Origin of the sequence: Pseudomonas sp. JBR1 (genome assembly GCF_028198185.1) — a bacterium.
GTDB classification, from domain to species: Bacteria; Pseudomonadota; Gammaproteobacteria; order Pseudomonadales; family Pseudomonadaceae; genus Chryseomonas; species Chryseomonas oryzihabitans_E.
In genome coordinates, this window is the sequence record NZ_CP116340.1 from 3672477 (window position 1) to 4462500 (window position 790024).

Below are 790024 nucleotides of genomic sequence, written 5' to 3' on the forward strand. Positions count from 1 at the left end.
ATCGCGACCCGCCGCACATAGGGGGAGTCGAGCATGCCGATGAGTTGCATGGGAGGCGTCCTGTCAGAAAGGGTGAATCCTGTTTCACGTGGAACGTCATCCGCATAACGTGTTTCACGCTGAATGCCGCTCTGGACAAGACATTAGGGCTTGAGCGAAGCTGCTTCCAGCGAGAAAATCTGACCAAATCGTTAAGGAAAACTTACATGTCACGGGTGCCACCGCTCAATGCCCTGCGTTGTTTCGAAGCGGTAGCGCGGCTGGGAAGCGTGACGCGGGCGGCGGCCGAATTGCACCTGACCCATGCCGCGGTCAGCCAGCAGGTGAAGGGGCTGGAACATCAACTGGGCATGGTGCTGTTCGAGCGTCAGGGGCGCGGGATCGAGGTCACCGGTGATGGTCGCGTCTATGCCGAGCAGGTCCGCCAGTTGCTCGAGGATCTGGGCGAAGCCACACGGCGGCTGCAGGCCCGACCGCGCCGTAACGAACTGGTGTTCGCCACCTTTCCGTCCTTCGCCGCGCACTGGCTGCTGCCGAGGCTGCCCCGCTTCAGCGCCCTGCACCCGGAGTACCGTATCCGCCTCCAGACCAGCCTGGATTTCCAGGATCTGCGCCAGGGCATGGTGGATATCGGCGTACGCATGGGCGAGGGGCAATGGGATGGTCTGACGGCGCTACGACTGTTCCAGGACGATGTGCTGCTGGTGGCTGCGCCTGGCTACAACGGTGGGCAGCTGCCGCGCAATCTGGACGAAGCCCTCGCACAGCCGCTGATGCATACGGAGGAAACCTGGCTGCACTGGGGCGAGACGGCCGGTCTGGGCGAGGCGGCGCCCAATCGCGGTATCACCGTGAACGATTCCAACGTGGTGCTGGAGGCGCTGCGCCTCGGTCAGGCGCTGGCGCTGGAACGGCGTAGCCTGGTGCAGGCGGCGCTGAACGAGGGGCGCCTGGTCCAGCTCAGTCCGGTGGTGGCGCCCTATCCCTACGCCTACTGGCTGGTCTGGCCGGAGCGTGCCGAATCGGCGGAAAAGCAGGAGCGCTTCACCGCCTGGATCCAGGCCGAGGTCGCGACCTATGTGGCCGCGATCGAGACTCGGGCGCCCGGCTAGGGCGCCAGGGAAGTCTTAGCGCAGCAGCAGCTTGCGACGGCCGTCCGGCCAGACTTCCCAGAGTTGATCGTTGATACGCTGCACCTGGCTGGTGGTGCGGCGCATGGTGGTGATCGCGGCCCGCAGCGCCTGGCTGCTGGCGGTATCCACGTGATTACCGGCGCCGGTGCTCTCGGCCTTGGCGCGATCCATAGCTACAGTGTTCATTGTCGCCTCCCAGAGCTCGGCTAAAGACGGCGAAAATGCCGTAGCCCAAGGACCGGCCGTCACGGGCAAGATTCCGCTCCCCCCGTAGCAGCCGTTCAAGCTGTGATCCACGTCCTACGGGCGCTGTGGCCTGTTGGGCGAATTTGCGCAAAGACCGCTTTCTGTACGGATATACAGATTAGTCCTTGCGCTGCCCGGCGCCGCTTTGCATCCTGTGGCGATTCCCTCCGGTACGACGCCCGCCATGCAGCTGTATCTCTGCGAAAAACCCTCCCAGGCCAAGGACATCGCCCGTGTCCTCGGTGCCAATCGCCGTGGCGAGGGCTGCCTGCAGGGGCAGGGCGTGACCGTCACCTGGTGCATCGGCCACCTGCTCGAGACGGCACCACCGGATGCCTACGACGCCCGCTACAAACGCTGGTCGCTGGACGACCTGCCCATCGTGCCCGAGCAATGGAAGCTACAGGTCAAGAAGACCACCGGCAGCCAGTTCAAGGCGGTCAAGCGCCTGCTGGGCGAGGCCAGTGAGCTGGTGATCGCCACCGACGCGGATCGCGAGGGCGAGATGATCGCCCGCGAGCTGGTGGAGCATTGCCGTTATCGTGGGCCGATTCGCCGGCTGTGGCTGTCGGCGCTGGATGATGTCTCCATTCGCCGCGCCCTGGCCGCGCTCAAGCCCGGTGCCGAAACCTATGGGCTGTATCAGTCTGCGCTAGGTCGCTCGCGCGCCGATTGGCTGATCGGCATGAACATGAGCCGGCTGTTCACCCTGCTGGGGCGCCGTTCGGGTTACCAGGGCGTGCTCTCGGTAGGGCGGGTGCAGACCCCGACTCTGCGCCTGGTGGTGGACCGCGACCGCGCCATCGCCGCCTTCGTGCCGGTGCCTTTCTGGACCGTGGAAGCGACCCTGGAGGCCTCTGGCGGGCGCTTTCAGGCACAGTGGCAGCCCCCGGAAGCCGTCTGCGACGACCAGGGTCGTTGCCTCAAGCCCGAGGTGGCCCAGGCGGCGGCCCGGGCCATCGAGGCGGCCGGGCAGGCCCGACTGCTCAAGCTCAAGACCGAGCGTATCCGCGAGGCGGCGCCCTTGCCCTTCGACCTGGGCACCCTGCAGGAGGTGTGCTCCAAGCGATTGAACCTCGGCGCCCAGCAGACCCTGGACGTCGCCCAGGCGCTCTACGAGACCTACAAGCTGATCACCTACCCGCGCAGCGATTGCGGCTACCTGCCGCTCTCCCAGCACGCCGAGGCCCCGGCGCTGCTCGCCGCCTTGCTGGGCGCCGATGCGAGCCTGGCACCGCTGCGCGAGCATCTGGACGCCAGTCGTCGCTCGCGGGCCTGGAACGACGCCAAGGTCAGCGCCCACCACGGCATCATCCCAACCCTGGTCACCCGCGACCTGGGCCGCCTGAGTCCTCAGGAGCGCAATGTCTACGGTCTGATTCGCGCACGCTATCTGGCGCAGTTCCTGCCGCAGCATGAGTTCGACCGTACCCAGGCCGACTTCGAGGCCGGTGGCGAACGCCTGCGCGCCACGGGCAAACGCCTGGTGGAGCCGGGCTGGCGCCGCGCCTTGCCCGAGTCGCTCACGCCGCCCAAGGGCCGTGAGGCACCGCCGCCCCAGGCGCTGCCCGAGTTGCGCGAGGGAGAGCACTACCCCGTGGTCGAGGTGCGCTGCCGGGATCAGCTGACCCAGCCGCCCAAGCCCTTCACCGAGGGCGACCTGATCAAGGCGATGAAGAATGTCGCCAAGCTGGTGGAGGATCCGGCCCTCAAGCAGAAGCTCAAGGACACCACCGGCATCGGCACCGAGGCGACCCGCGCCGGCATCATCCAGGGCCTGCTGGATCGCGGCTACCTGGTGAAACAGGGCAAGGCCCTGGCGGCGACGCCAGCGGCCTTTGGCCTGATCGACGCCGTACCCCGGGCCATCGCCGATCCAGGCACCACGGCGCTCTGGGAACAGGCGCTGGATCGGGTGCAGGAGGGCGAACTGAGCCTTGCGGAATTCGTCACCAAGCAGTCGGCCTGGATGGGCAGGCAGGTGGAGCGCTGTCTTGGCCTGACCCTGACCATCAGCGGCCCACCGCCGGCGGGCAAGGGCGCGCCTTGGAAGAAGAAGCGGCGTACCGGCGGGACCAAGACCAAAGCCAAGCCGGGTGGCGCACCGACGCGCGCGCGCAAGCCCAAGGTCAAGGTCAAGCCTGGCTGAGGACGGCGTACAGGCGTTCGAGCACGGCGTCGGGCTGGGTCAGGACGTCATGGTTCCAGAAACGCAGGGTCTGGAAGCCCTGGGTCTCCAACCAGGCATCGCGCTCACGGTCGTTGGCGCTGCCTTGATGCTGGCCGCCATCCAGCTCGATCACCAGCCGTGCTTCCAGGCAGACGAAGTCAAGGATGTAGCGGCCATAGGGGTGCTGGCGGCGGAATTTATGGCCTTGCAGACGCTTGCCGCGCAGGTGGTACCAGAGCAGGCGCTCGGCATCGGTCTGGCCTCGGCGCAGGGCGCGGGCATGGGTGATGAGGGGCATGGGAATCCTTTCCCTTGGCGTATGGGGCGGCCCTCACCCCAACCCTCTCCCGGAGGGAGAGGGAGCGGTACGGAGTGAGAGGTGATCTGGAGAGTATCGCCTGGAACAGTGGAGTTCGCGAGGCGCTGAGACGGCGCTTTGCGCGATGTTCGAGATGGCGGAGAAGGGCGCAGCTGAGGCGCTTGGGACCGTGGCGATAGCGCGGCCCTCACCCCAACCCTCTCCCGGAGGGAGAGGAAGCTGTACGGAGTGAGGGGTGATCTGGAGAGTATCGCCTGGAACAGTGGAGTTCGCGAGGCGCTGAGACGGCGCTTTGCGCGATGTTCGAGATGGCGCAGCTGAGGCGCCTGGGACCGTGGCGATAGCGTGGCCCTTACCCCAGCCCTCTGCCAAAGGGAGATGGGGTGATACCGATCGAAGAGGGCTATGGAGTGACCGAGGAGATCAAAAGGTAGGCAACACGGCCAGGATAGCTATCGCAGTAACACCGAAACGACACTGAGGCTCTTGTCTGGAGGGGAAGCCCTTCACCGCTCCAGGCCGCCCCCTCTCCCGGCGGGAGAGGGTTGGGGTGAGGGCGCCAGGATCAGGCGTCGCGAATCGCTATCGCAGCAACACCGAAACGAAATCGAGGCTCATGTCTGAAGGGGAAACCCTTCACCGCTCCAGACCGCCCCCTCTCCCAAGGGGAGAGGGTTGGGGTGAGGGCGGCAGGACCAAGCGGCGCGAATCGCTATCGCAGTAACACCGAAACGAAATCGAGGCTCTTGTCTGGAGGGGAAGCCCTTCACCGCTCCAGACCGCCCCCTCTCCCGGCGGGAGAGGGTTGGGGTGAGGGCGCAAAGCCCCGTGCCCGCGTCTTATTTCTTCTCGAACGCCGCCGCGGCGGTGGCGTAGGCCGCTTCGTGGTAATCGAATTCGGCAGACTGGACCAGCAGGGTTTCCTCGTCCTCGGTGAAGGCGATCACCGGGCGATAGGAGAGGCCGTCGGCCTTGATCTCGGCTTCGTCGATGAGCTTGGAGAGATCGAAGGCGAAGTCACCGCAGATGGCCTTGGCCTGGGCGTCGGTGATGCCGTGTTTCTTCAGGGCATCGCGCAGCAGGGTGCTCCACTGGTATTGAAACTGGATACCCAGTTTGGCGTAGCTGGGACCGTAGTCGATTTCCATGAGTGTGTAACCGGGGCTTGGGAGGAGGGGGCGAACTCGCCACAGCGGCCTGCGAAATGACCGTTGTGAACGCTGCCGGTGGCACTACGATGGCCTGCCCCAAAGCCCAGGCAAAGGGGGGCGGGCCGGACGGCCAAATCTAATGACCGAGAGGCCCGCACCACGGACGAGCGGTTATTCGTGCACGATACGCGAGTGGTCGCGGGTGTCCTTCATGAAGACGTAGACCAGCAGCGAGCAGGCGATGCAGCCGGTCACGTACCAGTAGTAGCCGCTCTCCATGCCGATGCTCTTGAACCACAGTGCCAGGTATTCAGCGGTGCCGCCGAAGATGGATACGGTCAGGGCATAGGGCAGGCCGACGCCCAAGGCGCGGATCTCGGTAGGGAACAGCTCGGCCTTCACCACGGCGTTGATCGAGGTGTAGAAGCTGACGATCACCAGCGCCACCATGATCAGGCCGAAGGCGCCCCACCAGGAGGTGACGCTGCCCAGGGCCGTGAGGATCGGATAGGTGAACAGGGTGCCCAGCACACCGAAGGCGATCAGCACCGGACGTCGGCCGATGCGGTCGGAGAGCGCGCCGACGACGGGCTGCAGCAGCATGAACAGGAACAGGGTCGCCGCCGAGATGGAGGTGGCGTCGGTCTTGCTCATGCCCACCGAGTTGACCAGGTACTTCTGCATGTAGGTGGTGTAGGTGTAGAAGGCCAGGGTGCCGCCCATGGTCAGGCCGACCACGGTGAGGAACTCCTTGGGATGCCGAGCCAGGGTGCGCATCAGGGATTCCTTGGGCTTCTCGGCCTTCTTGAAGGAGCTGGTCTCCTCCATGCCACGCCGCAGATAGAGCGCGGTCACGGCACAGCCGGCGCCGATCAGGAAGGGAATCCGCCAGCCCCAGCTTTCCAGCTGTTCGACGCTCAGGGTCTGCTGCAGCACGATCAGGGTGGCCAGGGCCAGGAGCTGGCCGGAGATCAGGGTGACGTACTGGAAGCTGGAGTAGAAGCCGCGACTTTCCTTGGTCGCCATCTCGCTCAGGTAGGTGGCGGAGGTGCCGTATTCACCGCCTACCGAGAGGCCCTGCAGCAGGCGCGCCAGGACCAGCATGATGGGTGCGGCGACGCCGATGGTGGTGTAGCTGGGGGTGAGGGCGATGATCAGGGAGCCGGCGCACATCATGATCACCGAGACCATCAGCGCGGACTTGCGTCCGGCCTTGTCGGCGTAGAGGCCCATCAGCCAGCCGCCGATGGGACGCATGAGAAAGCCCACGGCAAAGATGGCGGCGACGTTGAGCAACTGGGCGGTCTGGTCGCCCTTGGGGAAGAAGGCCTTGGCGAAGTACAGCGAGAAGGCGGCGTAGACGTACCAGTCGTACCATTCGACCAGGTTGCCGACGGAGCCGCTGAAGATGGACTTGATGCGCTGCGAGGTGGTCTTGGGCGCGGTCTGGCCGGCCGCGAGGGTAGCGGTGCTATCCACAGGGTGTTCCTCTTGTCATTGTTATTAGGGCGCTCGGGGCGTCGACAAGAGTGATTGCAGGGGACGTGCCAGGCCGCGAAGCCGCGCCCTGTCTACCTTTGCGGGTAGTGGATCGGCGAAAGGCCGCCGAATGCCCGGTGGCGATGAGCGGATTTCCGCCTATGGCGGATCAGTCGCCCTCACGGAAATCGGCGCGGAGCAGGCCGTGGCGCTGCATCTTCTCGTTGAGGGTGCGTCGTGGCAGTTGCAGCTCGTCCATCACCGCCTTGATCTCGCCCCCGTGGCGAGCCAGGGCGGCGCGCAGGCACTGGGCCTCGAAGGCTTCCAGCTGATCGGCGAGGGAGTGGCCGGCGGCCTGGGTCGGGGTGCCGAGGCCCAGGACTTCGCGCTCGGCCGCATTGGCCAGCTCGCGCACGTTGCCCGGCCAGCCATGGCCGAGCAGCTGGGCCAGCCGCGTCGCGCTGGGCGGAGTGACCGGGCGCCCCAGGCGGGCACTGGCCTCGGCGAGGAAGTGGTCGAACAGCAGCGGGATGTCCTCGCGCCGGGCCCGCAGCGGCGGCAGGTGCAGTTCGGCGACGTTGAGGCGATAGGCCAGGTCTTCGCGAAAACGCCCGGCGCGTGCCTCTTCCAGGAGATCCGGCTTGGTCGCGGCGACGATGCGCAGGTCCAGGGCGATGCTCTGGTTGGAGCCCAGGCGCTCCAGCCGCTGCTCCTGCAGCACACGCAGCAGCTTGACCTGCTGCGCCAGGGGCATGCTTTCGATCTCGTCGAGAAACAGGGTGCCGCCGTTGGCGTATTCCAGCTTGCCGATGCGCTTGCCCTGGGCGCCGGTGAAGGCGCCGCTCTCGTGACCGAACAATTCGCTTTCGAACAGTTGCTCGGGGATGGCCGCGCAGTTGAGGGCGACGAAGGCCTTGCCGGCGCGCGGCCCGACGTCGTGCAGGCAGCGGGCGACCAGCTCCTTGCCGCTGCCGGTCTCGCCGCGCAGGAGGACGTTCACGGGCGTTGGCGCCAGGTCGAGGATCTGCTGGCGCAGGCGGACGATACCCGGCGAGACCCCCAGCAGCCGGCGGGCGAGGACGCTCTGGTCGTCCACCCGGCGGTGCAGCTGGCGGTTCTCCAGGACCAGCCGACGCTTTTCCAGGGCGCGGCCGAGATCGCCCAGCAGCGCCTCGGGGCTGAAGGGTTTTTCCAGGAAATCGTAGGCGCCCTGGCGCATGGCGGTCACCGCCAGGGCGACGTCGCCGTGGGCGGTGAGCAGGATCACCGGCAGATCGCGATCCAGGGCCTGCAGTCGTTCCAGCAGGGCCAGGCCGTCCATGCCGGGCATGCGCACATCGCTGACCACTACCCCGGCGAAATCCGGCGTCACCGCCGCCAGGCACTCCTCGGCGCGGGCGAACAGCCGCACCTGATGCCCCGACAGCTCCAGCCACTGGCGTACCGCCTCGCGGATGCTGGCTTCGTCATCGACCAGATAGACCTGGGCTTGCATGGGGGCGTCCTCTCGCGGCCGGTGCGTCGCTACCTTGCCCGAAGGCCGGCGACGGGTCGAGCCCCTAACCGGGTCCTGGTAGCACCGGCAGGCCGAGGCGGGCGCAGGCGCCGCCCTCGGGACGGTTACTCAGTTCGATGCGGCCATCCAGGTGCTGGGCCACGGTCTGGACGATGGACAGGCCCAGCCCGGCGCCATTCGCCGCGCCGCTGCTGTAGAAGCGTTCGAACAGCCGCGGCAGGATCTCGACCGGAATGCCGGGGCCCTGATCGAGGATCTGGATCTCGGCCCAGTGGGCGGTGACCTCCAGTCGTACCCGAACCTCGCCGCCGGGGGGCGAGACGTTGACCGCGTTGGTCAGCAGATTCTGCAGGGCGATACCCAGCATGGCGCTGTCGCCATGGACCTGTACCTGTGTGGCCTCGGCGTCGAGGCTGAGGTCCAGGCCCTTGTCGAGAATCCACGGGCCCAATTCCTCCAGGGTGGCGCTCAACGCGGTACTCAGGTCGAAGCGCTGCTCGGCGCTCCAGCTCGGCCGGGGTTCCAGCCGGGCCAGGATCAGCAGCTGGTTGACCACCCGGGTGAGTCGATCGGTGCCGCTGACCACGAACTTCAGGGCTTCATCGCGGGCCGGCATGGTCTGGGCGGACAGGGCGTTCTGCGCATGCAGGCGCAAGACCGCCAGGGGCGTACGCAGCTCATGGGCGGCGTCGGCGATGAAGCGGCGTTCACGCTGCAGCAGCTGTTCGATCTGCAGGAGCAGGCGATTGAGCGCGGCCTGCATGGGTTCCAGTTCGCGGGGTAGCGGATCCAGCTGCAGGGGCTGCAGGGATTCCGGATCGCGGTTGCGGATCAAGCCGGCCATGCGCCGCAGCGGCCGCAGCCCCCAGCCAATCGCCAGCCAGGCCAGCAGCGAGAGCACCACCAGGCCCACCAGGTGCGGGGTGAGGGTATGGCGCAGGATGCGGCGCACCAGGTCGGCGCGGACCTCGTCGCGCTCGCCGACCCAGAGCATCAGGTCATGCTCGGGGTCGGGCAGCAGGAAGCCGTACCAGGCTTCGCCCTCCAGGTTCAATTCGGTGAAGCCTGGTGTGGTCGGCATGGCGAAGGCCGGGGCGCTGGGTGAGCGCATCAGGGGTTCGCCATGGGCGTTCCAGGCCTGGAAGGCCATCTTGGCCTCGTAACGGTGGCCATAGGGGCTTTCCGCGGCTTCGGCCAGGGCCTGGGTGACGCTGGCGTGCAGCGCCAGCCGTCCCTCGCCCCGTGGCGCGGCGCGCAGCATGCCTTGCAGGATGCGGGCGCTCTGGGCCAGCTGGGCGTCGTAGATCTCGCCGATCTCGCGCTGACTGTCGTGGACATTGATCAGGGCGATCAGCAGGGTACCGATCAGTAGCAGTGAGAGCACCAGGCCGACCGTGCGGCGGCGAATGGAGGTCATGGGCATTCGAGACGGTAACCGATGCCCCTGACCGTACGGATCAGCTCGGCGCGCAATTTCTTGCGCAGGTTGTAGATATGGACTTCCAGGGTGTTGCTCTCCACGCCCTCGTCCCAGCCATAGAGCAATCCCATGAGGCGATCGCGGCTGAAGATCTTGCCCGGGTTGGCCAGCAGTTCGTGCAGCAGCTGGTATTCGCGCGGCGTGAGGTTGACCGGCTGGCCCTCGAAGGTGACCCGGCGGGTGGCCGGGTCCAGAGCGATGCCGCCGCCTTCGAGCTGGATCTGCGACGGTCCGTTGCGCCGGCGCAGCAGGGCGCGCAGGCGGGCCTTGAGTTCCTTGATGTCGAAGGGCTTGACCAGGTAGTCGTCGGCACCGGCGTCGAGGCCGGCGACCCGGTCCTCGGTGTCGTCGCGGGCGGTGAGGATCAGCACCGGGGTGGTCAGGCCATTGGCACGGCTCTGGCGCAGCACCTGGATGCCGTCCAGGCGTGGCAGGCCGAGATCCAGCACCACCAGATCGAAGCCCTCCTCGCGCAGGGCGTGGACGGCGCTCTCGCCGTCCCTGAGCCAGTCCAGGGTATAGCCCTCTTCCCGCAGACTGGTACGGATACCCTCGCCGAGGTCGGGATCGTCTTCGATCAGCAGCACACGCATGGAGACCTCGTCACTTCAACTTCTGGTCGACGTCCTTGAGCAGCGCGGCGATCTCGCCCCGCCGCCCTTGATCGGCCAATTCTCGCCCAGGTCGTGGCGCGGCTTGCTGCGCCTTGAGCAGGGCGGCGCGTGCCTCGGCGTAGTGCTGCTGGCGATACAGGTGGTCGCCCCAGAAGTATAGGGTATCGATACCGTTGGGGTTGAGGGCCAGGGCCTGCTGTAGCAGACGATCGGCTTCGCTGGCGTCACCGAAGGCGATCGGCCAGCCGGGAACCCGGTCGTAGAGGGCGGCGAGACTGGTGTAGGCGGACCCCTGCAGCGCCGTGGGATCGAGCTTGAGCGCCTGTTCCAGGTCGGTGCGGGCTTCCTTGACCTTGCTCAGCGCACCCAGTCCGCCCTGGGCGCCGGCCCAGCTGCTGAGCACGATGCCCTGCCAGATCAGTGCCGGGGCCGAGTGGGGGGCGGCCTGGGTGAAGGCGCGGGCCTCGCCGGCCAGCTGTTCGAAGGCCGCGGTCTTTTCGGCGCTGGGCAGGCGGTACTGGATCTCCGCCCAGCGCTGCTGGATCTGCGCCAGGCGTTGGGCGTCGTCGGCCAGGGCGAAGGGGCTGGCGAGGAGGGCGGCGAGCAACAGGCCAAGGACTTTGCGCGGGGACGTCATGGGTGTTTCTCCGGGGCGAAGGCGGGATCGATGAGGCGACGGATCACCGGCAGCTGACGGCGCAGGGCGCGGTCCACCAGGCCGGGCAGCAGGCCGTTGAGACGGACGAAGAGCTTTTCCGGCCAGCCGAGGTAGAGCTCCTGACGTTCCTCGACCAGGGCGCGGATCACCGCGCCGGCTACCGCGACCGGTTCGTCCACCGGGCTCTTGAGCGCCTGGTTGACCGCCATGGCCGCCGGGCTGTTCATGGCCGTGCGGGTGGCGCGGGGCGCTACGTAGAGCACCTGGATACGGGTATCGGCCAGTTCCCGGCGTAGGGCCTGGGTAAAGCCGCGCAGGGCGAACTTGCTGGCGCAGTAGGGGGCATAGCCGGGATAGCCGATGGAGCCCAGGGTGGAACCGATATGGGCGATCATCGCCTGTGGCTGACGCCGCAACAGTGGCAGCAGCAGGCGCGTCAGCTGGATGGCCGCGCCGATGTTGACCGCCAGCATGTTGTCGATGGCGTCTTCGTCGAGGGCTTCGAGCAGGGCGAAGCTGTTGCTGCCAGCGGCATTGAGCAGCACGTTGACGCCCTGGCCGCGACTGGCCTCGGCCGCCACCGCCTGGCGATCCACTCGGCGGGTGAGATCGGCGTCGAGCAGACGCAGTTGTCCATTGAGGCGTTCGGCCAGGGGCTGCAGCGTGCGAGTGTCACGCGCCACTGCCACGACCTGGGCACCGCCGGCGCAGAGCTGCTCCACCAGCGGCAGGCCGATGCCGCCGCTGGCCCCGGTGAGCAGGATGCGGCAATCAGGCAGCTGCATGGTGCTGCTCCGGCCGCTGGTCGGCACCGGGCAAGGCGCGGAACATGTCGGCATAGAGGCGATAGACCACCTTGGAGACACGGATCACCGCGGCCTGATCGGCCGGGTCGTCCAGACGATCCATCAGCTGGCGATAGGTCGCCATGTGTTCCTGGTCGAGGCTGCCGTGGGAATCCAGGTAACTGAAGGCCGTGGTCGGCAGGCCCAGGTGACCACGGATGGCGCCAGCGGCCTGGGTGGCCAGGGCGATGCTGGTACCTTCGAGCACATTGACCATGCCGAACAGGCCGACCGGATTGTCGCGGGCGATGAAGTCGTAGAGGTAGGCCACCATCAGCTCGATGGGCAGCCCGGGCCGGCCATCGCGCACGGCGGCGCTGTCACCGCCGCAGGCGTCGATGTCGTTGAGGATCCACTGGTCGTGGCCGTATTCCTCTTCGATGTATTCGCAGACCGCGCCGCGCAGCCATTCCAGCCGTACAGGCAGGCGAGCACCGCAGGCCATCATCAACGGGGCGGTGTGGCGGACGTGGTGATAGGCCTGGCCGAGAAAGGCGAGGTAGCTCTCCAGGCTGACGTCGCCAGCGAGGGCGGCGCGGATGATGGGCACCTCGAACAGGGCCTGGCGTTCCGCAGCGGTTTCGGCTTGCAGGGTGGCGAAGAAGCTCATGGGTATACCTCCAGAAGGTCCGAGAGCAGGGCCGCGTGGTGCGCCTGGATGGCGTCGCGGCGAAGGCGTCCGGTCGCGGTGAGCAGGCCGTTGGCAGGGGTGAAGGGTTCGGTGAGCCGGCGCCAGGCGCCAATACGGGCGTAGTCGGGCAGTTCGCTGTTGAGGCGGGCGATCTGCTCGGCCAGGACGGCATCGGGCAACTCCGGTTGCCGTGGCCAGAGCAGTGCCACCAGGTGCATGGCGCCCTCGCCCTGGACGTAGGCCTGGGCGATGGGGCCGCCCTGGGTGAGTTCGGCCTCGATCCAGCCGGGGTCGACGTTGCGTCCCGAGGCCAGGCTGAACTGGTGCTTCTTGCGTCCGCGCAGATAGAGATAGCCGTCGGCGTCGAATTCGCCGAGATCACCGGTGGCGACCTCGTCGGTGGCGCTATCCGGCTCGCCCAGGTAGCCGGCGAACTCGACGCCGCCGACCAGGACCTCGCCATCGGCGGCCAGGCGCAGGCGGACGTGGGGTAGGGGTTGGCCGACGCTGCCCGGGCGATTGGCGTCGGGCCGGTTGAGGGCAACCACCGAGGCGCATTCCGACAGGCCGTAGCCCTGGAACACCGGCAGGCCGAGGGCTGCGGCGCGCGTCAGCAGGGAAGCGCTCAGTGGCGCGCCACCGACGGCGGCAAAACGGAGGCTGTCCAGTTGCAGGAGGCCGCGCTCGCCCAGTTCCACCAAGCCCTGCAGCAGTTGCGGCATGAGGATCAGGCTGTGGGGCTGATGGTGTTGCAGGCAGGCGGCCAGACGCGGCCAGTCGATGCCGGTGGAGCCGTTGACGCCCTGGTCGGCATCCTTGAGCACCATTACTTCGGCGCCGGCCAGCAAAGCGGCGTAGACGCCAAGGTTCTCCAGCAGGATGCCCAGCGACAGCAGCACCTGATGGCGCTGGGGTGCCAGGGGGTGGCTGGCGGCGGCCAGGCTGGCGGCCACCCGCAGCAGTTGCGCGGCCTTGAGGCAGACGCCCTTGGGCGCGCCGGTGGTGCCGGAGGTATAGGTGAGCTTGCTGGTCTGCGGGGGCAGCGGGGTGCGTGCCGCAGCCGGACGCTGCCAGCCCTGGACCCCGGCGATGAAACCGGCGGCGGCCCATTCCGTGGTGCGCTCGGGGCGTCCCAGCAGGAGATCGGCGCCACAGTCGCGCAGGACGTGGGCGCGCTGCGCCGGGCTGAAGAAGTCCGGCAGGGTCACGCAGGGCACGCCGGCGCACAGGGCGGCCAGGTCCCAGGCCAGCATCTCGGGACCGTTGGGCAGGTCCAGCGCCAGCCGCTGGATCTCATGCTCGCGCAGCCAGGTGGCGCGGAGGTTGAGCTCCTGCAGCAACCGGGCATAGCTCCAGGTCTCGTGACTGCCGATCAGCGCCGGCCGGGCGTTCTGCCAGGCGTGACGTTCAAGGGCGGCGAAGAAATCAGCGACGGAGCAGGATTCAGGCGACATGACAGTCTTCCTCGCCAAGGGTGGGGAGGCCCAGACGGGCGAAGATGCCGGCTTGCAGCAGCTGGTGATAGCCCTGGCGGATATCGCCGGCACACACCTGGGGGGCGTTGGCATAGTAGGAACCCCAGCTCTCGCGCTCGGCGCCCAGGCAGGCCGGATCGGCCGCGCCGAGCACCTGGGGCGCGAGGCCGAGCCGATGGAAGCTGTTGATCAGGCGGGTAGCCCCGGTAAAGGTCACCCAGCGCAGGCCGCTGCGGGCCAGCAGCCAGGTGGTGACGATGATCAGCAGTCGGGCCTGGCCGGCGCCGAGGGTCGCCAGGTTGCCGACCTCCACCACCTCCGTCCGGTCGATGGGCTGGCCGAGCGCAGTGGCCAGGTGGTGTTCCACCGGCCGGGGCAGATAGCGTTCGAGAAACAGCGGCTGGTCCAGGGCGAGGCGGATCCCCGCCGCTGCCTGCAGCGCCCCTGCGGCATCGCGCAGGGAGAGCAGCAGCGGCAGGAAGTGGGCGATGTGGGCGCCGTGTTCCAGGGCGAAGCGGGTGCGGATGAAGGCCTCGGTCGCCAGGCGTCCGGGTGCCTCGGCCGGCTCCAGGCCGGCCAGCAGCGCGCCGCTGCGGTCGGCCAGGGTAAAGCAGGTAGGGGACTGCCAAGTCACGTCGAGCATCGCGACCTCTCCTGGGGAATGCGAGGTTGCAGTCTTGGCGGTCAAGCTGAAGGCAATCTGAAGTGCCGCTTCATCGCAGCTTCAGCTTGCCGGGCTAGGGTCACGCTCCATATCCCCCGGTGGAGTTCTGCCATGTCCGAAGAAGAAGTGCTCACCGCCGAGGAGACCGCCGACAGCCACTGGCCACTGATCAGGATCCTCGCCGGCATCCTCGCCAGTGCCTTGATCGGTGGCGTCGGGCTGCCCTTGCTGGATGCCACCCGTGGCTGTTGGGATGCGCTGAGCCTGCTGGTGACCGGGGTGCTCGGCTGGGGCTTCGCCCTGCTGGTGACGCTGTGCGTACGTTAAGTCGACGTCTCGACGGCGGCGGGTAGGCGTAGGGTAAAGACCGCCCCTTCCGCGCCGTTGGCGGCGCTCAGGCTGCCGCCCTGGGCCTGGACGATCGCCGAGGACACGGCCAGCCCCAGGCCCAGGCCTTCGCCCACCGGCTTGGTGGTGAAGAAGGGGTCGAACACCTGGCCCAGGTGCTCGCTGGCAATGCCGCCGCCGTTGTCCGCCACCTCCAGCTGCCAGCGCTCGCCGTCACGCTGCAGCCTGACCCTGACCTGGGGTGTCGGGCGTTCGGCCACGGCGTCCAGGGCGTTGCGCAGCAGATTGACCAGCACCTGCTCCAGGCGGATGGGGTCGCCCAGCAGCCAGGCCGGGCGTGGCAGGTCAAGGATCAGCTCGGCGCCCACTTCGGCGCGGCGCGCTTCCAGCAGCTCCAGCGCCTGCTCCACCACCAGCGCCAGGTCGACCCGCTCGCGCAGTCCGGCGGGCGTCTTGCGCGCATAGGTCTTGAGGTGGGCAGTGAGGCCGCTCATGCGGGTGAGCAGGCCGTCGAGGCGTTCCAGGGCGGCGCGAGCCTCATCCAGCCGACCGTGATCCAGCAGCAGCCGCAGACTCGCCAGGTGCATGCGCTGGGCGGTGAGCGGCTGGTTGAGTTCGTGCACCAAGGCCGCCGACATCTGCCCCAGGGCGGCCAGCTTGGCGGCCTGCACCAGGCCATCCTGGGCGGTGCGCAGCTCGGCGGTACGGGCCTCCACCAGTTGCTCCAGCTCCAGTCGACTGCGCTGGCGCAGGCGCTGCAGCCGCCGTCGCTGAACCAGCAGGAGGGCGGCGCAGACCAGCAGCAACCAGGCGCAGCCAGCGGCCAGGGCCGGGCCCAGGCCGCCACCCTGCAGATCCCGGGTCGGTCTGAGCAGGTGCAGGGTCCAGCCTTCGCTGGGCAGCGGCAGGCTGTCCCAGAGGTAGTCGGCGGTGCCTTCCGGTGCCTCGATACGGGCCACCTGGCGCTGATCACCCAGGACTATCCGCTGACTGTGAGGCAGCGGTTGCAGGGTGCGTCTATCGTACTGCCGGGTGGTGGCCAGTTCGGCGTGCTCGGCCGGGGTCAGCTCCCGTAGCAGGCGATAGCGCCAGGCCGGCCGGTTGGCGGCGAAGACCACACCGCGGGCATCGCTCAGCAGCAAGACCTCGGGATGCTCGCCCCAGCGTGCCTCGATGGCGGGGAATTCCAGCTTGACCACCACCGCGCCGAGAAAGCGCCCCTCGGCGTCCAGCACCGCGTGGGAAAGAAAGTAGCCAGGAATGCCGGTGGTGACGCCCACGGCATAGAAGCGCCCGCTGCCGCCCGCGAGGGTCTCGCGGAAATAGGGGCGAAAGCCATAGTTGTGGCCGACGTAGCTGCTGGGCAGCCGCCAGTTGCTGGCGCCAATGGCCAGGCCGGTGCGGTCCAGCACCTCCAGGGTGGAGGACTGGGCGGCGGCATTGAGTTTTTCCAGCTTGAGATTGAGGCGCTCGGTGGCGGCGGCATCGGGTGGGGTGGTGAGGGCAGCGATCAGCTCGGGATCCTGGGCCAGCACCGCGGGCAGGGCGCGAAAGCGGTCGATCAGGGTCTGCAGGCTGCTGGCGTGCAGACGCAACTGCTCCTGGCCGAGCAGGCTGGCCTCGGCCAGGGTCGCCCGTTCGGCGCGCTGCCAGGCCAGCACGCTGACCAGCAGACCGCCGAGCAGGGCGAGCAACAGGACCGGCAACAGGCGCAGGGCAGGGGGCATGGTGGGAGACCGTGGCAGGAGTGGCCGGACGATAGCATGGCTGCGCGGGGGCAGCTCAGGCCAAGGCAGCGGTGCGCGTGGCGATCTGCTCGGCCTGGAAATGGCAGGTGAAGCAGCTGCCCTCGCCGGGCACGCTGTGGATGTCCAGGCCGCCGCGGTGGCGGATCAGCACGTGCTTGACGATGGCCAGGCCCAGCCCGGTGCCACCGGTGCTGGACGCACGGCTGGCGTCGATGCGATAGAAGCGTTCGGTCAGGCGCGGCAGGTGGCGGGCATCGATACCGGGCCCGGTGTCCTGCACGGCGACATGGGCCCCCTCGGCGTCCTGCCAGGCGCGGACCCGCACCTCGCCGCCCTCGGGGCTGTACTTGACCGCGTTGAACACCAGGTTGGAAAAGCAGCTGCGCAGTTCCGTCTCGCTACCCAGCAGCGCCAGGTCAGGTGTGCAGTCCAGGCTCAGGCGGTGGCCGATGGCGCCGGACAGGGCGCGGCCGTCCTGCAGGATGGAGGCGAGCAGTGGCTCCAGGGCCACTGGACGGTTGTCGGCGGGATAGTCGGTGGCTTCCAGGCGCGCCAGCAGCAGCAGGTCGTCGATGGTGTGCTGCATCCGGCCGGCTTGCTGCTGCATCTGTCCCAACGCCCGGCGCCAGCGCGGGGTGGCGTGCTCGGCGTTGTCCAGCAGGGTTTCCAGGTAGCCGGTGATCACCGTCAGCGGGGTGCGCAATTCGTGGGAGACGTTGGCGACGAAATCCTTGCGCATCTGTTCCAGCTGGTGGAGGCGGGTGACGTCACGCACCAGCAGCAGGCGATCGCCCTCGCCGAAGCGGGTGACCAGGATGTGCAGGTACTGGTCGTCGTTGAGCGGTGACGCCAACTCCAGCGGTTCACCGTAGTCGCCACCGAGAAAGTAGTCGGAAAAGCGCGGATGGCGCACCAGGTTGGTGATGGGTTGGCCGAGGTCCTGGGGCTGGCGCAGACCCAGCAGGGTTTCCGCGGCGCGGTTCCACCATTCCAGGTTGCCATAGCGGTCCACCAGGATGATGGCGTCGCGCAGGGCCTCGGTGGAGGCCTGGGCGCGGCCGATGACGGCGAGCAATTCTTCACGCTGGCGCTGCTCGTGGCGCTGGCGGCGATAGAGCCGGTCCAGCACATCGCCCCACAGCCCTTCGGCCTCGGGCGGTGCGCCCGGGGCATCGCTTAGCAGCCAGGCATGCAGCCGCAGCAGGTGTTTCAGGGTGACCGCCAGATAGACCGCCATTCCCAGAGCCACCGCCAGCCCGACATGGCCGAAGGGCCAGCCGGCCAGGGCGCAGCCGCCGACCACGGTCGACAGCTGGGTGGCCAGACGGGAGCGCCAGTTGATGTTCACGGCGGCGGTGATCCCGCGTCAGAGTTTGGTGGAAAAGCGATACCCGGTGCCGCGCACCGTCTGTACCAGGTTCTCGTAGGTCTCGCCCAGGGCCTTGCGCAGGCGACGGATGTGCACGTCCACGGTGCGCTCCTCGACATAGACGTTGCCGCCCCAGACCTGGTCGAGCAACTGGCCGCGGGTGTAGGCGCGCTCCTGGTGGGTCATGAAGAACTGCAGCAGGCGGTACTCGGTGGGCCCCATCTCGGCGGGAGCGCCATCGATGGTCACCCGGTGGCTGATCGGATCCAGGATCAGGCCGTTGACCTCCAGCGGACCGTCGTTCTCCAAGTGGCCGGTACGGCGCAGCACGGCTTTCAGGCGCGCCACCAGCTCGCGGGGCGAGAAGGGCTTGGTGATGTAGTCGTCGGCACCGGTTTCCAGGCCCTGGACCTTGTTGTCCTCGTCACCCTTGGCGGTGAGCATGATGATGGGAATGGCGTCGGTCAGCTCGTCGCGCTTGAGGCGCCGAGCCAGCTCCAGGCCGGAGGTGCCGGGCAACATCCAGTCGAGCAGGATGAGATCGGGCTTGCGATCGACGATCAGGGCGTGGGCGTCCTTGCTGTTGTCCGCCTCCAGGCATTCATAGCCCGCCATTTCCAGGGCCACGGCGATCATTTCGCGAATGGGGGCCTCATCGTCGACGATCAGGATGGATTTACCCGTCATGGAGCGCTCTGCCTCTCGAGTCCTTGCAATGTGCCGTGCATTAGATAGCGCCAATATTGCAGCTATGTGACAAGGCTGTCATATCTAACTTTAATCCCACAATATGGGATGACGTATCACATATTGAGATTTGCCGGTGAGGCTTCTAGAGTGAAGGCCATGAACGACAACAATTCCAACAAGGGCGAAGCGCCCAGCGGGGCCCAGGCGCTGTTTCGCGGCCTGGCGGTGCTCGAAGCCGTGGCCGCCGGGGCCGACAACCTGGCCCAGGTCGGCGCTGCCATCGGCTGCACCCGCAGCACCACCCACCGCCTGGTCGCCGCCCTGACCCAGGCCGGCTACCTGCGCAGCGACGGGGGGCGGTTGATTCTGGGCAGCCATCTCATCGCCCTCGGCTACCAGGCTCGCGAACAGCTGCCGCTGACCGGCGTGGCCCGGCCCCATCTGCAACGCCTGGCCCAGCACTGCGGCGACACCGTGCACCTCGGGGTGCGCGAGGGTGGCGATGTCCTTTATCTGGACAAGCTGCCCGGCAGCCGGGGCCTGGAGATGAGATCCCGAGTCGGCCTGCGCATGCCGCTGGCGCTGACCGGCGTCGGCAAGGCGCTGATGCTGGATCTCGCCGAAGAGGAGTGGGAAGCCCTCTATGGCGAAGGCGTGGCCCGGCGTACCGGGCAGCCCGGCCTGCGCGAGGACTTCCTGCCCTGGGCCGACTATCGCGCGCGCCTGCGCCGCCATGCCGCGGAAGGCTATGCCCTGGATCTGGAAGAGAACGAACTGGGCATCCGCTGCGTGGCCGCGCCCATCCGCGGCGCTGACGGCGCCATCGTCGCGGCCCTGAGCGTGGCCAGTGCCATCCCCTACATGCCCGAGGCGCGGCTGCACGAATTGCAGCCCGAGGTCACTGCCTGCGCCCGGGCCATTTCCCGCGAACTTGGCTGGAGCCCCGCATGACCGCCACCCCGCACCTTATCGGCCTCGACTGGGGCACCTCGTCCCTGCGGGCCCAGCTGTTCGACGCCCAGGGCGCCGTGCTGGAAACCCGCAGCCGCCCCTGGGGCATCATGCATGTGCCGGATGGCGACTTCGCCGCGGCCTATCGCACCCTGGTGGGCGACTGGCACGATGCTCAGCCGGACCTGCCCGCCATCGCCTGCGGCATGGTCGGCAGTCGCGGTGGCTGGCGCGAGGTGCCCTATGCCGAGTGTCCGGCCGATGTCCACAGCCTGGCCGCTGGTCTCCTGCACCTGGACAGCGGCTGCGGCGATCTTCACCTGGTCCCCGGCGTGATGCAGCGTGGCGCCTTGCCCAACGTGCTGCGTGGCGAGGAAACCCAGGTGTTCGGCGCCCTCGAACTGGAGCCGGGCCTGGCCGCCGAGGCCCTGCTGGTGCTGCCTGGTACCCACAGCAAATGGGTGCGGGTGCGTGACGGTCGCCTCACCGACTTCGCCACCTACATGACCGGCGAGCTGTTCGCCGTCTTGCGCGAACACTCCATCCTGGGTCGCCCGGCTACCGAGGCCGGTCCCGAAGCCAGTGCCGAGGCCTTCCGCCTGGGCCTGGTCACCGCCCGCGACGCCGGGGCCGAGGGGCTGTTCGGCCGCCTCTTCACCGCCCGCAGCCGCGTGCTGGCTGGTGAGCTGACCGCCGCGCACAGCCTCGATTACCTGTCCGGGCTGCTGATCGGCGAAGAATTGCGCAGCCAGGTCGCCGCCCTCGCGGGCTCGGCCTGCCCGCCCCTGGTGCTGATCGGCGACGCCGCGCTCTGCCAGCGCTATCGCGACGCCCTGGCACTGTTCGATATCCACCAGGTTCGCCTGCTGGAGCAGGCCACCCGGGCCGGGCTCTGGCGCCTGGCCCAGGCCGCCGGCCTGCTCCCTACCTCTGGAGGCTCCCATGCTTGATACCTACCTCAAGGACCTGCCGCTGATCGCCATCCTGCGCGGCGTTACCCCGGACGAGATCGTCCCGGTCGGTCGTGCCCTGTACGACGCCGGCTTTCGCGTCATCGAGATCCCGCTCAACTCGCCGCAGCCCTTCGAGAGCATCCGCCGGCTGACCGCTGAGTTGGGCGAAAGCTGCCTGATCGGCGCCGGCACCGTGCTCACCGAGGCCCAGGTGGCCGAAGTGGACGCCGCGGGCGGCCGGCTGATCGTCTCGCCCAATGCCAACCTGGCGGTGATCCGTGCCAGCAAGGCCGCCGGCCTGGTCAGCGCCCCAGGCGTCGCCACCCCGTCGGAAGGCTTCGCCGCCCTCGACGCCGGCGCCGACAGCCTCAAGCTGTTTCCGGCCGAGCAACTCGGCCCGGCCGTGGTCAAGGCCTGGCGCGCGGTCTTCCCCAAGGAGCTGGCGCTCCTGCCGGTGGGTGGCATCACCCCGGACAACATGGGTCCCTACGTGGCAGCCGGCGCCAACGGCTTCGGCCTCGGCTCGGCGCTGTACAAGCCTGGCCTCACAGCGGCCCAGGTGAGTGCCAACGCCCAGGCCTTCGCGGCCGGATGGCAAGTAGCCAAAGGTTCCTGATTATCGCGGCCATGGCGGTTCGCCGCTGCGACCGCTCCTACGGATACCCCAGTAGGAGCGGCCCATGGCCGCGAGCTGCCCAATCCCTCGATCCCAATAATTACAGTCGAGATTTCCACACCATGAAAATCACCAAACTCACCACCTACGTCGTCCCGCCGCGCTGGTGCTTTCTCAAGATCGAGACCGACGAGGGCATCCACGGCTGGGGCGAACCCGTGCTGGAAGGGCGCGCCCACAGCGTGGCGGCGGCGGTCGAGGAACTGGCCGACTACCTGATCGGCAAGGACCCGCGCAATATCGAGGACCACTGGACGGTGCTCTACCGCGGCGGCTTCTATCGCGGCGGCGGCATCCACATGAGCGCCCTGGCCGGCATCGACCAGGCCCTGTGGGACATCAAGGGCAAGGCCCTGGGCGTACCGGTGCACGAACTGCTGGGCGGCCAGGTACGCGACAGCATCCGCGTCTATTCCTGGATCGGCGGCGACCGCCCGGCGGAGACCGCGGCCCAGGCCCTGGAGCGCCAGGCCAAGGGCTTCACCGCGATCAAGATGAACGCCAGCGAAGAGATGCAGTTCGTCGACACCTACGACAAGGTCGACCAGGTGATCGCCAACGTCGCCGCCATCCGCGATGCCTGTGGTCCGCACTTCGGCATCGGCGTGGACTTCCACGGCCGGGTGCACAAGCCCATGGCCAAGGTGCTGGTCAAGGAGCTGGAGCAGTTCCGCCTGATGTTCATCGAGGAGCCGGTGCTCAGCGAGCACCACGAAGCGCTCAAGGAAATCGCCCTGATGAGCAACACGCCCATCGCCCTGGGCGAGCGGCTGTACTCGCGCTGGGACTTCAAGCGCATCCTCCAGGAAGGCTACGTCGACATCCTGCAGCCCGATCCGTCCCACGCTGGCGGCATCACCGAAACACGCAAGATCGCCAACATGGCCGAGGCCTATGACGTGGCCATCGCCCTGCATTGCCCCCTCGGCCCGATCGCCCTGGCGGTCAACCTGCAGCTGGACGCCAACTGCTACAACGCCTTCATCCAGGAGCAGAGCCTGGGCATCCACTACAACCAGGGCAACGACCTGCTGGACTACATCAAGAATCCCGAGGTGTTCGACTACGCGGATGGCCACGTGAAGATTCCTCAGGGGCCGGGGCTTGGCGTCGAGGTCAACGAGGAATTCGTCAAGGAACAAGCCGCCATTGGCCATCGCTGGCGCAACCCGATCTGGCGGCACAAGGACGGTAGTTTCGCGGAGTGGTGATTAGCGCCCTCACCCCAACCCTCTCCCGAGGGGAGAGGGGGCGAGAGCAGGAGCTCCGGCCCCAACGCTCGCACTGACCGTCCCCTCTCCCTCTGGGAGAGGGCCAGGGTGAGGGAAAAGCGGCGCCACCGTTAATGGCCAGGTACACCGCTAACCCCTCACCCCACCCTCTCCCCAGGGGAGAGGGGGCAGGAGCAGGGGAGCGGGGCTCGACTACCGCACCGACCATCTCCTCTTCCTTTGGGAGAGGGGGCAAAAGCAGCAACCGGAGCGCTGATCTCGACCTCCGCACCGACCAGCCCTCTCCCTCTGGGAGAGGGCCAGGGTGAGGGCCGCCGCGGCGCCCTGACCCTCAGACATCGACAACGCTCGCCACAACGTCAATTACAGGACCCGAGCCATGCCCACTCCCACCCAGGCCTCTCCGGCGACGGCTGCGGCCGCCCCGACTCTGGCCAAGCCCAGCCGGGCGCGCTTCTTCATCATGACGCTGCTGTTCGTCACCGTGGTGATCAACTACCTCGACCGCAGCAACCTCTCCATCGCCGCCCCGCACCTGGCCCAGGACCTGGGCATCGAACCGGTGCACATGGGGCTGATCCTCTCGGCCTTCGGCTGGACCTACGCCGCCATGCAGATCCCGGGCGGCTGGCTGGTGGACAAGGTCGCCCCGCGCATCCTCTATCCCGTGGCCATCGCGCTCTGGTCGCTGGCCACCATCGGCCTGGGTTTCGTCGGCAGCTTCATCGGCCTGATCATCCTGCGGCTCGCCGTGGGCGCCCTGGAGGCACCGGCCTATCCGATCAACAACCGGGTGGTCACCACTTGGTTTCCCGAGCGTGAGCGGGCCACCGCCATTGGCTTCTACACCTCCGGCCAGTTCGTCGGCCTGGCCTTTCTCACCCCGGTGCTGATCTACCTGCAGCAGACCTTTGGCTGGCACATGGTCTTTGTCGTCACTGGCGGTGTCGGAATCCTCTGGGCGGCCGTCTGGTACCTCGTCTATCGCGAGCCCAAGGATTTCCGCGGCGCCAACGCCGCCGAGGTCGCGCTGATCCAGGAAGGTGGCGGTCTGGTCGATCTGGAGCAGAAGAATCGCAGCCGCGCCGCCTTCCAGTGGCGTGACCTCTGGAGCGTGCTCAACAAGCGCAAGCTCTGGGGCATCTACATCGGGCAGTTCTGCCTCAACTCCACCCTCTGGTTCTTCCTTACCTGGTTCCCCACCTACCTGGTGAAATACCGTGGCATGGACTTCATCAAGGCCGGCTTCCTCGCTTCGCTGCCGTTCCTGGCCGCCTTCCTCGGCGTGATCTGCTCGGGCCTGCTGTCGGACTGGCTGGTCCGCCGCGGCGCCTCCGTGGGCCTGGCGCGCAAGCTGCCGATCATTGGCGGCCTGCTGATCTCCACCAGCATCGTCGGCGCCAACTTCGTCGACTCCCCAGCGCTGATCATCGCTTGCCTGGCACTGGCCTTCTTTGGCAACGGCCTGGCTTCCATCACCTGGTCGATGGTCTCGGCCATGGCGCCGGAGCGGCTGATCGGCCTCACCGGCGGGATGTTCAACTTCATCGGCAACCTCTCGGCCATTTGCGTGCCCATCGTCATCGGCTTCCTGGTCAAGGACGGCAGCTTCGCCCCGGCTATCGCCTTCATCGGCGTGACCGCGCTGGTCGGTGCGCTCTGCTATGGCCTGGTGGTGGGCAAGGTGGAACGTCTGCCCGAATAAGGGCGACTAAGGAAGCGCTGCGTGCCTGTCCTGGCACGCGGTGCTCTGCCACCGGCCTTGCCGGACCTATAACGACAACAAAGGAGTTTCCTCATGCCTCTCGCCCGTCGCACCTTTCTTGGCGTGTCCCTGGCCGCCTCGGCCGGTCTGGTCGCCAGTCGCGCCCTCGCCGACGACAAGTTCGGCCTTACCCGAAACTGGGAGGGCAAGCCGCCCATCGTCATGCCCGATCCGGCCTGGGAGATCCACGACCAGGCCTTCAAGGGCCGCCTGGGCAACGCCTTCGTCGAACGCCTCTGGTCCGGTGGTCTCTGGACCGAAGGGCCGGTGTGGATGGCCGACTGGCGCTGCCTGCTGTTCAGCGACATCCCCAACGCTCGTGTGATGCGCTGGAGCGCCGATGACGGCCACGTCAGCATCTATGACGACCAGTCCCACAACGCCAACGGCCATACCCGTGATCGCGAGGGCCGGCTGATCAGTTGCGAGCACGACAGCCGCCGCGTCACCCGCCGCGAGTTGAACGGCAGCGTCACGGTGCTGCTCGACCGCTTCGACGGCAAACCGCTGAACGCCCCCAACGACGTGGTGGTCGGGGCCGATGGTGCCATCTGGTTCACCGATCCGGGCTACGGCATCCTCGGTGCCTACGAGGGCCACAAGGCCGAGTTCGAGCTGCCCACCAACGTCTATCGCATCGATCCCCAGGGCAAGGCCACGGTGGCGGCGGGCGACTTCGGCCGGCCCAATGGCCTGGCCTTCGCCCCCGATGGCAAGCGGCTCTACATCAGTGACACCGCTGGCGGCGGCAATCCCGGCAAGCCCAACCACCTGCGTGCCTTCACTCTCAAGGACGACGGCACCCTGGGCGGCGGCGAGGTGCTGATCGATGCCAAGGACCAGGGCGTGATCGACGGCTTCCGCGTCGACAGCGACGGCAACCTCTGGTGCAGCTGGGCCGGTTCCGCCGAGCAGAACAGCGTGCGGGTCTTCAATCCGAGCGGCCAACCGCTGGCCACCCTGCACCTGCCGGAAACCGTGTCCAACGTCGAGTTCGGCGGGCCCAAGAGCAATCGCCTGTTCATCACCGGCGGTGGTTCGCTCTATGCCACCTATGTGAACGCCCAGCCCGCGCGGCTCTGGTAAGGGCCTCTTACCGGCCGAACCAAGGGTCGTTAGACAGGTCTGTAACAAGCGGATACGGAACGACCCGCGACAACAAGATCGCCCACAAGGCGAGCGAGGAGCCTCAGTCATGAGCAACACCACAACCAACGCCGACGGTCACGTCACCGAAAAGGCCCAGCCCAAGGCGATCTTCGCCTGTCTGATGGCCGCCCTGGCCGGTCTGATGTTCGGCCTCGACATCGGCGTCATTTCCGGCGCCACCAAATTCATCCAGCAGGAATTCCAGATCTCCGATCAGATGATCGAGTGGATCGTCTCCAGCATGATGGCCGGCGCTGCCCTGGGTGCCCTGGGCGCAGGCTCGCTGTCGGCCAAGCTGGGCCGCAAGAAGTCGCTGATGCTGGGCGCCGTGCTGTTCGTCGTGGGCTCGGTGCTCTGTGGCCTGGCCACCTCGCCGACCATGCTGATCTTTGCCCGCTTCCTGCTCGGCCTGGCCATCGGTATCGCCTCCTTTACCGCGCCGCTGTACCTGGCCGAAGTCGCTCCGGAAAACATCCGCGGCTCGATGATCTCGCTGTACCAGCTGATGATCACCGCCGGCATCCTGCTCGCCTTCCTGTCCAACACCGCCTTCAGCTACTACGAGGCCTGGCGGTGGATGCTCGGCATCATCGCCATTCCCGGCGTACTGTTCCTGATCGGCGTCTTCGCGCTGCCCGACAGTCCGCGCTGGCTGATCATGGCGGGTCGCCGCGAGGAAGCCATCAAGGTCCTGCACAAGCTGCGCGGTGACGAAAAGGTCATCCAGCAGGAAGTCGCGGAAATCGAAGAGCAGCTCAAGGTGCCGCAGAAGGGCTGGTCGCTGTTCAAGGAAAACGCCAACTTCCGCCGCTCGGTGGGCCTGGGCGTGCTCCTGCAGGTGGTGCAGCAGTTCACCGGCATGAACGTGGTGATGTACTACGCGCCGCGCATCTTCGAAGGCATGGGCTACGATACCGCCGCCCAGATGTGGTTTACCGCCGCGGTCGGCCTGACCAACGTGCTGGCCACCTTCATCGCCATCTTCCTGGTCGACAAGTGGGGCCGTAAACCCATCCTCTATACCGGTTTCGTGGTCATGGCCGTGGGCCTGGGCGTGGTCGGCAGCATGCTGGGCGCCGGTAACCTGAGCCATGGCCAGCAGACCTTCACCGTGGTCATGTTGCTGATCTTCATCGTCGGCTTCGCCATGTCGGCCGGTCCGCTGATCTGGACCCTGTGCTCGGAAGTGCAGCCGCTCAAGGGCCGCGACTTCGGCATCGGCTGCTCCACCTTTACCAACTGGATCGCCAACATGATCGTCGGCGCCACCTTCCTGACCATGCTGGGCACCCTGGGGCAGGGCACCACCTTCTGGATCTATGCCGGTCTGAACGTGGTGTTCATCTTCCTGGTATTCCTGCTGGTGCCGGAAACCAAGGGCGTCACCCTGGAGCGCATCGAACGCAATCTGATGCAGGGCAAGCGCCTACGCGACCTCGGCCAGTAGCCTCTAGCGCAAAAGAAAACGCCCGGCTCTGCCGGGCGTTTTCATTAGCGGTGCCAATGCTTGTGTCTGTGCTTGGCGTGCTTCCAGCCCTTGCCGGGATGGTCGCGATAGCGACGGTCGTCGCGACCGCTGTCGCCCAGGTTATTACCCAGGGCACTGCCGGCACCGCCACCCAGGGCCGCGCCGACCAGGCCCCCGGTGCTGCCACCGACCCGATTGCCGATCACGTTGCCGCCCGCAGCGCCCAGGCCACCGCCGATGGCGGCCTCGGTACGATTGCGACGGTCCGCGCCCAGTACACCACCTGCTGCACCACCCACGCCGGCACCGATGGCCGCACCGGTACTGCCGCCGACCTGCTGGCCGACCAGGGTACCAAGCACACCACCCACGGCGCCGCCGAGTCCGGCTTCGGTATTGCCCGCATAGGCCGGGGCAACGCCTGCCAGGGCAAGCAACAAGAACAGGGCTGAAGGTTTCATGGAGTCCACTCCGTGGTAGAGACGAGTCGATCCTCGGCAAAAATCGCTGCCCTGGCAAGTACCGAACAGGTGTTTGAATGGTAAAGGTTGTCTTTACCCATTCCTTTGATTTCGCTGAACAAACCTATACAGGGCAAGCCGGTCTCAGCCCCTTGGCCGGCGCGGAAGCAGGGTCTGCAACCCGGCGCACGGTGGTCTAGACTCAAGTCGACCGCGATGCCTAGGGCACTCCATGATCCACGCTCGTCTGTTGTCTGGCTGTCTCCTGTTCCTTGCAAATGCCAGTGCCTCGGCCTGGGAATACACCCTTATCGCCCCCGACAAGCCGGTGCAGAACTGGAGCATCAGCAGTGATCGCCTGGGCCTGCGCGATGGACTGGCCTTCGCGGTCGGCGTGCATCACCTGAGTGGCGGTCGCCAGGAGGGCTCGGTGCTGATCGAGATCGATACCGGCGCCCTGCAGCTCACCGTGGTGGCTACCCGCGGCATGAATGTCCTGCGCGCCCAGGCCGGCACCCTGCGGCTGGGCTGGGATTCACCGGTGCGCGAAGTGGTCAATCCGGCTTTCGTCAACCTGGAGAGCCGCAATGGACTCGGCTGGCTGGAGGGCTTCAACGAACTGGTGGCCCGCGCCGGCTTCGAGTGGGTCGGCCATCCGGGGATGGACAAGGGGCAACTCCTGACCTTGCACGGGCGGGCCAGCTACTTGCCGGCCAGCCAGGTGGTACTGACCATCGACGAACAGCCGCCGCACCGCATCAGCCTCAAGGGCGTGCTGCACGAAGAGGCCTTCAAGCAGGCCAACTTTCGCATCGACACCGAGCTGGTCACCCATGCCGGGGCTACCGGCTTCACCCTGCATGACCGCCTGACCAATCAGGGGGCGCACGCCGCCGAGTACCAGGCGCTCTATCACAGCAACTTCGGTCCGCCGCTGCTCGGCGAGGGCTCAGGATTCGCCGCTCCGGTGCGCGAAGTGTCACCCTTCGATGCGCGTGCACGGCAGGAACTGGGCGAGTGGCAGACCTATCGCGCGCCCACGCCGGGCTATGGCGAGACGGTCTACAACCTCTATCCCTGGGGCGACGATCAGGGGCGTAGCCTGGCGGTGCTGCACGATCGCAGTGCTCATCAGGGGGTGGCGCTGGCATTCAACGTGCGGGAACTGCCGGTCTTTACCCTGTGGAAGAACACCGATGCCAAGGCCCAGGGCTATGTCACCGGGCTGGAGCCGGGTACCAGCTTTTCCTACAACCGCGGCCAGCAGCGGGCGCTGGGGCTGGTGCCGCGCATCGAGGCGGGCGGCACACGCGATTTCACCCTCGAATACCGCTTGCTGGCCACCGCTGCCGAGGTCCGGCAGGCACTGGAGCAGGTCGAGGTTATCCGGCACGGGAGGCCGACCCAGGTGCGCGAGACGCCGCTCGCCCAGGATCCGTAGCGGTCCGGCAAGCGGCCTCTAGCGCCGCGCCGGCAACGGGCGGGTGCGGCCACTGCCGTCGATGGCGACAAAGACGAACACCGCCTCGGTCACCTTGCTCCACTCGCTGGACAGCGGATCGTCGCTCCAGACCTCGATGAGGATCTGGATGGAGCTGCGGCCGACTTCCAGGGTGTTGGTATAGAAGGAGAGCTGTGCGCCCACGGGCACCGGGGTCATGAAGGCCATGCGGTCGATGGCCACCGTGGCGACGCGTCCGGCGGCCAGGCGACTGGCCATGGCGCTGCCGGCCAGGTCCATCTGGGCCACCAGCCAGCCGCCGTAGATGTCGCCAAACCCGTTGGTTTCACGGGGCAGGGCAGTGATCTGCATGGCCAGGTCGCCCTGGGGGATGGGATCTTCTTGTTCGAGCTCTTCGATCATGACAGGGCCCTCGGGAGCCCGGATAGGTAGGTAACGTTCAGCATCCGCACGCAAGAATGCTGCCAATCTCTTTGAGGAGATCGTTAGGGGGCTACAGTATAACGCTTGGGGCAGAGCGCCTCGACCGCTTTCGCACCAGAAAGGCATAGCCATGGCTCGTCAGATAGCCGCTGAATACAGCCTGAATGAATAGCGGAAATTCCTTGCAGATTTGCTATCGTGGGCACCGTGCGTGGCCAGGCAATCCAGAGGGTCGCGTACGTCCGATGATCAGGTAATGATCGGTAGACCTGCTGCCGCCGTGCTCCACAAGAGCGCAGGTGGCGCGGTGCAGGTCCGGCGCCCATCCGGCGATCCGCCCGATCCCTGCCAGCCGCCCCAAGGCGGAGGGTCACTCGGGGCCGCGTCTTGTCCGCTACACCCGGAAGGATGCCAGAGGCCGAATTTCCTTTGCGCTCCTCTCTTGTCCGGGATCATCGATGAAACTGCAATCCGCCTCCGCGCCGCTCACGTCGCGCCCTCTGGGCCGCAACGACTACAAGACCCTCTCGCTGTCCGCCCTGGGTGGCGCGCTGGAGTTCTACGACTTCGTCATCTTCGTCTTCTTCGCCGCGGTGGTGGGGAAGCTGTTCTTTCCCGTCGACATGCCCGACTGGCTGCGGCAGATGCAGACCTTCGGCATCTTCGCCGCGGGCTACCTGGCGCGACCGCTGGGCGGCATCATCATGGCCCACTTCGGCGACCTGCTCGGGCGCAAGAAGATGTTCACCCTGAGCATCTTCATGATGGCGCTGCCCACCCTGGGCATGGGCCTGATGCCCACCTACGCCCAGATCGGCGTGGCCGCGCCCATCCTGCTGCTGGTGCTGCGCATCATCCAGGGGGCGGCCATCGGCGGCGAGGTGCCCGGCGCCTGGGTGTTCGTCTCCGAGCATGTGCCCGGCAAGCACGTCGGCTATGCCTGCGGCACCCTGACCGCCGGCCTCACCTTCGGCATCCTGCTCGGGTCGCTGATGGCGACCCTGATCAATACCGTCTTCACCCCGGTGGAAGTGGCCGACTACGCCTGGCGTTTCCCCTTCATCATCGGCGGTGTCTTTGGCCTGTTCTCGGTCTACCTGCGCCGCTGGCTGCACGAGACGCCGGTGTTCGCCGAACTGGCGATCCACAAGTCGCTGGCCGAGGAAGTACCGCTCAAGGCGGTGCTGCGCGACCATCGCAGCAGTGTGATCTTGTCCATGCTGCTGACCTGGATGCTCACCGCCGGCATCGTGGTGGTCATCCTCATGACCCCGACCCTGCTGCAGACCCAGTACGGTTTCTCCGCCGCCCTGGCGCTCAAGGCCAACAGCCTGGCCATCGTCTTCCTGACCCTGGGCTGCATCCTCTCCGGCGCCCTGTCCGATCGCTTCGGCAGCGGCCCGGTGTTCATCGTCGGCGGCCTGATCCTGGCGGTGGCCAGCTGGGCGCTCTATGCCGGTCTGAAGGTCCATCCGGAGTGGCTGTTCCCGCTCTATGCGCTGGCCGGCGCAGCGGTCGGTGTCATCGGCGGCGTGCCGCGGGTGATGGTGCTGGCCTTCCCGCCCAAGGTGCGCTTCTCGGGCCTGTCCTTCTCCTACAACGTCGCCTACGCCATCTTTGGCGGCCTGACGCCCATGGTCGTCACCCTGATGCTCAAGGAGCATCCGCTGGGTCCGGCCTGGTACGTCATGGGGCTGGCACTGCTGGGGGTAGGCATCGGTTTCTACCTGCTCAGCCGCGAGCGCCGCGCCGCCGCACTCGCGCCCGCCTGACCCGGGCCGTTCACGCCGTCCGCTCCGGCGGCGTGAACGGGTTCGCCAAGACGACCCATCAGGGCGACCTCGGCATGGTCAAAAACGCCATCCCCACAGACGCCGCGCTTCGCGAGGACTAGGCTCGAACCCCTAGAGCCAGTCCAACAACAACAGCGAGGTGCAACATGTCCGGTAATCGTGGCGTCGTCTATCTGGGCGCGGGCAAGGTCGAGGTTCAGACCATCCCCTATCCGAAGATGGAAACCCCGCAGGGCAAGCGTATCGACCACGGCGTGATCCTGCGCGTGGTATCCACCAACATCTGTGGTTCCGACCAGCACATGGTGCGCGGCCGGACCACCGCACCCGAAGGCCTGGTGCTCGGCCACGAGATCACCGGCGAAGTCATCGAAGCGGGCCGTGACGTCGAAACCCTCAAGGTCGGCGACCTGGTCTCGGTGCCCTTCAACGTCGCGTGCGGCCGCTGCCGCACCTGCAAGGAGCAGGACACCGGGGTCTGCCTGACCGTCAACCCGTCGCGCGCCGGTGGCGCCTATGGCTACGTCGACATGGGCGGCTGGGTCGGTGGCCAGGCCGAATACGTGCTGGTCCCCTACGCCGACTTCAACCTGCTCAGATTGCCGAATCGCGATGCGGCCATGGAAAAGATCCGTGACCTCACCTGCCTGTCCGACATCCTGCCTACCGGCTACCACGGCGCCGTCACCGCCGGCGTTGGCCCGGGCACCAGCGTCTATGTTGCTGGTGCCGGCCCCGTGGGTCTGGCGGCTGCCGCCTCGGCCCGCTTGCTGGGCGCCGCGGTGGTCATCGTCGGCGACGTCAACCCGGTGCGCCTGGCCCATGCCAAGGCCCAGGGCTTCGAGATCGCCGACCTGTCCCAGGACACCCCGCTGCACGAGCAGATCGCTGCGTTGCTGGGTACGCCGGAAGTGGATTGCGCCGTCGATGCCGTAGGCTTCGAGGCCCGTGGCCATGGTCACGAAGGCGCCAAGAGCGAGGCCCCGGCCACGGTGCTGAACTCGCTGATGGGCGTCGTGCGCGTAGCCGGCAAGATCGGCATCCCCGGCCTGTACGTGACCGACGACCCGGGTGCGGTGGATTCCGCGGCCAAGGAGGGTGCCCTGAGCATCCGCTTCGGTCTGGGCTGGGCCAAGTCCCACAGCTTCCATACCGGCCAGACCCCGGTGATGAAGTACAACCGCCAGCTGATGCAGGCGATCATGTGGGATCGCATCAAGATCGCCGACATCGTCGGCGTGCAGGTGATCACCCTGGACGAGGCACCCCGCGGCTACAGCGAATTCGATTCGGGCGTACCGAAGAAATTCGTCATCGATCCGCACAAGCTGTTCAGCGCGGCCTGAGCATCGCGCTAAGGGTTTTGTCCGGGAATGCTGGCCATTTGGCATTCCTGGGCAAACCCTGCAGTCGTTTGCCACACCAAGGGGTCTATCCTCGCAGCGTCCGGTTCGGGCGCTGTTTTTTTTGGTGCTACAGACGAGGCCAGCATGACCCCGAATGTCCTTTCGACCCTTCGCCGTATCGTTCCCGCGCTGCTCGTGGCGTCCTTGCTGCTGCTCGGCAGTACCGCCGCTCGCGCCGAGGGCGGCGTGTCCTTTCGCTTCGCCGAAGAGGGACAGGGCTGGCTGCTGCGCGGCCCGGTCGATGTCCTCAAGTGGCCCTTCGTTTACGACCGCAGTCGTGAGCGCGCGCGCAACACCCTCGTCCGTCTCTCCGGTGATACCCAAGTGCGGGTGATCGAGACCCGTTCCTTCCAGCGCTGGAAGCGCATCGAGCTGCAGCAGGATGGCCATACCATGCTGGGCTGGGTGGAAAGCTACAGCGTGCCCGAGGCCATGCGCCTCGACTGATCGGGAGCAAAAGGCCACCGCCACCAGTCACACCTCTGACACCATCCATTCCAGAGGAGCGACGCATGTCCGCGATCACCCGTCTTCAGCTCAACGACGGTCACCATATCCCGCAGTTCGGCCTGGGGGTCTGGCAGACCCCGGCCGACGAGACCGCCCAGGTGGTCAAGACGGCCCTCGACCTGGGCTATCGCCACATTGATACCGCGGCCATCTACGGCAACGAGGAGGGCGTCGGCCAGGCCATCGCTCAGGCTGGTCTGCCGCGCGATGAGCTGTTCATCACCACCAAGCTGTGGAATGCCGACCAGGGCTACGACAGCGCTCTGCGTGCCTTCGACACAAGCCTCGCCAAGCTGGGGCTGGAGCATGTCGACCTCTACCTGATCCACTGGCCGCTGCCGGAAAAGGGCCTGTTCCTCGACAGCTGGAAGGCCTTGATCGAATTGCGCAACCAGGGCCGGGTGAAGTCCATTGGCGTCTCCAACTTCCGTCAGGCCGACATCGAGACCCTGCTGACCGAGACCGGCGTGGTGCCGGTGGTCAACCAGATCGAGTGCCATCCGCTGCTGCAACAGCAGGAGCTGCGCGACTTCAACACCTACAAGGGCATCGCCACCGAAGCCTGGAGTCCGCTGGCCCAGGGCGGCGAGCTGCTGGGCAGCCCGATCCTGCAACAGCTGGCGACCAAGCATGGCAAGACGCCAGCCCAGGTGGTGCTGCGTTGGCACATCCAGCTCGGCAATATCATCTTCCCCAAATCCAAGACGCCCAAGCGCATCGAAGAAAACATGCAGATCTTCGACTTCGCCCTGGACGACGAGGACCTGCGGCAGATCGCCGGGCTGAATCAGGACAAGCGGCTGGGCCCGGACCCTTCCACCTTCAACGGCTGACGATCACGGGGCGCCGCGATGAGCGGCGCCTCCGTATGCCTGGCGTGCAAGGCGCCAGTGCCTGTATGCTGCGCGGCCCTTTCGGGACACCTCATGCCGGAACGGCATAGGGCAGGCGACAGCGGCATTAGACATACCCCGTTACCCTCTGGCAAAAGTGTGACGCCTTGGTGCTCCTCGTCCTTTTCGAGCACCGTTTCCGCAGCCTGAACGCACCCTCCCTGTTGGCGTTGCATGCGCATTGCGCATCACGATCCGGCGCGGTGACGTTCGTCCCGAACTCCATCCAAATAGAACAAAGGTGTCGGTACATGACCAAGCCCAAGCTCAGCCTCGCATGGCAGATTCTCATCGGCCTCGTGCTGGGGATCGCCGTCGGCGCACTGCTCAATCACTTCAGCGCCGAGAAGGCCTGGTGGATCTCGAACGTTCTCAAGCCGGCCGGCGACATCTTCATCCGGCTGATCAAGATGATCGTGGTGCCCATCGTCATCGCCACCCTGGTGGTCGGCATCGCCGGCGTCGGCGACTCCAAGAAGCTCGGTCGTATCGGCCTCAAGACCATCCTCTACTTCGAGATCGTCACCACCCTGGCCATCGTCGTCGGCCTGTTCTTCGCCGACAGCGTGCAACCCGGTGCCGGCATCGACATGAGCACCCTGGGCACCACCGACATCTCCCAGTACCAGAAGACCACCGCGGAAGTGCAGCATGACCACGCCTTCATCGCGACCATCCTCAACCTGATCCCGTCCAACGTCTTCGCCGCCGTCGCCCGCGGCGAGATGCTGCCGATCATCTTCTTCGCCGTGATGTTCGGTCTGGGCCTGGGCGCTCTGCCGGAAGCCACCCGCGAGCCGGTGGTACGCGTCTTCCAGGGCATTTCCGAAGCCATGTTCAAGGTCACCCACATGATCATGAACTACGCTCCCATCGGCGTCTTCGCCCTGATCGCGGTGACCGTGGCCAACTTCGGCTTCGCTTCCCTGCTGCCGCTGGCCAAGCTGGTGGTGCTGGTCTACGTGGCCATCGGCTTCTTCGCCCTCGGCGTGCTGGGCCTGGTGGCCAAGCTGTTCGGCTTCTCGATCTTCCGCATCATCCGCATCCTCAAGGACGAGCTGATCCTGGCCTATTCCACCGCCAGCTCGGAAACCGTACTGCCGCGCATCATCGAGAAGATGGAGGCCTATGGCGCGCCCAAGGCCATCACCAGCTTCGTGGTACCCACCGGCTACTCCTTCAACCTCGACGGTTCCACGCTCTACCAGAGCATCGCGGCGCTGTTCATCGCCCAGCTCTATGGCATCGACCTGTCGCTGAGCCAGCAGCTGCTGCTGGTGCTGACCCTGATGGTCACCTCCAAGGGCATCGCCGGTGTGCCGGGGGTCTCCTTCGTGGTGCTGCTGGCCACCCTGGGCAGCGTCGGCATTCCGCTGGAAGGGCTGGCCTTCATCGCCGGCGTGGACCGCATCATGGACATGGCGCGCACCGCCCTGAACGTGATCGGCAACGCCCTGGCCGCCCTGGTCATCGCCAAGTGGGAAGGCCTCTACGATGCCGAGAAGGGCGCCGCCTACTGGGCCGCCCTGCCGCACCTGAAGAGCACCGCCAAGGTCGAGGAGCGTCCTCAGGCCACGCGTGGTCAAGCCCTGCGTGACTGAGTGGCTAGCTAGCTGAGAACGGAGCCCGGCCTTGTGTCGGGCTCTGTCGTTTCAGCGGTCGAGAATGGCCGCATAGCCTTCGCGATAGCTGGGGTAGCGGGGCGTCCAGCCCAGCGCCCTGGCGCGGGCATTGCTGCATCTCTTGCTGCCGGCGCGGCGCAGCTGAGCGTCGTCCGACCAGGTGGTGATGCCCAGGCGGGCGCGTAGCCAGTCGACCACCTCGTCCAGCGGCGCCGGATCGTCGTCCACGCCCAGGTAGAGATCATCCAGGGCGACCCCTTCACGATCACGCTGCAACAGCAACGCCAGCAGGCCGGCGGCGTCCTCGACATGGATGCGATTGCCATACAGCGGCGGCTCGCGGGTCACCCGGGAGCCCTCGCGGACCTGCCGCAGCAGCGCTTCGCGTCCCGGGCCATAGATGCCCGTCAAGCGCACCACGCTGGCAGGGATGCCACTGCCGAGCGCCACCTCTTCCGCCTCGCGCAGGAGGCGTCCGGAAAAACGCTCGGGTTCGGCGGGGGCGGTCTCGTCGACCCAGGCGCCGTCCTGCTGGGCGTAGACCCCGCTGCTGGAGACGAACAACAGGCGCCGTGGGCGTTGGCCGCAGGCGGCCAGCCAGCCCAGCAGGTGGCGCAGGCCATCGACATAGGCGGCGCGGTAGCCGGCTTCGTCATGGTGGGTCGCGGCGGTGGCATAGACCACCTGATCCAGGGGCTCGCGGGGCCAGTCCGCGGGTGGCTGGACCTCGGCCAGGTCGCCCGCCACGGGCAGCAGGGTGGCGGGCAGGGCGGCGACATTGCGCCTGAGGCCGAAGACGCGGTGACCCTGGGCCACCAGTTGCAGGCCAAGGCGGCTGCCGACATCGCCACAACCGGCGATCAGGATGGTGCTCATCGGTGTTTCCTTCTGCAAAGGCCTGGACAGACGGCCAGGGTAGCCTGAGCCTGGGCGAGGTCCAACCGGATAGGCCGGGCACCTGCCCGTCTTGGGTGGCCGTTGATAGAGACAGCCGCTAAGATTGACCGGCAACCCATGGAATTTGACTATGACCCTGACTGAACTGCGCTATATCGTCACGCTCGCCCAGGAACAGCACTTTGGCCGAGCCGCCGAGCGTTGCCACGTCAGCCAGCCGACGCTGTCGGTCGGCGTCAAGAAGCTTGAGGACGAGCTGGGCATTCTGATCTTCGAGCGCAGCAAGAGTGCCGTGCGCCTCACCCCCACCGGTGAGGGCATCGTCGCCCAGGCGCAAAAGGTGCTGGAGCAGGCGCAGGGTATCCGCGAGCTGGCCCAGGCCGGCAAGAACCAGCTCACGGCACCGCTGAAGATCGGCGCCATCTATACCATCGGCCCCTATCTCTTTCCGCATCTCATTCCGCAACTCAACCGGGTGGCGCCGGAGATGCCGTTGTACATCGAGGAAAACTTCACTCATATACTGCGCGACAAGCTGCGCACCGGTGAACTGGACGCCATCATCCTCGCCCTGCCGTTCAACGAGCCGGACGTCCTGACCCTGCCGCTGTATGACGAGCCCTTCTACGTGATGATGCCGGCGCGTCACCCCTGGACCAAGCTCAAGACCATCCCGCAGAACCAGCTCAGCGACAAGAGCCTGCTGCTGCTGGGTGAAGGTCACTGCTTCCGCGACCAGGTCCTCGAAGCCTGTCCGACGGTGCGCAAGCACGAGGAAAACAAGAATTCCACGGTGGAGTCCTCGTCCCTGGAAACCATCCGCCACATGGTGGCCTCGGGCCTGGGCGTCTCGGTACTGCCGTTCTCGGCGGTGGAAAGTCACCACTATGCGCCTGGGATCATCGAGGTGCGGCCCTTCGAGCGGCCGGTGCCCTATCGCACCGTGGCCATCGCCTGGCGTGCCAGTTTCCCACGGCCCAAGGCCATCGAGGTGCTGGCCGATTCGGTGCGGTTGTGCTCCGTGGCCCGCCCCGAAGCCAAGGGCATCGTGCAGCCCGCATGAGCGAACTGGCCGCGACGCCGGTCACCGCGCTCAAGGGGGTAGGCGCGGCCCTGCAGGAAAAGCTCGCACGGGTGGGCCTGGAAACCCTGCAGGACGTGCTCTTCCACCTGCCGCTGCGCTATCAGGACCGTACCCGCATCGTACCCATCGGCGCCCTGCGGCCTGGCCAGGACGCCGTGGTGGAAGGCATGGTCGCCTCCGCTGAAGTGCTCATGGGACGGCGGCGCAGCCTGCTGGTGCGGCTGCAGGATGGCAGCGGTACCCTTTCGCTGAGATTCTTCCACTTCAGCCAGGCGCAAAAGGATGGCATGGCCCGCGGCACCCTGCTGCGCTGCTATGGCGAGGTGCGTCCCGGTGCCTCCGGCCTGGAGATCTACCACCCCGAATACCGCGCCCAGGACGAAAGCGCGCCCGCCCCGGTCGAGCAGACGCTGACGCCCATCTATCCGACCACCGAAGGCCTCACCCAGCTGCGCCTGCGCCAGCTCAGCGCCCAGGCCCTGGAGCGGCTGGGGCCCGAGTCCCTGCCGGACTGGCTGCCGCCGGAGATGGCCGAGCACTATCGCCTGGGGCCGCTGGCCGATGCCTTGCGCTATCTGCACCGGCCGCCGCCGGATGCGGATCTGGAAGAGCTGGCCGAGGGCCGTCACTGGGCCCAGGAGCGGCTGGTCTTCGAGGAATTACTGACCCATCAGCTGTCGTTGCAGCGACTGCGCGAAACCCTGCGCGCCCAGCGCGCGGTGCCCCTGCCAGCCGCCCGCCGGCTGCCGCAGCTGTATCTGGATAACCTTGGCTTCACACCTACCGGTGCCCAGCAGCGCGTCGGGCGCGAGATCGCCTACGACCTGGCCCAGGCCGAACCCATGCTGCGGCTGGTGCAGGGCGATGTGGGCGCGGGCAAGACGGTAGTGGCGGCCCTGGCCGCCTTGCAGGCCATCGAGGCCGGCTATCAGGTGGCCCTGATGGCGCCCACCGAAATCCTCGCCGAGCAGCACTTCCTCAACTTCCAGCGCTGGTTCGCTGCCCTGGACATCGAGGTGGCCTGGATGGCCGGCAAGCTCAAGGGCAAGGCCCGCGTCAGCTCGCTGGAACGCATCGCCGCCGGGGCACCCATGGTGGTGGGCACCCATGCGCTGTTCCAGGAGGAGGTGCGCTTCGCTCGGCTGGCGCTGGTGGTGATCGACGAACAGCACCGCTTCGGCGTGCAGCAGCGTCTGGCGCTGCGCCAGAAGGGTGTCGATGGCCGCCTGGCGCCGCATCAGCTGATCATGACCGCCACGCCCATCCCGCGCACCCTGGCCATGAGCGCCTATGCCGATCTGGATACCTCGGTGCTTGACGAATTGCCACCCGGGCGAACGCCGGTCAACACCGTGAGCGTGACCGACAGCCGCCGCGAGGAAGTGGTGGAGCGGGTCCGCGCCGCCTGCCATGAGGGGCGCCAGGCCTACTGGGTCTGCACCCTGATCGAGGAATCCGAGGAGCTCACCTGCCAGGCGGCCGAGACCACCTACGAGGAATTGCAGCTGGCCTTGGCCGAACTGCACGTGGGGTTGATCCACGGGCGCATGAAGCCGGCGGAAAAGGCCGCGGTGATGGCCGAGTTCAAGGCCGGCAATCTGCAGCTGCTGGTGGCTACCACGGTGATCGAGGTGGGCGTGGACGTGCCCAACGCCAGCCTGATGATCATCGAGAATCCCGAGCGCCTGGGCCTGGCCCAGCTGCACCAGTTGCGTGGCCGGGTCGGGCGGGGCAGTGCGGTCAGCCATTGCGTGCTGCTGTTCCATCCCCCGCTGTCGCAAATCGGTCGCGAACGCCTGGCCATCATGCGCGAGACCAACGACGGCTTCATCATCGCCGAGAAGGACCTGGAATTGCGTGGCCCTGGCGAGATGCTCGGCACCCGCCAGACCGGCCTGTTGCAATTCAAGGTGGCCGATCTGATGCGCGATGCCCACTGGCTGCCGGCGGTACGCGATGCGGCCCAGGAACTGCTCGCGCGCTGGCCGAGTCATGCCGGCCCACTACTGGAGCGCTGGCTGCGCCACGGACAGCAATACGGGCAGGTTTGACAAAGCTTATACAGACGACGCTACCTACGGAGCCGAATGGTTATACTCCAGGGCGTACGTGAGGATGAATATGCCATGACCGATGTAGCGCTCGCTTCGCCCCTTCCCGAAGTCCCCTCTTCGATCCAGCAACTGCTCGCCCAATTGAGCCTGGCCTATCGGCCGGTGTCGGCGACGGCGCGTCAGCCGCAGGCGAACCGGGTGCACACGGTGCTGCTCAGCGACAGCGTCGGCATGTTGCTGGTACTTCTGCCCGAGGATCAGCTGCTGGATCTGCGCCGGCTGGTGGAGTTCACCGGTCGCCAGCTGACGGTGGTGGCACCGGATCGTCTGGCGCGCACCCTGGAGCGTTATGAGCTGGATGTCCTGCCAGGGCTGCCGTCTCTGACCAATTCCCCCTGCCTGTATGACGAGCGTCTGCTGGAGGCGCCGCGTCTGCTGCTGGAGTCCGGCGAGCACTCGCTGCTGCTCGAAGTGGAAACGTCTGACTATCGCCGTCTGCTGAGCCAGGCGACCGCGGGCAGCTTCGGTATTCCGGCCGCCGGCATCCAGCCGAACCTGCGCCAGCCGGAACGCGACCAGGCGGAAATCCTCCATGCGGCCACCGCCTTTACCGCGCGGCGTATCCGCCAGCGCCTGGACGAGACCCTGGAAATCCCGCCGCTGTCCAAGACTGCGGAAAAGGTCATCAAGCTGCGGGTCGATCCCGATGCCACGGTGGACGACCTGGCCAACGTGGTGGAGACCGATCCGGCCCTGGCCGCCCAGGTGATCAGCTGGGCGGCATCGCCCTACTATGCCGCGCCCGGCAAGATCCGCTCGGTGGAGGACGCCATCGTACGGGTGCTGGGCTTCGATCTGGTGATCAACCTGGCTCTCGGCCTGGCCCTGGGCAAGACCCTCAGCCTGCCCAGCGATCAGGCCGAGCAGGAAACCCCCTACTGGAAGCAGGCCATCTACACCGCTGCCCTGATCGAGGGCCTGGCGCGCGCCATGCCGCGAGCAGAGCGGCCGGAAATGGGCCTGGCCTATCTGGGCGGGCTGCTGCACAACTTCGGCTACCTGGTGCTGGCCCACGTCTTTCCGCCGCACTTCACGCTGATCTGCCGCCATCTGGAGGCCAACCGCCAGCTGGATCACCAGGTGATCGAGCATCACCTGCTGGGCATCACCCGCGAGCAGATCGGCGCCGCCCTGATGCGCTGTTGGGAGATGCCCGAAGAGGTGGTCACTGCGCTGCGCTTCCAGGGTGATCCCGAGTATCGCGGCGAGCAGGCGGTCTATCCCAACCTGATCTTTCTCGCGGTGCAGCTGCTGCGTGGCGAAGGCATCGGCAACGGCCCGGCCCAGGCCATTCCCGACGATCTCTATACGCGGCTGAACATAGATCCGACCAAGGCGCGGGAGTGCATGCAGAAGATCCTCGGTGCCGAAGCCGCCCTGCGCGAGCTGACCGGTCAGTTCAAGTGACTTCCTTGCAAGCATGATTAAGGCGCATTACTTGGTCGGGTACCGCTTGCCAAGTAGGCGTCGGTCAGCTTGTACCGGGGAGTCAGAGTGAGTCGGTTCGTCGTGATTTCCGGCTGTTCAGGTGGAGGTAAATCGACGCTATTGGTCGAGCTTCGGCGGCGAGGTCATGCGGTCTGCGATGAGCCTGGCCGCCGTGTCGTTGCCTTGGAGGAGCAGGTCGGGGGTCAGGCACTACCCTGGGTCGATCTTGAGCATTTTCTTCGTAAGGCGTTGGACGTGGCTCTAGATGACTACACTCGCGCCTTTGACCACAACGGTTGGGTGTTTTTCGATCGGGGGCTGATCGATGCGGCGGTCGGCCTAAGCATCCTGAGGCCTGAAGAAGATTTGACCGAGCTGCTACGAGCCCATCCTTATTATCCACAGGTGTTTCTGGTGCCGCCTTGGCCAGAGATCTACGTGCAGGATGATGCGCGACGTCATACGTTCGCTGATGCGGTGGCCGAGTTTGAAACGCTTGAGCAGGCCTATCCTGCCTTGGGTTATCAAGTTTCGTTGTTACCGAAAACGGGTGTGCCTGAGCGTGCCGATTTTCTGCTCCATTCCCTGGGGAAGGCTGCCTGTCGATAGGGCAGCTCCAGGCAACAAAAAACCCGCCGAGGCGGGTTTCTTGTTCAAGGGGCGATCAATTACTTGATCTTGCCTTCCTTGTACATGACATGCTTGCGCACGACCGGATCGAATTTCTTGATTTCGATCTTTTCGGGCTTGGTGCGCTTGTTCTTGTCAGTGGTGTAGAAGTGACCGGTACCGGCACTGGAAATCAAACGGATCAATTCACGCATGACGAATCCCCTTAGAATTTTTCGCCGCGGCTACGCAGCTCGGACAGGACGGTTTCGATACCGCGCTTGTCGATGATACGCATGCCCTTGGCAGAAACGCGCAGACGCACGAAGCGCTTCTCGGATTCTACCCAGAAACGGTGATGCTGCAGGTTCGGCAGGAAACGACGACGGGTTTTGTTGTTAGCGTGGGAAACGTTGTTCCCAGTAATCGGACCCTTACCGGTTACTTGGCAAACTCTCGACATGGCTCAGCCCTCATAAACCTCATGCCAAACCCGGCATGGGTTGGCCGCTTGTAACTGTATTGATTCCTGTTTTGACGGGGAGAGCCGGCAAATGCCGGGGACCTGAAGCGGCCATACCCCGAAAAAAGAGCGCTGTTTTATACCAGAAGCACCCTGGGATAACAAGGTGGGGCGACGGATGAAATGCCTGCGAACCCCGCACCGTGTGGGCCTGGCCGGAATGTCAACCGTTCGTCGGTCAGAAGCATTGTGACAGACGGACGGGTGGTCTAGTTTAGAACGAACAACACACGCCATCCACGTCCGCCAGACGACCGCCCGCAGCGCTCCTTTGGCCGCTGTCAGTCAGGCGCTTACCGTCTGCCCACCTCGGATCTACAAGGAATCGTCCATGCGTTTCGCCGCCTTGCCTCTGCTCTTCGCGCCCCTGCTGGCTCAGGCCGCCACGCTCAGCGTCTGCACCGAAGCCAGTCCGGATGGATTCGACGTGGTGCAATACAACTCCCTGACCACCACCAACGCCTCGGCTGATGTGCTGATGAATCGGCTGGTGGAGTACGACGCTGGCGAAGGCAAGCTGGTACCGAGCCTGGCGCAAAGCTGGACGGTGTCCAACGATGGCCTGACCTACGACTTCGCCCTGCGCCCGGACGTGAAGTTTCACCATACCGACTACTTCACCCCCAGCCGCACCCTGACGGCCGATGACGTGGTGTTCAGCTTCCAGCGCATGCTGGACAAGGATCATCCCTGGCATGCGGTGGCCAAGAGCGGTTACCCCCATGCCCAGTCGATGCAGTGGCCCAAGCTGATCAAGAGCGTGGAAAAGACCAGCGATCTCGGCGTGCGCATCGTGCTCAACAGCCCGGACGCCACCTTCCTGCCGACCCTGAGCATGGGCTTCGCCTCCATCTACTCCGCCGAATACGCCGACCAGCTGCTCAAGGCCGGAAAGACCGCTCAGCTCAATGACGAGCCCATCGGTACCGGGCCCTTCGTCTTCAAGCGCTACCAGAAGGACGCCGTGGTGCGCTATGCCGCCAATCCGGACTATTTCGCCGGCAAGCCCAAGCTGGATGGCCTGATCTACGCCATCACCCCGGACTCGGCGGTACGGCTGCAGCGGCTCAAGCGTGGCGAGTGCCAGGTCGCCCTATCGCCCAAGCCCCAGGATCTGCAGAGCGCCCGGGAAGACAAGAGCCTGCAGGTGCTGCAGACGCCGGCCTTCATGACCGCCTTCGTCGGCATCAACACCACCCATCCGCCGCTGGACAACATCAAGGTGCGCCAGGCCATCAACCTGGCCTTCGACAAGCAGAGCTATCTCAAGGCGGTGTTCCAGGACACCGCGGTGGCCGCCGACAACATCTATCCGCCCACCACCTGGGGCTACGCCAAGGATGTGCCGGCCTATCCCTATGATCCGGCCAAGGCCAAGGCCCTGCTGGCCCAGGCGGGCGTCAAGGATGGCTTCAAGACCACCATCTGGACGCGACCCAGCGGCAGCCTGCTCAATCCCAATCCGCAACTGGGCGCCCAGATGCTGCAGGCCGACCTGAAGAAGATCGGTGTCGATGCGCAGATCCAGGTGATCGAGTGGGGCGAGTTGATCCGCCGCGCCAAGACCGGCGAGCACGATCTGCTGTTCATGGGCTGGGCCGGGGACAACGGTGATCCGGACAACTACCTGACGCCGCAATTCTCCTGCGCCTCGGTGCAATCGGGGCTGAATTTCGCGCGCTATTGCGACAAGACCCTGGATGGCGCCATCAGCAAGGGCAAGACCCTGGCCGACCAGATGGCCCGGGCCACGGTGTACCACCAGGCGCAGCGCATCATCCACGATCAGGCGCTGTGGCTGCCGTTGGCCCATCCGACGGTGACGGTACTGGCCAAGACCACTGTCGAGGGCTATCAGCCCAATCCCTTCGGTCGCCAGGACTTCAGTAAGGTCAGCGGCGGTCGCTAGGACCGCCAGCGGCTCGCCAGCCCCGCGGTGGCGAGTTGTCGAGCCTAGCTCAGCGCCACGGCTGGCCGTCGGTGCGCTGCACCTGCTTGACCTTCTGCTGGATGGCGGCGCGCGCCAGCATGTGGGCGCTGACTGGCGCGGTGATGAAGATGAACAGGGCGATCAGCAGTTCGTGCAGGCTCAGGCCATCGCCCTGGACGCTGAAGAACAGCATGGAGGCGATGATGGTGCTGCCCACGCCCAGGGTGGTGGCCTTGGTCGGGCCATGCAGGCGCATGAAGAAGTCCGGCAGCCGGTACAGGCCGATGGCGCCGATGAGGGCGAAGCTGCTGCCGATGAGCAGCAGGACGCAGATCAGGAGTTCGAGCCAGAAGGGCATGGGGTAGCTCCTACGTCAGTCGATGATTTCGCCATGGAGCATATGCTTGCCCAGCGCCACGGTGCCGACGAAGCCGGTCACGGCAATGAGCAGCGCCGCTTCGAAGAAGACGTCGGTGGCCAGCCAGATCCCGAACAGGATGATGATCGCCAGGACGTTGATATAGAGCGTATCCAGCGCCAGTACCCGATCAGGCATGTCGGGGCCCTTGACCAGCCGATAGACGTTGAGTACGGCTGCTATGCCCATCATCCCCAGGCACAGCAGGGTCACGTAGGTGAGCATTCGAAGATCTCCTTGAGCGGGGCTTCATAGCGGGTCTTGACCTGGAGGATCATCGCTTCCTTGTCCTCGACGTCCAGCCCGTGCAGCAGCAGGGTCTTGCGATCGCCGCTGAGGCCAGAGGACACAGTGCCGGGGGTAAGGGAAACCACGCAGGCCAGCAGGGTGAGGAGGAATTCGTCCTCGATGTCGATGGGCACCTCGATGAAGGCCGGCCGGAGGGCCTCGGGGCGGCCCAGCACCAGGCGGGCGACGTGCAGGTTGGCGACGACGATGTCGTACATCACCATCAGCATGTAGCGCAGCAGCAGGCCAGGACGCCGCAGGCGCGGGGCGGTGAGCAGGAAGTCCCGGCAGAGCAGCGGGATCCCCCAGCCGAACAGCAGACCCAGCAGCAACTGGCCCAGGCTCAGGCTGTTGTTGAGCAGCAGCCAGGCCAGGGTCAGCAGCCCGGTGAGCAGTGGGTGCGGTAGCCAGCGCTTCATGGGCCAACCCCCCGGACGATGTCGAAGTAGGCGGAGACATCCAGCAGTTGCCGGGCGGTCTCCAGGGTGTAGCCGTGCAGCGGAGCCGCCGCAGCCATCAGCAGGGGGCTGCCCAGCAGCAGGCCGAGGGTCGCGGCGAGCTGGATGCGATCAAGGCGCACCTCCAGGGCCACGTTGTTGGCGCGCCAGAACAGCGTCGTGCCAGCGCGGGACAGGGCGATGATCATGCCCAGCCCACCCAGCAGCACCACCGGCCAGATGATCAGCGCCGGCCAGGCGGTACCGGTGGCCTGCAGGAGCATCACCTTGCCGAGAAAGCCGGGGAAGGGCGGCAGCCCGGCGACGGAGACCGCGCCGAGAAAGAACAGCCCGCCCAATAGACGCGGATGACGCAGCTCGGGCCCGCTTTTGAGGATGTCGCCCTGGAGGCCGCGCTGCTGGGCGATGAGGTCGGCCAGCAGGAACAGGGCGCCGGCAATCCAGGTGCTGTGCACCAGGTAGAAGAAGGCAGCGGCCAGGCCCGCGACGCTGCCCAGGGCGACGCCGGTGAGCAGCATGCCGACCGAGATGACCACCAGGTAGCCGAGCAGCGCCTTGAGGTGGTGGGCGGCCAGGGCACCGAACACCCCGGCGGCCAGGGTGACCGCCGCCAGCGGCCAGAGCCAGGGCAGCACATAGTGCGCAAGCGGGCCCGCCGCGGCGCCGAACACCAGCAGGAAGACGCGGACGATGGCGTAGAGCCCGACCTTGGTCATGATGGCGAACAGCGCGGCGACTGGCGCGCTGGCCGCGGAATAGGCGCTGGGCAGCCAGAAGTACAGCGGCAGGATGGCGCCCTTGAGGCCAAAGACCACCAGCAGCAGGAAGCCCGCAGCGGCCAACAGGGGCGCGCGCTCGGGATCGGCGTTGGCGATCCTCAGGCCCAGGTCGGCCATGTTCAGGGTGCCGAGCAGGCCATAGAGCAGGCCGATGCCGATCAGGAACAGTGCCGAGCCCACCAGGTTGAGCACCACGTAGTGCAGGCCGGCGCGTATCCGGTCCGGTCCGGCGCCGTGCACCAGCAGGGCGTAGGAGGCGATCAGCAGGATCTCGAAGAAGACGAAGAGATTGAACAGGTCGCCAGTGAGGAAGGCGCCGTTGATGCCCAGCAGCTGAAACTGGAACAGCGCATGGAAGTCCGGGCCGCGGGCATCGTCGCCGCGGCAGGCGTAGAGCACCGCGCCAGCGGCCAGCACCGCCACGGTGAGCAGCATCAGCGCGGCCAGGCGATCCAGCAGCAGGACGATGCCGAAGGGTGCCGCCCAGTCGCCCAGGGCGTAGACCTCCAGCTGACCGCCACTGGCCCGCTGCAGGAGCAGCACCGCCAGCGGCAGCAGGGTCCAGGTGGCGAGCAGCGATAGCCCGCGCGAGGCCCTGGCGGATAGCCGTGGGCGCATCAGCAGGAAGCCGCCGGTAAACAGGGGGACGAGGATGGGCAGGATGATCAGGTGGTTCATCGGCGCGGCTCCTCGCCATCCACATGGTCGGTGCGCAATTCGCCCAGGGCGCGCAGCGACAGGGCCACCACGAAGGCGGTCATGGCAAAGCCGATGACTATGGCGGTGAGCACCAGCGCCTGGGGCACCGGATCGGCATGCTCGGCAGCCTTGCCGATCACCGCCGGCACGCCGGTGCGCAACCGACCCATGGCGAACAGGAAGAGATTGACCGCATAGGAGAGCAGGGTGAGACCCAGCACCACCGGATAGAGGCGTGCTCTGAGCAGCAGGTAGACGCCGGTGGCGACGAGGACCCCGAGGGTCGTGCAGAACAGGATCTCCATGTCAGAGCACCTCCTGGCTGGATCCATCGGTGTCCGTCTCGTCGCGGCTGACGTGGCCCAGGTTGGAAAGGATCAGCAGCGTGGCGCCGACCACCGCCAGATAGACGCCAAGGTCGAAGATCAGGGCGGTAGCCAGTTCGGTCTTGCCGATCAGCGGAATGGCGAAGTAGTCGAAGGCGGTGGTGAGGAAGGGGCGACCAAAGACCAGCGACCCCAGGCCGGTGAGGGCGGCGATCAATACCCCGACACCGCAGATGGTGTGGTAGCTGATCGGCAGGCGGCGCTGGGTCCAGGCCACGCCATGGGCCACGTACTGCAGGATCAGAGCGATGGCGGTGACCAGGCCGGCGATGAAACCGCCACCGGGCAGGTTGTGCCCGCGCACGAAGATGAACGCCGACACCAGCAGGGCCAGGGGCAGCAGTACCCGCGCCACGTTGTTGAGGATCATCGGGTGACTGTCGCGCGACCAAGGGGTGCCCTTGGGGTCGACCAGCGGATGCGGCAGGTGCAGGTGCTTGAGCAGACCGTAGATCCCGGCGGCGGCGATGGCCAGCACGGTCACCTCGCCAAGGGTATCGAAGCCGCGGAAGTCCACCAGGATGACGTTGACCACGTTGTAGCCACCGCCGCCGGACACTGAGTTGGCCAGGAAGAAGTCGCCGATGTGCTCATAGGGGCGGGTCAGCACGGCATAGGCCAGCAGCGCCACCATCAGCCCCAGGCCACTGGCCAGCAGCACGTCGCGCAGGCCGCGCAGGCTGCTGGACTCGATGGGCGTGCGATCCGGCATGAAGAACAGCGCCAGCACCAGCAGGATGACGGTCACCACCTCCACCGACAGCTGCGTCAGTGCCAGGTCCGGTGCCGAATAGCGGGCGAACAGCAGGGCGACGATCAGGCCCACGGTGCTCAGGGCCATGAGTGCCTTGAGCCGGTTGCGGTGGAAATACACCGTCAGCACCGCGGTCAGCATCAGGATGCCCAGGCCCAGGGCGGTGAGCGGATCGAAGGGCGCCAGGGCCACGGGGCCGGTGAGGCTGTCCAGGCCCGACAGCGCCGCCACCAGCAGCACGAGCGTCGCCAGCAGCATCAGGGTGATGTAGCGCTGCAGCGACCCGCTTTCCAGGCAGAGGGTCAGGCGCTGGGCGAAGCCGACCAGACGATTCATGGCGTGCTCGAAGACCTGGCGGGCGTCGATGTCGGGCAGGCCCTCTTGCCAGCGGAACAGCGGCTGGCGGAAGGCGTAGACCAGCACCCCGCCGATCATCGCCAGGATGCTCATCATCAGGGCGGTATTGAAGCCGTGCCAGATGGCCAGGCTGTACTCTGGCAGGCTGCCGCCCAGGGCGGCGCTGGCACTGGCGGCCAGCAGCGGCGCCACGGTATAGCCCGGCACCACGCCTACCAGCAGGCACAGCAATACCAGGATCTCCACCGGGATCTTCATGTAGCGCGGTGGCTCATGGGGCGGATAGTGGGGCAGGTCGCGCGGCTCGCCATTGAAGAAGACATCGTGAATGAAGCGCAGTGAGTAGGCGACCGAGAAGACGCCATAGAGCACCGCCACCGCCGGCACTATCCAGCTGAAGCTGCCGAACAGGCCGTGATGAAGGGTCTCGTTGAAGAACATCTCCTTGCTCAGGAAGCCGTTGAGCAGCGGCACGCCGCCCATGGCGGCGGCGGCGACCATGGCCAGCGCCGCCGTATGCGGCATGTAGCGACCGAGCCCGGCTAGGCGGCGCATGTCGCGGCTGCCGGTCTCGTGGTCGATGATGCCGGCAGCCATGAACAGCGAGGCCTTGAAGGTCGCGTGGTTGAGGATGTGGAACACCGCCGCCACGGTGGACAGCTGGGTGTCGAGGCCGAACAGCAGGGTGATCAGGCCCAGGTGACTGATCGTGGAATAGGCCAGCAGGCCTTTGAGGTCATGCTGGAACAGCGCCAGGATGGCGCCCACCACCAGGGTGGTGAGCCCGGTGAGGGTGACGATGTAGAACCACCACTCCGAATCGGCCAGCGCCGGATAGAGGCGCGCCAGGAGAAAGACCCCGGCCTTGACCATGGTCGCCGAGTGCAGATAGGCCGAGACCGGCGTCGGCGCGGCCATGGCCTGGGGTAGCCAGAAGTGGAAGGGAAATTGCGCGGACTTGGTGAAGACGCCCAGCAGTACCAGGATCAGCGCCAGTGGATAGAGGGCATGGCCAGTGATCAGCGGGCCGGCGGCGAGCACGTCGGTCAACTCGAAGCTGCCTACGATATGGCCGATCAGCAGGACGCCGGCGAGCAGCGCGAGACCGCCGCCGCCGGTGACGGTCAGGGCCATGCGCGCGCCCTGGCGGGCTTCCTTGCTGTGGCTCCAGAAGCCGATCAGCAGAAAGGACGACAGGCTGGTCAGCTCCCAGAACACCATCAGCAGCAGCAGGTTTTCCGCCAGCACCACGCCCAGCATGGCGCCCATGAACAGCAGCAGGTAGGCGAAGAAGCGGCCGACCGACTCGTCCTTGCCCAGGTAATAGGTGGCATAGAGGATCACCAGCAGGCCCATGGCCAGGATCATCAGGGCGAACATCAGGCCCAGGCCGTCCAGGCGCAGGCTGAGGTTCAGGCCCAGCGCCGGCAGCCAGTCCAGTCGCTGCAGCAGCACGGCGCCGTCGAGCACGGCCGGCAATTGCGTGGCCAGCAGGGCCAGGGCTACGGCAGGCGCTATGGCGGTACCCAGGGCACAGGCACGCCGCCCGAAGCGATCAGTCGCCAGCGACAGCAGTGTTCCTAGAAAGGGCAACGCGATGATCAGCGCCAATACCATGCCTGCATCCTTTAGCTGAGCGCCTCACGGCGGTGGGTAGATGGGGCTCCCTCGAGACCTCGAGCGGCATTCGATCCGTCCACGCAGAGATCGCCAAGACGGCGAGAGGTGGAGGAATCGATCTTCGAGTTTCGTACAAGAACCGAAGGTTTAATAACCTAAGGTGATAATAAAAGAGAGACCACAAAATCCTAGCCCTGTCTCCCTTACAAAATATTAGGAAACAGGCCCGTAGCGTCCAGTAGAGGATTCAACCGCCTGGCAACCGCCGTTCGGGTCTCACTGAGACCTCTGGAACGGGCTTTTGCTCAGGTTGGCAAGGAGAGGACGTACCCGGCGCTTCGGTGGGGCGAAGCGCCGGGACAGAGAAGAAAAAACCCGACACGCCAAAGGAGCAAGAGAACACGCGTGCCGGGGGTAAGCGCCAGCGGTCAGAGCGCTGGCGCGGGGGAAGCTTGGCCTTGGGCGAGGCGGGCCGGTTGGACCTCCCAGCCACCCCCCAGGGCCTTGTAGAGGGCGACGATGCCGCGATAGAGCTCGATCTCGCCTTGGGCCTGCTGGTCCTCGGCGGCCAGGCGTTCGCGCTGGGCATCGAGCAGCACCAGGAAGTCGGTGCCGCCTTCGCGGTAGCGGATCTCGGCCTGGTCGGCGGCGGCGCGACTGGCCACCGACTGGCGGATCAGCGCCTGCAGGCGCTCCTGGCGTCGCCCGTAGTCGCTGAAGGCATTGGCGCTCTCTTCCAGGGCGGTCAGCACCTGCTGCTCGTAGTTGGCCAGGGCCTCGTCGGAGCCGGCACGGGCGCCGCGCAAGCGGGCGCGCACGCTGCCCAGGTCGAAGGCCGCCCAGCTGATGCTCGGTCCCAGACCCCAGGCGCGGGCGGCACTGCTGCCGATCTGCGAGCCACGCCCGGCGGTGAAGCCGAGAAAGCCGGAGAGACTGACCCGCGGGAAGAGGTCGGCGGTGGCCACCCCGACGTCGGCGGTGGCGGCAGCCAGGCGGCGTTCGGCGGCGGCCACGTCCGGGCGCCGGCGTAGCAGGGCACCGGGATCGCCGATGGGCAGACGCTTGGCGATGGCCGGCAGGGCCTTGGGTGAGAGGTCCACGCTCAGGGCATCCGGGCGTTGGCCGAGCAGGGTGGCGATGCGGTTGCGCGCACGGCTGGCCTGGGCCTGGAATTCCGGCAGGCTGGCTTCGGTGGCGGCCAGGCGCGCTTCGCTGCGCTGCACGTCCAGGTCGCTGCCCATGCCCTCGTCTCTGAGGGTCACGGTCAGACGGCGCGCCTCGCGCTGGTTGCCCAGGTTATCGCGGGCGATGCGTTCGCGCAGCTGGGCGCCGCGCAGGTCGCCATAGGCGTCCACCAGTTCGGCGATCAGGCTGACCTGCAGCCCGGCGAGATCCGAGGCCGCGGCTTCCGCGCGGGCATCGCTGGCTTCCAGGGTATGGCGGACCCGACCGAACAGGTCCAGCTCCCAGGCCATGTCCAGGCCCAGGTCATAGCGCTCGCTATTGACTCGCTGCTCGGTCAGGCCAGGCTGCTGGGCCTTGCCCAGCTGGCTGCTGGCGCGACTGGTGACCGTCGGATAGAGGTCGTTGGCATCGTCGTCCCGCAAGGCGCGGGCCGCGCGTAGCCGGGCGAAGGCGGCGCGCAACTGGCGGTTGCCGTCCAGGCTGCTGGCGACCAGGGCATTGAGGGTCGGGTCCTCGAACTGGCGCCACCAGAGCGCCTCGAAACGACCCTGGTCGTAGACGTTGGGCTGCTGGCTGGCCTTGATTTGCGCAGGCGCGGGTGCGGGCGCCTGGTAGTGCGGGCCGACGGCGCAGGCGGAAACCGCCAGCGCCAGTAGCAGGGGAGCGAAGACCTTCATGCCTGGGCCTCCTGAGCAAGGGCGGATCGGGCCTGGCGACGCTCCACGAAGGCACGTACCAGGACATAGAAGAGCGGCGTGAGCAGCAGCCCGAAGAAGGTCACCCCGAGCATCCCGGAGAACACCGCGACACCCATGGCATGGCGCATCTCGGCACCGGCGCCGGTGGAGGTCACCAGGGGCACCACGCCCATGATGAAGGCGAAGCTGGTCATCAGGATGGGTCTCAGGCGCAGGCGGCAGGCCTCCAGCACCGCGGCGACGCGGTCCTTGCCGGTGGCCTGCTGATCCTTGGCGAACTCGACGATGAGGATGGCGTTCTTGCACGCCAGGCCCACCAGCACGATCAGCCCGATCTGGGTGAAGATGTTGTTGTCGCTACCGGCCAGGAGCACCCCGGTGATGGCCGAAAGCAGGGTCATGGGCACGATCAGGATCACCGCCAGCGGCAGGCTCCAGCTCTCGTACTGGGCGGCCAGCACCAGGAAGGCCAAGAGCACGCAGAGCGGGAACACCAGCAGGGCGGTATTGCCGGAAAGGATCTGCTGGTAGGTCAGCTCGGTCCACTCGAAGGTCATGCCGTTGGGCAGCTCCTGCTTGAGCAGCCGCTCGATGGCCGCCTGGGCCTGGCCGGAGCTGTAGCCCGGGGCCGGCGCGCCGTTGATCTCGGCGGTGAGGAAGCCGTTGTAGTGCATCACCCGGTCGGGCCCCGCGGTATCGCTGATCTTGACGAAGGTGGACAGGGGCACCATCTCGCCGCGGTCGTTGCGCACCTTGAGCTGGCCGATCTGCTCGGGTTCCAGGCGGAAGCGCTGGTCGGCCTGGACGTTGACCTGGAAGGTACGGCCGAAACGGTTGAAGTCGTTGGCGTAGACCGAGCCCAGGTAGGCCTGCAGGGTGTCGAAGATGGCGTCGATGGGCACCCCGAGGGTCTTGGCCTTCTCGCGGTCGATGTGGGCATCGATCTGCGGCACGTTGACCTGGTAGCTGGTGAACAGCGACTCCGGGGCCAGTTCCGGCAGCTGCCGGGCCTTGGCCAGCACGCTCTGGGTCTGGGCGTAGAGCTCCTCGTAACCCAGGTTGCCACGGTCTTCCACCTGCAGGCGGAAGCCGCCGATGCTGCCCAGCCCCTGCACTGGCGGTGGCGGGAAGATGGCGATGATGGATTCTTGGATGGCGGCGAATTCGCCGTTCAGCTGGGCGGCGATGGCGCCGGCCGACAGCGAGGGATCACGGCGCTCCTCGAAGGGCTTCAGGGTCACGAAGACGATGCCGCTGTTGGGGCTGTTGGTGAAGCCGTTGATGGACAGGCCTGGGAAGGCCACGGTGCTTTCCACGCCGGGGTGCTTGAGGGCGATGGCCGACATGCGACGGATGACCTCTTCGCTGCGATCCAGGGTGGCGGCATCGGGCAACTGGGCGAAGGCCACCAGGTACTGCTTGTCCTGGGGTGGCACGAAGCCGGTCGGCGTTTTCACCAGACCCAGGCCGGTCAGGCCCAGCAGCACCACATAGAGCACCAGCACGATGGAGCTACCGCGCAACACCCGGCGCACGGTACCGACGTAGCCGTGGCTGGCCTTTTCGAAGAAGCGATTGAACGGCGCGAACAGCCAGCGGCCGAACAACCGGTCGAGCAGCCGCGAGAAACGGTCCTTGGGCGCGTCGTGGGCCTTGAGCAGCACCGCGGCCAGGGCCGGCGACAGGGTCAGGGAGTTGAAGGCCGAGATCACCGTGGAAATGGCGATGGTCAGGGCGAATTGCCGATAGAACTGTCCGGTGAGGCCGGAGATGAAGGCGGTCGGCACGAACACCGCGCAGAGCACCAGGGCGGTGGCGATGATGGGCCCGGTCACTTCACTCATGGCGCGCCGGGTGGCCGCCACCGGTTCCAGACCCAGGCCGATGTTTCGCTCGACGTTTTCCACCACCACGATGGCGTCGTCCACCACGATGCCGATGGCCAGCACCAGCCCGAACAGCGACAGCGCATTGAGCGAGAAGCCGAAGGCGTGCATCACCGCGAAGGTGCCGATCAGTGACACCGGCACCGCCACCAGGGGAATGATGGAGGCGCGCCAGGTCTGCAGGAACAGGATCACCACCAGCACCACCAGGATGATGGCTTCGAACAGGGTGTGCACCACGGCCTCGATGGAGCCGCGCACGAAGATGGTCGGGTCGTAGACGATCTCGTAGTCCATGCCCTGGGGGAAGCTCTGCTTGAGCTCGGCCATCTTGGCGCGTACCTGGTTGGACAGGTCGATGGCGTTGCTGCCGGGGCGCTGGAAGATCGGGATGGCCACCGCCGGCTGATTGTTCAGCAAGGATCTCAGGGCGTACTGGTTGGAGCCCAGTTCGATGCGGGCGATGTCGCGCAGCCGAGTGATCTGGCCGTCGCTGCCGGCGCGCACGATGATGTTGGCGAATTCTTCCTCATCCACCAGGCGACCCTGGGTGTTGATGGCCAGCTGGAAACTGGTGCTGCCCGGCGCGGGTGGCGCGCCGAGGGCGCCCGCCGCCACCTGGCGATTCTGCTCGCGAATGGCGGCGACCACGTCGCTGGCGGTCAGGCCGCGTGAGGCGACCTTGTCCGGGTCGAGCCAGACGCGCAGGGAATAGTCGCCCATGCCGAACAGCTGGACGTCGCCCACGCCGTCCAGCCGCGCCAGCTCGTCCTTGACGTTGATCAGGGCGTAGTTGGACAGATAGAGCATGTCGTAGCGCTGGTCCGGCGAGGTCAGGTGCACCACCATCGCCAGGTCCGGCGAGGCCTTGTCGGCGGTCACACCGAGACGCTGCACCTCTTCCGGCAGCTTGGGCAGGGTACGGGTGACACGGTTCTGCACCTGCACCTGGGCGGTATCCAGGTTGGTGCCCAGGGCGAAGGTGATGGTCAGGGTCAGCTTGCCGTCGGCGGTGGACTGGGATGACAGATAGAGCATGTGCTCCACGCCGTTCATGGCCTGCTCCAGGGGCGCGGCCACGGTCTCGCCGATCACCTTGGGGTTGGCGCCGGGGAAGGTGGCGCGCACCACCACGGTGGGCGGCACCACCTCGGGGTATTCGCTGATCGGCAGCTGGAACAGCGAGATGGCCCCGCCGATCAGGATGATCAGCGAGAGCACGGCGGCGAAGATCGGCCGGCGGATGAAGAACTGGGAGAAGTTCATCGGAGCAGTCCTTGAGCGAAAGGCGTGCAGAGGCGCAGCCATCCCGGCCATGGGCCGCTCCTACAGGCACGGAAGCCACCGTAGGAGCGGTCCATGACCGCGATACCGCGATGCCTGGACGGGAGAAAGTCTGAAACGGGACGGGTGGAGCCTGGAAGCTAGCGACTACCCACCTTGAGTGGCTGGGTGGGCGCCGGCAGGCTGGCCAAAACCGCATCGCGCTGGCGCTTGAGGGCGGCCAGGGTGGTGGCATCGGCCATGGGTACCGACTGGACGTCGACGGTCATGCCCGGACGCACCCGCTGCAGGCCGTTGACCACGATGCGGTCGCCGGCTTCCAGCCCCTTGCGCACGATGCGCAGGCCTTCCAGGCGCGGACCCAGTTCAATGGTGCGATAGGCGGCCTTGTTCTGGCCGTCCACCACCAGCACGAATTTCTTGCCCAGGTCGGTGCCCACGGCGGCGTCCTGGATCAGGGTGCCTTCGTAGGTACCGCTGCCCACCAGGCGCAGCCGGGCATAGAGCCCCGGGGTGAAGCGACCGTCGGCGTTGTCGAACACGGCGCGACCATGGATGGTGCCGGTGCGCGGATCGAGCTGGTTGTCCATGAAGTCCATGTGGCCTTCGTGGGAGAAGTCGTCCTCGTTGGACAGCGCCATGTAGACCGGGCTGGCCGTACCGCGCTGACCCTGGCGGGCCAGGGCCTGCTGCTTGAGGAAGACACGCTCGTCGGCGTCGAAATAGGCATAGACCTTGTCGGTGGAGACCAGGGTGGTGAGGCGGGTGTCGCCGGCGTTGACCAGATTGCCGGCGGTCACCTCGGCGCGGCCGACGCGCCCGTCAATGGCGGCGCGGACCTCGGTGAAGCCCAGATTCAGGCGCGCGGCATCCAGTTGTGCCTGGGCGGCGGCGACGCTGGCCTTGGCTTCCTGGGCGGCGCTGCGGCGAGCCTCGACGATTTCCGCGGAAATGGCGTTGCTGCTGCGCAGGCGTTCGCCGCGGGCGGCTTCGTCGGCGGTGCGACTGGCGCTGGCGCGGGCCTGTTGCAGCTCGGCTTCGAGGCGCTTGACCTCGGCCTGGAAGGGGCGCGGATCGATCTGCAGCAGGAGGTCGCCACGCTTGACCCGGGCACCCTCGTGGAAGAGCACGCGGTCGACGTAGCCGGAGACGCGCGGACGCACCACCACGGACTCGGGCGCTTCCAGGCGGCCGGTCACCTCGTCCCATTCCACCACCGGCTGACGCAGCACCTCGGCGGTGCTTACCTTGGGCGCGGGCGGTGCGGCGCTGGCCTGGGGATGGGAATCGCCGCAGGCGGCAAGCAGCAGCGTAGAGGTCAGGGCCAGGGGGCCGAGGGTTTTCGCGAAGAGATCCATGTTCGAGTCCGCCCGAGGTGGAAAGAGGTCAGGGAGGCGAGTCTGCCGCCGGGCAAGGTCGGCGACGAATCGAAGGGCTCGAACTTATTTATCGATGGCGGTGATGGTTTTGCTGTAGGTATCGCTGGCGGTGATGGAGATGGGCGAAAAGGTGCACCGTAGAGCCCTTTCAGGCACGGTGCTAGGGATTGGCCGCAGGCGTGGATCTCTAGAGGCTGTCCGGGTCGCCAATGAACATCTGGATGCGCGACCTCAGCCAGCGTTCGCCGAGGTCGTGATCCTGGGCGCCGCTCCAGGCCATGGGCAGTTCATGGCCGCCGTCGCGCAGCTCCTCGGGTGGGTCCTCGTAGCGGAGGCCGCCGGTGCTGGCCAGCAGGCGCGCGGTGTAGTCCGGCACCATCACCAGCAGGTCGGTTTCCGCCAGCAGCGATCCCAGGCCGTTGAACTGGGGTACCGCCAGCACCACCCGGCGCTGGCGGCCAAGTTTGTCCAGCAACTCGTCGACATAGCCGGTGAGGTCGCCCGCGTAGGACACCAGGGCATGGGGGCGGGCGCAGTATTCGTCCAGGGTCAGGCGGCCGGGCTTGCTGTCGGCGCGCAGGACCTTGAAGCCGAAGCGACGCACCGGGCGGCGTTTGGCATTGGCCGGCAATTCCTCGGTGTAGCCCACCGCCACGGTGATCTCGCCGGAGGCCAGCATGCCGGCGGCGGTCAGGTAGTTCATGCGCCGCACCACCAGGGTGGTCCCCGGCGCTTCGATGCGGATTCTTCTGAGCAGCGGTGGGAGCAGGGCGAATTCGACATCGTCGGACAGGCCGACGCGAAACACCCGGTCGGCGCTGGCCGGCTCGAAGCTCTGGGTCCGGCTCACCGCGCTGGAGATCTGGTCCAGGGCCGGTGACAGCAGGGCGGCGATCTCCTGCGCGCGCGGCGTGGGTTCCATGCTGCGCCCGGTACGCACGAACAGCGGATCGTCGAACAGCGTACGCAGCCGCGCCAGGGCGGCGCTGATGGCCGGCTGGCCGAGAAACAGCTTTTCCGCGGCACGAGTGACGCTGCGTTCGAGCATCAGGGTCTCGAACACGATGAGCAGGTTGAGGTCGACGCGGCGCAGATCGGTACGGTTCATTCGGGCCCCGATAGGGAGTGGATCGATACCCCCGATGTCCATTATCGATGGGGATGCATAGAATCCTAAGGTAAGGCTGGTTAGAGTCCTAGTCATAGCAGTCCGCCTCGGCAACCGTTCCGGGGTCGGCATCAACGCGAGGTAGTACCATGTCCCGCCTGATCCAGTTCACCGAATTCGGCCCGCCGGAGGTGCTCACCTGCATCGACCGGCCCACGCCTGTGGCCGGGCCTGGCGAGGTGCTGGTGCGTGTGCAGGCCATCGGTGTGAGCTGGTACGACGTGCTCTGGCGGCAGAATCTGGCCCCCGAGCAGGCGATACCGCCATCAGGTCTTGGCTGCGAGCTGGCCGGAATAGTGACCGCCCTGGGCGAGGGTGTCGCCGACCTGGCGATAGGTGATCCGGTGGCCAGTTTTCTCGGCCACGACATCAACCGCTATCCGGCCTATGGCGATGACTTGGTCTATCCGGCCACCTCCCTGGTGCGCTATCCAGACGTGCTTTCGCCCGCGGAGGCCGCGGTGCACTACAACCCGCTGCTCACCATCTATACCGGTCTGGTGCACCAGGCGCGTCTGCAAGCCGGTGAATGGGTACTGATCACCGATGCCAGCCGCTGCTGCGGACCGGCGTCCATCCAGCTGGCCAAGGCCCTGGGCGGCCGCGTCATCGCCAGTACCCATGACGCGGCGGATCGCGACTATCTGCGTGAACTGGGCGCGGAACGGGTCATCGCCGCCGAGGAAGAGGATCTGGTCAGCCGCATTGCCAGCATCACAGATGGCGTTGGCGTGCATGTGGCCCTGGATGCCCTGGGCGGTCCGCAATTGGCGCTGCTTGGCGAAGCCATGGCGCCCCGCGGTCGGTTGCTGCTCTACGGCCTCAACGGTGGCAACCAGACCCCGCTGCCGGCCTGCGCGGCCTTCAAGAAGAAATTCAAGCTATACATCCACTGTGTGCAGGACTTCACCGGCCAGCCGGAGATGGGCCTGGAGGCCGATTGCGCCGCGGTGCGCGAAGCCCTGCAGCACATCGACCAGCTGACCCGCGATCGGCTGCTCAAGGCGCAGATCAAGCAGGTCTTTCCCTTCGAGCAGTTCGTCGAGGCCCACCGCTGCATGGAGCAGTGCCCTACCAGGGGCCGCGTCGTCCTCAGCGTCGACTGATGTGCCAGGAAATAAAAAACCCACGCCAAGGCGTGGGTTTTTTCATGGCCGGTCGCCTCAGGCGGTGGCTTTCTTCTGCAGCGGCGGGGTGGCGCGATTGACGCGTGTCTTGGCGCCAAAGAAGGCGACACTGAGGAAGTGCAGCGGGCTGATCCGCTCCAGCACTACCTTGAGCGCCACCGGCAGGAACAGCCCCAGGATCATGCTGACGGTAAAGACCACCCAGATGTCATGTACCTGCAGCTTGTTCAGCACGATGCGGGCACCCGCGGTGCCGAACACGTGGAACAGGTAGATCTCGAAGGAGAAGTAGCCCAGCCAGGCCAGCGGCTTGAAGTAGAAGCGGCGGGCGATCAGCAGGCTGATGGCGGCAAGGCCCAGGGCAGTGCCGACCACGGCCATGTCGCCTTCGTCGAGGTCGACCAGTTCGAACAGATAGGCCTGGTCGATCGCCACCAGGATCACCAGGGCTACCGTCATCGTCATGATATTGCGACGAGTGATGAGCTGCTCGCTGAAGCGGTAGAGACCCAGGCCCAACAGGAAGAAGGGGAACAACTGCACCGCCTTGTAGAGGCTGAACAGGTCCGGGAAGCTCTCCCAGGCGAAGGACGCCGCCAGGGCGACGGCGAACACCAGCCCGAAGTTGCGCAGGGTCAGCAGCAGGCCGGCCTTTTCCAGCAGGGCGATCACCACGAAGACGCAGAAGATCGACTGCAGGAACCAGAAGTGCGCGTAGCTGAAGAAGTAGATGCTGAAGATGTCGGTCAGCTGCGGCTTGTAGTTGGTGTTGGGGACGGCCATCTGCAAGGCGAAGAACAGCGTCGAGACCACCAGCAGGGGAATGCCGATGCGTTTGAACTTGCCCTGGTAGAAGCGCGACAGGTCGCTGCCGGTGTTGACCGGACGCAAGGCGTAGACATAGCCGGAAATAGCGGTGAACAGCGGCATCCGGACGTAAACGAGAGAATCGTAGAGATAGCGCAGCACGGATTCGTCGGGCACCTTCAGGCCCAGGGTGGACGAACTACCGATGACATGGCCCGCTACCATCAGAAACAGCGCCAGTCCGCGGATCGTCTCTATGCGCAGATCCTTTTCAGGCGTGGTCTTGGTCATGCTGAGTCCTCTGTACTAGCTAAGCGAGACAGCGTTTCCACAGGAGTAGGGAAAGGATGTCGGCGCATCAGATCATCTGAGCCCGGTGAGCTTAGGCTAGTTCGTTAGCTTCCTTGCGGTAAGGACGGGAAAAGCCCGGCTTTTCTTGCGCTGCATCACTTTTCTGTGAAGCGATTCTTGAAAGTGTGAACTTGCAACGTCAGCGAACGGCATTGATCGAGATGGCATTGTGCCAGTTTTAAGGCTTTCTTAAGCCAGATGGCGTAAGCACGGCGGCCGTATCGGCCGCCGGTTCGATCTTCAGACGAATGCCTTGCCGTCCAGAATCGCCTTGCGCCAGCGGGTAATACGCACCTCGCCCGGCAAGCCGGCGGAAGTGAAGGGATCACGGGCGATAAAGGCTTCGGCCTCGGCGCGGGTTTCCACATCGACGATGTAGACACTGCCCGTGGCGGTCTCGCCGTCGTCGCTGAGCTTGGCGCCGCAGGCCAGCAGGGCGGCCGCATTCTCGCGCAGGAAGTCCAGATGGGCCGGGCGATGCTGCTGGCGCAGGGCCAGGCTGTCCGGCTTGTCGAAGGTCTCGATCAGAAAAGGCATGGCAGGCTCCCATAGGGGCGGCGGCCCCGGTGGCCGCCGCTGGCGCAGGGTGGCGCGATCCTGGGGGCAGCGTCAATCGGACCTTGGCCGGCTACCTTCCCTGCAGACCGGGCATAGGCATAGCAGTGAAACGTATTAAACATTTGGATCTAAACGGTGCAGGCTGACCTTTCTCAATGGAATATAAGGAAAGGTCCCATGTCGCTCCTGCCTCTCCCACGCCTCGCGCCTTTGCTCATGACCCTGCTGATGACGCTCAGCGTATGGGTGCCCGTGCAGGCCGCCGACCAAGCCCTGCGCGTCGGCTATCAAAAGGGCGGCGGCCTGTTGGCCGTGCTCAAGGCCCAGGGCACCCTGGAACGGGCCTTCGCCGCCCAGGGCTATCACCTGAGCTGGCGTGAATTCCAGGCCGGCCCTCAGCTGCTGGAGGCCCTCAACGCCGGCAGCATCGATGTCGGCTATACCGGCTCGCCGCCGCCGATCTTCGCTCAGGCCGCTGGAATCGATCTGGTCTATCTGGGCGCCGAGCCGGCCAGTGAGGCGGTCGAGGGCATCCTGGTGCCGGACGCCTCGCCGATCCACGACGTGGCCGGGCTCAGGGGCAGGAAGGTGGCGGTACAGAAGGGGTCGAGCGCCAACTTCCTGCTGGTCGCGGCCCTGGAAAAGGCCGGACTCGGCTTCAAGGACATCCAGCCGGTCTATCTGCCGCCGGCCGATGCCCGCGCTGCCTTTGCCAGTGGTTCGGTGGATGCCTGGGTGGTCTGGGATCCCTACCTGGCTGCCATCCAGCAGAGCCAGCCGGTGCGGGTGCTCGCCGACTATAAAGGCCTGCTGCACGCCAACAGCCTCTATGAGGGCTCGCGCCGCTTCGCCGACGCCCATCCCGCGGCGATCCGGCTACTGCTCGCGGAGCTGGCCAAGGCCGGTGCCTGGGCCAATGCCCACAAGCCGGAGGTGAGTCGCATCCTGGCCGCACAGATCGGTCTGCCAGAGGCGGTGATCGCTACCTGGCAGGCGCGCACCCGTTACGGCGCGACGGCGCTGACGCCGGAGATCATCGCCGTCCAGCAACAGACCGCCGACATCTTCCATGCCCAGGGGCTGATCCCCCGGGCAGTGGACGTCAGCCAAGCGGTCTGGCAGGTGCCGCGCTAGAGCGTCTAGGCGCGGCGGGGCAGCAGATAGCCCAGCAGAAACATCCCGGCGGCGGCTACCACGACCGAGGGTCCGGCCGGGGTGTCCTGGTACCAGGACAGGGTCAACCCCAGGCACACGGCGGCCATGCCCAGCAGGCTGGCGCCGCAGGCCATCTGCTCGGGACTGCGAGCGTGGCGCTGGGCCGTGGCGGCGGGGATGATCAGCAGCGAGGTGATCAGCAGCACCCCGACGATCTTCATGGCCACGGCGATGACGATGGCCACCAGCAGCATCAATGCCAGGCGGATCCAGGTCACCGGCAGGCCTTCGACCTGGGCCAGTTCCTCGTGCACGGTGATGGCCAGCAGCGGTCGCCACAGCCAGACCAGGGCCGCCAGCACCAGGGCGCTGCCGCCAAGGATCCAGCGCAGATCACTGGGTCCCACGGCCAGCAGATCACCGAACAGATAGCTCATCAGGTCGATCCGCACCTCGTGCATGAACGACAGCGCCACCAGACCCAGGGACAGGGTGCTGTGGGCGAGGATGCCCAGCAGGGTATCGGCAGCCAGGCCCCGGCGGCGCTGCAGCACCACCAGTACCACGGCCAGCGCCAGGCAGCCGACGGTGACGGTCAGGGTCGGGCTGACATCCAGCAGAAAGCCCACGGCCACCCCGAGCAGGGCGGCGTGGGACAGGGTGTCGCCGAAGTAGGCCATGCGCCGCCAGACCACGAAGGAGCCCAGGGGACCGGCGACGAGGGCAAGGGCGAGACCGGCGAGCAGGGCATACAGCAGGAAATCAGCCATGCTTGCAGTGGGCTCCATGGACATGCGGGGTCTTGACCACGCCGCCGTGCAGGTCATGAGCGTGATCGTGGTGATGGTGGTAGACGGCGAGATTGCGCGCGCTCTGGCCAAACAGCGCCTGGTAGGCCGGATCGCCGCTGACCTGCTCGGGGTGGCCGGAGCAGCAGACGTGGCGATTCAGGCAGATCACCTGGTCGGTGGCGCCCATCACCAGATGCAGGTCGTGGGAGACCATCAGCACGCCGCAACCATGACGCTCGCGCAGCTGGCCGATCAGCCGATACAGCTCGCTCTGGCCGCTGATGTCGACGCCCTGCACGGGTTCGTCGAGGACCAGCAGCTCGGGTTGGCGAAGCAGGGCGCGCGCCAGCAGCACCCGTTGCAGCTCGCCGCCGGAGACGCTCTGCAGGGGGCTGTCGATGACCCCTTCGGCGCCCACTTCACCCAGGGCGGCCAGGGCACTGGCGCGGGTGACGCCCGGCACCAGGCGCAGGAAGCGCAGCACCGACAGCGGCAGGGTGGCATCCACCTGCAGTTTCTGCGGCATGTAGCCGATGCGCAGGCGCGGCCGGCGCCAGACACTGCCGCGATCCGGGGTGAGCAGCCCGAGCACACTGCGCACCAGGGTGGTCTTGCCGGCCCCGTTGGGGCCGATGAGGGTGACGATGCGGCCGGGATCCAGACTCAGGCTGACCTGGTCGAGCACCGGCTGGCCGCCAAAGGTCACGCTGACATCCTGCAGCCGGATCAGCGCCTCGCTCATGCTCGCTTCCGGCAGGCGGCGCATTGGCCGACCACTTCCACGGTCTGGCCTTCCACCTGAAAGCCCACGGCCTTGGCGCCGTCGAGAATCGCCTGGTGGACCGCCGGCTGTTCCAGTTCGATGCTCATCTGGCAGGTGCGGCAGATCAGGAACTGGCCCTGGTGGGCTTCGCCGGGATGGTTGCAGCCGACGAAGGCGTTGAGCGAGGCGATACGGTGCACCAGGCCGTTTTCCACCAGGAAATCCAGCGCCCGGTAGACGGTGGGCGGCGCCGCGCGGCGGCCGTCCTGCTCGCTGAGCACGGCCAGGATGTCGTAGGCGCCGAGCGGTTTGTGGCTTTGCCAGACCAGCTCCAGCACCCGCTTGCGCAGGTCGGTGAGGCGCACGCCGGCGCGACTGCAGAGGTCATCGGCCTCGGCCAGGGCGTGGGCGACGCAGCGCGAATGATCATGGGGCCGAAAGGCCAGGGGGGCGTCGGACATGGAACGATACCTTGAGAGCCAGAACGTTATTATATTGCACCTCTCTTAAGAATCGGGATTTTCACGTGCCACGCCTCCTACCCCTCGTCGCCTCCCTACTGCTCACCGCAACCCTGCTGCCCGCCCAGGCCGAGGTGAAGGTCCTCACCAGCATCAAGCCCCTGCAGCTGATCGCCGCGGCCATCCAGGACGGCACCGGCCAGCCTGCCGTGCTCCTGCCGCCAGGCGCCTCTCCCCATCACTACGCCCTGCGGCCCTCGGACCTGCGCCAGGTGCGCGAGGCCAACCTGGTCTACTGGATCGGCCCGGATCTGGAAACCTTCCTGCCGGCGGTGCTCAAGGAGCGCCAGGGCCCCAGCGTGGCGGTGCAGGAACTGCCCGGTCTGCACCTGCGCCGCTTCGGTGCCGAGCATGCCCATGAGCATGGCGAGGACGCTCACGACGAGGCGCATGCCCACGGTGATGAACATGAACATGAACATGAACATGAACAGGGTGCCGCGCCCGAATACGCCCATGACCACGATCATCGCCCGGGTAGCCTGGATGCGCATCTCTGGCTGGCCCCGGCCAATGCTCGGGTGATCGCCGCCCGCCTGGCCGCCGACCTGAGTCAGGCCGATCCGGCCAATGCGTCGCGCTACGCCGCCAACCTCAAGACCTTCGACGCCGCCCTGGCCACCAAGGACCAGGCCGTGCGCGCCCAGCTGGCCCCGCTGGCGAGCAAGCCCTACTTCGTCTTCCACGAAGCCTTCGACTATTTCGAGGAAGCCTATGGCCTGAGCCATCGCGGCGTCTTCGCCCTCGGCGCCGATGTCCAGCCCGGTGCCCGCCACGTGGCCGCCATGCGTGAAGAACTCAAGGCCGCAGGGCCAACCTGTGTCTTCACCGAGCCGCCCTTGCAGCCCAAGATCGCCACCACCCTGAGCAGTGGCCTGCCGGTAACCCTGGTAGAGCTCGATCCCCTGGGCGCCCGCATCCCGGCCAATGCCGGCGGTTATGCCCAGCTGCTGCAGAACGTGACCGACACGCTCAGCGGCTGCCTGAGCAAGCTGCCCTGAGGCCCTGGGGTGACGGCCAGGCTGACGCTACCGTCCGTCGCCCTTGACCTGCCCTGGTGATCGTTCAGCTGGCGTTCAGGACGAGTTCAGGCAGCGTTCAGGGCCATTGGCCTAATCTGCAACTGTCAGATCAGCAACGCCGAGGTCGCCCGGATATGTTCACCCTAGCGCAGCTCCCGCTAAGGCAGATCGTCCGGACACTTCGACCCGACCTGGCGATGTTCATCCTTGTAACTCCACTGCAGGGTCACCAAGTCAGCTCTGGTCCTCTGTAGCCGTCTCACGACGGAGCCGTCCCCCAACGGCAGTTTCCGATCCCCATGAAGTGCTCCTTACCTCTCCAACTGGAGAGGTTTTTTTTGCCTGGAATAAAGTAAGTGTTCCCATCCATTCGCTCCCCGCTCTCGCCGCCAGCCCGCTCCAGGCGCCATAATCGACGTCAGGACGTAGCTGCGCGAAGCCAACGACAGGCGCAGTCGCGGCCGGAGAGTGCCTCTTTAGCTGTTCAGGAGTCTGCATGAAGATCCTCGTCGTCGAAGACGAAAACCTGCTGCGCCACCACCTCAAGGTGCGTCTGGGTGAAGCGGGTCATGTCGTCAATGCCGTGGCCGATGCGGAAGAAGCGCTCTACAGCGCCCGCGAATTCCATCATGACCTCGCCATCATCGATCTGGGCCTGCCCGGCATGAGCGGACTCGATCTGATCCGCCAGCTGCGTAACCAGGGCGCCACCCTGCCGATCCTCATCCTCACCGCCCGCGGCAGCTGGCAGGACAAGGTCGAGGGCCTGGGCGCCGGGGCGGACGATTACGTGGTCAAGCCCTTCCAGTTCGAAGAACTGGAGGCTCGCCTGAATGTGTTGCTGCGGCGCTCGGCGGGTTTCGTCCAGCCGAGCATCCGGGCCGGTTCGCTCAAGCTGGACCTGGGTCGCCAGCAGGCCTTCAACGAAGAACAGCCGCTGCAGCTCACCGCCTACGAGTACCGCCTGCTGGAATACCTGATGCGCAACCATCAGCAGGTGATCACCAAGGAGCGGCTCATGGAGCAGCTCTACGACGATGACGGCGAGCACGACAGCAACGTCATCGAGGTGCTGGTGGGCCGCCTGAGGCGCAAGCTGGAAGCCAGCTGCCAGATGCAACCCATAGAAACGGTCCGTGGCCGCGGCTATCTGTTCACCGAGCGCTGCCAGTGATTCGTTCCTTTCGCGTGCGGCTGCTGCTCAGCGCGGCCCTGCTGGTGATCGTCTGCCTGGCGCTGATCGTGCCGGCGATCCGCAATGCCTTCGACCGCACCGTGGAAAACTTCGTCGCCGCCCGCCTGGAGGCCAATGCCAACACCCTGATCGGCGCGGCGCGGGCCATCGACGGGCGTCTGGCGATGCCGGAGATGATCGCCGAAGAGGTCTTCGACCGTCCCGGGTCGCCCATCCTGGGCTATGTCTACGACCAGAATGGCCGTCTGCTCTGGCGTTCGCGCTCGGCGATCAAGGAGCGACCGAACTATCGACCGACCTTTGACGGCGGTGGGGTCAAGCTGGTCAAGGCCACCGACGATCAGGGCCAGGGTTTCTTCGTCTTCGATCGCGAGGTGTTGCTGGGCAATCCACCGGTCGCGGGCTTCAGCGTGGTCACCATGCAGCCGGCCGAGGAATACGAGCGGCTGCGCGCGACCTTCGTCCACCAGGTGATCCTCTGGCTGGTCGGGGTGCTGGGTGCCCTGCTGGTGCTGTTGGCCCTGGTCATGCAGTGGAGCCTGAGACCGCTGCGCCGCCTCAGTCAGCAGCTGGACGCGGTGGAAACCGACCAGCGCGAGCTGCTCGACGAAAAGAACGTGCCCAGCGAGATCAGTCGCCTGATCCGTTCGCTCAACCGCCTGCTCGACCATGAGCGTCTGCAGCGCGAGCGCTACCGCGATACCCTCGGCGATCTCGCCCACAGCCTGAAGACGCCGCTGGCGGTGCTGCAGGGCGTGACCGAGGAATTGCGCCGCCGACCGCAGCTGGACCAGGAGGTCGGCACCCTGCAGACCCAGATCGAGCGGATGAACCAGCAGGTGATGTACCAGCTGCAGAGGGCCACGCGCCAGGGCGGTGCGGTGCTCAGCCGGCCGCTGGAGCTGGCGCCGCTGGTGGAGTCGCTGTTCAGTACCCTGGACAAGGTCTATGCCGAGAAGCGCGTCCAGACCGAACTCGACCTGCCGCTCAACCTGCGGGTGCAGGCCGAAGAGGCCGCCATGCTGGAGGTCTTCGGCAATCTGTTGGAAAACGCCTATCGCCTCTGCCTGACCCAGGTGCGGGTCAGCGCCTGGCGCCATACCGAGCACTGGATCGTCGACATCGAGGACGATGGCCCCGGCATCCCCGCCGAGCGCCGCGAAAGCGTGCTGCGCCGCGGCATGCGCATGGACAGCCGACACCCCGGGCAGGGCATCGGCCTGGCGGTGGTGCAGGACATCCTCGAAGGCTATCGCAGCAGCCTGACCATCGATGAATCGAGCCTGGGTGGCGCCCGTTTCCGCTTTCGCCTGCCGGCGGCGATTTCCCCGGAGCGGCCTTCCTTGGTGCACAATGGCGCCAGGACGTGACCCATGGGTCATGGCTTGCGTCTGCTCCTGATAGTGAAATTCTGTCTGTAAGGACCCCGGCATGAGCCGCGACTGCCGTCACCTCGAATCCCTGCTCCACCACGATATTCCCATCACCAAGGCCCTGGGCCTGGAAGTCCGCGACTGGAGCGAGCAGCGCCTGCAGCTGCACGCGCCGCTGGATGCCAACATCAACCACGCCAGCACCATGTTCGGCGGCAGCCTCTACTGCGTGGCCGTGCTGGCCGGCTGGGGCTGGCTGTACCTGCGCCTGCGCGAAGCCGGCATCGAGGAAGGCCACATCCTCATCCAGGAAGGCCAGATCAGCTATCCGCGGCCCATCACCGCCGATGCCCTGGCCTATGGCGAGCCGCCCGAGGCACGGGCCTGGGAGCGCTTCGAGACCACCTTCCGCCGCCGCGGCCGCGCCCGCATCACCCTGCAGTCGCGCATCGTCACCGAGAGCGGCGAAGACGGGGTGCGCTTTACCGGTCAGTACGTGCTGCATCGCTGAAAGCTTGTCCAAAGTCTGCTGCGCGTCGGCCAAACTGCGTTGAAAAGACCCTGGGCCGCCAGCCCGGTCGGAATGCTCATTTACCACTCGTAAACTCGCGCGCGAGTCCGATCCGCTTCCTCAGGTCTTTTCGCGGGGCCGCCCAGGCCTTGCCTGGCTCTAGCTCGCGAGCCTTTGAACAAGCTTTGGCCAGGTAGCGCAGCATGGAAAAGGGCGACCCTAGGGTCGCCCTTTTCCATGTTCGGCCTACGGCTAGCCGTGGGAGTGAGACTCGGCCTTCCCCTGCTGGGCGGTGTCGGTCTCGGGCAGGTTGTCGGGCGGCACGGCCAGGGCGCGTAGCGCGCCGGACATGATCTCGCTGAAGGTCGGCGCCGAGACCAGGCCGCCGAAGTAGCCTTCCTTGGTCGGGCTGTCGAGCATGACCGCCAGCACCAGCTTGGGATCCGCCGCCGGCGCCATGCCGACGAACAGCGAGCGATAGGCGTGCTCGGTGTAGCTGCCGGAACCGGCCTTGCGCGCGGTACCCGACTTGCCGGCCACGTGATAACCGGGCACCCGGGCGCGATACACACCGCCTTCGTCTTCCACCACGTGGTTGAGCATGCCGCGGATGCGCCGGGCGATGTTCGGGTCCATGGCCTGGATGCTCTGCTGCTTCTGGTCCTTGAGCAGGGTCAGGGGCGTGAGCTTGCCATCGTTGGCGATCACCGAGTAGGCCTGGGCCAGCTCAGCGACGTTCACCGCCAGGCTGTAACCAAAGGACATACTGGCTGTGGCGATCTGCGACCACTTGGTATGACCGGGCAGGTAACCTGCGTTCTCGCCAGGAAAGCCCAGCGACATGGGGTTGCCGAAGCCGACTCGGCTGAGTTGCTCGTAGATGGGCAGCGGGCCGATCTGCAAGGCCACCTTGCTCATGCCGATGTTGGAGGAGTTGAGCAGCACGCCGGTCATGGTCAGGACGCCGCGCCGGGCCACGTCGTGGATGGTGTGACCGTCGATGGTCATCCAGCCCGGCGCCACGTCCACGGTGCTGTTCTCGTTGAATTTGCCCGAGGCCAGCGCCGCCGACATGCTGAACGGCTTGATCACCGAGCCGGGCTCGAAGGCGTCGGTCAGGGTGCGGTTGCGCATGTTGGGGATCTGCAGGGTGGCGCGGTTGTTGGGGTTGTAGGAGGGGAAGTTGGTCATCGCCAGGATCTGTCCGGTCTTGGGGTCGACCAGCACCGCGGATCCGGACTGGGCGCCGAACTTCTCCACGGCCGTCTGCAGCGCGCGGTAGGCGATGAACTGCAAGCGCAGGTCGAGGGACAGGGCCACCTCCCGACTCGGCTGCGGCTGGCGCACCACGCGGATGTTCTTGACCACCGAGCCGCGCGGATTGATCAGCACCTCGCGTACGCCGCTCCGGCCCGCCAGCCAGTCCTCGAAGCCCAGTTCCAGGCCTTCCTGGCCGTGGCCGTCGATGTTGACCATGCCGATCACCTGGGCCACCAGGTCGGAGCTCGGGTAGTAGCGCTTGTATTCCTTGATCTGGCGGACACCTGGCACGCCGAGGGCCATGATGTTCTCGCCATCGATGGGCGACAGGGCGCGAGCCAGATAGAGGAAGTGCTTTTCCGGATGCCCGAGGATCAGGTTGCGCAGCTCGGCCTCCGGCTTGTGGATGGCCTGGGCCAGGCGCCCCAGCTGGTCGGCGCTGTCCTGCATTTCCGCCGGATTGCACCAGATGGTCACCACCTCGGTGGAAACCGCCAGGGGCGCACCGTTGCGATCGGTGATCATGCCGCGGGTGACCGGGATGGGAATGTGGCGCACCGAGCGACGGTCGCCCTGATCGCCGAGGAATTCGGCGTCGAACAGCTTGAGGTAGGTGATGCGTCCGGCGACCACGCAGGTCAACAGGACCAGCACGGCGACCACGACATAGAAGCGATAGCGGGGTGCGGCCGTCATGGCGGCTCCTGCGCGAGAAGAGGGCTTGGGCATGGTCACAACTGGTTACAACCATCGGGGACGCGCATGGTAACTGCTCCAGCCATCGGCCGGAAACCGCTGAGCGGTCGAGGGCGGTACACTGCACACATGAGCGACATCCCCCTGCACGATCTTTCTACCCCTGCCGTGACCTGCGAGAGCTGTCAGGCCTGGTGCTGCCGCCAGGAAGTCCTGCTGTTCGACGATGCCGGCGTGCCCGCGCGCTTCATCGAGGAAGACTGGACCGGTACCCGCATGAGGCGTCTCGACGACGGCTGGTGCGCCGCCCTGGATCGCGAGCAGATGAACTGCAGCATCTATGAGGTAAGGCCCTGGGTCTGCCGGATCTTCGACATGGCCGGTCCCGAATGCCTGGAAGAACGCGCGGACATGAAGCGGGCGATGGAAAGCGGCGAGTTCTGAGGCATTCGCCTGAAAGGTGCACCGTCCGGGTGGTCCCATCGCGGCCATGGGCCGCTCCTACGGAGCCATCCGACCGCTGTAGGAGCGGCCCATGGCCGCGAACAGCTACGTAGGGTGGCTAACGGCGCCAGCCTTGTCCACCTTGCAATGGCGCGGCCCTGTGGAAAACGCTGCGCGGTTTTCCAGGCTACAGGGGCGCTAGCGTCCTGTCGCGGCCTGGAACGCGACAGACCGTAGGTTGGGTTAAGACGGCTCTCTCGTCGAAGCCCAACGCGCGGAACCGAGCCCGCCCCGTTGGGCTTCGCTGGCGCTCAACCCAACCTACGCCGGCCCTTTGTCTAACGCAGCTTCTGCGGCTTGTAGGCGCAATAGCCGGGTCGTGGGCCGACGCGCGGGTGGTTGCGGCAGGTGTCCGGGCGCTGGTCGTAGATGGTGCACAACCGCGTCTTGGGATGCAGGTAGAGGCAGTCGTTGTTGGACAGCCGCACCAGGGTGAACAGCCCGGTCTTGGCGTTGAGGCGTTCGACGACGCCGTCCTTCTTGAGCCGCTTGGCGATGTCCTTGAGCGGCTCGCCCTTCTCGAACTCGTCCACTACGCCCATGCGGATCAGATCGGACAGGCGGGCTTCCACCGGCAGGGTGCAGCAACTGGACGCGCAGTCCAGGCACATGGCCTTGTCGTAGCGGATCCAGGTTTCGGTGCGATCGAGATCGGCACCGAGAATGCGCAGTATCTGAGCCATGGCTTACTCGGCGAAGGTGACCTGACCGTCGGCCAGGGAGGCGACGCGGGCCAGGGATTCGACGCGATAGCCCTGGGCGTCGAGTTCGGCGCGACCGACCTGGAAGGACTTCTCGATGACGATGCCGAGACCCATGACCTGGGCACCGGCCTGACCGATGATGGAGATCAGCGCCTTGGCTGCCTTACCGTTGGCGAGGAAGTCGTCAATGATAAGCACCCGGTCGTCGGACGCCAGATGCATGGTCGAGACGGCTATGGTGCTCTCGGTCTGCTTGGTAAAGGAATAGACACTCGCGACCAGTAGATTGTCAGTAAGCGTCAGTGACTGATGCTTGCGCGCGAAGATCACCGGTACGCCCAGCTCCAGACCAGTCATCACCGCCGGGGCGATGCCCGAGGCTTCGATGGTCACGATCTTGGTGATGCCGGCATCGGCGAAGCGGCGGGCGAACTCCTGACCGATGTCCCGCATCAGCGCCGGGTCGATCTGGTGGTTGAGGAAGGCATCGACCTTGAGCACCTGCTCGGAGAGTACTTGGCCTTCGGTGCGAATCTTGGCTTTGAGGCGTTCCACGCGGACGATCCTTTAACGGCAACGCCCGGGCCTGAGTGCAGGACCGGGTCTGGGAATACGGGAGGGCGGCGATTGTGCCCTATCTTTCAAGAAAGTCGTTAGTTTGCCGACAAATCGCCTTATAGATACCCGCAACGGGTAGCGGCGTTTGCCAGCGGAAGGGCAGAGGAGCGGTCATCGATGGACGTTTTGTTGTCACCAGGGATTCGCGTGCTGAGCCGCTTCGGCTTCGCGCGCAAGTTTGCACTGCTCCTCGTGCTGTTCATTCTGCCACTCACGGTCAGCCTCTGGCTGCTCGGTGCGGATTTCCAGGCCAAGCTGGCGACGGTCAGCGGCGAACGCAGTGGCGTCCGGCTCTTGCAACGCCTGGATGTGCTGGAGGCCGAACTCAACGCCCAGCGCAACCTCACCGCGCGCTGGAAGGCGATCGACACCGCTCGGCAACCGACCCCGGCGGTGCAGGCCGCCATCGCCGCCTTGGAGGGCCGCAGTGACAGCGGTCGCGCGAGCCTCGCCGCGCTACAGCAGCAACTGGCGGCCGAGGCCCTGGGCAGTGGCGTGCAGCAACGCTTCCAGGAGCTCCAGCAGGCCGTGGCCGGCCTCGACGTCAAGGATCTGCGCAATCTGGGCTGGTGGCCGGACGGCTACGACAGATTCACCGCGGCCCTGGGGGCCGTCCAGGCGTTGCGCGAGGAGATCGCCCTCGACAGCGGCCTGATCCTCGATCCCTGGCTGGAAACCTATCTGCTGATGCAGATCAGCACCACCCAGTCGGTCGAGCTGTACGAGCGACTCGGACGCCTGGCCAGTGTCGGTCAGGCCAGCGTGGTGTCCGGTCAGTTCAGCCTGCAGAGCCGACTGCAACTACGCGACCTGCGCGCGCGCGTTGGCGACTCCCACGAGAGCCTGACCAAGGTCGGCGCCCTGCTCAGCAGCAAGCTACCCGCCGACCTGGCCGGCTGGAAGAACGACTACCAAAAGGTCAACAGCCAGCTGGAGGCCAGCCTCAAGACCCTCGACCAGGGCATCTTCAGTGGCGAGATCACCCTCAAGCCGGAGCAGTTCGAAGCCACCCTGGACGGCGTCCTGCAAGGTCTGCAGGCCTTCCGCCAGCAGACCCTCGAAAGCCTGGATCAGCGGCTGCAGTTCTATCGCGCCGATGCCGTCCACCGTTTCGGCTTCATCGTCGCCGGCTTCGGGCTGCTGCTGGTGGTGACCTGTTATCTGCTGCTGTGCATGCAGGCGGCCATCCGCGGCAGCGCGCGGGGCATCACTACGCTGGCCGAAGGCTTGCGTGACGGCGATCTGACCCGTACGGCCCAGGTGAACGGACGCGACGAGCTGGCGGAAATCGGGCGGGCACTGGACCTGGCCGTGGTGCAGCTGCGGGCCAGCCTGCAGACGGTCGATCGGGAGAGTCGCCAGGTGGGCATGGCGTCGGGTGAACTGGGGCAGCAGGCCGAGGCGGCGCTGGGCGCGGTGGAAGCCCAGCGCCAGCAGATCACCCAGATCGCCACTGCGGCGACCGAGCTGGCCGCGACCGCCCAGGGCGTGGCCCGGAGTTGCGAGGAGGCCGCCGGGCGCGCCGAACAGATGCGCGGCATCGCTCAGGTCAGCCAGCGCGATAGTCGCCAGACCACCGCCAGCATCCAGCGCCTCAATCAGCGGCTGGACGAGACCGCCGCCGCCATGGCCCAGGTCAACACCCAGGCCGGGGAGATCCAGCAGGTGGTGGACGTCATCCGTGGCATCGCCGAACAGACCAATCTGCTGGCCCTCAACGCCGCCATCGAAGCGGCACGCGCCGGTGATCAGGGCCGAGGGTTCGCCGTGGTCGCCGACGAGGTACGTTCATTGTCGCAGCGCACCCAGGCCTCCACGGCACAGATCGCCGGCACTGTCGGCAGTCTGAGCAGCACCGTGGCCCAGGCCGTGTCGCTGATGCAGGAGGCCTGTGGTCAGGCGGCCAGCGACGCCCAGTCGGTCACCGGCCTGGGGCAACGTCTGGAAGAGATCGCCGAATCGGTGCAGGGGGTGTCCGATACCCTGGTGCAGATCGCCACGGCGGCTGAACAGCAGGCGGTCACCGCCGATCAGGTCAGCGGCAATATCCAGCAGATCGATGGCGCCGCCGCCGAGCTGCTAGGCAATGCGCGCACGGTGCAGAGCACGGCGGTCGGCCTGGAGGCGGGCAGCCGCACCCTGGCAGCCAACACCACGCGTTTCCGCCTGGGCTAGAACGCAGAAGGGGCGCCGGTCAGGGCGCCCCTCCACTCAAAGAACCGCTGATCAGGCCCGGGTATCGAGCAGCCGGCCCAGGGTTTCCTGAGAGGCCTGCATGACCTTGGTACCGGCCAGCGCCTGGTACTTGCCGACATCCAGATTGACCAGTTGGCTGGCCATGTCAGCCTGGCTGTTGGTGGTCGCGCCCAAGGCTTGCTGTTCGTTGCGCGCGGTCTGGGAGGCGAGGGCGGCACCGGCCTTTTCGACCGTGCGGCTGCCGTTCTGGTAGGCCTGCACCCCTGCGTAGAGGGTATTGCTTGAAGTCACGTTCATGGACAGCGTCCTCGACGGTGATGTCAAAGGGCTATTGAAGCAGCTTTGACGTCAAAGAACCAGCAGGCCGTGTCACCGCTTGTGTCCCGCTACTGTTGAATCGTCGCCCGGTTGCCCTGACCGCTCTGGCTCAGGTTGACGGCGTTGCCAACGCTCGTCTGGCTGACGGAGGCATATTGGCTAGCGCCCTGCTGGCTGGCGCTGACCTGGGCGTCGCTGCCCAGGCCTGCATGGAAGGAATGACCATCGCCCAGCTGCTCGATGCCGAGCTCGACGTTGTCGCCGATCCAGATCGCGCTGAACTCGTTGTCGTTGCCCTGGGAGACCAGGGTCAGACGGGAGTCGTCCCCGCCGATCAGGACGCCGGCGCTGTTGCGATTGCCCACTTGTTGCAGATCGAGGTGGTTGCCATCGCCCGTCAGGATCACCTGGGCGGCATTGTCGTCGCCAAGCTGGCGCGTGTTGACGGCCTGCGGTCTGTTTTCAAGGCCGTTCTGCTGCACCGCCGCGCTGTTGCGATTGCCGATCTGGATCAGCTGAACGTCTTGCTGCCGCGTGCCCTGGCGGGCCCCGGCCTGGTTGTCGTCACCGCGTTGCTCGACCACGGCCCGGTTGGCGTCGCCGCCCTGCAACAGGTCAACCTCGTTGCGCGCGCCCAGGGTCAGCACATCCTGCACATGATCATCGCCCACCTGCTTGAGTCGCGAGCGGCTACCGCTGTCGCGGCCGTCCTGAAACAGGCTCAGTTGATTGCGTGCGCCCTGCTGCTCGATGAGCATCCGCTGGTCGTAGCCACCCTGGCGCACCAGGGCTTCGTTCTGCAGACCGCTTTGCAGGATGTCCACCCCATCGCGCTGGCCGTGGCCCTGGTAGACATAGGCATGGCTCTGGCTGGCCTCGCGCTGGTCGATGACGATCTCGCGCGCGCCGCCGGCGGCCTGAGTGACATTGGTGAAGTTGCCGACACCGCCCTGCTCGACGCGGGTACGGTCGCCCTGGGAGTCGCGCTGGGTGAGATAGGCCTTGCTGGCGCGACCGGTCTGGACGACTTCCAGGCTGCCCTGGCGGGTATCGGGTTCCTGGGTGAGGAAGGCGCCGAGGCGCTCGCCGCGCTGATCCACGAGGGTCTGGTTGTCCAGCGCCCAGGCGGTGCTGGTCAGGCCAAGCAGGCCCAGGCAGGTCAGGAACGTGGAAGTGGGCACGGGGCGAATCCGGTAGCGGCAGACAGGGCAGTCTGCCGCCGGCCTGGCCCTGCGGCCATCGCCCGAAAGACTGATATCAGCCCGGCAGGCGCAGGTGCGCCGCGACCGCGGCGGGAGTGGCCGCAGCCAGGTGCGGCACCGTGCCCAGGCAGGGCGCCGGCAGGCGCTCGTGCAGGGTGGCGAGGTTGTCGTCCAGGCGCAGGGTGGCCGGGGCTACCAGATTGGCTACCCAGCCGGCCAGCGGCAGGCCGTCGGCGAGGATGGCCTCGGCGCTGAGCAGGGCGTGGTTGATGCAGCCCAGGCGCACCCCGACCACCAGGATCACCGGCAGGCCCAGTTCGCGGGCGAGGTCGGAGAGCGACTCGCGGCCGGCCAGGGGCACGCGCCAGCCACCGGCGCCTTCCACCAGGGTGAAGTCGGCCTGCAGCGCCAGGATCCGGCGCACCGGCGCGGCCAGGGCGGCGACGCTGAGGTCGATACCCGCCTCGCGGGCGGCCAGGTGCGGCGCGATGGCCGGTTCCAGGGCGATGGGATTGATGTCGGCATAGCCGAGCGGCAGCGAGGTCTCACCCAGCAGCGCCAGGGCATCACCGTTGCGCAGGCCGTCGGCGGTGCGTTCGCAACCGGAGGCCACCGGCTTGACCCCGGCGGTGGTGAGGCCCTGCAGGCGCGCCTGGTGCAGCAGGCCGGCGGCGATGGTGGTCTTGCCGATCTCGGTATCGGTGCCGGTGACGAAATAGGCGGGCATGGCGGTCATTCCTTGCGGAGCAGAACGTGGATCACATGATAGGTGGCCGGCAGGCCGGCGGGCTGGCGCAGGCTTTCATAGGCGCGGGTAAAGGCCGCCAGCCGCTGGCGCCCGGTGAGGCCCTGGGGGCGACCCTGGTTGAGGTTGTGGGCACCGATGGCCTTGAGGTGCTGGGTCAGGGCGCGCAGGTCAGGGAAGTGCAGGCGCTGGGGCTCGACGTCCAGCCCCAGCACCTGCAGGCCACTGGCCGCGGCGGCGTCGGCATAGGCCGCCTGGCGGCGGAAGCGATTGACGTGCACCTGGTCGTCCACCTGGGCCCAGCTCTGGCGCAATTCGTCGAGGGTGCCCTCGACCAGGCTGCTGAAGGCCAGTACACCGCCTGGCCGCAGGATGCGCCGCGCTTCGGCGAGCACGGCGGGCAGGTCCGGGCACCACTGCAGGGCCAGGCTGGACAGGATGAGGTCGCAGCAGTCCGCGCGCAGCGGCAGGCGCTCGGCGTCGGCGGTCAGGTAGTGGCGGGCGCCGGCACCTTGCTCGCGGGCGTGGCGGAGCATGCCGAGGGCCAGGTCCAGGGCCAGGCCTTCGGCGTGCGGATGGCGCCGGGCCAGGGCCCGGCTGCAATAGCCGGTGCCGCTGCCCAGGTCCAGCCAGCGTTGCGGGGCCTGGAGGGGCAGCCGACTGAGTAGGCGATCGGCGACCCGGCGTTGCAGGAGGGCGGCGCCGTCGTACTGCGCGGCGGCGCGGGAAAAGGACAGCGCCACCTGGCGCTTGTCGGGCAATACGTCAGCCATCTCGTCCTGCATAGATGAATTCACGGATACGGGTGGCCACCTCGTCCGGGCGCTCCAGCGGCAGGCCATGGCTGGCATGTTCCAGTACCTCGACCTGGGCGGTGGGCAGCTCGTCGCTCAAGGCCTGGGCGGCGGTAGCCGGGACCAGGGCGTCATGGGCACCGAACAGGTGCAGCTGGGGACCGCTGAAGGCCTGCAGGGCGGCGCGGGTGTCCAGGCGTGCGAGCAGCTCCAGACCGGCGATGACCGCCTCGGGATCGACCTCGGGCAGGGTTACCTGCAGCTGGCGGGCGAGGGTGCGGCTGTCGCGCGCGCCCTGGGCCACCAGCAGGGTGAAGCGCTTGAGGGTCAGCTCGGCGTCCAGCGAGCAGGCCTCGAAGAAATCGGTGAAGACGCTGCGCGCCATAGCGGTCTGCCAGCCGGCGCGGGCGACGAAGCAGGGATTGCTGGCCAGGGTGATGAGGCCGTGCACGCCCTCGGGGCGGCGCAGGGTGAATTCGCTGGCGAGCATGCCGCCCAGCGACCAGCCACCCAGCCAGACGCCCTCGGCGATGCGGGCTTCCAGGTCGGTGAACCAGTCCTGGGTGTCGGCCAGGGTCGGCAGTGGCTCGATCAGAACGTCGAGAAAGGGTTCCTGCTCGACGAGTTCGTCACGCAGGGGCTCCAGCGGAGCGTTGCCCAGGCCCCAGCCGGGCAGCAAGATCAGGGTATCGCGCATTGGTCGGTCACTTATCCGCGTCGGGCGGTAATTCGGCCATGGCCTGGGCCAGAGCGTCGAGCAAGAGGTCCACGTGCGCTTCGCGATGGGCCGCCGTCAGGGTCACCCGCAGGCGGGCACTGCCGGCCGGTACGGTGGGCGGTCGGATGGCGGTGACCAGGATCCCGCGTCGGCGCAGGGCGGCGGAGAGTGCGAGGGCGCGCGCGCTGTCGCCGACCAGGATCGGCTGGATCGGCGTGGCGCTGAGCATAAGGTCCAGGCCGAGGGCCGTCGCGCCCCTGCGGAATCTCTGGATCAAAGTGTGCAGAAGCTCACGGCGCCAGCCCTCTTCGCGGACGAGCTGCAGGGCGGCCAGGGTGGCGCAGGCCACCGCCGGCGGCTGGCTGGTGGTGTAGATGTAGGGGCGGGCGAACTGGATCAGCGTCTCGATCAGTTCCTCGCTGCCGGCGACGAAGGCCCCGGCGGTGCCGCAGGCCTTGCCCAGGGTGCCGACCAGTACCGGGACCTGGCGCTGGTCCAGGCCGAAATGCTCGACGATGCCGCCGCCGGTGGCGCCCAGGGTGCCGATGCCATGGGCATCGTCCACCAGGGTCCAGGCGCCGTGGCGCTGGGCGACCTGGCAGAGCTCGGGCAGGGCAGCGAGGTCGCCGTCCATGCTGAAGACGCCGTCGGTGACCACCAGGGTGTCACCGGTGGTCTTGGCCAGGCGCGCGGCCAGGCTGGCGGGATCGTTGTGCAGGTAGCGGGCGAAGCGCGCGCCGCTGAGCAGGCCGGCGTCGAGCAGGGAGGCGTGGTTGAGGCGGTCTTCCAGCACGGTGTCACCACGGCCGACCAGGGCGGTGACCGCCGCCAGGTTGGCCATGTAGCCGGTGGAGAACAGCAGCGCGCGCGGCCGGCCGGTGAGTTCGGCCAGAGCCTCCTCCACCTGGTGATGAGGACCGCTGTGGCCGATCACCAGGTGCGAGGCGCCACCGCCCACCCCCCAGCGTTCGGCCCCGGCGCGCAGGGCGGCGATCACCTGGGGATGGTTGGCCAGGCCCAGGTAGTCGTTGCTGCAGAAGGCCAGCAGCGACTCGCCATCCACCACCACCTCAGGACCCTGGGGCGCTTCCAGCAGGGGCCGGCGCCGATAGAGGTGCTCGGCGTGACGCTGAGCCAGGCGGGCGGCGAGGTCGAAGGCCATTGGGATTCTCGGTAGCGGTGGTTGCAGATTGTGCCCTCACCCCGGCCCTTTCCAGGGGGAGAGGGGGAAGAGCGGGGAGGGGCACGGGATCAGGCGGTGGCGGCGTCGTAGAAGAGCTCGCTGTTGCGCTGCTCCACCAGGGCCTGCTCGATGGCGGCCTGGTGCACCTCGTCGGCATGCTCTTCGCGGGCTTCGGGCTGGATGCCGAGGCGGGCGAACAGCTGCATGTCCTTGTCGGCCTGGGGGTTGCCGGTGGTCAGCAGTTTCTCGCCGTAGAAGATGGAATTGGCGCCGGCCAGGAAGGCCAGGGACTGCATCTGCTCGTTCATCTGCTCGCGACCGGCGGAGAGGCGCACGTGGGACTTGGGCATGAGGATGCGTGCCACCGCTAGGGTGCGGATGAAGTCGAAGGGGTCGACGTCCTTTTCCTCGGCCAGCGGGGTGCCCTGGACCTTGACCAACATGTTGATCGGCACCGACTCGGGGTGCTCGGGCAGGTTGGCCAACTGGATCAAGAGGCCGGCGCGGTCATCCACCGATTCGCCCATGCCGAGGATGCCACCGGAGCAGATCTTCATCCCGGCTTCGCGGACGTAGGCCAGGGTCTGCAGGCGCTCGCCGTAGGTGCGGGTGGTGATGATGTTGCCGTAGAACTCCGGCGAGGTGTCCAGGTTGTGGTTGTAGTAGTCCAGGCCGGCGTCGGCCAGGGCACGGGTCTGCTCCTGGTCTAGGCGGCCCAGGGTCATGCAGGTCTCCAGGCCCAGGGCCTTCACGCCCTGCACCATCTGCAGGACATAGGGCATGTCCTTGGCGGAGGGGTGCTTCCAGGCGGCGCCCATGCAGAAACGCGTCGAGCCGATGGCTTTGGCCTCGGCGGCCGCCTCCAGCACCTTCTGCACCTCCATCAGCTTTTCCTTTTCCAGGCCGGTGTTGTAGTGGCCGGACTGGGGGCAGTACTTGCAGTCTTCCGGGCAGGCGCCGGTCTTGATCGACAGCAGGGTGGAGACCTGCACGCGATTGGGATCGAAGTGCTGGCGATGCACGCCCTGGGCCTGGAACAGCAGGTCGTTGAAGGGCTGCTGGAACAGGGCGCGGACTTCGGCGAGAGTCCAGTCGTGACGCAGGGCGGTAGCGCTCATGGGAGATCCTCGATGCATTGAAACGGCCGGGTGCCGAAGCGGGGCCTTTGAATGCGGTCGACCTTAGCCGAAGTGTAGGTCGACTACTGTTCATAAAACGACCAATTGCCGGATTTTTTGCAGGGAGATTGACCAAGTCGTAGGTTGGGTTGAGCGCGAGCGAAACCCAACAGGGTTGGCACGGTGCCTGTTGTTGGGCTTCGACGATGGAGCTGTCTCAGCCCAACCTACGGGCGTCCAGCCGTTGGCTCGCGTAGGTTGGGTTGAGCGCGAGCGAAACCCAACAGGGTTGGCACGGTGCCTGTTGTTGGGCTTCGACGATGGAGCTGTCTCAGCCCAACCTACGGGCGTCCAGCCGTTGGCTCGCGTAGGTTGGGTTGAGCGCGAGCGAAACCCAACAGGGTTGGCACGGTGCCTGTTGTTGGGCTTCGACGATGGGGCTGTCTCAGCCCAACCTGCGGGCGTCCAGCCGATGGCTCGCGTAGGTTGGGTTGAGCGCGAGCGAAGCCCAACAGGGTTGGCACGGTGCCTGTTGTTGGGCTTCGACGATGGAGCCGCCTCAGCCCAACCTGCGGGCGTCCAGCCGATGGCTCGCGTAGGTTGGGTTGAGCGCGAGCGAAGCCCGGTTGGTACGGTGCGGGTTGTTGGGCTTCGACGATGGAGCTGTCTCAACCCAACCTACGATCTAACCCCCTCTCCCTCTGGGAGAGGGTTGGGGTGAGGGCGAAGCCTAGAGCATCCGCTCCAGCCCCACTGCCTTGACCACCCAGGCGTTGAAGCGGCGCCAGGCACTGCCGGGTTCGTGGTGCAGCACCCGGGGCTCGCCATTGCGCTCGCTGACCCACTCCAGCCGCACCTGCCCCCGATCCTCGACACGCTTGACCGCGTAGGAGACGCTGGGGTCCATGCCCTGCAGTATCAGCTGCCGCAGGCGACCGGTGAGGGCCGGGCTGTCCACCAGCACCCCGACCTCGGTGTTCCACAGCACCGAGCGCGGATCGAAGTTGAAGGAGCCGATGAAGGACCAGCGCCCGTCGATGGCCATGGCCTTGCTGTGCAGGCTGGATTCGGATTCGCCGAAGCTGTAGGGCAGGGCGGATCGCTTCTGGTCCGGACGGGCGCGCAGCTCGAAGAGCTTGACGCCCTGGGCCAGCAGGGCCGCGCGATAGGGCGCGTAGCCGGCATGCACGGCGGGTACGTCAGTGGCTTCCAGGGCGTTGGTCAGCACCCGCACGTCCACGCCACGGGCGGCCAGGCCGCCCAGGTAGGCGACCCCCTGATTCATGGGCACGAAGTAGGAGGAGACCAGCAGCAGCTCGTGCTGGGCGCCATCCAGGATCGGTTGCAGCTGGCGGGTCAGCAGCAGCTGCCAGTCCGGCTCGTCGTCGGCCAGCACCTTGCGCGGCGCATCCCAGAACGCCTGGGCATGGGCCCAGGTCAGCTCCTGCAGCCAGCCGTCGAGTTGCGGGGCCGTAGCGTAGCGGCGCAGCCGGTTGTACAGCGCCAGGTCGCGGGTGCGTTCGCTGTCGAGATAGCGGTGCAGCCGTGCGCGCAGCCGCACCAGGGCGTTGGGCGAGGGAGCGAACCAGCGCAGCCGCCGGGCCGGCTGGCTCAGGGGGCTGTTCCAGTACTGGTCGAAGCTGGTACCCAGTTGCCGCGCCACCGGGCCAGCGGCGAGCAGGTCGAGATCGGTGAAGTTCATCTCCGGGCGGGCATCGAAGTACTCGTCGCCCAGGTTGCGACCGCCGACGATGGCTACGCTGTCGTCGGCCAGCCACAGCTTGTTGTGCATGCGCCGATGCTGGTGGTTGAGATCCACCAGGCGGCCCAGGGCTCGGGTCGGGCCGGTGCTGCGGCCCAGGTGCAGCGGATTGAAGACGCGGATCTGCACGTTGGGGTGGGCGGCCAGCACGGCGATCTGATAGTCATTGCCGTCGCTGCTGGTGTCGTCGATGAGAAAACGGATGCGCACGCCGCGATCCGCCGCCTTGAGCAGTTCGTTGACCAGCAGCCGCGTGGTGAGGCCGTCGTGGACGATGTAGTACTGGATGTCCAGGCTGCGCTGGGCCTTGCGAATCAGCTCGGCGCGAGCGGTGAAGGCGTCGGTGCTGGTTTCCAGCAGACGCAGACCCGACAGGCCCGGATGGATGGCGCCGGCCGTGCGCACCTGGCTGTCCAGGGCGGTGCCGGCGACCGGCAACACCTGGGAGGCGTGGCGCGGGATCGGCGTGGCGCAGCCGGCCAGCAGCGCCAGCAGCAGCGGAACGACCAGGCGGATCACAGGCTGTCCTTGAGGCGATACCACAGCATGCCCAGGGCCAGCAGCGGCGAGCGCAGGTGGCGACCGCCGGGGAAGCGCGCATGGGGCACCTGGGCGAAGAGGTCGAAACCGGCTGATTGAGCCAGGATCGCCTCGGCCAGCAGATGGCCGGCCAGGTGGGTGGCGTTGACCCCATGGCCGGCATAGGCCTGGGCGTGGAAGACGTTGGGATGCTCGCGCAGCCGACCGATCTGCGGCAGGCGATTGGCGCCGATGCCGATCATGCCGCCCCAGGCGTAGTCCACCCGCACGTCCGCCAGTTCGGGGAAGACCTCCAGCATCTTCGGCCTCATGTAGCCGGCGATGTCCTTGGGATCGCGTCCGGAATAGTGGCAGGCACCGCCGAACAGCAGGCGGCGGTCGGCGGAGAGACGGAAGTAATCCACCGCCACGTTCTGGTCACAGACCGCCCGGTTGCCTGGCAGCAGGCGCGCGGCGCGTTCGGCCGAGAGCGGTTCGGTGGCGATCACGTAGCTGCCTGCCGGCAGGACCTGGGCGGCGAGGTCAGGCTGCAGCTCATTGATGTATGCGTTGCAGCAGAGCACCAGGGTATCGGCGGAGACCCGGCCACGGGCGGTATGCACCCGCACCTTGGGGCCGTATTCCAGGCGGGTGACCTGGCTGTCCTCGAAGAGCTGCACGCCCAGGGCCTGGGCCGCGGCAGCCTCGCCCAGGGCCAGGTTGAGCGGATGCAGGTGGCCGGAACCCTCGTCCACCAGGGCGCCTTCGTAGCGCTGGGAGCCGACCACCTCGGCCAGTTGGTCCTTGGGCACCAGGCGCAGTGGATGGGGATAGCCCAGGGCCTGGAGCGCGGTCTGTTCTTCCTGCAGGTGCTGCCAGTGACGCGGCTTGTTGGCCAGGTCGGCGAAGCCCCAGCGGAGATCGCACTGGATGTCGTGGCGGGCGATACGCTGGCGGACCAGATCCACCGCCTCGAAGCCCAGGCGCTTGAGTTCGCGTACCCCCTCGGCGCCTATGACCGATTCGAACTGCTCGACGTCGTGGCCGACGCCGCGGATCAGTTGACCGCCATTGCGTCCGCTGGCTCCCCAGCCGATACGCCGGGCTTCCAGCAGCACTACCCGCGCGCCGCGCTCGGCCAGTTCCAGGGCGGTGTTGAGCCCGGAGAAGCCACCGCCGACCACGCAGACATCCGCCTGGACCTCGCCCTCCAGGGGCGGCAAGTCCAGTTCCAGATTGGCGGTGGCGGCGTAGTAGGAGGGCGCGTGGGGCTGCATAGGCGGCGTCTGATTTTGCGGGTGAAAGGGACAAGAGCCTGTTCAACGTCTTGCGAGCTAGAGTCAGGCAAGGAGAACAGACTCGAGGAAGCGGATCGGACTCGCGCTCGAGTTTACACAGAGTAAATGAGCATTCCGAACGTCTGTTCGACGCGGTTTGGCCGACGCGCCGCTGACTTTGAATAGGTTCTAAGCCGTCGGCCGTTGTGCCACCAGGGTAAAGCTCATCGGCAACTGGGCGACCTGGCCCTGATAGCGGTCGTAGTCGACCTCGCGATTGGAGTGCGGATGCTCCTCCAGCCGTTGCAGGATCAGGCCTGCGTCCAGGCAGGCGGTCACGATGGCGCCCAGGGTGTGGATATGCCAGTAACTCGCTGCGCCCTGCCCATGGGATTCGCCGTCATAGGCGATGAGCGCCTCGCTGACCAGGGGCTCATGGCGGAAGTAGCTGTAGTGGGGCAGCAGCGGCTGGTCCGCGTGGGGCTCGAACATCTCCAGGAACGGATGGGTCTCGTAGATCACCAGGCGCCCACCCGGAGCCAGCAGACCGGTCACGGCGGCGAAGAAGGCGGGCAGGTCCGGCATCCAGTTCAGCACGCCGATGGTGATCAGCACCAGGTCATGCTGGCCGAGATCCTCGGGCAGCGCATAGATGTCGGCTGCTACCAATCGGGGCGCCAGGCCTGCCGCCGCGGCCAGTTGCTCGCCTTGGGCGAGGAAGGCAGGTGCCTGGTCGATGCCCAGCGCGGGCCGCGCGCCGAAGGCGGCCAGGGAGAGCAGTTCGCGGGCATTGTTGCAGCCGACCTGGGCGCAGCTCAGGCCACGGATGTCCAGGTCGCCGAGGGTGGCGGTCAGGCAGGCATCGAGGACCGAGAAACCGGGTTGCCGGGCCTGTTCCAGCAGGCGCTGCCAGTCCTCACCCTGGGCGTGGAGCGGGGCCGACACCTCCCAGGCCTGGCGATTGGCGGCGGTGATGAGCTGACGCTGACGTGGATCCATGGGCAGGCCTCCTTGGCCATCCTGCGAAAGACCGCAGCCTAGACGCCCAGCGCCGGGATCGCCAGGCGAGCGCTAGTCCGGCACCGGCAGGCTCAGGGTCTCCTTGATCTCTTCCATCACGATGTAGCTCTTGGATTCGCGCACATGGGGCAGCTTGAGCAGGATGTCACCCAGCAGCTTGCGATAGGAGGCCATCTCCGAGATGCGCGCCTTGACCAGGTAGTCGAATTCGCCGGAGACCAGGTGGCATTCCAGCACCTGGGGCAGCTTGAGCACGGCGCGGCGGAATTCCTCGAAGGTGTCACCGGACTTGTAGTCCAGGCTCAGTTCGACGAACACCAGCAGGCCGGCCTTGAGATGCTGCGGATTCAGGCGGGCGTTGTAGCCCTGGATGATGCCTTCGCGCTCCAGGCGGCGGACGCGTTCGGTGCAGGGCGTGGTGGACAGCCCCACGCGCTCGCCCAGCTCGGTGAAGGAGATGCGGCCATCGTCCTGGAGGATGCGCAGGATGTTGCGGTCGATCTTGTCCAGCTCGCGTCTGGCCTGGTGATGAGTACGCATCGCGGGGTCTCTGCCAAAGGGGGCTTTACCGGAAAATTACTCCGAATATAGGCAATTCTTCAGTGATTAGCACTGCAAGCGCCTTTCTATACTTGCCGTATCTGCCTTCATTCCGACGAAAGCCGGCGAAATCCTCTCACCGGCCAGGAGCTAGCGATGCGTGTACTGGTTTTGGGTAGCGGCGTCATCGGTACGACCAGCGCCTACTATCTGGCCCGCCAGGGTTTCGAGGTGGTCGTGGTCGATCGCCAGGCCGGTCCCGCCCTGGAGACCAGCCATGCCAATGCCGGTCAGGTGTCCCCTGGCTATGCCTCGCCCTGGGCCGCGCCCGGCGTGCCGCTCAAGGCGTTGAAGTGGCTGTTCCAGAAGCATGCGCCCCTGGCCATCCGCCTGACCGGTGACAGCAACCAATACCTGTGGATGGCGCAGATGCTGCGCAACTGTACGGCTGCGCGCTATGCGGTGAACAAGGAGCGCATGGTGCGGCTGTCCGAATACAGCCGCGACTGCCTCGACGAGTTGCGTGAGGACACTGGTATCGCCTACGAAGGCCGCCAGCTGGGCACCACCCAGATCTTCCGCACCCAGCAGCAGGTGGATGCCGCGGCCAAGGACATCGCCGTGCTGGAGCGCTCCGGTGTGCCCTTCGAGCTGCTCGACCGTGATGGCGTGGCGCGGGTCGAACCGGCGCTGGCGGCGGTCAAGCACAAGCTGGCCGGCGGTCTGCGCCTGCCCAACGACCAGACCGGCGACTGCTTCCTGTTCACCAATCGCCTGGCCGAGGAGGCCCGCCGCCTGGGTGTGGAATTTCGCTTCGGCGCGGAGATCCAGCAGCTCAGCGCCAACGGCGATCACCTCGACGGCGTCCGCGTCGACGGCGAACTGCTCACCGCCGATTACTACGTCCTGGCCCTGGGCAGCTATTCGCCGCAACTGCTGGCGCCCCTGGGGATTCGCGCCCCGGTCTATCCGCTCAAGGGCTATTCGCTGACGGTGCCCATCGTCGATGCCAGCATGGCGCCGACCTCGACCATCCTCGACGAAACCTACAAGGTCGCCATCACCCGCTTCGACGACCGTATCCGTGTCGGTGGCATGGCCGAGATCTGCGGCTTCGACCTGAGCCTGGACCCGCGTCGCCGCGCGACCCTGGAAATGATCACCGGGGACCTCTATCCTCGCGGCGGCGACCTCGCCCAGGCCAGTTTCTGGACCGGCCTGCGACCCGCCACCCCGGACGGGACCCCCATCGTCGGCGCCACCCGCTATCGCAACCTGTTCCTCAACACCGGACACGGGACACTGGGCTGGACCATGGCTTGTGGTTCCGGCCGTCTGCTGGCCGATCTGATCGCCCGCAAGCAGCCACAGATCAGTGCCGAGGGTCTCGACATCTCCCGCTATTCCGCCACCCAGGAGTCCCCGCGCAATGCCCGTACAGCGTCTGCACACTGATCGCCGCCTGAGCGAAATCAACATCCATAACGGCACCGTCTACCTGGCCGGCCAGCTGGCCGACGATTTTTCTGGCGATATCTACCAGCAGACCCGCGAAACCCTGGCCAACGTCGACAAGTTTCTCGCCGAGGCCGGCAGCGACAAGGAACACATCCTGGTGGTGACCATCTTCCTGCGCGACATCGCCCTGCACTTCGAGGGCATGAACCGCGCCTGGGACGAATGGGCCGCCCAGGGCGCCACTCCAGGTCGCACCACCGTCGAAGCCAAGCTGGCCAAGCCGGACATCCTGGTGGAGATGAACGTCATCGCCGCCGTCAAGGCGTAAGACCGCTATTCCCCCTCTCCCTCTGGGAGAGGGCCGGGGTGAGGGTGTTTCACGCCCCCCAAACTTTCCCTCTCTCTCCCTGCCGAGACCTCCCATGCGTCCCGCTCGCGCCGTCATCGACCTCGCCGCCCTGCGCCAGAACTACCGTCTGGCGCGTGAACTCTCCGATGCCCGCGCCCTGGCGGTGATCAAGGCCGATGCCTATGGGCACGGCGCGGTGGCAGTGGCCAAGACCCTGGCCAGCGAGGCCGATGGTTTTGCCGTGGCTTGCATCGAGGAGGCACTTGAGCTGCGCGCCGCGGGGATCCGCGCGCCCATCCTGCTGCTGGAAGGCTTCTTCGGGGTCGACGAATTGCCGCTGATCGTCGAGCACGATCTCTGGACGGTGATTCATGCCGACTGGCAACTGGAGGCTCTGGAGCGGGCCACCCTGGCGCGTCCGGTGCAGGTCTGGCTGAAGCTGGATTCGGGCATGCACCGGGTCGGCTTCTTCCCTGAGGATTACGCTGCCGCGTATCACCGGCTGCTGGCCAGCGGCAAGGTCAGCGGCATCGTCAAGCTCACCCACTTCGCCCGCGCCGACGAACCCGACAGCCCTGCCACCACGGCACAGATCGCCACCTTCCGCGCCGCCACCGCGGGGCTGCCCGGCCCCACCAGCCTGCGCAATTCCCCGGCGACCCTGGGTTGGCCCCAGGCGGCCGGCGACTGGGTGCGCCCGGGGCTGATGCTCTATGGCATCTCACCCTTCGCTGCGTCCCAGGCCGCCGCCGAGCGGCTGCAACCGGTGATGACCCTGACCTCCCGGGTGATCGCCGTGCGCGAACTGCCGGCCGGCGAGCCGGTGGGTTATGGCGCGCGCTTCGTCACCTCCGGGCCGACCCGGGTCGGCGTGGTCGCCCTGGGCTATGCCGACGGCTATCCGCGCCATGCGCCCAATGGCACCCCGGTGGCGATCGAAGGCCGTCCCGGGCAACTGATCGGCCGCGTCTCCATGGACATGCTCACCGTCGACCTGACCGACCACCCCCAGGCAGGCGTGGGCAGCGAGGTGGAATTCTGGGGCCGGCAGGTATCGGTGGCTGACCTGGCCACCCGCTGCGACACCATCCCCTACCAGTTGCTGTGCAACCTCAAGCGGGTGCCGCGCAGCTATCGCGACTGAGTCCAGGCGGATCGCCTGCCCGTTGGCGAACATGGGTGAGCGCAGCCAGGCCCGCACGTCCGCCCTGGTGTTGTAAATCTCGAACAGCGTTGCCATGATGCCGAACACCGTGCCGTGGCACGCCTTCAGCGCGTGGCCTGGCCACGTCTCCCCCGCCTGCTCGAGGAGTCTTTCCCACCTTGGACGTCGGTGCCCGCCTGCAAACCATCCGTACCCTCAAGGGCCTGTCCCAGCGCGAGCTCGCCAAGCGTGCCGGGGTGACCAACAGCACCATCTCGATGATCGAGAAGAACAGTGTCAGTCCCTCCATCAGCTCGCTGAAAAAGGTGCTGGCTGGCATTCCCATGTCCCTGGTGGAGTTCTTTTCCCTGGACCTGGAACAGGACGCGCCGACCCAGGTGGTCTATCGTGCGGGCGAACTCATCGATATCTCCAGTGGCGCCCAGACCGTGCGCATGCGCCTGGTCGGCCGTGCCCATCCCAGCCGGGCCCTGGCCTTTCTCGACGAGACCTATCCGCCGGGCGCCGACACCGGCGAAGAGATGTACGCCCATGAGGGCGAGGAGGCCGGCCTGGTGGTGGAAGGCCGGCTGGAGCTGACCGTGGGCGGCGAGGTGCACGTACTCGAACCGGGCGACAGCTACTATTTCGAAAGCAGCCGACCGCACCGCTTCCGCAATCCCTTCGAGACCCCCGCCCGACTGATCAGCGCGACCACGCCAGCGAATTTCTGAGCACCCGCAGCACGGCGGTTGCAGGATGGAAAACGGCGCAGCCCTTTCCCTCTGGAAGCCTGTGCCGGCGGCGCCTTCACCCCAAGCCTCTCCCGGAAGGAGAGGGGTCTGTCCGAGTGGACGCTCGAGTTCCTCGGTACGGGTAGATTCGTGAGCAGACCGTAGGTTGGGCTGAGACAGCTCCATCGTCGAAGCCCAACATCGCCGCCACGCTGAGGCAAGGCCCGCTGGGCTTCGCTGCGCTCAACCCTACCTACGGGGCGATTCCCCACAACTCCTCTTCGTCGATCCCCAGCAAAGCCAGCTCCGCCCGGCGTAGCGGTTCGTCCTGGGCGAGAAAGAATTCGTCCAGTTGCGGGGGCGCCACGCCGCTTGCCAGGAGCAGGGCATGGGCCTGACCGCGATGATGCAGCTGGTGTACGAAGAGATGCTGCAGGACCCGCCCGGCCTGTTCGCGAACAGGACCGCTGGCGCGGGGCAGGGTAAGGGTCTGCGCCAGGCGCGCCGGATCGAGATCGCGGCACAGGGTCATCAGGCGCAGGTCGCTGGCGGCCTGGGCTTCGCTCAGCGTCGCCAGGTCCGGCCAGGCGTGGTCACGATAGGGGCGCGGCTGATGATGCAGGGCGTCCAGGTAGAAAAGATCCACGTCCAGTAGATGGCCGAGCAGGGCCCAGAGCGAGCCGAAAAAGGCCGCGGGCTGGGGCGCGCGCAAGGCAGCGGCGGACAAGCTGGCACAGGCCGTGAGCAGTCGGTGATTGGACCAGCGATTGTTGCAGGCCTGGGCCAGCAGCAGGGGAGCAGTCATGGGCAGATCCTTGGCGGGACGCGCGGACACTCACTGTAACCTGTGCAGATGTGCGGGGCGTCGCAGGCTGGCCAGCCTTGGCGTTGAGGCCGTGGCGGCGCTTTGCCATGCTCGCGCGCTGGAACTCCTCTTTGCAAGGATGCGCATGATGCCTAGCGTTTCGCCCTGGTACGGCCTTGGTCTGGTCGCGGCCCTGTTGTGGGGGGGCACGGTGCAGGCCAACGATCCCGTGGCCCTGCCCGAATTGCCCTTCATTCCCCTGGGTGTGGTCGGGCACGACAACAATGCCGCCTATCCCGAGGCGCAGATGGAACAGCGGCTGCAGCTACTCGACCGCTACAACCTGCGCAGCTATCGCTCCGGCGAATTTCTGCTGCTGGATCCGCCGCGGATGGATCGCCTGGTTGCCCTGGCCCGTCAGTACAACATCACCCTGCGTCCGGTGATCACCCGGCAGCTGACCCAGGCCCAGGCCTATGCCCTGGCCAAGCGCTATGCCAACGACATCAAGATCTGGGAGATCGGCAACGAGCAGGACTATTCGCGGGTAGGCGCCAGTATTCGCATCAGTCGGCTGGTGGACATTTACCGCGGCATCCGCCGGGCTTCAGACGAACTGAACGCAGGCCTCGAGACCACCATCAACGTGATGTCCTGCAATCCTGGCGAGAAGGGTCCCAAGGCACGCTGCCCCGGGGATCGGCTGGGCTCCATGTGGTTTCTCGACCAGGCCAAGGCGGCCGGCTTCGATTTCGACTACATCAGCTTCCACTACTACCCGCACTACCACGATCGTGGCCACTGGATGGATCTCTACCTGGGCCAGATGCGCGCCATGGCGGAAAAGTACCGCACGCGGATCTTCTTCAATGAGGTCAACTGCGGCGAGATCTACAAGGGCACCACCGATGGGGGGCGGCCAGGTGATCGCAGCTGCCATGACAGCCTCGAGGCCATCCTGTCCGAACTCAATGGGCGCTATCGCGACATCGTGCGCGAGATCAACGTCTACGAACTGCTCGATGAGCCGACCCACTCGATTCCCCACGAGCGGCACTTTGGGCTCATGTATGACCTGGACCGCCCTAAACCGGTCATGGAACTCATCCGTCGCTATGCCGGGGCGCCCTAGGGCGTCAGAAAGCGGACAAGTCTGACTTCAAGCAAGGATAGCCTCATCGCGTGACCGGGTAGTCACGGGAAAGTGGTAGGGAAAGTGCCATCATCGGCACCGTACATCTGGCAAAACACCGCGTTCACCCCCGCCTGATGATGGCACGGGTTCTTATTGGTCTAGCGCTTGCACTAGGCTTTGCGGGTGCCGGGTAAACGATCTTCCCTGGCAGTTTTCCTGCTGTACCGAGGTGGGATGCACGGATCGAATCGCGCACCTCGGCCTATCTGGTTCCACTGCATGACTATCCTGAGCTCTATCTCCCGCCGCCTGCCGCGTCAGGCGCTGCTGTTGCCTGCCCTGTTCGCCACCGCTTCGCTTGCCACCTCCGCCCAGGCCGTTGACCTGGTCGGTCTCAACTTCTCCGGCGCCACCTTCGCGGCCCAAGTACTGCCCGGTGTCAACGACCGCAACTTCATCTTCCCGGCCGAGAGCCATTTCCAGCAGTGGAGCGCCAAGGGCGTGAAGCTGGTGCGCTTCCCCATTCTCTGGGAGCGCCTGCAACCGTCCATGGGGGCCAATCTCGACCCGGCCTATGCGGCACTGGTCGATCGCACCCTGGGCTATGCCCAGAAGTACGGGGTCAAGGTCATCCTCGATCTGCACAACTACGCCCGCTACCAGGGCAAGGTCATCGGCGCGGGCGAAGTGCCCTACGAGGCCTTCCAGAACCTGATGACCCGCATCGCGCAGCGCTGGGGCACTCATCAGGCGCTCTATGGCTACGACATCATGAACGAGCCCCATGACGCCGTGAGCAACTGGCCGATCGCCGCCCAGTACGGCATCAACGGTGTCCGTGCGGTCGATTCGACCCATCCCATCTTCATCGAGGGCAATGGCTGGGCCGATACCACCCGCTGGCCGCAGTGGAACGACGCCCTGCTCAAGCTGAACGATCCGGCCAACAACCTGATCTTCATGGCCCAGGCCTTCTTCGATACCAACCTAAACGTGGCCAGCCTGGCGCCCAACTATGGCGTCGAGCGCCTCAAGCCTTTCGTCACCTGGCTCAAGGCCAACAACAAGCGTGGTTTCATCGGTGGCTTCGGCGTACCTGACACAGATGCGCGCTGGTTGCCCATTCTCGACAGCATGCTCGCCTATCTGAAGCAGAACTGCATTCCGGCCACCTACTGGGCTGCCGGTCCCGGCTGGGGCACCTACAACCAGGCGGTCGAACCCATCAATGGCAAGGAGCGGCCCCAGTGGGCGGTGCTGGCCAAGTACCTCGACAAGGACAGCTGCGCGGGCATCGGCCCCCAGGTAACGCCGACCGCCGCTACCCCGGCCAAGCCCCAGGCTGCGACCGGCGGGGCAACCGCCGGCAACACCGGTGGTACCGGTGCTACCGGCACCGCCGGGGCGACCACCGGCACGACCGCCGGCACCCTCACGGGCGCCGCCCCGGCCGCGGGCACCACCACCACTCCCGCAGGTAGCACGGCCACTACCGGGGCGACCACCGGAGCAGCCACTGGCACCGCGGGCAATGCCGCCAATGCCTCCAAGCTGACCACCGTCGAGCAGCTCTACCTGGCCTACTACGGCCGGGCGGCCGATGCCGGCGGGCTGAACTACTGGGCCTCGCGCCTGGCCGGCGATATGAGCGTCGAACAGCTGGCAGCCACCTTCGCCGGCAATGGCGAAGCCACTACCCTCTATGGCTCGCTGAGTGGCGCCGCTCTGGTCAACAAGGTCTATCAGAACCTCTATGGCCGCAGCGCCGACAGCAGTGGCAGCGCCTACTGGAGCAGCCGCCTGGCCAATGGCGTGACCTCGCGTGCCAACCTGCCGCTGGAAGTCCTGCGCGCTGCCGCTGGTGACGACAAGGCCATCTTCGACAAGAAGGTGAGCACGGCGCTGGCCCAGGGCACCACCACCACGCCGGCCCCCGCGGCCAGCGTGCAACCGGTGCAGAACGTGGTCCTGCCGGTCGCCAGCGGTCTGGTCGCCTCAACGCCGTTGACCGGCTACAAGAACATCCCCCTGGGGGTGGTCGGCCACGACAACAGCGCAGCCTATCCGCCTGCCGAGATGGAGGCCCGCCTGCAGCTACTGGCGGCGCGCAATCTGCGCACCTATCGCTCCGGCGAGTATCTGGTGACCAACCTGCCCGAGCTGGATCGGCTGGTGTCCCTGGCCCGCAAGTACAACATCACCCTGCGGCCGGTGATCACCCACAAGCTGACCCAGGCGCAGGCCTATACCCTGGCCAAGCGCTACGCCAACGACATCAAGATCTGGGAGATCGGCAACGAGCAGGACTACGCCAAGGCCGGTGCGCAGGATCGCATCAACACCCTGGTCGGGATCTATCGCGGCATCAAGCAGGCCTCGGACGAGCTGGGCGCCAACCTCAAGACCACCATCAACGTGATGGCGTGCAACTCGGATGATCGCACCACCACCTCGCGTTGCCCGGGTGATCGCAATGGGGCCATGTGGTTCCTCGACCAGGCCAAGGCGTCGGGCTTCAACTTCGACTACATCAGCTTCCACTACTACCCCTATGTCGACGACAAGGGCTACTGGATGGACATGTACCTGGGCCAGATACGCGCCATGGCCAACAAGTACAAGACCAAGGTGTTCTTCAACGAGATGAACTGCGGCAACGTCTACCAGGGCAACACCGATGGCGGCCGTGACGGCGATCGGGCCTGCTACGACAGCGTCAAGCAGATGCTCACGGTGCTCAACACCAGCTACCGGGATGTGGTGGCCGAGATCAACGTCTACGAACTGCTCGACGAGCCGAGCCTCTCGGTGGTCCACGAGCGGCACTTCGGGATGATGTATGACCTCAAGCGTCCCAAGCCGATCTTCGACATGGTGACCAGCTTCGCCAAGTAAGACCTGAACACGGCAATCGCCCCGCCCTCACGGCCTGTATGGCGTGGGGGCGGTGTCGTTTGGAGGTAGTCTGGAAGCGGGGTGGGCCCTCACCCTAACCCTCTCCCAGGGGGAGAGGGGATCGATTGGCGCAGAGTGAAGCTTGGGTGTATCGCCCGAGCCTGGGATGGCTTGCCCAAGCCCGAGGCTGTCCTTACTAGCCCTCACCAAGTAAGACCTGAACACGGCGATCGCCCCGCCCCCACGGCCTGTATGGCGTGGGGGCGGTGTCGTTTGGGGCGTGTCAGTCTGGAGCGGGGTGGGCCCTCACCCTAACCCTCTCCCAGAGGGAGAGGGGATCGATTGGCGCAGAGTGAAGCTTGGGTGTATCGCCCGAGCCTGGGATGGCTTGCCCAAGCCTGTCCTTACTAGCCCTCACCAAGTAGGACCTGAGCACGGCAATCGCTCCGCCCCCATGGCCTGTATGGCGTGGGGGCGGTGTCGTTTGGGGGTAGTCTGGAAGCGGGGTGGGCCCTCACCCTAACCCTCTCCCAGGGGGAGAGGGGATCAGTTGGTGCAGGGTGGATGGTTGTATCGTCAAAGCCAGGGAGGGCGTGCCCAAGCCCGAGGCTGCACCTGCTAGCCCCCTCTCCCTCCGGGAGAGGGCTGGGGTGAGGGCGATCCCGCCAAGGACCCCGCTTGAGCATCGCCCGTATCGCAGCCAGGGCATCGCTGCCGCGGGTGGTCTTCTGTTCCTGAGGCCTCTTCCAGACCAATAACCTGGGCCAGGCGCGGCAAATGGCCGGCACAGGGCGCCGAGCAGCCGGTGATTGCGGCAGGCCTGGTGAGGAAAGGGCAGCGGTGAGCGCTTCATTGTCAGCCCTGGCTGCCGCTTGCGCCTGCCTCTCTCTTGATCTTGGACTTTTGGAAAAGTAGCTTCCTAGAGCCTTTTCTCGTGGTCGGGAGCGGGTCCGCCCGCTCTCCAGGATGAATGTCCACTTCGGTGACGCCATGAAAATCAAAGCGACGATCGAGCGTATCCCGGGCGGCCTGATGCTGGTGCCGCTCTTGCTGGGGGCGGTGCTGCATACCAGTTGGCCAGGAGTCGGTCCTTACTTCGGCTCCTTCACCCAGGGTCTCATCACCGGCATCGTGCCCATCCTGGCGGTCTGGCTGTTCTGCCTGGGCGCCGCCATTCCCTCGCGGGCGACCGGTACCCTGCTGCGCAAATCGGGCACCCTGATCCTGACCAAGATCGGTACCGCCTGGCTGGTAGCCGTGCTGCTCGTGCAGCTGTTGCCCAGCGGTGGCGTGACGTCCGGATTCTTCGTTGGCCTGTCGGTACTCGCCGTCGTGGCGGCCTTGGACATGACCAATGCCGGACTCTATGCCTCGCTCATGGAGGAATACGGCACCCGCGAGGAAGCCGGCGCCACGGTCTTGATGGGCCTGGAGTCCGGGCCCCTGGTGACCATGCTGATCCTCGGCTCGACCGGGCTGGCGAGCTTCGAGCCGCGCCTGCTGATCGGCGTCGTCATGCCATTCCTGGCAGGCTTCGCGCTCGGCAATCTCGATCCGGAGCTGCGTGATTTCCTGTCGCGGGCGCCACGTATCCTGGTGCCCTTCTTCGCCTTCGCCCTGGGCAACACCATCGACCTGCGGGTGCTCATGACCACGGGGCTGCTCGGGGTGCTGCTGGCCCTGGCGGTGGTGCTGGTGTCGGGCAGCGCCCTGGTGGCGGCGGACATCCTGATAGGAGGCGGGCGCGGCACGGCCGGTATCGCGGCCTCCAGTACCGCCGGTGCGGCGGTCGCCACGCCGCACCTGGTAGCCCAGGCGGCACCGACCTTCGCCGCCGAAGCCCCGGCCGCCACGGCGCTAGTGGCCGTCTGCGTGGTGCTCACGGCGGTCCTGACCCCCATCGCCACCAGCCTCTGGGCTACCCATGTGGCGCCCAAGATACGCCCGGCTCAGGCGCGTCCGGCAGGGGACGGCCAGGGGGTGGGATGATGGCTCGTCGTTGCCAATAGCCTAGGCGCTGTCGGAAAGGTACCCAGGCTTGACCAGGCGGTGTGGAACGCATGCCCTATCCGCTTCCTCACCGATTCCGCCTTGCCTGGCCTGCGCTCGACGACTTTTCGTACCAAACCTGGGAAACCACCAGGCGCCGCCACCGGCAGCGATAGCCAGGGTCAGCGGCGCCAGTAGCCAGGGCGCGACGGCCCGGTTCCTGCGCCCTACGCTAGCCCTTCTTCAGCATCGCCCGCATCGCCGCCAGGGCGTCGTTGCCGCGGGCGGCCTTCTGTTCCTGGGGGGCCTCTTCCAGCCCTTCCCATTGCAGGTCCTCGGGAGGCAATTCGTCGAGGAAGCGGCTGGGGGTGCAGTCGATCAGCTCGCCGTACTGCTTGCGCCGGGTGGCGTAGGTAAAGGCCAGGGTCTGGCGCGCGCGGGTAATGCCCACGTAGGCCAGGCGGCGCTCCTCCTCGATGGTGTCGGCCTCGATGCTGGAGCGGTGCGGGAGGATCTCTTCCTCCATGCCCATGATGAACACATAGGGAAATTCCAGGCCCTTGGAAGCGTGCAGGGTCATCATCTGCACGCCGTCGGCGCCTTCCTCTTCCTCCTGCTGGCGTTCGAGCATGTCGCGCAGGACCAGCTTGGCGATGGCATCCTCGATGGTCATCTGGCCTTCCTCGTCCTTTTCCAGGATGTTCTTCAGCGCATCCATGAGGAACCAGACGTTGCCCATGCGGAAGTCGGCGACCTTGTCGGAGCTGGCGTTCTGCCGAATCCAGTTCTCGTAGTCGATGTCCATCACCATGCTGCGCAGGGCGCCGATGGGATCTTCGCCGGCGCAGTTCTTGCGCACGCCATCCATCCAGCGCTTGAAGCGCCCCAGGCGCTCGGTGAAGCGGGCATCCAGGTGCTCGCCCAGACCGATCTCGTCGGCCGCGGCATACATCGACAGGTCGCGGCTGCCGGCATAGTTGCCGAGCTTTTCCAGGGTGGTGGAGCCGATCTCCCGGCGCGGCACGTTGATCACCCGCAGGAAGGCGTTGTCGTCGTCCGGATTCACCAGCAGGCGCAGGTAGGACATCACGTCCTTGACCTCCTGGCGGGCAAAGAAGCTGGTACCGCCGGAGAGCCGGTAGGGGATCTGATGGTGCTGCAGCTTGAGCTCCATCAGCTTGGCCTGGTGGTTGCCGCGATAGAGGATGGCGAAGTCCGCGTAGGGTCGCTGGGTCTTGAGGTGCAAGGTGAGGATTTCCAGGGCGATGCGCTCGGCCTCGCCGTCCTCGTTCTTGCAGCGCAGCACCCGGATCGGGTCGCCATGCCCCATCTCGCTCCACAGCTGCTTCTCGAACACGTGGGGGTTGTTGGCGATGAGCACGTTGGCGCACTTGAGGATGCGGCTGGTGGAGCGATAATTCTGCTCCAGCATCACCACCTTGAGCGAAGGGAAGTCGTCCTTGAGCTGCATCAGGTTTTCCGGCCGCGCCCCGCGCCAGGCGTAGATCGACTGGTCGTCGTCGCCCACCACGGTGAACTGGGCGCGCTCCTGCACCAGCATCTTCACCAGCAGGTACTGACTGGTGTTGGTGTCCTGGTATTCGTCCACCAGCATGTAGCGGATGCGATTGCGCCAGCGCTCCAGCACCTCGGGGTGCTCCTGGAACAGCTTCACCGGCATCAGGATGAGGTCGTCGAAATCGACCGCGTTATAGGCCTTGAGGGTGCGCTGGTAGTGCAGGTAGACCACCGCGGCGGTCTGCTCCTTGGGCGTGCGCGCCTTTTCCAGGGCCTCTTCCGGCAGGATGAGGTCGTTCTTCCAGTTGCCGATGTAGTTCTTGATCTCGTCCAGGCCGTCGTCGCCCTGGTATTCCTTCTGCATGATGTCGGTGAGCAGCGCCTTGATGTCGCCCTCGTCGAAGATCGAGAAGCCCGGCTTGTAGCCCAGGTGCACGTACTCGCGGCGGATGATGTTCAGCCCGAGGTTGTGGAAGGTGGAGACGGTCAGGCCGCGGCCTTCGCCGGCCTTGAGCAGGCTGGCCACCCGCGCCTTCATCTCCCGCGCCGCCTTGTTGGTGAAGGTCACGGCGCAGATGTACTGGGCGCGGATACCGCACTGCTGTACGAGGTAGGCGATCTTGCGGGTGATGACGCTGGTCTTGCCGGAGCCGGCACCGGCCAGCACCAGCAGGGGACCGCTGATGTAGGCCACGGCTTCGGCCTGGCGGGGATTGAGCTTGGACATGGCGGACCGGGGGGACGACGCTGGGCGGGGGATTCTACCAGCGCCGGTCCGCCCCGGTCTCAGGGCTTGGGCGGTGGCGCGACGAAGGTCAGCTGGCGCGGATAACCGTACTTCTCTCCGGGCAGCGCCGGGCTGTCGAGAAACACCGCCATGCTGCGGCCGAATTCGTTGACGTAGGTGACGGCATAGTCCTGGCCGTCAGCCAGGCGGACGATGGCGCCGGTCTTGAATTCTTCGCGATTGCGCTCGGTGACCGGAATGGAGATGCCGGCGGCCTTGCGGTAGACGCCCTTTAGCCAATCCTGGTTGGTGAAGTCATTGATCGGGGTGCTGAAGCGCCCCGGCAGGCGCTGCAGATGACGACCGGTACCGGGGGCGTCATCCACCGCCAGGCGCCGGGGATAGCCTACGGCCTCGGCGTCCAGCGGGGTGCCGTCGAGGAACACCGCCAGGTTGTCGCCGACGCGCTGCACCTCGGTGATGGCACGCCATTCACCATCGCCCAGCTGGACCTGACGCCCACTGATGAAGCCCTCGACGTTGGCTGGCGTGGCCGGAATGGTCAGCCCCGCGACCCGTCGCAGCACGCCCCGATCCCAGTCTTCGTTGCTGAAGTCGTTGATGGAGCTGGAGAGGAGTGGCTGGGTAGCGGAAGTCTCGTGCGATGGGCTGGTGGTCTGGGCATGGGCCAGCGGCAAACCGAGATAACAGGCGCAGAACAGCAGGGCGGAGAGAGCCAGGCGAGTGGGCATAGAGGTCATCCTTAACGCAGGTTTCTTGTCGGTCCCATACCGGGAGTGGGCGATAGACCCTGGATGTCTCCCGGCGTTTAGGCCATGGCGGCGCAAAGCGGCATTTTTTTACCCGTGCGGCGCCGAATGGCAACCGCTGCGTTACCCTGAGGGCTTTTCCCGCTGGAGTGCGTCCATGAATTCGACCCTCGCCGCCGTCCCCCTGGCCAAGGCCTATCGCCTGCTCAACCACGGACCCACGGTACTGGTCAGCGCCGCCCACGACGGCCGGCGTAACGTCATGGCCGCGGCCTGGGCCATGGCGGTGGATTTCGAGCCGTGCAAGGTGGCGGTGGTGCTGGACAAGCAGACCTGGACCCGTGAGCTCTTGGAAGCCGAGGGCAGCTTCGTGCTCAACGTGCCTTGCGTGGCCCAGGTGGATCTGGTGCAGACGGTCGGCAATACCACCGGGCGCGAGCTCGACAAGTTCGCCGCCTATGGTATCGAGACCCTGGCGGGTGAACGGGTCGCGGCGCCGCGGATCGCCGGGTGCGTGGCCTGGCTGGAATGCCGGCTGCTGCCCGAGCCGCACAACCAGCAGGGTTACGACCTGTTCCTCGGCGAGGTGGTCGCTGCCCAGGCCGATACCCGTGTGTTTCGTGATGGCCGCTGGGACTTCAGCGGCCAGGATCCCTTGCGCACCTTGCACCACGTCGCCGGTGGCCACTTCCTGGTGATCGGCGACGGCATTCAGGGGCAGTTGCTGACGCCCCAGGGGTAGGACGGACGACGCCAGCGCCTGGCGTCGTCCGGGCAGTGGTCAGACGCGGAAGCGCGCCACCATCTGCTGGAGGTCGCCGCCCAGCCGCGCCAGTTCGCTGACCGACGCCGCGGCATGGGCATTGGCGTTGGCGGATTCCTCGGCCAGGCCGCTGACCTTGACCACGTTGCCGTTGATCTCCTCGGCCACCAGGCTCTGCTCTTCCACGGCGGTGGCGATCTGCTGGTTGAGGCTCTGGATTTCCGCCACCGTCTGGTAGATGACGTCCAGGGCGCGTTCGGCGTCCTGGGCCAGGGTCACGGTGCCCAGGGTGCGGTCACGGCTGGCCTGCATCCGCGTGCTGGCTTCGGTGGTGCCCTGTTGCAAGGTGGCGATGAGTTCGCCGATTTCCTGCGTGGACTCCTGGGTCCGCTGCGCCAGGGACCGGACCTCGTCGGCCACCACGGCGAAGCCACGACCCTGCTCGCCCGCGCGGGCGGCTTCGATGGCGGCGTTGAGCGCCAGCAAGTTGGTCTGCTCGGCGATCGCCTTGATCACGTCGATGACGCTGCCGATGCGACCGCTGGCGGCATCCAGGCGCTCCATGGCGGCGCCCAGGCCCTGAACCTCTTCGGCCGCCAGGGTGATTTCCTGGGCTGCGCGCTTGACCGTGCGGCTGCCCTCACGGGCCATGCTATCGGCGTTCTGCGCGGCGATGGAGGCGTTGGCGGTATTTTGCGCCACGTTGTGCACCGTGGCCGCCATCTCGTTCATGGCGGTGGCCACCTGGTGCATCTCGTCGCGTTGCTGGGTGGCGCCGCGGCTGGTCTGGACGCCAAAGGCCGAGAGTTCGTCGGCCGCGCTGCTGAGCTGCCCCACGCCATTGGCGATGCCACCGACCAGCTGGCGCAGATCGGCGGCCATGGCCTGGGTGGTGCGCTGCAGTTCGCCGAGTTCGTCACGGCGGGTCACCGCATCGCTCGGGGTCAGGTCGCCGGCGGCGACGCGCTTGAGCATGGCCATGGCGGTCGCCAGCGGCTGGGTGATCTGGCGGGCGATCAGCCAGGCGGCGGCGATGCCGATGAGCAGGGCGACCAGGCTGGTCAGCAGCAGCTTGAGCAGGGCGGCCTGACGTTCGGCGGCAGCGGACTTGAGCTGACCCTCGCCCAGCTGATCCAGCAACTGCACCAGCTTGTTGCCCTGGTCCTGCAGGCTGGCGACCGCGGCTTGGGCCTGGCGATTCTGGGCGACGATGGACTCGAAGAAGGCGCGGTAGCGGGTCACGTCCTGGGTGGCGCTGTAGAGGCGCGCGGCGGTGTCGCCATCGATCTGCTTCTGGGCGGTCGCCAGGGTCTTGAGCAGGTCGTCGATGACCTTCAGGGTCGCCTGGGACTTGCTGTCATCGGGAGTCCCGAGGAAGCGGCGGATGGCCAGGCGCACGCCGACCATCTGCGCCTTCATCTCGGCCACTGCCTTGAGGTCGGCGGTGCTGTAGCTGCCACCCGGAGCAAAGACCCGCTCGAACAGCTGATCGAAGGTCTCGGTGACGGTATCGGAGACCTTGGTCAGCTCCTTCTGCGCCTCGGCGCTGGTCTGGCTGGACTGCTGCAGGGCAGCGAAGCGTTCCTGGTAGGTCTTCATCTCCTGCTGGATGTTGTGCAGGATGGCGACGTTGGCCGGGTTGCTCAGCAGAATCAGGCCCTTGGCGACATCTTCCGCGACCACGGCCAGATCGGCCTGTTGCTTGGTGACGCTGGCGGCACTGGGATCGAGTAGGTAGTTCTTCTCGTCGATCCTGACGTTGAGGATATGGGCCTTGAGCTCCCCGCTGTAGCGCGTCTTGGTGATGCGGTCGAGCAGGGTGTTGGCGGTGAGATAGCCGAACAGGGCCACCACCGTCACCATGACCAGCAGGGCACCAAAGCCCAGGGCCAGCTTCTTGGAAATGCCGAGATTGCTCAGCCAGGAGGCTTTGGAAGCAGACATGGGAATACCGAGAGAGAGTTCGAAGACTCCCTTCATCGGCCATCCCCGTCGATACTTGAAAGCCGACTGTCAGCGCCCTCAAGACAGCCTGGCGACGCTGACGGCTGGCTCCTGGGCAGGCGCGGTCGATCTGCTCAGGCGGTTTCCCGGCTGGCCATGGGCACCGGCAACTCCAGCTCCAGCACGGAGATCAGCGCCCTCTGCTGGCGCTCGTTGAGTTGGCGAAAGCGTTGCAGCAACAGCTGTTCATTGCCATTGAGCAGATCGTCGTCCTCGTCGATCTGCTGCTGCTCCAGCACCCCGTCCTGCACCAGGCTGCGCTCCAGCCAGGCGACGATCTCGGTATTCATGCTATGGCGATGGGAGCGCGCCACGGCGGCGATGCGCTCACGCATGCCATCGGGTAGGCGGACGACAAACTTTTCCGTGGGAATTCCAGCGGGAGCGCGGTGAACGTAAGGCATGGCGAACCTCCAAAGAACGGGGTGGCTGACGTCAAAGCGCCGACAACAGCAGTCGACCGGCGAAGAAGACCAAGACCAGGCCCATGGTTCTTTCGAACCAGTGGCCCAGGCGGAGAAAGGTCCGGCGAACGCGCGGACTGGAAAACAACAGGCTGACCAGGGCGAACCAGGCGGCATTGACCGCGCACATCCACAATCCATAGAGACCCTGTACGGTCAGCGGCGTGCTGGCGCTGACCACGGTGGTGAAGATGGCCAGGAAGAACAGCGTGGCCTTGGGGTTGGTGGCGTTGGTCAAAAAGCCGGTCAGGAAGGCCTTGCCGGGCGACTGGCGCTCCAGGTCGGCGGCCTGCCACTGGCTGTCGTCCAGCGGCGCGGCGGTAGGCTTGCTGCGGATGAGGTTGAAGCCCAGCCAGAGGATGTAGGCGCCGCCGACGATCTTGGCGACCCCCAGCAGCCAGGGCGTGGCGTGCATCAGGGCGCCGATGCCCAGCAAGGTATAGAGCACGTGCACCGAGATGCCGGCGCCGATGCCCAGGGCGGTGCACAGACCGATCAGGCGGCCGAATCTCACGCTCTGACGTACGGTCACGGCGAAATCCGGGCCGGGTGCCAGTACCGCGAGAAAGTGGATGGTCGCCAGGGCGAGGAATTCGCTCAGGTAGGGGGACATGTCAGCTCCAGTACGTCAGGGGTTCGGCAGCCCCGCGATAACCGACGAAGCACGACAGCGACAGGCGCGGCTGATCGTTGCCGGGGGTCACGGCGTGCATGCGGCGGGAATTGAAAAGGATCAGGTCGCCCGGGTCGGGGCGGATGGTCAGGCAGGGCGGGCCAAGGCGATCGGGTTCGATGCCGTAGCTGTCGCCGCGCATGGCGTCGAAGGCCTCCGGGGACAGTTCCCGCGACCAGAGCTGCAGTTCGCCGCCGCTGCTGGGCATGGTCAGGTAGACGTTGCAGGCCAGCTGGGTCACCAGGCTTTCGGCCTCTTCGCTGCCCGGGGCGTCCTTGGCGAAGATGTCGTGGTGGGCGAGAAAGCGTACCCCCGGCTTCACCACCCGCGACAGACCGACGTACATCTTGCGGCCCCAGAGGGTCTGCAGCTGGGCCCCCGCGGGCCAGACCTCATCGAGGGTGCAGCGCACCAGATCGATGGGGTTGAGATAGGGGCGACAGCGTCGACGCAATTCTTCCAGGTTGCTGGTGACGCTGGCGAAGTAGTCGTCCATCTGCGCACGCTGGTGCTCCGCTTCGTAGAAGGCCATGCCGATGCGGCCAATGCTGGGCGCGTTGATGTAGGTGGCAAAGCCGTTGCCGAGGATCTGCTGACCCAGGTCATTGGCCAAGGAACGTGGCACGAACTGGCGAATGCGCACGGCCAGCAGGTCTTCAGCGGTGAGGCGGAGCAGGCTCTCGGTGTCGAGAGCGTCGAGTTCGAGCAGCATGGCGCTTCCTTTCTGGGGGTAGGGTGGGCGGTTGATCAGGCGCCAGCCATGTCGTAGCTCACCAGCAGGCGTCCCTTCTTTTCCTTGACGCCCAAGGCGCTCAGGGCGCCGACCGCGCGCAGCGACCGCACGTGGGTCCCGCCGCAGGCATAGCGCGCCACATCCTCGCCAAAGCGCACCTGGCGCTGGCCGTCGGCCTGCACCTCGATCTGCAGCGGCAGGTCTTCTTCCACCAGGGCGTCGAAGTGCGCCTGCAGGGATTCGGCGTCCAGGGCGACGGTTTCCTCCCCCGGGACGAATTCGATACGGCCTTCACCCGGCCAGTGATGGGCCTTGACCGGCTTCCAGCCATGGGTCTCGCCGATGTGGCCGAGCAGATGCCCGGCCGAATGCAGCCGCGAGTGCAGCTGGCGGCGCGCTTCATCGACCCGCGCCAGCACGCGACCCGGCGGCAGGGCACGGTTGGTGTGGTGCAGGATGCGCTCGCCGTCCTGGACCACCCGGGTCACCTCGGCAGTGCCGATCCAGCCGGTGTCGCTGGGTTGACCACCGCCCTGGGGATGGAAGGGCGTGGCGCGCAGTTCGACGACATAACCTTCTTCGGCGGCGCTACAGGCGTGGACCTCGACCTCGGCGATCAGGCTGTCGCTCAGGAAATACAGGCGCTCGGTCATACGTCTACTACCTAGAAAACGAGAAACATCCTCATTTTAAAGAGTGCACACAAGGGTGATAATCCATCTTCTCTCCAAAGGAATTTTGCGCTGTGAGCATAAATCTCCCCCTGCCGCTGCTCAGCGAGATGGCCATCTTCGTGCGAGTGGTGGAGAGCGGCAGCTTCTCTGCGGCGGCCCGCCAGCTGGGGCTGACTCCCTCGTCCACCAGTCGCAGCGTGGCGCGCCTGGAGAAGGCCCTGGGCACTCGACTGCTCAATCGCAGCACGCGCAAGCTGCGGTTGTCGGAGGCGGGGGAGGAGGTCTATCGGCGCTGCAGCGACATGGTCGGCGCGGCGCGGGCGGTGCTGGAGGTCAGCGGCCAGTTCAATCAGGCGCCGGCCGGCGTCGTGCGGCTGTCGGTGCCCAAGGCGGTGGGCAGCACGGTGATCCATCCGCACATGGCCGACTTCCTGCGTCGCTATCCGGCAGTGGACGTGCAGCTGCTGTTGGAAGACCGCCATGTCGACCTGATCGACGAGAACGTCGATCTGGCCATTCGCATCACCGATAGACCGCCGCCGGGACTGGTCGGGCGCCAGTTGCTCACCATCGACCACCTACTCTGCGCCACGCCGGCCTATCTGGCCGAGCACGGCAATCCAGCACACCCGCGTGATCTGGCCCTGCACAGCTGCATCTACCTGGCCGAGGAGCCGGCCGACTCGCGCTGGAAATTTCGCCAGGGCGCTAAGGTGGTCCACGTCAGCGTCCGGGGTCGCTACGCCGCCAATCACACCGGGGTGCGCCTGGACGCGGTGCTCAACCATATCGGCATCGGCAGTCTGCCGCTGTTCACCGCCGAGGCGGCCCTGGCCCGTGGCGAGATCGTCCAGGTGCTGCCGGAATGGTCCTTTCTGCCGCATTACCATGGCGGCGCCTGGCTGCTCTATCCCGCCACTCGCCATCTGCCGCCCAAGCTCAAGGTATTCATCGACTTCCTCGTCGAGCGTCTGGGCGATCAGCCGCTGCGCCCGGGGCAGGGCGCCGCCGCACTGCCGGAACAGCGCTTTCAGGAGTTGACCATCGGCAGCTAGAACCGGGTTGATCGTGCATTCGTGATGCTTTTCACAAGTTCTGTTACAACTGGCATCATTAGGTGAAACGATTCACCTAACGTTTCTCTGCCCTGAACACCGTGGTTTGCCCTGGGTCATGCTCACCGAGACCCGCCCGCGCGGGTGGATCAGGTCGTCGCCGCGATCCCTGCCCTGGCAAAACAAGAAAGGATTTCCCATGCTCGCTTCATCACCCTCGCTCGCCACTCCCGTGGCGGCCACCCCGCGCAAGGGGCTGGTCGTGCTCATTGCCGTGATCGCCGCCCTGGGTGGCCTGCTGTTCGGTTACGACACCGGCATCATCGGCGTCGCCCTGCTCGGCCTTGGCCGCGAATTCGCCATGGACGACACCGTCAAGCAGCTGGTGACCGGCGCCATCATCTTTGGCGCCCTGTTCGGCTGCCTCGGCACCGGCCCGATCTCCGATCGGCTCGGCCGGCGCAAGACCATCATCGGCGTGGCCCTGGTGTTCGCCCTGGGGTCGGTGCTCTCGGCACTGTCGCCCAACGTCACCCTGCTGATCCTGTCGCGCTTCCTGCTCGGCCTGTCGGCTGGCAGTTCCACCCAGATCATCCCGGTCTATATCGCCGAGGTGGCGCCACCGGAGCACCGTGGCAAGCTGGTGGTGCTGTTCCAGTTCATGGTGGTGTTCGGTATCACCGTGGCCTATTTCACCGGTTTCGCCCTGGACGAGCACTGGCGCTGGATGTTTGGTCTCGGCCTGGTGCCGGCGCTGATCCTGCTGGCGGGCATGGCGGTGCTGCCGGAGAGTCCGCGCTGGCTGCTGGTCAAGGGTCGTGAACAGGATGCCCTGGCGGTGCTGGAACGGGTGCGGGGTGGCAGGACCGCGGCCGAGGCCGAACTGGCCGAGATCAAGACCGTGAGCAACGCGCCGGAAGGCAACTGGAGCGATCTGTTCTCGCCGTGGGTTCGGCCGGCCCTGCTGGTGGGCGCCGGCATCGCCATGTTCTCGCAGATCACCGGCAACAATGCGCTGATCTACTACGCACCGACCATCCTCACCCAGGCCGGTTTCTCCGACCAGACCGCCGTGCTGGCCACCGGCTGCAGCACCATCCTGGTGGTGATCATGACCGTGGTGGGCAGCTTCCTGGTGGATCGCATCGGTCGCCGTCGCTACCTGCTGACGCTGATCCCCGGCTCCATCATCGCCCTGGCGATCATGGGTTACCTGTTCCAGGGTGCCGGTCCCCAGACCGATGTCGAGCGCTGGACGGTGGTGGCCTGCCTGGCCGCCTACCTGATGCTCAACTGCGGCGGCTTCGGCGTCTGCATCTGGCTGATCAACGCCGAGGTCTATCCGCTGTTCGTGCGCGGCAAGGGCGCCAGCGTCGGCGCCTTCAGCCACTGGGGTTTCGACCTGCTGGTAACCCTCACCACCCTGAGCCTGGTGACCAAGCTGGGCGCCGCCCATACCTTCTGGCTCTATGCCGGCATTTCCCTGGTGGCCCTGCTGTTCATCTGGCGCCTGGTGCCGGAGACCAAGGGCAAGAGCCTGGAGCAGATCGAACACGACCTGCGCGAGCGGCGCTTCTTTCCCTATCAGCGGAAGGGCTGAACGCCAGCTCCGGTGCTAGGGTCGCAACAGGAGCGGAGATAGAGCTCCGCTCCTGTTCGCCTGTGCCGGAGTCCTGCCATGCGCCCCCTCACCCTCGACCTCGATCTGCTGGCTGCCGCCCTCGACAGCCGGGAGCGAGGTACCCACTTCCTCGATCTCGAAAGCGGCGCCCTGCGTCTGCTCGACCCGGACGACCTCAGTCTGGAAGAGCGCGAGGAGCTGGAAGATCCCGAACGCTACCTGCCGCTGCCGCGGCTGACCCAGGACGACCGCCTGGAGCTGCGCGAAGCCTTTCTGCACCAGTTGCGCCATCCCCACGCCCAGCCACTCTTGCGTGCCGCCCTGGAGAGCCGGCGGCCGATCCGCACCTTCGACTACGAGCTGGAGCTCTTCCCCTCGGTACGCGACGCCTGGCAGGCCTTCGCCCTGAGTCGCCTCAAGGAGGAGCTGCTGGTGCTGCTGGACGAAGCCGGCCTGGAGGCCCTGCCGGCGGATGGCCGGCTGCCGCTGCCGGACGATATGCCCGAGGGCATCCGGCGGCGGTTGGAGAAGGGGCAGGGGCGATAGGGCTTGCCGCCCGATGGTCAGCTGAACACCCCTAGTTTGACGAAGCGTCCGGCAGCATGCCGGCGCTACGCATGAGGTCCGGCAGTCCTTGCTCTTCGATGGCGTAAACGCCGCGCTCAGCTTTCCAGATCAATGCCTTTTCCTGCAAAGCAGCCAGGGCCTGCTGCACGTTCTGCGCGTAGGCGGCCTCTTGGGCCTGGGCCTCGCTCATACCGGCGAGCTGTAGCATTTCTGCGTACTTGCCAAGAGTTGCCAATTCGAAAGGCGCATAGTCCTTGCCCTGGACCGCCATCACCTTCAGTACGGCCGCTTGAATGGGTGTGAGGCTGCGAATCACGGCGAGAGCGCTCTCGGACATCTCTCGCACGTGCTCGTCGACGGCTTCAGCAAAAGCGACATTGCCCACTGCAGCATCATCGATCATCGAGTATTCGAGTACCTCACGGGCTGCTTGCAGTGCCTCGGGGCGATAGCCCGCTTCGACGAATTTGCTCCAGACCACTTCTGGATCAAGGGTGAAATCGAGCCTGGACTGCGCGCAGAACCAGTCCACATAGCCTCTGTCAAGATGGGGAAAGTTGACCAGAGGCGCATTGAAGAAGGCTTGGTCGCGACTGTTTCTGAGCATTGCCAGCTTGTCCCGACTGGAACCGGTGCAGATAAGTCTCAGGCCATGATGGTGTGAGCCGTTCAATTCGTCGCGAGCCGCCTTGAGGGCGAAGAGCGTGTTGCTGCCAGCCGCTGTGGTCACAGCATGCTGAGCTTCGTCGATAATGAGCGCTATCGGCTTGCCGAGACTGTCGGAAAGCGCTGCCAGCGCAGCGGCCAGGGTTACGCCCTTGGCTTTGCCGATGCTGCCGGTATCTATCTCGACCCCACCCACCTTGAGTTTCACCACGCCGCTTTGCTTGGTCAGCTTGGCGATCAGACCAAGATTGCGCTCGATGGCAACCTGAACCGCTTGGTTGATCAACTCAGCCGGATCAGTCTGTCGATTCGACCAGAGATCGACGTAGATCACCTCGGCACCTGCTAGCTGAAGTGCGGGCGCCAGATCTTCCCGCATGAAGGTGGTCTTGCCGGTTCGCCGTGGCGCCGCCAAAAACAGACCGGGATGCAGCGGGTCTGCCATGATCTTGGCGGCATAGGTAGTAGCCATGGCGTGTCGGTGATAGAAACGCTCGGGCATCGACAACTCCCTGTTTAAAGGCGATTAAAGTCGATTATAGATCTTTATAGATCTTTATAGATCTTTATAGATCGTCGCCATGAAGCCTACTTAGGGCTAATCGTGCCCGTGCCGATAGAGCTTGAGCTCCACCATCAGATCGTCGGTGAGGGTTTCCAGATGGGCCTGCAGGGTTTCGAGGGCCAGGTCCGCCGGTAATGCCAGCAGGGCGGTGGCATGGAACAGCACCTCGCTGCTCATGGGTGCCGGGCGCGTCTCGGTGGACAGGCGTTCGACATTGACCCCGACCTGATGCAGCGCTCGGGTGATGTCGCGGACGATGCCGACGCGGTCGTTGCCCAGGAGGTCGAGCTGCACCAGCGGTGCACCCACCGCAGCCGGCTGGCCGGGTTCGCCGACCAGGATGCGCAGGCCGGGAATGGCCAGCTGCTGCAGCGTCTCCACCAGGCCGTTGCGCAATTCCGGCTCCACTTCCACCGAGAGGATGCCGGCGAACTGGCCGGCCAGGTGGGCCATGCGGCTCTCCAGCCAGTTGCCGCCCTGGGCGGCTACGCAGTCGGCCAGGGCTTCCACCAGACCGGGGCGATCGGGGGCGATGACGGTCAGGACCAGGTGTTCCATGGCGGGCTCCAAGGCAGGCGAGGGGTGCCTGCAGTCTAGCCCGCCAGGCGGACGCTGGCCTACTGGATATCCTCGGGTTTGACGATCACCCAGTGCTTGTCGGCGTTGACCGCCACGCCGGCCTTGGCCTGGCCCTCGGCGTTGCTCTTCATCATCGCCTCGATCTGGGTGCGGTACTTGGCCTTGCGATCGATCCACAGGTGGATGCCACCCTTGGCGCCGTCCACGCCCTGGAACAGCATGGGGCCGTCGCTGACCGGGGTGTCGCCGCCCACCAGGATGGGTTTCTTCCAGGGATCTATGTAGGTGAGGATGGCGGCGTACTTGCCGGCGAACCAGGTGGCCGGGGTCCACAGATAGGGCGTGACCTGCAGCCTGAGGTTGGCCTTGGGATCGTACTTGCCTTCGGCGATCTGCTTGCGGGCGGTGGTCAGCTGGCCGCTGACGGGGTCCTTGAGCAGGGTGCTGACGCCAATGACGTTTTCCGGCTTCACGCCATAGCCGTAGCGCGGATCGGCAGCGATCATACGCACCAGCTCTTCGTGGGCGGCGCTGATCACATAGACCTCGATGCCGTTCTCCATCAGCTTGTGATAGAGCTCCTGCTGGCCGGTGAAGGGCTTGGGCGGATTGACCTCCACCGTCTCGACCTTGTCGTCCTTGCCGTAGTAGGTGGCCGGGATCGGCTTGCCGTAGGCCATCAGTTCGTCGACATAGCCCTTGAGCTGCTGCAGGGTGAAGCCGGAGAACACCTGGGCGACCCAGGGATAGCAGACCAGGTCGTCGATCTCGCAGAGCCGGTAGTAGTAGCTGTTGAGGCTTTCCTGGTGGCCGCCGACGTCCTTGAAGGGGATCAGCTTGAGCGAAGGATCCAGGGTCTCGCGGGTCAGCACGCCCTTCATTTCCAGGAAGGGTAGCAGGGCCTCTTCCAGGTCATAGCGGTAGCTGGTGTTGTCCATGTCGAACACCGCGTAGTTGCCCTGGTTGGCATTGGCGGCGATCAGGGCATCGAGTTGGCGGGCGGCATCGGCCGGCCAGTGGGTCAGCTCGGTGGCAGCGGCGGTAAGCGACAGCAGGCCGCCGGCCAGACCGGCGAGAAGGCGGGGAAGGGAAGACATTGGTGGGCTCCGGCACAGCGACCACCCAGTGCGGTCGCCTGGCTGCAACCCTAGCAAAAGGCTGTTACAGATCCGTGTGAGAGACGACCCGTGCGAATGCGAGAGCGGCAGGACCTGCCGCTCTGCGACAGGGCTATCAGGCCGCCACGGTCTTGAAGCGCGGCTCGGTGTTGCCCTTGAACAGTGTCAGGGTCGCGACCAGGCCGAGCACGGCGGCCAGGGTCAGCCACATGCCGGGGGCGGCCTTGTTGCCGGTCTCCTGGATCAGCCAGGTGCAGACCATCGGGGTGAAACCGCCGAAGGTCGCGGTGGCCAGGCTGTAGGCCAGGGAGAAGCCGGTGGTGCGCACATGGGCGGGCATCACCTCGGTCAGGGCGACCACCATGCCACCGTTGTAGGTGCCATAGAGGAAGGACAGCCACAGCTCGACCATCAGCAGGCGCGAGAAGCCCGGGGCGTGGGTCAGCCAGATCATCGCCGGGTAGGCGGTGAGGATGGCCAGGACCGTGGCGAAGATCAGCAGCGGACGGCGACCGACGCGATCGCTCAGGGCGCCCATCACCGGCAGCCAGATGAAGTTGGACACGCCCACGCAGGCGGTGACGATCAGGCTGTCCAGGGCGGTCAGGTTCAGCTCATGCTTGCCGAAGGTCGGGGTGTAGGCGGTGATCAGGTAGAAGGAGGCGGTGGTCATGGAGACCATGGCCACGCCGGCCAGCACTACGCCGAAGTTCTGGCGGATGGAGGTCATGGTCTCGCGGAAGGTTGGGCGATGCTTGCGCGCCTCGAATTCCGGGCTCTCTTCCAGGGAGCGGCGGATCATGAACAGGAAGGGCACGATCAGGCAGCCGATCAGGAAGGGAATGCGCCAGCCCCATTCACCCATCTCGGCGGGCGACAGCCAGTGGTTGAGCAGCGCGCCCAGCACGCCGGCGAAGACCACCGCGACCTGCTGGCTGGCGGACTGCCAGGAGACGAAGAAGCCCTTGCGCCCGGGGGTGGCGATTTCCGACAGGTAGACGGACACGCCACCCAGCTCCACGCCAGCGGAGAAGCCCTGCAACAGGCGGCCCAGCAGCACCAGCAGTGGCGCGGCGACGCCCAGGGTGGCATAGCCCGGCACCACGGCGATCAGCAGGGTGCCCAGGGCCATCAGCATCAGGGTCACGATCAGGCCGTGACGGCGACCGTGCCGGTCGATATAGGCACCAAGGAAGATGGCGCCCAGCGGCCGCATCAGGAAGCCGGCGCCAAAGGTGGCCAGCGACAGCATCAGGGAGGCGAGTTCGTTGTCGCCGGGAAAGAAGGTCTTGGCTATGGCCGTGGCATAGAAGCCATAGACCATGAAATCGTACATTTCGAGGAAGTTTCCGCTGACGACGCGGAACACGGATTTGGCTTTCGAGGTGGTGGCCATGACTGCTAGCTCGATTGGGTTTGTTATGGAGACAGCTCGCGCAAAGGGCGCCCATGCCTCTGTGGGTGGGTCGCGCTATTTGTAACCATATGTGTTGCAAAACTGCGCTGGCAAGCTGAATCGGACCGGAACCTCCGAAATTGCTGACTTTGAAAGGTTGCTGAAAGATTCGAGACATTACGTCTGGAAATTATTGTCCAGTTGACAAGATGTCGCAGCTCAGCTGAAGAACATCTGCCAGAACGCCGCGCCCACGCCGGCCAGGCTTTCTCCCGCGATGAGACCCGCGGCGGCCGCCAGGGCGAAGCGCTCGGCCACGCCTGGTGCTCGCCAACGCACCAGTGCAGTGAGCAGGGCGCCCAGGGTCATCATCAGCGACACCGAGGCCGGCAGGATGAAGGCCAGGCCCAGGGCCGCCGAGCTGGGCAGCCAATGGGCGCGCCGCGCTGGCAGCAGGGCTTCGGCCAGGCCCAGCAGCAAGCCGACCAGGGCGCCGAGGACGATGCCCAGGCGCATGGCACCATCCAGTGCACCTAGGCCCTGGGTCAGGGTTTCCGCCACCGCCTTCCACTGGGCCACCGCTGGCGCTGGCCAGGCGGCACTGAGCAGGAGTGCCTGGGGATCGGGAATCAGCACCTGGTAGGTGAGCACCCCGGTCACCGCGCCCAGGGCGATGCCCAGGCACTGGGCGACCACCTGCTTGGCCGGGGTGGCGCCGATGGCCTTGCCGACCTTGAAATCGTTCATCAGGTCGGTGCTCTGGCCGGCCGCGCCACCGGCGGTGTTGGCGCCCATCAGGTTGATGTTGACCTGGCCAGGGGCGGCCAGGCCGAAGGTCAGCTGTGACAGCTGGCCAATGGCACCGATGGGCGGGATGCCGGTGGCACCCACCACCCGCGCGGCCATGGCGGCGAGAAAGAGCGCCAGTGGCAGGGCGATCAGGGCGAGCCAGGGATCGATCCCGAACAACCGGACCTGAAGCGTCACCACCAATAGCGCGGCGACCACCAGCAGCGCCAGCGGCCAGGCCCGCGGCCGGCGCCAACCCCGGCGCTGCCGCTCACCGCGAGGCAGCGTGATCAGACGTACCGCCAGCGAGGCCAGGGTGGCGCTGACCATCAGACTCACCCCCGGCCAGAGCAGCCATTGCACCAGGAATCCATATTGCGGACCGCTGGCGTCCGCCGGCAGGTCGGCAACGCCGCTGGCCAGCAGCCAGGGCGCCACGCCCGCCCAGGCCAGCAGCGTACCGAGCAATAGCGACAGCCCGACGCGCAGACCGATGATGCCGCCGAAGCCGAGCAGCAGCAGGGAGGGATCGAAGCTGAAGGTCAGTCGCTCCAGCGCGGGCGAGGGCGCTGCCCGCGGCAGTGCCCAGACGAAGGTATCCACTAGCTTGACGGCTGCCGACAGCGCCAGCGCGCCCAGCAGTACCCGTAGCCGGGCCAGGGCCTCGGCGCCGCTGGCATAGACCTGGCGCAGCGCTTCCAGGGTGGCCAGGCCCTCGGGAAATTTCAAACTGGCATCGGCCAGCAGCAGGGGGCGCAGATACCAGGCCACCCAGATGCCGAGAAAACTCACCGCGAACACCCAGCCCATCAGCGGCAGGGTCGGCAATTGCTGGCCGGTCAGCAGGGTATAGGCGGGGATGGGCGCCACCAGCCCGCCCGAGACGATGCTGGCGGCCGCCGAGGCCACGGTCTGGTTGATGTTGCTCTCGTGCAGCGTCCAGCCCGGTTGCTGCAGCCGTCGCCCGAGGCGATGCCAGAGGCCATAGCTCACCAACAGGGCGATGATCGACATGTTGAACGACCAGCCGATCTTGAGCCCGGCATAAACGTTGGCGGGTGTCAGCAGGATGCCCAGCAGCGCACCGGTAAGCAGCGCCCGGGGGCTGAGCTCGCGGGTCACTGGCTGGGGCTGATCGAGCGGGGCGGCGGTGGCGTCGGACACGACGGGCTCCTTGGTCGTGGAATCAACGGACGTCGTCAGGGGACCCCTGGGCGCGCCCGTTGGTTCGCCCGTTCAAGGATGGCGCTCGGTCCAGGTCTGGCGCAGGGCCTCGATCAGCTGGCGCAAGCCTGGCGGGGGCTGGCGTCGACTCGGGTAGTAGATGCACAGCGGCGCGCCGGGGGAAGCCCAGTCTGGCAGCACCTGCTCCAGGCGCCCGTCGCGCAGTTCCCCGGCCACTCGCCATTCCAGGCAGTAGGCCAGCGCCAGGCCGTCGAGGGCGGCCTGGATCGAGGTCTCGGTCTCGTTGACCGTGAGAGGCCCTGGCACGTCCAGGGTCCGGGTCGTGACACCGCTGCCCAGCTCCCAGCGATAGAGGGTGCCATTGCCCAGTCGCAGGCGTACGCAGCGATGCTCGGCGAGATCCTCCGGCTGTCTGGGCCGACCGTGGCTGGCCAGATAAGAGGGCGCGCCTACCACGATCCAGCGCAGTTCGTCGGTGAGCGGCAGGGCGACCATGTCCTGGGGCACGGTGTCGCCATAGCGGATGCCGGCGTCGAGGCCATCGGCGACGATGTCCACCGGGCGATCTTCGACGCTGATGTCCAGTTGCAGTTGCGGATAGGCCGCCAGCAGCCGGGGCAGGGTAGGGGTCACCAGCAGACGCGCCGCATCCCGCGGCACGCTCAGCCGCAGCCGACCCACCGGGGCGTCGCGGTGCTGGTCCAGCTCGCCCAGGGCATCGCCGATGAGGGCGAAACCCTGCTCCAGCTTTTCCGCCAGCGCAGCGCCCGCCAGGGTGGGCACCACCGAGCGACTGGTGCGGTTGAGCAGCTTGACCCCCAGGCGGGTCTCCAGCTGACGTAGTGCATGACTCAGCGCCGAGGTGGTCACCCCCAGTTCGATGGCGGCCTGGCGGAAGCTGCGGCGGCGGACCAGGGCGACGAAGACGTTGAGATCGGCCAGTTCGCCGCGATTGAGGGTCGGCATGTACAGTCCTCGCACGATAAGAGCCTGTCCAAAGTCTGCTGCGCGTCGGCCAAACGGCGTTGAAAATGCCCTGGAAGGCCAGCCCCGTCGGAATGCTCATTTACCATTCGTAAACTCGAACGCGAGTCCGATCCGCTTCCTCAGGCATTTTCGCCTTGTTTGTCTCTAGCTCGCGAGCCTTTGAACAGGCTCTAAGGGTCAAGAGTTCGTTGAGCCCCATTCAACGCCTTTTGAATTAGCCTCACAAGGTTAATCCTTCCGACTGGCGTCTTCGCCTGGAGATCTCTATGAGTGAAACCCTGCGCATCCCCGGTATCGACACCCCCGTTTCCCGCATCGGCCTTGGCACCTGGGCCATCGGTGGCTGGATGTGGGGCGGCACTGACGAGGCCCGCTCCATCGAGACCATCCGTGGCGCCGTGCATGGCGGCATCAACCTTATCGACACGGCTCCGGTGTACGGCTTCGGTCGTTCCGAGGAAATCGTCGGCAAGGCCCTGGAGGGTATCCGTGATCAGGCGGTGATCGCCACCAAGGTCGCCCTGGAATGGCCGGACGAACAGGTGCGTCGTAATGCCAGCGCCGCGCGCATCCGCCAGGAGGTGGAGGATTCGCTGCGCCGCCTGCGGACCGATCGCATCGACCTCTACCAGGTGCACTGGCCCGATCCCCAGGTGCCCCATGAAGAAACCGCTCGCGAACTGGAGCGGTTGCGGCAGGAGGGCAAGATCCTCGCCATCGGCGTGAGCAACTATTCGCCCGAGCAGCTAAAGGCCTTCCGCCAGTTCGCCAACCTCTCCACGGTGCAGCCGCCCTATAACCTGTTCGAGCGTGCCATCGAGGCCGATGTCCTGCCCTATGCCCAGCGTCACGGCCTGGTGGTGCTGGCCTATGGCGCCCTGTGCCGCGGGCTGTTGTCCGGGCGCATGAACGCGGAGACCCGCTTCGACGGCGACGACCTGCGCCAGGGCGATCCCAAGTTCCAGCCGCCGCGCTTCGCCCAGTACCTGGCAGCGGTGGAGGCCCTGACCGCCTTTGCCCGCGAGCGCCATGGCAAATCGGTGCTGGCCCTGGCGGTGCGCTGGATCCTCGATCAGGGACCGACCATCGCGCTCTGGGGCGCCCGCAAACCCGAGCAGTTGCAGGGGTTGGACGAGGCCTTCGGCTGGCAGCTGTACACCGAGGACCTGGCCGCCATCGACGCCATCCTCGCCGAGCACGTCAAGGACCCCGTGGGGCCGGAATTCATGGCGCCGCCCTTGCGTTGACCTGCGGTAGGGCACCCTGGCCCCGCCCCGTTGCCTAATGGATTCAGCCACAAGAGGTGAGCATCATGGCCAAGCGCGACGATCTCGACCACAAGCCGGAAAACGCTGGCAAGGTCGGCGAGACCCACAAGGAACTCAATCAGGGCGGCGAAGAACAGCGTCCGGAAAATCACCAGCGGCCCGAGCAGTCCAAGGAAAATCCGGATCCGGGCTACTAAGCCCGCGATGATCGACACAACAAAGGCGCACCGGTCCAGACCGGTGCGCCTTTGCTTTTGGTGCTGGGGTCGTTCCCTGACCCCGACGGTGTCGTCTTGTTAGAGGCTACGCGGGGTGGCCATGCCGCTTTCGTCGCCCACCGCACCCGGTGTATTGCCGGTGGCTGCCGTCCGCCCGACGTTCATGCCCGCCGTGGCCTGGGTAGCGCCCAGGGTGCTGCCGGTGCCTGCCGCCGGTGAGCCGGCCATGGATTCGACTCCGGCATCGGGATCGTTGCCCAGGTTCCTGGGTTTGGCTTGGTCGCCATCGTCATGATTGTTCTGACGAGCCCCGTCGGCCACTTCCCGGCCGGTGGCCTTGACCTGCTCGTAGCCGCTGCTGGCCACCTTCTTCGCCTTCGACGTGAGCTTGTCACTGTGTTTGCCCAAGGCGCGGTTTTCAGTCTCGGTCCGCGGCAGCGAGGCACCTAGTAGAGCACCGAGCGCGATGCCCAGGGCCCCTACCACCAGGGGCTGTTCACGCAGCAGGGTATCGAAGGTGCCCTTGAGCTGTTGCGCCTGGGCGCCAAGGGCATCCTTGGTCTGCGCCGCCGTGTCGGCCAGTCGCTCGCCGGTTTCGGAAGCCTTAGCCGACACCTGATCACTCAGACCGGCGACCTTGTCGCGTGCATCATGACTGCCCCGATTCAGTGAATCGCGGGTATGCCCGGCGCCCTCGGTGACCGACCCCATGGCCCGGCCCAGGCTTTCACTGACACCGGCCAGCTTGTCCTTGAGCGGACTGCCTGCACTGGCCGGGGCCGGACTGCGGTTCTGCCCGAGCGCCAGCCACAGGAGGCCTACCGAGGTGAGCACCGCCGGTACGGGATTGGCCTTCAGGGTATTGCCCAGGTTATGGGCGAATTCGCCGCTGTGGCCCTTGGTGTAGGACAACGCCTGATCGAACAGCTGACCGGGTGAGAGCCGGCTTTCCAGCGCCCCTACCAGGTCTTCGATATGCCCGCGCTTCTGATCGATTTCCCGTTCAAGTTCTTCGGGATTCTTTTGGGACTCGTGGTCGACTTGATTGGCGATGCTCATTGCGCGGCTCTCCGTACGGCGTCCTTGTCCTTCTGCAGGCTGTTGACGGTGCGATCAGGGGTGAAGTGGGCCGGCTCGAACTGCTTCTTGCCCGACTGCAGCATGATGAAGCCGATCACCATGACCACGGCGCCCACCAGCAGGGCGGCAGCCCAGGGCGTCAGGTACTGGGAGAGGAAGTAGACGACACCCATGAGCAGGACGATGAAGCCGGCCAGCAACACGATGGCACCGGCCGCCACGCCGGCGACGCCGGCCTTGGTGGTGCGCAGGGATTCGCCCAGTTCGGCCTTGGCCAGCGCCAGTTCCTTGGTGAACAGCGCCGGAACCTCCTGGACCAGTTGCTTGACCAGGCCGACGACCGAGGTATCGCCCTCGGTGGGCCGCGGAGTGGGATTCTCGTTGATCATGGCTGCTTGTCTCCGCTCAGAGTGGGGCGATCCAGTTGGCTGGATGCGGTACCGGTGGTCAGGCTGCTGTCGCTACGGGCCGGGTTGATCGCCGCGCCGCCAATGGGGTCGCCGCCGCGCGTCGTGGTTGGCGTATGGACGTCAGGACCCTTGGGAATATTGCTGGTATGGATGACATCGGCACCGGCTGCCGGCTCCACCAGTTCGTTTTCCGCTGCCACTGACGGCGTGGTCAGCGAAGGCACCTCGTCCGGACCGCTGGTGCGGTGAGTACTGCCGGTGTCCGGCTGGCTGGAGGCCTTGAGAAAGCGCGACAGGCCAAAGCCGATGGCGATGCTGCTGGTGAGAAACAGGGCCGGGTTGTCCCGGGCCAGGGTGCCGGCCTGATGCAGCAACTGCTCGGCGCTCTTGCCCCGGAGGTCTTCCGCCAGTCCAGTCAGGCTCTGCGCCATGTCACTGACATAGTGCGCCAGGCCTAGGGTGTCCTTGTCTTCGAGTTCCTCGGCGGCGGCCTGAGCGCTCTGGGCGATCGCACCAAGCTGATCGGCTGCGGTATCGCGGTAGTGTTCATAGTGCGCGGCGCCTTCTTGCTTGGCGTCCTGCACCGTGTCCCGAGCGACATCTTTCAGGTCGTGCAGATGGGCTTCGGCCGAAGAGCCTTCCGTGGCCTGGGAACGGGATCCGTTCGGCGTATCGAGGGGATTCGTCATACTTGGGTACCTGTTGCAGAACCTTGTAGTGGCCGGCAGAGAACTCTCGGCGACCGTTCGTGTGCCTTACCTTTAAGGGGACTGAGCGGAAGGACACGCAGTTCGCGCCAGATGGTCGTTTAATGGCACAACGGACAAACGGCTTTACCTACAGGGCTAGCTACAAGCGTAGCGGCAAGCCCCGGCGTGGCCTCTAGGGCGGACAATGAAACGCAGTCGCAACGGTGGCGACCATTCGTCTTGCCCATGATGGCGATACAGGAATTCGATGAACGATTTTTCCTTTGCCGGGGTCGATTTCCACAGACGTTGATGTTCGCGCCACTACCGCGAACCCCCTTTTTTCTTTCACGTCCTGACAGGAGATCTCTCATGGCCGTTGCCAATGCCAAGCAAGAACTCAAGACCGTTTCTAACGTCAAGCAGAAGGCCCATCAGGGCGAAGACGCCACCCTGCAGAACCAGCAGGCCGTAGGTGAAGCCCTGGCCGTGCTGCTGTCCGATGTCTTCGCGCTGTACATCAAGACCAAGAACTACCACTGGCACATGAAGGGCTCGCACTTCCGCGACTACCACCTGCTGCTGGAAGAGCAGGCCACTCAGCTGTATGGCATCACCGACCTGATCGCCGAGCGTGCGCGCAAGATCGGTCAGCCCACCGTGCGCTCCCTGGAGCAGATGGTGCAGCTCAAGCGCCTGGCCAGCAGCGACGCCACCGACCTGTCGGCCGATCAGATGCTGACCGAGCTGCATGATGACAACCAGTCGCTGGCGGCCTACATGCGCACCACCCACACCCTGACCGACGACGCCAACGACGTCTCCACCACCAGCCTGCTGGAAGAGTGGATCGACCAGGCCGAAGAGCGTGCCTGGTTCCTGGGTCAGACCGTCGGCAAATAAGCCACGGTCGTTTCCTGAAAGCCCGTCTCCGGACGGGCTTTTTCATGGGCGTCTTTCAGCGCCACGGGGCGCTGCTGATACTGCCGCGGCGTACAGCCGAATTCGCGGCGAAACACCGAGTGCAGGTACTGCGCCGAGGTGAAGCCGCAGCGCCGGGCGACCTCGGCCAGGCTCGGCGCCCCTTCCTGTAGGGCGACCGCGGCCGCGGCCAGCTTGAAGCCGAGAATTTCGTCATGGACGCTGCGCCCCAGCTCGCGGCGAAAGGACATCTCCAGCGCTGACCGGGAGATGCCCACGTAGCTGGCCACCTGGGCGGTCTTGATGCCCTGGCAGGCGTATTGGCGAATGAAGTGCAGGGCGCGCATCACCTGGGGATGGCGCACCGCCTGATGACGACTGGAGGCCTGGATGTTGATCCCCTCCGGCGGGATCAGCACCCGTGGTGCGCCGAGCTCGACGCCATGCAGCCGCTGATGCAGCAGTCGCGCCGCCTCGCGGCCGATGGCCTCGGTGCCCTGGATCACCGAAGTCAAGGGCACCCGGGTCAGGGTCCGGGCCAGGGGGTCGTTATCGATACCCACCAGCGCCACCTGTTCCGGTACCGGGATGTTTGCCGTGAGGCAGGCCTGCAAGAGCTGCCGGGCCCGGGCATCGGTGACGGCCAGGATGCCCACCGGCTTGGGCAGCGCCTGCAGCCAGGCGATCAGCTGTTCCACGGCCGTGTCCCACAGCGGGGCACTGGTTTCCAGGCCGCGATAGATTTCCACCGGCAGGCCATCGCGGCGGAGCAGGGCGGCAAAGGCCGCCTCGCGTTCGCCGGCCCAGCGATTGGTGTCGGCGGCGGGCAGGCTGAAGCAGGCGAAGCGAGTCAGCCCGACTTCGATCAGGTGGTCGTAGGCCAGCCGTACCAGAGCGGCGTTGTCGGTGGCGACATAGGGAATGCCGGGCGGGTAGTCGCCTGGCGCGGCATAGGAGCCGCCCACGGCCACCACCGGCAACTCGCTGTTCACCAGGGCGGCGCTCACCGCCGGGTCGTCGAAGTCGGCGATGATGCCGTCGCCCTGCCAACGCTCGATGCCCTTGAGCCGGCAGAGGAAATCCTCCTCCAGGAACAGATCCCAGCGCGCGCGGGTGCCGCTCAGGTAGTTGCCGATGCCGGCCAGGATGCCGCGATCGTAGATCTTGCTGCCGTTGAACAGCAGGGCGACACGGTGCACGGGCGGCTGGCTGGGCATGGCGGATTTCCGGCAGGAAGCGCGGGTGGGGCTCCAGACTACGACCGGCGAGCCCGCCCCTCAAGCAGCAAAATCGCACCTGGCGCTGGTGATTTTCACAATAGGCAGCCCAGGTGGCGGCGCTACCATCGACGCAAACCGGTACGCCGTATCGGGTGCGCTAGATAAGAACAAGGACAACGCCATGGCTTATTTCCCCAATGTCGAGAAGGTCCGCTACGCCGGGCCCGACAGCGATTCCCCGCTTGCCTTCCGCCACTACGAGGCCGACCGCCTGGTCATGGGCAAACCCATGCGTGAGCACCTGCGGATGGCGGTCTGCTACTGGCACACCTTCGTCTGGCCGGGTAGCGATGTCTTTGGTCAGGGCACCTTCCAGCGGCCCTGGCAGGCGGCGGGTTCGCCCCTGGAACAGGCGCGCGCCAAGGCCGCCGCGGCCTTCGAATTCTTCAGCAAGCTGGGCGTGGACTACTACTGCTTCCACGACACCGACGTCGCCCCCGAAGGCGCCAACTTCACCGAGTACCGCGAGAACTTCGCCCGCCTGGTGGACGAGCTGGAACGTCACCAGAGCGAGTCCGGCCTCAAGCTGCTGTGGGGCACCGCCAACTGCTTCAGCCATCCGCGCTACGCCGCCGGCGCTGCCAGCAACCCCGATCCGGAAGTCTTCGCCTGCGCGGCCACCCAGGTCTGCACCGCGATGAATGCCACCCACCGCCTGGGCGGCGAGAACTATGTGCTGTGGGGCGGCCGCGAAGGCTACGAGACCCTGCTCAACACCGACCTTGCGCGCGAGCGCGAGCAACTCGGCCGCTTCATGCAGATGGTGGTGGAACACAAGCACCGCATCGGCTTCCAGGGTGATCTGCTGATCGAGCCCAAGCCCCAGGAGCCCACCAAGCACCAGTACGACTACGATGTGGCCACCGTCTTCGGCTTCCTGCAGCAGTTCGGGCTGGAGAAGGAGATCAAGGTCAACATCGAGGCCAACCACGCCACCCTGGCCGGCCACAGCTTCCAGCACGAGATCGCCAGCGCCGTGGCCCTGGGCGTCTTCGGCAGCATCGATGCCAATCGCGGCGATCCGCAGAACGGCTGGGACACCGACCAGTTCCCCAACAGCGTCGAGGAGATGACCCTGGCGATCTACGAGATCCTCAAGGGCGGCGGCTTCACCCGCGGCGGTTTCAATTTCGACGCCAAGGTGCGCCGCCAGAGCCTGGACGAGGTGGACCTGTTCCATGGCCACGTAGCGGCCATGGATACCCTGGCCCTGTCCCTGGAGCGCGCCGCAGCACTGCTGCAGGACGACCCCCTGGGCAAGTTCAAGGCCGAGCGCTATGCCGGCTGGGAGCAGTCCCTCGGCCAACGCATCCTGGGGGGCCAGCTGAGCCTGGAACAACTGGCCGAACACACCTTCAGCCAGGGCCTGGCGCCCCAGCCGGTGAGCGGTCGCCAGGAAATGCTCGAAGGCGTCGTCAACCGCTATCTGTATCGCTAGTGGCCGCGAGAGCGGGTCGGAAGAAATGCCTGCCCGACCCGCTTGTGCAAGACCGCTGAATCGTTACACTCGAACCCGTTCGCCTGCTCCACAACAACAATAACCAAGGACGCCATCATGAACTTCAAGACGACCCTGCTCGCCGGTCTGCTCGCCCTGTGCACCACCGGTTTCGCCCAGGCCGATGCCCAGCATCCCAAGATCGGTTTTTCCATCGACGACCTGCGTCTGGAGCGCTGGGCCCGGGACCGCGACTATTTCGTCGCTGCCGCCGAGCAACTCGGGGCCAAGGTCTATGTGCAATCCGCCGACGCCAACGAGCAGCGCCAGCTGTCGCAGATCGAGAACCTGATCTCCCGCGGCGTGGACGCCATCGTCATCGTGCCCTTCAACGCCACGGTGCTGAACAACGTGGTGGCCGAGGCCAAGAAGGCCGGGGTCAAGGTGATCTCCTACGACCGCCTGATCCTCAACGCCGACATCGACGCCTACATTTCCTTCGATAACGAGAAGGTCGGCGAGATGCAGGCCAATGGCGTGCTCAAGGCCCAGCCCAAGGGCAATTTCTTCCTGCTCGGTGGCGCGCCCACCGATAACAACGCCAAGATCCTCCGCCAGGGCCAGATGAAGGTCTTGCAGCCGGCCATCGACAAGGGCGACGTCAAGGTCGTCGGCCAGCAGTGGGTCAAGGAGTGGAACCCGACCGAGGCCCTGGCCATCGTCGAGAACGCCCTGACCGCCAACGACAACAAGATCGACGGCATCGTCGCCTCCAACGACGCCACCGCCGGCGGCGCCATCCAGGCTCTGGCCGCGCAGAAGCTGGCCGGCAAGGTGGCCGTGTCCGGTCAGGACGCCGACCTCGCCGCCATCAAGCGGGTGATCGCCGGGACCCAGACCATGACCGTCTACAAGCCGCTCAAGCTGATCGCCTCCGAGGCGGCCAAGCTGTCGGTGCAACTGGTGCGCAACGAGAAGCCGGCCTTCAACTCCAGCTACGACAACGGCACCAAGAAGGTCGACACCCTGCTGCTCACGCCCACCGAGCTGACCAAGGACAACGTCGACCTGCTGGTCAAGGACGGCTTCTACACCCAGGCCCAGATCGACGGCAAATAACCACTGGCCACCGGCTGGCTGCCTGACGCCTGGCGTCGGGCGGCCCCTGGGCAAGGAGCGGCCATGGCCGACTATCTGTTGGAAATGCACGGCATCGCCAAGAGCTTTGGCGGGGTGCGGGCGCTGGACGGCATCGACCTCAAGGTGCGTCCGGGCGAATGCGTAGGGCTGTGCGGCGAGAATGGCGCCGGCAAGTCCACCCTGATGAAGGTGCTCTCGGCGGTCTACCCCCACGGCACCTGGGAAGGCGAGATCCGCTGGGACGGGCGTCCGCTGGAAGCCCAGTCCATCGCCGAATCCGAGGCGGCCGGCATCGTCATCATCCACCAGGAACTGACCCTGGTGCCCGATCTGTCCGTGGCCGAGAACATCTTCATGGGCCACGAACCGCGCCGCTTCGGCGGGCGGCTGGACTATCCCACCATGTTGCAGCGCTCGGCCGAGCTGATGCGCCGGCTCAAGGTGCCGGACATGAACGTGGCCCTGCCGGTGTCCCAGTACGGGGGTGGCCTGCAGCAATTGGTAGAGATCGCCAAGGCGCTGAACAAGAACGCCCGGCTGCTGATCCTCGACGAACCGACCTCGGCGCTGACCACCTCCGAGATCGCCGTGCTGCTGGACATCATCCGCGACCTCAAGGCCCAGGGCGTGGCCTGCGTCTACATCTCGCACAAGCTCGACGAGGTGGCGGCCATCTGCGACACCATCACGGTGATCCGCGACGGCAAGCACATCGCGACCACGCCCATGGCCGAGATGGACATCGACCGCATCATCACCCAGATGGTCGGCCGCGCCATGACCAACCTCTACCCACAGATTCCCCATGAAATCGGCGAGGTGATCTTCGAGGCGCGTCGCTTCACCTGCCTGGACGTCGACAATCCCCAGCGCAAGCGCGTCGACGACGTCTCCTTCGCCGTGCGCGCCGGTGAGATCCTCGGCATCGCCGGGCTGGTGGGCGCCGGGCGCACCGAGCTGGTCTCGGCCATCTTCGGTGCCTACGACGGCCGCTACGAGGGCGAGGTCTGGCTCAATGGCCAGCGCATCGACACCCGCACCCCGCTGAAATCCATCCGCGCCGGCCTCTGCCTGGTGCCGGAAGATCGCAAGCGCCAGGGCATCATTCCCGACCTGGGGGTGGGCTCCAACATCACCCTCACGGTGCTGGACAGATTCGCCCACCTGAGCCGTATCGACAGCGAGGCGGAACTGTCCTGCATCGACACCGAGATCGCCCGGCTGCAACTCAAGACCAGCAGCCCCTTCCTGCCCATCACCGGCCTTTCCGGCGGCAATCAGCAGAAGGCGGTGCTCGCCAAGATGCTGCTGGCGCGGCCCAAGGTGCTGATCCTCGACGAGCCCACCCGCGGCGTCGACGTCGGCGCCAAGTTCGAGATCTACCGGCTGATCGGCCTGCTGGCCGCCGAGGGCGTGGCCATCGTCATGGTCTCCTCGGAGCTGGCCGAGGTGCTCGGCGTCTCCGACCGGGTGCTGGTGCTCGGCGAAGGCCGGCTGCGCGGCGATTTCCCCAATGAGAATCTGACCCAGGAGCGGGTACTGGCCGCCGCCCTGGGCACCACCGAACGGGCGGTCGCCCAAGCCCGGGAGCACTTCTGATGCACGCCGTGAAACAGCTGTTCACCCGTTACAAGATGCTCGCCCTGCTAATCGCCGTGGCCCTGATCTGGCTGTTCTTCAGCTGGCAGACCGAAGGCGGCTTCGTCACCCCGCGCAACCTTTCGAACCTGCTGCGGCAGATGTCCATCACCGGCATCCTCGCCTGCGGCATGGTGCTGGTGATCATCGCCGGCGAGATCGACCTGTCGGTGGGCTCGCAACTCGGCCTGCTCGGCGGGGTGGCGGCGATACTCGACGTCACCTACCACGTGCCCCTGCCGATCACCCTGCTGGCGGTGGCCGCCGGCGGTCTGCTGATCGGCCTGATCAACGGCTACCTCAGTGCCTATCGGGGGATACCGTCCTTCATCGTCGGCCTCGGCGGCATGCTGGCCTTTCGCGGGGTGCTGCTGGGGCTCACCGGCGGCGTCACCGTCGCCCCGGTATCGCCGGAGCTGGTCTACCTCGGCCAGGGCTATCTGCCGCCGGTGGTGGGCAGTGTCCTGGGCGTGCTGCTGTTCGCGGTGGCCGTGGTGCTGACCTGGCGCCAGCGCAGCAAGCGCAAGACCCTCGGCCTCGCCCTGGCGCCGCTGTGGCGCGACGTGCTGCGGGTAGTGGTGATCGGCGTGGTGCTGGTGGCCTTCATCCAGACCCTCAACCGCTACGACGGCATCCCGGTGCCGGTGCTGATCCTGCTGGTGCTGCTCGGGGTATTCAGCTACATCACCAGCCAGACGGTATTCGGCCGGCGCATCTATGCGGTGGGCAGCAACCTGGAAGCCACGCGGCTGTCGGGCATCAACGTCCAGGCGATCAAGCTCGGCATCTTTGGCCTGATGGGCGTGATGTGCGCCCTGGCCGGTCTGGTCAACACCGCCCGCCTGGCCGCCGGCTCGCCCTCGGCCGGCACCATGGGCGAACTGGACGCCATCGCCGCCTGCTTCATCGGCGGCACCTCCATGCGCGGCGGCTCGGGCACCGTCTACGGCGCCCTGCTCGGCGCCCTGGTGATCGCCAGCCTGGACAACGGCATGTCCATGCTCGACGTGGACAGCTACTGGCAGATGATCGTCAAGGGCAGCATCCTGGTCCTGGCGGTGTGGGTCGACGTCAGCACCCGCACCAGCCGGCGCTGATCGGGATGGCCAGCGGTGGATGAGGCTGTGCCGTCATCCACCCTACGGCAGGCTAGCTATTGCTCCGAATGACCCCCTCTTCCCTTGGGAGAGGGCCGGGGTGAGGGCGGACGCCTCGTGGCTCGCGGCCATGGGCCGCTCCTACAGGGGAGGCATCCCGCGATCACTCCTCTGTCTGCCTCGCGCTGTGTTGCCCTCTCTCCCTCCGGGAGAGGGCTGGGGGTGAGGGCGGACGCCTCGTGGATCGCGGCCATGGGCCGTTCCTCCAGGGGAGGCATCCCGCGATCACTCCTCTGTCTGCCTCGCGCTGTGTTGCCCCCTCTCCCTCCGGGAGAGGGCTGGGGTGAGGGCGGACGCCTCGTGGCTCGCGGCCACGGGCCGCCCCTACAGGGAATGCATCCCGCGATCACTCCTCTGTCTGCCTCGCGCTGTGTTGCCCCCTCTCCCTCGGAAGAAGGCTGGGGTGAGGGCGGACGCCTCGTGGATCGCGGCCATGGGCCGCTCCTACAGGGGAGGCATCTCGCGATCACTCCTCTGTTCGCCTCGCTCTTTGTTGCCCCCTCTCCCTCCGGGAGAGGGCTGGGGTGAGGGCGTACGCCGCGTGGATCGCGGCCATGGGCCGTTCCTCCAGGGGAGGCATTTCGCGATCACTCCTCTGTCTGCCTCGCGCTGTGTTGCCCCCTCTCCCTCCGGGAGAGGGCTGGGGTGAGGGTGGCTCGACAGGTGCTTGATCCCACCTGCGACCTCCGCTCAGCTCTCGAACCGCTGCACCCGTGGGCCGCGTTGGCGCAGGTCGGCGAGGCTTTCCGGGCTCAGGGTGCCGATCGCACGATCAAGGTCGCGCTGCAGGTCCTTGATCACGGTGGCCAGGGTGGTGTTGCATTCCAGGTTGCACAGGGGAATGGCCTTGGTGACCGTGACCGCGCGGGCCGTGTCGGTGACGGTGAACAGCAGGGTACGGTCGGCGCGGCGCGGGACGGCCAGGCAGGAGTGCGGGCTGAACGCGGTAATCAGCATATCAATGGCGTTTTGCATGGGCAGCTCGTCCTTGTTGTGACCGTGAAAGCGTGCGACTCAGACGTCCCCGCGCGCTGAAAGGTTCAGTCCAGAGCGATTGCACGATGCCCCTTTCATCCTATGAGACTGCTCCGGCACCTGGTCGGTATTGGTCGCTGACGCAGGTGCAGGCAGCTGGCGCCTCCATGCCAAGGGGTAAACCAGGCGCCGCGCCATCCATCCCTGGCCTTTGACGCCCGCGCCGCGCTGCGGCAGAGTGCGCGCCCTTTCGTGGTGCGGAGTCGGCGATGAACGCGGTGGTGGTGGCGGTAGGGCTCATGCTGGTCTTGAGCCTGGCCCGGGTGCACGTGGTGGTGGCGATGATCGCCGGCGCGGTGGCCGGTGGCCTGGTCGGCGGCCTGGGTTTGGAAGGCACCCTGCTGGCCTTCAATGCCGGCCTGGGCAACGGCGCCAAGGTGGCGCTCTCCTATGCGCTACTGGGCGCCTTCGCCGTGGCCATCAGCCAGTCGGGGCTGGCGCACATGCTCGCCGATCGGGCGCTGGCGCTGATGGAGCGTCAGGCCGCCCAGGGCGGGCGTTCGCTGCGCTGGGCGCTACTCGGTCTGCTGCTGGCGGTGTCCATCGCCTCGCAGAACATCCTGCCCATCCACATCGCCTTCATTCCGCTGCTGGTGCCGCCGCTGCTCTACGTGCTGACGCGCCTGGAGCTGGATCGCCGGCGGCTGTCCTGCGTCATGACCTTTGGCCTGATCGCCCCCTACATGTTCCTGCCGGTGGGCTTTGGCAGTCTCTACCTGCACGACATCCTGCTGGCCAGCGTGGCCCGCGCCGGGGTGGACGTCAGCGGCGTCGATCCCAGCCGCGCCATGCTCTTGCCGGCCCTGGGCATGGTGGTCGGCTTGCTGCTGGCGGTGTGCGTCAGCTACCGCCGGCCACGTCGCTACGATCTGGCCCGGGTGGCGCGTACCGAGCGGGCCGACCGCCCCTACAACGGCCGGACCCTGGCGGTGGCCCTGATCGCCGTGGTCGCGGCCTTCGGCGTGCAGCTCTGGCTGGATTCCATGATCCTCGGCGCCCTGGTCGGCTTCGTGGTCTTTACCGCCACCGGGGTGGTGCGCTGGCGGGAGGCGGACGATCTGTTCAGCGAGGGCGTGAAGATGATGGCGGTGATCGGCTTTATCATGCTGACCGCCGGTGGCTTCGCCGAGGTGCTGACCGCCACCGGCCAGATCAACGACCTGGCCGCCACCGCCGCTGCCCTGATCGGCGACAACCGCGCCCTGGGCGCGCTGCTGCTCCTGCTGCTGGGCATGGTGGTGACCCTGGGCATCGGCTCGTCCTTTTCCAGCGTGCCCATCCTGGCCGCCATCCTCGGTCCGCTGTGCCTGCACCTGGGCTTTTCGCCGCTGGCCATCGTCTGCCTGATCGGTACCGCCGGTGCTTTGGGCGATTCGGGTTCGCCGGCCTCGGATTCCACCCTCGGGCCCACTTCCGGTCTCAACGTGGACGGCCAGCACAGCCATATCTGGGACACCGTGGTGCCATCCTTCCTGCACTTCAGCCTGCCAATGATGCTGTTTGGCTGGGCGGCGGTGCTGCTGCTGTAACCGGCAGTTGCCGCTCGGGCGCAAAGCATCGGCCGGGCGGGTCCAAGGCGTATAGCCCAGGAGCCGCCCATGTCCACCCCCGCCATCCGTATCGAACCTCTCACCGAAACCGACTTGCCCGCCGCCACCGAAGTGGTCCGCCTGGCCTTCGCCACCTGGATGGGGGCCGCCGAACCCGGAGAATTCTGGAACGATCGCGACTATGTGCGCAGTCGTTTCGCCGCGCCCCATACCGCCTGGTTCAAGGCGTTGGATGCCGGGCGACTGGTCGGCGCAGTCTGCGTCACCCGCTGGGGCCGTCACGGCATCCTCGGGCCGCTGGCGGTACATCCGGACTACTGGGACGCCAAGGTGGCCAAGGCGCTGATGGGCGCCGCGGTGGAGCAGCTCGATGCCTGGCAACTGGTGCATGCCGGACTCTTCACCTTTCCCGACAGCCCCCGTCACCTGGGGCTCTACCAGGGCTTCGGCTTTTGGCCGCGTACCCTGACCGCGGTGATGGCGCGTCCGGTGCAGACGCAACCGGCACCGCCAGCGCTCAGATTTTCCCTGGCGGCCAAGCCCGATCGACTGCTGGCCGCCTGCGCCGAACTGGGCCGGGCCAATGCTCCGGGTCTGGATGTGTCCGCCGAAATGGCCGCCGTGCGAGAGCAGGGGCTGGGCGAAAGTCTGGTGCTGGAAGACGAAGCGGGACGGATGGAAAGCTTCGCCGTCTGCCATTTCGGTCCACGCAGCGAGGCGGGGAGCGGCGTCTGCTACGTGAAGTGCGCTGCTGTCCTGCCGGGAGCGGGGGCGGAGGCGCGCTTCGCCCGATTGATCGCCGCCTGCGACGGCCTCGCCCGGGACCATGGCCAGCAGCGGCTGTTGGCTGGCGTCAACACCGCGCGCCGGGGTGCCTACCAGTGGCTGCTGGCCCAGGGCTTTCGCAGCGAGATCCTCGGCATCACCCTGCACCGGGGCGAAGCCCATTACGACCATCCCGAGGTCTGGCTGCTGGACGACTGGCGTTAGGCCTTGGTGCTGTCCTCAGCGGTCTTCTTGCGCGACCGACTGCGGGGCTTGGGCGCTGGTGGCGCGACGCTGCTCTGGATGCCGCCGACCTGGGTCAGGTTGTCGTCGGGCTGATCTTCCAGTTCGCGGTTGGCCTGAAACCAGTGTTCGAAATCCTGGCCATGGGGACGGCCTTCGTGCTCCCAGATTTCATAGGCGCGCTGGCGGATGCGTTCTTCAAGATTCATGCAAAGGACCTCTAATGGAAGGGCAGGGAAGCGCGGCCAAAGGGTCCGGCGCTCATCCTGACTAGGCCCGGTCAAGCGTTGAAAAGTTCTTCCCGGTTGGTGTGTCCCGGATAGTGTTTCCGCTTGCCAGGCTCTGGCACGGGGTTCTGCACGGAAAAACCGTTCGTCGAGGTGTGGCTAGGTATGCCAGGCGCGGCGATAGGCGCCCGGGGCTACGCCATAGGCCTGCTTGAACTGGCGAGTGAGGTGGCTCTGGTCTGCAAAGCCCAGCTGCAGGGCCACGTCCAGGGGTGCCCAGCCGGCGCGCAGTAGCCCCTGGGCGCGGGTCAGGCGCTGTTGCTTGAGCCAGGCGTGAGGCGGCAGACCGGTCGCCCGGCGGAATACCCGCAGGAAGTGAAAGGGTGACAGCCCCACGGCCTGGGCCAGTTCTTCGAGACTCGGTGGTTGTTGCAGGCGCTGGCCGAGCAGCTCCCGGGCGCGTCGTACCGCCAGGGGTTCACGGCCCGGCTCGGTGAGGGCGCCCAGGCGGGCATGACGCCCGAACAGCAACAACAGGGCTTCGCGCCAGGCGGTCTGCTGCTCCAGGGCCTCGGCACCCTGGTCGGCCAGCTGATGCAGCTGGCTGAAGGCCGCGCTCACCTGGGCATCCTGCAACACGCTGGTGGTGAAGGCCGGGATGGCGTCGAGCGGGCGCCCCAGTTCGGTGAAGACCGGTGCCAGTTGCGCCAGCGTCGGATAGAAGCCGCGGTACTGCCAGCCTTCCTCGACCGCCGTGGCGCCGGTGTGCAGTTCGTCCGGGTTGATCAGCACCATGCTGCCCGCCGCGGCCAGGTGCTCGGCACCCCGATGGCGAAAGCGCTGGGCACCGCGCTCGATCACGGTGAACACATAGCCTTCGTGCACGTGGGGAGCGAAACGCTGCCGGCGATACCTGGCGTGCAGCAACTCGACGCCGCCCAGGCCGTAGGCCGACCAGAGACGGGCGCTTTCCTGTGGTTCCTTCATGACGCTCTCGTGGCGCGACCGAACAGTGGGCTTGGTTTCACCTTAGCAAAACTGGCCCGTGGCTAGAGCAGCCAGCGCAGCAGATAGAACACTCCCATGCTGAGCACCACCGTGGTCAGCACCCGCCGCGTCCACAGCATCAGTCCTACCGCGGCCAGACCTGCCAGCAGATAGGGATCGACCAGGGTGGCCGCCAGGGATTTCTCGCCGGCGAACAGGATGGGGCCGCAGATGGCGGTGAGCATTCCCGGGACGGCGAATTCGAGAAAGGTGCGCAGATTGCGCCCCAGGCGCAGCGGCAGGCGCGGTTCGAGAAAGAGATAGCGATTGAAGAACACCAGCGCGGCCATGCCGAGCAGGGTAGCGAGGATCATGACTGTCGCTCCCGCAGGCGACGCACCCCGAAGCCCACGCACATGCCGGCCAGCCCGCCCAGCACCAGGGCGCCCTGCCACTGCAGGTGATGCAGCCAGACCGACACCAGCAGCGCCGTGAGCACGCAGGCGACCGTGGCCAGATCCCGTACCAGCGGCACCACTAGGGCGATGAAGGTGGCAGCGATGGAGAAGTCCAGGCCCAGGGCGCCCAGGTTCGGCAGCACCCGCCCCAGCAGCAGGCCGGCCAGGGTGAAGAGATTCCACAGCAGGTAGAAGCTCAGCCCCATGCCCAGGGCGCGCCAGCGGTCGAAGCCCGCCGGTTGTTCGGCATGGTTCAGGGCGAAGAACTCGTCGGTGAGCAGAAAGCCGAAGCCCAGTCGCCAGGGCAGCGGCTGGGGCGCCAGTACCCGGCGCATGTGCAGGCCATAGAGCAGGTGCTGGGAGGTCAGCAGCAGGGTGGTCAGCAGGATGGCGGCCAGGCCCGCGCCGGCCTTGAGCATGCCCAGGGCCACGAGTTGGGCCGCGCCGGCGAACACCAGCAGGGAAAAGGCCTGACCCTCCAGCACGCTGAGGCCGGTCTCGATGGCCAGGGCGCCGACCAGGATGCCCCAGGGGGCGCAGGCCAGCGACAGCGGCATGATCTGCCAGGCGCCCTGGAGGAAGGCGCGGCGGCGGGAAGCGGTCATCGGCAAGCTCCGGAGGGCAGGGGATACCCAGGATGCCGTGCCGCGTCGCTGCCGTCTTGAACGTTCTTGCGCTAGGTGGCCCTAGTCTTCCAGCAGGGCGAACAGCTCCAGGTACTGCCGGGTCAGCTTGTGGCCTGGGTCCAGGTGGATCAGGGGGCGATGCTGCTGGTGGGATTCGCGCATCTTCACCGAGGCCATCAGCGGCGCCGCCAGCACCGGCAGGTCGCGCGCCTGGAGTTCCTCGATCAGCTGGCGCGGGGTACTGGCCTGGGCGTGGTACTGGTTGATGACGATGCCCTCGACCGCAAGCTTTTCGTTGTAGTCCTCGCGGATCTCGTCCAGCTCCTCGATCAGGTCGTACAGCGCCTGCTGGGCGAAGACATCACAGTCGAAGGGGATCAGGCAGCGGTCGGCGGCGATCAGTGCCGAGATGCTGTAGAAGTTCAGCGCCGGCGGGGTATCCAGGTAGATGCGGTCATAGTCTTCGCCGAGCTTGTCGAGGTACTTGGCGAGCTTCTGGATCTTGTACTTGGATTCGAGCTTGAACTGCAGCTCGGTCAGCTCGCCGGAGGCGGCGATCAGATCCAGATTCGGCCAGGCCGTGGCATGGATGTTGGCCTGGGCCTTCTTGCCGCCGCTCAGGGTCTGCTTGAAGAAGTCGGCGATGCCGTGGGGCAGGTCGTCGCCTACCTGGCCGGTGAGGTACTGGCTGGAGTTGGCCTGGGGATCGAGGTCCACCAGCAGGGTGCGATAGCCCTCGTGGGCGCTGATGGCCGCCAGGTTGCAGGCGATGCTGGACTTGCCGACACCGCCCTTCTTGTTGAAGACCACGCGGCGCAGGGCATGACCAGAGGGAGAGCTGTGTGCGTTCATTGAGTCGTCCCGACAGAAATGGAAAGCCAGAGGCACAAGGCCCGATCGACCGTTTCGCTTATACCGAAACGCCACGCTCGGACGATGACGAATTTATGGCCATTGCATGACAGCTGTATGACGAGACTAGCGCAACGGTGGAACCTTGGCGCCTGCTCACCCTTCGAACTCGGCAAGCTCCCGCCGAGAATCCACCATGAATACCCGTCGACTTTCCGCCTTGCTGCTGCTCGCCTGTGCTCCCCTGGCCCAGGCCGCCAACGACACCCAGTCGCCGGTACCGGTACCGGGTGCCCCTGCCCAGACCGATACCCGGGTGCTCGAAGCCGGCGCCGATGTCTTGCAGCGCAAGCCGCCCATCGCCGCCCTCAACACCTACCTGGACGGCTTCCATTTCTACAATGGCCATCCCCACGGCCAGATGGAAGCCCACCACTATTGCAGCGTCCTGGGCGAGGAGATGTTCCAGTGCGTGATCTACGACGGCAACGTGGCCGACGCCAAGTTGATGGGCGTGGAGTACATCATCAGCGAGCGGCTGTTCAAGACCCTGCCCGAGGCCGAGAAGGCGCTCTGGCACAGTCACGTACACGAGGTGAAATCCGGCCAGCTGATCGCGCCCGGCGTGCCCCAGGTGGCCGAGCACCGGCTGATGGACAAGCTGGTGCACACCTATGGCAAGACCTGGCACACCTGGCATACCGACCAGGACCTGAAGCTGCCCCTGGGCGTCCCCCAGCTGATGATGGGCTTCACCGCCGACGGCCAGCTCGATCCCAAGCTGCTCGCCGAGCGTGATCGCCGCCTGGGTGTCTCCAGCGCCGAAACCAAGGCCGCCCGCGCCGACCTGCCGACGCCCGCGGTCGCCCCCGGCGCCGACGCCTGGCAGCAGGGCAAGGTCATCCAGCTGCAGGACCCCACCGGCCAGTTGCATGACCACGACAGCGAGCACACCGAGAAGGGCGTCAACGCCAGCTCGAACAAGCCCTGAGGGTAGGTTAGGCTCCGGTCAGGAACCCGACTGGAGCCTACCATGCCGTTGCCCGTGCTGCAGACGCCCCGCCTGCTGCTACGTCCCCTGCAGTTGGGGGATGCGGAGGCGATCCAGCGGATCTTTCCGCAGTGGGAGATCGTGCGGTACATGGCCGCTCATATTCCCTGGCCCTATCCGGAAGACGGCGCTCGGCGTTTCTTGCAGGACATCGCCTTGCCAGCCATGGCGCGGGGTATTGAATGGCACTGGTCGCTGCGCCTGCGCAGCGATCCAGAGGTGCTGATCGGCGTCATCAGCCTGCATGACGAGCCCGATAACAATCGGGGTTTCTGGCTGTCCCCGGCTTTTTGGCGCCAGGGACTCATGGGCGAGGCCTGCGCGGCGGTGAATACTTTCTGGTTCGAAGACCTGCAGCGCCCGTGCATGCGTGTACCCAAGGCAGCCTTGAACGAGGGGTCGCGGCGTCTGTCGCAGCGCGAGGGGATGCGCCTCATCGCACAAGGCGAATCCGACTACGTCTGCGGCAAATTGCCTTCAGAGTTATGGGAGCTGAGTCGGGAGGCCTGGCGGCTGACCCACAAGGATCAAGCCTAGGCGCCTTGAACGCGTTGCGCGGCCGCCCCACAGCGCTGGCAGAAGCGCGCGAAGGCACTCTTGCGCGCCTGGCAGCCCTGGCAGTGGTCGTGCAGCCCGATGCCACAATGAGGGCAGAAGTCGAGGCTGGCGTCCTTGAGCTCCACCGGTCGCTCGCAGCCCGGACAGACGCCCTTGGCCAGGCGCGCCAGGGCGGTGTCGTAGTGCAGCTCCTCGCGCCGTACCGTGTCGGGTTGGGCTTCCTTGAGGGCCAGGCGGGCACGATAGTCCTGCAGGGCGCGGATGGCATGGCGTCCACCCAGCACCGTCAGCAGGATCCCGACTAGATAGCGGACATAGCCGCCATAGCTGGGCAGGTAAGGCACCAGCTCGACGAAGAAGGCGAACAGCGCGAAGAAGATGAACCCCCAGACGAAGGGCCACCAGGTGCTCTGGCGCTGCTTCACGAACAACCAGGCGGCGACGGCCAGCAAGGGTAGCGTCAGCGCCAGGCGATAGAGGAAGACCCGCAATTCGGCCTGCCGTTGGGCATCGAGCCAGGCCTCCTGGGCCGCGTCGCTAAGGTCGGTCAGGCTGCGCGCGGCGGCAGCCGAGCGCTGTTCGGCGGCGAGCAGGGCCTGCTGCTGGCGTTCGACCTCCCGTTCGGCCCCGCGCTCACCGGCCTTGAGGTCGTCCAGCGCGCGACTGCGGGCGATCAGTTCGCCATCCTGCTCGGGACGCTGGGTGGTCTGGCGGGTGGCCAACCAGTTGTCGAAGGTCTCGCGATTGGCCTGGTAGCTGCGCGCCGCGGCCGCTTGCTGCAGCTGGGCCTGGTCGAGGGCGTCCTGGGCGTCGCGCCTGGCCCGATTGGCCTGGCGCTGGACGTCACGCGCCGCGGCGGTGGCGGCCGGATCCATGAAGTCTTCCAGACTCTGCTGGCGTTCCACCTGGGGCAGGTCGCCGACCAGGGTGCCACCCAGGCCGATCAGAAAGCTGGCGAATACCAGCGCCAACAGCCAGAGGCCGCGGTTGAACCATTTTTCCGATAGCCGCAGCGATTTGCCCATGGATCCCTCCTGGTCGAAAGAAGGCTCAGCTTAGCCGTTCCCTGAGCGATCCGCTCAGGCCAGCTTGATCGCCACCACGCCGGCGACGATGGCCAGGCCGGCGCAGATTCGCCCCAGCGGTAGCGTCTCGTGCAGCCAGAAGACTCCGATCAGCAGGGCGAAGAGCACGCTGGTCTCGCGCAGCGCCGAGACCAGGCCGATGGGCGCCTGGGTAGTGGCGACGATCACCAGGCTGTAGGCCAGCATCGACATCACCCCGCCCACCAGGCCGGCGCGCCAGTGCGGGCCGAGACCGGCAAAGGCCGTCGCGCCGCGGGTCAGCCGCAGCACCAGGGCCGCCACTACGCCGTTCACCGCGAACAGCCAGAGGGCATAGGCCACGGCGTTGCCGCTGGCCCGTGCGCCGAGGGCATCGGCCAGGGTATAGGCGGCGATGAAGGTGCCGGTGGTGAAGGCGCACACCAGCAGCGCCAGGCTGGGCGGTGTGCCGCGCCGGGCACCGAGCAGCGCCATCAGCGCCAGGCCGGTCACCAGCAGGCCCAGGCCGAGCAGGGCCGGTGGCGAGAGCACTTCGCCCAGGGCGAGAAAGGCTACCACGCTGACCAGCAGCGGCGCGCCGCCGCGCGAGAGGGGATAGACCTGGCCCAGGTCGCCATAGCGATAGGCGCGGGCGAGAAAGGCGTTGTAGCCGATGTGCAGCAGGGCGGAGAGGGCGATCCAGGGCCAGGCGGCCGCTGGGGGCAGGGCGACGAAGGGCAGCGCCAGCAGCGCGGCGAGGCCGGCGCCGATCTGGATCAGGCTGGCGGTGAGAAAGCGGTCGAGGCCGATCTTGAGCAGGGCGTTCCAGCCGGCGTGCAGCAGGGCGGCGAGCAGTACCAGGGCGAACAGGGGCGTGGTCACGAGGCCTCCGGCCAGGCGGGTCCATCAGTCTAGCCCAGGGTGCCTTCCGAGGCGTTGCCCATGGCGTCGGGCCGTTGTACGCCGCACACTGGCAGCCGTCCCTTCTCGTCCGGCCAGGATGGCTGCCATGACTTCCTCTTCTTCCGTTCCGCCGGCCATGCCGCCCGCCACCCCGCGCCACGGTGCGGTCGGTCTGGCACTGGTCGCCGGACTGTCGCTGCTGGCCGGCATGACCGACGCCATCGGCTTTCTCGCCACCGGCGATTTCGTTTCCTTCATGAGTGGTAATACCACCCGTCTAGCGGCCGACGTGGCCGCCGGTCGCTGGGCCGCCGCGGCGCACCTGGCGCTGGCCATCGGCACCTTCGTGCTGGGCAATGCCGGTGGGGTGTTGCTGCAGCGCCTGACGCGGCAACGGGCCTGCCTGCTGCTCGGGCTGCTGGCCCTGCTGCTGGTGCTGGCGGCCGGCCTGCCCGCCGGGCGCCTGGCACTGTTGACCGGGGTATTCGCCATGGGCATGGTCAATGCCGTGGTGGAGCAGGTCTATGGCCTGCCCATCGGCCTTACCTATGTCACCGGCGCCCTGTCGCGTTTCGGGCGTGGTCTGGGGCACTGGCTGCTGGGTGAACGTCGCCGCGGCTGGGGCATCCAGTTAGTGCCCTGGCTGGGCATGCTGCTTGGCGGAGTGCTGGGTGCTGCCCTGGAAGCACGGCTGGGCCTGGCGGCCTGGTACGCCAGCGCCGCCCTGGCGGCGGCGTTGGCAATGGTGTTCCGTCTGGTGCCGCGGGCCTGGCAGCTGGGGTATCTGGCGTCATGAGCGAAGCACCGCAAGCCCTGGGTGTCGGCGCCCGCGATCCCGAGCTGGGGCAGACCAAGGTCCGCCTGGCCTTCATCCTGCCGGCCTCGGCCTACATCGTTGGCGCCTGGGCCTGGGGGCTGTTCGGCGATGCCATCCTGCTGGCCAACCTGGCGTGCTACGGCCTGTTTTCCCTGGTGGCCATCGGACTCTTCTTCGAGGTGCGCCGTCGGCCTGGGGTGAAGCCGTGGCGACGCTTCCTGGCCATGTGCCTGGACTTCAGCGCCATCACCTTTTCCTCCATCACCAGCGGCGAGGCCTTGATGCCGCTGTTCGGCGTGCTGCTCTGGGTCACCGTAGGCAACGGCCTGCGCTATGGCCGTGGCTACCTGCTGCTGGCGACCGGACTGTCGCTGACCGCCCTGAGCGCCATCATCGCCGAAATGCCCTTCCTGCAGCGCTATCCCACGGTTGCCCTGATGATGCTGGTGACCGCGCTGCTGGTACCCGGCTACGTCTATTTCCTGCTGACCCGCATCCAGGATTCGCTGCGCGAGACCCAGGCGGCCAACCTGGCCAAGGCGCGCTTCCTGGCCCAGGCCAGCCATGACCTGCGTCAGCCGATCCACTCCATCGGCCTGTTCACCGCCTGCCTGCGCGACGGCCAGCTGAGCGCGGACCAGGGGCGGCTGGTGGACAACATCGACCGCTCCCTGCTGGGCGTCGAGCAGCTGTTTCGCTCGTTGCTGGACATCTACACCCTGGATCAGAAGCAGGTCAGCCCCCGGCGCACGGCGGTCGACCTGGATACCCTGTTCGACGACCTGATCCGGCAGAACGCCGAGGCCGCGCGCTGGGCCGGGGTGGAGGTCCGCTGGCGCCCCTGCCGGCTGCAGGTCTACAGCGATCCGGCACTGCTGCTCACCTCGCTGCAGAACCTGCTGTCCAACGCCCTCAAGTACGCCCCGGGACGACCGCTACTGCTGGCGGTACGGCGGCGCCAGGGCCGGCTCGCCCTGGTGGTGTACGACCAGGGCCCGGGCATCGCGGCAGAGCACCTGCCGCATCTGTGCGAGGAGTTCTATCGGGTACGGGAGGCGCGGGATCGCGACATCGAAGGGGTCGGCCTGGGGCTGTCCATCGTGCAGCGCATCGCCCGGTTGCTCGATCTGGAACTGCGCATCCGCTCACGGCCCGGCCATGGCACCGCGGTCAGTCTGCAGGGCCTGCCGCTGGCCGCCGTACCGCCGGAGCCCCGGGTGCGGGCGGCGAGCGGACCCCAGCACCTGCTCGCCGGCTGGCGGGTGCTGCTCATCGAAGACGACGCCAACGTCCTGCTCGCCACCGCGACCCTGCTGCGCAGCTGGGGCTGCGAGGTCACGACGGCCACCAGCATTCCCACCGGCGCGGTGGCCTGCGATCTGGTGATCACCGATTTCGATCTGGATCGCAGCGCCTCGGGTGCTGACTGCATCGCCTATCTCAATCGCTTGCAGGGACGGCGCATTCCGGCCGTCGTGGTGACCGGGCACGACATTCCCCAGGTCCAGCAGGCGTTGGGCGATCCCGAGATTCCAGTGCTGGCCAAGCCGGTGCGGCCGGCGGAATTGCGTGCCCTGCTGCTGGCCTTTCGCGTCGCCGCTAGCTGAGCGAGCGCTGGGCGCCGAGGCCGGCCTTGGCGCCAAAGGCGGCCGCGGCGGCACGGGTGCCAACGCCCAGGGTACGCAGCAGCGCGGATACGTGGATACGCACGGTAAAGGGCGAGATGGCCAGGATCCGCGCGATTTCCTTGTTGCTCAGGCCCTGGGTGATCAGACCGAGCACCTCCAGCTGCCTGGGCGTCAGCGCCTGCACCCGGTGGTCGGGGGCCAGGGCCGTCGGCGCCAGGGTCGCCGTGGCGTAGCGCACCACCGGTTGCCCGGCCAGGCAGTCGGCGATGGCTGCGGCCATGGCGGCCGGGGGCAGGGCCTTGCCGATGAAGCCATCCACGCCGGCGGCCAGGATGTGCTCGATCACGGTGGCGTCTTCGAGCATCGAGACCACGATCAGGGTACTGCGCTTGAATTCCTGGCGCAGGGCGCGCAGTGAAAAGCTCAGGTCCTGACCGGGGTAGAGCAGGTCCAGCAGCAGGCCGGTGGGCGGCTCGCCCTGGCGCGCCAGGTCCAGCACCTGCTGCAGGCTGTCGGCCTGTTCCACCTGCGCGTCGGGCTGCAACTGGCGCAGGATGCGGACCAGGCCTTCGCGAAACAGGGGGTGATCGTCGGCGACGATGAAACGTTGCATCTGTGGCTATCCTGGGGCCTAGGACACCGGTCGCAACCCCGGGGCGGCCCAAAACTTTTAGTCTAGCGCAGCGGCGGAGGGTGGACCATTGGTAATACTCCCGGCCGTGCCCAGCTGCCGCCGCATCAGCCACTCGAAGGCACCGGTCAGCAGCACGGCCGCGCAAGCCAGGCCCAGCGCCAGCCCCCACCAGACCCCGTGCGGACCGAAGCCTGCATGCACCCCCAGCAGCCAGGCGCTGCTGGCCCCGATCAGGCAATAGCAGAGCAGGCCGCCGTAGAAGCCAAGACGCGCCTGGCGGATGCCACGCAAGGCGCCCTGGGCGATGCTCTGGGTGCCGTCGAAGATGACGAACAGCGCGGCGATCAACACCAGCTGGCGTGCCAGCTCCGTGACCGGACTACGCTCGTCTGGCAGAAACAAGCCCACCAGCCAGCCAGGAAAGCACCAGAACAGCAGGGCGATGCCCAGCATCACCAGAGCCCCGCCGCCGATGGCCAGCCGTCCGACCAGCAGCGCCTCGCGTGGCCGTCCCGCGCCTTGGTGCTGGCCGATGCGGATGCTGGTCGCATAGGACAGTCCCGCCGGCAGCATGAACACCAGATACACCAGCTGGTTGGCGATCTGGTTGGCCGCCAGGGCCGTGGTGCCCAGGGCGCCCATGCACAGCGCCGCCGCGAGAAACAGGCAGGCTTCCACCGCATAGGTGCCGCTGATCGCCAGGCCCTGGCCAAGGGTGTCGGCCAGGGCGCGACGGTCCGGCCGGCGCAGATAGCGACGCAGGGGATAGGGGGCATAGGCCGGATGACGACTGATATACAGCGCCAGGCCCAGGGCCGCGCCGTTCATCACCACGGCGGTCACCGCGCCGACGCCTGGCAACCCGGGTTGCGGCAGGCCGCCCCAGCCGTGCAGCAGGGCCAGATTGAGCAGGGCATTGAGCACCGCCGCGCCCAGCACGATGGTCAGGACCGGTCCGGGGCGCTCCAGGGCGCTGGTGAAGCCGCGCAGAGTCATAAACAGCAGGTGGCCGGGCAGGGCGAAGGCCAGGCAGCGCAGGAACACCCCCGCGGCCTGGCGGCTTTCCTCCGGCTGGCCAGCCAGGGCCAGCAGCGGCTCGATGTGCCACAGCAGGGTGCCGGCCAGCAGCGCCAGCACCCCGGCGATCCAGATCCCCGCCGCGGTGACCGCCGCCACCCCTTCGGTATCCCCCGCCCCCCGGCGCAGGGCCGCCAGATTGGCCACCGCAGTGATCACCCCCACGCAGATCACCGAAACGAAAGAATAGACCGCTGCCCCCAGGCCACCGCCGGCCAGCGCCGCCGGCCCCAGGCGGCCCATCATCAGGGTGTCGGTGAAGACCATGGCGACATAGGCCAGCTGGGCACCGATCAAGGGCAGGGCGAGACGCAATAGCGCGAGCAATTCGTGACGCGGCAGAGACATGGGGCTCTCGCTGAACAGATGGCCAAGCGGCCGGGCTTTGACAAGAACTCATTGTTGGATCCTGCCGCGCCGCCCACAATCGGAAAATAGCCATGCCATCCATGAGTCTGAGTCATGCCTGAACACGCCTCGCGCCTGCCGCCCCTGTATGCCCTGCGCGCCTTCGAGGCTGCGGCGCGGCATGGCTCCTTCACCCGGGCTGCCGGGGAGTTGTCGCTCACCCAGAGCGCGGTCAGCCGCCATGTGCGAACCCTGGAAGAAACCTTTGGCTGTCGCCTGTTCGAGCGTGCCGGTCGCCAGCTGGTGCTGACCGAGGCCGGCAAGCTGCTGTTGCCCGGCCTGAGCGAAGGCTTCGAAGCCCTGGCGCGCGCGTGCGGCAATCTGGCCGTGGACGAAGGCACCCTGAGACTTAAGGCACCCACCACCCTGTCGTTGCGCTGGTTGCTGGCCCGGCTGGCGCGCTTTCGCCAGCTCAGTCCGCAACTCGACATCCAGCTCACCAGCGTCTGGATGGCCAGCGACCGGGTCGATTTCGTCCATGAACCCTTCGACTGTGCGGTGCTGCTGGGCGACGGTCGCTTTCCGGCCGACTGGGAGGTGGTACCGCTGTTCGAGGAGTGGCTGGTGCCGGTCTGCTCGCCGACCGCCGCCCGTAGCGGTGACTGGGATGTGGCGCGCCTGCAGCGGGAAGAACTGCTGCATCCCACTTTCGACCGCCGCGACTGGCGCCGCTGGCTGCAGGCCATGGGGTTGGCCCAGGTGGTGCCCCTGAGTGGCGGCCAGGTGTTCGATACCCTGGAGTTGGGCATGGCGGCTGCGGCGCGCGGCTACGGAGTCTCCATCGGCGATCTGGTGATGCTCGCCGAGGACGTGGCGGCCGGTCTCATCGCGCTGCCCTGGCCGGCAGCGGTAGCCAGCGGCGACGCCTACTACCTGGTCTGGCCACGTAATCGGCGGGGGCAGGCGCGCTTTCGCCAGCTGGGTGATTTCCTGCAGCAGGAAGTGGCATCCCAGAGCCTTCCTGAGGTCATTCGCCACAAATAAGGCGCCAGACATCTGTCATTCGCTTTAGTTCGTAACGCTACAGCCGATAAACTACCTGTTCATCGCTAAGAAGACCGTCATAGAGCGGTTCGTTTCTGATGTAGCCCTTGCCCTCAACTTTGTACTGCCCTACAGGGATGTAGGCGCTTTGGAGCACTCTATGGTCATTTCCCCACGTCGCAGTATCGCCCGACAACTTGCCTTGGCCCTCAGTCTGGTACTGGTTGTCGTCATTGCCGGCAGTTGCCTGTTCGCCCTCCACGCCCTCAGCCTGTCCATCGAAGACACCCAGCGCAAGCACCTGGGCAGTGAGGCCCGGCTGCTCTCCGATCAGCAGCAGACCTTCCTGGGCACCCTCAAGGTCAGTACCCAGCGTCTCGCCAATCTGTTCGAGCGCCGCTTCGATGGCGGCCTCTCCCGCAGCAGCGACCGCACCGTCGTCGCCGGCACCGACACCCCGGTGCTGCTCTACAAGGGCGCGGCCCTGAACAACGACTTCACCCAGGTCGATGACTTCACCCGTCTTACCGGCGGTACGGCCACCATCTTCGTCCGTGATGGTGACGATTTCATCCGCATCACCACTTCGCTGAAGAAGCAGGACGGCAGCCGCGCCATCGGCACCCGTCTGGACCGCAAGCATCCCGGCTACGCCGGCCTGCTCCAGGGCCAGACCTATGTCGGTCGCGCTCAGCTGTTCGGCCGCTCCTACATGACCCAGTACAGCCCGGTGCGCGATGCCCAGGGCCAGATCATCGCCGTGCTCTATGTGGGGTTCGACTACACCGACGCCCAGGCCCAGCAACTGGCCCAGCTGACCCAGCTGCGCATCGGCGAGACCGGCTCCCTGGCCCTGCTCGACGAGCAGGGCAACTGGTTGGTTGCCCCGGCCAACGCCAAGAAGACCGACGAGTTGCTGGCCGAACTCAAGAAGGATCCCAAGCGGCATGAACACAGCTGGCAGGATGGCAACGAGGACTTCGTCAGCGTCAGCGCGGCGGTCGCCGGCGAAGGCTGGACCGTGGTCGCCACCTTGCCCAAGGCCGAGCTGGACGCTCCGGTGCACGCCGTCGGCCTGCGCCTGGCCATCGGCAGCCTGATCGCCCTGCTACTGGCCGTGGCCGCTTCGGTGCTGCTGCTGCGGCGCAAGCTCAGCCCGCTGGCTCAGCTGGTAGAACGCGCCCAGGCCCTGGGTCGCGGTCAGCTCAGCGTACGCGTTGACGCCCGCAGCAACGACGAGATCGGCGAGCTCGCCCACAGCTTCAACCAGATGGCCGATGCCCTGGCGTCCACCGTCGAGCAGGTACGGGGTTCCTCGCGCGCGGTCACCGATCGCTCCCAGCAACTGAGCCAGCTCTCCGACCAGACCCTGCGTCGTTCCGCCGAGCAGTCCAGCCAGATCGACAGCATGGCCAGCGCCGTGGAGGAGTTCAGCGCCACCGCCCAGAACATCGCCGACGGCATGCAGCGCACCGAGCGCCTGGTGCAGGAGAACGCCCAGCAGACCCGCACCGGCACCCAGGCCATGCAGGGCGCCTCGGGCGCGCTGGAGCAGATCGCCGACTCCCTGGCCAGCACGGCCGAGCTCATCAAGGGGCTGGATAATCGCTCCCAGCAGATTGGCGGCATCATCGGCGTCATCAGCGGGATCGCCGAGCAGACCAACCTGCTGGCGCTCAACGCGGCCATCGAAGCCGCCCGGGCCGGTGAGCAGGGCCGCGGCTTCGCCGTGGTCGCCGACGAGGTGCGCCAGCTGGCCGGTCGTACCAGCGAGGCCACCCGCGAGATCTCCCAGATGATCGGTGCGGTACAGGGCGAAACCCAGCGTGCCATGGGCGCCATCGATGAGGGCAACCGCCTCATGGAGCAGGGGCTGGCGCGCAACGCCGACGTCGCCCAGGCGCTACGCAGCATCGACCAGCAGGTCGCCGATGCGGTCGAGCAGTTCTCCGGTATCGCCCAGGCCACGGCCGAGCAGAGCACCACCGCCACGGCGCTGAGTCGCAACATCCAGGCCATCGCCGTGGACAACGCCGCCCAGCGCGATGCCGCCGAGGTGCTGGCCGGTACCGCGGGCGAACTGCGTCACCTGGCCGAGGAGCTGAGCGCCGAAGTGGGTCGTTTCAGCTAGTCAGACTGTTCTGGCGCAAGCGAAAGGGAGGCTCAGGCCTCCCTTTTTCATTCCCACTCGCCGTAGCCCTTGCCTGGCCGCAATACTCTGACTACTGTATGCAAATACAGTATAAAAGGAAGGGTGACATGGGCGTATCCAACGAAGCGGTGCAAGCCGTCGAACGCATGCTAACCACGCTGCGCGCGGAGCGTGACGACTATCGCGAGCTCGCCCATCAGTGGCGGGCCATGTGTTTCGAATTGGCGCAGGAAAACCAGGCGTTACGGGACCGCCTGCAGGAGCCGCCTCGGCATTATGGCCCGCCGGCCAGCGCCTAGTGAGCGGCCCGATACTGCAGCGCTTCGGCCAGGTGCGCGCGCTGGATGTCGGTGTCGCCGGCCAGGTCGGCCAGGGTGCGAGCCACCTTGATGACCCGGTGCAGGGCGCGCAGGGATAGATTCAGGCGCTCGCCAGCGCTTTCCAGCCAACGCTGATCCGCGTCGCTCAGGGCGCAGACCTGGTGCAACTGGTCGAGGCCGAGCAGGGCGTTGGGGCGCCCCTGGCGAGCCATCTGGAGGGCACGGGCCGCAGCCACCTGACCGGCTGCCTCGGCAGTCGAGAGTTCGGCGGCCGACGAGGCGCCCAGACGCAGATGCTCGCGCGCCACGGTCAGGTGCAGATCGATGCGGTCCAGCAGCGGGCCGGACAACTTGCCGCGATAGCGCTGGATCTGCTCCGGGCTGCAACGACAGCGCCCACTGGGATCGCCCAGGTAGCCACAAGGACAGGGATTCATCGCCGCCACCAGCTGGAAGCGTGCTGGAAAGCGCACCCGCTCCCGTGCCCGGGCGATAACGATCTCGCCGCTTTCCAAGGGCTCGCGCAGCACTTCCAGCACCTTGCGATCGAATTCCGGCAACTCGTCGAGAAACAGCACGCCGCGATGGGCCAGGGTGATCTCGCCAGGCCCGGGGCGGCTGCCACCGCCCACCAGCGCCGGACCCGACGCCGAATGGTGCGGCTGGCGAAAGGGTCGCTGCGGCCAGTGTTCCAGTGGCTCGGGCCCGGCCACCGAATGAATGGCGGCCACCTGCAGCGCTTCTTCTTCGTCCAGTGGCGGCAGCAGCCCCGGCAGGCGACTGGCGAGCAGGGTCTTGCCGGTACCGGGTGGCCCGGCGAGCAACAGGTTGTGGGCACCTGCCGCGGCTACTACGAGGGCACGCTTGGCCGCTTGCTGACCCTGGACCTCGGCCAGATCGGGATAGGGGAGGGGCGTACGCAGCAGTCCACTGGGCTGGTAGGGCGTCAGCGGGGCCTGGCCACTCAGGTGACCGGCGAACTCCAGCAGGTGATCGACCGCCAGCACGGCGAGGCCACTGGCCAGGCAGGCCTCCTCGGCGTTGGCCCGCGGTACCACCAGGGTGCGTCCGGCGGTTCGGGCGGCAAGCGCTGCCGGCAGCACGCCGCGGACTGGCCGTACCGCACCCGACAGCGCCAGTTCGCCCAGGCATTCGTAGCTTTCAAGACCCTGGGCCGGCAACTGCCCGCTCGCGGCCAGGATGCCGATGGCCAGGGCGAGGTCGAAGCGACCGCCATCCTTGGGCAGATCGGCAGGCGCGAGATTGAGGGTGATGCGGCGGCTGGGAAACTCGAAGCCGGCATTGAGGATGGCACTGCGGACCCGGTCCTTGGCTTCGCGGACGGCGGTTTCCGGCAAACCCACCAGGGTGAGGGCAGGCAGGCCATTGGCCAGGTGCGCCTCGACGACCACGGGCGGGGCTTCCACGCCCACCTGGGCGCGGGTGTGAACGAGGGCAAGCGACATGATCTCTCCTTGATCGTGTTTCGCTAGACAGCAGGCTGCACCATCCTGGCGCGCCTTTACGGTCAGTCGGCGGCGGCGACATCCGTGGCCGGGGTAACCGGCGGCTTGACGTCCTGGGGCTGGACGTTCTCCAGCTCGGTCAGGCGCGCCTCAAGGGCTTCCAGACGTGCGCGGGTGCGTGCCAGCACTGCCATCTGCGCATCGAACTCATCGCGGCTGACCACGTCGAGTTTGCTCAGCGCGCCCTGGAGCAAAGCCTTGAACTGGCTTTCGATCTCGGCCTTGGGAAGCGGCGAGTCCTGACCGAACAGCCGGCTGGCCTGCTGGGTCAGGGAATCGAACAGCGAACGGGTCGTGGACATGGTTATTCCCTGCCTGTAATCAAAGCTCGAGTGTAGCACAGCGGGTTCTGTGCCCCGGATGCCGCCCTTGCACCGCTTTGGTGCCGGGCCCGGGCCAGAGCTGTTCGCTGTTGGTGCAAAGTCCTGCTCCACGACCGCTGGTCTGCCCTGTCAGGAGGCGCGGCAGGCCCGGCGACCCCTGTAATACGGACCCCTTCACGAACCTGGCAAGCTTTCTGCTACAGCCGATGCAGAGACGGGCGTCGAGTGCGCCTGGGGCAGAGGCGCCCGCCGGCCGCTTCTGCCGTGACCGCGGCGATTGATACGCCGACGGTTATACAGACGGTCACTGCGCTAGACTTGGCCGGGGTTTGTTTTCCTGGGGCAAGTCAACTCAATCGGGAGAAGTTCATGAAACTAGTCACCGCCATCATCAAGCCGTTCAAGCTCGACGACGTGCGTGAGTCGCTGTCCGAGATCGGTGTGCAAGGCATCACCGTTACCGAGGTCAAGGGCTTCGGGCGCCAGAAGGGCCATACCGAGCTCTATCGCGGCGCCGAATACGTCGTCGACTTCCTGCCCAAGGTCAAGATCGACGTCGCCATCGCCGACGATCAACTCGACCGCGTCATCGAGGCCATCACCAAGGCTGCCAACACCGGCAAGATCGGCGACGGCAAGATCTTCGTGGTGAATCTCGAGCAGGCCATCCGCATCCGTACTGGCGAAACCGACACAGACGCCATCTGACGATTTAACCGACAGCCCAACCCCACACGAGCCCCAGGAGAAACAACGATGACTCTGCGCACCTACGCAGGGCTAGGAGCCCTCATGTCTTTCGTAGCGCTGCCGGGCCTGGCCATGGCCCAGGAAGCGGCTGCGGCACCGGCCATCAACAGCGGGGACACGGCCTGGATGCTGATCTCGACGGCCCTCGTGCTGTTCATGACCATCCCGGGCCTCGCGCTGTTCTACGGCGGTATGGTGCGTGCCAAGAACGTCCTGTCGGTGATGATGCAATGCTTCGCCATCACCGGTCTCATCAGCATCCTGTGGATGGTCTATGGCTACAGCCTGGCCTTCGACACCACCGGCATGGAGAAGGGCGTCACCAACTTCAACTCCTTCATCGGCGGTCTGGGCAAGGCCTTCCTGTCCACGCTGCAGCATGATGCCGTGACCTCGGCGACCGCCCTGTTCCCGGAAAGCGTCTTCGTCACCTTCCAGATGACCTTCGCCATCATCACTCCCGCGCTGATCGTCGGTGCCTTCGCCGAGCGCATGAAGTTCTCCGCCATGCTGGTCTTCACCGGCCTGTGGTTCACCTTCGTCTATGCACCCATCGCCCACATGGTCTGGAGCGGTGACGGCGGCCTGATGTGGGACTGGGGCGTACTGGACTTCGCGGGCGGCACCGTGGTGCACATCAACGCCGGTGTGGCCGGTCTGGTCGCGGCCATCGTCCTGGGCAAGCGCAAGGGCTATCCGACTACCCCCATGGCCCCGCACAACCTGGGCTACACCCTGGTCGGCGCCGCCATGCTGTGGGTCGGCTGGTTCGGTTTCAACGCCGGGTCCGCCGCAGCCGCCAATGGCACCGCCGGCATGGCCATGCTGACCACCCAGATCGCCACCGCAGCCGCCGCCCTGGGCTGGATGTTCGCCGAGTGGATCGCCCATGGTAAGCCGAGCGCCCTGGGCATCGCCTCCGGCGTGGTCGCCGGTCTGGTCGCCATCACCCCGGCCGCCGGTACCGCCGGCCCCATGGGCGCCCTGATCATTGGCCTGGTCTCCGGCGTGGTGTGCTTCTTCACCGCCACCAGCCTCAAGCGCAAGCTGGGCTATGACGACTCCTTGGACGCCTTTGGTGTGCACGGTATCGGCGGCATCGTCGGCGCCCTGCTGACTGGCGTCTTCGCCGCGCCGGCCCTGGGTGGCTTCGGGACCGTGACCGATATCGGCGCCCAGCTCTTCATCCAGTTCAAGGGTGTGGCCTTCACCATCGTCTATACCGGTATCGTCACCTTCGTGATCCTCAAGGTGCTGGACGTGGTCATGGGCCTGAGAGTCAACGAGGAAGAGGAAACCGTGGGCCTGGACCTCACCCTGCACAACGAGCGTGGCTACAACCTGTAAGCTGCCGCTCTCGAAAAAGGCGCCGCAAGGCGCCTTTTTCATGTCTGCCCTACGGCTGGAACAACCGCCGTCCTGCTGTGTCTAGACTGCACGCCGGTGGTGTGCAATCACCGCTTTGCTTTTCCGATCGTCGCGCTAGAATGCGCGCCCAGTCAGTCGGCGGGGGTGTTTCATGTGGCTGCAGCGGACCTTTTCCCTGCGCGCTCGTGCGCGTGGTTTTCATCTCGTCACCGATGAGGTGCTGGATCAGCTGCCCGAGCTGGCTGAGTGCCGCGTCGGCCTGCTGCACCTCTGGTTGCAGCACACCTCGGCCTCGCTGACCATCAACGAGAATGCCGATGGGGCCGTGCGGCGCGACTTCGAGCGGTTCTTCAACCAGCTGGTCCCCCAGGGGCAGGCCGGTTACGAGCATGACTACGAAGGGCCGGACGACCTGCCCGCGCACTTCAAGAGCAGTCTGCTCGGGTGCAGCCTGAGCCTGCCGATCCAGGCGGGCCAGCTGGCGCTGGGGACCTGGCAGGGCATCTACCTGGGCGAACACCGTGATCAGGGTGGCGCGCGACGTTTGATCGCGACGCTGCAGGGCGAATAGCCAGGAATTTTTTGTAGGAGACCGCGTCAAAACGCGCGGTCCGATTTTGCCAAAATGTTGGAGGCGGTTTATGAGCGACGAAGATCTGGAACAGGACGACCTGGAAACAGGTGCGGAGGAAGAGGGCGATAACGAAGAGTTTGCCGCCGCAACCGACGACGCCGAGCAAGAGGAAGGCAGCGAAAGCGAAGCGCCAGCGTCCGGCAGCAAGGCCAAGAAGAAGCGCGAGCCCGAGCCGGAAGAGCTGCCATCGGTGGAAGCCAAGCAGCGCGAGCGGGATGCGCTGGAAAAAGCCATGCAGGACTTCTTGTCGCGTGGAGGCAAGGTGCAGGAGATCGACGCCAACGTGGTCGCCGATCCGCCCAAGAAGCCTGACAGCAAATATGGCAGTCGTCCCATCTAGGACCGTGCCATACCGCCTTCGAAACCCCGCTTCGGCGGGGTTTCGTCTATCTGGCGGTCACAGCAGCGCCATCACCATGATGAAGCCGGTAAAGGCCGCAGCCATGGTCACAAGGCAGGCCATGCAGATTACATCATCTCTCTCATACATGTTGGCAACGCCTTAGTAGCCCTAATGGGTGATGGCATTTTGCTCTCCTGGCAAAGACTCCCCTGTGCGACTCATCGCAAAAGGCCACTATCTCGCTCTGGCGATGCCAAGCAGTTCACCAATGGCGGGGCGGCGGCCCGTAATAGGGCCGTGGTTCGTAGGCTGGCTGGTAGGGGTAGTAGCCCGGCGGGACGGGGCGCCAGTGCGGTGCCGCATAGCCCGTTTGGGGGTAGGGGCGGTAATAGTTATAGGGGTAGCCATCCCGGCGGTAATAGGAATGGTGTCGATGATGCCGCCGGTACTCGCCCACCGGCAGGAAGCCTGCTTCCTCGACAGCCATACCGGGGGCCCCTGCCCAGGGTTGCCCCCGATCAGGTCCCCCGTGCGCTGCGGCCATACCGCTGGCGGCAAGGGTGGCGGTCACTAGCAGAATCAACGACGCTCGCGATGTCATGGTGTTCTCCTCGCGGCGCTCGATAGGCCGCGTCACCATGAAACACCTTTGGCCGTCAGCGGGCGTCAGGCCAGGTAAAGGTCTGGTAAGGCCGCTGGGTCAGTCCCAGTCCAGGCCTTGCATGCCCGCGGCGACGATGAGGGCCAGCGAAAGCAGCCCGATGCCACACATCAGGATCGTCAGCTCCAGTTGGTCCAGCCGCCGCTTCACCCCTGCCACCAATGCCAGAGGGTAAAGCCGATCAGTGCCATGACCAGGCCGAGAAACAGGCGATTCAGCCACAGGCTGGCGCTGCTCAGCAGGGTGAACCAGAGCGGTGTGCCTGGCTCGCTCGGTGCGATGGCGGGCTGCCCGCTGGCTTCTTGTGGCAGGACGTCGGGAAGGGGGGTAGCGATGAGGGGGATCGAGCGAATGGGCATAAGCGAGCGCCTCCGTGCGCCTTGTGCGAGGTATGACCGACCGCAGGCGAAAAGGCAGCGGCAGGCCATGGCCGAGCGACGGTAGTGAAGGGCGCCGCTCGTGCAACGGATGATCACCGAAATTTCTGCCGCCCGGGCGATGGGCCGCTGAAAAGGTCGGGCGGTTCCCACTCTTGGCGGCAGATAGCGGCATCGCTGGGGCCCTCAGGGCGACGCCTGAGGCGAAAAGGCGCCGGTGGGCTTGAATGGGCGAGCTGGCGGGTACAGCCTCATGGTCCTGATGCCGGACGCTGGGAGAAACGTCATGACCAATCTGCTTCGCGACCTGCCCGATGCCTCCGCGGCGGAGGTATTCACGCCCCTGCTGGAGCGGCCTGGCTGCCGCATCGAACGGATCGTCTCTCTGGGTCAAACCACCCCGGTGGAGGCGCCTTATCGGCAGGCTCATGACGAATGGGTGATGCTGCTGCAGGGCGCGGCCCGGGTTGCCCTGGAGGGGCGGGAGGTGGTGCTGGAGCCGGGCGCTGCGCTGTTCATTCCGGCGCGGACCGAACACTGGGTGACCTATACCGATCCCCTCGTCGCCACGGTGTGGCTGGCGATCCACCTGGGAGAGGCCTTGGCAGCCCCGGCGTCGGTCTGAGGCGAAGCGTGCTGCCTATGCCGCGGCGCCAGGGGCGCCAGGGGCGTCAAGGCAGCGCGCCTGAGCCTTGGTGTCCTGGGTCCTAGCGGACCTGGGTCACCGGGCCGTGATCGTCGCAATGGCCGTCATGGACGTGATGCAGGCGGCCATCCACCAGGTAGTCGACGTGGTCACCGTGGGGAACGGCCTCGTGGCCGCAGTCAGGACCATGGACATGATCGGGCGCATGGCCACTGCTCTGGCCGTGAGTGCAGTGATCGGGATTGATGGCGCCGACCTCCAGCACATGCTCGTCCACGTGATCGCCGTGCATATGGTGCAGATGGCCATCGTGGAGATAGTCGACATGGCCGTCATGCTCGATGGCGGTGTGGCCGCAATTCGGGCCGTGCTGATGGCTGTGATTCGCGTGATGCTTTTCGCTGCAGGTGGTCATGATACTGACTCCGAAAAGGGTGGCTGTCTGGTGACGCCACGCCATTAAAAAGTCTGAAGTGGGTAGAGGGTCAAGGATGCCGGGCGGAGTTTTTACCGAGCACCAAGGCGTCTAGGGTGCGCCTTGGAGTTCTTCTCGCAGGTGTGGCAGGACAGCACGGAGGAGTAGCGGATGGGCAGCGGACCCAGGGGATGAGGCCTGGATATATTGCAGGCACAAAAAAACCGGCACTAGGCCGGTTTCTCTGATCTCCAGATCCCGCAGGAGCTTGGAGGTTTGTCTTGGTGCCCAGGGACGGAATCGAACCGCCGACACGGGGATTTTCAATCCCCTGCTCTACCAACTGAGCTACCTGGGCAACGGGGCGCATTAAAAGCGTTTCTCGACCCTGTGTCAACAGTGAGCCCAAAAAAATTTAGGTTTTTCGGGCGCTTAGGGTCTGTTCAATGCCTCGCGAGCTAGAGACAAACAAGGCCTGGGCGGCCCCGCGAAGATAGCTGAGGAAGCGGATCGGACTCGCGCTCGAGTTTACAAAGGGTAAATGAGCGTTCCGACCGGGCCGCCCAGGCCGGGCTGGCGACCCAGGCCAGCCTCAACGCCCTTTGGCCGACGCGCAGCAGGCTTTGAATAGGTCCTAAGCCGTCGACTCAGGCGCTGGGGGGCACGTAGCCTTCAGCCTGGGCGTAATCTTCACCGGACAGGAACTTGTCCATCTCGGCTTGCAGGAACTTGCGATCCTCGGCGTTCATCATGTTCAGCCGACGCTCGTTGATGAGCATGGTCTGGTGCTTCTGCCACTCTTCCCAGGCCTGCTTGGAGACGTGCTGATAGATGTCTTCGCCCTTGGCGCCGGGGTAGGGCGGGCGATCCAGGGCGGGAAGCTCCTGCTTGTGCTTGCGGCACATCACGGTGCGGGTCATGCGGGTTCTCCTTTGAGCGCCTGCTCGGCGCGCTTGAGCAGTTTCTGCACCGGGGCGGCGAGGCCCAGGCGCGGCGGGGACGCGAGGTTATACCAAAGCCAGTCGCCCTCGGCCACGCGTTGGTGGCGATGGTCCACCTGCACCAGCCAGGGCTCGATGGCCAGCTGGAAATGGCTGAAGGTGTGTACCAGGCCGGGCAGCGCCTGGCGCTCGTCGATGGCGAGGCCCTGGCGTTCGGCGAGGGCTTCGAGCTCGGCCACATCGGCGACCTCCGGCGGTCCCCAGAGACCGCCCCAGAGGCCGGTGGACGGCCGGCGCTGCAAGAGCACGGCATTGGCATCGTTGACGAACAGCGGCATCAGGGTGCTGCGCTGCGGCAGTGTCTTGCGTGGCTTGGCGGCGGGAAAGTCGGTTTCCTGGCCTAGCAGGTGGGCGCGACAACCCGGCTTGACCGGGCACAGCAGGCAGCTGGGCTTGCTGCGGGTACAGAGGGTGGCGCCCAGGTCCATCATCGCCTGGGTGTAGTGGCCGACCCGCTCGTGGGGCATCAGTCGTTCCGCGACCTCCCACAGGCGTCGGGCCACGGCAGGCTCGCCGGGATAGCCGGGTGTGGCGGTATAGCGCGCCAGCACCCGCTTGACGTTGCCGTCGAGGATGGGGGCGCGGATGTCCATGCTCAGGCTGGCGATGGCCCCGGCGGTGGAGCGGCCGATACCGGGTAACTCGGCGAGGGCCTCGACACTGCGGGGAAATTCGCCGCCGTGCTGCTCGACCACGGTCTTGGCGGCCTTGTGCAGATTGCGCGCGCGGCTGTAGTAACCGAGGCCCGTCCAGAGGTGCAGGACCTCGTCTTCCGGTGCGGCAGCCAGGGCCTCGACGGTGGGTAGCGCCTGCATGAAGCGGTCGAAGTAGCCCAGTACCGTGGCCACCTGGGTCTGCTGGAGCATGATCTCCGAGACCCAGACGCGGTAGGGGGTCACGGCCTGTTGCCAGGGCAGGTCCTTGCGACCGTGCAGGTCGTACCAGGCCAGTACGGCGGTACCAAAGGCGTCGTCAGTCATCGGCGTTGCAGCAGTCCCCGGATGGCGTTCTGGATGTCAGGGCTGATCTTATCACCCAGCTTCTCTTCGATTTTTTCGTTCAGACGATTGCCGGCCGCGCGGGCGATGATCTGGCCCATGGCCTCGCGATCCAGGCGGCAAGCCTTGGCGCCCAGTTCCATGGGGCCGCGGCAGTGCAGCGGCCATTCGATATCGGCGTAGCGCTCGCCGACCTGGCAGCCCGGATCGGCGGCGGCGTTGGTATCGCCCTGCACGGTGATGCCCAGGCGGTAGTCCAGGCCGAGGGTGCGCAGATCGATGTCGCCATCGCCCTTCACTGCCAGGCCCGGCACGCTGACGCTCAGATCCTGGTTGCGGGCCACGCCGTTGACGATGGTGAGGCTGCCGCTCAACTGGCGGAAGGGCGTGTTCTGGCCGCCATGGGGCAATTCCAGCGGCTTGCGGTTGAGCAGGGATATACCCTGGCACAGCTGGCTTTCGACGTTGGCGTCGATCAGTTGGCCATTGCGCAGGGCGAAGCGCGCGGTGCCGTCGAGGTTGTCGATCAGCGTGCGCTGGCTGGCGCCGGTGCTGCGCAGGTCGGCGTCCAGGTCGAGCAGGCCTTCCACTGGCGGCTTCTGGCCCTGGGCCTGGAGGATGCGCTCCACCGGCACGGCCTTGATGCGTTCCCGGGCGGTGAGTTGCGGTTGGGCACCGCGCACGTCGAGGGCGCCGTTGGCTTCGAAGCGACCACCGAACAGCTCGCCTTCCAGGGCGCTGAGCTGCAGCTGGCCGTCAGCGGCCTTGGCCTTGAGGCTGGCGTCTTCGAAGGGCAGGCGATTGAGGGTGAGGTGTTGCAGGCTCAGGTCGACATCGGCGTCCAGGCTGCGCAGGCGTTCCACCGGCAGCAGGGTTTCCTGGCTCCAGGCGTGCTGGGTCGGGGCTTCCGGTAGCGGCGAGTTGCCTTGGGTGGCGATGGCGTCGACCTGGGCGACCTCTTCCTGGCGTGCGCCATTGGCCTGGCGCGCGGCGGCGGCCTTGGCCGGCAGATAGCGATCCAGGTCCAGGGTGTCACCGCTGAGCTGGATACGCAGGGCGCGGCGGGCGATGTCGGCGACGGCGACGCGGCCCTTGAGGGTGCTGTCGTCCAGCTGGAAGTTGAAGTCGTCCAGCGCCAGGGCGTTGCGGCTGGCCTGCACCTGGGCATTCATCTCGAAGCGCTGCAGGGTCTTGGCATCGGCCATGGCCGGTAATTCGACGCCGATACTGTCGAGGAAGGCGCGCAGGTCGAGACGGGCGATGGACACGCGACCGGCCAGCTGCGGATCGGTTTCCAGACCGGTGAGCTTGAGGTCGCCCAGCGCCTTGAGGTCATTGGCAGTGAGCTTGAGGCTGGTCCATTCGGCGGTCTGGGCGCGGCGGTCGACGGCGAGCTGGCCGCTGGCGGAATAATTGACCACCTTGCCGTTGAAGGGCTCGCCGCTGGCGTCGCCGGTGAGCTTGAGGTTGTCCAGCGCGTACTGCTGGCTGGCCGGATCGAAATGGAATTCGCCATTGAGCAGTACGGTGGCGTTCACCGGCGGCTGGGTGGTGCTGGCGGTACCGGCGAGCTTGAGCGGAATGGGCGTGCCGGCGTAGATGGCGCCGGTCTCCAGGTCGATGCCTTCGAAGGCATAGTGGGCACCGCTGCGGGCATCGCTGTATTCGATCCGGGAGTTGCGCACGGTCAGGCTCTCGACATTGAGCTTGAGCGGCTGGTGCGGGCTGGTCGACTCACCGGAGCCGGAGGAATCGGCAGGCGCCTTGGCTGGGGCGCCGCTCTGGTCCGCCTTGGGTGCGGGGCGACCGATCTCGGCCCAGTTGGTGCGGCCCTGGTCATCGCGGCTGGCGGTGAGGTCCAGGCCGTCGATCTTGACGTCGCTCATCTCCAGGTCGCGGCGCAGCAGCAGGGGCAGCAGCCGGACCGACAGGATCAGCCGCTGTACCTGGGCCAGCTGGCGATCAGGGGTGGCCGCGCTGGCCAGGGTGGCATCGTGCAATTCGACGCCCAGCCAGGGGAACAGACTCCAGCCGATGTCGCCCTTGAGCTGCAGATCGACGTTGGCCTTGTCGCGCGCGAGCTGGCGAATCTCGTCCTTGTAGTCGTTGGGATCGACCAGGTGGGTGAGGGCGAAGCCTACGGCGACCAGCAGGAGCAGCAGGCCGACGAGGACGATACCCAGCACTTTGGCGAAAGCTTTCATGGCGAGGAAATTCCTGTTCCGGCGGGCGATGGCGCGACTGGCCAGTATAAGGGCTTGGGCTGGCCGCGATGACATCGAGGTGTCGGCCCTGTGACAGCGGTGGTAAACGCCCGTTTCGTCGGCGGTCTTGCACCGCCCGTACCCTGGCAAATGAGTAGGGGTGGCAGTAGGCCAGGGTGCGCTTTAATGTCGCGCACCTCTGGTCGGTTGACGCCGTTTCTTTGACTCGTTTATGGGGAAGCGTGCAGGGAATGTCCACCGGCCTGGACGCTATACATCAGAAAGGGGCTAAACCCATGAGCACTACTCTCACCGCTGGCGGCGCCGCTTCGGCTCGTCCGGCTTTTCTTTCCAAGGAGCGCATCGTCGCCCGGCCCGGCTTCAACCGCTGGCTGGTACCGCCGGCCGCCCTGGCCATCCATCTGTGCATCGGCATGGCCTACGGCTTCTCGGTGTTCTGGCTGCCGCTGTCCAAGGCGATCGGCATCACCGCCGCCGTGGCCTGCCCGGTGGAGATGGGCTTCTTCGAGCAGATCTTCAGTGCTACCTGTGACTGGAAGATCTCCCAGCTCGGCTGGATCTACACCCTGTTCTTCATCTTCCTCGGCTGCTCGGCCGCCCTGTTCGGTGGCTGGCTGGAACATGCCGGTCCGCGCAAGGCCGGTGTCGTCTCGGCGCTGTGCTGGTGCGGCGGTCTGCTGATCTCCGCCCTGGGCATCTACACCCACCAGATCTGGATGCTGTGGCTGGGTTCGGGCGTGATCGGCGGTATCGGGCTGGGCCTGGGCTACATCTCGCCGGTGTCGACCCTGATCAAGTGGTTCCCGGACAAGCGCGGCATGGCGACCGGCATGGCCATCATGGGCTTTGGTGGCGGCGCCATGGTGGGTGCGCCCCTGGCCGATGCCCTGATGCGTCACTTCGCCTCAGCCACCGAAATCGGTGTCTGGCAGACCTTCCTGGTCATGGCGGTGATCTATTTCGTGTTCATGATGAGCGGTGCCCTGGGCTACCGCGTACCGCCGACCGGCTGGAAGCCCGCCGGCTGGACGCCTTCCACCAAGAAGGCCAGCAGCGGCATGATCACCAACCGCCACGTCCATGTGAGCAAGATCTGGGGCATCCCGCAGTTCTGGCTGGTCTGGGCCGTGCTGTGCCTGAACGTCACTGCTGGCATCGGCATCATCGGCATGGCATCGCCGCTGTTGCAGGAAGTCTTTGGTGGTCGCTTGCTGGGCAACGGCCTGCCCTACGGTGAACTCAGCGCCGATCAGCTCAAGCAGATCGCCGCCATCGCCGCCGGCTTCACCGGTCTGCTGAGCCTGTTCAACATCGGCGGTCGCTTCTTCTGGGCATCCTTCTCCGATTACATCGGCCGCAAGATGACCTACTTCGTCTTCTTCACCCTGGGCTTCGTGCTCTATGCCATCGTGCCCTGGACCGGTCACCTGGGCAGCGTGGCGCTGTTCGTCTTCGCCTTCTGCCTGATCCTGTCCATGTACGGCGGTGGTTTCTCCACCGTGCCGGCCTACCTCGCCGACCTGTTCGGTACCCAGATGGTCGGCGCCATTCACGGTCGCCTGCTCACCGCCTGGGCCGCCGCTGGCGTCTTCGGTCCGGTGCTGGTCAACTACCTGCGCGAGTACCAGCTGAGCATGGGCATCCCCCGCGCCCAGGTGTACGACATCACCCTGTACATCCTGGCCGGCTTGCTGGTGCTGGGCTTCCTCTGCAACCTGATGGTGCGCCCGGTAGCCGACAAGCACTTCATGACCGAGGCCGAACTCGCCGTCGAGCGCGCCAATGGCCATGACAGCAATGTCGGCAGCGCCCAGGTACTGGAGTGGAGTGCCGATCCCAAGACCAAGCCGCTGGCCATCGCCGCCTGGCTGGCCGTGGGCATCCCGCTGGCCTGGGGTATCTGGATCACCCTGCAAAAGACCGCTGCGCTGTTCAGCTAAGCTACCGCTCAGCCTCGCGACAACAGGGCGCCCCGGGTGGGGCGCCCCTGCGGTGGGACGCTCCGTCCCGCCGCGCTTTCGATCCAGCCCCCACGCCCCTATAATATCGGCCCTTTCGCCCACCGATTTTCGCGGAGCAGGCTATGGCCGAACGCAAGGCAACCGTCGAGCGCAACACCCTGGAAACCCAGGTCAAGGTATCCCTGGATCTGGACGGCACGGGCGCAGCGCGCTTCGACACCGGGGTTCCCTTCCTCGAGCACATGCTCGACCAGATCGCCCGCCACGGGTTGATCGACCTCGATATCCACTGCCGCGGCGACCTGCACATCGATGACCACCACACGGTGGAAGACATCGGCATCACCCTCGGTCAGGCCTTCGCCAAGGCCGTTGGCGACAAGAAGGGCATCCAGCGCTATGGCCATGCCTATGTGCCCCTGGACGAAGCCCTGTCGCGCGTCGTCATCGACTTTTCCGGCCGGCCCGGGCTGCACTGGAACGTGCCCTTCACCCGCGCCACCGTGGGTCGCATGGACGTCGATCTGTTCCTCGAATTCTTCCAGGGCTTCACCAACCACGCCCAGGTCACCCTGCACATCGACAACCTGCGCGGGGTCAACAGCCACCACCAGATCGAAACGGTGTTCAAGGCCTTTGGCCGCGCCCTGCGCATGGCCCTCAGCGAAGACCCGCGCATGGCCGGCGTCATGCCCTCCACCAAAGGGTGCCTGTGATGCAGACGGTAGCCGTCATCGACTACGGCATGGGCAACCTGCACTCCGTGGCCAAGGCCCTGGAGCATGCCGGTAGCCATCAGGTGCTGGTGACCGGCGATCCAGCGGTGATCCGCGAGGCGGACCGCATCGTCCTGCCCGGCGTCGGCGCCATCCGCGACTGCATGGCCGAGATCCGCCGCCAGGGCATCGATGAGCTGGTCCGTGAAGTCAGCCAGGACCGGCCCTTCCTCGGCGTCTGCGTCGGCATGCAGGCGCTGATGCAGCGCAGCGAAGAGAATGGCGGGGTGGACTGCATCGGCCTGTTCCCCGGCGCCGTACGGCGCTTCCCGGGCGGCATGCAGGAAGAGGGCGAGACCCTCAAGGTGCCGCACATGGGCTGGAACGAGGTCAGCCACGTGCTCGACCATCCGCTCTGGCACAGCATCCCCGATCGCGCCCGTTTCTATTTCGTGCACAGCTTCTATGTCGAGGCCGGCAGTCCGCGCCAGGTGGTCGGTCGCGGCCACTACGGCCTGGACTTCGCTGCGGCCCTGGCCGACGGCTCGCGCTTCGCCACCCAGTTCCACCCCGAGAAGAGCGCCGACTGCGGTCTGCAGCTCTATGCCAACTTCCTCGCCTGGGACGGCCGCTGGTAATGGCGCGCAAGCCGTCCGCGCCGCTGGTCAGGCTCGAACCCGAGCAGACCCAGCGCGTGGTCACGGCGTTGCAGACCCTGCTGGACGATAGCTTCGAGGTCCGCCTGGGGCGTTTCGAAGTCGAGGAACTGCTGGATTTCTTCGCCCGCGAGTGCGGGCCGCTGTACTACAACAAGGCGGTTGCCGACGTGCAGGCCCTGCTCAGGGAGCGTGTCGACAGCCTGGAAAGCGACATCTGGGCGCTGGAAAAGCCCTAGACCGCCCTCACCCCCGAGCCAAGGTATTGCCATGCTGATCATCCCCGCCATCGACCTCAAGGACGGCGCCTGCGTCCGCCTGCGCCAGGGGCGCATGGAAGACTCCACCGTGTTCTCCGACGATCCCGTGGCCATGGCCGCCCAGTGGGTCGACGGCGGCTGCCGCCGGCTGCATCTGGTGGATCTCAACGGCGCCTTCGAGGGCCAGCCGGTCAATGGCGAGGTGGTCACCGCCATCGCCAAGCGCTATCCCGGCCTGCCGATCCAGATCGGTGGCGGCATCCGCTCGCTGGAGACCATCGAGCACTATGTGCGCGCCGGCGTCAGCTACGTGATCATCGGCACCAAGGCGGTCAAGCAGCCGGAATTCGTCGCTGAGGCCTGCCGCGCCTTCCCCGGCAAGGTCATCGTCGGCCTGGACGCCAAGGACGGCTTCGTCGCCACCGACGGCTGGGCCGAGGTCAGCGAGCTGCAGGTCACCGACCTGGCCCGCCGCTTCGAGGCCGATGGCGTCAGCGCCATCGTCTACACCGATATCGCCCGCGACGGCATGATGCAGGGCTGCAACGTTCCAGCGACCCGCGCCCTGGCCGAAGCCACCAGCATCCCGGTGATCGCCTCCGGCGGCATCCATAACCTGGGTGATATCCAGAACCTGCTCGACGCCCGCAGCCCGGGCATCATCGGCGCCATCACCGGCCGGGCGATCTACGAGGGCACCCTCGACGTCGCCGAGGCCCAGGCGCTGTGCGACAACTTCAAGGTCTGAGGGCTCGATGATGAACGAATGCTCTTCGCTTGAGGAGGTTCGCTCGGCGATCGACGAACTTGATCAGCAGATCGTCCAGTTGCTGGCGGCGCGTGGTGCCTATGTACGTCAGGCCGCGCGTTTCAAGAAAGACGACGATGCCGTTCGGGCTCCGCAGCGCGTCGAGCAGGTCATTGCCAAGGTCAAGTCGCTCGCGGTCGAGGCTGGCGCGTCACCGGTAGTGGTCGAGCACGTCTATCGGGCGATGATCGCCGCATTCATCGAGGCTGAACTGGCAGAGCATGCCACCTTGCAGCAACGTACCTGACATCGTCTTCTGGAGAGAAACATGGCGCTGGCGAAACGCATCATCCCCTGCCTGGACGTGGACAACGGCCGCGTGGTCAAGGGCGTCAAGTTCGAGAATATCCGCGATGCCGGTGATCCGGTGGAGATCGCCCGTCGCTACAACGAACAGGGCGCTGACGAGATCACCTTTCTCGACATCACCGCCAGCCACCAGGGCCGCGACACCACCCTGCACACCGTGGAACGCATGGCCAGCCAGGTGTTCATCCCGCTGACCGTGGGCGGTGGTGTGCGCACCGTGCAGGACATCCGCAACCTGCTCAACGCCGGTGCGGACAAGGTCTCGATCAACACCGCGGCGGTCTTCACCCCGGAATTCGTCGGCGAAGCCGCGGCGCGCTTCGGCTCCCAGTGCATCGTGGTGGCCATCGACGCCAAGCGCGTCAGCGGCCCCGGCGAGACCCCGCGCTGGGAGATCTTCACCCATGGCGGGCGCAAGCCCACCGGGCTCGATGCCGTGGCGTGGGCGCAGAAGATGGAAGGTCTGGGTGCCGGCGAGATCCTGCTCACCAGCATGGATCAGGACGGCATGAAGAACGGCTTCGACCTGGGCGTGACCCGCGCGGTCAGCGAGGCGGTGGGTATCCCGGTGATCGCCTCCGGAGGCGTTGGCAACCTGCAGCATCTGGCCGACGGCATCCTCGAAGGCAAGGCCTCGGCAGTGCTCGCCGCCAGCATCTTCCATTTCGGCGAATGCACCATTCCCGAGGCTAAACGGTACCTGGCCGAAAAAGGGATTGTGATACGCTCCACAAAATCTTAAGCACCGGCAGTGCCGGCAGGGAGAGGGGCGTGCGCAAGGGATTCTGGGCCTGCTTGGCGGGTTTGCTGCTGGCATCGACGACCATGGTTAGGGCGGAGATCCCGGCGGGTTATCAGCTCACGCTGCTGACGGAAAACTTTCCCCCCTACAACTTCTCCACCGACGGCAAGAACTTCGCCCGCGAGGACGATCTCAAGGGCATCGCCGTCGACATGGTGCGCGAGATGTGCCAGCGCGCCGGCATCTCCTACAACCTCACCTTGAGATTCCCCTGGGAGCGGATCTACGGCATGGCCCTGGATCAGCGCGACCACGGCGTCTTCGTCACCGCCCGGCTGCCCGAGCGCGAAGCCCTGTTCAAGTGGGTCGGCCCCATAGGCCCCGACGACTGGGTCCTGCTCGGTCGCGCCGACAGCCATCTGCAGCTGCGCAGCCTGGACGACGTTCGCCAGCAGCAGCTCAAGATTGGCGCCTACAAGGGCGACGCCATCGCCGAGAGTCTCGTCCAGCAGGGCTTCCAGCCGGATCTCGCGCTGCGTGATCAGGAAAACGTACAGCGCCTGCTCAAGGGGCAGATCGACGTCTGGGCCACCGGCGATCCCGCCGGCCGCTATCTGGCGCGCCAGGAAGAGGTGACCGGCCTCAAGATGCTGCTGCGCTTCAACACCGGCGAGCTGTTCCTGGCCCTGAACAAACAGACGCCCGACGAGGTGGTACAGAAGCTGCAAAAGGCCCTGGACGAGATGCGCCAGAGCGGCGCGGTCCAGACCATCTTCAACCGTTATCTGTAACCCCGATGGGCCGAGCGCTCGGCTCGGACGGTTGGGCGAGGAGAGAGCAATGCGCAAGTTGTGGCTGCCTATCGCTAGCGTGCTGTTGAGCTGCGCCCTGGGCATGGGAACGGCCCAGGCGGAGTTGCCACCCGGCTATCGCGTCGTGCTGCTGACCGAGAATTTCCCGCCCTTCAACATGGCGGTAGATGACAAGAACTTCGCCCGCGACGAGGCCATCGACGGCATCAGCACCGATCTGGTCCGTGAGATGTTCAAGCGTGCCGGGATCGACTACAGCCTGTCGCTGCGCTTTCCCTGGGATCGCCTCTACAACCTGACCCTGGAAAGCCCCAACTACGGGCTGTTCTCCGTTTCCCGCACCGAGGCGCGGGGCCCCTTGTTCAAGTGGGTCGGACCGCTGGGCAAGACCCGCAAGGTGCTCATGGCGCTACCGGGCAGCACGATCCGGGTCCCCGATCTCGCCGCGGCTGCCAAGCTGCGCGTCGGCGCCTACAAGAATTCCGCGGTCAGCCAGATGCTCAAGGACAAGGGTGTCGTCGCCAGTGAAGTCCTGCGCGATCAGGAGAACATCGCCCGGCTGCAGAAGAACGAGATCGACGTCTGGGCTACCACCGACGTGGTGGGGCGCTATCTGGCCAAGCAGCAGGGCGTCAGCAATCTGCAGACACTGCTCAGCTTTCAGGAGTCCGACCTCTATCTGGCCCTCAACAAGGACACCCCTGATGAGGTGGTGAACCGCTTGCAGCAGGCCCTGGATGCCATGCGCCAGGAAGGCGTGGTCGACAGCATCACCCGCAACTACCTCTGACGCCTGGGTGACAGGTGTCGGGCACTAGCGATAGCGCCCGTCGCGACCGTGCCCGGCCATGGCACGATTGGCCCGCAGGGCGATCATCTGTGGCAGGTCGATGACTTCCACGCCCTGGGCCTTGAGCTGTGGCAGCTGCTGGGCCAGCACCGCCAGGGTTGCCGGATGGGGATGGCCGATCAATACGGCGCTGCCCTGTCGCTGGGCCAGGCGTACACCCTCGGCCAGCTGCGCGGCCACCGCCGCCGGGGTCGCCTCGTTGTCGAGAAAGACATCGCGCGAGACGCTGGCCAGGCCGATCTTCTGGGCTTCCGCCGCGGCCACGGTGGCGGCGCTGGTGCGGCTGTCGAGAAACAGCAAATGGCGTTCCTGCAAGACCTGCATCAGCTCGGCCATGGCCGGCCGGTCGGCGGTCATGCGACTGCCTTCGTGGTTGTTCACCCCGTCCGCCTCGGGTACCCGTTCCAGCGCCCGGTCGAGGCGTTGCAGGCGTTCGGCGGAAGACATCTCCGGATGCCAGGCATAGGGCCCGCCAGCCGGGTCCATGGGCAGGTGCAACAGCACCGTACGGCCGGCGCGATGGGCCTGGGCGGCCAATTCGGCGGCGTAGCGGGTCTCGGGGATGATGGCCAGCACTACCGGTGCGGGCAGGGCCAGCACCTGGCGATCCCGCGCCGGATTCTGGCCGAGGTCGTCGATGACGATGGTCAGGTGCGCGGTAGCCGCCTGGGCGAGTCCGCTGGCCAGGGCGAGCGCCCCGGCCAGCAGCCAGTGTCTACCCCTCACGGGGTATGGGTGACGTTGAGTCCCTTGAGCAGCGACAGCGCCTGGGAGAGCTGGAAGTCGTCATCCTGCGGACGCGTACTCTGGTTGGGCGCCTTGCTGCCGGTTGGCCGATCGGCGCCGCCATTGCCATTGCCCAGGTGGCCGGCCAGGTCCGCCTCGCGGAAGTATTCGTCGCCACCGCTTTGCGGCGTGACCTTGGCGGGGGCCACGGGGATGTCCGGAGTAATGCCCTGGGCCTGGATGGAGCGGCCATTGGGCGTGTAGTAGAGCGCCGTGGTGAGCTTGAGCGCCCGGTCATTGTTGAGCGGCAGCACCGTCTGTACCGAGCCCTTGCCGAAACTGTCGGTGCCCATGAGGATGCCGCGCTTGGAGTCCTGCAGGGCGCCGGCGACGATTTCCGCGGCCGAGGCACTGCCGCCGTTGATCAGCACCACCAGGGGCACCTTCTCGCTGGGATCGGCGGCATCGGCCGAGAAGCGCAGCTCGGAATTGGGTAGACGGCCCTTGGTGTAGACGATCAAGCCGTGGGTCATGAAGGCATCGGCCACCTCGACCGCCGACTGCAGGACGCCCCCCGGATTGTTTCTCAGGTCGAGGATCAGGCCCTTGAGCTTGCCCTTGTTTTCCTGGCGCAGCTTGCCGAGCGCCTTGACCGTCTCTTCGCCGGTATTCACTTGGAACTGCGAGATGCGCAGCAGGCCGTAGCCGGATTCGAGCAACTGGCTCTTGACGCTGTTGACCTTGATCACCGCCCGCGCCAGCTTGACGTCGAACGGCTGGGCGCCGCCGCGCACGATGGTCAGGGTGATGGGGCTGCCCGGCTTGCCGCGCATCTTGTCGACGGCTTCGTTGATGGCCTGGCCCTTGGTCGGCTGGCCGTCGATCTTGACGATCAGATCCCCGGGCTGCAGATGGGCCTTGGCCGCCGGGGTGTCGTCGATGGGCGAGACCACCTTGATGAAGCCGTTTTCCTGGCCGACTTCCAGGCCCAGGCCGCCGAATTCACCACTGGTGGTTTCCTGCAGTTCGGCGAAGTCCTTGGGTTCGAGATAGGCGGAGTGCGGATCCAGGTTGCTGAGCATGCCCTTGATGGCATTCTCCAGCAGGACCTTGTCCGACACCGGCTCCACATAGGCGGCCTTGATGCGGTCGAACACCTCGGCAAAGGTGCGCAGCTCGTCCAGGGGCAGCGGAGCGCTGGCCGGGGCAGCAGGAGCGGTGCCCGGAGCGACCGGCGTTACCGCGGCTGGCGTGCTTTGCGGCGATTGCGCCTGGACAGCTCCGACGCCACCGAACAACAGGGCGAGGACCAGGACGGTGGGACGAAAGCGATGCGGCATGTGCAGCTCCTAAACCGAGGTGTGTCGCACTATCCCTGAGCACGGCACCAGATGACGGGGTCCGTCGGGCGGCCCTGTTGGCGGATGGCGAAGTACAAGGCGGAGGCTTCCTGACCGCCGCTGGCGCCGACGGTCGCGATGGCATCCCCGGCCTTGACCACGTCACCTGCAGCCTTCAGCAGGCTCTGATTATGTCCGTACAGGCTGAGATAGCCATTCCCATGATCGATGATAACCAGCTGCCCGGCGCCTCTTAGCCAGTCGGCGAAGACTACCCGACCGCCGTGGACCGCCTTGACTCTGGTGCCGGCACCGGCGGCGATCAGGACGCCATCCCATTTCGCCCGAGGGTCGTCGCCACGGGCACTGCCGAAGCGCGCCACCAGGCGACCGTCGACTGGCCAGGGCAGCTTGCCACGGGCACTGGCGAAGGCGCCGCCATACGCAGGTGCTGCACTAGACACCGCAAGCTCCGGGGCGTTCGAGGGGCGGGGGGCTTTCGTATCGCTTTGCGCCTGGCGTCGCGCCGCTTCCCGCGCCTGGGCGGCACGGGCCTCGGCGAGCTGCCGCTGGCGGGCTTCCTCGGCTTCGCGGGCCTGGCGGGCGAGGGTTTCCTCGATGGTCTTGAGCACCTTGTTGAGGGCTGCCTGATCCTGCTCGCGGCTCTCGATCTCGCGACTCTTGTCGCGGTAGTCCGAGTTGATCTTGGCCAGCGCCGCCTGACGCTCCTTGCGCACCTCGGCCAGGTCCGCCTGACGCTTCTCCAGGTCTTCGCGACGGGCGACCAGTTCGCTCTGCTCCTGCTGGATGCCCTGTTCCACGTCGCGCAATTCGCGCAGGGTGTCGTTGAAGGCGGCCAGCTGATCCAGGCGGGTGCGATTGAGGTAGTTGTAGTAGGTGAGGGTGCGGCTGACCTTTTCCGGATGCTCCTGATTGAGCAACAGCTTGAGGTATTCCTGGCGGCCACTCTGGTAGGCGGCGCGGACCTGCACGGCGATCAGCTTCTGTTGTTCAGCGCGAGACTGGTCGAGCTTCTGCTTGCGCCCGTCCAGCTCTTGCAGCTTTTTTTCGCCACTCTCCAGCTGCTTCTGCAGCGAATCCACCTGCTTTTCCAGCTCGCCCATCTGGGTCTCGGTACTCTGCAGCTGCTTTTGCACGCCAGACTTCTCGGCCTGCACCTGCTTGAGCACCTTCTGCATTTCCTGGATGTCCCGGCGGGCTTGCTCGATCTGCCGCTGGGTATCGGCGCGGTCGTCGGCCAAGGCAGGAGCGAGAACGCTGGCGAAGAGGAGAAGGGCGAGAACACGGCGCATGCGAAGTCGTACGTTTCGAGGGCGAAGCGCCTAGTATGCCCGTCACATCCGGCAAAAAAAACGGCAAGGCACGCCGTTCAGCGTTCACTGCCCGACCAGGCGGCCAGGCTGCGAACGAAGGGGCACTTCTACCTCAATAGCCAATTGTGAAACGGGTGCGATGGTGAGCGGGCCGTTCGACCTCGTCCAGCAGGGCCACGGTGAAGTCCTCGTAGGAGATCCGGCTGTCCCCGGCGGCGTCGAACAGCAGGGCATCGCGGCCCAGACGGAAATGACCGGTGCGCTCGCCAGGAGCGAAGACCATCTGCGGGCTGACGAAGACCCAGTCGAGGTCGCTGACCTCGCGGAGCGCCTCCAGAGTGGCGATGCCGGCACCGGCTTCGTGGCGATACTCCGCCGGAAAGGCCGGCGCATCGAAAAGGCGCGAGCCATCCGGCAGGCTGAGGCTGGCGGCGCCACCGACGATCAGCAGGCGCGGGATGCCCGCGGCTCGGGCGAAGTCGAGGAGGGCGGCCGGTGCCGTGTCGGCGAATCTCAGACTGCTGAGCAATACTTCGCAACCGGCCAGGGCCTGGGCGGTTTTCGGTCTGGCGACATCGCCGGCAACCACGGTGAGGCCGGTCCGCGGAGCGAGTCGAGCGGGGTCGCGCACCAGCGCGGTGACCTGATGGCCACGGGAAAGGGCTTCGTCGAGCAGGCGGCTGCCCACATTGCCGGTAGCGCCGAGCAGGGCGATGGAGGTCATGGCGAGGTTCCTTGAAAATGACGGGAAGCCAAGCCTAGGCAGAGTCGCGAAAACCGCCAAGAAGGCAGCTTGAGGTGTGCTGGTTACCTGCCGATAACCCACGGTCGTCGAGGGTATGGCGCTACCGGGGGGCTGTGTATACTGGCCGGCATTTTTAGCCCTTCTTGGATAGCTCTTTCATTATGGAATTTATCGGTCGGTTGGTCGAATTCGCCACCCATCATCCGCTGCTCGTCGCCGCCTTCCTGGCCATCGTCGCCCTGATGCTGTTCAACGAAACCCGTCGGGGCGGTCGTAGCCTTTCCACCGGCGAGCTCACCAACCTGCTCAACCGCGAGCAGGGCGTGGTCCTCGATATCCGTCCGAGCAAGGACTTCGCCGCCGGGCATATCGTCGGCGCGTTGAACATCGCTCAGGAGAAAGTCGCCAGCAGCCTGTCTCTACTGGAGAAGCACAAGGCCAAGACCCTGATCGTGGTGGACAGCGCCGGCCAGCAAGCCGGTGCCGTGTGCGGCGATCTGCAGAAGGCCGGCTTCACCGCCGCTCGCCTGAACGGCGGCATCGCCACCTGGCGTGCAGAGAATCTGCCGCTGGTGAAGTGACCCCTAGCGTGGCCGCCCCATCGGCCACTGGAGACTGCGCATGACCGACGTCGTCATCTATACCAGTGCCTGGTGCCCCTACTGCCATCGTGCCAAGCACCTGCTCGATCGCAAGAACGTGGCCTACCGGGAGATCTCCGTCGACGGCCAGCCGGCGCTGCGCACCGAGATGGCCCGCAAGGCCGGCCGCACCAGCGTGCCGCAGATCTGGGTCGGCAGCACTCACGTCGGTGGTTGCGATGAGCTCTATGCCCTAGACCGAAGCGGGCGTCTCGACCCGCTGCTGTCCGCCTGACCAACACTCATAACTCAAGGCCCTACCATGACCGATCAAGCCAACGGCGCCCAGGAAGACGGCGCTCAGTTCTCCCTTCAGCGCATCTACATCCGCGACCTGTCGTTCGAGGCGCCCAAGAGCCCCGAGATCTTCCGCCAGGAGTGGCAGCCCAACGTCAACCTGGACCTGGCCACCCGCCAGAAGACCCTGGGCGACGACTTCCACGAAGTGGTGCTGACCCTGACCGTTACCGTTAAGAACAACGAGGAGACCGCCTTCATCGCCGAAGTGCAGCAAGGTGGTATCTTCCTGATCAAGGGCCTGGACGCCGCGTCCATGGCCCACGCCCTGGGCGCCTTCTGCCCCAACATCCTGTTCCCTTACGCCCGTGAGGCGCTGGACAACATGGTGGTACGTGGCTCCTTCCCCGCGCTGATGCTGCAGCCGGTGAACTTCGACGCCCTCTACGCCCAGGAACTGGCGCGCATGCAGACCGCTGGCGAAGCCTGATCGGCTCGCTGCGGTACCGGACGCCCCTTGCGAGGGGCGTTCTGCTGTCTGGCCCCAGGTCTTTTCGAGGGGGCTAGGCCTTGCCGGTCTCCCGCTCACGCGCCTTTGCACTGGCTCTGAGCTTGCGGCTGGCACGCCAGAGATCGAAGCTGAACACCGCAAGGCCAGCCCAGATGCAGATAAAGGCGAACAGTCGCTCGCGGGGAAAAGGCTCGCCAAAGAGCCAGACCGCCTGAATCAACACCAGGGTCGGGGCGAGGTACTGCAGAAAGCCCAGGGTCGAATAGGGCAGCTTGCGGGCCGCGGCGTTGAAGCACAGCAGCGGTATCAGGGTGACGGGACCAGCCAGCACGATCAGCAGGCCCAGGGAGGACTGCCAGACCTCCGCCTGCAGGCTTACGCCCGGGGTCAGCAACGGCAGCGCGATCAGGGCGATCGGCACCAGCATCCAGCTTTCCACCACCATGCCCGGCAGCGCAGCCACGGGCGTCTGTCGCCGCACCAGGCCATAGAAGGCGAAGCTCAGGGCCAAGGCCAGCGACACCCAGGGTAGCTGCCCAAGGGTCCATAGCTGCTGGGCCACACCCAGCGCCGCCAAGCCCACGGCGATCCACTGCAGCGGGCGCAGCCGCTCACCAAGGATCACCAGGGCGAGCAGGATGTTGACCAGCGGGTTGATGTAGTAGCCCAGGCTGGCCTCGACCACATGGGCGTTATTGACCGCCCAGATGTAGACCAGCCAGTTGCAGGCCACCAGCGCGCCGGACACGGCCAGCCAGAACAGCCGCCGGGGATGGGCGCGCAACTCCGCCCACCAGCCGCGATGGCGCCAGACCACCAGTAGCAGCGCGCTGAACAGGGCGGACCAAAGGATGCGCTGGAACAGGATCTCGGTCGCCGGGAGGGCCGCCAGCAGTTTGAAGAACAACGGAAACAAGCCCCACAGCACATAGGCGGTGAGGCCCAGGGCATAACCCTGGCGCAAGGCAGACATGAGAAATCCTTAGGCAGGCAACTTTCTTGTCCGGGCAGGATAGCTCAAGGGGCGACAGGATGTGGGCGTGAGTGGCGCTCCCTGTCGTTATTCCTGAGCGGGCTGGCATCCCGTAACCGCGATTGTGGCAGTGCGCCGATGCGACCGCTTCGCAGGCCACAGGCATTGTGCGATCGCGGCCATGGGCCGCTCCTACGGATCAGGTTGCTGTAGGAGCGGCCCATGGCCGCGATCAGTGTTGTAGCGTGGAAAACGGCGCAGTCTTTTCCACTGGAGAAATCTTCACGAGGCGTACCCTCACCCCGGCTCTTTCCTAGGGGGAGGAGGTATTCGAGCGCCCAGGCTAGAACAGCCGCAGCGGCGCCTCGTCCAGGGCGGCGCGTTGCTCGCGCAGGGTGAGGATCTGGTCGCCCCAGTAGCGTTCGCTGCCGAACCAGGGAAAGCTCTTGGGAAACGCCGGGTCGTCCCAGCGGCGCGCCAGCCAGGCGCTGTAGTGCATCAGGCGCAGGGTGCGCAGCCCCTCGATCAGGGCCAGTTCGCGCGGCTGGAAGTCGTGGAATTCCTCGTAGCCGTCCATGAGTTCGGACAGCTGCGTCAGCCGCTCCTGGCGATCGCCGGCCAGGAGCATCCAGAGATCCTGCATGGCCGGGCCATGGCGGCAGTCGTCGAGGTCGACGATATGGTAGGCCTCATCGCGACAGAGCAGGTTGCCCGGGTGGCAGTCGCCGTGCAGACGGATGACGTCGTAGCTAACGCTCTCGAAGAGTTCGTCGAGGCGCAGGAGCAGGTCGCGCGCCACGGATTCATAGGCGGGCAGCAGGCTCTTGGGAATGAAGTCGCCGGTGAGCAGGGTGTCCAGGGAGGCATGGCCGTAGCCCTGGACGTCCAGCGTCTCGCGGTGCTGGAAGGGCCGGCTGGCACCCACCGCATGCAGGCGGCCGAGCAGCTGGCCCAGACGATGCAACTGGTTGAGATCGCCCGGCTCCGGCGCGCGACCGCCACGGCGGGGAAAGAGCGCGAAGCGAAAGCCGGCATGGGTGAACAGCGTCTGGCCGTCGCGCTGCAAGGGCGCGACCACGGGCACCTCGCGCTCTTCCAGTTCGGCGGAAAAGGCGTGTTCTTCGAGAATGGCGGCATCCGTCCAGCGATCCGGACGGTAGAATTTGGCGATCAGCGGGGTCTCGGCTTCGATGCCGATCTGATAGACGCGATTCTCGTAGCTGTTGAGGGCCAGTACCCGGGCATCGCTGAGATAGCCCAGGCTTTCGATGGCGTCGATGACGAGGTCGGGACTCAGATTTTCGAACGGATGAGACATGGCGCGCTCCTCGGTCACGGGGGACGATGGCGATTGCCACCCTGCATCCGAGAGATGCTAGCGCATGCCCGAGCCCCTTGGCGAAGGCTCGAGCGCTATCCGCTCGCCGGTCAGGCGCCTATCACCCCGCCGTCTTCCCGGGTGATGACCATCACCGAGGAGCGGGGCTGACCATCCGGTCGTTGCTCCGGGAACTGGGAGCCGCCTTCCTCGCCCGGGTGCTGGATGCCGACGAACATGGTCTTGTAGTCCGGTGAGAAGGCCAGACCCGTGACCTCGCACCCGACCGGGCCGACCAGGAAGCGGCGCATCTCGCCACTGCGCGGATCGGCGCAGAGCATCTGGTTGTTGCCCATGCCCTCGTAGTCGCCCTTGTTGCTGTACTTGCCGTCGGTGAGTACCCAGAGCCGGCCGGCGGCGTCGAAGCCCAGGCCGTCAGGACTGTTGAACATGTTCTCGGCGTTGATCTGCGGGGAGCCGGCTTCGGGCGTGCCCGGATGCACCTTGGGGTTGCCGGCGATGACGAACAGGTCCCAGTCGAAGGCCAGGGCGGCGGCATCGTCACCGCTCTCGCGCCAGCGCACGATCTGCCCATAGCGGTTGTTGGCGCGGGGATTGGGGCCGCCTACCGGCATGCCGTCCTCGCCGCGCTTGGTGTTGTTGGTCAGGGTGCAATAGACCTGGCCGTCCTTGGGGCTGACGGCGATCCATTCGGGGCGGTCCATGCGCGTTGCGCCGACCTGGCTGCCGGCCTGGCGGGCATGGATGAGCACCTCGGCCTGGCTGGCGAAGCCATTGGCGGCGGTCAGGCCGTTCTCGCCGTGCACCAGCGGCAGCCACTGGCCGCGACCCTTGGGTCGGTTGGGGTCGCGGTCGCCTTCGTCGAAGCGGGCGACGTAAAGAGTGCCGTGATCGAGCAGGTCGCGATTGGCCTTGGGATCGTCCTGCAGGCGGTCGCGGCTGACGAACTTGTAGATGAACTCGCCGCGTTCGTCGTCGCCCATATAGACCACCACACGGCCGTCGCGGGTGCGGGTGAGGGCGGCGTTCTCGTGTTTGAAACGACCCAGGGCGGTGCGCTTGACCGGCTTGCGCTGGGGATCGAAGGGATCGATCTCGGTGATCCAGCCGTGGCGGTTGAGTTCGTTGGGATTCTGCGCGAGGTCGAAGCGATCGTCGTGCAGGTGCCAGTCGTTCTCCACGCTGGCGTGCTTGACGCTGTAGCGCTTCTGCGCCGCATCGAATTTCAGGTTGGCGTCGCGGCTGCCAAAGACGTCGGTGAAGTTCTCTTCGCAGGTCAGGTAGGTGTGCCAGGGCGTGGCGCCGCTGGAGCAGTTCTGGAAGGTACCCAGTACTTCGCGTCCGGCCGGGTCGGCGGCGGTCTTGAGCAGGTCGTGGCCAACAGCCGGACCGCTGACGGCGATGGGCGTATTGCCATGCACCCGGCGGTTGTAGGGCGAGCCCTGGACGAAGTGCCATTGGCCATCCACGCGCTTCACCTCGATCACCGAGACGCCCTCGGCGGCCTGGGCCTTGCGGGTGTCTTCCAGGGACTTGGGCGGGGTGCCGTGGCTGAGCAGGTAGCGGTAGTTGGTGTATTCGTTGTTGATCGCCATCAGCGCCCGGTCCGGATCGTCCGGGAAGGGAAAGAAGGCCATACCATCGTTGTTGTCGCCGAATTGCACGGCCTGGTCGGCGGCGCTGGGGCTGCCATCGGGGCGGAAGGCCGGGCCATCGGTGTGCAGCGGCTGGCCCCAGCTGATGAGCACGCTGGCGCGATAGCCGGGCGGCACCACCAGGGTGTCGGCGGTGGAGGCCGGGATGTTGGCGAAGCCGATCAGGGGATTGCCCGTGGCCTCGCTGACGGCGTCGGCCAGGGCGCTGCGACCGAGCAGGCCACCGCCCAGGAACAGGGCCGCGCTGGCCAGGGCACCCGCGCCGATGAAGCGGCGGCGGCTGAAGTGGACGAGGCGTTCGAGATCGGTCTGGTCGTTGTGCATGCTCATGGCTCCCTCACGGTGTGCAGGCGAGGCTAGTCAGACTAAATGACGTTTTGGTGACAATGGCTAGTCGCCAGGTGGTGGCGTCCGCGCCAGGCAATAGACGTCGACCCGCCTGGCGCCAGCGCGCTTGAGCAGGCGCGCCAGGCTATCGGCAGTGGCGCCGGTGGTCAGGACGTCGTCTACCAGTGCCAGATGGCGACCCTCCAGTGCAGCGTCTTTCACCAGGGCGAAGGCCTGCTTGAGATTGCGCCGTCGCTCGCTGGCGCTCAGCCCTTGCTGGCTGTGGTGTTCCTGAACCCGCTGCAGCAGCTCGACCTCGACCGGCAGGTGCAGGGTCTTGCCGAGCCAGCCGGCCAGCAGGGCGGCCTGGTTGAAGCCGCGCTGGCGCAGGCGCAGGGGAGAAAGGGGTACTGGCAGCAACAGCTCCGGGCGTGGCTGGCCCTCGTCGAACAGATGCTGCAGATGCCGCGCCAGCAGCGCCCCGGCCAGGCGACCGAGGCTGCCCTGGTCACGATGCTTGAATCTGTTGATCAGGGTGTCGACCGGAAAGGCATAGCGCCAGGGGGTCAGCACCTGGTCGAAGGCCGGTGGCCTGGCCAGGCAGCCGCCGCACAGCAGGCCGTCCACCGGCAGTGGCAGGGCGCAGCACCGGCAATGAGGGCCGAGCCAGGGCAATTCGCTGTCGCAGCCTTCGCACAGCGGCAGTCCGGCAGGTAGCCAGCGGGCGCAGAGGGCGCAACTGGTGCCAGGCTGCAGGCGTTGCCACTGGCGCTTCAGGGTGTGGGAGAAAGGAAGGGTCATGGCGGCATCCGTGCCGATAGAGAGCCCTACTGTGCCAGGCAGCGGGCCTGGCGACCAGTCAGCCGCGAATCAGCCAGCCCATCACCATCAGGCCCAGGATCAGCCAGATGACGCCGCCCACTATCGAGCGGGCCATGAAGGCTCGCACCGCGGCGTAGAGCAGCAACAGGCCGATGGCCAGGACCACGAAGCTGATATAGGAGTCGTCCATGCCGATGGAGCGCGCCATGCCATGGAGGAAGTCGTGCACGGCATCGGCGATGCCGCCCAGGACCGAGCCGAACAGGTCGATGATGAAACGGATGACTTGGCCGAGCGCCGCGCCGAGCCAGTCGAAGAAGCCTTCAGTACGCATGGATGTTTCCAGATCCTTGGCAATGTCCCTTGGAACCCGCGAAGCCCGCCGGGTTCGCTATTGATCCGCGCTACACTGCGCGTTTTCCGCAGTGTCTCTCAAGTTCTTAGTGATGACAGCTACCGACGCGCTACCCCTGATCCTGCTTCCCGGCCTGCTTTGTGACCAGCGTCTCTGGGCCGCCCAGGCTGCCGACCTGGCCGACACCGGCCCGGTGTTCATCCCCGACCTCACCCGCGACGCCGGTATCGCCGCGCTGGCCCACCGGGTCCTGGCCGAGGCGCCGCCGCGTTTCGCCCTGGGCGCCCTGTCCATGGGCGGCTATGTGGCCTTCGAGATCCTGCGCCAGGCGCCGGAGCGAGTGGCGCGCCTGGCGCTGTTCGACACCATGGCCAGCGCGGATACCCCCGAGCGTGCCACCCAGCGTCGCGCCATGCTCGACCTGGCCGAACGCGGTCGCTTTCTCGGCATCAGTCCGCAACTGCTGCCACGCCTGATCCATGCCTCGCGCCTGGGCACGCCGGTGGCCGATACCGTGCTGGCCATGGGCAAGGCGGTGGGCAAGGAGGCCTTCCTGCGCCAGCAACAGTCGATCATCGACCGTCCCGATTCGCGGCCCACCCTGGCGCAGATCCAGGTGCCCACCCTCATCGTGGTCGGCGCCCAGGATCAGCTCACCCCGCCTGCCGAAGCCGAACTCATGCAGGCCGGCATCCAGGGCTCGCGTCTGGTGGTGCTGGACGACTGCGGCCACCTGCCGCCACTAGAGCTGCCGGAACGGACCACGGCGCTGTTGCGGGAGTGGCTGGCCTGACCCCTCGTCGCGGACGCTGAACCCCGGCGGCAGGCGGGCCTCCATTGGCAAAGCCCCCTGGAGTCCCGCATGTCGCATCGCCTATCACTGTCCATCCTCTCCCTGGTGCTGGGTCTCGCCCCCACCACCGTGGCCCTGGCCGCGCCAGTGGGGGCCGGTCAGCCCGAGCAGCTGCATTTCGCCGACGACGGCGTCATTCCCAATAGCCGCCTGCCCGTGCTGCTCTATCGCCAGGTGCCGCTGGAAGGGACCGACCGCGCGGCGGCGCTGGAGCGACTGTTCGCCGACAGCGCCTGGCCGCCGAAATGGCGCTACGGCGTCTATAGCTACCATCACTATCATCCCAACGCCCATGAAGTCCTGGGCGTGGCGCGTGGTCAGGCTACCCTGCGCCTGGGCGGCGAGCAGGGGCAGGATGTGGCGGTGGCCGCGGGTGACGTGGTGGTACTGCCGGCGGGCACCGGGCACCGCAACCTGGAATCCAGTGAGGACTTCCTGGTGGTGGGCGCCTACCCGCCCGATCAGCAGGACTTCATCACCCAGCGCGCCGATCCGGAGGCCCATGGGCGTTCGCTCGAACTCATCGCCCAGGTACCGGTGCCGACAACCGATCCGGTCACGGGGCGCGCAGGCGCGCTGCCGGGGCTCTGGCGCTAGCAGAGTCGCGTCAGGGTGGCCTCGTCCGGCTGGCCGGCGAAAAAGGTCTTGAGCGCCTCGCGAAAGGGCTCGGGGTCTTCGGCCACGGCGGCGAAGAGGGTGAGGCTGGAGTGGAACTTGAGATCGTCCGGCTGTCCGAACAGCGCGGTCGCGGACAGCCCCGGATGCTCCAGCGCCGCCTTGGTGATCTCCCGCAGGCGCGGTCCCAGTACGGGATGCGCTAGGTAGGAACTGGCCTCGTCACGGGAGGCGATGGCGTAGTGCTGGGCGGTCTCGCTGCGCCCCAGCCCCTGGATCTGCGGAAAGATGAACCACATCCAGTGGCTGCGCTTGCGCCCGGCGCGGATCTCCGTGAGGGCGGTGGCATAGGTGGTCGCCTGGGCATCGACGAAGCGTTGCAGATCGTGATCGACGGGCATGGGAAAACTCCGGGCCTTTTGCCTATCGGCAGGCCGGCCCGGAGGAAGTGCCGCTCACGAGACGAGCGGTTTAGCCGCGCACCGCGCGATAGCTGACCTCGCCGCCCTCGCTGACGTCGTCCAGGTCGATCCGAGAGGTCTCCGGCAGGCTCAGGCCACCGACCAGACCCAGCAGGGCGACCAGGATCAGGTAGAGCGCGGGCGAGAGATTGCTGCCGGTGGCGCCGATCAGCCAGGTCGCCATCAGCGGTGCAGTGCCGCCGAAGATGGTATAGGCCAGGTTGTAGGTGATGGCGCCGGCGGTGTAGCGCGTGCGAGTCGGGAAGACCTCGCTGAGCAGCGGTGCCGTCACCACGTTGCACAGGACTGCCCCGGCGCCCAGCAACAGGGAACCCAGCAGGGCGCTGCCGAACTGGCCGCTGCTGGCCAGCAGCAGGGCCGGATAGACGCCTGCGGCCAGTACCAGGCTGGCCAGCACCGTGGTCATGCGCCGACCGATGCGGTCGGTGACGCGCCCCAGTACCGGGCAGGCGGCCGCGGCGGCGAACAGGGTGATCAGGCTGATGGCCAGCGCCGCGGCCCGGTCGAAGCCGCCGGCCAGCTGCAGGTAGGTGGAGAAGTAGGTGGTGAACATATAGAAGGACAGCGCCGTCAGCGAGATGAAGGCGCCCAGGCGCAGGATGGAGCGACCCTGCAGCCGCAGCGTCTCGCCCAGCGGCGAATGGCTGACCTCATGGTCGGCTTCCAGGGCCTGGAAGGCCGGGGTCTCGTCCAGCTTCAGACGCAGGTAGAGGCCGATCAGACCCAGGGGGGCGGCGGCCAGGAAGGGAATGCGCCAGCCCCAGTCGGCCATGGTGGCGGCGCCCAGCAGTCGTTCCAGGCCCCAGGCGGTCAGGGCCGCGCTGGCGAAGGCGAGAAAGGTCGAGACCGGCACGAAGCTGCCGTAGCGACCGCGGCGATCGCGCGGCGAATGCTCCATCACGTAGGCGCAGGCACCGGCGTACTCACCGCCGGCGGAAAAGCCCTGGGCGCAGCGGATCAGCGTCAGCAGGATGGGTGCCCAGATGCCGATGGTGGCGTAGCTGGGCAGGATGCCGATCAGGGCGGTGGCGCCGGCCATGATCAGGATGGTCAGGGCCAGGACCCGTTTACGGCCGATGCGGTCACCCAGCAGGCCAAAGACGATGCCGCCCAGCGGTCGGAAGGCGAAGGCCACGGCGAACACGGCAAAGGTCTTGAGCAGCCCGGCAGTGGCATCGCCACTGGGAAAGAAGTGCGCGGCGATCAGGGTGGCGAGAAAGCCGTAGAGGGCGAAGTCGAACCATTCGACGAAGTTGCCGATGGACGCGGCGGAGATGACCTTGCGCAGGGTGGCGGGTGAAACGGAAGTCGCTGTCTGGCTCATGGCGGGCCTCAAGAAAGGGCGGAGACGGAGGCAGAAATGGAGCGCCTTGTTTTATTGTCGGGAGATCGGGGCGTACCGCAGCTTCGACCCTAATCCTTTTTCCGTGACCGAGCAGTCCCGCCAGCGACTTGTCCACCGTTGGAACCGACTTCAGGAGCCTCGCGATGACCTTTACCACCACCTATGCCGCCCAGGAGCCCGCCCGGGCCGATGTCGACGCGCTACCGGGGGTGACCCTGCTGGAGTTCGGCGCGCCCTGGTGCGGGCACTGTCGCGCCGCCCAGCCGCTGCTTGCGACGGCCTTGGCAGAGCATCCCACCGTGCGCCATCTCAAGATCGAGGATGGCTCCGGGCGGCGCCTGGGGCGCTCCTTCCGCGTCAAGCTCTGGCCGACCTTGATCGTCTTCAAGGATGGCCAGGAACTGGCGCGGGTGGTGCGCCCGACCGGGGCGGCAGAGCTGAGCGAAGCCCTGGCCCTGGCGGACTGACCGGTCGTTCCGCTCGTCCTCGCCGCGCTTGACAAGGTCAGGGCTAGAACATAAGTTTCAAACAACTGTTTAAACGCCCTGGCGGAAAGTCCGCAGCGACGCTGCCGCCCCCTCGACAACAAGCATTCGCAAAGAGGTAACAGTCATGCCCGAATACAAGGCTCCCCTGCGGGACATCCGCTTCGTTCGCGACGAACTGCTGGGCTATGACGCGCACTACCAGAGCCTGCCCGGCTGCGGTGATGCCACCCCGGACATGGTCTCCGCCATCCTCGAAGAAGGTGCCAAGTTCTGCGAGCAGGTCCTGGCCCCGCTCAATCGCATCGGTGACCAGCAGGGCTGCACCTGGAGCGAAGAAGGTGTGAAGACCCCCGATGGCTTCAAGGAAGCCTATGCCCAGTTCGTCGAGGGCGGCTGGCCGAGCCTGGCGCACAACCCGGCCCACGGTGGCCAGGGCCTGCCCGAGTCCCTCGGCATCTCCCTGTCGGAAATGGTCGGCCAGGCCAACTGGTCCTGGGGCATGTACCCCGGCCTGTCCCATGGCGCCATGAACACCCTGGAACAGCACGGCACCGACGAGCAGAAGCACACCTACCTGGAAAAGCTGGTGACCGGCGAGTGGACCGGCACCATGTGCCTGACCGAGCCGCACTGCGGTTCCGACCTGGGCATGCTGCGCACCAAGGCCGAGCCGCGTGCGGACGGCAGCTACGCCATCACCGGCACCAAGATCTTCATCTCCGCCGGTGAACACGACATGGCCGAGAACATCGTTCATATCGTGCTGGCCCGCCTGCCCGATGCCCCTGCCGGCACCAAGGGCATCTCGCTGTTCATCGTGCCCAAGCACCTGCCCGACGCCAGCGGCGCGGCTGGTGAACGCAACGCTGTGCATTGCGGTTCCCTCGAACACAAGATGGGCATCCACGGCAACGCCACCTGCGTGATGAACTTCGATGGCGCCACCGGCTTCCTGATCGGCCCGCCGAATCGCGGTCTGAACTGCATGTTCACCTTCATGAACTTCGCTCGCGTCGGCACTGCCCTGCAGGGTCTGGCCCATGCCGAGGTGGCGTTCCAGGGCGGTCTGAAGTACGCCCGCGAGCGTCTGCAGATGAGATCTCTGACCGGTCCCAAGGCGCCCGAGAAGCCCGCCGATCCGATCATCGTGCACCCCGACGTGCGCCGCATGCTGCTGACCATCAAGGCCTTCGCCGAAGGCAGCCGGGCGATGATCTACTACACCGCCAAGCTGGTGGACATCCTCAAGTACAGCCAGGACGAAGAGCAGAAGCAGCAGGCCGAGACCCAGATGGCCTTCCTTACCCCCATCGCCAAGGCCTTCATGACCGAGGTGGGCTTCGAGGCCGCCAGCCATGGCGTGCAGATCTATGGCGGCCACGGCTATATCGCCGAGTGGGGCATGGAGCAGAACCTGCGCGATGCGCGCATCGCCATGCTCTACGAGGGCACCACCGGCATCCAGGCCATCGACCTGCTGGGTCGCAAGGTGCTGATGACCCAGGGTGAGTCGCTCAAGGCCTTCACCAAGGTTGTGCACAAGTTCTGCCAGGCCCAGGCCGAGAATGCCGAGCTCAAGGCCTTCGTCGAGCCGCTGGCCAAGCTGAACAAGGAGTGGGGCGAGATCACCCTCAAGGTCGGCATGGCCGCCATGAAGGATCGCGAGGAGGTGGGTGCCGCCGCCGTCGACTACCTGATGTACTCCGGCTATGTCTGCCTGGCCTACTTCTGGGCCGACATGGCCCGGGTTGCCGCCGAGAAGCTGGCCGCCGGTACCGACGAGGCCGCCTTCTACCAGGCCAAGCTGGCCACCGCGCGCTTCTACTACGAGCGCCTGCTGCCCCGTACCCGGGCCCATGCCGAGGCGCTGCTGGCCGGTGCCGGCAGCCTGATGGCCCTGGCCGAGGAAGACTTCGCGCTCGGTTACTAAGCGCACGAAGCTCCTCTGAAAACCCCGCTTCGGCGGGGTTTTCGCTTTTTCACGCATGCGAAAAAGCCAGCCGGCGCGGACCTCCGATCGGCTGACCGCCAGGTCAGATCATGAACCTATGTCTCCCTTCCGGTTCGGTCTTACACTCGGGTCATACCGACAAGAACACCTTCCGAGGAGACTCGACATGGCTGACTACACCCCGCCGCTTCGCGATATCCGTTTCGTGCTGGATGCCGTCCTCAAGGTCAAGGACCGCTGGAGTCAGTGGCCCGCCCTGGCCGAGGTGGTGGACGGCGAGACCGCCGATGCCATCCTCGAAGAAGCCGGCAAGCTGTGCGCCCAGGAACTGGCGCCGCTCAATCGCAATTCCGATGAAGAAGGCTGCCACTGGCAGAACGGCGAGGTCGCCACGCCGCAGGGCTTCCGCCAGGCCTATCAGGCCTTCGCCGAAGGCGGCTGGGTCGGCGTCGGTGGCGATCCCGAATACGGCGGCATGGGCATGCCCAAGGTGCTCACCGCCCAGGTCGAGGAAATGATGCACGCCAGCTGCCTGGCCTTTGGTCTCTATCCGATGCTCAGCGCCGGTGCCTGCCTGGCCCTGCATGCCCACGGCAGCGAGGCACTCAAGCAGGCCTATCTGCCCAATCTCTACAGCGGCCAGTGGGCCGGCTCCATGTGCCTGACCGAGCCCCACGCCGGTACCGACCTGGGTCTGATCCGCACCCGCGCCGAACCCCAGGCCGATGGCAGCTACCGCGTCACCGGCACCAAGATCTTCATCACCGCCGGCGAGCACGACCTCACCGAAAACATCATCCACCTGGTGCTGGCCAAGCTGCCCGATGCACCGGCCGGCTCTCGGGGCATCTCGCTGTTCCTGGTGCCCAAGATCCTGGTGGACGAGGCGGGCACCCTGGGCGAGCGCAATGCCGTGGCTTGCGGCTCGCTGGAACACAAGATGGGCATCAAGGGCGCCGCCACCTGCGTGATGAACTTCGACGGCGCGGTCGGCTATCTGGTGGGCGAGGTCAACAAGGGCCTGGCCGCCATGTTCACCATGATGAACTACGAGCGCCTGGGCGTTGGCATCCAGGGCCTGGGGTCGAGCGAGCGCTCCTACCAGAATGCCCTGGCCTATGCCCGCGAGCGCCTGCAGAGCCGCTCGCCTGCCGGTGTTCAACAGGCCGCCAAGAACGCCGATCCGATCATCGTGCACCCTGACGTGCGCCGCATGCTGCTGACCATGAAGGCGCTGAACGAGGGCGGGCGGTTGTTCTCCAGCTATGTCGCCCTGCAACTCGACACCGCCAAGTACAGCCCCGAGCCCGCCGAGCGCGAACGCGCCGAAGCCCTGGTGGCGCTGCTGACCCCGGTGGCCAAGGGCTTCCTCACGGATCTTGGCCTGGACCTGTGCGTGATCGGCCAGCAGGTGTTCGGTGGCCATGGCTACATCCGCGAGTGGGGACAGGAGCAACTGGTGCGCGACGTGCGCATCACCCAGATCTACGAGGGCACCAACGGTATCCAGGCGCTCGACCTGGTCGGCCGCAAGCTGGCCGGTAGCCGCGGGGCGCTCTATCGACCCTTCAGCGAAGAGGTCCACGGCTATCTCGCCGGTCTCCCGGCGGACAACGAATTCGCCGCGCCCCTGCGCCAGGCGCTGGAGCGGTTGGACGGGGTGACCGAATGGCTGCTGCAGGCCGGTGCCAGCGATCCCCACCAGCTCGGCGCGGCCTCGGTGGACTACCTGCACCTGTTCGGCTATGTCGCCTATGGCTATCTCTGGGCGCGTGCCGCTGCCGCGGCGGCGGATCAGGACGCGGCCTTCGCCGAGGCCAAGCTCGCCACCGCACGGTTTTATTTCACCCGTCTGCTGCCCCGTACCCTGAGCCTGGAGGCCGCCGTGCGCAGTGGCGCGCAGCCGCTCTACGCTCTGGCTGAGGAGGCTTTCTAAGCTGTTGACTGGCAAGCTAAAAAGCCATGCCGTGTAAGCTTTGGCTTACATGACGTCGCCGCGATAAGCCATCGCCTAGTCCAGGGGAGCTGCGTAATCTACACCCATCGGATCGCGGTACAGGATGTACCCAGCGCTCCAGGTGATTTCAAGGAAATATGGCCAGGATGGCCCCCCGGCACGGATGTCGGGCAGAGACTCTCAAGGATAGATGGCCAAGGATTGGCGGCCCGACAAGGATGTCGGGTTAAGTCTACGAAACCCCGCTTCGGCGGGGTTTTTTATTGCCTGCCGGAACCTGATTCGGGCCCTGCCAGTCTGAGAGGCATCTTCTTGCCTGCTCACTACTGGAGCCTGAAATGGACCTTATCCGCCTGATCTTCGCCATCATCCTGCCTCCCGTGGGCGTCTTCCTGCAGGTCGGCTTTGGCGGCGCCTTCTGGCTGAACATCCTGCTGACGCTGCTGGGCTATATTCCGGGTATCATCCATGCCGTCTGGGTAATCGCCCGTCGCTGATGTGAAACACGGACGCAGGCTGCGTCCGGAGTGGATCGGCGAGGTTGGGAGTCGGCGCCAGCCAGGGCGACAGCCTTAGCGAGCGGGCGTCTCTGTCCTGGCGAGCGTGCACTCCCCAGGCGGTTTCGCGAGGGGCCGGCCAAGGCGCGTCAGGTCCCCGAGCGGTGCCCGGCCGTGACTTCCTGGTGACGGCTTACCCCGTAGGCAGAGGCTTTGCCGTCGCCGATCGTTTCGTCCCGTACAAGGCTTTCAGACCCCATGAATCGCGAGTCGCCCCTCGATCAGAAGCACTTCAGCAAGATCCTCAAACGCAATCTCTCGCTGCCTCTGAGCATCGGCGTCTTCAGCGCGATCTTTTTCATCGCCATCATCTATTACCTGCTGCGGGTCACCCAGTGGGTCGAGCACACCGACCGCGTCATCAGCGAGGCCAACGCCAACTTCCGGCTGGTGGTCGATCTGGAAACCGGGATGCGTGGCTACCTGCTGAGCGGCAACACCAGTTTCCTGCAGCCCTATGAGCGGGCCTTGCCCGAGGTCGAGCCACAGCTCGATGAGCTCAAGAATCAGGTCAGCGACAGCGCCGTGCAGATTCGCCGGCTGGAACGGATCGCGGCGGTGCACCGGGAGTGGCGCCAGTATGCGAGCCAGGTGATCGAAGCGCGGCGGCTGGGTGGCGACTTCCAGACACCGCTGAGCGACGGCCAGGGCAAGAACCGCATCGACAGCATCCGCCGCGACTACACCGATTTCATCGCCTACGAAGAGCAGATGCGCGCCGAGCGCACCGAGACGGCCAGCCGCATGACGGTGGTGTTCGTCGCCGCCTTCCTGATCGTCAGCCTGCTGCTGTCGGGCATCATGGCTTTCTTTGGTCGCCGCGAACTCATGCGGCTCTCCGCCACCTATACCGGCCTGCTCGACCAGCAGGCCGAGCACACCGAGAATCTGGAGCGGCAGAGCTGGTTCCGCTCGGGCCAGAATCAGCTGTCGGAGGCCGTCATTGGCCAGGCGGCGCTGGCGCCCTTGGGGCAGAGCATCCTGCAATTCCTGGCGCGCTATCTGGGCGCCGCCGCTGGCGCTCTTTATGTCCGCCTCGATGACGGCAGCCTGGAGCGGGTGGCCGACTATGCCCTGGATGACGAGGGGCGTCGCCGTCGCCAGCGGCTGGCACCGGGCGAAGGCCTGGCGGGCCAGGCCGTACTGGAAGGGCGCGCGGTGGCGCTGGACCAGCTGCCCGCCGACTACCTCAAGGTCAATTCGGCCCTGGGCGAGCGCCAGGCCAGCGCCGCGCTCATCGTGCCCATCGAGAACGACGGTCGGGTGAATGGCGTGCTCGAACTGGGCTTCCTGCGCGCCCTGCAGCCACAGGACAAGGAGTTGCTGACGCTGATCGCCGACTCCATCGGCTCCTCCGTGGAGGCGGCCCGTTATCGCCAACGCCTGCAGCAGGTGCTGGCGGAAACCCAGCAGCTCAACGAAGAACTGCAGGTGCAGCAGGAAGAACTGCGCACGGCCAACGAAGAGCTGGAGGAACAGTCCCAGGCGCTCAAGGAATCCCAGGTTCATCTGGAGCAGCAGCAGGCCGAGCTGGAGCAGACCAACGAGCAGCTGTCCGAGCAGGCCCAGGAACTGCTGCAACAGCGCGATGTGCTGGATGACCGCAACAATCGCCTGAACGAGGCCCAGCAATTGCTGGAGGACCGTGCGCGCGAGCTGGAGCGGGCCAGTCAGTACAAGTCCGAATTCCTGGCGAACATGTCCCACGAGCTGCGCACACCGCTGAACAGCTCGCTGATCCTGTCCAAGTTGCTGGCGGACAACCCGGCCGGCAACCTGAGCGGCGAGCAGGTGCGCTACGCCGAGTCCATCTATTCGGCGGGCAACGATCTGCTCACCCTGATCAACGACATTCTCGACATCTCCAAGGTCGAGGCCGGCATGCTGGAGATCCGCCCGGAGCAGATGTCCGTGCGCCGCCTGGTGGAAGCCCTGAAGACCGCCTTCGAGCCGGTGGCCCAGAACAAGGGCGTGGGCTTTGAAGTTGAGCTGGACGCGCAGATGCCAACGTCCTTCTTCAGTGATCGGCAACGGGTCGAGCAGATCCTCAAGAACCTCCTGTCCAACGCCTTCAAGTTCACCGAACACGGCCAGGTCACCCTGCGCCTGTCCCTGGAGGATGGCCAGCCCAGCTTCGCCGTCAGGGATACCGGCATCGGTATCGCCGCCGAGCAGCAGGAGCTGATCTTCGAAGCCTTCCGCCAGGCAGACGGCGCCATCACCCGTCGCTATGGCGGTACCGGGCTCGGGCTGTCGATCTCCCGCGATCTGGCGCTGTTGCTGGGCGGTACCCTGAGCGTCACCAGCCAGCCGGGCGAGGGTAGTACCTTCACCCTGCGTCTGCCGCTGGAATACCAGGAAGCCGCTGCGCCCACTCTGCCAGTGACGCCGGTGAGCGCGCCTGCCGTGGCTACCACTCCGGTGTCCGCGCCCATGCCCCTGGCGACCCTGGCCGCTACCCCGCGTCCATCCGCACCGGCGCCGGTCACCGAGGCGGCGGCACCCGTGGGTGCGGCCTTCGCCGACGACCGAGACAACTGGCCCTATCCGGATCGCCGGGTACTGGTGATCGAGGACGAAGTGCCCTTCGCCCAGATCCTCTTCGATCTCGCCCATGAGCTGAAGTACAGCTGCCTGGTCGCCCATCGTGCCGAGGAAGGCTTCGCCATCGCCCTGGAATACCGCCCCGACGCCATCCTGCTGGACATGGGGCTGCCGGATCATTCCGGCCTCACGGTGCTGGAGCGGCTCAAGGAAAATCCGCTGACCCGCCACATCCCGGTGCACGTGGTCTCGGCCTCGGACCGCGTCGAGACCGCCATGCACATGGGCGCGGTCGGCTATGCCATCAAGCCCACCACCCGTGACGAGCTCCGCGAAGCCTTCACCCGCCTGGAGTCCAAGTTCGCCGCTGGCATCAAGCGCGTGCTGCTGGTGGAGGACGACGCCCTGCAGCGCGACAGCATCGCCAAGCTGATCGGCGACGTGGACGTGGAGATCACCGCGGTGGAGATGGGCAGTCAGGCCCTGGAACTGCTGCGCGACGAGGTCTACGACTGCATGGTCATCGACCTCAAGCTGCCCGACATGGAAGGCGGCGAGCTGCTCGAACGCATGGCCAGCGAAGACATCTGCTCCTTCCCGCCGGTCATCGTCTACACCGGTCGCAGCCTGTCGCGTGACGAAGAAGCCACGCTGCTCAAGTATTCGCGCTCCATCATCATCAAGGGTGCCCGCTCGCCGGAGCGGCTGCTCGACGAGGTGACCCTGTTCCTGCACAAGATCGAGGCCGACATGCCGCTCGATCGCCAGCGCATGCTGGAAAGCGCCCGCAGCCGCGAGAAGGCCTTCGACGGCCGCACCCTGCTGCTGGTGGACGACGACGTACGTAACATCTTCGCCCTCACCAGCGCCCTGGAGCAGAAGGGTGCCAAGGTGGAGATCGCCCGCAACGGCCTGGAAGCCCTGGAAAAGCTCGACAACAGCGACACCATCGACCTGGTGCTGATGGACATCATGATGCCGATGATGGACGGGTACGAAGCCATGCGCGAGATCCGCAAGCGACCGCACATGAAGAAGCTGCCGATCATCGCCATCACCGCCAAGGCGATGAAGGACGACCAGGAGCGCTGCCTCGCCGCGGGTGCCAGCGACTACCTGGCCAAGCCCATCGACCTGGATCGGCTGTTCTCGCTGATCCGCGTCTGGATGCCCTCGCTGGAGCGCCTGTAAGTCATGAGCGAACGGCTGCAGGACATCGAGCTGAGGTTGCTGCTGGAAGGCGTCTTCCTGAGATACAGCCACGATTTCCGCAATTATTCCAAGGCCTCGCTCAAGCGCCGGGTGCTGCAGGCGCTGACACGCTTCGACTGCCCGAGCATCTCGGCGCTGCAGGAGCGGGTGCTGCGCGATCCGGCGTTGTTCGCCGAGCTGCTGCAATTCATCACCATCCCGGTGAGCGAGATGTTTCGCGATCCGGGCTACTTCCTCGCCCTGCGCCAACAGGTCGTGCCGGTGCTGCGCACCTATCCCTCGCTCAAGGTGTGGATCGCCGGTTGCAGCACCGGTGAGGAAGTCTTCTCGATGGCCATCCTGTTCCAGGAAGAGGGGCTGCTCGACCGTACCCTGTTCTATGCCACCGACATCAATCCGCGCTCCATGGAGAAGGCCCGCCAGGGCATCTTTCCCCTGGAGCGGATGCGTGCCTATACCGCCAGCTATCAGAAAGCGGGCGGCACCCGGGCCTTCTCCGACTACTACACCGCGGCCTACGACGGCGCCCTGTTCGACAAGTCGCTGATCGCCAACGTGACCTTCGCCGACCACAGCCTGGCCACCGACAGCGTCTTTTCCGAGACCCAGCTGGTGTCCTGCCGCAACGTCCTTATCTACTTCAACAAGAATCTGCAGAACCGGGCGCTCGGCCTGTTCCACGAGTCCCTGAGTCACCGCGGCTTTCTCGGCCTGGGCAGCAAGGAGTCGCTGGACTTCTCCGCCTATGCCAGCCACTTCGAGCCGGTGGTGAAGCAGGAACGCCTGTTCCGCAGGCTCTAGCATGTTCCCACCCGTGAAGCCGTTGCGCCTCATCGTCATCGGAGCCTCTGCCGGCGGGCTGCAGGTGCTGCTGCGTCTGCTCTCGACGCTGCCAGCCAGCTTCCGCCTGCCGCTGGCCGTGGTTCTGCACCTGCCGGACGACCGCAATTCGCGCCTGGCCGAGCTGTTCCAGGCGCGGCTCGCCCTGCAGGTGCGTGAAGCCGAGGACAAGGACGCTATACTGCCGGGCACTCTGTATTTCGCGCCGCCGGGTTATCACCTGCTGGTGGAAGACGACTTCACCCTGTCGCTTTCGCGCGACGAGCCGGTGCAGTTTTCCCGGCCGTCCATCGATGTGCTGTTTGAAAGCGCGGCCGATGCCCTGGGTGAACAGGTTTGCGGCATCCTGCTCACCGGTGCCAACCATGACGGGGCCAGTGGTTTGCACGCCCTGGCTCAGAACGGCGCGGTGACCGTCGTCCAGTCGCCACAATCGGCCGAGGTGCCGACCATGCCCGAGGCGGCGTTGAAGAGATTCCACCCGGATTTCGTGCTGGATGTGCCGGGCATCCATCTATTGCTCATCGAGCTGGAACGCGATCATGGCTGAAGTACCCGTCGAGCAGGCGAAGATCCTGCTCGTAGACGACCTGCCGGAGAATCTCCTGGCACTGGAAGCCTTGCTGCGTAGCGAGGCGCTGGAGATTTTCCAGGCCACCTCCGCCGAAGCGGCGCTGGAGCTCCTGCTGATGCACGAATTCGCCCTGGCGATCCTCGATGTGCAGATGCCCGGCATGAACGGCTTCGAGCTGGCGGAAATGATGCGCGGCCTGGAAAAGACCCGGCATATCCCCATCGTCTTCGTCAGCGCCGCCGGTCGCGATCTCAACTATGCCTTCAAGGGCTACGAAAGCGGTGCGGTGGACTTCCTGCACAAGCCCCTCGATGTCCATGCGGTCAAGAGCAAGACCCGGGTTTTCGTCGACCTCTACTGGCACCGCAAGCGCCTGGCCGAGCAGCTGGTGGCCCTGGAGCAGAGCCGTCAGGAGCAGGAGATCCTGCTGGCCGAGCTGCGCCAGACCCAGGTGGAGCTGCAGCAGGCGGTGCGTACCCGGGACGACTTCATGTCCATGGTATCCCACGAACTCAAGACGCCGCTCAACACCCTGATGCTCGAAGCCCAGCTGCGCCGCATGTACCTGGACAAGGGCAAGCTGGAAGCCTTCACCCCCGACAAGCTGGCTGGCATGGCCGAGCGCGACGAGCGCCAGATCCAGCGCCTGGTGCACCTGATCGACGACATGCTCGACATCTCGCGCATCCGCACCGGCAAACTGTCCATCCGCCCCTCGCAGTGCGATCTCGCTGCCCTGGTGAACACCGTGGTGGACAGTTTCGCCTCGCAATTCGCCGCCGCCGGTTGTCCCGTGGAGCTGCACGCCGAAGGTCCGGCGCCCGGGTTCTGGGACGAATTCCGCATCGAGCAGGTGATCACCAATCTGCTGACCAACGCCATGAGATACGGCGCCGGTCGGCCCGTGGAAATCTCCCTGCGCAGCGACGGCGCCGAGGTGGAGCTGAGCGTCAAGGACCACGGCATCGGCATCCCGGTGGAACACCAGGCGCTGATCTTCCGCCAGTTCGAGCGCGCCAGCGGTACCGAGAACATCGCCGGCCTAGGGTTGGGGCTCTACATTGCCGACCAGATCGTCAAGGCGCACCGCGGCAGTCTGCACGTGGAAAGCATCGCCGGACAGGGCGCGACATTCAGGCTAAGGCTGCCCTGCCTGTCCGCTTAGGTAGCATTGACAGGACCCTGGGCGCTCGCGAGAATCGTGAAAAGAGGTGGGATGTCGTACCTCTTGCCAGATAACTCCATAAGAAGGCACCCAGTCATGTCCGAAGCCCGCTCATCCCATTTCCACCGTCTGTTGCTGACCGGCGCCGCCGGCGGTCTGGGCAAGGAGCTGCGTCAGCGGCTCAAGCCCCACGCCGAGATCCTGCGCCTGTCCGATATCGCCCCGATGGATGCCGCCCAGGGGCCGGCGGAAGAGGTGGTGACCTGCGACCTGGCGGACAAGGCTGGCGTTCATGCCCTGGTGGAAGGCGTCGATGCCATCCTGCACTTCGGTGGCATCTCCACCGAGCATGCCTTCGAGCCCATCCTCGAAGCCAACATCCGCGGCACCTTCAACCTCTATGAGGCTGCGCGACGCCACGGGGTGAAGCGCATCATCTTCGCCAGCTCCAACCATGTCATCGGCTTCTATCGCCAGGATCAGCGCATCGACGCCAGCGTGCCCCAGCGTCCGGACAGCTACTACGGCCTGTCCAAGGCCTTTGGCGAAGACCTGGCGACCTTCTATTTCGACCGCTATGGCATCGAGACGGTGAGCATCCGCATCGGCTCCTCCTTCCCCGAGGCGCAGAATCGCCGCATGCTCGCTACCTGGCTGAGCTACGAAGACCTGACCGACCTCATCCTGCGCAGCCTGACCACCCCCGATGTCGGCCACACCATCGTCTATGGCGCCTCCGACAACCGCGACAGCTGGTGGGACAACCGCCTGGCCGCGCACCTGGGCTTCCAGCCCAAGGACAGCTCCGAGCAATTCCGCGCCAAGGTCGAGGCCCAGCCCATGCCGGCGGCGGACGATCCGTCGAGGGTCTACCAGGGTGGTGCCTTCGTCGCCACCGGTCCCTTCGACGACTGAGGAGGGCCGCCATGACTGCCGAATTGCTCGTCGATGCCCGCAACTCCACTGGGGAGTGCCCGGTCTGGCACGTTGCCGAACAGGCGCTCTACTGGGTCGATATCCCGGCCAAACGGCTGCATCGCTGGACCCCGGCGGGTGCGCTGGACAGCTGGAGCGCACCGGAAATGCTCGCCTGCATCGCCGCGCGCGAGGGCGGCGGCTGGCTCGCCGGCCTAGAAAGCGGTCTCTTCACCCTGCAGACCCAAGCCACCGGTCAATTGACCGGCGAACGCCTGGTCGCCCTCGATCATGCCCAGTCGGCCATGAGATGCAACGATGGTCGCTGCGATCGCCAGGGCCGTTTCCTGGTGGGCACCATGGTGCAGGACATGGCCCAGGGCGCGACTGCGGGGCGCCTCTACAGCCACACGGCAGGTGAGGGCGCCAGGTTGCTGCTGGACGACCTCATCGTCCCCAACGGCCTGGCCCTGAGTCCCGATGGCCGCACCCTCTACCTGTCCGACTCCCATCCCAGCCGCCAGCTGATCTGGGCCTTCGACTACGATCCCGATACGGGAACCCCCAGCAACCGGCGACTGTTCGTCGACATGAATGCCCATCCCGGCCGGCCCGATGGCGCCGCGGTGGATGTGGACGGCTGCTACTGGATCTGCGGCAACGACGCCGGTCTGATCCACCGCTTCACCCCCGATGGCCGCCTGGATCGCTCCCTGGCTGTGCCGGTCAAGAAGCCCGCCATGTGCGCCTTCGGTGGGCGCAACCTGGACACCCTGTTCGTCACCTCCATCCGCCCAGGCGGGGATCTCGCCGACCAGCCACTGGCCGGCGGGCTGTTCGCCCTGGATCCCGGGGTGCAGGGATTGCCCGAGCCCGCCTTCGCGGGCTGAGCGGCAGTCGAGCTCAGCTGCAGCAGGACTCCTGGCGGAGGGGTCCTGGCTCGCCCTCTGACCAACGCCTGGTAATCCCAGGACACCGGTTGTCATGCTTTTGTCATGAGTAGCGGCAAGAGGCGAGCCCGGGCGGCTTATAATCACGCTCTACCTGCCGTAAAGCGCCGCCATGACCCCCTCACCCGCACTCCGCCCCACCGCCCGTTACTACGGCCTGGAATGGCTGAGATTCCTCATGGCGCTGTATATGGTCGTCTACCACCTGGGCGGGCTCTATAGCGATCTGCCGGACGCCTTCCGCCGCCTGGCCGGCATGGGCTTCTTCGCCACCAGCACCTTCTTTCTGCTCTCCGGCTTTCTGCTGGCCCACGTCAGCCTGGATCGCCAGGGCGCGCTCAAGGGCAGCTCGCGCGGCTTCGTGCTGCGCCGACTGTGCAACCTCTATCCCATCCATTTGCTCACTCTGCTGGTGGCGCTAGGCCTGTCCTACTGGCTGTCCCAGGACTCCTGGCTGGAGCACGGGGTGCCGGTCTACTACAACCAGCATCCTTATCTGCAGCTGGAGGAGGGCAGCGAGCTGGACGAAATGCTGCCGCTGACCTGGCTGGCCGCTACCACCCATGTGCTCCTGCAACTGCTTCTGCTGCAATCCTGGGAACCGCGCTTTCTCTGGCTCAACGGCGCCGCCTGGTCGATCTCGGCACTGCTGTTCTTCTACCTGCTGTTCCCGCTGCTGGGCCCGCGACTGATGCGCCTGCGCCGCTGGGCCCTGGCTGCCGCCGTGCTCTGGGGGCTCTATCTGCTCGGCCCGTTGGTGGCCACCTGGGCCCAGGCCTTCGATACCGTCACCGTGGGCGTCATCCATCGCAATCCGCTGATCCGCCTGCCGGAATTCCTGCTTGGCATCCTGCTCTATCGCGCCGTGCAGGAGCCCTGGGTGGCCGAGACGACCCAGCGCCTGCGCGTACCTCTGCTGCTGTTTGGCCTCACCGGCCTGTGGCTGGGCGCCCTGCTGCTGGAAGGCGATGGCCGCCGCTGGTTCTACCTGGTCCACAACGGCCTGCTCACGCCCTTCCAGGCCGCCGTGCTGCTGGCCTGCGCCACCTTCGGCGAGCCCGGCCGCGCCGGTGTGCGCCGCCTGGCCCAGCGCCTCGGCGAGGCCTCACTGTGCATCTTCGCCGTCCACACCCCGCTGATCGGCGTGCTCGAACCCTGGACCCGCACCCTGCTGGGCTGGATGCACCTGGCCGGCGACAGCCTCGAAGACCTGGCAGAAGACGTCGGCGAGGTGCTGGCGCTGCCCATCCCCATCCCCGGTTGGATGCTGCCGCTGCACCTGGTGCTCATCGTCCTGCTCGGCCTGGCCATGCAGCGCTGGGTAGCCGGCCCGCTAAGGCGCTGGCTGCAGGCACGCTTGCCCAACTCTTAAGAAGGCCTTAAGCCAGCCCGACTAGCCTCGCCGCAGGAAACCGCAGCGGAGCTGAGCCTTGTCCAGCGAATACGAAGTCCACGGCCCCCACGACCACGAAGTGGAACACGCCGCTCACGGCGCCCATCGCCGCGACAGCCTCACCGGCCGCATCGCCGTCACCACCGCCATCCTCGCGACGCTAGGCGCGCTCTGTGCCTATCAGGGCGGCAACGCCGAGAGCCTGGCGCTCTACTACAAGAACGAAGAAGCCATCGCCAAGACCGAAGCCGCCAACCAATGGGGCTACTACCAGGCCAAGGGCGAAAAGCAGAACCTCGCCGACTTGGGCGCCGCGCTCACTACCAACCCCGAGACCGCACAACGCTTCACCCAGGACAGCCAACGCTATGCCCAGCAAAAGGCCGAGATCCGCACCAAGGCCGAAGCCCTGGAAGCCAAGGTCGACGCCAACGAAGCCCTGAGCGAAATCCAACTCCACCGCCACCACCGCTGGGCCCAGGCGACCATGCTGATGCAGGTCGCCATCTCTCTGGCCGCCATCACCCTGCTGACCCGGCGGCGCTGGCTGCAGGCGGCGGTCTATGGGGTGGCGGGGGGAGGGGTAGTGGTTGGGATGTTGGCGCTGTTGCATGTGTAAGCGCCAGAAGCGTGAAAAGCGATTTGCAGGCACAAAAAAGCCGCGCAACGCGCGGCTCCTGGAAGCTGGTGGGCCCACACGGACTCGAACCGTGGACCAAAGGATTATGAGTCCTCTGCTCTAACCAACTGAGCTATAGGCCCTATAGCGCGGTGGAGTATACCGGGGGTGGGCAGGATCGCCAAACCCTTGTCGGGCATAAAAAAACCGGAGCCTGGGCTCCGGTTTCTGGTGCAGCGCTGGCGCCTTACTCGTCGAGGAAGGAGCGCAGGTGTTCGCTGCGGGAAGGGTGGCGCAGCTTGCGCAGGGCCTTGGCTTCGATCTGGCGGATACGCTCGCGGGTGACGTCGAACTGCTTGCCCACTTCCTCAAGGGTGTGGTCGGTGTTCATGTCGATGCCGAAACGCATGCGCAGGACCTTGGCTTCACGGGCGGTGAGGCCGGAGAGCACGTCGCGGGTGGCTTCCTTGAGGCTTTCGCTGGTGGCCACTTCGATCGGGGACTGCATGGTGCTGTCCTCGATGAAATCGCCCAGGTGCGAATCCTCATCGTCGCCGATGGGCGTCTCCATGGAGATCGGCTCCTTGGCGATCTTGAGCACCTTGCGGATCTTGTCCTCGGGCATCTCCATGCGCTCGCCCAGCTCTTCCGGGGTCGGCTCGCGACCCATCTCCTGCAGCATCTGGCGGGAGATCCGGTTCAGCTTGTTGATCGTCTCGATCATGTGCACCGGAATCCGGATGGTGCGCGCCTGGTCGGCGATGGAGCGGGTGATGGCCTGGCGAATCCACCAGGTGGCATAGGTGGAGAACTTGTAGCCACGGCGGTATTCGAACTTGTCCACCGCCTTCATCAGGCCAATATTGCCTTCCTGGATCAGATCGAGGAATTGCAGACCGCGGTTGGTGTACTTCTTGGCGATGGAGATCACCAGACGCAGGTTGGCCTCGACCATTTCCTTCTTGGCGCGGCGGGCCTTGGCCTCGCCAATGGACATGGCGCGGTTGATGTCCTTGATCTGCGAGACTTTCAGCTCGTAGTTACGCTCAAGTTCAGCCAGCTGGGCCTGCTTGGCCTGGATGTCGGCCTGGAAGCGCTCGAGACCTTCGGCGTACTTGGGCTTGCCCTTGAGCAGGCCAGCGGTCCACTCGGTGTTGGTCTCGTTGCCGGGGAAGTGGCGCAGGAAGTCGGCACGCGGCATACGGGCATCGCGTACGGCCAGCTGCATGATGGCGCGCTCGAGGCCACGGACGCGTTCCAGGGACTCGCGCACGCGGATCACAAGGGCTTCGTACTGCTTGGGCACCAACTTGATCGGCGAGAACAGCAGGGCCAGGGCGACGAATTCTTCCACGGCGTGGTCGTTATCGCGGCCGTGCTTCTTCAGCACCTTCTTGGTCTTTTCCAGCTGCTCGGCGACCGCGCCGAAACGCAGGCGAGCCTCTTCCGGATCCGGACCGCCGTCGCCTTCTTCCTCGTCGGCGTCGTCGCTTTCTTCCTCTTCGTCCTTCTCGTCGTCCACGGCCTTGGCATCGGTGGCCTTGTTCGGGACGGGCAGCTCATTGCTCTCGTTCGGCAGGGTACCGTCGTCGGGATCGATGTAGCCGGCGAGGACGTCGGACAGGCGACCGCCTTCGGTGGTGACGCGGGTGTATTCGCTGAGGATGTAGTCGACGGTACCCGGGAACTGGGCGATGGCGCCCATGACTTCGCGGATGCCTTCCTCGATGCGCTTGGCGATCTCGATCTCGCCTTCGCGGGTCAGGAGCTCCACGGTGCCCATTTCACGCATGTACATGCGCACCGGGTCGGTGGTGCGGCCGACATCGCTCTCCACTGCGGCCAGGGCGGCAGCGGCTTCTTCGGCGGCGGCTTCGTCGGTATCCGTCTCGGCCAGCAGCAGGGCATCGGCGTCCGGCGCGGTTTCGAATACGTTGATCCCCATGTCATTGATCATGCGGATGATGTCTTCCACCTGTTCCGGATCTGAAATATCCTCCGGTAGGTGGTCATTGACCTCCGCGTAAGTCAGGTAACCCTGCTCACGACCGCGGGCGATCAATTCTTTCAGACGGGATTGCTGTTGCGCTTTTCCGGACATAGGTACCCTTCCACTGAAGGCTTAGGCGGGCAAAAATAGCTGAACATTATAGCCGGTTAGACGGTGGTCGTGCCAGTTAGGTCACGGACCCCGCCGGACGGCTGAGGAGTTCGCGTAGGCGGTCCTTGTCTTCGGAGCTCAGCTCGCTCTGTCGCGCCTTGCGTAGGAGTTGCTCCAGCGAGCGATCACGCTGGCTGGCGGCTAACCTCGTTATGGTGTCGAAAAACTGTTGTTCAAGGTTGTCGCCGGCAATCAGCCATTCTTTTTCCGCCAGGGCGCGCAGCAGTCGACCCTGTTCGGTGCCGTGCCAGCGCGCGATGAGCGCCAGGGTGCTCTGCCCCGGTTTCTTCTGCAGGGCCTCGACCAGGGCGACCAGCAGCTGGGCGTACTGATCGCTTTCCTCGGCCAGGTTGCGGGCGTCCTGTACCGCTTGGGCCAGGGTCGGGTGGTGCAGCAGGCTGCGCAGCGCGGCCAGTACCGGCGTCTCCACCTTGACCGGAGGCTGACGTGGAATGCGCTCGCCGCCACCCTTGTTGTTGAAATCCTTTTTCCAGCCCTTGCCATCGCGCCCGCCCTTACCGTCGCGGCGTGGCGTCCACTGCTGCTGTGCGGGGGCTTCTTCGGCATGGGCATAGGCGTAGTCGCCATAGTCCATGGGAGGAGCGTCCTGCGGCGGCGCGGCGGGTGTCAGCTGGCTCAACGCCTCGTTGCCCAGGCCAGTGAGTTCGCTCAGGCGCTGGCGCATCAGCAGCCGCAGGTTGTTGCCAGGGATCTTCTCGATCAGCGGCGCCGCCAAGGTGGCCAGGTGTGCCTTGCCCTCCAGGGTGGCCGGATCCGCCTCGATCATCAGTTGCTGGAAGAAGTACTCGGCCAGCGGCTGGGCCTGCTGGACGAAGCGCGCCTGGAAGGCATCCGCGCCTTCGGCACGGACCAGGGTATCCGGGTCTTCGCCTTCGGGCAGGAACAGGAAGCGCACCCGGAAGCCGTCCTTGAGCACCGGTAGCGCCGATTCCAGGGCGCGCCAGGCGGCGCTACGGCCGGCCTGGTCGCCGTCGAAGCAGAACAGGATGCTCGGCACGATGCGGAACAGACGCTTGATGTGCTCTTCGCTGGTGGCGGTGCCCAGGGTGGCCACGGCATTGCGGATGCCTTGCTGGGCCAGGGCGATGACGTCCATGTAGCCTTCCACGACTAGGATCTCGTCCAGGTCACGGTTGTGCTTGCGCGCCTCGAACAGGCCGTAGAGTTCCTGGCCCTTGTGGAACACCGGGGTCTCCGGCGAGTTGAGATACTTGGGCTTGTCGTCGCCTAGCACGCGGCCGCCAAAGGCGATGACTCGGCCACGGCTGTCGCGGATGGGGAAGATCACCCGGTCGCGAAAGCGGTCGTAGCGCTTGCCGCTCTCAGCGTTTTCCACCAGCAGGCCGGCATCGAGCATGGCCTTCTGCTGCAGGTCATCGCCGCCCAGGTGCTTGCCCAGGTTGTCCCAGCCGGGCGGGGCGAAGCCCAGGCCGAAGTCGCGGGCGATCTCGCCGGTGAGGCCACGCTTCTTCAGGTAGTCCACCGCCGCCTGGCGCTTGGGATGGTTGCGCAGCGCCAGGCGATAGAACTCGGCGGCTGCGGCCAGCAAGGGGTAGAGCGGGGAATCCGTGGGTTGTCGCGGCTTGCGCCGACCGCCGCTCTCTTCGCGCGGTACTTCCACGCCGGCGCGCTTGGCCAGCTCCTCGACCGCCTCGGGAAATTCGAGGTTGTCGTGGTCCATGATGAAGCCCAGGGCATTGCCGCCCGCGCCGCAGCCAAAGCAGTAGTAGAACTGCTTGTCAGGGCTGACGCTGAAAGAGGGCGTCTTCTCATTATGGAAGGGGCAACAGGCCATCCAGTTCTTGCCGGCCTTCTTGAGCTTCACCCGCGCGCCCACCACCTCGACGATGTCGGTGCGATTGAGCAGGTCGTCGATGAAGCCTTGCGGGATGAGTCCGGCCATGGTCAGCGTCTGGATAGAAGGGCGAAGAGCGGAGGGTGGAGCGAGGAGGGCAGTCTAGTGCGGTGCCTCAGAAGTTATCTACACAATTTTGGCGGCGCTTTTTCGTCCTGGACGGCGTTGCTACTCCTCGCCATAGCCCTGCTATGACTCGTCGCAGCGCCTTGCCCAGGCCAAAAAATCACTCGCCAAATCTTGCGCGAACTTCTGAGGCACCGCACTGCGCCAGAGGACGCCAGGGCGAAACGGGAAGGCCAGAAACAAACAACCCGACCAGAGGTCGGGTTGTCTTATGACGCCAGAAGAGCTCTGTAACTCAGTACAGGCGCTCGCGACGGCGCTGCTCGCGCTGTACTTTCTTGGCGTGACGCTTGACCGCGGCGGCAGCTTTACGCTTGCGCTCAGCGGTGGGCTTTTCGTAGAACTCGCGGCTACGAACTTCGGCCAGTACACCGGCCTTCTCGCAGGAACGCTTGAAACGACGCAGCGCTACGTCGAAGGGTTCGTTTTCTTTGACTTTGACGTTGGGCATCCAGGTCGTACCTTCAAATTTACCGAGGTTTAATCCAACGCTAGCGGCAAAAGGGCACGGGAAGCGTCGGTTTTTAAGGGTTGCGGATAGTAACTCTTCAACTGCCTTGCTGCCAAGCCCCGGCGGACGAAAAGCGCTGGCCGGTGCTGGAAGCGGCGCTTATCATGCGCAGCCTGACATCTTATACCCTCGAAGGCTTATCTCCATGCGTGTTCTGGGACTGGAAACGTCCTGCGATGAAACCGGCGTCGCCCTCTACGACAGCGAGCGCGGCCTGCTGGCCGATGCGCTGTTCAGCCAGATCGATCTGCACCGCGTCTACGGTGGCGTGGTGCCGGAGCTCGCTTCGCGCGACCACGTCAAGCGCATGCTGCCGCTGATCCGCGAAGTGCTGGACGAGGCGGGCAGCCGCCCTGAAGACGTGGACGCCATCGCCTATACCGCCGGCCCCGGTCTGGTCGGCGCCCTGCTGGTGGGCGCGGCCTGCGCCCAGGCATTGGCGCTGGCCTGGGGCGTGCCCGCCTTGGGCGTCCACCATATGGAAGGTCATCTGCTGGCGCCCATGCTCGAAGAGCAGCCGCCGCAGTTTCCCTTCGTCGCCCTGCTGGTCTCCGGTGGCCACACCCAGCTGGTACAGGTGGATGGCATCGGTCGCTATACGGTGCTGGGCGAGTCCCTGGACGACGCCGCCGGCGAGGCCTTCGACAAGACCGCCAAGCTGTTGGGCCTGAGCTATCCGGGCGGACCGGAAATCGCGCGCCTGGCCGAGCGTGGCGTTCCAGGCCGCTTCGTCTTCCCGCGACCGATGACCGATCGGCCGGGGCTGGAATTCAGCTTCAGTGGTCTCAAGACGTTCACCCTCACCACCTGGCAGCGTTGCAAGGCCGCCGGTGACGATGGCGAGCAGACCCGCTGCGACGTCGCCCTGGCCTTCCAGACGGCGGTGGTCGAGACCCTGACGATCAAGTGCAAGAGAGCGCTGAAGCAGGCCGGTCTGAAGTCACTGGTGATCGCCGGTGGCGTCAGTGCCAACCAGGCGCTGCGCCAGACGCTGGAGCAGATGCTTGGCGAGCTGGGTGGTCACGTCTTCTATGCCCGGCCGCGCTTCTGCACCGACAACGGCGCCATGATCGCCTATGCCGGTTGCCAGCGGTTGCTGGCCGGCCAGCACGAGGGCCCGGCCATTGCCGTCAAGGCGCGTTGGCCCATGGAACAACTGGCGGCGCTCTGAGACGGGCGGAAGGCGTCGCCGGGTAATCCCCGTGCGGCGCCAGGGTCAAAAATGACGCTCGGTCCCCTGACGCAGGGCGCGCAGATTGTGTCTATGGCGAATCAGGATGAGCAGCGCGAGCAGCAGCATCGGCGCCAACAGGTCCGGGCGCTGCCAGGCGAACAGCGGCAGGATGCCGAGCAGCGCCACCAGCGACGCCAGGGAGGCAATCCGGAGCGTGGCGAACACCGTGGCCCAAAGGGCGAGACCCAGCAGGGCAGCGGGTGGATAGACCCCCAGCAGCAGACCGGCGGCCGTGGCGACGCCCTTGCCGCCTCTGAAGTGAAAGTACAACGGATAGAGATGACCGACCACGGCAGCCAGGCCAATCCAGGCCTGCTGCAGCGGCGAGAGTCCCAGCTGCTGAGCGATGAGCACGGGAATCAGGCTCTTGCTCAGGTCGCCGGCCAGGGTCAGCAGCGCCAGCTTGCGTCCGGCCAGACGCAGCATGTTGCTGGCGCCGGGATTGCCGGAGCCGTCGTGACGCGGGTCGCGAGTGCCGAACAGGCGACTGAGCAGCACGGCGAAGGAGAGCGAGCCCAGCAGGTAGGCCAGCAGGAGCAGCAGCCAGAACATGGTAGGGTTCCGCGCCAGGAGAAGGCTCGATTCTACCGACAGCCCGCCGCCCGACGATAGGCCGGCGGCGACGATCAAACAGAGCACGGCAAAGGTGCGAGGCAAAGGCAGTGGACAAGGTTTTCATCGAGGGGCTCGAGGTCGACACCGTAATAGGGGTGTACGACTGGGAGCGTGACATCCGCCAGTGCCTGCGCATCGATCTCACCATGGGTTGGGACATTCGCGCGGCGGCCAAGAACGACGAACTCGAGCACACCCTGAATTACGCGGCGGTGGCCGAGCGCATCACCACCTTCGCCCACGAGACCGCCTTCGAACTGGTCGAGACCTTTGCCGAGCGCCTGGCCGCCTTACTGCAGGCGGAATTCAAGTTGCCCTGGCTGCGCCTGCGCATCACCAAGCCCGGCGCGGTGCCGACCGCCCGCGGCGTGGGTGTGGAGATCGAGCGGGGGCAGGCGTGACCCGGGTCTATCTGGGGCTGGGCAGCAACATCCAGCGCGAGCGGCACCTGGGCATGGCCCTGGACGAACTCGCGACGCTGCTGACCGATATGCAGTGCTCGCCGGTGTTCGAAAGCGAGGCGGTAGGTATCCGCAGCGCGCCTTTCTTCAATCTGGTGGTCGCAGGTGATACAGCGCTCGATCCCATGGCCCTGAGTCAGAGACTCAAGGCCATCGAAACCCGCAGTGGCCGCTATGCGCCGGATCGCCAGGGCTTGCCGCTGGACATCGACATCTTGCTGCATGGCGACCTGACCGGCGAGTTCGAGGGCCTGACGCTGCCGCGCGCCGAGATCCTGCGCAATGCCTTCGTGCTCTGGCCGCTGGCCTTGCTGGTGGGCGAGCGGCGGCATCCGGACAATGGCCGTAGCTTCAACGAGCTGTGGCAGGAAATGCGTGCCCAGACCAACCAGGTGTTGCGGCCGGTGTCTTTCAGTTGGAAGGGGCTGGAGTTGACGCCCGACGCGTTGCTGAGCGCCGATCGGGTATAGCGCAGCGGTCGTTGGGCTTCGCTGCGCTCAGCGCCAACCTACGGGTCGGGTAGGTTGGGTTGAGACAGCTCCATCGTCGAAGCCCAACGGTGCTCCGTGGTTGGGGTGTTGGGCTTCGCTGTGCTCAACCCAACCTACGAAAGCTGGGCCAGGGCGTCGATGCGGGCCTGTTTGAGCGCCTCGCCCAGAGCCGCGCCCTTGAAGCCCTGGGCGACCAGGGGTTGGACCTCGACTCCACGCAACACCTCGGCCGCTTGACGCAGCAAGGCCAGCGGTGGCTCGCCCTCGTCGGTCCTGACCGTCGCCGCACAGGTGCAGGCCTGGAGGAATTCTTCGAAGCGCGCCGGACGCCGCAGCACATCGAACCCTTGCAGCAGCTCGAACCAGGCTTCCGGTGTCAGCTGCCGAGCCTGCAGGGCCGTGGGCCAGTGGCGAGCCAGCAACAGTGCCAGTTCGGCGGGTTCGCGCGGGACCTTGAGGCGGGCGCTGATCGCAGCGTGCTGCTCTTCGGGTACGTCCAATAGCAGACAGGCCCAGCGTACATTCAGCGACGCCTGTACCTCTGCCGTCTGGCGCAGGGTGGCATAGAGCCGGGCACCCGGTTCAGGCCGATCGGCTGCGAAACGCGCTACGACCTCTGGCAAGAGCACGGCCAGGGCACCGCAATCGTGCAGCACCCGAATGAAGACATCGGGGCGCTCTTCGAGCAGGGCGCGGGAGATTTCCTTCCACAGCCGTTCGGCGGTCAGGGCATCCAGCTCGCCGCTGGCGACCATCTCCTGCATCAGCAGCAGCGTCTCGGGCGCCACCTGAAACCCCAGGGTGCAATAGCGGGCGGCGAAGCGGGCCACGCGCAGCACACGCAGGGGGTCTTCGGCGAAGGCCGGGGAGACGTGGCGCAACAGGCGCGCCTGGAGATCGGCGCGCCCGCCATAGGGGTCTATGACATGCCCTTCGTCATCCTCGGCCATGGCGTTGACGGTAAGGTCGCGGCGGATCAGATCCTGTTCGAGGGTGACGTCGGGTGCGGCGTGAAAGGTGAAGCCGCCATAGCCGCGCCCGCTCTTGCGTTCGGTACGGGCCAGGGCGTACTCCTCACCCGTCTCGGGATGCAGGAAGACCGGAAAGTCGGCCCCTACCGGGCGAAAGCCCTGGGCGGCCAGGGCCTCGGCGGTGGCACCCACCACGACCCAGTCCACTTCGGTGACCGGTCGGCCGAGCAGGCGATCGCGTACAGCGCCGCCTACCTTGTAGATTTGCATAGAAAAAGACCTCCTTGCGGAGGCCTAGGATAGCGTGAAAGACCGGGTCGGCTCAGATCGGCGAGGCCAGATCCAGACGGCGGTCCTGGTCGCGACTCTCATGGCGGGGTGGAACAAGGAAGCTCTGGGCGACGTCTTCGCCCCTCATGCTTTCCAGGCGGATGTCGAAACCCCAGAGCCGGTGCAGGTGCTTGAGCACCTCGTCCGTGGAATTGCCCAGCGGCTTGCGATCATGCTGGAAGTGGCGAAGGGTGAGCGAGCGATCGCCACGCCGGTCGACGTTCCAGATCTGCACATTGGGCTCGCGATTGCCCAGGTTGTACTGGGCGGCGAGCTGTTCGCGGATCAGGCGATAACCAGCGTCGTCGTGGATGGCCGCTACTTCCAGTTCGTCGCGCTGATCGTCATCGAGAATGCTGAACAGCTTGAGGTCGCGGATCACCTTGGGCGAAAGGTACTGCAGGATGAAGCTCTCGTCCTTGAAGCTCTTCATGGCGAAGGTGACGGTGGCCAGCCAGTCGCTGCCGGCGATGTCGGGGAACCAGCGGCGGTCTTCTTCCGTAGGGTCCTCGCAGATGCGGCGGATGTCGCGGAACATGGCGAAGCCCAGGGTGTAGGGGTTGATGCCGCTGTAGTAGGGGCTGTCGAAGCCCGGCTGGTAGATCACCCCGGCGTGGGATTGCAGGAATTCGAACATGAAGCCTTCGGTCACCAGGCCCTCGTCGTAGAGATCGTTGAGCAGGGTGTAGTGCCAGAAGGTAGCCCAGCCCTCGTTCATCACCTGGGTTTGGCGCTGGGGATAGAAGTACTGGGCGATCTTGCGCACGATGCGGATCACCTCGCGCTGCCAGGGCTCCAACAGCGGGGCATGCTTTTCCAGGAAATAGAGGATGTTTTCCTGGGGTTCGGCGGGAAAGCGCGCGCCCTCGTCATGCAGCTCCTTGCCGGCCATCTTGGGAATGGTCCGCCAGAGATCGTTGACCTGGCGTTGCAGCTGCTCTTCGCGTTCCTTCTGCCGCTGGCGTTCCTCGGCGGCGGAGATCGGATAGGGCCGCTTGTAGCGATCCACCCCGTAGTTCATCAGGGCATGGCAGGAATCCAGCAGCTCTTCCACGGCATCGATGCCATGGCGTTCCTCGCACTGGGTGATGTACTGCTTGGCGAACACCAGGTAGTCGATGATGGAGCTGGCATCGGTCCAGGTGCGGAACAGGTAGTTGCCCTTGAAGAAGCTGTTGTGGCCATAGCAGGCGTGGGCGATCACCAGCGCCTGCATGGTCATGGTGTTCTCTTCCATGAGGTAGGCGATGCAGGGATCGGAGTTGATCACGATCTCGTAGGCCAGGCCCATCTGGCCGCGGCTGTAGTGCTTCTCGGTATGCAGGAAGTGCTTGCCGTAGGACCAGTGGTTGTAGCCGATGGGCATGCCGATGGAAGCATAGGCATCCATCATCTGCTCGGCGGTGATCACCTCGATCTGGTTGGGGTAGGTGTCCAACGCATAGCGCTTGGCGATCCGGGCGATCTCCCGGTCGTAGGTCTGGATCAGTTCGAAGGTCCATTCCGAACCGGTGGAGATGGGCTCACGCTTCATGACACGAGTCTCCGCTGGAACAGTTCGCGGAACACGGGATAGATATCCCCCGCCGAGACGATCTGCTGCTGCGAGAAGGAATCCGGGAACGCACCGCGAACGTTCTCGTACTCGTACCACAGCGCCTGGTGTTCGCGCGGGGTGATCTCCACGTAGGTGTAGTACTGCATGAAGGGCAGGATCTGCTTGGTCAGGATCTCCCGGCAGATGGGCGAGTCGTCATTCCAGTTATCGCCGTCGGATGCTTGGGCAGCATAGAGATTCCACTCGTTGACCGGGTAGCGCTCGGCCATGACTTCCTGCATGAGCTTGAGGGCGCTAGAGACGATGGTGCCGCCGGTTTCGCGGGAGTAGAAGAACTCTTCCTCGTCCACTTCCTTGGCGCTGGTGTGGTGGCGGATGAACACCACCTCGATGCGCTCGTAATTCCGCTTGAGAAACAGGTAGAGCAGGATGTAGAAGCGCTTGGCGATGTCCTTGGTGGCCTGTGTCATGGAGCCGGAGACGTCCATCAGGCAGAACATCACCGCCTTGGAGCTGGGGCTGGGCTGCTTGGAAAGCAGGTTGTACTTGAGGTCGAAGGTGTCTAGGAAGGGCACCTTGTCGATGCGCGCGCGCAGTCGCTCGATCTCGACCTCCAGCGCCTGGATGTCGCCCAGGTTGTCGGGTTCCTCCACGCGCAGCCGCGCCAGTTCCGCCTTGGCTTCGCGCAGCTTGTTGCGGCTGCCGCCGGAGAGGGCGATGCGCCGGGCATGGGAGGCGCGCAGGGTGCGGATGATGTTGATGCGGGCCGGATTGCCTTCGTTGCTGATGCCGGCGCGTACCGTCTTGAAGGTGTCGGTGCCGGTCAGTTGCTTCTTGACCAGATTGGGCAGCTCCAGGTCTTCGAACATGAAGTCGAGGAACTCGTCCTGGGTGATCTGGAAGGCGAATTCGTCCATGCCTTCGCCGCTGTTGCTGGCCTTGCCCTGGCCCTGACCACCACCACCGCCCTGGGGGCGCGGGATGCGTTCGCCGCTGACGAATTCTTTGTTGCCCGGATGGACGATGGTCTGGCGTCCGCCCTTGCCCTGATAAAGGGCGGGCTCGTCAATATCGCGAGCAGGAATGCTGATCTGCTCGCCGTGTTCCATGTCGGTGATGGAGCGCCGGCTCACGGCTTCCTCGACCGCCTTCTTGATGTGCTCACGGTAACGCCGCAGGAAACGCGTGCGGTTCACCGTGCTCTTGTTCTTGCCGTTTAGACGCCGGTCGATGACATAACTCATACAGGCCCTCCGGGCTATTGCAGGACGCCACGACGACGCGGCTGGCGCGTCGTCGCGGGTTCAGCCTCAGGCTGCCTTACTGCGACTTGCGTACCCGTGAATACCACTCGGACAGCAGTCGCACCTGCTTCTCGGTGTACCCACGCTCTACCATGCGGGTCACGAAGTCGCTGTGCTTCTGCTGGTCTTCCTTGCTGGCCTTGGCATTGAAGCTGATGACCGGCAGGAGCTCCTCGGTGTTGGAGAACATCTTCTTCTCGATCACCGCCCGCAGCTTCTCGTACGACAGCCAGCTCGGATTCTTGCCGTTATTGTTGGCCCGGGCGCGCAACACGAAGTTGACGATCTCGTTACGGAAATCCTTCGGATTGCTGATGCCGGCCGGCTTCTCGATCTTCTCCAACTCCTCGTTGAGGGAGGCGCGATTGAGGATCTCGCCGGTTTCCGGGTCGCGGTATTCCTGGTCCTGGATCCAGAAGTCCGCATAGAGCACGTAGCGGTCGAAGATGTTCTGGCCGTACTCGCTGTAGGACTCGAGATAGGCGGTCTGGATCTCCTTGCCGATGAACTCCACGTAGCGCGGCGCCAGGTATTCCTTGATGAATCTCATGTAGCGTTCGCGGGTCTCGGCCGGGAACTGCTCGGCTTCGATCTGCTGCTCCAGCACGTAGAGCAGGTGCACCGGGTTGGCGGCGATCTCGTTGGCGTCGAAGTTAAACACTCGCGAGAGGATCTTGAAGGCGAAGCGCGTGGACAGGCCGTTCATGCCTTCGTCGACGCCCGCGCTGTCGCGGTATTCCTGGATCGACTTGGCCTTGGGATCGGTGTCCTTGAGGTTTTCGCCGTCGTAGACGCGCATCTTCGAATAGATGTTGGAATTTTCCGGCTCCTTGAGACGCGAGAGCACGGAGAACTGGGCCAGCATCTTGAGGGTGTCCGGCGCGCAGTGGGCGTTGGCCAGGGAGCTGTTGACCAGCAACTTGTCGTAGATATGGATCTCGTCGGAGACGCGCAGGCAGTAGGGCACCTTGACGATGTAGATCCGGTCGATGAAGGCTTCGTTGTTCTTGTTGTTGCGGAAGGTGTGCCACTCGGATTCGTTGGAGTGGGCCAGGATGATGCCGCTGTAGGGCAGGGCGCCGAGGCCCTCGGTGCTGTTGTAGTTGCCTTCCTGGGTCGCGGTCAGCAGCGGGTGCAGGACCTTGATCGGGGCCTTGAACATCTCCACGAATTCCATCATGCCCTGGTTGGCACGGCACAGGGCGCCGGAATAGCTGTAGGCGTCCGCATCGTTCTGCGGGTATTCCTCCAGTTTGCGGATGTCCACCTTGCCCACCAGGGCGGAGATGTCCTGGTTGTTCTCGTCGCCCGGTTCGGTCTTGGCGATGGCGATCTGATTGAGGATGGAAGGGTAGAGCTTGACCACCCGGAACTTGCTGATGTCGCCGCCGAATTCCTGCAGGCGCTTGGCCGCCCAGGGCGACATGATGCTGCGCAGGTAATGGCGGGGGATGCCGTAGTCCTCTTCGAGGATCTGGCCGTCCTCGTCGGGGTTGAACAGCCCCAGGGGCGATTCGAACACCGGCGAGCCCTTGATGGCGTAGAAGGGGACCTTCTCGATCAGGTGCTTGAGTTTTTCTGCGAGGGACGACTTGCCGCCGCCCACCGGGCCAAGCAGATAAAGGATCTGCTTCTTCTCTTCCAGACCCTGCGCCGCATGGCGGAAGTAGGACACGATCTGCTCGATGCAGTCTTCCATGCCATGGAAGTCGGCAAAGGCCGGGTAGCGGCGGATGACCTTGTTGGAAAAGATGCGTGATAGGCGTGAGTCACTGGTGGTGTCCACCAGTTCGGGTTCGCCGATGGCCATGAGCATGCGCTCGGCGGCACTGGCAAAGGCGGTACGATCCTTCTTGCAGATCTCAAGGTATTCCTGAAGGGAATACTCTTCCTGGCGAGTCGCTTCGAAACGCCCCTGGAAGTGACTGAAAATGCTCATGACGTCTCCTCGCTGGATACCCTGGACCAGCTTGGAATCGATGCCTGGAGCCTTGCCTTGCTGCCGGTGGGGAGCGGTCATGCCGGGCGACGAAAGATAACGTCTCTAATACCTTCGCGGTCGTCTTGCCTAATCGATCCTTCACGCCTGCAGAAGTAGGGTTGGGTTTCGAGAGACGCACGAGGAGACCGATGGAAACGGTCCCCCTGGAATTCCCCCGAATCTCCAGTGGTTACACCGATGGTCCAAAGCCGGTTATCGAGCCCGCCGTTTCCGGAGGGCCTGATTCCAGAATAGTCCTATCTGCGAGATGTGGAAGAGTCAATTCGGTTTATTCTTGTAACGACAGCGTCAACCCGCTGTGTTAAACGGCTTGCCCGCTTTCGGTCTGCTCGGGATAGAGGGTGCGCCAGTTTTCGAAGCCGCCGTCGACGCTGTAGACCTGGCTGAAGCCTTGGCCGGCAAAGAAGGCCGCCGCGCTTTGGCTGGAATGGCCGTGGTAGCAGAACACCAGCAGCGGCGCGTCCAGATCCGCGGCGGCGATGAAGTCGTGGATGTTCTGGTTGTCGACCCGCTGGGCACCGGCGACGTGCAGGGTGGCGTAGCTGTGCGGATCGCGGATGTCGACGATCCGGGCGCCCTCACTGCGCAGTTCCAAGGCCCGTTCGGGGGAGATACAGGTGAATTCGCTCATTTCTTCTCCTTGCAACTGCAGAGATGACGGCGGTTGCCGTCGACGTCGAGTAGAGTCATGTCGCCGCCCCAGACGCAGCCGCTGTCGAGCGCCTCGACATTGGGCGCAGCGCATTGCCCCTTGAGCGCGGCCCAATGGCCGAACAGAATCCACACGTCTCGAGTCAAGCGATGGCCATGGCTGAACCAGGGGGCGAAGCCGGCCGGCGCACTGTCCAGGCCTTCCTTGCTCTTGAACTCCAGACGCCCTTCCGGGCTGCAGAATCTCATACGCGTCAGGTAATTGGTGATCAGGCGAAGGCGGTCCTGGCCCTCGAGATCATCTTGCCAGAGCGTCGGCTCATTGCCATACATCTGTTCCAGAAAGGGTACGTACGCCGCTTCATCGCGCAACACGGCCTCTACCTCGCCGGCCAGGCTCAGCGCCTGGGCCAGCGTCCACTGTGGCGGCAGGCCGGCGTGGACGAGTACGCAATTGCGCTCGGCGTCGTGCTGGATCAGCGGCAGCTGGCGCAGCCAGAACAATAGTTCATCGCGGTCGGGCGCGGCGAGGATGTCGCTCAGGGTGTCCTGCTTCTTCAGCTTGGCGCCGCCGAAGGCGACCGCCAGCAGGTGTAGGTCGTGATTGCCCAGGACACTGATTACCGAGTCGCGCATGGCGTAAAGGTATCTCAGGGTTTCCAGGGATTGCGGTCCGCGATTGACCAGGTCACCCACCAGCCAGAGGCGGTCCTTGGCGGGATCGAAGCGGACCTCGTCGAGCAGACACTTGAGCGGGTCGAGGCAACCTTGCAGGTCGCCAACGGCGTACAGCGTCATCGGGACTCCTGGTGTGGGGGTTAGAAGTTCGCGCAAGAGTTGGCGAGTGATTTTCTGGTCTGGACCTGGCGACGCGTCATGGCAAGGCTATGGCGTGGCAACGCAGCTCGGACTGAAAAAGCGCTGCCGAACCTGTGTAGGTCCCGTCTGAAACACCAACCTAGTGTAGCGAGCCGGGTACGGCCAGGCGGAAAGTGGGAATGGCGGCCTCGAAGCTGTGGCCGTCACTGGCGACCATCTGGTAGCTGCCCCTCATGCTGCCCACCTGGGTCGGCATCAGGGTGCCGCTGGAATAGCTATGGGTCTCGCCTGGCGCGATCAGCGGTTGTTCACCGACCACACCGGGCCCGCGGACTTCCTGCGCCTCGCCATTGCCATCGGTGATGATCCAGTGACGGCTGAGCAGCTGCGCCGGCAGCTGACCGTCGTTGCGGATGCTCACGTCGTAGGCGAAGGCGTAGCGCTCCTGGCTGGCGCTGGACTGTTCAGGCAGGTAGCGGGTGGTGACCTGCACGGTGATGAGGTAGCGCGGATCGGGCTCGGTCACGAAAAGGATCTCTGCAGAGGCGGGATGAAAGGGCGTCAGTTAGACGCCAGCTGATTGGCCAGACGCACATAGGCTGCCAGGTCCAGCTGCTCGGGACGCAGTCCCGGATCGACGTCGGCGGCTTCGATGGCGGCGCTGTCCAGGGTGCCCTTGAGGGTGTTCCTGAGTGTCTTGCGCCGCTGGCCGAAGGCTTCGCGGACGACGCGTTCGAGCAGGGCTGGATCGCGGGCCACATGGGGTCTTTCGGTATGGGGCACCAGGCGGACGATGGCCGAGTCCACCTTTGGCGGTGGATTGAAGGCGCCTGGACCGACGTTGAACAGGTGCTCCACGCGGCAGTGGTACTGCACCATGATCGACAACCGGCCCCAGTCGCCATTGCCAGGCACCGCGGCCAGGCGTTCCACCACTTCCTTTTGCAACATGAAATGCATGTCGGCGATGATGTCGGCGAAGCTGAGCAGGTGGAAGATAAGCGGCGTGGAGATGTTGTAGGGCAGATTGCCCACGACCCTTAGCCGATCGCCTGCGGCGATGCTGGAGAGATCGTACTTCATGGCGTCGCCCTGGTGCAGGGTGAACAGCGGGTTGAGACCGAACTTGAGCTTGAGCAGCGGGATCAGGTCCTGGTCCAGTTCGATGACGTCGAGCTGGGCTCCGCTGGTCAGCAGGCCCTCGGTCAGGGCACCCTGGCCCGGGCCGATCTCCAGCAGCCGCTCGCCGGGCCGCCCATGGATGGCGCGCAGGATGCGATGGATCACCCCGGCGTCGTGCAGGAAATTCTGGCCGAACCTCTTGCGGGCGCGGTGTTGGTAGAGCTCGGTCATCTGGTGCTCCGGCGCAGGCGCAGGGCCTGCGATTTCAGGACGGCAAAGACCCACCAGTTTAGCAGACCCTTGGCCACCTCCGGAGCGCTCGGAGCCTCTTCATAACCTGCTGCGCGTCGGCCAGGCGGTGTTGAAAAGCCTCTGGGGGATCAGCCCCGCCTAGGTGGCCCTGCCGCAATACCCTTTACCACGCATGAACTCGCATGCGCGTCCGCTCCGCTTCCTTGAGTCTTTCCGCGGGTGCGGCCTCGGCCTTTCGGCTTTGGCTCGCGACGCCATGAACAGGCGCTTAGGTCACCGAACGGCGATGGCCCGCCATGGCGTAGGCGGTGTCGAGAGCGACCTTCAGGCTGCCGGTATCGATCCGTCCGCTGCCGGCCAGGTCCAGGGCGGTACCGTGATCGACCGAGGTGCGAATGATCGGCAGGCCCAGGGTCACATTGACCGCGGCGCCGAAACCCTTGTGCTTGAGTACTGGCAGGCCCTGGTCGTGATACATGGCCAGGACCGCATCGCAGTGATCGAGGTGCTTGGGGGTGAAGAGGGTATCGGCAGGCAGCGGCCCGACGAGGTCGAGGCCCTCGGCGCGCAGGCTGTCCAGTGCCGGCTCGATGATCTCGATCTCTTCGCGGCCCAGGTGACCGCCTTCGCCGGCATGGGGGTTGAGGCCGCAGACCAGGATGCGGGGTTGGGCGACGCCGAAATAGCGTTGCAGGTCGTCGTGCAGGATGCGGGTGACCTGGAGCAGCGTCTGGCGATCGATGGCATCGGCCACCTCGCGTAGCGGCAGGTGGGTGGTGACCAGGGCGACCCTCAGTCCGGCGGTCGCCAGCAGCATCACCACCTGAGGGGTCTTGGTCAGCTCGGCGAGGAATTCGGTATGGCCGGAAAAGGCCACGCCGCCGTCGTTGATCACGCCCTTGTGCACCGGTGCGGTGATCATGCCGGCGAAGGTGCCGTCCAGGCAGCCCTGGCCGGCGCGGGTCAGGGTCTGCAGCACATAACGGGCGTTGGCGGTATCGAGCTGGCCCGTGACGACAGGCGCACCCAGCGGGGTATCCCAGACATAGAGGGTACCCGCCGGTGCTGGCGTTTCCGGCCAAGCCGCCGGCGCCACCTCGAGCAGGTCGATGGAGAGTTCCAGTTCGACGGCGCGTGCGGTCAGCAGGGCGCGGCTGGCAATGGCGATCAGGGGGTAGGGCTGAGCCTCCCGGGCCAGCAGCAGGCAGAGGTCGGGACCGATACCGGCGGGTTCACCGGGGGTGAGGGCGAAGCGCAGGGCCATGCACAGCTCCGGAAACAGAAAGGCCGCAGGGGGTACCTGCGGCCTCGGGGTTACTGCTTGATCTCGACGTAGGCTTCGTCGCGGATCTGGCGCAACCAGGTCTGCAGCTCCTGGTCGTACTTGCGACTGCGCAGGAGATTCAAGGCCTGCTGTTCGCGCGCCTGCTGGGTGTTGTCGGTGGCCCGACGCCCGAGGACTTCCAGGATGTGCCAGCCGAACGGCGTGTGGAAGGGTTGCGACAGCTGGTTGACCGGAGCGCTGTTCATGACCTCGCGGAATTCCGGTACCAGGGATTCCGGGTTGATCCAGCCCAGGTCGCCGCCATTGAGCGCCGAGCCCGGATCTTCCGAGAAGCTCTTGGCCAGGGTGGCGAAGCTTTCGCCGTTCTGGATGCGCTCGCGCAGGCGTGCGGCCAGTCGCTGGGTCTCGGCATCGCTGCGCACGGCATTGGGCTTGAGCAGGATGTGGCGCACATGCACCTCATCGACGATGCTCGCCTCGCCACCGCGCTTCTCTTCCACCTTGAGGATCACGAAGCCACCGGGGACCCGCACGGGCTGGGTGATGCCGCCGACACCGACGCTACCGATCAGGCGATCGAAGGGCGGGGGCAGCTGAGCGGCCTTGCGCCAGCCGATCTCGCCGCCGTCGAGGGCGTTGTCGCCGGCCGAGCGGGCGATGGCCAGCTGGTTGAAGTCGGCGCCCTGGCGTAGCTGGTTGTAGGTGTCCTGGGCTTGGCGTGCGGCGGCATCGAGACCGGCAGTGCCGGCGTTGTCGGCTGCCGGGATCAGGATATTGGCCAGGCGATACTCTTCGGACAGCTGCAGCTTGCCGAGGTCGGACGCGAGGAAGTTCTGCACTTCCTGCTGGGTAACCTGTACTCGCTGGCCGACCTGGCGCTGGCGTACCCGACTGATCATCATCTCGCGACGGACCTGCTCGCGGGCGGCGTCGTAGGAGAGACCGTCGCGAGCCAGGGCCTGGCGGAATTCAGCCACACTCAGGCCATTGCGCTGGGCGATGGTGGCCACGGCCTGGTTGAGCTCCTCGTCGGAGATCTTCACGCCCATGCGTCCGGCCAGCTGCATCTGGATGTCTTCCAGGATCAGGCGTTCCAGCACCTGCTGACGCAGCTCGCTTTCCGGCGGCGCCGCGGCGCCGCGGCGGGTGATGTTCTGCTTGACCTCGTTGAGTCGCTGATCGAGCTGGCTCTGCATGACCACGTCGTTGTCGACGATGGCCACGACCTTGTCCAGCGGTACCACGGCAGCCTGAGCCAGAGGGGTGAGGGCGAGCGCCGCGCCCAGGGCGAGCGGGCGCAGGGCGTTACATAGCTTGGTCTTCACGTTCACGATAGCCTTGAATGCCTCTGTCCAGGAAGCCTTCGGTCTTGCCGCCGAAGACGTTGCCGAGTCCCTTGAGCACGATCTGCAGGAAGATCCCGCGATCGGCTTCGGAGCTCTGGGCGGTGTAGAAGACGTCGTCTTCGCTCTTGAGCCAGTAGCGGCTGATCAGGCGCAGCTTCCAGCAGCAGTTGTCGTACTCGAAGCCACCAAAGGCTTCCAGGGTACGGCTCTTGTTGTAGTCGAACTGCCAACGGGCAATGGCGGACCACTGGGGCACGATCGGCCAGATGAAGGAGATGTCGTGCTGGTCGACCTTGTAGTCTTCGCTGTTGTAGGTGAAGCGGCCAAGGGTGGGATCAAACACCCGGACATTGTCACGATAGCGATAGCCGACGTTGAGGATCTTGCCCGGCTCGGCTTCCGGCTGATAGTGGAACATCACGCTGCCGGAGTCGGTCTGGTGCAGGGCCGGATCCCAGTTGAATTCGCCGTTCACACGCCAGTCGCGGTTGAAGCGATACATGCCGGCCAGGGCATAGGGCGAGCGGGAGGTGGTGGCCTGGGGATTGTCGATGTTCTGCCCGAGGCTGCGGGCGTAGGCCAGGTCGTCCTTGGTCAGGCCGGGCAGCTGCACGTCACGATCGCGGAAGTAGAACAGCTGGCCAAAGCTTACATTGGCCCGTTCGAAGCCATTGGGCTCGATGAAGCGGCTGGTTGCACCCAGAGCCAGCTGGTTGGCATCGCCGATACGGTCGCGACCGGTGAAGCGGTTGTCGCGCCACAGCGAGCTGTAGCTGAAGGTGTATTCACCGGTATCGAATACCGGCAGGTCGTCCTGGTCGCGGTTGGGTACATAGAGGTACTTGGCGCGGGGTTCGAAGGTCTGCTTGCCACCTTCGCCGAACAGATTCGAGGTACGGTCGAAGTACAGGCCGCCATCGAGGCTGAAGATGGGGACCGAACGGGTGGGGCTGTCGTTGAAACTGGTCACGCTGGAGCCGGCTGAGGCGCGGCGGCCACCGCCAACCAGCGGCGAGTTCAAATCACTCTGACCGGTGCTGTCCAGATCCAGGTCATAGCGGGTGTAGGCATAGCGCAACGAGGGCGTCAGGAAGCCCCAAGAGGCGGTCATTGGCCGCGCGATGCCTGGCTCGACATGGTAGCGATTGCCTTCGGCACGGGTCAGGCCGAAGAGGTTGACGTCGGGGCGGTTGCGCACGTTGGTGCGGTTGCCGTTGTCATCCAGGTCGAAGTAGGTATTGTCGTCGAAGCTGCGGGTGAAGCGCACCGCCTCGGTGTCGTAGGTGAAGTCCAGGCCGCCCGGGTTGTAGGGCAGGGCACCGCTCAGGGTCAACTGCGGCAGGCGGTTGTAGGGTGTCACGTCGGAGACGGTGGCCAGCTGGTAGGCCTGGGCATTGAGGCCGGCGACGAAGGTATCGCCACGGTAGGTCAGGCGACCCTGCTGGTTGACGTAGGTCGGCTTGTTGATGCCGAGGTCAGTTTCCAGGTCCTGGAAGTAGTAAGGATCGCTGATGCGGGTGTAGTCCACCTCGGCCATCAAACGCGCATCCAGTCCGCTGCGATTCTTCCAGCCGTACAGCCAGCGGCTGTCGGTGGCTTCCGGTTCGCCCTCATGCTCCGGGTCGGTGTCCTTGAGGTAGGAGCCGTACACCTGGCCTTCGCTGCTGTGGGTCAGGTAGCGGAACTCACCCTCGGTCTGCAGGCCGTGCTTGGCCATGTAGCGCGGATAGAGGGTGGCATCGTAGTTGGGCGCCAGGTTGAAGTAGTAGGGCGTGGTGATCGCGAAGCCGGTGTCGCTGGACGTACTGATCGAGGGCGCCAGGAAACCGGACTGCCGACGGTCGTCGATCGGGAAATAGATGAACGGCGTGTAGAGGACCGGAATGTCCTTCACCCGCAGGGTGGCATTGGTCGCATAGCCCAGGCCGGTGGCCGGATTCAGGGTGACGGTATTGCCCTTGACCTGCCAGGCGTTGCTGCCCGGTTCGCAGGTGGTGTAGGTGCCATCCTTGAGGCGGATGATGGCGTCGTCGCCGCGCTTGGCGTAGAGCGCGCTGCCGCGGGCCCGGCTCTGGTGCATGACGAATTCGGCGTTGTCGACCTGGACCTGGCCGTTGTCCAGCTGCATGTCGGCCTTGTCGCCGACCATCAGCAGGCCGTTGTCGCGGAATTTGACGTTGCCCTTGAGCTCGCCGCGATTCTCCAGCTGGTGCAGGTTGGCCTCCTGGGACTCCACCTGCATGCCGCCCTGGCGCAAGACCACGTCACCGGCGAGGGTGGCGACCTGCTGCTCCTGCTCGTAGCGCGAGGTCTTGGCGGAGACGTAGGTCGGAGCCTTGGCAGTCGGGGTGTCGTCGTACATGCCCGGACGCTGCGGCTCGACATAGGCGCCGCTGCAGTAGGGACCGGTCTCGGCCAATTGGGCCGGGGTCAGCTGGTCGCGCGGGACCCAGTCCAGGTGGCTGTAGTCGGCGCTGCGGGACTTGAGGGCGCGACCCTTGCTCTCGGTCACCAGGACGGCATCGTCGCCCTTGCGCGCAGCGGGCTGCGCCGCGACGCCCTGGGTCTCACCCTGGCTGGGGCGGGGCGGAATGGCCGCCGTTGGCGCCTGGGTGTTGCACGACCAGCCACCGCCGGCCCCGGCGCTGCAGCTGAACTGCTCGGCGGGCGCGGCGATGAGGGCGGTGACCGGCTGCATGGCGAGCAGGCTGCCGGTTACCAAGAGGGGAAATTTTCTGCGAAACGCGGGGGTTTTCACGGCCATCCTTAAAGTCGTCCTGCACGCCGGCCATTAAGGGGCCGCGGCCTCTCGATGGGCTCAAAAAGATAGCGGATAATAAAACATGACCTGCGCATCGGCTAGGGCCGGGGGATCCGCTGCAAATGACTGAAGATGTTCGCTTGAACCAGATAGAAGACTGGCTGACTACCGTTTTACCGGAAATTTTCCGGGCGCAGGCCTGGGGCGAGGTGCCCGTGGGCACCCTGACCGCGGCCAGCAGCGATGCCAGCTTTCGCCGTTATTTCCGCTGGGCGGGCGAAGGGCGCAGCCTGATCGTGATGGATGCGCCGCCGCCGCAGGAGGACTGCCGTCCGTTCGTCCAGGTGGCGGGCCTGCTGGACGCCGCCGGGGTCCATGTACCGCGCATCCTGGCCCAGGATCTGGAACGGGGGTTCCTGCTGCTGAGCGACCTCGGCCAGCTTACCTACCTGGAGGTGATCAACGCGACGAATGCCGACGAGTATTTCCAGGCGGCCATCGACGCGCTCCTGGCTTTCCAGCGCAAGCAGCCGACGAACGGCAGCCTGCCGCTCTACGATGAGGCTCTGCTTGCCCGCGAGCTGGGACTGTTTCCGGAGTGGTATGTCGGCCGTGAACTGGACCTGACCTTGAGTGCCTCTCAACTCGAACGCTGGCAGGCCGTCTGCCGGCTGCTGATCGACAGTGCCCTGGCGCAGCCCCAGGTGCTGGTCCATCGGGACTTCATGCCGCGCAACCTGATGCTCAGCACGCCCAATCCGGGCGTACTGGACTTCCAGGACGCCGTCATGGGGCCGGTCACCTATGACATCACCAGTCTGTTCAAGGACGCCTTCCTGAGCTGGCCGGAGCCGTTGGTCCAGCGCTGGCTGCTGGGTTATTGGGAGCAGGCACGGGCTGCCGGGATACCGGTGCAGGCCGACTTCGCCGACTTCCAGCGGGCCTCGGACCTGATGGGGGTACAGCGCCATCTCAAGGTGATGGGTATCTTCGCCCGCATCTGGCACCGCGACGGCAAGCCACGCTACGTCGCCGACACGCCCCGCTTTCTGGCCTATATCCGCACCGTGGTGGCTCGCCGGCCCGAGCTCGCCGACCTGGGCGCCCTGCTGGACGAGTTGCACGCCGAGCGAGCCCATCCATGAAGGCCATGATCCTGGCGGCGGGCAAGGGCGAACGGATGCGTCCGCTGACGCTGACGCGCCCCAAGCCGCTGATCGAAGTGAACGGTCGCCCGCTCATCGAGCACCATATCCAGGCGCTGGCCGCCGCCGGTATCAACGACTTGGTGATCAACCACGCCTGGCTGGGCGACCAGTTGGAAGCCGTCCTGGGCGACGGCAGTCGCTTGGGTGTCTCCATTCGCTTTTCCGCCGAAGGTGAGCCGCTGGAGACCGGGGGCGGTATCTTTCGGGCGCTGCCATTGCTGGGTAGTGAACCCTTCATGCTGATCAATGGCGACATCCGCACCGATGTCGATTTCGCGGTCCTGGCACTGCCCGCCGGCTGCCTGGCGCACCTGGTGCTGGTCGACAATCCCGTTCATCACCCCAGCGGCGATTTCGGCTTGGTGGATGGGCAGATCACCCTGGAGGCCTCGGAAAAGCTCACCTACAGCGGCATCGCCGTGCTGCACCCGCAGCTCTTCTCCGACTGCACGGCAGGAGCCTTCAAGCTGGTCGATGTGCTGCGACCGGCTATTGTCGCCGGGCAGGTCTCGGGCCAGCGGTTGGCGGGACGCTGGGTGGACGTAGGCACTCTGGAACGCCTGGCCGAGGCGGAGCAGCTGTTCGGGATGGCTTCTTGAAGCTCTGGTTCTGGCCGCTGACGCTGCTGGGTTTCCTGGCCGGTTGGGCGGTGGCCAGTATTCCTGGCGCCCTGCTGGTGGCGTTGCTTGCCCATGCCGGCGAGCGCCAGCTGGGGCTGACCTCCCTGGCGGGCTGGAAGGCGCGCTGGCAGGGACGCCCTGGCCGCTTCGAGCACCAGGCGCAATTCCAGATGCTCGGGCGCCTGGCCAAGCGTGGTGGCCGGGTACTTACCGCCCATATCCGCCAGGCCGAAGGCGAGATCGAACGGCTGGGGCTGGGGGCGGACGACCGCAAGAAAGCCATCGCCGCCTTCGAGCAGGGCAAGGGTGGCACCCTGCCGTCAGCGGCAGACCTGCAACGACTCAGCGAGCGCAGTGAGCTGATTCTGCGGGCCTGCTGGCGCATGGTCTGGATCAGCGGCAGCGTACGTCCCGGTGATCGCGATGAAATCCTGGGCTGGGGGCAGGCGATGGGCCTGGCCGAAGCCCAGGTACTGGCCCTGCAGCCGCCCGTGCAGGCGGCGCCGCGGCAGCCCAGCAACGAAGAAAAATACCGCAAGGCCCTGCAATTGCTCGGCGTCACCGACGATGCCGACGCGGCCACGGTCAAGCAGGCCTATCGCCGGTTGCTCTCGCGTCACCATCCCGACAAGAAGGCCGGTGCCGGAGCGGGCCAGTCGGCGGTCTATGCCGCTGCCCAGCGTACCGCCGAGTTGCACGCTGCCTACCAGGTGATCAAGAAGCGGCGGGGCTTTCGCTAGGGGCCGACGGCAGGCGTTCCAGCCAGGCGCGCAGGCGGCGAACGGTCTGCTCCTGCTCCGCCGCCCGGTCGCCCGGGATGACCGGCAATTCGATCTGCCGATAGCCCTTGTTGGCCTTTTGCGCCGCGCGCTCCTTGCGCTGCTGCGCCGGCTGGCCGGGGGCGTGCACCAGATCGGCGATCTGCAGGTCGGTCTTGCCCATGGTGGCGTCCAGTCGCGGCGGCATACCCTGCGGCGCGCGGGCATCGATGAGTACCAGTTGCTTGACCTCGGCTGGCTCCTTTTCCGCCAGGTAGCGCGCCGCCCAGTAGGCGCCGGTCCCGTGACCGGCCAGCACAATGGGATTGGCGCCCTGTTGCAGCGCCAGATCGATACCGGCGGCGATGCGCGCCAGCACCCGGGCGGTCTGGGCGTTGGCCGCGGCTTCGGGGTCGGCGGGCGTGACCGCTGCCTGAGCGGGCTCGCCACTGCCCGCCTCGGCCTGCGTTGGAGCGGCCGGCGCCGTGCCACTGCCGCCGGTGACCGGCGGTGCCTTCTGTTCGCTGTTGGCCTGGGCGTCGGTGTCCACGGGAGCCGTGTCCCGTTCGATCGCCACCACGGGGTCATAGGGATCGGGCAGGCTGAGGCTGATGGTCTGCCACCCGTAGGTGGGCAGCTCCTGACGCACCGGGGCTATCACATTGGGCCAGTCGGCCGATTCGCCATCGCCCGGCACCAGCACCACCGTCCCGGCGGTCTTGGCGCGGGCGCTGGGTAGCAGCAGGGCAAGAAAGGACTCGTCGCCGGCCTGCAGGGTCTTCTGCTGCTCGGCGGGCAGCTGCCGCATGAGTGCCTGTTGCTGCTCCTGGCTGCGCGTCAACGCTGGCGCCAGACTTTCGGTCGGTGCCTGGGGCGCCGGCGTGGGCGCCTCTTCGGCCAGGACCGGTGTGGTCAAGCCGAGCAGCAGGAGGAGGCAGAGCGGCAGAGGGGCAGGCAACGACATCGGGCGGAATCCTCAAAGGAGACGGTTGACCCTGACGAGCCTACCGCCGTTCGCCTCGTCGGGGCAGCGGGAACGCCTTAGCGCCATACGGATCTCCGTTACAATGCCGCCACTTAACCTTCGCCGAGGCTATCCCATGCAACCCTTCGCCATCGCTCCCTCGATCCTGTCCGCCGATTTCGCCCGCCTGGGCGAGGAAGTCGACAAGGTCCTCGCCGCCGGTGCCGACATGGTCCATTTCGACGTGATGGACAATCACTATGTGCCCAACCTCACCATCGGCCCCATGGTCTGCAAGGCGTTGCGCAACTACGGGGTGACCGCGCCCATCGACGTGCACCTGATGGTCAAGCCGGTGGATCGCATCATCGGCGACTTCATCGAGGCCGGCGCCACCGACATCACCTTCCATCCCGAGGCCTCCGAGCACATCGACCGCTCGCTGCAGCTGATCAGGGATGGCGGCTGCCGGGCCGGCCTGGTATTCAATCCGGCCACTTCGCTGGACGTGCTCAAGTACGTGATGGACAAGGTCGACATGGTGCTGCTGATGAGCGTCAACCCCGGCTTCGGTGGCCAGAAATTCATTCCTGGCACTCTGGACAAGCTGCGCGAGGCGCGTGCCCTGATCGACGCCTCGGGCCGGCCGATCCGCCTGGAAATCGATGGCGGCGTCAACGTCAAGAACATCGGCGAGATCGCCCGCGCGGGCGCCGACACCTTCGTTGCCGGCTCGGCCATCTTCGGCCAGGCGGACTACGCCGCGGTGATCCAGGCGATGCGCGCCGAGCTGGCCAAGGCCCAGTCGGTATGAGCGCCCTGGTGCAGCTCGGCGGTGGGCATCCGCCCGCGCTGGTGATGTTCGACCTCGACGGCACGCTGCTGGATTCCGCGCCCGATCTGGCCACGGCGGTGGACGCCATGCTCGAACGCCTGGACCGTGCGCCGGCGGGGCTGGACAAGGTGCGCCTGTGGATCGGCAATGGCGCCCGGGTGCTGGTGCGCCGCGCCCTGGCCGATGGCATGGAGCACGGCGCCGTGGACGATGCCGCTGCCGATAGCGCCCTAGCACTGTTCATGGAGCTCTATGGCGGCAGTCATGCCCTGACCCGCGTCTATCCGGGTGTGCTGGACAGTCTGGCGCTGCTGCGCACCCTGGGCGTGCGCCTGGCGGTGATCACCAACAAGCCGGAGCGCTTCGTCGCGCCGCTGCTGGCGGACATGGGCCTGGGCGATTTCGACTGGATCGTCGGTGGCGATACCCTGCCACAGCAGAAACCCGATCCGGCCGGCCTGCTGTGGGTGATGGAGCGGGCGGGGGTGGCCGCCGACCGCGCCCTGTTCATCGGCGACTCGCGCAACGATATCCGTGCCGCCCGCGCCGCCGGGGTACGCTGCGTGGCCCTGAGCTACGGCTACAACCACGGCGAGCCCATTGCCAACGAGGCGCCGGATCTGGTCGTCGACGATCTGCGCGAGCTGTTCATCTAGCACGCCGACATGGCCGGCCGGTTGCCATGCCGGGCCGGCTAGGCTAACGTGGCCCTTCAATCCCCGCCCCAAGAGCAAGAGATCGCATCGTGGTGGTCACCCGCACAGGCTCCTCGCGAGCATGGATGAAGGTCATCAAGGCCCTGGCCCGTTGGCGCTGGCGCGCCTGACTTTGTCCTGGCCGGTATCAGACCGGCGCGCTGTGCACTTGACCTTTCGTTTTCCTCGCCACGAGGCTGATCATGACCCGCGACGACTTCCTGCGCCTGGCCGCTCAAGGCTATAACCGCATTCCCCTGGCCTTCGAAACCCTGGCCGACTTCGACACCCCGCTGTCTCTCTATCTCAAGCTGGCCGATGCACCCAACTCCTATCTGTTGGAATCGGTGCAGGGTGGCGAGAAGTGGGGGCGCTATTCCATTATCGGCCTGCCCTGCCGCACGTTGCTGCGCGCTCGTGGCTACGAGGTCACCGTGCACGAGGGCGAGCAACAGCTCGAAGCCTGCACCGTCGAGGATCCGCTGGCCTTCGTCGAGGCCTTCAAGGCCCGCTATCGCGTGCCGGTTGTGCCCAACCTACCCAAGTTCGATGGCGGTCTGGTGGGTTACTTCGGTTATGACTGCGTGCGTTATGTCGAAAAGCGCCTGGGCGCCAGTCCCAATCCCGATCCGCTAGGCACCCCGGACATCCTGTTGATGGTGTCGGACGAGGTGGTGGTCTTTGACAACCTCGCCGGCAAGCTGCACTGCATCGTGCTGGTGGATCCCAGCCAGCCGGAGGCCTATGAGCAGGGCCAGGCCCGGCTGGCCGCGCTGCGTGAGCGTATCCGCCAGCCGATCACCCCGCGGCTGGGGCTGGATTTCGCCGCAGTAGGTGCCGGCAGCGAGCCCGAGTTTCGCTCCAGCTACAGCCGGGCTGACTACGAGAACGCCGTTGAGCGGATCAAGGCTTACATCCTGGCCGGCGACTGCATGCAGGTCGTGCCCTCGCAGCGCATGACCATCGACTTCCAGGCGGCGCCCATCGACCTCTACCGGGCGCTGCGCTGCTTCAATCCCACGCCCTACATGTATTTCTTCAACTTTGGTGATTTCCACGTGGTCGGCAGTTCGCCCGAGGTGCTGGTGCGGGTAGAGGACGGCGAGATCACCGTGCGCCCCATCGCCGGTACCCGCCCGCGCGGGGCCACCGAGGAGGCCGACCTGGCACTGGAGCGCGATCTGCTGGCCGATGCCAAGGAGCTGGCCGAGCACCTGATGCTGATCGACCTGGGCCGCAACGACGTGGGCCGGGTATCCGCCACCGGCAGCGTGAGCCTCACCGAGAAGATGGTCATCGAGCGCTATTCCAACGTGATGCACATCGTCAGCAACGTCACCGGCCGGCTCAAGCCCGAGCTGAGCGCCATGGACGCCCTGCGCGCCATCCTGCCGGCCGGAACCCTGTCCGGAGCACCAAAGATCCGCGCCATGGAGATCATCGACGAACTGGAGCCGGTCAAGCGTGGCATCTATGGCGGCGCCGTGGGCTATCTGGCCTGGAACGGCAACATGGACACCGCCATCGCCATCCGCACCGCGGTGATCAAGGACGGCGAGCTGCACGTGCAGGCGGGCGGTGGCATCGTCGCCGACTCCCAGCCGGCGGCAGAGTGGGAAGAGACCCTCAACAAGCGTCGCGCCATGTTCCGCGCCGTCACCCTTGCCGAACAGTCCGTCTGAGGAGCCTGCCATGTTGCTGATGCTGGATAACTACGATTCCTTCACCTACAACCTGGTGCAGTACCTGGGCGAGCTGGGTGCCGAGGTCAAGGTGGTACGCAACGACGAGGTGCCGGTCGAGGCGATCGAGGAACTGGCCCCGGAGCGCATCGTCGTCTCCCCTGGCCCCTGCACGCCCAACGAGGCGGGTATCTCCCTGGCTACCCTGGAGCGCTTCGCCGGCAAGCTGCCGGTGCTGGGCGTCTGCCTGGGTCATCAGAGCCTGGGTCAGGCCTTTGGCGGTGAAGTCGTGCGGGCGCGCGAGCCGATGCACGGCAAGACCAGCCCGGTCTATCACAATGGCGAAGGCGTCTTCGCCGGCCTGCCCAATCCCTTCACCGTGACCCGCTACCACTCGCTGGTGGTCAAGCGCGAGACCCTGCCCGAGTGCCTGGAAATCACCGCCTGGACCCAGCATCCGGACGGCAGCATGGACGAGATCATGGGGCTGCGGCACCGCGAATTCATGATCGAAGGGGTGCAGTTCCACCCCGAGTCCATCCTCACGGAGCATGGCCACGATCTGCTGGCCAACTTTCTCCAGCAGCAGGGAGGGCGTCGTTAGATGGACATCAAGCAAGCCCTGGATCGCATCAGCGGGCAACTCGACCTCAACGTGGCGGAGATGCAGGCGGTGATGCGCCAGATCATGACCGGTGGCGCCGACGAGGCGCAGATCGGTGCCTTCCTCATGGGCATGCGCATCAAGAGCGAGACCATCGACGAGATCTGCGGCGCGGTCAGCGTGATGCGCGAACTGGTCACCCCGGTGGCGCTGCCGAGCCTCGACCATGTGGTCGACGTGGTAGGCACCGGCGGCGACGGCGCCAATATCTTCAACGTCTCCTCGGCCTCGGTGTTCGTGGTGGCGGCGGCAGGCGGCAAGGTGGCCAAGCACGGTAATCGTGCGGTCTCCGGCAAGAGCGGCAGCGCCGATCTGCTGGAGGCGGCCGGCATCTACCTGGAGCTGACGCCTGCGCAGATCGCCCGCTGCGTCGAGCAGGTGGGCGTCGGCTTCATGTTCGCCCAGTCGCACCACAGTGCCATGCGCCATGCCGCCGGCCCGCGCCGTTCGCTGGGGCTGCGCACCCTGTTCAACATGCTTGGCCCGCTGACCAATCCGGCCGGTGTCCGTCACCAGGTGGTCGGAGTGTTCAGCGCCGCGCTGTGCCGGCCCCTGGCCGAGGTGCTGCAGCGCCTGGGCAGTCAGCATGTGCTGGTGGTGCATTCCCGCGATGGCCTGGACGAATTCAGCCTGGCCGCCGCGACCCAGGTGGCCGAGCTCAAGGACGGCAGCATCAGCGAGTACCAGGTGCTGCCGGAGGACCTGGGCATCAAGAGCCAGACCCTGGTCGGCCTGACCGTGGACAGCCCCGCGGCCTCCCTGGCGCTGATCCGCGATGCCCTCGGTCGGCGCAAGACCGAAGCCGGGCAAAAGGCCGCCGACATGATCGTGCTCAACGCCGGCGCGGCGCTCTATGCCGCGGATCTCGCCCATAGTCTGCATGAAGGGGTACTCTTGGCTCACGACGCGCTCTACAGCGGCCTGGCCCGGGAAAAGCTGGATGAGCTCGCCCATTTCACATCCGTCTATCGAGAGGAGGGTCGCCTGTGAGTGTGCCAACCGTGTTGCAGAAGATCCTGGCCCGCAAGGCCGAGGAAATCGCCCAGCTCAAGGCCCGTACCAGCCTGGCCGAACTCGAGGCCCTGGCCCGGGCCGCCGATGCGCCACGCGGTTTCGCCCGCGCCCTGCAGACCCAGGTGGCACGCAAGGAAGCGGCGGTCATCGCCGAGGTGAAGAAGGCGTCGCCAAGCAAGGGTGTGATCCGTGAACACTTCGTGCCAGCCGAGATCGCCCGCAGCTACGCCCTGGGTGGGGCTACCTGCCTGAGCGTGCTCACCGACGTCGATTTCTTCCAGGGCGGCAACGCCTACCTGCAGGAGGCCCGCGGCGCCTGCGAACTGCCGGTGATCCGCAAGGACTTCCTCATCGATCCCTTTCAGGTAGTGGAAGCCCGGGCCATCGGTGCCGACTGCATCCTCCTGATCGTCGCCGCGCTGGACGATGGCCTGATGGGCGAATTGGCCGCCACCGCCAAGGCTGTCGGCCTGGACGTGCTGGTCGAGGTCCACGACGGTGCCGAGCTGGAGCGTGCGCTCAAGGTGCTGGACACCCCGCTGGTGGGCATCAACAACCGCAACCTGCATACCTTCGAAGTCAGTCTCGAGACCACGCTGGAGCTGCTGCCGCGCATTCCTCAGGATCGCCTGGTGATCACCGAAAGCGGCATTCTCAATCGCGCCGATGTGGAGCTGATGGAGGTCAACGAGGTGCGTTCCTTCCTGGTGGGCGAAGCCTTCATGCGCGCCGACGAGCCAGGGCAGGAGCTGCAGCGGCTGTTCTTCCCTGACCGGCGCTTCCCGCTCATGGATGCCTGACTGTTCAGGCGCCTGAACGAGGCCTCGGTGGCGAACACCGAGGCCTTTTTTTATGCCGCAAGGTGACCCAAGTCGACTCGCGCCTACCTCAAACGGCGGGAACGACCTCCGTGTACCCGCTGCCGACGAGGGGCTTTGTTTCCTGACGGCTAAACCCGGTTAATGACCTTCGACCCGCTGAACCGTGGCGAGTCGAGGAGTCGGTCGGCCATCGCGAGGTGCGCCGGGCTCCGCCGCATCAGGCTATCCATAACCAGGGCAAGCAAGAACCATGGCAACGGAAGAAAAAAGCGAAACACTTGATATTAGCGTCACCGATCCCTCTCGGACCGAAGAGGCGCGGCGTGATCGTCGACTTGCCGGGACCACCGATTGGGTGGTCTTCGGCATCACCAGCATCGCGGCTCTCGCCTTCGTGATCTGGGGATTCGTCAATCAGGTCAGTCTGGCCAGCAGCGCCTCGACCGCCCAAGGCTGGGTAATCACCCACTTTGGCTGGCTGTTCGTGCTCACTTCCACTGGCTTCGTGGTCTTCGTCATCTGGCTGGCTGCCAGTCGCTACGGACGCATTCCCCTGGGACGCGACGACGAACAACCGGAGTTTCGCACCCTGTCGTGGGTGGCGATGATGTTCAGCGCCGGGATGGGTATCGGTCTGATGTTCTTTGGCGTCGCCGAGCCGCTTTCGCATTACCTCAATCCTCCGCCCGGCGGCGCGGCAGGGCAGAGCAGCGCCGCCCTGCAGGTGGCCATGGCCACCACGCTGTTCCACTGGACGCTGCATCCCTGGGCGATCTACGCCGTCGTCGGTCTGGCCATCGCCTATGGCACCTATCGCCGGGGGCGCTGCCAGCTCATCTCGGTCGCCTTCCGGCCGCTGATCGGCGAGTATGCCAATGGCCCCCTCGGCCGCGTCATCGACATGATGGCGATCTTCGCCACCCTGTTCGGTTCGGCCGCCTCCCTGGGCCTGGGTGCCCTGCAGATCGCTGGTGGCCTCGAACACAACGGCTGGATCGAGCAGCCGGGCAAGCTGCTCTACATCAGCATCATCACCGTGCTGACGGTCGCCTTCGTCATCTCCGCCGTGTCGGGCGTGGAGAAGGGTATCCAGTGGCTGTCCAACACCAACATGGTGCTGGCGGTGGCCCTGGCGCTGTTCGTCTTCATCGTCGGCCCGAGTCTGCTGATGCTCAACCTGCTGCCTACCGCCATTGGCGACTACATCGACCTGCTGCCGGAGATGATGGCCCGCACCAGTGCCAGCGGCGGTGAGGCCATGGGCAACTGGCTGTCCAGCTGGACGGTGTTCTACTGGGCCTGGTGGATTTCCTGGACGCCCTTCGTCGGCATGTTCATCGCCCGCATCAGTCGTGGCCGCACCATCCGCCAGTTCGTCACCGGCGTGCTGCTGGTGCCGAGCCTGGTCAGCGTGGTCTGGTTCGTCATCTTCGGCGGCGCGGCCATCGACGCCATGCGCCTGGGCGCCTTCACTCTGGTCGATGGCGCGGTGAACAGCAACTTCGCCCTCTATGATCTGCTGTCCAGCTATCCCTGGGCCTCGGTGACCTCGGTGCTGGTCATGGTGCTGGTGGCGATATTCTTCGTGTCTGGCGCCGATGCCGCTTCCCTGGTGATGGGTACCTTGTCCGAGCGCGGTACCACCGAGCCCTCGCGGCGTACGGTGATCTTCTGGGGCGCCCTCACCGGCGCGGTGGCGGCGATCATGCTGGCCATCGGCGACCCGGGCAATCCGGGCGCGGCTCTGAACGGCCTGCAGAATCTGACCATCGTGGTCTCGCTACCCTTCGTGGTGGTCATGGCGCTGCTGTGCCTGGCGCTCTATCGCGATCTGCGCTGCGATCCGCTGATGCTGCGGCATCTGCGCGGTACCGAGCTGATCGAGAAGGCGGTGCTCTATGGCGCGGTCAAGCACGGCGAAGAATTCCACTTCGTCGTGGGAGAGCCCAAGGCCAAGGGTAACGGCGAGAAGACCGTTGGCGAGAAAGCCACGGTGCGGGTAGAGAAGGTGGAAAAGCAGGTCCAGGTCTGATGCCGGGACCGGCGGGGGCGTCTGCCCCCGCCGGCTGACGGAGGCGCGCCGCGAAGGGGGTCAGCGGGTGCCGAACACCACCATGGTCTTGCCCTTGACGTGGACCAGACCCTGTTCTTCGAGGGACTTCAGCACGCGACCGACCATCTCGCGGGAGCAGCCGACGATACGGCCGATTTCCTGGCGGGTGATCTTGATCTGCATGCCATCCGGGTGGGTCATGGCGTCGGGCTGCTTGCACAGGTCGAGCAGGGTGCGGGCTACGCGACCGGTGACGTCGAGGAAGGCCAGGTCGCCGACCTTGCGGGTGGTCTGGCGCAGCCGCTCGGCCATCTGACGGCCCAGGGAGAAGAGCATGTCCGGATCATGCTGGCTCAGTTCGCGGAACTGGCCATAGCTGATCTCGGCGACTTCGCACTCGGTACGGGCGCGTACCCAGGCACTGCGCTCGGGTTCGCTACCTTCCTTGGAAAACAGACCCATCTCGCCAAAGAAGTCCCCAGCGTTGAGATAGGCAATGATCATTTCGCGGCCTTCATCGTCCTCGATGAGGATGGTGACCGATCCCTTGAGGATGAAGAACAGGCTCTCGCTGTTGTCGCCAGCGTAGATGATGGTGGTTTTTGCCGTATAGCGACGACGCGAGCAATGCGCTAGCAGCTTGTCGATGTGCTGTAACTTCGCGGGAGGGATGATAGCGGCCATGCTGATTCCTGAGGTTGAAAGCTAACCTGAGTCGGGGGCACCGATGTCCGAACCGGTGCATGCACAGGCTGCGCCGGTTCCAATTCAAAGACCGGATAAGAACACGCGCAGCTTAAATGCGAGCTGAATAACCCTACACTGGTACCCAGTTTACGCCATTCAGCATGTTAAGCTGATCACCATTTGCATATATAAGTAGGACGAAAGCGATGAAAGCGCGCATTCAGTGGACGGGCGAGGCCATGTTCCTTGGCGAGTCTGGCAGTGGCCATGTAGTGGTCATGGATGGCCCGCCGGAAAGCGGCGGTCGCAACCTGGGCGTACGGCCGATGGAGACCGTGCTGATCGGTCTGGGCGGCTGCGCCAGCTACGACGTGGTCAGCATCCTGCGCAAGGCGCGGCAGCCGGTGGAGAGCTGCGAGGCGTTCCTTGAGGCCGAGCGCGCCGATACCGAGCCCAAGGTGTTCACCCGCATCCACCTGAAGTTCGTGGTCAAGGGGCGCGGTCTCAAGGAAGCCCAGGTCAAGCGCGCCATCGAGCTGTCGGCGGAAAAATACTGCTCGGCGTCCATCATGCTTGGCCGCGCCGGCGTCGAGATCAGCCACAGCTACGAACTCGTCGAACTCGCCTGAATCCCTCGCCCGCGACGCCCGTTCAGGCGTCGCTACCCGCGTCATCCCCTTCTCGCCGACATCAATTCATCACCTGAGCCCGGCAGACTCTGGCCCCAGCCGCTGCCGATCTGCATAATGCGCCGCTCTTAAGGGGCATGCCCCGACAAGTACAGCCAATCGCCATCGCGAAGAGGTGTTCGCCGCCCTACGCAGCTTGCGCAATCCGCAACTGACGGGCATTCAGGACCGCGGTCAGAGACCGCACGACGGGAGCTTTACCACCGTGAAAAGCAAACTCAGGCTTCATGGTTTCAACAACCTGACCAAGACCTTGAGCTTCAACATCTACGACATCTGCTATGCCGAGACGTCGGAAGATCAACAGGCCTATGTCCAGTACATCGACGAGGAATACGACGCCGAGCGTCTGACCCAGATACTGACCGACGTGGTCGACATCATCGGGGCCAACATCCTCAACATCGCCCGCCAGGACTACGATCCCCAGGGTGCCAGCGTGACCATCCTGATTTCCGAGCAACCGGTCGAGCCGACCGAGAGCCAGATCGAGGAGTCGCCCGGCCCGTTGCGCGAGACCATCCTGGGCCACCTGGACAAGAGTCACATCACGGTGCACACCTATCCGGAGATTCATCCGGATGACGGCATCGCCACCTTCCGCGTCGACATCGACGTCTCCACCTGTGGCGTGATCTCCCCGCTCAAGGCCCTGAACTACCTGATCCACCAGTTCGACTCGGACATCGTCACCGTGGACTACCGGGTGCGTGGTTTCACCCGCGACATCGAAGGGCGCAAGCACTTCATCGACCACGAGATCAATTCGATCCAGAACTACTTGTCCGAGGATACCCGCGCGGCCTATCAGATGGTCGACGTGAACGTGTACCAGGACAACCTGTTCCACACCAAGATGCTGCTCAAGGAATTCGAACTGGACAACTACCTGTTCGGCGACGCCTCCCGCAGCCTCTCGACCGAACAGCGCCAGCAGATCACCCAGCGTCTCAAGCACGAGATGCGCGAGATCTTCTCCGGACGCAACCTGCCGCGCTGATCGCTTGGCTGTTGCTCAAAAAACCCCGCCACGGCGGGGTTTTTCGTTTCCCGGGCTCAATGATGCTCGTCGCGCGCGACCGGTGCGGCACCGGTCACGCTCTTGACCACCCGGCCGATGGTCAGGCCCTGGCCGAGGATGGAGACCAGTACCACGATATAGGTCAGCGCCAGGATCAGATCCCGTTCCGGACCGGCTGGCAGGCTCAGGGCGAGGGCCACGGAGACACCGCCGCGCAGGGCGCCCCAGGTAAGGATGCGCGCCGTGCCGCGGGTCATGTTGCGCCAGTGCGGACTCAGCAGTACCACCGGTGCCACGCTGATCCAGCGGGCGAAGAGAATCGCCAGGGTCACCAGCAACGCCGCGCCCAGGTGGGTCCAGCTGAAGGGCAACACCAGCAGCTCCATGCCGATCAGGGCGAACAGCAGGGCGTTGAGGATCTCGTCGATCAATTCCCAGAAACCGTCCAGGTAGCGCCGGGTGAAATCGTTCATGGCCTTGGTGCGACCCAGGTTGCCGATGATCAGGCCGGCCACCACCATGGCGATGGGGCCGGAGACGTGCAGGTGACTGGCCAGGGTCGAGCCGCCGATCACCAGCGCCAGGGACAGCATCACCTCGATCTGGTGCTGCTCGATGCTCAGCATCAGCCAGTAGCAGATGAAGCCGATCACCAGGCCAAAGAGGATGCCGCCGCCGGCTTCTTCGAGAAACAGCCAGAGCGCGGCGTTGACCGTGGGCGTCTCGCCCAGCTGGATCACCCCCAGCAGCACCGAATAGACCACCACGGCGACGCCATCGTTGAACAGTGCTTCGCCGACGATGGTGGTTTCCAGCGACTTGGGCGCGCCGGCCGAGCGGAGGATGCCGAGCACGGCGATGGGGTCGGTGGGGGAGATCAGGGCACCGAAGATCAGGCAGTAGAGCAGGTCGATGTGCCAGCCCAGCCAGCCGAAGATCCAGTAGGTCAGGTAACCGATCAGTACCGTGGAGATCACCACGCCCAGGGTGGCCAGGCCACCGATGGCCCACCTGTAGTCGCGCAGGTCCTTGAGATTGACGTGCAGGGCGCCGGCGAACAGCAGGAAACCGAGCATCCAGTTCATCAGCAGGTCGTTGAAGTCGATCTGCCCGAGCAACTCGCCGATACGGTGCTCGAGACCAGGAAAACCCAGCCAGGACAGGCTCTGCAGGCCGACCGAGAAGATCAGCGCGATGACCATGACGCCGATGGTGGGTGGCAGGCCAATGAAGCGGAAGTTGAGGTAGGTGAGCAGCGAGGTGAAGCAGATGAAGGCAGCAGCGAGTTCGAGCATGGGCGTTCCAGATCCATCAGACAACGAGACCCCGCGAACGCGGGAGCTAGGGGTAGGATGGGGCGGATGCCGCAAAAGTTACATTATCGATAGCCTGCTATCCGAATTCTCGTTGGAAAGAAGGTGCACCGCGCTCTACCCAGGCGGGTAACGCCTGAGCAGGGCAAGGTGCGTGACGCAGAGACGAACGTCGTCGTGGCTAGAGCGAAGCCGCGACTCCGAGTGCGCTCGCGCGCAGGGGCAGCGGGTGGGGCGCGGCGATACGTGCCTCCAGAGTCGCTACGTAACTGCGGGCATCCGCTTCGCTAAGAAAGGTAATGGCCTGCTTGTCGATGCAGACCTGCCAGGCACTGGTGGTGGACTTGCGCAGGGGACGAACCACGATCTTCATGCTGATACCCTCGGGGACAGACGAAAAGTGGAAACCCGAGTCTAGAGTGGTTTTGATTGCAGAACAGTGACACTCGTCAGTCCGCTGGCTAGGCGCGTGCGCGTTGCCGCTCGGCATACCAGGCGGCGAACTCCTCGGGAGGCAACGGCGGACTGAACAGGAAACCCTGGCACTGCTGGCAGCCCAGCTTGCGCAGGATGTCCCATTGCTCGGTGGTCTCCACCCCTTCGGCCAGGACGTCCAGGCCCAGGCCCTGGCCCAGGGCAACGATGGCCGCGGCGATGGCCTGGCTGCTGTGGGTACCACTGTCGCTGCGCAGTTCGTGCATGAAGCTCTGATCGATCTTGAGCTTGTCGAGCGGAAAGCGGCGCAGGTAGGCCAGCGAGGAGTAGCCGGTGCCAAAGTCGTCCACGGCGATACGCACCCCGAGCGTCTTGAGGGTCGCCAGGGACATTAGCGCTTCCTCGACGTTGTCCATCAGGGTGCCTTCGGTGATCTCCAATTCCAGGTTCTCGGCGGGCAGGCGACTGCGCGCTAGGGCGCGAGAGATGGTGCTGGCCAGGTCACGCTTGGCGAATTGCCGGGGCGAGATGTTGATCGCCAGGGTCTCCAGTTCCAGCCCCTGCTCCAGCCAGCTGCGCATCTGCTGGCAGGCGCTTTCGATGATCCAGTCGCCCAGCGGCACGATGAGCCCGGTCTCTTCGGCCAGGGGAATGAACTCGGTAGGCGGGATGAGCCCCAGTTCCGGGTCCAGCCAGCGCACCAGGGCCTCCACGCCGATGGTCTGGGCCGAACTCACGCTCATCAGCGGTTGGTAATGCAGGACGAAATCACCGCGCTTGAGCGCCGTGCGCAGTCGCGATTCAAGATTCAACCGGCGCCGTGACTGCTCGGTGAGAGCCTGGGTATAGAAGCGGAAGGTATCGCGACCCTGATCCTTGGCCTGGTGCATGGCCGTGTCGGCATTGCGGATGAGGTCGTCGGCGGTGCTGCCATCGTCGGGGAAGAGACTGATGCCGATGCTGGCGCTGAGGTAGATGTCGTGGTCGCCCAGGTGGAAGGGCTGCTCCAGCTTGCCGAGCATCGCCTGGGCGATCTGGGCGGCGAATTCGGGGCGGTCCAGGCGCTCGATGATGACCAGGTACTCATCACCGCCGATGCGAGCCAGGGTGATGTCCTCGCTGAGCAGGGTGCGCAAGCGAGCGGCGAATTCCACCAGTAGCTCGTCGCCCAGGGCATGGCCGTGGCTTTCATTGACCGTGCGGAAGAGGTCGAAGTCGAGGATCAGCACGGCGACCAGGTATTCCTGCGGCTCGGCGAGCGCCAGGGCATGTTCGAGGTGGGTACGCGCCAGCAGGCGGTTGGGGAGGTCGGTCAGCGGATCGTGGTGGGCGAGGTGGCTCAGGCGCGCCTCGCTCTCCCGCAGCCGGGTGGTATCGCTGACCGTGACCGTGTATTGGCGTCTTTCCCGGGGGTAGAGGGTGTCGATGGTGGTCCAGGCCGGAAAGGTGCTGCCATCCAGGCGAGGCCAGAGCAGCTCGCCTTCCCAGCGACCCTCGCGGCGTACGGTGCGCCAAAGCTCGCGATAGAAGCGCTGATCCTGCCGGCCTCCGCTGGGCAGCCCGAGACGCTGGCCAAGCAGGGTGCCCTCCTGGGCGCCCAGCAGCCGGGCGAAGGCCGGATTCACCGCCAGGATCCAGCGACGTTCGTCGAGCAGCAGCAGGCCATCGCGACTGTTCTCGAACATCGCCGCAGCCTGGCGCAGGCTCTCCTCCTGCTGTTTGCGCAGGGTGATGTCCTGAGCGGTACTGATGAAATACTGCGGCAGACCCTGATCATCGCGGATCAGCCGGGTGGTGACGTTGGCCCACACCGGCTGGCCGCTGCGATGCAGATAGCGCTTTTCCAGGGTGTAGCGATCCTGGCCGGTATCGATCAGCTGTTTCCGCAACGCGGCGCCGAGGGCGCGCTCTTCCGGATGAGTCACCGAGGCGATGTCGCGTTGCAGCAATTCCGGTTGCGAATAGCCGAGCATCTGGCAGAAGTGATGATTGATGCTCAGCCAGTGGCCGTCCAAGTCATTCAGCATGATGCCGGTATAGGCCTGTTCGAAGATGCTGCGGTAGCGGGCTTCGCTGGCTCGCTGGGCCTGGACGGCGCGCTGTTGCCGAATGGCCAGCACCGCCAGGCGGGTGAACTCGGTGATCAGGGTCTGGGTCTCCGGCTCCGGTAGCCGCGCCTCGCCATAGTAGATCCCCAGCGCGCCCACGGCGCGCTGTTGCTCGTCCTGCAGGGGCAGTGCCCAGGCGCCGCGAATGCCCGCCGCCAGGGCTGCCGGCAGCAGGACCTGCCAGGCCGGATCCAGTTCGATGTCGATGGTGAACACGGGGGCATTGCCGGTGACGGCGGAACAGCAGCCCTGGTCGTGGCGACCGCGGGGGACACCCTCCAGCGCCGCCTGAAAGGCGGGCGGCAGGCTGGGCGCCGCGGCGACGCGCAGGTGCTCGCCCTGATCGTCCAGCAGCAGGGCGACGCGCATCTCGGGATAGATGCGTTCCAGCCGCAAGGCGATGCCCTGCTGGATCTCCGCCAACGGCAGGCCGGTGAGCAGGTCGTCGAGCACGTCGCTGCGGGCCTGCTGTAACTGCTGCGCCTGATAGTCGTGATGAATGTCGGTCAAGGTGCCCTGGATTTCGCCATCGAGGCCGGCGCGCAATTCCATCTGCATCCAGCGGTGGCTTTCCACCGACAGCCGCAGCCGCACCACGCCGTTCCAATGCAGGCGCTGGCCCCCCGCGAAATCGGCGACCAGCTGGCGCAGCCGGGCGCCATCCTGGGGATGAAAGGCCTGGTCCAGGGGGTGGTTGAGTTGCTGGGCCGCAGGCTGACCTGTCAGGCTTTCCCACGCGGGATTGAGGAATTGCCAACGTCCGCGATGATCGCTGGCAAATATCACCAGCGGCAGATGCTGGACGAGTTCGCGATAGCGTCTCTGGCTGTCCTGCAGGGCCTGCTCGGCCAGCTTGTGGCTGGTGATGTCGACCAGCGCACCGCGGGTAACGCCGGCTTCGTCGAAGTCGCTCTGCCAGTTGAGCCAGCGCCAACTGCCTTCGCCGTCATCGAAGTGCGCGGAAAAATTCAGCGGACCCTGCATGTGTTGCAGGCGTTCGAGCATGCTGCGGACATGGTCGCGATCCTCGGTGCGCGCGCAAGCCACGACAGCGGCGAAGTCCAGCGGCTCGCTGTCCTTGGGCTGGTGCAGCATCACCAGGGTCCGTTCAGAGCAAAGCAGGCGGCCATCGGGCAGTAACTGCCAGTCCCCGGTGTTAGTCAGCCGCTGGATAAAGTCCTGGGTTTCGCGCTGGTTCTGCAGCTCCTCGATAAAACCTTCCTGATGCCTGGCCTGCCGAAGCATCAGGCCATAGACCACCAGCGCGACCAGGCTCACGAAACCCAGGCCCTTGAAGGTCTGCCACGGATAGTGGCTCGCTCGGTCGCCAACGAGGGCATGCAACAGGGCGTCGCTACCGACTACCCAGAGAGCGCTCAGGATTAGATACACCAAGGCAGTGCGCGCCGGAGAAGGAAGCCGCATCCCGGATCCTCAAGGCCCGATCGTAGATGTCGGGTTCAATTCAGCATTGACCGGATAAGGGTGCAGCAGTTCTGGTTTGGGCACCCTGCAATCCCTCTTTATATCGTACGACATCAGTCGACGCGTTGCGCGGGCAGCGACCTGGGCTAGACGTCCCAGCCAGGGTCGTCTGACCTCGTGCAATTTACCAGGCCAATTTTCACATTTCTTGCATTTTGCCTGCCGTCCAGAAATGTTGTTTTTATATAATTTGTTGATTTTTAATGACTTTTTATAGGGTTGGAATTCATTGCGGCCGTTGCGCTCTACATCTAGGTCGCTGCTGCCAGGACCTGAGCGCAGTACAACCAAGGAAAACAGGAGTCATCTCATGAAAAAGACTTTCGGTACTTTCGCCCTCGCTGCCGTCACCGCTTCCGTACTGAGCCTGCCGCTGGCCGGCGGTGCCTTCGCTGCCACCAGCCAGAACATGACCCTGGCCGCCAACAACACCATGGACAAGACCGAAGAAGCCGCATCCGATACCTGGATCACCAGCAAGGTGAAGGCGTCTTTCCTGGCTGACGAACACATCAAGGGCACCTCGATCAAGGTCGAGACCAACAAGGGCGTCGTCTCCCTGTCCGGCACCGTGGCTACCGAAGCCCAGCGCGACCTGGCGATCAAAGAAGCCAAGGCCATCAAGGGCGTCAAGGCCGTCTCGGCTGACGCGCTGAAAGCCGCTCAGTAAGAACGCCTGGTAACCCCGGCACGATGGCAGCGCCGCACGCTGCCATCACCCTTTGTCCTTCACCCCGGAGAACTGACATGACCAACACGACCGAAACCCTCAACGATCTGATCGAGATCGCCCGTGACGGCAAGAATTTCTACGAGCACGCCCTCACCGAAGTGAAGAACCCCGAACTCAAGGCCCTGTTCACCGAGATCGCCCAGAGCAAGGGCGAGATCATCAGTGCCCTGAGCAGCCAGGTATCGGCCGCTGGTGAAAAGCCCGCCGAACAAGGCACCTTTGCCGGCAGCTTCCGCAAGTACTACACCGACGTCAAAACTTCCTTTGCCAGCAAGGAAAAGGAAGAGGTCACTTACGTCAGTGAACTGGAAGAACAGGAAGACCGCCTGTTGCACGCGCTGGAGCGTGCCGTAAACGAACATGCCACGCCGGATGCCCAGGCCAGCCTGCGCAGCCAGCTCGAAAAGGCCCGTGCGACCCATGATCGCATGCGTGACCTGAAGCACCGGATGCAAGCAGCCCACTAAGGCCGCCGGTAGAAAAAAGCCCCGCCTAGGCGGGGCTTTTCTTTGGACTGCTGTCTAGCCCTGCGGGGCGCGGTTGAGGCGAGCGTCGATGAGGCTGTCGACCACGGACGGGTCGGCCAGGGTCGAGGTATCGCCCAGGCTGTCCAGCTCGTCGCAGGCGATCTTGCGCAGGATGCGCCTCATGATCTTGCCGGAGCGGGTCTTGGGCAGCGCCGGCGCCCATTGCAGGAACTCCGGCTTGGCGAAGCTGCCGATCTCGTCGGCTACCTGCTGACGCAGCCGAGCCTTGAGTTCATCGCTCGGCGTTACCCCGCCCTTGGTGGTGACGAAGGCGTAGACCGCCTGCCCCTTGACCTCGTGCAGGCAGCCCACCACGGCCGCCTCGGCCACGTCCGCATGCTCGGTGAGCACGCTTTCTACTTCCGCCGTACCGATGCGGTGGCCGGAGACGTTGAGCACGTCGTCCACCCGCCCGGTGATCCAGTAGTAGCCATCTTCGTCACGGCGAGCGCCATCGCCGGTGAAGTAGTAGCCCGGATAGGCGCTGAAATAGGTGTCGATCAACCGCTGGTGATCACCATAGACGGTGCGGATCTGGCTGGGCCAGCTGGCCTTGATCGCCAGCACGCCGCTGCCGGGACCGTCGATTTCCTTGCCCTGTTCGTCCAGCAGGACCGGCTGGACGCCAAAGAAGGGCAGGGTGGCCGAACCTGGCTTCAGCGCCAGGGCGCCGGGCGGCGGCGCGATGAGGATGCTGCCGGTCTCGGTCTGCCACCAGGTGTCGACGATGGGGCAGCGACCTTCCCCTACCACCCGGTGATACCACTCCCAAGCCTCGGGATTGATGGGTTCGCCGACGCTGCCCAGTAGTTGCAGGCTTTGCCGCGAGGTGCGCTGTACCGGCTCGTCGCCTTCCCGCATCAGGGCGCGCAAGGCAGTGGGAGCGGTGTAGAAGATGTTGACCTGGTGCTTGTCCACCACCTGCCAGAGGCGACTGGCGTCGGGATAGCTCGGCACGCCTTCGAACATCAGGGTAGTGGCGCCGTTGGCCAGGGGCCCGTAGACGATGTAGCTGTGGCCGGTCACCCAGCCAACGTCGGCAGTGCACCAGAAGACCTGCCCCTCGTGATAGTCGAACAAATACTTGAAGCTTAAGGTGGCGCCCAGCAGATAGCCCCCGGTGGTGTGCAGCACGCCCTTGGGCTTGCCGGTGGAGCCGGAGGTGTAGAGGATGAACAGCGGATCCTCGGCGTCCATGGGCTCCACCGGGCAGTTGGCGGAGACGTCGGCCACGGCCTGGGCATAGGGCAGGTCGCGACCTTCCTGTCGACCCACCGCGGCGCCGGTACGCTCGACCAGCACCACGGTGTGGACGTCCGGACACTTGGCCAGGGCCTTGTCGACATTGGCCTTGAGCGGGACGCGCTTGCCACCGCGCACGCCCTCGTCGGCGGTGATCACCACCCGGCAGTCGGAGTCGAGGATGCGATCACGCAATGCCTCGGGCGAGAAGCCGCCGAATACCACCGAATGGACCGCACCGATGCGGGCGCAGGCCAGCATGGCGTAGGCCGCCTCGGGGATCATCGGCAGGTACAGGCAGACCCTGTCGCCCTTCTTTACCCCGCGCGCCTTGAGCACATTGGCCAGGCGGCAGACGTGTTCGTGCAGCTGACGATAGGTGATGGTCTGGCTGTCGGCGGGGTCGTCACCTTCCCAGACGATGGCGGTCTGGTCACCGCGGGCGGCGAGGTGGCGATCAATGCAGTTGTAGGCGACGTTGAGCTGACCGCCGCTGAACCAGCGGGTACGCCCCTCGCGCATATCGCCGCTATGGACTTCGTCCCAGGTGCGTGACCAGTCGAGCAGGGCGCTGGCCTGCTCGCTCCAGAAGCGTTCCGGCTGGTCCACCGAACGCTGGTAGAGCTCGCGATAACGGGCTTCATCGAGATGGGTGCGCGCACTCAGGCTCTCGGGCACGGGATAGCGGTGGCTCATGGCCGGCTCCTTCTTGGTGTTGTTGTGCTCCTAGTTTAGGCCCGGATGGCCCGATGGGGTTCAGCGGGAGGATAAAACGAAAAAAGCGCCGCAGAGCGACGCTTTTCGAGAGAGCAGAGGCGATCAGCCGCGGTGACGACCGCGGAAGTAATCAATCAGGCCCTGAGTGGAGCCATCGTCAGCCTTGCCTTCGCTACGGCCGATGATGTGCTGGTAGACATCCTTGCCCAGCTCCTTGCCCAGTTCGACGCCCCACTGGTCGAAGCAGTTGATGCCCCAGATGACGCTCTGCACGAACACCTTGTGCTCGTACAGCGCCACCAGCGCCCCCAGGCGCCGCGGCGAGATGCGCTCCAGCACCAGGGTGTTGCTCGGACGGTTGCCCGGAATCACCTTGTGCGGCGCCAGCTTGGCGATCTCGGCTTCACCCATGCCCTTCTCGCGCAGTTCCTTCTCGGCTTCCTCGCGGGTCTTGCCCAGCATCAGCGCCTGGCTCTGCGACAGGCAGTTGGCATAGAGCCATTGCTGGTGATCGGCCACCGGGTTGTGGCTCACCACCGGCACGATGAAGTCACCGGGGATCAGTTGGGTGCCCTGGTGGAGCAGCTGGTGATAGGCGTGCTGACCGTTGCAGCCGACGCCGCCCCAGATCACCGGACCGGTTTCCATGCTCACCAGCGAGCCGTCCTGACGCACGCTCTTGCCGTTGGACTCCATGTCCAACTGCTGAAGGTGCTTCACGAAGTTACGCAGGTGGTGGTCGTAGGGCAGGATCGCGTGGCTGGTCGCGCCCCAGAAGTTGCCGTACCAGACCCCGAGCAGGCCCAGCAGCACCGGCATGTTCTCTTCGAAGGGCGCGCTGGTGAAATGCTGGTCCATGGCATAGGCGCCGGCCAGCAGGTCCTTGAAGTTGGACATGCCGATGGCCAGGGCGATGGGCAGGCCGATGGCCGACCACAGCGAGTAGCGCCCGCCGACCCAGTCCCACATGGGGAAGATGTTCTCTTCGGCGATGCCGAATTCCACCGCCATCTTGACGTTGCTGGAGACGGCGATGAAGTGCTTGTGCAGCTCCGGCTCCGGGCAGCCCTGGGCCAGGCACCAGGCGCGCGCGGCCTGGGCATTCTTCAGCGTCTCCAGGGTACCGAAGGACTTGGAGGAGACGATGAACAGGGTGGTGTCGGCGGCGAGCTTGGAGGTCACCTCGCGGAATTCGCTGCCGTCGATGTTGGCCAGGTAGTGGCAACGTACGCCGCGCTGGGTGAAGGGCACCAGCGCCTCGGACACCAGCTGCGGGCCGAGGAAGGAACCACCGATGCCGATATTGACCACGTCGGTGATCGGCTTCTCGGTGTAGCCGCGCCAAAGGCCGTTGTGGATGCGGGTAACCAGCGCGGTCATCTGGTTCAGGACCCGATGCACCTCGGGCATGATGTCCTGGCCGTCGATCTCGACGCTGTCGCCTACCGGACGGCGCAGTGCGGTGTGCAGCGCGGGGCGGTGTTCGGACGAGTTGACGTAGGCACCGTCGAATAGGGTACGGATGGCGCCTTCCAAGCCCGCTTCGCGGGCCAGGTTCACCAGCAGCTCACGGGTCTGCTCGGTGATGAGATTCTTGGAATAGTCGAGGAACAGACCACTGGTGTTCAGGGAGAACTGCGTGAACCGCTGCGGATCGGCGGCGAAGGCGTCGCGCATGCGAAAGTTCTGCATGGCCTTGCGGTGCTCTTGCAGCGCTTTCCAGGAGGCGAGCTGGGTCACGTCGAGGGGATGTTGATAGTACTCCATGGGTAGGCTTTTCCTTGGTGGCTCTTGTTTGCTGTTGTGCCCCACAAGCCGGTGGCTTGCAAGGGAAAGTCGGCTGCCGCGCGACGCCTGACGTGGCGCCGCGCTTCGAGCATGAAAAAGCCCGGTATGTTCCGGGCTTCCAGGGTCTGAGCAGGTTTGGGTGAGCTAACCTTCGGTTGCATCACACTCGGGGCCTGCGGCGAAAGCTCAGGTTGTCGATCAGGCGGGTCTGGCCAAGGTAGGCCGCCACCAGCAGGACCAGCTCGCGGGCGTCTGGCCCGACCGGTTGCAGACTCGACTGCTCGCGCAACTCCAGGTAGTCGACTTTAAGCCCCTGAGCTTGCAGTTCGGCGACACCCGCGGCCAGGACCGGCTCTATCGCGGCGCCAGCGGCGAGCTGATCGACCAGGCGCCTGAGCAGGCTGTACAGGCAGGGCGCACTGGCGCGCTGACCGTCATCGAGATAGCCGTTGCGCGATGACAGGGCCAGGCCATCGGTGGCCCGTACCGTGGGTTGGGCAACGATCTCGATGGGCATGTCCAGGTCCTGGACCAGCTTGCGGATTACCGCCAGCTGCTGATAGTCCTTTTCGCCAAAGACCGCCACGTCTGGTTGCGCCATCTGGAAGAGCTTGGTGACCACGGTGGCCACGCCTTCGAAATGGCCAGGACGGCGGGCGCCGCAGAGGCCTTCGGACACGCCCGGCACCCTCACCCGGGTCAGGCCGTCCATGCCATTGGGATACATCTCGCCAACCGCTGGCGCGAACAGCAGGTCGCAATGGGCCTCGTTCAGCTGACGGCTGTCTTCCGCGAGGGTGCGCGGATAGGTGTCCAGATCCTCGCCGGCTCCGAACTGCAGTGGATTGACGAAGATGCTCGCCACCACGAAGTCGGCGTGCTGGCGGGCGGTATCCACCAGGGCGATATGGCCAGCGTGCAGGTTGCCCATGGTCGGCACCAGGCCGATGCGTAGACCCTGACGGCGCGCGGCGGCAACGGCGGCGCGCAATTCGCGGACGCTATGGACCGTATTCATGCGGAAAATCCGTGTTCGGGAGCGGGAAAGCTGCCGTCCTTGACGGCGGCGACATAGGCCGCCAGGGCAGCCTGGATGCTGTCCTGACCGGCCATGAAATTGCGCACGAACTTCGGCGTGCGGCCACGTAGGGCCAGGCCGAGCATGTCGTGCAGCACCAGCACCTGGCCATCGGTGGCGGGGCCGGCGCCGATGCCGATCACCGGTACCCGGGCGGCCCGGGTGATTTCCTCGGCCAGCGCCGAAGGCACGCACTCCAGCAGCAGCATGGCCGCGCCGGCTTCTTCCAGCTCGCGAGCGGCATCGCGCAGCTGCTGAGCCCGTAGCGGGTCACGCCCCTGCACCTTGAAGCCACCGAAGACATTCACCGACTGGGGCGTCAGGCCCAGGTGGGCGCAGACCGGTACGCCATTGGCGGCCAGACGGCGAATCGGCTCGGCCAGCCAGGCGTCACCCTCGAGCTTGACCATCTGCGCGCCTGCCTGCATCAGGCGGCCGGCGCTGGTCATGGTCTGTTCCAGGGTGGCATAGGTCATGAACGACAGGTCGGCGACGATGAAGGCGCCGGCATGGCCACGCTTGACGCAGGCGGTGTGGTAGACCATGTCGTCGAGGGTCACCGGCAGGGTGCTGTCGTGACCCTGCAGCACCATGCCGAGAGAATCGCCGATGAGCAGCATCTCGACGCCGGCTTGGCTGGCGGCCTGGGCGAAGGTGGCATCGTAGGCGGTCAGCATGGCGATCTTTTCGCCACGCTGCTTGAGCCCCTGAAGGGTCGTGAGGCTGATATCAGGCATGCAAGGGTCCTCGTGGGACGGCGCTATGGTTGTTGTCTGGCGCCGCGGGCGCGGGTCGGCCGCGCGAAAACGGCTGCTATAGTCCCGGCGCATCCGGCACAAGTCAATGCTCGGTGTTACTGGTGTGTTACCGGGTAGGTAACGACGCTACCAGTCGCTCCAGACCTTCGAAAGGACAGGCGGACAGCAGGTCTGGCAGGCGGCGGCCGTCGGGCAGTTGCAGCTCGGGCGCAAGGTCTGCCAGCGGATAGAGCACGAAGGCGCGGGCCTGCAGATGGTAATGGGGGACCTGCAGACGTGGCTCGTCGATCAGCCGTTCGCCAAACAGCAGGATGTCGATGTCCAGGGTCCGCGGACCCCAGCGTTCATCCTTGCGCACGCGGCCTTGCTGCTGCTCGATGGCCTGGGTGGCGTCGAGCAGCGCCAGGGGCGCGAGGCAGGTATCCAGGGCCGCGACGGCATTGACATAGCGCGGCTGGTCGGGTGGTCCCAGGGGGTCGCTGGCATAGAAGGCGGAGACCGCGACCAGCTGGCTAGCGGGCAGCTGGGCCAGGGCTTCCAGGGCCGCGTCCAGCTGCCGCCGGGGCTCGGCCAGGTTGCTGCCCAGACCGAGATAGACCCGTTCCATCATTCGTCGCCGGCCGTGGGGGCATCCGAGGTGCGCCGCTTGCGATTGCTGCCGCCACGACGACGGCGCTTGGCGGGCGCGCCGTCTTCCCGGCTGAGGTTCTTGATCATCTCGCGCCGCTGGCTGTCGCCGACTTCCTGATAGCGCGTCCACCATTCACCGAGTCCGCCGGTTTCCTCACCTGCGCTCTCGCGCAGCAGCAGGAAGTCATAACCGGCGCGGAAGCGCGGATTCTCCAGCAGCTGATCGGCGCGCTTGCCCTGACGGCGGGGCAGGCGTTCCTGCATGTCCCAGATCTCGCGCATGGGCATGGTGAAACGCTTGGGCACGGCGGTGCGCTGGCACTGCTGCAAGGTCAGGTCGTGAGCGGCTTCCTGCATCGCTGGAATCGGCGGCAGACCACGCTCCTGATGATGACGGACGCGCTCGGGCAGCGCCGGCCAGAGCAGGGCCGCGAACAGGAAGGCTGGAGTGACCGGCTTGCCTTCGCGGATGCGGGTGTCGGTATTGGCCAGTGCCTGCCGGATCAGCGTACCGGCGTACTCCGGATCGCGCTCCAGGGCTTCGCCGCTGGCAGGGAACAGCGGAGCGAACAGGCCGTACTGGCAGAGCAACTCGAAGGTGCGCTCCGCCTTGCCGCCAAGCAGCAGCTTGATGATCTCGTCGTACAGCCGCGGCGCCGGAATGTCGCGCAGCAACGGCGCCAGGCGGCTGATGGGTTCGGCGGTAGCCGTCTCGATCTGGAAATCCAGCTTGGCGGCGAAGCGTACGGCCCTGAGCATTCGCACCGGATCTTCCAGGTAGCGCTGCTCGGGATCGCCGATCAGGCGGATCTGGCGCAGGCGGATGTCCTGGGCGCCGTTGGCGTAGTCGAGGATGCGCTCGCCACTGGCATCGTAGTAGAGCGCGTTGATGGTGAAATCGCGCCGCTCGGCATCCTGTTCCTGGTTGCCGTAGATGTTGTCGCGCAGGATCCGGCCGCTTTCATGGCGTGAGCCCTGGGCCTCGTCCTCGGCGTCGCCGGTGGGATGATTGGCGCGGAAGGTCGCGACCTCGATGATTTCTCGACCGAAATGCACGTGAACCAGCTTGAAGCGGCGACCGATCACCCGGGCGTTACGGAATTCAGCGCGCACCTGCTCGGGCGTGGCGCTGGTGGCGACATCGAAATCCTTGGGCTCGAAGCCAAGCAGCAGGTCGCGGACGCAGCCGCCGACCAGGTAGGCCTGATAACCCGCTTTTTCCAGTCGATCAACGACGCTCAGGGCGTGACGACTGATTCGCTCTCGTTCCAGAGCATGCTGACTGCGGGGCAATTCGATGGGCAAGGCAGGCGCGGACGGAGTACGTCGCAGGGGCGAGCGCAGAGTCTGGATCAGCTTCTTCAGCATGCGAGTTTCTGTTTGGAGAGACGGCTATACGCAATCTGGGCACGAATTGATGCCGTTGCGCAATAGATAAGGAAGGGATCTTGAACGAGGGAGGGGAGGCTGTCAAAGGCACTGGGGGAGCCGAAGCTCCCCCCCAAAGTGGTACGTGCTTTGTTTTTATTGTTTATCCAGACCTTTTGTTTTTCTTGTGTGGTCTGTCCCGTGCGGATACCGGCCGCCGGAAAGGCTCTGAAGTCTAGAGCCAAGAGCAAACGGATTACTTTGGAAGCTGAGGTCGTCAGGATCATTCCTGCAGTGCCTGGTACGGGTGCTGCCTTGAGGCAGTTTTGTTGTTCTCTGTCCTGACATCGCGCGGAGCATCCCGCAAGACGACTCTTCTCCAAAATGATCAGTTAGCTACGCCTCCGCCTGCTTGTTCTTGTTGTGCTGGAGTCGCTACGTCTTGTTTTTGTTATGGAGTGAGATACGTTTTTATTGTTGTTGTGCCAGAACATAAAGCAGATGCCGTGCCAATTTTTAAAAAGCCTTTGATTTCAATGGCTTGAAAAAAATGTAGCCCTTTTGCCTAATGGCTACAGACGTATTTTCGTTACCGCTGAACCCGCTTCCTGTTACGGCGGTAACACATTGCAAAGGATGTGCAGGGGAGAGGAGGGGGTGTTACCGCGGGGCGCCGCGAAGAATCACGCGCCCCTGGCCAGCCTCAGCTGGCGTCGCTGCTGGCGCTGGCCTTGCGCCGGGGGATGCCCAGGCGCTGACGTCGTTCCCACAGGCACTTGCGACTGACACCGAGCTTGCGGGCCAGCTCGGTCTCGGTCATGTGGTCCTGGTGTTCGAGCACGAAGTGCTGGAAGTAGTCTTCCAGCGACAGATCCTCGGTGGGCTCATGGGCGCCGTTGCCGTTGCCCAGGCCAGAGGTGGGTAGCGGATCCAGATAGCTGTCGGCCAGGTCCAGTTCGCCGAGCTCCACATCGATGCCCAGCTGATCGGCATTGATTTCCTGCCCTTCGCTGAGAATCACCGAGCGCTCGATGGCGTTCTCCAGTTCGCGCACGTTTCCCGGCCAGGTGTAATGGCGAATGGCGGCTTCGGCCTCGGCACCGAACTTGAGCCCCGGACGACTCATGCGCGCCGATTGGCGGGCGAGGAATACCCGAGCGATCTCCATGACATCGCCGCCACGCTCGCGCAGGGCGGGCAGTCGCAGGGAGATGACATTGAGGCGATAGAAGAGGTCTTCGCGGAACTGGCCGATCTTGGCCAGGCCCTTGAGGTCCCGGTGGGTCGCAGCGATCAGGCGCACATCGACCTTTTGCGACTGCACCGAGCCGACGCGGCGGATCTCGCCCTCCTGCAACACGCGCAGCAGGCGTGCCTGGGCTTCCAGCGGCAATTCGCCGATCTCGTCGAGAAACAGGGTGCCGCCGTCGGCCGCTTCCACCAAGCCGGTGCGGCTGGCGCTGGCACCGGTGAAGGCGCCCTTTTCGTGGCCGAAGAGCTCGGATTCGATCAGGGTTTCGGGAATGGCCGCACAGTTGACCGAGATCAGCGGCGCCTTGGCGCGCCGCGACAGGTTGTGCAGGGCGCGCGCCACCAGCTCCTTGCCGGTACCCGATTCGCCCTGGATGAGCACGGTGGAATCGGTGGGGGCGACCTTGCGGATCTTGCCGAAGAGATCCTGCATCGGTGCGCAGTTGCCGATGATGCCGATCTCGCCGGTGGCTGGCGGCGGCGTGACGCTTTCCTCGGCGGTAACCGCTGGGCGCTGCTCACGCTCTACCAGGATGCGTGCTACCGCCTGCAGCATCTCGTCGTGATCGAAGGGCTTGGCGATGTAGTCCACCGCACCCTGCTTCATGGAGTCGACCGCCGATCTCAGGCTGGCGTAGCTGGTCATGATCAGTACCGGCTTGCCCTTGGCGAGATCGATCATCTCGGTGCCGGGCGCGCCAGGGAGACGCAGATCGCTGATGACGAGATCGAAGCTGGGTACGTCGTAGAGGTCCTGGGCTTCCTGCACGGAACCGGCCTCGCTGACGCGGAACTGGTTGCGCTCGAGCAGGCGCCGCAGCGCCGAGCGGATGATCTTCTCGTCTTCGACAATCAGGATATGGGCCATCAAGTGCGCTCTCTTACGGGAAGGCAAGACAACCCACGCCAGGCAGCGTGTCTTGTCGCGGTCGTCTGGACTTCCGAATGCTTTAGCAGATCCATCCAGCAGGCGGATGGGTCCGTCACGGCGCCTCCGGCAACCCGAGATAGCGCGGCAGCAGTACCCGAATGCGGGTGCCCTGGCCGGTCACGGGGTCGGTAGGACTATCGATCATTATCTGACCATAATGCTCTTCTACGATGGAATAGACCAGCGCCAAGCCAAGCCCTGTCCCCTTGCCCGGATCCTTGGTGGTGAAGAAGGGTTCGAACAGGCGACTGATGATGGCTTTGGGGATGCCGCTGCCTTCGTCTTCGACGCTCAGGGTCACGGTCTGGCCATGGGCTTCGCTGCGCACCCGGATCGGCGCACCGGCGGGGGAGGCGTCGCGAGCGTTGGATAGCAGGTTGATCATGACCTGCACCAGGCGCTGGGGATCGCCCTGCACGAAGTGCTCGGGATCGCAGAGGTTGAAGAAGTCGACGTCCACGCTCTGCCGGTTGAGCGAGAGCAGTGCGATGGCCTCCTGGGCCGCCTCGGCCACGCAGACCGGTTCGTGCGCCTGCTGGCGCCCGCCGGCATGGGCGAAGCTCATCAGCGACTGGACGATGCGGGTAATGCGGCGGGTCTGCTCGATGATCTGGCTGCTGATCTCGTCGATCTCCTCGTCCGCCTCACGCTCCTCGCGCAGATTCTGCGCCAGGCAGGCGATGCCGGTGACGGGATTGCCGATCTCGTGAGCCACGCCTGCCGCCAGGCGGCCGATGGAGGCGAGCCGCTCGGAGTGGATCAGGCGGTCTTCCAGCAGTTGGGTCTCGCTGATGTCTTCCACCACCAGCACGGTGCCGTTGCTGCCCACCGCCAGGGGTTCGTCGATGGTCGCCTTGTGCAGGTTGAGCCAGCGCTGTTCGTGCTCCTGGGACAGGCGCTGCTTGTAGAGGTGCTGCTGCGCCGGCTCGGCGAGAAAGCGTTCGAACAGGTCCTGCCAGGGATTGGGCAGGGCGCTCAGGCGCGAGCCCACGACCCGGGCGCCGTCGATGCCGGTGAGGTCTTCCATGGCACGGTTCCACATGAGGATCTCGCGGTCCCGGGCCAGGGAGCAGACGCCCATGGGCAATTCCTGCAGGGTCTGCCGGTGATAGCGGCGCAGGGCGTCCAGCTCGGCGGCAAGACCGGTCAGGCGCGACTGGTAGTCTTCCAGGCGGTTCTCGATGAAGTGGATGTCCTCAGTGGCATAGGCCTCGCTTTCCGCCTTGAAGGGCAGAAAGGTCTCGACGATGTCCTGGGCGACCCGCGGGCCCATCAGGCCGGACAGGTTGGCCTCGATGCGATCGCGCAGGCGGCGCAGGGCATAGGGGCGGCGCTCGTCGTAGGGCAGCAGCAGATCGGCCAGGGCCCGCTCGACCTCCTTCTGCGCGGTCTTGGCACCAAGCGGCTTGGCCAGCTGGGCAGCGAAGTCCTGGGGCGAGCTGGCTGCCAGTTCTCGGCGCTGCGGGCGGCGGACGTTGTCGACCGCGCAGGCTTCCGCGGCGCTCTTCTCTTCTTCGCTGGCCTCGGTGAAGAGCGAGACCAAGGCGAACACCAGCACGTTGACGGTCAGCGAGGCCACCGCGGCGAGGTGCCAGTTGCTGGCGCTGATGCGATAGCTGAAGACGCCGATGTGCAGCGGGTTGATGTCGGCTACCAGCGGCATGAGCATGCTCAGGAACCACAGGCCAAGGCCGCACAGCAAGCCGGCGATGAAGCCCTTGCGATTGGCCGTCTGCCAGTAGAGCACCGAGAGCGCGCCGGGCAGGAACTGCACGGTGGCGACGAAGGAGACGATGCCCAGGCTGGAGAGATCACCATGGCCCTGCAGCAGGCGATAGAAGCCGTAGCTGCCAAGGATGATGGCGGCGATCAGCATCCGGCGGGTCATGCGCAGCCAGCGATAGATGTTGCCGTCGGTGGGCGGCTGGTAGAGCGGCAGGACGATGTGGTTGAGCAGCATGCCCGACAGCGCCATGGTCACCACGATGATCAGGCCGCTGGCCGCCGACAGGCCACCGACGAAGGCCACCAGTGCCAGCAGCGGATTGTCCAGCGCCAGGCCCACGCCGAGGGTGAAGTACTCCGGTGGCGTCGGCGAACCCAGCGCCAGGCCGCCCCAGAGAATCGGTGGCACCGCCAGGCTGATCAGCAGCAGGAACAGCGGCAGGCCCCAGCTGGCGCTGACTAGCGCCTGGGGACTGAGGTTCTCGGTGAAGGCCATGTGGTACATGTGCGGGGTGACGATGGCCGCGGCGAAGAACACCAGCAGCAGGATCCGCCAGGGGCCTTCCTGCAGCGGGGTGTGCAGGGTGGAGAGGGCGCTCTGGTTCTGCTGCAGCCAGGTCTCCAGGCCGTTGGGCCCGCCGAACACGGTATAGAGGGTGACGCCGCCGACGATGCCCAGCGCCAGGAGCTTGACCAGGGATTCGAAGGCGATGGCCACCACCAGGCCTTCGTGACGCTCCTTGGAGTTGATCTGGCGCGCGCCGAAGAGCATGGCGAAGAGGGTGATCAGCAGGCAGAAGCCCAGCGCCGGGGCGTCCTGAGCGCGGGCCTGCACCAGGATCCCGGTGCTGGTGGCCACCGCCTGGATCTGCAGTGCCAGGAGGGGAAGCACCGCGATCAGCATGCCCAGGCTGGTCAGGGCGCCTGCCCAGGTGCTGCGGAAGCGGAAGGCGAAGAGGTCGGCCAGGGACGCCAGCTGGTAGGCGCGGGTCAGCCGCAGGATGGGATAGAGCAGCACCGGCGCTAGCAGAAAGGCGCCGCACAGACCCAGGTAGTAGGCGAGAAAGCCGTAGCCGTAGTCATAGGCCAGGCCCACGGTGCCATAGAAGGCCCAGGCGCTGGCATAGACCCCCAGCGACAGGGTGTAGATCAGCGGATGGCGCACCAGGCGGCGCGGCACCCAGCCCTTCTCGGTTATCCAGGCGACGCCAAAGAAGATCAGCAGGTAGCCGGCGCTGATCAGGACCAGTTGGGACAGACTAAAGCTCGTCGGCATCGCGCTGGCTCTGCAGGATGAAGGTCACCACGATGAGGATGAGCCACAGCAGGTAGGGGCGATACCAGGCGCCGCTGGGAGCGATCCACCAATCCATGATGGCGGGGGAGAACAGATAGATGCCTACCACGAGGAGCAGGACCAGCCGGTAGATGTACATGCGCGGTTCCCGAACGGCGATGGCGCCATGGTAAAGCAAAAGCGGTGTACCCCGGAGCGTGACGGCTCTACCGTAAAGGCTTCTTTGCTCGCAGGAGAAAGACGATGACCCGACCCCGACTCGCTGCCGTGCTGGAAACCGCGCTCTACGCCGCCGATCTGCCCAAGGCGCGGCGCTTCTACGAAGAGGTGCTGGGACTGGCCCCGATGTTCGCCGATGAACGCCTGGCCGCCTACGCCGTGGGTGCCAGTGTCTTGCTGCTGTTCCAGCGGGGCACCACCGAGCAACCGGTGAGGCTGCCAGGCGGCTGCATTCCGCCCCATGGCGCCCAGGGCTGCCAGCATCTGGCCCTGGCGATCGCAGCGGAAGAGCTGGAGCCTTGGGTCGTACAGCTGGAAGCGGCCGGGGTGCCCATCGAGGAGCGCACCCAGTGGCCGCGTGGTGCGGTCAGTCTGTATTTCCGCGATCCGGATGGGCATCTGCTGGAGCTGGCGACCCCCGGACTCTGGCCCAATTACTAGGCGGGCAACTGCGCCTCGGCCAGCTGGGACACCCGCGGGATCAGGCTGGCATCCCAGTGGGCGACGCCCCAGGCGAGTACGCTGGCCGGTGCTTCCTTGGCCAGCGCCGCGTGAGTCGGCTGGCCCAGGGTGCGCAGGGCGCGTACCAGCAGGGCCCCGGCCTGTTCGGGTGGCAGCGGCGGCGAGCGATAGCGCTTGCCCAGCTTGTGGCCATCGGGCTGGATCAGCAGGGGGACGTGCAGATAGCGTGGCGCCGGGTGGCCGAGGAGTTCCTGCAGATAGAGCTGACGTGGCGTGGAGTCCAGCAGGTCGGCGCCGCGCACCACGTCGGTCACGCCCTGCAGGGCGTCGTCCATCACCACGGCCAGTTGATAGGCGATCAGGCCATCGCGCCGCTGGATGACGAAGTCGCCCACCTCGCGGCCCAGGTGCTGGCGGAAGTCGCCCTGCACCCGGTCGGCGAAACGGTATTCCAGCTCGGGTACGCGGATGCGGATGGCGGCGCCCGTCTCTGGCAGGCCGCGATTGCGGCAGTGGCCGGGATAGAGGCCGCCAGTGCCTTCGAGCTGTTTGCGTGAGCAGTCGCAGGCATAGGCCAGGCCACTGGCCAGCCATTGCGCGATGGTGGTGCGATAGGCGTCCAGGCGCTCGCTCTGGCGCAGCACCGGACCGTCCCAGTCGAAGCCATAGGCTTCCAGGGTGGTGAGGATGGCCGCCTGGGCGCCAGGGACCTCACGGGGTGGGTCCAGGTCCTCCATGCGCACCAGCCAGCGGCCACCCGCGGCACGGGCGTCGAGGTAGGAGGCGAGGGCGGCGACCAGGGAACCGAAGTGCAGATAGCCGCTGGGCGTAGGGGCGAAACGACCGACATAGGGGCGCCTGGACATAGCTCATCCTGTGAATGCCGGAAAGAACAAAGGGCGCCGTAGCGCCCTCGTCGGTGAGACCGTCGGACTCAGGTCCCGGTCTGCTTCTCGCGGATCTCGGCCAGCGTCTTGCAGTCGATGCACAGACTGGCAGTCGGACGGGCTTCCAGGCGACGGATACCGATTTCCACGCCGCAGGAGTCGCACCAGCCGTATTCGTTGTCTTCGATCAGCTGCAGCGTCTCGTCGATCTTCTTGATCAGCTTGCGCTCACGGTCGCGGGCACGCAGTTCCAGGCTGAATTCCTCTTCCTGGGTCGCGCGATCGGCGGGGTCGGCGAAGTTGGCCGCTTCTTCCTTCATGTGGTGCACGGTGCGATCGACTTCTTCGCGTAGCTCCTGCTTCCACCTGTTCAGAATGGCGGTGAAGTGGGCGCGCATGCGCTCACTCATGTATTCCTCGCCCTTGGCAGGCTGGTAGGGTTCGTAGCCACGGGCCAGATGATTGTTCTGCTGATTTGCTTCGCTGGGCATGATTGACCCTCTCACTTTCGCTGATCCTGTCCACAGGCTGGATGCGTCTCCAGGCCTCTCCATGATGGAACGCCCGGGGTCTGTGGCTGCCGATGGCGTCCCGCGCATTGCCGACGCCAGGCTGAATATGTTCTCGACTGGCCAGCCGCCCTGCGGATGCAAGCGGGCGAACTTACCAGAAGCTTCCAGGGGGCGCTACTACCGGCCTCCCGCTCCTTGCTGGCGCTCCGCCGGACGCGGCGGATGCCGGCCTGCGAAGCCTTGGTTAGAATCCCGCCTTCGCCACAAGTTCGGACCCCGTCCATGTCCAATTCCTACAGCGCGCGCAGCCGGGCTATCGAGCCCTTCCATGTGATGGCCTTGCTGGAGCGCGCCAACCAGCTCCAGGCCGCCGGGCACGACGTCATCCACCTGGAGATCGGCGAGCCCGATTTCACTACCGCCGCCCCCGTGGTCGCCGCGGGCCAGGCAGCCTTGGCGGCGGGCCAGACCCGCTACACCGCGGCTCGCGGCCTGCCGGAATTACGTCGCGCCATCGCCGCCTTCTATGGCGAGCGCTATGGCGTCGACCTCGATCCGGAGCGGGTGTTGATCACCCCCGGTGGGTCCGGCGCCCTGCTGCTGGCCAGCGCCCTGCTGGTCGATCCCGGTCGCCACTGGCTGCTGGCGGACCCTGGCTACCCCTGCAATCGTCACTTCCTGCGTCTGGTGGAGGGCGCAGCCCAGTTGATCCCGGTCGGGTCCGACACGCGCTACCAGCTCACCCCCGAATTGGTGGCGCAGCACTGGCAGCCGGACAGCGTCGGCGCCCTGGTGGCCTCGCCGGCCAATCCGACCGGCACCCTGCTCGATCGCGACGAGCTCGCCGGGCTGTCGGCAGCGCTCAAGGCGCGCGGCGGCCATCTGGTGGTGGACGAGATCTACCACGGCCTGACCTATGGTCTGGACGCACCCAGCGTGCTGGAAGTGGACGATTCGGCCTTCGTGCTCAACAGCTTCTCCAAGTACTTCGGCATGACCGGCTGGCGGCTCGGCTGGCTGGTGGCGCCGCGCGCGGCCGTGCCGGAGCTGGAAAAGCTGGCGCAGAATCTCTACATCAGTGCCTCCACCGTGGCCCAGCAGGCTGCCCTGGCCTGTTTCACCCCCGCGGCCATGGCCATCTTCGAAGAGCGCCGCGCGGAGTTCGCCCGTCGCCGCGACTACCTGTTGCCGGCGCTACGCGGGCTGGGTTTCGAGATCGCCGTCGAGCCTCAGGGCGCCTTCTATCTCTATGCCGACATCTCCGCCTTCGGTGGCGATGCCTATGCCTTCTGCCAGTTCCTGCTGGAGACCGAGCACGTGGCCATCACTCCCGGCCTGGACTTCGGTCGCCACCGTGCCGACACCCATGTGCGCTTCGCCTATACCCAGTCGCTGCTGCGCCTGGAGGAGGCCGTCGCCCGCATCGCTCAGGGCCTGCAGCGCTGGAGCGTACGGTGAGGTTCGAGCCGCCGCTGGAAGAAGGTCGCCTGCTGCGCCGCTACAAGCGCTTTCTTGCCGACATCGAGACCGCCGGTGGCGAGGTGCTGACCCTGCACTGCCCCAATACCGGTTCCATGCTTCATTGCCAGCCACCCGGCGCCCGGGTCTGGTTCAGCCGGGCCAGTGGGCCAAAACGCAAACTGCCCGGCACCTGGGAGCTGGTCGAGACAGACCACGGCCGCCTGGCCTGCATCAATACCGCCCGGGCCAATCGCCTGGTGGAGGAAGCCCTGCTGGCCGGCGGCATCGCCGAACTGGCGGGCTTCACCGCCCTGCGCCGGGAGGTGGCCTATGGCCTGGAAAACAGTCGCGCCGATTTCCGCCTGGAGTATCCCGCAGGTCCGCTGTACCTGGAGGTGAAGAGTGTCACCCTGGGCTTCGCCGATACCCCGGTCGCCGCCTTTCCCGATGCGGTGACCACCCGCGGTGCCCGCCATCTGCGCGAACTGGCGGCGCTGGCCGCGGCCGGTGAGCGAGCGGTACTGCTCTATTGCGTGCTGCTCGAAGGCATCGAGGCGGTACGCCCAGCGATAGAGATCGATGCGGCCTATGCCCTGGCCCTGGGCGAGGCCCGCCGTCAGGGCGTGCAGGTGCTGGCTTATGGGGCACGTCTCTCTCCTGCAGGTGTGCAGCTGGACCGACCGCTGCGCCTGGTTGACTGATGAGTCTGCCAAAAGCTGATTGGTCGGACAGGATCTGGCAGGCGCCTTGCTTGCGCTTGTCGCCCATCGATCGCCGCCCTCAGGCGATCCTGTTAGGAGTTTGCTGATGATCTCTGTGTTGGGCATGCTGTTGCTGGTGGCGATCGCCATCGCCTTTTCTCGCCAGCGGCGCGCCATTCGGCTGCGCACCGTGCTCGCGGCCTTTCTGTTGCAGGCCGGTCTCGGCCTGTTCGTGCTCTACATCCCCTGGGGCCAGCAGGTGCTCGGCAGCGTATCCGGCGCCGTCTCGTCGCTACAGCTCTATGCCGACAAGGGCATCGAATTTCTCTTTGGCGGCCTGGCCGGCCCCAGGATGTTCGAGTACTTCGGTAACGGCGGCTTCGTTTTCGCCGTGCGGGTCCTGCCCCTGATCGTCTTCTTCGGCAGCCTGATCGCGGTGCTCTACTACCTGGGCATCATGGGCTGGATCATCCGCCTGGTAGGCGGCGCGCTGCAGGCGCTGCTCGGCACCAGCCGGGTGGAATCCACCACGGTGACCGCCACCCTGTTTCTTGGCCAGTCGGAGATGCCCCTGGTGGTACGGCCCTTCATCGCCGAACTCACCCGCTCGGAGTTGTTCGCCATCATGGTCGGCGGTTTCGCCGCCGTGGCCGGCTCGGTGCTGCTGGGCTACGCCGGCATGGGCGTGGAGCTGAAATACCTGATCGCCGCCAGCTTCATGGCCGCACCGGGCGGGCTGCTGATGGCCAAGCTGATGGAGCCGGAGACCGAACAGCCACGCGACCAGGCCATGAAGACCCTGGGGGAGGGCGAGGAGCGCCCGGCCAACGTCATCGACGCGGCAGCCGAGGGCGCCCAGGTCGGCTTGCGTATTGCCCTGGCGGTTGGCGCCATGCTGTTGGCCTTCATCGCCCTGATCGCCTTGCTCAACGGCATTCTCGGCTGGTGCGGTGCCTGGTTCGGCCTGCCGCAGCTGAGCATGCAGCTGGTGCTGGGCTATCTGCTGGCGCCGGTCGCCTTCCTCATCGGCGTGCCCTGGAGCGAGGCGGTGCAGGCCGGCGGCTTCATCGGCCAGAAGCTGGTGCTCAACGAATTCGTCGCCTATGCCGATCTGTCGACCTACCTGGATCCCGTCAAGGCCGCGGCTGCCGGGGCACAACCCCTGTCGGCGCACACCCAGGTCATCGTCACCTTTGCCCTCTGCGGCTTCGCCAATCTGTCGTCCATTGCCATTCAACTCGGCGGCCTGGGCGGCATCGCCCCCCAGCGGCGTCACGAACTGGCCCAGCTGGGCCTGCGCGCCATGCTTGGCGGCACCCTGGCCAACCTGATGAGTGCGGCTTTGGCCGGCTTCTTTGTCAGCCTTTGAGTCGCGGCGGCCCGGTCGTCCGACCGGGCTACACTCACGCTCGCTCTTTTCGCTTTCCCGAGGTACTTCCCATGTCCGCTGTTCCTGCTGAAACCCTCGACCACCTGCTGACCGAGGCCGTCACCGCTTCCCAGCGTGCCTACTGCCCGCATTCCGAATTTCCCGTCGGGGCCGCCCTGCTGACGGCGGAGGGCACAGTCATCCATGGCTGCAACGTGGAAAACATCTCCTATGGCCTGACCAACTGCGCCGAACGCAGCGCTCTGTTCGCCGCCATCAGCCAAGGCCTGCCGCCACGCAGCTTCACCGCCATGGCCATCCATGCGCCAGGCGTTCCCCTGATCAGTCCCTGCGGTGCCTGCCGCCAGGTGCTGCTGGAGCTGATGGCGCCCGACGCGACCATCGTCTGCAGTGGCAGCGAGCCCGGCCGGACCCGTACCTGGACCCTGGCTGAGCTGCTGCCCGGCGCCTTCGAAGACTTCTAAGGAGTCCGCCCATGTGGCTCGCCCAGGAAGTGATCCGCCAGAAGCGCGATGGCCTGGAGCTGTCCGCTACGGACCTCCAGCGCCTGGTCCGCGGCATTGCCGACGACAGCCTCAGCGAAGGCCAGATTGCCGCCTTCGCCATGGCTACCCTGCTGCGCGGCATGACCGCCGCCGAACGTACCGCCCTGACCCTGGCCATGCGCGACAGCGGTCAGGTGCTGCACTGGGACCTGCCTGGTCCGGTGGTGGACAAGCACTCCACCGGGGGCGTGGGCGATCTCACCAGCCTGGTGCTGGCGCCCCTGCTCGCCGCCTGCGGCTGCCATGTGCCGATGATTTCCGGACGTGGTCTGGGGCATACCGGTGGCACCCTGGACAAGCTGGAAAGTATTCCCGGCTACCGCATTCGCCCTGGCCTGGCGCGGTTTCGCCAGGTGGTGGCCGAGGTGGGCTGCGCCATCGTCGGTCCCGATGCCGACCTGGCGCCAGCCGATCGCCGGCTGTATGCCATCCGCGATGTCACCGCCACGGTGGAGTCGGTGGATCTGATCACCGCCTCCATCCTGGCCAAGAAACTGGCCGCTGGCCTGGATGTGCTGGTCATGGACGTCAAGACTGGCGGCGGTGCCTTCATGGCCGAGACGGCGGCGGCGCAACGCCTGGCCGACAGCCTGGTCGAGGTGGCCGAGGCCGCGGGGGTACGTACCCGTTCGCTCATCACCGACATGAGTCAGCCCCTGGCCCGCAGTGCCGGCAATGCTCTGGAGGTGGAGGAGGCCATCGCCCTGCTGGCCGGCGACGTCCGCAGCGAACGCCTCTGGCGGGTGATCCAGGCCCTGGCCGAGGAGGCGCTGCAGCTGGCCGGACTGGCGGAGGATGCCGCGACGGCCGAGCGCCTGGTGCTGGATGCCTGGCGCAGTGGCGCTGCCCTGGAACGTTTCGCGGCCATGAATCGGGCGCTCGGGGGCCCGCCGGACCTGACCGACCGACCCTGGCAGCATCTGCCCCGGGCGGCGGTGGTGCAGGCCGTCCATCCAGCGCGACCTGGGTGGGTACAGCAGGTCGATACCCGCGCCCTAGGCCTGCTGGTGGTCGAGCTGGGTGGTGGCCGGCAACGCCCCGACGCCGACATAGACCCTGCCGTGGGCCTGGCCGAGTTGGCGCTGCCGGGCGAATGGGTAGGGGAGGAGCGACCGCTGGGCCTGATCCATGCCCAGGATACCGCCAGCGCAGAGCGGGCCGCCGCGCAGTTACAGGCAGCCTACTCGCTTGGCGAGGAACGGCCGGCAGCCAGCATGCCGCCCGTGCTGGATCGGCGCTAGTCACCAAATTGCAGACAAAAAAAGACCCGGCAGAGCCGGGTCCAAAACCGTGATTAGCCTGATGAGGAGATAACCCGAAAGACCAACTGCTGGACCTTCAGTTATCGACCGATCTCGCGACCGGCTGAGTTGAATAATAACAATTCTCATTCCATCGTCAAGCGTATTCGAGAATATTTCTTAATTACTGGCGGAAGGCTGTTCCGCAGCGCTGCGCAGGCGGGTGACTTCCTTGTTCAGGGTGTTGATATGGCGCGCCATGTTCTCGATCAGGCTGTGGGCAATGCGCGGGGTGGTTTCCATCAGCGAGACGAACTGGTCCTGGGGAATCACCAGCACCGCGCAGGAGGTCTTGGCGATGACGCTGGCGGTACGGGGCGTATGGGTGAAGACCGCCAGCGCCCCGACGATTTCGTCCTGGCAGACCTCGCCAACCTTGCAGCCATCCACCCAGGCCTCGGCATGCCCCTCGGTGATGACGAAGACATGCTCGGCGGAGTCGCCCTGGCGAATGATGACCTCGCCAGCGGCATAGCGGCGAAAACCGGTCGCTGGCTGGGTGACTGGCGGCTTCAGGCGGATCAGCGCCTGCGCCAGCAGGGATTGCTGGCCGAGCATGTAGCGCAGCAGGGCATCACGTTGGGCGGGGGTAGCGGTGGCCGCGGTAAGGAAGGCCTCCCGGTCATAGGGTTGCACCAGGACGTCGGCCTCGCTCTCGTAATTGAGCGTGGGCAGATCCAGGGTGCGCCCCAGGCCGATCAGGTCGCCTTCGTCGAGCTGGAACAGCGCCCGCTGATCCAGGACCACGCGCAATGGCCCGCGCTGGATCAGATAGACCTCATCGTTACGCATCCAGTCCTGCAGCAGCGCCGCCGGACTTAGCTGCAGCGGCTGCCGACTCGGCGCCATACCACTGAGCAGCTGCGCAGGAATGGCTTGCAGCGCCTGGCGCAACTGATCGACATAGGGGGGCTGATCGCCGATGAGGTACATGGTGCCAATTCCTTCTTGTTACGCAGAGGTTGTGACGTGGGTCGCACGATAAGCCGCTCGTCGGCGACCGTAAATCCACAACTCTGCGAGCTGTGACGGAACGCTTGTTCTGCCTTCCAAGAGGTCGCGATCAGGCCTCGGCGCGACCCAGGCGGCGCAGCAGGCGAGCCGGCAGGGCCTCCAGCTGTCCGGCCTGACCCAGCGCCACGATCAGCGCGCGATCCTGTTCGGCGGGCTCCAGCGGATCCTGCGCCTGACGCTGCGCCGCTACGACCGCGAGGGTGGCTTCGGAAGGGTCCGTTCCCTCGGCCTGCCGCTCCTGCAGCCAGTGTGCGATGAGCGCGTCGTCCGCCTGGCAATCGATGAACAACAGCGGGACGCCCTGGGCTTCCGCCAGCGTCTGGGCCGCCGTCCGTTGCACCTGCTTGAGGTAGGTGGCGTCGAGTACCAGCGGATAGCCGGCCGCCAGCACCTGGGCGCCGATCTCGTGCAGGCGGCCATAGGTGGCTTCGCCCGCCGCCGCGCTGTAGCGGGTGGCCTCGTCGCTGTCGGCATAGAGTCGCTTGCGTTCGACGTCGGATCTCAGGCGTATGGCGCCAAGCGCCTCGACCAGGGCCAGGGCCACGGTGCTCTTGCCGATGCCCGAGACCCCGTGCATCACCGCCGCGAAGGGCTGGGGCACCTGGGTATAGCCTTCGGCCAGCGCCGTGTAGCTGCGATAGCTGGCAAGGATCTCGGCGCGCAGGGCCGGCTCCTCGGCCTGGCCCAGGCGGAACAGGGCGATCTTGGCGCGCACCATGGCGCGATAGGCCTTGTAGAAGTCCAGCAAGGCCAAGCCGGCGTAGTCGCCGGTCGCCTCGAAGTAGGCGTTGACGAATCTGTTGCTCAGCGCCGCGAGGCCGCGGTCCTCCAGGTCCATGGCCAGGAAGCCGGCATCGCCCATGGTGTCGGTCAGGCGGAAGGGTTCGTTGAACTCGATGCAGTCGAACAGTACCACCTCGCCATCGAGCAGGGTGGCATTGGCCAGGTGGATGTCGCCGTGGCATTCGCGGATGTAGCCGTCGCGGCAGCGTGCCTCGAACAGTGGCAGCAGGCGGGCGTAGCTGGCTTCGGCCCAGGCTTCGAGCTGGTCCAGCTGCCTGAGGTCGGCCGCTTCGCTCAACATGGCGCGTATCTGCTCGAAGTTTTGCCGCACCGGCGCCATGGCGGCATCCGGGGTGCACAGCGGATGCTCGATCGCGACCTGGGGGGCCACCTGATGGAAGCGGGCGATCTGCTCGGCCAGGGCGTCGATGTGCGCCGGGCTCAGCTCTCCGCGCTTCTGCACTTCGCTGAGCAGCTGGCTCTGGGGGAATTCACGCATGCGCAGGGCGTATTCGATGACCGGACCGTCGCCACCCAGCCGGGGGGCGCTTTCAGTGCCGGTGATGGCCACCACGTCCTGGTAGAGGTCGCGTGTCAGGCGCTGGTTGAGCCGCAGCTCTTCCCGGCAGAAGTGACCTCGGGCATCCAGGTCGGTGAAGTCCAGAAAACCGAAGTTCACCGGCTTCTTGATCTTGTAGGCGACCTCGCCCGTCAGCACGACCCAGGAAATATGGGTTTCGATGACGCGGAACGCCGAAGTGGGGTGGGGATAGAGCGCCGGGTTCTGCAGGGCGGAAATCAGGAGCTGGCTCACGGGCGGTCCTTGTAGGGAATGGTTGCCGGCATTATCGCTGCCAGGGCTGCCCACGCAAGCCGCGATCCCGCCGGAGGCTCCCTTGAACCGCAGCTGACGAAGCGCTGGCTGGCCTGTGTCGGCTACCGGGCAAGTGCGTATAATGCGCCGCCATGAAGCGACCCCGATCCTCTCGTTCCCGCAAGCGCAAGACCTTTGATTGGCGCCGTCTGTCCGGTTGGGCAGTCAAGCTCGGTCTGGTCGCGCTGGTAGCCCTGGCTGGCGTGTGCATCTATCTGGATGCCGTGGTCCAGGAAAAATTCTCTGGCAAACGCTGGACCATTCCGGCCAAGGTCTATGCCCGGCCGCTGGAGTTGTTCAATGGCGTCAAGCTCAGCCGCGACGACTTCCTCACCGAACTCGATGCCCTCGGCTATCGCCGCGAAAAGACCGTGGACGGCCCTGGCAGCGTCTCCGTGGGCGCCTCCACGGTCGACCTGAATACCCGTGGGTTCCAGTTCTATGAAGGAATGGAGCCGCCCCGAGCGATCCGGGTCCGCTTCGCCGGTGGCACCGTTTCGGGTGTCAGTGCCCTGGACGGCAGCAACCTCGCCGTGGCTCGTCTGGAGCCGCTGATGATCGGTGGCATCTATCCGGCGCACAACGAAGATCGCATTCTCATCAAGCTCGACCAGGCCCCACCGCACCTGGTCGATGGCCTGGTGGCCGTGGAAGACCGGGAGTTCTGGCATCACCATGGTGTCTCGCCCAAGTCCATCGCGCGCGCCGTCTGGGTCAACGCCACCAGCGGTCAGGTACGCCAGGGCGGCAGCACCCTGACCCAGCAGCTGGTCAAGAACTTCTATCTCACCAACGAGCGCAGCATCACCCGCAAGGGCACCGAAGCGCTGATGGCCCTGCTCCTGGAGCTGCACTACAGCAAGCAGGAAATCCTCGAGGCCTATCTCAACGAGGTGTTCCTCGGCCAGGACGGTTCGCGCGCCATCCATGGCTTCGGTCTGGCCGCGCAATACTTCTTCGGGCAGCCCTTCAGCGAGCTGAAGCTGCATCAGGTCGCCCTGCTGGTCGGCCTGGTGAAGGGCCCGTCCTACTACAATCCGCGCCGCTACCCCGAGCGCGCCACGACCCGCCGCAACCTGGTACTCGACCTCATGGCCGAGCAGGGCGTGGTCAGCGCCACCGAAGCCGAGGCGGCCAAGGCTCGGCCACTGGGCATCACCAAGGCCGGCAGCCTGACCAACAGCTCCTTCCCGGCCTTCGTCGACCTGGTCAAGCGCCAGCTCAAGCAGGACTACCGCGACGAAGACCTCACCGAGGAAGGCCTGCGCATCTTCACCAGCTTCGACCCCATCCTGCAGACCAAGGCCGAGGCGGCCATGGCCGAGTCCATGAAGCGCATCGACGGCCGCAAGGGCGCGGAAAACGTCGAGTCGGCCATGGTGGTGACCAATCCGGAAACCGGTGAGGTCCAGGCCCTGCTCGGCGGTCGCGATCCGCGCTTCGCCGGCTACAACCGGGCACTCGATGCGGTCCGTCAGGTTGGCTCGCTGATCAAGCCGGCGGTCTATCTCACTGCCCTGGAGCGGCCCAGCAAGTACACCCTGACCACCCTGATCCAGGACGAGCCCTTCTCGGTAAAGGGTGCCGACGGCCAGGTCTGGCGGCCGCAGAACTATGAGCACAAGGCGCACGGTACCATCTTCCTCTACCAGGGGCTGGCGCACTCCTACAACCTGTCCACGGCTCGCCTGGGCCTGGACCTGGGGCTGCCCGAGGTGCTCAAGACCGTCGAGCGCCTGGGTGTGAGTCGCGCCTTGCCGCCTTATCCGGCGACCCTGCTCGGTGCCGGCGCCCTGACGCCCATGGAAGTGGCGACCATGTACCAGACGCTGGCCAATGGTGGCTTCAATACCCCGCTGCGCAGTATCCGCAGCGTGCTCGATGCCAATGGCGAGCCGCTCAAGCGCTATCCCTTCCAGATCGAGCAGCGCTTCGATACCGGCGCCATCTACCTGGTGCAGTACGCCATGCAGCGGGTGATGCGCGAGGGCACCGGGCGTTCGGTCTACAACCAGATTCCCACCAGCGTGAATCTGGCGGGCAAGACCGGCACCACCAACGATTCCCGCGACAGCTGGTTCTCCGGCTTCAGCCAGGATCTGCTGGCGGTGGTCTGGCTGGGGCGTGACGACAACGGCAAGACGCCGCTGACCGGTGCCACTGGCGCCCTGCAGGTCTGGAGCAACTTCATGCGCCGTGCCGATCCCGTGTCGCTGGACATGCCGGTGCCGGACAACATCGTCCAGGCCTGGGTGGATGCCACCACCGGCCGCGGCACGGACCCCTCGTGTCCCAATGCCGTACAGATGCCTTATATTCGCGGCAGTGAGCCGCCGCCCGGTGTTGCCTGTGGCGCCCCGGCTGCGCCTGCTGCCAGCGGGAACGGCAACGGCGGCAATCCGGTCATGGACTGGGTCAAGGGTTGGTTGAATTGAGAGGTTCCAAGGTGACGAAAGCAGTCTGGCCGGTAGTGATCGCCGGTGTTCTTCTCGCCGGTTGCGCCGCGCCGCAGCGTGGTGCCATCCCGGTAGTCGATTCCGGCGGCCCGGTGTCCAACGGCGAGCTCTATCGCCAGGGCAACAATCGCCCCTTGCCGGCTCAGCGCCAGGCACCGGTGGCTGCGGCGCCTAGCGCCTCGGCCGATTCCGGGGTGACGGTCATGGTGCCGGGCGGCAGTTCCGCGCCATTGGAGACCTATGCCGCGCCCGCCGCCTCCGCGCCGCTGATCACCTCGTCCAGCCCCAATGCGCCGGCCGCCCAGGCGCCGGTGCAGTCCGGCTACGCTCAGCCGGTCTATCCCCCTGCCAGTCAGGCTGGCTCCCCGGCCACCCGTACGGCGCCCACCGGCATACCCTCCGCAAGCAACACCAGTGGTGGTGGCCTGGCGGCCGACGAGCAGCTCGATGGCCCGGTGCTGGCCTTGCTGACCACCGCGCAGCAGCAGCAGAGCGGTGGCGATCTCAACGGCGCGTCCTCGAGTCTTGAGCGTGCCCAGCGCATCGCGCCTCGCGAGCCTCAGGTGCTCTATCGCCTGGCCCAGGTGCGTCTGGCCCAGAACGACCCCGCCCAGGGTGAGCAGCTGGCGCGCCGCGCCCTGAGCTACGCCAATGGCCGGCCGGCTCTGCAGGCCAGTCTCTGGCAGCTGATCGCCCAGGCCCGAGAGGCCCAGGGCGATGCGTCCGGCGCCGCCCTGGCCCGGCAGAAGGCCCAGGTGGGTACCTGATGGACGAGCGCCTGCCTGCCCTGGCCGATCAACTGCTGCACATCGAGCGCGAATTGCGCCTGCTTGGCTGGTGGTCGGCGCAGGCGCCCAGCGCCGAGGCCCTGGCCAGTCAGGAGCCTTTCTGCGTCGATACCCTGAGCTTCGCCCAGTGGCTGCAGTGGATCTTCCTGCCGCGGATGAAGCTGATCATCGAAAGCGACGCGGTACTGCCAGCGCGGTCGAGCATCCGGCCGATGGCCGAGATGGTCTACCAGGGCAACCTCGATCCGGTGTTGCCCCTGCTCGCTTCCCTGGCCGAATTCGATCGGCTCATCGAAAGCGTCTGAGTTATTTGCCGCAATTCTGCTCGATGGACAACTGGGTGTCGGCCAGTCGCTGCTGACGCTCTTCCTCGCTCAGCCGCCGCGTCTCGCCGCGACCGGACTGAACCAGGATGCGCGGGTTGTTGCGCAGCTGTGCCAGATTCTGGCGCGCCTGATCGCACTGCTCCTTGAGCTTGTTCTGCTCCTCGCGCACCTGCGCCTTCACCCGGCGATCCAGCTCCTGTTGCTGGGCATCATTGGACACCGACGGCTGCTGGGCGCCATTGGGCATCTTGTAGGTGGGTGCGCTGCCACTGCCATTGATCTGCGGCGCCGTCTTCACGTCCACCTCGTTGGCCTTCTGGCCTTCGGGTGGCTGGGCACTGAAATGGGTGACGCCCTTGTCGTCGGTCCACTTGTAGACCTGAGCGGCCTGGGCGGACAGGCTGCAGGCGAAAGCCAGAGCGGATAGCCAGAAGATCGAGCGCATGGGAATCCTGGAAGGGGAGAGGACAGGACTTCACTATAAGAGGTGGCGTCGTCCTTTTCATCAGCCTTGATCGCCGACAGCCGATTGCGCCTGGTTGCACCTTTCGGCTTGACTTGCACCGGTCGAATGCGAACAATCCAAAGTTCGCTGTAGCGAGTCGGCCCAAAGCTGACTGCTCGGCAGACCATGAGGTGCCTACCCGCGCCGCCACAGTCAAATACCCTGCACCGCGTTACCTCGCGTCGGGTGGAAGCTCCAGCATTCATCGGAATCTTCCAACAAGGCTTTCTAGGCAGCTGAATCGTCGGTGACCACCGTCGCCCATGCTCTGCCTTGCAGTCAACCGAACCTTGAGCGTCCCCGATGGGCGCTCGCCATGCGTGGAATGAGGTGATACGTGGAGCTATTAACTGGCGCTGAGATGGTCGTCCGCTTCTTGCGCGACGAGGGCGTGAAACACATCTACGGGTACCCGGGCGGTGCCCTGCTGCACATCTACGACGCCCTGTTCAAGGAACCGGCGCTCAACCACATCCTGGTTCGCCACGAACAGGCCGCCACCCACATGGCCGATGGCTATGCTCGTGCCACCGGCAAGGCTGGCGTGGTCCTGGTGACCTCGGGTCCCGGGGCGACCAACGCCGTCACCGGTATCGCCACCGCCTACATGGACTCCATCCCCATGGTGGTCCTGTCCGGTCAGGTACCGAGCAACATGGTGGGCACCGATGCCTTCCAGGAAACCGATATGGTCGGTATCTCCCGGCCGATCGTGAAGCACAGCTTCATCATCAAGCACCCTTCCGAGATCCCCGAAGTCCTCAAGAAGGCCTTCTATCTCGCCGAGTCCGGCCGCCCCGGTCCGGTAGTGGTCGACATTCCCAAGGACATGGGCGATCCGACCAAGAAATTCGAATACGTTTATCCCAAGAAGATCAAGCTGCGCTCCTACAATCCGGCGCAACGCGGCCACTCCGGGCAGATCCGCAAGGCGGTCGAGATGCTCGTGGCAGCCAAGCGGCCGATCCTCTATGCCGGTGGCGGCGTCATCCTGGGCGGTGCCTCGGGCGCCCTCACCGAGCTGGCACGCCTGCTCAACCTGCCGGTCACCAATACCCTGATGGGATTGGGCGCCTACCCGGGCAGCGATCGCCAGTTCCTCGGCATGCTCGGCATGCACGGCAGTTACCCGGCCAACCTGGCCATGCACCACAGCGACGTCATCCTCGCCGTCGGTGCGCGCTTCGATGACCGCGTCATCAACGGCGCCAAGCGCTTTTGCCCGAATGCCAAGATCATCCACGTCGACATCGATCCGGCGTCCATCTCCAAGACCATCAAGGCCGATGTACCCATTGTCGGTCCGGTGGACAGCGTTCTCGCCGAGATGGTCGCCGTGGTGCGCGAGCTGAGCGAGAAGCCGCACGCCGAGAGCCAGGCTACCTGGTGGAAGCAGATCGAAGAATGGCGCGGTAACCGTGGCATGTTCCCCTACGACAAGGGCGACGGCAGCATCATCAAGCCGCAGACTGTCATCGAGACCCTGTACGACGTGACCGCGGGCGATGCCTACATCACCTCCGATGTCGGCCAGCACCAGATGTTCGCCGCCCAGTACTACCTGTACGACAAGCCCAATCGCTGGATCAACTCCGGTGGCCTGGGCACCATGGGCTTCGGCTTCCCGGCGGCCATGGGCGTCAAGCTCAACTTCCCGGACGCCGACGTCGCCTGCGTTACCGGCGAAGGCAGCGTGCAGATGAACATCCAGGAGCTCTCCACCTGCATGCAGTACGACCTGCCGGTGAAGATCATCTGCCTCAACAATGGCGCCCTGGGCATGGTCCGCCAGTGGCAGGACATGCAGTACAGCAGCCGCTACTCCCACTCCTACATGGAATCCCTGCCGGACTTCGTCAAGCTGGCCGAGGCCTATGGCCACGTCGGCATGCGCATCCAGCGTCTGGAAGACCTCAAGCCGATGATGGCCGAAGCCTTCGCCATGAAGGATCGCCTGGTCTTCCTCGACATCGCCGTGGACAACACCGAACACGTCTACCCGATGCAGATCAAGGATGGCGCGATGCGCGACATGTGGCTGAGCAAGACGGAGCGGACCTGAACATGAGACACATCATCTCCCTGCTGCTGGAAAACGAGCCCGGCGCCCTGTCCCGTGTGGTCGGCCTGTTCTCCCAGCGCAACTACAACATCGAAAGCCTCACGGTTGCCGCGACCGAGGATCCGACCCTGTCGCGCCTGACCCTGACCACCATCGGCCAGGAAGAGACGGTCGAGCAGATCACCAAGAACCTCAACAAGCTCATCGAGGTGGTGAAGCTGGTCAACCTGTCCGAGAGCGCTCACATCGAGCGTGAACTCCTGCTGATCAAGGTCAAGGCCACCGGTGCCCAGCGTGCCGAGGTCAAGCGCACCACCGATATCTTTCGCGGCCAGATCGTCGATGTCGGCAGTAGCGTGTATACCATTCAGCTGGCGGGCACCAGCGAGAAGATCGACAGCTTCATCCAGGCGATCGGCGCTGCGTCCATCCTCGAGGTGGTACGTAGCGGCGTGACCGGAATTTCCCGTGGCGACAAAGCCCTGAGCATCTGATACCCCCTTTTCCAGGAGAACCTGCAATGCGCGTTTACTACGATAAAGACTGTGACCTTTCCATCATCCAGGGCAAGAAGGTCGCCATCATCGGCTATGGCTCCCAGGGCCACGCCCACGCCTGCAACCTGAAAGACTCCGGCGTCGATGTCGTCGTCGGTCTGCGCAGCGGCTCGGCCACTGTCGCCAAGGCCGAGGCCCATGGCCTGACCGTCAAGCCGGTAAAGGACGCCGTGGCTTCCGCCGACGTGGTCATGATCCTGACCCCCGACGAATTCCAGTCCAAACTGTACAAGGACGAGATCGAGCCGAACCTGAAGCAGGGTGCCACCCTGGCTTTCGCTCATGGGTTCGCCATCCACTACAACCAGGTCGTGCCCCGCGCTGATCTGGACGTCATCATGATCGCCCCCAAGGCCCCGGGTCACACCGTGCGCTCCGAGTTCGTCAAAGGCGGTGGCATTCCTGATCTGGTCGCCGTCCACCAGGACGCCTCCGGTAATGCCAAGAACGTCGCCCTGTCCTACGCCTGCGGCGTCGGCGGCGGCCGTACCGGCATCATCGAAACCACCTTCAAGGACGAGACCGAAACCGACCTGTTCGGCGAGCAGGCCGTGCTGTGCGGTGGTGCGGTCGAGCTGGTCAAGGCCGGTTTCGAAACCCTGGTCGAAGCGGGTTATGCCCCTGAAATGGCCTACTTCGAGTGCCTGCACGAACTGAAGCTGATCGTTGACCTCATGTACGAAGGCGGTATCGCCAACATGAACTACTCGATCTCCAACAATGCCGAGTACGGCGAGTACGTGACCGGCCCGGAGGTGATCAACGCCGAGTCGCGCGCTGCCATGAAGAATGCGCTCAAGCGCATCCAGAACGGCGAATACGCCAAGATGTTCGTGGCCGAGGGTGCGTCCAACTACGCTTCCATGACCGCCTACCGTCGCAACAACGCGGCTCACCCGATCGAACAGGTCGGCGAGAAGCTGCGTGCCATGATGCCTTGGATCGCGTCGAACAAGATCGTCGACAAGACCAAGAACTGATCGAGCAGGGCGCCAGCCCTGTAACGAACGGTAAAGACGCGGCCTCGGCCGCGTTTTTTATTGCACTGCCCACGACCCCGGCAATGCCTTAGCATGAGAGGTTAGGCTGAACCCTATCCTCAAGAGGTCAGTCCAACCCGTCAGGTAATGCCCAAGGAAAATCCATGAGCGAGCGTCCCGAAGAAACCCCGTCCAATACCACCACCGATGGCCTCATCCCCGTGGATGAGCACATCGAGGAGACGCAGGACGCCCAGGGTCGCAAGATCAGACGCCGTGGCGTGTACCTGCTGCCCAATCTCTTCACCACTGCGGCCCTCTTTGCCGGTCTCTATTCGATCATCAAGGGTGTCGCGGCTCAGACCGCCTTTATCCAGGGGCAATACGAGATCGCTTCCGCCGGCTTCTCCGCCGCCGCCGCCGCCATCTTCATTGCCATGGTGCTCGATGGCCTGGATGGCCGGGTCGCCCGCATGACCAACACCCAGAGCGCCTTCGGCGAGCAGTACGATTCGCTTTCCGACATGGTCGCCTTCGGCGTGGCTCCGGCCATCCTAGCCTTCCAGTGGGCCCTGAGCGGCCTGGGTAATGTCGGCTGGGCCGTTGCCTTCATCTATGTAGCGGGTGCCGCGTTGCGTCTTGCCCGTTTCAATACCCAGATCGGTTCGGTGGACAAGCGCTACTTCATCGGCCTGGCCAGTCCTTCCGCGGCGGCCCTGGTGGCTGGTACCGTCTGGTGCTTCAGTGACTTCGGCATTCAGGGCTCCAAGCTGTCCCTGCTGGTAGCCCTGATGGTCGCCGCGGCTGGCATGCTCATGGTCAGCAACTTCAAGTACTGGAGCTTCAAGACCCTAGGCCTGAAAGGGCGGGTGCCCTTCGTGGTCATCCTGATCGCCGTGCTGGTCTTTGCCGTGGTCTTCACCGACCCGCCGCGCGTTCTGTTGTTGGGCTTCCTGGCCTATGCCGTCTCCGGCCCCTTCACCACCCTCTGGCGCAATCGTCGTGTCGGTCGCGGCTAGCCGCACGAGAGGTCTATAGGAAAGGGGGCTGCGTAAGCAGCCCCCTTTCTTTTTTGGCCTTTGTGAAAATAACCTGTTGACCTGTCCTGAAACTCGCCTATAATGCGCCCCACTTCCAGCGCAGATGCTGAAGTGGCTTGAAAATCAAGCACTTAGGTCTGAGCCGGGCGAGGGGTCTACGGAGTCTTCGCCATTTGGTTCTTGCCTTCGGGTGATGACGAAATGAAGCGGAGGGGTTGACAGCGTCTCAGGATGCTGTAGGATTCGCCTCCCGCTGCCGAGATTGGTTAGACCGGTCAGGCAAGCGCAAGTGGTTGAGTTGAAACGAAAAGTTCAAATCAACGCTTGACAGGGTGTGAGGTTGGCGTAGAATGCGCGCCTCGGTTAGCGACACGGTCGCAACCACTGCTCTTTAACAAGTTGAATCAAGCAATTCGTGTGGGTGCTTGTGAGATAAGTCTGATGTCGCAAGATTATCAGCAACACAAGTAACTCGTGAATTCATGAGTTTTTTGCGATTGCTGAGCCAAGTTTAGGGTTTTCTCAAAACCCGATCAGTCTACTTAACTGAAGAGTTTGATCATGGCTCAGATTGAACGCTGGCGGCAGGCCTAACACATGCAAGTCGAGCGGATGAAGGGAGCTTGCTCTCTGATTCAGCGGCGGACGGGTGAGTAATGCCTAGGAATCTGCCTAGTAGTGGGGGACAACGTTTCGAAAGGAACGCTAATACCGCATACGTCCTACGGGAGAAAGTGGGGGATCTTCGGACCTCACGCTATTAGATGAGCCTAGGTCGGATTAGCTAGTTGGTAGGGTAACGGCCTACCAAGGCGACGATCCGTAACTGGTCTGAGAGGATGATCAGTCACACTGGAACTGAGACACGGTCCAGACTCCTACGGGAGGCAGCAGTGGGGAATATTGGACAATGGGCGAAAGCCTGATCCAGCCATGCCGCGTGTGTGAAGAAGGCCCTCGGGTCGTAAAGCACTTTAAGTTGGGAGGAAGGGCTCATAGCGAATACCTGTGAGTTTTGACGTTACCAACAGAATAAGCACCGGCTAACTTCGTGCCAGCAGCCGCGGTAATACGAAGGGTGCAAGCGTTAATCGGAATTACTGGGCGTAAAGCGCGCGTAGGTGGCTTGATAAGTTGGATGTGAAATCCCCGGGCTCAACCTGGGAACTGCATCCAAAACTGTCTGGCTAGAGTGTGGTAGAGGGTAGTGGAATTTCCAGTGTAGCGGTGAAATGCGTAGATATTGGAAGGAACACCAGTGGCGAAGGCGACTACCTGGACTAACACTGACACTGAGGTGCGAAAGCGTGGGGAGCAAACAGGATTAGATACCCTGGTAGTCCACGCCGTAAACGATGTCAACTAGCCGTTGGGATCCTTGAGATCTTAGTGGCGCAGCTAACGCATTAAGTTGACCGCCTGGGGAGTACGGCCGCAAGGTTAAAACTCAAATGAATTGACGGGGGCCCGCACAAGCGGTGGAGCATGTGGTTTAATTCGAAGCAACGCGAAGAACCTTACCTGGCCTTGACATGCTGAGAACTTTCCAGAGATGGATTGGTGCCTTCGGGAACTCAGACACAGGTGCTGCATGGCTGTCGTCAGCTCGTGTCGTGAGATGTTGGGTTAAGTCCCGTAACGAGCGCAACCCTTGTCCTTAGTTACCAGCACGTTATGGTGGGCACTCTAAGGAGACTGCCGGTGACAAACCGGAGGAAGGTGGGGATGACGTCAAGTCATCATGGCCCTTACGGCCAGGGCTACACACGTGCTACAATGGTCGGTACAAAGGGTTGCCAAGCCGCGAGGTGGAGCTAATCCCATAAAACCGATCGTAGTCCGGATCGCAGTCTGCAACTCGACTGCGTGAAGTCGGAATCGCTAGTAATCGTGAATCAGAACGTCACGGTGAATACGTTCCCGGGCCTTGTACACACCGCCCGTCACACCATGGGAGTGGGTTGCTCCAGAAGTAGCTAGTCTAACCTTCGGGGGGACGGTTACCACGGAGTGATTCATGACTGGGGTGAAGTCGTAACAAGGTAGCCGTAGGGGAACCTGCGGCTGGATCACCTCCTTAATCGAAAGATGTCAGCTTGCTGGCAAGCACCCACACGAATTGCTTGATTCACTGATAGAAGAGCAATTGAGTTAGTTAGACTCAAGGTAAGACGATTGGGTCTGTAGCTCAGTTGGTTAGAGCGCACCCCTGATAAGGGTGAGGTCGGCAGTTCGAATCTGCCCAGACCCACCAATCGATGGGGCCATAGCTCAGCTGGGAGAGCGCCTGCCTTGCACGCAGGAGGTCAGGAGTTCGATCCTCCTTGGCTCCACCATCTCCACCTACCGCTAACGCGATTGCTTGAAAAGCTCAGACATGAGCGTTTGATACACCATCCGGTGTAGCCCAAACTCTGATGTCTGGTCTTTGATCAGAACTGTTCTTTAAAAAATTGGGAAAGTGATAGAAGTAGACTGCATTAACTGTTTTCACTGGCAGTTAGTGTCGTCAAGGTAAAATCTTGCGAACTCAAGCGCAAGTTTTCGGCGAAATGTCGTCTTCACTCATCTAACGCTTTGCAGATCGGTAGCGTCCTTGGACGCCAGCGAGATTGCTTGGGGTTATATGGTCAAGTGAAGAAGCGCATACGGTGGATGCCTTGGCAGTCAGAGGCGATGAAAGACGTGATAGCCTGCGATAAGCTTCGGTGAGGTGGCAAATGACCTGTGACCCGGAGATCTCTGAATGGGGAAACCCACCTAGCATAAGCTAGGTATCTTAACCTGAATCCATAGGGTTAAGAGGCGAACCAGGGGAACTGAAACATCTAAGTACCCTGAGGAAAAGAAATCAACCGAGATTCCCTTAGTAGTGGCGAGCGAACGGGGACCAGCCCTTAAGTTGATTTGAGAGTAGCGGAACGCTCTGGAAAGTGCGGCCATAGTGGGTGATAGCCCTGTACGCGAAACGCTCTTATCAATGAAATCGAGTAGGACGGGGCACGAGAAACCCTGTCTGAATATGGGGGGACCATCCTCCAAGGCTAAATACTCCTGACTGACCGATAGTGAACCAGTACCGTGAGGGAAAGGCGAAAAGAACCCCGGAGAGGGGAGTGAAATAGAACCTGAAACCGTATGCGTACAAGCAGTGGGAGCCCACTTTGTTGGGTGACTGCGTACCTTTTGTATAATGGGTCAGCGACTTATTTTCAGTGGCGAGCTTAACCGAATAGGGGAGGCGTAGCGAAAGCGAGTCTTAATAGGGCGTCTAGTCGCTGGGAATAGACCCGAAACCGGGCGATCTATCCATGAGCAGGTTGAAGGTTAGGTAACACTGACTGGAGGACCGAACCCACTTCCGTTGAAAAGGCAGGGGATGACTTGTGGATCGGAGTGAAAGGCTAATCAAGCTCGGAGATAGCTGGTTCTCCTCGAAAGCTATTTAGGTAGCGCCTCATGTATCACTCTGGGGGGTAGAGCACTGTTTCGGCTAGGGGGTCATCCCGACTTACCAAACCGATGCAAACTCCGAATACCCAGAAGTGCCGAGCATGGGAGACACACGGCGGGTGCTAACGTCCGTCGTGAAAAGGGAAACAACCCAGACCGTCAGCTAAGGTCCCAAAGTCCTGGTTAAGTGGTAAACGATGTGGGAAGGCTTAGACAGCTAGGAGGTTGGCTTAGAAGCAGCCACCCTTTAAAGAAAGCGTAATAGCTCACTAGTCGAGTCGGCCTGCGCGGAAGATGTAACGGGGCTCAAACCAGGCACCGAAGCTACGGGTATCACCTCTGGTGATGCGGTAGAGGAGCGTTCTGTAAGCCTGTGAAGGTGAGTTGAGAAGCTTGCTGGAGGTATCAGAAGTGCGAATGCTGACATGAGTAACGACAATGCGAGTGAAAAACTCGCACGCCGAAAGACCAAGGGTTCCTGCGCAACGTTAATCGACGCAGGGTGAGTCGGTCCCTAAGGCGAGGCTGAAAGGCGTAGTCGATGGGAAACGGGTTAATATTCCCGTACTTCTAGTTACTGCGATGGGGGGACGGAGAAGGCTAGGCCAGCTTGGCGATGGTTGTCCAAGTTTAAGGTGGTAGGCTGACTGTTTAGGTAAATCCGGACAGTTAAGGCCGAGAACTGATGACGATCCTTCTTTTAGAAGGAGAAGTGGTTGATGCCATGCTTCCAGGAAAAGCCTCTAAGCTTCAGGTAACTAGGAACCGTACCCCAAACCGACACAGGTGGTCGGGTAGAGAATACCAAGGCGCTTGAGAGAACTCGGGTGAAGGAACTAGGCAAAATGGCACCGTAACTTCGGGAGAAGGTGCGCCGGTGAGGGTGAAGGGTTTACCCCGTAAGCTCATGCCGGTCGAAGATACCAGGCCGCTGCGACTGTTTATTAAAAACACAGCACTCTGCAAACACGAAAGTGGACGTATAGGGTGTGACGCCTGCCCGGTGCCGGAAGGTTAATTGATGGGGTTAGCGCAAGCGAAGCTCTTGATCGAAGCCCCGGTAAACGGCGGCCGTAACTATAACGGTCCTAAGGTAGCGAAATTCCTTGTCGGGTAAGTTCCGACCTGCACGAATGGCGTAACGATGGCGGCGCTGTCTCCACCCGAGACTCAGTGAAATTGAAATCGCTGTGAAGATGCAGTGTATCCGCGGCTAGACGGAAAGACCCCGTGAACCTTTACTGTAGCTTTGCACTGGACTTTGAGCTTGCTTGTGTAGGATAGGTGGGAGGCTTTGAAGCGTGGACGCCAGTCTGCGTGGAGCCATCCTTGAAATACCACCCTGGCAACCTTGAGGTTCTAACTCTGGTCCGTTATCCGGATCGAGGACAGTGTATGGTGGGCAGTTTGACTGGGGCGGTCTCCTCCTAAAGAGTAACGGAGGAGTACGAAGGTGCGCTCAGACCGGTCGGAAATCGGTCGTAGAGTATAAAGGCAAAAGCGCGCTTGACTGCGAGACAGACACGTCGAGCAGGTACGAAAGTAGGTCTTAGTGATCCGGTGGTTCTGTATGGAAGGGCCATCGCTCAACGGATAAAAGGTACTCCGGGGATAACAGGCTGATACCGCCCAAGAGTTCATATCGACGGCGGTGTTTGGCACCTCGATGTCGGCTCATCACATCCTGGGGCTGAAGCCGGTCCCAAGGGTATGGCTGTTCGCCATTTAAAGTGGTACGCGAGCTGGGTTTAGAACGTCGTGAGACAGTTCGGTCCCTATCTGCCGTGGACGTTTGAGATTTGAGAGGGGCTGCTCCTAGTACGAGAGGACCGGAGTGGACGAACCTCTGGTGTTCCGGTTGTCACGCCAGTGGCATCGCCGGGTAGCTATGTTCGGAAGAGATAACCGCTGAAAGCATCTAAGCGGGAAACTTGCCTCAAGATGAGATCTCACTGGAGCCTTGAGCTTCCTGAAGGGCCGTCGAAGACTACGACGTTGATAGGTCGGGTGTGTAAGCGCTGTGAGGCGTTGAGCTAACCGATACTAATTGCCCGTGAGGCTTGACCATATAACACCCAAACAATCTGACCGCAGGTCAGAGCGTGAGGAAGACGACGCCGAAAACGGGCGCGTGGGTTCGCAAGACCCAAGACGAATTGTCTACTTCGATCACAGACCCAATTGGGCCAGCCAGGCAGCCTTATCGCCTGGCCAGCCAACCGAATTGCTTGACGAACATAGAGCATTGGAACCACCTGATCCCTTCCCGAACTCAGAAGTGAAACGATGCATCGCCGATGGTAGTGTGGGGTTTCCCCATGTGAGAGTAGGTCATCGTCAAGCGCCTAACACCCAGCACCCCCGCTCAGTTCATTCTGACGGGGGTGTTGTCTTTGGGGCGGGAAAAGTTTGGCGAGACGCTAAGGCGTGTGGGCCGATAGCCCTGCCAGCGTAAGCCGGGCAGTCACGCGGCTGAGGTTGCCCTCACCCTCACCCTATCCCTCTCCCGGGGGGGAGAGGGGACCAGGAGCGGTGCGGCTGGGCGCTTGAGGGCTACCTGACAGCCAAGGTGCTGCTTGGGGCCTGCAAGAGCACAGACAGCCCGGCTACGCCGGGCTGTCGGGTTTGAAGCGCGCAGGACTGGCGTAGGTTGGCGCTGAGCGCAGCGAAGCCCAACAGGCGAACGCTGGCGCACTGAGCTTTGGAAGGCAAGCCTAGGCAGAGTGGCGAGGTGAGACCTCGATGTTGGGCTTCGCTAGGCTCAGCCCAACCTACGACAGCGTTACGAGAGCAAGAAAAAGCCCGGCAGACGCCGGGCTTTTTACGTTCGGGTCGGTACCCGGGCTACTCTCGGTCACGCTCCAACAAGGGCTTGAGGAAATGGCCGGTATAGGACTTCTTGTTGGCCGCGACGTCTTCCGGGGTACCCGTCGCGATGATCTGGCCGCCCTTGGAGCCACCTTCCGGTCCCAGGTCCACCAACCAGTCGGCGGTCTTGATGACGTCCAGATTGTGCTCGATCACTACCACGGTATTACCGTGATCCCGCAGTCGATGCAGCACGTCCAGCAGTTGCTGGATATCGGCGAAGTGAAGGCCGGTAGTGGGTTCATCCAGGATATAGAGCGTTTTGCCGGTATCCCGCTTGGATAGCTCCCGCGCCAGCTTCACACGTTGGGCCTCACCGCCTGACAAGGTCGTAGCGCTCTGGCCCAGGCGGATATAGGACAGGCCCACATCCATCAGCGTTTGCAGCTTGCGCGCCAAGGCCGGGATGGATTCGAAGAAGGCATGGGCCTCTTCGATGGTCATGTCCAGGACCTCGGTGATGGTCTTGCCCTTGTACTTCACTTCCAAGGTCTCGCGGTTGTATCTCTTGCCCTTGCAGACATCACAGGCGACGTAGACGTCAGGCAGGAAGTGCATCTCCACCTTGATGACTCCGTCACCCTGGCAGGCCTCGCAGCGACCGCCCTTGACGTTGAAGGAGAAGCGCCCCGGAGTGTAGCCACGGGAACGGGATTCCGGGACGCCGGAGAACAGCTCGCGGATGGGAGTGAAGAGGCCGGTGTAGGTCGCCGGGTTGGAGCGCGGTGTCCGGCCGATGGGGCTTTGGTCGATGTCCACCACCTTGTCCAGGTGCTGCATGCCATCGAAGCTGTCGTGGGCTGCAACTTCCAAGGTCGTTGCGCCATTGAGCGCCGTGGCGGTCAGCGGGAACAGGGTGTTATTGATCAGGGTCGATTTCCCTGAGCCGGATACCCCGGTCACACAGGTCAGCAGGCCTACCGGAATCTCCAGATTCACGTTCTGCAGGTTATTGCCTCGAGCGCCTTTGAGCTTCAGCAGCTTTTTCTTGTCACGCGCCGTGCGCTTGGCAGGCACGACGATCTTCTTGCGACCTGATAGGTACTGACCCGTCACCGAGTCAGGATGCTTCATGACTTGGTCAGGCGTGCCTTCCGCGATGATCTGGCCGCCGTGTATGCCAGCGCCGGGGCCGATATCGATGACATAGTCCGCCAGGCGAATGGCATCCTCGTCGTGCTCGACAACGATGACGGTATTGCCCAGATCACGCAGGTGGGTCAGGGTGCCCAGCAAGCGCTCGTTGTCGCGCTGGTGCAGCCCGATGGAGGGCTCGTCGAGGATGTACATGACGCCCACCAGGCCTGCCCCGATCTGACTGGCCAGGCGGATACGCTGGGCTTCGCCACCGGACAGGGTGTCCGCACTGCGATCCAGCGTCAGGTAGTCCAGGCCAACATTGACCAGAAACTGCAGACGCTCGCGGATCTCCTTGAGGATCTTGTCGGCGATCTGTTGCCGCTGACCCTTGAGGCTGAGGTCCTGAAAGTATTGGGTGGCATCGCCTACCGGCAGGCGGGTGACCGCTGGCAGGGTCTTGTCGCCAACCCAGACATGCCGGGCTTCGCGCCGCAGACGAGTCCCGTTGCAGTCGGGGCAGTGCTGAGTGCTTAGATACTTGGCCAGCTCTTCACGCACGCTCTGGGATTCGGTCTCGCGGTAACGCCGTTCCAGGTTCGGCAGGATGCCTTCGAACGGATGGGCACGCTTGACGATGTCGCCGCGATCATTGAGGTAGCGGAAGTTGACGCTCTCGCGCCCGGAGCCGCTGAGTACCGCCTTGCGATGCCTGTCGTCCAGGCTCTTGAAAGGTTCGTCCAGGCTGAAGCCATAGTGGCTCGCCAGCGAGCCGAGCATCTGGAAGTAGTAGACATTGCGTCTGTCCCAGCCACGAATGGCGCCCTCGCTGAGGCTCATCTCCTCGTTGACCACGCGGCGGGCATCGAAGAATTGCTTCACGCCAAGGCCGTCGCAGGTAGGGCAGGCACCGGCGGGGTTGTTGAAGGAAAACAGCTTGGGCTCCAGCTCGCCGATGGAGAAGCCGCAGATCGGGCAGGCGAAGCGCGCGGAGAAGACAATCTCGTCGCCGGTCTCGCCCTCCATGGGCGCGATGATGGCGATGTCGTCAGCCAGCTTCAAGGCGGTCTCGAAGGATTCCGCCAGGCGCTGCTGCAGGTCTTCACGCACCTTAAAGCGATCCACCACCACCTCGATGGTGTGCTTTTTCTGCTTGTCGAGCTTGGGCAGCTCGTCCATCTCGTGCAGACGGCCATTGACGCGCACGCGCACGAAGCCCTGGGCGCGCAGCTCCTCGAATACGGACAGGTGCTCGCCCTTACGCTCGCGCACGATGGGGGCGAGCAGCATCAGTCGCTGGCCTTCCGGCATGGCCAGTACCTGGTCGACCATCTGGCTGACGGTCTGGGCTTCCAGGGGCACGTCATGCTCCGGACAGCGCGGTGTTCCGACTCGAGCATAGAGCAGGCGCAGGTAGTCATAGATCTCGGTGATGGTGCCCACGGTGGAGCGTGGGTTGTGCGAGGTGGACTTCTGCTCGATGGAAATCGCCGGAGACAGGCCTTCGATGGTATCCACATCGGGCTTTTCCATCATCGACAGGAATTGCCGGGCGTAAGCCGACAGGGATTCCACATAGCGGCGCTGGCCTTCGGCATAGAGGGTGTCGAAGGCCAGTGAGGATTTGCCGGAGCCGGACAACCCAGTGATGACGATGAGCTTGTCCCGGGGAAGGGTAAGGTCGATGTTCTTCAGGTTATGGGTGCGGGCCCCACGGATGAGGATTTTATCCACGTAAACTTCTGCCTCGTTTTGGCGGCGCTTCAATAGGACTGGAGCCTCGTCCTGGGCTGCGGCTATCTGCCGCGCCTGTGAGAGAGGGGTCAAGGCTGGTAAAATTGCTGGCCCGATAGCGGTGATCGGGCGTTCGTGATCCTGGCGGTCGGGAACGTTCGGACGAGCGCTCGGCTATCTTCACCGCTTCCTCCCTAAATGGTCATTGTCACGACTGTTTTAAAGCTGTTTGGCGACGTAAAAGCCTGTCGCCGACGAGAGGATTATCAATGCTCGACAAGCGCAGTGAAGCCATGAACGGCGTCGAACGCCGTGCCGCCCTGGGGCTGGCCCTGGTCTTCGCCTTTCGTATGCTCGGTATGTTCATGGTGCTTCCGGTCCTGGCGACCTATGGTCAGGAGTTGGCGGATGCGACTCCCGCACTTATTGGTCTTGCCATAGGTGCCTATGGTTTGACCCAGGCAGTACTGCAAATTCCCCTGGGCACCCTGTCTGATCGAATCGGTCGGCGACCCATCATCATAGGTGGACTGCTGGTGTTCGCAGTTGGTGCCGCCATTGCCGCCAATGCCCATTCCATCTGGGGTGTCATCGCCGGTCGCATCGTGCAGGGTGGCGGCGCCATTTCCGCGGCCATCATGGCGCTGCTGTCGGACCTGACCCGCGAACAGCACCGGACAAAGGCCATGGCCACCATCGGCATGAGCATCGGTGTGTCCTTTGCCGTGGCGATGGTCACCGGGCCGCTGCTGACGCGAGCCTATGGGCTTGCTGGCCTGTTCTGGGCCACCTGTGGGCTGGCGCTGATTGGTCTGCTACTTGTGCTGTTTCTGGTGCCACGCCATGCCTCGCCCTTCTCCCATCGGGAGTCGAACCTGGCCCGGCAGGCGTTGGGCGCCACTCTGCGCAATCGGGATCTGCTGCGGTTGGACTTTGGGATCCTGTCACTGCACGCCGTACTGATGGCCAGTTTCGTCGTCCTGCCGCTGGCACTGGCCGACCATGCCGGTCTACCCAAGGAAGAGCACTGGTGGGTCTACCTCACGGCGCTGGTAGTCGGCTTCTTCGCCATGGTCCCTTTCATCATCTATGGTGAAAAGAAGCGGCGCATGAAGCGCGTGCTGGTGGGTGCCATCAGCGTGCTGGTGCTGTGCGAGCTGTACTTCTTTTTCTTCAGCGGCAGCCTGGTGGCCCTGGTCATTGGCATCGTGGTGTTCTTCACCGCCTTCAATTTGCTGGAGGCCTCGCTGCCGTCGCTGGTGAGCAAGGTGGCGCCAGCCGGTGGCAAGGGCACCGCCATGGGGATCTATTCCACCAGTCAGTTCCTTGGTTCCGCATTGGGCGGTATCCTCGGTGGCTGGCTGTTCCAGCATGGTGGTCTGTCCACCGTCTTCCTGGGTTGTGCAGCGCTTTGCCTGGGATGGGCGGTGATAGCTGGTACGATGCGGGAACCGCCCTATGTCACCAGTCTGCGTTTGCCGGTTGCGCCTGAGCTAGTCAACGACCAAGGATTGGTCGGACGCCTGTTGGCCCTGGCTGGAGTGACCGACGCGGTAGTGGTGGCGGAAGAACAAGCCGTCTACATCAAGATCGATACTAAAATCGTCGATCGAGCGCAATTGGAGCGACTGGTAAGCCAAACGCCAGTCGCCGCTTGATCGACAGCCTCACCAGGAGATTCATATGGCCCGTGGCGTCAACAAAGTCATCCTCGTCGGCAACGCCGGCGCCGATCCCGAAACCCGTTACATGCCCAATGGCAACGCGGTGACCAATGTCACCCTCGCCACCAGTGAGAGCTGGAAGGACAAGCAGACCGGCCAACAGCAGGATCGCACCGAGTGGCACCGCGTGGTGTTCTTCGGTCGCCTTGCCGAGATCGCCGGCGAGTACATCCGCAAGGGCTCCCAGGTCTATGTCGAGGGCTCCCTGCGCACTCGCAAGTGGCAGGGGCAGGACGGTCAGGATCGCTATACCACTGAAATCGTGGTCGACATCAATGGCAACATGCAGTTGCTGGGTGGCCGCGGTGGCAATGCCGGTGGTAACGACGAATACAACCAGAGCGCACCTGCGCCCCAGCAGCAGCGTGCTCCCCGTCCGCAGCAGTCGGCACCGCAGTACGACAATGGTGGTAATGGCGGCAACGGCAACAGCCGTCCCCAGCAGCAGCCCAAGCCGCAACAGCAGCCGGCTCAGCAGGACTACGACAGCTTCGATGACGACATTCCCTTCTAAGGGACTCGTCGATCGGGCAAAGAAAAAGGGCAGCCAGTGGCTGCCCTTTCTTTTTGGTGGAGGCGGGGGGATTTGAACCCCCGTCCGCCAGCTCTCCGCTATCGGTTCTACATGCTTAGCCCTGTCTACTGAGTTAACCCATTGCGGCCCGACGGGCAGGGTGCTTTGGGCGAGCTGTATAAGTTTTAGCCGTTACGTCTACAGCGAACTTGGCGGCGATCCTGTTCTATCTGACAGTCGTTTCGGGTTTACAGGCATCCCCTAGCGACTGCTAGCCGCGTTAAGCAGCTAGAGCGTAGTTGTCGTCGTTGGCAACTATAAGTTTGCAGCAGCGAATTTACGAGTTCTGCTACCAGCTCGGCATGCCCCTCAAGTTTCGTTACCGGCGTCGAATCCTAATCGCCCCCAAAACTTGCTGGTCGTTCACTATAGGAATTCCAGCCGTCCTACGCAAGTCATTGTCGACGAAACGTTTTTCGACCGCTCTATCACTTGGCGTCCTTGCGGATGGCGCGCTGGATCTCGCGATCGGAATCGCGCTCACGTTCGGTGGCGCGCTTGTCGAATTCCTTCTTGCCCTTGGCCAGGGCGATTTCGCATTTGACCAGATGCTTTTTCCAGTAGAGCGACAGGGCGACGCAGGCGTAACCCTTCTGTTGCACGGCGCCGAACAGCTTGCCCAGCTCGCGCTTGTTCAGCAGCAGCTTGCGGGTCCGGGTCGGATCGGCGATGACATGGGTGCTGGCCGTCTGCAGCGGGGTGATGTGGCTGCCGAGCAGCCAGGCTTCGCCGTCCTTGAGCAGGACATAGCTATCGGTCAGCTGCGCCTTGCCAGCTCTCAGGCTCTTGACCTCCCAACCTGCGAGAGAAACACCCGCTTCGAAACGGGTGTCGACGAAGTATTCGTGTAGCGCTTTTTTGTTTTGCGCGATGCTGCCGGGGGAGACTTTCTTTTGCTTGGCCATGATTCCAGGGTACAGCGAGTCGGGGGAAATGTCGCCACGCGCTTGAGCGGGTATGAGCAAACACGGACAATACCGCGGTTCTGGGCCGCGGCAGGCTGGTGCGGGAGTAAATTGCGTGCGCCGCCCTCAAATTCAAGGTCCGACACCGAATTCGCTATTCTACGAGGTTCCGATGAGCACGCACATCCAACGTTCAGCGTTGCTGCCCTATCCAGCTTCAGCGCTCTATGCGCTCGTTAATGACGTGGACCGTTATCCGGAGTTCCTGCCGTGGTGCTCGTCCGCCCAGATCCTTGAGCAGGACGAAGGCCTGATGCGCGCCGGTCTCACTGTGGCCAAGGGTGGCCTCAGCCAGCAGTTCACGACCCGCAATACCCTGGTGCCGGACGAGTCCATCACCATGGATCTGGAGAAGGGGCCGTTCAAGCAGCTGCATGGCGTCTGGTCATTCAAGGCATTGGGCGACAAGGCCTGCAAGATCTCGCTGGATCTTTCCTTCGAATACGACAGCGCCATCGTGCGCGCGACCTTGGGGCCGCTGTTCAATCAGGCGGCCAATACCATGGTGGATGCCTTCTGCCAGCGTGCGCGAGCCCTCTATGGCTGAGCGCCTGCCCATCGAAGTGGCGCTTGCGCTACCGGAACGGCAGTGGCTAGTGAGTGTGCAGCTGAAGGAGGGTGCCACGGTCGAGCAGGCGGTGCTGTCTTCGGGGCTGCTTGAGAAATTGCAGCCCGACCAGCGCGCGCAATGCCAAGTCGGCATCTTTGGCAAGCGGGTCATCAACCCGTCTGAGCGAAGGCTGGAAAAAGGAGATCGGGTGGAGATCTATCGCCCGCTGCTTGCCGATCCCAAGGAGAGTCGCAAGCGGCGCGCAGAAAAGGCCAGGTCGAAGACCGGCCTCTAGTCGGGGATCACTGCCCTTCGGTGCGGATGCGCTCGGGCGTAGGGACATCGGCCGGACGAGCACTGTCGATCTCTTTCTGGATGCTGTCTTCCGTCGAGCCGGGGATCGCGGGCGTTTCCGGCGCTGCCGCAGGGGCAGTAGGCTGCACTGGCGCAGTGGAGTCCACTGTGGTGCCGCTATCAGTGCCCATGATCCGTTGTTCGCGACTGGTGCCCGGCATGAAGTCACCGGCCAGGCCGCTCAACTGATTGTCGCCATTGAACACCAAGCTAACACGTTCCTGCTTACGCTGGCCACCGGCGGCCTGCAGGCTGTACAGATAGTCCCAGCGATTGGGATGGAAGGTGTCCTGGATCAGCGGCGAACCCATGATAAACCGGACTTGTTGTCGGGTCATTCCGGGGCGCAACTGGTCTATCATGTCCTGGGTGACGACGTTGCCCTGTTGGATGTCGATCTTGTAAACCCCCGGCAGAGAGCAGCCGGCGAGCATGGCTAGGCCCATCAGAGAGAGCCCGGTCAGCGTTTGCTTGAGGTTTTGCATCGGTGGGAGACTTCCACTATCTTGCTGGGCAACGAAGCACCGATCATACCCGTATTCCCGAGGGCTGCGAAAGCACTCGGCACCGAGAAAGAGCATGGTAGAGAACAACGAACTCCGCAAAGCGGGTCTGAAAGTGACCCTGCCGCGCGTCAAGATATTGCAGATGCTGGACACCACCGAGCAGCGCCACATGAGCGCTGAAGACGTTTACAAGGCGCTGATGGAAGCAGGCGAGGACGTAGGGCTGGCAACGGTCTACCGGGTCCTCACCCAGTTCGAGGCGGCCGGTCTGGTGGTGCGTCATAATTTCGATGGCGGCCATGCCGTGTTCGAGCTGGCTGATACCGGTCATCATGATCACATGGTGGATGTGGATACCGGCGAAGTCATCGAGTTCACCGATGCGTCGATCGAAAAGCGTCAGCGCGAGATCGTTGAAGAGCACGGTTTTGAGCTTGTCGATCACAACCTGGTGCTGTACATCCGTCAGCGCAAGTGAAGATCCAGACATGAAAAAGGCGACCCGGAGTCGCCTTTTTCATGTCTGGTGCTGTGGATGGCTAGCGGCTGACCACCAGCTTGCGGGCGTGGGCGAGGGATTCGCGAGTGAGGTCGACGCCGCCGAGCATGCGCGCCACCTCTTCCACGCGCCGCGCCCGGTCCAGCTTGGCGACCGCAGTGCGCGTCTCGTCGGTGCCGCGCTCCTTGTGCACGAACAGATGCTGGTGACCCTGGGCTGCGACCTGGGGGAGGTGGGTAACCGTCAGCACCTGGCCACGCTCACCCAGTTGCCGCAGCAGTTGGCCGACCACTTCGGCCGTCGGGCCGCCGATACCGACGTCCACCTCGTCGAATACCAGGGTAGGGGTGCGCGAGGTCTGGGCGGTAATGACCTGGATGGCCAGGCTGATACGTGACAGCTCACCACCCGAGGCGACCTTGGCCAGTGGGCGCAGGGGTTGGCCGGGGTTGGCGCTGACGCGAAATTCGACGCCCTCGTTGCCCAGTGGCTGGGGTTCACCGGTACTGCCCGGCGTTAGCATGATACTGAAGCGGCCGCCCGGCATGCCCAGGCGCTGCATTTCCGTCTCGACCGCTGCTGCGAGCTCTGGCGCGCGCTGCTCGCGCAGGCGACTCAGTTCGCCAGCCTTCTCCTGGTAGTGGCGCTCGAAGGCGGCCAATTCTTCTTGCAAGCGCTCCAGCGCGACATCGTCGGCGTCCAGGGATTGCAGCTCATTGCGCAGCTGGTCGTGCAATTCCAGCAGGGCTTCGGGCTGCACCCGATGCTTGCGGGCAAGGCTGTAGACGCTGTCGAGACGCTCCTGCACGGCCTGTTGGCGCTCCGGATCGGCTTCGAAATGATCGACGAAGCGATTCAATTCATTCATCGCCTCCTCGATCTGGATCTGGGCGGAGGCTAGCAGGTTGCTGGCTTCCTGGATCTGCGCAGGCGGGCGGTCGAAGGCAGTCAGGCGTGCCACGCTGGCATTGAGCGCTGACTGGGCGTTGCCCTGCTCGTTCTCGGTACAGAGGTCCATGGCTTGGCGGCAGGCCAGCAGGATGTGCTCAGCGCTCGCCAGGTCGCTTTGCTCCTGTTCCAGTGCCTGCAGCTCTCCCTCGGCCAGGGCGAGATTGTCGAGTTCTTCCAGCTGATAACTGAGCAACTGGTGGCGAGCGCGCTGTTCGTCACCGTTGCGGGTAAGACGCTCCAGGGTCTGGCGCACCTGGCGCCAGCGCTGGGCGGCGAGCTGGACCTGGCGAACCAGTTCTCCCGCGCCCGCGTATTCGTCCAGCAGGCGGCGATGAGTGTCGAGACCGAGCAGCGACTGGTGTTCGTGCTGGTTGTGGATGTCGATCAGCAGGCCGCCCAGGGTCTTGAGGTCGGCCAGTGGGCAGGGCGAGCCATTGATATAGCCGCGCGAGCGTCCTTCGCGGGTGATGACGCGGCGCAACAGGCAGGGGCCGTCCTGCTCCAGGTCTCGCTCGGCGAGCCACTGGCGCGCCTCGGGGATGTCGGTGGTGTCGAAGCTGGCCAGGACATCGGCCTTGTCGGCACCAGGCCTGACCGCATCGCTGTCGGCGCGGTCGCCAAGGGTGAGGCCGAGGGCGTCGAGCATGATGGACTTGCCGGCGCCGGTTTCGCCGGTGATCACGGTCATGCCGCGCTCGAGGTCGAGGTCGAGGTGTTCGACGATGGCGTAGTTGCGGACGGACAGATGCACCAGCATGCGACGATCTCCGGAGGCGGTTTTCTGGTTGTTTATACAGTGCCTCTCGGGCACTGGCAATCCATACAGCTCTTGAAGCGCCGGCCGGCGGCCCCATATAGGCGCCATCGATCAAGGCGTCGTCCATTAGAGGGCGCGCCCACCGGCATTATCACAGGAGGACTCCATGGCCGACGAACAGAACTCCCAGACTCCCGAGCACGAAGCAGCCGCTCAGGGCGACGTCCAGCACGAGGATCTCGCTGCCCGCGTTGCCACGCTCGAAGAGCAGCTCGCCGCTGCCCAGGATCAATCGCTGCGCAGCGTCGCCGACCTGCAGAACGTGCGTCGTCGCGCTGAGCAGGATGTGGAGAAGGCGCACAAGTTCGCGCTGGAAAAATTTGCTGGCGATCTGTTGCCGGTACTCGACAGCCTGGAGCGTGGCCTGGAGCTGTCCAATGCCGCGGACGAAGCCTTGAGGCCCATGCGCGAAGGCATGGAGCTGACCCTGAAGATGCTGCAGGACACGCTCAAGCGCTATCAGGTCGAGGCCGTCGATCCCCACGGCGCGCCTTTCAATCCGGAACACCACCAGGCCATGGCCATGGAAGAGAGCGCCACCGCCGAGCCGGGCAGCGTGCTCAAGGTGTTTCAAAAGGGCTATCTGCTCAATGGTCGCCTGCTGCGGCCGGCGATGGTAGTCGTGAGCAAGGCCCCTGCCGCACAGCAGCCGAGCATCGACGAAAAGGCTTGAAATTCTTTCGCTCGGCCCCATCTGGTAGGCAAGCGAACATCAAAGGCCCCCTGAGCGGGCCGCGCGGAATCTGAGATTTCTGGAGAAGACTACATGGGCAAGATTATCGGTATCGACCTGGGGACGACCAACTCCTGCGTCGCGATCCTCGAAAACGGCAACGTCAAGGTACTGGAAAACGCCGAAGGCACCCGTACCACGCCGTCCATCATCGCCTACACCAACGATGGCGAGACCCTGGTTGGCCAGCCGGCCAAGCGCCAGGCGGTGACCAATCCGCAGAACACCCTCTATGCGGTCAAGCGACTGATCGGCCGGCGTTACGAAGAAAACGTCGTGCAGAAAGACATCCAGATGGTCCCTTACAAGATCGTCAAGGCAGACAACGGTGATGCCTGGGTCGAAGCCAAGGGCCAGAAGATGGCGCCGCCGCAGATCTCTGCCGAAGTCCTGAAAAAGATGAAGAAGACCGCCGAGGACTACCTGGGCGAGACTGTCACCGAAGCGGTCATCACCGTGCCGGCCTACTTCAACGACAGCCAGCGCCAGGCCACCAAGGATGCCGGTCGGATCGCCGGTCTGGACGTCAAGCGCATCATCAACGAGCCTACCGCGGCAGCCCTGGCCTATGGCCTGGACAAGGCCAAGGGCGACCACACCGTGATCGTCTATGACCTGGGCGGCGGTACCTTCGATATCTCGGTCATCGAGATCGCCGAGGTCGACGGTGAGCATCAGTTCGAGGTGCTGGCCACCAATGGCGACACCTTCCTGGGTGGTGAAGACTTCGACATCCGCCTGATCGACTATCTAGTCGAAGAATTCAAGAAAGAAAGCGGCATGAACCTCAAGGGCGATCCGCTGGCCATGCAGCGCCTGAAGGAAGCTGCCGAGAAGGCCAAGATCGAACTGTCTTCGGCTACCCAGACCGACGTCAACCTGCCGTACATCACTGCCGATGCCAGTGGTCCCAAGCACCTGAACGTCAAGGTCTCCCGCGCCAAGCTGGAGTCCCTGGTGGAAGAGCTGGTCGAGCGCACCATCGAGCCGTGCCGTACTGCCCTGAAGGATTCCGGCCTGGACGTCTCCGACATCCACGAGGTCATCCTGGTGGGCGGTCAGACCCGTATGCCGCTGGTGCAGAAGCGCGTTGCCGACTTCTTTGGCAAGGAAGCGCGCAAGGACGTCAACCCGGACGAAGCCGTCGCCATCGGTGCCGCCATCCAGGGCGCCGTGCTGGCCGGTGATGTCAAGGACGTGCTGCTGCTGGACGTTACCCCGCTGACCCTGGGCATCGAGACCATGGGTGGCGTGATGACCGCGCTGATCGAGAAGAACACCACCATCCCGACCAAGAAGTCGCAGGTGTTCTCCACTGCCGACGACAACCAGGGCGCCGTGACCATCCACGTGCTGCAGGGCGAGCGCAAGCAGGCCGCGCAGAACAAGTCGCTGGGCAAGTTCGACCTGGCCGAGATCCCGCCGGCGCCGCGTGGCGTGCCGCAGATCGAGGTGACCTTCGACATCGACGCCAACGGTATCCTCAACGTGTCCGCCAAGGACAAGGCCACTGGTAAGCAGCAGTCCATCGTCATCAAGGCATCCTCCGGGCTGTCCGAGGACGAGATTCAGCAGATGGTGCGTGACGCCGAGGCCAATGCCGACGAGGATCGCAAGTTCGAAGAGCTGGCCGCGGCTCGCAACCAGGGCGATGCTCTGGTGCACGGCACTCGCAAGATGCTGACCGAGGCGGGCGACAAGGCCACGGCCGAAGAGAAGAGCACCATCGAGAAGGCCATTGGCGAGCTGGAAGTCGCCGTGCGCGGTGACGACAAGGACGCCATCGAAGCCAAGATGAATGCTCTGTCCCAGGCCTCCGCGCCGCTGGCCCAGAAGCTCTACTCCGAGCAGGGCGCTGCGGCAGGTGCCGAAGGCGCCTCGGCCAAGGCGGACGGTGATGCCAAGAAGCCCGGTGACGACGTGGTCGACGCCGAGTTCGAGGAAGTGAAGGACAACAAGTAAGCCCCGTGCTTACCGCACCTGACGGGCTTCGGCCCGTCGGATCCGCCACGCGGGAGCCTGCTCCCGCGTTGGCGTGTCTGGAGGGTGAGAAAATTTAAGGTGCAGAAAGTCTATGGCCAAACGTGATTACTATGAGGTGCTCGGGGTTGAGCGCGGCGCCAGCGAAGCCGAGCTCAAGAAAGCCTACCGACGCCTGGCGATGAAATACCACCCGGATCGCAATCCGGGGGACGCAGCTGCCGAAGAGCAATTCAAGGAGGCTGCGGAGGCCTACGAAGTGCTGTCCGATGCGGGCAAGCGCTCGGCCTACGACCAGTACGGCCATGCTGGCGTCGATCCGAGCATGGGCGGCGGCGGTTTCGGCGGCGCCGCAGGGGGTGCGAACTTCTCCGACATCTTCGGCGACGTCTTCAGCGACTTCTTCGGCGGGCGCGGTGGTGCCGGTGGCCGCGGCGGTCCGCAGCGCGGTGCCGATCTGCGCTATACCCTGGATCTGGACCTCGAAGAGGCAGTGCGCGGGACCACGGTCACCATTCGCGTGCCCACCCTGGTCGAGTGCAAGGTGTGCGACGGCAATGGCGCCAAGCCAGGTACCTCGGCGTCCACCTGCCCCACCTGTGGCGGCATTGGCCAGGTGCGGATGCAGCAAGGTTTCTTCTCGGTGCAGCAAACCTGCCCGCGCTGCCACGGCAGCGGCAAGATCATTCCCGAGCCCTGCACGGCCTGTCATGGCCAGGGTCGCGTGGAAGAGCAGAAGACCCTGTCGGTCAAGGTGCCGGCGGGCGTCGACACGGGCGACCGCATCCGTCTGACCGGCGAAGGCGAGGCCGGGACCCTGGGTGGCCCCAGTGGCGACCTCTACGTGGTGGTCAATGTGCGCGAGCACTCGATCTTCCAGCGTGACGGCAAGCATCTCTATTGCGAGGTGCCGATCAACTTCACCGACGCCGCCCTGGGGGGGGAACTGGAAGTGCCGACCCTGGATGGCCGCGTCAAGCTGAAGATCCCCGAAGGCACTCAGACCGGCAAGATGTTCCGCCTACGCGGCAAGGGCGTGACGCCCGTGCGTGGCGGTGGCGCTGGCGATCTGATGTGCAAGGTGGTGGTGGAGACCCCGGTCAACCTGAGCCGGCGTCAGCGCGAGCTGCTCGAGGAGTTTCGCAACACCCTGCAGAGCGACAGCTCCCATTCGCCCCGGGCCAGTGGCTGGTTCGACGGCATGAAGCGCTTCTTCGACGACCTCTAAACCGGCAGGGGCGCCGTCGCGAGGCGGCGCCCGGCCAGCAGCCTGGAGCTGATGATGCGACGTATAGCTGTAATGGGCGCCGCGGGGCGCATGGGCAAGACCCTGATCGAAGCGGTCCAGCAGACCCAGGGCGCTGCCGGCCTGACTGCTGCGGTGGATCGTCCCGAGAGCAGCCTGGTGGGTGCCGATGCCGGCGAACTCGCCGGCATCGGCCGTAATGGGGTGATGCTGTCGGGTGACCTGGCGCGGGTGCTGGATGACTTCGATGTCGTCATCGACTTCACCCATCCCAATGTGACCCTGCAGAATCTGGCGCTGTGCCGCAAGGCCAGAAAGGCCATGGTGATCGGCACCACCGGCTTCACTGCCGAGCAGAAGCTGACCCTGCTGGAAGCGGGCAAGGAAATTCCCATCGTCTTCGCCGCCAACTTCAGCGTCGGCGTCAATCTCTGCCTCAAACTGCTGGATACCGCTGCCCGGGTACTGGGTGACGAGGTCGATATCGAGATCATCGAGGCGCACCATCGGCACAAGGTGGATGCGCCCTCGGGTACCGCCCTGCGCATGGGCGAGGTCGTGGCCCAGGCGCTGGGGCGTGATCTGGAGGAGGTCGCCGTCTATGGCCGGGAAGGCCAGACCGGTGCGCGGGATCGCCAGACCATCGGCTTCGCCACCGTGCGTGCCGGGGACGTGGTGGGCGATCACACGGTATTGTTCGCCAGCGAAGGCGAGCGGGTCGAGATCACCCACAAGGCCTCTAGTCGCATGACCTTCGCCAAGGGCGCGGTGCGTGCGGCCCTGTGGCTGAAGGACAAACAGCCAGCGCTATATGACATGCAGGACGTGCTGGAGTTGCGCTGATCAGCTCGCAGGGGTGCAAGGCGTGATCAATTCGTGTACAATGCAGCTTTAGTGTATCCACTAAAAGCTAGCGCAGAATGAAATCACAACATTAAAACGGGATGACTCTTCGAGATGTCATCCCGTTTTTTTGCACCCTGCGTTTGCCCGCCAAGGCTTGATTTTCGGAGGTCTTCTTGACTAAGCCAGCCATACTCGCACTTGCCGATGGCAGCATCTTTCGCGGTGAATCCATCGGTGCCGACGGCCACACGGTCGGCGAAGTGGTGTTCAACACCGCCATGACCGGCTACCAGGAAATCCTGACCGATCCTTCCTATGCGAAGCAGATCGTCACCCTGACCTATCCGCACATCGGCAATACCGGCACCACGCCGCAGGATGGCGAGGCCGCTCAGGTCTGGGCTGCCGGGCTGATCATCCGCGACCTGCCGCTGCTGGCCAGCAACTGGCGTAACAAGCAGTCGCTGCCCGACTATCTCAGGGAGAACGGCACCATCGCCATTGCCGGGATCGACACCCGTCGACTGACCCGCATTCTCCGCGAGAAGGGCGCTCAGGATGGCTGCATCCTGACCGGCGAAGACGCCACCGAAGAGCGTGCCCTGGAATTGGCTCGTGCCTTCCCTGGCCTCAAGGGCATGGACCTGGCCAAGGAAGTCAGCGTCAAGGAGCGCTACGAGTGGCGCTCCAGCGTCTGGTCGCTGGAAACCGACAGTCACGCCGAGATCCCCGCCGAGCAGTTGCCCTACCACGTGGTGGCCTTCGACTATGGCGTCAAGCTGAACATCCTGCGCATGCTGGTGGCCCGCGGCTGCCGCATCACCGTGCTGCCGGCCCAGACCCCGGCCAGCGAAGCCCTGGCGCTGCAGCCTGACGGCATCTTCCTGGCCAACGGCCCGGGCGATCCCGAGCCCTGCGACTACGCCATCAAGGCGATCCAGGATGTCCTGGAGACCGAGATTCCGGTATTCGGCATCTGCCTGGGCCATCAGCTGCTGGCCCTGGCCTCCGGCGCCAAGACGGTGAAGATGCCCAACGGTCATCACGGTGCCAACCATCCGGTGCAGGATCTGGATAGCGGCGTGGTAATGATCACCAGCCAGAACCACGGTTTTGCCGTGGATGAGGCCAGCCTGCCAGCCAGTGTGCGTGCTACCCACAAGTCGCTGTTTGACGGCACCCTGCAGGGTATCGAGCGTACCGACAAGGTCGCTTTCAGCTTCCAGGGTCACCCCGAGGCGAGCCCTGGCCCGCACGACGTGGCGCCGCTGTTCGACAAGTTCATCCAGGCCATGGCCGCGCGCCGCTAAGGTTAGAGGAGGGTAGAGCCCATGCTGGCGAATCTGGGTGTCATCGACTTCTGGACCTATGTGGTCGGGACCCTGTTCGTCATCCTGTTGCCCGGCCCCAACTCCTTCTTCGTGCTCGCCACCAGCGCCCAGCGCGGCATCCGCAGCGGTTACCAAGCGGCTTCCGCCGTGTTCCTTGGTGACGCCGTGCTGATGCTGCTCTCGGCTCTGGGCGTCGCCTCGCTGCTCAAGGCCGAGCCGCTATTCTTCCAGGTCCTCAAGTATCTGGGCGCGGCCTACCTGTTCTACCTCGGCTGGGGCATGTTGCGCGGCGGACTCAAGTCCTGGCGCAGCCCGGCCCAGAGCCAGGCCGAGGCGACCCTGCGCGAAGACGTCCATCAGCCGTTCCGCAAGGCGCTGCTGCTGAGCCTGTCGAATCCGAAGGCGATCCTGTTCTTCGTCTCCTTCTTCATCCAGTTCGTGGACCCCGGTTACGCCCATCCGGCGCTGTCCTTCCTGGTGCTGGGCGCGGTACTGGAAGCGATCAGCTTCTGCTACCTGTCGTTCCTGATTTTCTGCGGCGTTCGCCTGGCGGCCTGGTTCCGTCAGCGGCGTCGCCTCAGCGCAGGCGCCACCGGCGGCGTCGGCGCCCTGTTCGTTGGTTTCGGTGTGAAGTTGGCCACCGCGACCCTGACCTGATTACCTGCATTCGAGAAGCCCATGCCTAAGCGTACAGACATCAAGAGCATCCTGATCCTCGGAGCCGGCCCCATCGTCATCGGCCAGGCCTGCGAGTTCGACTATTCCGGCGCCCAGGCCTGCAAGGCCCTGCGCGAGGAAGGCTTCCGCGTCATCCTGGTGAACTCAAACCCGGCCACCATCATGACCGACCCCTCCATGGCCGATGCCACCTACATCGAGCCGATCAAGTGGGCGACGGTGGCCAAGATCATCGAGAAGGAGCGTCCCGACGCTCTGCTGCCGACCATGGGTGGCCAGACCGCGCTGAACTGCGCCCTGGACCTGGAGCGTCATGGCGTGCTGGAGAAATTCGGCGTCGAGATGATCGGTGCCAACGCCGACACCATCGACAAGGCCGAGGATCGCTCGCGCTTCGACAAGGCCATGAAGGACATCGGTCTGGCCTGCCCGGTCTCGGGTATCGCCCACAGCATGGAAGAAGCCTACGGCGTGCTGGAGAAGGTCGGCTTCCCCTGCATCATCCGTCCGTCCTTCACCATGGGCGGCACCGGTGGCGGCATCGCCTACAACCGCGAAGAGTTCGAGGAGATCTGCAACCGTGGTCTGGACCTGTCGCCGACCAACGAGCTGCTGATCGACGAATCCCTGATCGGCTGGAAGGAATACGAGATGGAGGTGGTCCGCGACAAGAAGGACAACTGCATCATCGTCTGCTCCATCGAGAACTTCGATCCCATGGGCGTGCACACCGGTGACTCCATCACCGTGGCTCCGGCGCAGACCCTGACCGACAAGGAATACCAGATCATGCGCAACGCCTCCCTGGCGGTGCTGCGCGAGATCGGCGTCGAGACCGGCGGCTCCAACGTCCAGTTCGGCATCTGCCCGAACACCGGGCGCATGGTGGTGATCGAGATGAACCCGCGGGTATCCCGCTCCTCGGCGCTGGCCTCCAAGGCCACCGGCTTCCCCATCGCCAAGATCGCTGCCAAGCTGGCGGTGGGCTACACCCTGGACGAGCTGCAGAACGACATTACCGGCGGGCGTACCCCGGCGTCCTTTGAGCCGGCCATCGACTACGTGGTCACCAAGATCCCGCGCTTCGCCTTCGAGAAATTCCCCAAGGCCGATGCCCGCTTGACCACTCAGATGAAATCCGTGGGCGAGGTCATGTCCATCGGTCGTACCTTCCAGGAGTCCCTGCAGAAAGCCCTGCGCGGCCTGGAAGTGGGCGTGGTCGGCTTCGATCCCAAGCTGGATCCGGCCGATCCCGAGGCCGACAGCACCCTCAAGCGTGAGCTGACCGTGCCGGGCGCCGATCGCATCTGGTACATCGGCGATGCCTTCCGCCAAGGCTACAGCCTGGACAAGGTCTTCGAGCTGACTCGTATCGATCCCTGGTTCCTGGTGCAGATCGAAGACCTGATCAAGGACGAGGAGCGCATCAAGACCCTGGGTCTGGCCGATCTCGACTACGACCTGATGCGCAAGCTCAAGCGCAAGGGCTTCTCCGACGCGCGCCTGGCCAAGCTGCTCGGCGTCACCGAGAAGAACCTGCGTGCCCATCGCCACAAGCTCAAGGTGCTGCCGGTATACAAGCGGGTGGACACCTGTGCTGCCGAATTCGCCACCGACACCGCCTACCTCTACTCCACCTACGAGGAAGAGTGCGAGGCCAAGCCCAGCGGTCGCGACAAGATCATGATCCTGGGTGGCGGTCCCAACCGCATCGGTCAGGGCATCGAGTTCGACTACTGCTGTGTGCACGCGGCCCTGGCCATGCGTGAAGACGGCTATGAAACCATCATGGTCAACTGCAACCCGGAAACCGTCTCCACCGATTACGACACCTCCGACCGCCTGTTCTTCGAGCCGGTGACCCTGGAGGACGTGCTGGAGATCGTCCGCGTCGAGCAGCCCAAGGGCGTCATCGTCCAATACGGCGGCCAGACCCCGCTCAAGCTCTGCCGGGCCCTGGAAGAGGCTGGCGTGCCCATCATCGGCACCAGCCCCGATGCCATCGACCGCGCCGAAGATCGCGAGCGCTTCCAGCAGATGGTGCAGCGCCTGAATCTGCGCCAGCCGGCCAACGCCACCGCGCGCAGCGAAGACGAGGCCCTGGCCCTCTCCAAGAACATCGGTTATCCGATGGTGGTTCGTCCCTCCTACGTACTGGGCGGCCGGGCGATGGAAATCGTCTACCAGGAAGAAGAACTCAAGCGCTACATGCGCGAAGCGGTGAAGGTGTCCAACGACAGTCCGGTGCTGCTCGACCACTTCCTCAACTGCGCCATCGAGGTGGATGTGGATGCGGTGTGCGACGGCCAGACCGTGGTGATCGGCGCCATCATGCAGCACATCGAACAGGCCGGCGTGCACTCCGGTGACTCCGCCTGCTCGCTACCGCCGTATTCGCTGCCCAAGCACATCCAGGACGAGATCCGCGAGCAGGTCAAGAAGATGGCTCTGGAGCTCGGCGTGGTCGGTCTGATGAACGTACAGATGGCCGTGCAGGGCGAGGACATCTACGTCATCGAGGTCAACCCGCGCGCCTCCCGTACCGTGCCCTTCGTCTCCAAGTGCATCGGCGAGTCCCTGGCCAAGGTGGCCGCCCGCGTCATGGCCGGCAAGACCCTGACCGAGGTCGGCTTCACCCAGGAAATCATCCCGCCGTTCTTCAGCGTCAAGGAAGCGGTGTTCCCCTTCAACAAGTTCCCCGGCGTGGACCCCATCCTCGGCCCAGAAATGAAATCCACTGGCGAGGTGATGGGCGTGGGCGACAGCTTCGGCGAAGCCTTCGCCAAGGCCCAGCTGGGCGCCAACGAGATCCTGCCGAATTCCGGTTGCGCCTTCATCAGCGTACGGGACGACGACAAGCCCGAAGCCGTGCAGGTTGCTCGTGATCTGGTCGGCCTCGGCTTCGAAGTCGTCGCCACTGCAGGTACCGCGCGAGTGATCGAGGCGGCTGGTCTGCCGGTGCGTCGCGTGAACAAGGTGACCGAGGGTCGCCCTCACGTGGTCGACATGATCAAGAACGACGAAGTCACCCTGATCATCAACACCACCGAAGGCCGGCAGTCCATTGCCGATTCCTATTCAATCCGCCGCAACGCGCTGCAGCACAAGCTCTGCTGCACCACTACCATTGCCGGCGGCCAGGCCATTTGCGAAGCTTTGAAATTCGGCGCCGAAAAGACCGTGCGCCGGCTGCAAGATCTGCATGCAGGAGTTAAGGCATGACCAAGTACCCCATGACCGTCCAGGGTGCTCGCGCCCTGGAAGACGAACTCAAACACCTCAAGACCGAGCTGCGTCCGCAGATCACCCAGGCCATCGCCGAAGCGCGTGAGCTGGGTGATCTCAAGGAGAACGCCGAATACCACGCTGCCCGCGAACAGCAGGGCATGGTAGAGGCGCGGATCCGCGATATCGAAGGCCGGTTGCAGAGCGCCCAGGTGATCGACGTAGCTGCCCTGCCGCATACCGGCAAGGTCATCTTCGGTACCACCGTGGAGATCGCCAACACCGAGACCGACGAGACGGTGACCTACCAGATCGTCGGCGACGATGAGGCTGATATCAAGCAGAGCAAGCTGTCGGTGGGTTCGCCCATCGCCCGCGCGCTGATCGGCAAGGAAGAAGGGGACGTGGTGCTGGTGAAGACCCCGGGCGGCGATGTCGAATACGAAATTGTCGCCGTCCGTCACGTCTGATCACCGCGCCGGAGGCTGGCTCGCCAGGCTGCTCGCGGCCGCCTGGCAGCTGGCCCAGGTGTTCTGGGTCGGCCCGCTGGTAGCCCTGCACCTGTGCATCCCTGTGGCGCTCGCCCAAGCGGGCTGGGCGCCGCTGCTGATCCAGTCCGGGCGCGAGGAATTGCTGCGCATGATGCTCAGCGCTGCAGCCGGGGGGGTCTTTACCCAGGTCGTGGTGCTGGTGTGGTGGGCCGGCTTCAGCGCGCTGTGGCGCGATCTGCGCGGTCAGCTGCTGCTGGCCAGTGCGCTAGCCGTGGTGCTGCAGAACGAACTGGCGCGCTTCTGGACCGGACCGACCGCCCTGGCCGGCTACCTGGTCCTGTTGCTTTGCGGTCTGATCCTGGTGCTGCAACCCGTTCCTGGGCGTGCGCCCGGGGCTCAGGCGGTATAGCGCACCACGTTGGACAGGTTGCGATTCTGTTCGCGGGCCTTGCGATAGATCAGGGCCATCTTGCCAATCACCTGCACCAGCTCGGCCTTGCTCGACGCGCACAGTTCGTCGATCAGGGCCCGGCGGTCTTCGCGTTCGGTGACGGCCAGCTTGATCTTGATCAGTTCATGGTCGTTCAGGGCGCGTTCGAGTTCACCCAATACGCCTTCGCTCAGGCCGTTCTCGCTGATGGTGACCACCGGCTTGAGTTGATGACCGATCGCCTTGAACCGCTTTTTATGCTCGTTGTTGAGCGCCATAATTCACCCCAGATAAAAGCCGAGCAGTTTATCCCAGCTGTCCGGTGCCGCCCAGCGATACAAGAAAACTTACCGTGGCCTGCGCTCAGTCCAGCGTGCATGGGCTCAGGGAACACATGGGCAACGCCTGCGTCAAGCAGGCTCGGAAGGGCGGCTGGTCAATCGCCGGAAAACTTGTGCCATCCCTTGCGAGAGACTGCCGGATGTGGCATTGCCAGCCGTTGCTGGGCAGTGCCGGATCCGTCTGATTTCCAGGGGCGATTGATGGCTATCCGGGAGGCCTTGTTATTTTCAGCAGAGCCCCCATATGAATGGCCTTGATGTGGTAGGCCAGTCCAGGGCTGTCTATCCTGGTGCGCTGGCCATGAGCCTCGTGCGCCGGGTTGGTGTCCAGGTAGGCTGTCTGATCAGGGTCTTCCAGCGAGAAGGCTGCACGAATTGCCTCAAAGAGGGGCGTGGACGCTTCGCTGTGGAGGTCAGGTGCGCTCTTTTCGCATCGCGGGACGTGTCGCGCCAGCAGTATCTATTGGGTCGCGGTTTCAAGGGCGATTGAGAGAATTGATGGCCGCAACATCTGCCTTGCCCTAGAGTCAAAGGCAGAAGACTCATATAGCGTTACAGACGATGTCTGCCGTGGGCCAGGCTTTGTGTAGTAACTTACCGGTCACTGCCGGTTTCGCTTCGAACGGTTTACCCACGAAACCGGCGCAGAGGGTAGTCAATTGAACGACATGGCAAAGAATCTGATCCTGTGGCTGATCATCGCCGCGGTGCTCGTCACCGTGATGAACAACTTCTCCAGCCCCAACGAACCCCAGACGCTCAACTACTCCGACTTCATCCAGCAGGTGAAGGACGGGCAGATCGAGAGCGTGACCGTGGATGGCTATGTCATCACCGGCAAGCATCGCGATGGCGACCCCTTCAAGACCATACGTCCAGCGATACAGGACAATGGCCTGATCGGCGATCTGGTCAATAACAGCGTTACCATTACCGGCAAGCAGCCAGAGCAGCAGAGCATCTGGACTCAACTGCTGGTGGCCAGCTTCCCGATCCTGGTGATCATCGCCGTCTTCATGTTCTTCATGCGCCAGATGCAGGGAGGTGCCGGCGGTCGCGGTGGTCCCATGAGCTTTGGCAAGAGCAAGGCACGCCTGTTGTCGGAAGACCAGGTCAAGACCACCTTCGCCGACGTCGCCGGTTGCGACGAAGCCAAGGAAGAGGTCACCGAGCTGGTTGAATTCCTGCGCGACCCGGGCAAGTTCCAGCGCCTGGGTGGACGTATTCCCCGTGGCGTGCTGATGGTCGGTTCGCCCGGTACCGGCAAGACGTTGCTGGCCAAGGCTGTTGCCGGTGAGGCCAAGGTACCCTTCTTCACCATTTCCGGTTCGGACTTCGTCGAGATGTTCGTCGGTGTCGGCGCCAGTCGCGTACGCGACATGTTCGACCAGGCCAAGAAGCACGCTCCCTGCATCATCTTCATCGACGAGATCGATGCGGTCGGTCGCCATCGTGGCAACGGCATGGGCGGTGGTCATGACGAACGCGAGCAGACCCTGAACCAGCTGCTGGTGGAAATGGATGGCTTTGAAATGAACGATGGCATCATCGTCATTGCCGCTACCAACCGCCCCGATGTCCTCGACCCTGCCTTGCTGCGCCCCGGTCGTTTCGACCGCCAGGTCGTGGTCGGGCTGCCCGACATCCGCGGTCGCGAGCAGATCCTCAAGGTGCACATGCGCAAGGTGCCGGTCGGTGATCGCGTCGATGCTAGCGTAATTGCTCGGGGTACTCCGGGTTTCTCCGGTGCCGACCTGGCCAACCTGGTCAACGAAGCTTCCCTGTTCGCCGCCCGTGCCAACAAGCGCATCGTCGACATGCGTGAGTTCGAGCTGGCCAAGGACAAGATCATGATGGGCGCCGAGCGCAAAACCATGGTCATGTCCGAGAAGGAGAAGCGTAATACCGCTTACCACGAAGCCGGTCATGCCATCGTCGGTCGCTTGGTGCCCGAGCACGACCCGGTCTACAAGGTCTCCATCATTCCTCGCGGCCGTGCCCTGGGCGTGACCATGTTCCTCCCTGAGGAAGATCGTTACAGCCTGTCCAAGCGGGCGCTGGAAAGCCAGATCTGCTCGCTGTTTGGTGGCCGTATCGCCGAGGAAATGACCTTGGGCTTCGAAGGTGTCACCACGGGTGCCTCCAACGACATCATGAGAGCGACTTCCCTGGCGCGTAACATGGTGACCAAGTGGGGCCTGTCCGAGAAGCTCGGTCCGCTGCTGTACGGCGAGGAAGAGAACGAAGGCTACCTGGGTCGTTCCGGCGGCGGTGGTGGTGGCAACATGTCGGGCGAGACTGCCAAGCAGATCGACGTCGAGATCCGCCGCATCATCGACGACTGCTACAACACCGCCAAGCGCCTGCTCGACGAGAATCGTGACAAGCTCGAACTCATGGCTGATGCCTTGATGAAGTACGAGACCATCGATTCCGATCAGATCGACGACATCATGGCTGGCAAGGTCCCGCGTGAACCGCGCGACTGGCACGATCGCGGTGGTCCGACCGGGGATGCGCCCGCATCGCCGCAGAGTGGCAGTGACCGTCCTGAGACGCCCATTGGTGGTCCGGCTGGAGAACATTGAAACACCCATGTTCAATCCGTTTCCTTCGACCCGATTGCCTTGCGGCAATCGGGTTCTTGTTTTTGACACGCCCAAAGTCATGGGCATCCTTAACGTCACCCCTGACTCCTTTTCCGATGGCGGCCGTTACACGGCAGTGGAAAGTGCCCTGCGTCATGCGGAAGCAATGGTGGCGGCCGGTGCGGCTATTATCGATGTAGGGGGTGAGTCCACCCGGCCAGGGGCCCAAGCGGTATCCGAGGCTCAAGAGCTCGATCGGGTAATTCCGGTGGTTCAGGCGATCGCTCGGGAGCTGGATGTCGTTATTTCTCTGGATACCTCCGCGCCAGCGGTCATGCGCGAAGGCGCTCTGGTCGGTGCCGGCCTGATCAACGATGTGCGCTCGCTACGGCGTCCTGGCGCTCTTGAGGCGGCTGCCGCTACCGGCCTGGCGGTTTGCCTGATGCATATGCGTGGGGAGCCAGGCACCATGCAGCAGGCGCCCGTCTATACCAACGTCGCGAGGGAGGTCGGTGCCTTTCTCGGCGACCAAGTCGCACGTTGCCAGGCTGCCGGCATTGCTCGCGAGCGACTGATACTGGATCCGGGTTACGGCTTCGCCAAGACTCTGGAGCACAATCTCGAACTGTTTCAGCGGCAAACGGAGTTGCTCGCCTTTGGGCTACCCTTGCTGGTGGGTGTCTCGCGCAAGAGCATGATCGGCGCGGTCACTGGACGGCCCTTGGAGGGGCGCCTGGCAGGTGGATTGGCGCTGGCGGCGCTGGCGCTGGCGAAAGGCGCTCAGATCCTGAGGGTTCATGATGTGGCGGAAACAGTGGATGTGGTGAAGATGATCACCGCGGTCGAAGGCTTCAGGCAGGAACAGAACTGATGGCAAAAAAGTATTTTGGAACGGATGGCATTCGTGGCAGGGTCGGGGCCTATCCCATTACTCCGGACTTCATGCTCAAGCTGGGCTGGGCGGCGGGCATAGCCTTTCGCAGTCACGGCGGCTGTCGGGTGCTGGTCGGCAAGGACACGCGCAACTCGGGCTACATGTTCGAGTCGGCGCTGGAGGCTGGTCTGTCCGCCGCCGGTGCGGACGTCATGCTGCTCGGTCCCATGCCGACACCGGGTATCGCCTATCTGACGCGAACCTTCCAGGCCAGCGCCGGCATTGTCATCAGTGCTTCGCACAATCCCTACTACGACAACGGCATCAAGTTCTTTTCCGGCGCCGGCACCAAGCTGCCCGATGAGCTCGAGACCATGATTGAGGAGCTGCTCGATACTCCGATGACCGTGGTCGACTCGGCGCGGATTGGCAAGGTCTCGCGCATCAACGATGCGGCTGGTCGCTACATCGAGTTCTGCAAGAGCAGCGTGCCGACCGGCACCAGCTTCGCTGGGTTGAAGATCGTGCTGGATTGCGCCAACGGCGCGACCTACAAGATCGCGCCCAGCGTCTTCCGTGAGCTCGGTGCAGACGTCAGCGTGCTTGGCGTGCAGCCAGATGGGCTCAACATCAACAAGGACTGCGGCTCCACTCACCTAGAGGGCCTACAGCAAGCAGTGCTCGACCAGCACGCCGACATCGGCATCGCCTTCGACGGCGACGGTGATCGGGTCCTGATGGTGGATCACACCGGGGCAGCGGTGGACGGCGACGAGCTGCTCTATCTAATCGCGCGCGATCTCAAGCGCCGTGGCCGCCTCGAGGGCGGGGTGGTGGGTACCCTGATGAGCAATCTTGGTCTCGAGCTGGGGCTGGCCGAGCTGGACATCCCCTTCGTGCGGGCCAAGGTCGGCGATCGCTATGTGATGGCCGAGCTGCTGGAGCGCAATTGGGTATTGGGCGGTGAGAACTCCGGGCATGTGGTCTGCTGCCAGTACACCACCACAGGTGACGCCACCATCGCCGCGCTGCAGGTGCTGATCGCCCTGCGCAATGCCGGTCAGACCCTGGCCCAGGCGCGCATGGCGCTGCGCAAGTGTCCGCAGGTGTTGATCAACGTGAGATTCGGTGGCGGCCAGGATCCTTTGGAGAATCCCCGGGTCAAGCAGGCCAGCGCAGAGGTGACCGAGAAAATGGCCGGCAAGGGACGGGTGCTGCTGCGTAAATCCGGTACCGAGCCGTTGGTCAGGGTCATGGTCGAAGGCGAAAACGAGCGTGAGGTTCGTGCCCATGCCGAAGCGCTCGCTCAATTGATAACTGAGGTATGTGCTTGATTTGCTTGCATGCCTGTTTTCGATTGAGTAACATCTGCGCCCACTTCGCTCCCTGAGGTAAAACGCATGCGTCGTTCCCTGGTTGCCGGTAACTGGAAAATGCATGGCTCGCTGCAGAGCGTGTCCGCATTGGTCGCAGGCTTGAAAGGGTTGGACGGCGTGTCTGGTGTCGATGTCGTGGTGATTCCAACATTGGTGCATCTACCGGGGGTGGCTGAAGGTTTGGCAGCGACGTCGCTGATGGTGGGGGCTCAGACCTGTGCTCCCGTCGCTGGCGAGAAGGCCCTGACTGGCGAGGTATCCTCGACGCAGTTGGTGGAATTCGGTTGCCGTTACGTGCTGGTGGGGCATTCCGAGCGGCGTGCCCTGCTGGGCGAGGATGACGAGGTGGTGGCGAAGAAATTCGCGGCCATCCAGGAGGGCGGGATGATTCCCGTGCTCTGCGTCGGTGAAACCCGTGAAGAGCGGGAGGCCGAGCGTACTCTGGACGTGGTCGGTGGCCAGCTGAAGGCGGTCATCGACGCAGTTGGAGTCGCGGCTTTCACCCGTGCCGTGGTGGCCTATGAGCCCGTTTGGGCGATAGGTACCGGGCTCACGGCGACGCCGGAGCAGGCGCAAGAGGTTCATGCGGCGATTCGCGCCCTGGTGCGTGAGGCCGATGCTGAAGTCGCTGAAGGGCTTCAGTTGCTGTATGGCGGTAGTGTCAAAGCCGCCAATGCTGCCGAGTTGTTCGGCATGCCGGATATCGATGGGGGGCTGGTGGGTGGTGCCTCCCTGAATGCTGAAGAGTTCAGTGCGATTTGCCGCGCTGCAGGACGTGGATAATGTTGGAAACTGCAGTTGTAGTGATCCACTTGCTGATGGCGCTTGGCCTGATCGTGCTGGTGTTGATGCAGCAGGGCAAGGGTGCTGAAGCAGGTGCATCCTTTGGTGCGGGTGCCTCGGGTACCGTTTTTGGTAGTCAAGGTTCTGCTACCTTTCTGAGTCGTTTTACTGCTATACTAGCTGCGGTTTTTTTCGCGACTAGTCTGGGTCTGGGGTATTACGCCAAAGACCGTGCGCTGGGTCTGCGTGAAGTGGGTCTTCCCACTCAGCCAGTCCAGCAGGCTCCTCAGCCTAAGCAGGATGGTAACGATGTTCCCCTGAGCCAGCCGCGTGCTGCTCAAGGCGGTACTTCCGGGGACGTGCCCCAGGAGTCCAAGTAGGTTTCAAAGGTTTCATGCCGAAGTGGTGGAATTGGTAGACACGCTATCTTGAGGGGGTAGTGGCCACAGGCTGTATGGGTTCGAGTCCCATCTTCGGCACCAAATAGCAAAGACGTCCAGCAGGACGCGGCGAGAGAGTAGGTTGACTCTTATAGTAGAGTTGAATATAATCTCGCTCCAGCTTTGACGCGGGGTGGAGCAGTCTGGTAGCTCGTCGGGCTCATAACCCGAAGGTCGTTGGTTCAAATCCAGCCCCCGCAACCAGTTTTTTAAAGCCCCTTTATAGGGGCTTTTTGTTGGCTGGACAGTTCGGGTCGCGCTTTCTTGCGCAGACCTCTTAGGGATGGGCGTAATGCCCATTTTTTATTCTCAAAAAACGCGAGGCAACCAGGTGTCGAGCAAGCTAGAACAGTTGCAGGCCTTGCTGGCCCCCGTCATCGAGGCGCTTGGCTATGTCTGCTGGGGTGTCGAGTACATCTCCCAAGGGCGGCATTCGCTACTGCGTGTCTACATCGATCATCCCAATGGCATTCTCGTAGAAGACTGCGAGAAGGTCAGCCGCCAAGTCAGTGGCGTACTCGATGTGGAAGATCCCATCACCAATGAATACACCCTCGAGGTGTCTTCCCCCGGTATGGATAGGCCCCTGTTCACGTTGGAGCAATTCGCTGCCCATGCCGGTGAGCAGATAAAGGTCAAACTTCGGTCGCCCTTCGACGGGCGACGTAATTTCCAGGGTTTGCTGCGCGGTGTGGAAGACCAGGATGTCGTGGTGCAGGTGGACGAGCATGAGTATCTGCTACCCATCGAGATGATCGACAAGGCCAACGTCGTTCCCCGTTTCGAGTGATTTGAGCGCGAGACCGCGGATCCCAAGGATTGCGAATACGAGGCGTAAGATGAGCAAAGAAGTTCTGCTGGTAGTGGAATCTGTTTCGAACGAGAAGGGTGTTCCACCCGGCGTCATCTTCGAGGCACTGGAGTTGGCTCTCGCCACGGCTACCAAGAAACGCTACGAAGAAGATGTGGATCTGCGGGTGTCGATCAACAGACACAACGGCAGCTACGAGACCTTCCGCCGCTGGACCGTGGTGGAAGACGAAGACTATCAGCTGCCCGATTCGCATCTGACGGTGGAAGACGCCCAGGAAGAGCATCCTGGGGTCAAGGCCGGTGAAGTGATCGAAGAGAAGATCGAGTCCATCGAATTCGGTCGGATCGCTGCCCAGACCGCCAAGCAGGTGATCGTGCAGAAGGTGCGCGAGGCCGAGCGGGCTCAGGTGGTGGACGCCTATCGCGAGAAGGTCGGCGAGATCATCTCGGGAACCGTCAAGAAGGTTACCCGTGACAGCGTGATCGTCGACCTGGGCAACAATGCCGAGGCGCTGCTGCCGCGTGAGCACATCATTCCCCGTGAGACCTTCCGCATGGGCGTGCGTCTGCGCGCCTTGCTCAAGGAAATCCGTACGGAAAACCGCGGTCCGCAACTGATGCTGTCGCGTACCGATCCGCAGATGCTGATCGAGCTGTTCCGCATCGAAGTACCGGAAATCTCCGAGCAGTTGATCGATGTCATGGCAGCCGCTCGGGATCCGGGCTCGCGGGCCAAGATCGCCGTTCGCTCCAAGGACAAGCGCATCGATCCGCAGGGCGCCTGTATCGGCATGCGTGGTTCGCGTGTCCAGGCGGTATCCGGTGAACTGGGTGGCGAGCGTGTCGACATCGTCCTCTGGGATGACAATCCGGCGCAGTTCGTCATCAACGCCATGGCTCCGGCCGAAGTCGCCTCGATCATCGTCGACGAAGACAGCCGTACCATGGACATCGCCGTCGCCGAGGATAACCTGGCCCAGGCGATCGGCCGTGGCGGCCAGAACGTGCGCCTGGCCAGTCAGCTGACCGGTTGGACGCTCAACGTGATGACCGAAGCGGACATCAACGCCAAGCAACAGGCCGAGACCGGCGACATCATCCAGCGCTTCATCGACGAGCTGGATGTCGACGAGGAACTGGCGCAGGTGCTGGTGGAAGAAGGCTTCACTTCCCTCGAGGAAGTGGCCTACGTGCCCATGGAAGAGATGCTCAACATCGATGGCTTCGACGAAGACATCGTCAACGAGCTGCGTACCCGGGCCAAGGATCGCCTGCTTACCCGGGCCATCGCAACGGAAGAACAGAAGAGCCCCAGCGAAGATCTGCTGACCCTCGACGGCATGGATCCCCAGCTCGCCAGCGCGCTGGCCCAGCGTGGCGTGGTCAATCGCGAAGAGCTCGCCGAGCAGTCGATCGACGACCTGCTCGACATCAACGGCATGACCGAAGAGCGTGCCGGCAAGCTGATCATGGCTGCCCGTGCCCATTGGTTCGAGTAAGCGGCGCAGTCTGAGGAGAGAAGTGCATGACGCAAGTCACGGTGAAAGAACTGGCCCAAACGGTCAATACGCCGGTGGAACGTCTGCTACAGCAGATGCGCGAGGCAGGTCTGACGCATAGCAGCGCCGAGCAATTGGTGAGCGATGCGGAGAAGCAGGCGCTGCTGACGCACCTGAAGGGGACTGCGCAGCTCGACGAGCCAAGCAAGATCACCCTGCAGCGCAAGACCCAGACCACACTGAAAGTGGCCGGCAGCAAGACCGTCAGTGTCGAAGTCCGCAAGAAGAAAACCTTCGTCAAGCGCAGCCCTGCCGAGCTTGAAGCCGAGCAGCGCCGCGAGCAGGAAGCCCAGCGTGCCGCTGAAGAGGCTGCCGCCCAGGCGCGCGCCGAGGAAGAAGCCCAGCGTGCTGCTGAAGAAGCTGCACGTCAGCAGGCCGAAGCCGCTGCCCAGGTGGAGCAGGCGCAGGCCGTCGCTACCGAAGCCGCAGCCCCGGCTGCGCCGGAAGCACCTGCCGTGGTGGCCGAGCAGCAGCCCGCTGCCGAAGCTGCCACCGAGGCCAAGAAGGCCGATCCGGCTGGCGAGCGCAAGCGCGAAGAACCGCGTCGTCCCGTGCATCCTGCCCCGAGCAGCAAGCGCGAAGAAGACGAGCGTCGTGAGCGCAAGAATGCCCAGCATCGCCCGTCGATCAAGGACAAGGTCGCAGCTCCTCGTACCGTGCGCAGTGGCGACGACGAGGAAGAGGGCTTTGGCCGGCGTGGCGGTCGCGGTGGCAAGTCGCGACTCAAGAAGCGAAACCAACACGGGTTCCAGAGCCCGACAGGACCTGTAGTGCGCGAAGTCAATCTAGGTGAGACCATCACCGTCTCTGAGCTAGCTCAGCAGATGTCGGTGAAGGCCGCCGAAGTCATCAAGTTCATGTTCAAGATGGGGTCTCCCGCCACCATCAACCAGGTGCTCGACCGCGAGACGGCGCAGCTGGTGGCCGAAGAGCTGGGCCACAAGGTCAAGCTGGTCAACGAGAACGCCCTGGAAGACCAGCTGGCCGAATCCCTCAAGTTCGAGGGTGGCAAGGCCCTGCACCGTGCGCCAGTAGTGACCGTCATGGGTCACGTCGACCACGGTAAGACCTCGCTGCTGGACTACATCCGTCGCGCCAAGGTCGCGTCGGGCGAGGCCGGTGGCATCACCCAGCACATCGGTGCCTACCACGTGGAAACCGAGCGTGGCATGGTGACCTTCCTGGATACCCCTGGTCACGCCGCGTTCACCGCGATGCGTGCCCGTGGTGCCAAGGCCACCGACATCGTCATCCTGGTCGTCGCGGCCGATGACGGCGTCATGCCGCAGACCGAGGAAGCCATCCAGCACGCCAAGGCGGCAGGTGTCCCCATCGTCGTGGCGGTCAACAAGATCGACAAGCCCGATGCCGATCCGGATCGCGTCAAGCACGATCTGGCCGGTCGTCAGGTCATCCCGGAAGAGTGGGGCGGCGATACCCAGTTCGTGCACGTCTCGGCCAAGGCCGGTACCGGTGTGGACGAGCTGCTCGAAGCCATCCTGCTGCAGGCCGAAGTCCTGGAGCTGACCGCTACACCGGAAGCACCCGGTCGCGGTGTGGTCATCGAGTCGCGCCTGGACAAGGGCCGTGGTCCGGTCGCTACCGTGCTGGTACAGAACGGTACCCTGCGGCAGGGCGACATGGCCCTGGTCGGCGTCAACTTCGGTCGCATCCGTGCCATGCTCGACGAGAACGGCAAGCCGATCAAGGAAGCCGGCCCGTCCATTCCGGTCGAGATCCTTGGTCTGGACGGTACCCCGGATGCCGGTGATGAACTCACCGTGCTGACCGACGAGAAGAAGGCCCGGGAAGTGGCGCTGTTCCGTCAGGGTAAGTTCCGCGAGGTCAAGCTGGCGCGTGCTCATGCCGGCAAGCTCGAGAACATCTTCGAGAACATGGGCCAGGACGAGAAGAAGACCCTCAACATCGTGCTCAAGTCCGATGTGCGCGGCTCCCTTGAGGCGCTGCAGGGTTCGCTGTCCGGCCTGGGCAACGACGAAGTCCAGGTACGCGTGGTTGGCGGTGGCGTCGGTGGTATCACCGAAAGCGATGCTAACCTGGCGCTGGCCTCCAATGCCGTGCTGTTCGGCTTCAACGTCCGGGCCGATGCCGGGGCGCGGAAGATCGTCGAGCAGGAAGGCCTCGACATGCGTTACTACAACGTCATCTACGACATCATCGAAGATGTGAAGAAGGCGCTGACCGGCATGCTGGGCAGTGACGTCCGGGAGAACATCCTGGGTATCGCTGAAGTACGTGACGTCTTCCGTTCGCCCAAGTTTGGCGCCGTCGCCGGCTGCATGGTCACCGAGGGCATGGTGCACCGCAACCGTCCGATCCGCGTCCTGCGCGAAGACGTGGTCATCTTCGAAGGCGAGCTGGAATCCCTGCGTCGCTTCAAGGATGACGTGGCCGAAGTGCGTGCCGGCATGGAATGCGGTATCGGCGTGAAGAGCTACAACGACGTCCGCGTCGGCGACAAGATCGAAGTGTTCGAGAAGGTTCAGGTCGCCCGTTCGCTGTAACGACGACTCTGCACCAGGACGGCAGGTCGCGGACCTGGCAGAACCCTGCCAGGTCCGGACTTGCCGTTCGCGTTTCCAAGGTTCATGGCTGGCAGGCCTGACGTCTGCGGCCTTTTGTACGAGAGTTTCGACATGGCCAAAGAATTCAGCCGTACCCAGCGTATCGGTGATCAGATACAGCGCGAACTGGCGCTGTTGATCCATCGCGAAATCAAAGATCCACGGCTGGGTATGGTGACCATCACCGGCGTGGACGTGGCCCGGGATCTGTCCCATGCCAAGGTGCACATCACCGTGCTGGGCAAGGACGATGACCCCGAGGCGATCAAGCAGAATATCGCCATCCTCAAGGATGCCTCCGGCTTCCTGCGGCAGCAGTTGGGTCGGGCGATGAAGTTGCGGACCGTTCCGCAACTGGGTTTCCAGTATGACGAGAGCATCCGTCGCGGCGCCCAGCTGTCGGCGCTGATCGAGCGGGCGGTCGCCGAAGATCGTCGGCAGGACGGGGAGGAGTAGGGTGGCCCAGGTCAAGCGTATTCGCCGCCAGGTGCATGGCGTGCTGGTGCTGGACAAGCCGCGCGGCTTTTCCTCCAATGCCGCCCTGCAAAAGGTCCGCTGGCTGCTCAACGCCGAGAAGGCGGGCCATACCGGCAGTCTGGATCCCCTGGCTACCGGTGTGCTGCCGCTGTGCTTCGGCGAAGCGACCAAGTTTTCCCAGTACCTGCTGGACGCCGACAAGGGTTACAGCACCGTGGCGCAGCTGGGCGTCACCACCACCACCGGCGACGCCGAGGGTGAGGTGTTGGAGCGACGGACGGTCGATGTCGATGAAGCAGCCATCCAGGCGGCGCTGCCGGCGTTTCGCGGCCAGATAGAGCAGATTCCGCCGATGTACTCGGCGCTCAAGCGCGACGGTCAGCCGCTCTACAAGTTGGCGCGTGCCGGGGAAGTAGTGGAGCGCGAGGCGCGTTCTGTTACTATTGCCCGTCTGGAACTCCTGGCGTTGCAGGAAGATCGCGCGACGCTGGAAGTGGCCTGCAGCAAGGGGACCTATGTGCGCACCCTGGTCGAAGACCTCGGCGCCCGTCTCGGTTGCGGGGCCCATGTGGCTGAGTTGCGACGTACCCAGGCTGGTCCCTTTGGCCTCGTGCAGGCCATCAGCCTGGACGAGCTGGAGGCGGCCCATGCCGAAGGCGGTGCCGAAGCGCTGGATCGCTTCCTGCTGCCGGTCGACAGCGGCCTCGAACATTGGCCGCTGGTGCAGTTGACTCAGCACAGCGCCTATTATTGGTTGCACGGTCAGCCCGTTCGGGCAGCCAATGCACCGAAATTCGGTTTGATGCGGGTGCAGGACGACCAAGGTCGTTTCATCGGCATCGGCGAGATAGATGACGAGGGGCAGGTTGCTCCCCGTAGACTGATTCGGTCCTAGACCGATACCGAGGGTGGCTGTCAGCAGGCACGGTCACACCTCTTTCCTTAAGCACGGGATCCATCCCGGCCTGTTCCTCAGAGGAGCCCTATCATGGCACTGAGCGTTGAAGACAAAGCCCAGATCGTAAACGAGTTCAAGCAAAGCGAAGGCGATACCGGTTCGCCGGAAGTGCAGGTTGCCCTGCTGTCCGCCAACATCGACAAGCTGCAAGGTCACTTCAAGGCCAACGGCAAAGACCACCACAGCCGTCGTGGTCTGATCCGCATGGTCAACCAGCGTCGTAAGCTGCTGGACTACCTGAAGTCCAAGGATACCTCTCGTTACAGCGCACTGATCGCTCGCCTGGGCCTGCGTCGTTAATACGATGCAGACCTGCTGCAAGCAGTCTGAAGCTGGAGGTCGGCTCGCGCCGGCCTCCGGCTTTTTTGCTTGAGAGGCCGGCAGAATCGGCTTGCGTCACCCGGAGATCAGCGAGGGTCCGAATCCCTCTGGTCGCCTCGATTTCCCCCAAGGCAATAAAGAGAAGGAAAGACTGTGAATCCAGTAATCAAGCAATTCAAGTTCGGTGAGCAGACCTTCACCCTGGAAACCGGCCGCATCGCGCGCCAGGCGACCGGTGCGGTGCTGGTCTCCACCGATGACGTCAGCGTGCTGGTCACCGTGGTCGGTGCCAAGCAGCCCGCCGTTGGCAAGGACTTCTTCCCGCTGTCCGTGCACTACCAGGAAAAGACCTACGCCGCTGGCCGCATCCCCGGTGGTTACTTCAAGCGTGAAGGCCGTCCTTCCGAGAAGGAAACCCTGACCTCGCGCCTGATCGATCGCCCGATCCGTCCGCTGTTCCCCGAAGGCTTCCTGAACGAAGTCCAGGTGGTCTGCACCGTGGTCAGCACCAACAAGAAGTCCGATCCGGACATCGCCGCCATGATCGGCACCTCCGCCGCCCTGGCCATTTCCGGCATTCCCTTCGCCGGCCCCATCGCGGCTGCCCGCGTGGGCTACCACACCGAGCTGGGCTACCTGCTGAACCCCAGCTACGAGCAGCTGCAGAGCTCCAGCCTGGACATGGTCGTGGCCGGTACCCGTGACGCCGTGCTGATGGTCGAATCCGAAGCCGACGAGCTGACCGAAGACCAGATGCTGGGCGGCGTGCTGTTCGCCCACGAAGAATTCCAGGTGGCCATCGAGGCCATCAGCCAGTTCGCTGCCGAAGCCGGCAAGCCGACCTGGAACTGGCAGGCGCCTGCCGAGAACACCGCCCTGATCGAAGCCGTCAAGGCCGAGGTCGGCGAGGCCGTGTCCCGTGCCTACACCATCACCATCAAGCAGGATCGCTATGCGGCCCTGGGTGCCCTGCGCGACCAGGCCATCGCCAAGCTGGCCGGTGAGAACGGTCAGTACAGCGAAGCCGAGGTCAAGGAGACCTTCGGTCTGCTGGAATACCGCACCGTGCGCCAGAACATCGTCGACGGCAAGCCGCGTATCGACGGTCGCGACACCCGCACCGTACGCCCGCTGCAGATCGAAGTCGGTCCGCTGAAGAAGACCCATGGTTCGGCCCTGTTCACCCGTGGCGAAACCCAGGCACTGGTCACCGCGACCCTGGGCACCGCCCGTGACTCGCAGCTGCTGGACACCCTGGAAGGCGAGCGCCGCGACAGCTTCATGCTGCACTACAACTTCCCGCCCTTCTCGGTCGGCGAGTGCGGTCGCATGGGTAGCCCGGGCCGCCGCGAGATCGGTCACGGCCGTCTGGCCCGTCGTGGCATCCAGGCCATGCTGCCGACCCAGGAAGCCTTCCCCTACAGCATCCGCGTCGTCTCCGAGATCACCGAGTCCAACGGCTCCAGCTCCATGGCGTCGGTGTGCGGTGCCTCCCTGGCGCTGATGGACGCCGGTGTGCCGGTCAAGGCGCCGGTTGCCGGTATCGCCATGGGTCTGGTCAAGGAAGGCGAGAAGTTCGCCGTTCTGACCGACATCCTGGGTGACGAAGATCACCTGGGCGACATGGACTTCAAGGTGGCCGGTACCGCCAAGGGCGTCACCGCCCTGCAGATGGACATCAAGATCAACGGCATCACCGAAGAGATCATGGAAATCGCTCTGGAGCAGGCGCTGGAAGCGCGTCTGAACATCCTGGGTCAGATGAACCAGGTGATCTCCGAGTCGCGTGCCGAGCTGTCCGAAAACGCCCCGACCATGCTGGCGATGAAGATCGACCAGGACAAGATCCGCGACGTGATCGGCAAGGGTGGCGCCACCATCCGTGGTATCTGCGAAGAGACCAAGGCGTCGATCGACATCGAAGACGACGGCACCATCAAGATCTACGGCGAGACCCGCGAAGCCGCTGAAGCTGCCAAGCAGCGTGTCCTGGGCATCACCGCCGAGGCCGAGATCGGCAAGATCTACGTCGGCAAGGTGGAGCGCATCGTCGACTTCGGCGCCTTCGTCAGCATCCTGCCGGGCAAGGACGGTCTGGTGCACATCTCGCAGCTGAGCGATCAGCGTATCGAGAAGGTCACCGACGTGCTGAAGGAAGGTCAGGAAGTGAAGGTGCTGGTGCTGGACGTGGACAACCGCGGTCGCATCAAGCTGTCGATCAAGGACGTGGCGGCGGCGGAAGCCTCCGGCGTCTAAGACGACCCTGAGTAAAAAACCCGGCCTCGGCCGGGTTTTTTTATGGCTGGTGAACACAGGTGATAGATTGGGTTGAGCGCAGTGAAGCCCAACATGACAACGCAGGCCAGCCTCCACTGCTTGAAAGCGGCGTGGAGCCAGGGACTGTTGGGCTTCGCTGTGCTCAGCCGCAACCTACGGGCACTACGCCTTCTCGCGAATCCATTCGATGAAGCTGCGCACCTTGGGCACCTCGGCCATCTGTTCCGGATAGGCCAGCCAGTAGGCGTGGGGGCTGGCGAGGCGGTGGGGCCAGGCGAGCACCAGGCGGCCGGAAACCAGTTCTTCGGCGACCAGGAATTCCGGCAGCAGGGCCACCCCGCAACCTTCCTGGGCGGCGCGGGCGCAGAGGGTGAAGGTGTCGAAGCGCGGACCGTGATGGCTGTGCACTTCCTCCCGACCCAGGCTGGCGTACCAGTCGTGCCAGGATTCCGGGCGGGTGGTGTTCTGCAGCAGGACGAAGTCCACCAGTTGCTCGGGTCCGGCGATGCCTTCGGCGGGCAGCAGATCCGGTGCGCAGACCGCGACCATGTGCTCGTGCAGCAGCAGTTCGCATTCGGCACCTGGCCAGCTGCCGTGACCATAGAACAGCGCCACGTCGTGGCGGGGGTCGCGGAAGTCCACCGGTTCCAGGGCGCTGGAGACATCCAGGTGAATATTGGGAAAGCGCAGCCGCCAGCCCTTCAGCCGCGGGACCAGCCAGCGCTCGCCAAAGGTCGGTGGGGTGGCCACGCGCAGCACCTCGGTCTCGCCGCCATAGGATCTCAGGTAGCGCGCCGACATCTCCAACTGGTTGAGGATCTTGTCCACCTCGGCCAGGTAGAGAGCACCGGCCGGGGTCAGCTGCAGGCGGCGGCGGACCCGGCGAAACAGGCTGTGCTGCAGGAGATCCTCCAGCTGAGCGACCTGTTTGCTGACGGCGCTCTGGGTCAGCGCCAGTTCGTCGGCCGCGCGGGTAAAGCTCAGATGACGGGCCACCGCCTCGAAGCACTGCATGGCGGTGATGGACGGCAGGTGGCGACGTTGCATGAGCGGACTCGCGGCATGAAAAAAGGGAATGATATGCCGAGCAAAGGTCGGTTGTCCGGCGCCGCTGGCCTGACCATACTCAGGGACGATTTCCTTTCTGCGGAGACCTCAGCATGAGCAAGGCCCTGTTGGAACGCCTCGGCGTTTCTGCCCAGCACTACACCCAAGGCGAGCATCGGGTGCATTCCCCCATCGACGGTAGCCAACTGGGCAGCGTCGCCCTGGAAAGCGCCGCCGAGGTGGAGCAGAAGATCTCCCGCGCCGACCGTGCCTTCCAGGCCTGGCGCGCGGTGCCGGCGCCGCGTCGTGGCGAACTGGTGCGGCTGCTCGGCGAAGAGCTGCGCGCGCACAAGGCCGATCTCGGCGAACTGGTGTCCTGGGAAGCCGGCAAGATCACCCAGGAAGGCCTGGGCGAAGTCCAGGAGATGATCGACATCTGCGACTTCGCCGTTGGCCTGTCGCGCCAGCTCTATGGTCTGACCATCGCCTCCGAGCGTCCAGGTCACCACATGCGCGAAAGCTGGCAGCCGCTGGGTGTGGTCGGCATCATCAGTGCCTTCAACTTCCCGGTGGCGGTCTGGTCCTGGAACGCCGCCCTGGCCCTGGTCTGCGGCAATCCGGTGATCTGGAAGCCTTCGGAAAAGACCCCGTTGACCGCGCTGGCCTGCCAGGCGCTGTTCGAGAAGGCCCTGGCGCGCTTCGGCGATGCCCCCGCCGATCTCAGCCAGGTCATTGTCGGCGACCGCGCCGCCGGTGAGGCCCTGGTGGACGATCCGCGGGTGGCGCTGGTGAGCGCCACGGGTAGCACCCGCATGGGTCGCGAGGTAGGACCGCGGGTTGCGGCGCGCTTCGGCCGCAGCATCCTCGAACTGGGCGGCAACAATGCCATGATCCTCGCGCCGAGTGCCGATCTGGACATGGCCGTACGTGCCATCCTGTTCAGCGCCGTGGGTACCGCCGGCCAGCGCTGCACCACCCTGCGCCGCCTGATCGCCCATCGTTCGGTCAAGGACGAGATCGTCGCCCGACTCAAGACCGCCTATGCCAAAGTCCGCATCGGCCATCCGCTGGAAGGCAACCTCATCGGTCCGCTGATTGATGCGGCCAGCTTCCAGGCCATGCAGGGTGCGCTGGAACAGGCGCGTGGCGAGGGCGGGGTGGTCTACGGCGGTGAGCGTCAGCTGGCTGAGCAGTATCCCGAGGCCTACTACGTGGCCCCGGCCATCGTCGAGATGCCCGAGCAGAGCGAGGCGGTACGCCACGAGACCTTCGCCCCCATTCTCTATGTGCTGACCTACGACGATTTCGACGAGGCGGTAGCGCTGAACAATGCCGTGCCCCAGGGCCTGTCGTCCTGCATCTTCACCACCGACGTGCGTGAGGCCGAGGCCTTCATGTCGGCGACTGGCAGCGACTGCGGCATCGCCAACGTCAATATCGGGCCGAGCGGTGCCGAGATCGGTGGCGCCTTCGGTGGCGAGAAGGAAACCGGTGGCGGTCGCGAATCGGGCTCCGACGCCTGGAAGGCCTACATGCGCCGCCAGACCAACACCGTCAACTACTCCCGCGAACTGCCGCTGGCCCAGGGCATCGTGTTCGACTGAGTGGATCCGCCAGGAGCGCCGAGAATGCAGTTGCGTGAGGAGTGCCTGTGGGAGCGGCTGTATCCGGCGATGCCCGGAGCGCCGCTGCAGGGCGAGCGTGACACCGAGGTCTGCGTCATCGGCGGTGGCTACACCGGCCTGTCCACCGGGCTGCACCTGGCCCAGGCCGGGCGGCGGGTGGTGGTACTGGAGGCCCATGGCGTCGGCCATGGCGGCTCCGGGCGCAATGTCGGGCTGGTCAATGCCGGCATGTGGATCCCGCCGGACGAGGCGGTGGCGACCCTGGGACAGGAGGTTGGGGAGCGCTTGCTGGGGGTGATGGGCGATGCGCCGAGTCAGGTGTTCGGTCTCATCGAGCGCTATGGCATCGACTGCCAGCCACGCCGCGCCGGCACCCTGCACATGGCGCACAGCGCCAAGGGCCTGGCCGATCTGGGGCAACGTGCCGAGCAATGGCAACGGCGCGGTGCGCGGGTCGAGTTACTGGAAGGCGAGGCCTGCTACAGCGCCTGCGGCACGCGCGATATCAGTGGTGCCCTGCTCGATCACCGCGCCGGTACCCTGGTGCCCATGGGCTATGCCCTGGGACTGGCCAGGGCGCTGCGCCAGGAGGGCGGCGAACTGTTCGAGCAGAGCGCGGTGCAGCGCCTGCAGCGCATGGGTGATCGCTGGCAGGTGGAAACCCCCCAGGGGCGAGTCACCGCCGACCAGGTGGTGATCGCTTCCAACGCCTACACCGAAGGCGAATGGACCCGTCTGCGCAAGCAGTTCTTTCCTGGCTACTACTATCAGGTGGCATCCCAGCCTCTCGGGGCGGAAGCGGACTTCATCCTGCCTCAGGGGCGTGGCTCCTGGGATACCCGCACGGTGCTCAGCAGCATCCGGCGCGATGCCGATGGCCGCCTGCTCCTGGGTAGCCTCGGCAACATGGCGGGACGCCCGGCCGGTTTCATCCGCGCCTGGGCCGACCGCATCCAGCGGCACTATTTCCCCTCGCTTGGCCGGGTGGAATGGGAGTGCACCTGGACGGGCCAGATCGGCTTCACCCCCGATCACCTGATGCGGCTGTTCGAGCCGGCACCGGGGTTGCTCGCGGTGACCGGCTACAACGGTCGCGGAGTCACCACGGGCACGGTGGTGGGGCAGGCCTTTGCCCGCTATCTGTGCAGTGGCGATCGGCAGGACCTGCCCATGCCGCTGGCTTCGCTGGATTCCAACCCGGTAGGACAGTGGCGCAGCCTGATGTACGAGGCCGGCTTTACCCTCTATCACGCGGGGCAGTGTCTGCGCGTGGTGCTCTAAAGACCTTGCAGCGCGCCCGGAAACCGCTCTGGTCGGGCCCCTCAAGCGGCCGATTTGCGCATCCCAACCTGTGCAAGTCGGCCGTTTTTCTTTTGCTGTTTCGTTGATCTGGCCACCAGCCGGAACCGATTGATTCGCCTCGTTACGTCCGAAACAGACCATGGTTACTTTGGTGGCGCAGGATGGGGACGATGTTACGTTTTGGTGCGAAACAGGTGCAACCGGGTTGCTATCTGGTAACAAACCTCTGCCTTTTACCCGTTCTACTGCTACCGCTGCAGGTCTTTATCCCGACTAATATCCTGACTAAGACGAAAGTCTAAAACGGCGACGGGTCCACTGGTTGCGGCCTTCGCCGTGGCAGGCCAGGACATTTCGCTCCCTGTCGTACCGGCAAATGGCCTTTGCGCCAGGGACACAGCTGAGTGATGGCATAGGCTTTGCTCTGGCGAGAGAGCCAACCACCCTCTGGAGCAAACCTCCCATGTCGAAGATTTACAGAAAAGGCATTCTGGCTCTCGCTATCGGTTCTGCGTTCACTCTCTCCTCCCTGGCGCATGCCGACATCGTGATCGGTGTCGCGGGTCCCTATACCGGGGCCAGTGCCGCCTACGGCGAGCAGTTCTGGAAGGGCGCTACCCAGGCGGCGGAGGACATCAATGCCGCCGGTGGCATCAATGGCGAGAAGATCAAACTGGTGCAGGGCGACGACGCCTGCGAGCCCAAGCAGGCCGTGGCCGTGGCCAACCGCCTGGTGGACTCCGAGAAGGTCAAGGCCGTGATCGGCCACTTCTGCTCCTCCAACACCATGCCTGCCTCGGAGATCTACGACGAAGCCGGCATCATTTCCATCACCCCGGCGTCCACCAACCCCAAGATCACCGAGCGTGGCCTGACAGGTGTGTTCCGCATGTGCGGGCGTGACGACCAGCAGGGCATCGTGGCCGGCGACTACATCGTCGATACCCTCAAGGCCAAGAAGGTCGCCATCATCCACGACAAGGACACCTACGGTCAGGGCCTGGCCGACGCGACCAAGGCGCAACTCAACAAGCGCGGCGTGAAAGAGGTGCTCTACGAGGGTCTGACTCGCGGCGAGAAGGACTTCAACTCCCTGGTCACCAAGATCCGCGCCTCGGGCGCCGACGTGGTCTACTTCGGCGGTCTGCACCCCGAGGCCGGTCCGCTGGTTCGCCAGATGCGTGAGCAGGGTGTGACCGCCAAGTTCGTTTCCGGCGACGGCATCGTTTCCCTGGATCTGGTCACCACCGCCGGTGGTCCCCAGTACACCAAGGGCGTGCTGATGACCTTCGGTGCCGATCCGCTGAAGAATCCGGCTGGCAAGACCGTAGTGGAAACGCTGCGCAAGTCCGGTTACGAGCCCGAGGGCTACACCCTCTATTCCTACGCCTCGCTGCAGGCGGTGGCCGCTGCCTTCAACGGCATCAAGGGCACCGATGGCACCAAGGCCGCCGAGTGGCTGAAGGCCCACAGCGTCAACACCGTGCTGGGTGAGAAGAGCTGGGACAGCAAGGGTGACCTCAAGGTCTCCGACTACGTGATGTACGAATGGGACGACAAGGGCAAGTACAACCAACTGCCCTGATCCTCGCGTGAACCCGCCGGCCGCCCTCTCGTCTCCGCCCCAGGACGAGGCGGTGGCTGGCGGCCCTCGTCATCCATCCAGCGCGAGACTGCAAACGTGGACGGTATCTTCCTGCAACAACTGGTCAACGGCCTGACCCTGGGCTCGGTCTACGGACTCATCGCCATCGGCTACACCATGGTCTATGGCATCATCGGCATGATCAACTTCGCCCACGGCGACGTCTACATGGTGTCGGCCTATCTCGCCGCCATCGGCATCGCCCTGCTGAGCGTGTTCGGCCTGCATTCCTTCCCCGTGCTGATCCTTGGCACCCTGATCTTCACCGTGGTGGTCACCTCCGTGTACGGTTGGGCCATCGAGCGCATCGCCTACAAGCCGCTGCGCAACTCCACACGGCTGGCACCGCTGATCTCGGCCATCGGCATGTCGCTGATCCTGCAGAACTACGTGCAGCTCGCCCAGGGCGCGCGCCAGCAGGGTGTACCGACGCTACTGGACGGCGCCCTGCGCCTGCATATCGGCGATGGCTTCGTGATCATCACCTACACCAAGATCTTCATCATCGTGGCCTCCATCATCGGCATGGGCCTGCTCACCTACGTGATCCAGAAGACCACCCTGGGCCGCATGTGCCGGGCCACCCAGCAGGATCGCAAGATGGCGCAGATCCTCGGCATCAACACCGACCGGGTGATCTCCTACGTCTTCATCATCGGCGCGGCCATGGCGGCACTGGCCGGGGTACTCATCACCCTCAACTACGGCACCTTCGACTTCTATGCCGGCTTCATCATCGGTATCAAGGCCTTTACCGCGGCGGTGCTCGGCGGCATCGGCTCACTGCCTGGTGCCATGCTCGGCGGCATCATCCTCGGCATCTCCGAAGCCCAGTTCGCCAGCCTGGTGAACTCGGACTACAAGGACGTCTTCAGCTTCTCGCTGCTGGTGGCGATCCTGATCTTTAGGCCCCAGGGGCTGCTCGGCAAACCCCAGGTCACGAAGGTGTGAATCCATGAGTCAGACGTCTTCCTCCTTCGATCTCAAGGTCGTACTGCGCGACACCCTAATGGTCGGCCTGGTCTCGCTGATCCTGTTCGGCCCCATCGTCGGCATCGTGCTCGACGGCTATGGCTACAACGTCCAGCCCGGGCGTGTCGGCATCATGGTCGCGGTGGTCATGGCCGGCCGCTTCCTGCTCAGCCTGTTCAGCCAGACCGCCAAGGGCCGCGACTGGATCGAGTCCTTCAAACGCAACGACGGCGGCGTCCATGTGCTGCCGCCGGGGCACAAGTCCAACCTCAGGTTCATCCTGCCCATCATCATCCTGTTGGCCATCGCCTTTCCCTTCCTGGCCACCAAATACTGGCTGACGGTGATCATCCTCTGCCTCATCTATGTGCTGCTGGGCCTGGGCCTGAACATCGTGGTGGGGCTGGCGGGGCTGCTCGACCTGGGTTACGTCGGCTTCTATGCCATCGGCGCCTATGGCCTGGCGCTGGGTTACCAGTACCTGGGTCTGGGCTTCTGGACCATGCTGCCGCTCGCCGCGGTGCTGGCCGCGGTGGCAGGGGCGATACTGGGATTCCCGGTCTTGCGCATGCATGGGGACTACCTGGCCATCGTCACCCTCGGCTTCGGCGAGATCATCCGGCTGGTCCTCAACAACTGGCTGGAGGTGACCAAGGGTCCCAACGGCATCGCCGCGCCCTCGCCGACCTTCTTCGGCATCGAGTTCGGGCGCCGGGCGAAGGAGGGCGGGGTGCCCATCCATGAGCTGCTGGGCATCAGCTACAACCCCAATGCGACGATGATCTTCATCTATACCGTGCTGTTCCTGGTGGTGCTGCTGGTGCTCTACATCAAGCACCGCCTGACCCGCATGCCGGTCGGTCGCGCCTGGGAAGCCCTGCGCGAGGACGAGATCGCCTGCCGCGCCATGGGTCTGAACCATGTGCTGGTCAAGCTCTCGGCGTTCATGATCGGTGCGTCCACCGCGGGCCTCGCTGGCGTGTTCTTCGCCACCTACCAGGGCTTCATCAACCCGGCTTCGTTCAACTTCTTCGAGTCGGTGCTGGTACTGGCCATCGTGGTGCTGGGCGGCTTGGGCTCCACCGTCGGCGTGGTGGTCTCGGCTTTCGTCATGACCCTGCTGTTCGAGCTGCTGCGCGAATTCGGCGACATCCGCATGCTGGTATTCGGCGTGCTCATGGTGGTGATGATGATGTGGCGGCCGCGCGGCCTGATCCGTATCGCCCGCAGTGGCTTCGCGATTCGCAAGGGAGTGGCGCCGTGAGCGATAACATTCTGACCGTCAACGGTCTGGGCATGAGATTCGGGGGCATCAAGGCGCTTTCGGACGTGTCCTTCGAGATCAAACGCCAGTCCATTACCGCGCTGATCGGCCCCAACGGGGCCGGCAAGACCACGGTGTTCAACTGCCTGACCGGCTTCTACAAGGCCACCGATGGCGAAATCCGCCTGGACACCGCCGATGGTCGCTCGACCCGCGTCGGCAAGATCATGGGCGAACGCTTCCAGGCGGCCGACTTCGTCAATCCGGTGCAGTTCGGCAGCCGGCTCTGGTACAAGATGTTCGGCGGCACCCACCTGGTGAATCGCGCCGGTCTCGCCCGCACCTTCCAGAACATCCGCCTGTTCAAGGAAATGTCGGTGGTGGAGAACCTGCTGGTGGCGCAGCACATGCAGTGCAACCGCAATCTCATCACCGGCATCCTCAATACCCCCGGCTATCGCCGCGCCGAGGAAAAGGCGCTGGACACGGCCTTCTACTGGCTGGAGGTGGTGGACCTGGTGGACCACGCCAACCGCCTGGCCGGCGAACTCTCCTACGGCCAGCAGCGTCGCCTGGAAATCGCCCGGGCCATGTGCACCCGCCCGGAGATCGTCTGCCTGGACGAGCCGGCCGCCGGCCTCAACCCGGCCGAGACCGAGGCCCTGGCCGGGATGATCCGCCTGTTGCGCGACCAGCACCGCATCACCGTGGTGCTGATCGAGCATGACATGGGCATGGTGATGAACATCTCCGACCACATCGTGGTACTGGACCATGGCCAGGTCATCGCCCGCGGCCTGCCGGCCGATATCCGCAACGATCCCAAGGTCATCGCCGCCTACCTCGGCGCCGAAGAAGAGGAGGTGGCATGACCACGCCGATCCTGGAATTTCGCAACGTCGACGTCTTCTACGGGCCGATCCAGGCCCTGAAGAGCGTCTCCCTGACCATCAACGAAGGCGAGACGGTGAGCCTGATCGGCTCCAACGGTGCCGGCAAGTCCACCCTGCTGATGTCCATCTTCAGCCAACCCCAGGCGCGCAACGGGCAGATCCTCTATCGCGGCGAGGACATCACCCGCAAGAACGCCCACTACGTGGCCTCCAACGGTATCGCCCAATCGCCGGAGGGGCGCCACGTGTTCCCCGACATGACGGTAGAGGAGAATCTGCTGATGGGCACCATTCCCATCGGCACCCGCTGGGTGGACGAGGACATGCAGCGCATGTTCGAGCTCTTCCCGCGCCTCAAGGAGCGCCGTAACCAGCGCGCCATGACCATGTCCGGAGGCGAGCAGCAGATGCTGGCCATCGCCCGGGCGCTGATGGCGCGACCCAAGCTGCTCTTGCTCGACGAGCCCAGCCTGGGCCTGGCGCCCATCGTGGTGAAGCAGATCTTCCAGATCCTGCGCGAGCTGGCGAAGAGCGGCATGACCATCTTCCTGGTGGAGCAGAACGCCAACCATGCCCTGCGCCTGTCCGACCGCGCCTATGTGATGGTCACGGGCGAAATCCGCATGACCGGTAGCGGCCAGGAGTTGCTGGCCAATCCCCAGGTGCGGGAAGCCTATCTGGGCGGCCACTAGCGGTGGACGCGGTCCGCGGTCGCGCTCTGGTCGCGGGCCAGGCCCGGGGGCGCCTGGCCTGGGCGCCCCTGGGCCTGAGTTTCTGGGGTGGCGTCGATCCGGCCAGCGGCCGGGTGATCGATCGCCACCATCCCCTGCACGGTCTGGAGCTGGCCGGGCGCATCCTGGCCATCCCCAGCGGACGTGGCTCCTGTACCGGCAGCGCCGTGCTCCTGGAGCTGTTGCTGGCGGGACGCGGGCCGGCGGCCTTGCTGCTGGCCGAGCCGGACGAGATCCTCAGCCTCGGCGCCATCGTCGCGGAGGAATTGTTCGGCTGTTCCCTGCCGGTGGTCAGCCTGGGCGCCAAGGCCTTTGCGGCCCTGGCCGAGCAGGACGAGATCGCGGTAGCCGATGACTGGGTCGGAACGCCGGATAGCTACTTTCCCGAAATGGAACCGCCTGACATCGCCGAGCTCCAGCTGAGCGTGACCGACCAGGCGATGCTGGATGGCGCCCAGGGCAAGGCCGTCCAGGCGGCCATGAAGATCCTGGTACGCATGGCGCAGCTGCAGGGCGCCCGCGAACTGCTCGACATCACCCAGGCGCATATCGACGGCTGTATCTACACCGGCCCGGCCAGCCTGGCCTTTGCCCAGCGGCTGGTGGAGTGGAGCGGTCGGGTGCGGGTGCCCACCAGTCTCAATGCGGTGTCCGTGGACCAGCGTCGTTGGCGTGAGCAGGGCGTCGACCCGGCGCTGGGCGAGCCGGCCAGTGCCCTGGCCGAGGCCTATGTGGCCTTGGGTTGTCGCCCCACCTTCACCTGTGCGCCCTATCTGCTGGACAGCGCTCCGACCCTGGGCGAGCAGGTGGTCTGGGCCGAATCCAATGCCGTGGTCTTCGCCAACAGCGTGCTGGGGGCGCGTACCCAGAAGTACGCCGACTTCCTCGACATCTGCACCGCCCTGACCGGTCGAGCACCCCTGGCCGGCTGCCATCTGGACAGCGGCCGCCGCGCGGGCAAGGTCTTCCGGATCAGCGTACCCGAGGGCCATGACGACGCCTTCTATCCGCTGCTCGGCTACTGCATCGGCCTGCGTTCGCCCACCCGGATCCCTGCGGTGCTGGGGCTGGAACAGGCCCAGCCCAGCCGCGACGATCTCAAGGCCTTTGGCGCCGCCTTCGCCACCACCTCGGCAGCACCGCTGTTCCACCTGGTCGGGGTGACGCCCGAGGCGCCGACCCTGGCTGCAGTGGCCGCGCCTGAACTGGAAATCGAAGACATAGGCCTGGCTGACTTGCGCCAGGCCTGGGCCGAGCTGGATAGCGCCTCCACGCGCGAGGTGCAGTTGGTGGCCTTGGGCAACCCCCATTTTTCCGCCGAGGAATGCCAGCAGCTGGCCGATCTCTGCCGCGGCCGGCACCGGCATCCCCAGGTGGCCCTGGTCATCACCCTGGGTCGCGAGGTGCGCGCCGCCGCCGAGCGCAGTGGTGCCCTGGCCCAGCTGGAGGTCTTTGGTGCCCAACTGGTGGGCGATACCTGCTGGTGCATGCTCGGCGAACCCCTAGTACCGCCTCATGCCCGCACCCTGCTGACCAACTCCGGCAAGTTCGCCCACTACGGTCCGGGCCTCACCGGCCGCGAGCTGCGCTTCGCCGGCCTGGCTGCCTGTGTGGAGGCGGCCTGCACGGGCCTGGCACCGCCAGGACCACCCGACTGGCTCGCGCCGGTGGACTTATCCACCTAGCCACGGGGCCGAGTTCTGTGCAGGAAATCCGTGGATCGTCCTGTGGATAAGCTTGGCATAGCCGGTCGCGAGGCCCAGGGTGCCTGGCCCGGCAGGAACTGCTCAAAAAATCGCCAGTGCACAAAAAGCTGTTGGCTACCAAGGCGTTATGGCTGATCGGTCGGATTCCGTCCGATCTGGGTATTCGCCTGACCAATGTCCCTGAGCTATCGTGAGCCTCGGCCAAAATCCCCTCGCAGAAGGAATCTTTCATGTCTTCGATCTTCATTACCGGTGCCACCTCCGGTTTCGGCGCCGCCACCGCTCGCCGCTTCGCCAAGGACGGCTGGTCGATCGTCATCACCGGCCGCCGCGAGGATCGCCTGCACGCCCTGGCCGAGGAATTGTCCGGTCAGGCCAAGGTGCTGCCGCTGGTGCTGGACGTCCAGGATCGCGCCGCCGTGGAAGCCGCGGTCGCCGGCCTGCCCGAGGAATTCAACCAGCTGCGCGCCCTGGTCAACAATGCCGGTCTGGCGCTGGGCAACACTCCGGCGCAGAGCTGCGACCTGGACGACTGGGACACCATGGTCGATACCAACATCAAGGGCATGCTCTATTGCACCCGCCTGTTGCTGCCGCGGCTGATCGCCCATGGCGCCGGCGCCGGCATCGTCAACCTGGGCTCGGTCGCGGGTGACTATCCCTATCCGGGCAGCCACGTCTATGGCGCCACCAAGGCCTTCCTCAAGCAGTTCAGCCTGAGCCTGAGATCGGACCTGCTGGGCACTGGGGTACGGGTGACCAACATTGAGCCGGGCCTGTCGGAAAGCGAATTCTCGGTGGTGCGTTTTGGGGGTGACAAGGCCAAGGCCGATGCCGTCTATGCGGGCACCGAACCGCTGACGCCCGATGACATCGCCGAATCCATCCACTGGGCGCTGAACCAGCCCAAGCACGTGAACATCAACCGTATCCAGCTGATGGCGACCTGCCAGGCGTTCAACAACTTCAACATCCACCGCAAGAGCTAGGGCGCTCGCTAGCGCTCCTCCTCCGCCCGGCCGATGAAACGGATCGGCCGGGTGGCGAGCAGCCCTGGTCTTGTCCTGCTCGCGACGGCACTCATTGCCCGGTTCCCAGCATCAGGCTGCTGTCAGCAGGAACGCGGACAGCCTCGGGTAGTTTGCCTTGCGCCAGTAGTGGAGTCTTCAGGAGGGCCGTCACGACCTGGATGCGGCCATGACTCCAGGTGTTGCTCATACGGCTTGCTCCGGATAGTAGGGGCACAGGTGGCCGGACGGCGCTCGGTCTACCCGGCTGCGGGTTTGGACGGCGCAAGGGTGTCGGGAGACCGCGAACCGCTCTGGCCTGCGAGTTTTGTCAGCTTGCCGTCAGCCAGCTTTCAGCGATCCCTAAGGTTCTTCGGCAATAGTGGCGCCGGGCGTCTTGCCCGTCCTTCAGCCTGCCGGAGTCCTGCCGCGTGTCGTCCATCCCGAGCCCGGCGCGTCTGCGCCTCGAAAGCCTGGCGCTGTGCCTGCTGGCGGTGCTGCTGTTCACCCTGGGGCTGTGGGAGCAGCCCTTCATCGGCTTCGACGGCCGCTTCGCGCTGTTCGCCCAGGAGATGTTTCGTCACGGGGCCAGTGCCTTCCCGACCAGTTACGGACAGCCCTATCCGGACTATCCCGCGACCTCGACGCTGCTGATCGACGTCTTCGCCCAGCTGTTCGGCGAGGTCAATCGTCTGGCCACGGTGATTCCCACCGCGCTGGCCTCGGCGGCCATCGTCGGCCTGCTCTATCGCCTGCTGGCCGAGCGGTCCCGCGCCTGGGGCCTGCTGGCGGTACTGGTGCTGCTGCTCACCAATGGCTTTCTGGCCAAGGCCCGCTCCATCTGCCTGGACCAGTTCGTCACCCTGGCCGCACTGGGGTGTTTCTATCTGCTGTGGAGCGCTGATCAGCGCGGCCTGCCGCGACGGCGCGTCTTGGTTTTCTGCTGCATGGCGGCAGGCTTCGCGGTACGCGGTCCGTTGGGGTTGATCGAGCCCTGCGGGGTAGTCTGTCTCTACTGGCTGTTGCAGGGCGACTGGCGGCGCAGCCTTGGCTATGGTCTGGTCGGGGCCCTGGTGCTGGCGCTGTGCAGCGCGGTTTTGCTGGGGCTGGCCTGGCGTACCGGCGGCACGGTGTTCGTCGAAGACGTGATCCGCATGCAGGTCTCCGGGCGGCTGGACGATACCGACGGCGCCGGCTATCCCTGGTGGTACTTCCTGCAGCTGGGCCTCTATCGCTATGCGCCGGCCTTTCCCCTGGCGCTGTTCGCCCTGCCGACGCTGAGGCGTCACTGGAGGCTGCGCCATGCGCAGGCGGACAGCCGCCTGCTGATCCAGCTGGCCGGCTTCGCCGTGCTGATCGTGGTGGCCCTGTCGATACCCACCTTCAAGAAACCCTATTACATCCTGCCGGCCATTCCGGCCTGCGCCGCCCTCGGCGCCTGGGTGCTGCTGCAGGGACAGGGTGCCCTGGCCTGGGTACGGCGCCTGCTCCTGCCGCTGCTGGTGGTTTTCCCAGTGCTGCTCGGAGTGCTGGTCAAGCTGCAGCAACCCCGGCTCCAGGCCGCGGGTTGGTGGCCGCCGCTGGACATGCGGCTGCTGCTCGGCGCCTTCGGCATTCTGGCGCTATTCGCCCTGGTGGCCGCTTGGCGTGAACGGGGTGCCTTCCGCCTGGGCATGCCGCTCGCCGCGGCGGCGCTAGCGCAATGGCTGCTGATCGTTCTGGCGCTGGATCCGATGCAGGCGCTGCGCTACGACACCCGCGCCTTCGTCACGCGTCTGGAGAGTCTGCGTCAGGGGGAGCCGGGCCAGCTGGTGTTCTTTGGCCTGGGCCAGGACACCAAGGCCTTCCGTTATCTGATGAACCTCGACTACGACGTGCCCCTGCCGACCTTCATCGACATCGGCCAACCCGGGCAGCTGGCCCAGGTTGCGCGCCCCGCCTATGTGCTGCTCGACGCCGACAGCCAGGCGGCCCTGGCGAGTACTCCGCTGGCCAGCCGCCGACCGGTGCTGGAAGGCCGCTTCAACGACAATCGCTGGCAGGCCTACTACCTGCCCTGAGGCCGCTGTGATGACCGATTCGCCCGATTTCCATCGTCGCCGGCTGTGCCTGGCGCTGGCCGGTCTGCCGCTATTGGCCGCGTGCAAGCCGACCCAGCGCTATGGCCTGCCAGAGCACCGCGCCCACTGGTTCGAGCGCCACAGCTTCACGCCGCTCAGGCCATTGCCGTCGCGTACCAGTTTTGTCCTGGGCATGCTGCCCGATACCCAGTACTACAGCGAGAACAACCACGAGATGCAGCCCGACGGCCGGCGCATAGAGCGTTATGGCCACCTAGGCTATTCGCCGGCACTGGCCTTTCATGCCCAGACCCATTGGCTGGCGCACAACGCCGCGGCGCTGAACCTGCCGTTCGTGGTGCACCTGGGCGACCTGGTGGAAAACGCCGAGCAGCGTGGCGAATGGCTGCTGGCCAGCCACGCCATGGCACGTCTGGAAAGGGCCGGGGTGCCCTACAGCGTCATGACCGGGGATCACGATGTCGTCGAGCTCTACACCGAGGATCGCCTGCGCGACGGTCGCGAGCTCTTCACCCAGTATTTCGGTCGCGAGCGGGCGGCACGCCAGGCCACTTTTCTCGAGCGCGATGTCACCGGCCTCAACGAGGCCCATCGCTTCTCGGCGCTCGGCCAGGGCTTTCTGTTGCTGACGCTGGACTGGTGCCCCTCGGAGCAGAGCCTGGACTGGGCCCAGGGGGTGCTGGATCGTTATCCGCACCTGCCGACCATCCTCGCGTCGCACAACATCATCGACCTGGTGAACGGTCAGGCGGTGCTCTCCACCCGCCGCAACGACACCGGGGTGCGACTGTGGAACCGCTTGATCCGTCGCAACGACCAGATCTTCCTCACCCTCAACGGCCACAACCACGGCAGCGGTCATCTGCGGCTGACCAATGACCTGGGCCATCCGGTGGATCTCCTACTGATCAACTATCAGACCGAATACGCCGGCGGCAACGGCCTGCTGCGGCTGCTGGAGCTGGACCTGGCGCGCGGGCGGCTGGAGGCCTTCACCTATTCGCCCTGGGTCGCCTATCGCCAGCAGAGCGGCGACCTGCCCGTGCGTCTGGGCAGCGATCCACGCGATACCTACTCCGCCGAGGTCCTGGCGCCCCTGGCATCGACGCAGTTCGATAACAGATTCGTGCTGGAGGTGGACTTCGCCAAGCGCTTCGCCGGCTTTGGCGGTTATACCGCCCAGATGCCGGCGGTGGCGGAAGAGGGCGTGCTGGCGCGGCTGCGCCAGCAGTTGGGGATCGCCTGACGGATCAGGCGGCGAGCAGCCAGCCACCGGCCACGGCGGTGGCGATGCCGGCGAGTCGTACCAGCGGCGCGGCGGCCTGGGGCAGGTAGCGCACCACGGCATAGCCCAGGCCATGCAGGGCAGCGGTCGCGGTGACGAAGCCCAGGGCGTAGGCCCAGGGATTGCCCATCTCCGGCAATTCCAGGCCGTGGGCCACGCCGTGGAAGAGGGCGAAGGCGGCGGTCAGGCCAACGGCGGCGGCGACCGGCGGCCGGGCGGCCAGCGCCACCAGCAGTCCCAGCGCCAGCACCGAGGCGGCGATGCCGGTCTCCATGAAGGGAATCTCCAGGCCAGTGAAGCCCAGCAGGCCACCGATCAGCATGGTGCCGACAAAGGTGCAGGGCAGCGCCAGGCGCGCCTTGCCCTGTTGCTGGGCGGCCCAGAGACCCACGGCGAGCATGGCCAGCAGGTGGTCGAGACCGGTCAGGGGATGCAGCACCCCGGCGGCCAGCCCGTTCTCGGCGTGCCCGGGGTGAGCGAAGGCCAAGGCCGGTGCGAGCAGCAGGGCGGCGGTGGCGAGGATCTTGGCGTGTCTCATGGGAGCTCCTTGGGGGGTGAAATCCTGGGTTCAGGCAGCGGTCAGCAGACCCTGTTTCTCGATGAAGGCAATGATGTCCTCAAGGCCCAGGCCGGTCTTCTGGTTGCTGAAGACGAAGGGCTTGTCGCCGCGCATCTTGCGGGTATCGCGATCCATCACTTCCAGGGAGGCACCGACCTGTTCGGCCAGGTCGATCTTGTTGATCACCAGCAGATCCGACTTGCAGATGCCGGGGCCGCCCTTGCGCGGCAGCTTGTCGCCGGCCGAGACGTCGATGACATAGAGCGTGAGGTCCGACAGCTCCGGGCTGAAGGTGGCGGAGAGGTTGTCGCCCCCGGACTCCACCAGGATCAGATCCAGCCCGGGAAAGCGCCGGTTGAGCTGGTCGACCGCTTCCAGGTTGATGGAGGCGTCTTCGCGGATGGCGGTGTGCGGACAGCCGCCGGTTTCCACGCCCAGGATGCGCTCGGGCGCCAGGGCCTCGTTGCGCACCAGGAAGTCGGCATCCTCGCGGGTGTAGATGTCGTTGGTCACCACCGCCAGGTTGTAGCGCTCGCGCAGGGCGCGGCAGAGGGCCAGGGTGAGGGCGGTCTTGCCGGAGCCGACCGGTCCGCCGATACCGACGCGCAGGGGTTGGGTAGTCATCAGAGGATCTCCTAGGAACGGAACAGGCGGCTGTACTGCCGCTCGTGGGCCATGCTGCTGAGGGCAAGGCCGAAGGGGGCGCCGCCCCAGGCCGCTTCGGGCAGGGCGGTAGCCTGCTCGGTCGCGGTGGCCAGGGTCGGCAGCAGCAGGGAGGTGAGGCGTTGGGCGGCTTGCTGGCCCAGTGGCAGGGTCTTCATCAGCACCGCCAGCTGGTTTTCCAGCCAGGTCCACAGCCAGGCTTCCAGGGCGGCTTGGGGCGTGATCGCCCAGGCGCGGGCGGCCAGCGCCCAGCCCAAGGCGAAGGTCGGTGGCAACTCGCTCAGCAGGCGCCGACTGGCATCGTCCAGCTCCGGCAGGCCGAGCATCAGCTGCGCCAGGGAATAGCCGGTCTGGCGGCTTTCCAGCTGGAATTCCGCGGTTTCGCGACTGGCGCGGTGCCGGTCGGCCAGCTCGCTCAGCCTCGTCCAGTCCGCCGCAGCCGCGGCTTCGCAGTGGGCCAGCAGCAGGGGTGCTTCGAAGCGCGCCAGGTTGAGTTCGAGGCTGTCGCGCAGCCAGACCTCGGCCTCCGCCGCGGTGCGGATCAGGCCGCTGTCGATGGCCAGCTCCAGGCCCTGGGAGTAGCTGTAGCCGCCGATGGGTAGCTGAGGGCTGGCCAGGCGCAACAGGGCGAAGGGCGGATTCACGTACGCACGCCGAAATGGTGCAGCTTGGGTGCGTAGTTGAAGCCCTCTTCGCCATGGCGCGAGTGGTGATGACCGCCACCGTAGGCGCCATGCTCGGGCTGGAAGCCGGCCTCGATCTCGCTGACCTGGGCACCTAGCTGTTCCAGCATGGCCTTGAGCACATAATCGTCCAGCAGCCGCAGCCAGCCGTCACCGATCTGCAAGGCCACATGACGATTGCCCAGATGGTAGGCGGCGCGAGTCAGCTCGAAGGCGCTGGCGCAGGTCACGTGCAGCAGCTTTTCCGGGCGTGCGACGACCCGCACGATGCGGCCGTCGCGGGCTTCCAGACAGTCGCCATCGGCCAGCGGCGGTTGCCCGCGCTCAAGAAACAGGCCGACGTCTTCGCCGGCGCTGGTCATGGCTCTCAGGCGACTCTTGCTGCGAGCGTCGTAGGTGAGGTGCAGTTCGGCGTCCCAGGTGTCCCGGGGGGCGCAACGGTGGTGAACGACCAGCATGGCAGGGCTCTTGGCAGTTTTGCCCAGCTCTACAGCAAGTGGCCTGCCAAACCCGTTGATTCGCCTGGTTCTGGGGCACTCGACGTGGCCACTGCGCTCAAGTTGCGCCGATTTGGTGCGCCATGGCGCTGGCCAGCAGACCGATGCCCTCCTTTGGGGCATCAGTGCGCTCGGTGCGCCGCCAGTGCTTGCTGCCGATCAGGATCAGCTTGAGCTGCTGCACCATCTTTGCCGCCGGCCACAGATGACGCGGCGTGGTAGCGGGTGGCGGATCGATCAGCTCCGGCAGGGTGGCGAACACCGTCTTCACTACCAGATCGGCCAGGACGTCGATCTGCGACGGCGTCAGGTGCGGTAGACGGCCCAGGGCGAGCAGGTCGCGGGCCAGGTCCTGGGTGATGCGCTGACGCAGATCGGCGATGGCCTGGCGCACCGCCAGGGAGCCGCCGTATTGTTCGCGGGCGAGAAAGAGGAACTGGTCGCGGTTGTCGCCCACCGCACGGAGAAAGATCTCCACCGAGGCCTCGATCATGCCGCGCTGCTGCAGTTCGTGATGCCGCACCTGGCGCAGGGCCGCGCGAAAGGTGTCGCCCACTTCGGCCACCAGTGCCAGGCCAAAGGCTTCCATGTCGGCGAAATGGCGATAGAACCCCGCCGGAACGATACCGGCCTGGCGACTCACCTCGCGCAGGCTGAGGCTGCCGAAACCGCGGCCGCTGTTCATCAGCAGGCGCGCCGACTCCAGCAGCGCCTGGCGCGTTTGCAGCTTCTGCTGGGCACGAATCGACATGGGAGCTATCCAGAAGGCGAGGCGGCACTGTAGCAAAGGATGCCCTTGCTGACTGCAAGGCTTTTGGCCGACCGCCGGGTGGTAGTCTCTGGCCCGAGTCTTGCCATGAGCGCACCATGAATCTCGACAACCGTATCAAGTTCCGGCATCTGCTGTGCTTTCTGGAGATCGCCCAGCAGCGCAGCTTCGCCAAGGCGGCCGATGCCATCGCCGTGTCCCAGCCGGCCATTTCCAAGACCATGCGCGAACTCGAGGAGATCCTCGAGGTGCGCCTGTTCGAGCGTGGCAAGGGCGAGGTGGTGCCGACCGAGGCGGGCCTGCTGTTCCTGCGCCATGCCGGTCCCTGCGTCCAGGCGTTGCGCGAGGGGATGCAGCTGGTGCGCGGCGGCGAGGCCGGCGGCCTGGTGCGGGTCGGGGTCCTGTCGACGGTGGAAAGCCAGGTCCTGCCCGAGGTCCTGGCGCGCTTGCACGCTCGCCATCGGCAACTCATCGTCAATGTCGCCACCGGACCCAGCGCCTACCTGTTGGGCCAGCTGCGGGTCGGCGATCTGGATCTGGTGGTCGGCCGCATGACCGACAGCCCCGACATCCACGGCCTGGATTTCGAGCACCTCTATACCGAGGCCCTGACCCTGGTGGTCCGTCCGGGGCATCCGCTGAGCCAGGCCCTGCCGGCGGACCTCGCGACTCTGGCGCGCTATCCCCTGGTGTTGCCGCTGCCCGGCACCACCATCCGCCGCCACGCCGAGAGTCTCTTCGTGCAGTGCGGCATCCCGCTCAGCCCCCAGCGACTGGAAACGCTGTCGCCGACGCTGAGCCGCCAGTATGTCCGCCAGAGCGATGCCCTGTGGGTCGCCCCGCTGGATGCGGTGCGTCGCGACCTGGCCACCGGCGAACTGGTCGAGGTGCAACTCGGGGTTCGGGAAGCCGGTGGCTCGGTGGGCATCTGCCGCAACGGCAGCCAGTCCATGTCCCTGGCTACCCAGAGATTCTGTGATGTCTTGCGTGAGGTTGCGGGTGAGCTGACCCATAACCCATAGGTTATGTGGGGAGGCGCAGCTTTCAATTCAGCCGGATAGCCCAGTGGTCCACACTGGGCTCAGCCAGATCCTGGCCCCGATCCTTCCGTGGAGCATTCCAATGCATAACAAGCCCCACGACGTACGCTACGTCGCCCGTGATCGCACCTGGCATCCCCAGGCCTATACGCCCGCCTACAAATCCTCGATTCCGCGCTCGCCGCGCCAGGCGCTGGTGAGCCTGCAACATCAGACGGCGTCCGAGCGCACCGGCCCGGACTTCTCGCGGTTGCCCCTGGGGTCGCATGACAACGACCTGCTGCTCAACTTCGGCACCGGCCAATTGCCCCAGGGCGAGCGTATCGTGCTGTTCGGTACCCTGCGTGACCAGTTCGGCAAGCCGGTGCCCAATTCCCTGGTGGAGATCTGGCAGGCCAATGCCGGTGGCCGCTATCGGCACAAGAACGACGTCTACCTGGCACCCCTGGACCCCAACTTCGGTGGCGTTGGCCGCACCCGCACCGACAGCCAGGGCAACTACGTCTTCCGCACCGTCCGCCCCGGTCCCTATCCCTGGCGCAACGGTAGCAATGACTGGCGCCCGGCGCACATCCACGTCTCGGTCATGGGTCCGGCCATCGCCACCCGGCTGATCACCCAGCTGTACTTCGAGGGCGATCCGCTGATCCCGCTGTGCCCCATCGTCAAGTCCATCGCCGATCCTGACGCCGTGCAGACCCTCATCGCCCGCCTGGACATGAGCATGGCCAACCCCATGGATTGCCTGGCCTACCGTTTCGACATCGTCACCCGCGGCGCGCGGCAGACGTTCTTCGAACATCACTGAGGACGCGCGAGATGACGCCCAACTATCAAGCTCTGCTGCCGGAAACCCCCTCCCAGACCGCCGGCCCCTATGTGCATATCGGCCTGGCCCTGGCGGCCGCCGGTATCCCTACTCGCGACGTCGAGATCTGGAACGAATTGGCCAAGCCCGGCGCCCCTGGCGAGCACATCCTGCTCACCGGCCAGGTGTTCGACGGCAACGGCAACCTGGTGCGTGACTCCTTCCTGGAGTTCTGGCAGGCCGATCATGAGGGGCAGTACGACCCGGTCTACGACGTCGAGAAGGCCTTCAACGGCTTCGGCCGCACCGCCACCACCTTCGACGCCGGCGACTGGACGCTCCACACCATCAAACCCGGCCAGGTCGCCGACCAGCGCGGCCAGCCCATGGCCCCGCACATCAACGTCACCCTGTTCGCGCGCGGCATCAACATCCACCTGCAGACCCGGCTCTACTTCGACGACGAAGCCGAGGCCAATGCCCGCTGCCCGGTCTACAACCTGCCGGAGCCGGAGCGCCGGGCTACCCTGCTGGCGCGCCGTTGCGAGATCGATGGCCGCCTGGCCTATCGCTTCGACATCCACCTGCAGGGTCCGCAGGAAACCGTCTTCTTCGATATCTAGCGTTGTAGACAGCAAAAAGCCCTGCCAAGGCAGGGCTTTTTCGTGGGCGCCAACCGCAGGTCAGATGCGGTAGGTGGTCTTGGTCATGACCTTGGACATCAGGCTCATGCCGTATTTGACCGGCGTGGGAAAGCGCCAGCCCCCAGCCGCCAGGGCGTGCTCGGCATGCTGTTCCTCGTCGATGCGCATCTGCTCCAGCACCGCCCGCGACTTGGCGTCGGCTGCCGGCAGCTTTTCCAGGTGTTCATCCAGATGGCGGCAGACCTGGTCCTCGGTGGCGGCGACGAAGCCCAGGCTCAGGCGATCGCTGATCAATCCGGCACCGGCGCCGATCCCGAAGGACAGGCCATAGAACAGCGGATTGAGCAGGCTGGGGCGCTCACCCAGGGCGCGGATGCGCTGCTCGCACCAGGCCAGGTGGTCGATCTCTTCGTCCGCCGAACGCTCCATTTCCTCCCGGACTTCCGGCAGCTTGGCGGTCAGCGCCTGGCCCTGGTACAGCGCCTGGGCACAGACCTCGCCCGTGTGGTTGATGCGCATAAGGCCGGCTGCGTGGCGCCGCTCCTCGTCGCTGAGCTCGGCATCCTTGAGCGGAATGGCCGGCGAGCTGCGCGTGGGAGCGCCGCTGAAGGGTGTCAGGGTACGCAGGGCGGTATCGGCCTGGATCAGCAGCCGATCGAGCGGGGAGTAGAGGCGCTTGGAGCGCATGGTGATCTCCTTGGCGGGCGAGGGAAGGGCAGGGCGATACTCAGCCCGGCGGCCAGGTCATCTGCCGCTTGCCCAGCACATGCATATGGATGTGATAGACCGTCTGGCCACCCAGGGCGTTGCAATTCATCGCCACGCGGAAGCCTTCCTCGCACCCCTGCTCCTGCGCCAGGCGCTGCGCGGTGAAGAGGATGTGCCCGGCGAGCTGCTTGTCGTCGGCCTCGCTGAGGTCGTGCAGGGTCGCGATGTGCTTCTTGGGTATGACCAGAAAATGCACGGGTGCCTGTGGGGCGATGTCATGGAAGGCCATGACCTGATCGTCCTCGTAGAGCACCTTGGCCGGAATGTCCCCGGCGACGATCTTGCAGAACAGACAATCCACGTCGATCTCCTGCTGGCTGAATAGACCCGAAGTGTAACAGCGGCTATGCCCTGGGGTCAGGTGCCGCCGGTGACATCACCCTTACGCCGGCTGAAAGAGTTTGCCGACCCGCGCCGCGATCACGCGAACGAGGGCACGAGGGAAGATGCGCGGCAACAGGCTGCCCAGGCGATTGCGCCAGCCCGGCACGATCACCGCCTGGCGCCGCTCCAGCCCGCGGACGGCGGCCAGGGCCACCTCCTCGGCGGACATCAGCAGCTTGCCCTGCTCCATGCGCCCGGTATGCAGGCCGGCGTTCTTGAAGAAGGCGGTCTTGGTCGGACCTGGGCAGAGCACCGACACCGACACCCCGCGTCCCTTGAGCTCTTCGCGCAGACCCTCGGAGAAATGCAGTACATAGGCCTTGGTCGCCGCATAGCTGCTCATGTAGGGAATGGGCTGGAAAGCCGCGGTGGAGGCCACGTTGAGGATCTGACCGCCACCCTGGATCGCCATGTGCTGGCCCAGGGCGTGACAGAGTCGGGTCAGCGCCAGGATGTTCAGCTCCAGCTGTTCCTGCACCCGCGGCCAGTCTGCTTCGAGAAAGTCCCCGCCGCTGCCGATCCCGGCGCAGTTGACCAGCAGGCCGATGGCACGCTCGCTCTGCTCCAGCTCATGCAGCAGCCCGGTCAGGTGCAGGGGCTCGGACAGGTCGCAGACGCGGTAGAGCACCTCCACGTCGAAGCGCTGGGCCAGTTCGGCGGCGATGCTCTCCAGCTTGTCCTTGCGCCGGGCGAGCAGGATCAGGGGCTGACCCCGCCGCGCCAGGGCCTCGGCCAGGGCCAGGCCGATCCCGCACGAGGCGCCGGTTACCAGGGCATAACGCTGCATACTGCTTTCTCCAGGATAGTGCCGGTCGTCGGCGAGGTCCGCCACGGACCTAGTAGGGTTTGACCACCACCAGGATGACGATGGCGATGAGCACCAGCACCGGTACCTCATTGAACCAGCGATAGAACACATGGCTGCGCTTGTTCTCGCCGCGCTCGAATTTCTTGCGCATGGCGCCACAGACATGGTGATAGCCGATCAGCACCACCACCAGTGCCAGCTTGGTGTGCATCCAGCCCTGGGTCAGCCAGCTCGGATTGATCACCAGCAGGCCGATGCCGAACACCAGCGTGAGGATCATCGCCGGCAGCATGATGCCGCGGTACAGCTTGCGCTCCATCAGGCAGAAGCGCTCATGACTCACGGCGTCGCTGCTCTGGGCGTGGTAGACGAACAGTCGCGGCAGATAGAACAGGCCGGCGAACCAGCAGACCAGGGCAATCAGGTGAAAGGCTTTGAACCATAGATAGAGCATCGGGGCGTTCTCCTTATCAGGCGGCGCGATATTAGAGTGGCGCTGCCGGCAAGTCATTCACTCCGGTCGTCTCGGCTGACAGCCCACGGTCGCGCAATAGTTGACCGTTTTGCTCGGGCAAGCGGATAATTTCGAGACTGAATTGTGTTCGGCGCAAGCCGGGAGACTACGGCAATGACCATTGAAACCTTCACCCCGACCCCCCTGCAGTTCACCCTGGGCGCGGCCAGCAAGGTGAAGAACCTGATCGAGGAAGAGGGCAATCCCCGCCTGAAGCTGCGCGTCTTCGTCACGGGTGGCGGCTGCTCGGGCTTCCAGTACGGCTTCACCTTCGATGAAGATTCCGCGGATGACGACACCGTCATCGAGCGCGATGGCGTGCATCTGGTGGTGGACCCCATGAGCTTCCAGTACCTGGCCGGCGCCGAGGTGGATTACCAAGAAGGCCTGGAAGGCTCGCGCTTCGTCATCAAGAACCCCAACGCCGCCACCACCTGCGGCTGCGGTCAGTCCTTCTCCATCTGACCTGAGCCGTGCCCGGCCTAGCGCGGGTAGAGTGCGCCCAGGACCCGGAGCCCGCTGGCTCCGGTGACCTCGGGGCAATTGCCGGGTAGCCGTTCGCAGAAGCGCTGGGCCAACCAGGCGAAAGCCATGGCTTCCATCCAGTCCGGCGATACCTCATAGGCTGCGGTACTCTGTACCTTCGCGGGTGCCAGGTGCCGGGCCAGGCGCTTCATCAGGTCGACATTGTGCGCACCGCCGCCACAGACCAGCACCTCGTCCACCGTCTGGGCCGTGCGGATGCTCTCGGCGATGCTTCTGGCGCTCAGCTCGGCCAGGGTGGCCTGGACGTCAGCGGGATCCAGGGCGGCGTGCTGTCCAAGATGCTGCTGCAACCAGCGCAGATTGAAATGCTCGCGACCGGTACTCTTCGGTCCGCTCTTCACGAAGAAGGGGTCGCTCAGCAGCCGCTGCAGGAGCGTTGGGACGACCTGTCCCTGCGCTGCCCAGGCGCCGTTCGCGTCGAAGTGCAGCCCCTGGCTGTGATGGATCCAGGCATCCAGCAGTACATTGCCCGGTCCGCAATCGAAGCCGCGCACTGGCAGCCCCGGCGCCAGCAGGGTCACATTGCTGAAGCCGCCGATATTGAGCACTGCGCGTGGGCGATCCAGGCCGAACAGGTCGGCATGGAAGGCTGGCACCAGGGGAGCGCCCTGGCCACCCGCGGCGAGATCACGACGGCGGAAATCGGCCACCACGTCGATGCCGCTCAGCTCGGCCAGGAGGGCGGCGTCGCCGATCTGCAGGGTATAACCCTGCGCTGGCAGGTGGCGAATGGTCTGGCCATGGCTACCTACGGCGCGGATGTCGTCCGGTGTCAGCCCCTGTTGCTCGAGCAATTCGGCGATGCCCTGGGCGGCCAGCCTCACCCAGGCCTGCTCGGCCTGGGCGATGCGCTCGATCTCGTTGTCCCCAGGCGCGCACAGGGCCAGCAGCTCGCCACGCAAGGCGTCGGGCATGGGCATGCCCAGGGCGGCGACGAAGCGGGTCCGTTCCTCCTGCTCGATCAGGGCGATATCCAGTCCATCCAGACTGGTGCCGGACATCACCCCCAGGTAGCGCGGCATCCTAGCGCTTGTTCATCGCGAGGAGCGAAGCCCGCTCCTGGTCCATACGGGCCATGAGCGGCTGGCTCTGGGCCAGGAAGCGCGAGATCTCGTTCTTGGCGATGGGATCGGCCATGGGCAACTTCACCCCAAGCGGATCGACGTGGTTGCCGTTGATGCGGAATTCGTAGTGCAGGTGCGGCCCGGTTGCCAGCCCGGTCATGCCCACGAAACCGATCACCTGGCCCTGCTTCACGGCCGTACCGGCCCGCATGCCCTTGGCTATCCGGCTCATGTGGCCGTAGACAGTGGTGTAGGTCTTGCCATGCTGGATCATCACCACGTTGCCGTAGCCATTCTCGCGACCGGATTTGACGATCTTGCCATCACCGGTGGCATGGATCGGCGTTCCGGTCGGCGCGGCGTAGTCGACGCCCTTGTGCGCCCGCATCTTGTTCAGCACCGGGTGGAAACGGCCCATGGTGAAGCGCGAGCTGATCCGCGAGAACTCCACCGGGGTACGGATGAAGGCCTTGCGCATGCTGCCGCCTTCCGCCGTGTAGTAGTTGGTGGTGCCGTTCTTCGCGGTGTAGCGCACTGCGGTAAAGGCCTTGCCCTTGTTCACGAAGCGAGCGGCCAGGATGTTGCCGTAGCCGACGTGCTTGCCGTTGACCACCTTGTCCTCGTACACCACCTCGAATTCGTCGCCTTCCTGGATGTCCAGCGCGAAGTCGATGTCGTAGCCGAAGATGTTGGCCAGCGCCATGGTCATGTCGTGCGACAGCCCGGCCTTCTGCGCCGAGGCGAACAGCGAACTGCTGATCCGACCCTGGGCATAGGCCTTGCGGATGTCCGGCGTAATGGTCTTGTGCTCGACCTCGTAGCCTTGGTCCGACTTGACCAGCGACAGGGTCTGCAGCGCGGTGAGCTTGGTGCGTACCGCCAGCAGTTCGCCGGAGGATTCACGCTGGAATTCGATTTTCTGACCTACCCGCAGGCGGGTCAGCTTCTTGGCTTCCTTGCTGCTGGCAATGACCTCGTGCACGACGGCGGCGGCAAGGCCGGCCCGCTCGAACAGTGTCGAGAGCGTATCGCCCTTGCGCACCGTCTCGGTCGTCCATTGCGGCTCGACGCTTTCGGTGGCGACGACCTCTTCTTCGGCAGGAGCTTCCTCGGCGTTCTGCTCGGCCGGTTGATCCGGGGAGATCTGGGCAAAGGGGGAGGTGGCCTGGGTGTCCGCACCTTGAGTATCGGAGAGCACTTGCTCCTTTAGATCATCCTGATCCTGCACGGCGCGCCTGGCGTCGTGTTCCACATCCAAATTGATGAAAGTACGTTTCGCCTCGACCTGCTGAGAGGGAAACACGAGCAAGGCCAGACTCAAGAGTGCGGCCACCCCGCTGGCGGCCACGAGGTGGCTTTTGGGGTAGAACGGACTTTTGGGGATTGGCTTCGTCATTTAGCTACAGTGATGATGTGACGTTAAAAGAAGTGAATAACTGCCTAAAATATAATCAAAAGCTAGCTGTCACAACCCTTTGGGGCGGTTGATCCGACGTGCCGGCTGGCGGCTACCAGGGGCATCTTGATAAGGTTCACGCTTTCGAAATTCAGAGGCAAAGCCCCTATGAAAACGGTCCAGGAGCAGCTGGCGGTCATCAAGCGTGGAGCAGATGAGCTGCTCGTCGAGTCAGAGCTTGTAACAAAACTGGAGCGCGGCACCCCGTTGCGCATCAAGGCAGGCTTCGATCCGACCGCCCCGGATTTGCACCTCGGCCACACTGTGCTTATCAACAAGCTGCGTCAGTTCCAGGAGCTGGGCCACCAGGTCATCTTCCTGATCGGCGACTTCACCGGCATGATCGGCGACCCCAGTGGCAAGAGCGCTACCCGCCCGCCGCTGACCCGCGAGCAGGTGCTGGAGAATGCCGAGACCTATAAGGCCCAGGTATTCAAGATCCTCGACCCGGCCCGTACCGAAGTGGCCTTCAACGCCACCTGGATGGACCAGCTGTCGCCGGCCGACTTCATTCGCCTCTCTTCTCAGTACACCGTGGCACGCATGCTGGAACGCGATGACTTCAGCAAGCGCTACGCCGGCAATCAGCCCATCGCCATCCACGAGTTCCTCTATCCCCTGGTCCAGGGCTATGACTCGGTCGCCCTGCGCGCCGATGTCGAGCTGGGCGGTACCGACCAGAAATTCAATCTGCTCATGGGGCGTGAGCTGCAGCGTGCCTACGGCCAGGAAGCCCAGTGCATCCTGACCATGCCATTGCTCGAAGGCCTGGATGGCGTCAAGAAGATGTCCAAGTCCCTGGGCAACTACGTCGGCATCCAGGAAGCCCCCGGCGTCATGTACAACAAGCTGGTGTCCATTCCCGACACCCTGATGTGGCGTTACTTCGAGCTGCTCAGCTTCCGCAGCCTGGAAGAGATTGCCCAATTCCGCAGCGACGTGGAGCAGGGCGCCAATCCCCGCGACATCAAGATCAAGTTGGCCGAAGAGATCGTCGCCCGCTTCCATGGTGAAGAAGCGGCGCAGACTGCCCATCGCTCTGCGGGCAATCGCATGAAGGAAGGCGAGCTGCCGGAGGACCTGCCTGAGATCGAGCTGGAAACCGATGCGCCGTTGCCAGTCGCTGCCGTCCTCAACAAGGCCGGCTTGGTGAAGAACGCAGCGGCTGCCCGGGACCTGCTGGCAGCCGGCAGCGTCAAGGTGGATGGCGAAGTGGTCGATCGTGGCTTCCAGTTCGAGATCGGCCGTACCTATATATGTCAGGCCGGCAAGAAGGCTTTTGCCCGCATCAGCGTCCGTCAGCAATAAAATTGAAATAACCTGTTGACGCCCTCCGAAACTCGCCTATAATGCGCCCCACTTCCGGCGCAGATGCTGAAGCGGCTTGAAAATCAAGCACTTAGGTCTGAGCTGGGCGAGGGGTCCACGGATTCTTCGCCATTTAGTTCTCGCCTTCGGGTGATGACGAAATGAAGCGGAGGGGTTGACAGCGTCTCAGGATGCTGTAGGATTCGCCTCCCGCTGCCGAGATTGGTTAGACCGGTCAGGCAAGCGCAAGTGGTTGAGTTGAAACGAAAAAGTTCAAATCGACGCTTGACAGGATGTGAGGACAGCGTAGAATGCGCGCCTCGGTTAGCGACACGGTCGCAACCACTGCTCTTTAACAAGTTGAATCAAGCAATTCGTGTGGGTGCTTGTGAGATAAGTCTGATGTCGCAAGATTATCAGCAACACAAGTAACTCGTGAATTCATGAGTTTTTTGCGATTGCTGAGCCAAGTTTAGGGTTTTCTCAAAACCCGATCAGTCTACTTAACTGAAGAGTTTGATCATGGCTCAGATTGAACGCTGGCGGCAGGCCTAACACATGCAAGTCGAGCGGATGAAGGGAGCTTGCTCTCTGATTCAGCGGCGGACGGGTGAGTAATGCCTAGGAATCTGCCTAGTAGTGGGGGACAACGTTTCGAAAGGAACGCTAATACCGCATACGTCCTACGGGAGAAAGTGGGGGATCTTCGGACCTCACGCTATTAGATGAGCCTAGGTCGGATTAGCTAGTTGGTAGGGTAACGGCCTACCAAGGCGACGATCCGTAACTGGTCTGAGAGGATGATCAGTCACACTGGAACTGAGACACGGTCCAGACTCCTACGGGAGGCAGCAGTGGGGAATATTGGACAATGGGCGAAAGCCTGATCCAGCCATGCCGCGTGTGTGAAGAAGGCCCTCGGGTCGTAAAGCACTTTAAGTTGGGAGGAAGGGCTCATAGCGAATACCTGTGAGTTTTGACGTTACCAACAGAATAAGCACCGGCTAACTTCGTGCCAGCAGCCGCGGTAATACGAAGGGTGCAAGCGTTAATCGGAATTACTGGGCGTAAAGCGCGCGTAGGTGGCTTGATAAGTTGGATGTGAAATCCCCGGGCTCAACCTGGGAACTGCATCCAAAACTGTCTGGCTAGAGTGTGGTAGAGGGTAGTGGAATTTCCAGTGTAGCGGTGAAATGCGTAGATATTGGAAGGAACACCAGTGGCGAAGGCGACTACCTGGACTAACACTGACACTGAGGTGCGAAAGCGTGGGGAGCAAACAGGATTAGATACCCTGGTAGTCCACGCCGTAAACGATGTCAACTAGCCGTTGGGATCCTTGAGATCTTAGTGGCGCAGCTAACGCATTAAGTTGACCGCCTGGGGAGTACGGCCGCAAGGTTAAAACTCAAATGAATTGACGGGGGCCCGCACAAGCGGTGGAGCATGTGGTTTAATTCGAAGCAACGCGAAGAACCTTACCTGGCCTTGACATGCTGAGAACTTTCCAGAGATGGATTGGTGCCTTCGGGAACTCAGACACAGGTGCTGCATGGCTGTCGTCAGCTCGTGTCGTGAGATGTTGGGTTAAGTCCCGTAACGAGCGCAACCCTTGTCCTTAGTTACCAGCACGTTATGGTGGGCACTCTAAGGAGACTGCCGGTGACAAACCGGAGGAAGGTGGGGATGACGTCAAGTCATCATGGCCCTTACGGCCAGGGCTACACACGTGCTACAATGGTCGGTACAAAGGGTTGCCAAGCCGCGAGGTGGAGCTAATCCCATAAAACCGATCGTAGTCCGGATCGCAGTCTGCAACTCGACTGCGTGAAGTCGGAATCGCTAGTAATCGTGAATCAGAACGTCACGGTGAATACGTTCCCGGGCCTTGTACACACCGCCCGTCACACCATGGGAGTGGGTTGCTCCAGAAGTAGCTAGTCTAACCTTCGGGGGGACGGTTACCACGGAGTGATTCATGACTGGGGTGAAGTCGTAACAAGGTAGCCGTAGGGGAACCTGCGGCTGGATCACCTCCTTAATCGAAAGATGTCAGCTTGCTGGCAAGCACCCACACGAATTGCTTGATTCACTGATAGAAGAGCAATTGAGTTAGTTAGACTCAAGGTAAGACGATTGGGTCTGTAGCTCAGTTGGTTAGAGCGCACCCCTGATAAGGGTGAGGTCGGCAGTTCGAATCTGCCCAGACCCACCAATCGATGGGGCCATAGCTCAGCTGGGAGAGCGCCTGCCTTGCACGCAGGAGGTCAGGAGTTCGATCCTCCTTGGCTCCACCATCTCCACCTACCGCTAACGCGATTGCTTGAAAAGCTCAGACATGAGCGTTTGATACACCATCCGGTGTAGCCCAAACTCTGATGTCTGGTCTTTGATCAGAACTGTTCTTTAAAAAATTGGGAAAGTGATAGAAGTAGACTGCATTAACTGTTTTCACTGGCAGTTAGTGTCGTCAAGGTAAAATCTTGCGAACTCAAGCGCAAGTTTTCGGCGAAATGTCGTCTTCACTCATCTAACGCTTTGCAGATCGGTAGCGTCCTTGGACGCCAGCGAGATTGCTTGGGGTTATATGGTCAAGTGAAGAAGCGCATACGGTGGATGCCTTGGCAGTCAGAGGCGATGAAAGACGTGATAGCCTGCGATAAGCTTCGGTGAGGTGGCAAATGACCTGTGACCCGGAGATCTCTGAATGGGGAAACCCACCTAGCATAAGCTAGGTATCTTAACCTGAATCCATAGGGTTAAGAGGCGAACCAGGGGAACTGAAACATCTAAGTACCCTGAGGAAAAGAAATCAACCGAGATTCCCTTAGTAGTGGCGAGCGAACGGGGACCAGCCCTTAAGTTGATTTGAGAGTAGCGGAACGCTCTGGAAAGTGCGGCCATAGTGGGTGATAGCCCTGTACGCGAAACGCTCTTATCAATGAAATCGAGTAGGACGGGGCACGAGAAACCCTGTCTGAATATGGGGGGACCATCCTCCAAGGCTAAATACTCCTGACTGACCGATAGTGAACCAGTACCGTGAGGGAAAGGCGAAAAGAACCCCGGAGAGGGGAGTGAAATAGAACCTGAAACCGTATGCGTACAAGCAGTGGGAGCCCACTTTGTTGGGTGACTGCGTACCTTTTGTATAATGGGTCAGCGACTTATTTTCAGTGGCGAGCTTAACCGAATAGGGGAGGCGTAGCGAAAGCGAGTCTTAATAGGGCGTCTAGTCGCTGGGAATAGACCCGAAACCGGGCGATCTATCCATGAGCAGGTTGAAGGTTAGGTAACACTGACTGGAGGACCGAACCCACTTCCGTTGAAAAGGCAGGGGATGACTTGTGGATCGGAGTGAAAGGCTAATCAAGCTCGGAGATAGCTGGTTCTCCTCGAAAGCTATTTAGGTAGCGCCTCATGTATCACTCTGGGGGGTAGAGCACTGTTTCGGCTAGGGGGTCATCCCGACTTACCAAACCGATGCAAACTCCGAATACCCAGAAGTGCCGAGCATGGGAGACACACGGCGGGTGCTAACGTCCGTCGTGAAAAGGGAAACAACCCAGACCGTCAGCTAAGGTCCCAAAGTCCTGGTTAAGTGGTAAACGATGTGGGAAGGCTTAGACAGCTAGGAGGTTGGCTTAGAAGCAGCCACCCTTTAAAGAAAGCGTAATAGCTCACTAGTCGAGTCGGCCTGCGCGGAAGATGTAACGGGGCTCAAACCAGGCACCGAAGCTACGGGTATCACCTCTGGTGATGCGGTAGAGGAGCGTTCTGTAAGCCTGTGAAGGTGAGTTGAGAAGCTTGCTGGAGGTATCAGAAGTGCGAATGCTGACATGAGTAACGACAATGCGAGTGAAAAACTCGCACGCCGAAAGACCAAGGGTTCCTGCGCAACGTTAATCGACGCAGGGTGAGTCGGTCCCTAAGGCGAGGCTGAAAGGCGTAGTCGATGGGAAACGGGTTAATATTCCCGTACTTCTAGTTACTGCGATGGGGGGACGGAGAAGGCTAGGCCAGCTTGGCGATGGTTGTCCAAGTTTAAGGTGGTAGGCTGACTGTTTAGGTAAATCCGGACAGTTAAGGCCGAGAACTGATGACGATCCTTCTTTTAGAAGGAGAAGTGGTTGATGCCATGCTTCCAGGAAAAGCCTCTAAGCTTCAGGTAACTAGGAACCGTACCCCAAACCGACACAGGTGGTCGGGTAGAGAATACCAAGGCGCTTGAGAGAACTCGGGTGAAGGAACTAGGCAAAATGGCACCGTAACTTCGGGAGAAGGTGCGCCGGTGAGGGTGAAGGGTTTACCCCGTAAGCTCATGCCGGTCGAAGATACCAGGCCGCTGCGACTGTTTATTAAAAACACAGCACTCTGCAAACACGAAAGTGGACGTATAGGGTGTGACGCCTGCCCGGTGCCGGAAGGTTAATTGATGGGGTTAGCGCAAGCGAAGCTCTTGATCGAAGCCCCGGTAAACGGCGGCCGTAACTATAACGGTCCTAAGGTAGCGAAATTCCTTGTCGGGTAAGTTCCGACCTGCACGAATGGCGTAACGATGGCGGCGCTGTCTCCACCCGAGACTCAGTGAAATTGAAATCGCTGTGAAGATGCAGTGTATCCGCGGCTAGACGGAAAGACCCCGTGAACCTTTACTGTAGCTTTGCACTGGACTTTGAGCTTGCTTGTGTAGGATAGGTGGGAGGCTTTGAAGCGTGGACGCCAGTCTGCGTGGAGCCATCCTTGAAATACCACCCTGGCAACCTTGAGGTTCTAACTCTGGTCCGTTATCCGGATCGAGGACAGTGTATGGTGGGCAGTTTGACTGGGGCGGTCTCCTCCTAAAGAGTAACGGAGGAGTACGAAGGTGCGCTCAGACCGGTCGGAAATCGGTCGTAGAGTATAAAGGCAAAAGCGCGCTTGACTGCGAGACAGACACGTCGAGCAGGTACGAAAGTAGGTCTTAGTGATCCGGTGGTTCTGTATGGAAGGGCCATCGCTCAACGGATAAAAGGTACTCCGGGGATAACAGGCTGATACCGCCCAAGAGTTCATATCGACGGCGGTGTTTGGCACCTCGATGTCGGCTCATCACATCCTGGGGCTGAAGCCGGTCCCAAGGGTATGGCTGTTCGCCATTTAAAGTGGTACGCGAGCTGGGTTTAGAACGTCGTGAGACAGTTCGGTCCCTATCTGCCGTGGACGTTTGAGATTTGAGAGGGGCTGCTCCTAGTACGAGAGGACCGGAGTGGACGAACCTCTGGTGTTCCGGTTGTCACGCCAGTGGCATCGCCGGGTAGCTATGTTCGGAAGAGATAACCGCTGAAAGCATCTAAGCGGGAAACTTGCCTCAAGATGAGATCTCACTGGAGCCTTGAGCTTCCTGAAGGGCCGTCGAAGACTACGACGTTGATAGGTCGGGTGTGTAAGCGCTGTGAGGCGTTGAGCTAACCGATACTAATTGCCCGTGAGGCTTGACCATATAACACCCAAACAATCTGACCGCAGGTCAGAGCGTGAGGAAGACGACGCCGAAAACGGGCGCGTGGGTTCGCAAGACCCAAGACGAATTGTCTACTTCGATCACAGACCCAATTGGGCCAGCCAGGCAGCCTTATCGCCTGGCCAGCCAACCGAATTGCTTGACGAACATAGAGCATTGGAACCACCTGATCCCTTCCCGAACTCAGAAGTGAAACGATGCATCGCCGATGGTAGTGTGGGGTTTCCCCATGTGAGAGTAGGTCATCGTCAAGCGCCTAACACCCAGCACCCCCGCTCAGTTCATTCTGACGGGGGTGTTGTCTTTGGGGCGGGAAAAGTTTGGCGAGACGCTAAGGCGTGTGGGCCGATAGCCCTGCCAGCGTAAGCCGGGCAGTCACGCGGCTGAGGTTGCCCTCACCCTCACCCTATCCCTCTCCCGGGGGGGAGAGGGGACCAGGAGCGGTGCGGCTGGGCGCTTGAGGGCTACCTGACAGCCAAGGTGCTGCTTGGGGCCTGCAAGAGCACAGACAGCCCGGCTACGCCGGGCTGTCGGGTTTGAAGCGCGCAGGACTGGCGTAGGTTGGCGCTGAGCGCAGCGAAGCCCAACAGGCGAACGCTGGCGCACTGAGCTTTGGAAGGCAAGCCTAGGCAGAGTGGCGAGGTGAGACCTCGATGTTGGGCTTCGCTAGGCTCAGCCCAACCTACGACAGCGTTACGAGAGCAACAAAAAGCCCGGCTTGTGCCGGGCTTTTTGCGTTCTGGAAGGGCTCAAGCGGGGTCGGGCAGGGCCAGGTCGCGTTTGGCGATGTACTTCCAATCGGCTTCATCGATGTAGATGCCGCCGGGGCCGCTGCCGCCTTCGAGGTCGATGGCTACTTGGGCGCTGACCTGGGGTTTGACGCTGGCCAGGATGGGCACGAAGCCCAACTGTTGGCTGGTCTCGATCAGGGCCTGCTGGTTGCGTTCGTCGATGTCGGCGGCTTCGTCCAGGTAGTAGGGCAAGCGGATCTTGGCGGCCTGCTCCCGGTCCATCAGGTGCAGCAGCAGATACATGTTGGTCAGCGCCTTGATGGTCATGGTGGTGCCATTGGACGCGGCGCCGTCGATGTCGGTATGCAGGACCGGCTGACCACCCTGCTTGGTGATCTCGAAGGCCAGTTCGAAGAGGTCCTTGAGGCCGAGCTGGTTGCCGTTGGCGGCTACCAGGCGGGCCAGGTATTCCTTGGCGTCCTCGTTCTTCTGGTCCTGGCTGCTGTCCTGGGTGAGATCGAACACCGAGAGGGTTTCGCCCTCCTCGTACTGACCGGCGCTGTGGATGATCTGGTCGATGTGCTTGAGCGCCTCTTTGTTGGGCGCCAGGACGATGCGGAAGCTCTCCAGGTTGGAGACCTGCTTGCGGTTGATCTCGCGGTTGAACAGCTGCAGCTGGTGTTCCAGGTTGTCGTAGTCGCTGCGGATGTTTCTCAGCGTCCGGGCGATGTCGGTGACGGCGGCGCGACGGGCCTTGGCCAGGGTCAGGGCTTCGTCCTGGCGATGGGCATAGGCATTGACCAGCAGCTGCAGGCGACGCTCGGAGTCTTCCTCGTTGTCGAACTTGGCTACGCCCTTGAGCCGCACCTGGGCATAGAGCGCCTCGATCTGGGTGTCGGCGCGCTGCAGGGCCTGCCAGGTGTCCTGATAGTCGTTGAGCAACGGCAACAGGTTCTCCAGGGAATCGTCCACCGCTTCCATGAAGGGCGTGCCCTGGGGCAGGTCGGTGGGCAGCAGCTGCCGGCGGCGCAGGGCGTCGGCGAGGGTGCGGTCCTTGGCTTCCAGATCAGCCAGTTGCCGGCCGATCAGCTGCAGCTTGGCAGAGAGTTGCTGGACGCGTTCGGTGAAGGCGTCACCAGCGCGTCTCAGTTCGTCCTGGGCGGCTTCCAGCTGAGCCAGCTGTTCGAGTTTTTCGTTTTCCTCGGCGCCGAGGGTCTGGCAGCGGCGAAAGTCTTCGAGGGCCTTCTGGGCATCCAGGACCTGCTGGTAAAGGGCTTCGGCCTGGGCCTTGCTGGCCTGGCGGTCGACGCTGACGCCCTGCTGGGCCTTGAGTTGCTTGAGTTCGCGCTCCAAGCGGTCCTTCTGGTCACGCAGGGCGGCACGATCGGCCAGGGCCTGCAGGGTGGGCGGCTCGATCCCCGAAAGGTCGAGGGACAGGCCCGGCAGTTCGAGGCGATCGCCCTGGAAACGCGCCAGGATGCCTTCGAAGGTCTTTACCCAGCTGCCGTCTTCGGCCAATTCGACGCCCTTGGCGCCCAGCGGCAGACTGAACAGCTGGCTATTGAACAGCCGCATCAGGCGATCGACGTCGGCCTGGCTGAATTCCTCGCGCAGGCGGGCGTAGCTGTTGTTGTCGGCGTGGTCGAGTTGCTGGCGTATGCCCTTGAGGCGCTGTTCCAGTTCGCGGACGCGCTGGTCGAGGTCTTCGCTACTAAACTGACGCGCCTGGGAGAGGGCACCGGCCAGCTCATCATGGGCATCCTTGGCCGCCAGCAGCTGAGCCTCCAGAGGCGCGGTGGAGTCCACCAGGGCGAAGCGGTGCTTGAGCTGGGCCAGGTCGGCGAGCCAGCGTTGCAGGCTGCTGATCTCGCGCTCGCGGCGCATCAGCTCACTGGTGCCGTCGCGCTGGCTCTGCTGCAGGCCGTCCTGTTCCTGGCGGTAGTGCTCGGTCTGGGACAGCAACTCGTCGCGACGGTCGATCGCGTAGTGCTGCCAGGTGCCGAGCAGGCTGTCGAGCAGGGGTGAGAGACGGTGCAGCTTGCCTCTCAGGCGGTCACGCTGTTCGACGCCATTGGCCAGGGCTTCCACCAGCGGGCCGGCGGCCACCAGGGACTGGTAATCCTGCTCCATGCGGCGCACGTCGCGAAAGGCTTCCTCGCAGGCGGCGATGTAGTCGACGCTGCCGGATCTCAGGCTGTGCTCGAAGGCGTCGAGAAACAGCTGCTTGAGCTTGGCCGCGGTGATCTCGCGCATGTGCAGCAGGTTGATGAACAGGGCGCGGAAGGTCTTGAGACTCTGTTCGCTGGTGGAGCGCAACGGGATCAGGGTCAGGTCCAGCGGAATGCTGGTGTGGCCGCCTACCAGCAGGCGGCGCAACTCCTCGGGTTTGACCTCGTAGGCCTTGAGGCCGGCACGCTCCAGGCTGGCGAAGAGCTCGCGCTGGCGCAGGCAGGCACCGTCACGTTGATAGTGGGCCAGGTCAAGCTCGCCGGCATAGGCGAAGAACTGGTGGCCGAAGCCTCCGCCCGGACCGCGACCGGCCACGCCGATGACGTGGGGACCATGGGCCAGGCGCAATTCGATGAGGATGTAGCTGGTGTCGGTGGCGAAGTAGAACTTGCGCGATTGCTCGTTGCTGTACTTGCCGAAGCTCATGTCGGAGAGCCGCGCCAGGATGGGGAATTGCAGGGCGTTGATCGAGGCGCTCTTGCCCAGGTTGTTGGCGCCATAGACCGACAGCGGCTGTTCCAGCGGGAAGAGGCCGAGGCTGTAGCCGGCGGTGTTGAGCAGGGCGAAGCGGCTGATGCCGTAGCGGATCATAGGTCGAACTCCCGTTCTGCGGCGATGGCGCGGGCCAGGGCGGCCTCTTCGTCATCTTCGTCGGCGCTCTCTTGCTCGGTGCTGTCCTCGTCGCCCGCAAGGGTTGGGGCCGGCAGCGGCAGATCGCTGGCATGCAGGCCGGCGGCCAGGTCGCGGTCCTGTTGCACGGTCAGGCAGACATCCAGGAAACGGTGCATGGGCGGCAGGAAGCGATAGGTCCCGTTGCTGTCCAGGGCGAAGCCCAGCTGGGTCAGGCGGCGCAGGATCTTTTCTTCCAGCTCTTCCTGGGTGGTGACCTCGGCCTGCAGGAAGAGGTCGCGGTACTTGTCCAGCAGGGCCGGCAGTTCGTGCCGACCCAGGGTGCCGCCGTCGAGCACGGCCAAGGGGTCGCGGCCCTGGTCGGCCAGGTGCTCGACCAGGATGAAGGTGAACAGTGCCAGGCGCTGGGCGGTCTTGTTGACCTGGGCACCCATCTGCTCGGGGACGAAATAGTAGAAGCCGCGTGGGTCGCAGACCAGTTCGAAGCCGAGGGCGCGGAACAGGGCGCGGTACTGGTCCCGCAGCTGGCTGAGTTGGGCGTAGCTCTCGGGCTCGCTGCGGGACAGGTGATAGCCCTTGAACAGCTCGCGGAAGATGGGGGCGAGCTGGGTCATTTCGTTGAGATCAAGTTGCATGGGCATCGCTCGCGAGAGATCGGGCGGTCAGGGCGTAGGAGCACAGGCTGACGCGGTGTTCGAGGGTGTCGTAGTGGCGACGATCCAGCCGCTGGCGCTGGAAGCGCGTATCCCGAGACAGGCGCGAGAACCAGTAGAGCAGCTCGTCGGTGTCGCCGGCCGGCTCCTGTTCCAGCAGCCAGGCCATGAGGTCGGGCAGCGGCAGGGCGTCCTGGCAGAGATCGAGCATCTCGCGGGCGGTACGGGGCGCGGCCGGGCGTTCGCTGTCACGCGGGCGACTGGTCTGGCTGGGGAAGCGTGCCGGCTTGGGCTCGAAGCGGGCCAGGGCGTAGACATAGCTTTCCACCTGGGCGGTGGTGCCGAGGAAGACGCTCTGTGGCCGGCTGAACAGCGGCAAGGCGGCCTGGGGCACGGCGTCGAGACCCTTGCGGCGAATGGTGGCCAGGGCCAGGGCGGCGCCGCGGGTCACGGCGTTGTGCCGGCGTGCCTCTTCGCGCAGCGGTAAGAGCAGTTCGCGCGCGCGTCTCAGGGCCAGCTGGGCGGCATTGTGCATCTCCAGGATGCGCGCCTGGGTGCGCAGTAGCAGGTCGTCGTCGATCAGGTGGCCAAGGCGCTGCTGTTCACCCAGTAGGTGCAGGAGGACCTGCTCGACGCGATGCACGCCGCGTTCGAAGGCGCCGTCGGCGGCTACCAGCTGGATCATCGGCTCGACGTATTCGTCCCAGGTGGCCAGCACCTCGGCATAGCGCTGGCGTAGCGGAATCTGGCGGTCGCTGGTCTTAGCGCGCTCGGCCACGCCTTCCAGGGCATGGCCATCGTTGGCCAGCTTCTTGAGGACGTCGCGCACGCGCATGTCCAGCAGACGCAGCTGGCGCGCCAGGTCCGGGCCGTCGCGGTTGTCGAAGGCTTCGCGGATGTGACCGGCGAGGCGTTCCAGGTGGCGCAGGTAGGCCTCGATCTCCAGGCACAGGCCCAGGCGGTGCTCGCGCCTGAGGTAGCCGAGGAAGTCGTGGATCTGGCCATTGAGTTCGAAGCGGTTGGGGCTCTTGGCCACCGGCACCAGGATGTCGAGGCGGATCCAGGTGTCCAGTAACGCCGTAAGGTCGGCAGGCGTGCGTTCGGGCAACTGCTCGGCGAGGCGGGCGCGCAGTTCGGCCAGGCCCAGGGTACCGCTGTCGAAGTGGGTGCACAGCGGGTCGATGAGGTGCCAGTGTTCGGCGAGGGTACGCAGGACGCGTTTGGGGTCGATCATGGCGGGGACCGCACCAGACAAAAGCGCCATTGTACTCCAGACGCCAGAGCCTTCGGTGTGACCGCGGTGGGACCGATGGGCAGGGTGGCCTTTCGATCCAGGGCGATCCGGGCGACAATGCCGCCCCGCATAATTCCCTCGCGTGTCCGAAGGATCCGCCCATGTCCGACCCCACCACTTCCGCCAGCCCCTCGCTTGCCGCCGAGGCGCGTCGTCGCGCCTATCTGCAGGCGTTGCAGCTGGATGTCTGGGTGCCGCGTACGGTGTTGCCCTTCGCGGCGCCTTCGCGGCCGGAAGCCCTGTGGGTCGAGGAACCGGAGGAGGCGCCCGTCGCCGCCCGGGTGGTACGCCCGGAGCCGGTGGCCAAGGCTGCGCCAGTCGCTGCAGTAGTCGAGGCACCGGCGGCGAATCGTCCGCGCATCGAGATCCCGCGACCCAGCGCAGTAAAGCCGGCTGCGGCCACGGTGGTCGAGGCGGAGCCAGAGCGCGCGCCTCCACCACCGCGCGAGCCGGCGCCTCGCTTCGCCCTGCAGCTGTTGCAGGCCGGGCGCTGCCTGTTGCTGCTCGAATTGCCGACTGGCGATACCCTGGGTTCACGCGATCCGGCCGCCCTGCTGCTCAAGGATCTGCTGCGCGCTGCCGGTCTGCCGGACACACCGCGGATCGTCAGCGAGGAGCCCATTCGCTGGCCGCTGCTCAACAGCGGTCAACTCGACCAGGGGCCGGCGGCGGCCTGCGAATTCGTGCAGAGCTTCGTCTCGGGGCATCAGGAGCGGCTGGGTGAAGGCCTGGGTCTCTGGCTGATCGGCGGCGCGGCGCGGCGCTGTAGCGGTGTCGAGGATATGCAGCTGACCGGCGTGGAGCAGGACACGGCCCTGGGACCGGCCTGGCTGGTACCGGGGCTGGACATTTTGATGGAGGAGCCGGCCGCCAAGGCCGCGCTCTGGCAAGCCATGCGCCCACTGCGGCGTCGCTGGATGGGACAGTAATGAACGATGCGGTGAGCTTTCGGCGGATGACCGAAGCCGATCTGAACACGGTCTTGAAGATCGAATATCAGGCCTTCAGCCATCCCTGGACCCGCGGCATCTTCCTGGATGCGCTCAAGTCCTACGACTGCTGGGTGATGCTGGCGGGCGACCAGCAGGTCGGGCATGGGGTGATCAACGTTATCCTCGACGAAGCCCATCTGCTCAACATCACCATCAAGCCGGAAAGCCAGGGGCGCGGCCTAGGCCTGCGTCTGCTGGAGCATCTGTTGCAGGAAGCGCGCAAGGCCAAGGCCAACGAGTGTTTTCTGGAGGTACGCGCCAGCAATCAGTCGGCCTACCGGCTTTATGAGCGCTATGGTTTCAACGAGATCGGCCGCCGGCGGGACTATTATCCCGCGGTCGGCGGCCGGGAAGATGCGCTGGTGATGGCCTGTACGCTGCTCGACTAGGCCTTCAGCGGTTTCAGTGATCGGCGCGCTTTTCGTCCAGATCCAGGCTGGTGTCACCGGCAAGGTCTTCGTCGTTGGCGTCCAGATCGGCGTAGCGGGCGTCTCTCTGGGTTTCGGCTTCGTTGGGCTCGTCGGCTTCGCCGTCCCAGGCCTCGCCGTCCAGGGGATGGCTGCGACCGAGTTCGGCTTCGTCCTGGCCTGAGCCGCCGCCGATGTCGCTGTCCTCGACCACGCTCAGCTCCTTGTCATTGGGCCAGGCATCGCCATAGTCGCTTGGCGAGCGGGCGCCGGTTTCGTCCAGCAGGGTTTCCGGACTGGCGTCATCCATGGTGGGCTGGTGATCCAGGGTCTCACCGCCGGTCATCCCGGCCTGGCGCACGCGTTCCTCGGGGAATTGCCCTGCGTAATCGCGTTCATCCATTTCGTCGCCGATGCGACCACCGCGCTCGTCCTTGCGATCGCTGAAGTCGAGTTCGCGCATGTCGCCCATGCGGTCCTGGATGTCGTCGATCTCTTCGGGGGTCTTGGTGATGTCGGGCTTGTTCATGGTGGTCTCCAAAGGCTGGGCTGCTAGAGCATCTCCCTGAATCGGACTACGCGCCGGCAAGGGGAATTCCTCGGTGCCGCCAGAAGGTGTGAACGAACCATACGGTGACCCGGCAGTCGTACCTTCCATGATTGACCTCGACAGCCTTACCTCATCGGGCCAGCCGCTGGCCTTCTTCTTCGATCTGGATGGCACCCTGGCAGAATTGCAGCCACGTCCGGAACAGGTTTTCATTCCCGCCGAAACCCTCGCCGCGCTCGAACAGCTGGCGCGCCACCATGGCGTCGCCGTGGTTTCCGGGCGCCCGCTGTCCGAGATCGACGGCTTCACGGCGCCGCTGCGGCTGGCCGCGGCGGGGGTGCATGGCGCCGAGTGGCGCGATCCCCAGGGCGAGACCCATCGGGTGACCCTGGACGCTGAGGTGCTGGCGCAGGTCGGTGCCCGTCTGGAAGCGGCCCTGGCCGAACATCCGGACCTGCTGCTCGAACGCAAGAGCGTGGCCTTTGCCCTGCATTATCGTCAGGCGCCGGAAAAGGAAGCGCTGGTGCGCGAGCTCGCCGAAGGCATCGCGGCCGATCATCCCGAATTCAAGTTGCAACCCGGCAAATGCGTCTTCGAACTCAAGCCCGCCGCGGCGAGCAAGGGCGAGGCCATTGCCCGTTTTCTCGAACTGGAACCCTTTGCCGGCTGCCTGCCGGTGTTTCTCGGTGACGATCGCACCGATGAAGAGGGGTTCGACGTCGTCAATGCGCGAGGCGGTCTGACCATCAAGGTGGGGGAAGGGGAGACGGTCGCCAAGACCCGCCTGCCTTCGGTGGAAGCGGTAGCCCTATGGCTACAACAGCTGAGCCGCGACCTCGCGCCACATTATAAGCAAGGAGATTAGGATGAGCCGTTTAGTGGTGGTATCGAATCGGGTAGCCCCGATCGAGGAGGGCAAGGCGACCGCGGGTGGTCTGGCGGTGGGCGTACTGGATGCCCTGCGCAAGTCGGGTGGCATCTGGTTCGGCTGGAACGGCGAGACGGTCAAGGAAAACGGGCCGGCCAAGACCCAGACCAAGGACAACATCGACTATGTGACCTTCGGCCTGACCAAGCGCGACTACGACCACTACTACCGCGGCTTTTCCAACGCCACCCTCTGGCCGATCTTCCACTACCGGATCGACCTCGCCCGCTACAACCGCGAAGAGTACGACGGCTATCGGCGGGTGAACATGGCGATGGCCGAGCGCCTCAAGCCACTGCTTAAGCCCGATGACATCATCTGGGTGCACGACTATCACCTGATCCCCTTCGCCGAAGCCTGCCGCATGCTGGGCATTCGCAACCGCATCGGCTTCTTCCTGCACATTCCCTTCCCGGCGCCGGAGATCCTCACCGCCATCCCGCCGCACAACGAATTGCTCAAGACCCTGTGCTTCTATGACCTGATCGGCTTCCAGACCGACACCGATCAGCTGGCCTTCCAGGACTACATCACCCGTGAGGTGCGTGGCGTGCTGGAAAAGGATGGCAGCCTGACCGCCTATGGCCACAACTTCCGCGTCGGCGTCTATCCCATCGGGGTGATGCCGGACGTGATCCAGAAGCAGGCGGAGTCCTATCGCACGCGCCGGCAGTTCATCTCGCGCAGCATCGAAGGCGTGCCCTACAAGACCATCGTCAGCGTCGACCGCCTCGACTATTCCAAGGGCCTGGTGGAGCGCTTTCAGGCCTTCGAAAAGCTGCTGGAGCACTTCCCCGAGCACCACAGGGCCGTGCAGTTCGTGCAGATCGCGCCTTCGTCCCGTGCGGACGTAGTGTCCTACCAGAACATTCGCCGTCAGCTGGAGAGCCATGCCGGCCATATCAATGGCCACTTCTCCGAGCTGGACTGGACGCCGATCCGCTACCTGAACAAGAGCTATGACCGGCGCACGGTGATGGGGCTGTTCCGCTCGTCCGACGTGGGTCTGGTGACCCCGTTGCGTGACGGCATGAACCTGGTCGCCAAGGAGTACGTAGCCGCCCAGGATCCGGAGAATCCCGGTGTGCTGGTGCTGTCGCGCTTTGCCGGTGCGGCGCGGGAGCTCAATTCGGCGCTGATCGTGAACCCCTATGATCACGTCGGCATGGCCGAGGCGTTGGACCGGGCGTTGCGCATGTCGCTGGAAGAGCGCAAGTCGCGCTACGAGGACATGATGCGGGTGATCCGCAAGGCGGACCTGGCCTCCTGGCGCGACAACTTCCTGCGTGACCTGCGAGCCTTCAGTTCCAAGGCGCTGGTGCAGTCCATCGATACCCAGGACGCGGCTGCTGCGGAAGAGCTGGAGAGCGAGCAGAAGGTCGCCCTGTAAGCGTTTTGCGCGGTGATTGAGCCCGGCTTAGGTCGGGCTTTTTCATGGGGTGAGGCTGAGGTTTGGTGGGAAGGGGCCCTCACCCTAGCCCTCTCCCGAAGGGAGAGGGGACGAGGAGCGGTGCTAGCTGTGGCTTGGGTCTGCTTCTGCTGGACTCTTCCATGGGGCGGGAAGGCTGTTCGGGGGGAGAGTGGGGCGGGGCCCTCACCCTAGCCCTCTCCCGGAGGGAGAGGGGACGAGGAGCGGTGCTAGCTGTGGCTTGGATCTGCTTCTGCTGGACTTTTCCGTGGGGCGGGAAGGCTGTTCAGGAGGGGAGCGGCGGGACCCTCACCCTGGCCCTCTCCCGGAGGGAGAGGGGACGAGGAGCGGTGCTAGCTGTGGCTTGGGTCTGCTTCTGCTGGACTCTTCGGGGGCGGGAAGGCTGTCCGGGGGGAGAGAGTGGGGCGGGGCCCTCACCCTAGCCCTCTCCCCGGGGGAGAGGGGACTAAAAGCGGTGCCGCAGTGGGCTTTTTCGTGGGCAATAAAAAAGGGTCAGCTTACGCTGACCCTTGGAAATAGGTGGTGGCTACGCAGGGACTTGAACCCCGGACCCCAGCATTATGAATGCTATGCTCTAACCAGCTGAGCTACGTAGCCATCCGAGGCGCGCATTATTGGCAAGGCGCCGGTGGCTGTCAAGCCTTCTGCTCAAGAAATTTCTGTTTGTCGATCAAGCGTTTGCGCGGTCCTGCCGGGGCCGGTTCGGCTAGTCGTCCTCGTCCAGTGGCAGCTGGATCTCGTCCATCTTCAGCTCCAGGCGATAGCCCAGGGCCAGGAACAGCGCCTGGCACAGGCAGAGGGTGGCACTCAGCGACCGGAAGGCGAAGGCACTGCCTTCGTTGACCAGCAGTAGGGCATCGGCGCGCTTGGCCAGGGGCGAAAGATTGCTGTCGGTGATAATCAGCGTCTTGGCCTTGTGGTGCTGGGCGATGCGCACGCACTGCTGACTTTCCTTGCCGTAGGGGCTGAAGCTGATGGCGATCAGCAGATCGCCTTGGGCGATGCTGCGCATCTGTTCGCGATAGCCGCCACCCAGACCGGTGATGAGGTGGATGCGCTTGTTGGTGTGCTGCAGGTTGTAGACCAGGTAGTCGGCCACGGCGAAGGAGCGGCGCACCCCCACCACATAGATGTTCTCGGCGTTCACCAGCAGGTCGACGGCCTTGTCGAAGGCGGCGTCGTCCAGCTCTTCGGCGAGTCGATCCAGCCCCGAACGGGTGGCGTTGATGCACTCGCGGGCCAGATCGCCGCTGCTGGCGCGCTGGCTCTTGTTGGCGATCATGCTGCGGATGCGCTGCTGGTAGTTCTGTACCGGCGTGGTCTTGTGGGTGTAGGCCTCGCGAAACAGCGCCTGCATCTCGCTGAAGCCCTTGAAGCCGAAGCGCTGGGAGAAGCGCACGATGGCCGAAGGATGCACCTCGCACTGCCCGGCGATGTCGCTGATGCGATCGACCATGACCCTGTCGCTCTGCTGGCTGACATAGGCGGCCACCCGTTTCAGTTGGCGTGGCAGGGCCTCGTAGTCACGGGCGATGCAGGCCAGCAACTGCTCGACGTTGCCGGGGGGATCGGCCAGCGGCGCGCTGCTGAGGGGGTCGTCGGCCGGGGAGTCGGAGGACATGGGCAATCTCGCGGTAGGGATTCTTGTGCCGGCAACTTAACCCATTCGCCGGGCGGCGTCGAAGTGGGACGGCAGGCGCAGTGTACGTCAGTTATGGAAATTAAATTCCATAAAATCTCATGTGGAAAATTTGTTGATTTGTCCGCGGCGTCGTTCTAGCCTGAGCTCACTCACACGTTCGGCCCCTCGGGTCCGCGCGGTTGGCCGATAACAATAAGCAGGAGCCACCCATGGGTGATCATTTCTTCGCCAGCGGGCGCCAGTTGGATGTCATCTGCCTGGGGCGACTGGGCGTCGACCTCTATGCGCAGCAGATCGGGGCGCCACTGGAAGATGTCAGCAGCTTCGCCAAGTACCTGGGGGGATCCTCCGCCAACATCGCCTTCGGCACCGCGCGCCTGGGGCTGAAGTCGGCGATGCTGACCCGAGTCGGCGACGACCACATGGGCCGCTTCCTGAGCCGGACGCTGGCGCAGGAAGGCTGCGACACCCGCGGCATCCAGGTGGATCGCGAGCGCCTCACCGCCCTGGTGCTGCTGGGCATCAAGGACCGCGAAACCTTTCCCCTGGTGTTCTATCGTGAGAATTGCGCCGACATGGCGCTGGGCGCGGACGACATCGACGAGGCCTTCATCGCCAGCGCCAAGGCACTGTTGATCACCGGTACCCACTTCTCCACCGAGGGGGTGTTCCAGGCCAGCAGCCGGGCGCTGGACTACGCCGAGCGCAACGGCGTGAAGCGGGTGCTGGACATCGATTACCGCCCGGTGCTCTGGGGGCTGACCGGCAAGGCCGATGGCGAGACCCGTTTCATCGCCAGTGCCGAGGTCAGCGCCCATGTGCAGCGCATCCTGCCGCGCTTCGACCTGGTAGTGGGCACCGAAGAGGAATTCCAGATCGCCGGGGGCAGCGAAGACCTGCTCACCGCCCTGCGCCGGGTCCGCGAGGTGACCGCGGCGACCCTGGTGGTCAAGCTTGGCGCCCAGGGCTGCACGGTGATCCATGGTGCCATTCCGGCGCGTCTCGAGGAAGGCGAGATCCATCGCGGCATCCGCGTCGAGGTGCTCAATGTGCTGGGCGCGGGCGATGCCTTCATGTCCGGCTTCCTGCGAGGCTGGCTGACCGGCGGCAACGATGCCGAATGCTGCCGGCTGGCCAATGCCTGCGGCGGGCTGGTGGTGTCGCGCCATGGCTGCGCCCCGGCCATGCCGACCCTGGCCGAGCTGGATTACCTCAACCACAGTCCGGTGCCCATCACCCGGCCCGACCTCGATCCCGTGCTCACCCGGTTGCACCGGGTCAGTACGCGGCGCCGCCAGTGGCAGCCGCTGTTCATCTTCGCCTTCGATCACCGCTACCAGCTGGTGGAGAGCGCTCAGCAGGTGGGCGCCGACCCGGCGCGGATTCCGACGCTCAAGCAGCTGTTCGTCCAGGCCATCGCCGAGGTCGAGCAGGACCTGCAGCGTCAGGGTGTGGCCGCCGACGTCGGGCTGCTGGCCGACGAGCGCTTCGGCCAGGACGCCCTGAATGCCGCCAGCGGCCGTGGCTGGTGGATCGCCAGGCCGGTGGAGCTGCAGAATTCGCGACCGCTGGCCTTCGAGCATGGCCGTTCGGTGGGCAGCACCCTGCTGAGCTGGCCGAGCGAGCAGATCATCAAGTGCCTGGTGCAATTCCACCCCGATGACGAGCCGCTGCTGCGGCTGGAGCAGGAGGCTCAGCTCAAGGGGCTGTATGAAGCGGCCCAGGCCAGCGGTCATGAACTCCTGCTGGAGGTCATCCCGCCGAAGAACCATGCCTCCGGCCGGCCGGACGTGCTCTATCGCGCCATCAAGCGGCTGTACAACCTGGGCATCTATCCCGAGTGGTGGAAGATCGAGGCGCAGCCGGCCGCCGTCTGGAGGCAACTCGACCAGTTGATCGCCGAACGCGATCCCCATTGCCAGGGCGTGGTGGTGCTGGGCCTCAACGCCCCGGCCGAAGAGTTGGCCGAAGGCTTTCGTCAGGCCAGCGCCAGCCAGCGCTGCCAGGGCTTCGCCGTGGGCCGGACCATCTTCGCCCAGCCGAGTCGGGCCTGGCTGGCCGGCGAGATCGACGACCGTGCGCTGGTCGCGCAGATCCGCAGCAACTTCGAATTCCTGATCCAGGCCTGGCGCGACGCCCGCGCCTGATCGCCTCCTGACGAGCAGCTCCGACATGACCGCACAACAACTCAAGATCGGCATCAACCCTATCTCCTGGGCCAACGACGACCTGCCGGCCCTGGGCGGCGACACCCCGCTTGCGACCATCCTGCGCGAGGGCAAGGAAATCGGCTTCCAGGGCTTCGAGCTGGGCGGCAAGTTTCCCAGCGAGCCCAAGGCGCTGGGCGAGGTACTCGGCCAGCATGACCTGGAGCTGGTGTCCGGCTGGTATTCCAGTGGCCTGGCGCACCGGGATGTCGAGGCCGAGATCGAGGCGATCCGTCCGCATTGCCGGCTGCTGGCCGAGAACGGCGCCAAGGTGCTGGTCTACGGCGAGGTGGCCGGCTCCATCCAGGGGCAGCGCCGGCCGCTGATCGAGCGGCCGCGCTTCCACAGCGACGCCGCCTGGCAGGCCTATGCCGAGAAGCTCGATCGCCTGGCCGCCTTCACCCTGAGCCAGGGCCTGCGCCTGGCCTATCACCACCACATGGGCGCCTATGTGGAAGCGCCCGAGGACATCGCCCGGCTGATGGCGCTGACCTCTCCGGACGTCGGCCTGCTGTTCGATGCCGGCCATTGCTACATGGGCGGTGGCGATCCCCTGAGCGTGCTGCAGCAACATATCGACCGGGTCTGCCACGTGCACTTCAAAGACGTGCGCAAGGCCGTGGTGCAGCTGGCGCGCAACCACCAGTGGAGCTTTCCGGACTGCATCCTCAACGGGACCTTCACCGTGCCGGGTGACGGCGACATCGATTTCTCGGCGTTGCTCAAGGTGCTGGTGGCTGCCGGCTATGAAGGCTGGCTGGTGGTGGAGGCCGAGCAGGACCCGGCCGTGGCGCCGGCCTACGAATACGCCAAGAAGGGCTACGACCATCTGCGCCAGCTGGTGGCGCAGGCCACTGCCTGAGGAGGAATCCGATGAATCTGCTCGTCAAAGCCGACCGTAGCGCCCGCGACATCGTCAGCGTCCCGGCCGGTGCCCTGGACTATGTCGGCTTCGCCGCCCATCGCCTGCAAGCGGGGGAGTCCCTGCCGGTGCTGGCGGGCGATCTGGAGGTCTGCATCGTGCTGCTCAGCGGCGGCGCCAGTATCGAGGGCGGGCATCCGCAGCTGGGCGCCTTCGCCTGGCGCGGGCTGGCCGGTCGCCAGAGCGTCTTCGAAGACGTCTCGCCCTATGCCGCCTACCTGCCGCCCGGCAGCGAGGCGCGGGTGACCGCCGACAGCACCGCCGAAATCGCCATCTGCACCTCGCCCGGCAATCCGCTGGTGGCGGACCGGCTGCCACCGCGGCTGATCGAGCCGGCGAGCATGCAGCGATCCACCCGCGGCAAGGGTGCCAATACCCGCTATGTCTGCGACATCCTGCCGGACACGGCGGCGGCCCATTCGCTGCTGGTGGTGGAGGTGCGCACCCCGTCCGGGCATTCCTCCAGCTATCCGCCCCATCGCCATGACCGCGACAACCTGCCGGCGGAGAGTCTGCTGGAGGAGTCCTACTACCACCGCATCGATCCGGGGCAGGGCTTCGTCTTCCAGCGCGTCTACACCGACGAGCGCGACCTGGACCAGGCCATGGCGGTGGAAGACCACGACGTGGTGCTGGTGCCGCGCGGCTATCACCCGGTCAGCGTGCCCTATGGCTACGAGTCCTATTACCTCAACGTGATGGCCGGCCCCCGGCGCGTCTGGAAATTCCACAACGATCCGCAGCACGAGTGGCTGCTGACTCGCTAACCCCTTTCGCATTCGCCGTGGCGGCGACCCCAGGACACGAGGATTCAGGACATGAGCGACACCCCCGTCATCGGGCACTACATCAACGGCGCGGTCTCGACCCAGGCCGAGCGTTTCAGCGACGTCTTCAATCCGGCCGAGGGCGTGGTCCAGGGGCGGGTCGCCCAGGCCACGGCGCAGACCGTGGATCAGGCGGTGGCGGCGGCCAAGGCGGCCTTTCCCGAGTGGTCCGAGCAATCGGCGCTGCGCCGGGCGCGCATCCTGTTCCGCTTCAAGGAGCTGCTCGACCAGCACCACCGGGAACTGGCGGCGCTGATCACCCGCGAGCACGGCAAGGTGCTGTCCGACGCCATGGGCGAGGTGACGCGCGGCATCGAGGTGGTGGAATTCGCCTGCGGCGCGCCACACCTGGCCAAGACCAGCTACAGCGACAACATCGGCGGCGGCATCGACAACTGGAACCTGCGCCAGCCGCTGGGCGTGTGCGCCGGCATCACCCCCTTCAACTTCCCGGTGATGGTGCCGCTGTGGATGATTCCCATGGCGCTGGCCACCGGCAACACCTTCATCCTCAAGCCCTCCGAGCGCGATCCCTCCGCCAGCCTGCTGCTGGCCGAGCTGCTCAAGCAGGCCGGCTTGCCCGATGGCGTATTCAACGTGGTCCAGGGTGACAAGGTGGCGGTGGATGCGCTGTTGCAGCACCCGGACGTGGAGGCCATCTCCTTTGTCGGCTCCACCCCCATCGCCGAATACATCCACCAGGAAGGCACCCGCCGCGGCAAGCGCGTCCAGGCCCTGGGCGGTGCCAAGAACCACATGATCGTAATGCCCGACGCCGACCTGGATCAGGCCGCCGATGCCCTGATCGGCGCCGGTTTCGGCTCGGCCGGCGAGCGCTGCATGGCCATCTCCATCGCCGTGGCGGTGGGCGATGTGGGCGATGCCCTGATCGAGAAACTGCTGCCGCGCATCGATGCCCTGCGGGTGCGCAACGGCGTGGAAGCCGACGCAGACATGGGACCGCTGGTGACCGGCCAGCACAAGGCCAAGGTCGAGGGCTACATCACGAAAGGGGTGGAGGAGGGCGCCAGGCTGCTGGTCGATGGCCGCAACTTCAAGGTGCCCGGCGCCGAACACGGCTTCTTCGTCGGCGCCACCCTGTTCGATGGCGTGACCCCGGAGATGACCATCTACCGGGAAGAGATTTTCGGCCCGGTGCTGGGCATCGTGCGGGTGCCGGACTTCGCCAGCGCGGTGGAACTGATCAACGCCCACGAATTCGGCAACGGCGTCTCCTGCTTCACCCGTGACGGCGGCATCGCCCGCGCCTTCGCCCGCACCATCAAGGTGGGCATGGTCGGCATCAACGTGCCCATCCCGGTGCCCATGGCCTGGCATTCCTTCGGTGGCTGGAAGAGATCCCTGTTCGGCGATCACCACGCCTATGGCGAGGAAGGCCTGCGCTTCTACACCCGCTACAAGAGCGTGATGCAGCGCTGGCCCGACAGCATCGCCAAGGGCGCCGAATTCAGCATGCCCACCGCCAAGTGACCGGGGAGAAGCCATGAGCACCCAACGTCTGACCATGGCCCAGGCCCTGGTGAAATTTCTCGACAACCAGTACCTCAGCGTCGATGGCGTCGAGACCAGATTCGTCGCCGGCGTCTTCACCATCTTCGGCCACGGCAACGTGCTCGGCCTGGGCCAGGCACTGGAGCAGGACGCCGGTGAGCTGGTGGTGCACCAGGGGCGCAACGAGCAGGGCATGGCCCATGCCGCCACCGGCTTCGCCAAGCAGAAGCTGCGTCGGCAGATCTACGCCTGCACCTCCTCGGTGGGGCCGGGCGCGGCCAACATGCTGACCGCCGCGGCCACCGCCACCGCCAATCGCATCCCGCTGCTGCTGTTGCCCGGCGACGTCTATGCCAGTCGCCAGCCCGATCCGGTGCTGCAGCAGATCGAGCAATTCCACGACCTGTCGATCAGCACCAACGATGCCTTCCGCGCGGTGAGCAAGTACTGGGATCGCATCAACCGCCCCGAGCAGCTGATGAGCGCGGCGATCAACGCCATGCGTGTGCTGACCGATCCGGCCGAGACCGGCGCCGTGACCCTGGCGCTGCCCCAGGATGTCCAGGGCGAGGCCTACGACTACCCCGACTACTTCTTCGCCAAGCGGGTGCACCGCCTGGATCGCCGGCCGCCGGTGGTCGCCGCCATCGCGGAGGCGGTGCAGCTGCTCAGGCGCAAGCGCAAGCCGCTGCTGATCTGTGGCGGCGGGGTGAAGTATTCCGGCGCCGCCGCGGCCCTGCAGCGCTTCGCCGAGCGCTTCGAGATCCCCTTCGCCGAGACCCAGGCCGGCAAGAGCGCCATCGTCTCCAGCCACGAACTCAATGTCGGCGGCATCGGCGAGACCGGCTGCCTGGCCGCCAACCTGCTGGCCAGGGAAGCGGATCTGATCATCGGCGTCGGCACCCGCTACACCGATTTCACCACCTCCTCGAAGTGGCTCTACCAGCATCCCGAGGTGGAATTCCTCAATCTCAACGTGGCCGCCTTCGACGCCGGCAAGCTCGATGGCCTGGCCGTGGTGGCCGATGCCCGCGAAGCCCTCGACGCCCTGACCGAGGCGCTAGGGGCTACCGACTACCGCGCCGGCTGGGGCGGCCAGGTCGGTGAAGCGCGTGAGCGCTATCGCCAGGAGGTGGAGCGGGTCTACGCGGTCGGCTACACCGGCGCCGACTTCGTGCCGGAGATTGACGACGACCTGCCGCGCGCGGTGCTGGAGGAATTCGTCCGCCTGACCGGTTCGTCCCTGACCCAGAGCCAGGTGCTCGGCCGCCTCAACGAACGGCTGGACGACGACGCCATCATCGTCGCCGCCGCCGGCAGCCTGCCGGGTGACCTGCAGCGCGCCTGGCAGAGCAAGGGCGTCAACACCTACCACCTGGAATACGGCTATTCCTGCATGGGCTACGAGATCAACGCCGCCCTCGGCGTGAAGCTGGCCGAACCGGAGCGCGAGGTCTATGCGCTGGTGGGGGACGGTTCCTACCAGATGCTGCACTCGGAGTTGGCCACCTCCATCCAGGAGCGGCGCAAGATCAACGTGGTGCTGCTCGACAACATGACCTTCGGTTGCATCAACAACCTGCAGGTCGGCCACGGCATGGGCAGCTTCGGCACCGAGTTCCGCTATCGCAATCCGGAGACCGGCAAGCTCGACGGCGACTTCGTGCCGGTGGACTTCGCCATGAGCGCCGCCGCCTACGGCTGCAAGACCTATAGCGTGCGCACCCTGGAGGAGCTGGAAGCGGCCCTGGCCGATGCCCGTCGGCAGACGGTCTCCACCCTGATCGACATCAAGGTGCTGCCCAAGACCATGCTGCACGGCTACCTGTCCTGGTGGCGGGTCGGCGGCGCCGAGGTCTCCACCAGCGAAAAGATCGCCGCCGTCGCCCGGGTGCTCAGGGAAAACGCCGCCCAGGCCCGCCAGTACTGAGCGCCGCTCACTCCACAACAAATCCAAATCGGAGAAAGACGTCATGACCTTGAACATCGGTGTCATCGGGGCCGGCGCTATCGGCCGCGAACACATCCGCCGCCTGAGCCACACCCTGCTGGGCAGTCGCGTGGTGGCGGTGACCGACATCAACGCCGACCAGGCCGGCCGGGTGGTCCAGGAGTTGGGCATCACCGCGGAGGTCTATGCCGACGGCCATGCGCTGATCGTCGCGGCGGACGTCCAGGCGGTGCTGGTCGCCTCCTGGGGGCCGACCCACGAGGAGTACGTGCTGGCCGCCATCGCCGCCGGCAAGCCGGTGTTCTGCGAAAAGCCCCTGGCGACCACTGCCGAGGGCTGCCGGCGCATCGTCGAAGCCGAGCAGGCCCACGGCAAGCGCCTGGTGCAGGTGGGCTTCATGCGGCCCTACGATGCCGGCTATCGCCAGCTCAAGGCGGTGGTCGACGCCGATCGCATCGGCGCGCCGCTGATGATCCATGCGGCCCACCGCAATCCCACGGTGAGCGAGCACTACAGCACCGACATGGCCATCACCGACACCCTGATCCACGAGATCAACGTGCTGGCCTGGCTGCTGGACGATCATTACGTGTCCGCCCAGGTGGTCTTTCCGCGCAAGGCGCCAGCGGCGCGCGAGCACCTGCGCGATCCCCAGGTGGTGCTGTTGGAAACGGCCAAGGGCGTGCGCATCGACGTCGAGGTCTTCGTCAATTGCCAGTACGGCTACGACATCCAGTGCGAGATCGTCGGCGAGCGCGGCATCGCCCGCCTGCCGGAGCCGACCTCGGTGCAGCTGCGCAGCGAGGCGCGGCTGTCCAACGAGATCCTCATGGACTGGAAAGACAGATTCATCGCCGCCTACGACGTGGAACTGCAGGCCTTCATCGACGACCTCGCCGCCGGCCAGCTGACCGGGCCGTCGTCCTGGGACGGCTACATCGCCGCGGTCACCGCCGACGCCTGCATCAAGGCACAGGACAGCGGCGCCATCGAGCCGGTGACCCTGCCCAGCCGACCGGCTTTCTACGCCTAGGTCGCTCGCGGGGATGTGTTGCCTGCAGGGTAGGCCTCGGCCGTGAGAATCGGACTGGTCGGCTACGACGGCCTCGGGCGCCTGCTGCAGGCGCCGCTGATCGCCAGCACCCCGGGCGTCCGACTGGTGGGTGTGGTGACAGTCTCGCCGGCGCAGCATGCCGAGTTGACCAAGGCGTATCCCGGCGTCACCGGCCATCCCGACCTGGCCGGGCTGATCGCCGCCGGGGTGGACAGCCTGGTGATCGCCACGCCTCTAGGCGAACGTCCGGCGCAGGTGCGGGAAGCGCTGCGGCGGGACCTGCCGGTGGTCTGCGCGGCGCCGCTGGCGAGCACCCTGGCAGAGGCCGAGGACCTGGTGGCGCTGGCCGAGCGGCGGGGCGTCCCGCTCTGCGTCCAGCAGCTGCGCCGCTGGGATTCGGACCTGCTCACCCTGGCGCGACTGCTGCGCGAAAAGCGCCTGGGTCGGGTACGCCTCTTCGAGTCGCGCCTGCAACTGACCGACCTGGCCGCGGCGGGCCTGAGCACCGAGGCGGGCCTGCTCCTCGAACTGGGCAGCCATCTGGTGGACCAGGCGCTGCTGCTGTTCGGGCCGGTCGAGCGGGTCTATGCCGAGGCGCAATTCCCCCGTGGCGATCTCGCGCGGGAGCGGGAATTCTTTCTGTCCCTGCGCCATCGCTCGGGGGTGGTCTCGCACCTCTCGGGCAGTGGTCTGCAGAACTGTCCGCAGCGGCTGCGGGTGGTCGGCGAGCGGGGCGTCTATAGCGTCGATGGCCTCGATGGCCAGGCCGCGGCCCTGCGCCAGGGGCGTACCCCGCGCAGCGAAAAGGCCGGCTGGGGCGCCGAGGAGCATCAGCGCTGGGGCTGGCTGAGCGTGGGCGAGGAGCGCGCGCGGGTACCGAGCGAACGGGGCCGCTGGGATCTGTTCTACGAGGGCTGGCTGGCGGCCCTGACCCAGGGCGCGCCCTTGCCGGTCACGCCGCAGGAAACACTGGCCTGCCAGGCGATCCTGGCGGCGGCGCGGCAGAGTGCCCGTACGGGGGAAAGCCTGGTGATAGAGGGCCTCGAAGAGGCGGCGGAGCGGTCGCGGGCAGGTGTCCAGGGGCGAGCGCGGCGGTCATTCGTACAGGTCGAATGAAATTTCTATTTCTCTCTTGTTGTGGAATTAAATTTCCAATAGAGTCGAGAGCAGTTGCAGAAACGAGTCACCAGGGCCGCGCGCCCCGACAACAATAATAGGTGCCGTCACATGAACCACTCCACGCATTCCTTCCGTCTCGCCCTCGCCACCGTGCACCGCCTCAAGGTGCAGCGTCCCTCCCGACTGCTCGCCCTGCTCGGCCGGCTGTTCTGCCACGAGCGCAGCGGCGCCGTGCTCTGCGCCTCGCCCGGCGCCGCGGTGTTCTACCGCCCGCACTGATTCCCGCGTCTTTCCAGCGTTCGCCCAGGCTCCGCCCGGTTCAAGACCGCGCGGCGCCCGAGGTGCGCCTGGCCGTTGCGCCCGTCTGATCCCCTCGCTGATCGTCACCCCACGAATGGAGCCTGAACCATGCAGAAGAAAACTCGCTTTGCCACCCTGGCGCTGTCGCTGCTGCTGGGCAGCAGCGCGGCCCTAGCGGACCTCAAGGTCGGGGTGACCATGTCGTCGTTCGACGACAACTACCTTACCTATGTCCGCGAATACATGACCAAGAAGGCCAAGACCGACGGCGTGCAGCTGCAGTTCGAGGACGCCCGCAACGACGTGGTCAAGCAGCTCACTCAGGTGCAGAGCTTCATCAGCCAGAAGGTCGATGCGGTCATCGTCAATCCGGTGGACACCGCCGCGACCCGGACCCTGACCGAGGCCGCCACCAAGGCCGGCGTGCCCATCGTCTACATCAACCGCCGCCCCGACGAGCCCACTCTGCCGGCGGGCGTGGTCGCGGTGACTTCCGACGACAAGGAAGCCGGCCGCCTGCAGGCGCAGTACGTGGCGGACAAGCTCGGCGGCAAGGGCCAGGTGGCCATCCTGCTGGGTGATCTGGCCAACAACTCCACCCACAATCGCACCGCCGGGGTGAAGGAAGTCCTGGCCAAGTATCCGGGCATCAAGATCGTCGAGGAGCAGACCGCGGCCTGGCAGCGCGACAAGTCCATGGACCTGACCAGCAACTGGCTGCTGGCTGGCAAGGAGCTCAACGCCATCTTCGCCAACAACGACGAGATGGCCATCGGCGCGGCCATGGCCCTGCGCCAGGCCGGCAAGAAGGACGTGCTGGTCACCGGCGTCGACGGTACGCCCGACGGCCTGGCGGCGATCAAGCGCGGCCTGGTGACGGTCTCGGTGTTCCAGGACGCCAAGGGCCAGGCGGAAGGCGCCCTCGATGCGGCGCTGAAGATGATCAACAAGACCCCCGGCGAGCAGAACGTGCTGATTCCCTTCCGCCTGATCACCCCGGAGAACGTCGCCGAATTCCAGGCCATGACCAAATGACCTGAGGCGCCTGCGCCGTCCTGGAACGAGGGCGGGGCGCCGCGCCAGAACGGCTTTCCAGAGCAAACGGGCAGTCCGGCAATGGACCGCCCGTTTGTCTATCTGGGGCCTTGCCAGCGGCGCCGGGCGGGTTGCGGACCCTCGATGATTATCACCTAAAAATTCCAAAAAGATATTGACTGGAATTTATTTTCCAATAGAGTCGAGGGCAAGCCAAGACGTACAGCGGTGCTTCGCCCCGGCGAACGCACCCTTCAACAAGAATAAAAGGTGCCGTCATGCCATCCCGCTCTCTGTCCCTGCATAGGTCTCCGATCGCCTGTCCGCCAGGTACCTGCCTGCACCTGGCCCGCGCCGCCTGGTCGGCGCCCGCGAGGAGATCGTGATCATGCTCAGTTCCGCCACCCCTGCCGTCGCTCCCGCCACCGCGGCCACGGCCGCGCCCGGCGAATACCTGCTGGAAATCGTCGACGTTACCAAGGAGTTTCCCGGCGTCAAGGCGCTGTCCCACGTGCAACTGCGGGTGCGTCCCGGCACCGTGCTGGCGCTGATGGGCGAGAACGGCGCGGGCAAGTCGACACTGATGAAGATCATCGCCGGCATCTACCAGCCCGACGCTGGCGAGGTACGGCTGCGCGGGGTGCCGGTGCGCTTCGAGACGCCGCTGCAGGCACTGCAGTCGGGGATCGCCATGATTCACCAGGAACTCAACCTGATGCCCTTCATGACCATCGCCGAGAACATCTGGCTGGGTCGCGAACCGCTCAATGCCCTGCACCTGGTGGACCACGGCAAGATGCGTCGCCAGACCCAGGCGCTGCTGGACCGACTGCGCATCGCCCTGGACCCGGAAGACAGCGTGGGCAGCCTGTCCATCGCTGGGCGGCAGATGGTGGAGATCGCCAAGGCGGTGTCCTACGACAGCGATGTGCTGATCATGGACGAACCCACCTCGGCCATCACCGAGACCGAGGTGGCGCACCTGTTTTCCATCATCGCCGACCTCAAGGCCCAGGGTAAGGGCATCGTCTACATCACCCACAAGATGGACGAGGTATTCCAGATCGCCGACGAGGTCGCGGTGTTCCGCGACGGCCAGTACATCGGCCTGCAGCGCGCCGACAGTATGAACGGTGACGGCCTGATCGCCATGATGGTGGGGCGCGAACTGACCCAGCTGTTCCCGGAGCGCACCGCGCCGCGCGACGAGGTACTGCTGTCGGTGCGCGACCTGGGCCTGGACGGGGTGTTCTCCGGCGTCTCCTTCGACCTGCGCGCCGGCGAGGTGCTGGGCATCGCCGGACTGATGGGCTCGGGGCGCACCAATGTCGCCGAGACGCTGTTCGGCGTGACCCCGGCCACGGCGGGCGAGATCCGCATCGACGGCCGGCCGGTACGGATGAGCGATCCTCATCTGGCGATCCAGAAAGGCCTGGCGCTGCTCACCGAAGACCGCAAGGACACCGGCATCTTTTCCTGCCTGTCGGTGGGGGAAAACATGGAGGTGGCGGTGCTGAATGGTTTCGCCAGCGGCGGCTTCGTGCAGCAGCAGCGCCTCGACCAGCTCTGCGAGGAGATGCGCCAGCAACTGCGGGTGAAGACCCCCTCGCTGGACCAGTGCATCGCCAATCTCTCCGGCGGCAACCAGCAGAAGGCGCTGATCGCCCGCTGGCTGATGACCCGGCCGCGCATCCTCATCCTCGACGAGCCCACCCGCGGCATCGACGTCGGCGCCAAGGCCGAGATCTACCGGCTGATCGCCAAGCTGGCCGCCGAGGGCCTGGCGGTGATCATGATTTCTTCCGAACTGCCCGAGGTCCTGGGCATGAGTGACCGGGTGATGGTGATGCACGAAGGCACCGTCACCGGCTTTCTCGATCGCGGCGAAGCCACCCAGGAGCGGGTCATGCACCTGGCCTCGGGCAATCCCGTACTGCACTAGCGCACCCTTCGCGCGGTGGGCTGCGCCCATCGCTCCCGGCATACAAGAGGTAGAACAAGATGAGTGCCCTCCTGGACAAGAAAACCGCCGAGCTACCCAGCGCGCGCCCGCGGCGCCGCATTCCCACCGAACTGGGCATCCTGCTGGTGCTGCTGGGCATCGGCCTGGCCTTCGAGGCCTTCGGCTGGGTCCTGCGTGACCAGAGCTTCCTGATGAATTCCCAGCGCCTGGTGCTGATGATCCTGCAGGTCTCGATCATCGGCCTGCTGGCCATCGCCGTGACCCAGGTGATCATCACCACCGGCATCGACCTCTCCTCGGGTTCGGTGCTGGCACTGTCGGCCATGGTGGCGGCGAGTCTGGCCCAGGGCTCGGACTTCGGCCGGGCGGTGTTTCCCTCGCTGACCGACCTGCCGGTCTGGGTGCCGGTCATGGCCGGCCTCGGGGTGGGGCTGCTGGCCGGCGCCATCAACGGCAGCATCATCGCCGTCACCGGCATCCCGCCCTTCATCGCCACCCTCGGCATGATGGTCTCGGCCCGCGGCCTGGCGCGCTACTACACCGAAGGCCAGCCGATCAGCATGCTGTCCGACAACTACACCGCCATCGGCGCTGGGGCCATGCCGGTGATCATCTTCCTGGTGGTGGCGGTGATCTTCCACATCGCCCTGCGCTACACCAAGTACGGCAAGTACACCTATGCCATCGGCGGCAACATGCAGGCCGCGCGCATCTCCGGCATCAACGTCAAGAAGCACCTGATCATCGTCTACAGCATCGCCGGCCTGCTGGCGGGCCTGGCCGGGGTCGTGGCCTCTGCGCGCGCCGCCACCGGCCAGGCGGGCATGGGCATGTCCTACGAACTGGACGCCATCGCCGCGGCGGTGATCGGCGGCACCAGCCTGGCGGGCGGGGTAGGGCGCATCACCGGCACCGTGATCGGCGCCCTGATCCTCGGCACCATGGCCAGCGGCTTCACCTTCCTCGGGGTGGACGCCTACGTCCAGGACATCATCAAGGGCTTGATCATCGTGGTCGCGGTGGTCATCGACCAGTACCGCAACAAGCGCAAGGCCAAGCGCTAGGGCTTGCGCTCTTCCCCTCTCCCGCTGGGAGAGGGCCGGGGTGAGGGCGCCCCCACTCCAAAGTCATCCCTTTTACCCGGTCGGCTACTGGCTTGGCCGGCCGGGTCTTTCTATACCCCTGACGGAGAACGACATGCGCGACATCGGCATCGGTCTGATCGGCACAGGCTTCATGGGTCATGCCCATGCCCAGGCCTTCCATCACGCGGCGAGCAGTTTCGTGCTCCCGGTCCGCCCACGGCGGGTGGCCCTGGCCGATGCCGATCCGGAGCGCGCCGCTCGCTGCGCCGACGCCTGGGGCTTCACCCGCAGCTGCGACTGGGAGCGCCTGATCGCCGATCCCCAGGTCGAGCTGGTGGCCATCACCACCCCCAATCTGCTGCACGCGCCCATGGCCCTGGCCGCCCTGGCGGCGGGCAAGGCGGTCTACTGCGAAAAGCCCCTGGCGGTGAGCCTGGAGGAGGCGACGCAGATGCGCGACGCCGCGCGCCAGGCCGGGGTGGTCAACCGGGTCGGCTACAACTACCTGCAGAATCCCATGCTCAGGCAGGCGCGCGAGCTGATCGACAGCGGCGAACTGGGCGAGATCGTCAGCTTCAGCGGCGAATTCAGCGAAGACTTCATGGGCGATCCCCAGGGGCCCTTCACCTGGCGCTGCGAGACCCGCCAGGCCGGCGGCGCCCTGGCCGACCTGGGCAGCCATATCCTGTCGCTGGCGCGCTTCCTGCTCGGCCCGGTGGCGGCGCTCTGCGCCGATCTGCACACCGCTCATGGCCAGCGGCCCCACCAGGGTGGCACCCGGGCGGTGGAGATCGACGACCAGGCCCATCTGCTGCTGCGCTTCGCCAGTGGCGCCCGCGGCACCCTGACCACCAGCTGGCTCAAGCACGGGCGCAAGAATCGTCTGGCCTTCGAGGTCTGCGGCACTCGCGGCACCCTCAGCTTCGACCAGGAGCGCCTCAACGAACTGCGCCTCTACCAGGTCGGCGACCGTCCGGGACTGGCCGGTTTCCGTACCCTGCTGGCCGGTCCGCACCTGCCGGACTACGCCGCCTTCTGCCCGGCCCCCGGCCACCAGCTCGGCTACAACGAACTCAAGACCCTGGAGGTCCGCTCGCTGCTGGAGGCCCTGGGCGGCAACCCCGGGCACACCGGTGTCGACTTCCAGGAGGCCTGGGAAGTGGAGCGCCTGGCCCAGGCCGCGCGGCAATCGGCCCAGGAGGAGCGCTGGGTCAGGCTGGATTAGGAGATAGGCGGGTAGTTCTAATCTCGCTCCTTAACTGTCTGTCAGGGGATGAGGTATCCAAAGGAAGCGATGTAATTAATAAGACTATTCGTCCTGCCTCGCGAACCGTTTGGCGTAAAGTGCTCTGTTTGATAGTCCAGGGGATGCACCCTAGGAGCTCGTTCTTCGAATACTGCTTAAGCTGCAAGTCCTGCAGTGTTTCGAGAGCTGGCTTCGGGTTATCAAGGACGCCCTCATGACATGGCCTGTCACGTTACTGCTAGATCCCACCCTCTATTCGCTGAGCTGCGTCCAACGGGCAATTTATAGCCTCGCAGATCGCCTGGTCATTCAACTCAAGACTAGTGATGGCGAATGGTGCATTGAGGCGTTACCCGCACCTCAAGACTGCATTTCGCTGCAGCCCTCTCCCGATGTTGCGCGGGCTCTGCTTTTGCAGCAGTTGAACGATTTCGCGCTACGCGAACGTATCCAACAGGAAACAGTCGGTTTGCGCGAGCTGCTGGTAAAGGCGGCGCTGAATGGATGCGTTCGCTAGATGACCCAGCTCATCGCTATGCAGGGTGGTTACCGACTGCTGCCTTTCCGTTTCATGCGACTGGGCGGGCAGTCGTCGCGAGAGATTCTGGTTACGACAGATACTGGGGAATACATCTTTCTTTCCGAAGAGCAGTTGCGAGCCTTGGTAGATCGCCAACTCCGGCCAGGTACGGCGCTGTACAAGGATTTGCTGGCTCGTCATTTCATCTACGAACCCGACGGGCATGATCCTTTGCCAGAGATGGCCGCCCAGTATCTGAGTCGCAAAGATTTCTTGAAGCAGGGGCCTGCTCTGCACCTCTTTGTTACCACGTTGCGTTGCAATCACACGTGTCAGTATTGCCAGGTGTCCCGCGCTCCTTTGGGTGGAGCTGGGCATGACATGAGCGAAATGGATGCACGCCATGCGGTATCTAGGATGTTCGAATCCTCATCGGACGTTTTGACTGTCGAATTTCAAGGAGGTGAGCCGTTACTGGCATTTCCCAGGATTCGACAGATCGTTGAAGAGGTGGTGGAGCGCAACAGCAGGGAAAAGCGCAACGTTCAGTTCGTCATCACCAGCACCCTGCATCATCTAGACGAGTCCATCTTGGACTTCGCTGCCACGCATCGTATTCAGTTCTCAACCTCTCTGGATGGGCCGGCTGCTCTGCACAACGCCAACCGGCCTACACCGACACGGGATGCCTACGAGCGAACCGTGGAGGGTATCCACAGGGTTCGCGCGCGGCTTGGTACTGATGCCGTGTCCGCCTTGACTACCCTTACTGCCAGAAGTCTCGAGCAACCCGAAGCCATCATTGACGAATACGTTCGCCAAGGTTTATCCAGTATTTCGCTACGGCCCCTTAGTCCGTATGGCTTCGCTACAAAAAGTGCGCAGAGGCTGGCCTATCCCATGGCCCGTTACTTGGCCTTTTACCATCGTGCACTGGACTACCTACTCGCGTTGAATAGCCAGGGCACCTATCTGGTCGAAAGCTACACAGCATTGCTGTTGAACAACGTGCTGACACCCTTCTCTAGTGGCTATGTCGATTTGCGCTCACCTCTAGGCGCTGGCCTGGGCGCCCTAGTCTATAACTACGATGGCGATGTCTATCCGTCCGACGAAGCTAGGATGCTGGTCGAAATGGGCGAGAAGGGGCTGCGTCTAGGGAATGTTCAGCAGCCCTTGCACGAATTATTGGCTTCCCCAGCGATGCAATTACTGCTGGCGTCGGGAGTCGCGGAAACCCTGCCAGGGTGTAACGACTGCGCCTTGGTTCCCTACTGCGGCAGCGACCCTATAGAGCATTACGCTCGTCAGGGCGACCCCGTAGGACATCGGGCCTTCAGTGCCTTCTGCCAGAAGAACATGGAGCTGTTGCGACATCTGTTCGTTCTGTTGCGAGATGGCAGCGAAGAGACTCAGCGCATTTTGTTGTCCTGGCTCAGTAGACGGTCTCTCGCAGACGTCAGTTTGCCTGGTTACCGGGGGTAGTGAGATGCTAGCGAAGGAAACGCAATTCCTCATTCGCAATCTTCATGAGCCCCGTCTGTTGAAGGTGATCACCGCAGCGGAGTTCGTCGAGCATGGCCTCGCCAGATGTGCGGGGCAGGTCGAACTGGCGGATGTACTGCTGTATCTCGACGATAGCGCTGGTCCTCTATATCAAGGGCTGTTGCGGATACCGGTTGCCGGATTCATGTGCGATTCGGTGTTCGACGGTGACATTCCATCAGGCCGAATTCTTTTGAGTGAGTGTAGGAGCCCGGGCGTGGCGCGCTCTGGAGATGTCGTCGCCCTTTCTCCTGCTTCTAACCTGGTAAGGGTGCTTTATCGCCGTGGCGCGAACAGCAACCTGTTGTTCATGACCGATCGTTGTAACAGCCTTTGCCTGATGTGTTCCCAACCACCCAAGGACATAGATGATCGCTGGCATATTGAGGAAAATCTGCGCCTGCTCGATCTGATGGATGCAGGCGAAGAGCATCTTGGGATCAGTGGCGGCGAGCCTACGCTTTATAGAGAGGGCCTGTTGGCAGTCTTGAATAAGGCTAAAAGCGTCATACCCGACAAGGCGCTGCACCTTCTCAGCAATGGCCGGCTGCTCCAGGACCCAACCTGGATTGGCGACTTGCAAGCGCTCGATCATCCCAAGCTGAGTTGGGGCATACCCCTCTATGCAGACAATGCTGGTGATCACGATCAGTTGGTACAGGCACCAGGGGCTTTCAGCGAAACGCTGCGCGGGCTTTACAACTTGGCCCGGGCCAATCAGGTTGTGGAGATCAGGGTTGTTCTCAATCGACTGACCACACCACGGCTGCCGCAACTGGCTCTCTTCCTGTTTCGTAATCTGCCTTTCGTTCGCCACGTTGCATTCATGGGAATCGAAAGCACAGGGTTGGCTAGGAAGCATCACACCGAGCTTTGGATCGATCCTCTGGATTATCAGCAGGAGTTGAGCGAGGCAGTGTTCTTTCTGCATCACCGTGGAATTCCCGTATCGCTCTACAACCTACCGCTTTGCCTGGTATCCCCGCCCCTGAGGCCTTTTGCCCGGCAGAGTATTTCGGATTGGAAAAACCTCTTCATCGACGCCTGCCAGGATTGTGCAGCGGTTACTCGTTGTTCCGGTTTTTTCAAATCCCATAACGAGCGTTGGCAGAGCCGGGGTATCCGTCCTCTGGCTGCCGAGGCTTTATTGTCTTCGCAAGGAGCGCATCATGAGTCTGCTTGATCGTTGGAAGATGCTTATCGGTCATGTCACCCTATTGCCGGTCGCCGGAAGTGCTCTGGCCCAGGCCGACCAGATGCCTTTGGCCGATATGACGTGGAGCGCCACTCCAGGGAATCAGGTACCGGTGTTCAGCAATCCACTCAATGCCCTCGATGCGACCAATCTCTATGCAGCTCATCGCTCGCATAGCTCTCATCGATCCCACAGCTCTCATAGTTCGCACTACAGTGGTTCTGGGGGCTACAGCAGTCCGCGCTCCTATACTGCACCGAGCTCATCCGATAGCTATTATCGTGCCCCCAGTAGTGGTGGTAGCGGGGCGTCCGGCTACAGTGGTAGCTCAGGACTCTATGCCCCCTCGAAAAGTAGTGGCACTACCACGACCGAACCGAACACGACATCTGGTAAAGCACAGCCGACTGGCGAGGCACTATCCAGCTTGGTCATGCGCGTGCAAACGGCGCTGACACTCAAACAGTACTACCACGGCGCTATCGATGGCGTTCTGGGTAAAAGTACCCGGGGTGCCTTGATGTCCTTCCAAATGGATACCGGTCTGACGATCAATGGGCGTATGGATACCCCAACCTTGAACGCTTTGGGTATTCGCATTCCTTGATGAACCGGTGAGGGTGCATGCCTGCAGGTACTCTGAAAACACAGTATGTGCGAAGGCAGGGCTCGAAGCGGGTAGATAAGAGCGTGCGCTAGGATGGGGTTGGGTAGCACTACGATCGCGCGTAAGAAACTACGCCCAAGTGCCGTTTTCTACTCAATCACCCCGCTCGATGCAAAAGGACCGTCCCATCGTCATGCCTTCATCTCCTCTCGACGGCCTCACCCCGGTCCGGCGCATGAAGCTCATCGCGCTGCTACTGCTGTTCCTGGCAGCAGCGCTCTATTGCCTGGCCACTGCCCTGGAGGCCAGCCATCCGGCCTGGGGCTACGCCGCCGCCTTCGCCGAGGCCGCCATGGTCGGGGCCATCGCCGACTGGTTCGCGGTGACGGCACTGTTCCGCCATCCGCTGGGCCTGCCGATTCCCCATACCGCCATCATTCCGCGTAACAAGGCCGGAGTTGGGCGCAAGCTGTCGGACTTCATCTGCCTGCATTTCCTCGCCACGCCCCAGGTGCTGGCCAAGCTGGAAGAGCTGGACGCCGCCACGCGCCTGGCGGGTTGGTTGCGCCAGCCGGACAACGCTGCTGCCGTCGCCAGTCAGGCCACCGGTGTCGCCCGCTATTCTCTGGAGGCCCTGCGCGAAGTACGGGTGCAGGCCTTCATCCGGCGGATGGCGGTGGAGCGGCTGCAGCGCCTGGATGTGGCGGCGCTGTCCGGCGAGCTGCTCGATATGCTGACCGCCGACAACCGTCACCAGGCGGTGCTCGACGAGGTGCTGCAGGAAATCGACCGGCTCTTGCAGGACGAGGAGACCCAGGCGCTGATCGCCCGCACCATCGGCGGCGAGCTGCGCACCCTCAAGTACCTGGGGCTGGACGAGCGGGTCGGGCGCTGGTCGGCGATCAAGGTGGTGCAGGCGGTATCGCGCCTGATCGGCGAGATCAGTCATGACCGCGAACACGAGTTGCGCCGGCATTTCGATGGCTATCTGGTCGGCTTCATCGAACGACTAAAGCAGGACCCGGCCTTCCGCTTGCGCGGCGAGCAGCTGCGTGATCGGCTGCTTGCGCATCCGGCGCTGGCTGGCTATCTGCAAGAACTGTGGGACGAATTGGTGAACTGGCTGCAGGCCGATCTCGCCGCCCCGGACTCGCGCATCCGCCGCCGCCTGGGCCGGCTGCTGGCCGAGCTGGGCGACACCCTGAGTCGCGACGAGGCCATGCGCCGCTGGATCAACGAGCAGCTGATGGCGGTGGCGCCGCCCTTCATCGACCGCAATCGGCGCCGCATCGGCGATTACATCGCCGACCGGGTAGCGGCCTGGGACACCGGCGAACTGGTCCAGCAGCTGGAGCAGAGTGTGGGCAAGGACCTGCAGTTCATCCGCATCAACGGCACCCTGGTGGGCGGCCTGGTGGGCTTGGTGCTGCATGCGCTGACGGTTTGGTTGGGGCCGGGGTAGGGTTTTCCAGCCTGATCGCGGCCATGGGCCGCTCCTACAGAAAATCACGCTTGGTAGGAACGGCCCATGGCCGCGATGCTTCGAGTGCCAATAGCTCAATTCCGTTGCCGTACCCGTCCTCTCCTCTTGGATGTGAGCCGGGGAAAGGGTGTGCCCAAACCCCGCTTTCAACGTGGAAAAGGCTGCGCCGTTTTCCACGCTACGGTTATCTGATGAGGTCATCCCCGCCACCCATCACCCCACCCGCACCCAGACGGCGGCGCGCGGACTAATCCTGATAGTCACTGTCCCGAGCGCCCCATGTATCGAATCGGCTTCGCCTGCATGTACCGTCATCCCGAGCGCAGTCTGTCGCTCAAGGAACTGGAGCAGATCGAGCGGACCTTCAACACCCGCACCACCACCCTGCGCTGGCTGGGTAGCGTCGAGCGTGCCGTGGCCGAGGCCAAGTTGCTGGACGTGGTCACCCACAACCTGGATGCCCAGCTGAGATTCGTCGAGCATGTCGCCGACCGGCCGGAAAACCTGCGCATGCTGCGCCTGAGCAGCGATCTGCTGCCCTTCTACAGCCACCCTGAGTTCGCCTACTTCTACCGCTCCCAAGAGCTGCAGGGCTTGCTGGCCGACCGCTTTGGCCGCCTGGGCGAGCTGGCGCGTCGTCGTGATGTGCGACTGTCGCTGCACCCGGGGCAATTCTGCGTGCTCGGCTCGGACCGCCCCGAGGTCGTGGAAAACAGCCTGAAGGAGTTCGAATACCACGCCGACATGATCCGGCTGATGGGCTACGGCCAGAAATTCCAGGACTTCAAGTGCAACGTGCACATCGCCGGCCGCCTGGGCGTGCCTGGCATCCGCGCGATCTGGCCGCGTCTCTCCACCGAGGCACGCAACTGCATCACCTTCGAGAACGATGAAAAGACCTACGGCGTCGACGACTGCCTGCAGCTGGCCGATCTCGCCCCGGTGGTACTGGACATCCACCACTGCTGGATCCACGAGGAAGCCTACATCGACCCTTGGGAGCCGCGCGTGGAGCGTATCCTCGACAGCTGGCGCGGGGTGCGTCCGGCCATGCACTATTCCCAGCCGCCGGAGGCCCTGATGGAAATGGGCGTCTCGCCCACCGAGCGGATCGACATCAAGTTCCTGCTGCAGCAGATCAGCAAGCGGGTGCTCTATGCCCACAGCGACATGATGTGGAACGACTGGTGCAACCGCTACGCCTGCCAGTTCCTCGACCGCTTCGACATCATGTTCGAGGCCAAGCACAAGAACGTCACGGTGCGGGATTTCTACGATCGCTACCTGGGCGGCAACGGCAGCCTACCTCCAGCGGATCATGGAATTCTTGCGGGCCAGGATGCCGCCAACCCGTAGCGTGGAAAACCGAGCAGCGTTTTCCACGGGTAGGCACTGACGCTACCAATGGACAAGGCTGCGCCGTTGTCCACGCTACGGGAGCTAGTACGTAGGTTGGCGCTGAGACGGCTCCATCGTCGAAGCCCAACGCAGAGGTTTAACCTTGGGCGCTGTTGGGCTTCGCTGCGCTCAGCGCCAACCTACGGGCAGGGCTTCATTCGCAACATGCCGCAATGAGCCCATCAGGCGATAGGCCGGAAGACCCGCTTAACTCAAGGGTCATCCTTCCGAATCCGACCGTCGCGAGACCTGCCATGCCGACCCGTCGCCATTTCCTGCAGACCACCACCGCCCTGGTTGCCGCCGTGACCGCTGCGCCCTGGCTGTGGCATAGCGCCCAGGCCGCCGAGCCGTTGCTGACCCGCAAGATCCCTCGCACCGGCGAGGCCCTGCCGGTGGTGGGCCTGGGTACCTCGGGCAATCTCGATGTCGATCTGAGCGACGCCGCCCTGGCGCCCTTGCAAGAGGTGCTCAAGGCGCTGCTCGACGGTGGTGGCAGCCTGATCGACACCGCGCCCAGCTATGGCAATTCCGAGCGGGTGGCCGGCGAGCTGGTGAAGCGCGCCCAGGCCAGGGAACAGGTCTTTCTCGCCACCAAGGTGTCGGCCACCGGTCGCCAACGCGGTGCTGCCCAGTTGGCTGCCAGCTTCAAGGCACTGCAGGCCGATCGCCTGGATCTGGTCCAGGTGCACAACCTGCAGGACACCACCACCCAGTTGGCGCTGCTGCGCGAACAGCAGCAGGCCGGCAAGGTGCGTTATGTCGGCGTCACCCACTATCGCGAAGCGGCGCTGGACGATCTGTTGGCCACGCTAAAAAAGGAGAAGGTCGACTTCGTACAGTTCAACTATTCGGTGGGGGAGCGTGAAGCGGAAAAGCACCTGCTGCCCTATTGCCGGGACCAGGGTATCGCCGTGCTGATCAATCGACCTTTCCAGCGCGGCAATCTGCTCTCCGGCACCCGAGGCAAGCCGCTGCCGCCGCTGGCCACTGAGCTGGGTGCCAGCAGCTGGGCGCAGCTGCTGCTCAAGTTCATCCTCGCCAACCCCGCCGTGACGGCCGTGATCCCGGCCACCAGCAATCCGCGCTACATGATCGACAACCTGCAGGCCGGCCGTGGTCGCCTGCCGGATGCGCGCCAGCGTGAGGCCATCGCCGGGCTGTTCGCCTAGATGAAGGACTGGCTCGGTCGCGTCCTCGACGCCCGCGCCGGCGAGTCGTCCGCGGCCCTGGCGGGCTTCGCATTGTTCCTCTGCCTGTTCGCCGGCTACTTCATGCTGCGGCCGATCCGCGAGGCCATGGGCATCGCCGGTGGGGTGGAGAATCTGCAGTGGCTGTTCACCGCCACCTTCCTGGTGATGCTGCTCGCCGTGCCGCTGTTCGCCTGGCTGAACTCGCGGGTGGCGCGGATCCGCTTCGTCGACTGGGTCTACGGCTTCTTCGCCCTCAACCTGCTGGGCTTCGCCGCCTGCTTCGCCAGCCTGGGCGACAACCTCTGGCTGGCGCGCACCTTCTATGTCTGGATCTCGGTCTACAACCTCTTCGTGGTCTCGGTGGCCTGGAGTCTGATGGCTGATGTCTTCGACGGCGCCCAGGCACGACGACTGTTCGCCTTCATCGCCGCCGGGGCCAGTGTCGGCGGGCTGCTCGGACCCGTGCTGGCCGCGGCCCTGGTGCCCTGGGTCGGTCAGGCGGGGCTGGCACTGCTGGCCGCCGCGCTGCTGCTCCTGGCCCTGACGCTCAAGGCCTATCTGATGGGCTGGCGCGAGACCCGTGGCGCCGGACGGCCGGGTGCGTCGCCGACCGAGAGTCCGCGGCGACCGGTGGCCGGCAATCCCTTCAGTGGTCTGACCCGGGTGCTTGCGTCACCCTATCTGCTGGCAGTGAGCGCCTTCGTCATTCTGCTGGCCACGGTCAGCACCTTTCTCTACTTCGAGCAGGCGCGGCTGGTGGCCGAGCTGTTTCCCGACCGCGCGCGCCAAGTGCAGGTGTTCGGCCTGCTGGATTTCGTGGTCCAGGCTGGTGCCCTGGCCAGCCAGGTGCTGATCACTGGCCGCCTGGCCCAGCGCCTCGGGGTGCGGGTGCTGCTGGCCGGGGTGCCGCTGCTGATGTGTATCGGATTCCTGGGGCTGGCGTTGCTACCTACCTTTGCCATGCTGGCAGGGCTGATGATCGTCAGGCGCATCGGCGAGTACGCCTTCATCCGCCCAGGTCGCGAGATGCTCTTCGCGCCGCTGGACGCCGAAACCCAGTACAAGGCCAAGAACTTCATCGACACCGTGGTCTATCGCGCCGGTGATGCCGCCAGTGGCTGGGCCAAGAGTCTGCTGGATCTGCTCGGCCACGGTGCCTGGCTGCCGGCTCTGGTAGGTGCTGGCTGCGCGGCGCTCTGGGCCGGGCTCGGCTTCTACCTCGGCCGCCGGGCAGATCAGGCGGCCCAGGCGAGTGAAGCGGAGCGGCGCTGAATGCTGGCTGAATCGTTGTGGCCGGATACAAACCGGAATTCCAGGGCGTGGTCGATGGGGTGCTAAGGTGAGACCTTCTCTTCGCTGCTGAGCCTTCCATGTTCCGCTCCCGCGCCATGATGTACCTGGTCCTTTTCGTCCTGCATCTGTTCATCGGCATCAGCCTGATCGGTGCTCTCGGCCTCGGCCTTACCGGTCAGCTGCCGTTGTGGGCCTTGCTGATCCTGTCCTTCGTCCTGGTGCCCCTGGGGTTTCGCTCGCGGGACATGAACACGCGCCTGCTGGCCTGGGCGGCGCTGATCGCCATGGGCGTGTTTTCCAGCCTGGCAGTGTTCAGTCTGCTGCGCGGGCTGGTGGTGGCGCTCGCCAGTCTGGTTGGCCACCCGCTGGACGCCGCCTGGCGTGCCGGCAGCGCCTGGGTGGTGCTGGGGCTGGTGCTGCTGGTGGCGCTACGCAGCGTCTACAACGCTCGGCGCACCGCCAAGGTCAAGGAAGTGGAACTGGCCCTGCCGACGCTCCCCGCCGGCCTGGAAGGACTGCGCATCGTCCAGCTCAGCGACCTGCACATCGGCCCGACCATCAAGGCCGGCTACCTGCAGCGCATCGTCGAGCGGGTCAACGGCCTGGATGCCGACCTGGTGGCCATTACCGGCGATCTGGTGGACGGCAGCGTGGCCGAGTTGCGGCAGGAATTCCTGCCGCTGCAGCAGCTCAAGGCACGCCTGGGTACCTACGCCATCACCGGCAACCACGAGTACTACTCCGGTGCCGAAGCCTGGGTTCGGGCCTGGCGCGAGCAGGGGCTGACCCTGCTGATCGACGAGCACCGCGTGCTGCAGCACCAAGGCACGCCCTTCGTGCTGGCCGGCATCACCGACTATTCGGCACCGCTTTATGTGCCTAGCCACCGCAGCGACGCAGCGGCCGCCTTCGCCGGTGCCCCGGAAGGGCTGTTCCGTCTGCTGCTGGCCCACCAGCCGCGCTCGGCGCCCAAGGCCGAGGCGGCCGGCGCCGACCTGCAGCTCTCCGGCCACACCCACGGTGGCCAGTTCTGGCCCTGGATGCACTTCGTGCGTCTGCAGCAACCCTGGGTGGCCGGCATCCATCGCCTGGGCCGGCTGACCGTCTACATAAGCCGCGGCACCGGCTACTGGGGGCCACCGCTGCGCTTCGGTGCGCCGAGCGAGATCACCCTGATCAGGTTGCGGCGGGGGTAGCGGTAGACCAGGCCGCCATTCAGCGCCCGCCTTGGCAAGAACCTCAGGTTAGACGCCTTACTGCCGCCCGAGGTGCCTGGCGGTTCTCGGAAGGGCGAGGGATGGCTGTTTGCCACTGCTTGCCCCTTGGAATCGAATCCTTATCCTGACTCCATATTCACCCGGACGCCCCAGCGTCCAAGGACAATCTGCAACACGGATAAGGATGTATCGCCATGACGAGGACAGTGGCTTTCTTGCTGGTCCCCGAGGTGCTCATGCTGGATTTCTCCGGGCCGGTGGAGGTGTTTTCCATCGCCAATCGCTATCTGCCAGCGGCTGACCACTATCGCATTGTGACCATCGCTGCCGGGCGCCGGCGGACCCTGCGCTGTTCCAATGGCATGACGATACGCACGGATCTCACTACCCAGCAGCCGCCCGCCGCCTATGACTTGCTGCTGGTGCCCGGTGGCCCGGGAGCCTACCTGGAACCACACCCGGACATCGCCACCTGGTTGCGCCAGGTGCCCGAGCGCTGCAGGCGCTACGGGGCTGTCTGCACCGGCACCTTTCTGCTCGGCAGCGCCGGCCTGCTCGATGGCCGGCGGGTGACCACGCACTGGAATTATCGTGAGCGCCTGGCGCGGCGCTTTCCTCGGGCCCAGGTGACCGCCGACGACATCTACCTGAGCGATGGTCCGCTGCTGAGCTCGGCTGGGGTCACCGCCGGCATCGACCTGGCGCTGGCGCTGGTGGCCGAGGATCACGGCAAGGCAATCGCCCGGGAGGTGGCCAAGGTGCTGGTGGTGGTGACCCAGCGGCAGGGCAAGCAGGCCCAGTTCAGTCCGCTGTTCGACGAGCCCGAGGCGGCCACCGCCATCACCCGGGTGCAGCACCACATCGTGGCGAACATCGATCAGGCCTATTCGATCAGCCGGCTCGCCGAGCTGGCGACCATGGGCACCCGCAACTTCGCCCGGGTGTTCAAGCGCGACACCGGCATGACGCCGCTGGAGTTCGTGCTCCGCGCGCGCATCGATCACGCCCGTGGATTGCTGGAGACCAGTGACCTGCCTTTGAAAACGGTGGCCTTTCGCAGTGGCTTCGCCAGCGACAGGTGCATGCGCGCCGCTTTCCAGGGCCATCTGGGGCTGACGCCGGCTCAGTACCGCTACCAGTTCAGCTGAAATCGGCCACCGATGGCGGTATCACGCCCATCGATGGCAGCTTATGGCCGTAGATCGTCATACAACTGGCCTGGGCAGCGGCCAGAATGGTCGTACCTATCGGCAAGGAGAGGCGCATACCGTCGAGGGGCTGCGGAGCCTGGTGCCCCGCAGTCCCCGAGGCAAGGTGGCGCGACACGGTCATGCAAGAGCTCAAGTCCCTGGAAGACGCCAGTGCCTTCCGCTTCTGCGGCCTGGTCCTGGATACGCGACGGCGCCTGCTGCTGGATGGCGAGCGTGTGCTGCCCCTCGGCGGACGGGCCCTGGATATCCTGCGGGTGCTGCTGCAACAACCCGGCGAGCTGGTCGGCAAGCAGACCCTGATGGCCCGGGTCTGGCCTGGCGCGGTCGTCGAGGACATCAATCTGCGGGTGCACATCTCGGCCCTGCGCCGGGTGCTGCGCCCCTATAGCACCCAGGATCCCATCCTCAGCGCCCGGCATCGTGGCTACGGTTTCGCCCTGGCGGTAGAGCGCCTGAGCGAAGACGACCTCACGCCGCTGGCCGAGACGCCGCTGCCCCTGACGCCCCTGGAGGGGCGCGAGACCAGCCTGGTCGAACTACGCCGCTTGCTCGCTCAACGCCGCCTGGTGTCGGTGGTGGGCACCGGCGGTGTCGGCAAGTCGCTGCTGGTCCAGCATCTGCTGCCTACATTGGCGGAGGGCTTCCCCGATGGGGTACAGAGTCTCGATCTCGCGGCACTGGGCCACATGATGGCGCTGGTTGAGCGGCTCGCCAGTGACCTGGGACTCGCCAGTGGCAGTGGTCTGCCGGCGCTGCAGGAAGCCCTGGCCACGCGGCGCCTGCTGCTGGTGCTGGACAACGCCGAGCGGCTGGTCGAACCCGCGGCCTGGCTGGTGGAAAACCTGCTGCAAGGCTGTCCACAGCTCAGGGTGCTGGTCACCAGTCGCGAGGCCCTGCGCGTGGAGGGGGAGGCCGTGTTGCGTCTGGCGCCGTTGCCGGTCGCGAATTCACCCTCGCGGCATCTGCGCGACGCCATGCGCGAGCCGGCCTTTCGGTTGTTCGTCCGGCGCGCCCGGGCGCGGCTGCCGGGGCTGCAACTGCGGCCGACCGACGTGCAACTGGTGGGCGAAATCTGTCGTCGCAGCGAAGGTGTGCCCCTGGCGCTGGAGATCCTGGCCGAGCAGGTGGCGGCCCTGGGCCTGCACGGAGTGCTGGCGCAACTCGACGGCGGCTATTACCTGAGCGTGGCCGGGCGGCGTACTGCGCCGCAGCGCCAGCGCAGCCTTGGCGCCATGCTCGACTGGAGTCTGCACAGCCTGAGCGAGTCCGAGTTCGGCGTGCTGGCGACCCTGGCCGAGGCCGGGGAGCATTTCAGTCGTCAAGAGGCCCTGCGGCTGGCGGCGCAGCGCGGGCTGGAGGAGGCCTTGTTCATCCCACTCCTGGGGCAACTGGTGGACAAGTCACTGATCCTGGCAGCGGGCAGTGGGGCAACCCTAGGCTACCGCCTGCTGGCCATGCTGCGCCTGCACCTGCGCCAGTTCCGCCAGCAACCGCCGCTCCAGGGCCTGCTGCTGCCAGGCCAGCGGCGGGATCCCGACGGCACGGGTGAATACCCGGCTCAGATGCGCCTGGTCGAAGAAGCCGCATTCCAGGGCGATCGCCGCCAGGGGTAATTCGCGCTTGGCGAGCAATTGCTGGGCGCGGTGGAGGCGCTGCTGGCGCAACCATTCCAGCGGTGCGAGCCCGGCGCTGAGCTTGAACTGGCGGGTGAAGTGACTGCGCGACAGACCGCAGACGGACGCGACCTGGCTGACGCTGATGCCGCGCTCCAGATGCTGCAACAAGACTTCCTTGGCCAGCCGCTCCTGCCAGGCGGCCAAACCGACCAGTCGGGTACTGGATAGAGCCAGGGTGCTATCGACGGTCATGGACATGGCGCTCTCCCTATCAAACCAGCCGCGTGGCGCGCTGGCCTGGATGAGAATGATTCCCTGCAGTTGTCTGACGTGCGAGTTGGCTATCGTTAATTAGCGTTAAAACGGCAACGGTCTAGGCGCAATACTGTCGCGACGGGCTTGGCCGACTGTGCCGGCGAGCCAGCAGGTGCCAGCCCAGCAGGGCGAGGCCGAGCAGTCCGGCGAGCAGCAGGGGCGCCGGGCCATAGGCCTTGAGTGCAGCGAGCAGGGCCAGGATGTGTTGTTCGAACAGTCGCCCCAGGGCCAGGCCGGAGCCGATCCACAGGGTGGCGCCGCCCAGGTCATAGGCCAGGAAACGCCGTAAGGGCATGGCGCTGGCGCCCGCGCTCAGGGTGGCGAGGACCGCCGCGCCGGGGACGAACTTGGCGACCAGCAGCAGGCCGGGCAGGCGGGTGGCGGCAGGGACATGGTGGCCAGGCAGGTGGCGCAGCAGCCAGGCGCCATGGCGCCGACCGGCCCAGTACCAGAGCAGATCGGCCACGCCGGTGACCGCCACGCTGGCCAGCAGCGCCAGGAGCAACTCGGCTTCATCGGCCGCGGCGCCCATCACCAGCAAAGACGGATAGGCCGGTACCGGCAGGCCCAGCTGTTCGCCAAAGACGTTCAGCGTCAGCCAGAGGGTGGCGTTACCGGCCACCAGGGGAGTCAGGGCTTGGGTGCTCATGGCGCGTTCTCGGCAAGGGGAGGCCGTGGGAGCGGTCTCCGGGCTTGGCGCCTGCTACGCGGGCGCAGGCAGGCTCAGGGCATTTGCGGCAGTTCGTTGGGCCGCAGATCGAACACCAGCACCTCGGCATCGGTCCCGTGGGCCAGCTGCAGCTCGCGCTCGCCGCGCAGCCTTGCGCCGTCACCGGCCTGCAGCAGGACGCCATTCAGCTCCAGGCTGCCGCGGGCGACGTGCACATAGGCATGGCGCTCGGGGGCCAGTTGCAGCATGGCGCTTTCGCTGCCGTCGAACAGGCCGGCGTAGACCCGGGCGTCCTGACGCACTTCCAGCGAGCCCTCGGCGCCGTCCGGCGAGATGATCAGGGCCAGACGACCACGCTTGGCCTCGGCGCTGAAGTGCTGCTGCTGGTAGCGCGGTTCGGCGCGGCGCACGTTGGGCACGATCCAGATCTGCAGGAAATGCACACTCTTGCGCTCGGAGTGGTTGAACTCGCTGTGGCTGACGCCACTGCCGGCGCTCATCAGCTGGACGTCGCCCGGGCGGATCACCGAACCGGTGCCCAGGCTGTCCTGATGCTCCAGGGCGCCTTCGAGCACATAGGAGAAGATCTCCATGTCACGGTGCGGGTGCTCGCCGAAGCCCTGGCCCGCGGCCACGGTGTCGTCGTTGATCACCAGCAGGTCGGAAAAGCCCTGCTCCGCCGGATTGCGGTAGCTGGCGAAGGAGAAGGTGTGGAAGGACTTGAGCCAGCCGTGGTTGGCGGCGCCGCGATCGGAAGCTTTACGAATGGCCAGCATGATGAGGCTCCTTGTCTGAATGGGGCGCGGTCTGTTCCGACGCCATGGAGGTCATCCTACTGTGGCGCCCCGGTTTGATTAACGAGCTGGAAGGAGAATGGTCGTCCTGTTCTGGTTGACGATGCCTTCAGCCAAAGGGCGCTGTGCTGTTTACCGTGATCGTTACTCCAGGCGCAGACGGGCAGGCCAGAGCCGTACCGCCAGGGCCAGCAGGGCGGTCGCCAGCGCCAGGCCGGCGACGCCATTCCAGCCCAGGTGGGCCAGCAGCAGACTGCCCAGCGCCGCGCCGCTGGCCATGCCAATGAACATGCCGGTGAAGAGCACCGCGTTGAGCCGGCTGCGCGCCTCGGGTTCCAGGCCGTAGACCTGGGCCTGGTGGGCGATCAGAGTGGCCTGGACGCCGAGATCGAAGACCACCGTCGCCAGCGCCAGCAGCACCAGACCGGCCACGCCCGGCAGCCAGGGCAGCAGGAGCAGGCTGGCAAAGGCCGTGGCCGCCAGGCCGATGCCCAGGCGCGTCACCCATTCCGAGCCATGGCGATCCGCCAGGCGGCCGGCCCAGGGCGCGGCCAGGGCACCGGCGGCACCGGCCAGGCCGAAGGCGCCGGCGGCGGCGCTGCCCAGCTGGAAGGGCCCGGCATGCAGATAGAGGGCGAGGGTCGACCAGAAGGCACTGAAGCCCACGGACAGCAGCCCTTGGGCCAGGGTCGCCCGGCGCAGCGCGGCATGCTGGCGCCAGAGGGCACCCAGGGAGCCGAGCAGGGCCGGATAGCTGAGCCGGGTGGTGGTGGCGAAGGCCGGCAGACCACGCCAGACCGCCACGGCGATGGCGGCGATGCTGAGGGCGGCGAACAGATAGACCGCGCGCCAGCCCAGCCACTCGCCCACCAGGCCGCTCACCACCCGCGACAGCAGGATGCCCAGCAGCAGCCCCGTCATCACCGTGCCGACGATGCGCCCGCGCTCGGCCGGCGGCGCCAGGGTCGCGGCGGCGGGCACCAGGTCCTGGGCCACGGTGGCGGCCAGACCGGTGACCAGACTGGCCACCAGCAGCCCGTGCAACCCCGGCGCCAGACTGGCGCCGAGCAGCGCCAGCAGCAGCACGGCCAGCTTGGCCAGGATGATGCGGCGGCGATCGAAGCGATCACCCAGGGGCGTGAGCAGCAGCAGTCCCAGGGCATAGCCGAGTTGGGTGAGGGTGGGGATCAGCCCCACGTCGGCAGCGGGCGCGGGCAGGGCACTGGCCAGGGTGCCCAGCAGGGGCTGGCTGTAATAGAGGTTGGCTACGCTGAGGCCGGCGCCGGTGGCCAGCAGGCCAAGCAGGGCCGGGGACAGACTGCCGCTGTGAGGCGAGGTCTGGCTATGCGAGAGTGGAATGTCGGTCATGGCGATTCTCCGGGTGGGAAGACGATGAGCGCATTCTTCGCCAGAGTGGTCGCTGCTTGTAGCCGAACGCGGGGTACAGGGGGTATACGTAGGCCGTATGAACACCATCTTTACCCATGACCGTCTCGACCTGCTGGAAACCTTCGTGCGTATCGTCGAGGCCGGCAGCCTGTCGGCGGCCGCGCGCCAGCTTGGCACCACCCAGCCCACCGTCAGCCGACGTCTGCAAGCGTTGGAGGGGGCGCTGCAGGTGCGCCTGGTACAGCGCTCGACCCACGCCCTGCGCCTGACCGAGGATGGTCAGCGCTGCTACCGCCAGGCCCAGCAACTGCTCGGTGACTGGCAGGCCTTCGCCGCCGCCTTGCACGGCGCCCATGCCGAGCCCGAGGGGCGGCTGCGGGTGGTGATGCCCCATGCCTTCGGCCAGGAGCAGTTGCTCGATCCGCTGGAGACCTATCTACGGCGCTATCCGGGCATGCAAGTGGACTGGGTACTCAGCGACCGGGCGCCGAATTTCGTCGCCGATGGCGTCGACTGCGCCATCCGGGTGGGCGTGGTGGAGGACCCGGACACGGTGGCGGTGCGCCTGGGTGACGTCCAGCGCATCCTGGTGGCAGCGCCGGAACTGGCAGGAGCTCTTGCGGCACCCGAAGCGCTGACGGCGCTGCCCTGGATCGCCATGACCCAGTTCTACCAGACCGAACTGCGCCTGCAGCTCCGCGCCTCCGGCGAAAGCCGGCTCATCCCCTTGCGCCCGCGGCTGGCCACCGAGAGTCTCTTCGTCGCCCGTCATGCTGCGGTGCGTGGTCTGGGCTGCGCGGCGCTGTCGCACTGGATGGTGCGCGAGGACGTCGCCGCCGGTCGCCTGGTACACCTGCTACCCGAATGGCAGGCGGCGCCCCTGCCGATCTATCTCATCTATCCCTACGCCCGGGTCTATCCGGCGCGGCTGCGGCTGTTTCTCGAGCTGGTGCGCGAGGCCTGCGCCAGGATGCTGGATGTGACGGCGCCCGCCTGACCGCAACGATCAGGCGGGCGCTTCGCAGCCAGCGGCGATCAGGCCAGATGGGCCAGACGCTTTGGTCGCCGTCCATCCAGGCTCAGGGCTCCGGCACCAAAGGCCGCTACCTGCAATAGGCCGCCGGTGATGGCGATGTTCTTGAGGAAGTGGATCAGCTGGTTTTGATCGGCGAACTGGCTGTGGAACACCGCGGCGGTCACCAGGGTGAAGCCAGCCATGGCGATCGCCACCGGCCGGGTGCGATAGCCGATCAGCAGGAGGCTGGCGAGGCCCAGCTCCACTGCCAGGGCGCCAAGGTAGGCCAGCTCGACGAAGGGCAGACCCATGGTGGCGATGTAGCCCTTGGTCGCCACCGGGGCAAGCAGCTTGCCTACGCCGCTGAACAGGAAAAGGCTGGCGAGCAGCAGGCGGCCGGTAGTGGCGGTAAAGGCTTGGGTGGTGTTCATGGTGACTGTCCTTTCCAGATCCGGCATCCGTCATGGATGCGATGGAGCTAGATTACTGTCCACTCAGCAGTCGATTAAGTAGCTTCCGTGCGTTTAATAGTCTCCACAGGGTTGACTATGTAGGGTGCGCCGTCACCTTCTGTGACCTGAATCCATTCAGCCATACGCCACAGCACAGACGTACAAAAACCAGCACAGACGTCCAAGGCCGCTCACCGTCGTTCGGGCGAAAGTCCACCCCATCGACGGCTCGGGCATAGGTATCTCCCGCTGCCGACGCTGGCATCAGGAGGATGGGCCATGGGTAATGTACGGCTGGATCTGGGACTCTTGTTCCTGCGCCTTGGGGGCGCTGGAATGCTGCTGACGGTGCACGGCCTGCCCAAGGCGCTGCACTTTCGCGAGCAGCTCGGCCTGATCGAGGACCCGCTGCACCTGGGGGCCTGGCCGACGCTGGGCTTCGCCGTCTTCGCCGAGGTGCTCTGTCCGCTGCTGATCGCCCTGGGCTGGGCGACGCGCTTGGCCTGCCTGCCAATCCTCGGGTTGTTGCTGATCGCCCTGCTGGTGGTGCACCCCGAGTGGTCTCTGGAGCAGGGCCAGTTCGGCTGGCTGCTGCTGGTGCTGTTCGGCACCCTGGCGCTCACCGGGCCGGGTCACTATTCGCTGGAGGCGCGGCTGAGCGGGCGTCATGCGGCTCACGCGGGTTTCGCGAGGGCGTTGTCGTGAGTGCCGCGGTTGGACAGGACCTGCACCAGGCGCACAGTCGCATCGTCACCCTGGTGATCCGCCACCAGCCTCTGGCCGACCAACAGGACGCCTATCAGCGCTGGCTGCAGCGCGCGGTCACCGCTGCCCGTGACGCCTGTGGCCATCTCGGTGTGGATGTCATCCCGCCGGTCGAGGCAGGCGCTGCCTTCACTACCCTGGTGCGCTTCGCCGACGTCGAGCGGCTGCAGGCCTGGCTGGCCTCACCAGAGCGCCAGGCCTTGATCGCCGAGGTGGCGCCGCTGTTGCACGGAGCCGATGCGCCCGAAGTGCATGCCGACGCCGAGTTCTGGTTCAACCCGCCGCGCCCCGGGGTGCGCCAGCCGCCGGCCTGGAAGCAGGCGGTGCTGACCTACCTGGTCATCGCCCCTCTGACCATGCTGATCCCGCCGCTGTGGCAGCCGCTGTTCGCGCGCTATCCCGTGCTGGCCGGCACTGTGCCGAGCAACCTGCTGATCACCCTGTGCATCGTGCCGCTGGTGGTGTTCCTGATCATGCCGAGGGTGAGCCGCCTGTGCGCGCCCTGGCTCAACGCCCGCTCGGGCGCCTTTTTCACTCCTTCCACCCACAGAGGCGAGCAGCCATGAGCACCTTCACCACCCGCGACGGCGTCGAGATCTATTTCAAGGACTGGGGCAGTGGCAAGCCCGTGCTGTTCAGCCACGGCTGGCCGCTGGACGCCGACATGTGGGACTACCAGATGCACCATCTGGCCAGCCATGGCTATCGCGCCATCGCCTTCGACCGGCGCGGTTTCGGGCGCTCCGGCCAGCCGTGGAATGGCTATGACTACGACACCTTCGCCGACGACATCAAGGAGCTGATCGAGCACCTGGATCTGCGCGACGTCACCCTGGTGGGCTTCTCCATGGGCGGTGGCGATGTCACCCGCTACCTGGCGCGCCACGGTTCGGCGCGGGTCGGCAAGCTGGCGCTGCTCGGCGCCGTCACGCCGCTGTTCGGGCAGAAGCCGGACTTCCCCCAGGGCGTCGACCAAGGCGTTTTCGACGGTATCCGCGGCGGTCTGCTGAAGGACCGCGCCCAGTTCCTGGCTGACTTCGCCCCGGTGTTCTATGGCACCAACCAGGGCCAGCAGGTCTCCGAAGGCGTTTTCACCCAGACCCTCAACATCGCCCTGCTGGCTTCGCTCAAGGGCACGGTCGACTGCGTCACCGCCTTCTCGGAAACCGACTTCCGTCCGGACATGGCCAAGATCGACGTGCCGACCCTGGTGATCCACGGCGACGCCGACCAGGTGGTGCCCTTCGCGACCACCGGCAAGCTGGCCGCCGAGCTGATCCGCGGCGCCGAGCTCAAGGTATACGCCGGCGCGCCCCATGGCTTCGCGGTGACTCACGCCGAGCAGCTGAACCGCGACCTGCTGGCCTTCGTCGCCGGCTGAGCCTTCCCGGGCGCCCTGCGCCCGGACTTCTGATCCTGGTCCCGGAGGCCACATGCAACACGCCGATCTGATCCTGCACAACGGCAAGCTCCACACCGTCGATCCCGAGCGCCCCGAGGCGACCGCGGTCGCCATCAAGGACGGCGTCTTTCTTGCCGTGGGTAGCGACAGCGACGTCATGGCCCATCGCGGCCCGGGCACCCAGGTGGTCGACCTGCGCGGTCGCCGCGCCATCCCGGGCCTCAACGACTCCCACCTGCACCTGATCCGCGGTGGCCTCAACTACAACCTGGAGCTGCGCTGGGAAGGCGTGCCCTCGCTGGCCGACGCCCTGCGCATGCTCAAGGACCAGGCCGAGCGCACCCCGGCGCCCCAATGGGTACGGGTGGTGGGCGGCTGGAACGAATTCCAGTTCGCCGAGCGCCGTCTGCCGACCCTGGAAGAGCTCAACCAGGCCGCGCCGGACACCCCGGTGTTCATCCTGCACCTCTATGACCGGGCCCTGCTCAACCGCGCCGCCCTGCGTGTCGTGGGCTACACCAAGGACACGCCCAATCCGCCAGGCGGCGAGATCCAGCGCGACGCCCGGGGCGAGCCCACCGGCATGCTCATCGCCCGGCCCAACGCCATGATCCTCTACGCCACCCTGGCCAAGGGGCCCAAGCTGCCGCTGGAATACCAGGTCAACTCCACCCGCCAGTTCATGCGTGAGCTCAATCGCCTGGGCCTGACCAGCGCCATCGACGCCGGCGGCGGCTTCCAGAACTACCCGGACGACTACCAGGTCATCCAGGAGCTGGCCGATGCCGACCAGCTCACCGTACGCATCGCCTACAACCTCTTCACCCAGAGGCCCAAGGAAGAGCTGGCCGACTTCAGGAACTGGACCAGCAGCGTCACCCTGCACCAGGGCACCGACTTCCTGAGACACAACGGCGCTGGCGAGATGCTGGCCTTCTCGGCGGCCGATTTCGAAGACTTCCTCGAACCGCGTCCTGACCTGCCGTCCACCATGGAGGCCGATCTGGAGCCCGTGGTGCGCCACCTGGTGGAGCAACGCTGGCCGTTCCGCCTGCACGCCACCTACGACGAATCCATCTCGCGCATGCTCGACGTCTTCGAGCGGGTCAATCGCGACGTGCCCTTCAACGGGCTGCCCTGGTTCTTCGACCACGCCGAGACCATCAGTCCGCGCAACATCGAGCGGGTCAAGGCCCTCGGCGGCGGCATCGCCATCCAGGACCGCATGGCCTTCCAAGGCGAATACTTCGTCGACCGCTATGGTGCCAAGGCCGCCGAGCAGACCCCGCCGATCCAGCGGATGCTCGCCGAAGGCGTACCGGTAGGGGCGGGGACCGATGCCACCCGCGTCTCCAGCTATAACCCCTGGACCTCACTGTACTGGATGGTCAGCGGCCGTACCGTCGGCGGCCTGGCGCTCTATCAGGAGGGCCTGCCGCGGGCCACCGCCCTGCAGCTGTTCACCCAGGGCAGTGCCTGGTTCTCCTCGGAACAGGGCCGGAAGGGCCAGTTGCGGGTGGGCCAGCTGGCCGACGTGGCAGTGCTCTCGGCGGACTTCTTCACCGTCGAGGAAGAGGCCATCAAGCACCTGGAGTCGGTGCTGACCGTGGTCGGCGGCCGCATCGTCCATGGTGCCGAGGAGTTCGATCGCCTCGGCCCGGCGCCCTTGCCGGTCACGCCGGACTGGTCGCCCGTGGTCAAGGTGCCCGGCCACTGGAAGCCTGGCGCGCCCCTGCAGGCTGCCGTGCACCAGTGCGCCGGCGCCTGTTCCGTGCATGGTCACGGCCATGAGCGGGCGCGCCAGAGCCAGGTGCCGGTGAGCGACTTCAGTGGCTTCTGGGGCGCCTTCGGCTGCTCCTGCTTCAGCTTCTGAGGAGCGTCCGCCATGACCGCCGCCGCCCTGACTCCCAACACCGCCTCGCCCTGGCAGCCCCTGCGCCAGCGCACCTTTCGCTGGCTGTGGCTGGCCAGCATCGCGTCCAACATCGGTACCTGGATGCACGAGGTAGGCGCCGGCTGGCTGATGACCTCGCTGTCGGCCAGTCCCCTGGCGGTGGCCCTGGTCCAGGTGGCGGGAGCGTTGCCGATGTTCCTGCTGGCACTGCCGGCCGGTGCCCTGGCCGACATCGTCGACCGCCGCCGCTACCTGCTCGGCGTGCAGCTGTGGATGGCCACGATGGCCCTGGCTCTGGCCGGGCTGACCCTGGCCGGCTGGATGACCGTACCGCTGCTCCTGGGGCTGACCCTGGCCATGGGCGTGGGCACGGCGCTGATGCTACCGGCCTGGTCGGCGCTGACGCCCGAGCTGGTGGACAAGCGCGAGCTGCCGGCGGCCATCGCCCTGTCCAGCCTGGGCATGAACGTGGCCCGCGCCCTGGGCCCAGCGCTCGCCGGGGTGCTGGTCAGCCTGGCCGGCCCCTGGCTGACCTTCGCCCTTAACGCCGTTTCCTTCCTTGCCGTGATCGTCGCGCTCCTGACCTGGCGACGCCAACCTGCAGCCGCCGTGCTGCCCGCGGAGCGCCTCCTGGGCGCCGTCCGGGTCGGCCTCCGCTATGCCCGCAGCTCGCTCCAGCTGCAGGTGGTGCTGGCCCGGACCGCCGCGTTTTTCCTCGGCGCCAGCGCCGGCATGGCCCTGTTGCCACTGCTGGTGCGCCAGGCTCTGCAGGGCACCGCCCTGGATTTCGGCATCCTGCTCGGGTGCGTCGGCCTGGGTGCCATCGGCGGCGCCATGCTCCTGCCGCGGCTGCGCGAACGGCTGTCCAGCGACCTGCTGGTGGCCGGTGCCAGTGCGCTCTATGCCGGCGTGCTGCTCGGCCTGGCCTGGATTCGCGACTTCGCCTGGCTGCTGCCGGTCATGCTGGTCAGCGGTTTGGCCTGGATCGCCGTGCTCTCCAGCCTGCAGGTGGCGGCCCAGACCGCCGTGCCCGGCTGGGTGCGCGCCCGTGCCCTGGCCGTCTACATCCTGGTGTTCTTTGGCACCAGCGCCCTGGGCGGCTTGCTCTGGGGCGCCCTGGCCAGTCACTTCTCCCTGAGTCTGGCGCTGAGCGCGGCGGCCGGGGTGCTGCTGGCCGGGATCGGGCTGACCTGGCGCCTGCGTCTGCCGGTCACCCCGGCGGCCGACATCGCCCCTTCGCTGCACTGGCCGGCGCCGATCCTCGACGACTCCCTGGATCGCGAACGCGGTCCGGTGATGGTCACCCTGGAGTACGACATCGCCCCCGAGCATGGTCCGGCCTTTCGCCAGGCGATGCAGGCGGTCGGCGCCATGCGCCGGCGCAACGGTGCCTTCTCCTGGGCCCTGCTGCAGGACAGCGCCGAACCACGCCGCTGGCAGGAATTCTTCTGCGATGAATCCTGGCTGGAGCACCTGCGCCACCACCACCGCGTCACCCAGGGCGAACAGCGCCTGGAAGCGGCGGCGCGGCAGTACCAGACCCCTGACGTACCCATCGCCATCCGTCATCTCCTGGGCGGCGCCTGACGCCGCCCTTCACCCCCAAGTACCACCACTCCCCCGAGGACTCCACCATGAGCAAGCCCTACAACCGTCTCGACAAGAACGATGCCGTCGTCCTGCTGATCGACCACCAGGCCGGTCTGATCTCGCTGGTCCAGGATTTCACCCCCAGCGACTTCAAGAACAACGTCCTGGCCCTGGCCAACAGCGCCAAGTTCTTTGGCCTGCCCACCATCCTCACCACCAGCTTCGAGCAGGGCCCCAACGGCCCGCTGGTGCCCGAGCTGGTCGAGCTGTTCCCCGAGGCGCCGTACATCGCCCGGCCCGGCCAGATCAACGCCTGGGACAACGAAGACTTCGTCGCCGCCATCAAGGCCACCGGCCGCAAGCAGCTGATCATCGCCGGCGTGGTGACCGATGTCTGCGTGACCTTCCCGGCACTGGCGGCCATTGCCGAAGGCTTCGACGTCTTCGTGGTGACCGATGCCTCCGGCACCTTTGACAAGACCGTGCAGCAGGCTGCCTGGGCGCGCATGAGCGCCGCCGGCGTGCAACTGATGAACTGGTTCAGCGTCGCTTGCGAACTGCACCGCGACTGGCGCAACGACATCGAGGGCCTGGGTGCCCTGCTGTCCAACCACATCCCCAACTACCGCAACCTGATGACCAGCTACGCCAAGCTGTCCGCCAAGTAAGGGGAACGATGGTCCGGCGCCTCCCTCGGCGCCGGACCATCCCTGCCAGACCTTCGCGGAGGGACGCCGTGAACCGCAACGACCTGCGCCGCATCGACCTGCACCTCTTGGTGGTGTTCGAAAGCCTGATGCACGAGCGCAATCTCACCCGCACCGCGGAAAAACTCTTTCTCGGCCAGCCGGCCATCAGCGCCGCCCTGGTGCGCCTGCGGCAATTCTTCGACGATCCGCTGCTGGTGCGCAGTGGCCGCACCATGGAACCCACGCCGCGCGCCCTGGCCATCCTCGCCCGTCTGCAACCGGCCCTGGACGGTCTGTCCAATGCCCTCAGCGAGGTCGACGACTTCGATCCCGGTGCCAGCCGTGCGGTCTTTCGCCTGGGCATGTCCGACGATGTCGAGTGCGGCCTGCTGCCGCCGCTGCTGGCCCACCTGCGCGAGGTGGCGCCACACTGCGTGCTGGTGGTGCGCAACGCCAACTTCCTGCTGCTGCCCGGCCTGCTGGCCAGTGGCGAAGTCTCCCTGGGTATCAGCTACACCACCCAGCTGCCGGCCAACGCCAAGTGCCGCACCCTGAGGCACATCCGCGCCCTGGTGGTGCGCGCCGACCGCGATCCCGCGCCCCTGACCCTGGATGACTATTGCGCGCGGCCCCATGTGCTGGTGTCGATGTCCGGCGATCTCTGCGGCAACATCGACGACGACCTGGCGCGCCTCGGGCGCAGCCGCAAGGTGGCCCTGGGCGTGCCCCATTTCAACGGTCTCGGCGCCTTGCTGGCGGGCAGCGACCTGCTCGCCACAGTGCCCGACTATGCCGCCCAGGCGCTGGCCGCCAGTGGCAGTCTGCGCATCGAGGAACCGCCGTTTCCCATCGTTCCGGCGAAGCTGTCGCTGGTCTGGCGCGCCGCTCAAGACCTGGACCCAGGAGAGCGCTGGCTGCGCGGCGAGATCGTCAAATTCATGGGCGAGACGTCCTAGCGATTCGGGCTATCAGCGGCATCGATAAGCGCTATCCGCCGGTACGATTTATTGGCGAAGGGGTTGGCTTTCTAGGATGGCTGCATGTCTTCCGGAGCCCCTCCCATGAACCTCGTCACCTTCCGCAATGCCCTTCGCCTGCTGGCCTGCGCCGGCTTCCTCGCCCTGCTGGCCGGTTGCGCCAGTTCACACAACGCCTATCTCAAGGACGGCCACACGGCCTACCTGGTGCAGTGCAACGGGGTGTTCGGCAGCTGGTCCGGCTGCGCCGGCGAGGCGGCCGCGCGCTGTCCCACCGGCAGCTACCAGGTCCTTGCCCGCAACCACCTCGATGGCGCCAGCGAAGCCCAGGCCGAGGCCAGCGTCGCCGGTCAGTCCTATCCAGTGCGCAATCTGCTGGTGCAGTGCCAGGGCGAACAACTGGCCTGGCGGGTAGGGACTTTCGTCCGCCGTATACCGGTGAGCGAAGGCTAGTCCACCAAGGCTTCTTCCAATACCCGCAAGAATTCCCGCGCCGCCGGTGTCGGCAACGGCGACCAGATCGCATGGACGTTACGCTGCGGGGCATCGCTGACCGGTACCTGGGCCAGACCCACGAAGGTGATGGCGATACTGTGAGGCACCAGCCCGATCGCCAGCCCACGACGGACAAAGCGTTCCAGCAGCTGCATATTGCTCGTCTCGAAGCGCACGCGATGGGGCAGGCCCAGGGCGGCGAAGGCCTCATCGGTCTGCCGCCGCGCCCCGCTGCCGGCGGGCAGGTCCACCAACGGCAGATCCATCAGCTCATGCAGAGAGAGTCGCTCGCGTCTGGCCAGAACGTGTCCTGCCGGCAGCACCGCCACCAGCTCCTCGCTGAGCAGCAGACGGCTGGCCACCGCCTCCAGGGTCACCTGGCGGGACAGGCCGATCAGGGCGAAATCCAATTGCCGCTCGCGCACCGCCGCCAGCAGCGTCTCGCTCTTGTCCTGGCGCAGCCGGATGTCCACCTGAGGATGGCGGGCATGGAAGGTGGCCAGCAACTCGACGATATCCAGGCGGGGCACCGAGGAGATCAGGCCGACCGTCAGGGTGCCGCGAATGGTGCCGACCGCGGCGGCCACGTCCTGCTGCGCCCTTTCCACCGCCGCTAGCGCCTGACGGGCATGGACCAGCAGGGCCTCGCCCGCCGGGGTGACGAGTACCTGGCGCGGCAGGCGTTCGAACAGGGTGGCGCCCAACTCGGCCTCCAGCCGGGCGATCTGGTGGCTGAGCGCCGACTGCACCACGTGGCAGCGTTCGGCGGCCCGGGTGAAGTGGCGCTCCTCGGCCAGGGCGACGGCGAACTCCAACTGCTTGAGATTCATGGGTTCTATCTTGAAATGAGATCGGGATTATCTTAACGATTCATTTAACCGATAGCTGTTGTTGTCCGATACTGATCGGCCTTTCCCTCCCCGGACCCTGCGGATGTCGACTCCCACGCCACCCCTCAGCCGCTGGCTGACCCTGCTCATGGCGGTCGCCACCGGCATCGCCGTGGCCAGCAACTACTACAATCAGCCGCTGCTGCACACCATCGCCCAGCGCTTCGACCTGAGCTACACCCAGGCGGGCAGCATCGTCACCACCGCCCAGCTCAGCTATGCCGCCGGTCTCCTGCTGCTGGTGCCCCTCGGCGATCTGCTGGAGCGGCGCCGGCTGATCGTGACCATGAGCGTGATCGCCGCCGCCGGCCTGGCCCTGAGCGCCACCGCCACCAGCCTGACCTGGCTGCTAGTGGGCACCGCCATGACCGGGCTCTTCTCGGTAGTGGCCCAGGTGCTGGTGCCCTTCGCCGCCACCCTGGCCGCGCCGGAGCAGCGGGGCAGGGCGGTGGGCACGGTGATGAGTGGCCTCATCCTCGGCATCCTGTTGGCGCGCACCGTGGCCGGGGCGCTTTCCTCCCTGGGCGACTGGCGCACCGTCTACGCCGTAGCGGCTGGCCTGATGCTGGCGACCGCCCTGGCCCTGCGCCTGGCACTGCCGCGCTATCAGCAGTCGGCGGGCCTGAGCTATCCGCGCCTGCTGGGCTCGGTGTTCGTGCTCTTGCGCGACGAACCCCTGCACCGCCTGCGTACCCTGCTGGGCTGCCTGGGTTTCGCCGTCTTCGCGGTGTTCTGGACGCCCCTGGCCTTTCTGCTGGCCGCCGAGCCCTATGGCTTCAGCGACGGTACCATCGGCCTGTTCGGTCTCGCCGGCGCGGTGGGCGCCCTGGCCGCCAACCTGGCCGGGCGCATGGCCGACCAGGGCAAGGGTGGTCTCGCCACCAGTATCGGCCTGGCGGCCATGGTATTGGCCTGGCTGCCCCTGGCCTTCGCCCAGACGTCCTTGGCGGCGCTACTGCTCGGCATCCTGGTATTGGATCTCGCGGTGCAGCTCAGCCACGTCAGCAACCAGAACGTGGTCTACCGCCTCCGTCCGGAAGCCCGCAGCCGCCTCAACGCCGGCTACATGACCGGCTACTTCCTTGGCGGCTCCCTGGGCTCGCTGCTGTCGGCGCGGCTGTACGAGCACTTCGGCTGGACCGGCGTGAGCCTGGCCGGCTGCCTGCTGGCGGCCACGGCGCTGGCGGTCTGGGGCCTGTTCCTGCTGCGCCAGCGCCAAACCCGGGCATGAATCGCATGCAGGGTATGCGCTGGCAAATCCAGCGCCGCGGTGTTCGCCTGCAAGTGGCGCCGATCAGCCAGCGGCTCGGATCGCCGTCGGAGAATTGCAGCCAGGTAGCGGTCGTTCCATCCTAGCCGAGCACCAACTGGACCTTGGCTGCCTTGGCTTTGTCGCCAGCAAGCTCCAGGGCAGCGGTAATGTCCTGTGCCGGAAACTGTGCCGAGAGCAGTGGCAAGGGGTCGAGTCTGCCACTTTCCAGCCAACGCACCGCCGTGGTGAATTCGTCGATGAAGCGAAAGGAGCCGACGAGTTCGATCTCCTTTACCAGCAGGGCACCGAGCGGCAATTCCACCCGAGCGGCGCCCATGCCCAGCTGCACGATGCGGCCCTTGGGCGCGGTGAACTGAACGGTGGAGGCAATGGCCGCGGGCGCCCCCGAGGCTTCGAAGGTCACGTCGAAATAGCCGCCGTCAGCCTCCCAGGCGGCTACCGCATTCTGGTCCAGCGGATCGACCACCCGGTCGGCGCCCATGGCCTGCGCCAGTTCGCGACAGCGCTCGCTGACGTCCGTACCTATCACTTCGCTGGCGCCAGCCAGCCGCGCGACCGCCATCACCAGGCAACCGATGGGGCCAGAGCCGGTCACTAGCACCCGCTTGCCCAGCAAATCACCGGCCTGGGTGACGGCGTGGAGTGCCACCGCCAGCGGTTCGGCGAACACCATCACCTCGTCACGCGCCGCTGCGGCATAGGCGATGCACTGGTGTGGCGACACGGCCACCCGGTCGCGAAAGCCGCCATCGACATGGGGATCGAACTGCGCGCTACCCATGAATTTCATCCGGCGGCAGAGGTTGCGCTTGCCTTGTAGACACAGCGTGCAGGCGTTGCACGGTTGCGAGGGATTGATAGCGACACGCTGCCCGACATGCAGGTCCAGGCCATTCAAGGGCGGTATCTGTTCCACTACCCCGACGAATTCGTGGCCAAGTACCAGTGGGTGCTTGAGAATCGACATCCCGGCCCGGCCATGCTGATAGTAGTGCAGATCGGAACCACAGATTCCTCCACGGGCGACTCTTACCAGCACCTGGGTCGCGGGATCGAAGCTCAGTTGCTGGGTTTCCACGCGCACGTCTTTGGCGCCGTGGGCCACGCACGCCTGGTTGTCTATCGTTTGCAGCGCCATGATCAGCCTCCTGGGGTCTGGGATGAAGGGCGAAGTCCGGATGGGCCGGTGTCGGCAGCGGTCTTGCGCTGTTCCGGCAGGGCGATCACCTCGATGCGCCCGACCAGGAAGCAATAGGCCAGCAGGCCGGCCAGGGCCACGCCGGCGATATAGAACATCGCGTATTGAAAGCTGTGGGTACGTTCGAGCAGCACACCGATCACCAGGGGGCTGACGACGCCTGACAGATTGCCGAAGACGTTGAGAAAGCCGCCCACCGTGCCGATGAGATGGCGCGGTATCACATCGCTGCATACCACCCAGCCCAAATTGGAAAAGGCATTGGCGAAAAACGCCAACGAGAGGATGGCGATGGCGATGACGGGTTGGTCTTCAAAGAAGTTGACCAGGCAGATGCTGGTGGTCACCGCAAGTCCGAGCATGACGGGCAGCTTGCGCGCCAGGGTGCGGGAATGGCCACGCTTGAGCAGGAAATCGCTGAGCACTCCGCCGCAGAGCACGCCACACATGGCCATGAGGTAGGGAAACATGGCGCCTATGCCGGCCTTGGCGATGGTCAGGCCCAGGCCTTTCTCCAGGTAGACGATGAACCAGGTCAGAAAGAAGTACAGCGTCGAGGACGCGGCGAACTGGGCGATGAAAAGGCCCCACAGTGTCCGCTGCCGCAGGAGGTAGCCGATGTCACGCCAACTCACCTTGGTCTTGCGGTTGCCCGGCACCTGGGCGTCGCCGCCACCGGCGCGGATGTGCTCCAGTTCAGCCGCGTTGACCCGGGTGCTCTCGCGCGGATCGCGGTAGGCCATCAGCCAGTAGATCCCGAAGACGATGCCCACTGCCCCTGAAATATAGAACGACGCCTCCCAGCCCCAGGTCAGCACGATCCAGGAGAGCACCGGCGTCAGCACGGCCAGGCCGATGTACTGGGCGCTGGAGTAGGTGGCCGTGGCCCGTGCGCGTTCGTGATCGGGAAACCAGGTGGCGATGATCTTGGTGTTCGACGGAAAGGACGGCGCTTCGGCCACCCCAACCAGCGCGCGGCACACCAGCAGCATGGCAAAGGAGGCGGCAGCGCTGGCGAACAGATGATGGGAGGCAAAGCCCATCAGCAGGGTGAACAGACTCCAGAGGATGATGGCGTAGCCGTAGAGCAGTCGTGGCCCGACGCGATCGAGCAGGTAGCCCACCGGAATCTGGCTCATGGCATAGAACCAGGTAAAGGTGGAAAACAGCAGGCCGAGTTGAGTGGCGGTCAGACCGAATTCGGCCTGGATGGCCGAGCCGGCCACCGCCAAGTTGGCCCGATCCATGTAGTTGATGGCAGTGACCACAAACAACATGGCCAAGATCCACAGACGCGCGCGAGTCGGTTTCATGAATCGCCCTTTCTTGTGCATTGTCGGGTTAGACGAGAGGGTGCGAGGCGGCGGTGGGGCTAGAGCGTGGCCAGCCAGCCACCGTCCACGTACACCATCTGCCCGTTGACATAGCGCGAGGCGGGCGCGGCCAGGAACACCGCGGTTCCCACCAACTCTTCCGGTTTGCCCCATCGATGGGTCGGATTGCTGGCCTTGACCCAGCGATCGAATTCCAGATTCTCGACCAGCGCGGCATTCATGTCGGTCAGGATGTAGCCGGGGCCGATGCCGTTGCACTGGATATCGAATTCGGCCCATTCAGCGGCCATCGCCTTGGTCAGCATTTTCACGCCGCCCTTGGCGGCGGTATAGGGCGCCACGGTTGCCCGAGCCGCTTCGCTGGTGAGCGAACCGATGTTGATGATTTTGCCGCCGCGCCCGCGTGCGATCATGCGCCGCGCGGCGGCGCGGCCAACCAGAAAAGCGCTATTGAGGTTGACGTCTAGTACCCGCTGCCAGTCGGCCAGGGACACCTCAAGCAGCGGTTCCCGATGCTGGATACCGGCATTGTTGATCACGACGTCTATCTCGACGCCTTGCTCGTCCCAGGCAGCGAATGCGGCTTCGACCGCGTTTTCGTCGGCGACGTCGAAGCAGGCGCCCAGGGCATCGTGACCGCTCGCACTCAGGCGGCCCAAGGCCGCTTGCAGGCGTTGCGGCTGAGTGCCGTTGAGAATGACGCGCGCGCCCGCTTCGGCCAGGCCTTGGGCGTAGGCAAAACCCAACCCGCGGGTCGAGCCGGTGACGAGGGCGGTGGATCCGCTGAGATCGAACAGGGAAGCCATAGGAATACCTCTCGGGTGTCTATTGTTTTTCTATTGACCCTCACTATCTCAGCTTATCATATAAGTATCAAGATGCCTCGCCTGCCTTGGGTGCCCATATTTTTTTCGAATATCGACCTGATAAGCCCTAGAGGGCTGGTTATCCAAAATACTTATATGATAAGTTTTTAGAAGGCTAGCTGATGGGACAGCCTTTTTTCAGCCTATAATATAAGTCCAAATTACCGCTTCGAGCCCAGTCATCCATGACGACCGAGAACACTGTCGACGCCATCTATGAGCGCATGAAGCGCACGATTCAGGAGGGCACCTGGCCACCGGGCGGCAAGTTGCCGTCGGAAAGCGAGCTGATTCAGGCCTTCGGCGTGAGCCGGGTTACCGTACGCAGTGCGGTGCAACGCCTGCGCGGGCTGGGCATCGTGGTCAGCCACCAGGGCAAGGGGACCTTCGTCATCGAGGATCTCGCTCGCCACGGCTTGCCTAGCGACAATCGGCCGATCATGCATCTGTCGCGCGACGAATTCGACGACATGAGGGTGTTTCGCGAAACCGTCGAGTTCCGCTGCATGGCGCTGGCGGTGACCCATGCTACCGAAGCGGATCTGCTGCGCCTGGAAGAGGCGCTCAATCGGATGCTGGTGAGCAAGGACGACTATGCGCGTTACTCCCAGGCCGATTTCGAGTTCCACTACGCCATCACGCTGGCGTCGCACAACAAGATCTTCATCCGCGCGATGGATGCGATCCGTCCGCTGTATCTCTACTACCTCGAAGAGCTCAATCGCGTTTTGGGCATCACCCTGGAAAGCGTCAATGCCCACATCCAGGTCTATCTCGCCCTAAAGCATCGCGATGCCGAGGCCGCGGCGCGCACCCTCAACGACGCCATGAGCAGCAATCTTGACGCCCTGCAAGCGCAGGACGCTCCACGACGCCCTTAGGAGGTCCCTTGGAAGCCCTAACGATCACCAACGTAAAGACCATTCTGACCGCCCCGGGCGGCATCGACCTGGTAGTGGTCAAGATCGAGACGAATCAGCCGGGTCTCTATGGCCTGGGTTGCGCGACCTTTACCCAGCGCATCTTTGCCGTCGAGGCCGCTGTCGAGCAGTACCTCAAGCCCTTTCTGATTGGTAAGGACGCGCGGCGTATCGAAGACATCTGGCAATCCGCGGCGGTGAGCGGCTACTGGCGCAACGGTCCGGTCATGAACAATGCCCTCTCCGGGATCGACATGGCGCTCTGGGACATCAAGGGCAAGGTGGCGGGTCTACCGGTGTACGAATTATTCGGTGGCCGTTGCCGCGATGGCATTCCACTGTACCGCCACTGCGACGGCGAGGATGAAATCGCCGTCGAAGACAGTGTACGCGCGGCAATGGAGCAAGGTTATCAGCACGTGCGCTGCCAGATGGGCATGTACGGCGGTTCCGGTACCGAAGACCTCAAGCTGATCGCCGGCAAGCTGGCCAAGGCCCGCAACATTCAGCCCAAGCGCTCGCCACGTGAAAAGACGCCTGGCATCTACTTCGATCCTGACGCCTATGTGCGCGCCGTGCCAAAATTGTTCGATCACCTGCGCAGCAGCCTGGGCTTTGGCGTGGAGTTCATCCATGACGTCCATGAACGCATCGCCCCCATCGCCGCCGTACAACTGGCGAAGAATCTGGAGGCTCACCAGCTGTTCTTCCTGGAGGATCCGGTGGCGCCGGAGCAGCTGGAATGGCTGAAGTTGATTCGCGGCCAGAGTTCGACGCCGCTAGCCATGGGCGAACTCTTCACCAACGTCAACGAATTCAAGCCGCTGATCGAAAACAACCTGATCGACTTCATTCGCTGCCACGTCAGTAGCGTCGGCGGTCTCACACCCGCCCGCAAGATTGCCATCTTCGCCGACTTCCATGGCGTGCGTACCGCCTGGCATGGTCCGGGCGACATCTCGCCGGTCGGCATCGCCGCCAACCTGCATCTGGATCTGGCCTCGACCAATTTCGGCATTCAGGAATGGACGCCGCTCAACGAAGCGCTCTACGAAGTCTTTCCCGGTAGCCCGGTCTTCGAGCACGGCTATGTCTATCTCAATGAACGTCCCGGTATCGGTGTGGACCTGGACGAAGAAAAGGCCAAGCGCTACCCGGTCGAGGGCGGTATTCCCAGTTGGACCAATGCCCGCCTGCCTGATGGTACCGCTGCGCGGCCTTGAACGCTGTGCTCAGGGCGCCGCCGTCAGCCGGTCGCGCAGATAGTCCGAGAACAGCTGGACGATGCGCGCCGACTGGCGGTGCTGGGGATAGACCGCATAGACCGCCGCGCTGGGTAGGGCGAAGTCTTCCAGCACCTGCACCAGCGCCCCTGAGGCCAGCGCCGCGCCGATGATGAAGGTCGGCAGCACCGCAATCCCCTGACCGGCGATGGCCGCATCCCTTACCACCTCTCCGTTGTTGGCCCTGAGCTGACCCTGCATGGACAGCGCCAGCGGCTTGCCCCCACGCTGGAAACGCCATTCCACCTGCCGGCCATGACCATAGAGCAGGCAGCTGTGTCCGGCCAGATCCTCCGGCTCCATCAGCGGCGGCGCCTGGCGCAGATAGTCCGGGCTGGCACAGGTCACCAGCTGCATCTCGGTCAGCCGCTTGGCGATCAGGCTGGAATCGGCCAGGGTGCCGATGCGGATCGACATGTCGTAGCCCTCGGCGAGCAGATCCACCGCCCGGTCATTGAGATCCAGTTCGAGGCGGATCTGCGGATAGGCCGAGAGGAAGTCCGGCAGCAGGGGGCTCAGGTGCAGGGTGCCGAAGGTCATGGGCGCGCTGACCCTCAGCACGCCCTGGGGCACGGTCCGCCGGCTGGACAACAGCTCCTCGGTGTCGTTGACGTCCTCGAGGATCTTCACCGCCCGCTCATAGAGCAGCATGCCCAGTTCGGTCGCCTGCAGGCGTCGTGTGGTGCGATTGAGCAGCCGCACCCCCAGACTTTCCTCCAGTGCCATGGTCCGCCGACTGACGAACTGCTTGGACAGCCCCAGCTTGTCGGCGGCGGCGGTGAAGCTGCCCTCGTTCAGGGTAGTGACGAACAGGCGCAGGTCTTCGAAGTTCATGGCGGCATCCAGGCAGCGGGCGGGCTTTCGCGGGCGATCGAGTGGCCGTCATTGTGCCAAATCCGTAAGCCCATGACCGTGGCGTCGCACCCCTGCCATCAAAGCGATCGCCCAAAAGAAAACCCCCTCGCCACCTTGCGGTGAGGAGGGGGCCTTGGCGTTCGCCGTGACTCAGACGTTGAAGCGGAAGTGCATGACGTCACCGTCCTTGACGATGTACTCCTTGCCTTCCAGGCGCCACTTGCCGGCTTCCTTGGCGCCGTTCTCGCCCTTGAAGGCGATGAAGTCGTCATAGGCCACCACTTCGGCGCGGATGAAGCCCTTCTCGAAGTCGGTGTGAATGGCGGCGGCCGACTGGGGCGCGGTGGCGCCGACGCGGACGGTCCAGGCGCGCACTTCCTTCACCCCGGCGGTGAAGTAGGTCTGCAGGTTGAGCAGCTCGTAGCCGGCGCGGATCACCCGGTTCAGGCCCGGCTCTTCCATGCCCATGGACTCGAGGAACATCTGCTTTTCCTCGTCGTCGTCCAGTTCGGCGATCTCCGCCTCGATCTTGTTGCAGACCGGTACCACCACGGCGCCTTCTTCCTCGGCGATGGCGCGGACCACGTCCAGGTGCGGGTTGTTCTCGAAACCGTCTTCAGCGACGTTGGCGATGTACATCACCGGCTTGCTGGTCAGCAGGTGGAAGCTGCGCACCAGGCGCTTCTGCTCGTCATCCAGGCCCTTCAGCAGGCTACGGGCGGGCTTGCCGGCCTCGAAGTGGGGGATCAGCTTTTCCAGCAGGGCCTTTTGCGCCAGGGCTTCCTTGTCGCCGCCCTTGGCGTTGCGGGTGACGCGCTGCAGCTGCTTCTCACAGCTGTCGAGGTCGGCGAAGATCAGTTCCAGGTCGATCACCTCGATGTCCCGCTTGGGGTCGACCGAGTTCGACACGTGGATGACGTTCTCGTCTTCGAAGCAGCGCACCACGTGGGCGATGGCATCGGTCTCGCGGATGTTGGCGAGAAACTTGTTGCCCAGGCCTTCACCCTTGGAGGCGCCCGCCACCAGACCGGCGATGTCGACGAATTCCATGGTGGTGGGGATCACCCGCTCGGGCTTGACGATTTCCGCCAAGGCGTTCAGCCGCGCATCGGGCATGGGCACGATGCCGCTGTTGGGCTCGATGGTGCAGAAAGGGAAGTTTTCCGCCGCGATACCAGATTGGGTCAGGGCATTGAACAGGGTGGACTTGCCGACGTTGGGCAGGCCGACGATGCCGCAATTGAATCCCATGGTGTGTGTCCTCGCGGAAGAAAAGGAAGAGGGTAGGGTAGGTCAGGCCTTGCGGCTGTGCAGGCGTTGCATGGCGCGGGTCAGGTCACCGGCCAGCAGCTCCGGAACGACATCCAGGGCAGCGTCGATGCTGTTGTCGAGCAGCTCCTGCTCGCTGCGCGGCGCGCGGCCCAGCACGAAATTGGAGACCAGGCTGGCGTGGCCCGGATGGCCGATGCCCAGGCGCAGGCGCTGGAAACCGTTCTGATTGCCAAGCTGGGCGATGATGTCGCGCAGCCCGTTGTGGCCGCCATGGCCGCCGCCGGTCTTGAGGCGCGCGGTGCCGGGTGGCAGGTCGAGTTCGTCATGGGCCACCAGGATGGCCGCCAGCGGAATGCGGAAAAAGCCGGCGAGTGCCGCCACGGCCTGGCCGCTGCGGTTCATGTAGGTAGTGGGGATGAGCAGACGAACGTCGTTGCCCGCGTGGCGAAAGCGCCCCACGAGGCCGTGATACTTGCGCTCGACAGCCAGGCTCGCGCCTTGGGCGGCTGCCAGTCGCTCAACGAAAAGGGCCCCTGCATTGTGCCGGGTCTGGTCGTATTCAGGGCCTGGATTACCCAGGCCGACGATCAGTTGGACGGCAGTCATGTCAGGAGCCCTTCTCTTTCAGGCGTGCGAGAACTTACTCGGCAGCGCCTTCTTCGGCACCGTCAGCAGCTTCTTCACGGATGCGCGGCAGGTGGATGCTGGCAACCGGCAGATCGCTGCCGTGGGCCAGGGACACCAGCTCGACGCCAGCCGGGACATTCAGATCGCTCAGGTGAATGATCTGGTCCAGGGCGACCTTGGCCATGTCGACTTCGATGAATTCCGGCAGGTCTTTCGGCAGGCAGGAAACTTCGACTTCGTTGATGGTGTGCAGGATCTCGCCACCCTGTTGCTTCACGCCCACGGAGGATTCCTGGTTCATGAAGTGCAGCGGGACGTGAGCGGTCAGCTTCTGGTCAGCGATGACGCGCAGGAAGTCGGCGTGCATGACGTAGCCCTTGGAGGGGTGACGCTGCAGAGCCTTGACCAGTACGCTTTCGTTGCTGCCACCAACCTTCAGGGTGATGACGCTGGCGAAGGCAGCTTCGCTTTCCAGCATCTTGGCCAGGTCTTTGCCGACCAGGGTGATGGAAGTCGGGGCCTTGTCGCCACCGTAGATCACGGCAGGAACGTTACCGGCGTTACGACGCAGGCGGCGGCTCGCACCTTTCCCCAGGTCGGAACGCACTTCGGCATTCAGAGTGAAATCAACCATTGTGAATCTCCAGGATAAGGAATCGGCAGACCGAGACTTGCGACCAGTTCTACGGCCCTACCGACTAAAAAGCCCCGGTAGGCCATCACGACCTTCCGGGGCGCTTCCAGAGCGGCTGTTCCTTAACGGAACATCGCGCTGATGGATTCTTCGTTACTGATCCGGCGTACCGCCTCGGCCACCACCGGCGCGATGTCCAGCTGGCGGATACGGCTGCAGGCCTGAGCCGCGGCGGACAACGGGATGGTGTTGGTCACCACCAGTTCGTCCAGCACGGAGTTGTCGATGTTCTCGATGGCGCGACCCGACAGCACCGGGTGGGTGCAGTAGGCCAGCACCTTGGCGGCGCCGTGTTCCTTCAGGGCCTTGGCCGCGTGGCACAGGGTACCGGCGGTATCGACCATGTCGTCGACCAGCACGCAGGTGCGGTCCTGGATGTCACCGATGATGTGCATCACTTCCGACTGGTTGGCCTTGGGGCGACGCTTGTCGATGATCGCCAGGTCCACACCCAGGCTCTTGGCCACGGCACGCGCACGCACCACGCCGCCGATGTCCGGGGAGACGATCATCAGGTTTTCGAAACGCTGGTCTTCGATATCATCCACCAGGGCTGGGGAGCCGTAGATGTTGTCCACGGGAATATCGAAGAAGCCTTGGATCTGGTCGGCGTGCAGGTCGACGGTGAGCACTCGATTGATGCCCACCACGGTCAGCATGTCGGCCACGACCTTGGCGCTGATGGCGACCCGCGCGGAACGCGGACGGCGATCCTGGCGCGCATAGCCAAAATAGGGGATGACTGCGGTGATACGAGTCGCCGAGGAGCGGCGGAAGGCATCGGCCATCACCACCAGTTCCATCAGGTTGTCGTTGGTCGGCTCGCAGGTGGGCTGGATGATGAAGACATCCTTGCCTCGTACGTTCTCGTTGATTTCGACGCTGATCTCGCCATCGGAGAATTTTCCGACGGAGACGTCACCGAGAGGGATGTGCAGCTGGCGCACGATGCGCCGTGCCAGATCGGGGTTGGCGTTCCCCGTGAAGACCATCATCTTGGACACGCTGCAGTTCCTGCGGCTTGAGGTGGGTCTTGGAAGGAAAATGGCAGGGGCGGCTGGATTCGAACCAACGCATGGCAGGATCAAAACCTGCTGCCTTACCGCTTGGCGACGCCCCTGTATCTTGCAGAGTACTAGCTGTACTCATTCTCTGGTCAGGCTTGCCAGCGCCCGGTGCAACATTGATGTGTTGCTGCCTTTGGCTACGAAGCCTGGAAGTGATGCTGGTAGCTGGCTAGCTACTGTATCAGCTTCGGTCTTATTTGGAAAGCTTCCAAATATGCAACCTCCAGTGCCGGTTAATCTAGCTGAAACAAATTTGTTTAGCAAGATCAAAGCGTTACGAATTTCTGGGTAACGCCTTTCGACCGTACTCTGGCAGTCGTTTCGACCTGACCACTTGAGAACGGCGCAAACTTTAATGGCGGGAGTGTCCCGTGTCAACAGCGGATCTGAAAAAATTTCTGCTGTACTTACAGAGACTTGCGGTACCGCTACGAGATACCAGGGTTCCGGCGGCGCGACGGGGGTGAGCTTTTCACCCACGCCCTCGGCGAAGGCGGCCTGGCCACGGACGAATACCGGCACGTCGGCGCCCAGGCGCAGCCCCAGAGCGGCCAAGTCATCGAGACTGGCGTCCAGGCCCCAGAGGTGATTCAGGCCGAGCAGGGTAGTGGCGGCATCCGAGCTGCCGCCACCGATGCCGCCGCCCATGGGCAGGCGCTTGGTCAGCCAGAGGTCGGCGCCCTGGCGGGTACCGCTTTCTTCCTGCAGCAGGCGAGCCGCGCGCAGGATGAGATTCTGTTCCGGGGCGACACCCGGCAGGCCGTCATGCAACTGCAATTCGCCGTCATCGCGTCCGGCAAAGCCCAGGTCGTCGCCCCAGTCGAGAAACTGAAACAGCGTCTGCAATTCGTGATAACCATCCGGACGGCGGCCGAGGATATGCAGGAACAGATTGAGCTTGGCAGGCGCCGGCAGGGTGAAGGCGGGCGCCACGGTCATTTGCCCAGCTCGCGCGGCTGCCAGTTCTTCACCACCAGGATGACTTCCAGATCCTTGCCGGTGAGCTTGAGGCGCTCGGGCAGGGTGTAGCCGTTCTGCTCGGTGTAACGGGTGTATTCGACGGTCCAGCCGTCCTGCACCAGGCGCGCCAGGTGGCTGTCGGCGTCCAGGGTGAGCTGGCTGCGGCTGTCCGGGGCCGGCAGGCCACGCACCCACCAGAGCAGGTGCGAGACCGGCAGGCGCCAGCCGAGCTGTTGTTCCAGCAGGGCCTCGGGGGAGTCGGCCTGATAGCTGCCCTGACCTGAGACGTCGAGCGTGACGGCGCCCGGACGACCGGTGAGGCGGGTGGCGCCGCGACCCAGGGGGCCGGCCAGGCGGATGTCGTAGTAGTCCTGGCGCTGCAGCCAGAACAGGGTGCCGCTGCCGGAGTCGCGCGGGGCGCGGATGCCGACCTTGCCGTCGATCTGCCAGCCATCGAGGGCGGAGATACGTTTTTTATGAGCCTGCCATTGGGCGGCGTTGCCCTGGCCTTCCACGGCCTCCTGGTGGGAGGTGCTGGCGCAGCCGGCCAGCAGGGCGAGCAGGAGCAGGGTGAAGAGGGTACGCGCGCGGATCATCGGAGGGTTTCGCTTCCAGTCAGGCGTTTGAGGGTGTTGCGCAGGATGGCGTCATCGGCGTCGGCGTCGAGGCCCACGCGCCAGACCTTGCGCGCTTCGCTGTGCTTGCCCTGGGCCCAGAGCACCTCGCCCAGGTGGGCGGCCACTTCCGCGTCGGGGAAGCGTTCGTAGGCCTGCCGCAGATAGCGTTCGGCATCGGCCAGCTGGCCCTGGCGATAGCGGATCCAGCCCATGCTGTCGAGGATAGCCGGGTCGTCCGGGCTCAACTGATGCGCCTTGTCGATCAGCTGGCGCGCTTCGGCCAACCGGGGCGTGCGATCGGCCAGGGTGTAGCCGAGGGCATTGAGGGCCATGGCGTTGTCGGGGTTGTGGGCGATGATGTAGCGCAGGTCGCTTTCCAGCTGCCCGAGATCACCCCGCTTTTCCGCCAGCATGGAACGGACATAGAGCAGGTTGAGGTCGTTGGGATACTGCTGCAGGGCCTGCTGCACGGTCTGGTCGGCGAGGGCGGTCTGGTCGGCACTGGCCAGGCCTTCGACTTCCAGCAGATAGAGCGGCACGGCGTATTCGCTCTGGCGCTTGCGGGCTTCGGCCAGGCGCTGGCGGGCCTCGGCGATGCGGCCGCTACCGAGCAGGATTTCCGTCTGGCGCTGCTGGGCGGCCAGATAATCGGTGCCTGGACCGACCTGGGTGTATTCGGCCAGCGCCTGCTCGGGCTGGTCGAGTTCCTCGTAGCTGCGCCCCAGATTGAGGTGCGCGGCGTCCACATGGCTGCCGCGGTCGATCAGTTCCTTGAGGTAGATCTGGGCTTCGCGCCAGGCCTGGGCTTCCAGGCAGACCAGCGCCAGGGAGAATCTCAGGTCGTCATCGTCCGGAAACTGGGCGACCAGTTCGGCGAATTCGCGCTTGGCCTGGTCCAGGCGATCCAGCTCCACCAGCAGCCGGGCATGGGCCAGGCGCAGGCGGCGATCTTCCGGATGCTGGCGGATGCCGGCTTCGAGCAGCGGCAGGGCCTCGGCGCTGCGGTCCTGGCTTTGCAGCAGGCGCGCGCGCAGGAGCAAAGGGGCCACTTCCCGCTTGGCCGCCGGATTGCGCTCCAGCAATTTCAGCGCCTCGTCAGCGCGGCCGTCCTGCTGCAGCAGCAGGGCCTTGCCGAACAGCAGCTGGCCGTTATGCGGATATTTGGACAGCAGCCGATCGAAGCTCTTGAGCAGGCCGGCGCGGGTGGTCTCGTCGGTTTCCGCCGCGGACAGGGCAAGGAAATCGAAGTGGGTGTCACCCTGGCCCCGGAGCACGCGCTCCATGTAGGCCATGGACTCGTCATAGCGACCGGCGCGGGCCAACATGATGGCGGCGGCACGCTGGGCGTCCAGGTTGTCCGGGGCATTGCGGGCCCAGATCTGCGCGGTTTCCAGTGCCGGGGTATCGGCACCCAGGTACTCGGCGATGCGGAAGGCACGCTCGGCGACGCCCGGATCCTGGGTCGACTTGGCCTGCTCGACATAGTTGGTCAGGGCGATGTCGAACCGGTTGCGCTGCCCCGCCAGCTCGCCGACCAGCAGGTCATAGAGGGTGTCTTCGCGAAAGGAGCCGGCCGGTTGCGGCGTGCTCGTCTTGGCGGTGGGCGGCGGGATGGCGGCGGCGGGCGTCGGCTGACGGCCGAGGTTCTGGCAGCCGGCGAGCAGCAGGGCGGTCGTCAGCAGCGCAAGGTATCTGGTCATAGGGTCGGGGCGGCCTTTTTACAGTCGGTCCATCATGCCACAAGAGTCGCCGTGGCCGCGTCGCGCATGCGCAGCGGCCGGCCGAGAAGTGCGGTGGTCGAGGCTGTTGACGCCTTTTGTCCGGCAAGATTCATTTGCCCAGGCTATGACACCCATTGTCCGACGTCTCGTCGCTGCTGGTTGTCGCCACCGCGCGCCCATAGGACAATGTCCGGCTTTCCTATCCGTTCGACTGCTTGCGTCCATGGCCTTTCTCGCGCTCGGCATCAATCACAAGACCGCCTCGGTTGAGGTGCGCGAACGTGTGGCTTTCACTCCGGAGCAGACGGTCGAAGCCCTGCGCCAGCTGGAGCAGGCCACCCACAGTCGCGAAGCGGCGATTCTCTCCACCTGCAATCGCAGCGAACTCTATCTGGAGCTGGAGCCCAGTCTGGCGGAGGCCGTGCTGGCCTGGCTTGCCCAGTACCACCGGGTCCCCCTGGAAGATTTGCGCGCCAGCATCTATCTGCACCAGGACGAGGCCGCGGTACGGCACATGATGCGCGTGGCCGCGGGGCTGGACTCCATGGTACTGGGCGAACCGCAGATCCTTGGTCAGCTCAAGTCGGCCTATGCCGTGGCCCGCGAGGCCGGTACCGTCGGTCCGCTGCTGGGGCGCCTGTTCCAGGCCACCTTCAACACCGCCAAGGCGGTACGCACCGACACCGCGATCGGTGAGAACCCGGTGTCGGTGGCCTTTGCCGCGGTCAGCCTGGCCAAGCAGATCTTCAGCGACCTCAGCCGCAGCCAGGCGCTGCTGATCGGCGCTGGCGAGACCATCACCCTGGTCGCCCGTCACCTCCATGAACAGGGCGTGCGGCGTATCGTCGTTGCCAACCGGACCCTGGAGCGCGCCAGCCACCTGGCGGAAGAATTCGGCGCCCATACCGTGCTGCTGGCCGACATTCCCGACGAACTGGTCAACAGTGACATCGTCATCAGCTCCACTGCCAGCCAGTTGCCGATCCTCGGCAAGGGCGCGGTGGAGCGGGCGCTCAAGCAGCGTCGCCACAAGCCCATTTTCATGGTCGATATCGCCGTGCCGCGCGACATCGAGCCGGAGGTGAGCGAGCTGGAAGACGTCTACCTCTATACGGTGGACGATCTCCACGAGGTGGTGGCGGAAAATCTCAAGAGTCGCCAGGGCGCCGCCCAGGCGGCCGAGAAGCTGGTGCTGGCCGGGGTCGAGGACTTCATGCAGCGGCTGCGCGAGCGCGCCGCAGTTGACGTGGTCCGCGCCTATCGTCAGCAGGGCGAGCAGATTCGCGACGATGAGCTGGCCCGCGCCCAGCGCCAGCTGGCCAATGGCGCCGATCCCCAGGAAGCCCTGGCGGCCCTGGCACGCAGTCTCACCAACAAGTTGATGCACGCACCGAGCGTGCAGCTCAAGAAATTATCCGCCGAGGGGCGCGTCGACGCGCTGACCCTGGCTCAGGAACTCTTCGCCCTCGACGAGGGTTTGGACAAGACATGAAGACCTCTCTGTTGCACAAGCTCGACGGTCTGCAGGACCGCTTCGAGGAGCTGACCGCGCTGTTGGGCGACGCCGAAGTCATCAGCGACCAGACCCAGTTCCGTGCCTATTCCAAGGAATACGCCGAACTCGAGCCGGTCAGCCAGGCGTTCATCGAATACCGCAAGGTGCAGGTCGATCTGGAGGGCGCCCAGGCGCTGCTCAAGGACAGCGATCCGGATCTGCGCGAGATGGCCGAGGAAGAGGTGACCAGCGCCAAGGCGCGGTTGCAGGAACTGGAAGACGAGCTGCAGCGCATGATGCTGCCGCGGGATCCCAACGACGGCCGCAACGTCTTCCTGGAAATCCGTGCCGGTACCGGTGGCGACGAGGCGGCGATCTTTGCCGGTGATCTGTTCCGCATGTATTCGCGCTATGCCGAACGCCAGGGCTGGCGCCTCGAAGTGCTCTCGGAGAACGAGGGCGAGCACGGCGGCTTCAAGGAAGTCATCGCCCGGGTCGAAGGCGACAGCGTCTACGCCAAGCTCAAGTTCGAGTCCGGTGCGCACCGGGTGCAGCGGGTCCCAGAAACCGAGTCCCAGGGCCGCATCCACACCTCGGCCTGCACCGTGGCGGTGCTGCCCGAGCCCGACGAGCAGCAGGCCATCGAGATCAATCCGGCCGACCTGCGGGTCGACACCTATCGCTCCTCCGGCGCGGGCGGTCAGCACGTCAACAAGACCGACTCGGCCGTGCGCATCACCCACCTGCCCACCGGCATCGTGGTGGAATGCCAGGAAGAGCGCTCGCAGCACAAGAACCGCGCCAAGGCCATGGCCTGGCTGTCGGCCAAGCTCAACGACCAGCAGGATGCGGCGGCGCACAAGGAAATGTCCGACACCCGCCGGCTGCTGGTGGGATCGGGTGACAGATCCGAGCGCATTCGCACCTACAACTTCCCCCAGGGCCGGGTGACCGATCACCGCATCAACCTGACCCTCTATTCGCTGGGCGAGGTGGTCAATGGCGATGTCCAGCAGGTCATAGATCCGCTGTTGCAGGAATACCAGGCCGACCAGCTGGCCGCACTGGGGGACTGACCCATGGCTACCATCGGCGCCCTGTTGCGCGAAAGCCAGCTACCGGACTCCCCCAGCGCCCGCCTCGACGTGGAGCTGCTGCTGGCCGCCGCCCTGGACAAGCCGCGCAGCTACCTGCGCACCTGGCCGGAAAAGCTGGTGCCGCGCGAGGCCCTGGCGCGCTTTCGGACCGACCTCGAGCGGCGCCAGCAAGGTGAGCCGGTGGCCTACATCCTTGGCCAGCAGGGCTTCTGGTCGCTGGATCTGGAAGTGAGCGCCGACACCCTGATTCCCCGGCCCGACACCGAGGTGCTGGTGGAGACTGCCCTGGCACTGCCACTGGCCGACGAGGTGCGGGTGCTGGATCTGGGCACTGGTACCGGCGCCATCGCCCTGGCCCTGGCTCACGAGCGGCCGCGCTGGCAGGTCAGCGGCGTGGATCGCATCCCGGCGGCGGTGGCCCTGGCCCAGCGCAATGCCGAGCGCCTGCGCCTGGGCAATGTCACCTTTCAGCAGAGTCACTGGTTCGCCGCCCTGAACGGGCAGCGCTTCGAGCTGATCGTCAGCAACCCCCCCTATATCGCCGGCAGCGATCGCCATCTGCACGAGGGCGACGTGCGCTTCGAGCCGCGCAGCGCCCTGGTCGCTGGAGCCGATGGCCTGGACGATATCCGCGAGCTGATTGCGGCAGCGCCCGACCACCTGCATCCCGGTGGCTGGCTGTGGCTGGAACACGGTTTCGAGCAGGCCGGCGCGGTGCGGGAATTGCTGGCCCGCCAGGACTTCACCGAGGTCGAGAGCCGCCATGATCTGGGCGGCCACGAGCGTATCAGCGGAGGCCGCTGGCCATGCTGAGCGATGGCGAACTGCTGCGTTACAGCCGGCAAATCCTGCTGGCCCAGGTCGATATCGCCGGACAATTGCGGCTGAAAGAAGCCAAGGTGCTCATCGTCGGCCTTGGCGGCCTGGGATCGCCGGTGGCGCTCTATCTGGCGGCAGCCGGCGTTGGTGAATTGCATCTGGCCGACTTCGATCGGGTCGACCTGAGCAATTTGCAGCGTCAGGTGCTGCACGATGAAACCCTGATCGGCCAGACCAAGGTGGATTCCGCGCTGCAACGGCTGACGGCGCTCAATCCCGAGGTGCGCCTGGTGCCGCTGCGCGAGGCGCTGGACGCCGACAGCCTGGCGGCTCGAATCGCGGCGGTGGATCTGGTGCTGGATTGCTCGGACAACTTCACCACCCGAGCGGCGGTGAATGCCGCCTGCGTGGCCACGGGGCGTCCGCTGGTCAGCGGCGCGGCCATTCGCCTGGAAGGCCAGCTCAGTGTCTTCGATCCGCGCCGCGCTGACAGTCCCTGCTACCACTGCCTTTATGGCGAGGGCAGCGAGGCCGAACTCAGTTGCAGCGAGGCCGGGGTGCTCGGGCCCGTGGTAGGGCTGGTCGGCAGTCTGCAGGCGCTCGAAGCGCTCAAGCTGCTGGCCGGCTTCGGCGAACCCCTGATCGGTCGCCTGCTGCTGGTGGACGCGGCGGGCAGTCGCTTCCGTGAATTGCGGGTCAAGCGCGATCCGGGTTGCCCGGTGTGCGGCGCCCGTCATGGCTGACGAGGCACCGGTCGGGGTCTTCGACTCGGGCGTCGGTGGCCTGTCGGTGCTGGCGGAGATCAGGCGGCTATTGCCGGCGGAAACCCTGCATTACGTCGCCGATTGCGGCCATATCCCCTATGGCGAAAAGACTCCGGCCTTTATCCGTGAGCGCTGCCAGCTGATTGCGGCGCGACTGTATGAACAAGGGGCCAAGGCGCTGGTGGTGGCCTGCAATACCGCTACCGTGGCGGCGGTCGCCGATCTGCGCGAGCGCTATCCCCGGTGGCCCATCGTCGGCATGGAGCCGGCGGTAAAGCCCGCCGCGGCGGCCACCCGCAATGGTCGGGTCGGCGTCCTGGCGACTACGGGAACGTTGCAGAGCGCCAAGTTCGCCGCCTTGCTGGACAGATTCGCCCTGGGCATTCAGGTCCTGACCCAGCCCTGTCCGGGGCTGGTGGAGCAAGTCGAGCGTGGCGATCTGCTGGGCCCCGAGACCCGAAGGTTGCTGCAGGGTTTTCTCGAACCGCTGCTGGCGGCGGAGTGCGACACCCTGATCCTGGGCTGCACCCACTATCCCTTCCTGCGGCCCCTGCTGGCCGAGCTGGTGCCGCCAGAGGTCATCCTGGTGGACACCGGTGCCGCCGTGGCGCGCCGTCTGCAAAGTCTCCTTCTGCTGGAGGGGCGTCTGGCAAGCGGGCCGGCCGGGCCGACGCGCCTCTGGACCTCGGGCAGCCCCGCCGAGCTGAGGGCGGTGCTACCGCCGCTGTGGCCGGAAGGGGCCGTGGTACAGGCGTTCGTCTGACGTTTCCACATCCTTTTCACTCGCCAAAGCCCTGTTCAGCGACTAGCATTCAGCCCTGTAGGTAAAAAGTCGAAGCCTGTGAACCCCTTCACGACTTCGGGGTCAATGCTGGCGGTTAGAAAAAACTAGAAACATTCACAAGGGCACTCTTATGAACAAATTGCTTTCCTTCGCAGTAGCCACCGCGCTTTCGCTGGGTGGAGTGGCGTCGGTGCAGGCCGTGGAGCTCACTGGTGCGGTCGGGGCAACCAGCCAGAACGGCATGACCTATCGCATCGGGGCCGGCTGGAACTGGGACAAGAGCTGGTGGGAAAGCTCCACTGGCCGCCTGACCGGTTATTGGGACGCCGGTTACACCTACTGGGAAGGCGACAATGGCCGTTCTTCAGATCAGCATTCGCTGTCCTTCGCCCCGGTATTCGTCTACGAGTTCGGCCAGGGTCATGTGAAGCCCTTCGTCGAGGCCGGTATCGGCGTCGCCGTATTCTCCAGCACCAAGGTCGGCGAGCAGGACCTGGGGTCGGCCTTCAACTTCGAAGACCGCATCGGCCTGGGTCTGAAGATCGGCGATACCCAGCGCGTCGGTATCCGTGCGACTCACTATTCCAACGCCGGCATCAAGCAGCCCAACGATGGCATCGAGTCCTATGCGCTGTTCTACAGCCACACGCTCTGATTCCGAGCTGGTATGAAAAAAGCCGGACCTAGTCCGGCTTTTTCGTTTCCGCCTTGCGCGCCATGCCGCGGTAGCTGGCTAGCGCCCGTTGGCGGCTTTCGCCCAGATCCACCAGCGGTGGCAGATAGCGCTCCCCCGGGGTGTGCACGGCCTTGCCCCTGAGCCCGGCCAGCTCCGGCACCCAGGTGCGCACATAATCACCGCGTGCATCGATCTTCATGGCCTGGGTATGGGGATTGAACACCCGGAAGTAGGGTACCGAATCGGTACCCGTCGAGGCGCTCCACTGCCAGCCGCCATTGTTGGAGGCCAGGTCGCCATCGATGAGATGGCGCATGAACCAGCGCTCGCCCTCGCGCCAGTCGATCAGCAGATTCTTGCAGAGGAACATGGCGGTCAGCATGCGCATGCGATTGTGCATCCAGCCCGTCTGCAGCAGCTGACGCATGGCCGCATCGATGAGGGGAATGCCGGTGCGCCCCTGTTGCCAGGCGGCGAGGCCTTCGGGGTCATCACGCCAGGGCAGGGCGGCAAGGTCCCGGTTGAAGGGTTGGTTGCGCGAAACCCAGGGATAGCCCACCAGGACATGGCGATAGAATTCGCGCCACAACAATTCGGTGATCCAGGTAGCCGCACCCTGGCGACCGCCACTGAGCAGGCCGTCGTTGGCGTTGACCGCGGCCTGCAGGCACTGCCGTGGCGTTAGCACTCCTGCATTCAGATAGGCCGACAGCTGACTGGTACCCGGTTCGAACGGGATGTCCCGGGCCTGGTGATAGTCCTCCAAATCGTCCCGGATGAAGGCCTCCAGCCGCTGGAGCGCCGCCTCTTCACCCGCTGGCCACAGCTGTCGCACCTCGGGCGATGTCTCGGCGAAGCCGTCGACCCCGGTGGGCAGCTCATCCGCCTGAATGGTGGCGGCCTGCTGCCGGTCCGGCGCCGGCAGGGGCATCGGCAAGCCCGTTTCCAGGCGCGCAAGGCACGTCTTCCTGAATTGCCCGAAGACCTTGAAATAGCCACCGCTCTTGGTCAATACCGTACCGGGGGCGAACAGGGTCTGGTCCAGATAGCGGTGGGCAGTAAGGCCCGCCTCCTCGAACGCCTCAGCCACGGCGTCATCCCGGGCGGCTTCGTTCACCCCGTATTCGTCGTTGAAATGCAGATGTTCGAGACCCTGTTCCCTGGCCAGGTCGAGCAGCACCTGGGGCGCTTGCTCCCAGCGCTCCGCACGCCGGATCAGCAGAGGGATGCCCAATGTCTTGAGCGTCTCGCGCAGCTTGGCGAGGTTGCGCAACCAGAAGTCGACCTTGACCGCAGCCTCGTCATGTTCCTGCCACTGGGCAGGACTCAGCAGAAAGACGGCGACGACCTGTCCCTGTTCAGCGGCAGCATGCAGGGCGGGATGGTCATGGGTACGCAGGTCGGTACGAAACCAGACGAGCTGGCTCATGCATAGCGTTCCTGACGCAGCAAGCCGGCACTCTGCAGGCGATCGAAGGCCTCACCCGGACCGCGTGCCGGTGCGGCATCGGCGGTAAGGGATTCACCCAGCGCGCCCAGCGTCAGGCAGGGACGGGCGTGGCGATTGGCAAAGGCCTGCAGCTGACGACGCAGCTCGCTGTCGGGGCGACTGTCGCGGCAAAGCACCAGCGCTCTGGGATCGAGCCGTTCGACCAGGCGATCCAGGTTGCTGACGGGAAGCGACCACTCGATGAGTTCGACGGGGCAGTCCGCTGCGCTGATCAACCAGGCACAGAGCCAGAGCGAGACGTTCATCGGCGTATCGTCGAGATTGAGCAACACCAGCGGCGCCCCTCGCAGGTTGTGCTGGCTGTGATAGATCCGCGCGCCCAGCTTGCTGCGCAGCCAGGATTGAAAGAACACCTGCTGCAGACGGCCATCGTCGGTGGCTTGGCTGAGTCGCTCCAGCTCGCGCAGCAGGGGCGATAGCAACTGGTCCAGCAGTACCCGAGGTGGATAGAGGGAAGCCGCGCGATTGTAGGCTTCGTCCAGGGCGCGCGAGGCGAGTCGGCCAGTGGCGTCCATCATCTCCTGGTGGATGCCCTGCCAGGGCGTGTCACTGGGCACCACCGCCGGCCGCTGCTCATCGAGCAGGCCCTTGACCTGGCTGACCGCCACGCCTCGGGCGATCCAGGCCAGGATCTGCTGCACCCGGACCACGTGGGCCTCGCTGTACAGCCGGTGCCCTTTGGGTGTGCGCTTGGGGACCAGCAGGCCGTAACGCCGCTCCCAGGCTCTCAGGGTCACGGCGTTGACCCCGGTCCGCCGGGCAATTTCCCGGATGGGTAGCCAGCCCTCGTGCAGGGCCGATTGATAGTCCTGTTCTTCATCGCGTGGCGGTGAAGGCAAGGGGGTGGCGCTAGATGGCATTTCGCAGACTCAGACGTTCAGGGTGCGGTTGTAGATAGGCCTGCTCGTTCACATAACGATCCGGATGCTGGCGGAAGTGGTGCTTGAGCAAGGTCAGGGGCACCACCAGGGGGACGATGCCCTCATGGTATTGCTCGATCAGCTGCTGCATCTCCTGCTTCTCGCTGTCACTCAGTGCGCGGCGTAGGTAACCGAAGAGATGGTAGAGCACATTGCAGTGGGTACCGCGGGTGGCGCACTTCTTCAGTGCAGCCATCAGGCCGCTGAAATACTCCTGGCCCAGCTCATCGAGATTACGCTGGCCGATGCTGCCTACCAGTTGCCCAAGGGCTCGAGCGCGATGAGCATCATGGGCCATGAGCTGGTACTTGTAGCGCGAATGATAGGACAGCAGGGCCCGTGCCGTCAGACCCTGTTGCACCAGCTGCAGCCAGTGGGCATGGGCGAAGACCCGGGTGACGAAGTTTTCCCGCAGGACCGGATCGTTCAGGCGACCCGCCTCTTCGACCGGCAGGTCCGGTCGTAGACGCATGATGGCGGCGGCGAACAGGCCACGGCCGTCGGTTTCGCTGCCCTGGCCGTTGGCGTGATAGACCTTGACCCGCTCCATGCCGCAAGAGGGTGACTTTTGCATGAAGATGAAGCCGGACAGGTCAGCGAGTTCGCCCGCCATCTTTTCGCCATAGGCAGTAAGGGCGGCGGTCACGTCCAGGCTCGGATCGAGCGTGCCAACGGCGCGTGGCGCCTGGGAGTCGCCGACCAGACGGATGGGTTCGCGCGGGGTGCCGAGGCCGATGGCCATCTCCGGGCAGACCCGGACGAAATCGAAGTGCTCGGCGAAGGTCTGGCTACAGAGCCGGGATTCCTTGTGTCCACCGTTGTAGCGGACTTCGTCACCTAGCAGGCAGGCACTGATACCCAGGCGCGGACGGGGCAGGCTGGAGGGAGAGGTATAAGGCATGGAGATCCCCTGTCGTGTATTTTCTTGTACAAGGTTTTTCTATTTGTACAAGTTTCGTGCAACTTTCGACAGGGGCCTACACCAAAAGATTCGCCGCAGGTTACAAACGGCGTGCGCTTCGTCGCTTAGTCCAAACTGCCCAGGAGTTGCTGCGCTGCCTCATGACCACTCAACCAGGCTCCTTCCACCCGACCGCTGGAGCACCAGTCGCCACAGACGAAGACGCCCATGTCGGGATCGGCCAGGGCGCCCCACTGGTGCGGCTGCGCCGGTCGGGCATAGAGCCAGCGATGCGCCAGGGTAAAGCTGGGGGCCGGCAGCGGGCAGCCGATCAGCTCGGCAAAGGCGCCATGCAGGCGTTCGATTACCTCCTCCTTGGAGGCATCGAGGTGCGCCTTGCTCCAGGCGCTGGTGGCGTGCAGCACCCAGGTGTCCAGGGTGGTGTCGCGCTCGGGCTTGCAGCGATTGCGTGCCAGCCAGTCCAGTTCGCTACCCTGCACGAAGCAGCCTTCCACCGGCGTCTGCAACGGCGTGGCGAAGGCCAGGGCCACCGACCAGGTCGGCTCCATGCTCACCCCCGCCACGGTCGCCGCCAGCTTGGGCACGCTGGACAGCAGGGCAGTGGCCTGGGGCGCCGGCATGGCGATGACAACCTGGGCGAAGGGGCCGTGGGTCTCGCCGCTGGCATCCAGCAGGTGCCAGTGCTGGGCACCGCGAAAGACCTCGGTGATGCGGCAGTCGAAGCTGACTGGCAGATCGGCCAGCAGATGACGGGTGATGGCGCTCATGCGCGGTACCCCGACCCAGCGGGGTTGTTCGTCCTGGGACGGACTCAGGCGCCCTTCGCGGTACTGGTAGAGCACCGGATTCCATTCGGCTGCGCAGCCGGCCCGCCGCCACTCGTTGAGGGCGTCGATGAAGCGGCGGTCGCGTGCGGTGAAATACTGGGCACCCAGGTCGAGGGCGCCGGCCTCGCTTCTCTTGCTGGCCATGCGGCCGCCGCTGCCGCGGCTCTTGTCGAAGATCTGGACCTGCTGCCCGGCGCGAATCAGCGTTTGAGCAGCGGCAAGTCCGGCTATTCCTGCGCCAACGATGGCGATAGGGGCAGTCATGATGGACCTCGCTTGTCTGACGATGCGCCCTTGTCGAACGTTTGCGCGTGCAAGGGCTCTACGGCTACGACTGGCAACCGTTCTGGATCTTTCGACCCACGACCATACCAAACAATCCTCTTCCCTTCGTTTAGATGCATACGGGCGGCAGGGCAATACGAGAAGGAAGTGACGACATGCATATCCTGCTGACAGGTGGCACCGGACTGATCGGCCGCGCGCTGTGCCGCCAATGGGCCGCCGCCGGCCACCAGCTGACCGTCCTTAGCCGCGACCCCACCCGCGTGGCGCGCGAATGCGGGCCAGAGGTACGCGGCATCGCTCAACTGGAGGTGCTGGACGGCGAACACCTGGATGCGGTGGTCAACCTGGCCGGAGCGCCCATCGCCGACAAGCCCTGGACCCGTAGTCGCAAGGCCGAACTCTGGCGGAGTCGGATCGACACCACCGAGCGCCTGATCGAATGGCTGCGCGGGCGCAGCCAGAAGCCCAGGGTACTGCTGTCGGGCTCGGCCATCGGCTTCTATGGTGACAGTGGCGAGAAGCCGGTGAGTGAAGCCGACAGCGTGGCCGGCCCCGATTTCGCCGGTGAACTGTGCCTGGCCTGGGAGCAGGTGGCCAACGAGGCCGAGAAGCTGGGTATCCGCGTAGTCAATCTGCGCACCGGGCTGGTACTGGCGGCCGACGACGGCTTCCTGCTGCGGCTGTTGCCGCCGTTCCGCTTCGGGCTCGGCGCGCGCCTGGGCAGCGGACGTCAATGGATGCCCTGGATTCATTTACAGGATCAAATCGGGGCCATCGATTTTCTTCTCAACCGAAGCGATGCCCAAGGTCCTTATAATCTCTGTGCCCCCGAGCCAGTGCGCAACCGGGACTTCACCGAGGCGCTGGGACGGGCCTTGCGGCGCCCGGCGCGATTGCTGATTCCCACCTTCGCCCTGCGCCTGATGGGAGAGCTGTCCATCCTGCTGCTGGGTGGTCAGCGCGCCCGTCCCGAGCGTCTGCTCGCGGACGGATACGTCTTTCGCTATCCCGAGCTGGACACGGCCCTGGCCGACCTGCTCGCTGCCAAGGATTCACGATGACTGCCAACGCTCTGCTGCTCGCCAACCTGGGTTCGCCCGACTCGCCCCACGTTCCCGACGTGAAGCGCTATCTGAACCAGTTCCTGATGGACCCCTACGTGGTCGATCTGCCCTGGCCACTGCGCCGGCTGCTGGTGTCGCTGGTGCTGATCAAGCGGCCAGCGGCCTCGGCCGAGGCCTATGAGTCGATCTGGTGGGACGACGGCTCGCCATTGATCGTGCTCAGCCGCCGCCTGCAGGAAGCCGTGCGGCCCCTCTGGCGCCATGGCCCGGTCGAGCTGTGCATGAGATACGGTGAGCCTTCGGTGGAGTCGGTGCTCAAGCGCCTGGCCAGCCAGGGCATCCGCGAGGTGACCTATGCGCCGCTCTATCCGCAATTCGCCGACAGCACCACCACCACCGCTATCGTCGAGGCACGGCGGGTGATCGAAGCCCACCAGCTGCCATTGACACTGAAGATCCTGCCGCCTTTCTACGATCGCCCGGAATACCAGGCAGCGTTGGCGGCCAGTGTCGAGCCCTATCTCGAGGAGCCCTACGACCACCTGCTGCTGTCCTTCCATGGCCTGCCCGAGCGGCACATCCGCAAGCTGGTCAAGGATCGCACCCATGACCTGCGCGCACCCGACAGCAGCAAGGTCAGTACCAAGGCCCTGGCCGTCTGCTACCGCAGCCAGTGCCAGCGCACCGCCGAGCTGGTGGCCAAGCGCCTGGGCATTCCCGATGGCAAGTGGTCGGTGTCCTTCCAGTCGCGGCTGGGCAAGGACAAGTGGATCGAGCCCTATACCGAGGCGCGGCTGGACGAGCTGGCCAAGGCGGGGGTCAAGCGGCTATTGGTGATGTGCCCGGCCTTCGTCGCCGACTGCATCGAAACGCTGGAGGAGATCGGCGATCGCGGCCGCGAACAGTTCATCGAAGCCGGCGGCCGAGAGCTGGTACTGATTCCCTGCGTCAACGACGACCCGGCCTGGGCGCAGGCGCTGGTGGGACTGTGCGAGGAGGTAGCGGAGCTGCCGCCGCAGCGCCTGGAGCAACCGCGGATGCCGGCCTAGACCGGCATCCGCCGCAGGGCCATCAGAGCAGCGGGCGCTCTGGCGGCTCGGCGTCCTTCTTCCAGGCGTTGTGCCCTGGCAGGACCAGGTTGAGACCGATGGCGATCAGGCCGCACAGGGAGATGCCCTTGAGGCCGATCTCGCCGTTGCCGAAGACGATGCCGCCGATGCCGAACACCAGGGTCACGGACACGATCACCAGGTTGCGCGCCTCGGACAGATCCACCTGGTGGCGGATCAGGATGTTCAGGCCCACCACCGCGATGGAGCCGAACAGCAGGCAGAGAATGCCGCCCATGACCGGCACCGGAATGGTCTGCAGCGCCGCGCCGAACTTGCCGACGAACGCCAGCACCATGGCGAAGCCCGCCGCCCACAGCATGACCCGCGGATTATGGTTCTTGGTCAGCATCACCGCGCCGGTCACCTCGGCATAGGTGGTGTTGGGCGGACCGCCGAACAGACCGGCGGAGGAGGTGGCCAGGCCGTCACCCAGCAGGGTGCGGTGCAGGCCGGGCTGCTTGAGGTAGTTCTGACCGGTTACCCCGCCCACCGCGATCACCCCGCCGACGTGCTCGATGGCCGGCGCCAGGGCGACCGGGACCATGAACAGGATGGCACCCCAGTGGAATTCCGGCGCGACGAAGGCCGGGATCGCCAGCCAGGGCGCGGCGCCTATCCCCTCGGTATGGACGATGCCGAAGACGAAGGCCAGCGCATAGCCGACAAAGACGCCGGCGAGGATGGGCACCAGGCGGAACATGCCCTTGCCGTAGATGGCCACCAGCAGCGTGGTGACCAGCGCCGGCATGGAGATCATCATCGCCGTGGCATAGGGCACCAGCTGGGCACTGCCGTCACCGGCCTTGCCCATGGCCATGTTGGCTGCCACCGGCGACAGGCCCAGGCCGATGGAGATGATCACCGGGGCGATCACCACCGGCGGCAGCAGGCGATCGATGAAGCCCACGCCACGCACCTTCACCGCCAGGCCCAGGAAGGTGTAGACGAAGCCCGCCGCCACTACCCCACCCAGCACCGCCGGCAAGCCGAATTCAGCCTTGGCAGCGATGATCGGGGCGATGAAGGCGAAGCTCGACGCCAGGAACACCGGCACCTGGCGACCGGTGATCAGATGGAACAGCAGGGTGCCGAAGCCTGCGGTGAAGAGGGCGACGTTGGGGTCCATGCCGGTGATCAGCGGCATCAGCACCAGGGCGCCAAAGGCCACGAAGAGCATCTGGGCGCCCACCACGATCTCCCGCCAGAGCGGTTCCCGCGCAGTCACGCTCAGGCGTCCTTCTGCTTGGTGCCGAAGATCTTGTCACCGGCATCGCCCAGGCCCGGAAGGATGTAGCCATGCTCGTTGAGGCGCTCATCGATGGAGGCGGTGTAGAGGCGTACGTCCGGGTGAGCTTCCTCGACCGCGGTGATGCCTTCGGGCGCAGCCACCAGGACCAGGGCGCGAATCTCCTTGGCCCCCGCCTTCTTCAGCAGGTCGATGGTGGCGATCATGGAGCCGCCGGTGGCCAGCATAGGGTCGATGATCATGGCCATCCGCTGGTCCAGTTCACCCACCAGCTTTTCCAGGTAGGTATGGGCCTGCAGGGTGGATTCGTTGCGGGCAAGGCCCACCACGCTGACGCGGGCGCTGGGGATCAGGCTGAGCACGCCGTCGAGCATGCCGATGCCGGCGCGCAGGATGGGCACCACGGTGACCTTCTTGCCAGAGATCTTTTCCACCTGCACGGTGCCGCACCAGCCTTCGATGTCCACCGTTTCCACCGGCAGATCCTTGGTCGCTTCATAGGTGAGCAGGGCGCCGACTTCCTGGGCCAACTCGCGGAAGTTCTTGGTGCTGATGTCGGCACGCCGCATCAGGCCGAGCTTGTGACGGATGAGCGGGTGGCGGATTTCGTGGACGGACATGGGATTCTCCAGAGACGGTAGGGCAGCGGATCGCCGTGAAAAGGGATGGCTTCGGTACGATCGGCAGCCCAAAGGCCTGCCGCAGGATAGGGCAGGCGATCGAAAAACCGCGGTACATTAAAGCATCCGGCCCGAGGTGGGCAGTACCCTGCGACAATAGTAGCCGCCTGGCGGCGCTTGAGATCGGTCCGCGGTGTCTGTACCTTTGCCGCCTTTTATCCGCGCCGTTGGTAAAGCAGGCGCCCCGTCCCCCGGAGAAGCCCCATGCCCGCCGATCTCGCCCACATCCGTCAGGTCATGCAGGAAGCCGATTGCCTCTATGACGAAGCCCAGGTCGAGGCAGCCATCGATCGGATCGCCGCAGCGATCACCACCGATCTCGCCGAGCGTAATCCGGTGGTCTTCTGCGTGATGAATGGCGGCCTGATCCTGACCGGCAAGCTGGCCACCCGGCTGAATTTCCCGCTGGAGATGTCCTACCTGCACGCCACCCGCTATCGCAACGAGACCACTGGCGGCGAGCTGTTCTGGAAGGCCAAGCCCGAGGTCTCCTTCATCGATCGCGATGTGCTGATCGTCGACGACATCTTCGACGAGGGCCATACCCTCAAGGCCATCATCGACTTCTGCCGCCACGCCGGTGCTCGCGAGGTCCATACCGCCGTGCTGATCGACAAGACCCACGACCGCAAGGTCAAGGGCCTGGAAGCGACCTATGTCGGCCTGCCTTGCATCGATCGCTACATCTTCGGCTACGGCATGGATTACAAGGGCTACTGGCGCAACGCCCCCGGCATCTATGCCGTGAAGGGGCTGTGACCGCCCGGCTGTTCGACCAGGACCTGTTCGCCGACCTGCTCCGGCAGGCGGCGAACAGTCCGCGCAGGCGCGCCCATCACAGCCTGCATAGCATGGACGAGCCTTGCCACCGGCTGGTCGTCGGCATGTGCGAGGACAGCTACATCCCGCCCCATCGCCACCTGGACCCGCGCAAGGCCGAGAGTCTGCTGGTGCTGCAGGGTCGGTTGGGACTGCTGACCTTCAGTGAGGACGGGCAGGTACTGCTGCGCCGTGAACTGTCCCAGGCCGCCGGTTGCCCGGGCGTCGATCTCGCCCCTGGGCACTACCATGCGCTGGTCGCCTTGGGCGGCGACTGCCTGTTTTTCGAATGCAAGGCCGGGCCCTTCCTGCCCCTGGGTGAAGGCGAGCGCCCTGCCTGGGCGCCACTGGAAGGCGCGGCGGAAGCCGAGCGCTATCGCACCTGGATGCGCGCGCAATTCGATTGAACCTTTGACCGGTTTCGCGGTATTGCCTTGGTTTTGTCACTGGCGGGCGGGCGAAGGGCAGGGTTAGAATCGGCCCTCCTTTTCTCCAAAGAATCCCCCAGCACAGGTAGCCAAAGGATGCGTAAGGATAAAAAGCAGGTCATCGGTGAAGAGATCAGCGACGAGCAGATCAAGCTGTTCCTTGAGGTCGAGCCGGCGGACGATACCCCCGCGTCTCTGCACAAGCTGGTCAAGGCCTACCGCGGTCTGCGTCCGGACGACTTCGAGCGCTTCGTCGGCTTCTTCGTCGATGCCGGCTACGATCTCGATGCCCGCACGGCCCAGGGCGAAGACTTCATCGAACTGATTCGTAGCCATCGCCAGGCCGAACCCTATATCGACGCCTTGCGCGCCGCTCATGCCTGAGTAGCATCCTAAAAAACAAACCCCGCCAAGGCGGGGTTTGTTTTATCTGGTAGCAGGGCCGCCTGAGCGGCCTTGAGCCGATCAGGCTTCGCGGTTGCGTGTCAGCAATGCGGGCTTCTCGCTACGCGGGCGGCTTGGCAGGTCTTCCAGCTGCTCCAGGGTCGGCAGGCGGTCGGCACGCGACGGCTTGTGCACGATCTTCGGCTGCGGCTTGTTCGACGTCCGCTCTTCCGAGGCATAGGCACGCGGCTCGCTCGGCGCGGCGTCATAAGGCCGGGCAGCTCGGGGCTGACCATTCTGACCACGACGCTTGCCGGGCTGCTGTTGTTGCTGGCTGCGAGGACCGCGTGCGGCGCCTTGACCCTGGCCTTGGCGGGGCTGACCTTGGGTACCGGTCGCGGTGGCGGGGCGCGGAGCACCGCCGCCGTTGCCACTGCGCGGGCCCTTGCGGCCCTTGCCCTGGTAGGGGCTCACGTAGTCGACGCTATTGCCGAAGTTATCGTAGGCATCGTCCAGGAATTCTTCCGGATCACGATTGCGTGGCTGCTGGGCGACGGCCTGGCCGGGCTGAGCAGCAGCCTTGTCCTGGCCCGCGTCATCGCGATCACGGCGGTTGCGACGATTACGCGTGCGATTCTTGCGTTCGCCCTGGGGTTGGGCACCGGCCTGCTCACCAGTGGCAGGCTTGCCTTGCCCTTGATTCTGGCCCTGGCCTTCGCTGCGCGCCGGCTTGTCGGCCTTCTTCTGGCGATTTTGCTGCGGCTTGCCGCGAGGTTCGCGCGGGGCGCGCACTTCCGGCTGCTCCGGCGGAACGGACTGGGGATCGAAGCCCTGCATGTCACCGTCCGAGATGCTCTGCTTGGTCAGGCGCTCGATGGCCTTGAGCAGCTTCTCCTCGTCCGGCGCCACCAGCGAGATGGCCTCGCCATTGCGTCCGGCCCGGCCGGTACGGCCGATGCGGTGTACATAGTCTTCCTCGACATTGGGCAGCTCGAAGTTGACCACGTGGGGCAACTGATCGATGTCCAGGCCGCGGGCGGCGATGTCGGTGGCGACCAGCACGCGAATGTCGTTGCTCTTGAAGTCGGCCAGGGCCTTGGTGCGGGCGTTCTGGCTCTTGTTGCCATGGATCGGCGCCGCCGGCAGGCCATGCTTGTTCAGGTACTCGGCCAGGCGATTGGCGCCGTGCTTGGTACGGGTGAACACCAGGACCTGTTCCCAGGCGCCGAGGGTGATCAGGTGAGCGAGCAGGGCGCGCTTCTGATTGGCCGGAATGCGGAACAGTCGCTGCTCGATACGCTCGACGGTGGTGTTCGGCGGGGTGACCTCGATCCGCTCGGGATCCTGCAGCAGCTTGCCGGCGAGGTCGGTGATGTCCTTGGAGAAGGTGGCCGAGAACAGCAGGTTCTGGCGCTTCGCTGGCAGGCGGGCCAGGACCTTCTTCACGTCATGGATGAAGCCCATGTCGAGCATGCGGTCAGCTTCGTCCAGCACCAGGACTTCGACGGCGGACAGGTCGACGCTCTGCTGGCCGGCGAGGTCCAGCAGGCGACCCGGGCAGGCCACGAGAACGTCCACACCCTTGGCCAGGGCGGTAACCTGCGGCTTGAGGCCGACGCCACCGAAGACGCAGGCACTGCGCATGGGCAGGTCGCGGGCATAGACCCTGAAGCTTTCGTGGACCTGAGCCGCCAGTTCGCGAGTGGGGGTCAGGACCAGCACCCGCGGCTGCTTGGCGACATAGCCACGGCCATCGGGATGACCATTGGGAAACAGGCGCTCGAGCACCGGCAGCGCGAAGCCGCCGGTCTTGCCGGTACCAGTCTGGGCAGCCACCATCAGATCGCGACCCTGCAGGACGGCCGGGATGGCGCGTTGCTGAACAGGCGTGGGATTCGTATAGCCAGCGTCTTCCACGGCGCGGGCAAGGGCCTCGGAGAGACCGAGGGAAATGAAGGACATGCGGGGTTCCTGTCTCTGTCGGCGTCCCGCCGACGTGGGGGCGCGGTTGCGCTTCCGGTTGACGTCCGAAAGGTTTCAGACGTCTCGCCCACCCTCGTCATCCTGCGCTGGATGAAGAGTCGGGCGATGACCGGTAGCGGTAATCACGATTGGGTGAAGTCGCCGCCAGTTCGCGTGGCCGACTTCAAAAGCCGAGATTTCGCCAGATGGCGATGCAAGGCTCCGCTTGGTTCAGGGTATAGAAGTGCACACCGGGTGCCCCGCCTTCGAGCAGTCGCTCGCAGAGGGCGGTCATGACTTCTTCGCCAAAGGCCTGGATGCTCTGGGTGTCGTCACCGTAGGCTTCCAGTTGCTTCCGCAGCCAGCGAGGCAGTTCAGCGCCACAGGCATCGGAGAAGCGTGCCAACTTGCTGTAGTTGGTGATCGGCATGATGCCAGGGATCACCGGGGATTCGACTCCCAGTTTGCGGACACGTTCCACAAAATGGAAGTAGCAGTCGGCGTTGAAGAAGTACTGGGTGACCGCACGGTCAGCACCAGCCTCCATCTTGTACACGAAATTGCGCACGTCGTCCGTAAAGCTGCGTGCCTGCGGATGGGTTTCCGGATAGGCGGCGACTTCGATATGGAAGTGATCACCGGTTTCCTCTCGGATGAAGGCGACCAGGTCACTGGCATAACGCAGCTCGCCACCCCCGGACAGGCCCATGCCGGAGGGCAGGTCACCACGCAGGGCGACGATACGGTTGATGCCGGCTTCACGGTATTGCTGCAGCAGTTCGCGCAGCTTGGCCTTGCTGTCGCCGACGCAGGACAGGTGCGGCGCGGTCGGCACGCCGACCTCGTCGTTGAGCTGGCGCACGGTGCGATAGGTACCGTCGCGGGTGGACCCGCCGGCGCCATAGGTGCAGGAGAAGAACTCCGGCCCGTAGCTCGCCAGCTGTCGCGCCGTGGCGATCAGCTTCTCATGGCCCGCTTCGGTCTTGCAGGGAAAGAATTCGAAACTCAGACTGGGTTTCACGGCGTCTCTCTCGTGAGCGGCCCCGCCCTTGCGGGCGGGGCTGGCCATCAGTAGCGGTAGCTGTCGGGCTTGAAGGGGCCTTCCTGGGTCACGCCGATGTACTTGGCCTGGGACTCGGTCAGACGGGTGACGACGCCACCGAAGCCCTTCACCATTTCCAGCGCAACCTCTTCGTCCAGCTTCTTGGGCAGGACCATGACGGTGACGTTGGCGGTCTTCTCGGCGACCGGCAGGTCGGCGAACTTCTCCTGGTACAGGTGAATCTGTGCCAGCACCTGGTTGGCGAAGGAGCCGTCCATGATGCGGCTGGGGTGACCGGTGGCGTTACCCAGGTTCACCAGACGGCCTTCGGCCAGCAGGATCAGGTAGTCGTCGTTGGCGGGATCGACGGTCAGGCCGGTGCGGTGGATCTTGTGCACCTGCGGCTTCACCTCTTCCCAGCCCCAGTGCTGGCGCATGAAGGCGGTGTCGATCTCGTTGTCGAAGTGACCGATGTTGCACACCAGGGCGCGCTTCTTCAGGGCCTTGAGCATGTTGGCGTCACAGACGTTGACGTTGCCGGTGGTGGTGACGATCAGGTCGATCTTGCCCAGCAGGGCGCGATCCACGGAGGCTTCGGTGCCGTCGTTCAGGCCGTCGACATAGGGCGAGACCAGCTCGTAGCCGTCCATGCAGGCCTGCATGGCGCAGATCGGGTCGACTTCCGAGACCTTGACGATCATGCCTTCCTGACGCAGCGAGGCCGCCGAGCCCTTGCCCACGTCACCGTAACCGATCACCAGTGCCTGCTTGCCGGACAGCAGGTGGTCGGTGGCGCGCTTGATGGCGTCGTTGAGGCTGTGGCGGCAGCCGTACTTGTTGTCGTTCTTGCTCTTGGTGACCGAGTCGTTGACGTTGATCGCCGGGACCTTGAGGGTACCGTCCTTGAGCATGTCCAGCAGGCGGTGCACGCCGGTGGTGGTCTCTTCGGTGATGCCGTGCACGCGCTCCAGCACCTGCGGGTACTTGTCGTGCAGGATCTGGGTCAGGTCACCGCCGTCGTCCAGCACCATGTTGGCGTCCCAGGGCTGGCCGTCCTTGAGGATGGTCTGCTCGATGCACCACTCGTATTCAGCTTCGGTCTCGCCCTTCCAGGCGAATACCGGGATGCCGGCAGCGGCGATGGCGGCAGCGGCCTGATCCTGGGTGGAGAAGATGTTGCAGCTGGACCAGCGCACTTCGGCGCCCAGGGCCACCAGGGTCTCGATGAGCACGGCGGTCTGGATGGTCATGTGGATGCAGCCGAGGATCTTGGCGCCAGCCAGGGGTTGTTCACCGGCGTACTTGCGGCGCAGGCCCATCAGGGCAGGCATCTCGGATTCGGCGATGATGACTTCGCGACGACCCCAGTCGGCCAGGGAGATGTCGGCGACCTTGAAATCGTTAAAAGCGGCAGGCGTGAGGACAGCGCTCATTGAAGAGTCTCCATTCGTTAGGTGCGAATGGGCGCCGTTGATGCGTTCTGACAACGCTCCGTTCGAGCCTGACAACGTCTGGCGTCATGCCCGCCGAGGGTCCCGCGCCAGGGGCGGGTCGGCTAGGATGGGATAACGCAGCGTGCTGCAGCGCCCCTCGAACGGAAGGCGGAGCGGCCTGTTGGCCGCGATGCGCGGGCAGTATAACGAGGATCGCGATAAACCCAAAGGGTGGCGCTCTGCCTCATGTCCCCCGGAATCTCCCGCCCGCCCCCTGATCTGATGTCCCAACCCCCCTAGACCTTCAAGGAGCCCCGATGAACTTCCATACCCGCAAATGGGTGAAACCCGAGGACCTCAACGCCAATGGCACCCTGTTCGGCGGTAGCCTGCTGAAGTGGATCGACGAAGAGGCGGCGATCTACGCCATCGTGCAGCTGGAAAATCCCAAGGTGGTGACCAAGTACATCTCGGAGATCAACTTCATCAGCGCCTCGCGCCAGGGCGACATCATCGAGCTGGGCATTACCGCCACCGAGTTCGGCCGTACTTCCATCACCCTGAGATGCGAGGTGCGCAACAAGATCACCCGCAAGAGCATCCTCACCATCGACAAGATCGTCTTCGTCAACCTGGACGAGGACGGCAATCCGGCCCCGCACGGCAAGACCGAGATCACCTACGTCAAGGACAGGTTCAAGGATTCGCCTTGAGGCCCGTGCGAGTCACGTCCAGGCGACGACGCTCGGCCCAGTAGAGCAGCAGCTCGCGCAGCTGGGAGAGTTCGATGGGCTTGCCCATGTGCCCGTCCATGCCGGCCTCCTGGGCGCGATCCTTGTGCTCGGCGAGGATATGGGCGGTCAGGGCCACCACCGGGGTACGGGAGCGGTGATTCTGCTGTTCCCAGGCACGTAGCCGGCGCGTGGCGCCGAAGCCGTCCAGCAGCGGCATCTCGCAATCCATCAGGATCAGGTCGTAGGTGTTCTGCTGGAGCTTTTCGAAGGCCTCCAGGCCGTTGCCCACGGTGTCGGGTTCCACCCCGAGCTTCTTGAGCATGCCGCGGATCACCTTGACCGAAATGCTGTTGTCCTCGGCCACCAGGACCCGGAAGTCGCCTGGTATGCCGCTCGGCTGCTCCTGAGGCTCGGGCTCGCTCACCCGCTGGCCGCGGCGCGACAGTTCGTCGGCCAGGGTGGCCCTGAGGGTATAGCCGGCCACGGGCTTGGCCAGCACCCGCTTGATGCCGGCGTTGCGGGCGATGACCTTGCTCGGCGCATTGCTCAGGCCGGTCAGCATGATCAGCAGCAGATCATGGTTGAGGTTCTCGTCTTCGTTGATACGTGCCGCCAACTGCATGCCGGTCATGCCCGGCATCTGCTGGTCGAGCAGCACCACGTCGAAGTATTCCCGCAGGTGCGACTGGGTACGCAGCAGGGCCAGGGCCTCGCGCCCGGAGGCGGCGGTGACCGCCTGCATGCCCCAGGCGCTGCACTGCTGCTGCAGCACCTTGCGGCAGAGTTCGTTGTCGTCGACCACCAGTACCCGCACGTCCTGCAGCGGGTAGTCGCTGTCGCCGCGCGAGAGTACCAAGGCCTGAGCCGGGACGGGCAGGCTGATCCAGAAGCTGGAGCCGCCCTCGGCGTTGTTCTGGATGCCGAAGTCGCCCTGCATCAGCAGCACCAGCTGGCGGGCGATGATCAAGCCGAAATCCAGGCTCTCGGTGTCGCTGGTGAGGAAGTCGCGGCTGTCGAGGTGGGTGGAGAGCAGCTGCCGGCTCAGGGCGGCATCCAGCGGGGTGCCGCTGTCCTGTACCGAGATGCGCAGCCGCGGCGGCTGGCCGGTGGCCTCCTCCAGGGAGATCACCAGGAGGATCTCCCCCTCTTCGGTGCGCTGGAAGGCGTTTTCCAGGAGGTTGAGCAGGATCTGCCGCAGGCGCGTGGGATCGCCGATGAAACGTCGCGGCACCTGGGGCTGGATGAAGCTGAGCAGTTCGACCCGGTGCTCTTCAGCGCGCGGCCGGAAGATGTCCAGGCAGTCGTCGAGCAGGGCATTGAGGTCGAAAGTGACCTCTTCCAGCTCGATCTGGCCGCTTTCCAGGCGAGTGATGTCGATGATCTCGTTGATCAGGTTGAGCAGTTCGGCACCGGCGCTGTGGATGGTCTGCACATAGTCGCGTTGCTTGGCCGACAGCGCCGTGCCCTGCAACAGCTCGGTCATGCCCAGCACCCCGTTCATGGGCGTGCGAATTTCATGGCTGATGCGCGAGAGGAATTCGGCCTTGCCCTTGAGCTCCGCGTGGTTGGCAGCGCGATCGCGGGTCCGGGTGAAATGCTCCTCGCGCAGGTAGCGGCGGCGTTCTTCCAGGGCCAGGGTGAGCAGGATGCCACTGAACATGCAGCTGCTGATCAAGGCGCGGCCCAGCCAGATGGGCGCGTTGGCATAGCCGGCCAGGACCGGTAGCGCGAGCATGCCAGCGACCGCCAACAGGGCGCAGCTCACCACTAGCAGGCGTGCATAGCGGGCGCCCTGGTGCCAGCGTTCCAGGGCGATGCCCAGGCAAACGAGCAGAGCCAGCCCATTGATCGCCATCAGCCAGTCGCCAATGTAGACATCGCCGGCCACGAAGCGGACCGCGGCGCCAAGGCCCACCAGCACCAGCAGGGTACCAATCAGGCGGCGGCTCCAGAGCGGCAGTCGGCGCCAACCAAAGAAGGCACCGATCAGGTTCAGGCCGGCGGCGCTGCAGCCCAGGACCGACAGATCGGTCAGCAGCGGCGCCTGGCTCTTGAAGGCGCCGAGCAGGAATTTGCTCAGCCCGAACAGGTTCAGCGCCACGCAGACCAGCATCACCAGCAGCAGGGTCAAGGCACTGGTGGCACGACTGCGGTGGTAGAGCAGTTGCACACCGTTGTACAGCGCCAGCATGGCCAGGCAGCCGAGTAGCACGCCGAACAGCACCAGGCGGTGCGTCACCTCGGCTTCGGCGCTGCTGCTGAGGTTCAGGGAGATGCGCATCGGCTGAGGCGATTCGAATCTCAGGAACAGGTCCAGCGGCTGATCGCTCGCCGGGATCGGAAAGACGAAGTCGCGGCTGACTTGCAATGGATTGAGCAGGGGGCGCGACAAACCATCGCGAATCTCGCTGAGCAGCTGGTCGTCGCGGTAAGCGAAGAAATCCAGGTAGCCCACATTGGGCGAGACGATGCGCAGCAGGCGTTGCTGGGTGTCGGGCTGGATGCGGGTGTGCAACCAGAGTGCGCCTGGGCCAGCCGGGCGATGGGTCTTGGCCGCGGTCAACGGCTTGAAGGCGGAGAGCCGGTCGCGGACCTCGTCGAGGGTGTATTCACCCGTGACGTCTTCGTATTGAGCCCAGCCGGCGTCCGGCGAATTCTCGGCCTGCACGGAGTTGGCCACCAGCAGCAACAGCAGCCAGCCGATCACAAAGCCTATGGCGATCCAGAGCCGGTGCACGAGAGTTCCCTTCGCGGATGCGGACGTCGAGTATAGATCAGCCCGTCACGTCTGTTGACGTAACAGTGTAACAGGCTGATCCCAGGGTGAGCTTCACTGTCGCTCGCGGGCGATGGCGCGGTAGCCGATGTCGCTGCGGTAGAAACAGCCATTCCAGGAGACTTCCTGGGCCAGGGCATAGGCATTCTGCTGGGCGGCGGATACCGTTTCGCCCAGCGCCGTGGCGCAAAGTACCCGACCGCCGGCCGTTACCACCTGACCATCGCGCAGCGCGGTACCGGCCTGGAACACCTTGCCCGGCAGGGTCGCGGCAGCATCGAGACCGGCGATGACATCACCCTTGGCGTAATCACCCGGGTACCCGCCCGCGGCGAGGACAATGCCCAGGCTCGGACGCGGATCCCAGCAGGCCTCGATCTTGTCGAGGGCCTCGGCCAGGGCGGCCTCCACCAGCAGCACCAGGCTGGACTGCAGGCGCAGCATCACCGGCTGGGTCTCGGGATCACCGAAACGGCAGTTGAATTCGATGACCTTGGGTGCACCGCTCTGATCGATCATCAGGCCGGCATAGAGGAAGCCGGTATAGACGTTGCCTTCACTGGCCATGCCGGCCACGGTGGGCTCGATGATCTCGCGCATGACCCGGGCGTGGACCTCGGGGGTGACGACCGGCGCGGGGGAGTAGGCGCCCATGCCGCCGGTATTGGGGCCGCTGTCGCCGTCGCCGACGCGCTTGTGGTCCTGGCTGGTGGCCATGGGCAGCACATTCTTGCCGTCGACCATGACGATGAAGCTGGCTTCCTCGCCGTCGAGGAACTCTTCGATCACCACCCGCGCACCGGCATCGCCGAAGGCATTGCCGGAAAGCATGTCCCGCACGGCTTCCTCGGCTTCGGCCAGGGTCATGGCGACGATCACGCCCTTGCCGGCAGCTAGGCCGTCGGCCTTGATCACGATGGGCGCACCCTGCTCGCGCAGATAGGCCAGGGCCGGCTCCACCTCGGTGAAGTTGGCATAGGCGGCGGTGGGGATCTGGTGCCGGGCCAGGAAGTCCTTGGTGAAGGCCTTGGAGCCTTCCAGCTGGGCAGCGCCGGCGGTGGGGCCGAAGCAGGGCAGGCCGCGGCTGCGGAACAGGTCGACCACCCCGGCCACCAGCGGCGCCTCGGGGCCGACGATGGTCAGCTCGACATGGGCGGCGGCGAAGTCGGCCAGTTGCTCCAGGGCCAGGACGTCGAGGGCGACGTTCTCGCACTTGGCCTCGGTGGCGGTGCCGGCGTTGCCGGGGGCGACGTAGACCTTGGTGACCCGCGTGTCCTGGGCGACTTTCCAGGCCAGGGCGTGTTCGCGGCCACCGCTACCGATGATGAGTACGTTCATGAAGCTTTCCTCTGGGCGGACCGCACGCAGCCGTCCACCCTTGACAGTGGGATCGACGGCCAGGGCGCAGGGCCCGGCCGTGGCGGACCTTAGTGGCGGAAGTGGCGCATGCCGGTGAAGACCATGGCGATGCCCGCTTCGTCGGCGGCGGCGATGACTTCGGCGTCGCGCATGGAGCCGCCCGGCTGGATCACCGCGGTGATGCCATTGGCCGCAGCGTTGTCGATGCCGTCACGGAAGGGGAAGAAGGCGTCCGAGGCCATGACCGCACCCGCCACCGCCAAGCCGGCGTGCTCGGCCTTGATGGCGGCGATGCGCGCCGAGTTGACGCGGCTCATCTGGCCGGCGCCGATACCGACGGTCTGCTGGTCCTTGGCGTAGACGATGGCATTGGATTTGACGAACTTGGCCACCTTCCAGGCGAAGATCAGGTCCTGCAGTTCCTGCTCGCTGGGCGCGCGCTGGGTCACCACCTTGAGGTCGTCGGCGGTGATCATGGCGATGTCGCGGCTCTGCACCAGCAGACCACCATTGACGCGCTTGAGGTCCAGGCCGGGCTTGCGCTCGGCGGGCCACTCGCCGCACTCCAGCAGGCGGACGTTGGCCTTGGCCGCCACCACGTCGCGGGCTTCGGCGCTGACGCGCGGTGCGATGATCACCTCGACGAACTGGCGCTCGACGATGGCACGGGCGGTGTCGGCGTCCAGCTCGCGGTTGAAGGCGATGATGCCGCCAAAGGCCGACTCGCTGTCGGTGGCATAGGCCAGTTCATAGGCCTGGCGCAGGTCACCGGCCACGGCCACGCCGCAGGGGTTGGCGTGCTTGACGATGACGCAGGCCGGCTGGTCGTAGCTCTTCACGGTTTCCAGGGCGGCATCGGTGTCGGCGACATTGTTGAAGGACAGTTCCTTGCCCTGCAGCTGGGTGGCGGTCGCCACGCAGGCTTCGCTGGCGTGCTCGACATAGAAGGCCGCCTGCTGGTGCGGGTTCTCGCCGTATCTCATGTCCTGCGCCTTGATGAACTGGGCGCTGAAGGTGTGCGGGAAGGCGGCACGGCCTTCGGTGGACAGGGTCTCGGCCTGCTGGTCGATGCTGCCCAGGTAGTTGGCGATCATGCCGTCGTAGGCGGCGGTGTGTTCGAAGGCCTTGAGCGCGAGGTCGAAGCGTTGGGCGTAGGTCAGGCCGCCGGCCTTGAGGTCGTCGAGGATGGCCGCGTAGTCGCTGGCGTTGACCACGATGGCGACGTCCTTGTGGTTCTTGGCCGCGCTGCGGACCATGGTCGGACCGCCGATGTCGATGTTCTCGATGGCATCGGCCAGGCTGCAGCCGGGTTTGGCCACGGTGGCGGCGAAGGGATAGAGGTTGACCGCGACCAGGTCGATCGGGCGAATACCGTGTTCGCTCATGACCTCGTGGTCGACGCCGCGACGACCGAGGATGCCGCCGTGGATCTTCGGGTGCAGGGTCTTGACGCGGCCGTCCATCATTTCCGGGAAGCCGGTGTAGTCGGCGACTTCCAGCGCCGGAATGCCCTCGTCGCGCAAGAGCTTGTAGGTACCGCCGGTGGACAGGATTTCCACACCGATGGCCGCGAGTTCACGGGCGAAGTCGACGACGCCCGTCTTGTCGGACACGCTGATCAGCGCACGGCGGACGGGGAGGCGAGAGGTCTGGTCGGTCATGGTCATGTCCATCAGGAGGAGAAAGACCGCCGGTCAAGCCCTCTGGGCCGCCGGCGAGGAGGCGGATCAGAGCAGGTCGTACTGCTTGAGCTTCTTGCGCAGGGTGCCGCGATTGAGCCCGAGCATTTCCGACGCCTTGGTCTGGTTGCCCTTGACGTAATTCATCACGCTTTCGAGCAGGGGTGCTTCCACTTCGCAGAGCACCATGTTGTAGACGTCGGTCACCGGCTGCCCATCGAGATGGGCGAAGTAGCTGCGCAGCGCCTTTTCCACGCTGTCGCGCAGCGTCTGGCCCTCTTGCAGGGGGGCGGTCAGGTGCTGCTTGAGGTCGCCGTTGTTACTCACGGGCGCTGTTCCAGTCAAAGTCTCGGTCATCGAATTCATGCCACCTGCTTCCCGATCGGGGGCTGCGCGAAAAACGCGCGAATGCTGGCGTGCTGGGCTTGAGTGTCTTGTAGTCGGTTGAACTGGGCGCGCGATTCCGCTGCGCCCGGACGGTCGGCCAGGTACCAGCCGACGTGCTTGCGGGCGATGCGCACGCCCATTTCCGGGCCATAGAAGGCATGCAGGGCGTCCAGATGCTCCAGCAGGATGGCTTCCACCTCGGCATCGCTGGGCGCTGCCAGGTGTTCCCCGGTCGCCAGGTAATGGGCGATCTCGCGAAAGATCCAGGGCCGGCCCTGGGCCGCGCGGCCGATCAGCAGGCCGTCGCAGCGGGTATGCTCGAGCACCGCCCGAGCCTTTTCCGGGCTGTCGATGTCGCCGTTGGCGAACACCGGGATGCCTACCGCCTGCTTGATGGCCGCGATGGTGTCGTACTCGGCGGCGCCGAGGAACCTATCGTCCCGGGTGCGGCCATGTACGGCCAGTGCCTGGATGCCGGCCGCCTCGGCCAGCTGCGCGATGCGCAAGCCGTTGCGATTCTCGGGGTCCCAGCCGGTACGGATCTTCAGGGTCACGGGTACATCCACCGCCGCCACCACGGCAGCGAGGATCTCGGCCACCAGGGCCTCGTCCTTCATCAGCGCGGAGCCGGCGGCCTTGTTGCAGACCTTTTTCGCCGGGCAGCCCATGTTGATGTCGATGATCTGGGCACCCAGTTCGACATTGCGCTGCGCCGCCTCGGCCAGCATCGCCGGGTCGCCGCCGGCGATCTGCACCGAGCGTGGCTCCTGCTCGCTGGCATGGATCAGGCGCAGCCGCGACTTGCGGCTGTCGTAGAGACGCACGTCACTGGTCACCATTTCCGACACGGCCATGCCGGCGCCGAGCGCGAGGCACAGGCGGCGGAAGGGCAGGTCGGTGACCCCGGCCATGGGCGCGAGAATCAGCGAGTTGGGCAAGGTATAAGGGCCGATGCGTACCATCGACATATCTTTTTCCCTGGCGAATAGGCGCCTGTTCCGCCTGCGCCGGAAACCGGCCGCGGACAGGGGCTGCTGTGCTTGAAAAGGGTTGGGAATGATACCCGCTCGACGCCTCCGGATAAAGCGCGAGTTGGCTAGTTTATGAGCAATTCACCCCGGGCCTACTCTGGCGAGAAGAAGCTCAGACTATAGTTCACCGCCCGCGGACCAGGGTCGAGAATGTCCAGGGCGATGTGGATCGGCGTCTGCGGCGGCATCTCGTCCTGGCCCTTGAGCTCGCCGTTCAGGTACTCGCCCGGCTTGAAACGGCGGCTCGCGAGCAGCTGGCCGTTGAGGTCGGCGAAGCGCAATTCGAGCAGCGGGAACGGCTGGGAGAAGGGCGCGCGGTTGTAGAGGATGGCATCGACGCGCAGGGCGCCGGAAAACTGCGGATGGCTGCGTACCACCAGGTTGCTGCTGCGGATCTGCTGGACATCGACCTTGGACGGCACCTTGCAGCCCAGGCTGGCGCAGGCCTGGACGAACAGCGGTCGATAGCTGTCCTGCCGCGCCAGTTCGTCGAAGTGGTAGTAGACATACTGACCAGCCAGCCCGAGCAGTGCCAGCAGGCAGAGCAGCGCCCACAGCAGGCGCCGGCCCCAGTGGGGGCGCTCCTGGCGACTGTCCAGCTGCAGCGGCTCGTCGTGCAGGTCGACCAGGGGGTCGTCCTGCCACTCCGGCTCGCTGCGAAGAGCGGTCGCCGACTTGGCCGGCAGCGTCTCGTCTTCGGTATCGCGGTCGGCGCTGAGCGGCTCGGGCGTGGGCTCCTGCCAATCGTCCAGGCGGCCCAGGCCGGGCTCGGCCCGCTCGTCCTCGTCAGCCTCGACCGCGCCGAGTGCCGGCTCCTGGCGTTCGCGAGCGGGTGCGGTAAGGGGAGCGGGCGGCGGTGCCGGTGCGGGTTTCAGCGGCGCCGCCAGGGCCGCGGCAGGCCGTGGGCTGATGACGGGCTCAACGGGTTCGGGCTCCGGGGCCAGCTCTGGTTCTGGTTCTGGCTCGAAGGTCGATGCGGGCACCGACTCGGGTTCCGCGTCGAGCGAGAGATCGGATTCGGCCTGCAGCCTCAAGGGTTCCGGCTCCGGGTCGCGTGCGGTGGACAGCGCGCCGATCGACGGCAGTTCGAAGGCGTCCTCGTCTTCCTGGGAGCGACGGGCGGCCAGCCCCTGTGCCGGTGCGGGCTCTTCCCGCGGGGCTATCACGGCCGGTGGTGCTGCCGGCGCGACGGGCGTGCGGCGCTGCTCTTCCAGGGCGCTCAGGCGAGCGACCTCGGCATCCAGCTCCAGGTGGCTCAGGTCCAGTTCGTCGTGCGGCCAGGCGGCTTCGCTCGACGTCGGCGTGGGCTCGGCCATCGGGACGGGTGCCACCGGGGCGGCTTCCGGCGCCGTCAGCGGCGCGGCCTGGTTGCTGGCATTGAACACTTCCAGGCAGACGCCACAGCGTACGTCGCCGTCCGCGGCGGCCAGGTGTTCCTGGGTGACGCGGAAGCGGGTATGGCAATGCGGGCACTGGGCGACGAGGGATTCGGTCATGGCGAGGCGACAGCCAGGGAATTTAAGCGCGCTAGTGTACCCGAAGGCCCTGGCGAAAGAAGGGCCTCTACCGGGCCGCCGGTTGAGCGGACCGCTAGAGGCGCAGGCGGTCAGCGGCGACGAGTGCCGCTGATGCGGACCCAGCCATCTAGGGTGGCGGTAGGTTCCAGGTCGAAGCAGCCGGCGTAGGCGGCACGCACGTCCTCGGCTTGCTCGGCGAGGATGCCGGAGAGGGCCAGGCGGCCACCGATGCGGGTCAGGCGGGTGATCTGCTCGGCCAGGCCGACCAGTGGACCGGCGAGGATGTTGGCCACCACCACGTCGGCCTGCTCGCCTGGCAGGTCGGCGGGGAGATAAAGAGGAAAACGCGTCGGGTCGATGCCATTGCGGTTGGCATTCTCCCGCGAGGCTTCCAGGGCCTGGACATCGATGTCGGTGCCCACCGCGCGCTCGGCGCCCAGCAGCAGGGCGGCAATGGCGAGGATGCCCGAGCCGCAGCCGAAATCCAGCACCTGGCGCCCCTCGACCGGCTCGCCGTCCAGCCATTGCAGGCACAGCGAGGTGGTGGGGTGGGTGCCGGTGCCGAAGGCCAGGCCCGGGTCGAGCAGCAGGTTGACCGCCGCCGGCTCCGGCGCCTCGTGCCAGCTGGGCACGATCCACAGCCGCTGGCCGAAGCGCATGGGCTGGAAGTTGTCCATCCAGCTGCGCTCCCATTCCTGGTCTTCCAGGCGCTCCACCTCGTAGACGAGGCCGTTGGCCAGGAGCTGCACGCGCTGTTCCAGCGCCTTAGCGTCGGTATCGCCTTCGAACAGCGCCAGCAGATGGGTCTGGGACCACAGCGGGGTGGTGCCGAGGTCCGGCTCGAAGATCGGCTGGTCTTCGGCGTCCATGAAGGTCACCGAGACGGCACCCAGTTCGAGCATGAGGTCTTCGTAGGTTTCCGCCTGGGCGGGGGTGAGGGCGAGGCGGACTTGCAGCCAGGACATGGTGGGCTACCTGAATCGGGTCAAAGCGGGGAGGGTAAATGAAAACGGGCTGCCCGAGGGCAGCCCGTTCGCTGAATCAAAGGTCGTCATGCACTCAGTGGCGCATGCCGAGCTTCTTCTCCAGATAGTGGATGTTCACCGCGCCCTGGCCAAAGGCCTGGTCGCGGGTCAGCATCCGGTGCAGATCGGCGTTGGTCTTGATGCCGTCGACGATCAGCTCGTCCAGGGCGTTGCGCATCCGGGCCATGGCCTCTTCGCGCGTCTTGCCCCAGGTGATCAGCTTGGCGATCAGCGAATCGTAGTTCGGCGGAACCTTGTAGCCGCTGTACAGGTGCGAATCCACCCGTACGCCGTTGCCGCCCGGCGCATGGAAATGCTTGACCAGGCCCGGGGAGGGCATGAAGGTCTTGGGGTCTTCGGCGTTGATCCGGCACTCGATGGCGTGGCCGGTGATCTTGATGTCTTCCTGCTTGATCGACAGCGGGTTGCCAGCGGCGATGCTGAGCATCTCCTTGACGATGTCGACACCAGTGATCATCTCGGTCACCGGATGCTCCACCTGTACGCGGGTGTTCATCTCGATGAAGTAGAAGCGACCGTCTTCGTAGAGGAACTCGAAGGTACCCGCGCCACGGTAGCCGATGTCGATGCAGGCCTTGACGCAGCGCGCCAGGACTTCCTCGCGGGCCTTCTCGTCGATCTGGGGCGCAGGCGCCTCCTCGATCACCTTCTGGTGACGACGCTGCAGCGAGCAGTCGCGATCGTAGAGGTGCACGGCGTTGCCCTGGCCGTCGGAGAGGACCTGGACTTCCACGTGACGCGGATTGCCGAGGAACTTCTCCATGTAGACCATGGAGTTGCCAAAGGCGGCGCCGGCTTCGGTCTGGGTCAGCTTGATCGACTTGATCAGCTCGGCCTCGTCCTCGACCACGCGCATGCCGCGACCACCACCGCCACCGGCGGCCTTGATGATCACCGGATAGCCGACTTCGCGGCCGATGCGCAGGCACTCGGCCTCGTCATCCGGCAGGGCGCCGTCGGAACCCGGTACGGTGGGCACGCCGGCCTGCTTCATGGCGTTCTTGGCGGATACCTTGTCGCCCATCAGGCGAATCACGTCGGCGGTGGGACCGACGAAGGCGAAACCGGACTGCTCCACCTGCTCGGCGAAGTCGGCGTTCTCGGCGAGAAAGCCGTAGCCGGGGTGGATGGCGGTGGCACCGGTGACTTCCGCGGCACTGATGATGGCCGGGATGTTCAGGTAGGACAGGGGCGAGGGGGCCGGGCCGATGCACACCGATTCGTCGGCGAGGGACAGATGCATCAGTTCGCGGTCGGCGGTGGAGTGAACCGCCACCGTCTTGATGCCCAGCTCCTTGCAGGCACGCACCACGCGCAGGGCGATTTCCCCGCGGTTGGCGATCAGGACTTTTTCCAGCATCGTGGGCTCCACGGGCTTAGACAATGGTGAACAGCGGCTGGTCGAATTCGACGGGCTGGCCGTTCTCGACCAGCACCTGGCCGATGGTGCCGCTGGCTTCGGCTTCGATGTGGTTCATCATCTTCATGGCTTCGACGATGCACAGGATGTCGCCTTTCTTCACCTGCTGGCCGACTTCGACGAAGGCCGGAGTGGTGGGCGAGGACGCGCGGTAGAAGGTGCCGACCATGGGCGAGCGAGCCACGTTACCGGTCAGTTGCGGAGCGGCGGCTTCGGTAGCCGGCGCAGCAGCGGCCGGAGCGGCAGCCGGAGCCGGCGCGGCGACCGGCGCGGGGGCGGCGGCGTAGACGGTCTGCATGCCCTGGTTGCGGCCGGTGTTGCGGCTGATGCGGACGGACTCTTCGCCTTCGCGGATTTCCAGCTCGTCGATACCGGACTCTTCCAGCAACTCGATCAGTTTCTTGACTTTACGGATGTCCATTGGCGTTGGCTCTCCCCTCGGGTTCAGGTGATGTTCTGGATATTGGGTCGCGCTCAGCCGCGGGCGGCGAGCTGTTCGCAGGCGGCTTCCAGCGCCAGGCGATAGCCACTGGCGCCGAGTCCGCAGATGACACCGACCGCCACATCGGAAAAATAGGAGTGGTGGCGGAAGGCTTCGCGCTTGTGCACGTTCGACAGGTGCACTTCGATGAATGGGATGCTCACCGCAAGCAAGGCGTCACGTAGGGCGACGCTGGTATGGGTGAATGCGGCCGGATTGATCAGGATGAAATCCACCCCTTCGTCGCGTGCGGCATGGATGCGCTCGATCAGCAGGTGCTCGGCGTTGCTTTGCAGGTGGTCCAGGCGATGCCCTGCCGCGCTGGCGCGGGCTTCGAGATCGGCGTTGATCTGCGCCAGGGTGGTAGCCCCATAGACGCCCGGCTCGCGGGTTCCCAGCAGATTCAGGTTGGGCCCGTGCAGTACCAGCAGATGCGCCATAGCCACTTGCCTCGCGATTTCGCAACCAGATTGGCCGCGGACTATGCCGCAACCTGAGGTGACTGTCCAGTCGCTAGACGTTTGCCGGAAATGCCAGCACGTTGGGCGAAATTCTTTTAATCGCTGGCGATAAGCCTTTTCACCTCGCCCAGTCGTGCAAGAAAGCCCGCGGCGTCGATTTCGCCGACGATGCGACCCTTTGCCTGTTCCTGGCCATTGGCAGCATAGAACAGGATCGCGGGTGGGCCGAACAGGCCTCGCTGTTGCAGCCACTGCCGCTGTTCCCGGGTGCTTTGCGTCATATCGAAGCGGATCAGCTCGAAGTCCCTGAGTTGCGCCTGGATCTCGGGGTTGCCGAATACCTCGCGCTCAATGACCTTGCAGCTGATGCACCAGTCGGCGTAGACGTCCACCAGCACTCGGCGGCCTTGGCCGACGCTGGCAGCCAGGGCCGCCGGATCGCTCAGGCTACGCAGGCCATCCTCGCGTGCGACCACCGCCGGCCGGGCGGACTCACCCAGGGGGCGCAGCGGATCGCTGGCACCACGCAAGGCCCCGATACCCGCCGCCACGCCGTATACCACCAGTGCCAGGCCGGCCAGTTGCAGCAGGCGTTGGCGAGGGGGCTTGGGTACGAATTCCAGCGCACCAAGAAACAGCCCGACCCCGGCGGCCAGCAGGCCCCAGGCCGCCAGCGCCAGCGGCCCGGGCAGCAGCCGTTCGAGCAGCCATAGCGCTACGGCCAGCAGGAGCACTCCGAAGGCATTGCGCATACCCACCAGCCAGCCCCCGCTCCGCGGCAACAGGGCCCCGCCGCCGGCAGCGATCAGAATCAGCGGGGTGCCCATGCCCAGGCCCAGGGCGAAGAGGGCCAGTCCGCCGCCGAGCCAGTCGGCGGTGCTGCTAATATAGAGCAGCAGTCCCGCCAGGGGCGCCGAGACGCAGGGCGAGACGATCAGGCTAGAGAGCACGCCGAGGGTAGCCGCGCCGCCGAGGGAGCCGCCCCGGGTACCACTGGCCAGGTGCTCCAGGCGATCGCGCAGGACCGCCGGCAGGCGCAGCTCGAAAAGGCCGAACATGGCCAGGGCGAACAGCAGGAACAACAGGGCGAAGGGGACCAGCACCCAGGCCGACTGCAGTTGCGCCTGCAGGTTGAGGCTGGCGCCGAAGACCCCCATGAGCGCGCCCAGGGCGGCGAAACTCAGCGCCATGGGTATCACATAGGCCAGCGCCAGCAACAGGCCACGACCCGGGCGCGCCTTGCCGGCCAGGACCACGGCCGAGACGATGGGCAGCATCGGCAGTACGCAGGGGGTGAAGGTCAGACCGAGGCCAGCCAGGAAGGCCAGCAGGATTCTTTTCCACCACCCCTGGTCGAGAACGGGGGTCTCACCCGCTGGGCTCGCGGCGGGCGAGGCCACGGGGCCGGTAACCTCGAGGGTGCGGGTTTCCGGTGGATAGCAAAGACCGCGATCGGCGCAGCCCTGGTAGGTGACCCTTATCCGACCGCCTCGGTCGGGCGCCAGGGACAGGGGGATGTCGACGCCCGCGTGATAGACCTGGACGTCGCCGAACCATTCGTCGTGCTTGGGCTCGCCGGGCGGTAGGACCACCGGCGTGGTCAGCAGGCCGGGGTCGGCGTCGAAGGCGAAGCGCTGGCGATAGAGGTAGTAGCCCTCGGCGATGGTGAAGCGCACCACGCTGCGGCCGTCGGCGTCACGCCGCTGCTCCAGGCGAAAGGCCTGATCCACCGGCAGGAATTGCTGGTTGGGGCGCTGGCCGCCGAGGCCCAGGTCCGCCGCCGGTCGTGGCGCGTCGAACAGGCCGGCGGTGGCGGGCAGGGTCAGCAGTAGGGTGAGCAGGAACAGCAGGGCACGCATGGTCATCTCGATGATCGGCAGCGGCCGATCATAGCAGAGGCATCCGGCCCGCCAGACTAGCCCTGGCCGTACTGGCGCACGCAGTTGCGTCCGGCATGCTTGGCGGCGTAGAGGGCTTCGTCCGCCTGCTTGGCCAGCAGCGACATCTCCTGATCGGGCTGCAGCTGCGCCACGCCAGCGCTGAAGGTGCAGCTGAGTTCCTTGGGCGGCGCCGGGTAGTGGATCTCGGCGAAGCGCTGGCGGATCTCGTCGATCAGGCGGGTGGCGGTGGCCAGGTCGGTGTCGGGCAGGACGATGGCGAATTCCTCGCCGCCATAACGGCCGATGTGGTCGGACTTGCGCAGCCGCTGCTTGAGAAACAGCGCCAGACTCTTGATCACCCGATCGCCCATGGGGTGACCATAGTGGTCGTTGACCTGCTTGAAATGGTCGATGTCCAGCATGGCGAAGGTGATCGGCCGCTGGCTGCGTCGGGCACGGAAGCAGGCGTCCTCGAGCAGTTGCAGGGTGTGGGTGTGGTTGTACAGGCCGGTAAGGCTGTCCTGGACGATGCGCGCTTGCAGGCTGCGCGCCCTGGCGGCGCGGGTGCGCACCGTGGCGATCAGGTGGCGCGGCTTGATCGGCTTGGTGAGGAAGTCGTCGCCTCCTTCGCTCATGGCATCCAGCTGCTTGTCGAGGTCGTCCTCGGCCGACAGGTAGATGATGGGCACGCTGACGTAGCGCTCGTGTTGGCGGATGACCTTGGCCAGTTCGGTGCCGGTGCACTCGGGCATGTACATGTCGAGGATGATCAGGTCGGGTACGAATTCGGCCAGGTGCGCCATCACCGCGCCGGGCTGCATCAGGGTGCGGGTGACGATGCCGGCGCTGTTGAGCGCCATCTCCGTGGCCATGGCCTGGGCGCGGGAGTCGTCCACCACCAGGGCGCGGATCGGATCGTAGTAGACGGTGCGGGTGAGGGTCTCGATCTTTTCCAGCAGACGCGCCGAGTCCAGGGTGCCGGTGTAGAACTCCTGGCCGCCGGCGCGCACCGCCGCCAGGCGAAAGGGGGTGTCGGCCTCCTGGTGGCTGTAGAACAGCACCGGCAGCTTGCGCTCGAGACCGTTCTGGGCCTCCAGGGCCAACCGGATGCCGACGCCCGGGCCACCGAAGTCCACGTCCATGACGATGACCGCCGGGTGGCGGCTGTCCATCATCGACCGGAAGTCGTCGGCGTTGTGGATGATCTGGATGGTGACGCCGAAGTATTCCATTTGCGGCGCCAGGCGCTCGGCGCGTTCGGTGTCGAGCAGCGCGATGTAGATCGGCTTGCGCAGCGGTGGCAGGTTGGTGGTTTCGAGCTGATCGCCCTGGCGCAGGCCGGTGCGCGACAGGCTCTGCATGGCCTGGCTGAGTTCGGTGATGGCCTGGCTGTTGAGACGCCCGCGATTGGCGGCGACCTGGGCCAGGGTCCCGCCAATGGTCTCGGCGAGATCGGCATGCCCCTGCTGTTCGAAGCGCTTCGCGTATTGCAGGAGGCGGGCGTTGGCGTCGCTCAGCTCGGCAAGGCTGCCACTCGTCCATTCGTCCCGTTGCAACCGTTGCCAGATCTCCAGCACCTGACGCGACTGATGGATGACCCGCTGGGCGAAGTGCAGCTTGAGGCGGTCCCGGTTCGGATCATCTGGTTCGCTCACGAATTGTTCCGTCATTCTTGAGGTGGTGGCCCTATGCTACCAATTGAAACCTGGCAGGGTAGAGGCGATACCCTGGTTAGCGGCGGCTATGCCGCTTGCACGGACACTGTCTGTCGCTTCTGGAGTAGCGTCTGTCGCCTGTTACCCTAGTCTCGGAAGCGGCTGCGCACGCGCATCGTGTCCGCCTTGCCAGCGAGGGCCGCGCAACCGGCGCCGGCGGCAGGGGTCCAAGCGCCAACACCTTTGAAATCATTGCAAGGAATTGCCCATGCGGGAGTGGAACTTGAGATCGGGATGGCTCCGGCTGGTGGCAGTGCTGGTAGCGCTCTACCTGCTGGTCACCCTGGCGATAGGCTGGTACTGGAGTCGCGAGCCGGACTTCTTCCCGGTTCAGCAGCATGCCCAAGAGGCAGCTGCGGCCAGCGGTCGCAAACTGGTGCTCGGCTACACCACGGTCGAGACGCTCAAGCAGGTCGCTGGAACCCTGCTGGACAAGCCGGGCGGTTATCTCTCCAATGACATCTTCCCGCCCGGCCTGTGGCTGGACGACATGCCGTCCTGGGAATACGGCGTACTGGTGCAGACCCGCGACCTGGCCCGCGCCCTGCGCAAGGACTTCGCCCGCTCCCAGTCGCAGTCCACCGAAGACGTCGACCTGGCTCAGGCCGAGCCGCGCTTCAATTTCGACAACCACAGCTGGGCCATGCCCTCGTCGGAATCGGAATACCGCGCCGGCATCGCCTCCCTGGACCGCTACCTGGCGCGCCTGGGCGGCCAGAACACCCAGGGCCAGCAGGCTGCCTACTTCTATTCGCGCTCGGACAACCTGCGCAACTGGCTGGGTGACGTCGAGACCCGTCTGGGCTCGCTGTCCCAGCGGCTTTCCGCCAGCGTCGGTCGCGTACGCCTTGATGCCGAAGTGCGGCCGAACCAGGACATCCCCGCCGGCCAGGTGCCGGAGGTGCACGAACAGCGCGTCGAGACGCCTTGGCTGCAGATCGACAACGTCTTCTACGAGGCCCGCGGTCAGGCCTGGGCGCTGTCGCATATCCTGCGCGCCATCGAAGTGGACTTCGCCGATACCCTGGCCAAGAAGAACGCCACGGTGAACGTGCGCGAGATCATTCGTGAGCTGGAAGCGGCGCAGCAACCGGTCTGGAGTCCGATGATCCTCAACGGCAGCGGCTTCGGCATCCTGGCCAATCACTCGCTGGTGATCGCCAACTACATCTCCCGCGCCAACGCCGCCATCATCGACCTGCGCCAGCTGCTGGAACAGGGCTGATGACGATAGGGGCGCGCGAGGCGGCGCATCGTGCCGCCTCCGACCAAGAGATGGTGCTCTGGGTCGATCGCGACGATCGGATCCAGGGCCAGTTGCCGCGCGCCGAGTTGCGCGCCCGCGGTTTGATCGGGCGCTGCACCTTCATCCTGCTGTTCAACGCCGCTGGTGAGCTGTGCGTGCACCGGCGGACCCTGAGCAAGGCGCTCTATCCGGGCTACTGGGACGTCGCCGCTGGCGGCATGGTGGCGCCGGACGAGAGTTATGCGGATTCGGCGGCGCGGGAGCTGGCCGAGGAGCTGGGCGTCAGCGGTATAGCGCTGCGCGAGCACGGCACCTTCTACTTTGAAGAGCCGGGCAATCGACTCTGGGGCGGAGTGTTCAGCGCCTGCTGGAAGGGTCCGCTGCGCTTGCAGCCGGAAGAGGTGCTGGAAGCGCGTTTTCTCCTGCCTGCGATGATTCTCGACGAGGCACGGCGCCTGCCGTACTGTCCGGATTCCCTCGAAGCCCTGCGGCTGGTCCTCGGCCAAACGGATGTCGCATCCCTGCCTTAATTTCTCGCATTCGCGCCTTAGCATCCGGGGTCGATACTGCTACATTGCGCGGCCCCGGAATAGCGCGGCCCGTACTGGCTGGCGCTGCATCCAAGGTTTCCTCCAGGCGCCTGGCGCCTGAACCCGAACTGGGAGGACCACCCCTTGAGCAAGAAAGCCTCGTCCCTGTCGGACCTCAGCCGCCTGGTGTATTCCACCGACGTCGGCCGCATCCGTCCGGAAGAACCCCAGGCGCCGGTGCCGGCCGGTGACGGCATCGCCCGGGTCCGGCGTGAAACCAAGGGGCGTGGCGGCAAGACGGTCACCACGGTCAGTGGCGTACCCCTGGGCGAGGAAGAGCTCAAGGACCTGGCCAGTGCGCTCAAGCGCCGCTGTGGGACGGGTGGGGCGCTCAAGGATGGCGTCATCGAGATCCAGGGTGACCATGTCGACCTGCTGCTCGGCGAACTCGAAAAGCGCGGCTTCAAGACCAAGCGCTCCGGCGGCTAGGCCAGGCCTTCCAGCCTCTGCGTACAACTTACCGCCCCTGGCGGCGGTCCATCCAAAGCAAGATTCCCTACAGGAGATTCCCGCGAATGTCCCCACGACGCACGCGCAAAGATGACGGCAGCCAGTGGACCGTGGCGGACAGCCGCAGCGTCTATGGTATTCGCCACTGGGGTGCCGGCTACTTCGCCATCAGCGATGCCGGCAACGTCGAGGTCCGGCCCCACGGCCCGGACGGCCAACCGATCGACCTGCACGTATTGGTCGGCCAGCTACGCGAAGCGGGACTGTCGCTGCCGCTGCTGGTACGTTTCCCCGACATTCTCCAGGGCCAGGTGCGTCACCTGACGGGCGCCTTCGATCGCAACATCGAGCGCCTCGACTACCAGGGCCGCTACACCGCCCTCTATCCGATCAAGGTCAACCAGCAGGAGGCGGTGGTGGAAAACATCATCGCCACCCGCGACGTCTCCATCGGCCTGGAAGCTGGCTCCAAGCCGGAGCTGATGGCGGTGCTGGCGCTGGCGCCCAAGGGCGGCACCATCGTCTGCAACGGCTACAAGGACCGCGAATTCATCCGTCTGGCGCTGATGGGGCAGAAGCTCGGTCATAGCGTCTTCATCGTCATCGAGAAGGAATCCGAGGTCCCGCTGGTGATCGAGGAGGCGGCCGAGCTCAAGGTCACACCCCAGGTCGGCCTGCGGGTGCGACTGTCGTCCCTGGCGTCGAGCAAATGGGCCGATACCGGTGGCGAGAAGTCCAAGTTCGGCCTCTCCGCCGCCCAGCTGCTGTCGGTGATCGAGCGCTTCCGCGCCGCTGGCCTGGAGCAGGGTGTGCGCCTGCTGCACTTCCACATGGGATCGCAGATCGCCAACCTGGCTGACTATCGCCAGGGCTTCCGCGAGGCCATCCGCTATTACGCCGAGCTGCGCGCCCTGGGCCTGCCGCTGGATCACATCGACGTCGGCGGCGGCCTGGGCGTGGACTACGACGGCACCCATTCGCGCAACGCCAGCTCCATCAACTACGACATGGATGACTACGCCGGTACCGTGGTCGGCATGCTCAAGGAATTCTGTGACCAGCAGGAATTGCCGCATCCGAACATCTTCTCGGAAAGCGGCCGTGCCATGACCGCCCACCACGCCATGCTGGTGATGCAGGTCACCGACGTCGAGCGCCACAACGACAGCGTGCCGGCCAGCGAGCGCTTCGAAGGGAAGGCCGAGGTCGTGCAGTGGCTGGCCGAGCTGCTGGGCGATACCGATCCGGAAATGGTGACCGAGACCTACTGGCGTGCTACCCAGTACGTCAGCGAAGCCGCTGCCCAGTACGCCGCGGGCAGCCTCAGCCTGGGCGACAAGGCCCTGGCCGAACAGTGCTACTTCGCCATCTGCCGTCGCCTGTACAACCAGCTCAAGGCGCGTCAGCGTTCCCATCGCCAGGTGCTCGACGAGCTCAACGACAAGCTGGCCGACAAGTACATCTGCAACTTCTCCGTGTTCCAGAGCCTGCCGGACACCTGGGCCATCGACCAGATCCTGCCCATCGTGCCCTTGACCCGGCTCGACGAGGAGCCGGTGCGCCGCGCCGTGCTGCAGGACCTCACCTGTGACTCCGACGGCAAGATCAAGCAGTACGTCGACGAGCAGAGCATCGAGACCAGCCTGCCGGTGCACGAGGTGCGCGAGGGCGAGGACTACTTGCTGGCGGTGTTCCTGGTAGGTGCCTACCAGGAGATCCTCGGCGACATGCACAACCTGTTCGGCGACACCGACTCGGTGAACGTCTACCAGGATGCCGATGGCAGCGTGCGCCACGGTGGTATCGAGACTCACGACACCATCGAGGACATGCTCAGGTACGTGCACCTCTCGCCGGAAGAGCTGATGACCTACTACCGCGACAAGGTCGCCAGTGCCCGCCTCACCGCGCGCGAGCGCACCCAGTTCCTCGACGCCATGCGCCTGGGGTTGACCCGTTCCTCCTATCTCGCCAGCTGAGAAAGCGAACCCTGACGGCCGGGTGGGCTCTATAGCCTTGCCGTCAGGATGGAGGAGGCAGGTATGAAGTGGCGCATGGCGCTGTTGCTGGTGGGCAGCCTGATACTGGCCGGTTGCGGCAAGGTGACCCAGGAAAACTATTCCCGGCTCAAGGCCGGACAGACCAAGGCCGAGGTGGAGCAGATCCTGGGTGCGCCCACGGAATGCGCGGGCGCCCTGGGCGTCACCACCTGTACCTGGGGTGATCGCGGCTCCTTCATCAGCGTGCAGTATCTCAACGATAAGGTGGCGATGTTTGCCGGGCAGGGTCTGCGATGAAAACCTCTACCAAATTTTTGCTGTTGGCGGGTGCCGCCGGACTGCTCGCGGCCTGTGCCAGCGGTCCGCGTGAAGTCCCACCGCTCACCGCCGGCAATGTCGATCTGCAGCGTTATCAGGGACACTGGTACGAACTGGCGCGGCTGCCGATGTTCTTTCAGCGCAAGTGCGCCCAGTCCGAAGCCAATTACCACGTCATGTCCGATGGCTCGGTGGCGGTGTTCAATCGCTGCCGCACCCTGAACGGTAAGGTCCAGGAGGCTACCGGTACCGCCACCCCGATCAAGCCGGGTGTGACCGACCGCCTGGAAGTGCGCTTCGACACCTGGTTCAGTGGCGTCCTGCCCAATGTGGCCAAGGGGCCCTACTGGATCCTCTACGTCGATGACGACTACAAGACCGCCCTGGTCGGCAGTCCGGATCGCAAGTACCTCTGGTTACTGGCCCGCAAGCCCGATATCTCCGCGGCGCAGAGCGAGAAGCTGCTGCGCATCGCCCGCGAGAAGGGCTACAACCTCAATCGTCTGGTCTGGCGCGAGACCGACGCCCACATGCCCTAGCCAGGAGGAGCCCGCTCGTGAAACTCTGGACCGACGCCTTTGCCGACAATGGTTTCATGCCCAAGCGCCACGAGTTCGACGTGGCCGACTTCGGCGCCCACGGCGAGAACATTTCGCCCGCCTTGCAGTGGTCCGATCTACCCGCCGATACCAAGAGCCTCGCGCTGACCGTCTATGATCCCGATGCCCCCACCGGCAGCGGTTTCTGGCACTGGGTCGTGGTCAACATCCCGGTCGGCACCCAGGGGCTGGCGGAAGACGCCGGTCGCGCCGATGGTTCGGGCCTGCCCGCGGGTGCGCTGCAACTGATCAACGACTATGGCACCCGCGGCTTTGGTGGCGCTGCGCCGCCCAAGGGCGACAAGCCGCACCGCTACATCTTCCAGCTGCATGCGCTCAAGGTCGAGCAGCTACCGGTGCCGGCCGAGGCGACCAATGCCGTCGGGCGCTTCATGCTCCACCTCAACCAGTTGGCCTCGGCAACCTATACCGGTCTCTACGAGATCAAATAGGCCAGGCGACGGGCGAGCTACAGCTCGTCCGTCGATGCTGCCAGCCGAACACCGGCAGCGCGCATCTCAGCCAGGAAGGCCTCGCCCTGGGTCTCGAAACCGGGCACCGAATGGCTACAGTCGGTCAGCAGCACAAGGTCCTGACGCCGGTTCGTCGGCCAGAATTCCAGCAGATCGCGCAGGGTACTGGCCACGCAGTGCGACAGGGCTTCGCCCGCCACCAGCAGCGTGCCAGCCGCCTGTAGCCGGGCGATCAGCCTGACGTCCACGGCGGTATCCAGGTCGGTTGGATCCACCACCTCGGCGCGCAGTGCCGAATAGTGCTCGGTGTGCGGATTGCCACCCTTGGCGATGAAGTCCACCTGGCGACCCTGCGCTCGGCCCCAGGCATTGAGCGCCTGGTGGACATCCTCCTGCACCCCATGGCCCCAGCCGCCTATTAGGCAGTGTTCCGGCCAGATCACCAGTCGATAACGGCCCCCCGCTTCCAGCGCCCGCACATAGGCCAGCCCGCGGGCGCGCTCGGCCGGATCCCGGGTCTGCCAGCGACCGCTGGCCACCTCGTCCGCGTCGATCTGGGTAAAGGGCGCCGGCGGTTGCCCGTTGGCATCCTGCCACCCATGCGGATGAGCGATGTGCAGCGGCTGGTGTGAATCCAGGGTCACATGCACCCCGCTGAGCCGGGGTCCAAGACGCTCGATCAGGGCGGCGACGCGTTGCAGTCCGGCCACGGCGCCAGGCACCGGCAGGGCGGCGCCCGGCAGGTCGCAGAAGTCGTTCTGCGGATCGATCAGCAACAACTGCAGCGTGGACTCGGACATGCGGGGGCTCCTTGGGCGACAGGCCGATGATGGTGCGGCCAGGCGCGGATGCGAGGCAAGCCCGAGCAGCGTGGAAACCAGGTAAGGTGCAGGTCTATGATGAAGAAGCCGACCCTGCCCTGCGGAGCGCGACATGCTGAATCTGTACCCGGAAATCAAGCCCTATGCCCGCCACGAGCTGGCCGTCGAAGCGCCCCATGTACTCTACGCCGATGAGAGCGGCTCGCCCGACGGCCTGCCGGTGCTGTTCCTCCATGGCGGGCCTGGTTCCGGCTGCGATCGCCTGAGTCGGCGCTTCTTCGATCCCAACCTCTATCGCATCGTCACCTTCGACCAGCGCGGCTGCGGTCGCTCCACGCCCTATGCCAGCCTGGAAAACAACACCACCTGGCACCTGGTCGAGGACATCGAGCGACTGCGTGAGCACCTGGGCATCGAGCAATGGGTGCTGTTCGGCGGCTCCTGGGGGTCGACCCTGGCCCTGGCCTATGCGCAGCGGCATCCCGAGCGCGTGCGGGCGCTTATCCTGCGCGGCATCTTTCTCGCGCGGCCGGTGGATCTGCAGTGGTTCTACCAGGAAGGCGCGAGCCGGCTGTTCCCCGACTTCTGGCAGGACTATCTGCACCCCATCGCCGAGGAGGAGCGCGGCAACCTCATCCAGGCCTACTATCGACGCCTGACCGGGCCGGACGAACTGGCGCAGATGTCCGCGGCGCGCGCCTGGTCCTGCTGGGAGGGGCGCACCGTGACCCTGAGGCCCAATCCCGACGTGCTGGAAAAATTCAGCGAGCATGCCCTGGCCATCGCCCGCATCGAATGCCACTACTTCGTCAACGACGCCTTCCTCGAGCCCGACCAGTTGCTGCGCGACATGCCGCGTATCGCCCATCTCCCGGCGGTGATCGTTCATGGCCGCTACGACATGGTCTGTCCCCTGGACAATGCCTGGGCCCTGCATCATGCCTGGCCCGGCAGCGAGTTGCAGATCATCCGTGACGCCGGCCATGCGGCGAGCGAGCCTGGCATCTGTGACGCCCTGGTACGGGCGACCGATCAGATCGCCCGCCAGTTGCTCGATCTGCCCCAGGAGGCCGAGTGAAGGCGCTGCTGCAACGGGTCACTCGCGCTAGCGTGGAAGTGGAGGGGGAGACGATAGGCGCCATAGGCCCGGGCCTGCTGGTGTTCGTCGGTATCGAGCCCGAGGATGACGAGGCGGCCTGTGGCCGGATGCTCAAGCGGTTGTTGGAGTATCGGGTGTTCGCCGACAGTGAGCAGCGCATGAATCTGTCCCTGCAGGATGTGGCGGGCGGTCTGTTGCTGGTCTCCCAGTTCACCCTGGCCGCCGACACCCGCAGCGGGCGGCGGCCGAGCTTTTCCACTGCCGCCCCACCCGCCCAGGGCGAGCAGCTGTTTGATCACCTGGTGGCTCTCGCTCGCGATCTGCATCCCGCGGTGCAGACCGGTCGGTTCGGCGCCGACATGCAGGTTTCCCTGGTCAACGATGGACCAGTGACATTTTTATTGTCGATTTAGTGAGGGCGCCCCTTACAGCGCCCTGCCAAGTGTCTATGATTGCGCAGTTCGAGTTTGAACGGTCGTCCAACTGGGGAATCATTGGCCCCTGAGGGAGTCGGACCACTGCTTATCCGTTTCGCGACCACCTGTTGCCAAACGTATTCGTACGCTGATTTAGGAGGCTGCGTGTTATCTCATTCCAAAGTTAAACCGGGCAAACAGGGCTTCGCCCTTGTCGGGCTCTCCATCGCACTGGGCCTGTTCAGTGCCCAGGCCCTGGCCTTCAGCCTGGACGACGTGGCCGCCAAGGCCAAAGAGCTCTCCGGCCAGAAGTTCGTCGCGCCCAAGAGCAACCTGCCCGCATCCTTCAGCGGCATGAAGTATGCCGATTATCAGCAGATCACCTTCAATCAGGACAAGGCCTACTGGAAGGACGCCAAGACGCCCTTCCGCCTCAACTTCTATCACGAGGGCATGCACTACAGCGTGCCGGTGAAGATCAACGAGGTCACCGCCAACAACGTCGAAGAGATCAAATACGATCCCTCGATGTTCAACTTTGGCAACCTGCAGATCGACCAGGCCCAACTCAAGGATCTCGGCTTCGCCGGTTTCAAGGTGCTCTATCCGCTGAACAAGGCGGACAAGCATGACGAGCTGATGACCATGCTCGGTGCCAGCTATTTCCGCGTGATCGGCAAGAACCAGGTCTATGGCCTGTCTGCCCGCGGTCTGGCCATCGACACGGCGTTGCCGTCCGGCGAGGAATTTCCCCGCTTCACCGAATTCTGGGTCGAACAACCCCAGTCGGATCGCCGCAACCTGGTGATCTATGCCCTGCTCGATTCGCCCCGGGCCACCGGTGCCTATCGCTTCGTGCTGACGCCTGGCAAGGACAGCACCGTCGATGTCGAAGCCAAGGTGTTCCTGCGCGACAACGTCAACAAGCTCGGCATCGCTCCGCTGACCAGCATGTACCTGTTCGGCCCCAACCAGCCGAGCGCCCAGGTCAACTACCGGCCCGCTCTGCACGACTCCAATGGCCTGGCCATCCATGCCGGCAATGGCGAGTGGCTGTGGCGCCCGCTGAACAACCCGCGTCGCCTGTCGGTCAGCACCTACACCATCGAGAATCCGCGCGGTTTCGGCTTGCTGCAACGCGGCCACGAGTTCTACAAGTACCAGGATCTGGACGAGCGCTACGACAAGCGCCCGAGCGGCTGGGTCGAGCCCAAGGGCGACTGGGGCAAGGGTCACGTCGAACTGGTGGAAATCCCCACGCCGGACGAGACCAACGACAACATCGTGGCCTTCTGGACGCCGGATACGCTGCCTGAGAAGGGTCAGCCGATCGACGTCAGCTATCGCCTGCACTTCACCACCGACGAACCCAACCTGCACACCAAGGACCTGGCCTGGGTCTCCCAGACCCGCCTGTCCACCGGCGACGTGCGCCAGTCCAACCTGGTTCGTCAGACCGATGGCAGCCTGGCCTACGTCATCGACTTCGAAGGTCCGAACCTCGATGATCTGCCCGAGGATTCGCAGGTCGGCTCCCAGGTCAGCCTGGATGCCAACGGTGAACTGGTCGAGAACTCTGTGCGCTACAACCCGGTTACCAAAGGCTATCGCCTGACCTTGAGACTCAAGGTCAAGGATCAGACCAAGCCGGTGGAAATGCGCGCCAACCTCGCCCAGGGTGACAAACCGCTCAGCGAAACCTGGACTTACCAGCTACCTGCCAATGAATAACACCACCCGCGATACCTCGGTCGCCGCTGCTGGCGACTACCTCGAACACCTGCCGTTGCCCTCCGGGCAGCGGCAGGCGCTGGACCAGACGGCCGACATCGAGTCGCTGCACCGGCAACTGGCCGGTGCCCGCGGCGAGGGCGCCCAGGGCGCCGATGCGGTGATCGCCTCCACCGAAGCGCGCCTCGCCGCCGGTTGGGACGACACCCTGGAAGACGGCGAACTGCTGGGCAGCGATGCTCAGGGCCGGGTTTTCATCAAGGCCACCCCGCCCATGACCCGGTCCATGATGGTGCCCGATCCCTGGCGCACCAACCCCGTGACCCGGAGCTGGAAGCGTCTGCTCGGCCGCAAGGACCACAGCCGCTGGCAGCCCGATCCCGAGGCCGATGCCCACGCGCATTGGCGCAAGGTAGGTTCCTTTCGCCGCTTCATTCTGTTGATCCTGATGCTGGCGCAGACCGGCATCGCGACCTGGTACATGAAGGCGGTGCTGCCCTATCAGGGCTGGGCGCTGGTCGATCTTGGCGAGGTCTATCAACAGGGCTGGGGCGAATCCGTCCGCCAGGTCCTGCCCTATGTGGTGCAGACCAGCATCCTGCTGCTCTTCGCCCTGCTGTTCTGCTGGGTCTCCGCTGGTTTCTGGACCGCCCTGATGGGCTTCTGGCAGCTGCTCAGCGGTCGTGACAAGTACAGCATCTCCGCCAGCTCCACCGGGACCGAGCCGATCGATCCGCAGTCGCGTACCGCCCTGGTGATGCCCATCGCCAACGAGGACGTGCCGCGGGTCTTCGCCGGTCTGCGAGCGACCTACGAGTCGGTCCGTGCCAGTGGCGAGCTGGAGCACTTCGACTTCTTCATCCTCAGCGACAGCAACGATCCGGACAAATGCGTGGCCGAAGAGAAGGCCTGGCTGGAGCTGTGCCGTGAAGTCGGTGGCTTCGGTCATATCTTCTATCGCCGCCGTCGGCGTCGGGTGAAGCGCAAGAGCGGCAACATCGACGACTTCTGCCGTCGCTGGGGCAGCCAGTACAAGTACATGGTAGTGCTCGACGCCGACAGCGTGATGAGCGGCGAATGCCTGTCCAGTCTGGTCCGGCTGATGGAAGCCAATCCCCGTGCCGGCATCATCCAGACCGCGCCCAAGGCGTCCGGCATGGATACCCTGTACGCGCGTCTGCAACAGTTCGCCACCCGGGTGTATGGTCCGCTGTTCACCGCCGGTCTGCACTTCTGGCAGCTGGGTGAATCCCACTACTGGGGCCACAACGCCATCATCCGGGTCAAGCCGTTCATCGATCACTGCGCCCTGGCTCCCTTGCCAGGCACGGGCTCGTTCGCCGGCGCCATCCTGTCCCACGACTTCGTCGAGGCGGCGCTGATGCGGCGTTCCGGCTGGGGCGTGTGGATCGCCTACGACCTGCCGGGCAGCTACGAAGAACTGCCGCCCAACCTGCTGGACGAACTCAAGCGCGACCGCCGCTGGTGCCATGGCAACCTGATGAACTTCCGGCTGTTCCTGGTCAAGGGCATGCACCCGGTGCACCGTGCGGTGTTCCTGACCGGGGTGATGTCCTACCTGTCGGCGCCGCTGTGGTTCCTCTTCCTGGTGCTGTCCACGGCCCTGCTGGCGATCCACAAGCTGCTGGAGCCCCAGTACTTCTTCCAGCCACGGCAGCTGTTCCCGGTCTGGCCCCAGTGGCACCCGGAGCAGGCCATCGCGCTGTTCTCCACCACCCTGATCCTGCTGTTCCTGCCCAAGCTGCTCAGCGTGGTGCTGATCATCGCCAAGGGCGCCAAGGAATTCGGCGGAGGTCTGCGGCTGTTCCTCTCCATGATGCTGGAGATGCTCTTCTCGGTGCTGCTGGCACCGGTGCGGATGCTGTTCCACACGGTGTTCGTGACCGCCGCCTTCCTCGGCTGGTCGGTGCAGTGGAATTCGCCCCAGCGTGACGACAACGACACGCCCTGGAGCGAAGCCTTCCGCCGTCATGGTTCGCAGATGCTGCTCGGCCTGATCTGGACCGCCGGCGTGGCCTGGCTGGACCCGCGCTTCCTCTGGTGGCTGTCGCCCATCGTGGTGTCGCTGATCCTGTCGGCTCCGGTATCGGTGATTTCCAGTCGTACCAACCTGGGTCTGGGCAGTCGCCGGCATCATCTGTTCCTGATCCCGGAAGAATACGCACCGCCGCGCGAGCTGGTGGCGACCGACGAGTACCTGCACCTGAACAACCGCAACGCCCTGACCAAGGGCTTCCTCCGCGCCACTGTCGATCCGGTGCTCAATGCCCTGGCCATCGGCATGGCCCGGGGTCGCCACGGCAAGGTGGTGGAGCCGGCCCGTCGGCTGCGCGAAGAGCGGGTGGCGCGAGTGTTGGCCGCCGGCCCCGAGAAGACCAAGGGCGACGACCAGTGGCGTCTGCTCAGCGATCCGGACGGCATGGCGCAACTGCACCTGCAGGTCTGGAAAGCCGAAGAGCACCGCAACTGGCGGGACGCCTACGCCACCCTGCGGCCGCGCTCCCACAGCGATTCGGCGGCGGATGCCGCGGCCAGTCCTGCCAGCCTGACCCCGCGGCCTGCCTCCTGAGGAGGCGCTCCGCGCATGAAAAAGCCCCGGTGTCGCAAGACGCCGGGGCTTTTTCTTGTCCGTGATCGAGCTAGAACAGGCGGGCGAGCAGGGCGGGTACGGCGTTCTCGACGCGCAGGATGCGCTCACCGAGCTGTACGGGCGCCAGGCCGGCCGCCTGCAACTTCTCCACCTCGTAGGGTATCCAGCCACCCTCAGGGCCGATCGCCAGCGTCACGGGCTCGTCGAGGGCACGAGGGCAGGCGGGATAGCTGCCCGGATGGCCGACCAGGCCGCGGGTGCCGGCTGCCAGTGCGGGCAGGCGATCCTCGACGAAGGGCTTGAATCTCTTTTCGATCAGTACCTCCGGCAGCACCGTGTCCCGCGCCTGCTCCAGCCCGAGGCGCAATTGCTCCTCGATGGCCCGGGGTTCCAGGAACGGGGTCTGCCAGAAGCTCTTTTCCACCCGATAGCTGTTGAGCAGCACCAGGCGCGCGACGCCCATGGCGGATACGGTCTGCAGCACCCGGCGCAGCATCTTGGGGCGGGGCAGGGCGAGCAGCAGGGTGAGCGGCAGCTTGGCCGGTGGTGATTGGTCGAGGGTGACGTTGAGACAGGCCTGGCCGGCATCGAGGGACTCGATCTGGCCGGACCCCATCAGGCCATTCAGCAGGCCGACGCGCATTTGATCGCCCGCGGCCGCCTGGTGGACCTCGCGCAGATGGGCGAGACGGCGCGGATCGCGCAGCACGACCCGGTCAGCGGCCGTGAAGTCGGCCGCTTCGAGCAGGATCAGATTCACGGGCGTTCGGCGGGCGGCTGGGCTTCGGGACTGGCGTCGTCATCATTGACCGGGCGCTCGCGCTTCTGCACGAAGCGGCCGAACAGCAGGCCGATCTCGAACAGCAGCCACATGGGCACGGCCAGCATGGTCTGGGAGAAGACATCCGGTGGCGTCAGGATCATGCCGACCACGAAGCAGCCGATGATGACGTAGGGGCGGATCTTCTTCAGGTAGGTCACGTCGACCACGCCGATCCAGATCAGCAGCACGGTGGCCACGGGAATCTCGAAGGCGACGCCAAAGGCGAAGAACAGCGTCAGGATGAAATCCAGATAGGCGTTCAGGTCCGGCATCATCATGGCGCCTTCCGGCGTGATGCTGCTGAAGAAGTGGAAGATGATCGGGAACACCAGGAAGTAGGCGAAGGCCATGCCGGCGTAGAACAGCACGATGCTGGAGATCAGCAGCGGGATGGCGACTTTCTTTTCATGGCGATACAACCCGGGTGCCACAAACCCCCAGACCTGATGCAGGATCACCGGCATGGCGATGAACAGCGACACCACCAGGGTCAGCTTGAAGGGCGCGAGAAAGGGCGAGGTGACGTCCGTGGAGATCATGGTCGCGCCTTCGGGCAGCACGCGGCGGATCGGCTCGGAAGCGAAGGCGTAGATCTTCTGGGCGAAGTAGAACAGCCCGAGAAAGATCAGAAAGGTCGCCAGTACGCATCTCAGGATGCGCGTACGCAGTTCGGTCAGGTGCGAGACCAGGGGCATTTCCTGGTCATCATGTTCGGAAGGCTTGTCGCTCATGGTGCTCTTGGCGGCGTCTGGGGCGGATCCTGCGGGCGTTCGGCAACCACGTCCTGAGGCATGGGCGGGGCAGCGGCGATAGGCGGCATCTGGGCTTCCGGGACGGAAGCGGCAGGTTTGGGCCGGTTGTCGCGCTGTTCCATGGACAGGATATGCTCGTTGCGCAGCTGCTGGCGAATTTCGTCAGCGCCGATCTCGCGCTCCACTTCCTGGCGGATGCTGTTGAAGCTGCGCCGCAGCCGACCGATCCACAAGCCTGCGGTGCGCGCCGCGCCTGGCAGGCGCTCCGGACCCAATACCAGCAGGGCGACGAACCCTACCAGCATCATTTCGGGAAAGCTGATTCCGAACATGAGAGGGCCTTAGTCCTTGCGCACCACCGGCTCTTCGACCTTGCGGTGCTCGGCGTCGAAGGTCTGGGGACGGCTCAGGGGGGCGTTCGGATTGGCCGTGCCGGTGGTCGACGGCTGCTCGGCCTTGTCGTCCTCGTCGGTATGCATGGCCTTGCGGAAGCCCTTGATGGCCTCGCCCACATCGGAGCCGAGGTGCTTCAGGCGTTTGGTGCCAAAGACGATCACCACGACGAGCAGGATGACGATCCAGTGTTTCCAGTCGAAGATACCCATGGTTTTTCCTCGTTGCGAAGCTTGGGGTCAGGATTGAGTGCGGGCGGCCTTTTCGGCATGCCCGGAGAGGCCGAAGCGGCGGTCCAGTTCGTCCAGCACGGCCTGGGGATGCTGGCCGAGGGCCGAAAGCATGATCAGGCTGTGGAACCAGAGGTCGGCGGTCTCGTAGATGACGTCGTCGTACTGCTGGCTGATGGCGGCGTCCTTGGCGGCGAGAATGGTCTCGACGCTTTCTTCGCCCACCTTTTCCAGGATCTTGTTCAGGCCCTTGTGGTAGAGACTGGCCACATAGGAGGAGTCCGGGGCGGCCTGCTTGCGTTCTTCCAGCACCTGCGCCAGGCGCGCGAGGGTGTCAGTCATGGCCGTGGCCTCCGGCATAGATGGCACTGGGATCCTTGCGGACTGGGTCGACAGTCTCCCACTGGTCATCGCGCAGTACCCGATAGAAGCAGCTTTCCCGGCCGGTGTGGCAGGCGATGCCGCCCAGTTGCTCCACCTGCAGCACTACCACGTCGGCGTCGCAATCCAGACGCAGTTCCAGGACCCGCTGCACGTGGCCGGATTCCTCGCCCTTGCGCCATAGGCGGTTGCGCGAGCGCGACCAGTAGACCGCGCGGCCTTCGGCGGCGGTCAGGGCCAGGGATTCGCGGTTCATCCAGGCCATCATCAGGATACGCCCCGTGGCGGGGTCCTGGGCAATGGCCGGTACCAGGCCGTCGCTGTTCCAGTGGATCTCGTCTAACCAGTCGCTCATCGGTCTGTTCAGTACTTCGAATTTAGGGTACCAGCCTCGCACAAGACGCAACGTGAATACAGCGGCAGGGCACCAGTGGCTGAGGGCGTGTATTTCGCCCGATAAAAGTGACAGGACGGTTACAGCTTAAGGAGTTCAGCGCCTTATCACCAGAACCAGGCCGCCGACCAGCATGGCCCAGGCCGGCCAGGCATGGGGCTGGGGTTCGAGCCCCAGCTGGGCTGCGCCGACCAGCATGACCGCGCCGATCACTCGGACGATCCAGTCGTCGCGGCGGCCTCCCCAGGGATTGGGCGGATCCTTGCGATGCGGCTGGGTGATGCGTTCCAGGGTATCGCGAGCCATCTGCGCCAGATGAGGAATCTGTTCCAGTTGCTGCTGAATGTTGCGGGCGACCTGCGGCGGGCTGAGCCGCTTGCGCATCCACTTTTCCAGATAGGGCTTGGCGGTGGACCAGAGATCCAGGTCCGGATAGAGCTGGCGACCCAGGCCTTCGATATTCAGCAGGGTCTTCTGCAAGAGCACCAGTTGCGGCTGGATCTCCATGTTGAAGCGTCGCGCCACCTGGAACAGCCGCAGCAGCAGCTGGCCGAAGGAGATGTCCTTGAGCGGCTTCTCGAAGATGGGCTCGCAGACGGTGCGGATGGCCCCTTCCAGCTCGTTGACCTGGGTGTTGGCAGGCACCCAGCCAGAGTCGATGTGCAACTGGGCGACCTTGCGGTAGTCGCGCTGGAAGAAGGCCCAGAGGTTGCGCGCCAGGTAGTCCTGGTCTTCGGGGGTCAGGCTGCCGATGATGCCGCAGTCCACGGCGATGTAGAGCGGATCCCAGGGCTTGGCGGTGCTGACGAAGATGTTGCCCGGGTGCATGTCGGCGTGAAAGAAGCTGTCACGAAACACCTGGGTGAAGAAGATCTCCACGCCGCGCTCGGCCAGCAGCTTGAAGTCGGTGCCCTGGTCGCGCAGGGCCGCCAGATCGGTCACCGGGATGCCGTAGATGCGCTCCATGACCAGTACCCGCTCGCGGCACCAGTCCCAGTACACCTGGGGCACATAGAGGCGCTCGGAACCCTCGAAGTTGCGTCTCAGCTGGCTGGAGTTGGCTGCTTCGCGCAAGAGGTCCAGCTCGTCGTAGATGGTCTTCTCGTAGTCGCTGACCACCTCCATCGGGTGCAGGCGACGCGCCTCCGCGGAGAGCTTTTCAGCGGTGCGGGCCAGCAGGAACAACCAGGCGATGTCCTGGCTGATGATGCCTTTGAGACCCGGCCGTACCACCTTGACCACCACTTCTTCGCCGGTGCGCAGCTGGGCGGCATGGACCTGGGCCACCGATGCCGAGGCCAGCGGCTGGTGATCGAAGCGGGCGAAGGCCTGCTTGATGGGCATCCCGAGCTGGGCTTCGATGAGCGCCACGGCCTTTTCGGGCGGGAAGGGCGGTACCTTGTCCTGCAGGAACATCAGTTCGTCGGCGATATCCTCGGGCATGAGGTCGCGACGGGTGGAGAGGATCTGGCCGAACTTGATGAAGACCGGCCCCAAGCCTTCCAGCGCCAGGCGCAGCCGGGCACCGCGTGGCAGCGTCTTGCTCGGCCGCGGCAGCCAGCGCCAGGGCAGCACGTAGCGGGTAGCGCGCAGGTACCAGGGCAGCGGCAGGGCGTAGACGATGTCGTCCAGCCGATAGCGGATGATGACGAAGAGGATCCGCAACAGGCGGTTGAGGGCAGCGAACAGCTTCATTCGTCGGGGTTATCCCTGGCGTTGCGGGCGGCGCCCAGGCGGGCAAGACGGGCGTCGAGACGGTCCACGTCCAGGCGCAGGGCATCGATCTCGGCGAAGCGGGCCTCGCCTTCGAGGCGCCCGACCAGATGGCGGCTCTCCTCGTTCAGCCAGTTGGACAGCGTCATTTGCAAGCTGTCCCGGCTCTGTTCGCCAAGGACCTGACCGCGACGGGCGAGATCGCCCAGCAGTGCTGCCGGCAGGGGGCCAAGCCAGCGACTGACCTCGTGCTGCCAGTCCAGCTCCAGCTTCTGCAGGATGTCGGCCAGTTCGATCAGCAGGGTGCTGTCGCCTTCCAGGCGCACGTCCGGCTGGTGCAGGACCCGCTGCTTGTCACGGGCCAGGGCCAGCTCGGCCAGACGCGTAGCCGGGGCCTTGAGGGTGCAGTCGATGTCCCCCTCGTGATGGGCGGCGAAGTGCATGCCGTCACCCGCTGGCAGGATGTAGAGGCGCAGCGCGGGTTGCCGGGTCTGCACGGCGATCACCCGGCCAGTCAGGGCCGCCAGGCGTGGCAGCGCCACCGGATCGAGCGCCAGCAGTGGATTCAGGCCGCGTTCCAGCGCGGCCAGCAACGCCTGGGTGACGAGAGCCATCAGGGCTTGATGCCGCGATGCAGGGCAACCACGCCGCCGGTCATGTTGTGGTAGGAGACCCGGGCGAAACCGGTCTCTTCCATCATGGCCTTGAGGGTCTGCTGGTCGGGATGCATGCGGATGGATTCGGCCAGGTAGCGGTAGCTCTCGGCATCGCCGGCCACCAGCTTGCCCATCAGTGGCAGGAAGCCGAAGGAGTAGGCGTCATAGGCCTTGGACACCAGCGGATTGGTGGGTTTGGAGAATTCCAGCACCAGCAGTCTGCCACCGGGCTTGAGCACACGCAGCATGGACGCCAGGGCCTGATCCTTGTGGGTGACGTTGCGCAGGCCGAAGGCGATGGTGATGCAATCGAAATGGTTGTCGGGGAAGGGCAGCTTCTCGGCATCCGCCTGGACGAAACGCACATTGCTGGCGACGCCCTGGTCGAGCAGGCGATCGCGACCGACCCGGAGCATGGAGTCATTGATGTCGGCGAGAACCACCTCGCCGGTGGGGCCGACCAGGCGGGCGAACTGCTTGGTCAGGTCGCCGGTACCCCCGGCGATGTCCAGCACCCGATTGCCGCGCCGCACGCCGGAGAGCTCGATGGTGAATCTCTTCCACAGCCGGTGGATGCCCGCCGACATCACGTCGTTCATCACATCGTACTTGGCGGCGACCGAGTGGAAGACTTCCGCGACCTTGTAAGCCTTCTGGCTCTCCGGAACGCTCTGGTAGCCGAAGTGGGTCTGGGATTCGGCCTCGGGGCCTTTGCGCGGATCGCTCATGGGGCTACACCTGGGACAGGGACAAGAGGGCATTCTAGCAGGCCGATCACCCGACTTGCCTGGCTAAAACCGGGGCTGACCGCTCGGTTCTCACGATTGGCGACGTGGCGGGCCCTCGCTATAGTCATGGCCCTTTATCCGGAGTTCCCCGATGTCCCAGATCACCATCGAACGCAGCCATTCGCTTGGCTTGGAAGGCGTTCGCCAGAAGGCCGATCAACTGGCCGAAAAACTCACGCGCGACTATGGGGTGGCCTGCGCCTGGGAGGGCGATACCCTGAGATTCACGCGCAGTGGCGTGGATGGGCGGATCGAAGTAGCGGAAGATAAGGTGCGGGTGCTGGCGACCCTGGGGATGATGTTCTCGATGCTCAGCGGCCAGATCGAGAAGGAGATAGAGCGCAAGTTGGACAAGGCCCTGGCAGCCTAGTCCGGGCTAGAGCATCAGCTTGACCGCACTGACATGCGGGTCCCGCGTCTTGCCGGCGCGGGCCAGCTGCTCCAGGTAGTCGGCCCAGAGTTCGTCACGGCGACTGCCCAGTTCGTAGAGATAGTCCCAGCTGAACAGGCCGCTGTCGTGGCCATCGTCGAAGGTCAGCTTGATGGCGTAGCGCCCTGCCGCTTCCACGGCGGTGATGCCGACCTGCTGCTTGCCGAACTGCAGCACCGGATTGCCGTGTCCCTGCACCTCGGCCGAGGGCGAATGCACCCGCAGGAATTCGGCGGGCAGCTCGAAGGTTTCCGCGCCGTAGCTGACGCTGAGGGTCTTGGAGGCCTTGTGGAGCTGTATGGCGGTGGGGATACGCATGCTGAGGTTCTCTGGACGGCGATTCAGTCTTTGCTTGAGGCCAACGCGGCCCTGGCGGTCCGTCGATGTGGCCGCTTCTACCGGTCGCCGTAGGTTGGGCTGAGCACAGCGAAGCCCAACATGGGCGCAGGGCGCAGGCAATGTTGGGCTTCGACTATAGAGCTGTCTCAACCCAACCTACGGTCTATTGCGGCCATGGCCGCGATCAACCAGGCATCAGGCCTACCGTCACAGTATATAGCGCGACAGGTCTTCGTCCTGGGCCAGTTCGCCCAGATGGCCGTTCACATAGGCCGCGTCGATGACGATGGGCTCGCCATTCTGCTGGCCAGCCAGGTCGGCGGCGCTGAAGGACACCTCTTCCAGCAGGCGCTCCAGCAGGGTGTGCAGGCGACGAGCCCCGATGTTCTCGGTCTTCTCGTTGACCTGCCAGGCGATCTCGGCGATGCGGGTAATGCCATCGGCGGCGAATTCCACGTGCAGCCCCTCGGTCTTGAGCAATTCGCGATACTGCTCGGTGAGGGAGGCGTGCGGCTCGGTGAGGATCCGCTCGAAGTCCTGCGGGGTCAGCGCCTTGAGTTCCACGCGAATCGGCAGGCGACCTTGCAGCTCCGGTACCAGGTCGCTGGGCTTGGACAGGTGGAAGGCGCCCGAGGCGATGAACAGGATGTGGTCGGTCTTGACCATGCCCAGCTTGGTGTTGACGGTGCAGCCCTCGATCAGCGGCAGCAGGTCACGCTGCACCCCCTCACGGGAAACATCGGCACCGCTGGTGTTGCCACGCTTGGCGACCTTGTCGATCTCGTCGATGAAGACGATGCCGTGCTGCTCGACGGCTTCCAGGGCGCGGCCCTTGAGTTCTTCCTCGTTGACCAGGCGGGCGGCTTCTTCGTCGCGCACCAGCTTGAGCGCTTCCTTGACCTTGAGCTTGCGCTGCTTGGTCTTGCCCTTGTGCATGCCGGCGAAGAGATTCTGCAGCTGGCTGGTCATCTCCTCCATGCCGGGCGGGGTCATGATCTCGACGCCGGCCGGCGTGTCGGCCACCTCGATGTCGATTTCCTTGTCGTCCAGCTGGCCTTCGCGCAGACGCTTGCGGAACAGCTGACGAGTGTTGCTATCGGTGGCGGTCGGCTGGGGTTCGTTGCTGAAGCCCACCGAAGGACGCGCCGGCGGCAGCAGAGCATCGAGGATGCGCTCTTCGGCAGCGTCTTCGGCGCGATGGCGGTTAAGCACCATCTCCTGTTCGCGCAGCATCTTCACGGCGGCGTCGGCGAGATCACGGATGATGGACTCGACGTCGCGGCCGACATAGCCGACCTCGGTGAACTTGGTCGCTTCCACCTTGAGGAAGGGCGCATTGGCCAGCTTGGCCAGGCGCCGGGCGATCTCGGTCTTGCCCACGCCGGTCGGGCCTATCATCAGGATGTTCTTGGGCGTGACCTCGGGGCGCAGCTCGGCGGGCAGCTGCATGCGCCGCCAGCGGTTGCGCAGGGCGATGGCCACGGCGCGCTTGGCGTCGTCCTGGCCGATGATATGGCGGTTGAGTTCGTGGACGATTTCGCGGGGGGTCATGGACATGGGCAGTCTCTAAACCGGATCACGCCTGAGGCGCGTCCAGCTCCTCGATGGTCAGGTTGCGGTTGGTGAACACGCAGATGTCACCGGCGATATTCAGGGAGGTCTCGGCGATCTCGCGGGCACTGAGGTCGGTGTGCAGGAGCAGGGCGCGGGCGGCGGCCTGGGCATAGGCACCCCCGGAACCCATGGCGATCAGGCCCTCCTCGGGTTCCACCACGTCGCCGTTGCCGGTGATGATCAGGGAAGCGTCCTTGTTGGCGACCGCCAGCATGGCTTCCAGGCGGCGCAGGGCACGGTCGGTGCGCCAGTCCTTGGCCAGCTCGACGGCGGCACGGACCAGATGGCCCTGATGCTTTTCGAGTTGCGCCTCGAAGCGCTCGAAGAGGGTGAAGGCGTCGGCGGTACCGCCGGCGAAACCGGCCAGCACCTCGCCCCGGTACAGCCGCCGGACTTTCTTGGCATTGCCTTTCATGACGGTGTTGCCCAGGGAAACCTGGCCGTCGCCGCCGATCACGACCTTGCCGTTGCGGCGTACAGAAACGATGGTGGTCAAGGGAATCTCTCCGCGTTGCTTGGGCCGTCGGCCCCGGTTACGCGGAGATATGGGGATGGCCGCGGCGCCCTTCAAGCGTCGCGGCGAGGGGATTCGGCAGGTGAGCGTCTGTTCACGGCCTCGCGAGCTAGAACCAAACAAGGCGAAAACGCTCGAGGAAGCGCGGTTTGCGCGTGGTAAATGAGCATTCCGAGAGAGTTTTCAACGCCGTTTGGCCGACGCGCAGCAGGCCATGGGCAGACTCTTTAGTGACCGCGTCGCTGTTGCAGCAACAGATTCTTGAAGCCGCTGCCGGCGAGCTGTTTCTGCGCCTGGGTCAGCTGGTCGCGATCGCTGTAGGGACCGACCAGTACCCGGTACCAGGTGTCGTCCTTGACCTTGCCCGACTCCACCCGCACGTCCTGGCCGAGCATGATGATCTGGGCGCGGACCCGGTCGGCATCGGCCTGGGTGCGGAAGGAACCGGCCTGGAGGAAGAACAGGGTTACCGGCGGCTGGGCCTTGGTGGTGGCTTCCTTGGGCGGCGTGGCGGCCGGCTGGCCCGGAGCGGTACCTGGCGTGGTCGGGGTCGCGGTGGTCGGCTGGCCGGGCTGCGCCGGCGTCGCCGCGGCATCCGGCTTGGCCGGGGTGGTCGGCTTGGCGGCCGGCGTGCGTGGCACGGCGTCCGGCGGCACGATCACCTCGGATTCGGGCAGCAGGGTATAGAAATCGTACTTGGGCTTGATCGGCGTAGGCGGCGTGCCTTCGGTCTTGCCGGCAGCGGTCGACTTGCCATTGCCCGCCGTGGCGGCCGGGCGACCTTCCTCCGGCTTGGCGCGCTGCACCGACTTGTTACCCGGTTCGAGCTTCATCAGGAATACGACGAAGGCGCCGATGGCCAGACCCGACGCGAGCCAGACCCAGCCGGGCAGGGGCTGTTTCTTGGGAGCCGAGGTGTTGCGACTGGCGCCGCGCTTGGGTGGGGCTTTCTTGGCCATCAGGCGGTGATCCGTCTCTTACATGCGTTCCAGGGTGTGCAGGCCGAGCAGTTCCAGACCCTGCTTGAGGGTGCGCCCGGTGAGGGCGGCCAGCCGCAGGCGGCTCTGGCGCAGCCCAGGGTCCTCGGCGGTCAGGATCGGGCAATTCTCGTAGAAGCTGGAGAACAGGCCGGCCAGGTCGTAGAGGTAGCTGCACAGCAGGTGGGGGGTGCCCTTGTCGGCGACGCTGGCAAGGATCTCGCCGAATTGCGCCAGGCGACCCCCCAGATCCTGCTCCTGCGGGGCGTCCAGGCGGATGCTACCGGCGGGTTCGCTCTGCTCGGCCTTACGCAGCACGCTGGCGACCCGGGTGTAGGCGTACAGCAGATAGGGCGCGGTGTTGCCCTCGAAGCTGAGCATCTGCTCGAAGTTGAAGCTGTAGTCGCTGGTGCGATGCTTGGACAGGTCGGCGTACTTGACCGAGGCGATACCCACCACGCGGCCGATGTGGCGCAGTTCGTCTTCGCTGAAGGGGGCCTCGCCGCGCTCGGCGCGACCGGCATTGCGCTCCTTGACCAGCTGATAGGCGCGCTCCTCGGCTTCGTCGAGCAGGTCCACCAGCTTGACGGTGCCGCCGTCGCGGGTCTTGAAGGGGCGGCCATCGGCGCCGTTCATGGTGCCGAAGCCCATGTGTTCGAGTTGCATGGCCGGATCGACGAAGCCGGCGCGGCGCGCCACCTCGAAGGCCATCTGGAAGTGCAGGGCCTGGCGCTGGTCGACGAAGTAGAGCGCGCGGTCGGCGTGCAGCTGGCGGCTGCGGTAGCGCATGGCGGCGAGGTCGGTGGTGGAATAGAGATAGCCGCCACCGGCCTTCTGCACGATCACCGGCAGGGGATTGCCCTCGGCGTTCTTGAATTCATCGAGGAAGACGCAACGGGCGCCATCGCTCTCGGTGAGCAGGCCGGCGGCGTCCAGATCGGCGACCACCTGGGCCAGGTCGTCGTTGTAGGCGCTCTCGCCCTTGACGTCGGCCGGAGTCAACTTGACGTTGAGGCGGTCATAGACCTCCTGGCAGTGGGACAGGGAGACGGCGTTGAATCGCTCCCAGAGGCGCAGGCAGTGGGCATCGCCCGCCTGCAGCGCCACCACCAGTTCGCGAGCACGGGCGGCGAACTCCGGCGAGGCGTCGAAGCGGCCCTTGGCCGCGCGGTAGAACACCTCAAGATCCGCCAGCTCGCCCTCGGCGGCCTGGGGTTGTTCTTCCATGTAGGCCAGCAGCATGCCGAACTGGGTACCCCAGTCACCCACGTGGTTCTGGCGGATCACCTCGTCGCCGAGGAATTCCAGCACCCGCGCCACGGCATCGCCGATGATGGTGGAGCGCAGGTGACCGACGTGCATCTCCTTGGCCAGGTTCGGCGAGGACAGGTCCACCACCACCCGCTGGCGTGGGCCGCCCTTGTGCACGTCCAGCTGCGGATCGGCAAAGGCCGCATCCAGCCGCGCGGCCAGTTGCGCGTGGTTCTGAAAGAAGTTGAGGAAGCCGGGGCCGGCGATCTCCACCTTGCTTACCGCCGGGTCGGCGGGGAGGGCGGCCAGCAGCTTCTCGGCCAGTTCGCGCGGCTTGGCGCGGGCCGGCTTGGCCAGCAGCAGGGCGACGTTGCTGGCGAAGTCGCCGTGGCTCTTGTCCTTGGTGTTCTCGACCTGGATGGCCGGCGCCACGTCGGCCGGCAGGGTGCCGTCGGCGATCAGGCGGTCGAGGGCGTGCTGGATGAGCTGGCGGATGCTGTCTTTCATGGTCATTGGCCTTCGGCGTGCGCCGAGCGCGCACTGCGATGAAAACCCGGCATTATCCGTGGCAAGCCCGGCCTTGCCAATGGTAAGCCAGTGCCACTAGAACAGATCGATGGGATCGACGTCCAGGGACCAGCGCACCTGGCGCGCTTCCGGCAGGCTTTCCAGTTGGGCCACCCAGATGCCCAGCAATCGGTGCAGGGGCGCGCGACTGCTGCTCTGCAGCAGCAACTGGGCCCTATGGCGACCGGCACGGCGTTCCATCGGCGCCGGTACCGGGCCGAGCAGCTCTACCTGGGGCAGGGCGAGATTGACCGCCAGGCCTTCCGCGACGTGATAGGCCGCCTCCAGGAAATTTTCCACCTGATCCTGGCGATGGGCATCGGCGCGCAGCAATGCCAGATAGGCGAAGGGCGGCAAACCCGCGGCGCGGCGCTCCTGCAAGGCCTGGCGGGCGAAGGCTGGATAGCCTTCCTCGGCAAGCTGCACCATCAGCGGGTGATCGGCCAGGTGGGTCTGGATCAGTACCTGCCCGGGCTCCTCGGCGCGGCCCGCACGTCCGGCCACCTGGACGATCTGCTGCGCCATGCGCTCACTGGCGCGGAAGTCGGCGGAAAACAGCCCGCTGTCGGCATCGAGCACGGCCACCAGGGTCACCTTGGGGAAGTGGTGGCCCTTGGCGAGCATCTGGGTGCCGACCAGGATGCAGGGCACCCCGCTATGAATGGTGCGCAAGAGCTTGCCCAGGGCGTCCTTGCGCGCGGTGGTGTCGCGGTCGATGCGCAGCACCGGGATGTCCGGAAAGAGCAGCTGCAGGCGTTCCTCGGCGCGCTCGGTGCCGGCACCCACCGGACGCAGGTCGAGCTTGCCGCAGGAAGGGCAATGACGCGGCGGCGCCTGGCGGTGATCACAGTGATGGCAGCGCAGCTCACCGGAGCCGCGGTGGTAGGTCATGCGCGCATCGCAGCGCGGGCACTGGGCCAGCCAACCGCAGTCGTGGCAGAGCAGGGTAGGGGCGAAACCACGCCGATTGAGGAACACCAGCACCTGCTGCCCGCGCTCCAGGGTCGCGCCCATGGCCTTGAGCAGTGGCTGGGACAGACCGCTGTCCAGCGGGCGACTGCGCACGTCAAGGCGCTCGAAGCGTGGCGGCTGGGCGCCGCCGGCGCGCAGTGACAGGCGCAGATGGGCGTAGCGTCCCTGGTCGGCGTTGTGCAGGCTCTCCAGCGAAGGGGTGGCCGAGCCCAGCACCACCGGCAGATTCTCGAAGCGTGCGCGGACGACCGCCAGGTCACGGGCGTGGTATCTCAGGCCTTCCTGCTGTTTATAGGAGGCATCGTGTTCTTCGTCGACGATGATCAGCCCGGGGTGCTTGAGCGGGGTGAACAGTGCCGAGCGGGTGCCCACCACGATATCCAGTTCGCCGTCGCGGGCGGCCAGCCAGATGTCCATGCGCTCACGATCGGTCAGCGCCGAGTGCAGCAGGGCGATGCGGGCATTGAAGCGTTGCTCGAAGCGGCCCAGGGTCTGGGGGCCCAGGTTGATCTCGGGGATCAGCAGCAGCGCCTGGCGTCCCGCTTCCAGGGTGGCCCGGATCAGCTGCAGATAGACCTCGGTCTTGCCGCTGCCGGTCACCCCCTCCAATAGATAGCAATGGAAGCCGCTGCCGCTGCGGATCGCTTCGTAGGCCAGCCGCTGCTCGCTGTTTAGCGGCAATTCGGCCTGGGCGAGCCAGGAGCCCTGGTGCCGGGTCGGCTGGTGATAGCGGGTCTCCACCTGGACCAGGCCCTTGGCCTGCAGGAGATCGAGACTGTCCTTGACCAGGCCGAGCTGGCCGAGCAACTCGTGCAGCACGCCATGGGGGTGCTGGCGCAAGGTCTTGAGCGCCTCGCGCTGGCGCGGTGCCCGGGCCAGGCGCGGGTCTTCCGGGCGGGCGTCGGGCTGGGCGGTCCAGAAGCGCTGCAGCCGGCGCTCCGCCGGCTCCCCCTGACGCAAAAGGGCAGGAAGTGCCCAGCTCAGAGTGTCGCCGAGGCTGTGCTGATAGTACTGGGCGGACCACTGGCAGAGTTCGAACAGCGCGCTCGGCAGCGGCGGGCGCTCGTCGAGCAGTTGCAGGGCCTTGCGCAGTTTGTCCGGCGGCACCTCGGTTTCCTGGGCCACCTCGATCAGTACCCCGACCACTTCGCGCCGGCCGAACGGCACCCGCAGTCGTACGCCTGGCCGCAACTGTTCCTCGGCCGCCCCCTTGGGCGGCAGGTAGTCGAACAGGCGGCGCAGTGGGGAAGGCAGCGCCAGGCGCAGGATCAGGGGCACGGCAAGGCTCGCAGGCGTAAAGCCCGATGGTAGCAGACAGGCGGTGTGGGGGTTGCTTGCACGTCCGATCCGCTCTGGTATGATTCGCAGCCCAAATCTGTGCGGTATCCGGCAATGGCGCCGGGTGGCGGCACAGCTAGACCCCGAGGATAGTTCCATGAAAGCTGATATCCATCCGCAGTACGATGCTATCGAAGCCACCTGCAGCTGCGGTAACGTCATCAAGACCCGCTCGACCCTGAGCAAGAACATTCACCTGGACGTCTGCTCCGAATGCCACCCGTTCTATACCGGCAAGCAGAAGGTCCTGGACGCTGGCGGTCGTATCGATCGCTTCAAGCAGCGCTTCGGCGTGTTTGGCAGCAGCAAGTAATGCGCTGCCGTCGACCATCTCCGTATGGCTCGACACTGAAAAAGGCGTCCCTCTGGGGCGCCTTTTTTATTGGTGCTCTCGTTGGCGCACCACTGGTTCTAGGGGCGGAGTGCCCGCTGCTGCCTGGTGGGCAGGAGGTCACGGTGCGCCAGGTGGTGGACGGCGATACCCTGCGCCTGGCCGATGGCCGCGCGGTGCGCCTGATCGGCGTCAATGCTCCGGAGCTGGGCAAGTCCGGCGGTACTCCCCAACCCTATGCCGAAACCGCGCGCCGTCGCCTGCAGGAACTGGTCGCGGCCAGCGACGAGCGCCTGCGCCTGGTGCCGGGCAGCGAAGAAACCGACCACTATGGCCGTACCCTGGCGCACCTCTATGATCGCCAGGACAGCAACCTGGAAGCCCGACTGATTGCCGAGGGGCTCGGTTACGCGGTGGCCATCGCCCCCAATACCCGGCTGGCCGCCTGTCAGGCCGCCGCGGAACGCCAGGCGCGCCGGGCGCGATTGGGCATCTGGAAACAGGATCCGACCATCGCCGCCACCCGCGTCGAAGAAGGGGGGTTCGCCGTAGTGCAGGGGCGCCTGCGGGAGGTCGAGCGCAACCGTGGCGGACTCTGGCTGCAGTTGGAAGGAGACCTGGTGGTCAATGTCCCCGATCGCTTCGTAGACGCCTTCGACGAGGTGCCGCTGCAGCAATGGATAGGTCGTGACCTCGAGGTGCGGGGCTGGATTTCCGACCGCAATCGCCGCAGGGAGCCTGGCCGGGCGCGTTGGCAGATGACCCTGAACGACCCGCACATGCTGGGTTTGCGGGTTGAATCGTTTTAGCCGAAAGTCGTATTGCGATTGATTTCAGGCATATGGCCGATTGCTTGTGGCACCTTGAGTCTTTGCGTATTCTCGCCCGACCCAAGACCCACACCACGCGGATATACCAATAATGTCTGATCTCAAAACCGCCGCCCTCGAATACCACGCCCAGCCGCGCCCCGGCAAACTCAGCGTCGAGCTGACCAAGCCCACCGCCACCGCCCGCGACCTGTCCCTGGCCTACAGCCCCGGCGTCGCCGAGCCGGTCCGCGAGATCGGTCGCGATCCCGAACTGGCCTACCGTTACACCGGCAAGGGCAACCTGGTTGCCGTGATCTCCGACGGTACCGCCATCCTCGGCTTGGGCAACCTCGGCCCGCTGGCCTCCAAGCCGGTGATGGAAGGTAAGGGCGTGCTGTTCAAGCGCTTCGCCGGTGTGGATGTTTTCGACATCGAGGTGGACGCGGAGAGCCCCCAGGCCTTCATCGACACCGTCAAGCGCATCTCCATCACCTTTGGTGGCATCAATCTGGAAGATATCAAGGCGCCCGAGTGCTTCGAGATCGAGCGCGCCCTGATCGAGCAGTGCGACATCCCGGTCTTCCACGATGACCAGCACGGTACCGCCATCGTGACCGCTGCGGGCATGCTCAACGCCCTGGAAATCGCCGGCAAGCGCCTGGAAGATGCCAAGATCGTCTGCCTGGGCGCCGGTGCCGCCGCCATCTCCTGCATGCGTCTGCTGGTGAGCATGGGCGCCAAGGTCGAGAACATCTACATGATCGACCGTCAGGGCGTGGTCCACAGTGGCCGCAACGACCTGAACCAGTACAAGTCGGCCTTCGCCACCGAAACCAGCAAGCGCACCCTGGACGACGCCCTCGAAGGGGCCGACGTCTTCGTGGGTCTGTCCGGCCCGAATCTGCTGTCGGCCGAAGGCCTCAAGCGCATGGCGGCCAACCCCATCGTCTTCGCCTGTTCCAACCCGGATCCGGAAATCACCCCCGAGCTGGCCCACGCCACGCGCGATGACGTGATCATGGCGACCGGCCGTTCCGACTACCCGAACCAGGTGAACAACGTCCTGGGCTTCCCCTTCATCTTCCGTGGTGCCCTGGACGTCCGCGCCCGCGTCATCAACGAAGAGATGAAGATCGCCGCCGCCCTGGCCCTGCGCGACCTGGCCAAGCTGCCGGTGCCCAAGGAAGTGTGCGAGGCCTACAATGTCGAGAGCCTGAGCTTTGGTCGCGAGTACATCATTCCCAAGCCCATGGATGCGCGCCTGATCACCCTGGTATCCGATGCCGTGGCCAAGGCCGCCATCGAGACCGGCGTGGCCACGCTGCCCTATCCGGCGAACTACCCGCTGAAGTCGGTGGACGACGTCTTCGCCAAGTAAGTCTTGGCGCAATAAAAAACCCCGCCTTGGCGGGGTTTTTTATTGGCTGGAGATCAGAAGATATCCATGGGCACGTTTTCGCTGGAGGGCAGCGGCGTACCCGGCGCCACGCCCGGCGGCAGCTCGTCCAGGCTCGGCGGGGTGTCCTCGCTCTTGAACAGCTCGAAATAGGCGTTGGGCGTACCGGGTGGCGCGGCGCGACCGGTAGTGGGGTCGACGCGGATGGAGACGATGCCGTCCGGCTCCTTGAGCTGATGCGGCGGCTTGTCCTTGAGCGCGGCACCCATGTATTTCATCCAGATCGGCAGGGCCACGGTGCCGCCGAATTCCTGGCGGCCAAGGGTCTCGGGCTGGTCGAAGCCGGACCATACCGTGGTCACGTAGTCGCCGTTGTAGCCAGAGAACCAGGTGTCCTTGGATTCGTTGGTGGTACCGGTCTTGCCGGCCAGGTCATTGCGACCCAGTTCCAGGGCCTTGCGTCCGGTACCGCGCTTGATCACGTCCTGCAGCATGCTGTTCATGATGAAGGCGTTGCGCGGGTCGATGACCTGGGGCGCGAACACGGGCGCCGGATTGGCCGGGTCGGCGGACGCGGTATCGGCGGCAGGTGTCACCTCGACGCCCGGGGCGGCCTTGGCCTGCTCCTGCTGGGGTACACGCGGCGGTGCGGCGCGATAGACCACCTTGCCATCGCGGTCGGTCACGTGGTCCACCACGTAGGGCGTCACCTTGTAGCCCTCGTTGGCGAACACCGACCAGCCAGTGGCCACCTCCAGCGGTGTCAGACCGGGTGTCCCAAGGGCCAGGGACAGGTTGCGCGGCAACTGGTCCCGCTCGAAGCCGAAGCGGCTGACATAGTCCAGTGCATAGTCGATGCCGATGGCCTGCAACACGCGAATGGACACCAGGTTGCGCGACCGGTAGAGCGCTTCACGCAGGCGGATGGGGCCGAGGAAGGTGTTGTTGTCGTTCTTCGGGCGCCAGGCTTCGTCGGGGTTCTCGTCCATGAAGACGATGGGGGCGTCGTTGACCAGGCTGGCCGCGGTGAAGCCTTTTTCCAGCGCCGCGCTGTAGATGAACGGCTTGAAACTCGAGCCGGGCTGACGGCGGGCCTGGGTCGCACGGTTGTAATTGCTCTGCTCGAAGGAGAAACCGCCGATCAGGGCGCGGATGGCGCCATCCTGGGGATCCAGCGATACCAGTGCGCTCTGCGCCTTGGGCACCTGCGAGAACTTCAGGCTGCCATCGTCCTGGCGCTCCACCCGCACCAGGTCGCCGACCTTGACCACGTCGGCCGGACCGTTCGGCCGCGGCCCCAAGCTATTGGCGCTGAGGTAGGGACGGGCCCACTTCATCGACTCCCAGGCGACGGCCTCTTCCTTGCCGTCGCGGGTCAGCACGAGGATGCCACTCTTTTCCACCTGGGTGACGACGGCCGGATCCTGGCCGCCGACGATGCGCTGCTTCTGCAGCAGGGCACTCCATTCGGGCTGGCTGCGGTTGGGCCACTGGGCCTCGGGGCCACGGTAGCCATGGCGCTGATCGTAGTCGGTCAGACCGTCACGCACCGCCTCGAAGGCGTCCGTCTGCAACCGGCTGTCGATGGTGGTGTAGACCTGATAGCCATCGGTATAGGCATCGCCGCCATAGCGACCGACCATTTCCGCCCGCGCCATCTCGGCGATGTAGGGGGCGTTGAGTTCGGGTACGGCGACGTGGTGATAGGCCTCGAGCGGCTCGGCGATCCCGGCCTGGTAGGCCGCCTGATCGATATAACCGAGCTTGAACATGCGTTCGAGAATCCAATTGCGTCTTTCCAGGCTACGCTCAGGATTAGCGACCGGGTTGTAACGCGACGGCGCCTTGGGCAGGCCGGCGATCATCGCCATTTGGGCGACGGTCAGATCCTTGATGGATTTGCCGTAGTAGACCTGGGCGGCGGCCTCGATACCGTAGGCGCGGTTGCCCAGGTAGATCTTGTTGACATAGAGCTCGAGGATCTCGTCCTTGGTCAGTTGGCGCTCGATTTGCAGTGCCAGGAGGATCTCGGTGAATTTGCGCGAGAAGCTGCGCTCGCTGGTCAGGAAGTAGTTCTTCGCGACCTGCATGGTAATGGTGCTACCGCCGGTCTGGATGTGTCCGGTCCTGACCAGCTGGCTCACCGCACGCGCCAGGCTCTTCACATCCACGCCATAGTGATTGGCGAAGTTGTCATCCTCGGCGGAGAGCAGGGCATGGATGAAGTTGGGCGGTATCTCGTTGAAACGCAGTGGCGAGCGGCGCATTTCCCCGAATTCGGCGATGAGCTTGCCGTCCGCGCTATACACCCGCAAAGGGATCTGCAGTTGCACGTTACGCAGGGCATCGATGGACGGAAGGCTGGGGCTGAGGTAGAGGAAGGCACCGCTGAGACCCAGCAACAGGCTGCAGACCAGGGCGACCAACGACCACCAGAAAAACTTCAGAACACGCATCAAGAGACTTTTCGAATGGAAAGAAGGAAAGGGCGACAGGTGACGGTCAGCCTACACGGCGTCGCCATTATAGGCGCGTTTGGCGGTTGGCCGCTATTTGCTCGGGTGTCAAGTCTGTTATCTAATGCCCGTCTACGGAATACCACCGTCGCTCATAGGGAACTGATGTGCTAGGGCTATTCAGAAAGAAGGCGAATACGCTGCTGGGTATCGACGTCAGTTCGACATCCGTGAAACTTATCGAGTTGAGCCGTGCAGGCGGTCGCTATCGGGTGGAAGCCTATGCGGTCGAACCCCTCCCGGCCAACGCCGTGGTCGAAAAGAACATCGCCGAACTCGAAGGCGTGGGCCTGGCCATCGGCCGGGTGCTGGTCAAGGCCCGCACCTCCGCGCGTAGCGCCGCCGTGGCTGTTTCCGGCTCGGCAGTGATCGCCAAGACCATCGAGATGGATGCCGGCCTGTCTGATGACGAGCTGGAAAACCAGATCAAGCTGGAAGCCGACCAGTACATTCCCTATCCGCTGGACGAGGTCGCCATCGACTTCGAGGTGCAGGGGCCGTCGCCGCGCAATGCCGAGCGCGTCGAGGTGCTGCTGGCTGCCTGCCGAAAGGAAAACGTCGAGGTCCGCGAGGCAGCGCTGGCGCTGGCCGGCATTTCGGCCAAGGTGGTCGACGTCGAGGCCTATGCGCTGGAGCGGGCCTACCAGCTACTGGCCAATCAGCTGGGCGGGCATGTCGACGACCTGACCGTGGCGGTGGTCGACATCGGCGCCACCATGACCACCCTGAGCGTGTTGCACAACGGCAAGACCATCTATACCCGCGAGCAGTTGTTTGGCGGGCGCCAGCTTACCGAGGAGATCCAGCGACGCTATGGGTTGTCGGTGGAGGAGGCGGGCCTGGCCAAGAAACAGGGCGGGCTGCCGGACGACTATCAGAGCGAGGTACTGACGCCTTTCCGCGAGGCCGTGGTACAGCAGGTGGCCCGTTCGCTGCAGTTTTTCTTCGCGGCTGGGCAATACAATGATGTGGACTACATCTTGCTTGCGGGTGGGACCGCGTCAATTTCCGGACTCGACCGCTTGATCCAGCAGAAAATCGGCACCCCCACCGTCCTGGCCAATCCCTTCGCCGACATGACCGTCAGCAACAAGGTCAATGCGGCGGCCCTGGCCGGCGATGCCCCGGCGCTGATGATCGCTTGCGGCCTGGCCATGAGGAGTTTCGACTAGATGGCCCGCATCAACCTCTTGCCCTGGCGGGAACAGCTGCGCGAAGAAAGGCGCAAGCAGTTCCTGGTGATCCTGGGCGGCATCTTCGTGCTCTCGTGCGGCGCCGTATTTCTCGGGGATCAATACCTGTCCGGCGAAATCGCCCGTCAGGAGGCCCGCAATGCCTTCATCCAGCAGAACATCGCCCAGCTGGACGTGCGCATCAAGGAAATCAGCGAACTCAAGACCCGCCGTCAGCAGCTGCTGGCGCGGATGAAGATCATCCAGGACCTGCAAGGCAATCGGCCGGTCATCGGTCATGTCTTCGACCAGCTGGTGCGGACGCTGCCGGACGGCGTGTATTTCCGCGAGCTGAAGATGCAGGGCGATACCCTGTCGATCAGTGGCGAGGCGGAATCCAACAACCGGGTCTCCAACCTGATGCGTAATCTTGACGCCTCCGACTGGTTTACGTCGCCAACGCTGATCGAAGTGAAGGCGACCACCGCCGGTGCGGTGGATCAGGCCAATACCTTCCAGCTCACCGTCAAGCAGACCCAGCCCGGTGCTCCGGCGACAGCCCCGCTCGCCAAGGGAGGCAAACCATGAGTCTCGCCGATTCCCTGGCCAGCCTGCGCAAGGTCGACATCAACGAGCTCAGCCTGGAGAATCTCGGTTCCTGGCCCAAGCCGGTCAAGGTCATCGCCTGCCTGCTGATCGTGCTGGTGGTGCTGCTGCTTGGCTATCAGTTCCATCTCAGCGACATGCAGGCGCAGCTGGACAACCAGCGCACTCAGGAAGAAACCCTCAAGCAGCAGTACGCCAGCAAGGCCTTTCAGGCCGCCAACCTGGATGCCTACAAACAGCAGATGGTCGAGATGGAGGAGTCCTTCGGGGCCCTGCTGCGGCAATTGCCCGGCGATACCGAGGTGCCGGCGCTGCTCGAGGACATCACCCGTACCGGTCTCGGTAGCGGCCTCGAGTTCGAGCAGATCAAGCTGCTGCCGGAAGTCACGCAGCAGTTCTATGTCGAGTTGCCGATCCAGATCACCGTGGTGGGCAACTATCATGACCTGGCGACCTTCGTCAGCAGCGTTTCCAGCCTGCCGCGCATCGTGACCCTGCACGACTTCGATCTGAAGCCGGTGGATGACAAGAACGCTAACGGGGGCGGCTCGGTGTCAGGTACCGGCGGCAAGTTGCGCATGAACGTCCTGGCCAAGACCTACCGCTACAATGACAAGGGGCTCGGCAAATGAAGACGCCCCTGTTGCTCTGCCTGTTGACCAGCGTGCTGGTTGGCTGTGGTTCCAGCGATACCAGCGACCTGCAGGCGTTCATGGACGAAACCCGCGCCAAGCCGCGTGGGTCCATCGAGCCGCTGCCGCAATTTCGTGCCTACGAACCTTTCACCTATGCCGCCTCGGCGATGCGCAGTCCCTTCCAGGCACCGGTACGCATCGACCCCACGGTGCGCCAGCGCGGGACCGGCAACATCAAGCCTGACGTGAATCGGCCGAAGCAGTTTCTCGAAGGCTTCAACATCGAGACCTTCAGCATGGTGGGCATCCTGGCCAACGCCAGTGGCCGCTATGCGCTGGTCAACGGCGCCGGGGGCGTGCATCGCGTCAAGGTGGGTGACTACCTGGGGCGTAATGACGGGCGCATCACCAAGATCACTGACGGTGAGATCGACGTGATCGAAATCGTCCCGGATGGCGAGGGTGGCTGGCTGGAACGGCCGCGCACCATCACCTTGAAGGAAAAGACTTAATGGGCGGGGCAAGTACAGTGAAGACGAATAGCGCAAGACGGCTGGGACTGGGATTGGCCTTGTTGCTGGGCAGCCTGGCCGGCCAGGCCCTGGCAGCCGATCTGCAGGCCTTGAACGTCGCCTCCCTGCCCGGGGATCGCATCGAGCTCAAGCTGACCTTCGATCAGCCGGTCCCGGTACCCAAGGGCTACACCATCGAGCAGCCGGCGCGGATCGCCCTGGACTTGCCGGGGGTGGCCAACAAGCTCGGCACCAAGAGCCGCGACCTGGGTAACGGCAATGCCCGTAGCGTGACGGTGGTAGAGGCGGGCAACCGGACCCGGCTGATCATCAACCTCACCAACCTGGCCAGCTACGACACCCGCGCCGATGGCCGCAATCTGTTCGTCACCATCGGTGGCACCGCCGGTCGTCAGGCAGCTACCGCCCAGGCCAACCTGACGCCGAATCTGCCGCGCGCCGCCGCTCCAGCCACCGTGACCGCACCGGCGCCAGCACCGCTGCCAGGCGCTGTCACCCGCACGCAGCTGCCGCCTACTCAGGCCACCTCCACCGTCGCCGCCATGACCGCGCCCCGCCCGCAGCTACGTGGCAAGGCGATCCGTCATATCGACTTCCAGCGTGGCCCCCAGGGTGAGGGCAACGTGGTCATCGACCTGAGCGAGACCGGCATCAACCCGGATATCCAGGAACAGGGCGGCAAGATCCGCCTGACCTTTGCCGGCACCCAGTTGCCGGAAGAGTTGCGGGTGCGGCTGGACGTCAAGGACTTCGCCACTCCGGTGCAGTTCGTCAATGCCTCGGCCGACAGCAGTGGCGCGAGCATCGTCATCGAGCCTACCGGGACCTACGATTACCTGGCCTACCAGACCAATAACCGCCTGACCCTGAGCGTCAAGCCGCTCACCACCGAAGAGAAGGAAAAGCGCGCAGCCGATCGCTTCACCTACACCGGTGAAAAGCTGTCGCTGAATTTCCAGGACATCGATGTGCGCTCGGTGCTGCAGTTGATCGCCGACTTCACCAACCTCAACCTGGTGGCGAGCGACACCGTGCAGGGCAACATCACCCTGCGCCTGCAGAACGTGCCTTGGGATCAGGCGCTGGATCTGATTCTCAAGACCAAGGGGCTCGACAAGCGCCAGATCGGCAATGTGCTGCTGGTGGCCCCGGCCGACGAGATCGCCGCCCGTGAACGTCAGGAGCTGGAGTCGCAGAAGCAGATCCAGCAGCTGGCGCCGCTGCGCCGTGATCTGATCCAGGTCAACTACGCCAAGGCCGCCGATATCGCCAAGCTGTTCCAGTCGGTGACCAGCGCCGACAAGACCGCCGACGAGCGCGGCTCCATCTCTGTGGACGAGCGCACCAACAGCATCATCGCCTACCAGACCCAGAATCGCCTGGATGAACTGCGCCGTATCGTCTCGCAGCTGGATATTCCGGTGCGCCAGGTGATGATCGAGGCGCGCCTGGTGGAAGCCAACGTCGACTACAGCAAGCAGCTGGGCGTGCGCTGGGGGGGTAACTCCACGTCGGGCAACTTCGCCGTCTACGGCAAGGACGGCGCCACCACCGTCGATACCACCACGCGCCAGGCTTACCTTCCTGGGACCAGCACCATCGGTAACTTCACAGCCGCCAGCGGTGTGGCCCCGACGCCCTTCGTGGATATGGGTGTCGCCGGTAGCACCTCGGGCATCGGCATCGGCTTCATGGCCGGTGGCCATATGCTGGACCTGCAGCTGTCCGCCCTGCAGTCCAGCGGCAACGGCGAAATCATCTCCCAGCCCAAGGTGGTCACCTCGGACAAGGAGACCGCGAAGATCCTGCGTGGTACCGAGATTCCCTATCAGGAAGCCAGTTCCAGTGGCGCGACCAGCACCAGCTTCAAGCAGGCAGCCCTGTCACTGGAGGTCACGCCGCAGATCACGCCGGACAATCGCATCATCATGGAGGTCAAGGTCAACAAGGATGCCCCTGACTACCAGAACGCCTTGAATGGTGTGCCGCCGATCAGCAAGAACGAGGTCAATGCCAAGGTGCTGGTGAGCGATGGCGAGACCATCGTGCTGGGTGGGGTCTTCTCCAATACCCAGACCAAGTCCACCACCAAGGTGCCGATGCTGGGCGATATTCCCTATGTCGGCCGGTTGTTCCGCCGGGATTCGGTCACGGACAGCAAAGTCGAGCTGCTGATCTTCCTCACGCCGCGTATCATGAACAACCAGGCGATAGCGGTTGGTCGATGACATAAGTGCGTAATCTGTTTCTCGTAGGACCGATGGGCTCAGGCAAGAGCACCATCGGTCGGCTCCTGGCGAAGGAATTGCGGCTGCCGTTCAAGGATTCCGACAAGGTAATCGAAGAACGCACCGGTGCCGACATCCCCTGGATCTTCGATGTGGAAGGCGAGCAGGGCTTTCGCGAGCGTGAACACGCCGCGATCGCCGAGCTATGCGCGGAGAACGGTCTGGTGATGGCCACCGGGGGCGGCGCCGTGCTGCGCGAAGACAATCGCCAGGCACTCAAGCATGGCGGGCGGGTCATCTATCTGCATGCCTCCATCGAGCAGCAGATCGAGCGGACCTCGCGGGACCGCAATCGGCCGCTGCTGCAGACTGCCGATCCCGCGGCCGTGTTGCGTAATCTCATGGCCATGCGCGATCCGCTGTATCGCGAGATCGCCGACATCATCATCGAGACCGACGAGCGGCCGCCGCGGCTGGTGGTGTTGCAGATACTCGACCGTCTGAAAGCCCTGGCACCACATTAAAGCCGCGGGCGTTCTGCGCTATGCTAGGCGCCCTTTGAATCAAGGTGATGGCATGAGGACTCTTCACGTCGAGCTCGGTGAGCGCAGCTACCCGATCTACATCGGCCAGGGCCTTCTGGATCGACCGGAATGCTTCCTGCCCCATCTCGCCGGACGCAAGGTGGCGATCGTCACCAATGACACCATCGCGCCGCTTTATCTGGAGCGCCTGCTGCGCACCCTGGGCGATCGGCAGGTCAGCGCCATCGTGCTGCCCGACGGCGAGGCGCACAAGAACTGGGAAACCCTGCAGCTGATCTTCGATGGTCTGTTGCAGGATCGCCATGACCGCAAGACCACCCTTATCGCCCTGGGCGGCGGGGTGATCGGCGACATGGGCGGCTTCGCCGCGGCCTGCTATCAGCGTGGGGTAGACTTCATCCAGGTACCCACCACGCTCCTGTCCCAGGTGGATTCCTCGGTGGGCGGCAAGACCGGCATCAACCACCCGCTGGGCAAGAACATGGTCGGCGCCTTCTATCAGCCGAAGGCGGTAATCATCGACACCGACAGCCTGGCGACCCTGCCGGCGCGCGAGCTGTCGGCTGGCCTGGCCGAGGTCATCAAGTATGGCCTGATCTGCGACGAACCCTTTCTCGGCTGGCTCGAAGAGCACGTCGAGGCGCTGCTGGCACTGGATCAGACCGCGCTCACCGAAGCCATCGAGCGCTCCTGCGCGGCCAAGGCCCAGGTGGTGGGCAGCGACGAGCGCGAGTCGGGCCTGCGGGCGATCCTCAACCTCGGCCATACCTTCGGGCATGCCATCGAGACCCACCAGGGCTATGGCGTCTGGCTGCATGGCGAGGCGGTCTCCGCCGGCATGGTGATGGCGCTGCAGATGTCCCTGCTGCTGGGCTGGTTGAGTCCTGCGCAGCGTGACCGGGCGATCCGCCTGCTGGTCAAGGCCAAGCTGCCCGTGGTGCCCCCGGCCGATATGCAGCCGGCCGATTTCGAACGCCTCATGGCGGTGGACAAGAAGGTCCTGGACGGACAACTACGGCTGGTGCTGCTCAGTGATCTGGGCCAAGCCGTGGTGACCGCTGACTTCGCCCGCGACATTCTCGAGCAGACGCTGCGTACCGATTACCAAGCGCTGACCGCCCAGTAAGGAGAACAAGAGAGTCCCATGTCCAATCTGCATGCCGACGAAGCCTTTCTCGGTCACTATCAGTTCACTCATGACCCGTTCGCTGCCCGCGTTCCCGGTTTCAAATTCTTTCCGGCGCAGCGCAAGCCGGTACTTGGCCAGTTGCATCACCTGGCTCGCTACAGCCAGCTGCTGCTGGTGGTCAGTGGTCCCGAGGGCAGTGGCAAGACCTTGCTGCGCCAGGCGCTGGCGGCCAGCACCAAGAAGGAAGCCGTGCATTGCGTGGTGATTTCCGCGCAGAACGGCGGCGACGTCCGCACCGTGCTGGCCCAGGTGGCCAAGGGCGTGGGCGCTGACAGCCAGACGCCGGCGGCCATTCTCGAGCAGGCTGCGGAAGTGCGCCTGGCGGGGCAGGAGGTCTACATCCTGGTGGACGATGCCGAGGCGCTGGCGACCCCCGCGCTGGAAGCCCTGCTGGAGTTGGCTGGCGGCACCGAAAAGGAGCGCCTGCACGTCTTCCTGTTTGGCGAGGCGGAAGTGGTGATGCGCCTGGAGGATATCGCTCAGGGCGAAGAGCGCTATCACGCCATCGAATTGCTGCCCTACAGCGAAAGCGAAGCCGAAGAGTATCTGGCCCAGCGCCTGGAAGGTGCCGGTCAGGGGCTGGAGATCTTCACCGACGAGCAGCTCGCGACCATTCACGAGCGCTCCGGTGGCTGGCCCGGTCGCCTTAACGAAGAGGCTCGCGATGTCCTGGTGGCGGGCATGAGCGCCCGTCGCAAGAAGGCGGCTGCGCCGGCGAAAGGATCGCGCAACCTGCTGGCGGCCCTGCCGCGCAAGCATCTGATCATCCTCGGCGTTGTGGTGGTGGCGGTAGGTGCCGCGGCCCTGTCGCTCAAGGGTGGCAAGAGCGAAGCACCGACCACCGCGAACGAGCAGAACCTGCCCCTGGGCGGCCAGAGCACGGCCGGCACCAGCCGGGATGCCCAGGGCGCGCCCATCCAGTTCGACGGTTCCTCCAAGCCGCTTCCCCTGCCGCTGGTGGGTGATTCGCAACCGGTCATTCGCGAACCGTTGGCGGAAGCAGCGGGCGGTCGCCAGGCTGGAACTGCGGCGGGCAACGACATGGACGCCGGCGGAGTGCCGCCTACCGTGAGCACCGAGGCCCCGCCCGTGAGCGAGGAGGACGAGCTGCCCAGCCGTACCCCGGCTCGCTCCTCCGCGCCCAGCGCCCCAGCGGTGACTGCACCGGCTCCCCGGCATACGGCGCCTGCCGCGCCGACTCCGGCACCGACCAAGCCAGCCCCAGCCGCGGCGCCTGCCCATTCGGCTGGCACTGCGGCAGGTTGGTATGGCAGCCAGTCGGGCAGCAAGTACGCTCTGCAGGTAGTGGGCACCAGTACCGAGAAGGCAGCGCAGGACTTCATCGCCCGCCAGACCGACAGTGGCAGCTTTCACTACTTCAAGAAAAGCTACCAGGGTAAGGCGCTCTATGTAGTGACCTACGGCAGCTTCGCCAATCGTGCGGCAGCCGAGGCGGCGGCCAAGCAGTTGCCGGCCAAGGTGCAGGCCAGCAAGCCCTGGCCACGGACCTTCGCCAGCATCCAGCAGGACATCGCTACCAGCCGTTGATTCTTGCCTGCCACGAAAGAAAGCCCTGGCGCTATCACGAGAGTGACGCCGGGGCTTTCTATTTTGCGTCATGGAATTTTCATCAGGTGTCATCAGTGTTTGTCGAAGGCGTTTTTTTCGCTACACTGGTCAGCCTTTGACTGTCCGAAAAAAGTTCAAATAAGCGGACAGTTTTGTGATGCCTTCGCAATAACCTGATTGCCGGTGAGAGCGCTATGAAAGCAGGCCTGTTCAATCCCGATAGCTTCAAGGACAACTGCGGCTTCGGCCTGATCGCCCATATGCAGGGCGAGCCCAGCCACGACCTGCTGGAAACGGCCATCGAAGCCCTGACCTGCATGACCCACCGGGGCGGTATCAACGCGGACGGCAAGACCGGCGACGGTTGCGGTCTGCTCATGCAGAAGCCGGATGCCTTCCTGCGCGCCATCGCCCAGGAGCAGTTCGGCGTCGACTTGCCCGAGCAATATGCCGCGGGCGTGGTGTTCTTCAACCAGGACGAGGCCCGTGCCGAACAGGCTCGTGCCAACATGAACCTGGAGATCGAGGCCGCTGGCCTGACCCTGGTCGGTTGGCGCAAGGTGCCCATCGATACTTCCGTTCTGGGTGAACTCGCTCTGGCGCGACTGCCGCGCATCGAGCAGGTGTTCGTCGCCGGTCCCGGTCTCGACGACCAGCAGTTCGCCGTCAAGCTGTTCTCCGCCCGCCGCCGTTCCTCGGTGCGCAATGCCGAGGACGCCGAACACTACATATGCAGCCTGTCGTCCCGGGTCATCGTCTACAAGGGCCTGATGATGCCGGCGGACCTCGCTGCCTTCTATCCGGACCTCGGCGATCCGCGCCTGGCTACCGCCATCTGTGTGTTCCACCAGCGCTTCTCCACCAACACCCTGCCGAAGTGGCCACTGGCGCAGCCCTTCCGCTATCTCGCCCACAATGGCGAGATCAACACCATCACCGGCAACCGCAACTGGGCTCAGGCGCGGCGGACCAAGTTCGTCAACGAACTGATCCCGGATCTCGACCAGCTCGGTCCGCTGGTCAACCGCGTCGGTTCCGACTCCTCCAGCATGGACAACATGCTGGAGCTGCTGGTGACCGGCGGCATGGACCTGTTCCGCGCCGTGCGCATGATCATTCCGCCGGCCTGGCAGAACGTCGAGACCATGGACGCCGATCTGCGCGCCTTCTACGAATTCAACTCCATGCACATGGAGCCCTGGGACGGTCCGGCCGGCGTGGTGCTGACCGAGGGTCGCTATGCGGTCTGCCTGCTCGATCGCAACGGCCTGCGTCCGGCGCGCTGGGTGACCACCAAGAACGGCTACATCACCCTGGCCTCGGAAGTGGGTGTCTGGAACTATCAGCCCGACGACGTCATCGCCAAGGGCCGGGTCGGCCCGGGCCAGATACTGGCCGTGGACACCGAGACCGGTGAGGTGCTGCAGACCGACGACATCGACAATCGCCTCAAGGCGCGTCATCCCTACAAGCAGTGGCTGCGCAAGAACGCCATGCGCATCCAGGCGACCCTGGACGACAACGATCACGGTTCGGCCTTCTACGACCAGGATCAGTTGCGCCAGTACATGAAGATGTTCCAGGTCACCTTCGAGGAGCGTGACCAGGTCCTGCGCCCGCTGGGCGAGCAGGGTCAGGAAGCCGTGGGTTCCATGGGCGACGACACTCCCATGGCGGTCCTGTCGCGGCGTATCCGTTCGCCCTATGACTACTTTCGCCAGCAGTTCGCCCAGGTCACCAACCCGCCGATCGACCCGCTGCGCGAGTCCATCGTCATGTCCCTGGAGACCTGCCTGGGTGCGGAGCGCAATGTCTTCGAGGAAACCGCCGAGCACGCCGATCGCGCCATCCTGAGCAGCCCGGTGGTCTCGCCAGCCAAGTGGCGGACCATCCTCAACATGCCCAAGCCTGGCTTCGAGCATGTCAAGATCGACCTCAACTACCCCGAGTCCATGGGCCTCGAGGCGGCGCTGCGCAACATCGTCGAGCAGGCCGAGGAGGCCGTGCGTGCCGGCAAGGTGCTGCTGGTGCTGACCGACCGCCACATCGAGCCGGGCAAGCTGCCGGTGCATGCGGTGCTGGCCACCGGCGCCGTGCATCACCACCTGGTCAACCTGGGCCTGCGTACCAGCAGCAACATCCTGGTGGAGACCGCCACCGCCCGTGATCCGCACCACTTCGCCGTGCTGCTGGGCTTTGGCGCCACCGCGGTCTATCCGTTCCTGGCCTATGAGGTGCTGGGCGATCTGATCCGCACCGGCGAGGTGCTGGGCGACCTCTACGAGGTATTCAAGTACTACCGCAAGGGCATCACCAAGGGCCTGCTCAAGGTGATCTCCAAGATGGGCATCTCCACCGTCGCCTCCTATCGCGGCGCCCAGCTGTTCGAGGCCGTGGGCCTGGCGGACGAGGTCACCGACCTCTGCTTCCCCGGTGTCACCAGCCGCATCAAGGGCGCGCGCTTCGTCGACCTGGAAGCCGAGCAGAAACTGCTGGCTGGGGAAGCCTGGAACAACCGCAAGCCGATCCAGCCGGGTGGCCTGCTCAAGTTCGTCTATGGCGGCGAGTACCACGCCTACAACCCGGACGTGGTCAACCTGCTGCAGGCTGCCGTGCAACAGGGCGACTATGCCAAGTTCCGCGAATACACCGCGCTGGTGGACCAGCGTCCGGTGGCCATGATCCGCGACCTGCTCAAGGTCAAGACCAGCGACCAGCCCCTGGCGCTGGACGAGATCGAGCCGCTGGCCAACATCTTCACCCGCTTCGACGCGGCCGGCATCTCCCTGGGCGCCCTGTCGCCGGAGGCCCACGAGGCCCTGGCCGAGGCCATGAACCGCCTGGGTGGACGCTCCAACTCTGGTGAGGGCGGCGAGGATCCGGCGCGCTACGGCACGGTCAAGAGCTCCAAGATCAAGCAGGTGGCCACCGGCCGCTTCGGCGTCACCCCCGAGTATCTGGTCAATGCAGAGGTCCTGCAGATCAAGGTGGCCCAGGGCGCCAAGCCGGGCGAGGGCGGTCAGCTGCCCGGTGGCAAGGTCAATGGCCTGATCGCCAAGCTGCGCTATGCGGTACCTGGCGTGACGCTGATCTCGCCGCCGCCGCACCACGACATCTATTCCATCGAGGACCTGTCGCAGCTGATCTTCGACCTCAAGCAGGTCAACCCCAAGGCGCTGGTATCGGTCAAGCTGGTGTCCGAGCCTGGCGTAGGTACCGTGGCCGCCGGTGTGGCCAAGGCCTATGCCGACCTCATCACCATCTCCGGCTATGACGGCGGTACCGGTGCTTCGCCGGTGACTTCCATCAAGTACGCCGGCTCGCCCTGGGAACTGGGCCTGGCCGAGGCGCACCAGACCCTGCGCGGTAACGATCTGCGCGGCAAGGTGCGGGTGCAGACCGACGGCGGCCTCAAGACCGGCCTGGACGTGATCAAGGCGGCCATCCTCGGCGCCGAGAGCTTTGGCTTCGGCACCGCTCCGATGATCGCCCTGGGTTGCAAATACCTGCGCATCTGCCACCTGAACAACTGCGCCACCGGTGTCGCCACCCAGAACGACCGACTGCGCAAGGAGCACTTCATCGGCACGGTGGAAATGGTGATGAATTTCTTCACCTTCATCGCCGAGGAGACCCGCGAATGGCTGGCCAAGCTGGGCGTACGCAGCCTGGGCGAGTTGATCGGCCGTACTGACTTGCTGGAAATCCTGCCGGGCGAGACCGCCAAGCAACAGCACCTGGACCTCACCCCGCTGCTGGGTAGCGACCACATCCCGGCGGAGAAGCCGCAATACTGCCAGGTGGAAAAGAACCCGCCATTCGACCAGGGTCTGCTGGCCGAGGAAATGGTGCGTCTGTCCCTGCCGGGCATCGAGCAGCTCGAAGGCGGCGAATTCAGCCTCAGCATCGGCAACTGCGACCGCTCCATCGGGGCCCGCGTCTCCGGCGAAATCGCCCGGCGCCACGGCAACCAGGGCATGGTCAAGGCACCGGTGACCTTCCGCTTCAAGGGCACCGCCGGCCAGAGCTTTGGCGTCTGGAACGCCGGTGGCCTGCATCTGTATCTGGAAGGCGACGCCAACGACTACGTGGGCAAGGGCATGACCGGCGGCAAGCTGGTCATCACCCCGCCCCAGGGCGCGGGCTTCAAGAGCCAGGAGTCGGCCATCATCGGCAACACCTGCCTCTACGGCGCCACCGGCGGCAAGCTGTTCGCCGCCGGCACCGCCGGTGAGCGCTTCGGGGTACGCAACTCCGGGGCCCACACCGTGGTGGAAGGCACCGGTGACCACTGCTGCGAATACATGACCGGTGGTTTCGTCTGCGTCCTGGGCAAGACCGGCTACAACTTCGGCTCGGGCATGACTGGCGGCTTCGCCTATGTGCTGGACCTGGACAACGGCTTCTATGACCGGGTCAACCACGAACTGGTGGAAATCCAGCGCATCAACAGCGAGGCCATGGAGGCTTATCGCAGCCACCTGGAAGGGGTACTGGCCGAATACGTGCGCGAGACCGGTAGTGCCTGGGGCAGCCATCTCCATGAGAACCTGGACGACTACCTGCGCAAGTTCTGGCTGGTGAAGCCCAAGGCCGCGAGCCTGGCTTCGCTGCTGGTCAGCACCCGCGCCCGTCCGGAATAACGACTTCGATGCCGGCTCCCTCAGGCGCCGGTTTCACCGTGATAGCTCGTGGCGCCCATCTGAAGGGGCGTCGCTTCAAGAGGTTTGGAAATGGCTGAACGTCTGAACAACGACTTCCAGTTCATCGAGGTCGGTCGCAAGGATCCGAAGAAGAAGCTGCTGCGCCAGCGCAAGAAGGAATTCGTCGAGATCCACGATCCCTTCAAGCCGCAGCAGGCCGCCGAGCAGGCGCACCGCTGCCTGGGTTGCGGCAACCCCTATTGCGAATGGAAGTGCCCGGTGCACAACTTCATTCCCAACTGGCTCAAGTTGGTGTCCGAAGGCAATATCCTGGCGGCGGCGGAGTTGGCGCACCAGACCAACACCCTGCCCGAGGTCTGTGGTCGCGTCTGCCCGCAGGATCGTCTCTGCGAGGGTGCCTGCACCCTCAACGACGGCTTTGGCGCGGTGACCATCGGCTCGGTGGAGAAGTACATCACCGATACCGCCTTCGCCATGGGCTGGCGTCCGGACATGTCCAAGGTCAAGCCTACCGGCAAGCGTGTTGCCGTGATCGGCGCCGGTCCGGCCGGGCTGGGCTGCGCCGACATCCTGGTGCGTAACGGTGTGACCCCGGTGGTGTTCGACAAGCATCCCGAGATCGGTGGCCTGCTGACCTTCGGCATCCCCGAATTCAAGCTGGAAAAGACCGTGCTCAGTCGCCGTCGCGAGGTCTTCGGCGGCATGGGCGTGGAATTCCGCCTGAACACCGAAGTGGGCAAGGACGTGACCATGGATCAGCTGCTCGAGGAATTCGATGCGGTCTTCCTGGGCATGGGCACCTACACCTACATGAAGGGCGGCTTCCCCGGCGAAGATCTGCCTGGCGTGCACGACGCCCTGGATTTCCTGGTGGCCAACGTCAATCGCAACCTGGGCTTCGAAAAGGATGCGGCCGACTTCGTCGACATGAAGGGCAAGCGCGTGGTGGTCCTGGGGGGGGGTGACACCGCCATGGACTGCAATCGCACCTCCATCCGCCAGGGCGCCAAGAGCGTGACCTGCGCCTATCGCCGCGACGCCGCCAACATGCCCGGCTCGCGCAAGGAAGTGAAGAACGCCAAGGAAGAAGGCGTGAAGTTCCTCTTCAATCGCCAGCCCATCGCCATCATCGGCGAGGACAAGGTGGAAGGCGTCAAGGTGGTGGAGACCCGTCTGGGTGAGCCGGACGCCCGTGGCCGCCGCAGCCCCGAGCCGATCCCCGGCTCCGAGGAGATCCTGCCGGCCGATGCAGTGGTCATCGCCTTTGGTTTCCGCCCAAGTCCCGCGCCCTGGTTCGAGCAGTTCAACATCGACCTCGACAGCCAGGGCCGCGTCGTCGCGCCGGGGCTGCACGAGTTCAAGCACCAGACCAGCAACCCGAAGATCTTTGCCGGTGGCGACATGGTGCGTGGCTCCGACCTGGTGGTGACCGCCATCTTCGAAGGCCGCAACGCCGCCGAGGGCATCCTCGACTACCTGGGCGTCTGAGCCCAGTCCGCTGGACAGGAGCCGACCGGTGCAAGCCGGTCGGCTTTTTTGTGGGCGGAGTATGGTCACGGCGATGAATCTGACTTGACGGTGGGTAAGGCTGCGCCGTTACCCACCCTACGGCCTCATGCCGCCACCGATACGTAGGGTGGAAAACCGCGCAGCGATTTCCACGCGGCTGCCATTTCGCGAAGACAACTACCACCCCATCGCCCCGATAGACAAAAGGCACGACCCCCTGCCGTGCCTTTTGCCAGCCGCTTTGCGACAATGCCGGCACTTTTGCTGCCGGATGTCGCCATGACTGCCCTGAAGAACGACCGTTTCCTGCGTGCCCTGCTCAAGCAGCCGGTAGACGTCACCCCGGTGTGGATGATGCGCCAGGCCGGGCGCTACCTGCCCGAATACCGCGCCAGCCGGGCCCGCGCCGGTGACTTCATGAGCCTGTGCAAGAACCCGCAATTCGCCTGCGAGGTGACCCTGCAGCCGCTGGAGCGCTATCCCCTGGATGCGGCCATCCTCTTCTCCGACATCCTCACCATCCCCGATGCCATGGGCCAGGGGCTCTACTTCGAGACCGGCGAGGGCCCGCGCTTTCGCAAGGTGATCGATACCCCGGCGGACATCGAAGCCTTGCCGATTCCCGATGCCGAATCCGACCTGGGCTACGTGATGGACGCCGTGCGCACCATCCGCACGGCGCTGGACGGCCGGGTACCCCTGATCGGCTTTTCCGGCAGCCCCTGGACCCTCGCCACCTACATGATCGAAGGCGGCTCCAGCAAGGATTTCCGCAAGGCCAAGGCCATGCTCTACGACACCCCCGAGGCCATGCACCTGCTGCTGGACAAGCTGGCCCAGGCGGTCACCGCCTACCTCAACGGCCAGATCCGCGCCGGTGCTCAGGCGGTGCAGATCTTCGATACCTGGGGCGGCAACCTGTCCGCCGCGGCCTACCAGGAATTTTCCCTGGCCTATATGCGCAAGATCGTGGCCGGTCTGATCCGCGAGCATGAAGGACGGCGCGTGCCGGTGATCCTCTTCACCAAGAATGGCGGTCTCTGGCTGGAAAGCCTGGCCGACAGCGGTGCCGAGGCCTTGGGCCTGGACTGGACCTGCGACATCGGCGAGGCGCGCCGTCGCGTCGGCGGCAAGGTCGCGCTCCAGGGCAACATGGACCCGAGCGTGCTCTATGCCAAGCCGGCGGCCATCCGTGCCGAGGTGGGGCGCATCCTGGAAAGCTACGGCCAGGGCAGCGGTCACGTCTTCAATTTGGGTCACGGCATCACTCCCGAGGTGGACCCGGCCCATGCCGGCGCCTTTATCGAAGCCGTGCACGAGTTGTCGGAACGCTACCACCAGGGCTGACTGTGCCGGGATCGGCGTGCCCGCTCCCAAGTCGAACGAGCGGGTAGCGGCTGGTTGCGGCATAGTCGGGGTTTTCCCGATGGAGCGCCGCCATGGCCCAGATGACCCCGGAAGAGCTGCAGCAACTGGCCGAGGAGGTGCTCGCGGCCCAGGGTTTCAGTCAACCGCAGGGCGCGGCCATCGCCGCCATGATGGTGGCCGGCCAGCGCGATGACTGTGCCTCCCACGGCATCTACCGACTGCTGGGCATCGTCAAGACGCTGAAGGCCGGCAAGGTGGTGCCGGATGCCGTTCCCCGCGTCGAGGACGTGGCACCGGCCATCGTCCGGGTCGATGCCGGGGGTGGCTTCTCGCCGCTGGCCTTTCACGCCGGTCTGCCACTGCTCGATGCCAAGGCGCGCACCTGCGGCCTGGCGGCCCTGGCGATCAACAACTGCGTGCATTTCTCGGCGCTCTGGGTGGAAATGGAAGCCCTTACCGCCCGCGGCCTGGTGGCCCTGGCCTGCAATCCCACCCAGGCCTATGTCGCGCCGGCGGGTGGGCGGCGGCCGCTGTTCGGCACCAATCCTATCGCCTTCGGCTGGCCACGGCCGGAAGGGCAGCCCTTCGTCTTCGACTTTGCCACCAGTGCCGTGGCCCGCGGCGAAATCGAGTTGCATCGTCGCGCCGGCAAGGCCCTGCCCGAGGGCTGGGGGGTGGATGCCGAGGGCGCCCCGAGCAACGATGCCCGCACCGTGCTGGAGGAGGGTGCCATGCTGACCTTTGGTGGCCACAAGGGCTCGGCGCTGTCGGCCATGATCGAGTTGCTCGCCGGACCGCTGATCGGCGATCTCACCAGTCCTGAGTCCTCGGCTTTCGACGCCGGGGCGGGCGGACTGCCCTATCACGGCGAACTCATCCTGGCCTTCGATCCCCAGCGGTTTCTCGGCGCGGCGGTGGCCGACTATCAGCAGCGTGCCGAACAGCTGTTCGCCGGCATTGAGGCCCAGGGCGCCCGCTTGCCGTCGCAGCGGCGCTATGCGGCGCGCGCTCTTAATACCACCCGTGGCTGGCTGGAGGTGCCGGACGAAATGCTCGCCGAGGTGCGGGCGCTACTGCCCGGCTGATCCAGGGCGCGATTCGCATCACCTGGCGGAGACTGCGACAACGCGGTCTCTGAACCCCATGCCAGACGCAGGGTCCACGACTGGCCCCCTTCGTGCCAGCCCTGGGTCTTCATGTACGCCGACGACACCGATCGCCCCCATCACCGCGGCCTGCTGCTGCTGAGCATCACCCTCATGGTGCTGGTGTACTTTCTCGACAATCTCTCCATCGCCCTGGCCAATCGCTATGTCTACGGCGGCCTGGGCATCGACCCGCGCAGCTACAGCCTGGCAACCGCCTGCTACAGTGCCGCCGTCATCGTCACCAGCGCCCCGCACCAGTGGTTCGCCCAGCGCCTGGGCTATCGCAACCTGATCTTCACCGCCGTCGGCATCCACCTGGTCGGCCAGGTGTGCTGCCTGGTCGCGAGCGACCTGCCGACCTTCATCGTCGGTCGGGTACTGATGGGCGCCGGCGCCGCCACCTTCTTTGCCGGGGCGCGGGTACTGGTGCAGATGTATTTCTCCGGTCCCCAGTTGCCGACCGGCATTCGTGCCTTTGCCTCGGGCGTGCCCCTGGGGGGTGCGCTGGCCTCCTTTACCACCGCGGAATTGCTGGAAGGCCATCAGTGGCGCGCCATCTTCTTGGTGCCGGCGCTGGCCTGTGGGTTGGTCGCGCTAGGTGCCTGGCTGTCGCTACCCCGACGCTCCCATCCGCTGGAGAATTCCGGCGCCCCCTCGCTGCTGTCCATGGTGCTGCTGGCCGGTGGCAGCCTGCTGCTGACCACCACCACCCAGCGGCTGGCCTTCGACTTCTTCAGCGACGGCCTGTGGCTGGCGCTGGAGCTGCTGTTGGGAGTCGCCATCCTCGGGCTGTACGTCTATTACGAGCGAGGCCTCGCGCGGCCGACCCTGGACTTCAAGCACGCCATCACCCCCGGCTTTCTCGCCGGCATGCTGTTCATGATGCTCAACTACTTCCTGCTCGGGGCCTACAACTTCATCATCCCCCAGTACGTGGTCAACGGCCTGCAGCTGCCGGTCTATACCGCCGGTGGGGTCATGGCGCTCGGTTGGCTGTGCGGTCTGGCGCCCCTGCTGATGATCACCTCGGTGCGGCTGCGCGAGCGCTTTCCCTGGGGCGGCTTTCGCAAGTACCTGGTGGCGGGCTATCTGCTGCTGGCCGGCTACGGCTTCTGGATGGTGCGGCAGCACGCCGACGTGCCCCTCTATCAGCAACTGGTGCCGGGTCTGATGATGCATGGCACCTACCTGATCGGCACCTTCGCGGTGATCATCATGTACACCTTCATGCGCGTCGAACCGGCCTATTTCAGCCAGGCCTACCAGATCAAGAACATGACCCAGCAGCTGGTGATGCCCATGGGCATCGTCCTGTCCAACGTCTTCCTGCAGTGGCGGGATGCCTTCCATGCCTCGGTACTCAGCGCCTCGGTCAATCCCTACGCCCAGACCTACCAGGCCTATGAGGAGCGCTATCGGCAGGCCACCGGTGCCGATAGCGCCCTGGCGCAGATCTCCAGCCTGGTCACCCGCCAGAGCCAGGTGCTGGGCTATCTCGACTATTTCTGGCTGGTTGGCTGGATCGGTCTGGCGCTGGCGGTCTACATGGCCGTGCAGCGGCATTTTCGCTAGCGCGCGACGATTGCCTGCCTTTAAGCCGATGTTCAGCTAGCGGCCACCATAATGCGGGCTTTTGCAGGCCGCGCCGTTCCCCCGGCCCCTGCGCCGGTCGGCCGCGCCCCGGTCGGTCCGGAGCTTGCATTGCTGGGCTGTCGGGCTTTGTGGAACAATGCGGGCAACGATATTTTTCAAGGGTGGCAGCCGTGATCGACGCTGATGGTTTTCGCCCCAATGTCGGCATCATTCTCGCCAACGATGCCGGCCAAGTACTGTGGGCCCGCCGCATCAACCAGGATGCCTGGCAGTTCCCCCAGGGTGGGATCGATGACCGGGAAACGCCCGAGGAGGCGCTGTACCGGGAGCTGAACGAAGAAGTGGGGCTGAGCCCCGAGGATGTCCGTATCCTGGCCTGTACCCGGGGCTGGCTGAGGTATCGACTGCCGCAGCGCATGGTGCGTACCCACAGCCGTCCGCTGTGCATCGGCCAGAAGCAGAAGTGGTTTCTGTTGCGTCTGACCGCGGAAGAGCAGCGGGTGCGGATGGATGTGACGGGCAAGCCTGAATTCGATGGCTGGCGCTGGGTAAGCTACTGGTACCCCCTGGGCCAGGTGGTGACCTTCAAGCGTGAGGTCTATCGGCGGGCGCTCAAGGAGTTGGCACCCCGCTTGCTGGCCTGATTACCGGTACGGCCGGTGCGAAAGTGGTGAGGAGAAGCTGTGGTCATGCAGGATGAACGACACGTGATGCACGCCGGCGGCTCCGCCGGGCGTCGGCTGCGGAGGCGCTAGATGCTTGCAGTTCTGCGCAAGATCGTCCAGGAGGTCAATGCCGCCAAGGATCTGGGGTCGGCACTGTCCATCATCGTGCAGCGCGTCCGCGCGGCCATGCAGTCGCAGGTCTGCTCCGTCTATCTGCTGGATCCGGATACCAATCGTTTCGTGCTGATGGCCACCGAAGGCCTGAACAAGAAATCCATCGGCCGGGTCAGCATGGCGCCCAACGAAGGCCTGGTCGGCCTGGTCGGGACGCGTGAAGAGCCGCTCAACCTCGAAGACGCCGCCAGCCACCCGCGCTTCCGCTATTTCGCTGAAACCGGTGAGGAACGTTATGCGTCCTTCCTCGGCGCTCCCATCATCCACCACCGGCGCGTCATGGGCGTGCTGGTGGTGCAGCAGAAGGAACGTCGTCAGTTCGACGAGGGCGAGGAAGCCTTCCTGGTCACCATGAGCGCCCAGCTGTCCGGGGTGATCGCCCATGCCGAGGCCACCGGGACCATTCGTGGCCTGGATCGGCAGGGCAAGGGTATCCAGGAAGCGCGCTTCGTCGGCATTCCCGGCTCGCCCGGGGTCGGCGTCGGCAAGGCGGTGGTGGTCCTGCCGCCAGCCGACCTGGAAGTGGTCCCCGACAAGACCGTGACCGACATCGACGCCGAGCTGCAGCTGTTCCGCACCGCGCTGGAAGGCGTACGGGCGGACATGAAGGCGCTCTCCAAGCGGCTGTCCACCCAGCTGCGCAAGGAAGAGCAGGCGCTGTTCGACGTCTACCTGATGATGCTCGACGACGCCGCCCTCGGTAACGAGGTGACCACCATCATCAAGAGTGGCCAGTGGGCCCAGGGCGCCCTGCGCCAGGTGGTGATGGAGCACGTCCAGCGCTTCGAGCTGATGGACGACGCCTATCTGCGCGAACGGGCCGCCGATGTGCGGGACCTGGGCCGCCGGCTGCTCGCCTATCTGCAACAGGCGCACCAGGCTTGCCTGATCTATCCGGAAAACACCATCCTGGTCAGCGAGGAACTCTCGCCGGCCATGCTGGGCGAGGTGCCCGAGGGGCGTCTGGTCGGCCTGATCTCGGTACTGGGTTCGGGCAACTCCCACGTGGCCATCCTGGCACGCGCCATGGGCGTGCCCACCGTCATGGGCGCGGTGGACCTGCCGTATTCCAAGGTGGACGGCATCGACCTCATCGTCGATGGCTACCACGGCGAGATCTTCACCAACCCTTCGCCGACGCTGATCAAGCAGTATGGCGACGTGGTCGAGGAGGAGCGCCAGCTGACCCAGGGCCTCGACGCCTTGCGCAGCCTGCCCTGCGAGACCCTCGACGGCCATCGCATGCCGCTGTGGGTCAACACCGGCCTGATGGCCGACGTGGCCCGTGCCCAGCAACGCGGGGCCGAAGGAGTCGGGCTGTATCGCACCGAAGTCCCCTTCATGGTCAACGAGCGTTTTCCCAGCGAGAAGGAGCAGCTCTCGATCTACCGTGAGCAGCTGGCCGCCTTCCATCCGGCGCCGGTGACCATGCGCACCCTGGATGTCGGCGGTGACAAGGCGCTGTCCTATTTCCCGATCAAGGAAGACAACCCCTTCCTGGGCTGGCGCGGTATCCGCGTCACCCTGGATCATCCGGAAATCTTCCTGGTACAGACCCGCGCCATGCTCAAGGCCAGCGAGGGGCTGAACAACCTGCGCATCATGCTGCCGATGATCTCCGGTGTGCACGAGGTGGAGGAATCCCAGCACCTCTTGCACCGCGCCTGGTGCGAAGTACGAGACGAAGGCGTCGACATTCCCATGCCGCCCGTGGGTGTCATGGTCGAGGTGCCGTCGGCGGTCTACCAGGCCCGCGATCTGGCGCGCCAGGTGGACTTCATCTCGGTGGGCTCCAACGACCTGACCCAGTACCTGCTGGCGGTGGACCGTAACAATCCGCGGGTGGCCGATCTCTACGACTACTTCCACCCTGCGGTGCTGCAGGCGTTGCAACAGGTGGTCGATGGCGCCCATGCCGAAGGAGTGCCGGTGAGCATCTGCGGCGAGATGGCTGGCGATCCGGCGGCGGCGGTGTTGCTCATGGGCATGGGCTTCGACACCCTGTCGATGAACGCCACCAACCTGCCCAAGGTGAAATGGCTGCTGCGCCAAGTCACCCTGGAGAAGGCCCGGGAGCTGGTGCAGCAGATGCGCCAGATCGACAACCCCCAGGTCATCCACAGCGCCTTGCATCTGGCCTTGCGTAACCTCGGACTGGGCCGGGTGATCAACCCGGCGGCCAGCGTCCAGAGCTGAGCGTGCCCGGCGGGAAGGCCGCTTTCCGCCGGGCAGGCAGCGGCGTACCATGCCGCCTCCTGCGCCCGAGGTGATGATGGATCTCTTGCTCTTCCTGGTGCCTGGCGTCTGCGCCGGGTTGCTGGCCGATCTGATCAGAGGCAATGGCGGCCTGATCATCGTGCCGGTGCTAGCCTACCGTTCTACCGCCACGGAACTCGATCCGCACATCCCTGCCCACCTGGCGGTGGGCGCCTCGCTGGCCACCAGCGTCTCCACTTCGCTCCCTTTCGTCTGCGCCCATCATCAGCTCGGCGCCGTGTGCTGGCGGCTGTTCGCTCGGATGGCCCTGGGCAGCGTCTTCGGTAGCGTCCTGGATGGGCTGAACGCCGCGGCTACTCAAGCATCCACTCGCCTTGCTGTCTGGCGTCGGCCTCAATTTTCTACTCTCATCCCTGTCAAGGAGGCACCATGCTGCCGTATCCGCAAATAGACCCGGTGGCCCTGTCGCTGGGGCCGCTGAAGATCCACTGGTACGGCCTCATGTACCTGGTGGGCATCGGCGGTGCCTGGTGGCTGGCCAAGCGCCGGCTCAATCGCTTCGATCCGCGCTGGACCAGCGAGACCCTGTCGGATCTGGTGTTCTGGGTGGCTCTGGGGGTCATCGCCGGGGGACGGCTCGGCTATGTGCTCTTCTACAATCTGGCGGAGTACATCGCCAATCCGACGCTGATCTTCGAGGTCTGGAAGGGCGGCATGTCCTTCCACGGCGGCCTGCTCGGGGTGATCCTGGCGGTCTGGTGGTTCGGCAAGCGCCACAACAAGGGCTTCTTCGAACTGATGGACTTCATCGCGCCACTGGTGCCCATTGGCCTGGGTGCCGGTCGCATCGGCAATTTCATCAACGCCGAACTCTGGGGCAAGCCTACCGATGTGCCCTGGGCGATGATCTTCCCGCCCTACAGCGACCCGGCCCAGTTGCCGCGGCATCCCTCGCAGCTCTACCAGTTCGCCCTGGAAGGCGTGGCGCTGTTCGTGATCCTCTGGCTGTACTCGCGCAAGCCGCGGCCGACCATGGCCGTGTCCGGCCTGTTCGTACTCTGCTACGGCATCTTCCGCTTCATCGTCGAATTCGTGCGGGTGCCCGATGCCCAGCTCGGCTATCTGGCCTGGGGCTGGCTGACCATGGGCCAGGTGCTCTGCGTGCCCATGGTGCTGGGCGGTATCGCACTCATGGTCTATGCCTACCGCCGTGCGCCGCAGCCGGTCGTCCGCGCCGAATGACGTCTGGGGACCGCTCGCATGACAAGTGCGGGCGGCCTGTTATAGTTCAGGGACCACCATCACAACCGCGCAAGGGATCAGCCGTATGAATCCGTTCCGTAGCCTGGCTGCCGTGCTGGCGCTGGCCTTGACGATGCAGGTCCTGCCGGCGCAGGCGCAGCAGACCCAGGGTGACGTCACCGAGTATCAGACCGCCGACCAGGCATTCGGTGAAGCCCAGGCTCCCGCCGCCTTTTCCATGATCGGTGATCTCTTGATCGCGCGGCCACTGCTGATCGCCGCCACCGTGATCGGGGCGGGGGTTTTCGTGGTCAGCCTGCCATTCACCGCCGCGGGCGGTAACATCGGCAAGGCCGGAAAGGCCCTGGTGGTCGAGCCGGGCAAGGCGGCCTTCGTGCGCTGCCTGGGCTGCACCCAAAGCGGGTACGGTCGTACCGAATAGGCCCTGGCGCCAGGCCGGGCTGCTTAAGCTTGGCCGCTGATCTTCAGATACTTGTCGTGCAGCTGCTCCTTGGTCTCGACGTGGTTCTCGTCGAGAGGGATGCAGTCCACCGGGCAGACCTGCTGGCATTGGGGTTCGTCGTAGTGCCCCACGCACTCGGTGCACAGGTTCGGATCGATCACGTAGATCTCCGCGCCCTGGGAAATGGCGCCGTTCGGGCACTCGGGCTCGCACACGTCGCAGTTGATGCAATCGTCGGTAATGATGAGGGACATCGTCGGCTCCTCGCCACGCGAACGCGCAGCGATCCAAAAGTCAGGCGCGCATTTTGCCCCATCCGCGCGCCGGCTGCACCCGACAGTCCTTGGGGTTAATCAGCTTGCCGGCGCAAAACGCTCCAGCAGTGCCTGATGCACGGTGGGATGGACGAACTTGGTCACGTCGCCACCGAGGGCCGCGATCTCGCGCACCAGGGTGGAGGACAGGTAGGAATAGTGTTCCGAGGGGGTCAGGAACATGCTTTCCGCCTGGGGCGCCAGTACCCGGTTCATGTTGGCCAGCTGGAATTCGAACTCGAAGTCCGACACCGCGCGCAGGCCGCGCAGGATGATGGTCGCCTTCTGCTGTTCCACCAGATTGGCCAGCAGGCAGCTGAAGCCGATCACCTCGACATTGGGCAGGTGCGCGGTTACCGCCTTGGCCAGCGCTACCCGCCGCTCCAGCGGAAACAGGGGGTTCTTCTTGGGGCTGGCGGCTACCGCCACCACGACTTCGTCGAACAGCCGCGAGGCGCGCTCCACCAGATCGCCATGGCCCTTGGTGATGGGGTCGAAGGTGCCGGGGTATAGCACTCGGTTCATGACGCTGTCCTGGGGGCGAAGCTATTGGGGCTTGGATGGTAGCTCAGGGGCGGGGTGAGGCCAAGGCGACAGGGGGCGGGATCGCCGACCCGTGGGCGTTTATCGGCCGGATGGCGAGGTCTGCTGGCTGACCAGCCAGTCGGGAATGCGTCTTTCCAGATAGTAATCGGGGTGGCGGAAAGTGCCGCCGATGAAACCCACGTGTCCGCCATGGGGCAGGCGCTCGAACAGGGTGCCGGGCGCCAGTTCGGCGCGTGCTGGCAAGGCGTCGGTGCCGATGAAGGGGTCGTCCTCGGCCTGGATCAGCAGGGTGGGGATGCGGATGCCGCCCAGGTGGTAGCGGCTGGAAGCCTGGCGGTAATAGTCCTGGGCATCGCGAAAGCCGTGCAGCGGCGCGGTGTACCTGTCGTCGAAATCCCAGAAGGTCTTGAGCCCTTCGGGTGGCCCCAGGCGCGCGAGGATCTCGTGCTGCTCGGGGTGGCGCTCCTGATCGAACAGCGCCTGCTTGTCGCGTACGTAGCGCGCCAGTTCACGGATGAAGTGCCGCTGATAGATACGCGAGAAGCCGATGCCGATGCGATCGGCGCAGAGGTCCAGGCGAAAGGGCACCGAGACCGCCGCCGCGGCCCTCAGTCCGCTTTGCGCGCCGTGTTCGCCCAGGTATTTGAGCAGGACATTGCCGCCCAGGGAGAAGCCCACGGCATACAGCGGTGCGTCCGGGCGGCTGATCTGCAGGTGGCGGACCACCGCCGCCAGGTCGTCGCTGACGCCGGAGTGATAGCCGCGCGGCAGGCGGTTGGGCTCGCCGGAGCAGCCACGCCAGTTGAGGCCGACGCTGGCCCAGCCGCGGGCGGCGAGGGCGAATTGCAGCCCGAGCACATAGTGGGAGCCGGAGCTGCCGGTGAGGCCATGGGCGATCAGCACCAGCGGCGCCCGTGGGTCCTCGGCGTGGTACCAGTCCAGATCCAGGAAGTCGCCATCCTCCAGCCACAGCCGTTCGCGAGGTCGGGTGATGGGCGGCAGACGCCGCCACAACGAGCCCCAGAGGGTCTGCAGGTGTGGGCCGGGTAGCCAGCGTGCCGGCCGAAAGGGTGCGCCGCTCACGCCTGGCGGTGCCAGAGGGCGTAGTGGACGTTGCCAGCCTTCTTCTCGCGGTGCAACTGCCAGGTCGCGGGCAGGGTCAGCCGGGAGGGCTGGGTTTCGCTCTCGGTGTAGATCCAGGCGTCCGCGGCGAGCCAGCCCTGGGTTTCAAGAGCCGCGCAGGCCGGCTCCAGCAGGTCCTTGCCAAAGGGCGGGTCGAGAAACACCAGGTCGAAAGGCGTCTCCACGGGCTTGGCCAGCGCCTGGAGGGCATCGGTCTGGCGTACCTCGGCGTGCGCGCAGCCCAGGGTCTGCAGATGACCGCGCAGGGCATTGACCGCCTGGGCGTTGAGGTCGAAGGCCAAAGCCTGACCGGCGCCGCGGGAGAGGGCTTCCAGCAGCAGCGCGCCGCTGCCGGCGAAGGGGTCCAGGACTCGGGCGCCAGGCGTCACCACGGCCAGCCAGTTGAACAGGGTCTCGCGCACCCGATCCGGGGTAGGCCTCAAGCCCAGGGCATCGGGAAAGGCGAAGCGCCGGCTGCGCCAGTCGCCACCGATGATGCGCAGTTGGTTGGCGGGCTTCTGGGCCATGCTAGTGCTCCGGAACGCCGCTGGGCGGCAAGGTGGGAAGGGGGCGGGGCGGCGGCAGCGGTTGCTGGGCGACCCGGGGGCCGGCGGTGACCACCACGAAGTTGGCCGGATCCAGGTGACGCTGCAGGGCGGCATGCACCTGATCCACCGTCAGGCTACGGACCTGCTGGAGGAAGTCGTCCAGGTAGCTGCTGGGCAGGTCATAGAAACCGATATTGCCCAACTGGGCGACGATGGCGCCGTTGCTGGCATTGGTCAGCGGAAAGCTGCCTTCGATCTGCCGCTTGGCGCGGTCCAGTTCGGCCTGGGTCGGGCCCTGGGCCAGGTAGTCGCGCAGCAGGTCGCGGACCAGCGCCAGGGTGGCATCGCCCAGTTCGGCGCGGGTCTGCAGGCCGATGGTGAAGGGGCCCGGCTGGCGCATCGGTGTAAAGCCCGAGCTGACGCCATAGGTGAGGCCACGGCGTTCACGCAATTCGGTCATCAGGCGACTGCCGAAACCGCCGCCGCCAAGGATCTGGTTGCCGACGAACAGGGCCGCGTAGTCGGGATCGCGGCGGGTGATGCCGAGCTGGCCGAGCAGCAGGCGGGTCTGCTGGGCCGGGACCTCCAGCGCCACTTGTGCCGGTACGGCGGGGACCGGCGCGGGCAGCGGCGGCAGCGCGGGGCCGCGGGGCAGGGCACGCGACAGCTGGGCGGCGATCCGTTCGGCCCGGGCGCGATCCAGATCGCCCGTGATGGCGATCACGGCATTGCCGGCGGCATAGGCCCGGCCATGGAAGGCCTGCAGGCTGGCGGCATCGAGGCGTGCCAGGCTGGCTGCCGTACCGAGCGGTGAGTGGGCATAGGGGTGGCTGCCATAGAGGTGCTGCTGCAGGGCCTCGCCGGCAAGGCTCGCCGGTTCACGGCGACTGGCGGCGATCAGGGTCAGCAGCTGGTCGCGGATGCGCTGGATGGCCTCGGCAGGAAAGGTCGGGCGGCCGACCACGTCGGCGAGCAGTGCCAGGGCTGGCTCGCTGTGGGCGGGATCGGCAAGGGTGCGCAGGCCGGCTACGGCCTGGTCGCGATAGGCGCCGTTGCTGAAGTCGGCGCCCAGGCGCTCGAAGCCATCGGCGATGGCGCCGGCATCGCGTCCCGGGGTGCCTTCGTTGAGCAGGCCGTTGGTCAGCATGGCGAGGCCTGGGCTGGCGCCGTCCCGGCTGCTGCCGGCGGCAAAGATCAGGCGCACATCGAACATCGGCAATTCCGGCGCCGGCACGAACAGCACCTGGGCGCCCTCGGCGGTACGCCAGCGCTGGATATCCAGCTGGCGGCCCAAGGGCGGTGCCGCCTTGAGGGTCTTCAGGCTATCCACGGCGGGATAGGCGCGCGCCAGGTCGCCGACCGGCGAAGGGGCCTGGCAGCCCGCGAGCAGGCACAGCGAAAGGCTGAGCAGGCGTTTCATCGACGGGCCTCCGCGGCGGGTTCGGGACGCAGCTGGCCCAGGGTCAGGCGCTCGCGGGTGAAGTAGGTGCGGGCCACCCGGCGGAGGTCATCGGGGGTGACCTTGCCCAGCTCATCGAGCAGCAGATCCCCCTGGCGCCAGCCGAGGCCGACGCTTTCCAGCTGGCCGATGCTGCTGGCCTGGGCGGTGATGGAGTCGCGGCCATAGACCAGCCCGGCCACCAGCAGGGCACGGACCCGTGCCACCTCCTCGGCGCTGGGTGGTTCGCGCTTGAGGGTGTCCAACTGGTCCCAGAAGGCTGCTTCCAGCTGCTCGAGGGTCTTGCCGCGCTGGGTATTGGGCATGCCGCTGAGCAGGAACAGACTGTCACCGCGGGTGTAGGCGCCATAGGCGGCGCGCACGCTGCTGGCCACTTCCTGCCCCCGTTCGAGGCGACTGGGCAGACGTGCGCCCGAGCCGCCGCTGAGCAGGGCGGCAAGCAGTTGCAGGGCATAGGCGTCGCGCGGCTGGGTGGCGGTGGCCAGGCTGGGCACGTTGAAGCCCATCAGCAGGCTGGGTACCTCGCGGGCCTGCAACGCCAGGCGGCGCTCACCTGGCGCAGGCAGTTCCAGCGGACGCCTGGGTGCGGGCAGATCGCTGCGGGGGATGGCGCCGAACCAGCGTTGCACCTCGGCGCGGATCACCGCAGGTTCGACATCGCCCACCACCACCAGGGTGGCGTTATTGGGCGCATACCAGGCGTGGTACCAGCGTCTGAGGTCGTCCACGGTCAGGCGCTGCAGGTCCTGGGGCCAGCCGATGGTGGGGTTGCGATAGCCGCTGGCAGGGTAGGCCGCCGCCTTGAAGCGCTCGAAGGACAGTGCCTCCGGGCGGTCATCGGTGCGCAGCCGGCGTTCTTCCTTGATCACTTCCAGTTCCCGGGTGACCTCGTCGGGCGCCAGGAGCAGATGAGCCATGCGATCGGCTTCCAGCTCCAGGGCGACCGGCAGGCGGTCGCGGGCAAGCAGCTGGTAGTAGACGGTGTAGTCGTCGGTGGTGAAGGCGTTTTCCTCGGCGCCCAGGTCGCGCAGCAGGTGCGAGGCCTCGCCCGCGCCCAGCTTGCGGCTGCCCTTGAACATCAGGTGTTCGAGGGCATGGGAGAGCCCGGTCGCGCCGGGCGCCTCCAGGCTCGAACCCACGCGATACCAGAGCTGCACCACGGCGACCGGTGCCCGATGATCTTCGCGGACCACCAGCTTCAGGCCATTGTCGAGGGTGAACTCCTCGGTGTGCTGCTGGCTGGCAGCCGCGAGGGCGAGGGTAGGAAGCAGGCCGAGCAGGGCGACCAGGGTGGTCCGACGGGAGCGGGAGGCGGGCATTGCGAGAGCAGGCCTTGTAGCGCGGTAGGGGACGAAGCGGCTGCGTCCTGGGGACGGTCGCGCGTTTTTCGCCGACGGGGAGGTCTTCCGCCCGGCAGGCTGCTAGGATACGCATCCCTTTTCCCGACGGCCATGCCTGACGGTCGAGCGCCGCCTGGCGGAGCTCCCGCAGCCTGATCGTCCGTTCGATACAGAGCCCCGCATGTTTGGATCCGACGACAAGAAGTCTCCCCCCACGGAGAAGAAAGGCCTGTTCGGCTGGTTCCGCAAGAAGACCGCCGAACCCGTAGAAACGCCTGCCGAAGTGCCCGCAGCCACGCCGGAAGAGCGCTTGCCCGAGCCGCTGGCCAGCGAGCCGGTGCAGCATCCGGAGCCAGTGCCCGAGCCGCCTGAGGCGATTCCCTCGATGGCACCGGTACCGGTGGCCGAAGAGGAGGCGCCGTCGCCGGTTGCCCTGACGGCGCTGGTCGAGCCCCTGGTGGCCGATCCCATCGTGCCGCCGGTCGAACTAGAGCCGTTCGTGGAGCCTGAGCCTGAGCCTGAGCCGGTCGCCGAGCCCGCCCCGGCACCAGTTGCACCCGTCACGCCGCTGCCTCCGGTTGTTCCGGAGCCCGTCGCAGAGCCCGCATCTGCGCCAGTCGTGCCCGCTGCGCCGTTGCCCCCGGTTCCCGAACCGGTCGTGGCTTCTGAACCCGAGCCGGAGCCCGAGCCTGCTCCGCACGTGGTCGCGGCAGCCGCCGAACCGGCCAAGCTGGGTTTCTTCGCCCGCCTGCGCCAGGGCTTGTCCAAGACCAGTGCCAGCCTCGGCGAAGGCATGGCCAGCCTGTTCCTTGGCAAGAAGGCTATCGACGACGACCTGCTCGAAGAGCTGGAGACGCGTCTGCTGACCGCCGACGTCGGCGTCGAGGCCACCGGCGTCATCATGCGCAACCTGACGCAAAAGGTGGCGCGCAAGCAGTTGGCCGACAGCGAGGCGCTGTACCAGGCCCTGCAGCAGGAGCTTACCGAGATGCTGCTGCCGGTGGAGCAGCCGCTGGTGATCGACACCTCGCACAAGCCCTACGTCATCCTGGTGGTCGGCGTGAATGGCGCCGGCAAGACCACCACCATCGGCAAGCTGGCCAAGCGCCTGCAGAACGAAGGCAAGAAGGTCATGCTGGCCGCTGGAGACACCTTCCGCGCGGCCGCCGTGGAGCAGCTGCAGGTCTGGGGCGAGCGCAACCGCATCCCGGTGATTGCCCAGCACACCGGTGCCGACTCCGCCTCGGTGATCTTCGACGCCGTGCAAGCCGCCAAGGCCCGGGGCGTCGATGTGCTGATCGCCGACACCGCCGGCCGCCTGCACACCAAGGACAACCTCATGGAAGAGCTGCGCAAGGTACGCCGGGTGATCGGCAAGCTGGACGAGGCAGCGCCCCACGAGACCCTGCTGGTGCTGGATGCCGGTACCGGCCAGAACGCCCTCAACCAGGCCAAGCAGTTCCACAATGCGGTCCCCCTGACCGGTCTGGCGCTGACCAAGCTCGACGGCACCGCCAAGGGCGGGGTGATCTTCGCCCTGGCCAAGCAGAGCGCCCTGCCGATCCGCTATGTCGGCGTCGGCGAAGGCATCGACGACCTGCGGCCCTTCGAGGCGCGTCCCTTCGTCCAGGCCCTGTTCGCGGAGCGTGGCGTCTCATGATCCAGTTCGACCGCGTCTCCAAGCGCTATCCCAACGGTCACGTCGGCCTGCAGGAGCTGAGCTTCCGTGCCGAACGCGGCGAGATCCTCTTCGTCACCGGTCACTCCGGCGCCGGCAAGAGCACCCTGATGCGGCTGATCCTGGCCATGGAGCGCCCCACCGGTGGCAAGCTGACCCTGGCCGGCCAGGACATCTCGCGCATCACCAATGCGCAGATTCCCTTCCTGCGCCGGCAGATCGGCGTGGTCTTCCAGAATCACCAGCTGCTGTACGACCGCACCGTGTTCGACAACGTCGCCCTGCCGCTGCAGATCCTCGGGCTGTCCAAGCCCGAGATCGCCAAGCGTGTGGCCGCCGCCCTGGAGCGGGTCAGCCTCAAGGACAAGCTCGACGACTATCCGGCCGAGCTGTCCACCGGCCAGCAGCAACGGGTCGGCATCGCCCGTGCCGTGGTGCATCGCCCGGCCCTGCTGCTCGCCGATGAACCCACCGGCAACCTCGATCCGCGCCTGGCCTCGGAAATCATGGGTGTCTTCGAAGACATCAACAGCCTGGGCACCACGGTACTGATCGCCAGCCACGACCATGCCCTCATCGCCCGCCTGCACCATCGCATGCTGACCCTGCAGCGCGGCCGCCTGATCGGCGACGAAGAGGAGAGCCAGCCATGAGCGCCACTGAACTGCCCCGTGGCCAGGAGCAGGGCGGCAAGCCCCAGCGTCCGCAGCGCCAGGCCCCGAAGAAACCCAAGAGCGACTGGCACAGCCCGCTGCACGCCTACCTCGAAGCCCACCGCACCGGCCTGAGGGACAGCCTCAGGCGCATGGTGCAGCAGCCCATAGGTACCTTTCTCACCTGCCTGGTGATGGGCATCGCCCTGGCGCTGCCCATGGGCGTGTCGCTGCTGCTGAAGAACGTCGAGCGCCTGGGTGGTTCCTGGCAGCGCGCGGCACAGATCTCGGTGTTCCTCGACCTGCGCACCGGTCAGGACCAGGCCGAGGTGCTGATGAGTCAGATCAAGGTCCTGCCCGATGTGGCCGAGGCCCGTTGGATCAGTCCGGACGATGCCTTGAAGGAATTGCAGCAGGACGCCGGCCTTGGCGAGGCGCTGCGCGAATTGCCGCAGAACCCGCTGCCTGGCGTCATCGCGGTGACGCCCAAGGAAGTCGACAAGAGCCGCCTCGACATGCTGCGCAGTCAGCTGGCCGAAATGAACGGCGTGCAGCAGGTGCAGCTGGACATGCAGTGGGTCGAGCGTCTCACCGCCATCCTCAAGCTGGGCGAGCGCTTCGTCTTCGGCCTGACCGTGGTGCTGGTGATCGCCCTGTTGCTGGTGATCGGCAATACCATCCGCCTGGCCATCGAGAATCGCCGTACCGAGATCGAGGTGGTCAAGCTGGTGGGTGGCACCGACGGCTACGTGCGCCGGCCCTTCCTCTACATGGGCGCGTTGTTCGGCCTGGGCGCTGGCATCGCTGCCTGGGCGCTGCTGGTGTTTGGCCTCAATTGGCTCAACGCCGCGGTGCTGGATCTGGCCGGCCTCTATGGCAGCGATTTCGCCCTGGGCAGCGTTGCCGTCGAAGACGGGCTACAGTTGCTGATCGGCGCCGTGCTGCTCGGCTACATAGGCGCCTGGCTGGCCGTCGCCCGCCATTTGCGCGAGCTCGCTCCACGCTGACGAACGACCGTTTCCGACATCTCCGGAAACGGTCTAAACCCCTGATGACACAGGCCTTTCAGGGCGGTCTTCAGCTGGGGTTAAGGGAACCTCGGCTAGTCTGGCGCTGTCCAAAAAATCAGTGTTAGACTGTCCAGTGCTTAGTGAATCGGAGGATTCGCATGACCACTTCGTTGCAACCTGTTCCTACATTGGTTCCTGGCGCCAGCCTGGAAGCCTATGTGCATTCGGTGAACAGCATTCCGCTGCTCACTCCGGAGCGGGAGCGTGAACTGGCCGAGCGCCTCTTCTACAAGGAAGACGTCGAGGCCGCCCGCCAGTTGGTGCTCGCGCATCTGCGTTTCGTGGTGCATATCGCCAAGAGCTATTCTGGCTATGGGCTGGCTCAGGCCGACCTCATCCAGGAAGGCAATGTCGGCCTGATGAAGGCCGTGAAACGCTTCAATCCCGAAATGGGTGTACGCCTGGTGTCCTTTGCCGTGCATTGGATCAAGGCCGAAATCCACGAATTCATCCTGCGCAACTGGCGCATCGTCAAGGTGGCCACCACCAAGGCGCAGCGCAAGCTGTTCTTCAACCTGCGCAGCCAGAAGAAGCGGCTGGCCTGGCTGAACAATGACGAGGTCCATCGCGTGGCCGAGACCCTGGGCGTCGAGCCCCGGGAAGTGCGCGAGATGGAAAGCCGCCTGACCGGTCAGGACATGGCCTTCGATCCGGCCAGCGATGCCGACGACGATGCTGCCTACCAGTCGCCAGCCCAGTACCTGGAAGACAGCCGTTACGATCCGGCGCGCCAGCTGGAGGAGGCCGACTGGACCGACAGCTCCACGGCCAATCTGCACGAGGCCCTGGAACGCCTGGACGATCGCAGCCGCGACATCCTCTACCAGCGCTGGCTGGCCGAGGAAAAGGCGACGCTGCATGAGTTGGCGGCCAAGTACAACGTCTCGGCGGAGCGTATCCGCCAGCTGGAAAAGAACGCGATGAACAAGCTCAAGGGCAACATCGCCGCCTGATCCGGTTCGTGATCGAAAAGCCGCGCCCCAGGGCGCGGTTTTTTATGGTCGTGAGCCCAAGAACGCTGCCCAAGCGCCTGCACAGGGCAGCAGACTCCACAGCGCTCTCGAACCGCGAACGCTCCAGTTCCGGGAGCCTGGGTCGAGAAAGGGATTTACGGTGGACAAGTTTGTCGCTTGCCTTGCTAGGCCTTAGCGAGGCGCAGGTGCAGCAGCGGAAAGGGCCGGCCCTGGCCGTCCAGTGGAGAGCGGCCCACCTGCGCGAAACCAAGGTGCCGATAGAAGCCCAGGGCCTGGGGATTTTGCTCGTTGACGTCGACGTGGCGGATGCCCCACTCGATGATGACCTGCTCCACCAGTTGCCGCCCTATACCGGTGCCCCGGACCGCGTTGGACACGAACAACATCTCCAGGCGGTCGCCGTCAGTACCGGCGAAGCCCTGGATGACGCCCTGGCCATCGCGGTAGACCCGCAAGTCTACGGCCGGCAGCGCGTGGTCGCGAACCAGGCGGCGCAACGGGTCGATGTCCGCTTCATCGAGAAAATCATGAGTTGCCCGAACCGCCTCTTCCCAGACCGCCAGCAGGCGGTCGAAATCCGCCGGCGATCCCTGCTGAATTTGCCCCTGGCTCACTGTCCGGTCATCCGCCGCAGATAGTCGCTGCCGCCCAGCTGGCGCTCCTGCTGGCGGATCCAGGCCGCGCGTTCGGCGACGTAGGCGCTCGGACGACTCGGGCTCCATTCGCGAGGATTGGGCAGCACGGCGGCCAGCAGGCTGGCCTGGCGGTCGGACAGGTAGGGCGCGCCTATGCCGAAATGGTGGCGGGCCGCAGCCTCGGCGCCAAAGACGCCATCGTCCCATTCCACGCTGTTGAGATAGACCTCAAGGATGCGCTGCTTGGACCAGAAGGTTTCCAGGAGCACGGTGAACCAGGCTTCGAAGGCCTTGCGCAGGTAGCTGCGCCCGCTCCAGAGAAAGAGATTCTTGGCGGTCTGCTGGCTGATGGTGCTGGCGCCGCGCAGGGAGCCGCCGGCCTCGTTGTGGCTGAAGGCCTGGCGGATCGCCGCCATGTCGAACCCCCAGTGCTCGGCGAAGTGCTGGTCTTCACCGGCGATCACCGCCATCTTGAGATCGTCCGGCAGCTCCTTCCAAGGGCGCCAGTCGCGCTGCAGGTCGATGGGCTTGCCGTCGATCCAGGACTCGACCTTGCGCTCGACCATCAGCATGCTGCCCGGTGGGGGCACCCAGCGCAGGACCAGCACCAGGGCGGCACTGAGGACGGCGAACCAGAGGGCGATACGCAGGAGACGGCGGAGGAGGGTGAGCAGCATCGGCTTGGTCTTTGGCGGTTAGCGGGCCATTATAACCAGCGCTTCTCTTCCATCGCCCGGTAAAACCCATGTTGCGTCTCTTCCTGCTGTTCGCCGCCCTGGCCGGGTTCACCGGCGTCGGGCTCGGTGCCTTCGCCGCCCATGGTCTCAAGGGGCGACTGTCCGCCGACTACCTGGCCGTGTTCCAGACCGGCGTGCTCTACCAGCTCATCCACGCCCTGGCGCTACTCGGCGTCGCCCTGTTGTCGTTGCACTTCCAGGGCCGTCTGGTGGCCTGGGCCGGTGGCTTCTTCATCGTTGGCATCCTGCTGTTTTCCGGCAGCCTCTACCTGCTGACGCTTACCGGCGTGTCGCGGCTGGGGATCATCACCCCCTTTGGCGGGTTGTGCTTTCTCGCGGGCTGGGCCTGCCTGGCCATACTGGCCTGGCGCCTGAGCAGCCTCTAACCGAGCGCTGGCCGTCGTTCCAAGCCCGGCGCCGCTGCAATGAACGCCCGACCGGCGTAGAATGCCGGCTCACCCCGCGACGATGCCTTTGCCATGCAGATCCTGTTGAACGGCGAATCCCTTGAATTGCCGGACGGTGCCACCGTCGCCGACCTGCTCGTGCGTCTCGACTTGACCGGACGGCGGGTAGCGGTGGAGCGCAACCTCGACATCGTGCCGCGCAGCCAGCACGCCACCACCGCTCTGGTGGACGGCGACCGGCTGGAAGTGGTCCACGCCATCGGCGGCGGCTAGCCGCGAAAGAGGAATCCAGATGAAAGACACTCCCTTGACCCTGGCCGGGCGCACCTATGAGTCGCGCCTGTTGGTCGGCACCGGCAAGTACCGTGATCTCGAAGAGACCCGGCTGGCCATCGAGGCCTCCGGTGCCGAGATCGTCACCGTGGCGGTGCGCCGCACCAACATCGGCCAGAATCCCGGCGAGCCCAACCTGCTCGACGTGATCTCGCCCGAGCGCTACACCATCCTGCCCAACACCGCCGGCTGCTACGACGCGGTGGAAGCGGTGCGCACCTGCCGCCTGGCCCGAGAGCTGCTCGACGGCCACAACCTGGTCAAGCTGGAAGTCCTGGCCGACCAGAAGACGCTGTTCCCCAACGTCATCGAGACCCTCAAGGCGGCCGAGACCCTGGTGGCCGACGGCTTCGACGTCATGGTCTACACCAGCGACGACCCCATCGTCGCCCGCCAGCTGGAAGCCATCGGCTGTATCGCCGTCATGCCGCTGGCCGGTCTGATCGGCTCGGGTCTGGGCATCTGCAATCCCTACAACCTGCGCATTATCCTCGAGGAGGCCAAGGTGCCGGTGCTGGTGGATGCCGGGGTGGGTACCGCCTCCGACGCCACCATCGCCATGGAGCTGGGTTGCGAAGCCGTGCTGATGAACAGCGCCATTGCCCACGCCCGCGAGCCGGTGCTGATGGCCGAAGCCATGAAGCACGCCATCGTCGCCGGCCGCCTGGCCTATCTGGCCGGGCGCATGCCGCGCAAGCTCTATGCGACCGCGTCCTCGCCGCTGGATGGCCTGGTCAACTAAGGCCTGGAGCTATCCTCCATGCGCCCGGCCCCTGCCGGGCGTCTCTTTTTCTCACTATCGATAATGCCATGACCGATCATCAAGACGACCAGACCCCCGACCGCCCCCTGCGCACCATCAAGAGCTTCGTGATGCGCGCAGGCCGCATGACCGAAGGCCAGCAACGTGGCCTTGACCAGGGTTGGCCGCGGTTCGGTCTGGACCTGGCCGACGGCCTCCAGGATTTCGACCAGGTGTTCGGGCGTCAGGCACCGCGCACCTTCGAGATCGGCTTCGGCATGGGCCATTCCACCCTGGAAATGGCCGCCGCCGCACCTGAGCAGGATTTTATCGGCGTCGAGGTGCATCGTCCGGGCGTCGGTGCGCTGCTTAACGGGGCCATGACCCAGGGCCTGACCAATCTGCGGGTCTACAGCTGCGATGCGCTGGAAGTGCTGCGCCAGGGTGTGGCCGATGCCAGTCTGGACCGGGTGCTGCTGTTCTTTCCCGATCCCTGGCACAAGAGTCGCCATCACAAGCGTCGGATCGTCCAGCCGGCCTTCGCCGAGCTGGTGCGGCAGAAGCTCAAGGTCGGTGGGGTGCTGCACATGGCCACGGATTGGCAGGCCTATGCCGAACACATGCTCGAGATCATGAACGCCGCCCCGGGTTTCCGTAACCTTGGCGACGCCTCGGGCTACGTGCCACGACCTGAGGAGAGACCCATCACCAAGTTCGAACGCCGTGGCGAACGACTGGGGCACGGTGTCTGGGATTTGAAGTTCGCACGCCTCGACTGACCGCGTGTCGCTGATGAGCAGTGGTTGAGCAGTCGACAGGCTCTTGGCATGATGGCGTTTTGCCTTGATGGGCCCAGCCTGTCGTAATGTGCATGGACAAGCGAGATGTCAGTCGATAAGCACGAGCTGCCAGGGCTTGGGCGGTGATCCAGCCGTCGGACGGCACGCTGGCCGAAATGGACGCCCTGCGCCAGCTAGAGGTCGAGCGAAGCGCCCGCCAGCGTACCGAGCGCTCGCTGAACCTGATGGCCTCGGCTTTCGCGCTGTGCCGCGATGCCATGGCCGTGCTGAGCGAAAGTGGCCAGATCATCGAGGCCAACGAGGCGCTGTGCAGACTGATGCTCAGCGCTGGCAAGAGTGTGTCCGGTCAGTACCTGTCGCATTACATCAAGCTGCCGGAGGCGGCCATCCAGGCCTTCGAGCGCCATGGCTATGCGCTGTCCGAGGCCAGTTTCCATGTCTCGGCCAAGCGTGCGACGCCGATGGAGATCAGCCTCAGTCGTTTCGCCGGCGAAGGCGGAGCCGAGGGCTATGTCATCGCTAGCCTACGTGACATCACCGAGCGCAAGCGTGCCGAACAGGCGCTGGAGCGTCTGGCGCTGAGCGATGGCCTGACCCAGCTGCCCAACCGTTCCGGTTTCTATCGCCGTTTCGAAGACTGCCTGCGCGGCCTGGCGCCGGACCGTAGCCTGGCCGTGCTGTTCATCGACGTGGATGGGTTCAAGGAGGTCAACGACTCCTTGGGCCACGAGACGGGTGATGAGCTACTCAAAACCCTGGGCGCCTCTTTGCAGGACAGTCTGGGGGAGGGCGAACTCCTGGCGCGTTGGGGTGGCGATGAATTCGTCGCCGCCGTCGCGGTGGACGGTCGCAGTCAGGCCCGCCAGATCGCCGAGCGTCTGTTGCAGGTGGTCGGCCGGCCGCAACGTATCACCGAGCACGATATCCGGGTATCCGCCAGCATAGGCCTGAGCTTGAGCCCCGAGGACGGGCAGAACGCCGAGACCCTGCTCAGCAATGCCGATGCCGCCATGTACGCGGCCAAGAGCGCCGGCAAGAGCCGGGCACGCTTCTACGATCCGGAATTCACCGCCGAAGCGTTGCGCAAGGTCACGCTGCTGGCCCACCTGCATGCCGCCATCGAGGCGGAAGAAATCAAGTTCGTCCTGCAACCCAAGTTCGATGCCCAGCGGCGCCTGGTCAGTGCCGAGCTGTTGGCGCGCTGGGAGTGTCCCGGCGTGGGGGTGGTGCTGCCCAGCGTCTTCGTCGCCCTGGCCGAGCAGAATGGCATGGCGTCCTCCCTGGGCCGCCTAGCGATCCGGCGTGCCGCCGCCTATGCCCGTGATCTGCAGTTGGCGGGGGTGAACATTCCGGTGGCGGTGAACATCTCCGCACGTCAGGTGGCGGATGACGAGCTGGGCCTGGTGCTGGAGCGCGCCTGCACCGAGTTTGGCGTGCGGCCGCGGGCCCTGGAACTGGAGGTGACCGAGTCGGTGTTCCTGCAGCGCGGCACGCCGGAACGGCGCCTAGGCCGGCTGCGCGACCAGGGCTTCCGCGTGGCCATGGATGACTTCGGTACCGGTTACTCGTCGCTGAGCTATCTGCACCGGCTGTCGTTCGACACCATCAAGATCGACCGTAGCTTCCTGCTGTCGGTGGATCGTGACGCGCGCTCGCGGCAATTGCTGGCCGGTATCGTCAGCCTGTGCCGGGCGCTCAACATGCAGATCGTCGCCGAAGGCGTGGAGACCCAGGCGCAGTTCGAGCTGCTCAAGAGCCTGGGCGTGGATACCTTTCAGGGTTTCCTGCTCGGCCGACCACAGTCGCTGGAAAGTCTGCTGCTGCTGGCTGGCGCCACGGACTATGCGCCGGTGCTCTATTAGCCTCTGCGCTCGGCCAGCACGCCCAGCAGGCAGACGCCGATCAGCAGCACGGGGGCCAGGGCGTAGTTGTTGAACTGCGCGAGTCCCTTGACCACCCAGGGCGTCAGGAAGGTCATGGCAGCGCCATAGAGGGCCAGGCTCGCCAGGGCGAAGGCCGGGATTCGGATGGCCGTCGGCAGGCTGCCCAGGCGGGCCTGGATGAAGCCATTGACCTGGCTGCCGAACAGCACCAGCAGGGTAGCGGTGACCGCCAGGGCCACCTCGTCCAGGTGGCTGCGGCTCCAGCGGGAGAGGTCGGCGATATGGTCGAGCACGAAGTCCAAGGCAGAGCTCCTCGTCAGTCAGGTAGAAAGGATTGCAAGAGGTCGTTCAGGAACAGTTGGCCGCGGGCGGTGGGACGCAGACGCTCCGCGTCCTCCGCCAGCAGGCCGGTCCGCCGCGCCGCCGCCAGCGCGGGCGCCAGGCTGTCCAGCGACTGGCCGGTCCGTTGCGGATACCAGGCGGCGGGTACCCCGTCCACCAGGCGCAGGGCGTTCATCATGAAATCGAAGGGCAGGTCGGCCGGTTCCAGTCGCTTCGCACCGGCCTGGAAAGCCCTGGCCGGATCGAGATAGTCCCTAGGCAGACGGGTCTTCCAGGTACGCATCAGGCTGCCATCCGGCGCGCTGAGCTTGGCGTGGGCACCGGCGCCGATGCCGAGGAAGTCGCCGAAACCCCAGTAGTTGAGATTGTGCCGCGCCTGGCGCCCGGGCTGGGCATAGGCGGAGGTCTCGTACTGCTGGTAGCCGGCGGCCGCCAGGCGTGCCTGGCCGGCTTCCTGGATGTCCCAGAGGGTGTCGTCTTCGGGCAGCTCGGGCGGCTGGCTCCAGAACACCGTATTGGGCTCCATGGTCAGCTGGTACCAGGACAGGTGCGTGGGCGCCAGGGCGATGGCCTGATCGAGATCGCCGAGGGCATCGGCGACGCTCTGCTCCGGCAGGCCGTGCATGAGATCCAGGTTGAAATTGTCGAAGCCGGCGGCGCGGGCCCGGTCGGCGGCGCGGACGGCTTCGTCGCGCCCATGGATGCGCCCCAGGGCCTTGAGCTTGGCGTCCTGGAAACTCTGGATGCCGATGGACAGCCGATTGACGCCCAGCCCGCGATAGGCGACGAACTTGGCCTGCTCGAAGGTGCCGGGGTTGGCCTCCAGGGTAATCTCGATGTCCGGCGCGAAGGCCAGCCGCCGGGCCACGCCCTCCAGCAGTCGGCCCAGGGCGTCAGCGGAAAACAGACTGGGTGTGCCGCCCCCGAAGAAGATCGAGGTCAGCGGCCGGCCATGGACGTGGATCAGGTCGTGATCCAGATCCGCCAGCAGGGCGTCGACGTACTCCGTTTCCGGTAGCGTCGGGCCAGCGGCATGGGAGTTGAAGTCGCAATAGGGGCACTTGCGCACGCACCAGGGGATATGGACGTAGAGCGCCAGTGGCGGCAGGGCAAAGGTATCGGTCACAGCTGGAGCCGTTGCTTGAGCTGGGCCATGGCGCGGGCGCGATGGCTGCGCTGGTTCTTTTCCGCCGGGGCCAGTTCGGCCGCGGAGACCGTTTCGCCGTCGGGCTGGAACAGCGGATCGTAGCCGAAGCCGTGTTCGCCTTGGGCCGCGTGCAGGATACGGCCAGGCCAGAGACCTTCGCAGAGGATCGGCAGCGGGTCATCGGCGTGGCGTACCAGGGCCAGTACGCAGACGAACTGGGCGGTGCGCTCGGCGTCGGGGATGTCACGCAGGGTGTCGAGCAGCTTGGCGTTGTTGGCCGCGTCGCCCTGACCATCGGCGTAGCGCGCGGAATAGATACCGGGAGCGCCGCCGAGGGCGTCGACCGCCAGCCCCGAATCGTCGGCCAGGGCCGGCAGGCCGGACAGACGCGCCGCGTTGCGCGCCTTGAGGATGGCATTCTCGACAAAGGACAGGCCGGTTTCCTCGGGCTCCACCTGGCTGAACTCACCCACCGAGCGCACCCGCACCCGGTCGCCGAGCATGGCCTGGAGTTCCTTGAGCTTGCCGGCGTTGTGGCTGGCGAGGACCAGTTCGGTAAGGTCGGACATGAGGGCACCGTGTCACGTTGGGAAGGGCGGCGTATTGTACGCGAAGCCACGCCCAGGCTGGGCGCGCCACCCATGCCTTACGTCATATGGCGACGTGATGCTCGTGCAGGCGGGGGGCGCTGACCCGGTAGATGCCGATCTCGCCGAGCAGATTGGGCCACAGGCGACTGGCCCAGCCATGGCGATGCAGGCGGTCCACGGCGAGGCGATCCAGTACCCGGGCGCGCTGTTCGCGGCAGAGGCGCTCGAAGTCCTCGAAGGTGCAGAAGTGGATGTTCGGCGTGTTGTACCAGGTGTAGGGCAGGAAGTCCGAGACCGGCATCCGCCCCTTGCCCCCCAGGTACAGCCGGCAACGCCAGTGGCCGAAATTGGGAAAGGTGATGATGCACTGGCGCCCGACCCTGAGCATCTCCTGGAGGATGCGATCAGGGTACTGCATGGCCTGCAGCGACTGGGTCATCACCACCACGTCGAAGCTGTCGCTGGCGAAGTTGGCCAGGCCGCCGTCAAGGTCCTGCTCGATGACGTTGACGTCCTTGAGCAGGCATTCGGCGATCTTGTCCGGGTCGATCTCCAGGCCGTAGCCGGTGACCTGCTTGTGATCACGCAGCCAGGCGAGCAACTCGCCGGTGCCGCAGCCGAGGTCGAGGACCCGGCTGCCAGCGGGGATCCATTCCTGAATGATGTCCAGATCGGCGCGCACGGCAGCTATACCTCGATGCGGGTCATGTAGTGGGAGAAGGCCTGCAGATAGCGCGGGATGGGGATGAGGAAGGCGTCATGGCCCTGGGGCGCGTCGACTTCCAGGTAGCTGACGTCCTTGCGCGCGGCCATCAGGGCATTGACGATCTCCTTGGAACGCGCCGGCGAGAAGCGCCAGTCGGTGGTGAAGGAGACGATCAGGAAGCGCGCCTGCACCCCGGCCAGGGTCTTGGCCAGGTCGCCGCCGTGGGCGTGGGCCGGATCGAAGTAGTCCAGCGCCTTGGTCATCAGCAGGTAGGTGTTGGCGTCGAACCGGCCGGAGAATTCCTCGCCCTGGTAGCGCAGGTAGCTCTCCACCTGGAATTCGACGCTGTGGAAGTCGTAGTTGAGCTGATCGGTCTTGAGTTCGCGACCGAATTTCGCGCCCATGGCCTCGTCGGACAGGTAGGTGATGTGGCCGACCATGCGTGCCAGCATCAGGCCGCGCTTGGGGATCACGCCCTTTTCCTGGAAGTGGCCCGCATGGAAGTCCGGGTCCGAGAGGATGGCCTGGCGCGCCACCTCGTTGAAGGCGATGTTTTCCGCCGACAGCTTGGACGCCGAGGCGATGGCCAGGCAGTGGCGGATGCGCTCGGGATAGCTGATGGTCCACTGCAGCGCCTGCATGCCGCCCAGGCTACCGCCGATCACCGCCGCCCACTGCCCGATGCCCAGGCGATCGGCCAGCCGCGCCTGGCTGTTGACCCAGTCCTCCACGGTGAGCACCGGGAAGTCCGCGCCGTAGGCCCGGCCGGTCTCGGGGTTGGGGCTGCTCGGGCCGGTAGAGCCGTTGCAACCGCCCAGGTTGTTGAGGGCGACCACGAAGAACTTGCGGGTGTCGATGGGCTTGCCGGGGCCGATGCAACTGTCCCACCAGCCGGGCTTGCGGTCGTCGAGGCTGTGGTAGCCGGCCGCGTGATGGTGACCGGAGAGCGCGTGGCAGATCAGTACGGCATTGCTGCGATTGGCGTTGAGCTCGCCATAGGTCTCGACCATCAGGTCGTAGGCCGGCAGGGTGCGGCCACAGGCCAGGGCCAGGGGCTCGCTGAAGTGCAGCAGCTCGGGGGTGACCAGGCCGACGGAATCTTCGGGAATGACGCTGGGCATTGACGGCTCGTCCGGGGCGGGGTTCGCCAGTCTAAAGAGCGTCGCCAGGAGCGGCAAGGGCAGGCACAGCGCGGCGGTCAAGGACCGCGCCATGGGTGTCCGGCAGGGCTAGCCGACCCGCGCCAGCGGCAGCGCGACCACGTTGTCGTGGCGCTGGGAGGGCGCCGGCCGGCTGATCTGCTTGAGCATGTCGCTGACCTCGCTGAGCTGGCGATGCAGAACGTCCTCGTGCACCTGCAGCCGACGCACCTGTTCCTGGCTGTTGAGGTTCTGCTGGGTCAGCTGCTTGAGCGCCAGCATGCTGGTTTCCAGCAGCTGCTTCTGCTCGCGGGTGTGCTGGACCAGCGGGGTCAGGGCGCCGTCGTTCCAGCGCAGCACCTGGGCATGGGCGCCTTCCTGCAGCGCCTGGACCTCCTGGGCCACGGTGGCGAAGAAGCGACGGGCCAGGGCGCTCTGCTCGGTGAGCAGGGTCTTGACCTGGCGCTGCACCTCCTCGGTCTTGAGTTGCAGCTGGCGCAACTCGCGGACATAGGGGCGGATGCGCAACCGCGGCGCTTCCAGCGGATGCAGGGGGTTCTCCGCATTGTGCCGCTGGTAGACCGCGCCAAGCACCTTGTTGGCCCGGTCCGCCTCGTTGTCCAGGGCCAGCAGGTCATGCTCGACCACGCGGAAGAAGCGGGCGATGGACTGGTTGATGCCGACGGTGGTCAGGCTGCTGCGGAATTCCCGGCGGGCGGTTTCCAGATGGGCGTCCAGGCGGTCGGTGGCGACCAGGTCGGTCAGCAGCTTGCGCTGGCCGGCCAGCATGTTCTGGGTGGTGCGCAGGTCCAGCAGGCGGCGGTGGTACAGGTCGTACTCCTGGCGCGTACGGGCGGTCTGCAATTCCAGTCCGGCGCCGGGCAGTTCTTCGTCGGCCAGTTGCGCGTACTGCGCACGAATGGCTTCCAGCCGCTGCTCGATGAGCGTCCGGCTGGCACCCAGCAGACCACTGGCCTGCTGCACGATGCGCTGCTGCAGGAGACGCTCGCGGGCGCCGACGATGCGTTCGGCGAGCAGCTGTTCGAGGCTGTCCAGCTGGCTGCGCGCCAGCAGTTCCAGGTCGCCACGGACCTTGCCCAGCAGTGCCTGCTTGGCCGACATCGGCAGGATGTGATCGGCCGGCAGGGCCAGTTGCCGGGCGCTGGCCTGGCGGACGTTTTCCAGGGACTGGGCGACATGGGCGACGCCGCCGAGGTCGTCCCAGAGGCTGTCGATCTTGTTCATCACCGCGAACAGCCGCTCGGGCGCATCTCCCAGGGAGGGCTTGACGCACTGCTCCCAGAGCGCCAGGTCCGATGCGGTTACCCCGGTGTCGGCACCGATGAGAAAGAGCACGGCCTGGGCATGGGGCAGCAGCGACAGGGTCAGCTCGGGTTCGGCGCCCAGGGCGTTGAGGCCGGGGGTATCTAGGATGCGCAGGCCCTGGCGCAGCAAGGGATGATCGATGCTGATGAGGGCATGGCGCCAGGCCGGGACGCTGACCAGGCCGGCGTCATCGATCTGCTCCAGTTGTTCTGGATCGAAACCCAGCTGCACGGCAGTGGCGGTTTCCACCTCGCGCGTCTCGGTGACCTTGGCCAGCAGGGTGGCCATGGCGTCCGGGTGGCGGTCATCCAGGGCGAAACGCTGCCAGGCCTCGGGCGCCTGGCGCCAGGCGCCCAGGCTGCGCTCGTCCAGACGGCTGTCGATGGGCAGCAGCTGCAGATAGGGGCCGTCGGCCTGGGCGTCGAAAAAGATCTCGGTGGGGCACATGGTGGTGCGCCCGGCCTGGGACGGCAGCATGCGCTGGCCGTAGTCGGCGAAGAAGAGGGCGTTGATCAGCTCGGTCTTGCCGCGGGAGAACTCACCGGCGAAGGCCAGGGTGATGCCATCGGTTTGCAGTTCGCTCTGACAGTTGGCCAGGGCGGCGTCCAGGGCAGGGGAGGCCAGACGATTACGCTGCAACCAGTCGCGGTAGCGGCCCAATTGGGTATCGAGTTCGGCTTTCCACGTGGCATAGGCATCGACGTGGCGGAACAGGCGTTCCATAGGGGACTTCCTTGACCTGAACAGCAAAGGCTGGACGGTGCCCCAGCGTCCGGAGGACGTCAATGCCGCCTCCGCCACGACGCGGCAGGCGGTCGTGGCGGAGGGGCGAGTGGTGCTGCTGTTCTGACGTCAGAGGAAGGGGGCGAGGATCTGCGGCATGCCGGTGGCCGCGGCCAGCTGGCCGATGACGAAGCGATCCAGCAGGTTGATCACGATGAAGGCGAAGATCGGCGACAGATCCAACCCACCCAGGTTCGGCAGCAGACGGCGGAAGGGCGCCAGCAGTGGCTCGCAGATCTGGTTGACCAGCTCGGCGGCGGGGTTGTGGGTCTGGGGCGCGACCCAGGAGAGGATGACGCTGACGATCAGGGCAAAGAAGAACACCTTGAGGAACAGCGACGCCACGCCCAGCAGGGCCCAGATCAGCAGGACGGGGAACAGGCCGCCGATGCTGGCGCCGAGCAGCACCACCACGACCATCATCAGCACCAGCTGGACCAGGAGCGCCAGTACCAGGGCCGCCAGATCGACGCCACCGAAGCCGGGAATGATGCGCCGCACGGGCTTGAGCAGCGGCTGGGTGGCGCGCACGGTGAATTGCGACAGCGGATTGTAGAAGTCGGCCCGGACCAGCTGCAGGATGAAGCGCAGCAGGATGATCAGCAGATAGAGGCTGCCAAGGGTCTGGATGACGTAGACGAGAGCTTGGGCGAAAGCGGACATGGATACTCCTTATCGATCCGGCAACTGGGCCAGTTCCGCAGCCCGGTCGGCCGCGGCGGTGAGGGCTTCTTCCACCAGGTCCTCGAAGGCCCCGGCTTGGAAGGTTTCGATGGCGCGTTCGGTGGTGCCCTTGGGCGACATCACCGAGCGACGCAATTGTTCGGGGCTGCGCTCGCCCTGGCAGGCCATGGCGGCGGCGCCGCGGGCGGTGTGCAGGGTCAGCTGTTCGGCCACCGCGGCCGGCAGGCCGAGCTTGGTGCCGGCCTGGGTCATGGCTTCCATCAGCAGGAAGAAATAGGCCGGACCGCTGCCGGAAACGGCGGTGACCGCGTCCAGCTGCTGTTCTTCGTCGACCCAGAGGGCCAGGCCGACCGCGGCGAGTATTTCCTGGGCACGGTCGCGTTGCTCCGGGCTGACCTGCTCGTTGGCGAACAGGCCGCTGGCACCCAGGCGCAGCTGCGAGGGCACGTTGGGCATGCAGCGCACCAGCGGTCGCTCGCCCAGCCAGCGTGTCAGGCTGGCGCAGGTGATGCCGGCCGCGACCGAGACGATCAGCTGCTCCGGACGCAGGTGGGGGGCCAGTTCCTGGCAGACCTCGCCCATTACCTGGGGCTTCACGCCCAGCACCACCACGTCGGCGTTGTCGAGCACGGCGCTGTTGCTGGCCTCGACGCGGATGCCGTGGTCCCGGGCCAGCGCCTCGCGCTTGGCCGGGTTGCGATTGCTGGCGCTGAGCTGCCGGGCCGGCACGCCCTGGGCGAGCAGCCCGCCGATGATGGCACCGGCCATGTTGCCGGCACCGATGAAGGCGATGCGGGTATCGTTCATCGAGACTTCCTAGGTTGAAGAGGCGGCGGCGCCATAGTCGCGGGCGCCGAAGAGAGCGGTACCGACGCGGACCCAGGTGGCGCCCTCGGCGATGGCGGCTTCCAGATCCTGGCTCATGCCCATGGACAGGGTGTCCAGGCCCAGGTTCAGCGCCTCGCTTAGGGTGCGCAGCCGGGCGAAGGCGGCGCGCTGGCTGGCAGGGTCGTCGGTGGGTTCGGGAATGGCCATCAGGCCACGCAGACGCAGGTTGGGCAACTGGCTCACCGCAGTGGCCAACGCTGGGAGTTCGTCGGGGTGGCAGCCGGACTTGCTGGCTTCGCCGCTGACGTTGACCTGCAGGCAGATGTTCAGTGGCCCGCGCTCGGGCAGACGCTGTTCGGCCAGGCGCTGGGCGATCTTCAGGCGATCCACCGAATGCACCCAGTCGAAGTGGCTGGCGATGGCGCGGGTCTTGTTGGACTGGATGGGGCCGATGAAATGCCACACCAGTGGCAGGTCGGCCAGCTCCAGTTGCTTGTCCAGCGCCTCCTGCAGATAGTTCTCGCCGAAGTCGCGCAGGCCGGCGCCAGCGGCCTCCCGCAGCGCCGCGGCGGGCTTGGTCTTGCTCACCGCCAGCAGGCCGACGGTCGCGGGATCGCGGCCTGCCGTCCGGCTGGCGACGGCGATGCGTTCGAGTACGGTTGCGCTATTCTCGGCTATCGTGGACATTCAGCCCCTGCTTGCGTCGGCGCACCCGGCAGGCCTTGGCGTACCGGATGAAGGAGTGGCGGTGACCAGGTCAGACCGCCAGTGCTGCGCGGCATTCTACCTGCTTGCTCGACATCTGGGAGTCCCATGGATATCACCGAATTGCTGGCCTTTTCCGCGCGGCAAGGCGCCTCCGACCTGCACCTGTCCGCCGGCCTGCCGCCGATGATCCGCGTCGATGGCGACGTGCGCCGCATCAATCTGCCGGCCTTCGAGCACAAGCAGGTGCACGCGCTGATCTACGACATCATGAACGACAAGCAGCGCAAGGACTTCGAGGAATTCCTGGAGACCGACTTCTCCTTCGAGGTGCCGGGCGTGGCGCGCTTCCGGGTCAACGCCTTCAATCAGAATCGTGGCGCTGGCGCGGTATTCCGGACCATCCCTTCCAAGGTGCTGAGCATGGAAGAGCTGGGCATGGGCGAGGTGTTCAAGAAGATCACCGACGTGCCGCGCGGGCTGGTGCTGGTGACCGGACCGACCGGTTCGGGCAAGTCCACCACCCTCGCGGCCATGCTCGACTACCTCAACAACACCAAGTACCACCACATCCTCACCATCGAGGATCCCATCGAGTTCGTCCACGAGTCCAAGAAGTGCCTGGTCAACCAGCGCGAGGTGCATCGCGACACCCTGGGCTTTTCCGAAGCCCTGCGCTCGGCGCTGCGCGAGGACCCGGACATCATCCTGGTGGGCGAGCTGCGCGACCTGGAAACCATCCGCCTGGCACTGACCGCGGCCGAGACCGGGCACCTGGTGTTCGGCACCCTGCACACGACCTCGGCGGCCAAGACCATCGATCGGGTGGTGGACGTCTTTCCGGCGGAAGAGAAATCCATGGTGCGTTCCATGTTGTCCGAATCCCTGCAGGCGGTGGTCTCCCAGACCCTGCTCAAGAAGGTCGGCGGCGGTCGGGTAGCCGCTCACGAGATCATGATCGGCACCCCGGCCATCCGTAACCTGATCCGCGAGGACAAGGTGGCGCAGATGTATTCCTCGATCCAGACCGGTGGCGGCCTGGGCATGCAGACCCTGGACATGTGCCTCAAGGCGCTCCTGGCCAAGGGGCTGATCAGCCGCGACGCGGCCCGCGAGAAGGCCAAGACGCCGGAGAACTTCTGATGGATTTCGACAGGTTCCTGCAGCTGATGGTGGACAAGGGGGCGTCCGACCTCTTCATCACCACCGGCGTGCCCCCTTCGATGAAGATCAATGGGCGCATGACGCCGGTCACCAAGGATTCGCTGTCTCCCGAGCAGTGCCGGGCCCTGGTGCTGGGGGTGATGACCGACGAACAGCGGCAGGAATTCCAGCAGAAGCGCGAGTGCAACTTCGCCATCAGCGCCCGGGGCATTGGTCGCTTCCGGGTCAGTGCCTTCTACCAGCGCAATCTGGTGGGCATGGTGCTGCGCCGCATCGAGGTCAACATTCCCACGGTCGAGCAACTGCGCCTGCCGGAGATCATCAAGAAGCTGGCCATGACCAAGCGCGGCCTGGTGATCTTCGTCGGCGCCACCGGCACCGGCAAGTCCACCTCGCTGGCGGCCATGATCGGCCATCGCAACAAGAACTCGGCGGGGCACATCATCTCCATCGAGGATCCCATCGAGTACATCCACCAGCACCAGGGCTGCATCGTCACCCAGCGTGAGGTAGGGATCGACACCGAGTCCTTCGAGGTGGCGCTGAAGAACACCCTGCGCCAGGCGCCCGACGTGATCATGATCGGCGAGATCCGCAGTCGGGACACCATGGAGCATGCCCTGGCGTTCGCCGAGACCGGCCACCTGTGCCTGGCCACCCTGCACGCCAACAACGCCAACCAGGCGCTGGATCGCATCATCCACTTCTTTCCGGCCGATCGACACAGCCAGACCTGGATGGACCTGTCGCTCAACCTCAAGGGCATCGTCGCCCAGCAGTTGGTGCCGACCATCGATGGTCAGGGGCGCCGCGCGGTGATCGAGGTGCTGCTCAACACCCCGCTGGCCACCGACCTGATCCGCAAGGGCGAGGTGCACGAACTCAAGGCGCTGATGAAGAAGTCCGGCGAACTGGGCATGCAGACCTTCGACCAGTCGCTCTACAGCCTCTATCGCGACGGCGAGATCAGCTACGAAGCGGCCCTGGCCCACGCCGATTCCGCCAACGACCTGCGGCTGATGATCAAGCTGGGGTCGGAGACAGATGCCGATCACCTCAATCAGACCACCCGCAATCTCTCGGTGGACATGGGCGACGACCCACCCAGGCGCTTCCGCTAGCTCTCGCCGTCGGCTGCCAGGGTCCTGGCCTCGCGCAGGGCAGCGACCAGCGCCTGGCGTGCCTGCTCCTGCTGCCCTGCGTCCGGGGTGCGCAGGATGTAGGACGGATGATAGGTGGCGATGATCCAGCGCTCGTCCAGCCGCAGGGGCCGACCCATGAATTGCGCCAGGCCCCGTGGCTTGCGCTTGAGCAGGGCTTCCAGGGCCGTCGACCCCAGAGCCACCACTACCATCGGCTGGATGTCGCGCAGTTCCTGCTCCAGCCAGTAGCGGCAGGGGGCGATCTCTGGTCCTGGGGTGACGTGCTTGCGTCTCCGGCCCTGGGGAATCCACTTGAAGTGCTTGACCGCATTGGTGAGGAATACCTCGCTGCGGTCGAGACCTGCCTCGGCCAGCGCCGCCATCAGCACCTGCCCGGCCGGCCCGACGAAGGGGCGACCCGCCAGGTCTTCCTGGTCGCCGGGCTGTTCCCCCAGCAGCAGGATGCGCGCCGTGCGTGGGCCTTCGCCGGCCACCGGCTGGGTGGCCTTCTCCCAGAGTTCGCAGCGGCGGCATTCGTCGAGGGTGGTGGGCAGCGGTCGCTCCGGCTGGGCGCGTTCCGCGGCGATCAATACCTCGCGACCGCCCTGACGACCCACGGCCTCGGCCTGGGCCAGGCGCTGGGCACCGGCTCGGGCCTCGCTAAGCAGTGCCGGGATAAGCGGCCCTTCCGGCAGATCCTTCCAGAAGCGCGCCGGCATGTTTCCCCTCAGGGTGCGCGGATTGGCCCGTGCTGGATTGAAGGTGCTGCGGTAATAGGCGCGCCAGAGTTCGTCACCAGCGTTACGGTCATCGTCCTCTGGCGTCTGGCGGGCCAGTTGCTGCAGCTCGGCGGGGCAGGGCTCCACCAGTTGCAACGCCTGGCCATCCCAGAGCGCGGCGGCCTCCGGGGTCGCGATCAGCCAGCTGCTGTTGCCCATGCGGTCGCAGAAATGCGGCGCCGCCAGGGCCAGGACATCGTGGGCCGGCTGGTGCCAGGCCACCCAGGCCGGCGGACCGGCGCTTTCCGCACGCGGGCGGAACCTGAGGAAGGCATGCACGTGGTGGATCTCGCGGCGGATCGCCTTGACCCGACGCTGTAGTTCGCTGCCGTCTTCATCACCGGCCAGCATGGCCGCGCGCTCGCCCTGGGCGACCCGCCAGAGCACCTGATAGAGCAGTGCCCAGCGATCGTCACTGCGAAAGCAGGCGGCGTAGGTCAGGGCCTCGGCCAGTTGCGGCGGGATGCGCACGGCGCCACTGGGTGGCGTCGCCACCGCCTCGACCGGTTCGTCGAACAGGTCGCCCAGCCCACGGCTCTCCTGCCAGCTCACCAGAGCCGGCGCGATACCGGCCTGAAGCAGCCGGCGTGCCTCCTGGCGCCAGCCGGCGAAGGTGCCGTCGAAATCGACCCTGTGCATCTAGAGCAGGGCGAGCTGGGCGGGCGGTTCGGCCAGCTGCCGGCGCAGGTCGAGGGATTCGGCCAGCCGCGGTTGCGGCCGGTAGTCCTGGGTGATGATGAAGGGACGAGCCTTCTCCACGCTGCATTTCAGGCGGATCAGATCGGCGTAGCGGATGCGCCGCTCACGTCTGAGTTCCACCAGGCGCTTGGCCGAGAGCACACCGATACCGGGTACCCGGGCGATCAGTGCCTGGTCGGCGCGATTCAGATCCAGCGGGAAGATGGCGCGATTGTGCAGCGCCCAGGCGAGTTTGGGATCAACGTCCAGCGGTAGCTGGCCGTCTTCGGTGGGCAGCTCTTCCGCCTGGAAGCCGTAGCCGCGCATGAGGAAGTCGGCCTGATACAGGCGGTGCTCACGCAGCAGGGGCGGCGGTTGCAGTGGCACCGTGCCCGGGCTTTCCGGAATCGGACTGAAGGCCGAATAGTAGACGCGCTTCAAGCGATAGGCGCCATAAAGTGTCTGGGCGGTATCGAGAATGGTGCGGTCGTCGGTGGCGTCGGCGCCCACGATCATCTGGGTGCTCTGGCCAGCCGGTGCGAAGCGCGGCGCCTTGGCTTCGGCCTCGGCTTCCTCCAGGCCCAGGCGGATGTTGCCCATGGTCTTGCGGATGCTGCTGCCGTTCTTTTCCGGCGCCAGCTTGATCAGGCTGCTCTCGGTGGGCAGCTCGATGTTCACCGACAAACGATCGGCATAGAGACCGGCCTGGGCAATGATCTCGGGATCGGCGTCGGGAATGGTCTTGAGATGGATGTAGCCGCGGAACTGGTGCTGTTCGCGCAGCAGCTGGGCCACCCGGGTCATCTGCTCCATGGTGTAGTTGGAGGAGCGGATGATGCCGGAGCTGAGGAACAGCCCGCTGATGACGTTGCGCCGATAGAAATCGAGGGTCAGCTGCACCACTTCCTCGGGCGTGAAGCGCGCCCGCGGGACGTTGCTGCTGCGGCGATTGACGCAGTACTGGCAGTCGTACTGGCAGAAGTTGGTCAGCAGCACCTTGAGCAGCGCCACGCAGCGCCCGTCGGGGGTGAAGCTGTGACAGATGCCCATGCCGTCGGTCGAGCCCAGGCCGTCCTTGCCCTTCGAGCTGCGCTTGGGCGCACCGCTGCTGGCGCAGGATACGTCGTACTTGGCGGCATCGGCGAGAATGATCAGCTTGTCAGCGAGCTCCATCGAGATCTCCTGTACTGTGATTGCATACAGTATCCAGGAAGCGGAGCGTCGTTCAATGGCTTTGCGCCGGGCGGCGCCGAGTGGAGCGACACTCCGCCGAGCGGTAGCAGCCCGGCGGAGCGAGGGGAGGGATCAGGACTTGCGGGTACGCTTGGTACGCGGCTTGTCCGCGACGGGACTGGTTTCCGCCGCCAGGGTGGGCTGCTGCAACACACGCTTGGCCGACGCGAACCTTTTGGTCCAGTAGGGCTTGCTCAGGTGATCGACCCGCACGCTTTCGCCGCTGCGCGGGGCATGGACGAAGCGATCGTTGCCCAGGTAGATGGCGACGTGGTCGATGCCGCTGCGCTGACCGGTCTTGAAGAACACCAGGTCACCAGCCTTGAGGTCGCCACGGGCGACCTTGGGGCCCTTGAGCTGGGACAGCTCACGGGAGGTGCGCGGCAGCTTGACGTTGTGCACGTCACGGTAGACGTAGTTCACCAGGCCGCTGCAATCCAGGCCGTTCTGCGGATTAGTCCCGCCGTAGCGATAGGGGGTACCGACCAGGTCCATGGCACGGGTCGCGACCTGGGCGCCGACGTTGCGGGTGGCGGCCTGAGCGGTGGCCTGTTTGCGGTGCATAGCACTGGTGGCCCGGGCTGCGCGCTTGGCGCGGGCCGCGGAAGCCGCCTGGGTATGGTCCACGGCGGCAACGTGCCGAGTCGCGGCCTTGCGAGCCGGAGTGGCGGCTACATGCCGAGCGGCGGTCTTAGGAGCTGAAGCGGCGGTGACATGCCGGGCTGCGACCTTATGGACCGGAGCGGCAGTGCGCGCTGCAGAGTTCTCTTTCGCTTGTACTGCCGCGGGCAGCACAAGACAGGCGGAGAGCCATGTCAGAAGAAATAGACGCATTGTCGTAGGGGTGTCTGAAGATCGAAGCGAGGGATTCTATACCAACCCTGTGGATATTTTGTGCACCTCTCATCAAGAAATTATGTAATTTTTAGCGGAAAGTGAGGTCCCTAAAGCGCCAACCAGTGAGACTCCCTGGGCATTCATCCAGTTTTCGACATAAAGTCATGGTGAAGGTAAGGGTGTAGGTAAGGTGGGTCTTTTCCGTCAGTCGCGAGGTCGTAGACATGCAGTATCAGGACACCCATAGCAAGGTCATGGGCTATCTGCTGTGGATTTTCGGGTTTCTCGGCGCGCATCGCTTCTACTATGGCAAACCGGTCACCGGCACCCTCTGGTTCTGCACCCTGGGCCTGCTGGGCATCGGCTGGCTGATCGATCTCTTCCTGATCCCGGCCATGGATCGCGAGGCGGACCTGCGCTTCCAGTCCGGTTCGCTGAACTACAGCCTGGGCTGGATCCTGCTGACCTTCCTGGGCATCTTCGGCGTGCACCGCCTCTATATGGGCAAGTGGATCACTGCCATCCTCTATTTCTTTACCGCCGGTTTCTTCCTGCTCGGCGTGCTCTACGACTTCTGGACGCTCAATTCGCAGATTTCCGAAGAGAATCGTCGACGGCTGGTGCGCTAAGACCGGCTGAGAGGCAAAGGAAAGGGGCTCCGCGGAGCCCCTTTCCTATTCAGGCGCCGCGCCGGTAGGTCGCGCGCCCCCCTACCAGGGTGCGTTCGATGCGGCCGGGCAGGGTGAGGCCCTGGAAGGGGCAATTACGGCCACGGGAGAGCCAGGGCGTAGCGGCCTGGGCGGTCGGCTGCTGGGCGAACAGCACCAGGTCCGCAGGCAGCCCCTTGGCCAGACGACCCGCCTGGAGGCGCAGGGCCTGGGCCGGGCCGCTGGTCAGGCGTGCCAGGAGGGTCGGCAGATCCAGCAGGCCGTCCGCCACCAGGGTCAGGGCCAATGGCAGGAGCAATTCGACGCTGCTGATGCCTGGTTCGGTGGCGGCGAAGGGCGCCAGCTTGGCGTCCGCCTCATGTGGCTGATGATGGCTGGAGATGGCGCCGATCACGCCGTCACGCACCCCGGCACGCAAGGCGTCGCGGTCACGGGCGGTCCGCAGCGGCGGTTTGACGTGATAGAGGCTGGAAAAGCCCTGCAGGGCTTCATCGGTGAGCAGCAGCTGGTAGAGCGCCACGTCGGCGGTCACTGGCAGGCCACGTGCCTGGGCTGCGGCGATCATCTCCACCGCGCGCGCGCTGGTCAGCTGGCCGAAGTGGGCGCGCACGCCGCTCTGCTCCACCAGCAGCAGGTCGCGGGACAGGGCGATGGTTTCCGCCGTCTCCGGAATTCCGGTGAGACCCAGGAAGCTGGCGGTGGGGCCTTCGTGGGCCAGGCCGCCTTCGGCCAGATCGGCGTCCAGGGCAGTAAAGACCACGGTGAGATCGAAGGTGGCGGCGTATTCCAGGGCCCGCCGCTGTACCCGCAGGTTTTCGAAGCGCTGCAGGCCGTTGGTGAAGGCGACGCAGCCGGCATCGCGCAGCGCCATCAGTTCGGAGAGCTGTTCGCCACCCAGGCCCTTGGTCAGGGCACCGATGGGGTGAACCCGGGCATGATCGGCGGTACGCGCTCGGTCGAGGATGAGTTCGGCCACCGCGGTGGTGTCCAGCACCGGGCGGGTGGTCGGCGGACAGCACAGGCTGGTGACGCCACCGGCCGCGGCGGCGCGGGTCTCGCTGTCGACGTTGCCCTTGCGGGTCAGGCCCGGCTCGCACAGGGCGACGTCCAGGTCGACCAGGCCGGGTGCCAGGATGAGGTCGCGGGCGTCCAGCTGCTCGGCGGCCTGGAAGCCCTGGGGCGCCTCGCCGATGGCCAGGATGCGGCCCTCGTCGACATGGACGTCGCTGATCTGGTCGAGGCCAGAGGCCGGGTCGATCACCCGGGCGTTGCGGATGCTCAGGCTCACTGCGCATTCTCCTGTAGCTGACGCTGGGCCGTCTGCCCGCTCATGGTCATCGACAGCACCGCCATGCGGACCGCGATGCCGTAGGTGACCTGATTCAGGATGACCGACTGCTCGCCATCGGCGACCGCCGATTCGATCTCCACGCCGCGATTGATCGGCCCCGGGTGCATGACGATGGCGTCGGGTTTGGCACGGGCCAGGCGCTGGCGGGTCAGGCCGAACAGCCGGTAGTACTCGCCCTCGCTGGGCAGCAGGCCGCCCTGCATGCGTTCGCGCTGCAGACGCAGCATGATCACCACGTCCACCCCTTCCAGGCCCTCGGCCAGATCGGTGCAGGTGCGCACGCCATAGAGGTCTTCCAGGCCGACCGGCAGCAGGGTGCGCGGCGCGACCACGCGGATGTCGCGGCAGCCCAGGGTACGCAGCGCCAGCATGTCGGAGCGGGCGACCCGCGAGTGCAGGATGTCGCCGACGATGGCTACCGACAGGTTGGCGAAGTCGCCCTTGTGCCGGCGGATGGTCAGCATGTCGAGCATGCCCTGGGTGGGGTGGGCATGGCGGCCGTCGCCGCCGTTGATGATGGCGACATCGGGGCAGACGTGTTCGGCGATGAAGTGGGCCGCGCCGGAATCGGCATGGCGCACCACGAACATGTCGGCGGCCATGGCCTCCAGGTTGCGCAGGGTGTCGAACAGCGTCTCGCCCTTGCTGGTGGAGGAGGTGGAGACATTGAGGGTGATGACGTCCGCCGACAGCCGCTTGGCCGCCAGCTCGAAGGTGGTACGGGTGCGGGTCGAGTTCTCGAAGAAGACGTTGCATACCGTCTTGCCGCGCAGCAGGGGCACCTTCTTCACCGCCCGGGCGCCGACCTCCAGAAAGGAGTCGGCCGTATCGAGCAATTCGGTGAGGAGTTCGGCGGGCAGGTCGTCGAGCGAAAGGAAATGGCGCAATTGGCCCTGGGCGTTGAGTTGCAGCGAACGCGTAGCGTCGGTCATGGCAGCGAATCCAGGTCAGGCGGCGGGGACGTCGCGGTATTCGAGGGCGAGCGGAACGGGGCCGGTCAGCTTGACGCGCTGGGTGGCGGCGAGCGTCAGGGTGGCGCCCACCACGTCGGGCTGGATCGGCAATTCGCGGGCATTGACGTCCAGCAGGCAGACCAGGGTCACACTGGCCGGGCGGCCATAATCGAAGAGTTCGTTGAGCGCCGCGCGCACGGTGCGACCGCTCATCAGGACATCGTCCACCAGCACCAGGTGCCGACCGTCGACCTCGAAGGGCAGGGCCGAGGGGCGCACCTGGGGATGCAGGCCCTTCTGGGTGAAGTCGTCCCGGTAGAAGGACACGTCCAGGCTGCCCAGCGGGGTGTCCAGGCCGAGTTCGGCCAGCAGGGCCTCGGCGACCCACAGGCCGCCGGTGTGGATGCCGACGAAGCCGGGATCGGTGATGCCACGGCGATCCAGCGACAGGCGCAGGTCGGCGGCCAGCCGTGGCAGAAGCTCGGCGGGAGAGGGCAGGTGCATGGCTACTCCGATTGCGGGCGCGCGGCCCGTTCCAGTTGTTGGGTCAGCCAGCCTTCCAGGAGGAGGGCGGCGGCGAGGGCGTCCACCGGGCGTTCGCGATAGCCGTCGCGCTGACCGCCCTGCATTCGCTCGCCCTTGGCGGCATAGGTGGTGAGGCGTTCGTCATGGGCATGCACGGGCAATCCGTAGCGACCCTGCAGGCGGCGAGCGAAACGCTCGGCGCGCTCGCTCATCTCGCTGGGCGTACCGTCCATGTTCAGCGGCAGGCCGACCACCAGCGCAGTGGGGCGCCATTCGTCCAGCAGGCGCTGGATCTGCTGCCAGTCGGGCACGCCGTTCTGTGCCTTCAGGGTGAGCAGTTCGCGGGCCTGGCCGGTCACGGCCTGGCCGACGGCGACGCCGATCTGCCGGGTGCCGTAGTCGAAGCCCAGGTAGAGACCGCTGGGCGCGCTCATGCATGACCCGCCTGACGCGAGAGCAGGCGCAGGTCGACGCCCAGCAGGGCGGCCGCTGCGCCCAGACGCTGGTCGCTGGGCGTCTCGAACAGCAGGGCGCTGGTGGCCGGGGTGGTGAGCCAGAGATTGGCCGCCAGCTCTTCTTCGAGCTGGCCGGGACCCCAGCCGCTGTAGCCCAGGGTGATCAGGTGGCGGGCCGGGCCGGTGCCGTCGGAAATGGCGAACAGCACGTCTGGCGACGTGGTCAGGCTCAGTTCCTCGAGCTCCAGGGTGTTCTGGAAGGTGGGGCCGGCATCGTGCAGCACGAATCCGCGGTCGTACTGCACCGGACCGCCGGAATAGAGGGCGATGCTGGCGTCGTCCGAGGTGGCCGGTACGTCAGGGCGCAGTTGTTCGAGCAGGTCGTCCAGATGCAGGCCGTTGGGGCGGTTGATCACCAGGCCCATGGCGCCATCGGGGCCGTGGTCGACGAGGTAAATCACCGTTTCGGCGAAATTGGGATCGTCCATCTGCGGCATGGCGATTAGGAGTTGGTGCTGTAGGGTGGTGCTGGAGGTCGGCTTCATGACCGGCAAGTTTCCCGGTTGCGCGGTCCGGCTTCAAGTCCAACGGCGCGTCGGGCTATTGGCTGGACAGGCGGTCGCCACGCTCGAAGCGCCAGGTACGGATGATCTCCAGCCGGTCGATGTCGGTCAGATCGCCACTGAAGGGGGCAAAGGGCGCCGCCAGCCGGACGATGCGCAAGGCGGCCTGGTCCAGCACCGGACGTCCCGAGGACTCCAGCACCTGGACCTCGTAGAGCGAGCCGTCCTTGTTGATGGCCACCAGCAGCCGCAGGCTGCCATAGAGCCGGTCGCGCTTGGCCTGCTCGGGGTAGTTGAGGTTGCCGATACGCTCGATCTTGCGCCGCCATTCTTCCTTGTAGCGGGCGCCCTTATCCTTTTGCGTCGAGGCGGCGTTGATCCGCCAGATTTTCGGGCGCTTGGCGTATTGCTGGCGCTCCTCGGCGAGCTGGGCTTCCAGGCTGGCGAGTTCGGCGGCCTGGCTGTCGGCCTCGGGACTGGGCGCGTCACGCTGTTCCCGCTCGGGCGTCTCGCGGCTGGGCTCGGCCTTGGTCGGCCGAGAGGCGCGGGTGGTCACCGCGGCCTTGGGTGCCTGGGCCCGATCCGCCGCGGGCGGGCGGGCAGGCGGTGCGGCCTGGCGAATCTCGCTGTCATGGAAGGGCGCCTGCACCGGGGTACTCGGCGCGGCTGCCTTGTCCAGGGTGCCACTGCCCTGCTGGTTTTCCTGGGCGAGAAAATCGGCTTGCTTGGGCGCCTCGTCGCTCTTGAAGCTGGCCAGCGTCACCTCCAGGGTGCGGCTGATCTGGCTAGGCTCGGGCAGCGAAAAGCCGACGCCGAGGATCAGCACGACATGCAGCAGGGTCGCGATGAGCAGCGTGAAGCCCAGGCGGTCGGCGGGACGGACCTGGGGAGCGGGGGACGGGGCGGTGCTGGGCATTGACTGGGTCGGCAAGGGCAGAGGACGCGCGGCAGGGCTGGCGCCAGTCTGCGGATTGTGTCCGCGGTTGTCCATGCCGCCGCGGGCGGCATGGACGTTCGCCTCAGCTCGCGCGTTTCTGCGCGATGACATCCATGAGGCGTTCGGCGATACGGGTATCGTAGGCCGCATCGATCTCGCGGATGCAGGTCGGGCTGGTGACGTTGATCTCGGTGAGGTGCTCGCCGATCACGTCCAGGCCGACGAAGAGCAGGCCGCGCTTGCGCAGCTCCGGCCCTACCGTGGTGGCGATCTCGCGATCCCGCGCCGACAGTGGCTGGGCGACGCCACGGCCGCCGGCAGCCAGGTTGCCGCGGGTTTCGCCCTGCGCCGGAATTCGCGCCAGGCAGTAGTCCACCGGTTCGCCGTCGATCATCAGGATGCGCTTGTCACCGTCCTTGATGCCCGGCAGGTAGCGCTGGGCGATGATCTGCTGGGTACCGTGGGCGGTGAGGGTCTCCAGGATCACCGAGAGATTGGGATCGCCCTCCCGGTGGCGGAACACCGAGCTGCCGCCCATGCCGTCGAGCGGCTTGAGAATGACGTCACCATGGGTGCGCGCGAATTCGCGGATGATGTCGGCGCGGCGGCTGACCAGGGTCGGCGGGGCCAGTTCGGGAAACAGGGTGGCGAAGAACTTCTCGTTGCAGTCGCGCAGGCTGGCGGGACGGTTGACCACCAGGGTGCCGCCACGCTCGGCCTGCTCCAGCAGGTAGGTGGCATAGACGAATTCGTTGTCGAAGGGCGGATCCTTGCGCATCAGGATGACGTCCAGGTCGCGCAGGGGCAGATCGACGCCTTCGCCAAAGGCGAACCAGCGTTCCGGATCCTGGAATACGTCCAGCTGTCGACCGCGGCCGCGGGCTTCGCCATCGACCTGGTACAGGTCCTGCATCTCGAAGTAGTGCAGTGTCCAGCCGCGGGCCTTGGCCGCCCACAGCATGGCCATGGAGCTATCCTTTTTATAGGAGATGCGTTCGATGGGATCCATGACGATCCCCAGGCGGATACTCATTGACGCTAGACCTCGGTTCTACGTGGGCAAGGCGTCAGAATAGCCCTTCGATCCCCTCCAGTGCCAATGCTTGCGCGATCGTCGTGGCGGGCGGGCCGGTGGTCCGCCGCCAGGGGATCTGCGTGGTACGTCACGGTATTGTGTGCTACAAAGAGGCGCCGCCAAAGTGCCCGGATCGACATCATTCACGTTTCATCGACGATGAGCTGGTAGCTTGAACATGGAACAGTATTCGGAAGGGCTCAAGGTCATGGTGATCGACGATTCGAAAACGATTCGTCGCACCGCCGAGACCCTGCTCAAGAAGGTTGGCTGCGAGGTCATCACCGCCATCGATGGATTCGATGCGCTTGCCAAGATCGCCGATAGTCATCCCCACATTATTTTCGTGGACATCATGATGCCGCGACTGGATGGCTATCAGACCTGCGCACTGATCAAGAACAACAGCGCGTTCCGCGCGACCCCCGTCATCATGCTGTCCTCCCGTGACGGGCTCTTCGACAAGGCCAAGGGCCGCATCGTCGGCTCTGACCAGTACCTCACCAAACCTTTCAGCAAAGAAGAGCTGATCGGTGCGATCAAGACCCACGTCCCCAGCTTCACTCCGCTCGAACAAGCGTCCTGAGTGTCCTGAGGCGGGCGATTCAATCTAGTAGGAAATTTTCATGGCTCGAATTCTGATCGTCGACGACTCTCCCACCGAGATGTACAAGCTCACCGCCATGCTGGAAAAGCATGGGCATCAGGTGCTCAAGGCCGAGAACGGCGCCGATGGCGTCGCCCTGGCGCGCCAGGAGAAGCCGGATGCGGTCCTGATGGATATCGTCATGCCCGGTCTCAACGGCTTCCAGGCCACCCGACAGCTGACCAAGGATGCCGAGACCAGCCACATTCCCGTGGTCATCGTCACCACCAAGGACCAGGAAACCGACAAGGTCTGGGGCAAGCGTCAAGGCGCCAAGGACTACCTCACCAAGCCCATCGACGAAGACACCCTGCTGCGCACCCTGGCGGGTGTCCTGCAAGGCTGAGGCCTCACGTCCGTTTCTCGCGGCAGCGCCCCAATCGGCAGGGAATCCTATGAGCGACGCCACCACGCCCTACGAACTCTTGCGGCTGATCGATCTGCGCTGCCGCGAACGGGCTGCGGGCCTACCGGCGCAGCAGGAAAACCAGCGGAGCTGGAGCGGCATCGGCTTTCGCCTTGGGGAACTGCGCTTCGTGATTCCCATGGGCGAGGTCAGCGAGATCCTGCCCGAGCCACGCTTCACCGCACTACCCGGCGTCAAGCCATGGCTCAAGGGCGTGGCCAATGTGCGCGGTCGGCTGTTGCCGATTGCCGACCTGGGGCAATTTCTCGGCGTGAAGGTCCAGGCGCTGCGCAAACAGCGGCGCATCCTGATCGTCGACCATGGCGACCTCTTCGTCGGATTGGCGGTTGACGAAGTCCTGGGCATGCAGCATTTCGACATCGAGGCCTATCGCGAGCACGCCGACAGCGTGCCAGCGGGTCTGCACTTCTTTCTGGAAGGCGTCTTCCAACGCGACGTGCCGTGGCTGGTCTGCAGCCCGCGCGCCTTGGTCGAGCATCCCGAATTCAAGGACGTCGCGGCCTGAGCCACTAGGCGCAGCGGCGCGACGTACCGGGTCTGGGTCGGGATGGCAGGAGCTGTCGCCGACGGTTGGGGGTAGGGCGACGAACACCGACTTCAAGCGAAGCGATGCGTCGACCGACAAGGATAGAACTAAAGGAACCAAGGTCCAGGCGGGGGCCGCTGATGAACAAACTCAATACCGGGAAGCTCAACGCGTGGGTCGCGGGCATGTTCGTGGTGCTGATCGTCGCGATCGTGCTGCTGTTCGCCAACTTTGCGTACCTGGGCACCCAGACCAACTACGACAACCAGTACCAAGGCCAGGCCACCGAGCTGCGCATCCTCTCGCAGCAGCTGGCCAAGAGCGCCAGTGAGGCCGCCACCGGCAAGGCCGGGGCCTTCAAGGACCTGCGCCAGGCGCGTGCCGAGTTCGAGCGCCGCCTGAACATCCTGCGCAGTGGTGATCCGCAGACCGGTTTGCCGCCCTCGCCCGCGATCCTCGGTCCGCGGCTGGACACCTTGCAGGCGCAGTGGGACATCCAGCGCAAGCAGGTCGACAGCATGCTCGGCAGCGAACAGACCGTGCTGTCTCTGCACCAGCTGTCCGGTGCCCTGGCCGATACCATTCCTCAGCTGCAGGTCGAGAACGAGGAGATCGTCGATATCCTGATCGAGCGCGGCGCGCCCGCCAGTCAGGTGGTGGTGGCCCAGCGTCAGGCGCTGCTCGCCGAGCGGATCCTCAGTGCCATCAACAAGATCCTCACGGGTGACGAGGCCGCGGTACAGGCCGCCGACAGCTTTGGTCGCGACGCCAGCCTCTATGGACGGGTGCTCAAGGCCATGCGCGAGGGCAACGCCTCGATGGGCATCGCCAAGATCACCGATCCCGAAGCGGTCGGCCGGTTGAACGAAGCCAACAAGCTGTTCGAATTCGTCGCCGGCAACGTCGACGAGATCCTCGCCACCTCGCCCGAACTGTTGCAGGTCCGCTCCGCCGTGGGCCAGATCTACAGTGGTTCTCAGGCGCTGCTCGGTTCCGCTTCGGAGCTCGGCGCCGGTTACGCCGCGCTGGCCCAAAGTCGCAAGATCAACACCGTGGGCAGCTATCTGCTGGTGTTCATCGCCCTCGGCGCCATCCTCTGCATCGGCTACATCCTGGTCCGCGACACCCGCCGCCGGCTGGCTGAGACCGACGAGAAGAACCAACGCAACCAGACCGCCATTCTGCGTCTGCTGGACGAGATCGCCGACCTGGCCGATGGTGACCTGACCGTGCAGGCCACGGTGACCGAGGATTTCACCGGCGCCATCGCCGACTCCATCAACTACTCCATCGACCAGCTGCGCGAGCTGGTGGAAACCATCAACCAGACCGCCGTGCAGGTGGCCGCCGCCGCCCAGGAATCCCAGGACACCGCCACCGTGCTGGCCGAGGCCTCGGAACACCAGGCTCAGGAAATCGCCGGGGCTTCCGCGGCCATCAACGAAATGGCCGTGTCCATCGACCAGGTATCCACCAACGCCTCGGAATCCACCGCGGTGGCGGAGCGCTCCGTGGCCATCGCCAACAAGGGCAACCAGGTGGTGCACAACACCATCATCGGCATGGACAACATCCGCGAGCAGATCCAGGACACCGCCAAGCGGATCAAGCGCCTGGGTGAATCCTCCCAGGAGATCGGCGACATCGTCGGCCTGATCAACGACATCGCCGACCAGACCAACATCCTGGCACTGAACGCGGCCATCCAGGCTTCCATGGCCGGTGACGCCGGCCGTGGTTTCGCCGTGGTCGCCGACGAGGTCCAGCGCCTCGCCGAACGCTCGTCCGGCGCCACCAAGCAGATCGAGGCGCTGGTCAAGGCGATCCAGACCGATACCAACGAGGCGGTCATCTCCATGGAGCAGACCACCTCGGAAGTGGTCCGCGGCGCTGCCCTGGCCCAGGACGCCGGTGTGGCCCTGGAAGAGATCGAAAAGGTCTCCCAGAGCCTGGCCGGCCTGATCCAGAACATCTCCAACGCCGCTCGCCAGCAGTCGTCGTCCGCTAGCCATATCTCCAGCACCATGAACGTGATTCAGGAGATCACCTCGCAGACCTCGACCGGTACTACCGCCACCGCGCGCAGCATTGGCGAGCTGGCCAAGCTGGCCAGCGAGATGCGGCGTTCGGTATCGGGCTTCAATCTGCCGAACGAACAGCCGTTGAGCTGAGTACAACAGCCATATCGCGGTGTGGCGAGGGGGAGATGGCGTGAGGGAGTCGAGTTGGGCGTTGCGCCGTGCTCCCGAGCTGCCGGATGCGGACTTCGAACGCTGGCGCCAGTTGCTCGAAACGCGCGCCGGAATGGTGCTGGAGGAACGCCAGCGCGGTTTTCTGCAGATCCAGCTGGCTGCGCGCATGCGCGAGCTGGAGATCGCCGACTACGACGGCTACTACCGTACCGTCTGCGCAGGGGTCAGTGGCCGAATCGAATGGGTCCGACTGCTGGATCGGCTGACCATCCAGGCGACCCGCTTCTTTCGTCATCCACCGTCCTTCGCCCTGCTGGAAGCCTATGTGAATGAGTTCGCCCGGACCGGGGAGGGCAGGAGCCTGACCCTGTGGAGTCTGGGTTGCGCCAGTGGAGAGGAAGCGTTTTCGATGGCCATCAGCACCGCCGAGGTCTTGTCCCGGCAGGAGCAGCCCCTGACGTTCGCGCTGACCGGTACGGATATCAGCAGCGAGGCCCTGCACCAGGCGCGGCAGGGCACCTATAGTTTGCAGCGGCTGGCCGGGGTGCCGGCCGCCCTGCGCGAGCGCTACTTCCACGCCCGCGAGGACGGCAGCTTCGAGATCTGCTCCCGCTTGGCGGAGCGGCTGTGCTTCGCCCGGCTCAATGTGCTGGAACTGGGCCAGGCCCCCTTGCAGGGACTCAATGTCATTTTTTGTCAGAACTTGCTGATTTATTTCCGCCGCTGGCTGCGTCGAGATCTGCTCAACCAGCTGGTCCAGCGGCTTGCACCGGGTGGTTTGTTGGTCCTGGGTGTCGGTGAGGTGAGCAATTGGAGCCACCCGCAACTGATACCCGTCGATCATCCCGAAGTCCTGGCGTTTACCCGCCAGGTGGAACGCCCGGTATGACAGGAGCCGAAATGATCGATCGACACGACTACGTAGCCCTCGAGTGGGTCAAGGGAGAGATCGCCGAAACCTTGCAGCAGGCCCGCAAGGCGCTCGAGGCGTTCGTCGACAACCCACACGACCGTAGCCGCCTGGGGTTTTGCCGGACCTATGTGCATCAGGTCTACGGCACCCTGCAGATGGTGGAGTTCTACGGTGCCGCGCTGCTTGCCGAAGAGATGGAGCTGCTCCTGCAGGCGCTCCACGAAGAGCGGGTAGGCAGTTCGGACGAGGCACTGGAAGTGCTGATGCAGGCCATCCTGCAGGTCCCGCCCTATCTGGATCGGGTCCTGGAGGCCCGTCGCGATCTGCCGCTGGCCATCCTGCCGTTGCTCAACGACCTGCGTTCGGCCCGTGGCGAAAAGCTGCTGTCGGAAACCAGCCTGTTCTCGCCGGATCTGTCGGCCACGCCGCTGTCGCTGAGCGACGACGAGCTGGCCGACCGCGCCTCGCCGGACTGGCTGCCGCGCCTGCGCAAGCTGCGCCAGGCCCTGCAGGGGGCCCAGGTCGGCCTGTTCCGCGATCGTGACGTCCAGTTGCACCTGGATTACTTACTGCGCGTTTTCGAGCACCTGGATCAGCTCTGCGCCGGTTCCCCCTTTGGCGCCCTCTGGCCGGTCGCGGCCGGGCTGACCGAATTGATGCAGGCCGGCGAGCTGGACAACAGCAGTTCGATCCGCGGGCTGTTGCGACAACTCGATCGGGAGCTGAAGCGGCTCATCAGCGATGGCGTGGCGACCCTCAACCAGCCAGCGCCGGCCGATCTGCTGAAGAACCTGCTGTTCTATCTGGCCAAGGCGCCGGTGCAGAGTCCGCGCATCGCCGCGCTCAAGGCCCGCTATCGCCTCGACGAAGCGCTGCCGGACGCCGAGTTGGTGGGCGTCGAACGTTCGCGCATCGTTGGCCCGGATCGCGAGGCCATGCGTTCGGTGGTGACCGCGCTCTGCGAAGAACTGGTGCAGATCAAGGACAGCCTGGATCTGTTCGTGCGCAGTGATCGCCAGCAGGCCGCCAGCCTGCGCAGCCAGCTGGCGCCGCTCAAGCAGATCGCCGATACCCTGGCGGTGCTGGGCTTCGGTCAGCCGCGCAAGGTCGTGCTGGAACAGCACGAAGCCGTCACCGAACTGGCCGATGGCGTGCGCGAGGCCAGTGACGCCGCCCTGATGGACATCGCTGGCGCGCTGCTCTACGTCGAGGCGACCCTGGCCGGTATGGTCAGCGGCAACGAGGTGGGCGATGCCGAGGAAAGCCGGCTGCCGACCACCGATATCGACCAGTTGCACCGGGTGGTGGTGCGCGAGGCGCGCAATGGCCTGGAGCAGTCCAAGGACGCCATCATCGAATTCATCGCCTCCCAGTGGAACCACGACCACCTGGAGCCGGTACCCCTGCTGCTGACCCAGGTCCGTGGCGGCCTGGCGATGATTCCGCTGGAGCGGGCCGCCGCCCAGGTGCAGGCGGCCAACGACTACATCGGCCAGCAACTGCTGGGCAAGCAGGCCGTGCCCGATTGGCAGAGTCTGGATACCTTGGCCGACGCCATCACCAGCGTCGAGTACTACCTGGAGCGCCTGGCGGAAGATCCGTCCACGCCCCACGACATGATTCTCGACATCGCCGACGAGAGCCTCATCGCCCTCGGCTATCCGCCCAAGGCGGCTAGCGAAGGCGACGCGGTGGAGGTGCCCTTGGCGCCCAGCGCGGTCGAGCCGCCCTTTGAGTCCATGGACGAGGAGCCGGTGCCTGAGGAGTCGCTGGAGCTCACGGCCTTGCCGGTGGAGGAGGCCGACGACGCAGGGGAAAGTGCCCTGTACGGGGCCGAACCCACCGTCGAGGACGAGTCCCCGACCTTCGATCTCCAGGCTGACGCCGAGACGACGGCAGATGCCAGCGATGACGCCTTACCGGCCGCGCTGGAGGCTGCCGACGAAGGACCCGAAGAGCGGCTGGCAGCTAGCGAGCTGGACAGCCGGGCACCCGCGACCACCGATGCGGAGGCGATCGCCGAGGTGCTGGCCGCACCGGTCGATCCCATCAATCCGCCCGCGGCGCAGGTGCCGAAGGCGCTGTTGCCCCCTGCGGCCGATGCCGAACCGGTCGAGGACGAACTGCGCGAGGTCTTTATCGAGGAGGCCGGCGAGGTCCAGGCGGAGCTCGAGCGCTGGTTGCCGACCTGGCTGGCCGATCCCGAGCAGCGCACCGCGCTGAGCGAATTACGGCGCAATTTCCATACGCTCAAGGGCAGCGGCCGCATGGTCCAGGCGCTGGTCATCGGCGAACTGGCCTGGGCACTGGAGAATCTGCTCAATCGCCGGTTGGATCATAGCGTCGATCACGGTCCCGCCTTGCAGGCGGTGGTCGAGCAGACCTGTGCGCTACTGCCGGAGCTGGTCGAGGAATACGCCGAAGATCGGCAGCGGCAGCGTGACGACGTCGACTGGCTGGCCCACGCCGCCCACGCCTTGGCACGCAACGAAGCCCTGCCCGAACGTATGCCGGCCCCTGTCGAGACCTTGGTCGAAGCGGAGCTGTCGCCGATGGAGGTCGTCGATCAGGCCCCTTCCTCCGGCGCGGGTGGCGAAGCCGATACCCAGTTGCTGGACATCTTTCGCACCGAGGCCCAGGCCCATCTGGAGACGGTGCGGCGTTTCCTGGAGCAGGCCGACGCGGGCCATCCCCAGCCGGTTTCCGACAATCTCCTGCGCGCCCTGCATACCCTCAAGGGCAGTGCCCATATGGCGGGCAGTTCGCCGCTGGCCGAGTTGGCCTCGGCGCTGGAAAGCCTGGCCAAGGAATACAAGCTCGTCCATGTCCCCTTCGCCGAGCCGGAATGCGCCTTGCTCGCCCAGGGTGCGGAATTGCTGGAACAGCGACTCGCTGATCTCGACGAAGCGTCACTGGCCGCACCGCTGGCCGGTTCGGCGGCGCTGATCGAGCAATGCGAGACGCTGCTGGAGCAATTGAATCCCCAGTTACCGGTTCCGGAAGCACCCTTGCCGGAGCAGCGCGACGTGCTGCGCCTGGCCGATTTCCTGATGCCGGCGATGGAGCTGCTGCTGGAGGCCGACGAACGCCTGGGCGCTTGGCGCACCCAGGGCGAGCGGGCGGCCTGCCCGGATCTGCTGGCCGAGCGCCTGAACACCTTCGCCGATGGCGCAGCCCGGGTCGGGCTGGTCGATGTGGAGCAACTCGCCGAGGCGCTGCAGGTGGTCTATGCAGCGGTGGCGAGCGGTTCCTTGCCGGCCGACGAGGCCTTCTTCCGTGAGGCCGAAGAGGCGCAGGAAGCCCTGATCAGCATGCTCAACCAGTTGGCCGGCGGCATGCGCGCGACCCCGGCTGAAGAGCGTATCCAGGGCCTGCGAGCGCTGCTGGCGGGCATCCTGGCCGGACTGCCCATGGCGGCGAGCACCCTGCTGGCCGAGCCGGAGCCCGAAGCCCTTTTCGATCCGGAAGTGGCCACTCCAGTGTCCCCCGACCTCGCGCTCGACGTCGATCTGCCAGTCGAAGCCGAAGCCGAAGCCGAAGCCGATCCCGATACACTGAACGAGCCTCAGGAGGCGCTGCTACCTGCAGCGGACGGCTCCAGCGAAGCCCAGCCGGAGCTCGCAAGCGGGGCAGACGAGTCAGCGCCCGTCGACGCGGTCGATCCGGAAATGCAGCTGATCTTCCTCGAAGAGGCCCAGGACCTGCTGGACAGTGCCGATCGGGCGTTGGAGCGCTGGCTGGTCGAACTTCAACAGAGCTTCCACCTCGGCACCCTGCAGCGCGATCTGCATACCCTCAAGGGCGGCGCCCATCTTGCCGGGGTCGTGCCCGTCGCGTGTCTGGCCACGGAACTGGACGCCATCTACGAAGGCCTGCTCGACGGTCGTCTCGCTGGCGGTGCCGAACTGGCCGCGCCTCTGCGTGACGCCCATGGCTGCCTGGCCGCGCAACTGGAAGAGCTGGCGGCGGGTGAGCCGATCAGTGAGCATGCCGATCAAGTCGAACGCCTCCAGCGCATCCGCATGGGGCATCTCGATGACCTGGCAGAAACGACCGAGGCCGAGTCGGAGCGCCTCCAGGGCGAGCCTGATCTCGCCGCCGAGTTGGGCGAGCCGACAGCGGATGCCACGCCAGACGACGAGTCCCAGGCTGCGGTGTCGATGCCCGAGGCCGTCGCGCCAGGCATGGACGAAGGTCCGGACGCCGAGTTGCTGGCCATCTATATCGAAGAGAGTCGCGACCTGCTCGACAGCATGGCGACCTCGTTACGGGCCTGGGAAGCCGAGCCGCGCAACAGCCTGGAACTGGAATCGCTGTTGCGCGACCTGCACACCTTGAAGGGTGGGGCTCGCCTGGCTGAGGTGGATGCCATCGGCGATCTCGCCCATGCCCTGGAAGCCTTCTATGAGGGATTGGCGCGAGGGCGAATCAAGTCAGGTGCCGAACTGGGCGGTCTGCTGCACCGCTGCCACGACCGACTGCATCAGCAACTCGAAACCCTGGCCCAGGGGCAGTCCCCGGCGGCAGCCGAGGACCTTGTCGAGGCCCTGCGTGACTACCGCGGAGAGTCGCAGGCGGCAGGTGAAACCCCGACCGCTCTGGTGACGCCCGCGCCGATCTTCGATGAAGATACCGACGCGGAAATCCTCGAGATCTTCATCGAGGAAGCCCAGGACCTGTTGGCCAGCATGGATGAAGCGCTGGCCCGCTGGCCGGCCGCACCCGAGGCGGCGGTAGACGAATTGCTGCGCTGCCTGCACACCCTCAAGGGCGGCGCGCGCCTGGCCGGTCTCCATGGGCTGGGTGAGCAAGCCCATGCCCTGGAGCAGCAGCTGGCCGAATTGAGGTCGCTGGCGGTAGGACTGGGTGAGGGCGATCGCGAGCGCGTCCATGACCTGGCGACCCAGGGGGTCGACGAGCTGCAAGTCGCGGTGGCCCAGTTGTCGCTGCCCGCGCCGGCTCAACCAACCGCGCCAGAGATACAGGAAGCGGCCGTCCAGACCGAACAGGACATCCAGGGGCTTGGCGACCTCCCGCTGGAGACGGACAGCGCCACCCGTGCGGAATCCGCCAGCACCGATGCCGAGGGCGAGGTAGAACTGTCGGCGGAAAACGCGGCGGTGGCGCCAGTCATGGTGGCGGACGCGGCGCCCGCGGCAGCCGTTGCCCCGCTGCCTTTCGTCCAGCGCCTGCAGCAGGTCCGCCAGCAGGCGGCGCAGCGGCGTTCCTCCCAGGAGCTGGTGCGGGTGCCGGCCGCGTTGCTTGAACAGCTGGTCAACCTGGCCGGCGAGACCTCGATCTTCCGCGGTCGCGTCGAGCAGCAGGTCAATGACATCGGCACCACCCTGGGTGAGATGGAAGCCACCATCGAGCGGGTGCGCGATCAGCTGCGCCGGCTGGATACCGAGACCCAGGCTCAGATCATCAGCCGTCACCATGAGGACGTGGATCGCGCCGGCTACGAAGATTTCGATCCCCTGGAGCTGGACCGCTATTCCCAGCTGCAGCAGCTGTCCCGGGCGCTGTTCGAGTCGGCTTCCGACCTGCTGGACCTGAAGAACACCCTGGGCCAGCGCAACAGGGACGCCGAAACCCTGCTGCTGCAGCAGGCGCGGGTCAACACCGAGCTGCAGGAAAGCCTCATGCAGACGCGCATGGTGCCCTTCGAGCGCATGGTGCCGCGCCTGCACCGGGTGGTCCGCCAGGTCAGCGGCGAGCTGGACAAGCCGGTCGAACTCAGGGTCGACAACGCCGAAGGCGAGCTGGACCGCACGGTGCTGGAGCGGATCATTCCGCCGCTGGAGCACATGCTGCGCAACGCCATCGACCATGGCGTCGAGGACGCCGCCGGACGCCAGCGCGCTGGCAAGCCGGCCGAGGGCGTCATCAGTCTGGATCTGCGTCGCGAAGGCGGCGACATCATCCTGACCCTGGCAGACGACGGTCGTGGCATCGACCTGGATGCGGTTCGTCGCAAGGCCATCGAACGCGGCCTGATGACGGAAGACGCGGAACTCTCCGAGACGGAAGTGCTGCAGTTCATCCTCGAATCCGGTTTCTCCACGGCGCCGACCGTGACCCAGATTTCCGGGCGCGGCGTGGGCATGGACGTGGTGCACCAGGAGGTGAAGCAGCTCGGCGGCAGCATGGACATCCATAGCGTGCCGGGGGCGGGAACGCGCTTCACCATTCGCCTGCCATTCACCGTGTCGGTGAACCGGGCGCTCATGGTGCACGCCGGCGACGACCTCTACGCCGTGCCACTCAACACCATCGAGGGCATCGTGCGGGTGACCGCGGCCGACCTCGAGCGCTATTACCGCCCGGGGGCGGGGACCTTCGAATACGGCGGCCAGCATTATGACCTGCGCTATCTCGGCCATCTGCTCGGCAATGGCCAGCAGCCCAAGCTGAGCGGCCAGAGCCTGCCGCTACCGGTGGTGCTGGTGCGTGCCGCGGAATACGCCGTGGCCGTGCAGGTGGATGCGGTGGCCGGCTCGCGCGAGATCGTGGTGAAGAGCCTCGGGCCGCAGTTCGCCGGGGTACCCGGCCTGTCCGGCGCCACCCTGCTGGGTGACGGCCGCGTGGTGGTGATTCTCGACCTGCTGGCCATGATCCGCAGTCGGCGCCTGTCCGGCGAAGACCTGCCGCGCCCGAGTCCGACCCCGGCGATCCTGCCGGAGAACGCCCGGCCGCCCCTGGTCATGGTGGTGGACGATTCGATCACCGTGCGCAAGGTCACCAGCCGCCTGCTGGAACGCCATGGCATGGAGGTCTTCACCGCCAAGGACGGGGTGGACGCCATCGCCCAGCTACAGGAGCGCCAGCCGGACATCCTCCTGCTGGACATCGAGATGCCTCGCATGGACGGCTTCGAGGTGGCGACCCTGGTCCGCCACGACGCGAACCTCAAGGATCTGCCCATCGTGATGATCACCTCCCGTACCGGGGAAAAGCACCGCGACCGGGCCCTGAGCCTGGGCGTGAACGAATACCTGGGCAAGCCCTATCAGGAAAGCGAACTCCTGGCCCATATCCATCGGTTGGTCGGGGATCATGACTGAAACACACAATGCCCGCGTCGCCATCCTGGCCGACAGTCCGCTGCAGCGCCATGTGCTGCAGCAGGTGCTGGCCGACAATGGTTATCACGTCGTCCTCAACAGCGATCCGGAGCGCTTCGACGAAGCGACCTGGGCCACGGTCGCGACCGATCTGTGGCTGATCGACCTCAGCCAGACGGAGGAGTCGTCACTGGTGGACGCGCTGCTGGATGGCGCCGAGGTGCCCATCCTGTTCGGCGAAGGCCAGGCGCCCGAGCGCTTCACCGATCCCTTCGCCCAATGGGAAAAGCGCCTGATCGGCAAGCTCAAGCGTCTGATCGGCGATCCGGTGGCCGCGGTCGGCCCGGCGTTGGAGACCCTGCTGCAGGATCAGCCGCGACCCCCGCGCCTGGCCCTGCCCGAGCCCCTGGCCAACTTGCCGCTGCCGGCGGGCGATCCCGCACCTGAGGTCTGGTTGCTGGCGGCGTCCCTGGGTGGTCCGGCGGCGGTGAAGGCCTTTCTCGATGCCCTGCCCGGCGGTCTGCCGGTTGGCTTCCTCTATGCCCAGCACATCGGCGACGGCTTTGCCGCCAACCTGCTGCGCGCGGTGGGCCGCCACAGTCAGTGGCACATCCAGAACGTGCGTCCGGGGGAGCCGGTGCGCTGCGGCGAGGTGGTGGTGGTGCCGACCCAGCAGGAACTCACCTTCCGCGCCAACAGCGCCCTGGACATCGTCGAGCGTGCCTGGCCCGAGCCCTATACGCCGTCGATCAGCCAGATGATGCTCAACCTGGCGCAACACTTCGGTACGCGCTGCGGCGTCATCGTCTTCAGCGGCATGGGTAACGACGGTACCGCGTCCGCGCCCTATGTACGGCGTCGCGGTGGCACCCTCTGGACGCAATCGGCGAGCACCTGCATCGCCCCGAGCATGCCGGAAAGCCTGCGCGAATCGGGTCTTGCGACCTTTACCGCCGATCCCCGTGGCCTGGCCGAAGCCCTGGTGGCTCGCCTGGCCGAGCAGCGAAGCTAAAGGAATTCCCGATGTCGACCACCACACCCGGCGCCGAACACCTGACCGGTCTGCTGCTGACCCTGGCCGATCGCACCCTGCTGCTGCCCAATGCGGCGGTGGCCGAACTGGTGCCATGCCGCGAGATTCGCCCCTTGCCGGTTCAGCCGGAGTGGTGCCTGGGTCAGGTGGCCTGGCGTGATCTGCGTCTGCCGCTGATCAGCTTCGAGGCATTGTCCAGTGGCAGTGCCGCGCAATTCGATGGCGACCGCCACGCACGGGTAGCCATCCTCAACGCCCTGGGGGGGCGCGACCGGGTACGTTTCCTCGCCCTGCTGATTCGGAGCATTCCGCGCTCCCTGCGCATCACCCCGGAACTGGTCGCCGCCAAGGTGCCCCTGGCAGCCCTGGAGTTGGGCGCCGTGGCCTACGAAGGCGGCACGGCGCGTATCCCCGATCTGATCGGGGTGGAAGAGCGGCTGGCCGCTGCTGGCGTGTTCTAGTCCTGCCGGGTCAGGCGCATCCCGCCGTTTTCATCCGGGCTGACAGTGACTCTGCGGTAATCCGCCAGGGTCGGCAGGCCCAGCTCCAGTGGCTCGCGATGGGTGGCGGTGATGGCCACCGCATCGGCGCCGGCCGCCTTGGCGGCGGCGAAGCCGGCATGGGCATCCTCGAACACCAGGCAATCACCGATTTCCACCCCCAGCTTGCGCGCCCCGGCCAGGAAACAGTCGGGCGCCGGTTTGCCCTGGGTGACGTCTTCGGAACAGATCATCACCGGCGGCAGGGCCATGCCCGCGGCGGCGAGCCGGACTTCGGCCAGGCGGCGTGATGCCGAGGTGACCAGGGCCCAGCTGCCGGCTGGCAGGCTGGCAAGAAAGGCCGCGGCACCAGGGATTTCCTGGATGTCGGCGACATCGGCGATCTCCAGTTCGGTGATGGCGCGGGTCTCGGCCTCGATGTCGGCGCCGGCGGGCGCGAAGCGCTTCACCGTCTCCACCGCGCGCACGCCGTGCATGACTGCCAGGACGTCCGCCGGGTCGAGGCCGTGGCCGCGTGCCCAGGTGCTCCAGGCACGTTCGGCGGAGGCCACGCTGGTGAGCAGGGTGCCGTCCATGTCGAACAGGAAGGCGGCGTAGGGGCGAGAGGGCAGGGTCATCCAGGGCTCCAAGAACTATCCGTAGGAAAGGGGGCAGGCCGCCGCAGCGGCCCGTCAGGCCGGTCAGGGGGTTTGGAAATCACCCCAGAGTTGCTGGGCGACGCTCAGGGCCACCACCGGGGCGGTCTCGGTGCGCAGCACCCGCGGGCCCAGGCGCGCCGGCTGGAAACCGGCAGCGCGGGCGGCCGTGACTTCGGCATCGCTCAGGCCGCCTTCGGGGCCGATCAATAGCGCCAGACGGGCGGGGCGGGCATGGCTCTCCAGCGGCTCGGCCACCGGGTGCAAGACCAGCTTGAGATCGGCGTCCACCCCGGCCTGCCAGTCAGCCAGCAGTTGCGGCGGATGGATCAGGGGCACGCTGGAGCGACCACACTGTTCACAGGCGCTGATGGCCACCTGGCGCCAGTGCTGCAGGCGCTTGTCGGCGCGTTCGTCCTTGAGGCGCACCTCGCAGCGTTCGCTGACCAGCGGGGTGATCTCGGCCACGCCCAGTTCGGTGGCCTTCTGGATCGCCCAGTCCATGCGCTCGCCGCGGGACAGGCCCTGGCCGAGGTGGATCTGCAGGGGCGAATCCGGCTGGCCGGGCAGCGCTTCGGTGAGTTCGACGCTGAGGGTCTTCTTGCCCACCTCGACGACCTGGCCGAGGTACTCCTGGCCGCTGCCGTCGAACAGTTGCACGGCATCCCCCGGCGCCAGGCGCAGCACGCGGCCCAGGTAATGGGCCTGGGCCTCGGGCAGGTCCAGGCGGCCGAGGGCCAGGGGCAGGTCGAGGTGGCAGCGGGTGAGACGCATGGCGGACTCCAGATCAGCCGGGATCGCGGTGGTTGGGGTGCAGGTCGCTCAGGGCGACACTGACCGAGGTACGGGTGGCGAGGTCGATGCCCTGGGTCGCTACCTCGGCGAGGAAATCGATCTGCTCGGGGGTGATGACATAGGGCGGCAGGAAGTAGACCACGTTGCCCAGCGGCCGTAACAGGGCGCCACGGGAGAGGGCGTGCTGATAGACCGCAAGGCCGCGTCTTTCCTGCCAGGGGTAGGGCGTGCGGTGGGCCTTGTCGGCGGTCATCTCGATGGCCAGGGCCATGCCCGTCTGGCGCACTTCGCCAACGTGGGGATGATCGACCAGGTGCGCCGTGGCCTCGGCCATGCGCCGCGCCAGCGGCTTGTTGGCCTCGATGACGTCGTCCTGTTCGAAGATGTCCAGGGTCGCCAGGGCGGCGGCGCAGGCCAGCGGATTGCCGGTGTAGCTGTGCGAGTGCAGGAAGGCGCGCAGGGTGTGGTAGTCGTCGTAGAAGGCCTGGTAGACGGCGTCGGTGGTCAGGCAGGCGGCCAGCGGCAGGTAGCCGCCGGTGAGGGCCTTGGACAGGCAGAGGAAGTCCGGACGGATGCCAGCCTGTTCGCAGGCGAACATCGTACCGGTGCGGCCGAAGCCCACGGCGATCTCGTCATGGATCAGGTGCACGCCATAGCGGTCGCAGGCCTCGCGCAAGAGGCGCAGATAGACCGGGTGGTACATGCGCATGCCGGTGGCGCCCTGGATCAGCGGCTCGACGATGACCGCGGCGACACTGGCGTGGTGCTCGGCCAGGGTGCGCTCCATGTGCGCGAACATCTGCCGTGAATGCTCTTCCCAGCCCATGCCCTCGGGACGCAGGTAGCAGTCCGGGCTCGGCACCTTGAGGGTGTCGAGCAACAGGCCCTGGTAGGTCTCGGTGAACAGCGCCACGTCACCCACCGACATGGCTGCCACCGTCTCGCCGTGGTAGCTGTTGGTCAGGGTGACGAAGCGGCGCTTTTCCGGCTGCCCCACGTTGCGCCAGTAGTGATAGCTCATCTTCAGCGCCACCTCGATGCACGAGGAGCCGTTGTCGGCATAGAACACCCGGTCGAGACCGGCCGGGGTCAGGGCGACCAGGCGCTCGGACAGCTCGATCACCGGCTGATGGCTGAAGCCGGCGAGGATAACGTGCTCCAGCTGGTCGACCTGGGCCTTGATGCGGTCGTTGATGCGCGGATTGGCGTGGCCGAAGACGTTTACCCACCAGGAGCTGACGGCATCCAGGTAGCGGTTGCCGTCGAAGTCCTCCAGCCAGACACCTTCGCCGCGGCGGATCGGGATCACCGGCAGTTGCTCGTGATCCTTCATCTGGGTGCAGGGGTGCCAGAGCACCTCCAGGTCACGGCGCATCCAGTCGTGATTGGTCATTGGCGGTCTCCTGGCGGCGGGCCCGGCGATAAAAAGGGGGCGCAAGCCTAAGCCAGGGCGCGCGACGGGAGCAAGGCGCGGGCCGATTGCCGGTCGTGGCGGCAGCTAGTGGCCCCGTGGCCGCTGGCGTATGCTGCGCCACCGCTGTTCCCCGGTCCCAGGAGTCTAGAAAAGATGTCGTCGCGTTGGACAGGTTTTACCGTCTGCTTGGCAGCCGGCGTATTCGCTACCAGCCTGAGCGCAGGCGCCGCCGAGAAGGCGCATAAGGAGACGCACAAGGCGCCGGAAAAGGCCGCCGCTGCACCCGTCGCGCCCAGTGGTCCCTCGGTGATCGTGGTCGGCGCCGGCATGGCCGGGCTGGCCTCGGCCTATGAACTGCAGCAGGCGGGTTGGAACGTGACCCTGCTGGAAGCCGGCCCGCGGGTTGGCGGCCGCTCCGGTCTCGCCTCCAGCGAGTGGATCGGCGACACCAAGGCCCAGCCGCTGCTCAACCACTACCTGGATACCTTCAAGCTCAAGACCGTGGACGCGCCGTCCTTCGTGCGCACCCCGGGCTACCTGATCGAAGGCCAGTACTATTCCCAGGACGACCTGGCGCAGAAGATGCCGGCCGTGGCCGATGCCCTGAAGCGCGTCGACAAGTCCCTGGACGACCTGGCCGCCGCCATCAGCGATCCGCTGCAGCCGACCGCCACCCCGACCCTGCACGCCCTCGACCAGATCAACGCCGCCACCTGGCTGGACAAGCAGAACCTGCCGCCAGTGGCGCGCCAGCTGATCAACCAGCGCATCCGCGTCCGCTACGACGAGCCCTCGCGCCTGTCGCTGCTCTATCTGGCCCAGCAGACCCGCGTCTATCGCGGCGTCGACGACAAGGACCTGCGCGCCTCCCGTCTGCCCGGTGGCAGCGAGGTGCTGGCCCAGGCCTTCGTCAAGCAGATCAAGACGATCAAGACTGACAATAAGGTCTCCAGCATCGTCCAGGACAAGGACGGCGTCGTGGTCAAGGCTGGTACCACCGGCTACAAGGCCGACTACGTGGTGATGGCGGTGCCGCTGCGCGCCCTCGGCCAGGTGCAGATGACGCCGGCGCTGGATGCTACCCAGCAGGCGGCGATCAAGGGCACCACCTATGGCTGGCGCGACCAGATCCTGCTCAAGTTCAAGACCCCGGTGTGGGACAGCAAGTCGCGCATGAGCGGCGAAATCTACAGCGACCAGGGCCTGGGCATGCTGTGGGTGGAGCCGGACGTGAAGGGCGGCGCCAATGTGCTGGTCAACCTGGCCGGTGACAGCGCACGCCTGGTGCAGGCCTTTGGCGACAAGCAGATGGTCGACCAGGTGCTGATCCGCTTCCATGCCTTCTATCCCAAGGCGCGCGGAGCCTTTTCCGGCTACGAAGTCCGCCGCTACAGCCGCGATCCGGGCCTGGGTGGCGCCTATCTGGCCTATGGTCCGGGCCAGATCACCCGCTACTGGCGGCTGTGGGAAAAGCCGACCGGCCGGGTGATCTTCGCTGGCGAACACACCGATCCGCTGCATCCGGGCACCCTGGAAGGCGCCCTGGCCAGCGGTCAGCGCGCCGCCGGCCAGGTCCGCGACCTCAAGGCCGGCAAGGCCGTGGTGCCGGTCGTGGCCAGTGCCAAGACCGCCGCCCAACCGGCCGCTGCACCCAAGGCCGGCGACGCCGCGCCGGCCAAGGCCAGTGGCGAGCACGGCTTCTTCTGGAAGCTGTTCCACTGGTCGTTCTGATCGCGACCTGAGCCCGGACGCTGCCGCTGCGCAGCGTCTGGGCCGGACCGGACGAGGCGCTCGCGCGCCCTCCGATCCATCGAATCCTTCGATATTGATTCGACACTTTTTCCGCTTTCCATCGATACGTTTGCGGCTAGGCTTAGGCAAAGCTTTTTCAGGAGAGAAAAGCGATGCACTGGCGCAACGACGGCCTTCGCTACGGTCTGGTAAGTCTGGTTCTGCATTGGGTCATGGCCCTGGCGATCATCGCCATGTTCGCCTCCGGCCTGTGGATGCGGACCCTGGACTACTACGACACCTGGTACCACACCGCCCCCGAGCTGCATAAGAGCGCCGGCATCCTCTTGCTGATCGCCCTGGTGCTGCGCCTGCTCTGGCGCCTGGTCAGCCCGCCGCCGCCGGTGGAAGGCAGTCCCCTGGTGCGCCGCGCTGCGGGTGCCGGGCACTTCCTGCTCTATGGGCTGATGCTCACCGTGATGGTGGCCGGCTACCTGATTTCCACCGCCGATGGCGTGGCCATCGATGTCTTTGGCTGGTTCAAGGTCCCGGCGACCCTGAGCGGTCTGCCGGAGCAGGCCGACACCTCTGGCAAGATCCATCTCTGGTTCGCCTGGACGCTGATCGTCCTGGCCGGCCTGCACGTGGTGGCCGCGCTCAAGCACCACTTCGTCGACCGCGACGGCACCCTGGTCCGCATGATCGGCCGGGTCCATATCCCGCACTGATCGCCTTTCCCACCAACACATGGAGCTTCATCCAATGCTGAAGAAAACCGTTGCCGCCCTGGCCCTGGGTACCGCTCTGCTGGGCGCTGGCCAGGCCATGGCCGCCGATTACAAGATCGACAAGCAGGGCCAGCACGCCTTCATCCAGTTCCGTATCCAGCACCTGGGCTACAGCTGGCTGTACGGCACCTTCAAGGACTTCGACGGCAACTTCAGCTTCGATGCCAAGGATCCCTCCGCCGACAAGGTCAAGGTGACCATCAACACCGACAGCGTCGACACCAACCACGCCGAGCGTGACAAGCACCTGCGCAGCGCCGACTTCCTCAACGTCGCCGCCCATCCCCAGGCCAGCTTCGAATCCACCAAGGTCACCCCCACCGGCGACGGCACCGCCGACGTTACTGGCAACCTGACCCTGAACGGCGTGACCAAGCCGGTCACCATCAAGGCCCACTTCATGGGCGAGGGCAAGGACCCGTGGGGTGGCTACCGCGCCGGCTTCGAGGGCACCACCACCCTCAAGCTCAAGGATTTCAACATCCAGAAGGACCTTGGTCCCAAGTCCCAGGAAGTGGAATTCATGCTGTCCTTCGAAGGCGTGCGCCAGTAACGGGACGCCCTCAGGTTGTAACCAAAAATGCCGGATTCGTCCGGCATTTTTGTGGCTGGTCGTTTTTGGCGATGGAGTGGACGCCAGGGAAATTTCCCGGCAGAACTCGGCTCCTGCCTCATGGTCTGCTACCGAGGTCGTCGCACGGGCCCGGTTTTGTCAGCATGGCCTTTTTCACGAGCGTCGGAGCACCCGGCGAGATACCCGAGCATGGCACTTGGGTTATTTACAAACAGTCGTGAACGTAAGTATATTTGTCTGATAATAATTCCTATGCTCGAGCCGGTGCGGATCCACAAGGCGCGCTGCGCATGCTCATTTCCCAGCTTTCAAGGACTTTTGATATGCAGATCAAGCCGGCGCATGCCTTTTTCGCTCCCGCCCTGCTGGCCGTAGCCTTGGCCCTGGGTGCCTGCGGCAAGCAGGACAACAAGGACCAGCAGCAACAGCAGCAGAAGCCCGCGGAAGTCGGGGTGGTGACGATGGAACCTCGCACCGTGACCCTGACCGATGAACTTCCCGGGCGTACCGCCGCCTTCCGCATCGCCGAGGTCCGTCCCCAGGTGAGCGGCATCCTGCTCAAGCGCTATTTCACCGAAGGCGCCGACGTGAAGGCCGGCACCCAGCTCTATCAGATCGATCCGCGCACCTACGAGGCCAACGTCAATTCCGCCAAGGCCTCCCTGGCCCAGGCGCAGGCCACGCTCGCCTCCAACCGGCTCAAGGCCCAGCGCTATGGCGCCCTGGTCAAGGAGCAGGCGATCAGCAAGCAGGAAGCCGACGATGCGCTGTCCATGCAGCGGCAGAACGAAGCCCAGGTGGAATCGGCCAGGGCCGCCCTGCGCAACGCCGAGATCAACCTGGCCTACACCAAGGTCGCCGCGCCCATCTCCGGGCGCATCGGTCGCTCGATGATGACCGAAGGCGCCCTGGTCACCGCCGACCAGACCACCGCCCTGACCAGCATCACCCAGCTGGACCCCATCTATGTCGACGTGACCCAGTCCGCCACCGACCTCTTGCGCCTGCGTCGCGAGCTGGACAGCGGTCAGCTGCAGAAGGTGCAGGGCGAGAACGCCGCCGAGGTCAAGCTGATGCTGGAGGACGGTAGCGCCTATAGCCGTCCCGGCAAGCTCAAGTTCGCCGAGGTGTCGGTGGATCAGGGCACCGGCTCGGTGACCATCCGCGCCGAATTCCCCAACCCCGACAAGCTGCTGCTGCCCGGCATGTTCGTGCGTGCCCAGCTGCAGTCCGGAGTGCGCCAGAATGCCCTGCTGGTACCGCAACAGGGCGTGACCCGCAACCTCAAGGGCCAGCCCACCGCCATGGTGGTCAACGGCGAGGGCAAGGTCGAGCAACGGGTACTCAAGACCGAGCGTACCGTCGGTTCCGACTGGCTGGTCACCGATGGCCTCAAGGCCGGTGACAAGGTCATCACCGAGGGCCTGCAAAAGATCAAACCGGGTGCCACCGTCACCGCCAAGCCGGCGAGCAACATCGCCTCCGCCGAGCAGAAGCCGGCGGGTCAGGGTCAGTAAGGGGAGCGCCCGATGTCCAAGTTCTTCATCGACCGGCCCATTTTCGCCTGGGTAATCGCCCTGGTGATCATGCTCGCCGGCATCCTGTCGATCCTCAATCTGCCGATCAACCAGTACCCGAACATCGCCGCACCGGCGGTATCGATCCAGGTGTCCTATCCGGGCGCCTCGGCGCAGACAGTGCAGGACACCGTGGTCCAGGTCATCGAACAGCAGATGAACGGGATCGACAACCTCAGGTACATCTCCTCGGAGTCCAACTCCGACGGCAGCATGACCATCATCGTGACCTTCAACCAGGGCACCAACCCCGATATCGCGCAGGTCCAGGTGCAGAACAAGCTGCAGCTGGCGACGCCGCTCCTGCCGCAGGAAGTCCAGCAGCAGGGCATGCGCGTCGCCAAGTACCAGCGCAACTTCATGATGGTGGTGGGCCTGGTGTCCATGGATGGCTCCCTGACCAAGGAAGACCTGTCCAACTACATCGTCTCCAACATGCGTGATCCCATCGCCCGGACCACTGGTGTCGGTGACTTCCAGGTGTTTGGCGCCCAGTACGCCATGCGCATCTGGCTCGATCCGCAGAAGCTGGTGAAGTACCAGCTCACCCCGGTCGATGTCAGCGCCGCCATCCAGAGCCAGAACGTGCAGATCGCCTCCGGTCAGCTCGGTGGCCTGCCGGCGGTGCCGGGACAGCAGCTCAACGCCACCATCATCGGCAAGACCCGTCTGACCAGCGTCGAGGAATTCGGCAAGATCTTCCTCAAGGTGGACCAGAGCGGGGCCCAGGTCCGGCTACGCGACGTGGCGCGGGTGGAATTGGGCGGCGAGAACTATTCCATCGATGCCCAGTTCGACGGCAAGCCGGCGTCCGGCATGGCCCTGCGTCTGGCCACCGGGGCCAACGCCCTGGACACCGCCAAGGCGGTCCATGCCACTATCGACCGCCTCAAGCCGTTCATGCCCCCGGGCATGGAAGTGGTCTATCCCTATGACACCACCCCAGTGGTGACCGCCTCCATCCACGAGGTGGTCAAGACCCTGGGCGAGGCGATCCTGCTGGTGTTCCTGGTGATGTTCCTGTTCCTGCAGAACTTCCGGGCCACCCTGATTCCCACCATCGCCGTGCCCGTGGTCCTGTTGGGCACCTTCGCGGTGCTGCTGGCCGCCGGTTTCACCATCAACATCCTGACCATGTTCGGCATGGTGCTCGCCATCGGCTTGCTGGTGGACGACGCCATCGTGGTGGTGGAAAACGTCGAGCGGGTGATGGCCGAGGAGGGCCTTTCGCCCAAGGAGGCGACGCGCAAGTCCATGGGCCAGATCCAGGGCGCCCTGGTGGGTATCGCCATGGTGCTGTCGGCGGTGTTCGTGCCCATGGCCTTCTTTGGTGGCTCCACCGGGGTGATCTATCGCCAGTTCTCCATCACCATCGTCTCCTCGATGGTGCTGTCGGTGCTGGTGGCCCTGATCCTGACGCCGGCGCTGTGCGCCACCATGCTCAAGCCGGTCAAGCAGGGGCACCACGAGAAGCGCGGTTTCTTCGGCTGGTTCAACCGCAAGTTCGAAAACGGTCAGCACCGTTACGAGCGCAGCGTGGCCGCCGTGATCCGCCACAAGGTGCCCTTCCTGCTGCTCTATGTGCTGATCGTCGGCGTCATGGTGTTCCTGTTCACCCGTATCCAGTCGTCCTTCCTGCCGGAAGAGGACCAGGGCGTGATCTTCGCCCAGGTCACCACGCCGCCGGGCTCCACTGCCGAGCGGACGCAGAAGGTGCTCGACACCATGCGCGAGATGATGATGAAGAACGACTCGAGCGCGGTCAGCTCGATGTTCACCGTCAACGGCTTCAACTTCGCCGGTCGCGGCCAGAGTTCGGGCCTGGCGTTCATCCAGCTCAAGCCCTGGGAAGAGCGCCCGGATGCGCGCGACGGTGCCAGCGCCGTGGCCGGTCGGGCCATGGGCTACCTGTCGGGCATCAAGGACGCCATCGTCTACGCCATCGTGCCGCCGGCGGTACTGGAGCTGGGTAACGCTACCGGCTTCGACTTCTATCTGCAGGACCAGGGCGGCATCGGTCACGAGGCGCTCATGGCCGCCCGTAACCAGCTGCTCGGCATGGCCGCGCAGAATTCCAAGCTGATGCAGACCCGTCCCAACGGCCTCAACGACGAGCCGCAATTCAAGCTCATCGTCGACGACGAGAAGGTGCGTGCCCTGGGCCTGTCGCAGAGCGACGTGAACCAGACCCTGTCCATCGGCTGGGCCTCCAGCTACGTCAACGACTTCATCGACCGCGGTCGGGTGAAGAAGGTGTACCTGCAGGGCGAAGCCAGCGCGCGGATGAACCCCGAGGACTTCAACAAGTGGTACGTGCGCAACGGCTCAGGTGAGATGGTGCCGGTGTCGGCCTTCGCCCGCGGCGAATGGATCTACGGGTCGCCCAAGCTGGAGCGCTACAACGGCATCTCCTCGCTGGAGATCCTCGGTTCCGCCGCGCCTGGCTACAGCACCGGTGACGCCATGGCCGAGATCGAGCGCATGGCCAAGGACCTGCCGCAGGGCGTGGGCATCGCCTGGACCGGTCTGTCCTACGAGGAACGGCTGTCCGGCTCCCAGGCGCCGGCGCTCTATGCGCTGTCGCTGCTGGTGGTGTTCCTCTGCCTGGCGGCGCTGTACGAGAGCTGGTCGATCCCGATCGCGGTCATCCTGGTGGTGCCGCTGGGGGTGGTGGGGGCCTTGCTGGCCACCTACTTCCGTGGCCTGGCCAACGACGTCTTCTTCCAGGTCGGTCTGTTGACGACCATTGGCCTGGCGGCGAAGAACGCCATCCTGATCGTGGAATTCGCCAAGGAGCTGCACGAGGGCGGCAAGAACATCGTCGATGCGGCGGTGGAAGCCTCGCGCATGCGCCTGCGGCCCATCATCATGACCTCCATGGCCTTCATCCTGGGCGTGGTGCCCCTGGCGATCTCCTCGGGCGCCAGCTCCGGCAGCCAGCACGCGGTCGGTACCGGCGTGATCGGCGGCATGCTCACAGCCACGGTCCTGGCAATCTTCTGGATTCCCATGTTCTACGTGGTGGTCAGCAGCCTGTTCAAGGACAAGGCCAGCAAGGACCAGGAAGCCCATGGCAAGGAAGGACACTGATATGAAGAAGTCTGTCTTGGCGGTGGTCGTGGGCATGCTGGCCGTCTCCGGCTGCAGCCTGATCCCCGATTACCAGCGGCCCAATGCACCGGTGGAGAATGCCTGGCCCCACGGCCAGGCCTACGATGCCCTCACGGTCAATCGCGACCAGCAGGCGGCGGACATCGGCTGGCGCGATTTCTATCGCGACCCGGCGCTGCAACGGCTGATCCAGCTGTCGCTGGACAACAACCGCGACCTGCGCCAGGCCGCTCTGAACGTGCGGCTTTACCAGGCGCAGTACCGCGTGCAGCGCGCCGAGCTGTTTCCCGATATCGGCGTCAGCGGCACCGGTACCCGTTCCCGTCAGCCGGAAGACCTGAGCCAGGTCTCCGCCATCCGCGAACTGCTCGCCGGCAACAGTGCCAACGGCGCGGGCGGCGGAGGGGGTGGCAGCATCAGCAGCCAGTACAGCGTGACCCTGGGCTTCACCTCCTATGAGCTGGACCTGTTCGGCCGCCTGCGCAGCCTCAGCGAGCAGGCGCTGCTCAACTACTTCGCCACCAGCGAAGGGCGCCGCAGCACCCAGATCTCGCTGGTGTCCGAAGTGGCCAATGCCTACTACGCCTGGCTCACCGACCAGCGCATGCTGCAGGTGACCCGCGAGACCCTTGCCGCCTACCAGCGCTCCTACGACCTGACCCGGCAGACCGTCGAGAACGGCGTGGCCAGCGGCCTGGACTTGCGTCAGGCGCGTACCGCCCTGGAAGGGGCACGGGCGAATCTGGCGCAGTACACCCGCCAGGTGGCCCAGGATCGCAACGCCCTGACCCTGCTGCTGGGCACCTCGATCCCGGCGGACCTGCCACAAGGCAAGGGCCTGGATGGCAAGGACCTGCTCGCCGACCTGCCGGCCAACCTGCCGTCGGATCTCTTGCAGAAGCGTCCGGACATCCTCCAGTCCGAGCTGCAGCTGCGCGCCGCCAACGCCAATATCGGCGCGGCCCGGGCGGCCTTCTTCCCGCGCATCAGCCTGACCGCCCAGGGCGGCACGGCCAGCCGGGATCTCAATGGCCTGTTCGACGCCGGCTCTGGCTACTGGACCTTCTCGCCGAGCATCAACATCCCGATCTTTACCGCCGGCAGCCTCAAGGCCAGCCTGGATGCGGCCAAGATCCAGAAGGACATCAACGTCGCCACCTACGAGAAGGCGATCCAGACCGCCTTCCGCGAAGTGGCCGATGCCCTGGCGGCGAAGGGCACCTACGACGACCAGCTGCAGGCCCAGCAGGACCTGGTGCAGGCCAGCCAGGAGTACTACGACCTGGCCAACCTGCGCTATCGGCAGGGCATCGACAACTACCTCACGGTACTCGACGCCCAGCGCTCGCTGTACAGCGCTCAGCAGCAGTTGATCACCGACCGACTCAACCAGCTCAACAGCGAGGTCACCCTGTACAAGGCCCTCGGCGGTGGCTGGCTGGAACGCAGCCAGACCCGGCCGCCGCTGGCGACCAAGCCATAACACCTGGTCTGAGCGACGCCGGCCTCGTGCCGGCGTTTCTTTGTCCGGAGGCCCGGTCTATCGACGCCGGTGAGGGGCTGGGTATACTGCCCCCTGTCCCTTTCTTCCGGAGTCTCTGCATGCGCTATCGCCTGTTGCTCGGCCTGCTCGCCGCCACTGGTCTGACCCTGGTCGGTTGTGCCAGCAGCCCCCAGCAATTGAGTCCGCAACCCCAGATCACCGCGCCCATCGCCCCGGTCGGCCAGGGCCAGCCGGTCTCGGTCCGGGTGGTCGACGGGCGTTCCTCCTTCACCCTGGGCACCCGCGGCGGTCTCTATCCCGACACCAGTGTGGTGGTAGTACAGACCCAGGACGTGATTCCCAAGCTGCAGGCGGAAGCCGAGAAGGCCGTGCGCCAGATGGGCTTCACCCCATCACCCAATGCCGGCCCGGGCGCGCCCCAGCTGACCCTGACCCTGGCCGAGCTGAACTATCAGTCGCCCAAGGAGCTGTACGTCACCGCGTCCGACGTCGCCGCGGCCTTCCAGGTCGAGGTGCGCAACAGCCAGCGCGGCTACAAGGGCCGCTATGGTGCCAGTCTCAACCAGCGCTTTGGCATGGCCCCCAATGCCGAAGCCAACACCAAGCTGGTCAGCGATGTCCTGAGCGATGCCCTGACCCGGGTGTTCAAGGACCCGACCGTGGTACAGGTGCTCAGCGGCCACTGAGCCGCGACCGCTCATGAAAAAGCCCGGCTCGTGCCGGGCTTTTTCATGAGCGCGCGTGGGCTATTCCAGACCGGCCAGGACGCGGTACTTGTTCAGCACCGGCTGGGCGTACTGGCGCACCAGCTGGGCGCGGTGGTCCGCCGGGCATTCGGCCAGGCGTCTTTCCCACTCGGCACGGGCGACCTCGATCTCCTCGGCCGGAAACAGGGCGTCCACGGCGGGTACGGCCAGCTCCGCATCGCGGCCATCCCAGGCGGCATAGGCCAGATAGCTGGCAGGGAACAGCCGGTAGTTGCCGAGGATCTGCCGATCCATCTCCTGGGCCAGCGCCTTGGCATCCTCGAACTCGCCACTGACCGGCTCGCCGAAGGCAACGTGCACCCGCCCCTTGTAGCCGGTGATGCCCAGCGCGATGCTGACGTCATCCTCGCCCGGCGCCTTGGTATAGCTGCCGGTGGTGGCGCGGATGTGCAGTTCGCGGGCCTTGGCCTGGTCGCAGGGATCGAATTCGTAGCTGATGGATACCGGCACGATGTTGAGCGCCTTGACCAGCTCGGCGAAGGGCTCGTCCTTGCAGCTCATGTGGAACATCTTGAGGATGGCCGAATCGGTGCGGTCGTCGCCGTCCTTGGCCCGGCCCTCGGCCTGGGCGATCCAGATGGACTGGCCGTCCTGGCGGATCGAATGATTGATGTAGGCGGACAGGTTCTGGTACGCCGCCAGCTTTTCGCGCCGGCTGCTGATGGAGCGGTGCACGATGAAGCTCTTGTTCAGCCGCATCAGGTCGCTGACGAAGGGCTTCTGCAGGAGGTTGTCGCCGATGGCGATGCGCGGCGTTGGCAGGCCGGCGTGGTAGACGGCATAGTTGACGAAGGCCGGGTCCATCACGATGTCGCGGTGGTTGGCCAGGAACAGATAGGCGCGGCCGCTGCGCAGCTGGTCGATGCCCGAGTAGGTGACGCCGTCCGAGGCCTTCTCGATGGCGCGATCCACATAGGGTTCGAGCTTGTCCTGCAGCGCCGCGACGCTCTGGATACCACTCAGTTCCTGGCGCAGGCGCGTGCGCAGCAGGGGGCGCACTACCCAGCCGAGTCCCTTGGACAGGCGCGGGAACCGGTAGCCGGCAAGGATGCCGATGAAGTGGTCGTCGTCGATCAGGCGGGCCAGAACCCCGGGGACTTCCGCGTCGTTATAGGGTCGAATGGCTTCGAACTCGCCCATGGTGTTCTCTTGTAGAAATTCCGGCGGCCATAGTAGTGGGCGTGGCGCCAGATGCAAGCGCCAGGGGCCGGATGGGCGGCAGGTTGGCGGTCAAGGAGTACAGGCAGATGCTGGAAAGCCAGGAATACGATTGCCCTTATTGCGGCGAACCGGGCGAGGTGGTGCTCGACCTCAGCGGCGGTGATCAGGACTACTACGAAGACTGCGAAGTCTGCTGCCGACCGATCCGCTTCGGGCTGCACACCGACGGCGAGGACTGGAATCTCGAGGTTCGGCGGGAGGATGACTGATGCGCCGCATCTATGAGCCGGGGTCGCTGCACGAGGGCGAACTGCTCCTGGCCGTGCTCGCCAGCGAGGGCATCAGTGGTTTCCTCGCCGGTCGCCATCTGCTCGGAGGCATCGGTGACCTGCCGGCGGTGGGGCTGCTCGGTCTGCTGGTCGAGGACGAGGAAGCCCAGCGCGCGCAGGCACTGATCGCCGCGTACAATGCCGCCACGCCCCTGCCGGGAGAGGATCCCTCCCCCGAGCAGGGCATCCTCATCTGTTGAAAGGTTTTCATGTCCGGACGCTACGCCCTGTTCCGCTGGCCCACCGAATTCGCCGCGCTGCCGGGGTTGCCTGAACGGCATCCGCCGCGCTGGAACATCTCCCCCCATCAGCAGGTGCTGCTGCAGCGGCGCACGGAGGAGGGCGAGCGTCTCGACAGTGGCCGCTGGGGACTGACGCCCCCCTGGCTTACCGATCTTTCCCGCACCCCTACCCATGCCCGTGCTGAAAGCCTGGCTACCCAGCCGATGTTTCGCGAGGCCTTTCGCCTGCGGCGCTGCCTGCTGCCGGCCAATGGCTTCTATGAATGGCGTGGCAACCACCGCAAGCGACCCTACTGGATGCTTAATGGCGAGCCCCTGGCCTGGTTCGCCGCGCTCTGGGAGGCCTATCCGGCCGGCGATCAGCTCTGGCTGTCGGTGGCCATGGTCACCCAGGCGGCCGGCCCGCTGCGCCGCCCCATTCTGCTCGACGAGGCGGGCCGTGCCCTCTGGCAGGATCCGGAGAGTTCTCCCGAGGCCCTGCAGGAAGTGCTGGCGACCGGCGGCATGCCGCTGCGCGAGCGGGTGCTGGCGGACATCGTCAACCGGCCCGAGGTGGATGGACCGGAGTGTTTGACGCCGTTGTAGTCAGACCTTGAAGCGCGCCGCCAACTGGTGCTGCCGCTCGGCCAGTTCGCTCAGATGACCGCCGGCACGTGAAGCCTGATCCGCCTGGTCGTGTACGCCATTGGCCGCCTGGCCGATGTTGACCACGTTGCGGTTGATGTCCTCGGCCACGGCGCTCTGTTCCTCGGCCGCGCTGGCGATCTGCAGATTCATCTCGGTGATCTCGCCGACAGCCGCGAGAATGACCTCCAGAGCCCGGCTGGCGGCCTGGGTCTGTTCCACCTGATTGTCGGTCTGGGCATGACTGTCCTGCATCAGCGCCACGGCGTCGCGGGTGCCGCTCTGCAAGCGCTGGATCATGCTCTGAATCTCGCCAGTGGCGATTTGGGTCTTTTGCGCCAGGGTGCGCACCTCGTCGGCCACCACGGCGAAGCCGCGGCCCTGCTCGCCAGCCCGGGCCGCCTCGATGGCCGCGTTGAGCGCCAGCAGGTTGGTCTGTTCGGCGATACCGTTGATGGTGGTGAGGATGGACCCGATGTTCTCGCTGTCGTCCGCTACCAGGCGTACCTGAGTCACGGCACGCTCGATTTCCTCGGCCAGCCTGGTGCAGTCACGAACGTTCTGCTGGACCACGCGCTGGCCTTCGCCGACCGCCTTGTCGGCCTGGGTGGCGGCCTGAGCGGCGCGGCCGGCATTGCTGGCGACGTCCTGGGCGGTAGCCGTCATCTCCTGCATGGCGGTGGCCACCTGATCGATTTCCTGCAGCTGACGCTGGACGCCGTCGCGGGTGCGCTGGGCGATGTCGGTGGTCTGGCTGGCAGCCGCGTTCACGTCGCCAACCGAGTGCACCAGCTGACCGATAAGGTGCTGCAGGGAGCCGAGGAAGGCATTGAAGCCAGTCGCGATGGCGCCAAGTTCGTCCCGGCGATTGACCGTCAGCCGCTGGGTCAGGTCCCCATCGCCCTTGGCGATGTCGTCGAGCATGGCCACCATCTGCCGCAGGGGTCGGGCGATACGCAGGCTGATGAGCCAGAGCAGCAGCAGGCCGCCGCCGGCTACCAGCAGGCCCACCAGCAGCATGCCGATCATGTCGGTGCGGCGTTGCTCGCCGAGGGCCTGTTGCAGGAGCTGCAGGTCGCTGAGCACCGCGGCACGGGGCAGCTGCAGGATCAGTGTCCAGGTGGTGGCATCGCTGCCCAGGCGCAGGGGTAGGTACACCTGGTAGAGGTCGTGCTGGCTGTCGAAGCGGCGGGTCACGCCGTCGCCGAGTTGCGCCAGGCCCTGGGCGGCGTCGCCGAGAATCTGTGTAGCCGGCTCGCCAAGTGCCTTGGGATCCCGGGTATAGGCCACCAGGGTGCCGCGGTTGGCGACCAGTGCCATGCTGCCGGCGCCGTCGTAGAGTCCGGCATTGGCCTGCTTGAGCTGTTCCTGGATGAAGGCCAGGGACAGATCGGCGCCGACCACGCCCTTGAAAGCGCCCTTGACCAGGATGGGCACATTGAAGGAGGACATCAGGATCTTCTGCCCATTCATCTCGTAGGGTGCCGGGTCGACGATGCAGGGTTTGAGACGCTGCCGCGGGCAGAGATAGTACTCACCCTCGCGGACCCCGGTAGGCAGGATGGTCTGGCTCTCCATGGTCGGTCCCAACGGTTCCACCTTCAGCCCGCCCTCGGGCGTGCGATACCACCAGGGCATGAAGCGACCCGTGGCGTCATAGCCGGCTTCGCTGCGTCCGACGTACTGGGCATCCGCGCCGTCGAAGGCATTGGGCTCCCAGCCCGCATAGACATCGAGCAGTTCGGGATTGTCGAGCAGGGTTTCCTGAAGCAGGTTGGAGAGGCCGTCGCGGTCGATCTTCAGGTGTCGTTCAGCACTGCTGTCGGCCTGGGCATTGAGCTGGGCGATGCCGCGGGCGACGGTGAGCGGCAGGTCCAGCTTCTGCATCAGGTTGCCGGCGATCGCCTGGGCCTGGGCGTCCAGTCGGGCCTGGGCGGCACGTTCGGCAAGCTGGGCGGTATGGGTGTCGACCAGGCTCTGGGTACGCATGCCGGCAAAGAGCACATAACCGACGAGCGCCATGACGACGGCCAGGATGCAGCTCCCCGAGAGCAGCGTGATGGTCGTACGAACTGAGCGGAAAGACATCGAGAGCACTCCAGTGCTTGGGTGGCGCCAGGCTATCGGCAGTGCACCGCTCCCCCTTTAGGGTTTTGGCCGGGTAGCCCTGCCGACGAACGCCAAGGTGTCGAGGGGGCCGGGTGGTGACCCGGCCTTGACCCCAGCCCTCGCCCAAGGGGAGAGGGGGCGCGAGGGTCGCGCTGCTAGACGCGGAAACGTCCCGCCAGCTGGCGTTGCTGCTCGGCCAGCTCGCGCAGCTGCTGGCCGGCACGCGAGGCGCTGTCGGCTTCGCCGTGAACCGCCTGGGCGCTCTGGCCGATGTTGACCACGTTGCGATTGATGTCTTCGGCCACCGCGCTTTGCTCTTCCGCCGCGCTGGCGATCTGCAGGTTCATGGTGGTGATTTCGCTCACGGCCGCCAGGATGGTGTCCAGGGCGCGACGGGTGGCCTCGGTCTGGGCGACCTGCGTGCTGGTCTGGGCGCCGCTGCTCTGCATCACCGTCACCGCCTCGCGGGTGCCCTGCTGCAGACGCTGGATCATCGCCTGGATCTCGCCAGTGGCGACCTGGGTCTTCTGTGCCAGGTTGCGCACCTCGTCGGCCACCACCGCGAAGCCACGGCCCTGTTCGCCGGCCCGCGCCGCCTCGATGGCGGCGTTGAGCGCCAGCAGATTGGTCTGCTCGGCGATGCCGTTGATGGTGGTGAGGATGGAGCCGATGTTCTCGCTGTCCTCGGCGACCCGGCGGACCTGGTCCACCGCGCGTTCGATCTCCTGGGCGAGGGCGGTGCTGCTGGCGACGTTCTGCTGCACCAGCCGCTGACCTTCGTTGACCGCGCCGTCCGCCTCGGTGGCGGCGCGCGCTGCGCGGCCGGCATTACCTGCCACGTCCTGCGCGGTAGCGGTCATCTCCTGCATGGCGGTCGCCAGCTGGTCGATCTCCTGCAACTGCCGCTCCACGCCGTCGCGGGTGCGCTGGGCGATATGGGAGGTGTGGTCGGCCGCCGTGGCCACTTCGCCCACCGAGCGGACCAGCTGGCCGATGAGGTTCTGCAGCGACGCCAGGAAGCTGTTGAAGCCGCCGGCCATGGCCCCGACCTCGTCACGGCGATCAGTGGCGAGGCGCTGCGTCAGGTCGCCATCGCCCTGGCCGATGGCGTCGAGCATGGCGACCATCTGCCGCAGCGGACGGGCAATGCGCAGGCTGATCAACCAGAGCACCAACAGGCCGGCGCCGGCGACCGCCAGGCCCACCAGCAGCATGCCGATCACGTCCTGGTGTCTCTGCGTGCCCAGGGTTTCCTTGAGGCTGTAGAGATCGGCCAGCACCGCTTCGCGGGGCAGCTCGATGATCAGTGTCCAGACCTGACGGTCGTCGCCGGTGAAGCGCAGCGGCAGATAGACCTGGTAGCGCTCGCTTTTGGCATCAAAACGGCGCGTGACGCCCTCGCCAAGGTCCTTGAGACCGGCCAGGGTTGCGCCCAGCACCGGTTCGGCCGGCTTGCCCAGCTGGGCGGCGTCGGCAGTGTAGGCGACCAGGGTGCCCTTGCCGGCCACCAGGGCCATGCGCCCCACGCCGCCATAGAGACGGCCATTGGCCTTGACCAGCTGGCGCTGGATGAAGTCCAGTGGCACGTCGGCGCCGACCACGCCCTTGAAGGCGCCACCGACCAGGATGGGTACGTTGAAGGAGGCGATCAGCACCTGTTGTTCGTTGACGGTATCGGGCATGGGGTCGAGCACGCAGGTGGTACGGGACTCCCGCGGGCAGAGGTAGTACTCGCCTTCGCGCACGCCCGACGGCAGCCGGGTCTGGCTTTCCACGGTCGGGCCGATCGGCTCCACCGTCACGTCGCCATCGAGGGTCTTGTGCCACCAGGGGGTGAAGCGGCCCTGCTCATCGTAACCGGCCGCGGCGTCGCCGCGATGGCGCTCGTCCTGGCCATCGATGGCATTAGGCTCCCAGACGGTATAGAGGCTGAGCAGGCCGGGCTGGCGTTTGAGGGTCTGGCCCAGCAGCCGGACCAGACTCTGGCGATCCAGGTCGACCTGTTGGTCGCCACCGCTGCCCATGGCCACGTTGAGCTGCGCCAGCTGGTTGGCGAGTTGTAGGGGGACGTCCAGCTGGCGCTGCAGCTGGTTGCCCACGGCTTCGGCTTCCGCGGTCAGTTGGGCCTCCGCGGCAGTGGCGGCCAGGGCCTCGGTATGGGTATCGACCAGCGTGCGGGTCCGCTGACCGGCGAGCAGGGTATAGGCGATCAGGGCGATCACCACCACCAGGATGCAGGCGCCGGCCAGCAGGGTGATGGAGGTGCGGATGGATCTGGAACTCATCGGGGACTCCGGAGGGCATTCAATGCCGTGGCTATCGGCGGCGCTGACGATCCATTGAGGCCTCCGGTCGCCTGCGCACGAACGTTGCCGCGCGTGACGCCCCTCTCTATGCTGTATCCGCCTCGATACCTGGAGATTCCCATGCGCCGTGTTCTTCCCCTCGCGGGCCTGTCCTTGAGCCTGCTACTGGTCGCCTGCCAGACCGTCAACACCACCTCGGGTGGCGCGGTCGGGGTGCAGCGCAAGCAGTACATGTTCAGCATGCTGTCCGAGCAGCAGGTCAACCAGATGTACGCCCAGTCCTATGCCAAGACGGTCAGCGAAGCCAAGTCCGCCGGCAAGCTGGCCAATGACAGCGCCGACGGCAAGCGCGTCGCGGCCATCGCCAAGCGCCTGATCCCGCAGACCACGGCCTTCCGCCCGGACGCGGTGAACTGGGACTGGCAGGTCAACCTGGTGCAGAGCGACGAGCTCAACGCCAACTGCGGCCCGGGCGGCAAGATCTTCGTCTACAGCGGCCTCATCGATCAGCTCAAGCTGACCGACGACGAACTGGCGGCGGTGATGGGCCACGAGATCGCCCACGCCCTGCGCGAGCACAGCCGTGAGCAGATGTCGCGGGCCTATGCCATCCAGATGGGCGAGAACCTCGGCGGCGCCCTGCTGGGTGTCGGCCAGGGCGGCATGCAACTGGCCGACCAGGTGTCCCAGGTGGCCCTGACCCTGCCGTTCAGCCGTGGCAACGAGAACGAGGCCGACCTCATTGGCCTGGAGCTCTCGGCCCGCGCCGGCTACAACCCCAACGCCGCCATCACCCTCTGGCAGAAGATGGCCCAGGCCAGCCAGGGCAAGCAGCCGGCGGAATTCCTCAGCACCCACCCGTCCGACGCCAACCGCACCAAGGCGTTGCAGGCGGCGATTCCCAAGGTGATGCCGTTGTATGAGGCAGCGAAGAAGGGGTGAGGTTTTGGCTAGGGGTGGCGGTTTCCCTCACCCCAACCCTCTCCCAAGGGGAGAGGGTACTGGTTGGGTACTACGGGGGTAACATTGCCGCGGTTCGGCCGCGCCTGCTGGGCTTCGACGATGGAGCCGTCTCAACCCAACCTACGGATGCCGCGTAGGTTGGGGCGAGCACAGCGAAGCCCAACAGCGTTACCGCCGCCGCGCGCTATAGACCTTGAAGCCGTCCCGCTCGGCCAGGGTACGGCAGTTGCCGAAGGCAGCCTCGATCAATGGGGGATAGCGCAGAAAGCTGTTGGCCACCAGGCGCAGCTCGCCGCCGGGGCGCAGATGGTGTACCGCGTCGGCCAGCAGGGTCTCGGTGGTGCGATAGTCGGTCTTCACGCCACTGTGGAAGGGCGGATTGCTGACGATGGCGGCGAGCCCGGTGGGCGCCGCGGCGATGCCATCACCCGCGATCACCGTTCCAGTCAGGCCGTTGGCCGCCAGGGTCTGACGACTGCTGGCGACGGCGAAGGCGTCCACGTCCAGCAGATGCAGGGTGCTGGCGGGATAGCGGCGGGCCAGGGTGGCGCCGACCACGCCCGCGCCGCAGCCGAAGTCGAGCACCGCACCTTCAGGCAAGCCATCCAGCTGCTCCAGCAGCAGCGCCGTGCCTACGTCCAGCCGCCCATGGCTGAACACCCCCGGCAGGCTGAAGATCTCAAGGTTCGCCCCGGCCCGGGCCAGCTGCTGGCGTTGCAGCCAGGCGTCCGGACGCGGGTCGGCCTCGGTATGCGGGCCTTGCACCACGCACAGTTGGCAGTGCCGAGCACTGTCGAGCTTGCTGGCCTTGCCGAAGGCACCCAGCTGGCGCGCAGCGCGTTCGATACCGCCCTTCTTTTCGCCGACCAGATAGAGGCTGCCGTCGGCCGGCAGGCAGCGAGTCAGGGCGGTGAGCAGGAAATCGGTGGCCTCGCGGGACTTGGGCAGGAACAGCACGGCGCCGGCGAAGTCGCCCGGGGGCGGTTCGATGCCTAGATGAGAGCGTCCCGGATAGCGCCGGGCCAGTTGCTCGGCCTCGCCGGCGTGCCAACTCCAGCCACTGGCCGCGGGCAGGGCGCCGAGCAGGTCGTCAGCCGGTAGCCCCGCCAGCAGCAGGGGGCCGCCGAAGCGCTCGGGATGACGGAGGAGGACTTCGCTGCGCGGATCCATGGGGCTACCTGGCGAAAAAAGCGCGAACTTTAGCAGACCACCCGCTGCGGTGTGCCGGCGAAATGGCCTTGGGCGTTGTCGGCCAACTGGCCGATGATCCGCTGGCGCGCCTCGCGACTACCCCAGGCATTGTGCGGGGTGACGATCAGTCGCGGAATGTCGCTGGCCAGCAGCGGATTGCCGTCGCGCGGGGGCTCCACGCTGAGTACATCGGTAGCGGCGCCGGCCAGGTGGCCGCGTCTCAGGCAATCGGCCAGGGCCTGTTCGTCGACGATGCCGCCGCGTGCGGTGTTGACTAGGAAGGCCGTGGATTTCATCGCCGCCAGTTCCGTCGCACCAATCAGGCCGCGGGTCTGCTCGGTCAGCGGGCAGTGCATCGTCAGGGCGTCCACCTGGGGCAGCAGTTCGGCCAGCGGCAGGCTGCCAGGGCGCGCCGGACGGCCGGGCAACTGACCCACCAGGGTCTGCATGCCGAAGGCCTCGGCCAGGCGCTTCACCGCGCTGCCCAACTCGCCCAGGCCGAGCAGGCCAAGGGTCTTGCCCTCCAGCTCGACGATGGGGTGATCGAGCAGGCAGAACTGACTGGCGGTCTGCCAGCGACCGGCGCGGATATCCGCTTGGTAATCCGGCAAGCGGGTGGCCAGGGCCAGCAGCAGCGCCAGGGTGTGCTGGGCGACCGAGGCGGTGCCATAGCCCTGGCAGTTGCAGACGCGCACGCCCTGGGCGCGCGCGGCTTCCAGGTCGATGTTGTTGGTACCGGTGGCGCTCACCAGCACCAGTTTCAATTCCGGGCAGGCGGCCAGGGTCTGGGCGTCCAGCACCACCTTGTTGACGATGGCGACCTGGGCGCCGGCCAGTCGCGCGGTGATCTCGTCCGAGGCGGTGGCGGGGTACAGCTCCAGCTCGTCGAACACCGCACGCAGCGGGGCCGGGTCCAGATCGCCCAGGTCGAGGGAGGCATAGTCGAGGAACACGGCGCGAGCGGGCATGACGACTCCAACGGAGAAGGGGAAGGAGGTCCGAGCCTAGCAGCCGCGGGTCGTCCAGGAAAACCGCCCGGTTGCGGCTGGAGTATGCTGGTGGGATGAATTATCTCGCTCACCTGCACCTGGGCGGCCCCAGCCGCGAAGACCGTCTTGGCAGTCTCTATGGCGATTTCGTCAAGGGTTCGGCGGACGCCTGGCCAACCGGGATCGCCGCCGGCATCCGGCTGCATCGGCGCATCGACGTCTACACCGATGACCACCCCCTGGTGATCCGCGCCAAGGCCCGGCTGCCCGCGGCGCGACGGCGAGTGGCCGGCCTGCTGGTGGACGTCTTCTTCGATCACTGTCTGGCGCGCCTCTGGCCCGACTACGCTGATCAGCCGCTGCCGAGCTTTGTCGCGGATTGCTACCAGACCCTGCTGGACGAGCCGGAACTGCCGCCGCGATTGGCCTCTATCGCCCCCCTGATGGCGCGCCAGGACTGGCTGGGCAGCTACCAGGACTTCGCCGTGCTGGAACGGGTGGTGGAGGGCATGGCGCGGCGGCTGTCGCGTCCGGAACTGCTGGCCGGCGCCTTCGCCGAGCTGGACGCCGCCTATGACGGCCTGCTGGCAGATTTTCGCGACTTCTATCCGCAGCTGCAGGCCTTTGCCGCCGCCGAGCGCGCGGCGCGCGTTTCCAGTTGAATCCCGAGGCAGTCGGCAATGGCCGCCTGGCATTCACCTGCCAGCACCTGGCGCGGCCGACCCTGGGGCAGGATCGGCGGCAGCAGCTCGATCCTCAGGGTGGTGCCGCCGTTGTCCAGCAGCCGCAGCAGGTGGCTGACCAGATCGTCCTCCCCGATAAAGGCGGCCGTCTGGTCGCGCGTGCCCTGGCGCCAATAGCTCAGGGCCACGGGTTGTAGCGGCGTGCCGGTGGCGATGGCCGGACTCAGCAGCCGGCCATGAAAGGTTCGGAGTCCGCTGCCATCGGTGGTGGTGCCCTCGGGAAAGAGCGCCAGCGACAAGCCCTGGGTCAGCCGCGTGGTCAGGGCCTCGCCGAGGGCATCGCCACGCTCGGCGCCACGGCGGATGAACAGGGTACCGGCCTGGCGCGTCAGCCAGCCGGCGAAGGGCCAGTCCGCCACCTCGGCCTTGGACAGGAAACTCAGGGGTCTTAGGCTGCCGAGGCCGACGATGTCCAGCCAGGACACATGATTGGCCAGCCAGAGATGGGTGCCGCGCGGCACCTCGCCACTCACCTCCAGGCGTAGCCGCAGCGCCTGGGCAAGCGCCTGGAAGAAACACCGCGTCAGTCGCTGGCGCAGCATCAGGCAGGGCCGGCCACTGAGGGCGGACGCCAGCGCCACCGTCAGGGCGAACAACGCCCCGAGCAGCAGCGCAGCCAGGACCGGCATGAGGCGCAGGGCGAGGCGCAGTCGCCTCATACCGCGGCCTTGAAGTGGCGTGCATAGCGCGGGCAGAGGTCTTCGCGCTTGAGCAGGATGAAGACGTCGGCCACGCCGAACTCCGGATCCCAGCAGGGCGCACCGCAGACCTGGGCGCCCAGGCGTAGATAGGCCTTGAGCAGGGGCGGTAGTTGCACCACCAGGTTATCCGGCACGGCGACGAAGGGCAGTGGCCGCCGTGGAGTGGCGCGGATCGCCGGGGTGCGCTCGTCCCGCGCGGCCTGGCGCAGCAGGGCAGCGGCCTGCAGGCCACCGTCGGCCATGGGCACGCTGGCGCAGCCCATCAGGTAGCGGTAGTCGCCGCAGGCCATGATCTCGGCCAGTTCCGCCCACAGCAGGGCGATGGCCGCGCCGGTGCGATGCCCGGGCGCCACACAGGTGCGGCCGATTTCCAGCAGTGGGCCCTGCAGGGTGTCCAGACCCTCCAGCTGGAATTCGCTTTCGCTGTAGAGGCTACCCAGGTGCTCGCGCCGACGGCCGTCGAGCAGGCGCGTGGTGGCGATCAGTTCGCCATTGCGCAGGTCACGCACCCCCAGATGCAGGCAGTGGGCATCGAAGGCATCCTGGTCGAGATTGTCGGCGAAATGCACGCCGTAGGTACTGCCGAAGACCGAGGCCCGCAGGCGCTGGGCGGCGCGGATGTCCGCGGCGGTCGACAGGCGTTCGGCGCGCAGCGCGGGTGGAGCGGACACTGGAATCGGCATGGCAGGGCTCCGGCAGTGGGTATGCAGCAAACCCTAGGTAGCCGGGATGACAGCCCCGTGAAGCGGCCATGGCAATTGCGTGACGAGCGGTCGAGCACCGTTGCAGGGGCGCCCTCCAGATGCCTCCGGGCGCCAGGGGACTGACCGAACGCATTCGCAATTGCTAAGTTGGACGCGTAGACTGATGCGTCATCCTAAATTTTTCCCAGCATGAAGGTTCTGGCCATGCAGATCGCGGCGAACACGGCAGTATCCATCGACTACACCCTGACCAACGACGCCGGCGAAGTCATCGACAGCTCCGCTGGTGGTGCTCCGCTGGTGTACCTGCAAGGCGCAGGCAACATCATTCCGGGTCTGGAGCGTGCCCTGTCCGGCAAGCAGGCCGGTGACGAGCTGAAAGTGGCCATCGAGCCGGAAGACGCCTATGGCGAATACACTCCGGAGCTGGTCGCCACCCTGGGCAAGGAAATGTTCGAAGGCGTGGACGAGCTGGAAGTGGGCATGCAGTTCCATGCCTCCGGCCCGGACGGCGCCATGCAGATCGTCACCGTGCGTGACATCGACGGCGACCAGGTCACCGTCGATGGCAACCATCCCCTGGCCGGTCAGCGCCTGAACTTCGATGTGAAGGTGGTCAACGTGCGTGCCGCCAGCGACGAAGAAATTGCCCATGGTCACATCCATGGCGAAGGTGGTCACCAGCACTAAGCCTGGCAACAGGCTCCTACAACGCCCGTGTCCGGCCTTGCCGGCACGGGCGTTGTCGTTTCTGGAGTCCGTGAAGAGCGGGACGTGTCGTAGGTTGGGTTGAGGCGGCTCCGTCGCCGAAGCCCAACAGCTGGAAACTGTAGTATCCGGCGTGGTAGTCCGGAATTGTTGGGCTTCGCTGCGCTCAACCCAACCTACGCGAGGATAGCCGTAGGTTGGGTTGAGGTGGCCTTATCGCCGAAGCCCAACAATCGGGAGCTGGGGATGTTGGGCTTCGCTGCGCTCAACCCAACCTACGTGGAGGATAGCCGTAGGTTGGGTTGAGGTGGCCTTATCGCCGAAGCCCAACGATCGGGAGTTGGGGGTGTTGGGCTTCGCTGCGCTCAACCCAACCTACGTGGAGGATAGCCGTAGGTTGGGCTGAGGTGGCCTTATCGCCGAAGCCCAACGATCCGGGCGATCAAGAGCGCACCACCAATGCCTTGTCGCCCCCTTCACGTACCCAGAACAGCGTCGCCCCGGCCACGGCGGCAGGCATGAACAGGGCGTTCAGGCCGGGCACCAGCAGCGCCAGGTAGGTCACGCCGCCAAAGCCCAGGCAGCGCAGGCGGCGGGTACGCAGCCAGGCGAGCATGCTGCGGAAATCCAGCTTGTGGTTGTCGGCGGGGAAGTCGATGTACTGCACCGCCATCATCCAGACGCCGAACAGGATCCACAGCGGCGCGGCGATCAGGTTGAGGCCGGGGATGAAGGTCAGCACCAGCAGCCCCAGGGCGCGTGGCAGGTAGTAGCCCAGCTTGCGCACTTCACGCTGCAAGGTGCGCGGCACCATGGTGACCAACTCGGTGAGATTGAAGGATGGGAAATCATCCTGCCCGCGCACCAGCACTTCGACCTTTTCCGCGAGAAAGCCGTTGAAGGGCGCCGCGACCAGGTTGGCCAGCATCGTGAAGGTGAAGAAGATGATCGCCAGCAGCAAGAGCACGAACAGCGGCCAGAGCAGCCATTCGACGAAGCCGGCCCAGGCGGGCAGGCTCGGCATCAGTTGGTCCAGCCAGCCTTCGAAGCCCCGTACGGCGAAGGTGAGGATGGCGGCGTAGAGCAGCAGATTGATGGTGAGCGGGATGACCACGAAGCGGCGCATGCCGGGGCGGGTCACCAGGCGCAGGCCTTCGGCGAAGTAGGCGGAGCCGGACAGGGGAGCGACAGCCATGAACATTCCTGACGAGTGGCGGGAAGGCACAGCTTACCTCAGGGCGCCATTGGCGAAGCGGTCGACATAGGCGCGCCCTATGGTCTGGATTTAGAATGCTCGCTTCTATGGAAGGGCCATGCCCGTTAGGCTGAGCCCATCCTTGGACCCGGTGTCCGCCCGTCGACACCGGTCGCGCCCTCGCCAGGAGCGATGAGCGCTGCGGAACGGCTCCGCACGAACACCGGCCGGTGCGCCCCAGCGGCGCACGGGCCACTTTACTCTTTGGTCTGCCGGAGACCCCGGCAGGGAGAATGTCATGTCTGAAGCCAGCACCACGCGCCATTCGCGTCTCATCATCCTTGGTTCCGGTCCGGCCGGTTACACGGCCGCGGTCTATGCCGCTCGTGCCAACCTCAAGCCGCTGCTGATCACCGGCATGCAGATGGGCGGCCAGCTGACCACCACCACCGAGGTCGACAACTGGCCTGGCGATCCCCATGACCTGACCGGTCCGGCACTGATGGAGCGGATGCGCGAGCACGCCGAGCGCTTCGAGACCGAGATCGTTTTCGACCATATCAATGCCGTGGACTTCGGTGGCAAGCCCTACACCCTCAAGGGTGACAGTGCCACCTACACCTGCGATGCCCTGATCATCGCCACCGGCGCCAGCGCCCGCTACCTGGGCCTGGCCAGCGAAGAAGCCTTCATGGGCAAGGGCGTGTCCGCCTGCGCCACCTGCGACGGCTTCTTCTATCGCAATCGCGAGGTGGCGGTGGTCGGCGGCGGCAACACCGCGGTCGAGGAAGCGCTGTACCTGGCCAACATCGCCAGCAAGGTTACCCTGATCCACCGCCGCGAGACCTTCCGCGCCGAGAAGATCCTGCAGGACAAGCTGCGCGCCCGGGTTGCCGAAGGCAAGATGGCGCTCAAGCTCAACGCCAGCGTCGACGAAGTGTTGGGTGACAACATGGGCGTTACCGGGGTGCGCCTGAAGAACAACGACGGCAGCACCGAGGAGCTGCAGGTGGCCGGTCTGTTCGTCGCCATCGGCCATACGCCCAATACCGCGCTGTTCGAAGGCCAACTGGACAGCCACGATGGCTACCTGGTGGTGAAAGGCGGTCGTGAGGCCAATGCCACCGCCACCAACGTGCCGGGCGTGTTCGCCGCCGGTGACGTGGCCGACCACACCTACCGCCAGGCCATCACCTCGGCCGGTGCCGGCTGCATGGCCGCCCTGGACGCCGAGCGCTATCTGGATGGACTGGGCGATCTGCAGGTCCTTTAAGGCCTGATTGTCGCCTGATAACGAAAAACCCCGGCACTGGCCGGGGTTTTTCGTTTCCGGGGTCTTCTGGCCTGCGGCAAGAACAGGCTTGGCTGCCTTGACGATCTTTCTGGAAGTGCAACGAGCCCCGGCCGATTGGTCGGGGCTCGTTCTTTGGGTTTTCCCTCACCCCGACCCTCTCCCTGGGGGAGAGGGGGAGGCTTGCATCTTACTTGCCGTACACCGGCAGGCGGGCGCAGACGGCCTTGACCTTCTCGCGCACTGCGTCGATCACCGACTCGTCGCCCATGTTGCCGAGGATGTCGCAGATCCAGCCGGCCAGTTCACGGCATTCGGCTTCCTGGAAGCCACGGGTGGTGACGGCCGGGGTGCCGATACGCAGACCGGAGGTGACGAAGGGCGAGCGCGGATCGTTCGGCACCGAGTTCTTGTTCACGGTGATGAAGGCGCGACCCAGGGCGGCGTCCGCGTCCTTGCCGGTGATTTCCTGCTTGATCAGGCTGAGCAGGAACAGGTGGTTGTCGGTGCCACCGGAGACCACGTCGAAGCCGCGCTCGATGAAGACACTGGCCATGGCCTGGGCGTTCTTGATCACCTGCTGCTGGTAGGTCTTGAACTCGGGCTGCAGGGCTTCCTTGAAGCACACCGCCTTGCCGGCGATGACGTGCATCAGCGGACCGCCCTGGGCGCCGGGGAAGACCGCCGAGTTGAGCTTCTTCTCGATGGCTTCGTTGGCCTTGGCCAGGATCAGGCCGCCGCGCGGGCCGCGCAGGGTCTTGTGGGTGGTGCTGGTGACCACGTCGGCGAAGGGCACCGGGTTGGGGTAGACACCGGCGGCGACCAGGCCGGCGAAGTGGGCCATGTCGACGAACAGGTAGGCACCCACGGCATCGGCGATGGCGCGGAAGCGGGCGAAGTCCAGCACCTGGGAGTAGGCGGAGTAGCCGGCGACGATGACCTTGGGCTTGTGCTCCTGGGCCAGTCGCTCGACCTCGGCGTAGTCGATCAGGCCTTGCTCGTCGATGCCGTACTGGACGGCGTTGTACAGCTTGCCGGAGGAGGACACGGTGGCGCCGTGGGTCAGGTGGCCGCCGTGAGCCAGGCTCATGCCCAGGATGGTGTCACCGGCTTCGATCAGTGCCAGGTACACGGCCGAGTTGGCCTGGGAGCCGGAGTGCGGCTGGACGTTGGCGTAGTCGGCGCCGAACAGCTGCTTGGCGCGGTCGATGGCCAGTTGCTCGACCACGTCGACGTATTCGCAACCGCCGTAGTAGCGCTTGTGGGGATAGCCTTCGGCGTACTTGTTGGTGAGCACCGAACCCTGGGCTTCCATGACCGCCGGGCTGGTGTAGTTTTCCGAAGCGATCAGCTCGATGTGATCTTCCTGACGCTGGGCTTCCTGCTGCATGGCGGCATACAGGTCGGCGTCGAAGCGGGCGAGGGTGGTTTCACGGCTGAACATGGCGGCAGGGTCCCCTGAGGCATGGCGAAGAGCGAGCCCGGTCGGGCTCGCGAGGGGCAACATTCTACCCCATCGCGGGAACTCAGAGGTATGAGCGCCGGTCATGCAGCGCCGCTATCGGTCTCATGTCAGGACGGGGAACAGACCCTGGTGCTCCAGGCGCTGGCGCAACTGCTCCGGCGGCAGCGGGCGATCGAACAGGTAGCCCTGGACCTCGTCGCAACCATGGGTGCAGAGGAAGTCCAGCTGCGCGGTTTCTTCCACCCCCTCGGCGATCACCGAGAGATTGAGGCTGTGGGCCATGGCGATGATGGCGCGGGCGATCTGGGCGTCCTGCTCGCCATGGGGCAGGCCGTCGACGAAGCTGCGATCGATCTTGAGGATGTCGATGGGGAACTGCTTGAGGTAGTTGAGCGACGAGTAGCCGGTACCGAAGTCGTCCACCGCGATGCACAGCCCCAGCCCCTTGAGTTCGCCGAGCAGCTGCAGGGCCTCGCCGACGTCGCGCATCAGGATGCTTTCGGTCAGCTCCAGTTCCAGGCAGGCCGGCGCTAGGCCGGTCTCGGCGAGGATCTGGGCGATGCGCTGGCCGAGCTGGCCGTCGCCGAACTGGCGGGCGGACAGGTTCACCGAGACCTTGGGGATACGCACCTTGGCCGCGTGCCACTCGCGCATCTGCCGGCAGGCCTCGCGGATCACCCAGTCACCTACCTGGACCACCAGGCCGATCTCTTCCAGCACCGGAATGAATTCCGTTGGCGGAACGTTGCCGCGCACCGGGTGCTCCCAGCGCAACAGGGCCTCGACCCCGGTCAGACGACGGGTATCGCAGCGATACTGCGGCTGGTAGTGCAGGCGGAATTCGCCCTGCAACAGGGCGTGGCGCAGGTCGGCCTCCAGTTCCAGGCGCTCCAGGGCGCGGGCGTTCATCTCGGCCTGGTAGAACTGGAAGTTGTTCTTGCCCATCTCCTTGGCGTGGTACATGGCGGTGTCGGCGTTCTTCATCAGCTGGCTGAGCTCCTGCCCGTCCTGGGGCGACAGGGCGATGCCGATGCTGGCGGAAACGAAGAATTCGCGGCCTTCGAGAATGAAGGCCTCGGACAGCTGGGCAAGGATCTGCTCGCCGACACGGATCGCCTGGGCGAGGGCCGTTTCGCGGGTCTCCAGGCCCGACAGCAGCAGGGTGAATTCGTCGCCGCCCATGCGCGCCACGCTGTCCTCGGTGCCAACGCAGGCGGTCAGGCGCATGGCCACTTCCTTGAGCAGGCGGTCGCCGGCGGCGTGGCCGAGGCTGTCGTTGATCGGCTTGAAGCGATCCAGGTCGAGGAACATCAGCACCACCCAACTCTCGTTGTGGCGGCTCTGCTGCAGGGCGTTGTGCAGGCGGTCCTGGAACAGGGTGCGGTTGGGCAGCAGGGTCAGGGCGTCGTAGTAGGCCAGGCGGTGGATACGCCTTTCGCTGGCCTTGCGTTCGCTGATGTCGACGAAGAAGCAGACGTAGCTCATCAGGTCGCCGTCGTCGTCGCGGATGGCGGTGATGCCGACCCAGGAGGGATAGGGCTCGTTGTCCTGGCGGCGCTGCCAGAGTTCGCCTTCCCAGCTCTCCTCGGTGCGCAGTTGCTGCATCACGTGTTGCAGCTGGTTGGCCTCCTGCTTGTCGGCGCAGAGCATCATCGGCTGCTGGTCGAACACCTCTTCGGGGCTGAAGCCGGTGATGCGGGTGAAGGTGCGGTTGACCCGCACGATGTAGCCGGCCGGGTCGGTGACCAGGATGGCGCCGGCCGAGTGATCGAACACCGTGGCCGCCATGCGCATGTCCTTGTCCGTACGACGCTGGGCGGAGATGTCGCGGCAGATGCCGAGCAGGCCGGCGAAGCGCTCGTGGTCGTCCCACAGCGGCTTGAGGCGCAGCTCGATCTGCAGGGTATGACCCTGGGCGTGCAGGCAGTCGAGCACCAGCGGCGCGAAGCGCTCGCGGCGCAGTTCGGCCAGGGCGCGGGGGTCGTCCAGGCTGCGCAGCAGCCGCTGCAGGGTCCGGCGGACCTCCTGCAGCTGACGCGAGTGGACCACCAGCTCGGCCAGGGTGCGCTGTTGCAACTCGGCGAGCGGATAGCCGAGCAGCTCCTCGACCGAGGGACTGAGGTAGTTGAGCACCAGCTGGGCGTCGGTGGTGAAGATGACGTCGCTGATGCTTTCCGCCAACTGGCGGTAGCGATTCTCGCTGTCGCGCAGGCGATCGCTGGCGCGCACCATGTCGGTGACGTCCAGGGCCAACCCGACCACGCTGGCAGCGGTGCCGTCCGGGCGGCTGGCGAGACGCTGCTCGCGCACGTCGAACCAGCGCCAGCCACCGTTGCGGTGCTGCCAGCGCAAGAGGCTGCTGCAGGGGCGATCGGAGAGCGTGGGCCGCATGCTCACCACCCGGGCATGCAGTTCGACGTCGTCCGGGTGCAAGCGCGCAGGGCCGAAGCTGACGAAGGCTTCCGGCGGATAGCCGAGCTTGCGTGCCAGCGAATGGCTCTCGTAGGTGAGTTCGCCGCTGGTCACGTCATAGGTATAGAGGGTGTCGGGAATGGCGCTGATCAGGTTGGACCAGAAGGCGTCGCGTTCGAGCAGGCGCAATTCGCCGAGCTTGCGCTGGGTGATGTCGTTGAGGCTGAGCAGGGTGGCGTCGAGGTGCTGGGGATCGGCCGGCAGGTGCATGCTCAGCCAGAGATGGCGCTCGCCCTCGGCGGTGCTGATGCGGGTCTCCAGTTCCAGCACCTGCTGGCCGGAGAGCAGGCCGGCCAGCAGGCGGTAGCGCTTGCCGCCGACCTGGACACGGGACTCGCCCACCAGCCGGTCCCAGGCCTGGTCGAGGTGGTCGATGCCGAGCATTTCCAGGGCGCGCTGGTTGATCTCGGTGATGCGCACCTGGCGACCCAGGGCATCCAGCGCCTCGGGCTGGCGGGCGAACAGCTCCGCCAGTTGTTCGGGCCGCTCCAGGCCCAGGGCGGTCATGCAGGGCTGCACGGCGCTCAGGTCCACCACGCAGATGCCGGTGTGCACCCCGTTGAAGATGTTCTCGTAGCGCTGGCGGGTGGTCTGGATGGTTTCCAGGTTGCGCTGCTGTTCGGTGACGTCGCGCAGCACCCAGACGAAGCCGTCCTGGGTCTGGGTGCGGTCGCGCAGGACGCGCACGCTGGACTGGCTGTCCGCGAGGGCATGGCAGCTGACCGCGAAGCGACGCGGCTGGCTCGCCACCCGGAGCGTGATGAGGGCGCCGCCGTCCCGCTCGGCCGGCGTCAGGGCAACCAGCTGGGGTAGCAGGCTGGCGAGGAAATATTGCTGGGCGTCGTCCGCGGCGATGCCCAGCAGGCGGGCGGCGGTGGCGTTGACATAGACCAGGCGACCGTCGGCCTGGGTCATGCAGACGAATTCCTCGATACCGTTCAGTGCCGTGCTCGCCAGGCGCAGGCTGCGTCGCGAGGCCAGGGTCAGGGCCCGCAGACCCTGCTCTTCGCGCAGGAGCAGGTAGATCAGGATGGCGGTCACTAGGCCGGACAGGCTGAACAGCAGCAGCCGGCCCGAGGAGGCCTCCAGCAGCGACTCCGACGGCGTCTCGGCGGGATAGGCGCCCACCACCTGCCAATCGCTGTAGGCCAGCGGCTGGATCACCTCGCCGGCGGTGGCGGCGGTCGCGCCACTGTGGAACAGCAGGGTGCCACGGGTGCGATCCTCCAGGCGCCAGTCGAGGCCCGTGGGCACGCGGGTCGACCGCCAGAGCGGTTCGAGGCGCGGGGCGCTGGTCAGCACCCACCAGCCCTGCTGCAACTCCGGATCGCCAGCCAGCAGGATATAGAGGGGTGCGGTGGTAGCCGCGGCGTTGTAGCCATAGCTGAAGTCAGCCTGGCCGCTGCGTGCGATCAACTGCTGGATGAAGGCGGCATCCGCGGAGTCGTCCAGCCGCGCGGTGCGCAAGGCGGCATTGGCCGGCAACCAGCGCACCTGCTGCAGACCGGGAAAGAAATCCTTGAGGCTGAGCAGCAGATTGGGTGCCAGCGGCAGGGTGGGGTCCAGCGACCAGCGCAGGGTGCTGCGCACCGCCTGGGCCTTGAGCGCCAGGCCGAATTCGAGGGTGTTGGCCAGTTGCCTGGTCAGGCCTTCCAGCTGTTCGCGGCGCAGGGCTTCACGCTCGGCCATGCTGGCGAAGGCCTGCCAGAACATCAGCGCGAGCATGGCCACCAGCGACAGGATCAGCAGGCCGCGGGTCAGGCGTCGCGAGGAGGGGGCTACCGGCTCTTCCGGCAGCGTGGAGGGCGGGCTGTTCACGACGGACTGCGTTCCTGCAGAGGCGATGGCCATTCGACTGCGCCCGGTTCCGCGGGGCAGGGATGGCCTATGATAAGGGGCCGGACGGTCTCTCCGCCGGTTTTTTCCAGGTGTCTACCGCGTGCGCTTTCGTCGCCCGGGGTTTCGACAGCGTTCGCCGCTGACGCCATACTGTGTCCCCTGTTTTTCATTCCGGTCCCAAGGTTCCCTCATGGCTCAATACGTCTACACCATGCATCGGGTCGGCAAGGTCGTGCCGCCCAAGCGTGAAATCCTCAAGAACATCTCCCTGTCGTTCTTTCCCGGCGCCAAGATCGGCGTGCTCGGTCTGAACGGTGCGGGCAAGTCGACGCTGCTGCGCATCATGGCCGGCGTCGATACCGAGATCGAAGGTGAAGCGCGTCCGATGGCCGGTATCAATGTGGGTTATCTGCCGCAGGAGCCGAAACTTGATCCCGAGCAGACGGTTCGTGACGTAGTCGAGGAAGCGGTCGGCCAGATCAAGCAGGCCCAGGCCCGTCTGGACGAGGTCTATGCCGCCTACGCCGAGCCGGACGCCGACTTCGACGCCCTGGCCGCCGAGCAGGCCAAGCTGGAGGCCATCCTCCAGGCCGCCGATGGCCATAACCTGGATCGTCAGCTGGAAGTCGCCGCCGATGCCCTGCGCCTGCCGGCGTGGGACGCCAAGGTCGGCGTGCTCTCCGGTGGCGAGAAGCGCCGCGTGGCGCTGTGCCGCCTGCTGCTGTCGGCCCCCGACATGCTGCTGCTGGACGAACCCACCAACCACCTGGACGCCGACTCGGTGGCCTGGCTGGAGCACTTCCTGCACGACTTCCCCGGCACCGTGGTGGCCATCACCCACGACCGCTACTTCCTCGACAACGTCGCCGGCTGGATCCTGGAGCTGGACCGTGGCCAGGGCATCCCCTTCGAGGGCAATTACTCCGGCTGGCTGGAATCCAAGGCCGCGCGCCTGACCCAGGAAGCCAAGCAGGAGGCGGCCCACGCCAAGGCCATGAAGGCCGAACTGGAATGGGTGCGCTCCGGCGCCAAGGCCCGCCAGTCCAAGTCCAAGGCCCGTCTGCAGCGCTTCGAGGAAATGCAGTCCCAGGAATTCCAGAAGCGCAGCGAGACCAACGAGATCTACATCCCTGCCGGCCAGCGGCTGGGCGACAAGGTCATCGAGTTCAAGAACGTCAGCAAGGGCTATGGCGATCGCCTGCTGATCGACGACCTGAGCTTCGTGGTGCCCAAGGGTGCCATCGTCGGCGTCATCGGCGGCAACGGCGCCGGCAAGTCGACCCTGTTCCGCATGATCATGGGCAAGGAGCAGCCGGACTCGGGCACCATCGAGATCGGCGACACCGTGCAACTGGCCAGCGTCGACCAGAGCCGCGAGAACCTGTCCGACACCAAGACCGTGTGGGAGCAGGTCTCCGACGGCTCCGACGTGATCAAGATCGGCAACTACGAGGTGCCTTCGCGCAGCTACGTCGGCCGCTTCAACTTCAAGGGCGCCGACCAGCAGAAGTTCGTCAAGGACCTCTCCGGCGGTGAGCGTGGGCGCCTGCACCTGGCGCTGACCCTCAAGCAGGGCGGCAACGTGCTGCTGCTGGACGAACCCTCCAACGACCTGGACGTGGAAACCCTGCGCGCCCTGGAAGACGCCCTGCTGGACTTCCCCGGCGCGGCCATCGTGATCTCCCACGACCGCTGGTTCCTCGACCGCATCGCCACCCATATCCTCTCCTACGAGGACGACTCCAACGTGGTGTTCTTCGAAGGCAACTACACCGAGTACGAAGCCGATCGCAAGAAGCGCCTGGGTGAGGCCGCGGCCCAGCCCAAGCGGGTCAAGTACAAGAAGCTGGCCTAAGCGTCCGTCGAAACGCCGCTGGGGAAACCCAGCGGCGTTTTCTTTTGTCTCGTTGCTGCGGGAGGCCTGAACGTTGTTTTCAGCGCCGCCAGCCTCCCACCGCCCCCCTGATGGAGAGAAGCCCGATGATCGCTACTCGCTCCCGCCTGCTGCTGGCCCTGGTCGCCAGCGCCCTAGCCACCCCCGCCCTGGCCGACGAGGTCCAGGTGGCTGTGGCCGCCAATTTCAGCGCGCCGCTCAAGGCCATTGGCGAAAGATTCGCCCAGGACACCGGTCACCACCTGCTGATTTCCAGCGGCGCCACTGGCCAGCTCTATACCCAGATCAAAAACGGCGCGCCCTTCGCGGTCTTCCTGTCCGCCGACGACAGCACCCCGGCCAAGCTGGAAGCCGAAGGTGCGGCGGTCAAGGCGTCACGCTTCACCTATGCCATCGGCACCCTGGCGCTCTGGTCGCCCAAGGCGGGCTATGTGGACGGGGAGGGCGCGGTTCTCAAGCAGAACACGTTCAGCCACCTGGCCGTGGCCAATCCCAAGACCGCGCCCTATGGCCTGGCTGCCACCCAGACCCTGGCCAAGCTGGGGCTGACCGAGGCGGTCGCGGCCAAGCGGGTCGAAGGCCAGAACATCACCCAGGCCTACCAGTTCGTCGCCACCGGCAATGCCGAGCTCGGCTTCGTCGCCCTGTCGCAGATCTATCAGGACGGCCAGGTGAAGGAGGGCTCGGCCTGGATCGTGCCGGCCGCGCTCTACGAGCCGATTCGCCAGGACGCGGTGCTGCTGGAGAAGGGTAAGGACCAGGCAGCGGCCAAGGCGCTGCTGGCCTATCTCAAGGGGCCCCAGGCGGCCGCGGTACTCAAGGCCTACGGCTACCGGCAGTGATCCCATGACCCTGACCGCGGCGGACTGGGCGGCGATCCGCCTGACCCTGGAGCTGGCCAGCGTGACCACGCTGCTGCTGCTGGTGCTGGGCACGCCCCTCGCCTGGTGGCTGGCGCGTACCCGCTCCTGGCTCAAGGGCCCCCTCGGCGCCCTGGTGGCCTTGCCGCTGGTGTTGCCCCCCACGGTGATCGGCTTCTATCTGCTGCTGGCCATGGGGCCGGAAGGCTGGGTCGGGCAGCTCACCGAAGCGCTGGGCCTGGGCCGGCTGCCCTTCACCTTCGCTGGGCTGGTGGTGGGCTCGCTGTTCTATTCGCTGCCCTTCGTGGTGCAGCCGCTGCAGAACGCCTTCGAGGCCATCGGTCCACGCCCCCTGGAGGCGGCGGCCACCTTGAGAGCCAGCCCCCTGGACACCTTCTTCCATATCGTCCTGCCGTTGGCGCGGCCGGGCTTCATCACCGCCGCCATCCTCGGCTTCGCCCATACCGTGGGCGAATTCGGCGTGGTGCTGATGATCGGCGGCAACGTGCCCGGGCGCACCCAGGTCGTCTCCACCCAGATCTTCAATCATGTGGAAGCCATGGAATATCCCCGGGCGAATCTCCTGGCCGGCGGCATGCTGGTCTTCTCCTTCGTGATCCTCCTGTTGCTCTATGGGCGCCGCGGGCGGTCGGCCTGGACATGAGTCTGGCGGCGAGATTCGAACTCTCGCACCCTGGCTTCGCCCTGGATGTGGACCTCGCGCTGCCTGGCAGCGGTGTCACCGCGCTGTTCGGGCCTTCGGGCTCGGGCAAGACCTCCTGCCTGAGGTGCGTGGCCGGCCTGGAACGTGGCGCCCGCGGGCGCCTGGTGGTGGCCGGCGAGACCTGGCAGGACAGCGAGCATGGGCTGTTCCTGCCGCCGCACCGGCGTGCCCTGGGTTATGTCTTCCAGGATGCCAATCTGTTCGAGCACCTGGACGTGCGCCGCAACCTGCTGTTCGGCTGGAAGCGGGTCGCGCCGGGCGAGCGGCGTCTGGCACTGGAACAGGTCGTCGAGCTGCTGGGCATCGCGGGGCTTCTGACCCGAATGCCGGCACGCCTTTCCGGCGGCGAACGCCAGCGGGTCGGCATCGCCCGGGCGCTGCTGACCAGTCCGCGTCTCCTGCTGATGGACGAACCCCTGGCGGCGCTGGACGCCGAGCGCAAGGCCGAGATTCTGCCCTATCTGGAACGCCTGACCCGGGAGCTGGCGCTGCCGATCCTCTACGTCAGCCATGCCCCCGACGAGGTGGCGCGGCTGGCCGATCACCTGGTGCTGCTGGAGCAGGGGCGGGTACTGGCCAGCGGGCCGACCAGCGCGGTGCTGGCGCGGCTCGACCTGCCCATCGCCCTGGCCGAGGACGCCGGGGTGGTAGTGGAGGGGCGGGTACTGGGCCATGACCCGGATTACGGCCTGCTTAGTCTGGGCCTGCCGGGCGAGCAGCGCGTGCTGCTCGCCCATGCGCCGCTGCCGCCTGGCCAGGCGCTGCGCATCAAGGTGCTGGCGCGAGATGTCAGCCTGAGCCTGGAACGCCAGCACAGCAGCATCCTCAATGTGCTGCCCGCGATCGTCGCGGAGATCGCCCCGACCCGCTCGCCCGCCCAGGTGCTCTTGCGCCTGGACCTGGGTGGTACGGCGCTGCTGGCGCGGATCACCCGCTACTCGCTGGAACGCCTGTCGCTGCAGCCAGGCAGCCAGGTCTGGGCGCAGTTGAAGTCGGTGGCCGTATTAGCCTGAAGCTGCCGCAGGCCTGAGCCGCTCCAGCAGAAAATCCACCAATACCCGTACCGCTGCCGGCAGCTGCCGATCCGGCGGGTAGAGCAGCCAGGCGGTGCCCTGGTAGGGACCAAGGTATTGCCAGTCGGGCAGTACCCGCAGCAGCCGGCCTTCGGTCAGGGCGGCCTCAGCCGCGAAGGCCGGCAGGCAGGCGATGCCGAGGTCGGCAAGGGTGGCCTCCAGGCGCACGCCGCTGTGGTTGCAGGCCAGGCGGCCGCGAACCGTCACGCTTTCCACCCGGTCGCCACGGCGCAGTTGCCAACGCTGGTCGCCGGGGGTTTCGCCCAGGTAGAGACACTCGTGTTCGGCCAGCGCCTGGGGCTGCTGCGGCAGGCCGTGGCGCCGGAGATAGGTGGGGCTGGCGCAGAGCACGAAGTCCATCTCGCGCAGTGGTCGGGCGACAAAGCCGGCGGGGGGCTGTTCGGTGATGCGTACCAGCAGATCCTGGTCGTCGGCGATGGGGTCCAGCGGGCGGTCGTCCAGGCGCAGTTGCAGATCCACGTCCGGATAGCGCTGGAAGAACTCCGGCAGCAGTGGGGCGATCAGCCGGTAGCCGACCGCCTTGGGCATCGCCAGGCGGACCTGGCCGCGGGGCTCCTCGAGGTGCTGCAGGCCGCTGTCCAGCGCCGCGCCGGCGGCGTTCAGCAACTGGCGGCAGTGGCCGAGCACCTCGCGCCCGGCCTCGCTCAGCCGCAGCTGGCGGGTGGTGCGCTGCAGCAGGCGCACACCTAGTTCCCGCTCCAGCCGCGCGACCTGGCGACTGACCGCCGAGGGCGTGGCGTCCAGCAACCGGGCGGCGGCGGTGAAGCTGCCGGTCTCCACCACCTTGGCGAAGGCGACCATGCAGGGCAACAGGGGAAGAGCGCGCAGGAGATCCATGCCGATATCCGCAGGAAGCAATGGGGTCGGAAATGCTGGCATTGCTTCCCTGGGGGAACAAGAGCTATGCGTGGCGACTGGCTTATGGTGATCACTGCCAGCGTGCACACTGGCAGCCGAATGTACGGAGACGCTGTCATGACGCAACGCCCCACCTTCGGCCTCGCCGAAGGCCTGCTGCTCGCCACCGCCCTGGTCTGGGGCACCAGCTACGCCGTGGTCAAGGACGCGGTGATGCTCTATCCGGTGCTTGGCTACCTGGCGCTGCGCTTCTGTCTCACCGCACTACTGCTGGCGCCCACCCTGAGGGGCGCGGGCCGGCGGGCCTGGCGACCGGGGGTGCCGACCGGCCTGCTGCTGCTGGCGATCTTTCTCGCCGAGACCTTTGGCGTGGCCCTGACCAGCGCCAGCAACGCCGCCTTTCTCATCAGCCTCTGCGTGGCCCTGACGCCCTTTGCCGAGTGGTGGCTGCTCGGCCAGCGACCCGAGGCCCGCGCCCTGGGCGCTGCGGGCCTGGCGGTGGTGGGCGCCGGCCTGCTGACCCGCGGGGTGACTCTGAGCTTCAACCTGGGCGACGGTCTGATCCTGCTGGCAGCCGTGTTGCGGGCGATCAATGTCTGCGTGGTACGCCGCCGGTTGAGTCGTGCCACCGCTCCGGTGCCGGCCCTGGCCCTGACCGCCGTGCAGACCGGCGTGGTGGGCGTGGCCTGCCTGCTGCTGTTCGCCCTGGGGCCGGGGCTGGCGCCGCTGCCCCTGCAGCCGGGCTTCTGGTTCGCCACCGGCTATCTGGTACTGTTCTGCACCCTGGGCGCCTTTCTCGCCCAGAACTACGCCCTGGGCCGCGCCAGCGCCACCCGCGTCGCCCTGCTGATGGGTGCCGAGCCCTTGTTCGGCGCGCTGTTCGCCAGCTTCTGGCTGGACGAGCGCCTAGGCCTCTGGGGTTGGCTGGGCGGCCTGCTGATCGTCATCGCCTCGCTGTGGGGGACGCTGCCGCGGCGGGATCTGCCGCGACCCGTCCAGGCCTAGCCGCCCAAGCGATCCAGCAGGCTGTACCAGGCCACGCCAGCGCCTATGTAGAAACGCTGCAGGCGGTGCAGGGGAATGGGACGCAGGGGGCTGAGCGGATAGGGGAAGTCCGCGCCAGTGTCTGTGAGACGGGCCGCCAGATGACGCCCGAGACTGGTGCACAGGGCGATGCCTCGGCCATTGCAGCCCAGGGCCAGCGTGACCCCGGGTGCCGGCTCATGCAGGTGCGGCAAGAAATCACGGGTGATAGCGATGCGTCCGGCCCAGCGATGGCTGTAGCGCGGCTTGCCGAGCTGGGGGAACAGCAGCTCCAGGGAACGCTCCAGATGGGCGAAATCACCTGCGCCCTGGGGGTCGTCGAAATGGCCACGACCGCCCATCAACAGCCGCCCTTCGGCGTCGCGGCGCAGGTAGAGCAGCAGGCGTTGGGCGGTGGACGCGGTTTCGCCACCGGGCAGGATACTCGCGGCGGCCTCGCCGGTCAGGGGCTCGGTGGCGACGATGAAGCTGTTGGCAGCGAGTATCGTTCGCTCCAGGCCCGGCCAGAGCGCGCCGGTGTAGCCGTTGGTAGCGATCACCACCTGTTCGGCGCTGATCGAGGAACCGTCCGCCAAAGTGGCCTGCCAGTGTCCGTTCCGGGACTGCAGGCCAGTGACCGGGCTACGGTCGTGCAGGCGCGCACCGGCCGCCCGGGCCGCCCAGGCCAGGCCACGCAGATAGGACAGCGGCTGGATACCGCCAGCACGACCATCGCGCCAACCGCCGGCGAAGGCCCGGGTGCCCATCCGCTGATGCAGCTCGCTGGCGTTCAGGCAATCCGCGGGCACCCCGCGTGCCTGCCATTTCCGCGCGCGGGCGTGCAGTCCGGGTACACCCTTGGCGGAGTAGGACACCTGCAGCCAGCCCTGGCGCACCGGGGCGCAATCGATGCCATGGCGCGCGATGAGATCGAAGACCAGATCCGCGGAGCCGGAGATGGCGGCGATCAGGGGCTCCGCCTGGGTTGGGCCGAACAGTCGCTCCAATTCGTCCGGATCGTACTTGAGGGTCGGATTGACCTGCCCGCCGTTGCGCCCCGAGGCGCCCCAGCCCAGTTGATGAGCTTCCAGCAGACAGACGTCCACGCCGGCCTCCGCCAGATGCAGGGCGGTGGAGAGGCCGGTGTAGCCACCGCCGATCACTAGTACATCCGCGCGCTGGGCGCCCTGGAGTGGCTGGAGTGGCGGGCCGGAAATCGCAGTAGCGGCCCACAGCGAAGGCGGCAACGATTGTCCAGCGGCAAGGCGTGCAGCATCCATCACCGCGCACTCCCGCCGGGTGCCAATACCCGGCGCAGGAAGTCCTGGGTACGAGGATGCTCGGGGGCGCCGAGCACCTGTTCGGCGGAGCCGCTCTCGACGATCCGGCCGCCATGCAGGAAGCAGACGCGATCCGCCACCTCGCGGGCGAAGCCCATCTCATGGGTCACCACCACCATGGTCATGCCGTCGGCGGCCAGATCGCGCATCACCTGCAGGACCTCGCCCACCAGTTCCGGATCGAGTGCCGACGTGGGTTCGTCGAACAGCATGGCGGCCGGCTTCATGGCCAGGGCGCGAGCGATGGCCACCCGTTGTTGCTGCCCCCCGGAAAGCTGGTCCGGATGGGCATCGGCCTTCGCCGCCAGCCCGACCTTGTCCAGGAGTTGCAGCGCTTCCGCGCGTACCTGGGCGGCCGGCTCGCGCTTGACGTACAGCGGCCCCTCCATGACGTTTTCCAGCACCGTGCGATGGGGAAAGAGGTTGAAACGCTGGAACACCATGCCCAGCCGGGTGCGCAGCGCCGGCGCGTCTCGATCACCCCGGGCGATACGGTCGCCGAATACGCGAATGTCGCCACCCTCGTAGGACTCCAGGGCATTGATGCAGCGCAGTAGCGTGGACTTGCCGGAACCAGACGGGCCGATCAGACAGACCACCTCACCCGCCGCGATGGACAGGTCTACCCCGTGCAGTACGCTGAGGTCGCCATAACGCTTGTGTAGCGCATGGATCTCGATCATCGGGTTCTCCTCGCGCCAAAGCGCAGCTCGAGTCGGCGCAGGCCATACACCAGCGGCAGACTCATCAGCAGGTAGAGCAGGGCGACCAGGGTGTAGACGGTCATGTTCTGGAAGGTCGAGGCAGCGATCAGCTGGCCCTGGCGGGTCATCTCGGCGACGGTGATGGTGGAGACCAACGAGGAGTCCTTGAGCATCATCACCAGAATGTTGCCGTAGGGTGGCAGGGCGATACGAAAGGCCTGGGGCAGTATCACCCGACGCATCATCAGCAGCGATTTCATGCCCAGGGCCTCGGCTGCCTCCCGTTGGCCCTGCTCCACGGCGAGGATGCCAGCGCGGAAATTTTCCGCGTGATAGGCAGAGTAGGCGACGCCCATGCCTATTACCCCGGCCTGGAAGGCACTCAGGTGGATGCCCAGATCGGGCAGCACGAAGTAGATGTAGAACAGCTGCACGATGATGGGCAGGCCGCGGATAACATTGATCACCGTGCTGGCGGCCACGGACAGCGGCTTGATTGGCGATAGCTTGCACAGCGCCAGGACCAGGCCGAGCACGCTGCTCAGAACAAAGGACAGCACCGTGATCTGTACGGTGACCCAGGCGCCCTGCAGCAGCAGCGGCAGGAAGTCACGGGCGTTCTGGAGGAAGTCGGCAAGATCCATGGAGCCTCCGGTCAGATGCCCCAACGCTGCTGGATGGTTTTCAGGGTGCCATCCGCTTTCAGGGTGGCGATGGCCTTGTTAAGGCGATCACGCAAGGCGGTATCGCCCTTGCGCACCACGAAGCAGACATCGCCGGAGCGACTGGGCTTATAGCCCTCGGCGAGCTTGACCCCGCGGAAGGCTTTTTGCCGGATCTGATAGGCGAGTATGGGCTGATCGCCGATGCCAGCCTTGACCCGGCCAAGGGCGATGTCGCGGGCCATGTCCGCCACGGAATCGTAGGTACGGATCTCGCTGAAGATACCGAGCTTGACCAGCATGTCGTAGAAGGTGGTGCCCGCCTGGACACCGATGACCTGGCCCTTGAGGGCTGCCAGATCGGGATAGTGACTCTGGTCGTCCGCCGCCACCAGCAGGCCTTCGCCATAGGCATAGACCGGATCGCTGAAGTCCACCACCTTGGCGCGCTCCTCGGTCCTGAGCATGCCTGCCGAGATGACATCGATCTTCTCGGCGGTCAGCGAGGGAATCAGCGCAGCAAAGGAGTTCTGCTGGATCTCGACGGTGAGCCCCGCAGCCTTGGCGGCCGCTTCGATGCTGTCGATCATCATGCCCTGAATGCTGCCGGTCTTGAGGTCGAGAAAGGTGAAGGGTGCACCGGTCGCGGTGGCCCCCACCTTGATCGATAGAGCTTCCTCGGCATGGGCCAGCGTCAGGGCGAGCGTGGTGCTCAAGCCCAGGGCTAGACGGCGGATCAAAGTGAGCGAGCCTTTCATAGGGAGTCTCCAGTGCAATGGATGAAGCGCCCCAGAACAAAGGCAATCCCTATGCCATAAGCGATAATTTCAAATCGTATTGTGATTTATCTAATTGAATAAGCGATACATAAAAATCGGTATCCGATATTTGGCCCGGTCTTTGCCTTGCTCTGTTCACCTGATACCTGCGAGCGAAATCATGCTGGAACCCCGATCGGAACTGTTCAATCAATCACTGGAGAAGGGGCTGGCGGTACTCAAGGCTTTCAACGCCCAGCGTCGTACCCTGAACCTGGCGGAGGTGGCCGAGGCCGCGGCCATGACCAAGAGCTCGGCGCAGCGCATGGTGGTTACCCTGGAAGCCCTGGGTTACCTGAGGAAACAGACGCGGACCCGGCGGTATCAGCTGACGCCCCGGGTACTGGAGCTAGGCTTCAACTACCTGGAAGCCCATCCGCTGATCGAAGTCGCCAACCCCTTTCTGGCCGAGTTGACCCGCCTCACCGGGGAAACCTGCTGTCTGACCGAGCCGGTTGGCGAAGAGATGGTGTATGTCGCGCGCTTTCTCAGTGCCGGCTTTGTCCCGGTGCACATGCCTATCGGCAGTCGCGTGCCGCAATATTGCACTGGATCGGGGCGTGCCTATCTCAGTGCCCTGCCGGAGGTCGAGGCGCGAGAGCAACTGGAACGGATGGATCGTCGGACGCATACGCCCGCGACCCTGACCGCCGTTGCTGACATCCTGAAGAATCTTGAGCAGACGCGGCAACAGGGTTATGCCGTGAACGCCGAAGAACTCTTTCTGGGCGACATGACGTTGGCCGCTCCCATCATCGACGGGCGTGGCCGGCCAGTGGCCGCCGTCCATGTGGTGGCTCCCACCAGTCGCTGGAATCGTGCGGATGCCGAGCGTCAACTGGCGCCGGCCCTGCTGCAATGCACCCGTGCCTTGAGCGGATCGGCTCGGGTCCTGGAGTGATCGACTACCGATCAGCATACTGGCCAGATCCGTGGGGCGATCGACCTTGCGACGATGACACGCCACCCGGACACTGGGGCCTCACCTGCCTAGGAGTGTCCCATGAGCGCTGCCCGTCCCCCCGTACCGCCTTTCACCCTGGAATCCGCCCGGCAGAAGGTCCGCGCCGCCGAAGACGGCTGGAACAGCCGCGATCCGGCCAAGGTGGCGCTGGCCTATACCGTCGACAGCCGCTGGCGTAACCGTTCCGAATTCCTCCAGGGGCGCGCCGCCATCGAGGCCTTTCTCACCCGCAAGTGGCAGCGCGAGCAGGAGTACCGGCTGATCAAGGAGCTCTGGGCCCATGACGGGGCGCGCATCGCCGTGCGCTTCGCCTACGAATGGCAGGACGAAAACGGCCAGTGGTATCGCTCCTATGGCAACGAGAACTGGCAGTTCGACGACCAGGGCCTGATGGCCGAGCGTCACGCCAGCATCAACGACCTGCCCATCAGCGAAACCGAGCGGCTGTTTCTCTGGCCCCAGGGCCGGCGGCCGGATGACCACCCGGGCTTGAGCGACCTCGGGCTCTGACCGGCGGCGGGTGGCTATCCCGGACGGGGCTAGGTCCTGTACAAGGACCTCTGGCCGCCAGGACCCGCTGACGATGCACTACCGCAACCTGCTCCGCCGCCTCGATCTGGTTTCGCTGCAACTGCTGCTGGCGGTGCACGAGGAGGGCACCCTGACCCGCGCCGCCGAGCGCGAGATGATCGCCCTGTCCGCCGCCAGCAAGCGCCTGCACGACCTGGAGCGCTCGCTCGATATCGAGCTCTTCGAGCGCAACGCCAAGGGCATGACCCTGACCCCGGTCGGCGAGACACTGCTCTACTACGCCAAGCGCATCCTCGCCGACGTCGAGCGCATCAGCATCGACGTCGGCGAGCACCTGCAGGGGGTGCGCGGCTACGTGCGGATGATGGCGAACATCTCCGCCATCATCGAATTCCTGCCCGAGGATCTGCAGGCCTTCGCGGTCGGCCATCCCCAGGTCAAGGTCAGCCTGGACGAGCGACCCAGCGCCGGCGTGGTGAAGGGCGTGCTGGAAGGCGCCGCCGACCTGGGCATCTGCTCCTCGGATACCGACACCCGTGGCCTGCTGGCCGTGCCCTACCGGCAGGACACCCTGGTGGTGGTGATGCGCCCGGATCATCGCCTGGCCGCGCAATCGCGGCTGGCCTTCGCCGAGACCCTGGACGACGACCACGTCGGCCTGCACGCCGACAGCTTCATCAACCTGCGTACCAAGGCGGCCGCACGCAGCCATGGCAAGGCCTTGCGGCTGCGCATCCATGTGCCCGGCTTCGATGCCGTGTGCCGCATGGTGCAGGCCGGCTTCGGCCTGGGGGTGCTGCCCCTGCAGGCCTTCGAACTCATCGGTCGGCCGCTCGGACTGGTCGCCGCCGCCCTGGAGGACGACTGGGCGCAACGCAGCCTGGCGCTGGTAGTGCGCGACGTGGACTCCCTGTCACCGGTCAGCCGGTTGCTCTACGACCACCTGCTGCAGGTCTGAACCCAGGCCTTCGTGTTTCGCGAAGGCCTGTTGCCGAAAGACGTTTATCCCCGGCTGACCGATTGTCCTAGCATCGGTGCATTCCAATAACAAAGAGGCTAGTCCGCATGACGGCTCTTACCGGACTGCGTGTCATCGAGATCGGCACGCTCATCGCCGCCCCCTTCGCCGCGCGCCTGCTGGCCGAATTCGGCGCCGAGGTGATCAAGATCGAAGCCCTGGACAAGGGCGATCCCCTGCGCAAGTGGCGCAAGCTGCACGAGGGCACCTCGCTGTGGTGGTACCTGCAGTCGCGCAACAAGAAGTCCCTGGCGCTGAATCTCCGCTCCGCCGAGGGCGTGGCCTTGGTCAAGCAGCTGGTCGAGGGCGCCGACGTGCTCATCGAGAATCTGCGCCCGGGTGCCCTGGAAAAGCTGGGTCTCGGCTGGGACGTCCTGCACGCCCTCAACCCCAAGCTCACCCTGGTGCGCATCTCCGGCTACGGCCAGACCGGCCCCTATCGCGATAGACCCGGCTTCGGCGCCATCGGCGAGGCCATGGGCGGCATCCGCTACACCACCGGTACTCCAGGTACGCCGCCGGCACGGGTCGGAGTCAGCCTGGGCGATTCCCTGGCCTCCATGCACGCGGTGATCGGCGCGCTGATGTCGGTGCTGCGGGTCAAGACCGGCCAGGGCGACGGCCAGGTGGTCGATGTCTCCCTGGTCGAGAGCGTATTCAACGTGATGGAGAGCCTGGTGCCGGAGTACTCCATGCTCGGCCATGTGCGCGAGCGCACCGGTGGGGCGCTGCCGGGCATCGCGCCGTCCAATACCTATCCCACCCGTGATGGCGCCTATGTGGTGGTCGCCGGCAACAGCGATCCGATCTTCGTGCGGCTGATGCAGGCCATCGGCCGACCGGATCTCGCCGAGCGTGCGGACCTGGCGCAGAACGATGGGCGTGCCCGCCACAGCGAGTTGATCGACGACGCCATCGCCGCCTGGACCGGTAGCCTGGGGATCGACGAGGTGCTGGCGGTGCTGGAAGGCGCCGAGGTGCCGGCCGGGCGCATCTATTCCGCCGCCGACATCGTCGCCGATCCCCACTACCAGGCGCGGGACATGCTGCTGGACACCACCTTGCCCGATGGAGCCACCCTGAAGATGCCGGGCATAGTGCCCAAGCTGTCGGCAACGCCGGGCCAGGTGAACTGGCAGGGTCCGACCCTCGGCCAGCACACCGATACCTTGCTGACCGAACTGGGGCTGAGCGAGGCGGACATCCAGCGGCTCAAGAAGGATGGGGTGGTGCAATGAGTGCCGAGCGCCTGATCGTCCAGGAAGTGGCGCCCCGTGATGGCTTGCAGATCGAGCCGAGCTGGGTGGAAACCGCTGACAAGATCGCCCTGATCGACCAGCTGTCTGGCCTGGGCTTCTCGCGGATCGAAGCCGGCTCCTTCGTCTCGCCCAAGGCCGTGCCCATGCTGTGCGATGGTGAGGCGGTGTTCCAGGGCATCGCCCGCCGGCCCGGGGTGACCTATGTCGCCCTGGTGCCCAATCTCAAGGGTGCCCAGCGCGCCCTGGCAGCAGGTGCGGATGAATTGAATCTGGTGCTCTCCGCCAGCCAGACCCACAACCAGGCCAACATGCGCATGAGTTGCGAGCAGTCGCTGGCCAGCTTCGCCGAGGTGGTGCAGCTGGCCAAGGGGCAGGCGGTCTCGCTCAACGGCACGGTGGCGACCACCTTTGGTTGCCCGTTCGAGGGGCGCATCGACGAAGGCTGGGTGTTCGAACTGGTGCAGCGCTACCTGGCGCTGGGCATGACCGGCATCACCCTCGCCGACACCACCGGCATGGCCAATCCACGGCAGGTCGCGCGGATCGTCCGTCAGGTGCTGGAACTGATCCCGGCGTCCGCCCTGACCCTGCATTTCCACAATACCCGCGGCCTGGGCCTGAGCAACGTGCTGGCCGCCTACGAGGCCGGCGCCCGTCGTTTCGACGCCGCCCTCGGCGGGCTCGGCGGCTGTCCCTTCGCGCCCGGCGCGTCCGGCAACATCTGCACCGAGGACCTGGTGAATCTCTGCATGGAAATCGGGGTGGAGACCGGCATCGATCTGGAGCAACTGATCGCGCTGTCGCGTACCTTGCCGGCGCTGCTCGGCCACGACACCCCTGGCCAGGTGGCCAAGGCCGGGCGCAACTGCGACCTGCATCCGCCGCCTGCGGCGGGTGGCTAACCCCCGCCCACCCTTCGTTCGCCCTGACTACAACAACAAAGGAGCGCCAGCCTGGCCGCTCCCGGGAGATCGCTATGCATCCGTCCGCTACCCCCGCCGCCGTCGCGGCCGCTGAGCACGCCCTGGTCCGCAAGGTCGCCTGGCGGCTCATGCCGCTGATCATGGTCTGCTACCTGTTCGCCTTCTTCGACCGCATCAACATCAGCTTCGCCAAGTTCCAGCTGCAGGCCGACCTGTCACTGAGCAACACCGCCTACGGTCTGGGCGCGGGGCTCTTCGTGGTCGGCTATGTGCTGTTCGAGGTGCCGAGCAACATGATGCTGTACAAGGTCGGCGCACGGCGCTGGATCGCCCGCATCATGATCTCGTGGGGCATCGCCACGGCGCTGATGATGTTCGTCACCGCCGAATGGCAGTTCTATGTGCTGCGGTTCCTGATCGGCGCCATGGAAGCCGGCTTCGCCCCGGGCATCCTCTACTACCTCACGCTCTGGTTTCCGCAGAGCTACCGCGGCCGCATCACCTCGACGCTGTTCCTGGCCTCGGCCTTTGCCGGGCTGATCGGCGCCCCGGTCTCGGGACTGATCCTCGGCCAGCTGGACGGCCTGCTCGGCATGCGCGGCTGGCACTGGCTGTTCCTGCTCGGCGGCCTGCCCTGCGTGCTGCTGGGCGTGCTGGTGCTGCGCTTGCTGCACGACCGCATCAGTGATGCGCCCTGGCTCAGCGGCGAGGAAAAGACCTTTCTGGCCAGCCGCATCTCCCGCCATGAAAACAACGCCCACGGCTCGCTGCTGGCGGCGATCCGGCTGCCGGGTTTCCTGCTGCTCGGGCTGATCTACTTCCTGATCCAGGTCGCCTCCTACGGCCTCAACTTCTGGGCGCCGCAGCTGATCCGCAGTGCGGGCACCGAGAGTCCCACCATCATCGGGCTATTGACCGCCGTGCCCTATGTCTTCGGCGCCATCAGCATGGTGGTGGTGGGGCGGTTGTCGGACGCCAGCGGCGAGCGGCGCAAGTTCGTCTGCGGCCTGGTGATCGCCGGGGCATTGGGATTCTTCAGCGCAGGTCTCTTCGCTGACCACACCACCCTGCTGATCCTCTCCCTGGCGCTGATGGGCGCCGGCATCATCGCCTCCATTCCGGCCTTCTGGGCGCTGCCGCCGAAACTGCTCGCCGGCGCGGGAGCCGGTGCCGCGGGCGGTATCGCCCTGATCAACACCCTGGGACAGTTCGGCGGCATCGTCAGCCCGGTGATGGTGGGCTACATCAAGGACGTGACCGGCAGCACCACCCCGGCGCTCTATCTCATCGGCTGTACCAGCCTGCTGGCCGCCGGCCTGCTGTTCTGGGCACTGCCGCAGAGCCTGCGGACTTCGGACCGGGTGGGTGCCCGGACGCCAGAACCCGCACCGGTCGAGGACGTCGCGCTGCTGGGGGACAAGCGTCCCCTCAACTCCTGAGGCTAGAGGTCCGGCGCGCGCCAGCGCCGGACCAGCCTGAGCACCAACACGAAGAACACCGGCACGAAGACCAGCGCCAGGGTGGCGCTGAGCATGCCGCCGATCACCCCGGTGCCCACCGCCTGCTGGCTGGCCGAGCTGGCGCCGGTGGCCAGGGCCAGCGGTACCACACCGAGGATGAAGGCCAGCGAGGTCATGACGATGGGCCGCAGGCGTAGCCGGGCGGCACGGCAGGTGGCCTCGTACAGGTCCATGCCGCCGTCGTGCAGGCTCTTGGCGAACTCGATGAGCAGGATGGCGTTCTTCGCGGTGAGACCTATCACCGTGATCAGGCCGACCTTGAAGAAGACGTCGTTGGGCATGCCTCTCAGGGTCACCGCCAGCACCGCGCCGAGCACCCCCAGGGGCACCACCAGCAGCACCGCGGTGGGAATCGACCAGCTCTCGTAGAGGGCGGCGAGGCAGAGGAACACCACCAGCAGCGACAGCCCCAGCAGCACCGGCGCCTGGCCGGCGGAGAGGCGTTCCTGCAGCGATAGCGCCGTCCATTCCAGGGCGAAGCCCCGCGGCAGCTCCGCGGCCAGGCGCTCCAGTTCGGCCATGGCCTCGCCAGTGGTATGACCGGGCAGCGGCTCACTGGACAGGCTGATAGCCGGGTAGCCGTTGTAGCGCGACAGCTGCGCCGCGCCCTGGGTCCAGTCGGCGCTGACGAAGGCGGAGAGCGGCACCATGCGGCCACGCTCATTACGCACCTCCAGCCGCAGCAAGTCGTCCACCTGGCTGCGGGTGCCCAGTTCGGCCTGGACGATCACCTGCTGCATCCGCCCGCGATTGGGAAAGTCGTTGACGTAGCTGGAGCCCAGGGCGGTACCCAGCGTCTCGCCGAGGGCGGCGAAACTTACCCCCAGGGCAGCGGCCTGGCGGCGATCCACCACCAGTTGCACCTGGGCACTGTCGGCCAGGGCCGTCTCGCGCACATAGGCGATGATGGAATTGCCGGCAAGCTTCTCCTGCAGTTGGTCCCGCGCCGCCTTGAGCGCGGCCTGGCCGCGATTGGACCGGTCCTGCAGGCGCACCTCGAAACCGCTGGAGGTTCCCAGGCCTTCCACCGGCGGTGGCAGCACGGCGAAGCCCTGGGCCTCGCTCTCGCCGGCCAGGGCGGCATTGGCGCGCTCGGCGATGGCTGCGGCGGAATCCGCCGCGCCGCGGGCGGACCAGTCCTTGAGGGTGGTGAAGGCCAGGGCGGCGTTCTGGCCGCTGCCGGAAAAGCTGAAGCCGAGCAGGACGAGGTCGTTGGCCACGCCCGGCTCCTCGGCGTAATGGCGCTCCAGGCGCTCGATCACCTTGAGGGTGCGCTCCTGGGTGGCCCCGGGCGGCAGCTGGATATCGGTGATCAGATAGCCCTGATCCTCGGTGGGCAGGAAGGCGCCGGGCAGACGGCCATAGAGCACCACCAGCCCCACCAGCAGGGCGGCGAACAGCACGAGGTTCGGCAGCAGTCGGTGGATGGCACGGGCCACCCAGCCTTCGAAGCTGCCGGTCAGCCGCTCGAAGCCGCGGTTGAAGGCGCCAAAGAAGCCGCCGCGCGCATGAGTGCCCGTGGCGATCGGCTTGAGCAGGGTGGCGCACAGCGCGGGGGTCAGGCTCAGGGCGAGAAAGGCGGAGAAGAGGATGGCCACCGCCATGGACGCCGAGAACTGGCGATAGATGACGCCGACCGAGCCGCTCATGAAGGCCATGGGCACGAAGACCGCGGTGAGCACCAGGGTGATGCCGACGATGGCGCCGGAGATCTCGCCCATGGCCTTGCGGGTGGCGGCGCGTGGGTCGAGGCCCTCGCTGGCCATCAGTCGCTCGACGTTCTCCACCACCACGATGGCGTCGTCCACCAGGATGCCGATGGCCAGCACCATGCCGAACAGGGTCAGCACATTGATCGAATAGCCCAGTGCCAGGAGCACGGCGCAGGTGCCCAGCAGCGCCACCGGCACCACCAGGGTCGGGATCAGGGTGTAGCGTAGATTCTGCAGGAACAGGTACATCACCGCGAAGACCAGCGCCATGGCCTCCAGCAGGGTATGGATGACCTGGGTGATGGAGATCTTGACGAAGGGCGCCGTGTCGTAGGGGATGTCGTATTTCATCCCGGGTGGAAAATACTGGGACAGCTCGGCCAGCTTGGCACGCACGGCCTGGGCGGTGGCCAGGGCGTTGGCGGTGGGCGCCAGCTGCACCCCGACCGCCACCGAAGGCTTGCCGTCCAGCCGCGTGCCGAAGTTGTAGCTCTGGCTGCCCACCTCGACCCGGGCCACGTCGCCCAGGGTCACGCTGGAACCGTCGGCCCCGGCACGCAGGAGGATGCCGGCAAACTCTGTAGGATCGCTGAGCTGGCCCTTGATCAGCACCGGTGCGGTCAGTTCCTGGCCAGCGGGGGCAGGCAGTTCGCCAAGGCTGCCGGCCGCCACCTGGACGTTCTGCTCGGCGATGGCCCGGGTCACGTCCGCCGGGGTCAGGCCGACCGCCACCAGGCGACTGGGATCGAGCCAGACGCGCAGGGCGTGCTCGGCCCCGAACAGCTGGGCCTTGCCCACGCCGTCCAGGCGGCGCAGTTCGTTGACCACGTTGCGCGCCAGGTAGTCGCTCAGGGCGGTGGTGTCGAGGCGCTCATCGGTCGCGGAGAGCGTGACGAACATGAGGTAGCCGGCCGAGGTTTCCTCGATCTGGATACCCTGCTGGGTGACCGCCCGCGGCAGGCGCGGCTCCACCACCTTGAGGCGATTCTGGATGTCCACCTTGGCCAGCTCCGGATCGGTGCCGGGCTGGAAGGTCACGGTCAGGGTGGCGCTGCCCTGGCTGCTGCTGGAGGAGAAATAGAGCAGGTGATTGACGCCATTGAGCTCCTGCTCGACGAGGCTGACCACGCTCTCGTCCAGGGTCTGCGGCGAGGCGCCCGGATAGGTCAGGTACAGCTCGATCTGCGGCGGCGCCACATTGGGGTACTGGGCCACCGGCAACTGGGGAATGGCCAGCAGACCGGCGAGCAGGATGAACAGCGCCACCACCCAGGCGAACACCGGGCGGTCGATGAAGAAGTTGGCCATCAGCGCACCTCCGCCGCGGTGGCCTGGACTTCTTCGGGCTCCACCACCAGTCCCGGCTGGGCCTGTTGCAGGCCCGAGAGCAGTACCCGCTCACCGGCGGCGAGACCGGACTCCACTACCCAGCGGCCTTCGACCACCGGGCCCAGGCGTATCTCGCGCAGGGCCACCCGGTTCTCGGCGTCCACCACCCAGACCTGGGCCCCGCCGTCGACGCTGCGCTGCACCGCCCGCTGCGCCACGCTCAGGCCCTGGTCGATGCGCGCCTGCTCCAGGCGCACCCGCACGAAGCTGCCAGGCAGGAGGTCGTGCCGCGGATTGGGAAACCGGCTGCGCAGGGTGATCTGTCCGCTGTTGGTGTCCACCGCGAGATCGGCGAACAGCAGGCGGCCTTCTTCGGGATAGGGGCTGCCATCCTCCTGCAACAGGGTCACCCGCGCCTGATCCGGCGCCACCTGCTGTAGCCGGCCGTCCCGCAGCGCATCGCGCAGGACCTTGAGCTGGCGGGTCGACTGGGTGACATCGGCATGGATGGGGTCCAGCTGCTGGATGATCGCCAACGGCGTGGCGTCGCCCTGGCCGACCAGCGCGCCCTCGGTGACCAGCGCCTTGCCGATGCGCCCGATGATGGGGGCGGTGACCGTGGCGTAGCCCAGGTTCAGCCGCGCCCGCTTGAGCGCCGCCTGGGCGGCTGCCACCTCGGCCTCGGCTTGCAGGCTGGCACCGCGGGCGTTGTCCTGCTCCTGGCGGCTGATCGCCTCGCTCTCGACCAAGGCCGCGTAGCGTTCGGCCAGGCGCCGCGCCTGGAAGGCACTGGCCTCGGCCTTGCGCAGGGCGGCGGCGGCACTGTCCACCTCGGCCTGCAAGGGCGCCGGGTCGATGCGGAACAGCACGTCACCGGCCTTGACCTCACTGCCTTCGCGAAACACCCGCTGCAGCACGATACCGGCGACCCGCGCCCGCACCTCGGCGGTCCGCGGCGCCACCAGGCGGCCAGTGAGTTCGCTGGCGATGGCCAGGGGCATGGTCCGCAGCCTCTCCACCTGCACCTTGGGCGCGGGCGGGGCGGCGGCTTCCTCGGCCGGACGGTCGCAGGCGGCGAGGAGCAGACAGAGCAGCACGAGGCTGCCAAGGGCAGGGCGGGTCAGGGACATCGGGACTTCCTCCAGGAGAGCGCCATGGTAGGCGGCGCACGCGAGTGGTCCTGTAAACGTCTGTAGCGCTCTTGTGAAAGAGTGTTAAGGCAGGCGCCGGCCGGCCCGCTGCTCGGCTATGCTCGGGCTTTCCCCGCGTGAAGACCTGCCGTGATCCCCTTGCTTATCGTCGAAGACGACGCCGCCCTGGCCGAGCTCATCGCCACCTATCTGGGCCGCCAGGGCTATGCCGTGACCGTCATCGGTCGCGGCGACGAGGCCCTGGCCGCGGTGCGGCGGCTGCGCCCGCAACTGGTGGTGCTCGACGTCATGCTGCCCGGGCTGGACGGCCTGCAGGTCTGCCGTCAGCTGCGCGCCGCCCAGCCCGGTCTGCCGATCCTAATGCTCACCGCCCTGGACGACAGCCACGATCAGGTGCTGGGGCTGGAGATCGGCGCCGACGACTACGTCAGCAAGCCCTGCGAACCGCGAGTGCTGCTGGCGCGCATCCGCACCCTGCTGCGCCGCTGCCAGCTGGGTGACACGTCCCAGGACGACGGCCTGGTCATTGGCCAACTGCGGTTGCTGCCAGGCGAACGCCAGGTCTGGTGGCGGGACCAGCTGGTGGAGCTGTCGTCCACCGAATTCAACCTGCTGGCGATCCTCATGGACCATGCTGGCGAGGTGCTCAGCCGTGACCAGCTGATCCAGCAGCTGCGCGGCATCGAATTCAACGGTGTCGACCGCTCGGTGGACGTGGCCATCTCCAAGTTGCGCCGCCGCTTCGAGGAACATCCCGGCGAAGCCCGGCGGATCAAGACCGTCTGGGGTAAGGGCTATCTCCTCAGCCGCGCCGAGTGGGATTAGCGTGGTGTCTCGAACGTCAACTGCACGATGTTGGCGGCACTTCTTGTTTCAGGGCGTCGTTGCCACTTCTTGCCATTGCCCTGCTATGGCGAGGAGTGGCGCCTGGCCCATCCGGAGCGCCGAACCGAGCGAAACCACTCGCCAATTCTTGCGAATTTCTGAGGCGCCACACTAGATGTTCAAGATCCTCGTCCGGCTCTACCTCATCCTGCTGGTGACCTACGGTGCCGCCAGCTACCTGGTGCCCGAGGCCCTGCTCAAGGTGTTCGACGAGCGTTACAGCCGCTACACCCTGGAGCAGCTGCACGGTCCGCTCAGCCTGTTACAGCGCGCCTTCGCCACCACGCCGGTGGAACGCTGGCCGGCGTTGCGAGACGAACTGGCCACGGAGCTGGCGCCCATCAGCCTGCGCCTGGTCGCACCTGATGATCCGGCCCTCACCCTGGAGGAGCGCACGGCCCTGGCCGCTGGCGAGCGGCGGGTGCGGCTGGGTGACTATGGCGAACCCAGCGCGGCCCTGGTCCCACTGCCGGGCGAACGCCTGCTGTGGATCGGCATTCCCGAGGCGCCCACCGACATCGCCCTGACCTATTGGGCGATGAACGCCCTGATCGGCGCCGCCTTGCTGATCTGTCTCTATGTCTGGCTGCGCCCGCACTGGCGCGACCTGGAACGGCTGCGGCGTACCGCGGCACGGCTGGGCAAGGGCCATCTCGGCGAGCGTACGGCCATCTCGCCACGCTCGGACATCGGCGAGCTGGCGCGGGCCTTCGATGACATGGCTCAGGAGCTGGAGGCGCTGATCGTCCAGCAGCGCGACCTGCTCAACGCCGTCTCCCACGAATTGCGCACGCCCTTATCGCGTCTGGAATTCGGCCTGGCGCTGCTGCAGGCCGATCCGCTGCCGGCCGAGACCCAGCGGCAGCTGGAGCAACTGGTCCGCCACGTCCGCGAACTGGATGCCCTGGTCGACGAACTGCTGTCCTTCGCCCGGCTGCAGAGCAGCCAGCAGCCCCCCGAGCGCCTGAGCCTGGACCTGAGCGCCTTTCTCGACAGCGTGCTGGCCGACTTCACCGAAGAACAGGAACGCCGCGGCGTCGAGGTGCACCTGGAATTCGCCGCCGCCCCGGCCCGCGCCGAACTGGCACCGCGCCTCACGGCGCGCGCCCTGCAGAATCTGCTGGGCAATGCCTTGCGCTATTGCCAGCGCGAGGTCTGGGTGACGGTTCGCGGTGAGGGCCATGAGCTGCTGATCGCGGTCGAGGACGACGGTGAAGGTATTCCGGCAAGCGATCGCGAGCGGGTCTTCGAGCCCTTCTACCGGCTGGATCGCAGTCGTGATCGCGCCACCGGCGGCTTCGGCCTGGGCCTGGCCATCAGCCGTCGCGCGGTGGAAAATCAAGGCGGTCGCCTGGACCTGGCCGTTGGCACGCGGGGCGGTGCCCGCTTCGAGATCCGTCTGCCACTGCCGCCGTGCGCAGGACTCGCCTGAGGGCGCCGCGGCCCCTACACTGGCGCCCCCGTCCGCTTCGGAATCGCTATGCCAGAGCCCTTCGATCGCCATCAGCTGCAGCCTCTGCTCGACCGCATCGCCGCCGCCGCGCCGCACCATTTCGGCGAAGGCAAGGTGGCCGACTACATCCCGGCCCTGGCCGAGGTGGAGCCGGATCACTTCGGCATCGCCGTCTGCGATGTCAACGGCCAGGTCTGGCGTGCCGGAGCGGCTGACACGGCCTTTTCCATCCAGTCCATCTCCAAGGTGCTCAACCTGGTGATCGCCATGCAGCGCCTGGACGAGCCGGACATCTGGACCCGCGTCGGCCGCGAACCCTCCGGCCATGCCTTCAACTCCATGGCCCAGCTGGAAGAAGAGAAGGGCGTGCCGCGCAATCCCTTCATCAATGCCGGTGCCGTGCTGGTCTGCGAACTGCTGGTGTCCCGCATCATGTCGATCCACTGGATGATGCGCGAACAGGCGCGGCGCCTGGCCGGCAATCCGGCGATCAACTTCGACGACCGGGTAGCCCGTTCGGAGATGGACCACAAGGCGCGCAACGCCGCCCTGGCCTATCTGATGAAGGCCTACGGCAACCTCACCAGCGAGGTGGACGACGTCCTCGACGTCTATTTCCACGGCTGCGCCCTGGCCATGAGCTGCGTCGACGTAGCCCGCGCCTTTGCCTTTCTCGCCAACGGTGGGGTCAACCCCCAGGACGGCCAGCCGGTGGTGACACCCCAGCAGACTCGCCAGCTCAATGCCCTGCTGCTGACCTGCGGCCTCTACGACGCCGCAGGCGACTTCGCCTGGCGCGTCGGCCTGCCGGGCAAGAGCGGGGTAGGGGGCGGCATCGTCGCCATCGTGCCGGGGCAGATGAGCATCTGCGTCTGGTCCCCGCGGCTGGACAGCTACGGCAACTCGGTGGCCGGCCTGCGTGCGCTCGAAAGCCTGGTGGAAGGCCTGGGGGTCGCGCCGCTGGGCTGAGCGGCCTAGTAGGCCATGGACAGGCTGAGAGTCACCTGGGGCACCACGCTGTCTGTTTCCCCCTCCGGACCGCTCAGGTCGCGCAGGGCGCCGTCACGGTAGAGCGCCAGGGCCTCGGCGCGGGCGCTCCAGCGCGTCTCGCCCCAACGGAACGGCTGCTCCAAGGCCAGGCCGGTGCGGGCATAGAGCCGGTCGCCAGAATCCGGTCCGTAGAAGCCATTCCAGCCCACCCCCAGGGCGCTGGGGAAGCTCAGGCGCAGGCCACTGGCCGAGAGGTCCAGCCCGGGTTCAAGGCTGCCCTGGGTATAGAGACCGCTGTCACCCTGGGTGCGGGTGGTCACCGCCAGCCCCGGACGCCAAGCGCCCAGGCCCGACTCGGCCTGGTAGGCCAGGGTCAGGCTGGCCTCCTGGGTAGTGGCGGCGACATCGTTGGGGCTGCTCTTGACCGTATAGACGAAGCCGACCCTTAGACCTTCCGCCGGCGACACCACTAGGCCGAGCAGGTTGTTGCTCTCGTACCAGCGTCTCGGGCTGACCCGCTCGTCAGCCGATGGGGTGTGAAAGCCGTTGCTGCTGCTGAACACCAACCAGGCATCGGCTACGCCATCGGCACCCTGGTGCAGATCCAGGGCGAAGCCGGCCTGAACATGCAGGGGGATGCGGTCGAGACTGGCCGCATCGTCGTCATAGTTGCCGCGGGAGAAATCGCCATTGCGGGCATCCACGCCCAGTTGCGGGTGAAAGCGCCCGGAGGTCTCGCTAACCTCCACGCTGCTCAGCGCGGCGTCTTCGCTGTCGAGGGAGGGCACGCTACGCGGCGCGGCGGTGGCATCCAGGACCAGAAAGCCCGCCAGCAGACAGAAACAACGCAGGGGCGAGGGGGATGGCATGGCAGGCGACTCCGGGGACACGGGGCGCTCCGGGCGTGGCGCCATGGGGCATCGGACCGGACCGTCCCAGAGCGGGTTCCGGGGTCTACAGCACCGGCGAGAACACCCGCGCTACCCGCATGGCTACCCGCCGCCAGCGGCGCAGAGCCACGTTGTCCTCGGGCGTGAGTTCGCGAGAGCGGCTGAAGTCGTGCTCCAGCATCTTGCGCACCTCCCAGGCGAAGGGGACGTCCATCACCATCACCATGACCTCGAAGTTGAGGCGGAAGGACCGATTGTCCAGGTTCGCGCTACCCACCGCGGCGACGTCCTCGTCGATCAGCACCACCTTCTGGTGCAGGAAGCCAGGGCCGTAGCGAAACACCCGCACTCCCGCATGCACCGCCTCGAAGGCATAGAGGTAGGAGGCGGCATAGACCACCTTGTGATCCGGCCGCGAGGGCAGCAGGATGCGCACGTCCACTCCGCGCAGGGCGGCCAGGCGCAGGGCCGCCGACACGGCTTCGTCGGGGATGAAGTAGGGGGTGGTGATCCAGATGCGATGACGCGCCGAATGGATGGCCTCGACGAAGAACAGAGAGCAGGTCTCCTGGTCATCCGCCGGCCCGCTGGGCACCACCTGGCACAGCACCCCGCCTTCTTCGTAGCGTTCCGGCAGCAGCAGGGTGGGCAATCGGCGGGTCACCCAGTACCAGTCCTGGGCGAAGGTCTCCTGCAGGGTGGCCAGGGCGGGGCCACGCAGCTCCAGGTGGGTGTCGCGCCAGGGCGCCAGGGGTGGCTTGAGCCCCATGTATTCGTCGCCGACATTGAGGCCGCCGGTGAAGCCCACCTCGCCATCCACCACCACGATCTTGCGGTGGTTGCGGAAGTTGACCTGGAATCGGTTGATCAGTCCGCGGCGGTTGCTGAAGCCCTTTACCTCGCAGCCGGCTTCGCGCAGCGTTTCCACATAGGCTCGCGGCAAGGCATGGCTGCCGATGGCGTCGTAGAGCAGATAGACCTTGACCCCGGCGCGGGCACGGTCGAGCAGGGTGTTCTGCAAGGCCAGGCCGAGGGCATCGTCATGGATGATGAAGAACTGCACCAGCACCACCTTCTGCGCGCCGCGGATGGCACCGAGGATGGCGGCGAAGGTTTCCTCACCGTTGATCAGCAACCGCACCTGATTGTTGGCCACGCAGGGGGTGCCGGTGAGGGCGGTCATGGCCCGGAGCTTGCGATTGGCTGCGCTGCACTGCTGGGCGGCCATGGCCTCGGCGATCCAGGGCCGCCAGTCCAGTTCGGCGGCCTGGCGCGCCATCTCCTCGTCGGCCTGGCGCCGCGCCTTCACATAGCTGTCGAAGCGTCGCCGGCCAAACACCAGGTAGGGAATCAGGCTGAGGAAGGGCATGAACACCAGCGCCATGGCCCAGGCCATGGCGCCCTGGGCGGTGCGCACCGTGACGATGGCATGCACCGCCGCGCTGATGCCGATCAGTTCGAGGACCAGGGCGACGTAGTGGAGATCGAGGGGCAGGGAAGGCACGCGGGCAGCTCTCGCTCCTGGGTGGATGTCAGAGAGGTTGGACCGCCCTCAGCACCACGAATTTCGGCGTGGCCGCGATCTGTTCGACGCGCTTGAACAGTCGCTTGAGCTTGACGTGGTAACCCAGGTGGCGGTTGCCCACCAGCCAGAGTTCGCCCTGCTCGCTCAGCGCCGCCCGTGCCTGCTGGAACATGCGCCAGGCAAGGAAGTCGCCCACCACCTGCTGTTGGTGGAAGGGCGGATTGCACAGGATCAGGTCCAGCGAGCGCGGTGGCTGTTCGGCCAGCCCATCGGCGGCGAGGATGGCGGCTGGCCGCTCGGGGAAGGCCGCCGTCCAGTTCTCCCGTGCCGACTGCACCGCCATGTAGGACTCGTCCACCAGGGTGAACCGCGCCTCGGGATTGGCCAGGGCACAGGCCAGGGCCAGCACGCCGTTGCCGCAGCCCAGATCGGCCACCCGGGCCTGGCCCAGGCCCTGGGGCAGGTGCGGCAGGAAGGCGCGAGTGCCGATGTCCAGGCCTTCGCGGCAGAAGACATTGGCATGGTTGACCAGGGTCAGCGGTGGTGCGTCCAGCCGATAGCGACTGGGATAGGGCGAGGCCACCGCCGGCCGCGACTCGGGCGTGGCAGACAGCAGCCGTGCTTTCTTCACCGCCAGCGAAGCCTGCACCGGGCCGATATGCCGCTCCAGCAGGTCGCCGGCGGCGCGGGGCAGGTGCTTGAGCATGCCAGCGGCGATCACCCGCGCACCGGGCGCCAGCTGGCCGTGCAGGCGGATCAGTTGTTCCTCCAGCAACGCCAGGGTCTTGGGCACCCGCAGCAGCACCAAGTCGAAGGGACCGCTGGTCGCCTCGCTGGCCGGAACGAAGGTCACGGCATCGGCGGCGAGGCCGTTGCGCGCCAGATTCGCCGCCAGCGCCAGGGCCGCCAGGTGCGAATCGCCACTGGAGGTGACCCGGGCATGGGCGGCGAGGCTGGCGGCCAGGGCGCCGAAGCCGTCGTTGAGCACCAGCACCCGGGCGGCGGGGTCCAGGCCGTGCTCGGCGACCTGCTGCAGGAGGTACTCGTCGGCGGCGTCGAAGGCCTGCAGGGGATCGTCACGGCGCGGTGGCTGACGGTCGAGTTCGAGGGTGGCGAAGGGCGAGACGAGAGAAGGCATGGTTTCTGTCGGTGTTTATCGGCGGCCCAGTGCGGGACAATGGCGCAAAGATCCTTTTTACGATCTGCTGCGCGTCGGCCAAACGGCGTTGAAAATGGCCTGGGTCGCCAGCCCGGTCGGAATGCTCATTTACCACTCGTAAACGCGAGCACGAGACCGGTCCGCTTCCTCAGCCATTTTCGCGGGGCCGCCTAGGCCTTGTTTGGCGCTAGCTCGCGAGATCGTAAACAGGCTCTAAGCAATCGGGAAAAAGAGGCCAGTATGACCGCCACCGAAGACAAGTTCACCCGCGAGACGATCACCGCCGTCTGGCCCTGGAGCGACAACCTCTTCAGCCTGAGGACCACGCGTGACTCGCGCTATCGCTTTCGCGCCGGCCAATTCGCCCGGCTGGGCGTGCGCAAGGCCGATGGCGACATCGTCTGGCGCGCCTACTCCATGGTCTCGGCACCTCATGATGAATTCCTCGAATTCTTTTCCATCGTGGTGCCTGGCGGCGCCTTCACCAGCGAGCTGAGCCGCCTGCGCGAGGGCGACGAGCTGCTGGTGGAAAAGCAGCCCTATGGCTATCTCACCCTCGAGCGCTTCGGCGGCGGGCGCGATCTCTGGCTGCTGGCCACCGGTACCGGTCTCGCGCCCTTCCTGTCGATGCTGCAGGAGCCCGATACCTGGGAGCGCTTCGAGCGCATCGTGCTGGTCTACAGCGTGCGCGAGGCCCGCGACCTGGCCTACCAGGACGTCATCAACGGCTACGGCCAAGTGGAACACCTCGAAGGCCTTACCGACCGCCTGGTCTATGTGCCCGTGGTGACCCGCGAAGACCATCCGGGTGCGCTGCGTGGCCGCATCACCACCCTGATCGAGAACGGCGAGCTGGAGCGCGCCGCCGGCGTCACGCTGTCGCCCGAGCATTCGCGGATCCTCATCTGCGGCAATCCGGAGATGGTCGATGACACCCGCCAGCTGCTCAAGACCCGTGATCTGCAGCTGGCCCTGAGCCGCCGGCCCGGTCAGGTGGCCGTGGAAAACTACTGGTAATTGTGGGGCTACAGGGGCGTCTTTACGTTTTCTTCACAATTGGAAAAGGTTGGGCCTTTAGCTTTGGGCCCGCCTTGCTCTAGGATCGGAAATTCCAAGGCTACCTTTCGAGTTCCGATGAGCAGTGACAGATCCGAGCCGCCCCCGGCCCCCTGGCCGGGTGCGGCTGACACCCCCTCCCGCTTTCTTTCCTCCGTGGCCGTTCGGCCCGCTCATACGGAGGTCCGCTGCTGATGGAATGGATCGCCGATCCCACCGCCTGGTTGGGCCTGCTCACCCTGATCGTCCTGGAAATCGTCCTGGGCATCGACAACCTGGTCTTCATCGCCATCCTCGCCGACAAGCTGCCGCCCGCGCAGCGTGACAAGGCGCGGGTCATCGGCCTGTCACTGGCGCTGATCATGCGCCTGGGCCTGCTGGCCAGCATCTCCTGGATGGTGACCCTCACCGAACCGCTGTTCGAGGTGTTCGGCAAGGCCTTCTCCGGCCGCGACCTCATCATGCTGTTCGGCGGTATCTTCCTGTTGTTCAAGGCCACCACCGAGCTGCACGAGCGCATCGAGGGCCACACCCACAAGACCGGGGGTAATCGCGCCTATGCCGCCTTCTGGCCGGTCGTGGCGCAGATCGTGGTGCTCGACGCCGTGTTCTCGCTGGACGCCGTCATCACCGCCGTGGGCATGGTCGAACACCTGAGCGTGATGATGATCGCCGTGATCATCTCCATCGGCCTGATGCTGGTGGCGAGCAAGCCGCTGACCGCCTTCGTCAACGCCCACCCCACGGTGATCATGTTGTGCCTGGGCTTTTTGATGATGATCGGCCTGAGCCTGACCGCCGAGGGCCTGGGCTTCCACATTCCCAAGGGCTATCTCTACGCCGCCATCGGCTTCTCGATCCTCATCGAGATAGCCAACCAGGTGGTGCGCTGGAAGCGCAAGCGGCAGATGCACGAGCGTCTCGGCATGCGGGCGCGCACCTCCCAGGCTGTACTGCGCCTCCTGGGTGGTCGCCTGCGCGAAGACGAGGTGGATGAAGACATCGCCGAACTGCTGGATGGCGAGAAGGGGGAGAGTCCGGTCTTCGATCGGCGCGAGCGCCTGATGATCAGCGGCGTGCTGCAACTGGGCGAGCGTCCGGTGCGTGCGGTGATGACCGCTCGCGCCGACGTCGACATCCTCGATGCCGATGCCCCGCCGGAACGGCTGCACGAGCAGCTGCTGGCCTCGGCCCACTCGCGCCTGCCGCTGGTGGTCAACGGCAACATCGATGAACCCCTGGGCTACGTGCACAAGAAGGAGCTGTTCGCCGACATCCTCCAGGGCCAGTCGCCTGACCTGCGCGCCCGGGTGCGGATGCCTATCCATCTGCCGGCCCAGGCCACGGTGCTGGGCGCCCTGGAACAGCTACGCGCAGCATCCACCCACGTGGCCTTCGTAGTCAACGAGTTCGGTGGCTTCGAAGGTCTGCTGACCCTGACCGACATCCTCGAGGCCATCGCCGGCGAATTGCCGGACGCCAGCGAGGACAGCCTGCCGGAGCTGGAGAAGGTGGAGAACGGCTATCGCGCCAGCGGCGGCCTGAATCTGCATCCCCTGGCTCAGCGCACCGGTTTCCAGATCCCGGAAAACGAGGACTACCAGACCCTGGGGGGATTGGTGGTGGACCTGCTGGGGCGCTTGCCGATGGCAGGTGACCGTCTGGAGTACCAGGGCTGGCAGTTAACGGTGGAGTCGGTCAAGGATCGGCGGATCGGCTGGATCCGCCTGGAGCGACCCGCCTCCTAGCGAGGCGGGATCTGGCAAGGTTCTACTGCGGGGTGATCGGCGGTTCCTGCTTGACGACGGGAGCCGCGGGCGCCTGGCTGTTCTGCGCTTTCAGCAGATCACGGATCTCGGTCAGCAGCACCTGGTCCTTGGTAGGGCCCGAGGGGGCGGCGTCCTGATGCAGGCGCAGGCGATTGAGCACCTTGATCGCCATGAAGATGGCGAAGGCGATGATCACGAAGTCGAAGATGGTCTGCAGGAACTTGCCATAGGCGATCACCACCGCCGGCTGGTCGCCTATGGCCGCTCTCAGCGTGATCGCCAGCTGCGAGAAGTCCACGCCTCCCAGCAGCAGGCCCAGCGGCGGCGTGATGATATCGGCCACGAAGGACGACACGATCTTGCCGAAGGCCGCGCCCAGGATGATGCCGACCGCCAGGTCGACCACATTGCCTCGCATGGCGAACTTCTTGAACTCGGCGATGATACTCATGCTGTACTCCTTTGGATGGTTTCGAAGAGACGATAGCCGATTGTGATCGCTTCGCTCGGGTTTGGAACCTCAGGGACGGTCTTCAGGTTCCCCAGGCACGGCAAATCGCCCGGAAAGAGGCAACTGGTCGTGGCTGTCGCACTTTGTCGAAGGCCTCGGGTCCACCCTGTAAGACGATGGCTGCGGCCTTCGCGCTTCAAACCCACTGCGCCCAAGGAGCCTCTGATGGTTGCCAAACACGACCTGCACAAAGACTTTCCCGAGTACGCCGAACAGCTGGACAGTCGTCCGCAGTCCGATCCGGATTTCGCCAAGCTGCTGGAGGACTACCAGAAGCTCGATCAGCAGATCCTCGCTCTGGAAGAGGTGGAGGAATCCAGCGGCGACGAAGATCTGGGTCGCCTGCGTCGGGAACGTGTCCTGCTCAAGGACAAAATTGCCCAGCAGCTGAAATACCCGTCCTAGCCGGCCCGGGCTCTGCCTGCCGCGTCGAGCCGCGCTCGGCGCGATTGGCAAGGGCTGTCGACGTTGCCATCATGGCCTCCCTCAGGAGAGGGCCGATGACAGACGAAATGGCGATGTACCAACAATGGCACCTGTGGATCACCGAAGCGGCTGTGGAAGACCAACGCCGCCGGGTGCAACGGGAATTCGCTGAATACAGCCGACTGCTCGCCTGTCTGCAGCATCTCGAACAGGAGCGCTGGCAGCAGGCGTTGCCGGTCTGGCTCCGGGGTGATTCGGGCCTGATCTCGACGCTCAAACACTAGTGTCAGAGTCCTTTGTCGGAGAGCTGGATTACATTTTGCTGAACGACGAGCGGCGCTTGGCGGTCAATGGGATACCCCAAAGGAGTTTCGCGGGGTGAGCGAGGTTAATCCGGCCTACCTGGCCCTCTCAACGAGGATGTCTCCATGAAGCGTACCGCCCTGATCGCCCTGATGATGTTCGCCACCGCACCCGTGTTCGCCCAGGATCTCTGTGCGGTTCAGCTGCAGAAGCTGGACGACGCTAGCAAAATGAAGACCAATATGATCGGGCCGGGCAGTTCCCAGGCCAAACAGATCGCCGAATTCCGCAAGAACGCCATGGCCGCTCAAAAGGCCGGCGACGAGAAGACCTGCATCGCTCAGGCCAACCAGGCTCTGACTATGCTGCGTCAACCAGGTGGCGAGGGCAACTAGACCTCGAGGCCATAAATTCCAGAGGCGCGCTTCGCGAGAAGCGCGCCTTTTTACTGTCTATGCATCCAGTCGTGGTATGCTGGGAAACTCTTTCCTTCCCGACTGGAGCACTCCGCCATGGCCAAGGCCAAGCGTCTCTACGGCTGCACCGAGTGTGGCGCCACCTTTCCCAAGTGGGCGGGCCAGTGCGGCGAGTGCGGTGCCTGGAATACCCTGGTGGAAACCGTCGTCGAGACCTCCGCCGTGCCCTCCGGTCGCGCCGGCTGGGCTGGAGCCCAGGCGACCATCAAGACCCTGGCCGAGGTCAGCGTCGAGGAAACCCCGCGCTTCACCACCGACTCCACCGAACTCGACCGCGTATTGGGTGGCGGTCTGGTGGATGGCTCCGTGGTGCTGATCGGCGGCGATCCGGGCATCGGTAAATCCACCATCCTGCTGCAGACCCTCTGCCACCTGGCCGCGCGCATGCCGGCGCTCTATGTCACCGGCGAGGAATCCCAGCAGCAGGTGGCGATGCGCGCCCGGCGGCTGGGCCTGCCGGAAGACAAGCTCAAGGTCATGACCGAGACCTGCATCGAGACCATCGTCGCCACCGCGCGCCAGGAAAAGCCGCGGGTCATGGTGATCGATTCCATCCAGACCATCTTCACCGAGCAGCTGCAGTCCGCACCTGGCGGGGTGGCCCAGGTGCGCGAGAGCGCGGCGCTGCTGGTGCGCTTCGCCAAGCAGACCGGTACCGCCATCTTCCTGGTCGGCCACGTCACCAAGGAAGGCGCCCTGGCTGGCCCCCGGGTGCTGGAGCACATGGTCGACACCGTGCTCTATTTCGAGGGTGAGTCCGACGGGCGCCTGCGCATGCTGCGGGCGGTCAAGAATCGCTTTGGCGCGGTCAATGAGCTGGGCGTGTTCGGCATGACCGACAAGGGCCTCAAGGAGGTTTCCAACCCCTCGGCGATCTTTCTCAATCGCGCTCAGGAGGCCGTGGCCGGCAGCGTGGTCATGGCGACGTGGGAGGGTTCGCGGCCCATGCTGGTGGAGGTGCAGGCGCTGGTGGACACCAGTCACCTGGCCAATCCGCGGCGGGTCACCGTGGGCCTGGACCAGAATCGCCTGGCCATGCTGCTGGCCGTGCTGCACCGTCATGGCAGCATTCCTACCTACGACCAGGACGTCTTCATCAACGTGGTCGGCGGGGTCAAGGTACTGGAGACGGCGGTGGACCTGGCGCTGATGTCGGCGGTGATCTCCAGTCTGAGGGACCGCGCCCTGCCGCATGATCTGCTGGTGTTCGGCGAGATCGGCCTGTCCGGCGAGATCCGGCCGGTGCCCAGTGGCCAGGAGCGCCTCAAGGAGGCCGCCAAGCACGGTTTCAAGCGTGCCATCGTGCCCAAGGGCAATGCGCCCAAGGATCCGCCGCCCGGTCTGCAGGTGGTGGCAGTGACCCGGCTGGAGCAGGCGCTGGATGCGCTGTTCGAATAGCCTGGAGCGGCTTTTGTAATATTTTTTAAAACTCTGGGCGGGCGAGGGTGGTCTATCAGGCGCTTCCACGACCCTGGATACCCGCCATGCCTCGTCTGCTCTCCTTGTCCGTACTCATCGCCGGCCTTGTCTCCAGTGCCCTGGCCCAGGCTTCCGATCCCAATGGCACCGCCCCGGCCAGTCTGGAAGTGGATCAGCTCGAATGGCAGCACGCCGATGAAGGCAGCGTCTTCAACTGGGACCTGGAAGGCTGGGCCTTTGGCGGCGGCGCCAATCGCCTGGATTTCCGCAGCCAGGGCGAGCGTACCAATGGCCATACCGAGCAGGCCGAGGTGCAGGCGCTCTGGGGCCATGTCCTGACCCAGGGCTGGGGCACCGTCGCCGGTATCCGCCAGGATTTCAAACCGGGTTCGCCACAGACCTGGGCTGCCCTGGGTATCCAGGAGCACGATCCCGAGGATCTCGACGTCGAGATCACCGCCTTCATCGGCGAGAACAACCAGACGGCGTTGCGCCTGGAAGCCGAATACGACTGGGCGCTGACCCAGCGGCTCATCCTGCAGCCTCACACCGAACTCAACTTCTATGGCCGCAACGACGAGTCACGCGGCCAGGGCGCGGGCTTCGCCGAAAGCGAAGCCGGGCTGCGCCTGAGATACCAGGTGACGCCGGAAGTGGCGCCCTATGTCGGGGTGTCCTGGAATGCCACCCATGGCAACACTGCCGCCATGGCGCGGGAAGAGGGTGAAGACACCCACGATGCCCGGCTGGTGGTGGGTCTGCATCTGGAGTTCTAACAGTAAGGTCGAGAAGACGAACCTTCCCGCGGGTTGACGCTGAGCGCAGCGAAGCCCAACGCCGTCAACCTGGTGAAAAAGGCTGTGCCGTTTTCCACCGGCTTCACCGATCGCGGCCTTGGCGGTCCGCCGCTGCGGCCGCTCCTACAGGTCCAGCTACTCCGGTAGGAGCGGCCCATGGCCGCGATCAAATTGACCTACCGCTCCCCCAGCGCCGCCAACTCGCGCTCCAGCAGGGTCTCGTCACCAAGGTTCAGCTCCACCAGTCGGCGCAGGTGGCTGATGGAATCCAGGTCGATCTGCCGGCAGGCGAAGGCCAGTTGTTCCGGGGTTTCCCGCACCAGCTCCACATCCATGCTCACCTGGGTCTCGTCGTTGAGCAGGACGCGCAGCTGATAGTCCGCGCTCGACTGGGCGGACCAGTCGGCGGGTCGCGCCAGCAGCACGCCCTTGAGCGAGATGTCGTCCACGGGCGCTGCCCACTGGCGCTCACCCTGGTGCAACTGCGCGGGGGCATCGAAGGTGAAGCGGGTAAAGCGGCGACGCTCGTTGGTGTCGTTCATGGAAGGCTTCCTGAGGTTTCCTGATCACTGTAGACGACAGCCGTCGTCCCGTATCGACTTCTCCTGCGAGGGTAGCGGTCCCGGCCCGGCGGAGCCAGAACGAGACGGCTCATTGGTCGCCTGGGTGCGAGCAGCGGCCTTTTGGTCAAGCTTTGGAGGCGTCCTCGGGGCGCCAGCCGTACTCGCGCGCATGGCGAACCAGATCCGCCGGCTTCTGGATGTCCAGCTTGCGGCGGATGCTCAGGCGGTGGGTCTCCACCGTGCGCACGCTGAGGTTCAGTTGCTGGGCCATGGTCTTGTTGTTGAGCCCCTGGGCCATCAGCAGCAGCACCTGGCGCTCGCGCGGGGTGAGTTCGCCTTCGCTGGCGCCGCCTTCACCCAGGCGGGCGGCGATGGCGCTGCTGTAGAAGCGTCCGCCCACCGCCAGTGCCTCGACCGCGGCGATGATCTCTTCGGAAGGGGCATCCTTGAGTACGTAGCCGGCCGCGCCCACCCGCAGCGAGGTACTGACGTATTCACGATTGTCGTACATGCTCAGGATCAGCACCCGGGCGCGCGGCGCCCGCGCGGCGATCTGGGCGGTCAGCTCCAGGCCGTTGATGTCCTTGAGGCCGATGTCCACCAGCAGGATGTCGGGGTCGAGGCGCGCCAGCAGGTCGAGGGCCTCCGCGCCGCTGCCGGCTTCGCCGACCACGGTGAAGCGCTCGATGGTGCCCAGCAGCGCCCGCACCCCGGCGCGGACCAGGGCATGATCGTCGACCAGGACGATACGGATCGGCGTCATGTCGGGCTCTCCTCGTCGGCGGCAAGGTCCGAGCGTAGCAGAACCACGTCCAGGGTCGTGCCGCCGGGGCCGGACTGGATGGCGCAGCGGCCGCCGAAGAGCTCCACCCGTTCGCGGATGTTGCGCAGGCCGATGCCGCCGCTGAGGCGTTCCACCTGGCCGGTGTCGAAGCCGCGACCGTCGTCGTGCACAGTCAGGCAGATCCAGCGACCGCGCCGTTGCAGATCGATCACCACGTGCCGCGCCGCGGCGTGGCGTTCGATATTGGTCAAGGCCTCCTGGACGATGCGAAACAGGGCGACGTCCATGTCGCCGCCGGCGGGGCTGTCATCCAGGGTCTGCCGGTAATCCACCGCGAGGCCGCTGCGTTGACGAAATTCCTCCACCAACTGGCCGAGGGCGGCCGGCAGACCAAGGGTATCCAGCAGCGAGGGATGCAGGTCGTGGGAGATACGGCGGATCTCGCCGATGGCCGCGGCCAGGCGCTGGGTGCCCTCACGCAGGGTCTCACCGGCGCTGGGCTTGCTCGCGTCCAGTTCGCGGCTGGCCAGTTCGAACTGGAACTTGATGGACACCAGCAACTGGCTGATGCCGTCGTGCAGTTCCCGCGACAACCGCGAGCGCTCTTCCTCCTGGGAGGTGATGAGACGCTGGGTCAGCTGCTTGAGCTTGCGATCGGCCTCGCGATGCTCGCTGACGTTGAGCGTCAGGCCGCCGGCGAACACCAGCAATACCGCCACCAGCGCCACCGCGGCGCTGGCCAGCAGGGTGGTGCGGATACCGGCGGCCACATCGTGGCGCACCTGGGCGAGGGCCGCGTCGACGTCGTCCAGGTAGAGGCCGGTGCCCAGCACCCAGCCCCAGCGCTGCAGCTGGGTCACGTAGGCGAGTTTCGCCGCCATTTGGCCGGTGGAGGGCTTCTGCCAGCCGTAGCGCTGGAAGCCATCGCCCGTGCGGGCGCTTTTGAACAGCGCCTGGATCACCAGCAGACCGTTGCCGTCGGTGAGCTGCCAGAGGTCCTGACCGACCAACTCGGGCTGGCGCGGATGCATGAGATTGCGCCCGTGCTGGTCGTAGACGAAGAAGTAGCCGTCGCTGCCGAAATTCAGGCTGGCCAGCAGCGCCAGTACCTTGGCCTTGGTTTCCTCGTCGTCACGGCCGCTGCCGTACAACGGCTGGATGGCGCTGACGCCCATCTCCACATAGTTGCGCAGCTCGGTCTTCTTGCTGTTGAGGATGCTGTGTTCGAGCAGATGTGCCTGCTGCTCGCCCAGGCGCTGACTCTGTTCCAGCACCACCAGGCAGACCGCTGCCACTGCCAGCAGCAGGGGCAGGAGACCGAGGGCGACCATCTTGTATTTGAGCTGCATCGGGACCTGTCTGGGGCGGGTGTCTACGTAGAACTACGTAGCGGGCCTTGGGTAGTTCTGCGAATTTCGCTGTCGCGTCGCGCCGCCGATAGTAATATGGCTCCGCTGTGGGCTCTCACAATAACAAGTATCGTCGCGGCCACTGGCGCGCGGCAGGAGAACAAGCATGACCCGAATGGCCAGCCATCTAGCCTGGTTCGCCGTTGCTGTACTGGGCGCCTTCGCGCTGGGTACCGTGGCGCTGAGTCGAGGCGAAGCGATCAACGCCCTCTGGATCGTGGTCGCCGCCGTGGCGATCTACCTCGTTGCCTATCGTTACTACAGCCTGTTCATCGCCACCAAGGTGATGGGGCTCGATGCCAAGCGTGCCACGCCTGCCGTCCTCAACAACGACGGCCTGGACTACGTGCCCACCAACAAGCACATCCTCTTCGGCCACCACTTCGCCGCCATCGCCGGTGCCGGTCCGCTGGTCGGCCCGGTGCTCGCCGCCCAGATGGGCTACCTGCCCGGCACCCTCTGGCTGATCGCCGGGGTGGTCTTCGCCGGTGCGGTGCAGGACTTCGTGGTCCTGTTCCTCTCCACCCGCCGCAATGGCCGCTCCCTGGGCGACATGGTGCGCGAGGAGATGGGACGCATCCCCGGTACCATCGCGCTGTTCGGCTGCTTCCTGATCATGATCATCATCCTCGCGGTGCTGGCGCTGATCGTGGTCAAGGCCCTGGCCGAGAGCCCCTGGGGCATGTTCACGGTGATCGCCACCCTGCCGATCGCCATGTTCATGGGCGTCTACATGAGATACATCCGCCCCGGTCGCATCGGCGAGATCTCGCTGATCGGCGTGGTGCTGCTGCTGGCCTCCATCTGGGCCGGTGGCCTGGTCGCCGCCGATCCGGTCTGGGGCCCGGCCTTCACCTTCACCGGCATACAGATCACCTGGATGCTGATCGGCTACGGCTTCGTCGCCGCCGTGTTGCCGGTCTGGCTGGTACTGGCCCCGCGTGACTACCTGTCCACCTTCCTCAAGATCGGCACCATCATCGCCCTGGCCATCGGCATCCTGGTGACCATGCCGATGCTCAAGATGCCGGCCCTGACCCAGTTCGTCGACGGTACCGGCCCGGTGTGGAAGGGCACCCTGTTCCCCTTCCTGTTCATCACCATCGCCTGCGGCGCGGTATCCGGCTTCCATGCCCTGATCAGCTCGGGTACCACGCCCAAGCTGATCGCCAAGGAAACCCATGCCCGCTACATCGGCTACGGTGCCATGCTGATGGAGTCCTTCGTCGCCATCATGGCCATGGTCGCCGCCTCGGTGATCGAGCCGGGCGTCTACTTCGCCATGAACAGTCCGGCCGCCGTGGTCGGCGCCGACGTGGTGTCGGTGGCCGCCAAGATCAGCACCTGGGGCTTCGTGGTGACGCCTGAGATGCTGCAGGCCACCGCCACCGAGATCGGTGAGCACACCATCCTGGCCCGTGCCGGTGGTGCGCCGACCCTGGCGGTGGGCATCGCCCAGATCATGCACAACGTGCTGCCGGGCGAGAACACCATGGCCTTCTGGTACCACTTCGCGATCCTGTTCGAAGCGCTGTTCATCCTAACCGCGGTGGACGCCGGTACCCGTGCCGGGCGCTTCATGCTGCAGGATTTGCTGGGCAGTTTCGTGCCATCCCTGAAGCGGACCGACTCCTGGACTGCCAACGTCATCGGTACCGCCGGTTGCGTCGCCCTCTGGGGCTGGCTGCTGTACCAGGGCGTGGTCGATCCGCTGGGCGGCATCAACACCCTCTGGCCGCTGTTCGGTATCTCCAACCAGATGCTCGCCGGTATCGCCCTGATGCTGGGCTCCGTGGTCCTGATCAAGATGAAGCGCCAGCGCTATGTCTGGGTCACCCTGGTGCCAGCCGTCTGGCTGCTGATCTGCACCACCACCGCCAGCCTGATCAAGCTGTTCGATTCGAATCCGGCGGTCGGCTTCCTGGCCCTGGCCAAGAAGTACAGCACCGCCATGGACCAAGGCCAGGTGATCGCCCCAGCCAAGAGCATGGAGCAGATGCAGCACATCGTCTTCAACGCCTACACCAACGCCACCCTGTCGGTACTGTTCCTGGTGGTGGTGATGAGCATTCTGTTCTTTTCCATCAAGGTCGGTCGCGCCGCCCTGGCCAAGCCCGAGCGCAGCGATCGCGAAACCCCCTTCCAGCCGGTAGCGGGTTCCTAAAGGAGCACTCTCATGTTCAATGACCTGGGTCGCATGGGCAAATACCTCGGGCAGGCCGCCAAGATGCTGGTGGGCATGCCCGACTACGACACCTACGTCGAGCACATGCGTGGCAAGCATCCTGATCAGCCGGTGATGAGCTACGAAGCCTTCTTCCGCGAACGCCAGGAAGCGCGCTACGGTGGCGGCAAGTCCGGCGCCATCCGCTGCTGCTGACCATGGGTCACCCAAGGCCGGGCTCCATGCCCGGCCTCTTTCTGTCTGGAGTTTTCCATGCGTGAACCTATTCCCGTCACCGTCCTGACCGGCTTTCTCGGCGCCGGCAAGACCACCCTGCTCAAGCACATCCTGCAGGCCGAGCACGGTCTGAAGATCGCCGTGATCGAAAACGAATTCAGTGCCCTGGACGTCGATGGCGAACTGCTCGAAGACGCCGGCGCGGTACAACTGATGAAGGTGGCCAACGGCTGTGTCTGCTGCACCGGCAGCAAGGACCTGGCCTATGCCCTGACCGTGCTGCTGGAGCGGCTGGACAGCGGAGAGCTGGATTTCGAGCGTCTGGTGGTGGAGTGCACGGGCCTCGCCGATCCCGGTCCGGTGGCCCAGACCTTCTTCACCGACGACCTCTTGCGCGAACGCTATCTGCTCGACGGGGTACTCACCCTGGTGGACGCCGTCCATGCCAGCGAGCAACTGAGCGATCCGCTGTTGCAGGCGCAGATCGGGTTCGCCGATCGCCTGCTGCTGACCAAGCTCGACCTGGCCGAACCGGCCGCCGTCGAGGCGCTGGAGAACCGCCTGCAGCGCATCAACCGCCGCGCGCCGATCCGCCATGTCGATCATGGCCGGATCGAGTTGGCCGAGCTGCTGGATATCCGCGGCTTCAACCTGCACGACGAAGACCTGGCGCCGCCCACGCTGTTCCGGCCGCTGCGACCGGTGTCGGAAGCCGTCAGTCTCACCGAGCGCATCCAGTCCATCGCTATCCGTGAGGCGCGCCCCTACGACCAGGACAAGATCGGCAAGGTCATGGAGATGCTGCTCGACACCCTCGGCTGCGACCTGCTGCGCTACAAGGGGCTGCTGAACATCGCCGGCGAGGATCGCCGCCTGCTGTTCCAGGGCGTACAGCAGATCTATGCCGCCGACTGGGAGCGTGACTGGCTGGCGGACGAGGAGCGCGAGAGTCGCGTCGTGCTGATCGGCATGGATCTGCCGGAAGACCGCATCCGCGCGGCCTTCGACCGGGCGGTGGCCAAGGGGTAGGGCCTATTCCGCAGGCTGGCCGGTACGACTGGCCAGCCGCTCCAGGGCGGCCTTGAGCTTGGGATCACGGATCCCGGCCGCGACCTCGCGCAGGCTGTCGGCGCCCACCTGGCTGACCTGCCGCACGGGACGGGCCCGAGTGGCGACGCCAGGACTCGGCTGCATCTTGAACTGCAGACGCGTCAGTCCAGCGAACTCTGGCGCCTGTTGCAAAAGCCGGAGCAGGCGGCGCTGCTGATAGCGCAGTCGCGTCGCCCAGTGGGCGTCGTTGACCACCAGCAACAGGGTGCCCTCGCGCCAGCTGGCCACCCGACAGTGGGGGCGAGCGGCCGGTTGCAACTGCTCTTCCAGCAACTGTTGCAGACGCCCCAGTCGCTCGGCCTCGCGAAACAGCGCCTTGAGCGGTTTGGCCTGGCGCAGCAGGGCAGCGGGAGCGACGGCAGGAAGAGGGCGAAAGGCCATGCGCAGGACTCGCGATGGGCGAAGAGAGGACGCCGATGGTAACAGATCGCTCTGGCGTCCTGGCGGCTGGTGCCCCGTCGTTCTTTCCTCATCGGCATTTCCGAGTAGAATGCCCGATTACCATTGCGGGACACCGCGGGCTTCAACCCCCGCGCCTAGGCGTCTGGCCAGGCTCTGTAGAGGCCTTGCCGCCCGTTTCGCTCCTCTCATTCCAGCGGAAGAATTCCAGTCGATATGTTTGCGCCTTTGTTGAAGAAATTCTTTGGAAGCAAGAACGAACGAGATGTCAAACGCCTAGGCAAGGTCGTGGTGGCCACCAATGCGTTCGAATCCCAGATTGCCTCCTTGAGCGACGAGCAACTGCGCGCCAAGACCGAGGAATTCAAGCAGCGCGTAGCCAAGGGCGAGTCCCTCGATGCGCTGATGCCCGAAGCCTTCGCCGTGGTCCGCGAGGCGGGCAAGCGCGTCATGGGCATGCGCCACTTCGATGTCCAGCTGATCGGCGGTGCCGCGCTGCACGAAGGCAAGATCGCCGAGATGCGTACCGGTGAGGGCAAGACCCTGGTGGGAACCCTGCCGGTCTACCTCAACGCGCTGTCCGGCAAGGGCGTACACGTGGTCACGGTGAACGACTACCTGGCCCGCCGCGACGCCAACTGGATGCGGCCGCTGTATGAGTTCCTCGGGCTGTCGGTGGGCATCATCCTGCCGTTCCAGCCGCCGGAAGAGAAACGTGCCGCCTACGCCTCGGACATCACCTACGGCACCAACAACGAATTCGGCTTCGACTACCTGCGCGACAACATGGCCTTCAGCATGGCCGAGAAGTACCAGCGCGAGCTGAACTTCGCGGTGGTCGACGAGGTGGACTCCATCCTCATCGACGAAGCCCGGACCCCGCTGATCATCTCCGGCCAGGCCGAAGACAGCTCCGAGCTCTATCAGAAGATCAACCTGCTGATTCCGCGCCTGCAACAGCACATCGAGGAAGAGGAAGGTAATCCGACCCAGGTCGGTCACTACACCATCGATGAAAAGACCCGCCAGGTGGAGATCACCGAGCTGGGTCACCAGTTCATCGAGGAAATGCTCACCGAAACCGGTCTGCTGGCCGAAGGCGAGAGCCTCTACTCCGCGCACAACCTGGGCCTCCTGACCCACGTGTTCGCTGGCCTGCGTGCCCACACCCTGTTCCATCGCAACGTCGAGTACATCGTCCAGCAGGACCAGGTGCTGCTGATCGACGAGCACACTGGCCGTACCATGCCGGGCCGCCGTCTTTCCGAAGGCCTGCACCAGGCCATCGAGGCCAAGGAAGGACTGCCGATCCAGCCCGAGAGCCAGACCCTGGCCTCGACCACCTTCCAGAACTACTTCCGCCTCTACAACAAGCTCGGTGGCATGACTGGTACCGCCGATACCGAGGCCTTCGAGTTCCGCCAGATCTACAACCTCGACGTGCTGGTGATCCCGACCCACCGCGAGGTCGCCCGTAAGGACTTCAACGACCTGGTCTACCTGACCCAGGCCGAGAAGTACCAGGCGATCATCGAGGACGTGAAGCAGTGCCAGGCCGAAGGCCGTCCGGTGCTGGTGGGTACCGCCTCCATCGAGAGCTCCGAGTACGTCGACCAGCTGCTGACCCAGGCCGGCATCGAGCACAAGGTGCTCAACGCCAAGTACCACGAGCGCGAAGCCGAGATCATCGCCCAGGCCGGTCGTCCGGGCGCCGTGACCATCGCCACCAACATGGCCGGTCGCGGTACCGACATCCTGCTCGGCGGCAACTGGGAAGTCGAAGTCGCGGCCCTGGAGAATCCCACCGAGGAGCAGATCGCCGCGATCAAGGCCGCCTGGCAGGCACGTCACAAGCAGGTCATCGATGCTGGCGGCCTGCACGTGATCGCTTCCGAGCGCCACGAATCCCGCCGGATCGACAACCAGCTGCGTGGCCGTGCCGGTCGCCAGGGCGACCCGGGTTCCAGCCGCTTCTACCTGTCGCTGGAAGACAGCCTGATGCGCATCTTCGCCTCCGACCGGGTGAAGAATTTCATGAAGGCCCTGGGGATGCAGGGCGGCGAGGCCATCGAGCATCGCATGGTCACCAACGCCATCGAAAAGGCGCAGCGCAAGGTCGAAGGCCGCAACTTCGATATCCGCAAGCAGCTGCTGGAATACGATGACGTGGCCAACGAGCAGCGCAAGGTGATCTATCACATGCGCGACACCCTGCTGGCCAACGAAGACGTCGGCGACACCATCAAGGGCTTCCGCGAGGAAACCCTGACCCAGGTAATCAACGAGCATATCCCGCCGCAGTCTTTGCCCGAGCAGTGGGACGTGCCCGGCCTGGAAGCCGAGATCTACAGTGTCTTCGGCCTGCAACTGCCCATCGGTCAGTGGCTGGACGAGGATGACAAGCTGTACGAGGACACCCTGCGGGTGAAGATCCTCGACCAGCTCGAAGCCGCCTACCTGGAAAAGGAAGACATGGCCGGTCGCGAGGCCCTGCGCAACTTCGAGAAGCAGATGCTGCTGCGGGTGGTCGACGACCTCTGGAAGGACCACCTCACCACCATGGATCACCTGCGTCACGGCATCCATCTGCGCGGCTACGCCCAGAAGAACCCCAAGCAGGAATACAAGCGCGAGTCCTTCAACCTGTTCCAGGAGCTGTTGGAAAGCATCAAGCGCGACACCATTCGCGTGCTGTCCCACGTCCAGGTACGCCGCGAAGATCCAGCCGAGGAGGAGGAGCGCATGCGCCGCGAGGCCGAGGCCCTGGCCGAGCGCATGGAGTTCCAGCATGCCGAGGCGCCTTCGCTGGTCGACCCCGAGGTGATCGAGGACGAGCAGGGCGAGGACACCGTGGTGCCCTTGCAGCCCCAGCGCAACGATCAGAAGATCGGGCGCAACGAGCCGTGCCCCTGTGGGTCCGGCAAGAAGTACAAGCAGTGCCACGGCAAACTCGACTAAGGTTTTGCCGAAACGGCCGAGGCGACGGCAACCTGTCGGCATAGCCGCCGACAGGTTGTAAACTCTCGCTAGGCTGTCTGCGCCCCTTGCCCAGGCTGGGCGAAGCGGGTGCTGGAATCCCGATTTCCACGCCGCGACCGGTTTTCCGCTCGCGGCGTTTCCTTTTCTTCCACTGGAGTTTTCCCATGGCTGTCGGTCTCGGTCCGCTCTCCACGCTGCACCCGGTTCCCGGTTTCGAACTCGGTATCGCCTCCGCCGGCATCAAGCGTCCCGGGCGCAGGGATGTGGTGGTGATGCGTTGCGCCGAAGGCTCCAGCGTGGCCGGTGTCTTCACCCTCAATGCCTTCTGCGCGGCGCCGGTGATCATCGCCCGGCAGCGTTTCACCGGTCCGGTACGCTATCTGCTGACCAACACCGGCAACGCCAACGCCGGTACCGGTCAGCCTGGCCTGGCCGCGGCCGAACGCACCACCAAGACCCTGGCGACCCTGGCCAGCGTGGGCGAGGAGGCGGTACTGCCGTTCTCCACCGGCGTGATTGGCGAGCCGCTGCCCGTGGAGAAGATCGAAGCCGCGCTGCCGGCCGCCCTGGCCGATCTGGCCGAGGACAACTGGGCCGCCGCCGCCAGCGGCATCATGACCACCGATACCCTGCCCAAGGGCGCCAGTCGCCAGTTCCAGGTGGACGGCACCACCGTCACCGTGACCGGCATCAGCAAGGGCGCCGGCATGATCAGGCCGAACATGGCCACCATGCTCGGCTACGTGGCTACCGACGCCAAGGTCGCGCGGGGCCTGTTGCAGGACCTGCTGGCCGATGCCGCCAACCGCTCCTTCAACCGCATTACCATCGACGGCGACACCTCCACCAACGACTGCTGCATGCTGGTGGCTACCGGTCGCGCGGCCATGGCGGAAATCGCCCAGCCCAGCGATGAAGCCTTCGAGCAGCTGCGCGACGCGGTCTTCTCGGTGTTCGCCGAACTGGCCCAGGCCATCGTGCGCGATGGCGAGGGTGCCACCAAGTTCGTCACCGTGCAGGTCAATGGCGGTGCCAACGCCCAGGAATGCCTGGACGTCGGCTATGCCGTCGCCCATTCGCCGCTGATCAAGACCGCGCTGTTCGCCTCCGATCCCAATTGGGGCCGCATCCTGGCCGCCGTTGGCCGGGCTGGAGTGCCGAGCCTCGACGTCAGCCTGATCAACGTCTTCCTCGGGGATGTCCAGATCTGCCAGCAGGGCGGTCGTGCGGCCACCTACACCGAAGCGCAGGGCGCGCGGGTCATGGGCCAGGCGGAGATCGAGATCCGTATCGAGTTGGGCCGTGGCAGCCATGCCGAGACCATCTGGACCACCGACCTGTCCCACGACTATGTGAAGATCAACGCCGAGTACCGTACCTGACGGCTACCCGGCGCTTCGGCGTCCGCCGTCTGGCGGGCGCCTGCGCGCGGTCCGCCGGGGCCGCATCGTTCCGAGGAATTCCCGCATGTCCCAGCTGCAACTCGTGATCGGCAACAAGAATTTCTCCTCCTGGTCGCTACGGGCCTGGCTGGCCATGGAGCTCAGTGGCGCTGCCTATGAAGAGGTGCCGGTTCCGCTCTATGCGCCCAACAGCCGCGCCTTGCTCAAGGCCCAGTCGCCGACCGGCAAGGTGCCGGTGCTCAAGCTGGAAGAGGGCACCATCTGGGATTCCCTGGCCATCGTCGAGTATCTCGCCGAGGCCTATCCCGACGCCGGGCTATGGCCCGTGGATACCCTGGCGCGCGCCCATGCCCGAGCCCTGTGCGCCGAGATGCACAGTGGCTTCCTCGCCCTGCGCCGCGAGCTGCCCATGGACCTGCGTCGTCGGCAGCGGCTGAAGTCCACTACGGCCGAGGCGGTGGAAGACATCCAGCGCATCCAGCGCCTGTGGCGCGAATGCCGCGAGCGCTATGGCCAGCAGGGCCCCTATCTGTTTGGTACGCCGACCATCGCCGATGCCTTCTATGCGCCGGTGGCGAGTCGCTTCCATAGCTACGGGGTGGAGCTGTCGGCCGAAGCGGCCGCCTATGTCGAAACCATCTACGCCTGGCCGGCCTTTCAGCGCTGGCTGGCGGAGGCAGAAACGGAGGAGCAGAGCGCATGACTCGTCTGCATGTCGTCGCGGCGGTGATCCGCAATCCCCAGGGGCAGATCCTTATCGCCCAGCGCCCGGCGCACAAGCACCAGGGTGGACTCTGGGAGTTTCCCGGAGGCAAGGTCGAGGCTGGTGAAGCCCCGGCCGTGGCGCTCGAGCGCGAGCTGGCCGAGGAGCTGGGCATCAGGGTGACAGCGGCCCGCCCGCTGTTGCAGGTCCGCCACGACTATCCCGACCAGGCGGTGCTGCTGGACGTCTGGCAGGTGGATGCCTTCACCGGCGAGGCCCATGGCGCCGAGGGCCAGCCGCTCGCCTGGGTCGCCCCGCGCGCGCTGCTCGACTATGACTTTCCCGCTGCCAATCGGCCCATCGTTCAGGCCGCGCGCCTACCGGAGCGCTACCTCATCACCCCCGGCGAGTTGACCACCGCGGAATTGCTCAATGGCCTGCACCGGGCGCTGGACAGTGGCATTCGCCTGGTCCAGCTGCGTACGCCGGACAACTTCGATCCCCAGTACCGCGATCTGGCTGGCGACGTCCAGGGGCTCTGCACCGGTCGCGCCCAGCTGATGCTCAAGGGTCCGCTGGAATGGCTGGGGGATTTCCCCGCCGCCGGCTGGCACCTGACCGCCGAACAGTTGCGCCGCTATGCGCCCAATGGCCGACCCTTTCCGGAACAGCGCCTGCTGGCAGCTTCCTGCCACGACGCCGAAGAGCTGGCCCTGGCCCAGCAGATGGGCGTGGATTTCGTCACCCTGTCGCCGGTGATGCCTACCACCAGCCATCCCGGCGCTCCGACCCTGGGCTGGGTCAAGGCCCAGCAACTGCTGGCCGACTGCAATCTGCCAGCCTATCTGTTGGGTGGTCTCGGCGAGGATGACCTCACTGGTGCCTGGCAGGCCGGCGCCCAGGGCGTGGCGGCGATCCGGGCGTTCTGGCCCATCCCGGCCCAGGTTGAGCCGTAGCTTGGCGCTGAGCGCAGCGAAGCCCAACACGGTGGTCCGTGCTCGTGGCTGTTGGGCTTCGACGATGGAGCCGTCTCAACCCAACCTACGGTTCTTGACGTAGGTTGGCGCTGAGCGCAGCGAAGCCCAACACGGGTAGGCCGTGCACGTGACTGTTGGGCTTCGACGATGGAGCCGTCTCAACCCAACCTACGGTTCTTGACGTAGGTTGGCGCTGAGCGCAGCGAAGCCCAACACGGGTAGGCCGTGCACGCGACTGTTGGGCTTCGACGATGGAGCCGTCTCAACCCAACCTACGGTTCTTGACGTAGGTTGGCGCTGAGCGCAGCGAAGCCCAACACGGGTAGGCCGTGCACGTGACTGTTGGGCTTCGATGATAGAACCGTCTCAACCCAACCTACGGTTGATGCCTGGACGTTAGGGGCATCACTGCCATGACGGTCTGCCGATACGGTCGCTCCTACAGGTTCAGACATCACTGTAGGAGCGGCCCATGGCCGCGATAAACCTGAATCCCCATGAAAAAGCCCGCCGATCGGCGGGCTTTTCTTGTCGGCAGGAAAAATTACAACCGCGGATAGTCGATGTAGCCTACCGGGCCCTTGCTGTAGAAGGTATCCGGGTGCGGCTCATTGAGCGGGGCATCCTGCTCCAGGCGTTGCGGCAGGTCCGGGTTGGCGATGAAGGGCACGCCGAAAGCCACGGCATCAGCCTTGCCCTCGTCCAGCCAGGCGTTGGCCTTATCCTTGTCGAACTTCTCGTTGGCGATATAGACGCCGCCGAAGGCTGCCTTGAGCTCCGGGCCGAGGCTGTCGCTGCCCGCCGCTTCGCGGATGCAGATGAAGGCCACCTGGCGCTTGCCCAGTTCGCGGGCCACGTAGCCGAAGGTGGCGGCGGGGTCGCTGTCACCCATGGTGTGCATGTCGCCGCGGGTGGACAGGTGCATGCCGACGCGATCGGCGCCCCAGACATCGATGCAGGCATCGGTCACCTCCAGCAGCAGCCGGGCACGATTCTCGACGGAGCCGCCGTAGGCATCGGTGCGCTGGTTGGTGTCGCTCTGCAGGAACTGGTCGAGCAGGTAGCCATTGGCACCATGAACCTCGACGCCATCGAAGCCGGCGCGCTTGGCGTTTTCGGCACCACGGCGGTAGGCGGCGACGATACCCGGGATTTCCTCGGTTTCCAGCGCCCGTGGGGTGACGTAGTCACGCTTGGGACGCAGCAGGCTGACGTGGCCCTGGGCGGCGATGGCGCTCGGTGCTACCGGGAGTTCGCCATCGAGGTAGCGGGGATCGGAGATACGGCCAACGTGCCAGAGTTGCAGGACGATACGGCCGCCGGCCTTGTGCACGGCGGTGGTTATGCGTTGCCAGCCGGCCACCTGCGCATCGGACCAGATGCCGGGGGTGTCGGGATAGCCCACGCCCATGGGATCCACCGAGGTGGCTTCGGTGATGATCAGGCCCGCCGAGGCGCGTTGCACATAGTATTCGACCATCAGGTCGCCCGGGACCCGGCCTGGCTCGGCACGGCAGCGGGTGAGGGGCGCCATGATGACGCGGTTGGGCAGTTCCAGGGCGCCGATCTTGATCGGCTCGAACAGCTGAGTCATGGCTAGCTCTCTTGATTAGCTGGCGGTCGCCAGGCCGCTCTTGCGGGCCTGGCTGGCGGTCAGCAGGGTGGCGATTAGGGCCAGCAGGGCGAGCCCGCTGGCGGCGAGGGGTACCGCGGTAAGACCCAGGCCGTGATCGATCACCAGGCCGCCGACCCAGGCACCGAGGGCATTGCCCACGTTGAAGGCGCCGATGTTGAGGGTCGAGACCAGGTTTGGTGCGTCCTTGCCGAAGGTGACCACGTTGATCTGCAGGGCGGGGACCGCGGCGAAGGCGGCGGCGGCCCAGAGGAAGAGGGTGATTTCGGCCGGCAGGAAGGCGTGGCCGGTCCAGCGCAGGGCGGCGGAGGTCAGCGCCAGGGCGATGAAGATGCCCACCAGGCTGGTAGCCAGGCGCCAGTCGGCCAGCCGGCCCCCGATGAAGTTGCCTAGGGTGAGGCCCAGGCCGATCAGCAGCAGGGTACCCGTCACGCCGCGGGGCGAGACGCCGGTGACTTCCTGCAGCAGGGGCGCCACATAGGTGAAGAGGGCGAACATGGAGGCGGCGAAGAACACCGTCATCGACAGCGCCAACCAGAAGCCCAGGCCGCGCAGGGCGAGCAACTCCCGACGTAAATCGGCGCGTGGCTGGTTGCGATCGGCTGGCAGGACCCGCCAGAGGCCGATCAGCGCGACCACGCCGATGGCTACCACCGCCCAGAAGGTCGAGCGCCAGCCAGCGGCCTGACCCAGGGCGGTGCCCAGGGGCACGCCCAGCACATTGGCCAGGGTCAGGCCGGTGAACATCAGGGCCACCGCCGAAGCGCGGCGATTCTCGGGAACCAGGCTCGCCGCCACGACGGCGCCGATACCGAAGAAGGCGCCGTGGCAGAGGGCGGTGACCACCCGGGCCAGCATCAGCATGTTGTAGCCGCTGGCCACCGCGCAGAGCAGGTTGCCGACGATGAAGATGCCCATCAGGGCGAGCAGGGCACGCTTGCGCGGCCAGTGGGCGGTGGCCAGGGCCATGAAGGGTGCGCCGACGGCCACGCCCAGGGCATAGCCGGTGACCAGCCACCCGGCGCTGGGAATGGACACGCCCAGGTCGGCGGCGACGTTGGGCAGGAGCCCCATGATGACGAATTCGGTGGTGCCGATGGCGAAAGCGCTCAGCGCCAGCACGATGAGAGAAGCGGGCATGAATATTCCTTGCAGACTAGAGGTCGCGGGCGAGGCGTTGCAGGAAGGCCTGGATGGCGGCCTCGTCGCGTTGGTAGAACACCCATTGGCCGATTCGCCGCGTAGTGACCAGCCCGGCCCTGGTCAGCACCGCCAGATGCGCCGACACCGTGGACTGCGACAGCCCGGCTCGGGCCTCGATCTGGCCGGCACAGACGCCCGTGCCCAGGTCGTGTTCCTGGTGCGGGAAGTACTGCTGGGGATCACGCAGCCAGCCTAGGATCTGGCGGCGCAAGGGATTGGCCAGGGCTTTGAGGATCTCGTCCATCGCGGTCGTATCGTCATATTGGGTTGTTACGAACCTTAGATCGTAAAAAATCGATGTGCAAGCTATCGATATTTGATTTCTTCAATCGCTTGGTTAGAGCCTTGCTATTGCGATAAGTGTCCGGGGGTACCGCTTCGTTCAGTTGCGATTCAGATCACGCAGCTAGAATTGCAAGGTGCGGCCCTGTCCGCCGCAATGGATTTTCAAGGAGTAAAGACATGGCGCTGCCCACTCGTATGCTTCTCGCCAGCCTGGCCTTGGCCACCCTGGCGGGATGCGCATCCCCCAATCCCTACGAAAACCAGGGTCAGGCCAGCGGTGGCACTTCCAATACCGCCAAGTACGGTGGCCTGGGTGCCCTGGCCGGTGCGGTCGCCGGTGCCGCCATCGATCACAATCACCGGGGTAAGGGCGCGCTAATCGGTGCCGCTGCCGTGGGCGCGGCCGCCGCCGGCTATGGCTACTATGCCGATCGCCAGGAAGCCGAACTGCGTCGGCAGATGGAAAATACCGGTGTCGAGGTGCAGCGCCAGGGCGACGACATAAAGCTGATCATGCCGGGCAACATCACCTTCGCTACTGATTCCGCCGATATCGCCAATAGCTTCTACAAGCCGCTGAACGATCTGGCCAACTCCTTCAAGCAGTTCGATCAGAACAGCATCGAGATCGTCGGCTACACCGACAGCACCGGCAGCCGTGCCCACAACGTCGAGTTGTCCCAGCGGCGGGCGCAAAACGTCGCCGGCTACCTGACCGCTCAGGGTGTGCCCGCGGCCCGGCTGAGCACCCGCGGCGCCGGTCCCGACGCGCCCATCGCCAGCAACGCCACCGCCGATGGTCGCGCGCAGAATCGCCGCGTCGAGGTCAATCTGCGTCCGCTTCCCGGCGCGACTGGCGCCCCCGCCCAGTAGCGACCGCTCGTCGTCCGCGACCCGCAGTTTCCGCGCCCTGGTGAAGGGTTGCGGAAACTGCTTTTTCATTTTGCGCTCTGATAGACGTCGCGAAGGCTTCCTCCTGTCAAATTGCAGGCGGCAGGCGCCTGTCCGGCTGCTACGCTAGTAGGGTTGGAGCGACACATCGCATAACGGACACGAAGGGAAGGGGTAGCCAGCCGCTTATGGCTGCTGCACGGCGGCAGAAGCCGCGGGGAGAAAGGCTTGATGGAGTGCCCGTTGCCGCAGACAGAGCAAGGCCCGGTATTGCTGGTGGTGGACGACCGCCAGGAGAACCTGTTCGCCATGCAGGCTGTGCTGGAGGTCGGAAATTGGCGGGTGATCACGGCCGCTTCGGGTGAGCGCGCCCTGCAATACCTGTTGGACGAAACCGTCGACCTGGTTCTGCTCGACGTCCAGATGCCGATCATGGATGGCTTCGAGGTGGCGCGCATCATGCGTAGCAACCTGCGCACCCGTTTCACTCCGATCATCTTCGTCTCCGCCGAAGCCCACTCCTACGAATCGGTGCTGCGTGGCTATGCCACCGGCGCGGTCGACTACCTGCTCAAACCAGTCGATCCCAACATCCTCCGGCACAAGGTGCGCTCGCTGCTCGATCACGAGCGCAATCGCCGCGAACTGCTGCAGGCCACCCAGCAGCTGGAACTGGCCAAGTCCTTCAGCGACTCACTGCTCGACAATGCCGCCGAGGGTATCCTCACCGTCAACGAACAGGGGCGGGTGACCTTCGCCAATGCCGCCATCGCGCGCATGCTCAGATGCAGCGTCAGCGATCTGGTGCACGCCAACTTTCTCGATTTCCTCGAAGGCGGCAACGGCCTGGACGACTGGCAGACCTCGCCCTTCATGGAGCACTACGACCGCCGCGAGACCTATCGCCTGCACGACGCGCGCCTGCGGACCAACCGCGGCGACAGCCTGCCGGTGGCGCTGTCCTGCGCGCCGCTGCCACGCATGCAGCGCGCCATGGTCATCATCGCGCTGGACATGTCGCGCATGCGCGAGCTGCAGGAGCAGCTCGAATCCCAGGCCGTCACCGATGCCCTGACCGGGCTGCTCAACCGCCGTGGCTTCAACCAGACGCTGGAAGCGGCGCTGGCGCGCAGCGGCCGCAACGGCAAGCGCATGGCCGTGCTCTACATCGACCTCGACGGCTTCAAGCGCATCAACGATTCCCTCGGCCACGAAGCGGGTGACCGGGTGCTGTGCATCGTCGCCGAGCAGCTCAAGAGCTGCATGCGGCCCTACGACATCCTGGCGCGCATGGGTGGCGACGAATTCACCGCCCTGCTCGATTCCCTGGAGCATCCCGAGGATGCCGCCCGGGTCGCCGAGAAGCTGCTGGAGCTGTTGGCCACGGTGCATCGCATCGACGGCATGGAAGTCAGTCTGGGCGCCAGCATCGGCATCGCCAGCTATCCCGATTGCGGCCATACCGTGGACGGCCTGCTGCGCTCGGCCGACATCGCCATGTACGAGGCCAAGCGCGGTGGGCGCCAGCAGTACCGCTTCTTCTCGCCAGAAATGAATGGCCGTGCCCGCTCACGACTGATGCTCGAAGAAAGCGTGCGCAATGCCATCGACAACAAGGATTTCGTCCTCGCCTACCAGCCGCAGGTCTATCTGCGCGATGGTCGCCTGCGCGGCTTCGAGGCGCTGCTGCGCTGGGAGCACACAGTGGCCGGCAAGGTCTCGCCCAGCGTCTTCATCCCGCTGCTGGAAGAGACCCGGCTGATCAATCGCATCGGCGACTGGATCTTTCGTGAAGGCGCGACCAAGCTGCAGTCCCTGCAGGAGATCTATGGTGACGAGCTGCTGCTGAGCATCAACCTCAGCCCGGTGCAATTCGGCATGCCGCAACTGGCGGAAAGCCTGCGCCAGATCATCGAGACTCACCATCTGCGGCCCGAGCAGATGGAAATCGAGGTGACCGAGTCGGCGCTGATGCACGACATCGACTACACCCGAGCGCAGCTGTCGCAATTGCGTGCCCTTGGCGTGCGCATCGCGGTGGACGACTTCGGTACCGGCTATTCCTCGCTGGCCTACCTGCGTCACTTCGAGCTGGACACCCTCAAGATCGATCAGCTGTTCATCGCCAACATGCTGGACTCCTCGCGTGATGCTGCCATCGTCAGCACCATCCTCGAACTGGGTCGCAACCTGGATCTGGAAGTCATCGCGGAAGGGGTGGAGACCTTGGAACAACGCGACTGGTTGATCGAGCACGGCTGCGAAATCATGCAGGGCTTCCTGGTCTCGCGGCCACTGAGCGCCGAGGTGACCGGACGCTTCCCCCAGCAGGTGGACTGGACCGCCCGGCGACCCGAACCGACGCTCTAGACTGCGCTGATACCCTGCTCCGACCGGTGCCCGTCCATCGGGCCCGGGGCCTAGCCATGCCCCATCCAGAGCTTGCCGAGGTGCGCCGACCAAGGCCCAGTTAGCCAAACCGCGAACCTCACTGAACGAACCCACGCGCGTGCCTTCTTATGCAATGGCCACAGGCACGGAGTAGGAAGCATGCGGGGCGCCGTCTTTCCATGGCGGGAAAACAACAGGTTCGAATTGCTGGTGGACGGCGGTCGGTTCTTTCCGGCCATGCTCGAATCCATTGCTGGCGCCAGTCGCCAGATCGATGTCGAACTCTATCTGGTGGAAGCCGGGAGCTGCTCCGAACAGCTGCTCGTGGCGCTGACCGAGGCGGCCCGCCGGGGCGTCGCGGTGCGCTGCCTGTTCGATGGCTTCGGCACCCTGCGGATGGACGCCGGCTTGCGTCGCCAGCTGGAGGAAGCGGGCGCCGAACTGCGCCTCTTCAATCCCGTGCGCTTCGGCCACGGCCTGCACAATCTGCACCGCGATCATCGCAAGATCTTCATCATCGACGGCGAAGAAGCCTTTGTCGGTGGCAGCGGCGCGACCGATGACTTCTGGGATCCGGCCAAGAGCGACTGCAACTGGCACGAGGTGATGGTGCGTATCCAGGGGCCACTGGTGGAAGACTGGCTGGCGCTGTTCGAGCGGCAATGGGAGGCGGTCGGTCGCCGCCGCGCCTGGAAGCCGCGTCCGCGCCGCGGCCGCGAACGCCCACCACCACCACCGGCCGCCCAGGAAGGGCAGGGCCGGGTGGCCTATGCCGATGCCCGCCAGCACCGCGATATCCTCCAGGCGCTGATTCGTGCCCTGGTAGGGGGCCGCGAGCGCATCTGGTTCGCCACTCCCTATTTCCTGCCGACCTGGCGCGTGCGCTGGGCGTTACGGCGCGCCGCACGCCGCGGCGCCGACGTACGCCTGTTGCTCACCGGCCGGCATACCGACAACCCGCCGGTACGTTTCGCCGGGCAGCGCTACTATCGCAGCCTGTTGCGCGCCGGTGTGCGCATCTACGAATACCAGCCCAGGTTCATCCACGCCAAGATGGTGCTGGTGGACAACTGGGTCAGTGTCGGTTCCTGCAATTTCGATCACTGGAATCTGAGATTCAATCTGGAAGCCAACGTCGAAGCGGTCGATCGCGGCCTGAGCCAGGCGGTGGCGGCCAGCTTCGTCAAGGATTTCGCCCAGAGTCGCGAGATCACCCTGGAGTTCTGGCGCAGTCGTCCCTGGTGGCGGCGCGCCCGCGAATGGTTATGGGGCTCGCTGGATCGTTTGGTGATTGGTGTACTGGGGCGCGGTTAGCAGCCCCAGATGTCAGGTGCGGGTAACATAACCGATCCGGTGCGGTAGGCCGGACCCATCGTCCCGCGGACGAGGCCAGACGAGTAACGCCTTAGTGCAGAATTTAGATAAACACCGCTTCATTGGTCTGGAGTGGCTCAGGTTCCTGATGGGTTTCTATGTGGTGGTCTACCACACCATCCATTTCTATCCCGAGCGCAAGACCATTCCCCTGCTGGACGAAATCACCAGCATGGGCTTCTTCGCCACCAGCACCTTCTTCGTGCTCTCCGGTTTTCTGCTCGCCCATGTCTATTGCGGTCGCGGCAGCCTGCGTGAGCCGGCGCGCAGCTTCTGGGTCAAGAGATTCGCCAACCTCTATCCGATCCACATCTTCGCCCTGCTGCTGGCGATGGCGGTGGTGACCTGGATCGGCAACCTCGGCATACCGCCAGGCGCGGCCACGGCCAGCATTCGTTTCGTGGTGTTCGACACCAACGAGCCCCTGGCGCGCACCAACCCCGAATTGTTCCAGCACTTCATGAGCAATGGCGAGCTGGCCTTCAACGCCGTGTTGCAGCTGTTCATGCTGCAGGCCTGGAATCCCTATTACCTGACCTTCAACGCGCCGCTCTGGTCGATCTCCGCGCTGTTCTTCTTTTACCTCACCTTTCCCAAGCTGGCCCCGCGGCTGATGACCAGCGAGCGGCCCTGGCAGCTGTTGCTGCTGGTATGGGTGCTCTACCTGATCCCGCCGCTGCTGGTGATCGCCAACCAGAATTACGGCATGCCCTTCACCGGTCTCCTGCAGCGGGTACCGCTGTTCCGTCTGCCTGAGTTTCTCGCTGGCATCCTTCTGTATGCGATCTTCCGGCGCCAGTACCAGCGCGGCTGGACGCCGTCGGAGCGGCAGCGGGTGCTGTTGGCGAGCTACCTGATCCTGAGCTTCGCCGTGGGGACTGCGCTGTTCACCCATGGGCCCAAGTTCTGGTATTTCCTCTTCCACAACGGCCTGTTCCTGCCGTCGCAGCTGATCCTGGTCTACCTGGCCGCCCTAGCGAGGGAGCCTGCCAGTGAACTCATCCGCCATTGGTCGCCCCGGCTGGGGGCGGCGTCACTGTCCATGTTCGCCCTGCATGTACCCCTGTCGGGCATCTACATGACCCTGGAACAGCTGATCGGTGGGAATCTCAAGGCGTGCCTGAGCGGCAATCGCGAGGTCTGCATCGCCGCGGCGGGGGCCTATACCAATTCCATCGTCTGGTATTGGCTGTTCCTGTTGGCGGTAGTGGTGCTTTGCGTACTGTTCCAGGAACGGCTGGTGGTGCCGACCCGCAAGCGCATCCTCGCGGTGCTACTGCCACGGCTGGCGCCGCAGCAGAAGCCACCTGCGCAAGGCTAGCGGCGAAAACCTTCGGTCATGACGAAGAAGCGGGCGTTCAGCGCCGCCAGCGGCTCGCGTAGCTGCTCCAGCTGATCGGCCGCTCCGAATACCTCGAAGCGTTCCAGCGTCGCGATGGCCTGAGCCTGTTCCAGCAGATCGCCGACATTGTCCAGGTGGGCGAGCAGCGCCTGGGCGTCGCGATAGCCTTCACGGCAACGCGCCGTGGCGCCGTCGTAGCAGAAGCCGTAGTAGAGGCAGCCGGGTTCGCTCTGGGTGCGCTGCAGCATGGCCTCGCCCAGGCGCTTGAACGCCTCTACCTGATCAGGCTGAATGGCGAAGACGGGGGCCAGGCTGCAGACGGAATCGCTGGGAAGAGTGGGCATGGGAGCTCCAGGGGGCAGGGATCGTCTCCATGCGACCCCTGCGCGCGGACAGTGCTCCCGCCAGCTGACGGACGTCAGCCGCCGACCTGGGCGATCCAGTCGTTGAGATTGTAGTAGTTGGTGACCCGCGCCACCTTGCCGTCGCGGATCTCGAAGAAGGCGCCGGCTGGCAACTGGTAGGTCTGGCCGTTGGCAGCGGGCAGCCCTTCATCGCTGGCCAGGTATTCACCGTGGACGACGAACTCGGCGGCAGCGCGCCGGCCGTTGGGCTCGCTCATCACGACCAGATCGGTCAGCCGCTCGCGATAGCAGCGATTCATGTGCGCCATGAAGGTGGCGAAGGCGGCCTTGCCCACCTGCCGCTCGCCCTGATTGATGTCGTGGACCACGTCCTCGGTGAGCAGGTCGAGGAAACGCTCCATGTCGCCAGCATTGAAGGCGGCATAGTAGGCGTCGATGAGATCGGTCGTTGGCATGGCGGCTCCTGTCGTTGATGAAAAAACGGCGTTGCCGACGCATGGTAGGGTGCCTGGACAACGCCGACATAGCCATTCACGTCTCCTGCTTAACCAGAAGAGTCCATGGACATCCAACTTCTTCACGGCGCCGCCATCGCTCCGCTGATTCCTGAGCTTGCGGCGCTGCGCATCGCGGTCTTTCGCGAGTTTCCCTACCTCTACGACGGCACCCTGGACTACGAGTCCCGCTATCTGCAGACCTACGCCAAGGCGCCAGACAGCCTCTGCGTGCTGGTCCGCGATGCCGGCCGGGTAGTGGGCGCTGCCACCGCCCTGCCGCTGGTGGACGAGACCCTGGAATTCCAGCAGCCCTTTCTCGCCCATGGCTGGCCACTAGAGCGGATTTACTATTTCGGCGAATCCCTGCTGCTACCGGCCTACCGCGGCCAGGGACTCGGCCGGCGCTTCTTCGCCGAGCGCGAGGCCCGCGCACGGCAGCTGGGGCGCTTCGCCTGGTGTGCCTTTTGCGCCGTGCAGCGCCCGGACGACCATCCGCGCCGTCCGGTGGAGTATCGACCCTTGCACGGTCTTTGGCGTGGCGAGGGCTTCGTCGAGCATCCGGAGTTGCTGGCCCACTACCTCTGGCAGGATCTCGACGAGACGGCCGAATCGCCCAAGCCCATGACCTTCTGGCTCAAGGAGTTGCCATGATCCGCCTCGCCGCCTGCCAATACGCCATCGACCTGCTGGAGTCCTGGGATGCCTATGTCGTGCACCTGACCGACCTCTGTGAGGAGGCCGCAGCCGAAGGCAGTCAGCTGCTGCTATTGCCCGAATACGCCGGCCTGGTGCTCAGCGGCCAGCTGCCGCCCGACGAGCGCAGCGACCTGCAGGGCTCCATTGCCGGCATCCAGCCACTGATTCCGGCTTGGCGCGACCTCTGTGAAAGCCTGGCGCGCCGGCTGCGGCTGTACCTGTTGCCCGGTTCGCTTCCCGTCCTCGATAGCGACGGCCAATACCGCAATCGCGCCTGGCTGTTCGGTCCCGAGGGCTGCCTGGGCCATCAGGACAAGCTGATGATGACCCGCTTCGAGCGGGAAGAGTGGAACATCTCCAGCGGCCGCGAAGGCTTGCGAGTATTCGATACGGCCCTCGGGCGTCTTGGCATCCTGATCTGCTACGACAGCGAATTTCCGCTGCTGGCCCGCCACCTGGCCGAAGCGGGAGCTGATCTGCTCCTGGTGCCGAGTTGCACCGATACCGTCGCCGGTTTCCACCGGGTACGGGTCGGCGCCCAGGCCCGGGCGCTGGAAAATCAGCTGGCGGTGCTGCAGGCGCCGACGGTGGGCTTGGCGCCCTGGTCGCCGGCGCTGGACGAAAACGTCGGCCGCGCCGGACTCTTCGTCCCGCCGGATCGCGGCATGCCGGCCGACGGGGTGGTCGCCCAAAGCAGCGAACTCTGTCCCGCCCTCAGTCAGTGGCTGTATGCCGATCTCGATCTGGAGGAGGTGCGACGGGTCAGGTCCCACGGCCAGGTATTCATCCGGCGCGATTGGCCGGACCAGTCGCGGGCATTGCAGCTCCGCCCCTGAATGAAAAAGCCCAGCACTGGGCTGGGCTTTTTCGTCGGGCGGCGCTTAGATCTCGACAGCGAGGCTGTCGGCGATCTTCTTCTGCCACACCTGCGGGCCGGTGATGTGCACCGACTCGCCACGGGTGTCGACGGCCACGGTCACCGGCATGTCCTTCACCTCGAACTCGTAGATGGCTTCCATCCCCAGTTCCGGGAAGGCCAGCACCTGGGAGCCCTTGATGGCCTGGGCCACCAGGTAGGCGGCGCCACCGACGGCCATCAGGTACACCGCCTTGTGGTCCTTGATCGCCTCAATGGCGATGGGGCCGCGTTCGGACTTGCCGATCATGCCCAGCAGACCGGTCTGGTCGAGGATCTGGCGGGTGAACTTGTCCATGCGGGTGGCCGTGGTGGGACCGGCCGGCCCTACCACCTCGTCACCCACCGGATCGACCGGGCCGACGTAGTAGATGAAGCGGCCCTTGAGGTCCACCGGCAGCGGCTCGCCCTTGTTGAGCATGTCGACCATGCGCTTGTGGGCGGCGTCGCGACCGGTGAGCATCTTGCCATTGAGCAGGACGGTTTCGCCCGGTTGCCAGCTCTGCACCTCTTCCGGGGTCAGGGTGTCGAGGTCGACGCGACGAGCGCTCGGACCGGCTTCCCAGACGATTTCCGGATAGGCGTCCAGTGGCGGGGCTTCCAGCGCGGCGGGGCCGGAGCCGTCGAGCACGAAGTGGGCGTGGCGGGTGGCGGCGCAGTTGGGGATCATGCACACCGGCAGGGAGGCGGCGTGGGTCGGATAGTCCTTGATCTTGACGTCCAGCACCGTGGTCAGGCCACCCAGGCCCTGGGCGCCGATGCCCAGCTGATTGACCTTGTCGAAGATCTCCAGGCGCAACTCTTCCAGACGATTCTGCGGGCCGCGGGCCTTCAGCTCATGGATGTCGATCTCGTCCATCAGCGATTCCTTGGCCAGCACCGCGGCCTTCTCGGCGGTGCCGCCGATGCCGATGCCCAGCATGCCCGGCGGGCACCAGCCGGCGCCCATGGTCGGCACGGTCTTGAGCACCCAGTCGACGATGGAGTCGGACGGGTTGAGCATGGCCATCTTCGACTTGTTCTCGGAGCCGCCGCCCTTGGCCGCGACATCGATCTCCACGGTGTTGCCGGGGACGATCTGGTAGTGGATCACCGCCGGGGTGTTGTCCTTGGTGTTCCGGCGAGCACCGGCCGGGTCGGCCAGGATCGAGGCGCGCAGGACGTTTTCCGGCAGGTTGTAGGCGCGACGGACGCCTTCGTTGATCATCTCGTCCAGGCTCAGGGTGGCGCCGTCCCAACGCACGTCCATGCCGACCTTGGCGAAGACGGTGACGATGCCGGTGTCCTGGCAGATCGGACGGTGGCCGGTGGCGCACATCCGCGAGTTGATCAGGATCTGGGCGATGGAGTCGCGCGCGGCGGCGGATTCCTCGCGCAGATAGGCCTCGTGCATGGCCTGGATGAAGTCGACGGGGTGGTAATAGGAGATGAACTGCAGGGCGTCGGCAACGCTCTGGATCAGGTCATCCTGCTTGATCACGGTCATGTACGCGCTCCTCTTGGCGGTTTCTTGCGTCTCGGCCACAGGCGGTGGCGAGACGGGCGCGCAATTCGGGTCGCACGGACCGGGCCGCGAAGGGGCCCGATCGGAGGGGTGGCCTGGACACACTGAGAGAGGCCCACCCGGCCGGGCGGCCGACCCGAGAGCGGCGCGGCAGTATAGCCTTTAAGGGGCCGTACGGCACGCCGCCTGGGACGGCAGCGGGCGATCAGCGCTCAGCGGCGCTCCAGAGCCGCCGGATTGACCAGGTCGGTCGGCTGCTTGCCTTCGAGGGCCGCGATCAGGTTGTCCACCGCCCGCTCCGCCATGGCAAAGCGCGTTTCGTGGGTGGCCGAGCCAATGTGCGGCAGGGTTACCACGTTGGGCAGCTCGAACAGTGGCGAGGCGTCCAGGGGCTCGCGGGTATAGACGTCCAGGCCCGCGCCGCGGATCTGGCCACTGCGTAAGGCCTCGATCAGCGCCGGCTCGTCGATGACCGGGCCGCGCGCCAGATTGATCAGGATGGCGCTGGATTTCATCAGCCCCAATTCGCGTGCACCTATGAGTCCTTCGGTAGCCGCCGACAGAGGCACCACCAGGCAGACGAAGTCGGCCTCGCGGAGCAGGTCGTCCAGCTCGCGGCGCTGGGCATCCATCTGCTCTTCCAGCTCGGGTTTGGCACTGTTGGCGGTGTAGAGGATCGGCATGTCGAAGCCGAAATGGCCGCGCTTGGCGATGGCCGCGCCAATGCGGCCGGCGCCGACGATGCCCAGGGTACGGCCATGGATATCGGTGCCGAAGTGCTCTTCACCGATGCCCTTGCGCCAGAGACCGGCCTTGACGAAGGCATCCAGCTCCGGCACCCGCCGGGCGGCGCTCATCAGCAGGGTGAAGCCCAGGTCGGCAGTGGTGTCGGTGAGCACGTCCGGGGTATTGGTGAGCAGGATGCCCCGCTTGGTCAGGTAGTCCACATCGTAGCTGTCGTAGCCAACCGACACGCTGGCGATGGCTTCCAGGGTGGTGGCCATTTCCAGCTCCTTCTCACCCAGCTTGCGGCTGGCACCGATCAGGCCCTGGGCCTTGGCGGCGGAGGCAGCGAAGAGGTCGACGTTGGCACTGAAGGGAATCACCTCGACCGTGAAGTGCTGGCGCAGACGCTCCACCAGCTCTTCGGGCAGGCGGTTGAAGACCATTACGTGCTTCTTGCTCATCGATACCTCGGCGTGTGGAAAAGGGTTAGGCCAGACCCGCCGCCGCGAAACGCGGTAGCGCAGGATGCTGGTCCAGCAGCGGCGCCAGGCCCTCGCGGGTAGGCTCCTGATTGAAGTCCAGCCCCAGGGCCTCGCGGTGGATGCCGGTGGCGGCCAACCAGAGACAATCGATCTCCGCGGCCACCGCACCCGGCACATCGGTCACCAGGGAGTCGCCGACGAACAGCAGGCGCCTGGCGCCACGCGTGGCCAGTTCCTCTGCAGCGCAGCGGAAAGCATAGGGATCGGGCTTGCCGTACCAGGTGACCTCGCCACCCAGGGCGGCGAAGCGATCGGCCAGCTTGCCGGCCGCATAGAAGGGTAGACCCCCGGACACCACGTTACGATCCGGGTTGGCGCAGAGAAAAGGCTTGTCCAGGGCGGTCGCCAAGGGTGCGAAGCGGGTCTCCAGCTCGTCTTCCGGAAAGCTGCCGACGCCGAGGATGATGGCTGCCTGGTCGATCTCCTCGACGAAGCGCTCGCGGATCTCCGCGGGCCAGCCCGCCTGGCCGGTTCCAGGGCCGGACAGGTAGATGCCGCCCTCGCGGAATTTCGCATCCTGCAGGAAGGCATCGATGGCCAACTGGCCCGAGGTGGTGATACCGGCGAAGAGTTCGCGTGGCACGCCCAGCTTGCCTAGTTCCTCGACCATGCCGGCGGCGTCGCGGGAGGCGTTGCTGAGGAACCATACCGGCTTGCCCTCGGCCGCGCGGCGCTCCAGCCACGCACGGGCGCCGGGAAAGGTCTCGTAGCCGTCGATCAGCACGCCCCAGAGGTCGAGGATGAAGCCGTCGTAGGCGGCCAGCGCCTCGTCCAGTTGATCGAGGCGGAGCAGGGTGGGAGAGGTCATGCAGCGGATCCGATGGCGAAAAAGAGAAACGACAAGCCTAACCGGTTTGCCGAGCGATTGCCGAAAACGCAGACACCGGCCTTGGCCGGTGTCTGGGGATTGCCGTGAGGCGGGGCTTAGCGGGTGGACGCCTTGCCTGCCTTGGCGACTTCCAGGGCCTGGGTGTCGACGCGGCCGTAGATGTCTTCGAAGCGAACGATGTCGTCCTCGCCCAGGTAGCCACCGGACTGCACTTCGATCAGCTCCAGCGGTACCTTGCCGGGGTTGGCCAGGCGGTGCACGGAGGTCATCGGCAGGTAGGTGGACTGGTTCTCGGTCAGCAGGAAGACCTTGTCGTCACAGGTGACTTCGGCGGTACCGGACACCACGATCCAGTGCTCGGCGCGGTGATGGTGCATCTGCAGCGACAGCTGGGCGCCCGGCTTGACGGTGATGCGCTTGACCTGGAAACGCTGGCCCATGTCGATGGAGTCGTAGCAACCCCAGGGACGGAAGACTTCCTGGTGCGCCTTGACCTCTTTGCGATCCTGCTTCTCGAGGGCGTTGACCAGCTTCTTGACGTCCTGGACCTTGTCCTTGTGGGCGATCATGACCGCGTCCTTGGTTTCCACCACGACCACGTTTTCCAGACCGACCAAAGTCACCAGCTTGCCATTGCCGTGCACCAGGCAGTTGTGGCTGTCATGCAGGACGACGTCGCCCTTGATGACGTTGCCATTGCTGTCCTTGGCATGGACGTCCCACAGCGCGGACCAGGAACCGACATCGTTCCAGCCGGCGCTCATCGGCACCACGCAGGCGCGAGTGGTCTTTTCCATGACGGCGTAGTCGATGGAATTGTCCGGGCAGACGGCAAAGGTGGCCGCATCGATGCTGATGTTGATGCCGTCGATGCTGCTGCGCTCCAGCGCCAGCAGGCAGGTGTCATAGATGTCGGTGTCGTGCTTCTTCAGCTCTTCCAGGAAACGGCTGGCGCGGAACAGGAAGATGCCGCTGTTCCAGCAGTAGTCGCCGGAGGCCACGTATTCGGTGGCGGTGACGGCGTCAGGCTTCTCGACGAAGCGTTCGACGTGAGACACGCCCTGGGGCAGACCCTCGTTGGAACCGGTCTTGATGTAGCCGTAGCCGGTCTCGGGCGCGGTGGCCGGGATACCGAACAGCACCATCTCGCCACGCTCGGCGGCGGCGGCAGCCTGCTGCAGGGCCGCCTTGAACTGGGCTTCGTCCTCGATCACGTGATCGGCGGGCAGCACCAGCATCAGGTCGTCCTTGCCGTCGGCGACCAGCTGCATGGCAGCGATGGCCACGGCCGGCGCGGTGTTGCGACCGAAGGGTTCCATGATCAGGGCCTGGGGCTTGCACTCGACGGCCTTGAGCTGCTCTTCCACCAGATAGCGGTGTTCGGCGTTGCAGACGATGATGGGGCAAGCGATGTTGCCCTCGCAGCCCAGGCGATTGATGGTCTCCTGGAACATGGTCTGTTCACTGGTCAGAGCCAGGAACTGCTTGGGGTAGAGCTTGCGCGAGAGGGGCCAGAGTCGCGAGCCGCTACCACCGGACAGGATGACGGGAATCATGGGCGTTACTCCTTCAGCGTCTGCTGATTTGTGGCCGCTGTCCCTGAGGTCGGGACGAAGCGTCCATGCTTCGAAAGATCAACCGCCGAATAATCGGTCGGTACAAATTGAACGTGCGGACAGATTGCCATTGGCCGGCATGACCCAGGGCAAGGACCAGACAAAGACAGAATCAAACGAAAGTGGTTCTCAGCGAAGTTTCCTTTTTCCGGAATAACGGCAGTTTTGAGAGTTCCGACAAGTTTTCCTGCTCGGAAGGCCGTTTATGCGCTGAGAATTTTTATTGGAGGGAGATGACAGTCTTTCACGGGAGCCGGGACTAGGGTGTGATCGCCTAGTCAATTCGGCGGAATGCCTCCAAATGCTCCCGGTTGATCGTCGAATTAATCTGCTGCTACATCACGCAGAAATACCAGCTTGTCGGCTGTAGATCGCTCCGACGAGTAGCGATAGCCCTGATCGTCGAAATCCCGCAGGTCATCCACCAGAGTGATGCGCTGCTTGATCACATGCCGTGCCATCAGGCCCCGTGCCTTCTTGGCATAGAAGCTGATGATCTTGTAGTCGCCATCCTTGAGGTCGCGAAATTCCACATCGACGACCCGGGCCTGCAGGCGAGCGCGGCGCACCGCGCTGAAATACTCGTTCGAGGCCAGATTCAGCAGGATGTCATCGCCCTGGGCCGCGAGGTCCGCCTTGAGCCAGTCACTGATACGGTCGCCCCAGAAGGCATAAAGGTCCTTGCCGCGCGGATTGGCGAACCTGGTACCCATCTCCAAACGATAGGGCTGCATCAGATCCAGCGGACGCAACAGGCCATAGAGTCCGGACAGCATGCGCAGGTGGCGCTGGGCGAAGTCGAAGTCGGCTTCCTGAAAGTCTTCGGCGGCAAGGCCTGTATAGACGTCGCCCTTGAACGCCAGCAGCGCCTGCTTGGCATTGTCCGGCGTGAAGTCCGGGGTCCAGCTGCCGAAGCGGGCGACGTTGAGGGTGGCGATTTTGTCGGACACGCCCATGAGCTGAGCGACCTCAGCCGGTGCGAGCGTCTTGAGTCCGTCGATCAGCTCGCGGGAGTGGTCCAGGTATTGCGGCAGGGTATGGCGGGACGTGCTGGGCGGTGTGCTGTAGTCCAGCGTCTTGGCAGGTGAAATCACCATCAGCATCGGCTTGGCTCCTCTTGGCGAGGCGCCATTCTAGAAGCCTCCGTCGTTGGGCTCCAGTGGGCCTTGCCCATGGGATCGATAGGTATTGACCACGGCCGCGGAGCGACGTTGCCTGGCCGGATGGCAAGATCGACGGGTCCGCGAAAAAAATCGGACGCGGCCAAAAAAAGCTTTTGTGCCCAAGGGCTTTTGCGTTATTACCGAAGTGTCCGTCGCATCTCCCGGGTCCCGTGCCCTCATGTTGGCCGGTCCGTGAACCCGTTGCTGGAGCGACGGCACCTTTCGCCGCGGAGCGTCTGCTGACGCTCCGTCGACTGGCTTGCGAGTCAAGCGTTTCTGACGAGGTGACCGAGTATGGATGATCACGGACGTTCCCGCCCCACCCAGCCCACCCTCTATGTGCTCGACACCAACGTACTGATCCACGACCCCAACGCGCTGCTCAATTTCGAAGAGCATCACGTCGCCATTCCCATGACGGTCCTGGAGGAACTCGACAAGCTCAAGACCGGCAAGCACAACGTTGCCGCCGAGTGCCGGCAGGCGATCCGCCTGATCGACAGTGTCCTCGCCGAATCCTCGCCCGAGGACGTCGAGCGGGGCGTACCCATTCCCCGCGGCAAGGGCGAGGCCAAGGGGCGACTGTCCATTCTCATGAGCCGCCGCGCCGGCCCCATGGCCTGCCTGCCCGACGACATCAACGACAACCGCATCATCAACCAGCTCGTCGAATTGCGTACCCAGCATCCCCAGGAGCGGGTGGTGCTGGTCACCAAGGACATCAACATGCGCCTCAAGGCGCGTGGCTGTGGCATCGCCGCGGAGGACTACCAGACCGACCAGCTGCTCGACGACGTCTCCCTGCTATCCCAGGGGTATCACAATCTGCCGGGGTCCTTCTGGGACAACGTGAGCAAGGTGGAAAGTCGCCAGGAGCTGGGCCGGGTCTGGCACCGGGTGCAGCTGTCCGCCGAGTTGCCGCCGTTCAACGTCAACGACTTCGTGCTCGACGAGCAGGGTTTCGTTGGCTGGGTCAAGGCGGTACGCGACGGTGAGGTCATCCTGCTGGACATGCATCAGGAGCCGTTGATGCATCAGGAGGCCTGGGGCCTCAAGCCGCGAGACATCTATCAGGCATTGGCACTGTTCGCCCTGCTGGAGCCGGACATCCACCTGGTCAACCTGACCGGTGCCGCGGGTTCGGGCAAGACCATCCTGGCGTTGGCCGCGGCCATCGAACAGACCATGGTCACCAAGAGATACCGGCGGATCATCGCCACCCGCAGCGTTCAGGGCCTGGACGAGGACATCGGCTTTCTGCCCGGCACCGAGGCCGAGAAGATGGAGCCCTGGCTGGGTGCCATCACCGACAACCTCGAAGCCCTGCACATGGATGACCACAACCCCCACGGCAGCGTGGACTACATCCTCAGCAAGGTGCCGCTGCAATTCAAATCCCTGAACTACATCCGTGGTCGCAGCTTCCAGCAGAGCCTGATCCTCATCGACGAATGCCAGAACCTCACCCCGCACCAGATGAAGACCATCATCACCCGCGCCGGTAGCGGCTCCAAGGTGATCTGCCTGGGCAACCTGGCGCAGATCGATACGCCTTACCTCTCCGCCACCAGCTCGGGTCTCACCTACCTCTCCGAGCGCTTCAAGGGCTTCAACCACGGGGTGCACATCACTCTCCAGGGCGTGCCCCGGTCCATCCTCGCCGAATACGCCGAGGCTCATCTGTAAAGGCCATGATCCCCGCCTGGCCAGGGGCGGGGATCAAATCTCCCACGGCAGGTCTACAATGGCAGGTCCTTTCCAGGAGTCATGCCGTGCTGACCCATCTCGATTCCCAAGGCCGTGCCAACATGGTCGACGTCACCGACAAGCAGGTGACCTTCCGTGAAGCCACGGCCGAAGCCCGGGTGCGCATGCGTCCGGACACCCTCGAACTCATCCAGAGTGGCGGCCACCCAAAGGGCGATGTCTTTGCCGTGGCGCGCATCGCCGGTATCCAGGCGGCCAAGAAAACCGCCGATCTCATTCCGCTCTGCCATCCGCTGATGCTGACCAGCGTCAAGGTCCACCTGACCGCTGAAGCGCCGGATGCGGTACGTATCGCTGCCACCTGCAAGCTGTCCGGCCAGACCGGGGTGGAAATGGAAGCCCTGACCGCAGCCAGCGTGGCGGCCCTGACCCTCTATGACATGTGCAAGGCGGTCGATCGCGGGATGACCATCGAGGCGGTGCGCCTGCTGGAAAAGAGCGGTGGCAAAAGCGGTCATTTCCGCGCCGAGGAGCAAGCATGATCCGCGTGCAATTCTTTGCCCGCTATCGCGAGGTCCTGGGCTGCGCCGAGGAAAATCTCGCCTGGGAGCCGGACTTGGCCACCGTGGGTGATCTGCGGGAGCATCTGGTCCAGCGTGGCGGGCTCTGGGCCGATACGCTGGGCGAGCGCGGGCTGATGTGCGCGCGCAATGAGGAGCTCTGTGGCCTGGCCGAGCCGTTGCACGACGGTGATGAGGTCGCCTTCTTTCCCACCGTGACCGGAGGTTGACCATGGCCATTCGTGTACAGGCTGCGGCTTTCGACCCCGGCCAGGAGCTCAATGCCCTGCATGCGGCCAACACCGGCATTGGCGCCGTCGTGGGCTTCGTCGGCTATGTGCGGGACTTCAACGACGGTCGAGACGTGGGTGGGTTGTTCCTCGAACACTTTCCCGGCATGACCGAGAAGGCACTGGCGCGCATCGTGGAGGAGGCGGGTCAGCGCTGGCCGCTGCTCAACGTCGATATTCTGCATCGTATCGGCCGGCTCGAGCCGGGCGAGCCCATCGTCTTCGTCGGCACCGCCAGCGCTCACCGTCAGGCTGCCTTCGAGGCCTGCAACTTCGTGATGGACTATCTCAAGACCCGCGCGCCTTTCTGGAAAAAGGAAGATACGGCCGAGGGCCCACGCTGGGTGGAAGGCCGCGCCAGCGATCAGGATGCCGCGGAGCGTTGGACGAAGGGATGACAGAGTAGGGTGGAAAACCGCACAGCGTTCTCCACGTGGTGAGCCGCCTGCCAGGTGGATAAGGCTGCGCCGTTATCCACCCTGCGGAGGTGCCGGCTGCCCTGGCGAGACCGGCAGGGCAGCCTTCGGCAGTGGCGCTGGTCTCAACGCTGCCGCGGGACCGGCTTGAGCAGCTCGGCCGGCGGCATCTCGCAGCCGATCTTGCGGCCCAGCAGGGCTTCGATGGGTGGCAGGGCGAAGGAGTCGTCTTCGCCGGCGAAGCTGATGGAGGTGCCGGTGGCGCCAGCGCGGCCGGTACGGCCGATGCGGTGCACGTAGTCGTCCGGGTCTTCCGGCAGGGTGAAGTTGATCACGTGGCTGATGCCGTCGACGTGAATGCCGCGACCGGCCACGTCGGTCGCCACCAGCACGCGGATCTTGCCGGCGCGGAAGCCTTCGAGGGTCTTGATACGCTTGTGCTGAGGCACATCGCCGGACATCTGGGCCGCGCTGATGCCGTCCTTGGTCAGGCGCTCTTCGATACGGCGCACTTCGTCGCGACGGTTGGCGAACACCATCACCCGCTCCCAGTTGTTCTGGGCGACCAGGTTGTAGAGCAGGCGATACTTGTCGCTGGAGGACACGGCGTAGACGTGCTGCTCGACGGTATCGCTGGCCACGCTTTCCGGCTCGATCTCGACGATGGCCGGATCGGTGGTCCACTGCCGTGCCAGGTTCATCACGTCATCGGTGAAGGTGGCGGAGAACAGCAGGGTCTGGCGTTCGCTCTTGGGCGGCGTCTGGCGGATGATCTGGCGGACCTGGGGGATGAAGCCCATGTCCAGCATGCGGTCGGCCTCGTCCAGCACCATCACCTCGACCATGTCCAGATGCACCTCACCGCGCTGGTTGAAGTCCAGCAGACGGCCGGGGGTGGCGACCAGGATGTCGCAATAGCGTGCTTCGAGCTGCTTGAGCTGCTTGTCGAAGTCCATGCCGCCGACAAAGCTCATGACGTTCAGGCCGGTGTACTTGGCCAGATCCAGGGCGTCGTTGGCGATCTGCACCACCAGCTCGCGGGTTGGCGCGATGATCAGTGCCCGCGGCTCACCCATGTACCTTTCCTTGGGCGGCGGGGTGGTCAGCAGCTGTGTGATCGTCGAGATCAGGAAAGCAGCGGTCTTGCCGGTGCCGGTCTGGGCACGGCCAATGGCGTCCTTGCCCTTGAGGGTAAAGCCCAGTACTTCCGCCTGGATCGGCGTGCAGTAGGGAAAGCCAAGGTCATGGATGCCGTGCATCAGGCGCGGATCCAGCTTGAAGTCGTGGAAGCGCGTCTTGCCTTCCTGCGGCTCGACCGCGAAGTCTTCCAGCTTCCAGGTGTCAACCGGCTTGGGCTTGCGCGGGCTGCGTTCACGACGCGGCTTGGCAGTCTTGTCCGCCTGAGGGCGGGGCTCCTGGGCGCGGGCTTCGTTCTGGTTCCGGGGTTTGCGTGGCGGCCGCTCGACCTGGGGCTCGAGTGCGGCCGGGGCGGGAGCGGAGGGAGCTGCGGGAGCGACGCTGGGGGTAGCTTGGGGCGCAGGAGAGGGGGTCGGCTGAGCGACCTCCTGATCCTTGCCCAGAAATTTTTTGAGTGCCTTGAGCACGGAGGGTCTCGATCATCGAAAGCGGAATGAGACCGCAGTGTAAAGCAACCGACGTGCCCGGCAACAACTACCTGCCGAACACGGGCGCAATCGGATCAGCCGCTGATCCGATTGCGCCCGGCATTCTTGGCCTGATAGAGCGACTTGTCCGCGCGCCCTACCAGCTCCTCCAGGGAGTCGGCCTTGCGCATCTGGGCCAGCCCGATCGACACCGTGACGCCCGGCAGCTTGCCGCAGGGCGAATAGAAGTCCTTGATCTCCGCCAGGCTCTGGCGCAGCCGTTCAGCGATGGCAATCGCCTCGTCGCGATCGATCTCTGGCAACAGGATGACGAATTCCTCGCCACCATAGCGCGCCATGCTGTCCTTGGGTCTCAGCTGGTCGCGCAAGGTGTTGGCGACCAGGCACAGGGCATAGTCGCCCGCCAGGTGGCCGTGGGTATCGTTGTAGCGCTTGAAGTGATCCACATCGAGCATCAGCAGGCTCAGGGGCTGTCGATTGAAGGCGCAGCGGGTGCTTTCGCGCTCGAACAGCTGCTCCAGGCGGCGACGATTGAAGAGGCCAGTGAGCGTATCGACGTTGGCATTGCGCTCGGTATCGACGATGAGTTGGTTGCCACGGCGCATCCGCTCGCAGAGGATGCCAAGCAGGTTGTGCATGGCCTTGGAGGAGCGCTCGATCAGTTCGAGTACCAGATCGCGATGCAGGCAGAGCACCTGGGTATCGGCCTCGGCGATGACATAGGCGCTGGGCCGCTCGCTGTCCATGAAGCTGATCTCGCCAGAGCACTCGCCCGGGCCGAGCAGATAGATGGGGGGATTGTCCGGCGAGCCCAGGTGGACCCGCAGACGACCTTCCAGAATAAGGTACATGTACTGGTTGGTCATGGCCGGTGACAGCAGGCATTCGCCTGCCACCAGGCTACGGGTGACCGAGCGGGCGATGAGCGCTTCCAGCAGAAAGTTCTCCACGCCCTTGAACAGGCGGAGGTCTTTCAGGGACGCGACCGGAACTTCGGCCAGCCATACCGACAAGGGGGCAGCCATCAACACATCACCTCGGGGGCTGAAAGGAAAACTCGGACCATAGCTGCTCCATGCAAATCACGACCTTCAGGCACCCCTACTGGACCGGATGGGTACCGCAAAGTTCGTTCGCTTTCCCTTCGTGAGCCTCCGTTTGCGACCTGATGACGGGAATTGTCGACCGGTTTCCAAAAACGTCACCGCACCGCCAGCATTCCTTTATTTTCCGCCCAGACGTGTCAGCAGCCAGGCCTGAATGTCCTGGATTTCCGCCGGAATGACTTCGTGGCGCATGGGATATTCGCGCCAGAGCGCTTCAACGCCTGCGGCAGCCAGGGCGTCGTAGGCGGCGCGCCCCAAAGCTAGCGGTACGACGTCGTCCTGACTGCCGTGCAGGCACAGGGCCGGGGTGGTACCACCCCGGTTGGTCTGATCGTTTTCGAAGCTGGGGGCATAGGTCGATAGCGCCAGGACACCGCCGAGGGTGATGCAGGAGGTGTTGTAGGCGGTGTGCAGTACCACGGCACCGCCTTGGGAGAAGCCTGCGAGCACGATGCGTTCAGCTGCGATGCCCTGGGCCCGCTGGGCCTCGATCAGGGCATGCACGCTGGCAGCCGATTCTTCTAGCTGGGCGCGATCAATGGCCCGTGCCGGATTCATTGCCAGGATGTCGTACCAGGATGGCATGGCCCAGCCGCCGTTGATGGTGACGGGACGGGTAGGTGCCTGGGGCAGGATGAAACGGGTGGTGGTCAGGGTGCGCTGCAATAATTCAGCAACGGGTTCGAAGTCATGCTGGGTTGCGCCCAGGCCGTGCAACCAAATGACGCAGCTATCGGCGGTCGCGCTGGTCGATTCCAGCACAAGAGGTGAATTTTCCAAGGCTTTGCTCCAGTTTGGTGCCACTAAAAATGGGTGTGGTAACAGATGGTGCACAAAATGCGTGTCGCATTTTTGTAATTTATTCAGCCGGCTTTTTGCTCGAGGTCTCGGGATTGCCGGGTTTGAGCCAAGTGCAACGTTGTCGCCTTCACTGGTCCGCAAATTGCCTCAACTAGGTTGCGGCCAGGTAGTGCACTAACAGGTAACACTGACTCACTGCTTCGTCACGCCTTCCAGTGCGTCACCTTCATCCCTTGATGAAGGACGCCCAGGGATCGGGTGGGCGGGTTCCACGGCAATCAGGCGAGAGACATCGTGCTGCCGTGCGACTGGAACGTAACTCATAAACAAAGTGGAGCTTATCGATGAAGATGGTGAAGTCTACCCTGGCAATTCTGACCACCGCCGCCGCTTTTGGCCTGTCCGGCATGGCTCACGCAGGCGCTACCCTGGACGCGGTGAAGAACAAAGGTTTCGTGCAATGCGGCGTTAGCGATGGCCTGCCGGGCTTCTCCTTCACCGACTCCAAGGGTGACTACAAGGGTATCGACGTGGACGTCTGCCGGGCCGTCGCCGCGGCAGTCTTCGGCGATGCCACCAAGGTTCGCTTCACGCCCCTGACCGCCAAGGAGCGCTTCACCGCGCTGCAATCCGGCGAAATCGACGTGCTGTCGCGCAACACCACCTGGACCAGCTCCCGCGACGGCGGCATGGGCCTGATCTTCGCAGGCGTCACCTACTATGATGGCCAGGGCTTCCTGGTGAACAAGAAGCTGGGTGTGCAGAGCGCCAAGGAACTGGACGGCGCTACCGTGTGCATCCAGGCCGGTACCACCACCGAACTCAACCTGGCCGACTACTTCCGTTCCAACGGCATGAAGTTCACCCCCATCACCTACAGCACCTCGGACGAAAGCGCCAAGTCGCTGGAAGCGGGTCGTTGCGACGTCCTGACCTCCGACCAGTCGCAGCTGTACGCCCAGCGCAACAAGCTGTCCAAGCCCGACGACTACGTCGTGCTGCCCGAAGTGATCTCCAAGGAGCCGCTGGCACCGGCCGTGCGTCGTGGCGACGAAGACTGGCTGACCGTGGTCAAGTGGTCGCTGTTCGCCCTGGTCAACGCCGAAGAGCTGGGTCTGACCTCCGCCAACGTCGAGGCCCAGGCCAAGGACTCCAAGAACCCTGACGTGCGTCGTCTGCTGGGTGCCGATGGCGAATTCGGCAAGGACCTGAAGCTGCCGAAAGACTGGGCGGTGAAGATCGTCAAGCAGGTCGGCAACTACGGCGAAGTCTTCGAGCGCAACGTCGGCATGGGTAGCGACCTGAAGATCAAGCGCGGCCTCAACGCCCTGTGGAATGCAGGCGGTCTGCAGTACGCCCCGCCGGTCCGTTGATCTCGGCGCCTTAGTCGCCGACCACCTTCCGGATGTGCAGATTCTCGCCCTGCAGCGCTCCCCGCGCTGTGGGGCGAGAATTTAATGAGGCTTCTAGTAGATGCAAAACGTTAGCAAACCGTCCTCGCCGGTCCGTGGGTCTCTGCTCACCGATCCGCAGGCGCGCTCCTGGCTGTTCCAGATCGTGGCCGTGGTCGCCGTCGTGGCCTTCGGCTGGTTCCTGTTCAGCAACACGCAGGCCAACCTTGCCAACCGGGGTATCACCTCCGGCTTCGGCTTCCTGAACAATACCGCCGGCTTCGGCATTCCCCAGCACCTGATTCCCTACAGCGAAGGCGACACCTACGGGCGGGTCTTCCTGGTCGGCCTGCTCAACACCCTGCTGGTGTCGGTCATCGGCATCTTCCTGGCGACCATCATCGGTTTCACCGTGGGTGTGGCCCGGCTGTCGAACAACTGGCTGCTGCGCAAGGTCGCCACGGTCTACATCGAGACCTTCCGCAACATTCCACCGCTGCTGCTGATCTTCTTCTTCTATTTCGCCGTGCTCGCGCCCCTGCCGGGTCCACGCCAGAGTCTGAGCCTGGGCGACGCCTTCTTCGTCAACAACCGTGGCCTGTACATGCCCGCGCCGAGCGCCGATGCCGGGTTCCTGCCCGGCTTGATCGCGCTGCTCATCGCCATCGTCGCCAGCGTGGTGGTGGTGCGCTGGGCTCGCAAGCGGCGGCATGCCACGGGCCAGCGCTTTCCGGTGCTGTGGACCGTACTGGCGCTGCTGATCGGGATCCCGCTGCTGGCGGCCCTGGTCTTTGGCAGGCCGTTGCACTGGGAAGTGCCGGAGCTGCAGGGCTTCAACCTGCGCGGCGGCTGGGTGATCATCCCCGAGCTGGTCTCCCTGGCGCTGGCCCTGTCGGTCTACACCGCGGCCTTCATCGGCGAAACGGTGCGCGGCGGTATCCAGGCGGTCAGCCACGGTCAGACCGAGGCGGCCAGTTCCCTGGGGCTGCGTCCGGGCCTGACCCTGCGGCTGGTGATCATTCCCCAGGCCTTGCGGGTGATCATTCCTCCGCTGACCAACCAGTATCTGAACCTGATGAAGAACTCGTCGCTGGGTGCTGCCGTCGGCTATCCGGAGATGGTGGCGCTGTTCGCCGGCACCGTCCTGAACCAGACCGGTCAGGCCATCGAGACCATGGCCATCACCATGAGCGTCTACCTGGCCATCAGCATCAGCATCAGCATCCTGATGAACTGGTACAACAAGCGCATCGCGCTGATCGAGCGTTAAGGAGCGCGTATGAGTAACCAGACCCATACCTTCAAACCGGACCTGCCGCCGCCGCCCTCCAGCGTCGGTGCCTGGGCCTGGATTCGTGGCAACCTGTTTTCCAGCGTCGGCAATACCCTCCTGACGCTGTTCGGTCTCTACCTCGTCTGGCTGATCGTGCCGCCGGTGGTGAACTGGGCCTTCATCAATGCCACCTGGAGTGGCAGCACCCGTGCCGATTGCGTGCCAGGCGGCGCCTGCTGGGTGTTCATCAAGGAGCGCTTCGGGCAGTTCATGTACGGCTTCTACCCCAGCGATCAGCGCTGGCGCGTGGACCTGACCGTGGTGATCGCCGTGATCGGAGCGATTCCGCTGTTCCTCGACAGCTTCAAGCACAAGGCCCGTTACGGTCTGTCCCTGCTGGTGATCTATCCGCTGGTGGCCTTCTGGCTGCTGTATGGCGGCTTCGGTCTGCGCGTGGTGCCCTCCAGCGAGTGGGGCGGCCTGATGCTGACCGTGGTGATCGCCGCGGTGGGCATCGTCGGCGCCTTGCCGTTGGGCATCCTGCTGGCCCTGGGGCGCCGCTCCAAGCTGCCGGCGATCAAGGTCATCTGCGTGACCATGATCGAGTTCTGGCGGGGGATCCCGCTGATCACGGTGCTGTTCCTGTCGTCGGTGATGCTGCCGCTGTTCCTGCCCGATGGCATGAACCTGGACAAGCTGTTGCGCGCCATCGTCATGGTGATCATCTTCGAGGCGGCCTACATCGCCGAGGTGGTACGGGGCGGCATGCAGGCCATTCCCAAGGGCCAGTACGAAGCCGCTGCGGCCATGGGGCTGGGCTACTGGCGGACCACCGGCCTGGTGATCCTGCCCCAGGCGCTCAAGCTGGTGATCCCCGGCATCGTCAACACCTTCATCGCGCTGTTCAAGGATTCGAGCCTGGTGGTCATCATCGGCCTGTTCGACCTGCTCAACAGCATCAAGCGTGCTACTTCCGACCCGGCGTGGCCTGGTCTATCCACCGAAGGCTATGTGTTCGCCGCGCTAGTCTTCTGGGTTTTCTGTTTTGCCATGTCCAGCTATTCCGCCCGTCTGGAGCGCAAGCTGAACACCGGCCACAAGCGTTAGGAGTCAACAGATGAACGTAAGCAACAAGCAGCCGGTCGACAGCAGCAAGGTCATGATCCAGCTCAAGGACGTGAACAAGTGGTACGGCCAGTTCCACGTGCTCAAGGACATCAACCTGACCGTCACCCAGGGTGAGCGTATCGTGCTGTGCGGGCCTTCCGGCTCCGGCAAGTCCACCACCATCCGCTGCATCAACCGCCTGGAAGAACACCAAAAGGGTCAGATCATCGTCGACGGCACCGAGCTGACCAACGATCTCAAGCAGATCGAGACCATTCGCAGCGAAGTCGGCATGGTGTTCCAGCATTTCAACCTCTTCCCGCACCTGACCGTGCTGCAGAACTGCACCCTGGCGCCCATGTGGGTGCGCAAGCTGCCGAAGAAGCAGGCCGAAGAGATCGCCATGCATTACCTGCAGCGGGTGCGCATTCCCGAGCAGGCCAACAAGTTTCCGGGCCAGCTGTCCGGTGGCCAGCAGCAGCGCGTGGCCATCGCCCGGGCGCTGTGCATGCAGCCACGCATCATGCTGTTCGATGAGCCGACCTCGGCACTCGACCCGGAGATGGTGAAGGAGGTGCTGGACACCATGATCGGCCTGGCCCAGGACGGCATGACCATGCTGTGCGTGACCCACGAGATGGGCTTCGCCCGCACCGTGGCCAACCGGGTGATCTTCATGGACAAGGGCGAAATCGTCGAACAGGCCGCACCGGACCAGTTCTTCGACAATCCGCAGAACGAGCGTACGCGCCTGTTCCTCGGGCAGATCCTGCACTGAGACGCGGCCGGGGTGGACACCCATCCGCCCCGGTCTACCTGCGAACCCAATCACGGGCGTTCGGCGGGAAGGCGGGCAAAGGACTTCAAGGCGCGGTATCCTCGATGTTTGGCGCCCGGTTTCCGGGGTCGGCGGTCAAGGTCCGCCTTGCCGTTCACCGGCTTCATTGTCGATTCCGTACCGCATCGCGAGAACGTGCGGTGCAACGGGCAGTCGAAGCCGTCATCATAGAGAGACGCCCGTGAACTCCATTTCCCATCCGCTCATGCTGACAAAAGCCAAGGCCTGGGGCGCCCATGCGGTGACCTCCAGTGGTGTGATCCTCGCGCTTCTGGCGCTGCTCGCTCTGGTCGACGGTCAACCCAAGGGTTGCCTGATGTGGCTCGGCATCGCGCTGCTCGTCGATGGTCTCGACGGCACCCTGGCCCGCAAGTTCGAGGTCAAGCGGGTCCTGCCCCATTTCGATGGTTCCGCGCTGGACCTGGTGGTCGATTACCTGACCTATGTCTTCATTCCAGCGATCTTCATCTATCGCTTCGTACCCTTGCCGCCGCACTTCGAGCTGGTGGCGGTGGGCATCATCCTATTGTCGTCACTGTTCTGTTTCTGCAATGTGAACATGAAGAGCGCCGACAACTATTTCATCGGCTTTCCTGCGGCCTGGAACGTGGTGGCGCTGTATTTCTACGTGCTGGACCTGGCGCCCTGGTTCAGCATGGCGGTGGTGCTGGTACTGGCCGCCCTGACCCTGACCCGGGTCAAGTTCCTGCACCCCTTCCGCGTCCGTCAACTGATGGCGGTGAACATCACCATTACCTCCATCTGGCTGCTCAGCAGCGCCATGATGGTGTTCCTGCACCCCGACAAGCCGCTGTGGCTGATGGTGCTCTGGTTCGCCAGCGGCATCTACTTCGTTGGCGTGTGCGTCTGGCGTACCGCCCGGGAGTGGTTCGCCTGACGGTGAGCGACATCCCCCAGCCACCCGCGCGCACCTGGTATGTCTACCTGGTGCGCGCCGAGAACCAGGCGCTCTATTGCGGCATCAGCGATGATCCCGAGCGCCGCTTCGCCCAGCACCGCAGTGGCCGTGGTGCCCGCTTCTTCGCTTCCAGCCCGGCCCAGGCGCTGGTCTATGTCGAAGCCTGCGCCGACAAGTCGGCCGCCTTGCGCCGCGAGATCCAGATCAAGAAGCTACCCAAACGAGCCAAGGAATCCCTGGTGCTGGCCCTGTCCGGCCCACGGCCCACGGCTGATTCAGGAGTGCTGTCATGTCCGAGCTGATTCTGCATCACTACTGGCAATCGCCCTTCGCCGAGAAGGCGCGCCTGCTGTTGGGCTTCAAGGGTCTCGCCTGGCGTTCGGTGATCATTCCGCGGATGCTGCCCAAGCCCGAGCTGGTGGCGCTCACCGGTGGCTATCGCAAGACGCCGGTGCTGCAGGTGGGTGCGGACGTCTATTGCGATACGGCGCTGATCGCTCGCCGCCTGGAGGCGGAAAAAGCGGTACCGGCGCTGTTTCCGGAAGGCCAGGAGGCGGTCGTGGCCGCCTTTGCCGGCTGGGCGGACTCGGTGTTGTTCCAGCACGCCGTGGCGTTGATGTTCCAGCCGGAGATCATGGGGCCGCGCCTGGCCAGTCTGCCGCCGGAGCAGGCCCAGGCCTTTCTGGATGACCGCAAGGCGCTGTTCAGCGGTGGCAGCCTGAGCCGGCTGACGCCCGAGCAGGCCCGGCAGCAGTTGCCGACCCTGTTGTCGCGGCTGGAGACCCAGCTGCAGCGCAGCCAGGGTGAATTCCTCTTCGGCGCGCCCTCGGTGGCCGACATCGCCCTGGCCCACAACTTCTGGTTCCTCAAGAGCACGCCGCAACTGGCGCCCCTGGTCGACGAACGACCCGAGATCGCCGCCTGGTTCGCGCGGGTGCTGGGTTTCGGCCATGGTACCCACGAAGAGCTCCAGGCCGAGGAGGCGCTGGTCATCGCGCAGACGGCCGAGCCTGAGGCGCTACCTCGTGATCAGGCCATTCCGGTGGAAGGCTTTGCCTGGGGTGAGCGGGTCAGCGTGGCCGCGACCGACTACGGGGTGGACCCGGTGGTGGGCGAGTTGGTCCATGCCGATAGCGAAGCCCTGGTGCTCTTGCGCCACGATGAGCGACTAGGTGCGATCCAGGTGCATTTCCCTCGGCTCAATTTCCGTGTCAGTGCAGGCTAAGCCACTTCGCTAGAAAAAACGGCGCCCAAGGGCGCCGTTTTGCCTTCCAACGCTGGTCGATCAGTCGGGGCGGCGCATGCGGAACAGCGCTGATTCGGTGATCTCGAAGTAGTCGGCCGGGCCACCGCCACGGACGATGGGACGAGCCGCGGCAGTCTGGTAGATACCGTCCTTGAGCAGGCGCTGGTCGATATGGGCGGCGACCACCTCGCCAAGCACCAGCCACTGGTCCAGCTCGTCGCCGGCGGCGGTCTTGAGGCGCACGATCTGGCTCAACTTGCATTCGAAGGCTACCTGGGCACGGGCGACCCGCGGCACCTTGACGATCGTCGAGGGGGCAGGCTCCAGGCCGGCGAGGGCGAATTCGTCCACCTCCGGACCTACCATGGCGCTGCTGGCGTTCATCTCCTCGGCCAGCTCGCGGGTCGCCAGGTTCCAGACGAATTCACCGGTGCGCTCGATGTTGGCCACGCTGTCCTTGTAGCCCTGGCTGGAAAAGCCGATCAGCGGCGGCTTGTAGTTGAAGGCGTTGAAGAAACTGTAGGGCGCCAGGTTCAGCACGCCGCTTTCGCTATGGGAGGAAATCCAGCCGATGGGACGCGGCGCGATGATGGCGTTGAAGGGATCATGGGGCAGGCCATGGCCCTGACTGGGTTCGTAGGAGTGGTAGGAGATGCTCATCGGGGTTCCTTCAGGGGGTGAGTTCCAGGATCTCGGCCTGGATCTGGCCGGCGTCCAAGGTCAGGCGGCCGACGCTGATCGGCAATCGAAAGCGGCGCGGACCGGCGCTTCCCGGGTTGACGTAGAGTACGCCATCGCGCTCTTCGATCAGCGGCTTGTGCGAGTGGCCGCTGACTACCACCCGCACCGCGGCACCGGCGGTCTGCAGGTCCAGTTCCGGCAGGATATGCAGCATATGGATGCCGATGTCGGCCAGGGTCAGGGTGACGCGCTCGGGGATGTCGTCGGCCCAGGGTACGTCGTCGTTGTTGCCCCGGACCACGGCCAGGGGCGCCAGCTCGCGTAGCGCATCGAGAATCTCGGGCTTGCCGATGTCGCCGGCATGCAGGATGAAATCGCTGCCGGCCAGGGCCTCCAGTGCCTGGGGGCGCATCAGGCCATGGGTGTCGGCGATCAGGCCGACGCGATAGGGGCGAGGCGCAGTGGGCATGTGGTCACTCATGGGGCTCAGGATCTCTCAAGGCCTCTGGCTGGATCGCTGTCGATCACAGGCCTGGCCGTTTACGTTGAGAGGTGTCCAGGCGCGCAGGAGTTCTACGCGGAAGCCAAACGCTGGAAGCAATCGTCAGTTCAGCACCCAGCGCGCCTGGCAGGCAACTGCGCTGGGTGCCGATGGCGGGCGGTCACATGGTGGTCGGATACCGGGATGACGCCTGGCTCGTGCTGCTGAAGGGCACCGATGCAGGCGCATTGGCGATGCCTGGCGACCGCTATAGGTCGAGCACCAGATCGGAGGTGGGTTTGCTGCAGCACAGCAGTCGAAACCCGCGATCTATCTCGCGCTGGCGAATGCCGCCGGCATGCTGCATCTCCACCTGGCCGTCGAGCAGGGCCGTCTTGCAGGTACCACAGAGACCCTGGCCGCAGGAGGAGGGCACGATGGCGCCGGCGCGTTTGGCGGCGGTGAGCACGGTCTGGTCGCCCGGCATGCTGAAGACCTTGCCCGAGCGGGCCAGGGTGATGGTGAACAGGGCGTCGCTGGCCGTGGTGGGTACTGTCTCGACGAAAGCCGTCGGGCTGCCGATGGTGAAGCTTTCCTGATGATAGTGGGAGAGGTCGAATCCCCCTTCGCGCAGGGTCCGCTGGACGGCGCCCATATAGCCCTGGGGGCCGCAGGTGAAGACCTCGCGTTCGCGAAAGTCCGGTACCAGTCGTTCCAACAGGGCGAGATCCAGGCGGCCAACCGGACCCTGCCAGTCCGCTTCGGCGCCGGACGCCTCACAGATGGCGAACACCTTGAGATGACGTTGCGCGGCCTGCAACTGAGCCAGTTCGTCGCGGAAGATGATGTCCTGCGGGGTGCGGGCACTGTGGACGAAGGCGATATCCGGATCGCTCCCCAGGTCGAAGGCGGCGCGGGTCATGGCCATCAGCGGCGTGACGCCCGAGCCAGCGGACAGATAGAGCAGCTTGCGCTGGGGATGCCCTACCGGGGTGAAGATGCCTGCCGGGCCGGTGGCCAGCAGGCGACTGCCGACTTGCAGATTATCGTGCAGCCAGTTCGACACCGGGCCACCCGGCACGCGCTTGACGGTGATGGCGAAGCTGAAGGGACGGGTCGGCGTCGAGGACAGCGTGTAGCAGCGTGACAGGCTCTGGCCATCGATGGTGAGCGACAGGGTGATGAACTGGCCAGGCTCGAAGGCTAACGCGACGAAGTCAGGGCAACGGAAGACAAAGGTCCTGACATCGGCGGTCTCGACCCGAATGGCGCAGCATTCGAGGGTCTTCCGTTCGGCACTGCTCCAGGATGCACCAAATGCCGACCAGGTCTGGGCCTCATTGAAGCGGCTGTCTTGCGTGGGGGCACAGGCGGTGAGCGCGGTCATGGTCATTCCTCACACCCCGTGGGCCGCAAGGCGCGCGGCGTACCAGCGGGTGAATTGCTCGACGTAGGTCTCGGTGAAGGCGGAGAGAGGTCCGGGCACATAGGCGGGATCCTGGGTGCCGCGATGGGTGATGGCGACGAGTCCGGCGTCCTGCAGGTTGGTCGCCTGCCAGACCTCGGTCAGGGTCTGGAGGTCGTAGTCGACGCCCTCCACGGCATCGGCATGGACCAGCCACTTGGTCCTGACCAGGGTCTGGTCCGGTCCGAGCGGGATGATGTAGGACACCACGGCGTGATCGCTCATGACGTGGGTCCAGGAATTGTGGGTCCAGAAATGCACATCGCCCAGGTCGCGGCGCGTCAGGTCGCCCAGCAAGCGGGTGCAGGCCACCTGGGTGGTCAGGGTCTGGGATTCGCCATGGTTGGCGATGACCAGGCGCTGCGAGCGGAACTGGGTGATGCTGTCCTCTTCCAGGTGTTCGACGGCGGCACAGAGGTGGCCTTGGTCTTCCCAGTTCTGACGGGCCTGGGCGTTCTTCGCCTGATAGTCCGCCAGGGCCTGGAGCGATTCCGGACTCATGCCGTCGGTACAGACGCCGAAGTCGTCCGGCAGGAAGGAGGCGTTCAGCTCGGGGTGACCGGCGGCGCAGTGATAGCACTCGCGGTTGTTCTCGATCACCAGCTTCCAGTTGCCGTTCTCGATGATCTCGCTCTCGTAGGCGATCTTGCTGTACTGCAGGGCATAGGGGGCGAAGCGTGGCGCCATCTCGGTGGCGAGGGCGTCGATGTCCTGGGGCGACTCGTCGCTCAGGCAGACCAGGATATGGGCACCCACCACCCGTACGGCCACCGGTATGAGACTGCGACAGCTGGCGTCGAAGTCCTTGCCCATGTGCGCGGCATGCTTCAGTTGGCCGTCGAGGTCGTAGGTCCATTGGTGATAGGGGCAGACCAGCATGCCTACGGTGGATTTGCCCGCTTCCTTGAGCCGCGCGCCGCGATGCCTGCAGACGTTACGAAACGCCCGGATGTTCTCGTCGTCGTCGCGTACCAGGATGATCGAGGCCTTGCCGATGTCCAGGGTGGAGACGTCCCCCGGCTCGGGAATGTCCGCGGTGACACCGACCACGATCCAGTGCCGGGTGTAGAAGACCTCGAGGTCGGTCGCGAAGACATCCGGTCGGCCATACAGCTCACCAGGAAGACCATGGCCCGGCTGGCGCTGGGCGAGCAGGTCGCGATGGCTCTTGGCGGGGGCGTTATCCATGGGGCACCTCAAGGGAGACGTTGGCCGGGGTGTGTGGCCGCAGTATCGAAGTGCCCCCGAAAGGGGTCAACGCGCTTTATTGTTAAGCTGGCATGAGCCAGGGTTATGCCAGGAACCCTGGCCTAGAGCGGCCTGCAGACGGCTGGCTCTTCTCGGAGCCAGGCAATCAGCGGATCGCCCGCTACCGATTTGCGACCATGGGGTGTCACCAGGTAATAGGCGTCGCGTGGCTTGACGATGAAGTCCGTCACCCTGATCAGTTGGCCGTCGGCCAGCAGGGGGGCGACCAGGCGATTCCAGCCCAGGGCGATCCCCAGGCCCTGGGTAGCCGCCCGGATGGTATCGGCATAGTGGGTGCAGCGCAGGCCGATGCGCAGCCGCGGTGGGGTATGGTCCAGGGCGCGGAACCAGGTGCTCCAGGTCATCCAGCCTTCCAGTGTTGCATCCGAGTCGATGAGCGGGCTCTGATAGAGGTCCGCGATGGAGCGCGGCGCGGCATGGCTCGCCAGCCATTCGGGTGCGCAGACCGGAAAGACCTCTTCGTCGAACAGCAGGGTAGCCGTCCCGTCATCCCAGCTGCCGTTGCCGTAGCGGATGGCCAGGTCGGCCTCGCGATGCAGCGGTGGGACCAGCCGCAACTGGAGGTCGGGCAGCAGTGCCTGCAAGGCCGGCAGACGGGGCATGATCCGCAGATGGGAGAAGGCGCTGGTGCAGGCCAGGACGATCTCATGCTCGGCCTGGCCATCGAGGATCTTGTCGAAGGTCGCCGCGATGCGCTGCAGCGAATCGCCCATGACCAGAAACAGCGCGCTGCCCTCGGGGGTGAGCTGGATGGCCCTGTGCAGGCGGTGGAACAGGCGGGTATCCAGCAATTCCTCGAGAAAGCGGATCTGCTTGCTCACGGCGGCCTGGGTAACGCCGAGTTCCTGGGCGGCGACGGTGAAGCTGCCGAGGCGAGCGGCGGCCTCGAACACCAGCAGGGCGTTCATGGACGGAATGAGCCGGCGATAGCCCTTGGAACGTCGCATGGATTCGGAGCGCTGCATGGGAGCCAGCCTGAGCAGAGGGCGAGCGGTCGCCAGGGTCATGTCTTCAGCCTCGGATTCACACGGCCATGACCGTCGAGAAGCCAGGACTCACCTTCGTGCACAGAAAAAGCGCGGTGCTGTACAGTTACCGGACAGTATTGCACGGGATAAGAGGTCGATGGCGCGACAGAGCAGGGCGCGGGACAAGGACGCGGACAGTGGCTGGCGGGGTTCGGCCGATGGCTGGCTGGAGGCGGCCTACGAGGCCTTGAAGGAGTCCGGCATCGACGGAGTCAAGGTGATGCCGCTCGCCAAACGGTTGAAGCTGTCACGAACCAGTTTCTACTGGTTTTTCGAGGATCGGGAGCAATTGCTGGCGGCACTGCTCGAGCGTTGGCGCGACAAGAATACCGGCAACCTGATCCGGCAGTGCGAAAGCTATGCGGAAAGCATCGCCGAGGCGATCCTCAACGTCTTCGAATGCTGGTTGGACAACACGCTGTTCGACTCCCAGTTCGAGTTCGCGGTACGCAGCTGGGCATTGCAGTCCGAAGAGGTGGCGGCGGCCATCGCCGCTGCCGACCGCACGCGCATGGCGGCGCTGTCCACCATGTTCCGGCGCTTCGGCTACGACGCCGATGCGGCCGACACCCGGGCGCGCACGCTGTACCTGACGCAGATCGGCTACATCTCCATGAAGACCGACGAGGGACTGACCGAGCGCTTCCGGCGTATTCCGCACTACACCAGCATCTTTACCGGCGAGCGGCCTGCCCAACGCGAGCTCGACCGCTTCTTCGGCAAGTTCGGCTATGCCGAGACCGAGCCTGGAGTCTTCGTACCGCTCAGCGAGACCTTCCGGCAGGCGCCGACAACCGACGAATACTAGGGCGACGGTCCTCACGCCCTGGCCCCCGATCCGGAGGCGGGGCAGGGCGTGCGGCGGCGCTACAGGTCCTTCATCAGTCGCAGCGCATCGTAGATCGCCGCATGGGTATTGCGCGCGGCCACGGCATCGCCGATGCGGAACAGCTGGAAACGCCCGGCCGGGTTGGTGACGATGTTCTGCGGCTTGCCGGCGATCAGTTCCTGGTGCTCCACGGCGCCATCGTTCTTCGACTGCGGCCTTAGCTCGAAATAGAGATCGTCCAGCGGCACCGTCCCGTGGTTCACCACCACCTGATCGACCACGCGTTCCTTGTGGACGGGACCGTAGTCGCTCTTGAAGGTAGCGACCAGCTTGCCATCGCGCCGCTCGACCCGGTCGACCCGGTAGGTCACCGTGAAGGTCACGTCGAGGTCCTGCAGCGTCCTCATGTAGGGCACCAGGTTCATCGCCATGACTTCGGCGGAAAAGGCGCGGTCGGGGGTGACGATCTCCACGCCAGCGCCGCTCTTGGCGATGACTTCCGCGGCCTGCAGGGCGGCATGGTCGCCGGCGTCGTCGAAGATCAGCACCTGGCGCCCGGGTTTGACGTCGCCGGAGATGATGTCCCAGGTCGAGACGGTGAGGTCGTTGCCCTGGCTGAGGATCTCGGTATGGGGCAGGCCGCCGGTGGCGACGATCACCACGTCGGGTTCTTCGGCCAGCACCGTATCGGCTTCGACCCAGGTGTTGAAGGCGAACTCCACGCCCAGGCGTTCGCACTGGGCCATGCGCCAGTCGATGATGCTGATCATCTCGCGCCGTCTTTCGTTCTGGGCGGTCAGGCGGATCTGGCCACCCGGCCGATCGGCCGCTTCGAACACCTTGACGCGGTGCCCGCGTTCGCCGGCTACCCGGGCGGCTTCCAGCCCCGCCGGACCGGTGCCGACGATCACCACCTTGCGCGGCACCGCCGCCCTGGGGATGTCGTGGGGCATGGTGGTCTCGCGGCCGGTGGCGGCATTGTGGATGCAATAGGCCGCACCGCCCTGGTAGATGCGATCCAGGCAGTAGTTGGCGCCAACGCAGGGGCGGATCTCTTCTTCGCGCTTCTCGATGATCTTGCGCACGATGTGCGGATCGGTCATGTGCGCCCGGGTCATGCCGATCATGTCGACCTTGCCGGAAGCGATGGCGTGGCGCGCGGTGGCGACATCGGGAATCTTCGCCGCATGGAAGGTCGGGAAGCCGGTGGCCGAGCGGATCTCGCCGGCGAAATCCAGGTGCGGCGAGTTGCGCATGCCCTGGATCGGGATCACATCGGTAAGGCCCGCATCGGTCTCGATATGGCCGCGGATCACGTTGAGGAAGTCCACCAGGCCACTGTCCTTGAGCAACTGGGAAATGGTCATGCCTTCATTGGCATCGATACCGCCTGGCAACGTCTCGTCGCCGGTGTAGCGAATCCCCACCAGGAAGTCCTCGCCGCAACGCTGGCGAATGCCGCGCAGGATCTCGAAGGTAAAGCGCATGCGGTTTTCCAGCGAGCCGCCATAGGGGCCGTCCAGAGTGTTGGTCAGCGGCGACCAGAACTGGTCCATCAGATGGCCGTAGGCCTGCAGCTCCAGACCGTCGAGGCCGGCGTACTTCATGCGCTCGGCGGCGTCGACGTAGTCCTTGACGATGCGCTCGATATCCCAGTCTTCGATCTGCTTGGGAAAGGCCCGGTGCGCCGGTTCGCGCTCATGGGAGGGCGAGACCACCGGCAGCCAGTCGGCCTTGTCCCAGCGGGTGCGCCTGCCCAGGTGGGTGAGCTGGATCATCACCGCGGCGCCATGCTCGTGGCATTCGTCCGTCAGGTCCCGCAGCCAGCCCACTACCTCGTCCTTCCAGGCCAGCACGTTGTTGAACACCGGCGGGCTGTCGCGGGAGACGGCCGCCGAACCGGCCGTCATGGTCAGGGCGACCCCGGCCTTGGCGCGTTCGACATGGTAGGCCCGGTACAGCGCCTTGGGCATGCCGTCCTCGGGATAGGCCGGCTCATGGGAGGTGGTGATGATGCGATTGCGCAGGGTCAGGTGCTTGAGCTGGTACGGCTGCAGGAGCGGATCGGTGGACATCTCGGGCTCTCCGGGCGAACGACATCAGGCGTGTTTTCGCTCAATCTGGATTCAATGTACAGGTGTGTCAACAAATAAATCTGTCGTGTACATTTCTCTTGTCGAAGGTGATGGGCTGTGGCTAGGATTGGCCCATTGCCGGTGGTTGGCATGGCCTCAATAGCCCCAGGAGAGACGATGAAAGTGCTCGTTGCGGTGAAGCGCGCTATCGATCCGAACATCAAGGTTCGCGTGAAGGCCGACGGCTCCGACGTCGAGCTGACCGGCGTCAAGATGGCGTTGAATCCCTTCTGCGAAATCGCCGTCGAGGAGGCCATCCGCCTGAAGGAAAGGGGCGTCGCCCAAGAGGTCGTGGTGGTGACGGTCGGCAGTAACGCTGCGCAGGAGCAGTTGCGCACGGCCTTGGCTCTGGGGGCCGACCGAGCGCTGCTGGTAGAGCTGCCAGGCCCCCTGGAGCCGCTCAACGTGGCCAAGGCGCTCGCCCGGGTGGTCGAGCGCGAGCGCCCAGACCTGCTGCTGTTCGGCAAGCAGGCCATCGACCAGGAAAACAGCCAGACGGGCCAGATGCTGGCGCAGCTCGCCGGCCTGCCCCAGGCCACCTGCGCCTCGGCCTTGAGCCATGCAGCAGGGGAATGGATCGTCGAGCGTGAGATCGATGGCGGGCGCCAGACCGTCGCGCTGCGTTCGCCCGCCGTCGTGACCTGCGACCTGCGGCTCAACGAGCCTCGCTATGCCTCGCTGCCGGCGATCATGAAGGCCAAGAAGAAACCCCTGGAGGTGCTGGATGGCACGGCCCTGGGGGTTGCGACCAGAACGCACACCCGCCTGCTGGGCGTGCAGCCCCCGATCCAGCGGACGGCGGGCATCCGGGTCCAGTCCGTCGACGAGCTGGTAAGCCACCTCAAACAGCGTGCAGGAGTGCTCTGATGTCCAGTCTGATCGTCGCTGAACATCACCTTGGCCAGCTCAAGGCCGCCACGGCAAACGTCATCATGGCGGCCAGGGAGCTGACGCAACCGATCGAGCTACTGCTGATCGGGCCGGGCGCTTGCGCCGCAGCAGAGCAGGCTGCAGCCTTCGCCGGGGTGGAGCGGGTGCTGGTGGCCGAGGCCCCCGAGTCGTGTGCGCCCGAAGTCCTGGCCGAGCTGATCGCCAGGCTGGCGGGACGCTGTCCTGGGCATGTGCTGGCCGAGGCGAGCACCCAGGGTCGCAGCGTCCTGCCGCGCGTGGCTGCCTTGCTGGATGTCGGGATGATCGCCCAGGTCATCGCCATCGACAGCCAGACGGTGTTCCGCCGACCGATCTATGCCGGCAATGCCATCGCCTGCGTCGAATCCCTCGATGAGGTGCGAATCCTGACCGTGCGCGCGTCCGCTTTCGCCGAGGCGGAGCGATGCGCGACGCCTTGCCCGATCGTGCGGCTGGAGGAGGCGCTGGCACCGGCCGCGAGTCGTCTCGTCAGCGAGGTGCTCAGCACCAGCGCACGGCCCGAGTTGGGCAGTGCGCGCGTGGTGGTGTCCGGTGGGCGTGGCCTGGGCAGTCGGGAGAATTTCGCCCTGGTCGAGCGGGTCGCCGATCGACTGGGCGGCGCTGTCGGGGCCTCCCGTGCCGCCGTGGATGCCGGCTTTGCGGGTAACGACCTGCAGGTGGGCCAGACCGGCAAGCATGTCGCGCCCGACCTCTATCTGGCCGTGGGGATCAGCGGCGCCATCCAGCATCTGGCGGGCATGAGCGGCTCCAAGGTCATCGTCGCCATCAACCAGGATGGCGAGGCGCCCATCACCCAGGTAGCCGACTACACCCTGGTGGCCGATCTGTTCGAAGCCCTGCCGGCCCTGGAACGGGCGCTGTAGCGGGCCCTCCTCAAGACCCGGGCGTGCGGAAGCAGGCCTGGCCCCTCTCAACAACAACGCGTTCTTCGACTTGATACTGCCAGCAACAACAACACTACAAACGCCGGAGATAGAGCTGATGAATGTTGCACAGAACATCAAACGCAAGGTCCTGGGTCTGGTCGCCGTGCTGGGCCTGACAGTCGCCAGCCAGGGTATTCACGCTGCCCAGGGACCGGTCCGCATCGGCTGGGTCAACTGGTCGGATGCGGAAATCACCGCGAAGCTCGCCCAGGCTGCCATCGAGGATCAGCTGAAGCTGCCGGTGAAGATGGTGCAGGCCGACATTGGCATCCAGTTCCAGGCCATGGCCAATGGCAGCATCGATCTCATTCCCATGGTCTGGCTGCCTACCACCCATGCGGTGTTCGTCGACAAGCACAAGGACAAGCTCACCGATCTGGGCGTGCTCTACGAGGGCAAGCTGGGCATGGCGGTACCCGACTCCATTCCCAAGAGCGAACTTTCCAGCGTCGAGGACCTGAAGAAGCCTGAGGTGCGGGCCAAGCTCGAGGGCAAGATCCTCTCCTCGGAAGTGGGCAATGGCCAGTACAAGCTCACCGAGAAAGCCTTCGACGTCTACCAGCTCAAGGGCTACAAGATCGTCGCCTCGTCCGAAGTCGGCATGCTCACCGAGATGGATCGCAATCTGAAGCGTGGCAAGTGGTCGGTGATCAACGCCTGGAGCCCGCACTGGATGTTCTCCAAGTGGAAGCTGCGCTATCTCGACGATCCTAAGGGCGTCTTCGGTACGGCGGAGCAGATCCATGCCATCGCGCGCAAGGATTTTCCGGCCGAGTATCCGAAGATCGCCACCTTCTTCGCCCATTACCATCTGCCAGACGGCGACTTGCAGCAGCTGATGCTGCAGGCGCGCGAGAGCTCCGCCGACAAGGTCGTGGCCGACTACTACGCCGCCCACAAGCAGATGTTCGCCGACATGTTCAATGGCAAGAACTGAGCGCCTAGAAGCTGGCTATCCGTCCAATGAGGACATGCCCGGTCACCCGAGCGCGTCCTGATCGGATCAAGGCACGGCCAGAATCTCCAAGGCGCGAGCGCGCGGCAGAGGCTGCCGCATGAGCTGGCTCAGCACCGCGGTGGCACGCTCTCGTTGGCAGGCGACTACACCCACTACCAGATCCTCGGCCAGCAACAGGGCGACGAAGGTCTGGTCACCCAGGCTGCCGTCGAGGTGCATGTCATCCCACTGGCGGGGGTGGCCGAGGTATTCGTAACGCTTGCCGTGGTGCAGGGTCCAGAAGAAGGGGACGTCGGCATAGGCCTCGGCCTGGCCGAGCAGGTTACGCGCGGCCAGGCGGCCGTGCTGCTGGGCCAGGCGCCAGTGCTCGATCCGGGTGGGCCGGCCGGCATAGGGGAAGGTGGCCAGGTCGCCAGCGGCGTAGAGGCCTTCCGCGGCCTTGAGCTGGGCATCCACCGGTATGCTGCCATCGTCCGCCAGAGGCAGGTTGGCGAGGAAAGCCGTCGCCGGAGCGATGCCGGTGCCTACCAGCACGACATCGGCAGGTAGACGGGTACCGTCCTTGAGTCTGACCTGCCGGACCTGACCTTCGCCTTCGAAGCCCACCACCTCGTGGGGCGCATGAAAGGTGACGCCATTGGCCTCGTGCAGGGTCTTGAAGTGCTGACCCAGGGTCTCGCCCATCTGTTTGACGAAGGGCAGGGAGGCGGGAGAGACCACGTCCACCGCCAGGCCCTGCTTGCGCAGGGCGGAGGCGGTTTCCAGGCCGATGAAGCTGGCACCGACGATCACCGCCCGGCCCTCGTCGGGCAGGTCGGCCAGGATGGCGGCCGCGTCAGCGCGGGTCCGCAACAGGTGGATGCCCTGAAGGTTGGCGCCTGGCACGGCCAGGGGTTTGGGCTCGCCGCCAGTGGCGAGTACGCAACCGTCATAGTCCAGGGTCTGGCCATTGCTCAGTTCCAGCTGGCGTACTTGGGCATCCAGGCGCACCACCTCGGCGTGCAGGCGTTCGACGTGCTGCTGACGGAAGAAGTCGGCATCGCGCAGCGGTGGAGCCTTTTCCGGGGCCTTGTCGCCCTGGAGGACGAATTTGGACAGGGCGGTGCGATCATAGGGCTCGCCCGGTTCCTGGCCGATCAGCACGAGGCGGCCGCCAAAGCCGAACTCACGCAGGGCAGCGGCGGCGGCCGTGCCTGCGGCGCCGGCGCCAACGACGACGAACAGGCGCTCGTCACGCTGGATTTCGGCCGCTTGTGCGGGCAGTGGCTCGGTACCGACCAGCACCTCGCCATCGCGCACCTCCACCGGGTAGCGCTGCAGGGCATCCAGCGCGGGTGGTTCGCAGAGGCTGCCGTCATCCATGGCGAAGCTCGCCTTGTGCCAGGGACAGACCAGCCGCCCCTGGCAGACGGCACCCTCGGCCAGCGGGGCGCCGGCATGGGGACAGTTGGCCTGAAAGGCCCGCACCTCGTCGCCGACGCGCAGCAGCAGGATGGTGGTGTCTTCGATCTCGACCGCGGTACCGCGGTCTTCACGCAGGTCCGCAAGGCGCGCGACCGGGTGCAGGGTATTCATGGTCATCTCCCGGCGCTCTCTGGAACGCTCTCCGAATCAGGCTTGCAGATTCGAGAGAACGCAGCGGCGCCGGGTTCCGCTCAGGTGGCGGGCGGCAGGGGATGACGGTGGGGGACGTCCGGCGCATCCAGCGGATCGGCGTGGACCAGCACCTCGGCCTGGGGGTATTCGGCGCAGATGGCCGCCTCGACCTCGTCGCACAGCACATGGGCGCGCGACAGGCTCATCTGCCCCGGCAGCTCCAGATGCAGTTGCACGAACCAGTGATTGCCGGAGAGACGGGTACGCAGGTCATGGGCACCGATCACGCCGGGGACCTGGCAGGCCAGCTGCAGCATGTGCTCGCTGATGTCGGCGGGCAGCTCCTGGTCCATCAGCACGCCAAAGGAGTCACGGGCGATGCCGTAGGCACTCCAGAGGATGTAGAGGGCGATGGCCAGGCCGAACAGTGGATCCAGCCAGTACCAGCCGAAGCCGGTCAGCGCCAGGGCGATCAGGATGCCGACGTTGAGCAGCAGGTCGGAGCGATAGTGCAGGGCGTCGGCGCGGACCACCGTGGAATCGGTAAGGCGGATGACGTGCTGCTGGTAGGCCACCAGCATGGCAGTCAGGGCCAGGGAAAACAGGGTGACGGCGATGCCTAGGGCATGGGCGCCGAGGGGCTCGGGGTGTTGCAGGCGACCGATGGCCTGCCAGGCGATGAGCACGGCGCTAACGCCGATAAACACCGCCTGGGCGATACCGGCCAGGGACTCGGCCTTGCCATGACCGTAGCGGTGGTCGTCGTCCGCCGGTTTGAGGGCGTAGTGCACCGCCAGCAGGTTGAACACCGAGGCCAGGCCGTCGAGCAGCGAATCGGTCAGGCCGGCGAGCAGGCTGACCGAACCGCTGAACCACCAGGCCACGGCCTTGGCCAGGATCAGCGTCGTCGCCACGGCCACCGAGGCGGCCGTGGCGCGACGCAACAGCCGCTCGGTGCGGTGCGGATCGCTCATCAGGCGTGCGGGGCGAGGCCCAGGCTGGCAAGCTGTTCGGTGTTGCCGCTGCGTTGCAGCAGGCGCGGGTCGTCCAGCGGCAGGTTATGGCCGGTGGCCTGCTGGATGATGGCCTTGAGGCGTGCGCGATCGACGCTGCCGTCCGGGTTGACCGCCTTGTTCAGCTCGGCCGGATCCACCTCGGCACGGCGGTTCTCGGGCAGGTAGATGGCACCGGTGGCGAAGTCCACGCCAAAGGCGACCAGGCCGGGGATGATGTAGAACAGCAGGCCGATGGCATCGAGGGCAACGATGCCCGGGTCGATACGGCCACTGCCGGTGATCTGGCCGCGGCGCTCGGGGTAGAACAGGGAGCCGCAAGCGGTCAGCTGGGTGAACAGGGCGGCGGCGAGGACGCCACACACCGCGCGGGTACGCATCGACATAGACAACCTCCGGTTGGATGAGGCCGCCACTATAGCGGCCGGAATCACGGCGGGCGAGACGCTTTATACTGCCCGCCCCGTTGAGACCACCGGCCGTGCCCAATGACGCCCTTGCCCATCGATGTTGTCCTGCCCGACCTGCGCCAGGCCCTCGCCCGCCGTGATGACTGCGTGCTGGAAGCGCCGCCCGGCGCCGGCAAGACCACCCGGGTGCCCCTGGCGCTGCTGGACGAACCCTGGCTGGCCGGTCAGCGCATCCTGCTGCTGGAGCCGCGCCGGCTGGCGGCCCGCGCTGCCGCCGAGCGCTTGGCCGCGGAGCTGGGTGAAGGCGTCGGCGAGACGGTGGGCTATCGCATCCGCTTGGAAAGCCGGGTAGGGCCGCGCACCCGCATCGAAGTGGTCACCGAGGGCATCCTCACCCGCCGGCTGCAGGACGATCCGGCGCTGGACGGTGTCGGTCTGGTGATCTTCGACGAATTCCATGAACGCAGTCTGGACGCCGATCTGGCCCTGGCGCTGACCCTGAGCGGGCGCGAGCTGCTGCGCGATACGTCGCTCAAGGTGCTGGTGATGTCCGCCACCCTGGAAGGCGAGCGCCTGGCCGCGCTGCTTGGTGATGCGCCCGTGGTGCGTAGCGAAGGCCGGATGTTTCCGGTCACGACCCGCTGGAGTCGACCGCTCGGCCAGGACGAGCGTCTGGAGGCGCGGGTGGCCGCCACGGTGCTGCAGGCATTGGACGAGGAAACTGGCAGCCTGCTGGTGTTCCTGCCCGGGCAGGCGGAGATCCGCCGCACCGCCGAGCGGCTGGCGGATCACTTGCCTGCTGCGGTGCTGCTCTGCCCGTTGCATGGCGAGCTGGAGCTGGCGGCCCAACGGGCGGCCATCGAGCCGGCGCCAGTGGGCAGCCGCAAGGTGGTGCTGGCCACTAATATCGCCGAGACCAGCCTGACCATCGAAGGGGTACGGGTGGTGGTGGATGCAGGTCTGGCGCGGGTGCCGGCCTTCGATCCCGGCAGCGGCATGACCCGCCTGACCACCCGCCGCATCTCCCGCGCCTCGGCTACCCAGCGTCAGGGCCGCGCCGGCCGCCTGGAGCCGGGTGTCTGCTATCGACTCTGGTCGGAAGAACTGCACCAGCAATTGCCGGCCTACGACAGCGCCGAGATCCTCCAGGCTGACCTCGCCGGGCTGGCGCTGCAACTGGCCCGCTGGGGCATGAGCGCCGAGGAGCTGGCCTGGCTCGATCCCCCGCCCGCCGCGGCCCTGGCCCAGGCCCGCGACCTGCTGATGCGCCTGGGTGCCCTGGACGACCAGGGCGTGCTCACTCCTCACGGCCAGGCCATGAGCGGTCTGCCGGCCCATCCGCGGCTGGCGCACCTGCTGTTGCGTGGTCAGGCCTGGTGCCTGGCCGAGCGCGCCTGCGAGATCGCCGCACTGTTGGGGGAGCGCGACCTGGCGCCGGGGCAGGGCGCCGACCTGCATACCCGTCTGCTGCTCCTGGCCGGCGAAGGGCGCGGCCCGCGCGGCGGGGTGGCGCGCATTCGCCAGCTGGTCCGTCAGTACCGCGGCCTGCTGCGTGGCAAGGCCGAGCGGCCGGTGGCCGATCCCGAACACCCGCGCTGGACCGGGGCCCTGCTGGCCTGCGCCTATCCGGATCGTATCGCCCAGCAGCGCAAGGCCGGCGGCCAGGACTATCGGCTGGCCAATGGCCGGGCCGCCAGCTTTGGCGAGCCGGATGGGTTGATGAAGTCGCCCTGGCTGGTGGTGGCCGACCTAGGCAGTCGCCAGGGGCAGCGCGAGGAGCGCATCTACCTGGCCGCCGAACTGGATCCGGCGCTGTTCGAGGGGCCGCTGGCCGAGCAGGTGGTGAGTCACGACGAACTGGACTGGGACGAGCGCGAAGGCGTCCTGCGCGCCGAGCGCCAGCGCCGGGTCGGCCAGTTGGTGCTGAGTCGCGAGCCGCTGAAGAACCTGGACGCCACGGCCCGCAGCCGCGCGCTGCTGGGGCTGGTGCGGCGCAAGGGCCTGGAGTTGCTGCCCTGGACGCCGGAGTTGCGCCAGTGGCAGGCGCGGGTAGCCTTGCTGCGCCAGCTGGACTTGCAGCAGAAGCAGGCGAGCGACTGGCCGGACGTCAGCGACGCGGCCCTGCTGGCCAGCCTGGAAGACTGGCTGCTGCCCTACCTGGACCGCGTCACCCGCCTGGCCCACTTCGCCAATCTGGACTTGGCCGCCATGCTCCAGGGCCTGCTGCCCTGGCCGCTGCCGCGGCAGCTGGACGAGCTGGCCCCGCGCAGCCTGGCGGTACCTTCCGGCTCCAACATCCGCCTGGACTACGGCGAGCACCCGCCGGTGCTGGCGGTGCGGTTGCAGGAGCTGTTCGGCCTGGCCGATACCCCGCGCATCGCCGGTGGACGCCTGGCGGTCAAGCTGCACCTGCTTTCCCCGGCGCGGCGTCCGGTGCAGGTCACCCAGGACCTGGCCAGCTTCTGGGCCAACACCTATGGCGAGGTGAAGAAGGACCTCAAGGGCCGCTACCCCAAGCACTACTGGCCGGACGATCCGCTGATCGCCGAACCGACGGCGCGAGCCAAGCCGCGGGGGACCTGAGGTCGGCAGCGCAGCCCGTCCGAAAAGCCGGGTCGGCGCCTGCGCATCGGAACCAAGCGGCGGCAGTTTCGGGTCTGAATTCAGACGGGCAACACCGCCCATCCCACCGGAGCGACCCCCATGGCCGACAAGACCCTGCACGACCTGTCCAAAGCGATGAGCGATCTGGATTTCTGCATGCTGACCACCGGCACCGGGCGCCTGACCAGCCGGCCAATGAGCAACAATGGCGACGTCGAGTACGACGGCGATTCCTGGTTCTACGCCTATGACGACTCCGCCAAGATCCGCGACATCGAGCAGGATCCGGCGGTGGGCCTTAGCTTCAGCGAGGGCAAGAGCCTGCTGGGCAAGCCCGGCATCTTCATCGGCATCGAGGGCCGCGCCGAACTGATCCGCGACAAGGCGCAGTTCGAGGCGCACTGGACCAAGAACCTGAACCGCTGGTTTCCCCAGGGTACCGATACGCCCGGCATGATCCTCATCAAGGTGCATGCCGAGCGCATCCGCTATTGGGATGGCGAGGAAGAAGGCGAGCTGCGGCCCTAGCGCCTCAGAAGCAGGTCGCGAAGGTCTCCACCACCTGCAGGCTGTCATCTACCAGGCAGCCCTGGCGCCACTTGTCGAAGGTCAGGCAGGGATGGGAGGTGCCCAGGGCAACGATATCGCCGATGGCCAGCTCGGTGCCCGGGGCCACGACCATGAAGGCATGCTGGTCCATGATGGCGGTGACGGTGCAGCCACTCATGTCTACGGCTGCGCTAGTGGCCTGACCCGGTCGGTAGCGGCGTAATGGCAGCGGCAGGCCGGCGTCATGGGCGACGTCGCGCTTGCCCAGGGCCAGGATGGCAAAGCCGGGTTCGGGCAGCGACTGCACGTGGGCCCAGACCTCCAGCGCTGGCTGCAGGCCCTCGGCCAGGCCGGTGCGCGCCAGGACGCCGCCCTGGGCGTCGCGGTAGATGCCGTGGTCATGGACCACATAGCTGCCGGGGCGCAGGACGGCCAGGAAGTGCTCGCGTACCTCCAGCCGATCGAAGGCGGCGGCGATCAGGTCGTACCAGGCCGAGCCCGAGGCGGTGACGATGGGCCGGTCGAGGGAGAAGGCGCCCTGGCCACGCAACTCCTCGGCCAAACGCACCAGGGAATCGGCGAAGGCGCGGATGTCTGTCACTGCCTCGGCGCCATGGATCACGCCCTCGTAACCTTCGATACCGGTCAGCCGCAGCGCCGGTTGTCCGGCGATGGCCTGGGCCAGGGCACGTACCTCGGATTCGCTGCGGCAGCCGCAACGACCGCCAGGCACGCCGTATTCGATCATCACCTGTAGCGCCAGGCCGCGTTCGGCGAAGAAGGCGCCCAGGGCCGTGACCTGATCGGGATGGTCCACCAGGCAATGGAAGTCGAAATCAGGGTCGGCGCTCAGTAGCTCGGCGATCAGCGCCATGTTCGGCGCCCCGACCAGCTGGTTGGCCATCAGCACCCGGCGTACGCCATGGGCCTGGGCGGCGCGGGTCTGGATCGCGGTGGCCAGGGTCATGCCCCAGGCGCCGGTCGCCAGCTGCCGCTGGAACAGCGCCGGAGCCATGCTGGTTTTGCCATGGGGCGCCAGCTGCGCGCCGCGGTCGCTGGCGAAGGCCTGCATCCAGGCGATGTTGTGGTCGAGCGCCCGCTGGTGGATGACCAGGGCGGGCAGGGCGATGTCGCGGAGCAGGCTGTCGCCGGGGTTGGCGGCGCCTTTCTCGGGGGCATGTAGAGCGGTCATGGATTCTCCTGGCCGCCCAAGCGCTGGGACAGGCGGCGAGCGCTGTCGACCAGCACCTGGCGGTACTCGGCATGGTGGGCCTGGGCGTCGGCGCGGGGCGCGACGATGCACAGGGTGGCGATGCACAGGCCGCTGGCGTCCTGCACCGGAGCGGCGAAGCAGTGGGTGTAGGTGTCGGCGATGCTGTCGAAGGAAAAGAAACCTTCGGCGCAGGCGCTGCGGATCTCGGCGATAAAGGTCGCCGGCGGCAGGCGGCTGCCGTCGGGCAGGATGAAGTCTTCCGGATCGATCAGGGCGAGGATCTCGGCGTCGCTCAGATGGCCGAGCAGCAACCGGCCGGAGGCGGTCCAGGGAATGGGCGCGTCCTCGCCGACGTTGGAGGAGATGCGAAAGGCGCGGGCACCTTCTTTCATCAGCGAGACGGTGTACTTGCGGCCATTGAGCTGGCATAGCTGGGCGGTCTCGCGGGTCCGGGCGACGATGTCGTCCAGCAGCAGCCCGGCCTCGCGGGCCAGGTCGAAGTGGCGCAGGTGCGCCTGGCCGAGAAAGTACAGCTCGCGGCCCAGGTAGACCTGACCGTCGCGGCCCACGGCATCGAGCATGTGCCGCTCCAGCAACAGGCCGACCAGATCGTAGACGGTGGACTTGGGAATGCCCAGGCCGGCGGCGATCTCGTTGGGTCGCAGCGGCCGACCCACCCGCTTGAGGTGATCGAGGATGTCGAAGGCGCGGTCCAGGCCGCGGGCTCTCTGGCGGGTAGGTTCGGTCATCTGTGCGATTTGTCTCAGGCCTTGGGTTTGTAGGCGATGCAGTCGATCTCGACCTTGCAGTCCACCATCATGGAGGATTGCACGCAGGCGCGCGCCGGGGCATTGCCGGCGAAGTACTCGGCGAACACCTTGTTGAAGCTCCAGAAGTCGCGTGGATCGTCCAGCCAGACGCCGGCGCGTACCACGTGCTCCAGACCGTAGCCGGCCTCGTTCAGGATGGCGATCAGATTCTGCATGGTCTTGTGGGTCTGGGCGACGATGCCGCCGTCGATGATCTCACCGTTCTCCATGGCCACCTGGCCGGAGACGTGCAGCCAGCCATCGGCTTCCACCGCGCGGGCGAAGGGGAGGGGTTGGCCACCTGCGCCGCGTTCGCCGGCGCCGTAACGAATGATGCTCATGGTGTTGCTCCTGTAGCGGGGGATGATTCAGAAAGAGGTCCGGCCGAGGAATTCGGCGAGACGGGTGGAGCGGGGCCGCTCGAACAGTTCGCGCGGCGGACCCTGCTCCTCGATGCGACCCTGGCTCATGAAGACGATGCGATCGGAGACCTCATAGGCGAATCTCATCTCGTGGGTCACCAGCAGCATGGTCATGCCATCCTGGGCCAGGTCCTTGATCACTGCCAGCACCTCGCCGACCAGCTCCGGATCCAGCGCCGAGGTGGGTTCGTCGAACAGCATCAGGCTGGGGTTCATGGCGATGGCGCGGGCGATGGCCACCCGTTGCTGCTGACCGCCGGAGAGCTGGCCGGGATGGTGGTCGCGCCGCTCGATCAGCCCGACCCGACGCAGCCACTGCTCGCCGAGGGCGATGGCTTCGTCCTTGCCCATCTTCTTGACCTTGCGCAGGCCGAGGGTGACGTTTTCCAGGGCGGTGAGGTGGGGGAACAGATTGAATTGCTGGAAGGCCATGCCGGTGAGCGAACGCTGGCGGGCGACCTCGCGCTCCGGCAGGCGCTGGCGGCGACCGCCGTCTTCGCGGTAGCCGATGGCCTCGCCGGCCAGCTGGATGCTGCCACCCTGGAAGTCTTCCAGCAGGTTGACGCAGCGCAGCAGGGTGGTCTTGCCCGAGCCACTGGAGCCGATCAGGGTCACCACGTCGCCACGGTAGAGGCTGAGGTCGATGCCCTTGAGCACCTCCACCTCGCCAAAGCTCTTGTGCAGGCCGTTGATGCTCAGCAAGGGGTCGTTGGCAGCGGTCATGGCAGCGGTCATGGCAGGGTCACCCGTTTTTCCAGGTAGCGGCCGAGCCGCTCGATGGCGAAGTTGATGAGAAAGAACAGCAGTCCGGCGAACAGATAGAACTGCAGGGTCATGAAGGTGCGGGCGATGACCTGCTGGCTGCTGAGCAGCAGTTCGGCCACGCCGATCACCGAGAGCAGGGTGGAGGCCTTGACGATCTCGGTGGAGGCGTTGACCCAGGTCGGCAGGATCTGGCGCAGCGCCTGGGGTAGCAGTACCTCCTGGAGACTCTGCACGAAGGTCAGGCCGATCGCCTTGGCGGCCTCGTGCTGACCGCGCGGGATGGCCTGCAGGGCACCACGGACGATCTCCGCCACATGGGAGCCGCAGAACAGCAGCAGGGCCGCGGTGCCAGCCTGGAAGGGCGTGGGTCGCAGGCCCAGGGCCGGGGCCATGTAGTAGCAGGCCAGCACCAGCACGAACACCGGGGTGCCGCGGATCAGGTCGGAGTAGAGGCGGAACGGCAGGCGCAGCGGCCAGCGGCCGTAGGTCAGCGCCAGGCCGCCGAGGGTACCCAGCAGGGTACCGCCCAGCACTGCCAACAGCGAACAGGCCAGGGTGGTGGCGAAACCGGCGGCCAGGGTCTGGCGGGCGTTCCACAACTCCAGGAACCAGGAGGGGGCTTCGTACACGTTCGGGCTCCTAGCGGGTCAGGCTCAGTCGCCGCTCCAGCTGGCGCAGCAGCAGGGCGATGACGTAGCAGGTGAGGATGTAGAGGACGCTGGTCACCAGCCAGGTCTCGATGACCCGGTAGCTTTCCAGGTTGATCTTGCGTGCCTGGTAGGTCAGCTCCGGCACGGCGATGGCCGCTGCCAGGGAGGTGTCCTTGAACAAGGAGATGAAGCTGTTGGAGAGCGACGGCAGGACGTTACGCAGCATCACCGGAATGATGACGTAGGCCTTGATCTGCCATTCGCGCAGGCCGATGGCCAGGCCCGCCTCGCGCTGGCCCTTGGGAATGGCCATGAGGCCGCCGCGAAACACCTCGGCCAGGTAGGCCCCGGCATAGAGCGCCAGGGTGATGAGAAAGGAGCTGAGCTTGTCCAGGCGGATGCCGACGCTGGGCAGGGCGAAGTACAGCAGCAGGATCAGCACCAGGATCGGGGTGTTGCGCACCAGGGTGACGTAGCCCGCCGCGAGCCAGCGCAGTGCCCGCACCCGCGAGAGCAGGGCGAAGGCGGTGGCCAGGCCGATCAGGCAGCCGATGGCGATGCCCACCAGGGCCAGCTGCAGACCCAGGGCGAGTCCGGCCAGCAGGTGATCCAGGTTCTGCCACACGGGGGCGAAGTTCAGGGTGTAGTTCATGCTCGACGTCTACCGAGAGGGCGCGGACGAACCGCGCCGGGCCAGGATCACTTGAACTCGACAGGGAAGCCGATCGCCGGAGACGGCAGCTCGACACCGAACCACTTCTTGAAGGACGCCTGGTAGGTGGGGAATTCCACACCGGTCATGGCCTCGTGCAGGGCGGTGTTGACGAAGTTCAGCCAGTCCTGGTCGCCGCGCTTGACCGCGCAGGCGTAGGTCTGGGGGCTCCAGGCATAGTCGGGCGAGCGGTAGCGGCCGGGATTCTGGGTCATCAGGTACTTGACCGAGGACTGGTCGGTGGCCACGGCGTCGGCACGGCCGGTGCCCAGGGCCTGGTAGAGCAAATCGACGCTGTCGTACTGATCGACCTTGGCGCCGGGCAGCGCCTGGTGCACCAGCTCCTCGGCATAGACGTTCTGCAGCACGGCCACGGTCAGGTCGTCCTTGGCCGCCTTGAGGTCATCGATCTGCTGGTAGCGGCTGTTGGCCGGCAAGAGCAGGGCCACGCCCTCACGGTAATAGGGCAGGGTGAAGGCGACCTGCTGGGCGCGGCTGGCGGTCACGGTGATGAACTGGCAGCTGATGTCGACCTTGTCGGTGAGCAGGTTGGGGATGCGCGCATCTGAGCCCTGGACGACGAATTCGACCTTTTCCGGATCGTTGAACAGCCCCTTGGCGATGACCTTGGAGATATCGATATCGAAGCCCTGCAACTTGCCGTCGGCGCCCTGGAAGTGCCAGGGGGCGTTGGTGCTGCCGGTACCCACTATCAGGTGACCGCGCTTGAGTACGTCATCCAGCTTGGCCGCCTGGGCGCCGGTCATGGCGACCAGACCCACCAGCAGCGCCAGTGTTTTCCACCCCTTCGTCTTGCCCGTCATTGTGCGACTCCTTTTCCGTTATAGCGGAATTATGTTCGTAACAACGGAATAGGTTGCAGTCACTGTGCCAGCTTTTTCGACGGCTTTGCAAATCAATGGCTTGGCTTGAACGACGGGCAAAGAAGAGGCTCCCGGTACCGTGGGTGGCACCGGGAAGTGGCGGAAGGTAACGGCGGCGCACCAGGTCGGGACGTTACCCGGTAGCGTTCGATCAGCAGCGTGGGAAGGTTTGCCGCAGGTCCCCGGCACGGGGCAGGAAGCGGCCATGGCGCTCGTCGATGCTTTGGCCCGGCGCATAGGCCAGACGGCCGTTCACCCAGACAGCGTGGATGCCTTCGGCGGGGCGCTGTGGCTCGCTGAAATCGGCCACATCGCGAATGCGGGCGGGATCGAACAGCACCAGGTCGGCATGGGCGCCCGGTTCGATCAGGCCGCGATCCTCTAAGCCGAAGCGCGCGGCGGAAAGACCGGTCATCTTGTGCACGGCGGTGTGCAGGGGGAAGAGACCGAGGTCACGGCTGAAATGGCCGAGCACCCGGGGAAAGGCGCCCCAGAGGCGTGGGTGGGGGAAGGGATCCTCGGGCAGGCCGTCGGAGCCGATCATGCTCAGCGGATGGGCCAGGATCAGCCGCACATCGGCTTCGCTCATGCCGTAGTAGACGGCACCTGCCGGTTGCAGGCGGCGTGCGGCGCTGTCCAGGTCAAGCCCCCAGTCGGCGGCGATGGCGTCGAGGTCACGGCCGCCGCATTCGGGATGCGGGGTGGACCAGGTGATGGTGATGCGGTGCCGATGGGTGACCTGCTTGAGATCCAGGGTGGAGGAGCTGGCGGCATAGGGATAGCAGTCGCAGCCGACCTGTTGGGTCTGCGCGGCCTCGGCCAGGGCGCCGAGCAGTTCCGGTGCGCGCCCCCAGTTGTCCACCCCGGCGCACTTGAAGTGGGAGACCACCACCGGTGCCCGGGCCTGGCGACCGATGTCCAGGGCTTCGTCCAGCGCTTCGTGGACCGCGGCGAATTCGCTGCGCAAATGGGTGGCATAGAGTCCGCCCACGGCATCCAGCTCCGCGGCCAGCTGGGCCACCTCGTCGGTCGGGGCCGCCGCGGCGGACGCATAGGCCAGGCCGCTGGAAAGCCCCAGGGCACCGGCGGCCAGACTGTCGCGCAACTCGGCACGCATGGCGGCGATCTCGGCCGGAGTGGCGGCGCGGTAGAGATCGTCCAGATGATTGCCGCGCAGCGCCGTGTGGCCCACCAGGGCGGCGACATTGACGCCGGGGCGGGCCTGTTCCACGGCGGTGCGGTAGGCGGCGAAGGTGGGATAGACGAAGGCCGCGGCCGGGCCGAGCAGATTCAGCGGGTCCGGCGGCTCACCGCGCAAACGGACCGGCGCGGCACTGATGCCGCAATTGCCCACCACCACGGTGGTGACCCCCTGGCTGAGCTTGGGCAGTTGCTGCGGCCGGCGGATGACCATGCTGTCGTCATGGGTATGGACGTCGATGAAGCCAGGCGCCAGCACCAGGCCGCTGCCGTCGCGGACCTCTCGGGCTGGTTCAGTGGCCAGGTCGCCCAGCTTCTGGATACGTCCGGCTGCGATAGCGACATCGAGCGGCCTGCCCGGACGGTCGTGGCCGTCCAGCACCAAGGCATTGCGAATCAATAAGTCATGCATGCTAGAGCTATCCGAAGACCGTTGAGGGGTGGCTTTCGACCGCCGAGTGGCAAATAGCCAAGGAAGCGAAGCGACAGCTCGATAGAGACGAAACTGTTACAAGAATTTTTGTCTATTACGTCACAAATAGGGCGGTACAGCCCTAATGACCCCTTTCGCCGCCGCCCGAGCTAGCCATGAATCTGCTGACCCCTGCTGTAACGATAATGAATCGCCTGAGGTTTCCCGCCAAGTTCGTCTGCCTCGCCACCATCGTTCTGGTGCCGCTCCTGTTTCTCAGCGTCTACCTCTATCAGGATATCCAGGAGCAGCGCGTGAGCCTGACCCAGGAGATCGACGGTCAGCGCTATCTGACGCAGCTGACCCCGGTCGCCCGACTGAGCATGTTGCAGCGCGCCCTGACCAAGCGGCTCCAGGATGGCGATGCTTCCGCCCAGCAGGACTGGCAGAACAACCGTGACAACCTGCTCAAGGCCTATGACGATCTGGGCCGGCTGGACCGCGAACTCGGCACCCAGCTGGAAACCGGGGATCGCCTGAACCAGCTGCGGCGGGGCGCCGAGCGCCTGATGCAGGGGACTACGGGCACCTCGCTGGAGGTGTTCGAGGCCTGGAACGAGCAACTGACCCAGACCCTGAACCTCTTCTATTACGTCTCGGCCACCTCCGGCCTGGCGCTGGACTCGGATTACACCAGTCTCTTTCTCATCGACATCACCTCCGTGCGCCTGCTGCGGGAAATCAACCTCATCGGCCAGCTACGTGGCCTGGCCTTTGGCCTGAGCGCCAATAATCGCTTCGATCCCGCCAGTCTGAATCTGGCGCGCAACGTGGTGAGCCAGGAACGGCAGAGCGCCGACGAACTGGAGCAGGGTCTCAGACTCCTGGCGCGTCAGGCGCCGGAGCTGGCCCAGCGCCTCAAGGGCTCCCTGGCCCAGGCGGCGGACGACTATGCCAACTTCCGCCAGGGCATGCAGGCGGCCATGACCAATGAAGGTACGGTTTCCGGACGCGCCCTGGGTACCCAGGGCAATGCCGTGGTCGCCCGCTACTACAAGGTGCAGGAAGAGGCGCAGGGCCAGCTCTCCCAGTTGCTGGCCGAGCGACTGGTCCATGCGACCACGCTGCGTAATCTGGTAGTGGGCATGATCCTGGGTGCACTGCTGCTGCTGATCTACACCTTCGCCGGTATCTACCAGGCGCTGCGCCAAGGGATCGCCGAACTGGTCGGAGTGACCGCCGCCGCCGCCCAGGGCGATCTGACTCGCCGCGCCTCCCTGCGCGGACGTGACGAGATCGCCGACATCGGCCGTAGTCTGGACTCGATGCTGGAGGCCTTCGGTTGTTCGCTGCGGGAGGTCGATCAGGCCTCCAACGCGGTGGCCGAGGCCTCGGGATCCCTGGCCGGCTCCATCGGTCAGGCACGCTCGACCATGCAGGCGCAACAGGGCGAGACCGACCAGGTGGCCACCGCTATCACCGAGATGACCGCCAGCGTGGCGGACGTCGCCAACAACACCGAAGGCGCTGTCGCGGCTGCCCAGCAGGCCGATCAGGCCACCCGTGACGGCGCCCGGGTGATGCAGCAGACCCAACAGGCCATCGAAGCCCTGGCCGCCGAGGTGGATCTCAGCGCCACCAAGGTCGCCGCCCTGGAGAGTCACAGCCAGGCCATCGGTGGGGTCATCGCGGTGATCCGTACCATCGCCGAGCAGACCAATCTGCTGGCCCTCAACGCCGCCATCGAGGCCGCCCGGGCTGGTGAGCAGGGCCGCGGCTTCGCCGTGGTGGCCGACGAGGTCCGCACCCTGGCCTCGCGCACCCAGACCTCCACCGAGGAGATCCGCCGCATCATCGAGCAATTGCAGGCCGCTACCGGCGAGGCCGTCGGCCAGATGCAGGCCAGCCGTGGCCATGCGCTGACGGGGGTCGCGGCCGCCGAGCAGGCCAGCGCCAGCCTGACCAGCATCGGCTCCGCGGTAGGACGCATCGTCGACGTCAACGTGCAGATCGCCAGCGCCGCGGAACAACAGGCCGCGGTGTCCGAGGACATCAACCGCAACACCACGGGCATCCGTGCCAGTACCGTGCAGGTACTGAGCGGGATCGAGTCCGACGCCGGTACCGCCGAGCGTCTGGCGGGTCTCTCCCAGGACCTGCGCAGCGTGGTCTCGCGCTTTCGCCTCAGCGCCTGAGGGCGCCGCTCATCGGCAGGAACCAGGTCCGACTTTACAACCTGGCTCCCGCGGATAACTGTATAAATAGACAGTTATCCGCGGGAGCACCTTGTCATGTCCGTTACCGTCCTGGGTTGCCTGGCGTCGTCCGACACCCAGCTGCCGCTCTATGATTTTCGCCTGCCGTGCGGTTTTCCCTCGCCGGCCCAGGATCATCTGGAGCGCCAGGTCTCGCTGGACGAACTGGTCGACCTGCGCGCTCCTCATACCTACGTCATCCAGGTCAGTGGCGACAGCATGACCGGTGTGGGCATCTTTCCTGGCGATCTGGTGATCGTCGACCGCGCCCGTCCGGCGCGGGTGGGCGATATCGTGGTGGCGGTGCGCGATCGCGAACCTACCCTCAAGCGCCTGGGCCGGCGCGGCGCGAACTTTGTCCTGCTGGCGGAAAATCCCGCCTATGCGCCGCTGGTCATCGGCGAGCGCGACGACTTCGAAGTCTGGGGTGTGGCCACCCACAGCCTGAGGCGCTTCGGCCATGGCTGAGTCAGTGTTGGCGCTGATCGACTGCAATGCCTTCTATTGCAGTTGCGAGCGGGTCTTTCGCCCCGATCTCGCCGGGCGCCCGGTGGTGGTGTTATCGAACAACGACGGCTGCGTGATCGCCCGCTCGACCGAGGCCAAGCGCCTGGGCATCGCCATGGCGGCGCCCTGGTTCCAGGTGCGCGAGCTGGCCCAGCGTGGCGAGGTAGCGGCCTTCAGCTCCAACTATGCGCTCTACGGCGACATGAGCGACCGGGTGATGCGCACTCTCGCAACCCTGGTGCCGCGCCTGGAGCGTTACAGCATCGACGAGGTATTCGCCGATCTGGCGGGCCTGCCCGAGCCCCTGGACGCCCTCGGCCACCGCCTGCAGGCGCGGGTGCAGAAATGGACGGGCATCCCGGTCAGCGTCGGCATCGCCAGTACCAAGACCCTGGCCAAGCTGGCCAATGCCGCCGCCAAGCGCTGGCCGGAGCGCACCGGTGGCGTGCTGGATCTGCGCGATCCGGTAGTGCATGACTGGGTGCTGAAACACTCGCCGATCGAAGACGTCTGGGGTGTCGGCCGGCGCCTGGCCGCGCGCTTGCGGGGTGAGGGCGTCACCAATGCCTGGGAGCTGGCCGCGCAGGATGCCTGGTCACTGCGCCAGCGCTACAGCGTGGTGCTGGAAAAGACCGCCCGGGAATTGCGCGGGCTGGCCTGCCTGAGTCTCGAAGAACTGGAGGCGCCGCGGCAGACCATTTGCAGCAGCCGCATGTTCGGTCGCCGCCAGTACCAGTTCGGCGCCCTGGCCGAGGCGGTGGCCAGCTACACCGCCCGCGCCGCGGAAAAGCTGCGCGCCCAGGGGTCGCTCTGTCGCACCCTGAGGGTCAGCATCCAGACCGGGATGCATGGCGCGGACGAGGGCCGCTATGCCAACGCCAGCCTGCTCAACCTGCCGGCCCCCAGCGACGACACCCGGGTACTCAACGACTATGCCCAGTCCGGCCTGCGCGAGATCTTTCGCGACGGTTTCGGCTATGCCAAGGCCGAGGTGTTGCTGCTCGATCTCTGCGGCCGTAGCGAGGTGGCCGCAGATCTCTTCGCTGGCGCGCCGGATCCGGCCGCTACCCGGCTGATGGCAACGCTGGACGCCATCAACGGCAAGTTCGGTCGCGAGACCCTGCGTCCAGCCCGGATTCCGCGCGATCCCGCCTGGCAGATGCGCCGCGACCTGCTCAGCCCACGCTACACCACCCGCCTCGATGAACTCTGGTCGGTGGGTTGAGCGAACTGTGGCTGGCTAGCCGCCGCGTAGCGTCCGCCGCCCGCGCCACCAGTAGCTCAGGCCCAGCAGCAGGAACCACAGCGGACTGGCCAGCAGCGCCTGGCGGGTGTCGTCCTGCAAGGTCAGCAAGACCAGTACCGCGGCGAAGAAGGCCAGCACCCCGTAGCACACCCAGCGCCCGCCAGGCAGCCGAAAGGCCGAGGCGGCGTACTGCTCCGGCCGGTTGCGTCTATAGGCCAGCCAGGCCAGCAGGATCAGCGACCAGACGAACATGAACAGCACCGCGGCCAGGGTGGTGACCAGGGTGAAGGCGGTGACGAGATTGGGGATCAGGTAGATCAGCACCGTGCCCAGCAACAGGCATAGGCAGGACAGCAGCAGCCCACGCGCCGGCACGGCCGCCCGGGAAAGACGGGTGAGGCCCCGGGGCGCATGGCCTTCGCGGGCCAGGCCATAGAGCATCCGGCTGGTGGAGAAGATGCCGCTGTTGGCCGAGGAGGTGGCCGAGGTCAGCACCACGAAATTGATCAGGCTGGCGGCCATGGGCACGCCGGCCAGCACGAAGAGTTCGACGAAGGGACTCTTGTCCGGCACCACCTGGCGCCAGGGCGTCACCGCCATGATCACCACCAGCGCCAGCACATAGAACACCAGGATGCGCACCGGAATGGAGTTGATGGCGCGCGGCAGGTTGCGCCGGGGATCGGCGGTCTCGGCGGCGGTGGTGCCCACCAGCTCGATGCCGACGAAGGCGAAGACGGCGATCTGGAAACCGGCGAAGAAGCCGCCCAGGCCCATGGGGAAGAAGCCGCCGTCGTTCCACAGATTGCTCAGGCTCGCCACGTTGCCCGAGGGCGATTGGAAACCCCAGAAGACCAGGCCGAAGCCGGTGACGATCAGCGCGCAGATGGCGACGATCTTGATCAGCGCGAACCAGAATTCCATTTCGCCGAAGAGTCGTACCGTGACCAGGTTGAGGCCCAGCAGGAGCAGCACGCAGAGCAGCGCCGGGATCCAGGGCGCGAGGCTTGGAAACCAGAACTGGGCATAGGCGGCGATGGCGATGACATCGGCGATGGCGGTGACGATCCAGCAGAACCAGTAGGTCCAACCGCAGAAGAAGCCGGCCCAGGGCCCGAGCAGGTCGGTGCAGAAATCGATGAAGGACTTGTATTCCAGGTTCGACAGCAGCAGCTCGCCCAGGGCGCGCATGACAAAGAACAGCGCACTGCCGATGATCAGATAGACCAGCAGGATCGACGGGCCGGCCAGGGCGATGGTCTTGCCGGAGCCCATGAACAGGCCGGTGCCGATGGCGCCGCCGATGGCGATCAGTTGCAGATGACGATTGGACAGGCTGCGTTGCAGCCCCTCGGGCGGGGTGGATGACGCGGACATGACGAGCGGATACCTGACGGCGACAGCGGGGGCCACAAGGTAAGAGATGCACGCCGCGGGTGCCAGTCGTTTCACCTGGACAGCATGCCGCAGGGCCGCGCTGCCGCTGGTGGACGGCGCCACGCCGTCGATCACTCGCAAGACTGGTAAGGTGCCTTTGAACCCGCCTATCATGAGCGTCTGGGCTCATTGCTGAGAGCCTGGGCGGCCACCAGATCCGTCAGCGCCTCTGCCAGTGAGTCGTCCTTTGTCCTACCTTGAAAGCTTTGCTTGGGAAACCACGCCACTGGGCCATCGTACCTGCTGGCCTGTTGCTCTCAGGACCACCTACGACCTGCTGATGGCTTCGCCCTTCGCCATGTGCGCGACCTGGGGGCCCGAGCAGACGTTGATCTACAACCAGGCCTATGCTCCCTTTCTCGGGGCCCGGCATCCCGCGGCGCTGGGGCAACCGATCCACGAGGTCTGGGTGGAGTTGTGGGCCGAGATCGCGCCGCTGATCGAGCGGACGCTGGCCGGCGAGGCGCTGCATTTCGTCGACAAGCACTTCGTGATGACCCGCAACGGCTATCCCGAGGATACCTACTGGAGCTTTTCCTACAGTCCGCTGCGTGACGGCGAGACCATCGTCGGGATGCTCAACATCACCACCGAGACCACCGCCAGCGTCCAGGCCCATCATCAGCGCGACGTGGCCGAAGCCGCGCTGCGCCGCCATAACCTGACGCTCGAGCAGGAGCTGTCAGCGCGCATCGACGAACGCGACAGCGCCCGTGCCGCGGAGAGCAGCGTGCTGGCGGCCGCCGAACGGGTGCAGCTGGCCCTGGCCGCTGGCGCCATCATCGGCACCTGGTACTGGGACCTGCCCACCGATAGATTCACCGTCGACGAAGCCTTCGCCACCCACTTCGGCCTCGATCCGGCGCTGGGCCGCGATGGCCTGAGCCTGGCCCAGGTGGTCGCCAACGTCCATCCCGATGACCAGGCAGGCCTCGCCGCCGCCATCGCCGACGTGCTCGAACGCGGCGGACGCTATGCCCATCAGTATCGCGTTTGTCGTCGCGATGGTCGCTACTACTGGGTGGAAGCCAACGGCCATGTCGAATTGGCGCCGGACGGTACCCCGCTGCGCTTTCCCGGCGTGCTGCTGGACGTGGATGCCCGCCGTGCCCTGGCCGACGAGCGTGACCGTGCCCTGGCGGAGCTGCGCGACCTGACCGCGACCCTGGAGCAGCGCGTCGAGGAGCGCACCGAAGAACTCCGGCGCTCGGAAGAGGCCCTGCGTCAGTCGCAGAAGATGGAGGCCGTCGGCCAGCTCACCGGTGGCCTGGCTCACGATTTCAACAACCTGCTGGCGGGGATCTCCGGCAGCCTCGACCTCATGGGGCTGCGCATCGACCAGGGGCGCTTCACCGAACTGGAGAAGTACCTGCTGGCAGCCCAGGGCAGTGCCAAGCGCGCCGCAGCCCTGACCCACCGGCTGCTGGCCTTCGCGCGTCGCCAGACCCTGGCGCCGGAACCCACCGACGTCAACCAGCTGATAGGCGGCATGCTCGATCTGGTGCAGCGCACCGTAGGGCCGGCCATCCAGGTACAGTTCATCAGCCTGCCGGACAACCAGCCACTGCTGGTGGACCAGTCCCAGTTGGAAAACGCCCTGCTGAATCTGTGCATCAACGCCCGCGACGCCATGCCCGGCGGCGGACGCATCCTGATCGAGGCCGCTCATCATCAGGTCGATACCCACAGCGCGCCCGATCCTGAATTGGCCGAAGGGGGCTATCTGCATCTGCGCGTGACCGATACCGGCAGCGGCATGACCCCGGATGTTGCCGCCAAGGCCTTCGAGCCCTTCTTCACCACCAAACCCATGGGGCAGGGCACCGGTCTCGGGCTGTCGATGATCTACGGCTTCGCCCGCCAGTCGGGCGGGCAGCTACGGCTACGCTCGATCCCGGGCGAGGGCACCACCGTCTGCCTCTATCTGCCGCGGCGGCCGGCCGAGCGGCTGTGCGAGGTCCCCACGGAGGATGGCCGGCCCCGCACGCTGGAAGGCGCCAACGCCACCGTGCTGGTGGTCGACGACGAACCCACGGTGCGCATGCTGGTGACCGACCTGCTGCGCGAACTTGGCTACGTCATCATCGAAGCCGCCGACGGCGCCGGCGGGCTGGAAGTCCTGCACTCCGATGCCCGCATCGACCTGCTGGTCACCGACGTCGGCCTGCCCGGCGGCATGAACGGCCGCCAACTCGCCGACGCCGCCCGCGTCCACCGTCCCGCACTCAAGGTGCTGTTCATCACCGGCTTCGCCGAGACCTCGCTGCTCAGCGACGGCCACCTGGAACCCGGCATGGCGATCCTGACCAAGCCCTTCGCGGTGGAAGCCCTGGCGCAGCGGGTGAAGGGGTTGGTGGCGGGGTAGGATGGATGCTCGCAAACCCCGCAGCAGGGCCTGGAAACGCAACGGCCCCCAATCAGTTTGTCCGCAAGGACTGATTGGAGGCCGTCTGGAATCTGGAGCGGGCGAAGGGAATCGAACCCTCGTCATGAGCTTGGGAAGCTCAGGTAATGCCATTATACGACGCCCGCGTGGGGTGCCTTTGTACCAGAAGCCTGCGTCCGGGTGAAGAGGCGGGAGCCGTCTGGTCGTTTCGTGGTCCAACGAACAGGACCGCACGCTGCGGTGATCGGGGGCTCTGTCCCCCACAGGAGGAGGGCGCGCATGTCTCGTAACCAGGGCACCTACCAGGGGGTTATTCCCCCCTACATTCTTGGCCGCATCATCGATCATGGCGACGAACACCAGCGTTCCTGCGCCCTGACCACCCTGAGTCATGTGCAGAGTCTGCTGCACAATCCCGGTCGGCCCGGGGTACGCCAGGCACCGGTCGGAGCCTTGCCTCGGACCGACGACGCCAGTCCGCAACGCAGCATCTTCGATGCCGGCAATGCCATGCAGCTGCCCGGGCGCCTGGTACGCCAGGAAGGGCAGGCGCCCGTCAGCGACGTGGCGGTGGACGAAGCCTACGATCACCTGGGCGCTACCTTCACCTTCTTCAACGAGGTGTTCGGTCGCAACTCCATCGACGGCCAGGGCCTGCCGCTGGCCGGTACCGTCCACTATGGCCAGGAATACCAGAACGCCTTCTGGAACGGCGAGCAGATGGTGTTCGGCGATGGCGATGGCGAGATCTTCAACAGATTCACCATCGCCCTGGATGTCATCGCCCACGAACTGGCGCATGGGGTGACCGAGAGCGAAGCGGGCCTGGTGTACTTTAATCAGTCCGGCGCGCTCAATGAATCGGTATCCGACGTCTTCGGCATCCTGGTCAAGCAGTACCAGCTCAAGCAGACCGCCGCCGAGGCGGACTGGATCATCGGCGCCGGGCTGCTCACCGACCGCATCAAGGGCAAAGGCCTCAGGTCCATGGCCGAGCCGGGTACGGCGTACGACGACCCGACCCTGGGCAAGGATCCGCAACCCGGCCATATGCGCGACTACATCGAAACCCGCGAAGACAACGGCGGCGTTCACCTCAACTCGGGCATTCCCAACCGCGCCTTCTACCTCGCGGCCGTGGCCTTGGGTGGCTATGCCTGGGAAAAGGCCGGGCCTATCTGGTATGACACCCTCTGTGACAGTCGCCTGGCCAACGATGCGGACTTCGCCGCCTTCGCCCGGCTGACGGTTTCCAACGCTGGCCGCCGTTTTGGCGCCGAGTCGGCGGAGGTGGTTGCTGTCCAGGAGGCCTGGGCCGGCGTGGGCGTTACCCTTATCTAGAGGAGCATGGCGATGCGCGAACTTCCCCCGCTGGGCAAGGACACCGTGGTGCGGCTCTCGCGGCAGGGAGGCTTCGCGCCCCTGCATGCGTTGAGCAAGCCACGAGAGATCGAATTCGGCCAGTACGACAGCACCCAGCGTGGGCGCATCTGCTCGGTGTTGGAGCGCTGCCTGCCGGAATCCGGCGAACCGACCCAGGTCGGCCGTGGCGATCAGCGCTACTTCAAGGTGGAGCTGCGTTTTAGACCGCAGCCCGCCGAGCAGGAAGGCGAACTGACCCTGCTGATCCCCGAGGACCGGGCGCCCAGTGAGCTGGTACGCCTCTGGGACAAGGGGTTGGTGGAGTAAGCCCTAGGGCACCGACCAGGCCTCACCGGGTGCCAGCGTCCTGAACGCCTCATCCGCCAGGCCATGCAGCGCCCGGGCATGGGCCAGGTCGCGGGGCGGGGCGAATTGCGCTTCGTCGCTCAGTGGAAAGGTGCCGAAGTGGATACCCAGGCTGCTGCCTGCTCCGAGCGTCTGGTGCGCACGTACGGCATCGTCGGGATTGAGGTGGCTGTCCTGCATGAACCAGCGCGGTTCATAGGCACCGATGGGCAGGGCGGCAAAACGTGGCGCGCCTAGGCGTTCACGGATCTGCGCGAAATGCGGTCCCCAGCCGGTATCGCCGGCGAAATAGACCGGCCCGCTAGGCGCCTCCAGTACGAAGCCACCCCAGAGCCTGCGATTGGTGTCGAAGCGACTGCGCGCCGACCAGTGTTGGCCCGGCACCAGATGGAGGCGCACCCCGTCCTTGAGCGGCAGGCTTTGCCACCAGTCCAGTTCGCTGACCGTGACGAAACCGGTCTCGCGGCGGATCAGCTCGGCGTTACCCAGGGGCGTCACCACCGGCGTCAGGGGCGCACGCTCGGCCAGGCGCCTCAGGGTGGCCAGGTCCATATGATCGTAATGGCTGTGGCTGATAAAGATCAGATCCAACGGCGGTAGATCATCCAGGGCCACGCCAGGCGCGTGGAAGCGCTTGGGGCCGACGGAGCTGAAGGGGCTGACCCGCTCCGACCAGACTGGATCGGTGAGGATGTTGAGGCCCTGGTGCTGGATTAGCAGGGTGGCATGATTGACGAAGGTCACCTGCAGTTCGCCGCCCTCGACACGGGCTGGCGGGCGCATCGGCATGGCGGGACCGTCTTGCCAGGTCCACTGGGGGCGTGTCCGGGTGAGCTGCCACTTGAGCAGTGTCCAGAGACTCTTGTCCTCGCGCGGCGCCAGGTTATGGAAGCGCTCGCCGTCGAAATGCTCGGAGCGCGGGCCTTCATAGGCGGACGAGGCGCAACCGGCCAGGGTGAGCAGGTGGATCAGCCACAGCGGACGAAAGATGCGCATGGGACCTCGGACGAATAGACTAGGCGACCCAGCTTACCCTTTGGCTAGCCGCCGTCGATCCCCATGTCGCGAAATCCTCGCTTCACCCCCGGCCCCCGGCCTCGCCGTCAGGCCAAGGCGCCCCCGGCCACGCCGCGGCTGCTGCTGCTCAACAAGCCCTTCGATGTGCTCACCCAGTTCGCCGATGCCGACGGCCGCGCGACCCTGAAGGCCTTCGTCGAGGTGCCAGGCGTCTATCCCGCGGGCCGTCTGGATCGTGACAGCGAAGGTCTGCTGCTGCTCACCAACGATGGCCAGCTGCAGGCGCGCATCGCCGATCCCAGGCACAAGCTGCCCAAGACCTATTGGGCACAGGTGGAGGGCACGCCCAGCGAAGAGCAGTTGCAGCGGCTGCGCCAGGGCGTCGAACTCAATGATGGTCTCACCCTGCCAGCCGAGGCGCGCCTGCTGGCCGAAGCGCCGGTGCTCTGGGAGCGCGATCCGCCGGTGCGCTTTCGCAAGAGCGTGCCGACCGCCTGGATCGAGCTGACCATTCGCGAAGGTCGCAATCGTCAGGTGCGCCGCATGACGGCCGCCGTGGGCCTGCCGACGCTGCGGCTGGTACGGGTGCGTATCGGGCCCTGGACGCTGGACGATCTGGCGCCGGGTCAGTGGCGCGAGGTGCCCACCTCCCTGTAGCGCTGGACGTCAGTCCTGGCGCTGGCTGGCGGCGTCCTGCAGATCGCCGGCGATGTCGGCGAGGCGGCGGCTGATGTCTTTCAGCACGTGCGGGTCTAGGTCCCGTGGTGCTTGGCCTGGTTCGGTCAGGAGCTGATTGGCCAGCAGGGTGCTCAGGGCCCCGACCTCGATCGCCTGGTGACGCAGGTCGTGGGTATGCTGGACGGCGGCGTCGCGCAGGAGATTGGTGCTGTGGGTCAGTCGGCCCAGTTCGTCGTCACGGCCACCGGGCAGGCGCTCGCCGAAGCGCCCGCGCGCCAGCAGGCCCAGTTGCCGAGCACAGGCCACCAGTGGATCGACCAGGCGACGCTCCACCAGCCGTACCCCCAGGAACAGCAGGCCACTGCCACAGAGCAGCAGCGCCAGGCCGGCGAGCAGGATGTCGCGTTGCGCCTCGGCGCGGATGGCGGCGATCTGCTCGGCGGTGCGCCCGTGCAGGTCGTCTACCAGGGCCGCGAAGCCCTCGGCCGTCTCACGATCGATACCCCGCACCTCGGCATCACCCCGCCGCGGATCGCGATCATGGGCGAGATAGGCGGCGTATCCGGCGCGATAGTGCTCGCCCAGGCGACCATGCTGGGCGCGCAGGGCCAGCAGCCGGGGCTGGAGATCGGGGTCGACGCGGGTGGCCAGCTGTTGCAGGCGCTGGTCGACCTCCGCCTCGCGGGTCTGGAAGGCCTGCCAGTAGCGCTCGGCGGTCGCGGCATCGCCGCCGCGCAGAAGGAAGTTCTTCCACTCCTGCACCTGGATCTTGAAGGTCAGGTGGGTGTCGTCGATCTCTACCAGCCGCTCCAGCGGGCCTTCGATCAGCTGCTGGTAGCGATGCAACTCGCGCGAGAGCAGGGCGAAGCCGGCCAGGGCGATCAGCAACATCAGCAGCAGACTGCCGCCGAACAGGAGCAGGCTCTGACTGCGGAGCGAGCGGGCGAAGGGCATGGGAGATCTCGACAGGGAACGCAGACCCGCAGCTTAGGGCGCTCGCTCGGCGAAGACCAGCCTCAGGTCGAGACCAGGAGCTGAGCCGCGACGGCAAACATCACCAGGGCCACCAGCAGGTCGATCAGCCGCCATACCCCCGGGCGGGCCAGGTAGGGTGCGGCCCAGGCGGCACCTAGGGCGAGGCCGAAGAACCACAGCATGGAAGCGGTGGCGGCGCCGAACACATAAGCCAGGGGCGCGGCCTGTTGACTGCCCAGGGAGCCTACCAGCAGCACCGTGTCCAGGTAGACGTGGGGATTGAGGAGGGAGACCGCGGCGGCGGCGAGCAGCGCCTGGCGCCGGCTGCGCGGACTCGTGGTCTCCACCTTGTCCATGGCCGCCGGCTTCCAGGCCCGCCGCAGCGCCTGGGCGCCGTACCAGAGCAGAAAGGCCGCGCCCCCCCAGCGCAGGATGTCCACCAGCAACGGGCTGTGCTGGATCAGCGCGGCCAGGCCCAGCACGCCGGCTGCCACCAGGATCACATCGCAGGTGAGGCAGAAGGCGGCGATGGCCAGGTGGTGCTCGCGACGCAGTCCCTGGGCCAGCAGATAGGTGTTCTGGGCACCAAGCGCCATTATGAGGCTGGCCATGGTCAGGAGGCCGGTGAAATAGCTGTTCATTGCGGGGTGATGCCCTGTCGTCTTGGGATGGCTGCCACCTTGCCGTCTCCAGGCGTATAAGAAAAACCAATATTCCTTATGCAGCATTAGCCAGATCGATGATCGATTACAAATTGCTGGAAGCCCTGGCCGTGGTGGTGGAAGAAGGTGGCTTCGAGCGCGCCGCGCGGCGATTGGGGCTGTCGCAGTCGGCGGTGTCCCAGCGCATCAAATTGCTCGAAGCCCGGGTCGGCCAGGCGGTGCTGGTCCGCGAGACACCGCCCCAGCCCACCGCGCCCGGCCTGCGCCTGCTCCGTCATATCCAGCAGGTGCGCCTGCTGGAGGCCGATCTCGGCAGTGAGGTACCGGGGCTGGCCGAGGAGGCGCCGCAGCGGCTGCGCATCGCCCTCAATGCCGACAGCCTGGCCAACTGGTGGCCTGCGGCGGTGGGGCCCTGGGTGAGGGAGCAGCGCGTGCTGCTGGATCTGGTGGTCGAGGACCAGGACGTGGTGCTGCGTCGGATGAGAGCCGGCGAGGTGGCGGCCTGTCTCTGCGCCAGCGGTCAGCCACTGGCCGGGGCCCGGGTCAGCGCCCTGGGCGCCATGCGCTATCGGGCCCTGGCCAGCCCGCAGTTCCGTGCCCAGCAGCTGGCCGATCTGCCGGATCCTCAGGCCCTGGCGCAGGCACCGGCCATCGTGTTCGGGCCGGATGATCGGTTGCAGCATCGCTATCTGGAACAGCTCGGCGTCACCCAGTCCTTCGATTACCACCTCTGTCCCTCCGCCGAGGGCTTTCTGCAGATGACCCTGAGCGGTATCGGCTGGGGGCTGCTGCCGGATATCCAGAGCGCCACTGCCCGCGCCAGCGGCGCCCTGGTGGATCTGGCGCCCGGCCATTGGGTGGACGTGCCGCTGTTCTGGCATCACTGGCGCAACGGCGGCACCGCCCTGCAAGCCCTGACCCGGCATCTGCAGCAGGTCGCCGGCGAGTGGCTGGTGCGCGACTAGCGGCGTCCACGCGACGCTTTGGTTACACTGGTTGATCGGTCGCCACCGCCGTGACTGAGGTCTTTCCAGGGAATCCCAGCGATATGCGTATCTTGATCACCGGTGCCAGCGAGGCGCTCGGTGCAGGCCTGGCCTGCGATCTGCTCGACCGCGGCCAGCTGGTGCGGGTGCACGGCCGTCCGGGGGCGACCCTGGATGCCCTGGTCGAGCGCGGCGCCGAGTACCGTCCCGCCCTGCTCGACCAGCCCGAGCAGGTGGTGGCGCTGTGCGACGACATCGACGCCATCGCCCACTGCACCGACGTGGCGGGTGTGCCCAGCGCAGCCGATCTGGATCATGGCCAGGTGCTGATCGAAGCCGCCCTGCAGCAGCAGGTCGCGCAATTCCTCTATGTTTCCTCCGCCCGGGTCTACGAGCGCGGGGGCGAGGCCCTCAAGGAAGACCAGGTGCCAGCCAAACCCAAGGGCAGCGAGGCCCAACGGCGGCTGCAACTGGAGCGCCTGGTGCTGGCCGCCGGCGAATTCGGTCCTCAGGTCACGGTGTTACGGCCAGCCCAGGTATTGGGCCTGGCCGACCGCGAATGGGCACGCTGGTTGCTGGAAAGAGCCAAGGCCAAACAGCTGGCGCGCACCGGCAATGGCCTCAATCGCTGGGACTTCACCAGCGCCGGCAATTTGCGCCAGGCCCTGGTGACCCTGCTGCTGGCGCAGCCGGTCACGGCCAACGGCAAGGTCTTCAATCTCAGCGATGGCGAGCCGCTGGTGTGCTGGGATGCGATTAACTTCCTGCTGCGGCGTTTCGAGTTGCCGCCGGTGGCTGAGCAGCACGCCTTTGCACCTCGCCAGCTCTATGCGCGGCTGCGGACACCGCGCCATGACTCGCGCTGGCCCGAGTTGCTGGACAGGCCCTTCACCCTGGACATTCGCGCCGCCCAGGAGGCCTTCGGCTATCGCCCACGAGCCAGCTCCTGGAGTGCCCTGGAAGATTACCGGCCACGTGCGCCTGTGGCTCGCAGTGGCCCGGTTTAGCGAGAACCAACTGGCCGTAAAGGTATGGCATGCTGGCGCTTTGCTATCGACGCAGACTGCGTTTCGGCGCACGCTCCCGGGGCGAATCCGCGCGCGGGCTGCCTCGCGTCGGCGCTGACGGCCGTTATACTGGCCGCGATTTCGTCTTTCCGCCTTTGCTCACAGGTCTGCCATGCGCAACGATCTTCTCGATGAAATGGATAACGTCCCGAGTCTGACCCCGGAGCGCGACGATCGCCGTCCCGGTGGTCGTCGACCGGTCGAAGCCGAAGAGGTCTATCGCGAACCCGCTGCCGGTCACGCCCGCCCGGTGCGCCGTGGCCCTTCCACCGCGCCGCTGTGGGTGCTGGTCGCCGCCCTGACCCTGGCGCTGGCCGGCGTCGCCTGGTGGAGCCATCAGCAGCTGGTGCTGATGCAGGAACAGGTGGTGGCCACCCAGGAAAACTTCGCGCGCATCAGCGAAGACGCCCAGGGGCGGCTGAGAGATATCTCCGGCAAGCTGGTGGAGAGCGAATCCTCCGGCACTACCAGCCGCGAGGCCTTGCTGCTGCAGGTCAAGACGCTGCAGACCAAGGTCGCCGAGCTGACTCGCCAGCAGCAGGGCGTGACGGACAACCAGCAGGCGCAGGACAACCGTCTGCAAAACCTCTCCAGCGCGGTGCAAACCGTGCAGAGCGGTAGCGGCGAGGTGGAAAGCCGTCTCAAGGCCCTGGCGGAGGAGCAGGCCGCGCTGAAGAACGGCCTGGCCCAGACCAGCAGCCTGGCCGAGCAGGTCGCCAGTCTTGGCGCTCAGAACAAGGCGCTGCAGGCCGACATCGCCGCGCTGAAGAAGCCCAGCGCCCAGAGCCAAGCGCTGGGTGAGATGCAGCAGGACTTGCTGGTGCTGCGCAGCGAGCTGGACGCCCGCCCGGTGGGGCCGGACAGCAAGGAGTTCGACTCCTTCCGCCTGCAGACCACCCGCAACATCACCACCCTGCAGACCCAGGTGCAGAATCTGCAGCAGCAGATCAGCGCCGGGGCGCGTTGATCGGATCGATCTCGCTGCGCTGCCACTCCTGGGGCCAGAGCTCGCCATCGAGTTGGGCGAGCCGGCGCTGCAGGACCTTCTGCTTGAAGACTTCGAGGATTTCCACCAGCACCTCGTCCAGGGCATTGTCCTGGGCGCCGCTGGGCAGGCTCTGATCGAAGCCGTGATCGGCCAGGCGACTGGCCAGGGCGCGGAAGTCCCGGGTATGCAGGCTGGCCGCCGCCTCCCGCACCAGTCCATTGACGATGTCGGTAAGCACCCCGTCCAGGGTGTCGGCCAGCCGGTCGCCCATGGGCAGTCGCTTGAGTCGGGCGAGGTCGGGGTTCTCGTCAAGGGCGCGCTGCACCACGTCCCCTACTAGCCGTTCCAGGGTGGCGCGATTCTGGGTGTAGCCCTGTTCCACCATCGCCTGGATGCGCTGCGCCATGCCGTCGATCAAGCGCTGCTTGCGTGGGCGGATGACGCGATCGATCACGCTCTGGGAAAAGTCGTCGCGGGTATTCAGCTCGTCCTGCAACTCACCGCAGATCTTGATCATCACCCGGTCCGACAGATCCTCCATGAGCAACTGGTAGTAATGGTCGAAGAACTGGTAGGGCCGCCAGTGGCGCATGTCGATCAGCCCCAGGCGCTGCAGGCGCAGGAGCAGGGAGATGATGCGCAGGGCGCGCAGCAGGCGGAAGCCGCCGAGGGGAATGCAGCCGAGTACGTCGTACCAGTGGATGAAAGGGTAGTGGTACCAGCGTGAGTGACGGCGCTCGACCACCGCCACCAGCCAGCCGAGCAGCACGTCGGTGATGAAGAAGGCGACGAACACCAGGTCGATGTGGGTGAAGTGGGCGTGGATGCGTTCGCCATAGAAGGCGTGGAAGCCGGGCAGCACGGCGGCCAGGGCCTGGTTGAGCGGCCCCAGGGCATAGAGGCTGTCGAACAGGATCAGTGCCAGGTTCACGCAGACCAGGATCAGGATCAGGCCGTCCCAGAGGGCGAGCAGGCCTTCGTGGCGGCGCACGGGTGGCGCTGCTGGCGCGCTCATGGCCGTGCGGCCTGCCAGAGCACCTCGTTCACCCCCTGGCGGCGGGCGACGATGCGCGCCGCGACGAACAGCAGGTCGGACAGGCGATTGAGATAGGGCAGGCCCTGGCCCTCCAGCGGCTCCACCGCGTGCAGGCTACGGCAGCGCCGCTCGGCGCTGCGCGCCAGGGTGCGGCAGACGTGGGCCTGGGCCACGGCGCGGGAGCCGCCGGGCAGGATGAAGTTCTCCAACGGGCCCAGCTCGGTGTTCCAGTGATCGATGGCGCCTTCCAGGCGCTCGATCTCCACCGGTTGCAGGGCACGATAGCTGGGCATGGCCAGTTCACCGCCGAGATCGAACAGTCGGTGCTGGCAGGGCGCCAGGGCCTCGCTCACCTCGGCAAGGCGCGCATCCTCGGCCAGTTCGGCGAGCAAGAGCCCCAGGGCGCTGTTGAGTTCGTCCACCGCGCCAATGGCCTCGATGCGCGGATGGTCCTTGGGGACCCGGCTGCCGTCGGCGAGGCCGGTGTCGCCGGTGTCGCCCTGGCGGGTGTAGATCTCGGTGAGGCGAAAACCCATGGCGCGGCTCCTGGCAAGGTCTTAGACGGAATCAAAATCGGCCTGGACGAGGGGCAGGCGCAGGGTGAAGCAGGTCCCTACGCCGGGCGTGGAGTGCACCTCCATCTGCCCCTTGTGGTTGTTGGTGATGATGAAGTACGACACCGACAGGCCCAGGCCGGTGCCCTGGCCCACTTCCTTGGTGGTGAAGAAGGGCTCGAAGATGCGCTTGCAGATGTCCTCGGGGATGCCGATGCCATTGTCCTCCACCTGGATCTCGGCCCAGCCGCCACGCAGCCGGGTGCGCAAGGTGATACGGCCGTATTCGCCTTCTTCCTCGTCGTCGCGCAGGTGGATGGCCTGGGCGGCGTTCTTCAGCAGGTTGAGCAGCACCTGCTCCAGCTCGTTGGCGATCACCGGCACCGGTCCCAGCGCCGGATCGAATTCGCGGAGTATGGACAGGGTACGGAAGTCGAAGCCCTCTGCCAGGTCGAAGTCGTTGCCGGCGATCTCGATGGCCTGGTCGATCAGCGGCGGCAGTTCGCTGGCTTCCATCTTGCGATTGCTGCGGCGGCTGAAGGCGAGCATGTGGCTGACGATCTTGGCCGCACGGCTGCCGGCCTGGTGGATGCCGTCGAGCAGCCGCGGGATCTGTCGACTCTCCAGGTAGCAGTTCACCGCATTGAGCTCGACGCCCGATTCGGCGGCCTGCTCGAGATTCTTCGGCAGCTCCGGGGACAGCCGCCGACGGATGTTCTGCACGTTGTGCAGGATGGCGCCCAGGGGATTGTTGATCTCGTGGGCCATGCCGGCCGCTAGGCCACCGACCGAGAGCATCTTTTCCGACTGCACCATCATCTCTTCCATGTTCAGGCGCTGGGTGATGTCGTCGATGCGGATCACCACGCCGCGCCCGGCGCCGCCCATCAGCGGGTAGAAGGTGAGGGTGTAGTGACGCGGGGTGTCGGTCAGTGCCCAGGTCACCCGTTCCACCTTTTCCACCCGCAGGAGTTCGGCGGTGCGGCTCAGTTGCGGCAGGAAGGGTTTGAGCGAGGGAAAGGCGAGAAACACCGGCTGGTTCAGGGCTTCGTCCAACTGGGTGCCGGAAAGGTGGGTGGCCTCCTGGTTCCACTGGGTGACGTAGAACTGCTCGTCCACCGCGATCAGCGCCGAAGGCATGGAATCGATGATGCTGTTGAGATAGTTCTGGAAACCGGTGAGCTTCTTCTCGATCTTGCCGCGGACCTGTACTTCCAGTTCCAGCTTGCGGTTGGAGCGCCGGGTCTCCTCGGCCAGGCTCTGGGCCTGCAGCACTGCGTACTGCGCGTCGTCGCGGGCGCGCTTGAGCTGCTGCTCGCGGCCCTGGATACGGCCGAGCATGGTGTTGAAGGATTCCGCCAGGCGCCCCAGCTCGTCCTCGCTGCCCTTGCTGGCGCGCAGCGAATAGTTTTCCTCCCGGGTCACCTGGCGCGACAGCTCTTCCAATTCGCGGATCGGCAGGGTGATGAGCCGCTTGATCTGCCGCGCCACCACCAGCCAGAGCAGGATGCTGAAGGTCAGGATCGCCAGGCTGGCGGTGAGGGTGCCGCGATAGAAGGCCCCTGGCAGTTCGCTGCTGGCCACCAGCAGGAGATGCCCGGGCGCCCCTTCGGGACGGGGCAGTTCCACCAGCAGATTGGTGCGGAATTCACGCAGGCGCCAGGTCTGCAGGTCTTCGAAACGCGCGGGTACCTGCAGGCGATCGCCGTTGTGCAACTCGGCCAGGCGCTGGCCCTGGCTGTCGTAGACGGCCGCCAGGCGCAGCGGTGCATAGCCCTCCAGCTGCCGCAGTTGCACCTCGGCCGCCGCCGGCGAGGCCAGCACCTCGCGGCTGAGCACCGGGCTGGCGAACAGTCGGCCCAGGGTCTGCAGGGCCTGGGGGGCCACGCTTTCCTGGGAGATCCAGTAGGCGGCGCTGATGAAGGTCACGTTGGCCACCACCAGCACCGCGATCATCATCACCAGCAGGGCGGCCAGCAACTTGCGGCCGACCGGGAGGTTCTTCAGGCGTTTGGCGAGGATCATGGGGCAGCCGCGGCAACAGGGAAGCGGGCAGGGTAGCCCGCAGCTAGTTCTCGGGCAATCCGCGCTCCGCGAGCCTGGCCTGGAGCCGCTGCTGCAGCTCGGCCAGATGCGGCACCGGCAGGCGCAGCCGTCCGGCGATCGGCAGGGCATGGCCAAGTAGGTAACTCACCTCGGTACGCTGGCCGCGCTCCACGTCCTGCAGCATCGAGGATCTGTTGTGGGCCGTGGCGGTGATCACCGCCTCGACCTCCTGCTGCAGTCCCTGGGCCGCCGGGGCGAGTCCCATGGCATCCAGCAGGGCGGTGAGTTCGTCGCAAAGCGCCGCCACCTCCGCCAGATGCTGGCGCAGTTCGCCGTTGCGGCAGCCGTGGAGCACGGTCAACGGATTGATGGCGCAGTTGATCGCCAGCTTGCGCCACAGCCGGGCATCGATGTCGTCCGTCCAGCGTACCGGAAAGCCCAGGTCGGTGAGCGTATCTAGCCAGGGCGGTGGGGTATGGCTGCCGAGCTGGTCGCCGATCCAGATCTGGCCGGCGCCGGCCGCCAGCACATGGAAGTCGGTCTCGCGAAAGGCGCCCTCGGTGGTGCTGGCCCTCAGGCAGCGCGCCCGTGGTACGCGGGCCGCCACGGCGTCCTGACTACCCAGGCCATTCTGCAGGAGCAGGACCTCAGCTTCCGGTTCCAGGCGCGCGGCGACACTGGCGATGGCGTCCTCGGCGTCATAGCTCTTGCAGGCCAGGATCAACCGGCGGATCGGATTGCCCGCCTCGGGCGTTTCGGCGGGCAGCGGATAGAGACTGGTCGTGTCGCCTTCGGTGAGGCGCAGTCCGCCACCGGCGCGATACTGCGCCAGGCGGGTGCGATCGCGCAGGATCAGGCGGACCGGTTCGCCGCCACGGAACAGGCGCGCTGCCCAGAGTCCGCCGAGACTGCCGGCGCCCAGCACGTGCCAGCTCACAGCTGTGACTCCAGGATGGGTTCGCGGGGCATGGTCGGATTCCTGCAGAAGAAGGCCAGTCGTTATAATGGTCGGTCAGGCTGCAGCGTCAAGGCTGCCCCATCGCAACCGAGGAGAAAATCCATGCCTTCCTTCGACGTGGTATCGGAGCTGGACAAGCACGAAGTCACCAACGCCGTCGACAACGCCATCAAGGACCTTGATCGTCGCTACGACCTGCGTGGCAAGGGCAGCTTCGAGGCCAAGGACCTGACCGTGACCCTCACTGCCGATGCAGACTTCCAGCTCGAGCAGATGCTGGAGATTCTCAAGGTCAACCTGGCCAAGCGCAAGATCGACGTCCAGTGCCTGGAGGTCAAGGATGCCTATGCCTCCGGCAAGACCGTGAAGCAGGAGACCACCCTGCGCGAGGGCATCGACAAGGAGCTGGCGAAGAAGATCGTCGCCCTGATCAAGGACAGCAAGATCAAGGTTCAGGCCGCCATCCAGGGCGAGCAGGTGCGCGTCACCGGCAAGAAGCGCGACGAATTGCAGGAGGTCATCACCCTGCTGCGTGGCCAGTCGCTGGGCATGCCGCTGCAATACCAGAACTTCCGTGATTGAGCTGACTCCCTTTAGGGTCGCCCCCGAGCGCGGCGACATCTGATCGAAGAGGTAACAGGAGACGCCGTTTGGATATCGAAAACCAATACAACCACCTGCTGGCGCTGACCGCGGGCTGGCTACCCATCGTCCTGCAGTATTCCGGCCGGGTACTGTTGGCGCTGCTGACCCTGGCCATCGGCTGGTGGCTGATCAACAAGGTCTCGAGCAAGGTCAGCAGCCTGGCGTCGCACCATGGCGCCGATCCGGCGCTGCTGAGTTTCCTTGGCAGCCTGGTCAGCATCATCCTCAAGATCCTGCTGGCGGTCAGCGCCGCGTCCATGATCGGCATCGCCACGACCTCCTTTGTCGCCATCATCGGTGCGGCTGGTCTGGCCGTGGGTCTGGCGTTGCAAGGCAGTCTGTCGAACTTCGCCGGCGGCGTGCTGATCCTGACCTTCCGCCCCTTCCGCGTCGGTGAATTCATCGAGGCCCAGGGCGTGCTCGGCACGGTGAATTCCATCCAGATCTTCCACACCATCCTGCTGACCGGTGACAACAAGACCGTCACCATTCCCAACGGCAATCTGTCCAACGGGATCATCACCAACTATTCGCGTCAGCCCAAGCGCAAGGTGATCTTCGATGTCGGTGTGGATTACGAGGCGGATCTGCAGAAGGGCCGTGAGGTGCTGCTGGCGCTGGCGGAAGACCCGCGGGTGCATCGGGATCCGGCTGCCGAGGTGGTGGTATCGGCCCTGGGCGACAGCGCCATCACCCTGTCGCTGCGTTTCTGGACCGCCAGCGGCGACTACTGGCCGATGATGTTCATGCTCAATGAGCAGGTCCGCGACCGCCTGGGCGCCGTGGGCATCGGCATTCCCTTCCCGCAGCGGGTGGTGCACTTCGCCAACACCGCTCCGGTCGCCGACGAGGGCGGCGAGTCCACCCCCGCCGCCTGAGTCTCTCGCTCAGTTCCCGCCGGTCTTGATGACGGCGGGATCGCGCCGCTGGCGCAGCCAGAGCACCGCGATCAGCAGCAGCGTCGGCACCCCCATCAGCGCGGTCAGCGAAAAGAACGAGCTGTAGCCTACGTGCTCCACCATGGCACCCGAATAGCCACCCAGCAGGCGCGGCAACAGCAGCATCAGCGAGCTGAGCATGGCGTACTGGGTTGCCGAGAACCTGAGGTTGGTCAGGCTCGACAGGTAGGCGACAAAGGCCGAGGTAGCCATGCCGCCGCTGACGTTGTCGGCGCAGATGGTGGCGATCAGCAGCGGCACGTTGGCGCCGGTGGAAGCGATCACCACGAACAGCAGGTTGGTCAGCGCCGAGGCGGCGCCGCCGAGAAAGAGAATCGGCAGAATCCCTACCCGGGTGATCAGCACGCCACCCAGCCCGGCGCCGAACAGGGTCATGAACACCCCGAAGATCTTGCTCACGCCGGCGATGGTTTCCTTGCTATAGCCCACGTCGATATAGAAGACGCTGGCCATCACGCCCATGACCGTGTCCGACAGGCGATAGGTGGAGATCAGGCCAAGCAGCAGCAGCGCCTGCCATTGGTAGCGCTGGATGAACTCGGTGATGGGCGTCAGCACCGGTGCCATCAGCCGGCGTCCGGGGGCGGTGAGGCAGAGCCAGACGATCAGGCCGTACATCAGGCCGCGCGGCCAGTAGCCGCCGGCCAGGGCGGACAGACCGCCAGTGGCGGCCACGATGAGCACGATCAACAGGATCACCGAGACCATCTGGTGCACGAAGTCGAAGCGCGGCAATTCCTCGGCATTGGCCGCATCACGCAGCCGCAGGGGCTCGCGCATGCGGCGCATGAGATCGCTCAGCGGCTTGGAGCAGTAGCGGCCCCAGGGCGACAGGCAGCCGACGATGAACAGGCTGTAGAGCAGGGCGCGCGGCCAGGCCTGGGCGATGGCGGCATTGATGGCGGCCGGGATGGAGATCAGCATCACCAGCAGCAGGGCGACCGCCACCAGCTGGTGGTTGAAGCCGAAGCGCGATTCCGCCATGGCCATGGGCGCGACCGGCTCCGGCTCGCGAATCAGGACGCTGGTGACCAGTCCCGGCAGGACCAGCAGGGCGAACAGCATGTAGGTGGTGGCCCAGGCGCTCTGGCTGTAATCGAGGCGGGACGAGCCCAGCTCCTCGGCGAGAAACAGGGCGCCGGCGCTGGCCAGCAGGGCGGCGATGCGATAGCCGGTCATGTAGCAGGCGGCGAGGGCGGCCTGGCGCTCGTCGTCGGCGATCTCCAGGCGGTAGGCGTCCACGGCGATGTCCTGGGTGGCCGAGGCGAAGGCCACCAGGACCGCCAGGGCGATCAGTTGCTCCAGGTGCTGCTGCGGATTGCACAGCGCCATGCCAACCAGCCCCAGGCCCACCAGGATCTGCGACAGCACCAGCCAGGAGCGTCGACGGCCGAGCTTGCCGATCAACGGCAGCTTCCAGAGATCGAGCATGGGCGACCACACCCACTTGAAGGCATAGGCCAGGCCGATCCAGCTGGCGTAGCCGATGGTCTCGCGACTCACCCCCGCTTCGCGCAACCAGACCGAGAGGGTGGAAAACACCAGCATGGCTGGCAGGCCCGCAGCGAAACCCAGCAGCAGCAGGGCCAGGCAGGCCTTGGATTTGTAGGTGGTGACGGCTTCGCGCCAGAAACGTGCAAACATGCCCTTGGGCTCGGAAAAAACGCGCACTCTACTCGACACTCTCAACTGGATTCCACCGGTACCGACGCATGTCCACCCGGTCCTCGTGCAACAGCACGCCCTCGGCCCGCAACCGCTCGCGCTGCGCCTGACCGGAAGGGCTGTCGCGGGTCAGGCTCGGCCGGCCATCCGCGGCGATGACGCGATGCCAGGGCAGGGCGCTGCCCTCCGGCAGCCGACCCAGCACCCAGCCCACCCAGCGTGCGCCTCGGCCCAGGCCGGCGAGCTCCGCCAGTTGGCCATAGCTGACCACCCGCCCCGCAGGAATGGCGGCCAGCGCCTGGAAAACCGCCTGGTGACGCGGATCGGGGGGAGGGGACGTGGTCATGATGCCCTGCTGCTCCGGGAGAGAGTGCCAGTGTGCCGAAAAGTTTGGTTACGGTGGTGCTGAAACGTGTCGAGCTGCTGCTTTCTCACAAGACGTCAGACCTTTGGGCGGTATTTCCGGAAACTTGCCTAACTTTTACCCAGTAACAGTTGCGCGGGCCTCTGGCACCCGGATAATCGCGCTCCTCTCGTTTCGTTACCTTTCCACCCAAGTCCACCCAAGGTGTCCTGGTGCCCATGCGTTTTCGATTCCTTTCCTCGCTCGCGCTGTTGTCACTCGCCTCCTTCGCCCATGCCGACACCGTCTGGCTCAAGAATGGCGATCGCCTGACCGGAACCATCAAGCTGCTCGACAGCAAGAAGCTGCTCCTGCAGACCGAATACGGCGGCAACATTCCCCTGTCCTGGGACAAGATCAAGACCCTGCAACGTGACAAGCCCGTCATCGTCCAGCGCGGCAAGTACGAACCCGATTTCCCGGTGGAAAGCCTCAAGCCGGCCGAAGACGGCCAGGTAGTGGTCAGCACCGCCGACGGCCAGCAGACCGTGCCGCTGGCGAGCATCACCCAGATCGTGCCGCCGCGTCCCTTCCTGCGCGACTTCGCCTGGAAAGGCAACATCGACGCCGGCCTGGACTACATCAGCTCGTCCCAGGACAGCGAGAAGTACGATATCGACTTCAAGACCCAGGCCCGGCACGGCATGTGGCGGCACAACGCCAACGGCAGCTACGACCGCTACAAGACCGACGACGTGGTCTCGACCAGCAAGTACGGCTTGCAGTACGCCCTGGATCGCTTCTTCGATGAGAAATTCTTCTGGCAGGGCCGCGCGGAATACAAGCGCGACTGGATCCAGGATCTGGCCAAGCAGCGCACCCTGGGTACCGGTCCCGGTTACCAGTTCTGGGATAACGAGCTGGGCTCCTTCTCCCTGACCGGCCTGCTTAACCACAACCGCTACGAGTACTCGGATGGCGGCTCCGACCAGTTCCTGTCGGCGAGCGTGAAGTGGGACTACAACCGGTATCTGTACGGACAGACCATCCAGTTCTTCACCAACGGTGAACTGGGTCGGCCGCTGGACAACACCGCCAACTTGACCTTCGACGGTGATGTCGGCCTGAGATACAAGGTGACCAACTGGGCATCGCTGAACCTCAAGGCGTCCAAGGAACTCACCAGTGGTGCCCAGGGCAACGTCAACCAGACCGAGTACACCGCGGGTGTCGGCGTCTCCTGGTAACGTCATGTTTCCCTAAGTGCCTGCCAGCCCGTCAAGGCCGCGATTTTCGCGGCCTTTGCATTTCTATGGGGCACCACATGCCCACCTTGAAATCGACGTGGCCGCCTCCATCTCCTGTCTTTCAACCGGTTTCTACCGTGAAGGACCTGAGATGCGCGTGACCGCCTTACTCTTCTTGCTGTTCCCCTTTGTGGAACTGGCCGTACTCATCAAGATCGGCAGCGAAATCGGCGTGCTCGCCACCTTCGCCCTGCTGCTGCTGAGCTTTCTGGTCGGCGTCGCCCTGCTGCGCGTCGCCGGTTTCACCACCCTCTGGCGCATCCGCATGCGCCTGGCCCAGGGGCAGATGCCCGAGCAGGAGGTCATCCAGGGCCTTACCCTGGCAATCGCCGGTGCCCTGCTGATCTTTCCGGGCTTCATCAGCGACATCCTGGCGCTCGTCTGCCTTCTGCCCGTGACTCGCAAGGCGCTGCTGGGCGCGGTGATCGGCCGCGTGACCCGGCGCAATCCCGGTGCCCAGGGCTATCAGCCGGGGCCTGGTCAGGGCGCCTCTCATCGCCCCGAGGTGATCGAGGGTGAAGTGGTCCACCGCGATGAGCAAAAGCGCTAAAAAAATTACCGTCCACCCTTGAAATGCCTGGCGACAACCTCATGTAGCGGACACCGCAAGGTTGTCGCCGCAAGGCGAGCAGGTTTCGCGCTCTGTCATGGATGGGGCGCACCCGGCGCAGCCGGTTAAAACAAACTGCCGATGCAGTCATCGGCGCTGGAAACACTCAGAACTTTGGGAGATACGACAATGGCGCTTCGTCCTCTGCATGATCGCGTTGTGATCCGTCGCAGCGAAGAAGAGACCAAATCCGCTGGCGGCATCGTGCTGCCGGGCTCGGCTGCCGAAAAGCCGAACCGCGGTGAAGTGGTTGCCGTAGGCACTGGACGCGTGCTGGACAACGGTGATGTCCGTGCTCCGGCAGTAAAAGTGGGTGACAAGGTGGTTTTCGGTCCCTATTCCGGCAGCAACGCCATCAAGGTCGATGGCGAAGAACTGCTGGTCATGGCCGAGTCCGAAATCCTGGCCGTCATCGAAGGCTGATCTCCACTCACTTTTCGAATTTCTTAGAGGAAACAGAACATGGCTGCAAAAGACGTCAAATTCGGTGACTCCGCGCGCAAGAAACTGCTGACCGGTGTCAACACCCTGGCCGACGCTGTCAAGGCTACCCTGGGCCCGAAAGGCCGCAACGTAGTTCTGGAGCGTAGCTTCGGTGCTCCCCTGATCACCAAGGACGGCGTTTCCGTCGCCAAGGAAATCGAGCTCAAGGATCGCATCGAGAACATCGGCGCCCAGCTGGTGAAAGATGTGGCCTCCAAGGCCAACGACGCTGCCGGTGACGGCACCACCACCGCCACCGTGCTGGCCCAAGCCATCGTGACCGAAGGCCTGAAGTCCGTGGCCGCCGGCCTGAACCCGATGGACCTGAAGCGCGGCATCGACAAGGCCACCGCTGCCGTTGTCGCCGAGCTGAAGAACCTGTCCAAGCCCTGCGCCGACAGCAAGGCCATCGCCCAGGTAGGCACCATCTCCGCCAACTCCGACGACAGCATCGGCAACATCATCGCCGAAGCCATGGAGAAGGTTGGTAAAGAAGGCGTCATCACCGTCGAAGAAGGCTCGGGCCTGGAAAACGAACTGTCCGTCGTCGAAGGCATGCAGTTCGACCGTGGCTACCTGTCGCCCTACTTCATCAACAAGCCCGACACCATGTCGGCCGAGCTGGACAGCCCGCTGCTGCTGCTGGTCGACAAGAAGATCTCCAACATCCGCGAACTGCTGCCGGTGCTGGAATCCGTTGCCAAGGCCGGTCGTCCGCTGCTGATCGTCGCCGAAGACGTCGAAGGCGAAGCCCTGGCCACCCTGGTGGTCAACAACATGCGCGGTATCGTCAAGGTCGCAGCCGTCAAGGCTCCGGGCTTCGGTGATCGTCGCAAGGCCATGCTGCAGGACATCGCCATCCTGACCGGCGGTACCGTCATCTCCGAAGAAGTCGGCCTGAGCCTGGAAAGCACCACCCTGGAACACCTGGGTCAAGCCAAGCGTGTGGTCCTGAACAAGGAAAACACCACCGTCATCGACGGCGCTGGCGTCGAGGTCGACATCCAGGCCCGTATCAAGCAGATCCGTGCCCAGGTCGAAGAAACCTCTTCCGACTACGACAAAGAGAAGCTGCAAGAGCGTCTGGCCAAGCTGGCCGGCGGTGTTGCCGTGATCAAGGTTGGCGCTGCCACCGAAGTCGAGATGAAAGAGAAGAAAGCCCGCGTCGAAGACGCCCTGCACGCTACCCGCGCTGCTGTGGAAGAAGGCGTGGTGCCTGGCGGCGGTGTCGCTCTGGTCCGTGCCCTGGACGCGCTGAAGGATCTGAAAGGCATCAACGAAGAGCAGAACGCCGGTATCAACATCCTGCGTCGCGCTGTTGAAGCCCCCCTGCGCCAGATCGTGACCAACGCCGGTGACGAAGCCTCCGTCGTGCTGGACAAGGTCAAGCAGGGCAGCGGCAACTACGGCTACAACGCTGCTACCGGCGAATACGGCGACATGCTGGAATTCGGCATCATCGACCCGGCCAAGGTGACCCGCAGCGCGCTGCAGGCTGCTTCCTCCATCGCTGGTCTGCTGATCACCACCGAAGCCATCGTGGCTGAGCTGCCGAAAGACGACGCAGCCCCGGCCATGCCCGACATGGGCGGCATGGGTGGCATGGGCGGCATGATGTAAGAGTCGCTCCGGCCCTAGGGCCGAGCCCGAACCCCGGTGATCCTCGCGGACACCGGGGTTTTTTGTGGCCGGCGTTTCCTGGCGGCTACCCTTTGGTGGTCAGTATCCAGACGGCGCGCTGGTCGCGGTCTGCGGACGCGGTTAGGCTCTGTGCCCAACAGCAAGCATGCGGGTGCCCGAAGAACTCGCAGAAGAGGTCAGCGACATGCGTATCCTGGTGGTGGAAGACAACCGCGACATTCTCAGCAACCTGCTGGATTACCTCAGCCTCAAGGGCTACAGCGTGGACTGCGCCCAGGACGGCCTGTCCGGCCTGCACCTGGCCGCGACCGAGCATTACGATCTGCTCATCCTCGACATCATGCTGCCCGGCATCGACGGCTACACCCTCTGCCAGCGGCTGCGCCAGGATGCCCGCCGCGATACCCCGGTGATCATGCTCACCGCGCGCGACCAGCTCGACGACCGCCTGGAGGGCTTTCGCTCCGGGGCCGACGACTATCTGGTCAAGCCCTTCGCCCTGTCCGAACTGGCCGCGCGCGTCGAGGCTGTGATGCGCCGGGCCAAGGGGGGCGGCCGTCGCCAGCTGCAGGTCGCCGACCTCAGCTACGACCTGGATACCCTGGAGGTGAGTCGCGCTGGCAAGTCGCTCAAGCTCAATCCCATCGGCTTGAAGATTCTCGCCCTGCTGATGCAGAAGAGTCCCCACGTGGTGCGTCGCGAGGTCCTGGAAGAGGCGGTCTGGGGGGAGGACTACCCTGACAGCGACAGCTTGCGCAGCCATGTCCACCAATTGCGGCAGGTGATCGACAAGCCCTTCGAGCAGCCGCTGCTGCGCACCATCCATGGGGTGGGCTACAAGTTGGTCGAGCAGGATTAGCCATGGAATATCACCTGAGCCTGTCACGCCGGATCGTCATCGCCTTCGTGCTGATGACCTTTCTGGTCGGTGGCGTGTTTTCCCTAGGCATCGTCGCGGTGGTGCATACCGTCGAGGAGCGGCTGATTTCCACCGATCTGCACAACGAGCTGGAGCGCATGGTGCAACGCGACATGCGCCGGGGCGGCCAGCCAGTGCTGGATCCGGATATGCGCCTGTATTTCGTGCCCCTCGCCGAGACGGCGCAGTTGCCCGACCACCTGCGCGATCTACCGCCAGGCTTCAGCGAGGTGCAAGAAGACCAGCAGTATTTCTATGCCTATGTGGCGGAGCTGGAGGGCAATCACTTCGTCCTGCTGCAGAACCAGAGCGATTTCGAGGCGCGTGAGCGACTGCTCTACAAGGTGGTGCTGGTGGGTTTCCTGATCAGCGTGGCGCTGGCCTGGCTACTCGGCTGGGCCCTGGCGCGGCGAGTGATCGCTCCGGTCGTGCGCCTGGCCCGCCAGGTGCGTCGCCGCGACCAGATTCTTGATGTCACACCACCGCTGGCGCCGGACTACGCCAAGGACGAAGTGGGCGAGCTGGCCGCCGCCTTCGACGATGCCTTCGACCGCCTGCGTGCCGCCCTGGCACGGGAGCAGCTGTTCACCAGCGATGTCAGTCACGAGTTGCGCACCCCGCTGATGGTGATCCAGTCTTCTTGCGAACTGCTGGCCGCTACCCCCGATCTGCCCCCCCGAGCGACGGGGCCACTGGAGCGCATGACCCGCGCCGGGCAGGAGATGCAGGAACTGGTACAGACCTTCCTGGCGCTCGCGCGTAACCAGGGCGACAACGACACCCAGGCGCCGCGTGCCAGCCTGGCCGCGGTGGCGCGCCGGCAGACGGCGGAGTGGCAGGCGCTGGTGGAGGCCAAGGGTCTGCAATGGCGCCTGAGCGTCGCGCCGGAGGCCGATCGCTATCTCTGGCACGAGCCCTTCCTGCGCTCGGTGATGAGCAATCTGTTGCGCAATGCACTGCACTACACCGAGCACGGCTATATCGCCCTCCAGGTCGGACCTACGGGCTTCGTGGTCGAAGACAGTGGGATCGGCATTCCCGAAGAGCAGCGCGAGGCGATGTTCCAGCCCTTCGTGCGCGGCGCTGGGGGGCGTGGCGAGGGCCTGGGGCTGGGTCTGTCGCTGGTCCGGCGAATCTGTCAGCTGCAGGGCTGGAACGTGGCGTTGGGCGACAGCGACGTGGGCGGGTGCCGTTTCCAGATTTCTCTCGGCACTGACAGGGTAGCTGCCTAGCATTACAGAATTTTCACAAAGGCTTGACCGGTGTTTGACAGCGGCCTGGGTAGGGTAGCGCCATCTCTTTACTCCCCAGGAGTCACCGCCGTGAAAGCGCCCATCGACCTGCCTTTTTCGCAAAAGTACGATGCCGACCACGCCCGCCAGTACTTCCTGAAGCATCAGGATGGCCTGGCTCGCCGCCTGTCCAACTGGCGTGACCAGCAACTGGCCCGCCAGGCCCTGAGCATCGCCGGCCAACCCAACCTGGTGCTGGATTTGCCCAGCGGCGCCGGGCGCTTCTGGCCCTTGCTGGCAGAAAAGCGCAATCGCGTGATCATTGGCGCCGACTATTCGGAAAACATGCTGGCCACCGCCCGTGAACAGCAACCTCCGGAAGTCGTGGCCCGGGTAAAGGCGCTGCAGACGTCGGCTTTCGCTATCGACCTGTCCGACAATTCTGTAGATTGCATTTTCTGTATGCGTTTGTTTCACCATGTGGGCGAATCAGCGGACCGTCTGGCGCTGCTGCAGGAGTTTCACCGGGTGACCCGCGACAGCGTCATTCTGTCGCTATGGGTAGACGGCAACTTCAAGGCCTGGCGCCGCCAGGCGCTTGAGCGCCGTCGGCAGGCCCAGGGCCGCGATCGTGGCGGTTACCAGAACAGATTCATCGTCGAACGCAGCCAGTTCGAGGCAGAAGTCGCCCAGGCCGGCTTTGTCGTCGACCGGGCCCTGGATTTCCTGCCGGGCTATGCCATGTGGCGGGTCTACGTCCTGCGCAAGGCCAATTGAGGTTATTCAGAATAAGAGAGGCAGCTGATGGGCGTCGTGACGCAAGGCGAACAGGGTTTCGATCGTTGGTGGAACACCGCGGGTGACTGGGTGGAAGCCCCCAACGTGCGTCGTGGCGGAGAAAGCGGCGTGCAGCGCCTGCAGCTGCCCGACGGGACTCTGGCTTACGTCAAGCGCCAGGTCGGCCATCTCTATCGCAGCTTGCGCCATCCGCTGGGGCGTCCTACCGCCCTGCGTGAGCGCGATGCGCTGATCGCCTTTCGCGACCTGGGCATCCAGGTCCCCGAATTGCTGTTCTGCGATGCCCAGCATGCCCAGGGCGGCTGGCGCGCGCTATTGGTGAGCGCCGCTCTGGAAGGCTATCAGGATCTCGATCACTGGTATGCCGAAGGCGCTGGCCAGCAGCTCAGCGAGGCCGAACACGAGCGCTTCCTGACTACCCTGGGCGAGGTGCTGGCGCGCATGCACCGGCACCGCTGGCAGCATGGTTGCCTCTATCCCAAGCATATTTTCGTAGCCGAGCGGCCCGGGCCTGAAGGCCGGGAGTTCTCCGTGGCACTGCTCGATCTGGAGAAATGCCGGCAGCGATTGTCACTAGACACGGCCGCTCGTCGGGATATGCTGCAATTACGTCGCCATTCGTCGTGGAACGCTGCGCAATGGCGAACTCTGCTCTACGGTTACCACCAAGCGCTGGGACGGAAAATCAGAGGGTTGGAGCCATGACTTCACAAATTACTCGAGGTTTGCTGGTGGCGGCCTTCTGTGGGGTCACCACGTTGGCCTATGCGAGCTGGTTGCGACCGGCGGCCGTGGTCGTGGGTAGCGAAGGCCTGGAATATTGTCAGACGCCAGTTGCTCGCACCCTCACTACCTCCAGCACCGGTAGCCAGGATCTGCTGCTGTTCCTCTTCGGCATGACCCAGACGCACAACCGCTAGGCCCCCAGGCGGTCAAGCGCCTTTCGCTTGTCTGGCAAGTTCGGCATGCTGTCGATTGACCAATTAGCTGCCGAGCCCCGCCAATGATGGCCGATAGTTTTTCCGAGCAGGCCGTGCAAAGCCTGCTGGACACCGATTTCTACAAGCTCACCATGATGCAGGCCGTCCTGCACAACTATCCCAATGCGGAAGTCGAGTGGGCCTTCCGCTGCCGCAACGACGAAGACCTGCGGCCCTATCATGCGGCTATCCAGGCCGAGATCGATGCCCTCGCCGATGTCGCCATCAGCGACAGCCAGCTGGCCTTTCTCGAGCGCATCCCCTTCATCACGCCCGACTTCATCCGCTTCCTGCGGCTGTTTCGTTTCAATCCCTCCTATGTATTCCTGGGGGAAGAAGAAGGGCGCTTCACCCTGACCCTGAAAGGCCCCTGGCTGCACCTGATCCTGTTCGAAGTGCCGATCCTGGCGCTGATCAGCGAGGTGCGCAATCGCCAGCGCCATGCCGACCTGCCGCTGCAGGTGGCCCAGGATCAGCTCTATCGCAAGTTCGACTGGCTGGCACGGGAGGCGGGCGCCGACGAGTTGGCCGAATTCAAGATGGCCGACTTCGGTACCCGGCGGCGTTTCTCCTATGGCGTACAGGAAATGGTGGTGCGCAGCCTGAGGGACGACTTTCCCGGGCGCTTCGTTGGCACCAGCAACGTCCACCTGGCGTGGAAGCTGGGCGTGGCGCCCCTGGGGACCATGGCTCATGAATGGCTGATGGCGCACCAGCAACTGGGGCCGCGCCTGATCGACAGCCAGATCGCCGCCCTTGATTGCTGGGTGCGCGAGTATCGCGGTCAGCTTGGCATCGCTCTGACCGATACCATCACCATGGAAGCCTTTCTGCGCGATTTCGATCTCTACTTCGCCAAGCTGTTCGACGGCCTGCGCCACGACAGCGGCGATCCTCTGCAGTGGGCGGAAAAGGCCATCGCCCACTACCAGCAACTGGGCATAGATCCCTTGACCAAGACCTTGGTGTTCTCCGATTCACTCAATCTGGAAAAGGCCCTCGCCCTGTTTCGCGCCCTGCGCGAGCGGATCAACGTGAGCTTTGGCATCGGCACCCATTTCACCTGTGACATCCCCGGGGTGCAGCCGATGAACATGGTGCTCAAGATGAGCCGCTGCAATGGTCAGCCGGTGGCGAAGATCTCCGATGCCCCGGGCAAGGCCCAGGGCGGCGAGCCGGACTTCCTGCACTATCTGCGGCACGTCTTCCAGGTCAACGGCGCCTGATGCACGGCGCCTGGCTGGAGCCGGACTTCAAGACGAGCAGCTGATTTCCAGGTGCTTGCCCCAGTCCGGTGGCCGCTGGGCGAAGCGCTCGCGTCCTGGCTGGGCCTCGAAGGGGCGCGACAGCACCTCGTGCAGCCGCCGCACCTCGCTGTAGTCTCCCGCTTCGGCTTTCTCGATGGCCTGCTGCGCCAGGTAGTTGCGCAGCACGTACAGCGGATTGACCGCGTTCATGCGGGCAGTCCGCTCCGCCGTCGTGCCGCCTTCGGCGTCCAGCCGGGCGCGATAGGCCTGGCTCCAGTCGTCGAAGCCACGCAGGTCGATGAAGTCTTCGCGCACCCGGGCGAGGGCGGCGGCAGGTTCGTCTTCGCCCAGGTGGCGGAAGAACAGGTGATAGTCCACACCGCCCTGCTGCATCAGGGCGAGCAGACGTTCGACCAGCTCCTGGTCTTCCTCCCGGCCTTCCTGCAAACCCAGGCGGCGGCGCATCAGATCCAGGTAGTGCGCCTGATACAACGGCAGGAAGAGCGCGATGCTCTCCTGCAGCGTCTCGACCGCCACCTTGGGTGTCAGCGCCTGGGCCAGGGCCGCCAGATTCCAGTGGGCGATGGGCACCTGGTTGCTATAGGAGTAGCGCCCGGTGTGATCGGAATGGTTGCAGATGAACTGGGCGTCGAAGTCGTCGAGGAAGGCGAAGGGGCCGAAGTCGAAGGTGAGGCCCAGGATCGAGAAGTTGTCGGTGTTCATCACCCCATGGCAGAAGCCATAGGCCTGCCAATGGGCGATCAGCCGGGCGTTGCGTTCGACCACCTCGCGGAACATCGCCGCCCAGGGTTCGGGGGTGGCTAGCAGTTCGGGGAAGTGCGCGGCCAGGACATGCTCGCCCAGTTGTTCCAGCAACTGATGCTGGCGGGTGTAGTAGAAGTACTCGAAGTGGCCGAAGCGCACGTGGCTGGGGGCCATGCGCAGCAGGGTGGCGCCGGTTTCCAACCGCTCGCGCACCACCTGGGTGGAGGAGCCGATCACGCAGAGGGCGCGGGTCGTCGGGATCTGCAGGGCGTGCAGGGCTTCCGACGCCAGGAATTCGCGGATCGACGAGCGCAGCACGGCGCGGCCGTCGCCCATGCGCGAGAAGGGCGTGAGGCCGGCGCCCTTGAGGTGCAGGTCCCAGTGCTCGCCACGCGCGTTCACCACTTCGCCCAGCAGCAGGCCGCGACCGTCGCCCAGGCGCGGGTTGTAGGAACCGAACTGGTGGCCGGAATAGACCATGGCCCGGGGTTCGGCGCTCTCCCAGAGCTGGGCGCCAGCGAACACCTGGGTGAACTCGGGCGTCTCGGCCACCGCTGGATCCAGGTCCAGCAAGGCCAGGGCCGTGGGCGAGGCGACCACCAGCCGCGGATCGTCCAGCGGCCGGGGATCGATGCGGGTGGAGAAGTCATCGCCCAGGCGGGCGAATCTGTTGTCGAAGGTCAGGTCTAGCAGCTGTTTCATGGGTGTCCCGAGATGTCCGTGCAGGGGCCGTCAGGCCTTGGATGGCTTGGGATCCTCGGCCTCCTGCTGGGCATCCCCTTCAGGTAGGAGAGGCTTTTTGCCCAGTTGTTTCTCCGCGCCATGACGATTCTTCAGGGTGATCTCCATTTGCGGCGTGGACAGCAGGTTGATGCCGGCCTCGCGCAACAGCTGGTCGACCCGGCGGATCAGCTCATCGGTGGCGGCGCTGCGATCGCCCAGTTCGCGCACATAGATGCGCAATTCGTGGTCCAGGGTGCTGGCGCCGTACTGGGTGACGTACAGCGAGGGCTCGGGGTCGTGCAGCACCCGCGGATTCTCCTTCACCGCCTGCATGATGAGGCGCTGCGCCTCGGCCAGGTCGCTGCCGCGATTGACGCCGAAGGTCAGCACGATGCGGGTGACGGTGTCGGTCAGCGTCCAGTTGATCAGCTGGCTGGTGACGAAGGTCTTGTTCGGTACCACTACCGACTTGCGATCGGCGTCGGTGATGTGGGTGGCGCGGATACGGATCTTGTTTACCGTACCGGTCACGTTGCCGATGGTGATGAGGTCGCCGACGCGTACCGGGCGCTCGAAGAGAATGATCAGGCCGGAGATGAAGTTACCGAAGATCTCCTGCAAGCCGAAACCCAGACCGACCGAGAGGGCCGTGGCCAGCCACTGCAGCTTGTCCCAGCTCACCCCGAGGGTCGCCAGGGTGGTAACGGTGCCAAAGCCGACGATCACGTAGGACAGCAGGGTGGTGGTGGCGTAGGCGCTGCCCTGGGCCAGGTTCAGGCGCGAGAGCACCAGCACCTCCAGCAGGCCGGGCAGGTTGCGCGCCAGGGCGACGGTGAGACCGGCGATCACCAGGGCGATGATGAACACCCGCAGCGTCAGGGGCACCTGGGTGGCGGCGGCGCCGGTACCGCTGGTGTACTGGTAGAGGGTGACGTTGTCGAGGTAGGAGAACACTGCCACCACGTCGGCCCAGACCAGGTAGAGCACGCCGAGGAAGGCCAGCAGCAGGGTCAGGCGCAGCAGGCGCGAGGACTGCTGGTTGACCTGCTCCATGTCCAGGGTCGGCTCCTGCACCACCTCGACGCCCTCGGCGTCTTCCTGCTGCGCCTGGCGCTTCTGGATGGCGCGCTGGTAGGCCAGGCGCCGTGCAGCCACGCTCAGGCCTCGGGCCAGGGTCGCTTCGAGGATGATCCAGGCCATCAGCACATAGAGGGTGTCCACCAGGCGGTCAGTGAGCTTGAGCGCGGTGTAGTAGTAGCCGAACAGCACGGCGAAGAACAGCACGGCCGGGATGGCGGTGATCATCAGGCCGAGCAGCAGGCGGAAGAAGGGCAGGCGTTCGCGAGCCGTGGTGTTGAGCAGGGAGCGACCCAGCATCCAGGCCAGGCTGGCATAGGCGACGAGGACGATGAGAATGCCCAGGACGTCGTCGGCCAGCCCCGCCAGCTGGCGCTCGGCGATGGCCACCACCGCCATGAGTGCCAGGGCCAGCAACCCCACGCGCCTGACCAGCCGGCGCAGGGATTGTGCCTGGGGGCGGGCCCAGCGGAAGTGGGTTTCGGCCACGCCGCCGGAGGCCAGCAGGCGATACACCGTGTAGAACACCAGCCAGCCGGCGGCGATCTCCAGCAGCGCCGCGCCGATGGCGGCGTTGACCCCGCGTTGGTCACCCTCCAGGGTCACCCCGCCCAGCCAGAGCACCAGGCTCGCCGGCAGGCCGAGCAGGATGGTGAGCAGGATGGCCTGGGGCGTGTGCAGCTGGCTGTCACGCTGATAGTGGCCGATGTCCTGATTGAGCTTGTTGACCCGCGCATAGAGCCGCGGGCGCTGCCAGATCAGGGTGGCGAAGGCCAGCACCAGCGGCAGCAGCAGCAGCGGCCGCTCGGCCAGGCCGACATAGAGTTCATGGACGCTGGAAGCCCAGGGAACGTCGCGCAGCTGCTGCATCAGCTTGCCCGGCGCGGTCTTCACCCAGTTCCAGTCCAGCGGCTTGTTGCTGGGAATCCAGAACATCTGCTCGTCGAGGGTGCTGCGCAGGCTGCTGATGGTGCCCTGCAACTGCCGCTGGTTCAGTTGCAGATCGATGGACTCGCTGAGCAGCGCATTGAGTTCGGTGTTGAGGCGCTCCTGCAGTTCGGTACGGGTCCGGAGCAATTCGAGCAGCTGTTGGCGCAGTTGTGGTGTGGCCTTTTCCGGCGGCTGCTGAGCCAGCAGGGTGGCGACGTAGCCTTCCGGATTGGCAATCTGGGCGCGTTGCTGATTGAGTTCGAACTGGTAGAGACGCAGGTCGGCGATGTCGTCGGTGAGGTCCTTATTGACCTTGACCGAAGGCAGGGCCGCGCGTTGCTGGTAGAGCAGCTTGGACAGCAGCACGCTGCCCTTGAGCACGCCGATCTGCTGCTCCATGTTCTCGGAGGTCTGCTTGAGCTGGTCCAGCTGCTGGCGAGACTCGAGATTGCGCCGGTTGAGGTCGTTGAGTCGGTCGGTGGCCCTCAGCAGGTAGTCGGACAGCTGCAGGTTGAGCCCGGTCTCCTGGGACAGCACATCGTCCCCGGCGGTCTCCTGCGACTCGCGGGAGGCCTCGGCCAGGGTCTTTTCCGACTGCTGGCGGCGCTTGCCACTGATCAGCGTCTGCAGGTCCAGGGTCTCCTGCTCGTAACGCTTGACCTGCTCGGTGAAGAGTTCGCGGCGAGCGGCGCCCAGATCCTGCAGGACACTGTTGCCGGCCAGCTCCTGGCGCAGCAGCTGAATCTGGGCGCTGGCGGCTGCCTGCTCCGCCAGCAATTGGCTGCGCCGTTCGGCGGTCAGGGGCTTGGCGTTCTCGCGGCCGCTCTTGAGTTGATCGGCGATCTGCTGCAGGCGGGTCTGCAGGTTGGCGATGTCGACCTGGGCGCGCTCGGGCCGGGTCTGGGCATTGATCACCAGGCTGTTGGCCGCGTTGAGGTCATCCTGCACGCTGTTGAGCGCCAGGCTGGTCTCGCTCAGCCGCTGTTCCAGGGCCTGGGGCGTGGCGCCGGCATAGCGTTGCTCGGCTGGCTTGATCGGCTCGGCGCGCAGCCGCGCCAGTTGCCGTTGGGCATCCTTGGTCTGCTGGGGTGCCTGCGCCAATTGCTGGCGTAGATCGGCCAACTGCTTGACGTACTGATCCCGCTGATCGAGCAGCTTCAGCGTCTGCTGCAGACTGTCCTGGGCGGCGCTCTGCTCGGCAGCGGGCAGCTTGCGATCGGCCAGACCCTTCAGGTTCTGCTGAACCTGCTGTGCATCGGGTGGCCCGGAATCCTGGGCCACGGCGGGAAGGGCGAACAGGCAGCCGCAGAGAGCGGCGGCGCGAAGCAGAGCGGACAGGCGGTGCATGCGGCAGGCGTCGGGCAGTGGAAAGGCGCGAGGTTAAAGCCAGGCTGCCTGGGGTGCAAGACGGCGCCCGCCAGGCCGCGAACCCCGTTCATCCACCGTTAAAGAAAGAGCGCGGGCCCGCTGCTGCGACCTTCCGGAAACTTCACCCCGACCTTGCGCACGCGCTTGTTCTCGATGGCTGCGACGATCCACACCAGGCCGTTCCATTCCACCAGGTCGCCGACGATGGGTTCGCCACCGATTTCGTGGGTGATGAAGCTGCCGAGGCGCTGATTGCCATCCACATTGCCCAGTTGCAGGCCGTACAGGGCCGCCACCGCGCTGAGTTCGGCATCGGCTTCGAGGACGAAGTCGCCGAAGAATCTCTGTGTCTGTTGCGGCGCCTGACTGAACAGACGTCCCAGGGCCGGCAGGTCATGTTCATGACCGACCACGCAAAGGATGTCACCGGCTTCCAGGGTGGTACTACCGGACGGGTGCAGCAGCGTTTCGCCACGGAACAAGGCGGCGATACGGGTGCCTTCGGGCATCTTCAGCTCGCGCAGGGCGGCGCCGATGCACCATTTCTCGGCACCCAGGCGGTAGATGAAGAGCTCCCACTCGCTGGTGGGATGGACCTGCAGCCCGGCGCGGGAGAAGGGCGCCGGCTCCGGCGGTACCGTCACCTTGAGCAGCTTGGCTGCCAGCGGCAGGCTGGAACCCTGTACCAGCAGCGACACCAGCACGATGAAGAAGGCCACGTTGAAGAACAGCTGGGCCTGGGGCAGCCCGGCCATCATCGGGAACACCGCGAGGATGATGGGCACCGCACCGCGCAGGCCGACCCAGGCGATAAAGGCCTTCTCGCGATCATGGAAGGCGCGGAAGGGCAGCAGGCCGATCGCCACCGACAGCGGGCGGGCGACCAGGATCATCCATAGCGCCAGGCCTAGGGCGGGCAGGGCGATGGGTAGCAGGTTGTGCGGCTCCACCAGCAGGCCCAGCACCAGGAACATGCCGATCTGCGCGAGCCAGGCCATGCCGTCGAGCATGTGCAGCATGCCGTGGCGGCTGCGGATCGGTCGATTGCCCATCAGCAGGCCCGCCAGGTACACCGCGAGGATGCCGCTGCCGTGAACGGTGTTGGTCAGGGCGAAGACCAGCAGGCCACCGCTGATGGCCAGCAGGGGATAGAGGCCGTCGGCGAGGTGGATGCGGTTGATCAGCTGCAGCAGCAGCCAGCCACCGCCCAGGCCGATGATGCCGCCAATGGCGAATTCGCTGACGAAGTGGCCGAGCAGGCTCCAGGTGAAGCCGCTCTCGCCGCTGGCGAGCATCTCGATCAGGGTGACGGTGAGAAACACCGCCATGGGGTCATTGCTGCCGGATTCGATTTCCAGGGTCGCGGTGACCCGCTCGTTGAGGCCGCGCCCTCCGAGCAGGGAAAACACCGCCGCGGCATCGGTGGAGCCGACGATGGCACCGATCAGCAGGCCCTGCAGCAGGCTGAGGTCGAACAGCCAGGCCGCGGCCAAGCCAGTCAGGCCGGTGGTGATCATCACTCCCACCGTCGCCAGTGACAGCGCCGGCCAGAGCGCTACCCGGAAGCTTGACACCCGGGTGCGCATGCCGCCGTCGAGCAGGATCACCGCCAGCGCCAGGTTGCCTACCAGGTAGGCCATCGGGTAGTTGTCGAAGGCGATGTGACCGGGGCCATCTACGCCGGCGAACATGCCGACCACCAGGAAGATCACCAGGATCGGGATGCCGACGCGCGAGGAAATCGAGCTGACCAGAATCGACAGGCCGATCAGCACCGCACCGATCAAGAACAAGCTGTTGATGGTGACGGCGTCCAAGCGCGACTCCTAAGGCAAAGAATTGAACAACCTGGGGATTTAACCCGCTGGGCAGCCAGGGTGTCAAAGCGCAGCGCCGCCTGGGGCGAAGGAAGGCGGTACACTGTAGGGCTGACGCTGGAGTATCCCATGAATTACCGACACGCCTTCCATGCCGGCAACCATGCCGACGTCTTCAAGCACGCCACCCTGTTGCGCCTGGCCGCTCTGCTGGCGCGCAAGGAGACCCCTTTCGCCTATCTCGACAGCCATTCCGGCGTTGGTCGCTATGACCTGGCTGGCGATCAGGCCAGTCGTACCGACGAATGGCGCGAGGGCATCGGCCGGCTCTGGGCCTTGGAGTCCGTACCCGCAGCGTTCGTTGGCTATCGTGAGGCGGTGGCGGCGCTCAATACCGGTGACGCCTTGCGCTACTACCCCGGTTCGCCCGAGCTGATGCGCCAGGCCTTGAGACCCCAGGATCGTCTGCTGCTCAACGAGCTGCACCCCGAGGATGGTCAGCTGCTCAAGGAAAACATGGCGGGTGATCGCCGGGTGGCGGTGCATCAGAAGGATGGGTGGCTGCTGCCGCGGGCGCTGCTGCCGGTTCCCGAACGCCGGGCGCTGCTGTTGATCGATCCGCCCTTCGAGAAGGCCGATGAGCTGGAACGCTGCGTCAAGGCGGTGCAGGAGGCCATCGGGCGGATGCGCCAGACGGTGATCGCGCTCTGGTATCCGATCAAGGACCGCCGCCAGCTCAGGCGTTTCTATGCAGGGTTGCAAGCCAGCGGTGCGCCCAAACTGTTGAGCGCCGAGTTGCTGATCCGCGCGGCGGACGATCCCACGCGGCTCAACGGTTCAGGATTGGCCATCGTCAATCCACCCTGGGGCTTGGAAGAGGAGCTGCGCGAATTGCTGCCCTGGCTGGCTGAGCATCTGGCCCAGGGGGAAGGCAGCTGGCGGCTGGACTGGCTGATCGCGGAATAGCGAGGCCCGGCGCTGTTGGGCTTCGCTGCGCTCAGCCCAACCTACGAGACAGCTTGGCGTAGGTTGGGTTGAGGCGGCTCTATCGCCGAAGCCCAACAGAGAGATTCGCCGGAGCGGCTCGGGATCAGACCGCCAGGCTGGGCGGCAGGCAGACGCCGGTGCCGGCCAGGCCGCAGTAGCCGTTGGGGTTTTTCGCCAGATACTGCTGGTGATAAGCCTCGGCATAGTAGAAGGGCGGCAGCGGGGCGATCTCGGTGGTGATCTCGCCATAGCCGGCCTCGGCCAACTGGGCCTGGAAGGCGGCCTGGCTGGCTTCGAAGACTTCACGCTGGCTGTCGTCGGCGTAGTACAGCGCCGAACGATACTGGGTGCCGACATCGTTGCCCTGGCGCATGCCCTGGGTCGGATCATGGGCCTCCCAGAAGATCTTCAGCAGGGCTTCCAGCGAGGTCTGGGCCGGGTCGAACACCACCAGCACCACCTCGGTATGACCGGTCAGGCCGGAGCACACCTCTTCGTAGGTCGGGTTGGGGGTATGGCCGCCCGCGTAACCGGCCGCGGTGGTCCAGACACCCGGCTGTTGCCAGAAACGCCGCTCGACGCCCCAAAAGCAGCCCATGCCCACCACCAGGCTCTGCAGGCCGGCAGGGAAGGGGCCTTGCAGCGGATTGCCGTTGACGAAATGGGCCGCGGGGACGGTCATGGCCGTCGCCCGGCCAGGCAGCGCCTGCTCGGCGGCGGGCAGATGGGTCTTCTTGGTCAGAATTTCGGAACGCAGGACCATGGGATACCTCGTGGGAAAAGGCCAGGCGAAAAGCTCAGTGTACGCAAAATCGTCGCGGCAGGGTCTAGCCACCCGGCGACTCAGCGGGTCGGCAGATAACGCGCCAGGGCGGCGTCGAGCTGGTCGGCCGGAATAGGCTTGTCGAACAGGTAGCCCTGGCCGATATCGCAACGATGATGGCGCAGGAAAGCCAGCTGTTCGGTCGTCTCGATGCCCTCGGCAACCACCTGCAGGCGCAGGTTGTGGGCCATGGCGATCACCGCGGAGGTGATTTCCATGTCGTCCTGGTTGTCCGGAATGTCCTTGATGAAACTCCTGTCGATCTTGATGATGTCGATGGGGAATTTTTTCAAGTAGCTGAGCGACGAATAACCGGTGCCGAAGTCGTCCATCGCCAGGCTCATGCCCAGGCGCTTGAGGGCTTCGAGGGTGTTGCGGGTGGCGTCGGTGGCGTCCAGCAACAGGCTTTCGGTCAGCTCCAGCTCCAGGCGCTCGGGGGCGATGCCTTCCTCGTCGAGGATGGTGACGAAGGACTGCACCAGATCGGGATCGGTGAACTGCTTGGGCGACAGGTTGATGGCGATCTGCAGATCGTCGAAGCCGGCGGCGTCAAGACGGTGCAACTGGCGGCAGACCTCCCGGATGATCCACTTGCCGATGGGCACGATGAGCCCGGTTTCCTCGGCGATGCTGATGAACTGATCGGGGCGGATCATGCCCTTTTCCGGGTGCTGCCAGCGAATCAGGGCTTCCAGGCCCAGCAGCTTGGCGCGCTTCAGGCAGACCTTGGGCTGGTAGTGCACCAGCAGCTCGTTCTGCTCCAGGGCGCGACGCAGGTTGTTCTGCACGAACAGCTTGTTGCTGGCCTCGGCGATCAGTGCCTCGGTGAACACCTGGACCTGATGGCCGCCTTTGGCCTTGGCGCGGTGCAGGGCGAGACCGGCATGCTTGATCAGGGTCTGCGGATCGGTTTCGTGCGGCCGTGCGGTGGTCAGGCCGATCGAGCAACTGATCAGGGTGGGGTGGCCTTCCACATAGAGCGGCGGATCCAGAGATACCAGGGTGTCGTGGGCCAAGACGGTAGCGGCGACCGCATCCATGCCCTCGAGCAACACGGCGAACTCGTTGCTAGCGATGCGGGCGATCAGTGCGCCCTTGCCCAGGGCACTGCGCAGGCGCCGGGCCAGACCGACCAGCAGCTGATCGCCGATGCGATGGCCCAGGCTGTCGTTAACCCTCTTGAAGTTGTCGACGTCCACCAGCAGCAGCGAGTGCTCCTGACCTGGATTGGATTGCTCCAGGCGCGCCTCCAGCCGGGCGATGAAGTGGCTGCGATTGGCCAGGCCGGTGAGGCTGTCGCGAAACACCAGTTCGTCGTTGTGCTGCTGGGCGAAGCGGGTCTTGCTGGTGTCCTGGAAGATGCCGAGATAGCCCTGCAGGTCGCCATTGGGCTGCTGGATCTTGGAAATCGACAGCTGGCCCCAGTAGGTCTCGCCGTCACGGCGATAGCAGCGCATTTCCCCTTGCCAGCTATCTTGGCGAGACAGGCGCTCCCAGGCTTCGTAGAGCAGTTCGCTCCAGTTTTCCAAGGCTGGCAGGGACTCGATGAGCAGGCCCTGGAGCTTGCCGATGGGATAGCCGGTGATACGGGCGAAGCTGTCCGTGGCATGCTCCAGGCGGCCTTCGGCATCCAGTAGCAGGAAGGCATCGGCGCTGGCCTGCATCACCCGAGTAAGCGGATGGAGGGTCTCGGGCGGGCTGTCCGGCTGCTGGATGAGGATCGCCAGGCACTCGGCCAGGCCGCGGGCGAAGGCGACATCCTCGGCCTCCCAGGTGGCCGGCCGATCTCGTCTCAGGCTGAGCAGCCCAACCAGCTGATCCTCCAGCAGCAAGGCCACATCCAGAGCCGTTCCGCCCGCGGTATGGGGTGCCTGCAACACCTGACTGGCGTCCTCGATCACGCCCTGCTCGCGCAGCCGGCGGCGGTGATCGCTGCACAGGGTTGGCAGGCGTCCTTCCTGGCACAGGGTGACCAGGCCATTGCCCTCGTAGCGCCACAGGCCGATCTCGTCGACGGCGAAGGCAGTCGGCCCCTCGTTGCGTAGCAGTTGCACGAGCTCATCGTTGACCGCTTCCTGGCGCAGTGCCAGACGGGACAGGCCGAGCAGCAGGCGCTGGCGCGCCTGGGCCATCGCCAGGCGCTGCTGGCTGTGATCGTTACTTTCCTGCAGCAGCGACAGGGTCGAGCGCAGGGCCAGGGTATGGGCTTCCCATTCACCATTCACCGCATCATCGCTGACGACCCGCAGCAGGTAGCCGCGCAACAGCGGTCGGCCATGGCGCTGCAGGCTTTCGCCGACTTCGATGACCTCACAGGGCACGCTGGTGGAATGGAACAGATAACGCACCTGGTAGCTGCCGTGTTCGGCGAGCTGCAGCTGGATGTCTTCGTGCAGCCGATGGCGAACGCTGGGCTCCATCAGGCTGGCATAGGGAGATTCGATGAGCGAGCAGAGCGCCTGCGCGGGCAGGCCGAGGCTGGTTTCACAGCGGGGGTCGAGATAGAGCATCGCCCAGGAGGCTTCATTCAGACGCTCGAAACGCAGCAAGCCCAATCGGGCAGGAGCGCCGAGCGCGCCCGCCTGATCGGCTACCGCAGCATCGGCAGCATCGGAGTGAATACTCATGCGAGGGTCCGCGTCCTTGTGAAGACGGAAAGATTTCCTGGGTTTATCGGAAAGGACAGACAAATCATTAATCCTTTTCCTCTCCGCCTCGCCAGCGCTCTGGGATAGCTGACAAGGTTGCCCGATAGGGCCCGGCGCGTGCAAGGGGCGGCGCTACGGGGCGCTTATCCTACCTTTTTCCTGCATCTTTCGGTTGATCTGACAGCAGAAACCCCGCGAAAGCGGGGTTTCTGATCTACATCAGAGGACGGTAGCGGGATCCCGTTACCGTCCTGTGGCGGCTTACAGCAGCAATCCGCGGATTTCCGCCAGCAGATCGCCCAGACGCTTGGTGAAGCGCGCTGCGGCGGCCCCGTTGATCACGCGGTGATCATAGGACAGCGACAGCGGCAGCATCAGGCGTGGCTGGAAGGCCTTGCCGTCCCAGACCGGCTGCATGCTGGCCTTGGACACGCCGAGGATCGCCACTTCCGGGGCATTGACGATCGGCGTGAAGCCGGTGCCGCCGATGTGACCCAGGCTGGAGATGGTGAAGCAGGCGCCCTGCATGTCGTCGCCGCTGAGCTTCTTGGTCCGCGCCTTTTCCGCCAACTGGGCGGCTTCGGCGGCGAGTTGCAGGAGGCTCTTCTGGTCGACGTTGCGGATGACCGGGACCAGCAGGCCGTCCGGGGTGTCCACGGCGAAGCCGATATGCACGTACTTCTTGCGGATCACCGCCTTGCCGCTGGGGGCCAGGGAGGCGTTGAAGTCCGGCAGTTCCTTGAGCACATGGGCACAGGCCTTGAGCAGGAACGGCAGGATGGTCAGCTTGACGCCGGCCTTTTCCGCGACGGCTTTCTGGCCGACCCGGAAGGCTTCCAGATCGGTCACGTCGGACTGGTCGAACTGGGTCACGTGGGGCACGTTCAGCCAGCTGCGATGCAGGTTGTTGGCACCGACCTGCATGAGGCGCGTCATCGGCACCTCTTCGATCTCGCCGAACTTGCTGAAGTCCACGGTGGGGATCGGCGGGATGCCGGCACCACCGGTGGCACCTGCAGCCGCGGCCGGAGCCGCCTTGCTCTTCTGCAGCTGATCCTTGACGTAGGCCTGGACGTCTTCCTTGAGGATGCGACCCTTGGGACCGGTCGGGGTCACCTCGCCCAGGTCGACGCCGAACTCGCGGGCGACCATGCGCACGGCTGGACCGGCATGGACCTTCTTGCCCTTGCCCGCAGCGGGTGCGCTGGCGGGTGCGGCGGCCTTGGCCGGAGCCTCGGCTTTCTTCTCGGCAGACGGCGCGCTGGCAGCGGTGTTGCCGGCAGCCGGCTTGGCCGCCTGCTTGGGCGCGGCGCCAGCCACCTTCAGGGTCAGGATCAGATCGCCGGTCTTGGCCTGGTCATTGACCTTGATGGCAACGCTTTCCACCACGCCCGCCTTGGGCGCCGGGATTTCCATGCTGGCCTTGTCGGACTCCAGCACGATCAGCGACTGCTCGGCCTTGACCTGGTCACCGGCCTTGACCAGCACCTCGATGACGTTGGCACTGCCGGTGGAGCCGATGTCGGGGACCTTGATCTCCTCGACCGACTCACCGGCCGGCTCGGCGGCGGCTTCTTCGTGCAGCTCCGGCTCGGCGGCTTCCTTGGCGGGCGTATCGCTGGCCTTGGATTCGACGCTCTTGCTCGGCTTGGCATTGGCGGCGCCCTTGAGCACCAGGATCAGATCGCCGGTGCCGACTTCGTCGCCGACCTTGACATAAATGCTCTCCACCACGCCAGCGGCGGGGGAGGGGATTTCCATGCTGGCCTTGTCGGATTCCAGGGTGATCAGCGTCTGCTCGGCGGCGATGGTGTCGCCGGGCTTGACCGCCACCTCGATGATGCTGGCCTTGCCGCTGGAGCCGATGTCGGGGACATGGATCTCCTGGGCCTCGCCTTCGCCGGCGGACGCCGAAGCGTCCTCGTCGCCGGCCGGCGTCGGGGTTTCGCTTTCCTCGACCTGGGTCTGCTTGGACTCGGCCTTGGGCTCGGCGGCGGGCTCGCTGCCAGAGGCGGCGTCCTCGCCTTCCAGGTCGATCAGCAGATCACCGGTCTTGAGGGTATCGCCGACCTTGATGTGCAGGGCGGCGATCTTGCCGGCCTTGGGGGCCGGGATCTCCATGCTGGCCTTGTCGGACTCCAGCACCACCAGGCTCTGTTCGGCCTCGACGGTATCGCCGACCTTTACCAGCAGCTCGATGACTTCGCCGTCGCCACTGCCGATGTCGGGTACGCGGATGGTCTCGCTCACAGTTGTTTCCTCTTATCCGTGTGCCGCATCAGCAATCCAGGGGATTGCGCTTCTCGGTGTCGATGCCGAACTTGGTGATGGCGTCAGCCACGACCTTGCGTTCGAGCTTGCCTTGGTTGGCCAGCGCCTGCAGAGCGGCGACGGCGACCCAGCGGCGGTCGACCTCGAAGTGATCACGCAGCTTCTTGCGGCTGTCGCTGCGACCGAAGCCGTCGGTACCCAGCACCTGGAATTCGGTGGGGACCCACTGGCGGATCTGGTCGGCGAACAGCTTCATGTAGTCGGTGGACGCGATTACCGGGCCCTGGCGCTCGCCCAGGCACTGCTCGACGTAGGTCAGGCGGCGCTCTTCCAGCGGGTGCAGGCGGTTCCAGCGATCCACGGCCAGGCCTTCACGGCGCAGTTCGTTGAAGCTGGTGACGCTCCAGATATCGGCGCCGACGCCCATCTCGCGCAGCAGGCTCGCGGCAGCGCGGACCTCGTTGAGGATGGTGCCCGAGCCCAGCAGCTGGACGCGGTGCTTGAAGTCGCCCTGCTCTTCTTCCAGCAGGTACATGCCCTTGATGATGCCGTCTTCGACACCCTGCGGCATGGCCGGCTGCTGGTAGTTCTCGTTCATCACGGTGATGTAGTAGAAGACGCTCTGCTGCAGTTCCATCATCTGATGGATGCCTTCGCGCATGATCACCGCCAGCTCGTAGGCGTAGGTGGGATCGTAGCTGCGGCAGTTGGGGATGGTGCCGGCCAGGATGTGGCTGTGACCGTCCTCGTGCTGCAGGCCTTCACCGTTGAGGGTGGTACGCCCGGAGGTGCCGCCCAGCAGGAAGCCGCGGGTCTGGGCATCGCCCGCCGCCCAGGCCAGGTCGCCGATCCGCTGGAAGCCGAACATCGAATAGAAGATGTAGACCGGCAGCATGGGCTGGTTGTAGTTGCTGTAGGCGGTACCGGCGGCGATGAAGGAGGACATGGCGCCGGCCTCGTTGAGGCCTTCCTGGAGGATCTGGCCGTCCTTCTCTTCGCGGTAGTACATCACCTGGTCGCGGTCGACCGGCTCATAGAGCTGGCCGTGGGGCGAGTAGATGCCCAGCTGGCGGAACATGCCTTCCATGCCGAAGGTACGGGCCTCGTCGGCGAGGATGGGCACGATGCGCTTGCCCAGGTCCTTGTCCTTGACCAGTTGCGACAGGATGCGGCCGAAGGCCATGGTGGTGGAGATCTCGCGATCGCCGGAACCGTCCAGTACCGCCTTCAGGGTTTCCAGGGGCGGGGTGGGGATGCTGAGGCTGCGGGCGCGACGCTGGGGCAGGTGACCGCCCAGAGACTCGCGGCGACCCATCAGGTATTTCATCTCGGCGCTGTCGTCGGCCGGACGATAGAAGGGCAGCTCGCTGAGCTGGGAGTCGTTCAGCGGGATGTCGAAGCGATCGCGGAATTTCTTCAGCGACTCCACATCGACCTTCTTGGTGTTGTGCGCGGTGTTCTTGGCTTCGCCCGCACCGGTGCCGTAACCCTTGATGGTCTTGGCCAGGATGACGGTGGGCTGGCCCTTGTGGTTGACCGCCTGGTGGTAGGCCGCATAGACCTTGTAGGGGTCGTGACCGCCACGGTTGAGCTTCCAGATCTCGTCGTCGGACAGGTCCTCGACCATCTTGAGCAGCTCGGGATTGGCGCCGAAGAAGTGCTTGCGCACATAGGCACCGTCCTTGGCCTTGTAGTTCTGGTATTCACCATCGACCACGGCGTCCATGCGTTGCTGCATGCGACCTTCGGTGTCGCGGGCGAACAGCGGATCCCACATGCGGCCCCAGAGGACCTTGGTGACGTTCCAGTCGGCGCCACGGAAGATGCCTTCCAGTTCCTGGACGATCTTGCCGTTGCCACGTACCGGGCCGTCGAGGCGCTGCAGGTTGCAGTTGATGACGAAGATCAGGTTGTCGAGGTTCTCGCGGCCGGCCAGGGAGATGGCGCCCAGGGTTTCTGGCTCGTCGCACTCGCCGTCACCGATGAAGCACCAGACCTTCTGCTTGCCTGCGGGGATGTAGCCGCGGTTCTCCAGGTACTTCATGAAGCGGGCCTGGTAGATGGCGGTAATCGGACCCAGACCCATGGAGACGGTCGGGAACTGCCAGAAGTCGGGCATCAGATGCGGGTGCGGGTAGCTCGACAGGCCCTTGCCGTCCACTTCCTGACGGAAGTTGTTCATCTGGTCTTCGGAGAGGCGGCCTTCCAGGAAGGCACGGGCGTAGACGCCGGGGGAGGCATGGCCCTGGTAGTAGATCAGGTCGCCGCCGTGCTCTTCGTTGGGCGCCTTCCAGAAATAGTTGAAGCCGATGTCATAGAGGGTGGCGCTGGAAGCGAAGGTGGAGATGTGGCCACCCAGATCCGGATCCTTGAGGTTGGCGCGCATGACCATCGCCAGGGCGTTCCAGCGAACCAGGGAGCGGATACGCCGCTCCATGAACAGGTCGCCCGGCATATGGGCTTCCTTGGTCACTGGAATGGTGTTGCGATAGGGGGTATTGATGGAGTAGGGCAGCTGGGTACCACTGCGGGTAGCCAGTTCGCCCATGCGGGTCATCAGATAATGAACACGCTCCTCGCCTTCGTGGTCGAGGACGGACTCAAGGGCGTCCAGCCATTCCTGGGTTTCGACGGGATCGAGATCTTGCATGGCTTGCTCCAGGGCGGAAAGGCTTCCAAAATCGGTCGCCTCAGGGTCGCCGCCGGCCTCTTGGGGGCAGCGAAAATTCTTGGATTTATGACCGGACGGTTCCGATCGGCGTGTAGTTTTACTACAAATTCAAATCCGTTTCAGCTCCGAGCTGTAATGCGATAAAAAACAATTCGACGTTTGTCGAACGCGCTGCTCAAGGGCTCGCGAACTCCGAACCACGGACGTGATAACGGTTCCCGCTCGGACCAGGTGGTCCGTCGGAATGTCCCTGGTAGGGGGTTCGTGGCAGGGCGGTGGGGTTCGACCGTCCCTGCGCAGGACTGCCCATGATACCCCTCCTTCGTCCCGATCTGCCTCCGACTCTCGTCGCATGTGCCGAGCTCGCCGACCGGCGTCTGGCCGACGTCCTGGTCGAGGCGCCCGCGGCGGCGGCCCGCCAGGCGAACTGGTCCGCAGAGCGGCGCGCCGACTGGCGGCGGGTGGCCGCCCTCAGCGATTTCGTCGTCGAGCAGTTCTGCCGCCTGCCGGAACCGTGCCTGGCGCTGGTCGACAGCGGTGACCTGGATAAAGCGCTGGCGGCGGGGGAGATGGCGCAACGGCTGCGCGAGGTGCTCGTCGATTGCCCGGACGAAGCCGAGCTGGGTCGCCGGCTGCGGCGCTTTCGCATGCTGCAGCAGGTACGCATCGTCTGGCGCGACCTGACCCGCCAGGCCGATCTGGTGGAGACCTGCCGCGACCTCAGCGAGCTGGCCGATGCCTGCATCGACCAGGCCTGCGCCTGGTTGTACGCCCAGCAGTGCGCCCAGTTCGGCGTGCCGACCGGGCGCTACAGCGGTGAGCCGCAGCAGCTGGTGGTGCTGGGCATGGGCAAGCTGGGCGCGGGCGAGCTGAACCTGTCTTCCGACATCGACCTGATCTTCGCCTACGGCGAGGCAGGGGAGACCCGCGGCGCACGGCGCGAGCAGGACAACCAGGAATTCTTCACCCGGCTCGGGCAGCGGCTGATCAAGGCGCTGGACGCCACCACCGTGGAAGGCTTCGTCTTTCGGGTCGACATGCGCTTGCGGCCCTATGGCAGCGCCGGCGCCCTGGTGCTGAGCTTTGCCGCCATGGAGCTCTATTACCAGGACCAGGGCCGCGACTGGGAGCGCTACGCCATGATCAAGGCGCGGGTGGTCGGTGGCGACCAGGCCAGCGGTGCCGAGCTGCTGACCCTGCTACGACCCTTCGTCTACCGTCGCTACCTGGATTTCTCCGCCATCGAGGCCCTGCGCAGCATGAAGCAGCTGATCCGCCAGGAGGTGCGGCGGCGCGGCATGACCGAAAACGTCAAGCTGGGGGCGGGCGGCATCCGCGAGGTGGAATTCATCGCCCAGGCCTACCAGCTGATCCACGGCGGCCGCGATCCGGCGCTGCAGCAGCGGCCGCTGCTCCAGGTGCTGACCAGCCTGCGTGAGCGGGACTATCTACCGGCGGCGGCCGAAGCCGAGCTCCGCGAGGGCTACTGCTTCCTGCGCTATGTCGAGCATGGGCTGCAGGCCATCGCCGACCAGCAGACCCAGACCCTGCCGGTGGATCCCCAGGGGCGGGCACGGGTGGCCTTCCTGATGGGTCATGCCGACTGGGATGAATTCAGCGCGGCGCTTGACGGCTGGCGCAGCCGCATCGACTGGCACTTCCAGCAGACCATCGCCGATCCCGAGGAGGAGACCCAGAGCGCTGAGCTGGAGGACAGCTGGCTGCCGTTGTGGGAAGACCTGCTCGATCCTGAAGAGAGTGTGGCGCGACTGCGCGAGGCGGGCTTCCAGGGTCCGGAACAGGCGCTGGAATTGCTGGCCAACCTGCGTACCAGCGGCCAAGTGCGTGCCATGCAGCGCGCCGGTCGCGAACGCCTGGATGCCTTCATGCCGCGGCTGCTGGATGCCGTCAGCGCCGACGAGCAGCCCGACCGCGCCCTGGAGCGGGTGCTGCCGCTAGTGGAGGCGGTGGCGCGGCGGTCCGCCTATCTGGTCCTGCTCAGCGAGAATCCGCCGGCCCTGGCGCGGCTGCTGGAACTCTGCGGCGCCAGTGCCTGGGTGGCCGAGCAGATCGCCCGCTATCCGGCGCTGCTTGACGAATTGCTCAACGAGGGGCGGCTCTATCATCCGCCGCAGAAGCCCGAGCTGGCCGCCGAATTGCGTGAGCGCCTGATGCGCCTGCCCGAAGAGGACCTGGAGCAGCAGATGGACGTGCTGCGCCATTTCAAGCGCGCCCACAGCCTGCGGGTGGCGGCGGCGGAGATCGCCGGCAGCCTGCCGCTGATGAAGGTCAGCGACTATCTCACCTGGCTCGCCGAAGTGATCCTCGAAGAGGTGTTCGGGCTGGCCTGGCGCCAGTTGGTGCAGCGCCATGGCACGCCGCTGCGGCGCGACGGTTCGCCCTGCCAGCCGGATTTCATCATCGTCGGTTACGGCAAGGTCGGCGGCATCGAACTCGGCCATGGCTCGGACCTTGATCTGGTGTTCATCCACGACGCCGATCCCCTGGCCGAGACCGACGGCGCCAAGCCCATGGATGGCGCCCAGTTCTTCAACCGCCTGGGCCAGCGGATCATCCACCTGCTCACCACCACCACCCCGGTGGGCACCCTCTACGAGGTGGACATGCGGCTGCGGCCATCCGGCGCGGCGGGGTTGCTGGTCAGCTCGCTGGAGGCCTTCGAGCGCTATCAGCGCAGCGAGGCCTGGACCTGGGAACACCAGGCGCTGGTGCGAGCTCGGGTGGTGGCGGGCTGTGCGCACCTGGGCGAGCGCTTCGATGAGGTACGGGCACGAATACTCGGGCAGCAGCGAGAGCTGGCGGGGCTGCAGGCGGACGTGGCCGGGATGCGCGAGAAGATGCTCGACAACCTCGGCACCGCGGTGACCGCCGGCGGATTGGGGCCGAACGCGCGCCGGCCGGAGCAGCTGTTCGACCTCAAGCAGGATGCCGGCGGTATCGTCGATATCGAATTTATGGTCCAATACGCCGTTCTGGCCTGGTCGTGGCAGCATCCCGAATTGCTGCGTTTTCCCGACAACATCCGCATCCTGGAGTCCCTCGAGGCGGCTGGTCTGTTACCGGCCACGGACGCCATCGTCCTGCGCGAAGTCTACAAGACCTACCGCGCCGCGCTGCACCGCCTGGTCTTGCAGAAGCAGCCGGGCAAGGTGCCGGCCGACGGCTTTCTCGCCGAGCGCGACGAAGTGCGGCGCATCTGGCATGGCCTGGGGCTGGACATGGCCTCTGGCAATCCGGCCACCTTTTAGGCCGCCATCAGTAAGGAGAGGCAAGATGTCGATGTCCGTGCGCGACCTTTCGATCAGGCATGGCCTGACGGAGCGGGAGTCGGCCACCCGCTAGGTGCCGATCACCTTCCAGCATGAATATTCTGATCATCGGACCCAGTTGGGTCGGCGACATGGTGATGGCGCAGACCCTCTTCGTCTGCCTCAAGCGCCAGCATCCCGACTGCCAGATCGACGTACTCGCCCCCGAGTGGAGTCGCCCGCTGCTCGAGCGCATGCCCGAGGTGCGCGCGGCCCTGAGTTTTCCGCTCGGCCATGGCGCCTTCGAGCTGGCCACGCGTCGGCGCATCGGCCAGGAGCTGCGCGGTCGCTATGACCAGGCGATCCTCCTGCCCAATTCGCTGAAGTCGGCGCTGGTGCCCTATTTCGCCGGCATCCCCCAGCGCACCGGTTGGCGCGGCGAGATGAGATTCGGTCTGCTCAACGACATCCGCACCCTGGACAAGGCCCGCTATCCGCTGATGATCGAGCGCTTCATGGCGCTGGCTTACCCATCGGGCGCCGAGCTGCCCAAGCCCTATCCCGAGCCGCGGCTGGTCATCGATCCGGCCAGCCGCGACGCCGCCCTGGAGCGCTTCGGCCTGACTCTGGACCGGCCGGTGCTGGCTCTCTGCCCGGGCGCCGAGTTCGGCGAGGCCAAGCGCTGGCCGGCCGAGCACTACGCTGCCGTGGCCGATGCCCGCCTGCGCCAGGGCTGGCAGGTCTGGCTGTTCGGTTCGCAGAAGGATGCCCCGGGTGGCGAGGAGATCCGCGAATGGGTCACCCCCGGCTTCGAAGAGGATGTCTACAACCTCGCCGGGCGCACCTCCCTGGCCGAGGCCATCGACCTGCTCTCCTGCGCCAGTGCGGTGATCAGCAACGATTCCGGCCTGATGCACGTGGCCGCTGCCCTGGATCGCCCGCTGGTAGCGGTCTATGGCTCCACCTCGCCGGGCTTCACGCCGCCGCTAGCCAGCCAAGTCGAAGTGGTGCGCCTGGGTCTGGAATGCAGCCCCTGTTTCGACCGCACCTGCCGCTTCGGCCATTACGACTGCCTGCGCCTGTTGCAGCCGAGTCTGGTGCAGGAGGCCCTCGGCCGCCTGGTCGCCGATCCGGTCGAGGTGGGCTAGATGCGCGTGCTACTGATCAAGACCTCGTCCCTCGGCGATGTCATCCATACCCTGCCGGCGCTGACCGATGCGGCCCGGGCCATCCCAGGCATCTGCTTCGACTGGGTGGTGGAAGAGGGCTTCGCCGAGATTCCCGCCTGGCACCCGGCCGTGAGCCAGGTGATCCCGGTAGCCCTGCGCCGCTGGCGCAAGCAGCCCTTTTCCGCCTGGGCCAGTGGCGAGTGGGGCGAATTCAAGAATCGGGTGCGCGAGCAGCGCTATGACCGGGTAATCGATGCCCAGGGCCTGCTCAAGAGTGCCTGGCTGACCCGTTACGCCGAGGCACCGGTCGCCGGTCTCGACCGCAATTCCGCGCGCGAGCCCCTGGCCAGCCGCTTCTATGACGAGCGCTACCACGTTGCCAAGGGACAACACGCCCTGGAGCGCATCCGCCAGCTGTTCGCCCAGGCGCTGGACTATCCACTGCCGACGGGCGTGGGAGACTACGGCCTGGACCGGCAACGCCTGGCCGGTCCCAACGAGACGCCCTATGTGGTGTTCCTCCACGGCACCACCTGGGTCAGCAAGCACTGGCCCGAGGCCCACTGGCGCGAGCTGGCCGAGCGCATGAGCCAGCTGGACTGGCCGGTGCGACTGCTGTGGGGCAACGAAATGGAACATGCCCGTGCCGAGCGCATCGCCGATGGGCTCGACGGCGTCCAGGTGCTGCCGCGGCTGAATCTGGCGGGCGTGGCCAAGGTGCTGGCCGGTGCCCGTGCCTGCGTGGCGGTGGACACCGGTCTCGGCCATCTGGCGGCCGCCCTGGACGTGCCTACCGTCTCGCTCTATGGTCCGACCAGTCCGAAGAAGGTCGGTGCCTATGGCCGTTCCCAGGTGCACCTAAGCGCCGTGGGCCTGGACGGCACCGACGAGCCGCGCGACCAGCCCGCGGCCAGTCTCGCCGCCCTGACCCCGGAACGGGTCGAACTGGAACTGGAAACCCTGCTGTTGGAAGACCTCCCCGCATGACCCTGGCTTTCGTGCTCTACAAGTACTTTCCCTTTGGCGGCCTGCAGCGGGACTTTCTGCGCATCGCCCAGGAGTGTCAGCGCCGTGGCCACGCCATCCGCGTCTATACGCTGATCTGGGAAGGTCCGGTGCCGGAAGGCTTCGACGTGCGGGTGGCCCGGGTCAGCGCCCTGTTCAATCACCGCCGCAACGAGAAATTCCACGCCTGGCTGCAGGCGGACCTGGCCCGTGATCCGGTGGACCGGGTGATCGGCTTCAACAAGATGCCAGGGTTGGACGTCTATTACGCCGCCGACCCCTGTTTCGAGGACAAGGCCCAGACCCTGCGTAATCCGTTGTATCGCCAGTGGGGCCGCTATCGCCACTTCGCCGAGTACGAACGGGCGGTGTTCGCCCCCGAATCGCCGACCGAGATCCTAATGATCTCCGAGGTGCAGCAGCCACTTTTCGTCAAGCACTACGGGACCCCGGCCAAGCGTTTCCATCTCTTGCCGCCGGGCATCGCCGCCGACCGGCGAGCGCCGGCCAATGCCGCCGAGATCCGCGCCGACTTCCGCCGTGAATTCGAGCTGGAGGAGGGCGAGCTGCTGCTGGTGCAGATCGGCTCCGGCTTCAAGACCAAGGGCCTGGATCGCAGCCTGCGGGCCCTGGCCTCCTTGCCCAAGGAGCTGCGCCGCCGCACCCGGTTGTTCGCCATTGGCCAGGACGATCCCAAGCCCTTCCTGCTCCAGGCCAAGGCCCTGGGCGTGAGCGACCGGGTCGACATCCTCAAGGGCCGCAGCGACATCCCGCGCTTCCTGCTCGGCGCCGATCTGCTGATCCATCCGGCCTACAACGAGAACACCGGCACCGTGCTCTTGGAGGCGCTGGTCGCCGGGCTGCCGGTGCTGGTGACCGACGTCTGCGGCTATGCGCATTACATCGACGAGGCCCGCGCTGGCGCGGTGGTGCCGTCGCCCTTCGCCCAGGAGACCCTGGACCGGATGCTCGCCGAGCTGCTGGCCGATCCCGAGCGCCGCGCGGTGCAGGGCCGCAATGGCCTGGCCTTCGCCGACAGCGCCGATCTCTATTCGCTGCCCGAACGTGCTGCCGACGTCATCCTGGGGGTGGCATGACCCTGGAGTTGCGTGAACCCTTCGCCAGCCTCTGGGCCGGCCAGGATCCCTTCGTCGCCGTGGAAGCCTTGCAGGGCCAGGTCTATCGCGAGCTGGACGGGCGCCGTACCCTGCGCACCGAGGTGGCCGGACGGGGTTATTTCGTCAAGATCCACCGCGGCATCGGCTGGGGCGAGATCGCCAAGAATCTGCTGCAGGCCAAGCAACCAGTGCTGGGCGCGCGTCAGGAATGGCAGGCCATCGAGCGCCTGCACCAGGTCGGCGTGCCGACCATGACCGCCGTGGCCTTCGGCGAGCGCGGTGCCAATCCGGCGACCCAGCATTCCTTCATCATCACCGAGGAGCTGGCGCCCACCGTCAGCCTCGAAGACTTCAGTCTCGACTGGGTCCGCCAGCCGCCCGAACCGGGGCTCAAGCGGGCGCTGATCGCCGAGGTGGCGCGCATGACCGGCACCATGCACCGTGCCGGCGTCAATCATCGTGACTGCTATATCTGCCATTTCCTGCTCGACACCGCCCAGCCGGTCACGGTGGCCAACCTGCGACTATGGCTGATCGACCTGCACCGTGCCCAGTGCCGCACCCAGGTGCCCCGGCGCTGGCGCGACAAGGACCTGGCCGGGCTGTATTTCTCCGCCTTGGGCATCGGCCTGACGCGGCGCGACTTTCTGCGCTTTCTGCGTGGTTACTTCCAGCGGCCGCTACGCGAGGTCCTGCGCGACGAGGCGTCCCTGCTGGCGCGTCTCGAACGCAAGGCCGCCGCGCTGCTGGAGCGCAAGGAACGCTATGGGGACCGGCTCTGATGGCTGACTGGCGGATCGATTCCAGCGTCGCCCACCTGCCCGAATTCGCGACCCTCGAAGCGGTGTTCGCCCTCAGCGGCGAGCGCCTGACCAGCGATCCGCTGTCGGAAGTGGTGCGCATCGAGCGCGACGGCATCCGCTACTACGTCAAGCGCTACCACGGCGCCGGCAAGGGGCTGCGCCGCTATGTGGGGCGGCCGCGAGTCAAGGCCGAATGGCAGAATCTCAAGCGCTTCGCCAAATGGGGCATCGCCACCGCACCGGTGGTGGCCTGGGGCATGGAGCGCTCGCCACGGGGCTTCGCCCGGGGCGCCATGATCACCCGCGAGATTCCCAACACCCTGGATCTGGCCGAGCTCGCACGGCGCGAAGATCCACGGCTGCGCGACCGGGTCTGGGTGGACAACGTCAGTCGCCAGCTGGCCGCGGCGACCCGCACTCTGCACGACCACCATTTCGTCCACAACGATCTCAAGTGGCGCAATCTGCTGGTGGATGGCCAGGGCGTGCTCTATCTCATCGATTGCCCGGCCGGCGCCTTCTGGGTCGGCCACTGGCTGCGCTGGCGCATCGTCAAGGACCTGGCCTGCCTGGACAAGGTGGCCAAGTACCAGCTGTCGCGCACCCAGCGCCTCAGGTTCTATCTGCAATACCGTGGCCGCGCGCGCCTCAGCGACAACGACAAGGGGCGCATCCGCGAGGTGCTGGACTATTTCAAGGGGCGGGAATGAACGAGGTATGGGCGGCCGAGGACAAGGCCGTGCTGGCCGGCCAGGGCCTGGACAGCTTCGAGGCGCTATGGGCGCTGGAGCTGGCCGCGGTGGACGAGCCCAATCGCGGCCGTGGCGGCTTCAGCCAGGTGTTTCGCCTGGATGTGGCTGGGCACGGCTACTACCTCAAGCGCCAGCGCGATTACCTGACCCGCACCCTGGCCCGTCCCCTGGGCGAGCCGACCTTTGCCCGCGAGAGCCGCAACATCCGCCGCTACGCCGCGCGTGGCATCCCCGCGCTGGAGTTGGCCTACTACGGCGAGCGCCGCGATGAGCAAGGCTGGCGCGCCATCCTGGTGACCCGTGCGCTGGACGACTGGCGCGACCTCGACAGCTGGCTGCGCCTCTGGCCGCACCTGGCCCCGGACGAGCGCCAGGCGGTGCTGGTCGCTGTGGGTGACCTGGCCCGGCGCCTGCACGGTGCTGGCCAGGTGCATGGCTGCTTCTATCCCAAGCACCTCTTCTTGCAACGCCAGGGCGAAGGCCTGGTCGCGCGGCTGATCGATCTGGAAAAGACCCGCCCGCTGCTGTTCGGCCGGCGTGATCGCCTGCGCGATCTCGAACCCCTGCTGCGCCGTGCGCCCGAGTGGAGCGAGCAGGACGTCGCGCGACTCCTGGCCAGCTACCTGCAACAACCCCAGGACAGCGCCGCGGTGCGTGACTGGAGTCGCCGCCTGGCGGGGCGCCGGCGTCACAAGGAGCGAAAGGCATGACCCTGGAACAGCTGGCCAAAGCCGGCCGTGCGCCGACGCTGCCACTGGGGATCGAGCTGCCCGGCGGTGAGCTGGAGCTGCTGTCGCTGCTGCGGGTGCTGCCCGGCCAGCGCTATGTCGGCGAAGCGCGTTGGCAGGGGCGGCGGGTGCTGGCCAAGCTGCTGGTGGGCGAGCGCGCCGCCCGGCAATTCGCCCGGGAGCGCGAGGGCTGTCGCCTGCTGGCCGCCGCCGGGGCGCCGACCCCAGCGCTGCTCGACAGCGGCGAGGCGAGCGGGCAGGGCGCCTGGCTGCTGTTCGACTTCATCGAGGCGGCGCCCAGCGTCGAGCACCTCTGGCAGCGGATCGCCGGCGAGCCGCCCCTGTCATCCGCGCAGAACGACCTGCTCGGCACGGCCCTCGCCACCCTGGCGCGGTTGCACGCCCAGGGCCTCTGGCAGGCCGATCTGCATCTCGACAACCTGCTGGTCAAGGATGGCGCGGCACTGGTCATAGACGCGGCGGACATCCAGGCCGAAACGGTCGGCCAGCCGCTGTCCCAGGCGCGGGTGCAGGAGAACCTGGCGGTGTTCTTCGCCCAGCTGCCTGCCGCCCTGGATGCCCAGCTGGAAGAGCTGCTGATCCACTACCTGCTGGTCAATGCCGAGCACGCCTTGCGCCTGGAGGCCTTGCTGGCGCGGACCGCCGAGATCCGTCGCTGGCGCCTGACCGATTACCTCAAGAAGAGCGGCCGGGAGTGCACCCTGTTCGCCGTCACCCGTAGCGCCTTTGGGCTAATCGCCGTGCGGCGCACCTGGCTTAGCCGCCTGGAAGGCCTGCTGACCGATCCCGATGCGGCCCTGGCCGGGCTGCCGACCTTCAAGGATGGCGGCGCCGCCACCGTGGCCCGGCTGCCCTGGCAGGGTCAGGACCTCGTGCTCAAGAGATACAACATCAAGGGCTTCGGCCACTGGCTGACGCGTTTCTGGCGACCGAGCCGGGCCTGGCACAGCTGGCGCGAAGGGCATCGGCTGCTGTTTCTCGGCATTCCCACGCCGGAACCCCTGGCCGTGCGCGAGCGCCGCTTCCTCGGCCTGCGCGGGCGGGCCTATCTGGTGACGCCCTTCGTCGACGGGCCCAATCTGCTGGAGCGCTTCGCGCCCTACGTGGATTCCGCACCGCCGACGGCCGAGCTGGACGCCCTGCTGGCGCTGGTCGACGCCCTGCGTCGGGAGCGCCTCGGCCATGGCGACTTCAAGGGCACCAACCTGATCTGGCACGACGGCCGCTGGCTGGTGATCGACCTCGACGCCCTGCAGGCCCATGACAGCGACCGGGCCTACGCTGGTGCCTATGCCCGCGATCGTGCCCGGTTGCTGCGCAACTGGCCGGCTGACAGTGCCCTGCATCGCCTGCTCGACGCGCGCCTGCCGCCGGCCTGACCGGCGTACCGTCATCTGTACCGGGGCTGAATCGCCGTGCGCTAAGCCCCGGTCCGGCGTGCGGCCATTACCCGTGGCCTGCCTGAACGGCTATAATTCGCCGTTTTTGAGGCGAGGCGGGCCTGCAGCGGCCTCGCGAAACCCCGGCGAACTCCCCTGGCTTCGCCCTGTACAGAGGCTTTACCTGTGTCCCTGACCGTCCTTGGCCTGTCCGGCGCCCTCAGCCACGATCCCTCCGCCGCGCTCTACATCGACGGCAAGCTGATCGCCGCGGTGGAAGAAGAACGCTTCGTGCGCGACAAGCATGCCAAGAATCGCATGCCCTACGAGTCGGCCAAGTTCTGCCTGGAGCAGGCCGGGATCACCCCCGCCGATGTCGACGTGGTGGCCATCCCCTATGCGCCCATCAGCCTCTTCGGTGAAGCCCGTTGGCACTACGCCAAGCGCTACGCCTATGCCCCGGATCGTGCCCTGGACGCCATCCTGTTCGGCAATCGCCGCTACCACCGCTACCAGAAGCGCATCGAGTGGTGCCTGGTGCAACTGGGCTTCGACCTGAAGAAGGTCAAGCTGGAGGCCGTCGAGCACCACCTGGCCCACGCGTCCAGTGCCTATCATTGCTCGGGTTTCAGCGAGAAGACCGCCATCCTCGGCATCGACGGCAAGGGCGAGTACGCCACCACCTTCTTCGGCTACGGCGAGAACGGCAAGATCCACAAGATCAAGGAGTTCTACGATCCGGACTCCCTGGGCGGCCTCTATGGCGCCCTCACCGAATTCCTCGGCTTCGAGATGCTCGACGGCGAATTCAAGGTCATGGGCATGGCGCCCTATGGCGACGCCAGCAAGTACGATTTCTCGCGCCTGGCAAAATTCGAGAACGGCGAGCTGATCATCAACACCGATTACGCTAACGTCATCGGCTTCCGTCGCTACAAGGAAAAGGGCAAGGGCTACTACTTCTCGCCCAAGCTCATCGAGTGGCTGGGGCCCAAGCGCGAAGGCGACATCGCCGACGATCCCTACATCCACTACGCTGCCAGCATGCAGGCGCTGTTCGAACGCCTGGCGCTGGAGATGATGGACTACTACCTGGGCGACATCATCCGCGAAACCGGCAAGATCGCCTTTGCCGGCGGCTGCGCGCTCAACGTCAAGCTCAACCAGAAGATCATCGCCCGTCCCGAGGTCAAGGAACTGTTCGTCCAGCCCGCTTCGGGCGATGCCGGTACCGCCGTTGGCGCCGCGGCCTACGTCTCCCACGCCCGTGGCGTGCCGGTGGAGAAGATGGAGCACGTCTATCTCGGCCCTGGCTACAGCAACGAAGACGTCATCGCCGCCTGCGCTCGTCACCCCAAGGCGCCCAAGTGGGAGCGGATCGACAACATGCCTCAGCGCATCGCCGAGATCATGGTGGCCGGCAATCCGGTGGCCTGGTTCCAGGGTCGCCTGGAGTTCGGTCCGCGTGCCCTCGGCGGTCGCTCCATCATCGGCTGCCCCAGCGTGCCGGGCGTGGCCGACCGCATCAACGCCCAGATCAAGTTCCGCGAGCGCTGGCGCCCGTTCTGCCCGTCAATGCTCGATACCGTGGCGCCGCAGATGCTCAAGGTCGATCACCCTTCGCCCTTCATGACCTTTACCTTCGAGGTCAACGAGGAGTGGAAGAACCGGGTGCCCGAGGTGGTCCACGAAGACGGTACCTCCCGCGCCCAGGTGCTGGAGCGCCGCCATAATCCGCGCTGGTACGACCTCATGGTCGAGCTGGAAAAGCTCACCGGCAACGGCGTATCCCTTAATACCTCGCTCAACCGCCGCGGCGAACCCATGGTCTGCTCGCCTACCGACGCCCTGAACATGTTCTTCGGCTCGGATCTGCAGTACCTGATCATGGAAGATGTCCTGGTGATCAAGGAGGGGGCCGGCCTATGACGCGTTCCGCCGAACCGCGAGTGCTGCAGTTCTGTCATGGCTACGACGGTCCCTTTCTCGACTGCGCCCGCCAGACCGCCAGCCTCTTCGCGGGCAGCGGCTATCGCGTCACCACGGTCTTTCTCACCGGCACCGCCGATGCCGAGGTGGCCGCCGGCTGCGGCAGCGACGAAGTGCTGTTCCTAGAGTATTCCTCACGCGACGTGCGTGGCCTCAAGCTTGGCGCCATCCAGGCGCTGCGCGAGATCGTTCGCTCGCGGGGCATCCGCTTCGTCATCGCCCATCGCTTCAAGCCGATCTGGATCGCCTGCCTGGCCACCAATCTGCCGGTGATCGGCGTCCACCACGCCTTTGGCGACTACGACCGAGTCGGTCGCCGGCTGTTCGCCAAGCTGATGAGCAAGCGCCTGACGCTCCTGGCAGTCTCCGATGCGGTGCGCGACGAGATCCGCCAGCGCCTCAAGGACTGGCCGGCCGAGCGTATCGAGACCCTCTACAACCGCCTGGATGTCGAGGCGGTGGAGCGTGAGCTGTTGCCGGCCGATCAGGCACGCGCCGAGCTCAAGTTGCCCCAGGAGGCCTGGATCGTCGGTAACGTCGGCCGCCTGCACCCGGACAAGGACCAGGCCACGCTGCTGCGCGGCTTCGCCGCTGCCCTGCCGACCCTTCCGGCCAACGCCCTGCTGGCCATTCTCGGCAAGGGCCGCCTGGAAGACGACCTCAAGGACCTCGCTCGCGAACTGGCCATTGCCGACCGGGTGGTCTTCCTGGGTCAGGTGGAAGGCGCACGGCGGTATTTCAAGGCCTTCGATGTCTTCGCCCTGAGCTCCGATCACGAGCCCTTCGGCATGGTCCTGCTGGAAGCCATGGCCGCCGGCGTGCCGCTGATCGCCACCTCCTGCGGTGGCGCCCGCGAGATCGTCGAAGGCGTCGGCTTCCTCTTCCCCCTGGGGGACGCCGAAGCCCTCGGTCAGGGCCTGCAGCATCTGGGTCGGCTGGCGCCGAGCCAGCGACGTGCCTGCGTGCAGCACATGCGCGAACGCCTGGCCGAGCGCTTCTCCGATGAGGCCGTGCGCCGCGACTTCTGGCGTTTGCCCATGGTCGCCGCCTTCAAGGCCCCGGCGCCGTGAAAGTCCTGTTCCTGGTCCAGAAGGAGCAACGCATCCTGCTGGACCACTTCTATGCCAGCATCGCCGCCCAGTGCGATTGCGACCTGCGCTGGCTGAGCGACGAGGAACAGGCCGATCTGCGCGGCTATTTCCGCCGTGCCGTGCCCCGGCCCGAGCAATACGATCGCATCCTGCTGTTTCTCAGATTCAAGAAACAGCTCAAGCAGGTCTCGTTCATCCGCAGCCTGCCCAATCTGGTGGAGCTGGAGCACGACGCCTACCAGAATTTCATTCCCTGCAAGTACACCGGCAAATTCAGCCGCTACTACCAGGCCATGCCCCACGTGCGCGTGCTGGTCTCCGGCGCCGGCGTGGCGCGCCGATTGCGGGAGGAGGGAGTGGATGCCGTCTTCGTGCCCAAGGGCTACGACGACAGCCGCCTGCGCGACCTCGGGCTCGAACGTGACATCGAACTGGGCTTCGTCGGCAGCCTGGGCAGCGTGGCCTACAGCGGGCGCAAGCAGCTGCTGGAAGATTTGGCCAAGGTCGAGCCGTTACTGATCACCAAGACCCGCTCGGGCGACGAATACCTGCAGACGCTCAATCGCATTCGCTTCTTTGTCGGCGCCGATGTCGGCATGGGCGAATACATGATCAAGAACTTCGAGGCCATGGCCTGCGGCTGCGTGCTCTTCACCTTTGATCAGGGCGAAGAGGAGAATCGCGCGCTGGGGTTCGAGGATGGCGTCAACGTGGTGCTCTATCGCTCGCTGGACGAGTTGCGCGAAAAACTCGCAGGGCTGCGCAGGGATCCGGTTCTGGCTTCCAGTATCGCATTTGCCGGGCGTGGTCTGGCAACATCCCGGTTCGGCTTTGGAAAATTGGGGCGAAATGTGATCATGCAGGTGGAAGAGCAGTTACGCCCTTCCAAAGTTTCCAAGGGATTACTGGGCTGGCTGGCCCGGCATTTTTCTTGGCTTTAGTTAGGTCACGCATCTTTCGTTTTTGGAGTCTTATGGATGTCCCCTTTGCTGATCTACTTGGTGTTCGGTTCGCCGACCTACCACGCAGAGGCGCGGTTCAGTATCGCCAGCGCTATTGTTAGGGCCAGGCAGACGCCGTCTCTTAAGCTAAGCATACGTGTCTACACTGACGATCCTAATCCCTATGCTGGGCTTCCCGTCGAGCTGGTGGACTTTTCTCTCGCCAGGCGCGAATCGCTTACTGCACCGACCCACTATGTTTTCAGGGCGAAGCACGCCATTCTGCTTGAGGCCCTCCAAGAAGTATCGACAGCTGTTTTGATTGATACTGATACGTTCTTTCGCGAATCTCCGCTACAGCTCTTCGAGCGTGTCATGCCGGGTCAGCTGCTATGCAATGCCTTAGGTCCCCTTTATGGAGAAATACGCGAACAGCCACTTTATCAATTGCTAGCGGGCACGTTGCAGAGCAAGGGCTTGGCGGACGATGGCATGCGAATGACCAACTCGGGCGTTATAGGTCTGACTCAAGCGGATGGGGCAGTACTGCAGCACGCACTGCAGCTGATGGATGAGTACTATGCTGAAAGCGAACAGGCTTATACCCTTGAAGAGTTCTCGCTGGCCGTTTCAGCTCGGGTTGCGGGTTTGCAGCTAGCCGAATGTACCGACGTCATCCATCACTATTGGAGTCGAAAAAAATTGTTTCGTGCCAAAGTCCAGGCTTGGAATGCCAAGCACTGGCAGGAGCCTCTGAGTGAGCAGGCGGTGGCCGATACACTACTAGTTACCGATGTTCTTCCGCGACCACCGACAGCTACGCGTTTAGCCTATCGTATGGCGATCCGAGCATTGCCAGTTACATGCCGCCAGTTCGTTCGTGAGGTTATTTACGGTTGTTATCCATACTCGAATGAGTTTGATGCGGCTTGTGCGTCTGTTTGGTGGGAAAAGGCACTCGATAACGCCTTGGAAAAGGGGGCGGATCCTGCTGAGGTGTTGGGGTGGCTTGATAAAAATGTCGTCGGTAAGTTACTAGGTAAACGCCGGGCTGAAGTAAGAAAACACTTGATGCATTATTGCAAAGTGAATGGCTAATTCATGAATAGCGAAAAAATATCTACAGCCTCATGCGATGGCGAGATGCCGTTGGTTACGGTTATTATAGCGTCGTACAATCACGGTCAGTACATTGAAGCAAGCATTGCCAGTGTTTTGGCGCAAACCTACCCGCACGTTGAGCTGCTGGTTGTTGATGATGGCTCCAGTGATGATAGTGTCCAGCGCATCCAGCTCCTGCAGCGGCGTTACGGTTTCGACTTCAGGGTTCAGCAGAACCAGGGGCTCAGCAGAACCCTTAATGAAGCAATTGCCCGGGCCAAGGGCTCTTTCATTGTCCCTTTCGGTTCTGATGACATTATGCTTCCTCAGCGACTGCAGCGACAGGTTGAGTATCTTGCGGGCAAGCCGGAAGTGGGGTTGTGTGCGGCCAATGTAGAGATTATAGACAGTGAGGGTCGTCTTTATCCTGAGCGCGAACAAAAACAGCGCGATTTGCCATTTCGTCGATTAGATTTTGATGATCTCTTCCTTGATCGAAAACCGGGCCCTATGGTTGCGACCCAAATGTTCCGGCGAGAGGCTCTGATTGATGTTGGTTGTTTTGATACGAGTATCCGTTTGGAAGATGTCTACATTACCCTTAGCATACTCCGGGCGGGCTATTTTATAGATATTCTTCCTGATGTTTTGGCGCGGTATCGCAAGCATGCTAATAATACATACAAGAACCTTCCGTTCATGTATGAGAATTTGGTCAGGACCTACGATCGTTTCTCTGATCATCCTCGCTATCAGGAGGTGCGGGGACGATTCATGAACTCGATGTTTCTCAAGGCTGCCAAAAGCAATAAGACTCTGGCCTGGCAAATCCTGCGGCAGCTGCCCCCTTCCTTGTGGGGGCGCAAGACCTGCCGCGGCTTATTAAGACTCCTAATTCCCTGAGCTCTTGGCAATGTTAAGGCGCTGATGCAGGAGTGCGGCAAACAGAAGGCCAAAAGGTATCCAGATCAGAAACCAGTGCTCCTTTGGGCGTGACATAAAGGAGCTACCTTCGGTCATCCCTGCCATCAGACCGAAGATCAAGGTAGTGGCTGCTGCCAGCACCAGAGGCGCATGCCTCTTGATCCAGGCTTGATAAAGTGCCACGCCATAGAGCAACAGCCAGAATACGCCGCCTACTATGCCGCTCTGATATAGCACCCCGAGCGTCAGGTTGTGTGGGTCAGCCAAGGTTTCCTCAAGGCCTGGCACGCGAACGACCATGGGCGCACTGAAGCCATGACCAAACCAGAGGGCTTCCTGAATTTGGCGCCAGGCTTCCTGCCAAATCGCCGGGCGGAAAGATACCCCTCGCTGCAGGATGGTCTCCGGGTCTAACCATAGCAGCAGACCTGCAATCGACAATGCGCAGCCTGTACTACCTAAGCTGCGTTTATTGGGCGCAGCTAAGATCAGCCAGATCATGCAGGCAGCCAGTGCCAGAAGTGGGGTGCGTGATCCGGTTGAGATGATCAGCGTCATCAAGATGCCTATGGCTATCAAAGGCAGGACAGCAGGAAGTCTGATCTTGGAACACCATACGCCTAGCCATAGTGCGGTGTAGAAGCCATACACATGTGTCGTCAGCAGGGGATTATAGAGCGCGCCGTAGCCTGTCAGCCGATCCGTAGCGCCTTGATGTACCCACCAGCCTAGCGTTGCAAGGGCACTCAAGGGCGCTATGAGGGCTGCAAGCAACGTTCCCTGTAGAAGGGGTTTGGCATCGTTAAGCACCAAGTGGCCTAAGGCCACGAAAAGCATCAGGATATAAAGGGGGTATTTGAGTGACGAGGCTTCTGCATTGGTCGACCAGGCCAGGGTGATAGCAATGTACAGCGCGAAGGGTGTGAAGGCCTGCAGGATGGGCTCGGACCACAGGCCTGCGGTCTGGCGCGGACAAAGGCATGCCAGCAACAGGGCCGGGGTGGCCAGAAGGCCGTAGTACACCTTGTGATAGAGTGATCGGTCGCCAACCCAAAACATACCGGTTGTTAGGGCAAGCCAGCCTAGGGGTAGCAGATAGCGGATCAGCCAATTGGCTGAATACGCACGTACAGCGGCAGGGCGAAACTGATCGTAACGCATCATGGCGCGGATTTTCCGATTGAGCCCAATTGCCGCCAGAAGGCTTCTGCTTTCAATTGGATTGACGATGAGGCCAGGTAGGCCTGGATGAACGTCAAGGCGTCATCCTGGAGTAGCCAGGCGCTATCTTGTGGGTAGCGCAATAAGTGATGAAAATTGCGTAGACGCATGCGCCTGGATAAGGGGGCATCAAGGCAGCGTAGGTCCGCAACATCGATCAACCCTAGCGCGCGCGCGGGCGTCAAGACGATGTTGCCCAAGTGCAGCGAGCGAAAGTAGATGCCGTGTTCGTGTAGGGTTGCTATGAAGCGAGCAAGCTGCACGCGCAACTCGGCATTGTCTTCTGTAAGTAGTTCGCGAATGGTCTGCCCAGGCAGCGGCTCGTAATGAACGGCATCGCGAAGGATGGAAGCTATGCGGTAGACCGCCAGGATGTGGGGGCAAGGAATGCCGAGGAGGGCCAGACGCCGCGTATTGTCGGCAAAACGCTGTGCGTAAGGGTAAAGGGCTGCAGAAGTCAATAGGCGCTTGCGGCGGAACAGCTTCAAGTAGGTGCCATCAGGCAGCTGCAGGACCTTCTCCCCGTGGGCGTCCTCCTCCACCACTCGTGCGCCTTTGCGTAATTCGAGAAACTGTTGGTTTTCAATTGGGTTCATGGGCAGCCCGCTACTATCAAGCAGAGCATATTACCTCAATGCCTAGTCGTTTATGAGGGCGTGCAGCGAGCACGGCAGCATGGTTCACATTAAAATGCTTGCCTTTGCATCTTGAAGGTCGGGTCGAATTTGCAACAGCTTCTCTACTTCGTTCATGGCGGCACTCGTGCCTACCGACAGGAACTGAAATTCAGCTTGCTCAGTGCTCTACATTGGCTGAGGGGGCGAAGCGACGTCGTGATCCGGATCATCACCGATCGGCCCGGAGACTATCAGGGCTGGCCTGTTGACCTGCTTCCTATCGAATCAGACCAGCTGAATGCGTGGCGTGGCACCTATGGTTATGTGCATCGGGCCAAGGCCTGCGCCATAGCCTCAGCTTTGCCATTGGCAGAAAAGACGCTTTTTCTCGACAGTGACACCGTGGTCTGTGGGGATCCAGGCATACTGTTTGAAAGCTTAGACGCTACACACGTCGTTCTAGACGAGCGGGAGTGGGCCTGGGATGACGCCCGGCGTAAGCCGGTGTTTAAGGCTTTTGCCATGGATCTTGCCGCTCAGGGGATGGAGCCTGTCGATGGGTGCTGGCTTTATAACAGCGGTATCTGTGGTCTACATGCGGAGCATCGGGGGCGGGTCGATAAAGCGATCAAGCTGATTGATGCTTGGCATGCCCATGCTGCCCAGATTCACACTCTGGAACAGATCGCGTTGTCTTTCAGTTTGACTGATCTTCGCATCACGGAAGGGCGGGGAGTCATTCATCATTACTACGCCGAGAAGAAATTCATGCATTTGCGTTTGGCGTACTTCTTTGACCGTTACGGCGAGGTCTTTACCCCGGCGCTGCTGCGGCACTGGCAAGAGGTTCCATTAGGCAAGCCTGTACCAAGGCTCTGGGACAGGCTGCACATTAAATGGCTCGTTCGTAGGTTGAGAGGATCGCAGGCGCGTGCGGCCCGCAAATTGCTCTATGGCTGTCTGGTTCCAGAAGATAGTTACTCCCGCGTTTGTCGGGAGGTCTGGTGGGATAGCGCACTGAGTGATCTTGCTGGTTGTCCAGAAGAGTCCATGCTCGCCAAGGGCATTTGGCCCGCTAGCATTCCTCGTTGCCCTCAGTCTGTGCAGACGGACATGGCGATGCACTATATCCAAGCGAGGCTCTCTATTGCCCAAAGGACTGAGTGAGTCGCAAGCCACAGATAGGTATGCCAGATAAGCGCCCGTGATGATTAATTCTCAACACCTGCCCATTGTAGCTCTCCCGGATCGCAGTCCCTGCTGATCGGCTCTTGGTGGGTTTTCTTGACTTTTGGAGCATGTGCCATTTCTCCGGCGGCGAGGGCTGAGGATGGCAAAGGTGCATGAAGACAAAGCTCAGGGTGTAACGATGCTTGGTGCCTTAATCAGTGTCGCCGGCCTGATTGCTTGTCCCCTCGAAGAAGGTACCGAACACGTTTTAGCCCTGGCCTTCCATAGGGCAACGGGCTTTGCGCAGATACCACGCTAGGTGTCTCTTGGGGCGTTGGTCAGTCAGCGTCGTTCAGAGGGCTAGACGCCCGTGCTAATATTGTGGTTTTGCGTCACGACGAGACCATGAGCCAAGACTCCCCTGCACAGACTTCCAGCCTGAAGATCTATTTCCGCCTGCTCGGCTACGTGCGGCCCTACATCGGCATGTTCGCCCTGAGTATCGTCGGCTTTCTGATCTTCGCCTCCACCCAGCCGATGCTGGCCGGCATCCTCAAGTACTTCGTCGATGGCCTGAACAATCCCAACGCCTCCATGTTTCCGGGCTGGCCCATCGTCGGTGGCCTGCACCTGGTACAAGCGGTGCCGCTGATGATCATCCTGATCGCCGCCTGGCAGGGTGTCGGTTCCTTTCTCGGCAACTACTTCCTGGCGCGGGTCTCCCTCGGCCTGGTGCACGACCTGCGGGTGGCGCTGTTCAACCACATGCTGCGTCTGCCCAATCGCTATTTCGACGCCAACAACTCGGGCCACCTGATCTCGCGCATCACCTTCAACGTCACCATGGTCACCGGCGCCGCCACCGAGGCGATCAAGGTGGTGATCCGCGAGGGCATGACCGTGATCTTCCTGTTCGCATCCCTGCTGTGGATGAACTGGAAGCTGACCCTGGTGATGGTCGCCATCCTGCCGCTGATCGCCCTGATGGTGACCAGCGCCAGCCGCAAGTTCCGCAAGCAGAGCAGCAAGATCCAGTCAGCCATGGGTGACGTCACCCACATCACCTCCGAGGCCATCCAGGGCTATCGGGTGGTGCGCAGCTTTGGCGGCGAGACCTACGAGCAGCAGCGCTTCCTCGATTCCAGCATGGCCAACACCGACAAGCAGCTGACCATGACCAAGACCGGCGCGGTCTATACGCCCATGCTGCAGCTGGTGATCTACTCGGCCATGGCGGTGCTGATGTTCCTGGTGCTCTGGCTGCGCGGCGATGCCTCCGCCGGTGACCTGGTGGCCTATATCACCATGGCCGGCCTCTTGCCCAAGCCGATCCGCCAGCTCTCCGAGGTCAGCTCCACCATCCAGCGCGGCGTGGCCGGTGCGGAAAGCATCTTCGAACAGCTCGACGAGCCCGCCGAGCGTGACGATGGCCGCGAAGAGCGCGAGCGCGTCCAGGGTCGCCTGGAAGTACGCAACCTGACCTTCCGTTACCCGGGCACCGACAAGCCCGTACTGGAAGGGATCGACTTCGCCGCCGAGCCTGGGCAGATGGTGGCCCTGGTGGGCCGCTCGGGCAGTGGCAAGTCGACCCTTGCCAATCTCATTCCGCGCTTCTACCAGCATGAAGAGGGCGAGATCCTCCTCGATGGCCTGGAGATCCAGGACTATCGACTGAACAACCTGCGCCGGCACATCGCCCTGGTGACCCAGCATGTCACCCTGTTCAACGACAGCGTCACCAACAACATCGCCTATGGCGACCTGGCCGGGGCGCCCATGGACCAGGTCAAGGCGGCGGCCGAGGCGGCCTATGCCGACGAATTCATCCAGCGCCTGCCGCAGCAGTACGACACCCAGGTCGGCGAGAACGGCGTGCTGCTCTCTGGCGGTCAGCGTCAGCGGCTGGCCATCGCCCGGGCGCTGCTGAAGAACGCGCCGCTGCTGATCCTCGACGAGGCCACCTCCGCGCTGGATACCGAATCCGAGCGCCACATCCAGGCGGCGTTGGACCGGGTCATGCAGGGCCGCACCACCCTGGTGATCGCCCACCGCCTCTCGACCATCGAGAAGGCCGACCTGATCCTGGTCATGGACAACGGCCGCATCGTCGAGCGCGGTAGCCACCACGAGCTGTTGGCGCTCAATGGCTACTACGCGCGCCTGCACGCCAAGCAATTCGAGGAAGTCGCCCCTGCGGCGCCCGCGTCCCATGCTGAATAGATTCCGTTTCTGGCGCGAACGCGGCTGGACGACGATTTCCGCCGCCGACTACGCCGCCACCTGGCAGCGCCATGGCGGCAGTGTCGCGACTCATCCCGAGATCATCGCTCGCCTGGCCGAGCTGGCCGGGATTCCGGTGCGTTACCTGGGCTGGCCCGGCGAGGACGGCTGGCAGGCCGCGGTGCCCTGTTGGGGGCGCGAACTGGCGCTCTCGCGCACCGTGCTGAAGAAACGCCGCCAGCGCGCCCTGTTCGACCTGGGCAACGCCGAGATCATCCTGCCTGCCGCCTCGGGCGCTGCTGTCCCCCTGCGCCAGCGCGCCCGCTACCTGTCGCCGCTGTGCGACGAGCGCTTCGCCGGTCTGCGGCGGCAGAGCGAAGAGCTGGCCATGCTCCGCGAGCCGGAAGCCTGGTCGAAGAAATTCCGTTACAACCAGCGTCGCGAGCAGCGGCTCTTTGAAGATGCTGGCGGTCGCGCCATACCCATGGTCGAACTGGATAGCACCGAGCAGGCGCGGATCTATGCCGAGCTGTTCGAGGCGCGCTGGGGCTTCGAGGTGCCGGGCAAGGAGCGCCTGGCCGAGGTGTTCGCCCTGTTGCGGGAGTTCATGACCGGTTCGCTGCTGATGCTCGGCGAGCGCCCCGTGGCCATCCAGGTGCTCTATCGGGTGGAAGCGCCTGAATGGATCAGCGTCGAGTACGTCAACGGCGGTGTCGACCCCGCTTCCAGCGACCTGAGTCCCGGTAGCGTCCTCACCTATCTGAACACCCAGGCCGCCTGGCAGGATGCCCGGACCCTGGGCAAGGCGCTACGCTACTCCTTCGGTCGTGCCGACCGCGATTACAAGGATCGCTGGTGCCACCGCGTCACCGTCTTCGAGAGCTGAGATGAGCGCCCGCAAACAAGCCTTGCTCAAACGTCATCGCCGGCACAAGCGGCTGGCCCTGCTGGTCATCGTCGGGGTGCTGCTCGGCTGTCTGCTGCTGGGACCCTGGTGGAGCGCGCCGCTGCTGGCGCTGCTGGTCTGGCTCGGCCACGAGGCCTGGTTCGCCGATCACCTCTTCTATTCGCCGCGCGACAACTACAGCTACCAGTTCCCCGCCGATACCCTGGTGCTGGGCCTGCATCTGCAACAGGGCCGGCTGGCGGCAGTGGAGTTGCCGCCGGGCGAGCTGACGCTGTTCATGGAATGCCGCTTGCGTGCCGGCTGGCTCGGCCGACTGCTGGATCCCCAGGTGCGGCTGCGGGCGGGCGACGATAGCGACCGTCAGGACTTCGAGCGCGGCGTGGCCGGACGTCGCTATGTCAATCTCAGCGGTTACGCCGAGGCCCTGCGCCGTGGCGAGCTGCACCTCTGGACCCGCTTCTGTCGCCTGCAAGGCGAGCTGCGTCTGCACGTCTTCGCCCAACCGGATTTCAGCGCCAAGCGGGTGATGGTCATCGCGCCCCACGCAGACGACGCCGAGCTGGCCGCGTTCGGGCTCTACAGCCAGGCACGGGAAGCCAGCATCGTCACCCTGACCCAGGGCGAGATCGAGGCCGAGCACTACCAGCGCCTGGGCCTCGACCGTCACGCAGCCGCCCGACTTAAGGGCCGGCTGCGTACCTGGGACAGCCTGGCCACCCCACTGTGGGGCGGCGTGCCGCCGGAGCGTTGCGTCCAGCTGGGCTACTATTGTCTGCAACTGCCGGCCATGCGTCAGGCGCCGGATGCCGCCTTCGGCTCCCGCGAGTCCGGTGACAGCGATGTTCGCAGCGCTCGTGGCCATAACGCCCTGACACTGCCTGGGGATGCCGATGGCGCCCCGACCTGGCCCAATCTGGTGGCGGATCTGGTGGCCCTGCTGGAGCACTTCCGCCCCGAGGTGGTGGTGCTGCCGCATCCGGAGATCGATCCCCATGCCGATCACGTGGCCAGCACCCAGGCCCTGCGCGAAGCCATGAGCGCGAGCGACTGGCAGCCCGAGTTCGAACTGCTCTACGCCAACCACCTGCACGACAACGATCGTTGGCCCATGGGCCCGGCCGAGGGCGGCATTGCCCTGCCGCCGGCCATCGAAACGCCCACGCCGCTGGTACCCTGGAGTCCATTGCTGACGCCCGAACGGCGGCTGGACAAGGCCATGGCCCTGGGCATGCAGCACGACCTGCTGGTGCCGCTGCCGGCCAAGAAACGGCTGCGCCGCGCCATCCAGTGGCTGCTGGCCGGGCGCCGCTGGCCGCGCACCGGCGAAGACGAGTTCTTCCGCAAGGCCGTGCGCCGTCACGAGCTGTTCTGGATCAGCCGCCGCACGCCCTGAGCGCCCGGCGTCCCCACTGGCAGGCGCTTCCGGGGCGCCTTGGCCCCTATGCTATGATCGCCGCCATTTTCGCGCTTTGGAGCCTGTCCCTATGAAGCTGACCATGCCTCGCTTCGATCTCGCGCCGGTCCTGGTGGTCGGTGACGTGATGCTCGACCGCTACTGGCACGGCACCACCTCGCGGATCTCTCCCGAGGCGCCGGTACCCGTGGTGCGCGTCGACCAGCACGAGGATCGTCCCGGTGGCGCGGCCAACGTCGCCCTCAATATCGCTGCCCTGGGCGCGCCAGCCTATCTGGTTGGCGTCACCGGCCAGGACGAGGCCGCCGACGCCCTCACCGACAGCCTGAGAGCCGCCCATGTACAGGTGCGTTTCCAGCGCATCGCCCAGCAGCCGACCATCGTCAAGCTGCGCATCATGAGTCGCCATCAGCAGCTGATCCGGGTCGATTTCGAAGAGCCCTTCGACACCGATGCCCAGGCGTTGGCCTCGGACACCGCCGCCATGCTGGCCGGGGTCAAGGTGCTGGTGCTGTCCGACTATGGCAAGGGCGCGCTGAAAAACCATCAGGCGCTGATCCAGCTGGCCAGGGCGCGCAATATCCCGGTGCTGGCCGATCCCAAGGGCAAGGACTTTTCCATCTATCGCGGCGCCAGCCTGATCACGCCGAATCTGTCCGAATTCGAGGCCATCGTCGGCGTCTGCGCCGATGACGCCGAGCTGGTCGCCAAGGGTAATGAGCTAATGGCGCGCCTGGATCTGGGCGCCTTGCTGGTGACCCGTGGCGAGCATGGCATGACCCTGCTGCGTCCTGGCCAGGCGGCACTGCACCTGCCGGCCCGCGCTCGCGAAGTGTTCGATGTCACCGGCGCTGGCGATACCGTGATCTCCACCCTGGCCGCCGCCCTGGCGGCCGGCGAGGAGCTGCCCCAGGCCGTGGCCCTGGCCAACCTGGCCGCCGGCATCGTGGTCGGCAAGTTGGGTACCGCTGCCATCAGCGCCCCCGAACTGCGGCGCGCGGTGCAGCGCTCGGAAGGCTCCGAGCGCGGTGTCCTGACCCTGGAGCAGCTGCAGCTGGCCATCGAGGATGCCCGCGCCCACGGCGAGAACATCGTCTTCACCAACGGCTGCTTCGACATCCTTCATGCCGGTCACGTGACCTATCTGGAACAGGCGCGCGCCCAGGGTGATCGTCTGATCGTGGCGGTCAACGACGACGCCTCGGTCACCCGCCTCAAGGGGCCAGGGCGGCCGATCAACAGCGTCGACCGGCGCATGGCCGTGCTGGCCGGTCTGGGCGCGGTGGATTGGGTCATTCCCTTCAGCGAGAACACCCCGGAGCGCCTGCTCGAACAGGTACGGCCGGATGTCCTGGTTAAGGGCGGCGACTACAAGAGCGTGGAAGAGGTGGTCGGTGCCCAGATCGTGCAGGGCTACGGCGGTGAGGTGCGCATCCTCGGTCTGGTGGAGAACAGTTCCACCACCGCCATCGTCGAGCGCATCCGCAACCGCACCTGACCACTGCCGGCACTCGGGTTAAGCTGGGCGCAGAACCGTTACGGAGCTGCGCCATGCCCTCGACGCCTCAGCTGATCCTTGGTACCCGGTCCGATGGTCAACCCCTCGGTCATCCTCTCAAGCTGGCCAACCGCCATGGCCTCATCGCCGGGGCCACGGGTACCGGCAAAACCGTGACCCTGCAGCGCCTCGCCGAAGCCTTCAGCGAGGCGGGCGTCGCCGTGTTAGCCGCCGACATCAAGGGCGATCTCTGCGGCCTGGGTGCAGCCGGCACGCCCCAGGGCAAGCTGGCCGAGCGCATCGCTGTCCAGGGGCTACCGCATCAGTCCCAGGCCTATCCGGTCACGCTCTGGGACATCGATGGCCTGCGCGGCCATCCGCTGCGCACTACCCTGAGCGAGATGGGACCGCTGCTGCTGGGCAATCTGCTGGAATTGACCGACAGCCAGCAGGCCGCCTTGCACGCCGCCTTCAAGGTGGCCGATCGTGAAGGCCTGCTGCTGCTCGACCTCAAGGATCTCAAGGCAGTCCTCAATCACTTGCGCGAACAGCCCGAAATCCTTGGCGAAGACCGCGCCTTGTTCACCAACGCTTCGGCTCAGGCGTTGTTGCGGCGCCTGGCGATCCTGGAGCAGCAGGGCGCCGAGGCCTTCTTCGGCGAACCGGCGCTGCAACTGGAAGACGTACTGCGCCCCGAGGCCGATGGCCGTGGGCGTATCCACTTGCTCGACGCCACCCGGCTGGTGCACGAGGCACCCAAGGTCTATGCCACCTTTCTGATCTGGCTGCTGGCCGAGCTCTTCGAGCAGCTGCCTGAGCGCGGCGATGCCGAAAAGCCGGTACTGGCGCTGTTCTTCGACGAAGCGCACCTGCTGTTTGGCGATACGCCCAAGGCCTTGCGCGAGCGCCTGGAGCAGGTGGTGCGGCTGATCCGTTCCAAGGGCGTCGGCGTCTATTTCGTCACTCAGTCGCCTGCCGATCTGCCGGACGCCATCCTGGCCCAGCTGGGGCTGCGCATCCAGCATGGCCTGCGCGCCTTCACCGCCCGGGAGCAGAAGGCCCTGCGTGCGGTGGCAGACGGCTTCCGGCCCAACCCGGCCTTCGATAGCCTGCAGGTGCTGACCGAACTTGGCATCGGCGAGGCCCTGGTGGGCAGCCTGGAAGATAAGGGCACTCCCGCGGTGGTCCAGCGGGTGGCCATCGCGCCACCACAGTCACGGGTCGGTCCGCTGGGCGAAGCCGAGCGCCAGGCACTGATTCGTCAGTCGCCCCAGGCGGGGCGCTACGACCGGCCGGTGGACCGCCAGTCGGCCTACGAGATCCTGCGTGACCGTCAGGCCGAGCGCCTGCCCGCGGAGGCGCCTGTGGTCGAGACGGCGCCAAAAGGGCAGGGCGGTGCGCTGGGCGATCTGGTAGGCGAACTGGCTGGCCAGGCGATCAGGAGCGCGGCCCGGCAGGCGGCCAATCAGCTGGGTCGCCAGCTGGTACGCGGTCTGCTCGGCTCACTGCTGGGTGGCAAGCGCCGCTAGCAGGAGCTGCGGACAAAAAAGACCCCGCCTAGGCGGGGTCTTGTCGTCCTACGCAGAGATTACATGCGCGGGGCGACTGGGTTGGCATCATTGGAGATGGTCACTTCCACGCGGCGATTCAGCGCGCGGTCGGAGGCGTTGCTGTTGCTGGCCACCGGGAAGGCCTTGCCATAGCCGCGGGTCTGGATGCGGCTCGGCTCGACACCGGCGCTGATCAACGCGGTCTGGATGGCCTGGGCGCGACGCTCGGACAGTTGCTGGTTGTAGGAGTCGCTGCCGACGCTGTCGGTGTAACCTTCGACGATCACCTTGCGCTCGGGATTCTGCTTCAGGTACTCGGCCAGCTTCTGGGCATTGGCATAGCCCTGGGGCTTGAGTTCGGCCTTGTTGAAGTCGAACAGCACATTGCCGAAGGTCACCACGGTGCCGCGCTCGGTCTGCTTGGCCTGCAGGGCATCTTGCAGCTGCTTGAGCTGGGCGGTACGGGCATCCAGCCGGGCCTGGGTGCGCTCGGCGTCGACGCTCTGCATCTGGGCTTCGGTCATGCGCAGCTTGATGGTCTGCATGGCCGTCTGGATGCGCTGATTGGTCAGGTAAGCCAGCTGGTCGACGGTCTTCTCGTTTTCACCGTCCTTGTAAGCCTTCTCGGCCTTCTGCAGCCAGGTACCGGCGTCCTTGGTTTCCAGGGCGGCCAGCTGGGCGGCCTGGGGCTGGGACTCCAGCGCGGAATAGTCGGACTTGGCCTGTTCCAGGTTGGGGTTGGGCGGCGTGGAGCACGCGGCCAGGGCCAGGCTGAGCAGCGACACGGCAGGGATCAGAATGTGTTTACGCATGATGGTCGTCCTTTGAATTCGTGAAGGGAGGAAAGGGGCGGTCGCTTACTGCTGGACCTTCTTCTGCAGGTTCTGCTGGAGCTGCAGGTTGATCTGACCTTCCTCACGGATCTGCTGGATGCTGTTCTGGGCATCCTTGAGTGCGGCGTCGGCCTTGGCGGCCTGGGTCTTGCGGGTGGCCAGACGGGCATCCCACTCGGCCTGTTCGGCCAGTTGCTTGGCTTCGTCGTACTTCTCGTTGGAGAGCGCGGTCTGGGCCTGCGTCCACTTGTCCTGGGCGGACTTGGTCTCAATGGGCGCGAACTGGTTGCCACCGGAGCTGACGGCCTCGTTGACGGCGGACTGGGTCACGGCCATCTGGGCGGTCGGCGGATTGCCGGCGCAACCGGCCAGCAACAGCGAGCTGCCCAGCGCGAGGGCTGCCAGTTTCAGGGTGCAGGCTTTGGACAGGGACTTTTGGGCAGTGGCACTCTTCATGGATTCAAGCTCCGTTGTTGATCCTAAAAGCACGCCGCCGGCACGGGCAGGGCGGGCGCCTTGTCAGTAAAAGCCGCAAGTGGAAGAAAGCCCTGCCCGGTCCTTTTTGGGGGCCGTAGTGGGCGCTGGTAACCAGCCCTCGTCCAGCGCTGCGGTCTGATCCTGTGACCGCTCATCCGCCAAGAATGTTCACTGGCTATCGAATTTCGCCCGACGCCGAAGTGCTTGGCAGAGCGGTAGCGCCGTAGGTAAAGGTGCAGGTCGGCGTCTAGACGCCGTCTTTCGTCTGCAGCTGATGCAGGTGCTTGCGCGCCAACTCGAGGAAGCGCGGCGTCGTCCCGGCGTCCGCGTACAAGGGGTCGCCCAGTTCGTCCGTGGCGACCACCTCGTCCCCCTTGACGTAGGGAAAGCTGGCTTCGAGTTCCTCGAACGCCGCCGCCAGCAATTCGCTGAGCAGCGCTTCGGGGGTGCGCTGGGGGTAGAGCTCGCACAGGGCTTCGAGACGGGCAGCGGTCTCCAGCTCCAGGTCGAGACGGTAGCTGCGGGTCGCGCCGGATGCGGGGGTCTGCTGCTCCCATTGGTGAGCGAGTTCGCGAATCTTCATGGTATCTCCGGAAAGGTTAGGCAAAGGTCGGATGGTCAGCCCGATCACGGCTGGGCACCCTGCAAAAAACCGGGGCTTGCAACCGTGGCAGTAGGGTGCTGTCCTCTGCGCTAGACCGCAGCGGTTGCCGTGAGGTCCGAACCGGTACTTTCAAGGAGCACGAGATGGTGGAAATCGACGTTCGCCTGCGCGAGCAGGTGCGGTTGCTGGGTGAGCTCCTGGGGCAGACCATCGCCGACCAGCATGGCGCAGCCTTTCTCGACAAGATCGAGCGGATTCGCAAGGGCGCCAAGGCCGCCCGTGGCGGGTCCGCGGAAGGCGCCCGTCAATTGGGCGATACCCTGGATACCCTGGCCGAAGACGAACTGCTGCCCGTGGCGCGGGCCTTCAGCCACTTTCTCAACCTTGCCAACATTGCCGAGGAATACCACAAGGTCAGACGGCGCACCGAGGACGAGCCGCCACCCTTCGAGCAGCAGGTACTGCCCGAGTTGCTGGAGCGGCTGAGCGCGGCCGGTCATTCCGGCCAGGAGCTGGCCGAGCGCGTGGCGGCGCTGGACATCGACCTGGTGCTGACTGCCCACCCCACCGAGGTCTCCCGGCGCACCCTGATCCAGAAATACGACGAGATCAGCGCTCAGCTGGCCGCCCTCGATCATCGCGACCTGAGCGCTGCCGAAGTGGCCGCCATCGAGGCGCGGCTGCGCCGGCTGATCGCCGAGGCCTGGCACACCGAAGAGATCCGTCGCCAGCGCCCGACGCCGGTGGACGAAGCCAAGTGGGGCTTCGCGGTGATCGAAAATTCGCTCTGGCAGGCGGTGCCCAATCTGCTGCGCAATCTGGATGTCTGCCTGGAGGAACGCACCGGCCAACGACTGCCGCTGACGGCCGCCCCGGTGCGCTTCTCGTCATGGATGGGCGGCGACCGCGACGGCAATCCCAACGTCACCGCCGCCATCACTCGCGAGGTACTGCTACTGGCGCGCTGGATGGCCGCGGATCTCTATCTGCGCGATGTCGACCGGCTGGCCGCCGAGCTGTCCATGCAGGCGGCGAGTCCGGCCCTGCGCGAACAGGCCGGTGATCACCCCGAGCCCTATCGCAAGGTGCTCAAGGTGCTGCGCGAACGCCTGCAGATCACCCGCAGCTGGGCCGCCCATGCGATCACCGACCCCCATGCCGGCGCCCGTCACATCCTCAGCGACAACGCCGAGCTGATCGCCCCGCTGCAGCTGTGCTACGACTCCCTGCAGCGCTGCGGTCTTGGCGTCATCGCCGACGGCTCCCTGCTCGACACCCTGCGCCGGGCGCGCACCTTCGGGCTCTATCTGGTCCGGCTGGACATTCGGCAGGACGCCGCGCGGCATGCCGCGGCCATGGCCGACATCTGCCGCTACCTGAAGCTGGGCGACTACGCCGCCTGGAGCGAGGAGCAGCGCCTGGACTTCCTGCGTGGGGAGCTGAGTGGCCGGCGGCCGCTGTTGCCCCAGGACGCCGAGCTCGACGCCGATACCCAGGAGGTGCTCGCCACCTGTCGCGTCATTGCCGCCTCGCCGCCCGATGCCCTGGGCTCCTATGTCATCTCCATGGCCGGCGCGGCCTCCGACGTGCTTGCCGTGCAGCTGCTGCTGCGCGAATGCGGGGTGCGCCAGCCGATGCGCGTGGTACCCCTGTTCGAGACCCTCGACGACCTTGATCACGCCGGCACCGCCATCGCCAGCCTGCTGGACCTGCCCGACTATCGCGAGCGCCTGGCCGGACCCCAGGAGGTCATGATCGGCTATTCGGATTCGGCCAAGGACGCCGGCACTCTGACGGCCGCCTGGGCCCAGTACCGCGCCCAGGAGGCACTGGTGGAGATCTGCGCCAGCCGCGAGGTGGAACTGCTGCTGTTCCATGGTCGGGGCGGCACCGTGGGGCGGGGCGGCGGTCCGGCCCATGCGGCCATCCTGTCGCAGCCGCCGGGCTCGGTTGCCGGGCGGTTCCGCACCACCGAACAGGGCGAGATGATCCGCTTCAAGTTCGGCCAGCCGGCCATCGCCGAGCAGAATCTGGCGCTCTATCTGGGCGCCGTGCTGGAGGCCACGCTGTTGCCGCCCCCAGCCCCGGAGCCGGCCTGGCGCGAGCAGATGGATCGCCTGGCCCGCGACAGCTTGCAGTCCTATCGCGGCGTGGTGCGCGAGGATCCGCACTTCGTCACCTATTTCCGCCAGGCCACGCCGGAACAGGAGCTGGGCCGCCTGCCGCTGGGCAGTCGGCCGGCCAAGCGCCGCGAGGGAGGCGTGGAAAGCCTCAGGGCCATCCCCTGGATCTTCGCCTGGACCCAGACCCGCTTGATGCTGCCCGCCTGGCTCGGCTGGGAAGCTGCGCTGGAAGAGGCCGAGCGGCGGGGCGAGTCGCCACTGCTGCGCGAGATGCGTGAGCGCTGGCCGTTCTTCCAGACCCGCATCGACATGCTGGAGATGGTGCTGGCCAAGGCCGAGGCCGAACTGGCACGGCTGTATGACGAGCGCCTGGTCGAGGCGGACCTGCAGGTGCTTGGCAGCCAGCTGCGCGAGCGGCTGCGCCAGGCGGGCGTAGCGGTATTGCGGCTGACCGGGCAGGGGGAGTTGCTCGAACACCATCCGGAAACCCTGGTGTTCATCGCCGTGCGCAACACCTATCTCGACCCGCTGCACCTGCTGCAGATCGAGTTGCTGGCCCGGGCGCGGGCGGCGGGCGAAAGCCAGCCGGCGGCGCTCGATCAGGCCCTGCTGGTGAGCGTGGCCGGTATCGCCGCGGGACTGCGTAATACCGGTTGAACAGACTGTCGCTTTTGCCGGTGCCCGGGGTCGTCTGGACGGGCCCGGTACCTGCGACGCTTGGTAACTTGTGCGGCCAGGGGGCGCTGTGTATGGTTGGTCCCTTTGGCCGTCTCGTGTCGTCGACAACAATCATCGCGACAGCGCCCTGCGCGGGCTGCCAGTCCGAGACCATTCTAAGGAGCAACAGATGCGCGTAATCCTGCTGGGAGCGCCCGGTGCCGGCAAAGGTACTCAGGCCCGGTTCATCACTGAGAAATTCGGCATTCCGCAGGTTTCCACCGGCGACATGCTGCGTGCCGCGGTCAAGGCCGGCACGCCCCTGGGGCTGCAGGTCAAGGACATCATGGACAACGGCGGCCTGGTCTCCGACGAGATCATCATCGCCCTGATCAGCGAACGCATCCTGGAAGCCGATTGCGCCCAGGGCTTCCTGTTCGATGGCTTCCCGCGCACCATTCCCCAGGCCGAGGCGCTCGAAGCCGCAGGCGTCAAGATCGACCACGTGCTGGAGATCGCCGTCGATGACGAGGAAATCGTCCAGCGGCTGTCCGGTCGCCGCGTGCACCCGGGTTCGGGCCGCGTCTATCACGTCCAGCACAATCCGCCGAAGATCGCCGACACCGACGATGTGACCGGTGAGCCGCTGGTACAGCGTGAAGATGATCGCGAAGCCACCATTCGCAAGCGCCTGGAGCTCTATCATTCCCAGACCAAGCCGCTGGTAGCGTTCTACCAGAAGCTGGGCGCTGCCCAGGGCACGCCCAAATGCAGCCGCATCGAAGGCGTGGGTTCGGTGGATGCCATCACGGCCAAGGTGCTGCAAGCCCTGAACTGATCCCGACTCCGACCGCCTGCGCCCGCAGGTGGTCCGCTCAAGACGCCGGCCTGGTGTCGTGAGCGATGGGCGGGTCCCCTTGGGTCCCGTCTTCCTCTAGAATGCGCAGCCCTCCTAATCGTTGCGGATTCGCCCCCATGTCCATCCTGCTCGCCCTCGACACCGCCACCGAAGCCTGTTCGGTCGCCTTGCATCTGGGCGACGAGATCATCCATCGCTACGAGATCGCGCCACGTCTGCATGCCCAACGGGTACTGCCCATGGTGCAGGAGGTGCTGGCCGAGACCGGCATGAGTCTGTCGCAGGTGGATGCCATCGCCTTCGGTCGTGGTCCTGGCGCTTTCACCGGGGTGCGGATCGCCATCGGCGTGGTGCAGGGCCTCGCCTTCGGGCTGGACCGGCCGGTGCTGCCGGTGTCGAATCTAGCGATCATCGCCCAGCGCGCCTGGCGCGAGCGGGGCGTGACCCAGGTGGCCGCGGCCATCGATGCGCGCATGGACGAGGTCTACTGGGGTTGCTACCGCCTGGAAGGCGAGGCCATGGTCCTGGCAGGCGCGGAAGCCGTGCTGGCGCCCGAAGCCATCGCCCTGCCCGAAGACGCCACGGGCGACTGGTTCGGCGCCGGGACCGGTTGGGGCTACGAGGGTCGCATGGCCGTGCCGCTCGGCGAGAGGGATGCCACCCTGCTGCCCCATGCATGGGATTTGGCGGTGCTGGCCGCCGCTGGCTGGCAACGCGGCGAAGCCGTGTCGGCGGAGTCCGAGGCCGCGCAACCCGTCTATCTGCGTGACCGGGTCGCCACTCCTAAACAGTCGGTCTGATGGCAAGGAACCAGGGGGTAATGGTCAGACGTCTAAGATCTGAACACCGCTCGTCCGCCCATCGTGACGGACGTCTGGCTCTTGATTGTCATAGTTTTCGACCCTACTTAGAGTAGCGTCATCCGTTCGGGACCTGCCATGCGCATCGACAGCGGCTATTCCTCCTCCGCCTACCCCCTGAATCGTTCTTCGCGCGCGGTTACACCCGTACGTGAAGTGGCGCGGGACGAGGACGCCCGGCAGAATGCCATCGCCAAGGAGGCGGCGGGCAATCCCCAACCCAATGTCGCACCTGTGCGCCGGGTCGAGGCGGCTGCTGCCACCGATACCGGCCGTGGCGATACCAATGGTCTGGTGCTCAGTGAACGGGAAGGCCGTTTCGCCAGCCAGCTCACCGGTCGCGCCCAGCAGGCCCTGGCCAGCTATGGCAGCACCGCTGCCTTTGGCGCAGAGCCCGATGGCTCTTCCAGCGTCGTGGGCCTCGATCTCTACGCCTGATGCTGCCGTACTTTCTCGGCTGTCCTTCCTGGAACGATAACGCCTGGCGCGAAAGCCTCTACCATGGCCTGCGTCCAGGTGACTTCCTGCCGCGCTATGCCCAGGTGTTCAATGCCGTGGAAGGCAATACCACCTTCTATGCCTGGCCCTCGGCGGACACCATCCGCCGCTGGGCCGAGCTGATGCCCAGCGGCTTTCGCTTCTGCGCCAAGTTTCCCCGGGACATCAGCCATGCCGAGGATCTGCGGGTACAGCTTTCCAGCGCCCGCACCTTTCTCGACCTGTTGGCGCCGCTGGGCGAGCGGGCCAGCCCGCTGTGGCTGCAATTGCCGGCCGGTTTCGGTCCGGACCGGCTCAATGAACTGAGGGTCTTTCTCTCGGCCATGGCCCCACGCTGCGCCCTGGCCGTCGAAGTCCGACACCTGGCCTTCTTCGACAAGGGCGAAACCGAGCGTGCCCTCAACCGGCTGCTCATGGAGCTGGGCGTGGAGCGCGTTGGACTGGATTCCGCCGCCCTGTTCAGCGCCGACCCGAGTGAGCCGGCGGTACGCCTGGCCCAGGCCAAGAAGCCGCGAGTACCGGCGCGCGCCCTGGCGTTCAGCGAGCAGCCCCAGGTGCGCTTCATCGGCCGCCTGGAGCTGGCCGCCAACGACTACTACCTGGCCAAGTGGATCACCCGGGTAGCGGACTGGATCGAGGCGGGCAAGGCGCCCTATGTCTTTCTCCATACCCCGGATAATCGCCAGGCGCCCGAGCTGGCGCTGAGATTCCATGCCCAACTGCGCGAACGATTGCCCGGCCTGCCGGAGTTGCCCGCCTTGAGCACCGCCGACACCGAGCAACTCGGTCTGCTCTAGCCGGCGCTGCCTTACGCGATACGTTTGGCGACGTTTTCTCCGGCATTCCCGCGCGCCGCTCCGGTCTGATGAGGTCTCGCTCTTCGCGAACCTTTTCCGGCGCGCCGCATGAAAGCCAGACACCTGCTCGGTCTCGTCATCCTGCTCTATGGCGGTCTACACACCGCCTTCGACCAGGGCTGGCTGCGTATTCCGCCGGCCTACAATCCCTGGGCGCCACTGGACATCCAGGCATCCACCAACCCCGTCACCCGGATCAAGCTATGGCGCCTGCAGGCCGATGCCGACTATTGCGCCGCGTCCCTGGCGACCTCGGCGCTCAGCTATCGCGAGCTGCGCGGTAATCCCGGTTCGGCTGACTGTCCCCTGGAGCGGGCGGTGCGTGTCCAGCGCGGCGAAGGCGTAAGACTCAGCGGCAGCTTCCTTGCCAGCTGCCCCCTGGCGGTCAGCTTCGCGCTTTTCGAGCGGCAGGCGCTACAACCCGCCGCCGAAGCCGTCTATGGCCAGCGGGTGGCCGAGGTGGAGCACTATGGCAGCTTCGCCTGCCGCAACATCTATGGCCGGGCCAGCGGGAGGCGCAGTCAGCACGCCACGGCCAACGCCCTGGATATCGCCGGCCTGCGCCTGGCCGATGGCCGGCGGATCAGCGTGGTGCGGGACTGGAAGGGCGATCCCAAGGCGCAGCGCTTCCTGCGCCTGGTACGCGATGGCGCCTGCCGCGCCTTCAACACCACCCTGGGACCTGACTACAACGCGGCGCACCGCGATCATTTCCATGTCGACATGAGTGGCTTCCGCGTCTGCCGGTAGAATGACCGGTCTTCCCGCCATCGAGTCGCCCATGTCCACCGCCAGCCCCGCGCTTATCGTCGAAGCCTTGGAACCCGCTTACACGGAGGCTGCCGCTGCCTGGGCCGCGCGCCTGGGCTTGCCCCTGGGCACCGCCACGAGCGAGGACTTCGCCTTGCAGTTCGGCGCCCAGGGGCTGCAACTGGTCCAGCGCGGCCCGGATGCGCCAGGTCCGGTGCGGGTGGACTTCGTCGAGGGTGCAGCGGCCCATAGGCGCAAGTTCGGCGGCGGTGCCGGCCAGATGATCGCCAAGGCGGTCGGGGTCGGGCCGGGCGTCCGCCCGCGGATCCTCGATGCCACGGCCGGCCTGGGGCGCGACGCCTTCGTGCTGGCGACGCTGGGCTGTCCGGTGACCTTGGTGGAGCGGCAGCCGCTCATCGCCGCCCTGCTCGAAGACGGCCTGGCCCGCGCGGCGCGGGACCCCGAGGCGGCCGGCATCGTTGCCCTGATGACCCTGGTGCAGGCCGATTCCACCACCTACCTGCAGGGCGGGGAGGGCGAGACGCCCGAGGTGATCTATCTGGATCCCATGTTCCCCCATCGCGACAAGAGCGCCCTGGTGAAGAAGGAAATGCGCCTGTTCCGCCCGTTGGTGGGCGACGACCTGGACGCCCCGGCGTTGCTCGCCGCGGCCCTGGCCCGCGCCAGCCACCGAGTGGTGGTCAAGCGCCCGCGCAAGGCACCGGTCATCGAAGGGGTGAAACCGGGCTATGTGCTGGAGGGCAAGTCCAGCCGCTATGACATCTATCCGAAGAAGTCGCTGAAAGCCGCCGACTAGAAACGCCGCGGCCGGATCAGGGATCCGGCCGCGGGTGACAGGGCTGAGGCTTAGACCGCCGCTGCCTTGAGCTGGCGCCGGCGACGCCAGATGCGCAGTACCGGTAGCAGCAGCATGATGACCACTACTGCCCAGATGCCCTGGGTGATACCACTATGGAAGAGGATGTCCAGGCTGCCGTTGGAGATCGACAGCGCGCGGCGCAGGTTCTGCTCCATCAGACCACCCAGGATGAAGCCCAGCAGCAGGGGCGACAGCGGGAAGTCCAGCTTGCGCAGGATGTAGCCGAGGATACCGACCGCGACCATCAGGATCAGATCGAAGGTGGTGGCGTGAACGGCGTAGGTACCGATCGCCGTGATGATGGCGATGGCGGGGGCCAGCGACCAGTTCGGCACGTTGAGGATCTGGGTGAAGACCTTGATCATCGGCACGTTCAGCACCAGCAGCATCACGTTGGCGATGAACAGCGAGGCGATCAGGCTCCACACCAGGTCCGGCTGGGTTTCGAACAGCAGCGGGCCGGGAGTGATGTTGTACAGCGTCAGGGCGCCGATCATCACCGCGGTGGTACCGGAGCCCGGTACGCCCAGGGTCAGCATGGGCACCATGGCGCCGCAGCAGGAGGCGCCGATGGCGGTTTCCGGTGCGGCCAGGCCACGGATGTCGCCCTTGCCGAATTCGCCCGAGCTGCCGGCGATACGCTTTTCAGTCATATAGGCCAGGGCGCTGGCCAGGGTTGCACCGGCACCCGGCAGGACGCCGATGATGAAGCCGCCCAAGCCACAGCGCAGGTTGATGAAAAACACCTGGCGCGCTTCTTTCAGATTGAACAGCATGCGCCCGGTGGCCTTGACCGCGACCTGACCCTGGTGGGTCTTTTCCAGCAGCAACAGCACCTCGCTGACCGAGAACAGGCCCAGGACCAGGACCACGAACTGGATGCCGTCGGCGACATGGATGCTGTCGAAGGTGAAGCGATAGACGCCGCTGTTGGCGTCGATGCCGATGGTGGACAGGAACAGACCGAGCAGGGCGGCGACCAGGGTCTTCATCGGCTTGTCACCGGCCATGCCGGCCAGGGCGACGATGGCCAGCACCATCAGCACGAAGTATTCGGCAGGACCGAAAGCGATGGCCCATTTGGCCAGCAGCGGAGCGAACAGCACCATGCCGCAGGTGGCGATAAAGGCGCCGATGAAGGAGCTCCAGGCCGACAATGACAGGGCGACACCGGCCAGGCCCTTGCGCGCCATGGGGTAGCCGTCGAGGGTCGTCATCAGGGTCGAGGCTTCGCCGGGGATGTTCAGCAGGATCGAGGAGATCCGGCCACCGTACTCACAACCCAGGTAGACCGCAGCCAGCAGGATCAGCGCCGATTCCGGCGGCAGCCCCAGGGCGAAGGCTACCGGAATGAGCAGGGCGACGCCGTTGATCGGGCCCAGACCGGGCAGCAGGCCGACCACGGTACCGATCAGGGTGCCGACCAGCGCGATGATCAGATTGGTCGGCGTCAGCGCGATGCCAAATCCTTGCGCGAGGAAATGTAGGGTATCCATCGATCAGAACTCCAGGCCGTTGAGAATGCCGAGCGGCAGCGGCACGTCCAACCAGCGGTCGAAGAGGATGTACAGCACTATGGCGAGCAGGCCATTGATGATGATGCTGGGCAGCCAGCGGCCACCATAGAGACGGGCCATGACAATGCCGGCGATGGCCGCGCTGGGAATGAAACCGAGCGGCTCGAACAGCATCGCGAACGCCAGCAGTACCAGGATGCAGAGCACGACCCTGACTGTGGTGGGGCCGTCGGTGGGCTCTTCCTCGGTATGACCGGGCTTGATGATCAGGTAGATCAGGCCGAGGACGAGCATGCCCAGCACCAGCAGGGGAAAGGCGCGCGGACCGACCGGTTCGTAGGAGAAGGGTGCATGGTACTGCCAGCCGACATAGATCATCGCCAGGGCCGCCAGCAGCCAGACCACCAGGAAAAGACGTCTGAGAAGCATAGGAAAACTCCGCAGGCGACGCCCGGGGGCGCCGCCTTCGCCGGGTTACTGGATGAGGCCGAACTCTTTGGCCATGCCGCGATAGCGGGCGACTTCCTTCTGCACATAGGCATCCAGCTCGGGGCCGGTCATGGCGAAGGGGAAGAGTTCGCGCTGGTCGCGCAGTTTGGCGAAGTCATCGGAGGCCAGCAGCTTGTCGAAGCTGGTCTTCCACCAGTTGTAGTCTTCGTCGCTTACCTTCGGGCCGAGGTAGTAGCCACGCACCACCGGCCAGACGATGTCGAAACCCTGCTCCTTGGCGGTGGGGATGTCTTTCATCGCCGGCTCGTCCAGACGCTCTTCGGCGAAGACCGCGAGCAGACGCATGTTGCCGCTCTCGACGTGGGGCATGGAGTCGGAGATGTCAGTGCTGCCGACCTGGATGTGACCGCCCAGCAGTGCGGTGGCGATCTCGCCGCCGCCTTCCAGAGCTACATAGCGCAGGTCTTTGGGATTGACGCCCGCCGCCTTGGCGATCAGCGCCGTCTGCATCCAGTCCTGGCTGCCGACGGTACCACCGGAGCCGATCACCACCTTGCTCGGGTCTTTCTTCAGCGCCTCGACCAGGTCACCCAGGGTCTTGTAGGGCGAGTCGGCCTTGACCGCGATGGCGCCATAGCTGGTGCCGACCGCAGCCAGCCACTTCACGGCCTTCTCATCGAAGCGACCGAACTTGCCCTGAGCCAGGTTGAGCAGCGAACCGCTGGAGAAGGCCACGATGGTGCCGCCTTCGGCCGGGCGCTGAGCCACCACGGTGTTGTAGGCCACCGCACCCACGCCGCCGGGCATGTAGGTCACGCGCATGGGCTTTTCCAGCAACTTGCTTTCCACCAGCGCGCTCTGCGCCAGTTTGCAGGTCAGGTCGAAGCCACCGCCGGGGGAAGCCGGGGCGATACATTCGGGACGCTTGGGTTCGGCCATCGCCTGGGAGGACAGCAGCAGCGAGGCGGCGAGGGTCAGGGTGAGGTTGCGTAGCGTGGTGCTCATCGACATCTTCCTTTTGTAATTGTGTAGAAGCTGACAGGCGGACAGGGCTCAAGCTCGCCAGGGAGGCGATGCAACGAATGGACGGAATGAGGGTAGGCGAGGTGCCATGAGGACGAGCATAGGTGCCGTTCCGCTTGTTATTGTTGTTGGCCGACCAGGGGTGGCGCTTGGGCAAGCAAGAGGCGGTGTGAGTACCGCTACTTTTCACTCTAGACCGCCAAGCTTTCACCAGCCTTTCAGTCGTGCAAGGCAACGAATGTGCGCGCCGGGCAGCAGGCCGGCGCGCCGCTATCCGGTAAACTCGGATCTTTTGAGCGGGAGCTGTCAGCGTGCGCATCCTACTGGTCGAAGATCATCCGCCACTGGCCGAAAGCGTCGCCCAGGCCCTCAAGAATGCCGGTCTCAACGTCGATCTGCTCAACGATGGCGTGGCCGCGGACCTGGCCTTGCAGAGCGAAAGCTATGCGCTGGCCATCCTCGATGTCGGCCTGCCGCGCATGGACGGCTTCGAGGTCCTGGCCCGGCTGCGCGAGCGCGGCGATCGGCTACCGGTGCTGATGCTGACCGCCCGGGGCGAAGTCAAGGACCGGGTGCAGGGCCTCAACCTCGGCGCCGACGACTACCTGGCCAAGCCCTTCGAACTCACCGAGCTGGAAGCCCGGGTCAAGGCCTTGCTGCGTCGTAGCGTCCTGGGCGGGGATCGCCAGCAGCGCTGTGGTCCGCTGATCTACGACCTCAATACCTCGCGCTTCACCCTGGGCGAGGAGGCCCTGTCGCTCACATCCCGCGAGCACGCCGTGCTGGCTGCGCTCATCGCCCGCCCCGGCCGGGTCATGAGCAAGGAGCAGCTGGCGGCCCAGGTCTTCGGCCTGGACGAAGAGGCCAGTCCCGAAGCCATCGAGATCTATGTGCACCGGCTGCGCAAGAAGCTGGAGGCCGGCGCCGTGCGCATCGTCACCTTCCGTGGCCTGGGCTATCTGCTGGAAGAGCAGCATGGCTGACGTGGTGAAGGCGGCGGGCAGCCTGCGTGGCCGGCTGCTGCTGCGCCTGGTCGTGCTGCTGGCGGTCATCCTGGCGATCAGCAGCCTGGCGGCCTATCTCAATGGCCGGCGCCTGGCCGACGTCGCCTATGACCGTACGCTGCTGGCATCGGCGCGCACCATCGCCGCCGGGTTGTCGGCCAGCAACGGCATCCTGCGCGCCGATGTGCCCTACATCGCCCTGGACAACTTTGCCTACGACAACGTGGGGCGCATCTACTACCAGGTCCTGGATACTCGCGGCCGGCTGATCTCCGGCTATGAGGAGATTCCCTCGCCACCGCCAGGTACCGCCCTGACCCGCGAGTATCCAGCGCTCGCTCGCTTCTACAACGGCAGCTATCGCGGCAAGGACGTGCGGGTGGTCAGCCTGGCTCAGCCGGTCAGCGAGCCGGACCTTACCGGCATGGCCGAAATCCGCGTCGCCGAGACGTCCGAGGCACGCGAAGACGTCGCCCGCAGCCTGCTTACCGACACCCTGATCCGGCTTGGCCTGCTGGGGCTGGGCGCCATTCTGCTGGTGTGGATGGCGGTGGGTGCCGCCTTGCGGCCCCTGGAGCGCTTGCGCCAGGCGGTGGAAGAGCGCGGCGTGGATGATCTGCGTCCATTACCCGAGGTGCGCGCACCCCAGGAGCTGTTGCCGCTGGTGCATGCCCTGGAAGGCTTCACCCTGCGCCTGCGCCGGCTGTTCGAGCGCCAGGCCGATTTCATCGCCAACGCCGCCCACGAATTGCGCACCCCGCTGGCGGCGATCAAGGCCCGGGTCGAGCTTGGCCTGCGCGAGCGGGAACCCCACGCCTGGTACAGCACCCTGGAAGAGACCCGCACCAGCACCGACCGCCTGGCGCGTCTGGCCAACCAGTTGCTGTCGCTGGCACGGATTGAGAGCGGGGCCCAGGCCATCGCCGAGGGCGGTGCCGAGCGGCTGGAACTCGGTGAGCTGGCGCGGGAGCTGGCCATGGCGCTGGCACCGCTGGCCCATGCCAAGGGCGTCGCCCTGGCCTTCGAGCCCTTTGCCAAGGCGTGGGTGATCGGCGAGCCCACGCTGCTCAACGAGTTGCTCTGCAACCTGGTGGAAAATGCCCTGGCTCACAGCGAGCCAGGCGGCAATATCGTGGTGCGGGTACTGGCACCGGCGGTTCTGGAGGTCGAGGACGATGGTCCCGGCATTCCGGCCAATGCCCGGGTAAAGGTCTTCGAGCGCTTTCAGCGCCTGGATATGCAATCCGGTGGCGCCGGTCTGGGCCTCGCCATCGTCGGAGAGATCTGCGCGGCGCACCGGGCACGCATCCAGTTGCTGGACGGCGCGCTCGGTGGGCTAAGGGTGCGGATCGAATTTCCCGCCGAGGACGTCTAGGGTTAGCCGAGCAGGGTGCGCGACTGTTCCACCGCGTCCCAGAAGGCTGGATCCTTGGCTGGGTCGGGCTGATTGTTCAGCCCCAGGCGGATGGCGGCAGGCAGCGTCTGGATCGAACCTTCCTGACCCTGGCGCTGGGCGTGCAACTGAGTGGCGATCTGCACGATGTCGGCGTAGTCGGCCGTCGCGGGCTGACGCTCCAGCGCCAGGTACTCGCGGGGCACGCAGGCGATGTCCGCGGGAAAATCCCAGACCTTGAGGATGCGTTCGCCAATCTGCGAATGAATGCGTGCCGTCACCTGGTCGAGGGTAATGGCGTTGGCCAGCAGGTCTTCCTGCTCTTCGGCATAGGTCAGGATCGGCAGCACGCCGATCTGGTGCACCAGGCCGGCGAGCAGGGCGCGGTCGGCCATCAGGCGCGTGTACTTCTTGCACAGTGCATGGCTGATGGCGGCGATCTCGGTGCCCTGGCTCCAGACCTCGCGCATCTTGCGATCCACGGCATCGCTGGTGGCCTGGAACATCTGCTGCATGGCCAGGCCCGTGGCCAGATTCGCCGTGTAGTTGATACCCAACCGTCCCACTGCCATCTGCAGGTCGGTGATCTCCTTGCTGGTCCGCAAGAGCGGGCTGTTGACCACCTTGATCAGGCGCGCCGTCAGGGCCGCGTCCATGGCGATCACCCGACTCAATTCGGCGACGCCCACGTCGGGGTCTTCGGCCGCTTCTCTGACCTTCAATGCCACCTCGGGAAGCGTGGGCAACACCACGCGATCGGTGTCTATCGCGTGGAGAAGATCCTGAACAACTTTTTCAGCAAGAGGAGTCATGACATACCTGTGTGAGGAGCGGAAAGGCGATCCCAACCTTCAGCGCTTTATTTCACGATCGCTATCGAGTGAGTAGGGCAAATCGAGTAAACGGCAGTTTGGCCCGTCCGAGCTGCCGACCGAGACGCGGCCATCCTCGGCCGCATCGCCCTGAAGCACGGCCAGGAACTCGCAGCCTTCGCTGCTCGACGCGGCGAGCACCACCTCGCCCACGCTACTGCCGTGGACCGGCGAGAACAGCTCGGTACCCACGGCAGGGGGCTGCTCGCTGCCGGCTAGGCGGTAGAGCCGTCGCTTGAGCTTGCCCAGGTACTGCATGCGAGCGACGATTTCCTGGCCGGTGTAGCAGCCCTTGCGAAAGCTCACGCCGTCCAATGCCTGCAGGTTGATCATCTGCGGGACGAACAGCTCGCGGGTCGCGCCAAACACCTGGCCGACGCCGGCGCGTACCTGCGCCAACAGCCAGGTGTCGAGTCCGACCTCAGGCAGCTCGGGCGCGCTCGTCTCCGCGGTGAGCCAGAGCTCGACCCGGCCATCCTCCAGGCGCAGGGCGAAGCCGCCGTCTAGCGACGCCACGGCATTGGCCTGCGCGCCCAGCGCTACAGCGGGATAGGCACTGGTGAAGCCAGTGGCGGAGAGACCCAGGCGTTGCCACTGGGCGGTTTCGTCGGCGAGCGTCGACTTGGAGAAGACCGCGTACTTCTTCAGGTCGGTCAGCAAGGGCTCGACCAGCTCCTGTGCCATCGCCAGCAGATAGCCATCGGCCTGCTTGACGATGCGGAAGCTGGACACCAGCCGCCCCTTGGGCGTGCAGCGACCCCCCAGGCCGGCCTGGTCGTCAGCGAGATAGTTGAGGTTGCAGGTCACCTGCCCCTGGAGAAACTTGGTCGCGTCGACCCCGCGGATGGCCAGGACGCCTTCGTGGGTCAAGCGGCAGAAATACGGTGAGTTGGCCATTGCGGCAGCAGCTCCGTGTCGAGTGAAGCCGCTCATCATAGGCGCGCCCGGGGTGAATGTCAGGCGCACTGCGCGGCGGGGCGCTTCGGGCTTATACTGCGCCGATTGTCGCAGGAGTCCCCATGAGTACCGAAGCTACCGAACTCAACAGATTGTACTGGCACAGCCGTCGCGGCATGCTGGAACTGGATGTATTGCTGGTTCCCTTCGTCAAGGAGGTCTATTCCTCCCTGGGCGCGGAAGACCAGGCCCGCTATCGCAAGCTGCTCGAGTGCGAGGATCAGGACATGTTCCACTGGTTCATGCAGCGCGGTGAACCGGAAGACGCTGACCTGCAGATCATCGTGCGCATGATCCTGGACCGTGTCCAGCCGGCTTGAGCCCTTCGAATGCCGCTGGAGCGCCTCCCCGGCGCTCCTCCGGCTGCACACCCTGGCCGCCTTCGCCGCGGGGGGCTGTCTCTGGCTCGCCGCCATCCCCTGGACGCTCAAGCCTCTCCTGACGCTGCTGGTGCTCTGGTCCTGGCACCGCGTGCGCTATCGCCAGCTCCAGCAGCGTCATCCCACGGTGCCCCGACGCCTGCGCCATGGCACGGAAGGTTGGCAGCTCTGGTCGCCCGCCAGCGGCTGGCAGGACGTCCAGTTGCGTCCGGACAGCCTGGCGTTGCCGCTGCTGGTGGTCCTGCGCTATCGCCTGCCTGGCGAAAGATTCCCTCGCAGTCTCTGCATTGCCCGCGACAGCTTGTCGGCGGACGCCCACCGCCGCCTGCGCGTCAGGCTTCGCTTCGCGCCACGCCGGTTCGCGGCGCCAGGATAGTGTCCCGGGCGCAGCCGTCGGTCTGCGGATAATCCAGGGTGAAGTGCAGGCCACGGCTCTCCTGGCGGGCGAGGGCGCTCTCGATGATCAGCTCCGCCACCTGCGCCAGGTTGCGCAATTCGATCAGGTCACGGCTCACCCTGTAGTTGCTGTAGAACTCGTCGATCTCGTCCATCAGCAGCCGGATGCGATGGCGGGCGCGCACCAGCCGCTTGGTGGTGCGCACGATGCCGACGTAGTCCCACATGAAGCGCCGCAGTTCATCCCAGTTGTGGGCGATCACCACGTCCTCGTCGGAATCCGTCACCTGGCTGGCATCCCAGTCGGGCAGGTCGTGCGGCATCGGAATCCGCGCTTCCTGCGCCTGGATATCCAGGGCTGCCGAGCGGGCATAGACGAAGCATTCCAGCAGCGAATTGCTGGCCATGCGATTGGCGCCATGTAGGCCGGTGCAGCTGGTTTCGCCGATGGCATAGAGGCCGGCGAGATCCGAGCGGCCATGCTCGTCGACGCGGACGCCACCGCAGGTGTAGTGCGCGGCAGGCACCACGGGTATCGGATCGCGGGTGATGTCGATGCCCAGTTCGAGACAGCGACGATAGACCGTGGGGAAGTGCTCCTGCACGAAGTCCGCCGGCTTGTGGCTGATATCGAGGAACACGCAGTCGATGCCAAGGCGCTTCATCTCATGGTCGATGGCGCGGGCCACTACGTCCCGGGGTGCCAGATCGGCGCGTGCATCGAAGCGTGGCATGAAGCGCTCACCCTCCGGCAGGCGCAGAACGGCGCCTTCACCGCGCAGGGCTTCGGTGATCAGAAAACTCCGCGCATGAGGGTGGTAAAGGCAGGTCGGATGGAACTGGTTGAATTCCAGGTTGGCCACCGAGCAGCCGGCGCGCCAGGCCATGGCGATGCCATCGCCACTGGCGCTGTCCAGGTTGGTGCTATAGAGGTAGGCCTTGCTGGCCCCGCCCGTGGCCAACACGGTGAAGCGTGCGTGCAGGGTATCCACCTGACCACTGGTCCGGTCCAGCACATAGGCGCCCAGGCAGCGCGCGCCCGGACGACCAAGCTTTTCGGTGGTGATCAGATCCACCGCCACACGCTGGCTCAGCAACTGGATGTTGGGGCGACCTTCGGCGGTACGCAGCAGGGTATCGAAGATCGCCATGCCGGTGGCATCGGCGGCATGGATGATCCGCCTGTGGCTGTGGCCGCCTTCACGAGTGAGGTGAAAGCCCAGGCCACCCTTGGCGGCATCCGGTTCGCGGGTGAAAGGCACTCCCTGGTCGATCAGCCACTGCATGGCCTCGCGACTGTGCTCCACGGTGAAACGCACGGCGGCTTCGTTGCACAGCCCGGCGCCCGCAACTAGGGTATCCTGAACGTGCGCCTCGACGGTGTCGCCCTCGTCCAGCACGGCGGCGACGCCACCTTGCGCCCAGTAGGTCGACCCCTGGGCCAGCTCACCTTTGCTCAGCACCGCGATCGACAGCGTTGCCGGCAGGTTGAGCGCGAGCGTGAGGCCTGCCGCGCCACTGCCGATTACCAGAACATCGAACTCCAGATGACGCGCCATGACGATTCCTTCTCAGCGAGACGGCGAGTATAGGAACAAGGTGGCTGACGGCATAGCCATCGCGCAGGTACGGTCAGGGAACTCGCAGGCTTCGTGTGCGGTCTATGTACAGATAATTGCCCATCCGTATGGCCGGAGTGCCTGAACGAGAATGGGACATCTGCCAAAGCTAAATCAGTGACACCCAGGAGCGATCAGCAGCCATCCAGCGCTCGCTCATCAACTGCTGTGGAGGGGAGAACTTACGTGCAACAGCCCAGTCTAGCAGCGCGCGTCGATAGTGAAAGCAAGGACGATACCGAGCTGCAAGCCAAGGACAGCAAGCAAGCCCTGCCCACGCAGGAGCAGGATCAACAACTTGTCGAGCGCGTGCAGCGCGGTGACAAGCGTGCCTTCGACCTGCTGGTGCTCAAGTATCAGCACAAGATCCTCGGTCTGATCGTGCGTTTCGTCCACGATACCCAGGAAGCTCAGGACGTCGCGCAGGAGGCTTTCATCAAGGCCTATCGCGCGCTCGGGAACTTCCGCGGTGATAGTGCTTTCTACACATGGCTTTATCGTATCGCCATCAACACGGCAAAGAATCATCTGGTTGCCCGGGGTCGTCGTCCACCGGACAGCGACGTCAGCGCCGAAGATGCGGAATTTTATGAAGGCGACCATGCTCTAAAGGATATCGAGTCCCCAGAGCGGTCCCTTTTGCGGGATGAGATCGAGGCCACCGTGCACCGGACCATCCAGCAGCTCCCGGAAGATCTGCGTACCGCGCTGACCCTTCGTGAGTTCGAAGGCCTCAGCTACGAGGACATTGCCAATGTTATGCAATGTCCCGTGGGAACGGTCCGGTCTCGGATTTTCCGAGCTCGGGAAGCGATAGACAAAGCATTGCAGCCCTTGCTGCGTGATGCATAGACAGCGGCGACAGCTTTTAGAGAGGTAATACGTATGAGTCGTGAAGCCCTGCTGGAATCCCTGTCCGCTGTTATGGATAACGAAGCGGACGAATTCGAAACCCGGCGTGTCATCGCCGAGGTCAGCAAGGACCCGGAATTGCGCGCCACCTGGTCGCGCTACGCCATGGTCAGTGCCGTGATTCGCGGCGAGCCCATGATGCCGAACCTGGACATCGCCAAGGGCGTCACCACCACGCTGGAGCGTGACGAAGCCGTTGTGGCTCCGGCAGCCCCCGTTGCTGCCCAAGTCACCAAGGGTCGCTGGTCGAGCCTGGGTCGGGTTGCGGTAGCAGCCTCCGTGACCTTTGCCGTACTGGCTGGTGTGAAGGTATACAACCAGTCTGACGTTTCCACCCAGGGTCTGGCCCAGCAGGCACCCAGCCAGCTGACCGTGCCGCAACCCGCTCGTAGCCCGGCCGTATTGGCCAGCTTCAGCGAGGAAAGCACCAAGGCCAATGCTGAGGTCAAAGCTGATCAGTCTGCTGTAGGTGAAAAGCAGGAAACCCCTGCCCAGCGTTGATCCGCTGGCTTCACCTCGAAACGGTGTCCGGACGTCCAGTTCCGGGCACCGTTTTTTTTCGCCTGCAGGTTTTCCTTCAGGCCGCAAAATGCTTCGAAAGCTATCGTTCAGCAAGGGCGTGATATTCCTGCTGCCAGTCGTCTCTGACTGTGCTTCCTCTCGGGGCAGGGCAGTCCGCTAGCGATGTGTTCAAGTCATTGGATAGAGTGGAGCTGCATGCGCATGCGCAATTTCAAGCATTACACCGCTGCCCTGCTAGGGCTCTGGCTGATGGGACTGACGGCCATGGCTCGGGCCGATCTACCGGATTTCACTGGTCTGGTCGAGGCTGCGTCTCCCGCCGTTGTCAACATCAGCACCCGCCAAAAGATTTCCGAAGGCCGTGGCGTCGGCGCCATGACCATGCCCGATCTGGAAGGCCTGCCGCCGGGCATTCGTGAATTCTTCGAACGCAGCATCCCGCAGATGCCGCGCAGCCCGCGTGGCAAGCAGGAGCAGGCCCAGTCGCTGGGTTCCGGCTTCATCATCTCGCCCGATGGCTACATCCTGACCAACAACCATGTGGTCGCCGATGCCGATGAGATCCTGGTGCGTCTATCCGATCGCAGCGATCACACCGCCAAGCTGATCGGCGCGGATCCCCGGACCGACGTAGCTCTGCTGAAGATCGATGCCAAGGACCTGCCCACCCTCAAGTTGGGCAACTCCGATCAGCTCAAGGTTGGCGAGTGGGTACTGGCCATCGGTTCGCCCTTCGGCTTCGATCACTCGGTGACTGCCGGTATCGTCAGTGCCAAGGGACGCAGCCTGCCTAACGAAAGCTATGTGCCCTTCATCCAGACCGACGTGGCCATCAACCCGGGTAACTCCGGTGGCCCGCTGTTCAACCTGAAAGGCGAAGTGGTCGGGATCAACTCGCAGATCTTTACCCGCTCCGGTGGCTTCATGGGGCTGTCCTTCGCCATTCCGATCGACGTCGCCATGAACGTGGCCAATCAGCTGAAGACAGAAGGCAAGGTCAGTCGTGGCTGGTTGGGTGTGGTCATCCAGGAAGTGGACAAGGATCTCGCCGAGTCCTTTGGTCTGGATCGCCCTGCCGGCGCCCTGGTCGCCCAGATTCTGGACGACGGCCCTGCCGCCAAGAGCGGGATCAAGGTTGGTGACGTCATCCTCTCGGTCAACGGCCAGAAAATCGAAGAATCCGCCGACCTGCCGCACCTGATCGGCAATCTCAAGCCGGGTGCCAAGGCCGACATGGAGATCATTCGCGAAGGCAAGCGCCAGAACCTCAGCGTCACCGTAGGCGACATGCCCAAGGATGACCAGGCCGCTTCCGGTGGCGAGCCAGGCTCTGATCGTGCCAGCAATCGCCTGGGTATCGCCGTGGCCAATCTGACCCCTGAGCAGAAGAAGACCATGGACCTCCAGAGTGGCGTGGTGATCAACAAGCTCAGCGGCGATGGTCCTGCCGCAGCCATTGGCCTGCGCCCGGGCGATGTCATCACTCACCTGAACAACCAGCCCATCGATTCGGCCAGCGCCTTCGAGAAGATCACCTCCGCCTTGCCGGCCGGGCGTTCCATCTCGATGCGCGTAGTACGTGATGGTCGGGCCAGCTTCATTACCTTCAAGCTGCCCGGCAAGTAATCGGCAGGCTCAGCAGCGAAGGGGCAGGCGACTGCCCCTTCTTTTTGTCCGCTCGAACGGCGGAGTCTCCCTTGTTTGCCGCATTCAGGTAAACTTCCCCGCTATTTTCCCGGCGGATGTTCCGCTGCTGGCTATTCGAGTGCTGATACGTGAGTGATCTGAGCCATATCCGCAATTTCTCCATCATCGCCCACATCGATCACGGCAAGTCGACACTTGCGGATCGGTTCATCCAGATCTGTGGTGGTTTGAGCGACCGAGAAATGGAGGCCCAGGTCCTGGATTCCATGGACCTCGAGCGCGAGCGCGGCATCACCATCAAGGCCCACAGCGTCACGCTGTATTACAAGGCCGAAGACGGCAAGACCTACCAGCTCAACTTCATCGATACCCCCGGCCACGTCGACTTCACCTACGAAGTCAGCCGGTCGCTGGCCGCCTGCGAAGGGGCGCTGCTGGTGGTGGACGCGGGGCAGGGCGTTGAAGCCCAGTCGGTTGCCAACTGCTACACCGCCATCGAGCAGGGCCTCGAGGTCATGCCGGTGCTCAACAAGATGGACCTGCCCCAGGCCGAGCCGGACAAGGTCAAGGCCGAGATCGAGCACATCATCGGCATCGACGCTACCGACGCCGTCCCTTGCAGCGCCAAGAGCGGCATGGGCGTGCCCGAGGTGCTGGAGCAACTGGTCAAGGTCATTCCGCCGCCCCAGGGTGAAATCGATGCGCCCCTGCAGGCGCTGATCATCGACTCCTGGTTCGATAACTACCTCGGCGTCGTCTCGCTCGTGCGTGTCAAGCATGGTCGGGTCAAGAAGGGCGACAAGATCCTGGTCAAGTCCACCGGCAAGGTGCACCAGGTCGACAGCGTCGGCGTCTTCTCGCCCAAGCACACCGAAATGCCCGATCTGAAAGCGGGCGAAGTGGGCTTCATCATCGCCGGTATCAAGGAAATCCTCGGTGCCCCGGTCGGTGACACCCTGACCCTCAGCGCTACGCCGGATGTCGCCATGCTTCCGGGCTTCCAGCGGGTCAAGCCGCAGGTCTATGCCGGTCTGTTCCCGGTCAGCTCCGACGACTTCGAGGATTTCCGCGAAGCGCTGCAGAAGCTCACTCTCAACGACGCGGCCCTGCAATACGAGCCGGAAAGCTCCGAGGCCCTTGGCTTCGGCTTCCGCATCGGCTTCCTCGGCATGCTGCACATGGAGATCATCCAGGAACGCCTGGAGCGTGAATACGATCTCGACCTGATCACCACCGCGCCGACCGTGGTCTTCGAGGTGGTGCTCAAGGATGGCAGCACCATCTATGTCGACAACCCGTCCAAGCTGCCTGACCTCGCCTCCGTCGCCGAGATGCGCGAGCCCATCGTGCGCGCCAACATCCTGGTACCCCAGGAGCACCTGGGCAACGTCATTACCCTGTGCATCGAGAAGCGTGGCGTCCAGCGCGACATGCAGTTCCTCAGCAGCCAGGTGCAGGTCAGCTACGACCTGCCAATGAACGAGGTGGTGCTGGACTTCTTCGACCGCCTGAAGTCGGTGAGCCGAGGCTATGCGTCGCTGGACTACAGCTTCGATCGCTTCGAAGCCGCCAGCCTGGTCAAGCTCGACGTCCTCATCAACGGTGAGAAGGTCGATGCCCTGGCCCTGATCGTCCATCGCGACAAGGCGCACTACAAGGGTCGCGCCCTGACCGAAAAGATGAAGGAGCTGATCCCGCGGCAGATGTTCGACGTGGCGATCCAGGCCGCCATCGGCGGTCAGATCGTCGCCCGTACCACCGTCAAGGCGCTACGCAAGAACGTTCTGGCCAAATGCTACGGTGGTGACGTCTCCCGTAAACGCAAGCTGTTGGAAAAGCAGAAGGCGGGCAAGAAGCGCATGAAGCAGGTCGGTAGCGTGGAGATTCCTCAGGAGGCCTTCCTGGCCGTGCTCAAGGTGGATAGCTAAAGCCCATGTCTTTGAACTTCCCTCTGTTGCTGGTACTCGCCGTCGCCATCTGTGGCGCCCTGGCGCTCATCGATCTGCTGGTGCTCGCGCCGCGTCGGCGCAAGGCGATCCAGACCTACGGGCAGCAGGTCGGCGAGCCTGATCCTGCAGTACTGGAGCAGTTGAACAAGGAGCCGGCGCTGGTCGAGTACGGAAAGTCCTTCTTTCCCGTACTGGCCATCGTGCTGATCCTGAGGTCGTTCCTGGTCGAGCCCTTCCAGATTCCTTCGGGATCCATGAAGCCGACCCTGGAAGTGGGCGATTTCATCCTGGTGAACAAATTCGCCTATGGCATTCGCCTGCCGGTGGTCGACCTCAAGGTCATTCCGATCGGGGACCCGCAACGGGGTGACGTCATGGTGTTCCGCTATCCCAGCGATCCCAGCGTCAACTACATCAAGCGCGTCGTCGGCGTGCCAGGCGACAGCATCCGCTACACCAGCGACAAGCAGCTGTACGTCAACGGCCAACTCGTCAGCAAGCAGCTGGTGGGCGACGAGCCGGGGTCCCTGGGCAGCGTCAAGTTGTTCAAGGAGCAACTCGGCAAGACCGAGCACCTGATCCGCGAAGAAATGACCCGCTACCGCATGGAGCCCGACCACGAATGGAAGGTGCCGGCGGGGCACTACTTCATGATGGGCGACAACCGCGACAACTCCAATGACAGCCGTTACTGGGACGATCCCAACATTCCCCGTGATCTGCTGGGCATGGTTCCGGACCGCAACATCGTCGGTAAGGCGTTCGCCGTCTGGCTGAGCTGGCCTGAGCCCAAGCTGCAGAGCATGCCCACCCTGTCCCGTGTAGGTATCATCAGATGACTGAGCGCAGAGTGCCTCGCCTTCCGTCCCGCCAGCAGGGGCTGTCGTTTCTGGGCGGTCTGCTCGCACTCTGCGTCATTGCCTTCCTGGCCAGTACGGCCATGAAGCTCGTTCCCCATTACCTGGACTACAATGCTCTGACCAAGGTCATCGAATCCATCGGCGACAATCCCGATAACCAGATTCGCAGCGTGTCCGACGTCTACAGCTACGTGGGGAAGGGTATGCAGGTGAACGACATCCGTGATCTCGATCTGCAAAAGGCCATGCGCGTCGAAGCCGACGGCAACCATCTGCAGATCCGCCTCGACTATGAAAAACGTGAACACCTGATCCGCAACATCGATCTGGTCGTTCGTTTCAATCGTGATTTCCGTATAAATCTCCCGTGACTTTATCTCTAGATCGCCTCGAGCGTCGGCTGGGTTATACCTTCAAGGACCCGGACCTGATGCTGCTCGCCCTTACGCACCGCAGCTTTGCCGGTCGTAACAATGAACGCCTTGAATTCCTCGGCGACGCCATTCTCAACTTCATCATCGGTGAAGCCCTCTACGATCACTTCCCCCAGGCTCGCGAAGGCCAGCTGTCCCGTTTGCGGGCCAAGCTGGTGAAAGGCGAGACCCTGGCGCTGCTCGCCCGTAGCTTCGAACTGGGCGATTACCTGCGCCTGGGTTCCGGTGAGCTGAAAAGTGGTGGCTTTCGCCGCGAGTCCATCCTGGCCGATGCCATGGAAGCCCTGATCGGCGGCATCTATCTGGATGCCGGCATGGATGCCGCCAAGGACCGGGTAATGGCCTGGCTCGGCCCCCAGTTGCGCGAGCTGACGCCGGTGGATACCAACAAGGATCCCAAGACCCGACTGCAGGAGTTTCTCCAGGCACGTGCCTGTGACCTGCCGCGCTACGAAGTGGTCGCCATCGAAGGCGAACCGCACTGCCGGGTCTTCTTTGTCGAATGCGAGATCGCCATGCTCAATGAAAAGACGACAGGGCAGGGCGCCAGCCGCCGGATCGCCGAACAGATAGCCGCCTCGGCGGCCTTGATCGCCCTGGGCGTGGAGAATGGTCATGAATGATGAGCTGAAGGCATCGCGCTGCGGCTATGTGGCCATCGTTGGTCGTCCCAACGTCGGCAAGTCCACGCTGCTCAATCATATCCTCGGGCAGAAGCTCGCCATCACGTCGCGCAAGCCGCAGACCACCCGTCACAACATGCTCGGCATCAAGACCGAGGGTGAGGTGCAGACCATCTATGTGGACACTCCCGGTCTGCACAAGGAAAACCAGAAGGCGCTCAACCGCTTCATGAACAAGACGGCCGTCACCGCGTTACGCGATGTGGACGTGGTGGTCTTCGTGGTCGATCGTACGCGCTGGACCGACGAGGATCAGATGGTGCTGGAGCGGGTCCGCTTCGTGAAGTGCCCGGTACTGCTCGCCGTCAACAAGATGGATCGCCTGGAAGACAAGGCCGACATGCTGCCGCACCTGCAGTGGTTGCAGGAGCAGCTGCCGGAAGCCACGCTCATTCCGGTCTCCGCCCAGCACGGCCACAACCTCGACGCCCTCGAAGAGCTGGTTGCCGAACGCCTGCCGGAAGGCGATCACTTCTTCCCGGAAGACCAGATCACCGACAGATCCAGCCGCTTCCTGGCAGCCGAGCTGATCCGCGAAAAGATCATGCGTCAGCTGGGGGCGGAATTGCCTTACCAGGTCGCCGTCGAGATCGAGGAATTCAAGTACGAGAACGGCGTGCTGCACATTCATGGCCTCATTCTGGTCGAGCGTGATGGCCAGAAGAAAATCCTCATCGGTCAGGCCGGCGAACGCATCAAGCGCATCGGCCAGGAAGCCCGTCACGACATGGAAACCCTGTTCGACGCCAAGGTCATGCTCAATCTCTGGGTCAAGGTCAAAGGCGGCTGGTCCGATGATGAGCGCGCACTGCGCTCTCTGGGTTATTCCGACCTCTAGCGATGCAGGCGTCCGAGCCGCTGTTCGTCCTGCATTCGCGCCCCTATCGGGAAAGCAGTGCGCTGGTGGATGTATTCGGCGCCTTCGGACGGATCCGTACGGTGCTGCGCGCAGCCCGCTCTCGCTCCGGTAGTCTGGCCAGGCCTTTCATTCCGCTCGAAGGCCAGGTCACCGGACGCGGGGAGCTGAAGAATCTGCAGAAGGTGGCGGCCCTGGCGCCACCCTATCTGCTCCAGGGACAGGCGCTGTTCAGCGGTTTCTATCTCAATGAACTCCTGGTTCGGCTACTGCCCGCCGAAGATCCCTATCCCGCCCTGTTTGAGCTCTATGGTCTGACCCTGGCTGCCCTTGCCCAGGGACGCCCGGTCGAGCCTCTGCTGCGGACCTTCGAATGGCGCCTGCTCGATCTCCTGGGCTATGGCTTCTCGCTGTCCCATGGCCTGGATGGTCAGGTCATCGAAGATCAACGCCTGTATCGCTTCATTCCAGACCAGGGCTTCGAGCCCGTCGATGAGGTTCGTCCCGGTTGCCTGGCCGGCGCGGAAATCCTGGCACTGGAGCGTGGCGAGTGGGACGATCCTACGGTCGTTCGGGCTGCCAAGCGCTTGATGCGTCAGGCCCTGGCGCCGCACCTGGGTAGCAAACCCCTGATGAGTCGCGAATTGTTCGCCAAGCCAAGTGAATAAACCATGAAAGAGTTCAGTCGAGTTCTGTTGGGCGTCAACATCGATCATGTCGCCACCCTGCGCCAGGCCCGGGGTACGCGTTACCCTGATCCGGTCAAGGC

At 65.4% G+C, this 790024-nt stretch carries 710 protein-coding genes, 11 tRNA genes, 6 rRNA genes, 1 other RNA gene, 5 pseudogenes and 1 riboswitch (2 of these 734 only partly in view); of the genes and pseudogenes, 404 read left to right on the top strand and 329 right to left on the bottom strand.

Annotated elements, in window-relative coordinates; all coding sequences use genetic code 11:
• Positions 1-50 carry the 5' portion of a glutathione S-transferase gene (locus PJ259_RS17010; protein WP_271653597.1) on the bottom strand. It extends 565 nt beyond the left edge of the window, so the window shows 50 of its 615 coding nt (coding positions 1-50); it begins with the start codon at positions 48-50; its stop codon lies off the left edge, out of view.
• 156 nt (positions 51-206) lie between these two features.
• Here PJ259_RS17010 and PJ259_RS17015 point away from each other — a divergent pair, with 156 nt between their 5' ends.
• Entirely contained in the window at positions 207-1112 is a 906-nt protein-coding gene (locus PJ259_RS17015; protein WP_059313146.1) for a LysR substrate-binding domain-containing protein, read from the top strand.
• A 15-nt stretch (positions 1113-1127) separates the two neighbouring features.
• Here the strand turns inward: PJ259_RS17015 and PJ259_RS17020 are convergent, their stop codons facing one another.
• Entirely contained in the window at positions 1128-1319 is a 192-nt protein-coding gene (locus PJ259_RS17020) for a hypothetical protein (protein WP_156428920.1), read from the bottom strand.
• Between the two features lie 244 nt (positions 1320-1563).
• On the opposite strand from PJ259_RS17020, the gene PJ259_RS17025 reads away from it, so the two are divergent.
• Positions 1564-3528: a DNA topoisomerase III gene (locus PJ259_RS17025; protein ID WP_271653598.1), complete on the top strand. Its 1965-nt coding sequence runs from the start codon at positions 1564-1566 to the stop codon at positions 3526-3528.
• Here PJ259_RS17025 and PJ259_RS17030 read toward each other — a convergent pair.
• The 11 genes from PJ259_RS17030 to PJ259_RS17080 form a co-directional block, all read right to left on the bottom strand.
• Positions 3515-3847 (bottom strand): endonuclease domain-containing protein, encoded by a 333-nt coding sequence (locus tag PJ259_RS17030; RefSeq protein ID WP_059313148.1) that lies wholly within the window; start codon positions 3845-3847, stop codon positions 3515-3517. The genes PJ259_RS17025 and PJ259_RS17030 overlap by 14 nt on opposite strands.
• A gap of 860 nt (positions 3848-4707) precedes the next feature.
• The gene (locus PJ259_RS17035) at positions 4708-5016 is read right to left on the bottom strand and encodes a hypothetical protein (protein WP_017642364.1); all 309 of its coding nucleotides are present in this window, start codon (positions 5014-5016) and stop codon (positions 4708-4710) included.
• 174 nt (positions 5017-5190) lie between these two features.
• Positions 5191-6498, bottom strand: coding sequence for an MFS transporter (locus tag PJ259_RS17040; protein WP_059313149.1), 1308 nt, complete (start codon positions 6496-6498; stop codon positions 5191-5193).
• A gap of 169 nt (positions 6499-6667) precedes the next feature.
• Positions 6668-7993 (bottom strand): sigma-54-dependent transcriptional regulator, encoded by a 1326-nt coding sequence (locus PJ259_RS17045; protein ID WP_271653599.1) that lies wholly within the window; start codon positions 7991-7993, stop codon positions 6668-6670.
• Between the two features lie 64 nt (positions 7994-8057).
• The gene (locus PJ259_RS17050; RefSeq protein WP_271653600.1) at positions 8058-9431 is read right to left on the bottom strand and encodes a sensor histidine kinase; all 1374 of its coding nucleotides are present in this window, start codon (positions 9429-9431) and stop codon (positions 8058-8060) included.
• On the bottom strand, positions 9428-10087 hold the full coding sequence (locus tag PJ259_RS17055; protein WP_271653601.1) for a response regulator transcription factor: 660 nt from the start codon (positions 10085-10087) through the stop codon (positions 9428-9430). The genes PJ259_RS17050 and PJ259_RS17055 overlap by 4 nt, the downstream gene beginning before the upstream one ends.
• A gap of 10 nt (positions 10088-10097) precedes the next feature.
• A complete protein-coding gene (locus tag PJ259_RS17060) occupies positions 10098-10745 on the bottom strand; it encodes a hypothetical protein (RefSeq protein WP_271653602.1) in 648 nt (215 codons plus the stop codon).
• A complete protein-coding gene (locus tag PJ259_RS17065; RefSeq protein ID WP_271653603.1) occupies positions 10742-11551 on the bottom strand; it encodes an SDR family oxidoreductase in 810 nt (269 codons plus the stop codon). Before PJ259_RS17065 ends, PJ259_RS17060 begins: the two co-directional genes overlap by 4 nt.
• Entirely contained in the window at positions 11538-12221 is a 684-nt protein-coding gene (locus PJ259_RS17070) for a TenA family transcriptional regulator (protein ID WP_271653604.1), read from the bottom strand. Before PJ259_RS17070 ends, PJ259_RS17065 begins: the two co-directional genes overlap by 14 nt.
• The gene (locus PJ259_RS17075) at positions 12218-13696 is read right to left on the bottom strand and encodes an AMP-binding protein (protein ID WP_271653605.1); all 1479 of its coding nucleotides are present in this window, start codon (positions 13694-13696) and stop codon (positions 12218-12220) included. Before PJ259_RS17075 ends, PJ259_RS17070 begins: the two co-directional genes overlap by 4 nt.
• Positions 13686-14360 (bottom strand): thermostable hemolysin, encoded by a 675-nt coding sequence (locus tag PJ259_RS17080; RefSeq protein WP_271653606.1) that lies wholly within the window; start codon positions 14358-14360, stop codon positions 13686-13688. Before PJ259_RS17080 ends, PJ259_RS17075 begins: the two co-directional genes overlap by 11 nt.
• A 132-nt stretch (positions 14361-14492) precedes the next feature.
• On the opposite strand from PJ259_RS17080, the gene PJ259_RS17085 reads away from it, so the two are divergent.
• Positions 14493-14708: a hypothetical protein gene (locus PJ259_RS17085; RefSeq protein ID WP_271653607.1), complete on the top strand. Its 216-nt coding sequence runs from the start codon at positions 14493-14495 to the stop codon at positions 14706-14708.
• On the opposite strand, the gene PJ259_RS17090 is transcribed toward PJ259_RS17085, so the two are convergent.
• From PJ259_RS17090 to phoB, 3 genes are read right to left on the bottom strand one after another with little or no spacing between them, the layout of a single operon-like run.
• Positions 14705-16456 (bottom strand): sensor histidine kinase, encoded by a 1752-nt coding sequence (locus PJ259_RS17090; protein ID WP_271653608.1) that lies wholly within the window; start codon positions 16454-16456, stop codon positions 14705-14707. The two genes, PJ259_RS17085 and PJ259_RS17090, sit on opposite strands and share 4 nt — an antisense overlap.
• Before the next feature lie 55 nt (positions 16457-16511).
• A complete protein-coding gene (phoR, locus tag PJ259_RS17095; RefSeq protein WP_271653609.1) occupies positions 16512-17825 on the bottom strand; it encodes a phosphate regulon sensor histidine kinase PhoR in 1314 nt (437 codons plus the stop codon).
• Positions 17826-17843: 18 nt separating this feature from the next.
• Positions 17844-18533: a phosphate regulon transcriptional regulator PhoB gene (phoB, locus tag PJ259_RS17100; RefSeq protein ID WP_007159925.1), complete on the bottom strand. Its 690-nt coding sequence runs from the start codon at positions 18531-18533 to the stop codon at positions 17844-17846.
• A gap of 159 nt (positions 18534-18692) precedes the next feature.
• On the opposite strand from phoB, the gene PJ259_RS17105 reads away from it, so the two are divergent.
• The 7 genes from PJ259_RS17105 to PJ259_RS17135 all read left to right on the top strand — a co-directional run bounded on the left by PJ259_RS17105 (position 18693) and on the right by PJ259_RS17135 (position 26709).
• Positions 18693-19487: an IclR family transcriptional regulator gene (locus tag PJ259_RS17105; RefSeq protein ID WP_271653610.1), complete on the top strand. Its 795-nt coding sequence runs from the start codon at positions 18693-18695 to the stop codon at positions 19485-19487.
• Positions 19484-20437 carry a 2-dehydro-3-deoxygalactonokinase gene (locus PJ259_RS17110; protein ID WP_271653611.1) on the top strand — a complete coding sequence of 318 codons (954 nt, stop codon included), beginning with the start codon at positions 19484-19486 and terminating at the stop codon, positions 20435-20437. The genes PJ259_RS17105 and PJ259_RS17110 overlap by 4 nt, the downstream gene beginning before the upstream one ends.
• Positions 20430-21056 carry a 2-dehydro-3-deoxy-6-phosphogalactonate aldolase gene (locus PJ259_RS17115; protein WP_271653612.1) on the top strand — a complete coding sequence of 209 codons (627 nt, stop codon included), beginning with the start codon at positions 20430-20432 and terminating at the stop codon, positions 21054-21056. The genes PJ259_RS17110 and PJ259_RS17115 overlap by 8 nt, the downstream gene beginning before the upstream one ends.
• Positions 21057-21178: 122 nt before the next feature.
• On the top strand, positions 21179-22327 hold the full coding sequence (gene dgoD / locus PJ259_RS17120; protein WP_017642356.1) for a galactonate dehydratase: 1149 nt from the start codon (positions 21179-21181) through the stop codon (positions 22325-22327).
• A gap of 400 nt (positions 22328-22727) precedes the next feature.
• Positions 22728-24053 (top strand): MFS transporter, encoded by a 1326-nt coding sequence (locus tag PJ259_RS17125; RefSeq protein ID WP_059313164.1) that lies wholly within the window; start codon positions 22728-22730, stop codon positions 24051-24053.
• Positions 24054-24146: 93 nt separating this feature from the next.
• Complete coding sequence (locus tag PJ259_RS17130) at positions 24147-25199, top strand: SMP-30/gluconolactonase/LRE family protein (RefSeq protein WP_271653613.1); 1053 nt, start codon at positions 24147-24149, stop codon at positions 25197-25199.
• Between the two features lie 109 nt (positions 25200-25308).
• On the top strand, positions 25309-26709 hold the full coding sequence (locus tag PJ259_RS17135; RefSeq protein WP_059313166.1) for a sugar porter family MFS transporter: 1401 nt from the start codon (positions 25309-25311) through the stop codon (positions 26707-26709).
• Positions 26710-26753: 44 nt separating this feature from the next.
• Here PJ259_RS17135 and PJ259_RS17140 read toward each other — a convergent pair whose 3' ends face one another.
• Positions 26754-27191 (bottom strand): hypothetical protein, encoded by a 438-nt coding sequence (locus PJ259_RS17140; RefSeq protein ID WP_064309181.1) that lies wholly within the window; start codon positions 27189-27191, stop codon positions 26754-26756.
• A 232-nt stretch (positions 27192-27423) separates the two neighbouring features.
• Between PJ259_RS17140 and PJ259_RS17145 the strand changes: the two genes are divergently transcribed.
• Positions 27424-28632 carry an aldose 1-epimerase family protein gene (locus PJ259_RS17145; RefSeq protein WP_271653614.1) on the top strand — a complete coding sequence of 403 codons (1209 nt, stop codon included), beginning with the start codon at positions 27424-27426 and terminating at the stop codon, positions 28630-28632.
• Between the two features lie 18 nt (positions 28633-28650).
• Here PJ259_RS17145 and PJ259_RS17150 read toward each other — a convergent pair whose 3' ends face one another.
• Positions 28651-29052 (bottom strand): acyl-CoA thioesterase, encoded by a 402-nt coding sequence (locus PJ259_RS17150; protein WP_026083995.1) that lies wholly within the window; start codon positions 29050-29052, stop codon positions 28651-28653.
• Between the two features lie 482 nt (positions 29053-29534).
• On the opposite strand from PJ259_RS17150, the gene PJ259_RS17155 reads away from it, so the two are divergent.
• The 5 genes from PJ259_RS17155 (at position 29535) to gltP (ending at position 35279) form a co-directional block, all read left to right on the top strand.
• A complete protein-coding gene (locus PJ259_RS17155; RefSeq protein ID WP_059313169.1) occupies positions 29535-30848 on the top strand; it encodes an MFS transporter in 1314 nt (437 codons plus the stop codon).
• A 167-nt stretch (positions 30849-31015) separates the two neighbouring features.
• On the top strand, positions 31016-32215 hold the full coding sequence (gene fdhA / locus PJ259_RS17160; protein ID WP_059313170.1) for a formaldehyde dehydrogenase, glutathione-independent: 1200 nt from the start codon (positions 31016-31018) through the stop codon (positions 32213-32215).
• 144 nt (positions 32216-32359) lie between these two features.
• Positions 32360-32722, top strand: a complete 363-nt coding sequence (locus PJ259_RS17165; RefSeq protein WP_271653615.1) for a hypothetical protein — start codon at positions 32360-32362, stop codon at positions 32720-32722.
• A 65-nt stretch (positions 32723-32787) separates the two neighbouring features.
• Positions 32788-33618 carry an aldo/keto reductase gene (locus tag PJ259_RS17170; RefSeq protein ID WP_271653616.1) on the top strand — a complete coding sequence of 277 codons (831 nt, stop codon included), beginning with the start codon at positions 32788-32790 and terminating at the stop codon, positions 33616-33618.
• A gap of 311 nt (positions 33619-33929) precedes the next feature.
• Positions 33930-35279, top strand: coding sequence for a glutamate/aspartate:proton symporter GltP (gene gltP / locus PJ259_RS17175; protein WP_059313173.1), 1350 nt, complete (start codon positions 33930-33932; stop codon positions 35277-35279).
• Between the two features lie 51 nt (positions 35280-35330).
• Here the strand turns inward: gltP and PJ259_RS17180 are convergent, their stop codons facing one another.
• Positions 35331-36176 carry an NAD-dependent epimerase/dehydratase family protein gene (locus PJ259_RS17180; RefSeq protein WP_059313174.1) on the bottom strand — a complete coding sequence of 282 codons (846 nt, stop codon included), beginning with the start codon at positions 36174-36176 and terminating at the stop codon, positions 35331-35333.
• Positions 36177-36327: 151 nt separating this feature from the next.
• On the opposite strand from PJ259_RS17180, the gene PJ259_RS17185 reads away from it, so the two are divergent.
• The 4 genes from PJ259_RS17185 to PJ259_RS17200 all read left to right on the top strand — a co-directional run bounded on the left by PJ259_RS17185 (position 36328) and on the right by PJ259_RS17200 (position 41432).
• Positions 36328-37260: a hydrogen peroxide-inducible genes activator gene (locus PJ259_RS17185; protein WP_059313175.1), complete on the top strand. Its 933-nt coding sequence runs from the start codon at positions 36328-36330 to the stop codon at positions 37258-37260.
• Positions 37257-39332, top strand: coding sequence for an ATP-dependent DNA helicase RecG (gene recG, locus PJ259_RS17190; protein ID WP_271653617.1), 2076 nt, complete (start codon positions 37257-37259; stop codon positions 39330-39332). The genes PJ259_RS17185 and recG overlap by 4 nt, the downstream gene beginning before the upstream one ends.
• Before the next feature lie 75 nt (positions 39333-39407).
• The gene (locus tag PJ259_RS17195) at positions 39408-40802 is read left to right on the top strand and encodes an aminoacyl-tRNA deacylase and HDOD domain-containing protein (RefSeq protein WP_059313177.1); all 1395 of its coding nucleotides are present in this window, start codon (positions 39408-39410) and stop codon (positions 40800-40802) included.
• An 87-nt stretch (positions 40803-40889) separates the two neighbouring features.
• The gene (locus PJ259_RS17200; protein WP_271653618.1) at positions 40890-41432 is read left to right on the top strand and encodes an AAA family ATPase; all 543 of its coding nucleotides are present in this window, start codon (positions 40890-40892) and stop codon (positions 41430-41432) included.
• Between the two features lie 59 nt (positions 41433-41491).
• Here the strand turns inward: PJ259_RS17200 and rpmG are convergent, their stop codons facing one another.
• Both rpmG and rpmB read right to left on the bottom strand, forming a co-directional pair.
• Entirely contained in the window at positions 41492-41647 is a 156-nt protein-coding gene (gene rpmG / locus PJ259_RS17205; protein ID WP_007159904.1) for a 50S ribosomal protein L33, read from the bottom strand.
• Positions 41648-41658: 11 nt separating this feature from the next.
• On the bottom strand, positions 41659-41895 hold the full coding sequence (gene rpmB, locus PJ259_RS17210; RefSeq protein ID WP_007159903.1) for a 50S ribosomal protein L28: 237 nt from the start codon (positions 41893-41895) through the stop codon (positions 41659-41661).
• A 391-nt stretch (positions 41896-42286) separates the two neighbouring features.
• Between rpmB and PJ259_RS17215 the strand changes: the two genes are divergently transcribed.
• Positions 42287-43864, top strand: coding sequence for an ABC transporter substrate-binding protein (locus tag PJ259_RS17215; RefSeq protein ID WP_271653619.1), 1578 nt, complete (start codon positions 42287-42289; stop codon positions 43862-43864).
• Between the two features lie 49 nt (positions 43865-43913).
• Here the strand turns inward: PJ259_RS17215 and PJ259_RS17220 are convergent, their stop codons facing one another.
• From PJ259_RS17220 to PJ259_RS17265, 10 genes are all read right to left on the bottom strand, one after another.
• A complete protein-coding gene (locus PJ259_RS17220) occupies positions 43914-44243 on the bottom strand; it encodes a Na+/H+ antiporter subunit G (protein WP_271653620.1) in 330 nt (109 codons plus the stop codon).
• Positions 44244-44258: 15 nt separating this feature from the next.
• Entirely contained in the window at positions 44259-44528 is a 270-nt protein-coding gene (locus PJ259_RS17225) for a K+/H+ antiporter subunit F (RefSeq protein ID WP_059313179.1), read from the bottom strand.
• Positions 44513-45010 (bottom strand): Na+/H+ antiporter subunit E, encoded by a 498-nt coding sequence (locus PJ259_RS17230; protein ID WP_271653621.1) that lies wholly within the window; start codon positions 45008-45010, stop codon positions 44513-44515. Before PJ259_RS17230 ends, PJ259_RS17225 begins: the two co-directional genes overlap by 16 nt.
• Positions 45007-46506: a monovalent cation/H+ antiporter subunit D gene (locus PJ259_RS17235; RefSeq protein ID WP_271653622.1), complete on the bottom strand. Its 1500-nt coding sequence runs from the start codon at positions 46504-46506 to the stop codon at positions 45007-45009. Before PJ259_RS17235 ends, PJ259_RS17230 begins: the two co-directional genes overlap by 4 nt.
• Positions 46503-46832 (bottom strand): Na+/H+ antiporter subunit C, encoded by a 330-nt coding sequence (locus PJ259_RS17240; protein WP_058791729.1) that lies wholly within the window; start codon positions 46830-46832, stop codon positions 46503-46505. The genes PJ259_RS17235 and PJ259_RS17240 overlap by 4 nt, the downstream gene beginning before the upstream one ends.
• Position 46833: 1 nt before the next feature.
• Positions 46834-49641, bottom strand: a complete 2808-nt coding sequence (locus PJ259_RS17245) for a monovalent cation/H+ antiporter subunit A (RefSeq protein ID WP_271653623.1) — start codon at positions 49639-49641, stop codon at positions 46834-46836.
• Positions 49642-50072: 431 nt separating this feature from the next.
• The gene (locus PJ259_RS17250) at positions 50073-51506 is read right to left on the bottom strand and encodes an efflux transporter outer membrane subunit (RefSeq protein ID WP_271653624.1); all 1434 of its coding nucleotides are present in this window, start codon (positions 51504-51506) and stop codon (positions 50073-50075) included.
• Positions 51503-54679: an efflux RND transporter permease subunit gene (locus tag PJ259_RS17255; protein ID WP_271653625.1), complete on the bottom strand. Its 3177-nt coding sequence runs from the start codon at positions 54677-54679 to the stop codon at positions 51503-51505. Before PJ259_RS17255 ends, PJ259_RS17250 begins: the two co-directional genes overlap by 4 nt.
• Positions 54680-54837: 158 nt before the next feature.
• Positions 54838-56055: an efflux RND transporter periplasmic adaptor subunit gene (locus PJ259_RS17260; protein ID WP_271653626.1), complete on the bottom strand. Its 1218-nt coding sequence runs from the start codon at positions 56053-56055 to the stop codon at positions 54838-54840.
• Positions 56056-56263: 208 nt separating this feature from the next.
• Positions 56264-57184 (bottom strand): LysR family transcriptional regulator, encoded by a 921-nt coding sequence (locus PJ259_RS17265; RefSeq protein ID WP_059313187.1) that lies wholly within the window; start codon positions 57182-57184, stop codon positions 56264-56266.
• 149 nt (positions 57185-57333) lie between these two features.
• On the opposite strand from PJ259_RS17265, the gene PJ259_RS17270 reads away from it, so the two are divergent.
• Positions 57334-58350, top strand: a complete 1017-nt coding sequence (locus PJ259_RS17270) for a zinc-dependent alcohol dehydrogenase family protein (protein WP_271653627.1) — start codon at positions 57334-57336, stop codon at positions 58348-58350.
• 57 nt (positions 58351-58407) lie between these two features.
• On the opposite strand, the gene PJ259_RS17275 is transcribed toward PJ259_RS17270, so the two are convergent.
• Positions 58408-59469: an acyltransferase family protein gene (locus tag PJ259_RS17275; RefSeq protein WP_271653628.1), complete on the bottom strand. Its 1062-nt coding sequence runs from the start codon at positions 59467-59469 to the stop codon at positions 58408-58410.
• 300 nt (positions 59470-59769) lie between these two features.
• Positions 59770-60066 carry a YciI family protein gene (locus PJ259_RS17280; protein ID WP_027600646.1) on the bottom strand — a complete coding sequence of 99 codons (297 nt, stop codon included), beginning with the start codon at positions 60064-60066 and terminating at the stop codon, positions 59770-59772.
• A 198-nt stretch (positions 60067-60264) separates the two neighbouring features.
• Here PJ259_RS17280 and PJ259_RS17285 point away from each other — a divergent pair, with 198 nt between their 5' ends.
• On the top strand, positions 60265-61221 hold the full coding sequence (locus PJ259_RS17285; protein WP_271653629.1) for an aliphatic sulfonate ABC transporter substrate-binding protein: 957 nt from the start codon (positions 60265-60267) through the stop codon (positions 61219-61221).
• A 5-nt stretch (positions 61222-61226) separates the two neighbouring features.
• On the opposite strand, the gene znuB is transcribed toward PJ259_RS17285, so the two are convergent.
• Genes znuB through PJ259_RS17300 form a run of 3 tightly spaced genes read right to left on the bottom strand, consistent with a single transcriptional unit; the run spans position 61227 to position 63257 of the window.
• Entirely contained in the window at positions 61227-62012 is a 786-nt protein-coding gene (znuB, locus tag PJ259_RS17290) for a zinc ABC transporter permease subunit ZnuB (protein WP_059313191.1), read from the bottom strand.
• The gene (gene znuC / locus PJ259_RS17295; protein ID WP_059316798.1) at positions 62005-62775 is read right to left on the bottom strand and encodes a zinc ABC transporter ATP-binding protein ZnuC; all 771 of its coding nucleotides are present in this window, start codon (positions 62773-62775) and stop codon (positions 62005-62007) included. Before znuC ends, znuB begins: the two co-directional genes overlap by 8 nt.
• On the bottom strand, positions 62772-63257 hold the full coding sequence (locus PJ259_RS17300) for a Fur family transcriptional regulator (protein WP_059313192.1): 486 nt from the start codon (positions 63255-63257) through the stop codon (positions 62772-62774). Before PJ259_RS17300 ends, znuC begins: the two co-directional genes overlap by 4 nt.
• Before the next feature lie 65 nt (positions 63258-63322).
• Between PJ259_RS17300 and znuA the strand changes: the two genes are divergently transcribed.
• From znuA to PJ259_RS17320, 4 genes are all read left to right on the top strand, one after another.
• Positions 63323-64318: a zinc ABC transporter substrate-binding protein ZnuA gene (gene znuA, locus PJ259_RS17305; RefSeq protein ID WP_271653630.1), complete on the top strand. Its 996-nt coding sequence runs from the start codon at positions 63323-63325 to the stop codon at positions 64316-64318.
• 517 nt (positions 64319-64835) lie between these two features.
• Positions 64836-65513 (top strand): response regulator transcription factor, encoded by a 678-nt coding sequence (locus PJ259_RS17310; RefSeq protein WP_007159882.1) that lies wholly within the window; start codon positions 64836-64838, stop codon positions 65511-65513.
• Entirely contained in the window at positions 65510-66904 is a 1395-nt protein-coding gene (locus PJ259_RS17315; RefSeq protein WP_059313194.1) for an ATP-binding protein, read from the top strand. Before PJ259_RS17310 ends, PJ259_RS17315 begins: the two co-directional genes overlap by 4 nt.
• Positions 66905-66965: 61 nt before the next feature.
• On the top strand, positions 66966-67418 hold the full coding sequence (locus PJ259_RS17320) for a thioesterase domain-containing protein (RefSeq protein ID WP_017642321.1): 453 nt from the start codon (positions 66966-66968) through the stop codon (positions 67416-67418).
• Between the two features lie 252 nt (positions 67419-67670).
• Here PJ259_RS17320 and PJ259_RS17325 read toward each other — a convergent pair whose 3' ends face one another.
• Entirely contained in the window at positions 67671-69374 is a 1704-nt protein-coding gene (locus tag PJ259_RS17325) for a peptidoglycan D,D-transpeptidase FtsI family protein (RefSeq protein ID WP_271653631.1), read from the bottom strand.
• A 129-nt stretch (positions 69375-69503) separates the two neighbouring features.
• Here PJ259_RS17325 and PJ259_RS17330 point away from each other — a divergent pair, with 129 nt between their 5' ends.
• Positions 69504-69818 (top strand): YkgJ family cysteine cluster protein, encoded by a 315-nt coding sequence (locus tag PJ259_RS17330; protein ID WP_059313196.1) that lies wholly within the window; start codon positions 69504-69506, stop codon positions 69816-69818.
• A 338-nt stretch (positions 69819-70156) separates the two neighbouring features.
• Here the strand turns inward: PJ259_RS17330 and PJ259_RS17335 are convergent, their stop codons facing one another.
• Together PJ259_RS17335 and PJ259_RS17340 are read right to left on the bottom strand one after the other, a co-directional pair.
• The gene (locus tag PJ259_RS17335; RefSeq protein ID WP_059313197.1) at positions 70157-70561 is read right to left on the bottom strand and encodes a YkgJ family cysteine cluster protein; all 405 of its coding nucleotides are present in this window, start codon (positions 70559-70561) and stop codon (positions 70157-70159) included.
• A gap of 3 nt (positions 70562-70564) precedes the next feature.
• A complete protein-coding gene (locus tag PJ259_RS17340) occupies positions 70565-71137 on the bottom strand; it encodes a xanthine phosphoribosyltransferase (protein ID WP_017642829.1) in 573 nt (190 codons plus the stop codon).
• 180 nt (positions 71138-71317) lie between these two features.
• Between PJ259_RS17340 and PJ259_RS17345 the strand changes: the two genes are divergently transcribed.
• Entirely contained in the window at positions 71318-73375 is a 2058-nt protein-coding gene (locus PJ259_RS17345) for a methyl-accepting chemotaxis protein (RefSeq protein ID WP_271653632.1), read from the top strand.
• A 51-nt stretch (positions 73376-73426) separates the two neighbouring features.
• On the opposite strand, the gene PJ259_RS17350 is transcribed toward PJ259_RS17345, so the two are convergent.
• The 11 genes from PJ259_RS17350 to PJ259_RS17400 form a co-directional block, all read right to left on the bottom strand.
• Positions 73427-73693 carry a hypothetical protein gene (locus PJ259_RS17350; RefSeq protein ID WP_271653633.1) on the bottom strand — a complete coding sequence of 89 codons (267 nt, stop codon included), beginning with the start codon at positions 73691-73693 and terminating at the stop codon, positions 73427-73429.
• Positions 73694-73782: 89 nt separating this feature from the next.
• Positions 73783-74895, bottom strand: a complete 1113-nt coding sequence (locus PJ259_RS17355; RefSeq protein WP_271653634.1) for a hypothetical protein — start codon at positions 74893-74895, stop codon at positions 73783-73785.
• Between the two features lie 76 nt (positions 74896-74971).
• Entirely contained in the window at positions 74972-75643 is a 672-nt protein-coding gene (bioD, locus tag PJ259_RS17360; protein ID WP_271653635.1) for a dethiobiotin synthase, read from the bottom strand.
• Between the two features lie 5 nt (positions 75644-75648).
• Complete coding sequence (bioC, locus tag PJ259_RS17365) at positions 75649-76446, bottom strand: malonyl-ACP O-methyltransferase BioC (RefSeq protein WP_271655890.1); 798 nt, start codon at positions 76444-76446, stop codon at positions 75649-75651.
• The gene (locus PJ259_RS17370) at positions 76427-77152 is read right to left on the bottom strand and encodes an alpha/beta fold hydrolase (protein ID WP_257704788.1); all 726 of its coding nucleotides are present in this window, start codon (positions 77150-77152) and stop codon (positions 76427-76429) included. The genes bioC and PJ259_RS17370 overlap by 20 nt, the downstream gene beginning before the upstream one ends.
• Before the next feature lie 7 nt (positions 77153-77159).
• Positions 77160-78335 (bottom strand): 8-amino-7-oxononanoate synthase, encoded by a 1176-nt coding sequence (gene bioF, locus PJ259_RS17375; protein WP_271653636.1) that lies wholly within the window; start codon positions 78333-78335, stop codon positions 77160-77162.
• A gap of 89 nt (positions 78336-78424) precedes the next feature.
• Positions 78425-79474 (bottom strand): biotin synthase BioB, encoded by a 1050-nt coding sequence (gene bioB, locus PJ259_RS17380; RefSeq protein WP_007159868.1) that lies wholly within the window; start codon positions 79472-79474, stop codon positions 78425-78427.
• Between the two features lie 730 nt (positions 79475-80204).
• Positions 80205-81755, bottom strand: coding sequence for a phospholipase D family protein (locus PJ259_RS17385; RefSeq protein ID WP_271653637.1), 1551 nt, complete (start codon positions 81753-81755; stop codon positions 80205-80207).
• A complete protein-coding gene (locus PJ259_RS17390; protein ID WP_271653638.1) occupies positions 81752-83032 on the bottom strand; it encodes an NAD(P)/FAD-dependent oxidoreductase in 1281 nt (426 codons plus the stop codon). The genes PJ259_RS17385 and PJ259_RS17390 overlap by 4 nt, the downstream gene beginning before the upstream one ends.
• Before the next feature lie 189 nt (positions 83033-83221).
• Complete coding sequence (locus PJ259_RS17395) at positions 83222-84031, bottom strand: class I SAM-dependent methyltransferase (protein WP_271653639.1); 810 nt, start codon at positions 84029-84031, stop codon at positions 83222-83224.
• A 72-nt stretch (positions 84032-84103) separates the two neighbouring features.
• Positions 84104-84592 carry an Lrp/AsnC ligand binding domain-containing protein gene (locus PJ259_RS17400; RefSeq protein WP_007159864.1) on the bottom strand — a complete coding sequence of 163 codons (489 nt, stop codon included), beginning with the start codon at positions 84590-84592 and terminating at the stop codon, positions 84104-84106.
• Between the two features lie 156 nt (positions 84593-84748).
• Here PJ259_RS17400 and dadA point away from each other — a divergent pair, with 156 nt between their 5' ends.
• The 4 genes from dadA to PJ259_RS17420 all read left to right on the top strand — a co-directional run bounded on the left by dadA (position 84749) and on the right by PJ259_RS17420 (position 88277).
• Complete coding sequence (gene dadA, locus PJ259_RS17405) at positions 84749-86047, top strand: D-amino acid dehydrogenase (protein WP_271653640.1); 1299 nt, start codon at positions 84749-84751, stop codon at positions 86045-86047.
• Positions 86022-86378, top strand: a complete 357-nt coding sequence (locus tag PJ259_RS17410; RefSeq protein ID WP_059313211.1) for a RidA family protein — start codon at positions 86022-86024, stop codon at positions 86376-86378. The genes dadA and PJ259_RS17410 overlap by 26 nt, the downstream gene beginning before the upstream one ends.
• 94 nt (positions 86379-86472) lie before the next feature.
• Positions 86473-87543 (top strand): alanine racemase, encoded by a 1071-nt coding sequence (alr, locus tag PJ259_RS17415; protein WP_271653641.1) that lies wholly within the window; start codon positions 86473-86475, stop codon positions 87541-87543.
• 179 nt (positions 87544-87722) lie between these two features.
• A complete protein-coding gene (locus PJ259_RS17420; RefSeq protein WP_271653642.1) occupies positions 87723-88277 on the top strand; it encodes a cupin domain-containing protein in 555 nt (184 codons plus the stop codon).
• Between the two features lie 253 nt (positions 88278-88530).
• Here the strand turns inward: PJ259_RS17420 and PJ259_RS17425 are convergent, their stop codons facing one another.
• The gene (locus tag PJ259_RS17425) at positions 88531-89082 is read right to left on the bottom strand and encodes a DinB family protein (RefSeq protein WP_271653643.1); all 552 of its coding nucleotides are present in this window, start codon (positions 89080-89082) and stop codon (positions 88531-88533) included.
• Positions 89083-89227: 145 nt separating this feature from the next.
• On the opposite strand from PJ259_RS17425, the gene PJ259_RS17430 reads away from it, so the two are divergent.
• The 3 genes from PJ259_RS17430 to kdgT all read left to right on the top strand — a co-directional run bounded on the left by PJ259_RS17430 (position 89228) and on the right by kdgT (position 95101).
• On the top strand, positions 89228-90214 hold the full coding sequence (locus tag PJ259_RS17430) for a glycosyl hydrolase 53 family protein (protein WP_271653644.1): 987 nt from the start codon (positions 89228-89230) through the stop codon (positions 90212-90214).
• 282 nt (positions 90215-90496) lie between these two features.
• On the top strand, positions 90497-93112 hold the full coding sequence (locus PJ259_RS17435; protein WP_271653645.1) for a cellulase family glycosylhydrolase: 2616 nt from the start codon (positions 90497-90499) through the stop codon (positions 93110-93112).
• Positions 93113-94102: 990 nt separating this feature from the next.
• Positions 94103-95101 (top strand): 2-keto-3-deoxygluconate transporter, encoded by a 999-nt coding sequence (gene kdgT / locus PJ259_RS17440; RefSeq protein ID WP_059313216.1) that lies wholly within the window; start codon positions 94103-94105, stop codon positions 95099-95101.
• A gap of 232 nt (positions 95102-95333) precedes the next feature.
• Here the strand turns inward: kdgT and rep are convergent, their stop codons facing one another.
• Together rep and PJ259_RS17450 are read right to left on the bottom strand one after the other, a co-directional pair.
• Complete coding sequence (gene rep, locus PJ259_RS17445) at positions 95334-97346, bottom strand: DNA helicase Rep (protein WP_271653646.1); 2013 nt, start codon at positions 97344-97346, stop codon at positions 95334-95336.
• A gap of 59 nt (positions 97347-97405) precedes the next feature.
• Positions 97406-98098, bottom strand: coding sequence for a hypothetical protein (locus PJ259_RS17450; RefSeq protein WP_271653647.1), 693 nt, complete (start codon positions 98096-98098; stop codon positions 97406-97408).
• 175 nt (positions 98099-98273) lie between these two features.
• Between PJ259_RS17450 and PJ259_RS17455 the strand changes: the two genes are divergently transcribed.
• On the top strand, positions 98274-98858 hold the full coding sequence (locus tag PJ259_RS17455; RefSeq protein WP_271653648.1) for a flavin reductase family protein: 585 nt from the start codon (positions 98274-98276) through the stop codon (positions 98856-98858).
• Positions 98859-98897: 39 nt separating this feature from the next.
• Here PJ259_RS17455 and PJ259_RS23015 read toward each other — a convergent pair whose 3' ends face one another.
• The 6 genes and pseudogenes from PJ259_RS23015 to PJ259_RS17480 form a co-directional block, all read right to left on the bottom strand.
• A complete protein-coding gene (locus PJ259_RS23015) occupies positions 98898-99443 on the bottom strand; it encodes a methyl-accepting chemotaxis protein (protein ID WP_420480532.1) in 546 nt (181 codons plus the stop codon).
• A 153-nt stretch (positions 99444-99596) separates the two neighbouring features.
• Positions 99597-100859 (bottom strand): annotated as a pseudogene (locus PJ259_RS23020) (HAMP domain-containing methyl-accepting chemotaxis protein); the annotation flags it as partial.
• 98 nt (positions 100860-100957) lie between these two features.
• Complete coding sequence (locus tag PJ259_RS17465) at positions 100958-101287, bottom strand: Arc family DNA-binding protein (protein ID WP_059313221.1); 330 nt, start codon at positions 101285-101287, stop codon at positions 100958-100960.
• Positions 101288-101318: 31 nt separating this feature from the next.
• On the bottom strand, positions 101319-101960 hold the full coding sequence (locus PJ259_RS17470) for a LysE family translocator (RefSeq protein ID WP_059313222.1): 642 nt from the start codon (positions 101958-101960) through the stop codon (positions 101319-101321).
• Position 101961: 1 nt separating this feature from the next.
• Positions 101962-102732, bottom strand: a complete 771-nt coding sequence (locus PJ259_RS17475) for a 2OG-Fe(II) oxygenase family protein (RefSeq protein ID WP_271653649.1) — start codon at positions 102730-102732, stop codon at positions 101962-101964.
• A gap of 35 nt (positions 102733-102767) precedes the next feature.
• The gene (locus tag PJ259_RS17480) at positions 102768-103406 is read right to left on the bottom strand and encodes an alanyl-tRNA editing protein (protein ID WP_059313224.1); all 639 of its coding nucleotides are present in this window, start codon (positions 103404-103406) and stop codon (positions 102768-102770) included.
• Between the two features lie 92 nt (positions 103407-103498).
• On the opposite strand from PJ259_RS17480, the gene PJ259_RS17485 reads away from it, so the two are divergent.
• From PJ259_RS17485 to PJ259_RS17495, 3 genes are all read left to right on the top strand, one after another.
• Positions 103499-104482 (top strand): LysR family transcriptional regulator, encoded by a 984-nt coding sequence (locus tag PJ259_RS17485; protein ID WP_271653650.1) that lies wholly within the window; start codon positions 103499-103501, stop codon positions 104480-104482.
• Between the two features lie 199 nt (positions 104483-104681).
• On the top strand, positions 104682-106082 hold the full coding sequence (locus PJ259_RS17490) for a sugar porter family MFS transporter (RefSeq protein WP_271653651.1): 1401 nt from the start codon (positions 104682-104684) through the stop codon (positions 106080-106082).
• A 78-nt stretch (positions 106083-106160) separates the two neighbouring features.
• The gene (locus PJ259_RS17495) at positions 106161-106649 is read left to right on the top strand and encodes a UPF0158 family protein (protein WP_059313227.1); all 489 of its coding nucleotides are present in this window, start codon (positions 106161-106163) and stop codon (positions 106647-106649) included.
• 31 nt (positions 106650-106680) lie between these two features.
• Here PJ259_RS17495 and PJ259_RS17500 read toward each other — a convergent pair whose 3' ends face one another.
• From PJ259_RS17500 to PJ259_RS17525, 6 genes are all read right to left on the bottom strand, one after another.
• A complete protein-coding gene (locus PJ259_RS17500; protein ID WP_064306866.1) occupies positions 106681-107838 on the bottom strand; it encodes a hypothetical protein in 1158 nt (385 codons plus the stop codon).
• 96 nt (positions 107839-107934) lie between these two features.
• On the bottom strand, positions 107935-108459 hold the full coding sequence (locus PJ259_RS17505; protein ID WP_059313229.1) for a glycine cleavage system protein R: 525 nt from the start codon (positions 108457-108459) through the stop codon (positions 107935-107937).
• A 59-nt stretch (positions 108460-108518) separates the two neighbouring features.
• Positions 108519-109577, bottom strand: coding sequence for a haloacid dehalogenase-like hydrolase (locus PJ259_RS17510; protein ID WP_271653652.1), 1059 nt, complete (start codon positions 109575-109577; stop codon positions 108519-108521).
• 136 nt (positions 109578-109713) lie between these two features.
• Positions 109714-110994 carry an MFS transporter gene (locus PJ259_RS17515; protein WP_271653653.1) on the bottom strand — a complete coding sequence of 427 codons (1281 nt, stop codon included), beginning with the start codon at positions 110992-110994 and terminating at the stop codon, positions 109714-109716.
• Between the two features lie 219 nt (positions 110995-111213).
• Positions 111214-112947 carry an OPT/YSL family transporter gene (locus PJ259_RS17520; RefSeq protein WP_271653654.1) on the bottom strand — a complete coding sequence of 578 codons (1734 nt, stop codon included), beginning with the start codon at positions 112945-112947 and terminating at the stop codon, positions 111214-111216.
• Between the two features lie 72 nt (positions 112948-113019).
• Positions 113020-113934: a LysR family transcriptional regulator gene (locus PJ259_RS17525; RefSeq protein ID WP_271653655.1), complete on the bottom strand. Its 915-nt coding sequence runs from the start codon at positions 113932-113934 to the stop codon at positions 113020-113022.
• Positions 113935-114221: 287 nt separating this feature from the next.
• On the opposite strand from PJ259_RS17525, the gene PJ259_RS17530 reads away from it, so the two are divergent.
• Together PJ259_RS17530 and PJ259_RS17535 are read left to right on the top strand one after the other, a co-directional pair.
• On the top strand, positions 114222-115202 hold the full coding sequence (locus PJ259_RS17530; protein WP_271653656.1) for an aldo/keto reductase: 981 nt from the start codon (positions 114222-114224) through the stop codon (positions 115200-115202).
• A 65-nt stretch (positions 115203-115267) separates the two neighbouring features.
• Positions 115268-115420, top strand: a complete 153-nt coding sequence (locus PJ259_RS17535) for a hypothetical protein (protein WP_167348550.1) — start codon at positions 115268-115270, stop codon at positions 115418-115420.
• A gap of 99 nt (positions 115421-115519) precedes the next feature.
• Here PJ259_RS17535 and PJ259_RS17540 read toward each other — a convergent pair whose 3' ends face one another.
• Genes PJ259_RS17540 through PJ259_RS17550 form a run of 3 tightly spaced genes read right to left on the bottom strand, consistent with a single transcriptional unit; the run spans position 115520 to position 117620 of the window.
• Positions 115520-116500, bottom strand: a complete 981-nt coding sequence (locus PJ259_RS17540) for a DUF3618 domain-containing protein (protein ID WP_271653657.1) — start codon at positions 116498-116500, stop codon at positions 115520-115522.
• Positions 116497-116910 carry a phage holin family protein gene (locus tag PJ259_RS17545; RefSeq protein ID WP_059313235.1) on the bottom strand — a complete coding sequence of 138 codons (414 nt, stop codon included), beginning with the start codon at positions 116908-116910 and terminating at the stop codon, positions 116497-116499. The genes PJ259_RS17540 and PJ259_RS17545 overlap by 4 nt, the downstream gene beginning before the upstream one ends.
• Positions 116907-117620: a hypothetical protein gene (locus PJ259_RS17550; RefSeq protein ID WP_271653658.1), complete on the bottom strand. Its 714-nt coding sequence runs from the start codon at positions 117618-117620 to the stop codon at positions 116907-116909. The genes PJ259_RS17545 and PJ259_RS17550 overlap by 4 nt, the downstream gene beginning before the upstream one ends.
• A 372-nt stretch (positions 117621-117992) precedes the next feature.
• Here PJ259_RS17550 and PJ259_RS17555 point away from each other — a divergent pair, with 372 nt between their 5' ends.
• Positions 117993-118523, top strand: coding sequence for a Dps family protein (locus PJ259_RS17555; RefSeq protein WP_059313236.1), 531 nt, complete (start codon positions 117993-117995; stop codon positions 118521-118523).
• Here the strand turns inward: PJ259_RS17555 and PJ259_RS17560 are convergent.
• Positions 118505-119758, bottom strand: a complete 1254-nt coding sequence (locus PJ259_RS17560) for a XylR family transcriptional regulator (RefSeq protein ID WP_271653659.1) — start codon at positions 119756-119758, stop codon at positions 118505-118507. The genes PJ259_RS17555 and PJ259_RS17560 overlap by 19 nt on opposite strands.
• Before the next feature lie 184 nt (positions 119759-119942).
• Here PJ259_RS17560 and xylA point away from each other — a divergent pair, with 184 nt between their 5' ends.
• The 4 genes from xylA to PJ259_RS17580 all read left to right on the top strand — a co-directional run bounded on the left by xylA (position 119943) and on the right by PJ259_RS17580 (position 125134).
• The gene (xylA, locus tag PJ259_RS17565) at positions 119943-121259 is read left to right on the top strand and encodes a xylose isomerase (RefSeq protein WP_271653660.1); all 1317 of its coding nucleotides are present in this window, start codon (positions 119943-119945) and stop codon (positions 121257-121259) included.
• A gap of 117 nt (positions 121260-121376) precedes the next feature.
• Entirely contained in the window at positions 121377-122378 is a 1002-nt protein-coding gene (gene xylF, locus PJ259_RS17570; protein WP_059313239.1) for a D-xylose ABC transporter substrate-binding protein, read from the top strand.
• Between the two features lie 63 nt (positions 122379-122441).
• On the top strand, positions 122442-123998 hold the full coding sequence (gene xylG, locus PJ259_RS17575; RefSeq protein ID WP_271653661.1) for a D-xylose ABC transporter ATP-binding protein: 1557 nt from the start codon (positions 122442-122444) through the stop codon (positions 123996-123998).
• Positions 123998-125134, top strand: a complete 1137-nt coding sequence (locus tag PJ259_RS17580; RefSeq protein WP_059313241.1) for a sugar ABC transporter permease — start codon at positions 123998-124000, stop codon at positions 125132-125134. The genes xylG and PJ259_RS17580 overlap by 1 nt, the downstream gene beginning before the upstream one ends.
• Before the next feature lie 750 nt (positions 125135-125884).
• On the opposite strand, the gene PJ259_RS17585 is transcribed toward PJ259_RS17580, so the two are convergent.
• Complete coding sequence (locus PJ259_RS17585) at positions 125885-126169, bottom strand: hypothetical protein (RefSeq protein WP_271653662.1); 285 nt, start codon at positions 126167-126169, stop codon at positions 125885-125887.
• 269 nt (positions 126170-126438) lie between these two features.
• On the opposite strand from PJ259_RS17585, the gene PJ259_RS17590 reads away from it, so the two are divergent.
• Both PJ259_RS17590 and PJ259_RS17595 read left to right on the top strand, forming a co-directional pair.
• A complete protein-coding gene (locus PJ259_RS17590; protein ID WP_271653663.1) occupies positions 126439-127758 on the top strand; it encodes a Na+/H+ antiporter family protein in 1320 nt (439 codons plus the stop codon).
• Positions 127759-127827: 69 nt separating this feature from the next.
• Positions 127828-128769, top strand: coding sequence for a GNAT family N-acetyltransferase (locus PJ259_RS17595; RefSeq protein WP_271653664.1), 942 nt, complete (start codon positions 127828-127830; stop codon positions 128767-128769).
• Here the strand turns inward: PJ259_RS17595 and PJ259_RS17600 are convergent.
• The 5 genes from PJ259_RS17600 to PJ259_RS17620 form a co-directional block, all read right to left on the bottom strand.
• Positions 128766-128996, bottom strand: a complete 231-nt coding sequence (locus PJ259_RS17600) for a DUF2934 domain-containing protein (protein ID WP_271653665.1) — start codon at positions 128994-128996, stop codon at positions 128766-128768. The genes PJ259_RS17595 and PJ259_RS17600 overlap by 4 nt on opposite strands.
• Positions 128997-129173: 177 nt before the next feature.
• Positions 129174-130001: an AraC family transcriptional regulator gene (locus PJ259_RS17605; RefSeq protein WP_271653666.1), complete on the bottom strand. Its 828-nt coding sequence runs from the start codon at positions 129999-130001 to the stop codon at positions 129174-129176.
• Positions 130002-130063: 62 nt separating this feature from the next.
• Positions 130064-130375, bottom strand: a complete 312-nt coding sequence (locus PJ259_RS17610) for an AzlD domain-containing protein (protein ID WP_271653667.1) — start codon at positions 130373-130375, stop codon at positions 130064-130066.
• The gene (locus PJ259_RS17615) at positions 130372-131064 is read right to left on the bottom strand and encodes an AzlC family ABC transporter permease (RefSeq protein ID WP_271653668.1); all 693 of its coding nucleotides are present in this window, start codon (positions 131062-131064) and stop codon (positions 130372-130374) included. Before PJ259_RS17615 ends, PJ259_RS17610 begins: the two co-directional genes overlap by 4 nt.
• A gap of 81 nt (positions 131065-131145) precedes the next feature.
• Positions 131146-131904 carry a ParA family protein gene (locus PJ259_RS17620; protein ID WP_271655891.1) on the bottom strand — a complete coding sequence of 253 codons (759 nt, stop codon included), beginning with the start codon at positions 131902-131904 and terminating at the stop codon, positions 131146-131148.
• 229 nt (positions 131905-132133) lie between these two features.
• Between PJ259_RS17620 and PJ259_RS17625 the strand changes: the two genes are divergently transcribed.
• Positions 132134-132928 carry an OBAP family protein gene (locus PJ259_RS17625; protein ID WP_271653669.1) on the top strand — a complete coding sequence of 265 codons (795 nt, stop codon included), beginning with the start codon at positions 132134-132136 and terminating at the stop codon, positions 132926-132928.
• A gap of 42 nt (positions 132929-132970) precedes the next feature.
• A complete protein-coding gene (locus PJ259_RS17630) occupies positions 132971-133525 on the top strand; it encodes a GNAT family N-acetyltransferase (protein WP_271653670.1) in 555 nt (184 codons plus the stop codon).
• Here the strand turns inward: PJ259_RS17630 and PJ259_RS17635 are convergent.
• Together PJ259_RS17635 and PJ259_RS17640 are read right to left on the bottom strand one after the other, a co-directional pair.
• Positions 133522-134571: a zinc ribbon domain-containing protein gene (locus PJ259_RS17635; protein ID WP_271653671.1), complete on the bottom strand. Its 1050-nt coding sequence runs from the start codon at positions 134569-134571 to the stop codon at positions 133522-133524. The two genes, PJ259_RS17630 and PJ259_RS17635, sit on opposite strands and share 4 nt — an antisense overlap.
• 54 nt (positions 134572-134625) lie before the next feature.
• On the bottom strand, positions 134626-135471 hold the full coding sequence (locus PJ259_RS17640) for an EamA family transporter (RefSeq protein WP_271653672.1): 846 nt from the start codon (positions 135469-135471) through the stop codon (positions 134626-134628).
• 127 nt (positions 135472-135598) lie between these two features.
• Between PJ259_RS17640 and PJ259_RS17645 the strand changes: the two genes are divergently transcribed.
• A complete protein-coding gene (locus PJ259_RS17645) occupies positions 135599-136288 on the top strand; it encodes a YoaK family protein (protein ID WP_271653673.1) in 690 nt (229 codons plus the stop codon).
• On the top strand, positions 136285-137916 hold the full coding sequence (locus PJ259_RS17650; protein WP_271653674.1) for an ATP-binding response regulator: 1632 nt from the start codon (positions 136285-136287) through the stop codon (positions 137914-137916). Before PJ259_RS17645 ends, PJ259_RS17650 begins: the two co-directional genes overlap by 4 nt.
• On the opposite strand, the gene PJ259_RS17655 is transcribed toward PJ259_RS17650, so the two are convergent.
• On the bottom strand, positions 137909-138550 hold the full coding sequence (locus PJ259_RS17655; RefSeq protein ID WP_271653675.1) for a LuxR C-terminal-related transcriptional regulator: 642 nt from the start codon (positions 138548-138550) through the stop codon (positions 137909-137911). The two genes, PJ259_RS17650 and PJ259_RS17655, sit on opposite strands and share 8 nt — an antisense overlap.
• Before the next feature lie 57 nt (positions 138551-138607).
• On the bottom strand, positions 138608-139996 hold the full coding sequence (locus tag PJ259_RS17660; protein WP_059313256.1) for a NorM family multidrug efflux MATE transporter: 1389 nt from the start codon (positions 139994-139996) through the stop codon (positions 138608-138610).
• A gap of 114 nt (positions 139997-140110) precedes the next feature.
• Between PJ259_RS17660 and PJ259_RS17665 the strand changes: the two genes are divergently transcribed.
• The 3 genes from PJ259_RS17665 (at position 140111) to PJ259_RS17675 (ending at position 143491) form a co-directional block, all read left to right on the top strand.
• Positions 140111-141040 (top strand): LysR substrate-binding domain-containing protein, encoded by a 930-nt coding sequence (locus tag PJ259_RS17665; protein ID WP_059313257.1) that lies wholly within the window; start codon positions 140111-140113, stop codon positions 141038-141040.
• 160 nt (positions 141041-141200) lie between these two features.
• Entirely contained in the window at positions 141201-143171 is a 1971-nt protein-coding gene (locus PJ259_RS17670; protein WP_059313258.1) for a methyl-accepting chemotaxis protein, read from the top strand.
• 128 nt (positions 143172-143299) lie between these two features.
• Positions 143300-143491 carry a hypothetical protein gene (locus PJ259_RS17675; protein ID WP_150340505.1) on the top strand — a complete coding sequence of 64 codons (192 nt, stop codon included), beginning with the start codon at positions 143300-143302 and terminating at the stop codon, positions 143489-143491.
• Here PJ259_RS17675 and PJ259_RS17680 read toward each other — a convergent pair.
• Positions 143488-144978 (bottom strand): YifB family Mg chelatase-like AAA ATPase, encoded by a 1491-nt coding sequence (locus tag PJ259_RS17680; protein ID WP_059313260.1) that lies wholly within the window; start codon positions 144976-144978, stop codon positions 143488-143490. The genes PJ259_RS17675 and PJ259_RS17680 overlap by 4 nt on opposite strands.
• 62 nt (positions 144979-145040) lie before the next feature.
• Positions 145041-145340, bottom strand: a complete 300-nt coding sequence (locus PJ259_RS17685) for an accessory factor UbiK family protein (RefSeq protein ID WP_059313261.1) — start codon at positions 145338-145340, stop codon at positions 145041-145043.
• A 390-nt stretch (positions 145341-145730) separates the two neighbouring features.
• On the opposite strand from PJ259_RS17685, the gene glnK reads away from it, so the two are divergent.
• From glnK to sutA, 4 genes are all read left to right on the top strand, one after another.
• A complete protein-coding gene (glnK, locus tag PJ259_RS17690) occupies positions 145731-146069 on the top strand; it encodes a P-II family nitrogen regulator (RefSeq protein ID WP_003096476.1) in 339 nt (112 codons plus the stop codon).
• Positions 146070-146117: 48 nt separating this feature from the next.
• On the top strand, positions 146118-147458 hold the full coding sequence (locus tag PJ259_RS17695) for an ammonium transporter (protein ID WP_271653676.1): 1341 nt from the start codon (positions 146118-146120) through the stop codon (positions 147456-147458).
• 172 nt (positions 147459-147630) lie between these two features.
• The gene (locus PJ259_RS17700) at positions 147631-148050 is read left to right on the top strand and encodes a secondary thiamine-phosphate synthase enzyme YjbQ (RefSeq protein ID WP_059313263.1); all 420 of its coding nucleotides are present in this window, start codon (positions 147631-147633) and stop codon (positions 148048-148050) included.
• A gap of 70 nt (positions 148051-148120) precedes the next feature.
• Positions 148121-148453, top strand: a complete 333-nt coding sequence (gene sutA, locus PJ259_RS17705; protein WP_059313264.1) for a transcriptional regulator SutA — start codon at positions 148121-148123, stop codon at positions 148451-148453.
• An 810-nt stretch (positions 148454-149263) separates the two neighbouring features.
• On the opposite strand, the gene PJ259_RS17710 is transcribed toward sutA, so the two are convergent.
• Positions 149264-149476 (bottom strand): hypothetical protein, encoded by a 213-nt coding sequence (locus tag PJ259_RS17710; protein ID WP_059313265.1) that lies wholly within the window; start codon positions 149474-149476, stop codon positions 149264-149266.
• A gap of 304 nt (positions 149477-149780) precedes the next feature.
• Between PJ259_RS17710 and PJ259_RS17715 the strand changes: the two genes are divergently transcribed.
• Entirely contained in the window at positions 149781-150119 is a 339-nt protein-coding gene (locus tag PJ259_RS17715) for a cupin domain-containing protein (protein WP_271653677.1), read from the top strand.
• An 82-nt stretch (positions 150120-150201) separates the two neighbouring features.
• Here PJ259_RS17715 and PJ259_RS17720 read toward each other — a convergent pair whose 3' ends face one another.
• From PJ259_RS17720 to PJ259_RS17740, 5 genes are all read right to left on the bottom strand, one after another.
• Positions 150202-150555 carry a hypothetical protein gene (locus PJ259_RS17720; protein WP_271653678.1) on the bottom strand — a complete coding sequence of 118 codons (354 nt, stop codon included), beginning with the start codon at positions 150553-150555 and terminating at the stop codon, positions 150202-150204.
• A 282-nt stretch (positions 150556-150837) separates the two neighbouring features.
• Positions 150838-150913, bottom strand: a tRNA-Phe gene (locus tag PJ259_RS17725).
• A 289-nt stretch (positions 150914-151202) separates the two neighbouring features.
• Complete coding sequence (locus PJ259_RS17730) at positions 151203-151475, bottom strand: oxidative damage protection protein (RefSeq protein ID WP_017639567.1); 273 nt, start codon at positions 151473-151475, stop codon at positions 151203-151205.
• On the bottom strand, positions 151472-152536 hold the full coding sequence (gene mutY, locus PJ259_RS17735; protein WP_271653679.1) for an A/G-specific adenine glycosylase: 1065 nt from the start codon (positions 152534-152536) through the stop codon (positions 151472-151474). Before mutY ends, PJ259_RS17730 begins: the two co-directional genes overlap by 4 nt.
• Complete coding sequence (locus PJ259_RS17740; protein WP_271653680.1) at positions 152533-154758, bottom strand: AsmA family protein; 2226 nt, start codon at positions 154756-154758, stop codon at positions 152533-152535. Before PJ259_RS17740 ends, mutY begins: the two co-directional genes overlap by 4 nt.
• A 296-nt stretch (positions 154759-155054) precedes the next feature.
• Between PJ259_RS17740 and PJ259_RS17745 the strand changes: the two genes are divergently transcribed.
• The 9 genes from PJ259_RS17745 to PJ259_RS17785 all read left to right on the top strand — a co-directional run bounded on the left by PJ259_RS17745 (position 155055) and on the right by PJ259_RS17785 (position 161833).
• Positions 155055-156719 carry an OFA family MFS transporter gene (locus PJ259_RS17745; protein ID WP_271653681.1) on the top strand — a complete coding sequence of 555 codons (1665 nt, stop codon included), beginning with the start codon at positions 155055-155057 and terminating at the stop codon, positions 156717-156719.
• A gap of 143 nt (positions 156720-156862) precedes the next feature.
• Complete coding sequence (gene hisB, locus PJ259_RS17750; protein WP_058761454.1) at positions 156863-157456, top strand: imidazoleglycerol-phosphate dehydratase HisB; 594 nt, start codon at positions 156863-156865, stop codon at positions 157454-157456.
• Positions 157456-158094: an imidazole glycerol phosphate synthase subunit HisH gene (gene hisH / locus PJ259_RS17755; RefSeq protein WP_059313269.1), complete on the top strand. Its 639-nt coding sequence runs from the start codon at positions 157456-157458 to the stop codon at positions 158092-158094. The genes hisB and hisH overlap by 1 nt, the downstream gene beginning before the upstream one ends.
• Positions 158094-158351: a DUF2164 domain-containing protein gene (locus tag PJ259_RS17760; RefSeq protein WP_271653682.1), complete on the top strand. Its 258-nt coding sequence runs from the start codon at positions 158094-158096 to the stop codon at positions 158349-158351. The genes hisH and PJ259_RS17760 overlap by 1 nt, the downstream gene beginning before the upstream one ends.
• 31 nt (positions 158352-158382) lie before the next feature.
• Complete coding sequence (hisA, locus tag PJ259_RS17765; protein WP_027597481.1) at positions 158383-159120, top strand: 1-(5-phosphoribosyl)-5-[(5-phosphoribosylamino)methylideneamino]imidazole-4-carboxamide isomerase; 738 nt, start codon at positions 158383-158385, stop codon at positions 159118-159120.
• Between the two features lie 7 nt (positions 159121-159127).
• On the top strand, positions 159128-159427 hold the full coding sequence (locus PJ259_RS17770) for a chorismate mutase (protein WP_271653683.1): 300 nt from the start codon (positions 159128-159130) through the stop codon (positions 159425-159427).
• Positions 159428-159448: 21 nt separating this feature from the next.
• Positions 159449-160231, top strand: coding sequence for an imidazole glycerol phosphate synthase subunit HisF (hisF, locus tag PJ259_RS17775; RefSeq protein WP_007159785.1), 783 nt, complete (start codon positions 159449-159451; stop codon positions 160229-160231).
• Positions 160232-160314: 83 nt separating this feature from the next.
• Positions 160315-161022, top strand: a complete 708-nt coding sequence (locus PJ259_RS17780) for a substrate-binding periplasmic protein (protein ID WP_271655892.1) — start codon at positions 160315-160317, stop codon at positions 161020-161022.
• Positions 161023-161071: 49 nt separating this feature from the next.
• Positions 161072-161833 carry a substrate-binding periplasmic protein gene (locus PJ259_RS17785; protein WP_271653684.1) on the top strand — a complete coding sequence of 254 codons (762 nt, stop codon included), beginning with the start codon at positions 161072-161074 and terminating at the stop codon, positions 161831-161833.
• Between the two features lie 24 nt (positions 161834-161857).
• On the opposite strand, the gene PJ259_RS17790 is transcribed toward PJ259_RS17785, so the two are convergent.
• The 4 genes from PJ259_RS17790 to PJ259_RS17805 all read right to left on the bottom strand — a co-directional run bounded on the left by PJ259_RS17790 (position 161858) and on the right by PJ259_RS17805 (position 166017).
• Entirely contained in the window at positions 161858-162619 is a 762-nt protein-coding gene (locus PJ259_RS17790) for a divergent polysaccharide deacetylase family protein (RefSeq protein WP_059313272.1), read from the bottom strand.
• Positions 162616-163959: a S41 family peptidase gene (locus tag PJ259_RS17795; RefSeq protein ID WP_059313273.1), complete on the bottom strand. Its 1344-nt coding sequence runs from the start codon at positions 163957-163959 to the stop codon at positions 162616-162618. The genes PJ259_RS17790 and PJ259_RS17795 overlap by 4 nt, the downstream gene beginning before the upstream one ends.
• Positions 163960-163988: 29 nt before the next feature.
• Entirely contained in the window at positions 163989-165272 is a 1284-nt protein-coding gene (locus tag PJ259_RS17800) for a murein hydrolase activator EnvC family protein (protein ID WP_271653685.1), read from the bottom strand.
• A gap of 133 nt (positions 165273-165405) precedes the next feature.
• Positions 165406-166017, bottom strand: coding sequence for an NAD(P)-dependent oxidoreductase (locus PJ259_RS17805; RefSeq protein ID WP_271653686.1), 612 nt, complete (start codon positions 166015-166017; stop codon positions 165406-165408).
• A 182-nt stretch (positions 166018-166199) separates the two neighbouring features.
• Between PJ259_RS17805 and PJ259_RS17810 the strand changes: the two genes are divergently transcribed.
• The 3 genes from PJ259_RS17810 to secB are packed head-to-tail and all read left to right on the top strand — an operon-like array spanning position 166200 to position 167406.
• On the top strand, positions 166200-166619 hold the full coding sequence (locus tag PJ259_RS17810) for a rhodanese-like domain-containing protein (protein ID WP_059313276.1): 420 nt from the start codon (positions 166200-166202) through the stop codon (positions 166617-166619).
• Between the two features lie 40 nt (positions 166620-166659).
• Entirely contained in the window at positions 166660-166914 is a 255-nt protein-coding gene (gene grxC / locus PJ259_RS17815) for a glutaredoxin 3 (RefSeq protein ID WP_059313277.1), read from the top strand.
• A 27-nt stretch (positions 166915-166941) separates the two neighbouring features.
• Positions 166942-167406 (top strand): protein-export chaperone SecB, encoded by a 465-nt coding sequence (secB, locus tag PJ259_RS17820; protein ID WP_059313278.1) that lies wholly within the window; start codon positions 166942-166944, stop codon positions 167404-167406.
• A 73-nt stretch (positions 167407-167479) separates the two neighbouring features.
• Here the strand turns inward: secB and rarD are convergent, their stop codons facing one another.
• From rarD to PJ259_RS17845, 5 genes are all read right to left on the bottom strand, one after another.
• On the bottom strand, positions 167480-168400 hold the full coding sequence (rarD, locus tag PJ259_RS17825; RefSeq protein ID WP_271653687.1) for an EamA family transporter RarD: 921 nt from the start codon (positions 168398-168400) through the stop codon (positions 167480-167482).
• 343 nt (positions 168401-168743) lie between these two features.
• Positions 168744-169718, bottom strand: coding sequence for a serine/threonine protein kinase (locus PJ259_RS17830; protein ID WP_059313280.1), 975 nt, complete (start codon positions 169716-169718; stop codon positions 168744-168746).
• Positions 169719-169828: 110 nt separating this feature from the next.
• A complete protein-coding gene (locus tag PJ259_RS17835; RefSeq protein ID WP_271653688.1) occupies positions 169829-171718 on the bottom strand; it encodes a PhoX family protein in 1890 nt (629 codons plus the stop codon).
• 66 nt (positions 171719-171784) lie between these two features.
• A complete protein-coding gene (locus PJ259_RS17840) occupies positions 171785-172522 on the bottom strand; it encodes a ComF family protein (protein ID WP_271653689.1) in 738 nt (245 codons plus the stop codon).
• A gap of 58 nt (positions 172523-172580) precedes the next feature.
• Positions 172581-172877, bottom strand: coding sequence for a hypothetical protein (locus tag PJ259_RS17845; protein WP_133861974.1), 297 nt, complete (start codon positions 172875-172877; stop codon positions 172581-172583).
• 112 nt (positions 172878-172989) lie between these two features.
• Here PJ259_RS17845 and PJ259_RS17850 point away from each other — a divergent pair, with 112 nt between their 5' ends.
• Both PJ259_RS17850 and PJ259_RS17855 read left to right on the top strand, forming a co-directional pair.
• The gene (locus tag PJ259_RS17850; protein ID WP_271653690.1) at positions 172990-173691 is read left to right on the top strand and encodes an alpha/beta fold hydrolase; all 702 of its coding nucleotides are present in this window, start codon (positions 172990-172992) and stop codon (positions 173689-173691) included.
• A gap of 69 nt (positions 173692-173760) precedes the next feature.
• Complete coding sequence (locus PJ259_RS17855; RefSeq protein WP_271653691.1) at positions 173761-174348, top strand: cupin domain-containing protein; 588 nt, start codon at positions 173761-173763, stop codon at positions 174346-174348.
• On the opposite strand, the gene PJ259_RS17860 is transcribed toward PJ259_RS17855, so the two are convergent.
• A complete protein-coding gene (locus PJ259_RS17860) occupies positions 174345-174767 on the bottom strand; it encodes a DUF1810 domain-containing protein (RefSeq protein ID WP_271653692.1) in 423 nt (140 codons plus the stop codon). The two genes, PJ259_RS17855 and PJ259_RS17860, sit on opposite strands and share 4 nt — an antisense overlap.
• Positions 174768-174837: 70 nt before the next feature.
• On the bottom strand, positions 174838-176172 hold the full coding sequence (locus PJ259_RS17865) for an MFS transporter (protein WP_059313285.1): 1335 nt from the start codon (positions 176170-176172) through the stop codon (positions 174838-174840).
• A gap of 164 nt (positions 176173-176336) precedes the next feature.
• Between PJ259_RS17865 and PJ259_RS17870 the strand changes: the two genes are divergently transcribed.
• The 12 genes from PJ259_RS17870 to PJ259_RS17925 all read left to right on the top strand — a co-directional run bounded on the left by PJ259_RS17870 (position 176337) and on the right by PJ259_RS17925 (position 191358).
• On the top strand, positions 176337-176660 hold the full coding sequence (locus PJ259_RS17870) for a thioredoxin family protein (protein WP_271653693.1): 324 nt from the start codon (positions 176337-176339) through the stop codon (positions 176658-176660).
• A gap of 145 nt (positions 176661-176805) precedes the next feature.
• Positions 176806-178611, top strand: coding sequence for a phenylacyl-CoA dehydrogenase (locus PJ259_RS17875; RefSeq protein WP_059313287.1), 1806 nt, complete (start codon positions 176806-176808; stop codon positions 178609-178611).
• Positions 178612-178798: 187 nt separating this feature from the next.
• Complete coding sequence (locus PJ259_RS17880) at positions 178799-180568, top strand: acyl-CoA dehydrogenase C-terminal domain-containing protein (protein ID WP_059313288.1); 1770 nt, start codon at positions 178799-178801, stop codon at positions 180566-180568.
• A 359-nt stretch (positions 180569-180927) separates the two neighbouring features.
• Positions 180928-181086, top strand: coding sequence for a YqaE/Pmp3 family membrane protein (locus PJ259_RS17885; RefSeq protein ID WP_007159763.1), 159 nt, complete (start codon positions 180928-180930; stop codon positions 181084-181086).
• A gap of 258 nt (positions 181087-181344) precedes the next feature.
• Positions 181345-184881, top strand: coding sequence for a response regulator (locus PJ259_RS17890; protein ID WP_271653694.1), 3537 nt, complete (start codon positions 181345-181347; stop codon positions 184879-184881).
• A 3-nt stretch (positions 184882-184884) separates the two neighbouring features.
• Positions 184885-185703 (top strand): CheR family methyltransferase, encoded by an 819-nt coding sequence (locus PJ259_RS17895; RefSeq protein ID WP_059313290.1) that lies wholly within the window; start codon positions 184885-184887, stop codon positions 185701-185703.
• Position 185704: 1 nt separating this feature from the next.
• The gene (locus PJ259_RS17900) at positions 185705-186292 is read left to right on the top strand and encodes a chemotaxis protein CheB (RefSeq protein WP_271653695.1); all 588 of its coding nucleotides are present in this window, start codon (positions 185705-185707) and stop codon (positions 186290-186292) included.
• Positions 186285-187481 carry a hybrid sensor histidine kinase/response regulator gene (locus PJ259_RS17905; protein WP_059313292.1) on the top strand — a complete coding sequence of 399 codons (1197 nt, stop codon included), beginning with the start codon at positions 186285-186287 and terminating at the stop codon, positions 187479-187481. The genes PJ259_RS17900 and PJ259_RS17905 overlap by 8 nt, the downstream gene beginning before the upstream one ends.
• Positions 187482-187577: 96 nt before the next feature.
• The gene (locus PJ259_RS17910; protein ID WP_059313293.1) at positions 187578-188396 is read left to right on the top strand and encodes an NAD-dependent epimerase/dehydratase family protein; all 819 of its coding nucleotides are present in this window, start codon (positions 187578-187580) and stop codon (positions 188394-188396) included.
• An 11-nt stretch (positions 188397-188407) separates the two neighbouring features.
• A complete protein-coding gene (locus tag PJ259_RS17915; protein ID WP_271653696.1) occupies positions 188408-189286 on the top strand; it encodes an SMP-30/gluconolactonase/LRE family protein in 879 nt (292 codons plus the stop codon).
• Between the two features lie 172 nt (positions 189287-189458).
• Positions 189459-190718 (top strand): acyltransferase family protein, encoded by a 1260-nt coding sequence (locus tag PJ259_RS17920; protein WP_174523121.1) that lies wholly within the window; start codon positions 189459-189461, stop codon positions 190716-190718.
• A gap of 58 nt (positions 190719-190776) precedes the next feature.
• Positions 190777-191358 (top strand): DUF4337 domain-containing protein, encoded by a 582-nt coding sequence (locus PJ259_RS17925; protein WP_271653697.1) that lies wholly within the window; start codon positions 190777-190779, stop codon positions 191356-191358.
• Between the two features lie 66 nt (positions 191359-191424).
• Here the strand turns inward: PJ259_RS17925 and PJ259_RS17930 are convergent.
• The 4 genes from PJ259_RS17930 to rpsU all read right to left on the bottom strand — a co-directional run bounded on the left by PJ259_RS17930 (position 191425) and on the right by rpsU (position 195972).
• Positions 191425-191501: transfer RNA gene (locus PJ259_RS17930), tRNA-Ile, on the bottom strand.
• Positions 191502-191605: 104 nt separating this feature from the next.
• Positions 191606-193459: an RNA polymerase sigma factor RpoD gene (gene rpoD, locus PJ259_RS17935; protein WP_059313297.1), complete on the bottom strand. Its 1854-nt coding sequence runs from the start codon at positions 193457-193459 to the stop codon at positions 191606-191608.
• A 76-nt stretch (positions 193460-193535) separates the two neighbouring features.
• Positions 193536-195443, bottom strand: a complete 1908-nt coding sequence (gene dnaG, locus PJ259_RS17940) for a DNA primase (protein ID WP_271653698.1) — start codon at positions 195441-195443, stop codon at positions 193536-193538.
• Positions 195444-195756: 313 nt separating this feature from the next.
• Positions 195757-195972 carry a 30S ribosomal protein S21 gene (gene rpsU / locus PJ259_RS17945; RefSeq protein ID WP_007159750.1) on the bottom strand — a complete coding sequence of 72 codons (216 nt, stop codon included), beginning with the start codon at positions 195970-195972 and terminating at the stop codon, positions 195757-195759.
• A 205-nt stretch (positions 195973-196177) separates the two neighbouring features.
• Here rpsU and tsaD point away from each other — a divergent pair, with 205 nt between their 5' ends.
• Positions 196178-197203 carry a tRNA (adenosine(37)-N6)-threonylcarbamoyltransferase complex transferase subunit TsaD gene (tsaD, locus tag PJ259_RS17950; protein ID WP_271653699.1) on the top strand — a complete coding sequence of 342 codons (1026 nt, stop codon included), beginning with the start codon at positions 196178-196180 and terminating at the stop codon, positions 197201-197203.
• Between the two features lie 45 nt (positions 197204-197248).
• Here the strand turns inward: tsaD and plsY are convergent, their stop codons facing one another.
• Positions 197249-197818: a glycerol-3-phosphate 1-O-acyltransferase PlsY gene (gene plsY, locus PJ259_RS17955; RefSeq protein WP_059313300.1), complete on the bottom strand. Its 570-nt coding sequence runs from the start codon at positions 197816-197818 to the stop codon at positions 197249-197251.
• 110 nt (positions 197819-197928) lie between these two features.
• Between plsY and folB the strand changes: the two genes are divergently transcribed.
• A complete protein-coding gene (folB, locus tag PJ259_RS17960; RefSeq protein ID WP_271653700.1) occupies positions 197929-198282 on the top strand; it encodes a dihydroneopterin aldolase in 354 nt (117 codons plus the stop codon).
• Positions 198279-198812: a 2-amino-4-hydroxy-6-hydroxymethyldihydropteridine diphosphokinase gene (gene folK / locus PJ259_RS17965; protein WP_271653701.1), complete on the top strand. Its 534-nt coding sequence runs from the start codon at positions 198279-198281 to the stop codon at positions 198810-198812. The genes folB and folK (PJ259_RS17965) overlap by 4 nt, the downstream gene beginning before the upstream one ends.
• A 134-nt stretch (positions 198813-198946) precedes the next feature.
• Here the strand turns inward: folK (PJ259_RS17965) and PJ259_RS17970 are convergent, their stop codons facing one another.
• The 11 genes from PJ259_RS17970 to PJ259_RS18020 all read right to left on the bottom strand — a co-directional run bounded on the left by PJ259_RS17970 (position 198947) and on the right by PJ259_RS18020 (position 213237).
• The gene (locus PJ259_RS17970; RefSeq protein WP_271653702.1) at positions 198947-200074 is read right to left on the bottom strand and encodes a multifunctional CCA addition/repair protein; all 1128 of its coding nucleotides are present in this window, start codon (positions 200072-200074) and stop codon (positions 198947-198949) included.
• Between the two features lie 52 nt (positions 200075-200126).
• Positions 200127-201668: a SpoVR family protein gene (locus PJ259_RS17975; RefSeq protein ID WP_271653703.1), complete on the bottom strand. Its 1542-nt coding sequence runs from the start codon at positions 201666-201668 to the stop codon at positions 200127-200129.
• The gene (locus PJ259_RS17980) at positions 201665-202936 is read right to left on the bottom strand and encodes a YeaH/YhbH family protein (protein ID WP_059313305.1); all 1272 of its coding nucleotides are present in this window, start codon (positions 202934-202936) and stop codon (positions 201665-201667) included. The genes PJ259_RS17975 and PJ259_RS17980 overlap by 4 nt, the downstream gene beginning before the upstream one ends.
• 76 nt (positions 202937-203012) lie before the next feature.
• A complete protein-coding gene (locus PJ259_RS17985) occupies positions 203013-204935 on the bottom strand; it encodes a PrkA family serine protein kinase (RefSeq protein WP_059313306.1) in 1923 nt (640 codons plus the stop codon).
• 364 nt (positions 204936-205299) lie between these two features.
• The gene (gene glpE / locus PJ259_RS17990; RefSeq protein ID WP_271653704.1) at positions 205300-205629 is read right to left on the bottom strand and encodes a thiosulfate sulfurtransferase GlpE; all 330 of its coding nucleotides are present in this window, start codon (positions 205627-205629) and stop codon (positions 205300-205302) included.
• Complete coding sequence (locus PJ259_RS17995) at positions 205626-206447, bottom strand: symmetrical bis(5'-nucleosyl)-tetraphosphatase (RefSeq protein ID WP_271653705.1); 822 nt, start codon at positions 206445-206447, stop codon at positions 205626-205628. Before PJ259_RS17995 ends, glpE begins: the two co-directional genes overlap by 4 nt.
• 160 nt (positions 206448-206607) lie before the next feature.
• Positions 206608-206994 (bottom strand): Co2+/Mg2+ efflux protein ApaG, encoded by a 387-nt coding sequence (gene apaG, locus PJ259_RS18000; protein WP_059313309.1) that lies wholly within the window; start codon positions 206992-206994, stop codon positions 206608-206610.
• 35 nt (positions 206995-207029) lie between these two features.
• Positions 207030-207821, bottom strand: coding sequence for a 16S rRNA (adenine(1518)-N(6)/adenine(1519)-N(6))-dimethyltransferase RsmA (rsmA, locus tag PJ259_RS18005; RefSeq protein WP_271653706.1), 792 nt, complete (start codon positions 207819-207821; stop codon positions 207030-207032).
• A gap of 289 nt (positions 207822-208110) precedes the next feature.
• Entirely contained in the window at positions 208111-209106 is a 996-nt protein-coding gene (pdxA, locus tag PJ259_RS18010; protein ID WP_271653707.1) for a 4-hydroxythreonine-4-phosphate dehydrogenase PdxA, read from the bottom strand.
• 50 nt (positions 209107-209156) lie between these two features.
• Complete coding sequence (locus PJ259_RS18015) at positions 209157-210452, bottom strand: peptidylprolyl isomerase (protein WP_059313312.1); 1296 nt, start codon at positions 210450-210452, stop codon at positions 209157-209159.
• Positions 210433-213237, bottom strand: coding sequence for an LPS-assembly protein LptD (locus PJ259_RS18020; RefSeq protein WP_271653708.1), 2805 nt, complete (start codon positions 213235-213237; stop codon positions 210433-210435). The genes PJ259_RS18015 and PJ259_RS18020 overlap by 20 nt, the downstream gene beginning before the upstream one ends.
• A 119-nt stretch (positions 213238-213356) precedes the next feature.
• On the opposite strand from PJ259_RS18020, the gene PJ259_RS18025 reads away from it, so the two are divergent.
• Genes PJ259_RS18025 through PJ259_RS18035 form a run of 3 tightly spaced genes read left to right on the top strand, consistent with a single transcriptional unit; the run spans position 213357 to position 215802 of the window.
• Positions 213357-214379, top strand: coding sequence for an aminoglycoside phosphotransferase family protein (locus PJ259_RS18025; RefSeq protein WP_271653709.1), 1023 nt, complete (start codon positions 213357-213359; stop codon positions 214377-214379).
• A complete protein-coding gene (gene murU, locus PJ259_RS18030; RefSeq protein ID WP_271653710.1) occupies positions 214376-215041 on the top strand; it encodes an N-acetylmuramate alpha-1-phosphate uridylyltransferase MurU in 666 nt (221 codons plus the stop codon). Before PJ259_RS18025 ends, murU begins: the two co-directional genes overlap by 4 nt.
• Positions 215038-215802, top strand: a complete 765-nt coding sequence (locus tag PJ259_RS18035) for a DnaJ domain-containing protein (protein ID WP_017640360.1) — start codon at positions 215038-215040, stop codon at positions 215800-215802. The genes murU and PJ259_RS18035 overlap by 4 nt, the downstream gene beginning before the upstream one ends.
• Here the strand turns inward: PJ259_RS18035 and PJ259_RS18040 are convergent.
• Positions 215777-216784: a DUF3530 family protein gene (locus tag PJ259_RS18040; RefSeq protein WP_271653711.1), complete on the bottom strand. Its 1008-nt coding sequence runs from the start codon at positions 216782-216784 to the stop codon at positions 215777-215779. The two genes, PJ259_RS18035 and PJ259_RS18040, sit on opposite strands and share 26 nt — an antisense overlap.
• Before the next feature lie 136 nt (positions 216785-216920).
• On the opposite strand from PJ259_RS18040, the gene rpe reads away from it, so the two are divergent.
• The 7 genes from rpe to PJ259_RS18075 all read left to right on the top strand — a co-directional run bounded on the left by rpe (position 216921) and on the right by PJ259_RS18075 (position 224527).
• The gene (rpe, locus tag PJ259_RS18045; protein ID WP_271653712.1) at positions 216921-217598 is read left to right on the top strand and encodes a ribulose-phosphate 3-epimerase; all 678 of its coding nucleotides are present in this window, start codon (positions 216921-216923) and stop codon (positions 217596-217598) included.
• Positions 217595-218275: a phosphoglycolate phosphatase gene (locus PJ259_RS18050; RefSeq protein WP_271653713.1), complete on the top strand. Its 681-nt coding sequence runs from the start codon at positions 217595-217597 to the stop codon at positions 218273-218275. Before rpe ends, PJ259_RS18050 begins: the two co-directional genes overlap by 4 nt.
• A gap of 242 nt (positions 218276-218517) precedes the next feature.
• A complete protein-coding gene (trpE, locus tag PJ259_RS18055) occupies positions 218518-219996 on the top strand; it encodes an anthranilate synthase component I (RefSeq protein ID WP_271653714.1) in 1479 nt (492 codons plus the stop codon).
• A gap of 10 nt (positions 219997-220006) precedes the next feature.
• Positions 220007-220600 carry an anthranilate synthase component II gene (locus PJ259_RS18060; protein ID WP_059313319.1) on the top strand — a complete coding sequence of 198 codons (594 nt, stop codon included), beginning with the start codon at positions 220007-220009 and terminating at the stop codon, positions 220598-220600.
• Positions 220601-221650 (top strand): anthranilate phosphoribosyltransferase, encoded by a 1050-nt coding sequence (trpD, locus tag PJ259_RS18065; RefSeq protein ID WP_059313320.1) that lies wholly within the window; start codon positions 220601-220603, stop codon positions 221648-221650. It abuts the gene before it with no gap.
• A complete protein-coding gene (gene trpC, locus PJ259_RS18070) occupies positions 221647-222474 on the top strand; it encodes an indole-3-glycerol phosphate synthase TrpC (protein WP_271653715.1) in 828 nt (275 codons plus the stop codon). Before trpD ends, trpC begins: the two co-directional genes overlap by 4 nt.
• A 271-nt stretch (positions 222475-222745) precedes the next feature.
• Positions 222746-224527: a BCCT family transporter gene (locus PJ259_RS18075; protein WP_271653716.1), complete on the top strand. Its 1782-nt coding sequence runs from the start codon at positions 222746-222748 to the stop codon at positions 224525-224527.
• Between the two features lie 60 nt (positions 224528-224587).
• Here the strand turns inward: PJ259_RS18075 and crp are convergent, their stop codons facing one another.
• Positions 224588-225232, bottom strand: coding sequence for a cAMP-activated global transcriptional regulator CRP (gene crp / locus PJ259_RS18080; RefSeq protein ID WP_017640369.1), 645 nt, complete (start codon positions 225230-225232; stop codon positions 224588-224590).
• A gap of 209 nt (positions 225233-225441) precedes the next feature.
• On the opposite strand from crp, the gene PJ259_RS18085 reads away from it, so the two are divergent.
• A complete protein-coding gene (locus tag PJ259_RS18085) occupies positions 225442-225864 on the top strand; it encodes an OsmC family protein (protein ID WP_271653717.1) in 423 nt (140 codons plus the stop codon).
• Positions 225865-226129: 265 nt separating this feature from the next.
• Complete coding sequence (gene speD / locus PJ259_RS18090; RefSeq protein ID WP_059316808.1) at positions 226130-226924, top strand: adenosylmethionine decarboxylase; 795 nt, start codon at positions 226130-226132, stop codon at positions 226922-226924.
• A gap of 56 nt (positions 226925-226980) precedes the next feature.
• On the opposite strand, the gene PJ259_RS18095 is transcribed toward speD, so the two are convergent.
• From PJ259_RS18095 to PJ259_RS18105, 3 genes are all read right to left on the bottom strand, one after another.
• Complete coding sequence (locus PJ259_RS18095) at positions 226981-228240, bottom strand: cation:proton antiporter (RefSeq protein WP_271653718.1); 1260 nt, start codon at positions 228238-228240, stop codon at positions 226981-226983.
• A 199-nt stretch (positions 228241-228439) separates the two neighbouring features.
• On the bottom strand, positions 228440-228631 hold the full coding sequence (locus PJ259_RS18100) for a hypothetical protein (RefSeq protein ID WP_271653719.1): 192 nt from the start codon (positions 228629-228631) through the stop codon (positions 228440-228442).
• An 88-nt stretch (positions 228632-228719) separates the two neighbouring features.
• Positions 228720-232226 (bottom strand): bifunctional diguanylate cyclase/phosphodiesterase, encoded by a 3507-nt coding sequence (locus PJ259_RS18105; protein WP_271653720.1) that lies wholly within the window; start codon positions 232224-232226, stop codon positions 228720-228722.
• 370 nt (positions 232227-232596) lie between these two features.
• Between PJ259_RS18105 and PJ259_RS18110 the strand changes: the two genes are divergently transcribed.
• Together PJ259_RS18110 and PJ259_RS18115 are read left to right on the top strand one after the other, a co-directional pair.
• Positions 232597-232956 carry a BON domain-containing protein gene (locus PJ259_RS18110; protein WP_017640375.1) on the top strand — a complete coding sequence of 120 codons (360 nt, stop codon included), beginning with the start codon at positions 232597-232599 and terminating at the stop codon, positions 232954-232956.
• A 77-nt stretch (positions 232957-233033) separates the two neighbouring features.
• Positions 233034-233486, top strand: a complete 453-nt coding sequence (locus tag PJ259_RS18115; RefSeq protein WP_271653721.1) for a PA2169 family four-helix-bundle protein — start codon at positions 233034-233036, stop codon at positions 233484-233486.
• Between the two features lie 54 nt (positions 233487-233540).
• On the opposite strand, the gene acs is transcribed toward PJ259_RS18115, so the two are convergent.
• The 9 genes from acs to PJ259_RS18160 all read right to left on the bottom strand — a co-directional run bounded on the left by acs (position 233541) and on the right by PJ259_RS18160 (position 246470).
• Positions 233541-235484: an acetate--CoA ligase gene (gene acs, locus PJ259_RS18120; RefSeq protein ID WP_271653722.1), complete on the bottom strand. Its 1944-nt coding sequence runs from the start codon at positions 235482-235484 to the stop codon at positions 233541-233543.
• A 123-nt stretch (positions 235485-235607) separates the two neighbouring features.
• The gene (gene pgi / locus PJ259_RS18125; RefSeq protein WP_271653723.1) at positions 235608-237272 is read right to left on the bottom strand and encodes a glucose-6-phosphate isomerase; all 1665 of its coding nucleotides are present in this window, start codon (positions 237270-237272) and stop codon (positions 235608-235610) included.
• Between the two features lie 181 nt (positions 237273-237453).
• Positions 237454-238311 (bottom strand): pantoate--beta-alanine ligase, encoded by an 858-nt coding sequence (gene panC / locus PJ259_RS18130; protein WP_271653724.1) that lies wholly within the window; start codon positions 238309-238311, stop codon positions 237454-237456.
• Entirely contained in the window at positions 238308-239108 is an 801-nt protein-coding gene (gene panB / locus PJ259_RS18135) for a 3-methyl-2-oxobutanoate hydroxymethyltransferase (RefSeq protein WP_271653725.1), read from the bottom strand. Before panB ends, panC begins: the two co-directional genes overlap by 4 nt.
• Before the next feature lie 127 nt (positions 239109-239235).
• Positions 239236-239739 (bottom strand): 2-amino-4-hydroxy-6-hydroxymethyldihydropteridine diphosphokinase, encoded by a 504-nt coding sequence (gene folK, locus PJ259_RS18140; protein WP_423815069.1) that lies wholly within the window; start codon positions 239737-239739, stop codon positions 239236-239238.
• Complete coding sequence (locus tag PJ259_RS18145; RefSeq protein ID WP_059313333.1) at positions 239736-241127, bottom strand: polynucleotide adenylyltransferase PcnB; 1392 nt, start codon at positions 241125-241127, stop codon at positions 239736-239738. Before PJ259_RS18145 ends, folK (PJ259_RS18140) begins: the two co-directional genes overlap by 4 nt.
• A gap of 703 nt (positions 241128-241830) precedes the next feature.
• The gene (locus tag PJ259_RS18150) at positions 241831-243246 is read right to left on the bottom strand and encodes a sigma-54-dependent transcriptional regulator (protein WP_271653727.1); all 1416 of its coding nucleotides are present in this window, start codon (positions 243244-243246) and stop codon (positions 241831-241833) included.
• 115 nt (positions 243247-243361) lie between these two features.
• Positions 243362-246310 (bottom strand): sensor histidine kinase, encoded by a 2949-nt coding sequence (locus PJ259_RS18155; protein WP_271653728.1) that lies wholly within the window; start codon positions 246308-246310, stop codon positions 243362-243364.
• Entirely contained in the window at positions 246294-246470 is a 177-nt protein-coding gene (locus PJ259_RS18160; protein WP_007159707.1) for a hypothetical protein, read from the bottom strand. Before PJ259_RS18160 ends, PJ259_RS18155 begins: the two co-directional genes overlap by 17 nt.
• A gap of 104 nt (positions 246471-246574) precedes the next feature.
• On the opposite strand from PJ259_RS18160, the gene PJ259_RS18165 reads away from it, so the two are divergent.
• The gene (locus tag PJ259_RS18165; RefSeq protein WP_059313336.1) at positions 246575-246991 is read left to right on the top strand and encodes a VOC family protein; all 417 of its coding nucleotides are present in this window, start codon (positions 246575-246577) and stop codon (positions 246989-246991) included.
• Here the strand turns inward: PJ259_RS18165 and gluQRS are convergent.
• Together gluQRS and dksA are read right to left on the bottom strand one after the other, a co-directional pair.
• Positions 246988-247878, bottom strand: coding sequence for a tRNA glutamyl-Q(34) synthetase GluQRS (gene gluQRS / locus PJ259_RS18170; RefSeq protein WP_271653729.1), 891 nt, complete (start codon positions 247876-247878; stop codon positions 246988-246990). The two genes, PJ259_RS18165 and gluQRS, sit on opposite strands and share 4 nt — an antisense overlap.
• Positions 247879-247946: 68 nt before the next feature.
• Entirely contained in the window at positions 247947-248390 is a 444-nt protein-coding gene (gene dksA / locus PJ259_RS18175) for an RNA polymerase-binding protein DksA (RefSeq protein WP_059313338.1), read from the bottom strand.
• A 303-nt stretch (positions 248391-248693) separates the two neighbouring features.
• Here dksA and PJ259_RS18180 point away from each other — a divergent pair, with 303 nt between their 5' ends.
• The 5 genes from PJ259_RS18180 to deoA all read left to right on the top strand — a co-directional run bounded on the left by PJ259_RS18180 (position 248694) and on the right by deoA (position 253749).
• Entirely contained in the window at positions 248694-249869 is a 1176-nt protein-coding gene (locus tag PJ259_RS18180; RefSeq protein WP_271653730.1) for a pyridoxal phosphate-dependent aminotransferase, read from the top strand.
• Entirely contained in the window at positions 249866-250573 is a 708-nt protein-coding gene (sfsA, locus tag PJ259_RS18185) for a DNA/RNA nuclease SfsA (protein ID WP_271653731.1), read from the top strand. Before PJ259_RS18180 ends, sfsA begins: the two co-directional genes overlap by 4 nt.
• A gap of 106 nt (positions 250574-250679) precedes the next feature.
• Positions 250680-251942, top strand: coding sequence for a NupC/NupG family nucleoside CNT transporter (locus PJ259_RS18190; RefSeq protein ID WP_271653732.1), 1263 nt, complete (start codon positions 250680-250682; stop codon positions 251940-251942).
• A gap of 71 nt (positions 251943-252013) precedes the next feature.
• Positions 252014-252427: a cytidine deaminase gene (locus tag PJ259_RS18195; protein ID WP_271653733.1), complete on the top strand. Its 414-nt coding sequence runs from the start codon at positions 252014-252016 to the stop codon at positions 252425-252427.
• Positions 252428-252438: 11 nt separating this feature from the next.
• The gene (gene deoA / locus PJ259_RS18200) at positions 252439-253749 is read left to right on the top strand and encodes a thymidine phosphorylase (RefSeq protein WP_271653734.1); all 1311 of its coding nucleotides are present in this window, start codon (positions 252439-252441) and stop codon (positions 253747-253749) included.
• Between the two features lie 180 nt (positions 253750-253929).
• On the opposite strand, the gene PJ259_RS18205 is transcribed toward deoA, so the two are convergent.
• Together PJ259_RS18205 and PJ259_RS18210 are read right to left on the bottom strand one after the other, a co-directional pair.
• A complete protein-coding gene (locus PJ259_RS18205; protein ID WP_271653735.1) occupies positions 253930-254742 on the bottom strand; it encodes a cyclic nucleotide-binding domain-containing protein in 813 nt (270 codons plus the stop codon).
• 130 nt (positions 254743-254872) lie between these two features.
• Positions 254873-256420 carry a bifunctional aminoglycoside phosphotransferase/ATP-binding protein gene (locus PJ259_RS18210; RefSeq protein ID WP_271653736.1) on the bottom strand — a complete coding sequence of 516 codons (1548 nt, stop codon included), beginning with the start codon at positions 256418-256420 and terminating at the stop codon, positions 254873-254875.
• 152 nt (positions 256421-256572) lie between these two features.
• Here PJ259_RS18210 and mrcB point away from each other — a divergent pair, with 152 nt between their 5' ends.
• The 3 genes from mrcB to PJ259_RS18225 are packed head-to-tail and all read left to right on the top strand — an operon-like array spanning position 256573 to position 260029.
• Positions 256573-258915, top strand: coding sequence for a penicillin-binding protein 1B (gene mrcB, locus PJ259_RS18215; protein WP_271653737.1), 2343 nt, complete (start codon positions 256573-256575; stop codon positions 258913-258915).
• Positions 258916-258926: 11 nt separating this feature from the next.
• On the top strand, positions 258927-259703 hold the full coding sequence (locus tag PJ259_RS18220) for a tetratricopeptide repeat protein (RefSeq protein WP_271653738.1): 777 nt from the start codon (positions 258927-258929) through the stop codon (positions 259701-259703).
• On the top strand, positions 259703-260029 hold the full coding sequence (locus PJ259_RS18225; protein ID WP_059313348.1) for a YqcC family protein: 327 nt from the start codon (positions 259703-259705) through the stop codon (positions 260027-260029). Before PJ259_RS18220 ends, PJ259_RS18225 begins: the two co-directional genes overlap by 1 nt.
• A gap of 1 nt (position 260030) precedes the next feature.
• On the opposite strand, the gene PJ259_RS18230 is transcribed toward PJ259_RS18225, so the two are convergent.
• Positions 260031-260495 (bottom strand): DUF4124 domain-containing protein, encoded by a 465-nt coding sequence (locus tag PJ259_RS18230; protein ID WP_059313349.1) that lies wholly within the window; start codon positions 260493-260495, stop codon positions 260031-260033.
• Between the two features lie 397 nt (positions 260496-260892).
• On the opposite strand from PJ259_RS18230, the gene PJ259_RS18235 reads away from it, so the two are divergent.
• The 9 genes from PJ259_RS18235 to rrf (PJ259_RS18275) all read left to right on the top strand — a co-directional run bounded on the left by PJ259_RS18235 (position 260893) and on the right by rrf (PJ259_RS18275) (position 270990).
• The gene (locus PJ259_RS18235; RefSeq protein ID WP_059313350.1) at positions 260893-262617 is read left to right on the top strand and encodes an acetolactate synthase 3 large subunit; all 1725 of its coding nucleotides are present in this window, start codon (positions 260893-260895) and stop codon (positions 262615-262617) included.
• 2 nt (positions 262618-262619) lie between these two features.
• Positions 262620-263111 carry an acetolactate synthase small subunit gene (ilvN, locus tag PJ259_RS18240; protein ID WP_007159690.1) on the top strand — a complete coding sequence of 164 codons (492 nt, stop codon included), beginning with the start codon at positions 262620-262622 and terminating at the stop codon, positions 263109-263111.
• Positions 263112-263137: 26 nt separating this feature from the next.
• Positions 263138-264154 carry a ketol-acid reductoisomerase gene (ilvC, locus tag PJ259_RS18245; RefSeq protein ID WP_007159689.1) on the top strand — a complete coding sequence of 339 codons (1017 nt, stop codon included), beginning with the start codon at positions 263138-263140 and terminating at the stop codon, positions 264152-264154.
• Between the two features lie 164 nt (positions 264155-264318).
• Positions 264319-265173: a CDP-diacylglycerol--serine O-phosphatidyltransferase gene (gene pssA / locus PJ259_RS18250; RefSeq protein WP_271653739.1), complete on the top strand. Its 855-nt coding sequence runs from the start codon at positions 264319-264321 to the stop codon at positions 265171-265173.
• 564 nt (positions 265174-265737) lie between these two features.
• Positions 265738-267274, top strand: a 16S ribosomal RNA gene (locus tag PJ259_RS18255).
• 97 nt (positions 267275-267371) lie between these two features.
• Positions 267372-267448, top strand: a tRNA-Ile gene (locus PJ259_RS18260).
• A gap of 6 nt (positions 267449-267454) precedes the next feature.
• Positions 267455-267530: transfer RNA gene (locus PJ259_RS18265), tRNA-Ala, on the top strand.
• A gap of 292 nt (positions 267531-267822) precedes the next feature.
• Positions 267823-270715, top strand: a 23S ribosomal RNA gene (locus PJ259_RS18270).
• 159 nt (positions 270716-270874) lie between these two features.
• Positions 270875-270990 (top strand): 5S ribosomal RNA (gene rrf, locus PJ259_RS18275).
• The 16S, 23S and 5S rRNA genes sit together here with 2 tRNA genes alongside, the layout of an rRNA operon.
• Before the next feature lie 501 nt (positions 270991-271491).
• On the opposite strand, the gene uvrA is transcribed toward rrf (PJ259_RS18275), so the two are convergent.
• Positions 271492-274326 (bottom strand): excinuclease ABC subunit UvrA, encoded by a 2835-nt coding sequence (gene uvrA / locus PJ259_RS18280; RefSeq protein ID WP_271653740.1) that lies wholly within the window; start codon positions 274324-274326, stop codon positions 271492-271494.
• A 269-nt stretch (positions 274327-274595) separates the two neighbouring features.
• Here uvrA and PJ259_RS18285 point away from each other — a divergent pair, with 269 nt between their 5' ends.
• Both PJ259_RS18285 and ssb read left to right on the top strand, forming a co-directional pair.
• A complete protein-coding gene (locus PJ259_RS18285) occupies positions 274596-275984 on the top strand; it encodes an MFS transporter (RefSeq protein ID WP_059313353.1) in 1389 nt (462 codons plus the stop codon).
• Positions 275985-276009: 25 nt separating this feature from the next.
• Positions 276010-276564 (top strand): single-stranded DNA-binding protein, encoded by a 555-nt coding sequence (ssb, locus tag PJ259_RS18290; RefSeq protein ID WP_059313354.1) that lies wholly within the window; start codon positions 276010-276012, stop codon positions 276562-276564.
• Between the two features lie 54 nt (positions 276565-276618).
• Here ssb and ssrA read toward each other — a convergent pair.
• Positions 276619-276971: a transfer-messenger RNA gene (gene ssrA, locus PJ259_RS18295) on the bottom strand.
• A gap of 81 nt (positions 276972-277052) precedes the next feature.
• The gene (gene smpB, locus PJ259_RS18300; protein ID WP_007162671.1) at positions 277053-277529 is read right to left on the bottom strand and encodes an SsrA-binding protein SmpB; all 477 of its coding nucleotides are present in this window, start codon (positions 277527-277529) and stop codon (positions 277053-277055) included.
• Positions 277530-277701: 172 nt separating this feature from the next.
• Between smpB and PJ259_RS18305 the strand changes: the two genes are divergently transcribed.
• Together PJ259_RS18305 and PJ259_RS18310 are read left to right on the top strand one after the other, a co-directional pair.
• Positions 277702-278136, top strand: coding sequence for a type II toxin-antitoxin system RatA family toxin (locus tag PJ259_RS18305; protein WP_017640639.1), 435 nt, complete (start codon positions 277702-277704; stop codon positions 278134-278136).
• Complete coding sequence (locus PJ259_RS18310) at positions 278129-278434, top strand: RnfH family protein (protein ID WP_271653741.1); 306 nt, start codon at positions 278129-278131, stop codon at positions 278432-278434. The genes PJ259_RS18305 and PJ259_RS18310 overlap by 8 nt, the downstream gene beginning before the upstream one ends.
• Positions 278435-278441: 7 nt before the next feature.
• On the opposite strand, the gene PJ259_RS18315 is transcribed toward PJ259_RS18310, so the two are convergent.
• Positions 278442-278978, bottom strand: a complete 537-nt coding sequence (locus PJ259_RS18315) for an outer membrane protein assembly factor BamE (protein WP_059313356.1) — start codon at positions 278976-278978, stop codon at positions 278442-278444.
• A gap of 94 nt (positions 278979-279072) precedes the next feature.
• Here PJ259_RS18315 and fur point away from each other — a divergent pair, with 94 nt between their 5' ends.
• On the top strand, positions 279073-279477 hold the full coding sequence (gene fur / locus PJ259_RS18320) for a ferric iron uptake transcriptional regulator (protein WP_007162667.1): 405 nt from the start codon (positions 279073-279075) through the stop codon (positions 279475-279477).
• A 61-nt stretch (positions 279478-279538) separates the two neighbouring features.
• Here the strand turns inward: fur and recN are convergent, their stop codons facing one another.
• Positions 279539-281206 carry a DNA repair protein RecN gene (gene recN / locus PJ259_RS18325; protein WP_271653742.1) on the bottom strand — a complete coding sequence of 556 codons (1668 nt, stop codon included), beginning with the start codon at positions 281204-281206 and terminating at the stop codon, positions 279539-279541.
• A 166-nt stretch (positions 281207-281372) separates the two neighbouring features.
• On the opposite strand from recN, the gene grpE reads away from it, so the two are divergent.
• The 9 genes from grpE to PJ259_RS18370 all read left to right on the top strand — a co-directional run bounded on the left by grpE (position 281373) and on the right by PJ259_RS18370 (position 292205).
• Positions 281373-281939 (top strand): nucleotide exchange factor GrpE, encoded by a 567-nt coding sequence (gene grpE / locus PJ259_RS18330; RefSeq protein WP_059313358.1) that lies wholly within the window; start codon positions 281373-281375, stop codon positions 281937-281939.
• Positions 281940-282032: 93 nt separating this feature from the next.
• A complete protein-coding gene (gene dnaK, locus PJ259_RS18335) occupies positions 282033-283961 on the top strand; it encodes a molecular chaperone DnaK (RefSeq protein ID WP_059313359.1) in 1929 nt (642 codons plus the stop codon).
• Positions 283962-284073: 112 nt separating this feature from the next.
• Positions 284074-285207, top strand: a complete 1134-nt coding sequence (gene dnaJ / locus PJ259_RS18340; protein ID WP_059313360.1) for a molecular chaperone DnaJ — start codon at positions 284074-284076, stop codon at positions 285205-285207.
• A 54-nt stretch (positions 285208-285261) separates the two neighbouring features.
• Positions 285262-286068: a 4-hydroxy-tetrahydrodipicolinate reductase gene (dapB, locus tag PJ259_RS18345; protein ID WP_271655893.1), complete on the top strand. Its 807-nt coding sequence runs from the start codon at positions 285262-285264 to the stop codon at positions 286066-286068.
• Between the two features lie 176 nt (positions 286069-286244).
• Positions 286245-287381, top strand: a complete 1137-nt coding sequence (carA, locus tag PJ259_RS18350) for a glutamine-hydrolyzing carbamoyl-phosphate synthase small subunit (protein WP_271653743.1) — start codon at positions 286245-286247, stop codon at positions 287379-287381.
• A 21-nt stretch (positions 287382-287402) separates the two neighbouring features.
• On the top strand, positions 287403-288059 hold the full coding sequence (gene leuE / locus PJ259_RS18355) for a leucine efflux protein LeuE (RefSeq protein WP_442964859.1): 657 nt from the start codon (positions 287403-287405) through the stop codon (positions 288057-288059).
• Positions 288060-288080: 21 nt separating this feature from the next.
• Positions 288081-291302, top strand: coding sequence for a carbamoyl-phosphate synthase large subunit (carB, locus tag PJ259_RS18360; protein WP_271653744.1), 3222 nt, complete (start codon positions 288081-288083; stop codon positions 291300-291302).
• A complete protein-coding gene (gene greA / locus PJ259_RS18365) occupies positions 291299-291775 on the top strand; it encodes a transcription elongation factor GreA (protein WP_271653745.1) in 477 nt (158 codons plus the stop codon). Before carB ends, greA begins: the two co-directional genes overlap by 4 nt.
• Positions 291753-292205, top strand: a complete 453-nt coding sequence (locus PJ259_RS18370; protein ID WP_271653746.1) for a hypothetical protein — start codon at positions 291753-291755, stop codon at positions 292203-292205. The genes greA and PJ259_RS18370 overlap by 23 nt, the downstream gene beginning before the upstream one ends.
• On the opposite strand, the gene yhbY is transcribed toward PJ259_RS18370, so the two are convergent.
• A complete protein-coding gene (gene yhbY, locus PJ259_RS18375) occupies positions 292193-292504 on the bottom strand; it encodes a ribosome assembly RNA-binding protein YhbY (protein WP_059313366.1) in 312 nt (103 codons plus the stop codon). The genes PJ259_RS18370 and yhbY overlap by 13 nt on opposite strands.
• 731 nt (positions 292505-293235) lie before the next feature.
• On the opposite strand from yhbY, the gene ftsH reads away from it, so the two are divergent.
• The 14 genes from ftsH to pnp all read left to right on the top strand — a co-directional run bounded on the left by ftsH (position 293236) and on the right by pnp (position 307597).
• Positions 293236-295155, top strand: coding sequence for an ATP-dependent zinc metalloprotease FtsH (ftsH, locus tag PJ259_RS18380; protein ID WP_059313368.1), 1920 nt, complete (start codon positions 293236-293238; stop codon positions 295153-295155).
• Between the two features lie 7 nt (positions 295156-295162).
• Positions 295163-296026, top strand: coding sequence for a dihydropteroate synthase (gene folP / locus PJ259_RS18385; RefSeq protein ID WP_271653747.1), 864 nt, complete (start codon positions 295163-295165; stop codon positions 296024-296026).
• Positions 296026-297363 (top strand): phosphoglucosamine mutase, encoded by a 1338-nt coding sequence (gene glmM / locus PJ259_RS18390; RefSeq protein WP_271653748.1) that lies wholly within the window; start codon positions 296026-296028, stop codon positions 297361-297363. The genes folP and glmM overlap by 1 nt, the downstream gene beginning before the upstream one ends.
• A gap of 66 nt (positions 297364-297429) precedes the next feature.
• Positions 297430-298188, top strand: coding sequence for a triose-phosphate isomerase (tpiA, locus tag PJ259_RS18395; RefSeq protein WP_271653749.1), 759 nt, complete (start codon positions 297430-297432; stop codon positions 298186-298188).
• Positions 298188-298568: a preprotein translocase subunit SecG gene (secG, locus tag PJ259_RS18400; RefSeq protein ID WP_133863044.1), complete on the top strand. Its 381-nt coding sequence runs from the start codon at positions 298188-298190 to the stop codon at positions 298566-298568. Before tpiA ends, secG begins: the two co-directional genes overlap by 1 nt.
• A gap of 16 nt (positions 298569-298584) precedes the next feature.
• Positions 298585-298670, top strand: a tRNA-Leu gene (locus PJ259_RS18405).
• A gap of 85 nt (positions 298671-298755) precedes the next feature.
• Positions 298756-298832 (top strand) — tRNA-Met (locus PJ259_RS18410).
• Between the two features lie 127 nt (positions 298833-298959).
• Positions 298960-299418, top strand: coding sequence for a ribosome maturation factor RimP (gene rimP, locus PJ259_RS18415; protein ID WP_059316809.1), 459 nt, complete (start codon positions 298960-298962; stop codon positions 299416-299418).
• A 49-nt stretch (positions 299419-299467) separates the two neighbouring features.
• Positions 299468-300940, top strand: coding sequence for a transcription termination factor NusA (gene nusA / locus PJ259_RS18420; protein ID WP_007162649.1), 1473 nt, complete (start codon positions 299468-299470; stop codon positions 300938-300940).
• Between the two features lie 26 nt (positions 300941-300966).
• Positions 300967-303525, top strand: coding sequence for a translation initiation factor IF-2 (gene infB / locus PJ259_RS18425; protein WP_271653750.1), 2559 nt, complete (start codon positions 300967-300969; stop codon positions 303523-303525).
• A 132-nt stretch (positions 303526-303657) separates the two neighbouring features.
• Positions 303658-304041, top strand: a complete 384-nt coding sequence (gene rbfA / locus PJ259_RS18430; protein WP_133863047.1) for a 30S ribosome-binding factor RbfA — start codon at positions 303658-303660, stop codon at positions 304039-304041.
• 1 nt (position 304042) lies between these two features.
• Positions 304043-304957, top strand: coding sequence for a tRNA pseudouridine(55) synthase TruB (truB, locus tag PJ259_RS18435; RefSeq protein ID WP_059313373.1), 915 nt, complete (start codon positions 304043-304045; stop codon positions 304955-304957).
• A gap of 93 nt (positions 304958-305050) precedes the next feature.
• Positions 305051-305320 carry a 30S ribosomal protein S15 gene (gene rpsO, locus PJ259_RS18440; protein ID WP_007162645.1) on the top strand — a complete coding sequence of 90 codons (270 nt, stop codon included), beginning with the start codon at positions 305051-305053 and terminating at the stop codon, positions 305318-305320.
• Positions 305321-305494: 174 nt separating this feature from the next.
• Entirely contained in the window at positions 305495-307597 is a 2103-nt protein-coding gene (pnp, locus tag PJ259_RS18445) for a polyribonucleotide nucleotidyltransferase (protein WP_059313374.1), read from the top strand.
• A gap of 183 nt (positions 307598-307780) precedes the next feature.
• Here the strand turns inward: pnp and PJ259_RS18450 are convergent, their stop codons facing one another.
• Entirely contained in the window at positions 307781-308665 is an 885-nt protein-coding gene (locus tag PJ259_RS18450) for a LysR substrate-binding domain-containing protein (protein ID WP_271653751.1), read from the bottom strand.
• 113 nt (positions 308666-308778) lie between these two features.
• Between PJ259_RS18450 and amaB the strand changes: the two genes are divergently transcribed.
• From amaB to PJ259_RS18495, 9 genes are all read left to right on the top strand, one after another.
• Positions 308779-310269: an L-piperidine-6-carboxylate dehydrogenase gene (amaB, locus tag PJ259_RS18455; RefSeq protein ID WP_059313376.1), complete on the top strand. Its 1491-nt coding sequence runs from the start codon at positions 308779-308781 to the stop codon at positions 310267-310269.
• A gap of 24 nt (positions 310270-310293) precedes the next feature.
• Entirely contained in the window at positions 310294-311571 is a 1278-nt protein-coding gene (amaA, locus tag PJ259_RS18460; RefSeq protein ID WP_271653752.1) for an L-pipecolate oxidase, read from the top strand.
• Between the two features lie 484 nt (positions 311572-312055).
• Positions 312056-313177: a branched-chain amino acid ABC transporter substrate-binding protein gene (locus tag PJ259_RS18465; RefSeq protein ID WP_059313378.1), complete on the top strand. Its 1122-nt coding sequence runs from the start codon at positions 312056-312058 to the stop codon at positions 313175-313177.
• A 96-nt stretch (positions 313178-313273) separates the two neighbouring features.
• Positions 313274-314188 carry an ABC transporter permease subunit gene (locus PJ259_RS18470; RefSeq protein WP_059313379.1) on the top strand — a complete coding sequence of 305 codons (915 nt, stop codon included), beginning with the start codon at positions 313274-313276 and terminating at the stop codon, positions 314186-314188.
• 4 nt (positions 314189-314192) lie between these two features.
• Complete coding sequence (gene livM, locus PJ259_RS18475) at positions 314193-315473, top strand: high-affinity branched-chain amino acid ABC transporter permease LivM (protein ID WP_059313380.1); 1281 nt, start codon at positions 314193-314195, stop codon at positions 315471-315473.
• A complete protein-coding gene (locus PJ259_RS18480; protein ID WP_059313381.1) occupies positions 315470-316345 on the top strand; it encodes an ABC transporter ATP-binding protein in 876 nt (291 codons plus the stop codon). Before livM ends, PJ259_RS18480 begins: the two co-directional genes overlap by 4 nt.
• Positions 316342-317058: an ABC transporter ATP-binding protein gene (locus tag PJ259_RS18485; RefSeq protein ID WP_271653753.1), complete on the top strand. Its 717-nt coding sequence runs from the start codon at positions 316342-316344 to the stop codon at positions 317056-317058. Before PJ259_RS18480 ends, PJ259_RS18485 begins: the two co-directional genes overlap by 4 nt.
• A 2-nt stretch (positions 317059-317060) precedes the next feature.
• Complete coding sequence (gene lhpI / locus PJ259_RS18490; RefSeq protein WP_271653754.1) at positions 317061-318782, top strand: cis-3-hydroxy-L-proline dehydratase; 1722 nt, start codon at positions 317061-317063, stop codon at positions 318780-318782.
• 251 nt (positions 318783-319033) lie between these two features.
• Positions 319034-319792 carry an SDR family oxidoreductase gene (locus PJ259_RS18495; protein ID WP_271653755.1) on the top strand — a complete coding sequence of 253 codons (759 nt, stop codon included), beginning with the start codon at positions 319034-319036 and terminating at the stop codon, positions 319790-319792.
• Positions 319793-319883: 91 nt separating this feature from the next.
• On the opposite strand, the gene PJ259_RS18500 is transcribed toward PJ259_RS18495, so the two are convergent.
• The gene (locus PJ259_RS18500; protein ID WP_271653756.1) at positions 319884-320021 is read right to left on the bottom strand and encodes a hypothetical protein; all 138 of its coding nucleotides are present in this window, start codon (positions 320019-320021) and stop codon (positions 319884-319886) included.
• Between the two features lie 220 nt (positions 320022-320241).
• Here PJ259_RS18500 and PJ259_RS18505 point away from each other — a divergent pair, with 220 nt between their 5' ends.
• Together PJ259_RS18505 and PJ259_RS18510 are read left to right on the top strand one after the other, a co-directional pair.
• A complete protein-coding gene (locus PJ259_RS18505; protein ID WP_271653757.1) occupies positions 320242-321870 on the top strand; it encodes an ArnT family glycosyltransferase in 1629 nt (542 codons plus the stop codon).
• Between the two features lie 10 nt (positions 321871-321880).
• Positions 321881-323137: a metallophosphoesterase gene (locus PJ259_RS18510; RefSeq protein ID WP_271653758.1), complete on the top strand. Its 1257-nt coding sequence runs from the start codon at positions 321881-321883 to the stop codon at positions 323135-323137.
• Between the two features lie 4 nt (positions 323138-323141).
• Here the strand turns inward: PJ259_RS18510 and PJ259_RS18515 are convergent, their stop codons facing one another.
• From PJ259_RS18515 to PJ259_RS18535, 5 genes are all read right to left on the bottom strand, one after another.
• Complete coding sequence (locus tag PJ259_RS18515) at positions 323142-323714, bottom strand: HupE/UreJ family protein (RefSeq protein ID WP_059313390.1); 573 nt, start codon at positions 323712-323714, stop codon at positions 323142-323144.
• Between the two features lie 30 nt (positions 323715-323744).
• Positions 323745-324359 carry an urease accessory protein UreG gene (gene ureG / locus PJ259_RS18520; protein WP_059313391.1) on the bottom strand — a complete coding sequence of 205 codons (615 nt, stop codon included), beginning with the start codon at positions 324357-324359 and terminating at the stop codon, positions 323745-323747.
• 11 nt (positions 324360-324370) lie between these two features.
• Positions 324371-325042: an urease accessory protein UreF gene (locus tag PJ259_RS18525; RefSeq protein ID WP_271653759.1), complete on the bottom strand. Its 672-nt coding sequence runs from the start codon at positions 325040-325042 to the stop codon at positions 324371-324373.
• Complete coding sequence (ureE, locus tag PJ259_RS18530; protein WP_059313393.1) at positions 325039-325539, bottom strand: urease accessory protein UreE; 501 nt, start codon at positions 325537-325539, stop codon at positions 325039-325041. The genes PJ259_RS18525 and ureE overlap by 4 nt, the downstream gene beginning before the upstream one ends.
• A gap of 97 nt (positions 325540-325636) precedes the next feature.
• Positions 325637-326329, bottom strand: coding sequence for a TetR family transcriptional regulator (locus tag PJ259_RS18535; protein WP_271653760.1), 693 nt, complete (start codon positions 326327-326329; stop codon positions 325637-325639).
• A gap of 116 nt (positions 326330-326445) precedes the next feature.
• On the opposite strand from PJ259_RS18535, the gene pcaQ reads away from it, so the two are divergent.
• The 3 genes from pcaQ (at position 326446) to pcaG (ending at position 328818) form a co-directional block, all read left to right on the top strand.
• Positions 326446-327369, top strand: coding sequence for a pca operon transcription factor PcaQ (gene pcaQ, locus PJ259_RS18540; protein ID WP_059313395.1), 924 nt, complete (start codon positions 326446-326448; stop codon positions 327367-327369).
• 100 nt (positions 327370-327469) lie between these two features.
• Positions 327470-328195 (top strand): protocatechuate 3,4-dioxygenase subunit beta, encoded by a 726-nt coding sequence (gene pcaH, locus PJ259_RS18545; protein WP_271653761.1) that lies wholly within the window; start codon positions 327470-327472, stop codon positions 328193-328195.
• Between the two features lie 11 nt (positions 328196-328206).
• Entirely contained in the window at positions 328207-328818 is a 612-nt protein-coding gene (gene pcaG / locus PJ259_RS18550; protein ID WP_271653762.1) for a protocatechuate 3,4-dioxygenase subunit alpha, read from the top strand.
• A gap of 60 nt (positions 328819-328878) precedes the next feature.
• On the opposite strand, the gene coq7 is transcribed toward pcaG, so the two are convergent.
• From coq7 to hemJ, 4 genes are all read right to left on the bottom strand, one after another.
• The gene (coq7, locus tag PJ259_RS18555; protein WP_059313398.1) at positions 328879-329526 is read right to left on the bottom strand and encodes a 2-polyprenyl-3-methyl-6-methoxy-1,4-benzoquinone monooxygenase; all 648 of its coding nucleotides are present in this window, start codon (positions 329524-329526) and stop codon (positions 328879-328881) included.
• Between the two features lie 40 nt (positions 329527-329566).
• On the bottom strand, positions 329567-329908 hold the full coding sequence (locus PJ259_RS18560; RefSeq protein ID WP_017642985.1) for a histidine triad nucleotide-binding protein: 342 nt from the start codon (positions 329906-329908) through the stop codon (positions 329567-329569).
• 81 nt (positions 329909-329989) lie between these two features.
• Complete coding sequence (locus PJ259_RS18565; RefSeq protein WP_059313400.1) at positions 329990-330778, bottom strand: SDR family NAD(P)-dependent oxidoreductase; 789 nt, start codon at positions 330776-330778, stop codon at positions 329990-329992.
• A gap of 49 nt (positions 330779-330827) precedes the next feature.
• Positions 330828-331253 (bottom strand): protoporphyrinogen oxidase HemJ, encoded by a 426-nt coding sequence (gene hemJ / locus PJ259_RS18570; RefSeq protein ID WP_059313401.1) that lies wholly within the window; start codon positions 331251-331253, stop codon positions 330828-330830.
• 174 nt (positions 331254-331427) lie between these two features.
• On the opposite strand from hemJ, the gene erpA reads away from it, so the two are divergent.
• Positions 331428-331778, top strand: a complete 351-nt coding sequence (gene erpA / locus PJ259_RS18575; RefSeq protein WP_007162616.1) for an iron-sulfur cluster insertion protein ErpA — start codon at positions 331428-331430, stop codon at positions 331776-331778.
• A gap of 17 nt (positions 331779-331795) precedes the next feature.
• Here erpA and PJ259_RS18580 read toward each other — a convergent pair whose 3' ends face one another.
• Positions 331796-332881 carry an anhydro-N-acetylmuramic acid kinase gene (locus PJ259_RS18580; protein WP_271653763.1) on the bottom strand — a complete coding sequence of 362 codons (1086 nt, stop codon included), beginning with the start codon at positions 332879-332881 and terminating at the stop codon, positions 331796-331798.
• A gap of 1 nt (position 332882) precedes the next feature.
• Positions 332883-334319, bottom strand: coding sequence for an OapA family protein (locus PJ259_RS18585; protein WP_271653764.1), 1437 nt, complete (start codon positions 334317-334319; stop codon positions 332883-332885).
• Between the two features lie 168 nt (positions 334320-334487).
• On the opposite strand from PJ259_RS18585, the gene tyrS reads away from it, so the two are divergent.
• From tyrS to rrf (PJ259_RS18615), 6 genes are all read left to right on the top strand, one after another.
• Positions 334488-335687 (top strand): tyrosine--tRNA ligase, encoded by a 1200-nt coding sequence (gene tyrS / locus PJ259_RS18590; RefSeq protein WP_271653765.1) that lies wholly within the window; start codon positions 334488-334490, stop codon positions 335685-335687.
• A 504-nt stretch (positions 335688-336191) separates the two neighbouring features.
• A 16S ribosomal RNA gene (locus PJ259_RS18595) occupies positions 336192-337728 on the top strand.
• A 97-nt stretch (positions 337729-337825) separates the two neighbouring features.
• Positions 337826-337902, top strand: a tRNA-Ile gene (locus PJ259_RS18600).
• Positions 337903-337908: 6 nt separating this feature from the next.
• Positions 337909-337984 (top strand) — tRNA-Ala (locus PJ259_RS18605).
• A 292-nt stretch (positions 337985-338276) separates the two neighbouring features.
• A 23S ribosomal RNA gene (locus PJ259_RS18610) occupies positions 338277-341169 on the top strand.
• A gap of 159 nt (positions 341170-341328) precedes the next feature.
• Positions 341329-341444 (top strand): 5S ribosomal RNA (rrf, locus tag PJ259_RS18615).
• A 495-nt stretch (positions 341445-341939) separates the two neighbouring features.
• Here the strand turns inward: rrf (PJ259_RS18615) and mksF are convergent.
• From mksF to mksB, 3 genes are read right to left on the bottom strand one after another with little or no spacing between them, the layout of a single operon-like run.
• Positions 341940-344741: an Mks condensin complex protein MksF gene (gene mksF / locus PJ259_RS18620; RefSeq protein ID WP_271653766.1), complete on the bottom strand. Its 2802-nt coding sequence runs from the start codon at positions 344739-344741 to the stop codon at positions 341940-341942.
• The gene (gene mksE / locus PJ259_RS18625; protein WP_271653767.1) at positions 344738-345415 is read right to left on the bottom strand and encodes an Mks condensin complex protein MksE; all 678 of its coding nucleotides are present in this window, start codon (positions 345413-345415) and stop codon (positions 344738-344740) included. The genes mksF and mksE overlap by 4 nt, the downstream gene beginning before the upstream one ends.
• Positions 345405-346667, bottom strand: coding sequence for an Mks condensin complex protein MksB (mksB, locus tag PJ259_RS18630; protein WP_271653768.1), 1263 nt, complete (start codon positions 346665-346667; stop codon positions 345405-345407). Before mksB ends, mksE begins: the two co-directional genes overlap by 11 nt.
• A gap of 161 nt (positions 346668-346828) precedes the next feature.
• Between mksB and PJ259_RS18635 the strand changes: the two genes are divergently transcribed.
• Positions 346829-347656, top strand: coding sequence for an energy transducer TonB (locus PJ259_RS18635; RefSeq protein ID WP_271653769.1), 828 nt, complete (start codon positions 346829-346831; stop codon positions 347654-347656).
• Positions 347656-348108 carry a ribosomal protein S18-alanine N-acetyltransferase gene (rimI, locus tag PJ259_RS18640; protein WP_271653770.1) on the top strand — a complete coding sequence of 151 codons (453 nt, stop codon included), beginning with the start codon at positions 347656-347658 and terminating at the stop codon, positions 348106-348108. Before PJ259_RS18635 ends, rimI begins: the two co-directional genes overlap by 1 nt.
• 13 nt (positions 348109-348121) lie before the next feature.
• On the opposite strand, the gene PJ259_RS18645 is transcribed toward rimI, so the two are convergent.
• Positions 348122-348655, bottom strand: a complete 534-nt coding sequence (locus PJ259_RS18645) for a hypothetical protein (protein WP_271653771.1) — start codon at positions 348653-348655, stop codon at positions 348122-348124.
• Between the two features lie 127 nt (positions 348656-348782).
• On the opposite strand from PJ259_RS18645, the gene otsB reads away from it, so the two are divergent.
• Positions 348783-349541: a trehalose-phosphatase gene (otsB, locus tag PJ259_RS18650; RefSeq protein WP_059313411.1), complete on the top strand. Its 759-nt coding sequence runs from the start codon at positions 348783-348785 to the stop codon at positions 349539-349541.
• Position 349542: 1 nt separating this feature from the next.
• Entirely contained in the window at positions 349543-350994 is a 1452-nt protein-coding gene (otsA, locus tag PJ259_RS18655; RefSeq protein WP_271653772.1) for an alpha,alpha-trehalose-phosphate synthase (UDP-forming), read from the top strand.
• A gap of 559 nt (positions 350995-351553) precedes the next feature.
• On the opposite strand, the gene PJ259_RS18660 is transcribed toward otsA, so the two are convergent.
• Positions 351554-351630, bottom strand: a tRNA-Met gene (locus tag PJ259_RS18660).
• A 109-nt stretch (positions 351631-351739) separates the two neighbouring features.
• The gene (locus PJ259_RS18665) at positions 351740-352654 is read right to left on the bottom strand and encodes a MurR/RpiR family transcriptional regulator (protein WP_133861591.1); all 915 of its coding nucleotides are present in this window, start codon (positions 352652-352654) and stop codon (positions 351740-351742) included.
• 230 nt (positions 352655-352884) lie between these two features.
• Between PJ259_RS18665 and PJ259_RS18670 the strand changes: the two genes are divergently transcribed.
• The 23 genes and pseudogenes from PJ259_RS18670 to PJ259_RS22790 form a co-directional block, all read left to right on the top strand.
• On the top strand, positions 352885-354822 hold the full coding sequence (locus tag PJ259_RS18670) for a bifunctional 5-dehydro-2-deoxygluconokinase/5-dehydro-2-deoxyphosphogluconate aldolase (protein ID WP_271653773.1): 1938 nt from the start codon (positions 352885-352887) through the stop codon (positions 354820-354822).
• A gap of 25 nt (positions 354823-354847) precedes the next feature.
• The gene (gene iolE / locus PJ259_RS18675; RefSeq protein WP_271653774.1) at positions 354848-355744 is read left to right on the top strand and encodes a myo-inosose-2 dehydratase; all 897 of its coding nucleotides are present in this window, start codon (positions 354848-354850) and stop codon (positions 355742-355744) included.
• Positions 355745-355755: 11 nt separating this feature from the next.
• Positions 355756-356571 carry a 5-deoxy-glucuronate isomerase gene (gene iolB, locus PJ259_RS18680; RefSeq protein WP_271653775.1) on the top strand — a complete coding sequence of 272 codons (816 nt, stop codon included), beginning with the start codon at positions 355756-355758 and terminating at the stop codon, positions 356569-356571.
• Positions 356572-356622: 51 nt separating this feature from the next.
• Positions 356623-358122 (top strand): CoA-acylating methylmalonate-semialdehyde dehydrogenase, encoded by a 1500-nt coding sequence (locus PJ259_RS18685; RefSeq protein WP_187980437.1) that lies wholly within the window; start codon positions 356623-356625, stop codon positions 358120-358122.
• Between the two features lie 13 nt (positions 358123-358135).
• Complete coding sequence (gene iolD, locus PJ259_RS18690) at positions 358136-360073, top strand: 3D-(3,5/4)-trihydroxycyclohexane-1,2-dione acylhydrolase (decyclizing) (protein ID WP_271653776.1); 1938 nt, start codon at positions 358136-358138, stop codon at positions 360071-360073.
• Positions 360074-360116: 43 nt separating this feature from the next.
• Positions 360117-361127 carry a Gfo/Idh/MocA family oxidoreductase gene (locus PJ259_RS18695; protein WP_271653777.1) on the top strand — a complete coding sequence of 337 codons (1011 nt, stop codon included), beginning with the start codon at positions 360117-360119 and terminating at the stop codon, positions 361125-361127.
• Between the two features lie 42 nt (positions 361128-361169).
• Positions 361170-362264 (top strand): Gfo/Idh/MocA family protein, encoded by a 1095-nt coding sequence (locus PJ259_RS18700; RefSeq protein ID WP_271653778.1) that lies wholly within the window; start codon positions 361170-361172, stop codon positions 362262-362264.
• 111 nt (positions 362265-362375) lie between these two features.
• Entirely contained in the window at positions 362376-362546 is a 171-nt protein-coding gene (locus PJ259_RS18705) for a hypothetical protein (protein ID WP_166655915.1), read from the top strand.
• 129 nt (positions 362547-362675) lie between these two features.
• Positions 362676-363602: a sugar ABC transporter substrate-binding protein gene (locus PJ259_RS18710; RefSeq protein ID WP_133861583.1), complete on the top strand. Its 927-nt coding sequence runs from the start codon at positions 362676-362678 to the stop codon at positions 363600-363602.
• A 388-nt stretch (positions 363603-363990) separates the two neighbouring features.
• On the top strand, positions 363991-365544 hold the full coding sequence (locus PJ259_RS18715; protein WP_133861582.1) for a sugar ABC transporter ATP-binding protein: 1554 nt from the start codon (positions 363991-363993) through the stop codon (positions 365542-365544).
• A gap of 59 nt (positions 365545-365603) precedes the next feature.
• Positions 365604-366629, top strand: coding sequence for an ABC transporter permease (locus tag PJ259_RS18720; RefSeq protein WP_133861581.1), 1026 nt, complete (start codon positions 365604-365606; stop codon positions 366627-366629).
• 133 nt (positions 366630-366762) lie between these two features.
• Positions 366763-367875, top strand: coding sequence for a Gfo/Idh/MocA family protein (locus PJ259_RS18725; protein WP_271653779.1), 1113 nt, complete (start codon positions 366763-366765; stop codon positions 367873-367875).
• 235 nt (positions 367876-368110) lie between these two features.
• On the top strand, positions 368111-368413 hold the full coding sequence (gene hxsD / locus PJ259_RS18730) for a His-Xaa-Ser system protein HxsD (protein WP_271653780.1): 303 nt from the start codon (positions 368111-368113) through the stop codon (positions 368411-368413).
• Complete coding sequence (gene hxsB, locus PJ259_RS18735) at positions 368414-369901, top strand: His-Xaa-Ser system radical SAM maturase HxsB (protein WP_271653781.1); 1488 nt, start codon at positions 368414-368416, stop codon at positions 369899-369901. It abuts the gene before it with no gap.
• Between the two features lie 64 nt (positions 369902-369965).
• Complete coding sequence (gene hxsC / locus PJ259_RS18740) at positions 369966-371144, top strand: His-Xaa-Ser system radical SAM maturase HxsC (RefSeq protein WP_442964903.1); 1179 nt, start codon at positions 369966-369968, stop codon at positions 371142-371144.
• A complete protein-coding gene (gene hxsA, locus PJ259_RS18745) occupies positions 371131-371763 on the top strand; it encodes a His-Xaa-Ser repeat protein HxsA (protein WP_183633813.1) in 633 nt (210 codons plus the stop codon). Before hxsC ends, hxsA begins: the two co-directional genes overlap by 14 nt.
• 193 nt (positions 371764-371956) lie before the next feature.
• Positions 371957-373225 carry a DUF445 domain-containing protein gene (locus tag PJ259_RS18750; protein ID WP_271653783.1) on the top strand — a complete coding sequence of 423 codons (1269 nt, stop codon included), beginning with the start codon at positions 371957-371959 and terminating at the stop codon, positions 373223-373225.
• A gap of 300 nt (positions 373226-373525) precedes the next feature.
• Entirely contained in the window at positions 373526-374602 is a 1077-nt protein-coding gene (gene uvsE / locus PJ259_RS18755; RefSeq protein WP_059313414.1) for a UV DNA damage repair endonuclease UvsE, read from the top strand.
• Positions 374603-374898: 296 nt separating this feature from the next.
• Complete coding sequence (locus PJ259_RS18760; RefSeq protein ID WP_271653784.1) at positions 374899-375816, top strand: aldo/keto reductase; 918 nt, start codon at positions 374899-374901, stop codon at positions 375814-375816.
• Positions 375817-377109 carry an NTP/NDP exchange transporter gene (locus PJ259_RS18765; protein WP_271653785.1) on the top strand — a complete coding sequence of 431 codons (1293 nt, stop codon included), beginning with the start codon at positions 375817-375819 and terminating at the stop codon, positions 377107-377109.
• A gap of 98 nt (positions 377110-377207) precedes the next feature.
• Positions 377208-378326 carry a metallophosphoesterase gene (locus PJ259_RS18770; RefSeq protein ID WP_271653786.1) on the top strand — a complete coding sequence of 373 codons (1119 nt, stop codon included), beginning with the start codon at positions 377208-377210 and terminating at the stop codon, positions 378324-378326.
• 215 nt (positions 378327-378541) lie between these two features.
• Complete coding sequence (locus PJ259_RS18775; protein ID WP_271653787.1) at positions 378542-379495, top strand: GlxA family transcriptional regulator; 954 nt, start codon at positions 378542-378544, stop codon at positions 379493-379495.
• A gap of 182 nt (positions 379496-379677) precedes the next feature.
• Positions 379678-380370, top strand: a pseudogene (locus PJ259_RS22790) (winged helix-turn-helix domain-containing protein); the annotation flags it as partial.
• Positions 380371-380991: 621 nt separating this feature from the next.
• Here PJ259_RS22790 and PJ259_RS18785 read toward each other — a convergent pair.
• The 4 genes from PJ259_RS18785 to PJ259_RS18800 form a co-directional block, all read right to left on the bottom strand.
• Complete coding sequence (locus PJ259_RS18785) at positions 380992-381432, bottom strand: helix-turn-helix domain-containing protein (RefSeq protein WP_082696270.1); 441 nt, start codon at positions 381430-381432, stop codon at positions 380992-380994.
• 115 nt (positions 381433-381547) lie between these two features.
• Positions 381548-382138 carry a DedA family protein gene (locus tag PJ259_RS18790; protein ID WP_271653789.1) on the bottom strand — a complete coding sequence of 197 codons (591 nt, stop codon included), beginning with the start codon at positions 382136-382138 and terminating at the stop codon, positions 381548-381550.
• Between the two features lie 74 nt (positions 382139-382212).
• Positions 382213-382935 (bottom strand): pirin family protein, encoded by a 723-nt coding sequence (locus PJ259_RS18795; protein WP_271653790.1) that lies wholly within the window; start codon positions 382933-382935, stop codon positions 382213-382215.
• Positions 382936-383097: 162 nt separating this feature from the next.
• On the bottom strand, positions 383098-384321 hold the full coding sequence (locus PJ259_RS18800; RefSeq protein ID WP_271653791.1) for an MFS transporter: 1224 nt from the start codon (positions 384319-384321) through the stop codon (positions 383098-383100).
• Positions 384322-384418: 97 nt separating this feature from the next.
• Here PJ259_RS18800 and PJ259_RS18805 point away from each other — a divergent pair, with 97 nt between their 5' ends.
• Positions 384419-385339: a LysR family transcriptional regulator gene (locus PJ259_RS18805; RefSeq protein ID WP_271653792.1), complete on the top strand. Its 921-nt coding sequence runs from the start codon at positions 384419-384421 to the stop codon at positions 385337-385339.
• Between the two features lie 38 nt (positions 385340-385377).
• On the opposite strand, the gene PJ259_RS18810 is transcribed toward PJ259_RS18805, so the two are convergent.
• Positions 385378-385788 (bottom strand): DoxX family protein, encoded by a 411-nt coding sequence (locus PJ259_RS18810; RefSeq protein WP_271653793.1) that lies wholly within the window; start codon positions 385786-385788, stop codon positions 385378-385380.
• Positions 385789-386088: 300 nt separating this feature from the next.
• On the opposite strand from PJ259_RS18810, the gene PJ259_RS18815 reads away from it, so the two are divergent.
• The 8 genes from PJ259_RS18815 (at position 386089) to PJ259_RS18850 (ending at position 393579) form a co-directional block, all read left to right on the top strand.
• Positions 386089-386514 carry a DoxX family protein gene (locus PJ259_RS18815; protein ID WP_059313428.1) on the top strand — a complete coding sequence of 142 codons (426 nt, stop codon included), beginning with the start codon at positions 386089-386091 and terminating at the stop codon, positions 386512-386514.
• On the top strand, positions 386511-387140 hold the full coding sequence (locus tag PJ259_RS18820) for an antibiotic biosynthesis monooxygenase (RefSeq protein WP_271653794.1): 630 nt from the start codon (positions 386511-386513) through the stop codon (positions 387138-387140). The genes PJ259_RS18815 and PJ259_RS18820 overlap by 4 nt, the downstream gene beginning before the upstream one ends.
• On the top strand, positions 387137-387955 hold the full coding sequence (locus tag PJ259_RS18825; protein ID WP_059313430.1) for an alpha/beta fold hydrolase: 819 nt from the start codon (positions 387137-387139) through the stop codon (positions 387953-387955). Before PJ259_RS18820 ends, PJ259_RS18825 begins: the two co-directional genes overlap by 4 nt.
• A 52-nt stretch (positions 387956-388007) precedes the next feature.
• Positions 388008-389849, top strand: coding sequence for an amidohydrolase (locus PJ259_RS18830; protein ID WP_271653795.1), 1842 nt, complete (start codon positions 388008-388010; stop codon positions 389847-389849).
• A 12-nt stretch (positions 389850-389861) separates the two neighbouring features.
• On the top strand, positions 389862-391457 hold the full coding sequence (locus PJ259_RS18835) for an MFS transporter (protein ID WP_271653796.1): 1596 nt from the start codon (positions 389862-389864) through the stop codon (positions 391455-391457).
• 47 nt (positions 391458-391504) lie between these two features.
• The gene (gene ycaC / locus PJ259_RS18840; protein WP_017641105.1) at positions 391505-392128 is read left to right on the top strand and encodes an isochorismate family cysteine hydrolase YcaC; all 624 of its coding nucleotides are present in this window, start codon (positions 391505-391507) and stop codon (positions 392126-392128) included.
• A gap of 68 nt (positions 392129-392196) precedes the next feature.
• Complete coding sequence (locus tag PJ259_RS18845) at positions 392197-393105, top strand: LysR family transcriptional regulator (RefSeq protein WP_271653797.1); 909 nt, start codon at positions 392197-392199, stop codon at positions 393103-393105.
• A 105-nt stretch (positions 393106-393210) separates the two neighbouring features.
• A complete protein-coding gene (locus tag PJ259_RS18850; RefSeq protein ID WP_271653798.1) occupies positions 393211-393579 on the top strand; it encodes a hypothetical protein in 369 nt (122 codons plus the stop codon).
• Here the strand turns inward: PJ259_RS18850 and PJ259_RS18855 are convergent.
• Entirely contained in the window at positions 393576-394451 is an 876-nt protein-coding gene (locus PJ259_RS18855; protein WP_271653799.1) for a LysR substrate-binding domain-containing protein, read from the bottom strand. The genes PJ259_RS18850 and PJ259_RS18855 overlap by 4 nt on opposite strands.
• Positions 394452-394554: 103 nt before the next feature.
• Here PJ259_RS18855 and PJ259_RS18860 point away from each other — a divergent pair, with 103 nt between their 5' ends.
• Complete coding sequence (locus PJ259_RS18860) at positions 394555-395742, top strand: MFS transporter (RefSeq protein WP_271653800.1); 1188 nt, start codon at positions 394555-394557, stop codon at positions 395740-395742.
• Positions 395743-395863: 121 nt separating this feature from the next.
• Here the strand turns inward: PJ259_RS18860 and idnD are convergent, their stop codons facing one another.
• The 3 genes from idnD to PJ259_RS18875 form a co-directional block, all read right to left on the bottom strand.
• Positions 395864-396922: an L-idonate 5-dehydrogenase gene (idnD, locus tag PJ259_RS18865; RefSeq protein WP_271653801.1), complete on the bottom strand. Its 1059-nt coding sequence runs from the start codon at positions 396920-396922 to the stop codon at positions 395864-395866.
• 2 nt (positions 396923-396924) lie between these two features.
• Complete coding sequence (locus PJ259_RS18870) at positions 396925-398259, bottom strand: MFS transporter (protein ID WP_271653802.1); 1335 nt, start codon at positions 398257-398259, stop codon at positions 396925-396927.
• A 95-nt stretch (positions 398260-398354) separates the two neighbouring features.
• On the bottom strand, positions 398355-399122 hold the full coding sequence (locus PJ259_RS18875; protein WP_271653803.1) for an SDR family oxidoreductase: 768 nt from the start codon (positions 399120-399122) through the stop codon (positions 398355-398357).
• A 245-nt stretch (positions 399123-399367) separates the two neighbouring features.
• On the opposite strand from PJ259_RS18875, the gene PJ259_RS18880 reads away from it, so the two are divergent.
• Together PJ259_RS18880 and PJ259_RS18885 are read left to right on the top strand one after the other, a co-directional pair.
• The gene (locus PJ259_RS18880) at positions 399368-400063 is read left to right on the top strand and encodes a FadR/GntR family transcriptional regulator (RefSeq protein ID WP_271653804.1); all 696 of its coding nucleotides are present in this window, start codon (positions 399368-399370) and stop codon (positions 400061-400063) included.
• A gap of 8 nt (positions 400064-400071) precedes the next feature.
• Positions 400072-401325: an enolase C-terminal domain-like protein gene (locus PJ259_RS18885; RefSeq protein WP_271653805.1), complete on the top strand. Its 1254-nt coding sequence runs from the start codon at positions 400072-400074 to the stop codon at positions 401323-401325.
• A gap of 9 nt (positions 401326-401334) precedes the next feature.
• On the opposite strand, the gene PJ259_RS18890 is transcribed toward PJ259_RS18885, so the two are convergent.
• The 9 genes from PJ259_RS18890 to PJ259_RS18930 form a co-directional block, all read right to left on the bottom strand.
• The gene (locus PJ259_RS18890) at positions 401335-402219 is read right to left on the bottom strand and encodes a LysR family transcriptional regulator (protein ID WP_271653806.1); all 885 of its coding nucleotides are present in this window, start codon (positions 402217-402219) and stop codon (positions 401335-401337) included.
• Between the two features lie 171 nt (positions 402220-402390).
• A complete protein-coding gene (ychF, locus tag PJ259_RS18895) occupies positions 402391-403491 on the bottom strand; it encodes a redox-regulated ATPase YchF (protein ID WP_059313444.1) in 1101 nt (366 codons plus the stop codon).
• A 42-nt stretch (positions 403492-403533) separates the two neighbouring features.
• Positions 403534-404118: an aminoacyl-tRNA hydrolase gene (pth, locus tag PJ259_RS18900; RefSeq protein WP_059313445.1), complete on the bottom strand. Its 585-nt coding sequence runs from the start codon at positions 404116-404118 to the stop codon at positions 403534-403536.
• Between the two features lie 34 nt (positions 404119-404152).
• Positions 404153-404773 (bottom strand): 50S ribosomal protein L25/general stress protein Ctc, encoded by a 621-nt coding sequence (locus tag PJ259_RS18905; RefSeq protein ID WP_271653807.1) that lies wholly within the window; start codon positions 404771-404773, stop codon positions 404153-404155.
• Positions 404774-404895: 122 nt separating this feature from the next.
• Positions 404896-405837: a ribose-phosphate pyrophosphokinase gene (locus PJ259_RS18910; RefSeq protein ID WP_017641089.1), complete on the bottom strand. Its 942-nt coding sequence runs from the start codon at positions 405835-405837 to the stop codon at positions 404896-404898.
• 41 nt (positions 405838-405878) lie between these two features.
• Positions 405879-405953, bottom strand: a tRNA-Gln gene (locus PJ259_RS18915).
• Between the two features lie 25 nt (positions 405954-405978).
• Complete coding sequence (gene ispE, locus PJ259_RS18920) at positions 405979-406839, bottom strand: 4-(cytidine 5'-diphospho)-2-C-methyl-D-erythritol kinase (protein WP_442964860.1); 861 nt, start codon at positions 406837-406839, stop codon at positions 405979-405981.
• Positions 406836-407456, bottom strand: a complete 621-nt coding sequence (gene lolB / locus PJ259_RS18925) for a lipoprotein insertase outer membrane protein LolB (RefSeq protein ID WP_059313447.1) — start codon at positions 407454-407456, stop codon at positions 406836-406838. Before lolB ends, ispE begins: the two co-directional genes overlap by 4 nt.
• Positions 407453-409177 (bottom strand): tetratricopeptide repeat protein, encoded by a 1725-nt coding sequence (locus PJ259_RS18930; protein WP_271653808.1) that lies wholly within the window; start codon positions 409175-409177, stop codon positions 407453-407455. The genes lolB and PJ259_RS18930 overlap by 4 nt, the downstream gene beginning before the upstream one ends.
• Positions 409178-409421: 244 nt before the next feature.
• On the opposite strand from PJ259_RS18930, the gene hemA reads away from it, so the two are divergent.
• The 6 genes from hemA to PJ259_RS18960 all read left to right on the top strand — a co-directional run bounded on the left by hemA (position 409422) and on the right by PJ259_RS18960 (position 414812).
• Positions 409422-410690 (top strand): glutamyl-tRNA reductase, encoded by a 1269-nt coding sequence (gene hemA / locus PJ259_RS18935; RefSeq protein WP_059313449.1) that lies wholly within the window; start codon positions 409422-409424, stop codon positions 410688-410690.
• A complete protein-coding gene (prfA, locus tag PJ259_RS18940) occupies positions 410687-411769 on the top strand; it encodes a peptide chain release factor 1 (RefSeq protein ID WP_271653809.1) in 1083 nt (360 codons plus the stop codon). Before hemA ends, prfA begins: the two co-directional genes overlap by 4 nt.
• 3 nt (positions 411770-411772) lie before the next feature.
• Complete coding sequence (gene prmC, locus PJ259_RS18945) at positions 411773-412603, top strand: peptide chain release factor N(5)-glutamine methyltransferase (protein WP_271653810.1); 831 nt, start codon at positions 411773-411775, stop codon at positions 412601-412603.
• Positions 412597-413352 carry a molybdopterin-synthase adenylyltransferase MoeB gene (locus tag PJ259_RS18950; protein ID WP_059313452.1) on the top strand — a complete coding sequence of 252 codons (756 nt, stop codon included), beginning with the start codon at positions 412597-412599 and terminating at the stop codon, positions 413350-413352. Before prmC ends, PJ259_RS18950 begins: the two co-directional genes overlap by 7 nt.
• Complete coding sequence (gene murI / locus PJ259_RS18955; protein WP_059313453.1) at positions 413345-414136, top strand: glutamate racemase; 792 nt, start codon at positions 413345-413347, stop codon at positions 414134-414136. The genes PJ259_RS18950 and murI overlap by 8 nt, the downstream gene beginning before the upstream one ends.
• A 151-nt stretch (positions 414137-414287) precedes the next feature.
• Positions 414288-414812: an acyloxyacyl hydrolase gene (locus PJ259_RS18960; protein ID WP_059313454.1), complete on the top strand. Its 525-nt coding sequence runs from the start codon at positions 414288-414290 to the stop codon at positions 414810-414812.
• Between the two features lie 28 nt (positions 414813-414840).
• Here the strand turns inward: PJ259_RS18960 and PJ259_RS18965 are convergent, their stop codons facing one another.
• The 4 genes from PJ259_RS18965 to PJ259_RS18980 form a co-directional block, all read right to left on the bottom strand.
• Positions 414841-416262 (bottom strand): cryptochrome/photolyase family protein, encoded by a 1422-nt coding sequence (locus tag PJ259_RS18965; RefSeq protein WP_271653811.1) that lies wholly within the window; start codon positions 416260-416262, stop codon positions 414841-414843.
• Entirely contained in the window at positions 416259-417203 is a 945-nt protein-coding gene (locus PJ259_RS18970; RefSeq protein ID WP_237140564.1) for a MerR family transcriptional regulator, read from the bottom strand. Before PJ259_RS18970 ends, PJ259_RS18965 begins: the two co-directional genes overlap by 4 nt.
• Complete coding sequence (locus tag PJ259_RS18975) at positions 417193-418164, bottom strand: YbgA family protein (protein WP_271653812.1); 972 nt, start codon at positions 418162-418164, stop codon at positions 417193-417195. The genes PJ259_RS18970 and PJ259_RS18975 overlap by 11 nt, the downstream gene beginning before the upstream one ends.
• Before the next feature lie 125 nt (positions 418165-418289).
• Positions 418290-419387 carry an NAD(P)/FAD-dependent oxidoreductase gene (locus PJ259_RS18980; RefSeq protein ID WP_271653813.1) on the bottom strand — a complete coding sequence of 366 codons (1098 nt, stop codon included), beginning with the start codon at positions 419385-419387 and terminating at the stop codon, positions 418290-418292.
• A 65-nt stretch (positions 419388-419452) separates the two neighbouring features.
• On the opposite strand from PJ259_RS18980, the gene PJ259_RS18985 reads away from it, so the two are divergent.
• Both PJ259_RS18985 and PJ259_RS18990 read left to right on the top strand, forming a co-directional pair.
• Entirely contained in the window at positions 419453-420361 is a 909-nt protein-coding gene (locus PJ259_RS18985; RefSeq protein WP_271653814.1) for a TIGR01777 family oxidoreductase, read from the top strand.
• A complete protein-coding gene (locus PJ259_RS18990; RefSeq protein WP_271653815.1) occupies positions 420358-421413 on the top strand; it encodes a ferrochelatase in 1056 nt (351 codons plus the stop codon). The genes PJ259_RS18985 and PJ259_RS18990 overlap by 4 nt, the downstream gene beginning before the upstream one ends.
• A gap of 22 nt (positions 421414-421435) precedes the next feature.
• Here the strand turns inward: PJ259_RS18990 and PJ259_RS18995 are convergent, their stop codons facing one another.
• The gene (locus tag PJ259_RS18995; RefSeq protein WP_442964861.1) at positions 421436-422701 is read right to left on the bottom strand and encodes a uracil-xanthine permease family protein; all 1266 of its coding nucleotides are present in this window, start codon (positions 422699-422701) and stop codon (positions 421436-421438) included.
• Between the two features lie 2 nt (positions 422702-422703).
• Entirely contained in the window at positions 422704-423342 is a 639-nt protein-coding gene (gene upp / locus PJ259_RS19000; RefSeq protein WP_059313461.1) for a uracil phosphoribosyltransferase, read from the bottom strand.
• A gap of 264 nt (positions 423343-423606) precedes the next feature.
• Between upp and PJ259_RS19005 the strand changes: the two genes are divergently transcribed.
• From PJ259_RS19005 to PJ259_RS19015, 3 genes are all read left to right on the top strand, one after another.
• The gene (locus PJ259_RS19005) at positions 423607-424161 is read left to right on the top strand and encodes a hypoxanthine-guanine phosphoribosyltransferase (protein WP_059313462.1); all 555 of its coding nucleotides are present in this window, start codon (positions 423607-423609) and stop codon (positions 424159-424161) included.
• Positions 424158-424628 (top strand): WbuC family cupin fold metalloprotein, encoded by a 471-nt coding sequence (locus PJ259_RS19010; RefSeq protein WP_271653816.1) that lies wholly within the window; start codon positions 424158-424160, stop codon positions 424626-424628. Before PJ259_RS19005 ends, PJ259_RS19010 begins: the two co-directional genes overlap by 4 nt.
• A 117-nt stretch (positions 424629-424745) precedes the next feature.
• Positions 424746-425033 carry a PA4642 family protein gene (locus PJ259_RS19015; RefSeq protein ID WP_059313464.1) on the top strand — a complete coding sequence of 96 codons (288 nt, stop codon included), beginning with the start codon at positions 424746-424748 and terminating at the stop codon, positions 425031-425033.
• A gap of 81 nt (positions 425034-425114) precedes the next feature.
• On the opposite strand, the gene PJ259_RS19020 is transcribed toward PJ259_RS19015, so the two are convergent.
• The 3 genes from PJ259_RS19020 to ahcY all read right to left on the bottom strand — a co-directional run bounded on the left by PJ259_RS19020 (position 425115) and on the right by ahcY (position 429470).
• Entirely contained in the window at positions 425115-426995 is a 1881-nt protein-coding gene (locus PJ259_RS19020) for a DEAD/DEAH box helicase (protein ID WP_271653817.1), read from the bottom strand.
• Positions 426996-427179: 184 nt separating this feature from the next.
• Positions 427180-428016 carry a methylenetetrahydrofolate reductase [NAD(P)H] gene (gene metF / locus PJ259_RS19025; protein WP_423815068.1) on the bottom strand — a complete coding sequence of 279 codons (837 nt, stop codon included), beginning with the start codon at positions 428014-428016 and terminating at the stop codon, positions 427180-427182.
• 47 nt (positions 428017-428063) lie between these two features.
• Positions 428064-429470 carry an adenosylhomocysteinase gene (ahcY, locus tag PJ259_RS19030; RefSeq protein ID WP_059313466.1) on the bottom strand — a complete coding sequence of 469 codons (1407 nt, stop codon included), beginning with the start codon at positions 429468-429470 and terminating at the stop codon, positions 428064-428066.
• 22 nt (positions 429471-429492) lie between these two features.
• A riboswitch (S-adenosyl-L-homocysteine riboswitch) is annotated at positions 429493-429635 on the bottom strand.
• Positions 429636-429787: 152 nt separating this feature from the next.
• Between ahcY and PJ259_RS19035 the strand changes: the two genes are divergently transcribed.
• A complete protein-coding gene (locus PJ259_RS19035) occupies positions 429788-430183 on the top strand; it encodes an acyl-CoA thioesterase (RefSeq protein WP_059313467.1) in 396 nt (131 codons plus the stop codon).
• On the opposite strand, the gene PJ259_RS19040 is transcribed toward PJ259_RS19035, so the two are convergent.
• From PJ259_RS19040 to PJ259_RS19095, 12 genes are all read right to left on the bottom strand, one after another.
• Positions 430167-432941 carry a hybrid sensor histidine kinase/response regulator gene (locus PJ259_RS19040; protein WP_059313468.1) on the bottom strand — a complete coding sequence of 925 codons (2775 nt, stop codon included), beginning with the start codon at positions 432939-432941 and terminating at the stop codon, positions 430167-430169. The genes PJ259_RS19035 and PJ259_RS19040 overlap by 17 nt on opposite strands.
• Before the next feature lie 93 nt (positions 432942-433034).
• On the bottom strand, positions 433035-434318 hold the full coding sequence (gene purD, locus PJ259_RS19045; RefSeq protein ID WP_271653819.1) for a phosphoribosylamine--glycine ligase: 1284 nt from the start codon (positions 434316-434318) through the stop codon (positions 433035-433037).
• Between the two features lie 89 nt (positions 434319-434407).
• A complete protein-coding gene (gene purH / locus PJ259_RS19050) occupies positions 434408-436000 on the bottom strand; it encodes a bifunctional phosphoribosylaminoimidazolecarboxamide formyltransferase/IMP cyclohydrolase (protein ID WP_271653820.1) in 1593 nt (530 codons plus the stop codon).
• A gap of 66 nt (positions 436001-436066) precedes the next feature.
• Positions 436067-436384: a DNA-binding transcriptional regulator Fis gene (gene fis / locus PJ259_RS19055; protein ID WP_271653821.1), complete on the bottom strand. Its 318-nt coding sequence runs from the start codon at positions 436382-436384 to the stop codon at positions 436067-436069.
• Positions 436381-437373: a tRNA dihydrouridine synthase DusB gene (dusB, locus tag PJ259_RS19060; protein ID WP_271653822.1), complete on the bottom strand. Its 993-nt coding sequence runs from the start codon at positions 437371-437373 to the stop codon at positions 436381-436383. The genes fis and dusB overlap by 4 nt, the downstream gene beginning before the upstream one ends.
• Before the next feature lie 155 nt (positions 437374-437528).
• Positions 437529-438932, bottom strand: coding sequence for a DUF3426 domain-containing protein (locus PJ259_RS19065; RefSeq protein ID WP_271653823.1), 1404 nt, complete (start codon positions 438930-438932; stop codon positions 437529-437531).
• 110 nt (positions 438933-439042) lie between these two features.
• Complete coding sequence (gene prmA / locus PJ259_RS19070) at positions 439043-439918, bottom strand: 50S ribosomal protein L11 methyltransferase (RefSeq protein WP_271653824.1); 876 nt, start codon at positions 439916-439918, stop codon at positions 439043-439045.
• 94 nt (positions 439919-440012) lie between these two features.
• Positions 440013-441359, bottom strand: coding sequence for an acetyl-CoA carboxylase biotin carboxylase subunit (gene accC, locus PJ259_RS19075; protein WP_059313474.1), 1347 nt, complete (start codon positions 441357-441359; stop codon positions 440013-440015).
• A gap of 16 nt (positions 441360-441375) precedes the next feature.
• A complete protein-coding gene (gene accB, locus PJ259_RS19080; RefSeq protein ID WP_187980397.1) occupies positions 441376-441840 on the bottom strand; it encodes an acetyl-CoA carboxylase biotin carboxyl carrier protein in 465 nt (154 codons plus the stop codon).
• Positions 441841-441893: 53 nt separating this feature from the next.
• Positions 441894-442340, bottom strand: coding sequence for a type II 3-dehydroquinate dehydratase (gene aroQ, locus PJ259_RS19085; protein ID WP_059313476.1), 447 nt, complete (start codon positions 442338-442340; stop codon positions 441894-441896).
• Positions 442341-442456: 116 nt separating this feature from the next.
• Complete coding sequence (gene dsbD, locus PJ259_RS19090; protein ID WP_271653825.1) at positions 442457-444220, bottom strand: protein-disulfide reductase DsbD; 1764 nt, start codon at positions 444218-444220, stop codon at positions 442457-442459.
• 56 nt (positions 444221-444276) lie between these two features.
• The gene (locus tag PJ259_RS19095; RefSeq protein ID WP_271653826.1) at positions 444277-445896 is read right to left on the bottom strand and encodes a response regulator; all 1620 of its coding nucleotides are present in this window, start codon (positions 445894-445896) and stop codon (positions 444277-444279) included.
• A gap of 268 nt (positions 445897-446164) precedes the next feature.
• Here PJ259_RS19095 and PJ259_RS19100 point away from each other — a divergent pair, with 268 nt between their 5' ends.
• From PJ259_RS19100 to PJ259_RS19130, 7 genes are all read left to right on the top strand, one after another.
• Positions 446165-447181, top strand: coding sequence for a DUF2333 family protein (locus PJ259_RS19100; protein ID WP_059313478.1), 1017 nt, complete (start codon positions 446165-446167; stop codon positions 447179-447181).
• Entirely contained in the window at positions 447181-447732 is a 552-nt protein-coding gene (locus PJ259_RS19105; protein ID WP_271653827.1) for an NUDIX hydrolase, read from the top strand. Before PJ259_RS19100 ends, PJ259_RS19105 begins: the two co-directional genes overlap by 1 nt.
• A gap of 144 nt (positions 447733-447876) precedes the next feature.
• Complete coding sequence (locus PJ259_RS19110) at positions 447877-448221, top strand: translation initiation factor Sui1 (RefSeq protein ID WP_059313480.1); 345 nt, start codon at positions 447877-447879, stop codon at positions 448219-448221.
• Positions 448222-448307: 86 nt separating this feature from the next.
• Complete coding sequence (gene speA / locus PJ259_RS19115; protein ID WP_059313481.1) at positions 448308-450221, top strand: arginine decarboxylase; 1914 nt, start codon at positions 448308-448310, stop codon at positions 450219-450221.
• A gap of 63 nt (positions 450222-450284) precedes the next feature.
• A complete protein-coding gene (locus PJ259_RS19120) occupies positions 450285-450539 on the top strand; it encodes a hypothetical protein (protein ID WP_059313482.1) in 255 nt (84 codons plus the stop codon).
• The gene (locus tag PJ259_RS19125; RefSeq protein ID WP_271653828.1) at positions 450536-451099 is read left to right on the top strand and encodes a lipocalin family protein; all 564 of its coding nucleotides are present in this window, start codon (positions 450536-450538) and stop codon (positions 451097-451099) included. The genes PJ259_RS19120 and PJ259_RS19125 overlap by 4 nt, the downstream gene beginning before the upstream one ends.
• A 17-nt stretch (positions 451100-451116) precedes the next feature.
• Entirely contained in the window at positions 451117-451611 is a 495-nt protein-coding gene (locus PJ259_RS19130; RefSeq protein WP_271653829.1) for a YbhB/YbcL family Raf kinase inhibitor-like protein, read from the top strand.
• A gap of 17 nt (positions 451612-451628) precedes the next feature.
• On the opposite strand, the gene PJ259_RS19135 is transcribed toward PJ259_RS19130, so the two are convergent.
• Positions 451629-452432, bottom strand: coding sequence for a hypothetical protein (locus PJ259_RS19135; protein WP_271653830.1), 804 nt, complete (start codon positions 452430-452432; stop codon positions 451629-451631).
• Between the two features lie 133 nt (positions 452433-452565).
• On the opposite strand from PJ259_RS19135, the gene pip reads away from it, so the two are divergent.
• The 4 genes from pip (at position 452566) to mdoH (ending at position 458289) form a co-directional block, all read left to right on the top strand.
• Complete coding sequence (gene pip, locus PJ259_RS19140; RefSeq protein ID WP_271653831.1) at positions 452566-453531, top strand: prolyl aminopeptidase; 966 nt, start codon at positions 452566-452568, stop codon at positions 453529-453531.
• Positions 453528-453965, top strand: a complete 438-nt coding sequence (gene dtd / locus PJ259_RS19145) for a D-aminoacyl-tRNA deacylase (protein WP_271653832.1) — start codon at positions 453528-453530, stop codon at positions 453963-453965. Before pip ends, dtd begins: the two co-directional genes overlap by 4 nt.
• A 228-nt stretch (positions 453966-454193) precedes the next feature.
• Complete coding sequence (locus tag PJ259_RS19150; protein WP_313647509.1) at positions 454194-455699, top strand: glucan biosynthesis protein G; 1506 nt, start codon at positions 454194-454196, stop codon at positions 455697-455699.
• Entirely contained in the window at positions 455692-458289 is a 2598-nt protein-coding gene (gene mdoH / locus PJ259_RS19155) for a glucans biosynthesis glucosyltransferase MdoH (protein ID WP_271653833.1), read from the top strand. The genes PJ259_RS19150 and mdoH overlap by 8 nt, the downstream gene beginning before the upstream one ends.
• Positions 458290-458359: 70 nt before the next feature.
• On the opposite strand, the gene PJ259_RS19160 is transcribed toward mdoH, so the two are convergent.
• The 9 genes from PJ259_RS19160 to ubiE all read right to left on the bottom strand — a co-directional run bounded on the left by PJ259_RS19160 (position 458360) and on the right by ubiE (position 464380).
• Entirely contained in the window at positions 458360-459070 is a 711-nt protein-coding gene (locus tag PJ259_RS19160; RefSeq protein WP_271653834.1) for a 16S rRNA (uracil(1498)-N(3))-methyltransferase, read from the bottom strand.
• Positions 459067-459864 (bottom strand): twin-arginine translocase subunit TatC, encoded by a 798-nt coding sequence (gene tatC / locus PJ259_RS19165; RefSeq protein WP_271653835.1) that lies wholly within the window; start codon positions 459862-459864, stop codon positions 459067-459069. Before tatC ends, PJ259_RS19160 begins: the two co-directional genes overlap by 4 nt.
• Positions 459861-460217, bottom strand: coding sequence for a Sec-independent protein translocase protein TatB (tatB, locus tag PJ259_RS19170; protein ID WP_271653836.1), 357 nt, complete (start codon positions 460215-460217; stop codon positions 459861-459863). Before tatB ends, tatC begins: the two co-directional genes overlap by 4 nt.
• A 9-nt stretch (positions 460218-460226) precedes the next feature.
• Positions 460227-460490 (bottom strand): twin-arginine translocase TatA/TatE family subunit, encoded by a 264-nt coding sequence (locus PJ259_RS19175; RefSeq protein WP_059313492.1) that lies wholly within the window; start codon positions 460488-460490, stop codon positions 460227-460229.
• Positions 460491-460517: 27 nt separating this feature from the next.
• Positions 460518-460850, bottom strand: a complete 333-nt coding sequence (locus tag PJ259_RS19180; RefSeq protein ID WP_007161606.1) for a phosphoribosyl-ATP diphosphatase — start codon at positions 460848-460850, stop codon at positions 460518-460520.
• The gene (gene hisI / locus PJ259_RS19185; RefSeq protein ID WP_271653837.1) at positions 460843-461244 is read right to left on the bottom strand and encodes a phosphoribosyl-AMP cyclohydrolase; all 402 of its coding nucleotides are present in this window, start codon (positions 461242-461244) and stop codon (positions 460843-460845) included. The genes PJ259_RS19180 and hisI overlap by 8 nt, the downstream gene beginning before the upstream one ends.
• Before the next feature lie 135 nt (positions 461245-461379).
• Positions 461380-462978, bottom strand: a complete 1599-nt coding sequence (ubiB, locus tag PJ259_RS19190; protein WP_059313494.1) for a ubiquinone biosynthesis regulatory protein kinase UbiB — start codon at positions 462976-462978, stop codon at positions 461380-461382.
• A complete protein-coding gene (locus PJ259_RS19195) occupies positions 462975-463610 on the bottom strand; it encodes a ubiquinone biosynthesis accessory factor UbiJ (RefSeq protein ID WP_271653838.1) in 636 nt (211 codons plus the stop codon). Before PJ259_RS19195 ends, ubiB begins: the two co-directional genes overlap by 4 nt.
• A complete protein-coding gene (gene ubiE, locus PJ259_RS19200; protein ID WP_059313496.1) occupies positions 463610-464380 on the bottom strand; it encodes a bifunctional demethylmenaquinone methyltransferase/2-methoxy-6-polyprenyl-1,4-benzoquinol methylase UbiE in 771 nt (256 codons plus the stop codon). Before ubiE ends, PJ259_RS19195 begins: the two co-directional genes overlap by 1 nt.
• 151 nt (positions 464381-464531) lie before the next feature.
• Between ubiE and PJ259_RS19205 the strand changes: the two genes are divergently transcribed.
• Positions 464532-464810, top strand: a complete 279-nt coding sequence (locus PJ259_RS19205; protein ID WP_059313497.1) for a polyhydroxyalkanoic acid system family protein — start codon at positions 464532-464534, stop codon at positions 464808-464810.
• 6 nt (positions 464811-464816) lie between these two features.
• Here PJ259_RS19205 and PJ259_RS19210 read toward each other — a convergent pair whose 3' ends face one another.
• From PJ259_RS19210 to PJ259_RS19235, 6 genes are all read right to left on the bottom strand, one after another.
• The gene (locus tag PJ259_RS19210) at positions 464817-465188 is read right to left on the bottom strand and encodes a DUF971 domain-containing protein (protein ID WP_271653839.1); all 372 of its coding nucleotides are present in this window, start codon (positions 465186-465188) and stop codon (positions 464817-464819) included.
• 228 nt (positions 465189-465416) lie between these two features.
• Positions 465417-466766 carry an ATP-dependent protease ATPase subunit HslU gene (gene hslU / locus PJ259_RS19215; RefSeq protein WP_059313499.1) on the bottom strand — a complete coding sequence of 450 codons (1350 nt, stop codon included), beginning with the start codon at positions 466764-466766 and terminating at the stop codon, positions 465417-465419.
• 19 nt (positions 466767-466785) lie between these two features.
• On the bottom strand, positions 466786-467319 hold the full coding sequence (gene hslV, locus PJ259_RS19220) for an ATP-dependent protease subunit HslV (RefSeq protein WP_059313500.1): 534 nt from the start codon (positions 467317-467319) through the stop codon (positions 466786-466788).
• Between the two features lie 245 nt (positions 467320-467564).
• Positions 467565-468299, bottom strand: coding sequence for an SPOR domain-containing protein (locus PJ259_RS19225; protein WP_257706598.1), 735 nt, complete (start codon positions 468297-468299; stop codon positions 467565-467567).
• 15 nt (positions 468300-468314) lie between these two features.
• Entirely contained in the window at positions 468315-470072 is a 1758-nt protein-coding gene (gene argS / locus PJ259_RS19230; RefSeq protein WP_271653840.1) for an arginine--tRNA ligase, read from the bottom strand.
• Between the two features lie 96 nt (positions 470073-470168).
• A complete protein-coding gene (locus PJ259_RS19235) occupies positions 470169-472382 on the bottom strand; it encodes a primosomal protein N' (protein WP_271653841.1) in 2214 nt (737 codons plus the stop codon).
• A 157-nt stretch (positions 472383-472539) separates the two neighbouring features.
• Between PJ259_RS19235 and rpmE the strand changes: the two genes are divergently transcribed.
• The 3 genes from rpmE to PJ259_RS19250 all read left to right on the top strand — a co-directional run bounded on the left by rpmE (position 472540) and on the right by PJ259_RS19250 (position 474963).
• A complete protein-coding gene (rpmE, locus tag PJ259_RS19240) occupies positions 472540-472755 on the top strand; it encodes a 50S ribosomal protein L31 (RefSeq protein WP_007161618.1) in 216 nt (71 codons plus the stop codon).
• The gene (locus tag PJ259_RS19245) at positions 472755-473582 is read left to right on the top strand and encodes a thermonuclease family protein (RefSeq protein WP_059313503.1); all 828 of its coding nucleotides are present in this window, start codon (positions 472755-472757) and stop codon (positions 473580-473582) included. The genes rpmE and PJ259_RS19245 overlap by 1 nt, the downstream gene beginning before the upstream one ends.
• 112 nt (positions 473583-473694) lie before the next feature.
• Positions 473695-474963: a malic enzyme-like NAD(P)-binding protein gene (locus PJ259_RS19250; RefSeq protein WP_059313504.1), complete on the top strand. Its 1269-nt coding sequence runs from the start codon at positions 473695-473697 to the stop codon at positions 474961-474963.
• A 53-nt stretch (positions 474964-475016) separates the two neighbouring features.
• Here the strand turns inward: PJ259_RS19250 and PJ259_RS19255 are convergent, their stop codons facing one another.
• On the bottom strand, positions 475017-477437 hold the full coding sequence (locus tag PJ259_RS19255; RefSeq protein WP_271653842.1) for a penicillin-binding protein 1A: 2421 nt from the start codon (positions 477435-477437) through the stop codon (positions 475017-475019).
• Positions 477438-477604: 167 nt separating this feature from the next.
• Between PJ259_RS19255 and PJ259_RS19260 the strand changes: the two genes are divergently transcribed.
• The 18 genes from PJ259_RS19260 to PJ259_RS19345 all read left to right on the top strand — a co-directional run bounded on the left by PJ259_RS19260 (position 477605) and on the right by PJ259_RS19345 (position 500996).
• Positions 477605-478669, top strand: a complete 1065-nt coding sequence (locus PJ259_RS19260) for a pilus assembly protein PilM (RefSeq protein WP_059313506.1) — start codon at positions 477605-477607, stop codon at positions 478667-478669.
• Positions 478670-479257, top strand: a complete 588-nt coding sequence (locus PJ259_RS19265) for a PilN domain-containing protein (protein WP_059313507.1) — start codon at positions 478670-478672, stop codon at positions 479255-479257.
• Entirely contained in the window at positions 479254-479907 is a 654-nt protein-coding gene (gene pilO / locus PJ259_RS19270; RefSeq protein ID WP_271653843.1) for a type 4a pilus biogenesis protein PilO, read from the top strand. Before PJ259_RS19265 ends, pilO begins: the two co-directional genes overlap by 4 nt.
• Positions 479904-480422 (top strand): pilus assembly protein PilP, encoded by a 519-nt coding sequence (locus tag PJ259_RS19275; protein ID WP_059313509.1) that lies wholly within the window; start codon positions 479904-479906, stop codon positions 480420-480422. The genes pilO and PJ259_RS19275 overlap by 4 nt, the downstream gene beginning before the upstream one ends.
• Positions 480422-482671: a type IV pilus secretin PilQ gene (gene pilQ / locus PJ259_RS19280; RefSeq protein ID WP_271653844.1), complete on the top strand. Its 2250-nt coding sequence runs from the start codon at positions 480422-480424 to the stop codon at positions 482669-482671. The genes PJ259_RS19275 and pilQ overlap by 1 nt, the downstream gene beginning before the upstream one ends.
• A 5-nt stretch (positions 482672-482676) precedes the next feature.
• Positions 482677-483195, top strand: coding sequence for a shikimate kinase AroK (aroK, locus tag PJ259_RS19285; RefSeq protein WP_059313511.1), 519 nt, complete (start codon positions 482677-482679; stop codon positions 483193-483195).
• A 52-nt stretch (positions 483196-483247) separates the two neighbouring features.
• Positions 483248-484342, top strand: coding sequence for a 3-dehydroquinate synthase (aroB, locus tag PJ259_RS19290; protein WP_059313512.1), 1095 nt, complete (start codon positions 483248-483250; stop codon positions 484340-484342).
• 18 nt (positions 484343-484360) lie between these two features.
• Complete coding sequence (locus tag PJ259_RS19295; protein WP_271653845.1) at positions 484361-485953, top strand: AAA family ATPase; 1593 nt, start codon at positions 484361-484363, stop codon at positions 485951-485953.
• Between the two features lie 215 nt (positions 485954-486168).
• Complete coding sequence (gene gltB, locus PJ259_RS19300) at positions 486169-490617, top strand: glutamate synthase large subunit (RefSeq protein WP_059313514.1); 4449 nt, start codon at positions 486169-486171, stop codon at positions 490615-490617.
• Between the two features lie 90 nt (positions 490618-490707).
• Positions 490708-492126: an FAD-dependent oxidoreductase gene (locus PJ259_RS19305; RefSeq protein WP_059313515.1), complete on the top strand. Its 1419-nt coding sequence runs from the start codon at positions 490708-490710 to the stop codon at positions 492124-492126.
• A 300-nt stretch (positions 492127-492426) separates the two neighbouring features.
• A complete protein-coding gene (gene hemE, locus PJ259_RS19310; protein ID WP_271653846.1) occupies positions 492427-493494 on the top strand; it encodes a uroporphyrinogen decarboxylase in 1068 nt (355 codons plus the stop codon).
• Positions 493495-493586: 92 nt separating this feature from the next.
• Complete coding sequence (locus PJ259_RS19315) at positions 493587-494600, top strand: Ldh family oxidoreductase (RefSeq protein WP_271653847.1); 1014 nt, start codon at positions 493587-493589, stop codon at positions 494598-494600.
• Positions 494601-494711: 111 nt separating this feature from the next.
• Complete coding sequence (locus PJ259_RS19320; protein WP_271653848.1) at positions 494712-496235, top strand: MFS transporter; 1524 nt, start codon at positions 494712-494714, stop codon at positions 496233-496235.
• Between the two features lie 191 nt (positions 496236-496426).
• Positions 496427-496900: an RNA pyrophosphohydrolase gene (locus tag PJ259_RS19325; protein WP_059313519.1), complete on the top strand. Its 474-nt coding sequence runs from the start codon at positions 496427-496429 to the stop codon at positions 496898-496900.
• A 111-nt stretch (positions 496901-497011) separates the two neighbouring features.
• Positions 497012-499291 (top strand): phosphoenolpyruvate--protein phosphotransferase, encoded by a 2280-nt coding sequence (gene ptsP, locus PJ259_RS19330; protein ID WP_059313520.1) that lies wholly within the window; start codon positions 497012-497014, stop codon positions 499289-499291.
• A gap of 49 nt (positions 499292-499340) precedes the next feature.
• Positions 499341-499763, top strand: coding sequence for a sulfite exporter TauE/SafE family protein (locus PJ259_RS19335; RefSeq protein WP_271653849.1), 423 nt, complete (start codon positions 499341-499343; stop codon positions 499761-499763).
• Positions 499742-500554 (top strand): prolipoprotein diacylglyceryl transferase, encoded by an 813-nt coding sequence (lgt, locus tag PJ259_RS19340; RefSeq protein ID WP_059313521.1) that lies wholly within the window; start codon positions 499742-499744, stop codon positions 500552-500554. Before PJ259_RS19335 ends, lgt begins: the two co-directional genes overlap by 22 nt.
• 85 nt (positions 500555-500639) lie before the next feature.
• Positions 500640-500996 (top strand): multidrug transporter, encoded by a 357-nt coding sequence (locus tag PJ259_RS19345; RefSeq protein WP_271653850.1) that lies wholly within the window; start codon positions 500640-500642, stop codon positions 500994-500996.
• Positions 500997-501019: 23 nt separating this feature from the next.
• On the opposite strand, the gene PJ259_RS19350 is transcribed toward PJ259_RS19345, so the two are convergent.
• The 6 genes from PJ259_RS19350 to PJ259_RS19375 form a co-directional block, all read right to left on the bottom strand.
• A complete protein-coding gene (locus tag PJ259_RS19350; RefSeq protein WP_007161640.1) occupies positions 501020-501271 on the bottom strand; it encodes a YfhL family 4Fe-4S dicluster ferredoxin in 252 nt (83 codons plus the stop codon).
• A gap of 99 nt (positions 501272-501370) precedes the next feature.
• The gene (gene coaD, locus PJ259_RS19355) at positions 501371-501856 is read right to left on the bottom strand and encodes a pantetheine-phosphate adenylyltransferase (protein ID WP_271653851.1); all 486 of its coding nucleotides are present in this window, start codon (positions 501854-501856) and stop codon (positions 501371-501373) included.
• Positions 501857-501955: 99 nt separating this feature from the next.
• A complete protein-coding gene (locus PJ259_RS19360; protein ID WP_271653852.1) occupies positions 501956-502960 on the bottom strand; it encodes a hydrolase in 1005 nt (334 codons plus the stop codon).
• Complete coding sequence (gene rsmD, locus PJ259_RS19365) at positions 502957-503526, bottom strand: 16S rRNA (guanine(966)-N(2))-methyltransferase RsmD (protein WP_271653853.1); 570 nt, start codon at positions 503524-503526, stop codon at positions 502957-502959. The genes PJ259_RS19360 and rsmD overlap by 4 nt, the downstream gene beginning before the upstream one ends.
• Position 503527: 1 nt before the next feature.
• Positions 503528-504967: a M16 family metallopeptidase gene (locus PJ259_RS19370; RefSeq protein WP_271653854.1), complete on the bottom strand. Its 1440-nt coding sequence runs from the start codon at positions 504965-504967 to the stop codon at positions 503528-503530.
• Entirely contained in the window at positions 504964-506325 is a 1362-nt protein-coding gene (locus PJ259_RS19375) for a M16 family metallopeptidase (RefSeq protein WP_271653855.1), read from the bottom strand. Before PJ259_RS19375 ends, PJ259_RS19370 begins: the two co-directional genes overlap by 4 nt.
• A gap of 202 nt (positions 506326-506527) precedes the next feature.
• On the opposite strand from PJ259_RS19375, the gene ftsY reads away from it, so the two are divergent.
• The 4 genes from ftsY (at position 506528) to rpoH (ending at position 510700) form a co-directional block, all read left to right on the top strand.
• On the top strand, positions 506528-508006 hold the full coding sequence (ftsY, locus tag PJ259_RS19380; RefSeq protein WP_271653856.1) for a signal recognition particle-docking protein FtsY: 1479 nt from the start codon (positions 506528-506530) through the stop codon (positions 508004-508006).
• The gene (gene ftsE, locus PJ259_RS19385) at positions 508003-508677 is read left to right on the top strand and encodes a cell division ATP-binding protein FtsE (protein ID WP_007161647.1); all 675 of its coding nucleotides are present in this window, start codon (positions 508003-508005) and stop codon (positions 508675-508677) included. Before ftsY ends, ftsE begins: the two co-directional genes overlap by 4 nt.
• Positions 508674-509684, top strand: a complete 1011-nt coding sequence (gene ftsX / locus PJ259_RS19390; RefSeq protein WP_271653857.1) for a permease-like cell division protein FtsX — start codon at positions 508674-508676, stop codon at positions 509682-509684. Before ftsE ends, ftsX begins: the two co-directional genes overlap by 4 nt.
• A 161-nt stretch (positions 509685-509845) precedes the next feature.
• Positions 509846-510700 (top strand): RNA polymerase sigma factor RpoH, encoded by an 855-nt coding sequence (gene rpoH / locus PJ259_RS19395; RefSeq protein WP_026083834.1) that lies wholly within the window; start codon positions 509846-509848, stop codon positions 510698-510700.
• 185 nt (positions 510701-510885) lie between these two features.
• On the opposite strand, the gene PJ259_RS19400 is transcribed toward rpoH, so the two are convergent.
• Complete coding sequence (locus PJ259_RS19400) at positions 510886-511335, bottom strand: GNAT family N-acetyltransferase (RefSeq protein WP_271653858.1); 450 nt, start codon at positions 511333-511335, stop codon at positions 510886-510888.
• The gene (mtgA, locus tag PJ259_RS19405) at positions 511332-512033 is read right to left on the bottom strand and encodes a monofunctional biosynthetic peptidoglycan transglycosylase (protein WP_271653859.1); all 702 of its coding nucleotides are present in this window, start codon (positions 512031-512033) and stop codon (positions 511332-511334) included. Before mtgA ends, PJ259_RS19400 begins: the two co-directional genes overlap by 4 nt.
• A gap of 68 nt (positions 512034-512101) precedes the next feature.
• Here mtgA and PJ259_RS19410 point away from each other — a divergent pair, with 68 nt between their 5' ends.
• The 5 genes from PJ259_RS19410 (at position 512102) to PJ259_RS19430 (ending at position 516237) form a co-directional block, all read left to right on the top strand.
• Complete coding sequence (locus PJ259_RS19410; RefSeq protein ID WP_271653860.1) at positions 512102-512479, top strand: DUF423 domain-containing protein; 378 nt, start codon at positions 512102-512104, stop codon at positions 512477-512479.
• Positions 512480-512572: 93 nt separating this feature from the next.
• Positions 512573-512773 (top strand): sulfur carrier protein ThiS, encoded by a 201-nt coding sequence (thiS, locus tag PJ259_RS19415; protein WP_017640999.1) that lies wholly within the window; start codon positions 512573-512575, stop codon positions 512771-512773.
• Between the two features lie 19 nt (positions 512774-512792).
• Positions 512793-513575: a thiazole synthase gene (locus PJ259_RS19420; RefSeq protein WP_059313533.1), complete on the top strand. Its 783-nt coding sequence runs from the start codon at positions 512793-512795 to the stop codon at positions 513573-513575.
• Positions 513576-513682: 107 nt separating this feature from the next.
• Positions 513683-514354 carry a tRNA (guanosine(46)-N7)-methyltransferase TrmB gene (gene trmB / locus PJ259_RS19425; RefSeq protein ID WP_271655897.1) on the top strand — a complete coding sequence of 224 codons (672 nt, stop codon included), beginning with the start codon at positions 513683-513685 and terminating at the stop codon, positions 514352-514354.
• A 143-nt stretch (positions 514355-514497) separates the two neighbouring features.
• Positions 514498-516237 (top strand): putative bifunctional diguanylate cyclase/phosphodiesterase, encoded by a 1740-nt coding sequence (locus PJ259_RS19430; RefSeq protein WP_271653861.1) that lies wholly within the window; start codon positions 514498-514500, stop codon positions 516235-516237.
• Here PJ259_RS19430 and PJ259_RS19435 read toward each other — a convergent pair.
• From PJ259_RS19435 to PJ259_RS19475, 9 genes are all read right to left on the bottom strand, one after another.
• Positions 516234-516560 (bottom strand): DUF3392 family protein, encoded by a 327-nt coding sequence (locus tag PJ259_RS19435; protein WP_059313536.1) that lies wholly within the window; start codon positions 516558-516560, stop codon positions 516234-516236. The two genes, PJ259_RS19430 and PJ259_RS19435, sit on opposite strands and share 4 nt — an antisense overlap.
• 14 nt (positions 516561-516574) lie before the next feature.
• On the bottom strand, positions 516575-517726 hold the full coding sequence (gene hemW / locus PJ259_RS19440; RefSeq protein WP_271653862.1) for a radical SAM family heme chaperone HemW: 1152 nt from the start codon (positions 517724-517726) through the stop codon (positions 516575-516577).
• Positions 517723-518316 carry an RdgB/HAM1 family non-canonical purine NTP pyrophosphatase gene (rdgB, locus tag PJ259_RS19445; protein ID WP_271653863.1) on the bottom strand — a complete coding sequence of 198 codons (594 nt, stop codon included), beginning with the start codon at positions 518314-518316 and terminating at the stop codon, positions 517723-517725. The genes hemW and rdgB overlap by 4 nt, the downstream gene beginning before the upstream one ends.
• A gap of 82 nt (positions 518317-518398) precedes the next feature.
• Positions 518399-519019: a methionine biosynthesis protein MetW gene (gene metW / locus PJ259_RS19450; RefSeq protein WP_059313539.1), complete on the bottom strand. Its 621-nt coding sequence runs from the start codon at positions 519017-519019 to the stop codon at positions 518399-518401.
• Positions 519020-519024: 5 nt separating this feature from the next.
• Positions 519025-520164 (bottom strand): homoserine O-succinyltransferase MetX, encoded by a 1140-nt coding sequence (metX, locus tag PJ259_RS19455; protein WP_271653864.1) that lies wholly within the window; start codon positions 520162-520164, stop codon positions 519025-519027.
• 108 nt (positions 520165-520272) lie between these two features.
• Positions 520273-522231 (bottom strand): dynamin family protein, encoded by a 1959-nt coding sequence (locus PJ259_RS19460; protein WP_271653865.1) that lies wholly within the window; start codon positions 522229-522231, stop codon positions 520273-520275.
• Positions 522232-522360: 129 nt separating this feature from the next.
• Entirely contained in the window at positions 522361-522954 is a 594-nt protein-coding gene (locus PJ259_RS19465) for a YggT family protein (RefSeq protein ID WP_271653866.1), read from the bottom strand.
• Positions 522955-522963: 9 nt separating this feature from the next.
• Positions 522964-523782 carry a pyrroline-5-carboxylate reductase gene (proC, locus tag PJ259_RS19470; protein ID WP_271653867.1) on the bottom strand — a complete coding sequence of 273 codons (819 nt, stop codon included), beginning with the start codon at positions 523780-523782 and terminating at the stop codon, positions 522964-522966.
• A gap of 9 nt (positions 523783-523791) precedes the next feature.
• On the bottom strand, positions 523792-524490 hold the full coding sequence (locus PJ259_RS19475; protein WP_271653868.1) for a YggS family pyridoxal phosphate-dependent enzyme: 699 nt from the start codon (positions 524488-524490) through the stop codon (positions 523792-523794).
• 126 nt (positions 524491-524616) lie between these two features.
• On the opposite strand from PJ259_RS19475, the gene pilT reads away from it, so the two are divergent.
• Both pilT and PJ259_RS19485 read left to right on the top strand, forming a co-directional pair.
• Positions 524617-525651 (top strand): type IV pilus twitching motility protein PilT, encoded by a 1035-nt coding sequence (gene pilT / locus PJ259_RS19480; RefSeq protein WP_007161666.1) that lies wholly within the window; start codon positions 524617-524619, stop codon positions 525649-525651.
• Positions 525651-526793 carry a PilT/PilU family type 4a pilus ATPase gene (locus PJ259_RS19485; protein WP_059313545.1) on the top strand — a complete coding sequence of 381 codons (1143 nt, stop codon included), beginning with the start codon at positions 525651-525653 and terminating at the stop codon, positions 526791-526793. The genes pilT and PJ259_RS19485 overlap by 1 nt, the downstream gene beginning before the upstream one ends.
• Here the strand turns inward: PJ259_RS19485 and PJ259_RS19490 are convergent.
• From PJ259_RS19490 to PJ259_RS19500, 3 genes are all read right to left on the bottom strand, one after another.
• Complete coding sequence (locus PJ259_RS19490; RefSeq protein ID WP_271653869.1) at positions 526790-528232, bottom strand: UdgX family uracil-DNA binding protein; 1443 nt, start codon at positions 528230-528232, stop codon at positions 526790-526792. The two genes, PJ259_RS19485 and PJ259_RS19490, sit on opposite strands and share 4 nt — an antisense overlap.
• Positions 528233-529444: a putative DNA modification/repair radical SAM protein gene (locus PJ259_RS19495; RefSeq protein WP_017640984.1), complete on the bottom strand. Its 1212-nt coding sequence runs from the start codon at positions 529442-529444 to the stop codon at positions 528233-528235. It abuts the gene before it with no gap.
• Positions 529445-529576: 132 nt separating this feature from the next.
• Positions 529577-530131, bottom strand: coding sequence for a C40 family peptidase (locus PJ259_RS19500; protein ID WP_059313547.1), 555 nt, complete (start codon positions 530129-530131; stop codon positions 529577-529579).
• 434 nt (positions 530132-530565) lie between these two features.
• Here PJ259_RS19500 and PJ259_RS19505 point away from each other — a divergent pair, with 434 nt between their 5' ends.
• Positions 530566-530970 carry an NINE protein gene (locus tag PJ259_RS19505; RefSeq protein ID WP_059313548.1) on the top strand — a complete coding sequence of 135 codons (405 nt, stop codon included), beginning with the start codon at positions 530566-530568 and terminating at the stop codon, positions 530968-530970.
• Between the two features lie 49 nt (positions 530971-531019).
• Here PJ259_RS19505 and PJ259_RS19510 read toward each other — a convergent pair whose 3' ends face one another.
• From PJ259_RS19510 to gshB, 7 genes are all read right to left on the bottom strand, one after another.
• Positions 531020-532297 (bottom strand): dihydroorotase, encoded by a 1278-nt coding sequence (locus PJ259_RS19510; protein WP_271653870.1) that lies wholly within the window; start codon positions 532295-532297, stop codon positions 531020-531022.
• The gene (locus PJ259_RS19515; protein ID WP_059313550.1) at positions 532294-533292 is read right to left on the bottom strand and encodes an aspartate carbamoyltransferase catalytic subunit; all 999 of its coding nucleotides are present in this window, start codon (positions 533290-533292) and stop codon (positions 532294-532296) included. Before PJ259_RS19515 ends, PJ259_RS19510 begins: the two co-directional genes overlap by 4 nt.
• 15 nt (positions 533293-533307) lie before the next feature.
• Positions 533308-533817: a bifunctional pyr operon transcriptional regulator/uracil phosphoribosyltransferase PyrR gene (pyrR, locus tag PJ259_RS19520; protein ID WP_271653871.1), complete on the bottom strand. Its 510-nt coding sequence runs from the start codon at positions 533815-533817 to the stop codon at positions 533308-533310.
• Between the two features lie 2 nt (positions 533818-533819).
• A complete protein-coding gene (gene ruvX, locus PJ259_RS19525) occupies positions 533820-534272 on the bottom strand; it encodes a Holliday junction resolvase RuvX (RefSeq protein ID WP_271653872.1) in 453 nt (150 codons plus the stop codon).
• A complete protein-coding gene (locus PJ259_RS19530) occupies positions 534269-534838 on the bottom strand; it encodes a YqgE/AlgH family protein (RefSeq protein WP_271653873.1) in 570 nt (189 codons plus the stop codon). Before PJ259_RS19530 ends, ruvX begins: the two co-directional genes overlap by 4 nt.
• 55 nt (positions 534839-534893) lie before the next feature.
• A complete protein-coding gene (locus tag PJ259_RS19535) occupies positions 534894-535772 on the bottom strand; it encodes an energy transducer TonB (protein ID WP_271653874.1) in 879 nt (292 codons plus the stop codon).
• 103 nt (positions 535773-535875) lie between these two features.
• The gene (gene gshB, locus PJ259_RS19540) at positions 535876-536826 is read right to left on the bottom strand and encodes a glutathione synthase (protein WP_271653875.1); all 951 of its coding nucleotides are present in this window, start codon (positions 536824-536826) and stop codon (positions 535876-535878) included.
• 220 nt (positions 536827-537046) lie between these two features.
• On the opposite strand from gshB, the gene pilG reads away from it, so the two are divergent.
• From pilG to PJ259_RS19580, 8 genes are all read left to right on the top strand, one after another.
• On the top strand, positions 537047-537454 hold the full coding sequence (pilG, locus tag PJ259_RS19545; RefSeq protein ID WP_007161679.1) for a twitching motility response regulator PilG: 408 nt from the start codon (positions 537047-537049) through the stop codon (positions 537452-537454).
• 40 nt (positions 537455-537494) lie between these two features.
• The gene (pilH, locus tag PJ259_RS19550) at positions 537495-537860 is read left to right on the top strand and encodes a twitching motility response regulator PilH (RefSeq protein ID WP_007161680.1); all 366 of its coding nucleotides are present in this window, start codon (positions 537495-537497) and stop codon (positions 537858-537860) included.
• A 49-nt stretch (positions 537861-537909) separates the two neighbouring features.
• Entirely contained in the window at positions 537910-538446 is a 537-nt protein-coding gene (locus tag PJ259_RS19555; RefSeq protein WP_059313555.1) for a chemotaxis protein CheW, read from the top strand.
• A 161-nt stretch (positions 538447-538607) separates the two neighbouring features.
• The gene (locus PJ259_RS19560) at positions 538608-540638 is read left to right on the top strand and encodes a methyl-accepting chemotaxis protein (protein WP_059313556.1); all 2031 of its coding nucleotides are present in this window, start codon (positions 538608-538610) and stop codon (positions 540636-540638) included.
• A gap of 40 nt (positions 540639-540678) precedes the next feature.
• A complete protein-coding gene (locus tag PJ259_RS19565; RefSeq protein WP_271653876.1) occupies positions 540679-541548 on the top strand; it encodes a CheR family methyltransferase in 870 nt (289 codons plus the stop codon).
• 11 nt (positions 541549-541559) lie between these two features.
• On the top strand, positions 541560-548636 hold the full coding sequence (locus PJ259_RS19570; RefSeq protein ID WP_271653877.1) for an Hpt domain-containing protein: 7077 nt from the start codon (positions 541560-541562) through the stop codon (positions 548634-548636).
• Positions 548629-549648, top strand: a complete 1020-nt coding sequence (locus PJ259_RS19575; protein ID WP_059313559.1) for a chemotaxis protein CheB — start codon at positions 548629-548631, stop codon at positions 549646-549648. Before PJ259_RS19570 ends, PJ259_RS19575 begins: the two co-directional genes overlap by 8 nt.
• 11 nt (positions 549649-549659) lie before the next feature.
• The gene (locus PJ259_RS19580; protein ID WP_059313560.1) at positions 549660-550130 is read left to right on the top strand and encodes a chemotaxis protein CheW; all 471 of its coding nucleotides are present in this window, start codon (positions 549660-549662) and stop codon (positions 550128-550130) included.
• On the opposite strand, the gene PJ259_RS19585 is transcribed toward PJ259_RS19580, so the two are convergent.
• The 3 genes from PJ259_RS19585 to PJ259_RS19595 all read right to left on the bottom strand — a co-directional run bounded on the left by PJ259_RS19585 (position 550127) and on the right by PJ259_RS19595 (position 552992).
• Positions 550127-550786 carry an HAD-IA family hydrolase gene (locus tag PJ259_RS19585; RefSeq protein ID WP_271653878.1) on the bottom strand — a complete coding sequence of 220 codons (660 nt, stop codon included), beginning with the start codon at positions 550784-550786 and terminating at the stop codon, positions 550127-550129. The genes PJ259_RS19580 and PJ259_RS19585 overlap by 4 nt on opposite strands.
• Positions 550787-550849: 63 nt before the next feature.
• Positions 550850-551578 (bottom strand): 16S rRNA (uracil(1498)-N(3))-methyltransferase, encoded by a 729-nt coding sequence (locus tag PJ259_RS19590; RefSeq protein WP_271653879.1) that lies wholly within the window; start codon positions 551576-551578, stop codon positions 550850-550852.
• Positions 551579-551591: 13 nt separating this feature from the next.
• Positions 551592-552992, bottom strand: a complete 1401-nt coding sequence (locus tag PJ259_RS19595; RefSeq protein ID WP_271653880.1) for an adenosylmethionine--8-amino-7-oxononanoate transaminase — start codon at positions 552990-552992, stop codon at positions 551592-551594.
• Positions 552993-553166: 174 nt separating this feature from the next.
• Here PJ259_RS19595 and PJ259_RS19600 point away from each other — a divergent pair, with 174 nt between their 5' ends.
• The 7 genes from PJ259_RS19600 to PJ259_RS19630 all read left to right on the top strand — a co-directional run bounded on the left by PJ259_RS19600 (position 553167) and on the right by PJ259_RS19630 (position 562984).
• The gene (locus tag PJ259_RS19600; protein ID WP_271653881.1) at positions 553167-554744 is read left to right on the top strand and encodes a flavin monoamine oxidase family protein; all 1578 of its coding nucleotides are present in this window, start codon (positions 553167-553169) and stop codon (positions 554742-554744) included.
• Between the two features lie 173 nt (positions 554745-554917).
• Complete coding sequence (locus PJ259_RS19605; protein WP_271653882.1) at positions 554918-555472, top strand: cytochrome b; 555 nt, start codon at positions 554918-554920, stop codon at positions 555470-555472.
• A 34-nt stretch (positions 555473-555506) separates the two neighbouring features.
• Entirely contained in the window at positions 555507-556085 is a 579-nt protein-coding gene (locus tag PJ259_RS19610) for a YceI family protein (RefSeq protein ID WP_059313566.1), read from the top strand.
• Between the two features lie 344 nt (positions 556086-556429).
• Positions 556430-557623, top strand: a complete 1194-nt coding sequence (locus PJ259_RS19615) for an efflux RND transporter periplasmic adaptor subunit (RefSeq protein WP_271653883.1) — start codon at positions 556430-556432, stop codon at positions 557621-557623.
• Positions 557624-557635: 12 nt separating this feature from the next.
• Entirely contained in the window at positions 557636-560773 is a 3138-nt protein-coding gene (locus PJ259_RS19620) for an efflux RND transporter permease subunit (protein WP_271653884.1), read from the top strand.
• A gap of 1 nt (position 560774) precedes the next feature.
• Positions 560775-562277, top strand: a complete 1503-nt coding sequence (gene adeC / locus PJ259_RS19625) for an AdeC/AdeK/OprM family multidrug efflux complex outer membrane factor (RefSeq protein WP_059313569.1) — start codon at positions 560775-560777, stop codon at positions 562275-562277.
• Between the two features lie 119 nt (positions 562278-562396).
• Entirely contained in the window at positions 562397-562984 is a 588-nt protein-coding gene (locus PJ259_RS19630) for a YajG family lipoprotein (protein ID WP_271653885.1), read from the top strand.
• 60 nt (positions 562985-563044) lie between these two features.
• On the opposite strand, the gene PJ259_RS19635 is transcribed toward PJ259_RS19630, so the two are convergent.
• Entirely contained in the window at positions 563045-564205 is a 1161-nt protein-coding gene (locus PJ259_RS19635; protein WP_271653886.1) for a 1-acyl-sn-glycerol-3-phosphate acyltransferase, read from the bottom strand.
• A gap of 107 nt (positions 564206-564312) precedes the next feature.
• Here PJ259_RS19635 and PJ259_RS19640 point away from each other — a divergent pair, with 107 nt between their 5' ends.
• The 3 genes from PJ259_RS19640 to PJ259_RS19650 are packed head-to-tail and all read left to right on the top strand — an operon-like array spanning position 564313 to position 565382.
• On the top strand, positions 564313-564495 hold the full coding sequence (locus PJ259_RS19640; protein WP_017639858.1) for a CPXCG motif-containing cysteine-rich protein: 183 nt from the start codon (positions 564313-564315) through the stop codon (positions 564493-564495).
• Positions 564495-564755, top strand: a complete 261-nt coding sequence (locus PJ259_RS19645; RefSeq protein ID WP_017639857.1) for a putative signal transducing protein — start codon at positions 564495-564497, stop codon at positions 564753-564755. The genes PJ259_RS19640 and PJ259_RS19645 overlap by 1 nt, the downstream gene beginning before the upstream one ends.
• 9 nt (positions 564756-564764) lie before the next feature.
• Entirely contained in the window at positions 564765-565382 is a 618-nt protein-coding gene (locus tag PJ259_RS19650; protein WP_271653887.1) for an SOS response-associated peptidase, read from the top strand.
• Here the strand turns inward: PJ259_RS19650 and PJ259_RS19655 are convergent, their stop codons facing one another.
• From PJ259_RS19655 to PJ259_RS23030, 3 genes and pseudogenes are all read right to left on the bottom strand, one after another.
• Positions 565383-567509 carry a methyl-accepting chemotaxis protein gene (locus PJ259_RS19655; protein ID WP_271653888.1) on the bottom strand — a complete coding sequence of 709 codons (2127 nt, stop codon included), beginning with the start codon at positions 567507-567509 and terminating at the stop codon, positions 565383-565385.
• A 176-nt stretch (positions 567510-567685) separates the two neighbouring features.
• On the bottom strand, positions 567686-568570 hold the full coding sequence (locus tag PJ259_RS23025) for a methyl-accepting chemotaxis protein (protein ID WP_420480503.1): 885 nt from the start codon (positions 568568-568570) through the stop codon (positions 567686-567688).
• Positions 568544-569815, bottom strand: a pseudogene (locus tag PJ259_RS23030) (HAMP domain-containing protein); the annotation flags it as partial. The pseudogene PJ259_RS23030 and the gene PJ259_RS23025, both read right to left, overlap by 27 nt.
• Before the next feature lie 141 nt (positions 569816-569956).
• Between PJ259_RS23030 and PJ259_RS19665 the strand changes: the two are divergent.
• A complete protein-coding gene (locus tag PJ259_RS19665) occupies positions 569957-570778 on the top strand; it encodes a M48 family metallopeptidase (RefSeq protein WP_271653890.1) in 822 nt (273 codons plus the stop codon).
• Between the two features lie 189 nt (positions 570779-570967).
• Here PJ259_RS19665 and PJ259_RS19670 read toward each other — a convergent pair whose 3' ends face one another.
• Both PJ259_RS19670 and PJ259_RS19675 read right to left on the bottom strand, forming a co-directional pair.
• Entirely contained in the window at positions 570968-571969 is a 1002-nt protein-coding gene (locus PJ259_RS19670; RefSeq protein ID WP_271653891.1) for a class I SAM-dependent methyltransferase, read from the bottom strand.
• 29 nt (positions 571970-571998) lie between these two features.
• Positions 571999-572958 (bottom strand): 2-hydroxyacid dehydrogenase, encoded by a 960-nt coding sequence (locus PJ259_RS19675; RefSeq protein WP_271653892.1) that lies wholly within the window; start codon positions 572956-572958, stop codon positions 571999-572001.
• Positions 572959-573053: 95 nt separating this feature from the next.
• Here PJ259_RS19675 and PJ259_RS19680 point away from each other — a divergent pair, with 95 nt between their 5' ends.
• A complete protein-coding gene (locus PJ259_RS19680; protein WP_271653893.1) occupies positions 573054-573641 on the top strand; it encodes an acyl carrier protein phosphodiesterase in 588 nt (195 codons plus the stop codon).
• Here PJ259_RS19680 and PJ259_RS19685 read toward each other — a convergent pair.
• Together PJ259_RS19685 and PJ259_RS19690 are read right to left on the bottom strand one after the other, a co-directional pair.
• Entirely contained in the window at positions 573584-574381 is a 798-nt protein-coding gene (locus PJ259_RS19685) for a lysophospholipid acyltransferase family protein (protein WP_271653894.1), read from the bottom strand. The two genes, PJ259_RS19680 and PJ259_RS19685, sit on opposite strands and share 58 nt — an antisense overlap.
• Entirely contained in the window at positions 574378-575106 is a 729-nt protein-coding gene (locus PJ259_RS19690) for a GNAT family N-acetyltransferase (protein WP_059313580.1), read from the bottom strand. Before PJ259_RS19690 ends, PJ259_RS19685 begins: the two co-directional genes overlap by 4 nt.
• Before the next feature lie 225 nt (positions 575107-575331).
• Between PJ259_RS19690 and PJ259_RS19695 the strand changes: the two genes are divergently transcribed.
• Positions 575332-575817 carry an FKBP-type peptidyl-prolyl cis-trans isomerase gene (locus tag PJ259_RS19695; RefSeq protein ID WP_017639847.1) on the top strand — a complete coding sequence of 162 codons (486 nt, stop codon included), beginning with the start codon at positions 575332-575334 and terminating at the stop codon, positions 575815-575817.
• Positions 575818-576277: 460 nt separating this feature from the next.
• Here the strand turns inward: PJ259_RS19695 and cysZ are convergent, their stop codons facing one another.
• Positions 576278-577030: a sulfate transporter CysZ gene (gene cysZ, locus PJ259_RS19700; protein ID WP_271653895.1), complete on the bottom strand. Its 753-nt coding sequence runs from the start codon at positions 577028-577030 to the stop codon at positions 576278-576280.
• 298 nt (positions 577031-577328) lie between these two features.
• On the opposite strand from cysZ, the gene trxB reads away from it, so the two are divergent.
• Positions 577329-578303 carry a thioredoxin-disulfide reductase gene (gene trxB, locus PJ259_RS19705; protein WP_059313582.1) on the top strand — a complete coding sequence of 325 codons (975 nt, stop codon included), beginning with the start codon at positions 577329-577331 and terminating at the stop codon, positions 578301-578303.
• Between the two features lie 208 nt (positions 578304-578511).
• Here the strand turns inward: trxB and glyA are convergent, their stop codons facing one another.
• The gene (gene glyA, locus PJ259_RS19710) at positions 578512-579765 is read right to left on the bottom strand and encodes a serine hydroxymethyltransferase (RefSeq protein ID WP_017639070.1); all 1254 of its coding nucleotides are present in this window, start codon (positions 579763-579765) and stop codon (positions 578512-578514) included.
• Between the two features lie 123 nt (positions 579766-579888).
• The gene (locus tag PJ259_RS19715; RefSeq protein WP_271653896.1) at positions 579889-584076 is read right to left on the bottom strand and encodes a sensor domain-containing protein; all 4188 of its coding nucleotides are present in this window, start codon (positions 584074-584076) and stop codon (positions 579889-579891) included.
• Positions 584077-584287: 211 nt separating this feature from the next.
• Between PJ259_RS19715 and ettA the strand changes: the two genes are divergently transcribed.
• The 4 genes from ettA to modC all read left to right on the top strand — a co-directional run bounded on the left by ettA (position 584288) and on the right by modC (position 588588).
• Positions 584288-585952 (top strand): energy-dependent translational throttle protein EttA, encoded by a 1665-nt coding sequence (ettA, locus tag PJ259_RS19720; RefSeq protein WP_059313584.1) that lies wholly within the window; start codon positions 584288-584290, stop codon positions 585950-585952.
• 125 nt (positions 585953-586077) lie between these two features.
• Positions 586078-586833: a molybdate ABC transporter substrate-binding protein gene (gene modA / locus PJ259_RS19725; protein WP_271653897.1), complete on the top strand. Its 756-nt coding sequence runs from the start codon at positions 586078-586080 to the stop codon at positions 586831-586833.
• 4 nt (positions 586834-586837) lie between these two features.
• The gene (gene modB / locus PJ259_RS19730) at positions 586838-587515 is read left to right on the top strand and encodes a molybdate ABC transporter permease subunit (protein WP_271653898.1); all 678 of its coding nucleotides are present in this window, start codon (positions 586838-586840) and stop codon (positions 587513-587515) included.
• A complete protein-coding gene (gene modC / locus PJ259_RS19735) occupies positions 587512-588588 on the top strand; it encodes a molybdenum ABC transporter ATP-binding protein (protein WP_271653899.1) in 1077 nt (358 codons plus the stop codon). The genes modB and modC overlap by 4 nt, the downstream gene beginning before the upstream one ends.
• On the opposite strand, the gene PJ259_RS19740 is transcribed toward modC, so the two are convergent.
• The gene (locus tag PJ259_RS19740) at positions 588580-589506 is read right to left on the bottom strand and encodes a LysR family transcriptional regulator (RefSeq protein WP_271653900.1); all 927 of its coding nucleotides are present in this window, start codon (positions 589504-589506) and stop codon (positions 588580-588582) included. The two genes, modC and PJ259_RS19740, sit on opposite strands and share 9 nt — an antisense overlap.
• 138 nt (positions 589507-589644) lie before the next feature.
• On the opposite strand from PJ259_RS19740, the gene PJ259_RS19745 reads away from it, so the two are divergent.
• Positions 589645-590532: a DMT family transporter gene (locus tag PJ259_RS19745; RefSeq protein ID WP_271653901.1), complete on the top strand. Its 888-nt coding sequence runs from the start codon at positions 589645-589647 to the stop codon at positions 590530-590532.
• Here PJ259_RS19745 and PJ259_RS19750 read toward each other — a convergent pair.
• From PJ259_RS19750 to PJ259_RS19765, 4 genes are read right to left on the bottom strand one after another with little or no spacing between them, the layout of a single operon-like run.
• Positions 590529-591857: an NAD(P)/FAD-dependent oxidoreductase gene (locus PJ259_RS19750; protein ID WP_271655898.1), complete on the bottom strand. Its 1329-nt coding sequence runs from the start codon at positions 591855-591857 to the stop codon at positions 590529-590531. The two genes, PJ259_RS19745 and PJ259_RS19750, sit on opposite strands and share 4 nt — an antisense overlap.
• A complete protein-coding gene (locus PJ259_RS19755) occupies positions 591830-592573 on the bottom strand; it encodes an amino acid ABC transporter ATP-binding protein (RefSeq protein ID WP_271653902.1) in 744 nt (247 codons plus the stop codon). The genes PJ259_RS19750 and PJ259_RS19755 overlap by 28 nt, the downstream gene beginning before the upstream one ends.
• Positions 592570-593238: an ectoine/hydroxyectoine ABC transporter permease subunit EhuD gene (gene ehuD, locus PJ259_RS19760; protein WP_271653903.1), complete on the bottom strand. Its 669-nt coding sequence runs from the start codon at positions 593236-593238 to the stop codon at positions 592570-592572. The genes PJ259_RS19755 and ehuD overlap by 4 nt, the downstream gene beginning before the upstream one ends.
• Before the next feature lie 11 nt (positions 593239-593249).
• Entirely contained in the window at positions 593250-594014 is a 765-nt protein-coding gene (locus tag PJ259_RS19765) for an ABC transporter substrate-binding protein (protein ID WP_271653904.1), read from the bottom strand.
• Between the two features lie 181 nt (positions 594015-594195).
• Here PJ259_RS19765 and PJ259_RS19770 point away from each other — a divergent pair, with 181 nt between their 5' ends.
• The 6 genes from PJ259_RS19770 (at position 594196) to PJ259_RS19795 (ending at position 600208) form a co-directional block, all read left to right on the top strand.
• Complete coding sequence (locus tag PJ259_RS19770; RefSeq protein ID WP_271653905.1) at positions 594196-594975, top strand: IclR family transcriptional regulator; 780 nt, start codon at positions 594196-594198, stop codon at positions 594973-594975.
• A 102-nt stretch (positions 594976-595077) separates the two neighbouring features.
• Complete coding sequence (locus PJ259_RS19775) at positions 595078-595548, top strand: nuclear transport factor 2 family protein (RefSeq protein WP_271653906.1); 471 nt, start codon at positions 595078-595080, stop codon at positions 595546-595548.
• A 73-nt stretch (positions 595549-595621) separates the two neighbouring features.
• Positions 595622-596527 carry a LysR family transcriptional regulator gene (locus PJ259_RS19780; RefSeq protein WP_271653907.1) on the top strand — a complete coding sequence of 302 codons (906 nt, stop codon included), beginning with the start codon at positions 595622-595624 and terminating at the stop codon, positions 596525-596527.
• A gap of 107 nt (positions 596528-596634) precedes the next feature.
• A complete protein-coding gene (locus PJ259_RS19785; RefSeq protein ID WP_059313595.1) occupies positions 596635-597825 on the top strand; it encodes a CaiB/BaiF CoA transferase family protein in 1191 nt (396 codons plus the stop codon).
• Positions 597822-598748: a hydroxymethylglutaryl-CoA lyase gene (locus PJ259_RS19790; protein ID WP_271653908.1), complete on the top strand. Its 927-nt coding sequence runs from the start codon at positions 597822-597824 to the stop codon at positions 598746-598748. The genes PJ259_RS19785 and PJ259_RS19790 overlap by 4 nt, the downstream gene beginning before the upstream one ends.
• 74 nt (positions 598749-598822) lie before the next feature.
• Complete coding sequence (locus PJ259_RS19795) at positions 598823-600208, top strand: MFS transporter (protein WP_271653909.1); 1386 nt, start codon at positions 598823-598825, stop codon at positions 600206-600208.
• Positions 600209-600210: 2 nt separating this feature from the next.
• Here the strand turns inward: PJ259_RS19795 and PJ259_RS19800 are convergent, their stop codons facing one another.
• Both PJ259_RS19800 and PJ259_RS19805 read right to left on the bottom strand, forming a co-directional pair.
• A complete protein-coding gene (locus PJ259_RS19800; RefSeq protein WP_271653910.1) occupies positions 600211-603309 on the bottom strand; it encodes a multidrug efflux RND transporter permease subunit in 3099 nt (1032 codons plus the stop codon).
• On the bottom strand, positions 603309-604460 hold the full coding sequence (locus PJ259_RS19805; RefSeq protein ID WP_271653911.1) for an efflux RND transporter periplasmic adaptor subunit: 1152 nt from the start codon (positions 604458-604460) through the stop codon (positions 603309-603311). The genes PJ259_RS19800 and PJ259_RS19805 overlap by 1 nt, the downstream gene beginning before the upstream one ends.
• Before the next feature lie 150 nt (positions 604461-604610).
• Here PJ259_RS19805 and PJ259_RS19810 point away from each other — a divergent pair, with 150 nt between their 5' ends.
• The 3 genes from PJ259_RS19810 (at position 604611) to glsB (ending at position 607788) form a co-directional block, all read left to right on the top strand.
• The gene (locus PJ259_RS19810; RefSeq protein ID WP_423815123.1) at positions 604611-605306 is read left to right on the top strand and encodes a response regulator; all 696 of its coding nucleotides are present in this window, start codon (positions 604611-604613) and stop codon (positions 605304-605306) included.
• 175 nt (positions 605307-605481) lie between these two features.
• Positions 605482-606798: an ATP-binding protein gene (locus PJ259_RS19815; RefSeq protein ID WP_271653912.1), complete on the top strand. Its 1317-nt coding sequence runs from the start codon at positions 605482-605484 to the stop codon at positions 606796-606798.
• 75 nt (positions 606799-606873) lie between these two features.
• Positions 606874-607788, top strand: coding sequence for a glutaminase B (gene glsB, locus PJ259_RS19820; RefSeq protein ID WP_217265993.1), 915 nt, complete (start codon positions 606874-606876; stop codon positions 607786-607788).
• Positions 607789-607793: 5 nt separating this feature from the next.
• Here glsB and PJ259_RS19825 read toward each other — a convergent pair whose 3' ends face one another.
• The 3 genes from PJ259_RS19825 to PJ259_RS19835 all read right to left on the bottom strand — a co-directional run bounded on the left by PJ259_RS19825 (position 607794) and on the right by PJ259_RS19835 (position 611362).
• Entirely contained in the window at positions 607794-608678 is an 885-nt protein-coding gene (locus tag PJ259_RS19825; RefSeq protein WP_271653913.1) for a hypothetical protein, read from the bottom strand.
• 85 nt (positions 608679-608763) lie between these two features.
• Positions 608764-610203 carry a cardiolipin synthase gene (cls, locus tag PJ259_RS19830; protein WP_271653914.1) on the bottom strand — a complete coding sequence of 480 codons (1440 nt, stop codon included), beginning with the start codon at positions 610201-610203 and terminating at the stop codon, positions 608764-608766.
• 28 nt (positions 610204-610231) lie between these two features.
• Positions 610232-611362, bottom strand: coding sequence for a methyltransferase (locus tag PJ259_RS19835; RefSeq protein WP_271653915.1), 1131 nt, complete (start codon positions 611360-611362; stop codon positions 610232-610234).
• Between the two features lie 261 nt (positions 611363-611623).
• On the opposite strand from PJ259_RS19835, the gene PJ259_RS19840 reads away from it, so the two are divergent.
• The gene (locus PJ259_RS19840) at positions 611624-612400 is read left to right on the top strand and encodes a ferredoxin--NADP reductase (protein ID WP_059313605.1); all 777 of its coding nucleotides are present in this window, start codon (positions 611624-611626) and stop codon (positions 612398-612400) included.
• Between the two features lie 233 nt (positions 612401-612633).
• The gene (locus PJ259_RS19845) at positions 612634-614187 is read left to right on the top strand and encodes a TerC family protein (RefSeq protein WP_059313606.1); all 1554 of its coding nucleotides are present in this window, start codon (positions 612634-612636) and stop codon (positions 614185-614187) included.
• Positions 614188-614209: 22 nt separating this feature from the next.
• On the opposite strand, the gene mscL is transcribed toward PJ259_RS19845, so the two are convergent.
• Entirely contained in the window at positions 614210-614659 is a 450-nt protein-coding gene (gene mscL / locus PJ259_RS19850) for a large-conductance mechanosensitive channel protein MscL (RefSeq protein WP_059313607.1), read from the bottom strand.
• A 225-nt stretch (positions 614660-614884) separates the two neighbouring features.
• Here mscL and PJ259_RS19855 point away from each other — a divergent pair, with 225 nt between their 5' ends.
• The 5 genes from PJ259_RS19855 to PJ259_RS19875 all read left to right on the top strand — a co-directional run bounded on the left by PJ259_RS19855 (position 614885) and on the right by PJ259_RS19875 (position 618119).
• On the top strand, positions 614885-615124 hold the full coding sequence (locus PJ259_RS19855; protein ID WP_059313608.1) for a YdcH family protein: 240 nt from the start codon (positions 614885-614887) through the stop codon (positions 615122-615124).
• A 95-nt stretch (positions 615125-615219) separates the two neighbouring features.
• Positions 615220-615429: a hypothetical protein gene (locus PJ259_RS19860; RefSeq protein WP_271653916.1), complete on the top strand. Its 210-nt coding sequence runs from the start codon at positions 615220-615222 to the stop codon at positions 615427-615429.
• A gap of 144 nt (positions 615430-615573) precedes the next feature.
• Positions 615574-615843, top strand: coding sequence for a hypothetical protein (locus tag PJ259_RS19865; protein ID WP_271653917.1), 270 nt, complete (start codon positions 615574-615576; stop codon positions 615841-615843).
• Between the two features lie 117 nt (positions 615844-615960).
• Positions 615961-617322: a DNA repair protein RadA gene (gene radA / locus PJ259_RS19870; RefSeq protein ID WP_017639095.1), complete on the top strand. Its 1362-nt coding sequence runs from the start codon at positions 615961-615963 to the stop codon at positions 617320-617322.
• 86 nt (positions 617323-617408) lie between these two features.
• Positions 617409-618119, top strand: coding sequence for a copper resistance protein B (locus PJ259_RS19875; RefSeq protein WP_271653918.1), 711 nt, complete (start codon positions 617409-617411; stop codon positions 618117-618119).
• A 197-nt stretch (positions 618120-618316) separates the two neighbouring features.
• Here the strand turns inward: PJ259_RS19875 and PJ259_RS19880 are convergent, their stop codons facing one another.
• The 3 genes from PJ259_RS19880 to PJ259_RS19890 all read right to left on the bottom strand — a co-directional run bounded on the left by PJ259_RS19880 (position 618317) and on the right by PJ259_RS19890 (position 620836).
• Positions 618317-618682 (bottom strand): PilZ domain-containing protein, encoded by a 366-nt coding sequence (locus PJ259_RS19880; RefSeq protein WP_271653919.1) that lies wholly within the window; start codon positions 618680-618682, stop codon positions 618317-618319.
• Between the two features lie 145 nt (positions 618683-618827).
• Positions 618828-619466 (bottom strand): response regulator, encoded by a 639-nt coding sequence (locus tag PJ259_RS19885; protein ID WP_059313613.1) that lies wholly within the window; start codon positions 619464-619466, stop codon positions 618828-618830.
• The gene (locus tag PJ259_RS19890) at positions 619463-620836 is read right to left on the bottom strand and encodes a cache domain-containing protein (protein WP_271653920.1); all 1374 of its coding nucleotides are present in this window, start codon (positions 620834-620836) and stop codon (positions 619463-619465) included. The genes PJ259_RS19885 and PJ259_RS19890 overlap by 4 nt, the downstream gene beginning before the upstream one ends.
• Positions 620837-621002: 166 nt before the next feature.
• Here PJ259_RS19890 and PJ259_RS19895 point away from each other — a divergent pair, with 166 nt between their 5' ends.
• The 3 genes from PJ259_RS19895 to yjiA are packed head-to-tail and all read left to right on the top strand — an operon-like array spanning position 621003 to position 624326.
• Positions 621003-623060, top strand: a complete 2058-nt coding sequence (locus PJ259_RS19895; protein ID WP_059313615.1) for a carbon starvation CstA family protein — start codon at positions 621003-621005, stop codon at positions 623058-623060.
• Positions 623061-623072: 12 nt separating this feature from the next.
• Complete coding sequence (locus PJ259_RS19900; RefSeq protein ID WP_007162682.1) at positions 623073-623276, top strand: YbdD/YjiX family protein; 204 nt, start codon at positions 623073-623075, stop codon at positions 623274-623276.
• A gap of 57 nt (positions 623277-623333) precedes the next feature.
• Complete coding sequence (gene yjiA, locus PJ259_RS19905) at positions 623334-624326, top strand: GTPase (RefSeq protein ID WP_059313616.1); 993 nt, start codon at positions 623334-623336, stop codon at positions 624324-624326.
• A 3-nt stretch (positions 624327-624329) separates the two neighbouring features.
• Here yjiA and PJ259_RS19910 read toward each other — a convergent pair whose 3' ends face one another.
• Positions 624330-624788, bottom strand: a complete 459-nt coding sequence (locus tag PJ259_RS19910; protein ID WP_271653921.1) for a DciA family protein — start codon at positions 624786-624788, stop codon at positions 624330-624332.
• A 234-nt stretch (positions 624789-625022) separates the two neighbouring features.
• On the opposite strand from PJ259_RS19910, the gene secA reads away from it, so the two are divergent.
• The 4 genes from secA (at position 625023) to PJ259_RS19930 (ending at position 630847) form a co-directional block, all read left to right on the top strand.
• Positions 625023-627764 carry a preprotein translocase subunit SecA gene (gene secA, locus PJ259_RS19915; protein ID WP_059313618.1) on the top strand — a complete coding sequence of 914 codons (2742 nt, stop codon included), beginning with the start codon at positions 625023-625025 and terminating at the stop codon, positions 627762-627764.
• A gap of 185 nt (positions 627765-627949) precedes the next feature.
• Complete coding sequence (argJ, locus tag PJ259_RS19920) at positions 627950-629167, top strand: bifunctional glutamate N-acetyltransferase/amino-acid acetyltransferase ArgJ (RefSeq protein ID WP_271653922.1); 1218 nt, start codon at positions 627950-627952, stop codon at positions 629165-629167.
• 85 nt (positions 629168-629252) lie between these two features.
• Entirely contained in the window at positions 629253-629891 is a 639-nt protein-coding gene (locus tag PJ259_RS19925; RefSeq protein WP_271653923.1) for a glutathione S-transferase family protein, read from the top strand.
• A complete protein-coding gene (locus PJ259_RS19930) occupies positions 629888-630847 on the top strand; it encodes a Nudix family hydrolase (RefSeq protein ID WP_271653924.1) in 960 nt (319 codons plus the stop codon). Before PJ259_RS19925 ends, PJ259_RS19930 begins: the two co-directional genes overlap by 4 nt.
• A 565-nt stretch (positions 630848-631412) precedes the next feature.
• On the opposite strand, the gene PJ259_RS19935 is transcribed toward PJ259_RS19930, so the two are convergent.
• From PJ259_RS19935 to PJ259_RS19945, 3 genes are read right to left on the bottom strand one after another with little or no spacing between them, the layout of a single operon-like run.
• The gene (locus PJ259_RS19935; RefSeq protein ID WP_271653925.1) at positions 631413-632462 is read right to left on the bottom strand and encodes an alkene reductase; all 1050 of its coding nucleotides are present in this window, start codon (positions 632460-632462) and stop codon (positions 631413-631415) included.
• A 15-nt stretch (positions 632463-632477) separates the two neighbouring features.
• Positions 632478-633641 carry an MFS transporter gene (locus PJ259_RS19940; RefSeq protein ID WP_059313623.1) on the bottom strand — a complete coding sequence of 388 codons (1164 nt, stop codon included), beginning with the start codon at positions 633639-633641 and terminating at the stop codon, positions 632478-632480.
• A gap of 16 nt (positions 633642-633657) precedes the next feature.
• Positions 633658-633948 carry an ArsR/SmtB family transcription factor gene (locus PJ259_RS19945; protein ID WP_059313624.1) on the bottom strand — a complete coding sequence of 97 codons (291 nt, stop codon included), beginning with the start codon at positions 633946-633948 and terminating at the stop codon, positions 633658-633660.
• Positions 633949-634166: 218 nt separating this feature from the next.
• Between PJ259_RS19945 and PJ259_RS19950 the strand changes: the two genes are divergently transcribed.
• The 4 genes from PJ259_RS19950 (at position 634167) to PJ259_RS19965 (ending at position 639966) form a co-directional block, all read left to right on the top strand.
• Positions 634167-634862, top strand: a complete 696-nt coding sequence (locus PJ259_RS19950) for an OmpA family protein (RefSeq protein ID WP_271653926.1) — start codon at positions 634167-634169, stop codon at positions 634860-634862.
• Positions 634863-635111: 249 nt separating this feature from the next.
• On the top strand, positions 635112-637250 hold the full coding sequence (locus PJ259_RS19955) for a putative bifunctional diguanylate cyclase/phosphodiesterase (RefSeq protein ID WP_271653927.1): 2139 nt from the start codon (positions 635112-635114) through the stop codon (positions 637248-637250).
• A 180-nt stretch (positions 637251-637430) separates the two neighbouring features.
• Positions 637431-638585, top strand: coding sequence for a phospholipase D-like domain-containing protein (locus tag PJ259_RS19960; RefSeq protein ID WP_059313627.1), 1155 nt, complete (start codon positions 637431-637433; stop codon positions 638583-638585).
• A 94-nt stretch (positions 638586-638679) separates the two neighbouring features.
• Positions 638680-639966, top strand: coding sequence for an acyltransferase family protein (locus PJ259_RS19965; protein WP_271653928.1), 1287 nt, complete (start codon positions 638680-638682; stop codon positions 639964-639966).
• Here PJ259_RS19965 and PJ259_RS19970 read toward each other — a convergent pair.
• Both PJ259_RS19970 and PJ259_RS19975 read right to left on the bottom strand, forming a co-directional pair.
• Positions 639963-640331 carry a putative quinol monooxygenase gene (locus PJ259_RS19970; protein WP_271653929.1) on the bottom strand — a complete coding sequence of 123 codons (369 nt, stop codon included), beginning with the start codon at positions 640329-640331 and terminating at the stop codon, positions 639963-639965. The genes PJ259_RS19965 and PJ259_RS19970 overlap by 4 nt on opposite strands.
• Before the next feature lie 74 nt (positions 640332-640405).
• Positions 640406-640807 carry a ketosteroid isomerase-related protein gene (locus PJ259_RS19975; protein ID WP_271653930.1) on the bottom strand — a complete coding sequence of 134 codons (402 nt, stop codon included), beginning with the start codon at positions 640805-640807 and terminating at the stop codon, positions 640406-640408.
• Between the two features lie 105 nt (positions 640808-640912).
• Here PJ259_RS19975 and PJ259_RS19980 point away from each other — a divergent pair, with 105 nt between their 5' ends.
• Both PJ259_RS19980 and PJ259_RS19985 read left to right on the top strand, forming a co-directional pair.
• Positions 640913-641500, top strand: coding sequence for a GNAT family N-acetyltransferase (locus PJ259_RS19980; protein WP_271653931.1), 588 nt, complete (start codon positions 640913-640915; stop codon positions 641498-641500).
• On the top strand, positions 641497-642381 hold the full coding sequence (locus PJ259_RS19985; RefSeq protein ID WP_271653932.1) for a carbon-nitrogen hydrolase family protein: 885 nt from the start codon (positions 641497-641499) through the stop codon (positions 642379-642381). The genes PJ259_RS19980 and PJ259_RS19985 overlap by 4 nt, the downstream gene beginning before the upstream one ends.
• A 45-nt stretch (positions 642382-642426) precedes the next feature.
• Here the strand turns inward: PJ259_RS19985 and PJ259_RS19990 are convergent, their stop codons facing one another.
• From PJ259_RS19990 to yaaA, 5 genes are all read right to left on the bottom strand, one after another.
• Entirely contained in the window at positions 642427-643947 is a 1521-nt protein-coding gene (locus PJ259_RS19990) for a fumarate hydratase (protein WP_271653933.1), read from the bottom strand.
• Positions 643948-644177: 230 nt separating this feature from the next.
• Entirely contained in the window at positions 644178-645152 is a 975-nt protein-coding gene (locus PJ259_RS19995; protein WP_271653934.1) for a 2-hydroxyacid dehydrogenase, read from the bottom strand.
• A gap of 25 nt (positions 645153-645177) precedes the next feature.
• Positions 645178-646041, bottom strand: a complete 864-nt coding sequence (locus tag PJ259_RS20000; RefSeq protein WP_059313635.1) for a TIGR01459 family HAD-type hydrolase — start codon at positions 646039-646041, stop codon at positions 645178-645180.
• Between the two features lie 116 nt (positions 646042-646157).
• The gene (locus PJ259_RS20005) at positions 646158-647618 is read right to left on the bottom strand and encodes a mannose-1-phosphate guanylyltransferase/mannose-6-phosphate isomerase (RefSeq protein WP_059313636.1); all 1461 of its coding nucleotides are present in this window, start codon (positions 647616-647618) and stop codon (positions 646158-646160) included.
• A 383-nt stretch (positions 647619-648001) separates the two neighbouring features.
• Positions 648002-648781 carry a peroxide stress protein YaaA gene (gene yaaA, locus PJ259_RS20010; protein WP_271653935.1) on the bottom strand — a complete coding sequence of 260 codons (780 nt, stop codon included), beginning with the start codon at positions 648779-648781 and terminating at the stop codon, positions 648002-648004.
• Positions 648782-649135: 354 nt separating this feature from the next.
• Here yaaA and PJ259_RS20015 point away from each other — a divergent pair, with 354 nt between their 5' ends.
• The 4 genes from PJ259_RS20015 (at position 649136) to moaE (ending at position 651796) form a co-directional block, all read left to right on the top strand.
• The gene (locus PJ259_RS20015; protein ID WP_059313638.1) at positions 649136-650527 is read left to right on the top strand and encodes a PhoH family protein; all 1392 of its coding nucleotides are present in this window, start codon (positions 649136-649138) and stop codon (positions 650525-650527) included.
• 86 nt (positions 650528-650613) lie between these two features.
• Complete coding sequence (gene moaC / locus PJ259_RS20020; RefSeq protein WP_059313639.1) at positions 650614-651090, top strand: cyclic pyranopterin monophosphate synthase MoaC; 477 nt, start codon at positions 650614-650616, stop codon at positions 651088-651090.
• A complete protein-coding gene (locus PJ259_RS20025; protein ID WP_271653936.1) occupies positions 651087-651338 on the top strand; it encodes a MoaD/ThiS family protein in 252 nt (83 codons plus the stop codon). The genes moaC and PJ259_RS20025 overlap by 4 nt, the downstream gene beginning before the upstream one ends.
• Before the next feature lie 2 nt (positions 651339-651340).
• The gene (gene moaE / locus PJ259_RS20030; protein WP_271653937.1) at positions 651341-651796 is read left to right on the top strand and encodes a molybdopterin synthase catalytic subunit MoaE; all 456 of its coding nucleotides are present in this window, start codon (positions 651341-651343) and stop codon (positions 651794-651796) included.
• A gap of 143 nt (positions 651797-651939) precedes the next feature.
• Here the strand turns inward: moaE and rhlB are convergent, their stop codons facing one another.
• From rhlB to PJ259_RS20045, 3 genes are all read right to left on the bottom strand, one after another.
• Entirely contained in the window at positions 651940-653418 is a 1479-nt protein-coding gene (gene rhlB, locus PJ259_RS20035) for an ATP-dependent RNA helicase RhlB (protein ID WP_059313642.1), read from the bottom strand.
• Positions 653419-653513: 95 nt separating this feature from the next.
• Complete coding sequence (locus tag PJ259_RS20040) at positions 653514-654464, bottom strand: GGDEF domain-containing protein (RefSeq protein ID WP_059313643.1); 951 nt, start codon at positions 654462-654464, stop codon at positions 653514-653516.
• A 198-nt stretch (positions 654465-654662) separates the two neighbouring features.
• Positions 654663-655325: an alpha/beta hydrolase gene (locus PJ259_RS20045; protein WP_442964862.1), complete on the bottom strand. Its 663-nt coding sequence runs from the start codon at positions 655323-655325 to the stop codon at positions 654663-654665.
• A gap of 365 nt (positions 655326-655690) precedes the next feature.
• Between PJ259_RS20045 and PJ259_RS20050 the strand changes: the two genes are divergently transcribed.
• From PJ259_RS20050 to PJ259_RS20080, 7 genes are all read left to right on the top strand, one after another.
• Positions 655691-656719, top strand: coding sequence for an amino acid ABC transporter substrate-binding protein (locus PJ259_RS20050; protein WP_059313645.1), 1029 nt, complete (start codon positions 655691-655693; stop codon positions 656717-656719).
• Between the two features lie 100 nt (positions 656720-656819).
• Positions 656820-658007, top strand: a complete 1188-nt coding sequence (locus PJ259_RS20055; protein WP_271653938.1) for an amino acid ABC transporter permease — start codon at positions 656820-656822, stop codon at positions 658005-658007.
• Positions 658008-658016: 9 nt separating this feature from the next.
• Entirely contained in the window at positions 658017-659117 is a 1101-nt protein-coding gene (locus tag PJ259_RS20060) for an amino acid ABC transporter permease (protein ID WP_059313647.1), read from the top strand.
• Positions 659118-659127: 10 nt separating this feature from the next.
• Complete coding sequence (locus PJ259_RS20065) at positions 659128-659895, top strand: amino acid ABC transporter ATP-binding protein (protein WP_039976153.1); 768 nt, start codon at positions 659128-659130, stop codon at positions 659893-659895.
• Positions 659896-660160: 265 nt separating this feature from the next.
• The gene (gene pcsA, locus PJ259_RS20070; protein WP_093254393.1) at positions 660161-660853 is read left to right on the top strand and encodes a phosphatidylcholine synthase; all 693 of its coding nucleotides are present in this window, start codon (positions 660161-660163) and stop codon (positions 660851-660853) included.
• Positions 660854-660864: 11 nt separating this feature from the next.
• Positions 660865-661176: a GIY-YIG nuclease family protein gene (locus PJ259_RS20075; protein WP_059316820.1), complete on the top strand. Its 312-nt coding sequence runs from the start codon at positions 660865-660867 to the stop codon at positions 661174-661176.
• On the top strand, positions 661164-662099 hold the full coding sequence (locus PJ259_RS20080; RefSeq protein ID WP_271653939.1) for a glutathione S-transferase family protein: 936 nt from the start codon (positions 661164-661166) through the stop codon (positions 662097-662099). Before PJ259_RS20075 ends, PJ259_RS20080 begins: the two co-directional genes overlap by 13 nt.
• A gap of 60 nt (positions 662100-662159) precedes the next feature.
• Here PJ259_RS20080 and PJ259_RS20085 read toward each other — a convergent pair whose 3' ends face one another.
• The 5 genes from PJ259_RS20085 to PJ259_RS20105 form a co-directional block, all read right to left on the bottom strand.
• A complete protein-coding gene (locus PJ259_RS20085) occupies positions 662160-662780 on the bottom strand; it encodes a flavin reductase family protein (RefSeq protein ID WP_059313650.1) in 621 nt (206 codons plus the stop codon).
• 10 nt (positions 662781-662790) lie between these two features.
• The gene (locus tag PJ259_RS20090; RefSeq protein ID WP_271653940.1) at positions 662791-663270 is read right to left on the bottom strand and encodes a metallophosphoesterase family protein; all 480 of its coding nucleotides are present in this window, start codon (positions 663268-663270) and stop codon (positions 662791-662793) included.
• A 280-nt stretch (positions 663271-663550) separates the two neighbouring features.
• Positions 663551-664669, bottom strand: a complete 1119-nt coding sequence (locus tag PJ259_RS20095; RefSeq protein WP_271653941.1) for a hybrid-cluster NAD(P)-dependent oxidoreductase — start codon at positions 664667-664669, stop codon at positions 663551-663553.
• A 9-nt stretch (positions 664670-664678) separates the two neighbouring features.
• Complete coding sequence (locus PJ259_RS20100) at positions 664679-665935, bottom strand: aromatic ring-hydroxylating oxygenase subunit alpha (RefSeq protein WP_271653942.1); 1257 nt, start codon at positions 665933-665935, stop codon at positions 664679-664681.
• Positions 665936-666057: 122 nt separating this feature from the next.
• The gene (locus tag PJ259_RS20105) at positions 666058-666981 is read right to left on the bottom strand and encodes a LysR substrate-binding domain-containing protein (protein ID WP_059313654.1); all 924 of its coding nucleotides are present in this window, start codon (positions 666979-666981) and stop codon (positions 666058-666060) included.
• A 160-nt stretch (positions 666982-667141) separates the two neighbouring features.
• Here PJ259_RS20105 and PJ259_RS20110 point away from each other — a divergent pair, with 160 nt between their 5' ends.
• Entirely contained in the window at positions 667142-667852 is a 711-nt protein-coding gene (locus tag PJ259_RS20110) for a TetR/AcrR family transcriptional regulator (protein ID WP_271653943.1), read from the top strand.
• Positions 667853-667911: 59 nt separating this feature from the next.
• On the opposite strand, the gene PJ259_RS20115 is transcribed toward PJ259_RS20110, so the two are convergent.
• Complete coding sequence (locus PJ259_RS20115) at positions 667912-669948, bottom strand: NADH:flavin oxidoreductase (RefSeq protein WP_271653944.1); 2037 nt, start codon at positions 669946-669948, stop codon at positions 667912-667914.
• A gap of 177 nt (positions 669949-670125) precedes the next feature.
• On the opposite strand from PJ259_RS20115, the gene PJ259_RS20120 reads away from it, so the two are divergent.
• The 3 genes from PJ259_RS20120 (at position 670126) to PJ259_RS20130 (ending at position 672801) form a co-directional block, all read left to right on the top strand.
• Positions 670126-670875 carry an electron transfer flavoprotein subunit beta/FixA family protein gene (locus PJ259_RS20120; RefSeq protein WP_271653945.1) on the top strand — a complete coding sequence of 250 codons (750 nt, stop codon included), beginning with the start codon at positions 670126-670128 and terminating at the stop codon, positions 670873-670875.
• Complete coding sequence (locus PJ259_RS20125) at positions 670875-671801, top strand: electron transfer flavoprotein subunit alpha/FixB family protein (RefSeq protein ID WP_271653946.1); 927 nt, start codon at positions 670875-670877, stop codon at positions 671799-671801. The genes PJ259_RS20120 and PJ259_RS20125 overlap by 1 nt, the downstream gene beginning before the upstream one ends.
• 118 nt (positions 671802-671919) lie before the next feature.
• Positions 671920-672801, top strand: a complete 882-nt coding sequence (locus PJ259_RS20130) for a glycine betaine ABC transporter substrate-binding protein (protein WP_059313659.1) — start codon at positions 671920-671922, stop codon at positions 672799-672801.
• A 66-nt stretch (positions 672802-672867) separates the two neighbouring features.
• Here the strand turns inward: PJ259_RS20130 and PJ259_RS20135 are convergent, their stop codons facing one another.
• The 3 genes from PJ259_RS20135 to PJ259_RS20145 all read right to left on the bottom strand — a co-directional run bounded on the left by PJ259_RS20135 (position 672868) and on the right by PJ259_RS20145 (position 675817).
• Positions 672868-674397, bottom strand: coding sequence for an apoptosis inducing factor family protein (locus PJ259_RS20135; RefSeq protein WP_271653947.1), 1530 nt, complete (start codon positions 674395-674397; stop codon positions 672868-672870).
• A gap of 80 nt (positions 674398-674477) precedes the next feature.
• Positions 674478-675392 (bottom strand): cation diffusion facilitator family transporter, encoded by a 915-nt coding sequence (locus PJ259_RS20140; RefSeq protein WP_059313661.1) that lies wholly within the window; start codon positions 675390-675392, stop codon positions 674478-674480.
• A complete protein-coding gene (locus PJ259_RS20145; RefSeq protein ID WP_271653948.1) occupies positions 675392-675817 on the bottom strand; it encodes a polyribonucleotide nucleotidyltransferase in 426 nt (141 codons plus the stop codon). Before PJ259_RS20145 ends, PJ259_RS20140 begins: the two co-directional genes overlap by 1 nt.
• Positions 675818-675919: 102 nt before the next feature.
• Here PJ259_RS20145 and hrpB point away from each other — a divergent pair, with 102 nt between their 5' ends.
• Both hrpB and PJ259_RS20155 read left to right on the top strand, forming a co-directional pair.
• On the top strand, positions 675920-678424 hold the full coding sequence (gene hrpB / locus PJ259_RS20150; protein ID WP_271653949.1) for an ATP-dependent helicase HrpB: 2505 nt from the start codon (positions 675920-675922) through the stop codon (positions 678422-678424).
• A gap of 120 nt (positions 678425-678544) precedes the next feature.
• Positions 678545-678973, top strand: coding sequence for a pyridoxamine 5'-phosphate oxidase family protein (locus PJ259_RS20155; RefSeq protein WP_068382992.1), 429 nt, complete (start codon positions 678545-678547; stop codon positions 678971-678973).
• A 4-nt stretch (positions 678974-678977) separates the two neighbouring features.
• Here PJ259_RS20155 and PJ259_RS20160 read toward each other — a convergent pair whose 3' ends face one another.
• The 8 genes from PJ259_RS20160 to PJ259_RS20195 all read right to left on the bottom strand — a co-directional run bounded on the left by PJ259_RS20160 (position 678978) and on the right by PJ259_RS20195 (position 686061).
• Positions 678978-680186: an amino acid deaminase gene (locus tag PJ259_RS20160; RefSeq protein ID WP_271653950.1), complete on the bottom strand. Its 1209-nt coding sequence runs from the start codon at positions 680184-680186 to the stop codon at positions 678978-678980.
• Entirely contained in the window at positions 680183-680956 is a 774-nt protein-coding gene (locus tag PJ259_RS20165; RefSeq protein WP_271653951.1) for an IclR family transcriptional regulator, read from the bottom strand. The genes PJ259_RS20160 and PJ259_RS20165 overlap by 4 nt, the downstream gene beginning before the upstream one ends.
• A gap of 14 nt (positions 680957-680970) precedes the next feature.
• Complete coding sequence (locus tag PJ259_RS20170; protein WP_059313667.1) at positions 680971-681357, bottom strand: RidA family protein; 387 nt, start codon at positions 681355-681357, stop codon at positions 680971-680973.
• A gap of 27 nt (positions 681358-681384) precedes the next feature.
• Entirely contained in the window at positions 681385-682173 is a 789-nt protein-coding gene (locus tag PJ259_RS20175) for an amino acid ABC transporter ATP-binding protein (RefSeq protein ID WP_271653952.1), read from the bottom strand.
• Complete coding sequence (locus PJ259_RS20180; RefSeq protein WP_059313669.1) at positions 682170-682832, bottom strand: amino acid ABC transporter permease; 663 nt, start codon at positions 682830-682832, stop codon at positions 682170-682172. Before PJ259_RS20180 ends, PJ259_RS20175 begins: the two co-directional genes overlap by 4 nt.
• Before the next feature lie 10 nt (positions 682833-682842).
• Positions 682843-683505, bottom strand: a complete 663-nt coding sequence (locus PJ259_RS20185; protein ID WP_184292191.1) for an amino acid ABC transporter permease — start codon at positions 683503-683505, stop codon at positions 682843-682845.
• Between the two features lie 47 nt (positions 683506-683552).
• Entirely contained in the window at positions 683553-684332 is a 780-nt protein-coding gene (locus PJ259_RS20190) for a transporter substrate-binding domain-containing protein (RefSeq protein WP_231893041.1), read from the bottom strand.
• A gap of 268 nt (positions 684333-684600) precedes the next feature.
• Complete coding sequence (locus tag PJ259_RS20195) at positions 684601-686061, bottom strand: N-acyl-D-amino-acid deacylase family protein (RefSeq protein ID WP_271653953.1); 1461 nt, start codon at positions 686059-686061, stop codon at positions 684601-684603.
• A 176-nt stretch (positions 686062-686237) separates the two neighbouring features.
• On the opposite strand from PJ259_RS20195, the gene PJ259_RS20200 reads away from it, so the two are divergent.
• From PJ259_RS20200 to PJ259_RS20210, 3 genes are all read left to right on the top strand, one after another.
• A complete protein-coding gene (locus PJ259_RS20200) occupies positions 686238-688256 on the top strand; it encodes a methyl-accepting chemotaxis protein (RefSeq protein ID WP_271653954.1) in 2019 nt (672 codons plus the stop codon).
• Positions 688257-688352: 96 nt separating this feature from the next.
• Positions 688353-688784: a LexA family protein gene (locus PJ259_RS20205; RefSeq protein WP_059313673.1), complete on the top strand. Its 432-nt coding sequence runs from the start codon at positions 688353-688355 to the stop codon at positions 688782-688784.
• Positions 688777-690048, top strand: coding sequence for a Y-family DNA polymerase (locus PJ259_RS20210; RefSeq protein WP_271653955.1), 1272 nt, complete (start codon positions 688777-688779; stop codon positions 690046-690048). Before PJ259_RS20205 ends, PJ259_RS20210 begins: the two co-directional genes overlap by 8 nt.
• A gap of 15 nt (positions 690049-690063) precedes the next feature.
• Here the strand turns inward: PJ259_RS20210 and cycA are convergent, their stop codons facing one another.
• Entirely contained in the window at positions 690064-691446 is a 1383-nt protein-coding gene (cycA, locus tag PJ259_RS20215; RefSeq protein WP_271653956.1) for a D-serine/D-alanine/glycine transporter, read from the bottom strand.
• Between the two features lie 358 nt (positions 691447-691804).
• Here cycA and PJ259_RS20220 point away from each other — a divergent pair.
• Together PJ259_RS20220 and PJ259_RS20225 are read left to right on the top strand one after the other, a co-directional pair.
• A pseudogene (locus PJ259_RS20220) lies at positions 691805-692104 on the top strand (PAS domain-containing protein); the annotation flags it as partial.
• Positions 692105-692182: 78 nt separating this feature from the next.
• Positions 692183-693871: pseudogene (locus tag PJ259_RS20225) on the top strand (ATP-binding protein); the annotation flags it as partial.
• 93 nt (positions 693872-693964) lie between these two features.
• Here the strand turns inward: PJ259_RS20225 and PJ259_RS20230 are convergent.
• Positions 693965-694038, bottom strand: a tRNA-Gly gene (locus tag PJ259_RS20230).
• 133 nt (positions 694039-694171) lie between these two features.
• Here PJ259_RS20230 and PJ259_RS20235 point away from each other — a divergent pair.
• Both PJ259_RS20235 and PJ259_RS20240 read left to right on the top strand, forming a co-directional pair.
• Entirely contained in the window at positions 694172-695233 is a 1062-nt protein-coding gene (locus PJ259_RS20235; protein ID WP_271653957.1) for a M4 family metallopeptidase, read from the top strand.
• A gap of 12 nt (positions 695234-695245) precedes the next feature.
• A complete protein-coding gene (locus PJ259_RS20240) occupies positions 695246-695581 on the top strand; it encodes a protealysin inhibitor emfourin (RefSeq protein ID WP_059313680.1) in 336 nt (111 codons plus the stop codon).
• 3 nt (positions 695582-695584) lie between these two features.
• Here PJ259_RS20240 and PJ259_RS20245 read toward each other — a convergent pair whose 3' ends face one another.
• A complete protein-coding gene (locus PJ259_RS20245) occupies positions 695585-696616 on the bottom strand; it encodes an MBL fold metallo-hydrolase (RefSeq protein WP_271653958.1) in 1032 nt (343 codons plus the stop codon).
• Between the two features lie 63 nt (positions 696617-696679).
• Between PJ259_RS20245 and PJ259_RS20250 the strand changes: the two genes are divergently transcribed.
• Positions 696680-697294: a pseudouridine synthase gene (locus PJ259_RS20250; protein WP_271653959.1), complete on the top strand. Its 615-nt coding sequence runs from the start codon at positions 696680-696682 to the stop codon at positions 697292-697294.
• A 9-nt stretch (positions 697295-697303) separates the two neighbouring features.
• Here PJ259_RS20250 and PJ259_RS20255 read toward each other — a convergent pair whose 3' ends face one another.
• Positions 697304-698269 (bottom strand): hypothetical protein, encoded by a 966-nt coding sequence (locus PJ259_RS20255; RefSeq protein WP_271653960.1) that lies wholly within the window; start codon positions 698267-698269, stop codon positions 697304-697306.
• Between the two features lie 62 nt (positions 698270-698331).
• On the bottom strand, positions 698332-698931 hold the full coding sequence (locus PJ259_RS20260; protein WP_271653961.1) for a LysE/ArgO family amino acid transporter: 600 nt from the start codon (positions 698929-698931) through the stop codon (positions 698332-698334).
• Between the two features lie 98 nt (positions 698932-699029).
• On the opposite strand from PJ259_RS20260, the gene PJ259_RS20265 reads away from it, so the two are divergent.
• The 3 genes from PJ259_RS20265 (at position 699030) to PJ259_RS20275 (ending at position 701972) form a co-directional block, all read left to right on the top strand.
• The gene (locus PJ259_RS20265) at positions 699030-699917 is read left to right on the top strand and encodes a LysR family transcriptional regulator ArgP (RefSeq protein WP_271653962.1); all 888 of its coding nucleotides are present in this window, start codon (positions 699030-699032) and stop codon (positions 699915-699917) included.
• A gap of 83 nt (positions 699918-700000) precedes the next feature.
• Positions 700001-700945 (top strand): NAD-dependent epimerase/dehydratase family protein, encoded by a 945-nt coding sequence (locus PJ259_RS20270; protein WP_271653963.1) that lies wholly within the window; start codon positions 700001-700003, stop codon positions 700943-700945.
• Between the two features lie 172 nt (positions 700946-701117).
• Positions 701118-701972 carry a hypothetical protein gene (locus PJ259_RS20275; RefSeq protein WP_059313687.1) on the top strand — a complete coding sequence of 285 codons (855 nt, stop codon included), beginning with the start codon at positions 701118-701120 and terminating at the stop codon, positions 701970-701972.
• Here the strand turns inward: PJ259_RS20275 and PJ259_RS20280 are convergent.
• Genes PJ259_RS20280 through PJ259_RS20295 form a run of 4 tightly spaced genes read right to left on the bottom strand, consistent with a single transcriptional unit; the run spans position 701953 to position 706566 of the window.
• Positions 701953-703008, bottom strand: a complete 1056-nt coding sequence (locus tag PJ259_RS20280) for an ion transporter (RefSeq protein ID WP_271653964.1) — start codon at positions 703006-703008, stop codon at positions 701953-701955. The genes PJ259_RS20275 and PJ259_RS20280 overlap by 20 nt on opposite strands.
• Positions 703005-703565, bottom strand: a complete 561-nt coding sequence (locus PJ259_RS20285) for a cob(I)yrinic acid a,c-diamide adenosyltransferase (RefSeq protein WP_271653965.1) — start codon at positions 703563-703565, stop codon at positions 703005-703007. Before PJ259_RS20285 ends, PJ259_RS20280 begins: the two co-directional genes overlap by 4 nt.
• A gap of 21 nt (positions 703566-703586) precedes the next feature.
• Positions 703587-705608 carry a sensor histidine kinase gene (locus tag PJ259_RS20290; protein ID WP_059313690.1) on the bottom strand — a complete coding sequence of 674 codons (2022 nt, stop codon included), beginning with the start codon at positions 705606-705608 and terminating at the stop codon, positions 703587-703589.
• A gap of 43 nt (positions 705609-705651) precedes the next feature.
• Positions 705652-706566 (bottom strand): putative 2-dehydropantoate 2-reductase, encoded by a 915-nt coding sequence (locus PJ259_RS20295; RefSeq protein WP_271653966.1) that lies wholly within the window; start codon positions 706564-706566, stop codon positions 705652-705654.
• A 123-nt stretch (positions 706567-706689) separates the two neighbouring features.
• Between PJ259_RS20295 and PJ259_RS20300 the strand changes: the two genes are divergently transcribed.
• Together PJ259_RS20300 and PJ259_RS20305 are read left to right on the top strand one after the other, a co-directional pair.
• Positions 706690-707169, top strand: coding sequence for a YajQ family cyclic di-GMP-binding protein (locus PJ259_RS20300; protein WP_271653967.1), 480 nt, complete (start codon positions 706690-706692; stop codon positions 707167-707169).
• Positions 707170-707264: 95 nt separating this feature from the next.
• The gene (locus tag PJ259_RS20305; protein ID WP_442964904.1) at positions 707265-708110 is read left to right on the top strand and encodes a mechanosensitive ion channel family protein; all 846 of its coding nucleotides are present in this window, start codon (positions 707265-707267) and stop codon (positions 708108-708110) included.
• A 9-nt stretch (positions 708111-708119) separates the two neighbouring features.
• Here PJ259_RS20305 and PJ259_RS20310 read toward each other — a convergent pair whose 3' ends face one another.
• Together PJ259_RS20310 and PJ259_RS20315 are read right to left on the bottom strand one after the other, a co-directional pair.
• Positions 708120-709835, bottom strand: a complete 1716-nt coding sequence (locus PJ259_RS20310; RefSeq protein WP_271653969.1) for an AmpG family muropeptide MFS transporter — start codon at positions 709833-709835, stop codon at positions 708120-708122.
• 28 nt (positions 709836-709863) lie between these two features.
• Positions 709864-710202 carry an MGMT family protein gene (locus PJ259_RS20315; RefSeq protein WP_271653970.1) on the bottom strand — a complete coding sequence of 113 codons (339 nt, stop codon included), beginning with the start codon at positions 710200-710202 and terminating at the stop codon, positions 709864-709866.
• A 236-nt stretch (positions 710203-710438) separates the two neighbouring features.
• Here PJ259_RS20315 and PJ259_RS20320 point away from each other — a divergent pair, with 236 nt between their 5' ends.
• The 10 genes from PJ259_RS20320 to pncB all read left to right on the top strand — a co-directional run bounded on the left by PJ259_RS20320 (position 710439) and on the right by pncB (position 719395).
• Complete coding sequence (locus tag PJ259_RS20320; RefSeq protein WP_059313695.1) at positions 710439-711446, top strand: DUF481 domain-containing protein; 1008 nt, start codon at positions 710439-710441, stop codon at positions 711444-711446.
• 151 nt (positions 711447-711597) lie between these two features.
• The gene (locus PJ259_RS20325) at positions 711598-712056 is read left to right on the top strand and encodes an FxsA family protein (RefSeq protein ID WP_059313696.1); all 459 of its coding nucleotides are present in this window, start codon (positions 711598-711600) and stop codon (positions 712054-712056) included.
• A gap of 189 nt (positions 712057-712245) precedes the next feature.
• Positions 712246-712539: a co-chaperone GroES gene (locus tag PJ259_RS20330; RefSeq protein WP_007161933.1), complete on the top strand. Its 294-nt coding sequence runs from the start codon at positions 712246-712248 to the stop codon at positions 712537-712539.
• A gap of 39 nt (positions 712540-712578) precedes the next feature.
• Positions 712579-714219, top strand: coding sequence for a chaperonin GroEL (gene groL / locus PJ259_RS20335; RefSeq protein WP_017640087.1), 1641 nt, complete (start codon positions 712579-712581; stop codon positions 714217-714219).
• Positions 714220-714424: 205 nt separating this feature from the next.
• Positions 714425-715099, top strand: a complete 675-nt coding sequence (locus PJ259_RS20340) for a response regulator transcription factor (protein WP_059313698.1) — start codon at positions 714425-714427, stop codon at positions 715097-715099.
• 2 nt (positions 715100-715101) lie between these two features.
• Entirely contained in the window at positions 715102-716391 is a 1290-nt protein-coding gene (locus PJ259_RS20345; protein ID WP_271653971.1) for a sensor histidine kinase, read from the top strand.
• Positions 716392-716481: 90 nt separating this feature from the next.
• A complete protein-coding gene (locus PJ259_RS20350; RefSeq protein WP_059313700.1) occupies positions 716482-717168 on the top strand; it encodes a class I SAM-dependent methyltransferase in 687 nt (228 codons plus the stop codon).
• 27 nt (positions 717169-717195) lie between these two features.
• On the top strand, positions 717196-717894 hold the full coding sequence (locus PJ259_RS20355; protein WP_059313701.1) for a lipopolysaccharide kinase InaA family protein: 699 nt from the start codon (positions 717196-717198) through the stop codon (positions 717892-717894).
• Positions 717891-718109 carry a hypothetical protein gene (locus tag PJ259_RS20360; RefSeq protein WP_271653972.1) on the top strand — a complete coding sequence of 73 codons (219 nt, stop codon included), beginning with the start codon at positions 717891-717893 and terminating at the stop codon, positions 718107-718109. The genes PJ259_RS20355 and PJ259_RS20360 overlap by 4 nt, the downstream gene beginning before the upstream one ends.
• A gap of 83 nt (positions 718110-718192) precedes the next feature.
• Positions 718193-719395 (top strand): nicotinate phosphoribosyltransferase, encoded by a 1203-nt coding sequence (gene pncB, locus PJ259_RS20365; protein WP_059313703.1) that lies wholly within the window; start codon positions 718193-718195, stop codon positions 719393-719395.
• A gap of 27 nt (positions 719396-719422) precedes the next feature.
• On the opposite strand, the gene selO is transcribed toward pncB, so the two are convergent.
• The 3 genes from selO to PJ259_RS20380 form a co-directional block, all read right to left on the bottom strand.
• Positions 719423-720883 (bottom strand): protein adenylyltransferase SelO, encoded by a 1461-nt coding sequence (gene selO, locus PJ259_RS20370; RefSeq protein ID WP_271653973.1) that lies wholly within the window; start codon positions 720881-720883, stop codon positions 719423-719425.
• A 30-nt stretch (positions 720884-720913) separates the two neighbouring features.
• Complete coding sequence (gene mscK / locus PJ259_RS20375; RefSeq protein WP_271653974.1) at positions 720914-724258, bottom strand: mechanosensitive channel MscK; 3345 nt, start codon at positions 724256-724258, stop codon at positions 720914-720916.
• Positions 724259-724356: 98 nt separating this feature from the next.
• A complete protein-coding gene (locus PJ259_RS20380) occupies positions 724357-726096 on the bottom strand; it encodes a potassium/proton antiporter (RefSeq protein ID WP_059313706.1) in 1740 nt (579 codons plus the stop codon).
• A 129-nt stretch (positions 726097-726225) separates the two neighbouring features.
• Between PJ259_RS20380 and PJ259_RS20385 the strand changes: the two genes are divergently transcribed.
• Positions 726226-727062, top strand: coding sequence for a 23S rRNA (adenine(2030)-N(6))-methyltransferase RlmJ (locus PJ259_RS20385; RefSeq protein ID WP_271653975.1), 837 nt, complete (start codon positions 726226-726228; stop codon positions 727060-727062).
• Between the two features lie 124 nt (positions 727063-727186).
• Here PJ259_RS20385 and msrA read toward each other — a convergent pair whose 3' ends face one another.
• From msrA to aceE, 4 genes are all read right to left on the bottom strand, one after another.
• Entirely contained in the window at positions 727187-727846 is a 660-nt protein-coding gene (msrA, locus tag PJ259_RS20390; protein ID WP_271653976.1) for a peptide-methionine (S)-S-oxide reductase MsrA, read from the bottom strand.
• Positions 727847-727926: 80 nt separating this feature from the next.
• The gene (locus PJ259_RS20395; RefSeq protein WP_271653977.1) at positions 727927-730533 is read right to left on the bottom strand and encodes a putative bifunctional diguanylate cyclase/phosphodiesterase; all 2607 of its coding nucleotides are present in this window, start codon (positions 730531-730533) and stop codon (positions 727927-727929) included.
• A gap of 282 nt (positions 730534-730815) precedes the next feature.
• Positions 730816-732804, bottom strand: coding sequence for a dihydrolipoyllysine-residue acetyltransferase (gene aceF, locus PJ259_RS20400; RefSeq protein WP_271653978.1), 1989 nt, complete (start codon positions 732802-732804; stop codon positions 730816-730818).
• 28 nt (positions 732805-732832) lie between these two features.
• Positions 732833-735475, bottom strand: a complete 2643-nt coding sequence (aceE, locus tag PJ259_RS20405) for a pyruvate dehydrogenase (acetyl-transferring), homodimeric type (RefSeq protein ID WP_059313711.1) — start codon at positions 735473-735475, stop codon at positions 732833-732835.
• Positions 735476-735804: 329 nt separating this feature from the next.
• Between aceE and glnE the strand changes: the two genes are divergently transcribed.
• The 13 genes from glnE to PJ259_RS20470 all read left to right on the top strand — a co-directional run bounded on the left by glnE (position 735805) and on the right by PJ259_RS20470 (position 751765).
• Entirely contained in the window at positions 735805-738765 is a 2961-nt protein-coding gene (glnE, locus tag PJ259_RS20410) for a bifunctional [glutamate--ammonia ligase]-adenylyl-L-tyrosine phosphorylase/[glutamate--ammonia-ligase] adenylyltransferase (RefSeq protein ID WP_271653979.1), read from the top strand.
• Between the two features lie 113 nt (positions 738766-738878).
• On the top strand, positions 738879-739913 hold the full coding sequence (gene waaF, locus PJ259_RS20415) for a lipopolysaccharide heptosyltransferase II (RefSeq protein ID WP_271653980.1): 1035 nt from the start codon (positions 738879-738881) through the stop codon (positions 739911-739913).
• Positions 739914-740921: a lipopolysaccharide heptosyltransferase I gene (gene waaC / locus PJ259_RS20420; RefSeq protein ID WP_059313714.1), complete on the top strand. Its 1008-nt coding sequence runs from the start codon at positions 739914-739916 to the stop codon at positions 740919-740921.
• The gene (locus PJ259_RS20425) at positions 740918-742036 is read left to right on the top strand and encodes a glycosyltransferase family 4 protein (protein ID WP_271653981.1); all 1119 of its coding nucleotides are present in this window, start codon (positions 740918-740920) and stop codon (positions 742034-742036) included. The genes waaC and PJ259_RS20425 overlap by 4 nt, the downstream gene beginning before the upstream one ends.
• Positions 742033-742839: a lipopolysaccharide core heptose(I) kinase RfaP gene (rfaP, locus tag PJ259_RS20430; RefSeq protein ID WP_271653982.1), complete on the top strand. Its 807-nt coding sequence runs from the start codon at positions 742033-742035 to the stop codon at positions 742837-742839. Before PJ259_RS20425 ends, rfaP begins: the two co-directional genes overlap by 4 nt.
• Positions 742839-743570: a lipopolysaccharide kinase InaA family protein gene (locus PJ259_RS20435; RefSeq protein ID WP_059313717.1), complete on the top strand. Its 732-nt coding sequence runs from the start codon at positions 742839-742841 to the stop codon at positions 743568-743570. Before rfaP ends, PJ259_RS20435 begins: the two co-directional genes overlap by 1 nt.
• The gene (locus tag PJ259_RS20440) at positions 743567-744322 is read left to right on the top strand and encodes a lipopolysaccharide kinase InaA family protein (RefSeq protein WP_271653983.1); all 756 of its coding nucleotides are present in this window, start codon (positions 743567-743569) and stop codon (positions 744320-744322) included. Before PJ259_RS20435 ends, PJ259_RS20440 begins: the two co-directional genes overlap by 4 nt.
• The gene (locus PJ259_RS20445; RefSeq protein ID WP_271653984.1) at positions 744319-745740 is read left to right on the top strand and encodes a phosphotransferase; all 1422 of its coding nucleotides are present in this window, start codon (positions 744319-744321) and stop codon (positions 745738-745740) included. Before PJ259_RS20440 ends, PJ259_RS20445 begins: the two co-directional genes overlap by 4 nt.
• Positions 745741-745926: 186 nt before the next feature.
• Positions 745927-747669, top strand: coding sequence for a carbamoyltransferase family protein (locus PJ259_RS20450; RefSeq protein WP_271653985.1), 1743 nt, complete (start codon positions 745927-745929; stop codon positions 747667-747669).
• A complete protein-coding gene (locus tag PJ259_RS20455) occupies positions 747666-748799 on the top strand; it encodes a glycosyltransferase (protein ID WP_059313721.1) in 1134 nt (377 codons plus the stop codon). The genes PJ259_RS20450 and PJ259_RS20455 overlap by 4 nt, the downstream gene beginning before the upstream one ends.
• Positions 748796-749761: a glycosyltransferase family protein gene (locus PJ259_RS20460; protein ID WP_271653986.1), complete on the top strand. Its 966-nt coding sequence runs from the start codon at positions 748796-748798 to the stop codon at positions 749759-749761. The genes PJ259_RS20455 and PJ259_RS20460 overlap by 4 nt, the downstream gene beginning before the upstream one ends.
• 36 nt (positions 749762-749797) lie before the next feature.
• Positions 749798-750859, top strand: a complete 1062-nt coding sequence (locus tag PJ259_RS20465; RefSeq protein WP_271653987.1) for a hypothetical protein — start codon at positions 749798-749800, stop codon at positions 750857-750859.
• A 3-nt stretch (positions 750860-750862) separates the two neighbouring features.
• Positions 750863-751765: a glycosyltransferase family 2 protein gene (locus PJ259_RS20470; RefSeq protein ID WP_271653988.1), complete on the top strand. Its 903-nt coding sequence runs from the start codon at positions 750863-750865 to the stop codon at positions 751763-751765.
• Here the strand turns inward: PJ259_RS20470 and PJ259_RS20475 are convergent.
• A complete protein-coding gene (locus tag PJ259_RS20475) occupies positions 751754-752950 on the bottom strand; it encodes an O-antigen ligase family protein (RefSeq protein ID WP_271653989.1) in 1197 nt (398 codons plus the stop codon). The two genes, PJ259_RS20470 and PJ259_RS20475, sit on opposite strands and share 12 nt — an antisense overlap.
• A complete protein-coding gene (locus PJ259_RS20480) occupies positions 752947-753603 on the bottom strand; it encodes a toluene tolerance protein (RefSeq protein WP_271653990.1) in 657 nt (218 codons plus the stop codon). The genes PJ259_RS20475 and PJ259_RS20480 overlap by 4 nt, the downstream gene beginning before the upstream one ends.
• Positions 753604-753732: 129 nt before the next feature.
• On the opposite strand from PJ259_RS20480, the gene PJ259_RS20485 reads away from it, so the two are divergent.
• The 6 genes from PJ259_RS20485 to PJ259_RS20510 all read left to right on the top strand — a co-directional run bounded on the left by PJ259_RS20485 (position 753733) and on the right by PJ259_RS20510 (position 762362).
• Positions 753733-754791, top strand: a complete 1059-nt coding sequence (locus tag PJ259_RS20485; RefSeq protein ID WP_271653991.1) for a hypothetical protein — start codon at positions 753733-753735, stop codon at positions 754789-754791.
• A gap of 408 nt (positions 754792-755199) precedes the next feature.
• Positions 755200-757014, top strand: coding sequence for a lipid A export permease/ATP-binding protein MsbA (msbA, locus tag PJ259_RS20490; RefSeq protein ID WP_271653992.1), 1815 nt, complete (start codon positions 755200-755202; stop codon positions 757012-757014).
• Positions 757004-757900: a GNAT family N-acetyltransferase gene (locus PJ259_RS20495; RefSeq protein WP_271653993.1), complete on the top strand. Its 897-nt coding sequence runs from the start codon at positions 757004-757006 to the stop codon at positions 757898-757900. Before msbA ends, PJ259_RS20495 begins: the two co-directional genes overlap by 11 nt.
• Position 757901: 1 nt before the next feature.
• Entirely contained in the window at positions 757902-759314 is a 1413-nt protein-coding gene (locus PJ259_RS20500) for a PIG-L deacetylase family protein (protein ID WP_271653994.1), read from the top strand.
• 91 nt (positions 759315-759405) lie between these two features.
• Positions 759406-760833 (top strand): bifunctional D-glycero-beta-D-manno-heptose-7-phosphate kinase/D-glycero-beta-D-manno-heptose 1-phosphate adenylyltransferase HldE, encoded by a 1428-nt coding sequence (gene hldE, locus PJ259_RS20505; RefSeq protein ID WP_271653995.1) that lies wholly within the window; start codon positions 759406-759408, stop codon positions 760831-760833.
• Between the two features lie 53 nt (positions 760834-760886).
• The gene (locus tag PJ259_RS20510) at positions 760887-762362 is read left to right on the top strand and encodes a helicase HerA-like domain-containing protein (protein ID WP_271653996.1); all 1476 of its coding nucleotides are present in this window, start codon (positions 760887-760889) and stop codon (positions 762360-762362) included.
• Positions 762363-762421: 59 nt separating this feature from the next.
• Here PJ259_RS20510 and PJ259_RS20515 read toward each other — a convergent pair whose 3' ends face one another.
• The 3 genes from PJ259_RS20515 to PJ259_RS20525 form a co-directional block, all read right to left on the bottom strand.
• Entirely contained in the window at positions 762422-763195 is a 774-nt protein-coding gene (locus PJ259_RS20515; RefSeq protein WP_059313728.1) for an OmpA family protein, read from the bottom strand.
• Between the two features lie 45 nt (positions 763196-763240).
• Complete coding sequence (locus PJ259_RS20520; protein ID WP_007161972.1) at positions 763241-763672, bottom strand: DUF4398 domain-containing protein; 432 nt, start codon at positions 763670-763672, stop codon at positions 763241-763243.
• Between the two features lie 268 nt (positions 763673-763940).
• Positions 763941-764276 (bottom strand): hypothetical protein, encoded by a 336-nt coding sequence (locus tag PJ259_RS20525; protein ID WP_059313729.1) that lies wholly within the window; start codon positions 764274-764276, stop codon positions 763941-763943.
• A gap of 164 nt (positions 764277-764440) precedes the next feature.
• Here PJ259_RS20525 and ppc point away from each other — a divergent pair, with 164 nt between their 5' ends.
• The 7 genes from ppc to PJ259_RS20560 all read left to right on the top strand — a co-directional run bounded on the left by ppc (position 764441) and on the right by PJ259_RS20560 (position 771718).
• Positions 764441-767077: a phosphoenolpyruvate carboxylase gene (gene ppc, locus PJ259_RS20530; protein ID WP_271653997.1), complete on the top strand. Its 2637-nt coding sequence runs from the start codon at positions 764441-764443 to the stop codon at positions 767075-767077.
• A gap of 190 nt (positions 767078-767267) precedes the next feature.
• Positions 767268-767915: an adenylate kinase gene (gene adk / locus PJ259_RS20535; protein ID WP_059313731.1), complete on the top strand. Its 648-nt coding sequence runs from the start codon at positions 767268-767270 to the stop codon at positions 767913-767915.
• A gap of 137 nt (positions 767916-768052) precedes the next feature.
• Positions 768053-768736: a tRNA (adenosine(37)-N6)-threonylcarbamoyltransferase complex dimerization subunit type 1 TsaB gene (tsaB, locus tag PJ259_RS20540; RefSeq protein WP_271653998.1), complete on the top strand. Its 684-nt coding sequence runs from the start codon at positions 768053-768055 to the stop codon at positions 768734-768736.
• Between the two features lie 138 nt (positions 768737-768874).
• Positions 768875-769234, top strand: coding sequence for a hypothetical protein (locus PJ259_RS20545; RefSeq protein WP_271653999.1), 360 nt, complete (start codon positions 768875-768877; stop codon positions 769232-769234).
• Positions 769234-770091, top strand: a complete 858-nt coding sequence (locus PJ259_RS20550) for a DUF72 domain-containing protein (RefSeq protein WP_271654000.1) — start codon at positions 769234-769236, stop codon at positions 770089-770091. The genes PJ259_RS20545 and PJ259_RS20550 overlap by 1 nt, the downstream gene beginning before the upstream one ends.
• A 108-nt stretch (positions 770092-770199) precedes the next feature.
• Entirely contained in the window at positions 770200-770901 is a 702-nt protein-coding gene (locus tag PJ259_RS20555) for an extensin-like domain-containing protein (protein ID WP_271654001.1), read from the top strand.
• A 31-nt stretch (positions 770902-770932) separates the two neighbouring features.
• Positions 770933-771718 (top strand): class I SAM-dependent methyltransferase, encoded by a 786-nt coding sequence (locus tag PJ259_RS20560; RefSeq protein WP_271654002.1) that lies wholly within the window; start codon positions 770933-770935, stop codon positions 771716-771718.
• A 50-nt stretch (positions 771719-771768) separates the two neighbouring features.
• On the opposite strand, the gene PJ259_RS20565 is transcribed toward PJ259_RS20560, so the two are convergent.
• The 3 genes from PJ259_RS20565 to PJ259_RS20575 are packed head-to-tail and all read right to left on the bottom strand — an operon-like array spanning position 771769 to position 774753.
• The gene (locus PJ259_RS20565; RefSeq protein ID WP_208694167.1) at positions 771769-773277 is read right to left on the bottom strand and encodes a tripartite tricarboxylate transporter permease; all 1509 of its coding nucleotides are present in this window, start codon (positions 773275-773277) and stop codon (positions 771769-771771) included.
• Positions 773278-773280: 3 nt separating this feature from the next.
• A complete protein-coding gene (locus tag PJ259_RS20570; RefSeq protein ID WP_271654003.1) occupies positions 773281-773727 on the bottom strand; it encodes a tripartite tricarboxylate transporter TctB family protein in 447 nt (148 codons plus the stop codon).
• 45 nt (positions 773728-773772) lie between these two features.
• A complete protein-coding gene (locus PJ259_RS20575; RefSeq protein ID WP_208694169.1) occupies positions 773773-774753 on the bottom strand; it encodes a Bug family tripartite tricarboxylate transporter substrate binding protein in 981 nt (326 codons plus the stop codon).
• Between the two features lie 329 nt (positions 774754-775082).
• Between PJ259_RS20575 and PJ259_RS20580 the strand changes: the two genes are divergently transcribed.
• Together PJ259_RS20580 and PJ259_RS20585 are read left to right on the top strand one after the other, a co-directional pair.
• A complete protein-coding gene (locus tag PJ259_RS20580) occupies positions 775083-775754 on the top strand; it encodes a response regulator (protein WP_007161984.1) in 672 nt (223 codons plus the stop codon).
• A 4-nt stretch (positions 775755-775758) separates the two neighbouring features.
• Positions 775759-777150 carry a sensor histidine kinase gene (locus PJ259_RS20585; RefSeq protein ID WP_271655901.1) on the top strand — a complete coding sequence of 464 codons (1392 nt, stop codon included), beginning with the start codon at positions 775759-775761 and terminating at the stop codon, positions 777148-777150.
• Between the two features lie 2 nt (positions 777151-777152).
• Here the strand turns inward: PJ259_RS20585 and PJ259_RS20590 are convergent, their stop codons facing one another.
• Positions 777153-777980 carry an HDOD domain-containing protein gene (locus tag PJ259_RS20590; protein ID WP_059313741.1) on the bottom strand — a complete coding sequence of 276 codons (828 nt, stop codon included), beginning with the start codon at positions 777978-777980 and terminating at the stop codon, positions 777153-777155.
• A gap of 39 nt (positions 777981-778019) precedes the next feature.
• Complete coding sequence (gene ygfZ, locus PJ259_RS20595) at positions 778020-778937, bottom strand: CAF17-like 4Fe-4S cluster assembly/insertion protein YgfZ (RefSeq protein ID WP_271654004.1); 918 nt, start codon at positions 778935-778937, stop codon at positions 778020-778022.
• Between the two features lie 122 nt (positions 778938-779059).
• On the opposite strand from ygfZ, the gene PJ259_RS20600 reads away from it, so the two are divergent.
• Positions 779060-779317 (top strand): FAD assembly factor SdhE, encoded by a 258-nt coding sequence (locus PJ259_RS20600; protein WP_027603054.1) that lies wholly within the window; start codon positions 779060-779062, stop codon positions 779315-779317.
• On the top strand, positions 779301-779753 hold the full coding sequence (locus PJ259_RS20605; RefSeq protein ID WP_271654005.1) for a protein YgfX: 453 nt from the start codon (positions 779301-779303) through the stop codon (positions 779751-779753). Before PJ259_RS20600 ends, PJ259_RS20605 begins: the two co-directional genes overlap by 17 nt.
• Here PJ259_RS20605 and nadB read toward each other — a convergent pair.
• Positions 779710-781332, bottom strand: coding sequence for an L-aspartate oxidase (gene nadB, locus PJ259_RS20610; RefSeq protein WP_271654006.1), 1623 nt, complete (start codon positions 781330-781332; stop codon positions 779710-779712). The genes PJ259_RS20605 and nadB overlap by 44 nt on opposite strands.
• A 330-nt stretch (positions 781333-781662) precedes the next feature.
• Between nadB and rpoE the strand changes: the two genes are divergently transcribed.
• From rpoE to pdxJ, 10 genes are all read left to right on the top strand, one after another.
• On the top strand, positions 781663-782244 hold the full coding sequence (gene rpoE / locus PJ259_RS20615; RefSeq protein ID WP_026083736.1) for an RNA polymerase sigma factor RpoE: 582 nt from the start codon (positions 781663-781665) through the stop codon (positions 782242-782244).
• Between the two features lie 33 nt (positions 782245-782277).
• A complete protein-coding gene (locus tag PJ259_RS20620) occupies positions 782278-782805 on the top strand; it encodes a sigma-E factor negative regulatory protein (protein ID WP_271654007.1) in 528 nt (175 codons plus the stop codon).
• Between the two features lie 222 nt (positions 782806-783027).
• Positions 783028-784452 carry a DegQ family serine endoprotease gene (locus tag PJ259_RS20625; protein ID WP_271655902.1) on the top strand — a complete coding sequence of 475 codons (1425 nt, stop codon included), beginning with the start codon at positions 783028-783030 and terminating at the stop codon, positions 784450-784452.
• Positions 784453-784601: 149 nt separating this feature from the next.
• A complete protein-coding gene (gene lepA / locus PJ259_RS20630) occupies positions 784602-786401 on the top strand; it encodes a translation elongation factor 4 (RefSeq protein ID WP_271654008.1) in 1800 nt (599 codons plus the stop codon).
• 5 nt (positions 786402-786406) lie between these two features.
• Positions 786407-787261, top strand: a complete 855-nt coding sequence (lepB, locus tag PJ259_RS20635; RefSeq protein WP_059313747.1) for a signal peptidase I — start codon at positions 786407-786409, stop codon at positions 787259-787261.
• Positions 787258-787653 carry a DUF4845 domain-containing protein gene (locus PJ259_RS20640; RefSeq protein ID WP_059313748.1) on the top strand — a complete coding sequence of 132 codons (396 nt, stop codon included), beginning with the start codon at positions 787258-787260 and terminating at the stop codon, positions 787651-787653. The genes lepB and PJ259_RS20640 overlap by 4 nt, the downstream gene beginning before the upstream one ends.
• Positions 787650-788339, top strand: coding sequence for a ribonuclease III (rnc, locus tag PJ259_RS20645; RefSeq protein ID WP_007161997.1), 690 nt, complete (start codon positions 787650-787652; stop codon positions 788337-788339). The genes PJ259_RS20640 and rnc overlap by 4 nt, the downstream gene beginning before the upstream one ends.
• A complete protein-coding gene (era, locus tag PJ259_RS20650) occupies positions 788332-789237 on the top strand; it encodes a GTPase Era (protein WP_059313749.1) in 906 nt (301 codons plus the stop codon). Before rnc ends, era begins: the two co-directional genes overlap by 8 nt.
• 2 nt (positions 789238-789239) lie before the next feature.
• Positions 789240-789923 (top strand): DNA repair protein RecO, encoded by a 684-nt coding sequence (gene recO, locus PJ259_RS20655; RefSeq protein ID WP_271654009.1) that lies wholly within the window; start codon positions 789240-789242, stop codon positions 789921-789923.
• 3 nt (positions 789924-789926) lie between these two features.
• Positions 789927-790024 carry the beginning of a pyridoxine 5'-phosphate synthase gene (gene pdxJ / locus PJ259_RS20660; protein ID WP_271654010.1) on the top strand. Its footprint extends 643 nt past the window's final position, so 98 of the gene's 741 nt are visible here — the first part of the coding sequence; it begins with the start codon at positions 789927-789929; its stop codon lies off the right edge, out of view.

Coding starts and splice junctions, on each gene's coding strand:
- PJ259_RS17015 (WP_059313146.1), top strand. CDS start 207: ATGTCACGGGTGCCACCGCTCAATGCCCTGCGTTGTTTCGAAGCGGTA.
- PJ259_RS17020 (WP_156428920.1), bottom strand. CDS start 1,319: ATGAACACTGTAGCTATGGATCGCGCCAAGGCCGAGAGCACCGGCGCC.
- PJ259_RS17025 (WP_271653598.1), top strand. CDS start 1,564: ATGCAGCTGTATCTCTGCGAAAAACCCTCCCAGGCCAAGGACATCGCC.
- PJ259_RS17030 (WP_059313148.1), bottom strand. CDS start 3,847: ATGCCCCTCATCACCCATGCCCGCGCCCTGCGCCGAGGCCAGACCGAT.
- PJ259_RS17035 (WP_017642364.1), bottom strand. CDS start 5,016: ATGGAAATCGACTACGGTCCCAGCTACGCCAAACTGGGTATCCAGTTT.
- PJ259_RS17045 (WP_271653599.1), bottom strand. CDS start 7,993: ATGCAAGCCCAGGTCTATCTGGTCGATGACGAAGCCAGCATCCGCGAG.
- PJ259_RS17050 (WP_271653600.1), bottom strand. CDS start 9,431: ATGACCTCCATTCGCCGCCGCACGGTCGGCCTGGTGCTCTCACTGCTA.
- PJ259_RS17055 (WP_271653601.1), bottom strand. CDS start 10,087: ATGCGTGTGCTGCTGATCGAAGACGATCCCGACCTCGGCGAGGGTATC.
- PJ259_RS17060 (WP_271653602.1), bottom strand. CDS start 10,745: ATGACGTCCCCGCGCAAAGTCCTTGGCCTGTTGCTCGCCGCCCTCCTC.
- PJ259_RS17065 (WP_271653603.1), bottom strand. CDS start 11,551: ATGCAGCTGCCTGATTGCCGCATCCTGCTCACCGGGGCCAGCGGCGGC.
- PJ259_RS17070 (WP_271653604.1), bottom strand. CDS start 12,221: ATGAGCTTCTTCGCCACCCTGCAAGCCGAAACCGCTGCGGAACGCCAG.
- PJ259_RS17075 (WP_271653605.1), bottom strand. CDS start 13,696: ATGTCGCCTGAATCCTGCTCCGTCGCTGATTTCTTCGCCGCCCTTGAA.
- PJ259_RS17080 (WP_271653606.1), bottom strand. CDS start 14,360: ATGCTCGACGTGACTTGGCAGTCCCCTACCTGCTTTACCCTGGCCGAC.
- PJ259_RS17085 (WP_271653607.1), top strand. CDS start 14,493: ATGTCCGAAGAAGAAGTGCTCACCGCCGAGGAGACCGCCGACAGCCAC.
- PJ259_RS17090 (WP_271653608.1), bottom strand. CDS start 16,456: ATGCCCCCTGCCCTGCGCCTGTTGCCGGTCCTGTTGCTCGCCCTGCTC.
- phoB (WP_007159925.1), bottom strand. CDS start 18,533: ATGACGGGTAAATCCATCCTGATCGTCGACGATGAGGCCCCCATTCGC.
- PJ259_RS17105 (WP_271653610.1), top strand. CDS start 18,693: ATGAACGACAACAATTCCAACAAGGGCGAAGCGCCCAGCGGGGCCCAG.
- PJ259_RS17110 (WP_271653611.1), top strand. CDS start 19,484: ATGACCGCCACCCCGCACCTTATCGGCCTCGACTGGGGCACCTCGTCC.
- PJ259_RS17115 (WP_271653612.1), top strand. CDS start 20,430: ATGCTTGATACCTACCTCAAGGACCTGCCGCTGATCGCCATCCTGCGC.
- dgoD (WP_017642356.1), top strand. CDS start 21,179: ATGAAAATCACCAAACTCACCACCTACGTCGTCCCGCCGCGCTGGTGC.
- PJ259_RS17125 (WP_059313164.1), top strand. CDS start 22,728: ATGCCCACTCCCACCCAGGCCTCTCCGGCGACGGCTGCGGCCGCCCCG.
- PJ259_RS17130 (WP_271653613.1), top strand. CDS start 24,147: ATGCCTCTCGCCCGTCGCACCTTTCTTGGCGTGTCCCTGGCCGCCTCG.
- PJ259_RS17135 (WP_059313166.1), top strand. CDS start 25,309: ATGAGCAACACCACAACCAACGCCGACGGTCACGTCACCGAAAAGGCC.
- PJ259_RS17140 (WP_064309181.1), bottom strand. CDS start 27,191: ATGAAACCTTCAGCCCTGTTCTTGTTGCTTGCCCTGGCAGGCGTTGCC.
- PJ259_RS17145 (WP_271653614.1), top strand. CDS start 27,424: ATGATCCACGCTCGTCTGTTGTCTGGCTGTCTCCTGTTCCTTGCAAAT.
- PJ259_RS17155 (WP_059313169.1), top strand. CDS start 29,535: ATGAAACTGCAATCCGCCTCCGCGCCGCTCACGTCGCGCCCTCTGGGC.
- fdhA (WP_059313170.1), top strand. CDS start 31,016: ATGTCCGGTAATCGTGGCGTCGTCTATCTGGGCGCGGGCAAGGTCGAG.
- PJ259_RS17165 (WP_271653615.1), top strand. CDS start 32,360: ATGACCCCGAATGTCCTTTCGACCCTTCGCCGTATCGTTCCCGCGCTG.
- PJ259_RS17170 (WP_271653616.1), top strand. CDS start 32,788: ATGTCCGCGATCACCCGTCTTCAGCTCAACGACGGTCACCATATCCCG.
- gltP (WP_059313173.1), top strand. CDS start 33,930: ATGACCAAGCCCAAGCTCAGCCTCGCATGGCAGATTCTCATCGGCCTC.
- PJ259_RS17180 (WP_059313174.1), bottom strand. CDS start 36,176: ATGAGCACCATCCTGATCGCCGGTTGTGGCGATGTCGGCAGCCGCCTT.
- PJ259_RS17185 (WP_059313175.1), top strand. CDS start 36,328: ATGACCCTGACTGAACTGCGCTATATCGTCACGCTCGCCCAGGAACAG.
- recG (WP_271653617.1), top strand. CDS start 37,257: ATGAGCGAACTGGCCGCGACGCCGGTCACCGCGCTCAAGGGGGTAGGC.
- PJ259_RS17195 (WP_059313177.1), top strand. CDS start 39,408: ATGACCGATGTAGCGCTCGCTTCGCCCCTTCCCGAAGTCCCCTCTTCG.
- rpmG (WP_007159904.1), bottom strand. CDS start 41,647: ATGCGTGAATTGATCCGTTTGATTTCCAGTGCCGGTACCGGTCACTTC.
- rpmB (WP_007159903.1), bottom strand. CDS start 41,895: ATGTCGAGAGTTTGCCAAGTAACCGGTAAGGGTCCGATTACTGGGAAC.
- PJ259_RS17215 (WP_271653619.1), top strand. CDS start 42,287: ATGCGTTTCGCCGCCTTGCCTCTGCTCTTCGCGCCCCTGCTGGCTCAG.
- PJ259_RS17220 (WP_271653620.1), bottom strand. CDS start 44,243: ATGCCCTTCTGGCTCGAACTCCTGATCTGCGTCCTGCTGCTCATCGGC.
- PJ259_RS17225 (WP_059313179.1), bottom strand. CDS start 44,528: ATGCTCACCTACGTGACCCTGCTGTGCCTGGGGATGATGGGCATAGCA.
- PJ259_RS17230 (WP_271653621.1), bottom strand. CDS start 45,010: ATGAAGCGCTGGCTACCGCACCCACTGCTCACCGGGCTGCTGACCCTG.
- PJ259_RS17235 (WP_271653622.1), bottom strand. CDS start 46,506: ATGAACCACCTGATCATCCTGCCCATCCTCGTCCCCCTGTTTACCGGC.
- PJ259_RS17240 (WP_058791729.1), bottom strand. CDS start 46,832: ATGGAGATCCTGTTCTGCACGACCCTCGGGGTCCTCGTCGCCACCGGC.
- PJ259_RS17245 (WP_271653623.1), bottom strand. CDS start 49,641: ATGGTATTGGCGCTGATCATCGCGTTGCCCTTTCTAGGAACACTGCTG.
- PJ259_RS17250 (WP_271653624.1), bottom strand. CDS start 51,506: ATGAAGGTCTTCGCTCCCCTGCTACTGGCGCTGGCGGTTTCCGCCTGC.
- PJ259_RS17255 (WP_271653625.1), bottom strand. CDS start 54,679: ATGAACTTCTCCCAGTTCTTCATCCGCCGGCCGATCTTCGCCGCCGTG.
- PJ259_RS17260 (WP_271653626.1), bottom strand. CDS start 56,055: ATGGATCTCTTCGCGAAAACCCTCGGCCCCCTGGCCCTGACCTCTACG.
- PJ259_RS17265 (WP_059313187.1), bottom strand. CDS start 57,184: ATGAACCGTACCGATCTGCGCCGCGTCGACCTCAACCTGCTCATCGTG.
- PJ259_RS17270 (WP_271653627.1), top strand. CDS start 57,334: ATGTCCCGCCTGATCCAGTTCACCGAATTCGGCCCGCCGGAGGTGCTC.
- PJ259_RS17275 (WP_271653628.1), bottom strand. CDS start 59,469: ATGACCAAGACCACGCCTGAAAAGGATCTGCGCATAGAGACGATCCGC.
- PJ259_RS17280 (WP_027600646.1), bottom strand. CDS start 60,066: ATGCCTTTTCTGATCGAGACCTTCGACAAGCCGGACAGCCTGGCCCTG.
- PJ259_RS17285 (WP_271653629.1), top strand. CDS start 60,265: ATGTCGCTCCTGCCTCTCCCACGCCTCGCGCCTTTGCTCATGACCCTG.
- znuB (WP_059313191.1), bottom strand. CDS start 62,012: ATGGCTGATTTCCTGCTGTATGCCCTGCTCGCCGGTCTCGCCCTTGCC.
- znuC (WP_059316798.1), bottom strand. CDS start 62,775: ATGAGCGAGGCGCTGATCCGGCTGCAGGATGTCAGCGTGACCTTTGGC.
- PJ259_RS17300 (WP_059313192.1), bottom strand. CDS start 63,257: ATGTCCGACGCCCCCCTGGCCTTTCGGCCCCATGATCATTCGCGCTGC.
- PJ259_RS17310 (WP_007159882.1), top strand. CDS start 64,836: ATGAAGATCCTCGTCGTCGAAGACGAAAACCTGCTGCGCCACCACCTC.
- PJ259_RS17320 (WP_017642321.1), top strand. CDS start 66,966: ATGAGCCGCGACTGCCGTCACCTCGAATCCCTGCTCCACCACGATATT.
- PJ259_RS17325 (WP_271653631.1), bottom strand. CDS start 69,374: ATGACGGCCGCACCCCGCTATCGCTTCTATGTCGTGGTCGCCGTGCTG.
- PJ259_RS17330 (WP_059313196.1), top strand. CDS start 69,504: ATGAGCGACATCCCCCTGCACGATCTTTCTACCCCTGCCGTGACCTGC.
- PJ259_RS17335 (WP_059313197.1), bottom strand. CDS start 70,561: ATGGCTCAGATACTGCGCATTCTCGGTGCCGATCTCGATCGCACCGAA.
- PJ259_RS17345 (WP_271653632.1), top strand. CDS start 71,318: ATGGACGTTTTGTTGTCACCAGGGATTCGCGTGCTGAGCCGCTTCGGC.
- PJ259_RS17350 (WP_271653633.1), bottom strand. CDS start 73,693: ATGAACGTGACTTCAAGCAATACCCTCTACGCAGGGGTGCAGGCCTAC.
- bioD (WP_271653635.1), bottom strand. CDS start 75,643: ATGCCCGCCTATTTCGTCACCGGCACCGATACCGAGATCGGCAAGACC.
- bioC (WP_271655890.1), bottom strand. CDS start 76,446: ATGCAGGACGAGATGGCTGACGTATTGCCCGACAAGCGCCAGGTGGCG.
- PJ259_RS17370 (WP_257704788.1), bottom strand. CDS start 77,152: ATGCGCGATACCCTGATCTTGCTGCCCGGCTGGGGCCTGGGCAACGCT.
- bioF (WP_271653636.1), bottom strand. CDS start 78,335: ATGGCCTTCGACCTCGCCGCCCGCCTGGCTCAGCGTCACGCCGAGCAC.
- bioB (WP_007159868.1), bottom strand. CDS start 79,474: ATGAGCGCTACCGCCCTGCGTCACGACTGGACTCTCGCCGAAGTCCGC.
- PJ259_RS17390 (WP_271653638.1), bottom strand. CDS start 83,032: ATGCAGCCCCACGCGCCCTCCTACTACGCCGCCACCGCCAATCTGGAA.
- PJ259_RS17395 (WP_271653639.1), bottom strand. CDS start 84,031: ATGGATCCACGTCAGCGTCAGCTCATCACCGCCGCCAATCGCCAGGCC.
- PJ259_RS17400 (WP_007159864.1), bottom strand. CDS start 84,592: ATGCGTACTCATCACCAGGCCAGACGCGAGCTGGACAAGATCGACCGC.
- dadA (WP_271653640.1), top strand. CDS start 84,749: ATGCGTGTACTGGTTTTGGGTAGCGGCGTCATCGGTACGACCAGCGCC.
- PJ259_RS17410 (WP_059313211.1), top strand. CDS start 86,022: ATGCCCGTACAGCGTCTGCACACTGATCGCCGCCTGAGCGAAATCAAC.
- alr (WP_271653641.1), top strand. CDS start 86,473: ATGCGTCCCGCTCGCGCCGTCATCGACCTCGCCGCCCTGCGCCAGAAC.
- PJ259_RS17425 (WP_271653643.1), bottom strand. CDS start 89,082: ATGACTGCTCCCCTGCTGCTGGCCCAGGCCTGCAACAATCGCTGGTCC.
- PJ259_RS17430 (WP_271653644.1), top strand. CDS start 89,228: ATGATGCCTAGCGTTTCGCCCTGGTACGGCCTTGGTCTGGTCGCGGCC.
- PJ259_RS17435 (WP_271653645.1), top strand. CDS start 90,497: ATGACTATCCTGAGCTCTATCTCCCGCCGCCTGCCGCGTCAGGCGCTG.
- kdgT (WP_059313216.1), top strand. CDS start 94,103: ATGAAAATCAAAGCGACGATCGAGCGTATCCCGGGCGGCCTGATGCTG.
- rep (WP_271653646.1), bottom strand. CDS start 97,346: ATGTCCAAGCTCAATCCCCGCCAGGCCGAAGCCGTGGCCTACATCAGC.
- PJ259_RS17450 (WP_271653647.1), bottom strand. CDS start 98,098: ATGCCCACTCGCCTGGCTCTCTCCGCCCTGCTGTTCTGCGCCTGTTAT.
- PJ259_RS17455 (WP_271653648.1), top strand. CDS start 98,274: ATGAATTCGACCCTCGCCGCCGTCCCCCTGGCCAAGGCCTATCGCCTG.
- PJ259_RS23015 (WP_420480532.1), bottom strand. CDS start 99,443: ATGGAGCGCCTGGATGCCGCCAGCGGTCGCATCGGCAGCGTCATCGAC.
- PJ259_RS17465 (WP_059313221.1), bottom strand. CDS start 101,287: ATGCCTTACGTTCACCGCGCTCCCGCTGGAATTCCCACGGAAAAGTTT.
- PJ259_RS17470 (WP_059313222.1), bottom strand. CDS start 101,960: ATGTCCCCCTACCTGAGCGAATTCCTCGCCCTGGCGACCATCCACTTT.
- PJ259_RS17475 (WP_271653649.1), bottom strand. CDS start 102,732: ATGCTGCTCGAACTCGACGCTCTCGACACCGAGAGCCTGCTCCGCCTC.
- PJ259_RS17480 (WP_059313224.1), bottom strand. CDS start 103,406: ATGACCGAGCGCCTGTATTTCCTGAGCGACAGCCTGATCGCCGAGGTC.
- PJ259_RS17490 (WP_271653651.1), top strand. CDS start 104,682: ATGCTCGCTTCATCACCCTCGCTCGCCACTCCCGTGGCGGCCACCCCG.
- PJ259_RS17495 (WP_059313227.1), top strand. CDS start 106,161: ATGCGCCCCCTCACCCTCGACCTCGATCTGCTGGCTGCCGCCCTCGAC.
- PJ259_RS17500 (WP_064306866.1), bottom strand. CDS start 107,838: ATGCCCGAGCGTTTCTATCACCGACACGCCATGGCTACTACCTATGCC.
- PJ259_RS17505 (WP_059313229.1), bottom strand. CDS start 108,459: ATGGAACACCTGGTCCTGACCGTCATCGCCCCCGATCGCCCCGGTCTG.
- PJ259_RS17510 (WP_271653652.1), bottom strand. CDS start 109,577: ATGTCTTCCCTTCCCCGCCTTCTCGCCGGTCTGGCCGGCGGCCTGCTG.
- PJ259_RS17515 (WP_271653653.1), bottom strand. CDS start 110,994: ATGGCCACCACCTCGAAAGCCAAATCCGTGTTCCGCGTCGTCAGCGGA.
- PJ259_RS17525 (WP_271653655.1), bottom strand. CDS start 113,934: ATGCCGACCCTCAATCGCGGCGAACTGGCCGATCTCAACGTCTTCGTC.
- PJ259_RS17530 (WP_271653656.1), top strand. CDS start 114,222: ATGAGTGAAACCCTGCGCATCCCCGGTATCGACACCCCCGTTTCCCGC.
- PJ259_RS17535 (WP_167348550.1), top strand. CDS start 115,268: ATGGCCAAGCGCGACGATCTCGACCACAAGCCGGAAAACGCTGGCAAG.
- PJ259_RS17540 (WP_271653657.1), bottom strand. CDS start 116,500: ATGAGCATCGCCAATCAAGTCGACCACGAGTCCCAAAAGAATCCCGAA.
- PJ259_RS17545 (WP_059313235.1), bottom strand. CDS start 116,910: ATGATCAACGAGAATCCCACTCCGCGGCCCACCGAGGGCGATACCTCG.
- PJ259_RS17550 (WP_271653658.1), bottom strand. CDS start 117,620: ATGACGAATCCCCTCGATACGCCGAACGGATCCCGTTCCCAGGCCACG.
- PJ259_RS17555 (WP_059313236.1), top strand. CDS start 117,993: ATGGCCGTTGCCAATGCCAAGCAAGAACTCAAGACCGTTTCTAACGTC.
- PJ259_RS17560 (WP_271653659.1), bottom strand. CDS start 119,758: ATGCCCAGCCAGCCGCCCGTGCACCGTGTCGCCCTGCTGTTCAACGGC.
- xylA (WP_271653660.1), top strand. CDS start 119,943: ATGGCTTATTTCCCCAATGTCGAGAAGGTCCGCTACGCCGGGCCCGAC.
- xylF (WP_059313239.1), top strand. CDS start 121,377: ATGAACTTCAAGACGACCCTGCTCGCCGGTCTGCTCGCCCTGTGCACC.
- xylG (WP_271653661.1), top strand. CDS start 122,442: ATGGCCGACTATCTGTTGGAAATGCACGGCATCGCCAAGAGCTTTGGC.
- PJ259_RS17580 (WP_059313241.1), top strand. CDS start 123,998: ATGCACGCCGTGAAACAGCTGTTCACCCGTTACAAGATGCTCGCCCTG.
- PJ259_RS17585 (WP_271653662.1), bottom strand. CDS start 126,169: ATGCAAAACGCCATTGATATGCTGATTACCGCGTTCAGCCCGCACTCC.
- PJ259_RS17590 (WP_271653663.1), top strand. CDS start 126,439: ATGAACGCGGTGGTGGTGGCGGTAGGGCTCATGCTGGTCTTGAGCCTG.
- PJ259_RS17595 (WP_271653664.1), top strand. CDS start 127,828: ATGTCCACCCCCGCCATCCGTATCGAACCTCTCACCGAAACCGACTTG.
- PJ259_RS17600 (WP_271653665.1), bottom strand. CDS start 128,996: ATGAATCTTGAAGAACGCATCCGCCAGCGCGCCTATGAAATCTGGGAG.
- PJ259_RS17605 (WP_271653666.1), bottom strand. CDS start 130,001: ATGAAGGAACCACAGGAAAGCGCCCGTCTCTGGTCGGCCTACGGCCTG.
- PJ259_RS17610 (WP_271653667.1), bottom strand. CDS start 130,375: ATGATCCTCGCTACCCTGCTCGGCATGGCCGCGCTGGTGTTCTTCAAT.
- PJ259_RS17615 (WP_271653668.1), bottom strand. CDS start 131,064: ATGACCGCTTCCCGCCGCCGCGCCTTCCTCCAGGGCGCCTGGCAGATC.
- PJ259_RS17625 (WP_271653669.1), top strand. CDS start 132,134: ATGAATACCCGTCGACTTTCCGCCTTGCTGCTGCTCGCCTGTGCTCCC.
- PJ259_RS17630 (WP_271653670.1), top strand. CDS start 132,971: ATGCCGTTGCCCGTGCTGCAGACGCCCCGCCTGCTGCTACGTCCCCTG.
- PJ259_RS17635 (WP_271653671.1), bottom strand. CDS start 134,571: ATGGGCAAATCGCTGCGGCTATCGGAAAAATGGTTCAACCGCGGCCTC.
- PJ259_RS17645 (WP_271653673.1), top strand. CDS start 135,599: ATGACTTCCTCTTCTTCCGTTCCGCCGGCCATGCCGCCCGCCACCCCG.
- PJ259_RS17650 (WP_271653674.1), top strand. CDS start 136,285: ATGAGCGAAGCACCGCAAGCCCTGGGTGTCGGCGCCCGCGATCCCGAG.
- PJ259_RS17655 (WP_271653675.1), bottom strand. CDS start 138,550: ATGCAACGTTTCATCGTCGCCGACGATCACCCCCTGTTTCGCGAAGGC.
- PJ259_RS17660 (WP_059313256.1), bottom strand. CDS start 139,996: ATGTCTCTGCCGCGTCACGAATTGCTCGCGCTATTGCGTCTCGCCCTG.
- PJ259_RS17665 (WP_059313257.1), top strand. CDS start 140,111: ATGCCTGAACACGCCTCGCGCCTGCCGCCCCTGTATGCCCTGCGCGCC.
- PJ259_RS17670 (WP_059313258.1), top strand. CDS start 141,201: ATGGTCATTTCCCCACGTCGCAGTATCGCCCGACAACTTGCCTTGGCC.
- PJ259_RS17675 (WP_150340505.1), top strand. CDS start 143,300: ATGGGCGTATCCAACGAAGCGGTGCAAGCCGTCGAACGCATGCTAACC.
- PJ259_RS17680 (WP_059313260.1), bottom strand. CDS start 144,978: ATGTCGCTTGCCCTCGTTCACACCCGCGCCCAGGTGGGCGTGGAAGCC.
- PJ259_RS17685 (WP_059313261.1), bottom strand. CDS start 145,340: ATGTCCACGACCCGTTCGCTGTTCGATTCCCTGACCCAGCAGGCCAGC.
- glnK (WP_003096476.1), top strand. CDS start 145,731: ATGAAACTAGTCACCGCCATCATCAAGCCGTTCAAGCTCGACGACGTG.
- PJ259_RS17695 (WP_271653676.1), top strand. CDS start 146,118: ATGACTCTGCGCACCTACGCAGGGCTAGGAGCCCTCATGTCTTTCGTA.
- PJ259_RS17700 (WP_059313263.1), top strand. CDS start 147,631: ATGTGGCTGCAGCGGACCTTTTCCCTGCGCGCTCGTGCGCGTGGTTTT.
- sutA (WP_059313264.1), top strand. CDS start 148,121: ATGAGCGACGAAGATCTGGAACAGGACGACCTGGAAACAGGTGCGGAG.
- PJ259_RS17710 (WP_059313265.1), bottom strand. CDS start 149,476: ATGCCCATTCGCTCGATCCCCCTCATCGCTACCCCCCTTCCCGACGTC.
- PJ259_RS17715 (WP_271653677.1), top strand. CDS start 149,781: ATGACCAATCTGCTTCGCGACCTGCCCGATGCCTCCGCGGCGGAGGTA.
- PJ259_RS17720 (WP_271653678.1), bottom strand. CDS start 150,555: ATGACCACCTGCAGCGAAAAGCATCACGCGAATCACAGCCATCAGCAC.
- PJ259_RS17730 (WP_017639567.1), bottom strand. CDS start 151,475: ATGACCCGCACCGTGATGTGCCGCAAGCACAAGCAGGAGCTTCCCGCC.
- mutY (WP_271653679.1), bottom strand. CDS start 152,536: ATGACTGACGACGCCTTTGGTACCGCCGTACTGGCCTGGTACGACCTG.
- PJ259_RS17740 (WP_271653680.1), bottom strand. CDS start 154,758: ATGAAAGCTTTCGCCAAAGTGCTGGGTATCGTCCTCGTCGGCCTGCTG.
- PJ259_RS17745 (WP_271653681.1), top strand. CDS start 155,055: ATGAGCACTACTCTCACCGCTGGCGGCGCCGCTTCGGCTCGTCCGGCT.
- hisB (WP_058761454.1), top strand. CDS start 156,863: ATGGCCGAACGCAAGGCAACCGTCGAGCGCAACACCCTGGAAACCCAG.
- hisH (WP_059313269.1), top strand. CDS start 157,456: ATGCAGACGGTAGCCGTCATCGACTACGGCATGGGCAACCTGCACTCC.
- PJ259_RS17760 (WP_271653682.1), top strand. CDS start 158,094: ATGGCGCGCAAGCCGTCCGCGCCGCTGGTCAGGCTCGAACCCGAGCAG.
- hisA (WP_027597481.1), top strand. CDS start 158,383: ATGCTGATCATCCCCGCCATCGACCTCAAGGACGGCGCCTGCGTCCGC.
- PJ259_RS17770 (WP_271653683.1), top strand. CDS start 159,128: ATGATGAACGAATGCTCTTCGCTTGAGGAGGTTCGCTCGGCGATCGAC.
- hisF (WP_007159785.1), top strand. CDS start 159,449: ATGGCGCTGGCGAAACGCATCATCCCCTGCCTGGACGTGGACAACGGC.
- PJ259_RS17780 (WP_271655892.1), top strand. CDS start 160,315: ATGGTTAGGGCGGAGATCCCGGCGGGTTATCAGCTCACGCTGCTGACG.
- PJ259_RS17785 (WP_271653684.1), top strand. CDS start 161,072: ATGCGCAAGTTGTGGCTGCCTATCGCTAGCGTGCTGTTGAGCTGCGCC.
- PJ259_RS17795 (WP_059313273.1), bottom strand. CDS start 163,959: ATGCCGCATCGCTTTCGTCCCACCGTCCTGGTCCTCGCCCTGTTGTTC.
- PJ259_RS17800 (WP_271653685.1), bottom strand. CDS start 165,272: ATGCGCCGTGTTCTCGCCCTTCTCCTCTTCGCCAGCGTTCTCGCTCCT.
- PJ259_RS17805 (WP_271653686.1), bottom strand. CDS start 166,017: ATGACCTCCATCGCCCTGCTCGGCGCTACCGGCAATGTGGGCAGCCGC.
- PJ259_RS17810 (WP_059313276.1), top strand. CDS start 166,200: ATGGAATTTATCGGTCGGTTGGTCGAATTCGCCACCCATCATCCGCTG.
- grxC (WP_059313277.1), top strand. CDS start 166,660: ATGACCGACGTCGTCATCTATACCAGTGCCTGGTGCCCCTACTGCCAT.
- secB (WP_059313278.1), top strand. CDS start 166,942: ATGACCGATCAAGCCAACGGCGCCCAGGAAGACGGCGCTCAGTTCTCC.
- rarD (WP_271653687.1), bottom strand. CDS start 168,400: ATGTCTGCCTTGCGCCAGGGTTATGCCCTGGGCCTCACCGCCTATGTG.
- PJ259_RS17830 (WP_059313280.1), bottom strand. CDS start 169,718: ATGTCTCATCCGTTCGAAAATCTGAGTCCCGACCTCGTCATCGACGCC.
- PJ259_RS17835 (WP_271653688.1), bottom strand. CDS start 171,718: ATGCACAACGACCAGACCGATCTCGAACGCCTCGTCCACTTCAGCCGC.
- PJ259_RS17840 (WP_271653689.1), bottom strand. CDS start 172,522: ATGACCCTTCCTTTCTCCCACACCCTGAAGCGCCAGTGGCAACGCCTG.
- PJ259_RS17845 (WP_133861974.1), bottom strand. CDS start 172,877: ATGCGTACTGAAGGCTTCTTCGACTGGCTCGGCGCGGCGCTCGGCCAA.
- PJ259_RS17850 (WP_271653690.1), top strand. CDS start 172,990: ATGACAGCTACCGACGCGCTACCCCTGATCCTGCTTCCCGGCCTGCTT.
- PJ259_RS17855 (WP_271653691.1), top strand. CDS start 173,761: ATGTCGCATCGCCTATCACTGTCCATCCTCTCCCTGGTGCTGGGTCTC.
- PJ259_RS17860 (WP_271653692.1), bottom strand. CDS start 174,767: ATGCCCGTCGATCACGATCTGCAACGCTTCGTCGATGCCCAGGCGACC.
- PJ259_RS17865 (WP_059313285.1), bottom strand. CDS start 176,172: ATGAGCCAGACAGCGACTTCCGTTTCACCCGCCACCCTGCGCAAGGTC.
- PJ259_RS17870 (WP_271653693.1), top strand. CDS start 176,337: ATGACCTTTACCACCACCTATGCCGCCCAGGAGCCCGCCCGGGCCGAT.
- PJ259_RS17875 (WP_059313287.1), top strand. CDS start 176,806: ATGCCCGAATACAAGGCTCCCCTGCGGGACATCCGCTTCGTTCGCGAC.
- PJ259_RS17880 (WP_059313288.1), top strand. CDS start 178,799: ATGGCTGACTACACCCCGCCGCTTCGCGATATCCGTTTCGTGCTGGAT.
- PJ259_RS17885 (WP_007159763.1), top strand. CDS start 180,928: ATGGACCTTATCCGCCTGATCTTCGCCATCATCCTGCCTCCCGTGGGC.
- PJ259_RS17890 (WP_271653694.1), top strand. CDS start 181,345: ATGAATCGCGAGTCGCCCCTCGATCAGAAGCACTTCAGCAAGATCCTC.
- PJ259_RS17895 (WP_059313290.1), top strand. CDS start 184,885: ATGAGCGAACGGCTGCAGGACATCGAGCTGAGGTTGCTGCTGGAAGGC.
- PJ259_RS17900 (WP_271653695.1), top strand. CDS start 185,705: ATGTTCCCACCCGTGAAGCCGTTGCGCCTCATCGTCATCGGAGCCTCT.
- PJ259_RS17905 (WP_059313292.1), top strand. CDS start 186,285: ATGGCTGAAGTACCCGTCGAGCAGGCGAAGATCCTGCTCGTAGACGAC.
- PJ259_RS17910 (WP_059313293.1), top strand. CDS start 187,578: ATGTCCGAAGCCCGCTCATCCCATTTCCACCGTCTGTTGCTGACCGGC.
- PJ259_RS17915 (WP_271653696.1), top strand. CDS start 188,408: ATGACTGCCGAATTGCTCGTCGATGCCCGCAACTCCACTGGGGAGTGC.
- PJ259_RS17920 (WP_174523121.1), top strand. CDS start 189,459: ATGACCCCCTCACCCGCACTCCGCCCCACCGCCCGTTACTACGGCCTG.
- rpoD (WP_059313297.1), bottom strand. CDS start 193,459: ATGTCCGGAAAAGCGCAACAGCAATCCCGTCTGAAAGAATTGATCGCC.
- dnaG (WP_271653698.1), bottom strand. CDS start 195,443: ATGGCCGGACTCATCCCGCAAGGCTTCATCGACGACCTGCTCAATCGC.
- rpsU (WP_007159750.1), bottom strand. CDS start 195,972: ATGCCCAACGTCAAAGTCAAAGAAAACGAACCCTTCGACGTAGCGCTG.
- tsaD (WP_271653699.1), top strand. CDS start 196,178: ATGCGTGTTCTGGGACTGGAAACGTCCTGCGATGAAACCGGCGTCGCC.
- plsY (WP_059313300.1), bottom strand. CDS start 197,818: ATGTTCTGGCTGCTGCTCCTGCTGGCCTACCTGCTGGGCTCGCTCTCC.
- PJ259_RS17970 (WP_271653702.1), bottom strand. CDS start 200,074: ATGCAAATCTACAAGGTAGGCGGCGCTGTACGCGATCGCCTGCTCGGC.
- PJ259_RS17975 (WP_271653703.1), bottom strand. CDS start 201,668: ATGAAGCGTGAGCCCATCTCCACCGGTTCGGAATGGACCTTCGAACTG.
- PJ259_RS17980 (WP_059313305.1), bottom strand. CDS start 202,936: ATGAGTTATGTCATCGACCGGCGTCTAAACGGCAAGAACAAGAGCACG.
- PJ259_RS17985 (WP_059313306.1), bottom strand. CDS start 204,935: ATGAGCATTTTCAGTCACTTCCAGGGGCGTTTCGAAGCGACTCGCCAG.
- glpE (WP_271653704.1), bottom strand. CDS start 205,629: ATGAGCGAATTCACCTGTATCTCCCCCGAACGGGCCTTGGAACTGCGC.
- PJ259_RS17995 (WP_271653705.1), bottom strand. CDS start 206,447: ATGACGCTGTACGCCGTTGGCGACCTGCAAGGTTGCCTCGACCCGCTC.
- rsmA (WP_271653706.1), bottom strand. CDS start 207,821: ATGACCGAGCTCTACCAACACCGCGCCCGCAAGAGGTTCGGCCAGAAT.
- pdxA (WP_271653707.1), bottom strand. CDS start 209,106: ATGGCCCTGCGCTTCGCCCTCACCCCCGGTGAACCCGCCGGTATCGGT.
- PJ259_RS18020 (WP_271653708.1), bottom strand. CDS start 213,237: ATGGCCGTGAAAACCCCCGCGTTTCGCAGAAAATTTCCCCTCTTGGTA.
- PJ259_RS18025 (WP_271653709.1), top strand. CDS start 213,357: ATGACTGAAGATGTTCGCTTGAACCAGATAGAAGACTGGCTGACTACC.
- murU (WP_271653710.1), top strand. CDS start 214,376: ATGAAGGCCATGATCCTGGCGGCGGGCAAGGGCGAACGGATGCGTCCG.
- PJ259_RS18040 (WP_271653711.1), bottom strand. CDS start 216,784: ATGTCGTTGCCTGCCCCTCTGCCGCTCTGCCTCCTCCTGCTGCTCGGC.
- rpe (WP_271653712.1), top strand. CDS start 216,921: ATGCAACCCTTCGCCATCGCTCCCTCGATCCTGTCCGCCGATTTCGCC.
- PJ259_RS18050 (WP_271653713.1), top strand. CDS start 217,595: ATGAGCGCCCTGGTGCAGCTCGGCGGTGGGCATCCGCCCGCGCTGGTG.
- trpE (WP_271653714.1), top strand. CDS start 218,518: ATGACCCGCGACGACTTCCTGCGCCTGGCCGCTCAAGGCTATAACCGC.
- PJ259_RS18060 (WP_059313319.1), top strand. CDS start 220,007: ATGTTGCTGATGCTGGATAACTACGATTCCTTCACCTACAACCTGGTG.
- trpD (WP_059313320.1), top strand. CDS start 220,601: ATGGACATCAAGCAAGCCCTGGATCGCATCAGCGGGCAACTCGACCTC.
- PJ259_RS18075 (WP_271653716.1), top strand. CDS start 222,746: ATGGCAACGGAAGAAAAAAGCGAAACACTTGATATTAGCGTCACCGAT.
- crp (WP_017640369.1), bottom strand. CDS start 225,232: ATGGCCGCTATCATCCCTCCCGCGAAGTTACAGCACATCGACAAGCTG.
- PJ259_RS18085 (WP_271653717.1), top strand. CDS start 225,442: ATGAAAGCGCGCATTCAGTGGACGGGCGAGGCCATGTTCCTTGGCGAG.
- PJ259_RS18095 (WP_271653718.1), bottom strand. CDS start 228,240: ATGCTCGAACTCGCTGCTGCCTTCATCTGCTTCACCTCGCTGCTCACC.
- PJ259_RS18100 (WP_271653719.1), bottom strand. CDS start 228,631: ATGAAGATCGTGGTTCGTCCCCTGCGCAAGTCCACCACCAGTGCCTGG.
- PJ259_RS18105 (WP_271653720.1), bottom strand. CDS start 232,226: ATGCGGCTTCCTTCTCCGGCGCGCACTGCCTTGGTGTATCTAATCCTG.
- PJ259_RS18110 (WP_017640375.1), top strand. CDS start 232,597: ATGAAAAAGACTTTCGGTACTTTCGCCCTCGCTGCCGTCACCGCTTCC.
- PJ259_RS18115 (WP_271653721.1), top strand. CDS start 233,034: ATGACCAACACGACCGAAACCCTCAACGATCTGATCGAGATCGCCCGT.
- acs (WP_271653722.1), bottom strand. CDS start 235,484: ATGAGCCACCGCTATCCCGTGCCCGAGAGCCTGAGTGCGCGCACCCAT.
- pgi (WP_271653723.1), bottom strand. CDS start 237,272: ATGGAGTACTATCAACATCCCCTCGACGTGACCCAGCTCGCCTCCTGG.
- panC (WP_271653724.1), bottom strand. CDS start 238,311: ATGAATACGGTCCATAGCGTCCGCGAATTGCGCGCCGCCGTTGCCGCC.
- panB (WP_271653725.1), bottom strand. CDS start 239,108: ATGCCTGATATCAGCCTCACGACCCTTCAGGGGCTCAAGCAGCGTGGC.
- folK (WP_423815069.1), bottom strand. CDS start 239,739: ATGATGGAACGGGTCTATCTCGGTCTGGGCAGCAACCTGGCCGAGCCC.
- PJ259_RS18145 (WP_059313333.1), bottom strand. CDS start 241,127: ATGCTGAAGAAGCTGATCCAGACTCTGCGCTCGCCCCTGCGACGTACT.
- PJ259_RS18150 (WP_271653727.1), bottom strand. CDS start 243,246: ATGGCCCATATCCTGATTGTCGAAGACGAGAAGATCATCCGCTCGGCG.
- PJ259_RS18155 (WP_271653728.1), bottom strand. CDS start 246,310: ATGCCGACGAGCTTTAGTCTGTCCCAACTGGTCCTGATCAGCGCCGGC.
- PJ259_RS18160 (WP_007159707.1), bottom strand. CDS start 246,470: ATGTACATCTACCGGCTGGTCCTGCTCCTCGTGGTAGGCATCTATCTG.
- PJ259_RS18165 (WP_059313336.1), top strand. CDS start 246,575: ATGACCCGACCCCGACTCGCTGCCGTGCTGGAAACCGCGCTCTACGCC.
- gluQRS (WP_271653729.1), bottom strand. CDS start 247,878: ATGTCCAGGCGCCCCTATGTCGGTCGTTTCGCCCCTACGCCCAGCGGC.
- dksA (WP_059313338.1), bottom strand. CDS start 248,390: ATGCCCAGCGAAGCAAATCAGCAGAACAATCATCTGGCCCGTGGCTAC.
- PJ259_RS18180 (WP_271653730.1), top strand. CDS start 248,694: ATGTCCAATTCCTACAGCGCGCGCAGCCGGGCTATCGAGCCCTTCCAT.
- PJ259_RS18190 (WP_271653732.1), top strand. CDS start 250,680: ATGATCTCTGTGTTGGGCATGCTGTTGCTGGTGGCGATCGCCATCGCC.
- PJ259_RS18195 (WP_271653733.1), top strand. CDS start 252,014: ATGTCCGCTGTTCCTGCTGAAACCCTCGACCACCTGCTGACCGAGGCC.
- deoA (WP_271653734.1), top strand. CDS start 252,439: ATGTGGCTCGCCCAGGAAGTGATCCGCCAGAAGCGCGATGGCCTGGAG.
- PJ259_RS18205 (WP_271653735.1), bottom strand. CDS start 254,742: ATGTACCTCATCGGCGATCAGCCCCCCTATGTCGATCAGTTGCGCCAG.
- mrcB (WP_271653737.1), top strand. CDS start 256,573: ATGAAGCGACCCCGATCCTCTCGTTCCCGCAAGCGCAAGACCTTTGAT.
- PJ259_RS18225 (WP_059313348.1), top strand. CDS start 259,703: ATGGACGAGCGCCTGCCTGCCCTGGCCGATCAACTGCTGCACATCGAG.
- PJ259_RS18230 (WP_059313349.1), bottom strand. CDS start 260,495: ATGCGCTCGATCTTCTGGCTATCCGCTCTGGCTTTCGCCTGCAGCCTG.
- ilvN (WP_007159690.1), top strand. CDS start 262,620: ATGAGACACATCATCTCCCTGCTGCTGGAAAACGAGCCCGGCGCCCTG.
- ilvC (WP_007159689.1), top strand. CDS start 263,138: ATGCGCGTTTACTACGATAAAGACTGTGACCTTTCCATCATCCAGGGC.
- pssA (WP_271653739.1), top strand. CDS start 264,319: ATGAGCGAGCGTCCCGAAGAAACCCCGTCCAATACCACCACCGATGGC.
- PJ259_RS18285 (WP_059313353.1), top strand. CDS start 274,596: ATGCTCGACAAGCGCAGTGAAGCCATGAACGGCGTCGAACGCCGTGCC.
- ssb (WP_059313354.1), top strand. CDS start 276,010: ATGGCCCGTGGCGTCAACAAAGTCATCCTCGTCGGCAACGCCGGCGCC.
- smpB (WP_007162671.1), bottom strand. CDS start 277,529: ATGGCCAAGCAAAAGAAAGTCTCCCCCGGCAGCATCGCGCAAAACAAA.
- PJ259_RS18305 (WP_017640639.1), top strand. CDS start 277,702: ATGAGCACGCACATCCAACGTTCAGCGTTGCTGCCCTATCCAGCTTCA.
- PJ259_RS18310 (WP_271653741.1), top strand. CDS start 278,129: ATGGCTGAGCGCCTGCCCATCGAAGTGGCGCTTGCGCTACCGGAACGG.
- PJ259_RS18315 (WP_059313356.1), bottom strand. CDS start 278,978: ATGCAAAACCTCAAGCAAACGCTGACCGGGCTCTCTCTGATGGGCCTA.
- fur (WP_007162667.1), top strand. CDS start 279,073: ATGGTAGAGAACAACGAACTCCGCAAAGCGGGTCTGAAAGTGACCCTG.
- recN (WP_271653742.1), bottom strand. CDS start 281,206: ATGCTGGTGCATCTGTCCGTCCGCAACTACGCCATCGTCGAACACCTC.
- grpE (WP_059313358.1), top strand. CDS start 281,373: ATGGCCGACGAACAGAACTCCCAGACTCCCGAGCACGAAGCAGCCGCT.
- dnaK (WP_059313359.1), top strand. CDS start 282,033: ATGGGCAAGATTATCGGTATCGACCTGGGGACGACCAACTCCTGCGTC.
- dnaJ (WP_059313360.1), top strand. CDS start 284,074: ATGGCCAAACGTGATTACTATGAGGTGCTCGGGGTTGAGCGCGGCGCC.
- dapB (WP_271655893.1), top strand. CDS start 285,262: ATGCGACGTATAGCTGTAATGGGCGCCGCGGGGCGCATGGGCAAGACC.
- leuE (WP_442964859.1), top strand. CDS start 287,403: ATGCTGGCGAATCTGGGTGTCATCGACTTCTGGACCTATGTGGTCGGG.
- carB (WP_271653744.1), top strand. CDS start 288,081: ATGCCTAAGCGTACAGACATCAAGAGCATCCTGATCCTCGGAGCCGGC.
- greA (WP_271653745.1), top strand. CDS start 291,299: ATGACCAAGTACCCCATGACCGTCCAGGGTGCTCGCGCCCTGGAAGAC.
- yhbY (WP_059313366.1), bottom strand. CDS start 292,504: ATGGCGCTCAACAACGAGCATAAAAAGCGGTTCAAGGCGATCGGTCAT.
- ftsH (WP_059313368.1), top strand. CDS start 293,236: ATGGCAAAGAATCTGATCCTGTGGCTGATCATCGCCGCGGTGCTCGTC.
- folP (WP_271653747.1), top strand. CDS start 295,163: ATGTTCAATCCGTTTCCTTCGACCCGATTGCCTTGCGGCAATCGGGTT.
- glmM (WP_271653748.1), top strand. CDS start 296,026: ATGGCAAAAAAGTATTTTGGAACGGATGGCATTCGTGGCAGGGTCGGG.
- tpiA (WP_271653749.1), top strand. CDS start 297,430: ATGCGTCGTTCCCTGGTTGCCGGTAACTGGAAAATGCATGGCTCGCTG.
- secG (WP_133863044.1), top strand. CDS start 298,188: ATGTTGGAAACTGCAGTTGTAGTGATCCACTTGCTGATGGCGCTTGGC.
- nusA (WP_007162649.1), top strand. CDS start 299,468: ATGAGCAAAGAAGTTCTGCTGGTAGTGGAATCTGTTTCGAACGAGAAG.
- infB (WP_271653750.1), top strand. CDS start 300,967: ATGACGCAAGTCACGGTGAAAGAACTGGCCCAAACGGTCAATACGCCG.
- rbfA (WP_133863047.1), top strand. CDS start 303,658: ATGGCCAAAGAATTCAGCCGTACCCAGCGTATCGGTGATCAGATACAG.
- rpsO (WP_007162645.1), top strand. CDS start 305,051: ATGGCACTGAGCGTTGAAGACAAAGCCCAGATCGTAAACGAGTTCAAG.
- PJ259_RS18450 (WP_271653751.1), bottom strand. CDS start 308,665: ATGCAACGTCGCCACCTGCCGTCCATCACCGCCATGCAGTGCTTCGAG.
- amaB (WP_059313376.1), top strand. CDS start 308,779: ATGAGCAAGGCCCTGTTGGAACGCCTCGGCGTTTCTGCCCAGCACTAC.
- amaA (WP_271653752.1), top strand. CDS start 310,294: ATGCAGTTGCGTGAGGAGTGCCTGTGGGAGCGGCTGTATCCGGCGATG.
- PJ259_RS18465 (WP_059313378.1), top strand. CDS start 312,056: ATGTCGAAGATTTACAGAAAAGGCATTCTGGCTCTCGCTATCGGTTCT.
- livM (WP_059313380.1), top strand. CDS start 314,193: ATGAGTCAGACGTCTTCCTCCTTCGATCTCAAGGTCGTACTGCGCGAC.
- PJ259_RS18485 (WP_271653753.1), top strand. CDS start 316,342: ATGACCACGCCGATCCTGGAATTTCGCAACGTCGACGTCTTCTACGGG.
- PJ259_RS18495 (WP_271653755.1), top strand. CDS start 319,034: ATGTCTTCGATCTTCATTACCGGTGCCACCTCCGGTTTCGGCGCCGCC.
- PJ259_RS18500 (WP_271653756.1), bottom strand. CDS start 320,021: ATGAGCAACACCTGGAGTCATGGCCGCATCCAGGTCGTGACGGCCCTC.
- PJ259_RS18510 (WP_271653758.1), top strand. CDS start 321,881: ATGACCGATTCGCCCGATTTCCATCGTCGCCGGCTGTGCCTGGCGCTG.
- PJ259_RS18515 (WP_059313390.1), bottom strand. CDS start 323,714: ATGAGACACGCCAAGATCCTCGCCACCGCCGCCCTGCTGCTCGCACCG.
- ureG (WP_059313391.1), bottom strand. CDS start 324,359: ATGACTACCCAACCCCTGCGCGTCGGTATCGGCGGACCGGTCGGCTCC.
- ureE (WP_059313393.1), bottom strand. CDS start 325,539: ATGCTGGTCGTTCACCACCGTTGCGCCCCCCGGGACACCTGGGACGCC.
- PJ259_RS18535 (WP_271653760.1), bottom strand. CDS start 326,329: ATGTCGATTCGTGCCCAGCAGAAGCTGCAAACGCGCCAGGCGCTGCTG.
- pcaQ (WP_059313395.1), top strand. CDS start 326,446: ATGAATCTCGACAACCGTATCAAGTTCCGGCATCTGCTGTGCTTTCTG.
- pcaH (WP_271653761.1), top strand. CDS start 327,470: ATGCATAACAAGCCCCACGACGTACGCTACGTCGCCCGTGATCGCACC.
- pcaG (WP_271653762.1), top strand. CDS start 328,207: ATGACGCCCAACTATCAAGCTCTGCTGCCGGAAACCCCCTCCCAGACC.
- coq7 (WP_059313398.1), bottom strand. CDS start 329,526: ATGCGCTCCAAGCGCCTCTACTCCCCGCTCGATCGGCTGCTGATCCAG.
- PJ259_RS18565 (WP_059313400.1), bottom strand. CDS start 330,778: ATGCAGCGTTATGCCCTGGTAACCGGCGCCTCGTGCGGGATCGGCCTG.
- hemJ (WP_059313401.1), bottom strand. CDS start 331,253: ATGCTCTATCTATGGTTCAAAGCCTTTCACCTGATTGCCCTGGTCTGC.
- erpA (WP_007162616.1), top strand. CDS start 331,428: ATGACCATTGAAACCTTCACCCCGACCCCCCTGCAGTTCACCCTGGGC.
- PJ259_RS18580 (WP_271653763.1), bottom strand. CDS start 332,881: ATGCCGCGCTACCTGGGGGTGATGTCCGGCACCAGTCTGGATGGACTG.
- PJ259_RS18585 (WP_271653764.1), bottom strand. CDS start 334,319: ATGACGAAGCCAATCCCCAAAAGTCCGTTCTACCCCAAAAGCCACCTC.
- tyrS (WP_271653765.1), top strand. CDS start 334,488: ATGAAAACGGTCCAGGAGCAGCTGGCGGTCATCAAGCGTGGAGCAGAT.
- mksF (WP_271653766.1), bottom strand. CDS start 344,741: ATGATCCGCTACGGCATCAGCCGCTTCGCCCTGCTCAACACCGCCGGC.
- mksE (WP_271653767.1), bottom strand. CDS start 345,415: ATGCAACTTGATCTCAACGAAATGACCCAGCTCGCCCCCATCTTCCGC.
- mksB (WP_271653768.1), bottom strand. CDS start 346,667: ATGATCGACCCCAAACGCGTCCTGCGTACCCTCGCCGAACACTGGCAC.
- PJ259_RS18635 (WP_271653769.1), top strand. CDS start 346,829: ATGTCCGACCCCACCACTTCCGCCAGCCCCTCGCTTGCCGCCGAGGCG.
- rimI (WP_271653770.1), top strand. CDS start 347,656: ATGAACGATGCGGTGAGCTTTCGGCGGATGACCGAAGCCGATCTGAAC.
- PJ259_RS18645 (WP_271653771.1), bottom strand. CDS start 348,655: ATGAACAAGCCCGACATCACCAAGACCCCCGAAGAGATCGACGACATC.
- otsB (WP_059313411.1), top strand. CDS start 348,783: ATGATTGACCTCGACAGCCTTACCTCATCGGGCCAGCCGCTGGCCTTC.
- otsA (WP_271653772.1), top strand. CDS start 349,543: ATGAGCCGTTTAGTGGTGGTATCGAATCGGGTAGCCCCGATCGAGGAG.
- PJ259_RS18665 (WP_133861591.1), bottom strand. CDS start 352,654: ATGTCCTCCGACTCCCCGGCCGACGACCCCCTCAGCAGCGCGCCGCTG.
- PJ259_RS18670 (WP_271653773.1), top strand. CDS start 352,885: ATGGGTGATCATTTCTTCGCCAGCGGGCGCCAGTTGGATGTCATCTGC.
- iolE (WP_271653774.1), top strand. CDS start 354,848: ATGACCGCACAACAACTCAAGATCGGCATCAACCCTATCTCCTGGGCC.
- iolB (WP_271653775.1), top strand. CDS start 355,756: ATGAATCTGCTCGTCAAAGCCGACCGTAGCGCCCGCGACATCGTCAGC.
- PJ259_RS18685 (WP_187980437.1), top strand. CDS start 356,623: ATGAGCGACACCCCCGTCATCGGGCACTACATCAACGGCGCGGTCTCG.
- iolD (WP_271653776.1), top strand. CDS start 358,136: ATGAGCACCCAACGTCTGACCATGGCCCAGGCCCTGGTGAAATTTCTC.
- PJ259_RS18695 (WP_271653777.1), top strand. CDS start 360,117: ATGACCTTGAACATCGGTGTCATCGGGGCCGGCGCTATCGGCCGCGAA.
- PJ259_RS18705 (WP_166655915.1), top strand. CDS start 362,376: ATGAACCACTCCACGCATTCCTTCCGTCTCGCCCTCGCCACCGTGCAC.
- PJ259_RS18710 (WP_133861583.1), top strand. CDS start 362,676: ATGCAGAAGAAAACTCGCTTTGCCACCCTGGCGCTGTCGCTGCTGCTG.
- PJ259_RS18715 (WP_133861582.1), top strand. CDS start 363,991: ATGCTCAGTTCCGCCACCCCTGCCGTCGCTCCCGCCACCGCGGCCACG.
- PJ259_RS18720 (WP_133861581.1), top strand. CDS start 365,604: ATGAGTGCCCTCCTGGACAAGAAAACCGCCGAGCTACCCAGCGCGCGC.
- PJ259_RS18725 (WP_271653779.1), top strand. CDS start 366,763: ATGCGCGACATCGGCATCGGTCTGATCGGCACAGGCTTCATGGGTCAT.
- hxsD (WP_271653780.1), top strand. CDS start 368,111: ATGACATGGCCTGTCACGTTACTGCTAGATCCCACCCTCTATTCGCTG.
- hxsB (WP_271653781.1), top strand. CDS start 368,414: ATGACCCAGCTCATCGCTATGCAGGGTGGTTACCGACTGCTGCCTTTC.
- hxsA (WP_183633813.1), top strand. CDS start 371,131: ATGAGTCTGCTTGATCGTTGGAAGATGCTTATCGGTCATGTCACCCTA.
- PJ259_RS18750 (WP_271653783.1), top strand. CDS start 371,957: ATGCCTTCATCTCCTCTCGACGGCCTCACCCCGGTCCGGCGCATGAAG.
- uvsE (WP_059313414.1), top strand. CDS start 373,526: ATGTATCGAATCGGCTTCGCCTGCATGTACCGTCATCCCGAGCGCAGT.
- PJ259_RS18760 (WP_271653784.1), top strand. CDS start 374,899: ATGCCGACCCGTCGCCATTTCCTGCAGACCACCACCGCCCTGGTTGCC.
- PJ259_RS18765 (WP_271653785.1), top strand. CDS start 375,817: ATGAAGGACTGGCTCGGTCGCGTCCTCGACGCCCGCGCCGGCGAGTCG.
- PJ259_RS18770 (WP_271653786.1), top strand. CDS start 377,208: ATGTTCCGCTCCCGCGCCATGATGTACCTGGTCCTTTTCGTCCTGCAT.
- PJ259_RS18775 (WP_271653787.1), top strand. CDS start 378,542: ATGACGAGGACAGTGGCTTTCTTGCTGGTCCCCGAGGTGCTCATGCTG.
- PJ259_RS18785 (WP_082696270.1), bottom strand. CDS start 381,432: ATGTCCATGACCGTCGATAGCACCCTGGCTCTATCCAGTACCCGACTG.
- PJ259_RS18790 (WP_271653789.1), bottom strand. CDS start 382,138: ATGAGCACCCAAGCCCTGACTCCCCTGGTGGCCGGTAACGCCACCCTC.
- PJ259_RS18795 (WP_271653790.1), bottom strand. CDS start 382,935: ATGCTGGCCATTCGTAAAGCTTCCGATCGCGGCGCCGCCAACCACGGC.
- PJ259_RS18800 (WP_271653791.1), bottom strand. CDS start 384,321: ATGACCGACATTCCACTCTCGCATAGCCAGACCTCGCCTCACAGCGGC.
- PJ259_RS18805 (WP_271653792.1), top strand. CDS start 384,419: ATGAACACCATCTTTACCCATGACCGTCTCGACCTGCTGGAAACCTTC.
- PJ259_RS18810 (WP_271653793.1), bottom strand. CDS start 385,788: ATGAACACCACCCAAGCCTTTACCGCCACTACCGGCCGCCTGCTGCTC.
- PJ259_RS18815 (WP_059313428.1), top strand. CDS start 386,089: ATGGGTAATGTACGGCTGGATCTGGGACTCTTGTTCCTGCGCCTTGGG.
- PJ259_RS18825 (WP_059313430.1), top strand. CDS start 387,137: ATGAGCACCTTCACCACCCGCGACGGCGTCGAGATCTATTTCAAGGAC.
- PJ259_RS18830 (WP_271653795.1), top strand. CDS start 388,008: ATGCAACACGCCGATCTGATCCTGCACAACGGCAAGCTCCACACCGTC.
- PJ259_RS18835 (WP_271653796.1), top strand. CDS start 389,862: ATGACCGCCGCCGCCCTGACTCCCAACACCGCCTCGCCCTGGCAGCCC.
- ycaC (WP_017641105.1), top strand. CDS start 391,505: ATGAGCAAGCCCTACAACCGTCTCGACAAGAACGATGCCGTCGTCCTG.
- PJ259_RS18850 (WP_271653798.1), top strand. CDS start 393,211: ATGAACCTCGTCACCTTCCGCAATGCCCTTCGCCTGCTGGCCTGCGCC.
- PJ259_RS18855 (WP_271653799.1), bottom strand. CDS start 394,451: ATGAATCTCAAGCAGTTGGAGTTCGCCGTCGCCCTGGCCGAGGAGCGC.
- PJ259_RS18860 (WP_271653800.1), top strand. CDS start 394,555: ATGTCGACTCCCACGCCACCCCTCAGCCGCTGGCTGACCCTGCTCATG.
- idnD (WP_271653801.1), bottom strand. CDS start 396,922: ATGGCGCTGCAAACGATAGACAACCAGGCGTGCGTGGCCCACGGCGCC.
- PJ259_RS18870 (WP_271653802.1), bottom strand. CDS start 398,259: ATGTTGTTTGTGGTCACTGCCATCAACTACATGGATCGGGCCAACTTG.
- PJ259_RS18875 (WP_271653803.1), bottom strand. CDS start 399,122: ATGGCTTCCCTGTTCGATCTCAGCGGATCCACCGCCCTCGTCACCGGC.
- PJ259_RS18880 (WP_271653804.1), top strand. CDS start 399,368: ATGACGACCGAGAACACTGTCGACGCCATCTATGAGCGCATGAAGCGC.
- PJ259_RS18890 (WP_271653806.1), bottom strand. CDS start 402,219: ATGAACTTCGAAGACCTGCGCCTGTTCGTCACTACCCTGAACGAGGGC.
- ychF (WP_059313444.1), bottom strand. CDS start 403,491: ATGGGATTCAATTGCGGCATCGTCGGCCTGCCCAACGTCGGCAAGTCC.
- pth (WP_059313445.1), bottom strand. CDS start 404,118: ATGACTGCCGTCCAACTGATCGTCGGCCTGGGTAATCCAGGCCCTGAA.
- PJ259_RS18905 (WP_271653807.1), bottom strand. CDS start 404,773: ATGGTTGATTTCACTCTGAATGCCGAAGTGCGTTCCGACCTGGGGAAA.
- ispE (WP_442964860.1), bottom strand. CDS start 406,839: ATGACCGTGGCGCCCGCCTTCACCCTGCCGGCGCCTGCCAAGCTCAAT.
- lolB (WP_059313447.1), bottom strand. CDS start 407,456: ATGATCCGCGCGCGTACCCTCTTCACCCTGCTCCTGCTCGCCCTGCTG.
- PJ259_RS18930 (WP_271653808.1), bottom strand. CDS start 409,177: ATGACCAGATACCTTGCGCTGCTGACGACCGCCCTGCTGCTCGCCGGC.
- hemA (WP_059313449.1), top strand. CDS start 409,422: ATGGCCTTTCTCGCGCTCGGCATCAATCACAAGACCGCCTCGGTTGAG.
- prfA (WP_271653809.1), top strand. CDS start 410,687: ATGAAGACCTCTCTGTTGCACAAGCTCGACGGTCTGCAGGACCGCTTC.
- prmC (WP_271653810.1), top strand. CDS start 411,773: ATGGCTACCATCGGCGCCCTGTTGCGCGAAAGCCAGCTACCGGACTCC.
- PJ259_RS18950 (WP_059313452.1), top strand. CDS start 412,597: ATGCTGAGCGATGGCGAACTGCTGCGTTACAGCCGGCAAATCCTGCTG.
- murI (WP_059313453.1), top strand. CDS start 413,345: ATGGCTGACGAGGCACCGGTCGGGGTCTTCGACTCGGGCGTCGGTGGC.
- PJ259_RS18960 (WP_059313454.1), top strand. CDS start 414,288: ATGAACAAATTGCTTTCCTTCGCAGTAGCCACCGCGCTTTCGCTGGGT.
- PJ259_RS18965 (WP_271653811.1), bottom strand. CDS start 416,262: ATGAGCCAGCTCGTCTGGTTTCGTACCGACCTGCGTACCCATGACCAT.
- PJ259_RS18970 (WP_237140564.1), bottom strand. CDS start 417,203: ATGCCATCTAGCGCCACCCCCTTGCCTTCACCGCCACGCGATGAAGAA.
- PJ259_RS18975 (WP_271653812.1), bottom strand. CDS start 418,164: ATGCCTTATACCTCTCCCTCCAGCCTGCCCCGTCCGCGCCTGGGTATC.
- PJ259_RS18985 (WP_271653814.1), top strand. CDS start 419,453: ATGCATATCCTGCTGACAGGTGGCACCGGACTGATCGGCCGCGCGCTG.
- PJ259_RS18990 (WP_271653815.1), top strand. CDS start 420,358: ATGACTGCCAACGCTCTGCTGCTCGCCAACCTGGGTTCGCCCGACTCG.
- upp (WP_059313461.1), bottom strand. CDS start 423,342: ATGTCCGTCCACGAAATCCGCCACCCGCTCATCCGTCACAAGCTCGGC.
- PJ259_RS19005 (WP_059313462.1), top strand. CDS start 423,607: ATGCCCGCCGATCTCGCCCACATCCGTCAGGTCATGCAGGAAGCCGAT.
- PJ259_RS19015 (WP_059313464.1), top strand. CDS start 424,746: ATGCGTAAGGATAAAAAGCAGGTCATCGGTGAAGAGATCAGCGACGAG.
- PJ259_RS19020 (WP_271653817.1), bottom strand. CDS start 426,995: ATGTCCTTCATTTCCCTCGGTCTCTCCGAGGCCCTTGCCCGCGCCGTG.
- ahcY (WP_059313466.1), bottom strand. CDS start 429,470: ATGAGCGCTGTCCTCACGCCTGCCGCTTTTAACGATTTCAAGGTCGCC.
- PJ259_RS19035 (WP_059313467.1), top strand. CDS start 429,788: ATGAACTTCCATACCCGCAAATGGGTGAAACCCGAGGACCTCAACGCC.
- purD (WP_271653819.1), bottom strand. CDS start 434,318: ATGAACGTACTCATCATCGGTAGCGGTGGCCGCGAACACGCCCTGGCC.
- purH (WP_271653820.1), bottom strand. CDS start 436,000: ATGACCGACCAGACCTCTCGCCTCCCCGTCCGCCGTGCGCTGATCAGC.
- fis (WP_271653821.1), bottom strand. CDS start 436,384: ATGAATTCGATGACCGAGACTTTGACTGGAACAGCGCCCGTGAGTAAC.
- dusB (WP_271653822.1), bottom strand. CDS start 437,373: ATGTCGATGGTACGCATCGGCCCTTATACCTTGCCCAACTCGCTGATT.
- PJ259_RS19065 (WP_271653823.1), bottom strand. CDS start 438,932: ATGACCGAATCCCTCGTCGCCCAGTGCCCGCATTGCCATACCCGCTTC.
- prmA (WP_271653824.1), bottom strand. CDS start 439,918: ATGTCCTGGCTGCAAGTCCGCCTCGCCCTCACCCCCGCCCAGGCGGAA.
- accC (WP_059313474.1), bottom strand. CDS start 441,359: ATGCTGGAAAAAGTCCTGATCGCCAACCGCGGGGAAATCGCCCTGCGC.
- accB (WP_187980397.1), bottom strand. CDS start 441,840: ATGGACATCCGTAAAGTCAAGAAACTGATCGAGTTGCTGGAAGAGTCC.
- aroQ (WP_059313476.1), bottom strand. CDS start 442,340: ATGGCGCATCTGCTGGTACTGCACGGGCCCAACCTGAATCTGCTGGGA.
- dsbD (WP_271653825.1), bottom strand. CDS start 444,220: ATGCGTGCCCTGCTGTTCCTGCTCACCCTACTGCTGACCCTGCCCGCC.
- PJ259_RS19100 (WP_059313478.1), top strand. CDS start 446,165: ATGCGGGAGTGGAACTTGAGATCGGGATGGCTCCGGCTGGTGGCAGTG.
- PJ259_RS19105 (WP_271653827.1), top strand. CDS start 447,181: ATGACGATAGGGGCGCGCGAGGCGGCGCATCGTGCCGCCTCCGACCAA.
- speA (WP_059313481.1), top strand. CDS start 448,308: ATGTCCCCACGACGCACGCGCAAAGATGACGGCAGCCAGTGGACCGTG.
- PJ259_RS19120 (WP_059313482.1), top strand. CDS start 450,285: ATGAAGTGGCGCATGGCGCTGTTGCTGGTGGGCAGCCTGATACTGGCC.
- PJ259_RS19125 (WP_271653828.1), top strand. CDS start 450,536: ATGAAAACCTCTACCAAATTTTTGCTGTTGGCGGGTGCCGCCGGACTG.
- PJ259_RS19135 (WP_271653830.1), bottom strand. CDS start 452,432: ATGTCCGAGTCCACGCTGCAGTTGTTGCTGATCGATCCGCAGAACGAC.
- pip (WP_271653831.1), top strand. CDS start 452,566: ATGCTGAATCTGTACCCGGAAATCAAGCCCTATGCCCGCCACGAGCTG.
- mdoH (WP_271653833.1), top strand. CDS start 455,692: ATGAATAACACCACCCGCGATACCTCGGTCGCCGCTGCTGGCGACTAC.
- tatC (WP_271653835.1), bottom strand. CDS start 459,864: ATGAGCGACAAGCCTTCCGAACATGATGACCAGGAAATGCCCCTGGTC.
- tatB (WP_271653836.1), bottom strand. CDS start 460,217: ATGTTCGGAATCAGCTTTCCCGAAATGATGCTGGTAGGGTTCGTCGCC.
- PJ259_RS19175 (WP_059313492.1), bottom strand. CDS start 460,490: ATGGGTATCTTCGACTGGAAACACTGGATCGTCATCCTGCTCGTCGTG.
- PJ259_RS19180 (WP_007161606.1), bottom strand. CDS start 460,850: ATGACTGACACCCTCGCGCGCCTGGCGCAGGTGCTGGAAGAACGCAAG.
- hisI (WP_271653837.1), bottom strand. CDS start 461,244: ATGAGCGACTGGTTAGACGAGATCCACTGGAACAGCGACGGCCTGGTA.
- ubiB (WP_059313494.1), bottom strand. CDS start 462,978: ATGAAGCTGTTCGCTGCCCTCAACCGCCTGTTGCGGATCCTCTTCGTC.
- PJ259_RS19195 (WP_271653838.1), bottom strand. CDS start 463,610: ATGGCTCTCGTCACCCAGGCGTTGCTGGCCGCGCTGGAACGCGGCCTG.
- ubiE (WP_059313496.1), bottom strand. CDS start 464,380: ATGAGCGATCCGCGCAAAGGCCCCGAGGCCGAATCCCAGACCCACTTC.
- PJ259_RS19205 (WP_059313497.1), top strand. CDS start 464,532: ATGTCCCAGATCACCATCGAACGCAGCCATTCGCTTGGCTTGGAAGGC.
- PJ259_RS19210 (WP_271653839.1), bottom strand. CDS start 465,188: ATGCGTATCCCCACCGCCATACAGCTCCACAAGGCCTCCAAGACCCTC.
- hslU (WP_059313499.1), bottom strand. CDS start 466,766: ATGTCCATGACCCCCCGCGAAATCGTCCACGAACTCAACCGCCATATC.
- argS (WP_271653840.1), bottom strand. CDS start 470,072: ATGAAAGACAGCATCCGCCAGCTCATCCAGCACGCCCTCGACCGCCTG.
- rpmE (WP_007161618.1), top strand. CDS start 472,540: ATGAAAGCTGATATCCATCCGCAGTACGATGCTATCGAAGCCACCTGC.
- PJ259_RS19245 (WP_059313503.1), top strand. CDS start 472,755: ATGCGCTGCCGTCGACCATCTCCGTATGGCTCGACACTGAAAAAGGCG.
- PJ259_RS19250 (WP_059313504.1), top strand. CDS start 473,695: ATGTCTGATCTCAAAACCGCCGCCCTCGAATACCACGCCCAGCCGCGC.
- PJ259_RS19255 (WP_271653842.1), bottom strand. CDS start 477,437: ATGCGTGTTCTGAAGTTTTTCTGGTGGTCGTTGGTCGCCCTGGTCTGC.
- PJ259_RS19265 (WP_059313507.1), top strand. CDS start 478,670: ATGGCCCGCATCAACCTCTTGCCCTGGCGGGAACAGCTGCGCGAAGAA.
- pilO (WP_271653843.1), top strand. CDS start 479,254: ATGAGTCTCGCCGATTCCCTGGCCAGCCTGCGCAAGGTCGACATCAAC.
- PJ259_RS19275 (WP_059313509.1), top strand. CDS start 479,904: ATGAAGACGCCCCTGTTGCTCTGCCTGTTGACCAGCGTGCTGGTTGGC.
- pilQ (WP_271653844.1), top strand. CDS start 480,422: ATGGGCGGGGCAAGTACAGTGAAGACGAATAGCGCAAGACGGCTGGGA.
- aroB (WP_059313512.1), top strand. CDS start 483,248: ATGAGGACTCTTCACGTCGAGCTCGGTGAGCGCAGCTACCCGATCTAC.
- PJ259_RS19295 (WP_271653845.1), top strand. CDS start 484,361: ATGTCCAATCTGCATGCCGACGAAGCCTTTCTCGGTCACTATCAGTTC.
- gltB (WP_059313514.1), top strand. CDS start 486,169: ATGAAAGCAGGCCTGTTCAATCCCGATAGCTTCAAGGACAACTGCGGC.
- PJ259_RS19305 (WP_059313515.1), top strand. CDS start 490,708: ATGGCTGAACGTCTGAACAACGACTTCCAGTTCATCGAGGTCGGTCGC.
- hemE (WP_271653846.1), top strand. CDS start 492,427: ATGACTGCCCTGAAGAACGACCGTTTCCTGCGTGCCCTGCTCAAGCAG.
- PJ259_RS19315 (WP_271653847.1), top strand. CDS start 493,587: ATGGCCCAGATGACCCCGGAAGAGCTGCAGCAACTGGCCGAGGAGGTG.
- PJ259_RS19320 (WP_271653848.1), top strand. CDS start 494,712: ATGTACGCCGACGACACCGATCGCCCCCATCACCGCGGCCTGCTGCTG.
- ptsP (WP_059313520.1), top strand. CDS start 497,012: ATGCTTGCAGTTCTGCGCAAGATCGTCCAGGAGGTCAATGCCGCCAAG.
- PJ259_RS19335 (WP_271653849.1), top strand. CDS start 499,341: ATGCCGCCTCCTGCGCCCGAGGTGATGATGGATCTCTTGCTCTTCCTG.
- lgt (WP_059313521.1), top strand. CDS start 499,742: ATGCTGCCGTATCCGCAAATAGACCCGGTGGCCCTGTCGCTGGGGCCG.
- PJ259_RS19345 (WP_271653850.1), top strand. CDS start 500,640: ATGAATCCGTTCCGTAGCCTGGCTGCCGTGCTGGCGCTGGCCTTGACG.
- PJ259_RS19350 (WP_007161640.1), bottom strand. CDS start 501,271: ATGTCCCTCATCATTACCGACGATTGCATCAACTGCGACGTGTGCGAG.
- coaD (WP_271653851.1), bottom strand. CDS start 501,856: ATGAACCGAGTGCTATACCCCGGCACCTTCGACCCCATCACCAAGGGC.
- rsmD (WP_271653853.1), bottom strand. CDS start 503,526: ATGGCCCAGAAGCCCGCCAACCAACTGCGCATCATCGGTGGCGACTGG.
- PJ259_RS19370 (WP_271653854.1), bottom strand. CDS start 504,967: ATGAAACGCCTGCTCAGCCTTTCGCTGTGCCTGCTCGCGGGCTGCCAG.
- PJ259_RS19375 (WP_271653855.1), bottom strand. CDS start 506,325: ATGCCCGCCTCCCGCTCCCGTCGGACCACCCTGGTCGCCCTGCTCGGC.
- ftsY (WP_271653856.1), top strand. CDS start 506,528: ATGTTTGGATCCGACGACAAGAAGTCTCCCCCCACGGAGAAGAAAGGC.
- ftsE (WP_007161647.1), top strand. CDS start 508,003: ATGATCCAGTTCGACCGCGTCTCCAAGCGCTATCCCAACGGTCACGTC.
- ftsX (WP_271653857.1), top strand. CDS start 508,674: ATGAGCGCCACTGAACTGCCCCGTGGCCAGGAGCAGGGCGGCAAGCCC.
- rpoH (WP_026083834.1), top strand. CDS start 509,846: ATGACCACTTCGTTGCAACCTGTTCCTACATTGGTTCCTGGCGCCAGC.
- mtgA (WP_271653859.1), bottom strand. CDS start 512,033: ATGCTGCTCACCCTCCTCCGCCGTCTCCTGCGTATCGCCCTCTGGTTC.
- PJ259_RS19410 (WP_271653860.1), top strand. CDS start 512,102: ATGTTGCGTCTCTTCCTGCTGTTCGCCGCCCTGGCCGGGTTCACCGGC.
- thiS (WP_017640999.1), top strand. CDS start 512,573: ATGCAGATCCTGTTGAACGGCGAATCCCTTGAATTGCCGGACGGTGCC.
- PJ259_RS19420 (WP_059313533.1), top strand. CDS start 512,793: ATGAAAGACACTCCCTTGACCCTGGCCGGGCGCACCTATGAGTCGCGC.
- rdgB (WP_271653863.1), bottom strand. CDS start 518,316: ATGTCCGACCTTACCGAACTGGTCCTCGCCAGCCACAACGCCGGCAAG.
- metX (WP_271653864.1), bottom strand. CDS start 520,164: ATGCCCAGCGTCATTCCCGAAGATTCCGTCGGCCTGGTCACCCCCGAG.
- PJ259_RS19460 (WP_271653865.1), bottom strand. CDS start 522,231: ATGGAACGCCTGTTCCGCCACGTCGATGCCTATGCCACGTGGAAAGCC.
- PJ259_RS19465 (WP_271653866.1), bottom strand. CDS start 522,954: ATGTCCGCTTTCGCCCAAGCTCTCGTCTACGTCATCCAGACCCTTGGC.
- proC (WP_271653867.1), bottom strand. CDS start 523,782: ATGAACGATACCCGCATCGCCTTCATCGGTGCCGGCAACATGGCCGGT.
- PJ259_RS19475 (WP_271653868.1), bottom strand. CDS start 524,490: ATGTCCACGATAGCCGAGAATAGCGCAACCGTACTCGAACGCATCGCC.
- pilT (WP_007161666.1), top strand. CDS start 524,617: ATGGATATCACCGAATTGCTGGCCTTTTCCGCGCGGCAAGGCGCCTCC.
- PJ259_RS19485 (WP_059313545.1), top strand. CDS start 525,651: ATGGATTTCGACAGGTTCCTGCAGCTGATGGTGGACAAGGGGGCGTCC.
- PJ259_RS19490 (WP_271653869.1), bottom strand. CDS start 528,232: ATGCACAGGGTCGATTTCGACGGCACCTTCGCCGGCTGGCGCCAGGAG.
- PJ259_RS19495 (WP_017640984.1), bottom strand. CDS start 529,444: ATGGAGCTCGCTGACAAGCTGATCATTCTCGCCGATGCCGCCAAGTAC.
- PJ259_RS19505 (WP_059313548.1), top strand. CDS start 530,566: ATGCAGTATCAGGACACCCATAGCAAGGTCATGGGCTATCTGCTGTGG.
- PJ259_RS19515 (WP_059313550.1), bottom strand. CDS start 533,292: ATGACCGACGCTACGCGTTCGCTGCAACTCAACGCCCAGGGCCAATTG.
- pyrR (WP_271653871.1), bottom strand. CDS start 533,817: ATGCACCTGCCCTCTCCCGCCGAGCTTCTGCCACGGCTGGCCGCCGAC.
- ruvX (WP_271653872.1), bottom strand. CDS start 534,272: ATGAGCGCGCCCAGCGGTCTCTACCTGGGCTTCGACTACGGCACCCGG.
- PJ259_RS19530 (WP_271653873.1), bottom strand. CDS start 534,838: ATGAAGCCGACCTCCAGCACCACCCTACAGCACCAACTCCTAATCGCC.
- PJ259_RS19535 (WP_271653874.1), bottom strand. CDS start 535,772: ATGCCCAGCACCGCCCCGTCCCCCGCTCCCCAGGTCCGTCCCGCCGAC.
- gshB (WP_271653875.1), bottom strand. CDS start 536,826: ATGAGTATCCGCCTGGGGATCGTCATGGATCCCATCGAACGCATCTCC.
- pilG (WP_007161679.1), top strand. CDS start 537,047: ATGGAACAGTATTCGGAAGGGCTCAAGGTCATGGTGATCGACGATTCG.
- pilH (WP_007161680.1), top strand. CDS start 537,495: ATGGCTCGAATTCTGATCGTCGACGACTCTCCCACCGAGATGTACAAG.
- PJ259_RS19555 (WP_059313555.1), top strand. CDS start 537,910: ATGAGCGACGCCACCACGCCCTACGAACTCTTGCGGCTGATCGATCTG.
- PJ259_RS19560 (WP_059313556.1), top strand. CDS start 538,608: ATGAACAAACTCAATACCGGGAAGCTCAACGCGTGGGTCGCGGGCATG.
- PJ259_RS19570 (WP_271653877.1), top strand. CDS start 541,560: ATGATCGATCGACACGACTACGTAGCCCTCGAGTGGGTCAAGGGAGAG.
- PJ259_RS19575 (WP_059313559.1), top strand. CDS start 548,629: ATGACTGAAACACACAATGCCCGCGTCGCCATCCTGGCCGACAGTCCG.
- PJ259_RS19580 (WP_059313560.1), top strand. CDS start 549,660: ATGTCGACCACCACACCCGGCGCCGAACACCTGACCGGTCTGCTGCTG.
- PJ259_RS19585 (WP_271653878.1), bottom strand. CDS start 550,786: ATGACCCTGCCCTCTCGCCCCTACGCCGCCTTCCTGTTCGACATGGAC.
- PJ259_RS19590 (WP_271653879.1), bottom strand. CDS start 551,578: ATGCGTCTCACCCGCTGCCACCTCGACCTGCCCCTGGCCCTCGGCCGC.
- PJ259_RS19595 (WP_271653880.1), bottom strand. CDS start 552,992: ATGACCAATCACGACTGGATGCGCCGTGACCTGGAGGTGCTCTGGCAC.
- PJ259_RS19600 (WP_271653881.1), top strand. CDS start 553,167: ATGTCGTCGCGTTGGACAGGTTTTACCGTCTGCTTGGCAGCCGGCGTA.
- PJ259_RS19605 (WP_271653882.1), top strand. CDS start 554,918: ATGCACTGGCGCAACGACGGCCTTCGCTACGGTCTGGTAAGTCTGGTT.
- PJ259_RS19610 (WP_059313566.1), top strand. CDS start 555,507: ATGCTGAAGAAAACCGTTGCCGCCCTGGCCCTGGGTACCGCTCTGCTG.
- PJ259_RS19615 (WP_271653883.1), top strand. CDS start 556,430: ATGCAGATCAAGCCGGCGCATGCCTTTTTCGCTCCCGCCCTGCTGGCC.
- PJ259_RS19620 (WP_271653884.1), top strand. CDS start 557,636: ATGTCCAAGTTCTTCATCGACCGGCCCATTTTCGCCTGGGTAATCGCC.
- adeC (WP_059313569.1), top strand. CDS start 560,775: ATGAAGAAGTCTGTCTTGGCGGTGGTCGTGGGCATGCTGGCCGTCTCC.
- PJ259_RS19630 (WP_271653885.1), top strand. CDS start 562,397: ATGCGCTATCGCCTGTTGCTCGGCCTGCTCGCCGCCACTGGTCTGACC.
- PJ259_RS19635 (WP_271653886.1), bottom strand. CDS start 564,205: ATGGGCGAGTTCGAAGCCATTCGACCCTATAACGACGCGGAAGTCCCC.
- PJ259_RS19640 (WP_017639858.1), top strand. CDS start 564,313: ATGCTGGAAAGCCAGGAATACGATTGCCCTTATTGCGGCGAACCGGGC.
- PJ259_RS19645 (WP_017639857.1), top strand. CDS start 564,495: ATGCGCCGCATCTATGAGCCGGGGTCGCTGCACGAGGGCGAACTGCTC.
- PJ259_RS19650 (WP_271653887.1), top strand. CDS start 564,765: ATGTCCGGACGCTACGCCCTGTTCCGCTGGCCCACCGAATTCGCCGCG.
- PJ259_RS19655 (WP_271653888.1), bottom strand. CDS start 567,509: ATGTCTTTCCGCTCAGTTCGTACGACCATCACGCTGCTCTCGGGGAGC.
- PJ259_RS23025 (WP_420480503.1), bottom strand. CDS start 568,570: ATGGCCGGCGGCTTCAACAGCTTCCTGGCGTCGCTGCAGAACCTCATC.
- PJ259_RS19665 (WP_271653890.1), top strand. CDS start 569,957: ATGCGCCGTGTTCTTCCCCTCGCGGGCCTGTCCTTGAGCCTGCTACTG.
- PJ259_RS19670 (WP_271653891.1), bottom strand. CDS start 571,969: ATGGATCCGCGCAGCGAAGTCCTCCTCCGTCATCCCGAGCGCTTCGGC.
- PJ259_RS19675 (WP_271653892.1), bottom strand. CDS start 572,958: ATGCCCGCTCGCGCCGTGTTCCTCGACTATGCCTCCCTCGACCTGGGC.
- PJ259_RS19680 (WP_271653893.1), top strand. CDS start 573,054: ATGAATTATCTCGCTCACCTGCACCTGGGCGGCCCCAGCCGCGAAGAC.
- PJ259_RS19685 (WP_271653894.1), bottom strand. CDS start 574,381: ATGAGGCGACTGCGCCTCGCCCTGCGCCTCATGCCGGTCCTGGCTGCG.
- PJ259_RS19690 (WP_059313580.1), bottom strand. CDS start 575,106: ATGCCGATTCCAGTGTCCGCTCCACCCGCGCTGCGCGCCGAACGCCTG.
- PJ259_RS19695 (WP_017639847.1), top strand. CDS start 575,332: ATGCAGATCGCGGCGAACACGGCAGTATCCATCGACTACACCCTGACC.
- cysZ (WP_271653895.1), bottom strand. CDS start 577,030: ATGGCTGTCGCTCCCCTGTCCGGCTCCGCCTACTTCGCCGAAGGCCTG.
- trxB (WP_059313582.1), top strand. CDS start 577,329: ATGTCTGAAGCCAGCACCACGCGCCATTCGCGTCTCATCATCCTTGGT.
- glyA (WP_017639070.1), bottom strand. CDS start 579,765: ATGTTCAGCCGTGAAACCACCCTCGCCCGCTTCGACGCCGACCTGTAT.
- ettA (WP_059313584.1), top strand. CDS start 584,288: ATGGCTCAATACGTCTACACCATGCATCGGGTCGGCAAGGTCGTGCCG.
- modA (WP_271653897.1), top strand. CDS start 586,078: ATGATCGCTACTCGCTCCCGCCTGCTGCTGGCCCTGGTCGCCAGCGCC.
- modB (WP_271653898.1), top strand. CDS start 586,838: ATGACCCTGACCGCGGCGGACTGGGCGGCGATCCGCCTGACCCTGGAG.
- modC (WP_271653899.1), top strand. CDS start 587,512: ATGAGTCTGGCGGCGAGATTCGAACTCTCGCACCCTGGCTTCGCCCTG.
- PJ259_RS19740 (WP_271653900.1), bottom strand. CDS start 589,506: ATGGATCTCCTGCGCGCTCTTCCCCTGTTGCCCTGCATGGTCGCCTTC.
- PJ259_RS19745 (WP_271653901.1), top strand. CDS start 589,645: ATGACGCAACGCCCCACCTTCGGCCTCGCCGAAGGCCTGCTGCTCGCC.
- PJ259_RS19755 (WP_271653902.1), bottom strand. CDS start 592,573: ATGATCGAGATCCATGCGCTACACAAGCGTTATGGCGACCTCAGCGTA.
- ehuD (WP_271653903.1), bottom strand. CDS start 593,238: ATGGATCTTGCCGACTTCCTCCAGAACGCCCGTGACTTCCTGCCGCTG.
- PJ259_RS19765 (WP_271653904.1), bottom strand. CDS start 594,014: ATGAAAGGCTCGCTCACTTTGATCCGCCGTCTAGCCCTGGGCTTGAGC.
- PJ259_RS19770 (WP_271653905.1), top strand. CDS start 594,196: ATGCTGGAACCCCGATCGGAACTGTTCAATCAATCACTGGAGAAGGGG.
- PJ259_RS19775 (WP_271653906.1), top strand. CDS start 595,078: ATGAGCGCTGCCCGTCCCCCCGTACCGCCTTTCACCCTGGAATCCGCC.
- PJ259_RS19780 (WP_271653907.1), top strand. CDS start 595,622: ATGCACTACCGCAACCTGCTCCGCCGCCTCGATCTGGTTTCGCTGCAA.
- PJ259_RS19785 (WP_059313595.1), top strand. CDS start 596,635: ATGACGGCTCTTACCGGACTGCGTGTCATCGAGATCGGCACGCTCATC.
- PJ259_RS19790 (WP_271653908.1), top strand. CDS start 597,822: ATGAGTGCCGAGCGCCTGATCGTCCAGGAAGTGGCGCCCCGTGATGGC.
- PJ259_RS19795 (WP_271653909.1), top strand. CDS start 598,823: ATGCATCCGTCCGCTACCCCCGCCGCCGTCGCGGCCGCTGAGCACGCC.
- PJ259_RS19800 (WP_271653910.1), bottom strand. CDS start 603,309: ATGGCCAACTTCTTCATCGACCGCCCGGTGTTCGCCTGGGTGGTGGCG.
- PJ259_RS19805 (WP_271653911.1), bottom strand. CDS start 604,460: ATGTCCCTGACCCGCCCTGCCCTTGGCAGCCTCGTGCTGCTCTGTCTG.
- PJ259_RS19815 (WP_271653912.1), top strand. CDS start 605,482: ATGTTCAAGATCCTCGTCCGGCTCTACCTCATCCTGCTGGTGACCTAC.
- PJ259_RS19825 (WP_271653913.1), bottom strand. CDS start 608,678: ATGCCATCCCCCTCGCCCCTGCGTTGTTTCTGTCTGCTGGCGGGCTTT.
- PJ259_RS19835 (WP_271653915.1), bottom strand. CDS start 611,362: ATGCCTTCTCTCGTCTCGCCCTTCGCCACCCTCGAACTCGACCGTCAG.
- PJ259_RS19840 (WP_059313605.1), top strand. CDS start 611,624: ATGACCGCCACCGAAGACAAGTTCACCCGCGAGACGATCACCGCCGTC.
- PJ259_RS19845 (WP_059313606.1), top strand. CDS start 612,634: ATGGAATGGATCGCCGATCCCACCGCCTGGTTGGGCCTGCTCACCCTG.
- mscL (WP_059313607.1), bottom strand. CDS start 614,659: ATGAGTATCATCGCCGAGTTCAAGAAGTTCGCCATGCGAGGCAATGTG.
- PJ259_RS19855 (WP_059313608.1), top strand. CDS start 614,885: ATGGTTGCCAAACACGACCTGCACAAAGACTTTCCCGAGTACGCCGAA.
- PJ259_RS19860 (WP_271653916.1), top strand. CDS start 615,220: ATGACAGACGAAATGGCGATGTACCAACAATGGCACCTGTGGATCACC.
- PJ259_RS19865 (WP_271653917.1), top strand. CDS start 615,574: ATGAAGCGTACCGCCCTGATCGCCCTGATGATGTTCGCCACCGCACCC.
- radA (WP_017639095.1), top strand. CDS start 615,961: ATGGCCAAGGCCAAGCGTCTCTACGGCTGCACCGAGTGTGGCGCCACC.
- PJ259_RS19875 (WP_271653918.1), top strand. CDS start 617,409: ATGCCTCGTCTGCTCTCCTTGTCCGTACTCATCGCCGGCCTTGTCTCC.
- PJ259_RS19880 (WP_271653919.1), bottom strand. CDS start 618,682: ATGAACGACACCAACGAGCGTCGCCGCTTTACCCGCTTCACCTTCGAT.
- PJ259_RS19885 (WP_059313613.1), bottom strand. CDS start 619,466: ATGACGCCGATCCGTATCGTCCTGGTCGACGATCATGCCCTGGTCCGC.
- PJ259_RS19890 (WP_271653920.1), bottom strand. CDS start 620,836: ATGCAGCTCAAATACAAGATGGTCGCCCTCGGTCTCCTGCCCCTGCTG.
- PJ259_RS19895 (WP_059313615.1), top strand. CDS start 621,003: ATGACCCGAATGGCCAGCCATCTAGCCTGGTTCGCCGTTGCTGTACTG.
- PJ259_RS19900 (WP_007162682.1), top strand. CDS start 623,073: ATGTTCAATGACCTGGGTCGCATGGGCAAATACCTCGGGCAGGCCGCC.
- yjiA (WP_059313616.1), top strand. CDS start 623,334: ATGCGTGAACCTATTCCCGTCACCGTCCTGACCGGCTTTCTCGGCGCC.
- PJ259_RS19910 (WP_271653921.1), bottom strand. CDS start 624,788: ATGGCCTTTCGCCCTCTTCCTGCCGTCGCTCCCGCTGCCCTGCTGCGC.
- secA (WP_059313618.1), top strand. CDS start 625,023: ATGTTTGCGCCTTTGTTGAAGAAATTCTTTGGAAGCAAGAACGAACGA.
- argJ (WP_271653922.1), top strand. CDS start 627,950: ATGGCTGTCGGTCTCGGTCCGCTCTCCACGCTGCACCCGGTTCCCGGT.
- PJ259_RS19925 (WP_271653923.1), top strand. CDS start 629,253: ATGTCCCAGCTGCAACTCGTGATCGGCAACAAGAATTTCTCCTCCTGG.
- PJ259_RS19930 (WP_271653924.1), top strand. CDS start 629,888: ATGACTCGTCTGCATGTCGTCGCGGCGGTGATCCGCAATCCCCAGGGG.
- PJ259_RS19935 (WP_271653925.1), bottom strand. CDS start 632,462: ATGACTCAGCTGTTCGAGCCGATCAAGATCGGCGCCCTGGAACTGCCC.
- PJ259_RS19940 (WP_059313623.1), bottom strand. CDS start 633,641: ATGCCCGCTTCTCTCATCGTGCTGGCGCTGAGCGCTTTCGCCATCGGC.
- PJ259_RS19945 (WP_059313624.1), bottom strand. CDS start 633,948: ATGGACGAGATCCTCAAAGCCCTGGCCAATCCCTTGCGCCGCCAGATC.
- PJ259_RS19950 (WP_271653926.1), top strand. CDS start 634,167: ATGGCGCTGCCCACTCGTATGCTTCTCGCCAGCCTGGCCTTGGCCACC.
- PJ259_RS19955 (WP_271653927.1), top strand. CDS start 635,112: ATGGAGTGCCCGTTGCCGCAGACAGAGCAAGGCCCGGTATTGCTGGTG.
- PJ259_RS19960 (WP_059313627.1), top strand. CDS start 637,431: ATGCGGGGCGCCGTCTTTCCATGGCGGGAAAACAACAGGTTCGAATTG.
- PJ259_RS19970 (WP_271653929.1), bottom strand. CDS start 640,331: ATGCCCACTCTTCCCAGCGATTCCGTCTGCAGCCTGGCCCCCGTCTTC.
- PJ259_RS19975 (WP_271653930.1), bottom strand. CDS start 640,807: ATGCCAACGACCGATCTCATCGACGCCTACTATGCCGCCTTCAATGCT.
- PJ259_RS19980 (WP_271653931.1), top strand. CDS start 640,913: ATGGACATCCAACTTCTTCACGGCGCCGCCATCGCTCCGCTGATTCCT.
- PJ259_RS19985 (WP_271653932.1), top strand. CDS start 641,497: ATGATCCGCCTCGCCGCCTGCCAATACGCCATCGACCTGCTGGAGTCC.
- PJ259_RS19990 (WP_271653933.1), bottom strand. CDS start 643,947: ATGACCGTGATCAAGCAGGATGACCTGATCCAGAGCGTTGCCGACGCC.
- PJ259_RS19995 (WP_271653934.1), bottom strand. CDS start 645,152: ATGAGCAAGAAGCACGTAATGGTCTTCAACCGCCTGCCCGAAGAGCTG.
- PJ259_RS20000 (WP_059313635.1), bottom strand. CDS start 646,041: ATGACCTCTCCCACCCTGCTCCGCCTCGATCAACTGGACGAGGCGCTG.
- PJ259_RS20005 (WP_059313636.1), bottom strand. CDS start 647,618: ATGATTCCCGTCATCCTGTCCGGTGGTAGCGGCTCGCGACTCTGGCCC.
- yaaA (WP_271653935.1), bottom strand. CDS start 648,781: ATGCTGATGGTGATTTCACCTGCCAAGACGCTGGACTACAGCACACCG.
- PJ259_RS20015 (WP_059313638.1), top strand. CDS start 649,136: ATGGATGATCACGGACGTTCCCGCCCCACCCAGCCCACCCTCTATGTG.
- PJ259_RS20025 (WP_271653936.1), top strand. CDS start 651,087: ATGATCCGCGTGCAATTCTTTGCCCGCTATCGCGAGGTCCTGGGCTGC.
- moaE (WP_271653937.1), top strand. CDS start 651,341: ATGGCCATTCGTGTACAGGCTGCGGCTTTCGACCCCGGCCAGGAGCTC.
- PJ259_RS20040 (WP_059313643.1), bottom strand. CDS start 654,464: ATGGCTGCCCCCTTGTCGGTATGGCTGGCCGAAGTTCCGGTCGCGTCC.
- PJ259_RS20050 (WP_059313645.1), top strand. CDS start 655,691: ATGAAGATGGTGAAGTCTACCCTGGCAATTCTGACCACCGCCGCCGCT.
- PJ259_RS20055 (WP_271653938.1), top strand. CDS start 656,820: ATGCAAAACGTTAGCAAACCGTCCTCGCCGGTCCGTGGGTCTCTGCTC.
- PJ259_RS20060 (WP_059313647.1), top strand. CDS start 658,017: ATGAGTAACCAGACCCATACCTTCAAACCGGACCTGCCGCCGCCGCCC.
- PJ259_RS20065 (WP_039976153.1), top strand. CDS start 659,128: ATGAACGTAAGCAACAAGCAGCCGGTCGACAGCAGCAAGGTCATGATC.
- pcsA (WP_093254393.1), top strand. CDS start 660,161: ATGCTGACAAAAGCCAAGGCCTGGGGCGCCCATGCGGTGACCTCCAGT.
- PJ259_RS20080 (WP_271653939.1), top strand. CDS start 661,164: ATGTCCGAGCTGATTCTGCATCACTACTGGCAATCGCCCTTCGCCGAG.
- PJ259_RS20085 (WP_059313650.1), bottom strand. CDS start 662,780: ATGAGCATCTCCTACCACTCCTACGAACCCAGTCAGGGCCATGGCCTG.
- PJ259_RS20090 (WP_271653940.1), bottom strand. CDS start 663,270: ATGCCCACTGCGCCTCGCCCCTATCGCGTCGGCCTGATCGCCGACACC.
- PJ259_RS20095 (WP_271653941.1), bottom strand. CDS start 664,669: ATGACCGCGCTCACCGCCTGTGCCCCCACGCAAGACAGCCGCTTCAAT.
- PJ259_RS20100 (WP_271653942.1), bottom strand. CDS start 665,935: ATGGATAACGCCCCCGCCAAGAGCCATCGCGACCTGCTCGCCCAGCGC.
- PJ259_RS20105 (WP_059313654.1), bottom strand. CDS start 666,981: ATGCAGCGCTCCGAATCCATGCGACGTTCCAAGGGCTATCGCCGGCTC.
- PJ259_RS20110 (WP_271653943.1), top strand. CDS start 667,142: ATGGCGCGACAGAGCAGGGCGCGGGACAAGGACGCGGACAGTGGCTGG.
- PJ259_RS20115 (WP_271653944.1), bottom strand. CDS start 669,948: ATGTCCACCGATCCGCTCCTGCAGCCGTACCAGCTCAAGCACCTGACC.
- PJ259_RS20120 (WP_271653945.1), top strand. CDS start 670,126: ATGAAAGTGCTCGTTGCGGTGAAGCGCGCTATCGATCCGAACATCAAG.
- PJ259_RS20125 (WP_271653946.1), top strand. CDS start 670,875: ATGTCCAGTCTGATCGTCGCTGAACATCACCTTGGCCAGCTCAAGGCC.
- PJ259_RS20130 (WP_059313659.1), top strand. CDS start 671,920: ATGAATGTTGCACAGAACATCAAACGCAAGGTCCTGGGTCTGGTCGCC.
- PJ259_RS20135 (WP_271653947.1), bottom strand. CDS start 674,397: ATGAATACCCTGCACCCGGTCGCGCGCCTTGCGGACCTGCGTGAAGAC.
- PJ259_RS20140 (WP_059313661.1), bottom strand. CDS start 675,392: ATGAGCGATCCGCACCGCACCGAGCGGCTGTTGCGTCGCGCCACGGCC.
- PJ259_RS20145 (WP_271653948.1), bottom strand. CDS start 675,817: ATGTCGATGCGTACCCGCGCGGTGTGTGGCGTCCTCGCCGCCGCCCTG.
- hrpB (WP_271653949.1), top strand. CDS start 675,920: ATGACGCCCTTGCCCATCGATGTTGTCCTGCCCGACCTGCGCCAGGCC.
- PJ259_RS20155 (WP_068382992.1), top strand. CDS start 678,545: ATGGCCGACAAGACCCTGCACGACCTGTCCAAAGCGATGAGCGATCTG.
- PJ259_RS20160 (WP_271653950.1), bottom strand. CDS start 680,186: ATGACCGCTCTACATGCCCCCGAGAAAGGCGCCGCCAACCCCGGCGAC.
- PJ259_RS20165 (WP_271653951.1), bottom strand. CDS start 680,956: ATGACCGAACCTACCCGCCAGAGAGCCCGCGGCCTGGACCGCGCCTTC.
- PJ259_RS20170 (WP_059313667.1), bottom strand. CDS start 681,357: ATGAGCATCATTCGTTACGGCGCCGGCGAACGCGGCGCAGGTGGCCAA.
- PJ259_RS20175 (WP_271653952.1), bottom strand. CDS start 682,173: ATGACCGCTGCCATGACCGCTGCCAACGACCCCTTGCTGAGCATCAAC.
- PJ259_RS20185 (WP_184292191.1), bottom strand. CDS start 683,505: ATGAACTACACCCTGAACTTCGCCCCCGTGTGGCAGAACCTGGATCAC.
- PJ259_RS20190 (WP_231893041.1), bottom strand. CDS start 684,332: ATGACCGGCGCCCAGGCGGCCAAGCTGGATGACGTACTCAAGCGCGGT.
- PJ259_RS20195 (WP_271653953.1), bottom strand. CDS start 686,061: ATGCATGACTTATTGATTCGCAATGCCTTGGTGCTGGACGGCCACGAC.
- PJ259_RS20200 (WP_271653954.1), top strand. CDS start 686,238: ATGAATCTGCTGACCCCTGCTGTAACGATAATGAATCGCCTGAGGTTT.
- PJ259_RS20205 (WP_059313673.1), top strand. CDS start 688,353: ATGTCCGTTACCGTCCTGGGTTGCCTGGCGTCGTCCGACACCCAGCTG.
- PJ259_RS20210 (WP_271653955.1), top strand. CDS start 688,777: ATGGCTGAGTCAGTGTTGGCGCTGATCGACTGCAATGCCTTCTATTGC.
- cycA (WP_271653956.1), bottom strand. CDS start 691,446: ATGTCCGCGTCATCCACCCCGCCCGAGGGGCTGCAACGCAGCCTGTCC.
- PJ259_RS20235 (WP_271653957.1), top strand. CDS start 694,172: ATGTCTCGTAACCAGGGCACCTACCAGGGGGTTATTCCCCCCTACATT.
- PJ259_RS20240 (WP_059313680.1), top strand. CDS start 695,246: ATGCGCGAACTTCCCCCGCTGGGCAAGGACACCGTGGTGCGGCTCTCG.
- PJ259_RS20245 (WP_271653958.1), bottom strand. CDS start 696,616: ATGCGCATCTTTCGTCCGCTGTGGCTGATCCACCTGCTCACCCTGGCC.
- PJ259_RS20250 (WP_271653959.1), top strand. CDS start 696,680: ATGTCGCGAAATCCTCGCTTCACCCCCGGCCCCCGGCCTCGCCGTCAG.
- PJ259_RS20255 (WP_271653960.1), bottom strand. CDS start 698,269: ATGCCCTTCGCCCGCTCGCTCCGCAGTCAGAGCCTGCTCCTGTTCGGC.
- PJ259_RS20260 (WP_271653961.1), bottom strand. CDS start 698,931: ATGAACAGCTATTTCACCGGCCTCCTGACCATGGCCAGCCTCATAATG.
- PJ259_RS20265 (WP_271653962.1), top strand. CDS start 699,030: ATGATCGATTACAAATTGCTGGAAGCCCTGGCCGTGGTGGTGGAAGAA.
- PJ259_RS20270 (WP_271653963.1), top strand. CDS start 700,001: ATGCGTATCTTGATCACCGGTGCCAGCGAGGCGCTCGGTGCAGGCCTG.
- PJ259_RS20275 (WP_059313687.1), top strand. CDS start 701,118: ATGCGCAACGATCTTCTCGATGAAATGGATAACGTCCCGAGTCTGACC.
- PJ259_RS20280 (WP_271653964.1), bottom strand. CDS start 703,008: ATGAGCGCGCCAGCAGCGCCACCCGTGCGCCGCCACGAAGGCCTGCTC.
- PJ259_RS20285 (WP_271653965.1), bottom strand. CDS start 703,565: ATGGGTTTTCGCCTCACCGAGATCTACACCCGCCAGGGCGACACCGGC.
- PJ259_RS20290 (WP_059313690.1), bottom strand. CDS start 705,608: ATGATCCTCGCCAAACGCCTGAAGAACCTCCCGGTCGGCCGCAAGTTG.
- PJ259_RS20300 (WP_271653967.1), top strand. CDS start 706,690: ATGCCTTCCTTCGACGTGGTATCGGAGCTGGACAAGCACGAAGTCACC.
- PJ259_RS20310 (WP_271653969.1), bottom strand. CDS start 709,835: ATGTTTGCACGTTTCTGGCGCGAAGCCGTCACCACCTACAAATCCAAG.
- PJ259_RS20315 (WP_271653970.1), bottom strand. CDS start 710,202: ATGACCACGTCCCCTCCCCCCGATCCGCGTCACCAGGCGGTTTTCCAG.
- PJ259_RS20320 (WP_059313695.1), top strand. CDS start 710,439: ATGCGTTTTCGATTCCTTTCCTCGCTCGCGCTGTTGTCACTCGCCTCC.
- PJ259_RS20325 (WP_059313696.1), top strand. CDS start 711,598: ATGCGCGTGACCGCCTTACTCTTCTTGCTGTTCCCCTTTGTGGAACTG.
- PJ259_RS20330 (WP_007161933.1), top strand. CDS start 712,246: ATGGCGCTTCGTCCTCTGCATGATCGCGTTGTGATCCGTCGCAGCGAA.
- groL (WP_017640087.1), top strand. CDS start 712,579: ATGGCTGCAAAAGACGTCAAATTCGGTGACTCCGCGCGCAAGAAACTG.
- PJ259_RS20340 (WP_059313698.1), top strand. CDS start 714,425: ATGCGTATCCTGGTGGTGGAAGACAACCGCGACATTCTCAGCAACCTG.
- PJ259_RS20345 (WP_271653971.1), top strand. CDS start 715,102: ATGGAATATCACCTGAGCCTGTCACGCCGGATCGTCATCGCCTTCGTG.
- PJ259_RS20355 (WP_059313701.1), top strand. CDS start 717,196: ATGGGCGTCGTGACGCAAGGCGAACAGGGTTTCGATCGTTGGTGGAAC.
- PJ259_RS20360 (WP_271653972.1), top strand. CDS start 717,891: ATGACTTCACAAATTACTCGAGGTTTGCTGGTGGCGGCCTTCTGTGGG.
- pncB (WP_059313703.1), top strand. CDS start 718,193: ATGATGGCCGATAGTTTTTCCGAGCAGGCCGTGCAAAGCCTGCTGGAC.
- selO (WP_271653973.1), bottom strand. CDS start 720,883: ATGAAACAGCTGCTAGACCTGACCTTCGACAACAGATTCGCCCGCCTG.
- mscK (WP_271653974.1), bottom strand. CDS start 724,258: ATGCACCGCCTGTCCGCTCTGCTTCGCGCCGCCGCTCTCTGCGGCTGC.
- PJ259_RS20385 (WP_271653975.1), top strand. CDS start 726,226: ATGAATTACCGACACGCCTTCCATGCCGGCAACCATGCCGACGTCTTC.
- msrA (WP_271653976.1), bottom strand. CDS start 727,846: ATGGTCCTGCGTTCCGAAATTCTGACCAAGAAGACCCATCTGCCCGCC.
- PJ259_RS20395 (WP_271653977.1), bottom strand. CDS start 730,533: ATGAGTATTCACTCCGATGCTGCCGATGCTGCGGTAGCCGATCAGGCG.
- aceE (WP_059313711.1), bottom strand. CDS start 735,475: ATGCAAGATCTCGATCCCGTCGAAACCCAGGAATGGCTGGACGCCCTT.
- glnE (WP_271653979.1), top strand. CDS start 735,805: ATGATACCCCTCCTTCGTCCCGATCTGCCTCCGACTCTCGTCGCATGT.
- waaF (WP_271653980.1), top strand. CDS start 738,879: ATGAATATTCTGATCATCGGACCCAGTTGGGTCGGCGACATGGTGATG.
- waaC (WP_059313714.1), top strand. CDS start 739,914: ATGCGCGTGCTACTGATCAAGACCTCGTCCCTCGGCGATGTCATCCAT.
- PJ259_RS20425 (WP_271653981.1), top strand. CDS start 740,918: ATGACCCTGGCTTTCGTGCTCTACAAGTACTTTCCCTTTGGCGGCCTG.
- rfaP (WP_271653982.1), top strand. CDS start 742,033: ATGACCCTGGAGTTGCGTGAACCCTTCGCCAGCCTCTGGGCCGGCCAG.
- PJ259_RS20435 (WP_059313717.1), top strand. CDS start 742,839: ATGGCTGACTGGCGGATCGATTCCAGCGTCGCCCACCTGCCCGAATTC.
- PJ259_RS20440 (WP_271653983.1), top strand. CDS start 743,567: ATGAACGAGGTATGGGCGGCCGAGGACAAGGCCGTGCTGGCCGGCCAG.
- PJ259_RS20445 (WP_271653984.1), top strand. CDS start 744,319: ATGACCCTGGAACAGCTGGCCAAAGCCGGCCGTGCGCCGACGCTGCCA.
- PJ259_RS20455 (WP_059313721.1), top strand. CDS start 747,666: ATGACGCGTTCCGCCGAACCGCGAGTGCTGCAGTTCTGTCATGGCTAC.
- PJ259_RS20465 (WP_271653987.1), top strand. CDS start 749,798: ATGTCCCCTTTGCTGATCTACTTGGTGTTCGGTTCGCCGACCTACCAC.
- PJ259_RS20470 (WP_271653988.1), top strand. CDS start 750,863: ATGAATAGCGAAAAAATATCTACAGCCTCATGCGATGGCGAGATGCCG.
- PJ259_RS20475 (WP_271653989.1), bottom strand. CDS start 752,950: ATGATGCGTTACGATCAGTTTCGCCCTGCCGCTGTACGTGCGTATTCA.
- PJ259_RS20480 (WP_271653990.1), bottom strand. CDS start 753,603: ATGAACCCAATTGAAAACCAACAGTTTCTCGAATTACGCAAAGGCGCA.
- msbA (WP_271653992.1), top strand. CDS start 755,200: ATGAGCCAAGACTCCCCTGCACAGACTTCCAGCCTGAAGATCTATTTC.
- PJ259_RS20495 (WP_271653993.1), top strand. CDS start 757,004: ATGCTGAATAGATTCCGTTTCTGGCGCGAACGCGGCTGGACGACGATT.
- PJ259_RS20500 (WP_271653994.1), top strand. CDS start 757,902: ATGAGCGCCCGCAAACAAGCCTTGCTCAAACGTCATCGCCGGCACAAG.
- hldE (WP_271653995.1), top strand. CDS start 759,406: ATGAAGCTGACCATGCCTCGCTTCGATCTCGCGCCGGTCCTGGTGGTC.
- PJ259_RS20510 (WP_271653996.1), top strand. CDS start 760,887: ATGCCCTCGACGCCTCAGCTGATCCTTGGTACCCGGTCCGATGGTCAA.
- PJ259_RS20515 (WP_059313728.1), bottom strand. CDS start 763,195: ATGCGTAAACACATTCTGATCCCTGCCGTGTCGCTGCTCAGCCTGGCC.
- PJ259_RS20520 (WP_007161972.1), bottom strand. CDS start 763,672: ATGAAGAGTGCCACTGCCCAAAAGTCCCTGTCCAAAGCCTGCACCCTG.
- PJ259_RS20525 (WP_059313729.1), bottom strand. CDS start 764,276: ATGAAGATTCGCGAACTCGCTCACCAATGGGAGCAGCAGACCCCCGCA.
- ppc (WP_271653997.1), top strand. CDS start 764,441: ATGGTGGAAATCGACGTTCGCCTGCGCGAGCAGGTGCGGTTGCTGGGT.
- adk (WP_059313731.1), top strand. CDS start 767,268: ATGCGCGTAATCCTGCTGGGAGCGCCCGGTGCCGGCAAAGGTACTCAG.
- tsaB (WP_271653998.1), top strand. CDS start 768,053: ATGTCCATCCTGCTCGCCCTCGACACCGCCACCGAAGCCTGTTCGGTC.
- PJ259_RS20545 (WP_271653999.1), top strand. CDS start 768,875: ATGCGCATCGACAGCGGCTATTCCTCCTCCGCCTACCCCCTGAATCGT.
- PJ259_RS20550 (WP_271654000.1), top strand. CDS start 769,234: ATGCTGCCGTACTTTCTCGGCTGTCCTTCCTGGAACGATAACGCCTGG.
- PJ259_RS20555 (WP_271654001.1), top strand. CDS start 770,200: ATGAAAGCCAGACACCTGCTCGGTCTCGTCATCCTGCTCTATGGCGGT.
- PJ259_RS20560 (WP_271654002.1), top strand. CDS start 770,933: ATGTCCACCGCCAGCCCCGCGCTTATCGTCGAAGCCTTGGAACCCGCT.
- PJ259_RS20565 (WP_208694167.1), bottom strand. CDS start 773,277: ATGGATACCCTACATTTCCTCGCGCAAGGATTTGGCATCGCGCTGACG.
- PJ259_RS20570 (WP_271654003.1), bottom strand. CDS start 773,727: ATGCTTCTCAGACGTCTTTTCCTGGTGGTCTGGCTGCTGGCGGCCCTG.
- PJ259_RS20575 (WP_208694169.1), bottom strand. CDS start 774,753: ATGAGCACCACGCTACGCAACCTCACCCTGACCCTCGCCGCCTCGCTG.
- PJ259_RS20590 (WP_059313741.1), bottom strand. CDS start 777,980: ATGACTCCTCTTGCTGAAAAAGTTGTTCAGGATCTTCTCCACGCGATA.
- ygfZ (WP_271654004.1), bottom strand. CDS start 778,937: ATGGCCAACTCACCGTATTTCTGCCGCTTGACCCACGAAGGCGTCCTG.
- PJ259_RS20600 (WP_027603054.1), top strand. CDS start 779,060: ATGAGTACCGAAGCTACCGAACTCAACAGATTGTACTGGCACAGCCGT.
- nadB (WP_271654006.1), bottom strand. CDS start 781,332: ATGGCGCGTCATCTGGAGTTCGATGTTCTGGTAATCGGCAGTGGCGCG.
- PJ259_RS20620 (WP_271654007.1), top strand. CDS start 782,278: ATGAGTCGTGAAGCCCTGCTGGAATCCCTGTCCGCTGTTATGGATAAC.
- PJ259_RS20625 (WP_271655902.1), top strand. CDS start 783,028: ATGCGCAATTTCAAGCATTACACCGCTGCCCTGCTAGGGCTCTGGCTG.
- lepB (WP_059313747.1), top strand. CDS start 786,407: ATGTCTTTGAACTTCCCTCTGTTGCTGGTACTCGCCGTCGCCATCTGT.
- PJ259_RS20640 (WP_059313748.1), top strand. CDS start 787,258: ATGACTGAGCGCAGAGTGCCTCGCCTTCCGTCCCGCCAGCAGGGGCTG.
- era (WP_059313749.1), top strand. CDS start 788,332: ATGAATGATGAGCTGAAGGCATCGCGCTGCGGCTATGTGGCCATCGTT.
- recO (WP_271654009.1), top strand. CDS start 789,240: ATGCAGGCGTCCGAGCCGCTGTTCGTCCTGCATTCGCGCCCCTATCGG.